Here is a 908763-nt window from a genome sequence, read left to right as displayed (position 1 = left end):
CAAGCTCTTGACGACCACCGGGTGCGCGCGGCAGCTCCTGCTGGCCCATTTTGACTCGCCGAACGCCGAACACCACGCGCTTTGCTGCGGGCCAGTGACGCCTGCAGTGCTGGCCAGCGTCGCCGCGCCGCGCAAAACGGCGCCGCAACCTGAGTCCTGGCGGGAAATATTTGCCAATATCTTTAGAATCTAACCTTAGTCCTTGTGGGCTTCTATGTTACAATGGTTGAAGCTGAGTAAGGAGGATCGTTATGTCCAAAAATCAAGAAGACCCACAAGCTAACGACCCAACCAAACCGTGGGAGAAGAAGTTCGAAGACGACCGCGACGATGAGGGCAACCTGTCGCGCGTCGCAACCCGGCAGAAACACCACGGCACCACGGTGTTGACCTACGTGGTTTGGATCTTGATTGCCGCCTTTGTCATCGTGCCGATCACGATTTCGGCGATTTCGCAAAACTCGCCGAGCGGCGGCAACGACGCGATGCACATCACCGTGGAGTCGTCCAAGAAGAGCAGCTCGAGCAAGAAGTCGAGCTCAAGCTCTAGCGCGTCAAGCGCGTCCGAGAAGAGCAGCTCAAGTGAGTCGAGCGAAAGCAAGGCCTCGAGCTCAAGCGTCGCGTCGAGCAAGTCGGCGAGCGTCTCAAGCTCTAGCTCGAGCGTCGCGTCCAGCTCCTCGAGCAGCGCCGCAAGCTCAACTTCGAGTTCGAGCGCCACGGCAAGCGGCACCTACACCGTGCAGGCCGGCGACAACCCGTACCGCATCGCCAAGAACCACGGCATGACCCTGGACGAGTTCTACGCGCTCAACGGGCAGGGCACCCTGGTTCCCGGGCAGAGCGTCAAAGTGAAGTAATGACGAATTGAGTCGGCAGCGGCTCAATTTTTGTGAGCAGCCGGGTCAGCCGGCGGGAAAGGAAGCATCATTATGCAAATTGCCATCGACGGGCCTGCAGGGTCTGGGAAAAGCACCATCGCCAAGCTGGTCGCCACCAAGCTGGGGTTCATCTACTGCGACACCGGCGCCATGTACCGCACGGCAACGGTGATGGCCCAGCGCCTGGGCCTGGACTACGGCGACGAGCCGGCGATCATGGCCGCGCTCAAGGACCTCACGATCACCTTCAAGCCGGCGCCGACCGGCCAGCTGGTCTTCATGAACGGGGAGGACGTCACCCTGGCGATCCGCGAGCCGGAGACCACCAACAACGTCAGCCAGGTCTCCGCGCTGCCCGCCGTGCGCACGGAGATGGTCGCCCGCCAGCGCGCCATCGCCGCCGAGTCCGACATCGTGATGGACGGCCGCGACATCGGCACCACCGTGCTGCCGAACGCCGAGGTCAAGATTTTCCTGGTGGCCAGCGTCGCCAAGCGCGCCGAGCGCCGCTACAAGGAAAACGTGGCAAAGGGCATCGACACGCCGCTTGCCACGCTCGAACAGGAGATCAAGGCCCGCGACGAAAAGGACTCCACGCGCGCCGTCAGCCCGCTGCGCGAGGCGGCTGACGCGCACCACATCGACGCCAGCGAGATGACCATCGACGAAGAGGTTGACGCCATCCTGAAACTCGTCATGGAAAATCGGTCCGCGGCGCGTAAATAAAGTTGGTAATTTCACGCCGCTTTAGGTACAATAGATTTTGTATGACAGTCGTATAGGAGGATTTTTTGGCATGAGTGAAAACACTGCAGCAAACGAGAACGCCCAAACGATGGCGGACGCCTTGAAAGAGGTCGAGACCGTTCACATTGGGGACACCGTAAAAGGTGAAGTATTAGCCGTTGAGGACAAGCAACTGATCGTTGGGATCGAGGGCACCGGGGTTGAAGGTGTCGTTCCTCTGAAAGAATTATCTGCTCAGCCAGTCGATGACATTCGGGCAGTTGCTAAAGTCGGCGACGAGATTGACCTGGTCGTGATTTCCACGATCGGCAAGGACAAGGAGAACGGCCAGTACCTGCTCTCCAAGAAGCGCCTTGAAGCCCAGAAGATCTGGAAGGACATCCAGGCCAAGCAAGAAGCAGGCGAGACCATCACCGCGCCGGTTTCTTCCGTCGTTAAGGGCGGCTTGGTGGTTAGCGCCGGCGTGCGCGGCTTCGTGCCGGCATCCATGGTTGCGGACCACTTCGTTGAAGATCTGTCCCAGTACAAGGGCCAGACCCTGGAATTCAAGATCGTTGAAGTTGAACCTAACGACAACCGTCTGATCCTGTCCCACCGCGCCATCGTTGAAGCCAACAAGAAGGAAGCCCGTCAGGAAATCTTCGCGAAGATCCAGCCTGGCGACGTTGTCGAAGGCAAGGTTGCGCGCCTGACCAACTTCGGTGCCTTCGTTGACCTCGGCGGCGTTGACGGCCTGGTTCACGTGTCCGAGATCGCCTTTGACCACGTTGACAAGCCAAGCGACGTGCTCAAGGTCGGCCAAGACGTTAAGGTTAAGGTTCTGGCCGTTGACCCGGATCGCGATCGCATCTCCCTGTCCATCAAGGCGACCCTGCCACAGCCTTGGGATGACATCGAAGACCGCGCCCCAGAAGGTGCCGTTCTGACCGGTACCGTTCGTCGCCTGACCTCCTTCGGCGCCTTCGTTGAAGTATTCCCTGGCGTTGAAGGCCTGGTTCACATCTCCCAGATTTCCCACGAACACATCGGCACGCCGAATGAAGTGCTCAAGGAAGGTCAAAGCGTTGACGTGAAGGTTCTCTCCGTCGACCCAGACCAGCACCGCCTGGCCCTGTCCATCAAGGCCCTGCAGGAGCGTCCGGAAGGCATGAGCGAAGAGCGTCCTAGCCGTGGCAACAACAACCGCGGCAACAACGATCGTCCTCGTCGCAACAACCGTCGTGAAGAGCACACCGCCATCCCGGCTGAATACCAGCAGGATGACTCCGGCTTCTCCATGAGCGATCTGCTCGGCGACGCGCTGAAGGACTTCAACAACAAAGACTAAGCATTGACCTCTGGCGGGGGCGTGACGGCGGTCACGCCCCCGTTGGTGTGTCCAGGGCCGGGTGCGCTGCCGGGCTCCGGCGGGGACGGGCCACTGCCTCCAGCTTCTGGCCGGGGCGGCGGAACGCGTGGGGCTCCCCTGAGCCCAAAGTGCGGTCTCAGGACCCGCCCTTGCACTAAGCCGGCACAGTTCGCCGACTAAGTGCAATCTCACGCTGGCTCGCCCCGGTCCGAAGCCTCCGGCAGTGACCGGTCCGCGCCTCCGCCCTCCAGAGTGGAACGCCTGCCCATGCTGCGGCTTGGCCCGTTGGTGGGTGGCCGGTAACCGCGCCAGTCTTATGCGAGCGCGTGCCGCCGTGCCTTTTGGTTCAGACCGCTCCTACCGAGTTCCACCGATACGACTGTACTGTCATCTGATTGCATCTAAATATGAACCCTCGCACGCGTGCGGCGGGGGCCTTCGGAATTCGCCCGCAACGGGCTGCACGCGTGAAAGGAAGTGACGCAATGGTACTCCCAACATTAGCGATTGTCGGCCGGCCGAACGTCGGCAAGTCGACGATTTTCAACCGCATCCTCGGCGAGCGCGTGTCAATCGTCGAAGACACCCCCGGGGTCACTCGCGACCGCATCTACGGCAAGGGCGAGTGGCTGGGCAAGGAGTTCGCGCTGATTGACACCGGCGGGATCGACATGGGCGACGAGCCCTTCCTGACCCAGATCACCCAGCAGGCCGAGATCGCCATCGACGAGGCCGACGTGATCCTGTTTTTGACCAGCGTCGAGGCCGGGGTCACCGAGGCCGACGAAAAGGTCGCCCAGATTCTCTATCGCGCGGACAAGCCGGTGGTGCTGGCCGTCAACAAGGTCGACAACCCGGAACGCCGCAACGACATTTACGATTTTTACTCCCTGGGCTTCGGTGAACCTTACCCGCTGTCCGGGACCCACGGCATCGGCCTGGGCGACGCGCTGGACGCCGTGTTCGCGGCGTTCCCGGACGAGGGCGAGGGGGTCGAGGACGACTCGATCAAGTTCTCCTTCATCGGCCGGCCGAACGTCGGCAAGTCCAGCCTGGTCAACGCGATTCTCGGCACCGAGCGCGTGATCGTGTCCGACATCGAGGGCACCACACGCGATGCAATCGACACCAAGTTCGAGCACGACGGCCAGGAGTTCACCATGATCGACACCGCCGGCATCCGCAAGCGCGGCAAGGTCTACGAAAGCACGGAGAAGTACGCCGTGATGCGCGCCCTGCGCGCGATCGACCGCTCCGACGTCGTGCTGGTCGTGCTGAACGCCGAGGAGGGCATCCGCGAGCAGGACAAGAAGGTCGCCGGTTACGCCCACGAGGCGGGCCGTGGTGTGATCATCGTGGTCAACAAGTGGGACACGCTCAAGGAGAAGGATAATCACACCCTCCAGGAGTTCACGGACCACATCCGCGCGGAATTCCAGTACCTGGACTACGCGCCGATCGTGTTCGTGTCGGCCAAGACCAAGCAGCGGCTGCGCAACCTGCCGGCGATGATCGAAGCGGTTTCTGAAAATCAGAACCGCCGCATCCAAAGCGCGGTGCTCAACGACGTGCTGATGGACGCGCTGGCGGTCACCCCGACGCCGACGATAAATGGCAAGCGCTTGAGAATCTACTACATGACTCAGGTCGCGGTAAAACCGCCTACCTTCGTGGTTTTCGTGAACGATCCGGACCTTTTGCACTTCTCTTATGAGCGTTTTCTCATCAATCAGCTGCGCAAGACCTTCGACTTCGAAGGCACGCCGATTCACCTGCTGGCGCGCAGTCGCAAATAGGCGTCGCGCCGGGCTTTGGCCGCGCTCGCAACTTTTCAGCCGGTTTTTTCAGGCCGCGGCGGCGCGCACGCAAATTTTGGCCAAAAAGCTTGATACAGCGGGGTTTGTGTGATAAATTTAGGATTGAAATAGTGATACGGGTTTATCATTGTTTCCTCATTCTTGGGGAATCCACGAATGGGTCGTTTGGGCCTCGGCCCAAATAAATACGGAGGTGAAAAGATCATGGCAAACAAGGCAGAATTGATCGAAAGCGTTTCTGGTACGACTGGCTTGACCAAGAAGGATGCAACCGCTGCGGTAGACGCAGTGTTCAGTTCCATCCAAGACGCTCTGGCAAAGGGCGACAAGGTTCAGCTGATCGGCTTTGGTAACTTCGAAGTTCGCGAACGCGCTGCTCGCAAGGGCCGCAACCCGCAAACTGGTGCAGAAATCGAGATCCCAGCATCGAAAGTTCCTGCATTCAAGCCAGGTAAGGCACTCAAGGACGCTGTTAAGTAGTCTCTTGAACCTACCGGGACATGGGGCCGAGTTTTCACTCGGCCTTTTTGTTTGCCCCGGCGGTCGCCGATCATAGTAGGAGGATTGCAATGAGTTATTCCCAACAGATGCTGGACGCGCTCGAGGCGGGGGACATCGCCCAAAGCCGTGAGCTGTTCACCCAGGTGCTCGCGCACGACGACGACGAGCACAAGTACAACCTGGCCGGCGAGCTGTACGCCCTCGGTTTCACGGGACAGGCCCAGCGGCTTTACGAGGAGCTGATGGGCAAGTACCCGGAGCTTGAGGACATCAAGACGGCGCTGGCCGACATCGCCGTGGCCAACGGCGAGCCCGACCGCGCGATCAACCTGCTCACCTCGATTGCCCCGGACTCCGACTACTACCCGCAGGCGCTCCTGGCCCTGGCCGACGTCTACCAGACCCAGGGCCTGTACGAGGTCTCCGAGCAAAAACTGCTGCAGGCCGCGCGGCTGGTGCCGGACGAGCCGGTGGTGACGTTTGCGCTCGGGGAGCTTTACTTCGACTGGGGCAAAGACGCGCAGGCGCAGGCGGCCTACCAGCAGCTTTTGGCCCAGGGCGTCGACACCATGGCCGGCGTTTCGATTCAGACCCGCTACGCCGCGACACTGGCCAACGGCGGGCAGTACGAGGACGCCGTGGCGCAGTACGAAGAGGTCGGCGTGGACGCGCTCGACCCCACCAGCGCCTTTCGCCTGGGGACGCTGTACCTCGAGCTCAAGGACACCGGCCGCGCCATCACGACGCTGCAGCGCGTGATCGACGCGGACCCGAGCTTCGCCAACGCCTACCTGCCGCTGGCGCAGGCCCAGGCGGCGGCCAACCAGCTGGAGGCCGCCTCCGCGACGGTGACCGCGGGGCTTGCAGTCGATGACACCAATCCGGAGCTGTTCCTGGTCGGGGCCCGGCTGGCGCTGCGCCAGTCCGCGCTCGATGTCGCAGAGGGCTACCTGACCCGCGCCCGCGCGCTCGACCCGGAGAACCAGACGGTGATGCTCGAGTGGAGCAACCTGCTTTTGGCTCAGGGCAAGGACGAGGCCAACGTCGCCTTCCTGGAGGCGCTGGACGCGGCCGACGAGGTCGATCCGCAGGTCTACTGGAACCTCGCCAAGAGCTACGACCGCCTGGACAACGTGGAAAAGGCGCGCGAGAACTACCTGCTGGCCTTCCGCAACTTCCAGGACTCGGCGGACTTCCTGCGCGACCTGATCGACTTCTTCCAGTCGACCGGCGCGCGCCCGGAGCTGCGCGCGGCCTTGACCCGCTACCTGGCCCTGGTGCCGGACGACGATGCGATGCAGGCGCGGCTGGACGAGCTGGACGCCGAGAACTGATCCGACGACAAAGGCTGCCGCGGCGCGTGATGCGCTGCGGCAGCCTTTTTGAATGCTTGGTCATTTGATGACTACTGTTTATAAATAGTCGGATGATATGTTATAGACTACGGGTCACTTATGGTGTTTCGTTCTTTAATCGGCAACCGTCGGCGTGGTGTGTCGCCCCGTGAACTCGTGGTCGCACCTGGCGCGGCTACGCCTGCGCCGCTGCCAGCAGCGCGGGCCGGTCGTTGGGCAGGGTGCCCGCGACCACGGCCGTTTCGAGCCGGTGCAGCGTGCGGCCGAGCACCGGGCCCGGGGTGAAGCCGGCGGCGATCAGGTCGGCGCCGGTGACGGTCAGCTCGTCCTTGTGGTGCAGCGGCAGGGCGGCGTAGGCCGCCTCGACGGCCGCGCCGTCGATGGCCGGCGCGCACAGCGCGGCGGCGGCCACCGCCACGTCAACGGCGTCCTGGCCGGCGGTGTAGAGCTGCCAGGCGTCGGCCTCGGGCAGTGCCGCAAGCAGCGTGGTGGCCGCGGCGACGAGGTCGCTCATGGCGTTGGCTTGCTTCCAGGCCTTCATCAGCGGGCGCACCGGTTCGTGGGTCAGGTGGGCGAGCAGCGTCCAGGCGACGGCGGGGTCTTCAATCTGCGTGTCCGAAAGCTGAGCCAGCGCCTGCAGGCCTGCCAGGTGGTCCGCCAGCCGCGGGGCGTGGGCGTACAGGCCGGTGGCGATGAAGTTGGCCAGGCCCGCGTTGCGGTCGCGGCCCTGCATCAGGCGGGTGAACTCGCTGGCCACGCGCTCCACGGAGATGTGGGCGAGCAGCGCCGCGTTGTCGGTGATGGCGTCAAGCGTCGCCGGTTCAATGGCAAACCCGAGCTGGCTTTGGAAGCGCACGGCGCGCATCATGCGCAGCGCGTCCTCGTGAAAGCGCGCGTGCGGGTCGCCAACCGCGCGCAGCCGCCGCTCCGCCAGGTCGGTCAGGCCGTCGAACAGGTCGATCACCGTGCCGTCGTGGCGCACGGCCAGCGCGTTGACGGTGAAGTCGCGGCGGCGCAGGTCCTCTTTGAGCGAGCGGACGAAGGTGACGTGGTCGGGCCGCCGGAAGTCCTGGTAGCCGGATTCGGTGCGAAAGGTCGTGACCTCGTAGCCGGCGCCGTGGGCCAAGACCATCACCGTGCCGTGTTGGATGCCGGTGTCCACCGTTTTCTTGAAGATCTGCTTGATCTCCGCGGGGTAGGCGGAGCTTGCGATGTCCACGTCGTGCGGGGGCAGCCCGAGCAGCGCGTCGCGCACCGCGCCGCCGACGAAGTAGGCCTCGAAGCCCGCGGCCTCGATCTGCTTCATGATGGGGATGGCGCCTTGGAAAACGGGGTGGGTCAAATCGATCTGCATGCGATCACCTTTTTCATTAGTCTGACAATATTCTACCACAGTCGCAAAATCTGGTAAGATAGGGACAGCGGAGGTGCGATATGAGTAAAAAGGCAAGGCGAATGGGACTGGATCTGCTGCTGATTGCGCTGGGGTGCGCGCTGTACGCGTTCGGCCTGGTGACGGTCAACATCGAAAATCACCTGGCGGAGGGCGGCATCACCGGCATCACGCTGCTGATTCGCTACTGGTGGCACCTGGATCCGGCGTACTCGACCATCATCTTGAACATCCCGCTGATCATCATCGGCTACAAGTACCTGGGCAAGCGGGCGTTGGCCTACACGGTGTACGGCACGGCGATGCTGTCGGCGTGGCTGTGGCTTTGGCAGCGCCTGCCGGTCAGCCTAGACATTCACCACGACCTGTTCATCGCCGGCGTCTTGGCCGGCCTGTTCGGCGGCATCGGCTCGGGTTTGATCTACCGCGTCGGCGGCACCACCGGCGGCTCGGACGTGATCGCCCGGATTCTTGAAAAGCAGACCGGCATTCCGATGGGCCGCTCGCTTTTGGCCTTCGATGTGCTGGTGCTCGGGGTGTCTCTGACGTACCTGAACCTCGAGCTGATGATGTACACGCTGTTGGCCAGCTACGTGTTCTCGCGCATCGTCGACTTCACGCTGGAGGGCGCGTACGCGGCCAAGGGGGTCTTGATCATCTCCGATCACGCCGAGCCGATCGCCAGCGCCATCATGGACCAGCTGGAGCGCGGTGCGACCTACCTGCACGCGGAGGGCGGCTTTGCGCGCGACCCCAAGCGGGTGGTCTACGCGGTGGTCGCACCGACCGAGATTGCCGCGGTCAAGCGCATCATCGAGGGGCTGGACCGCAAAGCCTTCGTCACCATCATCGACGTGCACGAGGCGCTGGGCGAGGGCTTCACCTACAAGAAGAAGCCGCGGCGGCTGTTTCTGAGCTGACGGCGGCTTCAGGTGCCGGGCGGGCTTGGGCCACGCCCGCCGGCCTGGGGCGTCAATCGCGGGTGGCTGCCCGGTTGCGGGCCCGCCTCGCCGACGCGGCGCGAGTGCGCGCACATTTTGAAGACATTAGAACGGGAAGTGGCCGCGGCCGCCTCCCGTTTTTCGCGCGGGCGGGGGAATCCATGTTATGATGGAGGGAACAAGATAAAGTGGGGATACTATGCAAACTCTGACTGCAGACGCCATCAGCAAGGCTTACGGCGACAAGCAACTGTTCCGGAATCTGGATTTTCTGATCAACGAAGGCGACCGCATCGGCCTGATCGGGGTCAACGGCACCGGCAAGACCACGCTGCTCAACGGCCTGGCCGGGGTCGACCCGTTCGACGCCGGGGCGGTGGTGACCCCGAAGAACTACCACATCAGCTACCTGGCCCAGGTGCCGGCGCTGGACCCCGAGAAAAAAATCATGGACGCGGTGTACGGCGGCAGCTCGCCGATTTTCGACGCGCTGCGCCAATACAACCGGGCGCTGGCCGCCTACACCGCCGATCCCATGGATGAGGCGGCCCAGGCGGCGTACACCAAGGCCGACGCGCGCATGACGCAACTGGACGCCTGGAACGCCGACACCGACATCAAGACCATCCTGACGCAGCTGCACATCACCGACCTCGACCAGGTGATCGGCAGCCTGTCGGGCGGCCAGCAAAAGCGCGTGGGCCTGGCGCAGGTGTTGATCGAGTCGCCGGACCTGTTGATCCTCGACGAGCCGACCAACCACCTAGATTTTGACTCCATCGACTGGCTGGAGGCCTACCTCAGCCGCTACAAGGGCGCGCTTTTGGTCGTGACCCACGACCGCTACTTCCTGGACCGCGTCGCCAACAGCATCTGGGAGCTCGACGCCGGCAGCCTGTTCAAGTACGCCGGCAACTACGAGGCCTACGTCCAGCAAAAAGCGGAGCAGACCGTCAAGGACACCGCCGCGGCGCACAAGCAACAGCAGCTTTACCGCCAGGAGCTGGCGTGGATGCACGCCGGCGCCCAGGCGCGCTCGACCAAGCAGCAGGCGCGCATCAACCGCTTCAACGACCTCAAAGACGACATGCAGGGCCGCCCAGCAAGTGCGGGCACCGTGGCGATGAAGGTTGCAAGCACCCGGCTGGGCAAAAAGGTGATTGAGATGCACGACGCCAGCCTGACCTTGGGCGACCACCGGATCCTCTCGCACTTCGACTGGCTGGTGCAGCCGGGCCAGCGTATCGGCATCACCGGGCTCAACGGCGCCGGCAAGTCCAGCCTGCTGAACGTGATTGCCGGCAAGCTGAAGCTGGACTCGGGCGTCTGCGAGCTGGGCGAAACCGTGCGCCTGGGCTACTACACGCAGCTGAGCGTGGAGCTCGATGGCAGCAAGCGCGTGCTCGAGTACCTGCAGGAGGCCGGTGAGGAGCTGGTGACCGACAGCGGCGAGCGCATCGCCGTCGCCCAACTGCTCGAGCAGTTCCTGTTCCCGCGCAGCATGCACGGCAACCTGATTTCGCGCCTGTCCGGCGGGGAGAAGCGGCGCCTGTACCTGCTCAAAATCCTGATGCAGCAGCCCAACGTGCTGCTCTTGGACGAGCCGACCAACGACTTGGACGTCGCGACGCTGACGGTGCTTGAGGACTATCTCGACCAGTTCCCGGGCACCGTGATCACGGTGTCGCACGACCGCTACTTCCTGGACAAGGTGGCCGACCACCTGCTGATTTTCCAGGGGCAGGGCCAGATCGACCGCCACGTCGGGCTGTTCACCGACTACCTGAAGTCGGCGGGCAAGCCGGCCGCCGCACCGAGCGCCAAGAAGGCGGCCGCCGCGCCGGTTGAGCCCGCGGCGCCGAAGGTCAAGACCAAGCTGACGTACGCCGAGCAGATCGAGCACCGCGAGCTGCAGGCTAAGATGGACGCGACCGACGACCAGATCTCGGCTTTGAAGGCCGAGATGGCCCAGGTGTCCGGGGATGACTACCTGAAGCTGGGCGAGCTGCAGCAGCAGATTGACGACCTGAACACCAAGCTCGACCAGATGTTTGACCGCTTCGCGGAACTTGACGACTATGTGGAGGATTGATCGCCATGCTCGAAACGCCGTACCTGACCCTGCTTGACCATGTTCTGACCCACGGCCACTACAAGGAAGACCGCACCGGCACCGGGACCTACAGCGTCTTTGGCGCCCAGCTGCGGTTCGACCTCAGCGCGGGCTTTCCGCTGGTGACCACCAAGCGCGTGCCCTTTGGCCTGATCAAAAGCGAGCTGCTGTGGTTTTTGCACGGCGACACCAACATCGCCTACCTGCTGGCCCACCGCAACCACATCTGGGACGAGTGGGCGTTCGCCCGCTTCGTGCAAAGCGCGGACTACCACGGCCCGGACATGACCGACTTCGGCCGCCGGCGCCTGGTGGATGCCGATTTTGCCGCCGCGTACACCGAACAGATGGCGGCCTTCACCGCGCGGATTCTGACGGACAAGGCCTTCGCCGCCAAGTACGGCGAGCTCGGCCCGGTGTACGGCCGCCAGTGGCGCGCCTGGCGCACCAGCACCGGCGAAACGCTGGACCAGCTGGCGCAGGTGGTGCAGGCGATTCGCACCACGCCGGACTCGAGGCGGCTGATCGTCTCGGCCTGGAACCCGGAGGACGTGCCGCACATGGCGCTGCCGCCGTGCCACACGATGTACCAGTTCTACGTCAACGACGGCAAGCTGTCGCTGCAGCTCTACCAGCGCTCCGGTGACCTGTTTCTCGGCGTGCCGTTCAACATCGCCAGCTACGCGCTGCTGCTGGCGATGGTGGCTTCGGTCACGGGCCTGGTTCCCGGCGAGTTCATCCACACCTTCGGCGACGCGCACATCTATTCCAATCACGTTGAGCAGGTGCGCACTCAGCTGGCGCGTGCGCCGCGGCCGGCGCCGACGCTGACGTTGACCGGCGACCGCACCGCGCTTGAGGACTTTGAGCTGGCCGACATTCACCTTGACGGCTACGACCCGCACCCGGCGATCAAGGCGCCGGTGGCGGTCTGAAAAAGGGGGGACCGACATGATTGCATTCCTTTGGGCCCAGGCGGCCAATGGCGTGATCGGCAAAGACGGGCGGCTGCCGTGGCACCTGCCGGACGACCTGGCCTTCTTCAAGGCCCAGACGCTGGGCCAGCTGACCGTGATGGGGCGCAGCACCTGGGAGGCGTTGCCCAAGCGGCCGCTGCCCGGCCGCACCAACGTGGTGATGACCCGCCAGGCCGGCTACCGGGCGCCTGGCGCCGTGGTCTGCCCGGACGTTGACGCGGTGCTGGCGCTTGCGGCCGCGTACCCGGAGCAGGACCTGGTGGTGACCGGCGGGGCGCAGGTGTTCGCCGCCTTCGCAAAGCTGGTCGACACGCTGTGGGTGACGCGGCTGGCCGGGGACTTCGACGGCGACGTCGTGATGCCGCCGCTGGACTGGGACGCCTTCACCCGCGTCGCCGCCCGGACGGTGACTGACGCTGATCCCGCCTTGACCCACACCTTCGAGACCTGGGTGCGGCAGGCGCGCTAAACCAAGCGAAAGGGCCGTCCTCGTGGCTGACGAGGACGGCCCTTTTTGATCGGTCAGGCGAATCAGACGAACAGGTAAATCGAGGTGTACATCAGGGCGCTGCCGAGAATCACGAACAGGTGCCAGATGACGTGGATGTAGGGAATCTGCTTTTGCGAGTAGAGCACCGCGCCGAACGTGTAGGCGACGCCGCCGGCCACCAGCAGCCAGAAGCCAATTGGGCCGAGGTGTCGCCACAGTGGCGCCATGCCGATCAGGCACAGCCAGCCGAGCACGACGTAGATGCCGGTTTCGGCCCACTTCAGCTTGCCCAGCCAGAAGACCTTGTACAGGATGCCGCCCAGGCACAGGGCCCAGATGGCGATCAACAGGCCGATGCCCAGGCCGCCGCCGATCGCCACCAGGCAGTAGGGCAGGTACGAGCCGGCAATCAGGATGAAGACGCCGGAGTGGTCGATCACCTGCAGCACCTTGCGCGCCTTGGTGAAGTACAGGCCGTGAAACATCGTCGAGGCGGTGTACAGCACCATCAGCGCCAGGCCGAAGCCTAGGAACGTGACGAGGCGCAGCGGCGTCGTGGCGTGGAACGCCAGGGCGACGGTGCCGACCACCGACAGGCCCAGCGCGAAGGCGTGGGTGACGGCGCTCATCATCTCATTATTGAATGTGTAGTAGCGCGAGCGGGGCTTGGCGTTGAGTTGCATCTGACAGACTCCCTTCCTTTACGGGTTAATGATACCATGACGGACACTGAAATACAATGTCATATAGTTTCTAAAACTATGTGTGCTGTTACTGACAAGGCCGGATGATTTTGTTATACTGATGTGGTCAAGTACCCTATTAAGAAAGCGTGGCAGAGACATGTCCAAAATCAAACTGGTTACCGATTCCTCGATTCAACTGACGCCCGAAGAAGTCAAGCAGTACGACATCACCGTCATCCCCTTGACGATCATGATTGACTCGACCGTCTACATCGACGGGGAGACGATCACTCGCGCCGAGTTCATGGACAAGATGGCGGCGGCGCAGGCCCTGCCCAAGACCTCGCAGCCGGCCATCGGCACCTTTTTGGACGTCTTCGATGAGCTGACGGCGGATGGCTCCGAGGTGCTGGCGGTGCACATGCTCGAGGCGATCTCCGGCACCGTGAACTCCGCGCGCCAGGCTGCCGAGCTCTGCCACGGCAAGGTGACCGTCGTGGACTGCGACTTCACCGACCGCGCCATGGCGTTCCAGGTGATCGCCGCGGCCAAGATGATTGAGGCCGGCAAGTCGATCGACGAGATTGTCGCCCGCATGGCGGAGGTTCGCGATCACACGAAGCTGATGATGGGCGTGTCCAACCTCGACAACCTGGTCAAGGGCGGCCGGCTCAGCCGCGTGTCGGGGATGCTGTCGACGCTGCTCAACATCAAGGTGATCCTCGAGGTGACCGGCGGCGAGCTGGTCGCACGCCAGAAGGGCCGCGGGATGAAGACCATCCACCGCTTCGTCGACGACTTCGTGGCCAAGCTTGCGCTGATTCCGAACGTCAAGGAGGTCGGCATCTCCTACGCCGGCGGGCTGGAGCTGGCGCAGGACATCGCGGCCAAGATCACCGCGGCGCTGCCGAACGTGCCGCTTCTGTTGCGGCCGACCGACCCGGTGATTGCGACGCACACCGGCGACGGCGCCTTTGCGATTATGTACTACGTGGACTAGCCGGGTGGGCAAAACCGGTTTCGTGGATTAGAATAGAGGCAATGGGGCAGGGGTGACCCTGCCTTTTACTATTGAATGAAAGGGGTGAGCGCCGTGAAGTGGCAAAACCTCGGGAAAAACCTCGCGTTCGTGGTCGCCGTGGCAGCTTTGACCATCGGCGGCTGGGCACTGTTCGGCCCGCGTCCGCACCAGGTCAAGCTGTCGGGTCAGACAGCCGCGGTGCAAAAGCTTGAACTGACGGCGGTCGGCGACTCGCTGACCCACGGCGTCGGCGACGACACCAACGCCGGCGGGTATGTCGCGCTGATCAAAAGCGACCTGCAGGCGACGGGGAACTACGCCGTCACCACGCAGAACTTCGGCGTCAGCGGCGACACCTCGACGCAGATTCAAAAGCGCATCGACACGCAAAAAAAGCTCCAGCAGGGCATCGCCGACGCGGACGTGTTGACCGTCACGGTCGGCGGCAACGACCTGATGCACGTGCTGCAGGCGCACCTGCTGGACATGAACGCCAAAAACGTCGCCAAGGGCAGCGTGGCGTTCCAAAAGCACCTGACCAAGCTGATCACCACCATGCGCGGCCTGAACAAGTCGGCGCCGATTTACGTGTTTGGCATTTACAACCCGTTTTACGTCTACTTTCCCAAGCTGACGGCGATGACCGACGCGGTCACCACCTGGAACAAGGCGACGCAGCAGACGCTGGCCAAGCTTGACGGCACGTACTACGTGGACATCGACTCGGTCCTGACCAAGGGCGGCACCACGGCGTCCAAGGCGGCCAAGAGCAGCGTGAAGGCGGCCCTGAGCGACAGCGCCAACCCGCTGATCTTCACCCAGGACCACTTCCACCCCAACAACGCGGGGTACGCGAAGATGACGTCGCAGCTGTGGGCGAAGATGCAGGCAACCAAGAAACGGTGGGCGAAATAATGGAAAGACAAACTCGCAGTGAACGCAAGCAGGCCCAGCTGAAGGCGGCCAAGGTCAAGGCACCGCGCCAGCCCAAGGCCGACAAGCCCCGCGGCAAGTTCAACTGGTGGCAGCTGGTCGCGCTGACCCTGATCGGTCTGATCATCGGCTCCGGCATCTGGTTTGCCGTGCGCGTCGCGACGCCTTACGAGACGCCGACCAGCAAGACGGAGCCGCTCAAGGCGACGGACCCGGCGCTGACGGTCAGCCTGACCAAGCGCCAGGTCAACAAGATTGTGACCTATTACCTGAACGATTTTCAAAAAAACAGCCCGGTGAAGTACAGCCTGACCGTTGCCGACCAGGCGGTGCTGTCCGGCACATTCAAGTTCTTCAACCAGAGCATCAAGTTCTCGCTGCTGTTCGACCCGCTGGTGCGGACCAACGGCGACGTCGAGCTCAAGGCCCGAAGCCTCAACGTCGGGAGCCTGCCGGTGCCGATCAGCGCCGTGATGGGCTACGCCGGGCGCGCGTTCAAGCTGCCGGACTGGGTCAGCCTGAATAGCAAGAAGGCGACCATTGTGATAGAATTGAACAAATTCCGGATGGAAAACGGGATGCAGATCCGCGCGACCAAGATCGACCTGCCCAACGACGAGATCGACCTGAGCGTGTACCTGCCGACGAAGTAGGGCCCCCGGGGTGAACTGGCGACGGCTTGCTGCTGCGGGGCGAGGCGGCGGAACGCGTGGGGCTCTCCTGAGCCCGTTCCGGTCTCAGGAACCGCCCTTGCTGTAAGTCGGCAAAGTTCGCCGACTTACAGCAATTTCACGCTGGCTCGCCTCGCCCCTCCGCCTCCAGCGATCGCCGGTTCGCCCCTCCGCCCGCGGAGCACATCGATTTCCGGAGCGGAGTCAACTGGGCGGACTTACGTGCAAAACTCGCGCTTTTTCACCCGGTAAACGGGTTCCAAAGCGCAACGCGGGCGCGCCTTGCTACGCCGTGCCACTCGGGCCAAGACCGCCCAAGCGGCACGGCTAGGCAAGTCGTCCCGCGAAACCCGCGCTTTTCCACCCTCTAAACGGGTTCCACGAGGCAACGCGGGAGCGGCTAGCTACGCACAACCACTTGAAGCCAAGTGCGCTTCAAGTGGTTGCGCTAAGCTACCCGTCCCGCTAAGTTCGCCTCGTTCCACCCTCTCACAGAAAGGATCCTCAATATGTCTGAAACTGCTATTTTTGCTGGCGGGTGCTTCTGGTGCATGGTGCAGCCCTTCGAGGAGCAGGCCGGCATCCTGAACGTGTCGTCCGGCTACACCGGCGGCCACGTCGCAAACCCCACCTACGACCAGGTTAAGTCGCACGCGACCGGGCACACGGAGGCGGTGAAAATCACCTTCGACCCCGCACAGATCAGCTACGACCAGCTGCTTGACATCTACTGGCAGCAGACCGACCCCACCGACGCGATGGGGCAGTTCCAGGACCGCGGCGACAACTACCGGCCGGTGATCTACGTCAAAGACGCCGCGCAGCGCCAGGCGGCCGAGGCCTCCAAGGCGGCGCTTGCCGCCAGCGGCCGCTTCAAGGACCCGATCGTCACCACTATCGAGGACGCCGGGCCGTTTTACGACGCGGAGCCGGAGCACCAGCAGTTTTACGCCCGCAACCCGCGCCGCTACGCGATGGAGCACGCCCAGCGCGCGGCGTTCACCCAGGCGCACTGGCAAGACTAGGAGGCCTCATGCGACAATCTTTCTACCAATTCCTGATGACCCTGCGCAACCCCAACGACCACGGGGAGATCGCGAATTTTGCCCAAAACGCCTTTTTGGATCAGGCCTTCCCCAAGCAGGAGGACGACTTCGAGGCGCTGTCGAATTACTTGGAGCTGAACGGGAACTACCTGCCGTCGATGAGCGTCTTCGACGACACGTACGCCATGTATCAGGCCCACGAACACGTAGGAGGCAAGCATGGCCAAAATTAAAGTTCCGGTGTGGCTGATGGCGGTCGGCATGAGCGTCACCCTGGTCGGCGGCGCGGCCGTCGGTTACGCGACGCGCGGCACGGTCGATTCGGCCAAGCCGACCCAGGCGGCGCTGCCCGCCGGCTTCAACAAGGTGCTGGCGACCTACGCCACCATCCAGGGCAACTACTACAAGGACGTCAGCGCGACCAAGCTGGCCGACGGTGCGGTCAACGGGATGCTGTCAAGCCTCGACGACCCGTACTCCGTCTACCTGCAAAACAGCGACAAGACCAGCCTCGACAGCACCATTTCCGCCAGCTTCGGCGGCATCGGCGCCACGGTGCAGCAGGGCGACAACAAGCTGACCATCGAGAGCATCCTCGCCGACACCCCGGCCAAGAAGGCGGGGCTTCAGGTCGGCGACCAGCTGCTCGAGGTCAACGGCAAGTCGGTGGAAAAACTCGACGTCAACGCCGCCGTCGCCAAGATTCGCGGCAAGATCGGCACGAAGGTCAAGGTGACCGTGCGCCGCGACGGCCACGAGATGACCTTCACGATGACGCGCGCCAAGATCACCACCGACACGGTGACCTACGAGCTGGCCAAGGCCAACAAGCAGGTCGGCGTAATCACCATGGCGACCTTCTCCGAGCCGACCGCCTCGCAGTTCAAAAAGGCGGTGAAGGCGCTGCGCAAGGAGGGCGCCAAGCGGTTCGTCCTCGACCTGCGCGGCAACCCCGGCGGCATGCTGGACACGGCGCTTCAGATCGCGTCCATGTGCCTCAAGGACGGCCAGACCATCGTCAAGGTACGCCCGCGCACCGGCAAGACCGAGGTCTACCTGGCCGGCAAGGACTACGACAAGGGCTTCAAGGTGACCGAGCCGCTCGCCGTCGTGATCGACGGCAACTCGGCCTCCGCCTCGGAGATCCTGAGCGCCGCCTTGAACCAGAACGGGCGCGGCCCGCTGGTCGGGGTGAAGAGCTTCGGCAAGGGCACGGTCCAAAACGTGGCGCAGATGAGCGCCACCTCCGAGCTCAAGCTGACCATCGCCAAGTGGCTGACGCCCAACGGCAGCTGGATTCACCACAAGGGCCTGAAGCCGACCATCAAGGTGGACTACCCGGATTACGCCAAGATCGGCATGATCTCAAGCTCGAGTCTCAAGGCCGGCGACCAGAAGCAAGACGTCAAGTCGCTGCAGGAGATGCTCAAGGTGCTTGGGTTTGACCCCAAGAGCGACAACGGTTTCTACGGCCCGACCACCCAGGCGGCGGTCAAGGCCTTCCAGACCGCCAACAAGCTGGACGCGACCGGCACCGCGGACACCAAGACCATCGCGGCCGTTTTGGCCAAGCTCGGCGCCAAGTACCAGGGCGACGACCCGATGCTCGACGCGGCGATCAAGGCCGTGGCCAAATAGTGACACTTAGCCGCCGTGCAATGATTGCGCGGGGGCTTTGCTGTGGCCGGAGATGTGGCAACTGCGGCGTCGGCCAGCGCGGCGGGGCCGGTGCGAGGTCGGCGGGGGGAACGGGATTGTCAGCGGCGGACTTCGGCCAGCCGCGCGGCGGTCGCCTGCCAGTGGGCGAAGAGTTCGTCGCGGTAGCGCGCCGAACCCAGCCGACCGCGGTCGATCGCGGGGCTTGCGACCATGTGCACCGACGCGTCGAGACTTTGCAGCGTAACATTTTGCATCAGCTTGAGGGGGACGGCGAAGCGACGCTCGGCGGCCTGGAGGTCCTGCCAGGCGGTCGTCAGCGCGTCCTCGACGGGGGCGAATCCCGGGGCTTGCGCTGCAGGGATGAGCCGCGCCAGCCGCGCCGCGAAACCTGCCTGGGTGACGGTGCCGTGACGCAGTGTGGCGAGCAGGCGCGCGAAGCGTGGCCAGTCGGTTCGGCGGGTGGCGCGGTGCCACGCGTGCAGCAGTTCGGCCACGCGCGCAAGCACGCGTCGCCGATTCCGCAACACTGCGGCCTGCATCGCTTCGGGGCAGACCATGACCGCGCACACTTCGCCACGAACGGTGATGGTGTCTTGGTAATGGACGGTCAGGCCGGCGAACGCGGCATCGAAAGCGACGGCCACCGGGGCTCCCGGGTGAACGCTTGGACCACTGCCGCCATCCGTGTTGTCCGCGTCCGTTGCGAGCAGCTCGTCCGCCGTGGCCATCACGGTCGCCAGCCGGTGGATGGTGCCGTCGTCTGCAATCACCAGGACCCGCCTCGGGCGATTCAGCGTCAGGGTGATGGTTTGCGTAACCGTTGCCGTGAGTTGGGCAGGTGTGATGAGGCGCGGCGTCAGCGCGGCGGCCTCGGGGCAACGCGCAAACAGCTCTCGGCTCAAGGTTGCAGCGACTGGGCGGGCCGAAGACCTGCGGGGCGATGATCCCGTTCATCGGGCAGGTGTCCAGCGGCCCGCAAGGCAGCGGCCTCGGTGATCAGCAACTTGACCAGCGCGGCACGCGCTTTCGGCCGCGCCAGCAAGTCGGGTGGCATCCTGACGGAGGGAGCGGTTTCCGGGAAAAAGGTGACGCCAATCGTCCGAATCCGGGTGACGCCCGCCAACACCCCGACCCGTTGGAGCAGCGCCGCCATCGCCTGATTCGTCCGCCGGTGGATGGTGTTTTGTGCGCGCACCAGTTTGGACAACTGATCGTGGCGCGACCATGGAAGTGCCGCAAGCGCGGTCTGAAGACGTGCCAAGGGCTGATGCTCGCGCTGGTAAGTCGCCACCAATCGCGCCAGGCCCGGGACTTCGGGACCGTTCTTCACGGCCGCGGCACGTGTCACCGCCGCGATTCGCTCCACCTCGCGTTGCCGCAGACCTTGGGCCTGCCGCAGCGCGGCCCGATTATAGCGGTGGCGAATCGCCGCGCGCCCGGTCACGGCCAGCCGGTCGCCGACGTGCCAGAGCAGGTCGTGAGCGGCCAGGCGGGGGTCGAAGGGAACGTAGATTGTCTCGGGTGGAATGGGGTGTGGGGCCTGGTCGTCAAGCATCACCGAATCAACCCGAAGAATCAGGTGGTCGGCGCGCTCGGGCTCGAGATCGGGGCCGATCAGCGCAACACTTGTGGCGTCGAGCAGCAGGCCCTGCAGCGTAATCAGTGGCTGTTTCATCTAATCACCTCTTTTTCCTCAGTGTACGCGCGATGCGTCGATCTGTAACGAAATCTGTCCGCCGCCGCGAGCATAAAAGTTGACGGCAAAAATTACCGCGGGTACGATGGATTCAGATGAGCATCGGAGTCGTGGGGCGGCAAACGCGTTGCCGGGTCCCCCTGCGGCTCAGGCGAACGATCCGGCGGCAAGCGCCACCAGTAGCCAACTCAGACCAGGCCCCAACCAGGCCATCTTATGCATAGGGTAGTGGAACCCGCCCAGCACCACAGCGGGAAGATGAACAGGGTTACGGATCACCATCCGCGCGTCGCACCACCGGGAGGGCCTACTCACTAGAGGTAGCAGCGGCCCAACTCAGACGCCCGGCGCACGCACCGGCTGCACAGATACCAGCATTGCCCCGGGCGGTTCCGGGAGGTCCTGCAGCAACAGGCAGTGCAGAGCACCACGCGCAGAGCCAACTGAAGCTAATTCAATCGCGCCGAATCCGGTTCGGGGACACCCTGGGCCGGGTTTGGTGCGTCTTTTTGTGCGTTTGGACCAATACTTTGCTTTACAAAGTACGCCCGGGCGCCTATACTTTGCCTTGCAAGGTAAGGAGGGGTGCGCGTGGTCAAGATTTCAAGTCAGATGCTGAAGGGGACGCTCGAAAACGCCATCCTGATGATTATTGGTCAGGGCGAGACGTACGGCTACGCGCTGCTCGAGCAGCTGGCCGACGCCGGGTTCGGCGCGATCCCCGAGGGCACGGTGTACCCGCTGCTGCTGAAGCTGCAGCGCAACGGACTGGTGCACGCGGTGCGCCACGCCTCCGCGACCGGACCGGACCGCAAGTACTACCGGCTGACGCCACAGGGGGCGGCGCAACTCGATGAGTTTTTGCCCCAGTGGCGCCAGCTGCAGACCGCGATGGGCAAGCTGATCGCAAGCAGGGAAAAGGGGAGTCAACATGGGTGAGTTCGAGGCGAATAACCGGCGCGTGCAGGAGCTGCGCGGGCTGAACCGGATGTACGCGGAGACGCTGGTCAACTACCTGCGCGGCCGCTGGACCAAGGACCAGGCGGCCGTCGAGGAGACGCTGGCCGATCTTTTGGCGGACATGATCGAGGCGCAGGCGGCGGGCATCAGTGCCAAGGCGCACTTCGGCGCGGATCCGCAGCCCGCGGCGGACGCGATTCTGCGCGAGCTGCCGCCGGCACCCGGCGCGCAGTGGCTGGTGCGGCTGTGGCCGTTCGGCAACGCGCTAGGCATCCTGCTGCTCGCCGCCACGTTGCTGGACCGCGGCCTGGACGGTGTGTTCGACCCGCGCCAGGCCGTTCAGCTGCTGGTGATGCCGGTGGTGTTCCTAGTGGTGGCGGCGCTGATGCGCGGTCTGGGCTTCAACCGCCTGCGCCGCAGCGCGGTGATCGGGCTGGTAGCCGGCTGTGTGCTGTACCTCGCCGCCATCGCGGCGCTGATTCTGGTGCCGCTGCCGGCTTTGACCTGGAACGCGGTGCGCCTGGCCGCCGTGGGGCTGGCCGCCGTCGCGGTGGTCGCCAACGGCTGGCTGGCCCGCACCCGGCCGGCGCTTGCACTGCCCTGGCTAATCGCGTGGCTGATTGCGGGGCCGCTGAGCTGGTGGCTGCTGGGCCAGGTGCTGCCGGACTGGGTCGGCTTCGCGTTTCTCGCGGTGTTCGCCTTTGGCAGCGTGCTGATTGAGATCCACCAGGTCAACCGGCTGCACGTGTTGGCGGCGCGCTGAGCGGCCTAACGAAATTGGAATGACGACTGAAGCGTGCCGCGGCACGCTTTTTGCGTCTCGGCGAGCGGTGGCAGTGAGTTGCGGGCGCGGCCGGCGTTCCCAAGTCGCGCGCGGTCGGCCCTGGACTCGGTGCGCTGCCGTGCCGGGCCCCGCTGGCGGCCCGTTTTGTGCTAAACTGTTGGAAGATTCAAGTTGGGAGTGGAAGCATGAGTAATCGCGTAATGCCAAGCGGGGTGTGGGCCCGCGGCCGGAAGCTGGCCGCCGAGGGCCACGTGGCGCTGAACGGAATTGAGGGCGAGGACACCCGCGACGAGGCCGCCGTGCTGGCGACGGTCGACGACGGCGCCATTCACGAGGTGACGCTTGGCGTGGACGACTTCTTCGACGACTGCGACTGCGCCGACTTCGCCAAGCTGGGCTACTGCGAACACATCGCGGCGGTCGTGCAGTTCCTGAAGCAGCACGACCGCACCATCGAAGACGCGGTGGCCGGCGGGGCCGCCGACCTGATTGCGACACCGGCCCCGACGAGTGCCACGGCTTCGACGCGGTCCAGCGGCGGTGCCTTCCTCAACGCGCTGGGGCTTGCACCGCACCAGTACTTCACGGGGCTTGAACCGGTGAAGGAAGCCGCCAACCGGCTGGCGCTTGAGGTCACGGTGGAGCTGATGAACCGGCGCACCCGCGACTGGACCCGCGAGCCGCGCATTTTCGTGCGGCTGCGGATCGAGGACGTGGCGGTCGGGCGCTTCAACTTGGTCCAAAACCTGCAGGAGTTCCTGAACCTGTACCGCCAGGGCGGCACGTACTACGTCAACACCAACGCCTTTGAGCTGTCGCCCGCCGCCTTTTCCGCGCCCGAGCAGGCGCTGCTCGGCGAGCTGGCGGCCGCGACGCCGGTGACGGCCGAGATGCTGGACTACGGCAGCAACGCCGCGCGCTACGCGATGCTTGCACCCGGCGCCTTCGCCCGGCTGCAGCCCCTGTTTGCGCAGCTTGCACCGTACCACTACCAGCCCAACCTCGGCGCGGAGCAGGAGTACGACGGCGCCCTCGTCACGCCGCTGGACGCAACGGCCGGGGTGCTGCGCGCCGTCGTCGCCCCGAGCAAAAACGGCTACGAGCTGAGCCTGACGCTGGATTACGCCGCGATGCTGCCGGCGGACCGGATGCTGGCGCGCGGGCGGACGCTTTTCACCATGACGCCAGCGCAGATGCAGACGGTCAACCAGGTGGTGTCTCAGGTGGTCAACCTCGACCCCAACGGCGACCACTGCACGCTGGCTTTCGCCCGCGGCGAAAGCGCCGGGCTGCGCGACTTCCTGAAGCTGCTGGCGCCGATCGCCAAGGTGTCGGCGCCGGCCGCGCTCACCGCCGCGCCGGCCGTGCCGCGCTTTGACCTCGACTACGCCAAGGGCACCGTGCTGCTGGACCTGACGCTCGACGGGGACGCCGCCGACCCGCAGTACGCCGAGGTCGAGCGCCAGGCGCACGACTACCTGCGCGCGCTTGGCTTCACCTACACCAAGGGCCAGTGGCGCAAGCGGTTCAAGGACGGCGAGGCGACCTACCGCTTCTTCGTCACCGAGCTGCCGAACTTGAGGCAAAATGGCACGGTGACCACGACGCCGGCGGTCGACGCCCTGATGCAGGACGGGGCCGCGCTGGCGCCGGCGGTCAGCGTCGCCTCGCGCGACGGGTTGTTGGCAATTAACTTCTCCATGAAAGGGGTGCGGCCCGAGGAGGTCGACGCGATGCTGGCCCAGCTGGACGTCGCTCGTCCATACCTGACGCGGCCCGACGGCGGGGTGGTGATGGTCGACGACTCGCTGAAGGCGACCGTTGCGGCGCTGGCCAAGGTGCGCCAGGCCGCCAAGTGGCAAAACGGCGAGCTCGCCGTGCCCGCCGCCCAGGCGCTGGCCGTCCAGGCGGCGCTCGGCGACAAGGCGGCCTTTGACGCCCACTTCGCCACGCTGGTGCAGGACCTCACGCACCCGGAGGCCTTCGTGCCCGAACCGCCGGAGCACCCGGTGCAGGCGACCCTGCGCCCGTACCAGCAGACCGGCGTCAAGTGGCTGGAGATGCTTTACCACCACGGCTTCGGCGGCATCCTGGCCGATGAGATGGGCCTGGGCAAAACGGTGCAGATGATCAGCTTGATCAACGCCCACACCGAACCCGGCCGCCCGACGCTGGTGGTCGCCCCAGCCTCGCTGCTCTACAACTGGCAGGCGGAGTTCGCCAAGTTCGCCCCGCACCTCGAAGTCGCCGTGGTCGACGGCGACAAGGCCGCGCGGCGCAAGACGATTGAGGCCGAAGCGGCCGACGTGCTGATCGCCAGCTACAACAGCGTGCGCCTGGACATCGCCGAGTACGCGCGGCTGTCGCTTCAGCTTCTGGTGCTCGACGAGGCGCAGTTCGTCAAGAATGCCAGCGCCAAAACAAGCCAGGCGCTGCGCAAGCTGCGGCCGCGCGCGACCTTTGGCCTGTCCGGCACGCCGATCGAAAACCGGCCCGAGGAGCTCTGGGCGCTTTTTGCCCTGATCCTGCCGGGCCTGCTGCCGGGCCTCAAGGCGTTCAAGCAGCTGACCCCGGACGAGGTCGCGGTGCGCGTCAAGCCGTTCATCCTGCGGCGCGAGAAGAAGGCCGTGCTCAAGGACCTGCCGCCGTTGAGCGAGACCAACCTGACCAACGAGATGACCGCGCCGCAAAAGGCGGTCTACCTCGCGCAGCTGCAGCAGATGCAGGTGCAGGTCGCGGGGCTGGGCAACCAGGCGCTGGTTCACAACAAGCTGGCGATTCTGGCCGGGCTGACCCGCCTGCGCCAGCTCTGCGACACCCCGGCGCTGTTCGTGCCCGGCTACACCGGCGGGTCCGGCAAGCTCGAGCAGCTCGCCGAGCTGATCAAGGAGGCCGCGGACTCGGGGCGGCACGTGCTGATTTTCTCCCAGTTCACCCACATGCTCGCGCAGGTCACGACGCTGCTTGAGGACGCGCGGCAGCCGGCCTTCATCCTGACCGGCGACACTCCGGCGGCCAAGCGCCTCGCGATGGTCGATGCGTTCAACCGCGGCGACCGCAACTTCTTTCTGGTCTCGCTCAAGGCCGGTGGGACCGGCCTCAACCTGACCGGCGCCGACATGGTGATCCTGGTCGACCTCTGGTGGAACCCGGCGGTCGAGGACCAGGCCATCGCCCGCGCCCACCGCATCGGTCAGACCCGCAGCGTCGACGTCTACCGCCTGATCACCAAGGGCACCATCGAGGAGCAGATCGTGAAGCTCCAGGAGAAAAAGCGCGACCTGGTCGACCAGATTCTCAGCGGCACGGAGAACAAGGCCAGCCTGACGCCGGAGGAGATTCGGCTGATTCTTGGGGTCGAGGAGTAGCAGCGATAACGGAAATGAGAGGGAGTCGGTTCGCGGAGGCGGGCCGGCTTATTTTGTGTGAATGATGTGAGACAACGAGGAGAGGAACAATGGTGTCGGTTGACGAGTTGATTTAAAATGATACACTTTCAATATGGAAATGCCGGTTTGATGGGATTTGGTTAGTGTGCTCCCCGCATAGGCGGGGGTGATCCCAATACACGGCACGGCCGATCCTGTAAACCCCTGTGCTCCCAGCATAGGCGGGGGTGATCCCGGGCGAGCCTTTGAGGTGATCGCGGCGGGGACGTGCTCCCCGCATAGGCGGGGGTGATCCCGCCCCCGGCGGCTTGGCTTAGCGCCGCGCCCCGTGCTCCCCGCATAGGCGGGGGTGATCCCATATAATAGGGCATAGCATCCGATAGCTACTGGTGCTCCCCGGATAGGCGGGGGTGATCCGTACACACTTGTTCCGGCCACGGCGTCGGCCAGGTGCTCCCAGCATAGGCGGGGGTGATCCTACAAAAATTCAGTTGAATCGCAAACACCAGAGGTGCTCTCCGCATAGACGGGAATGTGCCAATAATAGATTAAGCTTCGTAATTCTCGTAGTGATAGCTCCACATCTACAGCTGTAATTTTCAGAATACACCTCAAGATAACTCGGCATGACAGTGTGTCTCAGATATGCGTGTGCTATGCTTTGATCCGTTTCAAAAAACATTGAAGTCGCCGTATGACGGCTTTTTTTGTAACGATTTCTAGCAGCGCGAGGTTCTGAAAATAATAATTTAGAACAACTTTCACCGTAGCAGTTCTCAGTCAATTGAAGTCGCTACTTCCTCCGGAACTGATTATATATATTCCTCCTCAAACCGGTTAGACTACCGATTCGCTCTATATATAGACAACATCAAATTTTATATCTAAGGCTCTGATTATAATGATATATCGATGGGCGAACACTCATCTAAGAAGCCCACATACTTGCACGCTATTTCATGTGCCGTTATGATAGGCGAATAGAACCCGTGAGGAGGATCTGCGATGACCTTGCAACGTGTGCCATACCAATCCACTGAAAAGGCCTTATGGGCCAAAAAGCGTACCTCGGATGGCCAACAGTATTGGTTACCGCTCCTTGCGCACCTCGAAGACACCGAGCGCGTCATCAACTGGCTGTACCAACACTGGCTTTCCGACGGTCAGCGCGCGGTCCTTGAGGCGAATCTTGGCGAGACCGGGGCCCCACAGCTGGCGAAGTTTCTCGGCTTCACCCACGATCTCGGCAAGGCAACACCCGCGTTTCAGACCAAGCCCTCGTACGATGGGAACCGGTCGCTCGACGGAGAACTGATTGAGCGCTTGATGCGCGCCGGTTTCAGCGGCTTGGATGACCTGACCTTGGTTGCCGCGAATAAGTCGCCGCACGCGCTGGCCGGCGAGGCGCTGCTTGAGGCGGCGGGCGTGCCCGACAGCATCGGCGCCATCGTCGGCGGGCACCACGGCCGGCCCGCGAACCGGGTGCCCTTCAACCAGATTGACGACTACCGCAAGAATTACTGGCAGGCCGAGCACGACCAGGAGATTCAGGAAGTCTGGCAAACCCTTCAGCGCCACCTGATCGACTGCGGCCTGACGCGTGCCGGGTACGGCAGCGTCGCCGACTTGCCAGATGTTGCCCAGCCCCAAGCGGTGCTGCTTGAGGGCCTTTTGATTATGGCGGACTGGCTGGCCTCTAGTGAATGGCTGGGCGAGGACGGTGGGACGCCGCTTTTCCCGCTGATTCCGCTCGCTCAGGGCCTAGACGACATCGAGCTGCAGGCGCGCTTTGAAAACGCGATGGAACACTGGTACCTGGGCGAGGAGTTCCGCCCGGATCCTGTGGTGATGAGCGCCGATCCGTACCGGGCGCGCTGGGGCTTTGCCCCGCGTCCGGTTCAGCAGGCGGTGACGGCCGCCATCGCCGCAACCACGGATCCTGGCCCGGTGATTCTCGAGGCTCCGATGGGGGTGGGCAAAACCGAAACCGCGTTGCTGGCGGCGGAACAGCTGGCGTACCAGTGCGGGCAGACCGGACTGTTTTTTGGCTTGCCCACACAGGCGACGGCCAACGCGATGTTCGACCGGGTGCTGGCCTGGCTGGCGCAGCTACCCGGTAGCGCGGAGGCGGTGCGGTCGCTGGAGCTGCTGCACGGCAAGGCCGCCTTCAACCCGCAGTTTCGCGCGCTGCCCGCCGCGGCCAACGTCGAAGGCTCGGGGGCGGTCGGGGTCAATGAGTGGTTTTCCGGCAAAAAACGTATCCTCGATGCCTACACGGTCGGCACGATTGATAACCTGCTGGTGATGGCCCTGAAGCAAAAGCACCTGGCGCTCAAGCACCTCGGCCTGTCCAAGAAGGTCGTGGTGCTCGACGAGGTGCACGCCTACGATGCATATATGAGCCAGTACCTGTACGAGGCGGTTGAGTGGCTGGGGACGTACCACGTGCCGGTGGTGATTCTCTCGGCCACGCTGCCCAAGGCGCGACGCAACGAACTCTTGGCCAGCTACTACAAGGGCCGCTTCGGAAAGGGCCTTGCGCGCACCGCGGACTTGAGCCAGGTGCCGGCGGATTGGCAGGACACCGCGGCCTACCCGCTGCTGACGCTGCTGGACGGTCGGACCGTCCGCCAGGTCACGGACTTCCCGGGCACGTCCGATCAGGCGGCGCTTGCGGTGCAGGTGCAGCGCCTGGCCGGCTCAGCCGATGCGACGACCGTGGTTCAGCACGTCACGGCGGCGATTGCCGACGGCGGGGTGGCGGGCGTCATCGTCAACACGGTGCGCCGCGCACAGGAGCTGGCGGCCGCGGTGCCGGCCGACGTGCCAGTCGTGGTGCTCCACTCGGCCTTCCTGGCGCCGGATCGCACGCGCCTTGAGACCAAGCTGCAGGCGCTGATCGGCAAAAATGGCGCACGCTCCGAACGGCTGATTGTGATCGGGACCCAGGTGCTAGAGCAGTCGCTGGACATCGATTTCGACGTCATGTACACCGACATCGCGCCGATGGACCTGCTGCTGCAGCGCATCGGCCGCCTTCACCGCCATACCATTCCACGACCCAAGGCGCTGCGAGTGCCGCGGGTGGTGGTGATGGGCATCAACGCGATGGGCGACTACGGTGACCCGAATCAGGCAATCTACGGGGATTACCTGCTGATGCGCACCGACGCGGCATTGGGGGACCAGATTCGGCTGCCGGCCGACATCTCCCCGCTGGTTCAAGGTGTGTACGATTCGACGCAGGACCCGGCGATTTCCGGCCTGGAAGCGGCGCGCGAGGCGTTCGAGGGCGCCAAGGCGCAAGCGGAGGGCAAGGCACAGGCCTTTCGCATCGCGGATCCGCGGCCCCGCCGGACGCTGCACGGCTGGCTGGCGGATTCACAGCAGAGCGTCGACCGCGACGTTCGGCGGGCGGAGGCTGCGGTGCGCGACATCCAAGAAACCCTCGAGGTGATTCTGGTGCGGCGCACCCAGGACGGCGACCAGCTACTGGATGGGCGGCGACTTGCGGACTGCCCGCCGGCGACCATCGCCGCGCAGGTGATCCGGCTGCCGCACGCCGTCACGCTGGATATTCGGGCGGCAATCAGCGCGCTGGAGCAGACGACCATCAAGGCGTTTCCCGACTGGCAGGACAGCAAGTGGCTTCGCGGCGCGCTGGCGCTGGTGCTTGACGAGGCGAACACGGCCACACTCGGTAAGTGGCGGCTGCGCTATGACGCCGCGCTTGGGCTGAGCTACGAGAAGAAGGAGGAAGTCGATGGCACCGCAAGCGTTTAACTTAATCAGCGACCCTTGGATTCAGGTCATCGAAAAAAAGACGGGTACCGTGGCAACCGTCAGCATGGGCGATCTGTTCGCCCACGCGCAGGACTACGCGCGCCTGGCCGGCGACATGGCGGCGCAGGACCTTGCGGTGATGCGCCTGCTCTTGGCGGTGCTGCACACCGTTTACTCGCGGGTGGACGCAGGCGGGCGGCCGTATGACTGGCTGGACTTGGACGACAGCTGGCAGGTCACCGGGTTCGATGACGATGACGAGGCGTGGTCGGACGATCTGCTGGACACTTGGCAGGCGCTGCACGAGCGGGGCGGGTTCACGGCAGCGGTCGGCGAGTACCTTGACCGCCACCGCGAGCGGTTCGACTTCTTCGGCGACACGCCGTTCTACCAGGTCACAGCGGACGAGTACGACGCGCTGGTGCCTAAGAACAAGCGGATTGCGACCGGCGCCGGGACCGTGGCGCTCAAGCAGATCAACCGGCTGATCTCGGAAAGCGGGAACAGCCCCGCGCTTTTTGCCCCCAAGAGCGGGGACGGAAAGAACGTGCTGAGCCTGCCCGAGCTGGTGCGGTGGGTGATCACCTACCAGAACTTCACCGGCGTGACCGATAAGACCAAGATCGAGGCACCGGACAAGTTCTCGACACCGGCCGGCTGGCTGTACCGCCTAGGTCCGGTGTTCGCCCAGGGTAAAGACCTGGTCGAGACGCTGCTGCTCAACTTGGTGCTGACCGATGAGACCGCCTACCACGTCGAGCGACCGGTGTGGGAGTGGCCAAGCGTTGCGGCTTACGTGAAGGATCGCATTCGGCTGGTGCTGCCGGATAACGTCAGCGAGGTGTACACCGCCCTGGCGCGGCTGCTGCACCTCGAGTGGGACGCGTCCGGCAACCCGACCATTTTCACGGCGGGTGTGCCGATGTTTGCCAGCACCAACGCGTTCGTCGAGCCCATGACCACTTGGCGCCGCGACGACAAGGCCCAGGTGGAAAGCTACTATCCGGCGGCGCGGAGCAAGCGGAACCTGGCGTATGCGATGTGGCGTCACTTCGGTGATTATGTGGGCACCGGTTCCGCAACCGGGATGCCCCAGCCCGGCGTGGTGACGTGGCTGGGCAGGCTGCAGGAAAGACGGCTCGTCGCGCGCGACCGGCACCTGACGCTGGCCGCAGTGGCCCTGATCAGCGATGGCAATGCGACCTCACAGGCGCCGGTGGCCGAGATCACCGACGACATGACCCTGGAGGTGGCGGTGTTGTTCGATGCGGATAACCGCAACTTCTGGCCTAGACGGATTGAGGACACGGTGAAGGCGACCCAGCAGATCGTCAAGGATTACGGGAATTTTCTCCGCACTGTGGCCATCATTCGCAACCTCGATGCCAGCAGCTTTGAGCCCAAGTATTCGGCCGATTTTTACGCCCGGCTCAACGGACCGTTCAAGGACTGGCTGGCCGGGCTGCGCAACACCGACGACCGCGACGAGCGCATCGCGGCGTGGTACCAGACGTTGCAGCGGCTGGTGCTGACCACCGCCGACGAGTTCGTGCAGCACGCGACGCCGCGCGATATCCGCGGCATCGAGACGGAGAAAGGCGTGCTGAACATTTTTGTCGCCCGCAATCGGTTGGCCAAGGCGGTGCGGCAGGACCTCGAGTTGAAAAAGGGGGAGAGCTAATGGTTAATCAGACACAACAGGCCGCAACAGGCATGCTGCACGTCCTGGCAGCGGGCGGCACCAGCAGCGGCGCCATCCTGTCCGCGCTGCGCGGGGCCAGCTCGCTGGCCAGCCCACGGGCGCAGGCGGTGTGGCCGCTGATGCTGGGCAGAATGCCCGCAGCGCTTTTGAGCCGCACGGGCGAGCCGACGAGGAGCGAGGTGGCGATTTTCACCGCACTGCGGCTTTACGCGCTGGCGCAGCAGGGTCGAACGACCGGCGGGTACGTGCCGGTCGCGCGCGGTTCTCAAACTGCGGAGACTGAGGCGGCTCCAAGCGGCGTCACGCTGTTCACGGCGCTGCGCAAGGCCAAGGGTACGCTGCCGTCCGCCGAGGCGCTGGACCGGCGCGTTCAGGCGGTGCTCGGCGCGACCAGTTTCGCCGCCGTTCAGGACGGGCTCACGCACCTGGTGACGATTCTCAAGGCCACCAAGGCGATGCCCGCCATCGATTACGCCCAGCTGGCGGGCGACCTCGCCAGCTTCCAGATCAGCTTCGAGCAGGCCAGTCGCGTGCGGCTGCGCTGGGGTCAGGATTACTACCACACGTCAGAAACCATCAAAGGAGCGAACTAACCATGACGCAACCAAATTTGTACGTTGATGTGCACGTCCTGCAGACGGTGCCGTCCTCCAACATCAACCGCGATGACACCGGCGCACCGAAGACGGCGCAGTACGGCGGCGTGACCCGGGCGCGGGTGTCGTCTCAGGCGTGGAAGCACGCGATGCGCGAAGATTTTGCCGACCTGCCGCAGGAGATGCAGGGCAGCCGCACCAAGGACGCCGCGGCGCTTTTGACCGCGGCTATCCAGGCCCGGACCGGTGAGATGAGCCAAGAAGACGCCCAGGCGCTTGCGGATTCGGTGTTCACCGCGGCCGGCGTGAAGCTGGACAAAAACCGACAGACCGGCGCGCTTCTTTTGATCAGCCGCGGTCAGATTGCCAAGCTGGCCGATTACGCCCTGAGCCACGACACGCTGGACAAAAAGGAGCTCAAGGCCGTTTTGAAGGGCGACCAGTCCCTAGATCTCGCGCTGTTCGGCCGCATGGTGGCCGACAACCCCGAGCTCAACGTGGAAGCTTCGGCCCAGGTGGCGCACGCGCTGTCGACTCACGAAATCGTGCCTGAGTTCGACTACTTCACCGCCATGGACGACGAGCAGCCGGAGGACAACGCCGGCGCCGCGATGCTCGGCACCGTCGAGTTCAACTCGGCCACCCTGTACCGCTACGCCAACCTCAACTTCCGCGAGCTGGCCGAAAACCTCGGAACCACGGACGCGACCGAGGGCGCTCTCGACTTTCTGAAGGCCTTCCTGCTGTCGATGCCGACCGGCAAGCAGAACACCTTCGCGAACAAAACACTGCCGAGCTACGTGATGGTCACGCTGCGCGAAGACACCCCGGTCAACCTGGTGTCCGCCTTCGAGACGCCGATCACCACGCGCACCGGCTACGTGGCCAAGTCCGTCGATGCCCTGGAAAAGGCCTACACCGCGGCCGAAGCCTTCGTCGCCGCGCCGCTGGCCACGCTGGTTCTCGCCACGACGGACACGACGGTCGGCGATCGGGTGGCCAACGTCGATGCACTGTTGGCGCGGGTTGCGGACGTGCTCAAGCGGGAGACGCCAGATGAAGACGCTAACGCTTGAGCTGAGGGCGCCGCTGCAGTCCTACGGGGATGAGGCGGCGTTCGCCCGCCGCACCACCTTTGACCACCCGACCAAAAGTGCGGTGGTGGGGATGCTCGGCGCGGCCATGGGCTATGCCCGCACGGATTCGCGCCTGTTGGCCCTGAACCGGCTGCAGTTTGCGGTGCGCGTCGATCAGCCCGGCGTCTTGACCACGGACTACCAGACCGTCGAGTGGAAGGCGGGCACGCGCAAAATCACCTACCGCGACTACCTCCAGGACGCGCGGTTCGTGGTGGCGGTGGGCAGCGACGATTCGGCGCTGATCGACGCGCTGGCGCAGGCGCTGCGTCGGCCGCGGTTCGCCCTGTGCCTGGGGCGCCGGGCGGATCCGCCGGCGGGGCCGCTGGCGATTGAGGTCCACCAAGGCGCCGATCCAGTGGCGGTGCTGCGCACGATGGCTTGGCGGGCGGCGCCGTGGTTCCAGAAGCGCCGGCGCCGCCTCGGCTTCGTCGCCGAGTTGTTCGCCGATGCGGCGCTGGTGCCCGACGGACGCGTGCGGCTCGTGAAGGACCTCGCGACGGCCACCGCGCAGGTTGATCGCCGCTTTACGTTCCGCGGCGAGGCTGTCCTGCGGGTGCCGCTGGCCGAACCTGCCCCCGCAGATACCGCGCACGACGCCCTGGCCGCCATTAAGGAGGAGTGAGATGTTCCTATCACGCGTAGAAATCGACTGGCGGGACCGTCGCCGGCTTCAGCCGCTCACCCACCTCGGCGCGTTCCACGACTGGGTTGAGCAGAGTTTTCCTTCGGCCGTCGCCACCGGCGCGCGCCCGCGCCACCTGTGGCGCCGCGACGTGCTGGGCGGCCGCGAGTACCTGCTGGTGCTGAGCGATGTCCGCCCGGATGAGTCGGCGCTCGAGCGCTACGGCGTACCTGGCAGTGTCCAGGTGAAAAGCTACGACCGCTTCCTGGCGGCCCTGACGCTCGGGCAGCGCCTGCGGTTTCGCCTGACCGCCAACCCGACGCACGCCGTCAAGGAATCTGGCGACCTCAAGGCGCGGGGCAAGGTGTACGCGCACATCGGGCTTCCGAACCAGCTCCAGTGGCTGCTGGACGTGGCGGACCGGGCGGGCTTCGCGCCGGTGGCAGGCGCCACCGGGCCGGCGTTCGACATCGTCAACCGCGACCGGCCGCTGCTGCGGCACAAGGGCGCGCGCGAGGTGCGGCTCCAGCAGGTGACCTACGAGGGGCTGCTTGAGATCACGGACCTCGAGCGGTTCCGCGAGACGCTGACCGGCGGCCTCGGCCGCGAGAAGGCGTACGGCATGGGCCTGATGACCGTGATTCCGGAGGATGCCGAATGACCAACCAAATCGCTGGTGCGAAGAAGGCGGACCTGACCGAGCTCGGTCGGGTACGTGATCGCATCAGCTTTTTGTATCTGGAACACGCCGAGTTGAACCGCCAGGACAGCGCCATCACCGTGACCGATAAGCGCGGCGTCGTGGCCGTGCCGGCGGCGATGATTGCGGTTTTGATGCTGGGACCAGGCGTTGACGTCACGCACCGAGCGATGGAGCTGATCGGCGACTCCGGGGCCAGCGTGGTCTGGGTCGGCGAGCGCGGCGTGCGGCAGTACGCGCACGGCCGGGCGCTGAGCCACAGCGCCGCGCTGCTCGAGGCCCAGGCGCGCCTGGTGTCCAACCAGCGCAGCCGGTTGGCCGTGGCCCGGCGGATGTACCAGATGCGTTTTCCCGACACCGATGTCAGCAAACTCAGCATGCAGGCGCTGCGCGGCAAGGAAGGGGCGCGGGTGCGGCGGGTCTACCGTGAGGCCTCGGACGCCTCCGGGGTGGCGTGGAGCGGGCGCACCTACGACCCGGACGATTTTGCCGCCGGCACGCCGATCAACCAGGCGCTGACCGCCGCCCACGCCGCGCTGTACGGGCTGTGTTACAGCGTGATTGTCGCGCTGGGGGCCTCGCCAGGCCTCGGTTTCGTGCACACCGGCCACGATCTGTCCTTCGTGTACGACTTCGCCGACCTCTACAAGGCGGAGGTCACGATCCCCATCGCCTTTTCCGTGGTCGCGGGGCTGACGGCGGGCGACGACATCGGGCGCAAGACGCGGCTTGCCGTCCGCGACGCCTTCGTCGACGGCAAGCTGATGCTGCGCATGGTCGCCGACCTCAAGGCGCTGCTGGGGCAAAAAGACGGTGAGGGTGAAGACGACGTGGTGAACCTTTGGGATGATAAGCTCGGCCTGCAGAAGTTCGGTGTGTCGTACCGGGAGTTCACGGAGGACCCGTCATGATTGTGGTCACGCTCTCCAAGGTGCCGCCTTCGCTGCGCGGCGCGCTGACCCGTTGGTACCAGGAGGTTCAGACCGGCGTGTACGTCGGCAGCGTCAGCGCGCGCGTGCGCGATCAGCTGTGGGCGCGCATCACGCGCGACATCGGCAGCGGCGAGGCGACCATGGTGTACAGCGCCCGCAACGAGCTCGGGTACGCCTTCGTCACCACCCGGCACGATCACCAGGTGGTCGACTTCGATGGCATCCCGCTGATGCTGCGAACGCAGGCCAGGGTGGCCGCCGTCAAGCCGGGATTCAGCGATGCGGCGCATTTTCACCAAGCCAAGCAGGCCGTCAAAAAGCGCCGGGCGATCGCGGCGGTCGTGCCACCGACGCCCGAGATGGTGGCACTCGACCTGGAAACCAGCGGTCTGACGCCGGGCGCGGCGCAGATCATCGCTATCGGCGCCGCGCGGGTGAGTGAGGGAGCAACCGTGGCCCACTTCTCGCGTTTGATTGCGGCGGGCGTTGCACTGCCCGCTGCGATTTGCGACCTGACCGGCCTCACGGAGGCGCGGCTCGCCACTGAGGGGGTACCGCTGGGAGAAGCGCTAACAGCATTGCGCGAATTCGTCGGCGACAGAACGATTGTCGGCTACAATCTGCCGTTCGACGACAAGTTCCTAGCTGCGGCATTGCGCGCGGTTGGGACCGAGCCGCTGGCGAATCCGCGTGTCGACCTGGTGCCGGTGGTCAAGCGCGCACAGAAATTTCTCGACAACTACCAGCTGGCAACGGTGCTGGAAAAGTACGGCATCATCAATGACCGCCCGCACGATGCGCTGGCGGATGCCGAGGCCACGCTGGCGCTGGCGCAGCGGCTGGTGGCGGACGGGCGGCTGAAGCTTTAGGTGGCTTCAAACGTGACAGTCTGGTGGTTCGGGTAGATAATGGGGGACGGCCAGGATATGCGGTCACGTCACTTGCTGCGTCGTGGAAGCGGGAAGAGTATGGTGATTCTCAGTTGAGTTGATGACTGGAATTAAGCTCAATCTTTGGCAAAGCTTCTGGATTAAGGTTTGCTTAGTGTGCTCCCCGCGCATGCGGGGGTGATCCCCCTCTTCATCCGCTCAGGGCTGATCACGACGAGTGCTCCCCGCGCATGCGGGGGTGATCCCACCGGCTTTAGTGTGAGCGACCCCACCAACAAGTGCTCCCCGCGCATGCGGGGGTGATCCTACTGGTGTACAGATCGTAATCCCTTTTGCTTAGTGCTCCCCGGCATGCGGGGGTGATCCCATCAAGTGCTTCACCGGAAAAGAAGGCGCGATGTGCTCCCCGCGCATGCGGGGGTGATCCTCCCCGTGTTACCGCACAGGGGCAGACGACGAAGTGTTCCCGCGTATGTGGGGGGAGACCCGCGACCAGCGTGCTCCCGCAATTTGGCCCGAGCTACTCGTTGGGTGCGGGCAAGTCTAGTCTCAGCTTTGGCCATTCATTTGTTCCCCGCATCCGCGGGGGTGCTCCCGGGAATTACAACGCGTTGTGGAGCTATATTATTTTGTTCCCCGCATAGGCGGGGGAGATTCCCCGGAAGCCGCTTGCATAGATAGCCTGAACGACTATGCCTTTGCGCTTCGCGGGGGTGAGCGGCAGCCGTGTCGCCATTCGGCCGAGACAGCAACGAACCCGATGACAAAAAGTCATCGGGTTCGTTTGCGTCCAATGGTTTTGCTTCACGCCTCGCCGTACTTCCGCGCGAAGTCGGCAATGATTGCGTTGCTCTGCTCGGTCCGCACCAGCGCCTTCCGCCACGCCGCCGGCACATCGCCATCCAGGTGCCCCGCCTGGTACAGGCAGGCGGCAATCTGGGCGACGGTGTCGGTGTCCTCACCGAGGTTGGCGGCGGTCAGAATCACGCCTTCAATCGAGCACCCGTTCGCCGCGCACCACACGGCGGCCTCCAGCGTGTCGATCACGTAGCCACTGCTGCGGATCTCGGCGCGGGGGGTCTGGGCAAAATTCGCCTGCAGCAGCCGGGCGAAGTGGCGGTGCTCGCCTGTGGTCGCCGGCTCGAGCGCCACGCGCTGCCAGGCCGTCGCCAGGGCCGCATCAAGCGGCTGGCCGGCGAGTTCCTCGCGCAGTGTTTCGACGTACAGCCAGCTGGCCAGAATCGAGCGGGCGTGGCCGTGCGTCAGCGTCGTGGTCGTCTTGATGCGGTCGCGGCGCACCGGCCACGGTTCGTCGGCCAGCGCAAAGGCCAGCGGGGCGATGCGCATCAACGCCCCGTTGCCGTTGGCCTGGGGCGCGCGGTCGCCGGCCTGCGTGGCGGGAACGTGGCGGTCTGTGAAGTTCTCAATCGCCTTGCGCGTCCCGATCCCGATGTCAAAGAGGCGGCCGAACGGTGTGTAGTCGCCCTTAGTGTACGCGGCGAAGCGCTGCATCAGCGCGGTGTCATCCCCGTCGGCCACGAGGTTTTCGGCCAGCGCCAGGGTGAGGGAGCTGTCGTCCGACCAAGTGCCGACGGGCTGGTTGTAGGTGCCGTGCCCGAGCATGCGGTCGACGTGGTAGGTGTCGCGCGCCTTGAATTCGACGGGCACGCCCAGCGCGTCGGCGATCAGGCCGACGGTGAGAAAACGGTCAATCTGGTTTTGGCTAGGCATGTGGGCCTCCTACTGCGGGCTTGTCCCCGCGCACAATCAACATCATCGGCGCGCGCGTCCACGGGGCGCGGTCCGCACGGTCCGCCGCGCTGCCCTGCGGCTCCACCAGCGCCTCAAGCGTCAGGCCGGCGCCAAGCACCGCGGAGACGATGGTCTGCAGGGTGTGGTGGTACTTGGGCACCGGCTGGCCGAGGAAGGTGGTGGTGCGCAGGCCCTCGTCGAAGTAGCGGTCGACCGGCCAGACCGGCTCGCCCGCCTTGGTCTCGACCCACTGCTCGTGGCCCTCGGCGGTGAAAAGCGGGTGCTCGATGGTGAACAGCAGGGTGCCGCCGGGTGCAAGCATCGTTCCGATGCGCGCGAATAGGCCGGTGAGGTCCTGCACATAGTGGAAGGCCAGCGAGCTGATCACCACGTCGAAGCTCGCGGCTGGGCGGTCAAAGGTCGCGAGGTCGCCGCGCGCGTAGCGGATGCGCGAGTCGTTGGTGCGGCGTGCGGCCTCATCCAGCATTCGCTGGGAGTTGTCGATGCCGAGGACCGAGGCGGCGCCGTGCTCGACGGCGTAGCGGCAGTGCCAGCCGTAGCCGCAGCCCAGATCCAGCACCCGCTTGCCGGTGAGGGCCGGCAGCAGCGGCTGAAAGTCGGGCCACTCGCCGGCGCCGGCCAGGCCTTCTTGGCTGCGCGTCATTTTCGCGTAGGCCGCGAAGAATTCGGGATTGTCGTAAGTGTTGGTCATGATTGCCTCCTTGCGTTGCATGCATACTGACTCAGCATAGCATCCGCGGGATGGGATTGGAAGCGCTTGTGCGCAGTTCCCGGGCGGGGTGGGGGAGACCGCCGCGGGCTGTTGAATCAGTGGGTGGGGGCGACGAAGGACAGTTGAACGATAAATAACGGGAAATTGTTATTTAATCAAGCAGTCTTAACCAGCATGAATATTTATTCATGCGGATCTAGGCCTCATACGCGTCGGGCACCGCTTGAGGCCCGGATGCGTGTCAGCGACCGTGCTTGTGCAGCGAAACACGTTTAGATGGTAATCGTTCCGCAACAATATACTGGCGTCGGAACGAGGCGAGCGCCGAACTATAGGCGGTTTATCTGTGTTGTCCTCTCGTTGCCTGCAATCCAATCTGAAATTTCGCCCGAATTTGTTCAACACTGCACTAGCGCTGGAATACCCCCGTGGGGTATACTGAAAGCGAAATCATTACGAGGGAGTGTTCAGCATGGGAAAGCACTATGTCATTATCGGTGGGGTCGCGGGCGGCGCGTCGACCGCCACGCGGCTGCGGCGGCTGGATGAGTCAGCTGAAATCACGATTTACGAGGCGGGACCGTACGTGTCGTTCGCCAACTGCGGGCTGCCGTATTACGTCGGTGGCGTCATCGCCGACCGCGAGGCGCTTTTAGTCAGCTCGGTTGCGGCGCTGAAGCAGGACTTCAACCTCGACGTCCACGTGAATCACCGGGTGACCGCCATCGATCCTGCGGCCCAGACGGTGACGGTGCAGGCGCCGACGGGTGTGTTGACCACTCACTACGATGAGCTGATCTTTTCCACCGGCGCGCGGCCGCTGGTACCGTCGTTCCCGGGCCTGGACGACGCGGACAACTGCTTCACCGTGCGCACGGTGCCGGACGTCGACGCCATCACCGCCTACCTGGCCAGTCATCCGGCCAAGCACGCGACGGTGGTCGGCGGCGGCTTCATCGGCCTGGAGATGGTCGAAAACCTCGCGCACCGCGGCTTGGCCGTCACGCTTGTCGAGGCGGCGCCGCAGGTTCTGCCGCCGCTGGACTGGGAAATGGTGCAGGCCGTGCACGAACACCTACGCGACAATGGCGTCGACCTGCGCCTGAACACGAAGGTGACCGGGTTTGGCGCCAACGGCCACGAGGTCAACGTGGCCGGCGGCGAGGTGATCGCGACGGACCTGGTGGTGCTGGCCATCGGCATCCGGCCCAACAGCGAGCTGGCGCAGGCCGCGGGCGTCGCCACCGACGCGCGCGGGTTCATCACGGTTTCGCCGCAATTTGAGACCAGCGTGCCGCACATTTTTGCCGTCGGCGACGTCATCAGCGTCACCGACGCCGTCACCGGGGAGAAGCGCTCGGTCGCGCTGGCCGGCCCGGCCAACCGCCAGGGCCGCTACCTGGCCGACAGCCTGTGCGGCATCGCTCGCACCAACCCGGCCGTGCTGGGCTCGTCCGTTGCCAAGGTCTTCGCGCTGACCGCCGCGAGCACCGGCGCCAACGAGCGCCAGCTGCAGGCCGCGGGGCAGGCCTACCAGGTGATTCACCTGCACCCGAGCTCAAGCGCCGGCTACTACCCCGGCGCGGCGCCGTTGAGCCTGAAGGTGCTGTATGCGCCGGACGGCCGCATCCTCGGCGCCCAGGCGGTCGGCACCACCAAGGTCGCGCAGCGCATCGACGTGATCGCCACGGCCGCGCGCCTGGGCGCTAAGGTCGCGGACCTCGCCGACGTCGAAGTCTGCTACGCGCCGCCTTACGCCTCGGCCAAGGATCCGGTCAACTTCGCCGGCTACATCGCCGACGACCTGCAGCGTGGGCTGGTCAAAACCATCCAGTGGTCGCAGGTCGATGCGCTGCTGGCGGCGGGCGCCCACTTCCTTGACGTGCGCGAGGACGACGAACTCTTGGCCGAACCGGCGCTGCCCGGCGCCATCCACATTCCGCGCAGCCAGCTGCGCCAGCGCCTGGCCGAGCTGCCGCAGGACGCGCCGCTTTACGTCTACTGCGCGGTCGGCCTGCGCGGCTACAACGTCTGCCGCCTGCTGAGCCAAAACGGTTTTGAGACCTTCAACCTCGACGGCGGCCTGAAGACCTACCGCACGGCCAAGGCCAGCCCGCTGGCGCCGCCGTTGACCGCGGCACCGGTGGCGGTTGAGGCGCAGCAGGCGGGTGACCGCCCGGCAACTGCGGCGGCGACCGCGGCTCAGTCGGCCGGGAGTCGCCCGACCGCGCAGCAAGCCGGCGCTCAGCCCACGACGGCTCAGCCGGCCCAGGCGCTGACGCTCGACGCCTGCGGGCTGCAGTGCCCCGGGCCGATTGTGAAGGTCCGCGCCAAGATGGCCACCATGCAAGACGGCGACCGGCTGACGGTCACGGCCTCGGACTTCGGCTTCCACAAGGACATCGCCGCGTGGGCGCTGGCCACCGGCAACACCGTGGTGACCAACGCGATCCAGGGCGACAAGGTGGTTGCGACTCTGCAGAAGGGCACCGCAGCCGCAGCGCCAACCACCGCGCCGGACGCGGCCGCATCCCCGGCCGTGACCCACACTGCCGAGGGGACGACCATCGTGGTTTTCGACGGCGACTTCGACAAGGCCATTGCGAGCCTGATCATCGCCCAGGGCGCCGCGACGATGGGGCAGCCCGTCACCATGTTTTTCACCTTCTGGGGCCTCAGTGTGATCAAGAAGCCGGGCGTCAAGCTGCGCAAGACCGGCCTGGCCAAGGCCTTCGACATTGCGCTGCCCGCAAGCGCCACGAAGCTGCCGCTGTCGAAGATGAATTTTCTCGGCGCCGGCCGCAAGATGATCAAGCATCTGATGCGCACCAACAACGTCGACCAGCTCGAAGTGATGCTGGCCAAGGCGCAGGCCGCCGGGGTCAAAATGGTCGCGTGCACGATGAGCATGGGGCTGATGGGCGTCGAGGCCGGCGAGCTGATTGACGGCGTGGAGCTCGGCGGCGTCGCCACGTACCTCGGTGACGCGCGCAACCGCAGCACCAACCTGTTCATCTGAGAAAGGAGAACGCAATGGCTTGTGATCCAAAACTGCTCAACCGCCTCAAGCGCGCCGAGGGCCAGCTGCGCGGCATCCAGACCATGATGCAGGAGGGCCGCGACTGCACGGCCATCATCACGCAGCTCGCCGCGGTGTCGGCCAGCATCAAGAGCATCATGAGCGTGATGGTCGCCACGGACATTCAGCGCGAGCTCGGCACGGCGATGACGCCGGAGCTCGAGCAGGTGATGGCGCTGATCAAGAAATTGTAGGGAATTCGGGGGTGTGCTGGGCGGCGCGCCCCTGTTTTAGCCCGCGCGCTCGAAAAATTAGAAAACAATTGACAATGACTAACATATCAATTAGAGTTGCTTACTGATAGAGGTTGCGACCAACAAGAGTAACGGTGCCGAGTAGCTCACACTACCACGACGCACCGCGAAAGGGGCGGTCGCCGAAACTTCCCGCGCGGGTGTTGCGTGAGGGGAGTTGGGCCAGGCGCGAACAACGGCTGGACTGTCGTCAAATAGACGGGGCGCTATTCAAGCATTGATCCGACTGGGGTCATTTTGTTTGGCAATCGTCAAACAAAATGGCCCCATTTGTTTGGTTTCAAGCGAATCAACCCCCACCACTCAGGAGGGTATTTTCATGACAATCACCACCAACGCACAGGGCCACTTGACCATCGGCGGGGCAGACGCCCTTGACTTGGCACAGCAGTTCCAAACGCCGCTTTACGTGTACGATGTTGCGCAGATCCGCAGCCAGATTCGCAGCTTCCGCGCGGTTTTTGAGGCCGAGCACGTCGACTATGCGGTGAGCTACGCCAGCAAGGCCTTCGCCACCGTCGCCATGTACCAGGTCGCAGCCCAGGAAGGCGCCCACATCGACGTCGTCTCCGGCGGCGAGCTGTACACTGCCATTCAGGCCGATTTTCCCATGGCCGACGTCGCCTTTCACGGCAACAACAAGTCGCAGGCGGAGCTTGAGATGGCCCTGGCGCATCACGTCGGGACCATCATCGTCGACAACTTTGAAGAAATCGACTTGCTGAAGCAGCTGCTGGCCGCAACGCCGAGCCGCCGGCAGGACGTGCTGCTGCGGGTGGCACCGGGCATCAGCGCCCACACCCACGCCTACGATCAGACGGGGCAGGTCGACAGCAAGTTCGGCTTCGACCTGGCGTCCGGGCAGGCCATCGCGGCGGCCAAGGCCATCCTGGCCGCACCGCAGCTCAACCTGCTCGGGATTCACGCCCACATCGGCAGCCAGATTTTCGAGGTCGCGGGCTTCGTCGGGGCCACGGAAAAACTGCTGGCGACGCTGTGCGACTGGCACGAGCAGCTCGGCTTCACGCCGCAGGTGATCAACGTCGGCGGCGGCTTCGGCATTCGCTACACCGAAGGCGACGATCCGCTGCCGGCCGCGGAGTTCGTCCGCGCCATCGTTCAGGCGGCCAAGGGCGCCACGCTGCCGTTTGCGCTTCCGGCCATCTGGATTGAGCCCGGCCGCTCCATCGTCGGCGAGGCGGGCTATCAGCTCTACTCGGTCGGCAGTCGCAAGGCGGTGCCCGGCCTGCGCCCCTACGTCGCCGTTGACGGCGGCATGGGCGACAACATTCGCCCGGCGCTGTACCAGGCGGACTATGCCGCGGTCAAGGCGGCCACGCCGCTGGCTCCCGCGGTTGAAACCGTGCACCTGGTGGGGAAGTACTGCGAATCCGGTGACATCCTGATCGACGCGGCCCCGCTGCCGGCGACGGCGCCGGGAGATGTGATCGCCGTGCTGGCCACGGGGGCGTACGGCTACACGATGGCGTCCAACTACAACCGCAACCCGCGCCCGGCGGTGGTGTTCGTTGAGAACGGCCAGGCTAAGCTCGTGGTCCGCCGCGAATCCTACGCCTACCTGACGCAAAACGACCTGAGTTACAGCGAGGATTAGGCCATGACAAAGCTTTGGCAGCATTACAAAGACACGTTCCTGCTCCTCGGCGGGGTGATCATCGGCGGCATCATCGGCGCCGTGGTCGGCCCAAAAGCCACCGTCCTGCAACCCTTCGGCGAGCTGTTTTTGAACCTGATGTACATGATCTTGATCCCGCTGATTTTCTTCTCGATCACCAGCGCGGTGGGGGCGATGGGCAACCGGGCGCGGCTGGGCAAAATCCTGGGCGCGACCGTCCTGGTTTTCCTCGGCACCGCGGCCGTTGCCACCCTGATCGGGTACTTCGGCGTGCGGCTGTTCCCGCTGATCCAGTCCGGCGACGTGGCCGGGCTCAAGGCGACCATGGGGCACGTTCAAGCCGAACAGTCCGACATCCCCGTGCTCCAGCGGCTGGTGGAGCTCTTCACCGTCGACGACTTCGCCAAGCTTCTGTCCAAGTCGAACATGATGGCGATGATCGTCTTCTCGCTTTTCGTCGGGATCGCCACCTCTGCCAGCGGCGCGCGCGGTGAGGCCTTCCGGGCGTTCCTGCAGTCCGGCAACGCGGTCGCACTCAAGGTGGTCAGCTACATCATGAAGTACGCGCCGATCGGGCTGGCCTGCTACTTTGCCGGCGTCGTCGGCAGCCTGGGCAGCCAAATCGTCGGCGGGTACCTCCGCGCCTTCGTGCTCTACCTGGTCCTGGCCGCGCTGTACTTCTTCGTCGTCCTGACCGCCTACGCCGCCATCGCCGGCGGCCGGGCGGGGATGCACAACTACTGGCGGCACGTCAGCGTCCCGGCCATCACCGCGATTGCGACCAGCTCGTCGGCCGCCTCGATTCCGGCGAACCTGACCGCGGCCAAGGCGATGGGCATCCCCGATGACATCGTGGACACGGTGATTCCGCTGGGGGCCAACATTCACAAGGATGGCTCGGCCATCGGCGGCGTGTTCAAGGTCGCCTTCCTGTTCCTGCTGTTCGGCCGTGACATCACGACGCCGATGAACATGCTCCTGATCATCGCCGGCGGCTTCTTCGTCGGGGCGGTGATGGGCGCCGTGCCGGTCGGGGGCATGATTGCCGAAACGCTGATTGTGACCATGTTCGGCTTCCCAACCAACGCGATTCCGCTGATCCTGGTGATCTCGACCATCATCGACGTGCCGGCCACGCTCCTGAACTCGACCGGCAACCTCGCCAGCTCGATGATCGTGGCGCGCCTGGTCGAGGGCCGGCACCCGCAAGCCGGCGCGCCTGGGCCCACGTCAACCAAAGACTAGCGCCGGCGCAAGAAAGCCGTCCATCCTGTGATGGGCGGCTTTTTTCATGGCCCTGCAGTGGCTCGGCTGCTTGAGGTGGTGGCATCCGACCGTGCGCTACGTTATAATGAGAGCATGCTCAGCGCCGGGATTCGGCGCTGTTTTCATGAGCGGCGGCAGACCATCGCTGCGAGGTGCGGTGACAAGGGTGCACCCAAGTGGACCAATCGAACGGACGAATGGGCCTTGTCGCCAACGAACGAAAGGAAATTCTTATGCCAAACATTAACTGGTTCCCAGGCCACATGGCGAAGGCCCGCAACCAAGTCCAAGAAAAACTCAAGCAGGTCGACCTGGTGCTCGAGATCGTCGACGCCCGGATTCCCGAGGCCAGCCGCAACCCGATGATGAACCAGATCGTCGGCCAAAAGCCGCGGATCATGGTGCTCAACAAGCAGGACCTCGCCGACCCGCAGGCCACCGCCCGCTGGCTGCGCTACTACCAAGACCAGGGCTTTGCGGCCCTGGCCATCGATGCGCAGCACGCCAAGCGCCTCAACCAGATCTCGGCCCTGGCCCGCAAGCTGATGGCCGCCAAGCTGGAGAAGCAAAAGGCGCGCGGCATCCGCAACCCGAGCCTGCGCGCGATGTGCATCGGCATCCCCAACGTTGGCAAGTCGACGGTGCTCAACCGTCTCGTGAAAAAAAACATCGCGGTGGTCGGCAACCGCCCCGGCGTCACGAAGAACCAGCAGTGGCTCAAGGTCGACGACAGCCTGGCGCTTTTGGACACCCCGGGCATCCTGTGGCCGAAGTTCGACGACCAGCTGATCGGCCAAAAACTGGCGCTGACTGGTGCCATCGCCGACTCCGTGTTCCAGGAGGACACGGTGGGGCTGTACGGGCTGGACTTCTTTCAGACCCACTACCCGCAGGCCCTGCGGCGCGCCTACCAGCTGACCGCAGACGACATGGCGCTTTCGGCGCCGGACCTGATGGTGGTATTGGCCAAGAAGCTGGGCTTTGGCGACAACTACAACCGCGCGGCCGAGCGCGTGATCTTCGACGCGCGCCAGGGCAAGTTCGGGCCGTTCACCCTGGAGGTGCCGGATGACGACGCTGAAGGCTTATAAGGAACTGCTGGCGACGCCAGACGTCGACCTGGCGGTGCTTGAGGCGCTTGCCGCCGACCCGCGCGCCGGGGCGCAGGCGCTGCTTGCGCAGTACCACCGGCGCGAGGCCAAGGCGGAAGCGGCGGCGCAGGCCCTGGCTGAGCGCAGCCGCTTTGAGCGCGAGCTGTGGCCGCGCTACCCGCACATCGCCGGTATCGACGAGGTCGGGCGGGGGCCGTTGGCCGGGCCGGTGGTGACCGCCGCCGTGATCCTGCCGCACGATTTTGCCCTGCCCGTCAACGACTCCAAGCAGCTGACCGCCCACGAGCGCACGCAGCTGTTCCCGCAGATCATCTCGCAGGCCGTCGCCGTCAGCCTGGGGGTCGCCGACGCCCCGATGATCGACCGGGAAAACATCTACCACGCCACCGAGCTGATCATGGGCCAGGCCGCGGCCAGGCTGCGCGTGCGCCCGGACTTCCTGCTGGTCGACGCGATGACCGTGCCCGGCGGCTGGCCGCAGCGCAAGCTGATCAAGGGGGACGCCAACTCCATCAGCATCGCCGCCGCAAGCATCGTCGCCAAGGTGGTGCGCGACCGGTTGATGGCCACGTACGACGCGGTCTACCCGGGCTACGACCTCGCGTCCAACGAGGGCTACGGCACGGCCAAGCACCTCCAAGGCCTCCGCGCGCTGGGCGTGACGCCGATCCACCGCCGCAGCTTCTCGCCGGTGCGAGACGCCGTGGCCCGCACGGGGCGCTGAGCGCGGGGTGTCGCGGCCTGCGGTGACCGGGTCGCCGGGCCACCACTTGCGCCGCGTTGTGCGCGCCGGTCGCCCACCCACCGTATCGCCTGCCGGCCACCGATCGGTCCGGCCCGCCAGAATTTTGCCAAAGCCGCCTGCCTCGGGCGGCTTTTTGGCGTCCAACCGCGTAATCTGCTCCAAAAGGGAGGGAGCGCGATGCAGGTTCGAGAACTCTTGGTGCACTGGCACCTGGCGATGCACACGACCGCCTGGGCCAGCGAGCAGGCGCTGTGGGAAGCGATTGAGGCGCGGGGGCTGGGGCCTGAGGACGACGCGCACGCGCTGGCCGGGGTTGCGGCGCTCGCGCCGCTTCAGGCCAAGTGGGCCGACCACGCGTGGCGCAACCAGGCGGCGACGCTGTACGCCAGCGGCGGGGTGCTGACGCGGCTGGATGCGGCGTACCCGCCGCGCCTGGCGGAGGCCAGCCAGCCGCCGGCGGTGCTGTTTTACCAAGGCGACCTCGGCGCCTTGCACCGGCTGAGCGTGGCCATCGTCGGCGCGCGTCAGGCCAGCCGCTACACCCGCCAGGCGCTGGCGGCGATTGGGCGGGGGCTGCCGGCCATCACGGTGCTGTCGGGGCTGGCCGCGGGGGCGGACACGTTCGCACACGAGTACGCGCTGAGCCGCGGCTGGCCGACGGTGGCGGTGGTCGCCAACGGGCTGGACCAGGTCTACCCGGCCCACAACCGCGCGCTTCAGGCGACCATCGCCAAGACCGGGCTGCTGTTGTCCGAGTACCCGCCGGGGGTGGCGCCGGCGCCCTTTCGCTTCGTGGCGCGCAACCGCATCATCGCCGGACTGGCGCACGGGGTGCTGGTGACCGAGGCCGCGGCGCACTCCGGCAGCCTGATCACGGCCAACTATGCGCTGCAGAACAATCGCGAGGTGTTCGCGCTGCCCAACCGCGTCGGCGAGCCCTTGGGGGACGGCACCGCGGCCCTGATTCAGGCCGGCGCCAAGCTGGTCTGGACCGACGCCGACTTGCTGGACGAGCTGCAGTTTTACCCTTAACATAGGTAGAAATGCGCGCAATTCATTTGACAAAGTTCAAGCGCATAGCATATGATAGCCTGTGTTTTTGAGCGGTCGTTGAACCGCGGTGTTCAAACACGCCGGGCGCACTGCGCCGAAGCTTTAGCAGTTTGCGAGCAGCTCGCTCAGTGAAAGGAGGGCGCACATGGCCACCAAGAATTTGGTCATTGTGGAATCGCCAGCAAAAGCCAAGACGATCGAGAAGTACCTCGGTCGCAACTACAAGGTCGTCGCCTCACTCGGGCACATTCGGGACCTCCCGAAGAGCCAGATGGGCATCGATTTTGACCACGATTACGAACCCAAGTACATCTCCATCCGCGGCAAGGGAGATGTGATTAAGAATCTCAAGAAAGCCGCCAAGGGCGCCGACCACGTCTACCTCGCAGCCGATCCGGACCGCGAGGGGGAGGCCATCGCCTGGCACGTCAGCCACATCCTGGGGCTCGACCCCGCGGGCACCAACCGCGTGGTGTTCAACGAGATCACCAAGGACGCGGTCAAAAACGCGTTCAAGACCCCGCGCGCCATCGACATGAACCTGGTCGACGCCCAGCAGGCCCGGCGCGTTTTGGACCGCCTGGTGGGCTACTCGATCAGCCCGCTTTTGTGGAAAAAGGTCAAGAAGGGCCTGAGCGCCGGGCGCGTCCAGTCGGTCGCCTTGAAGCTGATCATCGACCGGGAAAACGAGATCCGCGCGTTCGTTCCGGAGGAGTACTGGAGCCTCGACGCCGAGTTCAAGAAGGGCGCCAGCAAGAAGTTTGCGGCCAGCTTCTACGGCCTGAACGGCAAGAAGACGGCGCTGCCCGACAACGCGGCGGTGCAAGACGTGCTGGCCCAGATCGACCGCAAGGCGCCTTTTGACATCACCAACGTCGTGAAGAAGGAGCGCAAGCGCTTCCCGGCGCCGCCGTTCACCACCAGCTCGCTGCAGCAGGAGGCCAACCGCAAGCTCGGCTTCCCGGCCCGCAAGACCATGATGCTGGCCCAGCAGCTGTACGAAGGGATCAACCTCGGCGGCAAGCTCGGCACGGTCGGGCTGATCACCTACATGCGTACCGACTCGACGCGTGTCTCAAGCGTCGCCAAGACGGAGACCTCGCACTTCATCCACGAGCAGTACGGCGAAGCCTACGCGGCGGTCAAGATCCGCCAGGGCAAGCTGCAGGAAGGGGCGCAAGACGCCCACGAGGCGATTCGCCCGAGCAGCACCAACCGCACGCCCAAGAGCCTCGAGGCGGTGCTCGACAAGGATCAGATGCGCCTGTACAACCTGATCTGGAGCCGCTTTGTCGCAAGCGAGATGACGCCGGCCGTGATCGACACGGTGCAGGTGACCATCCAGCAGGGTGCTGCCACCTTCCGCGCCAACGGCAGCCAGACCAAGTTCGAGGGCTTCACCAAGCTCTACGTCTCCAGCCGCGACGCCGACACCAAGGACAACCTGCTGCCGGAGCTCGCCATCGGGGATGCGGTGACCCTGGTCAAAACGGACCCGGCCCAGCACTTCACGCAGCCGCCGGCACGTTTTTCCGAAGCCAACCTGGTCAAGGCGCTGGAGGAGAACGGCGTTGGCCGGCCGAGCACGTACGCGCCGACCATCGAGACCCTGAAGAAGCGCTACTACGTCAAGATCACGGCCAAGCGCTTCGAGCCCACCGAGCTCGGCGAGATCGTCAACGATCTGATCACGAAGTTCTTCCCGGACATCGTGGACATCAAGTTCACCGCCAAGGTCGAAGGCGACCTCGACAGCATCGAAACCGGCAAGGTCAAGTGGGTGCCGGTCATCGACCAGTTCTACAAGCCGTTCTCCCAGGAGGTCGCCCACGCCGAAGAGGGCATCAAGAAGATCCAGATCAAAGACGAGCCCGCCGGTTTCGACTGCGACATCTGCGGAGCGCCGATGGTGATCAAGCTCGGGCGCTTCGGCAAGTTCTACGCCTGCTCGCGCTTCCCGGATTGCCGCAACACCAAGGCCATCGTCAAGGAGATCGGCGTCGTCTGCCCGAAGTGCGGCAAGGGCCAGATCGTCGAGCGCAAGTCCAAGCGCAACCGCGTCTTTTACGGCTGCGACCGCTACCCGGCCTGCGATTTCGTCTCCTGGGACAAGCCGGCCGGCCGCGACTGCCCGGTCTGCGGCCACTACCTGGTCGAAAAGAAGCTGCGCGGCGGCCGCCAGATCGTCTGCCCGAACAACGACTACAAAGAGGCCGTGCAGAAGTAAGCAGTACGGGGGCCTAGCTCCGGCACGAACGGGCCACTGCTTCCGGCTCCACGGCAGGGCGGCGCTGGTAGCTCGGCAATTGCGGTAGTTGAAACCCGACAGATGAATCGTCCGAGTTTTGCGGTGCCTGATAATTGGGTCACTGTGTAAGGGCGGAGGCACGAACGGGTCACAGCTGCAGGCGGAGGGCCGAGGCGAGCCAGCGTGACATTGCACTTAGCCGGCGGGTTGTGCCGGCTTAGTGCAAGGGCGGGTCGCAAGACCTGGCTTTGGGCTTGCGGGAGCCCCACGCGGACCGCCGCCTCGGCCCGGAGCCGGAAGCTGTGACCGGTTCGGGCCGGAGCCCGGCATTTTATCACCGCACGACAACAATTTTCCGGCCCGCTCGCGGGTCGAACGGAGGGATTTCATGCCTAAGGTCAACGTCATCGGTGCCGGGCTTGCCGGCAGCGAGGCGGCGTGGCAGATTGCCAACGCCGGCGTCGATGTCACGCTTTACGAGATGCGCCCGGTGGCCACCACCCCGGCGCACCACACCGCCAACTTCGCGGAGCTGGTCTGCACCAACTCCCTGCGCGCCAACGGCCTCACCAACGCCGTCGGGCTGCTCAAAGAGGAGATGCGCCGGCTGAACTCGGTCATCATGGCCTGCGCCGACGCCACGGCTGTCCCGGCCGGCGGCGCGTTGGCCGTCGACCGCGAGCCGTTTGCTGAGATGGTCACGGCCAAGGTGCGCAACCATCCGCGCGTCACCGTGGTCAACGAGGAGCTGAGCGATTTTCCCGAGGGCCTGACGGTGGTCGCCACCGGGCCGCTGACGGCGGACGGGCTGGCCAAGCGCATCGCCGCACTCAACGGCGAGGACGGGCTGCACTTCTTCGACGCCGCCGCGCCGATCCTGGACGCGGCCAGCATCGACATGACCAAGGTCTACAAGAAGTCGCGCTACGACCGCGGCGAGGCGGCCTACCTGAACTGCCCGATGACCCGAGACGAGTTCTACGCCTTCCAGGAGGCGCTGGTCTCCGCCGAGGCGGCGGAGGGCCACGGCTTCGAGGACCTGACCGTCTTTGAGGGCTGCATGCCCATCGAGGTGATGGCCCAGCGCGGGCCGCGCACGATGCTGTTCGGCCCGCTGAAGCCGGTCGGCCTCGCGGACCCCAAGACCGGGCGCGACCCGTACGCCGTGGTGCAGCTGCGCCAAGACAACGCGGCGGCCAGCCTGTACAACATCGTCGGCTTCCAGACGCACCTGAAGTGGGGCGAGCAAAAGCGCGTGTTCCGCATGATTCCGGGCCTTGAAAACGCCGAGATCGTGCGCTACGGGGTGATGCACCGCAACACCTACATGAACTCGCCCGAGGTGCTCTTGCCGACCTACGAAAGCGCCAAGCGCGCCGGGCTGTTTTTCGCCGGTCAGATGACCGGGGTGGAGGGCTACGTCGAATCCGCCGCCAGCGGCCTGCTGGCGGGCCAAAACGCCGCCCGGCTGGCGCTGGGGCTATCCGCCCGGGTCTTTCCCGAGACCACGGCGATCGGCTCGATGGCCCACTACATCACGCACACTAGCGGCGCGCACTTCCAGCCGATGAACGCGAACTTCGGCATCATGCCGCCGCTCGCCCAGCGCATCAAGGACAAGCGCGAGCGCAACCAGGCGCTGGCCGACCGCGCGCTGGCGGACCTGGCCGCGTTCACGGAATAAGTCACAAATTCGGGGCCAAGCATTCGCTGGGCCCCGTTTCTGTGTTACCGTGAAGAGGCAACAGGAAGTGGGAGGTGACGCCATGGATGAACAGATCAAGCAGTTTTTGCAATACCTGCTGGTGGAGCGGCAGTACTCGCCCGAGACCAAGAAGGCCTACCAGGAGGACATCACCGAGTTCCGCGATTTTCTGGCGGCCAACGGCGGGCTCACCAGCTTCAACGCGGTCGACGACCTCGACGTGCAGACCTACCTCGGTGAGCTTTCGAATCGCAACCTGGCTCGGGCCAGCGTCGCACGCAAGCTGTCGAGCCTGCGCAGCTTCTACCGCTACCTGATTCGCGTGGGCGAGGCCAAGGTCGACCCGTTCGAGGCGGTGGAGACCAGAAAAAGCCACCACCACCTGCCCGATTTCTTCTACGAGGCCGAGATTCAGGAGCTGTTCGCCGCCGTGGCGGGCGACAACCCGCTGGACCAGCGCAACCAGGCGCTGCTGGAGGTGCTGTACGGCACCGGCATCCGCGTCAGCGAGTGCGCCAACCTGACGCTGGATCAGCTGGACTTCGAGCTCGGCGTCATGCTGGTGCACGGCAAGGGCAACAAGGACCGCTACGTGCCGTTCGGCAGCTACTGCAAGGCGGCGCTTTTGCACTACCTGGACGACGGGCGGGTCACGCTGATGGCCAAGCTCGACCGCCAGCACGAGCGGGTGTTCGTCAGCCAGCACGGCCAACCGATCACGCCGCGCGGCATCGAGTACGTGCTCGACCGGCTGGTGGAAAAAACCAGCCTGACCGGCGGCATCCACCCGCACATGCTGCGCCACAGCTTCGCCACCCACATGCTCGACCACGGCGCCGACCTGCGCACCGTGCAGGAGCTGTTGGGGCACGAAAGCCTGTCGACCACCCAGATTTACACGCACATGACCGCCGCGCACCTCAAGGCGGACTACCTGAAGCATTTTCCCGGGCACAACTAGGGCGCAGGGCCGAGGCGCACCCGCCCTTGCCCTGTTAAACTGAGTCATAGTCAAAATTGGTCAAAGGAGTCTTACGATGACAACAATCGCAGCAGTACGCAAGAACGGCCACACGGCAATCGCCGGCGACGGCCAGGTCACCCTCGGCGAGAAGGTGATCATGAAGGGCAACGCACAGAAGGTCCGCCGCATCTACGGCGGCAAGGTCGTGATCGGCTTCGCCGGCGGGGTCGCCGACGCCTTCACCCTGCAGGAGTGGTTCGAAAAAAAGCTTGAGAACCACGCCGGCAACCTGCGCCGCGCCGCCGTCGCCCTGGCCCAGGACTGGCGCAAGGACCCGACGCTTCAAAAGCTTGAGGCGATGATGATCGTGATGGATGCAACCGACCTGCTGCTCGTGTCGGGGTCCGGCGAGGTGATCGACCCGGACGACGATGTGGTCGCCATCGGTTCCGGTGGCAACTACGCCCAGGCCGCGGCGATGGCGATGATTCAGCACACCGACATGGCGGCCGTTGACATCGCGCGCGCCGCGATCGACATCGCCGGCAGCATCGACATTTTCACCAACCACAACATTCGCGTCGAGTCTTTCTAGGAGGTCGCCATGACACAAACACCCAAGCAGATCGTTGAGGCCCTGGACCAGTACGTGATCGGCCAGACCGCGGCCAAGCGCGCCGTCGCCGTCGCCCTGTACAACCGCCACCGCCGCATGCAGCTGCCGGAGAAGCTCCAGCAGGACATCACGCCCAAAAACCTCCTGATGATCGGTCCCACCGGCGTCGGCAAGACCGAGATCGCCCGGCGCCTGGCCAAGATCGTCAACGCGCCGTTCGTGAAGGTTGAGGCCACCAAGTTCACCGAGGTCGGCTACGTCGGCCGCGACGTGGAGTCGATGGTGCGCGACCTGGCCGACGTCGCCGTGGCGATGCAGGAGCAGCAGGCCTTCGCCAAGGTCCGCGGCCGCGCCACGCGCGAGGCCAACAAGCGCCTGGTGCGCCTCCTGGTCCCGGCCATCAAGAAGGAAAAGAAGTCGACCAACCCGATGGCCGACATGATGAGCATGCTCCAAAACCTCCAAAACGGCGAGGGGGCAACCCCGCAGGCGCCCAAGGAGGAGCTGACCGACGAGATTCGCAACCAGCGCCTGACCGTCACCGAGCAGCTCGACAAGGGCCTCTTGGAGGACCGCGAGCTGACCGTGGCGGTGACCGACGAGAAAAAGCCCAACGGCGGCAACGACATGTACGGCCAGATGGGCATCGACCTGTCGGAGACGCTGGGCGCGATGATGCCCAAAAAGCGCGTGGAGCGCACAATGACCGTCCGCGAGGCCCGCGAGGTGTTCATTCGCGAGGAAAGCGACAAGCTGGTCAACCACGCCGACATCTACCACGACGCGATTCAGGCCGCCGAGAACAACGGCATCATTTTCATCGACGAAATCGACAAGATTGCCGCCGGCGACAAGCACAACTCCGGCGAGGTGTCGCGCGAGGGCGTCCAGCGCGACATCCTGCCGATCGTCGAGGGCTCGCAGGTGTCGACCAAGTACGGGCCGCTCAGCACGGACCACGTGCTGTTCATCGGCTCCGGCGCCTTCGCCACGGCCAAGCCGTCGGACCTGATCGCCGAGCTGCAGGGCCGCTTCCCGATTCGCGTCGAGCTTCAGGACCTGACGCAGGAAGACTTCGTACGCATCCTGACCGAGCCGGACAACGCGCTGGTCAAGCAGTACATGGCGCTGATTCGCACCGATGGCGTGCGCCTGACCTTCACCAAGGAGGCGATTGACGCCATCGCCGCCATCGCCATCCGCGTCAACCACGACACCGACAACATCGGCGCCCGCCGCCTGGCCACGATTCTCGAGAAGCTGCTCGAGGACGTGTTGTACGAGGGGCCGGACATGCAGATGGGGGACATCACCGTCACCGAGAAGTACGTGATGGACAAGGTCGGCAACATCGCAGAAGACAAGGACCTCACCCGCTTCATTCTGTAGGCCAAAAACTGCCACGCCGGGCGTGGCAGTTTTTTTGCGGCCATGCGCGCGGTGGCGCGGGGCTGCCGCCCAACCGCCATTTCGTCGCACGAGGCGGGCTGAACCGCCGGGCGGCCGCGGAATCGCGCCCGCGGCCCCGCGGCTCGGATTGGTACGGGCCAATTTGTCTCGCCACCCCGGCGCGATGAGTTGAACGAAAAGCGCTGTCATGGTATAAAAGAGGGGCATGCCGCCTCCGTGGCGGCCGACACCACACACAAAGGAAGATAGATCATCATGGTAACCCTAACGAACGATTTTCTGACCGCGACGCTTGCGACGCACGGCGCAGAGCTGACGAGCTTGGTCGATAACCACTCCCAGCACGAGTACATCTGGCAGGCCGACCCCACCGTGTGGCAGCGCCACGCCCCGGTGCTGTTTCCCTTCGTCGGCGCGCTGAAGGACAAGACCTACCGCTACCAGGGTCAGGACTACCACATGGGCCAGCACGGCTTCGCCCGCGACCTGGACTTCACGGTGGCCGAACAATCTCAGACCAGCGCGACCTTCGTGTTGAGTGACACGCCCGAGACCCGCGCCAACTACCCGTTTGCCTTCAAGTTCGCGATCACCTTCACGCTTGAAAACAACACGCTGGCGGTGGCCTACCACGTCGAGAACCCGGATGCGGACGCGCCGCTGTACTTCTCCGTCGGCGGGCACCCGGGCTTCAACGTGCCGATGACCGAAGACTCCGACTTCACCGACTACTACCTGTCCTTTGCCCCGCGCAAGTCGCGGGTGCAGATTCCGCTGACGGCGGGCGGCATCGACTACGCGCACCGCACGCTTGCGGCGACGGACACGAACCTGCAGCTGGACCGCAAGTTTTTCAAGAACGACGCGGCGATCTACCAGCTGACCGGCAAGAACACCTTCTCGATCCGCTCGGAAAAAACCACGCGCGGCGTGGACCTGACGGTGAAAGACGCGCAGTTCATGGGCGTCTGGAGCCCGTACACGGATGACGCGACCTTCGTTTGCCTGGAGCCGTGGTGGGGCATCGCCGACACCACCGACACCACCCAGGAGCTGACCGACAAGCTTGGCATTAACAAGCTTGAGCCGGGCGCAACCTTCGACCACGGCTACGTGATCACCACTCACTAGGCCAAACAAAAAAACACCCCGCGGGGTGTTTTTTTGGTGGCGGGCTACTTGCCGGCCTTGCGCCGGCGCAGGTACAAGCCGAGGCCGAACGGCACCATGTTCTCCTTGCCGGCGCGGATGCGCGCCAGGTTGTCCTTGTGGCGGATCATGAAGAGCACCCAGATGCCCGCGCAGACCACCGTCAGCGGCCAGTCGTGCATGAACAGGGAGCCGATGGTGACGATCGCCATGCCAAGCGTCGAGGCGACGCTGACCATCGAGGTGAGCAGCACCAGCGAGATGAACACGGCGCAGGCGAACAGGAAGAACACGGGGCTGTATGCCAGGCAGATGCCCGCCGAGGTCGCGACGGCCTTGCCGCCCTTGAAGCCGATGAAAATCGAGAAGGTGTGGCCGAACACCGCGGCGAGCCCGACGAGCAGCACCCACCAGTGCGGCGAGATGCCGAACATCATCGGCAGGCTGGCGCCCAGCGTCCCCTTGAGGATGTCCATCGCCAAGACGACGGTGCCGCCGATCGGGCCAAGCACCCGGTACGCGTTGGTGGTCCCGATGTTGTGGGAGCCGCCGGCGCGGATGTCCTTGTGGAAAAAGGCGCTGCCGACCCAGACGCCGCTGGGAATCGAGCCGATGAGGTAGGCGAGGACAAAGCACAGTGCGAGTGTCATGATTCAGATCCTTTCTGAGGCGCGGCCTGGCGCGCGGTGGCCTGGGCGAAGACGGCCGGCGTCAGGCGCATGGTGATGCTGGCGCGCGGCTTGCCATCGAGCACGAGGTCCTGTTCGATGCGGCCGGTCGCCGTGAAGCCGAGCTTCTCGTAGACGTGTTGGGCGCGCGGGTTGAAGTCAAAGACGTTAAGCGTCAGGGCGGCCAGACCAAGCGTCGTCAGCGCATAGGCGCACACCAGGTGCAGCGCCTGATACCCGAGGCCGTGGCCGGTGGCGTCGTCTGCGATCAGCACGCGGAGGTTGCAGCTGTTGGTGGTTGGGTCGTACAAGTTGAGCACGACCTCGCCGACGAGCCGACCGGCGGCCACAATCGCCAGGTCCAGGCGGTCGGGCTGTGCACTGCGGCTTTCGTACCAGGCGGTGATGCGCGCGGCCTCCGCCGGGTCTGAGGTGAAGCGGTCCGTCGGCTTGGGCCAGCGGTCGAGCGCTCCGGTGTACAGGTTGACCGCCGGGAGGCTGAGAATCTCAAGCATCCGCGGCGCGTCCGCCGCCGTGAAGGGCCGCAGCAGCACTGCGGTTCCCACAAGCGTCGGTTTGGTGGCAAAATCGGGCATGGCACGCCCTCCCTTCGTTCCTCCAGTTTACCATTTTTTGACGAATCGCGAAATCGCGCGTAGACTAGATATCTCGAACAGACATTCGCCCGGGCCAAGGCCCGAGGGAGCGGCAAAAAAGCTTTCATTCCGGCGTGAAGCTGGTGTATTGTAATGAGAGTTGTATTCGTAAAGGAGCACATCATGGCAAAAGGTAGCGACACTTACACAGATTCATCGATCCAGGTCCTTCATGGCCTGGAAGCCGTGCGTAAGCGACCGGGGATGTACATCGGGTCGACCGACGCACGCGGGCTTCACCACCTGGTCTACGAAATCGTCGACAACGCCGTCGACGAGGCCCTGGCCGGCTATGGGGACATCATCAAGGTCACCATCCACCAGGACAACTCGATCACCGTGGTCGACCACGGGCGCGGCATGCCGACGGGGATGCACGCCTCGGGCAAGCCGACCATCGAGGTGATCCTGACGGTGCTGCACGCGGGGGGCAAGTTCGACCAGAACTCCTACAAGACCTCCGGCGGCCTGCACGGCGTCGGCTCAAGCGTGGTCAACGCGCTGAGCGAGCGCCTGACGGTTCGCGTCGTGCGCGACAAGCAGGCCTACTGTGAGCACTTCATCAACGGCGGGCACCCGGACGGCGGGCTGGAGAAGCTGGGGAAGGTCAACGAGCCCAACGGCACGACCATCACGTTCAAGCCGGACCCGACCATTTTCACCACCACGACCTACTCCTTTGACACGCTGGCCGAGCGGCTGCGCGAGTCGGCCTTCCTGCTCAAAAACATCGAGATCACGCTGGCCGACGAACGCACCGGGCGCGTGGAGACCTACCACTACCCGGACGGGCTGGTCAGCTTCGTCAAGTACCTCAACGAGGACCGCGACACGGTGTCGCCGGTGTTCAACTTCGAGGGCGAGCGTGACGGCGTGGTGGTCGATTTTGCCGGCCAGTACAACGACGGCTACTCCGAAAACACGATCAGCTTCGTCAACAACGTGCGCACCGGCGACGGAGGTACGCACGAGGCGGGGATGAGAAGCGCCCTGACCAAGGCGTTCAACGACTTCGCGCGCAAGGTCAACCTGCTCAAGGACAAGGACAAAAACCTCGAGGGCTCGGACGTCCGCGAGGGCCTCGCCGCGGTCTTGGCCGTGCGCATTCCCGAGGAGATCCTGCAGTTCGAGGGTCAGACCAAGGGCAAGCTCGGCACCCCGCAGGCCCGCGCCGTGGTCGACGCCGTGATCTACGAGAAGATGAGCTTTTGGCTGATGGAGGGCGGCGAGGCCGCCCAGGAGCTGGTCCGCAAGGCGATCAAGGCGCGCGAGGCCCGCGAGGCCGCGCGCAAGGCCCGCGACGACTCGCGCACCGGCAAGCGCAAGAAGAAGGACCAGGGGCTGTTGTCCGGCAAGCTGACGCCGGCGCAGAGCAAAAACGCCAAGAAAAACGAGCTCTACCTGGTCGAAGGGGACTCAGCGGGCGGCTCGGCCAAGCAGGGCCGCGACCGCAAGTTTCAGGCCATCCTGCCGCTGCGCGGGAAGGTGCTGAACACCCAAAAGGCCAAGCTGGCCGACATCGTGAAGAACGAGGAGATCAACACGATGATCTACACCATCGGGGCGGGCGTCGGTGCCGAGTTCGACCTGGCTTCCGCCAACTACGACAAGGTGATCATCATGACCGATGCGGATACCGACGGTGCGCACATTCAGATCCTGTTGCTGACCTTTTTCTACCGCTACATGCGGCCCCTGATGGACGCCGGCAAGGTCTACATCGCGCTGCCGCCTTTGTACCGGCTCCAAAAGGGCAAGGGCGCAAGCATCAAGATCGCCTACGCCTGGACCGACGAGGAGCTGGAGAAGGAAACCAAGAAGATGGGCAAGGGCTACACCCTGACGCGCTTCAAGGGGCTCGGCGAAATGAACGCCGATCAGCTGTGGGAGACCACGATGAACCCCGAGACCCGCACCCTGATTCGCGTGCGCGTCGAGGACGGTGCGCTGGCCGAGCGGCGCGTCACCACCCTGATGGGCGACCGCGTCGAGCCGCGTCGCGACTGGATCGAGGCGAACGTCGACTTCGACATGGATGAGGACGGCTCGATCATGGAGACCAAGACCGCCGACCACACCGACATGCAGTTCGGCGTCAGCCAGATCAAGTCGCAGCTGGCCAAGAAAGGAAAGTGAAGATGGCTAACCAGATCCAAGACATGACCCTCGAGGACGTCATGGGCGAGCGCTTCGGCCGCTACTCCAAGTACATCATCCAGGAGCGCGCGCTGCCGGACGTGCGCGACGGCCTCAAGCCGGTCCAGCGCCGCATCCTGTACGCCATGAACCAGGACGGCAACACCTTCGACAAGGGCTTTCGCAAGTCCGCCAAGTCGGTCGGTAACGTCATGGGTAACTTCCACCCGCACGGCGACTCGTCGATTTACGAGGCGATGGTGCGCCTGTCGCAAAACTGGAAGCTGCGCGAGCCTCTGATTGAGATGCACGGCAACAACGGCTCGATGGACGGCGATCCGCCGGCCGCGATGCGTTACACCGAGGCCAGGTTGGCCAAAATCGCCGGGGAGCTGCTCAAGGACATCGACAAGGACACCGTCGACATGGTGCTGAACTTCGACGACACCACTGAGGAGCCGACCGTTTTGCCGGCCGCCTTTCCCAACCTGCTGGTCAACGGTGCCACCGGCATCTCGGCGGGGTACGCGACGGAGATCCCGCCGCACAACCTGCGCGAGGTGATCAACGCCCTTTTGTACCTGATGAAGCACCCGGACGCGACGCTGGCGCAGCTGATGGCCTTCGTCCAGGGGCCGGATTTTCCCACCGGCGGCATCATTCAGGGCATTGACGGCATCCGCCAGGCCTACGAAACCGGCCGCGGCAAGATTGTCGTGCGCGCCCGCACCCACATCGAGGAGGTGCGCGGCGGCAAGCAGCAGATCGTCATCACCGAGCTGCCCTACGAGGTCAACAAGGCGATGCTGGTCAAGAAAATCGACGAGCTGCGCCTGAACAAGAAGGTCGACGGCATTGCCGAGGTGCGCGACGAGTCCGACCGCTTCGGGCTGTCCGTGGTGATCGAGCTGAAGAAGGAGGCCAACGCGGACGGGATTTTGACCTTCCTGTTCAAAAACACCGACCTGCAGATCAACTACTCCTTCAACATGGTCGCCATCGCCGACATGAAGCCGCGCCAGCTGGGCCTGGCGCCGATGCTTGAAGCCTACCTGAAGCACCGCCGCAGCGTCATCACCCGCCGCACCCAGTACGACTTGGCCAAGGCGCAGGCCCGCCAGCACATCGTTGAGGGCCTGATCAAGATGCTGTCAATCCTCGACCAGGTGATCCACACCATCCGCCACAGCGCGGACAAGGCGGACGCCAAAAAGAACCTGGTTGCCTCGTACGGCTTTTCCGTCGCCCAGGCGGAGGCCATCGTGTCCCTGCAGCTCTACCGCCTGACCAACACCGACATCACGGCGCTTGAGGCGGAGGCCGCGGCGCTTGCCAAGGCGATCGCCGAGTACCAGGAGATTCTGGGCAACCCGGCGGCGCGCGACGCCGTGATCGAGCGGGAGCTCGCCGCCATCGCCAAGACCTACGGCAGCGACCGGCTTTCGAGCATCGAATCCGAGATCGAGACGCTGGAGGTCGACACCACCGTCACCGTCGCCGACGAGCGCGTGATGGTGCTGGTGTCGCGCGACGGCTACCTGAAGCGCAGCTCGCTGCGCAGCTTCCAGGCCGTCGCCGAGGCCGACAACGGGCTCAAGGCCAACGACTTCGTGCTTTTCTCCCGCGAGATGAGCACGCTGGACCACCTCTACATCTTCACCAGCGCCGGCAACGTCGTGTACCGGCCGGTGCACGAGATTGCGGACCAGCGCTGGAAGGACGCCGGCGAGCACCTGAGCCAGACCGTCGGCATCGACCCGCGTGAGCACGTGATCGCTGCCTTTGGCCTGAGCGACCTCGAGCAGCCGGGCAACTTCGTGCTGGGCTCCACCGACGGCTACATCAAGCAGGTCGCCCTGGCGGACCTGCAGCCGCAGCGCAACTACCGCAGCCGGCCGATGGTGGCCATGAAGCTCAAGGACCAAAAGGCAGAAGTGACCAACGTGTACTTCGTCGCGCCGGACAGCCAGCAGACCGTCTTCGTCGCGACCAACCGCGCATACGGCCAGCAGTTCCCGTTAAGCGAGGTCAGCCTGATCGGCGCCCGCGCGACGGGGGTCAAGAGCATGGACCTCAAGGATGCAGACACCGTGGTCAACTTCATTCTGGCCGACGACCCGGAGCGCACCGAGGTCGGCATCTTGACCCAGCGCGGCGCGTTCAAGAAGATGAAGCTCAAGGAGATGGGGGTCGGCGCCCGCGCGCGGCGGGGGCTGATGATCCTGCGCGAGCTCAAGCGCGACCCGCACCGCATCGTCGCGATGACCACCGTGGACGACAACACGCTGCTACAGGTGCTGACGACCACGGACCAAGTCTGTGAAATTCAGCCGGCAGGGTACCCGGACGGCGACCGCTATTCCAACGGGTCGTTTGTCATCGACACCGATGTTGACGGCGCGCCGGTCTACGTGCACGCGACGCAGGTTTTGGCCACGCCGGAGGACTAGTGTTACCAAGCGCAGCGACTCAGTCGCTGCGCTTTTCTTTGTGAAAAATGAATCCTGTTATATAACGAAACTTGTTTAACTGTACCATGCGAGACTGCAACACTAACCGCTTACATCCCGGTTGGGTTGCGCGAAATATTTAGAAAGTTTTGTGAAGTGCTTCGCGAACTATCGGTTCAAGCCCGCGTGGCGAAAGCGATTCAACGCCTAAAACAGCGGGAAAGAAAGTGCTTGCATAAGACCTGTGACGTGTTATACTAAGAATGTAAAATCTGTGATATGAAATCAACATTAGGAGGCTACACAGATGAAGCAGTTAGACAAGACTGACATCAAGACCTACTGGGAAGGCTTTAACGGTGGGGACTGGCAAGATGAGATCAACGTCCGTGATTTCATCCAGCACAACCTGACCCAATACAACGGCGACGAATCATTCCTCGCCGGCCCGACCGAGGCAACGACCACCCTCAACAACCAGGTGCTGAACCTGAAGAAGAAGGAACGCGAAGTTGGCGGCGTGCTTGATGCCGACACCAACGTGGTTGCCACGATCACCAGCCACGGCCCTGGCTACCTGAACAAGGACCTTGAAACCATCGTTGGTCTGCAGACCGACAAGCCGCTCAAGCGCGCCTTCATGCCATTCGGTGGGATCCGCATGGCTGAAGATGCCCTTGAAGCTTACGGCTACAAGCCAGATCCAGAGATGCACAAGATCTTCACCGCGTACCACAAGACGCACAACCAGGGCGTGTTCGACGTTTACACCCCAGACATGCGCAAGGCGCGCCACTACAAGATCGTGACCGGCCTGCCGGATGCCTACGCGCGTGGCCGCATCGTGGCCGACTTCCCACGGATTGCCATCTACGGGATCGACAAGCTGATGGCGGAGAAGTTCAAGGACTTCAACAACACCGGCGACGGCGAGATGACCGACGACATCATCCGTCTGCGCGAGCAGATCAACGACCAGTACAAGGCCCTCAACGACATCAAGAAGATGGCCGCAAGCTACGGCTTCGACATCTCCAAGCCTGCGACCAACGCGCAGGAAGCCATCCAGTGGATCTACTTCGGCTACCTGGCCGCGGTTAAGACCCAAAACGGGGCTGCGATGTCCGTTGGCCGCATCGATACCACCATCGATGCCTTCATCGAACGCGACATGAAGCGCGGCATCCTGACCGAAGAGAAGGCCCAGGAATTCATCGACCACCTGGTCATGAAGCTGCGCATGGTTCGCTTCATTCGTACCGAAGAGTACAACTCCCTGTTCTCCGGCGACCCGATCTGGGCAACGCTGTCCCTTGGCGGTGTTGGCTTCGACGGTCGTCACCACATCACCAAGACCGCATTCCGCTTCCTGAAGACCCTCGACAACATGGGTGCGGCTCCAGAGCCGAACATCACGCTGCTTTGGTCCGACCTGCTGCCTGCAGGCTTCAAGCGCTACGCCACCGAAGTTTCGATCACCAGCTCCACGATCCAGTACGAAAACGATGACCTGATGCGCAACGAATGGGGTACCGACTACTACGGCATCGCCTGCTGTGTGTCCGCTCAGCCAATCGCCGGTGGGGTTCAGTTCTTCGGTGCCCGCGCCAACCTGGCCAAGGCCATCCTTTACGCCATCAACGGTGGGATGGACGAAATCGGCGAGACCCAAGTTGGGCCTAAGACCGAGCCGATCAGCTCCGACGTCATCGACTACGACGACTTCATGGAGAAGTTCGACGTCCAGGCCGGCTGGCTTGCCGATGTCTACGTCAACGCGCTGAACGCCATTCAGTACATGCACGACAAGTACTACTACGAAGCCGCGCAGCTTGCCCTGAAGAACACGCACCTTGACTACACCTTCGCCACCGGGATCTCCGGCTTCTCCCACGCCGTTGACTCCATCTCCGCGATCAAGTACGGTAAGGTTCACCCGATCCGCGACGAGAAGGGCGTTGCCGTTGACTTCGAAGTTGAAAACGACGACTACCCACGCTACGGGAACAACGATGACCGCGCCGACAACATTGCCAAGTGGCTCATCAAGTACTTCTACAACAAGATGAACACGCACCACCTGTACCACGGTGCTAAGCTGTCCACCTCCGTATTGACCATCACGTCCAACGTCGTTTACGGCAAGAACACCGGGACGACCCCGAACGGCCGCAAGCGTGGCCTGCCATTCTCGCCTGGTGCCAACCCGGCATACGGCGCCGAAAAGAACGGTGCGCTGGCTTCCTTGATGTCCACCGCGAAGATCCCGTACCACTACGCAACCGATGGGATTTCCAACACGTTCGGCGTAACGCCTAACACCCTCGGCCACGACGACGAGACCCGCAAGGACACCTTGGTCAACATGATCGACGGTTACATGGCCAACAACGGGATGCACCTGAACATCAACGTCTTCAACAAGGAGACCCTGATCGATGCCCAGAAGCACCCTGAAGAATACCCAACCCTGACCGTCCGCGTGTCCGGCTACTGCGTCTACTTCGCAGACCTGACCAAGGAACAGCAAGACGACGTCATCTCCCGGACCTTCTTCGAAGAGATGTAGTCACCAACAGTCATGCACGACAGACGGGAGCCCATGGCTCCCGTTTTGTCCAGAGGCGGCAAGTTTTGCCGCTTGTGGCCAAAACCGTTTGCTTCACGAAATGGAGGAAGAACGATGAAATTATTCGACAACAGCAGCAGTCCGCTGAACATTCTGGATCAGGTGGGGCTTGAACAAGAGGGGCCGGTCAAGGGTTACGTCCACTCGGTCGAAAGCTTCGGCTCCGTCGACGGCCCCGGCATCCGCTTCGTCATCTTCCTGCAGGGCTGCCGCATGCGCTGCCAGTACTGCCACAACCCAGACACCTGGAACATCGGCGTCGGCGACGAGATGACCGCAGACGAGCTGCTCGACGACTGCGAGCGCTACCAGGCCTTTTGGGGCGAGACGGGCGGTCTGACCTGCTCCGGCGGCGAGTCGCTGGTGCAGATCGACTTTCTGCTTGACCTGTTCACCAAGGCCAAGGCCCGCGGCATCAGCACCTGCCTGGACACCTCCGGCAACCCGTTCACCCGAGACGAGCCTTGGTTCTCCAAGTTCAAGCAGCTGATGGCGGTCACCGATGTCTCTTTGGTCGACATCAAGCACATCAACTCCGCCGAGCACAAGAAGCTCACCGGCTTTGGCAACGAGAACATCCTGGACATGATCCAGTGGATGTCGGCTAACGGCTGCGACATGTGGATCCGCCACGTTCTCGTGCCGGAGCGCACCGACGACGACAAGTACCTCGCGGAGCTCGGCGACTACATCAAGACGCTGCACAACATTCAGAAGGTCGAGGTGCTGCCGTACCACACGCTCGGGGTCAAGAAGTACCACGAGCTGGGCATCACGTACCCGCTGGAAGGCATCGAGCCGCCGACCGCCGCGCGGGTCAAGAACGCCGAAAAGCTGCTGCACACCGACGATTACACCGCCTGGAAGACCTGGCGGCCGAAGAAGTAAGCCCCTCCAACTTTTAGATACGATAAGAAGATGCAGAAATTAGTTGCGTCTTCTTTTTCGTTATCTTATTATTAAGTCAGACGTTACGTTAAAAAAGCGCGAGTCGCGCGTGAGAAGAGGGCTCAATGATGAAGACTAAGCAGGACAGCATTTTTTCCTCCAAGACACTGTCGTATTTCCTCCAGCTTGCCGAGACCATGAACTACACCCAGGCGGCGCAGCTTCTGGGCATCACCCAGCCCGCCTTGACCCAGCAGATCAAAAAGCTGGAGCGGACGGTTGGGGCCCCACTGTTCTACTCGGTCGGCAAGAAGCTGCACCTGAGCGACGCCGGGCGCACCATGCTCAGCGCCACCCACGACATCTACGACGTGCTCAACCGCGCGACCGACGAGATTCAGCAGGCCAGCAACGCCAACACCGGGACGATTCGCGTCGGGCTGTTGGCGTCCGTCGAGGACTCGGCCTTCACCGGCTTCATCTCCGAGTACTACCTGGACAACCCGGACGTCGAGGTGGTGCTGCTCAACATGACGCGCCACGATATCTGGGAGCACCTCGAAAACAACCAGATCGACCTGGCGATCATGTACCTGCCGGACGACACGATCAAGAACTGGAAGCCGTACGAATCGCGGCGCATCGTCGAGGAGCAGCTCCTATTCCTGCACCACAGCGAGAAGCTCGCCAAGCGCAAGCGCGTGCACTTCAACGACACCATCGAAAACCCGTGGGTCACGTACCCGGAGAGCTACTTTCTGAGCCACATCCTCAAGGAGGCCTACAAGAACCAGATGGTGGACTACCCGCAGTGCGTCGCGCAGTTCACCACGCCGTACCAGATCACCCAGTTTTTGAACCGTACCGGGGTGAACACGGCGCTGCCGAACTCCTTTTACCAGGCCCACCAGGAGCAGATCCACGCCCATGCCGTGGCTTTCGACCCGGCCATCACGTTCGAGCTGGCCTTCGTCTACCGCAAGGGCAAAGACGAGATTCCGCGCGTCGCGCAGTTCCTCGAGGGCTTTGACCGCTACCTTGATGAGAAGGATTACCTGTCGCGGGTGGCGGAGAACCGTGTTAAACTGAATGAGTAAAAACTGATACCACAAGGGAGATTCAATCATGACGACATTGATTTTTGGCCACCAAAACCCCGACACCGACGCGCTGACCAGCGCCCTGAGCTTCGCTGAGTTCCAGCGCCAGCTCGGCAACCCGGACGTCGAGGCGGTGGCTTTGGGCGAGCCCAACGACGAGACCAAGTTCGTCCTGGACTACTTCAAGCAGCCGGCACCGCGCGTGATCAAGACCGCGGCCACCGAGACGGACACCGTGATGCTGGTCGACCACAACGAGCCGCAGCAAAGCGTTGAAGACATCGCGGACGTTACCGTCACGGCCGTGGTGGACCACCACCGCATCGCCAACTTCAACACCGCGGCACCGCTGTTCTACCGTGCAGAGCCGGTCGGCAGCACCAACTCGATCATCTACGAGATGTTCCAGGAGCACGGCTTCACCATTTCCGCGCAGCTCGCCGGGCTGATGGCCAGCGGCATCATCTCCGACACCTTGCTTTTGAAGAGCCCAACCACGACCGACCTCGAGCGCCGCGTGCTGCCTGAGCTTGCCAAGCTCGCCGGCATCGACCTGGAGCAGTACGGCCTGGCGATGCTCAAGGCCGGCACCAACCTGGCCGCCAAGTCCGACCTCGACATCGTCGAAGGCGACGCCAAGAGCTTCACCATGGCGGGCAAGACCGTCCGCATCGGCCAGGTCAACGTCGTGGACCTCGGCGAGATCGAGGCGCGCCAAGGCGCCATCGAGGCGACGTTGAAGGCCGAGGCCGAGAAGAACGGCTACGACACCTTCGTCCTGATTGCCACCGACATCCTGAACTCCAACTCCCTGGGCCTGGCCTTTGGCGCCGACCTCGACAAGCTCGAGGCCGCCTTCGGGGTCAAGTTCGACGCGGATCACCGCCTGGCACTGCCCGGCGTCGTGTCCCGCAAGAAGCAGGTTGTGCCGCCACTGCAGGCAGCCTACGAAGCGTAGCAAGGAAGCCCGGAGACGGGCTTTTTGTGAAAAAAGGGGAGATTCCATGGATACCACGAAGCAGATTCAGCTCATCAAAGACCTGTCCAACGCGTTCGGCCCGTCAGGTTTCGAGCAGCCCGTGATTCGGCTGTACCGCGACGCCGTGAAGGACTACGGCGACACCACCATCGACGGCATGTTCAACGCGATCACCCGTCGCAAGGGCAACACCGGCAAACTGCCGGTGGTTCAGCTCGACGCCCACGCCGACGAGGTCGGCCTGCTGGTGCAGGCCGTGCGCCCGAGCGGCCTTTTGAAGTTCGTCACCCTCGGCGGATTCGTGCCGACCAACGTGCCGGCGATGAGCGTGATGGTGCGCAACAAGCGCGGCGAGTACATTCCCGGCGTCGTGGCGACCAAGCCGCCGCACTTCATGACCGCCGCGGAGCGCAACGCGGTGCCGCAGATTGCTGAGATGTCCGTCGACATCGGCAGCACCAGCCGCGAAGAAACCATCAATGACTTCGCGGTCGACACTGGCTGCCCGATCGTGCCGGCGGTGGACTGCCAGTACGACGCCGCGCACGGGATGTTTTTCGGCAAGGCCTTCGACGACCGCATTGGCACCGCCGCGATGATCGACACCCTGGCGACGCTTGACGGCGAAAACCTGAACGTCGACGTGGTTGCGGGCCTCTCGACCCAAGAGGAGGTCGGCCTGCGCGGCGCCTACGTGACGGCGCGCAAGGTCGAGTCGGACCTCGCCATCGTCTACGAAGGCGTGCCGGCCGACGACACCTTCGAGCCCGACTGGCTGAGCCAGACCCGGATGAAGGGCGGCCCGATGCTGCGCGACCTTGACACCACCTACATCGCCAACCCGCAGTTCCAGCAGTTCACCGCCGACCTGGCCGACGAGCTGCACCTGCCGTACACCCGCGCGGTCCGCACCGGCGGGGGACAGGATGGGGCGGCCATCGGCTACTGGAAGGGCATTCCGACCATCGTCGTCGGCCTTCCGGTGCGCTACGAGCACACCGCCTTCAACTTCACGGCGCTGGCAGACTTCCAGGCCTCCACGCAGCTGGTCAATGAGCTGCTGCGCCGACTGGACGCCGACACCATCGCCAGCTTCTCCTCGGTCGACTGAGACAATCGGCCGCGCACAACCTAATGCTTGGTGCGCAAGGCAGCGGCAAACCGCTAATCGTCAGCAAAAGCTTGTTTCGGACGCCGCCACAGCGTCTGAAGCGAGCTTTTTGCGTGTGGCTGGAGCGTCTGGCTAGCTCAACGATCGGTGACGCGCCGCGCCGGCGAAGCCAATCAGCGAGGAACGCGTGATCAGCACCGGCCGTAACCATGTGTGGCTGGCGCAAGTTCACAGGATTCGAGCCGCTGATCGATGCCGGTGCTGAGAGTCGCGCCTGAGTGTCGAGATGAACTGGTCATGGCAAAGAGATGGTCAACGTGTCGCACAGGCCGCTGTCAGCGCAAGAAGCACCGAGAGCATCACGACAGTTGGTGCTTGGTTTCAGATGAGCGTCGCCAGTCGTGCGAGTGACCATGCGGCGTCAGCCGAAGACTGACGGAAGAACTGGATGAGCGGCTGGAGGATTTGAAGCCACGACGAAGGCAAAGCGGACTGATTGGCTTGGCGAGCGATTGATGATTGCGGCGCGACGGCAGCATGCGCAGCAGCAGGCTGATTCGCCCTTCAATTCGTCCGATTACGTTACTTCGTATAATATGTATTATGTTAACTAAAAAGAAGGCGAAAACTGGGCAACTTATTGCCGGTCGTCCCCCCTCTTGTGCGTGCAAGAATCCGTCTACCGATGGCGACGACCCCGGTGCCGCAATGCTGGCCATCGGTGTTGACGTTCTGCGCTGGATCAGGCCGCTCGGGCGTCAATTTGGGCGTATCCACGCGTTACCGTGCCACTTTTGATTGTGCTGTGCGCGAGCACGCGCGGCTTCTGCGCTGGCGTGGCCGTCGATTGCGGTGCCGGTGCTGCAGTCAGCTTTCGATTCACGGTTATTCACGGTTATGGTAGGCATGAACCCAACCGAATTTGGCATCGCGCGACGTTTTCAGATCTCGACTGGTCGGCTGTGCGCGCACGGCTGCAATCGCGTCGCATTGCACTCCCAGTCGTAATCCAGGTGCACGCCGAGGCCCAGGCTGCTCCGGGTGAACGTGCAAGTCTGGCAGTGCCTAGTCGTCGCCGAACGCAGCCCGCATCTCGATGAATGGATACGCCCCGCCGTTCGTTTCTTGAACGTGTGTTCGGACAATGGTGAAGCCGGCCCGCGCGTAAACCTTTTGCGCGCGAGTGTTGAACGCGGCGACGTCCAGCAGAATCTCGCGACAGGCGGACTTGCTGCGAGCATCCGCCAGCACCGCCGCCAGGAAGCGGCCGCCGTCGCCGTGACCGGTGCGCGCCGGCGCCATGCCCAGCCCGAGTTCAAGCACGCCGGGCGTCGCAGTCGGCATCACCGCGTAGAAGCCGATCAGGGCGCCCCGCTCGTCGGTGACCTGAAAGTACTGGTCGCCGCGGGCGGCCGGGTCGATCAGCTCGGCGTAGTCCTCCGGGTCGGCGGTCATGTCGTAAAAATCGTAAGGCGCCGGATAGTGCCAGTCATCGGCGATGCGCAGCGCGTTCGCCTGCGTCAGCGGGGCAAAAATCAGGTTCATGATGGGGCCTCCAGCGCATCCGGGTAGCCGGACGCTTTGTAGTAGCGGCGAATCAGCGGGGTCACCGTCTCTCGCAGCGGGTTACTTAGGAAGTACAGCGTCTTCAGGATGCGCTGCCACGCCGCCAGCCGGTAGTACGGCTCGGGGTCTGGTCCGGCCGCCTGTGCCTCCCAGCGCGCCGCATCGGTGCGGATCAGGTACTGGCGCACCCCCTCCGGGTGCGCCGCGGCGGCCTGCAGCACGACCATCGCCAGGCGCTCCTCCTCGTCGGCCTCAAAGGGCGTGGTGAGGCGGTCCAAAACGTCGGTGACGGCCAGCAGTGCCGCCTTGGCGTAGGCCTCGCCGCTGGTCGGTACCGCAACCGCCGCCGCCAGCAGGTCGCTGCCGTGCGCGATGCCGTGCGCCCAGCCGTGACCGGGCACGAACGCCCGCCAGTCCTGCTCGGTCTGCAGGTAGCGCAGCGCCCAGGTCAGCCAGATCTCGCGCTGCGCGGTGGTCAAAAAGGGTTCGGTGCGGTCTGTGCTCAGCAACAGCTGCCCCAATAGCGCGGTGAAGGTGCGCGTGAACACGCGATCGCCGACCGGCTCGGCGATGCCGGCGAACAGCCCATTGCCCGCCGTGACCCGCGCCGCGATGGCCTGCTTTTGTTCCTGGGTGAAACCGCCGGCGACAAAGCCGCGAGCCAAAAGCTGGGACACGAGGTCGTCGCGCACCGCGCCGTCCAAGTCGCCGATGTGATCGAGCAGCCAGTCGACCTGCCGCGGCGTGAAGTGCAGCGGATCCGGCCTTGTGCTGAGCTTGCGCAGGTTGCGCTCGTTGATGTCCATGTGACGTCCCCCATTCGTCGGGCCTGCTGCCGCGTCAGGTACCCGTTCAGTTGTCATTGTATTATAATGTCTCTAATAAAGAAAGAAGTGAGTCTCATGACCGACATCCGAATTGTTCCTGCGAGCGTTGACGACGACTTCGCCGCGGTGGCCGCCGTCTACCTGACCACCTGGCGCGCGGCGTACCGCGGCATGGTGCCCGCCGCCTACCTCGCCAGCCTGACCGCGGCGACGTGGCACCCCGAACGGCGTGTCGCCACCACCTTTTTGGCCAAAACGGCGCGGGGTGAAACCGTCGGCGTCTGCGCGTACGGCCCGGCGCGGCGGCCCGAGCGCGCCGGTCAGGGCGAGGTCTACTCGCTGTATGTGCTGCCGGCCTACCAGGGCCAGGGTGTCGGTGGCCGGCTGCTCGACGCGGCGCTGGCCCGGCTGACACAGCCCACCGTGTACCTAGTGGTGCTTGAGGCCAACGCCAACGCGCAGCGGCTGTACACCGGACGCGGCTTCGCCTGCACCGGCGAACGGGTGCGCACCGCCACCCCTTACGGTCCGCTGGACGAAATCATTATGCAGCGCTGAGCGCGAAAAGACGGCGGCCCTCCGGACTAGGAGGACCGCCGCCTTTTGGCTACAGTCTAGAACAGCATCACGTACTTGGCCACCTCTGGCGCCAGCGGCTGGTTCAGCATGCGGGCGACCTGCACTGCGGCCGGATCGAGGTCTGACACCGCGCCGGTCAGCCAGCCAAAGCTGCTGGCCAGGGTGCTCAGGGTCTGCTCGGCCAGCGCGGTCAGGTCGGCGGGGTCGGCAGCCCAGGTCAGCCCAAGCTTCGCCGTGTCGGCGTTGACCGGGTGCACGAGGCAAAAGGCCAGGAGCTCGTCGCCGCGGTGCAGCGCAACGGGAATGTCCGGCACAAGGTCTGCCAGCTTGGGCGACAGCGCCGCCACGGCCGCGGGGTTCACCGGGTCCAGCGGGTGCTGTGCAGCGTAGGCCGCCTGCGCCCGCTCGCGCAGCGCCGCCAGCACAGCGGGCGACTGGGCGAGGCCCGTCGCCGACAGCAGCGCGGCACCGGCCGGCAGCGCGTGGCTTGGCACCGCCACCTGGGCGAGGCTCAGCCGCGGCTGGTAGACGGTCGCGATGCGGCGCAGGCCGCGGGACACCATGTCGCCGATCAGCGGCGTCGCCGCCGTCGCGGTCAGCAGAATGCCCGCGGCGCGAAAGGCCTTGGCGGCGGCAATCGCGGTGCTGACCACCGCGTCGGCCAGCGCCGCGGGCGGGGTCGCAAGCCCGGCCTTGGTGCAGGCGCAGGTGAAGCGCAAGAGCTTTGGGTGCCGGCGGCTGCGCCACGTGACCACCACGGCCAGCGGCGCGGCGTCTGCGACTAAGAAGCCCTGGGCCCCCTGCTTTTTCAGCGCCGCAAACACCGCCTGGCCGGCAACCAGGGTCGGCAGCCCCTGCAGTGGGCTGATTGTCAGGTCTTGCATCACGCCACCCCCTCATTCATCAGCTTGACGTCCGCCACGTGGGCGGTGAAAAGCGCGCGCAGCTCGGTCAGCTGCGCCGCGTCGAGGTCGGCCTTTGGCAGTAGCTGCGCCATCCGTTTGGCGACCAGCAGCACGAAGACGCGGTCGGTTTCGCCCACGCTCAGGAAGCTCGCCCAGTCGGCGTGGCTGGTCGCGTGCGCCGACGTCACGGTGATGCCCGTGTCGTCGATCACGAGGTCGCGGGACTCGAACATCGCGGCGTTTTTGGTTGCGCGAAACTCGCGGCGCGCCTGCCAACGCAGGGCCACGTGCAGGGTGACCAGAAGCAGCAGGACGGCCAGCACTAGGTAGAGTGCGGCCTCTGCCAGGCGCCCCTGCCACGCGAACAGGCCAGCGAAGGCCAGCAGTAGCACGCCCAGCACCGGACCTGCGTAATTGGCGACCTGCACCAGCCAGTTGTGGCTGTGGCGGATCATGTACAGGTTGTACTCGGTGTAGTCGGCAAGTTGGATGCTGACGTTGTGAAGCTCCATGCGATTGCCTCCTATTGGTGGGCCGCGATGACCTGGTCGAGCACCTGCAGCACGCCGTACTCCGCGTTGCTGGCGGTGCGGTACTTGGCGTACTGTTCCATGCCCGGCGCGGCGTTGGCCACCAGGTAGCCGTGACCGACGGTGGCCAGCATCTCCGCATCGTTGAAGGTGTCCCCGAAGGCCATCATGTCGGCCGTCGCGATGCCGAGCTTCTCGCCAATGGCCTGAATCGCGGTGCCCTTGTTGACGCCCTTCATCATGATGTCGATCCAGACCGGGCCGGACACGGCAGCGGAAAAGCGCGCTCCGTACCTCGGCGCGATCTGGGCGGCAAAGGTCTCCTGCGCGTCGCCCTTGGGCAGGTAGATGGTCACCTTGTTCGCCTCGCCCGTCCACGCGGCCGGGTCGGGCACAAAGTCGAGGTTGTGGTAGAACTCGCGGTAGACCGCGTCGTACTGCCGGTCGGATTCGGCCGCAATCGCCGCGTCGAGGCCGCACACCAGCGGTCGGCCGTCGGTGTTGGCCGCCACGAACTGAGCAATCTCCTGGTAGTCTGCGGTCGGCATCAGCGTTTTGTCCAGAATCTGGCCGCGGTGCGCCACGACGGCGCCGTTGTCGGCGATCAGCGTCAGGCGATCCTTGTGGCGGGGAAAAAGGTTGCGCAGCGTGTACAGCGGCCGGCCCGACGCGATGGCGAACTGGATGCCCAAAGCCTCCAGGCGGTCCAGGTAGTCCTCAAAGTGCGGCGGCAGCGCCCCGGCCTCGGTCAACAGCGTGTGGTCCATGTCGGTGGCGATGAATTTGATGTTTTGCAAAACGAGCTCCAATCTGGGTTAGTGACGGACGAAGGCGAGGTAGTAGCCGAGGGCGCTGACGCTTTGGGCGGAGGTGATCTGGCCGGCCTTGACCGCCGCGACGACCTCATCCAGCGGCACCAGCGCGCTTTGGACGAACTCGTCTTGGTCGAAGTGCTTGGCCGTGGTTTCCGCCGGGTCGATGCGGGCGAGCACCAGGTGCACCAGCTCGTCGGTCATGCCCTCGCTGGAGTGCACGGCGCACATCTCGGTGAGCGCGCCGGGCACAAAGCCGGTTTCCTCGGTCAGCTCGCGCGCTGCGGCGGTCAGCACGTCCTCGCCGGCGTTGATCAGGCCGGCCGGCAGCGCGAAGGCTTCGCGGTTAACGCCGACGCGATACTCGCGGTTGACCAGCACCCGGTCGTCCGGCGTGATGGCCAAAAGCGCGACGGCCTGGGCGTGGCGGATCAGGTCGCGCGTCACGCGCAGCCCGTCCGGCGTGTCGATGGTCTGCTTGACGACGGAGAAGATGGGACCGGTGTAGACCTCACGACTGGACAGAATCCGGCCGGTCGGCTGCGGGGTTTCAATGAACATGGGAATGCCTCCAACTTAGTCGTGGCGGCAGCGCGTGCCGTCCGCCCTTACTATAACAAAAAGCTGACCAAGTAAGAAGTAGTTTGTGATGTCTCGTCGCCCGGCGCACCAAAACGGCCGGCAGCCGCGACCCAGTGAGCCGTTGCTGCCGGCCGCCAGGGTCGTCATGTGCGCGCCGCGCGCCGTCAAGCCGTGGCCGACACTGGCCATTACTAGCCGAGGCTGCACGGCTTTACGCTGCGCCTCGGCCGGTTTGAACGGCTTGGAAATCGCTAGCGCGTCGCGGCCTGGTCTCGAATCCAGGCCAGGGCAATCGCCTTTTCCCCGAGGTGCGTGCCGATCACCGGCCCAAAGTAGGAGCGCCCCCAGTTGACCGCCGGGAAGCGCGCCTGCATCTCGGCCAGCCACGCGTCGCCGGCCTCGGGGTCGTTGGCGTCGATGATCCAAGCCTTGACCGGGTAGTCGACCGTCGCAAGCGCGGCCTCGAACAGGTCCTCGACGCGGCCGTACGCCTTCTTGAGCGAGCGAATCTTCTCGAAGGCGACGATCTTGTGCGAGTCGTCGTCGAAGGTCAGAAGCGGCTTGATCTTGAGCATGCCGCCGATGAAGCCCGCAGCGTTGCTCAGCCGGCCGCCCCGCACGAGGTTTTGCAGGTCGTTGACGATGAAGTACTCGCCGATGGTGGCGCGCAGGTCGTCGAGCGCGGCCACAATCGTGTCGATGTCCGCGCCGGCCTGGGCCATGCGCGCCGCCGTCAGCACCAGCTCGCCCATCAGGATCACCGTGATCTGCGAGTCGTAGACCACGACCTTGGCGTTTTGGACCTCGCTGGCCGCGGCCTTGAGCGTGTTCACGAAGCCGGAGATGGTGCTGGCCAGGTGGATGCTCAAAATGGTGTCGTAGCCCTCATTGGCGAGGTTTTGGTAGAGCTTGAGCATCTCACCGAGCGGGGGCTGGGAGGTGTTGGGGAAGGTTTTGGCGCCGCGCAGCTTCTCGTAAAACGCCGCGGAGGTGATGTCCTTGCCTTCGTCGTACACGTTGCCGTCCAGGATCACCGGAATCGGCACCACGGTGACGCCCGCCGCCTGAACCTGTGCCGGCGTCAGGTACGCCGTGCTGTCTGTAACGACCGCGATCTTCATATCGTCTCACCCTTTGCGTAAAAATTACTGCTTTTACCATACCATGAAACCCGGCATTTTTGAACGATTTTCGCCGCGTCCCCCGCCCTTTTGCGCCGCCTGGCGAAAAACGTTACAATAATAGGCATGATGACGCCTCGAGATTGGGGCGATCCAAAGGAGGCACTTATGTCATTCGATGGGATGTTCACCCACGCGATGGCGCGCGAGCTGGCCGACAAGCTGGTCGGCGGCCGCGTCAACAAAATCACCCAGCCCTACGCCAACGAGGTGATCCTCGGCATCCGCGCCGAGCGCAAGACCTGGCCGCTTCTGCTGTCCGCGCACCCGGAGTACGCGCGCGTGCAGATCACACAGATTCCCTACAGCAACCCGGCGGTACCGACGACCTTCACGATGACGCTGCGCAAGTACCTCGCCTCCGCCACCCTGAAGCGGCTGGCGCAGGTCGATAACGACCGCGTGCTGCACCTGGACTTTGCCGCCAGAGACGAGCTCGGCGACGACCTCAGCCTGCGCCTGGTGATCGACCTGATGGGCCGCCACTCCAACATCACGCTGGTCGACCTGAACGCCAACCGCATCCTGGACCTGATCCACCACGTCAGCCCGGACCAGAACCGCTACCGGCTGCTGATGCCGGGCGCCCAGTACGTCGCCCCGCCGGTTCAAGACAAGGTCGACCCGTTTCAAGACCCCAGCCGCGGCTACCGCGAGCTGATGAAAACCACCGAGCTGCCCCTGGCAAAGCTGTTGCAGCGCCACTACCAGGGGCTGGCCGTCGATTCCGCGCAGGAGCTCGCCGCAAGGCTTCAGGTGGGCGACGCCGACGCCGCCTGGGACGCGTTTTTGGCCGCCTTCGACCAGCCGACGCCGACCATCACCACCGGCGCCAAGGTCGCCTTCACCGCTACGCCTTACCAGACGCTGGCGGGCACTGACCAGCAGTACGCGACCTTAAGCGAGATGCTCGATCGCTTCTACGTCCAAAAGGCGGAGCACGACCGCGTCCACAACCAGGGCAGCAACATGATCCACGTGCTCAACAACGTGATCGACAAGGACAACCGCAAGCAAAAAAAGCTGGCAAGGACCCTGGCAGAAAGCGCGAAGCAAGACGACTACCGCATCCGCGGCGAGGTGCTGACCACGTACCTGTCACAGGTCGAGCGCGGCATGACCGAAGTCACCCTGCCGAATTTTTACGACGAGATGCGCCCGCTTGAGATCACGCTGTCCAACCAGCTCTCCCCGTCCCAAAACGCGCAGAAGTACTTCGCCAAGTACCAGAAGCTGAGAAACGCCGTGGCCTACGTCAACCAGCAGATGGCGGAGAACCAATCCGAGCTCGACTACCTCAACGGCATCGCCGCACAGATCGAGATTGCAAGCCCCAAGGACCTCGAAGACATCCGCCTGGAGCTTCAAGACGGCGGCTACCTGAAGGTTCAAAAGAAGGGCAAGAAGCCGCTCAAGCACAAGGTCGCCGCCCCCGACGAGTTCTATGCGCCGGACGGCACCAAGATCTGGGTGGGTAAAAACAACCTGCAAAACGACCAGCTGACCCTGAAGAAGGCCAAGAAAACCGACATCTGGCTGCACGCCAAGGACGTGCCGGGTTCCCACGTCATCATCGACTCGGCCGCCCCGAGTGACGCGACGCTGATGGCCGCGGCGACGCTTGCCGCCTACTTCTCCAAGAGCCGCGCCAGCGCCAACGTGCCGGTCGACTGGATCGAGGTCAAGAAGATCAGAAAGCCCAACGGCGCCAAGCCGGGCTTCGTGGTTTACGAGGGCCAGCGCACCGTTGCCGTCACGCCGGACGCCGCCCTGGTCGAGAAGTACCGCCGCAAGCCGACGATGTGACCCAAACGCAATCAGCTCCCAAACCCTGCGCCTGGTGCGCAGGGTTGGGGAGCTGTTTTTGTTGGTTAAGGGGTTAGCTGAGACCCAAGCCGGTTTGTAGTCAGCAGCGAGTGGCCAGCGTTGGTGGATTAGCCACCGAACATTCGGAGACGCGCTACCGCGTGCCCCAGGCCGCGGGGTCCTCGCGCCAGGCCTTGAGCAGCGCGAGCTCGGCTTCATCGATGGTGCCGGCGGCCTTGGCCTCGTGAATCAGGCTGGTGTAGTTGGTCAGCGTCGTGAACGGGATGCCCGCCGCCGAAAAGTTCTGCGTCGCCGCCGGCAGCTGGTAGCTGAAGATGGCGACCACGCCGATCACCACCGCCCCCTCTTTCTGTGCGGCCGCGGCGGCCTTGAGCACCGAGCCGCCGGTGCTCAGCAGGTCGTCGATCAAGACCAGTTTTTGGCCCGGCGTGAACGCGCCCTCGATCTGCTTGCCCTGCCCGTGGTCCTTGGGCTTGCTGCGCAGGTAGACCATCGGCAAGTCCAGGCGGTCGGCGACCAGAGCGGCGTGCGGAATGCCCGCCGTCGCGACGCCGCCGATCACCTCGGCGTCCGGAAACTCGGCCTTGATGGTTGCGGCCAGCCCGTCCGCGATGCGACTGCGCACCGCCGGGTAGGAGATGGTGATGCGGTTGTCCGTGTAGATCGGGCTCTTCAGCCCGCTGGCCCAGGTGAACGGGGCGCTCGGCGAGAGCGTGACGGCCCCGATTTCCAGCAGGTCCTTGGCAATTGCGGTTTCGTAATCGATCATGATTGGCTCCATTCTTGGTTGATCTGACGGTAGGCGGCAAGCGGTTTTTCGGCCTGCGTGATCGGCCGCCCCACCACGATGGCGGAGGCGCCGATGCGCGCGGCCTGCCCCGGGGTGACGACGCGCACCTGGTCGCCGACCGCGGCGTTTTGCGGCCGGATGCCCGGCGTGACGATGAGAAAATCCGGGCGGGTGACCGCGCGAATCAGCGGCACCTCCTGGGCGCTGGCGACCACACCGTCGGCCCCGGCCGCCTGCGCGACCGCCGCTAGGTGCGACACGGCCTCCGGCAGCGGCACGGTGATTGAGAGCTCCGAGGCAAGCATCGCCTGCGAGCTGGAGGTCAGGTGGGTGATGGCCAACAGCTTCGGCGGGCGCACCCCGGCCTCCGCCGCGCCGCGTTCAAGCCCCGCCTTGGCGGCCGCAATCATGCGGCTGCCCCCGGCGGCGTGCACGGTGGTCATGGCGACGCCGAGCCGCCCAATCTGCGCCGCGGCCTGCTCGACCGTGTGCGGAATGTCGTGCAGCTTCAGGTCCAAGAAGATGTCCAGCGGCCGAATCGCCTGCAGCTCGCGGATGATGCCGGGGCCGCCGGCGTAAAACAGCTCCATCCCGACCTTGACGAACAGCCGCTCGCCTGCAGGAAACTGACGGACGAACGCGGTGGCCTGGTCCGTGGTGGCAAAATCTAACGCAATGATGGGTGGCAATGTGGCACTCCTTTCTGATTCGACCGGCTGAATCGACCGGTCGGGGCCCGGACGACCGGGTATGGCCGGCAACTACAGCGCCTGGGTCGTGAACGCGCGCGACTCGAGGACGCGGACGATGGCGCTGGCGGTGTCGAGGCTGGTCATCAGCGGCACGCCGTGGGCAATCGCCGCCTGGCGGATGCGGTAGCCGTCGCTGGTGGCGGCGCGGTCGGCGCTGGTGGTGTTGATCACCACCTGCAGTTTCTTGTCGGCGATCGCGTCGAGAATCGCGTTCTCCCCGCTTTCGCCCAGCTTGGCGATGGTGGTCACCTTGATCCCCGCGTTTTTGAGCGCGGCGGCGGTGCCGGCGGTGGCGACAATCTGGTAGCCGACCTCGCGGAAGCGCTTGGCAAGGGCGACGGCCTCCGGCTTGTCGGCGTCGGCAACGGTGAACAGCGCGGTGCCGTAGCTTGGCAGGTGCGTGTTGCTGGCCTCGAAGGCCTTGTAAAGCGCCTTTTCAAGCGTGGCGTCGGAGCCCATCACCTCGCCGGTCGACTTCATCTCGGGGCCGAGCATCGAGTCGACGGCGTTGAGCTTGGAGAAGCTGAACACCGGCGCCTTGACGTGCACGCCCGGACGCAGCGGCTGGATGCCGGAGGCAAAGCCCAGCTCGGCCAGCTTCTGGCCGAGGATCGCCTGAGTGGCGAGCTGGGCCATCGAGATGCCGGTGACCTTGCTCAAGAACGGTACGGTGCGGCTGGCACGCGGGTTGACCTCGATCACGTAGACCTTGCCGTGGTTGACGATGAACTGGATGTTCATGATGCCGATGCAGTGCAGCGCCTTGGCCAGGGCCATGGTCGCGTGCTCGATCTGATCCAGGATGTCTGGGCCGAAGTCCTGCGGTGGGTAGACGGCCATCGAGTCGCCGGAGTGGACCCCAGCGCGCTCGATGTGCTCCATCACGCCCGGAATCACCACGGTGGTGCCGTCGGTGATCGCGTCGACCTCGCACTCGGTGCCGACCAGGTACTGGTCGATCAAGACGGGGTGGTCGTTGGAGACGGACACGGCGCGGTCGATGTAGCCGGCGAGTTCTTCCTCACTGTGCACGATTTCCATCGCGCGGCCGCCCAGCACGTAGCTCGGGCGCACCAGCACCGGGTAACCGATGCGGTTGCCGATGGCGATGGCGGCCGCCTTGGTGGTGGCGGTGGCGCCCACCGGCTGCGGAATGCCCAGCGACTTGATGATCGCGTCGAAGCGGTCGCGGTCCTCGGCGGCGTCCAGGTCGTCGAGGCTGGTGCCCAGAATCTTGACGCCGTGCGCGGCCAGCGGTGCCGCCAGGTTGATGGCGGTCTGGCCGCCGAACTGCACGATCACCCCGGTTGGCTGCTCCAGGTCGATGACGTTCAGCACGTCCTCGATGGTCAGCGGCTCGAAGTACAGCTTGTCCGAGATGGAAAAATCGGTGGACACCGTCTCGGGGTTGGAGTTCATGATGATGGCCTCGTAGCCGGCCTTTTGAATCGCCTTGACCGAGTGCACGGTCGCGTAGTCGAACTCCACACCCTGACCGATGCGAATCGGGCCCGATCCCAGCACAAGGACGCTCGGGCGGCTGTCCTTGTGGGACTCGGTCTCCTTTTCGTAGGTGCTGTAAAAGTACGGCGTCGAACTGGCGAACTCGCCGGCGCAGGTGTCGACCATCTTGAACACGGGCACCAGGCCCGCCTGCTTGCGCTGCGTGCGCACGGCATCGCCGCTGGTGTGCCACAGCGCGCCGATCGTCGCGTCGGAAAAGCCGTTGGTCTTGGCGACCCGCAGCAGGTCCAGGTCACCGGGGTGGGCGCCAAGTTCTGCCTCAAGCTCGGTGATGTGCAACAGCTTGTCCAAGAAGAACGGGTTGATGCCCGAGAGCTCGGCGAGCTCCGCGATGGTGTACTGGCGCCGGAACGCCTCGGCCAGATAGAACAGCCGCTCGTCGTTGGGCGTGACGATCTTGGCGGTCAGCGCGTCGTCGGTGAGCGCGGCATCCCCCGCCCGCCACAGGTGCACGGCGCCGACCTCGAGTCCGCGCACCGCCTTGAGCAGCGCCTCCTCGATGGTGCGGCCGATCGCCATCACCTCGCCGGTCGCCTTCATCTGCGTGCCCAGGGTGCGGTCGCCGGACTCGAACTTGTCGAACGGGAAGCGCGGAATCTTGGCGACCACGTAGTCCAGCATCGGCTCGAACTGGGCGTAGGTCGCGTCCGTGATCGGGTTTTTGATCTCGTCCAGGGTCAGGCCCACGGCGATTTTGGCCGCCATCTTGGCGATCGGGTAGCCGGTTGCCTTGCTGGCTAGGGCCGAGGAGCGGCTGACGCGCGGATTGACCTCGATGACGTAATACTTGAAGGAGTTGGGGTCAAGCGCCAGCTGCACGTTGCAGCCGCCCTCGATCTTCAGCGCGCGGATGATGCGCAGGCTCGCGTCGCGCAGCATCTGCACCTCCTTGTCCGTCAGGGTCTGCACCGGGGCGAACACGACGGAATCGCCCGTGTGCACACCGACCGGGTCGAAATTTTCCATGTTGCAGACCACGATCGCGTTGTCCGCGGCGTCGCGCATCACCTCGAACTCGATCTCCTTGTAGCCGGCAATCGAGCGCTCGATCAGCACCTGGTGAACCGGGCTCAGGCTCAGCCCGTTGTCGCAGATGACGGCAAGCTCCGCCTCGGTCTTGGCGATGCCGCCGCCGGTGCCGCCCATGGTGAAGGCCGGACGGACGATGACTGGGTAGCCGATGGTCTCGGCGAACGCCTTGGCGTCCTCAAAGCTGTGGGCGATGGTCGACTCGGGAATCGGCTCGTGGAGCGACTGCATCAGGTTTTTGAACAGCTCGCGGTCCTCGGCCTGGTCGATGGCCGACAGCTTCGTGCCCAGCAGCTCGATGTTCAGCTCGTCGAGGATGCCGGCGTTGGCGAGGCTCATCGCGAGGTTCAGGCCAATCTGGCCGCCGATGGTCGGCAGAATCGCGTCCGGCAGCTCCTTTCGCAGAATCTGGCTGAGGAATTCGACGGTCAAGGGCTCGATGTAGACCTTGTCGGCTATCTCGGTGTCGGTCATGATGGTCGCCGGGTTGGAGTTGACCAGCACCACCGAATAGCCCTCCTCGCGCAGCGCCAGGCAGGCCTGGGTGCCGGAGTAGTCGAACTCCGCGGCCTGGCCGATGATAATCGGGCCGGAGCCGATGACCAGAATCTTGTGAATGTCTTGTCGCTTAGGCATGGTTGGCTCCTTTCCGAGCGTTCTCTTCCATCATTTCCATGAACTCGTCGAACAGGTGGTCGGCGTCGTGCGGACCAGGCGCCGCGTCCGGGTGGAACTGCACGGAAAAGGCTGGGTACAGGCGGTGGCGCAGGCCCTCGACGGTGTGGTCATTGATCTCCTCGTGGGTGACCAAGAGCACATCCTGGTCGATGCTGGCCGGGTCGACCGCGTAGCCGTGGTTTTGGCTGGTGAAGTCGATGCGGCCGGTGGCAATCTCGCGCACCGGGTGGTTGAAGCCGCGGTGGCCGTACTTCATCTTGAAGGTGTCCGCGCCGTTGGCCAGCGCGAACAGCTGGTGGCCCAGGCAGATGCCGAACAGCGGGATCTTGCCCTGCACGCCGCGGATCATCTCAAGCGCACCCGGCACATCCTTGGGGTCGCCGGGGCCGTTGGTCAGCATCACGCCGTCCGGGTTCAAGTCGAGAATCTCGGCAGCCGTGATGGTCGGCGGCAGGATGGTCAGGTTGCATTCGCGGCGCGACAGCTCGCGCAGGATGCTGTGCTTGAGGCCAAAGTCGATCACCGCCACGTTCTTGCCGGTGCCAGGCGCCGGGTAGGCCTTGGTCGTCGCGACCTGCGCCACCTGGTTTTTAGGCAGCACCAGGGCGCGCAGCTGGTCGAAGGCGTGGTCATCGGCCGCATCGACGATGCTGGCCTTCATGGTTCCCGCCTCGCGCAGGATGCGGGTCAACGCGCGCGTATCGATGCCCGAGATGCCCGGAATCTTCTTGCGGCGCAGGAACTCGTCGAGGCTCATCTGGGCGCGCCAGTTGCCGGTCACGCGAGCGACCTCGCGCACCACCACGCCCTTGGTCGTCGGGTTGATGCTTTCGTAGTCGTCGCGGTTGATGCCGGCGTTGCCGATCAGGGGGTACGTGAAGGTGATGATCTGCCCGTTGTAGCTCTGGTCGGTGATGGTCTCCTGGTACCCGCTCATGCCGGTGTTGAACACAATCTCGCCGGTGGTGACGGTCGGGGCGCCGAAGCCCTCCCCGGCGAACACACTGCCGTCTTCAAGGATTAAGTAGCGCTTCACTGCTGGTCCTCCTTTGCGTACGCGACGCTGCCGTCAACCAGGGTCCACAGCACGCGGCCGTACACCTGCCGCCCCAGGAATGGGCTGTTGTGCCCCTTGGAGAGAAAATCGTTGGCGTCAATCTGGTACGGCGTGTCGAGGTCGACGATGGTGAGGTCGGCCGGGGCGCCGATGCTGATGCGCCCGGCACTCAGGCCGAACGCGTCGGCCGGCTTGGTGCTCATCCAGCCGATCAGGTCCTTCAGGGTGCACCAGCCGGAACGCACGAAGCTGGTGTACAGCAGCGCAAAGGCGGTTTCCGACCCGACGATGCCAAAGGCCGCGTGCGCAAAACCGCCGCTTTTCTCTTCCGCCGTGTGCGGGGCGTGGTCGGTGGCAATCATGTCGATGGTGCCGTCGCGCAGCCCGTCCATCAGGGCCAGCCGGTCGGCCTCGGCCCGCAGCGGCGGGTTCATCTTGAACATGCCGTCGTCGCCCGGGATGTGGCCGTCGTCCAGCAGCAGGTGGTGAGGCGTCGCCTCGGCGGTGACGTGCACGCCGCGGGCCTTGGCGTCGCGGATCAGTTCGATGCTCTGCTTAGTGGAGATGTGGCAGGCGTGGTAGTGCACGCCGGTGGCCTCGGCCAAAGTCAGGTCGCGGGCCAGCTGCGCGGACTCGCTGACGTGGTTGATGCCGGGCAGGCCCAACGCCTTGGCCTTTTGTCCCTGGTTAATCACGCCGTGGTTGACCAGGCCGATGTCTTCGATGTGCGCGACGATCGGCGCGTCGACCGCGGCGGCGCCCTTCATCGCGTTGTACATGGTGGCGGCGTCTTGCACCCCCACCCCGTCGTTGGAAAAGCCCAACGCGCCGGCCTGCTTCATCGCCGCGTAGTCGGTCAGGGTCGTGGAGTGCAGGCCCTCGGTGATGGCGGCGAACTGCGCGACGTGAATCTTGGCGTCCGTGCGGTTCTTGGCGATCAGCTTGGTCAGGTCGGCGACGTTGTCCGGCACCGGGTTGAGGTTGGGCATCGCGCAGACGGTGGTGAAGCCGCCGTGCGCCGCGGCCGCGGCCCCGGTGGCGATGGTTTCCTTGTCCGTGAAGCCGGGTTCGCGGAAGTGCACATGCACATCCACCAGCCCGGGCATCACCGTCGCCCCCGCGGCGTCGATCACCCGGGCGTCGGCCGGGGCCGCCAGGTGCTCGCCGAGTGCGGTGATGCGGCCGTCTTGAATCAGGATGTCGCCCTTGAAGATGTGGCGGTCGGCCACAATCGCGTTCTTGATTAACGTGTTCATGTGTTCTTCCTTTCTAAGCTTGGCTTAGTCGTTGGCGCAAACCGCCTCGAGCATCGCCATGCGCATGTAGACGCCGTTGTGCATCTGAGTGAAAATCCGGCTCTTGGGCGCGGTGACCAGGCTTGAGGCCAGCTCCACGCCGCGGTTGACCGGCGCCGGGTGCATGATGATTGCGTGCGGCGCGAGGCGCTCGTACAGCTCCTCCGTCAGCCCGTACGCCTGGTGGTAGGCGGCGGCGTCAAAGCCCGCCGTTTCCTCTCCGCTCAGCCGCTCGAGCTGCACCCGCAGCAGCATCAGCACGTCGCACTTCGGCACCAGGTCGGCCATGGCCAGGCGCGGCCCCACCGCCGCGAACTCCGGCGTGTACCACTCGGCCGGCCCGCCGAACATCACGGAAGCGCCGAGCTGCGTCAGCAGCGTCATGTCGCTGTGGGCGACGCGCGAGTGCGTCAGATCGCCAACGATGCCGACGCGCAGCCCGGCGAAGTGGCCGAACTCGGCGCGGATGGTCATCAGGTCCAGCATCATCTGCGACGGGTGCTGGCCCGCGCCGTCGCCGGCGTTGACCAGGTGCAGGGGCAGGTCGGCCTCAAGCAGCGGCGCGTAGTACGCGTCCTTGGGGTGTCGCACCACCGCGACCTGAACGCCGATGGCGGCGAGCGTGCGCAGCGTGTCCTCGAGCGTCTCGCCCTTGGTGACGGAGCTTTGCGCGGGGTTGAACGGCAGCACCGTCATCCCCAGCTTGCGCTCCGCCATCTCGAAGCTGGTGTGGGTGCGCGTGCTGTTTTCAAAAAACAGATTGGCGGCGTAGTACGGCGTCGTGAGAAGCGGTGCGGCGCCCTTTTGGAACGCCTGGGCGCGGTCGATCAGCTGATTGGCGAACGCCGGGCTGACCTGGGTTGCCGAGACAAAATCATGCAGAGTCAAGTTTTATGCCTCCTCGTTGGCCGCTTGGGCCGGCAGGACAAAGTTCAGGATGATGCCGATGACGGTGGCCAGCGCCAGCCCGCTGAACGTGAACTTGCCCAGCTGAAGCGTCGCGTTGCCGATGCCGATGACCAGAATCGTCGCGCCGATCATCAGGTTGCGCTTTTGGCCGAAGTCGACCTTGTTGTCGATCAGCACCTTCAGGCCGTTGGAGGCGATGACGCCGAACAGCAGGAAGGAGATGCCGCCGATGACGGGGCTTGGGATGGTGTGGATCAGGGCCGACAGCTTGCCGATGAAGGCGAACAGGATGGCGAAGAACGCCGCGCCGCCCAGCACGTAGACGCTGTGGACCTTGGTCATCGCCATCACGCCGATGTTTTCACCGTAAGACGTGACCGGCGGGCCCCCGACGAAGCCGGCGATGATCGAGGCCGTCCCGTCCCCGGCCAGCGTGTGGTTCAGGCCCGGATCCTTGAAGAAGTTGCGGTGCGTCATCTCGTCGAGCACCATGATGTGGCCCATGTGCTCCGTCATCGTGACGAAGGCGATCGGGGCCATCGAGATGATCGCGCCCCAGTAGAATTGCGGGTGGTAGCTGATGAATGGAATCTGGAAGGCCGGCAGCGAGAACCAGGCGGCCTTGGCGACCGGCGCGAAGTCGACCAGGCCAAAGGCGATGGCGACCAGGTAGCCGGTGACCAGTCCCAACAGGATCGGCAGCAGGCTGATGAACTTCTTGAGGTACATGTTGTAGATGATGGTGGCGGCCAGCGTGATGATCGCCACGGCGAAGTAGCGCAGGTCGTACACGCTCTTGGTCGCACTGATGGTCCGCATCGTCGCGTCGGTTGCGGCGGTGCCGGCCAAAGACAGCCCGATGACCATCACAATCGGCCCGACCACGATCGGCGGCAGCGCCTTGTCGATCCATGAGGAGCCGGCGAAGTTGACGATCAAGGCGACCACCAGGTAGACGCAGCCCACCGCGACGGTGCCCTGGGCGATTGCCGGGTAGCCAAAGCCCTTCATCAAGGACTGCATCACCACGATGAAGGAGAAGCTCGAGCCCATGTAGGCCGGAATCTTGCCGCGGGTGATCAGGATGTAGATGAGCGTCCCCACCCCGCTTGAGAAGAGCGCGATGCTGGGGTCAAGCCCCACCAGAATCGGTACCAGAACGGTGGAGCCGAACATCGCGAACAGGTGCTGAATCGAAAGCCCCATCCAGTGCCCGAAGCTCGGGCGGTCGTGGATGTCTAAGATTGCGTCGTCGTTGCGGTATGCCATGCGCTACTCCTTTAACTGGCCGATGCTGATGCCATCGTGCCCATCGATTTCCTTGACCGCCACGTTAATCTCCTCGTGGCGCGAGGTCGGAATGTTCTTGCCGACAAAGTCCGGCCGGATCGGCAGCTCGCGGTGCCCGCGGTCGACCAGGACGGCCAAGATGATCTTCTTCGGCCGACCCTGGTCCATCAGGGCGTCGAGCGCGGCGCGGATGGTGCGACCGGTGAAAATCACGTCGTCGACCAGGATCACGTGCTTGTCGGTGATCGATACCGGAAGTATGCTGCCGGTCACGTCCGGCAGCTGGCGGTAGTCCGCCTTGTGCACGTCGTCGCGGTACAGGCGAATGTCCAGCTCGCCGACCGGCACCTCAAGCCCCTCCAGCTGGTTCAGGCGCGCGGCGATGCGCTGCGCCAGGTAGATGCCGCGGGTCTTGATGCCCACCAGCACCAGCGCGTCCAGCTGCTTGTTTTGCTCGATAATCTCGTAGGTGATGCGCGTCAACGCCCGCTGCATCGTTACCTCGTCCACCACTTGTTTTGCCATCTTCTCCATCCTTTCAAAAGCCCCTCGGCACAAAAAAATCGCCTCCTGCATCCAGTATGGGTGCAGAAGGCGACCGTAGTCGTGACCTAGTCTCCCGCCGCGGCGGGACGTTACCTTCTGAGCCTCTCTGGACTTAGTTAAAGGTGCTTGTTAAGTTAGTCATACTTTAGCGTATCTTCTGGGTTCTGTCAATGCCGGCGCGCAGATCCGCCAAAGTTTTCGCAAACAGCGGCGGCACCTCCCGGCTGAAGGTCAACAGCTCGCCGGTGGTCGGGTGCACGAACCCCAGCGTCCGGGCGTGCAGGAACTGCCCCGCCCCGGGCAGCGTCACGCGCGGCGCGTACAGCGAGTCGCCGGCCACCGGGTGGTTGATGTAGGCCATGTGCACGCGGATCTGGTGGGTGCGCCCGGTTTCCAGCACGCACTTGACCAGGGCGTAGCGGTTGAACTGCTCAAGCACCGTGAAGTGCGTGACCGCGTGCCGGCCGCCGACCACCACCGCCTGTTTCTTGCGGTCCTTGGGGTCGCGGCCCAGCGGCGCGTCGATGGTGCCGGTCGCCTCGCGGAAGGTCCCGTGCACGATCGCCCAGTACTCGCGAATCGTGGTCTTGGCCTTCAGCTGTGCGCTGAGGCTGGCCAGCGCCTGCGGGGTTTTGGCCACCATCAAAAGGCCCGAGGTGTCCTTGTCGATGCGGTGCACGATGCCCGGGCGGATCACGTCGTTGATGGCGGAGAAGTCCGCGTGGGCCAACAGCCCGTTGACCAGCGTCTGATCCGGGTGACCGGGCGCCGGGTGCACCACCAGCCCCTGCGGCTTGTTGACCACCAGCAGTTGGTCGTCCTCGTACACGATGTCCAGGGGCATCGGCTGCGCCACCGCCTCCAGCGGCACCGGCGTCGGCGGCGTGATGGCGATGCGGTCACCGGGCTGCACCTTGTACTTGGCCGGCACCGTGGCGCCGTTGACTAGGACCGCCCCGTCGGCCAGCCACTTGGCGGCCTGGGAGCGCGACAGGTCGGGCTCGTGTTCGGCCAGCACCTTGTCGATGCGCCCCGCCTCGGTGGTGACGGTGAAGTCGCTCATGCCTTGTGCCGCCCTTCGATGAACAGTAGGTAGATCATCACGATGATCACCCCGACGGTCAGGCAGGCGTCCGCGACGTTGAAAATCGCGAAGTTCATGAAGTCCAGCTGGAACATGTCGGTGACTTCTTGGAAGCGCAGGCGATCAATCAGGTTGCCGATGGTGCCGGCCAGAATCAGCGCCAGGCCGACCTGGTAAAAGACGCTTCGGTTCGCCTCGCGCCAGAGGTAGGCCACGATGATCAACGACACCACCGTGATCACGTAAAAGAACCACTGCTGGCCCTCGAGCATCGAGAACGCGGCGCCGGTGTTTTTGATGTGGGTCAACGACACCACGCCGGGGATGAAGCCGATGGTCTGGTTCAGCGCGATGTGGCCGATGACCCAGGCCTTGACCCACTGGTCCAGCCCGACCATGGCGGCGGCGAAAACAAGGTAGATGATGATCAAGCGAATGCCTCCAGTAAAGTGTGTGTGTAGCCGGCCAACGCGGCCAGCGTGTCTGCTTGCGTCTGCGTGCGGTACAGCAAGGCCGCCGGGTGGGCGCAGACGCCAAAGCGCCGAACGGGGCCGGGCACCAGCCGGCCGCCGCGGACTTGGCTCAGCGGCGCGTGCAGCACCTGGCCCTGCCAGTCGGCGACGCGACCGTGGTACAGCCGCCACAGCGCGGTGTTGCCCATCAAAAGCACCGGTGCGGTCGGGAACGCGGCCAGGTCGGCATCGAGCAGCGGCTCGGCCAGCATCTCCGCGTGCGTCGGCGGACGGTTGGCGAGCCCGTTGCCGCGCGCTTTCACCGGCCGGCGGTGGAAGGCCATTGTGATGAAGACCGCATCGCGGGTCAGCCCCAGCGCCGCAAGCATTATGTCGAGCTTGCTCCCGGCGCGCCCGGTGAACGGGTGGCCCGAGGCGACCTCGGTTTCGCCCGGCGCCTCCCCCACCAGAATCAAGCGGGGGTGCCGCGGTCCAACGCCTGGCACGAAGCCCTGCGTGTTGGGAAACACGGCGGCCTTGGCCTGCGCCAAGAGCGCAGCATCGCAGGCGGGAAAGGCCGCGGCCATCAGAACAGGCCGGAGATCACGCCGTCATCGGACAGGTCCATGCGCATGGCGGCCGGCACCTTCGGCAGTCCCGGCATCGTCAGGACGCTGCCGGTCATGACCACCAGGAAGCCGGCGCCGAGCCGCGGCGTGATGTCGCGCACGTGGATGGTGAAGCCGGTTGGCGCGCCGAGCGCCTTGGGGTCGTCGGACAGCGAGTACTGGGTCTTGGCCATGCAGATCGGCAGCTTGTCCCAGCCGTTTTTGGCGATGGTGCGCAGCGCGAGCTCCGCCTTGTGGTCGTAAGCCACCGCGGCGCCGCCGTAGATCTCGGTGACAATACGCGCAATCTTTTCCTTGACGCCTTCTTCCGGGTCGTACAGCGGCGTGAAGTCGGCCGGCTGGTCCAGCGCGGCGGTCAAAGCCGTCGCCAGGCCCAGCGCGCCGGCACCGCCTTTGCCCCACACGTCGGCGGGCACCGCGGTCACGCCGGCATCCGCGCACAGCGCGACCAAGTCGGCCAGCTCCGCGTCCGTGTCGGTGGCAAAGCGGTTGATGGCGACCAGCACCGGCACGTTGTAGCGGCGCATGTTTGCCACGTGCTTGGCCAGGTTGGCAAAACCCTTGGCAAGCGCCGGCCGGTCTTCGGTCGTCAGGTCCTTGAGCGCCTGGCCCCCGTTGTACTTCAGGGCCCGCACCGTCGCGACGATCACGATGGCGTCCGGCGTTTTGCCCAGCACCGGCACCTTGATGTCCAGAAACTTCTCTGCCCCCAGGTCCGCGCCAAAGCCCGCCTCGGTCAGCGCGATGTCGCCGAGCTCAAGCGCCGTGCGGGTGGCCAAAACGGAGTTGCAGCCATGGGCGATGTTGGCGAACGGCCCGCCGTGAATCAAAGTCGGGGTGTGCGCCAGCGTCTGCACCAGGTTGGGCTTGATCGCGTCCTTGAGCAGCATGGCGATTGCGCCGGTCACCTGCAGGTCGGCCACGGTGATCGGGGTGCGGTCGTAGGTGTAGCCGATCACAATGCGGCCGATGCGCGCCTTGAGGTCGGCGATGTCCTTGGCCAGGCACAGCACGGCCATCAGCTCGGAGGCCACGGTGATATCAAACTCGGTTTCCCGCGGCACGCCGGCGGTCGGGCCGCCGAGGCCGATGGTGACGTGGCGCAGGGCGCGGTCGTTGATGTCCAGCACCCGCCGCCACGTGATGCGCCGCGGGTCGAGGTTCAGGGCGTTGCCCTGCTGCAGGTGGTTGTCGATTAGGGCCGCCAACGTGTCGACGGCGGTGGTCAGCGCGTGCATGTCACCGGTGAAGTGCAGGTTGATGTCCTCCATCGGCACGACCTGGGCGTACCCACCCCCGGTGGCGCCGCCCTTCATCCCCATGACGGGGCCAAGCGACGGCTCGCGCAGCGCGATCACCGCGTTTTTGCCCTGCAGGCGCAGGGCGTCGCCGAGGCCGATGGTCACGGTGGACTTACCCTCGCCAGCCGGCGTCGGGTTGATCGAGGTGACCAGCACCAGCTTGCCCAAAGGTTTCTGGCGCAGCCGTGCAAGCGCGGCGAGGCTCAGCTTGGCCTTGGCGCGGCCGTAAAGCTCGAGCTCGTCTTCCGTCAGGCCAACGGCGGCACCGATTTCTTGAATCGGCTTCATCTCGGTGCGTTCGTTCTCCTGTGCAATCTCAATGTCAGACATGGGACACTCCTTCCTGACGGTGTGCGCCGTCTTGGCTTGCGGCCTGCACCGCGGCGAGCGCGGCGCACAGTTTTGCGGTTTTGCCCAGGTGGACCAGGCGAATGCGCCCGTACTGGCGGGTGGTCAGGCTGACCGTGTGCGCGGTGTGCGCCACCCCCAGCAGGTCGGCGGCAGCGAAGTGCAGCGTGTTGGCCGGCGACAGCCGCCGCACGGTGATGCCGCCGGCGCCCACAATCAGCCGCGCCCGCAGCACCTGCACCGCGGCGACGAGCAGTACCGCCACCAGCAGCCTGCTGGCCACCAGGTTGGGGATGCCGTAGCCCACCACCTCCATCTGGATGATGACGGCAAGGGCCACGCCGCTGACGATCAACGCCCAGAAAATGCAGAAGTCCAGCCAGTCCGGCTGGACGAAGAACCGTTTGTCAGTCACACGAACACTCCCTTGGCCTCTTGAATGATTATATAGTAACACGCCACTTCGCCCTTCGCCACCGCGTCAAGTGTTCGGGATTGGCGGCCGGCGATGGCGGAAGCGCGCTCGGCTGGCGTATAATGACTGGTAAGGAAGGTGTATCATGCTCAAACTTTACACAGATGCCGCCACCCGCGGCAACCCCGGGCCCAGCGGCATCGGCATCCTAGCGGTCGAGGGGGGCCGAGCCGACCAGTACCACCAGGCGCTTGGCGTCATGTCCAACCACGACGCCGAGTTCCAGGCCGTGATCATCGGGCTGACCCGGCTGATTGGGCAACGGCGCACCAAGGCCGTGACACTCTACAGCGATTCGAAGATTGTGATCGACGCGCTGGACAAGCGTTATGCCAAGCACTACGGCGATGACGTGGCGCAGCTTGAGGCGCTTGTGCCAAAGTTCGGCCTGCTACTGTGGCAGTGGGTGCCGGACCGCCAGAATCACGCGCACGCGCTGGCGCAGCAGGGGCTGCGGCTGGCGGTGCAGCAGGCGGATTTCGAGTAGGACACGCGGTCGAGTGCGGCTCACCCCCGGGCCAGGCAGCCCGTCCCGCTAAGTGCGCGGTGCTCCGCTCTGGTGTCGTCGAGCTGCGCCGGGCAACGGCCACTCGTCCAGCTAAGGACAGCACTCGTGGCAAAGTACGCCCCAAGTGCTGTCCTTACGCTAGTCGGTGGCCTAAGTGCGCCCCGCTGCGCTCTGGTATCGTCGAGCTGCGCACCGCAACGCGGGAGCGGCTTGCTACGCGAGGGCACTCGGGCCAAAATACGGCCCAAGTCCCCTCGCTAGGCAACCCGTCCCGCTAAGTGCGCGGTGCTCCGCTCTGGTATCAAAAAAGCCGTGCGTCGCCGCACGGCTCGAGCTTAGTCTAAGACCTTGAACTGGTCGTCCTTGCTGAGGGTGTCCTTGTCGCCGGCAGGAGCCTCGATGGAGCCGAACGGCATCTGCGCGCGCAGCGTCCAGCTGGCCGGGATGTTGAAGGCTTCGCGGACCTCGTCATCGATCAGCGGGTTGTAGTGCTGAAGCGAGGCACCGATGCCGTTGTTGGCCAGGCCCGTCCAGACGTTGAGCTGGCTGGAACCCTGCGCCTGCTCCGCCCAGGTCGCGAAGTTGTCCGCGTACAGCGCGAAGTCCTTCTCCATCTGGTGCACCGTCGCCGTCTCCGTGAAGTACAGGATCGTGCCATGCGCGGCCTTGAAGCTAGCAATCTTCGCCTTGGTCTTCTCGTACGCGGCCTCAGTCGGCACCTCGGACTTGAGGCGCTTGACCACGATGTCCCACAGCTGGTCGTGCTTGTCCCCGAAGAGGAAGACGGCGCGGACGGTCTGGGAGTTGAAGGCGGACGGCGTGGCCTGAATCAGGTCGGTCGCCAGGTCAACGATTTCGCTGTCGCTCAAGGCGACGTCCTTGCCCAGGGCGTAGATGGTGCGGCGTTGGTTCAGCAGGTTCAACAGGTCGTTAGTCATAAGATAAGAGCTCCTTTGTCTTGAATGACATTAGTTTACCAGCTAACTAATAGTAAGTAAAGCATTTTTCAAAAAAAAGTAAGTAACCTGGCTTTGAACAAGGAGGTCGCCATGTCCATTCTCTCCGTCTTCGTCATCGTCGTCCTGGTGCTGAACACCGCCGGGGCGGTCTTCACCGTCCTGCGCGAGGTCCGCGACATCTCGACCACCTGGGCGTGGCTTCTGGTGCTGATCTTCCTGCCGGTCATCGGGTTTGGCATCTACCTCTTCGCCGGGCGCGGCCTGTCCGCCCGCAAGATGCGCGCCATTCAGGCCGAGTACCGCAACGGGATCGACGCGTTCGTGCAGCTGCAAAAGCGCGAGAACGCCAAGAACCGGCTGCTGCCGCCGGCCGCCCTGTCGCAGGCGTCCAAGGAGCTGACTACCCTGTTTCTCAACACGGACGGCGCGCCCCTGCTTTCCGCCAACACGGTTGACATCTTCACGGACGGTGACGCCAAGTTCGCCGCGCTGTTTCAAGACATTCAGGCGGCGCAAGACCACGTGTTCGTTGAGTATTACACCATCTACAACGACGAGCTGGGCAACGCCCTGCAGCGCCTCCTGGTCCAAAAGGCACAGCAAGGCGTGAAGGTGCTGGTGCTGTACGACGCCTGGGGCAGCCAGGGCGCAAGCGCCAAGTGGTGGCGGCCGCTCACCGACGCCGGCGGCCAGGTCGAGACCTACTTCTCGTCGCGCCACCTGTTCCTGGATTTTCGCCTGAACTACCGCCTGCACCGCAAAATCGTGGTGATCGATGACCGCATCGGCTACATCGGCGGCTTCAACGTCGGTGACCAGTACGTCTCGCGCAAAAAGAAGTTCGGGTTCTGGCGCGATACCCACCTGCGTGTGAGCGGCAACACGGTGCTGGCGCTCAAGGTGCAGTTTCTGATGGATTGGAACGCCACGGTCGCAGACAGCCGCGAGGAGCCGTACAACCTGGTCGCACCGGCCGGCCGCGCCGCAGAAAGCGGCAGCGTGCCGATCCAGATCGTGTCAAGCGGCCCCGAGAGCAAGGGCCAGCAGATCAAGTACGGCTACGTCAAGATGATCACAAGCGCCGCTAAGTCAGTTTGGATCCAGACCCCCTACCTGATTCCCGACGACACGATGATCGACGCGTTGATCACCGCCGCCCTGGCCGGTATCGACGTCCGGGTGATGATTCCCGACATGCCGGACCACCCCTTCATCTTCCGCGCAACCCAGTACTACGCCAACTACCTCAGCCGCTTTGGGGTGAGAATCTACCACTACCAAAAAGGCTTCCTCCACGCCAAAACGGTGGTGGTCGACGGCCGCATCGCAAGCGTCGGCAGCGCCAACTTCGACATCCGCAGCTTCAAGCTGAACTTCGAGGCCAACGCCTTCATCTACGACCGCGGTGTCGCCGGCCAGCTGACCGCCATTTTCGAGGCCGACCTCAAGCACGCCCGGCGGCTGACCGCGGCCCAGATCGAGGCGCAGGGCCGCTGGCTGCGCTTCAAGCAGTACGGCTCACGCCTGCTGTCGCCGATTCTGTGACGGCACCCAGAGACACCAAAGGCCAAGCCGCAACAGTCGGCTTGGCCTTTTTGTTAGGTAAAAGTGGTGAGACGAACTCAGCGCTGCCAGTTGTCCAGCTGCGTGGTGTGCTGGCCGAGGTACGTCACCGCGGTCTTCACCAGCTGGTCGCGCGCCGTAGCCAGCTCCGCATCCGCCAGGTGGTAGCGGTCGACGAGGTAGCCCTGCGCGACATCCTGGTAAATTTTGCGCCCGATTCCGCCGTCTTGAAGCAGGTCGTCCAGGCCGCTCAGGTCGGGGCTGGCCGCGTCCGCCAGGCTGCGCGCCAGGTCCGGGACCTTGAGCCCGTGCTTGCCCGCGTAATCCACCAGCTGCTCGTTCATATCAACAATTGCCTCTTGATCCATGTGCTTGTCCGCTTTCATGAACGCTTCCTCCTTCGTGTGCGCCTTGCGCCACCTCTAGTATAGGCCTTTGGGCGCAAACGGCGCGAAAATCTTGCGCCCACAATATCTTGGGGCTCACGATTGACAACGGGCACCAGTCGTTGTATGCTGGGGCTACTAGAAAAGCGAAGAGAGTGAGCACAATGACCAACATCACAGTATTTACCAAGAACGGTTGCCCGCAGTGCCGCATGACCAAGAACTACCTCAAGACCCACAACATCCCGTTCACGGAGCACAACATCAACGACGAACCCGAGTACATCGCCTACCTCAAGGGCCAGGGCTTCCAGGCCGTGCCGGTCCTCGAGGCCGACGGCATGGCGCCAATCGCCGGCTTCCGTCCGGATGCGCTCAAGCAGCTCGCCGTCTAACCAAGATATGCCACTCACCCGGCCGCGTGCCGGGTGTTTTTGTCTGGCGTGGACCGTACTTTGACCATGACCGGGCTTAGGCAGACGACTCGGCGTTGTCTGGCCCCGCCCGACGGGGGCCAGGCCGCGACCGCAGATATCCGCATACCCACCAAAAAGGCGTTTCCCCACTCGCAGCGGGGAAACGCCTTTTCGTGTTGCCGAGTCGGCTTACCAGATGGTGATGCGCTTGTCCGGTGCCAGGTACATGCCGTCGCCCGGCTTGACGTCGAAGGCCTCGTACCAGGCGTCCAGGTTCTGCGGCTGCACGTTGGCGCGCAGCTTGGCCGGCGCGTGCACGTCGACCGCCAGGAACATCTTTTGAAGCTCCAGGCGCGCCTTTTGCCGCCAGATGCGCGACCAGTTGATGAAGAAGGCACGCAGGTCGCAGTCGTCAAGGCCCTGGGCCGTTTCAAGCGCCGCGGCGAGACCGCCGGCGTCCGCGATGTTTTCGGACACAATCAGCTTGCCGTTGGCCTTGCCCGCCTCGGTTTCCAGGCCGTCGAACTCGTCAATCATCGCCTGGGTCAATTCCTTGAAGTGGGCGTAGTCGGCCGGCTGCCACCAGTCCTTCAGGTTGCCGAACTCGTCGAACTGGGCCCCGTTGTTGTCGAAGCCGTGGGAGATCTCGTGCGCGATGACCGCGCCGATGCCGCCCAGATTCTGGCTGGCCGTCTGGTCGAGTGAGTAGAACGGCGCCTGCAAAATGGCGGCCGGGAACGTGATGTCGTTGCGGGACGGGTCGTAGCACGCGTTGACCATGTGGCCCGGCATCAGCCAGGTCGTGCGGTCGACCGGCTTGCTCAGCTGCGCCAGGTTGTACTGGTGGCGCGTGGTCGCCAGATCGATCGCGGTGGTCAAGAGGTCGGCGTCCCCCACCTTCAGCAGGTTGTAGACTTCCTGAACCTTGTCCGGGTAGCCCATCTTCAGGACCATGGTGTTCAACTTGACCACGGCCTTGTCCTTGGTGCTTGCGGAAAGCCAGCTGGAATTGGTCAGGCGGCGCTTGTAGGTGCTAATCATGCGCTCCACCAGCGCGGTGACGTCGGCCTTGGCCTTTTCGCCGAAGTAGGTCTGGCCGTAGTAGATGCCGATTGGCTCGGAGAAGAAGCGGTCCGCCAGGCGGTAGGCGTGCTTGATCTGGCTTGGGGCCTCGGGACTACCGGACAGCGCGCGCGAGTACGTGCCGCCGAGCTGGCGCAGGTCCTCGGAGAGGTAGCCGGTCAGGCTGATCAGCTCGATCACGTAGGCCCAGTGCTTGTACTGGGTGAAGGTCGCGGCATCGAACAGCTGGGTGAATTCCTTGAGAAAACGCGGATCCTGAACGATGATGGTTGCCGGCTTCTCGCCCAGGTTCTCCTGGGTGAAGGCGCCGAAGTCGAAGTCGCCGAACTGCGCGGCGACCTCTTCAAAGGACTGCGGGTTGTACGCCTTCGGGTAGTCCGCCCACTCCTCGGAGCTCTTGACGTGCGTCGCAATGGCGGCGTCAAAGGCCAAGGCGTCCGCCAGGTAGCTCGCCTGGTCCGCCTCGCTCAGGTCGGTGGCGGCCAGAAGCTTGGTCGCCATGTCCGTCCAGGTCTTCAGCAGTGCCTGACCCTGCGCGTTGCCTTCGGCGTAGTAGGTCGTGTCCGGCAGGATGGTGCTTGGGCCGCTGATCTGGTAGAGGTTGCGGCTGGTGTCCTTCATGTCGGGTTCAACGCCACCGGAGAACGGCAGCGGGAACAGGCTGAGCTCAAGGTCGGCGGCCTTGGCGTTGAACGCGGCCAAATCGGTGGTGGCGTTCAAAACGGCCAGCCGATCCAGTGCGGGCTTGATGCCCAAGGCGTCACGGGTGGTGAAATCCAGCGCCTTTTCGTAAAGCTTGACCGCGGAGGCGAAGTAGTGGTCCGGTGCGGGCTTGTCGCCCGCGGCCACGGCCTTGAAGTCGGCCATCAGGTGCTCCTCGACGCCGTCGGCCAGGTCGGTGAAGCCGCCGGTGCGCGACTTGTCCGGCGCGATGACCGCCGTCTTCTCCCATTCGCCGTTGACCGCGGCGTAAAGATCATCTTGATAACGTGGTGTGTCAGTTGCCATAGTGAACCCCTTTCGCCGGTTCTCACCAGCTCTTAATATACTCATCATTGTAGCGCACCGCCCGCCCTTTTGCACCACAAAAACGGCGGGCACTGGCCCGCCGTGTCCGTTATTCAGTTGTGGTCATGCCCAGGCGATCTTGGTGATCGCGTACTCCTGGACCCGCTTGGCGCCTTTGGCGGTGTCGATCAACACCGTGCTCCGCTCGGCGTACGGCTTGACCGTGCCGGGGGTGATTGCCTGAATCACCCCGTGAAGCATCCGCTTGTCCATCGTGTGGATCTTGACCGGACGCTTGGTCAGTAAAGCATCCTCCAGTAAGCCGAAAATCTCAGTGGTGTGTTGCGCCATGAGCATGAACCTCCTTTTGTTTGCTGAAACCGATTACATCTCCAGTATACAAAAGCGGCGGCCAAAATACAGCCCCCCTCGCCTCGGCGAGGGGAATCTTAACATTTGGGCGCGCGGTGGCGGGCGAAGGCCGGATGAGGACGGGGACTCAAGCGCGCTAATCTCGCACCCGCTTCAGTGGCGCCACAAGGGGTCAAAACGCTTGCCTGCCGGGACTCACCTCATATAATTAGCCTAGGCTATTTTATAATCGCATGACGGAATACATGACTGTCGGGCGGCGATAGCGCGGTATCCGAGGTTTATCAGCCAATTGGTTGCCCGCGCACGTTTGAATCATTTATCATTAAAATAAGGTTGGCCTTAAAACTTAGAAAGGATGATTACAGGATGACAACGTTAGCTCATCTAGTCAACACTGTTGGGACCACGGCGCTGACGGGGGCCGCGTTTTTACCCCGAACTGGTACGAGCGCATTCAAGCTGCTTGGCTATCTCGGGATTTTTCTCATCGCGCTGATTGTGGGCTTCACACTTTACACGAAGTGGCGCCGAACGCGTAGCCGCCGCTAAAGGAGGGACGCCATGCTGGAAACCGTGAACACGATTGTCATTGTCATGAGCGCCTTCGGCTTGATCCGCATCTTCATTTCATACTGGACCGCCAATGTGTACGACCTCAGGGCAATCAACCGGACCCGCGGCACCCCGCCACCGACGCCTGGAATCACCGTGGTGGTGCCGGCCTACAACGAGGAGGTCGCCATCGCCACGACTCTGGCGTCGGTAGTGGCAAGCGATTACCCCAACATGAAGATCATCGTGGTGGATGACGGCTCAAGCGACCGCACCTCCGAGGTGGTGACGGCCTTCATGCAAGACCATCCCGATGCGCCGGTCGAGCTGGTGCGACAGGCCAACGGTGGCAAGTCCGTGGCAATCAACCGCGCCTTGTTCAAGCACGTCCAAACCGAGCTGATGATGGTTCTGGATGCCGATTCCCTGCTGGCGACGGACGCGGTGCGCAACATGGTCGCCTGGTTCGCCGATCCACGCACTCTGGCCATGGCGATGCAAGTGAAAATGCTGCGACTGCGCTCGGCGTTGGGCCTCTGCCAGCGGTTCGAATTCCTGAGTGCCTACCGGGGCAAGTGTGCAGAGCACGTTCTGAGAACCCTTTACATCATCGGGGGCATCGGGTCGACCTTCCGGGTGGCCGAACTGCGGGCAATCGGCGGCTACGACACCGACACCCCGACTGAGGATATCGACCTGACGATGAAGTTGCTTTCGGTGTACGGCAACACCAAGCACACCATTGGTTACGCCCATGACGCCGTGGCCTACACCCAGCCCGTCACCAAGTTCACCAGCCTGGTGAAGCAGCGCTTTCGCTGGAAGTACGGGCGGTTCGTGGCCTTCATGAAGTACCGCCACCTTTTTTTCTCGCGCAACGCCAAGCACGCCAGGTTTCTGACGTTTGGCCAGCTGCCCATGGCCGTTTTCCAGGAGCTGTTCATGCTGATTGAACCCTTCGTCTACCTGTACCTAGTGGGCGTCGTGCTGGTGTTTGGCGATTGGCTTCTCCTGTTTGCCATGGTTGGCTACGTCGTGGCGGTGATCGGCCTGTCCGTCACCACCTCGGGCGAGCCACCAGCCGAACAATTGCGGCTGATGCTGACGGCGCCCTTGAACTTCGCCTTGGCCTTTACGCTGACCATTGTCGAGTACGTCTCGCTGATCAAGGCCATGGTGAAGGCCAAAGACATCATTAACTACCAGAACAACCACGCAAGCTGGGACCACGTCGAACGCCTGTAACACCACAAAGCCCTACCTCTGACGCTCAGAGGTAGGGCTTTTCTAATGCTTTGACGACCGTTTCGCCCAGTACTGGAAGTAGTCGGTGCGCAGGCTGCCGTTGTACAGCTTGCGGCGCTTAGTCGCCTTGTTGCCGTACGCCTTTTCGAAGCCGAGGTCCGCGGTCAGGATGTACTTGCTCCAGCCATCCAGGCGGCGGTACGCGTCGCCCATCTCGGCGTAGAGACGGCGGGCCGCCTCGAGCTCGCCCATGCGCTTGCCGTAAGGCGGGTTGCTCACGATGACGCCGCGCGGCTTGTCGGTCTTGAAGTCCTTGACCGCCAGCTGCTTGAACACCACGCGGTGGCCGAGCCCGGCCTCGTGGGCGTTGAGGCGTGCGATTTCGATCATCTCCTGGTTGATGTCGTAGCCGGTGATGTCAAGCTCGCGGTCCATGTCGGCGGCGGCCAGCGCGGCCGCCTTGACACTCGCCAGGGCATTTTGGTCGAAAAAGGCGAAGTCCTCAAAGGCAAAACGGCGGTGCAGGCCGGGCGCGAGGTTCAGCCCGATCAGCGCGGCCTCGATGGCGATGGTCCCGGACCCGCAGGTGGGATCGACGAACGGCAGCTCCGGGCGCCAGTTGGTGAGCATCACTAGGGCGGCCGCGAAGTTTTCCTTCAGCGGGGCCTCACCCTTGGCCACGCGGTAGCCGCGCTTGAACAGCGACGGACCGGTGGTGTCGATGGTCAACGTCGCGACGTCCTTGAGAATGGAGACCTCCAGTGGGTACAGGTGGCCAGTTTCTGGCAGACGACCCCGGCGGTGGTACACCGTCGCGAGCTTGTTGACGATTGCCTTTTTGGTGATCGCCTGCACATCCGGCTCGGAGTGCAGCGTCGAGCGCACGCTGCGGCCCGCCACCGGGAACTCGGCGTCAAGCGGCAGGTACTGGTCCCAAGGCAGGGCCTTCACCCCTTCGAACAACTCGTCGAAGGTGGTCGCCTTGAACTGGCCGACGATGATCTTGACGCGGTCGGCGGTGCGCAGCCACACGTTGGCCTGCGCGATGGTGCGGTCGTCGCCTTCGAAAAACACCTTGCCGTTGTCGGTGGTGGTCGCAAGCCCCAGGTCCTGCAGCTCGCGCGCGGTCAGGCTCTCAAGCCCCGCCGCCATTGTTGCCATCAGTTTGTGTTGCATAATTGGCTCCTTTGTATTTGCTGAATTCATTGTACCCGTTCTGTCGAGCGGCGACCAGCCTAGAATCTGCGCAGCGCCGGCCGAACGCCGAAGATCAAAGCGGCGCAAGCGCCGCAGTTGCAGCCGCGCACCGATCACTTCCAGTACTGGGCCAAGTGGCACCGGCCGACCGGCTAAGTGCGCCTTGCTTCGCTCTGGGTCTTCGTCGAGCTACGCAAGGCAACGCCGGTTCGTCTAGCTAAGCCCGTCACTTGGGCCAAGGTGCGGCCCAAGTGACAGGCTTACGCTAGCCGACCGGCTAAGTGCGCCTTGCTTCGCTCTGGGTCTTCGTCGAGCTACGCAAGGCAACGCCGGTTCGTCTAGCTAAGCCCGTCACTTGGGCCAAGGTGCGGCCCAAGTGACAGGCTTACGCTAGCCGACCGGCTAAGTGCGCCTTGCTTCGCTCTGGGTCTTCGTCGAGCTACGAAGCGCAACGGCAATTCGTCTAGCTAAGGCCGAACACTGGGCCAAAGTACGGCCCAGCGTCCACCCTTACGCTAGCCGATTGCCTAAGTACGCGCTTCTTCGCTCTGGGTCTTCGTCGAGCTACGAAGCGCAACGGCAATTCGTCTAGCTAAGGCCGAACACTGGGCCAAAGTACGGCCCAGCGTCCACCCTTACGCTAGCCGATTGCCTAAGTGCGCGCTTCTTCGCTCTGGGTCAAAAAAACAGCCCGGGAAACCCGGACTGTGCCTGCTTGCAGACCCCTATAAGCCATGTTTTGTTCCAGCGCGCTGTCAGGCCAGCGCGCCTTCAGTAATCATCTATCTCAGCTTTCGCTGGAAGGCCGTCGGTTCAATTCCCATGGCCTACCGCCCCTACCAAAGTTTGGGTTACTCGCTCGCGGGGTTTACCCGTTCCAATCCGCTTGTTTCCAAGTGGCATCGTCTCTGTGGCACTTTCAGGTGCGCGTGCATGGCCGAAGCTTTAGCACTGAACACCGCCGTTACCGGTTACCCGGTACCCAGGCTTATTGGGCCTGGCACGAACACTACAAGCATCGCAGCTTGTGCGGGCATGGACTTTCCTCACCGGGCATGCACCCGGCGCGATTACTCGTGATCTGCAAAGGGTTGACGGAAATTAGTAACGATCGATCCCGCTCCCATCCGTCGGCTTGATGCCACCGTCCGCGAGCTTGTTGCCGAAGACGTGGCGCTCAAGGTTGGACAGGCGCTTCAGGATGTCGTAGTTGGTCACGGTCGCGTTCGGCTGCTGCGGCGTGGCCGCGGCGACCTTGGACGACACGTTCAGCTGCTTGGTCAGCTCGTCGACGCGGCTGCGCAGCCGCGCGTTGTCGCCGTCCAGGCGGTCGACCTCGGCCTGGTACGCCTCGTAGTCCTTGATAATCTGGTCGAGGAACTCATCGACCTCGGCGGCATCATAGCCGCGCATTTTGGTCTTAAAGCTCTTCTCCAGAATGGCCTGGGGCGCAAGCTGAACGTTGAACGTTGCCTCGTTGTTGTTATCCATAACCGAACACCTCGTTGATTCCTTAACACAGGATGAGTTAATCATACCATACCGACCGGACTTTGAAAACGGCAAAATGCGTCAGATGGGCATCGGCGAACTTTTTTCACGAATCGAACTCGTCGTGTTCGGCCGCTTGGGCCTCGCCGTACGCGCGGGCCTCCTCCTCGAGGTCCGGCATCGTGATCAGCGTGAGCGGGTACGCTCGCCGCCGGGCCTCGGCCTGCGCAGCGCGGTACGCGAACGCGGGCTTGCCATCGAAATCGGGATCGAACACCAGAAGCGCCGCGTCGGTGTGCTGGGACATGAAGCGCGTGTAACCCGATAGCTGCTGGGGCGACTGGTACGGCGCCTTGGACACGCTGACAGAAAAATCCACCGCGCCGGCCAGCGCCGCAAGCGCCGCCTGGTTCTCCGGTTTCCACTGGTGGCCGAAGTCCTCGAAGGGCAGCATCACCGCCACCTTGAGCTCGGGGTAGTCCTTTTTCAGGGCAACGGCGACCTGGGCGCCCCACTGCTCCACGCCCTGCTCGCCGCCGGTGATCACCCACTCCAGGCCGTCGTCCAGGGCGGTTATCAGCCGATTTTTTAACGCAAGCTTAATCACCGTGATCTTGGGGTCGGAATCGCCGTACGCGTTCAGCTCCCAGGACCGGTAACCCGTCAACCACAGGCGTGTTCCCATCTTGTCTCTCCTATTCGATTAGGCCTAATTCCAACATCTTGTTATAATGTGACTAGGAGTTGATCTTATGCCCATTCACTACCCTAATGGTAAGCCATACCAGAGCCCAGCGCAAACCGCGGCACCGGCCCCCGTCAGCTACGGCGGGCGCGGCATGACGCTTGAAGACGAGCTGAACCAAAGTAACCAGTACTACCGCGACACTAAGCGCGCGGTGGTGTACAAGAAGCCCACCCCGATGCAGATCGTGAAGGTGGACTACCCGAGCCGGGCGCAGGCCGTCGTGCGCGAGGCCTACTTCAAGACCCCGTCGACCACCGACTACAACGGCGTCTACCAGGGGCACTACCTGGACTTTGACGCCAAGGAAACCAAGAACAAGCAGAGCTTCCCGCTCAAAAACTTCCACCCCCACCAGGTCGCGCACCTCAACGCGTGCCTGGCGCAGGGCGGCATCTGCTTCGTCGTGATTCGCTTCGTGACGCTGCATCGCCTGTTTTTGTACCCGGCCAGCGACCTGAACCGCTGCTGGGAGGCGGCCCTGGCCGACGGGCGCAAGTCGATTCCCCTGACTGAGATTGTCGAACACGGCTTTGAGCTGCACCCGAAGCTCGCGCCGCCGGTGCCCTACCTCGATGGGGTCGACTGGCTAATTGCAACCAAGAAAGGACAGACACATGGCTAATCAAGCGCCATCCAGAATGGCAAAACGGCGACAGGCGAACAAGCGGCCGCGGCCCAAGACTAAGCCGCGCGGCTCGCGCCTGCTGCGCTTCTTCAAGTTCCTAGCGCTGGCCTTCGTGGTCGTTTTGGTTGCCGGCATCGGGCTGTTCGCCTACTACGCCAAGGACGCCCCGGCGATCACCAAGACCGAGCTGATGAACGGCGGCGGCTCGACGCTGTACGCGAGCAACGGCCAGGCGCTGACCCACCTGGGCGTCGAGAATCGCATCTACGCGACGGCCGATAAGATTCCCCAGACCCTCAAGGACGCGGTCGTGTCGATCGAGGACCGGCGCTTCTATAAGGAGAAATTCGGCGTCGACCCGATTCGCATCGCCGGAGCCGCCTTCGCCAACCTCAAGGCCAAGGTGACCGGCAACAGCGCCGGGCTTCAGGGCGGTTCCACCCTGACCCAGCAGGTGGTCAAGCTCTCCGTTTTCTCCACTAAGGTCTCCGATCAGACCTTGCGGCGCAAGGCCCAGGAGGCGTGGTTGGCGGTCAAGGTCGAGCAGAGCTACTCCAAGGAGCAGATCCTTGAGTTCTACATCAATAAGGTCTACATGAACTACGGCCAGCGCGGCATGGCCACCGGCGCGCAGTTCTACTACGGCAAGGACCTGGGCCAGCTGGACCTGGCGCAGACCGCGTTCATCGCCGGGCTCGGCCAGTCGCCGTCCGGCTACGACCCCTACGTCTACCCGGAGCGCGCCAAGACCCGGCGTGACGCCGTGATCGACGCGATGCTGCGCGACAGCAAGATCACCCAGGCCCAGGCCGCCACGGCCAAGGCCGAGGCGATCACCACCGGACTGAAGAAGAAGGGCCAGATCACCAACTCCGCTACGGTCGACAAGGTGATCGACGCCTACCTGACCCAGGTGGTCAAGCAGGTCAAGGCCAAGCTGCACGTCGATCCTTACGCCGAGAACCTGAAGATCTACACCAACCTCGACTACAACGTCCAAAAGCGCCTGTACGACATCGTCAACACTGACCAGTACGTCGCCTTCCCGGACAGCAAGGTCCAGACGGCCGTCACCCTCACCGACCCGCGCGACGGGGCGGTGATCGCCCAGATCGGCGGGCGCAAAACCGGCAACGTCCGGCTGGCTTACAACCGCGCAACCCAAAACGACCGCAGCAACGGCTCGACGATGAAGCCCTTGATGGATTACGCGCCGGCCATCGAGTACCTCAACTACTCGACGGCCACCACCCAAACCGATGCGCCCTACTTCTACCCGGGCACCGACACCCCGCTTTACGACATCGATCGTAAGTACATGGGCACGATGACGATTCGCAAGGGGCTGGAGCTGTCACGCAACATCGTGGCAATCAAGACCCTGGCCGACGTCGGGCTGACCAAGTCGCTGAGCTTCCTCAAGGGGCTGGGCATCACCCTCCCCAAGAACCAGCAGGTCTACCCGAGCGGCATCGGCGCCTCCGTCACCACCGAGCAGGAGGCGGCTGCGTACGGGGTCTTGGCCAACGGCGGCACCTACTACAAGCCGAGCTACGTCAAGAAGGTGGTCACCCCCGAGGGCGACCAGGTGACCTTCGACAACGCCGGCACCCGCGCGATGAAGTCCAGCACCGCCTACATGGTCACCGACATGCTCAAGGGCGTCATCACCCGCGGCACCGGGATGGCGGCGCAGATCTCCGGGCTTTACCAGGCCGGCAAAACCGGCACGACGGACTACTCGGACCAGGAGCTTGAGGCCAACGCCGCCTTGCACGGCACCGCCAAGGACTCCTGGATGACCGGCTACACCCGCTACCGCGTCGCCTCGGTGTGGATGGGCTACGACAAGGCCAACACCGCCGGCGTCAGCGTCGCGATGCAGGTCCTGCCCAAGCAGATCTACAAGGCGCTGATGACCTACGCCTCAAGCAGTCTGCCGAACAAGGACTGGACCAAGCCGACCAGCGTGATTGCGCGCACGGTCTCGGGCAATCGCGAACTGTACGTGCGCGGCTTCGCCCCGACCACCCCGACGGTCACCGAGTCCTCAAGCTCCGTCGTGTCGAGCAGCAGCAGCACCTCCTCCAGCACCACAAGTTCTTCCAGCAGCGCAAGCACCAGCAGCAGTAGCAGCAGCGCGTCGTCTGCCACCAGCTCTTCCGAACCGGCCGCCAGCTCCTCCGAGCCTGCAGTCAGCTCGAGCAGCGAGTCGCTGCCGAGTGCTGAAACGCCGGAGACGCCGGACACCGAGTCGTCCGGGCACCAGCAGGAATAGACCTAAAGACGCCAATGGCCCCGCAATCCGAAGATTGCAGGGCCATTTTGGTGCCGCTAGTCTGCGGCCAGCTGCACCACGGCGACGTGGTGCGCGGCCAAAAGCTCCAGCGCGTACGGGTCGTTGCGATACGCCCGCGCGTAGTACACCGCGGTGATGCCGGCCTGGATCAACGCCTTGGTGCAGTTCAGGCACGGGAAAAAGGTCACGTACACGGTCGCGCCCTTGGTCGAGACCCCGTTTTCCGCGCACTGGAGAATCGCGTTCATCTCCGCGTGCAGCGTGCGGATGCAGTGGCCGTCGCGCATCAGGTGCCCGGCGGTGTCGCAGTGCGGGTCGCCGGCGATGCTGCCGTTGTAGCCCGTGGCGATGATGCGGTGGTCGACCACCAGGATCGCCCCGACCGTCGCGCGCTCGCAAGTGGAGCGCTCCGCGACGTTTTCGGCCAGCTTCATGAAGTAGCGGTCCCAAGACTCGCGGTGGGTGTGCCGCGTGGAGCGAACAATCTGATCGGTCATGCCTTTTTACCTCCAAGTTTCTTCGGTGGGTTGTAATCACTGGCGAAGGCCTGCCACGCGGGGCCCGGCGGCAGCTTTGGGTTGCGCGCCGTCAGCCACTCGCGCCCCAGGCGAATCAGGGCGCGGTGCAGGTTGATCCAGGTGCCGGGCGGCATCAGACCCTCCAGCCGGCGCTGAATCGCCGCCGGGGTCGCATCGGGCGGCGCGATGCCAAACCCGCGGATGATGCGCGAGACGTGGGTATCGACGGCCACGCCGGGAATGTTGAAGGCATCGGTGCGCACCACCGTCGCGGTTTTTTGGCCAACGCCCGGCAGCGCGACTAGCTCCTTTTGCGCCTCCGGAACCCGGCCGCCGTGGCGTGCGACCAGCGCCTGGCTGAGTGCCACGAGGTATCGGGCCTTGTTGTGGTAGAGTCCGAGCCGGTCGATGTAGGCCTCAATTTCTAGCGGGGTGGCCTGCGCCATCGCCGCCGCATCGGGGTAGTCCGCAAACAGGTGCGGCGTCACGGCGTTGACCGCCACGTCGGTGGTCTGCGCCGACAGCAGCACCGCAACGAGAATCTCGAACGGATTGTGGGCGGTCAGGGTCGGCGGCACGCCCGGATACAGGTCGAGCACAAGGTGCAAAAGCGTTACGGCACGGTCATCCTCCATCGTCGTCCCCCTCCTTTCTAAAGGCCTAGATGGCGGGCCTTGTCCGCCTGCACGTCGGCCGGGGTGGTGAAGTGGCGCCGCTCCCAGTCGAGCAGGATCCGGTCCATGTAGCGCAGCGAGTACACGCGGTTCAGTACCGCCTCGCGCAGCGCCAGCTGGATCATCTCCGGGGCGTAGTGGTCGACGGCCAGCCAGTCGGCGATGGTCTGCTGCTCGATCGGCGACAGCGGCCGGCCGAACTCGACTTCAATCTGGCTGAACACTGCCCTGCCCGTCTTGTCGGCCTGGGCCACCGCTTGGGCGTCCACCGGCGCCAGCACCTGATCCAAAAGCGGTGTGACGTCGTACTGGTCGACCGTTTTACCGTCGCGGTCCGTCGTCTTCACCAGGCGAATCGCGTGCTTGTCCGTCAGGCTCTGGATGACGCCGAAAATCTCCTGGGGCCGCAGCTTCGCTGACTGTCCCACCGCCGCCAGATCCGGCGTGTCTTGGTGCTGCTGGGCCCACTGGGTCAACAGCAGGTACACGACGAACTCGCGGTGCGTCAGGTCGGTCTGGGCAAAACGGGCCAAAAGCGCGTTGGACACGCTGGTGGTGCCCGCCTGCAAGTAATCGTTCAACGTCGCCATGATAACTCCCTTCGTGGTGCAAAAAGAGACTGATCGCCCAGTCTCTCGTGTGATTACGGCTTGATGCGGTTGAGCATCCGTGGGAACGGAATGGTCTCGCGCAGGTGATCAAGGTGGCAGATCCAGGTGATGGCGCGCTCAAGCCCCAGTCCGAACCCGGCGTGCGGCACACTGCCGTACTTGCGCAGGTCGAGGTACCACTCGTACTCGGCCAGATCCAACCCCTTGGCCTCGATGGCGGCCTTGAGCTTGTCGTAGTCGACCTCACGCTCGGAGCCGCCGATGATTTCGCCGTAGCCTTCCGGTGCCAGCAGGTCGGCGCAGACGTAGGTGTCGTCGCGGCCTTCCTCCGGCAGCATGTAGAACGGCTTGATGGCCTTCGGGTAGTTCAGGACGAACACCGGCTGCTCGAACTGATCGGACAGGTAGGTCTCCTCCGGGGAGCCGAAGTCGTCGCCCCACTTGACGTCAAAGTCCGCCTTTTGCAGCATCTCAATCGCCTTATCGTAGCGGATGCGCGGGTAAGGCAGCTTGGTGTACTTCTTGAGCACGTCGATGTCGCGGTCCAAGAGCTTCAGGTCGTAGGCGCAGTGGTCGATCACGTTTTGCACAAGAAAGGCGATGTAGCGCTCCTGGACCTGGAGGCTTTCCTCTTGGTGGGTGAAGGCCATCTCGGGCTCGATCATCCAGAACTCGGTCAGGTGGCGACGCGTCTTGCTCTTTTCGGCGCGGAACACAGGGCCGAAGGTGAAGACCTTGCCGTACGCCATCGCGCCGGCCTCGGCGTAAAGTTGGCCGGACTGGCTGAGGAAGGCCGGACGATCGAAGTATTCGGTTTCGAACAGCTCGGTGGTCCCCTCCGGCGCAGATCCCGTGAGGATCGGCGCGTCCATCTTGATGAAGCCCTCCTGATTGAAGAACTCGTAGGTGGCGCGGATCATCTCGTTGCGGATTTGCTGGATCGCAAACTGGCGCTTGGAGCGCAGCCACAGGTGCCGGTGGTCGAGCAGGAACTCGATGCCGTGCTCCTTGGGCGTGATCGGGTAGTCATCGGCCGTGCCCAGCACTTCGATGTCGTGGACCTCGATCTCGTAGCCGAAGTGGCTGCGCGTGTCCTCGTGGATCTCGCCGGTCAGCCACATGGAGGTCTCCTGGCGCAAGTCCTTGGCCGCCTGGAAGACTTCCTCGCTGACCTTGTTTTTCAGCACCACGCCCTGGAAAAAGGCGGAGCCGTCGCGCAGCTGCAGGAACGCGATCTTGCCGCTGGAGCGCTTGTCGGTCAACCAGACGCCAATGCGCACTTCCTCGTTGACGTGGTCTTTTGCATCGATGATGCGGATCTGTTCTGTCATAGTATCCCCCTGTATCGTGAAAATGAATCTGTCCCGGTGCTCAGTTCTGTGCGACGAAGGCCTGAATGCGGCCCAGCGCCTCAACGAGCACGGGCTTGGCCGCCGCGTAGCTCAGTCGCGCGTGGTCTGGCATGCCGAACGCCCGGCCCGGCACCATCGCCACGCCGGTTTCGGCCAGCAGCGCGGCGATGAAGTCGTCGACCGTCTTGTGGTGCGTCAGCACCGCGGCCCGCCGCACGTTCGGGAACAGGTAAAACGCCCCCTGCGGCTTCTCCGGCAGCTCGAAGCCCGGCACCTGCTGCACCAGCGGGTACACGGTGTTCAGCCGGTCCTCGAAGGCCTGGCGCATTGACTCGACGGTCGCATCGACCGCCGGGTTGCCGAACGCCTCAATGGCGGCGTACTGAGCGACCGCCGTCGGATTGCCGGTTGCGTGACCTAGCAGCGTGCTCATCGCGCCGATCAGCTTGGCCGGCCCGGCGGCGTACCCGATACGCCAGCCCGTCATCGCGTAGGACTTCGAGGCGCCCGAGATCAGCACCGTGTTCTGGGTAATCTGCGGGTCGATCTCGATGATCGAGTGGTAGGTCGTCCCGTTGAACAAAAGGTCGCGGTAAATGTCATCGGCCACCACCAGGATGTCGTGGCGCAGCGCCCAGTTGCCGATCAAGGTCAGCTCGGCCTTGGTGTACACCACGCCGGTCGGGTTGCTCGGCGAGTTGATGATCACCGCCCGGGTCTTTGCCGTGCGGTTGGCCTCGAGGTCGTCGACGGTGACCTTGAAGTGCGCGAGACTTTGCACCGGTCGCGGCACCCCGCCGGCCAGGCGCACCTGTTCGACGTAAGACACCCAGCCGGGAATCGGAATCAGGACCTCGTCGCCGGGGTCCAGCAGCACCTGAAACAGGCTGTAAAGGGCCATCTTGGCGCCGGTGGTCACCACCAGCTGCTTGGGCTCGTACGTCACACCGGTCTGGGCGTGGATATGGGCCGCGATGGCGGCTTTCAGGGCCGGCAGACCGGCCGCGGGCGTGTAAAAACTGGCGGCGCCGGATTCAATCGCCGCGACCGCCGCCTGGTTGATCACGGCCGGGGTCGTGAAGTCCGGCTGGCCGATCGACAGGTCAAACACGGTTTCCCCGCGGGCCTTCATCGCCTTGGCCGCGGCCGAGACGGCCAGCGTCGCGCTGGGAGCCACGCTGCGAATTCGTTGGGCTAGGTGCAAATTGGTCACTCCAATCGGTGTCTTGGATCACCCCGGGGATGGCCCCGGGGTGGTCCTAAAGGTTGCTGATCGCCGCCAGCTGGTCTCCGGAGGCGAAGTCGTAAGTCACATACCCAAGTTTACCAGACTTTGTGCGATAGCCAACATCCCAGACAAATTTCTTTGCTCGGCGGCTGAGGCCAATGCTCGTGATGCGCTTGGGCGCAAAGCTTGCGGTGGTTTGGGCAATCACCTGCTGGCGGGTGATGCCGGCCGACTGGCCCACCACGTGGACCTTGCCAGTTTTCTGGCGGATCACCACGTACACCCGCTTCTTGCTGGCGGTGGTGCCGGCGACGGTGAGGTAGCTCTCGCGCTGTGTATCCCAGTAGAACTGGGACACGGTGGTGACGCCGGCCTTCGCCTTGGCGATGGCGGTCGCCTGCGTGCGCACCGAGCGCAGCGGCGACACGCTCTTGGTCCACACGAAGACCACGGCGGCCAAAAGCGCGAGCCCGGCGATGAGGCGAATCATTCGAAACAATCTACGACGTGATGCTGGACGCATGGGCGTCCTCCTTTCTGGTGGCTTGAGGAACTGGCTGGTCGAGCCAGCGGGCGGTTTCCGCCACCACATCCGGCAGCGAAAGCGCCAGCGGCTTGAGGTTGGGCAGGCTCTTGGCGAGCTTGCGGCCGTAACTGGTGGTGGTCAGGCGCGGATCCAGCACCACGAACACTCCCCGGTCGTGCTCGGTGCGAATCAGGCGCCCGAAGCTCTGGCGAAACCGCAGCGTGGCGCGCGGCAGCGCGTCCGCCTTGAAGGCGTCTTGTCCCGCCTGCCGCAGCGCGACGTAGCGCGCCTTGGTGACCGGCGCGTCCGGGGCATCGAACGGCAGTCGGGTCAGAATCACGAGCTCCAGCTGCTTGTCGGGGTAATCGATGCCCTCAAAGAAGCTGGCCGCACCCAAAAGCAGGCTGTTGTGCCCGAGGGCGAAGCGCTTAGCGATTTTCTCCGCCGAGCCCGTCACCCCCTGGGCCAAGATCTCCTTGTGCTGGGCCAGCGGCATGGCGGCCAGCCGGCGGTACACGGCCGCAATCACGCCAAGCGACGTGAACAGCGCGATGGTCTGGTGCTCCCCCGCCGCAAGCGCGGCGATGGCCGAAGCCAGGTAGTCCGCGTAGTCAGCGGGCGCAAGGCTTTGGGCGTTGGGCGCGTCGGCCACGGTGAAGGCCGCGGCCTGGCGCTTGTAGCGAAACGGACTGCGCAACCGCAGGCACTGGTCTTCAAGAAGCGCGGTGTAACCCAGCTGACCGGCCAGAAAGTCGAAGCTGCGGTCGACGGTCAAAGTCGCCCCCACGAACGTCGGCGCGGTGAAGCGCGAGAGCACCTCCTGAAGCGGCGTTGCGACGCTGAAGCGGTCCCAGGTCAGGGCCAGCCCCGCGGCGCCGGCGCCGGTTTCAAGCGTCACGCAGGTCACCCCGTCTTGGGCCTGGGCCAGAACCGCCGGCGTCAGGGCGGCGACCTCTTGGCTCGTCGCGTCCAAGGCGGCGGTCAGCCCTGCAAGCGCCTGGAAGACGGCGGCGTCGGAGGGTAAAAAGCGCGCGGGTTGGGCGGTGTACGTGCCGTGAAGCGCGGTGCAGGCCGCCACCAGGCCGGCCAGCCCGGTCGCCAGGCGCCGCTGCGGCTCGGCGAGCGTTTCCTGAAGCCACGCCACCTGCTCGGGCATCAGCATCTTGGTCACGGCCCCAACCGGCGGCTGGCGGAAGAAGTGGCCGTAAAGTGCCGTCTGCAGCGCGATAATCTGCGCCTGCAAGGCATCAATCTGCTGCTGCATCGTCGCAAGCTGGTAGCGGTGCACCGCGCTTGCGGCGAAGGCGTGCTGCAGGTCGCGCGCGTCGTGGCGCTCCAGCAATGCCCGCAGGTGGTTGAGGCGCACGCGCAGCGCCGGCAGCGCGAGGCGATGCGAGAAGGCCGCCGCGGTGTTGTCCGCAAAGTGCTGGGCCTCGTCGACCACCAGAAAGGGCTTGGCGTCGCCCGCAAGTGCGGCGAAGTGGCGCGACAGGTACGCGTGGTTGGTCACAACGACGAACGCCGTTTCGACCGCGGTCTGCTGGCGGTGGTAAAAATCGGCGGCCGCGTACGGCCCCCCCACCGCACGGCCGGCGGCAGTGTGGCGCACCCTGGCAAACAGCGGTGCCTTGTAGGTCGTCAGGTGCAGCTCGTCCAAGTCGCCCGAGGTCGTCTGCGTCAGCCAGACAACCAGCCGCATCTCCAGTAGCCGCGACAGGCGGTCATCGACGGTGACCAGGGCGTCCGCGAGCTTCTGCAGGTCCAGGTAGTGGCGCGGGCTCTTGAGCGACACCGCCGGTAGCTCGCGGCCGGTCATCGCCGCCACCTGGGGCATCGCCGCCATCAGCTGGGCCTGCAGCACCGTGGTCGAGGTCGCGACCACCAGCTTGTGCGCCGCGTCCGCGACATAGGCGTAAGGCAGCAGGTAGCCGAGCGTTTTGCCCAGCCCCGTGCCCGCCTCGATCATCAGCGGTCGCTGGGTGCCGGTGGCGTTCTCGTGAATCGCGTCCATCATCCGCGCCTGGCCGCGGCGAAAACGCAGCTTGGGGCGCAGCAGGCGCCGCTTCGCCGCGTCCCCCGCCGGGTAGGTCGGGGACGCGCCCAGCGGCTCAAGCGGCGCTTGGGCGGTCCGGATCACGAAGCGGCCGCACTGGCGCTGACCCGGGCCCAGTGGCGTGTCCGGCGCCACCTGGGCGGCCAGCCACGGGCCGGTCTGGCGAATCAGGCTGCCGGCAAGCGTCGCGAGCAGCTGCTGGGTGCTGCCCGGCAGCGCCCGCAGGCGGTCGCGCAGCTGCCAGAGGAGCTTGGCGGTCGACACCGCGTCGGAGTCGGCGCGGTGCGGGTTGTCGTGGCGGATGCCCAGCGCGTGGGTCAGGTCGCTGAGGCGAAAGCTCGGTGCGGTGGGCAGGAGAATCTGCGCCAGCTGCACCGTGTCAATGGCAGGCCCGATCAAAGGCCTCGACCCGACCCGGGCGAGCTCCGCGCTCAGGAACGGGTAGTCGAAGTTAACGTTGTGCGCCACGATCACGCGGTCGGCCACCAGGTTCTCGATCATGTACGCGACGTCCTCGAAGTAAGGCGCCGCCACGAGGTCTTCCGGGTGGATCCCGGTCAGCGCCTGAATTGCCTCCGGCACCGGCCGGTCGGGGTTGACCAGCTGCGACACCGTTTGCGTGATTTGGCCGTTCTCCATGATGGCGCAGCCGAACTGAATGATGCGGTCGCCCTCGTCGACGCTGGTGCCCGTCGTCTCCAGGTCGATGACGGCGTATGTGGCTGGAAAAGTCATGCACTCACCAATTTTCTCAAGTCTTGCTCCATTCTACTCTGGTTGCGCCGCCAGGTCGACCACCGCCCCGGTCGCAAGCGCCACCAGGTATTGGTGGCGCACCGTTTGGCCGGTGGCCGCCTCAAGCGCGGCCGCGTACATCGCCAGCTGTCCGCGGTAGCGCTCAACGAGCGGGCCTAGGTCGGCCGTCACGTGGTCGGTCTTGTAGTCGAACAGCGTGATGCCGGCCTCCGTTGTGAAGTAGCCGTCGATGATCCCGTGGACCAGGATGTCGGCAGTTTCGTTTTGCATGTCGGCAAACAGCGACTTGGCCGGCCGCAGCAGCGAGAACGCGGCCTCGCGGTGCAGCGTCTGGCGGTTCGCGACGATGGCCGCGCCCAGCGGCGTGGTGAAAAAGGTCACCAAGTTGGCCACGGCGATCTGGGCCGCCACCGCTGCGTCCAGACTGCCATCCTCAATCAACCGCTCGATCAAAGCGGTCAGGTGCGCCGCGTCTAGCGGCTGCGCGAGGTCCACCAGCTGCAGCACCAGGTGCGTCGCCGTCCCGATTGCCGTCGCGCTGGCGGCCTGAGTGGCCGTCAAAAAGCGCGGGCTGGCGAAGTCGCTGACGAAGCGGTTGCCATCGGTCTGCGCCGCGGCGGCGAGCAGCTCCTGCTGCGTCGGATCGGCGTAGGCCTGCTTGATCTCGGACACGGTCTGAAAGCCGGTGGTGCGCGTCGCCAGCGCGTGCGGGTACGTAAAGGCCAGCCAGTCGTCGATCGGCGAGTCCGCTTCGGCCGCCGGAGCGGCGGAAGACGCCGTGTGTGTTGCGGTCACCGGCGCCTCAACGCGGTCGATGAAGGTGACGCTGATCGGCGTGGCGAATGGCGCCAAAAGCGGGCTGTCGTGGTCGGCCACGGCCGCGGTGCGCGCGATGGCCATGCCCAGCCAGTCCAGGTACGTGCGGGCGGCCGCTCGCCGCCCGGCCGGCAGCAGTAGGGTATCGCATTCTTGGTCGCGGGCCCACTTGGCCTCAAGCTTGGCCTGATCCGGCGTCGAGCCGATGATCACCAGCCGCTGCTCCGCGCGGGTCAGTGCGACGTAAAGCAGGCGCATCTCCTCGGCGGTAAGCTGCGCGTCCTTGGCGACCTTGGCGGCCTCGTACTGCGGCAGCGGGTAGCTGACGCGCGTCACCGGGTCGACCCAGTTGACCCCGACGCCGTGGGCGGTGGCGATGACCGGTCGGCGCAGGTCTTGATCGTTCATACGCTTGCCGGTGTTGAGCAGGAACACCACCGGAAACTGGAGCCCCTTGCTGGCGTGGATGGTCATCAGCCGCACGGCGTCGACGTCCGGCTCAAGCGTCACCGGGGTCGCCAGGTCCTTGGCCTTTTTTTGCATCAGCTCGATGAAGTGAATGAAAGCGAACAGGCCCTTGAAACCGCCCTGCTCGTAGCTTGCCGCGCGGCCGGCCAGCGCCTGCAGGTTCGCCTGACGCTGCGAGCCGCCGGGCAGCCCGCCGACGAAGTCCAGGTAGCCGGTGCGGTCGTACAGGTGCCAGACCAGGTCGACCAGCGCGTGCTCCCGGGCAAAATCGCGAAACTCGGTCAGGTTCGCCAAAAACGCCGTGACCTTGGTGCGCGTGGCCTGCGCCTGCGCCGTGCCACCGGTCTGCTTGGCAAAGCGGGTGAGCGCCTCGTCGAAGGTCGCCCGCGGCGCAGCCAGCCGGATCAGCGCCAGCGCGTCGGCCGACAGCCCGACGATCGGCGAGCGCAGCACGGCGACAAGCGCGATTTCCTGGAGCGGATTGTCGATGATGCGAAGCAACGACAGCATCACCATCAGCTCGGTGGTCTTGAAGTACTTCTTGGCGTTGCCGACCACAATCGGCACGTTGGCGGCCGCAAACTCGCTTTGCAGGATCACATTTTGCTTGCTCGCGCGGGTCAACAGCGTGATGTCTTGATAGCGGATGCGGCGCGTGGTGTGCAGGTCCGAGTCGTACAGGGTGTAGGTGGGGTCTTGCACCATCTTTTGGATGTGGGCAATCACCATCCGGACCTCCGCCTGGTCGCGATCCAGGGCCGCCTGGGTGTCGCCTTCTTCATCCGAGTCCTCCTCTGATTCACCGCTTTGCGTGACGTGAATCAGGAACTCGGTGGTCGGGGCGAAGGCGCGGTACTTGTCACCGTCGCCCAGCACCAGCTGCGCGGGCTTGTCGTAATCCAGCTCCCCCACCTGCCGGTCCATGATCTGGCTGAACACCAGGTTGGTGAACGACAGCACGTTTTGGCTGGAGCGGAAGTTCTTCGTCAGGTCGATGCGGCGGCCCGGCACCTGGGCCGGGTCGGCGTCTGGGCCGGCGAAGCGGCGGTACTTGGTCAAAAACAGCGTGGGATCGGCCAGCCGGAAGCCGTAGATGCTCTGCTTGACGTCGCCGACCATGAAGCGGTTGCCCGGATTCTTGCGGCTGACGGCCTTGAGCAGCGCCTCTTGAAGCTGGTTGATGTCCTGGTACTCGTCGACCAGAACGGCGTCGAACTGGTCCTGATAGGCCGCGGCGACGGACTCGCCGGTCGCCGGGTCGACCGTCGTCAGGATTCGCAGCGCGGCCTGGGCGATGTCGGTGAAGCCCATCACCTGCCGGCGCGCCTTTTCGGCGGCCAGCGCCGCGGCGTACCGCGCCGCGACTCGGCTGAGCTGCTGCATCATGGCGTGGGCCGCGGGTTGAACCGCCGCCAGGTCTTCCGGCGTAATGGCAAGCTGAGCAATCAGTTTATCAACCCGCTTTTTCACTACTTCGCGGTCGCCTTTCACCGCCTCCTTGATGGCCTTGAGGTCGTCGTCCAGCTTGCGCACCGTGGGCCAACGCGGCCAAGAGATGCCGGCAACGGCGGCCTGCGCCGCGGCGTAGGTCGTCGGGTCTTCGGCAATCGCGTTGGTGACCGCATCGAGCGTGTCGGCAAGGTTGCCGGCAAACACCGCGAGCTCCCCACCCGGCAGGTCGACCCGCTGACGCAGCGCCTCAAGGTCGCTAGCGGCAGCGACCAGCTGGTCCTTGATTGCAGGCCACAGCCAGGTCGTGACGGCGCGGTCGGTGCCCTCCGGCGTGTAGCCTTCGGGAAAAGCAGCCAGCCAGGCCGCCGGATCCGGGGTGGTCGCCGCAAAGTCGGTCAGCTCAAAGACGATGTCTTGAAGCTCGGTGCCGGTGGGCTTGGTCGCAAAGTTGTCCGCAAGTGCGGCGAACGCCGCCGCGTCTGGACCGTCGTAAAGCTCTTCGACCAGTTTCGCCCACACGTCGGTCTGAATCATCAGGGCCTCGGTGTCGTCGGTCAGCTGCCGGAATCCCGGGGCCAGGTTGATCACGTAGTAGTACTGGTGCACCACCTGCAGCGAAAAGGCGTCGAGCGTCATGATGGACGCGGCGTTCATCTTGGCGACCTGGTTGGCGACGTGCCGCCGCGTCGCCTCATCAAGCGGGGCGGCACCCGGCTTGGGCTCTGCGGTCAGCTCGGCCTTGAGCGCCTTTTGAATTTTCAGCTTCATCTCCGCCGTGGCGGCGTTGGTGAAGGTCACAATCAGCATCCGCGTCACATCGGCGCCGGCCTCGACGTCTTCAACAATGCGGCGCACCAACACGGCCGTTTTGCCCGAGCCGGCGCTGGCCGACACCAAAAGGTCGGAGCCGTGCAACCGAATCGCGTTGAGTTGATCAGTCGTGAATCCCATCGTTGTCCTCCTTTGCAAGCAGCGCCAAGACCTCCGGCAGGCTGAGCCGGGTGACGTGGCGGTACTGATCGAAGCCCGTCGCCGGGTCGAACAGCATGATCGCCTGGTAATCGCTGTTGGTGATCACCGTGCTTTCCTGGTCGAACTGAATCGGGGCCAGGTCGATCGCACCGGTCAGAATCTTGGCCGCCGCCTCTTGAATCATGCGGCGGTTGTGCGCGACGAAGGCGGCCAGGTCCCCCGGCGTCAGCAGCTTCTTGAAGCTGCGGTCGATGGCGCCCTTGGCGGTGACCCCAATCGGCACCGCCGTGGACTTGCCGCCGTGGGCGAGGTCCGAATCAAGCGCCACGGCCAGCTTCACGGCGGCCTCCGGCTCCTCCGGGACCACCAGCAGCCCGGACATGCGGTGCTCCTTGGCCGTCGCCTGTTCCGGGTTCTGGCGCGCCGCGTACTTCAGCCGCGGCCGCTTGAACATCATGTACACGCCGCCCGCGGCAAGCGCTGGGCTGGTCGTGCCGGTCGCGTACGCGTCGATGTAGGTCAGAAGCTGCAGCGACACGCCGTAGTACGCCTTTTGCGGATCGAAGTCGTGACTTGACGACTTGTAGTCGACCACCAGAAAGTAGTCCTGACCGTCGACTTGCACCCGGTCGAGGCGGTCGATTTTTCCCCGCACGCTGATGCTACCGCCGCCCGCCACCGGCAGGATCAAGGGCGGCAGGCTGCCCTCGTGGTTATCCAAAGCGCCGAAGGCAAGCTCCGTGGCGCGCGGACGAAACGCGGCGTGTGACAGCTGACCGGAGACGGCGGCAAGCACCGCCGCAAGCATCGCGGCGATGCGTCCCTGCACCGCCTGCATCGCGTGCGAGCTGAGAAGAATCTGGTACTGCGGCATGGTCGCCACGTCCTCTGCCAGCCGTGCCGCCACGGCCGCCTGCAGGGACTCAGCCGTCTGAGCCTGAAGCTGCTCAAGCGGCCACTGGGCCACCAGCGTCGCGGCGACGTCGTGGTACAGCGTGCCGAGGTCGGCCGGTGTCAGTTCGAACTCCGGGCGCGTGTTCAGCCGCAGCCCGTACGCCAGGAAGTACTCGTAGGGGTTTTTGTAAAACGACTCGAGGCGCGACACCGACAGCTTGAGGTTCTCGCCGTAGAGCTTGCGCGCAAGGCTTGGGTCGAGCTTGCCCACCGCGTTTTTGTAGTCGATGCTGGCCGCAAGCCTTGCGGTCAGCCCGGCAAGCTTGGGGTCCTTTCGCAGCGCGGCGTACACCCCCTGCCAGGCGGTCGCCACCGGCCGGTTCTGGTCCCGGGAGAGCCTTGCGACGGTGATGAAGTCCGACAGCAGGCTGCGGGCGGTGCCGGCCACCAGGCGCGGCGGCGTCTGCGGTGTCACCGTCGACCAGAGCTCAAGCGTCAGCCCGAGCCGCTCGCGCATCGCCGTCAGGTACGGCGACGCCTGGTTTTGGTCCTCGGCATATGTCGGGTAGCTGACGGTCAGCGTCGTTGCGCCGGCCATCATGCCCAGGTAGTTGACGAACGGGTCGCCCAGGGTCGTGTCGGCGCCGGTCTGCGGCAGGTACGCCCCGTCCGGCAGCCGCTCTTGCAGCACGCTGCGGTCGGCGGCCGTGAGCACCCCGGCATCCGTCGGGGTGTCCGGCATCACACCGCTGGTCGCGCCGATCACGAAGACGTGCGCGAACTTCGCCTGCCGGGCCAGCGCGGTTTCGGACACCACCACCTGATCCAGGGTGGCAGGAATCTGGGTGAAGGTCGCCCCGGCGATGCCGGCGGTCATCAGGGCGATGAACTGGTCGCGATCAAAGGCAGTGTCGCCAAGAATCGTCACGTAGTCGTCCAGAAGCGACACGAAGGTGGCCCAGGCCTGCTCACCGGCGGTCGAGGCGGCAATGTCCCCCGCCGCGATGGCGGCGGCGCGCCAGGCCTCAAGCTGCTTTTGCACGCCGGACTCGACCAGCCAGGTGTACAGGGTCGCCGCGGCCTCACGCCCCGACTCGCTTTGGTCGAGTTGGGCAAACAGCGGCGCAACCCGCGCGGCGATCAGGTCCTTGATCAGGTTAATCTGGGCCGACTTCTCCGGGTCATTGTCCGTGCGGTCCGAATCGCTGTAGCGCTGAAAATACTGCCACGGCGCCTTTTGCAGCCACAGACTGCCGGCGATGCCGGTGCGCAGCAGGTGATTGTCGCAGACGTCAAGCGCCGCGCGAAACGCCGCCACCTTGGTGCCTTCAGGCAGCAAAAGCTCCGTGCGCAGCAGCCGCATCACGTCCTGGTACTGGAAGTGGTGCTGCCACACGGCAAACAGGCTGTCGATGAGGGCCATCAGCGGGTGATCCTGCATGGGGTGCTCGACATCGACGAACACCGGCACGCCAAGGCTGTTAAACACCGGGGCGATCAGGTCCTTGTAGGGATCCAGGTGGCGTGCCATCACCAGGAAGTCCTGGTAGCGGGCGCCTTGGTGCACCAGCTGGTTAATGCGGATGGCGACTTGACGCAGCTCGACGTAAGGCGAGCTGGCCACGGCGAGGGTCACGCCGGCCGGCGCGGTCACGTCCTTTGGCTTCGGCAGCGGGTCAAGGTGGGTGTCGGCAACCCAAAAATCGGCCACCGCGGCCATGCCGGCCGACAGCGCACGCTTTGGCGCCTGACGATCCACGTGCACCTGAATGTGCGCGTCCTTGGCCGCGGCCACCAGCGCTACGTACAGCCGCGCCGCCGGCAGGAACAGGCAAGGCGGTGCCGGCACCGCAGTGACGCCGCGGTCGAGCACCAGCGCGACCGTCACCTCTTTTGCGTGCTGCATCAGGGTCACCACGAGGTTGCGCTCGGTGGCCGACAGCTCGTTAAAGTGCTCGAGGTAAAAATAGGTGTGCGCCAGGTCGAGCCCGGCCAGCTTGCTGGCCAAAGCCGTCACCAGGCTCGCGTTGGTCACGTACGGCCCGATTGCGGCGGTGTACGCGTCGAGCAGCACGGCGAGGTCGGCGAACTTGCGCCCCTGACGACTGGTCGCCGGCAGGTCCTGCACCACCTGCCGCAGGTCGTCGGCGCTGACCCGGCCCTGGGTCAGCTCGGCGAGCTGCTTGGCCAGCTGGGCGATGAAGCCCGGCTTGTTGGCCTCGCCGGGGTAGACCCGCAGCTCGTCTTGGTGTTCGGCCAAAAGTCGCGCGACCAGCATGGTGTTGCTCGGGCCATCCAGGCGCGGCTGCTGGTACACCGGATCGTTTTTCAGGAAGTACCAGGCCAGCCGGCTCGGGGAGAAGGTCTGAACGGCGAACTCGGCGAACGTCTCGACCGCCGCCTCGCCGCGCAGGCCCTGAAGCAGCCCGACTTCGGCCTCGAACTTGACGTGGTTGGGCACCAGGTAGAAGATCCTCGCGTCCTTGTCGTGCTTTCGCGTCGCGGCCATCGCGTCGATAATCGCGCGGTGATGATCGGCGGCCGCCGTGCCCAAGATGAACTGAAGTCCCATCGCAACTCTCTCCTTTTGCGTCTCCGATTCGACAATGCCTTAAGTTTACCATACGTGCCTAGTTCGCCCCGCCCCTTTGCGGTATCATTATAAGAAGTTAATCTGCCGGGTGACGCCGGCCTTAGGAGCGATCTGCTTGAATTCTGCATCTGCAACCAGTTTTGCCAAAATCATCCTGATCGGCGAGCACGCCGTGGTGTACGGCCAGCCGGCCATCGCCCTGCCGGTGCCGACCATCACCCTGACCGCCACGCTGACGCCACGAGCCGACGGCGCCCAGCTGATCCACTCGACCTACTACGCGGGCACGCTGCAGGCGGCCGCGACCACGCCCTTCTCCGGTATTGCAACCCTGATTGCGCAGCTGCTCGGCCACTTCACCGCCACCACGCAGGGCTTTGACCTGACCATCCAAAGTCAACTGCCGGCCGAGCGCGGCATGGGCTCAAGCGCCGCCACCGCCACCGCGTTGGTGCGCGCCTTCTTCAAGGCGTTCAATGCCCCGCTCGACCGTCCGATGCTGCTGGACTGGGTCGGCGTGTCCGAGCGCCTGATTCACGGCAACCCCAGCGGTCTGGACGCCGCGACCACCAGCGCCGAAGCGCCCCAGTGGTTCGTGCGCGGAACGGCGCCTGCGCCGATCGCCTTCCCGCAGGCCGGAAGCCTTGTGATCGCCGACACCGGCGTGATGGGCCAGACCGGCGCGGCCGTCGCGGCGGTCGCCGCGGCCCGAGCCAAGGACCCGGCCGTGGTCGACCGCGAGCTTGCGACGATTGGTGCGGCGGTGCGCCAGGCGGCCGCGGGGCTGGCCGACTCCGACCTGCCGCGGCTGGGGGCCGCGCTGGACGCCGCCCAGCGGTCCCTGACGACCCTTGGGGTCAGCGCGCCGGTTCTGCAGCGGCTGATCGACGCCGCCCACCGTGCCGGGGCGCTGGGCGCCAAGCTCACCGGCTCCGGCCAAGGCGGGTGCATGATCGCCCTGGCAGCCACACCCGAAGACGCGCGGCGCATCGAGGCCGCGCTGCGGGTGGCCGGCGCCGCCACCACCTGGCGCCACGATTTTGCAGAAAGCGAGGCCTTGTCATGACGCTGGCTCGAGCCCACACCAACATCGCCCTGATCAAGTACTGGGGCAAGCGCGACGCCGCCCTGATCCTGCCCTACACCAGCAGCATCTCGCTGACGCTTGCCGATTTTTACACCGACACCGCCGTCACCTTCGACCCGGCACTCGACGCGGACGCCTTCACCCTTGACGGCACGGTGCGGCCGACGACCATGGTTACGCCGTTTCTCGACCTGGTCCGCGCCCGCGCCGGGCGTCACGCCTTCGCGCGCGTCACCTCGGTCAACCACGTGCCAACCGCCGCCGGCCTGGCGAGCTCGGCCTCGGCCTACGCGGCGCTTGCGCTGGCTGCGAGTCGGGCGGCCGGACTGCGCCTGTCGCCGCGCGAGCTGTCGCAACTGGCGCGGCGCGGCTCCGGCTCCGCCAGCCGCTCGATTTTCGGCGGGCTGGCCATCTGGCACCGCGGCACGGATGATGCGACTAGCTTCGCGGAGCCGCTGCCCGCGCCGAACCTGAAGCTGGCGATGGTGGTGGTGCTGGTGTCCGCCGCGGCCAAGACCCGCTCGTCGCGCAGCCTGATGGCCAACACGGTGGCGACCAGCCCCTACTACCCGGCCTGGGTCGCGCACAATCAGGCCGCCGTGGAGGAGATGCTTGCCGCGATCGACGCGGCCGACTTCGCCGCGATCGGCCACCTGACGGAGCAAAGCGCGATGCAGATGCACGCCGCCATCATGGCCGGAGACCCCGCCTTCACCTACTTTGAACCCGAGACCCTGGTCGCCTGGCAGGCGGTGCAGGCCCTGCGCGAAGCCGGGGTGCCGGCCTACGCGACCATGGACGCCGGTCCCAACGTCAAGGTGCTGACCGTGCAGGATGCGGTGCCCCAAGTGCTTGCCGCACTTGAGCCGCAGTTTGCCGGGCGCCTGTTGACCACCACGCCCGGCCCCGCCGCGACCATTCTGGAGGACTAACATGGCCCAGTCGATTCAATCCCACCGCAAGGACGAGCACGTCTTCTTGGCGGAAAAATACTTTCAAGCGGCCGCTTCGGCCGGCTTCGACCAGGTGCGGCTGCTGCACAACCCGCTGCCCGAGCTGGCCGTGGCCGACGTGTCGGTGCGCCCGAGCCTTTTTGGCTGGCGCTGGCCCTTTTTCATCAACGCCATGACCGGCGGCTCCGCGCAGACCCAGGCGCTCAACGCCCAGCTGGCGGCGGTCGCCGCCGCGTGCGACCTGGCCATCGCCTCGGGCTCGCAGTCGGTCGCGATTCGCGAGCCAGCCCTAGCCGGCAGCTTCACCGTGCTGCGCGAGCACGCGCCTTCGGCCTTCATCCTCGGCAACCTCGGGGCGGACGCCGACGCCGCCGCGCTCCACCGCGCGGTCGCGATGCTTGACGCCGATGCAATCGAGCTGCACCTCAACGCGGTTCAGGAGCTCGTGATGCCGGAGGGCGACCGGGACTTCCACTGGCTGGCCAACCTGCAGCGGCTGGTCGCCGAATCGCCGGTGCCGGTGGTGGTCAAGGAGGTCGGGTTCGGCATGACCCGTGAGGCCCTGGCGCGCCTGCGCCAGGCCGGCGTGCACGTGGTCGACCTCGGTGGCCGCGGCGGCACCAACTTCGTTACCATCGAAAACGCCAGGCGCCCGGACCGCGACTACGCCTACCTCGCCGACTTCGGCCAGACCACCGTCGAGTCGCTGCTCGAGGCGCAGGGCTGCGGGATGGCGGTGATCGCCACCGGTGGCGTGCGCACCCCGCTGGACGTGCTGAAGGCGCTGCGGCTAGGCGCCGGCGCGGTCGGTATCAGCGGGCTGATCCTTCACTGGCTGATCCAAGACGGGCAGGCCGCCACCATCGCGCGCCTCTCGGCCTGGCAGGCCCAGCTGCCCGCGCTGATGGCGGCGGTCGGCGCCCAAGACTTGGCCGCGCTGCGGCACGTGCCGGTGGTGCTGAGCCCCGCACTCGAAGCCTACGCGCGCCAGCGCAACCTGGCGCTGCCGTAAAGCGGGCACGAAAAAAGCCGAGGCAATCCTGCCTCGACTTTTTTCGTGGGTCTAGAAGCGCAGCCCCTTGGGGTAAGCGTTCTTGATGGTACCGTTGACCAGCTTGCCGACGGCGAAGCTCTTGTCGTCAAGGGTCAACAGCACGGTGCGCTTGCCCTCAAGCGCCGGGCGAGCCAGGGTCTCGCCGTGACAGTAGCTGGCGTACTCGGCCGCGCTGACCGCCACGGTCTGCTGAAAGTCCGCCGGTGTCAGCGCGGTTGCCAGGCTGTGACTGGCCTCGAAGCGCCCTTTCTTGAAGGTGCCGAGGTGAAGCCCGGCGCGGATCACCTTGAGCCCGGAGACATCCGGCGTGCCGGCCGGCAAGGCGAACAACTGGTCGCGCCGCGCCCACAGCAGGCGGTCAACGAAGGTGGTCGTCAGGCTCTGGCGGCAAAACGCCTGGAAGCTGGCGCGCTGATCCGGACTCAGCCGCGGTACGGCCAGCTGACTGGCCCGCGGTGCGTCGCCCGCGGGCTTTTTGAACTTGGCGACGAAGTGCCCCTCGCCCGCCAGAAGCTGCGGCCACAGCCGCGCGGTGCGCGTCAGGTGGGCGTTGCCGTCGGCCCAGTCCGGGCGGCCGTCGGCGATGCCACCGGTTTTGGCGATTGCAACCAGCTCCCAGCCCAGCGTTTGCTCGGCCCAAGCGGCGATCTGCTCGTCCTCCTCCGGGGCAAAGGTGCACGTCGAGTACACCAAGGTGCCACCGGGGCGCAGCATCACGTCGGCCTGAGTCAGGATCTCGCGCTGCCGCGTTGCGCAGGTCGCCGGGTAGTCCGGCTGCCAGTAGGTCATCGCCGCGGGGTCCTTGCGAAACATCCCCTCTCCCGAGCACGGCGCGTCGACCAGGATGCGGTCGAACGCCGCGGGAAGCGCCTTGGCCAGTGTCTGCGGGTCGTGGTTGGTCACCACCGTGTTCTGCAGGCCGAAGCGTTCGACGTTGGAGGCGAGCACTTTGGCGCGACCGGGGTTAATCTCGTTGGCAATCAGCACCCCGCGGTTTTGCATGAAGGACGCGAGGTGCGTGGTCTTGCCCCCCGGCGCCGCGCAGAGGTCAAGCACCGTGTCCCCGGGCGCCGGCGCAAGCGCCGTGGCGACGAACTGGGCACTGGGCTCCTGGCTGTACACGTAGCCTGCGACGTGGTCGATGCCGTGGCCTTGGACCTTGCCGAAGTGCCCCCACTGGCTCCAGGGAATCGGCGCGCCGGTCACCTCGAGCGCGGCGGCTGGCCTGAGTGGGTTGACCCGGTAGCCGTGGTGCACGGGCATTTCAAAGGTGGCCAAAAAGGCCGGTGCCTCGGCCCCCAAAAGGGCGGTGTACTTGGCTTCGTAGCCGTCAGGTAACGTCATGATTGTGCTCCTTTCTTCAGCTGCCGGCGTGTCATCAGCCACAGGGCGATGGCCCAAACGGCCCAGACGGCCACGGCGAAGGCCAGCATGCGGGTCCTCAAAGTGAAGTAGAACCACCACCACGCCCCGGCAACCCCGATGGCCGCGGCGATGGCGCTGCGGCCGAGCGCGCGCGCCAGCAGGCTCAGGGCGTAGCGGCGCCGCATCGCAAGGTCCAGCCCCTGCGGCAGCCCGTCGCCGATCATCCGAGCGGCCACGGCCGAAAGCGCGCAGGCGGCAAGCGCGAGCCCAACGCTGCGCAGCGCGGTCAGGCCGATCTCCTCCCACCACGACCGGTCGCCCGTGGCGTCGTACGCGTAGGTGTGCCATTTGACGCCGAGCAGCTTGGCCAGCGCCGCCTTTTGGTCCGACAGGTGCTTACCGTCGACGTACACGGTGGTGCTGGCCAGGCGCTTGCCGGCCGCGGCAGACCCGCTTGCGTTGTGGAAAATCACGCGGTTGAGTGGACTGTCCCCGCGCGCCGTCACCACGCCGAGCACCGGCAGCATCGCCTGTTTGGTCTTCAGGTACTGCTGGTGGCTGCCCATGTGCAGGTTGCCCACCGCGCTGCCGACCACCACCACCGGCAGCTTGGAGCGCAGATCGGCGTCCGAGAACCACTGACCCGAGGCCAGCGGCAGGCTCCCGTAATCGCCGGTGGCGTAAAGCAGCCGCTCATGGGCGCCGACGCGAAACTGCACCTGCAAGTCGCGCAGATCGGATTCGGCAAGCTGCGTGGCGGCCTTGCCGACCGTGATTGCCTTGGTCGGGTGCCCGACCAGCGCATGCTCCGACAGGCCGTAGTGGTTCAGCCGATCGGCGTACTCGGACTGGTCGTGCAACGACCAGGTCCAGCCGACCAAAAGAATCAGCACGATCCACAGCAGGTCAATGATCATAAATCGCTTCACAGGATTCCTCCTTGCTAACGCATCAGGTAGAGGCGCTCGTTGATGGCGTCAAACCGTGGCAGCCCACGGTTGACCGCAAGTAGCCGGCGGTCCGGCACGAACTTGGCGAGCTGCCAAAACAGCGTGCTGTTGGTCGCACCGAAGCGCTCGCCGATCACAAAGAGCCTCAGGCCGGGAAAGTGGCGGCGCAGCGTCGTCAAAAAGCTGGCGTCGCTCCACTCGTTGTCCGGTGACCAGGCCATCACCACCGCGTCGACCTGGTCGCCGTAGCGCCAAAGCGCCGCGCTGGCGCCGGCGCGCGCCACCGGCACCAGCGGCCGCTGCCCGGTGACGTTGTGGGCGGTCCAGGTCAGCGCGTCGGTGGTGATGACCGAATTGCCCGCTGCGATTAGGCCGGCCGAGACGTAGCCGTTACCCGCCGCGACCTCCAGGTAGCGCGCCGGGCCGAACGCTGCCTGCCAGCGCGCGAAGAAGTCGCGGTTGACGAAGGCCCACATGCCGTAGTGGTAGGCGATGTACTGGCGAAAGTTGCGCGCCAGGTGGTCGAAGCGGACCAAGTCGGCGGCGACGTCCGGCGCCTCCCCCAGCCCCGCCAGCGGATCAAGTCCAAGCCTCGGCAGCGCCGCGTCCGGCAGCCGACCGGCCGCCACCGCATTTTTCCAGCCGGACATCGCCGCCACCTTCGCGGCCACTTCCGGCTGCGCCAGGCGTGAGGCAAGGGCCGTCACGTTTTGCCAGTAATCCATCAGGTTGTCCTTTCCTTACGGGTCTCAGCAAAAAGGCCGCCAGCGGCGGTCTTTATCAGTGAATCCCAAGCGCCATCTTCGCGTAGCGGGTCATGCGCTCCGGGCCCCAGGCCGGGTACCACACCAGGTGGATGTCGACCGAGTCGATGCCGTCGATGGCGAGCATCGCGTGGTGGATGCTGTCGTCCAAGATGTCTGTCAGCGGGCAGCCCATGGTCGTCAGCGTCATCTCGATGTCGCAGTGGCCGTTCTCGTCCAGATCGACGCCGTAAATCAGCCCGAGGTTGATGATGTCGATGCCAAGCTCCGGGTCGATGACCGTCTCGAGGCCGGCGACGATTTTTTGCTTCATGTCGGCGAAGTACGCCTGCTCTTCGGGCGTCTGCGCCTTCTCTGCTTCTGCCATGGCGCGCCTACTCGTCGGCCTTCAGGACGCCGCCGACTGCGTAGTGCTCCTTGGCCATCTCGTTGAGGACGATGTGAATGTGTTCCTTCGGGGCGCCGGTGTTCTTGGCGATGGCGGTCGTCACGTCGGCGACCATCTGCCGCAGCTGCTCTTGGCTGCGGCCCTCGATCAGATCAATGTGTACTAGGGGCATGCTAATCTTCCTTTCGTGCGCCTTGCAGGCGGTTAACGCCTCTATTATCACACATCACGCCGCCCCTGACCACCGCAAACTTGCCGGGTGCCGGCCGCCTTTCGGGCACAAAAACGGGCCAGCCATCATCGGCCGGCCCGCAAGCCCGGATTAAGCCAAGCGTCCGTTCATTCGCCGGCGCGGCGGCTCAGGCGCTGGGCTGATGCCCCGTGGCCTGACGCTTGGCGTCCTGCTGCTCGGAGGTGAGGAACTCCCCGACCACGTCGACGGTGTTCAGGATGTCGATGAAGGCGCTGTGGTCGGCCTCAAGCGTCGCCTGCGTGAGGTCGTACAGCTCGTAGCGCGTGATGACGATCATCAAGGTCGTGTTCGGCCGGCCGAGGAAGCCGCCGCGGCTGGGCATCACCGTGATGCCGCGGATCAGCCGGGCACGCACGGCGGCGATCACGGCGTCCTGGTGCTCGGTGACGATCATCGCCGTGATTTTCTGGTTGGAGGTGTGGATGCCGTCCACCACCCGCGTCATGCAGTAAATTGAGATGATGGTGTACAGCGCGCTTTCCCACTGCACCCCAAAGCCCGCAATCAGCACGATGCAAAGGTTGATGACGAACAGCAGGACCCCGACCGTGTGGCGCGTGGCCTTGGCCAGGTACATCGACAGGATGTCAAGGCCCCCGGTGGAAAAGCCGAAGCGCAGCGCGATGCCGACCCCCGCGCCAGTCAGCACCCCGCCGAAGATCGCGTTCATCAGCGGGTTGGTCGACAGCGCGTGCACCGGCAAGACGATGGCCAACGCCGAGATCATCACCGTGTTGAGGAAGCTGAAGGCCGTGAAACTGCGGCCCAGCTTGCGCCACCCGAGGTAGGCCAAAGGCAGGTTCAAAAGGAGGTTGAACCAGCCGGTGACGTCGTGGTGGGTGAACCCGATTGACTGCAGGAAAATGGAGATCAGCTGCGCGATCCCGGTCGCGCCGGCCTGAAACACCTTGGCGGGGGTCAAAAAGAAGTTCAGCGCGATTGCGGTGAGCAGCGCGGACACGACGGCCACACCGAGGCGGCGCAGCGTGTCGTGATCATCGTAACGGGTGAGGGTTGCCATGAGCAAAATAACTCCTTTTATGTTCATGATATATGTACAAATATTTGCGATTAATGACCGGCGTCGACGGAACCTTGACGCCAACTTCCCTAGAATACACGCTGGTTTGACGAATTAACAGCCTTGACGGCAACTTTTTGCTACAATTGGCTTAGCCCCCGGCCGCACGTTCGCGATTCGAGAACACGCGCAACCGGGCAGGAGACGGCATTCGCCACAAGGAGGAATCGGTATGACCCGCAGTTCTTGCACCAGCATTCTAATTGGCAAAGGCGCCAGCGCCGACGGCAGCGTGATGATCGGCCGCAACGAGGACAGCAAGGCCGCCTGGCCCAAGCACGTCGTCGTTCACCCGGAGGAGACGCGCGATTCGGCGCCGACGTTCACCTCCAAAGACAACGGCTTCACCATGGTGCTGCCGGCCCACGCCCTGAAGTACACCGCCACCCCGGAGTGGACCGATCAGTACGGCCTGTTCGAGGAGGCCGGCATCAACTCCGCAGGCGTCGCGATGAGCGCGACGGAAAGCGCGTACGCCAACCCCCGGGTACTGGCCTTCGACCCCTTCGTTGAGAACGGCATCATCGAAGAGGCGATGGTCACCGTCGTCCTGCCCTACGTCAGAAGCGCCAGGGACGGGGTTCTGCGCCTGGGCAAAATCGTGGCGCAGCACGGCACCGGCGAGGCCAACGGCATTCTGTTCGCCGACCACGACGAGGCCTGGTACATGGAGGTCGGCTCCGGGCACCACTGGGTCGCCCAGCGCATCCCGGACGACTGCTACGCGGTGGTCGCCAACCAGCTGGCTATCCAGCGCGTTTTGCCCGACTCCCCCGACTTCCTGTACGACGACGGGCTGTTTGACTTCGCCGCGACTCACCACCTCTGGGAGCGCGGCACCAGCTTCAACTTCCGCCGGATCTTCGGCACCACTGGGCCCTTTGATCACACCTACAACACCGCACGGGTCTGGGACGGCCAACGCCGGCTGAGCCCGTCGCGCAAGTCCGAGCCGACCGACGACGACCTGCCGTTTTGCCTGCAGCCTGACCAGCCACTGTTCGTCGACGACGCGTTTTCCGTGCTCAGCGCGCACTTTGAGGAAACCGCGTTCGACCCGGCCGACAGAAGCGCCGCGCACAACCGCCGCTTCCGGCCAATCAGCCTGGCCCGCACCCAGGAGGCCCACGTGCTGCAGCTGCGCCCGGACCTGCCCTACGAGATCGCCGACCTGCACTGGACGGCGATGGGCGTCGCGGCCCAAAGCCAGTTCGTGCCGTTCTTTGCGGGCACCACAACGACGCCTGCCGACTACCAGCGCGGGGAGCTGCCGGCCAGCCTCGACTCGGCCTACTGGCAGTACAAGCTCGCCGGCGTCTTGATGGACGCGCACTTCAAGTACTTCGCCAACGACCTGAACAACGTCCAGCAGGCCACCCACGCCAAGCTCTTGGCCAACATCGACAAAACCGACGCCGCAAGCGTTGGCCTGGATAAGGCTGGCCTGGCCGAGCTCGCCACCGCCGCCACCGCCGACAGCGCCGGCATCGCCAAGGCCGCCTGGCAGGCCTTCACCATGAAGCTGCTGGTCGCCTCGACCGACCTGTCGCCGCTGAACTTCACCACCGACCCGAACCTGTAGCACACAAATAGGCGCCGACCCAGCAGCAATGCGCGGGTCGGCGCCTATTTTGATGGTCTTGCGTTACAGGAACGTGAACGGCTCGGTGTCGACCTGGGAGGCCAAAACCGCCAGCGGCCAGTCCAGGGCCTGCGCCCAGTGGATCAGCAATTCGCGCACGTGCGGCACCATGATGGCCTCGATGTGGTGGCCCGGGTCAATCACGGGAATGCCCGCCGCCAGCATGTCGTGGCCGGTGTGGTAGTAAACGTCGCCGGTGACGAAGACGTCCGCGCCGGCTTCAAGCGCCTCGCGGTAGACCTTGCCGCCGTCCCCGCCGAGCACCGCCACCGTCTGCACCGGCCGCGAAAGGTCGTTGGCCACCACCCGCAGCCCGCGCAGCCCGAACACGTGCTTGAGCTCACGGGCGAAGTCAGCGAGCGGCTGCAACTGCGGCAGTGTACCGATGCGGCCCATGTTGGCGAGATCGCCTTCTGCCACGAACGGGCGTACGTCGAGAAGCCCCATCGCCGCGGCCAGCCAGTCGTTCATGCCGCCGGCTGCGCGGTCCAGGTTGCTGTGGGCCGCGTAGACCAGGATGCCGTGCTGAATCAGCCGGCCGTACATGCGGTTTTGCGGGTCGGCGAAGTCGAGGTTTTGCGCCGGGCGAAACACCGCGGGGTGGTGGGCGAGAATCATGTCGACGTTTTGGGCGATCGCCTCCTCCACCACCTCGGGCCGCACGTCCAGCGTCACCATCACCGTGTGCACCGGCTTGGTGGCATCGCCGATCTGGATGCCGATCGGGTCGCCCGGCACGGCCAAGGTCTTTGGCGCGAACTGTTCGAACTGTTGGATAATCGTCTCACCGGTTAGCATGGGCTCCTCCTAACGCTCGGCCTCAAACAGCGCGAGCCGGCTGGCTTCTTCTTCCTTCTTGGCGGCCAGTTCCTGGCTGGACTGCGCAAGTGAGTCCAGCACCGCCTGCGTTTTCACAATGCGCCGATCGAGCTCCGCCAGAAAAAGCGGGCTGCGGCGCTTGCGCAGCACCGGACCGAGGATCAGGTCGGCTTCGGTGTACGGCACCTCCGGCTTGGTCTGCCCCGCCACGATGATCGGGTAGACGTGCCCGGCGTCTTCGAGCAGGTCCTCGTCAAGGATGCCGAACTCGTGCTTGGCCAGCCACGTCCGCACTGCCTCGTCGTCGCGGTTGGGTGCAAGCACCAGCGTCTCCGTGCCGTCGAGCCGCGCGAGGCCGGCGGTCAGGATGTCTCGAATCAACAGCCCGCCCATCCCGGCGATGAAAATGGTGTCGATACCGTCTTCGGGGTCAAGCCCGAGCAGCCCGTCCGCCTGACGCACCGCAATCACGTCCTCGAGCCCCTGCGCCGCGACGTTGGCGGTGGCGATGGCCACGGGCCCGGCGCCGATGTCCGACGCGACGGCGTAGTCGATCAGCCCGGACTGGGCGAGCTGGATCGGCAGGTAGGCGTGGTCGGTGCCGATGTCGGCAATCCGGCGGCCGTCGCCCAGGAAGTTGGCGATGTGCTGAAGGCGCGGGGACAGGTGAATTTTTTCCATGACAGTTAGCTCCTCATCTATGCTACTTCTAGTGTACACGAGCGGTCGAGCCCGTTCCAAAAAAGGCGCCAAAGCCAGGCGCCTTTTTGCGATGCTATTCCAGGAAGTCCTTGAGCTGCTTGGAGCGGCTCGGGTGGCGCAGCTTGCGCAGCGCCTTGGCCTCGATCTGACGGATGCGCTCGCGGGTGACGCCGAAGACCTTGCCGACCTCTTCGAGGGTACGGGTGCGGCCGTCGTCCAGCCCGAAGCGCAGGCGCAAGACGTTCTCCTCGCGGTCCGTCAGGGTGTCAAGCACCGACTCCAGCTGCTCCTTGAGCAGCTCGTAGCTCGCGTGGTCCTCGGGGCTGGTCGCGTCCTGGTCCTCGATGAAGTCGCCCAGGTGGCTGTCGTCCTCTTCCCCGATCGGGGTCTCAAGCGACACCGGCTCTTGGGCGATCTTCAGGATTTCGCGCACCTTGTCGGTCGGCATGTCCATCTCGGCGCCGATCTCCTCCGGCGTTGGTTCGCGCCCGAGGTCCTGCAGCAGCTGGCGCTGGATGCGGATCAGCTTGTTGATGGTCTCGACCATGTGCACCGGAATGCGGATGGTGCGGGCCTGGTCGGCAATCGCGCGGGTGATGGCCTGGCGAATCCACCAGGTCGCGTAGGTCGAGAACTTGAAGCCCTTGCGGTAGTCGAACTTCTCGACCGCCTTCATCAGGCCCATGTTCCCTTCCTGGATCAGGTCCAAAAACTGCATGCCGCGGCCGACGTAGCGCTTGGCGATGGACACCACCAGGCGCAGGTTGGCCTCGGCCAGACGCTGCTTGGCCTCCGCGTCGCCCTGCTCGATCTTGAGCGCCAGGGCGACCTCCTCGTCGGCGGTCAAAAGCGAGACGCGGCCGATCTCCTTGAGGTACATGCGCACCGGATCGTTGATCTTCACGCCGCTTGGGGCGGACATGTCGGACAGTTCTTTTTTGGAGACGTTCTTCTCCTTTTTGAGGGAGCGCTCGGATGGGTCGCCGTTGGCATCGACCACGGAGATGCCGCTGTCCTCCAGGTTTTGCATCAGTTCATCGACGGCTTCACTCTTCAGGGCGAATGGCTTGACGATCTGGGTCACCAGCTCCGCGTTGGTGATCGCTTTTTTGGTCTTGTAGTCCTTGATGAGTTGCTTTACTGCGGTTTCGTACTTCTTATTGGTCGTCTCTTCAGCCATTAAAGTTCCTCCTTAACCGGCGCAGGTGCGCGCCATGGGGTTCAAATGTCACACGGATTTTTTTAGGTTGAAATACTCTCTTGTCAGCTGGCGCGTCAGCGCGACGTCGCCCAGGGTCTGGGCCTGGTTCAGACGCTGCTTGAGCGCCTGCAGGTCGGCCACGCGGCGGCCGGCGGCGATCTGGTCGATCAGCTCGTCTGCCACCGTGTCCGGGCCCTGCGGCACCGGATTGAAATCGATGCCCGTGACCACCGGCACCAGCGGCGTATCGACCTGGTCGATGAAGCCCGCCACGGTCGGCTCGTCGGTCCCGTGCGCGTAGGTCAGCCAGGCGTCGAACAGCGCCTGGTACGGCGGCGTCGGGAACTGGAAGTCCTGCGTGTGCAGGCGGCGCGCCAGGTCGGGATCGGCCCAGGCCATCTGCAAAAGCCGCCGCTGCGCCTTCTCGTACTTGCTGAAGTGCGCAGCTTGCGCCACGGCCGGCTCAGGACCGCCCGCCGCGGGCTCTTCCTCGGGCGGCGGTGGCCCGAAGTCTTCAAAGGCGCTGGCCGGGGCGGGGTTGGCCGCCGGGCGCGCCGCCGGAAGGCTGGCCAGGGACTGCTCCAGGGCGCTTGTCGGCACCCCGGTGAGGCCGCCGAGCTGCTCGAGGTACACCGCCCGCGCCACCGGGTCGGACTCCGTCGCCACCTCGCGCAGCGCCGCGTCGATGTAGGCCAGCTTGTCGGCGTCCGCCGTCAGATCGCGGTCGCGCGCCAGGAAGGTCAGCTTGAAGCCAATCGGCGTGACGGTGTGGCCGACCTGTTTTTGAAACGCCTCCGCCCCGTACTTTTGGATGTAATCGTCGGGGTCCAACCCCTCCGGCAGCACGCAGACCTCGACGTCGAGGCGCGGGTGTCCGGCCACCAGGCTGAGGGCGCGCGCCGCGGCGTTTTGACCCGGTGCGTCGCCGTCGTAGCAGATGGTCAGCCGCTTGGTGTGGTGGGCGATGATCTCGACCTGCTCGGTGGTCAGGCTGGTGCCCATCGAGGCGATGCCGGTTGTGACCCCGGCCTGGTAGGCGGAGATTACGTCCATGAAGCCCTCGAACAGGACGGCGCCGCCGTTTGGCTTGAACTCGTTTTGCGCGTTGTCGAGGTTGAACAGCACGTCCCGCTTGTTGAAAAGCGTGGTCTCGGGGCTGTTCAGGTACTTAGCCGTGCCCTCGGCCTTGTTCAGCAACCGGCCGGAGAAGCCGATGACATCGCCGTACACGTCGCGCAGCGGAAACATCAGCCGGTCGACGAAGCGGTCGTACAGATGGCCCTCCTGATCCTCCACGAAAAGGCCTGAGGCGCGCTGCTCCGCGTACGAGACGTCGTGGCTGTCCAGAAACTTCTTGAGCAGCGTGCGGTCCTTGGGCAGGTAGCCCACCGCGAAGTGCTCGAGCGTCTCGGTGGTGAGGCCGCGCCCCGTGGCGTAGGCCAAGGCGGCCTCGCCGCCCTGCGTGCCCATCAAAACGTGCTGGCACAGCGTGGTGACCAGCTTGAGAATCTCCTTTTGGCGCGTCACGGCCGCACTTTCCTGACGGCGCGGGCTTTCGATGGTGACGCCCAGCGGGACATGGGCGAAGTCGGCGACCTTGGCCACCGCTTCCGGGAAGCTCAGGTGCTCGTGATCCATGGCGAACTTGAAGACGTTACCGCCGCGCCCGCAACTGAAGCACTGGAAGATCTGCTTGCTCTCGTTGACGGTGAAGCTCGGGGTGTTTTCCGGCACGAACGGACAGATGCCGAACAGGTTTTGGCCCTGCTTGTGCAGGCTGACGAACTGACCGATGTAGTCGGCGATGTTGACCGTGTTGCGGACCAAGTCGATCGTCTCGTTGGGAATCATGACCATGTGCTCACCTCCCGTCTGGTCGAATCGCGCGTTAGCGGTAAAAAGTCGCACTTCCGTGGGAAATGCGACTTTCGATTGCTGATTTACCGCACACTGACACAACGTATAGTATACGCGTTTTTCTCACACTGTCAAACGGGCTACTTGACGATGACCGCCGTCACGTCCCCGAACTGGTGAATCATCGCGGCCAGGCCGGTCAGCTCGGACAGGCGGTTGGCGCGCACGGCCGGATTGTCGGCCATGATCATCGTCTCGGTGAAGTAATCCGTGATCGCCGGGGTCAGCGCGCGCAGGGCCTGGTAGTCAGACTCGCTCGGCTGCTCGCCGTAGCCTGCCTTGGCCGCGCTGATCGCGTCGTGGAGCGCCTTTTCGGTGCTGTTTTCGAACAAGGCGGAGTCGATGGCGACGTGGGCCGGCTGCTTGTCGGCGATGCGCACGACGCGACCCAGCGCCTCCATGACGGCCTTGAAGTCGGCGTCGTCCTGGTGCTTGGTCAGGATGGCGGCGGCGTCAATCATCCCCGCCACATCGACCGTGGCGCTGCCGGCCACCGCGTCCAGAATGTCGTGGCGAATCGCCTGCCCGGACAGGTACTGGGCGACGCGGTCGCGCATGAAGTCGGTCAGGGCCTTGGCGTTCTTGAGGTAGTCGAGCGTGCCGACCTGGTCGGCCGCCTGAAGGGCGACGGCCACGGCCTGCTGTTCCGCCGCGACGTCGAAGGCCAGGTGGTGCGCCGCCAGCATCCGGACGATGCCGAACGCCTGCCGCCGCAGCGCGTACGGGTCGTTGGAGCCGCTTGGAATCAGGTCAACCGCAAAGAAGCTCATCAGAGAGTCCAGCTTGTCGGCGATGGCCAACAGCGTGCCGACGGTGCTGGTTGGCAGCTCGCCCTCCGCGGAAATCGGCTGGTAGTGCTCCTTGATTGCCAGGGCGACGGCCGGGTCCTCGCCGGCCAAGCGCGCGTACTCCTGCCCCATCACGCCCTGCAGCTCGGCGAACTCGCCGACCATGGCGGAGACAAGGTCGAACTTGTAGATCTCGGCCGCGCGGAGCAGGTGCGCCTTGTCGGCCTCCGGCAGGCTGACCTGATCGGCGAGCACCCCGGCGATGGTCTTGACCCGCGCCATCTTGGCCGCCATGGAGCCGATCTTGTCGTGGAAGCTGACGGTGTCAAGCCGCGCCACGAAGTCCGCAATCGTCTTCTTTTGGTCCTCGGCGTAAAAGAACGCCGCGTCCTCAAGCCGCGCGGTCAGCACCTTGACGTTGCCGGCGATCACGTTGTCCAGGTAGTCCGAATTGCCGTTGCGCACGCCGATGAACGCGTTGACCATGTGGCCCTGCGCATCGCGCGCGTAGAAGTAGCGCTGATTGTCCTTCATGGAGGTGATCAAGACCGCCTCCGGAATCGCCAGGTACTTCTCATCGAAGCGGCCGGCAAATGCGGTCGGCCACTCGACCAGGTTGTTGACCTCTTCCAGAAGGTCGGCGTCCAGGTCGATGGTCCAGGCGGTGGCCTTGGCGATCGCGTCGATCTGCGCGGCAATCTTGGCCTTGCGCGCGGCCGGGGTGACGATCACCTTCTGCGCCTCAAGCGCCGCCACGTAATCCGTCGCGTCGGCCAGGTCGACGGCCTCACCGAGGAAGCGGTGGCCCTCCGTGCGGCGGCCGGCGGTGATGTCCAAAAGCTGCATCGGCACCACCTGCGTGTCAAGCAGGGACACCAGCCAGTGAATCGGGCGGATGTACTCGAAGTCGTTTTGGCCCCACTTCATGCGCGTCGGGAAGGTCAGCGATTTCACGACGTCGATCAGGCCCGGCAGCAGCTCCGCCGCCGGCTTGCCGACAATCGACTTGTGAAGGTAGACGTACTCGACGCCCTTGACCTCGCGGAACGTGATGTCGTCGACGGTCATCCCCTGGCCGCGGGTGAAGCCGATGGCCGCCTTGCTCCAGTTGCCCTCGGCATCCTGCGCGATTTTACGCGCCGGGCCCTTGGCATCGACCTCAACGTCTTCCTGCTTGTCGGCCAGGCCGGTGATCAAAATGGCCAGGCGCCGCGGCGTCGCGAACTTCTCGATCCCGGCGAAGTCGAGGTGGTTCTCCTTCAGGAACTTGGCCGCCTTGGTCGCGAACTGGTCGAGGCTTGGTGTGACCACGTGGGCCGGCATGTCCTCCAGCCCGATTTCTAATAAGTAGTTGTGAGCCATTATTTTACCTCCTGTTGGTGCTTCAAAAGCGGGAAGCCGAGCTTCTCACGCTCGGAGACGAACGCGCGCGCTACCTTGTGCGCCATCTTGCGGATGCGGTTCATGTAGCCGGCCCGCTCCGTCACCGACACGACGCCGCGCGCATCCAGCAGGTTGAACGTGTGGCTGCACTTGAGGATGTAATCGTAGGCCGGGTGCACCAGACCGAGGTCCATCAGGCGCCAGGCCTCCTTCTCGTAGGCGTCAAAAAAGCTCAAAAGCATCGCCTGGTCGCTTTCCTCGAAGCTGTACTTACTGTGCTCGTACTCGGGCTCCTTGAAGATGTCGCCGTAAAGCACGCCGTCGCCCCATTCGAGGTCAAAGACGTTGTTGACGTCCTGAATGTAGGACGCGAGGCGCTCCACCCCGTACGTGATCTCTGAGGTCACCGGCGACACCTCGAGGCCGCCGACCACCTGGAAGTAGGTGAACTGGGTGACCTCCATGCCATCCAGCCAGACCTCCCAACCGACACCGGCACAGCCCATCGACGGGTTCTCCCAGTTGTCCTCGACGAAGCGGATGTCGTGCTCCAGGGGCTCGATGCCCAAAGCGCGCAGGGAGTCCAGGTAGTAGGTCTGAATCTCCTTGGGACTTGGCTTCATCACCACCTGAAACTGGTGGTGTTGGTACAGGCGGTTGGGGTTTTCCCCGTAGCGCCCGTCGGCCGGGCGACGGGACGGCTCAACGTAGGCCGCGGCCCAAGGCTCGGGGCCGATCGCGCGCAGGAAGGTGTACGGGCTCATGGTCCCGGCACCTTTTTCCGTGTCGTAGGACTGCATCAGCATGCAGCCCTTGTCGGCCCAGAAGTTCTGCAGCGTCTGGATCATCTTTTGGACGCTCATTTTCTCTGTCATGGTTTTCTCCTTTTGGGAATCGGTTGCCGGCAGGCGGGTGGGCAGCAAAAAAGCGCCACTATGCCAAAAACGACATAGGGACGCTTCCACGCGGTTCCACCCTACTTCAGGACCGAAGCCCTGCTCTTGCTTGCTGGCTCGAAAACGCCGGTGACCTGCGCGGCGGCAAGGCTTGCACTCCCCCTTGCTCGCTGAACGCCGCTTGTCAGGCACCCTTTTTCTCAGCACCGATTTAATTAAGTCCAGTATAGCACAAGTCGCCGGCTTGACAAGCCGATCACCCACGCTTTGGGTACTGCCGGATCGCCGGGGGCGTGTAGGACACCATGAAGGCGCCGATTTCCTCCAGGTCATCTGAAAACAACAGCTTGGCGCGGTCCGCCGCCGTCAAAAAGCCCGCAGCCACCATGTCGTCGAACATCGCGGCCAGGTGCCGCCAGAAGCCGCCAACATCGTAGAAGACGCAGGGGCCGGCGAAGTCGCCGATGCGCGCCCACGAGAAGGCCTGGCTGATTTCCTCCAGGGTCCCGACGCCGCCGGGCAGCGTGATGCACCCGTCGGCCTGCGCAAGCATCTGCTGCTTGCGCACCGACATGTCGGGCACCACGGTGAGGTCCGCCAGGTTGGCGAGGCTGGCCCCGCGCGCGTACAGGTTCTCGGGCATGATGCCGCGCACCTGCCCGCCGGCGTCAAGCGCCGCCCTAGCCGCTGTGCCCATCAGGCCCAGGCCGCCGCCGCCGTACACCATGGTCCAATTCCGGGCCGCCAGCCACTTGCCCAGTGCGGCCGCCGCCGCGGTGTGCGCGGGATCGTTGCCCGAGGCCGCGCCGCAAAACACTGCAATTGTTGTCATCTTCTCCCCCCTCTTTGGCCATGATACCAGAAAAGCCGCCGTGTTCGGCGACTTTTTGTGGTCAGTGCGTGGTGCCTGCGTGCTCGCGCCGCTCGTGCCAGTCGGTCAGGCTGATCAAGGCCGACAGGGTCAGCGGCAGAATAATCACCAGGATGGCCAGACCGAAAATCACGCCCAACGCCACCTGGATCAGCGTGGTGACGCCGCTTGGCATCAGGGCCGCAAAGGTGCCGGCCAGGATGATGGCGGCTGAGACCACCACGGCCCCGATTGCGGTCGCGGCCTTTTGCATCCGCGCCTTGAGGTCGGGCTCGACCGCGTCATCCTTGTAGCGAATCATCAGGAAGATGCTGTAGTCGACCCCAAGCGCCATCAGCATGATGAACGTGAAGAACGGCGTGTTCCAGGTCAGCATCGCCCGCCCCAGCAGATGAGCGGAAACCAGCCGGGTCAGCCCCATCGCGCTGACGTAGGCCGCAAGCAGCGTGCCGATGATGGTCAGCGGCTGCAACAGCGACTGAGTGACGACAATCAGCGCCAGGCCGATGCCGATCACCATGATGGTCGCGGTGCGGGTGAAGTCGCCGTTGGCCAGCTGGCGCAGGTCGTGATCCTGCGCGGTCTGACCGCCGATGGCAACCGTGGCGCCCGCAAGCCGGCCGTGCCTGAGCTGGGCCGCCAGATCCCGCTTCAGCGTGGTGAACTGACGGTCGGTGGTGCTTGAGTTCGGGTCGCCCTTGAACACCACGGTCAGCGTGGTGATCTTGCGCCCGTCGGCCATGTAGGCGGCAAGCGACGGCTGGAACGCCTTGGCCGCGATGCTGGCCTGCGGGAGGTAAAAGGCATCCCCGATGTAGGACCGCCGCAGGCCGCCCAGGTACTGACGCATCGCCTGGTTGCCGGTTTGCAGCGTGCCCAGGCCCTTGGTCGCGGTTTTCAGGCCGTCCTGGAGCTGGTCGACCTGGTCAACCAGGCCGGACAGTTTGGACGTCATCTGCTGCACCCCGGCGTTGGCATGGGCGTTGCCGGTGGCCAAGGACTGTGCGCCCGTGGTCAGCGCAGCGCTGCTGCCGGCAAGCTTTTGGGTGCCGGCCTGAAGTTTGCCTGCGCCCTGCGCGAGCTGAGTGTTGGCCGAAGCGACCTTGGTGGCCCCGCCGGCCACCTGGTTGAGGCCGCCGGCCAGCACCGTGTTGGCCGAGGCAATCTTGTCGTCGGCGGCGGCAAGCTGGGCGTTGGCCGAAGCCAGCTGTGTTGCCCCGCTGGCCAGCTGATCGGCGCCGTTGGCCAGCGCCTGCGTGCCGGAAGCGAGCTGCTGGGTGCCGGCGGTCAGCTGGGTGACCTTGCCGGTGAGCGTCGGCAACGTCTTCGTGAAGGCGGTCACCTGGTCGTTCATGGTCTGGGTCCCCGTGGTCAGCTGTCCAACCGCCGTCTGCAGTGCGGCGATGCTGTCGGCGGACAGCTGCCCCTTGGTCGCCGCCGTGATCAGCGGCATCATCGACGACATCGAATCGGCGAGCGTCACCAGCTGATCCACCTTCGATTGAAGGGTCTGCATGCCGGCGCTGATGGTCCCCGTGCCGGTCTGAAGCTGGGTCAGCCCGGTGGTGAGGGCCGGCAGCTGCTGGGTCAGCGTGGTCACGCCGGCGTTCAGGGCGTCAGCGCCGCTCGCCGCAGTCTTGGCGCCTTCCGCCAGCTTGGCGCTGTTGGCCGCGACGCTGGCCGCACCGGTTGCCGCCGCTTTAGCCCCCGCCGCGGCCTGGCTGCTGCCCGTCGCGGTTTGCCCGGCCCCAGTGGCCGCCGTCTTGGCGCCTGAGGCAACCTGATTGGCACCGCCTGCGGTCTGGGTCGCGCCGGCAGCCAGCTGCCCGGTTGCGGCGTTGGCGCTTTGCACCCCGGCGGCGTACGTGCTAAGCCCCGCGTTCAGGGTCTCGGCCCCGCTGGCCAGTTGCTGGGTGCCGGCCGCGAGGGACTGGACCTGCTTAATGCTGCCGGACACGTCTGCGGCGCCCAGCTGATCGGTTGCGCCGCTCAGGCCGGCCTTGATCTGTGCCAACCCCTTCTGCGAGGCCGCAAGCCCCTGGGTGATGGTGGCCAGCTGCGACCTCAGGTACATCGCGTCGATCTTGGTGCCGCCGGGCTCGGTGACACTCGCCACGGTTTTGACCCCCGGCTCTTTTTGCAGGTACTGGGTCAGCGCGTCGATGGCCGCAAGCTTCGCCGGCGTGTCCAGCCGCGACTTGCTTTGGATGTAAATCGTGGCCGGGGCGGTCATGCCCTTGGAGAAGTGCTGTTGAATCACCACGTAACCGGCCTTGCTCGGGTAGCTGCTCGGCAGCTCGTCTGCGCTGTTGAAGTTCTCCTCGGCGCCAAACGTCGCGGCGAATGGTACGGCCAGCGCGAACACCGCCGCGAGAATCACCGCCGGCCTTGCCAGCGCGGCCTTAGACAGGCCGTGCCACAGCCGCGAGCTGGTGCTGCCGCCGGCGACCTTACTCGGCCAAAACAGGCGCGGGCCAAGCGTTGCCATGAAGAACATGTTCAACGTCAGCAGCACCGGCAGCAGCACCAGGACACCGATGGCCACGGCCGACGCGCTTTGGTAGAAGGAAAACTTCGCCAGCCACAGCACAGAAAAGCCAATCAGAACCGAGACGCCGGAGTACAGGACCGTGCGGCCGCCGTGGCGCCTAGTAGCCCGCATTGCGTCGTACGCCGACCGCCCCGCCGCCAGCTCGCCCTTGAAGTAGTCGTACAGCAGGATGTTGTAGTCGGTGCCGATGCCGAACAGCACCACCACCAAAAAGACCTGGGTGAAGTTGGAGATCGGGAACCCGGTGTACTGCGCGAGGTTCATCACGATGCTCAGGCTGGTGATGAAGGCCACCCCGACGTTCAACAGCGAGATTACCGGCACGATCGGCGAGCGGAACACCAGGATCAGAACCACGAAGATGAAGACAATCGCGATCACCTCGGTTTTTTGAATACCGCGCTCGGTGACGGTGGAGAAATCGTCGTTCAGAGCGTCGACCCCGGTCACGTACGTCTTGACCCCGGCCACCTTCAGCTGGTGCGTCAGGGCCTCGACCTGTGGCTTGACCGTGCCGGTCTTCTTGACCGTGATCTGCGCCAGCTGGGTGGTGCGGTCCGCCGCAATCAGCTTCTTTTTGGTCTGGGCGTTGGCGCTTGGCGCGAGCACCGACTGCACGGTCAGGTGCTTTTGGCTGTGCAGCGCGGCCAGGGCGGCCGCAATGCGGGCGCTTTGCGCCGCGGTCAGCTTGCGGTTGCCGTTGCTGAAAACGGCGGTGTAGGCGCGTACGTTCTTGTTGCCGTTGGCGGTCTTTGAGATGCGGTCGGCGACGCTGCTCTGCGCGCTGGCCGGCAGGGTGACCGCGCCGTTTTGGCGCACCAGCGCCGAGACGTTGGGCAGCGTGACCACGGCCACGACCACGATGAGGAGCCAGGCGATCAGGGCCGGCCACTGATTTTGACGAAACTTTTTCACTGCAATCACATTCCTTCTCGAGCGTTAACCATCTAACATTGGACGGTTGTCAAAAGACAAGTTCGATGATAAGGTGGACGCGGTGAGGAAACAAGTGACAGTGCTCGGAGTGACGACCAGGATTAGACACATGGCCAGGCATTGTCCAAAAGGAAGGCGATTTCATGAAGTACGACCCGACCCACAAGCAGCCGCGCGGCATCGTCCGCACCCAGCGCGCGTTCAGCGACGCGATGTTCGGCCTGCTGGCGCAAAAGCCCTTCGAGAAGATCACGGTCAACGAGCTCTGCCAGCTGGCCGACTATCCCCGGGCGACCTTTTACAATTACTTCGATGACAAGTACGACCTGATTGGCTACTGCTGGTACTGCCTCAGCAAGGAGATTCACCTGACGGACCTCCAGGAACACCCGCAGGAAGGCGCGCTGCTGGAGCTGTTCGCCCAGACCTATCGCGTGTTCGCCGCCCACCAGCCGCTGCTGTTGGCCATCGTCGCGCAAAATCCGCTGGACAGCCAGCTGGTGGCGAACTTCCTGCACCACTTCGCCGGCGTCGTCGAGGACCTGATTGTCACCCGGCTGCGCCTGCAGGACACGGTGACCCCGGTGGCGCTGGTCGCCAAGCACTACAGCAACACGGTGCTGCTGATTCTCGAGTGGATTTTTCTGGACCAGCACGAGGCCACGCTTGCCGAGGCCGAGGACTACCTCAAGGACCTGCTGACCCCGCCGGCGCAACACGCGATCAGCAACGATTGAATGACAATAGGCGTCTGCCGCCGTTAATTCGGAGGCAGACGCCTATTTAGTTGGTGCGCTTAGCCCTGCGCCGGCAGCTGACCGGCCAGCACGAGGTCGATGCCTCGAAGCACCCCGGCCTCGTCGTTGCTGGCGGTGCGGTAGTTGGTGTGGGCCGCCATGTTCGGCGTGGCGTTGGCCATCCGCACCCCGTAGCCCACGGTCTGCATCATCTCGATGTCGTTGTCGGTGTCGCCGAAGGCCATCATCGCCGCGGGCGCGATGCCAAGCTTCGCCCCGAGCTGCCGAAGGGCGCGCCCCTTGTTGACGTTCGGCGCCATCAGGTCGATAAACGTCGGGCCGCCGACGGTCACCGCCAGCCGGTCGCCGAAGTGCGGGCGGTAGAACGCATCCGCCTGGGTGTAGGCGTCGCCGGCCGCAAAGTACACGGTCGCCTTGGGCACATCCTCCGTCAGGGCCAGCAGGTCGGGGATGAAGCCCATCGTGGCGATGAAGTGCGACATCTCCTGCTGGACGCCGCGGTCCGCCTCAGCAAAAAGTGTGCTGTCCAGCGTGCAGATCAGGGGCACCCCGAGCTGGCGCGCCTGGGTCGCCCGCACGACCTCGTGATAGTCGGCCGGGCGCATCAGGTTGGTCGCAAGCAACTCGCCGTGGCGCTTGATCACCGCGCCGTTTTCCGCCACCAGGGTCATCGCGTCGAGCACCGGGGCGAACATCGCCTCCAGCGTGTACACGGCACGGCCGCTGTCGGCGACGAACTCAATGCCGGCGGCGGCCAGCGCGCGGATTCGGTCAAAGGTCCCCGCCGGCAGCTGCTTGTCGCTCTTCAAAAGGGTCTGGTCCATGTCCGAGGCAATCAAGCGAATGTCCGTCATGCGCTTGCTCCTTTGGTTGCAGTGAAGGCCTGAAGCCTGGCGTCCAGCTCGGCAATCACTTGCGCCTGATCGGCGGCCAGGCCGCCGCCCAGCCAGTCGGCGACCAGCCCCACCGTCCCGGAGACCAGGTAGTTCAGGGCCAAGGCCTGAGCCGCGTCCAGCGGGTTCAGCGCCCACGCCGTATTCAGGCTGTCGATCAAAGTCGCCTTGATGCGGCGGGTCACGGCGCTTTCGTTCGCGCTGTCCTGGACCAGGTTGAGGATCGACTGCTGGGCCGACAAGTAGGTCAAGCAGGTCGCAAGCCAGTTCTGGTAGCTGCCGCCGATGGGCTGAATGCTTGCAGGCGTGAACTGCTTGACCAGCGTGTCGACCACCTGGTCCACGATGCTGGCCTCAAGCGCCGACAGGTCCTTGTAATGAAGGTAGAAGGTACCGCGGCCGATGTCCGCCAGGTCGGCGACGGCGGCAACCGTGATGGCGTCGGCGGGCGCGGAGCGTCGCAGTGCGACGTAGGCGTTCTCGATCGCCCGCCGGGTCTTGATGACGCGTCTGTCCATGAAATCCCTGCTTTCGTGTCAAATGTTAAACAGAAGTTCGCTAATGAACACATTTTACCATTGATGAGTCACCGCCGTAAAGACCGGACAGCAAAGATGACACGTGTCGTTAAACGATCATTAGTTGGTTAACCGACGATGGCGTTGCGCGTGAAATGCACCAGTTAGCGGTTCCAAATTGTGTTCGCCGGCTCGTTGGGCTACGATAGACGTGCAAGGAACGCCCGGTGTCGCGGGCGCATGGAGGCAACCAATGAAGCAATTAATCACCAGCTGGGGAGCGGCGCTCGACCGCAGCGCGCCGCTCCCAGAATACCCCCGCCCACAACTGCGCCGGGCGAACTGGCAGAGCCTGAACGGACCCTGGGACTACGCCATCACGAAGACGGCGGCGGAGCCCGAGGCGTTTTCCGGCCAGATTATCGTGCCGTTCTCACCCGAAAGTCCCCTGTCGGGCGTCAACCGGCAGCTGCAGCCCGGCGAGACCCTGTGGTACCGCCGCACCATCACCCTGCCCTGGCACACGCCGGGCCAGCACGTGCTGCTCCACTTCGGGGCGGTCGACCAGTTCTGCCGCGTCTTCGTCGACCGCAAGCTTGTCGGCGAACACCTGGGTGGCTACTGGCCGTTCACGCTGGAGCTTGCGATCGACCGCGAAACCGTGACGCTGATCGTTGCGGTGCAGGACCGCTCGGATCAGGGCCTTGAGGCGTACGGCAAGCAGAAGCTGGACCGCGGCCACATCTGGTACACGGCCCAAAGCGGCATCTGGCAAACCGTGTGGCTTGAGGTCACGCCTGCCGTCTACATCACCGACCTGACCATCACCCCGCAGCTGGCGGACCGCCGCGTGAAGGTGGCGGTCAAGCTGAACCGACCGGGCCACGCCGCGCTCACCGTGCGCGTGCTGGCCGAAGGCACGGTGGTGGCGTCGGCCACAACGGACCGCGCCGACCTGACGCTGGCGCTGCCCGACCCGCGGCCCTGGTCGCCTGACGACCCGTTCCTCTACGACCTGGAGCTGACCGCCGGCGACGATCGCGTCACCAGCTACTTCGGAATGCGGTCGTTCACCCGTGGGCGGGACGCCCACGGCCACGCCGCGTTTTTGCTCAACGGCGCACCCGTTTTCCAGACCGGGGTGCTTGACCAGGGCTACTGGAGCGACGGACTGTACACCGCGCCCAGCGACGAAGCGGTCGTGGCGGAGCTCACCGCGCTCAAGGACATGGGCTTCAACATGCTGCGCAAGCACGCCAAAATCGAGCCGCTCAGGTGGTACTACCACTGCGACCGCCTCGGACTACTGGTCTGGCAAGACATGGTGTCCGGCGGCGGCCCCTACCGCGACCTGATCATTCGCCAGCTGCCCTTCGTCGGTGTGAGCTTGGACGATCACGATTACGCACGCCTCGGGCGCGGCGACGTCCGCAGCCGCACCCGCTACCTCGCCGAGCTCGACGCCACCGTCGCCCTGCTCAAAAATGCGGTGGGGTTGTGCACCTGGGTGCCGTTCAACGAGGGCTGGGGACAGTTCGACGCGCTGCGCACCGCCGCGCGCGTGCGCAAGCTCGACCGCACCCGGCTGTTGGACCACGCCTCAGGCTGGTACGACCAGGGCGGCGGCGACTTCAAGAGCACGCACCGCTACTACAAGCCTTACCGCATCAAGCCGGACGCCCACGGTCGCATTCAGGCGCTCACCGAGTTCGGCGGCTACACCCTCGCCGTCGCCGACCACACGGCCACGACCGCGCCGTACGGCTACAAGCAGTTCAAGGACGCCGCCGGCCTGACCAAGGCCCTTCAGGCGCTGTACCGCACCAAGGTTCTGGCCAACCTCGACTCCGGGCTGGCCGTGGCCATCTACACCCAGGTTTCAGACGTCGAAGACGAGTGCAACGGCCTGTGGACCTACGACCGCGCGCAGCTCAAGGTGGCGCCTTCGGTTTTCCAGGCCATCAATGCCGAGCTGAAGCGGCGCTACAATCATGGCTGACGCTGGCCGCGTCAATCGTTATTTTGCAACCCATCTTTACAAATATTGACGTTTCCGCGCCCCGTGCCGTGTTATATTAATCAATGTAAACAAACCATTTGCTTACACCCCAAAAATTTCGTCGTCGCTCACGGTGCCCCCACACCGCGGGCAAAAAAGCCGCAGCTGCGGCTTTTTTTAGTTTTCAACGCTGAACGGGCCTGACTCAGCGGACCGGGTTGCCACGTCGCACGCTTGATAGTCTGCTCACACGCACCGGCAACACAGCCCACCACAAAAACACGGCCACCCAATTTGGGTGACCGTGTTTGGCGTTACTGGGCCAAGACCTTGCTGAGGAAGTCCTGGGTGCGCGCCTCCTTAGGCGCGCTGAAGATCTGTTCTGGGGTGCCCTTTTCGGCGATCACGCCCTGGTCCATGAACCAGACCTGATCGGCCACCTCGCGGGCAAAGCCCATCTCGTGGGTGACCACGACCATGGTCATCCCCGACTTCGCTAGGTCCTGCATGACCTTGAGCACCTCGCCAACCATCTCGGGGTCAAGCGCGGAGGTCGGCTCGTCAAACAGCATCACGTCCGGCTCCATCGCCAGGGCGCGCGCGATGGCCACGCGCTGCATCTGCCCGCCCGACAGGCTGGCCGGGTATGCCGAAGCCTTATCCGCCAGCCCGACCTGATCGAGCAGCGCCGTCGCCTTGGCGGTCGCATCGGCGTCGCTTGCGCTTTTGACCTTCATTGGCGCGAGCTTGATGTTTTCCAGCACCGTCATGTTCGGGAACAGGTTGAACTGCTGGAACACCATGCCCATCTTCTCGCGCACGGCGTCCAGCTGCTTTTCGGACAGGCCGACCAGGTTGGTGCCCTCGAAGCTGATCTCGCCCGACGTCGGCTGGTTCAGCAGGTTCAGGCTGCGCAGGAAGGTCGACTTCCCGCCACCGGAGGCCCCGATGACGACGATCACGTCGCCGCGGTTGATGGTCTCGGAAATGTCGTTCAGGACCACGTTGTCGCCGAACTTCTTGACCAGGTGGTTGATTTGAATCAGTGGCTTGCTCATGTTTAGCTTCCTTTCGCGCGGGCGCCGCCCTGTACAGGCAGCCGCGTTGTTCATCTTGGTTAGATAATACACCGGTATTTATTTTTATGCAAGTAATATGCAAACTTTTTCCCGTAGTCGCGGCTGGTATGCGCCAAGGCGGCATGCTATAATGCGAGGGAAAGCGGAAAAGGAGTGGCAACTATGGCATTAAAGGTGAATACGAAAACCGACTGGGGCGAGATGTTCGACAAGTTCGCCACCGTCCCGGCCGAGGAGAAAAAGGCGGGTCCAGATCCTAAGAAGCAGGAGCAGACCGCCAAGAAGGAACCCAAGAAGTAAGCAAAAGGCCGCGACTGAGTCGCGGCCTTTTGCTTACTTCTTGGTCTTTGGGTACTTCGCCGCAAGCGTCTCCAGGTTGGCGCTTGCCACCTCGTCGAAGGGAATGTCCGCCCACAACGCAATCTGCGACAGGTACCACAGCACGTCGCCGAGGTCGGCCTTCAGCTCGGCGCGGTCGAGGTCGTAACCCTGGAAGGTGTACTTCTTGACCAGGTCCACCACCTTGCCACCGTCGGACGCCAGGCCCAGCGTCAGGTTCGTCAGCACGTGCTCGTTGCCGGCCAGCGTCTTGTTGGCCTGGGTTTGATAATCGTTCAGTTCCACAGTCTTGCCTCCATCAGTCCGCCGCGGGGATGCCCGCGGTCTGTTCAAGCCACGCCCACACCTGATCCTTGCCCTCACCGGTTTCCGCGGAGAAAAGCACGAGCTGGTCGGTCTGGTTCAGATCCAGCGTGGTTGCAATCTGGCGAATCGTCTGGGCGCGGCGGGCGCGGCTGGTTTTGTCCACCTTGGTTCCGACCACGAGCACCGGCTGGTTGAAGTACTTCAGGTACTGGTACATGCTGACGTCGTCCTCGCTCGGCGCGTGTCGCGCGTCGACCAGAAGCACCGCACCGCGCAGCGGCTGGCGTGTGGTGAGGTACTCCTCGATCATCGCGGCGAACTTGGCGCGCGCGGACTTGGAGACCTTCGCGTAGCCGTACCCCGGCACGTCCACGAAGTACAGCTTGGATTCGATGTTGTAGAAGTTCAGCGTCTGCGTCTTGCCCGGCACGCTCGAGGTGCGGGCCATGGCCTTGCGATCGATCAGCCGGTTGATCAGGCTCGACTTGCCGACATTGCTGCGGCCGACGAACGTGATCTCGGGGTAGCCGGTGTCCGGGTACTGGACCTTGCTTGCGGCGCTGATCGTCAGTTCGACTTGGTTCACTTTCACGGGGAGATCCCTCCTTAACTGCAGTCTAGTGTAGCATACAACCGGCGCCTGCGGTTAGGGCAAAAACCACGGTCGGCTGCTAGAGGCCGTGCGTGGACACGAAAAAAGCCGCAGCTGCGGCTTTTTCACGTTCTAAAAAACGTCTGTGTGCGGTTGGTTCAGGCGCGTAGGCCTTAGGAAGCCTTGCGCCCGTTCTCGAGCTTCATCTCCGGTGCGGCGGTGCCGTCGACGGCGGCCTTGGTGACCACGGCCTTCTTGACCTCCGGACGGCTCGGCAGGTCGAACATCAGATCCTGCATGACCGCCTCGATGATGGAGCGCAGACCGCGGGCCCCAGTGTCGCGCTCGATGGCCTTGTGCGCGATGGCATGCAGCGCGGCCGGCGTGAACTCAAGCGCGGTGTCGTCCAGGCTCAACAGCTTCTGGTACTGCTTGACCAGGGCGTTCTTAGGCTCGGTCAGAATCCGCACCAGGTCGTCTTCGGTCAGCTTCTCCAGCGCGGCGATGATCGGGATGCGGCCGATGAACTCCGGGATGATCCCAAACTTCATCAGGTCCTCCGGCACAATCTGCTGCATCACGGACTTGCTTTCGTCGTAGCCCTTGGCCTCGTCGGAGTTGGCGCCGAAGCCAATGGTCTTTTCGCCCATGCGGTTCTTGACGATCTGCTCAATGCCGTCGAAGGCCCCGCCGACGATGAACAGGATGTTCGTCGTGTCGATCTGGATGAACTCCTGCTGCGGGTGCTTGCGCCCGCCCTGCGGTGGCACGTTGGCGATGGTGCCTTCGAGGATCTTCAAGAGCGCCTGTTGGACGCCTTCGCCCGACACGTCGCGGGTGATGGAGACGTTCTCGGACTTCTTGGCAATCTTATCGATTTCGTCGATGTAGATGATGCCCTTTTCGGCGCGCTCCACGTCGTAGTCGGCGTTTTGCAGCAGCTTCAGCAGGATGTTTTCGACGTCTTCGCCGACGTAGCCCGCCTCGGTCAGCGTGGTGGCATCGGCGATGGCGAACGGCACGTTCAGGATGCGCGCCAGGCTCTGCGCCAGAAAGGTCTTCCCGGAGCCGGTTGGGCCGATCAGCGCGATGTTGGACTTTTGCAGCTCCGTGTCGCCTTCCTCGGCCACTTCCATCTGGTTGACGCGCTTGTAGTGGTTGTACACCGCCACCGCCAGGGCGCGCTTGGCGGCGTCTTGGCCGATGACATAGTCGTTCAGGATCTTCAGAATCTCGGCCGGCTTCGGCACCTCGAGCTGGCCCTGAACGGCGTCTTCCTTGAATTCCTCATCGATGATCTCTTTGCACAGGTCGATACATTCATTACAAATATATACACCAGGGCCAGCAACGATCTTTTTCACCTGGTCTTGGGACTTGCCACAAAACGAGCAGGTCACAGGGCCGGTGGTCTCAACGTTGTCAAACATGTTTCAGCACCCCTTCGTTTAGGCACGCGCCCATTGCGGCGCGTTAATTGACTTCATCCAGACTAGCATACAGCACCGCTGTCTGCAAGCCCCGGGAACGAGTCGCAGCGCTGCCGCACCATCCGGTCGGGCCAATCAGTTAACCGCCACAACCACCGGGTGTTCGTCGACCGCGACGAAGGTCGGTGCGCCGGCCGCAAGCGCCGATTCGGTCAGCCGCACCCGCGTCAGGCGGGTGGCGGCGTAGGCCTGAAAGTAGTAGGTGGAAGCCGCAAGGTCCAGGTACGCGCGGTACTGGGTGACCTCGGGGCGTCCGTCCGCCATCAACTTGACGTCCGCCGCCTGATCGAACGGGGCCAGCGCGTGGCCGAGCGCCACAATCGCGTCCGTGGCGGGCGCTAGGTGCTGGCGCACGAAGGCCGCGCGGACGAAGCGCGACACCGAGGTGTAATCCCCCGGCAGCCCCACCGCACCGGTTCCCGCGGCCCCCGCGCCGCTCGCAGTCAGGGTGCCGTACTCGCGCGACGGTGCCACGCGGTTGGTCAGGTGTGGGTAATTGCCCAGATTCTGCAGGTGCCAGGGAAACTGCGGGCTGTTGGTCATCACGCCGACCGGGTTGTCGTAGTAGGTCAGCCCGGCTTCGGTCTGCTCAATCACGCCACACGCCCCCGTTCGGTCCGCCACCAGCCAGTGCAGCGGCACCGGGTGCCCCAAAAGCGCGTTGGTCACGCGCACCACGTTGAGGCCGGCGAGGCTGGCCTTCACCTCCGCGGCGCTTGCGCAGTGGCCCAGCAGGTAGGCAATCACCTCGTAGGCCGCCAAGTTGCGCTTGCCGGGCACCGGGGACACCGTGGCCTTGGATTCCGTCAAGTACTGCGCTGTCGCGGCAAGGCCGGCCGAATTGACGCCGTCGAGCATCACCAGCCCGTCGATCAGCCTGCCGGCACCGACGAAGCCGTGGGGGCCGGCGAAGCCTTCGGGCGCGGCCGCGGCGGTGAAGCGGTGGTGTCTGGGCACAATCACGGGCGCGGCGTCCAGCGCCACGTCAAAATCCATCGTGCGCGCCAAGTACCAGCGACCGGCGTCGTCTTGGTAGGTCATTCCTGTGCACATGGGTCTCACTCCTTGTGGGGTTTACCTTCAGTATACCCAAGCGCGGGGGGCCGCCGCGCCTTTGCGGCTTCACGAAACCTTACCAAAATCACCACGGTCCGCACACCGCTTGGCGCCATACTGATCGCGTACTAGGAAAGGATGAGTCAGATGTCAATTCAGTTGTTAACCGGGCTGAGTGCCCTAGGCATGGTGGTCGCCGCCACCCTAGTTGCCCGCAGCGTCACCCGCCGCCGGGCGGTATTGGTGCCAATCCCCGCCAGGGAGGCATCGCGTTAAGCCCGCACTGCCGACAGAAAACACGGACGGCCCCGCCCCCTGCGTCAGCCCGGGACGGGACCGTCTTTGCGTGGCGTCGTGCAGGCCGCCCCTGTCAGTGGCGGCGGCCCGTGTTTGACGGCATCAAAAAACCCCTGCAATTGCAGGGGCCAAAGACTGATTAGTCTTCCTTTGGTGCGTCATCTTCCTTAGGCGCTTCGACTTCCTTAGCGGCATCGGTGATGATCTTGATGGCCTTCTTGACGCCGATGTCGTGCTTCAGCATGTCATCGGACAGGGCGCGGCGTACGGCCTTTTCGTCCATGTTGTATTCCTCGGCCAGGTCCTTGATCTCAGCGTTGACTTCGTCTTCGCTGGCGTCAAGCTTCTCTTCGGCCACGATGGCCTCGAGCACGAGGTTGGTCTTCACGCGGGTCTCGGCGTTGGCCGCGAACTGCTTTTTCAGATCGTCCTCGGAGGTCCCGGTCAGCTGGAAGTACATCTTCGGGTCGATGCCCTGCTGCTGCATGTTGCCCATGTACTGGTCGTACTGGTTCTGGGTCTCGGAGTCGAGCATGGCTTGCGGCACTTCCTCGATCGTCGCGTTGGCAACGGCCTTGGCGATGGCCTGCTCCTGCACGGCATCTTCGGCGGCTTCGACCTTCTTTTGCTGCAGGTCGGACTTGATCTTCAGCTTGAGTTCCTCAAGCGTGTCGACGTCTTCGTCCAGATCCTTGGCAAAATCATCGTCGAGTTCTGGCAGTTCCTTGCTCTTGACTTCGTGAATCGTGGTCTTGAACTCGGCTTCCTTGCCGGCAAGGTCCTTGGCCTGGTAATCCTCAGGGAAGGTGACCTTGACGATGACTTCCTCGCCGGCCTTGTGCCCGATCAGCTGGTCTTCAAAGCCCGGGATGAAGGAGTTGGAGCCCAGTTCAAGCGCGTAGTTCTTGGCGGAGCCGCCATCGAACTCGGTGCCGTCGACGGTGCCGACGTAATCGATGGTCACGGTGTCGCCCTTTTCAGCGGCCGCGTCTTCCTTGAGAACAAGTTCAGCCTGGCCCTGGCGCTTGTTGTCCAGTTCCTTGGCCACTTCCTCGTCGGTGACGTCGCGGTCCTGCTTGTCGACCGTGACACCCTTGTAGTCGCCGAGCGTCACGTCAGGCTTGACGGTCACTTCAGCGGTGATCACCCAAGGCTTGCCCTCGTCCATGGATTCGATGTCAATCTTCGGCTGGTCGACTGGGTCAATCCCGGCTTCTTCAATGGCAGCCTCGTAGCTGTCCGGAAGCAGGATGTTCAGCGCATCTTCGTAAAGTGCGGATTCGCCGTACATGCGGTTGAACACGGTGCGAGACACGTGACCCTTGCGGAAGCCCGGCACGTTCAGGTTCTTCTTGACGCGGGTGAACGCCTTATCCAATCCTTCTTTAATTTGGTCTTGTTCGATTTCAAAGGTCAAAACACCGGTGACGGTGCCTTTCTTTTCCCATTTTGCAGCCATGCTGTACCTCCGACATAAGTTTTCGCAATTCGTATTGCATACCTGACAAGTCTACACGAAAACCGAAAGATTGTAAACGTTGCGCCGGTTTTTTTGACAAGTAAAAAGCCTTGGCAATGCCGCGGCTTTCTATCGATACTATTTGGCTGCGGCGCGGATTGCCGCCACCATCTCGCGGGTGTACGCCCCGATGACCTGCGGCGCATCCTTCCCAGCCGCCGCTGCCTGTTCGACGATGGCGGAACCGACGATCACCCCGTCGGCGACTTGCGCCATCGCCTGCGCCTGCTCCGGCGTGTGAATCCCGAACCCGACGCAAAGCGGCGCATCGGTGACGGTCCGCAACTGGCCGATCAGGTCGGCCAGGTTCTGGGCGAAGCTGGTCCGCGTGCCGGTCACGCCGAGGGCGGAGACGATGTAGACGAACCCGGTCGCCGTCGCCACCAGCTTGGCCAGCCGCGGCCCCGAGGTCGGGCTGACCAGCGGAATCAGGTCGAGGCCGTGCTTGGCGGTGAACGGCAGGATTTCTGGCGCCTCCTCCGCCGGCAGGTCTGGAATCACAAGGCCCGAGACGCCAAGCGCCGCGCACCAGGCGCAAAACGCGTCGTAGCCGTACTTGAACGGAATGTTGGCGTAGGTCAGAAACACCAGTGGCACCTGGGTCTGCTTGCGAATCTCGGCCACGATGTCAAACACGCCGTTGACGGTGATGCCGCCGGCAAAGGCCCGCAGTCCCGCGGCCTGGATCACCGGCCCGTCGGCGATGGGGTCCGAAAACGGCACCCCGAGCTCGACGATGTCGGCACCGGCCTCAGCCAGCGCCACGACGTTGGCCACCGTGGCCGCCGCGCTCGGGTCGCCCGCGGTGACGAACGGAATGAAGGCCTTGTGGTTCTTGAACACGTCTCGTAAGTTAGTCATGAATCTCTTCCCCCCGGTACTTGGCAATGGACGCGACGTCCTTGTCGCCGCGTCCCGACAGCGTGCAGATGATGCTTTGGTCCGGCCGCATCGTTGGGGCGAGTTTTTGGACGTAGGCGACGGCGTGGCAGCTCTCGATGGCGGCGATGATGCCCTCCTGCTTGGCGATGAACTCAAAAGCGGCAACCGCCTCTTCGTCGGTGATGCCGACGTACTTGGCGCGGCCCGCCGCCTGAAGCGCGGCGTGCTCCGGGCCGATGCCCGGGTAATCCAGCCCGGCCGAGATGGAGTAGACCTTGGCGATCTGACCCTCGGTGTTCTGCAGGAAGATGGACTTCATGCCGTGGAAAATCCCAGGCGTGCCGAGCTCAAGCGTCGCGGCGGTTTTGCCGCTGGCCACGCCTTCACCGGCGGCCTCGACCCCGTAAAGGGCGACGGATGGGTCGTCCAGGTAGGCCGCAAAGCTGCCGATGGCGTTGGAGCCGCCGCCGACGCAGGCAACCACGGCGTCCGGCAGCCGACCGGCGACGGTCTGGTACTGGACCTTGGACTCCTTGGAGATCACGGACTGAAACTCGTGGACCATCGCGGGGTACGGGGCCGGGCCCATCGCGGAGCCGATCACGTAGAAGGTGTCGTTCGGGTGTGCGGCCCAGTCCTGCAGCGCCGCATTGACTGCGTCCTTCAGCAGGCCCTGGCCGGAGGTGACCGCGGTCACCTTGGCCCCAAGCAGCCGCATCCGGTAGACGTTGAGCTGCTGGCGCTCGGTATCCTCCTTGCCCATGAAGACCTCGCACTCCATCCCGAACAGCGCGGCGATAGTGGCCGTGGCGACGCCGTGCTGGCCGGCGCCGGTTTCGGCGATCAGCCGCGTTTTGCCCAGCCGCCGCGCCAGGAGCACCTGGCCGATCACGTTGTTGATCTTGTGCGCGCCGGTGTGGTTCAGGTCCTCGCGCTTCAGGTAGATCTTGGCACCGCCGAGCGTCTCGGTCATGCGCTTGGCGTAATAAAGCAACGACGGCCGGTTGGCGTACTCATTGAGAAGCCGGTGGAACTCGGCCTCAAATTCGGGATCGGCGAGCGCGTCCTTGAAGGCGCCGGTCAGCCGGTCGAGCTCTGCCATCAGCGTCTCCGGCACGTACTGCCCGCCGAAGTCGCCGAAACGATTCGCAATTGTCTCTGTCATGTGTTGCATCCTTTCATTATATCCTTGCAGCCGCCACGAACGCGGCGACCTTCTCCGGGTCCTTGTGCCCCGCCGTTTCCAGTCGACTGGAGGCATCCACCAACGCGGGGTGCGCGATGGCGATCGCCGCCCCGACGTTATCGGCGTCCAGGCCCCCGGCCAGCATCAGCGGCCGGTCGACGGCCGGCAAGTGGCGCCAGTCCAGGGTTTGCCCTGACCCGTCCCCCGCGTCCACCAGGGCAAAATCCGCCGTGGTGTGCGGCTTCGCCTGCGTGACGCGGGCCATCACGGTCAGCCCCTTTGCGTGCAGGGCGGCGATGCCAGCGGCGCAAGCGGTGCGGTGCAGCTGCACCGTGGTCACCACGTCACAAAGCGCGGCCAGCATCGCCTGGTCCGGCTCCAGCAGCACCGCCACCGGGACGATGCCCGGAGCCAGCGCGGATGCGAGTGCGCGGCACTGCGTCACGCTGACATGGTGGCGACCCGGCGCCAGCACGAAGCCGGCGTAATCCGGGCGCACGTGGTTGATCAGCGCGACGTCGGCCGCGGTCATCAGCCCGCAGACCTTCACCGCCGTCACCGGGTGGCCTCCCGGAACGCGGCGATGGTCGCGGGCCGATCCGCCGCCCGCATCAGCGCCTCGCCGATCAGCGCCCCGTCGAGCCCGGCTCGGCGCAGGCGCCCAAGCTCCGCGGCGGTCGTGATGCCGCTTTCGGCAATCACGCGGACGCCGGCCGGCACCTCTGGACGCAGACGGATGCAGGTGGCGAGGCTGACCTGAAACGTCGTCAGGTCGCGATTGTTGATGCCGATCAGCCGCGGGTGCAGCGCAAGCGCGCGCCGGATTTCCGCCGCCGAATGGCACTCGACGAGCACATGCAGACCCAGCGCGGTGGCGTGCTGGTAGTACGCCGCCAGCTGGGCATCGCTCAGAATGGCGACAATCAGGAGCACCATGCGCGCCCCGGCGACCTTGGCCTCGTCGATCATGTAGGCGTCGATCACGAAGTCCTTGCGCAGCACCGGCGTCGCCACCTGCCGCGTCACCGCGCGCAGGATGTCGAGCGACCCGTGGAAAAAGTCGGGCTCGGTCAGGCAGCTGATCGCGTCGACCCCGGCCGCGGCGTAGTCCGTCGCGATGGCAATCGGGTCAAAGCTGGCGGCGATCACGCCCTTGGACGGCGAGGCCTGCTTGACCTCCGCAATCAGGCCAAAGTGGTCGCCGAGCGCCTCGATGAATCCGGGACGCACCGGCTCGGCCAGGGCCTGGGCGCGGGCGGCCATCACGCTTGGGGCGCAGGCCGCCTGGTGCTGTACCAGGCGTCGGCGCGTGGCGGCGACAAGCTCATCCAGAATCATGCGCTCACCCGCCCGTCAAAGGCCGCAAGCGCAGATTCGAGGCGGGCCTGCGCCGCGCCGCTTTCAAGCGTCCGCTGCGCAAGCGCCACCCCGGCCGCCACGGTGGCGGTGCGGTGGGCCAGGTACAGGGCGAGGCCGGCGTTCAGCACTACCGCGTCGCGCTGGGCCGAAGTCGCCCGGTTGGCCAAAACGGCGCGCGTGATGGTCGCGTTCTCCTCAGGGCTCCCGCCGACCAAAGCGGCCGGTGCGGCCAGCGCCAGGCCGTAGTCGCGCGGGTCGAGCGTGCCTTCGGTGATCACCCCACCTCGAATGTAGCGCACCTGCGTTTTACCCGTGACGGTCACCTCGTCCAGGCCGTCGGTGCCGTGCACCACCGCGCCGGAGGTGACGCCCAGCTTCACCAGGGCCTCCGCCATCGGGTCCAGCAGATCCTCGCGGTACACCCCGAGCAGCATGTAGGCCGGCTTGGCCGGGTTGCTGAGCGGCCCGATCAGGTTGAAAATCGTTGGGAAGCCCAGCGCCTTGCGCGTGGGCCCGACGAAGCGCATGGCCGCGTGGTACTTCTGCGCGAACAGGAAGCACAGGTTGGTGTCCGCCAGCAGCCGGGCGCTAAAAGCCGGGTCGGCGTTGATGTCAAAGCCCAAGGCCTCGAGCACATCCGCGGCGCCGCTGCGCGAGCTGGCCGCGCGGTTGCCATGCTTGGCGATTGGCACCCCGGCCGCCGCGATGACAAACATGCTGGTGGTCGAGATGTTGAAGGTGTTGGCGTGGTCGCCGCCGGTGCCGACCACCTCGAGCACCGGCGTGGCCGGGGCGAAAGCCAGCGCGTGGTCGCGCATCGCCGCCGCGGCGCCGGCGATTTCCTGCGGCGTGCTGCCGTTGGCCGCAAGCGCCGTCAGGTAGCTGGCAATCAGCTGCGGATCGACGGTGCCGTCCATCAGCTCGTCGTGGGTCGCGCGCGTCTGTTCGTAGGTCAGGTCAGTGTGGTTCAGTAACGTGGTAATGGCTTCTTTGATCATGTTCGTCTCCTTGGTGCCTTCGCACCGCATCCATTGTGTCGGTCTGCTGTGGCCGGCGCCGCCATCGTCTCATCACCATGCTTGTCACCGCTTCCTTGTCGAGATAAACAAAAATTCCGCCCCAAACCAGTCTCCACGACTGATTAAGGACGGAATTCTCCGCGGTACCACCTTAATTGGCGCGTGCAAAAAGCTTGCACGCTCCCCCTTAGCGAAGGGCTAACACCCTCCCGGCAACTGACGTATGCCCGACGTCCAGCCTGACTCGCCGCAAGCGGCTTTTGGGCTGACCCTCAGTGGTCCATTTAACTGCCTGCGTTCGGCGACACTCTCAGCTCCGGTCGCTCTCTTGACGTGCACAACAGTCTTGATCTCCACTTCAACGGTTTAGGACGAAATGTTTGAATGACCTGAATATAGTCCGGTTCTCACCGAACGTCAACCCTTTTCTCATCTTTTTTAGCGCTCAAGTGCCAGCGTGTAGCCGGTGAGCTGGGCCCATGATCGCGTATCATTGACCTTCGCGAACTTCGCCTGGATGCGCACCCGTCCATCGGCTTGCGGCATCAGCCGGTAGATCAGCACGTCGTGGAGCCCGTCCAGGCACGCCACGGTCAGGCTGCCGTCCTTTTGGGTGGTGTTCAGGCGGTACGGCCCGCCTACCGTGTCGACGATGCGCTCGGTGTTCCACTGAATCGGCGTCTTGGTCGGGGCGAACTGCACGCTCGCCCGCTGGAGAATCGCGGTGGCGGCGTGGATGTCCTTGACTGGGGCCACCGCGGCATTCGGAACCGCAGTGCGCCCGGTGCGCCAGATGGTGGCAAAGGAGTCAGTCAGTCCAGCGTCCTTGGCGACGGTGAACACCGTGGTGCCCGCGTCGTTGCTGCGCTCCTGCTTCGTCGCCAGCACCTGCGGCTTGCCGTCGTGCAGCGTAAACAGTAGCAGTTGGCTTTGCCCCAGCACCGCGTTGCTGTCGTTGCAGTACGCGGCCACCAGCGCGTAGTCCGCCGTGGCCCGGTCCGATGTCGCCCAAGCGACGGCGATGGTGTTGGTCGGCTTGTTCAGCGCGACCAGATTGTCGTCGAGCATCGCGTTGGGCACATCCGCGGCGTCGCTGTAGTAGGTGCCGTTGCGCTTTTTTGTGTACTGGTGGTACACGAAGCCTTGCTGGTTGCCCCAGGCCGTCACGTAACGCTTCAGCTGCGCGGCCTTGGCCGCGGTCCAGCGCGGTTGGCTGGCGCTTGACGCCGTCTTGGCAGCAGGCGCCTGCTCGGTTTTCGGCGCACAGGCAGCAGCGCCAAGCGCTAGCCCCGCCGCCATCAGCAGCAAGCCAATTCTTCTCATCGCAATCCCCCGTCTCTGAGCTCGATTGTAGCAGAGCCCGCGACAACTCTCAATCTCACAGCCGCACGAAAAAACGCCGCGCAAAGGCGTGGCGTCGACGCACTGGTGCCGGGTATCAGTAGGGCTCGTGGCGGCTGGTGTCCCCTTCCACGAGCTTGCGGAAGTTCACGAATCCCGCGTCCAGGCCGCGCAGCAGCACCTCGGCCGCCCCAAGGTTGGTCGCCAAAGGCACCGCGTAGACATCCGCCAGCCGAATCAGGGCGTTGACATCCGGCTCGTGCGGCTGCGCGGTCAGCGGATCGCGCAGAAAAATCACGAGGTCCAGCGCGTTTTGGGCAATCAGCGCCCCGATCTGCTGGTCACCACCCAGCGGGCCGGAGTGAAAACAGGTCACATCAAGGCCGGTGGCCTCCGCAACCAGCTGACCGGTGTGGCCGGTGCCGTAGAGCCGGTGGCCGGCCAGAATGTGGCGGTAGGCAGTGACCAGCTGACGCATCTCGGGCTTCTTCTGGTCGTGGGCAATCAGGGCAATTCGCATGGGCTTCCTCCTCCGTTGTGCAGCGACTCCGTGCCTCTCCACTATACCGGAAGCCCTTTCAGTTGTGCAAGTGGGATTGGCGATCCATCACCGAGCCCTCAAGCGCAACGGCTGATCGTCTGGCCAAGCCCCCGCGGGTCGCTCCGGTCCATCGCCGAGCTGCGCGGGGCAACCCCACTCGTCCAGCTAAGCCCATCACTCGGGCCAACGTCCGGCCCAATTGCCGGCCTCACGCTAGCCGGTGGGCACAGTGCGCCACACTTCGCTCCGGCACAAAAAAACCGGCGGCTGCCGGTTTTTTGTCATGCCTCGAACATCTTGAGCTTGTCCTTGGTGATCTTAGTCTTCTTGACGAATTCACCGCGCACAATCACGCGGTCGTGGCGGCTCTTGGTGGCGAGCTCACACGTGACCAAGGTGATCAGCTTCTTGCCCGGCACGTCGTCGACCCACTGAACCTCAGACATGTCGACCAGCACCTTCTTGGTGACGCGGTACTCGAACACGTGCTTGAGGTCGGTCAGGTAGATCTTGTCGCCCTTCTTGGCGTAGTCGAGTGCCGAAAACAGGAGGCCGTTCCAGGTGATGTCGTGGCCGGCCAGGGCGTAGTTCCCCTTGCCCATGACGTCGTTGGCCTTCATGGTGGCGGCACCGACGGACATGTTGTCGTTGTCCAGCCCCTTCAGGATCGGCAGCTTCAGCTTGACCGCCGGGTACGCCATCAGGCCGATGGAGTCCTTGCTGGCCATGGTCGCACTGGCGACCGTCTGCAGGTCGAGCGCGTCCACGCTATCGAAGTCGAAGTTGGCCTTTTTCTTCTGGTTCTGCTCGATGGACTTGCGCGACACCGACTTGATGGCCGACTGCGACATCTCCTTGACCACGAACATCTTGATCTGCTCGTTGAACACCATCGCCAGGCCCAGCAGCAGGCCGAGCGTCAGCAGGATGCGCACGGTCCAGGTCCTAGCGCGGGAGCGTTTATGCTTTGCCACAAAAATACCTCCTGTCCGATTCATTTGTGCCATTGTACAACGTTAGCGGCCAAAGGACAAGCCACCTCACTGCCCGCGCGTGGCCGTCACGGTCAGGGTCTTGGCCGAGTAGGTGAAGTTGAAGGTCACCCCGTTGCTGGTGATGGCCTTGGGTGCGGTGTTCGCCTGACGGCTCTGGTCGGCCGCGCTCAGCCCGGCGCTGACGTCGGCCGACTTGGCGCCAAGCGCCGCGGTCAAAAGGCCGAGTTGACGGCCGAACGCCTGGTTGCCCATGCTGGTGGCCAGCGTGGTCAGCGACACCCGATCTGACAAAGCCAGCAGCTGACCGGCGGCGCCCGTCGCCTCGACTCGGCCACCAGCCGTCTTCGTCAGGATTGCCGTGCCGGTCAGGACCTTTGGCAGTTGCTTTTCGGCCGCAGTCTTTTTCGCCTCGGCCACGACGGCGTTGGCCGCCTTTTGGGCCTTCAGGAAGGCCTTTTGCTTGGCCACGCTGGCCTTAGCGATGGTCTTGGCCTGCTTGTTCAGCGCCGTGAGCTGCGCGCGCTCGCCTTGGCTCAGCAGCGTCTCCCACAGCGTGTCGTTGTAGGCTGCGGCGACCGATGCGTAAGGACCGATGGCCGTAGCGGCCGGCACCCGAACGCTTTTGTGCAGCGCGCCGGCGGTCACCCGCACCGTGCGCGCGGTCAGCGACAGCGGCAGCGTGATGCGAAAGCGGCCGCCGGACACCTCGGCGTGGCCCTTGGCGGTGCCTGCGGTGTAAGCGACCCGCGATTGCTTGGTGGCGCGGCCGGCCACCAGCACCTGCGCGCCACCGTTGGCGCGCGTCGGCTGCTGAAGGCTCAGCGTTGCCGGCTTGGCGCAGCCCGCAAGGCCCAAGAGCCCCAGCACGACTACCCCCCACGCCCGCCTCATCGAGCCGCCTCCGCCCGTTCGACCAGGTCGGTGAACAGGGCCAGCTGCGTCGGATCCTGGCGCCACAGGTTCTCGGGGTGCCACTGCACCCCGACGAAGGCCGACCCGTCCTCGGACTCGGCCCCCTCGATCACGCCGTCGGCCGCCCGTGCGGTGAGGACCAGCCCGTTGGCAAGGCGGCGCACCGCCTAGTGATGGCGCGAGTTGACCAGGCAGTCCGTCCCGACGAGCCCGGCGGTGCGGCTACCCGCCGCGATGGCCACACGGTGGCTCGGCGCCGCCTCATCGGATGACTGGCGGTGTCGCAGCCGGTAGTCGGGATCTTGGGTTGGCAAATCCTGGTACAGGGTGCCCCCGAGCGCGACGTTGTAGACCTGAAGCCCGCGGCAGATGGCCAAAACCGGCCGGTGCGCCGCCTGCGCAGCCGCAACCAGCGCAAGTTCGAAGGCGTCGCGGGCCGGGTCGGCCGCCCCGCAGGCCGCAAGCGGCTCCTCGCCGTAGCGCCCCGGGGCAACGTCGGGACCGCCGGGCAGAATCAGCCCGGCGAAGGTTGAAGCGTAGGCGGTGGCAAGGACGGCCGCTTGCTCGGGGTCTTTCGGCACCGGCAGGATGATGGGCAACCCGCCGGCGGCCTGAAGCGCGGCGGTCAAAGGCGCCGGCGCGTACGGGGCATAACGCTGGTTCAGGGCCGGCGCGGTGCCTGGCAAGGCGTCAGCAACCACAGCAATGATGGGTAACATGGACACACCTGATTTCCACTTTTGAGTGGCTCCAATATAGCACGCAACCGCGGTTGGCACAACTTTTGGCGCGGCTCTGACGTGCTTCGCCACTGCGAAGCGGTGACCGGTGCCAAAACACCGAGGGCAGAACTTGACCAACGGCAGAAAAAAGACGCGGCTTCCGCCACGCCTTTCCATCTCGCGGTGCAACTCTCACCCGAGGTCCGCGCCATTGCTTGCAATCACCCGCTGGTACCAGGTGAAGGAGTCCTTGCGGCTGCGCGCCAGGGTGCCGACACCCGCGTCGTTCTTGTCGACGTAGATGAATCCGTAGCGCTTGTCCATCTGCCCGGTGCCGGCGGACACGAGGTCGATGCAGCCCCAGGGCATGTAGCCCAGAAGCGGCACGCCGTCCTCCACCACCGCCGCGATCATCTGCTCGATGTGCGCCTTGAGGTACGCGATGCGGTACGGGTCGTGAATCGACCCGTCCGCCTCGACCTTGTCGTAGGCGCCAAAGCCGTTCTCGACAATCATCAGCGGCACCCGGTAGCGCTCGCTGAGCCAGTTCAAACTGTAGCGCAGGCCGACCGGGTCGATCGGCCAGCCCCAGTCGGAGGTCTTGAGGTTCGGGTTGGCCACGGCCGCGTTCTCGCCGTTGAAGTCGTAGTGCGGGTTGGAAGCGGCGTAGGCCACGGCGCCGGACGCGTAGTACGAGAAGCCGACGTAATCGACCTTGCCCGCCGCGAGTGCCGCGCGGTCTTCCGCGGTGATGTCAGGCCGCATGCCGGTGCGGGCGAAAAATGCCTCCATGTACGCCGGGTACGCGCCGAACACGTGCACGTCGCTCCACCAGAAGCGTTTTTGCATCGCCTTGTCCGCCATCAGCACATCCTCCGGCTTGGCGCTTGCCGGGTACTGCGGCGTGAAGTTGACCATGCAGCCGATCTGGAAGTCCGGGTTGATGGCGTGGCCGATGGCAACCGCCTTGGCCGAGGCGACCAGCTCGTAGTGGCTGGCCTGGTACATCGCGGCCTCCTTGTCCTTAAGCGGCGTGTCCGCCGGGAAGAGCAGGCCCGAATTGGTCGCGACCGCGAACTCGTTTTGGTAGCTGCACTGGTTGTTGATCTCGTTGAAGGTCATCCAGTATTTGACCGAGTCCTTGTAGCGCTTGAAGCAGACCGACGCAAACCGCACGAACAGGTCGATCAGCCGCCGGTCGCGCCAGCCGCCGTACGCCGCCACCAGGTGGTACGGCATCTCGAAGTGCGACAGGGTGATGACCGGCTCGATGCCGTACTTGTGGCACTCGGCGAACAGGTCGTCGTAGAACTTGAGTCCGGCCTCGTTGGGCTCCGCCTCGTCGCCGTTGGGGAAGATGCGCGTCCAGGCGATCGAGGTGCGAAAGGCCTTGAAGCCCATCTCGGCAAACAGCGCGATGTCTTCTTTGTAGTGGTGATAAAAATCGATGGCGGTGTGGTTCGGGTAGTTCTTCCCCGGCAGCACCCCGGCCGTGATCTCGCGGGGCACCCCGTTGGCACCGGCGGTCATCACGTCGGCGATGGACACGCCCTTGCCGCCGGCCTGCCAGGCGCCCTCAAGCTGGTGCGCCGCGACGGCGCCGCCCCACAGGAAATCATCAGGTAATTGAGCCATGCAAAACCCTCCATTCTATGTGTTCATCATCAGCGTAACACGCCGAACGCGTCGCGCCAATGAAGCGCCACCAGACTGGCCGCAATGTTCAAGGGCCTGCCGGAATGCGCGGTAATCATTGAACAAAATGTTCACGGCGGGTACAGTAGATACAAAGGAGCTGATTGCCATGACGCGCTTCACCCAACTGGCGCAAGGCGCCGATCTGACCGCCACCGAGCGCCGCATCGCCGATTACATCGCCGCCCAGCCGGAGGCCGCGACCGAGCTGACCATCCAGCAGCTCGCCGCCAAGACCTTCGCCTCGCACTCCGCCGTCGTGCGCCTGGCCAAGAAGCTGGGCTTTGCCGGCTTCGTGCCGCTGCGCAAGGCGATCGCCGCGGAGAACCTGCAGCGGCTGCTCGCCATGCGCCCGGTCGACGCGAATTTTCCCTTCCGCACCGGCGACTCCGCGCTGACCATCGCCCAGAACCTGGCGGACCTGACCACCGCGACCGTGCGGCGAACCCTCGCGCAGCTGGACGCCGCGCAGCTGAGTGCCGCCGCCGACCGAATTCAGCGCGCGTCGCGGCTGTTTTTGTTTGCGGTCGGCGACTCACAGATTCGCGCGCGTAGCTTTCAAAACGAGATGACGAAGCTGAACAAGTTCGCCGTGCTGGCCGGGGCCTACCAGGACGAGTCCTGGGCCGTGGCCAGCCTGACCCCTTCGGACCTCGCGATTTTTATCAGCTACAGCGGCGCAATTCCCTCGCAGCTGCGCACCCTTCAGGTGCTGGCGAACTGCGGCGTGCCGACGCTTCTGATCACCGGCAACGCCGGCAGCGCGGGCCGCGATGCCGCCACCCAGACGCTGGTGTGCGCCCAGCCGGAGTACGACCTGATGAAGGTCGGCACCTTCGCCTCGCAGGCGGCCTTCGAGTACGTCCTGGACACGCTGTTCGCGATTCTTTACGCCCGCGACTACCAGCGCAACCTCGCGCGCATCAAGACCCGCGTCACCCGCCAGCCGCCGCTGACCTGACCGGAACGCCAAACAGCGCCCCGACCACAGTCGAGGCGCTGTTTGGCGTTAGTTTTCCTCCCTGGGTGGCAGCTGGTCCTGCCACTTGGGCATCTGATCTAGGAAGCGCTTGGCCTTGGGCACGACCCCGACCATGTCCGCATAGATGCGGTCCAGCACCCGGCGCAGCTCCGCCTTGGTCGCCGGGCTGACGGTAATCGTGTGCAGCTGCGCGAGGTCCACGACCGAGAAGCGCCGCAGCAGGTACAAGGCCTTGGGCTGCACGCGGAAACGGTAGGCGTCGAGGTCCCAGTGCGCCTGGCACAGCAGCCCGCCGTAGCGCTCGGAAAAATCCAGCGGCAGGTCGGTGCGACCGTCGAGCACGCACCCCCGCCACTCCGGCTGCACGCCAAACGCCCCCAGAAGCTGCACCTCGGCGATGTTGGTGATCACGCTGGCATCGAGCCCGGCGTCGATCAGGCCAAGCGCCGTCGCCGCAAAATCGTACCAGCGCCCCAGCGGCTCGCCGTCCGCGAAGGCCTGGTCGATCAGCGCCAGCACGTAGGTCGCGTAGGCGTTGAGCGCGATGTCCTGGGCGATGGTCTGGAACTGGTGCGCGTCCTTAACCGTGCTCATGAACGACAGGCCGTCCTGGTTGATGGTGCCGACGTACGTGCCCTGCGTGAACGGCAGGATGCCGGCCGTCATCTTGAAGCCGGGCTTGCGCGCTCGGTTGAACATGAACATTTTCTTGCCGAAGCGGTCGGTCATCAGCTTGACCAGCATGTCGGACTCGCGGTAGTTGTGGCGCGCGAGCACCAGGCCTTCGAATTCGGCCAGCTCGCGGGACATTACCTCAAGTCCTTCTTGTTGTAGCCCAGGCTCTTGAGGTAGGCGTTGTTGTCGCGCCAGTTCTTTTGGACGCGCACCCACAGCTTCAGGTTGACGCGCTCGCCGAGCAGCCCCTCGATCTCGCGGCGCGAGCGGGTGCCGATCTGCTTGAGCATCGCCCCACCCTTGCCGATCACGATGGCTTTTTGCCCGTCGCGCTCGACGATGATGTAGGCCTCAATCTGAAGCTTACCGGTTTCGCTGCGGTCCTTCATTCGCTCGACCTGCACGGCCACGGAGTGCGGAATCTCGTCGTGGGTCAGGTGCAGGATCTGCTCGCGGATCAGCTCGCCGACGACGAAGTACTCGGGGTGGTCGGTCAGCTGATCGTCCGGGTAGTACTGCGGCCCTTCAGGCAGGGCCTGGGTCAAATCATGCAGCAGCTCGTCCACGTTGTTCCCCTCGGTGGCCGAAATCGGGTAGACCGCCTTGAAGTCGTGGCTCTCCTTGAAGCTGGCGATGAACGGCAGCAGGTCGTCCGGGTGCACCAGGTCGATCTTGTTGACGATCAGGTACACCGGCACGTGGACGTGCGCCAGCTGATCCAGGATGTACTGGTCGCCCGGGCCCTTCTTCTCGTCTGCGGCCACCATGAACAAGACGGCGTCGACTTGGTTCAACGTCGACAGCGCCGCCGTGTCCATGTAATCGTCCAGGGCGTTTTTCGGCTTGTGGATGCCGGGCGTGTCGACGAAGACGACCTGCGCGTCCGGTTCGGTGTAGATGCCGTTGATCTTGTTGCGCGTGGTCTGCGCCTTGGGGGACATGATGGCGATTTTCTCCCCCAGGATGCGGTTCATGAAGGTGGACTTGCCGACGTTGGGGCGGCCGATGATGGCAACGAAGCCAGAGTGATGAGTCAAGCGTTCAGATCTCCTTTCAGGAATGCGCCGGGCAAAAGCGCGGCGACGGTGGTGTGAGTGGTTGCGCCGTGCAGATTGGCAAGGGTCACCGCGGCACCTGGCGCCATGAACTCGGCCATCACCTGGCGGCAGGCGCCGCAGGGTGAAATCGGCCCCGCGGTGTCGCCGATGACGGCGATGGCGTCGACTTGGGTGCAGCCGGCCGCGACGGCGGCGAACAGCGCGTTGCGCTCGGCGCACATGGCCAATCCGTAGCTCGCGTTTTCGATGTTGGCGCCGGTGAACACCCGGCCCCCTGCCAGCACCGCAGCCCCCACCTTGAAGTGGGAGTACGGCACGTAGGCCCGCTCGCGCTGCGCGCGGGCGGCTTCAATCAGATCAGTCATGTTGCCTCCTTGTCATCGGGCCGCAATGAGCCGCCACAAAACGGGCAGGAACACGTAGGCCCCGCAGATCACCGCGATCAGCGCGGCGACCAGCACCGCCCCGGCGGACATATCCTTAATCCGCTTGGCGCGCAGGTCGAACTGCTCGTTGACCACCAGGTCGACCACGGCCTCGATCACCGTGTTCCAGAGCTCGGCGAGAAACACCAGCAGGATCGCCAGAATCAGCACGAACCAGTCGAAGCGGCTGACGCGAAAAATCGCGGCGCAGGCCAAAACGACCAGCGCGAAGCCGGCCTCGCGCCGGAAGTTGCCCTCGTGGCGGAAGGTCTCGCTCAGCCCGTGCCAGGCGTGCTTGGCCGAGCTCACCCAGTGGTGGTTTTTTTGCGTGCGCTCATCGGGTGAGGCCATAGTCAGTCAGGATCTTTTCTTGCAGCGGGATCATGACCGCCTCGTCCTCCGGCTTGATGTGGTCGTACCCGTTGAGGTGCAGGAAGCCGTGGACCACGGTGTAGCCCAGCTCACGCTCAAAGGAGTGCTCATAATCGACGGCCTGGCGCGCCACCTGGTCGGGGTCGATGAACAGGTCCCCGATGTTGCGGGGAATGTCGTCGAAGCCGACCAGCTCCTCGTCGCCCTCCTCGATGGCGAAGCTGATGACATCCGTCACCCGGTCGGTCTGCCGGTACTCGCGGTTGATGCGGTTGATCTCCTCATCGGACACGATGGTGATCGCCATCTCCGTGTTGTCCGCCAGCTCCAGCTGCTGGCCCGCAAAGCTCACAAGCTCCTCCACCAGCTTGGTGTGCGCGGCGTTCAGCCGCTTGTCGTCGTCAATCAGTTCTAGATCCATGTGTCTGGTCTCCTTCGTCTTCGTTCTTCAGTTTCGGGTACTCAATGCGGTTGTAAAAGGTGCTGGCCAGGCCGTTGACCAAGGATTGCTCCACCACCGCGAACTGCGCCATGCTGATCGGCGCCTCCGCGAACTGGCCGTCGACCACGCGTTCGTTGATGATGTTGTGCACGAACGTCGCGATGCCGTCCGGCGTCGGGTGCTTCATCGAGCGCACCGCGGCCTCGCAGGTGTCGGCGATGTTGACCACTGCGGCCTCAAGCGTCTGGGGCTTGGGGCCGGGGTAACGGAAGGCCGATTCCTTGGTGCTCGGGTCCGCGTTTTTGGCCGTGATGTAGAAGTACTTCATCAGCGTGGTGCCGTGGTGCTGCGCGCAGACGTCGATGATGAACTGCGGCATGTGGCGCTTTTGGAGCATCGCGACGCCGTCGGACACGTGGGCGAAGATGATTGCCGCCGATTCCTGCGGCGTCAGCGCGTGGTGCGGGCTCTCGTAGCCCGCCGGCATGTTCTCCGTGAAGTACAGCGGCCGCGTCAGCTTGCCGACGTCGTGGTAGTAGCAGGCGACCCGCGTCAGCATCTGGCGGCCGCCGACCGCGGCCACGGCGTTGGCCGCGAGGTTGGCGACCATCATGCTGTGGTGGTAGGTCCCCGGCGCCTCCTCCAGCAGTTGTTTAAGCAGCGGGTCGTTGGGGTTGGACAGCTTGTTGAGCTTGAAAATTGCGTCGTCTCGCCACAGCATCTCAAGGTAAGGCGTGACGCCGATGGCCAGCACGTACCCGAGCACCAGCCCGATCAGCGTGTAGCCCACGGTCTGCCAGGTGGAGGCGCGCGCGAAGTCCGCGCCCTGCATCAACAGCAGGCTGAGGTTCACGACGCCGTTGACCCCCAGCACCCAAAAGGCGACGGGCCCCAGCGCATCGTTGAGGCGCACCCGCGAGATCATTACGGCCAAAACGCCGGTGACCAGGTACACCACCGCGGTCCCGCCGGTGAAAATGTAGCCGGTGGTCGAGTAGAACGCGTAGTAGGCAAACAGTGTCTGCATCAGGGCGGCCAACAGCGCAAAGCGCCGGCCGATGAAGGTGCGCAGCAGAAGCGGCGCAAAGGCGGCGGGCAGCAGCAGCGTCAGGTTCAGCTGGCCGGTGGTCGCCACGAAGCGCAGCCCGGCCATCACGGCAAGCATGAACAGCATCACGCCGGCGTAAAGCCCCGCGTTCTTGGCCCGCTCGCGTGGCGGGTAGAGCCGCAGCAGCCCCCACAGCGTGGCGACCTGGACCACTTCAAGCAGGATCAGGCCGATTAGCGCCAGCGGTTTGCGCTGCTTGGTCAGCCCGAGCACCGCCAGCTGGTGCATCGTGGTGGCGTCAACGAGGTGACCCGCCTGCACGATGACCTGCCCCTGCATGATCAGCACCGGGCTGACGGCCGCTGCGGCCGCCGCCTTCTTGGCCTTAGTCTGGGTCGCGTCGATCAGCTCGTTGGGCACGATGGTCTGCTCGGCCAGCGTACCGGCCAAGGCGCGCGCCGACTTGCTCAGGCTGGTCAGCCGAAGCGTCGTCTTCGCGTTTTGGACCGCCGCGGCCACGGTGTCTGGGTTCAGCCTGCTGGCCATCTGGGTGCTGACGACGCCGGCCGCCGCGGTGAACACCGCGGTGCGGCTGGAGGCGGTCAGGTCGAACAGCTTCGTGTAAAAGCTGTCCTTGAACTGGTAGAAGTACGGGTAGTCCGCCTTGGCGTAGGTGTCGCGGAAGGCCTCACGCAGTGCCTTGGCGCTCGGGGCCTTGTAGGTCCCCTTTTTGTCCTGGGCCTTGGCCGTCTCGGCCGTCACCGTCGCGGCCACCGCCTTCTTGAGGCGGGTCAGGGCATCCTGCTGCTTGCCGGCGACGGTGTTGTCAAAGGCGTAGACCGGCGTGACCGCGTTCTTCGCCGCAGTCTTGGCCTCCTTGGTGCGCTGGACGTCCTGCACCGTCTGCGTCGCGATGATGGTCTGGGTCGCCACCGAGTTCACCTTGATACTCAAGGGCTGGGGCAGCACCTGCCAGACGAGCATCAGAAAGCTCACCACGGCGAACACCACAATGATCAGCCCGGTGCCGAGCTGCCGAATCCCCCGCTTGCGATCGTCCATGTGCCTGCCTCCTGTTTCGTGACGCGCGCCGTTGGTCAGCGCCCGTTCGATTCGTTCGTGCCGTACGCCTCAATGATCTTGGCCACCACGGGGTGCCGCACGACGTCGCTTGCGGCGAAGGTGGCAAAGCCGATGTGGTCGATGTCTTGCAGAATGCGCTGGGCCTCAATCAGCCCGCTGACCTGGTGGTTCGGCAGGTCGATCTGGGTCACGTCGCCGTTGACGATCATCTTGGAGCCAAAACCCAACCGGGTCAGAAACATCTTCATCTGCATCCGCGTCGTGTTCTGCGCCTCGTCGAGGATGGCAAAGGCATTGTCCAGCGTGCGGCCGCGCATGTAGGCCAGCGGCGCAATCTCAATCACGCCGCGGTCCAGCAGCCGGTTCGTGTGCTCGGTGCCCAGCACCGCGTGCAGCGCGTCGTAGATTGGCCGCAGGTACGGGTCGACCTTTTCCTTCAGGTCGCCGGGCAAAAAGCCCAGACTCTCGCCGGCCTCAACCGCCGGCCGGGTCAGGATCAGACGCTCGACCTCGCCGGCCTTCAGCGCGGCGACGGCCATCACCACGGCCAGGTAGGTCTTGCCGGTGCCGGCCGGGCCGATGCCGAAGGTGATGTCGTTGCGGCGGATGGACTGGATGTACTGGCGCTGGCCGAAGTTTTTGACTCGAATCGGGGCGCCCTTGGCGTCCTTGATCAAAGTCTCCGCGTACATGTCGGCGAAGTACTCCAGCGTCCCGCGCTTGGCCATGTTGATGGCGGACACCACGTCCTGCGGCGCGACGCGGATGCCGGAATTCAGCAGGCGCAGCAGCTGGCCGATCAGCTGAAAGGCGAGGCTGGCCTGCTGCGCGCTGCCCGAGATGCGCAGCTCCTGGCCGAACGGGGCAATCAGCACCTCAAGCCCCTCCTCGATGAGCTTGAAGTTCTGGTCGTTGATTCCCGCCAGCTGAATCGCCTGATCCGGGTCTGCAAGGGTGATGAGTTTTTCTGTCCTGTCTTCTGCCAACACGTGGCCTCCAATGCCCTAGTCTGCTTCCATTCTATCATAAACGCGCCCGCTCTTTGCGCGTGACGAGACGAAAAAAGCAGGCAGCTGCCTGCTTCATCCCTGATGCGGTTTTGCCTAGCCCAGCTTTGCCTTCACCAGCTTGTTGACCAGTGCGCCATCGGCCTGGCCCTTGAGCCGCGGCATCAGGACCTTCATCACCTTGCCGAAGTCGCCCTTGCCGGTGGCGCCGACCTGCGCAATCACCTCGTCCACGACGCCGGCCACTGCGGCCTCGTCCAGCTGCTTGGGCAGGTAGGCCTCGACGATCTTGATCTCCGCCTCAAGCGGGGTGACCAAGTCATCGCGCCCGGCCGCGGCGAACTCGGCGAGGCTGTCCTTGCGCTGCTTGAGCTCCGTGGCCATCACCGCGGTTTCGTCGGCCGTAGTCAGGGCCTCACCCTTGGCAATCTGCTTGTTTTGAAGCGCGGCCTTGAGCATCCGGACGGTGCTCAGCGTCGGCTTGTCCTTGGCCTTCATCGCGTCTTTCATCTGCGTGTTCAGCTGATCCATCATTGACATATTCATTACCCCTTCATGGTTAGTCTCGTGTCCAGTATAGCAGTTTTGCGGCGGTGCGGCCGAAACATCGGTGCCGGCGCCGCGCCCTAGCGCATCGTCGGGCTTTGCGGCGCAGCGCGGAAGCCGTGAGCGACGCCCGCCGGCTCGAGGCATCGTGCGCTCAACCGCCAAGCGAGGCTACCCGTCCCGCCAAGGGCGCGCCGCTGCACGCTGGACACAAAAAAGCCGAGGCGAGAGCCCCGGCCGGTGATGCTGATTAGAACTTCTTGCGCTTGCGAGCTGCTTCTGACTTCAGCTTCTTCTTAACGCTTGGCTTTTCGTAGAATTCACGCTTGCGGTATTCGGCCAATGTACCTGACTTGGATACGGTGCGCTTGAAGCGCCGAAGAGCATCATCGAGAGATTCGTTTTTCTTAACGACCGTCTTTGCCATATGATATCCCTCCCTCCGACACTGTGTAACCACCGACAGATATCATTGCCAACAGTTCTTGACCATTATATCGGACTTGAAAAAACGCGTCAATACGGCATTCCCAGTTTCTGGCGAATCTCGGCAAAAAATTTGCCGCTTTAAGCAAAATTCGGGTTAATCCGTCGCAACCGCGCCAAACCGGCGCCGGATATGCTAAAATAGCGCTATCACCAACATCTCGGGCGCCCCTTGCCCATTCGGAGGAACGACATGCCGCAAGAAACGAACTACTACATCATCTCGGATTCCATTGGCGAAACCGGTCTGAAGCTGGCCCAGGCCGTGGCCGCCCAGTTCGAAGCGCAGGCCGCCCACTACCTACGTTTTCCCTTCACCCACACCGAGCCCAAGCTGATGACGACGCTTGACGCCGCCAAGGCCGACAACGGCGTCGTGATTGCGACCCTGGTCACCCCGGGGCTCGCCAAGCTCGGCAAGACCTACGCCAAGCAAATCGGCGTGCCCTTCATCGACGTGATGACCCCGATGGTGGACGCCGTCTCCGACCTGACCGGCGCCACCCCGAGCGGCGTGGCCGGGGCGGTTCACGACCTCAACGAGAAGTACTTCGACCGCATCTCGGCCATGGAGTTTGCCGTGCTGTACGACGACGGCAAGGACCCCAAGGGCTTCCTCGAGGCCGACATCGTCCTGCTCGGCGTGTCGCGCACCAGCAAGACCCCGCTCTCGCTGTTTTTGGCCAACCGCAATCTCAAGGTCGCCAACCTGCCGCTGGTGCCCAACGCCCACATCCCCGCCGAGATCTACAAGGTCGACCCGAAGAAAATCGTGGGCCTGACCACCGACGCCTCGGTCCTGATGGAGTTTCGCCGCGAGCGCATGATCGCATACGGGCTGAACCCGGACACCGCCTACTCCGCCCGCAGCCAGGTCGACGCGGAGCTGAAGTTCGCCGCAGACCTCTACGAGAAGCTCGGCTGCATGGTGATCAACACCGCACGCCGCTCCATCGAGGAAACCGCGATGCTGATTCTCGAGCGGATGGGGCTTGACGCCTTCGACGACGCCGCCAAGCACTGATGACAGGAAAACAAAGCCCGCGCTGCAGCCGCAGCGCGGGCTTTGTTTGGCTCATCAAGCGGCGCTATTCTTCGGCCAGCGCCGTAAGCGCCGCCGGCTCGTAGCGGCCGCTGCGCAGCCAGCCAAGCTCCACCCCGTACGGTGCGTGCATACGCTTCTTGTCGGTGCCGACGTACGGGGTCTCGAGAATCTTGGGCACCGCGGTCAGCTGCGGGTGATGCGCGATGGCGTTGAGGCAGTCAAACCCCAGATAGCCCGCCCCGATGTTGGCGTGGCGGTCCTTGTGGGCCCCCTGCGGATTCTTGGAGTCGTTGACGTGCACCACCGCCAACCGGTCAAGGCCGATGACGTGGTCGAACTCGTTGAGCACGCCGTCAAAGTCGTCACGCACGGAGTAGCCGGCGTCGCTCATGTGGCAGGTATCCATCGTGATGGCCAGCTTGTCGTTGTTTTGCACGCGGTCGAGAATCTCCGCAAGCTCCTCAAAGCGCCGACCGACCTCCGTGCCCTTCCCGGCCATGGTCTCAAGGGCGACCAGCACATGCTGGTCGGGTTGGAGGATGCGGTTCAATCCCGCGGCGATCTGGGCGATACCCGCCGCCGCACCGGCCCCGACGTGAGCACCGGGGTGAAACGGCATCGCGTAGGCGTGCAGCGCGTCGGCGCGCTGAATCTCGGCCTGCATGAACTGCACCGCGAAGTCGAAGCTGTCCGGCTTGGTCGTGTTGCCTAAGTTCACGATGTAAGGCGCGTGAATCACCAGGTGCGACAGCCCCGCCGCCTGCATCGCGGCCAGGCCCTCTGGAATTCGCATCTCGCTGGTTGGCTTGCGGCGCGTGTTCTGCGGCGCACCGGTGTAAAACTGCAGCGTGGTTGCCCCGTAGCCTTGGGCCTCGGCGACGGCCCCTGGGAACATCTTCGGGGCCTTCATTGAAACGTTCGCGCCGAACAAAAGCTCACTCGTCATCGTCATCCTCCGTTTCGTCCTCATCGGCGGGTCCACCGTAGGAGATCTCAATCGTCGCGTCGTTCAGCATGATTGGAAAATCGTGACCCGCCTTGGCCGGCGCCCACTCGTCCGTCGCCTTTTCGATGATGAAGCGGGTCCGATCCAGCGGGTACGGGACGTGCTGCCAGTCGAAGTAGTCCATCGCCACAATCGTGCCGATGGTCGTCGTGTTGTTGACCGGCACCAGCACCCGGTCGCCGACCGCCAGCCGCTCGTCGGTGGTGCGGTAGCTGTAACCTTCGCCCTCGTGGTGGAACATCACCTGCGCGTACAGGTAGTCGCCCGGCTTCTTGGCGTGCCGGCCGTAGACGCGCGGATCCAGTGTCACGGCGTCGTGCGCGGCCAAAAAAGCACGCAAAAGCGTCGCCACCGCGGTCCAGCCCAGCGGTTGGGTGTCCAACGTCAGCGTCCCCGCCACCTTCTTGACCCCGCGGTAGCGGAAGCGCCCGGTCGCGTGCAGCTTGCCGGGCAGCGGCCGGTGGTAGGTGGTGGTGAAAAATGCGGTGTGCGCGATGCGGTCGAGCAGCTGGCCGACGCCTGCGACCTGAAGCGACTGCTTACTGCGCGTCGTCGCATCGCGGTGTGTCAGGCTGATCACCCCGTTGGCCGCGTCGACCACGAGTTTCTCCAGCACCGCCGGCTCCTCGCGGTAATCAATCACCAGCCGCGTCAGTCGGTCGGGATCGTGGTCGAAAAGCCACAGGTGCGCGTGCGGAACCGCCGCGCGGATTGCCTCGGCCAGGTCGATGGCGGCCGGATCGTCGCCCATTGCCCCGTCGTAGCCGAGCCGGCGCCCGTCCTCCGTCGTGATCACGGCCTGCCACGTGTCGCAGTCGCTCTCCGGCACCTGCTGGTAGCGCTCAAAGAACGTCGCGGCTGCGGCCAAAGCCGTGCGCAGGCGGCGCGGCGCCACAACCAAGTGCTCGGTTGCGGTGGTCCCGCCGCCTTGAATCGAATCGAGTCGGATCGTCCCGTCTGCGTTGAGCGTCAGCACCTGGTTCATGACCTCATCTGCCGCCACCGGCGCATGGTACCCGTCGAGGCTTGAGGTCAGCCGAAGCGTCGCCAGGCGCCCCAGCGGCTTGGCCAGCGCCTCGAGCCGGCCAAGCGCGGCCAAAAGCCACGTCCGCTCCGACTCGGTCGGCGCGGTCCCGGGGCGGCTGGTCGCCCGCTGCCACACGGTGCAAAGCCCGTTGCCAATCGCCCAGGGGGCGTCCAGCCCAGCCAGAAGTCCCTGCCAGGCCGCAACGTCCGCCAGTTCCGGCAGGGCCTGTAACGCCTGCTTCAGGGAGTCGAACAAGTCGGCATGAAAGCCGAACTTCGCCGCCTCCTTGTCAAGCGCCACCGGCGGCACGCTGTCGCCCTTCAGCAGGGTCTGCCAGCGTGTGGCAAATTGTTGAAGCTCCGGATCAACCATCGTGTGCCTCCTTGACTCAGTCCGTCTTGGGCTCGTAGAAGTGCCCCATAATCTTCACCGACTCGGTGATGGACACGAAGGCGTATGGGTCCGCCTTCTTCATCGCCTTTTCGAGGTCGTACATCTCGGCGCGGGAGATGATGGTGAACAGAATCGTCTTCTCCTCGTGGCGGAAGGCCCCTTCCGCGTCGTGGACGATTGTGATGCCGCGGCGCAGCGTGTTTTGAATCTCGTTGACCACCGCTTTTTGCTGCTCCGTGACAATCATCACCTGCAGGCGCTGCTGGCGCGTGTACAGCGAGTCCATCACTTTGCCGTTGATGAAGATGGCCAAGGCGGAGTACAGCGCGTGTGGCCAGCCGTTGACGAAGCCGGCCAGGAAAATGATCACGATGTTGACCGCGATGTTGACCGAGCCCACCGTCGTGCCGGTTTTCTTCCGCCAGACGATGCCGATGATGTCCAGACCCCCGGTCGAGATGTTGTTGCGCAGCGCAAAGCCGGTGCCCAGCCCGTTGACCACGGCCCCGAAAATCCCGCAGACGATTGGGTCGGTGGTCAAGGGCTTCACGACGCCGAGCAGCCGAATCGACACGGTCGAGAAGATGACCGCAAGGAAGGTGAACAGCGTGAAGCGGTGCCCGATCTGACGCCAGGCCAAAACGAACAGCGGCACGTTCAGCAGGAACAGCAGCGTCCCGGTGCTGAACACGTCGGTGGTCCGCATCCCGAACACGGGCAGGTCGAACCACTTCCGCACGACCGTCGCCAGCAGCTGCGCGGCCCCGGTAATGCCGCTGGCGAAGACGCCACCCGGCTCCCAGAACATGTTCAGCGCAATGGCCACGCAGATACTGTAGAAAATCGCCGCGGAAAACCGGCTCCAGTTCTGGTGTCTGCGAATCAGTCGTTCAATGTCTTGCATCTAAGTCATCCTCCTATTCGGTAGACTCAGTATAACACGCCGGCGATTTGCGGCGCCGCCAAAATCACGCGGCGAACCGCAGAAAGGGTGCGGCTTCGCCGGCTTCAGCCGGTGACGATCACCTCGCAATCGGCAATCAAGACCGGTCGCGGAAGTGGTTGGCGTAGAGATTGATGCCGCCGACCACCGCGGCGACCACCAGCCCGGCCAAGGCGCAGATCACCGGGTGCGTGAAACCGGCGATGACGAAGAACAGGCCGCCAGCCAGCACCCAGGTCCCCGTGGTCATCGCCGCCAGGAAACGCCAGGACCGCAGCGGCGCGTCCTGCATCGGCGTGCTGATGTTCACCGACAGGATCAGCACCGTGTAGCAGCCGACCATCAGCGCCGCAAACAGCGGCTGGCGGTACGAGATGACGTCCTCGTACGCCTGGCCACGCCACAGCATCACCCCGAGCACCGCCGCAATGAAGAGATTCTCCACCGCAAAGGCCGCCTTGATGTTCTTCAGGTTCCGCTGAATCAGCCGCTCGTCTTTAATCCGTTTCATCATGATCCTCCCAAAAGACGCCATCCAGCGTCTGCCCTAGCTGCCGACAGATCCCGATGCACAACCGCAGCGAGGGGTTGTACGCCCCTTTCTCGATCAGGCTCAGGGTCTGGCGGGTAATGCCCACCGCTTCCGCCAATTCCTTTTGGGTCAGCCCGCGCGCCGCGCGAAGCTCCCGCACACGATTATCCATCTGTCCCTCCCGTCACATATATCTTCCATCGCAAGGAAAATATAAGTTATATCCAACCGAAAGTCAAGCGCAAAAAAACGGGCTAATCAGCCCGTTTCGCGTGTCACTCGAATAAGGAAGCGTAGGCTCCGTACCCCTGCGCCTCAAGTTCAGCCGCCGGCACGAAGCGCAGCGCCGCCGAGTTAATGCAGTAGCGCAGCCCGCCCGCAGCCGTTGGGCCGTCCGTGAAGACGTGGCCCAGGTGTGAGTCGGCCTCCGCGCTGCGGACCTCGGTGCGTTCCATCCCAAAGCGCGTGTCGCGCCGGTTGGTCAGCTTGGCCAGCGGCTTGGTGAAGCTCGGCCAGCCGCACCCGGCGTCGTACTTGTCCAGACTTGAAAACAGCGGCTCGCCGGACACCACATCGACGTAGATGCCGGGCTGATCGAAGTTGTCGTAGTCCCCAGAGAATGGCCGTTCCGTGCCGCCTTCCTGGGTCACGCTGCGCTGAAGCGGCGTCAGGGCCGCGATGCGCTTTGCCTTGTCGTCCATGTTCATCACCTCAGGCTCAGTATACACGATCGGTTCCACGTACACAATCTAGTTGTGCAGCTTCACTTAAGCCGATTGGCCAGTGCCAAGGCCAGTGCAAAAAAGTCCGCACCAGGCACGGCACGTTCAGCCCGCCTCTCGTGCCACTGTCCGGCAGCCGCATCAAGGTGATCGGCGGCAGTGAAGAATTGATAGGTGGCAACCCGGCGGTAGGCGCCCCAGGCCGCAATGGCCGCCGCCTCCATGTCGACAACCCGGCAACCCGCCGCCTTGCGTCTGGCGGTTTTGGCCGCCGTCTCGCGGAAGAAGGCATCGGTACTCCAGGTCTTGGCCGTGACCGCGTCAATGCCCTCTACCTCAAGCGCCGTGAGCAGTTCGGCAACCCGCGTCGGTGCCATGGCAATCTCCGAACTCGCCGGCGCGTAATGGTAGCTGGTGCCCTCATCGCGAACGGCCGCGGTTGGCACAATGACCTGATGTGTCTTAAGCGACTGATCCAGCACACCACAGGTTCCAAACAGGATTACCCGTTTGACGCCCAATGCCATCATCTTCTCCAGGCGGCTGATGACCACCGGCGCCCCCAGGCCAGCCGGCACCACCGTCACCCCGGCGTGCCAGTATATCGAGACATCGCCGGACAGACTGTGTAGGGTCCCGATTCGCCTGGTCGTCGCGGCCCGACTCACGGCCGATACCACCGCTTGGCTGAACGGCATTATCAAAGTTTCCGCAACCGGTTCACTGGTTTCTGAGTCGGTCGCTCAAGGCGTGATAAGCCCCTCCGCAGGATCGAATTCGTCAAGTATCATGCGCAGATCTCCTTTCGGCATATGCAAAAGGCCGTCAACGAGACGGCCTTTTCAGGTTACTCTGTCAGCTCTTCATCCCCGGCGTGGGCAGCCTCGGCGTCGACGCCGGCGCGAACCTGAATGCCAAGCTCAGCCAACTGCGCGTCCTCAACCGGTGTCGGTGCCTTGGTCATCGGCTCCGAGGCCTTACTGTTCTTCGGGAAGGCAATCACGTCGCGGATGTTGTCGCGACCGGCCAGAAGCATCGCCAGCCGGTCCAACCCAATCGCCATGCCACCGTGCGGCGGGAAGCCGTAGGTCAAAGCCTCAAGCAGGAAGCCGAACGCCTTTTCGGCGCGTTCCGGCGTGAAGCCCAGGGCACGAAGCATTTTTTCCTGAATCTCGCGGTCGTGGATACGAATCGAGCCGGAACCCAGCTCGTAGCCGTTCAGCACCAGGTCGTAGCTTTGGGCGTGGGCCTTGTGCGGGTCGGTGTCGAGCAGCGCCACATCCTCCGGGTTCGGCATGGTGAACGGGTGGTGGGCCGAAACCCAGCGCTCGATCCCCTCGTCGTACTCGAACAGCGGCCAGTTGGTGATCCAGCAGAAGTGGAAGGCGGACTCGTCAATCAGGCCGAGCTCGTGGCCGAGGTGCGTTCGCAGGTAGCCGAGGCTTGCGGCCACGACCTTGGCAGAATCGGCGACGAACAGAATCAGGTCACCGGACTTGGCGTTCAGCTTGGCTGTGAGCGCCGCGCCGTCCGGGAAGAACTTGGCGATCGGGCCGCTGATGCCGTCATCGGTCACCTTCAGCCAGGCCAGGCCCTTGGCGCCGAAGCGCTTGATGTAGTCCTGCTGGGACTCAATCTTTTTGCGCGAGTAGTCGGCCGCGGCGCCTGGCGCGACGATGGCGCGCACCTGGCCGCCGTTGTCCAGCGCGGACCGGAAGACCTTGAAGTCCGAGTCGGCGACGAAGGCCGACAGGTCCTGGATTTCCATGCCGAAGCGCAGGTCCGGCTTGTCCGAGCCGTACTTGTCCATCGCCGTTTGCCACTCGATGCGCTCGAACGGCAGGCTGACGGTGATGCCCATCACGTCCTTCATGATGCGGGCGGTCAGGCCCTCCATGATGTCTTGGATCTCCTTGGCCGACAGGAAGCTGGTCTCCATGTCGATCTGGGTGAACTCCGGCTGGCGGTCACCGCGCAGGTCCTCGTCGCGGTAGCAGCGAGTGATCTGGTAGTAGCGATCGAACCCGGCGCCCATCAGCAGCTGCTTGAACAGCTGCGGAGACTGGGGCAGCGCGTAGAAGCTGCCCGGGTAGACACGGGACGGCACCAGGTAGTCGCGGGCGCCTTCCGGAGTGCTGGCGGTCAAGGTCGGCGTCTCAATGTCCAAAAAGCCGTTGTCATCGAAGTAGTGGTGCGCGGCGCGCATGATCTTGGCGCGGGTGATCAGCCCCGCCTGCATCTCCGGGCGGCGCAGGTCCAGGTAGCGGTAGCGCAGCTTGGTTTCCTCGGCGGCGTTGACCCCGTCCTCGATGGCAAACGGCGGCGTCTGGGCCTTGTTCAGGATCGTGGCGGTCGCAATCTCGACCTCGATCTCGCCGGTCTTGATCTTCGGGTTGGCCGCAGCGCGCTTTTGCACCGTGCCGGTGACCTCAATCACGTACTCGGAACGCATGGTCTCGGCCACGGCCAGGGCATCCGTCCCGAACTCCTGGGAAAACACCAGCTGGACGATGCCCGCGCGGTCGCGCAGGTCGACGAAAATCAGGTTGCCCAGGCTGCGGCGCTTTTGCACCCAGCCCTTCAGCGTCACGGTCTGGCCGATGTTTGCGGCGGTGACGTCGCCGGCGTATAAACTTCTCGTGCTCATTTTGCTTCCTCCATCATTGCCTCGTAGACTGCCTTGAAGTCCTTGAGGATGTCGGCCTGCGGCACCGTCTGCTGGGTGCCGGTGGCCATGTTCTTGATTGCAACGGTGCCGTCCGCCAGCTCGGTTTCACCCAGCGTCATCACCAGCTGGGCGTTGGCCTTGTTGGCCGACTTGAACTGGGCCTTGGTCTTGCGACCCAGGTAATCCAGGTCGACGGCAAAGCCCTGCTGGCGAATCGCGTGGGCAAGGCGCGTGGCCGGGGCCACCGCATCGTCGGAGATGGTCACGATGTAGGCCGGCAGGGTCGGCTCCACGACCTGATCTTGCATCAGAAGCATCAGGCGCTCGATGCCCATCCCGAAGCCGATGCCCGGGGTCTCGGGGCCGCCGAGCTCCTCGACCAGCCCGTTGTAGCGCCCGCCGCCGATGATCGTGGTGTAGCCGCCGCCGAAGACCGGATCGTTGCTCATCACTTCAAAAATCGTGTGGTTGTAGTAGTCCAGCCCGCGCACCATGTCCGCATCGACCACGTAGTCGATGCCCAGGTCCTCAAGCAGCTGTTTCACCGTGTCGAAGTGCGCCTGGGCGCTCGGGGTCAGGTAGTCCAGGATTTTCGGCGCGTCGGCGACGATGGCCTGATCGCCCTTGTCCTTGGAGTCCAGCACGCGCAGCGGGTTTTTGACCAAGCGCACCTTGGAGTCCTCGGACAGCTGGTCCTTGTAGGGCGTCAGGTAGTCAATCAGTGCCTGGTGGTAGGCAGCGCGGGACTCCGGATCACCCAGGCTGTTCAGCGCCACGCGCAGCGACTTGGCGCCGAATGCCGCGAGCAGGTCCGTCGCCAGGGCGATCACCTCGGCATCGAGGGCCGGACTGTCGGCCCCGAAGGCCTCGACGCCAATCTGATGGAACTCGCGCTGGCGCCCGCTTTGCGGCCGCTCGTAGCGAAACATCGAGCCCATGTAGTAGACCTTGTAGGGCTTGGCGAACTCGGGGCCGAAGAGCTTGTTTTCGACGTAGGCGCGAACCACCCCGGCGGTGCCCTCCGGACGCAGCGCCATCATGCGCCCGCCCTTGTCCTCGAAGTTGTACATCTCCTTGGTCACGATGTCGGACGTCTCACCGCTCGAGCGCGTGAAGACCTCCTGGTTTTCGAACAGCGGCGTGCGCACCTCGCGGTAGCGGTAGCGCTCGAGCACGGCGCGCGCCTGGGCCTCCACCCGCTGCCACAGCTCGCTTTGGCCCGGCAGAATGTCTGCGGTGCCCTTTGGTCGTTGATAACTCATAGTTGTCCTCCTTTGATGTCGGGACGCGAAAAAAAAGCACTGCCCCCTCTGACGAGGGTGCAGTGCACGGTACCACCTTGTGATTTAACTCAGCCATAACGGTGGCGACCGGAGCGCGTCTGCCTCAGAAGTGTCTTTTCGGTCGGTCCCGGCTTTCACCATCCCGGGTCGCTTCACGTTGACCTATCCTGCTTCGTCATCGGCACATTGATTTAAGTGCTACGATAGACGGTTTTCCCCCGCTTGTCAAGGTCGCCCCGCGACTTAAAGTTCACCCGGGCCGCGCATTTCGGGCGGGGACTTGGTATAATAAGAGGCAAAAGCAAAAAATTGTTAGGGATGATGAGATTGCCACAACTCAAGCTCAAGCGCTGGCCGCTGATTCTCGCGTTCGCCGCCCTGATCGGCCTTTCGATTGCGACCAGCACCGTGCTCGCGTCGAGCCAGACGCTGACCGTGCGCGCTAACCTGCTGAACGTGCGGCTCGGCCCGGGGCTCTCCTACACCGCCATGGGCCAGGTTCAGGGCGGCACCAAGCTGACGGTGCTGAAGAAGGAGAACTCGTGGTACCAGGTGCGGCTGGCCGGCAACAAGATCGGCTGGGTCGCCAGCTGGCTGGTGGACAACACCGAGGCGACGACCAGCACCGCCAGCGTCGCCAAGACTACGACCGCGGTCAACGTTCGCCAGACCGCCTCGGGCAGCGCCACCCTGCTCGGCACGCTGAAGGCCGGCAGCACGCTCGACGTGCTCTACCAGGAAGGCAACTGGACCGAGATCGCCTACAAGAACACCGCCGCCTGGGTCACCTCTAGCGCGGTCAAGCTGACCGGTGCCACCACCGCCCTCGCCCAGCCGAAGCAGACCTACGTCCAAAAGGCGCAGACGAAGGCCCCGGCGCGCGCCATCACGGTCAAGACCAACCTCAGCGTCAACCTTCGTCAGGCCGCCGGCATCAACGCCCCGATCGTTGCCAAGCTGGCCAAGGGCACCACGCTGACGGTGCTGAGCCAGGCCAGCGACTGGTACCACGTCCGCACGGCAGACGGCAAGACCGGCTACGTGGCCAGCTGGACGGTCACCACGCCGGGCAGCGCCAGCGCCAAGGCGGCCACCAGCCTGGCCGAGGCGACCATCGTCCTCGATCCCGGCCACGGCGGCCAGGATGCCGGTGCCGAGTCCACGAGCAACAAGTACGAGAAGACCTACACCCTGGCCATGGCCAAGGCGGTCGGCGCGGCCCTTTCCGCCCAAGGCGCCAACGTGATCTACACGCGCGACAACGACACCTTCGTCGATCTCGAGCCGCGCGCCGTGGCAGCGAACAACGCGCACGCCGACGCGTTCATCTCGATTCACTTCGACTCCAGCCCGAACCCCAACGAGGCGACGGGTTTCACCACCTACTACTTCAGTGCCGCCACCAGCAAGCCGCTGGCGACCGCAATCAACAAATCCCTGGCCGCCGGGCTGACGCTGGCCAACCGCGGCATCGCATACGGCAACTTCCAGGTGCTGCGCGACAACAAGCAGCCGAGCATCCTGATGGAGATGGGCTACATCAACACCGACAAGGACTTCAAGTTGATCTCGAGTCCGGCCTACCAGCAGCGCGTTGCGGTGGCCGTGGTGTCGGGGCTGCAGGCCTACTTCCAGGCCGGCAACCATCAATAGACAATTGTATTCAAATGAACTCCCGCCACCGATGTGACGGGAGTTCATTTTTGTCTCGTACCAGCCGTTATTGCCAACCGAATCGACCCGGTCCGCAACACCAAAGGGGCGCCGATTACCGCCCGAACAGCGCCGGGATCTCGTGCAGGTGATCGACGTGATGGTCGGCCATCGGCGCGTCGGCCAGGCCGTCGACGTCAAAGTAGATGCCCTGCACGCCGGCCGCCTGCCCGGCCACGATGTCGAGGCTGCGGTCGCCGATCATGGCGGTCACCGCCGGGTCGAGCTGCCAACGGTCGACGATGTACAGAACCGCATCGGGCTTGGGCTTGCGCGCCAGCTTCGCCGTGGAGGTCACCCCGCCGGTGAACAGGTCGCGCAGCCCGGAGTTTTGAAGCAGCGTCCAGGCGGAGTCGTCGCGGTGCGTCATCAGGAAGTTGCGCCCGCTGGCGGCCACCACCGCCTCAAGCGTGGCGCGCGCCTCCGGGTATGGCTGGCAGCTCAACACGCGCTTTACTTCGACGTCGTGGTACTCGGCAAAAATCGCCTTGGCGTCCCAGCCGAGCTGGCGCGCGTAGTCCTCGATCACCGCGTGCACCGACGTCTTCTTGGTGGTGACCAGAAGTGCGGTCGGATCCACGGTGACGCCGTGCTTGGTCAGAGTCTCGTGCAGCGCACTCAGGATACTCGGGTAGGTGTCGTACAGGGTCCCGTCCAGGTCCCAGATTGCGTTAGTCAGCATGGTTTCCCTCCGTGTCGTAGATAATGGTTACCGGGCCGTCGTTGGTGAGGCTCACCTTCATGTCCGCGCCGAACGCACCGGTCGCAACGTCAAGCCCGGTGGCACGCAGCCGCGCGACGAACAGGTCGTACAACTGCTCCCCGAGCGCCGGGTCGGCGGCCTGCGTAAAGCTCGGGCGGTTGCCCTTTCTGGTGTCGGCGTAAAGCGTGAACTGCGAAATCGCCAGCACCGCCCCGCCGACCTGGTCCAGGGCCAGGTTCATCTTGCCTGCGGCGTCGCTGAAGACACGCAACTTGCTGATTTTTTGCACCAGGTAGGCGACATCCGCCTCGGTGTCTTGCGGACCGACGCCCAAAAGTACAACGAACCCCGTGTCGATGCGGCCGTGGACCGCGCCGTCGATGACGACCTGCGCCTGGCTGACGCGTTGAACAACTGCTCTCATCATTTCTCCTTTTCTGTGTTCCGCGGTATCTGGGCCGCAGAACTGCAAAGGGCCGCCAATGCGGCCCTCGTGTCATCCCTGCTTGCGCTTGACTTCGTAGATATCCGGCACGTTCTTGATGGCGTCCATCAGGCGCTCGAGGTGCGCCTGGTTGCGGATGCCGACCGTCACGTGGATGTCGGCCATCTTATCGTGGTCGACGCGGCCGTTGATGTTGGTCAGGCTCTTGGTCTGGGCGTTGAGCGTCTGCAGCACCTCGTTGAGCAGGCCGTTGCGGTTGTAGCCGTAGATCTCAAGGTCAGTGTCGAACAGCTGGGTCTGGTCGTTGAGATTTTGCCACTGCACGTCGATCAGTCGCCCGGCGTTGACCGGGTCGGTCATGTCGACGTTGGTGCAATCCTGGCGGTGAATCGTGACCCCGCGGCCCTTGGTGACGTAGCCGACAATCGGGTCGCCCGGCACGGGGCTGCAGCACTTGGCCAGGTGGACCAGTAGGTTGTCGACACCCTCGATCACCACGCCCTCCTCGGTGCGGCTGGTCGGCTTGCGCTCCTTGGACAGGGTCGTGACCTTCTGGTTGGCGGCGAGGATGGCGGCCTCGCGCTCGCGTTGGTCCGCTGCCTCCTTCTCGCGCCGCGCCTTTTCGGTCAGGCGGTTGGCGATCACCCGCGGGCTGTACTCGCCGTAGCCGATGGCCGACAACAGCTCGTCTTCGGTGGTGAAGTTCAACCGCTGGAGGAGCTCGAGCATCGCCGGCTTGCCGTTCATGAAGTCACGCGGCGCAAGGTCCATGTCGGTCAGCGCGTGCTCCAGGGCCTCGCGCCCCTTGTCGGCGTTGACGCCCTTGTCCTCCTGCTTGAAATAGCGGCGAATCTTGTTGCGGGCGCGCGACGTGTAGACCAGGTTGATCCAGTCACGGGACGGCTTGGAGCCGCTGCTGGTCAGCATCTCCACGATGTCGCCGTTCTTGAGCTGGTAGTTCAGCGGCACAATCTTGCCGTTGACTTTGGCGCCGACGCTCTTGTTGCCGACCTCGGTGTGCACCAGGTAGGCGAAGTCCAGCGGCCCGGCGCCTTTGGGCAGCTCGTACACATCCCCGCGCGGCGTGAACACGTACACGCGATCGGAGAAAATGTCCCCCTTCACGCTTTCCATGAAGTCGGTCGCATCGCTGCTTTCGTCCTGAATCTCTAGGATCTCACGGAACAAGTCGAGCTTCTTGCCGGACTTGTCGTACTGGACCTCCTGGGTCTGGCCTTCCTTGTACGCCCAGTGGGCCGCGACACCGTACTCGGCGACGTGGTGCATCTCGGCGGTGCGGATCTGCACCTCGAGCGGCTTGCCCTTGGGCCCGATTACCGTGGTGTGCAGACTCTGGTACATGTTCGCCTTGGGCATGGCGATGTAGTCCTTGAAACGGCCCGGCATCGGCTTCCACTGGGTGTGAATGGCGCCGAGCACCGCATAGCAGTCCTTGATGGTCTCGGTGATTACGCGCACTGCCAGCAGGTCGTACAGCTCGTCGAACTGCTTGTGCTTGTCGCGCATCTTCTTGTAGATCGAGTAGATGTGCTTCGGACGGCCGTAGATCTCGTACTTGATGTTGAGGTCGGCCAAAGACTTTCTGATGTCGACGATGGCCGAGTCGATGTAGGCCTCGCGCTCACCGCGCTTGGACTTCATCAGCTGGGCGATGCGGTAGTACTGCTGCGGGTTGAGGTAGCGCAAAGACAGGTCCTCAAGCTCCCACTTGATCGCACTGATCCCCAGTCGGTCGGCAAGCGGTGCGTAGATCTCCAGCGTCTCGTTGGCGATTCGGCGCTGCTTGTCGGGCCGCAGGTGCATCAGCGTGCGCATGTTGTGCAGGCGGTCGGCCAGCTTGACCAAGATGACGCGCATGTCCTTGGCCATCGCCAGGAGCATTTTGCGGTGGTTCTCGGCCAGCTCGTCCTTGTGGGCGACGTAGGTCACCTTGGACAGCTTGGTCAACCCGTCCACGATTACCGCGGTCTCTTGCCCGAACACCTCCTGGATGTCGCCCAGGGTGATGTTGGTGTCCTCGACCACGTCGTGCAGGTAGCCGCTGGCGACCGTCACCGGGTCCATCCGCAGATTCGCCAGGATGCCGGCCACCTGAATCGGGTGGATGATGTAGGGCTCGCCGGACTTGCGGCGCTGGTCCTTGTGCACGTACGCCGCAAAGTCGTAGGCCTTCTTGACGAACGCCAGGTGCGTCTCGTTCATGTAGGCCCGGCACAGGTCCATCACCTGGTCTTGGGTCAGTTCAGGTTCTTCAGCCATGTTGTTCCTCCTTCTGCAGGGGCCGGCGCGAAGCAGCAGCCGATGCAACGTCTAATACGAGTGAACGCAATGCAGACAAAAAACGATTTACCCTAGTATAGCGTATGGTCACCCGTAATCAAAGGGGCAGTCGGGGTGGCCGCCCCACATCCGCCCGCATAAGGCCGACGGGGCGGCCCACGTTTTACGCAATTTTCGCCGGTTTCTTGCGTTTATGCAACACACGTGGTTGAGCCACGCGTTAGAATGCGCGATAGTTAAGGCGGCGCCGTTGCGCCGTTGGGTCGTCACACTGGCGCGGGTGCGCCAAAAAGGAGTCGATATGGGGAATCAAACGCTGGGCGCGTTCGTGCGCCAATACCGCAAGGATCATCAGCTGACGCTGGCCGAGGCCGTCTCGGGCGCCGGCTGCTCGACGGCCGCGTTGTCGCGCTTCGAGCGCGATCAAAGCGACCTCGGCCTGGCCACCGTTAACCGCATCCTGAGCAACCTGCAGCTGTCCGCCGAGAACTTCGAGCCCTTCCTGAACGCGCGGCCCAATGCCCTGGGTGAACCCCTGTACCGCGAGTACATCGGCCGCAAGCTTGAGGCAATCAAAACGCGCGAGCTGGCCTACCGCGGCTTCTGGCCAGCCGACCGCCCGAGTCGCAGCCGGGACCTCGCGCTGCTACTGCTGCGCCTCTGCCAACGCCCGCTGGACGCGCCCGTTCACCTCACGTCGGAGGAGGAGTGCCTGTTGGCCGATGTGCTGGTCGTCAGCCCCGGCTGGACCGCGACGCACGCGCTGGCGATCGCCGCCGGGCTGCGCTTTGCCAGTGCCGAGTTGCTAGGCCTTGTCGCCAAGCGGCTGAGCGATTACGCCACTGGCCCCAACGGCATGACCGGGCTGCGCATCGGCCTGACCGGCGCCGACTACGCGATGCTGTTGATCCACGCGCTGATTCGCCGCGACCACGCGGTGATTGCGGCGCTGACCCCGGCGCTTGCCGCCTACCAGGCCGCTCAACTGAAGGAACCGACCTTCACCCGGCGCCGCGTGGCGGCAACGCGCAGCCAACCCGTGGTCGCGTTCGCTCAGGCCGCCGCGCGCTGGCTGACCGACCCCAGGCCCGCGACGGTGGCCCCCATCACGGTGATCTTCCGGCAGCTAGCTGGGCTGCGCGCAAGCGACTTACTGCACCATTTGCAGGCGCTGTGGGCGCTGATTCAGACTGGTCAGGCCGCGTGGCACAACCCGACGTTGAGCGAGACCCGTCCCGTGCCGGCAGCGCCAAGCAACTGGGCGGACTGGCAGTTCGACGGCCCGACCATCAAGCAGGTCCGCCGGCAGTACCACTTCAGCCTCGCCGACGTCTGCGTCGACTGGACGCCCGCGACCCAATCGCGATTCGAGGCCGGAAAGACGCAGCTCGGGTTCAACGCGGCCATTCAGCTGATCGATGCGCTTTTCCTGGACGTCAGCCTGATTCACCGGTGGCTGTTCTCGCCGGCCGCAAACGCGTTCGAGGTTGCCCTTGCGGCGCAACCCGAAGGCGACCCAGTCGCCGCCAACCTGGCCGCGCTGGCAGTGGCCAAGGCTGCCCTTCCACGCCATCCGCACGGCATCTACCTACTTCAGGCCAGTGCCTTGTCCGGTCGCACCTACCAGCGGCTGGCAAGCCTTGGTCTGAGCGATGAAGCCGCGAAGGCCGCGCTTGGTGAGCCCGAGCTGCCTGCCCAGGTGCTGCAAGGGTTGCGGCAAACGCCGCACCTTTACCTCTCACAGCTCAAGGACCTGACCAACTGCGCCAACCTGATGTCGGCGCCTGAGCTGCTGACGGCGTGGCGCCTTGTGTTCGCCAAGGCCCGCTTCAACCCGGCCACCACCCCAGCCGTGACCACCCTGTTCATGTACATCATCCTGCGTCTGGCCGAGGACGGCGACGCAGACGCCCTGGCATCGTTCCAGCCCGCCGCGGTCAATCTGTACGCCGACCGGCTGTCGGTCACCGGCAGCGTTGAGTTCTCCGGGCCCGCGCTGTTGCTCGAGGCCTACCTATCGCCGGAGGACAGCGACCGGGCGTGGGCCACCATCGCCCAGAATCGCGAAGCGATGCTCGCCTTCGCGCGGCCAGACGCGGAAACCGCGTCCTGGATTGGCGACCTGTTCACCTGCATCGAGGAGACGGTGCACCCCGCCTTCCTGCGCTGGCAGCGCGAGCAGGCGATTGCCGCCGACTGACCCCGCGGCTGAGTTTCAGACAACAAAATAGGCGGTGCGTACCCCACAGCTGGCGTACGCATCGCCTATTTTTGCCTCATTCATCAGCGCTAGTCCTGCTCCTCGAGCCTTAGCGACCGCAGCAGCTTGCCCAGCGGCGCGTACACCAGCGCGAACAGCACCAAGTTGACGGTCAGCCCAGGCCCGACGTGATTGGCCACCAGGGTGACAAAGCCGACGCTGGTGGCGCCGAGGAACCGGGCGACGAAGTAGTTGGCCACCAGGTACGCGGTCAGCGTCAGAATCACCACGGCACCGACGTACAGCACGGTCTGCGGAATCAGCGGCTGAATCTGTCGCACCACGTAGATTAGAAGCGGCCACAGCAGCAGGTCCACGCCGAGCATCCCCGTGTAGAAGCTGTCGGCGATCAGACCGAGCACCGCCGCGATGGCGACGATGTACGCCTCATCGGGCAGAATCAGTGCGATCATTACCAGCGCAATCAGTGTCACCTGCGGCACGCCGGTGAACAGCGGCGTCATCAGCCACTGCGCGAAGACCTGAGTCAGCGTGCCGTCGAGCAAGAGCGCCACGATCAGGACCAGGGCGACCCAGCCGTGGCCCTTGAAGACGGGGTCAGTTAGCATTGCCGTCACCACCGATCGTGCGGTCGATCACCGTGACCACGCTGGCGTCGGCCAGGTTGGCCGCGGGCTTGAGGTAAACGGTGTTCGCCAGCCCGAAGTCGTCCTGCTTAACGCTGGCCACTGTGCCGATGAGGAGCCCCTTGGGCGTGCTGCCGCCCAGGCCGGAGGTCATCACGCGCTGGCCCTTCTTGAGGCTCTCCTTGGTGTCGATTTGGCCCATGATCAGCTCGTTGCTCTTTTCGCTGTAGCCGGTGATCACCCCGTTGATGATCTTGCCGCTGCCGGTGATAATCTGAGCAGCGAAGCGGTCGGCGGCCTTGTTGTCGGTCGACAGCAGCTCCACCTTGGCGTTGGTCTTGGCGACCTCGACCACGCGACCCAGCAGCCCGGAGCCGGACATCACCGGCATGTTCTTGACGACGCCGGCGCCTGAGCCCTTGTTGATTACCAGCACGTTGCGCCAGTCGTTGGGCGAGCGCAGCATCACGGTGGCGGAAATCTGGGTGTAGTCGCTCAACGTGGCGTTGAGGTGCAGCTGTGCCTTGAGCGCCTTGTTCTCCTGGGTCAGCGTCTGGTTGCGCACCTTGGTCTGCGCGAGGTCGTCGATCTGCGCCTTGAGCCGCTTGTTCTCCTGAAACGTGTCCAAGAGCTGGTTGATGTCATCGAGCCCGCCCTTGAACAAGTTGGCCGGGCCGGAAACCACGCGCCCGGCGATGCCGACCACGTCGTTGCCGATCTGCTGCACCAGCGGAGGCGCTGCCCGGTTGTTGCGCACCGTGATCGAGGTGAAAATCAGCCCCAGGCTGGTCAGCAGGGCGATCATCAGCACGATCATTTTTTTGTTTGAAAAGAACTTCTGCATCCTAACCTCCCGGGGATCAAAGCGCTTGAACTAAAAGGGGCCGGCCCAAAACAGCGTGTTTTGTCACCGGCCTCCCGCTTAGTGTTTTTTCAGAACGTCGATGTTCTTCAGCGACTCGCCGGTGCCGATGGCCACGCAGTCGAGCGGATCCTGAGCGATGAAGACGGGCACCTTGGTGGCGTCCGAGATCACCTCGGGCAGGTTCTTGAGCATCGCCCCGCCGCCGGTCAGCACAATCCCGTGGTCGATCACATCGGCCGCGATTTCCGGCGAGGTCTCCTCAAGGGTCTCCTTGATGGCGTCGATGATGGCCAGCACGATCTCGTTGATCGCGGTGGCGACGTCGACGGCCGAGACGTCGATGGTCTTCGGCAGCCCGGACAGCAGGTCGCGACCGCGAATCGTCATGGCGTCGATGTCCTTGGCCTTTTCGATGGAGGCGGAGCCGATCTGAATCTTGATGTCCTCGGCCGTGCGCTCGCCGATCAGCAGGCTGAAGTTCTGGCGAATGTAGGTGATGATGGCCTCATCGATCTTGTCGCCCGCCATGCGGATCGAGCGGCTGGAGACGATCCCGCCAAGCGAGATGGTCGCGACGTCGGTGGTCCCACCGCCGATGTCCACGACCATGCTGCCGGTCGGATCCATCACCGGCAGGCCGGCGCCGATGGCAGCGGCGTAAGGCTCCTCAATGACGAAGGCCTCCTTGGCCCCGGCCACCTTGGCCGCGTCGATGACGGCGCGCTTCTCCACCTCAGTGACGCCGCTTGGCACGCAGATCATCACCTGCGGGTGGTTGCTCTTGCCGCCAAGCGCCTTGTCCATGAAGTACTTCAGCATGGCGGCCGTCGTGTCGTAGTCGGCAATCACGCCGTCCTTCATCGGCCGGATGGCGTTGATGTTGGCGGGAGTGCGGCCGATCATCGCGCGGGCCTCTTCGCCCACCGCGATGATTTCGTCTGTCTGCGCGTTCTTGGCGACGACGGAAGGCTCATGCGTGACGATTCCCTTACCGTCGACGTACACGAGGGTGTTGGCCGTGCCGAGATCAATTCCGATGTTTTTCGATCCTAATCCGAGCAAAATATTCTCTCCTTCAACTGACTGCCGTATTTCGGTCTTTTGCATTATAGCATACAACCCAAGCCCTCACACACTGCCGGGGTAAAACCCCCGGTTTTGGCCGCCAAATTTCAAAATTCTTAAATGTTGTGGTCCGCGCGAAACGAGTAGTAGTCGTGCTCGCCAATCACGAGGTGGTCCAGGAGCATCACCCCGAGCGTCAGGCCCGCGCTGGCGAAGCGGCGCGTCGTCGCCTTGTCCGCCTCGCTGGGCGCCGCCCCGCCGCTCGGGTGGTTGTGGATCAGGATCACCCCGGCCGCGTTCACTAAAAGCGCCGCGCGAAACACCACGCGCGGGTCGGCCACCGCGTGGTCCAGCCCGCCGCGGGCGACGTCGCGCTCGGCGATCACCCGGTTGCCCACATCCAGGTACACCGCCAGCAGGTGCTCCTCGGTTTCGCCGGCCAGTCGCGCCACCATCTCGCGGCCGACCTCCGCGCTGTCCACCGCCGTGCCCTGCCGCAGCGTGCGGCGACGCAGCACCCGGCGGCCGAACTCGATTGCACCGGGGAGGGTCGCGGCCTTGGCTAGGCCCAAGCCGGGAAGCGTCATCAGCGCCGCGAGCGGCGCCTCCTCCAGGCCGACCAGTCGCGGGTAAGCCGCCTCAAGCGAGGCCACCGTGGCAGTCAGCGGGACCGCGGCGCTGCCGGCACCCAGCAGAAGTCGCACCAGCTCCTCATCCGTCAGCGCCGTGGCGCCGTACGCCTGGATTTTCTCCCGTGGTTGCATGGTTGCCCTCCGCACGGCCGCACACCGCCTCACAAGAGATTACGCCAAGAGGGTCTGGCGCACCGCGCTGGCGAGGTACAGGGAGCCCGCAATCACCACCGGTTCGTCCGGGTACTCGGCCAGGTGGGCGCCAAGCGCCGTCTGCCAGTCGGCAAACACGCGAAGCCGGGCATCGGCCGGGTAATCCGCGGCCACCGTGGCCCGCGGGTTGTCCGGCACCGGCACCAGCCACAGGCGAAACCGGGTCTGCTCGAGCAGGTTGAGCATGGTGCGGACGTCCTTGTCGGCCAGCACGCCGACAATCAGGGTCAGCGGCTGGCGACCGAAAACTTGGTTCAATGCGGCGACCAACGAGCGCACGCCCTGCGGGTTGTGCGCCCCGTCAATCACAATCAGCGGCTCCTGGCTCAGCCGCTCCATCCGCGCGGGCCAGGTGCTTTCGGCCAAGCCGCGGCGGATTGCGGCCGCGCTCAGCGGTACCCCGAGGGCCTTAGCCGCCAGCTTGGCCGCCTGAATCGCCACGGCGGCGTTGTGCACCTGGTACGGCCCGACTAGCGGGATAGTCAGCTGCGGCAGGCGCCCGTCCGCATCGCGGTAATCGAAGCGCTGACCCCACCCGGCAAGCGTCGCGTGGCTTGCGGCAAAGTCGGTGTCCGCGGTCAACCAGCGGCTTTTGGTCTGCGCCACCCGCGCGGCGACCACGTCCGCCGCCTCTGTTGGCAGCGCCGCCGTCACCACCGGCCGCCCCGGCTTGATGATGCCGGCCTTGTGCGTCGCCACGCTGGTCAGCGTGTTGCCCAGCAGCTTCGCGTGGTCCAGACCGACGCTCGTGATCACGCTGACCAGCGGATCGATCACGTTGGTCGAGTCCGTGTCCCCGCCGATGCCGACCTCAATCACCGCGACGTCGACGCCGCGTTCGGCGAAGTACCAAAACGCCAGCGCCGTGATGAACTCGAACTCGGTCACGGCAAAGTCGGACCGCACCGCCTGCAGCTTCGCCAGCGCCGCGGCCGCCGCGTCGTAGGCCGCCACCAGGTCCGCATCGGGAATCGGGTGGCCCGAGACCTGGATGCGCTCGTTGAAGCGCATGATGAACGGCGAGGTGTAAAGCCCCACCTCAAGTCCGGCCGCCGCCAGCATGTGGGCGATGGCATTGGCCACGGACCCCTTCCCGTTGGTGCCGGTCACGTGGACGTACCGGCCGTGCTGCGGATTCCCGAGCGCCGCCAAAAGCGCCTCGATGCGCTCGTGCCCACCCGTTTTCGCCAGCCGTGGCATCCCGTGAATCGCCGCCAATGCCTCATCGTATGTCGTCATCGCGTCCCTCTCCCATCCGGCGGTGTTCCGCCAAAGCCCTAGTATACCCCAAAATCCGCCGCATCCCACGGGTTCCCCGCGCACAACGCAAAGACGCCGCGACTCAAGGAGAGTCGCGGCGTCACGAAATGCGTCTAGAACACGATGACCGGGGTCCCAAGCGCCACCACCGGGTAGAGTTTGGCGATGAAGGACGGCGGGTTGTTGACACAGCCGTGCGAGCCGTGGTCTTTGTACCAGTCGCCGCCGTACTGCTTTTGCCACGAGCTGTCGTGCAGGCCGACCCCGGTGTTGTCGATCGGCATCCAGTAGGACACCGGCGTTGCGTAGTCGGCGCCGCGCAGAATCGCGTTGCGCTGCTTGCTCCAGATGGCGAAAACGCCGCTCGGAGTCGGGGTCGACGGCTTGCCGGTGACCACCGCGGTGTCCATGACGAGCTTGCCGTCCTTGTAGTACCACTCGTGCTGGTTGACCTTGTCGACCTCGATGTACGTGCCGCCGATATCCGCGCCGTCTGCGTGGTAGCCGCTGCCGACGTGGCTCAGGGCGTAGGTGAAGTCCTTGCCCTTCAGGATCTCGGCGACCACCTTGGGCGTCTCGGTGTCGCTTGGAATGCTCCAGCCGTAGATGCCGGCCGGGACGGACACCGTGCCGCGTTTGGTGGACTTGAACTGGCGCGTCTTCGTGTAGGTGCCGTACTTAGCGTTGATGCTTTGGATGAAGGTCTTCACGCCAGTGCTTGACACCTTGACCGCGCCATCGGTGTAACTCAGCCACTTGTGCAGCGTCGCCGTCGGAATCGTGACCGAATGGTTCTGGATGGTCAAGACCGCCTTGAGCTGGCCGATGGCCTGCAGCTTGGTCTTGGCCTCCTGCAGGACCTTGGACTTCGTGGTCAGCTTCGGGGCAACGTACGTGGTGCTGACGTCGACCGCGCTGCGGTTGGACGTGACCGCCTGCTCGATGGCCTTGGCCAGCCGCGTTGCGCTGACCTGCGTGCCGGCCACCTCGGGCTGAATCACGTAGCCGTCGTCTTGGGCCACCACCTTGGCGTCGACCGGCGCCTTGCGCGACGGGTTGAGCTTATCGGCCAGCGCCTGGGCGTAGGTCGTGATCTGCTGGTTGTCGCTGACGGCAAGCATCGCGGTCTTCTCCGAGCCGGCGAGCACGACGGCGCGGAAGCCCCATGGGTTCTGCTTGGCCAAGAGCTTCTTGAGCTGCGTCTTGAAATCACGCTTCAGGCCAAGCTGCGTCCCGCTGGCGGTCGCGACGGTCTTGCCGCCTTCGGTCAGCTTGTAGGTCACCTGCTTGAAGTGAGACTCGACGACGGTGTTGGCCGCGTCGACGGTGCGTCCGCCGACCGCCACGCCGAAAACCGTCGTGTCCGGCAAGAACCGGGTCTGGTAGTGATGGGTGCGCACCGCGTAGGCGCCGGCACCGACCACCGCCACCGCGGCCAAACCAATCAGAATTGCGTGCTGTTTTTTCATGAGGCATCTCCTAGCTTTGCTTCCCGCCTCGAGACGGGAATGGGCATATTATAACACAGGCTGCCGCAGACGGGACTTTTGCCGCTTGCTGCAGGGGGCCGCCCCGCCAAGTTAAGTATACCTTTATGACAAAGAGATGACAATGTTACATTACTGTTGCACGCGGCTCAGGCGGCCATCGGTCATCTCGAAAACCGCATCGGCGAACGGAATCAGCCGCGCATCGTGCGTGACCACCACCACGGCCTTCTGACGTGTGTGCGCGAGATCGGCCAAGAGCTTCCCGACCACCTGCACGCGCGGCCCGTCAAGCGCCGCGGTCGGCTCGTCGGCCAGGAGAATCGCCGGGTCCGGGTACAGGGCCCGGGCGATGGCGACACGCTGCTTTTGGCCGCCCGAAAGCTCCGCCGGGTACTTCTTCAGCAGGTTGGCGATGCCGAGCTGGTCCAACAGGTCAGTCAGCTCGGTGTGGCTCAGGTTGCCGGATTTCTTGATGCGGTCGACCAGCGCGAACTGGTCTTCGACGGTCAGGTACGGCAGCAGGTGGTAGGCCTGCAGCACAAAACCGATGCTCCCCAGCCGCAGCTGCTCGCGTGCCTTGGGGCTTCGAGCCTGGTAGCTGTTGCCGGCCACCACGACGGCCCCTTTCGTCGGCGTCAAAAGCCCGCCGGCGATGGTCAAAAACGTGCTCTTGCCGGACCCGGACGGCCCCACAATCAGGCTGAGCGTGCCGGCCTCCGCGGCAAACGAGACGTCGTGGAGCACCTGCACGCGGGCCGAGCCCTGACCGAAAATCTGATCGACATGTTCTAGTGAAAGTACTGCCATATTATCCTCCAATCACGCTGACGGGATCGACGCGCAGCACCGCGCGAACCGGGATCAGTCCGCCGAGCAGCGCCATCACCACCAAAAGCCCCGCGGCACCAGCCAGAATCGGCACGTCGAACGCCATCGGCACGCTGGCCGGCATCGCCACGGCGGTGACCACCGTCAGCAGTGTGCCGAGCACCAGTCCCGCACCGACCAGAAGCACCGACTGCGCGAGCGTCGCCCGCACCAAAACGCCGCTCGGCACGCCCTGCACGCGCATCACGGCGTAGTTCGGCAGCTTTTGCATCGTCAGGATGTACAGGAACACCGCGATGACAATCAAGGAGATCACCATCAGAAAACCGATCATCAGCTCAAAGGTCATGTTCTGCGCCGAATAGCCGGGCAGCTTGTTGATGAAGGTCTTCAGCTTGTAGGTCGTCAGCGCGTCGCTTGAGGCCTTGTAGTCCGCGTCCTTGGACACCACGGCGCTTGCAATCGGGCCGGGCATCAGGTTCTTGAGCGTGCGCCACGCCGCGAGCTTGCCGTAGATCACCGGTGCGATGTTCATCTTGGCGTTGTCGGTGAAGCCGACGATGGTGTAGGCCGTCTTGTCCGCGTTGAGCTTGACCTTGTCGCCAAGCTTGTAGCCTTCCTGCTCAAAGGCGGTGTCGGCCACGACCTGGTGGGCCGTCTGCGGTCGGTGGCCGCTTGTCAGCTTGACCGTCTTGGCCACGAACTGCGTCGCATCAAGACCGATGAACACCGCGCTTTCGTTGTCGTGGCCCTTGGCCTTGGCAACGACGGAGGCCTGGCCGATGTACGCCTCGTCGGCGCTCAGCGTGCCGGCCTGGGCCTTCGTCAGAAGCGACTGGCGCATGTCCACGTTGGCGTTGGCGTTCAGCGTCACGTTGTCGATGCCCCACGAGTTCAGGGCCGCCGTGTTCTGGCGGGCCAGCCCCAGCGCGAGGCTGGTGAGAATGAAGATCAGGTAGCTGATCAGCACGATCATGGCGATGATCAGGCTCGAGCGCAGCTTCTCCTTGCGAATCTCCTTGAGTGCTAAAAACATGTTGTCATCCCTTTATCTGTTGAATTGCGGCGGCTAGCTGGGCCAGCCGGGCCGCTTCGGTGTCGGGGTCAAGGATCACGTCCCTGATCGTCTCGTGGCACAAAACGGCCACGGCCCACGCCACCGGCGTCTTGCCGATGGCAGAGGCGCGGCTGCCGACCACGCTTTCGTTGGTGCGAAAATGCTGCTGAATCAAGCCCCCGTACGCCGACGTGCGGATCCCGTCAAGAAAGTCCCGCGTCGCGCCCACGTAATCGGTCGCGTCGCCGCGGCCAAGCCCGGCGTGAATCGTGCGCATCGCCTGGCCGAACAGGTACTGGTAGGCATCCGTCAGGTCGGTGAAGTACTTGTAAAACGCCCCGCGCGCGATGCCCGCCGCCGTCACGATCCGAGCGACCTGGGCCTCCGCCAGCGGGTGCTGCGAGAACTCCTGCAACAGCGCTGACTCGATTCTGGCCCGCTTGGCCGACGGCAGGTTCTTGAACGTCGATGTTACCATGTTGCTCCTCCCTCTCCTTGCTGACGCCTCCCCGTGCCGCGCCTCCCCAGGCGAATAGTGACACGGTGTCAACTCGATCAGTATACGCCGAAGTGACACCGTGTCAACATTTTTCTTTTGGGTTGTCACCACCGCCTACGCCGAGCCGAGCACAAAAACACGGCCGGCACCCCGCAATGCGGAAGTGCCGGCCGTGCCGGTTGACTGCTTGGTGATGACTACTTGGCCGCCTGAAGCTCGGCGATGCGCGCCTGGGTTGCGGCCAGCTTGGCCTCGAAATCGGCCTGCTTGGTGCGCTGCTCCGCAATCACCGTTTCCGGCGCCTTGGCCATGAAGCCGGGGTTGCCCAGCTTCTTGGTCACGCGGGTGATCTCCTGGGTCAGCTTGCCCGCCTCCTTGGTCAGCTTGGCGATTTCCTCGTCGAGGTCGACCAGCTCGGCCAGTGGCACGTACACCGTTGCGCCGGTAATCACCGCAGACGCTGCCAGGGTCGGCACGTCGAGGTCGGTACCGACGGTGAACGCCTTGGTGTGCACGAAGCGGTTGATGAACTCGGCGTTGGTCTCAAACAGCGGCGCCAAAGCGGCGTCTTGCAGGCGGACCTGAATGTCCAGCGGGGTGGCCAGCGGGGCGTTGACCTCGGTGCGGATGCCACGGACCGCGCGGATCAGCTCGATGATCGACTGCATGTCGGTGATTGCCTGGTCGTTTTCGAACTCGGCGTGCGTGACCGGGTAGCTGGCGGTGACGATCGACTCGCCGATGTGCGGCATGGTCAGCCAGATTTTCTCGGTGACGAACGGCATGATCGGGTGCATCAGGCGCAGCACCTGATCGAGGATGTAGCGCAGGTTGATGCGCTTGGCCGCCTTGGCTGCCTCATCCTCTCCGGTCAGGACCTCCTTGGCCATCTCGATGTACCAGTCGGCCAGCTCGTTCCAGATGAAGTTGTACAGGTCGCGCTCGGCCTCGCCGAACTCGAAGCTGTCGAACTTGGCGGTGACGCTTGCGATGGTCTGGTTCAGCCGCGCAAAGAGCCACTGGTCGGACAGGTCGAAGGTCGCAACGTCTGGTTCCTGCGTCGCGGTCGTGTCCTCGAGGTTCATCAGCACGAAGCGCGACATGTTCCAGATCTTGTTGACGAAGTTCCAGCTGGCCCCCATCTTGTCCCAGGAGAAGCGGGTGTCTTGGCCAGGCGTGGAGCCGTTGACCAAAAACCACCGCAGGGCGTCGGCGCCGTACTTGTCGATGACGTCCATCGGGTCGATGCCGTTGCCCAGGGACTTGCTCATCTTGCGGCCCTGCTCGTCGCGAATCAGCCCGTGCAGCAGCACGTGTGAAAACGGCCGCTTGCCGGTGAACTCAAGGCCCTGGAAGATCATCCGGGCGACCCAAAACGGAATGATGTCGTAGCCGGTGACCAGCGTGTTGGTCGGGTAGTAGCGCTTGTAATCCGGCGCGTCCGTGTCCGGCCAGCCCATCGTGGAGAATGGCCAAAGCGCCGAGCTGAACCAGGTGTCCAGGACGTCCGGGTCCTGCTCCCAGTTTTCGGCGTCCGCTGGCGCCTCCATGCCGACGTACATCTCGCCGGTCTGCTTGTTGTACCAGGCCGGAATGCGGTGACCCCACCAGAGCTGGCGCGAAATGACCCAGTCGTGGATGTTTGCCATCCAGTTGAGGAAGGTGTGTTCGAAGCGCTCCGGCACGAAGGTGACCTTGTTTGGTCCCTCCTGGTTTTTGATTGAGGCCTCCGCCAGCGGGCCCATCTTGACGAACCACTGGGTCGATAGGCGCGCCTCGACCTGAACGCCCGTGCGCTCGGAGTGGCCGACACTGTGGACGATCGGGTCAATCTTGATCAGGTCACCGCTGGCCTGCAGATCGGCCACCAAGTTCTTGCGGCACTCGAAGCGGTCCTGGCCGGCGTACTTGCCGGCGACGTCGTTCATCGTGCCGTCGTCGTTCATGCAGTTGATGCGCGGCAGGTCGTGGCGGTTGCCGACCTGGAAGTCGTTGGGGTCGTGCGCCGGGGTGATCTTCACCGCACCGGTTCCGAACTCCGGATCCGCGTGCTCGTCTGCGATGATTGGAATCTCACGGCCGACGCCGGGCACGATGACCTTTTTGCCGATCACGGCCTGGTAGCGCGCGTCGTGGCCGTTGACCGCGATGGCCGTGTCCCCGAACATCGTCTCCGGGCGCGTGGTGGCAATCTCGATGCCGCCCGGCGTGCCGTCGGCGAACTTGTAGATCAGGTGGTAGAACGCCCCTTCGTCGTCCTGGTGCAGCACCTCGATGTCGGACAGCGCGGTTCTGGCCTGCGGATCCCAGTTGACGATGTACTCGCCGCGGTAGATCAGGCCCTTGTTGTACAGGTCGACGAAGACCTTGCGCACGGCCTGGCTCAGGCCATCATCGAGCGTGAAGCGCTCGCGGGAGTAATCCAAAGAAAGCCCCATCTTGCCCCACTGCTTTTTGATGGTGGCGGCGAACTCGTCCTTCCACTCCCAGACCTTGTCGACGAAGGCCTCTCGCCCGAGGTCGTAGCGGGTGATGCCTTCCTTGCGCAGCTTCGCCTCGACCTTAGCCTGCGTCGCGATGCCGGCGTGGTCCATCCCCGGCAGCCAGAGGGTGTCGAAGCCCTGCATCCGCTTTTGGCGAATAATCATGTCCTGCAGCGTGGTGTCCCAAGCGTGGCCGAGGTGCAGCTTACCGGTGACGTTCGGTGGCGGGATCACGATGCTGTAAGGCTTGGCGTCCGGGTTGCCGGACGGCTTGAACACCCCTTGCTCAAGCCAGGTCTCGTAGCGCCCGGCCTCGACCGCCTTGGGGTCGAATTTTGGTGCCAGTTCTTCTTTCATTTGCTTACCTCCAGGATTATTGCGGGAACAAAAAAGACCCGTCCATGTCTAGGACGAGTCAACTCGCGGTGCCACCTAAATTGAGGGCAAAGCCCTCCAGCTCATCGGATAACGGGCTTCAGCCCGGCCTTTCCTACTCCGTTCAAAAAGGCAGCTCGCAAGCTACAGTCAAGGCCAGTGTCGAGGCTTGCACCAGCCGCCTCGTCGCTGAAATCACTGGGTCCTGACCCTCTTGTTCAACGCGTTACCCGCATTATATGCCAGCCGGCTTACGGCCGTCAACGTTAATTTCCCCGCCGATTGCGCAGGCTCTTCAGTGCACCCTGTCGTGGGCGCCCTTCTGGTGGGCGACGAACAGCAAGCTCTGCAGCTCGGACGTCAGGTCGATGTAGCGAATCGTCGTGTCGGGCCCGCAGACCACCGGTTGGGGCGCAAAGGTCAGAATCGCGTTGACCCCGGCGGCTTCCAGCGCGGTGACCACCGCGGTCTGCGAGGTGCTTGGCACCGCCAGAATGGCGGTGTGAATCGCCGGCGTCAGGTGCTGCCGCAGCGTCTTGAAGTCGTACACCGGGATGCCCGCCACGGTGGTCCCGACCTTGGCCGGATCGGCGTCGAAGGCCATCGTGATGTTCAGGTCCGGGTTGCGGCGGAAGTTGTTCTCCATCAGCGCCGCCCCGAGGCCGCCGACGCCGACCAGCAGCATCTCCTCTTTGGTGTGCACGTCGAGCAGCTTGCCGAACTCGTCGACCAGCGTGCCGACCGAGTAGCCGTAGCCGCTTTTGCCCAGTTCCCCGAAGCTGGAAAAATCGCGACGAATCGTCGCCGACGGAATGTGAATGAGTTCACTGAGGCGATCCGAGCGGATGCGGCTGACGCCTTGCTGCTGCAGCTGCTGCACGGCGCGGTAGTACAGCGGAATCCTGCGCACGGTTGCCTTGGAGACTTGTGCCTTGGTGTTTAACAACGTCTTCACCCCTTGCGATAACTGTTAACGCTTTCAGTAACAGTTTATCACGAAGATTGTGAACGAGCAAACAAAGTCTGGCCTCGGGCCGCATTTTTACTGAAATGAGGACGTAAAAAAGTGCCGACAACGCGACGGTTGTCGGCACCTCCACAGGGCTACAGCAGCTCGGCGATCACGTCCTGGTTTTGGGCCATGAACTCGTCGGAGCCGCGGATCTCAGTGATCTGAATCCCGTCCAGTGCCCGCTGCATCAGGCCCTCGACGTCCAGCTTGCTCTCGTAGTAGCGCGCGCGGTCCAGGTTGGGCTTGGTCTTCGGCGCCGGGGGCGCGAAGATCGTGCAGCAGTCCTCGAACGGCATGATCGACAAGGCGTAGGTGTCGATGTCCTCCGCGACCTTGATGATCTCGTTTTTGTCCATCGTCGCCACCGGCCGGATGATCGGCATGGTGGTGACATCGTTGATTGCGACCATACTTTCAAGCGTCTGCGAGGCAACCTGGCCGACAGATTCGCCGTTGAAGATGGCCAGGGCGCCCTGCTTCTTGGCGATGGCCTCGGCCAGCCGCAGCATCAGCCGCCGCTGGATGGTCATCAGGTAGCCCTCCGGCAGGCTGGACTTGATGGTCTCTTGAATCTCGGTGAACGGCACCTGGATGAAGCGGATGCTGCCGACGTAAGGCGCGAGCTTCGTGGTCAGCTGCTTGGCCTTGGCCAGCGCCTGCTCGCTGGTGTACGGCGGCGAGAAGAAGTGCACCATCTCGATGGCCACACCGCGCTTGAGCGCCAGGTAGCCGGCGACCGGCGAGTCGATGCCGCCACTGAGCATCAGCACACCCTTGCCCGCGGTGCCCACCGGCAGCCCGCCCGGGCCCAGGACCGTTTTGGTCGACAGGAAAATCGCCTCGCGCCGCACCTCGACGCGCAGCACGTAATCCGGGTCCTTCATCTTGACCACGAGATCCGGCCGCGCGTCCGTCAGCATGTCCCCCAGGTTGAGGTTCATCTCGTTGGTGTCGAGCTCAAAGTCGTGATCGGAGCGCTTGGTCTGAACCTTGTACGACGCGCCGGTCGGCACCGTCGCCGCCATCAGCTCAAGCACCGCCGCGTGCACCGCGGTCATGTCCTTGGCAACGGCCACGGAAGGCGAGAAGCTCTGAATGCCGAAGACCTTGCTCAGCCGCGCCATCACTGCATCCGCGTCCTCCCCGTTGAGGTCGATGTGGAGCCGGTCGCGCTTGGGATGCATGCGCAGGGCCGGGAACTCGTGGAGCGCCTTGGTCACGTTGCCGTTCAGGCGGCCGATGAAGGCCTGGCGGTTCTTGCCCTTGGTGGACAGCTCGCCGTAGCGAACCATGATTTCACTGTATTGCACAATATCTTCCTTCCTATTGTTGAGGCGTTGGGAAAAGCTTGGCGAAGCCTGCGTACACCTGGTCGAAGGCCGCGTTGAAGGCGTCGGCCTCCGCCAGCGTGTTCTGATCGTCCAAGCTGACGCGAATGGCGCTGGTTGCGATCTGGCTTGGCACGTGCATCGCCGCCAGCGTGCTCGACTCGGTGCCCTTTTTGCTCGAGCAGGCGCTGGTCGTGCTGATGTAGATGTCGTGCTGCTCGAAGGCGTGGACGATGGTCTCCCCGCGCACGCCCGGCAGCGCGAAGCACAGAATGTGCGGGGCGAAGTCCGGCGTCAGCTGGCTGAACATCACCACGTTCGGGAACTTGGCGACGTGTTCGTAGATGCGCCGGCGAATCGCCTGCTCGTGCGCCACCTTCTGGTCCTCGTCGGTCAAAAGCAGCCGCAGCGCCTTGGCCATCGCGGCGATGGCCGGCGTGTTTTCGGTGCCGGAGCGCTGGTTGTCCTCCTGACCGCCACCGGCCAAAAGCGGCGCGATGTGGCGCCCTTCCTTCATGTAGATAAAGCCGGTGCCGCGCGGCGCGTGGAACTTGTGTCCGGAGAAGGTGATGAAGTCGATGCGCGGGTTGCGCAGCGTCGTCATCAGCCCCTTGCCGATGCCCTGAACCGCGTCGACGTGGAAGTGCACGTTCGGATGGTCCTTGAGAATGGCCGCGATTTCGTCCAGCGGCTGCTTGGCCCCGACCTCGTTGTTGACCGCCATCACCGAAACCAGGATGGTGTCGTCGCGCAGCGCGTTTTTCAGGTCAACCGGATTGATGAAGCCGCGGTGGTCGACGGGCAGGTAGGTGACCTCAAAGCCCAGCTGCTCGAGCTGGTGCATCGTGTTGATGACTGCCGGGTGCTCGATGGCGGTGGTGATCAAGTGCCGACCGAACTGACGCTTCTCAAAGGCCGTGCCCTTGATCACCCAGTTGTCGCCTTCCGTGCCGCAGCTGGTGAAGTAGATTTCCTCCGGCTTCGCGTGCATCAGCGTGGCAATCTGCTTGCGCGCGCTTTGCAGCATCGCGTCGCCCTTGCCACCCACGGCGTGCAGGCTGCTGGGATTGCCGAAGAAGTCCTCCGACACGGTGCGGTAGGTGTCCAGCACCTCGGGCAGCGCCTTGGTGGTCGCGCTGTTATCAAAATAAATCATGTGGGTCTTCCTTCCAAATTGTAAGCTACTGCGTCTCATTATAGCAAAAGCGCCCGGCAGGCGGTAGTGAAAGATGTGGGAATGGACCGAGCGGCACAGGCGACGGCCGAGACCCACCCGCGCCCCACTTATCGTTGACGTTCGTCCCGAATGCAGCCCACCCATAACCCCGAGTGGTCGGGCCTGCCGGGGTGGTTAGCAGCCGTTACTGTTCAATTGGTATACGCTTAAAACCAATTCAGTTTTCTGGTAATGAGCTGCGACGGCGTCTTTCGTTTGGTGTGTGCTGTTTCCGCGGTCACATTCTTTGACAGGTAATTTTACCGGTGCTACCATTTGCAAATAATCGGCGCAGTCGCCGGCTTCGACGGCCGCCGTTGGTAATTGGTATGGTTGAGTTTGCTAAGGAGGAATACTATGTCATTGCATTCATCGACGCACCTCAAGAACGCCACCACGGAGCGCAAATCGCGCTTCAAGCTGTACAAGTCCGGCAAGTTTTGGCTGATTGCCGGCACCGCGATCGGGATCTGGCTAGCGGAGCCGCATCAAGTGTCGGCGGCCGAGGCGACACCTGCTGAAGACGCCGTTTTGAAGCGCACAACGGCCGACCTGACGCTGGCCAAGACGGTGCCGCTGCTAAGCTCGGTTACGACGGTGAGTCCGCAGGCAACGGCCACCGCCAACGATGCGGCGCCCGTGGCACCCAACGTTGCCGAGCCCACGCCGAGCGGAGACGCCGCCACGGCCTCGGAGTCGGGCCCCGCCACAACCGCTGCCAGCAGTGAGACCGTCGCCGCAAGCGACACGGAAGCCGCCACCGCGCCATCGACAGGGGCCGCCTCAACCAGCACATCAGAACCCGAAGATCGCAACTTTTCGAGCGGCGACGCGGCAAATGACGACGACGCCTCAAGGGTGGCCACCAAAGAGAACCCATCCCCACTGACCACTGCGCCCACGAGCACTGCAGATTCCGGACAAGACGAAAGCGGCCCGGACCGCGCCCCCAGCAGCAAGGCGGTGACGACAGCGGCGGGCGCGTCGAGCTCACCGTCGGACACACCGTCCCAGGGCGCACCGAGCCCCCAGGCCGTGGCGATGGACGATGGACCCATCACCCAGGCGGAAGACCCTGCCACCCCCGGGGAGGTTACCCCCTACGCCCTGGCCTTCACCGACGCCCCTGCCTGGGACGCCAAGGTCCTGACCGGCACCGCAACCCCGGGCAACACCGTCCGCCTATGGAACGGTGGCTACGTGGCAACGGCCACCGTCGGCGCCGATGGCAACTGGGCGTTCAATCTCGAGTCGCTTGGCCTTGATCTGACAAATTCGTTGGCCGTTCGGGAGGATGGACCGTCGGGCGGTGCGGTCGGGGTCACGCTTGCGCCGTACTATAAGCCCGTCACTCACCGCTTTTACCAGCGCGACGGCATGAAACCTAACGATGATAATAATGGCAATCTCCTGGACCAGTTCGAGTTCAACGATTACGTCCTGATCACCGGCACCGCCACGCTGTCCGGCGATACCGTGAACTATTCGTACAATTCAGAGCCCAACTACTACTGGCCGCCGCTTCGCCACGAGGATTACCCGGTGATCGACGGCATGGTCGCCCAGTGGCGCGCCACGCCAGAGCGGGTCAGCGCGCCCAACGTGACCATGATCGAAGCGGTCTACTATTTCCCCGCGACGATCACCGTCTCCCCGAACGCCACCGCCGACGACGTGGCCACGGCGGTCACCCCCAAGGACCCGGGCACGCCGGTATCCGGCTTTCACCTCACCTCACCGAACTACCCCGCCGGCGTCACGGCAAGCGAGCTGACCAAAACGGTCACCCGAACGATTCACTTCGTCAACGAAGACGGCGACACCGTTGCACCCGACATCACGCAGCCGATCACCTACTTCAGGGACGGCATCGTCAATTTCGGCACGGACCCCGGCACCATAACCTACACGCCTTGGCGCGCAGCAGATCCGGTCTGGGAAGCCGTCACGTCCCCGTCCATGCCTAACCTCATCCCCGGCACGACAACCGTCGAGGCCGTCACCACCACCGGTGACACCGGGGACGAGGAGGTGACGGTCACCTACTTCCCGCAGCTCGTGGACTTCGAGGGGCCAAAAGTTGCAGGCAGCCCAGTGTCGACCAACCCGGATGACCCCCGCAAGTACCCCGAAGGCATGACGCCGGCCGACAGCTACCTGACCAAGACCCGCACCATTGTCTTGATCAACGCCGTCACGGGGGAAAGCTTCAATGAGGACATCGTCCAGCCCATCACCTTTGTGCGTCGTGGGACCATCGATTTCGGTCAGACGCCGCCCACTATCGGCAACATCACCTGGTGGGCGAACGACATTCAGTGGGGTGGGGTCGTCGCCCCGGCGAAACCCGGCATGATTGCAACGCCTGCGCAACTGCAAGCGGAAACCGTCTACTCGACCAGCCCTGATGTGACGGCCTACATTCGCTACTACCCAAGCACCGAGGTGGTGACGAGTGAGAACCCAAAGAACGAGGGCGACAAGGTGGGCCTCGACGACGAAGACCCCCGCGAGTACCCGGCCGGTCTGACCCTCACCGACCTGAAGCAAACCATCACGCGCAACATCATCTACGTGAACCAGGACGGCGATTTGGTTGCGCCAACCGAGCACCAGGAAGTGAGCTTCACCCGCACCGGCACCGTCGACTGGAGCAGCGGCACGGCAGTCGTCGCGTACAGCGCCTGGACGCCGGTTGACACGACATTCGAGGCGGTCGACAGCCCGATCGTCTCCGGCCTGATTCCGGCCCAGGCGGTGACCGAGGCGCTGCCAGTCAATCCCGGTGAAGGCGACAGCCAAGTCACGGTGATTTACTATCCGGACACCGTGACCGTCCCGGCCACCGACCCCAAGGACGGAGGCACCCCGGTCACCGACAACCCGGATGACCCACGCGAGTATCCCAACGACGTGGGCAAGGCGGATCTGAACCGAACCATCACCCGCACCGTGACGTACGTCACCCCAGACGGCACTGTTCTGGAGACGGCGACGCAGCCGGTGATCTACACCCGCGACGCGACCGTGCACTTCAACGCCGATGGCTCCAGCACCACCACCTACACCGAGTTTACGACCACCGATGCCCTGTGGCCGGCCCTCCCCAACCCCGAGATTCCGGGCTGGGTCGCAGGCACCGGCACTGTTGAGGCCGTGACCACCGATGCCGATACTGCGGACACGACCGTCACCATCACGTACTACCCCGACCGCGAAACCGTCACCGCCGATGCGCCGAAAAATCCTGGGGACAAGGTGACGGATGAACCAACCGACCCGCGGACTTTCCCGGCGGGTGTGACGGCCAGCGACCTGTCGCGGACCATCACGCGCACCATCACCTTCGTCAACGGGGAAACCGGCGACACGGTGGCCGATGCCGAGGTTCAGGAGGTGACCTACTCCCGCGATGCCCTCGTCATTTTCGGCGCAGGCGGCACGACCGTCAGCTACGGCGCCTGGAAAAGCAAAGACGCCGAGTGGCCGGCACTCACCAGTCCCGACGTGGCCGGGCTGATGGCGAACCCGACGACGGTTGAAGCAATCACCACCGATCAGGACACAACTAGTGCCACCGTGACCGTCCGCTACTACCCAAGCGAGATTACGGTCACCCCGAGCCAGCCGAAGAACCCGGGAGACGCGGTCAACCCCGATGACCCGGAGGACAACCGAGTGTTCCCAGACGGCGTCAAGGAAACCGACCTGAAAAAGGATGTCGCGCGCACCATCGAGTACCGGCGCGCTGACACCCGCGCCGACCTTCCATTCGATGAGGTTCAGACCGTTCACTACACGCGCACGGCCTCCGTCAATCTGCTGACCGGCGCCGTGACCTATGGCAGTTGGACGACCAGTCAGCCCGTCTGGACAGAGGCCGGTAGTCCGACCTACCCTGATCTGGTGCCAACCCTGATGGCGGTGCCCGCCGTGACGACCACGGGCGATAGAGCGGACGAGACGGTCGTGGTCCTCTACTACCCGGCCATCATCCCGGTGACCCCAGACGATCCCAAGAACCCGGGTGATTTGGTCGATCCCGAGAACCCGGAGGACAACCGAGAATTCCCGGCCGGCGTCACCTATGAAGACCTGCACAAGACCGTCACCCGCACCATCACCTACGTGGACTTAGCCGGTAAGACCGTCGCCGACCCGGTGATCCAGCCAGTGGCCTTCACCCGCACCGCTGAAGTTAACCTGAATGCCGGGGTCACGTACGGCGACTGGGTCAGCGAGGACCCAACTTGGGAGGCGGTCGAAAGCCCGAGCGTCAAAGGCCTGGTCACCTTCACCACGGTTGTGGCCGCCCAAACCATCGTCGGTACTACCGCCGGCGCCACGGTGGTTGTGACGTACCACCCGACCACCTTCACCGTCACGCCGGATCAGCCGAAAATGCCAGGCGACAAGGTCAGTCCGGGCAGCACCGACGACAACCGCGAGTACCCGACCGGGGTTGACCGACAAGATCTGAACCGGACGGTAACCCGCACCATTCGCTTCCTCGCCCGCGGCGGCCAGGCGCTGGCGACACCAGTCGTTCAGCGTGTCACCTTCAGCCGCACTGCGACCGTCACCTTCGCCGCGGATGGCGGCGTCACGGTGACGTACAGCGAGTGGCAGCCGACAAGTGCCGAGTTCGCGGCCTACAATGCGCCGGCCATCAAGGGCTACACCGCCCGGCAGCCCCAAGTCCCGGCCGCAACCGTCACGGTGACTGACCTAGACGGCCAAGTCGTCGTGCGTTACCTGCGCAACCCGCAGGATTCGGTGCCACCGACACCGGAGCCTGAACCGGAACCTGAACCGGAACCGAAGGCCAAGAATCCGACCCCAGAGCCGATGAACGACAACAATCATGCACCGGCCCCGATGCCGTTGCCAGGCGGCCAACGGGCAGGGCTCACCGCGCAGAACGACAACACAACGCTGCCGCAAACCGGTGACGCAACTAATCCACTCCTCAGCCTCGTCGGCCTGACCCTGAGCGCGGCGATGGGCCTACTCGCACTCGCAGGCGTGAAACGGCGCCGAGACGAGAACCGGCACTAACCCTACCAACCGCCACTCCGTCTAGCACAAGCACAACGTCCGGCCACAGCCGGGCGTTTTTTGACGTCCCGGATAATTTTTTCAGAAAACCCTTGTGCCTCGCGAGATTGATGTTACTATTAAAAGTACAGGTTCCAACTAAAACGACAAGAGGCAGAATACGTGATCGAATTCAAAGCAATTACCAAAGACTACGCCGATTCGGCGGCACTGCAGGCCATCGACCTGTGCGTCGCATCCGGTGAGCTGTTCGTGCTGGTGGGCCCCAGCGGTTCGGGCAAAACCACCCTGCTCAAGACGGTCAACCGGCTGGTGGTGCCAACCAGCGGTCAGGTGCTGATCGACGGCGTGGACGTCGCAACTGGCGACCTGCAGACACTGCGCCGGCACATCGGCTACGTGCTGCAGTCCAGCGCCCTGTTCCCAAACATGACGGTGATGCAAAACGCTTCGGTGCAGCTGGAGGCGCTGGGGTGGCCCAAGGCGCGCATCCGCCCGCGCATCGAGGCGCTTTTGCGGCTGGTCGACCTCGAACCGACGCTGTACGCCGAGCGCCGGCCCGCCGAGCTCTCCGGCGGTGAGGCCCAGCGCGTCGGGATTGTTCGGGCCCTGGCCGCCGATCCGAAGCTGATGCTGATGGACGAGCCGTTCTCCGCGCTCGACCCGGTGTCCCGCCGCCAGCTCCAGGCCCTGATCCTGAAACTGCACCGGGAGCTCGACACGACCATCCTCTTTGTCACGCACGACATGCAGGAGGCCCTGCACCTTGCCGACCGCATGGCGGTGCTGCACGACGGCGTGCTGCAGCAGGTCGGGCAACCACAGGCCGTGATTGCCGAGCCGGCCAACGCATTTGTCGCCGATTTTTTCAAGGACGTTATCGCCGGCCAGCGCACGCTGGCCCAGGTGCTGGCCGCGGGCTTCGGCCGTCCCACCACCGCCGCTGGCAAGCCCCTCCCCGCAACGACCTCCATCTATGCCTGGGCCAATGCCCTCGCAGCCGAGCCGCGGCTTGCGGTGCAGGTTGGCCAGACGCAGCTGGACGCCACAGACCTGATCGGCTACCTGGCCAGCCTGGACCAAAAGGAGGTGCCGCATGCTTAACGAAACGTTGCACTACGCCCAGGCGAACGGCCACGAAATCCTCGTTGCGCTGGGCCAGCACATTGAAGTGGCGCTGATCGCCACGCTCATCACCATCGTCATCGCGATTCCGCTCGCCGTGGCCTTGATGAACCACCGCCGCGCCGGTGAAACCGTGCTGCAGCTTGCCAGCATCATCCAGACCATCCCCAGCCTCGCCATTCTCGGCCTGCTCATCCCCTTCGTCGGCATCGGCACCGTGCCCGCCGTCATCGCGCTGGTGCTGTACGCCGTGATGCCGGTGTTCCAAAACACCTACGCGGGTCTGACCAACATCGACCCGCTGCTGATCGAGGCCGCCGACGCGATGGGCGTGTCCCGGCGCTACAAGCTGCTGCGGGTGCAGATGCCACTGGCGATGCCGATGATTCTGTCCGGCATCCGCATCGGCGTGGTCATGATCATCGGCACCGCGACGCTGGCCGCCCTGATCGGCGGTGGCGGCCTCGGGACCTACATCCTGCTGGGCATCCAGAGCAACAACAACGCCGCGCTTTTGATTGGCGCGGTGCTGGCCGCCGCCTTAGCCCTCGTGGCCAGCTGGCTCATCAAGCTGCTGTCCCGGGCGACCCCGAAGCGCCTGCTGGCAGGCCTGGGGGTGCTGGTGATGGTCGGCGGCACGGCATACGGCGTGCGCACCCTGACCGCGCCGAAGACCGAGACCATCACCATCGCGGGCAAAATGGGTGGCGAGCCCGAGCTGCTCATCAACATGTACAAGGACCTGATCGAGGACGGCGACGCGAAGGTGGAGGTCACCCTCAAGCGCAACTTCGGCGGCACCAGCTTTTTGTTCAAGGCGCTGCAGGCCAAGCAGATCGACCTTTACCCCGAGTTCACCGGCACGGTGCTGCAATCGCTGGTCAAGACCGACAAGGCCGTCAGCCACGACCCGAACACCGCGTACCGCGACGCGAGAACCGCGTTAGCCCAGCAGTTCCACATGACGCTGCTTGACCCGATGGCGTACCAGAACGGCTACGGCATCACCGTCACCGCCGGCACCGCCGCCAAGTACCACCTCAAGACCATCGGCGACCTGGCCAAGCACCCGGAATTCCGCGTAGGCTTTGACCCCGACTTCTACCAGCAATCCGACGGTTACCCCGGGCTCAAAACTGCTTACGGGTTGGCCTTCACCAACGTCAAGACGATGGAGCCGTCGCTGCGCTACCAGGCGCTGGCCCAAGGTGACCTGGACGTCACCGACGCCTACACAACCGACCCGCAGATTCGTCAGTACCACCTAGTGCTGCTGACGGATTCCAAGTCCTTCTTCCCACCCTACCAGGGGGCACCTTTGATGCTGACCAGTTTTGCCAAGGCGCACCCGCAGGTCGTCCAGCGCCTCAACCGCCTGGCCGGTCAAATTTCAACCAAGGCGATGCAGCAGATGAACTACCGCGTCACCGTGCGCCACGAAAAGGCCGCAGTGGTCGCCCGCCAGTACCTGCAATCCCATCACCTGATCAAGGAGGATTAGCCATCGCCAGTACCTGCAATCCCATCACCTGATCAAGGAGGATTAGCCATGACCTATCTTGTTACCGGCGCCACCGGCCACCTCGGCCAAAAGGTGGTGGCCAACCTTGCGGCACAGGACGGCGGCAGCGCCGTTACGGCCGCCGTCCACACCCCGGCCAAGGCGGCAGCGCTCGCCGCCAGCGGCGTCCGGGTCGTTCCCTGTGACTACCTGGACGTCGCCAGCATGACCCAAGCCTTCACCGGCCAGGACGTCGTGATTCTCATCCCCAGCAAGACCTACGACCTGATGCAGCGCATCACGGAATTCGAGAACACGATTCTGGCGCTTCAGCGCGCCGCGGTGCCCGCGGTTGTGTTCGTCAGCTTTTTCGCCGATCAGGAGAACAACCCCTTCGTCATGTCGCCCTACTATGCCTACGCACCGCGCAGGCTTGCAACCAGCGGCCTGCGCTATGCCGTCGCCAAAAACGCGCTGTACGCCGACCCGCTGGTGCCGTACCTGCCGGAGCTGATCAAACGCCAAGCCCTGATCTACCCGGTTGGCGACCGGGCCATGACCTTCATCACACTTGACGACAGCGCGGCTGCAATTGCAACCCTCGCGACCCACCCGGCGCTGCGTGACCGCGGCCAGATCTACACCCTGACCCAGGCGCGGGCCCTGACCATGCCGGCGCTGGGCCGAGTGATGACCGCGGTCACCGGCCACCCGATCGGCTACGCACCGGTCACCACGGCAGCGTTCGGGCGCATCTACGCCTCTGACGGCGACGGTGCGGAGCTCGCCAGCATGTACGCCGGCGGGGCGCTGGGACTGCTCGACCGCGTCACGCCCGACTTTCACACCATCACCGGTCGCCAGCCGGAGGACATGGCGGCGTTCCTGCGGCGCAGCTACCGCCCGAGAACCTGACCGCGGCGGCGGTCGGCCCCCTCTCCGCAGCCGGATTGCACCATCCGCTCGCGACAACACCGAGTCAGCCGACGCCCATCCGTCGCGTCGCGGAACAAAAAAAGCACCGACCAATTGGCCGGTGCTTTTGTCGCCTCTGGTGAGGCGGGATGACGATTACAGCTTCTGGTGGTAACAAGGCAAATACAGTCAATTCGACTCAACGTAAATCCAGACGTATCAATGTATTCAAGCAAAACATCTTGATGCAATGCTGCGAAATTCGGCATGGATTGAGAACTTCTGCAACAGTGTGCAACATTGAGCTGACCCGTAAATACTAGCAGTAACTCGTACACTTGACCGGTGTGCGAGTTTTTCCATGATTGTTGACTGGTTGAACCTAGGCTGAGTGGCAATGCGACTCATGGTGGGTATGGAATCTCGGACAAATCTGAATGTAAATTAGCAATAAAGCCCGTTAACTCGGGCTTTTTGAGTGCTCTGCAACTTTGTAGGAAACTTGTGGGAGGAATCGGCCATGCATTCGTAGCGGCTGGTTCTAAGCAATGCTTGGCAAATAGAATCAGATTCTATCCACTTTTTTACCCATACATTTCGTCGAACAGCACCCGGGCAGTTCCGGGGAGTTACTTGGGCTTTGAATACGCACATGCTCACAGTTCTATGGCCGCCAAAGAAGTCAATAAGCTGGAGCCAGAAAAGTATTATCCAGAACGCATTCAAGCGAAGATCCCCTCCTGCGAAAATTTGGCGGGATTGTTTTGTGTAAAAAATCTTGACACGCAAACGGTTAAGTTCTAAACTGTAAAAAACTTAACTATGGAGGACTAATATAAGCGAACATACGATTATCGTGACTGGTGGTAATTCAGGCTTAGGTTATGAAGCCGCCAAGAACATTGCCGACACCAATCAAAATGACACCATCATTATCGCCAGCCGTAACCAACAAAAAGCAGAAACAGCGCGTAAGCGGATGGTGAACGAAACTGGGAACCACAACATTTTCACGCAGCCATTAGATTTAGGGTCGTTACAATCAGTGCGAGATTTTGCTAGTGACTTCAAGCAAGCCGACTTTCCACCTTTGTATGCATTGGTTTGCAATGCTGGCTTGAATCCAACGACGTTGAGTTATACTAAAGAAGGCTTTGAAACCACCTTTGGGGTCAATTATCTGGGACACTTTCTGTTAGTTAACCTGTTGCTGAGCTCAGTGGTTGAGAATGGACGAATTGTTTTTGTTTCTAGTGACACCCACAATCCGCCGAAGCTGTTTCCTTTCCCAGCCCCACATTTCGAAGACATTGAACCATTGGCTCATCCGACTGCCAACAGCAATGCCTTACTGCGCTACCCGACATCTAAATTGTTGGACCTGATGGCGGCCTACATCTTTGCGGACAAAGTAGCTGAACAAACGGATAAACAGATTACGGTCAATGCCTTTAATCCAGGACTGATGACTGGGACTAACTTGAATGGTGATTCTGGCTCAAACCGAATGATGAAATTCACGATGAATGCTTTTTCATATTTGATTGGCCGCCACGGGAGTGCAGAAACTTCTGGGCAAGCACTGGCCAAGATGGTGACTGGAAGTCAATACGCAGGCGTTACCGGAAAATATGTTGATCGCGGCAAAGATACTAAGTCATCGCCAGCCTCTTATGACCGCGAGGCGCAAGCGAAGCTTTGGCAGCAAAGCCTCGTATTGGCTGACGTTCAACCGGACGAGGCGATTCTAAGATAGGAGCGGCCTATGACAGACGATATCAAAATGACCTATTTGAAAACTATTTTTCAGTTCAAGAACCTGATCAACACTGAATTTGGCCGTGGCAAGCAACACGTGTTGAGTTTGACAGATCTATTGATCTTGCAAGGTATTCAAGCCGGCCAAAGTTCAGTGGAAATCGCGACAAATTTACACATCACGAAAGCAGCAGTTTCCCAGTGTACCACTGCATTGGCGAAGAAAGGGCTTATTACGCGCGCCACCGATCCGGAGAATCGCAGGAATCTGAGCCTCGCTTTGACTGGCGAAGGCGTCGCGCAACTCAAATTGACAAATGCGGAATTTGATCAGGCTTTCAATAGTTTTGTTGATGAAATGGGTGAAACTGAACTTCGACAGATGCTGAAACTCATGGATAAAATGTCGGCAATCATCGGTGAGTGATACAGTATTTTAGCCAATTAAGAGGTATATCATCATAGTGATACGTACAGGACAAATAATTCAGTGACCTGAGTAAGGGCGATGTCTCAAATAGACGTCGTCTTTTCTTTTGCTCAAAGGTTGCGTGAAATCTTGAACGACGTGGGCATCATTGTGTGAATAGTTTTCAGATTTGGTTAGCTGTGCTCATGCTTCTCATACTCTTTTATCACTAGTATTTTGTTGTAAAGCTCGTCAATTTTTTTGACTGGCAGTCGCCGGTAGCGTGAGGGACGCGTTACAATTCGACCGTTTTCATCTAATTCAGGATCTGGTTCGCCATCTTCGTCGTAGTGAACATCAGGTTCGAAGTATTTGAAGATCATTTCAAGCTCTTCGGCTAGATGATCCAGTTGGCGAGGACTGAAATCTTCCATTCGTCGTGTGAGTCGATCCACCCTTTCCAAATTCGGCAGGTAGTCGTCGATTCGATCCAGTATCGCGCCAGCGCTATGAATATGTTGTTCTGCCGGCGAACCAAATAAGTCGGCGGCTGTGACATCAAGGGCTTCGGCTAATAGATCGAGGGTTTCAAACGAAGTATAGCTGACCCCTCGTTCAATTTCAGAAATGCTTTTAGGAATGATATGCACCTTTTCGGCCAGCTGCTTTTGTGTCATACCGCGAGCTAGGCGAAATTTTTTTACGTTGGAACCAAAGTTTTCAATCATTGTGATCACCTCGATTTCATTTTACGAGGCAAGTTTCTGGGACACAACTTTTAAGCGGTAGCTCTCTATCTCTGGGTGAGTTTCACCGTGTGTTCACAGATTGGGGCAAGCTTGTTACGCTTATTTAGCAATGAAAGGTATCACCAAATTATGAAGGGAGGAGATTGCCTTCTCGCGTGGTTTCGAGCCCGACGCAGCGCAATCAGTGTTGCCCGACTGCTCGCCTCGGCGCCGCTGCGTGCGAAGCGAAAGCAAGCGAGCGCCGATGGCGGCGGACGGCGTAGCCGGCCGCCAAGACCCCCGTTTACTAACAGGGGGGTCGTAACTGAAGACAATCGGCCTGATTACCGGGTTCAACCTTTGACTGATGCAAATAACCTTGACCAGACACGATTCCGCGTGGTCTGGTCAGACAGGAGGACAATTGAAACATTGGAGTGACTCAGTGCGCAAGCGACGCCTGACCCTGAAATTAACGCAATTACAACTTTGTAAAAGGCTTGGAATTACAGAACGTCATTTAAGTCGCATCGAGAACGGTGCGTCTTGCAGCGGAGGCCTGCAGATGCATATAGACAAGGTGTTGAACAATTGGACAGACAAGCCCGAGTTGCACGTGTTGATTGATTATGTCCGGATTCGTTTTCTTACCCAGGCGGTGAGCTCGATTCTGCTTGACGTGCTTCACCTCAGTACCGACCACCTGCTGACCGACCCTCGAGCACCCTTTGGCTATGAGACCACCCTATCTCTGGGTGAGATTAAACTTTATACCTCATCCCCACAGCAACCCAAGCTGGGCACATTGTTGGAGCTGCGCGGCCAGGGCTGCCGTCAGTTTGAAAGTTTGCTATTAGGCCGCGGAGAAACTTGGTACGACTTCCTTGCCACCTGCATGGAAGCACATGGCGTCATGAAGCGATTCGACTTGGCGGTCAACGACATGGTCGATATGTTGGACATCCCTGCGCTCATCCAAAAAATCCGCAATAATGAATGTATCACGGTGATGCGCCAGTTTGAGGGCATCACGTCTGGCCGGATCTACCGTGAGGACGGCGAGGATGACGATGACGAAACCGGAACGACCTTGTATATCGGCTCAAAGAAAAGTGATTTGTATTTTTGCTTATACGAAAAAGACGTCGAGCAGCGCAAGCATCCTGGGAAGTCCCATTCTGCAAGTGGCGTCTACAATCGCTTTGAAATCCGTCTGAGTAATGACCGCGCGACCAAAGCGGCGGAGGATCTGCTGAACTACCGGGATGAGGAGCGGACAATCTTTGGCATCATCAAGCGCTACCTGCGTTTTGTCGATGCTAGGCCCACCGATCGGTTGAAGTGGCCGGTCAACAAGACTTGGGAAAGGTTCGTCGGCCAAGGACGCGAACCGCTTCGCCTAACCATGGCCCCTCAGCCCTTAGATCTGAATCGAACTCGTGCCTGGATTGACAAGCAAGTCGCACCGATGCAACGCGTTCTGCATGAAATTGATGGTTACTGGGGCAATCAGCAGACCATGAACGCCATTCGCAACGCGCCACTAACAGAAAAACACGAGAAGATGATTGCACAGTACACCACTGAATCCGACCAGCTGCAGAATGGCCTATTTGAATCAGAACCTGAATGTGAGCAATCAAAAAAGGATGACCACGCCGACCAAAGCATGTAGCCACCCTTCACAGATAAGATATGCGTCCTATCTGGCTTGATTATCTCACACAACCCCGTTGGAGATAAGGAGTGAGATTAAAATGGAACAACTGAATACTAGGCAACTCCCCTATCTGCTGAATCGGCAACAAGCCGCAGATTTTCTTGGCATTGATCCGGTGACCTTCGACAAAGTCTTTCGCCGTCATCGTGATTTTCGCTGCTTTATGATCGGTAAACAGGCACGCTTCACCGTTGAAGAACTGACGAGCTTTGTCCGCCTGCACCTCGCCGACTAAGTTGTGGTTGTCGATTAAGCAGATTGGATGCTAAGCTGAACCCATGTATTTACGGGGTCAGCTTAGTTTTTTTAGGAGGAAAACAAGTATGGCTTCATTCATGAAACGCGGTAAAAGTATTTTGACGCAGGTCGCCTTCACCAAGAATGGAAAGACTTATCGGCTATCGAAGTCTTTCTCCAACAAGCAGGACGCTCAAATTTGGGCGCACACGCTGGAGATAAAGAAGGCCGGCGGTGTGGATCTCGTGGACCGCCAAACGCCGATGATGGACTACTATGACTACTGGCTCGAATTCGCCAAGAAAGGAGAACTGAAGGAAACGTCCTACCTGTCCTATCGAAGAATCGGCCAGACCTTTCGTAAACTGTTCGACGATGTCCGCCTCTGCGATGTGACCGACACCTACTTGCAAAAGATGCTGGATGAGTACGGGCAAACTCATGCCCAAAAGACGGTCAGTGACATGGTGCGCCCGCTTCGCGCGATGCTTAAATATGCGTATGCGCACGGCCTGTTGCTCAACGACATCTCAAGCTTGGTCAGAGCACATGGCAAGGTGTCCGAAAAACGAAACGTAGCCTTGTCAATCACCGACATGCGAACGCTGAAGCAGTATTGCCTGGACCATGCCGAGGAAGACGAGTTTTGCGTGTTGGTGCTAGTGGCCCTACTGACAGGCTTACGCCGTGGTGAGTGCCTCGGCCTGCGCCCAGATTCCCTATTCGAGGAACCAACGGATTGCGGGATTCATGTTCGCGAACAACGCAGCCCGTGGGTCAAGCGCGACAAAACGCTGAAAACCAAGAACGCCTACCGCACGTTGTCGCTGCCTCGGGAAGTGTTCGAACTGCTCAAACAAGTTGAGCCAAAGTCAGACGGCTACATTTTTGAAACCTATGGGTATCGTGTCGCCCTGCGGTTAGAGCCGCTGTTGCAAGCAGCGAAGGTCGGGCACACAACTTTTCACGGCTTACGAGACACGTTTGCCTCATTCCTGTTCAGCCAAGGTATCGACTTAGCCTACGTTTCGAGGCACCTGGGCCATGCCAGCTTGAGCATTACCCAGGACTACTACATCTCGCTGATGCCAGAAAAAAAGCACGCCCAGAATGGGCGTGCAATGGACCTGCTGTCGAAACTGTAGCTTCTGCAACAATCTGCAACAGCAGAGGCCCGATAAACGTTGAGTTGACAACGTTGGTGGTCTTGAATATTACAGCTTCTGGTTGTAGTATTCAACGACCAGCGCTTCGTCAACATCTGGTTCCAGTTCTTCGCGCTGAGGCAGACGAACCAGAGAACCTTCCTTCTTGTTGTCGTCGAAGGACACGTAAGCAGGGCGGGAAACCGTGCTTTCGAGCGCTTCGTTGACGATTGCCAGGTTCTGGGAGCGTTCGCGCAGAGCGATCACTTGGCCAGGACGGACTTCGTAAGAAGGAATGTCAACGCGCTTGCCGTCCACGGTGATGTGACCGTGGTTGACGAGCTGACGAGCCTGCGGACGCGTGGTCGCAAGGCCCAGACGGAATACCAGGTTGTCCAGACGGGTTTCGAGCAGGACCATGAAGTTATCACCGTGGGTGCCTTCCTTGATCTTGCCGGCGCGAATGAACAGGTTCTGGAATTGGCGCTCGTTCAGGCCGTACATCCAACGCAGCTTCTGCTTTTCGGTCAGTTGCTGACCGTATTCAGAAATCTTACGACGTTGGTTGTTGCCGTGATCGCCAGGGGCGTACGGACGGCGAGCGAGTTCCTTACCAGTGCCGGAGAGAGACAGGCCGAGACGGCGAGACTGCTTCCAGCGAGGACCAGTATAACGAGACATATTGAAATTCCTCCAAGAATTAAGATTGTTGGAGTAAGTTAATGAATGCGAACTCAGCACACGGGCAGTCGCGCTAAGCGTTCACCTTAGCAGCCGGGTTACTGTGCTCTCTCTCACGGAGTTGCGCCACTGGAGCCGACCATGCCGTTCGCCGCTGCATTAAATTACTCGCAGGCTAGTATACCAAAGCCAGGGCGTCAGCGTCAAGATGTTTCGCAAGCGCGGCGGCAAAGGCCGTGAGCGTCGCCTGGTCGGCCGCGGTGAAGCGGTCCAAGGACGGCGAATCGAGATCGAGGATGCCGACACAGCGGTCGCCCACGACCAGCGGCACGACCACCTCGGAGTTGCTGGCGGCGTCGCAGGCAATGTGGCCGGCAAAGGCGTGGACATCCGGCACCAAAAGCGATTCCCCTTTGGCGAAGCTTGTGCCCACCACCCCGCTGCCGGGTTGGATGTGCATGCACGCGACCTGCCCCTGGAACGGGCCGAGGTCGAGCGTGCCGGTTCGCTTAGAGTAGAGATAAAAGCCGCACCAGTTGAGGTCGGCCATGCTGTTGTAGAGCAATGCGGCTGCGTTGGCGAGGTTGGTCACCGGGTTGGGCTCCCCCTCCAGCAACGCATCCACCTGGGCCACAACGATAGGATCGAGTACTGTCATCTAATCACCTTTCAAAAAACGCAAGATACCGGCCTTTTTCCCGCTAAAGGCCTTTCATGTTCGGGTCCTTTTTGAGATACTAGGGGCAAGGAACTTGCGCGTACTAGTTTGCCCAGAATTTTAGTGGATAGGGCCGCAAATTGCAAGTCGCGCGATGTGGAAGGTGTAATCATGGTGTGGATCATTATCGCAGTACTAGGAATTATCATTATCGTGGGGTTGGGGCTGTGGCTGTTCCAAATCCGCAACAACCGGGCGATTCAGGCCCTGGACACGCGAATCTCGACGCTTGACAGCGGCGAGGTGACCGGCCTGATCCGCAACATCGCCCAGCTCGGCCTCACCGGGACCAGCGAGACGGCGTTCAAGGCGCAACAGACCGCCTACCAGAAGCTGGCCGAGGGCGAGCTGACGGACCTGCAGACCGCCCTGCTCGACGTCGAGCAGGCCAACAAGCAGTTCCGCTTCAGCACGGTCAAGGAGGATTTGGCAACCATCGACAACCTCCGCGAGGCCACGGCCAAGCGCCTCCACGGCATTCGCCAGGCGCTTTTGGCGATCCAGGAAAGCGAGGCCGACAACCGCCGGCTGCTGATGAACCTGCGCGAGCGCTACCTGGCCGCGCGCAAGACCATCTTGGCCAAGAGCTTCGCGTACGGCGATGCCCTGCCCGCGCTTGAATCGGCGCTTCAGGCCATCGCGGCGCAGCTCTCCGAGATCAATCAGACCAACAGCGATGGCGACCACGACCTGGCCAAAAAGCAGCTGAGCAAGCTCAAGCTGAGCGTGGCCACCGTCGAGCTGCAGGTCAAGTCCCTGCCACCGCTGGTGAACGCCGTGGTCAACGAGTTCCCCAACCAGCTCGGCGAGATTGCCCGCGGCTACGAGCAGCTGGCGCAGCGCCACTTCCATTTCACCGAGGACGTCCCTGCCACCGGCCAGGAGATTCAAGAGCAGGTCAACCAGGGCCTCGCCCAGATCGAGTCGCTTGACGTGACTGAGTTGACGGCCAACACCGCCACCATCGCCAACCGCATCGACGCCCTCTACGCCGTGATGGAAAAGGAGCTGACCGCCAAGGACGCCGTCGACCAGGCGCAAGGCGACCTGCGCCAGTTCATCAACCACGCCAACAAGCAGAACCACGCGCTTTTGATCGAGCTGGACCACGTCAACCAGTCTTACACCCTGAACCACGACGAGCTCAAGCAGGCCAACGCGCTGAAGCAGCAGCTGGACAACCTGGCCGCCGCCTTCGAGCAGGAAAGCCTGCGGTTGAACGACCACGAGGCGATTTACTCCGAGACCAGCGCGACCTTCGTCAAGATGCGCAGCGACCTCAAGGACATCGAGCTCAAGCAGCAGGCCATCAACACCAGCATCGGCGGCTTCCGCGCGACGGAGGAAAAAGCGGCCAAGCAGGTCGCACAGTTCGTCATGGACCTGCGCGATGTCAAGTACGAGGTGTTCCGCCACGGCCTGCCGGGCCTGCCGAAGCCGTACCTGGACTTCTTCAACGCCTGCTCCAAGGCCGTCGCCGACCTCAACCACGACCTCAACCAGGTCAAGATTGACCTAGACGCCATCGCTAAGCAGCTGATCCAAAGCGCCGAGGACATCGAGCAGCTCAAGCAAAAGAGCCGCGACCTGATTCAGGCCGCGGGGATGACCGAGGAGCTCCTGCAGTACGCCAACCGCTACAAGACCACGCATTCGGACGTGGCCCAGGCGGTTGCCGACACCAAGGCCGCGTATGCCCGCTACGATTACAAGCAGGCCGCGGACACCATCGCCACGGCGCTTGAGGCCATGGAGCCGGGAAGCTACAAGAAGGTCGAAGACGACTACCTCGCCGCGCAGGACAGCGCCCTGTTCTAGCCCAAACACACGAAATGAGGCTTCCACGATGACGATGTGGAAGCCTCTTTTCGTGTCCTCGGCGTTAGGCCTGCGGGTCAAACGGTGCGGGCAGCGGCCCGTCGCCGTACGTGTGCGCGATGGCCGCCAGAATGCGTTCCGTGGCGTGGCCGTCGCCGTACGGGTTTTTGGCCTGCGCCATGCGTGCGTAGGCCGCCTGGTCGTCCAGCAGCGTGGTCATCGCGGCCGCCACGGCGTCCGGGTCCGTCCCGACCAGCTTGAGCGTACCCGCCGCCACCCCTTCCGGGCGCTCGGTGGTGTTGCGCAGCACCAGCACCGGCTTGCCCAAGGCCGGCGCCTCCTCCTGCACCCCGCCGGAGTCGGTCATGATGAAGGCGCTTTGGGCCGCCAGGTTGTGGAAGTCCACCACATCGAGCGGCGCGATCAGGTGAATCCGCGGGTCGCCGTCCAGCACCGCGTGGGCGACCTTCTGGACGGCCGGGCTCAGGTGAACCGGGTAGACGACCTCGATGTCCGGGTGCGCGTCGACCACGGCGCGAATCGCCTTGAGCACGCCGGCCATCGGCGCCCCCTGGTTCTCGCGCCGGTGCATGGTAACTAGGATCATGCGCTTGGTCGGGTCGAGCTCGTCCATCACCGCGTGGTGGTAGCCGGCGTGCACCGTTTGACGCAGGGCGTCGATGGCGGTGTTGCCGGTGACGTAAATGGCGTCGGCCGGGTGGCCCTCCCGCAGCAGGTTGGCCTGGGACTGCGCGGTCGGCGCGAAGTACAGGTCGGCCAGCACGTCGGTCAGCTGGCGGTTCATCTCCTCGGGGTACGGGTCGTACTTGTGCCAGGTGCGCAGCCCGGCCTCAACGTGGCCGACCGGAATCTGCTGGTAAAAGGCGGCGAGGCTGGCGGCCAGCGTGGTGGTCGTGTCGCCATGCACCAGCACGATGTCCGGCCGCTCCTTGACCAGAATCGGCTGCAGCGCGGTCAAAACGGTGCTGGTGATCTCGGCTAGGCTCTGCTTGCGGCGCATGATGTCGAGGTCGTAGTCCGGCGTGAGCTTGAAAATCTCGAGCACCTGATCGAGCATCTCGCGGTGCTGCGCGGTGACCACGGTCACCGCGGCGAACTGGTCGGCCCGCTCCTGCAGCGCCAGGCACAAAGGCGCCATCTTGATTGCCTCAGGCCGTGTGCCGAACACGGTCATAACTTTGATTTTTTTCACGTGAGTCGTCCTTTCCCCCGCCCGCGGCGGTCTGTGTTAAGTCTACCAGATATCTTGGTGGGTGAAAGTCGCCTTTGCCAAAAGTTTCCTTTTGGCACGCAAAAGGCCGCCGCGGCCACCCGGATGGGCGGCCGTGACGGCCTGACGCTTAGTGGTGCAGCTTGCGGGCGATGATGTCGCCGATGAACTGAATCAGGAAGACGAGGATCAGCATCAGGATCATGGCGGTCCAGATGACGTCGTTTTGGTAGCGCTGGTAGCCGATCGCAATCGCGATGTTCCCCAGGCCGCCGCCGCCGACCGCCCCGGCCATCGCGGTCAGGCCGATGGCGCTGATGATGGTTAAGACACCGACGCGGACCAGCTCGGACGCGCCTTCACGCAGGTAAACGCGAAAGACGATCTGCCAAGGACCAAGCCCCATCGCCTGCGCGGCCTCGATGACGCCGGGGTCGACGGTCAAAAGCGCGTTTTGGACCTGGCGCGCGAAGAACGGCGCGGTGCCCAGAATCAGCGGCACCAGGGCCGCGGTCGGGCCGATGCCGGTGTGCACCAACAGGCGGGTCAGCGGGTAAACCACCGCGAGCAGGATGATGAACGGAATCGAGCGGAAGATGTTGACGACCTTGTCGAGGATGAAGTACACCGGCCGGTTCGGCAGCAGCCCGCCCTCATCGGTGAGAATCAGCAGGAAGCCCAGGAACAGCCCGAGGATGCCGGAGACCACCGCGGTCCAAAAGGTCATGTAGACGGTCTGCCAGATCGCCTGGAGAATGCCGCCGTCGCCGCTCCAAAGCGGCATCACGTTGGGCAGAATTTTGTTCAGAAAACTCATTGTGCATCCTCCTTTGCGTTGAGATCAAGCACTGTCACGTCGTTTTGCGCCAGGTAGGCGAACGTCCGCTCCAGATCGGCCGCGGTGCCGGACAGCACCACGATCAGATTGCCGAATGGCGTCCCCTGCAGGATCTGGATGTCGCCGAACAGGATGTTGGCCGTGACGTTGAAGTCCTTGTACAGGGTTGCCACCAGCGGCTGGTCCGTCGAGGCGCCGAGGTAGGTCAGGCGCACCAGGCGATCCGGTGACTTGAGGTTGGCGACGGCGGGCTGCTGCTTGACCGCGGCGACCGCGGCATCGAGCTGCAGCGTGGTGTCGATGAAGTCCTTGGTCAGCTTCTGTTCGGGCTTGGCGAAGATGTCCAGCAGGTTGCCGCGCTCGATGATCCGCCCGGCGTCCATCACGGCCACCTTGTTGCAGATCTGCTTGACCGCCTCCATCTCATGCGTGATCAAGACGATGGTCAGGCCGAGCTTCTCGTTGAGGGACTTGAGCAGGTCCAGAATCGCGCTGGTGGTCTTGGGGTCAAGGGCGGACGTCGCCTCGTCCGAGATCAGGATCTCGGGGTCGGAGGCCAGCGCCCGGGCGATGCCGACGCGCTGCTTCTGGCCGCCGGACAGCTCCGCCGGGTAGGCCGTGGCGCGGTCGGCCAAGCCGACCAGCTCGAGGAGCTCCTCGACCTTGGCCGCAATCTCGGCCTTGGACTTGTGGCCGCGCAGCGGGAACGCGACGTTCTCGGCAACGGTGCGGGAGTTCATCAGGTTGAAGTGCTGGAAAATCATCCCGATGCGCTTGCGCTCGCCGCGCAGGGCCTTGGCGTCAAGCGCCAGCATGTCCTGCCCCAAAACCGTCACGCTGCCGGTGGTCGGCCGCTGCAGCAGGTTGATCACCCGCACCAGCGTGGACTTGCCGGCGCCGGAGTAGCCGACGATGCCGTAGACGTCGCCGCGGTTAACGGTGAGGTCCACGTGGTCGACCGCATGGACGCTGCGGGCCTTTTCCTTGAATAAGACATCGATCTGATTGAGCGTGATAATCGCTTCAGCCATGGTGATCCTCGCTTTCGCTAATTAGAACTTGTAGTTCCAGGCCGGTTCGGTGGAGTTCTTGTAGTACTTCTTCAGAAGCTTCGCGGTGGCGTCGGTCTGGTAGGCCTTCACGATCTTCTTGTAGGTCTTGTTGGACTTGTCCTTCGGAGACTTGGCCGCAATCACGTTCAGGTAAGGCTTGGACTTGGCCGTGATCTTCTCGACGTAGATGGCGTCCTTCGGGTTCAGGTTGGCGGCGGCGGCGATATCGTTGTTGACGATGGAGGCCGCAACGTCCTTCAGGCTGCGGGCAGTCTGGGCGGCGTCAAGCTCGGCGAACTTAAGGTCCAGCTTGTTGTCGGTGATGTCGCGCACGGTCGGCGTCGCAACGCCAGACTTGAGCTTGATCAGGCCGTACTGCTCGAGCAGCTGCAGGGCGCGCCCTTCGTTGGAGGCGTCGTTTGGCACGGAGACCTTGTCGCCCTTCTTCAGGCCATCCAGGGACTTCAGCGAGCTGGAGTACGCGCGCATCGGGCCGATGTAGGTGTTGCCGACGCTGGTGATGGTCTGCTTGTGCTTTTGGTTCCAGGTGTCCATGAAGGAGACGGTCTGGAAGGAGTTCAGCTGCACGTCGCCGTCGTTGAGCGCCTGGTTCGGCGTGTTGTAGTCGGTGAACTCAACCAGCTTGATGTTGACGTCCTGCTTCTTCAGGCGCTTTTGGATGTCCTGCCAGATCTCCTTGTCGTTGCTCATGATGCCGACCTTGACCACCTTGCTGTCCGCGGACTTGCCGCAGGCCGCCAAGCCGAAGACCGGAGCCGTCAGTGCCAACGCCAGAACTACTTTTTGCCATAACTTCATAATAATTGCCTCCCAAATTTTGCAAACATGATTGATGATTCAGAACTGTCGGCCAAGACGCAAAAACACCGCTCCTAACCAAAGTTAGAAGCGGTGTCCCGCGGTACCATTCTAATTCGACAGACTTCCCGGGAGTCTGCCCTCACTAACGGGTCGTAATCAACCCGCGTGCAAGATAATGGATGCCAGCCATTGCAGCCTTACCCGAAGGTTCGGTGCACCGATCCGTGAGCCATCTTCGTCCCGACTTGCTACCCCGCTCTCATCTACCCGGGTTTTCTGTGCAGTCTTGCCGGCATTACTCTCTCACATCGTTCGTTTGCGTTCTGAATTGACTCTGATATTACGCAGTTTGGCCGCCGGTGTCAACCCCTTGGGCGAAACTTTTTTAATCCTGCGCTCATCTGCGGTGACGCCCCGTCGGCCGACGGAACCAGACCACCAGCCCACCGACCAGCGCAAGCGCAATAACACCGGCAATCGCCCACGGCCAGCGCGGCGCCTTGGCCGCCGGTTTCGTGGTAGTGCTTGAGGCCGCACTCGCGCTGCTGTGCGCGCTTGAGGTGCTGGCGGTGCTGCTGGTCGCGGCCGGCTTCCTGGCGTTCAGGGTCAGCGGCTTTTGGAGCCGCTGCGCCGTCCCGTCGCCCAGCGTGACGTCAACCACCAGCGCCTGCGCCTTTACCGTCAGCGGCACGGACAGGCTGAAGCGCCCAGCCTGGTTCGGCGTGGCGTGCGCAATCGCTTTTCCCGAGCGCGTCAGCGTCACGCGCGCCTTTTGAACGTCTGCGCTACGCACCGTGCCCGTGACCGTTGCGGCCTTAGCCCCGTACTGCGGCTTGTCCAGGGTCAAGGTCGGCGCGACGAACTTGGCCGCGCTGAGCAGCCCTAGCTTGCGCTTGAGCTTCAGCAGGCGCACGGCCGCGGTGCGGATCGTCGCGGGCTTGACCGTACCGGCCGCCACCGCGGCCTTGATGGCGGGAATGCCCACCGCGTAGTCGTCCGCCATGATCGCGTCGTTGCCGGCCTGCAGGGCCAACACATCCGGCGTCTTGAGCCCATGAGCCGCGTCGTACTGCTGGATGGCGCCCATCGCCAGGTCGTCGGTGATGATCACACCCGAGAACCCTAGCTCCTGCCGCAAAAGCCCCGTGATCACCTTGGGCGACAGCGACGCCGGCAGCGCCGCGTCGATCTGGCGCATCACGATGTGCGTCACCATGACGGCGTCCACTCCGGCCGCGATGCCGGCCTTGAACGGCACCAGCTCGCTGGCCATCAGCTGGGCCTTGGTGCGGTCAACCGTGGCGAACAGCTTGTGGGTGTCGACCGCTGAGCCGTAGCCGGGAAAATGCTTCAGCGTGGCGGCGACACCGGTGCCCTGAATCGCCGGCACGACCTTTGCGATGTAGCTTGCCGTGTTGGCGACGCTTTGGCCCAGGGTGCGGGCGTAAATAAAGCTGTTGGGGTCGCTCGAGACGTCGGCGATCGGCGCGTAGTTCCAGTTGATGCCCAGCGCCTTGAGCTGCTTGGCCTGGCTCACCGCCGTGTTGAGCACCGCAGTCATGCCGCCCTGAGCGAAGGCCTGCTGCGGCGATGGGTAGCGCGTCGGGTACGCCGGGGAATCGTTCAGCCGAGACACCGTCCCCCCCTCTTGGTCGGTGGCGATCAGAAGCGGCACCGCGGCCGCGGCCTGGAAGCGCGCAAGCTGCGCCTTCAGGCTTGCGGTCGGCTGCGCCATGTCGGTGCCGAACAGGATCAGCCCACCCAGGTGGTACTTGGCCACGTCGCTTGCGGCCTGATCCGCGCTGGCCGGCTTGCGCGCGATGAACAGCGAGCCGATCTGCTCGTCCAGGCTCCAGTTCGCCACGGTGCGCGCGAGGTCCTGATCCGTGATTGTGGCCGCCTGGGCCGACCGGCTCGGTCCCAGCGCCAGGCCGAGACCGGCCAGTGCCGCCAGTCCCCAGCCCATCCATTTTGTTTTCATGCCCATCCCGCCTTTCCCCATGATGGTACCACACGACGCACCGGATACAAAGCACGCACAAGGCGCCTGCCACGCTTTCCCCCATTGCGGGTAAAACGCGGCAGGCGCCTTGTGCACTGAGCGAGGTGCGGCCCTGTGCCCGGTTCATCTTACTGGAACGACTCCTCCTCGCGGGAGAACATGTAGCTCTGGTGGTGGAACCGCATCGAGAGCACCATCCCGACCGACAGCATGTTGGCCAGCAGGAATGACCCCCCTTGCGACACGAACGGCAGCGGAATCCCGGTTAGTGGCAGCAGGCCGATGTTCATGCCGATGTTTTCGAACACGTGGAAGAGAATCATCATGATCACGCCGGTGGCGATGTACGCGTAAAACTCGTTTTGGGTGTCGAAAGTCACGCGAATCATCTGGTAGATCAAGAGGAAGTACAGCAGGATCAGCACCGCCGCGCCGATGAAGCCGAACGCCTCACCGATGGCGGAAAAGGCCATGTCCGACTCGCGGACCGGCACCGACACCTTCAGGTTGTTGAAGCCACGGCCGAACATCTCCCCTGAGCCAATGGCCTTCATCGACTGCCAGAGCTGGTAAGACGAGCCGCTGGTTGCGCCGCTGGGGTTCAACCACGAATCGATGCGCTTGAACTGGTAATTCTTGAACCCCACGTGCAGCAGGATCTTGCGGCCCCAGTCCTCGACCACCAGCAGGATGGTTCCGGTCCCGACCGCGCCGGCGGCCAGCCCGATCGGCAGGATGATCTTCCACGAGATGCCGGACACCAGCACCACCCCGGCAAAAATGGCGGCGAAGACCAGCGAGGTCCCGAAGTCCTTTTGGAGGATCATCAGGGCCAGCACCGGCAGCGTCCACAGCAGCATCTCGCCGATCAGCCGCCAGTCGTTGGCCCAGGTGTGCTTCATCGCGACGTTGTGGTTGGTGACCACCCGCGCGAGCATCAGCACGTAAGCGGGCTTCATCACCTCGGACGGCTGAAAGGTCACCGGCCCGAAGCGAAACCAGCTGTGCGCCCCGGTGTTTCTTGCGACGTCCTTGTCGTAAAACACCAGCACCGCGATCAGCAGCAGGATGCCCAGCGCGTACAGCAGAGGTGCGATGCGCCACAGCTGCTCGGCGTCGAACTGCATGACGAAAAAGATGCCCACGCCACCGATGACGTACCACACCGCCTGCATCACCATCGCCCGCATCGGGCTTGAGGAGCCGTCCTTGGACACCGCCATGTAGATGGCGGCCATGCCGAACAGCGCCAGGAGCATCACCGACAGGATGATGCCGTAGTCGATGCGGTCTTCCTTCTTTCGTGTGCGCGTTTCCGCCATGATTGCCTCCTTGAATTGCAAATGCGCCGGCACTTCGCCGGGCCGCCTGACAAAAAACCGCGCCGGATTGCGATCCAGCGCGGCCGTGCACCGCCTAGCTGTGGTGCAGGTGGTACTCCGAGATCAAAAATGCCACCGCGTCGTCCATCGTCTTGAAGCGGTTCGCGCTGGTCTGGCCGGCGATGTAGGCCAAAAAGCGGTTCTCAATGGTCTCGACATAGCCAATCTCGTTCTTAGCCACGGTCAGCACCGACACGGTGTGGCCGTTGCGCGTGACATCTTCTTGTTGCACCATGATTTTCTGTTCCTTCGCCATGTGTTGCTCCTTGTCTAGTGATGATGATAGTCGAACTGGTCGGCCTCGTCGAGGTTGCGCTGAGGGTCCGGGTTGCGCCGCAGGGTGAAAAAGTCGGGCACCGGATCCAGCCCGCCGCGGATGAAGGGATTGCACCGAAAAATGCGCGCGAGGCCCATGATCAGGCCCTTGATGGCGCCGTGCTTGACCAGGGCCTGAATCATGTAGGTCGAGCAGGTCGGGTAGTAGCGACAGCTGGGCGGCAGGAGCGGCGAGATGAACCGCTGGTACCCGCGCACCAGCCACATCAGCAATTTTTTCATGCCGGCCTCACCTCAGGAAGTCGAGGATGTGCGACCAGGTGCTCGGCTCGAGCACCTGCCACGGGCTGCCGCCCCCGATGGCGTAACCGATCATGCCCCCGACGACCAAGGCCACGATCACCAGGACCACCAGGACCAGCAGGTGCTTCAAAACCCGGGTTGCGTACTGTGTACTCACCGCGTACCTCCTTCGTGTCTAATACTGCTTGTGGTGCGCGATGTTGTCGAGCAGCACGCCGGTCCCAAGCGCCACGGCGTCGAGCGGGTCGTCGGCCAAAAGCACCGGCACCTTGAGCTCCGCCGCAAACAGGTGGCTGATGCCCTTGAGCAGGGCGCCGCCGCCGGTCAGCATCACGCCGCGGTCGATGATGTCCGCGGACAGCTCCGGCGGGGTCTTTTCCAGCACGTCCTTGGCCGCGCTGACGATGGCCGCCATGGTGTCGCTCAGCGCCTCTTGAACCTCGAGGCTTGTGACCTCGACCTCGCGCGGCAGGCCGGTGGCGATGTCGCGCCCGCGGACCTCCATCTTCTCCTCCGGGTCGGCCTCGTACACCGCGCCGATCTGAATCTTGAGCTGCTCTGCGGTGTGCTCACCGATCAGGAGCTTGTGCTTGTTCTTGACGTAGGCGGCGATGGCCGAGTCCATCTTGTCGCCCGCCAGGCGTAGGCTGCGGCTGGTGACAATCTCACCCATCGACAGCACCGCGACGTCCGACGTGCCACCGCCGATGTCGATCACCATGTTGCCCTGCGGCTGGAAGATGTCAAGGCCCGCCCCGACCGCGGCGACCTTGGGCTCAAACTCGAGGTAAACGCGCTTGCCGCCGGACTTCTCCGCGGCCTGAATGATCGCCTTTTGCTCAATCGAGGTGATGTTGGTCGGCGCGCAGATCAGGATGTTCGGCTTGGACATGAAGCCCTTGACGTTCAGCTTGTTGATGAAGTACTCAAGCATCGCCTCGGTGATGTCGAAGTCGGCGATCACCCCGTCCTTGAGCGGGCGAATCGAGCGGATGTTGCCCGGCGTGCGGCCGACCATCTTGTAGGCCTCGGTGCCGACGGCCAGAACCTTGCCGGTGTGCGTGTCGATTGCAACGACAGAAGGCTCGTTCAAGACGATTCCCTTACCCTTCACGTTGATGAGGACGTTCGCGGTCCCCAAGTCGATCCCAATGTCTTTTGCCATTGTCTTCTTCTCTCCTCAATGATTTCTAACACAAAAGTATACCACAGCTTCGCCGCGCTTACAGCAAATACTGCAGATCCCGCGCAGACTGAAGCAGCGACAGGAAGAACTCGCTGACCGTGAATCCGAGCGCGATGGCGATGAAAACCATCAGGAGCTGGCTCTCCCGCACATGGTTGGGCCGCAGCAGCTTGTCAAAGCGCAGCGCCGTCAGCAGCCGGAAGCTGATCAGGATGAAAACAAAGTGTGAAAGCATCGTCACCCCAGCGGTGATCCCTAGACCTGAGTACATGTGGCGCCTCCGATTCGTAATGTCTGTGTCCATCATACGTTACCTGCGCGGCCCGTGCCGGCCAACCCGCAGACTTTGAGAAAAACTTCAAAGACTGGCGCACAGGCCGACCGGCTCGGGTTGGTCGTCCCCGGCCTGTCCGCAACTCGGCTTCCCGCCGACGCGGCGCCCAACCCTGCCGAGGGCCAGGGACACGCAAAGAGCCCGCCAAGCGGCGGGCTCTTTTGGGGAATCACTTCCCGGTTTTGACGTGGATGCGGTTGATCGCGCGTTGGAGGGCGACCTCGGCGCGCTGCAGGTTGTCGACATCGCGCTGGGCCTTGGCCTTCTCGATGCGACGCTGTGCACGCTCGCGGGCGGCCTCGGCGCGGGTCAGGTCGATGTCGCGGGCCCGCTCGGCGGAATCCGCGACAATCGAGGCGACGTTGTCGGAGACCTCCATGAAGCCCCCGTTGACCGCAATCTCGTCCTCGTGTCCGGGGTTGTCGGTGCGCTTGACGCGCACCTCACCGATCATCAGGGGCGCGACGATGGGCTCGTGGTTGGCCATGATGCCCATGTCACCGGTGGTCGTCTTCACGACGACCATGCTGGCGTGGTGATCGTACACCAGGCCATCCGGCGTCACGATGTTGACCCGCATGACTTTAGGTTGTTCAGCCAAGAAGAATCCCCTCCTTAGTTGGCAGCCGCTTGCAGCGTGTCGTCCTGTGACTTGTCAGGGTCGTAGCCCAGCGTCTTGGCCTTTTCGACGACGTCCTCGATGCGGCCGACCAGACGGAAGGCCTCTTCGGGGTAATCATCCATCTTGCCGTCGAGGATCATCTTGAAGCCCTTGACGGTTTCTTCAACCGGCACGTAGCTCCCCGGCAGGCCGGTGAAGCGCTCCGCGACGTTGAAGGACTGCGACAGGAAGAACTGAATGCGACGGGCACGGGCAACCGTGGTCTTCTCGTCGTCGGACAGCTCGTCCATCCCGAGGATGGAGATGATGTCCTGCAGTTCCTTGTAACGCTGCAGCACCTGCTGCACGCGCGTTGCGACCTTGTAGTGCTCCTCGCCGACAATGTCCGGCGTCAGGGCGCTGGAGGAAGACTCCAGCGGATCGACGGCCGGGTAAATGCCTTGCTCGGTCAGGCGACGCTCAAGGTTGGTCGTGGCATCCAAGTGGGCGAAGGTCGTCGCCGGCGCAGGGTCCGTGTAGTCATCGGCAGGCACGTAGATCGCCTGGATGGACGTGACGGAACCCTTCTTGGTCGACGTGATTCGCTCCTGCAGCTGGCCCATTTCGGTGGCCAGGGTTGGCTGGTAACCAACCGCGGACGGAATGCGACCGAGCAGCGCGGACACTTCGGACCCCGCCTGGGTGAAGCGGAAAATGTTGTCGATGAACAGCAGCACGTCCTGCCCTTCGACGTCACGGAAGTATTCCGCAATCGTCAGCCCAGTCAGCGCAACGCGCATCCGGGCACCAGGCGGCTCGTTCATCTGACCGAACACCATGGCGGTGTTTTGGAGCACGCCTGATTCCTTCATTTCGAAGTACAGGTCGTTCCCTTCACGGGTGCGTTCGCCGACCCCGGTGAAGACCGAGATGCCGCCGTGCTCTTCGGCGATGTTGTGGATCAGTTCCTGGATCAGAACGGTTTTGCCGACCCCGGCACCCCCGAACAACCCAACTTTCCCCCCACGCAGGTAGGGTTCAAGCAGGTCGATGACCTTGATCCCGGTTTCGAGAATTTCGGAGCTCGTGCTCAGATCCTCGAAGGCCGGGGCATCTTTGTGGATGCCATCGCGCCGGTGATCGGGTCCAAAGACTGGACCATTGTCGATCGTCTGTCCCAAAACGTTAAATACCCGGCCGAGCGTGTCCTTGCCGACGGGAACGGAGATGGAGCCACCGGTATCGGTGGCGACCATCCCACGAACCAACCCATCGGTCGAGTCCATGGCGATCGTGCGCATCACGCCGTCGCCGAGCTCGAGGGCGACTTCCAGCACAAGCTGTTTGCCGTCCCCCTTCTCAACGGTCAGCGCGTTGTTGATTTCGGGTAAATCATCATTGATTGGAAATTCGACGTCGACAACAGGGCCGATCACTTGCACGATTTTACCTAAGCTATTACTCAATGAAATCGTCCTTCCCTGTTGTGATTTGGACGGGTAACCCGTCCAGTGCGGGTATCCCCGCTGTGTGCTGGCTTACGCCAGCGCGTTGGCACCACCGACGATTTCGGTGATCTCCGTGGTGATCTGCGACTGCCGGGCCCGGTTGTAGGTCACGGAGAGGCGGGAGATCAAATCGTTGGCGTTGTCGGTCGCGCTCTTCATCGCCGTGGTGGAGGCGGCGTGTTCCGCCGTCTTGGCATCCATGATGGCACCGTAGATCAGGCTTTCGCCGTACTGAGGCAGGATGGCCTCAAGCACGGCGTCCGGATCGGGCTCCGTCAGGTACTCGATGCTGGTGTCCGCCACTTCGGCGACGTCAAGATCGGTGATCGGCAACATTTTTTCTGCACGGAAGGCAGAAGTCAGGGAGTTCACGTGGTGGTTGTAGCACACGTACAGCTCATCGAACACCCCGTTATCGAACATCGTCACCGCCGTGCTCAGAATCTCACGCACCTCGTTGAAGGTCGGGATGTCCGAGACGCCGCGGTACTCGTAGGCGAGGTTCATGCCGCGGCTCTTGAAGAAGTCCGCGCCAGTGCCCCCGATGGCCATGATCACGTAGTCGTCCTTGGCCTTGTGGTCGTCCGCAAAGATCTGCATCATGGCCTTGAGCACGGTGGAATTGTAGCCACCGACCAGACCACGGTCCGAGGTGATGACCAGGTAGCCGGTCTTTTTGACCGGGCGCTCGGCCAGCAGGTTCGCCAGCTCGAGGCGTGCCTTAGGGACATCGGTGCCCGCCAGCGCCTCGCTTTGCTGCCGCTCGATTTCGAGCAGCTGCGCGGCGGCGAGGTGCGTGACGATTTCGCGCACCTTGTTGGCGTAGATCTGGTAGGCGTTGGAACGCTTTTCAATGCGCGTCAGCTTGGAGCCGGAGACCATCTGCATGGCCTGGGTAATCTGCCCCGTCTTCTTGGTCGACGCGATCTTGCGCTTGATATCCATTAACGATTCAGCCATGTGGCACCTCCTTATTTGTCGGTGCTGCTAGCAAAACCGTCGGCGAAGCTCTTGATGAGCTCGTCGAGCTTGGCCGTGTCGGGCAGCTTGCCGGTGTCTTGAATCTGCTTAAGCAGGTCCGCACCATTGCTGTCGGCGAAGTCAAAAAGCTCGTCTTGGAAGCGCGCGATGTCGTCGATGCCGACCGCGTCCAGGAACCCGTGGGTCAGGGCGTAGAGAATCAGCACCTGCTTGGACACCGGCAGCGGCTTGTGAACCGGCTGCTTCAGCACTTCAACGGTGCGGCGGCCGCGGTTCAGCTTGGCCTGCGTCGCGGCGTCCAGGTCGGACCCGAACTGGGTGAAGGCTTCCAGCTCGCGGAAGGAGGCGAGGTCAAGACGCAGGGTCCCGGCCACCTTCTTCATCGCCTTGATCTGGGCGTCCCCACCGACACGGGAGACGGACAGCCCGGCGTCGATCGCCGGCCGCGTCCCGGAGTAGAACAGGTCGCTTTGCAGGAAAATCTGGCCGTCGGTGATCGAAATCACGTTGGTCGGAATGTAGGCGGAGATGTCCCCGGCCTGGGTCTCGATGACCGGCAGCGCCGTCATCGAACCGCCGCCGAGCTCGTCGGACAGCTTGGCCGCCCGCTCCAGCAGACGGGAGTGGGTGTAGAACACGTCACCTGGGTAGGCTTCACGGCCTGGCGCGCGCCGCAGCAGCAGCGACAGCTCACGGTAGGCGGTCGCCTGCTTGGTCAGATCATCGTAAATGATCAGGACGTGCTTACCGTTGTACATGAACTCCTCGCCCATGGCGGCACCCGCGTAAGGCGCGATGTACAGCATCGGCGCCGGCTCGGAAGGCCCGGCGGTCAGCACGATGGTGTAATCCATCGCGCCGTACTTGCGCAGCGTTTCGACCTGCGTGCGCACCGTCGAGTCCTTTTGGCCGATGGCGACGTAGATGCAGATCATGTTCTGGTCCTTCTGGTTGATGATCGTGTCGATCGCAATCGAGGTCTTCCCTGTTTTGCGGTCGCCGATGATCAGCTCACGCTGACCACGGCCGATTGGAACCAGCGAGTCGATCGCCTTGAGCCCGGTCTGCAGCGGTTCCGTAACGGACTTGCGCTGCATAACACCCGGGGCCTTGACTTCGATCGGCCGGTGCTTGGTGGTCTCGATGGGGCCCTTGCCGTCAACCGGCTGACCCAGCGCGTTGACCACGCGCCCGATCATGGCCTCGCCTACGGGAACGTCCATGATGCGCCCGGTCCGCTTGACCTGGTCGCCTTCACGAATGTTGTCAAAATCCCCCAAGATGATGATACCAACATCATCACTTTCGAGGTTTTGGGCCATCCCGTATGAGCCGTTGGCGAATTCAAGTAATTCACTGGCCATCGCGTTCTTGAGGCCGGTCGCACGTGCGATCCCGTCACCGACGTAGGTCACGGTGCCGACTTCCTCGACGTTCAGGTCGTCTTGATAACTTTCAAGTTGTTTTTTGATCAGAGAACTGATTTCCTCAGTCTTGATGCTCATCCGGTTCACCTCTTTTGCGTATTGGTGAGCAACTGCTTTTGAAGCTTGCCGAGGCGGGTCTGAATCGTGCCGTCGATGATCTGATCTTCGGACACGATTTTGACCCCGCCGATGACCGCCGGGTCGACCACTTGGGTCAACAGGACGTCCTTGGCGTCAAACTTCACGGCAATCGCTTGTCGCATTGCCTGTGTCTGCTGGTCGGACAGGGCCACGGCCGTGGTGACCGCCGCCTTGACGATGCCCGCTTCTTCGTTGAAGTGCGCATCGAAGGCTGCAATCACCCGGCTGAGGCCGCCGATGCGACCGTTGACAAAGACCACGTCAACTAGGTTCTGGACCAGCGGGCTGCAATCGCGCTTGAGCAGCGCGAGCAGCGCGGCCTTTTGCCCCGCGGCGAGATCCTTGCCTGCAAGCAGCACAAGCAGGTCTGGGTTTTGGTCGATAACAGTTGCGAGTTCTAGCAGCTCGTCGTGCACCGCCGTCAGCTGCCCGTCAGAGGATGCAACCTCGAACAGGGCCTTGGCGTAGCGCGGTGCGACCATCTGATCAGTGACTGCCATTGGCGTCACCTAAATCCTTGATGTACGAGTTGATCAACTCGGCCTGGGTATCGGCGTCCAATTCCTTGCCGATGATCTTCTTGGCGATGGCCAAGGAGAGGTCTGCAACGTCATTCTTCGCGTTGTTCAGCGCGTCTTGCCGCTCTTGGGCAATGTCTTTGTGCGCGTTGGTCTTCAGCGTTTCGGCCTCGGACTTGGCGGCAGAGACAAGTTCCTGACGTTGTTTCTCACCGTTTTCCTTCGCCGTGTTGACGATCTTCACGGCGTCGGCCTTGGAATTCTTCAGCTCGGCCTGACGCTTGGCGGCCAATTCCTTGGCCTCCTGGCGTGCGTTGTCCGCGTAGTCCAGATCGCTTTCGATCTTCTCCTGACGCGCGGCCATAATCGCCGTCACCGGCTTCCAGGCAACTAACCCGACAAGTACCAATAAGACAGCGAAGGTGAAGACGGTGAAAAGCATATCGCCTGCAGTCATATTTTTTGACTCCCTTCTTGCGTGGCGGGCAATCCCGCCTGCGCTTTGTCTTACTTGCTCAGCAGCATGAACGCGATAACGATCGCCATGATCGGCACCGCTTCAATCATGCCGACACCGATGAACATGGTCGAACGAAGGGAACCGGAAGCTTCTGGCTGGCGTGCGATGCCTTCCAGGGTCTTGGAAATAACTTGGCCGTTACCATAGGACGCGGCGAGCGCGGCGAAAGCGGCAACGATAGCAGCTGCGATGTATTGCATGATTTTTTCCTCCTATTATTCAGAAACTACCTTTTCGGACGTGTAAACCGTCGCTAAGGTGACAAAAATGTACGCTTGAATCGTACCAATGAACACTGAGAACCCTTGCCAGATCATCTCGATGAGAAAGGCCCCGACAAACGACACGACGCCGATTGCGCCGTGCCCCGAGAATGCGAGCTGCTTGATCAGAAGCAGCAGGACCTCGCCGGCGAAGATGTTACCGTAAAGACGCATCGACAGCGTGACGAAGTTCGTGAAGTTCTCGAGGATGTTGATCGGAAGCAGAATCGGGACCGGCGAAACGTATCCCTTCAGGTAACCCTTCATGCCATTGAAGGCCACGCCGAAGAAGTGCGACAGGACCATGACCATCATGCCCAAGCTCATGGTAATGATGGGGTCGGCCGTCGCGGAACGGAACCAGGTCTTCCCCCCCACATCGACCTGAAAAATCAGGCCGATCTGGTTGTTCACAAAGATGAACAGGAACAGCGTGAAGGCGAACAAACCAAAACGACCGCCTTCCCGCCCTGGCATCGCCTGCTTGACAATGCCGTTGACGAATTCGATCAGGTACTCCAGGACGTTTTGCTTACCGTTGGGACGCAGTGTTGGCTTGCGCGATAAGGCAAAGACGAAGAGGAACACCAGAATCGCACTCACCAGGATTGCCAGGTCGTTGGCCGGGTTGAAACGCAGTCCGAAGAGTTCGAATGTGGGATAACTTTCGTTCACAGAATTCACCTCCTTAACCGAAGCAAGGTGGCACCAATATGTACGGACGTCAAGCGGCGGCGTGCAGTGTCACATTGTTTCTAAATTGCGGATTGGCGGATACCCATCCGACAAACACACAGAACACTTTAACACCTTTCAATCAAAAAGACAAAGCAATCTCGTGAATTTTCATTCCCGGTCTCATGCCCTTTTCATCGAATTTTTCAAAAACCGAACGATCATTCACGCCCCAATCCGGCCCCCGATTGCCTACAGTGCTCACGGGGTGTACCAGTTGCGCAGGTCGCGAATTTCGCCCATTGACATCCGTCACGGTCTCCCCTGCCACATATTATATGGTAGAAACGGGCCAGGCCCGTTGCGGTTATCATATCACGACCGCCGCGGCATTGCCACGTACCGCCGGCAGCGGCGGCCACCCACAGCACCCCGGAGCAGCCCGCGCACGTTCACACCGAACGCCCTAGCGCCCGCTTCGCCGCGGCGCCGTCTCGGGACGCTTTCAGCCCGCAAGCGGCGCCAACGACAACGCGGCCGGCACGTCCTGCTGGAGGACGCGCCGGCCGCGTGGCTGCGGGTGCGTGGGGTTACTTGGTGCCGAACAGGCGGTCGCCGGCATCGCCGAGACCCGGGAAGATGTACCCGGTGTCCGTCAGGTGATCGTCGAGCGCGGCGGCGTAGATGTCAACGTCCGGGTGGGCATCCTGGACGGCCTTCACGCCTTCCGGAGCGGCAACTAGGACGACCAGGCGCATGGACTTGGCCCCGCGCTTTTTCAGCGCCTCGATGGCCATGTTGGCACTGCCACCCGTGGCCAGCATCGGATCAACGATGAACAGGTCGCGCTGATCGATGTCGGCGGGCATCTTGACGAAGTACTCGTGCGGCAAAAGTGTTTCCTCGTCGCGGTACATCCCGATGTGACCGACCTTGGCGGCAGGGATCAGACGCAGCACGCCGTCGACCATGCCCAACCCGGCGCGCAGAATCGGCACCACGGCCAGCTTCTTGCCGGCGAGCTGCTTTTGGGTCGTCTTCCCCATCGGCGTCTCGATCTCAACATCCTCAAGCGGCAGGTCGCGCGTGATTTCGTACACCATCAGCTCGGCGATTTCGTTAGCGATCTCGCGGAACTCCTTGGTGCCGGCGTTCTTGTCGCGAATCAGCGTCAGCTTGTGTTGAATCAGCGGGTGGTTCAAAACCGTAAATTTGCCCATGTGCAAAAGGTCCTCCTTTATTTATGGCAAACGCCAAGTCCCATCTGGGAACTTGGCGTCATTGGCATCGCTGCCCAAAACCTTGTCTATGATACCGGATATGCACTGGTCAGCGCAAGTACCGATTGCCGAATCTCGGCCAGAACTTCCTGATTATCGCGATTGGCAATCGCCTTGGAGATCAGGTGGGCCACCTGCTTGCAATCCGCCGGGGTGAAACCGCGGGTCGTGATCGCCGCGGTGCCGACGCGCACGCCGGAGGTCTTGAACGGGCCGTTCTGCTCGCCCGGAATCTGGTTCTTGTTGGTGGTGATCATGACGGTGTCCAACAGGTCCTGGACCTCGCGCCCGGTCACCCCGTAGCCGGTGACGTCCAGCAGCACCATGTGGTTGTCAGAGCCACCGGAGATCATCTTCAGGTGTGCGTCTTCGGCGAACCCGTCGCACATCGCCTGCATGTTGGCCACGATGCGCTTGGCGTAGTCGGCGAACTCGGGCTTTTGGGCCTCGCCAAGGGCCACGGCCTTGGCCGCGATCACGTGGTCGAGCGGCCCGCCCTGGATGCCCGGGAACAGCGCCGAGTTGATCGCCTTGCCGTACTGCTTCTTGGCGAGGATCATGCCGCCGCGCGGGCCGCGCAGCGTCTTGTGCGTCGTGGTGGTCACCACATCCGCGTAAGGAACGGGGTTCATGTGCACCCCGCCTGCGACCAGGCCTGCGATGTGCGCCATGTCGACCATCAGGAAGGCGCCGACGCGGTCGGCGATGTCGCGGAAGCGTGAGAAATCGATCTCGCGGCTGTAGGCCGACGCCCCGGCGACGATGAGCTTCGGGTGGATGGCCTCCGCCTGGGCCTGAATTGCGTCGTAGTCCAGGCGCCCGGTCGCGGGATCCAAGGCGTAGTGGTGGAAGTGGTACTCCTGGCCTGAGAAGTTCACAGCCGCGCCGTGGGTCAGGTGGCCGCCGTCGGTCAGGTCCATCGCCAGCACCGTGTCGCCGTCCTCGAGGAACGCGCGGTACACGGCCATGTTGGCCTGGGAGCCCGAGTGCGGCTGCACGTTGGCGTACTCGGCGCCGAACAGCGCCTTGGCACGGTCGATCGCCAGCTGCTCGATGACGTCGATGTAGGCGTTACCGCCGTAGTAGCGGTGGCCCGGGTAGCCCTCGGAGTATTTGTTGGTGAGCACACTACCCTGCGCCGCCCGCACCGCGGGACTGACGATGTTCTCCGATGCGATCAGTTCAATGTTTTGCTGCTGCCGTTGTTCCTCTTGCCGGATTGCGGTGAAAACCTCCGGATCGATCTGCGTGTAGTCCATCTAAAACACTCCCTTCGAATTGGTTCCAGTATAGCAAAGGGTTCAGTTCCCGTCTCGTTGGAAGTGCGTATTGCCAGCGGATTTTAACAGCCGGTTCATGTAAGCGGCGCCAAGGCCTTCAGGCGCAAAGGCCTCGGCCAAAATCAGCTTGATGGTCGGGTGCAGGTCGAACCACCTCAGCCCGGCGAACAGGTTGTGCGTCGCGGACTGGACGTCGGCGCCGAGGCTGTAGCTCGCCACTGCCGCCGGCACCTTTGTCAACAGCTCGTCGGTCGCCATCACGCCGAACGGCACGCCCTGGGCCTTGGCCCATGCGAGCGCGTCCGAAAGGTCCGCCGGGTGATCCAGCACGACCACCTGGGCGCTTGGGGCGTAGTGCTTGTACTTCATGCCCGGGGCCTTCGGGGTCTCCTTGGCGCCGACCTTGTGGCGGTCCGTGGCGACCTCGCCGATCACCGGCGCCAACAGCGCAGGCGTCACCTCGCCGGGCCGCAGGATGGCCGGCGGCGTCACGGTCATGTCGATGACCGTGGACTCCACCCCCACGGCGGTCGGGCCGTCGTCCAGGATGCCGGCGATGGCCCCGTCAAAGTCGTGCAGCACGTGCGCGACACGGGTGCCAGACGGCTTACCGGAAAGGTTGGCGGACGGGCCGACAATCGGCCGGCCGGCCAGCGTGATCATCTCACGGGTCAGCGCGTTTTGCGGCATGCGAAAGGCCGCCGTCTGCAGGCCACCGGTGACCACCATCGACAGGGCGTTCGGCAGGATGTTCAGGATGATGGTCAGCGGCCCGGGCCAAAACGCGGCCATCAGCTTGGCGGCCTCCGGTGTGATCACGGCGTACTGTGCGACCATCTCGGGGCTTGCCACCGTCACGATCAGCGGGTTGTCCGCCGGCCGGTGCTTGGCCGCGTAGACCTTTAGCGCCGCCTTGGGGTCGGTCGCGTCCGCGCCCAGCCCGTACACGGTTTCGGTCGGAAAGGCGACGACCTCGCCGGCGCGAATCAGCGCCGCGGCCTCCGCCACGGTGTCCTTGTCAAAAACTTGTGTTTCCATCACTCAGTCCTCCTTGTCAAGATGCGTCAGCCGCACCATGCGCTCGTGCCCCGCCAAGTCCTTCCGGAAGGTCGCCGTTGCCTGTGGCAGCGCGGTGGCAAACAGCGCGGCAAGCGCCGGTCGCTGGTGGTAGCCGAACTCCAGGTACACCGTACCGCCCGGGTTCAGGTGCGCAGCGACGCCTTGCACGAAGCGCTTGAACAGCGCCAGGCCGTCGTCTTCGGCAAACAGTGCGAGGTGCGGCTCGAAGGCCTTGGTGCTTGCGTCCATCACCGGCTCCTCGGCGTGCGCGATGTACGGCAGGTTGGCGACGATGAAGTCGAATTTCCCCGTGATACCGGCGAACAGGTCGCTTTGCACAAAGGTTACGCGCCGATTCAGCCGCTGCGCGTTTTGTTCGGCCACGGCCAGCGCGGCCGCGGAGACGTCGCTCAGCGTCATCGCGGCGGGCAGCTTGGCGGCAAGCGTCAGCCCGATCACGCCGCTGCCGGTGCCGACGTCAAGCCCGGTGCGCGCGGTCTGCTGCTCGGCCGCCGCCCACGCGACCAGCTCCTCGGTCTCAAAGCGCGGGATCAACACCGCCGGCGACACGACGAACAGGTCACCGTAAAACGGCGCCAGCCCGACAATGTACTGGGCGGGCTCGCCGGCCAAAAGGCGCTTGACGTCCGCCTGAAACCGCGTGGCAAGCCCTTCCGGCAGCGGGTCGCGGCCGTGCAGCCGCAGCCCGCTTGGGGTCAGCCCCGCACGCAGCTCCAGCACGTAGCGGGCGCCATCCGGGTCGATGCCGGCCGCCTCCAGCAAAGAAGACGCCCCGCGGAGCGCCTCATCGTAGGTCTTAGTCATTGATCGATTCCAGCTTGGCCGTCTGGTCTTGAACGATCAACGCGGCGATAATGTCGTCGAGCTCGCCGTTCATGATGCGGTCCAGCTTGTTGAGCGTCAGGCCGATGCGGTGGTCGGTCACCCGGTTTTGCGGGTAGTTGTATGTGCGAATGCGCTCGGAGCGGTCACCGGAGCCGATCGCGGTCTTGCGCTGCTCGGCGTACTCCGACGCGTTTTGGCTTTCGTAGAAGTCGTACACGCGGGCGCGCAGGATCTGCATCGCCTTCTCACGGTTTTGCTGCTGGGAGCGCTGATCCTGCATGGTGACCACGATGCCGGTCGGCAGGTGGGTCATGCGGACGGCGGAGCTGGTCTTATTGATGTGCTGGCCACCGGCACCGCTGGAGCGGTAGACGTCGGTGCGGATGTCCTTGGGATCGATCTCAAGGTCCACCTCGTCGTACTCCGGCATCACGCCGACCGTCGCCGTGCTGGTGTGCACGCGGCCCGCGGACTCGGTCACCGGCACGCGCTGCACGCGGTGCGCGCCGTTTTCGTACTTGAGCTTGGAGTACACGGAGTCGCCCTGGATCAGGACGGAGACCTCCTTGTAGCCGCCGACCTCCGTCGGGTTGTCGTCGATAATCTCGGTGGTCCACCCCTGCTTTTCGGCGTACTTCATGTACATGCTCAAAAGGTCGGCCGCAAACAGGCTGGCCTCGTCGCCACCGGCCGCGCCGCGAATCTCCATGATGATGTTCTTGTCGTCGTTGGGGTCCTTGGGCAGCATCAGAATCTTGATGCGCTCCTCAAGCTCGGTCTGGTGCGGCCGCAGCTCGTTGAGATCCTCCTTGGCCAGCTCCTCCATGTCCGGGTCGTGGCTGTCGCGCAGCATCTCGTCGGCCTCGGCGATGTCGGATTGCACCTGCTTGTACTCGCGGTAGGCGGCCACGACGTCGCGCATGCTGCCCTCCTCTTTGGAAAGGGCCAGGTAGCGCTTGGTGTCGGCCAACACCTCCGGGTCGGACATCAGCTCCTGAAGCTCCTCGTAGCGGTCCAGCAGCCCGTCTAGTTGTTCAAAAATCTTGTCCATGGTAACTCCTTCGTTTCTCTGATTAGCCCAGCATATCCTTGGGCGGGAAGTAGTAGTGGTGGCGGCACACCGGGAAGTAGGCCTCGTTGCCGCCGATCTGAATCTGCTCACCGGCGTACACCGGCTGGTGGTCGTGCACCCGCAGGTTCATGATCGCCTTTTTGGCGCAAAACCAGCAGATGGTCTTCATCTCTTCTATCTTATCTGCGTACAGGAGCAGGTACTTGGAGCCCTCGAACAGCTCGTTGCGAAAGTCGTTCTTCAGCCCGAACGCCATCACCGGAATGCGCAGCTCGTCGACCACCTGCGCGCACTCGAAGACGTGGTGCTTCTGCAAAAACTGCGCCTCGTCGATCAGCACACAGGCCGCCTTGGGGTTGAGTTCGGACACTAGGTCGAACACGTTGGTGGCCGCGTCGATCGGGTGTGCCTCCCGCTTGAGGCCGATGCGCGAGGCGACCACGCCGACGCCTGAGCGGTCGTCGATGGCCGAGGTGAGAATGATCACCTGCTTGTTTTGCTCCTCGTAGTTGTGGGCCACCTTCAGGATCTCGATCGACTTGCCCGAGTTCATCGCGCCGTAACGGAAAAACAGCTGTGCCATCGCGCACACTCCTTTTTATGAAAATACCCTTTCCAGTATAACGAATCCGGGCGGCAATTGACACCGCGCGCCGCGAATTTTTCGTCAAGGCCGCGCCGGTTCTGTGTTATCATTAGTCAGATAGTGTGACAGAAAGGCGCGTTTAATCATGAAAATCACTGCAAGGGCCCGCTTGGCGATCGCGCTGGGCCGGCTCAGCTACTGGTACCTCCACAAGTTCCGCGGCGGCGGCAGCTCCTTTCCGGGCAAGCTTGCGCTGCGCATCGACCCCAACGTCATGAATGCCCTCGGCCAGGACCGCGACGTGATCATCGTCACCGGCACCAACGGCAAGACCCTGACCACCAACCTGATCGTCAAGGTGCTGCGCCAGAAGTACCAGGACGTCTTGACCAACCCCACCGGCTCCAACATGGTGCAGGGCATCACCACGGCCTTTTTCGCCCACCAGCCGGTTGCCGGCGCCAAGCGGCCGCTGGCGGTGCTTGAGGTCGACGAGGCCAACGTGGCGCCGGTCGCCGCGGCCCTGCACCCCAAGGCCTTCGTGATGACCAACATCTTCCGCGACCAGATGGACCGCTACGGCGAGTTCTACACCACCTACGAGAAGATCCTGGCCGGCGTGCGCGCCAACCCGACCGCGGTCGTGATGGCCAACGGCGACGCGCCGATTTTCTCTTCCCGCGAGCTGCAAAACCCGCTGCGCTACTTCGGCTTTGACCTCGGCGAGTCGGACCAGACCGACCTGGTCGCCCCGCCCAACACGGACGGCGTGCTGTGCCCGGTGTGCGAGCACATCCTGCACTACCACAGCCTGACCTACGCCAACCTCGGCGACTTCTTCTGCCCCAACTGCGGCTTTAAGCGGCCGGTGCTCGCGCATCAGGTCACGGCGATCACCGAGCAGACGCCGACCAGCTCCGCCTTTGCCATCGACAACCACCCGTACAGCCTGGCCATCGGTGGCACCTACAACATCTACAACGCGCTGGCCGCCTACACCGTCGGCGCCGAGTTCGGCATCACCCCCGAGCAGGTCAAAGACGCCTTCGGCTACGACGAGAAGGTCTTTGGCCGCCAGGAGGAGATCACCATCGCCGGCAAGAAGGTCACGCTGATTCTGGTCAAGAACCCGGTCGGCCTCAACGAGGTGCTGGCGATGATCCAGCGCCAGGCCGAGCCGTTTGCCTTTGCGATGCTGCTTAACGCTAACTACGCCGACGGCACCGACACCAGCTGGATCTGGGACGGCAACTTCGAGTCGCTGGTCCAAAGCGGCCAGGCGACCACCTACCTGGTCGGCGGCGAACGTGACAAGGATGTCGCCTTCCGCATGCAGGTCGCCGGCGTCCCGCAAAGCGAGCTGATCGAGCGGCCGAGCCTCGACGCGGTGATCGACACCGTCAAGGGCTTTTCGGAGTCTCAAGTGTACGTGCTGGCCACTTACACCGCCCTGCTGCAGCTGCGCCAGAAGCTGAGCGCCGCCGGCTACATCAAGGCCGGCTTCTAATCACCGGACAGGAGGCAACACCATGAAGAAAAACAACTCGAACTGGGGCTGCGGCGCGTTGATTGTGATCACGCTCATCCTGGCGGTCCTCGTCACCTACTGGTACGTGTTCGTCGCGCTGGCGGTGCTGGGCGTGGCGATCTGGTACTACCTGCACCAAAAGGAGGCCAAGGCCAAGGCGGAGGCAGCGGCCGTGGCCAAGCAGCAGGCCGCCGAAGCAGCGGCGGCTGCGCGCGAACACACCAAGGCCGAGCAGATTCGCCACTTCAAGGCGCTGCTAGACGAAGGCGCCATCACTCAAGCGGAGTACGACCAGCAAAAGACCAAGATCCTCAACGGCGATCCGGACAAGCTGGAATTCTAGTGAGCCGAACCGGATCTACGGCCCCCGGGAGGTAGATGGCCTCCCCTCGTATTTTGACGCCTCAATCGCTGATGGCCAACCGTTACACGTCCAGCCCGGAACGACGATAAAAGCTGAGGACAGGTTTGGGAGATTCTATCATGGAACAAAAGCATGGGCGCAACTCGTTTTTCGACGGCGGTTTACTTTCCTACATCGGTTGGTCACTTCTGGCGGTCATCATCACCGTATTCACGTTCGGCATCTGCTATCCGTGGGCCCTTTGCCGCCTTTACGGCTGGAAGATCAACCACACCGTGATCGATGGTCACCGGATGGTCTTCTCTGGATCGGCAATCGGCTTATTCGGCAACTGGATTAAATGGCTCTTCTTCTCCATCATCACCCTTGGCATTTATGGGTTCTGGGTCAACATCAAGCTTGAGGACTGGAAGGCCAAGAATACCTCCTTTCTGAATTAGCCACGGAAAAAAACAGCGGATCCACGCGTTCTGACGTTGGAAAAATCCAACGCCGGAACGCGTAGCCCCGTAGCTGAAACACTTCGCCAAGCACCTCGGGCGTCAACAACGGGCCTCGCATCTCACCGGATGCGAGGCCCGTTTTGGGTAACGTTCAAAAAATGGGTGGCAAAAATGTGGCAAACCTGAAGGCTACGCCGCCCAAAACCCTTGCAGATTGCGCGGTTACCGCGCTACCCGACGCTTCCGTCCATCTCCATCCCGATCAGCCGGTTGAGCTCGACGGCGTACTCCATCGGCAGCTCCTTGGTGAACGGCTCGACGAAGCCCATGATGATCATCTCGGTGGCCTTGGCCTCTGGGATGCCGCGGCTTTCGAGGTAGTACAGCTGCTCCTCGGAGACCTTGGACACCTTGGCTTCGTGCTCCATCGCGACGGTCGGGTTGTGAATCTCGTTGTAGGGAATCGTGTCGGACTTGCTCTGTTCGTCCATCAGGATGGTGTCGCACTCAACGTGGCAAAATGCGTTGTCGGCCTTGTCCGTGAAGCGCACGGTGCCGCGGTAGTCAACGCGCCCGCCGTCCTTGGCGATGGACTTGGAGACGATGGAGCTCGAGGTGTTCGGCGCGTTGTGGATCATGCGCGCGCCGTTGTCCTGGTCGACGCCGGCCCCGGCGACGGCGATAGACAACATCGTGCCGTGCGCGCCTGCGCCGTCGAGGTAGACGCTCGGGTACTTCATCGTGGTCTTGGAGCCCAGGTTGCCGTCGACCCACTCCATCGTCGCGTTTTGCAGCGCCTGTGCCCGCTTGGTCTCCAGGCTGTAGACGTTTTTGGACCAGTTTTGGATGGTCGTGTAGCGGCAGTAGGCGTCGTCTTGGACGAACACCTCGACCACCGCGGCGTGCAGCGAGTCGCTGGAGTAGTTCGGCGCGGTGCAGCCCTCGACGTAATTGATGTGGGCGCCGGGGCCGACGATGATCAGCGTGCGCTCGAACTGCCCCGTGTTCTCCGCGTTGATGCGGAAGTAGGACTGAATCGGCACGTCGGTCTGCACGCCGGCGGGCACGTAGATGAACGAGCCGCCGGACCACACGGCCGAGTTCAGCGCGGCGAACTTGTTGTCGTTGGGCCGCACCAAGGTCCCGAAGTACTGGCGCACCAGGTCCGGGTACTCCTTCAAAGCGGAGTCCATGTCCATGAATAGGATGCCGAGCTTATCGAACTCGTCTTTCATGTTATGGTACACGACCTCGGACTCGTACTGCGCGGACGCCCCGGCGAGGTACTTGCGCTCCGCCTGCGGCACGCCGAGGCGGTCGAACGTGTTTTTGATGTCATCCGGCACATCGGCCCAGTCGCGGTAGGTGCGGTCCGTCGCCTTTTGGAAGTACAGCATGTTCGCCAGGTCCAGGCCGGACAGGTCGGGGCCGAAGGCGGGATCCGGCATCTTGAGGTAGGTGCGGTAAGCCTTCAGGCGGTAGTCGAGCATCCATTCGGGCTCGTGTTTTTTCCTTGAGATGGCGCGCACGGTGTCCTCGGTCAGGCCGCGGCCGGTGGAGAACACCGGCGTGATGTCATCCTTGAAGTCGGCCGGGTTGTCGTCGGGCAGAAAATCGACGGCCGACGCCACCTGCTCGTTGTTCTTCGTGTTCTTGGTCTCAGTCATGTTCCGCTCCTTTCGTCAGTGCCTGCGCGGCGGCCTTCCAGGCCAAAGTGGCACACTTGACCCGCGCCGGGAACTGGTGGACGCCCTTCAGGATGGCGGCATCTCCCAGCGCGTCTTCGTCGGCCACCTCGCCCTCGATCACCAGCTCGGAGAACTGGCCGACCAGATCCAGCACGGACTGCGGGGTCTCGCCGATGATGCGGTCGGTCATGAGGCTGCCGGACGCCTGCGAGATGGTGCAGCCGCTGCCGGCAAAGGCCGCGTCCACGACCTTGCCGTCGCTCACCTGCAGCTGAAGGGTCAGCACGTCGCCGCAGCTGGGGTTGCGCACGGTGATCTCGTGGGTCGGCTTGGCCAGCTTGCCGTGGTGACGCGGGTGGTAGGCCTCGTCGAGGATGACCTGCCGGTACAACTGATCAAGTCTAGTCAGTCCCAAGGAAATACCCCCTTGCTTCGGCCACCGCGGTGGCCAGGCGATCGACGTCCTGCTCGGTGCTGTACAGCCCAAAGCTTGCGCGCACCGTCGCCGGCACGCCGAGGCGCGCCATCAGCGGCTGTGCGCAGTGGTGCCCGGCGCGCACCGCGATGTCCTGCTCATCAAGAAACGTCGCGAGGTCGTGCGGGTGCACGCCAGTCAGGTTGAAGGACACGATGCCAAGACTCTGAGCCGTGCCGTACACGGTGACGCCGTCAATCGCGGCGAGGGCCGCGCGCAGCCGGCGCACGAGGCGATCCTCGCGCGCCCGCACCGTCGACCAGTCCTGCGCCTGCAGGAAGGCGACGGCCGCGGCCAACCCGAAGGCGCCGGCGATGTTGGGCGTGCCGGCCTCGAACTTCAGCGGCACCGGCGCCCAGGTCGACTTGGCGTCGGTGACCTCGTCGATCATCTCGCCACCGAACTGAACCGGTGGCATCTGGTCCAAAAGCTCGGCGCGGCCGTACAGTGCCCCGATGCCGGTCGGCCCGTAGACCTTGTGGCCGGAAAAGGCGAAGAAGTCAGCGCCCATCGCCTGGACATCAACCGGCATGTGCGGCGTGCTCTGCGCGCCGTCCACGACGACGAACCCGCCCTGCGCGTGGACCTGGTCCGCCAGCCGGCGCACCGGCACCAGCCCGCCCGAGACGTTGGTCACCTGCGCCACCGCGAGGAGTTTGGTCCGCGGTGTGATCAGCGCGGCCAGCGCGGCGGGGTCGGTGTCCCCGAGTGGCGTTGGCGGCGCCACCACGAAGCGCGCCCCGCGGGCGGCGGCGAGCTGCTGCCAGGGAATGAAGTTGCTGTGGTGCTCCGCCGCGCTGACGAGGATTTCGTCGCCCGGCTGAACCGCCAGCGGCCCGAAGCTTTGTGCCACTAGGTTCAGCGACTCGGTGGTGCCGCGGGTGAAGACGATTTCTTCGGCGTGTTCGGCGTTCACAAACGCCGCCACCGCCTCGCGTGCGGCCTCGTAGCGCTCGGTTGTGCTGTAGGCCAGGCGGTACAGCCCGCGGTGGACGTTCGCGTTGTCCTGCGTGTAGTACGCGGTGAGCGCGTCAAGCACCGCCTGGGGTTTCTGGCTGGTCGCCGCCGTGTCCAGGTAGACGAGGTTGGGGTGTTGGGTGAAGAATGGAAATTGCTCACGCATCTGTGGTCACCAAGGTTTCATCGATTGTGTCAAAAAGTTCCTGCTTCAGCCGGCGGTCGGTGATCTCGGCCAGCCCCGCCTCGAGGAAGCCGCGAATCACCAGCCGCGACGCAAGCGCCCGACTCAGGCCGCGGCTCATCAGGTAGTACAGCTGGGCCTGGTAGACGCGCGTCACGCTGGCCGCGTGGCCGGCGGTGACGTCGTTCTCATCGATCAATAGGATCGGGTTGGCATCCCCGCGCGCCTGAGACGCCAGCATCAGCACGCGGTTTTCCTGCTGGTTGTCGGCGCCCTGCGCCCCCTGCACGATGTGGCCGATGCCGTTGAAAATCAGGTGGGCGGCGCCTGTGATCACGCCACGCTGGTTGATGTGGCCCACCGACTTGCGGGCGTAGTTGGTCATCCGCGTGGTGTAGCCCAGGTGCTGAACCCCGCTGGCCAGCACGCCGACGTTGACCGTCGCCTGAGCGCCGTCACCGATCAGGTCGGTGGTGATCAGGCTGGCCCCGCTGGCCTTGGAGAAGCCGGCGACCGTCCAGTTCAGGCTGGCGCCGGCGCCAAGCGTCGCCTTGTGCTGCGCCACCACGGCGGTCGCGGCCAGGCTGTCGTAGGTCAGCCAGCTGACCGTCGCGCCTTCCGCAACCTCGAGCCACACGCCGAGACCCAGGCCCTCGCCGGTTGTTTTCCAGGTGTCTCGAATCGTCACCTTGGCGTGCGGGCCGACGACGACGCGCACCAGCGCGCTGCCGTCAGCCGGGCCAACCACCTCAACCGGCGTTGTGCCCGCGTAACGCTCCGGCACAGTGACCGTCACCGCGGTCCCTGCCGCGGCCAAAAGCCAGTCCTCCAGGCCGTCTTGCGCCTCAATGCCGAGGCCCGGCGTCACCGTCACGGCCGCGTCGGCGCTGACGGTGACGGGTAAAACGGCGGCCGCCGGCGCGCGGCGCAGCATGCGCCCCAGGGCAATCTTGGGCGTGCTTGGAAGCTCACGCATCGGCTTCACCCGCCTTCAGGTGGCTGTAGCCGGTTTTTTCGAGCGACTTGGCCAGCTCGGCGCCGCCGGTTTCGATGATCTCGCCGTCCTTCATCACGTGGACGAAGTCGGGCACGATGTAGTCGAGCAGGCGCTGGTAGTGGGTGATGATCAGGCCGCCGAACTCGGGGCCGCGCTGGGCGTTGACGCCCTTGGCGACGATGCGCAGCGCGTCGATGTCGAGGCCCGAGTCGATCTCGTCGAGCAGCGCGAAGTGCGGCTTGATCATCATCAGCTGCAGGATCTCGTTGCGCTTTTTCTCTCCGCCGGAAAAGCCCTGGTTCAGGTAGCGGTCGGCCATGTCCTCCGGCATCTCCAGCGTGGTCATCGTCTGATCCAGCTGCTTCAAAAACTGCATGATTGGAATCTGATCATCCTGCGGGCGCCGGGCGTTGATGGCGGCGCGGATGAACTCCGCGTTGGTCACCCCCGCGATCTCGGCCGGGTACTGCATGCCCAAAAACAGGCCGGCGCGCGCCCGCGCGTCGACGCTCAGGTCGAGAATGCTCTGGCCGTCGATCAGGATGTCGCCTTCGGTCACTTGGTAGCGCGGGTTGCCCATGATGGTCTCGGCCATCGTCGACTTGCCGTTGCCGTTGGGGCCCATCAGCGCGTGAATCTCACCGGTGCGAACGGTGAGGTTCACGCCGCGCAGGATCTCCGGGTGCTCGGGCTCATCCTTGACTTTGACATGCAGGTTCTTGATTTCTAGTGTGCTCACAGTGTCGCCTCCAGTTGAATTGTCGTCTCCATTGTACGTCATCCGCGGGTCGAAGACAAACGCTTTCACGAACAGCTGAATGCCCGTGTGATGCGTGTTTCGCCGTTTGATGATACAGTTGCGAGGTGTGCTTAGGTACAGTGCCTCGGTCACCTTCCATTATACCAGTGTGAGTGAGTCCTTACTTCATTATTTGGGTTTCGCGTGACCAACGCCTGCGCCTAGGCTATGATATGACCGAACGGAGGCGAGACCATGGAACTGCTGATCATTGAAGATTCCCAGGCGCTGGCGCAGAGCTACGCCACCTACCTGAGCGCCACGGCGCACGTGACCCTGGCGCCGACTCTGGCCGCGGCCACGGCGGCCGTCACCGCCAACCCGCCCGACGCCATCATCCTGGACCTCGCGCTGCCCGACGGCGACGGGCTGGCCTGGCTGACCGAATGGCGGCCGCTGCTTTTGGCCAAGGTCCTGATCCTGACCGCCAACGACGCGGAGGCCGCGGAGCTGGCCGGGCTGAGCCTGGCCGACGACTATGTGATCAAGCCGCTCAGCCTGCGGGTGCTGGGTGCCCGCCTGGCGAAGCTTTCGGGCGGCGCCCCGCTGGCCCTGGGCGACCTGACCGTCGATCTGACCCGCGGCACGCTGACGCGCGGGGGCCAACCGATTCCGCTTTCGGCCACCGAGTGGCGCCTAGTCGCCTACTTTGCGCAGAATCAGGGGCAGCTGCTGACCCGTGCGCAGCTATTGGCCGGCATCTGGGACGCCCGCGACCAGGTCGTCTCGGACAACACCCTGACCGTCACCATCAAGCGCCTGCGCGAGAAGCTCGAAGCCGACCCCGCGCACCCGCGGCTGATTCGCACGATTCGAGGAATGGGGTATTTCATTGCGGAAAACTAACGTGTTCACCACCCCGGAGACCCGGGCCGCGGCCTGGCTCGGCATCCTGCTTGCCGCGCTCGTGACCACCGCACTCGGCGTCGCTGGCGGTCTTTCGCCGGCCGCCCGTCCCTGGTTGGTCGCCCTCTGGCTGGTGGCGCTGGCCGCCATCGGGGCGGTCTGCGTCGGCTGGCTGCGCCGCATCCGCCGCTCGCTTGCGGCGCTTGCCGCCCAGCTGCACCAGGCCGAATTGGGGCAGTCCGACTACCCCCTGAGCCTGAACGACGAGGGGGCGTTTTCGGCCCTGCACAACGACCTGTACCGCTACGCGCGCGAGTCCCAGGCCGCCAAGGCGGCGCTGACCCGCGACCGCGCCCAGCTCAGCACCGCGATTCAAGACATCGCCCACCAGCTGCGCACGCCGATTGCCACCCAGGCGAACCTGATCGAGCTGCTGGGCACCGCACCGAATCCGGCGACCCAGGCGGAGCTAACACTGCAGAACCGACGGCTGCAGAGCCTGGTCGAGCAGCTGATCCTGATGGCCAGGGTCGACACACACACGCTGAGCCAAAACCGCGAGGCCGTGGCGCTGGACGACTTGCTGCGCCACAGCCTGGACGTGCTGCTGCCCCTGATCGCCGACGCCGCCCTGGAGGTGGTTTGGCAGGTGCCGACCGGGATCACGGTCTCGGTCAACCCCCGCCTGATGCAGGAGGCCTTCATCAACCTGCTCAAAAACGCGGCGGAGCACGCCCCGGCCGAAAGCCGGCTGGTAATTGCGGCGGCGCAGACGCCTTTGGCCACCACCGTCACGATTCAGAACTTCGGCGCCGCACTCCCCGAAGCGGAGCTGCCGCACCTGTTCGAGCGCTTCTACCGCGGCAGCCAAAGCGCGCCGAACAGCCTGGGCGTCGGCTTGGCCATCGCCCACGGCATCGTGGCGGCCGCCAGCGGTCGTCTCACGCTGGCCAACACGCACCCGGGCGTCCGCGCCACCGTCACGCTTTTTCGCTAGCCTGATCGGGCTGTCACGCTGTTGTCACTCTCGCGCGGTACCTTAAGGCTGGAGGTGTTAAGATGTCAATTCTAACCGCAACAGACTTAACCAAGACCTACCCGGGCGAGGAGCAGCCCGCGCTCGATCACGTGTCGCTTCGGATCGAGGCCGGCGAGTTCGTCGCCATCGTCGGGCCCAGCGGCTCCGGCAAGTCGACGCTCCTGCACATGCTTGGCGGCGTGGACCGCCCCACCGAAGGCCACGTGTCGCTGTACGACACCGACCTGGGCGGGCTCAACGAGACGCAGCTCGCCATTTTCCGCCGGCGCCAGGTGGGGTTAATCTATCAGTTCTACAACCTGATGCCGACGCTGACCGTGGCGGAGAACATCACCCTGCCCGCCGAGCTGGACGGCAAAAAAATCCCGGAGGCCGAGCTGACGGATTTACTGGCCGCGCTCGGGCTGACCGCCAAGGCCCACGCCCTGCCCAGCCAGCTCTCCGGCGGTCAGCAGCAGCGCGTCGCCATCGGCCGCGCGCTGATCAACCAACCGGCCATCGTGCTGGCCGACGAGCCGACCGGCAACCTCGACCAGAAGAACTCCCAAGAGATCATGGAACTGCTGCATTACGCCAACGTCAAGCAGGGCCAAACCGTCATCGTGATCACGCACGATCCACAGGTCGCCGCGCAGGCCCAGCGCGTTTTGACCATCGCCGACGGCCGGCTGACGGAGGCAAACGCATGATTATCGCCAAAATCAGCTGGCAGAACCTGCGGCAGACGCCGGCCCGCACCCTACTGACGATTCTTGCGATGGGCATCGCCGCAACGCTGGCCGTCGCCTCACTGGTCGGCCTTCGCAGCGCCCAATCCAGCCTGTTCACCTACCAGGTGGCGCAGACCCAGGCCATCGTCCGATTTTCCGACCTCAGCCAGGACCAGCTGCACCGGCTGATCAAGGAGCCTCTCTTGATTCACCAGCGACGCTACGTGACCACCACCCTGCACCACGGTAAGGACGCGGTGCCGGCGGTGACGGTCACCCCGGCCGTGCTGCGCAAGCTCGGCCCGGCGCTGCTCAGCGGTGGGCGCCTGCCGCGCACCGCCTCCGAGGCCCTTGTGACCGACACGCTGCTGCCGGAGGGCACCGCGCTCGGCGACTGGCTGACCCTGACTCAGGCTGGCAAGCCGCGGCGCGTGCGGGTGGTCGGTGTCATGAACCGCTACAGCCCGAGCTACCTGGACCCCAGCGGCATCATCCAGGTCAGGCACACCCTGCCCGAGGGCCGCGATACCCTGATGGCCGACTTGGCAACCACGCGCGACGCGCATAACCGCGTGGCCGGGATGGCTGCCAAGGCCGGCGTCGGCCCCACCCAGTATCAGCTCAACGACGACGCACTCAAGGTGATGGGTGAATCTGACAAGGCGAAGACCCGGCTGATCATCGTCGGCACCGTCGCCGGCGTGCTGGCCGTCATCAGCATTGCCGCGCTGCTTCTGATCTACACCAGCATCAACCTGACGGTGCGCGCCTACCGCACACGCTACGGGCTGCTTCGATCGTTGGGCACCACGCCCAAGCAGCTGCGGCGCATCGTGCTGAGCGAGGCCCTGATGCTTTTGGTGCCCGCCATGATTCTGGGGCTCGGCTTTGGCGTCGGCGGCATGGCGGTCACGCTGGGCTGGCTCAACCGCCTGTTTGCGGACAATGACTTCGCCTTCGCGCTCAGGCTGACCGTCGACTGGCTACCGCTGGTGGTGGCGGCCGGCTTCATGACCGCGGTCACGCTGATCGCCGCCGCCCGGCCCGCCTGGCGCGCCAGCCGCGTGTCGCCGATTGCCGCCATCCGCGCACTCGACGCCTCGCCGCGCGTCTCCAAGCGCCGCCTGCGCCCCGGCTTTTGGCTAAAGCGCATCAAGCGGCCGACGCTGCGGCTCGCCCTGCGCAACTACCGCCGCACCGACCGCAAGGCGACGATGATGGTGACGCTGATTGCCACGGTCGCGCTGTTCGTCGGCCTGACCGGCTTCACCGCCAACTTCCTGCGGGATTACGCTGACCTGACCGGACCGGACATCATCGCCACGGCCGGCGGTGACCGCGTGGCGGCCGCGGAAAAGGTGCTGGTGCGCACCGGCGCGGTCAAGCAGCACTTCGTCGCCCCGCACTTCGGGCTGGAGGTTCGGCGCGGCCCGCTTTTCCTGAAAGGCTTCGACCTGTCCATCTACGTCGTGTCAAAGACGCTAGCCCGGAAGCTCAAGCACCCGCTGCCTTACCTGGTGGACACCAAGATTCAGACGGAAAACGCCCAGGGCAAGACGGTGATGCGCTACACGGTGCCGCTGGACTACGCCAAGCCGCTCGTGCTGCGCGGTCAGCGCAACAAGCGCACGGTCAGCGTGACCCCCACCCTCGTGCCTTACAACGCGCAAACGCCGGAGGCCCTAGTCGTTTACGAACAGGGCGAGGCCGCGCTGATGATTTCCCAGGCGCAGTATGCGACCTGGCGCCAGAAGCTCGGCCTGTCCGAGCGGGATCTGCAGACCACCGCGGCCGCCACGCTGACCAACCCCAACGATCACAAGCGCGTGGCCCAGGCGCTGAAAGCAAACTTTGCCGGCATCACCATCATCGACGCGGTGGCGACCAACCAGGAGTCGTACGCGATGACCACCATGATGCGCGTCTTGATGAGCGGCTTCGTCGCGCTGCTCGCGCTGGTCAGCCTGGCCACCATCGTCAACCACACCTTCGCCGACCTGATGGCCTCACGCCAGAGCCTGGCGATGATGCAGTCGATCGGCACGACTCCCAACCAGCTGACGGCGGTCAAAAGCCTGGAGTACGCCTTTCTTCTGGGCCAGGGCCTGCTGTACGGCGGCATTCTCGGCAGCGCCGTGAGCTACGGGCTGACCATGCTGCTGTTCCAGGGCAGCAGCAACGCGCCGGCCTACATCTGGCCCACGCAGGGGCTGCTGGTCGCGGCCACCGCGATTGTCGCGATTTGGGGCGGCTTCGTCCTGGCGACCCACCGGCTGCTGACGCACCAAAACATCGACGCCCTGATTCGGCGAGTGTAATCAACGACCGGGCCCGTTAGTCGGGCTTGGCCCAGCGTAAAAGGAGCCTGCCACGCATTTCCCGAACTCGGAAAATGCGCGGCAGGCTCCTTTGGCTTGTGGGTATGACTGCCGGTCTGCGACTGCGCTGCAGATGACCTGTACTTCAGCTGGCGACGCATGGGCAGCCCCCAGTGCTTGGCTAGATTTTCTGCTCGATGTCGTCGATGGTCACGACCAGAAGCCGTGACAGCCAGGGAAACTGCGCCTGCTTGGCGTCGAAGGCCGCGCCTTCGGTTTCGAAGTGCCCGCGACCGTGGACGTGAAAGCCCGCCCCGGGCCCCACGGTGCCGACCACGTCCTTGCTGCCGAAGGTCAAGGTGACCCGGTTGTCGGTGGCAAAGTCGGTCTCGATGCTGTGCATCCCCGCCGCGGGAATCAGCAGTTGATTGTCGGCAACGGTCACGTAGGACATCCAGGTGTTGACGACATGCGCCGGATTGGCGTTCACGGTGATGATGGTGACAGGGCCCTCGTGCTTCAGGACCTCAAGGAAAGTTTCGTTCATGGCTGGCTCCTTTGGAAAAATTGGTGGCCACGACAGGCAGGAGAACACCCGCCGCGGCTTCGTCTCAAGTGTACCGCGGCAAGGCAGGTCACTGCGCATCCAATTCTATCCTTTTTGTGTGATTCATTATCCCAGTTCTGTATCACCGCCGAGGCAGGCAGCAGTCCGCCGGGTGGGTCGCGCCAGCACGCGCAGCCGCCGGCGCAGTCACCTGATCGGTCACGTGGCGCACGATGCGGAAGCCGAGGTTGGACGCCGAGGACTGCCCCGCCTCGCCGTTGCGCGCGCTGATGCGGTACCGCTTGCAGTACGAGTCGTGGCAGAGAAACGATCCGCCGCGCGTCGCGAAGGTCAGGTTCGGCTCAAGCTTGTCCATCGCCGCAAAGTCCTTGGCCGACAGCATTGCCAGGCTGCTGAGCGGGATGCGTGCCGGGTTGAGGCACCACTCCCAGACGTTGCCGATCGGCTGGTATAGCCCGTAGCCGTTGGGTTCGAAGCTGTGAACCGGCGCGGTGCCGACGAAGCCGTCTTCGGCCGAATTCGTGTAGGGAAAATCGCCCTGGAACGTGTTGCAGTGGTAGGTGCCACCGGCCATCAGGGCATCCCCCCAGTACCAGTGGTCGTAGTCGGTGCCCCCACGCGCAGCGACCTCCCACTCGACTTCCGTGGGCAGCGTCGCGTCTGCCCAGGTGCAGTACGCCAGCGCGTCGGTGCGCGACACGTGCACCACGGGGTGATCCGCCAGCCCCTCAAGCGTCGACTCCGGGCCGAAGGGGTGCGCCCAGTCCGCACCGGCCACCGCGTACCACCAGGGCATTCCCGGAACCGGCTGGTTGGCCGCCTTGGTCTCGTCGCTGGCCAGGAGGTGGAACACGAAGCTGTTGCCGAATTGCTCTGCCTCAGTGCGGTAGCCGGTGGCCGTCACGAACGCCTGAAACTCGGAATTTGTGACCGTGGTCGCCCCAATCTCAAAGTCCCCCACGTGAACCGTCACCTTGGGCGTCTCGTTGTCCTCAAAGAATCCCTTGGTCCGGTCGTTGGTGCCAATCTGATAAGTTCCGCCTGGAATGTGTTGCATGTCCTAGCCTCCATGGCCGCAGCCAAAATTTGAATGCGGTCTCATTCTAACACAGTTCCCCGGATGTGTGCCATTGGCCGTAACTATCCTCCACCGCCCCCCGGGCGGCGGCTTGCATATCTGCAAAATAGTTTTTTTATTCAACCGATTGCGGTGTCGCGCGCGGTGTCGTATTATTTAGGTTGTTATATTGACATTATTTTTTCACTCATCACAGTCAGGAAGGAAAGAATTCATATGAAGACATGTCCTCAATGCGGGGCCGAGCAGGCCGAAAGCGCCAAGTTCTGCACCCACTGCGGCTACAACTTTGCCACCGCACCGGTGACCGGCAGTGCACCGGAACCACAGCAGACACCACAACCGGAACCGAGCCCGGCGCCACAGCCGACACCCGAACCACAGCCCGAGCCAACGCCAGCACCGCAACCTGAACCGGCACCGCAACCGACCGGCCAGGCCCAGCAAGCCGCACCGGCTCAGCAGCCCGCCGCGCCGCAGTCCGACAGCCTGGCCAACGCCAAGCAGGCCGGTCTCAACTACTGGAGCTGGCTGATTGCCGGCATCAAGCATCCGACCGCGACCAACAACCCGGGCGGCCGCTGGTACGGGCTCACCTCGCTGCTTTTGATCACCCTGTTCACCACGATTGCAATCATCAAGCCGATGTTTGCGGCCGCCAACACCGTGGCCGCCCCGACCACCAGCCTGTTCGGCACGGCCATCGGCGGCGCCGTCAGCTCCACCGCCAACTCCGCCATCTGGGGGACCGGCTTTCGCCTGTTCTTCCTGCTGTTAGCCGTCAACGCGGTTTACTACGTCGGGGCCTTCGTCGCCCGCCGCGCCGTCACCGGCACCGCCAGCGACTTCTGGGCGCTTTTGACCGCCTACCAGCAGCGGATGGCCATTGTGGTCTTCCTGAGCTTTGCCGCCGCCGTCCTCGGCTTCGTCGCAGGCGTTGCAACCATCATGCTGATTGTGATTCTCATCGCCCTGGACTTCACGTTCACGACTGTCGCCTTCTACCAGATTTCCTTCGGCCCGCAGCAGCCGACCGGTATGGACCCGATCTACGTGATGGTCCTGGTCAACGTCTGCCTGATTGCCGTCAACATGATTGTCTTCTCAGTGTTCGGCAGCTCCCTGTACAGCATGCTGCAAAACCTGTTTTAGGAGGCCCACATGACAACCTTCTACTATGACGCAGACACTGGCGCCGGCGCCGCCGCGCAGTTTTGTCCGAACTGCGGCACCAAGGTGACGGTCGACGACCGCTTCTGCCCGAACTGTGGCTTCGATCTGACCCCACAGCCTGCCGAGACGCCAACCGCCGGCGCTGCTCAGCCGACCACGCAGGCCGCCACTCAGCCGGTTGCGCCAACCCCGCAGCCGGCCGCACCACACCAGACCCCAAGCCGCAGCGCGGCGCCGGCCAAGCCGATGAGCAAGGGCACCAAGATCAAGCTGGGCGTCGGCCTCGGCGTCGCCGTCGTCCTGATTGGCGGCTACCTCGGCCTCAAGAGCTACTACGCCCCGGAGCGCCAGGTGACCCGCTTGGTCAAGGTGATCACCAGCGGCTCCACCGACCAGTTTGCCGCCAACATGGCGACCAATGACTCGGTGCTGAAGCTCAACACCCGCACCGTCAAGCCGTTCGTGACCTACCTGCGTGCGGACAAGGAGCGTCTGGCCAACTTCACCCGCAGCATTCAGGGCCACTCAAGCACCCGTTACGGCGTTCGCCTGGGCGTGCGCGGCAAGCACTGGCTGCTTTTCCCCAAGTACGTGCTGACCGCTGACGCGCCGACCTACGTCACGCTGAGTTCCCGGCGTACGGGCGTCAAGCTGACCCAGGACGGCAAGACCCTTTTGACCACCGCCGCCGGCAAAAAGTCGGTGAAGGCCGGTCCGCTCCTGCCGGGAGCCTACACCTTCGCCGCCAGCGGCGAGGTGGCGGGCAAAAAGGCCACGGCCAAGCTGAAGACCACCGTCGATTCCAACGGCAGCCAGGAGCCAGTCGCGTTCGACTTCACCACGGTCAAGCTCGCCATCGACTCCGATCTTGAGGGTGGCACGGTCACCGACACCAACGGCGACAAGCTCGGGACGATCAAGGATGGCGCCGCTAACATTGGGCCGGTGCTGTACGTCAAGGGCATGAAGTTTTTCGTCACCAAGACCTTCAAGTCCGGTGACGTCACCTCGAGCAAGTACAACCCGGCCAACGACTACGACGTGAGCCGCAACATCGACGGTGATGCCAGCCTGAACAGCAAGAAGACGCTGAGCGAGGACACGGCCGACAATCTGGTCTACAACGTCCTGAGTGGCGTGCAGGCCCTGTCGTCCGACAGCGATTCGGACCTGTCGGATTACTTCCAAGACACCGCCAACAACGCCTACAAGTTCTTCCATGACGTCGGCGACCGCTACGCCAAGCGCGACGACGTGTCCTACTCGGGCTTTGGTGGCAACGTTCGCAAGGTCTCGCGCACCGACGTCAACACATGGCAGGTCAGCTTCGACATGACCTACACGGTGGATTACACCGACTATGAAAAAGACGAGCGCGTTCAGACCTTCACCGGGAACCTGAACGTCGTATCCGATGGCGAGGACGACTACGGCGACACCGTCTACAAGGTCGCCAGCATGGCCACCACCACTAGCAACGGTGAAACCGTGCCAGCGATGTACAAGGTCTACGACAACAACGCCAATACATCCAACGACTCGCCGACCGGTGACTCGGACCGCGTGTACTGACCCTAGCACCTAGCCAACAAAACACCAAATGGCGCTGACCGTTTCCCCACAGGAAACGGTCAGCGCCCTTTCTTTCGTTCTGGCCTCACCGGTGCCGCTGCATCTTGCGGGCACGCACGGAAGCCAGTGAGATGATTTTGCCGCTATCCGCCGTCGGAGTGGCGAACGGCCGGAGCAAGGCGCTCAGCTCGGTCACCTGCTGAGGCGTCAGGGTCTCGTGCCGGCCAAGCTGCGAAATCAACGCGAGCAGCACCGTTCGGTAGGCTTCGAAGTCGGCGGTGCGCCGCAGCCCGGCGAGCACCGGTCCCGCGGCCGCCGCCGACCACCGCTTGGGCGTCTGCAGCGCCGTCGCGTACAGCCCGTCGTACCAGGCCGCAACGGCGAGCACCGCCTTTTGCTGGTCGACCTGCTCACGCAGTGCGGCGTTGGCCGTGTCACTCCACACTAGGCGCGCCGCATCGATGCCGGCGTTGTGCATCCGCGTCGCGGTCGCCTTGGTCCACCGGCGATCGCCAGCCGTCTCAACGTGTGGCAGGTCCTGGTGGCGGTCATCCGGCTGGTACACCAGCGGCGACTGTGCAAAACGCGGCAGGTGTAGCGCGTCGTGAACCGCCTGCACCTCCTCGTACCGCTGGGCGAAGCGGCGAACCGCGGCCTCATCGCTCAGATCGATGCCAGCGGCCACCATGGCCATCACGACGCGCTTGCGCGGGTGCCAGCGCTCGGGGTCCGCAGCGGCAGCCGTCATTTCGGGCACGGCACCGTCAACCGCGCGCAGGTCACGGCCAACCACCTCCGGTCGCAGCCATCCCTGCTTGCCCACGAAAGTGAGAAAATTGCGCAACAGCGGCGCAACCAACCCGACTGTGGTTCGATCGATCGGCAGCTCGCAGGCGAACAAGTCAACCATTGTCTCTTGAAGCATCGCCGGGGTCCAAGTTTGAGGAGTCTTTCGGCGCCACTTGTAGCCAGCCTCGACTAACGCCGTCAGCAAAAGTCCGCATAAGTCCGCGCTAAGGGTCTGTTTGCGGCCAATCGGTGCAACCAAAAACCGGTCCACCCACGCCTGGGCAGTCGTGATGAGCTCAACGTAGGTCGCCTCGTGAAAGCTAGGTAGGCGTGGATCTTCAATCACGTCAAGCTGGCCCGGACGCGTCACCGCCGCTTTGGCCGCCGCGTGGTGCGGTCGCAGTGCGCTCACCACCTCGCCCGGGGTCAACCCGATCAGGTTGGCACTTGCGGCGACCAACAGGAAGGCCTGCGCAATCTCAAGCAGTGCGGTGACCGCCTCAGGATTGGTCGTCGCCCGGTTGAGGAAGCCGGCCAAGTGGTTCAACCCCTTGGCAAGCTCAAAAACATGCCAGGAGGCTGGTGGTAACGGCGTGACCGCGGTCATGGCCGAGCCGAGCAGCCCGACCGCCGCCCGAATCTGATCGGCCGGGTAGGTCACCTCGAGTTGACGATACGACGCGGATTGGGTGAAGCGCTGCCAGAGCGGACGCAGCGCGGGCGCGAATGGGACTGATTTCATCGTTTACCTCCGTTTCAACCATTATACGCCATCCCCTCGGGCCCGCCAGCTCAGAGCATGCCGCGTGGTCTGAAAATTTTGAGGTCCATCACAGCGAAAATTGCGCACTTAGGCGTAATCTCTTGATGACCGACAATTGGAGGTGACCCCATGCTTCGTAGATGGCTCCTGCGCCCCTTGGTGGCGCTCATGACCGCGTTGGTGCTGACAGCGACCGTGACCGCAGCGATTTGGCTGGCGCTGCCGGTTCAGACACTCAATGCAAGTGACCTGACCGCCGCGACCAATCCCTTCCCCAGCGCCGGCTTCTCGGGTGGCGGCACAACCTGGAATCTGGCGGCTGAGGCAGTCCCGTCAATTCCGCAGGTGTCAGTCGGCGGGAATGCCTACTACGCCTTCACCGATGACTCGAACCGCGGCGGCCTGACGCGGCGCACCATCGAGACAACCACCACCGGCTTCACCGTCACGACCGAGACACTCGCCGGCCCGGCGCAACCCACCCAGGCCGAGGACCTGGTACTGGTGATCGCCGTGTCGCCGGCTTAGCAGGCGCAGGCTTCGGCAGTGCTGGACGAGCTGGCAGCCGGCCTGATGACCGCGACGGCCAACACCCAGGTTGCGGTCATCATCAGCCACCGCAACGGCGACGCGCTTCAAAGCACGGTCCCGCAGCTTTCGGGTACCCGGCGCTTTACCAACGATCCCGCGGCCCTTACCGCGCTCATGCTGTCCGCCAATCCAGACCCCGCCATCGATTGCAGCTTCCAGGTCGCCAGCGCGCTGCTGGTAGATTCAAAATCCGGTGAACGGCCGACCGCCACCAAGCGCATCATCACACTGACCGACGGGGCGGCCGCGCTTACCGCAGGTCCGCCCGCCGCTACCGCCACCGGTGCAACACAAGCAATCGTCTCGAGCTCACTGGCACCACTTCCGGATAGTCGCAGGGACCTAATTGATATGGCGGCGGTGCCGAACGAGGCGGCCGATCGCATCCTCGTCGGTGGCGGCGGCCGTATCCTCGACGGTGCCACACCGGACGCGCGGCGCAGCGCCCTGAATCAGCTCGTGGCGCCGGCCTTTTCCCGCATCATCAACGCGGACTGGCAGGATCAGCTGGGGCCGGCCTTCGCCCTTGCCGGGACGCCGAAGCTTGACTGGCTGCGCGTAACGGCAGATGACCAGGTTGCCGCCACCTCTCCCCCTGCATACAGCGCGTCCGCCATTCAGCAAGACGGCTCGAGCCTATCCGTCGGCGGGCTGACCCTGGCGAGCAGCCCCACCTTCCGCGACGGGTTTCGCATCACGTACGATGTGATCCTAACACTACCTTACAAGGACGGCACCTTTTGGCCGGTCAGCACCGCCACACGGCTGACCGTTCCGACCACGCCGCCTTGGTTTCTTTACTACCAACCGGTGGCCGCCAAGGGTGAAGGCGCTCTAATCAGGCAGACCATTACCATCACCCAAACCATTGTGAGCAGTGTCAATGGCTGGAAAATCGCCCTAGACGACCACTCTTACTATGCTGTTCCGCACACCCCACCGAACTACCAACCGGGAGGCCCCCTCGCCTTTTCCGATAATGGCGCCAACAAATTCACAATTGCATTGAGCGTCTACCTCAACCACGTGCCGATTCAATACACGTTTGTTGCCAAGCCGATGATTAACTATGTCACCACAAGCGACACCGAGCGAATCAATGATCTCTCGGCTCAAAAGGAGATCGCGATGACGCTAACCCCCAAGACCTTGACGCTGAGCTGGGAGGTCCCCAAGGCGGCGGACGGTAGCCGGCCGGACCTTCTCATCACGCGCGGGACAGACACGAAAACATTTTCTGCACAGGATAGTCTGGCCGTCAAGCTCCCGACTGGGAACTACACGGCGGCTCTGGCCGCCCCCAGCGGCTTCACGAGCTCAACCATCGCCTTCCAGATCATCGGCAACAAAGACGTCTCCGTGCCATCACTGCTGCCCGCCGGCACGCCGCCGACACCTGTCCTGACCCTCAAGTCCTTCACCCTGACCGGCGCGCTGGACTGGGCGAACGCCAGGCTGTACGGTCCGAGCAGCGAAACCGCGACCCACACCTCAACTGGCTTCAGTGGTCTGGCTCCGGGGCGCCACGAGCTGATGATCGACGGCCACACCACGCTGTTCACTCTGACGCCCAGCGGCACCCTGACGGCGGTCAGCGGCGGCGAGTTGACCGCCGAGCTGACACCCGGACCGGCGGCCAACCAGCTCGAGCTGACCAATCTGACCTCCGGCACCCTCGTTCTCCCGACCACCGGCGGGCACGGCGGGCTCGTCGCGGGTGTCGCCCTGCTTCTCATCACGATTGGACTCATCCAAAGGAGGAACCCCGAATGAAAAAGTTTTGGCTACTGCTGTTCGTCGCACTCGGTGCCTGGCTCGCGCTGAATCCGACACACGCGCGGGCCGCCACCACGGTTGTGCTCCACCCGGCCCAGACCAACGACAACACCGCCACCGCGAACACCGGCGCGCCGATGCCCGAACTCGCCGCGCTCCCCAGCGTGAACGGGGCAACCTTCAGCGCCTACGACATCACCACGCTGTTCGACGAGAAAGCGGCCACCGACGGCCAACTCGCCGCCCAAGCGGCGATTGCCCGCGACTGGGACCGCTACGTCGGTGATTACAAGGCGGTTCAAACGGCCACGGCCGTCGACGGCGCCGTCACCTTCACCGCGCTTCCCACCACGGCAGACAACCTGGACCGCGTCTACCTCTTTGCCCAGACGGCAGGTCCTAGCGACCTGCTGAAACCGCAGCCGACGATTCTTGGCCTCGACGGCACCGATCGCGACTACACGCTGTACCCTAAGAGCACCGGCGCTGATTTGCGCCTGACGATTGGTGACACCCCAATCACCACCGGCGTGCACAGCGTCCCCCGTGGCACGGTGCTCACCTACACCGCGCAGTTCACGCTGCCAAGCAGTCTGGCCGCTGAGTCCTCACCTTACACCGCCCTCACCATCGCCACCGGCGCGACTGCGGACGGGACGGTTCCAGTTCCGGACAGCGTCACCGTGACCCACAACGGGACGCCGATTGCCGCAAACTGGCTGACGCTCAACCAGGCGATTGATTTGGCCAAGCTGCCCGCAGCGGCCGGGGCCGACCTAGCCGCGCTCGCCGGCAAGACCATTCAGGTCTCCTATCAACGCCGGGTGGTTGACCCGCAGCCGACCGCCGACATCACCGGCACGCTGACCATCACTTGGCAGGGAGTCGATGCGCCAACAGTGCTGCACGCAACTAGTGCAGCGGTGGAAACCGGTGGGCAGCGCTTCACGGCCGTCAACCCCTTCGATAAGCAACCCGTGGCCGGCGGCAGCTTCGTTGTCCGCCGTGAGCAGGCCGGCACCACCCAGTACGCACTGTTCTCCCCCGATGATTTCACCTGGGTGACCAGCCGGGACGAGGCTACCAGCTTTACCGCAGACGGGGACGGTCAGATCCGCGTCGAGGGGCTTGAGGCGGGCGATTACGCGCTCGAGCAGCTGGACGCCGCGGACGGATACCGTGCGGCGACACCTCGCATTTCGTTCACGGTGGCCAAGGCGGCGCCCGGCACGGATGAGGCCGCGTCAATCACCGTGTGGCAGACCCCACTGACCGGCATCCTGCCGGCCACCGGGGGGCTCAGCCTGCTGGTGCTGGCCCTGTTCGGGGCGGCACTGACGAGCCTTGGGCTTTACCGGCGGCGTCATGTCCGCGCGTAAGTCCCTCCGCGGTCTGATTCCGCTGGTGCTCGGCGTGGTGCTGTTGGCCATCGCGCTGGCCGCGCCGGCCGTCAACACGCTGTGGACGCAGCACGTCCTGACGACGGCGCAGGCCCGCAGCCAGGCCAATGCGAAAGCGGCCATCGCCGCCAAAACCGCACAAAACAAGGTCTTGGCCGCCGCAGGACTGGTGCCAAACGCCGATGTCTTCGCCGCCGCCAAGGGCGATCCCGACGCGGCGGCGCACCTGGTCGGCCAGGTCAGCATCCCCAAGCTCGCGCTGGTGGTCCCGCTTTTCGACGTCTCGAGCCCGGCCCTGCTGCAGCAGGGCGCGGTGGTGGTCCCGGGCACCAGTTTTCCAAGCGGCGACCCCAACACGCACGCCGTGATCGCGGCGCACGACGGGTTGTTCGGCAACGAGCTGTTCACCCACCTCGACCGGTTGACACTCGGGGACCGCTTCCTTGTCACCATCGGCGCCACCACGCGCACCTATGCCATCGAGCGACGCCTGATTGTTGCCCCGACGCGAACCGACGTGCTGCGCATCGAGCCGGGGCGCGAGCTGGTCACCCTTTTGACCTGCACCCCTTACATGGTGAACACCGAGCGCCTGCTGGTCACGGCCCACCGCGTGCCGACACTGCCCGCGGCAAGTACCCCGAAGCAGGTCGCAACGCTGGGTCAGACCCGCGCCTGGCTGACCCTCGCGGCAGTGCTGCTGGCGCTGATGGCACTCGCCTTCTGGGGCTGGCGACACCGAGTCGCGGGCCGAAACCGTTAACGCAAAAAAAGAATTCGATTTCACTGGACGCGAAACCGCATTCACGTTATAATATTTCTTGTCGCGTGTTATCCGTGCTAACGATTATGGCAACGACAGACAATTTTTTAATGAAGCGCCCCCCTCGATTCAGGGTCGAGGGGGGCGCTTTTTTTGTGAGGCGGCCGGCAGAGGACAAAAAGGGCCGCAGCAGCAGTCGTCATCCGACTGCTGCTGCGGCCCAAGTTCGGTTACAGGTTCTTGTCCATGTTGAAGGTGAGCTGCGACAGCTCCATGCTCTGCATCAAAAGGCTTTCGATCTGCGCCTGCGTGGCCTTTTTGACCGCTGCCACGACCTTGTAGTTGGCCTGAGTCTGCGCGTCGGTCAACGCCTGCCCCTCGAGGTCCTTGGTCGCCTCGTCCGTGGCCGCAACGTGGATGCGGAACTGGCGGGACAGTTCCGTCAGGTAGTCGCGATTTTGCTGGATGAACTTGCTGTAGTGGCTTTCCACCAGCGCGCCGAGGCTGCGGTGCAGCCAGTAAGCGGAGTCCACGCCCAGCGTCAGCTTCTCCGGCGTGTGCGAGTAGCTTGGATCCGTGTCGTCGGCGTTGCAGTAGAACGGCACGTAAGGGCTGTACGTCGGCATCCCGAGGTTCAGCCACATGATGGCGGCGTGACCGAAGTCGGCGTCGCCGCGCAGCTGCAGGATGTGCGAGTTTTGCGTCCGGTTCAAGCCAATCGGACGGTAGCGCAGGCGGTCGGCGTCCGCGCCGTGGCCGAAGGGATCAAAGCGCGTCTCGTTGTAGTGGCTGCCCAGGATCTGCGCGATGTCCTCGCGGGTAATCTTGTGGTCGGTGTGCATGATGAACGGCAGCTCCGCGGATTCGGGTTCTTCCGGGACCTCTGGGTTCAAGATGTGGTGGCCGTACCAGACGCGCGGCGTGTTGTAGTGGCGGTCCTTCTCGTTCATGGTGCCGAAGATGTGGCGGAAGTTCCAGCCCGTCTTGTCGGGGTTCAGGTGGTGCGCCTCAACGAACTCGCGGATCCCCTCACTCCAGATGAAGTTGTCCGAATCCTCGAAGTCGACCTGCTGGATGGCGACCTGGTTGGCGGCAATCGCGTAGGCGTCGTCGGGGATGCGCTGCGCCACCCAGTGGTGCCCGGTCACGATTTCCATGTACCAGACGTTGTCCTTGTCGGAGAAAAGCACGGAGTTGCCCGCCGGCGAGCCATACTGCTTGATCAGCTGACCCAGGTACTCCACGGCGTGCCGCGCGGATTCGACGAACGGGAGCGTCATGTTGACAATCAGGTCCTCGTCCAGCCCGTTTTCAACCAGCGGGTCGAAGGCCAAGGTGCGCTCGTTGCCGTAGGTGCTTTCGGTGGCGGACATCGCGACGTTCTTCGCGTTGATGCCGCTCTCCTCGTAGTCACCGAGCTTGGCCGTGTCGACGTTTGGAACCGCGTTGTAGCGGTAGCCGTTCTCCGGCAGCGGCGCGGTGAAGCCGTTAAGCGGCGACTTGACGCTCAGCCCCTTTTCGCCGCGCCAGGCCGGGTGCATGTAAAAGCGGTGCGGTGCAAGCACGTGGAAGGTGTCATCGTTGCGCGCGATCATGGTGCTGCCATCAATGCTTGCGGCCTTCCCAACGAGGATCGATGTGCAGGCGGTTTCTTTCTTCATTTGTGAGCCCCTCTTTTCCAAAGTGTAACTTCAGTGTACGCCTATCAGCCGGCAAAAGGAAACCGCGGGTGGGTGAAAAAGCAACCAGACTCGCCACCGCCACGATCGACCGCCGAACCGCGGTGGCAAAGCCCAGCCTTCAGGTGCGGCCATACTCCGCCCCTGCTTCGTCCATCACGACGCGTCAGGGTGCGCATCCGGCTGAACCCGAACACAGTTGCGACCGCTGCGCTTGGCCAGGTAGAGGTTGCGATCCGCCCGCTTGTAGCCGTCCTCCGCGCTGTAGTCGCCTTCCTGCACCCTGGCCTGACCGATGGAGCAGGTCAGCGCCAGCGTCGCGTCTCCGGCCGTGAAGTGCACCAGCTTCAAAAGCGCCAGGAAGCGCTCGCCGATGGCCTGCGCCTCGGCCTGCGACAGCTTGGCCTCCGCGATGATGGCGAACTCCTCGCCCCCAAGGCGATACGCGGTGGCGGGAAACGGCAGCGCGGACGCGAAGCCATCCAGTTCTAGGGCCAGCCGGCGCAGCACCTCGTTGCCGCCGGGATGGCCGAACGTGTCGTTGATCGACTTGAAGTGATCGAGATCCCCCTCGAACACGGCGTACGGCGTTTGGTTTTTGGTGAAATCCGCAAACAGCCGCTCGAGCGCCGTTCTGAACGTGCCGAAGTTCTGCACCCCGGTCAACTCGTCCGTGCGCGTCCTTGCCGCGATGCGCTCACTGCGCCGCCACGCCCGCCGCATGCGGTTGTCAAACGCCAGGACCAGCCCGCCCAGAATCGCTAGGCTTCCGAGCTGGTGCGCCCAAAGGCCGGCGGACAATTCCTGCCGCGTCGCCTGCATCATCAGGACACTTGCGGCAAAAAGCGCCAGGAACCCGGCATCCGCCCAGCGGTGACGTCGGCGGAAGTTCGGCACGGCCGCAACCGCAATCAGGACCACCCCGGCCCCGACCGCCGCAACCAGGCCCAACACGGTGATCCCGTGCGCCAGCCCCAGCCCGGCGTAGCCGATCAAAAGCCCCGCATCCACCGCCGGTTGCCAGCGCGCACGCGACTGGCGCGCGAGCAGGAAGAACCCCACGATGAGCAGGTTGACGCCGCGCCAGGCGAACCCACCCGCGATCTGCCAGGCCAACAACGTGAGGAGGTAAAAAGCGCTGACGCCCTGCACCACGCCGCGCCTGTGGGCCACAACAAAGGGGCTGGCCCAACTCGACTGCAGCCAGTAAAACAGCGCGGTGGCCCCGACCAGCACAATCAAGTCGGTTGCTAGATTTAGCCCCGTGGTCAGGGATAACGTAATCGAATTCATAGGCACCTCCGTCAATTCCGGCGACCCGTCGCTGCCGAGCGGGTTCAGTCTTAATCTGTAGTCTAGCACAACCAGCGCCGGTCTGGTGCTTGGCGGTCCGCTCGCCACCCGGAATGTGGCCCATTGCAACCCGAAGGCCACGTCCCAATCCAGGGCTTCTCACCCAAAACAAAAACCCCGGCTGCCTGATTTAGGCCCTCCGAGGTTCTCGATGCTGCGAATTTATTCTTTTATCACCCGTACGGGATTCGAACCCGTGTTTTCGCGCTGAGAACGCGACGTCTTAACCCCTTGACCAACGGGCAATGATTGTTTCTGTGCCTCAAGCACAAAAACTACTATACCGGGTTTGGGGCCGTGCGTCAACCGTTTTGACAAAAAAAGTTGCAGACGCCTAAAACTTCTCAGTACTGGCCAAGTGTCGCCTTGAGCGAGCTCAGCGCGGCGCTGCCGTTCAGGTCGCGGTAAGCCTGGTAGGCCTTGACCCAGTCCCCCGCCGCGACCGCCTCGCGCACGTCGGTCAGCTCGGGGCTGGCAAACAGCAACGCGGCCGCCGCCTTGGCTTGCTCGCTGGTCGCGCCGGTGGTCTGCTTCAGCAGGCTGGTCATCGCGGTCTGATCCCCCGCCGCCTTGACGATCGTGGCCATCTTGGTGGCCTTCAGGGTGCTGGCCGCCTCGTCAATGCGCGCGTCAACCGCGCTGTTGCCGGTTTTTTGTTCTTCGATCTTCTTGACCAGCGTCGACTTCACCGCCGTGTCGGCCGGCGTGTCGGTGCCCGTCGTGTTGCGCCAGGCGTTGTTGATGGTCGGAAATTTCACCACGAAGATTACCCCCAAAACCACCAGCACCAACAGGATGCCCAAAAGCACCTTGGGCCATTTTTTCTTGCGCTTTCTAAGCGCCAGTTGTCGTTGCGAACGCATTTCGTCACTCCCTCATTTTTCCCCAGTGTAACACGTAATTGTGAAAAATCTAGGGCCGGCGCGAGCGCACCCCGATGTGAATCACGCGGCTGAAGCGCAGGTAGGCGATGAAGTGAAACACCACGCCCGTGACCAGAAGCGCCCCCGCCAGCAGGTTGGACACGCAGGTCGCCGCAGCGGATGCCAGGTAGATGGCGACGCTCCGGGCCGGATCCAGGCGAATCCGGTTGTAGTGGCGCTCGATGCCGGTGAAACTTTGCAGCTCCGGGTGCCGCTCGAGGTAGCGGTACACAATCAGAAACGACAGCGAGATCATCAGCGCCACGGCGTCGTACACGACGAAGGCCAGCTGAATGTCCCGGGCGTCGCCGTTGGTCAGTGCCTCAATTAACAGCACCATCGCGTAGTTCACCAGGGTGACCGTGAACAGGATGAAGAGGTTCAGGATGTTCAGCGTGCGGTTGGTGTGCTTGACGTACTGAAAGTAGTCGTGGTGAAACAGCCAGCTGGTGCCGACGTAAAAGTACGACAGCGCGTACATGGCAAACAGCGGCGCCTGCTGCAGCACGACTGCGCCGAGCTGGCCTGGTCGAATCGTTGCGGGCTGGAATTCGAGGATCAAGATGGTGAGCAGGATTGCGAAGACCCCGTCGCTCAGTGCGTTCACACGTGCTTTGCTCATGTCACACCTCCAAGGTTGTGGTGCGCTCATTATCCGCGCTTTGCCCGCAGATGGCAAGCCAGATGCTCGTGCGGACATCAGGTAACGGCACCCCTGATGGTATCGTCGGGCCGCGCGGGGGAACGCGGGCGCGGCTAGCGACGCACGAGTTGCTGGCTGCACGCCGACACCCGGGCCATAACCCGGCCCAACGACCATCGCTGGGCTACCCGACCCGCTCAGTGCCCTCCTCCGCCCTGGCGCACAAAAAAGCCGCCTCGGCGAACCGAGACGGCGATGATTGGGTAGATAGGGATCGAACCTATGATTATGGATTCAGAGTCCACTGCGTTACCACTTCGCTACTACCCAATGACTTAACGAACGAGTATCAGTTTACGAGAAAATGGGGACGTTGTCAACGGCAAAACCACACTTTTCTCAATTTTCTTTCCGGTACTCGTCTGAGAATAAAAAAAACCGCGTCGACCGACGCGGGATAATTGGGTAGATAGGGATCGAACCTATGATTATGGATTCAGAGTCCACTGCGTTACCACTTCGCTACTACCCAATAACTTATCGAACGTTTATTAGTTTAGGTGAAAACGGCGGCGGTGTCAACGCCTTGCGCGAACTTTTTTCGCGAATTCCTCAAATTCTCGGTGGGTCGCCACCGTCCGCATCAAAAACCGGGACACGCCGCCGCGCGCCCCGGTTTTCGGCCCCCTCGCCGTGGTATGATGAACCTGCGCGGCTCACCGCGCAACCAAGGGAGGAAAGCGCATGAATGTCATCTTTCACCTCGACGAACCCGCCAAGTGGCCGGTCGTCACCGGCAACATCGTGAACTACCTCAAGGCCGCCGCGGATCAGGGCGTCTCGGGCCAAGTCGAACTTCTGATCAACGGCCCCGCCATCGAAGGCGCCCGCCGCGGCAGCGACCAGGTGCTCGCGCCACTGCTTGAGGCGGGCGTCGAAGTCGCCGCGTGTGCCAACGCCATGGCCAGCCACCAGATTGCGGCCGCGAACCTGCAGCCCGGGCTCACCGTGGTGCCGGCCGGCGTCTTTGAGCTCGCGCGCCGCCAGCACGAGGGCTACGCCTACATCAGACCTTGACCTTCGCCATCAAGAGGTCCGCCCGGCCCCACATCGCCCACAGCGTGACCCCGTGCAGTGCGACCGCCAGTACCAGCCATCCCAGTAACATTGTCATCGCCTCCTGTTTTCGCCTCAACTTTAGCGCCGGATTGTATCGATTCGTGCCGCTGCGGGTAAAAATTCGGTTCCGATTTGTAAACATGGGGTAAACGTGCTTTGCGGTCAGTAGAGCTGGTGCGAAGCCTTCTTGTAGGCCTCAAACACGGGCAGCGTCAGGCCGCGGTCGTGCTGCACCAAGGTCAACGCGTCGCCTTGCAGGTGGTGCTCGATGAAGTCGTACATCGCCGCGTCGCGAAAGCCGATGGCCGCAGCGTCCGCTGCCGTGTTGCCGTAGTACACCACGCGGATGTTGGCCCACATGATGGCCGCCAGGCACATCGGGCACGGCATCGCGTTGGTGTACAGCTCACAGCCACCCAGGTCGTGGGTGCCAAGGGCCGCTCCGGCGGCCCGCAGCGCGACGACCTCGCCGTGGGCGGTCGGATCGCAGTCGGCAAGCACCCGGTTGTGGCCCGTCGCCACCACGGCGCCGTCCTTCACAATCACGCAGCCGAACGGTCCGCCGTCCTGTTGCGTTAGGTTCACGGCGGCCGCGGCCGCCGCCTGCTTCATGAAGCGTGTCTGGTACATTACATTCCCGTCCCTTTCAGATCATTTCACCCAAGGAGGTGCACCATGACCCAATCATCACTCGCCCAAGGCATCGTCACGACGGTTGCCGGTGGGCTCACCCTGCTGGCCGGTGCGATCACGCTGACCTGCGGCATTGTCGGCATCGTCAACCACCGCCAAGGCTAGCGCGACCGCCTTTTTTGTCAGAGCTGCTTGACCATGTCCGTAAGGATGGCGTGCGTCAAGCGGCTTGTTTGTGGTGCCACCGGGTTGGCTGTGGCCTGCCCCACCGCGCCCACGAAGGCGCGAATCATCGGGGCAAAACCGCGAGTCTCGAGCATCGGCTGCCAGTCCGGCGCCTGCGAGCTGGTCACCTTGGCGCCGGTGTAAAGCTGGAGGCGGCTCAGGTCCTGGACCCGTGCGACGCCGGCCGTGGTCGCCACCGTCGCCTCCTCGAGGTTGCAGCCGGCCACCAGGTTGATCGAGGCCGTGGCGCGCAGCCCCGCCGCCGTGAAGGTCACGCTGGCCTGCTCGAGCAGCCCCTTGTCGTTGAGGTGCAGGCTGTAGCGGGCTTTGGGCTCCTCGGGAAAACCGGCCAGTGTGAGCGCCGTGTCCAGCGGGTGGATCAGCAGGTCGAAGATGGCGTGCTGTGGTTCTTGGGGATCGGCCACACGGTTTTTGGTCACGGTGATCGCGTTCTTGTTCTCAAGCGCAGCCAGGCTTTGCATCTGCGGGGCGAAGCGGCGGTTGAAGCCGACCGTCAGGAGCTTGCGGTGCTGGGCCGCCAGCAGGTACAGCTCCGTCACCTCTTCCTGCGTGGTCGCCAGTGGCTTGTCCACGAAAACGTTGACGTCGCGGCTCAGGAAATGCTTCACCAAGTCGTAATGCACCGGCGTGGCGGCGTGAATCATCACCGCGTCGAGGCTCAGCTGGTCGAGCGCTGCGATGTCCGTCCCCGCTGCCACCATGTGAAACTGGTTGGCCAGCCGCGTGACCTTGGCCAGGTCGCGGCTTTCCAGGTACCACTGCACCTGATCTTGCATCTGCGCGTACACGGGCAGGTAGGCCTTTTGGGCGATGTTGCCCAGTCCAATCACTCCGATGTTTAACATACTGCTCACCTATTTTCATTAGTCGTTACTTTAACGCTAGCACAGCAACCCGCCGCGGTCAAAGCCGAACGTCAAAACTTAAGCCTATGAACAAAAACGCTTACAGGGCTAGCAAAGCCGCGCGTTATCCCGGATAATAAAGGGGTACGGGAGAAAAAGTTGGGGGGAAACCTACATATGAGACAATCGACGAAACGACGCGGCGGTCTGCTCGCAATTGCAGTCGCCGCGCTGATGGTGACCACCGGCTGCGCCAATAACGCCGAGGCGCAGAAGCCGGCGCCGGTGCGCATCACCCAGGCCCAGCGCAAGGCGGCTGACAAGACCGCCAAGGCCAAGGTGACGCTGGCCGCGGCACTTGACACCAAGTCCGCCAAGCTCGCCAAGCTGAGCAAGGAGCGCGACGCCTTGCTGGCCGAGCAGGCGAAGCGCGAGGCGGAGGCGGCCAAGGCGGAAAGCATTCGCCAGGCCAAAGCGGACGCGGAGGCCGCCAAGAAGGCCGCAGCTGAGGCCAAGGCCAAGGCGGACGCGAAGGCAAAGGCCGCGGCGGCAGCCAAGGCCAAGGCCGTCGCTGCAAGCCAGGCCAAGGCGCAGGCGGCGGCCAGCAGCAGCCGGGCGGCAGCGGCGGCAGCCGCCAGCCGCAAAGCGGCCGCGGCGCGCAGCACCGGGGGTGCCCGCGCCCAGGGCAAGCTGGACACAGGGGCGGCCAAGCGCATCATCGGCAACGTGAACTCCAAGATCTACCACGTGCCCGGTCAGGCCGGCTACCACATGAACCCGGCCAACGCGGTGTACTTTGCTACTGAGGCGGAGGCCCAGGCGGCCGGTTATCGAAAGGCGAAACGCTAATGATTAAAAAAATAATGCACAGCGGCCTCGTGCTCGGCCTGCTCCTTTTGGCCGGCTGCAGCGCCGAACCCGCAAAGAAGACCCAGGACCCGGCCGTCACCAAGTTCAGCACCAGTGTCAAGGCAACCAAGGCCGCCACCAGCAGCCTGCAGGCCGCCATCAAGGACGTCGACCACGACCTCTCCTCCACCAAGGCGGAGATTGCAAGCCTCAAGGACGACCTTGCGGCGGACAAGGCGGCGTCAAGCGCCAGCGCCGAGAGCGCAAGCAAGGCGGCGACCGAGGCCGCAGGCACCAGCAAAAACGCTGGCACTAGCCAAAAGGCCAGCGCCAGCCACAAGCCGGCCACCGTCAGCCGCGGCACCACGCCCGCAGCGCTAGCCGCCAAGACTTACGCCGGTAACCAGGAGCTGACCGTCGACAACAACGCGCCGGGCTTTTCCGCCGCGGAGCTGAGCACGGCGCACGGCGCCTGGGAGCGCTACGCGGACCTAGACGGCTACAACCGCGCCGTGGTGGCCGACGCCATGCTGAACACCAGCCTGATGCCGACCGAGGCGCGCACGGCCCTGACCTGGGACCCCACCGGCTGGCACAATCGGCGCACCGCGCACGGCTGGCTGTACAACCGTAGCCATCTGATCGGCTTCCAGCTGTCCGGGGAGAACAACAACCCCAAGAACCTGATCACCGGCACCCAGTCGCTGAACAACCCGCTGATGCTTGCGCACGAGATGGACATCGCCACGTACCTGAAGGGCAGCAGCCGCCGCTACGTGCGCTACGAGGTGCGCCCAATCTACCGCGGCCAGGAGCTCGTCGCCCGCGGCGTCCAGATGCGCGCCCAGTCCATCGGCGACAACACCATCCGCTTCAACGTCTTTATCTTTAACGTTGAGGACGGCTACACGATCAACTACGCCACCGGGACTAGCACCACCAACTGAGGTTTCAACGCCAACGCGGCGGCCCGCTATAATTGCAGGCCGCCGCGTTTTTGATGTGTCAAAAAAAGAAGCCCACGAGTGGGCTTCCAATCTGTGTACGCCGCGCCATTACAGGCGTGCGTTGAGTTCCTTGGTCATGTCTTCGTAACCCGGACGGCCGAGCAGCGCGAACATGTTCTTCTTGTAGGCTTCAACCCCTGGCTGATTGAACGGGTTGATGCCGTTCAGGTAACCGGAGATGGAAACCGCGGCTTCGAAGAAGTAGATCAGGTAGCCCAGCGTGTAGGCATCCTGCTTCGGAATGGAGACGGTCATGACCGGCACGCCGCCATCGGTGTGGGCCAGCACAACGCCTTCGTAGGCCTTGCGGTTGACTTCGCTCATGGAGCGGCCTTCCAGGTAGTTCAGGCCGTCCAAGGAGCCCGGCTCGGCCGGGATGGTCAGGTCGTGGTTCGGCTGCTCAACCCAGACGACGGTTTCCATCAGGTTGCGCAGGCCTTCCTGGATGTACTGACCCAGGGAGTGCAGGTCGGTGCTGAAGTTGGCGCTTGATGGGTAGATGCCCTTTTGGTCCTTGCCTTCGGATTCGCCCATCAGTTGCTTCCACCATTCGCCGAGGTACTGCAGGGTTGGCTCGTAGTTTTCAAGCAGCTCGGTGGTGTAGCCCTTGCGGTACAAAATGTTGCGGTACGCGGCGTACTGGTAGGCCTCGTTCTTGGTCAGGTCGGCGCTTGAGTACTCGGTGCGCGCGTCGGCGGCACCCTGCATCAACTGGTCGATGTCACCACCGGCAACGGCGATTGGCAGCAGGCCAACGGCGGACAGCACGGAGAAGCGGCCGCCGATGTCGTCTGGGACAACGAACTCTTCGTAACCCTCGGCGTCGGATTCATCCTTCAGGGCACCCTTGGCGCGATCGGTCGTCGCAAAGATACGATCCTTGGCGGCTTCCTTGCCGTACTTGGCAATCAGCTTAGCCTTCAGAACGCGGAACGCGATGGACGGCTCGGTGGTGGTCCCGGACTTGGAGATCACGTTCAGGGAGAAGTCGCGGTCGCCGATCACGTCCAGCAGGTCGGACAGGTAGGAGCTGGAGATGGAGTTGCCGGCAAAGTAGACTTCCGGCAGCTTGCGCCCAGGCTCCGCGTTGCGGAAGGTGTGGGACAGGAAGTCGATAGCAGCGCGGGCCCCGAGGTAGGAGCCGCCGATGCCGATGGCAACGAACACTTCGGAGTCGCCCTGGATCTTCTTGGCCGCGGCCTTGATGCGGGCGAATTCGTCCTTGTCGTAGTCGACGGGCAGGTCGATGAAGCCGCGGAAGTCGTTACCGGCACCGGTGCCTTCGCGCAGTTCCGTGTCGGCGGCCGTCACCAGCGCCTGCATCTGACCAAGTTCGTTGTCGTGCACGAACTTGCCCAGCTTGGATGAATCGAATGAAATGTGAGCCATAAGAATCTATTCCTCCTAAGATGTTTCAGTATTCGGTTTCAACTTTAAGCATGTTCTCGGGCAATTGCAAGGTGGACCACTGCGATTGTGAAAAGTCACCAGTCGGTAACACCCCTACGTATTATAGCACCGGACTACTTCATCATGCCCAAGACCACGCCACCGGCGATGATCAGAATCGAGCCCCAGGCGATCCAGGTCATCTCCTTGTGGGTCTTGCGTTCGCCGAGCAGGAAGATGGCGCCGAAGGTCGAAATCACGATACCCATCTGGGACATCGAGTAGGCGATGGCCAGCCCGACTTGGGCCATGGCCATCAGCATGAACACGTTCCCGGTGCCCCACAAAAGCCCGGTCAGCACGTTCTTGCCGGTCTCCTTGTTGAAGGCGTCGTGGCCGATGGCGAACAGCAGCGCGCCGACCACCATGCCGACCGCCTGAGGCAGCACCACGGCGGTGGCATCGAGGTGTCCGGCGTTGACCACGATGGTGTAGCCGGCGTAACCGGCGGTCGAGAAAATCAGGGTGCGCAGCCCCTGCGCCAGCTTGGTCTGCCCCTCACCGGCCGCGGCCTTTTCCTTGCGGGAGGTCAAAACGGCGCCGAGGACCAAAAACAGTAGGGCCAAGAGCCCCATGCTGACGTCCTTGCCGCTTTGCCACTCGTGGAACAGCAGCGCGCCGGCCAGGGTGTTGGCGACCAGCTGCATCCCCGTCGACATCGGCACGGTCATGGAGACGCCGATGTACTTCATGGTCTGGAACTGCTGGCTCTGCCCCAGGGCCCAAAACAGCCCGGACAGGATGCCGAGCGCCCAGACCTTCGCGTCCATCGCCGGCTGGGCGATGAGCCAGGTGCCGATGCCGAACACCAGGGCCCCCAACGTCATCCCAAGCGTCTGCTGGTATGCGTTACCGCCCAATTTAGCACTGACTAGCCCGATTGATCCCCAGGCCAGTGCCGGGATCAGCGCGATAATGATTGCCATTTAATTTCCTCTTTTCATCTCAGGTTGCGTTTCGTAAAAGTCACAAGTAGTTATTTTATCGTGATTTCGTTTTCAAGGCAAGCCCGGTGCGGGGCCGTCGCGTTCATGAAACCGGATTCTGAATTCGGTTGCACGACTCGACCAGTCGCCGCAAAATTCATCGGATCTGCACGGGACTGGCGTTTGGACAAAAAACCATTTTTGCCCCCTTGACGCCAAATATTTCGCAAAATGACGCCGTGTCGCCACATTTTCAGCCGTCGTTTTCACAAAGCGACCGGTGGCTTACTTTTTTTCTGAAAATACGAAGCGTGTCGCGACAGCGCGATTCGTTATTCAATCGGCTGCGCACTGAAAACGCGGTGCGGCAGTGCCCTCGATTTGCGCAAAACCGCGCCCGACCGTTGCCTTAAGCGTAGCCCCTCTTGCGCAGTCTCGCAACTAATCGGTCCGCCGCGCAAAAAGGGTGGCCATCCGCCACCCTGCGTTACCTATCTTATTGGCGCCTCGGCCGCCGCACCAGCCGGCACAGCACGTAGCCGACCAGCGCCCCCACCGTGTTGAAGATCAGATCGTCGATGTCGGCCACCCCGCTGTACAGCAGGAACTGAAGGCCCTCGATCATCACCGACAGCAGGATGCCCGCAAGCAGCACCCGCCAGAGCCTCGGCCGCGGGGCCAGCCACGCCAGGCCGAAGCCGAACGGCACGAACCACACGACGTTGCCCAGCGACTGGTACCAAAAATCCAGCTGCGAGGCCCCGAGCCGCAGCTTCATGGTCTCGACCATCGGCGTCCAGTTGATGTCCGCCAGCGGGTGGTTGAAGTAAAAGTGCAGCTGCCACGGGTAGTACCACTGGCGAAACACCGTCAGCATCAGCAGCAGGATCACGTAGCCGGCGAACACGTGCACCTTGAGCTCGTGGCCGAGCCGCCACGGCCGCTTGGTCGCAAAAAGCCACACCCCGCGGATCAGCGCGAACGCCAGCAGGTACAGGATGGTTTTGTCTAGACTGTACATCATCAGGCGCACCAACGGAAAGTGGTTGATGCGCCCCTCCAGGTGTGCGCGCACAACCTGGTACACGGGTCCCAAAAACAGCATAAGCTCCTCCAATCGCCCATTCATTCTAACAGACCGTGCCTACCGCCGTGCAGCGTTTAAGTCATTCTTACAAAAGGCGGCCGCCACCGCAATTCGTTTGCCCCCCAATAGCGTTACGGGTACAATGAAACGGAACCTTACGAACGGGAGGATACCGTGAAAAACCTGATTACGCGCGTGCGCACCACGCGCCTCGGCTTCTTAAGCCTACTATTAATATTAATCTGGCTGAAGACCCTGTTCGCCTACTACGTTGACTTTCGGCTCGGCGCGACCGGCATCTTGCAGCAAGTCATCTTGTTCTTCAACCCGCTGGGCACCTCGGCCGCACTGCTGTCGCTCGGGCTTTACCCGCGCCGGCCCAAAGCCGGCTACGCGGTCGGCGGCATCGTCTACGTGCTGCTGTGCCTGCTGCTGGTCATCAACGTCCTGTACTACCGCGAGTTCTCGGACTTCATGACCGTCGGCACCGTGATGAGCGTCAAGAACGTCTCGTCCGGGCTGGGCGGCTCGTTCATCAACATGGTGATCTGGCGCGACCTCGTGTTCGTCTGCGACTTTGCGGCCATCCTGCTTGGCTTTTTGGGCTACGGCGTCGTCAACATCTGGCGCTACATCCACCACCAGCCGCTGAAGTGGCCGCACTTCGGCCTGCGTCTGGACACCCGGCCGTTGCCCTACCACGTGCCGCAGGCGGTGTCCGCCGTGGCCGTCGCGCTGTTTGGCCTCAACATGACCATCAGCGAGCTGAACCGGCCGCAGCTTTTGACCCGCACCTTCGACCGCAACTACATCGTCAAGTACCTCGGCCTCGCCCCGTTCACCGTGTACGACGCCTTCCAGACGGTGCAGAACAACCAGGTTCGGGCCACCGCCGACAGCGCCGACATGGACGACGTGCTGGCCTACACCAAGGCCCACTACGCCAAGCCAAGCACCGAATACTTCGGCGCCGCTAAGGGCAAAAACATCATCATCATTCACCTGGAGTCCTTCCAGCAGTTCCTGATCGGCGCCAAGATCGACGGCCAGGAGGTCACACCCTTCCTCAACTCGCTGATCAAGGAACAGGACACGCTGAGCTTCGACAACTTCTTCCACGAGGTCGGCCTCGGCAAGACCTCGGACGCGGAGAACATGCTCGAGACCAGCACCTTCGGCCTGTCGACGGGATCGTTGTTCTCAAGCCTCGGCACCGACAACACCTTTCAGGCCGCCCCGGCCCTACTGGATCAGTACGCCGGCTACACGAGCGCCGTGTTCCACGGCGGCGACGGCACCTTCTGGAACCGCTCGAACACCTACAAGAGCCTGGGTTACGACTACTTTTTCGACGGGGATTTCTACAACCACGAGAAAGGCACCACGACGGAGTACGGCATCAAGGACAAGCTGATGTTCGCCGAGACCAGCAAGTACCTCACGCACCTGCAGCAGCCGTTCTACGCCAAAATCATCACGACGACCAACCACTACCCGTTCTACATCGCCAACTCGGACACGGACTTCCCGGACGCCGGCACCAGCGACGCCTACATCAACGGGTACTTCCGCACCGCGCACTACCTCGACGCCGCCCTGCGCGAGTTCTTCACCTACCTCAAGCAAAGCGGGCTGTACGAGAACAGCCTGGTCATGATGTACGGCGATCACTACGGCATCTCCAACGACCGCAACCAGACGCTGTCCGACCTGCTGAGCTCAAGCACCTCAGATTCCACCGGCGACACCGCCGCCAACTGGACCAGTTTCGATGACACCAACCTGCAACGCGTGCCGCTGATTTTCCACATGCCGGGGTTAAAAGGTGGCATCAACCACACGTACGGCGGCGAGATCGACGTGCTGCCCACCCTGCTGCACCTGGCCGGCGTCGACACCAAGCCCCTGGTGCAGTTCGGCACCGACCTGCTGTCGCCGCAGCACGACCCGGTCGTGGCCTTCCGCAACCACAACTTCGTGACCCCGCAGTACACGGTGCTCGGCAGCACCGTGTACCGCAACCGCACCGGTGAGGTGGTCACCCCGACCGCCTCGCTGCAGCGCAAGCTCGATGCGGCCCAGGCCAGCGTCGACGCACGCCTGACGCTGTCGGACACGCTGGCGACCAAGAACCTGCTGCGCTTCTACGTGCCCGCCGGCTTTACGCCGGTCAACCCGCAAAAGGTCATGTTCAACCGCAGCCTGGCCAACATGCTCAAGCAGGAGCGCACCCTCGGCAAGCGTTCCACGTCGCTGTTTTCCCAGCACCCGAACAGCCCGACCATCGCCGATTACCAGACCGACGCCCCCGAGGTCCAGACCGACCCGGACGTCATTTCCGCCTGGCCGGCCAAGGTGGCCGGCCAAGCCGATGCGGCCGCCGATACCGCGGAAGACGACACAACCGATCAGTAACGCACGGTCACGCGGCCGGTGCACGCCAGAATCCTGGCGCGCACCGGCCGCTTTTGGCGTCGCGTGCGCGGGGCGTTTCTTCCGGGGAACTTCATATATTATTCAAAAGTCCCGGCTATACTCATTAGTGTCGAGGTGGTCACACCTCAAATTCGAATGACGGCAAGGAGGCGGTCACATGCAGTTTCTCACGCGCACGTTCGCGGCGCTGCGGTACCACCGCCGTGCCTACCTGGCCGAGTTCGGCTTTGTGCTGCTGCTGTGCGCCGCCAGCATTGTGACGCTCACCGTGCGCGCCCAGGGCCTTGGCATGCGCCAGAACTTCAGCGACCGGCTCGCGCAGTTCACCCCGAGCGCCGTCAGCAAGGCCGGCCAGCTGGTGAGCAGCGTCAAGGCCACTTACGGCCAGCTGGACGTCCGCATCCTCTGGACCTGGGCGGCCCTGATCGCCGGCACCGCGCTGGTCAGCTTCGTGCTCGCGCTCGTGTTCGCCCACCGGCGCCGCGAGGAGAGCCTGGCCTACATGCTGGTCGGCAAACCCACCGGCGCCATCCTCGGCCAGTACCTGCTTGAAGGCCTGATTGTCGCCCTAGCCGCCTTCCTCGGCATCTGGCTGTTGTGCCTGCTGTTCGGCACCACCGTCGCCGACTGGCTCGGCCACCTGACCCGCACCACCTTCAACGACCAGCTCAAGGGCACGCTGACCGACGGCACGGTCGCCCGCGACCTCAATCAGCTGATGCACCAGCACGTCACCACCTTCAGCGGCCCCGGCCTGCTGGCCCCGAACCAGCCGCTCGGACCCAAACCGGCGCTTGCGCTGAGCGGCGAGGTCTGGACCCTCGCGGCCGTGGTCGGCGCAACCACCGTCGGCCAGGCCGCGGCTTGGCTCTGCCAGCTGACGCATCAGCGCTTCCGGCTGCGCCATCCGCGTCAAGCCGCCTAATTCCACCCAAAAAGGAGGGCCCAATATGCCAATCTTTCACAACCACGCTGCCACGGCCTTCCAGGCCCGCCTGCAGCAGCTTTTCACCCCGGCCGACCTGTACTTCATCTACGCCCAGGACGCCGCCGCGCTGGCCACCACGGCCCGCAGCTACACCCAGGCCTTCGTCGCAAGCGGCGCAATCAAAACCCTTGGCATGGTCGACCAGCACGAAACCGGCATCGTGCCCTACCTCAGCGTCCGCGCCAACCTGCTGATCAACGGGCAGACCCAGCCGACCGACCTGATTCCGCAGGCCATCCAACGCGATCTCATGCAGCTGGACGAGCCGGCCGCCGCGCTGACTCCGGCGCAAAGCCTGTACCTGCAGCTCTTCCGCGGCCTGTTCGCCGGCCGCCGCTTCCTGTTGATGACCGATTTTCCCGCCAGCATGACGCTTCAGGAGAAGCGCTACTTCATGAATAGTGCCACGGCGGCCGTGCGGCGCACCGCCACAAGCCTGCTGGTGCTGACCACGGACACCAACCTGGTGGCGGCCCACCCCGGCACGAGCTGGTGGACGGCGCCAGACCTCGCGCCGCTGACCGCCGACTCGCACTGAGCGCAGCCAACGGCACCACATCGATGAGCCTCGCCAATCTCAAGGACGCGTCCAATGGACCCGTCCTTTTTTGCTGCCGCGCGCCACAGCCCGATCATGACACCGCGGCTTCCCACCTTGCGTTTTACGAACATACGTTTGTATAATGAGCGTGAGGTGATTCCATGACGTACGCAGCTGAAGCCCACCGCGTGGTGTTCCTGATCGATAACAAGTCCTTTTACGCCTCCGTGGAGTGCGTCGCGCGGCACCTGAACCCGCTCAAGACGCCGCTCGTGGTGATGTCCGAGCAGGAAAACACCAACGGCGGCCTGATTCTGGCGACCTCGCCGACCGCCAAGAAGCGCTACGGTCTGCAGGCCAACGTCAGCCGCCAGCGCGACCTGCCCCAGGACCCGCGGCTGATTGTCGTGCCGCCGCGCATGAACCTGTACATCAAGCGCAACCTCGCCATCAACGCGATTTTTCAGCGCTTCACCGCCGGCGGGGACTGCTGGCCCTACTCGATTGACGAGTCGGTGCTCGACGTCACCCGCTCCTGGCGCCTCTTCGGCAGCTCGCCCTACGCCGTCGCCCGCCGCATCCAAGACACGGTGCACCGCGAGTTGGGCCTGTACGTCACCATCGGCATCGGCGAGAACCCGCTTCAGGCCAAGCTTGCCCTGGACCTTTTTGCCAAGCACACGCCCGACCTCATCGGCACGCTCAGCTACGCCACCTTTGCCGCGCGCATCTGGCCGATCACCGAGCTGGACAGCATCTGGAGCATCGGGGCGCGCATCGCCAGGCGCCTGAATCGCCTCGGTGTGACCAGCGTGTACGATCTCGCCCACCTCGATCAAGCCGCGCTGAAGGCGGAGTTCGGCGTCATCGGCACGCAGCTGTACGCCCTGGCCTGGGGCATCGACCGCACCGTCTTGTCTCGGCGGCACCGGGTCAAGTCCCCGAGCATCGGCAACTCGCAGGTCCTGCCGCGCGACTACGCGACGCAGGCCGAAATCGAGCGGGTGGTCACCGAGATTGGCCAGCAGGTCGCGGCCCGGCTGCGCCATCACCACCAAAAGGCCGGGCGCGTCAGCCTGAGCATCGGCTTCTCCTACGCCGCCAGCGAGGAGGAGAAACGCACCGGCTTCAGCCACAGCGCGACGATTCCCCCGACCAACCAGGACGCAGAGCTCAGCGCCGCCCTGGTGCGCCTGTTTCGCAGCGCCTGGGACGGTCAGGTCGTGCGCAACGTGGCCGTCAGCACCGGCCACCTGAGCCCCGACTGCGGCGAACAGCTCAACCTGCTGGAGCCGGTGCGCACCCAGCTGCACCGAAGCGACCTCAACCGCGCGCTGGACGCCATCAGAACCCGCTTCGGCTTCACCCGGCTGGTCTACGCCACCAGTCTGCTGCAGGGCGCCACCGCCATCTCGCGTGCCGGGCTGGTCGGCGGCCACAACGGCGGCAACGCCTACGACTGAGACCGGTTTTGGGCAGCAAAAAAGGGCCGGGTGAGTCCCAGCCCTTGCGTGCTTCAATTCGTGGTTCGCGTCGTGCCTACTCGACGGAGATCAGCGTCACGTCGGTCACCCCGCGGGAGCGCTTCAACGACGCCATCAGGTCGTCGACCGTGCCCTTGAGGTTGGAGATGTCAAAGGAGATCACCACGCTGGCCCAGTCGTGAATCGGGATGTTCTGGTTGATCGTCACGATGCTGGCATCGGCCGCCGACATCGTGTTCAGCACCTCCGACAGGATGCCGCGGTCGTGGTGCAGCATCAGCGAGATCACGGCCTTGCGCTGGGTGAGTCCGGCGTCCGGCATGAAGACATAGTCCTTGTACTTGTAGTACGTGCCGCGGCTGATGCCCACCATCTTGACCGCCTCGGAGACCTGGCGCACCTGGCCGTTTTCGATCAGGTTGCGCGCCTTGATCACCTTATCGACCACCTCGGGCAGAATGGAACTATCAACAATGTAATACTTTTCCATGGGCAAGACCCCCGTACCAAAATGTTGCCCTAATTGTACCACGAAAGCTAGACACGTGTTCCAAAATGTTTACGATTTACAGGTGATCTTCGCGGTACCCGTCGGCCGCGGGCCGCTGCGGCTTGGCCTTGGCCGCGGCGCGGCGCCCGCGTACCAGCGTCACGGCGAGCCGCACCAAAAGACCCACGAACAGCGCGAGCAGCAGCAGTGCAACCAACACCAGCCCCCACTCCAGGCGCCCCCGCAGCGTGGCAAAGAGCAGCCAGCCGCTGAACCCGACGCCGACGAGGTTGACGACCCCGGCGATGCCGAAGCGCACCCGGTTGCGCCGCGGCCGGTTCGGCGCGTAACTCGGCGCAAACAGGTACTCGATCACCGGCTCGAGCAGAAACTCCAGCAGCATCCCCAACAGGTCCCCCATAAGCCCACCTCCACTTTGACTCATTATCGCACTAACGCCTGCGGCCAGCATCGGTCCGCAGGCGGACGCCCAGCCGTGTGATGATAATTCTTCACATTTCAATCGCGGCCGCTTCACGGATTCGTGAGACCATAATAGGGCACAGGCACGCGGTCTTACATCGCCGGCCGCGGTCACCGCCTGCCCAGCAATTTTTTGATGTTACCAAAATGTTACCCGACATAGTAAATCAGCGTTAATTCTTGAAACTAAAGGCACAAAAAAATGCCGGTATACCGGCATTCTAGATCTCCAATGGAGGTGAGGAGAATCGAACTCCTGTCCATCAGCCCCGCGACGTGCAGCTCTACACTCATAGTGAGCTTATTTGAAGTTCGCGCAGGCGGCGCGCCAGATCACAGGGCTAACCCGCAAGCGCTAGTCTGATAATCTCTTGTCGCTGATGCAGACGGGAACAGCGACCGTAGCCCAATTAATTTGAGACCCAGATCCGCCGCTTGAGCGACAACGGGAGGATCACGCTAAGACGCGATTAAGCAGCCAGAGCGTAAGAGTTTTCGTTGTTTGCAGTTAAATTAACTGTGTCCGTTGATGACGGAGCCGGACTCCGGAGTGCACCACACGTGCCAAAACAAATGTCGAGACCATTACACCCCCGATATTGCACCCTATATGGTAGCACGGCTTGGAATCGTTTGTCAAAGCGTGGGTGGCGTGCTAATCTGAAACATGAAGAAACCAACCGCAAAAAGCGCGGCCAACGTGGCCACGGCCGCGGTCCCGAAACGCCCGGAAAACGGCGCAGGCAGCAGACAATTGAGGAGTAAGATATGAAAATTCTGATGATTGAAGACAACGAAAGCGTTGCTCAGATGATGGACATGTTTTTCAAGAAGGAGAAGTGGGAGGTCGTCAACGGGTACGACGGCGAGGAGGGTCTGGCCCTGTTCAAGGCCGCACCGGACAGCTTCGACATCATCACCTTGGACCTGAACCTGCCGAAGATGGACGGGATGCAGGTGGCCCAGGAGATTCGCAAGCTGTCGGCGACGGTGCCGCTGATTATGCTGACGGCGCGCGACTCCGAAAGCGACCAGGTGCTCGGCCTTGAGCTCGGCGCCGACGATTACGTCACCAAGCCCTTCTCCCCCATCACGCTGGTCGCGCGCATCAAGGCGCTGCACCGGCGCGCGGAGGTCGAGGTGGCCCCGGCGGCGGAGGGCGACACCCCGAGCGGCGACTTCGACGTGGTCACCGCGCACTTCAAGCTCAGCACCAAGACGCGCGAGGCCTACCTCGACTCGTCTTTGATCGAGGGGCTGACGCCCAAGGAGTTCGACCTGCTGCACACGCTGGCCAAAAATCCCAAGCAGGTCTTCTCGCGCGAGCAGCTGCTGCAGCTGGTGTGGGACTATGAGTACTACGGCGACGAGCGGACCGTGGACGCCCACATCAAGAAGCTGCGGCAGAAGATCGAGAAGGTCGGCCCGCAGATCATTCAGACCGTGTGGGGCGTCGGCTACAAGTTCGATGACTCCGCCCTGGACACGCAAGCATGAAGATGCTTTATCAGCAGATGCTGGCGATTTTCGGCGTCATCTTCGTCATGATGGCGATCGTGTCGGTGCTGTTCATCCGCTCCACCACCGCCAACGTCTGGTCCAACAGCTTCGATCAGCTCGAGGAGTACACGGACGTGCTCGCCGATAACGCCCTGCAGGTCAACGTCGCCCGCAGCGCCTTTGAACCCAACGCCGCCTTCATCCAGAACTCGGAGAAAATCCTGCAGAATCAGCGGGTGCGCTTCATCATCTACAACGCCGACAACGCGGCGGTCTACCCCAACCAGCAGGCCCAAAGCGCCGTCAGCATCGAGGCCAAAACCTGGGCGAAGCTCAAGGAAGGCACCTCGGTCGCCCTTCCCGAGCTGACCACCGACCCACGCAACGGCAAGCAGCAGAGCATGACTATCTACTACCGGCCCGTTTTCCTCAGCAACAAGTTGCTGTTCGTCGTCGCCGCCTACGCGCCGGTCGACAACATCCAAAGCTCGATTCGCAAGACCGAGTACAACCTGTTCATCGCCTTCCTGCTGTCCGCGCTGGTGGCGGTGGTCGTCTCCTACTTCGTGGCGCGCTACCAGGTCGGCCGCATCAACCGCCTGCGCCAGGTCACCCACCAGGTCGCGGAGGGCGACTACGACGTGGACCTGAACCTGCGTTCCAAGAGCCACGACGAGGTGGCCGACCTCGCCAACGACTTCCAGGACATGGTTCAGTCCCTGCGCGACAGCCAGGCCGAGATTCACCGCCAGGAGGAGCGACGGCGCCAGTTCATGGCCGACGCGGCCCACGAGATGCGCACGCCGCTGACAACCATCAACGGCCTGCTCGAGGGCCTGGCCTACGACGCGATTCCCGAGGAGAGCAAGGGCCAGTCGATCACGCTGATGCGCAACGAAACCAAGCGCCTGATCCGCCTGGTCAACGAGAACCTCGACTACGAGAAGATTCGCACCAACCAGATTCTGCTCAAGAAGCAGACCTTCAACGCGACCGAGGCGCTGCAGGACATCGTCTCGCAGCTGAGCCAAAAGGCCGCGGCCGCCGGCGACAAGCTGGTGCTCGAATCGGCGGCGGACGTGCCGGTGTACGCCGATCACGACCGCTTCGTGCAGGTGATGTTCAACATCGCGCAAAACGCGATCCAGTTCACCCAAAACGGCACCATCACGCTGAGCGCCAAGGCCGGCTACCACCAGACCGAGTTCGCCGTGGCGGACACGGGCATCGGCATGAGCGAAGACCAGCTCAAAAACATCTGGGAGCGCTACTACAAGGCCGATCCATCGCGCAAGAACACCAAGTACGGCGAGTCCGGCCTCGGTCTGGCGATCGTGCACCAACTGGTGACGCTGCACGGCGGCACCATCGACGTGGCCTCCAAGCCCAACGTCGGCACCACCTTCACCGTCACCCTCCCCGACGAGGAAACCGCGCCCAAGCAGGCGCCGATCACGCACACCAAGTAACCCACAGGACGCAAATAGGCGCCAGTCCTCTCACGCGAGAGGGCTGGCGCCTATCTTTTTGGTCGTGATGACCGGCGCGGCACGTTAATGCCGTGCGCCACGTACGCCGCTGCCCTGCGACACCGTCAGCGGGCGCGTCGGCGCGTCAGCCGGTACCCGGCGCCGACGGCCAGCAGCCAGACGATGGCCAGAATGGCTGGCAGCGCCGTGTCCGCGCGGGCCAGCATCACCACCCCGGTCACGGCCAGGAAGGCCAGCGCCAGGTAGTCGCCAACCGGGAACCACGGGGCCCTGAACGTGTCGGCCGTCGGATTTTGACGCCGGTACTTCATGTGGGCCAGGATGATCATCCCCCAGACGAACAGGAAGCTGGTCGTGGCGACGCTTGAGATCAGCTTGAACACCGCGCCCGGCAGCAGGAGGTTCAGCACCACCGCCAGCGCGATGATGAGGCTCGACGCGAGGATCGCGTTGGCCGGAACCTGGCGGCGCGACAGCCGGCCGAAGCGACGCAGGAAGCGGTTGTCGCTGCCCAAGGTCAGGGAGAACAGCATCCGCCCGGTGGAAAACAGGCTGGAGTTGCAGGCCGAGGCGGCCGCGGTGAGCACGACGAAGTTGATGATGTCGGCGGCCGCGCGCACCCCGACGTTGTCGAACACCTGCACGAAGGGGCTGGTGTCCGGGCTGACCGCGGACCACGGGTAGATGCACATGATCACGAACAGCGCGCCGATGTAGAAGAGAATGATGCGCAGCGGTAGCTCGTTGATCGCCTCGGGGATGACCTTTTTCGGGTCGGCGGTTTCGCTGGCCGTCAGCCCCACCATCTCAACCCCGGCGAAGCTGAAGGTCACCATCTGCAGGGACGCCAGGAAGCCCCCGGCCCCCTTGGGGAAAAAGCCCCCGTGGCTGACCAGGTTTGAAAGCCCGGCGGTGCCGCTGGTCGTGCGGTAGTGCACGATGATCATCCACGCGCCGACGACAATCAGCGCGACGATGGCGGCCACCTTGATCAACGCGAACCAGAACTCCGCCTCCCCGAACAGCCCGACGGAGATCAGGTTGAGCAGCACCAAAAGAAGTAGCGCGATCAGCCCGGGCACCCACTGCGGTAGCTGCGGCAGCCAGTAGCGGATGTACATCCCGACGGCCGTCACCTCGGCCATCGCGATGGCCAGCCAGCACACCCAGTAGGTCCACCCGGTGACAAACGCGGCACCTTGGCCCATGTAGCGGCCGATGAAGTCGACGAAGCTGTGCTGTGACAGGTCCGACAGCAGAAGCTCCCCCATCGCCCGCATCAGGAAGAAGCACATGCCCCCGGCCAGCAGGTAGGCCAGCAGGATCGAGGGCCCCGCCTGGTGAATCGACTGCCCGGCGCCGAGGAACAGGCCGGTGCCGATGGTGCCACCGATGGCGATCAGTTGAATGTGCCGACTCTTCAGGCTGCGGGCAAGCTCGGGTTGTGCGGGCGTTTCAGACATAGACTCTCCTCCAAACATGTCGTCAGTATACCAGTTCCCGGGCGCGTCACAAAGCCCACGAACCGCGCCGCGACGGCAAAAAACCGCGTGGTGAGCCGTCACCACGCGGTTTTGTTCACTTTATTTAGTGCAAGGTGAAATTAATTCACTTCGGCATGACCACGCGCTCCGGCGGCATCTGCCGCTTCAGGTACTTGGCCAAAACCGCCGGCGCCTGGGCGAAGCGCATCTTCACGACCGTCACCTGACCGACCGTGGCGACCAAAAGCGTGCCGCCCTTGTCCGCGCTCAGCTGCACCTGCGTGAGCTGCGACAGCGGCCGCATGCTGCCAAAGCCGTTGACCAGCTCCAGGTGGCTGATGCCCCGCCGCCACCCGGCGAAGACCAGAAGCATCCCCACGATGAAGGCGCCGCTTGCGTAGTCGTCCAGCGTGTGGCTGGTGGCCAGCGTGAAGGCGACCATCAAAGCTGCGGCGGCGAGGTAGAAGGTCAGCCACCAGGGCCGCAGCCGCGCCTTGTACACCAGCGTGTGGCGCACGTACAGGAGCGCCCCGACCGCCACCAGCAGCACCGCCAGCAGCGCGTAATTCATCAGACTCATGCGATTCCTCCGTTTCCCGGTCCCGCAGTGGGGCACCGGGTTCAAAAACGGGTGCGGACCGAGGCCCCCACCCGTTTGTGTTTACTTGCTCAGGCGAACCACGTCGCGGGCAATCATCAGCTCTTCGTTGGTCGGCACCAGAAGCACCTTGACCTTGGAGTCGTCGCTTGAGATCACGCGCTCCTTGGCCATGACGTCGTTGCGCTCGTCGTCGATCTTGGCCCCGAAGACGGACAGCCCCTCGATGATGCGCTTGCGCTCGCGCTTGTCGCCCTCGCCCATGCCGGCGGTGAAGACCAGCACGTCGATGCCGCCCATCTCCGCGATGTAGCCGGCGACGTACTTCACGATGCGGTTGGTGAAGATGTCGATGGCCAGCTGGGAGTCCGGCCGCTCCTCGCGGGAGTTTTCGATCTCGCGCATGTCCGGCGACAGACCGGAGATGCCGTACAGCCCGGACTGCTTGTTCAGGATGTCGATGATGTCCTGCGGATCGGACAGGTTGAGCTTTTGCATCAAAAAGGCCACGAGGGAGGCGTCGATGTCGCCGCTACGGGTACTCATCGTGACGCCGGCCAGCGGCGTGAAGCCCATCGAGGTGTCAAAGGACTTGCCGTCTTTTTCGGCCGTGATGGACACGCCGGAGCCCAGGTGCATGGTGACCATGCGTAGGTCCTTGAGGTCCTTGCCGAGCATCTCGGCGGCGCGGTGGGAAACGTAGCGGTGGCTGGTGCCGTGTGCCCCGTACTTGCGGGCGCCGTACTTCTTGTAGTAGTCCTGCGAGATGGAGTACAGGTAGTTCATCTTCGGCATCGTGGTGTGGAAGGACGTGTCGAACACGCCGACCTCCGGCACCCCTGGCAGAAGCTTCATGAAGGCGCGAATGCCATTGGCCTCGGCCGGGTTATGTAACGGTGCGTACTCCGCCAGGGCGTCGACTTCCTTCAGGGAGTCGGCGGTCAGCAGCTCGGATTCCTTGAAGCGCTCGCCGCCGGCCACGATGCGGTGACCGACGCCTTCGATCTCGGCGTAGTCCTTGATGATGTTAAGCTCGATCAGGGCCTTGAGCAGCATGTCCACCGCCATGTCAGCGGTCGGGATGTCCTTGATCACGACGTACTTTTGCCCGTCGCCGTACTTCACCTTGAACTCGGAATCGGTCAGGCCCATGCGGTCAACCATGCCGCTGGCGATCACGGTTTCCTCCGGCATGACGAACAGCTTCCACTTCAGGGTGGAGCTACCGGCGTTAATTGCAAGAATCTTTGACATTGTTACATCTCCTCTAAATTAGTTGCAGACCAAGTGCGCACTTCACCGAGAAAGGCGCTGAAGGCTTGCTGATCGTTCAGGTCCGGGAAGGTGCCCAAAAGCACCTGCTTGGCCTGGTGCGTGCCAGGTCCCGGCTTTTGCAGCACCAGCAGTGACTTTTGCGCCGCCGCGGTGGCAAAAAGCGTGGTCGGCAGGTTGAGCAGCCCCTGGAAGTGCACGTGCGCGGTCAGCCAGGCGACCAGCCCCGCGGCCTCCTCGGACTGGAACACGCCGCTCGGCACGAAGAACAGCCCGAGCCCGCCCGGCCGAAGCGCCCGCATGCTCTGCTCGATCAGCAGGTGGTGGGCGAAGCTGTGCCCGCTTGACGCCGCCGTCTCGAACTGCTTGGCCCGCTCGTCCAGCGGGTAGTAGCCGACCGGCAGATCCGACACGGCGATGTCGCCGTCGGTGGCGGGAAGCTGCGCCAGCGCGTCCTGGTGGTACAGCGTCACGTCCAGCTGCTGGGCCCGACCGCTCATGTCGGCGAAGCTCAGCAGCAGGTCGTCGTTATCGACCAGCACGCCGCGCGTGGTCACCCCAAGCGCCTCGTGCAGCCGGTTCACGACGGCGTACACCAGGTTGCCGGAGCCCGCCGCCAGGTCGATCACCGTCAGCGGCTTAGCCTGCTTGACGAAGGTGGTCACCAGAAAGGTCGCAAGCCCGGCCATCAAGTCCGGCGTGACCTGCTTGTTGGGCTCGATGCCGTCGACCTGAATGGCCTTGACCAAAACCAGCTGGAAGGCCTCGCGGATCTCTTCGGCAGTGAAGGTGCTCAGGTCAATCGGGTCGAGCAGTTCCTGGAGCGCCGCCACCGTGGCCTGGTTGGGCCGCCCGTCAAGCTGCGCAATCTTGCCTGCAAGGAGGTCGTCGCCAATCTCCACTGCGCAGTCGAGGTAGCTCTGGTCCAGCTGCTTGTGCAGCAGCGCCGTTGCGGCTTCTAGCGCCGCGTACAACGACTTCAAATGTGCGTTTGACATAGTGCCTCCTTAAATGTACATGACCAATTCTACCGGTCAACTGTATCATAATCAAGCGGTTTCTTTCGCATCACCGCGGCGTTTGACCCGCCGTCGCCGCCGGGCTCTGCTCCTGCCACCGCTTGTAGGCGGGCACAAACAGCTTCCGTTCCACCACGAACTGGCTGCTGTACTCGTCGTGCCAGACGGTGAACTGGCGCGTCAGTGCCGCCGCGGCCAGCAGCACCACGCCCAAAAGCACCAGCGCCGAAAGCATGGCACTGGCGCTACTCCGTCTCATCGAGCACCCCCATCACGACCGCCGAATCGAGAAACACTAAGCGAAAGCCAATGTGACCATTGCCAAGCGCGGTGAAGCTAATGCTGGCCACGTTTTCGACCAGCGGCATGTGGCCGCCGATGGCCGTGGTCACGCGAAGCATCGCCGGTGCATCCTTTGGCGGCTGGTAGACCTCGACGTAGACCGTGGTCGGTTGACCGTACTTGGTCAGCCCCGGCATACTTAGCCGGCCACCACCGTCCTCGACGGTCAGCGGCTTACCTTTCGTGTAGGCGGCCAGCGCCCGCTCCGCGGCCATGCCGTTAAGCGTGGCGCGCTCGTGCGTCCAGACCTTAAGTCCCGCACTCACCGCCTCGACCCACGCCCCGATTGCCGCGGTCAAAAGCGCCAGGGCCGCCACCGCCTCGACCAGCGTGAAGGCCGCACGCTCACGGCCACGTCTCAAGCTTTTGCCCATTCAGCCACACCTCCAGTGTTGTCCCGTGGTTGCGGACCAGATAGTTCGCATCGCCCACCGTGATGGTCACCTCACCATCGCGGTCGGGGCTCAGGTACGAAAGCCCCGCGCGGGCGGCGTACCAGGCACTTGCTTCCGTGCGGGCCGGCACCACCTGAACCTGGTAGGCGCGCTGCACCAAAAGCACCGTGGCAACCACCAGCGCCACTACGGCGAGTGCGCCGAGGTGCTCCGCAAGCAGCAGTCCCTTCAGTCGTCTACGCGTGTGATCATCCCCCAGCTCATGTTGAACGATAGTGCGACCCGCCCGCCTTGCTGACGGACAAAGTATAGCGTCCGCACACTCTTGAACGTCCCAGCATTTTTCGATATCAGAACGTGACTACCGTACGTCAGCGGCACCCCCTCCTTGTTCACCAGCGTCAGGCTCGCCGGCATCGGCAGCTCCCACTGCAGGCCGGGCGAATCGGTCAGCTGAAAGGCGATGCGCGACTGGCTGTAAGAGAGCGAACCGGTCTGCCCCACCAAGAGCGCTGAGTGCCGCGCGTCGTCCCACTCGTCGATCAGTGCCGCGAAGAACTGCTCCTGCTCGCGTTGGACGATCACCGCGTGGCCGATGCGGACGCCGATCAAAAGGGTGGCGGCGGTCAGCGCCAGCACCGCCAGCACCTCGATCAGCGTGAAGGCCCGCCTGATCATTTGACCACGAACTTAGGCGGCTTATCCTGGGCCTGGTAGCTCGCTCCGGACGCCAGCGCCTTTTGCTGATCGGCGGTGATGATCTTGGCCGCCACCAGGCTCGCGGTGCTGCCGAAATCGGCCGCCTCCGCGCCCGGCGCGGCGTAGGCCACCTCAATCTGGGTGTTCACGCTGGCCACCGTCGCCTCCAGCTGCTTGTCGTTGGCCTGCTGGACCTGCGCGCGAATCGTCACCACCAGGGTCAGCGTCAGCACGATGATCAGCCCGAGCGCGGCCAGCACCTCGATCAGCGTGAACGCGCGGCGCGTGCGCCGACCATGTTTTATCAATGTCATCATCCGAACCCTCCCCCGCCGTACAGCGGTCCCAGAAGCGTCTGGTACATCAGCACAATCTGAATTCCGATCAGCAGAAACATCAGCGGCTGCACCAAGGCGAGCAACCGCTCACTGCGGGCCGTCAGCGCCGCCATCAGCTCTTTGGCCAGCAGTGCCATGCCGGCCGTGACCAGGGCCGGGGTCTGGCCCAGCGCCAGCAGCTTACGCGCCGGTGGATACACCAGCGGGTGGTCCAGCGCCGCATCGAGGCTCTCACCGGCCGCCACCCGCGACAGCATTCCCTGTGCCGCGACGCTGAGGACGTTTGGCTCAAGCGCCGCCAGCTGTGTCAGGTACGCCGTCAGCGGCAGCCCGCCGGCGAGAAACTGCGCCGCGCCACTGACGAACTGGTAGCGGTAGTAGCCAAGCGCTAAGCCCCGAACTCCGGGCAGCCGCAGCATCAGCCGGCCGCGGTGCAGTGGCGAGAGGCGGTGCCAGCCCCACACTGCCGGCAGGACTAGCAGTCCCACACCCGCGACGGCCAGCGCCTGCTGCCGCAGCGTCTGCGTGCCGTCCGCCCCGAGCGCCGGAAGGACCTGCACCCACAGCACCGCCTGAATCACCGCCAGAAAACCAAGCAGCACCGCCGGGTACACCAGCAGCTGCCGAAGCCTGCGCCAGCCGGTTTGCTGAAGCTGCAGGAAGTCCAAGCCTGCCGTCAGCGCGGCGGAAAGGCGCCCGTGCGTGCCGGCCAGGGCCGCCTGCGTGACGAGCACGGCGTCAAAGCCGGCACCGGCCAGCGCGTCGGCAACGCTGGCCCCGGCCTCTAGCTGCAAGGCGAGCACCGCCCAGTGGGTCTGGTACCTAGGTTGGCTCACGCCGAGGTAGGCCACGCCTGTCGCCAGGGGAAAACCGACCTGCAGCAGACTGATCAGATCCCGCCCCGCCGCCAGCTGGGCCGTATGCGGCAGCCGGCGGGTCACGACGCCGCCCCGCGGTCGAACACCGCAATCGTCACCACGGGGTGCGGGGCGGGCGCCTGCACCAGCCGAACGGCCCCGGCCGCAGTCAGCGCGGCCGCGACCAAAGACGGCGCGACGCCCAGCGCCTGCAGCCGCAGCGGCACTAGGTCCGCGGTGCGGGCGTGCACCGTGGTCAACACGAGGTGCCCGCTGATGGCGGCCTCGCACGCCTGCTGCGCCGTCTCGAAGTCGCGGACCTCGCCGATCAAAAGCACATCCGGCCGGTGCCGCAGCGCCGCCTTGAGCAGCGCGGCGTAGCTCATCTCCGCCTCCGGGTTGACCTGCAGCTGAAGGAACTGGGGCTCGACAATCTCCACCGGGTCCTCGATGGTCATCACCATCTGGGTCGCGGACAGCTCCCGCGCCACCTGGTACAGCAGCGTGGTCTTGCCACTGCCGGTCGGGCCGCTCAGCGCAATCAGCCCCCGTCGACTCGCCAAGCCCAGCAGCCGCTCGACCACCGGCCGACTTCCGGCATCAAGCGGCGGCACCCCGTGGAGGAAGCGCACCACCAACGTCTCGAGCCCGGCGTGATCCGCCACCGTGGACAACCGAAGCGGTGTTGCCAGGCCCTCCAGCACGACCGCGCCGAGCTGGACGCGCCGGTGCTCGCTCACGTTCATCCCCGCCTGGTACTTGAGGAAGTTGAGCCACCGCTGTCCCTCTGCCTGGGGCACCGTCCGCAGCACCTCAAGTCCTGCGCTGGTGCGCATGATCACCTCGTACCCGCTTGGCTTAGGCAGCAGGTACAGGTCGCTGGCCCAGGCCGCGACCGCCTGCCGTAACAGCGCCATTAACAGATCCATCCCCTCACCCCCTCCTGTCATCCGCCCGTCATCGCGCACCGGGAAAAAGGCGGCTACTCTAAATTATGCCAAACGCAGTAAATTGCCCCGTTTCCGGTCAAATTGCGGGTCGCGCCGGTCGGCCGCGACTCGGCCACACTGGGCATTGCGCGCCCGCGATAACTGCCGCATTCCCGGGAAAACCAAAAACCAAAAAGGCCGCGCCAGCCGGCACGGCCTTGAAAACGAATTTGATTGCGCTCAGCGGATGATCTCGGTGGCGACCCGGCGCATGATGCGCAGCAGGTCGTCGGCGTCGGCAGTGCCGATCTGAGACACCCACCCGTAGAAGCGCTGGTGGATCACCGAGTTCAGCTCGGTGGTGACCCGCTCGCCGGTGGTTGTCAGCCGCAGGTACAGGCGCCGGCGGTCGACCGGGTCGCGCTCCTGGACGATGTAGTCGTTCTCAAGAAGCGTCTTGATCTGACGCGAAATCGCCGCCCGGGTCACGCCGCGGGTCTTGGCCACGTCGGAAATCGACAGCTTGGAGCCGCGGTTCAGGTCGCGCATAATCAGGAACTGCTCGAAAGACAACTTGTACTGCTTCATCGGCTCGGAGACCAGGTCCCCGACGTACTTGAACCCGGTCATGTAGACGTCGATGTACTCATCCAGAAGATCACGGTCGGCCATGACGGCGCTCCTTTCTGCTTGCGAATGGCGACTTACAGCTGGCTGTGCAGCTGCGGTTGGTCGGCGGCGGCCTTGGCCGCCTCCTGGGCGCGCAGCTTTTCCGCAAGCTCCGGTGTGATCACCGGCAGGTCGATGCGAAAGCTCGAGCCGTGGCCCAGGGCGGAGTCAACGGAGATCTCGCCGTGGTAGCTCTCAACCAGCTGCTGCGCGATGGACAGGCCAAGCCCGTTGCCGCCTTTTTCCCGGCTGCGGGCCTTGTCGACGCGGTAAAAGCGGTTGAACACGCGCTCGCGGTCCTTGGGGCTGATGCCCTCGCCGAAGTCCTGCACCGCCACGGCGGCGCCGTCGCTGTTGTCTGCGGCGGAGACGTGAATCTCCTTGCGGTTGGTGGAGTACTTGACCGCATTGTCCAGCAGGATGATCAGCACCTGCTCTAGGTGGTTGCGGTACATGCGAATGTACGTCGCCCCGGCCAGGTCGTTGTCCAACGTGAACACGAAGTCGCTGTGAATCATGCGAAAATCGTTGACCACCTGCTCGATGATCTGATTGAGGTCGCACACCGCGTTGGGGAACTGCACGTCGACCTGGTCGGCCCGCGTCAGGTCCAGCATCTCCTGGATCAGGCTCTTCATGCGCGTGACCTCTTGGAGGCTTGCGGCAAGCGACTCGTCGAGCACCTCCGGGTCGTCCTTGCCCCAGCGGTTCAGCAGCTGGAGGTGACCCTCCAGAATCGCCACGGGGGTGCGCAGCTCGTGCGAGACGTCCTGGACGAACTCGCCCTGCTGATCGATGAAGCGCTGGATGCGATCGAGCATCTCGTTGAACTCGATGACCAGGTCGCCCAGCTCGTCGCGCCGCCGCAGCTGCGGAATGCGCACGCTGCTTTGCGGCTCCTCGTTGACCACGTCGATGGTCTTGGTGATCAGCTTAATCGGCTTGACGAAGTTGCGGGCAAGGAAAAAGCCGATGGCCAACGACACCAGCAGGGCCGCAGCGAACAGCGCCCCGATCAGCGTCCAGATCTGGCGCATGGTCGCGTAGAACGTGGTCATGCGATCCGTCACCTGCACGTAGCCGATGCGGTGGCCGGTCACTGTCGAGACGATCGGCGCACTGCCGATCATGCCCTGAAACTCGCTGTTTTTGGTCATGTCGATCTTGGTGGTATCCACCTCGATCAGCGGCTCATCGTGGTGGTGCGAGGAGAAGACAATCATGCCCTGCTCGTCGTACACCGCGACGCTGATGTCGGCGCGGGAAATTTTTTGAATCACGGAATCGGAGAAAATGCTGGTGCTGGCGCTGGTGCTCTTGGCGCCGTCGGAGGCCGGGGCGTAGGTGCTGTTGGTCCCGTTCACCCGCGGCTCCACCGTGGACACGGAGAGGTTCGAAGCGACTGGGGATAATCGCTGCTCGACCGCGCTTAGGGTGTCACTGACGCTGTTTTTCTCCTGCTCGACCAGAATCTGCCGCATCACGGTGACCAAAACCAGGGACAAGACCGTGAAGGTGACGAAGATTCCGGCTGCCACGATCGCCGTCCACTTGAAGCCAAGCGGCAGGCGGTGGCTGCGGGCGCGTTCGCCCTTGGGTGCGACCATTAGGAGCGCATGACGTAACCGGTTCCCCGCACGGTTTGAATGTAGCTCGGCTCACCCGGCCGGTCGATCTTGTTGCGAATGTAGCGGACGTACACGTCGACCACGTTGGTTTCCACGTCTGAGTGGTAGCCCCAGACCTTGGAAAGCAGCACGTCGCGGGCCAGAACCACGTTGATGTTCTCCATCAAAGTCAACAGCAACTCGTACTCGCGCTTGGTCAGCTCGATGATGTCGTCGCCGCGGCGGACCACCCGGTTCTCCTTTTCGATGGTCAGGTCGCGGTACGTGATCGTGGTCTGCTTGGCCGCGTTGTGCTCGCCCTCGATGCTGATGCGCCGAAGCAGCGCGCGCAGGCGGGCCAGCAGCTCCTCGATGGCGAACGGCTTGACGATGTAGTCGTCGGCGCCGTGGTCGAGGCCGGAGACGCGGTCAATCACGGAGTCACGAGCGGTCATCATGATGATCGGGGTGTTTTTGACCTGACGCACGCGGCGGCAAACCTCAAGCCCGTTGAGCTCCGGGAGCATCAGGTCGAGCAGAATGGCATCCCAATCCTCGTTCAGGGCCGCCTCCAGGCCGGTGCGGCCGTTGAAGTGCACGGCGGTTTCGTAACCTTCGTGCTTCAGCTCGAGCTCGACGAAGCGGGCGAGGTTTTTCTCATCTTCAATAATTAAAATTCGGCTCATCATTCTACTCCTTCACGGTTTCATCAGTTCACCGTGCCCCGCCGAGATTCTCTCATTATCGGGCGCGGTACGCGCGGGTTTTCTCATGCAACTTCTTGCCTGCCTAGTGTAACACAGTCGCCTTTTTTTGACTATCACACGAAGCTTTAACCAAGCAATTTTTTTGCGTAATGTGGGCACTTTGCCCATCTCTATCGGTCTATACCTATGACGATTAATTAACGTGTCTTGAGCCCAGTTTTATATTGGTCTATTCCAATGCTGTCGATGCCGCTTCCAGCCGCTGGCCAGTTCTACAGGCGTGAGGCTGCCGCGACATCGGCGGCAGCCTCCGGCGGCGCGGCATCGACGGCAGCCTCCGGCGGCGCGGCACACTGGCAAGACCAACGGTGCCGCGACAATCTGTACGCTCGTTTGGACCGATTGTTCGATGACCCGAGATGGCCCGGAATGCGAAAACGGCGTCTGCCAGCGCCGCCACATCGGGGCGAAACGCTGGCAGACGCCATTTGGCATCATCGAAACTGTTACTGCTCGTCGTACCACGGGAAGTGGAAGGTCCCCTCGCGGTCCGTGCGGTTGTAGGTGTGGGCGCCGAAGTAGTCGCGCTGCGCCTGGGTCAGGTTGGCCGGCAGCACCTCTGCGCGGTAGGAGTCGTAGTAGGCGATCGCCGCGGAGAAACCCGGAACCGGCACGCCGGCCTTTACGGCAAAGCCGACGAGGTCGCGGACGCTTTCCTGGTAGTTCTTGGCGATGGCCTTGAAGTAGTCATCCAACAGCAGGTTCTTCAACTCAGCGTCCTTGGTGTAGGCGTCGGTGATGTTTTGCAGGAACTTGGCGCGGATGATGCAGCCGGCACGCCAGATCTTGGCGATGGTGCCGTAGTCCAGGTTCCAGCCGAAGTGGTCGGAGGCCACGCGCATCTGTTCGAAGCCCTGGGCGTAACTCATCAGCTTGGAGAAGTACAGCGCCTTGCGGATCAGCTCGATTGCCTGCTTCTTGTCGTCAAAGGTGACGTTACCGACCGGCTGCGGCAGCACCTTGCTGGCCGCCACGCGCTCGTCTTTCATCGCGGAGATGTAGCGCGCGTAGACGGACTCGGTGATGACGCTCTGCGGCACGCCGAGCTCAAGCGCCGACTGGGAGCTCCACTTGCCGGTACCCTTGTTGCCGGCGGCGTCGAGAATCAAGTCGACGATCGGCTTGCCAGACCCCAAGTCGTCCTTTCGGGTCAGGATCTCGGCGGTGATGTCGATCAGGTAGGAGGACAGCTCGCCTTCACTCCATTCCTTGAAGGTGGCGGCGATTTCGTCGACCGACATGTGCAGCATGTTGCGCATCACGTTGTAAGACTCCGCGATCAGCTCCATGTCGCCGTACTCGATGCCGTTGTGGACCATCTTGACGTAGTGACCCGCGCCGTCGGGACCGATGTAGGTGACACAGGCCTCGCCGTCCTCGTCGGCCTTGGCCGCAATCTGGTTGAGAATCGGGGCGACCAGGTCGTAGGCCGCCTTTTGGCCACCCGGCATCAGGGATGGACCCTGCAAGGCGCCGAGCTCGCCGCCCGACACGCCCATGCCGATGAAGTTGATGCCGGACTTGTCCAGCTCGGCGTTGCGCCGGCGGGTGTCCTCAAAGAAGGTGTTGCCCCCGTCGATCAGCACGTCGCCCTTGTCGAGCAGCGGCAGCAGCTGGCCGATCACGGCGTCGGTGCCGGCGCCGGCCTTGACCATCATGATGATGCGGCGCGGCTTCTCGAGGCTGGCCACGAAGTCCTCAATCGTGTAGCTTGGCACCAGGTGCTTGTCCGCGTGCTCCGTGGCAACGGCCTCGGTCTTGCTGCCGGTCCGGTTGTAAATGGCGACGGTGTAGCCGCGGCTTTCGATGTTCAGGGCCAGGTTCTTGCCCATGACGGCCATGCCGATGACGCCAATCTGTGGTTTATCCATGTTTTGCCTCCTGCTAATTACGTGAATTTAAGTCAAATCCAGCGTTCCTGCTTTATCTTAGCAAATTCGGGCGGCAAATTAAAGGCAGGCGTCACTTATCGTCCCCGTCGTCTTCGGGGAAAAGCCCCTGAAGCTTCGCGAACGCGGGGTTGGGCTTCTCGTCCTGGTGGGTGGCTTCGTACTCGTCCTCCGAGACCACCGCCCAGTCGGTGCCGGTCGGCATCTCGCCGGTTTCGGCCTCGGCCGGGGTCAGCACCTGCATCGGAATCGCCAGCAGAATGTGGTCGGTGACCGCGGGCATCAAATCCAGCGCGTCGCCGTCCAGGTCGATCAGGAGCTGGCCGTCGTCGTACTTTTCACGGTCGGAATCCGCGGTGACGTAGACCTCGCTGAAGGTGAAGTCTAGGGGCCAGTCGACCGGCGTCAGGCTGCGCGTCGACGGAATCACGAGCTTGCCCTTCAGGCTGACGGTGGCGATGAAGTCGCCTTCCGAAAAGCGCACCTCCCCGCTCACCGCGACCGGGCTGACGCTCAGAATCTCGGGGTCGCGGGCCGTCAGCTCGTCCTCAAGGGCCAGCACCTCGCTGAAGGTCAGCGGAGCGCTGCGGTGTTTCATCAAATCTGCCAAAGACCACTTAAGCATGGTATCCTCCTTGGGCCGCCCCCCTGAGCGGGACGCGACCGTAATCTTGTGTCGTGTGCGTGAGCGTGCCGATCACCCGATCGGCGCGGTGCTCCGCGGCCATCAGCCCGCCCGGAGCCAGCATGTCGGCGGAGACCCGGGTGATCAGGGGCAGGCCCACCTGCTTTTTCACCTCGTGCAGGTACGCCTGCCCGGCCGGGGTGAAGCCCAGCACGTGCAGGTAGCGGTGGGCGCGCCCCGCCGCCACCAGGTCGTCCGTCAGGTTCAGCAGCGTGCAAAGCGCCAGGCGCCGCAACCTGGCATTGGTGTAGCGCTTGGACTTGACCCGCGCGAGAAAATCGGCGAAGTCCGCCGCCCCATCGATCTGCTGGGTGAAGCGGTACTCCAGCCCCTCGGCCATTGTGGTGACGCAGCGCAGCTCCGCCAGGTCGGCGGTTTGAAGCCGATGGCGCAGCAGTGGAAACAGCGGGGCCCAGCTCATCAGCGGGCCCGCCGCCAGCGCGGCCGCGGTGGCCGGTGGCACAAGGGCTGCCACCGGCTCGCCCGCGGCCACCGCCCGGCGCACCGCGCTGCCCGAGGCCGTGGCCCCGGCGGCCGCCGCGGCATCGTGGTCGGCGCCGCGGCGCTGAAACGGCAGCAGGGTCAGCGGCGCGTCGAGCGCGCGGCTGGCCTGCGCGTAGCTGAGCCCGAGCATCAGGTTCGGCGCGGTGGTGGTCACGCCCGCGACCGCCTCGAAGTAGCGGTTCAGCTGGGTGGCGTAGGTCTGGGTGAAGTCGCGAAAATGGGCGCTGTCCGGCGGCGCTGCGGCCAGCCGTTCGGCCAGCGCCGCGTAGTCCAAGTCGGGGTCCTCGGTGCCAAAGGCCAGGGCCGAGACCCCAAGCGCCGCCAGCAGCGCCACGCCGCCGGTCGCAAACTCGTCCGCGGCCTGCACGGCGTCGAACACCGGCAACTCCACCACCAGGTCGGCGCCGCTGGCCAGCGCGGCCTGGGCGCGGGCCCACTTGTCGACAATGGCCGGCTCCCCGCGTTGCACGAAGTTGCCGGCCATCACCACCACCACGACGTCGGCTGCGGCCTTGCGCCGCGCCTCGGCCAGGGCGTGCACGTGGCCGTTATGCAGCGGATTGAACTCCGCAATCATCCCGACCGCTTTCATCACGCTGCCCTTTTGCGCGCGTGAAAGAACCAGCGGGTGCTGGTCTCGGTGACCGGACCGCGCCCAAAGTCCGCCGTGGTGGACACCAGGTCGAAGCCGGCGGCGTCAAGCGCCGCCTCAAAGTCCGCCTGTGCGTACGTGCGCTCGTGGTGCGTCTCAATCATGGGGTGGTAGGCGTCGATCGCCTCGTCGTACACGAAGAAGGTCAGGTCGTGCTCCACGGCGTGCGGCACCTCCCCCTCGTAGCTGCTCCAGAGGAAGGCGTAATCCTCCGTCTGGTAGTTGTACATGTAGCCGGGGAAAACGGTGTCCATCTGGTACAGCGAGTGGGCGTCGAACATGAAGTCGCCGCCGGCCGGCAGGACCGAGGCGACCTGGCGGAACACGTTGGTCACCGCCTCGAGGTCTTTCATGTAGCAGATGGAGTCGTCGAAGCAGGTCACAAGGTCGTAGGTCGGCATGTCAGACAGATCCTGCATATCGCCGAGGATCAGCGGTACCTCGACCCCCGCCGCGGTGAGCTTCTGCTCTGCCAGGGCCAGCATCTCCCCGGACAGGTCGAAGTCGGTCACTTGAAAGCCTGCGGCCACCAAAAGCAGCGCGAGGCTGCCGGACCCGCCGGCAAGCTCCAGCACCTGCTGGTGGCGCGGCGCAACGCGCGCGGTCACGTAGTCGCGCCACTGCGCGTAGAGGGTGTCGTCCATCAGGGTGTCGTAGACTTGGGCGAATGTGCTGTAGATCATGCCTCGCTCAGCCACGCCGTCAGATCGACCAACGGCGCCTGGGTCCAAAGCTTCTCCAGGTTGTAGAAGGCGCGGGCTTCCGGCACGAAGACGTCGACCACGACGTCGCCGAAGTCCATCAGAATCCAGTTGCTGTCCTTTTTGCCCTCGATGCGCACGGCCGGGCCGCCGGCTTCGGCGACCTTGTCCTCGATGGCATCGACGATCGCCTGCACCTGGCGCACGGTGCCGCCGTTCATCAGCAGGAAGTAGTCGGCCAGCAGGCTGACTTCCTTCATGTCCAGCGCCACGATGTCGGTGGCGCGCTTATCGTCCGCGGCGCGAACCGCGATTTCCAGTAATTCTTCGGCTTTCAGGGTAATCCCTCCTTTATTAGGCACGCGTCGTCACGAACGCGTTGTAGGTCAACAGGGTCTTGGGGTACACCACTTTGCGGTTGGCGATCAGGTACGTCAGCGTGTTCTCAAGCTCGATGCGCGTGGCCTCGGTCATGTCGGTCTTGGCCGCCTCCCGCGCTTTTTGCTCGATGGCAAGCGCGCGGTCCGGCTCGATGAAGTCCGCGACGAAAATGATCTCGTCCAAAAGCGTCATCTCGGGGTCCCCCGTGGTGTGGCGGGCGATGGCCTGCAGCACCAGCTTGTCGGTGATGCCGACCTCGGTCTCGATGAACCAAGTGCCGACGATGCCGTGCCAGACGCCGCGGTTGTAGTTCAACAGGTCGGGGTCAAAGCCGTTGCGCACGATGGTCTCTTGGTAGGTGCTGACGGGCACCTCTTTGGCGTAGTCGTGCAACAGCCCGGCCAGCCCCGCGCGGTCGACGTCGGCGTCGAAGCGCTTGGCCAAGGCCCGCGCGGTTTGCTCGACGCGCAGGCAGTGCTCGTAGCGCGGCGTGTCCAGCCGGTTTTGCAGGTGATTGAGGATCTCCGCGCGGCTCATGCCGTGCGTCAGGCTGCTTGGGTACGTGATATCAGTCAAGGTAAAGTCCTTTCTCCGCGATGTACTCGCGAACGCCATCCGGGACGAGGTAGCGGATGCTGGCACCGGTGCGGATGCGCTCGCGCAGGTCCGTCGAGCTGATCTCGATCACCGGGGCATCGACCCAGACGATCGGGTACGGGCTGGCCGGCACGAAGCCGCGGCGCCGCACCCCAACGAAGGTCACCAGCTTCGCCAGCGCGTCCACCTCCCGCCACTTGGGCAGGTAGTTGACCATGTCTGCGCCGATGATGAAAAAGTAGTCCGTGTCCGGGTGCAGCTTCTTGAGCGCCCGCATCGTGTCGATGGTGTAGCTGACGCCGCCGCGACGAATCTCGGTCAGCTCCAGGCCAAAGCGCGGATTCCCCGCGATGGCGCGCTGAAGCATCGCCACGCGGTCCGCCGCGTCGATCGCCTGCTTGGCGTCGACGTGCGGCGGCTGGTTGTCCGGCATGAACAGGACCTGATTCAGGCCCAGCTGGCTGCCGACCGCCTCGGCCATGATCAGGTGGCCGTTGTGCACCGGGTTGAAGGTGCCGCCGAACAGGCCGACCTGCTTTCTGCGCGGGCCCAGAATCTGGACGCTTTCCGCCTCCGTGATCACCGGCTGCGTCAGGGTCTGCGAAGCGAACACTTGCTCACGCCCTGCCATCGTTACAGCTTCTTGAGCTCGGCGGACAGCTTACGGTCCGCCTCCTGCTCAGCCTCGCGGAACACGACCAGGCTGTGGCCGATCACCTGCGCGACCTCAAGCCCGGGAATCTTGGCGCTGAGGTACGCGCCGGTCTGCGCGGCTGTGGCCTCTGCGGTCGGAAGCAGGCTGATTTTGATCAGCTCGCGGGTGTTCAGGGCATCCTTGACGCCGGCGACGAAGGTGTCGCTCAGGCCGTTTTTGCCCAGGTTGATCAGCGGGCGCTGGGTCATGGCCAGGCTCCGCAGGTAACGTTTTTGCTTTCCAGTTAACATGTTGGTCTCCTTTAGATCAGCGCCTTGCGCATCAGAACATCAACGCCTTGCGGGGCGTAGCCGGCGACGGTCTGGCCGGCCGGCACCACCACCCAGCCCAGCCCGGCAAACACGAGGTCGGACTTCTCCTTGGCCGTGAACTCAAAGCGCGCAAGCGGCGGGAAGTCGGCGCCCGGCCGCGGCGGGGTCAACAGCCCGCCCTTGTGCTTGGCGTAAAAGGCGTCGGCGTTCTCGAGCTTCGTGCGGTGCAAAAGCAGCTGGTTGTCACAGTAGAACGTGAAGCCGGACTTCTTGCCGCGCAAGAAATCGAAGCGCGCCAGGCCCGCCAGGAAAACGGTCTGGCCCGGGTTCAGCTGAAAGACGGTCGGGCGAATCGGCTTGGTCGGGGCCACCAGGTTCAGGTCGCGCGGATCGATCACGTGCGCCATCTGGTTGCGGTGAATGATCCCCGGGGTGTCGATCAAAAAGTGCCCGTCATCCAGCGGAATCTGGATGCGGTCCAGCGTGGTGCCCGGGAACTTGGACGTGGTGATCAGGTCGCGCACGCCGGTCAGCTGGCTGATGATGCGGTTGATCAACGTCGACTTGCCGGTGTTGGTCACGCCGACCACGTAGACGTCGCGGCCCGCCCGCTCCTTTTCGATCACCTCGAGCAGGTCGTCGACGGCGGTGCCCTTCTTCGCGCTGGCGAGGATGGTGCGCACCGGGCGCAGGCCCTGGGCGTGCGCGGCCTGGGTCAGCCAGGTGGTCACGCGCCGCGGGTTGATGGACTTGGGTAGCACGTCGGCCTTGTTGCCGACCAGCACCACCGGATTGTCGCCGACGAAGCGGTGCAGGCCAGGGATGACGCTGCCGTTGAAGTCGAAGATGTCGACCACGTTGACGATCAGCGCTTCGCTTTGACCCAGCGTGTTCAACAGGCGCAGAAAGTCGTCGTCGGTCAGCTCAACGTCGGCCACCTCGTTGTAGTGGCGCAGGCGAAAGCAGCGCTGGCAGTACAGGTCCGCCTCGGGATCCGCCTTGGCGAGCGTGGCCGCCGGCAGGTACCCGGCCTTGGTTGGGTCAACGGTTTGCAGCTTGGCGCCGCAGCCGATACAGAACAGTTCAGTGTTTGTCATTCAGTTCCTCCAGGTAGTGCACAGGGCTCATCATCTTGAACAGCAGCCGCTCGAAGAAGCGGTTGATGCGCGTGTTCCACTGGTCCGACGCGACGAGCGGCCGCACCAAAATGGTGCGCACGCCGGCCGCGTTGCCGGCCCAGACGTCGGTCAACAGCTGATCGCCGACCATCACGCACGCCGTTTTGGCCACGCCCAGGTGGCGCACCGCCCGGTTGATGCCGACCGGCAGCGGCTTGAGCGCGCGGGGTTCAAACGGCAGGTCCAGCCGGGCCAAGGCGCGGGCGATGCGTTCGCGGTTGTTGTTGGACACAACCATCACGGTGATGTCCGCGGCCTTCATCTCGGCCAGCCACGCCCGCAGCTCCGGGGTACCGTCCGGGTTATTCCAGGCAATCAGGGTGTTGTCAAGGTCGGTCAGGATCACCTGAATCCCTTGTCGCTTCAGGCTTGCGGGGGTCAGGCGGTAGATGGCCTCGACCGCCCAGGTTGGGGTTAATGCAGCCACGCAGGCGCCTCCTTCAAAGTTGTCATATCCCCTCATTATAGCACCCGTCACGCCCAAGTTATACCCGTCGGTGGGCGAAGTTCCGCGCGGCCCCGCCACGCAGGCGGTCGCGCGGGGCGCCGAGGCAGATTTCTTGCGTTCCCAAAAGGCCTCGGTATACTGAAGTTAAGCACCCGTTGTTGAATGTGTGCGGCATGCGCCGCCCAAGGAGGATGACAGATGATTCGGTTTGGTTTTGATCAGTTCGGCGCCCCAGACGTCTTTCGCATCGTGAACGCGCAGGCGCCTGTGCCCAAGCCCGGCCAGGTGCAGATCTCGGTGCTCGGCTTTGGCCTCAACCCTTACGACGCCAGCCTCCGCCGCGGCGAGCAGGCCGAGTCGCGGCCGCTGCCGATGCCGATTGTTCCCGGCGTCGAGCTGGTCGGTGAGGTGACGGCGCTTGGGGACGGCGTCGCGGACTACGCGCTGGGCGAGCGGGTGTTCAACTACCGGTCGTTGGGCGCGTACAGCGAGATGGTGACCGCAAGCACCGGCAAAATCGCCCGCGTGCCGGCCGGCATGCCGCTTGAGGTCGCCGCCGGGCTGAGCCAGGCCGGCATCGCCGCCTACTCGCTGCTGAAGGCGCTGAACCTAAGGCCCGGCCAGACGCTGGCTGTGGTCGGGGCCTCCGGTGCCGTCGGCGCGCTGACGGTCCAGCTGGCCAAGGCCGCCGGGCTGCGCGTCATCGCAGTGGCCGGCGCCGCCAATCGCCCCTACCTGCAGGCCATGGGCGCGGACGTCGCGGCCGCCTACGACGACGGCGCGGACTGGCAGTCTGACCAAAACACCGCGGACGCCGCGGTGAACGCGGTCCGAGACGGCGCCGACCGCGGCGTGGCGCTGGCCCTGGTCAAGCCGACCGGAACACTGGTCACCACCGCCTTTGCTAAGGTCCCGACGCACCCCAAGCCGCAGGTCACGCGGCTTCAGCTCGGCGCGCACGGGCTGGTGCGCGCCGAGGAGGCCTTCCCCGCCCTGCTGGCGCTGGCGGCGGCCGGCACGCTCAACCTGCGCATCGCCCGCGCCTTCCCGTTCTCCCTCGCCGGGGTCCAGGCCGGCCACATCGCGCTGGAGCAGCACCACGCGGCCGGCAAGCTGGTCATCATGAAGGGCGTCTGAATGCCCGCTCCCAGACAAAAATAAAATCACGGCCGCAAGCGACCGTGATTTTTTAGTGCTGATTATAACGACGCGTCATCCACCGCGTCCAGCGCCTGCTGGATGGCGGCGAGCAGTTCGTCCAAGGCGCCGGGCGCAAACGGCGAGCGCAGGTGACCCGTGGCCAGCAATTCGAGCAGTGTCTGGCTGCCGCCGGCCTTGGCCATCGTCTCGTAATCGGTCCAAGCCTTGGGATCGTGGTCCACGTTGAATCGCTTCCAGAACTGGTACGCCACGACCTGGGCGATCGTGTAGTCGATGTAGTAGAACGGCGACTCGAAGATGTGACCCTGGCGCATCCAGTAGATGCCCCGCTCGAGGTCCGGGTTCTCGGCGTAGTCCTTGTCCGGGTTGTAGAGTTTTTCCAGCCGGCGCCACTCGGCCTTGCGCTCGGCCGGCGTCCAGTCGGGGTGCGTGTAAACCTGGTGCTGGTAGAGGTCGACCAGGATGCCGTACGGCAGGAACTCGAGTGCGGCCTGCAGGTGGGCGTACTTGTACTTGGCCGTCTGCTTGCCGAAGAAGTGCGACATCCACGGGTAGGCGATGAACTCCATGCTCATGGAGAAAATCTCCGCGGCCTCGAAGGTCGGGAACACGCAGTCCCCCGGGCGAATCCACTTGGCCAGGTAGGTCTGGAAGGCGTGCCCCGCCTCGTGGGTCAGCACGTCGACGTCGCCCGAGGTGCCGTTGAAGTTCGCGAAGATGAACGGGGAGCGAATGGCCGGAATGTACTCCGCGTAGCCGCCCGACGCCTTGCCCGGCTTGGCCAGCAGGTCCAGCAGGTGATCTGAGATCATGTGGTCGAAAAAGTCCCCCGCCTCGGGCGACATCTCGTGGTACATCTGCTGCGCCGCGGCGACCAATTCCTCTGCAGTGCCCTCCGGCGTCGCGTTGCCGGACTTGAACTGCACCCCGAGGTCGTAGTAGGCCAGGTGGTCAAGCCCCAGGCGCTTGGCCTGCTTGGCACGCTGCTTGAGCACCAGCGGCACGACCTTGGTCTGCACCTCGTGGCGGTAGGTCGCCACCATCTCCTCGTCGTAGTCGAAGCGGTCCATGAACACGTAGCTCATCTCGGAGAAGTCCTTGAATCCGAGCTTCTGTGCTATCGCCGTCCGGGTGTGCACCATGTCGTCGTAGAGCTTGTCGAACTCGGCCTCGTGAGCGGCGAAAAAGCCCCAGTAAGCCTCATTGGCGCCCTTGCGCACCGCGCGGTCCGCGTCGTCGCGCAGCGGGCCGAGTTGGGCGAGCGTGTAGGTCTGGCCGTTGAAGTCAACCTGCGCGCTTGCAATCAGGTTGGTGTAAGCGGAGGCCAGCGCGTTGGCCTTTTGCTGAAGCGCGATCACCTCAGGCTTGTTGGTCTGCAGCAGGTTCTTGGCCTTCAGGAAGTACGGCTTCGGGTAAAGGGTGCCGAGTGCCTCCTTGAACGGGCTGTCCAGCACCGCCTTGAGGTAGGCGGTCTGCGCCTCATCCGCCTGCGGGCCGAAGTCGTTCCAGAACTCATCCTCGGCGGCGTAAAACGCGTCGCGCGTGTCAATGGTGTGGCGAATCTGCGCGATCATCCCCATCGATTCCGTGTCGTTGATCAGGTCGGTGATGCGAGACGCCACGGCGACGGCCGCGTCAGCATCCTTGGCCGCCGCGAGCTCGTGCGCCCCGGCCGCGATCGCGGCCAGGTACGTCGCCGAATTCGGGCGCTTGTAGGTCACTTGTGTAAAGTCCATTGTCATCCTCCTCGGGCACCGGTTGGGCGCCGCATTGCCGGGCGACGGTCGCTGCGGCGCCGTCACCGGCGCCACACGCGGTCTGCCGCCACGCGTTAGTCCCATTATCACCCAACGCTCACCGCTTTGCCACCGGATTTCTGTGTACAGTAAAAACCGACCCGTCCTGCATAAACGTCCCGCTTCCCCCTGGTTTCGTCGGGCTACTCGGCCTGCTAAGTTCGCCCCGTTTCGCCCTGGTTTCGTCGGGCTACTCGGGGCATCGCAGGCGCGGCTAGCTACGCCATGGTGCTCGGGCCAAAGTACGGCCCAATCCCCTTGGCTAGGCTACCCGTCCTGCTAAGTTCGCCCCGCTCGCCCTGGTAAACAAAACCCCCACCGGACAAGTCCGGTGGGGGTTGCACTAGTTGGATTAAGCCAAAGCCTTCTTGGCAGCGTCTGCAAGGGCCGTGAAGCCTGCAGGATCTGCGATGGCGATGTCGGCCAGCATCTTGCGGTTCATGTCGATGTTAGCGACCTTCAAGCCGTGCATCAGCTTGCTGTAGGAAATGTCGTTCAGGCGCGCTGCGGCGTTGATCCGCGCGATCCACAGGGAGCGGAAGTTGCGCTTCTTAGCGCGACGGTCGCGGAATGCGTAGCGGTAGGATACCATGACCTGAGCATTGGCTGCCTTGAACAGCAGGTGCTTGGCCCCACGGTAGCCCTTGGCGAGCTTTAAGACCTTCTTACGACGTTTGCGAGTAACGGTTCCACCTTTAACACGTGGCATTAGAAATTCCTCCTCTAATAATTAAGCGAACTGAGTAATGTGCGCGGCGCGCAATTACTTCATCTGGCTGAGCATCTGGCGGATCCGCTTCATATCGGAGTGGGATACCAATGCTGACTTGCGCAACTGACGGCGTTGCTTCTTGGTCTTACCGTGGAAACGGTGGCTGGTGTAGGCGTGACCCCGCTTCAGAGCACCACTAGCGGTCTTCTTGAAGCGCTTGGCAGATGCACGGTGTGTCTTGAATTTTGGCATGACGATAATTCCTCCTAGTGACTTAGTCTGACTATTTCTTGTCAGCTTTTGGTGCGAGCATCATGAACATGCTCCGTCCGTCCATCTTCGGGCGGGCTTCAACAGTAGCCAATTCCTCAACGGCCTTGGCCATCTGTTCCAGAACCTTTTGTCCGAGGTCTTTGTGGGTGATCGCACGACCGCGGAAGCGGACGGTCACCTTGACCTTGTCCCCTTTTTCAAGGAACTTGGACGCGTTTTTCAACCGGGTGTTGAAGTCTGCCTCGCCGATGGTCGGGCTCAGGCGGATCTCCTTGATGCTGATGGTTTTCTGCTTCTTACGCGCCTCACGCTGCTTTTTTTGCAGCTCGAAGCGAAACTTCCCGTAATCCATGATCCGGGCAACTGGCGGCTTGGCCGTCGGCGATACCAGGACCAGGTCCAGGCTAACCGATTGCGCAAGCTCGAGTGCCTTGTGCGTACTCTTGACCCCGAGTTGTTCACCAGTCTGGGAAATCAGTCGAACTTCGCGGGAACGAATCCCGTCGTTGACCATCATATCTCTTGCTATGGCAGTTCACCTCCGAAAATATTTTGTGACAAAACAAGGACGCCGAAGAGCCCACTGTGAGCCCCGCCGCGTCGTTAAATACCGATCATATCAACCCAGCGGCCAGAGGCATAGGTGAGAAGCGGGAACTTCTGCTTGTTTTCTCAACGTTATCTAGTATACGGAATCGCAGGTCGGGTGTCAAATGAAAGTTTCATTCGTCGTCCGACTGCGACTGGTGCAGCGAGTCCAGCCACTGCCGCCGCTTCAGAATCAGGTTGGCCAGCCACGTCACCGCCGCGATGCCAACGCTGCCGAACACCGCAACCCCGTGCGGTTCAAAGGCGATCAGTGCAAACCACCAGCTCGCGATGCCGTACACGGCCCAAAGCGCCAGGGCCATCACCAAAAGCCAGATCAGGATGAACCCCCGCCCGTTGTGGGCCAACAGGCGCATCATCCGCCGGTCGCGCCGCCCGGGCAGGGTCGCGAGCAGCAGCACGCTGCCGGTCAACAGCCCCATCGCAATCAGCTCGGTCACCCCAAAAAGCAGGAACCACGAGCCCCAAAGTTGCAGGATCACCCTACCGCCTCCATTTCTAGGAGACAGCTTAGCACGCCGGCGTTGCCGGTGCAAGCAGCGCCGCCCGCTTGCATCCGCTTCCCCAAGGCGGTACACTGGCCAAAAACAGGAGGCCACCATGCAGATTGACTTGATTCGCCACTCCGAACCCGACTACGGCCAGGTCCGGGCCGCCGACTACTTCGGCTTCGGGCTGGATTTCAGCCAGCTCACCCCGCGCGGCGTTGCCATCGCCCAGGCCGCGGCGCGTGACCCCCGGCTTCAAGGCGTGGAACTGCTGCTCAGCTCCCCTTACACCCGGGCCCTGCAGACGGCGCTTGAGCTGACCCGCCACACCACGATTCCCGTGCAGGTGGAACTCGGGCTGCACGAGTGGCGCCCCGACATGACGGGCACCAGGCTTCGCACCGCCGCTCAGGCCGACGAAGCGCACGCGGCCTTTTTGGCGCACCACGGCCAAGCCACCCCCGACAGCCCCTGGGACTACGAAACCGCCGCGCAGGTGCGCGCCCGGGCCGCCGCGGTGTTCGACCGCTACGCCGACCAGGGCTTCCACCACATCGCCTGCGTCACCCACGGGGTGGTGATGCGCCAGTTCCACCCGCAGGCCAAGATCGGCTACTGCGAGTTCATCACGATCGACTGGCGCTAGCGGCCGGCGGTCTCGCACCACCTGGAGGCAGCAAAAAAGCGTTTCGCAACGGACTGCGAAACGCTTTTTGATTGCACTAGTCGGCGAGCTTGGCGCCTTCGCCGCGCTTGTGCTTGCCGTCCCGGGAGAAGTTCTTGACTTCCGCCTGAACGGACTCGAGGAACATGTTGGCCGGCATCTCCTCGGAGTCGCTTTGGCCGTACTTGCGAACGGACACGCTGGCCGCGTTCACCTCGTCATCCCCCACCACGATGGTGTACGGAATCTTGTTGGTCTGGGCCTCACGAATTTTGTAGCCCATCTTCTCGTTGCGGGCATCGAGCTCCGGACGAAGACCGGCTGCAAGCAGCGAAGTCTTCAGGTTCTTGGCGTAGTCCAGCTGCTTGTCGGAAACCGGGATGATCGCAATCTGGGTCGGGGCCAGCCAGGTTGGGAAGGCACCCTTGTAGATTTCGGTCAGGTAGGCGATGAAGCGTTCCATGGTGCCGACGATGCCGCGGTGGATCATGACCGGGCGGTGCTCCTGGTTGTCGTTGCCGACGTAGGTCAGGCCGAAGCGCTCAGGCAGCATGAAGTCCAGCTGAATGGTGGACATGGTCTCGTCGTTGCCAAGCGCGGTCTTGGTCTGGATGTCAAGCTTCGGGCCGTAGAAGGCAGCCTCGCCTTCGGCCTCGTAGTAGTCAAGGCCCAGGTCGTCCATGGCGGCCTTCAGCATGCTCTGGCTGCGGGTCCACATCTCCTCGTCGTCGAAGTACTTCTCGGTGTTCTTCGGGTCGCGGTAGGACAGGCGGAAGGTGTAGTCGTTGATGTTGAAGTCCTCGTAGACGTTCATGATCAGGCGCAGGATCTTCTTGAATTCCTCTTGAACCTGGTCGAGGGCAACGAAGGTGTGGCCGTCGTTCAGGGTCATTTCACGCACGCGCTGCAGGCCGGACAGGGCGCCGGACTTCTCGTAGCGGTGCATCATGCCCAGTTCGGCGATGCGCAGCGGCAGTTCCTTGTAGGAGCGGATGTGGTGCTTGTAGACCTGGATGTGGCTCGGGCAGTTCATCGGCCGCAGCTCAAGCATTTCGCCGTCGCCCATGTCCATCGGCGGGAACATGTCTTCGCGGTAGTGCTCCCAGTGGCCGGACGTCTTGTAAAGATCCAGGTTGGCCAGCACCGGGGTGTAGACGTGCTCGTAGCCATCGGCGAGTTCCTTGTCGATGATGTAGCGCTCGATCACGCGGCGAATCGTCGCGCCGTTGGGCATCCAGTAAGGCAGGCCCGCACCGACCTTGGGATCGACGAAGAACAGGTCCAGGTCGCGGCCGATGTTGCGGTGGTCGCGCTCCTTGGCCTCCTGGCGACGCTTGGCGTCGTCTTCAAGCTCCGCCGCCTTGTAGTAGGCCGTCGCGTAGATCCGCTGCAGCATCGGGTTGGAGGACTTGCCCTCCCAGTAGGCGCCGGCGACGCTCAGCAGGGAGAAGTGCTTCAGGTCCTTGAGGCTTGGCAGAAGGGCCGAGAGCTCGAAGTCAAAGAAGTCACCGAGCTTGAAGCCGTCAATCTGGTCGCCGTCAATCTTGGCCAGCAGCTGAAGCTTGAACGGCTCGTTGGCAAAGTACGCTTCGGCCTCGCTGCGGCTCAGGCTGGCCGCCTTAATCTCTGGGTTGGCCTTGACGATCTCGGCCATTTTGGCGGCGATGGCCGGCAGCTCGTCGATCGTCAGCTGACGGTCGTCGCGGTCGGTATCGTAGAAGAAGCCGTCCTCCTGCGCCGCGCCCTTGCCCAGGCGGGTCTCGGGGTGCAGGGCCTTGATGGCGGCGGCCAGGACGAAGGCCCCGGTCTGGCGCAGCACGGCCAGGGACGTGGAGATGGACTTGGCGACGTCAAGGACGGTGGCGCCGGCCTCGAAAGGCTTGACGCTGTTATCTGGGAATGTGATGCTGATCGACATAGAAATCTCTCCTTTTGGTAGTGAAAGCAGGGGCGGAAAAGAAAACGCCCCGGACGTCAATTATGACATCCGGGACGCTAAACACGCGGTTCCACCCGACTTGAAAGCACTGCTTTCCTCTCGATTGGCGCATAACGACGCGACCCGGCCTCAGCGAGGCACTCTCGGAAAGTGGTGCGGATCAGGTCCTGCTCGACTTTCAGCCACGGTCGAGGCTCTCTGGTGAAACATGGTCCTTATTGCTTTCGTCTTCGATACCTAGATTAAAGCACGTTCCGGCAGGCGGCGCAAGCCCCGCCGGTGAAAAAGTTTGAAAACCAGCGACAGGTGTTCGCCTACCGCCTACCCGTTGCGCCGATCGCGGCCGCCGACCACGACCTCGGTCGCCAAAAAGCGAATGCGCTCCATGATCCGCTGGGCCTTGAGCCCCTCGTTGTTGCCGACCTCGACGCCGGCCAGAAAGTCGGTGAGCTCGCGCATCGTTTTGTTGGACGTGAACAAGGTCGGCAGCTCCTCTTGCATCCGGTACTGCAAGATGATGCCCAGCACATCGTCGCGGATCCAGGGACTGAGGCTTTCGGCGCCGATGTCGTCGATCATCAAAACCGGCGCCTTCTTGATGGCGGTGAGCTTGGGCATCACCGTTTTGTCGCCGATGGCCGCCTTCATCTCGACGGTGAAGGTCGGCCAGTGCACCAGCGTGGAGGCGATGCCCTGGTTGGCCAGGTCGTTGGCGATCGCCCCCATCAGGAAGGTCTTGCCGACGCCGAAGGGCCCGGTCAAGTACAGGCCCTTGTGGAAGGCTTGCGGCGCCTTGGCCAGCTCGGTGGTGAAGGTCAGCGCCTGAACCAGCGCATCGCCGCGGTTGGTCGGGTCGTAGTCGGCCAGGTGCGCCGAAGCGATCGCCTTGGGCATGTTCAAGGACGTCACCAAGGCCTTTTGGGAGGCCATGGCGTCTTGCGCCTGCTTGGCCGCCGTCGGCTCGTAGGTGATGTCAATCAGGCGGTTGGACACCACCAGGCGCGGCGTGTAGCCCGCCTGCTGCATCGGCGTCTCAAGCTTGCCGTCGCGGGCGGAAACGTACTCGTAGATCTTGGCGGCCCCACGGTTGACGGCGTCGGGCGCCAGGGCATCGGCGTTGGCCTGCAGGAAGTCCTGCACCGCCGGGTCGGCGACGGCGGTTTGCACCATCTCCGCGTAGGCGCGGTTGAGGCGGCGCTTGTCCATCAGCTGGGCCAGCTCATCTTTCATGGGTTTCATTCGCTGCTTCCTCCCTGTTCCTCAAGCTGCCGAAGCGCCGCGAGCCTGGCGGCAATCTCCGCCTGCTGCGTGCTCGACACGGTCTGCTCCTTGGGTTGGTAGTCGTCCTTGGTCCACGCCGGCATCTTCTCCTGGCGCGCGGGCCGAGTGCCACCGCGCCGAGCGGGCTGGCGGGTCTTGCGCGCCGCGAAGGCCTTGATCTCGGCCAGGGCGCTTTGGGGCGTGGTCACCCCGGCCTTGAGCCAGCGGTTGACGATGGCGTCGAGGTAGGCCTGGTTCACCGAGTCGTTGGTCTGCAGGATGTAGTCGACCAGCACGTTGATGGTCGCATCCGGCAGCACGTGGCGCTGCACCAGCTTGCGCAGGGCGGCCACCTCGTTGGGTGCGGCGTACATGTTCGGGTTTTTGGCCTTCTTGGTTTCCTCCAGAAAGTCACGCACGGAGCGCTGCGCCGCGCGCGCCACTAGGGCCTGCTCCGCGGCATCGAGGTCGCTGGCCGCGGGGGCGGCGGCCGGCGCGGTCGCCGGGGCACCGGCGGGCACCAGGTGGGGGGCGCCGCGCTTGGTGTACTGCTGCTCGGCGAAGCGGCGCACCTGGGCGAGGTCCAGGACCCCGGTGGCAAAATCGCTGGCCTGCTCGATCAGCCGGGCCAAATCCGTCGGCGCCAGCCCGTAGAACTGGGCAATCTGGTAGAGCCCCGCCTGGTTGCGGTTCAGCTCACCTTCCTTCAGGTTGCTGCGCCGCAGCAGCTGGGCAACCAGCGCCCAGTCGTAGCCCCCGCCGTTGCCAAGCGTCACCTCAGGCGTCGGCTTCTCCGCCACCTGGGCGTTGGCCGTGGTGACCGCGGCCGGCGGCGCCACACGCGTCAGGGCGAACACGTCCAAAAGCTTGGCAGACACATTCTGCCACTTTGCGCTGTGCACGGTGTGCAGGGCGTAGCGGGCGACCAGCTCGTTGTAGCGCACGGCCCCGACCCGGTCGTACAGCAGCATGCCGAGCGTCGGGTCGGCGAAAAAGTCCGCGGGGGCCACCGGCCGGTAGAGCTCGTAGGCCCAAAAGCGCCCGCCGTCATCGGCCTGCGTGTAAGTCTGAAGCAGCCCGAGCGCCTCCAGCCGCACCCGCGCGTCGTAAAGCGCGTCCAGGCTGATGCCGAGCAGGTCGAGCAGCTCGGTCTGCTTGCGCCGCCTCATCTCGGTCGGGCCATCAAGCGTCTGCCACAGGCTGAGGTACAGCCCCAGTGCCGCGGGGCCGATCAGTGGCTGGTACAGGCACACCGCGACGTCGCGGTCGAGGTCTGAGTAGTGTGTGGCCCGGGTGACGATGTAGTCGTCTTGAGCCATGAAGTTAGTGGGCCGATCCATCCGGCATCCCCCTTTCGGCGCCCCGCGCCACCGCCCAAAAAAGGCGCCGGCGCAATCGCCAACGCCTATTTATTGGACTGCTTTTCCTTTTTCATCATGTCCTGCAGCTCCTGCATGAACACGGACATGTCCTTGAACTGGCGGTAGACGCTGGCGAAGCGGATGTAGGCCACGTCGTCGACGTCGGCGAGCTGCTTCATCACGTACTCGCCGATCATCTGGCTGGAGACCTCGTTTTCGCCGATTGCGCGCAGCTTGTTCTCCACGCCCTCGACGATGCCCTGCATCTGCTCCATCGTCACCGGCCGCTTCTCGGCGGCGCGGATCAGGCCCTTCAGGATCTTCTCGCGGTTGAATTCCTCGCGGGTGCCGTTCTTCTTGATGACCAAAAGCGGCGTCTGCTCCACGCGCTCGAAGCTCGTGAAGCGGAACCCGCAGTTCTCGCACTCGCGGCGCCGCCGAATCGCGCGGCCGCCGTCCGTTGGCCGCGAGTCAACGACCCGCGAACTGTTGTGATGACAATGTGGGCATTGCATTAGGCCACCCTCTTTGTAGTTGATACCACATTATAACACGCCACATGTGGTGTTTCACCTGTTTCATGACAACAGTTCAGGAAGCGGCCGCACCGCGCGGTCAGCACTTGCTAGCGCCGACCAGCGCACCGCGCACCCGGACCACGGACGCGGTCGCGGCCCTACCTGCTGAGCGCGGCGAGCAGCTCGCGGACCTGCTGGATCCGCGCCAGCTCACCCAGCGAGTTATCGATCAGGAAGTCGGCGCGCGCGATCTTGTCCGCCAGCGGCATCTGCGCGGCGATGCGCGCCGTTGCGGCCGCCCGCGTCAGGCCGTCGCGGGCCATCAGCCGCTCCAGCTGCAGGTGCGGCGGCACCGTGACCACCGCCACGCCGTCGAAGGCGGCGACGTAATCCGTCTCGTACAGCAATGGAATCTCGCCGACCACCACCGGCGCGCCAGAGGCCTTGGCCTCGGCCAGCGCGTCGTTGATCGCCGCCCGCAGGTACGGGCGGTCGATCGCGTTGAGGCGCGCGAGCTTGGTCGGGTCGCTGAACACCGCATCGCCCAGCCTACGCCGGTCCAAGGTGCCGTCCGGGCGAATCATCTCCTGGCCAAACGCCGCGGCGATCTCGCGCAGCGCGGGGCGGCCGGGGGCCACAATCTCGCGGGCGATCACGTCCGCGTCCACCACCGGGCAGCCGAGCCGCTTGAAAACGGCGGCCACCGTGCTTTTGCCGGTGGCGATGCCGCCGGTCAATCCCAAAAGATAGGTCATGCTAACTCACGCTTCCTCAACGGCTGGCAGTGCGGGCAAAAGTGCGTCCCGCGCTGGCCAACCTTGGTTTTCACAATGGTCGTGCCGCAGCGGTCGCAGGGCGTGCCCTCGCGATCGTACACGTGCAGCTGCTCCTGAAAGCCGCCGCGCCTGCCAGTCGCGTCGACGAAGGTGTGCACGGAGGTGCCGCCCATGTCCGTCGCCCGACTCAGCGTCGCGATGATCGCATCGTGCAGGCGGTTGGTCTCCCGGCGCGTCAGGGTGTTGGCCGGCTGGGCGGGGTTGAGCTTACTCTCCCACAGCGTCTCGTCGGCGTAGATGTTGCCCACGCCGGCGACGACGGTCTGGTCTAGGATCACGGCCTTGATCGGCGCGCGGCGCTTGTGCACCGCCTGGTAGAACGCGGCGGCGGCGAAGTCCGCCTCGGTCGGTTCCGGGCCCATCTTCGCCAGCCCGGCCACCACCTGCGACTCGGTGCCGGTGTCGGTCAGCCGCATCCGGCCGAACTTGCGCATGTCGTGGTAACGCAGCTCGGAGCCGTCGGTGAAGGTGAACCACACGTGCACGAAGCGGTCGTGCGGCAAGTCGGTGTCCGGCACCAGCTGGTACTTACCCTCCATGCGCAGGTGAGAGACAAGAGTCAGGTCGTTGTCAAAGCGCAGCAGCAGGTACTTGCCGCGCCGGTCGATGGCAACCACCGTGGCGCCGTGCAGCGCCTGGTTGAACGCGGCCAGGCCGCCGACCAGGATCTTCTCCCAGTCGGTGCCCACCGCCGCGACCGTTTTGCCCGTGATCAGCGCACTCAGGCCGCGCCGAACATTCTCAACTTCTGGTAATTCTGGCATTGCCCCTCCTTGTCACTTCGCGTCAAACCAGGTGTCGCCGTAGTGGCTCTCCACCTTCAGCGGCACCGCCAGTTCAACGGCCGAGTCCATCACCTTGGGCACCAGCTCGGCCAGCTTGGCCATTTCCTCAGCCGGGCCTTCAAAAATCAGTTCGTCGTGCACCTGCAGCAGCATGCGCGACTGCAGGTGGTTCGCGTCCAGCATCTGCTGCATGCGGATCATCGCGACCTTGATGATGTCGGCCGCGCTGCCCTGAATCGGGGTGTTCATCGCGGTGCGCTCCGCAAACTGGCGCAGGTTGAAGTTCTTCGAGTGAATCTGCGCCAGGTAGCGCCGGCGGTGAAACAGCGTCTCGACATAGCCCTGCTCGCGCGCAATCGCCACCATCCGGTCCATGTAATCGCGGACCTGTGGGTACTGCTCGAAGTACCCGTCGATGAAGGCCTTGGCCTGCTTGCGGGTGATGCCGATATTTTTGGCTAGGCCGAAGTCGCTGATGCCGTACACGATCCCGAAGTTGGTCGCCTTGGCCTGCCGCCGCATGTCCGGCGTCACCTGGTCCGGGCTGGTCAGCCCGAAAATCTTCATCGCGGTGTTGGCGTGGATGTCGCGGTCCTCCTTGAACGCCTCTTGCATGTTGGCGTCGCCGGAGATGTGCGCGAGCACGCGCAGTTCGATCTGGGAGTAATCGCTGGAGAAAATCTGCCAGCCCGGGTGCGACGGCACGAAGGCGTGGCGCACCTGCTTGCCGACGCCGCGCGCCGGAATGTTTTGCATGTTCGGGTCGACCGACGAGAGCCGGCCGGTCTGCGTCAGCGTCTGCAGGTAGCGGGTGTGGATCTTGCCGTCGGGCAGCACCGCCTTGATCAGGCCGGTGACGTAGGTGGACTGCAGCTTCGCCACGGTGCGGTAGTCCAGGATGTCCTGGACGATCGGGCTTGCGTCCTTGAGCTGCTCGAGCACCTCCACGGCCGTCGAGTAGCCGGTCTTGGTCTTCTTGATCACCGGCAGCTTCAGCTTCTCGAACAGGACCTCGCCCAGCTGCTTGGGCGAGTTGAGGTTGAAGGTCAGCCCCGCCTCGCCGTAGATTTTCTCCTCCAGCACGTGCATGCTGGCGGTCCATTCGTCGCCCATCTTGGCGAGCACCGGCTGGTCCAGCGGGATGCCCGCGATTTCCATCCGGGCCAAAACCAGGGCCAGCGGCAGCTCGAGGTCGGTGAACAGCTTGGTTTCGTCCTGCTCCTCAAGGTCGGCCGTCAGGTGCGGCCGCAGTGCCAAAAGCGCCTTGGCCTTCATGGCCAGGTGGGCGAACAGATTGGGCTCGTCCGGGACCTTGCGCTTGGCGCCGGTGCCGTAGACGTCGGCGTCGAACGGCAGCCGGTAGTCGTGGTCTTGGGCGATCTGGCCGAAGTCGTTGCTGTTTTGGTCCGGGTTCAGCAGGTAAGACGCAAGCAGCGCGTCGAACACCACCGGACCGAGCGTCACGCCGAGCCGGGACGCGGCGACCAGGTTGCGCTTGGCGTCAAACACCGTCAGCTCGTGGGCGGCCAGCCAATCGGCAAGGGGCTTCACGCTCAACAGCGTCGCGTCGCTGGACACGAAGGTCGCCTCCGCCGTAGCGATGACAAAGCCGATCGGTTCGGCCACGTGGTAGTTCTCCTCAAGCATCTCGAGCTCGAAGGCCACCGGCGCGCTGGTGGTGGGCAAAAGCGCCAGGTTCGCGTCGGTCAGCACCGTGTAGGTCGGCGCGTCCTCCGCCGCCGTGGCATCCTGATCCGGGGCCGGCAGCTTGGCCAGCGCCTGGCGCATGTCCAGCCGCGTGAACAACCCGCGCAGCGCCTCGATGTCGGGGCCGGTGTAGCGGATGTCGTCCAGGCCGATGGCGATCGGCGCGTCCTGCAGAATCGTCGCCAGCTTTTTGCTCATGAAGGCGTTGTCCCGGTCGTTGATCAGGTTCTCCTTCATCTTGCTCGGCTTGAGCTCATCGAGGTGCGCGTACAGGTTCTCGATCGAGTCGAACTGGGCCAAAAGCTTGAGCGCCGTCTTCTCCCCGACCTTGGTGACGCCGGGGTAGTTGTCCGAGGTATCCCCCATCAGCCCCTTCAGGTCAATCAGCTGGCGCGGCGTGATGCCCAGCTTCTCCTGCATGTAGGCCGGCGTGTAGGCCTCAAGCTCCGCGACGCCCTTCTTGGTCACCTGCACGGTCACGGCGTCGGTTGCCAGCTGCGTCAGGTCGCGGTCGCCGGTGACAATTGTGGTGACCATGCCGGCGGCCTCGGCCTGCTTGGCCAGCGTGCCGATGATGTCGTCGGCCTCGTAGTCCTGCAGCGCGTAATGGGCCATGCCGTGGTCTTGAATCATCTCGTGGATCAAAGGCAGCTGCTCGAGCAGCTCGCTGGGCGCCTTGTCGCGGTTGCCCTTGTAGTCGTCGAACATCTTGGTGCGGAAAGTGCCGCCGCTTTTGTCGAAGGCGACCAGGATCCGGTCAGGCTTGACCTTGGCCACGATGTTGTCGAGCATGTTGTTGAACGCGAACACCGCGTTGGTGTGCAGGCCCTCGCTGTTGGTGAAGCGATCCAACTGGTTGTAAAGCGCGTAAAACGCACGGAATGCCACCGAGCTGCCGTCAATCAGCAGTAATTTTTCTTTCGCCATGAGTCTCCTCCATCTTCTACTGCCATTGTAACATGCCGCGCAAGGCGGTGGCGGGCAACCGCAGGGCTACTCGTTTTGCTAATTGTGCCAGGCTCCGCCTGGTTATCGTCGGGCTGCGCCTGGCAACGGTCACTCATCCAGCTAAGACCTCACATTGGGCCAAAGTACGGCCCAACGCGCTACCTTACGCTGGCTGGTGACCTAAGTGCGCAGGCTCCGCCCTGGTTGTCGTCGGGCTGCGCGGCGCAACGTCGGTTCGCCCAGCTAGGGATGTCACTCGGGCCAAAGTGCGGCCCAAGTGCCATCCCAACGCTAGTCGACCGACTAAGTACGCGCCGCTCCGCCCTGGTTGTCGTCGGGCTCCGCCTGGCAACGTGGAAGCGACTAGCTACGCCAAGTCACTCGGGCCAAAGTGCGGCCCAAGCACCTTGGCTAAGCTACTCGTTCCGCTAAGTGCGCCAGGCTCCGCCCCGGGACACAAAAACCGCGCCGAAACGGCGCGGTCGGTGGAGCTAGTTGCGGTCTGAGCCGCCGAAGATTTGAAGAATCGCCAGGAACAGGTTCAAAAAGTCGAGGTAGAGCATCAGCGCGCCCTGAACGGCCAAGGCACCAATGCTGTAGCCGAGCTGGCCACCGGCGTCGGCGGTCAGGTACAGGCGCTTAATCGCCTGGTTGTCCCAGGCCGTCAGGATGATGAAGATGATCAGGATGGCGTAGGCAATCAGCAGGCTCATGCCGCTTGAGTGCATGAAGAAGATGTTCGCGAGGCTCATCAGGATCACACCCCACAGCGCGGTGCCGGCGATGGCGCCCGGCCGACTGAGGTCGCGGTTGGTGACGCGGCCGAACACCGACATGGAGATGAACACAATCGCGGTGGTGAACAGCGCCGCCGTAATGTTTGCGCTCGGGTAGACCATCCAGATTGACGCGTAGGTGAAGCCGAACGACGCTGTGATCAGCAGGTACACCACCGTGGCGTACCCGACGTTGCTGCGCGCCGCCCGGTTATTGATGACGAACGACAGGATCAGCGGCAGCGCCATCAGGACGTAGAACATCACGGGGTGCTGGCCGATCAGGCTCAGGTACTGGGCCTGAAAAACGTTCCCCAGCAGGTAGGAAATCGCCCCGGTCACCGCAATTCCCAGTCCGACCGTGGCGTAAACCCGGTTGAAGAAGCTCGCCACGCCGGTTTCATTGACAACACGACGTTCTTCCATCGTATCAGTCCTTTCTCGTAAGTGAATACACCCATTGTACCAAGTCGCGGGCTGCCGGCCGTCGGACCTAAGCCCGATTTCTAGTTGGTCTTCGGGGAGACGTCGGACAGCAGGTTCTCGAAGGCGACCTCGTACTTCTGGATGTCGCCGGCGCCCATGAAGACGTAGGCGGCGTCCTTGTAGTCCAGAAGCGGCGACATGTCATCCAGCTTGATGACGTAACCCTGCTTGATCTTGGCGGCGAGGTCTTCGGCCGACACGCTGCCGGACTGCTCGCGCGCGGAGCTGAAAATTGGCGTGACGTACACGGCATCGGCGCTGCTCAGCGTCTCGGCGAACTCGTCGAGGTAGGCGATGGTGCGCGAGAAGGTGTGCGGCTGGAAGACCGCGACCACCTGCTTGTCCGGGTACTTCTGGCGGGCGGCGTCGAGCGTCGCCTTGATCTCGCTTGGGTGGTGCGCGTAGTCGTCGATGATCACGGCATCCCCCATCTTCTTTTCGGAGAAGCGGCGCTTGACGCCGGCGAAGCTTGCAAGCTCGCGCGCGATGTACTCCGGATCAAGGTGCTCGGTGACGCCGACGGCCACGACGGCCAGGGCGTTCAGGACGCTGTGATCCCCGAACAGCGGCACGAAGAAGTGGCCGATCAGCTGGCCTTCGTGGAAGGCGTCGAAGCTCGAACCCGTGGTGGTGCGGCTGATGTTTTTGGCCACGAAGTCGTCCGTGTCCTTTTCGCCGTAGTAGTAAACCGGCACGTCGACGTCGAGCTTGCGCAGCCACGGGTCGTCGCCCCAGGCGAAAATCGCCTTTTTGACCTGCTTGCCCTCCGCCTCGAAGGCCGAGTAGACGTCCTCGATGCCGGTGTAGTAGTCCGGGTGGTCGAAGTCGATGTTGGTCATGATCAGGTAGTCCGGGGCGTACGCGAGGAAGTGGCGCCGGTACTCGTCGGCCTCGAAGACGAAGAACTTGGAATCGGGCGTGCCCTTGCCGGTGCCGTCGCCGATCAGGTAGGACGTTTTTTCGATGCCGCTGAGCGTGTGGGCCAAAAGCCCGGTGGTGCTGGTCTTGCCGTGCGCGCCGGCGACGCCGATGCTGGTGTAGTCGCCCAGCAGCTTGCCGAGGTACTCGTGGTAGCGGAAAAACGGCAGGCCGAGCGCCTTGGCGGCCTTGACCTCTGGGTGCTCGTCGGTGAACGAGTTGCCGCAGATGATGGTGTAGCCCGGCTTGATGTTGGCCGCGTCGAACGGCAGCATCTCGATGCCAGCGGCGGCGAGGCCGCGCTGGGTAAAGGTGTACTGCGTGATGTCGGAGCCCAGCACCGTGTGGCCCAGGTCGTGCAAAATTTCGGCCAGGGCGCTCATGCCCGAGCCCTTGATGCCGATGAAGTAATCAGTTTCTGTCAATTGTGTTCCCCTCTTAATGTGCGGTTTGGTCGATCGGCTTGGGCAGGTCTTCCTTGTTGAAGTAGACGTCGCGCGGCTTGGACCCGTTGGCCGGCGAGATGTAGTGACGCATCTCGAGCTCGTCGATCAGGTTGGCGGCGCGGTTGTAGCCGATTGAAAAGACGCGTTGCAGCTTGGACGTCGAGACGTTTTTCTCCCCCACTAGGTACTTGAGTACATCAGGGAAAAGCGCGTCCTGCGCCTCAACGGCGTTGGCGTGCGCGACCAGCTTGTCCGGCTGGAACAGGTACTGTGGCGCCCGCTGCTGCTTGACAAAGTCGACGATCGACTCGATCTCGCGGTCCACGAACGTCCCCTGCAGCCGAATCGGCTGGCTGGCGCCGTTGCCAAGGTATAGCATATCACCTTTGCCCAGCAGGCGCTCGGCGCCGTTGTGGTCGATGATGGTGCGCGAGTCAACCTGGCTTGCGACCATGAAGGCGATGCGCGTCGGAATGTTGTTCTTAATGGTGCCGGTGATCACGTCCACCGACGGGCGCTGCGTCGCGACAATCAGGTGAATGCCGGCAGCGCGTGCCTTGGCCGTGATGCGCGCAATGTAGTCCTGGAACTCGGTGGCCGCGACCATCATCAGGTCGGCCAGCTCGTCCACGATGATCACGATGTGCGGCATCACCAGCCCGTAGTCGCCGTGCGCCTCCGCCATCTCGTTGAACTGCTTGAGGTTGCGGGCCCCGGCCGCCGCGAGCTTCTGGTAGCGCTCCTCCATCTCGTCGACCGCCCACTTCAGCGCCGCGCTTGCGGCCTTGGGGTCGGACACGACCGGCGACACCAGGTGCGGCAGGCCATTGTAGACGGCGAGCTCCACCGCCTTGGGGTCGATGAGCAACAACCGCACCTGCTGCGGCGTCGCCTTGTAAAGCAGCGACGTCAAAAGCGAGTTGATGAACACGGACTTCCCGGACCCGGTGGCGCCGGCGATCAGGCCGTGCGGCATTTTGTCCAGGGTGGTGACCTGAGGCTGGCCGAACAGGTCGACCCCAAGCGCCACCGTCAGCGGTGACTTGGCGTCCTGAAACACCGGCGAACCCAGCACCTCGCGCAGCATCACCGGCCGCGGGTGGAGGTTGGGAATCTCGATGCCGACCGTCGACTTGCCCGGAATCGGCGCCTCGATGCGGATGTCCTTGGCGGCAAGCGCCAGCTTCAGGTCGTCGGTCAGGTTAGTGATCTTGTTGACCTTGACCCCCGGCTCGAGCGCCACCTGGAACTGGGTGACGGTCGGCCCGACGGTGTGCGCCACCGTGTGGGCCTCGACGTGAAAAGCGGCCAGCGTCTCGTCCAGCTGCGCGGCCTTGTCGGCCACCCAGCCCTCAAGCGCGTCGTGATCCTGGACCACCGGTGGCGCCAGCAGGCTCAACGGCGGCATCGCGTAAGGCGCCTCGGGCGCCGTGGTCGCAGCCGGCTTCGACGCGGGTAGCGCCTCCGGCTCGGACGCGCTCACGGCTAACGCCGGCACGACATCGGGTGGCGTCGGCTCTGCGACACGCAAGGCGGCCGGCGTAGCGGCCCCCTCCCCTGCGCCCGCCCCGACATCATCGGTGTTGCCCGGAGCATGAGGCGTCAACGTGTCAGTCGGCGCCGGTTCCGCGATTGCGGCGGACGGGCCGGTCATCGGCTCGCGCGACGGCGCGGCCGGTGCCGACTGCGCGATGGTTGGCTGAGGCGACGGCGGGGTCACACCCACCGCGGCCTTTTTGGCGGCCCGCTTGGCCTTCAGGTACTCGCGCACCGAATCCCGCACCGCGTACGGGTTCGGCAGCTTCGAAGGCCGCGCCGCCGGCGTCTTCGCCTTCTTTTGCTCCGACTTGAGCGTCGGTTCGGCCGGCAGTGGCTGGCCGGTGGCGATCAGCTCCGACACCGTGGCGGCCACCGGGGCCTCCTCCGCAGTCTCGCTCACTTTCGCCTCGCCGGCGATCGGTGCGCCATCCGCAGCTGCAGTCGGGTCATCCCCTGTCGCCGCCGCATCCGCCTCAACGATTGGCGTCGTGATCACGTCGTCAAGCGCTTCGTCATCACGGGAGGCGGCCACATCGACAGTTTCTGCGGTTTCTGCAGGTTCATCAGGTTCTGCCGTCACCGCTGCCCCTGTATCGGTCTCGGCGATGTCGGGCTCATCGTTTGCACCGACATTCTCGGGCTCACTCGGGCTCGACCCCTCGGCGGTTTCGGTGACCGCCGCAGTCGCTTCGGTCTCGGCCGCCACATCATCGTCTGCGTTCTCGACAATCTGCTCGTGGTCTTCGACAGCCGCATCGGCCGGTGCTTCCTCGTCGGCCGCGTCCTCCGCGTCCGAAGCGCCAACGGCTGCAACTGAAGCCGCATCGGCCGGCATTGGTTCGAAGTCCGGGGTCGCCGTGGCAGCAACCGGCGTGGGGTCAGCCGGTGCCGGCGCGACGGTGTCCACCTGCTGGTCGTCTCCAACAGTCTGGGCCCCCGGCGCCTCGACCGTCGCAGTCGCGGTCAGCGCCTCGGCCTCATCGTCCGCGGCCGTGGTGAACAAATAAACCGCTGCCGGATCCGGCCGCATCGCGGTCACGATTGCGCCGTAGTCCACGACCACCTTCTTCGGGTGCGGGCGGTGCTTGGGCACCGCGATCAGGGCCGCGAGCGGGTCGATGGAGTGCCGCCCCGCATCCTCGAGCGCGGGCTTGGCCGCCGCTGCCGCCATTTTCCCAGGCTGGTCTGCGCGGGGCTTTGGCTGGCGCGGCTTGTACTTCGGCAGTGGATAGGCCGGCTCTGTTGTGTGTGGTTCCCGGTTGAACGCCGGACCGTCGTAGTGCGGCATATCATCAACTCCCATTTTCACTAATGACATAATTCTACCATACGTTGCGCCGCCCCAATCAAAAAACCGCCGAACTCGTCGGCGGTTCTGTGGTTCGGGTCTATTGCGCGGCGACGACGGCCGCGGCCACGGTCGGATCGTAGGCGGTGCCTGCCGCGATGTCGTCGGGCATAATCAGGATGCCGCGCTGCTGCGGCGCGTTCGGGATGGCCAGCTCGCGCGCGGCGCACAGCATGCCGTACGATGCGACGCCGCGCAGCTCACCCGGCCAGATCAGCTTGCCATCCGGCATCATGGTGCCGGGCGTCGCCGCCACCACGGTCTGCCCCAGAGCGGCGTTCGGCGCGCCGCAGACGATCTGCTCGGTGTGGCCATCGCCCAGGTCGACCTGCGTGATGTGCAGGTGGTCGGAATCCGGGTGCGGCTCAAAGCCGACGATTTTGCCAATCACCAGGTGCGAGCCATCGACCTCAAGCGTGCCGGGCAGGTCCGCCGCGGCAAGCGCGGCGTTGAGCTTGGCCACTTGGGCCGCGTCCAAGAACACCTGACCCTCGCCTTCGAGCTCACCGACCCATTGGCTGGCGTGAAAGAAGTTGAAGCCCACGGCGCTGCCTTGTTCGTCGTAGATGCCCACGATGTCCTGGGCAACGCGCACGGTCTGCTGGTCCGGATCCGGACCGAGCACGGCGACGAGGGTGTCCCCCCACGCCTGATGGTTAACACTGGTGATCAACATACTGGTAATCGTCCTCCTTAATTATGCTGGCAAGCCGTTGATGAAGGTCTCAACCTCCTGGCGGGTCTTGCGGTCGCCGTTGACGAAGCGGCCAATTTCCTTGCCGTCTTCGATGGCGATGAAGCTTGGGATGCCCATGACACCCTTGTCCTGGGCAATCTCGATGTTCTCGTCGCGGTCAACGTAGATGAACTGGTAGTCCGGGTACTCGGCCTCGATGGCGGGCATGGCCGGCTTGATGAAGGTGCAATCCGGGCACCAGTCCGCGCTGAAAAACAGCATCTTCTTGCCGGCGGCGTTAGCGGCGGCCAAAATCTTCTCGTTGGAATCAAATTTTTGCATAGTCCTCGTCCTTTCACTTACGTTTTACAAGTGAATCATACACGATTTCGGCGCGTTTGACAATGCAGCCAGTGTACTTCTGGATTATAATTAACGCAACCACAGAAAAGAGGGACTCACATGGCCAAACGTCTGCATTACGCCGCGGCGACCGCGCTGGTCGCCGGCGCCGCCGGCTTCACTGCCACCCGCGCCTACGCGTACTACTGGCACCACTACCTGCCCAACCGCCTGTTCAAGAAGGTCAGCGCCCAGATCGCCGACGCCGCCGATCGCACCGGCGGCTGGATCAACATGACCCCGGACGCCGGCTGGGTGGACGACCACCTGATCGCGACCTACCGCGGCGGCATCACCACCGCCACGGCCACCTTCACCTTCGTCGTCAGCCAATCCGGCAAGCTGCTGTCGCTCACCCGCGCTTGAAGTGCGCGACCAGCTCGTGAATCCGCCCACCCTTGGCCGAGAACTTGTGCTCATACTCGGTCTCGACGTTGCCCTCGATGCGCGCGTCCTGGTGCACGTCCAAAGACACGAGGTCGAACACCATGCCGTAGTTGTTCATGCTGACCAGTGAGTATTCGAAAAAGCCCTGGTTGTCGGTCTTGAACTGCAGGCTGCCGGCGGGATCCATGATCGCCTGATACTGCGCCAGGAAGCTGGCGTAGGTCAGGCGTCTTTTGACGTGCTTGGACTTCGGCCAGGGATCGGAGAAGTTCAGGTAGAGGTTGGCCACCTCGCCCGGCGCGAAGTAATCCGTGAGATCCGCCCCGTCGCCCAGAATCAGCTGGAGGTTCGGCAGGTTCAGCGCCACCTGCTTGCGCAGGATGTACGCGATGGCGACCTCCTGGATCTCAAGGGCGATGAAGTTTTGCTCCGGGTGGGCCTGGGCCATCTCGACGATGAACTTGCCCTTGCCCGAGCCCACCTCAAGGGCGAGCGGCCGCGCCTGGTCGAACTTGCTCTGCCACTTGCCGGTCATGCCGACGGGGCGAACCGTGATGTACTCGGGGTGCGCCGCAATCAGCGGGGCCGCCCAAGGCTTGTTTCGTAAACGCATGATTTCCTCCAGTTTTAGGCATAAGTTACGGGCTGTGCCGATACGACACAGCCCGCAGGTTTCATTCGGCCACCAGCTGTGAGAGCTGAAGTAAGGCCCGGTTCATATCGGTGTAGCGCTGCTTCTCGTAGTTGCGCTTGATCTCATTGAGCAGGTGCAGCTGCCCGTACCACGCGATGCGGGCGCTCAGGTCCGGCGTGAGCGCCACGCCGTACGCGGCCAGCCAGTCCCCCCACTGTGCGCGCGGCACGTAGTTGATCAAGACGACAGACAGGTCAAAGGCGATGTCGCCGAGGCTGGCCTGGTCCCAGTCGACCAGGTAGAGCTTCTCGTTGTCGGACAGCAGCCAGTTCTTGTGGTTCAGGTCGCCGTGACACACCCACAGCGTGCGCGGCCGCGGTGGCAGCTGGCGCAGGCGCTTGGAGACCTCGAGCACCAGCGGGTGTTGGCGCAGCGCCTGGGGCAGGTCGGCCACGTACTGGGCGCGCAGCTGCTCTGGCGTCTGGGTGAGGCCGCCGACCTTCTGCAGCATGCGCTTCAGAAGCGTCGAGCGGTGCACCTTGGCCAACAGCCCGGCCACCATCGGCGTGTTCATCTGCTCGCGCGTCAGAGTCCGGCCGTTCAGCCATTCCTGCGCCGTCAGGACGTCGCCGGTCGAAATGCGTTTGGTCCAGATCAGCTTGGGCGTGATGCCCTCAACGGATAAGGCCGCCAAGAAGGGGGACGCATTGCGTTTTAAGAAGAATTTCTCGTGGGCGTAGACACCCATAAAGGCCCCGCCGGTGGTGCCGCCAACTGGCTGCAGCGACCACCCGGGCTCTAAATCTAGATCCATAGGCTTCTCCTTGGTTCGAGTGCCGCAGGACTGCCCATCTAGGCGCCGCTTGCGTATCCCGACAAGAGTCGTGTGACTAATTTCCTACATTAATCTTACACGATTGACGCCTGACGTCAAGGCGTTTCGCGCGATTTTAGCCCCGCGCTTGCCGGCCCAGCCGCATCGGCAGGTACCACAGCGCAAAACCACAGGCCAGCACCAGTCCGGCGCCGACGGCCACGCCCGCCGCCAGGAAGCGGCCGGTGACCACAAGCCCCACAGACAATAGCAGCGCTAAAAGCACCAGGAGCACCAGCACCAGCCGGCCGAACGCGCGGTTGCGCTGCGCCGCCGGCAGCGGGTAAAGGTGCGTGAACACGATGTCGTCGGAGGCCAGGGCCAAGGGCAGCAGCTGGAACCCGACCAGGTAGACGAACAGTGCGGCCAAAAGCGCGACCAGCCACAGCGGCTTGGCGAAGGTCAGCACCACCGCCCCGATTACCAACAGCCGCAGGTACAGCCCGGAGAACTCGGTGCGGCGCAGGAACCCGCGCACGTAAAGGAAGTCCCAGGCGTGCGCGTGGTTTTGCGACACCAGGTGCGCCAGAAAGTCGAGGTACCGCCTGCGCCGCACCCCACCGCCGAGCCCCGGCACGTCGGTGAACAGGTTGTAGAAGCGGTAGAGCCGCCCCTGCCGCCGCTCCTCAAAGGCGATGAGCCCGAGCCAGTCAAGTCCGGCCGGCGCGAAGTGGTCGCCGAGCTGCCAGCGCAGCCCGAGGTCCAGCACCAGCGCGACCGCCGCGGCCACGACCGGGTGAAGGAACAGCCCCAGCGTGAGGGCGGCAAAGGCCACGAGCAGCAGCAGTGCGCGCGTCGCCCACCGCGGCAAAAATGCGGGGTAGAAGCGTAAAAGCTGCAGCCACAGGTCGCAGTCCTTGAACGCGACCAGCGCCACGCCCAAGGTCAGCGCCCCGGCCAGCGGCGCGATGCCCAGCACCTGAAGCATCGGCGCGCAGGCCAGGGCGGCCAGGGCCAGCACCACCAGCGGCAACAGCAGGCTATAGCGCCGCGCGCGCAGCAACAGCTTGGCGAACGCCCCGGTTTGCGGCAGCAGGAAGGTGCTGTCGGCCGCCTGGGCCAGCGACGCGAGGCCGCCGAGGCTCAACAGCCCCGCCAGAATCAGGCCGAGCAGCAGGCGCAGCCACCAGGTCACCGTGAGCGTCTTGATCCAGGTGCTGTAGGCGTAGAGCAGCGCGCCGGCCAAGATGACCAGCACGAGGACGAAGTGATCGTTGAAGACGAACTGCAGGTACTTGAACTGCGTTTTTTGGTGCCGACGCAACCGGCTTCGCCACAGCTCACCCATTGGCGGCCTCTTTCGTCATCGCCATGTAGATGTCGTCCAACGACGCCCCCGGCAGCGCAAAGTCCTGCTGAAGCTCAGCCTTGGTGCCGGCCGCGCGCACCTGCCCGTCCTGCAGCAGCACGAAGGAGTCGGCGAACTGCTCGGCCGTGGCCAGAATGTGTGTGGACATCAAGACCGCCCCACCGGCCGCGCGCCGCGCCACCACGAGGTCCAGCAGGTCGTGAACGGCCAGCGGATCGAGGCCGGTGAACGGCTCGTCGATGATGGTCAGCTTGGCCTCCACCATGAAGGCGGCGACGATCATCACCTTCTGCTTCATCCCCTTGGAGAACTTGGCCGGAAACCAGTCGAGCTTGTTGGCCAGCCGGAACTTCTCAAGCATCGCGTCGGCGCGGGCCCACGCCGCCTTGGGCTCGAGGTCGTAGGCCATGATGGTCAGCTCGAGGTGCTCGCGCAGCGTCAGCTCCGGGTACAAAACCGGCGTCTCCGGCACGTAGGCGATGGCGCGCCGGTAAGCGTCCGCGTCGGTATCGAGGGTCGCCGAGTCGATGGCGATGCTGCCGCCGGTCGGCTTGAGCAGCCCGATGATGTGCTTGATGGTCGTCGACTTGCCCGCGCCGTTGAGCCCGATCAGTCCGACGATGGCGCCGTCCGGCACGGTGAAGCTCAGCTGTTTCAGGACTGGAAGGTTGCCGTAGCCGCCAGTCACATTGGTCAGCGTTAAGGTCATGTGGGTCCCTGCTTTCGTCTGTGATTTCAGTTACATTTATGATAGCATGAAATCAAATCAAAAACTCAACCGCACGGCATTTGAGGAAAGAGGAAACCGCATGACAGATTGCATTTTTTGTAAAATCATCGCCGGGGACATTCCCAGCGTGAAGGTGTACGAAGACGACGACGTTCTGGCCTTTCTGGACATCAGCCAGGCCACCCCGGGCCACACCCTGCTGGTGCCCAAGACCCACGTGGCCGACCTGTTCGCCTACGACACGGCCTTGGCCGAAACCGTCTTCGCCCGCCTGCCAAAGATTGCCCGCGCCATCAAGGCCTCGGACCCGCGCATTCTCGGCCTGAACGTGCTGAACAACAACGGTGAGGTCGCCTACCAAAGCGTGTTCCACTCGCACATTCACCTGATCCCGCGCTACTCGGAAGACGACGACTTTAGCATCCACTTCGGCGATCACACCGCCGACTACACCCCGGCCCAGCTCGAGGCCATCGCCGAAGGCATCCGCGCAAAGGTTGGTGACTAACATGAAGTTCACGACTGGTTTTCTCATCGGTGCCGCGGTCGGCACCACCTACGCCCTGCTCACCGCCAAGAAGACGGGCCCGGCCCGCCAGCGGGACTTCGTCGCCTACACCGACGGCATCACCGACGCCACCCGCGACGTGCAACACGCCGTCACCCGCCTGGGCAAGGCCGCAACCGAGCTCAAGGCGACGATTGCCGAAACCCTGACGCCCAACGTCGAGGCGATCCAAGACGCCGTCACCGACTTCAGCTTCCAGACCGAGGCGCACACCAAGGCGCTGAACGCGCACGTGGAGAAGATCAACGACGCGCTGGAGGCGGTGGCACCGGCAATCGACGCGGATCCGCAGGCCTGATGTAACGAGCCCCCCAGCCCACCACCCATTCACAACCGGCTTCGTGACGCCCGGTAACCCGACCAACGTCCAGCCCGGAACGACGTTAAAAGCTGTGGGTAGTTTAGGGGGAAACATGAAAAAAGTGGTTCTGACCGTTCTGACGGTCCTCTCGTTCCTTTTGGTTCTGACGGCATGCAGTGGTGCAAAGGCTGCTGATTACCCAACCGCCGCCAAGGCCGAGGCGGCACTGAACGCCGGCAAGAAGCTTGATGGCAAGACGGTGTCGTTCAAGGTCACCAAAGTCGAGCCCAAAAGTGTGCTCGGCTACAACCTTCAGGCAGGAGAGCACCTGAACTTCGTGTCGCAAGACAATCCCGGCGTCAAAAAGGGCGACGTGGTCACCGTCAAGGTCAAAAAGGCCGGAAACGTACTTGGGTCCTTCGTGATCTCGTACACCGATCTCAAGAAGTAACCGGGTTGCCTCCCCTAGCGGCTGGTGCGTGCGAGCCGCACCGGAGGCATCGACTGTAATGTTTGAAGCTTCTGTGAAAAGACCCCACGTTTTTCGTGGATGTGTTATAGTTGAAAACGTGCAAAATCAAAACATATAGGATGTGTCAAGATGAAAAAATGGATTGCCGGCTTAGCTGGCTTAGTTCTCGCAGCGGCCTTGGCGGGCTGCTCAAGTGGCAGCGCAACGGTTGCCAACATGAAGGGCGCCAAGATCACCAAGGACGAGTACTACGAGCAGATGAAGACGTCCAGTGATGGTGGGGAAGCAACCCTCCGGAACATGATCGTCGAAAAGGCTCTGGAGCAGCAGTACGGCAAGAAGGTCACGACCAAGCAGGTCACCACCCAGTACAACAACGTGAAGAAGTCCTACGAGGCTCAGGGCCAGGACTTTGCCTCCGCGCTGACCCAGGCCGGCCTGACCTCCAAGTCCTTCAAGGATCAGATCAAGACCTCCCTGCTTTCCGAAGTTGCCCTGAAGGACCTCAAGAAGCCGACCCAAAAGCAGCTGGACAAGCAGTACAAGGCCTACTACCCGAAGATCACCGTGCAGCACATTCTGGTGGCTAAGAAGGCTAAGGCAACCGAAATCATCAACCTGCTGAAGAAGAAGAACACCACGGCTTACTTCTCCACCCTGGCCAAGAAGTACTCCACGGATACCGGTACCGCGTCTGACGGCGGCAAGCTGACCGCGTTCGACAACACCGACACCCAGCTGGATTCCACCTTCAAGGCGGCGGCCATCAAGCTCAAGACCGGCGAGTTCACCACGACCCCGGTCAAGACCACTTACGGCTACCACATCATCCGTGCCATCAAGGCACCTGAAAAGGGCTCCGAGGCCAGCTTGAAGAAGACGCTGACCAAGCAGCTCTACACGACGTGGCAAAGCGACCAGACCGTCATGACCGGTATCATCAAGAAGGTCCTGGTCAAGGCCAAGGTCAACATCAAGGACAGCGACCTGAAGAACGTGCTTTCCACCTACCTGGACTCCTCTTCAACCACCGCTTCCAACTAAGCACCGCGCGCCCCTGCCACTGGCAGGGGCGTTTTTTTGGTTCTCTGAGACCCAAACAAAAAAAGAGACCCGACTGCCGCAGCAATCGAGTCTCTATTTAGTCTGTCTGGCCTAGCGCGGATCCGGATAGGTCTGGCCGTTGGTCGGCCGGTAGAAGCGGCGGTTGTCCATGCCGAACAGCCGCTCGGAGAACGTGCCGGGCGCCACGTGCTGGTAGACGGTGGTCATCATGTTGACCGACGCGTCCAGCTCGTCGAGGTCGTGCAGGATCTGCGCCTCCAACAGCTGCGGGCGCACCGGGCTGCCATACTCCAGTAGGCCGTGGTGGGACAGGATCATGTGGCGCAAAAGCACCATGTCCTCGCCGTGCACGTCGATTTTCAGCTGCTTGGCGGCGGCCACAATCTCCTCGTCGACTAGGACAATGTGGCCGATCAGGTTGCCCTCGACGGTGTATTCAGTCGCCGTCGGGCCGGTCAGCTCCATCGTTTTGCCCAGGTCGTGCAGGATTGCACCGGCGAACAGCAGCGACTTGTTGACGCTCTTGTACTGCGCGGCGACGCCCTTGGCCAGGCGCAGGATGCTCAGCGTGTGGAACGCCAGGCCGCCGGCGAACGCGTGGTGGTTGGACTTGGCGGCCGGGTAGGTCAAGAAGGCCTGCCGGTGGTCGGCCAAAAGCTGGCGCACGATGCGGTTCCAGTTCGCGTTGGTGATCTCGAAGATGAAGCTGTTGAGCTCCTCCCCCATGTCCGCGGCGGTCTCCGGGGCGCGCTCCATGTAGGCCGCCGGGTCGTTGCCCTCCTCCTGCGTCGCCAGGCGCAGGTTGTAGAGCTTGATCTGCGGGTTGTTCTGGTACAGCTCACGCTTACCGGTCACGAGCACGACCTCGCCGGGCTTGAACTGCTGGATGTCGTCTTCGGTCGCGTCCCAGAACTTGGCCGTGATGTGGCCGGAGGGATCTTGGAACGTGAAGGCGATGAACTTCTTGCCGCTTTTGGCCATGCGCACGTCCGCGCCCTTGACCAGCATTGCGAGCTTGACCTCGTCGCCGTTTTGATAATCAAAAATCCGTTTTGCCATGTCGTTCACCTTTTCCTAAAGCTTTGCCCTCATTCTACCAGTTCCCGCGGCGCGGCGCCACGCGCAAGGCGCAGTTGCGGCGAATTGGGCGGCCAAGCCCCGAGCCAAATGACCGCCGAGGCGCCCAAGCCCAATTACGGCCCAATCGCCCCGGCTAGGCCACCCGTCCCGCTAAGCCCGCGCTTCTCCGCCCTGGGTCATCGTCGGGCTGCGCAAGGCAACGCGGGAGCGGCTGGCTACGCTATCGCACTTGAGGCAAAGCCCGCGCCCCAATCGCGATAGCTAGGCCACCCGTCCCGCTAAACTCGCCTTGCTCCGCCCTGGGTCATCGTCGGGCTGCGCAAGGCAACGCGGGAGCGGCTGGCTACGCTATCGCACTTGGGGCAAAGCCCGCGCCCCAATCGCGATAGCTAGGCCACCCGTCCCGCTAAACTCACCTTGCTCCGCCCTGGGTCACAAAAACCGGCCGCGCATCTGCGCGACCGGCCGTGGGGCTGATTACTGCTTGTCCTGGTAGAGCTCGGCGATCGGCTGGGCAATCACCTGGTTCAGGTCGTCCATCATCACGGACAGCGCCTGCTCCTTGGCCATCAGGTCCTGAATCGGCTGGATGGTCTGCATCTTCTGGCCGAGATCCTGAAGCGGCTGAACCATCTCCTGGGTGATCTCGATGCCCTGCATCTGCTTTTGCTGCAGGTCAGACTGAAGATCCTGGAACTGCTTGAACAGCGCGTAAGCCACCGCGTCGAGCTTCAGCATGTCATAGGACTTCTTCAGGTCCAGGAACTGCTGGCTTTGGCGCAGGTCCGCCGCCAGCTGGTTTGCAGTATCGTATACGTTTGCCATAAGGCCCTCCTCATTGTGGCGGGTCGCCCCGCCCTGGGTCAGTTGAACCAACCCTTGATTTCATTATACCATCCACTGAGCGTATCTTTGGCCTGATCCAGCCCATTTTGGAGGCCACTTTGCAGGTCACCCCACATGTCCGCCCCGCCGGCGTCGCTGGTCGGTGTCTGCAGGGTCGCGCGGGCCTTGGCGTCGGTGGTGTTGAACGCGGTTTTTGGGGTGTACTGCAGGATGTTTTGCATTTCCGAGCGAAAAAGGGTGGCGCTTGAGCTGCCCGGCGCCAGGAAGTGCTTGGCGTCCGAGTTGGCAAACCCGCTCCACGTGGCGACCACAACGTCGGGGGTGTAGCCGATCACCCAGCTGTCGTGGGTGCCGGAGCCCCACGCGCTTGGAATTTCCACCGTGCCGGTTTTGCCGGCCACGGTGTAGCCGCTCGGCTTGGCGGCGCGACCGGTGCCGTCCTGGAAGGTGCCGATCATCATGCTGGTCATTTCCTTGGCCACGGATTTGCTGATGATGCGCTTGGTGGACGTCTTCGTGTTGTCCACCACCGTGCGGCCGGTCGCGTCAACGATGCGGGTGATAAAGTGCGTCGTCGGCAGGCTGCCACCGTTGGCGAACACGCTGTACGCCCGGGCCAGGGTCAGCGGCGAGTAGCCGCTGGCCACCCCGCCGAGCACGGTCGACAGCTGGTGTTGATCCTGCTTTTTGAGGGTGATGCCAAAGCGCGACAGCTCGGCGACACCCTTGTCGATGCCCAGCTTGTTCATCAGCCAGACCGCCGGCGCGTTGATTGAGTCGGCGAGCGCCGTGTACATCGGCACCTGGCCGCGGTACACACCGTCCACGTTGGTCGGTGTGTAGTTGTCCTTGCCATAGCTCAGCTTCTTGTCGGTCAGCTCGGAGTCATAGGCGTAGCCGTTTTCAAGCGCGGTGGTGTAGACCATCATCGGCTTGAGCGTCGAGCCCGGCGAGCGCTGCAGCTGGGTGGCGTAGTTGAAGCCCAGGTACACGTGCGGTCCGCGGGAGCCGACCACGGCGAGCACCCCACCGGTGTTGGGGTCGACGGCAATTGAGCTGGCCTGCGCCTTGGTGCCGTCCGCTGCGTTGGCCGGGAAGTTCCAGCTGTTGTTGAAGCTGGCCTGCATCTGGGTCTGGTACGTGGTGTTCAGGGTGGTGTAGATGCGGTAGCCCTTGTTGACGATGTCGTCCTCGTCGATGCCGTACTTGTTTCTGGCCTCCTCGATCACCGAGTCGACGAAGTACGGGTACTTCTGGGTGCTGTCGGTGGTGTAGGTGTCCTTGAGCGTCAGCGTCTTGGCCTTTTCCGCCGCGGCCTGGGCCGTCGTCAGCTTGCCGGTCTGCACCTCAAGATCCAGCACCAGGTCGCGCCGCGCGATCGCGTGGTCCATGTGGTCGATCGGGTTGTAGAAGCTCGGGCTTCTCAGCATCGCCACCAGCGCCGCGCCTTCACTTGCGGACAGGTCCGCGGCGTGCTTGCCAAAGTACCGCCGCGACGCGTCCTCGACGCCCCACACCCCGTTGCCGAAGTACGCGTTGTTGAGGTACATCGCCAAAATGTCCTGTTTAGAGTAAACTTTAGTCAGCTGCACGGCCAGAAAAATCTCCTGGCCCTTGCGCAAAAACGTCTGCTTCTGCGACAGCAGCGTGTTTTTGGCCAGCTGCTGCGTGATGGTGCTGCCGCCGCCCGTGATTTGGCCGCGGTTGACCACCAGGGCGACGACGGCGCGCAGGATGCCCTTGATGTCGAAGCCGGGATTGCTGTAGAAGCTGCGATCCTCGGTGGCGATCACCGCGTTTTGGACGTTGACCGAGATGTCTTTGAGGTCCACGTACGTGCCCTTTTGGCCGTACATCGTACCGGCCAGCTTGCCGTCTTGGTCGTAGTAGGTCGTTCGCGTCTGCATGCTGGACTTGATCTCCTGCACGTCGGCGGTCTTGGCCTTGTACGTGAACCAGGTCGACAGGCCCAAGACGGTGAGGAGCACGATGAGGATTCCCCAGCGGATCAACTGGAAGCGCCGGAAGAACCAGGCGATGGCCCTGCCCGCCTTGGCGAGGTAAGGTCGCACCGCCGACCAGAATTGCTTGAGCACAACGCGCACCCCCTTTCACATAATGAGCCTATTCTAGCACACGACTTGCATTCCCCAGTCCTGCTGGAGGCTGATTTTTACCCAATCTCAACAAAGGATTCGCCATGACAACTTTCACCCTAACCAGCACCACCGAGACGCCCGCCGCATCGGTGCGCGCCCTGCTCACCGGCTGGCGCGTGCCCAAGAAATGGCGCCACGAGCTGCGCATCACCCGCGCCGTCCTGATCGACGGCGTCTACCACCACTTCGACGAACCCGTCGCCGCGGGTTCGCAGGTCACCCTGACGCTGACCACCCGGGAGGACCCGCAGTACGCGCTGGACCCCGGGCCGCTTGCCGTGGTCTATTCGGACGCGGGCATTCTGGTGGTCGACAAGCCGGCGGGCATGAAGCCCCACCCCAACCAGCCGGGCGAGACCGGCACCCTGATGAACCGCGTCGCCGCAAGGCTTGCCCCGCGGCCGGCGTTCATCACCCACCGGCTGGACATGCTGACGTCGGGGCTGACCCTGATCGCCAGGGACCCGCTGACCCAGGGCATCCTGAACCAGGAGCTGGGAGACAAAACGATGGCCAGAAGCTACGTCGCGCTGGTGCGCCCCGGACTGCCGGCGGTCGGGACAATCGACGCGCCGATCGGGCTGGACCCAACGGACAAGCGCAAGCGCCGCGTGCGCCCGGACGGCCTGCCCGCCGTCACCCACTACCGGGTGCTGGCGCGCACCGCCGCCTTCGACCGCGTCCGGCTGACGCTTGAAACCGGCCGCACCCACCAGCTGCGCGTCCACCTCGCGTCCCTGTGTTTTCCCATCCTGGGCGATCCGCTGTACAACCCGGACGACGCAGCGCCGCGCCTGATGCTGCACGCCGACGCGCTGACGCTCACCCGACCGCTGAGCACGCAGCGTCTCAGCCTGAGCTGCCCCGTACCGTTCTGACCGGTTAACGCAAAAAGCACGCCTGCCAGCCATCTGTGCGCTGGTCCTGTACGTGACAGGGCCGAGTGCACTTGGCTGCGCAGGCGTGCTTTTACGGGGTCTACACTTTCTGGTGTTGGAGAATTCCAACGCCGAGAGTGTAGACCTTTTTTCAATAACAGCGCAAAATAAAAGGGCACCATCTAGCACCCGTTCTTCGCTCCAAGCGACCAAACCTAAAACAAAGCGAGGTATTAGTGATGTCCAACCTTGATTCTACGCTCTCTGTCCTGGGATTGCCATACGAGAACATTCATGTAACCGCAGTTTACGACGGCTACCGAGGCCGGGGCAAGCGGCGCCTTCAGTACCACGTCATTGCGTGTGATCTCACTTACCACCGCGATACTTGTCCTCACTGTGGTGAAGACGCGTTGCGACCTAACGGTCATAAGGCGACACACATCCGCATTCAATCACTCAGTCAACTTCCAACGCTTCTTGAGCTTTCCAAACAGCGCTGGCTCTGCTCGGCCTGCCATCGTACCTGTTCCGCAGAGACACCGCTTGTGGCCTACAATGACACGATTGCCCACTCAATCAAGCAAACAGTCCTACAGCTTGCCAGGCAGTCCCTCCCCGAAGCAGTGATTGCCAAAAATACGGGTATCTCTGCAGCGACAGTTCGACGAGAACTCAAGTCCCATCTCCACCATCGCAGTCGCCCGGAGTTGCCGACCAACCTATGTTTTGACGAGTTTCGATCAACTCAGAATATGATGTCCTTCATCTGTATTGATGGCGATACCCATCGATTGGTGAAGCTTCTTGGCGACCGTCTGAATAAGACTATCAAGGACTTCTTTCTTGCCAACTACTCCACGGCAGAACGCGCCGCCGTTCAGACCATCACAATGGACATGAACGCCTCCTACCAAGCTTTTATCCACCAAGTTTTCCCCAATGCCCAGCTCATCATCGATCGCTTCCATATCGTTCAGTTGCTCGGTCACGCGGTGGACACTGTGCGCGTCGCAACGCTTAAGCAGCTCGACGACAAAACGAGCCGAGTCTACCGTATTCTTAAACATCAGTGGCGGCTCTTCCACAAGGCCGCACCGGACGCGATACACACCAAATACATGCGTGGGCTGAACGAGCATATCACGGAACAGGGCGCCCTAGATGTGGCGTTCACCGCCAACCCTCGGTTGGCCACAGTATGCGAAACCTACCAAGCGCTTCACGATGCCTTGATGGGCCACAATCCGCGGCGGTTGTGGCAGTTACTTGAACACTACGAGTCAACCGGAACCGAAATGGACACCGCAATCCGCACGCTCAAATCGAACCAGGCTGGAATTCTGGCGGCAGCGGACAGTTGGCGTTCCAACGGTCCACTTGAAGGGATTAATCGCAAGATCAAAGCGCTCAAGCGATCGTGCTATGGATTCAGAGACCAAGCTCACTTCTTCGAGCGGATCTACCAGATTATCGCATAAATAACAAAAGAGCCCCTCCAAAGAGGAACTCCCAGAAAATATCAAATTATTCTTCAACACCAGTTGACGCAGAGCCCTTTTACGTTGGTCAGGCGAACGCCTTTTGGTACTGGGTGTTGAACCAGATGGCAGCCTCGACGCTCGGGCTGATCACCACGATGGTGTCATGCCCGGCGACAGTGCCGACCACCTGCGGGAAATTGATCTCGTCGAGAATCGCCGCCAGCAGGTTGCCGTTGCTCGGCAGCGTCTTGATCACGTTCAAGAATTCGACGCGGGTAATGCCCAAACCGACCTCGCGAATCGAGTCGCCCAGCCGCTCGAGCTGGGACTCCGAATCGCCGCGGTACAGGGTGTAGCGCACGGTGCCGGTGGCGTCTTGCGCCTTGACCACGCGCATCTCGCGGATGTCGCGGGAGATGGTGGCCTGCGTTGCGTCGATGCCGGCCTCGCGCAGGGCCGTCAGGAGTTCGTCCTGGGTGCCGATGGCCTTTTGGTTGATGATTCGCGCCAACGCCGTTTGTCGCTCCGTCTTGTTCATGCGCGCACCGCCTACATCTCGGCCGGTGCGGCGACGCCCAACAGCGCGAGGGCGGCGGTCAGCACACTCGAGGTGGCCTTGACCATCGCCAGGCGGGCCGGCAGCTCGGCGTCATCGACCAGCACCTTGGTGTTGACGTAGTACTTGTTGAACGCCTTGGCCAGGCGCAGCGCGTACTTGGCGATGATGGACGGCTCGTAGGCCTTGGCCGCGCGGGCGACGACGTTCGGGTAATCGCCGAGCAGCTTCAACACGTCCCAGGCGGAGGCGTCGGTCAGGGCCACCTCGGCGGCCGGCTGCACCGCCGTCTTGCTCAGGATGCTGTTGGCGCGAGCGTTGGTGTACTGCACGTAAGGACCGGTCTCGCCCTCGAAGCGGACGACCTCCTCGAGGTTGAAGTCGAAGCTGTCCAGCCGCTCGTTCTTCAGGTCGTGGAACACCACGGCGCCGACGCCGACCTGGTGGGCAACCTCATCCGCGTTGGCGAGGTCCGGATGCTTCTCCGCAATCTGCTTTTTGGCCAGCGCAATCGCGTCGTTCAGGACCCGCTCAAGCAAAATGATATTGCCCTTGCGCGTCGACAGCTTCTTGCCGCCGGAGGTGATCAGGCCGAACGGAATGTGGTGAATGTCATCGGCCCAGTCGTAGCCCATCTCCTTGATGACGGCCTTGAGCTGGTCGAAGTGCTCGCGCTGCTCGCCGCCCACGACGTACAGGGACTGCACGAAGTCGTACTGCTGGTGGCGGTAGAACGCCGCGGCTAGGTCGCGCGTCATGTACAGCGTGGCGCCGTCGGACTTCTTGATCAACGCCGGGTTGAGGTCGTAGGCGCTCAGGTCGACAATCTCGGCGCCCTGACTCTCCTTGAGCAGGTGCTTGTCCTCAAGCTCCTGCACCACCGCGTCCATCTTGTCGTTGTAAAACGCCTCGCCGTTGAACGAGTCGAAGGACACCCCCAGCATGTCGTAGATGCGGGTGAACTCCTTGAGCGACTCATCGCGGAACCACTGCCACAGGGCGTGGACCTCTTGATCGCCGTCCTCCAGCTGCTTGAACACCGCACGCGCCTGGTCGTCGAGCGACGGATCCTTTTCCGCCTCCTCGTGGAACTGCACGTAATACTTCACCAAGTAGTGGATCGGGTCGCGGCGCACGTCGGCCTCGGAGCCCCACAGGCGGTAGGCCACGATCAGCTTGCCGAACTGGGTGCCCCAGTCGCCGAGGTGGTTGATCTTGATCGGGCTGTAGCCGACCTTCTTGAGGATGTTGGCCAGCGCGTTGCCGATTACGGTGGAGCGCAGGTGGCCCATGCTCATCGGCTTGGCGATGTTGGGGCTGCTCATGTCGATCGGCACGTTGCCCGCGCCCAGCGTCTGGTCGCCGTAGTGGGCCGGGTCGGCCGCGATGGTCGTCAGCACGCTGTGCGCGTAGCTGACCTTATCCAGGAAAAAGTTGACGTAGCCACCGACCGGCCGCACGTCCTGGAATGGGGTCGCGTCGATCTTGGCCACCAGGTCTTCGGCGATCGCCTTTGGGGCCTTGTGGTAGAGCTTGGCCAGCGCGAACGTCGGAAAGGCGTAGTCACCGAGGTCCGAGGTCTTGGGCACCTCGATGGCGGCCGTGATGTCCGCCGCCGAAAGATCTGCGCCAAGGGCCGCAACCAGCGCGTTGACGACATTTTGCTTAAAGTTCATCTGTTTTCCTCCTCAAAAAAAGACCCATCCCTTCCAATGCCACATTGAAAGAGACGAGTCACCCCGCGGTACCACTCTTGTTGGCGCATGCGCCCACTCACGTATTCTGCTGTGCCTCGACTGCGCGCCCCCTGGCGGAAGGACCGCTTGCACCAGCCGCGGCCTCACTGGACTTCCACTCAGGCTTCCTCAGTCTCACCGGCCGGGATGACCCGTGTAACAAAAAACTGGCGCCTTCGCACCAGTCCAAAAGCGGTTGACGAGAATCGAACTCGCGACGCCAGCTTGGGAAGCTGGAGTTTTACCACTAAACTACAACCGCAACAACATCAATGAGTATACCGAAGCGCCGCCCGCTTTGCAAGCCGCTGGCGGAAAAAAACGCCAAAACGCGGCCGCGAAAGTTAAGCCGGTGGCCAATAATTAAAATGTCTTAATAACTTGCACAGTCTTTTTAACCGCGTTATAATGTTACAGAATGAAAGGATGGGACCCCGATGGTTAAGACGACCAGAAGATACTACTTTGCGGCCCGCAACGCGAAGACGCCGCACGGCTACGAGATCAACTTTGTGAACATTCCCCACGCCCAGGCCGTTGGCGTCACCTACGAGGAAACCGTCTACTACGCGTACCGCGTGCTAGCCGACTTCCTGCTGCACCTGCCGGAAGACGCCGACCTGGCCGACTACACGCTCCACCAGATCCCGGTCAGCGAGGACGAGAACGTCTTTTACTCGCTGGTCAGCGCCACGCCGGACTTCGATCCGCACAAGATGATGACGGACTTCACGCTGTCCCAGGCGGCGCCGCTCGAGATTCGCCGCCAGGCCGACCGCATTGCGCGCCTGGTCGCCCACGCGCGCGACCTCGCAGCACTGTAATTTCCGAACATTAAGCACCACCTTTCGCCGCTTTTTGGCGGGACGAACGCGATTACCGCGCGGTTTACCGTCGCCGGTTCGGTTTTTTGTAGCCAAACCGGCTTTTTTGTGTTTTAATGGCCAAAAAGGGTCGCACACACAAAAAGGAGTGGCAATCGTGGTTAACCTACACACATCGATCGGCAAGTTTCAGTTCAACAACCCGTTAATGAACGCAAGCGGCGTGCACTGCATGACCGCCGCCGAGCTCGACGAGGTCGCCCAAAGTCCGGCGGGCACCCTGGTGACCAAAAGCGGCACGCTTGAGGCCCGCGCCGGCAACCCCGAGCCGCGGTACGCGGGGCTGGCGCTTGGCTCCATCAACTCGATGGGCCTGCCGAATCTCGGCTACCAGTACTACCTGGACTACGCCGTCGCCTTCCAGGCCGCACACCCGGATCAGCCGATTTTTCTCTCCATCGCCGGCACCGGCCCGGCCGACTACCAGCAGATGGCGGAGGCGATTCAGGCCAGTGCCTTCACCGGCCTGACGGAGTTCAACCTGAGCTGCCCGAACGTCCCCGGCAAGCCGCAGATCGCCTACGACCTCGACACCACCGCGCGCATCCTGGACGACCTGTTCAAGGTGTTCAAGAAGCCGGCGGGCATCAAGCTGCCGCCGTTCTTCGACCTCGCCCAGTTCGACGCGATGGCCGACCTCTTGAACCGCTATCCGCTGACCTTCATCAACTCGATCAACTCGCTGGGCAATGGTCTGGCGATCGATCCGGCGACGGACACCGCGCTGATCCGGCCCAAGGGCGGCTTCGGCGGTATCGGCGGCGCCTACGCCAAGCCGATCGCGCTGGCCAACGTCCGCGCCTTCCGTGAGCGCCTGCGCCCGGACATCGCCATCATCGGCACCGGCGGCGTGACCTCCGGCAGAGACGTCTACGAGCTGATCCTCTGCGGCGCCAGCCTGGTGTCTCTGGGCACGGTGCTTCAAAAGGAGGGCCTGCCCGCCTTCGCCCGCCTGACCGGCGAGCTCGAGGCCGAGATGACCGCCAAGGGCTACGACGCCATCCCCGACTTCAAGGGGGCGCTCAAGACCCTGTAATCCACCTCTTCAAACGCAAACTGGCCGGTCCAACTTCCCTGCCGAGAAGTTGGACCGGCCAGTTTTGTCTTGTCTTGCGACCTAATCGCCGAAAATCTTGTGCCGAATCGCCTTGCCGGTCGGCGTGGCGGCCAGGCCGCCCTCGGCCGTCTCCTTGAACACGGACGGCATCAGCTTGCCGACCTGGTCCATCGCGGCGATCACCTCATCGGGTGGAATCACCGAGCGCATCCCCGCAAGCGCCATGTCTGCACTGACGAAGGCCTGGCTGGCCCCCATCGCGTTGCGCTTGACGCAGGGTACCTCGACCAGCCCGGCGACCGGATCGCAGACCAGCCCCATCAGGTTGGCCAACGACATCGCGACCGCCTGGGCGGCCGTGTCGGCGGAGCCGCCGCGGGCGCAGACCAGGGCGGCGGCCGCCATTGCGCTGGCCGAGCCGACCTCGGCCTGGCAGCCCCCCTCGGCCCCGGCGATACCGGCGTTGTTGGCGATCACCAGCCCGAACGCGCCGGCGGTGAAGAGAAAGTCGATCTGCGCCTCGCGGGTGAGATTAAGCCGCTTGGTCGCCGCCAACAGGCAGCCCGCGACCACCCCGGCCGAGCCGGCCGTCGGCGTCGCGCAGATCAGGCCCATCTTGGCGTTGACCTCGTTGACCGCCACCGCGTTTTGAACCGCCTCGAGCACCGTGTCGCCGAGGAAAAAGTCCCCGCGCTCGAGGTAGCCGTGCAGCCGCTTGGCGTCGCCGCCGGTCAGTCCGGTCACCGAGCGCACCCCCTGGATGCCCTCTTCAATCGACTGGGCCATCACATCGAGGTTGTGGCCCATGATGGCGCGAATCTGCTCCGACGTGCGGCCGCTGGTCTCGGCCTCCTGGGCCACCATGAAGGCGGCCACCGACGGGTAGGCGGCGCTTTTTTCGACTAACTCAGAAATGGTGTAAAACATGGCACCCTCCTACTCGAAGTACGTGACGTTGTCGACGTGCGGCAGCGCCTTGAGCTGCGCCACGAGGTCCGGCCGGCGGTCATCGACCTCAATGATCATGATCGCCTTTTCGCCCTTGGACTCGCGCGTGACCGTCATCGTCCCGATGTTCACCGCCGCGGCGCTGAAGACGTTGGTGACGGCGGCGATCATGCCCGGCACGTCCTGGTGCACGGTGATGAAGGTCGGCGTGCCCATCGCAAGCGAAATCTTGAAGCCGTTGATCTCGGAAATCTGGATGTTGCCACCGCCGATCGACACCCCGAGCACGGACAGCCGGTGGTCACCCTTTTGCAGGATGATGCGCGCGGAGTTCGGGTGGTCGACCTTGTCGCTCTTGGGCACGAAGGCCACCTTGATGCCGGCCTCGTGGGCCAGGCGCAGCGAATCCGGCAGCCGCCGGTCGTCCGGGGCCATGCCCAAAAGGCCACCGACCAGCGCGATGTCGGTGCCGTGCCCGCGGTAGGTCTTGGCGAAGGACTCGTAGAGGTAGATGTCGACGCGCTCCGGCTGCTCGCCGAAAATGTTGCGCACCACCTTGCCGATGCGCGCGGCGCCGGCGGTGTGCGAGGAGCTCGGCCCCACCATCACGGGGCCGATGATGTCAAACACGCTGTGAAACCGGACTTGTTTTTCCATGACTCACCCATCCTTTTGGCCGGCGAAACCGGCACACATCAATGCATTCCAAACGCTGGCCCAAGTGCGCCGCACTCCGCCCTGGTATCGTCGGGTTCCGCGCGGCAGCGGCCACTCGTCTAGCTTAGGTCGGACACTGGGCCACCGGTCCACTGCCCACCCTGGCGCTGGCCGCTGGCCCAAGTGCGCCGTGCGCCGCCCTGGTTTCGTCGGGCTACGAAGCACAACGCGGACTCGGCTAGCGACGCACCAGCCGCCGAAGCCAAGTGCGCTTCAGCGCCCGGCGCTAGGTTATCCGTCCCGCTAAGCCCGTGCTTCTTCGCCCTGGTAACAAAAAGCCGCGGCGCTGGCGTCGCGGCGGTTGCCTACTTGAAGTAGTAGCGGCCCGTTTCCAGGGCACTGGTCGGCATCAGAAGCTTGCCGTACTCGGACAAAACGGCGCTTGAGATCGCCGCCTTGTCGCCGTACTCCAGGGCCACGGCAATCTGGTCCTTCGCGTCCTCCGGGGTGACGTGGTTGGGGTAGAAGCTCAGCACCAGGTAGTAGCGGTCGTTGTAGCTGTAAAGGTCGCTCGACGCGCCTTCAAGCCTAAGCACACGCGCCAGGCCGATGAACGCCTCGAAGTCCTGAAGCTGCAAGACCAGCTCCTCTTTGCCCTCGTCGTTGACGGAGATGTAGCTGCCCTCGTCTTGGGCATCGCGGTCCGGCGTGTCCAGCTGGTTGAGCTGGTCGCGGATGAAGTCCGGCACCGAGACGTCGGTTGCGTCCGCGTCCTGGTCGTCGTCATCATCAGCTTGATCGTCGTCTTGCTGGGAGCGGCTGATCAGAAGCTCGAGCCCGGACTGGCTTGGCATCACCTGGAAGGTGACGGCCGAGTCGGTCGAGAAGCTGTGGTCTTGGTCCACCTCGTCGAGAATACTGTAGAAGAAGTTTTCAATCTGCTTGTGGTTGCCCAGCAGGTCCAAAACCGTGATCCCGCGGTCGGCAAGGTCGTCGTTTCCAAGTAAGACGCGAATCGTGTTGTCGTTGATGCGTTCCATTTTCATATGACTGCACCTCACTTTGTCAGCAAATATGGCGACTCTGAAAGTCCCATCGTCTCGACATTCTACGCGTCCCAGTACCAGAATGCAAGCGTTCCACTGACTAAAACCAAGTGGTTGCCGGGCGCGAACACCGCCTTGCGCAGACAGCAAAACAGCACCGACAACCGGAAGTGTCGGTGCTGCAGCCCGGGCTCGGTGCGGTCAAAAGCCCGCAAGAAGCTGGGCCTGCTGAAGCTCGACGGCGCGCACCTCCCGCGGCAGGAAGCGGCGCATCTCGTCCTCGTTGAACCCCACCTGAAGGCGCTTCTCGTCCATGATGATCGGGCGGCGCAGCAGGCCCGGGTGCGCGACCACCAGCGCAATCAGCTGGTTGGTGGTGAGCGCCTCGAGGTCGAGGTTGAGTTCAATGAAGGTCTTAGACCGAGTGGAAATGATTTCGGCGGTGCCGTCCTCGGTCATCGCCATGATGCGCTTGAGTTCCTCCGGCTGCAGCGGATCCGCCACCACGTTGCGTTCCTGGTAGGCGATGTGACGGGCGTTCAGCCACAGACGGGCCTTGCGGCAGGACGTGCAACTCGGGGATGTGAATAACAGGATCATCGCGATCGCTCCAATCTATACGGGTCGAATCAACTTGGCTACCCATTAATTATAAAGGATTGAAGTAAGCGTAAACAATCACATTTGAAAAATAATTTTTTCCAAAGTGTCGTCGCCCGGTCGTTCGCCTTAGCAATCGTTCCCCGGGTTATCGCGCAGTGCGACGGCCGATCCGGAACGAATGCGCGGATTGAGTCTCCTGCCAAGACATGGATAAAAACCGTAAAATAATTTTTATCTTAAATGTTTATTACTTTTTCTGTGGAAGCCAGCGTCACCAGCACACTGCCGGCCGCCGCCTGCGCCTCGCGCTGCAGCTGCGCCAGGTCACTTTCCTGCGGCAGGTGGGTCAACAGGAGCGCGGCGGCCCCGGCGTCCTTGGCCAGCTGACCCGCCTGCGTCGAGGTCAGGTGCCACATCGGCGCCGGGTGTTCGGCCAGGAAGTTGGTGTCGGCCATCAGCAGGTCGGCCCCTTTGGCGAAGCCGGCCAGTTCCGGGAAGGCGCGCGTGTCGCTGGTGTTGACCAGCACGCGGCCGGTGCCGGCCTCCTCGATGCGCACGGCGAAGGCCGGCACCGGGTGCTGCGTCTCAAGGAAGGTCAGCGTCAGCGGGCCAAGCGTCAGCGTGGCATCCGCGGTGTAGCCGACACCACGGGTGAAGTCGCCGAACGTCAGGGCCGCGAAGTTCAGCGGGTCCTTGGTGTGGCCGTACACTGGCAGCGGCAGCACCTTCTTGGCCCCCGAGTGCAGCTGGTAGTAGTACTGCAGCACGCCTAGGTCGGCGGCGTGGTCGTGGTGGTAGTGCGTCAAAAGCACCGCGTCGAGGCTTCGCGGATCGCAGACGGCCTCAAGCGCAAGCAGCGCGCCGCTGCCGCAGTCCATCAAAAGGCGGTAGTCCCCGCTTTCGACCAGGTACGCGCTGGTGCCGACACCGTGGTCGGGATAGCCGCCGTAATAACCCAGAATCGTTAATTTCATCGCTTTGATTTCCCCTTTCCAGAATGAAAGCGTGTTAGACTAAGTGTGGAGGTGGTCTTATGACCAGTAAAGTTCAAATGATTCTTGGGACAAGGTACTACCTGCTGCAGCTGATGCACAAGCACGACCAGCCGATGCTGCTGCTCGACGGCTTGGTGAAGGGCCAAAACAGCGCGCTGCTGGATCCCAGCGGCACGGTGCCCTTCGCCGCCCCGATGCGCGGCACCGTGCTCGCGCACAACGGCGTGCAGCCCAAGGAAGGCTTCGCGCACGTGATGTACTTCAAGCTGAGCAAGGACGATGCGCCGATCTTTGCGGCCGAGGCCAAGAAGCTTGTGGAGCAGGCCGACCGGCTGTCCGGGCTTGAGGGCATGTGGCTGCTGCAGACGGAGAGCAAGGTGATCGAGTACGTGCTGCTGTCGTTTTGGCAGGAGCGCCTCGACGTCTTCGCCGCCAAGGGCACACCGCTGTTCGCCAAGGTGCTGCCCTTCGCCAAGGTGGCCAGCCACGGCCTCGGCTTCCACGAGGCGGCCTACTCGATCAGCGACCCGAACAAGCCCGAGCCCGACCCGGCTGACGAGAACGCCAAGCCGGACAAGCGGCCGGTGACGCTGACCGATCTGTTCCGCAAAGCGCCGACCGCCTAGCGACTGCGGGCGCTTGCAGCCAGGGCCAGCCGCACGGTGAGCGCGGCGAAGGCCAGGTACACCGCGGCGAACACCGCGATCACCAACACCACGGTGCCGACACCCGGGTCATCCAGCATGATGCCGATCAGGCGCACCACCAGGCCGGTGTTCACGGTGCCAAACACTAGGGGCAGCGCGAACACCGCCAGGGTCTCCTGCCACAGCACCCGGCGCAGCACCGCGTCGGGCATGCCGAGCTGGCTCAGCGTGACCGCGTCGCTTTCGGTCTGCGTCTTGACCAAAAGCTGCTTCATCAAGAGGATGCTGGCCGTGGCCAGCAGGAACACGAAGCCGGTCAAAACGGCGATGAACAGGCCGAGCCCAAAGGTCGCGTTCATCACCTTCACCATCGGCCGCCTCAGGTTAACCGCACTTCGCGACAGCTGCGCGCGCGCTTGCGCCGTCTTGCTGACGCGGAGTGCGGTTTTGCCTGCAAGCGCGGCCTTGCCGAACGACACGTAATCCTCGGTGTCCTGGTTGTCCAGCGACGTTAGGTAGCGCCCCACCGCCTGCGCCGAGCCCAGCGTGTAGCCGTGCAGCACGTCAAGCGGGGCCTTCAGCTTGGCGTAGGTGCGGTTGCTGACCACCAGCGCGCGGTCGAAGTAGGCATCTGCGCCCAGCGGGTAGCGGCTGGTGGTCTGGACAACCGACAGCCGGGTCTTGGTTCGCGGCAGCCGCACCCACCAGTCGTCGCGCTGGCGCATCCAGGTGTTTTGAAGCAGCGCACGGCCGTACACCACCATCAGGGCCTGATCGTCCTCAAGCGGTGCCCGGGCCGGCAGCGTGGCGTCTCGGCGCCGCATCGCGTTGTAGCTGCTTTGGGCCATCACATTGTAGATGGTGAAGTCGTTGGTCGTGGCGTCCACGTTCACGCTGTCCAGCTCGCCTGCGACCAGCTTGGTCTCAAGCGCGACGTGTCCGCGCACCCAGGCCGGCTTGACGCCGGCCATGAAGGACTTTTGCCCGTGCGCCGACACCACGGCGTCCATGGCAATCGACTGGCGCACCGTCTGCTGCGAGAACTGGTAAAGCATCGCCCCGGACCCCAGCACCGTCATGGTCAGGGTGGCCAGCATGGTGGTGAGAAACAGCGACTGGCTGTTGGTGCGCAGGCGCTTGCGCAGGTCGACGACGGTCAACAGCGCCCCGGCGGACAGCCGCAGCCGCGTGCGGCTCAGCGCAATCATCAGCACCGGCAGCGTGGTGCGAAACATCAGGTAGGTGCCGATCAGCCCGGCCAGGATGATGCCGCCCCACAGCGCGGCCATCGCCGCGCCGCTGTCCAGCCGAAAGGTCCAGGGAATCAGGTTGTAGGCCCTGACGTAGGCGCCGCCCAAAAGCAGCAGGCCCAAGATTGCCCATACCACCCGCCAGCCGCTCAGAGGCGCGAGCGTCGTGTCCTGACCGACGCGCCACAGCGGCCGCCGAAGCGGGCTAGCCGTGACGTACAGCGCGTTGATCGCGCCGAGCACCAGGTAGACCAGCAGAAACAGCGCGGTCAGCTCAAGCGCTGCGCGCGGCGACCACAGCAACCCCGACACGATGCGCAGGCCCATCAGCCGCACCAGCCCCATCACGAAGAACTTGGACAACAGCACCCCGAGCACCAGCCCGACGCCGATGGCCGCGGCGCCCTGAATCAGCGCCTGGACGATCAGGCTGACCCCGATGCGCCGCGCGGACAGCCCGAGCAGCCGGTACACCCCGATCTCGCGGTCGCGCCGCGCGACCAGGATCGCGTTCATGTAGAGGAGAAAGACGATGGTGAAGATCAGGATCACCACCACGGTCACCACCAGGAACGCGGGCACCATGTCCGGCGTCAGTGCCCCGGCGTCGAGCTTGGCCATCAGCGCCACGTTTTCCGTCATCGCAAGCACCGCGTAGAGCACGGCGATGATCGCGCCACCCATCAACGCGAACAGCACAGTGGTGGTGGCGTGCCGCCTGAGGTCGCGGCTAATCAGCTGTCGCACGGTGCCGCCCTCCCCCGTTGATGGTTGCCTCCATGTCGATGATGCTGTTGAAGAACGCCTGCCGGGTGCCGTGCCGCGTCACCTCGGCGAAGTACGCGCCGTCGCGGATGAAGATGATGCGGTTGCAAAAACTGGCGGTGAACGCGTCGTGGGTGACCATCAGGATAGTCACGTCCTCCTCCAGGTTCAGCCGGGTCAGGTACGACAAAAGCTCGGTGGCGGCCATCGAGTCCAGGCTGCCGGTCGGCTCGTCGGCCAGAATCAGGCTGGGCTTGCCGAGCACCGCGCGCGCGGCGGTCACCCGCTGGCGCTGGCCCGCGCTGAGCTGATCCGGGTAGCGCCCGAGCAGCCGCTCCAGGCCAAGCGTCTGCGCCACGTGGGCCAGCCGCTCGTCGAGGTCCTTGGGCCGCGGCGGCACGAAGGTCTGCGGCAGGGTGATGTTGGCGGCCACGGTGAGGTCCGGCAGCAAGTTGTACTCCTGAAAGATGAAGCCCAGCTGGGTGCGGCGGTACGCCGCGGCCTGCGCCTCGTTCATCGCAGAGAGCGCCGAGCCGGCCACCCACACCTCGCCGCTGGTCGGCGTGTCGATGGTCGCCAGCATGTTGAGCAGCGTCGACTTGCCCGCGCCGCTTGGCCCCATGATGCCGACGAACTCACCGTCGTCGACGCCAAAGCTCAGGTCGTTCAAGGCCGCCACCCGGTTGAAGCGGTGGCCGTAGATTTTCGTCAGATGTTCCGCACGCACGACGCGCATTCGTCTGCCCCCTTCACGCCGAAAAATCCGGCATCTCCCTCTATTCTAACAGACTTGTCTCAAACTTGTTTTACCAGTACCATTAAGGTAACGGAGGTGGCTCATGTTTAAAATTATGATTGTGGAAGACGACCGCACCATCGCGGACCTCATCGCCAGTGCCCTGACCAAGTGGCAGTTCGAGGCCCACACCGTCAAAGACTTCAACACCGTGGGTGAGCAGTTTCAGGCCCTCGCCCCGGATCTGGTGCTGCTCGACATCAACCTGCCCGTGTACGACGGCTACTACTGGGTCCAGCAGATCCGCGCGACCAGCCAGGTGCCGGTGATTTTCATCTCCAGCCGCAACACCAACATGGACATGGTGATGGCGATGAACCTCGGCGCCGACGACTTCGTCAACAAGCCGTTCGCCATCGAGGTGCTGATCGCCAAGATCAACGCGCTGCTGCGCCGCACCTACAACTACGGCGACACCGGCGCGGACACGCTGGTCCACAACGGCCTGACCCTGGACCTCCAGACCGGGGCGGCCAGTGCCGGGGACCAGCAGATCAACCTGTCCAAAAACGAGTACAAGCTGCTGCAGATCCTGATGCGCGCCCACGGGAGCACCGTCTCCCGCTCGCGCCTGCTCAAGGACCTGTGGCAAGACGAGCGCTTCGTCGACGACAACACCCTGACCGTGAACATCAACCGGCTGCGCCGTAAGATTGCGGACGCCGGCCTGCCCGACTACATCGAAACCAAGGTCGGGCAGGGCTACATTGTGCCCTAGGAGGTTCGGGAATGCGCGATTACTTGTCGGACCACGTCGGCCAGATTGCCCTGTTTCTGCTCGGCCTGATTCTGTTTTGCTTCGGCATCTGGCTGGACCCCAACCAGCAGGTGCACGCCGGCACCCTGCTGTACATGGCGGGCCTGAGCGTCCTGGCCGCGGCCGCGGCCGTCTGGTGGCGCGCGCGGCGCGAGCGCAAGTTCAAGGCGTTGCTCGCCGAGCGGGCCGACGCCGGCCTGAACGCGCTGGACTGGAAGCTGCCCAAGGCCGACTCGCACCGCGAGCAGGCGGTGGTCGACGCCTACAACCACCTGCTGTGGGCCCACCAGCAGGACCGCTCGCGGCTTTTGGCCGCGCAGGCGGACCAAAAGGCGTTCATCGACTCCTGGGTGCACGAGATCAAGGTGCCGCTGGCCGCTAGCACCCTGCTGCTCGACAGCCTCGACGGCCAGGCGCCCGAGAAGCCGCTGGACGACATGGCGCTGCAGCTCGACGCGATCGACCACTATGTCGAGCAGGTGCTGTACTACTCACGCCTCGACAGCTTCTCCAAGGACTACCTGCTGCAGGAGTACGCGCTGCGCCCGGTGCTGGACGCGGCAGTCGTCGCGCAGCGCAACAGCTTCATCGCGCGTCGCATCGGCTTTTCCGCCACCGGCGACGCCACGGTGGTCACCGACGCCAAGTGGCTGGGCTTCATCCTCGCGCAGCTGCTCTCCAACGCCCTGAAGTACACCGCCCCGGGCGGCAGCCTGACCGCGGCGATCGAAAGCGGCCGCGATGAGGTCACGCTGAGCCTGACCGACTCGGGCATCGGCATCCCCGAAGACGAGCTGCACCGGGTCTTTGAGAAGGGCTTCACCGGCACCAACGGCCGCAATGCCAACCAGAAGTCGACCGGCCTGGGCCTGTACCTCGCCCAGCGCCTGGGCCACAAGCTCGGCCACCGGCTGACCATCGCCTCGACGCCGGGTCAGGGCACCACGGTCACCATCCACTTCCCGCACCTCGCCTACTACGGCGAAAGCGGCAGCACGCTGGCCAAGCCGGCCTTGCAGGATCCGCCCCAGCCGTGAGACGCCAAAACGCGCCGCCCGCCGACCCCTCCACTCGGGAAAGATCGGCAGGCAGCGCGTTTTTACGCTGCTCGCGTCGGCAAACCTACGTGGTATCCGATAACAAACACCATGCTGGTTAGCTCGAATGTGACAAGTTAATGAAGTAACCACTATACAGGGCGGAGGCGCGGACGCAACAACACTGGAGGTGCAGGGCCGGGGCGTGCCAGCGTGAAATTGCGGTTAGCCGGCTGCTTTTGCCGGCTTACAGCAATGGCGGGTCCTGAGAACGGGCCGGGCTCAGGGGAGCCCCACGCGTTCCGCCGCCCAGGCCCTGCGCCGGAAGTGTTGGTTCGTCCGCGCCGGAGCCCGGGCTTCCGGCGACTGCCTAGCGCACCAGCCGCGGCCAGATGCGCACGTCACCGGCGGCCAAGGACGCCGGCACATCGATGATGCGCTGGTTGCTGCTGCCGCGAAACTGCAGCGTCAGGTCCTTTTGGGCCTCGAGGAAGCGGCCGTCGACCAGGATGTCGAGCATTCCCAAGAGTTCCAGCTTGTCCTCGGACTCCTGCATCAGCTCGTCCCACTTGTAGCCGGTCCAGCTCCAGATGTCCTTGGTGTGGCCGAACTCCGCGCGGACGCGCCGGCACAGCTGCAGGCAGACCTGGGTGTTCAGAAACGGCTCGCCGCCCAGAAGCGTCAGCCCCTGCACGTAGCTTTGGCCGAGGTCTTCGATGATGCGGTCCTCAAGCGCCTGGGTGTACGGGCTGCCGTAGTGGAAGTTTTGGGCGACCTTGTTGTAGCAGCCCGGGCAGGCGAACTTGCAGCCGGACACGTAGATGCTGCAGCGCACGCCTTCGCCGTCCACGAAGGTGAACGGCTTGTAGCTGGCGATGTAGCCCTGCGACCAGTCCGAGGCCAGCCATTCCATCGGTTGGGGGTCATTCGGTAAAGTTTTCGGCACGACACTCACTCCATTTCTGAGTCTCATGCTACCATAGTTTCACCCCCAGATATAGGAGAAAAAACCGCCGTGCCACAAAATGTGGTGGCAAAAGGCCGAGCCCGCGTGGGCTCGGCCTTTTTAGCGTGCAATCCTTCCGGGCGTGGCTAATCCTGCGGCTGACGCAGGCCCTTGGCCCCGATGTCCTGGCGCATGGCCAGCTCGCCGAGCAGCGGCGCGACGCGGGCGTAGGCCTGCAGCTGCGCGTGAGCGAGGTTGGGCCCCGCGCCGACCACCGTGAAGACGCGGCCCCCAGCGGTCGTCAAGGCGCCCTGAGTGCCGGCGACCCCGGCCGGCAGCCAGTAGTCCAGCGCCGCCTGGTCCGGGGTGGCTACGGGAAGCGGCCGGCTGGTGTCGCCCGGGTAGTCCGGGTGCACCGCGACCACGCCGCAGTACGTGCGCCCATCAAGGACCAGCGGCTGCGCGTGGCCGGCCAGCAGGTCGACGGTCAGCTGGTAAAAATCGTTTTGGACCTGCGTCAGCAGCACCTGGGTCTCCGGGTCGCCGAAGCGCACGTTGTACTCCAGAAGCTTCGGGCCGTCCACGGTGAACATCAGGCCGAGGTAGATCACCCCGCAGCCGTCAAGGCCGTCCGTCACCGCGCCGGCCAGCGTCGCGTCGACTAGGGCCGCCGCCTGCGCCTGCTGGGCCGCGGTGAACTGCGGCGCCGGGCTGATGGCGCCCATGCCGCCGGTGTTGGGGCCGGCATCGCCGGCCAGCCGGCGCTTGTGGTCCTGCGCCAGCGGGAACAGCACGCGGGTGGTGCCGTTGAACATCGCAAGCACCGACGCCTCCTGGCCCGCCAGGTAATCCTCGATCAGCACGGTCGCCGCAGGATCCGCGGCGTAGGCCCGGGCGAGCGCCGCCTGGGCGGCCGGCAGGTCCGAACAGACCACGACGCCCTTGCCCGCGGCCAGCCCATCGGCCTTGATCACCACCGGCAGCCGGTGGCCGGCGAGCGCCGCCTGACCGGCGGCCAGGTCGTGCACCACCGTGGCGGCCGCGGTCGGCAGGTCGTGGCGAGCCATGAAGGCCTTGGCGAACTGCTTGGAGCCCTCCAGCTGCGCCAGCGCCCGCTTGGGGCCGAACACGGCCAGCCCCGCGGCCTGAAAGGCGTCGCAGATACCGGCGGTCAGCGGCTGCTCGGGGCCGACGAAGGTCAGCGCGACGTGCGCCTTGGCAAAGGCGATCAGGGCGGGAAAATCCATCGCGTCGATGGCGACCGGCGTGAGGCCGATCAGCGCCATGCCGGCGTTGCCCGGCGCGACGTACACCGCTTGGACCTGCGGCGAGGCCAAAAACGCGCGGCCGAGCGCGCTTTCCCGCGCCCCGGCGCCGATGACTAAGACATTGACCATGTGCTCACCTTTTTTCTAGTGGCGGAAGTGACGGACGCCGGTGACCACCATCGCGATGCCGTACTTGTCGGCCGCGTCGATGGAGTCCTGGTCGCGAATCGAGCCGCCCGGCTGGATGATTGCGCGGATGCCGTGCTTGGCGGCGTAGTCCACGCAGTCGGCCATCGGGAAGAACGCGTCGGAGGCCAGCACGGCCCCGGCGAAGTTCGCGTTGGTCTGCGCCTGCTTCAGCGCGATTTCGACGGAGCCGATGCGATTCATCTGCCCGGCCCCGATGCCCAGCGTCTGCCCGTCTCGCACCACGACGATCGCGTTGGACTTGACGTGCTTGACCACCTGCTGGCCGAACAGCAGCGCGGAAAGCTGCTCCGGCGTCGGCGCGACCTTGGTCACCACCTTGACGTCGTCTGGCCCCTCGATCGCCGCGTCGGTGGTCTGCAGCAGCACCCCACCGCGCACCGGCGTCGCTTCGACGGTTGCGGCCGCCGGCTGCGCCAGCTGGATGGTCATCACGCGCAGGTTCTTCTTCTTGCTCAGGACGGCCAGCGCGTCCGGTTCGAAGGCCGGCGCCATCACGATTTCAAGGAACAGCGCGTGCATTTTCTCCGCCGTCGCCAGGTCGACCGTGCGGTTCAGCGCGATGATGCCGCCAAAAATCGAGGTGGAATCGGCCGCGTACGCCTTGTCCCACGCCGCCTCGATGGTGTCGGCCACGCCGATGCCGCAGGGGTTCATGTGCTTGACGGCGACCACCGCCGGGTCCCGGTACTCGTTGAGCATGCTCAACGCCGCATCGGCATCGCGGATGTTGTTGTAGGACATCGCCTTGCCGTGCAACTGCACCGCGTTGACCAGAGACGACTTCGGGGCCCCCGGGGCCGCGTAGAAGGCGGCCTGCTGGTGGCTGTTCTCGCCGTAGCGCAGGTCCTTAAGCTTGCGGTAGGTCGGCGTGTACAGCGCCGGGAACGGCTCCGGGTTCAGGTAGGCGGCGATCTGCGCATCGTAGGCCGCCGTCACCGCGAACACCTTGGCGGCAAGCGACTGCCGCAGCGCGGCGTCGTTCTCGTCGAGGCCAACCAGCACCCGGTCGTAGTCCGCCGGGTCCACGACCGCCCAGACGCTGTCTGAGTTCTTGGCGGCGGCGCGAAGGGCGCTCGGCCCGCCGATGTCAATCTGCTCGATGGCCTCGGCGCGGGTCACGTTCGGCTTTTGGATGGTCTCGGCGAACGGGTACAGGTTGACGCAGATCAGGTCGATCGGCGTGATCTGGTGTTCGGCCAGCGCCGCCATGTGTGCCGGATCGTCGCGCTTGGCCAGGATCCCGGCGTGGATCAGGGGATGGAGCGTCTTGACCCGGCCGTCGAGCATCTCGGGAAAGCCCGTGACGTCCTCGACGGCGGTGACGGCAAGCCCGGCCGCGTCCAGCGCGCGCTTGGTGCCGCCGGTCGACACCAGCGAAAACCCGCGTGCTAAAAGGCCCTGGGCGAAGACCACCAGGCCGTTCTTGTCGGAAACACTGAGTAAGGCTCGTTTCATTTTCAAATCGCTCCTTTTGAGATGAGTTGGTCAACAGTCTGCGGCAGCAGCACGTGCTCGACCGCGTGGATGCGCGCCTCCAAATGGGTCAGTGACTCGCCCTCCGCAATCGCCACCGGCGCCTGGGCGATGATGCGCCCGGAGTCGACGCCGGCGTCGACGTAGTGCACCGTCACGCCGGTCACACGCACCCCGTACGCCAGAGCGTCCGCGATGCCGGTGCGGCCGGGAAAGCTGGGCAAAAGCGCCGGGTGGAGGTTGATGATGCGGTCGGGGAACGCCGCGAGCAGCGTCTCCCCCACGATGCGCATGAAGCCGGCCAGCACCACGAGGTCGGCCGCGGGCAGCCGAGTCAGCAGCGCCTGCTCGGCCGCCGCCTTGCTCGGGTAGTCGCGGTAGCGCACGATCACCGTCGGAATGCCCAGCGCCTGGGCGCGGCCGATCACGGCCGCTTGGGGCTGGTCGCACACCAGGGCGACGATGGCGGCCACCGGGTGGGCGGCCAGATGGTCGGCCAGCGCCTGGAAGTTGCTGCCGGTGCCCGAGGCAAAAACAATCACTTTTTTCATTCGGTCCACGTCACTCCCTGATCGGCGCGCGGCACGACGCGGCCGATGACCCGCGCGTTGGGCACTGCGGCCTGCACCCGGGCCACCGCTTCCGGCGCCACGGCCAGCACCATGCCGATGCCGAGGTTGAAGGTGCGCCGCATCTCGGCCACGCTCAGGTCCCCCGCCGCCTGCAGCCGCAGGAACAGCTCGGGCCACTGCCAGCTGGAAGCCGAGATGGCGGCCGCCAGGTGCTTGGGCAGCATGCGCGGCACGTTGTCGGTGAAGCCGCCGCCGGTGATGTGGGCCGCGCCGTGGATCAGCCCCGCCGCGATCAGCGGCCAGACCTCCTTGACGTAGATCTTGGTCGGCGTCAGCAGCGCGGCGGTCACCTCGCGCCCGTCGGACAGCGGCAGGTTGCCGAGGTTGGTCTCCGCCAACAGCTCGCGCACCAGCGAGAAGCCGTTGGAGTGCACGCCGCTTGACGGCAGGCCGATCAGCACGTCCCCCGAGACCACGCCCCGCGGCAGCATCCGGTCGGCGGAGGCCAGCCCGACGGCGAACCCGGCGAGGTCGTAGTGCTGCTGCGGGTACATCCCCGGCATCTCGGCGGTTTCCCCGCCGATCAGGGCCATGCCCGCCTGGCTGCAGCCGTACGCGATGCCCCGCACGACGGTTTCCACCCGCTCGGGCATCAGCGCGTCGGTGGCCAGGTAATCGAGGAAAAACAGCGGCTTGGCGCCGTTGGCCAGCAGGTCGTTGGCCACCATCGCGACCAGGTCGATGCCGATAGTGTCGTGCGACTCGCACTGCAGCGCGAGCAGCAGCTTGGTGCCGACCCCGTCGGTGGCGCTGACCAGCACCGGGTCCTTGACGTCTGGCAGGCGGTACGCGGCGGCGAAACCGCCGATGTTGGCCATCACGTTGGCGTTGTGCGTCGCCTTGGCCAGCGGCGCGATGCGTGCCACGACCTCGTTGCCCGCGTCGATGTTGACGCCGGCGTGGCGGTAATCGATGCTCATGCGGAGACCTCCTTCACGTTGATGGACAGGTGCGATAGCTCCCGGGTCAGGTTGGCCTGGTAGTCGTCCAGGCCGGTCGGGTAGACGCCGGTGAAGTACGCGACGCACAGCCCGCCGTTGGGCGCCGTGGTCTTGAGCCCGACGCTTTGCTCCAACCCCGCCACGGACAGGAAACCCAGCGAATCGACGCCGAGCATCGTGCGCATCTCCGCCACGCTGTGGTTGGCGGCAAACAGCTCGCGGGTGGTCTGGATGTCGATGCCGTAGAAGCACGGGAAGCGCAGCGGCGGGCTGGCGATGCGCAGGTGCACCGCGCGGGCGCCGGCGTCCTTGAGCAGCTGCACCAGCTGAATCGCGGTGGTGCCGCGGACGATCGAGTCATCGACCAGCACCACGGACTTACCGGCGACCACCGCCCGCACCGCCGACAGCTTCAGCCGCACGCTGCGCTCGCGCAGCGCCTGGGTCGGCTGAATGAAGGTGCGCGCGACGTACTGGCTTTTGACCAGGCCGAGCTCGTAGGGAATGTCGCTTTCGCGGGCGTAGCCGATGGCCGCGGACAACGACGAGTTGGGCACCCCGACGACGATGTCGCCGTCGGCCGGCTGCTCCTGGGCCAGGCGCCGCCCCATCGCGACGCGGGCCTGGTGCACGTTGACCCCGTGAATCTCGGAGTCGGGCCGGGCGAAGTAGATGTACTCCATCGAGCAGACCGCAAGCTGCGTGCGCGTGGTGTACTGCGTGGCGGTGAAGCCGTCGTCGGTGATGGTGATCAGCTGCCCCGGCTGGACGTCCTGGATGAACTCGGCGCCCACGGCGTTCAGCGCCGCGGTTTCCGAGCAGACGATCAGCCCGCCGTCCGGCCGCCGCCCGATCACCAGCGGCCGAAAGCCGTTGGGATCGACCGCGGCGTACAGCGCCGTTTCGGTCAGCAGCACGAAGGCAAAGCCGCCGTGCACCTGGTTCAGCGCGTCGATCAGCTGGCCCTGCACCGTCTTTTTCGGGCTGCGGCGCAGCAGGTGCATCAGCACCTCGGTGTCCGAGGTCGACTGAAAAATCGCCCCCTCCGCCTCAAGCTTCGCCCGCAGGCTGATCGCATTGGTCAGGTTGCCGTTGTGCGCCAGCGCCATCGCAGTGTCGGAGAAGCGAAAGAGCAGCGGCTGGATGTTTTCGAGGATGCGCCCGCCCGCCGTGGCGTAGCGGACGTGGCCCAGGGCGGCGGTGCCGGCCAGCTGCGCCAGGTCCGCCGGGTCGGCGAAGACCTCGGACACCAGGCCGAAACCGTAGTGGCGCCGAAGCCCCGCCGCGGTTTTGCCGACGATGCCGGCGCCTTCCTGGCCGCGGTGCTGCAGCGTGTGCAGCCCCAGGTGGGTGATGGCCGCGGCGTGCGGGTCACCCCAGATGCCAAAAACGCCGCACTCCTCGTTGAGGCTTCGCACCTCGGTCACTTCAGCAGGCATGCTAATCCCTCCGCGTTAATCTTGGTCAGTTCGGCTACGTCGCCGGCAACCTGGCCGTCCTGCGCCGTCACGGCAAGCTGGGCGCCGCCAGTGGTGCCGATCAGCGTCGCCGCCGCGCCGGCCAGTTGCTCAAAGGCCGCCTGGTTCTCGGGCGCCACGGTGAGCACGAAGCGGCCCTGGCTTTCGGCGAACAGCCAGCTTTGCGGCATGGCCACCTCAACGGTTGCGCCGATGCCGCGGCCGAAGCTCATCTCGGCCAAGGCGACCAGCAGGCCGCCGTCGGCCACGTCGTGGGCGGCGGTGGTCAGGTGGGCGCGAATCGCCGCGAGCACCAGGTCCTGGTCGGCCTTTTCACGCGCCAGGTCCAGCGGCCGCAGCGTGCCGGCCACGCCTCCGGTGGTCACCGCCTGAAGCAGCGAGCCGTCGAAGTCCGCCGCGGTGGCCCCGATCAGGTAGATCAGGTCCCCCGCCTCCTTGAAGTCGGCGGTGCTGATGGCGGTCAGGTCCTCGATCAGCCCGACCATGCCGATCATCGGCGTCGGGTAGATGGCGACGCCCGAGGTCTCGTTGTAAAGCGAGACGTTGCCGGAGATCACCGGCGTGTTCAGCGCCCGCGTGGCGGCGACGATGCCCTTGGCGGACTCGGCCAGCTCGTAAAACATCTCGGGCTTGGTCGGATCGCCGTAGTTCAGGCAGTCGGTGATGCCCAGCGGTTCCGCACCGGTGGCGACCAGGTTGCGGGCCGCCTCGGCGACCGTGATCGCTCCGCCGATTTCCGGATCCAGGTACAGGTAGCGGCCGTTGGAGTCGGCCGTCATCGCCAGCGCCCGGTGGGTGCCGCGCACCCGCACGACACCGGCGTCGGCGCCCGGTGCCAGCACGGTGTTGGTCTGCACCTGCGCGTCGTAGCGGCGGTAAATGCAGCGCTTGGCCGCCACGTTGGGCTCGGCCAAAAGCGTCTTGAGCGTCGTCAGGCCGTTCTTGAGGCGCGGCTGCCAGTGCGGCGCCGGGTGCGCCAGCCGCTGTGGCCGGCGGCTCTCCTGGTGGTAGACCGGCGCGTCGGAGGTCAGAGCCGACACCGGCACGTCGCAGACCACCTGCCCGTGGTGCAGCAGGCGGTAGCGGTGGCCTTCCTCGACGTGGCCGACCACCACGGCGTCCAGGTCGTAGCGGCGGAACACCGCAAGAATCGCGTCCTCGCTACCGCTTTGGACGCAGAGCATCATGCGCTCCTGCGACTCACTGAGCATGATCTCAAAAGGCGTCATGTTCGGCTCGCGCTGCGGAATCAGGTCGAGGTCCAGCACCATGCCGGAGTTGGCCTTGCCCGCCATCTCGACGGTCGATGAGACCAGCCCGGCGGCGCCCATGTCCTGCATCCCCACCAGCTGGTCCTGGTAGTCCCGCGTCACCTCGAGGCAGGCGTCCATCACAAGCTTTTCCATGAACGGGTCGCCGACCTGAACGGCCGAGCGGTCGGCCGCCTCCGTCTCCGAGAACTCGGCGGACGCAAAGCTGGCGCCGTTGATGCCGTCGCGGCCGGTCTTGGCCCCGACGTAGATCAGGGCGTTGCCGACGCCGGCCGCCTTGCCCTTTTGAATCTTAGCTTTGTCCATCACGCCGACGCACATCGCGTTGACCAGCGGGTTTTTGGTGTAGGACTCGGCGAAGCGCACCTCGCCACCGAGGTTGGGAATGCCGATGGCGTTGCCGTAGTCGCCGATGCCGGCGACCACGCCGTCGATCAGCTGCTTCTGGTGCGGGTCGTGCGGATCCCCGAAGGCCAGCGCATCGAGCACCGCGATCGGCTTGGCCCCGATGGAGAAAATGTCGCGGATGATGCCACCGACGCCGGTGGCCGCCCCTTCGTAGGGCTCCACGGCGCTCGGGTGGTTGTGGCTTTCGGCCTTGAAGACCACCGCCTTGCCCTCGCCGATGTCGATCACCCCTGCGCCTTCGCCGGGGCCCATCAGCACGCGGTCGTTGTGGGTCCAGAAGGTTTTGAGGACCGGCTTGGAGAACTTGTACGCGCAGTGCTCGCTCCACATGCCGGACGCCAGGCCGATCTCCGTGAAGTTCGGCAGGCGGCCGAGCAGCTCGGCGTAGCGATCGTACTCGGCCGTGGTCAGGCCCCAGGTCAGGTACGGCTGTTCGGCCTTGATGGCCTCTGGACTAAGCTCTTTTTGCATCCGCTGCTCCTTTCGTCGCGTCAATCAGGGATTGGAAAACGCCCAGGCCGTCGGTGCCGCCGAGCAGCGCCTCGACCGCGCGCTCCGGGTGCGGCATCATGCCCAGCACGTTGCCGCGGGCGTTGACGATGCCCGCGATGTCGTTCAGGCTGCCGTTGGGGTTGGCGGCGTATCGGAACACCACCTGGTGGTTGGCCTCAAGCGCGGCCAGCGTCGCCGCATCGGCGTAGTAGTTGCCCTCGCCGTGCGCAATGGGCAGCGTGAGCGACTGGCCATCCGAGTAGGCGCTGGAGAACGCCGTGGCCGCATTGGCTACGGTCAGGGGTTCCGGTTCGCAGATGAACTTCAGGCTGGTGTTGGCCTGAAGCGCGCCGGGCAACAGCCCCGCCTCGGTCAGAATCTGGAAGCCGTTGCAGATGCCGATCACGTACCCGCCGGCCGCAGCGAACCGCCGCACCGCCGGCATGATCGGGGCGAACTTGGCAATGGCCCCGGAGCGCAGGTAGTCCCCGTAGGAAAAGCCGCCGGGCAGCAGGACCAGGTCGTAGCCGTCAAGCGCCGTGGCGCTGGCCGGCACTAGGTCGACGTCCTGCCCGCACACGGTGTTGAGCGCCCACACCAGGTCCTCGTCGCAGTTAGAGCCCGGGAAGCTGATCACCGCCGCCTTCATTGCGCCACCGCCTGCACCGTGAAGCGGTAGCTTTCCATGTTCACGTTGGCCAGCATCGAATCGCAGATGCGGTCGATCTGTTCCTCGGCGGCCGCCTGCGAGTCGGCGGCAAGCGTCAGCTCGAAGTACTTGCCGACCAGGACGGTGGCGACGTTGGTGTCGCCCAGGCGCGCGAGGGTCTGCTTGATCACCTCCGCCTTGGGGTCGAGGACGCTTGGCTTGTAGTTCACGTAGATCTCGGCTTTATACATGTTGGGCTCCCTTCAGGCGATCCAAAACGGTCTGGTAAACGGGCGTCAGCGGCCCGAGGTCCTTGCGAAACACGTCCTTGTCAAGCGACGCACCGGTGGTCTGATCCACCAGGCGGAAGTTGTCCGGCGACAGCTCGTCGGCCAGGATCAGCGTGCCGTCTGGCAGGCGGCCGAACTCCAGCTTGAAGTCGACCAGGTCGATGCCGGCGCCGGCGAAGCGCGCCGTCAGGTAGGCGTTGACCGCGTCGCTTTGGCGGTGCATCTCCGCGATGGTGGCCGCATCCGCCAGTCCCAGCGCAATCGCCTGCTCGTCGTTGATGAACGGGTCGTCCAGGGCGTCAGACTTGTAGTAGAACTCGTGCACCGCCGGGGTCAGCGGCATCAGGGCCGGCGTCTGGAACTTGCGGGCGAAGCTGCCCGAGGCGAAGTTGCGCACCACCGCCTCCAGCTTCACCATCTCGCATTTTTTGACCAGCATCGTGTGGTCGTCCAGGGTCTGCAGGTAGTGGGTGGCGAACCCGTTGGCGTTGAGCTCTTCGAACAGCAGGCTTGAGATCTGGCGGTTCAGCGCCCCCTTGCCCGCGATCTGAACCTTCTTCTTCCCGTTGAGGGCCGTCGCCTGATCCGTGTACTCGACCCAAAGCACTGCCGGGTCCTCCGTGGCGTACATCCGCTTGGCCTTGCCGTCGTACAGTAACTCAGTCTTCACAATCTTCCTCCTCTAAGGCAACCGCCTTCAGTCGTTCTGCCAACTCCCCACCGCACACCGTCACGTGGCCCATCTTGCGCCCGGGCCGGGCTTTTGCTTTGCCGTAGTCGTGCAGGTGCCACTCCGGATGTGCCGGCCATACTTGCCGCGCGCGCGCCAGGTCCGCTCCCAGCAGATTGCGCATCACCGCCGGCTGCACCAGCGTGATCTCGGGCAGCGGCAGGCCGCAAATGCTCAGGATGTGGGCCGTGAACTGCGACACGTTGCACGCCTCAATCGAGTAGTGGCCCGAGTTGTGCGGCCGCGGTGCCAGCTCGTTGACCACGATGCCTGTCGTGCTTTCGAACAGCTCGATGCCCAGCACCCCGCGCAGGTCCAGGGCCTCGGCGATGGTCTTCGCGAGGCCGTTGATCTGCTGGGCCAACCCCGGGGCCAGCCCCGGCGCCGGAGCCAGCGTCTCGTGCAGGATGTGGTGCGTGTGGCGGTTCTCGACAATCGGGAAGCAGCGCACCCGGTCCTGGCCGTCCTGCGTCACCATCAAGGACAGCTCGCGGCGAAACTCGAGGCGCTCCTCCAGGATGCACGGCGTCTTGGCCGCCAGTGCCCGCGCCGCTTCTAGGTCGGCCGTGCCGTTGATGTCAACCTGCCCGTGCCCGTCGTAGCCGCCCGTCGTGGTTTTCAAGATGCTTGGAATGCCCACACGGTGAATCGCCGGGATCAGCGCCGCCGCATCGGGGACGCTGGCGAACACCGCCGTCGGAATGCCGTGGTCCCGCAGGAAGGTCTTCTCCGCGATGCGATCGCGGGTGATGGCCAACAGCGCGATGCCCTGCGGCAGCGCGGCGTCCTGCTTGGCCGCCTCGAGCGCCGCCAAGTCGACGTTTTCGAACTCGTAGGTCAAAACGTCGCTGCGGCGCGCAAGCTCCTCGAGCGCGGCCTGGTCGGCGTAGTCCGCCGTGAGCTGAAAATCCGCGACCTGGCCGGCCGGGGCCTGCGGTGTCGGGTCGAGCACCCCGACCGTGTAGCCCATCGCCTTGGCGGCCAGCGCGAGCATCCGGCCGAGCTGTCCGCCGCCGACGATGCCGATGGTGGCTGGGGGAATGATCACCTTAGTCAAGGGCCGCCTCGCTTTCGATGGCCGCCTGGGTCTGCGCCGCGCGGAAGGCGGCCAGCCGGCCCGCAACCGCGGCATCGGTGACGCTCAAGAGACTGGCCGCGAACAGCGCCGCGTTCTTGGCCCCGGCCTCGCCGATCGCCATGGTCGCCACCGGCACGCCGCTGGGCATCTGCACAATGGACAGCAGCGAGTCAACGCCGTTCAATGTTCGGGTTTTAACCGGAACGCCGATCACCGGTAGCGTCGTGTTCGCCGCCAGCATACCCGGCAGGTGCGCCGCGCCACCGGCGCCGGCGATGATGGCCGTGATGCCGGCGCCGCGTGCCGCCTTGGCGAACGCCGCAAGCTCATCCGGCATGCGGTGCGCCGATATCACGCGTTTTTGGTAAGGAATTTCGAGCTGATCAAGCAGCGCTGCTGCCGCCTTCATGGTCGGCCAATCGGACACCGACCCCATGACAATCGCCACGGTCATAGCTGTCACCCGCTTTCATAAGTTGCCTTGAGTTTAGCATGGACCCTTGACTTTTTCAACCACAATCAGGAACGTTTTAAGAATACAATTCTATTAATGTTCGTGTTTAAAAACGGTAATATTGACGTGGCCGTGTGTCCTGACACTCGACGAAGGCAAAAAAAAGAGCCGATTGCTCGGCTCGGTGCGGTTAGTCCGCGTAACGCTGCTTGAAATTGGCGATCGCGCCCATCAGGTTGGCCGCCTCCAGGTACTTGCAGCTTTCGACCTGCGGCGTCACATCCGCGATCTTGACGTAGGCCATCACCTGCTCGATGTGGCGGCGGATTCCCGGCAGCAGTGCCGGGTTGCGCGAGATGCCGCCGCCGACCAGAAAGAGCTCGGGGTCGTAGCTGTACTGCAGGTTGAAGATTGCCTCGGCCAGGCTCTGGTACAGGGCCTCGGTCAGCTCAACGGCCAGCTTGTCGCCGTCGTCGGCGCGGTCGAAGACGTCCTTGCCCGAGACGTTCTCGCCGCTCGCCTCGCGGTAGGCCTTGCCGACGGAGACCGCGGTGCCCTGCTCGCTGAGGGTGCGGCCGTTTTGCATCATGTAGCCGAACTCACCGCCGAGCAGGTGGTGCCCATGCTCCACGTGGCCGTCGGCGATGATGGCGCCGCCGACGCCGGTGCCCAAAACCAGCACGGCCACGCGCGACTTGCCAGCGGCGGCACCGGTGTCGACCTCTGCCAGGGCCGCACAGTTCGCGTCGTTTTCAATGGCGACCTTCAGGCCGAAGCGGCGCTCAAGCTCCGGCACGATCTCGAAGTTGTGGATGTACGGCAGGGCGCTGGCCCCTTCAATCACCCCGGTGGCCTGGTTCACTGCGCCCGGGGAGGAAATCGCGACGCCGGCGAGCGGCCCGCGGGCCTTCATGTGCGCGACCTCCGTGGTCAAAAGCGCGTAGAACCCCTCGAGGTCGGCCGGCGTCCCCGCCGCGTGCCGATCCTGAAGCGTTGTGCCGTCCCAGCGCGCGAACTTGATTGAGGTCCCGCCGATATCAATGACTGCTAATTCCATGTCTGTAGCCTCCTGCGTCTAATTGGTCGGCACAACTTGCGGCCGACCCCACCAATTCAGTGTAGCCCGCTGTGTATGCGCTGTCAAACGCTTTCGGGCGGGCGCAGGATGGCCAACGGCCACATGATGCCAAGTCAGCGCCCGGCCAAAGGACAGCGCAAGTGTTGCCCTTACGCTGCCCGGTGCCCTAAGTGCGCGCTTCTTTGCCCTGGACATCGTCGGGCTGCGAAGCGCAACGCGGGAGCGGCTTGCTACGCTGGGGTGCCCGGGCCAAAGTGCGGCCCAACCACCCCAGCTAAGCAACCCGTCCCGCTAAGTGCGCGCTTCTTCGCCCTGGACAAAAAAAGAGCCCGTCTCCGGGCTCTTCTCTCGGTCTCACCCTACTTGGTGTAGGCTTCGACCAGCTTTTTGTTGTCGTCGTTGGAGATGGAGTCGTTGAGCGCCTTGTCGGCAAGCTCTGCCATGTCCGCGGTGGACAGCCGCTTCATCAGGCTGCGGATCTTCAAAACGGAGGTCGCAGACATCGAGTACTCGTCAAGGCCCATCCCGAGAAGGATTGGGACCATGATCGGGTCACCGGCGGCTTCCCCACACATGCCGGCCCACTTGCCTTCCTTGTGCGCCGCGTCAATGACGTTCTTGATCAGGCGCAGGATGGACGGGTTGTACGGCTGGTACAGGTAGGACACGTGCTCGTTCCCGCGGTCAGCGGCCATGGTGTATTGGATCAGGTCGTTGGTGCCGATGGAGAAGAAGTCGACGTGCTTGGCGAATTGGTCGGCGAGGACGGCGGCGGCCGGAATCTCGATCATCATCCCGAGTTGGATGGTGTCGGAGACCTTAACGCCGTCGGCCACAAGCTTGGCCTTTTCTTCCAGGAAGACGGCCTTGGCGGCTTCGAATTCCTGAATGGTGGCGATCATCGGGAACATGATGCGCAGTTCACCGAACGCAGAGGCGCGCAGCAAGGCGCGCAGCTGGGTGCGGAAAATGTCCTGCTTATCAAGCGAGATGCGGATCGCACGGTAGCCCAGGAACGGGTTTTGCTCCTCTGGCAGCGGCAGGTACGGCAGGTGCTTGTCGCCCCCGATGTCCATGGTGCGCACAACCACCGGCTTCGGATTCATCGTCTCGAGGACCTTCTTGTAGGCCTCGAACTGATCGTCTTCCGTCGGGAGCTCTGCGGAGTCCATGTAGAGGAACTCAGTGCGGTACAGGCCGATCGCCTCGGCACCGTTAGCCAGGACCCCATCGAGGTCCTTCGGCGTTCCGATGTTGGCGGCGATGTCGAAGTGCTTGCCATCGGCGGTCACGGACTTGGCGGTCTTGAGCAGCGCCCATTCGGCCTTCTGGTCGGCGTAGGCCTTGGCTTCCTTCTCGGATGCCGCAACCTGGTCTTCCGTCGGGTCGATGGTGATGTCGCCGGTCAGGCCGTCGACGGTGAGCAGCTGGCCCTCCGTGACGCTGGTCGTGATCTCTTGGGTCCCAACGACGGCTGGGATTTCAAGGGAGCGGGCCATGATGGCGGAGTGCGCCGTGCGCCCACCGATATCGGTGACGAACGCCTTGACGTACTTCTTGTTCAGCTGAGCAGTGTCGGACGGGGTCAAGTCGTGGGCAACCACGATGACCTCGGAGTCGATCAATGCCGGGTTCGGCAGCGGGCGACCAAGCAGGTGCGCCAAGATGCGCGTGGCGACGTCGCGGATGTCCGCGGCACGCTCCTGCATGTACGGGTTGTCTTCCATCGCCTCGAAGGTGGCGATGAACATATCGGAAACCGACTTCAGTGCGGTTTCGGCATTGACCTTGTCGTCTTTGATCTTGGATTCGATCGCGCCGGTGAACTCCGGATCTGCCAGAATCATCATGTGTGCGTCGAAGACTTGCGCCTCTTCTTCACCCAAAGATTCCGCCGCCTTGTCGCGGATGATCTTCAGCTCGCCGTTACTTTGGTCCAGTGCGTCGTGCAAACGGTCGATTTCTTTTTCTGGATCGTCAATTGTAGACTGAGAAAATGACAAATCGGGTTGCACTAACATGTAGGCCTTCGCAGTCGCGATGCCGTCACTAGCAGCGATCCCTTTGAGTTGCTTTGTCATTAGTCAGACAGACCTTCCTTTTTCATCGTTTCTTCGATGGCGTTGATGGCGTCGGCTTCGTCGGCACCTTCAGCAGAGATGGTCACGTTGGCACCCTGGCCAACGCCGAGGGACATCACGCCCATGATGGACTTCAAGTTGACGCTCTTCCCCTTGTATTCGAGGTTGATGTCGGAGTTGAACTTGCTTGCTGCCTGAACCAGCAGGGTTGCTGGGCGGGCGTGGATCCCTGTTTCTGCAATGACATTAAATTCGCGTTTTTCCATGAGTAATCTGCTCCTTCGCATAAATAATCAGTTCCGAATAGAATGGACAATTCTATCTCTTGTAAACCTTACCATCATTCCGTTTTCACGGCAAGTCTGAAGTCGCTTTTTAATCTCCCGACCCGGATTTGTAATGGTAGACGATGTTACCGCCGCGCTTGGCCTGGCCCACGATTTCGTCGCGGTTCGGGTAATCGGTCCAAACGGCGCGAAACGCGCCGAACGTCTCCGGGGTTACCTCGATCTCGCTTCGCTTGCCAGCGCGTAGGTCATCCATCATCTGCTGATAGTCCGGTGCCATTCGCCTGCCTCCTTTGTGGCGCCAGCCTTTGCAGTTGACGCGCTTTGACGTACAAGAATATGCTAGCATTAAGCGGCTGAAACCGCAATCAAAACCGATAAGAAAAGGGTTTCGCCGAAATTTTTAGCACTCTCCAAGTTAGAGTGCTTGCAAATCCTGCCGACTGTTGTATACTAGTCCTTGGTCAAGAAAGGTCAAATCTTTTTTGACAAGGGGGCGTCCCCCCCCACAAAGAAAGGTCGTGATCGCGATGCTATGTGAGAACTGTCATCAAAATCCAGCGACCATCCACCTGTACACCAGCGTGAATGGTCAACGCCAAGAGATCAACCTGTGCCAAAGCTGCTACCAGCAGCTGAAGGCGCAAGCAGGAGGTTCTATGAATCCAACCAATGCAAGTAACGACCCGTTCGGCTTCAACAGCTTGGACGACCTGTTCAAGGCGATGAGCCAGGGCCAGGGTCAACCACAGCAGGGCCAGCCAGACGCCCAGACCCCACCGACCCAGGCCGGCCGCGGCGGCAACAACCGCGGCAACGGCAACAACGGGGTTTTGGCCCAGTTCGGCGTCAACCTGACCGACAAGGCCAAGAACGGCGAGATCGATCCTGTCATCGGCCGCGACGCCGAAATCGCGCGGGTGATCGAGATCCTGAACCGGCGCACCAAGAATAACCCCGTTTTGATCGGCGAGGCCGGCGTGGGTAAAACCGCGGTGGTCGAGGGCCTGGCCCTCAAGATTGCCAACGGCGACGTGCCGGCGAAGCTTCAGGATCGCCAGGTCGTCCAGCTCGACGTCGTGTCGCTGGTTCAGGGTACCGGCATCCGCGGGCAGTTCGAGCAGCGCATGCAGCAGCTGTTGACCGAGCTCAAGAAGAACCCGAACATCATCCTGTTCATCGACGAGATCCACGAAATCGTCGGCGCCGGCAACGCCGAGGGCGGTATGGACGCCGGCAACGTGATCAAGCCGGCGCTTGCGCGCGGCGAGATGCAGCTGGTCGGTGCCACCACCAACAACGAGTACCGCCAGATTGAAAAAGACAGCGCCCTGGCCCGCCGCCTGCAGCCCGTCACCGTCGACGAGCCGACCGAGGCGGAAACCGTCAAGATTCTCGAGGGCATCCAAAAGCGCTACGAGGACTACCACCACGTGCGCTACACCCCAGAGGCCATCCAGGCCGCCGTCACCCTCTCCAACCGCTACATCCAGGACCGCTTCCTGCCCGACAAGGCCATCGACCTTTTGGACGAGGCCGGCTCGCGCAAGAACCTGACCATCACCGTCGCCGACCCGAAGACCGTGCAGGCCAAGATTGACGACGCCGAGAAGCAAAAGCAGGCCGCCCTGAAGCAGGAGGACTACGAAAAGGCCGCGTTTTACCGCGACCAGGTCACCAAGCTCCAGAAGATGCAGGATCAGCAGAAGCAAGACGCCAACGCCGACACCCCGACCGTGACCGACAAGGACATGGAGCGCATCGTCGAGCAGAAGACCAACATCCCGGTCGGCGAGCTGCGCAACCAGGAGGCCCAGCAACTCAAGGACCTCGCCGCGCACCTCGAGGCCAACGTGATCGGCCAGGATCAGGCGGTCGACAAGGTCGCCCGCGCCATCCGCCGCAACCGCATCGGCTTCAACAAGACCGGTCGCCCGATCGGCAGCTTCCTGTTCGTCGGCCCCACCGGTGTCGGCAAAACCGAGCTGGCCAAGCAGCTGGCTAAGGAGCTCTTCGGCTCCCAGGAGGCGATGATTCGCTTCGACATGTCGGAGTACATGGAAAAGTTCAGCGTGTCCAAGCTCATCGGTTCCCCTCCGGGCTACGTCGGCTACGAGGAGGCCGGCCAGCTGACCGAGCAGGTGCGGCGCAACCCGTACAGCCTGATTCTGCTGGACGAAATCGAAAAGGCGCACCCGGACGTGATGAACATGTTCCTGCAGATTCTGGACGACGGCCGCCTGACCGACAGCCAGGGCCGCACCGTTTCCTTCAAGGACACCATCATCATCATGACCTCCAACGCCGGCTCGACGGATGCCGAGGCTAACGTCGGCTTCGGCGCCTCCCTTTCCGGGACCACCAAGAGCGTGCTGGGGCAGCTGGGCAACTACTTCAAGCCCGAGTTCCTCAACCGTTTCGATGACATCATCGAGTTCAAGCCGCTGGACAAGGACGCCCTGCTCAAGATTGTGTCCCTCATGATCGACCAGACCAACGCCAACATCCACGACCAGGGCCTGACGATTCACGTCACCGACCCGGTCAAGGAGAAGCTGGTCACCCTGGGCTACGACCCCGCGATGGGCGCGCGGCCGCTGCGCCGCGTGATCCAGGAGCAGATCGAGGACCGCGTCGCGGACTTCTACCTCGATCACCCGCAGGCCAAGGCCCTCGAGGCGCGCATCAGCAACGGCGACATCACCATTTCCGAGGCCACCGCTTAGCCCCGCACCACGACAAAAACCCCGCCAACCGAGCATTCGGTTGGCGGGATTTTTTGCGTCTGCAAGCCGCGTGGTGGCAGCGCAGGCGTCAGCCCACGACGGCACCCGACCTCAACGGTGCTTGCCCGCCCGCCGCTGGTGGACGATCAGCCAGGCGCTCCAGACGAAGTAGCCGAGGACAAGCGGGACCATGATGGCCACAAGCCAGCCGGCCTGCGCCTGCGTCATGGACGTGCCGCTGTCCTGGTAGTACTGCCGCACCAGTGCGTTGGCGGCAAACAGCGCAAGCATCAAAAGCGTCGGCACCATGACCCCAACCGCGCGGGCCCGCACCGTCCAGCGCGCCACCCAGGCGAAGGCCGCCACGAAGCTAACGGCGATCAACCCCCAGTCCCACGGCGCCGGCACGGAAATGGCCGGTCCGGGCTGGCCAACCGCCAGCGCGATGGTGACCGCGGCCCAGGCCGCCCAAAGCGCGGCGAGCGCCGCAAGCCAGCCCCACCACCCCGGGCGCTTGGCGAAGGCGATGGCGACCGTCCAGCGCGCGGTCAGGCTCATCGCAAGCGCCGTTGCGGCAACCACGCCCGCCACCGCCACCAGGTGCAGGGCAAGGCCGGGCTGGCGCCCGGCCGCGCCGATCACAACGATCAGCCACCCCAGCCCGCACACGGAAAGCCCGCCGCGCAGGAACGTGGGCCAGGGCAGCGGCGAAAGCTCCCGGAGAATCGCCTTGACCATGCCCCGCGGGTCTTGGCCGAAGTACTCGGCCGCCGTGCCGCCCGCCGCCTCCGCATCGCGCAGGTCCTGCGCCATCGCCACGAGCTGGGCGAGCACGGCCGCCCGGTTGCGCGTCCAGCCCATCACCTGCATCTCAAGCCGCACCCGACCGAACCATCCGCGGTCGGCTTCGGTCATGCCGTTTTGAAGCGCGTCGAGCTGCGCCTCGGTCTCATCATTGGTCATTATTTTCCTCCTGTTGGGCCGCATCGGCCAGCACCCGGGCCACCTGGGCGCCGAACTGCGCCCACTCCGCCTCAAAGGCGAAAAGCCGCGCCTCACCCTGGGCCGTCAGCGCGAAGTACTTGCGGGCGGGGCCGTCCGGCGACTCGCGCTGCGACCCGACTAGGTCCCCGCTCGCCTCCAGCTTGGCCAGAAGCGGGTAAAGCGTGCCACCGGCAATGGAGGTGAAGCCGTAATCGTGAAGCGCCTGCATCAGCGCGTAGCCGTACGTCGGGGTCTTGGCGAGAATCGCCAGGACGCAGCCCTCAAGCACGCCGTGCAGCAACTGTGTCTGTTTCATTGTGCCTCCTAGTTAGTCATCCTGACTAGTGCAGTCTACCGCCGCCGCACTAGTTTGTCAACCTAACTAGTGACTTGGTATACCACTGGCGCCCAACTTCTTGACTCGGCCTTCCTTGCCCGGCCCGCGGCAGCATGGGACAATGGAAGTGAACCCGATAAGGAGGTCGATTCACCATGTCAGAGAAGGAAAAATCGCTTGCCGGCCAGCTGTACCAGCCGGGCGACGCCGCGCTGACCGCAGAGCGCGACGTCACGATTCAGAAGCTGTACGATTACAACCACCTCCACCCGCTGCAGCGCAGCGAGCGCGCGGCCGCGCTTGCCGACCTGCTCGGCGGCGTCGGCAAGGGCTGCGTGATTGAGCAGCCACTGTTCACCACGTACGGCAGCAACACCACCGTCGGGGACAACTTCTTCATGAACGTCAACGGGCGCCTGATGGACAGCGGCCGCATCACCATCGGCGACAACGTCTTCATCGCGCCGGACTGCGCCCTGATCACCGAGCTGCACTCGCAAAACGTGCCGGAGCGCATCCAGGGTCTGGAGTACACCCGCCCGATCACCATCGCAGACAACGTGTGGCTGGGCACCGGCGTCAAGGTGCTGCCCGGCGTCACCATCGGCCGCAACACCGTGATTGGCGCCGGCAGCGTCGTCACCCACGACGTCCCGGCCAACGTGATGGCGGCAGGCGTCCCGTGCCGCGTGATCCGCGAGGTCGCGCCCGAGGACCGGGCGTAAGCCAATCGCCGCAGGCATCCAGCAAACGCGACTCGCCCGCCGAAATGCTCCCGGCTGCGCCCTGATCATCGTCGGGCTACGCCGGGCAGCGGCGGCGCGTCTAGCTTATACCGGAACTCGGGGCATAGACCGCCCCAACTTCCGGTCTGGCGCTACCCGCCCGCCGAAATGCGCCCGGCTGCGCCCTGGGTTCCAGAAAACCCACCGGATTCGCCGTCGTTTGTGGAATTCCAGCGTGAAATCTTATATAATTTAAGCAGATAGAAGAACGGGGGCACACAATATGCGCTTGATTGATATTACCAATAGCTACCCGCACTTGGTTACGCAGCAGCTGGCCCACACCGATGCGACCTTCATCAAGGTCTTCTCACTGGGCAACGTGACGGTCATTTTCACCAAGGCCCCGACACACAACGAGCTGCTGTTCACAAGCGATTCCCGCAACATCAAGGACGCCGAAATCGCCTTTGCGCTCGAGAAGCTCTGCGGCGTCGCCTTCAAGGACGTGACCGTGATTCGTGGCGACAAGCTCGCCGAGGTCACGCTGACGACCAGTAACTAAGCAACGCCGGCCTACGCCGGCGTTTGTTGTATCAAGGAGACCTTCATGGGATTATTCGCCAAACTTCGCGCCTGGCTGCGCCCGCAGCCGGTCAAGGCGCCGACGCAGGCACCACGGTTCGACCCAACCGAACACAAGCAACCGGAGCGCCGCACCGTCAGACCGGCGGATCCGGCGGTCGCGGTGCCTGCAACGGTGACGCCGCGCGAGCCCGCCGTCACCGGGCCCACCGCGCCGCGCGTGCGAGTGTCCGTGCGCTTCTGCACGCGTGCCGGCCAGCCACTGCAGGCCCCACTCAGCCTGGCCGGACCGATTGGCGGGCCGCTTGGCGTGAGCGTGCCGCTGATTGAGGGCTATGTGCTGACCGAGATCGTCGGCTTCACCGCAACCTTCCCGGACGCGCCGCGCACCATCACCTACCTCTACGAGCCGCGCGTCGCCGCGCCGGTTCTGGTCTACCACCGCGAGTCCGGGGGGCGGCTGCTGGCCCCGCCCGAGGTGTTAATCGGCAAGCTCAACGCCGACTTCACCGCCCGCGCCCTGCCGGAGCTGGCCGACCACGCAGACCAAGCCGAGCAGACCGGGCACTTCGCCGTGACCAGCCAGCGCCTGACCTTCACCTACAACCTCGCGCGGCTAACCCCGGGCACCCCGCCCGCCGCCGCCTTCGTCGAGCTTCTGGCGGCCAAGGCGACATTCGCCGCGCCAGACTTCAACCAGCCGCTGGCCACGGACCTACCGGCGCACACCTTCTGGCGCGTATTCGCGCTAGCACGGGAGCACTCGGGCCAGGTCTGGCTGAACATCGGCGGCGCCCAGTGGCTGACGGCCGAAGACACGCGCCCGCAAAGCGCCGACCCGTTCCGGCTGGCGGCGTCCGCTGCACCCGAGCCGGACGCGCGCTTCGCGTTCACCACCACGCCAGACCGCCGCGCCGCCACCATCGTCGGCGGGGCCAACGGGGTCACCCAATGGGCCGAACCCTACGGCGCCGTCCTGCCGCTGCGCCTGGCTCCCGGCACGCGGGTGATGGTGATCGCCTCGGTCACCGCGGAGAACGGCAGCGCCTGGCTGCGCCTGCAAGATGACAGCTACATCCTGGCGCGCTACGCCGAGTAGCGCCGCCCACGCAAAGAAAACCCCACCGGATAAATTTTTCCGGTGGGGTTCTTTGTCCTGATTAGGCCTGGTAGGCGGGCTTGCCGCCCTCGACCAGCTGAGTGGAGTCGTCGTCCAGCGGGGCGGCAGTCATGCCCATCGCCGCGTCCTCACCGAGAACCCCGACGGCCACGGCGTTGAGCGCATCGATCAGCGCCTGCGTCGCGTCCTCAGACTGGTCCGGAGCGTCGATGATCAAAAGCAGGTGCGACTGATCGGCGAAGTCCAGCTGCCGCAGCCAGGCGCGCTTGATCTCCTGGTGGTCGGCCAGCTCGGTCTCAACCGCCAGCCACAGGCCGGCCGGTACGGTGCTTGGCTCGGACACGGCCACCTGAGCCTGGTCCGGGTGTTCCTTGCGCGCGTTGGCCTGGGCACCGAGGTCGGCCAGTGCCTCGCGGTCGAAGTTGATGTTGTCATCGAACGGGTTGATCACAAGCCCGGCGACGTCGGAGTTGTCGGTGATCAAGGACGCGATGTCGAGGAAGCCGACCGGGATGACCGCGGACTTCGCCACGTTCTCCTCCAGGCCGTTGGCGTTCCAGTTGTCGTACATCTGGTTGACGGACAGCCAGTCGGTGAACAGCGGCTGAATCTTCTCGTCCTTAGTGGTGGTCAGAAGCGGGAACTGGAGCTCGGCGTCGTTTGGCACCGTGGTATCCCCGTTCGGCGCGATCTCAAGCGGGTCGTCGGACATCACCACCATCAACAGCGTGGCACGCTCGATCAGCTCCTCGAGAAACTCGCTCATGTTGTCCTCGGTGTTGTCCAGGGAAAACGAGCGCCACTTGGCGAGCAGGTCGTCGTTGGTGATGGCGTGAACGGAGCGCGTGTTCTCATCGTTTTGGTTTTCAGTCATGGTTGGCTTCCTTTCTGCTTACAGCTTGGCGGTTAGCGTGACGTCCGGGTACTTGTCGGCGAACCAGCGCATGGCGTACTGGTTCTCAAAGAGGAAGAGCGGCTGGTCGTGGACGTCCTTGACCAGCAGGTTGCGGGAGCTCGACATCCGCTCGTCCAGCTGGCTCGGGTCGATCCAGCGCGCGACGCGGCTGCCGATCGGGGTCATCACGACCTCGGAGTTGTACTCGTTGAGCATCCGGAACTTGAAGACCTCGAACTGCAGCTGGCCGACCGCACCGAGGATGTACTCGCCGGTCGCCAGGGTCCGGTACAGCTGCACGGCGCCTTCCTGCACCAGCTGCTGCATCCCCTTGTGGAAGGATTTTTGCTTCATGACGTTCTTGGCGGTCACGCGCATGAACAGCTCCGGCGTGAACTGCGGCAGCGCCTCGTACTCGACAGGTTCCTTGCCGGCGTAGATGGTGTCGCCGATCTGGAAGTTGCCGGTGTCGTACAGCCCGACGATGTCGCCGGCCACCGCGGTGGCGACCTGCTCGCGGGCGTCCGACATGAACTCGGTCGCGTTGTTCAGGCGCAGCGGCTTGCCGGTGCGCTGGAGCGTGACGTCCATGCCGCGGTCGAACTCACCGGCCCCGATGCGGACAAAGGCGATGCGGTCGCGGTGGTTCGGGTTCATGTTGGCCTGAATCTTGAAGACGAACCCGGAGAAGGCCGGATCCGTCGGCGCAAGCTCCCGCCCGTCTTGCAGCACGTGGGCCCCGGGCTCGGGCGCCAGGTCGACGAAGTGGTTCAGGAAGGTCTCGACGCCAAAATTGGTCAGCGCGGAGCCAAAGAACACCGGCGTCTGGTCCCCCTTCATCACCTTCTTGAGGTCGAACTGGTTGCCCGCGTCGTTGAGCAGCTCGATGTCGCCCAGCGTGTCCTGGTAGATGGACTCGTTGACTAAGGGCTCGCTTGGGTCGAGCTTGCCGTCCGTCAGCGGCAGGTAGCGCTCGCCGGCCTCGTTTTCGCGGTAGAGCTCGATGCGCGAGTCGACGCGGTCGTACAGCCCGACCAGGCCCTTGCCCATGCCAATCGGCCAGTTCATCGCGTAGCCCTCGATGCCCAACAGCTCCTCGAGCTCGGCAATCAGGTCCAGCGGCTCGCGGCCGTCGCGGTCCAGCTTGTTCATGAAGGTGAAGATCGGAATGCCGCGCTTCTTGACGACCTTGAACAGCTTTTTGGTCTGGGCCTCGATCCCCTTGGCGGAGTCGATCACCATGACCGCCGCGTCGACGGCCATCAGGGTGCGGTACGTGTCCTCGGAGAAGTCCTCGTGCCCGGGGGTGTCGAGGATGTTGATGCGCTTGCCGTGGAAGCCGAACTGCATCACTGAGCTGGTGACGGAGATGCCGCGCTGCTTTTCGATCGCCATCCAGTCGGACTTGGCGAAGTGGCCGGTTTTCTTGGCCTTGACGGTCCCCGCCTCGCGGATCACGCCGCCGAACAGCAGCAGCTGCTCAGTGATGGTGGTTTTCCCGGCGTCCGGGTGCGAGATGATCGCGAAGGTGCGCCGCTTGGCGACGGCGTCCTTTAATTCTTGTGGTTTCATTGTAATTCCTTTCGTGGTGCGAAGCGTCGGTTACCGGCCCCTGATCTACATCCGCGTCTCCTCCGTGCAAAAAACCCCTGCGACTGCAAGGGCTGTCTATTGTTCAATTATAATGAATGAACGCCTGCGTGGCTAGGGGCGCGCCGAAATACTTTGGCGCGCCGCCTTGCGGGGTGTCCCGGTCGGTTGCGGGCTACTCGCCGTCTTCAACCGGAGCGGCGGCGATGTGCACCCGCACGTCGACCAGCCGCGGCCCCGCCATCTGGCCGGTGGTCAGCGTCATCCCCTGCCCGAGGTCCAAGCGCTCGGGTTTCGCGTTGGTCGGCAGCGCGCCGAGGCGGGTGATCACAAGGCCCGCGACGGTGTCGACGTCCGGCTCCTTGAGCGTGCGGTCGAAGTAGTCGTTGAAGTCGTTGAGCGTCATGCGCCCGGAGACGAGGAACTCGCCCTCGGCAAGCCGAGTGACCATCACGGTGGCCGAATCGGACTCGTCGTCGATGTCGCCGACGATCTCCTCGATCAGGTCCTCAATGGTGACCAGCCCGACCACCCCGCCGTACTCGTCCAGAAGCACCGCCATCTGCTGCTGGCGCTCGCGCATGGTCAAAAGCAAGGCCGGCACCGCGATGGTTTCGGGCACGAACAGGGGCTTGGTCATCACGTCCTCCAGCCGCACGTTCGCAAAACCGACGCGCCGCGCCTCCTTCAGCAGGTTCTTGATGTGCACGACGCCGATTACGTTGTCCTTTTCCCCGCGGTAGACGGGGATGCGCGAGTAGATATTGGCCAAAATCGCGTCGATCGCAGCCTGATCCGGAATGTCTGCGGACACCATGAACGCGTCGATGCGCGGCACCATGACGGAGCTGGCCAGCTTCTCGTTGAGGCCGATGATGCCCTCGAGCATCTCGTACTCGTCGGCGTCAATCGCCCCGCTCTGCTTGCCGGACTCGGTCACCGACACCATCTCGTCGCGGGTGACCTGGTTCTCGTCTTCGCTCACCCGCAGCGGGGTCAGGCGCATCAGCAGGTTGGTCGACGCGGCCAGCAGCCAGACGAACGGCCGCATCAACAGGCTCAGCACCCCGATCGGGCCGACGGCGGCCTTGGCCACCTGCTCGGTCCGCGCCAGCGCCAGGCGCTTGGGGTACAGCTCGCCGAACACCAGGGAGACGTAGGACAGCAGAATCGTGACCAGCACCACCGAAAGCTCGCGCGCCCCTGGCACCGGCAGAAGCGGCGCGAGGCGGGCGGCGATGGTGGTCGCCGCCTGGGCGGACGACAGGAAGCCGGCGAAGGTGATGCCGACCTGAATCGTCGCCAGGAAGTTCGTCGAGTCGGCCAGAATGGCCAAAAGCTTAGCAGCCTTCCGGTCGCCGGCCTTGGACTGCGCGGCCACGCGGCTTCTTGAAAGCGACACCACCGCGATTTCCGACGCGGCAAAGCAGGCGTTGAGCACCGTTAGCAACGCGATCAGCCCCAGCTGGGGCCACAGACTGGCAGGACCACTGTCCATCGTACACACATCCTTTGGGAATTTTCATTGAGTATAGCAAGGCAACCGCCCGAATTCAAGGACGGCGGAAGCGCCGGGGCGCAATCAGCGCCGTTTTTTGCTGCTCGCGGTGGAAGCGGTAGAGCTCCAGCGCGTAGGTGACCAGGGTCTTGGCCACCGCGTACACCGGCACGGCCAAAATCGTGCCCATGATGCCGTACAGGTTGCCGGCGAGCAGCAGCAGCACGATGATGGTCAGCGGGTGAATCGCCAGGCGCCGGCCGATCACGTTGGGGTAGATCAGGTTGCCGTCGGTCTGCTGCACGATCAGCACCACGACCACCACCAGCACGACCTTACCCCAGCCGGACGCCGCCGCGACGGCCAGCGCCGGGGCGATGCCCAGGTACGGGCCAAGGTAAGGAATGATGGTGAAGACCCCGGCGATGAAGCCGAGCAAAAAGGCGTAGGGCAGGCCGATGATCAGGTAGCCGATGAACGTGAAGGTGCCGACGAAGAGGCACTCGATGGCCTGGCCGGCGATGTAGTGCGACAGGGTCTCCCCCATGCGCGTGAACACCGTCGCGATTTCGTCGGCGTAGCGGTCCGGCAGCAGCTTTTGCACCGCCGGCACCAGGCGCTCCCCGTCCTTGAGCATGTAAAACAGCATCACCGGCACGGTGATCACGTTGACCACCACCGACGCGACGCTGCCGATCAGGCCGGGCAGTCCGCTGGAGAAGCTGCCGAGCACCGTGTTCAACAGCTTGCTCGGCTGCACCTTGAGCTTGGCCACCACGGCCTCGACGTCGAACTGCTGGTACCAAGAGTAGCGCGCCAGCCGGTGGACGAACGCGCGCACCGTCTCCAAAAAGTCCGGCAGCCCGGTGATCAGGGCCGTCACCTGGCTGATCAGGTTGGGGATGATGGCGGCGACGATCAGCACGGCCCCCGCAAGGACCGCAACGAACACCAACGCGATCGCCCCGCCGCGCGGCAGGTGCAGCCGCATCAACAGCTTGATCAGCGGGTTGAACAGGTAGTAAAGAAAGCCCGCGGCGATCAGGGGCACCATCAAGGTCGAGAAGAACGCGGCGACCGGCGTGACCAGAAAGCTCAGGTGCGACAGCGCAATCAGGAGCAGCGCGACGATCAGCGCCTCAAGGGACCAGTACATCAGCTTGGAGCGGCGCAGTTTTTCGAACATTCTCTCTCCTCCTTTGGTGCCACCGGGTGGCCGCAATGTTATAATAGCAGCTAACTTTGAGAAAATAACGAAAGATGTGACCCAATATGGAATTTAATGTCACCCGCGACCTGCACTCGACCACCTACCAGGACGCCCTGGCGATCCGGCAGACCGTCTTTGTGGAAGAGCAGCACGTGCCCGCCGACTTGGAGGTCGACGCAGACGAGGCCCGCGCCATTCACTTCGTCGCCTACGAGAACGGGCTGGCGCTGGCCACCGCGCGGCTGTTGCCCGAGGACTACGGCTACCACGTGCAGCGCGTCGCCGTGCTTCGGCCCTACCGCCACCACGGCGTCGGCGAGGCCCTGCTGGCCCACCTCGCGGAGTTTGCGACTGCGCACGGCGCAACCGCGCTTAGGCTTGGCGCCCAGGTGCAGGCCATCGGCTTGTACATGCGGCTGGGCTACCAGCCGACCGTGCGTCCGGAGTTCATCGAGGCGGGGATCCACCACCGCGAGATGCAGCTGACGCTATAATCGACAAAGGGGGACAATCCGAGCCGAGTCGGATTGTCCCCCTTTGTCGTGACCGCCAAGCGGCCGTCTAGTCGAACTCGTCGTAGCCCTCGAGCTCGTCGAGGTTGATGTAGAGCTTGTACTGAACCGACGACACCTGGCCGTCTGTGAGGTCGTAGCGCTCGAAGTAGTACGGGTGCGTGGTCTGGCCGATGTGCGCGGGCAGCGGGAAGCCGGCCTTTTCAAGCATCTCCAGACCCTTGTTGAAGCTGGTCTGCACCGGCAGCTGGTTCAGGATGCCCGACGCCTTGGCTTCGGTCTGGCCGATGGTGCCGGCCGGCATCTGGAAGCACTCAAACCCCTCAGGCGCCACCGCGTCGTCGGGCAGAATGCTGCCGATCCAGTACTGAAACTGGCCGTACGGCGAGAAGATCACCATGTAGCTACGGTTGGGCGTGTCGGTCAAGGCGTCCAGCGGCGCGAACCAGTGGTTGTCTTCGAACTCGGTCCAGCAGGGGTAAAAGGTTCCCATCTGGTCGCTGTCGACCACCGTGTAGACCTTGCCGATGAACTTTGCCGGGGTTTGATTCAATAGTGCTGTCATGGTGTCTCCTTTCCCTGCCGGAGTGGGTCAGACCCGGTGGGATAGCTGTAAGTAACGGTTGTACCAAAGGTCGATGTAGGCCTGAGAGAACGGGCCCTTGCCGTGGTTGATCCAGTCGACCAAAACGCGCACGTTGGCCTTCAGGATGCGGTCCGTGGTGGTCGGGTACTGCCACTTGCGCCGGTGGGCCTCGTACTCATCGACGTCCAGCAGGCGTTTTTCCCCGTCCGGGAAGACCTTGACGTCCAGGTCGTAGTCGATGTACTTCAGCGCCTCCTGGTCCAGGGTCGCGGGGCTTGCGAGGTTGCAGTAGTAGGACACGCCGCCCTCGCGAATCATCGCGATCACGTTGAACCAGTAGTGCTTGTGGAAGTACACGATGGCCGGCTCCCGCGTCAGCCAGCGGCGGCCGTCGGACTCGGTGACCAGCGTGTGGTCGTTGCAGCCGATCAAGGCGTCCTCGGAGGTCTTGAGCACCATGGTGTCGCGCCACGTGCGGTGCAACAGCCCCGGGTGCTTGTAGCTTTGAATCGCGATGTAGTCGCCTTCCTTGGGGATCCGCATAGTCAACCAGCTTTCACTTATTCTGAGTTCAGTATAACAAAAATTCGCGGCCGCGCAAAACGGGGCCGGTGCACCGACCCCGGGACGCCTGGCATCGCCCTCATGAAACCGGGACACGCGCTCAGGCGTTGGCGTCCGCCTCCTCAAGCGCCGCCACCGCCGCATCGATTGCGTCGAGCTCGAAGCCCTGGCGAAACAGCGCCTGGCGCACGCGGTTGCGGCGGTCGTAGCCCTCATACCGCCGCTTGAGGCGCCACTGCTTGGCCGCCGCGGCCTCAAGCGTCGTGGCCTCAAGCGCGGTGTCGCGGGTCAGGTCAAGTCCAGCCAGCGCCGCGCTGCTCTGGTCTTGATCGAAGCCCTTTTGCATCAGGGCTAGGCGAATCTTTTGGCGCCGGTCGTTCAGGGGCTTGCGCTGGGTCTGCCGCGCCGCCTTCTCCGCCACGCGCGTCGCGACTGTCGCCCAGTCCGCTTCGGGCACCTCGGCGATGGCGGCCTGAATCAGCGGCTGCGGCACGCCCTTTTGCGCCAGGGCCGAGGCGACGAGCTTGGGGCCGCGGCTGCCCATCAGCGCGTTGTCGTGCAGGAAGGCCCGCGCGAACTTGGCGTCGTCCAGGTAGTTCAGGTCGACCAGGCGCTCAATCACCGGCGCGATGGCGGACTCCGGCAGCTCCTCCTTCTTCAGCCGGCGCCGGACCTCGGCGACGGTGCGCATCTGGTGGCTGAGAAAGTCCAGCGCCAGGCTGTTGGCGGCGGCGTCGACCTCCGCGGCCTTGATCGCCGCCTCGAGCTTTTCGTCCACCACCATCCCCTTGGCCAGCATGAACTGGATCAGCGTGGTTTCGCTGACGGGAAAGGCGTACTGGCCGTCGAGAAAAATGTTATAGCGGCCGGGCCGCTTCTGGGCGCTGATGCTGGTGATTGTGGGCATGACGGGTCCTTTCCGCGCACCGAACGGGGTTGGTGCGCCGTGCGTTTATGTTATACTATAAGCAATTTCAACGGAGGTGCGCGGCGTGTTCGAGGATAACTTTTTTGATAAGCGGGCCAGCACGAACTACCGGGTGTTTCGCTACCTGAAGGCGCTTGAGGCCACGAACTTCACCATCAACCGGCTGGCGCGCGAAAGCCGGCTCAGCTACTCGCAGACCTACAACGCCTTTCAAGACATCATGGTCTCGCTTCAGCTGATGCAGCACCGCACGATGGCCGACCTCAACGAGGCGGACTTCGCCGACGTCGGGGCGGCCGTGTCGGTGGACACGTACCGCTTCCACCTGCTGTCGGACACGGTCGCCTACGCCTTTTTCGACCGGCTGTTCACCGTGCCGGGCTTCGACGCTCACGCCTTTTGCCAAGACAGCGGGGTCAGCCTGCCGACGCTGCGGCGCCGCATCGCGCCGTTTCGCGCCTACATGGCGCAGGCCGGCGTGACGCTCAACCCGACCACCTGGCGGCTGGAGGGCTCGGAGCTGCGAATTCGGCTGCTCATTCTCACCTTCTACCAGATGGCCTACCGCGGCGTGGGGTGGCCCTTCTCAACCGCCGCGTACCGCCAGGCGGTGGCCGACCTGGACGCTTGCAACGCCGCGGACTCGCGCTGGTTCGACGCGTCCGCCCAGCCGACCAAGCTCGACCTGATGGTGCTGGCAATCCAGCGCCTGCGCCTAGCAAGCGGCCACCCGATCGCGGTCAACCGCCGCTTTCAGGGCATCATCGGCGACGCCGGCATGACGCTTGCGCCCCTGATTTATACCCCGGCGACTTTTCCCGCACTCGATTCACCGACACTTGCGGCCGAGCGGGACTTCTACTACTTCTGTCGCGTGCACTTCCTGTCCTTCAACGCGACGGTTACGCCGATTCAGGAGCGGATTATGGCCGCCTTTGCCGTGGGCGACCACGCGATCAATCGCTTCGCCGGCGGGCTGATGACCGCCCTGATCGACGCCACCAACCCGACCATGCGCGAGGCGGCGCCGTCCTGCCACGCCGTTTTGGCCGTCAACCTGCACCGCATGGCACTGTCGAGCTACGTGACCGACGGCGCGTTCGCCAAGCGGCTGGACTTCATGCCCGACCTCGGGGACCGCGCGGAAAACGGCGCCCTGCCACGGCTGATTCAACGCTTCTTCACCGGGCTGACGCCGGGCGACCCGGCGGGCCTCTTTCGGCCCTACTACCAGGCGATGCACCGCGACCTGTACCGCATCATCGCCCCCGATTTCCCGGGGCTCAACGCCGACCACCTGCTGACAGTTGCGGTGTTCGTCGAGCCCGGCACCTTCGTCAGCCGTGACCTGCTTCAGTTTCTGACCGGGCTCGACTTCGTGCGTGTGCTCGACCCGGCGGCCACCGAGCGGCCGGACCTCATCATCAGCGGGCTGAGCGACACAACCATGCTTGCCGCCCATTACGGCGAGGACGCGCTGGCCAACATTCAGCTGGTGCCATGGGCCGAGTGGGCCGACGACAACGACTTTTTCCACCTGATGACCGTGCTGCAGCTGGCACGCCGGGCATGATGGCGGAACTGACGCAAGCGGGCGAGCCCATGGACTCGCCCGCTTGCTTGTTGGGTTAGCGCTTGCGCCCGTCGTGCCACGGCACGGCCGCGTAGCCGGTGAAGTAGTTCAGGACCTCGTAGCCGATCAGGGCCACCACGACAATCACCGACAGCCAGGTGTTGTCGACCTGCTTGAGCAGGTACAGGCCGCCTGCCAGGATCATCATCGCGGCGACGAAAATGATCTGCAGCTGCTTGTTGGGCACCACGGCGAACTCGGCCTGCGGTGACTGGAACGCAATCTGGTGCGTCTTGGTGAAGCGGCCGACGCGGAAGGTGACGGCGTCGCCGCGCCGCACGGCAAGCTCCAGGCTTTGGCCCGGGGTGAGGACGTGCTCCTGACCGTTGTGGGTCACGAACACCGGCGCGCGCATCTGGCCGTTTTGCGGGTAAGTGATTAACATGTTGAGCCTCCTGGATGTGGATGGCTCCATTATACCCACTGATGAACTTTCGTGCCAACCGCGGCTGGATTACGGCTATAATGGAACTATCGCAAGGAGGACACTATGGAAAATACGGTCACAGTCGGTCAGCGCTTCCCGCTGACCATCAAGCGCCTGGACATCAACGGCGCCGGCATCGGGTACTACAAGCGCAAAATCACCTTCGTCACCGGCGCCTTGCCGGGCGAGGTGGTAGTCGCAGAAGTCACTGCGGTGCACGAGCGCTACCTCGAGGCGCTCACCCACCGCGTGAAGTCGCCTTCCAAGGATCGCATTCCACCGGTCGACCCCCTGTTCGGCACGGTCGGCGGCATCGAACTCGGCCACCTCGCCTACCCGGCCCAGCTGGCCTTCAAGCGCGACGTGGTCGCCCAAAGCCTGGCCAAGTACAAGCCGGCCGGCTGGCAGCACTACGACCTGCGCCCCACCATCGCCGCGCCGGAGCAGCTGCACTACCGCAACAAGGCGCAGTTTCCGGTGCGTGAGGTTGACGGGCACGTGGTCGCCGGCCTGTACGCCCCGCAGTCGCACAAGCTGGTGCCGCTGACCACCTTCGCCACCCAGATGCCGACCACCATGCGCGTGATCACCACGCTGTGCGGCATTTTGGAGGAGCTGAAGGTGCCGATCTACGACGAAAAACGCAACAGCGGGATCGTCAAGACGCTGGTGGTGCGCGAGTCGCGAAGCACCGGCGAGGTTCAGCTCACCCTGATCACCCACACGGCCAAGCTGCCGCACCAGGCGCAGCTGCTCGCCGCCATCGCGGCCACGCTGCCCGAGGTGGTCACGGTGATGCAAAACGTCAACGCCGCCCAAACCAGCCTGGTGTGGGGGCAAGACAGCACCCTTTTGGCCGGCAAGCCGACCATCACCGAGCGCCTGCTCGGCCTGGACTTCGCGCTGTCGCCTCAGGCCTTCCTGCAGCTGAACCCAAGCCAGACGCCGACGCTTTACGAAACCGCGCTGGCGGCCCTTGACCTCAAGCCGGACGAGACGCTGGTCGACGCCTACGCCGGCATCGGCACCATCGGCCTGAGCCTCGCCGCCCACGCCAAGGCGGTGCGCGGCATGGACACCGTGCCCGCCGCCGTCGCGGACGCCAACCAAAACGCAACGGCCAACGGCATCACAAATACCCACTACGAAGTCGGCACCGCCGAGACCGTCTTCCCCAAGTGGCTGCGTGAGGGCTTCAAGCCCGACGCGGTCATCGTCGACCCGCCACGCGCGGGGCTTGAGCCGGCGTTCATCAAGGCGCTGTTGACCGCGCGGCCGAAGAAGTTCGTGTACATCTCGTGCAACCCGTCGACCCTGGCCCGCGACCTCGTCAAGCTGACCGCCGGCTACCGCGTCGACTACATCCAGTCCATCGACATGTTCCCGCAGACGGCGCGCTGCGAGGCCGTCGTGAAGTTCACCCGGCGCTAATCGCGTCAACGGGGCAGGCCAGGCGACCTGGCCCGTTTTTGCGTACGGCCGAGGCGGGACGCGCCGCTGGAGGACTGGCCGAGTGCGCCGCACGCCGCCCTGGTTTCGTCCGGCTCCACGGCGCAACGCCCTGGTTTCGTCTGGGCATCAAAATAGCCGAGTCACTCCTGCCTCGGCCTTACACTTACACATACGCTTGATTGGCGACCCCTGCGTCCAAGTCGATGTTGACGGCCTGTTCCGCAAAGCGGTCGTTGGTGATGAAGTCGCACGTCACCGCGCGAAGCATGGCAATCATCTGCTCGGGCGAGAGGTCGATGAACCCCGCCGCCACCAGATTGGCGATCCCCGTCGCCACAATCCACACCCCGGTGACTGTGTTTTGCCGCTGGGCGTTTGACAGCCCCGCGGCCGGCGGGTAGTCACCGAGCCGCGCCACCGCGTGGTCCAGCGCGTACCCGCGCATGGCGGCGACGCCGAAGTGGTCCTCGACGAACACTGCCTTGTACAGCGCCTGATTATCAAGCGCAAAGTTGATGTATGCCAGACCCAGATCCACGATCGGGTCGGTGGTGTAGCGCCGGCTCATTTTCGTGTCCAAGGTCTGCTTGATCTGATCGACCACCGCCTGCCGGAGCTCGGCCATGTTGGCGAATTCAAGGTAAATCGGCTGCGTTGAGCACGCCATTCGTCTGGCAATGTTGCGCGCCGTGAACTTCTTGAATCCCTCCTCCACAACTAGCTCGTAGGCCGCAGTCAGAATCTGATCTCGGGTGATCGTTTTCTTTCTGGCCATATTGTTCCCCCACTGCAGTTCCCGGCACCGGCCGCGGTCAGCGGTCCGTGTCACCGTTATTTTACCAAAGCGGTTGAAAAACGCAATCCTTAACGCAATCTATTTGTGCCGCCGTCATCTCAGGCCTCAAATAACGCCGCGACGGACCTAAGCGGCACGTTGCGAGGGCCGGTCGCCGTTATCCTCCCGCAGGCGGTTCGGTGTGGTAAAATCAAGGCAGTGTGGTCACGCCGCACAAGAAGGAGGCAACCCAATGACTTTACCCAACTTTGACGCGAACCTGAAGAAGTACGCTGAGCTGATCGTCGACCTCGGTGCCGGCGTTGGCGCCGGTGACACGGTGTACCTGCAGATTGGCACCGACCAGACCGCCCTGGCGCACCTGATCGTCGAAACCGCCTACGCGCGCGGCGCCGCCGAGGTGTCCATGTGGTGGCAAGACGACTTCATCCGCCGCCAGGATATGGCGCACGCCGCGGAGGACCGCCTGTTCAACCAGGCGCCGCAGGTCAAGGCCCAGATGGACTACTGGCTGTCACACAACGCCAAGCGCATCACCATCATGTCCAGCGACCCGGACAACCTGGCCGGCATCGACAATGCCCGCGTCGCCGGTTACACCGCAGGCTTCCAGAAGGCCTACGCGCAGCTGTCCGAGGCGATTTCCGCCGAGCGCATCTCCTGGACCATCGCCGGCGCGGCCGGCACCAAGTGGGCGCAAAAGGTGTTCCCGGACGCGGCGACCGCAGAGGAGGCAACCGACCGGCTGTGGGACGCCATTTTCAAGACCGTGCGCATCTACCAGGATGACCCGGAGGCCGCCTGGGCCGCACACGTGGCCAAGCTCAACGAAAAGGCCGCGTGGCTGAACCAGGAGGCGTTCGACCACCTCGAGTACCGCGCACCGGGCACCGAGCTGACCGTCGGCCTGCCGAAGCATCACATCTGGACGGCCGCCGGCGCCCGCAACCCGCAGGGCGAGGCCTTCATCCCGAACATGCCGACCGAGGAAGTCTTCACCGTGCCGGATTTCCGCCGCATCGACGGCACGGTCGCCTCGACCAAGCCGCTGTCTTACGCCGGCAACATCCTCGAGGGCATGCACTTCCGCTTTGAGAACGGTCAGGTCGTTGAGGCCCACGCCGACAAGGGCGACGCCACGCTCCAGCACCTGCTGGCGATTCGCGGTGCGCGCTCGCTCGGCGAGATCTCGCTGGTGCCGGACCCGTCTCCAATCAGCCAGTCGGGCATCATCTTCTTCAACACCCTGTACGACGAGAACGCATCCGACCACATGGCGCTCGGCCAGGCCTACCCGTTCTGCGTCGCCGGGGGCACCGACATGACCACCGCGGAGCTGACCGAAGCCGGCCTGAATGACGCCGACACCCACGTCGACTTCATGATGGGCTCCGCAGAGATGGACATCGACGGCATCAAGGCCGACGGCACCCGCGTCGCCATCTTCAGAAACGGCGACTGGGCCTAGCCCGTCGCTAATGCCTCGGCTTCGGCCGAGGCATTTTTGCGTTGCAATCACAGCGCCACCCACCGGGCCGGACCGCGGAATCGACCGGACGCCGCCGATGTGACCGCCGGGTGCTCGCTTACCCCCGGTGCATCAAAAAAGCCTCGGCAGGGCCGAGGCGTAGGTCTAGTTGGCATAGTAGATGTTCAAAGGCGGAATCGCCGTGCCGTTCGGGACACAGGTCTGAAAGGAAATGCCGCCGGTGGCGCGTTTTTGCGCCAGCATGCTGATTACCCCGGCCTGGTCGTTGGCCACGCTGTAGCTGACCTTGCGAACGTGGTAGACGTGGCCGTTAACGCTGACGGCGGAGCCGATGCCGACACCGGCCAGGTAGGCATGCGCCGCGCCGGTGTACTCGATCAGGTAGTGGTTGGCCACCGCGGTCCACTGGTAGACGTAGCTGTCACCGGGCACCTGGCCGACGCCGTTGAAGGTGCGAATGCCGAAGGTGCGGCCGCCGATGGTGAAGCCCGTGGTGGCAACCGGCGCCGCGGCCCGGCGCACCGGGGTTGCTCGACGCGTCACGGTTGTGGTGGCCGCCTGAGTGGTCGGCTTGGCAGCGGCCGGCGCACTGGCGGTCCGCGGCGCTGCTTGGGTTGTCCTGGAGGCCGTCGCAGTCGCTGCGGTGTGCGTGGCGGCCGTGGCCGCCGGGTGGTTGGCCGCCGGCTTGCTGGCCGTTGGCTCGGTTGCGGCCACCGACTGCTTGGTTGCGGTCGTGGCCTTCGGTTCTGCAGTTGCTTTGGTGACATCAGCCGGCTTGGCGGCTGTGGCCGCGTGCTTTTGGCCGACCGACTTCGTTTCGGTCTGGCTAGAAGCCTTGGCGGCGGCCGCCTCGCGCGCGCGTCGCGCGGAGACAGCCGAAACATGCGTTGGTGTGGCTTCAGCGGCCGTTTCGTTGGAGGTCAGTGCAAAGTCGACCCCGCTTGCGAAAGCCAAAACCGTTGCAGCAGCAATAAGCACACGCACAAGAGATTTATTCAAAAAAGGTCGTTCCCCCAAAATTCTTTCACTGACAAAGTTGGTCATCCCCCTCACACTGCCCCAGACAGGCGAAGCCGGTCCCGCAGCTCAGCTGTGGGATCATCGCGCGACCCAACTTCCACGCCGGGTCAGGCGGGTGAAAATCCCTTATGCAGCGACCGCGCGGGGCCGCTCCATGAAACTTTCATTTTGCAACCTTAACAGCTTTCACGACCGGTTGCAAACGACGCGCACGCGTGGCGGCGCTTACCCTAAGTAGTTCACGGGGGCTATTACTAATCGCAGACCCGCTCGATTTGTCCCGAAGCCCGGCGCCGCCCCCCTGCTTGGCCGCAGGCATAAGGTTTACCATCGCCAGCATGTGGCTTTTATTTTTTTTGAAAATATTTTTCTGAAATTAGTGTCTTGTCACATACTGTCACCCCTCACCACCGAGTGCCAGCCGACCAGCCGCCATCATTTCGAAAAGAAATTAATGTATAACGATTCACACATTAAAAAAGGACCGCTGCGCCGCAGCGGTCCTGATCGTGATTTAGTGCACCAGCGCCCGCTTGACCCCACGGACCTCGAAGTCGGCCTGGTACTTGCACATCGCGGTGTAGATGCGGTCGGCCTCCTCGTCGTTGCCGCGCAGCTCGAACAGGCCGATCACCGGCGAGTTGAAGCGGCGGGCGTAGTGCTTGGCGGTCAGGCCGAACTGCGCGTTGAAGTTGCGGTTGCCCGAGCCGATGATGCCCAGCAGGTTGGCCGGGTCGCCCGCGGCAAGCTCGTCGCGGAAGTCGACGGTCATGACCTCCTTGTAGCCGCTGTTGATGCCGTCGCCGCCGTCCAGGTAGGTCGGCACCATCGCAAAGAACGGGTGCGCCATGATGTCGGAATCCAGCTCCTCGGTGTACTCGACGGCGTGGATCAACGGCTGCGTGGCGTCGGCCGCGTGCACCTTTTCGGCGTAGGCGACCAGCCGCTTGACGAAGCTGCGGGTGTTGCCGGAGATGGAGACGTAAAACAGGTTGATCACTTGTCGTCACCGTCCTTTGGGTCCGCAATCACGTCGATGTTGTAATCGTCATCGCTCATCGCCTCGACCTGACCTAGCAGGTAGCCGTTGCCGACCTGGGAGAAGAAGTCGTGGTTGGACGTGGTGGTGTTGATCCCGTTCATGATGATCGGGTTGACGTCGCTGGCCGTGGTCGGGAACAGGCCGTCCTTACCCAGGTTCATCAGCGCCTTGTTCGCGTTGTACTCGACGAAGGTCATGACCTCCTGGGTCCAGCCGACCTGGTCGTAGCACAGCGCCGCGTACTTCTGCTCGTTTTCGTACAGCTTGTACAGCAGGTCGTAAGCCCAGTCGTCTTGCTTCTGCTTCTCGGCGGCCGACAGCTGGTTGTAGCCGATCTGGTACTTGTAACCGATGTAGGTGCCGTGCACGGACTCGTCGCGCAGGATCAGCTTGATGATCTCGGCGACGTTGTTGAGCTTGTTGTTGCCGAGGTAGTAAAGCGGCGTGTAGAAGCCGGAGTAGAACAGGCAGGTCTCAAGGAAGACGTTGGCGACCTTCTTGTGCAGCGGATCCGGATCGTTGCGGTACAGGTCGACGATCCACTTGGCCTTGTTTTGGAGGTACTCCTCGGAGTCCGACCAGGTGAAGATTTCGTCGATCTCGCTTTGGGTGTTGAGGGTCGAGAAAATGGTCGAGTAGGACTTGGCGTGCACGCTTTCCATGAACTGGATGTTGTTCAACACGGCCTTCTCGTGCGGCGTGATCGCGCCGGTGGTCAACGCGCGCATGCCGTCTTGGCTCTGGACGGTGTCAAGCAGCGTCAGCCCGCCGAAGACATGGCCGACCACCCACTGGTGCACGTCGTCGAGCTCACGCCAGTCGTCCATGTCGTTGGAGACGGGCACGCGGGTGTCGAGCCAGAACTGCTCGGTGAGTTTCTCCCACGTCGCCTTGTCGACATCGTCGCTGACGCGGTCCCAGTTGATCGCGTTGTAATTGTCGGTGAATGTCATTTTTTAACTCCCTCTGCGTCACGCCTGACAGTGTTTTGACGCACGCAATTGATTTCAATATGTAGGTCACCAATTGACCGCAACCACAATATACAGTATTATGTCCGTATCGGCAAGTTAGAAAATCGCCGCCCCCACCGGCGGCTGAAGGAGCACGCACATGGGACTCAAAGACATCGACCCGGCAACGGTCACCTATTTCAAATTAAACAACGAGATCAACATCCCCGTCAACGGACAGATTCCACTGGGTAAGGACAAGGAGGCGCTGGCCGCGTTCTTCAAGGAGAACGTCGAACCCAACACCATGCGCTTCGACAGCCTCCAGGCGCGCCTGGCCTACCTGACCGAGCACGACTACTACGAAAAGGACTTCCTGGCCAAGTATTCCCCGGCATTCCTGGAGCGGCTCAACGACCGGCTGCAACACGCCGGCTTTGCCTTCCAGTCCTTCATGGCGGCCTACAAGTTCTATGCCCAGTACGCCCTGAAGACCGACGACAACCAGCAGTACCTCGAGGGCTTCCCCGACCGCGTCTTCGCCAACGCCCTGTTCTTCGCTGACGGCGACGAGCAGCTGGCGGACACCCTGGCCACGGAGATGATCAACCAGCGCTACCAGCCGGCCACCCCATCGTTCCTGAACGCCGGGCGCGCGCGCCGCGGCGAGCTGGTGTCCTGCTTCCTGCTTCAGATCACCGACGATATGAACGCGATCGGCCGCGCGGTGAACTCCGCGCTGGAGCTGTCGCGCATCGGCGGCGGTGTCGGCATCACGCTGTCCAACCTGCGCGAGGCCGGCGCCCCGATCAAGGGCATCGAGGGCGCGGCCAGCGGCGTTTTGCCGGTCATGAAGCTGCTGGAAGACAGCTTCTCCTACTCCAACCAGCTGGGCCAGCGCCAGGGCGCCGGCGTCGTGTACCTCAACGTGTTCCACCCCGACATCATCTCCTTCCTCGGGGCCAAGAAGGAGAACGCCGACGAGAAGTACCGGGTCAAGACCCTGAGCCTGGGCACCATCGTTCCGGACAAGTTCTACGAGCTGGTGCGCGAGGATCAGGACATGTACCTGTTCTCCCCATACTCCGTCGAGCGCGAGTACGGCCAGCCGTTCTCCTACCTGGACATCACCAAGGAGTACGACAACCTGGTCGCCAATCCCCGGATCAAGAAGACCAAGATCCGCGCCCGCGACCTTGAAACCGAGATCTCCAAGCTGCAGCAGGAATCCGGCTACCCTTACGTCCTGAACGTCGACACGGCCAACGCCGCCTCCCCGATCAAGGGCAAGATCATCATGAGCAACCTGTGCTCCGAGATCATGCAGGTGCAGACGCCAAGCCTTTTGAACAACCGCCAGGAGTACGACGTGATGGGCACCGACGTCTCCTGCAACCTGGGCTCGACCAACATCCCGAACCTGATGAAGAGTCCGGACTTCGAGCGCTCGGTCGACGCGATGGTGCGCGCCCTGACTTTTGTCACCGACCACTCCGAGATCGACGTCGTGCCAAGCGTCCAAAACGGTAACGACCTCGCCCACAGCATCGGCCTCGGCGCCATGGGCCTGCACACGTACTTTGCCAAGCACCACATGCAGTACGGCTCGCCGGAGTCTCTGGACTTCACCAACCAGTACTTCCTGCTGTTGAACTACTACACCCTCAAGGCCTCCAACAAGATCGCCAAGGAGCGCGGCAAGGTGTTCGACAACTTCGCGGCCTCCAAGTACGCCGACGGCAGCTACTTCGACAAGTACCTCAACCAGGACTGGGCGCCGAAGTTCCCTGAGGTGGCTGAGCAGTTCAAGGGCATCCACCTGCCGACCAAGGCCGACTGGGAACAGCTCAAGGCGGACGTGATGAGAGACGGCCTGTACCACCAGAACCGCATGGCCGTGGCCCCGAACGGCTCGATCTCCTACATCAACGACACCAGCTCCAGCCTGCACCCGATCGTCAACCGCATCGAGGACCGCCAGGAGAAAACCATCGGCACCATCTACTACCCGGCAAGCGGCCTGGCCAACGACACGCTGCCGTACTACAAGAGCGCCTACGACACCAACATGTGCCGGGTGATCGATGTGTACGCCGCCGCCCAGCAGCACGTCGACCAGGGCATGTCGATGACCCTGTTCATGCGCTCCACCATCCCGGCCGGCATCTACCCATGGAAGGCGGGCCGCACCGACAAGATGACCACCCGCGACCTGAACATCCTGCGCAACTACGCGCACGCCAAGGGCATCAAGTCGATCTACTACATCCGCACCTTTACGGACGACGCCGATGAAATCGGCGCCAACGCCTGCGAGAGCTGCTCCATCTAATCAACGCGTTGCGCTCCGACCAATTTGACTGGCCGGGGCGCTTTTTGTATCCGGTGGAGATAGCGGAATCTCACGCAACCGTGCAGCGACAGGCCAGCCCCTCACCCGATGGCCATCAGCTGCGGCCGGCCGAAGTGATAGCCCTGCAGGACGTCCGGTGCGAACGGCGCCACCAGCGCTAGGTCGGAAGCATTCTCAAGGCCCTCGACGGCGAACAGCTTGTGGTCGGCCGTCGCGCGGTCGCGCCACTCGCCGAGCATGGCGAGGACCGGCCGCGTCCGGTCACCGGCCAGGTTTTGCAGCGCGAACTTGTACTCGCTGGTGTAGGGCATCAAAGCCTGCACCAGCGACTCCCGGTTGGCGCCGGTGCCGACGTCGTCGATCACCACCCGGATGCCGGCGGCCACGTAATCGCCCGCCGCCGCCTGCAGCGCCGCGAGCGTCACCCCCTCGTCGGCCTCTGTCAGCTCGGCGAACAGGTTCATGCGCCGAAACGCCTGCACGCGCCGCAGCGCCTGGCTGAAGGCCGGATCGATGAACTGGCGCTGCGACAGGTTAAAGGAGATCAGATCGAGGCTCGCGGGCATTGCCGCCAGCGTCTGCGCCAACAGCCGGGAGAGGTCATCCGGCGCGTAAGCGGAAAAATCCCCCGGCAGCTGCCAGCGGCCGCGCGTGAACTCGCGCAACAGTAGCTCGTAGCCGATTTTGACCGGCGGGGTGGCGTTACTGAACTTGGGTTGGCCGAAATACCTGAGCATGATTGTCCTCCTGAAGCCAAAACAACCCGCGCGCATCTGGTTATGCGCACGGGTCGTACTGCCACTGGCAGTTGAGCAGGTCTGTTAATCTGAATCCACTGTACCACGAACCGCAGGCGCGGTCAACGCGGCGCGAACAACGCCTGCGTGCCGGCCTGCGCCACCGATGCCGCGGCCGCGAGGTAGTCCCCCTGCATCTGGGCCTGCGGGCAAAGCACCCGCAGGCGGCGGTACAGGTCGGCGGTCTCGACGCCCTCGATCACCAGCGCCACGCCGGCCCCGTCGGCCCGAGTGGCCCAAAAGTCCAGGCGGTCGAGCAGGTCGGCCGAACTGCAACCGTACAGGTCCTGCAGCGCGAACTTGTAGGTGTGGGCAAAGGGCGTCAGCCCCTCGACGAGGCCCGGCAGGTTCTGGCCGCTGCCCACGTCGTCCACGATGATCGGCTGCCCCAAGGCCGCGTAGCGTTCGGCCGCGGCGACCAGCTCGCGCGTCGGCACCAGCGGGTCGCGCTTTTCCGTCAGCTCGACCACGACAGGACTCGGGCAGGCCGCCTGCAGCTCGGCGATGGCGGCGACGAAGGCCGGCCGCACGAACTGGCGCGGGTGCAGGTTGACGCTCAGCGGAATGCCCGCCGGCAGCGCCTTGGCCGCGGCCGTCACCAAGGCGATCAGCTGCGGCGGCGTCATCGCCTCGACGTTGGCCGGCAGCTCCCATTCCCCGCCGTGCCGCGTGCGGGCGAGCAGCTCGAAGCTGGTCGCCCGCGGGTGCGCCGCCTCGACGTCAACCGTCGGCTGCGCCCAAAAAGTCATACTCTCCATGCGAGTTCCCCCAAACGCGCGTGATAGAAGCGGTCACAATGTAACCAAGTGTAGCGTATCAGTCTGGGCCGCGCATTTCAACAATCAGTTGCGCCGTATTGGACGATTAGGTGCCAGTGTGCAAAACGTCAAAATGCCGTCCTCCCCTTGTGCGGGAGGACGGCATTTTCGCGTTCAGTCAGCAGGCGTAATCCGGCTACTCGGCACGCAGCGCAATTGCCGCGTCCTTTTTGGCCGCCATGCGCGCCGGCACGTGCCCGCCCAAGATGGTGAGCACGGTGCTGATCAAAACCAGCACAATCGCGTGAACCGGGTTGAGCACCGCCACGCCGGACAGGCCGGTGACGCTCAGGAGCACGGCGTTGATCGGGAAGGTCAGCGCCCAGGCGACGACGATGCCGAACACCCCGGCCCCGAAGCCCAGAATCAGGGTTTCGGCGTCGAACACCCGCGTGATGTCCTTCTTGCGGGCACCCAGCGCCTTGAGCACGCCGATTTCCTTGGTCCGCTCCAGCACGCTGGTGTAGGTGATGATCGCGATCATGATCATCGAGGTGACCAGGCTGATGCCGGCGAAGGCCACCAGCACGTAGGTGATCGCGTCCATCAGCCCGCCGGTCATGTCGGACACGGTGCCCGCCAGGTCGGTGTAGATCACGCGGTCGGCCTTGGCTTTACCCTTGTTGTACTTGTCCAGGTAGTCCAGCACCTTGTCCTTGAGCTTGAAGCTGGTCGGGTAGATCTGAATCGAGGTCGGCGTGTCGTTGCCGCCCAGGCTGGTCAAAATCGCGGTCTTGGTCGCCGCGTCCATGCTCTGCCCTGTGATCACGTTGGTCGCGGCCGCCTTTTGGGCCGTCACGATCGCCGAGTCGGCGTTGGCGTTGAGCACCTGCTTGGTTAACGCCGCGCTGTACGCGATGCCGCTGGCCAACAGCCCGTCGGAGTTCTTGGACCGCACGCGGATGATGCCGCTGATGGTCAGGGTCTTGGTGCCGCTGGCCGTGGCCACCTTGGCGAGGTCTTGGCTCGGCATGTAGGTGCCGGTCGGGAGCTTTTGGTAGTAGTCGTCGTTGGCCACCAGCTGAATCTTGGTGCCGACGAGGTCCGAGAAGTCGAGCTTCTGGTTCTCGCTGACGTCAAAGCCGAGGTTCTTCAGCGCGTTGATGTCCACCGTGTTGTCCTTGTTGATCACCAGCACGATGTCGGTCGCCTGGGTCGGGTACTTGCCGGCGATCACCTTGTAGTAGGTCTTCAGAAAGCTCTGGCCGCCGTCGCGGTCGATCGGGTAGACCGTGCCGCCGATGCCGGTGGACGCGGCCATCATCGCCTGCGCGTTGATGGTCTTGCTGTCCGGGTTGGTGGTCGAGAAGGACACGCTCTTGTACGTGCCGTCCACCTTGCGCACCAGGTTCATCCCCGTGCCGTAGGTGACCGCGATGTTTTTCGCGTCGGCCTTGGGCAGCTTGTTGATGTAGCTCAGGTAGCTGGCCGTCAGCTTGTTGACGTGCTGCGCCTTTTCCGCGTCGGACTTGGCCGCCGTCACCTGCTTGGTCTTGGCGAAGGTCTTGGTGCTGGTGCCGGTCATCATCGCGGAGGTGTCGGTGCCGGTCTGGGAGATCGTCACCGGCATCGAGGCCATCGCCTCGCTTTGGGTCTTGTTGATCTGCTTTTGGAAGCCGTTGGACAGCGCGAGCACCACGGCGATGCCGATGATCCCGATGCTTGAGGCAAAAACGGTCAGGAACGTGCGCCCCTTCTTGGTGCGGATGTTGTTGAAGGACAGGCGCAGCGCCGTGAAATAGCTCATCTTGGTGTGGTTGAGCTTGAACTGGTCCGTCTTCTCGTGCTCGACGTGCGGGTTGGAGTCGTGCTCAATCTTGCCGTCGGCGAACTCGATCACGCGGTCGGCGTACTTGTGCGCCAGGGCCGGGTTGTGCGTAACCATGATGACTAGGCGCTCGCGCGACAGGTCCTTGATCAGCTTCATAATCTCCTCGGAGGTCTCCGAATCAAGCGCCCCGGTCGGCTCGTCGGCCAGCAGAATCTCGGGGTCGTTGGCGATCGCACGGGCAATCGCCACGCGCTGCATCTGGCCGCCCGAGAGCTGAGACGGGTTCTTGTGCATGTGGTCCTTGAGCCCGATGCGGATCAGCGCGTCCTCCGCCCGGCGCTTCTTCTCCGCCGCCGGCACGCCGGACAGGGTCATCCCCATCTCGACGTTTTCCATGATCGACAGGTGCGAGATCAGGTTGTACGACTGGAAAATGAAGCCGACGGAATTGTTGCGGTAGGCGTCCCAGTCCGCGTCCTTGAAGTCCTTGGTCGACTTGCCGTTGATCAGCAGGTCGCCGGAGTCGTAGCGGTCCAGCCCGCCGATGATGTTGAGCATCGTGGTTTTACCCGAGCCGCTGGGGCCGAGGATCGCCACGAACTCCTGCTGGCGGAAGGCGACGGAGACGTCGTCTTGCGCCTTGGTCAGGGTGTCCCCGACGTGGTAGTACTTCTTGATGTGTTTGAGTTCGAGCACGGTAGTCACTTCTTTCTTGCGTTTCGCTTGCGGTATGAGGTCCATATTACGCAAACATTTAACAAATGTCAACTGTTAACAATTGATAATTATTTGGCGAGGTGCTAGACTGGTTGAATAGAAAAGGAGCTGACGCTTTGACAACCGAACCACACATGGCCGACACCACGCTGTTCGCCAACCTGTTCGTCACGCTGGCGCAGGCGGTGTCGCAAAACCTGTCCCTCGCCCACCTGGGGCTGAGCAACCTTGAGCTGATCACGGTGATCACCGTCTACACGCACCCCGGCATCGCCATGTCCGCCCTAGCCGAGCAGATGGGCATCTCCGGCCCGCAGCTGTCGCGCACCATCGGCCAGCTCGAGGCCCGCGACCTCGTGCGCCGCGCGCACAACCCGGCCAACCGCCGCGTCGTCAACGTGATGCGCACGACGGCCGGCGTCAAGCTGGCAGAAGACCACATGGCCATGGTGCAACAGCGCCTGGCCGAGCGCCTGGCCGGCCTGAGCGCGGCCGACCACGCGGCGCTGGCCAAGCACCTCGGCGCGACCATCGACCTCTTGGCCAAGGTCGGCATCGTCCAGCTGCCACCGCCGGGGGCTCAGGACTAACTCTGGCATTGTCGCACACCCGCCCAGCGGTTCAATCGGGCTAAAGGCCGATTGTGACGACGTGTCACCGCCGGGCGGGCCGCATACCCGCGGCATCACCGGTGCCCGCTGGCGGGCCCGCAGAAGACCCGCAACACACAGCGACCCCCTGCATCCTTTGCTGATGCAGGGGGTCGTCGGCTGTGCCGCCACGCTTGGTCCTTTGGTCGACTTAGGTGCGGCGGGCGCAGATGGGGCTACGGGTCTGATGGCGCGGCCCCGAATGGTGATCAGTCATCGCACTTGTCCTCGTGCCTCAGCGCCTAACTTCAGTCTACCGGGTTGACCGGCAGGCGCGCAAGCCGGACGCCTCGGGGCCACCACGGGTACCGCGCAGGCCAGGGGTCTCGGGCCCCTGCGACCGCGGAGGCGTCGACGCCGCTGGTGGTCGGCGCTACCGTAAGTCAGGCATCCGACGCCTCCGGTGGTCAGCCATTCCTCGCGAAGAAGATCGAAGCTGGGCCTCAGCGCCGCATCAGCACCGCCGCCAGCAGGCCGAGCAGCAGGCTGAGGGCGGTGACCACCGCGCCGGCCAGAGCCAGCAGCGCGTTGCCCGTGCGCCAGGCGGCAAGCCCCGCCGGCCAGACCAGTGCCAGCGCCGCGAACACGCCGAGCACCAGCGCCGCCACCGCCGGCAGGCCGCGCATCAGCTGGCGCAGATCCGCCGGCGACAGCACCGCGCCCAGGCTCAGCGCAAGGCTCATCACAAGCCACCCCGCAACCCCTGGCCACGTTGGGGCCAGCGTCGCCAGGCCGACGGCGCGCCAGGCCACGCGCGGCCACCAGACCATTTTCCCCACGCCGAGGATCACCGCGGCGCTGGTCCACACCGGCGCGCCGGCGGCCGCAAACAGCCCGACGTGCTGCCACCAAGAGCGCGGGTTCAGCGCGAAGGTCACGTGCCCCGCCGTCTGCCCGCTGGCCCGCACGGACACCTCGCGCACGGTCAGGCCAAACAGCCGCCCGACCAGCGCGTGCGTCCCCTCGTGCCACCACAGTCCGGGGCGCGCCCACCAGACGTGCGCGCTGTCGCGCTGCGCCCGGTTGACCAGCCGCTGCAAAAGCGCCCGGTTGCCCCAGGTGATCACCGCCGCGAAGCCGACAAGGAGCGCCAGGGTCGCGCCGGCGGTCAGGGTCAAGTCCTCAAGCATGTGCATCCCTCCTGTGTTCAGTATGGCGACGGATTCGTCCGCGCGGCGCCAAGGTGATTGCACCGCGTCGCAAAAACCCTTATAATGGTCTGGTTCGCGATAGTAGCTCACCTGGATAGAGCAATGGTTTCCTAAACCATAGGTAGAGGGTTCGAGTCCCCCCTGTCGCATCTCGCAACCGCTAGATCAAATCTCACCGGGCCGCAGCACGTTCAAAACGTCGTTGCGGTCCGTTTTTTTGCGTGTTTGCGCGGTGCCGATGCGAGTCGCAACCAGACGCGTCACCCGACTGTCGGCCGAGCCGGAATGCCCCGGCGCCGCACAGACCAATCGCGAGGCCCGCCTGGACCACCCGCACCGCAGGCAACCGTCCCGCACCTCACCGCGGCGGTCTTGACCCGCCCGCCCGTGCGCACAATTCCAATCGAAGCCAAAAAAACAGCCCAGACTCAACGTTACCGTAAGTCCGGGCCGCTCCTATGGCGTCAAACGCTAGACATGCAAAGACACCATATCCGATGCACCGCAATATGCCGGTTGCTGTGCAACCTAAATATACCACCGATTCGCCCGCGACGAAAGTTTTTTCTGAAACTTATTCGGCGGCGTGGTACTGAGACGCCATCGTGTCGAGCATGTACTTGATGCGGCGCTTGCGGCGGCGGCCCAGCAGCATCATCATGAGCATCTGGTTGAGCTCGCGCGACTTGTCGTCGTACAGCGTGTTTTCGGTGTAGGTCACCTTGGTCTGGTCGTCTTGCGTCTCCTGCAGGGCGTACTCGACGTAGTAGGTGCCCCGGCCGATGCGCGTCTGGAAGGCGTACGCGCGGTTCTTGTCCGCCTTGGTGATTTTCACGCGGCCGTGCCCGTTTTTGCCCATCTTCTTCTGGTACTCGTAGCCGGTCAAGGCCCCGGGCGCGATGCTGTTGCCGGTTTCCTGCTTGATGTCGTACAGCACCGAGTCGATGATCGTCTGGTAGATGTAGCTGGCCGGCGCGTTGACTGTGCGTTCTAGTTCCATAGTTGACCCCCCTCTGTGGTGCCCAGCACCACGCGCGGCCTCATGATACCGCTGTCTTTAGTGTACACTGTTGAATTGGTGGGAACAAGTCATCCCTTCTTGCGCTTGCCCTTGTTCTTCTGGTCGCGGGCGCGCGCCTTCTTGTGCGGCTTGCGCGCGGCCGGGGCGGCATCCGCCTGGCGCGGCGCGGCGGCCGGCTTCTCGCGGCGAACCGGCTTGGTCGCCGGACGCGCGCTGGTGGTGCTCCCCGTGGCGGCCCCGGTGCCCGCCGCGGCGGTTTCTGACTCAACCGCCTCGCGCGGCGGCGGGGTCAGGCTCAGCTTGCCGTCGACCAGGAAGGCGCGGCGAATGTCGTACTGCGGCACCAGCTTGCGCAGGTTTCGCTTGTCGTGGTCGTCGCCGATGGTCACCACGGTGCCGGGCTCGCCCATCCGCCCGGTGCGACCGGCGCGGTGAATGTAGGCCTCCGCGCGCGTCGGGGTCTGGTAGTTGATCACCGCCGGGAGCTTGGGGATGTCCAGGCCGCGCCCGGCCATGTCGGTGACCAGAAGCAGCGTCAGGCGGCCCTTGCGAAAATCGGTCAGCGCCTTGGCGCGGTTGGCCGCCCGGTCCGTTTTGGACAGCACGGCGAACTTAATCTGCTGGTGCGACAGCGTCCGCGCGACCTTCTCCATCACGGCGTTCTGGTTGAAAAACACCAGCGCCTGGAACTTGTCCAGGTGGGCCAGGTGCCGCAGCCAGGTCTCGCGGTGGGCGTTGTCCGTCTGCACGAACAGGTGGCGCACCGCGCCCTGGGTGTGGTCGATGTCACGCACGTCGATCACGCGCACCTCCTGGCCGAACCACTTGGCGAGGTCCGAGAACATCGGGCTCGGCGTGGCGGAGAAGAAGGCCAGCTGCACGTCGCTTGGCGCCTCCATCGCGAGGTCGCGGACCTGCCCCAGCCCCGGATCGCGCAGCAGCTCGTCGGCCTCGTCGACCACCAGCGTCTGCAGCGTGTGCAGGCGCACCTTGCCGGCGGCGACCAGCTCGAGCAGCCGGCCGGCCGTCGCCACGATCACCTCGGGCTTTTTCTTCAGCTGCTCCAGCTGGCGCTTGACGTTGGCCGAGCCGGTCACCGCCACGATCGACACGTCGACGGCGGCGGCGTACGGCCGCAGCACGTCTCTGGTCTGGACGGCCAGCTCCTGCGACGGCGCCAGAATCAGGATCTGGACGCCGCCCTGCGGCACCACCTTGGTCAAAAGCGGCAGGCCAAACGCCAGGGTCTTGCCGGATCCCGTCGGCGCCAGGCCGACGATGGACTCGTCTTGGCGCAGCGGCTGGTCAACCGCGGCCTGAATCGGGGTCTCGTCCTTGAAGCCGGCCTGCTGCCAGAGGGGTAAAAACGGGGTTGCAATGGTCATAATCTGCCTCTATTCTGCGTTGTTCGTGAAGTCGATGCCGCCGCTTTGGCGCAGCTGCGCCATCACCCGGTGGACCTTGGTGGCCAACGCCATCAGGTCCGCGGCCGCCTGGCGGTCGTCTCGGGTGATGATGGCCGCGAAGTCGGCCGCCTCGTCGGCCATCGGGTTGGCCGCCTTGGCCACGGTCAGCTCGCGCTCCTGCTCGCCGACCAGGGCGACGCGGTTGAGCTCGCCCGGCGAGTCGAAGGACAGGGTCTCGCGGCCGCTGTAGATCTCGCTTGGGGCGAGGCTGTTGAAGGTCTTGCCCGCCGTCAGGGTGACGTCAAAGCCCGGGTACTGCAGGCGCGCGGTGCCGGAGCCGTCGATGCCGTTGGCCAGCTTGTGCGGCAGGTACTGCGCGGACTCGGGCACGCCAAACCACGCGACGGCGGCGTACACCAGGTAGACGCCGAGGTCCATCAACGCACCGCCGGCGAAGCGCGGCGAGAAGATGTTCGGGTTCTCGCCGGCCAGGTAGGCGTCGTAGCGCGAGCTGTACTTGGCGTAGCGCAGGTCGGCGCCGGCGATGTCGTGCGTTGCCACCCAATCTCGAATCACCGCGAAGTTGGGGTCGTGCACGTGGCGCGCGGCCTCAAACACCATCACGCCGGGGTGGGCGGCCAGCGCGTCTTGGATGGCCGCCAGCTCGTCCAGGCTTGCGACCATCGGTTTTTCCACGATCACGTGCTTGCCGGCGGCCACCGCCTGAAGGGTCTGGGCGGCGTGCAGGCTGTTGGGGCTTGCGATGTACACGACGTCCAGGTCGCTGGCCAAAAATGCGGCGAGGTCCGTGTACGCCACCGCCGGCGCGGTTTTGGCGATGAAAGCCTCCGCGGTCTCGGCGCGGCGCGAGTACACCGCACTGAGCGTGTAGGCCCCGCTTGCCTGGGCAGCCGCGACGAACTGCGCCGTGATCCAGTTGGTGCCAATAATCCCTAACTTCATGCGCGCATCTCCTGTCTGTTTTATCCTATTGTAACAGCACTGCAACAAAATTGCAGGCCAACTCGTAACCGGTTGTCACAGTCGCGTGTTAGAATAGACCTATCAACTTGGAGGAGGAGTTCAGGATGGCACTGCACAAACCCCAATTGAAGGCCTTCCTGCTGCGATTGACGGGCAAGACCCCGCAGCAGGCGCCGGCCGCAAGCCCGGTTCAGCAGCTGGCGCACCAGTACACGGGCAAGTTCGCCTTCCTCGACGAGCAGACCAACAAGACCCACCAGCTGGCCGTGGAGCCCGACCTGACCATCAAGATCGACGGGCGGGCGCTGCCCGGCCAGGTCACCGGCATCACGACGGAGAAGCTGACCTTCCTCGACCACTACGGCTACTCGCTGGTGATCACCGCCGGGCTGAACGGCCCGACCGCCGTGTACGACGAGGCGGAAGACGCCACCTACCAGGTGATCGACCCCACCGCGGAAGACTAGGTCGCACCTGAAAATCCGGGCTCCGGCCCGGATGCACCAGAGCTGAAGGCTCCAGGCCGGGGCGGCGGAACGCGTGGGGCTCTCGTAGCCCGTTCCGGTCTCAAGACCCGCCCTTGCTGTAAGTCGGCAGGTTCAGCCGACTAACAGCAATTTCACGCTGGCTCGCCCCGGCCCTCCGCCTCAGCAGTGGTGCGTCCGAGCCTCCGCCCTACACTGTGACAAGCTTCCGCCGTTGGCGAAGCCCGAGACATTGCAGAAAGGTTTTATTTTCAGCTGCTGCCCCGCGAAACGCAAGCCACGCAAAGACGCGCAGTCGTTCCCCGACCAAAATGGCCGAGAAACGACTGCGCGTCTTTGTGTACACAGGGCGGAGCGCGGCGCTCTTAGCGGGCCGCCTAGCGCTGCGTCGACAGTTGGGCCCGCACTTAGGCCCAAGTGCCGGTGCAAGCTAGGTGCGCCCGCGTCGACGCGCGGAGCTCGACGATCCAGGGCGGAGCGCGGCGCTCTTAGCGGGCCGCCTAGCGTGACCCGCACTCAGGGGACCAGCATAGTCCCCGCCCCCTACTTCAGCTTGGCCATTGCGCCGGCCGGCACGTCCTTGGCCTCAACGGCGGTCCAGCGGGTCACGCCCTTCTTGTCGTTGACCGTCAGCTTCAGGTAGGCGCCCATGCGCAGCGGCCGGGACTTGTTGCCGTTGAAGGTGACGGTCTTGGCCGCGCCGTCTTCAGTGTAGGCCAGCTGGCGGTAGCGGTAGTCCGTCCAGGTGCCGCCGTTCGATCCGCGCTGCACGATTTTTTGGCCCGTCGCGACGACTTGCGTGTAGTAGGCCGTGCCGCCGTAGTTGGTCACCTCGAACAGCTTCAGTCCGCCGAACGCGAGGGCAACCAGCACGACAAAGCCGATTAATACTTTTCTCATCTGCTTCACCTCTCCTCCATTGTGCCAGTCCGCCGGCCGCTCCGCCAGCGATTGGCGGCACTTTGAACGAACGCTTTTGTCACCTTGCATTAGGGAACGTTTGTTCGTATAATGACCACGAGGTGATTTCATGAGCACACAGCAAGACATCCGCGTGATCAACGACCGCATCGACGCGCTGTTCAAGCGCGCACCGCACACCCGCTACTGGCTGACCGCGGTGCACAACGGCTACGACCACGAGTTCAGCTTTTTCTTCTGGCAGCAGCGCCGCGGCGAGCGCCAGAAGTCCCTGCCCCTGCACAGCCTGCAGACCGAGGACATCGACGTGTTCGCCGCGGTCATCGCCGGCATCCGCGCCCACACCAACCTGAGTATCGACTACTTCGGCTTCACCAAGGAGCGCTGGCCGGCCACCGGCGAGCTGATTCAAAAACGCCAGCGCGACATCGAGACCAACGTCGGCCTACCCTTTTGAGCACCGAGCCAGGACGCCAAAAAGCGGCCGCCACCCTCCTCTTGGAGGCGTGACGGCCGCTTGGCTTGTCGGTCAACCCGGCAGGCGCAGGTCGTAGTGAATGCTCTTGGGGTAGCTCGCCCACACGGCCCAGCCAATCAGGGCAAACACCAGGGCCAGCCCGAGGTCAAGCCAGATGGAGAACACGAGGCCGCACAAGACGACGATGGCCATCATGATGATCATCCCCACCAGCACGGCGGCGACGCCGATCATGCCGTTGGTCGCACCCTTTTGCGCGGTGAACTCGCTTGAAAACGGCAGCGTGCGCCCGATGATCATGCGCCCGAACACCAGCGCAAACATCGCCGTCATCACCACCGTCAGCACCAGGGCCGAGAGCGCGTGCACGCCGACGAACGGTACGAACACGATGCCCCACAGCAGCACGAACGGCAGGATCAGCCGCGCGTAAAGCGCCGCGATCACGCCCCGCAGCAGCAGGCCGTGCGTCTCGAAGGGCACGGTGCGAAAGATCCCCATCGCCTCCGGCTGGTGCGAGAAGGACAGGTTCACGATTGCGGTGGGCAGCGCGATGGTCAGCCCCACGCCGAGGTACGGCAGAAAGTGCGTGAAGGACAGCGCGTTGTCGCCGCGCAGGAAGCCGGCCCCCATGATGACGGGGATCATGAAGCCGTACGCCAGCTGCGGGTAGACGCGCAGCTTGAAGTCGCGCTCGTATTGCATCATCCGCCAGCCCAGCGTGAAGTAGGTCGCCTCCGCGCCCTTTTTTGTCAGCAGGCGGCGCGTCGCGGTGAACCACCAGGAGTGGCGCCGGTTGTGCTCCGAGCTTTGCTCCAGTTTTTCAAGCGACTGCTCGAACTGCGCCGCGCGGCTGAAGTACGCCGCGATCAACAGCGCGGTCACCCCGACGGCCAGGACGGTCAGCACCAGGCTGACCGGCGCGAAGATGCCGTCGGCCAAAAGCGCGGGCCCGGCGAACCACACCGGCGCGGCCGGCACGTACCACCACAACAGGCGCGTCGGCATGGCGAAGTTGACCTTGGCCATGGTGTCGACGCCGACGAGGTTGGGCAGCTGGCTGGCGGCGTACATCAAGACGATCAGGCCGATCTGCACGACGTTGAGAATGTTGCGCAGCCGCTCGCCGTCAAAGAACCGCAGCACCAGCAGGTAGAGAAACAGCGACAGCACGAAGGCGAAGATGGCGAGCATCACCGCGCCAAGCGCCGCCCCGATGGCGACCAGAGGCCCCTGCTGCAGCCCGATCATGATCAGGCTCGGCACGGCCAGGGCCACCAGCGTCACCGCCAGGAAGAACACCACCACCGCGATGCGCGCGGCGTTGAGCGTCTTGTCGCTGACCCCGCGCACGGAGAAGATGCGCCGGTCGCGCGGGTCCAAGATCAGGCTCGAGTAGCTGGCCAGCATCTGCAGGAAGAACATCACGAACAGGCTGGTGTCAAACAGGGTCAGCTGCGTCATCAGGGGCAGCGGCAGGATCATCGTGATGCCGATCACCACCCCGATCAAAAGGTTCATCAAGAAGGTGTTGCGCAGGCCGTGGTCCGGCGCGTCCGCCCGTTTCTTGCGGCGGTTGGAGACGCCGATGCCGCTCTTGCTGCGCGCGGCCAGCTTGAACTTCGCACCGACGATCAGCGCGAACTGGGCGAAGTCGACGCCGGCTCGGGTCAAGGGCCTTTGCAGCGCGGTCAAAAAGCCCAGCCCCCGTGGCAGCTCAGTCATGGCGCTCACCGCCCGTCACGATGTCGACGAAGGCCCGCGCCTTTTCCCCGTGCTCGGCAAAGCCGGTCAGCTCGTTGAACAGCTCCTGCAGGTTGGTGTCCGCGCCGTTGGTGATGGTCGCAAAGGTCCCGTCGGCCTGCACCTGCCCGTCGTTGAGCAGGATGATGCGGTCGGAGAGCTTTTGCACCACGTCCATGATGTGGCTGGAGTAGAAAATCGTCTTGCCGCGGTTGCGCAGCTCGACTAGGATCTCCTCGATCACCAGCACGGTGTTGGCGTCCAGCCCGTTGAGCGGCTCGTCCCAAAACAAGACGTCCGGGTCGTGCAACAGGCTGGCGATGATCAGCACCAGCTGGCGCATCCCCTTGGAGTACGCGGTGATGCGCCGGTCAAGCGCCGGGCCGAGGCCGACGATCTGGGCCAGGGCCACCGCCTTGTCCTCGGCGGCCGCCTCGCTCAGCCCGTACAGCTGGCCGATCAGGGTCAGGTACTCGCGGGCGGTCAGCGCGTCGAACACGTCGGCGCTTTCCGGCACGTAGCCGATGTGCTGCTTGTAGCTCGGGTCGTCCGGCCGCACCGGCTGGCCCATCAGCTCGATGGTGCCGGCGTCTTGAGTCAACAGCCCCAGAATGATCTTGACGGTCGTGCTCTTGCCCGCGCCGTTGGGGCCGATGTAGCCGACGATGGTGCCCGGCTCGATGGAAAAAGTCACGTCTTTGAGGACCTGCTTGGCCCCGAAACTCTTTTGAACATTGGTCAGTGCGATTGCAACTGCCATGGTGCGCCTCCTCTGCGGCCACGCCGCGGTTAACCCGACTACCGGGGCGACCGGTCTGATTCACCCGGTCGCTGGTCAGACAAAGTATAGCAGGTTCGCATACTTTGTAAAGCAAAGTATCTGCGGTGCTCGGGCCCCCGGGCGACGCAAAGACGCGCCAAACCCGGCCCGGGGTGCCCCCGAACCGGATCTGGCGCGATTGAATTAGCTTCAGTTGGCTCTGCGCGTGGTACTGTGCACGGCCTGTTGCTGCAGGACCTCCCGGAACCACCCGAGGCAATGCTGGTATCTGTGCAGCCGGTGCGTGCGCCGCGCGTCTGGGTTGGGCCGCTGCTACCTCAGTGAGTAGGCCCTCTCGTGGTGCGACGCGCGGATGGTGATCCGTAACCCTGTTCATCTTCCCGCTGTGGTGCTGGGCGGGTTCCACTACCCTATGCATAAGATGGCCTGGTCGGGGCCTGGTCTGAGTTGGCTACTGGTGGCGCTTGCCGCCGGATCGTTCGCCTGAGCCGCGGGGGGGACCCGGCAACGCGTTTGCCGCCCCACGACTCCGATGCTCATGTGAACCCATCGTACCCGCGGTAATTTTTACCGTCAACTTTTATGCTCGCGCTCAGCGCCCCAGCGCGGCGAACGCCTTTTTGCTCCCGAGAAAGGCCGCGGCGGGCAGCCGCGTGCCGTCGCAGTCAAGCGTCCCGGACTGCCAAAACTGCGCGTGACTCGGCCGGCCGCCGCCGATGACGAAGTGCTGGCACGCCAGTTGCGACACGGCCTTCAGCACCCGGGCACTGCCCATCAGGACCACCGGCTTGCCGGTCGCCTTTTGGATCAGCGCGACGAAGCGCCCGACATTTTGCGTCAGCGTCGGTGCGGCCGGCGGGTCGTCCGCGTAGCCGCCGTAGTAGGTCAGGTAAACCCCGATCGGCAGGCTGCCCCAGTCGCGGCCGGTCTGCTTGAGAAACTGCGTGGCCTGGGCCTCCGGGGTCGAATCGAAGCTGAAGTAGTGGTACACGCCGATGCGCACCGCGGCGCCGACGCTGCGGTCGTAGTTGACCGTGAACGCGTCGTCGAAGTAGCTGGCGCCCTGCGTCGCCTTCAGGTAGGCGAAGTCGACGCCGGCATCCCCCAGCGCGGCGAAGTCCTGGTGGCCGGCGCTTTGGTCGAGCACCACGCCCGCCACCGGGTAGCGGGCAAGGCCGCGGCGCTGCCAGGCGCGCACGCCAAGGGCGGCGGCCACCACAGCGGCTACCACGCAGGCGACCAGCACTAGGAACCGGGTCCAGCGCCGCCTTCTCTCGTATGTCGTCGCGTAGATCGGACGCTTGCTTGCGATGGGAATCACCTCCGTCGCCCATTATACCGGATATCCCGGCGGCTGAAAGGCTGAATCAAAATCAGCCTCGCGACTGATTCCGGCTGGCACCCATGGGTTATGATTGTCTCATCCTCAGGTAAGCCTTATCATAGAGGAGAAGGGAGGTGGTAGCATGAATCAGGAGAACAAGACGCTGGATTCGCGGCTGCTCGGCGCCGTTTTCACCCTGCCGGCGACCGGCGATACGGTGTGCCTGTACGGGATTCACTACCACTTCCTGGTCCTCGATGGGGCAACGCCCGGCGACCTGGTCGTCGTGGTCGGCGTCACCCCGCTTGCGCTGCGCGTGCGCGCGGCCGAGCGAGACTTGCAGTACTGAGGCGCGGGGTCACCCGCACACTAAGGAGGAGTTTTTTATGGGACAAATTATTCTGTGGACCGTGGTCGGCATCGTCGCCGTCCTGCTGGTCGTCATGATTTTGAGCAGTGTGGCCATCATTCACACCGGTGAGGTTGGGATCGTCGAGCGCCTGGGGAAGTACGTTCAGACCCTGCAGCCCGGGTTCCACGTGGTGCTGCCGATCATCTACCGCATCACCGAGATCGTCAACATGAAGCAGATCCCGCTCAAAGTCGACGAGCAGGAGGTCATCACCAAGGATAACGTTGTGGTGCGCATCTCCGAGACCCTGAAGTACCACATCACCGACGTCAACGCCTACGTCTACCAGAACAAGGACTCCGTGTTGTCCATGGTTCAAGACACCCGCGCCAACCTGCGCGGCATCATCGGCAACATGGACCTCAACGACGTGCTGAACGGCACCGAGACTATCAACCAGACCCTGTTTCAGCAGATTGCCGCGACCACCGCGGGCTACGGCCTGAACGTCGACCGCGTCAACATCGACTCCATCCAGGTCGACAAGACCATCCAGGAATCCATGAACAAGCTGCTGCGGGCCTCCCGTGAAAAGGAAGCCAACATCATGGAGGCCGAGGGGCTCAAGCAGTCCGCCATCGCCAAGGCCGAAGGTGAAAAGCAGGCCGACATCCTGCAGGCCGAGGCCAACAAGCAGACCCAGATTCTGGAGGCCCAGGGCCGCGCCGAATCCCAGCGCCTGATCGCCGAGGCGGTCAAGGACCAGATCAACTCGATCAACGCCGGGCTCGCCAAGGACGGCGACATGTACCTCAAGTACAAGAACGTCGAGGCCCTCGAAGCCCTCGCCAAGGGCACGGCCAACACCGTGGTGATGCCAAGCACCGCCGTCGACTCGCTGGGCCAGATTCCAGCCGTCGGCCAGGTTCTGACCGCCGCGGCCAAGAAGTAAGCCCGTCAATAAACACGAACCGGCCCCCGACTTTGCAGTCGGGGGCCGGTTTTCTGGTTGTCAGCGTTTAGATGGCGCGGGCCGCCTGGATGGCTTCGAAGCGGCTCGGCGCAAGCTTGCCGAGCTCGACCAGCTTAGACTCGATCTGGTCCAGCACCGCGTTGCGGTCGGCCGGGTTGTTGACGAAGTCGAAGTGATCGCGGTCGACCGTGATCAAAGTCGAGCGGGTGTAGCCCTTGGCCCAGTCGCGGTAGGCCTGGTTGACCCGGTTGTAGTAGGCGACAAGCTCGGGCTTTTCGCGGATGTCCTCCATCTCGCGGCCGCGGCCCTGGATCTCTTCGATCTCGTGCTCCGGGTCGATCTGCAGGTAGATCGCCAGGTCCGGCAGGCCGTTCCACGGGCTGCCGTTGACGTTGGCCTGCATCTCCTGGGACAGGGTAACGTAGATGTTGAAGTCCGCGTCGTCGATCTCGCCGTTCTTGTGCAGCTGCGAGGCCATCACGAAGTCGGATTCAAGCGAGGAGTCCATCACGGCGTTCTCTTGCATCACGGCCTTTTTGAGCTGCTGGTAGCGGAAGGTCAAAAAGGCAATCTGCAGGATCGTGCCCGTGGTCTTGCGGCTTTCGGCACCGGCGTTGTAGAACTTCTGGAGCATGTTGGCGATCATGCCGTTGCCCTCAACGTCTTCGTAGTAGGCAGGCGCGCCAAGGTCCGCGGATAGCAGCCGGGTCAAAGACGTTTTGCCTGCGCCGATGCTGCCGAGAATATAAATCATGTGTTGTAGTTCCTCCTCTGATGAATCGAATCAAAATACCGGAAACGGGTGAACCGGCTCGCTGGGCAGGTGGTTGAAGTCAAAGGCCTCAAGCGCCGCGATGTCCGGCAGGAAGGTCGTGACCCCCGCCGCCAGCATCAGGTTGAGCTTCTTGTCGGCCAGGTCGGCGGCCAAAGGCACCAGCACCACGGGCTTGTGCAGCGCCCGCAGGTAGCCGATCTCGAAGGCACAGCCGGCATCCTCCTGGTCCAAGTCGTACAAGAAGACGCCGGCGTCGGCCGTGGCCATCGCGGACAGGTCGTTTTGGTAGGTCGCATCGACCCACTCGCGGGTCATCGTCTCCCCCGTCACCGGCTCGTCGTGGTACTCCCAGTCGAAGGGAAAATGCACCAGGGCGACCGTGTCGTTGGCGTCAAGCGCCGCCTTGGCGGCCACCACCCGCGCCTGTTGCGTCGGGTTGAACCACGGGCTGCCCAGGTACAGCTTGGCCAAAGGCACCCGCCGCTTGCTTTTGTCTGTCATCTCGTCCTCCCAAAACCGGCAGTCTCTATCATACCAGAAACCGCCCGGCGACAATCACTTAATTTCGCTCAGGCCCAGCTTGCGGCGCCCGGCGTTGAACCACGGGCTGATCGTGAAGGCCAGAATGTCGTTGATCACGTAGATGCTGGAGTTGATCGCCATGCCCAGGCTCGCGTCGCCCTGCGCGTAGGTGATGCCCCAAAGAATCAGCTGGGCGATGCCGGAGAACAGCCACCAGAAGTACTGGTTGGAGTAGCGCAGGTAGCAGACGATGCCGCCGGTCAGGCTGATGGCGAAGGCCATGCCGTCGTAAACCGGCCGCGGGTCATTGGTGAAGTTGCCGATCAGGTACGCGGACAGCGCCCAGACGATCAGGGTGAAGCCCAAAGAAATCGCCCACTCCTTGGCCCCGAACTTGCGCAGGTGGTTCTTCGTGTCGTCGTTCCAGCTGCGCACGGAGATCAAGACGGGCAGGTCGAGCGTGATCACGTAGGCGATCTGCTCGAAGATCGACAGGTAGTTCTTGGCGGTGAAGCCGACAAAAATGAAGCAGGCGGCGGACACCAGGCCCAGCCAGCCGTTGACGGCCTTGGTGGCGTTGATCGCCAGAACACACAGCACGCCGATGGTGGTGCCGATGAAGGTGACAACCGACACGGCCGTGATCGGCGCATTGACCAGCGTCATGATCTGACAGCCCAGAGCGAACCAGAAGAGGTAGTAGTTCTGCTGCGGCCAGCCCTTGAGTTGATTGAGCAGCCAGGTCCCGTAATTCTCGTGCGTCATAATGAATAAGTCCCCTTTTTTCGTCTCGTCTGCAAAAGCAGCATGTCATCCATTATTGACCTCGCTGGGGCATTTGTAAACCCGCAACCACCACATCTTGTGTTAATTAAATATTGAGCATACCACTAGTGGGTGCTCGGCACCGCTTTCACCCCGCCGGCGGCCACCAAAAAGGCCAGGCCGCAACCGCGGTCTGGCCCCATCGTGTCTATCCTGTACCCCCGCTGGCGGGATTGCGCCGGCGCCGGGCCCGCGGCCGGTGCAGGCCCGGCATCCGGGTCAGCGCAGCGTCAGCACCCGCCGCCGGCCGAGTCGGGCCAGGGCGACCGGGTGCAGCACCCAGGCCCCGTCCACCAGCGGCACGGCGTCGCGCGGGTTTTGCGGGCGCGGGCTGCGGCCGTACTGGTGGTCGGCGCACAGGCCGAGCACGAACAGCCGGTTCAGGTCGGCCAAGGGCGCCAGCGTCTCGAGCAGCCGGCAGTAGGCCTGCCCCAGCGCGTGCTCGCCGGTTTCGATCGAGCAGCGCAACGCCCCGGTCGCCAGCAGCACGTCGGCGTCCAGCCGCTGCAGCAGGATCTGGCGGATGAAGGCCGCGTTGCGCAGCCCCGGCACCGCATGGACCCCGGTGGTCTGCTCGACCATCTGCGGGTTGTGGGCATCGCACCGGGCCAACAGGGGCTGGCTCACCACCGTTTTCTCCCCCGTCTGGCTGACCTGCACGAAGTGGCCGAGGCCGTACGTCGCGGCCTCCTCGAGCAGGGCCCCCGGGCGCAGGTAGCGCGCGTTGCCGCAGACCACCGGCACGACGTTGACCATGAAGACCCGCGCGTAGCAGGCCGGCGCGTCTAGGCAGACCCGCACCGCCGTCTCGTCCAGCACCCTGCACGCACTGCCGCTGGGGTGCTTCATCACCACCACCAGGGTCTTGTCGCCGGTGATGGCAAGCGGCTGGCCGTCGACCGTGCAGCTGGCGCGGTCGATCTCCGTGCCGTAGCGCAGGTAGTCCACCACGCGCGCGGCGCCGGCCCGCGACACGAGGGCCGCAAGCGTCGGCTGGCCCGCGATCACCACCCGCTGATCCAAAATGCGCTGCCGCGCGCGGACCCGAACGGCGCGCTTGGGCGGCGTCTCCGCCCAGCACCAGTTGCGCTCCTCCGCACTCGCCCGCTCGAACAACGACTCGCCGTCCACGTGATGACCTCCCCTGCGCCGCGGCGCCTTTTGCCAACATTGTACCATCCTTCACAAAGTTGTGCCACCAGCCCAGGCCAGGCATTGCATGAGAGTTTTGCCATGTAACCCGTTTTTCGCGTGCGCGCCGCCCGCCGCGGTGGTAGACTCGTCACTTGTCGGTTTCACAACACGGAAGACTGGGGGTAACGGCATGAACACAACACTGCGCAGGTGCACGCTGGCAGACATCGATCAGTTGGCTACCATGATGGCGGCCCCCGCGCTGGCGCCTGCGCCGAGTGCGGCCGCCCTGCGCCGGGCCTTGGCCACCCCGAACGTCGATTTTTACTTCTTGTTTGCGGGCTGCACCCCGGTCGGCTTCCTCCGCTGCAATGCGGGCGACGCCCAAAGTACCGGGCTTTGGCCCGATCAGCTCGAGGTCGCCCAGCTGTACGTCGCCCCCGCCTGGCGCGGCCACGGGTGCGGCCGGGTGCTGCTGCACCAGGCCGAGCAAGTCGCCCAGGCAGGCGGCCAGACCCGGCTGTGGCACCGCGGCCCGGCCGACGCCGCCTTCCTGCGCGCCACCGGCTTTTGGCCGGACGCGACCCAGACCATGTGGCAAAAGGACCTGCAGCGCCCCGGCCGCCGGATCGGAGGCCTTTGCCTGGCGCCTGCCGCCGCGGCGTTCGCCTAGCTCCCCAGACTCGCTTTCCCCGCGTTTATTTCGCGGGGATTTTTTTGTCTTGTCACCAGCGATGCGCCTTTAAATAAGAATAAAAAAGATGGATTGACAAATAAATCGTTGACCAGGATAAATAATCGTCATAATGTTTCATGAATCAGTCTTGACCATGCTATGCTTTAGTGGTAGGCGATGCAAATACTCAAAGGGAGGCTACGCTGATGCTAACCAGCTTCATTCTGCTGTATCCGCTCACCATGACCTTGGTCTGGCTGATCGGCACCTTGTTCTACCGCTTAACGTCTCCGCGCCGCTCCCAGGCCAGCCACGACGATCTCGTGAGCGTGATCGTGCCTTGCTACAACGAGGAGGCCACACTTCACGAAACGGTTCAGTCGCTGTGCCAGCAGGCGCACCGCAACATTGAGCTGATTCTGGTGGACGATCACTCCACCGACAACACCCTGCTGGTGATGAATGCGCTCAAGCAAAAATTCCGCCGGGTGCCGATGACCATCGTTGCCCAGCCGCACAACGGGGGCAAGGCGGCGGCGATGAACGCCGGCGCCAAGGCCGCCCACGGTGAGTACCTCCTGTGCGTCGACTCCGATTCCTTGATCGACCCGCACGCGGTTGACCACCTGCTGAACAGCCTGAAGAAAGACGACCGCATCGGCGCCGTGACCGGCAAGCCGATCGTGCTCAACCGCGGCGTGATCGTCGAGAAGATGCAGACGATGGAGTACACCGCGATCATCGACCTGATCAAGCGCTCGCAGATGTTTTTCACCAGCAACATCCTGACCCTGTCCGGCGTGCTGGTGCTGTACCGCAAGGCCGCACTGGCCAGTGTCAACGGCTGGAACGAGAACGTGCAGACCGAAGACATCGACATCACTTGGCGCATGAAGCTCAAGAACTGGCGCGTGGCCTACCAGCCGCAGGCGACGACCTGGATCCTGGTGCCATCGACCATCAAGTCCCTGCTCAAGCAGCGCCAGCGCTGGGCGTACGGCGGCCTGCAGGTGCTGGTGAGCAACTGGCGCCTCCTGTTCAAGCCGTGGCAGCCAAACACCTGGCTGCTGTACGAGATGATGACCTCGATTCTGTGGTCCTTCGGCACGCTGTTCTCCATGTCCTTCTTCGTCGCCTCCTCGATCATCAACCAGGCGGTGCAGCTGGACGGCAACGTGATTCTGATGATCTTCTTCATCGGCCTGCTGCAGTTCTTCGCCGGCATGATCATGTCGGTGCGCACCGCCAAGCTGCGCATGCGGATGTTCCTCTACACCCCGATGTACCTGTTCTTCTACTGGTTTTTGAACCTGTACTCGCTGGTGACCGCGGTGCTGAAAATGGTGTACACCCCGATCGAACACGGTCGCTGGGAGTCCGCCGACCGCAGCCGGTCACTGGGCCAAATGAAAGGAAAATCGACCAATGCGGGTTAAAGTGATCTACGCCACCAACCGCTGGGCCACCGCGGTCAACGCGCTTTGGCTCATCCTGATGTGGGCCGCGATTGCCGGGCTCTTAGTGCTCAACGTGCTGTTCGACATCGGGTACTTCAGCGACTTCATCGCGCCGATCTACAACCTCTTCAACATCGAGTGGCAGCTCGGGGCCGACGTGGTCAAGGCCCTCGGCTGGATCATCGCGACGATTGGCAGCCTCGCGCTCCTGCGCGTGCTGTGGACCCACGGAAAGGAGAATTAACATGGCCAAGCGGATCAAACGCTGGGCGATCATGATTGTTTTCACCATCGCCCTGATTGCCGTCGGCGCCACCATCGGCGCGCAGGAGCTGCGCGTGCACTCCGAGGTGGAATCCGGCTTCGAGATCCCGACCGAAGAGCTTCAAAAGGAGGACGGCATCGCCATCCTCTCGTACCACCGCATCCTGAAGGACCAGGTCAGCCTGCGCGTGGCCCGCAGCATGAGCAACAACAACCAGCTCAGCGAGTACAACATCACCAAGGACAACTTTATCGCCCAGATCGAGGCGATTGAGGCCTCCGGCGCCGAGATCATCTCGATGGACCAGGCCCACGACATCATGGCGGCCGACATCAAGCCGGTCGGCAAGTACGTGGTCCTGACCTTCGACGACATCGCGGAAAGCGCGTTCCAAAACGCGTACCCGTACCTGAAGGCCAACAAGATCCCCTTCACCGCGTTCATCATCACCAGCAAGGTCGGCAAGTACGACGCCGACCAGAAGCTGGCCAGCTGGGCGCAGCTCAAGGAGATGCACGACTCGGGGCTTGCCACCATCGCCCTGCACACCAACGACATGCACTACCTGAAAAACGACATCCCGGTGGGGAACCTGAAGAGCTACGAGGACTTCTTCCAGGAGGACTACGAGGCCTCCCAGGCGACCTACCTGCGCCACTTCGGCGAGTACGCCCACTACTTCGCCTCCCCGTACGGGACGATCACCAAGAACAACGTGAGCTTCCTGAACCACCAGACCGAGATGTACGGGGTGTTCAACCTCTCCCAGCGCATCATCGAAACCACCACCCCGCACAAGGGCACGCTCGATCGCATCCTGATCACCAACAAGAACTGGAACCAGTTCCAAGCGTGGCTGGACTACAAGTGAGCGCAAATAAGGCCTCGGCAAAAGCCGAGGCCTTATTTCTTTGTCATCTCACACAAGGTGTGCCGCCGGTGCGCCCGCCGCAGTTGGTCGTGCAGCAGCGGATGGGCCACCGATCAGCGGCCCGCAGCCATCTTCCGGCGCCAAAATCCCCTACCCGAACACCGGCAGCATGTTGGCCTGCATCCCACAGACCTTGGCGGCCAGGCGGTTGGCGATGGCGATTGAGTCCGGCACCGACAGCCCCTTGGCCAAGCCCGCCAGCATCCCGCCGCAGTGGGAGTCGCCGGCGCCGACCGTGTTGACCACGCGCACCTTTTCGCCAGGCACGATGCCCTGCTCCGTGTCCGAGACGTAGTAGTAGGTGCCACGCGCCCCGAGCGTCACGACCACCGGCTGGTGCGTCAGGCCGTGCAGGTAGGCGACCTGCTCCTCAAAGGTGTCGCCCTTGGCCACCTGGGGCAGCTCGACTTCGTTGCAGTGGACCATCACGCCGGATTTCAGAAGCGTCATCAACAGGTCAGGATCGACGCTTTGAATCCGCGCCGCGACGTCGAACAGCACGGTGGCGTCTGGGCGGCGCTTGCTGTAGGTCGCGACCACGTCCTCCGCCACGTGCGGCTGGGTGAGCTGAAAACCGCTGAGGTACAGCAGGTCGTAGCTCGCCATGTCCAGCTCGCGCAGCCAGTCTTGGCGAATCAGCTTCTCCATCCCCGGCAGCACGATGAAGGTGCGCTCGCCGTTGGGCTCGATCATGGCGACGGTCCAGCCGTTGTCCGGGGCGCCGGAGATCACGTGCGGCACCTCGCCGATGCGGCGGATGTGGGCGGCGATGCGATCGGCGTTGGCGCCGTGGCCGACCGGCACGAAGAGGTCGGCGGTTTCACCGGCCGAGCGCATGGCGCAGTAGGCATTGATGGCGCAGCCGCCGACTTGGTACTCCAGGAAATCGCCGAGGGCGTTGCCGCCGGTCAGCGGGACGTTCGGGACATTCATCAGGGCATCGACCAGCGCCGAGCCGAAGATCAGGGTTTTGTTCGTCAACGTAATCTTCCTTTATCACGATTTTTAATGTATGCGACTATATTACCAGATTTCGAACGACTTTGGCATTGCGCGTGCGAATTGTTTGCGGTATGCTACCCGTAACAATTTCGGAGGCGCATCATGACGCACGCGTGGCAAGTGACCATCTACACGATTACATACATTCTGGCGGCCTAACGGGGATAGTCTACCCTTTTTTGGACCGCCGCTGGCGCAAGCGGCGACGCTTGCGCTTTTTCTATGGAGAAAATCATGAAAATTAACTCACAATTACGCGCCGCCTACGCGTACAGCTTCTTCGCCTTTTGCGGCATCACCCAGCTGTGGGTGATCTACCTGGGCCGCATGGGCCTGAGCCTGGTCGCCATCGGCCTGTGCGAAAGCGTGTTTCACGTCGCCTCGTTCCTGTTCGAGGTGCCCTCGGGCGTCTTGGCCGACCGCTTCACCTACCGCCGGATGCTGACGCTGTCGCGCATCGCCGCCCTCGTGTCCGCCGCCATGATGCTGTACCGCGGCGGCTTCTGGTGGTTCGCCGCCAGCTTCGTCTTTTCCGCCTGGTCGTTCAACCTGCAGTCCGGAACGCTCGAGGCGCTGCTTTACGAATCGCTGAAGGCGGCGGGCGAAACTACGCGCTGGCCCCAGGTCACCAGCCGGCTCAACACCGTCATCGAGGTCGCCTCAAGCGGCGGGCTGATCGTCGCCGGGGCGATGACGCACTGGCACTTCGCCGCCACCTACGCGATCGCCCTGGGCCTGGCGGTGCTCGCGATTGGCGCGGTGTGGCGGCTGGCCGAGCCGCCGTTGCACGCGCAAAGCGCCCCGCACCAGACCATCAAAACCATCGTGACCACCGCCTGGCGCGTGCTGCGCCACGATCGGCGCCTGCTGGCCCTGATGGTGTTTGACGCCAGTTTCAGCGCCATCACCACCGGCTACTACTACTACTTCCAAAGCGTGATGACCGCCCGCCACTTCGCCGGTGGCGTGATCACCGCGCTGCTGGCGGCCGCCGCGCTGGTCGCCATCCTCGCCATCCAGCTCAGCCCGCACCTGCTGCGCCTCTCCCCGCGCCGGGTGCTGATCGGGCTGAGCGCGGCGCTGGCGCTGGCCCTGCTTGCCGCCGGGCTCGATGCCGCGTGGCTGCTGGCCGCGGTGTACCTGCTCACCTACGCGCTGTCGGCCCTGCTGCGTCCGGTGTTTGACGTCTACTACAACGACGGCATCCCAAGCGCCCAGCGCGCGACGCTGCTGTCCGTCGCGTCCTTGCTCTACTCCGTATGCATGATCGTCTTGTTCCCGCTGTTGGGCTTTGCGGTCAGCCGCTTCGGCTTCGGTGCCACCTTCGCCGTCAGCGGTGGCCTAGTCGCCTGCGCCACGCTGGTGCTGCGCCGCAGGTAGGCCCACTGCTCACGCCGGGGAATCCCCGGCGTTTTTTTTTGCCACAAAAAACGTTTGCGACCTAGCGAAAATTGCGCTATGCTCGTAATCGTTAGCTAACTAACAAATTTCAGGAGGTGAGCCCATGCCCGAATACGGCAAGCTGCTCAAACACGCCGCCAACCAGATGGCGCGCGGCATGGACGCGTACGCCAGGCAGTTCGGCCTGACCGGCGTGCAGATGTCCATCATCGATTACCTGGCCGACCACCCCGACGCCCTTCAGCGCGACATCGAGGGCGAGTTCAACATTCAGCGCTCCTCCGCCACCCTGCTGCTTCAGCGCATGGAGCGCGCCGGACTGGTGGAACGACGCCAGGCCGCCAGCGATGGTCGCCAGAAAACGGTCGCGCTGACGGCCAAGGCCCAAGAGCTGCAGCACGGGGTGTCGGCCTACATCAGCGCCCAGCAGGCGGCGATGACCGAGGCCTTCACGCCCGAAGAGCTGGCCCTTTTCGTCACCATGCTCACCCAATTCACTCAGATTACAGGAAGCGATATCACTCATGACTGAATCCAATCACCTGAGCCTCGCCACGGTGCTTGCCATCGTGGCGACCGGGCTCATGTCGTTTTGCGGCGTGATCGTCGAAACCGCAATGAACATCACCTTTCCCACCCTGATGACGGAGTTTCACGTCACCACCAACACCGTGCAGTGGCTGACCACCGTGTACCTGCTGGTCGTCGCCGCGCTGGTGCCGCTGTCGGCGACGCTCAAGCGGCGCTTTCGCACCCGGTCGCTGTTTCTGGTCGCCATCAGCTGCTTCATCCTCGGCGTGTTGATGGACGCCCTGGCCCCGCGCTTCGTCTGGCTGCTGCTCGGCCGCGCCGTGCAGGGGCTGGGCACCGGCATCGCGCTGCCGTTGATGTTCAACATCATCCTCGAGCAGGTGCCGCAGGCTTTGATCGGCACGATGATGGGCGTCGGCACCATGATCACCGGCGTCGCCCCGGCGATCGGGCCAACCTTCGGGGGCGTTTTGGTCGCGACGCTGGGCTGGCGCAGCGTGTTCTGGTTCCTGCTGCCGGTGCTGGTGGTCGCCCTGATTCTGGGCATCACCTGCATTCGCCAGGTCAGCCCGACTCAGGCGGCCCGGATCGACAGCGCGAGCGTCGCGCTGATCAGCCTGACCTTCGCCGGGCTGATCTACGGCCTCGCCAACCTCGGCACCGTGCCGTTTTGGGGCCTGCAGGTCGCCGGCGCCTTGGCGATCGGCCTGATCGCGCTGGTTGGCTTCGTCTGGCGCTCGCGCCGCCTGGCCGCGCCGATCCTGAACCTGCAACTGTTCGCCAACCGCGGCTTCACCACGCACCTGTTGGCCTTCGCCTGCCTGCAGGTGGCCGCGCTCAGCCTCTCGTTTCTGCTGCCCAACGCCATTCAGCTGGTGAACCACCGCTCGGCCCTGATTGCCGGGCTGGTGGTGCTGCCGGGCGCGGCGCTCGGCGCAACCGCAGGCCCGTGGGGCGGGCGGCTGCTCGACGCGCACGGCGCCCGGCTGCCGCTGCGCGCCGGGGCGCTGTTGACGCTCGCCGGGCTGCTCGGGCTTTTGGGCTTTGCCGCCCACCTGAGCGACACTGCGATCCTGGGCTGCTACTGCGTCTTCATGCTGGGCATGGGCGTGAGCTACGGCAACCTGATGACCAGCGGCTTGCAGGCCCTGCCCGCTGAGTCTCACCCGGACGGCAACGCGATTTTCAACACCGCGCAGCAGTTCTTCGCCGCGGTCGGCACCAGCCTGGCCGCCAGCCTGGTCGCCGCGGGGCAGGCCGAGTCCGGCCGCCTCGCCGCAGGCACCGTGACCGGCACCGCCAAGACGCTGGTGATCCTGGTCGGCCTGATGGCGGTTGAGGCCGTGCTGGCCTTCGCCCTGACGCGCCGCCCGGCCAAAAAAATGGTACACTGAAGGCGCCAAAGGAGGCGCATCCCATGACTTCATCCACCCTGCCGACCACCGCGCAGGCGGCGTACATCACCACAATCGGCGGCCCCGACCGCATCCGGATCGGCGCCTTGCCGCTGCCCCCCGTCGGCCCGAGCGACTGCCTGATCGCCGTGCACGCCGCGGCCGTCGACCGCGTCGACACCTACGTGCGGGCTGGCACCTTTCAAACCGCCCTGACCTTCCCCTTCGTCGTCGGGCGCGACGCCTGGGGCACCGTGGTCGCCACCGGTGCTTCGGTCACGGAATTTGCCGTCGGGGACCGGGTCTGGACCAACAGCGCGGGCTACGACGGCCGCCAGGGGGTGACCGCGACCAACGCCGTGATCCCCGCCGCGCGGCTGGCCCCACTGCCCGAGGGCGTGGACCCGGACGCCTGGCTGGCGCTGGTTCACCCCGGTGCCACCGCCGCCATCATCGTCAACCAGCTGCTGCAGCTCAAGCCCGGCGCGCGCCTGCTGGTGGCCGGCGGCGCCGGGCACGTCGGGCGCCTGTTGATCCAGTGCGCCCGCCTGCAGGGGCTGACCGTCACTGCGACCTGCGCCCCGCGCGATTTTGACACGGTGGCCGCGCTCGGCGCCAACCCGGTCGACTACCATGAGGGCTGGGCGCGGCACCTGAGCAGTCCGGTCGCCGCGGTGGTCGACACCTCCGGGCGCGTGCCGCTGCAGCAAAGCCTCGACGTGCTGGCCCCGGGTGGCCAAATCGTGGTGATGGCCACGCCGCCCAAGCCGCAGGCGAGCTTCGACCTGCCCCGCTTTTACATGAACCGCCAGCGCCTGGTGGGCTTTGTGATCAGCCACGCCAGCCTGGCCGAGCTGACCGCGGCGAACCGCTTTTTGGTCGCGCACGCTGCGGCGCTGGCCCCGCTGGCCTATCGCGTGCTGCCGCTGGCTCAGACCGCAGCGGCCCACCGCGACGTCTGCGACCCGCGCGTCAAGGACCGGCTTTTGATTCGGCCCTGAGCGCACTAAAATACGCCTTTCGATTACTCGAAAGGCGTATTTGCTTGTCTCGGTTAATCGCGTTCGGCTAGGACATCAGCTTCTCGCCGACCATGGGCTGCGCCGGGCACGTGCGGGCCGCCGCCCCGGCGTAAAGCCGGGTCAGCGCGCCGACGTTGTTGGCCAGCTCGTACATCACGATCGTCATCAGCTCAAAGCGCGTGAACAGGCGCGGTCTGCGCGGCTGGGTGTCAAGCCACGCGGAGAAGTGCATCTCAAAATCCGCAAGCGTCCAGTCCAGCCGGCTGAGCAGCGACTTGAGCATCGACTTCTCGAACTGGGTCATCTTCGCCCAGGTGGTCTGGTAGCTGAACGTCGCGCCCTCGATCGGGCCGCGTAGGTCCAGGTCCTGGTCGATCAGGGCCATCAGCGTGCAGATGGCGGCCTCGTCGTGCTGCGTGTCGTACTCCAGCCGCAGCTGGTGGCGCAGGATCACCGCCAGGTAGGCCGGGTCGTCCTGGTTGCGCGCGGCCGCCTGAACCAGGCAGTCGTGCAAAAGCGGGTAGCCGGTGCGCTTGGGCTGCCAAGGGTGGCGCCGCAAGCGGGTGAAGTCGATCACGTCCGGCAGGTAGTACTCGTGAATCCAAAGCCAATCGGCAATGTCGGCCAGGGCCGCCTGCCCCTTGGGCGTCAGCGTGAAGCCCTCCGGCAGCTGGTGAACCAGACCGCGGTGAACCAGCCGCCCGATCAGGCGGCGTGGCTCGATGTGGTAGCGCTCCTGCCACATCGTATCGGCCTGAACGTCCGGCTTGCCCGACATGGTCAGCATGTACATGAAGACCTTCGTCTCTGGTGCGAGTCGCATCGCGATTCCCCTTTCCCCCAACATTCCAATTCTAGCCTTGGCTGAAAACGCTGTCAACTAGTTTCGGGCGCCCTCGGCCGTCGCAATCTGGTCCAGCACGTCGGGTGAGTCCAGGTTCCGAGCCAAAAATGCCGGCGTGTCCGGCAGGTGCAGCTGCACGTCCGCAAACGTCTGCACGCCAAGCGTCCCGGACACGGCGCCGAAGTCCAGCACGTGCCCGCCGAAGTCGTGCGTCGCGGCCAGAAAGTGCAGGTGAAAGCCCGGCACCGCCATGCCGCCGTACAGGGTCGGCGCAAAGTAGCCGATCAGCGTCCCCTCAACGTCCTCACGGGTGAACACCGCCTGGTCCGCCGCCGTGGCCACGAGGCTTGGGTACGGCGCGTGCTGCGCCTTGACCGCGCGGGCGGTCACCGACTGGAAGCGGCCGGTCAGGCGCACGGCGGCGAAGCGGTTGGCGCTTGCGATCGCCTTTTCAAACCGGTGGCTGGCTTCGGCCATCCCCGTGGCCGAAAAGGTGCCGACGGCTTCGAAATCCGCGGGGTGCACGTTGGCAAAGGGCACCGTCTTGTCCGCATCCGGTCGGTTCACCGTCCCCGTCGCCGTCACCTGGTACACCACGCCGTCAAGGATCACCAGCTCGCCGTCAAGCCCTTCAAGCGTGCCGATGCCGGTGTCGCCGTGCGTGAGCAGCTCCCCCAAAGTCATCGTGCCTTCAAAACCGCCTGGCACGAGGTTCGCCAGGGTGCCGTGCTGATACATTGTCGTCATTGCTGCCTCCTGTAAGTGATTACGCGAAACCGCGCGGGAATGCCCGCGCGGTCGCTTGGTTTTAGTAGAATTGATCCTCGAGCATCGCCGCGCCGAGCGACGGGTTGTCGCTGTAGTCGACCGGAATGTCGACCACCACGGGCCCGTCCGCTGCGAAGGCCTCGTCGAGCACCGCCTCCAGGTCCTCCTGGCGCGTCACCCGCAGCCCCTTGGCGCCGAAGCTTTCGGCGTAGGCCACGAAGTCCACCGGCCCGAAGCTGGTGCCGGCCGCCCGCCCGTACTTCATCTCCTCCTGGAACTTCACCATGTCGTAGTGGCCGTCGTTCCAGATGATGTGCACGAGGTTGGCGTGCAGGCGCACCGCCGTCTCAAGCTCCTGCCCGGAAAACAAGAAGCCGCCGTCGCCGGACACGGACACCGCCTTTTCGCCCGGGCGCACCAGCGTCGCCGCGATGGCCCACGGCAGGGCCACGCCGAGCGTCTGCATGCCGTTGGAGAAAAGCAGCCGCCGCGGCTCGTAGCTGCGGAAGTGGCGCGCCATCCAGATGTAGAAGCTGCCGACATCCACCGCGACGGTCATGTGGTCGTCCACGCGCTGCTGCAGCGCCGCGACGATGGCCAGCGGGTGCACCAGCCCGGACTTGGCGGCTGCTGGCGGCACGTCGCGCTCGGCGAGCTTGGCCTGAAGCGCCGTCAGGTAGTCCTTGGCGCCAGGTGCGACCCGGTAGCCGCGCAGAAGCGGCGTCAGCACCGCCAGCGTCAGCGCGATGTCGCCGACCAGCTCGGTTTCTGGCTGGAAGTTGTGGTCGATCTCGGCGGCCAGCGAATCGATCACGATCACGCGGGAGTCGCCGGCCGGGTTCCAGTTGCGCGGCTCGTACTCGATCGGATCGTAGCCGATCGCCACCACCAGGTCGCTGCGCTGCAGCAGTTGGTCGCCCGGCTGGTTGCGAAACAGCCCGACGCGGCCGAAGAAGTTGGCCTCAAGCGCCTGGGGAATGATGCCCGCGCCCTGGAAGGTCTCGACCACCGGCAGCTCGGTGACCGCAAGCAGGTCGCGGATCGCCGCCGTCACCTCCTGCGAGGAGGCGCGCATGCCAAGCAATAGCACCGGCAGCTGGGCCTCCTTGATGGCCCGCGCGAGGTAGGTCATGTCTTCCGGGCTGGCCGGCCCGAGCTTTGGGGCGTGCAGCGGGCGAATCGCGTGCGTGGTCACGGGACTGTCGGTGACGTCCTGGGGCACGGAGACGAAGCTTGCCCCCTGCTTGCCCGATTCCGCGGCGCGAAAGGCGTTGGCGATGGTCTCGGAGATGTTGTCCGGGTCCTGGACCTCCACGGCGTACTTGGTGATCGGCGCGAAGAGCTCGGCGTTTTTCATGCTCTGGTGCGACGAGCGCTGAAGGTCGGCGCGGCGCACCTGACCGGAGATGGCGACCACGGGATCGCCCTCCGCGGTGGCGGTGACCAGGCCGGTGGCGAGGTTGGAGGCGCCGGGCCCGGAGGTGGTGATCACCACCCCGGGCTTGCCGGTCAGGCGGCCGACGCCCTGGGCCATGAATGCCGCGTTTTGCTCGTGCCGGGCCACAATCAGCCGCGGGGCGTTCGGGTTTTTCGGGTGCGCCAGCTGGTCGAAGACCCGGTCAATCTTGGCCCCGGGAATGCCGAAGACATAATCCACCTGGTGGTTGGCCAGGCTATCGACGATCAGGTCGCCACCGTACTGTTTATCCGTCATGATAAACCTCCTTCGTTTGCTGTTATACAAGATACCACACATCTGTACCGGAGGAAAGCCAAATATTATGGTGAAACGGGGATTTACTGTTACACGATTGTCCGAATTCTGTTTAGTCCCGGCGGAACGTTCGGACATTCTCCCCCTAAGTCTACCCGAGCGCGCGCAACGGCGCCAGTGGCTAGGTGCGGCGGCCGTTGCGCGACGTCGCCAAGGCCTCGTCGCGCCCGTACCGGCGGGCCGAGGAGGAGGCGACCGGACCCCGGTGGCGAGAGCACGGTCGGTCATGAATACGTTTTCTTTCCATTAATAAATAACGGTGCGAGTTCGAAGATCACGCGCTTGCGGCGTCCCTTGCCACCCTCCGGCGCGGCCCCGGAGGTTGAAAATGAAACCGATTTCGCTTTCAAAAACAATATCGGTGTAAATGAATATTGACTTTTTTGTGACATCGTTCGGCTCTTGCCGAACAATTTTTGAAAATCGCGTGAACTTCCGGTTGAATTTAACCGTATCCCGTTTTATACTGCTTGTGGCAGTTGAAATTCGGACTTCGCCGCCCGATCATCGGCACAGGATACATATCGTTCGGATTTTGCCATGCTGTGAACTGACACAGACAAAAACTTACTGGGGGACCAAATAGAATGAAGATCTGGAAGACACTCGCCGTCACCGGCACGCTCCTGCTCGCCGCGGCCTCGCTTGCCGCCTGCAGCAGCAAGTCGAGCTCTGCCGACAAGGGTAGCAAGGACTACACGCCAAAGTCGTTGAACATTCAATTCGTACCTTCTTCCCAGGCCGACACCATCGAGGCCAAGGCCAAGCCACTGGAAAAGCTGCTCAAAAACGAGCTGCACATTCCGGTTAAGGTTTCGGTTTCCACCGACTACAACTCCATTGTTGAAGCGATGGACTCCAAGCAGGTCGACGTTGGCTTCCTGCCGCCTGATGGCTACGTGGTTGCCCACAAGCAAGGCGCCGCGGACGTTTTGCTTCAGGCCGAGCGCTTCGGCATCAAGCAGCCGGGTGGTAAGAACACCGACAAGCTGGTTGGCTCCTACCGCTCCATGATCGTGGTCAAGAAGGGTTCCGACATCAAGTCCTACAAGGATCTCAAGGGCAAGAAGATTGCGGTTCAGGACGTCACCAGTTCCGCCGGCTACATCTGGCCGGTTGCCGAGCTCCTGCAAAAGGGCGTCGACATTCCTAAGGACGACACACTGGTCACCGTCAAGGGCCACGACCAAGGCGTGATGTCCGTTCTGAACGGCGACACCGACGCGGCCTTCATCTTCGAAGACGCGCGCAACATCGTCAAGAAGGATGTGCCGGACATCATGAACAAGGTTGTCCCGATCTACTTCACCAAGCCGATTCCGAACGACACGATCACCGTTCGCACCGACATGAGCCAGGCCTTCCGCAAGAAGCTGGCCGCAGCCTTCAAGAAGATTGTGAAGTCCAAGGAAGGTCACGCGATCATCTCCTCCATCTACACCCACGAAGGCTACGTCAACACCAAGGATTCCAACTTCGACATCGTCCGCAAGTACGACAAGATCGTCAACGACGACGCGAAGTGATTCTTCTCAAGCGCGGCAGTAAGTAGTACACTAAGATTTGGCACTGACCGCGCCAAATCCCCCGCCCCGGGGTCCGGGGCGCTACATAACCAGTTCTCGTGAGCAATCACGACGCCGCGTAAGCGGCAATACTTAGACGCGGCCACGATCAAATTTGTGGCCGCGTTTTCAGGAGGAAAACACATGTCAGAACCAAAGCCCGTCATTGAATTCGACCATGTCAACAAGATCTATGACAATGGGGTCCTCGGCCTCAAAGACATTAACTTGACGATCATGCCTGGCGAATTCGTTGTCGTTGTGGGCCTGAGTGGTGCCGGTAAGAGTACCCTCATGCGCGCCGTGAACCGCCTGCACGATATTTCCAACGGGGATATCCGCATCGATGGAGAGTCGATCACCAAGGCCCGCGGCAAGCAGCTGCTGCACATCCGTCGCAACATCGGGATGATTTTCCAGAACTTCAACCTGGTGCGTCGCGCCACGGTGCTGAAAAACGTCCTGACCGGGCGCGTCGGTTACTACCCGACCTGGAAGATGATGTTCGGCCTGTTCAGCCCGGAGGACAAGCAGCGTGCCTACGAGGCCCTGCAGACCGTCGAGCTTGAGGACAAGGTCTACACCCGCGCCGATCAGCTCTCCGGCGGTCAGCAGCAGCGTGTCTCCATCGCGCGCGCACTGACTCAGGCGCCGAAGATCATTCTGGCCGATGAGCCGATCGCCAGCCTCGACCCGCAGACCACCAAGCGCGTCATGGACGACCTGCGCCGCATCAACCAGGAGATGGGCATCACGGTTCTGATCAACCTCCACAACGTCGAGCTGGCCCAGGAGTACGGGACCCGCATCATCGGCATCCGCGCCGGCGAGAAGGTCTTCGACGGGCCGGTCTCAGAAGCCGACGACGCGACGATGGCGCAGATCTACAGCGGCGAAGAGGAGGGTTAAGATGACCTTACCAAAGCGTGCTTTTCCTTGGCAAAAGTGGGTCTTGACCATCATCATGGTGCTCGGGCTGATCTGGTCGGCCTTCATCACCGACGCGCACATGGGCAAGTTCTTCGAGAACTTCGGCGAGTTCACCAAGATTTTCGTCGAGATGTGCCAGCCCGACTGGTCCTACACCACCTACGTCTTCCAGCCGATGATTGAAACCATCAAGATGGCCGTCATCGGGACCCTGATCGGCTCCGTGCTCGCCTTCCCATACGCTTTGCTGGTGGCCCGCAACATCGTCACCAACAAGGTCGTGGTCGGCGTCTTCCGCTTCATCCTGAACATCGTCCGCACGATTCCTGACCTGATGCTCGCCGCCCTGTTCGTTGCCGTTGTCGGTATCGGCCCGGTTGCCGGTGTCATCACCCTGGCGATTTTCACCTTCGGCATGGTCGGCAAGCTGTTCTACGAGGCCGTCGAGACCATCGACCCCGGCCCACTTGAGGCCGTGCGCGCGGCCGGTGCCGGGCGCCTCGAGATCATCCGCTTCGCGGTGCTCCCACAGATTGCCAACTACTTCGTCTCCTACGTGCTGTACGCCTTTGAGATCAACGTCCGCGCCAGTACCGTGCTTGGGTACCTGGGTGCCGGTGGTATCGGGGTTTACCTGCAGCAGGCCCTGTCGATGTTCCGCTACGACCGCGTCGGCCTGATGGTGCTGGTCATCTTCATCGTCGTGCTGTTGATCGATTACACCAGTGGTAAAATGCGGGAGGCCTTGCTATGACCGAAATGAAAAAACTGCCGGCACAGCCGGCGCAGCACCGCTGGCCGTTTTGGCTCGGCTGGGCGGCCGTCATCGTCCTGATTGTCTGGTCCTTCACCGGCATGCCGAGCTTCGAGCTCAAGCAAAACGCGGTGATGGTGGCCAAGTCCATGCTCGACGGCCTGATTCACCCCGACTGGAGCTACGTCTGGACCGGCGACGGCGAGGACCTGACCAACGCCCTGCTCCAAACCCTGGGCATCGCGTTCCTCGGGACCTTCATCAGTGCGATCATCAGCCTGCCCTTCGCCTTCTGGGCGGCGCACACCAAAAACAAGTTCTGGCTCACCTCGCGCTCCGGTAAGTTCGTGCTCACCGCGATCCGCACGTTCCCAGAAATCGTCATGGCCCTGATGTTCATCAAGGCGGTCGGCCCCGGCTCCTTCGCCGGTGTCCTGGCGGTCGGCTTCCACAGTGTCGGCATGCTCGCCAAGCTGTTCTCCGAGGCGATCGAAAACATGGACAACGGCGCCGGCGAGTCCGTCACCGCGGCCGGCGGCACCCGGCTGGACGTCACCATCCTGGCTTCCCTGCCGCAGCTGCTCCCCGAATTCGTCTCCAACACCCTGTACCGCTTCGAGCTCGCGATCCGTTCTGCCTCGATCCTGGGCATGGTCGGTGCCGGCGGGGTCGGGACGCCTCTGATCTTCGCGATTCAGACGCGTTCCTGGCCGCGGGTCGGCATCATCCTGATCGGCATCATCATCATGGTCACGGCCGTCGACTGGCTGTCCGGTGCGCTGCGCAAGCGCCTGGTCTGACTTAAGTCTTCCAAGACAACAGAAAAGCGCCAACTTCCAAGATTCTGGAAGTTGGCGCTATTTGTATTCCAAGGCGGAGCGAGGCGCACTTAGCGGGACGGGTTGCCTAGCCGGGATGATTGAGCCGCACTTTGGCTCGAGCACCCCGGCGTAGCAAGCCGCGCCCGCGTTGCCCCGCGCAGCCCGACGATGACCAGGGCGGAGCGGGGCGCACTTAGCGGGACGGGTTGCCTAGCCGGGGGGATTGGGCCGCACTTTGGCCCGAGCATCCCGGCGTAGCAAGCCGCGCCCGCGTTGCCCCGCGCAGCCCGACGATATCCAAGGCGGAGAAGCGCGGTCTCAGGGCACCGGCTAGCGCAGGGTGGCGCTGGCTACCGCGCCGTCGCCCAGGCGGCAACCCCGTGCGGCGCGATGGCGTCTGCCGTCCACAGTGGCTCGGCGGTCGCCGCCCGCTTTGGCAGCGGCACAGGTTGCTCGGTCAGGTTGAACACCGCGACGTAATCGTTCTTTGCACCGCGGCCGTGCCAGATCACCCGCTTCTCGTCCGCGTCAACCTGCCAGGCCTCAATCAGGTCCTCGCGCATCGCCATCAGCTTCGGGTTGGTGTAAAGCGCCTCCTCGGGGCCACTGGCCGTCAGGTCGCCGCCGAGAAACATCGGCGCCTGCAACAGCGACCACAGCGTCAGCATCGTCTGGGCCTCGGCGGTCGTGAAGCGCGAGCGCGGCCCGCCCTGGCGCTGAAGAATCGCCCCGAGCGGCAGCATGTCCGGATCCGGCCAGCTGCCCTGCCGCACGAACGGCGCCCACTTGGCGGCCACCGGGAACATCCCCTCAAGCTGCGGCCAGGTGTCCCAGAAGTCGTCGGTCAGCCGCCACATGTTGGCGTTTTGCTGCAAAAAGGCGCCCTCGTTGATGTCGGCCGGGCCCGGCGATAGGCTGAGCACCATCTCACGGCCCGTTTTGTCAATCGCCCGGCGTAGCGCGACGATCTCCGACTTCATCATCCCGTACAGCGTGGAGTCGGCGATGTCGTCGCACTTGATGAAGTCCACGCCCCAGCTGGCGTACAGTGCCGCCACGCTGTCGTAGTAGGCCTGGGCGCCGGGCTTTGCCATGTCAAGCCCGTACATGTCGGGGTTCCAGCGGCAGATGTTGTTGGCCGCCACGTCGCGCGCCCGGATCCCGTCCCCGAAGGTCAGGTCGCGGTGCACCGCCTGGCGCGGAATGCCGCGCATCATGTGGATGCCGAACTTCAGCCCCAGCCCGTGCACGTAATCCGCAAGCGCCGTGAAGCCGCCGTCGCCTTTTGCCGAGGGAAAACGGTTCGGCGCCGGGATCAGCCGGCACTGGTCGTCCATCAAAAGGTCGGTGAACGGGCGGTAGGCCCAGCCGTCCGGGTTCGGCTGCGACCACTGGATGTCCACGACCACGTAGGTGTAGCCGAACTGGCGCAGGTGGGCGGCCATGTAGTCGGCGTTGGCGCGCACCTCGGCCTCGGTCACGGAGGCACCGAAGCAATCCCAGCTGTTCCACCCCATCGGCGCGCGCGGCGCCCATTGTTGAAAGTCTGCCATGTTGAGTTGTTCCCTTTCCGCATGCCGCCGCCCGATGGCAGCGGTCACATTGTGAGATTGGACCGCGGCGACGCGACGTCGGCGCGGCTAGTTTACGTACAAATTCTAGTCGGTTGCGCCGATAATGACAAGTCACTTGCGCCAACAAAAGCCGATTTTTGGCCGATACCGCGGGAAATCTCCGCGGCCGTCCGAGACGTCCGGTCACCGTCGCCCGATTAGTTGTCCGATTTTCGTCGGTCGCAATTGAATTATCCGGACAAATATTCTAGTATCGTGACGAAAGCCCTACCAATTACCCGGTCCTCGCGACCAGCAAGGAGAACAACTCATGCTCACAACCCATTCCTATCAATTCTGGTTCATCGTCGGCTCCCAAGCTTTATATGGCGAGGACGACCTGCGTCAGGTGCGCGCCGATGCTGAACACATCGTCGACGCGCTGAACGCGGCCAAGACCCTGCCCTACCCCGTCGTCCTCAAGGAGGTCGCCATCGATGCGGCCACCATCACCCGCGGCATGAAGGAGGCCAACTTCGACGACACCTGCGCCGGCGTCATCACCTGGATGCACACCTTCTCACCCGCTAAGAACTGGATTCGCGGCACCAAGCTGCTGCAAAAGCCGCTGCTGCACCTGGCCACCCAGTTCCGCCAGGACATTCCGTGGGCCACCATCGACATGGACTACATGAACCTCAACCAAAGCGCCCACGGCGACCGCGAGTACGGCTTCATCAACGCCCGGCTGCGCAAGCACAACAAGGTCGTCTACGGCTTCTGGGGTGACGCGGCAGTGCAAAAGGAAATCGCCGACTGGATGGACGTCGCCGTCGCCTACAACGAAAGCTTCAACATCAAGGTCGCGCGCTTTGGCGACAACATGCGCAACGTCGCCGTGACCGAGGGTGACAAGATTGAGGCCCAGATTCAGCTGGGCTGGACCGTCGATTACTACGGCATCGGCGACCTAGTGGACGAGATGACCCGCGTCAGTGAGGCCGACATCGACGCCGAGTACGCCGACCTTAAGGCCCGCTACGACCTGGTCGTCGGCGCCAACGACCCCGCGTTTTACGAACAGCAGGTCCGCTACCAGCTCAAGGAAAAAATCGCGATGCAGCGCTTCTTTGAGCGCGGCGGCTACTCGGCCTTCACCACCAACTTCGAGGACCTCTGGGGCATTGAGCAGCTGCCGGGCCTGGCCGTCCAGCTCCTGAACCGCGAGGGCTACGGCTTCGCCGGCGAGGGCGACTGGAAGACCGCGGCGCTGGACCGCCTACTCAAGATCGCCAGCGGTAACCGGGCGACCGGCTTCATGGAAGACTACACGCTGGACCTGCGCCAGGGCCACGAGGTGATCCTCGGCTCCCACATGCTGGAGGTCGACCCGACGCTTGCGACCACCAAGCCGCGCGTCGAGGTTCACCCGCTGGGCATCGGCGACCGCAAGGACCCGGCACGGCTGGTCTTTGACGGCCAGGTCGGCGACGCGATCGACGTCACCGTTTCGGACTTCGGCGACGAATACCGCCTGATCGGCTACAGCGTCGACGCCAAGGCGGCCGAGGCCCCGGCCCCACACCTGCCGGTTGCGCGCCAGCTCTGGACGCCCAAGGTCGGCCTGAAGCGGGGCGCCACCGCCTGGATTCAAAACGGCGGCGGTCACCACACCGTCTTCAGCACCACGCTGACCATGGCGCAGCTGGCAGACCTCGCCACCATGTTCAAGCTCACCTTCGTCAACCTGGACGAAAGCCGGTGAGCGCCATGACCCGCCATCCCTCCGAGCGCCTCAGCCTGGGCATCGAGCTGGGCTCCACGCGCATCAAGGCCGTCTTGATCGATGGCCAGGCGCAGACACTGGCCACCGGCAGCCACGCCTGGGAGAACCGGCTGGAAGCCGGCTACTGGACCTACGACCTGCAGGACGCCTGGCGCGGCATTCAGGACTGCATCGCCCAGGTGGCGACGCAGGTGCAGGCGGCCACCGGACACCCGCTGACCACGCTTGATGCGATCGGTGTGTCCGCGATGATGCACGGCTACCTGGCCTTCGCCGCCGACGGCACGCAGCTGGTGCCGTTTCGCACTTGGCGCAACAACACCACGGCCCAATCCGCCGCGGCGCTCAGCGATGCCCTTTCGTTCAACGTGCCGCAGCGCTTCAGCGTCGCCCACCTCTACCAGGCGATGCTCGACGACGAGGCGCACCTGCCGCGCCTCGCCTTCCTGACGACGCTGGCCGGCTACATCCACTGGCAGCTCAGCGGAAAAAAGGTGCTGGGCGCAGGCGACGCCTCCGGCATGTTCCCGCTTGACGCCGCTGGCCGCGCCTACGACCCCGCGCGCCTGGCCCAGTTCGACGCGCTGGCGGCCGCGGCCGGCTACCCGGTGAGCCTGCGCGCGCTGCTGCCAACGCCCCTGCCGGCCGGCAGCGCGGCCGGGCGACTGACGGACCACGGCGCCCAACTGCTGGACCCCACCGGCACCCTGCGCTCCGGTGCGCTGATGGCCCCGCCGGAGGGCGACGCCGGCACCGGCATGGTCGCCACCAACAGCGTGCGGCCGGGCACCGGCAACGTGTCGGTCGGCACCTCGGCCTTTTCCATGATCGTGCTGAACCGGCCGCTTCACACCGTGCAGCCGGACATCGACTGCGTGACCACCCCGGCCGGCGCGCCGGTCGCGATGGTGCACGCCAACAACTGCACCAGCGACCTCAACGCCTGGTTCGGCCTGTTCGGCGAGCTGGCGGAGGCGCTCGGTGCGCCCCAGGCCGCCGATGCGCTGTACGGCAGGCTGCTTTCACTCACCGCCGCGGCCGATGCGGACGCCGGGGGGCTGGTGAACTACGCCAACCTGTCGGGGGAAAACATCACCGCAGTCGCCGCCGGGCGGCCGTCGGCGGTGCGAACCCCGGACGCGCACTTCACCCTGGCCAACTTCATCCAAAGCCAGCTGTTCGCCGCCTTCGCCCCGCTCAAGATCGGCAGCGACCGGCTGGTGCAGGCGGAGGGCATCCGCGCGACGCGGCTGGTGGCCCAGGGCGGGCTGTTTCGCACCCCGAAGATTGCACAGCAGGTGCTGGCCGACGCCCTGGCCACGCCGATCACGGTGATGCAAAACGCCGGCGAGGGCGGACCGTGGGGCGCTGCGGTGCTGGCGGCCTTCGCGCTGGATTCGCACGGGTTTGACAACCTTGGTGACTACCTGGACCGGGTGATTTTTGCCGGCGCCAGCGGCACGACCCTTGCGCCGACCGCCGCGGGCACCGCGGGCTTTGACCGCTACATCGCCCAGTACCAGCGCGGCCTGCCCGCGATTCGCCTGGCAGGGGCTGACCTGCCGCTGCACGCCGCTTGGTCCTGACCGCAGGCGGCAGCCAACCACCCGCCGGATTCGTCAGCTCCCACGGGCGCGAGCCATCGCCGGACCGGCCTGCCCCGGCGGGATTGTCGCGGCACACAAAAAGGCACGCCGCGTTCGGCGTGCCTGTGGGTTGTCGTGTTATTCGGCCAAGTCGCGCACCGTGTCGCCCGGCACCACCACCGGGGCGTACACGCGCGACTGGGGCAGCGCGGCCTTGGGTGCGGCCGCAAGCATCGAAAGCATCATCGCCGCGGCGTCTTGCCCCATCTGCGCCTTGGGGTGGTCGATCGAGGTCAGCTGCTCCCCGGTGGCGGTGGCCAGCCCCGCGTTGTCAAAACCGATCAACGACAGGTCGGCCGGCACGGTCAGCCCCAGCCCCTGCGCCACGGTCGCCACGCGCAGCGCCACCGTATCGTTGTAGCAGACAACGGCGGTCGGCCGGTCGGGGCGGGCCAGGACGGCCGTCAGCTGCGCCTCAAGCGTTGCCGGGGCCGTCTCGGTGCGGTACGTGACGAGGCTGGCGGCGGTCGACCCACTCATACGCTGCAGCGCGGTCACGAAGCCGTTCATGCGGTCGATGCCCTGCTGGTCGTCGGTCTTGAACACCCCGAGCAGGCGGCGGTGGTGGCGCGCCAGGACGTACTCGGTCGCCAGCCGCCCGCCTGCGGCATCGTCCATCACCAGGGCCGGCACCGGCAGATCCGCCGCGCGCGCGTTGATCGTGAGCATCGGCACCCCGGCCTCAAGCAGCTTGCGGTAGCCGTCGCGGTTGGCGAGCTCGAAGGCCGACTGGCTGGGCTCGATGATCAGCCCGGACACCGGGTTGGCAAGAAAACGCGCGAGCGTCTGGGCCTCAAGCGCCGGGTCATTGCGGGTGCTGGCCAGCATCAGCGCGACCCCGGAGGCGCTCAGTGTTTGCTCCACGCCCTCGATGATGGCGGGAAAAATATAATCGTTCAGGTAGGTCGCAATCACCGCCACGGTGCCCTGCGCCGGCTGACCGGCTCCCCGCTTGGCCTTAGGGGTGACGAAGCTGCCGGCCCCCTGCACGCGGTAAACCCAAGCCGCGGCCTCAAGCTCGGCCAGCGCCTTGCGGATGGTGTGGCGGCTGACGGCAAACTGCTGCATCAGCGCGCTTTCGGTCGGCAGCTGGGCGTCGTCGCCGTACTGCCCGTCCGCGATCCAACCGCGGATGGCGGCCGTGACCGCCTGGTACTTTTTTTCCATAAGCTCGCGTCTCCCTTAGATTGGTGCGGATAAATTCTACCGCTTGGCGCGCCGAAGCTCAAGTCCGCGCACCGCTTAGCAAAAATGATACGGAGGAATTGCAATGCTTGAACAACTGAAACAAGAAGTCTACGAGGCGAACATGCAGCTGCCAAAGCTCGACCTGGTCACCTTCACTTGGGGCAACGTCTCGGGCATCGACCGCGCCGCCGGCCTGTTCGTGATCAAGCCCTCGGGCGTCGCCTACGACAAGCTGACGCCCGATGACATGGTGGTGGTCAACCTCAAGGGCGAGGTCGTCGAGGGCAGGCTGAACCCCTCGAGCGACACGCCGACCCACACGGTGCTGTACAACGCCTTCCCCGACATCGGCGGCATCGTCCACACCCACTCACCGTGGGCCGTGGCCTTCGCCAGCGCCCAGCTGCCGGTGCCGGCCCTGAACACCACCGCGGCGGACACCTTCTACGGCGACGTGCCGGTCACCGCACCGTTGACCCAGGCGCAGATTGAGCGCGCCTACGAGGCGGAAACCGGCAACGCAATCGTCACCACCTTCCAGGATGAGGGCATCGACCCCACCGCGGTGCCGGCGGTGCTGGTCGCCCAGCACGGGCCCTTCGCCTGGGGGGCGACGCCGGCCCAGGCGGTCTACAACGCCAAGGTGCTGGAGGTCGTCGCCGAGATCGACTACCACGCGCTGACGCTGAGCCACAAAGACAGCCACGTGCCGCAGTACCTGCTGGACAAGCACTACTACCGCAAGCACGGCAAGGACGCCTACTACGGCCAAAGCAACCCGCAAAGCGGCACCCACGCCGCACACCAGGCGTAACCCCAACTCAGCATAACACAAAAGGCGATTGCCTCGACCGCAGCAGCGGTGACGGCAATCGCCTTTTTGGCAGCGAGGGTCAGCCCACGATGCCCAAGGTCTGAAGAATCAGGTACACGTTCAGCGCGATCAGCACCCAAGTCGCGGTCCAGGCGCACACGCGCACCCAGGTCTTGTTGGCGAACTCGCCCATCAAGTCCCGGTTGGAGGTGAAGGCCACCAGCGGGATGACCGCAAACGGCAGCGCCACGCTGAGGAACACCTGCGAGAAGGTCAGCAGGTCCTCGATCTTGGCCTCGTTGCCGTGGTAGTAGATGGCAAAGACCAGAACCGGCGTGACGGAGAGCAGCCGGGTCAGCAGGCGCTGCGCCCACATCGGCATCTTCAGGTGGATGAAGCCCTCCATGATGATCTGCCCGGCCAAGGTCCCGGTGATCGTCGAGCTTTGACCCGACGACAGCAGCGCGACGGCGAACAGCATGGACAGCACGGGGCTGGCGATAGCGCCGACCACCTGCGAGTCGCTCAGCGCGTGGAACAGGTCGACGAAGCGACCGAGGTCGGAGTTGGTGCCGTAAAACAGCGCCGCACCGAGGATCAACAGCAGCGAGTTGACGATGAACGCCAGGAACAGCTGCATGTTGGAGTCGATGGTGGAGAAGCGGACGGCCTTGGCCAGCTCGTCACGGTTCTTGCGGTCCACCTTACGGGTCTGGGAGATCGACGAGCCGAGGTACAGGTCGTGCGGCATCACGGTCGCACCGACAATCCCCAGCGTCAGGTACAGCATGCCGTGGTTGGTCAGGATTTCCTTGACCGGCAGGTAACCCTCGAGGATCCCGGTGATGCTCGGCTTGGCGAGGAAGACCTCGTAGGCGAACACCAGGAGAATCACGGCGACCAGCGTGGCGACGATTGCCTCGATCTTGCGGAAGCCCAGCTTCATCAAAAGCAGCAGGATCAAGACGTCGGCGGCGGTGATGATGATGCCGACGATCAGCGGAATGTTGAACAGCAGCTTGATGGCGATCGCCGAGCCGATGATCTCGGCGATGTCGGTTGCCATGATGGCGAGCTCGGCGACGATCCAAAGCAGGAAGCCGGAGACCTTACCGGTGTGCTCGCGCGTCAGCTGCGCCAGGTCCTTCCCCGTCACGATGCCCAGTTTGGCGGCCATGCTCTGAAGCAGCATGGCGATCAAACTGGACAGCAGGACGACGGCCAGCAGGCGGTACTGGAACTGCGCGCCCCCGGCGATCGAGGTGATCCAGTTACCCGGATCCATGTAGCCCACGGCGATCAGGACGCCGGGGCCGGTGTAGGCCATCAGGGTGCGGAAAAAGCCCGCGTTCTTGGGGACCTCGACGGAGCCGTTGACCTCGTCTAAACTCTTTTGCCCGGGTTCCTCCGCAAAGTGCAGGACCTCGCGCTTCTTCTTCGGTTCATTTGCCTTCATTTCGAGTGGCCTCTTTTCTATTGGATTAGAAATTTGGTGTCAAATCCGCCCGGCCTAACCGGGTGCTCGTGTAACCCCACATGATACTGTACCCCGCGAGCAACCATAAAACAAGTATATTTTTTGGGCTTCCTAATCTTTCTGTAATGCCGCGCGGCGCGGCGGCTTGCGCGCGATTGCCCCCGCCGTCACCGACCGGAGTTTAGCGCCGCCTAGCCAGCTCGCCGGCCTCGGTCACTCGGCCGTGTGGGTCGCCTCGTAGGCCGCCTTTTGGGCCTCCCAGTCCGCCTTATCCGCTTCCGTGATCGGCCGAATCACCTTGGCCGGCACCCCGGCCGCCACCACGTTGGCGGGCAGATCGTGCGTCACCACGGCGCCGGCGCCGACCACGGTGTTGGCCCCGATGGTCACACCGGGGCACACCGTGACGTTGCCGCCCAGCCAGACGTTGTCGCCGATGGTGATCGGGTGGCCGTACTCCAGGTCGGCGTTGCGAATGGCCGGAATCAGCGGGTGCCCCGCCGTGTAAAGCCCGACGCGCGGGCCAAACATCACGTGGTCGCCGATGGTGATCGGCGCGATGTCGAGGAGAATGCAGTCATAATTGGCGTAAAATCTTTGGCCAACGTGAACATTTTCCCCGTAGTCCACGCGGATCGGCACCTCCATGTACGGATCGCCGCTCGGACTGTCGATCAGCTGGTTCAAAATCTCCTGGCGCTCATCCATCTGCTTGGGGGCGGTCTGGTTGAACGCGTACACCAACTCCCGCGCCCGTTCGCGCCCGGCCTGAAGCTCCGCGCCTCCCGAGTAGTACAGCTTGCCTGCGACCATCAATTCCTTATCCGTTGCCATGTTAGGCCCTCCATTCTGATTCCGGGCGTGCGCCTGAAACCGTTACCCCAAGCTTAACACTCCCGGTGGTGCGCGTCATCGGGTTGCCAAAGCGCGATACCGGTAACCAAGGCGTCCCCGCGCCGCCCGGCTAGCTAAAGGCGCTCCACGCCCTGCCTGTCGCTACCCGGGATCTCAGCGCGCCTTGCGCCGCGCTGGGTTCGTCGCGCTGGGACGCAAAAAACGCCAGCCGGTTGCCCGGCTGGCGCTCGCAGGTCTGTTCAGGGTTTGGGTCACGCGCCGTCGTCTGCGGGGACCACCGGGCGAATCAGCTTGTCGCCGACCTTCTGGAGCAGCCGCAGCAGCTCGCGGGCGTCCGGCTCGCCGAGCGCGACCACCCAGCGGTCGAAGCGCGCGGCGATGGTGACGTCCAGGCGGGCGACCACCGCCGCGCCGCTTGCCGTCAACACCAGCGGCAGCCGCCTTCGGTCGCTCACGTGGCGCTCCTGCGTGATCATCCCCCGGGCCATCAGCGCCTTGATCTGGCGCGAAATCGCCGCCCGGGTGACGCCGCGGCGCTGCGCAATCTCGGTCATGGCCAGCCGGTGGCCGGCCGCCAAGTCGTGCATGATGAAGAACTGCTCGAAGGACAACCCGTCCGCCTTCATCGGCGCATTGATCAGGTCGTCGATGTTCTTGAACGTTTCGAAGTACATCTCAATGTAGTCGTTCAACAGCTGTGCGTCCGCCACGGCGCTCCCCCCTTTTTCGCCGGCTGTGTCTTAATCCGTCGTCTTCAGTCCTTGGTGCATCATGACCGCCGGAATCATCAGGGCCAGTGAGATCAGGCCCACGGCCAGCAGGATCACGACGCTTGTGACCGTGGTGTCCGTCGCCATCCCGCCGGTGATCACCTCGCGGTAGCCGTTGATCGCGTAGGTCATCGGCAGGAACTTCTGCGTCGACTCGTACAGCGGGCTGATGGTCTCCGCTGGGAACAGGCCGCCGGAGCCGCTCAGGGTCAAAAGCCCCAGGGCGATGAAAATGCCGGCGCGGCCGAACGCGAGGTTCAAGACCATGGTCAGGTACTGCGCGGCCAGCGCGAAGAGCAGCGTCATCGCGTAGAACCCGGCGACGTTGGCCACCGGCAGATGCATCATCAGAAGCATCAGCGTGGCCTCAATCAACGCCGCCGCAACGGCGACCAGGGTGCCGATGGCAAGCTTGCCGAGCAGCCAGGCAAGCGGGCTGCGGTCGTCGTCCTCCGTCCGCTTCATCGGGTAGGCGAAGTTGAAGATGATGATCGCCACAAACATTGCGAGGGCCAGCACGTAAGGTGCAAGTGCGGCGCCGTAGTTCTTGACCGTCGTGTACTTGAGCTGGACGTCCTGGGCCGGGGCCGCGAACATCTTGGCCGTCAGCTTGGTCAGCTTGGTGGCGACAATCTGCTGGTAGCCATCGTCAAGCCCGGTGGCCAGCTGCGTGTTGCCGTCCAAAAGCTGGTCCGCACCGGAGGTCAGCTGCTTGTTTTTGGCCGTCAGCTGCTGGGTGCCGTCGTAAAGCTGCTTGACGCCACTGGTCAGCGTCGGCACCTTGCCGTTGAGCTCGTTGAGCCCCGCGGCCTCCTTGACCGACCCGTCGTAAAGCTGCTTGACGCCGCTTTGCAGGGCCGGCACGGCGTTGTTCAGCTGCGTGCTCCCGGCGTACAGCTGGGAGACGCCGCTGGTCAAAGCCGGCACCTGACCGTTGAGCTGATTAAGCCCCCCGGACAGCTGCCCGGCGCCATTGTAGAGCTGGTTGATGTCGGAGGCCAGCTGCGGCGCCTTCTTGTTCAGGGCGTTGATCCCCTCATCGAGCTGCTTGACGCCGTCGACCAAGGTCGGCGCCTGGACCTGGAGCTTCTTGAGCCCCGCGACCAGGGCGGCCAGCCCCTGGGCAAAGGTGTACTGCGCGTCGGTGCCGACGGCCGGGCGCGGCGTGTTCAGGCCAAGGTTGATCTGGCTCAGGCCGTCGTCGAGCTCGCCGACCGCCTTCAACAGCCCCTTGGGATCCTTCTCGCCGGTGTCCGGGTTGACCGTCGGATCGGTGTCCTCCGTGGTCAGGTTGTACTTGACCGTGTTCAGCACCATGTACGCGGTGCCGAGCTTGGTCGAAACCGCCCCGGACGCCTTCTTGTTGGCGGCAAAGGCTGCCTCAAGCGCCGCCTTTTGGTCCGGATCGCTGACCGCGTCGATGGCGGCCTGCATCTGCTTGTTGCTGGTGTTGAGGTCGGCCACAAGCGCCTTTTTCTCGGTGTCAAAACCGCTGCCGGTGCCCATCATGCTGGCGACGGCCGGGTACTTGGCGTCATTGTAGAAGGTCTTGAACAACCCGATCTGGCTGGTGACCGTCTTGTGCAGCTTGCTCATCGCGGCGCTCAGGCGGCTGGCGCCCGAAGGCAGTTCCTTGGTCGCCGTCTGAATCTGCTCCAGGTTGGCCGTCAGCTGGTCGATCGCATCGACGAACTTCGGGTCGTCCCCGGTCTTCGTCGACACGGCCTTGTACAGCTGATCCAGGCCGTCCGTCAGCTTCTGCACCGACCCGGTCAGGTCCGTCTCGGCCGTCTTGCCGTTGACCTGACCGTTGATCTTGCCGAGGTTGTCGTGGATGCTGACGCCGCCGGCCTGCAGCTGCGAGACGCCGCTGGCCAGGGCCGGGGTCTTGCTGTTGAGCGTCGCGAGGCCGCCGTTGAGCTGACCCACGCCTGAAGCCAGGGCCGGCGCCTTGCCGTTGAGCTGGCCGAGACCGCTCTGTAGCTGGCTGCCGCCGTCCGTCAGCTGGGCGACGCCCGAGGCCAAGGCCGGCACCTGGCCGTTCATCTGGCTCAGGCCGCCGTCGACCTGGCTCACGCCCGCCGTGTACTGGCCCAGGCCGTCTTTCAGCGTGGTCTGGCCGGCCACCAGCTTGTTGGCGCCGTTTTTGGCCACCTTGAGCTGGCTGCCGATCTCGGACACCTTGGCGAACAGCGCCTGGGCGAAGGCGGTGGTCACCTTCTCGCGAATCTGCGCGTTGAGCTTGTCCGCGCCGACCTGGCTGATGATCTCCGACACGTAGTTCAAAGAGCCGTTGGTCTGGTAGGTCAGCTTCATCTGCTTGGGGTGCGCATCGAGCAGCGTCGCCGCGTTGGCCGAAAAGTCCTTCGGCAGCGTCACGACCGTGTAGTACTTGTTGCTCGCCAGGCCCTTTTTGGCCTGCTCCGGCGTGCAGAAAATCCACTTGAGCTGCTTGTCGTCCTTCAGCTCGGCCACCGTGTCGTGCCCGGCGTTGATCGGTTCGCCCTCAAGCTCCGCGGGCTGGTCCAGGTTCACCACCGCCACCGGAATCTTGCCGGTGTTGCCGTAGGGGTCCCATGCCGAGGTCAAAAAGCAAAACGAATAGGCAAAGGGAATGAACAAGATCACCAGCATCGCCCACATCAACCCCTTGTGTTTGACGATGCTTTGAAATTCGTGCTTGAACAAATCACTTTCAACTCCTTCATCGCCCCGTGGTGAGGCGGAATTACGCACCATGGCGTGGAACTTCAACCGCATTGAATGTTTATGCCATTGACAATGATTAACTATCGGGCCTCGCCGCGTTTTTGTCAAACGTTTTCTGTGCTTCACAAGCCCCGGCCGCCGCGAAAAACCGCCGTTTCGCCGCTGACGCCGGCCCAAAAAATTGCCGATTTCACAAAATTTCAGCCGCCGTTTCCCTCGGCGCCACCCACGCGCGTCGAACGTGCGCCCAAGCCGCCAGCCGCCCGGCACCAAAAAAGCGCCCGGATTGCGGCTGCAATCCGAGCGCCTGTGGCAGGTGTCTGTATTAACGGTTACTCCGCCCGCGTCAGCACCGTGACCGACTCGATCGAGGTGGTCTGCGGGAACATGTCGACCGGCTGCGTCGCGGTCGCCTTGTAGCCGAAGCCCTGAAGCGCCGCGATGTCGCGGGCCAGGGTGGCCGGGTTGCAGGAGACGTACACCACCTTGGGCGGCAGCATCACGCCGACCGCCGCGACGAACTCGGGGGCAAGCCCCTTGCGCGGCGGGTCGACCATCAGCACGTCCGCGTGCAGCCCCTCTTCCTTCCAGGCCTGCATCACGTCCTCGGCCTTGCCGAGCACGAACTCGGCGTTGGTCACGCCGTTGAGCCGCGCGTTCTCGCGCGCGTCGGCGACGGCCTCCGGGACAATCTCGACGCCGTAGACCTGCTTAGCGTGCTTGGCCATGGTCAGGCTGATGGTGCCGATGCCCGAGTACGCGTCGATCACCACCTCCTGGCCGGTCAGCCCGGCCGCCTCAACGGCCTGGGTGTACAGCACCTCGGTCTGGGTCGGGTTGACTTGGTAGAAGCTCAGCGGGCTGATGCGGAAGCGGCTGCCCAGCAGGCTGTCTTCCAGGTACGGCGTGCCGTACAGCATCTGCGTCTTTTTGCCCAGAATCACGTTGGTCGCCCGCTCGTTGAGGTTCAAGACGATGGACACGACCTCCGGCAACGCGGCGGTGATCCCGGCCACCAGCTCGTCGAGGTAAGGCACGGCCCAGGTCCGGCTGACCAGCACGATCATCATCTGGTGCGAGAAGTAGCCGCGCCGCACCATGATGTGGCGGATCACACCGGTGTTGGTCGCCTCGTCGTAGGCGGGCACGCCGTAGCGCCGCAGCAGGTCGCGCACCACCAGCACCGCCGTATCGATCTTGGGGTCTTGAATGTAAAAATCCTCGAGCGGCAAAAGCTCGTGGGAGCGCCGCTTGTAAAAACCGGTGGTCGGCTGCCCGTTGACCATCCTCACCGGAATCTGCGCCTTGTTGCGGTAACCCGACGGCTGGGCCATGCCCAGCGTCTCTTTGACCGGCACGTCCAGGTGCGCCTTCTTGTAAAGGTTGCGGATCTGCGCGGCCTTGAAAGCCAGCTGCGCCGGGTACGCCAGGTGCTGCAGCGGCGCGATGCCGGTCTGCGTGTAGGCCGCGTCGCGCGGCGTCACGCGGTCGGGCGACGTGGTTTCAAGCGTCTTCAGCCGCGCGAAGGCGAACTTCTTTTCCGCCTTCACCACATGCACCACGGCCCGCTCGCCGGGCAGCGCGCCGTCGATGAACAGCGGGTAGCCGTCAACCTTGGCCACGCCCATGCCCTCGTAGGTCAGATCCTCAACCGTGACCGTCAATTCTTCGTTTTTTGCTACCGGTGTTTTTGCCACGATGGCCCTCCTCATTGGTTCGTACCCGTAGTGTAGCAGACTTGGCGCCGGACAACAATGCGCAGCGCGGCCGACCGCCGCATGGCAGCACCCGGCCGGCCGCGAACTGAGCCCTCCTGCGCGTCGGGCGTCGGCGGGCTTTGAAAGGCAACGCGCAAGCGGCTTGCTACGCCAAGGCACTCGGGCCAAAGAACAGCCCAAGTGCCTTGGCTAGGCTACCCGTCCCGCTAAGTGCGCCGGCCTCCGCCCTGGGCATCGTCGGGCTTTGAAAGGCAACGCGGGAGCGGCTTGCTACGCCAAGGCACTCGGGCCAAAGTGCGGCCCAAGCGCCTTGGCTAGGCAATCCGTCCCGCTAGGTGCGCCTTTCAAAGCCCTGGGCACAAAAACGGCCGAGCCTTTCGACTCGACCGTGTGCAGACGGCGGATTACTTCTTCAGAAATTCGTTGTACTGCTTTTGGATCAGCTGTTGAACCTTGTCCCAGCCAGCGCTCTTCAGCTCGGCGTTCATCTTCTTGATGGTCGGCATCGGATCCGCGGTCCCGGTGTTCAGGATGTCGGAGTACTTGCTCATCACGTTGGCGATGTTGGTCATTTCGGTCTTCACAGACGTGGTGTCCGGAACAAAGCCCAGGCCGGCAGACTGCTTGGCGTTGGCGATCTTGTCGTCGCGATCCTTGATCATCGCGTCGGTCACTTCGTCCTTGGTGTAAAGCAGCTTGTTGTTCCCGGTCATCCAAGCGCCGTAGTAGGTCTTTTCCTTGTAGCCATCGAGCGTCTTGACCTTGCCCTTAGCCTTGTCGGTGAATTCCCACTGCTTGCCTTCGATGCCCCAAACCATGGTGTTCAGGATCTTCTTGTTGGTGTTGATGGCGTTCAGGACCTCAACGGCTTCCTTCTTGTGCTTGGAAGACTTGGAGACCACGTACATCGCCATCTGGGCGTCGGACGTCGCCTTGTAAGGCTTGGAAATCTGCTTGACGGTGACGGTCTTGCCGTTGCCGCGGGCGTTGTTCAAAGCGGTTGAGCCGTAGTCGAAGGGACCGTTCGTCTCGACGCGGGTGAACCAAGTGTCCTCAGGCAGGTTGTAAGCGGTGCTGGAGGTTGCGGCATCCTGTGGGATGTAGCCCGCCTGGTACCAGCTGTGCAGGGTCTTGAGGTTCTTTTGCATCGTCTTGGTGTCGTACGGGTTTTCAACCTTCGTGGTCTTGCCCGTCTGGTCGATCACGAACGGGTAGGCGTTGCTCAGTGGGTACTCGTAGCTGTGAGTGGCGTCAAAGGCCGGGGCGTGGTAGCCCTTGCCGATGGCAAACGCCGCGACGCCAGGGTTGGCCTTGTGGAAGGCCGCAAGCGCCGGGGTGGCGTCTTGAAGGGTCTTCACGTCGTCAACACTGATGTTGTACTTCTTCAGGAAGGTGTCGTTGAAGGTCAGGGTTTCCTGGGAGAAAACGTTCGCGTTGGTCGGGAAGCCGTAGATCTTGCCGTTGACGGTGACCCCTTTCCAGTAGGCCTTGTTGATGCCATCGTAGGCCTTCTTGGCGTACTTCTTCAGCAGTGGCGTGAGGTCTGTGAACGCGCCTTTGTGGGCGTTGTCCACGTAGCTGCCTGAGGAGAACGCCAGGTCGAACGGATCACCGGAAGTCAGCATCACGTTGAACTTCTGGCCGTAATCGCCCCAGGAAAGGGGCTTGATTGACAGCTGAACGTTCGGGTACTGCTTTTGGATCTCCTTGTTGACGATCTTCATCATGGCCTTGTCGTTGGTCAAAACGTCACCGGGGCGGTACATCGTCACGGTCACTTTGCCATTGCTGCTGCCGCTGTCACCGTTGCTGCCGCTCTTGCCACAACCCACGAGGGCGAGGGCCGCCGCAGCGGTGCCTGCGAGTGCTAATCCTTTTTGCCACTTACTCATAGCTTAGTTCCTCCTACAAAACACAATTTTTTGGCTTTCAGCCAGTTGGTACCACATTGAGATAATTCGTTAACCATTTCACGAGGCGCTCAGGCAACAAAAATGGCAGGACACGGCAAGGGAGTGTGCGCAGATTCCGCGGTCCCCTGGCCGGCCCTGCCTCCAGGTCCGGTTGTGAACAGATACGGGTTGCGAGTGCTTGTGATGGTGTTGAAAACGGTCTAGCCCTTGACCCCGCCGACGGTCATGCCCTTGACGAAGTACTTCTGGAAGAATGGGTACGTCAGGGCGATTGGCAAGGTGGCGACCACGACGACGGCGAAGCGCATGCCTTCAGACGGGATCTCCGTGCCGGCCGCCATGGTCGACCCGCCCTGGGCCGCCTGCTGCGTCAACATCGTGATGTTGTTTTGGATCTTAACCAGCAGGTACTGCAGCGGCGTCACATCCGGACTGTCCGTGTACAGCATCGCGTTGAACCAGTCGTTCCAGTAGCCCAAAGCGGAGAACAGCGAGATGGTCGCAATCCCGGGCACCGCCAGCGGCACCACGATGCTGCGGAAAATCTTCAGCTCAGACGCCCCGTCGATGCGGGCGGACTCGATGATCGATTCCGGAATGTTAGTCAGGAAGAAAGTCCGCATGATCAACACGTTGAACACCCCGAAGGATGCCGGCAGAATCAGGGCCCAGATGCTGTCCTTCAGGTGCAGCATCTGCGTGACAACCAAGTAGTTCGGCACCATGCCCGGGGTGAAGAGCATGGAGATCAGGGCGAAGACAGTGAAGAACTTCTTGTAGTCGAAGTCACGCCGCGAAATCGCGTAGGCGTAAGTCGACGTGAAGGTCGAACTCATGATGGTCCCGACCACCGTCACGATGACGGAAATCAGGAAGGACTTGCCGACCTGGCCACCCATACCGGTCAGGTACGTGTAAGACGCCAACGTCCAGTGCTTCGGCCAAAACTGGTAGCCGTACAGGGTGATGTCCGACTCCTTGGTCAACGACAGGATGATGATGAAGACGAACGGCACCACGCAGGTGAAGGCGAAGATGCCCAGAAAAATGTTGAAGAACAGGTTGGTGCCGGCGCTGAACTTGCGGATGTCCACGGCGCTGACGACTTTTTTCTTTTTTGCCATGCGCGCGCCTCCTAAAACAGTGCCGAATCCGGCTGCAGCTTACGAACAATCGCGTTGGAGCCCAGGATCATGACCGAGCCGACCACGGACTGGATCAGACCGGTCGCGGTGCTCATGCCGATGTCGCTGGTCGTGGTCAACGCGCGGTAGACGTAGGTATCGAACGTCTGCGTCACGTTGATCAAAGTGCCCGAAGCGCGCGGCAGCAGGTAGAACAGCCCGAAGTCGGACCGGAAGATGCCGCCGATGTTGATGATCAGCATCAACGTCGCAATCGGCAGGATGTGCGGCAGCGTGACGTTTTTAATCTGCTGCCACTTGTTGGCGCCGTCCATCATCGCCGCGTCGTAGTACGACGGGTCGATGCCGGAAGCGGTCGCGAAGTACAGGATACTGTTGTAGCCGATCCCCTTCCAAACGCCCATGAAGACGATCAGGAACGGCCAGACGTACGGCGTGTTGTAGAAGTCGATGGCCGTGCCGCCCGCCCCGGTGATGATGTGGTTGATGATCCCCTTATCCGCGCTCAAGAAGGCGTAGAGGAAGTAGGCCAGAATCGCCCAAGACAGGAAGTACGGGAACAGCATCGAGGTCTGGTAGACCCGAAGCAGCCGCATGTTGCGCATCTGGCTCATCACAATGCCGAAGAAAATGGCAAAGAAGAAGTTCAGAAGCAGGAACGTCAGGTTGTACCCGACGGTATTGCGAAGTACCAGCCAGAAGTCGGCGGACTTGAAGAAGAAGATGAAGTTCTGGAACCCGACCCACGGGCTGTGGAACAGGCTGTACAGGAAGCCTCCATCCGAGTACTGGAAATTCTGGAACGCCACGACATTGGCCAACACGGGAATGTAAAAGAAGATGATCAGGAAGATGGTCCCTGGTGCGACCAGCAGGAAAAACGTGCTGTTCTTTTTCATCTTGGCGATGAAGCCCTTGTTATTACCCCCGACGACCGCGGACTGTTTCGTCTGCATTGCCATCCCTCCTTTGTGGCTCACGACTACACTATTCAGTATAAAGCGTTTACAAGTTTGACGACTTGCCATATTAAGGGTCTTACTTCACAAATTCAATGTCTTGGCGCGAATACGGCCAGTCGGTGACCCTTTTTGCAACCCGTAAAAAGAGACTGGAAGCCTCCAGTCTCTTTCTCGGCGATGCTTAGTTGTTTTCAGAACGGAACTTGTCGTACTGATCCTGGATCACCTTTTGAACCTTGTCCCAACCGGCGCTCTTCAGCTCGGCGTTCATCTTCTTGATTGCGCCCATCGGCTCAACCGTCCCGGTGTTGATGATGTCGGAGTATTTGCTGACAACGTTGGAGATGTTGGTCATTTCCGTCTTCACAGACGTGGTGTCCGGAACGAAGCCCAGCCCGGCAGACTCCTTGGCCTCCGCAATCTTCTTGTCGCGATCCTTGATCATCGCGTCGGTCACTTCGTCCTTGGTGTAAAGCAGCTTGTTGTTCCCGGTCATCCAAGCACCGTAGTAGGTCTTTTGCTTGTAACCATCCAGGGTCTTGATCTTGCCCTTCGCCTTGTCGGTGAATTCCCACTGCTTGCCCTCAATGCCCCAAACCATGGTGTTCAGGATCTTCTTGTTGGTGTTGATGGCGTTCAGGACTTCAACGGCCTCCTTCTTGTGCTTGGAGGACTTGGAAACCACGTACATCGCCATCTGGGCATCAGACGTGGACTTGTAAGGCTTGGAAATCTGGCGCACGGTTGCCGTCTTGCCGGTACGTGCGTTGTTCAACGCGGTTGCACCGTAGTCGAATGGGCCGTTGGTCTCGACGCGGGTGAACCAGGTATCCTCAGGCAGGTTGTAGGCCGTGCTTGACGTTGCGGCATCCTTTGGAATGTAGCCCGCCTGGTACCATTCGTGCAGCGTCTTCAGGTTCTTCTGCAGGGTCGGCGTGTTGTACGGGTTAACCACCTTGGTGGACTTGCCGGTCTGGTCGATCACGAACGGGTACGCGTTGCTCAGCGGGTACTCGTAGCTGTTGTCAGGCCCGAACGCCGGGGCGTGGTAGCCCTTGCCGATGGCAAACGCCGCGACACCAGGGTTAGCCTTGTGGAAGGCCGCCAGTGCCGGGGTCGCGTCTTGCAGCGAGTTGACGTTGGACACGTCGATGTTGTACTTCTTCAGGAACGTGTCGTTGAAGGTCAGCGTTTCCTGCGAGTAAACGTTGGCGTTGGTTGGGAAGCCGTAGATCTTGCCATCTACCTTGACACCCTTCCAGTACGCCGGGTTAATGGCATCGTATGCCTTTTGCGCGTACTTCTTAATCAACGGCGTCAGGTCGGTGAACGCGCCCTTGTGTGCGTTGTCGACGTAACTGCCGGAAGAGAACGCGAGGTCAAAGCCGTCGCCGGAAGTCAGCATGACGTTGAACTTCTGGCCGTAATCCCCCCAGGAGAGCGGCTTGATGGACAGCTCCACGTTCGGGTACTGCTTTTGAATCTCTTTGTTGACGATCTTCATCATGGCCTTGTCGTTGTCCAGCACATCCCCTGGACGGTACATGGTCACGGTGACCTTGCTCCCTTTGCTGCCGCTGTCACCGCTATCGTTACCCTTGCCACAGGCCACTAGTGCCAGTGTTGCCGCTGCAGTGCCAGCCAATGCTAAACCCTTTTGCCACTTTCTCATCACAAGTACCTCCTGAACATAATTTGAATGAACCCCAACTACCAAAACGAATTATGCGGGCCCCAAGATTTGGGCCAATGAGCGATGATGGTGCGATGGAAGCCTGCCGTCGCAGGCAAAGCACATGTGCAGTTTTGTTAACATTTACATTATAAAGCGCTTTCAGAATCCGTGGACTAGCCAAACTATGGAGATTACTGGTCAAATTTAAGGTGACATCGGCGAGTCGCGACGGCGGCGGTCGCCGCCACCATCGGACCGAGCGACGCGACACCCACTGGCGAGGCTGTCAACTGAAAAGGACTGGCCATAATGTGGCCAGTCCCCGTGTTGTTCAAACCTGATGATCACGCGATGATCAGCTGCGCCTCAAGCATCCGGTGATCGGACAGGATGGTCGGCACCAGCCGCGCGCCCTCAAAGCGCACGTCAGGCGTCATCAGGATGTTGTCGATGGTCATCACCTTCATCGTGTCGTCGCGGCCGATGAAGCTTTCAAACCACGTGCTGTTCCCGTTCACCCGGCGCAGCGGGTTGAAGCTTGCCCACTCGTCTTGCGACTGGTCGCAGTTGAAATCGCCGAAGCACACCGCAGGGCCGTCCTCCGCCCGCATTGCGGCGAGCAGCTCCGCCGCCTGCTGACGCCTAAGCGCCGGGGTTTCAAAGGACAGGTGCGTGTTGTACACGGCAAGCGTCACGCCGTCTCGGGTGTAAAGGCTGCGCTGAAAGACGCGCGGCTCCAGCCCGTGAGTGGTGTAGGCGACCGCGCGTGACGCCTGCAGCGGCCCGGCGGCCAGCGTCGCGATGCCGTACTCGCCGCCCATCAACGGCATGGCCGCGGCGAACCGGTAGGTGTAGGTCTGGCCCGCCAGAAGCGCCGGCATGTCGTAGGGGTTGCGCCGGGTGTTTCGGTCCACCTCCTGTAGCCCGACTAGGTCCAGCCGCTCGCGCTCGCACAGGCGCGTGATGGCGGTGAGGTCCGGTGCGTTGCCGCCGGCGATGTTGAAGGTCGCCACGTTCAGTCTCATGCCTGTCGCCCGCTTTCGCTCGGTGCGGCCAAGGCGACCTCGCGGTACTCGCCCGGGCTCATGTTCAACTGCTTTTTGAACGTCTTGAAAAAGTAGCTGGCCGTCTGGTAGCCGACCGCGTGCGCAATCTCGTTGACGTCCATCTCGGTGCGCTCCAGCAGCTGGATCGCCTGGTTGATCCGGTAGTCGTTGAGGTACTGCGCAACCGTCTGGCCGACCTCTTTTTTGAACTGCTGGCCCAAATACACCGGGCTGAGGTGCAGGTCACCGGCGATGTCGCCGAGGGTCAGCGGCTCCTTGAAGCGCTGGGAAATGATGCCCAGCACCTCGGAGACGTTGCGCGAGTAGCGCTTTTGCGCCGTCTGCGACATCGACGCCGCCGTTGTCAGCAGCACATCCGTCAGCTCGGCGACCGTCGCCGCCCCGTTGATGCGCCCGAAGCTCGCGGAGGTCAGCTCGTAGCTGGGGTGCAGCGCGCGCATCGCCAGCAGGATGACCACCGCAATCTGGCGGGTCAGTTCGACTGAGGCATCCTCTTGCTCCATCTGCGAGAAGCGCGCGTTCAGCCAGTCGGCCAGGCCGGTCAGCGGCACGTCGCGCAGCTCGCCCTTGAGTGTGTCCACCGTCGGCAGCTTCACGCTCGGGCCCGCCTCCTGCTCCGGTAGGATCACCAGTCCGTTGGCGACGGCGAAAAAGTACCGCCGGTTGATCGCCCAGCGTACGCGCTGATAGACGTCGGCAATCGCCGCGTGGTTTTTGATCACCGGCGATACCACCACCGGCCGGCGAGTCGGCCCGACACTGTCGGGCAGCTGATCGAGGAACTGGCGCACTTGCATCGTGGTCCCGGTGAACAGCACAATCACGTCTTGACCCTCGGAAAAGAAGCCGGCAACCTCGCGCTGCGACACTAGGTCGGCCTGCAGCGCCGCCCGCTGCTGCGGATTGAGAATCGCCAGCAGGCGCCACTCGCAGTTGTCCGGCAGGCTGAGCGCGAGGTGGGCCGCGGCCGGGTCGACCGGGGCCTGCGAGCGGCCGGTGACCAGCTCGCGGGTCAGCGCCTGGTGGGCCAGCTGCGCGTTTTGATCCGCCGTGTCGTGCTGGGCGAGCTGCCGCAGCGCCTTTTGCAGCGTTTTGACCAGCTCGTCGGGGTCGATCGGCTTGCGCAGGTAGTTCAGCGCGCCCTGCTCGAGGCCGGCCTTGACGTAATCGAAGTCGCCGTAGCCCGACAGCACGATGATCTGCATGTTTGGCTGCAGCCGGCGGGCCGCGGCCAAGAACTCGGGGCCGGCCATCTCCGGCATGTTCATGTCCGACAGCAGAATGTCGATCGGCTCGTGCTGCAGATAGGTCAAAGCGGCCACCGGATTCTGCTCGGTCTGCACGATGGTCAGATCCAGCGCGGCCCAGTCAATGAGCTTGGGAATGCCCCGCAGAATCATGAACTCATCATCGACTGCCATCACACGTTTCATGGGGATAACTCCTTTCAGAGGGTGGACCAAGGCGGGCTTAGCCGGTCGGCCAGCGTAGGACTGGCGCTTGGGCCGCTCTTTGGCCCGAGTGCCGGTCCTAGCTGGCCGAACCGGCGTTGCCTTGGGGAACCCGTTTAGAGGGTGGAAAAGCGCGGGCTTAGCGCCCGGCCGCCCTTTCGAGCTTAAGCCGCTGCCCCCACCCTTTTCAACCCACAATTCCGACGGTTTGCCTAAGCCGTTGGCCCGCCAGGCAGCATCGGGGTCTGGTGACGACGCCTGACCGGGTCCACGTCAAAGCTGACCACCACGCTGGTGCCGCCCTGGTCGTTGCCCTGCAGGCGCATCCGGAAGCTCGGGCCAAAGTAGTTGCTCATCCGGGCGTACACGTTCTGCAGCCCGATCGACTCGTGCTGGGAGTTGCCCAGCGGCTCGGTCATGCGCACGTTCAGCCGCGCCAGGTCGGCCGGGATGACGCCGCGCCCGTTGTCCTTGATCACGATGCGCACGCCGGTTTCGGTGCGCGTGGCGCGAATCGAGATGGCGTTGTCGTGGCGGGAAAAATCGACGCCGTGGACGAAGTAGTTTTCGACCAGCGGCTGCAGGCTGAACTTAGGCAGCTCAAGGTCAGCCAGCGTCGGATCGATCTCGACTTGGTACGCCAGCCGGTCCGGGAAGCGGACTTGGTAGAGGTAAATGTACTTTTCAACGAAGGTCAGCTCGGAATCGAGCGTCGCCACCGCCGAGAGGTCCGTGTTGTTGCGCAAAAGCGCGGCGAAGCTGTACACCACCTTGGCGAGGTCCGGCTGGTCGGCATCGAGCGCCGCCATGCGGATGTATTCCAGGGTGTTGGACATGAAGTGCGGGTTGATCTGCGCCTGCAACGCCTTCATGCTGGCCTGCTGCTGCGCCATCTGCAGCTTGTAGATGGTGTTGATGTACTGGTTGATGTCGTCGAGCATCGTGTTGATGCCCGAGGCCAGCTCCGACAGGTCGGTGTGCGAGCTGACAATCGGCACCTGCGCGCTCAGGTTGCCCGAGCTGACGGCCGACACAGTGGTCACGATGGTCGAAAGCTGGCGCTGGTAGCGCAGGAAGGTGACCCACAGCGTCGTGCCAAGCAAAAGCAGCACGATCAGCCCCAGCCCGGCGATCGGCAGGATGTGCCAGATCATCATGTTGGCCAGGCCGGAGCGGTTGATGGCGACAATCATGGTCGCCTGGTCGTTCACCGTGGTCGAGCCGACCTGGTAGGTATCCACCGTGTAGTGGTTGTTGCTCTTCAGCGTGCCGTGGCGAAAGGCCTGCATCAGCTCCGTCTTCTCGCCGGCGGTGACCGAAGAGTCCGCGTAGTGGGTCAACAGCGCCCCGCGGTCGTTGACCACCAGAATCTGCATGTGTGCCGGGCTTTGGCTCTGGCGCAGCTGCGAGATCAGACTGGTGTCGTTGAAGGTCAACCCCAGCGTCCCGGCCGAATCCAGCTGGGAGCTGCTGTTGATCAAGGGCGCGACGAACGCGCCGGCCGACACTTGGGCCTTGGGCGCGATGCGGCCCGAGCGGTTCAGCCTGGTCGCAACGAAGTGGTTCTTGCCCGACGTCAGCACGAGTTCGAGCTTGTCGACCTCATCGTGATTAATGAAGAAATTGAAGACCTGCTGCGGCCAGTAGAAGTAGTTGCCCCCTTTTTCCGCCGCGTTCAGCGCGTACTGCGCATAGCTCGGCACGGATTCGGAGAAATACGCCTCAAGCGAGCCCAGGTTCGACTGGTCCGCGCCCAGCTGCCGCGCGAAGTCGCTGGTGACCTCCTGGTAGCGCAGCAGCGCCGACGCCACGCGCTGGCGGGCGTAGGTCTTGGCCTGGCGAATCTGCGCGTTGTAGCTGTCCACGCTGATGATGCCGGCGACCAGCGTCACCCCGATCACCATGATCGACAGGATCAGGGTGTACCACTGCATCAGGCGCTGAAAGTTCGACCGCCGCATCCTACGCCAGCTGCGCGTCAATCTGCGCGTACCAGCGGGCGGACTGAATGTGGGTCCAGACCACCACCGCCGCGATGCTCAGAAACAGGATCAGCCCCATGGCCTTGGCCGTCAGGATGATGATCACCCCGAGTCCGCCGAAGTACACCAGAAGCTGCAGGAAGTTCTGGAAGAACTGCCCGATGGCCAGGCGAAACGCGTTTTTAAGGCTGATCTCGTAGTGGCTCTCAATCGACAGCGTGAACAGCCCGGATGTCGCGCACAGAAGCAGTGCGAACAAAATGATGAACTGAATGAACACCATCCAGCCGAACTTCAGCTGTGTGGACAGGTACAAGCTGTAGCTGAGAACGCCAAAGACCGCACCGAAAATCCAGAAGTGACCGTTGGCCTGCCAGAAGTGGGTCTTGAACAGCGCCCAGCTGTCCTTGAAGCGGTAGTCGGCCAGCTCCCACTGGTTGGCGGAAAACAGCTCGGCGATTGTGCGCAGCGCCGGGCCGACGCCCAGCACCACCAGCCCCATGATGGTGAACAGCCAGAATTGAAGGTTCAGAATCAGCAAGATGAACACCTTCGTGAAAATACTATTGATACCGCGTCCTAACATCGTACCGCGTCCTTTCTTGTGCGAGCCACGTGCCGGCCCCGTAAGTGTTCATTCTATCACGTGCAGCCGCCGGAACAACCCCGCGTCGGCCGCAACTCACTAGCATTGTAACAAAATTCTAAAAGGCTTACAAAGGCGGCTCCCGTAGCTCCTCTCTGCCCCAAACCACGGCACCGTGAGCCACGGCTGTGGTCCGGGCGATGGCGCCCGGGCCGACACGCCAGCCGCGTCCGCCTGCAAGCCGCAAGCCGACGCCAACCACAAAGAAGCACCGCGGCTTGGCGCGGTGCTTCCGAGGGGTCATGATGCGCGCCTAGCGTGAAATGTCACAGGCGCTTGCAATCTGCATGTACAGGCCGTGGCCGATTGGGCCGCTGGTCCACTTGTCGGCGGGCAGGGCTTTGGCGTGCAGCTCGGCGAGGTCGTCGTTGCCGGCCTCCCACTCGCCAAGGCGCCACAGCACGGTGTTGATGCGGGCAAACTGGCCGCCGTAGCGGATATCGATCACCTCAAAGCCGTTGCCGCGCCGCTCGTCGTGCCAGACCGGGCGGTAGGCATCGAGTGTCGCGGTCAACAGGTCGCGGTACGTGACCAGCTGCGCCACCACCTCGCCGGCGTCGCGGCGTGGCTGGTGAATCAGCTGCTGCAGGGCGACCAGCACGCGCGCCTTTTGGGCCAGCGCCTTGGCCAGCGCGTGGTAGTAGGCAAACAGCGGCCGGCTGACCGCGGTGGTGGTCACTGTCGCCAGCTGACCTGCGAGCCTGTCGTAGTGCGCCGCCAGGTTGAACTTGCCGAGGTTGACGCGGTACTTCTGGAGCAACAGGTCCTCGTAGAGCACCAGCTTACTGGTGTTTTCGCCGGTCAGGTTGACCGGGTTGCCTTCGACGTGGTCGAACTCGTCCAACAGCATGAACGCCGCGGCGTCCTCGCCCTGCATCAGCTTGAACTGCTGGGCCAAAAATTCGGGGCTCACCGTGTCGTGGTACTGGTACTCGATGAAGGTCTGAAGCCCCAGCCAGGAGGCGGCAAACGGCGTCTCGGCGCCGTCGTCGAACCACATGGTGGCCACGGCCTGGCGCACGCCGGCCTGCTTGGCGCCGGTCATGCCCGCTTTGACGGACTGCAGCATTTTCTCCTGGTGCGGGGCCAGACTCGGCCAGGTCCACAGACCGCCGGCGTAGACCACCGGCTTTTGCAACTCGAAGTGCTGGGCCAGCCGGGCTGCGTAGGTCTCGACGTCCTCGTGGTAGTAGTCCCAGTACACCTGACCGACGTTGGGCATCTGCGCGGCGAACTCCGGCGTGAAGTGCACGGTTTCGTCGTACATGGTGTGCGTCGGGCTGGCGATGGTGAACCACATGTCGCTCCACATGTACGGATCGAGGTGAAGCTCCTCACACAGCGCCGCGACTGTCTTCAGGTGGGCCTGAATCAGCGTCTGCTGATCAACGAAGCCCTCCTTGACCGCGCGGTTGCCCATGCCCAAGCCGTACGCCTCGTCCATGCCGATGTGAATCTTGTTGGTCAAAAACGGCGCGGTGGCCGCCTTCAAAAGCTCACGCAGGAACTTGGTGGTCTCGGGCTTTTCGACCCACAGCACGTCCGGGGTGTCCTTGATCTCCTGAAAGGCTTGCCACTTCAGCGCGTTTTGCAAGTGCGCCAGCGTCTGGATGGCCGGCACCAGCCGCACGCCGAAGCGATCGGCGAACACGGCCAGTTCGTGGAGATCGGACTGACTGTAGCGGCCGCGCAGGTGGCCGAAGTACGGCTCCTCCGGGACTTCGAACACGTCCTCCATGTACATCCAGATTTCCGTGTAGCCGAGGCTTGCCATGCGCACGATCACGCGCTTGAGCCCCGGCACCGACAGCACGCCGTTGCGCGCCAGGTCGATCATCGCGCCGACCTCGTCGAACGCCGGGGTTTCGTGCAGTGCAAAGCTGGTCTCGTGCTGCGCGTGGCCCAGCCACAGCGTGACGCCGCGCATCAGCTCGTGCACGGTGCCGTAAGTGATGGTGCCGCTTGCGCCGTCGCGGGTCAGGGTCAGCCCGGGATCGCCTTGGGCCACGGTCACCTTGGCCGTCACGTCGTTGTCGTGGTGCGCGCCTGCAATCAGGGCCACCGCGTCTTGGTACTTGCTTGGAACGCCTTGCCAATCCGTCATAATTTCCTCCTCCGGGCACCGCAACAGCCGCGGACACAGGTGCCCGCGGTTGCGGCGGTGTACAAGTTACTTGAACAGGTAGGTCCGAATCTCGGCCGGCCGCAGCGCGGCGGTCACGTCACCTGCAAGCGGTTTGTCGACCAGGTCCAAAAGCCCGGCCGCCGGCTTGCCGTCGTACTCGACGGTCAGCGGCTTGGCTTCCCCGGTCATGTTGTAACCGCGCACGATCAGACCGTCCGCCCCCTGCTTGGTCGCGGTCACGGCAAAGGCCGGGTCGCTGACGGTCAGGTAGGTCGCTTGGACCGGCTTGCTGCCGGCGTGGGCGCCAGTCTGCTTGGTGATCACCGGCACCTGGGCGGCGCGGGCCGCCTGGTAGGCGGCAAGCTGAGCGGCCTCGCTGCCGTCGGTGAAGGTCAAAGAGAAGGCCGCGGTGAAGTCGCCGAGGCACTGGGCCGCCGGGGTTTCGAAGTAGCCCCAGTCCCCCATCTCACCGATGCAGCGCAGAAGCGTCACGGCGATGGTGTCGCCGGTCGGGCTGACCTCGTACTCGTTGAGGCCGTAGTTTCCGACCACCACGCCGCGCTGTTCGTTGTGCACGGTCGCGAAGGCCTGCTGGTGCTGCGGGTTGGTCGGGTTCTGCCAGTTAGGGCCGACCTGGTTTTGGCGGGTGACGACCTCAAAGATCGACTCCGCCTGGTGCGTGGTCGTGGTCAGCCCGGTGGCGACCACGGCGCGCAGCCGGTGGTCCTTGACCGTGTTGTGGCCTGCAACCGTCACGCTGAGGCGGCTGTCCTGATCGAGCCGCAGGGTGATGGCCAGCGGCAGGTCAACGTCGTGATCGCCGCGCTTGCTGGTGCGGTTGGTGATGTCGATCACCGCCTGGCGTTCGTAGTCAAGCGTCGCCGCGGCCTGGTCCGGCACGGTCAAGGTCAGCGTGAAGTCCAGCTCCTGGCCGGTGGCCGTCGCCTTGGTGGTGACGTCAGAGACCTTGCCGTCCTTGGACGTGAAGGTCAGCTTATCGGCCGACTGGCGGTAGATGTACTCGTTGCCCATGTCGCCGGTGTCCTCGATCAGTAAGGCGTCTTGGTAGCGGTGGCCGGTGAGGCGGTCCTCAACCGTGATGCTGTTGTCGGCCTCCAAAACGACGCGGAGCTTGCCGTTGTCAATCGCGTTGGTCGCAGCCGGTGCCGCGATGGCAGCAGGGGTACCCGGCACCACGGCCAGGGTCTGCCAGCCAAAGGCCGGCAGGTCGGCCGCCACCTGCACGTCGACGTACAGGGCCATGAACGGCACGCGGAACGTGCGGTCCGGCAGCTCGTAGTTGAAGCGGACGTGCGGGTTTTGGATGATTGCAGGCACCGCGTTGCCTTCGTGGTCGACCACGGTCAGGGCCGGCAGGTCCTGGGCCAAGGCGCTCAGCTTGTCGTACTGGGCCTTGGGGGCGCCATCCTTGAACAGCGCGCGCTTGAGCTCGACTTCCACCGTCACGGGCTCGCGCTTGGCGGCGCCGGTCGTGTTCAACAGCACGAACGGGTGGGCGTCGTCTGCAAAGCTTGCGGTGTCCAGCTGCTGGGCAAAGCGGGTCAGCGCCTGCGCACTGAGGCTGTCGCCGACCTGCTGCGCGGCGTGGAAGCGAGTCATCATGCGCTCGTGGATGGGGTCGACGGAGCAGCCGCAGATGCTGTCGTGCGGGTGGTTTTGAAGCAGGAAGTGCCAGGCGTAGTCCAGGCGGTCCTGGTTCTCGGCGGTCGCGCTGTCGCTCAATGCGAGCAGCGGCTCCACCTGATCCTCGAGCAGGCGCTCGGTCTTGGTGTTGTTTTGCTTCAGATAGATGCGGGAGCTGGACGTGTTGGCCAGCGTGTACCAGCCGTCGGTGGCCTGAGAGGTCAGCTCGCCGTGAATCGTCGACAGGTCCGTTGGCAGGTCCTGGCGCAGCGCCTCGATGTAGGCCGGGAAGTTGCTGTGCACGAACTCGTAGTCCGGGTACAGCTCGTTGGCCACGCGGATGGCCTCGCTGAGGTCCATCTGCACCGGCTGGTGGTCGACCCCGTTCATGAACAGCAGGTCGGGCGTCGAGGCGAAGCGCTCGGCGTCGGCCAGGTGCTTGTCCCAGTAAACCTTTGCCTTGGCCGGGTCCGCCGGGATCTCGTTGCCGTTGGAGTACCAATTGGCAAACAGGATGCCCAGCACCTTGCTGGCATCGGGGCCTTCCCACCACATCTCGGAGTAAGTGGAGTCGAAGTCGCCCTTCCCGCCGACCTGGTTGTTCAGCCCGGTTGGAGTGACGCCGCGGCCGAACGCCACGGTGTCAAGGCCGGCCAGCTTCATCATCTGCGCGGTCTGACCCATGTTGCCGAAGGTGTCCGGGAAGTAGCCCAAAGGCACCGGGGCGTGGCCCCACTTCTGGGAGGCGGCCAGGCCGTACTGCGTGTTGCGGACGTTGGCCTCCGGGCTGATCAGGAAGTCGTCTTGCAGGATGTAGAACGGCCCAATGCGCAGCTTGCCCTTTTGAATCCACTTCTCAAGCTCGGCGCGCTTTTCCGGGCGCACCTTGAGGTAGTCGTCCAAAATGATGGTCTGCCCGTCCAGGTGGAACGAGTCGAAGTTCGGGTCGGTTTCGAACAGGTGAAACAGGTCGTCAATCAGGCTAATCAGGCGCATGTGGTGCTTCTCGTACCCCATGTACCACTCGCGATCCCAGTGACTGTGCGACACAATGAAAACTTTTTTCTTAGCCATGTTGCTCCCTTCCGACTGCTATCAGTCTTTTACGTCGTTGACGTTCTCGCCGAAGTAGTCCATGACCAGCTCGCAAAACATCATGTTGGCCCATGAGAACCACTCGCGTGTGTACTGCGTCGGGTCCTCGACGTTGTAGCCCTCGTGCATCATCTTCGTGCCGGCCGTCGTCGCCACCAGCGAATCCAGAATTGCGGCCTTTGCCTCGCGGTCGGTGGAGGTCAGCCCCTCGACGGCCTTGGCGATCGGCCAGATGTACTCGGCCGGCGTGTGTGGTGAGCCCAGGCCCTGGCCGTAGGTGCCGGCGTAGTAATACGGGTTCTCGGTGGACAGGATGGTCTTTCTGGTGGCGACGTAAATCGGGTCGTCTTCCGCCACGGCGCCGAGGTACGGCAGCGCCAGGAGGTTCGGCACGTTGGCGTCGTCCATCACCAGCTGGTTGCCCAGCCCGTCGACCTCAAAGGCGTAGATGCTTTCACCCGCCTTGTTGGTCGTCGTACCGTAGCGGGCGACGCCGGCCTCGATGGCGTTGGCCAAGTAGGTGAAGCGCTCCGCCGGCTGGTGCAGCACGTCCGAGTAGATCTCGGCCAGGTGGCGCAGGATCTCGACGGCAAACAGGTTGCTTGGGATCAAGTAGCCGTACACGCAGGCATCATCGCTTGGGCGGAAGCCGTTCCAGCTCATCCCAGTTTTGGCAACCGGGCGGCCGACGCCGTCGATCAGCGTGTCTTCCGGCCGGTCCCCCGTGCGCTCGAAGCTGTACGGGGAGTGGGCGTGATCCTGCTCGGCCGTGATCACCTGCACGAGCTTTTCGATGGCGACCTCAAAGCCCGCGTTGAAGTGGCTGGTGCGGCCGGTGTTCTTCCAGAACAGGTAGGCCAGCTGCACCGGGTAGCACAGCGAGTCCAGCTCGTACTTGCGCTCCCAGATCCACGGGTTCATCGTGGTCTTGTCGGTCTGGTGGCCGGCGTTGTTGGCGCTTTGGTTGAAGGCGTTGGCGTACGGATCCATCGCCATGTTGAAGAACTGACGGTTGATCACCTTTTCGATGGTGTCGGCCAGCTCCGGGTCGGTTCTTGCAGGGACCAAGTACGGCCGCATCTGCGCGGTGGAGTCGCGCTGCCACATCGCCGGGATGTCACCGGTCAAGACAAAAATGCGCGAGGTACCGTCTTCAACAAGCGCGTGCTTCAGCGTGTCCGCGTAGGTCAGGGCGAAGGTCTCCGCCCACTCCGGGTGCGCGGTGCCGCACAACGCGACGATCTTATCAATGTAGGCGCTGGCGCCTTTGGTCAAATAGTCTGTCATTTTTGTGCTCCTTGGTATGTTTTTATACTTGCAATATATCATGTTAGATGAGACTATGGGTGCAAGCGTTCACAAAAATTGAAAAAGTCGGACTATCAACGTATACCAACTGGAGGGCGTCATGACCAAATATCAGGAGTTATTCGATCAGCTTCGCACCGCGATTCTTCGCGGCGAATACGCGCCCGATGCCCTGCTACCAAGCGAGAACGCGCTGGCCATTCGCTACCACGTCAGCCGCATCACGACCAAGCGTGCCCTGAACGAACTTGCCGACGCGGACCTGATCTACCGGGTGCAGGGCAAGGGCAGCTTTGTCAAACCGCACGCCGCCAACCGTTCGCGCACCTTGCTCCTTGTCTTACCATTCGCCAACCCCAAGATGGGCGACTACGCCAGCGGCATCACTCAGATGCTGGCCGGGACCACCTGGCACCTGGAAACCATCACCACCCGCCAGTTCAAGCGCGTGGCGCTGGACACGTTCACCGAGCACTACGCGGGGATGTTCTTTTACCCCCAGGAGCTCGCGGCGGACATGCCCACGCTCATCACCCTGTCGCAACTCCACATCCCCACCGTGGTCTTCGATGAGCCACCGAGCACCCTGGCTTTGCCCAGCGTCTGCTCGGACAACACCGCCGGCGGGGCGCTGGCCGCCCGACACCTGCAGACCCTGGGGCACAAGCGCATCGCCTTTTGCAGCCGCGTGCCTTTTTGGCAGGACTGGACCGGCACGGTCGCCGACCGCTTCTTCGGCTATGTGAACGCCTACCAGCCGACCGACCTGATGCCGACCCAGCAGCTGTTGTGGGCCGAGGCGCTGAGCACCTTTGCCTCGGTCGCCGAAACCGCCGCGTACCTCAAGCACGAAAACATCACCGCCCTGATCATGGGCAACGATGTCGAGGCCATCAAGATGGCCCGCGAGCTGCAGGGCCGCGGCTGGCAGCTACCCTTGGACCTGTCCATCGTCGGCTTCGACGACATCGAACTGGCCGCGACCAACACCCCGTCTTTGACCACCTTAACCCAGGACTTCACGGAGATGGGGCGCCAGGCCGTCGACCTGATGCTGTCGCAGATCAACGACCCGCAAAAGGGCTGCAGCAAGCGCATCACCGTGCCGGTCAAGCTGGTCGCCCGCGACTCGACCGCCCGGCCGGCCAAGAACCGCTGAACCACCACGAACCACCGTTGTTGAGAGTTCTACCGCACCCGCGTTTTGTCACCCACACTTTTTTTGGAGGCTTCTTAGATGAATCCTGAATCAATTGACACCCGCATCGGTTCCCAGAACACGTACACCTTCTCACACGGCAACACCCTGCCCCTCACCGGATCGCCGTTTGCCATGAACTATCTGGCGGTGCAGACCACCCTGGAAGACACGCCTTGGTGGTTCGACCCGACGGCCCAAAGCTTCGCCGGCATCCGTTTGACCCACCAGCCGAGCCCTTGGGTTGGTGACTTCTCCAGCGTCCTGTTCACGCCGGTTGCAACGGCCGATGCCGACTACCTGGGCACCTACGCCCGTGCCGACGCAACTTTCGCCCCGCACCTGATTGCAGTCTCGGCGCTCGAGGCCCAGATCAAGCTGCAGGCAACCGCGACGCGCTACGGCGGCGCCCTGCGCCTGGACGGTGATAAGCCGCTGCTCAAAATCAGCGCCAAGGGACTGCGTGTGCTCGACCAGACGGCTGAGCGCCTGAGCCTTGCCATCACCAACTTCGCGGCCAGCGAGGATCCCGACTTCACGATGTACTTGACGGTGGCCCTGCCGGAGGACACCGCGGTGTCGCCGCTTCGAACCGCGGACAAAACGGCTGCCCTGGTGCTGAGCCTGAGCGGCGCGGCCACGCTGGCGTTTGCCACCTCGTTCATCAGCGCCGAGCAGGCGGCTGCAAACCTCGTACCGCTTGCGGCGACCGACTTTGACTCCCTGGTTGCGCAGGTGAAGACCGAGTGGGCCCACAAGCTCGCGCAGGTTGAGATCACCGACCACAACAAGGCCAGCGTCGCGCTGTTCTACCACAACCTGTACCGCGCCTCGCTGTTTCCGATGACGTTCTACGAAGTGGATGCGGCCGGCCAAGAGATTCACTACGACACCACGAGCAAAACCGTGCGTCCGGGCAAGCTGTACACCAACAACGGCTTTTGGGACACCTACAAGACACTGTTTCCGATGCTGTCGCTGCTCGACCCGGCCATGTACGCCGACATGCTCGAGGGCTTTTACAACTCGTACCTGGAAACCGGGTTCCTGCCGCGCTGGCTGTCTCCTGACGAGCGCGGCATGATGCCGGGCACCATGGTGGACGCGGTGATCGCAGACGCCGCCGTCAAGGGCATCGCGTCGGACCTGATGCCAAAGCTTTTGGTCGCCATGCAGCAGGGTGCCACCACCATCTCTGAAGACGTCAAGTACGGGCGCGAGGGGCTGGCCGAATACCTGCGCCTCGGCTACGTGCCGGCCGACATCGGCGAGTCCGTCAACAAGACGCTGGATTACGCCTACTCCGACTGGCTGATCTCCGTGGTCGCCAAGACCCTCGGCGAAACCGAGCTGGCCGCCGAGTACGAGGCAAAGAGCCAAAACTGGCGCAACGTGTTCGACCCGAGCGTCAAGCTGATGCGGGCCAAGGACCGCGACGGCAAGTTCGTCGCCGCCTTCGACCCGATTGCCTGGGGCAACGGCTACACCGAAGGGTCGGCCTGGGCCAACAGTTTTGCCGTCTACCAGGACCTGCCGGGGCTGATTGAGGCCACCGGCGGCAAGGACGCCTTCGTCGCCCACCTGCACCACATGGTCAACCAGCCGGCCGCCTTCAAGCCGGGCACGTACGGCCAGACCATCCACGAGATGCGCGAGCTGGCTGCCCAGCCGTTCGGCCAGATTGCCATCTCCAACCAGCCGAGCTTCCACCTGCCGTACCTGTTCACCCTGGCCGGTGACTCCGCCTCGACCGAGGTGCTGGTCCGCACCATGCTGACCACCGCCTTTTCGGCCAAGGCCGACGGTTACCCTGGCGACGAGGACAACGGCTCGATGAGCAGTTGGGTGCTCTTCTCCTCGCTTGGCTTCTACCCGGTCACCCCGGGCTCCGGCCGCTACGTGCTCGGCGCCCCGCTGTTCGACCGCGCCGTGTTGCACCTGCCTAAGGGCGACCTGGTGCTGACCGCTACCAACAACCGGCCGGGCTTCAACTTCGTCGGCGAGCGCACCTTCAACGGCGAGCCGCTGGGTAACCAGATCGACCACGCGCAGCTGGCCGCCGGCGGCACCCTCGCCGCAGACATGCAGCTGCTGCCGCACGACCGCAAGTAACCCAGGGCGGAGCCAGGCGCACTTAGCGGGACGGCTAGCCTAGCCATGGCGTTGAGGCGTACTTTGCCTCGGCGTCATGGCGTAGCTAGCCGCTCCCGCGTTGCCTGGCGGAGCCCGACGATAACCCAGCGCGGAGCCAAGCGCACTTAGCGGGACGGGGCCGCAAGCTCCGGGGCGCGGGCAGGTCGGACTGCGCCCCTCCGCTTGCTACATTCTGATCTGACGACTGGCAAAGTGGAAGCGCCGGTAATCAAGCGTAGAGGTCCCAGAACACCCCCACTCAGTCCTTTTAGCCACCCGACGTAATCACCCCAGCAAGTTGGACGCTCAGGCTAAAAACTACCTCGTGTCGCGCTTCTTGACTTTTAAAACCGCCTGCTAGTTATGTGCTCCCTCGTCAGCGCTCGATCATAAAATCACAAGACCCACCGCCAGTAATTTGGCGGTGGGTCTTGTTTGGCTACATGTTTTGCGAAATGCCGCAGGCCGAGATGATCTGGATGTAGCGGCCGCGGCCGGTCGGGCCGCTGGTGTACTTGTCCATCTCAAGCACGGGCGCCTGCAGCTCCTCAAGCTGGTCGTCACCCTTGACCCAGGCCGCCACGCGCCACAGCGTCGTGTCGATGCGCCCAATCAGACCGTTGAGGCGCAGGTCCATGATCTCGTAGCCCTGCCCGCGGCGCTCGGCGTGCCACAGCTGGCGGAACTCCTGAATGGTGACCAGCATGGCCTGGCGCAGCCGGTTCAGCGCCTGGGTGACCGCGGGCACCGCCTCCGGCCCGCGGGCCAAAAGCGTCTGCAGCTCAAGCAGCGCGGTGGCCTTGAGGCTCAGGGTGTGGGCGAGGTGTGCGTAGTAGGTGAACATCGGCCGGTCGGGCTCGGCCACCGTCGCCCCGGCCAGGTCCTGCGCCAGCTGCGCGTAGTGGCCGGCGTAGTCGAAACCCTCAAGGTTCTTGCGGTAGCGCTGCAGCAGCAGGTCCTCGTACAGCAGGATTTTGCCTGGGTCGTCGATGGTCATGTTCGGCCGGTCCTCAAGCTGGTTTTCGAACTTGTCCAACAGCAGGTAAGCGTTGTAATCGCGCCCCTGCATCAGCGCGAACTGGGCCGCGGCCCAGGCGTCCGGCACTGTGTCGTGGTACTGGTACTCCGCAAAGGTCTGAAGCCCCAGCCACGCCGCGCGCAGCGGCACCTCGGAGCCGTCATCGCCCCACATGGTGGTCACAACGTCGCGCACGCCGGCCTTGGCCGCCGCGGCCATGCCGGCACGCAGCGTCGCCTGCGCGGTGCGAACCGTCGGCGCCAGGCCGTTCCAGGTCCAGATGCCGCTGGCAAAAATCAGCGGCTGCTTGAGCTTTTGGTGCAGTTCAAACATCCGGTCGTACGGCGCCTCGTCTTCGTGGTAGTAGTCCCAGTAGACCTGCGCGACCGGCGGAATCGAGGCCACCAGGTCATCCGAGAACTCGGTGTCCGGGTCGTACAGGCGGTGCTGCTTGCTGGCCATCTTGAACCACATGTCGCTCCACATCGCCGGGTGCAGGCCGAGCTCGTCACACAACCCGACCACCGTCTTGAGGTGGGCCACCATCAGGTCCTCCTGCGAAACCAGTCCGCGGTCGCGCAGCAGCTGGCCGCGCCCGAGGTTGTACGCCTCATCCATGCCGATGTGAATCTTGTCGGTCAAAAACGGTGCGCTGGCCGCCTTGAGCAGCTGGCGCAAAAAGGCGGTGGTCTCCGGCTTTTCCACGTACAGGCAGTCCGGGGCGTCCATCACGTCGTCAAAGGCGCGCCACTTGAAGAGGTTGCGCAGGTGCGCCAGCGTCTGAATCGCCGGCACCAGGGTCAGCCCCACCGCGTCGGCGGCCAAGGCAAGTTCGTGCAGGTCGGCCTGAGAGTAGCGGCCGCGCTGGTGGCCGAAATACGGCTGCGAAGGAATCTCGAAGCAGTCCTCCATGTAAAGCCAGACCTCGGTGTAGCCGAGGCTCGCCAGGCGCACGAAGGCGTCCTTCAGCGTCTGGACCTTGGGCACCGCGTTGCGGGCGACGTCGATCATCACCCCAACCGTGTCGTAATGCGCACGCTCGGTCAGCGTGAACGCGGTCTGGGTGCGGGCGTGGCCCAGCCACAGGGTGACGGCGCGCATCAGGTCGCTGGGGCTGTCGTACGCGATCATGCCGTCTTGCCCGTCGCGCTCGACGGTCAGCCCAGGCGTGGTCTGCTTGACCACCTTGACCGTGGCCGTGAAGTCCGGCGCCGGCTGAAGGGCAGCGACCGCGGCGGCCCCCGCCTCGTATTTGTCTGGAATTCCCTGCCAAGTAATGCTCATGTTTTTTCCTCCCTCTACCCCAGCCCGAGCACTGCCAGGCCGTTGTAGGCGTTAATGCCAATCACCAACACAATCGCCGCGCGGTACAGCCACGTCACCCGCGCGGATTTGAAGCGCTTACTCAGCGCCGCGCCCAAAAAGCCGCCGAGCGCGGCCGTGGGAATGATCACCCACAAAACTCTGAGGTCAAACTGCCACAGCTGACCGGTCGCCACCACCTGGGCGAGCTTGGCCAGCTGGGAGAACAGGATGGTCAGAAGCGACCAGCGCGCGGCGTCCTTGATGCCGATGCCGCAGACCGCCATGAACAGCGTCACGTTCACCGGCCCGCCGCCGATGCCCATCAGGGTCGCAAGCCATCCGGCCACCGCAGCCAACGCGACCACCACCGCCGGGCGTAGCCAGTGCCCGTGCGCCAGCGGCCACACCGAGTAGGCGAACGCCACCGCCAGCGTCAGGATGGTCAGACCGACCTGCAGCTGGAGCACGGTGCGGGCCGGCCAGGTGTTGACCAGCCAGTTCAGCGCCCCATCCCCCACCAGCCCGCCGAAAAGCGCGCCGACCGCAAGCGCGGCCACGGGCTGCCCGCTGCCTTTGGCCTCGCCCCGCGCGCGGAAGGAGGCCGTCAGCGCCATGGTCAACACGGCGACGCAGGAGAAGAAGTTGATCTGAATCAGCGGGTGCGCGCCGATCATGTCCAAAAGCGGCTTGATCAAGACGCCGCCGCCCATGCCGACGACGGCACCGAGCACGTTGGCGACCAGAATGATGACGGCGTACAGCAGGTAGAGCATCGGCATGGCAGGCTCCTTTCGTGGTGGGCGCAAGGATCGAGTCGTGGTGCGGCGAGGCGAGCGAGGCAGCACTCGGCCAGCGGTTGAGGCCACCACTGGTCCGGCGTCTTGGCGGGCCGCGAGCAGTGGTTCGACCGACCGGCAGTCCAGCCCCTACCGCTGACGCGAAAGCGACGACGCTTCAGGCGTCGGGCCCATGGTCAGCCGGGCGCCGACCATGGCGAGGCTCACCGCCAGGCCCAGCGGCAGGATTGCCGAGTAGTCCAGGTGCGAGACCTCGATCAGCATGAACATCGCCATGAACGGCGCCTGCTGCGAGGCGGCCAAAAGCGCGGCGGCGCCGATGATGGCCAGCTGCCAGACCGGACCAACGACCGGCCCCAAAAGCAGCGCGAGCACCGCGCCGAGCGACGCGCCGATGGCGATCGACGGCGTCAGGGTGCCGCCAGACGCGCCGGCACGCAGCGTTGCCACGGTGACCACCGCCTTGAGCGCGGCGCCGACCAAAAGCAGCGGAATCAGCCTGGCGGCGTCGCCGTGCATCGCCGTCTGCGCCAGCGCGCGGCCGTTGCCCATGATCTGCGGGAACTTGACGGCGACGACGCCGGTGGCCAGCGCGACCAGCGGCAGCTGCCACAGAATGTTGCGGTCCTTAGTGGCGCGGGCGCCGGCCCACTTGAAGGCGCGGCGGAACCAGCCGCCAAGCGCCCCGCACACCGGCGCAAGCACCAGCACCGCCAGCACGATTTTCGGTGCGAACGGCGCCTGCCCCACCAGGTAGTAGGGCTTGAAGCCCTTGAGCAAGGACCCCACCAGCATCGCGATCACGGACATGGTGAAGCTGACCACCACGGTGCGGCGCGACACCTTGTGCAGCAGAATCTCGACGGCAAACATGGTGCCGGTCAACGGCGCGATGTAGACGCCGGCAAAGCCGGCGCCGGCCGCGGCGGCAACCAGCAGCTGGCGGTCCGGCTCGGAGAAGCGCAGCCCGTGGCGGGCCAAGACGCGCTGGAGGCGCTGGGCGACGGCGGCGGCCAGCTCGCGCGGCGCGAGCTCGCGGCCGACCGAGCCGCCGGCGCCGACGTAGAGGATCTGGGTGAAGTCGTGCACCAGGGTGGTCAAAAGCGGCATCTCAGTGCCCTTGATGGCGCTGGCGATGCCGACGGTCGGGCGCGCGAACCGCCGCAGGAGGTACCAGATGACGGCCGCGGCCACCCCGCCGCCGAGCAGCGCGAGGACCTGCTGCCACGGCGCCAGGCCGGTGGCGAAGGGGTGCGCCGCGGACTCCTGGAAGTGCAGGAAGAGCTGCTCGATCACATCGAGAAAAACGCTGAGGAGCACCGCCCCGAGGCCGGCCGCGACCCCCAAAACCAGGGTTGCGGCCGCCAAGACTAGATTTTCACGTCGTTTATCCAATGTGTACCTTCCATTCCACGGTTGTCACCGTTCGTTCATTTGCGCCACGCGCAGTGTTTCCATTGTCTCACGGATTGCAGACGAGCACTACCCCACCTGGCTCGGCACGGCGGGTTGGGCGCGCGCAACTAGGCTCATGATGGCCTGCGCGTTGGGCAGCACCGTCTCAAGCACCGTCCGATAGCCGCAGTAGCGGTTGCACTTGGCGACGTACATCGCGTCCTTCATGCGCTTGCAGCCGCCGCAGCACATCTTCTTGAACGGGCAGGTGTCGCAGTACGACGGGAGCTCGCGCTTTTCAGCCAGCCAGTCGATGGCGATCGGCTGGCTGAACAGCTCGCGCAGCGTCTGCTTTTGGATGTAGCCCAGGCGGTACTGATCCAGCGCGTAGAAGTCACAGGGGTACACCGACCCGTCGGCCTCGATCACGTACTGGATCTGGCACTGGCCGGCCAGCCCGCACGCGGTGACCTGCCCCTTCACAAACAGGTTCAGCACGTCGTCGAACAGCTTGATGCTGCGGTAGCGCCCCGCCTGAAGCTCCTGAAACCACAGGCCGAACAGCTGCTGATAGAAGCTGCCGAAGCGCTCCGGGGTCAGCGCGAAGTCGCTTTTTTCCTTGGCGTCCAGGTCGTCCAGGCACGGGATGAACTGCACGAACTCGATGTGCTGGTCCTGGAAGAACTTGTAGACCTTCTGCGGGTGCTTGGCCAGCTCGTTGGTCAGCACGCACAGGATGTTGTACTGGATGCCGTACTGGTCAAAGAGTTCCTTGGTCTTCAGCACGCGCCAGAACGTGCCGCGGCCGTGGGTGTCGACGCGGTTGAGGTCGTGGTAGATCGGCCCGCCGTCGATCGACAGTCCGACGAGAAAATGGTTGTCGCGCAACAGCGGCATCCAGAGCTCGGAGATGATGGTGCCGTTGGTCTGAATCGCGTAGTGGACGGTCACCCGCTTGGTCTGCGCGTTGATCACGGCGATGAAGTGCTCGAAGTAGCTGAGGCCGGCCAGCGTCGGCTCCCCGCCCTGAAAGGCGATGGACAGCTCGTCGCCGTCGTTCAAGTCCTCATAGATGTTGGGAATCATCTCATCGACAACCGCCTGCTTCATCTTGCCGTAGGAGCGCACCTCGCGAATGCTTGAGATGTTGGCGTAAAAGCAGTACTTGCACCGCAGGTTACACAGCGCGGAGGCCGGCTTAATCAGGATATTCACCGTTTTTTTCATGAGTCGATTCCTTTCGTTCGCCCTCACCACAAAGGCTGCCTAAAGCTTGGGCGACGCCGCGCGCCGAGTGGCACTCGCCGTCGCCCAAGCGTGGCGTCAATTAGAATTCACGTCCACTGTACCGTTCGTTCAGGGGGAGGCGCAGGTGGTTGAATTCGTAGATCAGGTTGTCGTGGTGGTCAATCATCCAGTCGCGCATCGCGATGCGCAGCGTGTGCAGCAGGTTCTGGTAGCCGACGTTAGCGACCTGATTGACCTCCTCGTGGGGGTCGGATTCCAGATCGTACAGCTCGTCGATGTCGCCGCAGTTGAAGATGTACTTGTACTGGCCCTGGCGCAGCATGCGCTGGGAGAACAGCACGGAGCCGATGCCGGAGCACTCGGTGACCACGTTTTGCGGCCAATCCACCGGCGTGTGCTCGAGCAGCGGCCGGAAGGACTGGCCGTCGCGCTCGCGGTCGGCCTTGCCCACCCCGGCGTAATCCAGGATGGTGGAGTACATGTCGGCGTTGGAGAGCAGCGCGGCTTCGCGGCCGGGCGCGGTCTGCTGCGGCAGCTTCACCATCAGTGGCACCGTCACGGTTTCCTCGTACATGAAGATGGCCTTGTCGAACAGACCGCCGTGGATGCCGAGGGACTCGCCGTGGTCGGCGGAGAAAATGATCAGCGTGTCGTCGTACAGGTCGTTTTGCTTCAGCCAGTCGATCAGGCGGCCGATCTGGTAGTCGATGTGCGTGATCTCCGCGTAGTAGTGCTTGACAATCGGCTCAAGCTCCTCCCAGGTCGACACATTGCCCCGCTTGAGGTCGTGGATCTTGGGCTTCTCCGAGCCCGCCGGGTCCTTCCAGTTCGGCCAAGGCGGCAGCTTCACGTCGTCGTACTTGTGCAGGAACTCGCTTGGCACGAAGTACGGCTCGTGCGGGCCCCAGAAGTTGAGCTGGAAGTACCACGGCTTGCCGCCCTGCTTGAACTCCCCGAGGTAGTGCTCGGCGCGGTCGATCAGGTACTGATCCACCGACGTCTCCACGCCGCTGGTGATCTGGCCGGCCTGGTGCCCCTCGTAAAAGCCGTTGATGCGGTGCTCGATGATGACCTCCTTGCCCTGATCCTTCAACCACTGGCGGTACTCCGGGAAGCCGAAGCCGCCGAAGCCGTGGCCCGGGAAGTCGTCGCCCGTATAGCCGATGTGCGTCGGCACGGAGTCGAAGCCCTTGTCGTACTCGGCGAACTGCACGTCGCCCATGTAGTGCTGAAGGTACTCGTCGTGCTGGACGTTGTAGATGCCCGAGCCCAGGTGCCACTTGCCGGTGTAGCCGGTCTGGTAGCCCGCAGCGTTGAGCTGGCGGGACAAAAGCTTCGGCGAATCCGGCAGCTCCTGCACCATGTTGCCGACGTTGTAGGAGTTGGTCAGCATCCCGTGGTGCATCGGGTACAGCCCGGTCTGAAGCGTCGCGCGCGCCGGCGTGCAGATCGGACAGGTCGTGTAGCAGTTGTCGAACACGGTGGCGTGCTTGGCGAGCTCGTCGAGGTTCGGCGTCTGGCACAGCGCGTCTGAGGCGTAGGCCTCAAGCGTGTCCTTGCGCTGCTGGTCGGTCAGAATGAACAGAATGTTGGGTTGCTTAGTCATGCTTTTCCTCCCTGAAATTCAGTTCGACGGTCACGGGAAAATGATCCGACGCGTACTTACCGGTCTCCGACACCGTGGTGTCCACCGCGTAGCTTACGACGTCAAAGTCGCGCACGAACACGTAGTCCAGCCGCTGCATCACGGGGTTTTCGTGCGGCACGTAGGAGTAGTCGTCCATCCAGGTGCCGCTCAGCGGATCGGCCACGGTGGCCGCGACCTTGAGGGAATCTTCAAAGTCCTCAGGCATCGCGACGTAAGCCGGGTCGTCCGGCGCCATGTTGAAGTCGCCGCAGACGAACACCGGCAGGCCGGGCTGCTGCGCGGCCAAGAAGGCGGCAATCTGCCGCACTCCGGCGACGCGGGCGTCCGCCGAGCCGTCGTCCAGGTGCGCGGTGACCGCGACGAACGCGCGACCGCTGGCTTTTTCGACCAGCTTCGCCCACTGGAACACGCGGCGGTTGCCGGTGCCCGGGTAAAAGGACGGCTCGTCCGGCGTCGGCGAGAGCCACTGGTGCCCCGCCTCCGCCAGGCTGAACTTGGTCCGGTCGTAGTAAATCGCCGCGGCCTCACCGGCATCGACGCCGTTGTCGCGCGGCACGCCGACGTGGGCAAAGCCGATCAGCTTGTTGAGGTCTTGGTACTGGTTGGGCAGTGCCTCCTCGACGCAAAAGATGTCCGGGTTCAGGCGGCGCAGGTTCTCGAACACGTAGGGCTTGCGCTGCGCCCAGCGCCAGTCGCCGTCCACCGGCGTGTCGTAGCGAATATTGTAGGTGGTTAACCGCATCATTTTTCCTCCCGTGCCCAAAAGCGCTGGCCCTGGCTGAAGGCCAGGTCACCCTGAACTTCGGCGAACTCGCGCAGCCGCTTCCGCATCGCGGCGATCACCGGCTGGGCCTTGGCTGTATAGGATAGATCAACTTCTTCGTCCGGATCCAGGTGCCGGTCGAACAGCTGCGTGTGCGAGCCGTCCTTGGTGCGGTACTCAATCAGCTTGTAGTCCGGCGTCACCAGGCCGCGAATCTTGTCGGTGAACTGCAGGTAGACCTCGTCGCGCCCGTCCGCCTGCCCCGCAATCTGCGGCAGCAGGCTGTGGCCGAAGACGCCGTCGGGCACCGGCAGCCCCGCGTACTCGAGCAAGGTCGGCATCATGTCGAGCAACAGCGCCTTGCCCGCCACCCGGTGGTCCTTGGGAATGCCGGGGCCGGCGAGGATCATCGGGATGCGAATCGAGTTGTCGTACAGGTTCTGCTTGCCCATCAGCCCGTGCTGACCCAGGGAGATCCCGTGGTCGGCGACGTAGACAATCAGGGTGTTGTCCAGCTGCCCGGTTTCCTCAAGCGCGGTGACGATGTCGCCGACGCGGTCGTCGATGTGGGTGATCATCGCGTAGTAGTCGGCCAGGTGCTGGCGCACGCGACTAATCGGGCGCGGGTAAGCCTCAAGCTGCTCGTCGCGCTCGCCTCTGATGTCGAACTCGAACGGGTGCTGGGGCAGGTAGTTATCTGGCAATTCGATCTGCTCCGGGTCGTACATCGCCGAGTACTTGTCCGGCATGGTCCGCGGGTCGTGCGGCGCCATGAACGCGCCGTACATGAAAAACGGCTGTGTGGCCCCCTGGTGCGCGCGGATCTGGTCAATCAGGGTGTCGGCGAACAGGTCGGTGGAGTGCTTGCCGACGTTGATGCGGTCGGCCGGCAGGTGCCAGACCGTGTTGGTGGAAAACGGGTCGTACGTGAAGTTCAGCACGTGGTCATACTTGCCGGTCGGGTCGTAGTCGTTGACCGGCACGTTCCAGTGGTCCCACATGCCGCCGAAGTACACGTTGCCCGCGTTGTTAAAGCTGCGCGCGAAGCTTCGGGTGCCGTTGTGCCACTTGCCGGTGCCGAAGGTCGAATAGCCGCCCTTTTGCAACTCCTCACCGAGCAGCGGCTGGGAATCTGGCAGGTCGTCGCCGCAGTCCTCCCAGGACGTCACGTAGCGGCCGGTGTGCAGCATCGCGCGACTGGGCATGCAGACCGCGCCGCTGGAGCCGCCGGGGATGAACGCCTCGGTGAAGCTCGTGCCGCGGTGCACCAGCTTGTCGAAGTTCGGGGTGATGATCTGCGCGTTGCCCAGCGCGTGAATCGTGTTGAAGCGCTGGTCATCTGCGATCATCAGCAGAATGTTAGGTTTCATGCGGCCTCCTACTTTTCGTCGCGGGCCCAAAACTGCTCGCCCTGCGAGAAGTCCAGGTCGCCCTGCGCCTGCGCCAGCTGACGCAGCCTGCGCCGCATCTTGGCGATGATCGGCTGGGCCGACGCGGTGTGCGACAAGTCGTACTCCTCGTTGGGGTCGGTGTGACGGTCGAACAGCTGGGTGTGCGAGCCCTGAATCGTGCGGTACTCGATCAGCTTGTAGTCCGGCGTCACCAGCCCGCGGATCTTGTCCGTGAACTGCAGGTAGACCTCATCGCGCCCGCCGGCCTTGCCCTGAATCTGCGGCAGCAGGCTGTGGCCGAAGATGCCGTCCGGAATCGGCAGCCCAACGTAGTCCAGGATGGTCGGCATCATGTCGAGCAAAAGCGCCTTGCCCGCCACCCGTCGGTCCTCGGGGATGCCGGGGCCGGCGAGGATCATCGGGATGCGAATCGAGTTGTCGTACAGGTTCTGCTTGCCGATCAAGCCGTGCTGGCCCAGGGAGATCCCGTGATCGGCCACGTAGACAATCAGCGTGGTGTCCAGCTGCCCGGTTTCCTCAAGGGCGGAGACAATGTCGCCGACGCGGTCGTCGATGTGCGTGATCATGCCGTAGTAGTCGGCGATGTGTTGCTTGACCGCGCTGATTTTTCTCGGGTAGGCCTCAAGCGACTCGTCGCGCTGGGCGCGCATGTCGAACTCGAAGGGGTGCTGCGGCAGGTAGTTGTCCGGCAGCTCGATTGCCTCCGGGTCGTACATCGCCGAGTACTTGTCCGGCATCGTGCGCGGATCGTGCGGCGCCATGAACGCCCCGTACATGAAGAAGGGTTGATCCGAGCCTTGGTGGTCGCGGATCGCCTGAATCATCGTGTCGGCGAACAGGTCCGTGGAGTGCTTGCCGATGTTGATGCGGTCGGCGGGCAGCTGAATCGTGCGGTGGGTCGAGAACGGATCTTGGGTGAAGGTCTTCAGGTGGTCGTACTTGCCCGTCGGGTCGTAGTCATTGACCGGCACGTTCCAGTGGTCCCACATCCCGCCGAAGAAAATGTTGGCGCCGGAGTTGAAGCTGCGCGCGAAGCTTCGAGTGCCGTTGTGCCACTTGCCGGTGCCAAAGGCGGTGTAGCCGCCCTTTTGCATCTCCTCACCGAGCAGCGCCTGGGAGTCCGGGATTGTCGCCCCGTCGTCTTCCCAAGACGTCACGTAGCGGCCGGTCGCAAGCATCGCGCGGCTTGGCATGCAGACGGCGCCGCTTGAGCCGCCCGGAATGAACGCCTCGGTGAAGCTGGTCCCGCGGTGCACCAGCTTGTCGAAGTTCGGGGTAATAATCTGGTCGTTGCCCAGCGCGTGGATCGTGTTGAAGCGCTGGTCATCGGCAATCATCAAGAGGACATTTGGTTTCAAAATCCAATCACTCCTTTGAGTGGACCGCGCAGGCCGCACGGTCTCGTTATCTTCAGTATGCCAACCCCGTAAAAAAGCGCAATCAATCCACCCCTAAAGTTGGTATCCAGAGGTATATCATGAGCGGCCCTGCACCGTTGAGGGGGGTTCGCCGTAGTGCTGCTTGAACAGCCGGCTGAAGTAGAACGGATCCTGGTAGCCGACCGAGGTCGCGACCTGGTTGATCGGCAGGTCCGTCTCCTTAAGGATCTGCGTCGCCTTTTTCATCCTAAGGGCCGTCAGGTAGCTCATCGGGCTCTCCCCCCGCACCGCCTTGAACGTGCGCGACAGGTGGGCGGCGGAGACGTGAAGGTCCGCCGCCAGGTCCGTCAAGGTCACCGCCTCCTGGTAGTGGGCCTCAAGGTAATAGGTCGCGCTGGCCACCAGCGCCTGCTGATCGACGCTTGGCTCGGCCTGGGTCGTCGTGACCGCGCGGTCGGCGGCCACCCGGTTATCCGGCAGCGCCCGCATCAAAAGGCACAACAGCTCCACCACCGTCGCCTGCACCAAAAGCTGGTGGCCGAACGCGCCGTTGTTGGTGCTTTCGACCGCAATCCGCTTAGCACAGGCGAAAAAGGCGTCGGCCTGATCGCCGAGCGCAACCACGGAATCCGCGAACGGCAGCGTGTCCGGCTTGACCCCGGGCAGCGCGATCTGGCGGAAGCCGATGTGCAGCTGGGTGCTTTCGGTGCCGGGCAGCTGTGTCTCCTGGTGGTGAACCCCGGGGTTGAACAGCAGCACCTGCCCCGCCGTGATGCGGGTGGTCACGCCCTCGATGGTGTAATCCGAGGTGCCGCTGAGCATAATCGACATCTCCAGGAACGCGTGGCTGTGGTACGGGTACGTGCCCGGCCGTGCGTTGTGGTAGGTGAAGGCGTACAGAATGTCTGGGGCAAACGTTTTGAGTTCGAACATTTTTAGGGTCCTTTGTTTTTACCATTGCGCGGCTGACCGTTCTCTGCCACACTTAGTCGTGTCATTTTGGGTGCGGTTACAGCACCTTGAGGAGGAAAATCATGAAGTCACAAGTTTCAACGCGCGAGGCGACCAGCGACCTGCTGTTCGTCATTCTGGGCAACGGCATCTCGGCCTTTGCCTACTCCTGGGTGCTGGTTGCCCTGAACATCATCAGCGGCGGCGTCACCGCCACCAGCATGATTGCCGGGCGCCTCACGCCGCTGTCGGTCACCTTCTGGACCAACGCGATTACGCTGGTCTGCCTGGCGGCCTCGCTGCTTTTCCTGGGGCGGCGCAACTTCCTCAACTCAATTGTCTCAAGCCTGAGCTACATGGGCTGGTTCTCCCTCGCCCAGGCGGTCCCGGTCCACGTGCCGCTGCCGGTGTGGCTCAGCCTGCCGTTGGCCGGCATCTGCGTGGGCGTCGGCTACTACCTGTGCATCGCCCACCACGCGTCGACCGCAGGGCTGGACGTTTTTGCCCTGGTAATTCACGCCAAGTGGGAGAAGTTCCCGGTGGCCACCTCGCTGCGCGTGATCAACCTGTTGATCCTGACCATCGGCGCCTGGCAGTTCGGGCTGCACTCGTTCCTGCTCGGTTTGGTCTTCATCATCATCTACACCCAAACCTTGAGCTTGCTTGAGAAGCGCTTCGGCGTCGCCTTGTAACTGGCAGCGGTTGCGCTACCCCAATTATACCGAACCCAGCCCCGAATGCGTGTCATCAAACTAAAGGACAGGAATTAATTTGAAGACCAGGGCGGAGCCGGACGATAACCAGGGCGGAGCCGGGCGGTCTTAGCGGGTCGCACAGCGTCGCGCTGGCACTTGGGCCGCCCTTTGGCCCGAGTGCCAGTGCAAGCTGTGCGCACCCGCGTTGCCCGGCGGAGCCCGACGATAACCAGGGCGGAGCCGGGCGGTCTTAGCGGGTCGCACAGCGTCGCGCTGGCACTTGGGCCGCCCTTTGGCCCGAGTGCCAGTGCAAGCTGTGCGCACCCGCGTTGCCCGGCGGAGCCCGACGATAACCAGGGCGAAGCCGGGCGATTCTAGCGGGATGGCTAGCCTAGCCCAAGCGCTTGGGCCGCTCTTTGGTCCGAGTGATTGGGCGTAGCTAGCCACTCCCGCGTTGCCTGGCGGAGCCCGACGATAATCAGGGCGGAGCCGAGCGAGTCGAGCCCCAATGTATGGCGCCCAGGTCACACCTTTGGCTCAGGGCGGAGGACCAATTTGGTGCCGGACCGAACCGAGTGCGCGAACCCGGGCCGCAATTGGTTCCCGGCGCTGGTCCTCTGGCAGTTTACTCAGATTGGTCCGCACCGCGTTTGCAGGCCGACGCTCAGTCGGCGTGCGCCTATTCATGACGCTCCGGGTTCTCACTGAATCTTTGACGTCTCGCAACGCGAGGCGTTTTTGGCGTGTGTCGGCCGCACGCGCCCCATTGACTCGGCCCGGGGACCGCCAGTCGGGGGTTACCCGTGCCGGCATCTCAGCGTTTCTTCACAATCGCGCGCCGCCGCAAACTTTTTCGCGTGACCCGGTCCGCGTTGCGAAGCGGTTTGCGGAGGGAATCAAAAAACTCCGGGTAAACAGACAAAAAAGTCCATTCATGTTCCCAGTGGTTCGGGTAATATCAACCCACGTAGTCAACTAACCCGACTGGCATTATTGTTTCTGTAATGGAAGGAGCACACTATGAATCCCTACACCTGGGTCTGGCAGTACGTCAGACGCAACCACGCCAAAATGGTCATCGCGGTGATTCTGATTCTGCTCAACGCCTTGGCCATCGTCGTCGCCCCGCTGCTCGGCGGGATGATCGTCGACCAAGTCATCGAGCAGGGCCACACCGACCGCCTGATTCCCATGCTGGCCATCATGATCGGTGTCACGCTTTTTCGCACCATCATCCGCTACATCTACTGCATCCTCTTCGAGCAGATCGGCCAAAACGCGCTGTTCGACATCCGCCACGACCTGTTTGCGAAGCTTCAGTCTCTGGACTTCAACTTCTTCAACACGGTTCGCACCGGCGACATCATGGCGCGGATGACCGGGGATACCGACGCGATTCGCAACATGATTGCTTGGGTCTCCTACAACGCCATCGAGTGCGTCCTGTGGTTCTTGGCCGCGGTGATTGTGATGAGCGTCATCAACGTGCCGCTGATGATCGCGCTGGTGGTGCTGACGCCACTGATCGGCATTTTAACCTACAAAATGAGCTCACAGGCGTTGCCGATCTTCTTTGAGCTTCGTCAGAGCTTCGCCCGCCTCAACGCGATGGTCGAGGAAAACATCTCCGGTAACCGCGTGGTCAAGGCCTTCGCGCGCGAGCAGTACGAAATCGATAAGTTCGAAAAGCTGAACCTGGAGTACAAGGCCCGCAACATGGACTCCGCGCGGATTTCACGGCGCTACCTGCCACCTTTGGACTTCATCGCCTCGCTGCTGTCCGTGATCGTCCTTTTTATGGGCGGCGGGTTGGTCATCGCCGGCAAGATGTCTCTGGGCGACCTTGTGACCTTCAACGGCTTCCTGTGGATGCTGAACCAGCCGATGCGCATGAGCGGCTGGCTAATCAATGACATGCAGCGCTTCTCTGCGGCGACCATCAAGATTCGCTCGATGCTCGCGGCCAAGCCGGCGATCACCGGTAAGCCGGCCGCGGTGCCGGCGCGCGTGCGCGGCGAGGTCACCTTCGATCACGTCAGCTTCGCCTACCCGGATGATCCGGACACGCCGGTGCTCGACGACATCAACTTCGACGTCCTGCCTGGCCAGACTATGGGGATTCTCGGGGAGACGGGCTCGGGTAAGTCCACGCTGATGGACCTGATTGCCCGCTTCTACGACCCGACCAAAGGCCAGGTGCTGATCGACGGCAAGGACGCCAAGGACTGGCCGGTGCGCACCCTGCGCGACCAGATCACCGTCGTCATGCAGGACCTCTTCCTGTTCTCCGACAGCATCCAGGATAACATCAGCTACGGTAACCACACGGCCGACGCGCCGTTCATCAAGCAGATGGCAACCGTCGCCTCGGCCGACGAGTTCATTGAAGAGATGCCCGAGGGGTACGACACGGTTGTTGGCGAGCGCGGCGTCGGCCTGTCCGGCGGTCAAAAGCAGCGCATCAGCCTGACCCGCGCCCTGGTCAAGGATCCGCGGATCCTGATTCTGGACGACACCACCTCGGCCTTGGACATGGAAACCGAGGCGGAGATCCAAGGGCACCTGAAGTCCGCGGCGGCCGACAAGACAGTGTTCATCATCGCCAGCCGCATCAGCTCGCTGCGTGCCGCCGACCAGATCATCGTCCTGCGCCACGGCCGCATCGTCGAGCGCGGGACCCACGAGACCCTGCTGGCGCAAAACGGCTACTACGCCGAAACTTACAAGAAGCAACTTGGTGCCACTGACGGAGGTGATGACCATGGCCAAGCGTAACACCTTTGACGAAGACGAGGAGTACTCCGAAAAGTTCAACTTCCACGACTACGCCCGGCTGGGCCACTACCTGCGCCCGTACAAGAAGAAACTGGCGCTGGCCCTTGGCTCCATCCTGATTGGGAACGTCGCGCTGATCCTTGGCCCGTACCTGACCAAGGTCGCAATCGATAACTACATCCCTAACCACAACATGGCGGCACTCGGAATTTTGTCTGGGGTGTTCCTCGTCACCCTGATGATTGCCTTTGCGTGCTACCGCTACCGGATCTGGGCCATCACCGAGATCGGTCAGGACCTGCTGCGCGACATGCGCACGGACATTTTCACCCACCTCCAGACCCTGCCGTTCTCCTACTTCGACTCGCGGCCGCACGGCAAAATCCTGATCCGCGTGGTTAACTACATCAACACGCTGTCCGACCTCCTGTCCAACGGGCTGATCAACCTGATTTCCGACCTGATCAACCTTCTGGTCACGCTGGTATTCATGTTCGCCATCAACTGGCGGCTGACCCTGTACAGCATGCTGCTGATTCCGGTCCTCGCCGTGTGGACCTGGGTCATTCAGCACTACCAGCACAAGGCCTATCAGGAGCTGTCCAACAAGCAGTCCAACCTGAACGCCTACATTCACGAAAGCATCGCCGGCATCAAGGTGACCCAGGGCTTTGCGCAAGAGGCCAACGCGACTGAGACCTTCGACGGCGTCGCCGAGGAGAATCGCCGGACCTACATGACCGCCGTGCGTTGGCAGTTTGCCCTGTGGCCTGGGGTGCAAAACATTTCGACGTTGACCACCGCCTTGATCTACTTCATCGGCATCCAGCAAGTCGGCGTGGTGGTTTCCACCGGTACGCTGATCGCGTTTTTGGGCTACGTCAACAACTTCTGGAACCCGGTAATCAACATCGGGAACTTCTACAACTCCCTGATCACCGCCAGCGCCTACCTGGAGCGCATCTTCGAGACCCTGGACGAAAAGCCCGAGGTCACCGACCAGCCCGGGGCCTTCGCCCTGCCGCCGATCCACGGCGACGTGCGCTTCGATGACGTGTCCTTCCGCTACGATCCGGATGAACCTGAGATTCTGCACCACGTCGACTTCCATGCCGCCCCGGGCGAAACCATCGCGCTGGTCGGCCCGACCGGTGCCGGCAAGTCCACCATCATCAACCTGCTGTCGCGCTTCTATAATGTTTCCGACGGCCGCGTCCTGATCGACGGCGTGGATATCTCCCGCGTCACCATCCAGTCGCTGCGCGCGCAGATGGGCGTGATGCTTCAGGACACGTTCATCTTCTCCGGCACCATTATGGAAAACATCCGCTACGGCAAGCTCGACGCGACCGAAGAGGAGATCATCCAGGCCTCCAAGGTTGCCCGCGCCGACGACTTCATCCGCGACCTCAAGGACGGCTACAACACCATCGTCCAGGAGCGCGGCGTGTCCCTTTCGGCCGGCCAGCGCCAGCTGATCGCCTTCGCCCGGACGCTTTTGGCCAACCCGAAGATTCTGATCCTCGACGAGGCCACCGCGGCGATTGACACCCACACCGAACAGCTGCTCCAGGCCGGCCTGCAGGAGCTCCTGCGCGGCCGCACCAGCTTCATCGTCGCCCACCGCCTGTCCACCATTCAGCGCGCCGACAAGATTCTGGTGATCAACCACGGCGAGATCGTCGAGGCCGGCAACCACAACGAACTGATGGCCAAGCACGGTGAGTACTTCCAGCTGTACGATGCGCAGCTGCGGATGCTCAAGGCCCTGTGACCCGCAATTGAACGAACCGCGCGGCGGCCGACACGCTCCTTCCATTCGCGAAGGCGGCGTGCCGGCCGCTTTTTTGCGCGCATTCGGCCACGCGGCGATTGACAAATTGCAAATTTGGCGACATGATGGCTCTAGCTTTCTGAAAGGATCTGCTGATCATCAACCGTAAAACTAACAGTCCCATGCTCGTCGTGAGCATCGTCGCGCTGATGTCCTTCATGGGCGTTCTGACCGAAACCTCAATGAACGTCACCTTTCCAACCCTGATGCGCGAATTTGGGGTCTCCCTGAGCACCGTCCAGTGGGTGACCGCCGGCTACCTGCTGACGGCAGCCCTAGTGATGCTGACGTCGGCCTACATGAAGCGCCGCTTTACCAACCGCCAGCTCTTCTCCGCCGGCGCCTTGCTGTTCGCGCTCGGCGACGTGATCTGCGGCGCCGCGCCCGCCTTTTGGGTACTCCTGGCCGGGCGGCTGATCCAGGCCGGCTGCGTCGGGCTGTGCACGCCCCTGATGGTCAACATCATCCTAGACGTGGTGCCGCGCGCGAAGCTTGGCACCTACATCGGCATGGCAAACCTAATCATCCTGGTGGCCCCGGCGCTCGGGCCAACCTTCGGCGGCGCGGTCGCCGCCTTCGCCAGCTGGCGGGCGATTTTCTGGTCCACGCTGCCGCTGGCGCTGATCCTGCTGGTCATCGGCCGGCGGGTGATCCGCCAGTACACTGACACGGAGCGCTACGCCTTTGACTGGGGCCGCTTTGCGGTGCTCGGCGCCGGGCTAATCGCCCTGATCGTCGGCCTGAACGCCGCGGGCACCGGCGGCTGGTTGGCGTTCGGGCTGCTGCTCGCCGCCGCCGGTGGGCTGCTGTACTGGTTCTACCGCCTGTCGCTTAGGCCGCGGCGCGCGCTTTTCTCCCTGGCCGTGTTCCACCAGCCGGCCTTCCTCTTCAGCTTCCTGCCTTACGTCCTGCTGCAGTTCGCCAACGTCGGCATCAACTTCCTGTTGCCCAACTACGTGCAGGACGTCTTCGCCGCCTCGGCGCTGATCGGCGGCCTGATCCTGCTGCCGGGCAGCCTGTTCAACGGCTTCGGCCAGCCCGTGTACGGCTGGATGCTCGACCGCTTCGGCGGCCCGCTGCCGCTGTACCTGGGTGACGCGCTGTTCACCGTGGCGCTGGTCGCCTTCGCCGCGTTCGGCGCGCGCATGGGCGTGCTCGGCGTCACCGTCGCCTACCTAGTGTTTGCCATCGGCCGCTCCATGGCCTTCGGTAACTCGGTCGCGTTCGGCCTCAAGCACCTGAGCCGCGAGCTTCAAAACGACGCCAACGCGCTCTACAACACCGGCCAGCAGGTCGCAGGCGCCGTGGGCACCACCGTCCTCGCCCTGCTGATGGGGGCGGTGCAGCGCCCGGGCTACAGCCACGCCCAAAACGTCGCGGCCGGCTCCGCGCTCGCCTTTTGGCTGCTGGTCGCCATCGGCGTGGTCAACGCCTTCCTGTACGCGCGGCTGTTCGCCCGCACCAAAGACTGAAAAACGCGGCGCCGCACCCCCCATTCGGGGTGCGGCGCCGCGTTGGTGTCTCGCGGACTGCTCTTCTAGCGATCGCCGGCGACGTCGGCGACCGTGGTGTCGCGACCGCCGCGCTTGGCCGCGTACAGGTTGGTGTCTGCGCGGCCGATCACGTCGTCCGGGGCGACGTCGGCCTTGAAGATGCTGGTCATCCCAGCCGACACGGTGAGCGTCAGGGAGTGCCCGTCAACGGTCACCGGATTTTGGCGGCAGTTGGCGACTAGGGCCTCCACCAGCGCGGTCGCCGCCTCGTCGCCGGCCCCGCCGGCGATGATCAGCGAGAACTCCTCGCCCCCGGTGCGGTAAAACGCGCACGGGTACTCCGCCTGTTCCAGAAAGCCCTGGCAGGTATCCGCGAACTCGCGCAGCACCGCGTCGCCGGCCAGGTGCCCGAGCGCGTCGTTAATCTGCTTGAAGTGGTCGAGGTCCAGCATCGCCAGGTGGACCGGCGGCACCTGGCCGCGCACCCGCAACCTGCGCCACCGGGCGATGTCGGACGCGAACTTCGCGCGCGACAGCACCCCGGTCAGCGCGTCGTGCTGGGTGTCGTAGACCAGACTCTGTTTTTGCTCCTCGCGGTAGATCAGCAGCCGCCCGTACCCGTCCGCGACCGCCATCACGATGCAGTAGCACACGAGAAGAATCACCGTCTGCGCGGCGGTGTATCCGTAGGCGTAGGCATCGAACACCCAGTAGACGGTGCTGACCGCCGCGGACACCGCGGCCAGCCGCCAGGGCCTGCTGTGCAGCCCCTCGCCGTAGTGTTGAAGCGGCACCAGCAGGAGCACGGTCACCGTGAAGCCGGCAAGCGCCAAGGGGTTCCAGTCCCAAAACGGCCAAAACGAGAGGAACGTCGCCGCCATGAACACCCACAGCGCGTGGCGGTTGCGGATCCGTGGCGCGACGAACATCAAGGTCCCGTTGCGCAGCGCATTGGCCGTCCACGAGTAGGTGGTGCCGTTCACCCGCAGCATCCGCACAAAGACCAGGATGATTAGCGCGTAGCCGACAATCAGCCAGGCGCTTTCAACGCGACGATGCAGGAAGCGTCGCACCAGCTGCGGACCCACACCGTCGATCAGCTCCAGCGTCGCGGCCAGCCCGATCATGAAGAAGAAAAACCAGAAGAAGGTGTTCTCGAACAGTTCCATGTTGTCCCCCAACCAGGTTAATTGCTCTTAGCCTACCGCATTTTTGCGCAAAAAACGAGGAATAAAAGCACCCATTTTGACCCTTTTCTCAGCACCGGTTGGCGACGCAAAAAGGCCGTCCCCTCGCGGAAACGGCCCTGTCACGACATTGCACGTCAGCAGCTCGCGCCGGCGACCGTCAGGCCCTGGCTGAAGGCTTGAAGCACCGCCTGCCCGGAGGCGATCCGCACCCCGTCGTCGAAGGCGTGGGCGTTGTCCTTGAGGCGAATCTGGTGGCCGCGAAAGTCCAGCGTCAGCCCGTCCTCAAGGAACAGCAGGTCGTATTCGGAGCTGAACAGGCCAAGCCCCTGCGCGTTGGTCAAAGACACCGCGTAGTCCGGATCCGGCGCGTCCAGCACGATCAGGGTGAACTTCGCCCCGATGCTGCAGGCGCCACCCTGAAGCGAGTACTTGCCCCCGCCGTCGTCGGCAATCAAAAGCATGGTTTTCTCGGTCAGCCCCTTCTCCTGCATCAGGCGATAGAACGAAGCGGTCAGTGTGATGTTGGTCATGTGTCCTCCTCCAGGGTGTGAAATGGTGCGCGGTCACCACGTCGGGTGGCCGAGCCATGCGGCGATGCGCTTGTAGCGTTGCAGCCGGCGGCGCGCGGCGAGCACCGCCCGGTAGCGGCGGGGCTGCTTGCGGTAGAAATCCTGGTGCCAGGCCGGCGCGGGCCAAAACGGTGCGGCGGGTCGCAGTGCAACCGCCACCGGCCGCCCCAGCCGCTGCGACAGCGCCGCAAGCTTGGCCTGGGCCACGTCCCGCTGCCGGTCATCCTGGTAGAAGATTGCTGGCGTGTACCGGTCGCCGCGGTCGAGGTACTGCCCCGCCCCGTCCAGCGGATCGATCAGCGCCAGGTACTGATCAACCAGCGCCGCGTAGCTCAGCTCGCGCGGCGCAAAGCGAATCTCCACCGCCTCGCGGTGCCCGGTGGTGCCACTGGCCACCTGATCTTCCGTGGGGTGCGGCACGTGCCCGCCCGTGTAGCCGGACACCGCCGCCCGCACCCCGGGCCGGCTTTCGAAGGGCTGCACCAAGCACCAGAAGCAGCCACCGCCGAACACCGCGTAGGCATCGTCCAGCGCCACCGGCCCGGCCACCGGCTCATCGACCACCGCACCGCCGGTCAGTGTCTGGTAAAGCGCTGCGACCTGCGGCGTCAAGTTGTCGCGCACCGCAAGCGGGCGCAGCGCGGCCTCCAGTTGTCCCAGCACCGCGCGCTCGCGCTGGCCCGCCTCGAGCGCCCGCTTGGCCGAAAGCAGGTGTTGACGCTCGAAGTCGCGGGTGCCGGGATCCAGCAGCGCGTTGATGATGGTCGCAAGCATCGCCTCACCTCCCCGGCCATTGTCTCACGGTTTTCGGTTGTGTACAACCGGCCTCACGCCGAGAGTTTTTTTCGGCCAGGCGTTGACAAGCGCGCCAGACGTGATAGGATAGTCGAAACACATCAATCAACGGCACAGGAGAGACAAGTAAGGCGCGGCGCCTTCGCAGTGAGTCGGGACCAGTGAAAACCCGACAAGTAAGCCGCCCCTGAATAACACTCGCCAGCCTCGGGCTGAACCCACAGTAGGCCTCGACGTCACCGGCACGTTACCATCCGGACACGCATGCTTGTGCGTGATAGAGGTGGCCTGCTTGCAGGCAACTTGGGTGGTACCGCGAAAACAGTCCTTTTCGTCCCTTGTCTTTGAGGCAAGGGACTTTTTGTTTGCCCCAGGGCGACACACGGCGCACTTAGCCGAGCGGAGCCCGACGAGAACTAAGGCGCAGCGCGGCGCACACAGCGGACCGCATCGCTTACGTCGGCGCTTGGGGTGCATGCCCCGAGTGCTGGTGCTAGGTTGCCAATCGGAGCCCGACGAGAACCAAGGCGCACTTAGCCTCTGCCGCCAGAGACCACAATAGATTACGGAGGTTCACTCATGACCACAATTTTTCCTGAAGATTACGATCCTAAGCTCAGCGTGCGCGAGACCCAGGAGGCCATTCGCTACATCCGCGAGACGTTCCAAGACGAGTTCGGCAAGCAGCTGAACCTGTCGCGCGTGTCGGCGCCGATGATGGTCGACGCGGCCACCGGGCTCAACGACAACCTGAACGGCACCGAGTCACCGGTCTCCTTCACGATGGCCGGCATGCCCGGCGCCACCATGGAGATCGTCCACTCGCTGGCCAAGTGGAAGCGCGCCGCGCTCGGCCGCTTCGGTTTTCAACCCGGCGAAGGACTCTACACCAACATGAATGCGATTCGCAAGGACGAGGAGCTCGACAACTTCCACTCCATCTACGTCGACCAGTGGGACTGGGAAAAAGTGATCACCCAAGACCAGCGCACCGACGCGGTGCTTGAGGCCACCGTCCGCCAGATTTTTAAGGTGATCAAGCACATGGAGCACGAGGTCTGGTACAAGTACCCGCAGGCGGTCCACCGCCTGCCCGACGCCGTGCACTTCGTCACCACGCAGGAGCTCGAGGACCGCTGGCCGGACCTCGACCCGATGGAACGCGAGAACCGTATCGCCCATGAGCTCGGCTGCGTCTTCGTCAAGCGCATCGGCGGCCCGCTCAAGTCGGGCAAACGCCACGACGGCCGCGCCCCCGATTACGACGACTGGTCCCTGAACGGCGACCTGATCTTCTGGTACGCGCCGCTCAAGCGCAAGCTGGAGATCTCCAGCATGGGCATCCGCGTCGATTCGGCCGCGATGCAGCGCCAGCTGACCGCGGCCGGCGCGCTCGACCGGCTGGAGCTGCCCTTCCACCAGGCCATCATGAACGGGTCGCTGCCTTACAGCATCGGTGGCGGCATCGGCCAGTCGCGCCTGTGCATGCTGCTTCTGGGCAAGGCCCACGTCGGCGAGGTCCAGGCCAGCGTCTGGCCGCAGGCGACCATCGACGCGTGCGCGGCGCACGACATTCACCTGCTGTGATCACCACCTAGCCCCCGAAGCCTGGCCCGCCGCCGACTCCGGGGGGCTTTGCTGCGTCAGCTGGGCCGCTTGCAAGATGACGCCCTATCACTGGTCAATCTTCGCCACCAACACGGACGGGATCGTGATGTTGCCACCCATGGTCGACTCGTAGGTCAAAAGGCCGGTCGACACCCCGTAGATGGTGATGGTGTCGTCCTCGAGCACGCGCGACGTCACCGCCGAGCTCGGCCACTCGGCGTAAAGCATCGTGTCGTAATCGCCGTTGACCGCAATTCTGGCCTGCACGGTCTCATCCCCTTCGAGAATCTGGGCCACGGTGCCCGAGAACTTGACCTTCTTGCCCTCGTAGCTGTCCGGCGTGCGGGCCAACTGGCTGTACGTGATGCCGGTTTCGTAGCCGCGCGCCTCAGCAGCTGCCTTGTCGGCGGCCGCCTTCTTGGCCGCGGCCGCCGCTGCTGCGGCCTTTTGTTTCGCCGCCGCTGCCGCGGCGGCCTCTTTCTTCAGCACCGCCGGCAGCGCCTTTTCGAGCGCAACCAGCGGGGCATCCGCGACCAGCTTTTTCTGGTCGGGCGTCAGCTTGTTGTACGCGGCGCGTGCGGCCTTCACCTTGGCCTGATCGGCGCCGGTGAGCTTGCTCGAATCCGGCAGCGCGTTCAGCAAATCCTCCACCGCTGCGGCGGCCTCCTTGTCCGCGGTCTGCTTGCGCGCGTCCGCTTCCTGCAATGCGGCATACGGGCGCATCTCCTCTTGGTACGACTCGTACTCGTCGGTCACCGTCTTCAGGTCCCGATTGGCCGCCACCAGCTGCTCGTCGCTCGCCGCCCATTTTTGCTCCGCCGCTGTCAGCTTGCTCGCGGTCTGCTTGGCCACCTTGACCTCGGCCGCCAACTGCCCGGCCAGCGCGGCGGCGCGGCCGGATTCCGCGGCCACCCCGACCAGCACCAAGGCGCCGACTGCGGTGTACACGATGCGCGTCGTGCGGCTCAGGCCGCGCCGAAACCACACGAGAATCAGCCCCAGCGGCAGGGCCGCGACCGTGATGACGAGAAAAGCCGGCCCCTGCACCGCCCATGTCCAAACCCTGATCAGCTTGTCCTTCATGATCCGCCTCCATTGTTGTGGCTGTCCACGACGAGTCGAACGTCGCCGCGGGCATCTGTCCCGTCGCGGGCGGCCAGCTATCTTGGCCGTCAACTCTAGATTACGCAAAGCGGCGTGCTTCGCCCCACACCAAAAAGGCCCTCCCCACGACAGAGGAGAACCCAAATAATCGCGTCACGCGGTCAGGCGCTCATGCCAGCGGCGTGTCCCGCCGAATCTTGGCCACCGCCTTGCCGCGCGCCAGCTCGTCGACCACCTTGTCGGCCTGGCGGATGCGCCGCATCAGCGGGTCCTCGATCTCCTCCACGCGCACCCCGCAGATGACGCCGGTGATCTGTGCCGCCGCGACCGGCACGCGGGCGGCCGCGAAAAAGTCGCCCAGCGTGTCTGTGGTCTCGTGCAGCCTGGCCGGCGCGTAGCCGGTCAGCCAGCCCAGGACCTCATCGAGCTCGGCCTGGATTCGGCCCTTTTTCGTAATCTTGTTCAGGTATAGCGGGTAAATCGCGTCGAACGTCATGTCCTCAACCCGTTTGCGCATGTTCTCACTCCTTTTGGCCTATTTTACCACACCTTGACCGGCCGGCGGAAAGCGGTTACCATCAAGAAGAACGACGTATCTAGGGAGGAAAAATCTAATGGTCACACGATTACTGAGTACGAATTCCAGCGAGCTTCTGGCGATGAACGGCGCGGAGCTCAAGCAGAGCATCAAGGCCAGCGAAGGCCGCACGGTGCTGTCCGAAAACGTGGTGGAGGAGGCGGTCGGCGACGGCTTGACCAACAGCGAGATTGCCGCCGCGTTCGGTGCCGACCTGATTTTGCTCAACGGCCTGAACGTCCTGGCCCCGGCGATCTTTGGTCTTTACCCCGATGAGGGCGCCGTGGTGCACAACGACGGGGAGAGCATCCACCGCCTGCAACACCTGGTCGGCCGCCCGATCGGGGTCAACCTCGAGCCCGTCGACCCGGACGCCGACATGGCCGAGACCCGACTGGAGATCCCGGAGGGCCGCATGGCCAGCGAAAAGACGCTGAGGGAGGCCGAAAAGCTCGGCTTCAACTTCGTCTGCTTCACCGGCAACCCGGGCACCGGAGTCACCAACGCGCACATCGCCCAGGCCATCAAGGTGGCCAAGCAGGTGTTCTCCGGGCTGGTCATCGCCGGCAAGATGCACGGCGCCGGCGTGAACGAACCGGTGGTCTCGCTTGAGGCCACCCAAGCCTTCCTCGATGCCGGGGCCGACGTGATCCTGGTGCCGGCGGTCGGCACCGTGCCGGGCCTTGACGAAAGCGACCTGAAGCCGATCGTCAAGCTCGCCCACGCGCACGGGGCGCTGGTGATGAGCACCATCGGCACCAGCCAGGAGAGCTCGGGCGCAAGCTTCATCGAAAGCGTCGCGATTCGCAACAAGATCATCGGCGTGGACATCCAGCACGTCGGCGACGCCGGCTGGGGCGTGATGTCGCCGCTCGACAACATCTTCGCGATGAGCAAGGCAATCCGCGGCGAGCGCCACGCGATTTCACGCATGGCCCGCTCGATCAACCGCTAACCCGCAAAAAGGCAGTGCCAGCACCGGGGATTCCGTGCTGGCACTGCCTTTTTGCGCTCCCACACCCGGCTCAGCGAAACCGCTTGGCGTGCGCGGCGATGATGCGCGTCACCGTCGCGCGGGAGGTGCCAAAATGCGCGGCGGTCGCCTGCTGGGTGTGGGTGGTCGCGTAGTCGAGCACCGCCAGCCGCTGCCCCGGGCCGAACGTAGGCGGCCGGCCGCGCCGCGCGGGTTCCGGGGCCAGCCGCACCTCGGTGGCCAGCATCCGCGCCTGCGCGGCCGCCACGCTTTGCAGCACCGCCAGGAGTCGCACCGTCGCTGTGGGTCGCTTACCCCGGCGATCGACCGCAAACCGCCCGGTGGCCGCCACCGTGACGCTGACGCCACCGTCGAGCAGCGCCACCAACACGTTCAGGGCGCCGACCAACGACGGTCCAAGCGCCGAAAGGTCCGCCACCGTCAGCTCGTCGCCGGGCGCAAGCGCCACCCGCAGCGCCGAGAACTGGCGGCGAAACTGGTCGGTGTCGTGGAAGCGCCGCGCCGGCAAGACGCCCCGCAAGGCCTCAGGTGCCGTCTCCTCGGGTCCCCACCAGTAGCCGTAGCGCATCGCGCCACCTCCTTGTCTCAAAAATATGCCTTTATGATACAAGCTGTTGGGCGCGCTTCGCAAGCCCCGCGGCAAAAATCTATACTGAACCTCGTGGCCGTTTTGGGCCAGGAGGTTTTTATAATGGAAGAATTATTCGAACGCACGCCCATCCCCAAGGCCTACTTCACCCTGGCCCTGCCGGTGGTGGCGGGCATGGTCGCCAGCATGATCTACAACCTGGCGGACACCTACTTCATCGCCCAGACCCACAGCGCCGCCTTGGTGTCGGGCGTCGCGCTGTGCACGCCGCTGTTCTCCTTTCTGCTGGCGCTCGGCGACATCTTCGGCCTCGGCGGCAGCTCCGTGATCTCGCGGCTGCTCGGGGCCAGCGACCGCGTGACCACCCGCCGCGTCTCGAGCTTTTGCCTCGTCGCCGCGGCGGTGTGCGGCGTGGTCTGCGCCGCGCTTTTGCTCGTGTTTGAGCGTCCGTCGCTGGCGCTTTTGGGCGCGACGCCGGCCACCTATGCCCCGGCCGCTGCGTTCTACCGCATCATGGCGATCGGCGCGCCGATCATCATCGTCTCGCTGGTGCCGGGCAACCTGATGCGCACCGAGGGGCAGGCCACCGCGTCGATGGTCGGCACCGTCGTCGGCACGCTGATCACCATCGTGCTGGACCCGCTGTTCATCCTCGTGCTGCACCTCGGCGCGGCCGGCGCGGCGCTGGCGACGGTGATCGGCTACGGCATCACCGACGCGCTGCTGCTGACCCTGACCGCCCACCGCTGCGTCGCCATCACCGTTGACCCGCGGCTCTGGCGCCTGCCGGTTAAAACGGTGGGCGCGGTGATCGCCATCGGCATCCCCGCCGCCATCACCAACCTGATGCAGGCGTTCGGCACCGCGGTGCTCAACCGCCACGTGGTCGCGTACGGCACCACGCAGATGGCGGCGCTTGGCATCACGCTGAAGATCTACATGGTGGTGATGCTGGTGATGGTCGGCTTCGCCTTCGGGGCCCAGCCGCTTCTGGGCTACAACTACGGGGCGAAAAACCACCGGCGCCTGCGCAAGCTGATCGACTTTGACCTGCTGGTGCTGGTCGGCTACGCGGTGATTCTGGCCGCGCTGTTGGCCGCCGTTGCGCCGCACCTGATCGCGCTGTTCATGCCACAGGCCGCGGTGGTGCAGGCCGGGGCGCTGATGCTGCGGCTGCTGCTTTTGTCCACCCCGGCGGTCGGCATCGTGCTGGTGATGACCACCCTGTTTCAGACCATCGGTGCGGCCCCGGCGGCGTTCACGCTGGCCGTCGCGCGCCAGGGCGTGGTCTTCTTCCCCGCCATCGTGGTGCTGCACCAGCTGGCCGGCTACCTGGGCGTGCTGTGGGCGCAGCCGGTGGCCGACATTCTGTCGGCCGCGATCGCCCTTTGGCTCTTCCTGCGGCACAGACACCAGCTGTTCGCAGAGGACGCGCGCTGAGCGCAAATAGGCCCTTCCCAAATCGGGAAGGGCCTATTTCGTCACGCGATTAGCGCGCGGCCTGCTCGATCGCCGCGAGGTTAACCTCCGCGGTGTTGGCGAACACGAGGTCCGCCTGGCTCAACAGCTTCGCGTCGCCGATGCCGACGGCGAACTCGCCGGCCGCCTTGATCGCCGCGATGCCGGCCACCGCGTCCTCCAGCCCGACGGCCTCCGCCGGGGCGATACCCAAAAGCTCGGCGCCCCGGGTGAAAATCTCGGGATCCGGCTTACCGTGCGTCAGCGTGGCCGGGTCCACCACGGCGTCGAAGTAGTCGCTCAACGACAGCCCGGCCAGGATCCGCGGCGCATTGCGCGAGGCCGAGGCCAGGGCGATGCCGTAGCCGGCGGCCTTGATGGCGTTCAAAAACCGCTTCATCCCCGGCAGAATGTCGTCGGGGGTCATGTGGCTGATCAGCGCGACGTAGCGGTCGTTTTTGGCCGTCGCGATGCGCACCTTCTCCTCCTGGGAGTAGCGGTCCTCCTGGTGACCGAACTTCAGAATCACCTCCAGCGAGTCCATGCGCGAGACGCCCTTGAGGCCCTCGTTGACGCTGGGGTCGATGGTGATGCCCAGCATCTCCTCGGCCACTTGGGCCCAGGCCTGGTAGTGGTAGCGGGCGGTGTCGGTGATGACGCCGTCCAGGTCAAAAACAAATCCTTTAATCATGTGATGCCTCCTGCTTGGTTTGCCAAATTGCCGGGACGTCCAGCGTCAGCGGCGCGGTGGTCAGGTCAACCTGCTTGCCGTACACCTTGAGGGCGACCGGGGCGCTGGCCGTCAGGGTCACCTGCTTGGCCGCCACGGCGACGTGAATCGTGGCGCCGCGGTAGCTCAGGCCGAAGCGGTAGCCGCGCCACTTGGCGGGCAGCCCCGGGTTCAAGATCAGCTCGGGCCCATCGCTGCGCAGGCCGCCGAAGCCGTACACGATGTTCAGCCAGGCCGCCGCGATCGACGTGGTGTGCAGGCCGTCTCGGGTGTTGCGGTTGTAGTTGTCCAGGTCCATGCGCGTGGCGAAGCCGAAGAAGCGGTACGCGCCCGCGTCGCGGTGCAGCTCCTGGGCCGCAATCGAGTGAATCGACGGCGACAGCGAGGACTCGTGGATGGTGCGCGGCGTGTAGTAGTCGTAGTTCAGCCGCTTGGAGCGCAGCGAGAAGTCCTGGCTGTACAGGAACTGAAACATCAAAACGTCGGGCTGCTTGATCATGTCGTTGCGGAACAGCCGGTCGTAGGACCAGTGGTCGTACAGCGGGAAGTCCGTCACCGGAATCTTGGCCACGTCGACGTGCGGCAGGTCGAAAAAGCCCGCCTGCTGCTCGATCAGCCCGTTGTTGTCGCCGAGAAAGACCATGTGGTCGGCGGCGTCCTGCCAATTGGCAAGCTCCGCGTCCGTCACCCCGGTCGCCGCAACCAGCGCGGCGTAGGCCTTGGCGTCCCTGGCCTTCATCTCGGCCAGAACGGCGAGCGTGTAGGCGAAGGTTTTTTGCCCCATGTAGTTGGTGTAGGCGTCGTGGTTCACCATCACCTGGAACTCATCGGGGCCCATCACGCCGTAGAAGCTGAACTCGTGCTTGCGGTTCCAGTCGCCGCGCGAGTACAAAAAGCGCGAGATTTCCGTCAGCATCTGCGCGCCATGCCCGTAGAGGAAGGCGGCGTCGCCGCTGATGCGCGCGTAGTGGAAGACGGCGTAGGCCACCGCGGTGCTCGGCTGCAGCTGCGTGTTGGCGTGCTGCCACAGGCAGGTCGCCTCGTCGCCGTTGATGGTCGAGATCGGGTAGCTCGCACCCAAGCAGTCCACCATCTTGGCGCGCCGCTTGGCCGCCTCGAGCGTCGAGTAGCGGTACTCGACCAGGTTTTTGGCCGCCTTGAGGTCGGTGAACAGGTAAAACGGCAGGCACATCGTCTCGGTGTCCCAAAAGGCCAGCCCGCCGTACGCCTCACCGGTCAGGCCCTTGGCGCCGATGTTGTTGGTCGCATCCTCGCCGTGGTAGGTCTGCGCCATCTGAAACAGGCAGTAGCGGATGCCCTGCTGATCCGCGTCGTCGCCGTCAATCTGGATGTCGTGGTTGGTCCAAAACGCGTCCCAGTACGCGCGCTGGGCGGCAAGCGCCGTGTCGTAGTCCGGCTGGGCGGCAAGTGCTTCCTGGCCCGCGGTCCACACCGCGTGGTTAGAGGCCGCCGGCGCCTTTTGCACCAAGTTGGTCACCCGCTTGACCACGGTCAGCGGCCGGCCCGCTTCCAGGTGCAGTCGAAGCGTGCGCCCGACCTGGCGGGTGCCCCGCAGCTCGGTGTTCGCCGCCACGGCCGCCGGGTCAACGGTCAAAGCGGCGAGCGAGAAGACGCGCTTGGACGTGCCCTTGGTCTGGCCGAGGATGCCGAAGCTCAGCCCGTCGCTGAAGTCGCGCACGTCCTCCCAGTAGCTGGTCGACCCATCCCCGTGGCGCGTGTCGAAGTCAACCAGGGCGGAGAAGTCCAGGTCGCCTTCGAAGTTCAGCGCCGTGGCCGTGATGCGCTGAAAGCCCTGGCTTGCCGTCACCATCGACAAGAAGCGCTCGAAGCGAAGGGCAAGCTCACGCCCATCTGCCAGCACCCAGGTGAACTGCCGCGTCAGCACGCCGGACTTGAGGTCCAGCGTGCGGCTGAAGTCGCGGTACTGGCTGTGGTTGAGATCCAGCTTCTCGCCGTCGAGGCGCAGGACCACGGCCAGCCAGTCCACGGCGTTGACCATGAAGTGGCTGCGCTTTTGGATGCCGGCGTACTGCACCGTGGTGTCCTCCGGCGAGTGCACATACACGCCGTTGAAGTAGCTGCCCTGGAGGCGGTCACCGGAGTAGCCCTCCTCGAAGTAGCCGCGCACGCCGGCGTACTCGTTGGCCACGGCGAAAATGGACTCCGCCACCCGGCCGTGTTCCGGATCGAAGCCGGTTTCGCTCACGGTCCACGGTGCGACGTTGAAATACTGATCTGCTTGTTTTCCCATTACGCTTCCTCCAATTCTTGAACCGTCGCCCCGTCGTGCGTCACCCGCACGGCGAAGCGCTTGTTGCGATACGCGACCTCAAAGGCCATCGCGTTCCAATCGGCCGGCAGGTGCGGCGCAAAGGCCAGCCGGTTGGCGGTCGTGGTCATGCCGGCGAAGCCGCGCAGCGCCACCAGCCACGCGCCGGCGTTGGCGGCCGGGTGCGTGCCGCCGATGTAGATGTCGCCGGCCCACTGCTTGGACTGCCCGGTCAAGTCGACCGTGGCCGTCTTGCGAAAGAATTCAAGCGCCGCGTCCCCCTTGCCGAGGCGCGCGGCCTCGATGGCGTACATGCTCCAGGACAGTGACGACCCGTGCTCGGTGCGCGGCTCGTAGTAGTCGTAGTTGGCGCGGTGGGTCGCTAGGCTGTAGTCCTGCGGGAACTCCTCGAGCATCATCACCACGTCGGCCTGCTTAAGCACCTGCGTCTGGGCGGCCACGCCGTACGCGCCGCCCCAGTACTCGCGCGGATCCAGCAGGCGCGAGCGCACGTCGGCCACGCTGCAGTCCTCCAGCTTGAAGTAGCCGGCGAACTGCTCGAGCACCCCGTCTTGCTCCACCGGCCGGCGCAGGTGCGCCAGCGCAGTGTGGACCAGCGCGACGAAGTCCTCGCCGCCCACCGCGGCCAACGCCGCTTCGCGCTGCGGCGCGTCAAGGTGGGCCAAGACATCCAGCGCGCACTGCCAGGTCGCGGCGACCACCTTGTTGGTGTAGGCGTTGTCGGTCACGCGCTCGTGGTACTCGTCGGGGCCAATCACGTCGGGGATGCTGACGCTCGGCCTGAGCAGCCCCTGGCGCGCGTAGTCCAGGTAGAACTCGGCACACGCGAGGATCACCGCCGCGCCGCCTTCAGTCAGCAGCGTGTCGTCGGCCAGCCACTGCGCGGTGCGCCAGATGGCCAGGGCGACGGCGCCGGAGATGTGCACCTGCTTGTCTTTGAAGTAAGTGCGCATCGGGCGCTTGGTGAACACGTCCGTCACGTTGTAGTCCGAGCACGCGTCGAGCCCGTGCTCCTGGCTCTCCCAGGCGTAAAACGCGCCCCGGAAGCCGTACGCCGCGGCCTTCGCCTTCGCGCCGGCCAACCCCTGAATGCGGTAGTTGACCAGGCTGCGGGCGGTTGCGGCGTCCGTGGCGGCGAAAAACGGCAGCATGAACATCTCCGTGTCCCAAAACACCGCACCCTTGTAGGTCTGGCCAGACAGCCCGCGCGCGGGGATCGACTGCGCCACCGCGTCGTGCGGTGCCACCGCCAGCAGCTGGTAGATGCTGTAGCGCAGGGCCAGCTGATCAGCGTCCGGCCCGTCGAGCCGCACGTCGGAGGCGGCCCAGTACTTGGTCCAGGCGGCGACGTGCGCGGCCAGCCAGGCGTCGTAGCTTGCGACCGTGGCCGAAGACAGCGTGCGCACCATCGCGGCGCGGTCGTCGTCGACGCCGACGCCGAACAGCACGGTCAGCGTGACCGGCACGCCCGGGGTCAGGGCCAGCGGGTAGCTCATCTGCAGCCCGTGCGCCGTGGTCTGAAGCGTGCCGGCCGCATCACTGCCGCTTAGAAACTGGCGCTGCCACACCGCCACCTGGCGTTCGAGCTCGCCGGTGACCGCGGTGACCACCAGGCCGCCCGTGATGGCGTAGTGCGTGGTGTCGACCAGGTGCGGGCCGTTGATGTCCCAGACCTGCTCGTCGATGCCGCAGGTCAACGTCACCGGGGTCGCGACCGTGCTGGACACGGTGTAGCGCGCCGCGCCCAGCGTCCGGTCGGCGCCGCTGACGAACCGCGAGGCGGTGACCGTCACCGTGCCGGCGTCCACCGCAAAGCTTGTGGTGCGCGCAAACACGGCGCGGCGCAGGTCAAGCCCCACTTGGTGGCTGACGGGTGTCGTCTCAAGCACCGACAGCGGCGTTTTGCCTGCCGTCAGCGTGATGTACAGCGGGTTGGGCGCGTTGACCGGCTCGCGCCAGGCCGTGCCGTGCTGGTCGTACACCCCGGCCAGGTTGAGCGCCACCTGCTGAGCCGCCGTGTACTCGCCGAGCGTCCCGCGGTAGCCCATGTAGCCGTTGCCGATCAGGTAGCGGTTGCCGGTTTCGCTGATGGTCTCCGGATCAAAGCCCGTGGCCCCAACATGCCAATTCTCATCTGTCATGCGTTTCTCCTTTGTTCGTTGCGGCCGGGGCGAACCGCCGCACCAGCTGCGCGAAAATCACGCTGCGCCCCCACGCGGCGACGCCCAGGCCCAGGAAGCTGAACCAGTACAAAAGCGTCCACCAGCCCACCGGTCCCGCCTCCAGCAGGATCAGGGGCAAAAGCGTCGTCAGGGCCAACAGCGCCACCCACCCGACGTGGTGCGTCAGGATGATCACGCAGTTGCGCGCGGCGTGGCGCAGCGACTCGTCGTAGTGGCTCAGGTAGGTGACCAGCAGGCAGGCCACGAGCACCGCGACCACCGCCATGATGGCCAACAGGTTGAAGGCGGCCAGCCGCAGCGTGATGGCGACTCGGCCCAGGTAGCGAAAGTCCAGCCAAAACAACGCGATTGCAAGCGCAACCAGGCCGGTCCAGGCGACGCCCTGTTTGAGCGCCTCGCGGAAGGCGGCGAAGTAGTCGCGCGTCACGAGCGCGTTTTGCCCGCCACGGATGCGGGTCGCGGTGCGGTCGCCGGCCATCATGGCGGCGCCCAGCGTCACCACCGGCAAACTGGTGAGCAGCATCCAGAAGTTCAACAGCAGCAGGTTCGTGATGTTTTCAAGCAGGCGCATGAAGGGGCTGTTGTAGCCCAAAGCCCCCCGCCACCGCGTGCCACCAGTTGTTTTCATCCGCGCTCCTTTCCCCCGCGCCTTAGCGTGGGCCGGGCCAGTGCCCGCGAATCAAAAGGCAAGGGCAACCGAATCGCCCTTGCCTTTCGCGTGCGTTACTTTACTTGTTCAGCGTCTTCTCGTAGCGGTTGTACGCCGTGCGCTGGATCTTCACGAAGTCCTTGAGGCCCATCTGGTTGAGCTTGGACACGTAGCCGTCCCACTCGGCGTTGACGCCGCCCTTGGTGACCCACTTAGAGGACTGCTGGGTCACGAACGTGCTGATGTCGGTGTACTGCTGCGAGGTGGTCTGCAGCTCTTCAGGCGAGAAGGTGACGTTCGGGAAGGCCGGGCGCGCGTACTGCTTGTACGCCTTGTCCAGCTGCAGCTTCTCGTAGTCGCCGTTGCTTGCCGGCAGCTCGACTTTCTTGTCGAAGCTTGGGTCGGAGTACTTCGGGCCGAAGTCGCGGAAGGAGTTGGTCCAGGCGAAAATGTCGGAGGACTGGCCCTCAGGCGGGGTCAGCACCTGAACGTTGCCGTTGGCCAGCTTCTTGGTGCCGATGCCAAAGGAGCCGTAGTAGGTCTGAATCGTCGCGTCGTTGGTGTAGTACTTGTCGGCCCACTTCATCAGCTTGTCCACGTTCTTGGCGTGGGTGGTGACCATGAACTCGTTGCGCGAGTAGTTCCAGTGATCCGGGTCGGAGTTGACGTAGCGCTTGCCGTCCGGGCCCTTCAGCGGTGGCAGGGCGACGTACTGCTTGGCGTTGGCGCCAAAGATGGCATCGGCGGTCCAACCGGCGGCCACGCCGACGATTGGGGTCTTGGCCTGAACCTTGGCCTGGCCCTGAGAGGCGTCTTCGGTGAAGATCTGGGAATCGATCAGACCCTTCTTGTAGGCGTCGGCCATCCAGGCGATGCCCTTCTTGTAGTTGGTCGTGGTCGGCTGGTAAACCGGCTTGCCGTCCTGCATCACCATGTTTTGAGCCGAGGTGTTCGGCGAGGTTATGCCGAAGGGCTGGATGAAGTTCAGGATCGCGTCGTCGTTGCCGGCACCGTAAGGAATCTCATCGGCCTTGCCGTTGCCGTTGGGGTCGTCGTTCTTGAAGGCCGTCAGCACCTTGATGAACTCGGTGTAGGTCGTCGGCATCTTCAGGCCCAGCTTGTCCAGCCAGGTCTTGTTGATGAACAGCTGGTTGGTGATCGTCGGGCGCATCGGGGACTTCTTCGGCAGGCTGTAGATGTGGCCGTTCGGGGAGGTCACCATCGCCTTGAGCTTGGGATCCTTCTTGAAGGCCCGCTGAAGGTTCGGCATGTCCTTTTCGATGTACTTCTCAAGCGGAATGAAGCTGTCTTGGTTCTTGGCCACCTCGGCGTCCGTCAGGCAGATGTCCCCCCAAAACGCGTCGGGCAGGTCGCCACCGGACATGACGACACTCTTCTTGTCGCCCCAGTCAGCGTTCAGGTATGTGTCCCACTTGACCTTGATGCCCGCCTGCTTCTCGGACTTGGCGACGAAGCCCTTCAGGAACTTGGTCCCCCAATCGGACCAGCGCACCGTTGCGATGCGGTACGACGGGGTGCCGCTTTCCTTCTTGTCGGCGTTGTTGCCGGAGGCCGAGCAGCCCCCAAGCACCGCCAGGCCGGCCGCAAGCGCAACGCTTGCAACCGTCACTTTCTTACTCAAACTCATGACGTCTCCTCCTATTCCTGGGCGCCCCACTGGCACCCTAACCCTTGACTGAACCCAACATAACACCTTGGTTGAAGTATTTCTGCAAAAACGGGTAGACACACATGATCGGCAGCGTGGAAATCACGATCGACGCGTACTTCATCATGTCCGACAGCTGCTGCAGCTCCGCGGCCAGCTGGCCGGTGGTGTTGCCGGCGACCTGCTGGTTGGTGATCAGGATGCGCCGCAGGATCAGCTGCAGCGGCTGCAGGTTCTCGTTTTGCAAGTAGATCAACGCGTTGAACCACTGATTCCAGATGCCGACGGCCGTCCACAGGCCGAGCACCGCCATCACCGCCTTGGACAGCGGCAGCACAATCTTGAAGAAGTACTTGAAGGTGCTGGCGCCGTCCAGCTGCGCGGCCTCCCAGAGGCTGTCCGGGATGCTGGACTGAAAGAACGTCCGCGCGACGATGATGTTGTAGGGCGACACCGCGAACGGAATGATCATCACCCAGAAGCTGTTGAGCAGCCCGACCCCCTTGACGGTCAGGTAGATCGGCACCAGGCCGCCGCTGATGAACATCGGGATCACGTACAGGGCGTTGATCCACTTGCGGCCGACCAGGTCCTGGCGCGACAGCGCGTAGCCGGCCGGGATGTTGACGGCCAGGCCGAACAGCGTGCCAAGCGCCGTGTACAGAATCGTGTTGCCGTAGCTGCGCCAGATGATGGTCTGCTTGAACAGCGCCTGGTACCCCTTCAGGTCCAGGTGTTCAGGCCACAGCCAGACGCGGCCGTTGGCGACGTCCGAGGGGTTGCTGAACGACGCGATGATGATGAACCACAGCGGGTAAATGATGGCGAGAATCATCAGGGCGGCCACCACGTAGATGAACACCTGGAAGGCGAAGTCCCTGCCGCTCAGCTTGACCCGCTTGGCGCGTGCGGGGTGTTGCGATGAATTCGACATGTTCCTCCTCCTTCCTAAAACAGGCTCGTGTCGGTGGTCTTCTTAGAAATCCAGTTGACCCCCAGCAGCAAAATAACGTTGATCACGGTGTTGAACAGCCCGATGGCCGTCGACAGGCTGTACTGGAAGTTCTGCAGCCCGATCTTGTAGACGTAGGTCGAGATGATCTCGCTGCCCTGCAGGTTCAGCGGGTTTTGCAGCAGCAGGACCTTCTCGAAGCCGACGTTCAGCAGGTTGCCGACGCTCATGATCAAGATGATCATCACGGTCGGCATGATCATCGGAATGTCGATGGCGCGAATCTTCTGCCAGGCCGTCGCCCCGTCCATCGTCGCCGCCTCGTAGTAGGTCGGATCGATGGCCGACAGCGCGGCGATGTAGATGATGCTGTTCCAGCCGAGGTTCTGCCAGACATCCGTCCACACGTACACGTGCGCGAAGGCGCCGGCGTCCGACATGATGTCCGGCAGCTTGGCGCCGAACAGGTGGAACAGGTTGGCGATCATGCCCGACTGCGGCGACAGGAAGATTAAGATCATCCCGCACATGACCATCGTGGAGATGAAGTGCGGCAGGTACGAGATCACCTGGAACACCTTCTTGAAGCCGACGCGCCGCATCTGGTTGGTCAAAATGGCCAGGGCCACCGGCAGCGGCGTGTTGACCAGCAGGCTGTACACGCTGATCACCAGCGTGTTTTTCAGCGTGATGGGAAACTGGTACGACCGGAAGAACTGCATGAAGTTCTGGAACCCGACCCACGGGCTGTGGAACACCCCGAGCGCCGGCGAGTAGTTCTGGAAGGCCATCACCAGCCCGTACATCGGAATGTAGGCGAAGACCAAAAGCAGCACGGCGGACGGCAGCAGCAGCACGTAAAGCGGCAGGCTCTTCTTCAGGTCGCGGCGACGCTGACGCTTCCGCCGCGCGGCCGCCGCTTCCGGTAGTGGCGCTTCTTGCACATTCATGTTTTCCCCCTCCTTTCATGAACCAGTGTACGACGCGCGCTTTGCGTCAATCTATAACTAACGCGAGCCGAAGTGGCACATTCTGGAGGTTGTAAAAGCGCTCTCTTTTTGCTGACACCGTCCTTTGCGGCGGAAATAGCACGTTCACGACGCCTCCTCCGGAATGTGTCAAATAATCCCCGGTTAGCGCCAGAATCGCCGCGCCGCTGGCGGTATACTGGTAAGCGTAAGAAAGGGGATGGGCGAATGCGAGGCAAAACCAGCGAGGGCCACTCGATCAACCGCTACCTGCGGGTGCTGATCGCGAGCCTGGTCGTCGTGTGCGTGCTCAACGTCGTGCTGTTGGTCGCCACCATCAACGCCTCGCGCAACGAGCGCCTGCAGCGGCTGAACAGCACCATCGGCATCTACATGGACGACGTCGCCACCAAGTTCAAGGCGATCGATCACTTCATGGACTACTCCGCCGTGCGCGAGCCCAGCCTCGCCGAAATGACCACCATCGACCCGGTGGCCGACAACGTCGCGCTCGGCGAGCCGCTCGACAGCATCCGCCGCCGCGTCTTTGACTTCCAGTACTCGACCGGCAGCGATTACCAGTTCTTCTTCTACTCCCCCAACACCGGCTACTTCACCAACCTCTCCACCATGACGGTCTCTTGGGACGACTACGTGCAGCTGCGCGACTCGCTGATCACCGGCTGGGCGACCAAGCAGAAGGTGATCGAGAACCCGTGGAACGCCGCGCGCATCAACGGCCGCTACTACCTGTACCACGAGGTGAAGTACGACAGCGTTGTGCTGTTTTGCGCCGTTCGCGTCAGCGCCTTGACCAGCCCGATTCAAAAATCCTACCTATCTAAGGACGACCTCGCCTACGTCCACCTCAACGGTCACGACCTCGTGAACCGCAAGGACCCGCGCTACGTGGCGCGCGGGCGCACCGCGTCGAAGCTGATTCACCGCACCGACGCCTACGCCACCCTGCCCTTCTCGCTGAACGTCGCGCTGAACCGCTTCGGCCGCAGCGAGCAGTTCACCCTGATCCAGCTGGTGCTGATGGCCCTGACCATGGGGATTGCGATCGTCGCGATGTTCGGGGTCTTTTACCTCTGGCGCAACTTCGTGGTGCCCCTGCGCGCGTTCTCGTCCACGGTCACCATGCTCAAGGACACCGACGCGACGCCGGGGCTTCAGAACTCGCACATCAAGGAGCTGGAGAACGTCAACGCCCAGTTCCACCAGCTGATGAACCAGGTCCGCAGCCTGAAGGTGTCGCTGTACGAAAACGAGATCCAGCAGAAAAAAACGCAGATCCAGTTCATGCAGCTTCAGGTGCGCCCGCATTTTTACCTCAACATCCTGACCACGCTGTACTCGATGCAGCAGATGAACCAGACCGCGCACATGGGCGAGCTAATCCTCGCCGCGACGCGCTACATGCGCTACCTGCTGCACGCCGGCGCCGAGCTGGTGCCGCTGAAGCAGGAGGTCGCACACGTCAACGACTACCTGAAGATCCAGGGCATCCGCTACGGCAAGGACGTCCTGCAGTCCACGCTGACCATCGCACCGGCCGTCGCCGAGTGCCTGGTGCCGCCCCTGATGCTTCAGACCTTCGTGGAAAACGCGGTGAAGTACGCCGTCTCCTTCGACCACCCGACGCTGATTGCAATCGACGCGCGCGAGGTGGTCGGCCGCGACTCCGACGTCCTGGCGATCCACATCCAGGACAACGGCGACGGCTTCCCGCAGGAGATTCTCGACGCCCTGAAGAACCAGCACCTGATCGCCCTGAGCGAGCAGCACATCGGCATCAACAACGTGATCAACCGCCTGGACCTGCTCTACAACAAGAGCTACCGCCTCGACATCGGCAACCGCCAAAACGGCGGCGCCTACATCGACCTCACGCTGCCGGTTCAGCGCGTGGTCAAGAAAGGAGACCTCCAAGATGATCGTCCTCTTAGTTGACGATGACCGCTTCGTCATCAACGTGCTCAAGCAGACCATTGACTGGCCGGCACTGGGCTTCACCACCGTGCTCGCCGCGGCCAACATGCGCCAGGCTCAGGCCCAGCTGCAGGCAAATTCGGTCGACCTCGTGATCTCGGACATCGAGATGCCCCAGGGCAGCGGGCTGGACCTGCTGGACTGGATTCGCCACACGCTGCACCGGGACACCGAGACGATTTTTCTCACCAACTACGCCGACTTCAACTACGCGCAAAAGGCCATCGAGCTGGGCAGCTTCGACTACTACCTCAAGCCGATCATCCCCGACCGCTTCACCGCCGTGGTCCACAAGGCGGCGGCCAAGATCCGCGCCCGGCAGGTGCAGGCGACGACGCCTGCCGCAGGCCCCACCCCCGCCGCCTGGCGCGCCGTGCTGCTCGGGCCGCCGTCTCCCGCCGTCGCCGGCGAGTTCACCGGGCTGACGCTGCTCCCAATCGTGCTGCAGCCCGAGGCCAGCACCGACCTGGCCGCCCTGCGCAAGGCCCTGATTCGCGCCGACCTGGCCCTGCCCGGCTGGCGCCTGGGCACCCAGGCCGTCGACGAGAACCACCGGCTGGTCAACGTGCTGCAGACCAGTACCCCGACGGCGGCCGCCGCGCCCCTGGCCGTCGCCAGCCGGCTGCGGGCCGTCCTGGCCCCGGTCGCGGCGCCCTTCACCACCTTCATCGGCACCGCGACAACGGCCGAAACGCTTTCCGCCGTCTGCCAGCGGCTGACCCTGATGGTGGACGACCTGGCCGTCCACCGCGACACCGATCACCTGCTGGCGGGCTACCGCCACCAGGAGACCGCCTACCTGGAGCCCGACCTCCAGCGGCTGGCCGCGCTGATCGCCAGAAAGGACGCGGACGCGCTTGAGGCGACCACGGACGCGTACCTGCAGACCTGCCTGCGCGAGGGCAAGCTGTCACGCCGCACCCTGCGCAACTTCCGCGAGGACCTGCTCCAGCAGATCTACGTGTCGCTTGAGCGCCACAACGTGCAGGCCCACAAGCTTTTCTCCTCCAAGGCCTACGCGGCGCTGTACCAGGACTCGCTGAACAGCCTGGAGGCCCTGGCCGAGTTCATCCGCTACGTCACCCAAAGCGCGTTCTCCTACGCCGCCTTCGCCGACTCGCAGGTCAGCGTCGGCAAGCAGCTGCAGCAGTACATCAACACGCATCTGGGCGACGACCTGACCCGCGAGAAGCTGGCCGAGGTGGTGTTCTTGAACCCCGACTACGCGGCGAAGCTGTTCAAGGATGCGTACGGCATGTCCTTGACGCCTACATCATCGACCGGCGCATCGCCGCGGCCAAAACCCTGATTGCCACCGACGCCCGGCCAATCAACCAGATTGCCGAAAGCCTTGGCTACACCAACTTCTCCTACTTCACCCGCCTGTTCAAGCGCGAGGTCGGCCAGACCCCGCGCGAGTACCGCCAGGCGCAGCAGTAGGCGCTGATCCGCCGGCGGCCCGAACGCCGCCAACCCTCGACCACGCAAAACGGCCCCGGAACTGCCGCACAGCAATGTGTGCGACGGTTCCGGGGCCGTTAATGCTCAGCGGAACGGATTGAAGAAGCGCCCGCCGTTGACGCGAAACAGCAGCAGCCCGACGACGATGATGCCCGCGGTGCCGGCAATCACCGCCCAGTCCGCGGCGGCAAACGGCCGGTCCATGTACCACGACCGTTTCTTGTCTCGGCCGAAGCGGCGCAGTTTCATGGCTTGGCTGATGGTTTCGATGCGGTCCAGCGAGCTGAAGATCAAGGGCATCAGAACCTGCGCCGCGCCGCGGAGGCGGTGCAGCGGGCCGGCCTTTTTGGACAGCTCGTAGCCTCTGGCCTGCTGGCTTTGGCTGATCTGGTGGTAGACGTGCTGGATGTCCGGAATGTAGCGGAGCGACAGCGCGACGGCGTAGCTGATCTTGTAGGACAGGTGCAGCTTGTTGAGGCTGGCCGCGAACTCGCTGGGGTTGGTGGTGATCAGGAACAGCAGCGCGAGCGGCACGGTGACGACGTACTTGAGCGCCAGGTTGAGCTCGTAGAACAGCTGCTCCTGGGTGATGGTGAAGTACCCGCTGCCGGCCAAAAGGTGCCGCGTGCCGTACAGGCTGACGCCGTACTCCGGTGAAAACAGGTAGACGGTCAGCAGGTTCAACAGCGAGAACACTAAGATCAGCTTGACCACCAGGCGGATCTGGCGCCAGTGGATGTGGGCCATCTTGAACAGGATCAAAGACATCACCACGATTGCAGCGGTGAAGCGCGTGTCGTAGCTGGCCATGGCGATCAGCGAGATGCCGACGAACGCCAGCAGCTTGGTCGCGCCGCTGAGCCGGTGCAGCCAGGTGTCCCCGGCGGCGAACCCGAACAGGTTATTCGTCATGGCTCATCCCCTGCCTTTCGTGTTCGATCACCTGGCCGGTGAAGCGGTCGGGGTCCAGCCCGAAGCGCTGCGCCAGCTGGTACAGGCTGGTCTCGGCGAGGCTGGCCGCCTCGATCACGCCGGTGTCGCTCAGCACCCGCGCCGGGGCGGCGTCCATCAGGATGCCGTCGTCCCCGAGGACAATGGTGCGGCTGGCGTACTCCAGCATCAGGTGCATGTCGTGCGTGATCAGCATGATGGTCATGCCGTGCTCTTGGTTGAGCGACTCCAGAAACCGCATCATCTGCGTGTAGTGGCGCCAGTCCTGGCCGGCGGTCGGCTCGTCCAGGATCATCATGGCCGGCTGAAGCACCAGGATTGCGGCGATGGTGACGCGCTTTTTCTGGCCAAAACTCAGCGCCGAAATCGGCCAGTGGCGAAATTCGTACAGGCCGCAGATGCGCAGCGCCTCATCGACCCGCGCGTCGCGCTCGGCCGCCGGCACACCGCGCAGGTCCAGCCCCAGCCCGACCTCGTCTCGAATCAGGTTCTTGGAAATCATCTGGTTGGGGTCCTGCATGATGTAGCCGATGCGGTCAGCTCGCTCCTTGATCGACAGCGTCTTCAGGTCGGTGCCGGCAAAGCGCATCGTCCCGGCCTGAGGCTGCTCGAAGCCGACGAGCAGCTGGCTCAGCGTGGTCTTGCCCACCCCGTTGCGGCCGACCAGCGCGACCATGTCGCCCCGGTTGATGGTCAGGTCAAGGTCCTTGAAGATCTGGGTGTGGCGGTCGTAGCCGAAGCGCAGCCCCTGGATGGTCAAAAGCGGTTCGCCAACCTGGCGGCGCGGGGCGGCGGGCTCGGCCGCCGACCAGGCGCGCAGGCGCGATTCGAGGTGCGGCGCCGCCACGGTCTGGACACTCGCGATGCCGGTGACGGTGGCGAGGTCGACCCCCGCCGCCGTCAGCGCCTGCAGGTAAAGCGGGCTGCGCACCCCGATCTGGGGCAGCAGTGCGCTGTGCAGCAGGTCGCTTGGCGTCACGTCGGCGATCAGCTGGCCGTTGTCGATCACCAGCACCCGGTCGACCGGCTGCGTCAGCACATCCTCGAGGCGGTGTTCGATGATCACGACGGTCACGTCCAGCCGCGCGTGCAGGTCCTCGATTAGCTTGATGGACGACTTGCCCGTCGCCGGGTCGAGCGCCGCCAGCGGCTCGTCGAACAGCAGCACCTGGCCGTTGTCGATCAAAACGCCGGCCATCGCGGTGCGCTGCTTCTGCCCGCCGGACAGGTCCTGCGGCGACTGGGTGAGCTGGCCGGAAATGCCCAGGGTCTTGGCCACTGCCGCCACCCGCTCGTGCATCTCTGGCACCGGCGCGCCGTCGTTTTCCAGCGCAAAGGCGATGTCCTCGGCGGTGGTGAGGCCGACGAACTGGCTATCCGGATCCTGCAGCACCGTGCCGACGTGCTGCGACAGGTCGAAGACCGAGGAGGCCGCGACGTCTTGGCCGCAAACCGTGACCTTGCCCGTCAGCTTGCCGGGAATGGCGTGCGGAATCAGGCCGTTGATCAGGTTGCCGAGCGTCGACTTCCCGGAACCGGACGGGCCGACAATCAGCACCTTTTCGCCGCGCGCAATGGTCAGGCTCACATCGTGCAGCGTGGGCTCGGCCTGGCTATCGTATTGGAACGACACGTGGTCGAATTGAATGATGGGTTCAGCCATGAGGGACCGTCCTTTCAGAGAGTGGAGAAGCGCGGGCTTAGCGGGCTGAATAGCCTAGCGCTAGCGTTGAGGCGCACTTAGCCTCGGCGCTAGTGCGTAGCTATTCACGCCCGCGTTGCGCTTTGGAACTCGTTTAGAGAGTGGAAAAGCGCGGGCTTGGCGGGTCGGATGGCCTAGCGAAGGCGCTTGGGTCGCACTTTGGCCCGAGTGCCTTCGCGTAGCCAGTCGCGCCCGCGTTGCGCTTTGGAACTCGTTTAGAGAGTGGAGAGCGGCGGGCTTAGCGGGTCGGCTAGCGTAGGACTGACACTTGAAGCGCACTTGGCTTCAAGTGTCGGGCCTAGCTGGACGAGTCCGCGTTGCCGGTCGGAACTCGTTTAGAGAGTGGAAAAGCGCGGGCTTAGCGGGTCGGATGGCCTAGCGAAGGCGCTTGGGCCGCACTTTGGCCCGAGTACCTGCGCGTAGCCAGCCGCGCGCGTTGCGCTTTGGAACGCGTTTATCGCGTGGCGCGCGTCAGGCAACTACTCCTTCTTCAGGCTGCCCTTCTTGGTGCGGGTCGCTGCGTAGGCCACCAGCAGGATTGTGCCGATGACGCCGGCCGAGACGCTGTTGGAGATTGCGGAGACCAGACCCTGCAGGTAGACCTTGTTGGCCGGTTCGGAGTAAACCAGGATGTCGAGGGTCGGGGCAACCAGTGCCCAGCCAGCGACGTTGGTCAGGATCTGCACGATGTTGTAGGTGACGATCTTGCGAACGCCGAAGTCACCCTCGCTGACGTCCAGGCGCTTCCAGAACAGGCCGATCACGCCGCCGACGAGGCCGGTCGTGAAGACCCAGGTCCACCAAGGCGAACCGTACGCGGTGAAGTCAGTCAGCGCGTGGCCGAGGAAGCCGGAGACGAAGCCCGCCACCGGCCCGAACAGGAGGCTGAAGAAGCCGAGGAAGCCGTAGGAGGTGTCGATGTTGGTGTTCGGAATGCCGCTTGGGATGGAGACCCAGCGCTTGAGGATGAAAATGATGGCGGTGCCGATGCCGATGGCGACGACCGTTTTGACGCTCAGTGTGTTCTTGTTGTTTTTCATTGTGATTACCCCTTAGTCAATCTTCTTGAATGTGATTTGCCAGTCAACGCCGGTGCCGATGTGGTACAGCTTGGAGAACGAATCCTGGTTGATGGCGACGCCCAGGTTCAAAAGCGAGTTGACGTACACCAGCGGCTCGCCCTCCGACACCGCCGCGAAGGTGCGGGTGAACGGAATCTGGTTCTGGTAGCGCAGCTTGCCGTTGTTGCGGATGGTGACCTGCACCTGGTCGCCCGCCGCGATACCGGCGGCGCGCGCGGCGGCCGACGAGATGTTGGTCCACAGCGACCCGAAGCGGATGTCCAAAATGTCGATGGTGCCGCTGATCTGCTCGGCCGTCGTGGTCACGTTGCCCAGCGGCAGCCGCACCAGCTCGCCGATGGCCAGCGGCTTGCCGAGGTCTTCGAGCTTGATCTGCCCGCTGGCCAGGCGCGCGCCGTTGTACGCGTACACGTCGCGGCCGTGGAAGGTGTGGCTCTCCTGGCTGCCCGGCAAGGCGGAGGTCACCTCGTCGATCTGCACCGCGCGGCGGATGCCGACGTAGCGGTCCAGGTGCGTCAGCGTGCCGTTGTCCGGCGTGATGATGAAGTGGCCATCGGTGGTTTCGACCGCGATGCTGCGGCGGTCGGACCCGACGCCCGGGTCGACCACGGAGACGAACACGGTACCGACCGGCCAGTACTTGGTGGTCTGGTACAGCCGGTAGGACGCGGCGAAAATGTCGTAAGGCGGAATCTCGTGCGTCAGGTCGTGGACGCTCAGGTCCTCATCCACGCCGTAAGCAACGCCGTACATGGCGGCAACGGCCCCATCGACTAACCCAAAATCTGTTTGCAGCACTAATTTGTTACTCACGTTAACGCATCCTTTCTTCTCCTTGACCATTGCGACTGCGGAAAAACCAAAGGGTCGCCCCAAGATGTTCTCAACATCTCAGGACGACCCTTTCGTCGCGGTACCACCTGAATTGCCCACTGCGGGCCACTCTAGGCTTAAGGCGCCACCACCCGGAACTTCCGCCCCTTGTAGGATTCATTCGTTTGAGCTGCGAGTTGACTTTTCAGCTACCATCAATCTCTTTGCACGCAGGTGATCAACTTACTATTTCCTAGCCGGGTTAAAATATACACGCATTGTAGCACAGGTTTTCCGAAAAAACAAAAAACGGTCAACTTTTTTTCACGCGCGCCGTCAGAATCAGCCTCCGGCCGCATCCAAAGCGCCGCCAAAAACGGTACACTACAATCAGATCCAGGCCCGCAACACGGGCCCGACATAAGGAGTGACACCATGATTCAACTTTCTAGGCTCTCCCGGCAGGCGCTGGTGCTCGCCACGGCGGCCGCGGGCCTCGCGCTCGCCGGCTGCAGCGTGAACGCGGACGGCGGCCTGACGGTGGGCAACCACGCCGAAAGCAGCAAGGTCAGCAGCAAGGCCGACAGCAGCAAAACCGCCAGCGACAGCGCAAGTGACAGCAGTCCGAGCAACGACGACGCCGACACCAGTGCCAGTGCCGACAGCGCCAGCAGTACCGACAGCGATAATGCCGAGAACAGCGCCAGCACCGGAAGCAGCAGCACTGAAAGCGACGGCGCCGAAGCAAGCAGCACCGAGAGCACACAGACCCCAGCAAACAGCCTGCAGGCCGCGGTGGCGGCACTCGCCCAGCGCGGCCTGACCGCCAACGACCAGACCGAGGTCGACGTGGTGACGCTGCCGGGCGCCGTCAAGGCCACCGACGGAATCAGTTTCCACAGCGACAGCGGCTTCAGGCTGACGCTGCTGCAGTTCGCCGCAGGCAGCGACTGCCAGGCGGCCCGCACCTACTACGCGCGAGCCAACCAGAAGGTGTAGGCCACCGGTACGCGGCTGTTGATCGGCGACCGCGGCCTGAGCCAGGGGTGGTTCGAGAAGTACCAGCGCGCCATTTTCCGGCAGTAGGCAGCAAGCCTGCACCACAACGAGACGACAAAACCGCGGATTCGCACCCACCCAATCGGTGCGAACCCGCGGTTTATTTTTGGCTAATCAGCGGCGTTACTTGGCGTCGCCCTCGACGCGCTTCTCGTAGGTACGCACGATGTCGAAGTTGCTGTCCTTGGAGGTCACGTACCCTTCGTGACCGTAGACCTCGGAGACGATTGCGTGGCCCTTCTTGGACTTGGCGATCTTGATGAACGCCGCGGCCAGCTTCTTGCGGAAGGCCGGCGTCAGATCTGTGGACACGGAGATGGTGTCGTTCGGGATCGGCTGCGTGAAGTAGATTGGCGTCAGCTTCTTCATGACGTCCGGCACGTCCTTTTGCACCACGGTCCGGGCGTCCTCCCAGACAAAGGCCGCGTCGGCGTCGCCGTTGAGCACCGCCATCACGCCCTGATCGTGGCCCTTGACCGTGACCAGCTTGGCGTCCTTGGCCACGTCGATGCCCTTGGCCTTGAGCTCGGCGGCAGGCCAGATGTAGCCTGACGAGCTGGTCACCTCCTGCGTGGCGATGCGCTTACCCTTCAGATCCTGGATGGTCTTGATGCCGCTGCCGGTCTTGACCAGAATCTCGCTGCGGTAGCTGGAGGTCAGCTTGTCCGAGGTGCGACCGTTGGGCTGCACCACGGCAAAACGCTGGGCCTGAAGCAGCACGTCCGCGGCCTTTTGGCGGTGGGCCTGCACGTAGCCGTCGGGCGGCAGGAAGCCGACCTGGACCTGCTTGGAGGCCATGGCCTCGACGATGGAGTTGTAGTCGGTGGAGACCGAAACCTTCACCGGAATACCCAGCTCCGCCTGCAGCAACTTGGCCAGCGGCTTGGCCTTGGCCTCCAGCGTGTTGGCCTGCTGCGACGGCACGAACTGCACGTTCAGCTGCTTGGGCTCATCCTTTTTCGCCTCGGCCTTCTTCGACTGCCCGCAGGCGGCCAAGGACAACGCGGCGGCGAGGCTGAGGCCTGCCAGTACGATCCGTTTGAAATTCATTTTGCACCCTCCAAAAAGTAGTTGTGTTCGTGAATTCTTGAACGGACTTATCATAACACCCGTGTCTTGACACGGCAAGCGTGGATGTCAGGTTTGTGAGAACTCGACCATTCTGGCAGTACATGCCAGCGCAGGCCGGGGGCCAACGTGCGGGCCCAAGCGTCCGCGCTAGGCTAACCGATCTGCTAAGCCCATGCTTCTCCGCCCTGGGCATCGTCGGGCTGCGAAGCACAGCGCAGATGCGTTTAGCTACGCACGGACACTCGGGCCAAAGTGCGGGCCCAAGCGTCCGTGCTAGGCTAACCGATCTGCTAAGCCCGTGCTTCTCCGCCCTGGGCATCGTCGAGCTGCACGCGGCAACGCCGGCGCGTCTAGCTAGGGTCGGCACTCGGCCCAAAGTGCGGGCCAAGCACCGCCCCTACGCTAGCCGTCCGGCTATGTGCGCCGCGCTTCGCCCTGGGCACAAAAAGGCACGCGCCGCTGTCACGACGCCTGCCTTAGAGGATTGAGGCATCCCCACTGAGTTTCATCGCCTGCCAGAGACCGCTATGCGCGGGCCTTGCGCCAGAATGCGGCGCCACCCAACATCAGCACCGCTGCGCCGAGGCCGGCGAGCCCGGCGTTGGCCGCCTCACCGGTTTGCGGCAAGTTCTTCTTGGCTGCCTTTTTGGCCGCCTTCTTTGCGGCCTGCTTGGTCGCCTTGGCCGCGTGCTTGGCGTCTTTTCGCGCCTTCTTGTCGGTCTTTTCGGCGTGTTTGGCCGCATCCTTCTTTGCCTTAGCCTCTTGCTTCTTGGCCTTGTCCGCTTCGTGCTGAGCCTTCTTGTCGGCCATCAGCTTCGCGTAACCTGCGGCACCGACCTTGTAGCCGGCGGCGTAACCCGCCTGGAATTGCTCCGGCTGATCGGTGAGCGCTGCGGCACGGGAGGCCTTGCCTGCAAGGCCGTCCTGGTTGCCGGCCGCGTAGCCTTCGTCGTAGGCCTTCTTGGCCTGAGCGGCGATGGCGTCTTCGGCCGTCTTGATTGCGGCGGTCAGCGCCTGAGTGGCCTGATCCGCTGCGTCTTGGCTTGCCCAGCTGTCGGCAGCGACGGTCTTGCCCGCCGCGATGGCGGCGTTGAGCGCCGTCTTGTCGGCAACGTTAGGCAGCAGTGCTTCGGCCTGGGTGATGGCGGCGTTGAGCGCCGTCACGTCAGCCATCGGGTTGTTGATCTCGAGCACGGCGTCGAACGTCGGGTCAAGCGACGCCTTGTAGTCATCGGACATGAAGGCACTGTAGACGTCGAAAATGGTCTGCGCGTCGTTGATCGCCTTGGTGGTCTTGGCCACCGTCGCGTCGTCCCACTTGAGGCCCGCCTTCACGCGTGCCACGTGCTGCAAGCCGGCCTTTTTCACCTGGTCCAGGGTGTAGCCCTTGGTCTCGGCAATGGCGGTCTTGGTCCAGCGGTAAGTGGTCGGCTGAACGTGCTGCAGGTCGTCGCTGGAGTACGTGCGGCCGTCACGGTCGACGGCATACATGAACATCCCGCCCAGGTCGCTCTTGGCGAGGAAGTCCGCCTCCTGGTGGTTGTGGGAGCCCAGGAAGTCGGCCGGATTCTGGTCGTACCAGCGGTTGTTGTCGCCTTCTTCAGGGAAGGTCAGGCCGGCCAGGAAGTGGCGGGTGTCGAAGCCAACGGCCTTGTAATCAGCCGCGGCGGCCGCGGTGCGGCCCGTGCTGCTGCCGTACTGCTGATAGCCGACGTAGCTGAAGTTCTTCACGACGTTTTGGAACGGCGCCATGTAGGAGCCGTTGGAATCGTAAATGAACAGCGTGCCGTTGTTGGCGCGCGGGCCGATGTACTTGCCCAGCGCGTTAATCAAAAGATCGGTCAGGCCGGTCGTCTTGGCATCCGGGTACTGCTCCATGTCGATGTCGAGCCCGTCCAGGCCGTACTGGCCGGACAGGGTCTCGATCTCCTGCTTGGCCCAGGTGTCGACCGCGGCCAGCAACTCTTCGTCGTTGAAGTTGGCGCTACCCTCAAGCGTGGCGTAGTACTTCTGGAAGTCGGACACCATCCCCATGTAGCCCAGCGCCCGAACCAGCTTCACGCCGCGCTTGTGCAGCGCCGGCGCGTACGTGTCCTTGAGGGTCTTGAAGTAAGGCGCCGCCGCCTTCTCCTGACCGCCAGGCACGTAGCTGAAAACGTTGACGATATCGATGCCCTGCGGCAGATCGAGCATGGTCTGCGTGTTGGCGTCCGGGATGTCGGTGTTGACCCCCTTCATCTCCTTGTCGCGCCAGGCGCGGTAGTACACCATGAACGTCTTACCGTTCGGACTCGTTGCCGCAGCCACCCGCTGCGGCATCGCAAGCGCCAGACCGGCGAGAAGCGCCAGACCCATGCCGGCCGCAGCCAGCAGGCGCTTGATGCTATATTCGCATTGCTTCATTATTCTCCTACCTCCATAATTCGCGTGGTTCGCCTCGTTTGCCAGAAAATCAGGGAATAAAAGCCAAAAATAATATCTTCACGTGTCGCCACCGTGGCTGAAACGGTTCTCACCACGGCCTAATTTTTATCTAATCTCTTCCCTCGTCTTCCAGCGGACACATTGTAATCGGTTTCTTTCGGTCGTGCAAGGGGGTCGGCACGGAAGTCCACACTTCTTGGTATGACGAGACATAACAGGACACGCGGTGAATGATTCACGAATCCCCACAGATTGGCACGGCTGCAATGTAAGGACAACGAACCAACTCGACTCGTTTCGACCGTTTTGTGAGATTGGTCTAGATGATCGGCGATGGGTTCCTCAGCCAACCGGTGTTGCAGGCGCGAATTATGGCAGGAACGGACGGAAAGCCGCGAAGACAGTCAGGATACATCTTTGAATTAAATATTCAATAATTGCGACAGCAAAGGCCCATCCCTGATGGGGATGGGCCTTGCATTGCCTCGTTCAGGATTCTTGTGCGGGAGCGTCCGCCAGCAGGAACCCCTGCCCCTGCAGCGCCGCCAGCAGCTCGCCGCGCTTGGCCGGCGTGGTGGTCGCCGCCCCGGTCAGCAGGTGCGTGAAGGACTCCTGCCGGGCATTTCTGCTGCGGTTGGCGTAGTAATCGGCGATTGTGGTGTCGTAGTTCGCGATGTCAGCCACGGCCGCGCGCGTGTCGTACCCGTCGGTGAAGTGCATCATCCCCTGCGGCATGCGCGGCTTGGGCTGCGTCGCCTGGTCCGGATAGCCGACGATCAGCCCGAGCACCGGGAACGTGTAGCGCGGCAGGTGCAGCAGCGCAATCAAGCGGCGCGGGTCGTTGAGGATGCTGCCGAGGACCACCGTGCCCAGCCCCAGGCTTTCGGCGGCGTTGACCACGTTTTGGGCGGCCAAAACGGCGTCGCTCACCGCCTGCAGCAGCTTGTCCGCCGAGCCGAGGGCAGAGACGTCCGTCGCCTGCGCCAGCGCCGCGGCGCGGTACTGGTCGGCGACGAAGACGAACAGGTGCCCGTTGCCGTTCACGTAGCGCTGCGTGCTGATGGCGGCGACCTGCGCCCGCACGGCCGGGTCCGTCACGCTGATGACGGAAAAGGCCTGCATGAAGTGCGACGTGGCGGTGTGCTGCGCCACGGACACCAGCTCGTCGATCACGGCCGCCGGCAGCGGTTGCGCCGTGAAGCGGCGAACGGACCGGTGGGCCAGCTGACGTTCAATCTCATCGTTCATTGCGATTCCTCCTAAGGTGGTGGGGCCCGCCCCGAAGCAACGCCGGGGTTCCCGACCGCGCCTGGCACGGGTCGCAGCCACCGCAGTTGCTGAATCCGACTGCCGGCCGTCCCCACTGGTTTCTGCTCATTTTACCACTTGTCGCCGCGCGCGATGCGCCCTACTCCGCCGTCGCCGCTGCAAACGCGTCGATCAGCTCCTGGATCAGCGCGCCGCGGTTGCCGCCGCGCAGGGTCACCGCGTAGTTTTGCGTCGCCATCGTGAGGCCCCGCGGCAGCGCCAGCGCCACCAGAAGGCCTTCGGCGAGCGCCGGGCGGGCCAGCGGCGCCGGCAGCACGGTCGCACCCAGCCCGGCAACCGCGGCGTTCAGGAGCACCGCCGTGTTGGTGCTTTCCATCAGCGGCTCGACGTCCTGCCCCAGCCGGTGCGCGGTGGCCTCGAACACGTCGCGCAGGGTGCTGCCGGGCTCGCGCAAAAGCAGCGGGGCCTGACCCAGCTCGCGGGCGCTCAGCCGCCCGTGCGGCCAGCGCCCCGGCGCCGCCACCAGCATCAGCTCGGTGGTCGACAACCGTGTTGCGGCGTACGCCTGGCTGACCACGCTGCCCTCGATGAAGGCCACGTCGATGTCGCCGTCCGCCAGCCGACGCTTGATTGCCGCAACGTTCTCCGCGTACAGCCGCACCCGAAGCTCCGGGTGCGCGGCGGTGAAGGCCGCCATCACCGCCGGCAGCGTCACCTGACCCAAAGTCAGGCTGGTGCCGATGCGCAGCGGCAGGCGCGGCACCGCCGTTTGGCCGAAGTCGGCCAGCGCGGCATAGTCTTTGAGCAGCCGCTCGGCGCGGGCGCGAAACGCCACGCCGGCCGGGTTCAGGCGCAGCCGGTTGTCGACGCGGTCGAACAGCTGCAGCCCGAGGCTTGCCTCGAGGTCGCGAATCGCGTTGGACACTGCCGGCTGCGAGATGTACAGCCGAGACGCGGCGCGCGTCATCGAGCGCAGGTCCGCCACCGCGGTGAAAATCTCCAGTTGACGCAGGTTCATCTGCTTCTCCTCCTTGGTCGGCACCATCATTTTTCGCTGATGCCGGCGACACCGAATTCATATTATGAATGATACCACAAGCCCGGTATGCTGGAGCCAGGAGGCATCACAATGACAACCAACTGGCTCTTATTTCGCATCTACTTCATGGCAAGCGGCTTCACCTTCTCCGGCGGCATGGCGATGCTGCCGGTGATCGAGCGCGAGCTGTGCGACCGCCGGCAGCTGATCAGCCAGGCCGACCTGTAAGAGTACACCACGCTGTCGCAGTCGCTGCCCGGCGTCATCGCCGTCACCAACGCCTGCTTCGTCGGGCGCAAAATCAACGGCCGCGCGGGCATGCTGGCGGCCGGCGCCGGCGCCGTTTTGCCCGCGTTCCTGCTGATGCTTCTGGCGACCACCGCGTACCAGAAGCTGCCGCGCACCGGGGTCGTGATGGCGGTCATGCAGGCCGTGCGCGCCGCCAGCGCCGCGTTTCTTTTCACTGCCGCGTACCGCCTCGCCCGCTACAACCTGACCGACCCGATTGCCGTCGCGCTCGCCGTCGCTTGCCTGGTGCTGACCGTGCTGGGTCTGGTCACGACGCCGGTGCTGATCGTGGCGGCCGGCATCATCGGCGTCGCGTGCTACCGGCCGAAAAAGGCGGTGACGCGATGATCTGGCAGATGATCTGGGCCTACCTCAAAATCGGCTTTCTGGGCTTTGGCGGCGGCTACGCGATGCTGTCTCTGATCTACGCCGAGTCCACCAAGCTCGGCCTGACGCCGGCGCAGTTCGCCGACCTCAACGCGCTGGACGGGCTGATCCCGGGTCCCGTTGCGATCAACTCGGCAACTTACATCGGCCAGCTCGCCGGCGGCTTCTGGGTCGCTTTGGCCGTCACCCTGACCGTGTGCATCCCCTCGCTGGTGTTCGTGCCGCTGTACATGCGAAACGAGCAGCGCATCCAGGACAACTGGGTCCTGAGCGCGCTTCTCAAAGGCATCAAGCCGGCGAGCGCCGGGCTGATCGTCGCCGTCGCCGTGCAGCTGGCGCTGACCACCATCGGCGGCATCGACTCCGTTTTCGCCCTCGCCCGGGCCCACGTCGATTGGGTCAGCCTCGGCGTGCTCGGCGCGGTGATGGTGCTGGACCTCAAGTGGCAGGTCAATCCGGTGGTGTTGATCGCGCTGGCCGGCGTGGTCGGCGCGATTGGGTACTGGCTGTGAGGACGTCGGCGACGCCAAAAAGCGCGGCCCGCTACAGGCCGCGCTTTTTGGCGTCTTGGAAGGTCGTCCACGCAATGCCGTGCGCGCGCGCCAGAAAATCCCAGAAGATCACATCGTAGGGCGTGCCGTCGACGGCGGTAACCCGGCCGAGCTGGCGCGGCTGGCCACCGGTCGGAAGCGGCGCAGACCAGAACAACTCGACGTGCAGCAGCGTGCCCTTGGGGAGGCAGACCCGCTGCCCGGAGTGCGCGCCGGTGGTCCAGACCTCAAGCGCATCCCACAATTCGTAGCAGTCGCCGAGGTGCCCGCAGATGGAGACGAGCGCGATGCGGTAGAACGGCTGGTAGCCGACTATCCGGCGCTTGGGCCTGGCGTACTCGCAGAGCGCCTCATCGAAGCGGCGCACCAGCTGCGTTTTGAACGTGGCCAGCTGCTTGGGCGCAACGTGGACGATCTCACGGCGCCGGCCGGCCTGCACGGTAAGGTCGACGCCGAGGTGCAGGCGCGGATTCGCCAGTCCGCGGATGTACCACCGCCCAAGCGCGGCCAACAGGCGCGTGCGTGCACCGGCTTGCGGCACGTCGCTCATCGGGCTCACCGCCCAACCGCCGCGCGGTCGAACAGCCGCTCCAGCTGGGCGAAGTTGTACGGGTAGGCGTTGCTGCCGTAATACTCGACCGGCTTGCGGTGGTCAAGGTAGGTGAACGTCAGGGTCCACTGCGTCCCGTCCAACACCTCAGGATTCTCGTACTTGGCGCGCCACTCACCGATGTGCAGGTCGGCCAGATCGGCCAGGAACTGCGTGGCGCCGAGCCGCACCGGCCACACCGCCGGGTCCGGCCAGTCCGGGCTCGGTCCCCGCCGCCGCGTCACGTAGCCATCCGGCAGCGTCACGAGCGTTGTGACGTAGCCGCCAAAAAAGCCCCCGATGCTGAACTCGACCGTCGCCACGGCCCCGAGGCTCGCCTCGAAGGCCGCGGCGGTTTTTTCGCGTCGCGTCGGCTTGTAGACGCCGCCGAGTGCGGCGTAGACCTCGTGGGCACGGGCCAAGTGCAGGCGCAAGACGGTCAGCCGAGTCCGCCTCCGCACGTCAACCCCAGTGTCTCGCAAGGCGCGTAACTGCTCGCGCTCGGCCGTCAGCCGTTTGACGAGGGTCAAAACCTCGGCAGCGCTGCGGCCGGTCAGCTCCCGCAGCTCAAACTCGGCCGTGCTGATTTTACTTAGCATCCTTACTCCCCTATCTCCGTCGCGATGTCGACGGTCAGGCGGGATTGGGCCGCGAAAAGGGCTGACCCAACTGCGTCACACTATTGACCCGATTATGCCCGCCTAATCAATAAGATAATCCGACATATTTCTCCTCACTCTCTTCCAACCAAACGGCCTGGCGCACGCATTCGGTGTTCCGGGCATCGGTTTAATTATAGAGAATATTATCTTGCCTTGTAAAGCGCTTCAAGTATACTGAAATTGAAGAACAAGTCAAAGGAGCTGTGTCCACGATGCCAGAGACAGCCGATTGGATTACGCGCAACCGCCAGATTCCAGCCACCGTTAGAGATTTTTGCCGCGATACTGGGGCCGAGGACCTGGCCGATTCGGCACCGGAAATTGCGGCCATTTGCGGTCAGTGCCGCCAGCCCAGCGATTGGGGGATTGCGCCGCCGCTGGCCACGCTCAACGCGGAAATTGCCGACTCTGCCCGGGCCCTGAGCAGTCCGAAGCCCCAGTCCTGGCCAGCGCACCAACACACTGAAAAAATTCAGCGTCTCTGCCTCGAATTGTTTTCACTGGAAATCCAGCGACGGGGACTCACCAGCCGGTCGACTGCGACCCAGTATGACGCCTGTCGAACGGACAGCGCCCCATCCTCCTCGCAATTGCTGGCCCTTTTCCGCATGAGTTGGCCGCAGCTCGTCAACCGAGCCGGTCTCATTCGCGCGGATAATGCGGTTGACGCTTACTGGCATCACCCCATCACCGAACTGCCACACGCACTGCAACAGCGCAACCCGACGTGTGCCGCACCCGCCACCACCAAGAAGGCACCGAAGAAGCAACCACGGTCCCGGCCCAAGCCCAAAGCGACCGCGCGTCGGCGCAAGTCGAGCACGACCGCCAAGCCGACCCCCGCGCGCCGTCCGGCAGTCACCACTAGCCCGCGGAACACAGTGGCAATGCGCAAGTTGACGACCGTGGAATACGACGCGCTGCTCGCCAACCTGGTGGCCGAATCCGGCCGCCTTGGGTTGCCCATCATGCGGGATGCTTCACGCTACGATCGCGTGAAGCGGCCCGAGGCCCCGACCGCGCATGACGTCTGCGATGCCATGCGCCTCCCCTGGTCTGCCGTTCTGGATTACCTTGCTTTTGAGCACATGCGCCACTAGCCCAACCGGCGGTGGCGATGCCTGCCCTCGCGCGGCGACTTGCGACCGGGCGCGGTCAACCGATTCAAAATAAGTGCCAAGCATCGGCGAAATGCTCGTCGATGCTTGGCACTTTTGCGTGGTTATGGGATGACTGGGCCTGATGAACACGATCAACTGACCACATCGACTGCTTCAGTCGCGCGACCGGCAATCCGGCAGCCGCCGTTCACCCCGCTTGCGCCCGGGCGCCTCCAGGTGCACCAGCCACTTCAAAATGGTGCCGTCCACGCAGAACTCGTGCAGGGTGCCGGTAAAAAAGCGGTCGCCGCGCACCACGCCAATTCATCAGCGCCAGCGTGGCCGTCGCGTTGAGCTGGCTCACATCGGCCTGGCGCATCACCTGCGGCCCCCCGTTGCGTTCTAGAATTGCCTCATACTCGCGCTGGGCAGGGTCGGCGGTCTTCAGGGAGGCCACCACCGCGGCCTCGAAGCGGGATTCCACCCGGCCGGACGGCTACTTTTGCATCGGAACGATGAGACGCGTCAGTACGTCGTATTTTGGCCTGTTTTTCCCCTTGAGCTGAGAATCGCACTGGTCCGGCATATGACATTCAAACGCCTAGTCCTCCTCAAAGTAGTAGTCGCCAAGCGTGTAGGACTGAACCGGTGTCACGTGCAGCCGATAGCGCGCGACCAAGGCCGCAATGCGGTGACCATCAATCAGCGTCACCGTCCGAGTGCCCTGCACCGCCTTGCGTTTGGCGGGGGCGGTGAACGACGTCGTGGTGATAAAAATGCCGTATTCGGCGTTGTGCGCATCCATCACACCCCTGAAATTATCGATCTCAGGGGCAGAGACGGCCGCCTTGACGTAGCGTTTCGCCTGAATGGCGACCCGCGCCGTCCGAAATTCGTCGGATTCGAAGTATCCGAATCCGTCAATGCCATTGTCGCCGCTGGCCACGATGCCTTTTTCCTTATCGATTCTCACCCCCATCTTGGAGATCAAGAGGCGAGCGAAGCTTTCGAACTTCAGCGGGGTGAACTGCTTCAGACACTCGATGAGTTCGCCCTGCCACGCCTCCTCTCGGGAATCCAGCGCATTGGCATCCTGCGACGCTTCATCCCCCGCGACCGCGGTTGCCCGCCAGGCATTGCGTGCGCGCAGCCCCTTCCTGCTTTGCCAGTAGTCATCCATCAACCGTTGCTCGGCCGCGCTGGGAAACTGCCCAAGGTCGGCGGTGCGGCCGCGCGCCGTTAGGACCAAGGACGCGCCGCCCACCGGTGGCTGGATGTAGCCAATGGCCTCCAACTCCTTGACGCCCAGGTTGAACTCGTAATCGAAGGGCTTGTACTTCTCGCCGGAGGGCTTGGACTCAACCTCATCGTAGACCTCATTGTAAGTGAATCCGCTCGCCGGATCTGCTGCTATCAGCTCCTTCAGCTTCGTGCGCGAAGCGCTTCCGCCGACTTCTCTGAGTGCGGTGATGATGGCAAGCTTGGTGGAACGTGTCTGGTCACTCATTACAACGCCTCCTTATCGGCTCAGGAAACACGCTTGTTGGTTAACGTCTAGGGTAAAAACATGATTCGGTCGGGCACGGCCACCGACCCGCCGCCGCACCGGCGTCTGCCACGTCGTCGTTGAGTGTTTGGCCCACCGTTGCCAATGCTGCAGTAAGCCCAGATTGTCTCCTGGTCATAACCTCTCCACCCACTTTTGGGGAAGACCGTCCTGTCTCCCCCTGCCCCTTCTTAGGGCGCCATTTGTTGATGAATGACGCGCCCACTTTGGGTAATGCAATCAGCAGTGGCAGCGCAGGCGTGATGATTCTTTTCCTGGTTGATTGCTCAATTCGATTGTAGCAATTTCAATCAACATGCGTCAAAGCGTTTCCAACGTCTCAAGCCCAGTCCGCCTCGCCAGTCCAAGAGACAAAAAAAGCGCGTGCCCCGAAACCCGGCGCACGCGCAGATAGAACAATCCAATCACTTCTTGTGCTCGCCAATCCCGGCGACGGCGGTGCGCTTGTGGATCAGCACCCCGAGCACCGCGTTCACCACGTACTCGAACACCCAGGAGATTGCGAAGGTGGCTACGACCACCAGGAGGAAGTACGGAATCGGGTTGGCCTGCAGCCCGAGCCTGCTGCCGACGATCATCGGCAGCCGCTGCAGCATGTACAGCGAGAACATCGCCCCGCCGCCCATGTAGGCCAAAAGTGGATTGACCACCCGCACCCGCATCGCAAACCAGGTGACGCCCAGCGCGAAGCTGACGCTCATCAGCTCGTACCACAGCACGCGCCAGCCGAAGATGGTGCGGCTGACCAGCAGGTAGGTCGCGCAGAACGCAGCCGCCAGCAGCAGCCCGGTCAGCAGGTAACGCGGCCAGCTGCCCGCCACCCAGCGCGTGATGCGGTCCTTGTGCACGGCGTAGAGCATCCCCGCATAGTAGCAGAAAATGGTGTTGTAAAACGCCGGCACCATGCGTCGCCGGTAGGCCACCACGACGTAGGCCAGAATCAACAGCCCGGTCACGACCAAGGCGAGGGTCTGCCGCTTGCCGAACAGCTTGAAGGCGACGTAGGTCACGATGTACAGCACCAGTACGACGAAGATGTACCAGTTGCTGTTGCCGATCGACACCAGCCCGGTGTAGGCCAGTGCCACTTTCCGCAGCGGGTAGTCCACGTGCATCACTAGGGACACCAGCCAAAACAAGCTGACGGCTACGAAGAAGCGGAACCAGACGAAGAAGAAGCGCTTCACCGGAAAGGAATCGACGTACTGGTGGCCGCGGCGGATCAGCTGGGTCATGATGCCGTAGCCGGAGAAGAACAGGAACGGCGTGACGATGACCTGCCGCTGAATGTGCAGCCAGATGCCGCTGAGGTGAAACAGCTGCGTCTGCGCCGGCAGGTAGCTGGAGAAGTGGCTGAAAAACACCAGGAACAGGAAGAAACCGTTGATGGTCATGGTGGTGCGGTGGTCGATGTAGTCGCGCGCCAGCGTGTTCGGCGCCCAGCGCCAGCTCAGCACGAACAGCGCGCCAATAGCAAGTAAGATGAGATCCATGTGATAACCCAAGCCTTTCCCCGTAATCAATCGTGTCCCGCGCCAGACGGGCAGTCCCAAGTCACAATAAAACTTGGCCCCTCACAGTCTAGCTGTGGGCAGGCCAAGCACGTGTGACAACTCGTTTTTTTTAGAAAAATGCAAACAGTTGCGCTTACCGCGCGAAGTAGACGATGGCGGCAGACGCCCCCATCTCGCGGTTGCCCTGCAACCACGAGAGCTTGCTCCAGACGTCTGCAATCGTGTGCTTGCCGGTGTACAGCCGGTTAGCGTACGGATCGGAAACCGTGGTCTTGCCGTTAGCGTACCCGTGCAGCACCACGATGTGCCGGTAGCCGCCGAGGTCGAGGCAGACCGTCGCCGGGTAGCCCTGCTTGAGGTAGCTAATCAGCTCGGCGCTTGACGCCATGACCTTCCAGTCGAGGCCGAAGCGCGTCGCCACCGTGGTCAGGGTTTCCTGGTTGGTGCCCGCCCCGTCGCGGTCGAAGTCGGCGTACTTGTAGCCGTAATCGGCGGTCGTGATCGGCGTCACGGCACGGCCGTAGCCGGCCAGCACCATCGCCATGGAGGCCATGCCACAGCCACTGGGGCCGAACGCGTAGCCGCCGTAGTTTTTCTTGGCCCAGCGCGCATCCAGCTGGCTGAAGTAGGTCACCGCGTAGGTCTTGGTGTAGCGGTCCTTGAGGTTATCGTAGTAGCGCAGCTGGCCGCTGACCGGGCGCCAGACGCCGGCCGGGGTCAGCCCCTTTTCGTTGACGTAGCCGACCCACTGGCCGCCCAAGGTGTAAAGCGAGGCGTAGCGGCTGCCGTTGAGGTGGTTGTAGTAGCAGCGGACCTGAAGCGCCTGACCCTGGTAGCTTGCGGCCTGCTTGGCCAGCGCGAGCCAGTCAAAATTGCGCCAGAGCTTGTAGTTGGTCTTGAGGAGCACCTCGCGGCTGTCGCTGACCGGGCGGCCCTGTTCCCCGGCCGCCTTCGTCACGGCCGTCGCGTTGACGTAACCCTGGGGCTGGCCTTTGCCATCAGTCAGCTGGAAGTACTCTGGCCCGGCCTCCGAGACGAAGCGCTGGGTCACCCGGTAGGTCCGGTTGAGCACGGTCCTGGTGTCGGTGAGCTTTGTGTGCATCGCAAGGTCCGTCCAGACCTTCAGGCCCGTCTCGGTGACGCTGACGATCTGGTCGGTCGGCAGCGCCGCGCCGCGCGCGGTGTCGGCCAAAGTCATCGCCTTGGCGTTGACGTAGCCCTGCCACTTGTTAGCCCGGTACAGCGAGTAGTACACCGCCCCGCTCGCGTGGTGGTAGGCGTAGCGCACCTCATAGGTCTTCGGCTTCGTCGCGTCCGTCGCCCCCGCCTTGTTTTTCCATTCAAAGCCCTTCCAGATGGCGTAGCGCGCCTTAGAAGTCGTTGTGGCGTACTTGTCCACGCTCACGGCGACGCCGGCTTGGGTGGCCGCCGTCTTGACCGTGGCCGCGTTGATGTAGCCGAAGAGCTGGCCGTCGCGGTAGAGCGCGTAGTAGTCCGCGCCGTTCACGTGGTGGCTGACCGTTTTGGCCAGGAAGGTCTGCTGGAAAACGTCGGGGGCCATCGCGGCGACCGTCTTGAAGCTCAGGTCGCCCCAGATCTTGGCGTTCGCCGTCGTGGTGATGGTCGCGTAACGTCCGAACGGCTGCGCCACCCCACCCGGCTGGTCGGTGATGGCCAGCGCAGTGGCGTTGATGTAGCCGACCACCTCGCCCTTGGCCGTGGCCAGCTGGTAGAACGGGTTGCCGTTGGCCAGCGTCACGCGCGCGACGGCGACCAGCGTCTGGTTGAGGTAGTCGTCACTCGTCTTGCCCGCCTTGTCCCAATTCAGGGAACGCCAAAACGCCATGCGGCCCTTGATCACCGTCGCGTAGGTGTTGATCAAAGGCGCGCTGGCCGGCGTTGCGCTCGGCGCCTTGCTCGGGTTGGCGGCCGCCGGTGCGGTCTTCGCCAGCGCCTGCTGGGTGCCGGCGTCATCAGCCTGCGCCGCCGGCTTCGCGGCCGGGTCTGCGGTTGCAGCGGCAGCCGCGCCGGTCTCATCGATCGCGCCGGCGGGCTTCGCCGCTGCAGCATCGCCGGTCACCCCGGTGGAAGTGGGCGCCGAGGACGTGCTGGCCGCGGTCTGGTCGCCCTGAGCCACCGCGCCGCGCGTTGTGGTCGCTGCCGGCTGTGCCTGGGCCGCAGCGCCCGCGTCGGTGCCACTCGCGTTGACCGCGGTTGGGGCAGCCAACCCTGCCGCCATGCCCAAGGTGACTAAGGCGAGGCCCAGGCCACGTGTCACATTAGTTTTTATCATTCGTCTCTCCAACCTGTTCGTTTTATACCCCAACGGTACGGGAACAGCTTAGCATACTATCCTTCAGATTGCATAACATTAATCGGCCACGGTCTCACCGACGCAAAAAGCGCCCAGACCGTTCGGGGTCTGAGCGCTTCGCGCGGTGGCGCCGCTCACTGCGTCTCGGTCGCCTGCGTCGCCTCGGACAGCTTGGCGCGCAGCAGCACGCTGCCGTCCGGCTGTTCGAGCACCACGCTGACCGCCGGCTTGTCCACCACCTTTGCGGCGGCGTTGAGCGACGGCGTCAGCACCTTGGCCAGCGCGACCTTCAGCGAGGCCGCGTCGACGCCGCTCAGCTTCTGATTCAGCACCATGCGGTATCTCAGCGAACCCTTGGCGGGGCTTGTCACCGTGATTGCCTTGTAGGTGCCGTTGGCGTTTTGCTGAATCTGCGCCAGCGGACCGCGGGCCGCCTTGAGCAGCGCCGCGGTGGTGTCTGCCGCACTCGCGCTGCTGGCCTTTTTGTCATCGGTCGTCGACTTGTCTTTGGTCGCCGGCTTGGCGCTTGATGCCTTGCTGCCGGCGGATTGGCTGGACACGTCCTTGGCCGCCGAGTGCTTATCAGCGGCCGGCTTGGCGCAACCACCCGCCAGCAGGGCAACCAGTGCGAGCCCCAGTACTACTCGTGTTCCGGTTCTCATCTTGTGACCCTCCTACTTGGCGATGTACACAACGGCCGCGGACTTGCCCATGTTGACGTTATCCGAGCGCCAAGACAGCCGCTTCCAGACGTCCGTCACCTTGTGCGAGCCGCTGTAAAGCAGGGAGCTGTATGGATCGGACACCGTAGTCCACCCGTTGGCGTAGCCGTGCAGCACGACGATGTGCCGCACGCCGCTGCCGAGGTCCAAGCACATTGTGGCCGGGTAGCCCTTCTTGAGGTAGCTGGAAAGCTGCGAAGCGGAGCTCATCACGGTCCACTTCACGCCGTAGTGGCTGGCCACCGAGGTCAGATCCGACTCCCAGGAGCCGGCCGCACCGCGGTCGAAGTGCCCGTACTTGTTGGCGTAGTTGGCCGCCGTTGCCGGTGTCACGTTTTTACCGAAGCCGGACAGGATCATCGCAATTGACGCCATGCCACAGCCGGTCGGGCCGAAGCGATAGCCGCTGTACACGCGCGACGCCCAGCGCGAGTCGAGCTGGCTGTAATACTTCACGGCAAAGGTCTTGGTGTAGCTGCCGGTGTTGGCGTTCAGGTAACGCAGCTTGCCGCCGACCGAACGCCAGCCGCTCTTGGCCGGGCTCAGGGCCGCGGCGTTGACGTAGCCGACCCACATGCCCGATTCGGTGTAAACGGAGTCGTAGCGCGTGCCGTTGACGTAGGTGTAGTAGCGGCGCGTCTGCAGCAGCTGGCCGCTGTACGATTTGGCCTGCTTGCCCGCCTTGACCCAGGCGAAGCTGGTCCAGATGGCGTACTTCGTGTTCATCGTCACCCAGCGCGACTGGGTGGTGTAGGCCCCCTGCGGCCCGTTGCCCAGCGTCAGCGCCTTGGCGTTGACGTAGCCGCGAAAAATCTCGTTGCTGTCCGCCAGCTTGTAGTAGACCGCGCCGTTCTCCGCGATGTTTTGGCCGATCACGTGGTAGGTCTTGTGCAGCATCGTGCTGCTGACGGTCAGCTTGCGGCTCCAGGCGAGGTCTTGCCAGACGGCATAGCTGCCGGAGGTGACGGTGCCGTAGCGGTCAAGCGCCTGCGTGGCGCCGACGGAAGACGCCGCCAGCGTCAGCGCACGGCTGTTGACGAAGCCGTACACCGCGCCGTTTTTGCCCAGCGCGTAGTAGGTCGAGCCGTTGTCGTCGGCGTACAGCCCGAGCAGCTGATAGGTGTGATTCTGCTGGGCCTTGGTCGTGGTGACGCGGGTCTCCCACGCGCCGTTGTTCCAGATGGCGTAGTTCGTGCTGCTGGTCACCGTGCCGTAGCGGTCGGCGCCCAGCCGGTTCGTCCCGTTCAGCGTCGTCAGCGTGACGCCGGCCGCGTTGACGTACCCGAGGCTTTGGCCGCTCAGCGACTGGAGCAGCAGGTACACCCCGCCGGTCGGCACGGTGACCTTCGCCGTCACGCGCACCGTCTGGCCGAGGTAGTCGTGGCTGACGTGGCCGGCGGCGGTCCAGGTCGTGACGTTGGCCCAAAGCTTGTAGTTCGCCCCGCCGACGATGCCCAGCAGATCCAGCTGCTGGGTGACGGCTTGCGGCTCCTCGGTAGTGGCCGCGGTGGCCGTCATCGCAGCAGGTGCCGTCGCACGCGCCGCGGTTGCGGGCGCGGCCTTGGTGCTGGTCGCATTCTGGGCGGTGGTCACCGCCCGGGTGCCGGTCACCGTATCGCTTGCGGTGACTAACTGTGATTGCGTGCCGGCCCCCACCAGCAACGTCAGGGCGATGCCCGCCACTAGTCCTGTCATTCTTGACTTGTTCATCTGTTCCTCCCGAGTTGCCGTTCTGTGTCCGTAGACAAGGTTTACTTTACCACATCCCGGCCCGGTTTTCCCGCAAGCGGGCGCACTTGGCGCGAAGTTTCCGCATCGCCGCCCACCAGGGCGATGCGGCCTGCCCGTCCGTCGCCCGGGCCGAATTCCAACGAGTGTCACCCCACCATCGCGGGCCGCACGTCAACGCCTGCGCGCAAAAGGCGCCTGCCGCGCACCTCCCAAGTTGGGGAAATGCGCGGCAGGCGCCTCGCACGCAGGACCCAGTGCGACCTGTGGCGGCCGCGCGAATCGCGCTTTACTTGAACGTCATGCCGAGCTTTTGGCTGTACTGCTTGCCCGTCGTGATGTCGTACTGAAGCAGCTGGTAGTCGTGCAACAGCGACTTCTGCTTGGCGGTCAGGTCCGCGTAGTGAATCAGGTGCCCGTTGTTGAGGATGAAGCGCATGCCGACGGTGCTGTCGTCGACCGAGTCCTCGTCCTTAATCCAGGCGAACGGCAGCTGCTCAGCCACCCGCGTGAGCAGGGCGGTCATCGCGTTGACCTTCGAGTTGGACTGCTTCAGCGCCAGCGCGATGAAGTTGCTTGGGCCGGTGACGTTGACGTCCTTCATGGCCGTCAGTGCCCCGTGCTCCCGCGCGTACTTGTTGGTGTAGATGAAAAAGTCGGTCTGGTGAAGGAGCAGCGACGTCGGGCCGGACAGCGCGGCGTTGAACATCTCCGCCGGCAGGTGATCGCCGTAAAAGACCCAGGTGATTGGCTTTTGGATCTTGTCCAGCTCCGCCTTGAACGCCGCCACGGCCTGATCCGTGTAGGCGATGCCCTGCGCGTAATGCTCGAGCATCGTTTTGGCGTCCGGGTCCTTGACCGTGGTGCCGCTTGCGGTGTAGTTGTACTTCGGATACATCGGGTCGGCGTACGGGTAGTGGTTTTGAATCGAGATCAGGTTCATGAACTGCCCGCCTGCAGTCTGGTTGATGCGGTACACGGCGTTGTCGTACAGCGTCTGGTCGGACAGGTAGGTGTTGGTGCCGATGTGCTTCTTGAAGCGGATCTTGTCCTTGCTGCCGAGGTACGAGAACTTGGTGAACCCGAACTTCTTGTAGACGCCGACGCGGTTGTAGAACGTCGCGACGTACGGGTGAATTCCGACGGAGGTCTTGAACGCGTTGCTGATGGCCGGCGCCACCTTCTGGCGCTCGACCAGCTGCGAGTACGGTGAGGTCAGGCGCTCGTCTAAGTTGCCGAGGGCGAAGCCGGTCAGCGACTCGTACTCCATGTTGGCCGTCCCGCCGCCGTAGCCGTTGGAGACCATGCGGCCGCCGGTGGCCGCCGCCTCGATGCTGTGGACGGCCTTGATTGGGTCGCTGCTGAGCGTCACGCCCGGCACCCGTGCCGGGTCGGTGAACGCCTCGCTCAGGTTGAAGATGATGGTCTGATCCGCCAGCTTGTTCGTACGGGTGCGGTTGATGGCCGTTGCGGCCTTTTGGTACTTGGCGTAAATCTGCTTGATGGCCTGCTCCGAGTAGCCCTTGGGCTCGGCCATGATGACCAAAGACAGGTTGTTCGTGAACTGAAGGATTGGCCCGTTCTCCTGGGCCAAAAGCAGCTGGTTGGAAAAGCGCGGGGCGTTTTGGAATGCCTTGGCCACCCGATACCCCGCGGTGTCCTCGCGCCCGGTGTTGCGCATGGCGAACAGCCCGAAGCCCAGCAGCACGACCAGCACCGCGCGCTGCGCGTAGCCGGTGCGCACCGAACCGGCGCGGACATCCGCCCACACGGCCAGCGCGATCAGCGCAAGGCAGGCGACCGCGATCAGGATGATGGCGCCCATGCCGACCATGCCGCTCAGCTCGCTGGCCGACTTCAGCTCACTGACGTCGGCCGGCAGGATGGGCTCGTCGCGCGCGAGCATTTTCATGCGACCCGCGATGCCGAAGCCCCCCACCACCAGCACCATCAGCGCCAGCGGCGTCCAGAAGCGGTTCGTCAGCGCGACCAACAGCCAAAGCGCCCCGCCGATCAGCGCGGCAGACAGCAGCATCACTGGCAAGTGCTTGACCATGTTGTAAATAAAAATGGACGGGTACGGCGGCTTCATCATCTGGTCCATCCAGATGGTGCGGTGCAGCGCAAACGTCGCGCCGAACTGCAGCACAAGCACCACCGGCACCGCCACCAACAGCCGCCAGTAGTGGCGCACCGCGTGCCAAAGCAGCACCGGTCGCTCCCGAATCGCCACCACCAGTGTGCCCAGCGTGTAGCGGTCAAGCCGCACCGCAAGCCACTGGTACCCGCGGCTGAAGTGCAGCAGGGTGGCCAAAAGCGCCACGAAGCAGCCGAACGCGGCGAGGGTCGCGGCGGCCAGCCGCAGCTGACCGACGAAATCCGCGCGGGTGAGCTCGCCGAACACCGGCGCAAGCGCCTCACGAATCAGCAGCCAGTCGGCATTGCGGGTCGCGCTCAGCGCAAGCGCCGCCACCGCGGCCAGCCCGACCGCGCCGCGCGGCTTGGCACCGGCGCGCCCGAGGACCCACTGCACCAGGCCGACGCCGGCGATTGCCGGCAGCACCACCAGCGGCGAGTAGAGTTCGATGAACCGACTCGCCGTGGTGAGGTCGCCGTTGACGCGCCGCGACAAAAAGCCCATCGCCGCGATGCTGCCGATGGCCAGCACAACCGCAATCACCGTCCACACCGCCGTACGCCGCGCGTCCTTGAGGTGTGCGCCCACGAGGCCCGCGAACCCGAGCACCACGACCCCCAGCAAGCTGAAGTCCGTCGTCAGGCCGAACAGGTCCTGGTGAAAGAGCGCCGGCACGCTGAGCGCGAGCACCAGCACCGGCAGCGCCCACTTGGTCTTGGCCGCGCGCAGCAGCCACGGCTGCACGAGCAGGAACACAAGGCCCCCCGCCGCGACCGGAAAGGCGTTGCGGGCCAGCGGGAACAGCACATCGTAAAAGGCCTTGTAGGTCAGGTCGTCGGTCAGGTTGATGCCGAGAATCAGGACGGCAAGCCCGGACACCACGACGAGCAGCCATGCCGTCACTGGTGCCTTCAAAGACGTCGGCCGCCTGGCGGTCTGCGCCGCCAGCAGCGCAATCAGCAGGGCCAGCCCGACGTGGTACAGGTACTTTTGGCCGTAGTACGGCCCCCAGACGCGGATGACGTGTTCGGACAGGCTGGCCACGGTCGGCGCGTCCAGGTCGTGCACGTTGCCGACCAGCAGGGCCCCCAACAGCATCAGTGTGATCAGCGCACCGAAGAGGAGCGTGGGCGCCCAGTTTTTCAAAGCTTGTTTCATCCAAAAATCCTTTCCCGCCAGGTGCCCAACCGGCGACGTCAGCAGTTAAATGTAATCAATGAAGCGGCTCCGGAACTTCAGGTGGATGTGGCTGCCGACAATCAAGAGCAGCCCGATGATCGACCAGAAGATGATCATGGCGCGAATGTCGTGGAAGAACCAGCCCGTGCCGAGGAACGTCTCGCGCATCCCCGCGATGACGTAGTAGAACGGGTTGATCTCGATGATGCGAATGATCAGCGGGTGCTTTTCGAGGACGGCGTTGCCGCCAAAGTTGAAGACCGTGCCACTGATCCAAAACATCAGCTGCATGGCACTGTTCAGCAGCGTGTGGAAGTCACGCACGATCACGGTGATGGTCGAGGTGACCAGCCCCATCGCGTACAAAAAGGCGATCATGCACAGGAAGAAGTACGGGAACTGCAGCCAAAACAATGACGGCCGCACCCCGTAGATGAACATGATGACCATGCTGATGCCCAGCATCCACCAGTAGTTGATCAGCTGGTTGGCCAGCGTCATGCTGGGAATCGTGGACACGGGAAAGCGCATCTTGCTGACCATCTGCGCCCGCCCGACCATGCTCTTGCTGGCCCCGAGAATCTCGGAGCGCATGAACTGCCAGGCGATGAAGCCGGGCAGAAGCCAGGCGATGTAGGCGTAGCCGTCCATCAGCTTGTTCCCGTAGAGGATCAGGCCGAAGACGAACCAGTAGATGGCGATGTTGATCAAGGGATCCAGAATCTGCCAGACGTTGCCCAGCAGGTGGGCCTGGAAGGTCGACTTCTCGTCGTACTTGGCCAGGCGGTTGATGATGTTGAAATTCTTGAACTGCTCACGCAGCACTAACCAGGTTTCTTTCATTAGTCCAGTACATGCCTTTCCTTGCGCTTACGACTGAGGCTGCCGCCGATGATGGCCGCCGCGATGACCACTGCGATGCCGATCCACCACTTCAGACTGATGATGGCAAGCGGCGCCTGAACGGCGGTGCGCAGCGGAATCCCCTTGAGGAAGGCCGCAAGTGTGAATGCCAGCACGAACACCAGAATAGTCAGCACCGTCTTGGTCTGCCACGTGAACGGCTGATCGTACAGGCGCTTTTCAAAGAAGCTGGAAGGCTCCGTCGGGTTGGCGTCGCGCAGCTCCTGCAGGCTGAACTGCTTGCCGGACTCGCGGGTGATCTTGGCCCGCTCCGCCTTGGACTTCTTGTTGTAGGTGCGCTGGAACTCCTCGAACTGAGGCAGCACGGTGTCGGCCGGCCCCTCCATCACCACGCGGCCGTGGTCGATCCAAATCACCTTGTCGCAGAGCTCCTGGACCTGCGTCAGGCTGTGGCTGACGAACATGATGGTCTTGCCCTGGGCCTTGAACTCCTTCATCCGGGCCACACCCTTCTCGAAGAACGGCGCGTCGCCGACACTCAGGGCCTCGTCGATGATCAGGATGTCCGGATCCTGGTGCACCAGCACACTGAAGCCCAGCCGGCTCTTCATCCCGCTGGAGTAAGTCTTGACGGGCTGGTCGATCTTGCCGATGACCTGGTCGCCGGCGAACTGGATGATCTCGTCCATCTTCTCGTGGATCTCGGTCATGCTCATGCCGAGCATCTCACACTTCATGATGATGTTCTCGCGGCCGGTCAGGTTGCCGTTCAGCCCGGCACCGACGGAGATGATGTTGGTCGCCCCGTTGACCTCGAGCTGGCCGGAGGTCGGCGGGATGATCTGGGAGACGATGTTCAACAGCGTGGACTTGCCGCCGCCGTTCAGGCCAACGATCCCGACGCTGTCGCCCTCGTAAATATCGAAGCTGACGCCCTTGAGCGCCCAGAACTTCTCGATGTTGGTGTGACCGAACGGCATCAGCGTTTTCAGCATGTCGCTTTTGGTCTTCATCATGTCGTATTCCTTGGTGAGAAAACGCGCACGAATCTTGAGTTTCTTGTCCAAGCTGCCTGCAGCCCCTTTCTGAGTAAAGCCTTTGTCTATTATACACACGGGCGCATGGGCCTCGGTGCCTTGGTGAAAATTTAAGCAAAACGATGCCTTTGCCCTGAAAAAAGCAAAAGAGCCTCACGCAGCTCCTGCGCGCGACTCCCCTGCCTGGTATTCGTGTTAGGCCTTCGCGGCGCCGATGGCGTCGAGCACCTCATCGGTCGAGCCGACGTGCTCTTCGGTCAGAAGCTTCGTTTTGATTTGGGCCGAGGCCTCCCGGGTGTCCGGCGCGTTGAGAATCGCGGTGGTCAGCTCCGGGGCCGTGTAGCTGCGGGCGTGCAGCCCGGTTTCGGACTCGATGTCGAAGTACCAGCCGATGCTTTGCTGGTAATCTTCCTCGTCCTCCTGCATGACCAGAATCGGCTTGTTCAAGAGCGCGTAGTCGAAAATCGCGGAGGAGTAATCGGAAATCAGCAGGTCGGACAGGACGTACAGCTCCTGGATGTCAACCAGCTCGTTGTAGAAGCAGAAGATGCGCGGATCGAGCTCCGCGTACTGCTTGCGCAGGCGGCCCTCAAGCGGGTGCAGCTTGACCACAATCAGGTACTCCTCCGGCAGCGCGTCGACCACGGCCTTCAGCTCCAGCTCGGAGACATCCGAGCGGTTGCCCTTGCGCCAGGTCGGGCAAAACAGCACAATCTTGTGCTTGCCGTCGTACGGCCGGTTGAAGTACTTCTCAAAGACGCGCTGCTTCTCGGCTTCGGAGTCGCCGTTGGCCAGCAGGTACTCGTTTTTCGGCGTCCCGTTGTGGAAGACGGTGAGATGGTCGTTGTCGGCCAGGCGGAAGGCGGAGCGCAGCAGCTCGACGTTGTACTCGGAAGAGGTGGTCAGGTAATCCCACTTCTGCATCCGGGGCGCGAACGCCGTCGATTCGTTCTCGCGCTGCTCCGGGTCGGCCAGGTCGTTGACCATCTGCTTCATCGGAAAGCCGTGCCAGGTCTGAACGAAGACCTGGCCGTCGCGCTTGCCGGCCTTGTCCAGGGTGTTGCCGTTCATGAAGACGTACTTGGACTGCTGGAACTTCTCCAGGTAGCGCAGGCTGCCCACCCGCACCGGCGTGAAGCCGTTGGCGATGGCCTCCATGTCGACCAGCTGGTTGCGCGAGCTGACGTAGACCTCGGCGTCGGGATGACGCCGCTTGATGGCCAGGCCGAAGTACTTCGGGTCCCCCGAGATGTTGGTGCCGTGGAAGGACTCGATGAAGTACTTGTTGTCGCTGATCGGCTCCTGCGACGTGAAGTCCGGGGTCTCGCCGACGAAGCGGCTGAGGAAGTGCATGGCCGGAACGCGAATCCAGTCCTGCTTGATCAGCGCCCCGAAGGCTGGAATCCGGCGCAGCTTGTAGTAGAAGCGGCGGAAGCGGCGCATGCCGTCGAACTTGGTGCGCTTTTGAAGCGCGGTCCACATTTCGTCGTAGCTGTAGGAGGCCGGGGCAACCGACTGGCTGCCTGCCGCGAACGCGGCGGTGTTTTGCTCGAACTTCTCGACGTAGCCCGCCTTCATCTCGGCAATCAGGGCTAGGTTGTGGCGGTACGCCTCCTCGGTCCGCGGCTTGGCCACGAAGTCAAAGATGTTCGGCACATCGTCTTCCGGCACCTTGGTCAACCAGACGCAATCGGCAAAGGCGCCGAAGTTCTCCTTCACCACGCCGTCGTTGCCGGGGAACAGCAGCACCGGGTGCCCGGCCGCGAACTCCTCGAGCACCGAGTAGCCCAGCGTCTCGTAAAACGAGGTGGAGATGTAGAGGTGGCGCTCAGGAACGACCTTCTCGTTGAAGTGAATGTGGTCCTCGAGCTGGTAGTACTTGGTCAGGTTGTGGTACAGGGTGCCGCTGGGACCGTAACCCGTGATGTACATGTGGTACTCGTCGTGCTTCAGGTAGTTCACCAGGTAGTCGATCAGCTTGATGGCCGCCGGGATGTCCTTTTCGTGGTCGAAGCGCGAGCGAATTGCCAGGTTGATGTGGCCCTCCGAATCGACCAAAGACGGGTCGAAGGGCTGCGGCGTCACGTCGATGTGCTCCAGGCTGACGGTCTGGACGTACACGTTGTGGCAGCCGAAACGGCGCTCGACCTCCGCCTTGATGGAGGCCGTCGCCACGCGGACGCAGGTGAAGTAGCGCAGGTAGCTTGCGAGGTCCTCCTCCTCGATCATGGCCAGCGGCGTGTGAATCTCGCCGACCACCTTGGCCTGGCTGTTCGCACGGATGTACGGCGCCACGCAGAAGAAGTTCTCGCGGGTGATGAAGAAGTACTCGTAGTCCAGCGGATCGTTTTCAAGCTCCTTGATGAACTTGAAGGCGACGTTGGCCGCGGCGGGCTCGCGCTTTTGAAGCTTGCGCAGGTCGCCGTGCGTGAACGGCCGGAAGTTGTAGAACGTGATGGTGTACCCTGCCCGGCCGAACTCCTCCAGCAGGTTGATGTTACTGCGCGAGGTCCCACCGGGTGAGAAAATGTTGAACCCCAGAATGGCAATTTTCTTCATGAGTGGCTAGGCTCCTACTTCGAGTTGAGGTCGGTCTTGATCCGCGTGGTCGAGATTTCCGGCGTGCGCGGCAGGTAGATCACCTCGGCGTCGGTGTCGTCGCGCAGGTAATCGAACTTGCCCTTCCAGTCGTCGCCCATGACGAAGGTGTCGATCTGGTAGAGCTTGATGTCCTTTTCCTTTTGGTCCCAGCTCTCTTCCGGGATCACCAGGTCGACGTAGCGCACCGCCTCCAGAAGCTTCTTGCGCTTCTCGTAGGAGAAGTAGGACTTCTTTTGCTTGCTGTCCCAGTTGAACTCGTCGGTGGACAGTGCCACCACGAGGTAGTCACCGAGGGCCTTAGCCCGCTTGAGCAGCTCGATGTGCCCGTAGTGCAGTAAGTCGAAGGTACCGTAAGTAATCACACGTTTCATCGGTTTTTTCCCCATTCCATAAAGTTGCCAGTTTAACCCTCATACTACCATGAAAGGCGGGCGAAACAAATACATCCCGGCACCGTGGCAGTCAAAAACGACCAATCATAGCCATTTCTTTAGAAACTGTCCGCCACCAGCGCCAGCAGCCGCGCCCCGGCGTGCCCGTCGTTGTACTGGTTCCACGCCGCAAGCGCCGCCTCAACCGCCGGATCCGGCGGCTGATTCAGCGCGGCGACCAGCCCCGCGCCGTCTTGCACCAGCGGCCCGAGCGCGCCGGCCGCAAAGTCGGCCTGAAGCCCCGGCCGCTGCGCGTAATCGGCGAGATCCGGGGTGAAGAACACCACGTGCGGCCGGTCGCGGCAGAGCACGTAGTCGAACGCCGCGCTCGAGTAGTCGGTGACCAGCGTCGCCGTCCGACCGTACAGGTCCTCAAGCGGGGTGGCGACCAGCGTCACGTTGGCCGGCAGCGCCGGCACCACGGCGTCGGTCACCGCCGGGTGCAGCTTCACCAGCACCGGCACGTCGAGCTTGGCGAAGGCGGCGAACGCCTGGGCGAGCACCGCGCGCATCGCCCGCGGGTTGCGGCGGTAGGTCGGCGCGTAGAGCACCGGCACCGCGGGCGCCTGCGTCGGGTGCTGGTCCACCAGCAGGTCCGAGCGCACAAAGCCCAGTGGCCTGATCACGTCGGGCGAAACCCGCCAGCTCTCGACGAAGATGTCCCCCATGCGGTCGGACCCGGTGAGGATGTCGGTGTACTTGCCGTAAACCGTGGTGAAGCGCCGGCGGTCGCCGGCCGGGCGCCGGCCCGTGGCCGGGTTGCCCCAGCCGAAGCGCTTGATTGCCCCGTTGGCGTGCCACAGCATAATCACCCGCGGGTGCGCCACCAGACTGAGCTCGGGCAGGTAGTCGTCGACCACGACCACCCGCGCCGACTTGAGGTAGCTGATCAGGTTCTGCGTGAAAAGGCGCGAGCGTCCGAGCAGCTCGACGTGCACGCCGGCCGCCCTGAGCGCAGACAGCTGGGCCTTGGCCTTAGGTGTTGCGAACACCACGAAGTCCTGGCCGTAGCGCGCGTGCAGCGCCTCGATCACCCCAGCGTCGTTGCCGGCGAAGGTCGCGTAGTACAACACCTTGGCCGTTTTCCTGGCGCTGATCGGCAGTACGCGCAGTGCCAACAGGTAGGCCGCCTTGATCCATTCCTTGACCAGCTCTTTCATCGCGACTCCTTCTTGCGTGCGCGCCAGACCACCCAGACGAACTGGGGCAGCACCATCATGCGGCCGAGGCGGCTGGGCTCCTTGAGAAGCCGGTAGAACCACTCCAGGTGCGCGCGCTGCATCCACCGCGGTGCGCGGCGCACCGCCCCGGCGAGCACGTCGAAGCTGCCGCCGACGCCCATCAAAAAGGCGTGCGGCAGCCGCTCACCCACGCCGGCCAGGAAGAACTCCTGCTTGGGAAAGCCGAGCGCGGCAAAAACCAGGTCGGGCTTGGCCTCGACCAGCGCGGCGGCGACGGTCGGGTCGTCCAGCACGAAGTAGCCGTTGTGCAGGTAGCACAGGTCCAGCTGCGGGTACTGGGCGGCCAGCTTGGCGGCGGCCTGCTCCAGCACAGCCTGCTTGGCACCGACCAGGGCGACGCGCTGGCCGCGCTCGGCGGCCTGGGCTAAGAGTGCGGTCATCAGGTCGTAGCCGGTGACACGCGCGGCCAGCCGCTGGCCCATGATGCGGGCGCCGAGCAGCACCCCGATGCCGTCGGCGGTCACGAAGTCCGCCTGCGTGTTGATCAGGCGGCGGTACTCCGGGTGGCTGCGGGCGTACATCACAATCTCGGGGTTGGCGGTCACCACGAAGGTGCCGACGCCCTCGCGCATGCGCGCGGTGAAGCGGGTCAGGAAGTCTTGCTGGGTGCCGTCGTCGAACGGCGTCCCCAGAAGGGTTAGGCGTGCCATGGGTGGGCCTCACTTTCGTCAGTTTCTTTGATAATGTACAGCGGCCGCTTCTTGGTTTCCAGGAAAATTTTGCCGATGTACTTGCCGATGATGCCCAGACACAGCAGCTGAATGCCGCCGATGAACAGGACAATCGACACCAGGGACGGCCAGCCCGCGGTCGGGTCGCCGTACAAAAGCGCGCGGGCGATGATGAACACCATCGCAACGGCGGAGCCGACGCAGGACAGGGCGCCGACGACCGAGGCCAGGTTCAGCGGCAGCTCGGAGAAGTTGACGATGCCCTCAATCGAGTAGTTGAACAACTTGGCGAACGACCAGGACGTCTGCCCGGCCACCCGCGCCTGGTTCTCGTAGCTGATGTAGTCGACGTTGAAGCCGACCCAGCTGAACAGGCCCTTGGAGAAGCGGTTGTACTCGGTCAACGCGAGGATCGCGTCCACCATCGGCCGCGTCATCATGCGAAAGTCGCGCACGCCGTCGATCATCGGCGTCTGGCTGATGCGGTTAATCAGCCGGTAGAAGGCCCGGGCGAAAAAGCTGCGCACCGGCGGCTCGTTTTTCCGGTCGGTGCGCCGCGTGCCCACGCAGTCGAGCTCCGGGTTCTGCCGCAGCATCTCGTGCATCTTGGGCAACAGCTCGGGCGGGTCCTGAAGGTCGGCGTCCATCACCGCCACCAGCTGCCCCTTGGCCTGCTGCAGGCCGGCGTAAAGCGCCGCCTCCTTGCCGAAGTTGCGGGAGAAGGAGACGTAATGCACGTTCTCGTGCGCGGCGGCCAGCCCGCGCAAAAGCGCGAGCGTGCCGTCGGTGGAGCCGTCGTTGACGAAGATGTACTCGAGCGCCTCGGCCAGCGCGTTGCGCTGTTCCTCGACCGCCGCAAAGAAACGCGGCACGGTTTCCTCCTCGTTGAAGCACGGCACAATGATGGACAGCATGGCGTCCCCTCCTCTCTGGTGGTGGGTATTCAATCACGGTAAGGCCGGACTCCGGAACGGCCTGGCCACGACTTGCAGTTTCGGGCTGAAAGACAAACACCGACAGCCAAATAGTCGGCCTTGAACCGGAATCTAAGCTGTCGTCCCGCCGTAGCCCGCGCCCCTTCGCCCTGGTTTCGTCGGGCTTCGCCCTGGTTTCGTCGGGCTTCGCCCTGGGTTCGTCCGGCATCCCAAAAAGGCCGCGCCACAGCGCGGCCTTACGGTTACAGCAGGTACTTGGCGTCCGCCACCGGATCCTGACTGGTCAGAATCTTCGGGCCGTCGTCGGTGATCACGATGGTGTGCTCGTACTGGGCACAATCGGAGCCGTCGGCGGTCACGTAGTACTCCCAGTCATCGCCGGGCAGGTCGTGCGCCTTGATTTTCCACGTGCCGGTGGTGATCATCGGCTCGATGGTGATGGTCATGCCGGCCTTCAGGCGCAGGCCGTGACCGGGCTCGCCGTAGTGCGGCACGTTCGGGCTCTCGTGCATGGTCGGCTGGATGCCGTGGCCGATCAGCTCGCGCACGTCACCGTAGCCGTTCTCGTCTTCGGTGTAGTGCTGGATGGCGTAACCGATGTCGCCGAGGCGGTTGCCAACGACCGCGGCGTCAATGCCCAGGTACAGGGCCTTTTTGGTCACGTCCATCAGCTTCTGGCGCTTCTCGGAAATCTTGCCCACCGCGTAGGTCCAGCAGGAGTCGGACATGTAGCCCTGCCAGTTGACCACGGTGTCGACGGCCACGATGTCGCCCTCCTTGAGGAACAGACCCTTGCGCGGCGTCGCGTGGGCGACCTCGTCGTTGATGGACACGCAGGTCGCGTACTTGTAGCCCTCGAACCCAAGCTCCGCGGGGATCGCCCCGTGGCTTTCGATGTACTCGCGGCCGACCTTTTCGATCTCCCAGCTGGAGATTCCCGGCCGGATGATGGCGGCCACCGCCTTGTGCATGCCGGCCAGAATGGCGCCGGACTTGGCCATGCCCTCAATTTCGCGTTGTGATTTTAATGTAATCAAAAACTTGCATCTCCCAATTCTAGGCTATCTGTGTGAAATGAATCCTTGATTATCTTACCACACTGCCAAGACATTGGCATCCGGCTCAAAAAGGCCGCCGCGTCGCGCTGCGCCGCCCGGGCCACCACGCCAAGCCCCGTGCCCAGCGCGGTGGGACAGGTCAGCCCAAGCGCGGCTACGGCCGAGACGTCCGCCTGGGAGGCTGCCACGTCCCCGGCGCGCGGGTCACCCCAAAGCCGTCGCAGCGGCACATTAAGCCGGCCGGCCAAAAGCGCCAGCACCTGGTTCAGGCTGGTGGCGACCCCGGTGCCGACGTTGACCACCACCCCGGCGGCCGGGCCGTGCAAAAGCCCGGCAATCACGGCGGCGACGTCCGAAACGGCCACGAAGTCGCGGGACTGCCCGCCGTCGCCGTGCACGGTGAACGGCAGCCCCGCGGCCAGCTGCCGCGCCGCGGTCGCCACCACCCCGCAGCCGCTCAGCGTCCCGTCGGCGGCCGGGCCGTACACGTTGAACAGCCGCCCGCACACCGCGGGCAGCTCGCTGGTCACCACGGCGCGTTCCGCCGCGTACTTGGCCACCGCGTACGGGCTCTGCGGCGCCACGGCGGCGGCCTCGCGCTTGGGCAGCCCCGGCAGGTCGCCGTACACCGCCGCCGAGCTGGCAAAAAACAGCTTGCGCACGGGATGCCCGGCCGCCTTCAGCTGCTCAATCAGCGTGAGGTTGGCCATCAGGTTGACCTGCGTGCTACCGACCGGGTCGGCCACAGTGGCCGGCACCGAGGCGTCGGCGGCCAGAAGCGCCACGTAGTCGAACCGCCCGCGCGCCGCCGGGTCCCGCAGCAGCCGCCGCACCAGGTGCCCGCCGATGAAGCCCGCGCCGCCTGTTATGAGGTAATTCACCATCGTTTTCTCCTTTTTGGGCTCTTTACTCTATCGTACCAGCTTGAGCCCGCAAAAAGCCACGCAAAGCCCGCCACGCGGCGCTTCGCGGGGTTAACCAAAGTCCCTGGGCGCGCAAAAAAGGCCGCCGCAACATTGAGCAGCGGCGGCCGCGCCGAAGCCACCGCACTCACACTGTGCGGTGGCTTTGGCCCTGTTTAGCTAGGTTTCTGTCTTCCTCTTACCGTGGTGGTCCTTGTGGTGCACCCACCGGTCCCGGCAACCGCGCTGCTGGCTCGTTTAGGAGTGGCGGTTGCCAGCATGCAGCCGGCGGGGTGGAGCGGGTCTCCCTGGTGTCCCCTCACTTAGTACCGGGGTTGCGACTAAAGCGTTTGCGCTTAAAAGCCGTGTGGCACAACACTGCGGCTTGGCAAGGGCAGCTTGACGGCGCGGTGCTAACCGCAACCTCAGGCCCGCGCGGTGGAGGGTGCGCAGCCACGGCCGTGGCTGCCTCCCCGTGCCAAGATAATCATCTGAGTGCATCTTAACACCATACCAGTTATCCGTCAACAATTTGCGTTCGCCCATTCAAAGGCGGAATTAAGTTCTAAGATACAAATACCAATTTTCGTTTTTCATTCCTGGTTGCGTGTCTCCCACCTCCTGGTCCACACGCAAAAGGGCGCCCGCGGCGCGTTTCCCAATCCGGGAAAACACGCCGCGAGCACCCCCACTGCAGGCGAAGGCCGACTGGCGCCCCCCTGCGCCGCCTCACTTGCGGCTTGCGAACACCAGCCACTTGCTCAGCGCTAAGTTAGCCACGACGACCACGACCTGTGTGACCAGCTTGGCGACCAGGCTGCCGGCACTCAGCCCCGAGATCAGCGCCCACATGCACGGGTAGTCCAGACCAAGCGAGGCGAGCCGGGCGGCGACGAACTTGGCCAGCTCCCACCAGGCGCCGGCGACCCCCGCGGCGGCAGAGCCGAAGACGTAGCGCCGGTTGGTGACGAAGGCAAAGGCGACGGCCGCAATCCAGGCCCAGGCGTTGGCCGCGGTCCAGCCCAGGTGCAGCCCGCGGTCAAACAGCGCGAAGATCGCGACGTTGACCAGCGTGGTCAGGCCGCCGAACCACAGGTACAAAAGCAGCTCGCGGTGCGCGGTGAACAGGCGCCTAATCGCGGCTTGCATTCGCTCGCCGCCTTTTGACGAAGTCGCGCACCTTGCCGCGCGAGTGGTGCAGCCGCCCGGTGAAGTACTCGGCGACCACCGCGTTGATCACCGCGCCGATCAGCCACATCATCGCGCTGAAGTTCAGCCACAACAGCAGCACCATGAACGTCCCGATGGTGCCGTACGAGTTGAACCGGCTGCCGAAGTAGCGCATGTACGTGGAGAACGCCTGCGCCAGCCCCAGCCAGGCCCCGATGGTGAAAACGGTGCCGGGAATGATGGACCAGAAGCGAATTTTGGCGTTGGGCAGGAAGTAGTCGATGCTTGAGATCACGAGGATCAGGGCGGCCAGGGTGACCGGCCAGCGCCAGGTGTTGAAGGTCTCAAGCCAGGCGTCGGACAGGCCAAGCAGCGGCACCAGCCACTCCAGGAACTGACGGCCGAAGGTGAACGCCACCATGATGGCGCCCAGGGCGACAATCATGACGAAGAAAATCATCATCGACAGCAACCGCTGAATGAAGAAGTTCTGCGGCGGCGTGACGCCGTACGCCTTGTTGAACCCGTTTTTGAGCCCGTCGATGCCGAGGCTCGCCGCCCACAGGGTGGCCACCGCCCCAATCGACAGCACCCCGCCGCTGGTGGACGCCAGCAGGTTGTGAATCACCGGGTTGATGAAGGCCATGATGTCTTCGGGAATCACCTGCCCGAGGTAGCCGCTCACCCCGTCGTAGTTGAGGCCGAACACCGGCAGCAGGTTCCCCAGCGTGATCAGCATGGGAAAAAGCGACAGCAGCGTGTAGTAGGCCAGAGACGCCGAGGTCGGCCCAAGCTCCGCGGCCATCACGCGGGTGAACACCAGCCGCCCCACCGCCTTGGCCTTGGCGCCGGCGGAGAGCTTCTGGCGGGCCAGCGGCAGCTGCGGGTCAAGCGGCGGCACCACCGCCGCCTTGGCCTTCACTGGGTGCTTGGGCCGCACGAGGCGCACGCCCTTGTCTTGTTCTTTCACCGCCGCCGTCCCCCTTTCAGTCTTGTTTTCATTATACCAGATTGCGTGGTGCCGGTTGTATTTTCCTTAAGGCGAGGCCCGGCGCGTGCGCGTCCGGGACGTGCGGGGCTATGATATAACACGATTAATGGGAGGTGATCGCATGCACCCAACACTTGAACGCTTCTTTCGCCTGTACAACCTCGCGCTGACCGCCGTGTCCGTCGGGGCCCTGATGCTCGTCGGTCTGGACTGGCTGAACTGGATTCACCTCAACGCCGTGCCCGGTCGCATTCTTTTGACCGTCATCCTGCTGGTGTTCGCCAGTGATTACCTCGCGCGCCTGCTGATGGCCCACACCAAGGCGCGGATGCTGGCCACCAACACCTTTCGCCTGTCCGCGCTGGTGCCGACCGACCGCGTGATGTCGCCGGCCCACCTGCAAAAGCTGGCCCACAGCGTGCGCACCGCGCGCCAGACCGTGAGGGCGCGCGTGCACCGCGCGCTGGCCGGCTTCCACCGCCGGCTGATGCGCTTCCTGCGCGGCGGCGGGCTGATCTACTACCTCGGCCTGTCCGCCGCCCTGATCCTGGTGGCCACGTTCGTCTACGCCTACGCCGAGCACACCGACTTTGCCAACGGCCTGTGGTGGGCGATTGTCACCGCGACCACCGTCGGCTACGGCGACATTGCGCCGCACACCCTGCTCGGCCGCACCGTCGCCGTCATCCTGATGTTCACCGGGATCGGGTTGATCGGTACCCTGACCAGTTCGATCACCGCCTACTTCACCCAGACCCCGCAGGCCACGGCAAGCCCGGCCGACGAGCTGCTCAAGTACAACCAGCTCTACTCGGCCGGCGTGATCACCAGGCCCGAACTCGAGGCCCAAAAGCGGCGCTTACTGCCATGACCAGGGCGGAGTGCGGCGCACTTAGGCCACCGGCTAGCGTAAGGCCAGGGCTTGGACCGCACTTTGGCCCAAGTGCTGACCTTAGCTGGACGAGTGGCCGTTGCCGCACACAGCCCGACGAACCAGGGCGGAGTGCGGCGCACTTAGGCCACCGGCTAGCGTAAGGCCAGGGCTTGGGCCGCACTTTGACCCAAGTGCTGACCTTAGCTGGACGAGTGGCCGTTGCCGCACGTAGCCCGACGAACCAGGGCGGGGTGCGGCGCACTTAGGCCACCGGCTAGCGTAAGGCAGGGCTTGGGCCGCACTTTGGCCCAAGTGCTGACCTTAGCTGGACGAGTGGCCGTTCCCGCACATAGCCCGACGAACCAGACCGACGTAAGGCCACTGCATGGCGCCTCACGCCCGTCAATCCCGGCACCGTCCCCACAGTCAAGCCCGCGTCGTTGTTGCAAGTCCCCCGTCATTTCTTAACATTTTCGTTACTTTACCGCGTCAATGAAGCTTTTTTCCCGGTAATCAAGTAAAATACAGGGAGCTAAAGGTTGGAGGATTATCCGTATGAGTAGGAGCAACACCCCGAACCCGTCACGCCGACGGGTCATCAAACTCGTGCTATTGGTCGCGCTGACGGCGCTTGCGCTGGTCGGCGGCTACGCGCTGCGGATCTACTCGCAGACCAAGACCGCGGTTGATTCAACGTTCGTCAAGACCAAGGAGACCACCAAAAAGACCACCGTGCACCTGGCGGACCGCAAGCCCATCAGCATCCTGCTGATGGGCACGGACACCGGTGCGTTCGGGCGCAGCGACACCGGGCGCACCGACTCGATGATCGTGGTCACCATCAACCCGCAACAGAAGCGCACGACGATGTACAGCATCCCGCGCGACACCCTGGTCCACGTGGACACCGCCATGTACACCGGCTTCACCAAGATCAATGCCGCCTACACCTTCGGCAAGGTCGACACCGCGATCAAGGCGGTCAAGGACCTCATCGAGGTGCCGGTCAACTACTACGTGCTGGTGAACATGGCCGGCCTGTCCAAAATCGTGGACGCGGTCGGCGGCATCGACGTCAACGTCAAGTTCTCCTGGACCGACGCCGACGCCAAGGGCTCCTTCACCAAGGGCCCCGCCCACCTGAACGGCGCCCAGGCGCTGGCCTACGCCCGCATGCGCCACGAGGACCCGCTCGGCGACTACGGCCGCCAGCAACGCCAGCAGGAAGTGATCACCCAGATTGTCAAGAAGCTGCTGTCCGCCAACACCCTGACCAACTACAAGTCCGTCATGGCGTCGCTGACCACCAGCATGCGCACCGACCTGACCTTCGACGAGATGGTCACCATCGCCGAGAACTACCGCGGCGCCGCCAAGACCATCAACAAGGAGATCCTTCAGGGCCTGGGCGTCTACATCAACCGCGGTGCCTACCAGGTGCCGTCCACCGCGGACCTGCAGAAGGTCTCCACGGCCGCCCGCGCCGAGCTCGGCCTCTCGCCGGTGGTGCTGAACAATTACAACACCAAGCAAAACGCGCTGAACACCGCCAACGGGTTCAACTGGAAGGACCTGAACAACCCGACCTACACCGTGTACGACCTCGGCAACTAACCGACCACAACGAACGGGCCTCGGCAATCGACTGATTGCCGGGGCCCGTTTTGATTTGACCAGTTTTGCCCGTGTCAGGTGGCAGCCCGCGGTTCGGCGCCGGGCGACCGTCCGCCCGGGCGTGGCTCACAATCAGGGCGCGCCGCGGTCCTCACAGCCACCCGCCGGGGCGCGCGGCCTGGCCGCGCCAGGCGAGCTCCAGCCGCCCCGGCTCAAGCGTCAGGTGGTACGCCGGGGCCAGGCGGAAGAACTCGCGCAGCGCCTCCGTGTCCTGCGTGAAGTAGCCGGCGTTGGCCACCTGGTTCACCTCAAGCGCAAGCTGGCCGGGCGCGGCCTGCGCCAGCTGCGCCGCCAGGGCCAGGTGGAAGGCCGCTGGCGTCAGCTGCCCCGTCGCCAGCCCCGAGGCCCGGTCCTCGTACACCACGTCGCCGTGCCAGCGGTCCGACAGCGCAAACACCATCGCCACCACGACGGGATCGGTCACCTCCACCCGCGGCACATAAGCCGCCAGCTGCGCATTCAGCTGCATCAACTCGACATCTACCATTCGGACGCCTCCTTTGGTTGCGGTCGGCCCACGCCAACCCCCTGCCCTTCAGTGTAGAAGCTAATCGCCGCGGTGCCAAATCTGGTGCTTGTGAAAAATCGCGCGCCTGACGTTGCCCCGGCCCCTGAACGCAAAGCGGCGGCGCCGCCCTCCGATTGGGAAGGTGGCGCCGCCGCTTGGTGCAGTCGGTCGCTAGAACTTGCGCAGGCTGACGCGGTCGATCACGTGCTTATCCGTTTTGTGCAGGATCACGTCCGCGCGGTTCTTGGTCGGCAGGATGTACTCGTTGAGGTTCTTCAGGTTGACGTCCTTCCAGACCTCGCGCGCCATCGCGAAGGCGTCCGCCCGGTCGCCGATCGCGTACTGGTAGTAGTAGTTGGTCGGGTCGGTGAAGGCGGTGTCCAGAAGCATCCCGAAGCGCTCGAGGTACCACTGCTCGATCAGGGCAGGATCGGCGTCGACGTACAGCGAAAAGTCGAAGTAATCGGAGACGTAGATCGGTGCCTGGCTCGGCAGCTGCAGGACGTTGATGCCCTCGACGATCAGGATGTCGGGGCGGTCGATGACCTCCTCCTCGCCGGGCACGATGTCGTAGATCTGGTGGCTGTACTTCGGTGCGCGGACGGTCCCCGACGCGTTTTTGACGTTGTTGAGGAAGTGGATCAACAGGTCCATGTCGTAGCTCTCCGGGAACCCCTTGCGGTCCAGGATGCCGCGGCGCTCCAGCTCGGCGTTGGGGTACAGGAAGCCGTCGGTGGTGATCAGCTGGATGCGCTTGTCCGGGTACGCGCGGGCCAACAGCAGCTGCAGCAGCCGGGCCGTCGTGCTTTTGCCCACCGCCACGGACCCGCAGATGCCGATGATGAACGGGTGTGGGTGGTGCGGCGCGGCCATGAACTGGCTGAGGTTGAACTCGGCGCGCTGGTAGTCGCGGTAGCGGATGTGAATCAGGTGGCGCAGCGGCGAGTAGATCGCCTTGACGTCGTCCATGCTGATGGCATCGTTCAAAGAGCGCAGCGACTCCAGCTCCTCATCGGAGACGCTGGCGAAGTTGTGGGCGTGGAAGGTCGACCACTCCGCGCGGCTGAACTGGTAGTAATTCATTAGCGATTGCATGATGTCCTCGATTGAATGGGGTCACGCCGAGGCGTGCCAGGGTGCGGGGAAAACGGTGCAGGAACCGGCCGCGGCAGCAATCGGGCTGCCGCGCGGTCGGCCTCACGCGTGCTTTTGGTTGTTGGCCTTCAGCCGCTGGGCCTGGTCGAACAGCGGGCAGCCGACGTCTTGGCACTTGCTGCAGCCGGCCGCCTTGCGCTTCTTGCTCAGAAACTGGGTGTAGACCACGGCGGCGACGGCCGCGACCAGCAAAACGGTGATGATGACAGTAGCCATAACGAGCTCTCCTTTTTTTACGCGAGTTGTTCCGAGGCGACGGGCCGCGGGCGCTTGAGCACCAGCCCGTACACAATGGCAGCAAGGGCCACCAGCAGGAACGCGAGGCCGAGGCCGTCGATGCGGCCGCCGACCAGCCGCGCGGACTGGTAAACCACGACGCTCAGCAGGTACGCGATGCCGGTCTGATAGCCGATTGCCATCAGCGTCCACTTGCGCTGGCCGAACTCCTTGTACATGGTGCCGATTGACGCGAAGCACGGCGCGCACAGCAGGTTGAACACCAGAAAGGCAAAGCCCCCCATCGGTGCGTAGGTCGCGCGCAGCTGAGCCGCAAAGTTGCCGGGGCCAAAGGCGATGCGCAGCGTCCCCACGCAGTTCTCCTTGGCGATCAGCCCGGCGACGGTCGCGACGGTCGCCCGCCAGTCGCCAAAGCCCAAAGGCGAAAACACCGGGGCCAGCAGGTTGCCGAGGTCCCGCAGCAGGCTCGCGTTTTGCGGGACCATCTGCAGGCGCCAGTTGAAGTTGCTGAGAAACCACAGGCCGACGCAGGACAGGAAGATGATGGTGCCGGCCTTGTGCACGAAGGCGAGCGAGCGCTGGCCGACGCTTCGGCCGAGGTTGCGCAGAAGCGGCCGGTGGTAGGCGGGCAGCTCCATCACGAACGGCGCGGGCGGGCCTTCGAACAGCCGCGTTTTCTTCAGGAACACGCCGGAACCGACGACGGCCAGCACCGAGATGAAGTAGGCGCTGGGCGCGACCCACGACTGGCCGGGGAAAAAGGTCCCGGCGACCAGCGCAATCACGGTCAGCTTCGCCGAGCACGGCATGAACGTCGTCAGCATGATGCTCATCTTCCGGTCGCGGTCCGACTCGATGGTGCGCGTCGCCATGATGCCCGGCACCCCGCAGCCCGTCGCAATCAGCATCGGGATGAAGGCCTTGCCCGACAGGTTGAAGCGGTGGAAAACCCGGTCCATCACAAAGGCGATGCGCGCCATGTAGCCGCAGTCCTCAAGAATCCCCAAACACAGAAACAGCATCGCAATCTGCGGCAGGAACCCGAGCACCGCCCCCAGGCCGCCGATCAGCCCGTCGACCAGAAGCGACTGCAGCGGCGCCGCGACGTGCCAGGCGGTCAGCCAGTGCGTGGCGACACCGGGCAGCCAGCGGCCGAACACCGTGTCGTTGAGCCAGTCGGAGCCAAGCGTGCCGACCGTCTGGATCGACAGGTAGTACACCGCCCACATCACCGCGGCAAAGATCGGCAGCGCGAACCAGCGGTTGGTGACGAAGCGGTCGATGCGGTCGGACGCCGTCTCCACGAAGTCGCCGGTGTCGACCACGCTCATCGCGACGACCCGGGCGATGAAATCGTACCGGGCGTTGACCATGATCGCGTCGGCGCGGTCGGCGAACAGCCGCTCGGCCGTCCGGATGGTCTGCTCGATGTCGGCCTGCTGCGCCGGTGTCAGCGCCACCGCCTTTTGCACGGCGGCGTCGCGCTCGAACAGCCGGATCGCGTCGAAGCGCCGCTCCCCCGCCGGCACCGCGGTCAGCTGGGCCTCAATCATGCCGATGGCCGACTCGACGCGCGGGTCGTACTCAGGGTACGGGTAGCGGCCGGATTCGCGCGCCGTCGCCGTGGCCACCAGGGCGTCCAGGTTGGTGCGGTTCAACGCCGAAATGCCGATCACCGGCACCCCCAGCGCGTAGCCGAGCTTCTTGAGGTTGATGGTGCGCCCCATGGACTTGAGCGCATCCATCATGTTCAGCGCGAGAATCAGCGGCCGCCCCGCCTCCATCACCTGCAGCGTCAGGTACAGGTTGCGCTCGAGGTTGGTGGCGTCAACCACGTTGATCACCTTGCTGGGATCCCCGTTCAGGAGAAAATCGCGGGTCACCAGCTCCTCTGAGGAGTACGGCGACAGCGAGTAGGTGCCGGGCAGGTCCTGCAGCGTGACGTCCGAGGCGGCTTTCAGCCGCCCGGCCTTGCGCTCGACGGTGACGCCGGGCCAGTTGCCGACCGCCAGGCGCGCGCCGGTCAGCGCGTTGAACAGCGTCGTTTTGCCCGAGTTCGGGTTGCCGATCAAGGCCAGGGTCTCACTCATCTGCCGCCATCCTTTCCACCCGCACCGCCAGCGCGTCCTGGCGCCGCAGCGTCAGCTTGTAGCCGCGGACAGCCAGCTCCAGCGGATCGCCCATCGGTGCGACGCGGATCAGGTGAACCAGCGTGCCGCGGGTCAGGCCCATGTCGAGCAGCCGCTGGCGCAGCTGCCCGGCCCCGTCGATTCGCCCGACCACCGCGCGCTCGCCGACGGGCAGGTCGGCCAGCGCGATCAGCGCCGTGTCGTCGACTTCGCGCAGCGGCGCGACCTGAACCTGGCCTGCAATCTCGTCGGACACCGCCAGCCGCTGGCCCTGAAAGAAAATCAGCATCCCCGAGGCGTTGCGACTGGTCTGAATCACCGTCAGCCGCTGCCCCGCGCGCAGCCCGAGCTCGGCCAGGTGCCGCGCCAGCGTCGGCCGCGCGGTCACTTGCATGATGAGAAAGGTTCCCGGGGTCACCACTTCGGTCAACGCTTGCATCACTGAGCCCTCCAAACTGTGCTAATTCGCTACGCCTATTGTAGCGTTTTCTTCCCCGTCTGTGGGCCTTTTGCACCAAAAAAGTCCACGTGTCACTTTGCTAGACATCTGTACCATAAAGGCCCCGGTTTCCCGGGGCCAGTCCGCACCTTCAGTCTAACAACCTGGCTCGACTGTTGTCAGAGGTGACCATCGCACCCATCCTTCTCACGTCGAAACAGCGAACGCGAGACCCAGTCACCTTACGCTCACGGGAGCGACCGGAGGCCCACGGGTCGGGGTGGGCCGTGAAAGAATCAGCGGCCCGGATGACCCGCGGGTCTTGCGGGGCATTCGCGCCGCTGATTCCGGCAAAAGATGAGACGACCACGAAGCCGAAGGCGCCGGGTCGGCTCATCTTTTAGGTTGGAGCCCGGCGGGCGGAAACCGGCCGCACAGCCCACCCCGACCCGTGGGCCGGAGGGCGCGGCAGACGGACTACTCGGTCAGGCTCAGGTCCACGCCGTCCAGGGTGTGGCGCCGGGCGCGGTTGGCCGCGGTGCGGGTCGCGTAGCCGGCGGCAAGGGCGACCAGCTCCGGCTCGTCCGCCTCGACCGTGGCGAGGTCCGGGCCCGGGTTGGCGACGAAGGTGGAGAAGGCCGTCGCAATCAGCGTGTGGGAGCCCGCATCCAGGTCCTCCTCGATCACCTTGGTGAAGACCTCCATCGAGCGGCGACCGACGCCGGTCACCACGCTGTGGAACTCGATGGCCTGGCCGAGGTGGCCGGGCGCCAGGAACTGGAGGTTGTCCAGCGCCCCGGTCGCCATGCCGCGCCGCGCCAGCCGGTGCGCGGCCACGCTTGCGGCCTCATCCAGCCAGTACAGCAGCTGGCCACCGTACAGGGTTTCGTGCTCGTTCAGTTGCGCCGGGAACACGCGGTGCGTGGTCACGGCCTTGGTTTCACTCATTCTCATGGCTTACTTCTTTTCGTATAAGGCGGCCGGGATGTCGGCCAGAAGCGGCGACAGGTCAGGCGTGGCAAAAATGGTCAGGCGGTGCATCGCGCGGCTGGCGATGGTGTACAGCAGCTCGCGCTCGTCCTCCTCGTGGAAGTTGGCCGCGTTGGCCTGCCAGAGGATCACGGCGTCGAACTCCAGCCCCTTGGCCAGGTAGGACGGCACGACGATCACCCCGGCGGCCAGGCGCTGGTTTTCGCTTTGGATCAGCGTCACCGGCACCCCGGCGGCCCGCAGCTCCTCATACACCTGCGTTGCCCCTTCCAGGGTCTTGGCGATCACCGCGGTGGTCTGCTTGGCCAGGTCGTCGATGTGGATCTGCTCAAGCATCGCTGAGACCAGCGCAGGCTCGGTGTCGCGCAGGTACACGACCGGCAGCGGCCCCTGGCGGTTGAACGCCTCGATCTGCTGGCCGGAGCGCAGGATGGCCTTGGTGAACTCGGTCACCTGGCGCGTCGAGCGGTACGACTGGGTCAGCTGCACCACGCGCGTTTTGTCCGGGTCGAAGAGCTTGCCGACGTCCTGGATCAGCGTGTGCGAGTCGGACTTGGTGAAAATCGCCTGGTTCAAGTCGCCGAGCAGCGTGAACTTGGCCTTCGGGAAGCTGGTCTTGAGGTACGCCAGCTGGAACGGCGTGTAGTCCTGGATTTCGTCGATGAAGACGTAGCGCATGTTCCGCTCGCCGTGGCGGCCAGTCATCAGGTCGTAGAGGTACAGGTACGGCGTCGCGTCGGCCATGGTCAGCTGACGGTCCCGGAACTGCTCCAGGAAAATCGCGGCCTGCTCGTCCCACTCGGCCTGCGTCAGCCCGAACGCGGCCAGGTCCACCGGCGCGTTCTTGAGGAACGCGACGTACTGGCCGCGGACGTTCAGGAAGTGGTTGCGCACGATGGCGGTCTGAATCTGCTTGAAGGCGTCCATCACGATCTTTTTGGCGAAGAACTTGTACTCGGCGTCGGAGTCCTTGAACTCGGCCGGACCGTTGCTCTGCAGCTCGCGGATGCGCTCGTCGGACAGGCCCTCGACCGCCTCTTGCACCCAGTCGGCGCGCATCTCGGCGTCGACGCGGTGGTTCAGCGCGTTGATCAGGCGCTCCTTGGTGGCGCTCAGGCGGTTGCCGAGGTGGTAGTTCTCGTTGTAGCTGTAAAAAATCTCGGCGATGCGGCGCTTGGAGAAGAAGACGCGGCCCTGGAACTTGATGTCGCGAAACTTCATGCCGCCCTGCTCCAGCGTTGCCGCGTAGGCCTTGGTCGCGGCGAAAAAGGCCAGGCTGCCCTTGAGGCGCGCAACCTTTTTGGCCGCCGGGGTCAGGCGCTGCTCGAACTGGGCGAACAGGTTTTGCACCTCGATGTTCGGCACGCGGCGCGTCACGTACTGGTAGTAGGTGAACTGCACCATGTTCTGCTCGCCAAGCTCCGGCAGGACGTTGCCGATGTAATCGGAGAACAGCTGGTTGGGGCTGAACATGATTACCTGGCTAGACGTCAGGTTGCCGCGGTAGCGATACAGCAGGTAGGCCACGCGCTGAAGCACCGCCGAGGTCTTCCCCGACCCCGCCGCCCCCTGCACGAACAGCAGGTCGGCCGAGGTGTCTCGGATGATCTGGTTTTGCTCGCGCTGGATGGTGGTCACGATGCTTTTCATCTGGGTGTCGGACTTCTCGCCCAGCACCTCGAGCAGCATCTGGTCGCCGATGGTCTCGGTGGTGTCAAACATCGTCTGAATCTGGCCGTCCTTGATCACGAACTGGCGCTTCAGGGCGACGTCCACGGTCTGCGGGCCGTCCGGCGTCTGGTAGGTGACCTGCCCCAGGCCGCCGTCGTAGTAAATCGAGCTGATCGGCGCGCGCCAGTCGTAGATCAGAAACTTCCCGCGCGCGTCGGTGAAGGACCCGAGGCCGATGTAGATGGTCTCCGGCTTCTCCTGGCCCTCCTGAAAGTCGATCCGCGCGAAGTACGGGTTGACCGTCAGGCGGCGCACCGTCGCCAGCAGCTGGGTGGACTGGCGCCACGCGTTGCCGCGCTCGTCGAGCATCTGCTGCTGCTGCTGAATGGATGCCGCCGTCTCGATGGCCTCGGCGTCGTTGCTGAGGTTGATCGAGAAATCACTGAAGAAGTTCTGATTCAGGTTCTTCTCCTCGGCCTTGGTGCGTTCAATCTCCTGGCTCAGCCGCTTATCGGCTTCGCCCAGCTGGCGCATGATGCCGTCGAGGTGTTGCTGCTCCAGTGCCTGTTCTTGATCTGCCATGGAAGAGGTCCCTCCTTGTTTCTAAATAAAAGCGTTGTACTATCTTACCATTAAAGGGCCGCAGAAACAACGGCCCAGAGGGGGAGCCCCGCCTTGCGTCCATTGGCCGCGGCCTCCGGGTTCCGGGTGGGGTGGGCTGCGCGGCCGGCCCGAGCCGCGGTCTCGGGCCTAGATTTGGCGCCGGAGTCGCTTCGCGCCTATCCGTCGCCAAATCTGCCGGGATAAGCCAAGCGAATGCCCCGCACAACCCGCGGGTCATCCGGTTGGCTTATCCTTTCGCTGCCCACCCCACCCGGAACCCTCCGGTCGCTAGATTGTGAAAAATCCCCTCACCGTAATGTTGTCATGCGCCGCGTCAAAACAAGGCAGCGTATAGTCCAACGATTGATATCGCTTCGGGCTCGATGGTCAAACAAACACCAACGAGGTTTGTCCGTCAGTTGGCGTGGCAGGTGCTGCCCGGTCTGTCCCCCTAGGTATCGAAACTCTCGTCGCAAACGCCACACCGGACATCCTTGGACACACCAGCACCGGGGATTAAACACGATGTAGCGGCCGGAGCCCGGAGGCCGCGGCCGCCACCACCGAAGCGCGCGGCTACCGCTTCTTGAACAGCGGCGTGTAGGCCTCCAGGATGTAGCCCACGGCGAGGCCGACGGCGACGCCCAGCAGGATTTTTTTGAACGGGAGGCTGACCAGCAGGCCGATCAGGACGCAGGTGCCGACGATTAGCGATTTTCTTGTCACGGACGAGCACTTCCTTTGTATTCGAGTATAATTGGCTTATCTTTGACTCACTATTATACCGGAGATGAGACCTGTTATGGAAAGCTTTTCGCTTGAGATCGTCCTGTTCGCCGCGCTGGTCATTCCGCTGGCGATGGCCAAGCTGCGCATCACCAGCACCCCGACCGCGGTGGCCGAGATTGTCGTCGGCATCGTGCTGGGCCAAAGCCTGCTGGGCTGGGTGACGCCGACCACCACGCTGACGCAGCTGCGCCAGCTCGGCGTGATTGTCCTGATCTTCCTCTCCGGCATGGAGATCGACTTCTCGCTGTTCAAGCCGGCCAAGCGCGACGGCCACATCGGCCCGGCCAAGCTGGCGATGCTGGGTTACGCGGCGGTGCTGGCGGCCAGCGCCGCCTTCGCCTGGCTGCTGGCGACGCTCGGGCTGTACACCCACATCGGCTTTGCCACCATCATCTTCTCGACCGTCGCGCTGGGCGTCGTGATCGCCGCGCTGAAGGAAAAGGAACTGTTGAGCAAGCCGTTCGGCCAGACGATGCTGTTGCTGGCGGCGCTGGGCGAGGTGGTGCCGCTGATCGCGCTGACCGTCTACGCCAGTCTGAACGGCTCGGCCACGCGCTCGGTGTGGTGGCTGCTGGTGATTTTTCTGGCCGCCATCGTGCTCTTGCTGCGGTTCCGGCGGCCGTACCAGTTCTTCGCCAAGATCGACAAGAGCACGACGCAGCTGGACATCCGCCTCGCGTTCTTCCTGATCATCACGCTGGTCACGATCGCCGAAAGCGTCGGCGCCGAGAACATCCTCGGGGCCTTTCTCGCCGGTATGGTGATGAAGCTGCTGCGGCCGCGCGAGGAGACGCAAGACAAGCTAACCTCCTTGGGCTACGGCTTCTTCATCCCGATCTTCTTCATCATGACCGGGGCCAACATCGACCTCAAGGCGCTGTTGAAGGACCCGCAGAGCCTGGCGCTGATTCCGGTGCTGCTGGTTGGCTTCCTGGCTGCCAAGCTGCTGCTGTGGCCGCTGCTGCGCCTGCGCTTCCGCCAGACCAACGCGATTGCCGGCACGTTCTTGATTTCCACCACCATCACGCTGGTCATCCCCACCCTGACCGTCGGCCGCAGCCTGGGCATCGTCTCCACGCAGCAAAGCGGCGCCTTCACCTTGGCGGCGATCATCACCTGCATCACCTGCCCGATCCTGTTCAACCGCTTCTACCGCGCGGAAAAAGAGGACTTCAAGAAGACCCGCGTGCACTTCATCGGCACCAACCTGCTGACGGTGCCGATCGCCCAGCAGCTGTCGCGCGGGCTGTACGACATCACCCTGTACACTGACGACCCGGAGAAGTTCGCGACCTACAACTCCGAGGCCAATGTCGTCAAGCTCGCCGGCCTTGACCGGGCCGACCTGGAGGCGGCGCAGGCGTTCGACTGCGACATCCTGATGCTCGCCTACTTCGACCACGACAAGAACTACCAGCTGGCCCGCACCGCCATCGCCGCCAAGGTGCCGCGCATCATCGCGCGCTTCGAGGCCAAAAACGTCGAAAACGCCCAGTACGACGAGCTCGCCGCGGCGGGCGTCGAGGTCTACAACACCTTCGAGGCCAACATCTCGATGCTGCGCAGCCTGATCGAGACCCCATCCACGCTGAAGATGCTCGAGGACACCACCGCCGGCATCTTCGAGATCACCGTGCGCAACCGCCGCTTCACCGGCCTGGAGGTCAAGAACCTGCCGTTCATCGACGCGATCACCATCTCGCAGATCTACCGCGACCACGCCTTCATCGCCCCGCACGGCGACACCCAGATCCACCTCGGCGACCACATCATTTTCTCCGGCGACAAGGCGGCGATTGCCGACATCCGCCGGCAGCTGGAACTGGCGAACTGAGTCTTGTGCAATCCGCTGAGCATGCTATCATGTGACGTATAGAAAAGAGGGATACCATGGCTAAATACACCGTTGAACTGAGCGAAGAAGACCTGAACATGATCAAGGACTGCCACTCCAAGAACCCGTCCATCATGAAGGCAATGAACGAAGCAGTCGAGCAAAAGTAACCGACCTGCCCACTGCACCAAAGAAGGCGCGCCCTCTCATCATCGAGAGGGCGCGCCTTCTTTGCGTGGCCAATTGCTGCGTCTGTTGCCGATTCGGTCGGTGGCACCGCTGCCTCACCACCCGGCCCGCACCACCGGCGCTTCGGGGTCGTCATTAGCAATCACGATGGCGCCGTCCAGCGGCCGGTCCACTGCCAGGTAGCGGCGGTACACCGGCAGGTAGCGCCTTTCGTACAGGGTCATGATGTCCGCCCCGTACAGCGGCACGTCGCGGGAGCGGCCGCACGTTTTGGCCCTGCGCCCAATCCAGCACGTGCAGGTCGGCGTGAAGCGCGCCGGTTGCGGCAAGCGGCGCCAGCACCAGCGCGCACAGCCGCTTGGCATCAAAGGCCCGCGCGTAGAAGGTCTCGACCTCCGCGCCAGCCACCGCCTCGTCCCACGTCAGGCTGGCCAGCGGCCGGTGAAAATCATCGTAGTTCAGCACGCACACCGGCTGCCCCGCCGCCTGCAGCGCCGCGGCCAGGTCGTCGGCCAGGCGGGTCTTGCCCGAGGTGTAGGCGCCGCTGATGCCGACCACTAGCGGCCTGCGCATCCCCGCCTGCGCCTGGCGGGCAATCAGCTGCTGCGCCAGGGCGGCAAGCACAGTGGCGCGGGCGCTCGGCGCACCACTGCTTGAAGCGGCGACATCATGATCACTGATAGGTCGACTCATACGCACCTCCTGGGCCGCGCAGTCGCGGCCCCATGCATTATGGCATTGCGCCCGCGACTTGACAACGCACAGACCTGCCCAACCGATTGCCAAGCGCGGCCGGACGTGTCATGCTGAAGGCAATTCAACAAAGCCGGAATCTTGCAACACACCGCAGTCAAAATTTTTGCGCGCGCCTGTCCCCTTTGGCCGGGGCTGCGCGTCTTATGGGTGAGGGCAAGGAAAGGAGGGATGGGGATGGTGCAATCCGGGTTCGACGACCACCTGCTCGCGCTGGGCAAGCGCGTTATCGGGCTGCTGGTCGCGCGCGGGGTGCCGCAGGCCGACGCCGAGGACGCGGTCGGCGCGGCGTTCGAGCGCATCTACTTGCTGCTGCCGACGCTTGACGTCCAGAACCTGGACGGCTGGTTCTACCGCGTCGCGCTGAACGCCTACCTCGACGGCCTGCGCCACCGCCGCCGCGAGGAGCTGCGCGACACCGCGCCGGAAGCGCCCGCGGCTGCACCCGAGCGCTTCAGCGCGCTGGTGGCCGCTGCCCCTCCCGCAGACCGCGAGCTTTTGGCCCTCAAGTACTACTACGGCTTCTCGGCAGTCGAGATTGCCGCCGCCCTGAACCTGCCGCCGGAAACGGTGAAAAAGCGTCTGCAGCGCGCGCGTTCGCGCCTGCGCACAACCTTGGAGGAGGATAACCATGGATCTTGAGCAAGCCCTGCGCCGGGCCAAGCGGCGCCAATTCGGCAAGAGCTGGGGCGCGGCCCTGATTGCCGTCATCGTTATCGGCGGCCTGGCAGGCCTGACCGTCAACCGGCTGGCGGCCTGGCAGATGCAGCGCACCTTCGATCAGCTGCAGGTCTACCACCAGGTTGCAGAGCCCAACGTCACGGTCGGCTCCGAGATGCTGCAAAACGGCGGCCTGGCCTCCGGCAACGTGGTGACCGTCGAGTACAAGGAAATCGCCGGCATCCCCGTCCCGTGGCGGACCTTGACCAGCCACTTCTCTCCTCAATCGTACCAGCTCGACGACACGCTTCGCGAGCGCCACGCGCTGAACTTCAGCGCCAACAACAAGCAGCCGGCGCAGTCTTACACCACCGGCACGATGCAGAAGGTGGCCAATTTTTACAGCAAGCCCACGGGCGTGACCGCCAACGAGGGACTGAAGCTGGCCGGCATGACCGACACCTACGCGGAACTTGCGGTGACCTTCACCTCGGCCAAGACGCTGGCGGCCGTCAAGCGCTGGCTGCCCAAGAACGTTCAACTGCGCTGGGGCTACATCCTGGACGATCCTAGCACGGACGGCAACGGGCTGGACAACATCGCCGATCCCCTGGGCGTCGACCTCACCGTGCCGCTCGACTACAAGGATTGGCGCGGCTACCTGCGCCAGTACTGGCAAGGCCTCGACCCCCGCTACGCCAACACCAAGCCCTACCTCACGGCGATGAAGGCGACCAACCAGACGGTCCGTTTCAGGGGCGTGACCGTCACCGGCAGCGCCAAGGCGCTGGCCGCGGTGGCCAAGCTGTCGGGAGTCGCCGGCACCAGCGTCGGCGTCAGCGTGCAGCCCGCGCCCTACCAGAACGTCGGGTGAGTTCAGCCTCCGCGGACAGCCGAGTGCGGGGGTAATCTGGCAATCCGCATGGCGTGCGCGCCGCAGATGTCATTTCCCTCTCATTTAAGAAAGTTGCGCGTTTTCACAAAAATTCGGGCGGTTATCCCTGTTGTTACGCAGATTCACAAACTTTTGCGAATTATTTTCATTCCGTATTCTGTGACAAACATTAAAAAAGGCGGGTCAACCTGCCGATTTTGTTGGCGCAATTGATGGCGGCGGTCTCATTAAGAAACCGCCGCCATTGCTTGTCTGTCTTGGACTCGTGTTTTCGATTCTTGAACACCGCGGCCGCAATCCGGCGTGGGCCGGCGAGACGGCGGGCGATTGGCCCTTACAGCCCCGCGATCTCCGCACTTTGTGGTGACCGGGTGGGAACTCTCATAATGGCCAAATAATGAGAAGCCGATCCAATTGCCCATGTTTTGTTATATTAAAGCCGGGTGACCGGATTGCGAAAGTCTGCCCATCGAACGCTTAGACTCGCCGAAATTTTCAGCAAATAAGAGGCCCAACGCTGCTCAATTTCTTAGCTAATGCTTACCGCGCTCTTCTTGCTGCAGATCCCCCCACTGGTTAAGATAGACTTGTAAACAAGGAAGTCGCAAGACATCTCACAAGTAGGAGGAAAACGAATCATGATTTTGGCTGCGTTCGGTGTTATTGTTTTAGGATTGGTTGTCGTTGCTAGTGACCAGAGGATTGATGATGTTCAAACCCCTGACAGCCTTCAGCCACAACACTAGTCTGACTGACTGCACCGAAAAAGTCGCCCGCGGGCGACTTTTTTTGTGTCCAGGGCGAAGCAAGGCGCACTTAGCGGATCGAGCAGCGTAGGGCTGGCCCTTGAGCCGCACTTTGGCTCGAGGGCTAGTCCTAGCTGGTCGCATCCGCGTTGCCGCGCGTAGCCCGACGATTCAGGGCGAAGCCGCGCGCACTTAGCGGGACGCCTAGCATAGGGCAAGCACTTGAAGCGCACTTTGCTTCGAGTGCTTGCCCTAGCTGGGCGTTCCCGCGTTGCGCGGCGTAGCCCGACGACCCAGGGTGAAGCAAGGCGCACTTAGGCCACCGCCCAGCGTAAGGCTGGTGCTTGAGGCGCACTTTGCCTCGAGTGCCCGCCTTAGCTGGGCGAGTGGCCGTTGCCTTGCGTAGCCCGACGATCCAGGGCGAAGCAAGGCGACCTAGCCCGCCACCGCCCTTCCTCGCCACCTCGACGCCACGTGAGAAATTGCGTAGAATGAAGGCATCAACCAGCGGAGGTCGCCATGCAGTACCTAGAAAGCTTCACCCTCGCCAGCGAGGACCAGGAATGGGAATTTTTCGTCAAGGAGGCCAAAAGCCGCGCCTACACGGACTACTACCCCTTCCAACTGTTCCCTAATAAAGAAGTGCCGCCGCTGCGCTTCGCCGACATCACGATTCTGTACGGCAACAACGGCGCCGGCAAGTCCACGCTGCTCAACGTGATCGCCGAAAAGCTCGGGCTGGCCCGCAACGCGCTGTACAACCGCTCGGCCTTTTTCGAGTCGTACCTCGCGCGCTGCGACTACCAGCTGGCCAGTCCCGTGCCCAAGGGGTCGGCGATCATCTCGAGCGACGAGATCTTCAACTACATGCTGGACACCCGCGCGCTGAACCAGGGCATCGATGCCAAGCGCGACGAGATGTTCGAAGATTACCTGAACCACAAGTTCGGCACCTTCGAGTACCACGACCTGAGCGACTACGACGAGCTGAAAAAGACGCTGGAGACGCGGCGCAAAACGCAGTCGCGCTACGTTCGCGAGCACCTGCACCGAAATGTCACCGAGCGCTCCAACGGCGAGTCGGCGCTCGCGTATTTTGACCAGAAGCTTCAGGACAACCACCTCTACCTGCTGGACGAGCCGGAAAATTCGCTGTCGCCGTCCCACCAGCAGGAACTCGTGCGCATGATCGGCGAAAGCGCGCGGTTTTTCGGCTGCCAGTTCATCATCGCCACCCATTCGCCGTTCGTCCTCGCGCTGCCGGGCGCGCGCGTCTACGACCTCGACCACACGCCGGTGGCGGTGCGACCGTGGCAGGCGTTACCGGAGGTGCGCGTGTTCGCCGAGTTCTTCCGGGACCACGCGCGGGAGTTTGAGGACGATTGAGCACCGGTCACGGCACGACTAGGAGGTCTACCATGTCCAACATTGAGCAGTACCATCAGTACGTGTACGACACCCCGTGGGGCGCGATGTTCTACCGCCTTTTGTGGGAACAGCTGGATTCTCAGGTACCCGACGGCGCGCGCGTGCTGGACTTCGGCAGCGGCTTCGGCCACACCGCCAAGCACCTCGCGGCCCGGGCGCAGGTCACTGCGTACGAGCCGGATGCGCGGATGCTGGCGCTGGCGGAAGGCGGCTTCACCCAAGCGTCAGGCGACTGGCAAGCCGCGCTTGGCGACCCGCGCTTCGACTGGATTCTGCTTCACAACGTCCTGGAGTACGTGCCCGACCCGACCGCGCTGGTCGGCGCGCTCGGCGCCCACCTCGCACCCGGCGGCCACTTTTCCATCGTGCGGCACAACCGACTGGGGCACGTCTACGCCGCCGCGGTGCTGAGCGACGATCCCGCCCAGGCGCTTGCGACCTACGAGCAGGCGCCCCTGGCCTCGCAGTCCTTCGGCGACATGAACCTGTACGACAACGACCAGCTCAACGCCTGGCTGGCACCGACTCAGCGCATCACGACGGTCTGGGGGTTGCGCACGGTGTTCGGCCTGTCCGCCAACAGCGGCGTCAAGGCCACCGCGGCCTGGCAAGCGCAGATGGCGGCGCTGGAGCGGAAGCTCGCGGTGGATCCGATTGCGCGCGAAACCGCGTTCTTCCAGCACGTGGTGACGAGTGCGCAGGCGTAACCGACCTCACACAGCCGACAAAAAAGCGCAGCTTGCGGACTGCGCTTTTTTCGCGGCAATATGCCTATTCCTGATCAGGTGCCATTGTATCACCCGTCACGACGCGGCTTCTAGCATTTCGATTAATTAGTGCTAGAATATGAGGTATCTCTTAGAAAAGCGGTGACTGTAATGAAGCAAGGAACCACCATCTTGACGCTTGATAACGGCTACCACCTGTGGACCAACACGCAAGGACAGGGCGACATCCACCTGCTTTGTCTGCACGGTGGCCCCGGCGGCAACCATGAATACTGGGAAAACTTCGGCGAGGAGCTCGCCGACCTCGGCGTTCAGGTTCACATGTACGACCAGCTCGGCTCATTTTACTCCGACCAGCCGGACTACTCCGACCCGGAGATTGCGGCCAAGTACCTGACCACCGACTACTTCCTCGGCGAGGTCGAGGAGGTCCGCCAAAAGCTCGGGCTCGACCACTTCTACCTGATCGGCCAGAGCTGGGGCGGTGCCTTGACCCAGCTGTACGCGCTGAAGTACGGTGAGCACCTCAAGGGCGCCATCATCTCCAGCATGATCGACAACATCGACGAGTACGTGGTCAACATCAACCGCGTGCGCGAGGAGGCTCTGCCGCCTTCCGCCGTCAAGTACATGCAAAAGATCGAGGCCGAGGGCAACTGGAAGGACGCGCAGTACCAGAAGTACGTCGACATCCTGAACAAGGGCTACGTGGACCGCAAGCAGCCGCCTGCCATCTCCCACCTGATCGACACCACCGGCACGGCCGTCTACAACGCCTTCCAGGGCGACAACGAGTTCGTGGTCACCGGCAAGCTGAAGGACTGGGACATCCGCGACCAGATCCACAACATCACGGTGCCGACTCTTTTGACCTTCGGCGAGCACGAGACCATGCCGGTCCGCTCCGCCCAGCGCATGGCCGAAGACATTCCGCACGCGCGTCTGGTCACCACCCCCGACGGCGGCCACCACCACATGATCGACAACGCACCGGTGTACTTTGCACACCTCAAGCAGTTCATCTCCGATGTCGAAAACGGCACCTTCAACGATTAGCACTCAAAAAGTCAGCCGCAGCGGCTGACTTTTTCGTTTCTATTCAGGGTCACACCCCATCCGGCCACTGCGCGGCGTGGATGAAGTAGGTGCCGTCGCCGGGCAGGTTGGAATCGGCCTGGTCGTCGCTTTGGCCGTTGGCCTGCTCGGTGGTGTACTGGTTGTGGAACACCCGGAACTTGTGGCCGTCGACGCTGAGCTGCCAGGACTGCTCCATCGCGTACTCCGCGGTGTTCATCGACGGAATCACCTTGGTGTACACCATGATGCCGTTTTGCAGCAGTGGCAGCGAGGTCAGGGTCTTCGGGTTCGCCAGCTGCTTCTTGGTCAGCCCCAGGGCCTGGCCGACGACCGCCTGCTCGTGTTCAAAGGCCGGGACGTTCACGTTGTTGTTGAAGTTGCCCAGCTGCGCGTCCGCGCCCTTGAACGCCACCGGGAAGGTCTTCGGGTCCACCCGGCTGTGGGCCGTGTAGTCCTCGGCCTTCCTGCTCCCGAACTCGATGTCCAGGTTCAGGTGGGCCAGCTTCTGCCAGCTCGTGTCCTTTTGCGGGAAAACGAAGACGTAGACGATGAAGTACCCCTTGCCCTTGGACGACACCGGAATCAGCATCGGGTGCCCGAACTTCACCCCCTGCGTCGCCTGGTAATACTGCTGGTCGTCCGGCACCAGCGCGAAGTACTTCTGCGGGTCCTTGATGCCGTAGCTGCCGGCGCTTGGGTTGTCGGGCCCGCGGCCGTTGTAATCCTTGGTGCCGGCGAGCGACCCGGCAACCGGCGCCTCGCTTTGCAGCCCGCTCATGCCGCTGCCGCTTGTGACCATCCGAAACTCGCGCGTGATGTCGGCGCGGTCGGCCTTGAACATGTCGGGCGTCGTCATCAGGTGGTCGCCCAGCACGGCGGTCCAGTACCAGGCGTTGGCGCCCTTCTGGTGCTTCAAAAACGCCGCCTGAATCTTGGCCGCGTCGTGGGTCTTGCCCTTGGGCGCCATGTGCTCGTCGTAATACGCCTCAAGGGTCCGCTTGACCTTCGCGGCGGTCGGCGGCGTGCTCGGCATGCCCTTGCGCGCGCGCTGGCTCAAGTCGACGTACGACGGGTCCTTGGGCTCAACGAACGTGGTCTTGGTCGGCTGGGTGCTGCAGGCCGCAAGCCCCACCAGGGCGGCGGCAAGCGCCAGCCCCTGCGCGATGTGTCGAAAATGCATTGGTCTCCTCCGTTGTTGCCGATAATCGGCGGCCGTCGCAGCGGCCGCGTAGGTTCCAGTGTACCGCGGCGAAACGGGGTTTACAATCGCCGGCTCGGGGTCCATCTTATTAGATAAACAGGACAACAGGAGGCAATCATGACAGATCTTGACCGCATCATCGCACTGGCCGAAGCCGACGCCAACGTCGTCGCCATCGGCACGGAGGGCTCAAGCAACAACCCCGACTTCCACGCCGATCCGTGGGTCGACCTGGACGTGTCGATTTTCGTCACCGATCCGGCCCAGGCCGACGGCAACTGGTGGATCCACCAACTCGGCGAGCCCACGCTGGTGCAACACCTGGCCAACGAGGCGCTGTTCGGGGCCGCCAGCCACATCTGGGACACCTACCTGACGCGCTACTCGGGCGCGCGCCGCGTCGACCTGAAAATCGCGCCGGCCGAAGACATCGCGGTGTACCTGGCCGACGACAAGCTGAACGCCCTGGTCTGGAAGCGCGAAGCCGGCCGCCTGCAAAAGGCTAGCACCGACGCGTCCAGCCACTGGGTCGCAGTGCCCGACCAGGTGGCGCTCAACGCCTGCGCCAACGAGTTCTACTGGTGCCTGGGCAACGTCGTCAAGGGCGTGGCGCGTGGGAACCTGATGTACGCCAACGAGATGTTCAACCGCAATGCGCGCCCGATGCTGATCGACATGCTGGCCTATCGCGAAACCGCCAAGGACCACGGCCGCTTCGACGCCGGGGTGTGCGGCAAGTACACCTGGGACCGCCTGACGGAGGCGGAGCGCACCGCGCTGGCCGCCACCTACCAACAGGGCGACCTGGGCGCCATCGCCGCAAGCATCCAGGCCGCGCTCACGCTTTTTTCCGCGGTGTACGCCCAGGTTCAGCAGCTGACCGGGCTTGCGCCGATGCCCTACCTGGACTCCGCCAAAGCGCAGTTCGACCAGTGGCTGGCCGCCCTGGCCTAGCCAAGCCACGTGGCAACGCCTGTGGTAAAATAGACCCAAACCATTCATTGGAGGTCGTCATGAAAACAGTCACCGTCTACCTGGTCCGCCACGGCCAGACCTGGTTCAACAAGTTCAACAAGATGCAGGGTTGGTCCGACTCGCCTTTGACCGAGTCCGGCCTCGCCGATGGGCGCCGGGCGGGCGAGGCCCTGAAGCACATCACCTTCACCCACGCCTACTCCAGCGACACCATGCGGGCCAACAACACCGCCAAACTCGTTTTGGCCAACAACTTCAACTCGCACGTCGTCCTGACCGCCACGCCGCTGTTTCGCGAGCAGTTCTACGGCTACTACGAGGGCGAAGACTCCGCCAAGGCCTGGTACGCCGTCGGGGCGCCGCACGGGGCGCGCACCTTCAAGGAGCTGATCGAAAAGTTCGGCGTCGACGCGACCAAGGACTTCATGCACGAGGCCGACCCCTTCCACGACGCCGAGGACGCCCTGACCTACTGGACCCGCCTGCAAAAGGGCTTCAAGATGCTGCGCGACGAGAACCAAAACGGCGACAACGTGCTCTTGGTCACCCACGGCACCACCATCCGCAGCATCATTGACAAGTTCGGCAAGGATGACGGCTTCGTGGTCACCGACAGTCCGCGCAACGGCTCGATCTCCAAGATTGCGCTGACCGATGAGGGCGTCAAGGTGCTCAGCTACAACGAGTTGGCGGTGATGTAGATGGCCCGGCCCGATACCAAGCAGCTGCTGGCTGCCACGCTGCGCGAGATGATGGCGACCACCGCGCTCGATCACATCACGATCAACGCCCTGACCGCCAAGGCCGGCGTCACCCGCAACACGTTTTACTACCACTTCGAGGACATCTACTCCCTGCTGGCGTGGGTCTACCAACAGGAGATCATCACCCAGATGGAAAAGTACGCGCAGATCACCGAGTGGACCACCGCGTACCGGATGCTGCTCTCCTACATCGAGGACAACCGCGCCTTTTGCCTCGCCAGCTTCAACTCCGTCGGCCGCGACCTGCTGGAGCAGCTGCTCGCCACCGTCGCCGAGCAGTTCGTGCGCGGCGTGGTCGCCGGCGTCGACCCCGACCTGCCGCGCCACCTGCAAGACGACATCTGCAACTTCTACGGCCTCGCCCTGGTCGCGCAGGTCATTCAGTGGCTGATGCGCGGCCTGCTCGAGGACAAGGACGCGATGGTCAAGCGCGCGGAGGTCATGATGACCGGCGCCCTGGCGCTGGCCGTGAAGAACTCGCACCGAATGTACTAACCGATTGTTGAACCCCTGCCGAGCGGCGTTTGCCGCCCGGCTTTTTTGCGTCTAGGCCAATTCGATTGGACAAACCCCAGTGCTTGTCCATTGAACCGCGCGAATTCACCGGCCTATACTGAAAGCGTAATCAAAAGTGAGGTGAAAGGTAATGAAAAAAGCGCTTCTACTGACCGCAGTCGGCCTCGCAGCCGCCACTGCCTTCACACTGTACAAGATGGACTGGTTCCACGACGACGCCAAGGACTACGCGAAGTTCGAATCGAACAGAGCGTGAACCGACGCGCACTTAACGGGTCGAGCAGCGTAGGCGAGGCGCTTGGGGCGCCCCTTGCCCCGAGTGTCTTGCCTAGCTGATCGCACCCGCGTTGCGGCGGTGAACGCGTTTAGAGCGTGAACCCGAGCGTACTTAGCGGGACGGGTAGCCCAGCGCTGGCGTTGAGGCGGGCTTGGCCTCAACGCTAGTGCGTAGCTAGCCGCTCCCGCGTTGCTCGGGAGAACGCGTTTAGTCGAGCGTGAACCCGAGCACACTCAGCGGATTTCCCATACTTCTACGGAACGGTCAATGACTCACGCATTCCATAGAACTCCGGGCCCGATAACCGCTTGGCCACTATGTAGGGCGGAGGCGCGGACGGACCGCGGCCGGAGGCGGAGGGCCGGGGCGAGCCAGCGTGAAATTGCAGCCGCGCCCTCACCGCGCGGTCGGCGAATTGTGCCGACTTACTGCAAGGGCGGGTCTTGAGACCGCACTTTGGGCTCAAGAGAGCCCCACGCGCTCCGCCGCCCCGGACCGTAGCCGCAGGCAGCGGTCCATCCGCGCCGGAGCCCGGGCAAAGACAGACACCCGAATTCGTCACAGAGATTAGGAGGAATACTATGATCAAACACAAAGCGATCATGATCGGGGCCGGGCTGGCCAACATGGCCAGTGCCGTCTACCTGATCCAGGAAGGCCACTGGAACGGCAACGCCATCACCATGTACGGCATCGACGACCACGGCTCTAACGACGGCAGCGCCGCCTCCGAGCAGGCGGCCGACTACTGGAACGCGGAACACCCGCTGGAAAACAGCACCGGCTACATCGCCCGCGGCGGGCGGATGCTGAACTACCGCACCTACGTCGACCTGATGGACGTGCTGTCGCGCGTCGAGTCCGCGACCGAGCCCGGGATGACGGCGGCCGAGGACACCCGCGACTTCGACGCCAAGCACCGCACCTTCGACAAGGCCCGGCTGATGCGCCGCGGCGACGGCATTCTGCAGGCCGGCAAGCTCGGGCTGAACAACCTGGACCGCGCCCTTTTGACCAAGCTGGTGATGATGCCGGACAAGGACGAGGAGCAGCTCGACAACGTGTCGATTGCCGACTACTTCAAGGACGACCCGCACATGTTCACCACCAACTTCTGGTACATGTGGGAGACCACCTTCGCCTTCCGCACCCAGAGTTCCGCGCAGGAGCTGCGCCGCTACATGCACATGATGCTGTACGAGTTCACGCAGATCGAGCACCTGGTCGGCGTCAACCGCACGCGCTACAACCAGTTCGAGTCCATCATGCTGCCTTTGATCAACTACCTGAAGGCCCAGGGCGTGCACTTCGAGCTGGGTAAAATCGTCACCGACTGGACCTTTGCCGACAGCACGATGCAAGACGAGATCACCGTCACCGGCCTGGAAATTCAGGACGCGCACACGGGTGAAACCGAGCACCTGGACGTCGACGGCGACACGGCCGTTATTTTCACCAACGGCAGCATCACCGACTCCGCGACGCTGGGCGACTACAACACGCCGGCGCCGGAGAACATGGAATACGGCCTGTCCGCCGCCCTGTGGAAAAAGGCCGCGGCCCGCTTCTACAACCTGGGCAACCCGGACAAGTTCTTCGCCGACCGCGCCGCGTCCGAGTGGGTCAGCTTCACGCTGACCACCAAGGACCACGTGCTGCTCAACGAGATCACCCGGATCACCACCCAGGTGCCGGGCAACGCGCTGAACAGTTTTCTCTCAACGGCGCCGATCACCGACCTCGGCAAGCCCGACGTCAACATGTCGATCGTGGTGCACCACCAGCCGCACTTCACGACGCAAAAGCCGAACGAGGCGGTCATCTGGGGCTACTTCCTGTACCCACGCCGCACCGGCGAGTTCGTCAACAAGCCGTACATCGAGATGACCGGCAAGGAGATGCTGCAAGAGCTGCTCGGCCAGCTCAGCATGGTCGACCCGGGCCCGATCAACATCCGCGAGCACACCGCGGCCATCATGGACTCGGTCATCAACTGCATCCCGTGCTACATGCCGTACGCCTCGGCGCTGTTCAACAACCGCGCCAAGACTGACCGGCCTGAGGTGATCCCGGCCCACTCGACCAACCTGGCCTTCACCGGCGAGTTCGTCGAGCAGCCGTTCCAGATGGTCTTCACGGAGCAAAGCGCCGTGCGCTCGGGCGAGATCGCCGCGTACCACTTTGCTGGCATCCCGATGAGCCGCCTGGTCCAGACGCCGCGGTACGACAAGGACCTGCCGACGCTGCTGCGGGCCACCAAGAAGATGTTCGAATAATTTTACAGCACAAAAAGGCCGCCACACTTCACCCGAATGAAGTGTGGCGGCCTTTTTGATCGTCAATCCGTCGGCGTCCGAAGATAGGTCAGTCAGGGCTTGGTCAGCCTTACTTCTCCCACAAGGCCCGGGTCAACGTGCCGTCGTAGAGCCAGCCCCCTTCGTCGTTCATCCCGGTCAGGTTCATGACCTCAATGTAGGCGTCGGCCTTGTTGTAACGGACATAGTACTGGGTGCCAGAGCCCATAAGCGACGCACCGACATACTCGGATGACAGCGGGCGGTCGTAGTCGGTCTGTTCCGCGTCGTAGTCCGGGTACGCCTCTTGGTACATGCGCGCCAAGTCATCAGGCGTCACGTCCTTGGGCCCCACCACCTTGCTGGGGTCACCGAAGATTTCGGCGACCTGAGCGGAGGTCACGTCCTTGAACAGGTTACCGCTGATGGCGTTGCTGGTACCCGAGCTCAGGCGGTAGTCGCCGTTGATTTCCACCGTGACGTCCAAAAGCTGCTTGGGCATCGGCCCGAACGACCCGCCGAAGGTCAGCGTGTTCATCGTGGTCTTGTACGTGTTGCCGCTGAAGCCGTACCCGTCCATCGAGTCGTCGAGGAAGCCCAGCCGGCCGCCCTTGGCCGTCGGCAGCGCGTCGCCGCCCAGGGCGACGACCAGGATGCGGCGACGCAGCTCGTCCAGCGAGATGGTCTTGATGGTGTGCAGGCTGGCCAGCTTGGTGTTGACCGCCTTTTGCAGCGCCGCGTACTGCGCGGCCAGCCCCTTGAAGCGCAGGCCGGCGACCACCTTGTTGAAGGCCTTGAGGTCGGCCTCCTTGGCGCCCTTGCGCACGGCGGCGCCGTCGGCCACCCGCTTGGCCGCCGCGGCGAGCGTTGCGCGCTCCTTGATCTGGGCCTCCCCGACCTCGGTCAGGTCCGCGACCGCCGTCTGGATGGCGGCGCTGCCGGCCGCGGCCGTCGGCGTCACCGCCTTCAGCTTGGCTTCGGTCGTCTCCTCGCGCACCAGCTGGGCCGTGTCGACCCGATCGCCCGTGATCACCTTCTTGGCGAACAGCTTGTTGACCGCGGTGGTGGCGGCAAGCGTCGCCTTGGCGGTGTCAATCTCCGTGGTCAGTGTCTTTTGCGCCGCGGCGAAGCGGCGGTAGCGCGCGGTGCTGCGCTTGTACGGCTTGACCTGGCGTTCAAAATCCTTGGCGTCCTGCGCGGCGGCGTCCAGCGTGGCCCCACTGCCGGCCTTGACGAAGTTCTGCTCGCCGCCGACCCAGACTTTTTCCACCCGGGCGTGCGCCGCCTGCTGCCGCGTCGCCACGCGCTTGAACGTCTGCGCCTCGGCCGCCGCCTGCGCCTTTTGCTGGTGCCGCTGGTAGAACCAAAGGCCCCCTGCAACCACCAACACCAGCGCCACCAGTGCCAGCACCCAACCCCACATCTTCTTCATCATTGCCTCCATGTGAAAAGTAATAAGATTAGTATACAAAAAACGGTGCGTCGCCGCACCGTTTTTCACAAACTGGGTTGAGAGCTAGTAGCCGAAGGTCCAGCTGGTCTCGGCCTCGAACGGCTCGCCCGGCGTCAGCACAATCGCGTTGAGCGTCGGGTCCGCGGTCGGCGGGAACTGCGCCTCGAGCGCGACGCCCGAGTAGCGGCCGAGGTTGGCCGCCACGCCGGTATGGTCGAAGTGGTTGGCGGTGTACACCACCACCGCCGGCTGCGTCGTGCGCAGGGTGACCGAGCGATTGGTGCCCGGCAGGCTCAGCGTCGCCGCCACAGGCGCGCCGTCCAGCAAAAACGGATGGTTCAGCCCGTTTTGCGCTTCGATCTGCGGGTCGCCGCTGGTCAGGACGTCGCCGAGTCGCCGGCCCTCGCGCAGGTCAAAGGCGGTGCCGGCGACGGCGCGCTGCCCCAAAGTCGGAATGCTCTCGGCGTCAAGCGGCAAGAAGCTTGTAGCGCTGATGCGCAGCACGTGGTCCTCCACCGTGCCATCGCCGAAGTTGAAGTAGACGTGGTTGGCCGGGTTGAACGGCGTCGGCGCGTCGGTCACCGCGTGCAGGTGATAGGTCAGCCGGTCGGCGTCGTCCAGCGTGTAGGTCGCAACCAGTCGCACGTTGCCCGGGTAGCCGGTCGTGCCGGCGGCGTCGAACAGGGCAAAGGCCACCGTCGCCGCCGTGTCGGTCTGGTGCAGCCGGTAGTCGAACACGCGCGTGTCGTAACCGTTGGGGCCGCCGTGCGCGTGGTTCGGCCCGTCGTTGAGGACGAATTCGTGGACGTTTTCCCCCTCCTGCCAGCGGCCGTGGCGCATCCGGCCGATCACGCGGCCGACTGTGCCGCCCAGGAAGTTGCGGTCCTTCGAGTAGTCCGCCGCGGTGTTCAGGTGCATGATGGCGTCGTGCGTGCCGCCGTCTGTCGTGGGCAGCAGCACCCGCTCCAGCGTCGCCCCGTAGTTGAGCAGCTTCACCACCACGCCGTTGCGGTTGGTCAGCGTGATCTCGCACAGGTCGTGCTCGGCCAGCTGCGCGTATTGTTCGACGGTGATTCGTTCCATGATTGTCCTCCTTGGTAAGCGTTCTCACCTCAAGGATACCGCAAGGCGCCGGGAGGTCAACCCAAAATGCGGCGTCGGGTGCCTTGATCACGGTCAACGCCGGCGGCCGCATCCCTCGGCGTCGGCTCAGTGACGGCGCCCGCGCCGCGATTGCGGCTTGTGGCCGCCACCGCACAGGCGTACACTGGTGCCATTCCCCACACCACACCCAGGAGGTTCACCCATGACCGTTCACCCATTGGATCCAACCCAAGTTGCCGTCGACGACGCAACCGCGCCCGCCTACCGCGACTTGGTCAATCAGATTGTCGCTTTTCGCAACGCCCGCGGCTGGGACGCATCCCAGTCCCCGGTGAACCTCGCCAAGTCGCTGAGCATCGAGGCCAGCGAGGTGCTGCAGTGCTTCCAGTGGGCCGAGTCCCTGCCCGAGAGCGAGGAACCACACCTCGCCGAGGAGCTGGCGGACGTTTTGACCTACACCTTCTACCTCTGCGACCGCTTCAACCTCGATCCGCTGAAGCTGGTCGCCGCCAAAAACGCGGTCAACGACCACCGCGCGTGGTAGCAGCCCCCACAGGCGGTGCGGCGGTTGACTTTGGCCGCCGCAGGGACGCGCAGCCGGCCGGGGCTGGCCGGTCACACCGCCGGCGCCGCGCCGGGGTCGCCTTCGTGCTGGCGTGGGCGGTTGTCGCCTTTGCCGCGTCGCTTGGCGGCCGCGGCAAGGACCGGGCCGCTGCGTAACGTGTGTCACAGGGACCGCCCCCGCGGTCCCTTTTTGCCGCTTGGCCGGAAAGACTTGCCGCCGCCTCTGGAAACGCTTAGACTGGCTGGTGAAGCAAATATTTATAGAAGGATGTCAATATGTCACCATACGCTATCTTCATGGATATCGACGGCACGCTGGTTGGCCGCAGCCAGGTGCCGTCGCCGGCGACCAAGGCCGCCATCGCCAAGTACCGCACCGCCGGCCACCAGTTCTTCATCGCCACCGGCCGGGCGCTGTTCTCCGCCCGCGCCATGGCCGACCGCATCGCGCCCGGCCTCAACGTCATCTGCGCCAACGGCTCCGTCACCGAAATCGCCGGTGAGGTCGCCGGCATCCGCCTGAGCCCGCACGCGCTGGCCGGCATCTACCGCGTCGCCAAGCAGTTCGGGGCGCGCGCGACGCTGTTCACCGAAACCGGCGTGATCTCGCTTGAGGACACGCCGATCGCCGTCAGCCGCGACGCCTCCCACCGCATGGCCGGCGAGGACCCGAGCCGCAACATGACGATGCACTCGGTTGAGGAGCTTTGCGCCCACGCGCCGGAGATCACCAACGGCATCATTTTCCACCCGGATCCGGCCGTGCTAGCCCGCACCCGCCAGGCGCTGTCCGCCTACACCGAGCTTGACCTCAGCTCGTCGAACGTCGACAACATCGAGATCACCAAGCACGGCGTCAACAAGGCCAGCGCGATCCGCCAGGTCTGCGCGCAACTGGAGATTCCGCTGCGCCGCACGATGGCGTTCGGCGACGGCAGCAACGACCTGCAGATGCTGACGACCGTGCAGTACGGCGTCGCGATGGGCAACGCCAACGCCGAGGTGATGGCCGCGACCCACTACCACACGCTGGACCTCGACCACGATGGCGTCGCCCACTACCTGCACGACTTCTTCAAGTAGCCGCCAGTTTTGCGTTTCACCGGCCGACAGGGTACACTGGTATCAAATCCTGACAAAGGAGCATCCCTATGAAACTCACCAAGAATGTGGTCGCCGTCGCCGCCTTCGTGCTGCTGCTGGGCGCGGCCGCCGTGCAGACCACCAACGCCGCGGGCGCGGCCGACAGCGCCACCAGCCAAAAGGCCGACAGCAAGTCAAGCGCGGCCGCCGACCAGAAGACTGAGGACCAGTCGAGCACGTCTGAAAGCGAAAAGGCCAACAGCAAGGCGGCGGACAAGGCCGCGACCAGCAACGCCGCAGCGGACGCCGAAAGCTCAAGCCTCGCCCCGGGTGAAAAGCCCGAGCCAAAGGTGACCGAGGGCAAGGCCAGCAAGGGCGAAAAGAAGCGCCTGGTCGCCTACCTCGAGATCACCAACGACCAGACCGGCAAGGCGGTGCGCTACGGCGAGGTCTACGCGACCAAGGACAGCACCGGCACCAAGCTGGACAAGGAGAAGTCCGGCTGGACCGGCATGACCTACAATGACATTCCAAGCTTCCCGCGCTTCGACCTGACGCCGGCCGAGATCAAGACCGACGTCGAGGCCGTGGGCGTGACCGCCACCAACAAGCAGACCTGGAGCATCACCCAGCACAAGGTCAGCTACGAATAAGCAACCACCCAAGACGCCGAAAACCGGCGTCTTTTTGATTGTCGAGGCAACACGGCCAAACCCACCCGGCCCGATTGGGGCTTTGCCGGCGCGCCGCGGTGGCGTATGCTGGAGACAACCGAGAAAGAAGGCTAACCATGATTGACTACACCACCAGCAAGCTCTACTTCGCCTACCCCATCTTCGTGATCGGCTACGAGGACGAGCAGTTCGGCGTCAACGTCACCACCGCAAGCTCCAGCTACAGCCTGGGCGACCTGTTCGCGTTCGGCATCAGCGCTGCGACCAACGCCGCCGCCCAGCTCAAGCGCACGCGCCGCTGCACCATCAACTTCCTGACCGCCGCGGACCTGCCGGGCATCGAGCGCGCCGGCTTCCTGCACGCCGAAGCCAAGCTGCCGGATTCGCGCCTGCCCTACCAGCTGGACGACGGGCTGCCGGTGCTGACCCGCGCCTTCGCCGTCTTGAAGCTGACCATCGACGACTGCCGCGAAAGCCACGGCGTCGCCAACTTCACCGCGACGATCGACCAGCGCCTGGTCGACCGCTCGACGCTTCTGCCGACCGGCAAGCTCGACCCGCTGGCCATCGACCCGCCGCTGTTTGCCGGCGACGACCGCCAGCGCGTCTACCGGACGCTCGGTCCCGACAGCGTGAAGCTTGGCACCTACCTGCGCGACTGAGCGGTTTGGTTAAGAAAAACTTGCGCGGTGCCGCGCCGGGCCGCGGCTGTGCGACAATGGGGCCATTACGACTCGGGAGGACGCCATGATCAAATACCTTCGCATTGCCGCCGTCGCACTGCTCGCCGTGGCGCTGATTGGCTGCAGCAAGAAACCGGACGCCGCCGCGCTGCGCCGCGCTTCGCGCCAGGCGCTGGCCGCCAAAGAGACGCTGTGGGTCGCCACCGCCTACACCAGCGCAGACCTGTCCGGCGGCAGGCTGACCAACCTCAAGACTGACGCCGTCACCGGCAACCCGCCTGTGCTGACGACGGCCAAGGGCCAGCTGACCGGCGGCTACACCAAGATCGGCCTGGCCGCGGCCAAGAAGCTGATTGCGGCGACCCCCAGTTCGGACGGCGCCAAGCCCAAGCTCGCCACCCTGGCCCAGCTGAACCGCGCGCTGGCCGGGGCCAAGGCCAAGTTCAGGCTGACCGACTACGGCCAGCTGACCATCTACCAGTTCAAGGGCGCCACGGCCTTTCAGGGCGCGGCCTACATCGCGCACGGCGACAGCCTGTACATACTGACTCTGGCCTACTCGATTCAAAAGGGCCTGCCGGTGGTCAACCGCTACGTCAAGGGCGAGCTCAAGGTGCCGGCCAAGCACCTCGCCGACACCCAGCTGAGCGGCCGCTGGACCGCCACGGACGGCTCCGGCAGCCTCGACGCCGCGGGCGACTGGCTCTACCACACCCAGGTCACCGGCACCTACACCAGCGTCGAGCGCTTCAAAGTGCAGGACCTGCGCGCCCAAAGCGCCAAGGCGACCTACACCACGACGTTCGCCACGTTTGCGAGCCTGGCCGCGGTGCAGAGCTACGGCATGCCCAAGGCGACGACCCGCGCCGCGTCGGACGGCACCGCCATCTACCTGTTTTTGACGGCCACCGACATGGTCAAGCTCTCCCAAGACGGCGTCACCACCTACCACAAGCAGGCGGGCAAGGCATCCGCGGTGCCCGCCGAGACCCGCGCCGTGTTCACCGCCTGCGACAAGCAAAAAGGGGTGCAGTCGGCGCTTGCGGTGTCGCCGATTGCATCCCATCAATACGAGATCGTGTTCAACGACCCCGCACGCCTGTCCAACTACTACCAGCGCGAGCTGAGCACGTACCGCTTTGCCGCGGTGGCCGGCGGCGTGGCCACGCTGCGCGACCACGAGTGACGCCGCGCGGGCGGTCCTGGGCTACCGCCAGCGGCGCACCTTGTCAAGGTCGTCAACGTACGTGCGGACCACGGTGCCGCAGTTGCGGCAGACGGTGTAGCACAAGGTTGGCGCGGCCGGTAATGCCGATCACCGCGTTTTTGGCCGCCACGTTCTGGTACGGCATGTGCTTGGCCTCAACGAAGTCGCTTGCGCCGCACCACGGGCACTGATGCCGGTCATCCATTCCGATTCCTCCCTCCCGACTGTCTCGCCGCCAGTATACCCCGAAAGGACCTGCCGATGCGCAAAATTCTGATGATCATGATGCTGCTTGCCAGCCTGGCGCTTGCGCTGCCGCTGACGCCGACCCCGGCCCGCGCCGGCGGGGCGACCGGAGGCGGCGGCACCGGCGGCGGTGGCGGGACAACCGGCGGTGGCACGACCGGCGGCACCGGCGACACCACCACGCGCCGCTACGACAACGACAACAACACCAGCCCAATCACCGTGTTCGCCTCCTTCATCGTGCTCACCGGCGGGCTTGGCATCATCACCTTCAAGCGCAACCACCCGAGTGCCGGCCGCAATGCGGCCCTCACCGACACGGTCGACCTCGATCCGGACGTCGCCCGCACCTTCCCCGCCCTTTTTGACGCGATGGAGGACGCGTGGTCGCGAAACGACCAGGCCATGCTGGCGACGCTGATGACGCCCGGCTACTTTCGCAAGCAAAAGCGCCTGCTGAACCGCTGGGCGCGCCAGGGCCGCGTCAACCGGCTCGAGGGCATGACCATCATCGAACTTGCGCAGGAGCCCAGCCGCCGCGGCCTGCACGTGGTGGTCACGGCGCAGGGGCGCGACTGGTTCGAGTACCCGGCCCAAAGCGCGGCGTTCAACCGCGAGCAGTACGACGACGCGATGATTGCCCGCTTCACCGAGGTCTGGGAGCTCACCGCAATCGACAACGTCTGGCGCGTCGCCCGCATCCGCCAGTAGTGGCGGCGACGAGGCGAAACGGGTACACTCAATGAAGAGGTGCGTGACATGAAAATCAGTTCCCTTAACTCCATCCTCCTGGCCGTCGAGGTCATCGGCGTGCTGCTCGGCTACCTGCTGATCTACGTGCCGGGCTTCCACGTCGTTGCCTGGGTGGCGCTGGTTGTCTGGCTTCTGGGCTGCCAGCAGGCCTTCAACTGGTACCTGCGTCGCCGCAAGCGCGCCCTGGCCGTGATGTGGCAAAAGGCCGGCGAGCTCGGCTTTGCCGCCGACGCTTTGGCCGGCCTGGCGCCGCAGTACGACGCGACCCAGTGGGCGATGTCGGCCCCGGACTACCTGCAGTTCCTGCCGGCGCCCGCAATCGTCGACGCGATGACCCACCGCCTGGACGCCCAGCTGGTCAAGCGCGAGCAGAACCGCTGGTAACCAAAAAGCACCGCAGTCTCAGCGCGTGCACCGTCAAGTTGATGGTGCGCGCGGCCGAGACCGCGGTGCTTTTTGATTTGCCGGAGCGGACAACGCGCGGCCGGTGCCGCGACCGTCGATGCCGCTGACCTACGCCAGCACGCTGCGGTCGAACGGATCGACGGAGATGCCCTGGCTCAGAATCAGCTTGCTCCACTCCTTGGCGGAAAACAGGCTGTGGTCCTTGTAGTTGCCGCAGGACTCGATGGTCGTGCCCGGCACGTCGGCCCAGGTGATGTCGTTGGCGATCGCCTCGAGGCTGCCCTTCAAGGCCTTGGCGACCTCGGTGGTGCTGTGCTCGCCCCAGGTGATCAGGTGGAAGCCGGTGCGGCAGCCGAACGGCGAGCAGTCGATCACGCCGTCCATGCGGTCGCGCAGGAGGCTGGCCAGCAGGTGCTCAATGGTGTGCAGGCCGCCGGTCGGGATCGCGTCCTGGTTGGGCTGCACCAGCCGCAGGTCGAAGTTCGAGATCTTGTCGCCGTGCGGCCCCTCCTCAACCGTGATCAGCCGCACGTAGGGTGCCAGCACCTTGGTGTGATCCAGTTCAAAACTTTCGACTTTTGCCATGATGAATTCCTCCTATGAATGATGGTGGCGGTGGGCCGGCGCGGCCCACAGCCATACGTGATTATGCTACCGCGTTCGGGCGGTGTCTCGCAAGGGCGGCGGGCTAGTCGCCCCAGACCGAAGCCGCGATGTCTTGAACCAGCTTGAGCTTGGCCCACTGCTCGGCCTCGGTCACCTTGTTGCCCTCCTCGGTCGAGGCGAAGCCGCACTGCGTGGACAGCGCGAGGTTGGCCAGCGGCACGGACTCGGCCGCCGCTTTCAGCCGCGCCTTGATCGCCGCCGGGTCCTCGAGCGCGGCGAACTTCGAGGTGATCAGCCCCAGCACCAGCGTTTTGTTCGCGTCGCCGTTCCACAGCGTCTTGAGCGGCGCGAAGGAGCCGGACCGGGCGTTGTCGTACTCGAGGAACAGCCCGGCGTACGGCAGGTCCTTGATGTAGTCGGCCACGTACTCGTAGCCGCCGGTGAACAGGTAGGTGGACTGGAAGTTGCCGCGGCAGATGTGCGAGGTCACGGCGAGGTCTTTTGGCAGCTGGCTCAGGATGCCGGCCAGCAGGCGGTGGGAGCGCTCGGCCAGCTCAACGTACGGCTTGGCGGCCTCTGCGTCGTCGGCCGTGCGGCGCAGGTTGTGAATCAAAAACGCCCAGTTGGTGTCGTCGATCTGCAGGTAGCGGCAGCCGAGGTCGTAGAAGCGCTGGATGGTCTGCACGTAGGCGGTGATCACGTCCTGCTCGAGCTCATCGATGCTGTCATAGTAGTCCGCCCAGTTGTCGCTGCGGTGGTCGCGGAACAACAGCGCCGGGCTCGGAATGGTCTGCTTGGCCAAGACGCCTTCGGGCACGACCGAGTTGAGGTAGCTGAAGGCCGCAAAGAACGGGTGGTCCGGGTTGTAGGCCACGCGCCCGTTCAGGCGTACGTTGTCGGCCGGGGCGATGTCGCCCGCGAAGTTCTTGTCGTACTGGGCGTGGCGCACCTCGGCGACGCCGGTCAGGCCCCACAGGAAGTCCAGGTGCCAGTACTGGCGGGAGAACTCGCCGTCGGTCACGGCCTTGAAGCCCAGCTTCGCCTGCTCGGCCACGATGCGGGCGATCTCCTGGTGCTGAACCGTGAGCTCCTGAGCTTGAGTGATGGTGCCGGCGGCGAGGTCGACGTGGGCCTGCTTCAGGTCGGCCGGGCGCAGCAGGCTGCCGACGAGGTCGGCGCGGAATGGAATGGTTGAATTGGTCATGGTGGTTCCTCCTCTAGTTTTGTTCGTGCAGGTCGCGTGTTGCCCCGGACGCAAAAAAGTCGCCCCTCGGCCAAAAAATCTGGTCAAGGGACGACTTCTCGCGTTACCACCCTGTGTTCGTGGGCAAAGCCCACCTCTAACGGTACCTCAGATACCGCGCATTGATAACGGTTGCGACCGGCTCGGCGGCGTGAACCCCCGGGCTGCTGATTGGAGCTCATCTTCACCGCGGGTCGGGCCACCCTTTCTCACCATCCGGGTTCTCTTTGGGCCACCACCGCGACTACTCTTCTCCGCGTAGCACGAACGATATGTTGACTCCATACTAGCGGCCGTCCCTCATGATGTCAACAGCGAATTTTAATTTTATCTCATCTCGGGACTGGCCAAGGCGGGCAAACGGCGCTATCATCAAGAAAAACGTCACAGGAACCCGCGGCCAGGCCGCCAGGAGGCAAGATGCAAGAAGAACGAGATCTGCGCTACCCGCTCGACGCCCACCACCAGTTCGGCGTGCGCGCCGTGCTCCTGCTGCAACACGACGACCGGGTGTTGCTCAAGCACGTCACCGAGGGCGGCGAGTCCGTGTTCATCGCCCCGGGCGGCGCCGTCAAGTTCGGCGAGACCGGCAGTGAGGCGGCCGCGCGCGAGGCCAAAGAGGAGCTCGGGCTGACGCTTGCGCCGACGCTGGTCGGCGTCGTCGAGGCGTTCATCGCCATGAACGGCGCCAACTACCACCAGCTTCTGATGGTGACCACCGCCACGCTGGACGCGGCCCAGGCGGCCCGGCTTGCCGCACGCGACCTCACCGCCTTCGACCTGCCGCAAGACACCGTGCTGGCCTGGGTGCCCGTCGAGGAGGCCGCAGCGCGCCTGCGTCCCCAGGCGCTTGGGCGCTACCTTTTTCCCGCCGCGCCGTTTCACGCCGTCGACCGGCGCGAGGTGGCCGGTGGCGGTGACCCGCTATGAAGGCGCTGAAGTACTGCCAGTGGCTGATCGCCGCGCTCGCCGTGGCGCTCGCCGGCTTCGTGCTGGCGACCCCGACGACCGCGCTGCACATGACGCTTCAGTTGCGCAACGGCAACACCATCGCCCCGGGCAAGTGGCTGGTGCTGTTGCCTGTCTTCATCATCCTGATCAACGCGTGGTCCCTGCACGACCTGGAAAAAGACCCGCACGCCGCCCCCAGCCTGACGCGCGACTGGTTCCCGCTGGCCGCCGAGGTCTTCCTGCTCGGGCTGCTGGTCGTCGAGCAGATCACGGGCTGATTCCAGACTTCAAAACGCGCCGGCACCGGCTGCCCCTGATGTGGGACGGCCGGTGCCGGCGCGTTCTTGCGTGGTCCGCGTTAGTCTTGGGTGGATGCATCGTGGTTCGGTTGCGCGGTATCGACCTCCGTTGCCTCAGTCTGGTCAGCTGGCGCGGGGTCGTGCACCGCTGTCTCGGCGGGGTCCGTCTGCCCGGCATCGTGGGTCGCGCCCTCGGCGTGGTCCGCCTGCGCGGCATCGTGCGCCGCGTCCTCGGCGTGGTCCGTCTGCGCCGCATCGTGCGCCGTGTCCTCGGCGTGGTCCGCCTGCGCGGCATCGTGCGCCGCGGCCTCGGCGTGGTCCGTCTGCGCGGCATCGTGGGCCACGTCCCCGGCAGGTGCCGGCTCGGGCTCGGTTGGCGCGGTCGCGTCCGGCACCTCGCCGGATTCAGGGCCCCCGTCGACTACGGCAAGCGCCCCGCCGCCTTCGGGCACGCCGCGGTGCTTGCGCCACAGGTGCTTAGTCAGCCGCATCGCCTGCGCGAGCAGCGCCAGGGCGAGGCCGAACACCGCGACCCAGCCGGCGAGGTGCTGCCAGGTCGGCGAGAAGCGGTAGAACAGCTCGTGAAACACGATCGGATCGAGGCTTTGGAAGCTGGTGCCCATCGCGTCGGTGAAGGTGCGCGTGCCGATGACCAGCGCGCCCATGCCGCCGAGGAAGGCCGTCACGTAGGTCACACGCCCGGTCACCTTGAAGAAGCGCTGCCAGCTGTGGCTGCAGTACAGCATGATGGCCCAGACGATCAGCGTCAGAATCAGGCCGACGATGGCCGCGGTCTGCACCACCAGGATCAGCATCGGGTAGGCGGCGCCCCAGCCCTGAAGCATCACGAGGTCGATGACGCGCGAGGTCATCAGCTTGCGCACCTTGGCCTCGGTGCGCTGGCGCGGCTTGCCGTTGTAGGCCAGCTTTGCGGCGGTGGTCGTGGTCGCCAGCCGCGCGTCGATCGCCGTGATCAGCGGGGTCAGCCTCAGCGGCGTTTTGGCCGTCTTGGCGTGCGTCACGTAGCGCGAATCGACCAGCGGCGAGTGCGCCGGCACCGCGTTGAAGTTGGCGCTGATGGCAAGCCCTGTTTTAAGCGCCGCCTTCAGCTCGCCGCGCGGGGTCACCGCGGTGTCGGCGGGCAGCTCGACGCCTTCGCCCTGCGCGACGGCCAAAACGGCGCGGTCGACCTTGGCCGCGATGGCGGGAAAGGCCCGCGGTCCGGTCAGCACCTTGGCCATCGCCTGCGGGCTGCCAAAGGTGATGGCAAAGCCGAACCCCACCGCCCCGACGATCAAAAGGATGCTGTAGATGATGCTCCAAAATCCGAGCCAGCCGCGGCTGATCGGCGTGTACTTCGATTCGTTCATGACAGGTGCCTCCGCAATCAGTATACCATGCCACACGCCGCGGCAGGCGGGCTCATAACCGTGCCGTCGCCCGGAGCTTTCCGCCCCTCAGCGGCCACCTGCTGCGCGCAGTCCGACGGCGCCGCCTTCACCGGTCTCACATCGACTGGTCCAGCCAAGCCAGCACCCGCCGCCGGTACTCGGCCGGATCCTTGCTGAAGCTGCGGGCGTGGCCGGCGCCCGGGACGATCCACAGCGCCTTTTTGGCCGTCGCCGCCGCGTAGTTGCGGTACGCCATCGCGGTCGGGACGAACTTGTCTTCGGCGCCGTGGATGAAGAGAATCGGCCGGGTGTTGGCCCGAAGCGCCGGGATCGTGGTGGCCGCACCGACGTTGTAGCCGGCGCGGACGGTCGCCGTGGCCGCAACAAGCGGCACCAGCGGGTAGCGCGGAATGCCAAACTGGCTTTGGGCCTGGGCCGCCAGCTCGTCTTCGATGCTGGTGTAGCCGCAGTCCTCCACGATGGTGCGCACCTGGCGCGGCAGCTTCTCACCGCTCAGGTACATCACCGTCGCCCCGCCCATCGATTCGCCGTAAAGCGCGATCCTGCTGTCCGGCCCCAGCCGCGCGACCAGCCTGTCCAGCCACTTCAGGTAGTCCAGCCGGTCGACCCAGCCGTAGCCGATGTAATCGCCCTGCGAGCGGCCGTGGCCGCGGTCGTCCGGGGCCAGCACGTTGTAGCCGGCCGCGTGAAACATCCGGATTTTGGCCGCCATGTCGCGCGCCGAACCCATGTAGCCGTGCGCGACCACCACGGCGCGGGTCGTGGGCCGCTTGGCCGGCACGTAGGTCGCGGCCAGGCGCAACTTGGCGCCTGCGGCCTGCTCGTGCCAGGTCTCCTTGGCCACCCCGTCATACCAGGCGAAGGCGGCCTTTTGCGCGGCGCTGGTGGCGTTGCTCAAAAAGGTCTTGTGCGCGGGCACGAACGCGTAGTCGTAGAAGTACAGGCTGGCGCCGGCCAGCCCGGCAACCGCGAGCATCCCCAAGGCACCCGCGATTAGTGCCAATTTACCGTGCCTCATGCAATCCCCCCTCGTTGTGAGTCCATGGTAGCGAATCGCCGCCTTTTCGTCAACGACGTGCCCTTTTGCAATTCTGGGGGATAAAGTTTGTTGCCGCCCGCAAATCCTGCTAAAATAGGCGCAGGGCTGATTGAAGGAGGTTGAATAATGAATAGGGACAGCCTGCTAGCAGGTTTTATTGATGTCTACTTCGGATCCATCAAGAACGTCGAGACCCTGATCTCGCGGCCGGTCGCGCAGTACCGGTTGTCGTTCGAGCAGTACCAGATTATGCACGATCTCGCCCACAACGAGGTGTCGAGCCTCACGGAAATCGTGCAGCGACGCGGCGTCACCAAGCCCGCCATCGCCCGGCAGCTGAGCGTCCTGCGCGAGCTGGGCTACGTCACGCAAAAGGTGGCGCCGGACGATCACCGGCGCCACATACTCACCCTGACGCCGAGCGGTCGGCGCACGGAAAAGGAGGCCGAGGCCGCATCAGGGGCGGAGTTCGACCGCTGGATTCCCGTGCTGGGAGAGGAAAAGCTGGAGGCCCTGCTCAAGATGCTTGAGGAGGCCAGCACCAAGTTATTCGAGCCATGAACCAAGCGTGCGGTGTGGGGGCTGCACTTTTTTTATGCGCTAATTTATCCATCGCCTTCGATATTCTTTTATCCCACTATTCCCGGATAGAGATGTTAAAAATAAAATGTTGACGCTATCATTTTCTGTGGTATCATTCTTCCCAGGGGAACGAACGGATCGTTAACGTGTGCACCGCTTATCATTGCCGCTGATGGCTTTTCAGCGGCTTTTTGCGTTATCACACCACATCTGGAGGGAAAAACATGGGAACACATCGTTCGGGCGCAAAGAAACTGTACAAGGCAAAGAAGCACTGGGTCGCCCTGGGCCTCGCCACCGGGGCGGCGGGCCTGTTGGCGGTGGCACCGGCCACGGTCGGGGCCAGCGACGCAGGCAGCGCGGCCCCGGCCCCGACCGCCGTGGCACAGGTGGCAACAACGACCACTGGGACGCCGGCAACCGGCACCGAGAGCCAGCCAGAAAGCACCGCCACTTCGGCGGCCACCGAGGTCAAGGGCGCAACCGCCGTCGCCCCGGCCGCGACCACGACATCGGACACAGCGACCACCCCGGCCACTGCGCCGACCACCACGGCTCAGCCCGACGCCGAGACGGCCCAGCCGGCCGCCGAAGCCCCTGCGGCAGACGAAACTCGCGGCGAGACTTACGACCAGCCGGAGCCCCCGTCAGACCAGATTCGCGGCAACGCCTTTGACCAGCCCGGCCTTACCGTCTCAAGCTGGTCCAGCGATCCTCAGGAGGACCAGCTGTCGTCCAAGCAGTTGACCAGCATCAGCTTTGACTTCACCCCCTCCGGCTACCTGGCCCAGCAGCTGGAGGCCGCCGGCTACAACCGCGACGAGCTGCTGAACGTCGTCCACTACGGCGTCGGTGAGCGCATCAACGTCGCGGCCTCCGATTCCGTCCACCTCGGCGCCCTTGACCTGCCGACCAAGTCCGGCTACGACATCATCTGGTACTACAACCAGGACCTCTGGGACGGCAAGAGTGAGGATCAAGTCTACCACCACTCCAACTACATTCCGGCCCACACCGTGACGTTCAAGTACGGCGACCAGGGCGGCCGCGGCATCACGGTGCACTACTTCAAGAAGACGCGCGTCGTTCCGGTCAACCTGCTCGACACCGACGGCCACCTCATCAAGCGCGTGACCACGACCGTCAAGAACGCGATGCCACCGCTGAGCTGGGTGCGCAACGCCGCCAAAAACCCCGGCGTCGACCCGTTCCAGTACACGACCGAGCTCACCGCGCCGACCCTGGATGGCTACGCCGCGGTGACCGCTTACCAGAAGCTGACCGCCACCACGGAGTACCTGTACGGCAATGATTTCAGCTGGGCAGCCTACCAGGAGGAGGCGCGCGCCCAGCTGCTGTGGAACACTCACGCGCCGTCGTTCACCTACGTCAAGCAAAACGTCCTCGGCACCCACACCTACACGGACGCAACCGGCAAGAAAATCCTGGAGACCACCCACGAGGAGGAGGCCCTGCCGCTGGCACCGAACATCAACGGCTACGAGCTCGATCCGTTCAAGTCGACCTTCGAGATTCGCGCGAACAACAAGGAGACCTACCCGAACAACCCGACCGGCAAGCCGGACTACCTCGGCGGCGAGTTTGAGCCTTTTGCGGCGATGATTGGCGACCCCGAGAATCACGGCCGCTTCCTGACGGCGCTGATGTACACGCCGTACCTCGCCCTCCAAGCCTCGGGGTTCGAGGCGCGGGTGACCAGCGATCCCGCCGCGCTGAGCCAAATCAGCACGCTGGCGAAGCGCTACTACTGGCGTCGCACCCCCGGCGACCTTTTCAACCTCGCGATTGCCTACTACAAGGGCATCAACCTCACCATGGACATGGGGGTCGCGGAGCAGCACGCGGCCAAGGTCGAGGTCATCACCCACTACGTCTACAAGGCCGTGCCGCATGACGTCGCGGAGCCGACCGGCGTGATGAGCAAAACGGTGACCTACACCATCAGCTTCACCGGCATCGACCACGAGCCGCTGACCGTCACCCAGACCTTCACCAAGGACCGCGAGGCGACGCCGACCACCCGGTGGACGCCGGAGGTTGAACTGCCGGATGTCGCCGGCTACCAGCACCTGAGCTTTTTGCCGGCCGCCGACGTCTGGGGCGACCTGAACCGGACGGACTTCAGCGCCACCATCGACTACCGGCCGGGCGAACAGACGCTGGTGGTCAGCTTCCAGGACGCGGCCGGAAACAAGCTCGCCGAGGACCAGGTAGTCAACGGCGTCACCGGCCAGGTCGTCGCCCTGCCGGCGCCGCTGATTGCGGGCTACACCCAGGATCACGGCCCGCTGACGGCGACGCTTGACGGCGCGTCGCACGCGATTCAGCACGCGACCGTCACGTACACCAAGCTTTCGGCACTCAGCCGCGCCAGCTCGCCGGCCGCCGTGTCCGTCGATGCGGCCGACTACTACGACTTCTCACAGTCCCAGCTCGACGACGGACCGCGCGTCCGCACCCAGGCGACGGATGCCGTCGCCGTCGATGCGGCCGACTACTACGACTTCTCACACTCCCAGCTCGACGACGGACCGCGCGTCCGCACCCAAGCGACCGATGCCGTCTCCGTTGATCCGGCCGACTACTACGATTTCTCACAGTCGCAGCTCGACGACGGACCACGCGTTCGCACCCAGGCGACGAATGCCGTCACCGTTGATGCGGCCGACTACTACGACTTCTCACAGTCGCAGCTCGACGACGGACCGCGCGTTCGCACCCAGGCGACGGACGCCGTCTCCGTTGATCCGGCCGACTACTACGACTTCTCACGCTCCCAGCTCGACGACGGACCGCGCGTTCGCACCCAGGCGACGGACGCCGTCTCCGTTGATCCGGCCGACTACTACGACTTCTCACGCTCCCAGCTCGACGACGGCCCACGCGTCCGCACCCAAGCGACGGACGCCGTCTCCGTTGATTCGGCCGACTACTACGACTTCTCACACTCCCAACTCGACGACGGGCCCCGCGTTCGCACCCAGGTGCCCGAAGGCGTGGCCGTCACCGCCGCGGCCTACTACGACAACCGTCAGCCTAAGACGACGCCGTTGGCCAACACCGGGACCACGCCGGCCACCACGCCGGTGAAGGCCGCGGCCAAGACCCCGACCGCGCCGACCGCCAAGGCGACCCAGGCGGCCGCCCTGCCGCAGACCGGCAACGCCGACAACCGCAGCATGGCCGCGCTGGGCCTCGTCGCCCTGGGCAGCCTGTTCGCCCTCGGTGCCACCAGCAAGCGCCGCGAGGTTCGCTAGCCCCACGTTTTTCCCGGTCACAAAGAAGCTCCCGGCTCACCGCAGACGCGACGAACCGGGAGCTTGTTTGTCGGGGCTAGTGGAACGCGTAGGTCCCAATGCCCGCGAGGATCAGCACCACCGCGATGAACACGCTGGAGCCGAAGCTACCCATGATGAACGGCGAGGTTTCCGCCCCGCCGGCGGTTTGCACGTGGCGAAACCCGTGCCACGTCAGGCCTGCCTGAACCAGCCCCAGTGCAATCAGCACCGTGCCGATGACCCATGCCCAGATTCCCATAACGCCGCCTCCTTTGGCCTTATTCGAACATCGTTATGGTAAGCGCTTTTTCGCGCCGCGGCGTCAGTCCCGGGACCGATTTTGCCCCGGACCCGCCGCAAGCCGCGCCAGCGCGAACTCGGCGAAGGCAACCAGCCGCCCGCGTGCCACCGGTGGCACCGTCTGGCCGCGGTAGCCCGCAAGCGCCGCGGCCACCACGTCTTGCCACTGCGGCAGGCTGACCGCGGCCCACGCGCCGCCGGCCGTCTTGCCCATCACCGAACCGGTGCGGGCAAAGGCCAGCGTGCGGCAGAGGTTCAGCGTCGTGTACACAGGCGCGCCGGCGATGGCCGCGGGCGCATCGCCGACGTCTCCCATCACGCTGGCCCAGTAGTCGGCCACCGGCACCGGGCCGAAGGTGGCCGCAATCGCCTGGCCCCACGCGCACTGCCCGGCCGAACGCAGCACGGTCAGGTGCGCGGCGAGGTCGGGGTCCGTGCCGTGCATCCCCGCGACGAACGCCGCCGGGTCGCGGCGGTACGCCGCCTCATGCAGCGGCGAGAAGTGCAGGTCGAAGCGGCAGGGATGGTGAAAATCCCGGGCCGCGTCCGCCGTCAGCACGTGAAACTCCAGCCCCTTGACCGGCGCCAGCGGCCAGACGTCTTGCATGGTGGCGGCCATCAGCGCGCGCTTTTGCGCCTGGGTGAGCCCGTGCTGCACGACCATCACGTAATCCAGGTCGGACACGCGCGGGTCGAAGCCGCCGAGGCACCAGGAGCCGTGCAGGTAGACCCCGACCAGCGCCGGGCCAATCGTCCGGCGCGCCGTTGCAACCACCGCGTCGATCAGCGCCGGGCCGCTGAAGCCGGCGCGCTCAGCCGCGCGCATGGTAATCCTCGATCACCCGGCGGTAGCGCGCCACCATGTTGGCCGGCAGATCATCCGGCGCGAACCAGCCGAAGCGCAGGCTCTCCGCATCCGCCAGCCGCGGCTGCTGGGTCACGCCCCGCACCGCGTAGGCGACCGTGACGCCGTAGAACTGATCGCCGTTCGGGGCGGTGCTCAGGTGGTCGCCCGAGTACACCCCGAGCAGCTCGAAAGCGGCCGGATCCAGCGCGATGCCGCATTCCTCTTGCGCCTCGCGCACCAGCACCGCTTCGGTCGACTCGCCGAGCTCCATCAGGCCACCGACCAGCCCCCAGCGCTTGGCCGGCTCGTTGCGCTGCTGCAGCAGGATGCGCCCGGTCGGATCGACCAGCACGCCGCAGCTGCCGCACAGAATCACCGGTCGCTGGCCCACCACCTCGCGCAGGTCCTCAACGTATCCCATGTGCTCACCTCCTGAACCCAGTGTAACCCATTTTACGCCAAAAAGCGCCGGCTCCCCCACCGTACAGAGTGGGAAAACCGGCGCTTGGTTGCCCGTTTCGTGAGGTTGAAAACTTCGCTGGCCTGCTTTTTCAGCAGGTCCGAACGTCTGCCGCTGCGGTTTGCTCCGGGGCCGCTCGGGATTCCGGCGCCCACCGCACGCGCGGCTCACCCCAGCAGCTTGTGCACCCCACCGGGCAGCTCGTCGGGCCGCTCGATCACGGCGTCGGCGCCGGCGTTCATCAGCTCGGCCGCGTCGCCGAAGCCGTACAGCACCCCGAGGGTCTTGGTGCCGTTTTGCGCGCCGCCCAGCATGTCGTTGTCGCGGTCGCCGATCATCAGGCTGTCTTCCGGCAGCGCCTCGGCGTTCTCCAGCGCGTAGGCCAAGACCGCGGCCTTGGTGCTGCGAATGCTTTCGTCGATGGTCGCGCCGTACACGCCGTCGAAGTAGTCGCTCAGGTCGAAGTGCGGCAGGATCTTGGCCAGCATCGGCTCCGGCTTGGCCGAGGCGATGTTGATCTGGTAGCCCGCCTCGCGCAGGTCGGCAAGCGCCGTGGTCACGCCCGGGTACACCTCGAGCTCGAAGATGCCCTCATCCAGGTAAAAATCCTGGTAGTGGCGAATCGCCGCGCGCACCGCGGCGTCGCCGAGGTCCGGGTAGTAGCGGTGCAAGCTCTGGGTCAGAGACGGGCCGATGAAGGTCAGGTAAGTGGCCTCGTCCAAGGGCGCCAGCCCCGAGGCCTCAATCATGTGGTGGATGCCGTCGACGATGCCGCGCTGCGAGTCCGCGATGGTGCCGTCAAAATCAAAGAATAAGTGCTTCATGAGTCGTTCTCCTTTTGCCCAGGCAGTCGCTGCAGGGACCATTTTAAGATGAAGGGGGCGATCAGGGTGGTCAGGATGATCACCAGGATGACCGCCGAGTAGAAGTCGCGGTGCAGCAGGTGGGCGTCAAAGCCGATCTGCGCCACAATCAGCGCCATCTCACCGCGCGACACCATCCCCGCGCCGACCACGTTGGCGTCGGCCCAGCTCAGGCCGGCCAGCCGGGCGCCGACACCGCAGCCCACCCACTTGGTCACAATCGCCAAGGCGGTCAGTAAGACGATGAACCACGCGTCCTGCGCCAGCCCGTCCAGGCGCATGTTCAGCCCGATCGAGACGAAGAAGACGGGGATGAACACCGCATAGCCGATCGCCTCGAGGCTTCGGTCGACTGTCTGGCGGTAAGGCGTCTGCCCCACCGCGATGCCGGCGAAAAAGGCGCCAATCACGGCCGACAGTCCGAACACGTCGGCCAGGTAGGACAGGCCGAGGCACAACAGCAGGCTGGTGATGGTGACGCTGGCGGTCGGCATCAGCCGCTCGCCCAGGTGCATCACGTAGGGCGCAAGCCACCGCACCACCAGGTAGATCACGCCGAAGTACGCGACCTGCAGGAGCAGCGTTACCCAGAGCGGCCAGGTCGAGACGCTTTCGCCCTCGCCGAAGGTCGCCACCGCCACGCTCAGCACGATGACCGTCAGGATGTCGTCGACCACCGCCGCGCCGAGAATCGTCGCGCCACTGCGGCCGTCAAGCGCCCCGAGCTCCTTGAGCACCTCGACAGAGATCGACACGGACGTCGCGGCGAAGGTGATGCCCAGAAACACCGCGGCGACCAGTGAGAAGCCCCAGAGCACGGAAAAGGCGTAGATCACCGCCACGGGCACGACCACCCCGATCACCGCGACCAGGATGCCGGGGCGCAGGTAGCGCTTCAGCATCGTCAGGTCGGACTCGAGCCCGGCGATGAACATCAGCACGATCACGCCGATTTCGGCAAAGGTCGCCACGCTGGTGGTCGGGCGCACCCACGCCAGCGCGGCGGGGCCGAGGATCAGCCCCGCGGCCAGCTGCCCGATGACGGCCGGGATGCCGACCTTCAGGCTGAGCTGGCCGAGCAAAAGCGTCACCAAGAGAATTAGCGCCAGGGTCCCAATGTCTGCCATGTCGTCCTCCTTAGTGGTGCGGGAATTTTTCCAGCCGCAGCAGCCGCTCCGAGTCGGGTGCGGTCACGCCGTCCTTGTAGCCGTAGCCGAACTTGCGGTAAAACGGCACGGCGGTGATCGACGCGGGAATCTCGACGCGCACCGCGTCTTGGTAGAACGCGTCTTGTTCTAAGGCCGCCATCAGCCGGCGCCCGATGCCCTGCCCCTGCGTCGCCGGATCAACGAACACGTTGAACAGCGAATACTCGTGCGGCACGTCCCAAAACGGGCCGATGGCCGCGCAGCCGACGATGCCGGCTGCGCTTTCGGCGACGTACAGGTGCCGCACCGCGGCGGACGCGACGAAAAATGCGGGCGTCAGCCGCGCGATGTCGGCCTCCAGGTAATCGGCCGGGTAGTCGGCGGCGTTGCTGATGCGCAGCGTCCGGGCCACCATCGCGGCCACCGCCGCGGCGTCTTGGGCCGCAAACCGGCGGACGGTGACGGTCATTGCATCACCAGCTGGTAGGCGTTGCGCTCCGGCACCGGCTCGTCGAGGTAGACGATGCCGCGGAACTGGAAGCCGTTGCCCAGAATGACGTGCTGCATGATCTGATTTTGCGCGTGCGTGTCGATGCGCACGTCGCGGAAGCCGCGGCGGTAGGCCTCCGACAGCAGGCTGGTCATGAACAGCTTGGACAGGCGCTGGCCGCGCACCTTGGCGGAGGCGGCGAAGCGGTGGATCATCATGTAATCGGCGGTGCCGACCCAGCCGTCGCCGTCGATGCGCTTGTAGAACGGGTCGGGCCCGACGATCAGGCTGGCGGTGCCGACCACCGTGCCGTCCATCACCAGCACGCGGTTGGTGGCCTGCGCGATGTCGGCCTCCACCGCGGGCTGATCCGGGTAGGTCCCCTGCCACTGGTTGATGCCCTGCGCCTTCAGGAACGCGCGCGCGTCCGAGATAATGCCCATGATTGCCGGAATGTCCGCCGCGGTCCCTTGGCGGGTGTAAATTGCTGGCATACTGCCACCTCCATGAAAATTGTCATACACCATTTTCGCGCAAAAGCGGCCAAAAGGCAACGCAGCGGCGGCCCGTTCGGCCAAGCCGCTGCGTTGCCCCTCCCAAACGGCTACGCGCCGCAACGCGGGGGCGGCTGGCTACGACTTGGCGTTCGGGCCATAGTGCGGCCCGAACCCCAACCCTAGGCCACCCGATCGCTAAGCCCGCGCCTTTTCGCCCTCTACTCTAAACGGGCTACAAGGCGCAACGCGGGTGCGGCTGGCTACGACTTGGGGTGCGGGCCAAAGTGCGGCCCGAACCCCAAGCCTAGGCCACCCGACCCGCTAAGCCCGCGCCTTTTCGCCCTCTACCAAAAAGCGCGACCCCCTTCTCGGGAATCGCGCGGATGTCTTAACCCTGGTGGTGCGGGCCGTGGTGGTGCTTGTGCGGCTTGGTCGGGGCGTCGGCCAAAGCCTTGGGGTGCGGGCCGGCCGCCGGTTCGTGGTGCTTGCAGTGCGGGCAGTCGCCGTGCTTGCAGCCGCCGTGCTCCCCACCGTGCGGGCCGCGGCCGAGCTCGGCGCGCAGGCGCACCTGCTTGGTGTGCTCGCGCTCGATTTTCAGCCGCTGATGCATCAGGCAGATCTGGGTGCCGCCGACGATGGTCAGGGCGATCGGAATCACGTGGACCAGGGCCAGCGGAATCAGGATCTCCGGGTCATCCTTGATGGTGTCATTGAACGCCGTGGCCGCCTCTGTGGCGGACTTGACGAATTCCTTAGAGGTTTTGAACATCTCAACACCTGATGTAGCGCTGGAAGGTGGCGCGCTACATGCTTCCTTTCTCGCGAGTTGACGAAACGGTTGCCGGCGCCTTCCACCGCGGCCGCGCCGGTCTCACCCCTATGATACCAGCTTCCGCCGGCAAACGCTTACTTTTCGGCCGTGGCCGCAAGCCAGGCGCCGAGGTGGGCGAAGTAATCCGTCGGGTTGTCCAGCATCTGGCCGTGCCCGGCGTTGGGCGTCACGTGCAGCGTCGCGTTCGGAACGGTCGCGGCCATGCGGCGCGCGGCGGCCAGCGGCATCGTCTCGTGGCCGCCGAAGGTCAGGTAGGCCGGCACCGCAATCTTGTGGATGTCGGCGCGGCGGTCCCAGTCCTTCAGCGCCCCGACCATGACGAACTCGTTGTCGCCCTGGAAGTGGTTGTACACCGGGGTGCCCAGCGTGTCGATCAGGTGGCGCGGCTGCGGGTCGGCCGCGTGGTGCAGGTAGTGCTCGCCGAGTTCCGCGACCAGCGCCACGTAGCGCGGCTCGCTGAAGGCGTGGCGTGCCTCGACGTCCTTCATGTAGGCGACGTCGGCGGCATCAAACATGGTCTCGCGGATGCGGTTGACGTTGACCAGGTACTCGTCCAGGTTGTCGATCATCGAGCTCAGGATCAGCCCGCGCAGGTGCTGGCCGTAGCGCAACGCGTACTCGATGGCCAGGACCCCGCCCCAGCTTTGGCCCAGCAGGAAAAAGTGGTCCAGGCCCAGTTTTTGGCGGACCTCCTCGACCTCCTCGACGTAGTAGTCGATGGTCAAAAAGCGGGCGCGAATCGCGGGGTCGTGCCAGTCCGGCTGGTCGGAGAACCAGGAGCCCAGCTGGTCGTAGCGGGTCACGCGCACCCCGTATGGTGCAAGTTGCTCACCGAAGTTCTCGAACACCTGGTTGTTGCCGCCGGGGCCGCCGTGAAGGGTCATCAGGGCGATGTCGCCGGCGCCGGTCGTCTGGGTCCACAGGTGGTACCCGTTGTCGAGGGTGACGAAGCGGGTGCCGTTCGGAGCTGTTTTCATTCTCTACACTTCCTTTGCAGTCATGCCCTTATCATACCGCTTATAAAGTTTGCTTAACACCGGGTGTCGCTTTTCCCAAACGCGGCGCCATCGCGTACAATAAGACTATCAATATCGGAGGTGTTGTCGTGTCACTTCAACCCACAGATCAAGCAACCGGCCTGACGCAGGCGCAGGTCGCGGCGCAGGTCGCGGCCGGCGCCCACAACCTGCCGCTACGCCCCTTGACTCGAAGCGTCGGCACCATCGTCGCGCAAAACACGCTCACCCTCTTCAACCTGGTGAACGTGGTGCTTGCCGCCTTCATCTTCACCACCGGCAGCTACAAGAACCTGCTGTTTCTCGGCGTCGCCATCGTCAACACCGCGATCGGCACGTTCCAAGAAATCCGCAGCAAGCGCCGTATCGACCGGCTGAGCATCCTCGCCGAGACCCCGGTGACCGTCCGCCGCGACGGGCGTGACCAGCAGATTCGCCAGGAGGACCTGGTGATCGGCGACCTGCTGCTGCTTCGGCGCGGCGCGCAGGTGCCCGTCGACGGCCAGGTCGTGCAGACCGCCGGCATCGAGGCCGACGAAAGCCCGCTGACCGGCGAGTCGCGGCCGATTGCCAAGACGCCGGGCGACCCGCTTTTGTCCGGCTCGTTCATCGTCGCCGGCCAGGCCGTCGCCCAGGTGACGGCGGTCGGCGCGGACACCTTCGCCGCCAAGCTCGCGCTGGAGGCCAAGGCCGAGAAGCGGAGCCAAAGCCAGCTGCTGGACACCATCAACCGCATCATCCGCGTGCTGACCTACGTGCTGATTCCGCTGGGCGTCGCGCTGTTCACCGTGTCGATGATTCGCCGCGGCAACTACGACCGCGCGATCCTCAGCACCAGCGCCGCGATGATCGGCATGATTCCCGAGGGGCTGGTGCTGTTGACCAACGTCGCCCTGGCGGTGTCGGCGCGCAACCTCGCCAACCGCCGCGTGCTGGTGCGGGCGCTGCCGGCCATCGAGGCCCTGGCCCGCGTGGACGTGATCTGCCTGGACAAAACGGGCACGATCACCTCGGGCAAGCTGCAGGTCGCAGGCGCCCACCCGGTGGCCGGCACCGAAGCGGCCGAGCTGACCGAAGCCGCCGCGGCGATCACCTACGCGCTCAACGACGACAACGAGACGGCGCTGGCGCTCAAGGCCGCCTACCCGCGGCCGGACGCGGCGGCGACGGCCACCGTGCCGTTCTCAAGCGCCCGCAAGTGGTCCGGCGCAAGCTTCGGGGACCGGCACCTCGTGATGGGCGCCCCCGAGTTCATTTTCAAGGACGGCGTGCCGGAGGCTGAAGCAATCGCGGCGGCGACTTCGGCCGGCTACCGCGTGATCGCCGTGGCGGCGGCGACGGCCCTCACCCCGCTGACTGAACCCCGGCTGCTGGGCTACATCACCATCGCCGATGAGGTGCGCGAGACCGCGCCCGCGACCTTCCAGTTCTTCGCCAGCCAGGGCGTGGCGCTGAAGGTGATCTCGGGCGACAACCCAGTCACCGTCGCCAACGTCGCGCGCCAGGCCGACCTGGCCGGCGCCGACCGCTTCCTGGACATGAGCACCGTCGCCGACGACGCCGACTTCGGCGCGCTGGCCGAGTCCTACACCGTCTTCGGCCGCGTCACCCCGACACAGAAAAAGCAGCTGATCGCCGCGATGCAGGCGGCCGGCCACACGGTCGCGATGACCGGCGACGGCGTCAACGACGTGCTGGCGCTGCGCCAGTCCGACTGCGGCATCGCAATGGCCAGCGGCGCCGAGGCCGCCAAGTCGATCGCCGACTTCGTGCTGCTGGACTCGAACTTCGACGCGATGACCGGCGTCTTGAACGAGGGCCGGCGCGTGATCAACAACATCAACCGCGTCGCGTCGATGTACCTGGTCAAGACCATTTTCTCCGTCATCCTCACGGCGATCTTCGTCTTCCTGCCGCTGGACTACCCGATCACCCCGATCAACCTGACGCCGGTGTCGGCCATCGCCGTCGCGGTGCCGTCCTTCTTCCTGACGCTGGAGCCGAACTTCGCGCGCGTCACCGGTCAGTTCATGCAAAAGGTGATGACCATCGCCGCCCCCGCCGCCCTGGCCGTCGTCGGCTACACCCTGGTGCTGACGTGGCTTGAGGCCGCGCTCGGCTGGTCGTTCGCCACCACCTCGACCCTGGTCGTTTTCATGATCGGCGTGATCGAGTACCACGTGCTGATCCTGGTCAGCCGGCCGTTCAACCGCTACAAGCTCCTGATGCTGATCCTGGTCGCCGTCGCGTTCTTCGGCACCTTCTTCGTCATCAACCCGGTGTTCTCCCTGACCGGCCTGTGGCGCATCGATCTCGCACTGGTGTACCTGCCGGCCCTGGCCTCCAGCGTCCCGGTGTACTTCCTGCTCCAGGAGTTCCTCGGCCGCCGCTTCCTCTCGCGCATCAACTGGCGGTGAGGCGGGGCAACGGGCTGCGGCTCCGCGCCAGGGCGGCGGAACGCGTGGGGCTCTCCTGAGCCCAAAGTGCGGTCTCAGGACCCGCCCTTGCACTAAGTCGGCAAAGTTCGCCGGCTAAGTGCAATTTCACGCTGGCACGCCCTGGCGCTCCGCCGTAGCAGTGGCCCGGCCGTCCCTCTGCCCCACACAGCGGTTGACCCAGCAGCCGTGCTAACTCGTCTGCGAATGGCGAACGAGGCGTCGCATGACGCCAACCAAGTTGACTTCAATGATCAACTGCACAACAAACAGCCGGCGCGGATTTCCAATGACGGAAGTCCGCGCCGGCTGTTTGGTCGTGTGGTCTAGTAGTACCGCGAGCGGTTGAAGAAGTTCAGGTGCGCGACGATGGTGTTCGGGTCGCACTGCGCTGCCGGCAGGATCCACAGGCCGATGGAGTCGAGGTCCTTGAGGATGAAGTTCTTCACCGCGATCTCGGCCTCGGCCGGGTCGATGGCGAGCCCCGCGTCCTTGGCGACCTGCATCGCCTGCTCGAGGTCGATGGTGATGGTGTCGACGAAGTGGTCCTTCAGGAGCGTGTACGTGGCTTCGACCTGCTGGTTGACGTAGGCTTCGACGGCCTTGAAGACCTTGGCGTTCTTGGCCTGCAGGTCGTAGTAGCGCGTCATCAGGTGGTTGTTATCGATTTCCAAGTTATAACCTCCGATTTTTACAAGCATTCGGTATAACTTTAATTCTAAGGGTTGTGGGCACCCTTGGAAAGAAAAAAATAACTTTCAATGAGAATCGCGTGAAAATGCTCGCGTACAAAAAGTAAGTCCGTTATAATTGAATAGACGCTTTTTTCACCCAAGGGGGACTCTAACATGAAAAAATTCGCACTGACCATCCTCACCGCCGCGCTCGCCATCGGCCTGGCCGCTTGCGGCGGCAGCAAGTCTTCGGACAAGTCGCAGCTGGACCTGGTGACGCCAAAGACCCTGACCATCGGCCTTGAGGGCACGTACCAGCCGTACAGCTACCACGAGGACGGCAAGCTCAAAGGGTTTGAGGTCGAGCTCGGCCAAAAAATCGCGGCGGAGTTGAACCTCAAGCCCAAGTTCGTCGAGACCAAGTGGGACTCGCTGATAGCCGGCCTCGACGTCAACAAGTACGACCTGATCTTGAACAACGTGGCCAAGACCCCGGAGCGCGCGCAGAAGTACATCTTCACCAGCGCCTACACCTCCGGCAAGTCGCAGCTTGCCGTTAAGAAGGACAACAAGACCATCACCTCGATCGCCGACATTAAAGGCAAGAAGATGGCGCAGAGCGTGACGTCCAACAACGCCGCCAACGTCAAGAAGCTCGGCGGCGTCATCGTGCCCGTCGACGGCTTCGCCCAGTCCGTCACGCTGATCGAGCAGGGCAGAGTCGACGGCACGGTCAACGACGCCGCCTCCTTTGCCGCCTACCTCAAACAAAAGCCCAACGCCGACATCAAGCTGATGTCCGTCGGGGACGCGATCACACCGGTGCCGGCGCGCGGCCTGCTGCGCAAGGACGAAAAGCCGCTGCAAAAAAAGGTGACCGCGGCCATCGAGAAGCTGCGCAAGAACGGCACGCTCAAGAAGCTGGCCACCAAGTACTTCGGCGGCGACATCACCGAGTAACCGGGCGAAAACCCCCGCCCGCCTGCGCCACCCAACGCCGGTGGTGCGGGCGAATCGGGCCACACTACACATTTTGGAGGTGCCTCATGTCTGCTTGGCACATTGTGATTAAGTCGCTGCCGTCCCTTCTGGCGGCGATGCTGAAGTACACGATTCCCATCACGCTGGTGTCCTTTGCCCTCGGCCTGATCCTGGCCGTGCTGGTCGCGCTGGTGCGAATCTCAACCGCCAAGAACTGGGGCATCCGCGTGCTCAAGGGCCTCGCGTGGTTTTACGTCTGGATCTTCCGCGGCACGCCGCTTCTGGTCCAGCTGTTCATCGTCTTCTTCGGCCTGCCATACCTGAAGATGAACGGCCACCCGCTGATCGAGCTCAACGCCTGGACCGCCGGCATCCTGACCTTTTCTTTGAACACCGGGGCCTACGCGTCGGAGACCATCCGCGCCGCGATTGCGTCGATTCCGCAGGCCCAGTGGGAGGCCGCCTACGCGCTGGGGATGAGCAAGCCCCTGATGCTTCGGCGCATCATCCTGCCGCAGGCGACGCGCATCGCGCTGCCGCCCTTGTCCAACAGCTTCATCAGCCTGATCAAGGACACCAGCCTGGCTTCTGGCATCACCATCATCGAGATGTTTCAGGTCAGCCAGCAGTTCGCGGCACTCTACTACAACCCGCTGGTGTCCTACTCGCTGGTCGCCGTGCTGTACCTGGCGCTGACCACGCTTTTGTCGGGGCTTCAGACCTGGCTTGAGCGGCGCACCAGCCGCTACGTCCAGATCGGTCAGCAATACTAGGAGGGCGCCATGCTTAGAATTGAGAATCTCAACAAGGACTTCGGCAACGGCCACGGCCTGAAGAACGTCAGCGTCGCCTTCCCGGAGCATTCGACCACCGTCATCGTCGGCCCCAGCGGCTCGGGCAAAACGACGCTGCTGCGCCACCTCGACTTCCTGGAAACCGCCGACTCCGGCCGCTACCGCTTCGGCGACCAGGACTTAGACCTCGCCAAGCCCGTCTCGCGCCAGCAGGTGCTGGCCGCGCGGCGCAAGCTCGGGATCGTTTTCCAAAGCTACAACCTCTTCCCGCACCTGTCCGTGCTCGCCAACGTGATCGAGGCGCCGGTGCACGTTCTGGGCCAGGACAAGGCGCAGGCCACCGCCAAGGCGTCTGAGCTGCTCGCGCAGGTCGGGCTGGCCGACAAGGCGCAGGCCTTCCCCGCCCAGCTCTCCGGCGGTCAGCAGCAGCGCGTGGCCATCGCGCGGATGATCGCGATGCAGCCGCAGTACATGCTGTTCGACGAGCCGACCTCGGCGCTTGACCCCGAGCTCGAGGTCGAGGTGCTCAAGGTGATCCAGAAGCTGGCCGCGGCCAAGAACTCGCTGGTCATCGTCACCCACAACATGGCCTTCGCCCAGGGCGTGGCGGACAAGATCGTCTTCGTCGAGGACGGTGAGGTGGCCTACGACGGCGACCCGGATCAGTTCTTCAACCACCCGAACGACCGCATCGCCAAGTTCCTGGCCGCCGGCACCTTCCAGGCGGACAAATAGCCACCGCAACCAAAAGAGGCAGGGCCATAAGTCGGGCTTAGCCCAGAGTACAAGGCGGTCACCGCGTGTTTCCCGAACTTAGGAAACGCGTGGTGACCGCCTTGTGCGCGTGGGCGTTGACTCTAGGCCCGCGACTGCGATGTAAATTTCGGGTGCAACGGGGCTGGCCGACTTATGGCCAGCCCTCTTTTGGTGTCCGCTCACAGCGGCTTGCCACCCAGCCGCGCCTCGAGCGTCGCGATTGCCTGACGGACCCGTCGCGGCGACAGCGTGGCGACCCGCTTGTCGCTTCTGGCGGCGACGACGTCCAGCCGGCCGCAGCCCAGCACCTGCGCCAGCGCCGCATCGTCGAGGTCAAGCCGCGCGGCCAGCTGCCACAGATAGTCGATCGCGCTGCGCCGCCGCTTGGTCTGCCACCACTCCAGCGCCCAGGCGCCGACGGTCACCACCCAGATCAAAGACGGCGCCCAGGGCCCCAGGTTGTAGCTTGAGGTCAGCACCATCAGGAAAAACCAGTAGGCGGCTAGCCCAAAAACCGTCAAAAACCACTTCAGAATTGCCATCGTGCTCCCCCTAACGTGATCGGGTTCAGCGTACCACCGGACCGAAAAAAATACGACCCGGCTAAGGTCGTATTTTTAACGTCAGGGGCTTACGCCTGCCCTGCCAGGTCGTCGTTGCCGAGCACCAGGTGCTTCTTGCGGTGGATGATCTCCTCCTGGCGGCCGTGAACCATCGGGCGCTTGTTCGGGTTGCCGAGGTAGCCGCAGAGGCGCTTGACCACGTCGCACTGCGCCGGGTCGTGGTTGCCGCACTCCGGGCACTCGTAGCCCTTCTCGGTGGCCTTGAACTCGCCCTTGAAGCCGCAGGCGAAGCACTGGTCGATCGGCGTGTTGGTGCCGAGGTAGCCGATGCGGTCGTAGGCGTAGTCCCAGACGGCCTCGAGGGCCTTCGGGTTTTGCTTCAGGTTCGGGTACTCGCAGTAGTGGATGAAGCCACCGGAGCAGTACTGCGGGTAGTCCTTTTCGAAGTCCAGCTTCTCGAACGGCGTCGGCGCCTTGCGCACGTCGTAGTGGAAGGAGTTGGTGTAGTAGTCCTTGTCGGTGATGTCCTTGACGACGCCGAAGCGCTTCTTGTCCAGGCGGGCGAAGGTGTCGGTCAGAGACTCGGAAGGCGTGGAGTAAACGGAGAAGTGGTAGCCGTACTCCTTCTCCCATTCAACGCAGTGGTCGTACAGGTCCTTCACGACGTCCAGGCTGAACTGCTTGGCCTCCGGGTTGGTCTCCCAGGCGTGGCCGTAGAAGACGGTGCCGACCTCGTACAGGCCGATGTAGCCCAGGCTGACGGTGGCGCGGCCGTTCTTGAACAGCTCGTCGACCTTCTGATCGTCGGCCAGGCGCTTGCCGAACGCGCCGTACTTGTAGAGGATCGGCGCGGATTCCGGCGTCGCCTCCTTGGTGCGCTCAACCTTGTAGACCAGCCCCTGCTTGCAGATGGCGAGGCGCTGCTCCAGGATGTCCCAGAACTTCTTCTTGTCGCCCTTGGACTCCATCGCGATGCGCGGCAGGTTCAGGGTGATCACGCCGAGGTTCATGCGCCCGGCGTTGACCTCCTTGCCGGTTTCCGGATCCGTCCAGCCCTGCAGGAAGCTGCGGCAGCCCATCGGCGCCTTGAAGCTGCCGGTGAGGTCGATGATTTTGTCGTACGACAAAACATCCGGGTACATCCGCTTGGTCGCGCACTCGATGGCCAGCTGCTTGATGTCGTAGTTGGGATCGGTCGGCGCCAGGTTCAGGCCGCGTTTGAGCGTGAACACGAGCTTCGGGAAAATCGCGGTGCGGCGCTCCTTGCCCAGCCCCTTGATGCGGATCTTCAGGATGTCCTGCTGAATCTCGCGCTCGATCCAGTTGGTCCCCAGGCCGAAGCCGACGGTGACAAACGGCGTCTGGCCCTGCGTGGAGTACAGCGTGTTGACCTGGTATTCCAGCGTCTGCAGCGCGTCGTAGATGTCCTTGCGGGTGCGGCGCTTGGCGTAGGCGTCTGCGGTGTCCGCGTCCTGGGTCAGCTCCTTGGCCTCCTCCAGGTGCTTCTCGTAGTTCTTCTGGGCGAACGGCGCGAGCACCTCGTCCGTGCGGTCAGAGGAGCAGCCGCCGTACTGGGAGCTTGCGACGTTGGCGATAATCTGGGTCATCTGGGTGACCGCGACCTGGATGGAGTGCGCCGGCTCAACCTCGGCGTTGCCGATGCAAAAACCGTGCGTCAGCATCTCCTTGAAGTCGATCAAACAGCAGTTGGTCTCCGCCATGTACGGCGTGTAGTCCAGGTCGTGCCAGTGGATGTCGCCGCGCAGGTTGGCATTGGCGACGGCCGGCGGGAGCATTTTGAGCCCGATGGCCTTGGCCACGGCGCCGGCGGTCAGGTCGCGCTGGGTGGAGAACACGCGCGAGTCCTTGTTGGCGTTCTCGTGGACCACGGTGGAGTCGCGGTTCAAAAGCTTCTCGACGTTGTAGTTCACATCCGCCTTCTTGGCGCGCTCGATGTCGCGCTTCACGCGGTAGTCGGTGTAGGCCTTGCCCCACTCGTACTGGTGCGCGTTCAAAAGCGCCTCCTCGACGATGCTTTGCACCTCCGGGATGCGGACGTCCTTGTCGAAGCGCTCGGTGATGGTGGCCACCGCGTCGTCCGCGATTGCCTCGATCTGCGTGTAGTCGGTCGGCGACAGCTCGCCGGACACGGCCTTGGCCGCCTTCTCGATGGCCCGCGTGATCTTCGTCTGGTCGAAGGCCACCTTGCGGCCGTCGCGCTTCTTCACGTTGATGTGAACTTTAATGTCGATCATTGCTGAAATACCCCCCTGGTAGAAAAACAGCCGCTAATTTTTGGCCGTAAGTACAGTCTAGCACACCCCCAAGATATTGCGTATCTTTTTGGCTGTGACTTGTTTTTTTCTATATCTTGGGGGTGTGGTGACCCGGTGTTTCACGCGTCAAGTCCCGTCTGGCGGGTGTTTCTCAGACTTGCGTCGGATTGGTCTGGCCAATGAACCTGCTATAATGTAACCAAAAGGGCGCGCCGCGCCCGCAAGGAGGTTCACCATGAACACGCAACAACTCAAGCAACTCGGCGTCATCATCGCAATCATCGTCATCGCGGCAATTCTCCTGCCGTTCATCTCCGGCCTGATCAGCCTGCTGATCAAGATTGTGCTTTTCCTGGCCATCGTCGGCGGCCTGTACTGGGTCTACCAGACCTACCTGAAGAAGTGATCACTGGGGGCAGCCGCCCCTATTTTTTTGCGCAAAAAAGGCATCCGGTGACGGACGCCTGATCCGGCCGCAAAGCCCGAGGCCTGCGCTTTTGGGGACAAAAAATGGAGACTAACGGGTTCGAACCGTCGACCTCTTGCATGCCATGCAAGCGCTCTCCCAGCTGAGCTAAGCCCCCAAAAGTTGGTGCCTATTTAGTTACAATGGATCCGAAGAGATTCGAACTCTCGACCTCTGCCATGCGAAGGCAGCGCTCTCCCAGCTGAGCTACGGACCCAAAACACAAGTATTATCTTACCATATCCACCGGTTCTGTAAAGCCCTTTTTTTCTTCTCGGATTGGCGGGTGAAAAACGGCGTCTCCCGTATAGTTTCACGCATTGACTAATTGTTCGATAAGCGATATGGACGACGCAGATTTGGCGGTGCGGCCGATCCACCAAAGCCGCCGCGCTTCGCCCTGGGTCAAACGGGCTCCGCCGCGCAACGCGGGTACGACTGGCTACGCTAAGTCACTCGGGCCAAAGTGCGGCCCAAGCGCCTTAGCTAGGCCACCCGACCCGCTAAGCCCGCGCGCCTCCACCCTCTGTCGTCGGGCTACAAACCGCAACGCGGGTGCGGTTAGCTACGCCAAGGCGCTCGGGGCCAAGACCGCCCCAAACGCCTCGGCTAGCCTACCCGACCCGCTAGGCCCGCGGTTCTCCGCCCTGGCATCAAAAAAGGCCGCTACGGGCATAGCGGCCTAGAGGAGTAAGGGGTTGGCCAGGCAACGGGCATTGCATGGCGATTTCTACTTTGGAGGAGTAAAAATGAAAAAGTTGATATGGGTATCAAGCGAGCGGGCAACTCATCTTGATAGCCCTATCATAGTCGGTAATTGTGAAGAAAGTGTGAACTTTACAGCGAAATATTATGAATTTCATCAGTTATTTATTTCACAAGCCGTGCCCGCCAGCTGAAGATTGCGATCGCCGCGAACAGGATCACCGCCAGCATGGCGAAGAGAATGTGGTAGGACAGCGCCTCAATCAAAAGCGCGCCGACCAGCGGCCCCACCGCGCGGCCCGCCGAGGCGAACATCTGCACGTAGCCCTGGAAGCGGCCCTTCTCGGCCACCTCGGTGTGCATGTCCACGTACGTCGACACGCTCGGTAGCGCGAGGATCTCACCCAGCGTGAGCACGCCCATCGCGAGCATGAACACCCAGTACTGCCGCGCGGTGATCAGAATCAGGAAGGCGGAGCCGAACAGCGTGAAGCCGACGCCCAGGCGCAGGCGCAGGTGGCGGGTCAGCCAGTCGTCGAAGTGCGTCAGCACCGGCTGACCGAGCACGATCAGCACCGCGTTGAAGGTCCACAGGAAGCTGTAGTCGCGCACGGTCATCCCCAGGCTCAGCATGAAGGTCGAGATGTTGCTTTGCCACTGCTCGTAGGCGACCCAGGTTAGAAACAGCGTGATCAACAGCAGCACAATCGGCAGCTGGTAGGGCGTCGCGCGGCGGGCGCCGGCGGCCACGGCCTTGCCTTCGTGCTTTTCACGCGCGACGTTGAAGTGCAGCAGCGCGACCACGAAGAACAGGGAAAACAGCGCGAAGGCCAAGGCGAAGATGTACTGAATGCCCATGGGCAGCACGTAGCCGACGATCAGGGTACCGATGACCAGCCCGAGGTTGGACATGAAGTACAGGACGTTGAACACGTAGCTGGCGCGGCGGCTGGTGGCAAGCGTCGCATAGGAGTTCACCGCCGTGCCGACCACCCCGTTGCCGAAGCCCATCACGATCAAAAACAGCGGGTAGGCCGGCCAGCCGTGCCAGAAGATCAGGCAGCCGGAGGCGACGACGTCCAGCGCGATGCCCGACAGGATGGTCAGGTAGGGCTTCCAGCCGTCGAACAGGCGGCCGCCGACGTAATTCCCCACCATCATCGCCACGGAGTTGAAGAACAGCACGATGCCGGAGACGGTCAGCGACTCCCCGAGGTACTCGTGCATGTAGATGGTGGTCAAGGGCCAGATGAAGCTGATGCCGGTGTTGGTGATCAGCGAACCCAGAAACAGCCATTTGAGTGTCAGCGTCGTCTTGCGTGCCATAAGGTCCTCCCGTGAAAACAAGTCTTTTTCCATTCTAACGGACGACCTGCCCCGTGTGCGCGAAAATGGGCACTTTCTCATCTCGGTCCGGGTGGTTTTCACCGAATGCTTATCCGAATTAGGTAAATTTTCAGCTTTTGGCCGCGGTCGGTGGTGTCCTTAGGCGCGCGGTTGCGGTAAACTGAAGGTATCATTAGGCCGAATCCGGTCCCTACCACTGTGAGAGGTTAATTATGACAATTCAATCAAGCCTGAACTACCAGCAACAATTCTTCGGGGCGTTCGCCGATGCCTGGACGGCAAAGTCGACGTACCGCCTGTACAAGGGCATCGACGACACGGCCGATAACCTGCGCCTGGCCCTGTCCGAGACGCCGGGCTACATCCTGGCCTACGACAAGCACGCCCAAGTCGAGCTGCACGACTTCCTGCAAAAGGACCTGATCGCCTTTTTTCGCCAGCACGTGCCGTTTTTCGTCGTCGCCGATGACGGCGCCGTCTACTTCGGCGACTGGTACCACCGCCGCCAGTTCGGCCACATCGACGTGATTGCGCGCACCATCACCCAGGCCACGCAGTCTGAGCAGGCCATCCTGCCGCAGCTGCGCGCCTTCGCCGAGGATCCCGACCACTTCCTCGACAACCAGCTGGAGGCCATGCGCCGCGCCACCTACCAGGAGGTCGACACCCTGCACAACCAGCTGGAGGCCGCGACAGCCGAGACCGCGGCGGAGCCGACCCGCACCAGCAACGGCGGCTTCCGCAGCCTGCTGAAGACCTTCATCGATCCGGACGACCCGCAGCCGTCAAGCGCCCCGCAGCACCGCAGTCAAAACGTCGGCGCGGCCGACAAGCTGCGCCTGCGCTTCGACGCGGCCAAGGCCGAGGCCGACGCGGCCTTCGACGCGCACAAGCGCGAGCTCAAGGTGGCCGCGGCCATCACCCGCTACGAGTACCAGGCGGTAATGGCCACCTACAGCTCGGTCGAGCAGTTCGAGAACATTTTGACCAACCTGCAAGTCGACTTCATGCGGGCCCTGGAACTGAAGGAGGAGCAGCAGGATGCTTAACTTGGAAGATCAATCACTGCAAAAACTGATCACCGCGCCGATGAGCGCCAAGGAGGCCCGCCAGGCCGTGACCAAGGCCTACAAGGCGCGGATCAACGCGATGAGAAACGACGCGCTCTGGCAGGCCAACCTGCCGGCGATGGCGGCGACGATTCGCAGCTACACCACCCTGCTGGCCGACAAGCTGCTGGCCGCGCTGCGCGGCGACAAGCACCTGGACAAGGACTTCGCCGCTCGCCTCTGGTACGAGGTCAGCGTGGGCGACGCCGATCGCAGCACCATCACGCTGTACCTGGCCGGCACCAGCAGCAACCAGGAGCTGTTGACCATCGACGGCCCCTTCACCAAGGAAGCCAAGCTGGTCGCCAAGAACCTGCCGACGCTGCTTCAGGTCACGGCCGAGGACCCGACGCTCGATTACACCGACGCCGAGGTCACCGCGCTGATCGCCCTGATCAAGTGCCTGTACACCGCCGACCTGGCCTTCACCAGCATCGACGAAACTGTGCTGCAGCCGGTCGACGGGCTGCACTTCAAGACCCGCTACACCACCGTGCGGACGCTCAACGTCACCAAGACCGTCGCCGACGGCAGCGCCACCTTGACCGTGCCACTGACCAACGCCGCCGTCGCCACCTACCAGGTGCTCGACGACCACAAGCGCGACTGGGCCGACGCCGGCACCGACAGCCAGGACGCCCAGGGCTTCAGCTGGACCACCTCGACTTTGCCGGAGGAGCTGGAGGGCCAAAACCTCAAGCTGGTCGCCCAGGTGCGCACCGGCGAGAACTCGCCGGCCCTGGACGAACTATTCGTCATCGCCAGCGCCAACGCGATTCTGATGCGCCAGGGCCAGCCGGGCGACTACAGCCTGGACCTGCCGAACCACGCGCAGCTCGCCATCAAGGTCGATCCCGACTCCGACGCCCTGACGCTTCGCTACCCGGAGCCGACGCGCCAGCTGATCGAGCTCAACCACACCTACCCGTTCATCGGCGAGTGGCTCAAGGCGATCCTGCCGATGCGCCGCGCCTTCAACTAGCGCCAAGCCAACAAGGAGGCTGGGCCATAAGTCGTACTTAGCCCAGAATACAAGGAGCCTGCCGCGTATTTCCCGAACTTAGGAAATGCGTGACAGGCTCCTTGTATGCGTGGGCGTTGACTTATGGTCCGCGACTACTGTGTAACCTTCGAGCTCAATCCGGCTGACCGACTAATAGCCAGCCCGCTTGTTGTTTCGCCAGCATTTTCCATACAATCAGGGCGACCCACCGCGGCTCTCACGCTTGGGTGACGAAGATTCAGGTGAGTTTTTCTGTAAATGATTGTTTTTTGCGTGAAAAACGGTTACGATTATCGCAACACAAAGGGGGACCGCAACATGGCCAATGAATTTCCACAAGTCTTGACAATTGCAGGCGTCGACAGCGACGGCTCCGCGGGCGGCCAGGCCGACCTGCACAGCTTCTTCATGCGCGGCACGTACGGCGCGCTGATTCTGACCGCCGCGGTGGCCGGCAACTCGTACGGCATCCACGACGCCGCCCTGATGAGCAACGACTTCATCGATCACCAATTCGACGCGCTGGCCGCCGACCTGCAGATTCGCGCCTGCAAGACCGGCATGCTCGCCAACGCGGCGCAGATCTCGGACGTGGCGAAAAACCTCACCAAGTACGACTTCGGGCCGCTGGTGCTCGATCCGGTGATCTCGACCAAGCACGGCAACCTGCTGATGGAAAGCGACGCCTTCGAGACACTCAAGCAGGAGCTGATTCCCTTGGCGACCGTGATCACGCCGAACTTCTACGAGGCGGAGCACCTGACCGGCATGACGCTTGATTCCGACGCCAAGATCATCGCGGCGGCCAAGGCGATTCAGGACATGGGCGCCAAGAATGTGGTACTCAAGGGCCGCCACGACAGCGAGACGCAGACCGAGGTGCGCGATTACGTGCTGCTTCAAAGCGGCCGCGCCTTTTGGCTGACCGGTCCCTACTACGCGACCGACCGCAAGAACGGCACCGGCGACTCGCTGTCTGCCGTCATCACCGCGGAGCTGGGCAAGGGCGTCAGCGTCGAGGACGCGATTCGCATCGCCAAGCGCTTCGTCGACACCGCGATCCGCAACGAAATCGCCGTCGGCCACCAGTTCGGCCCGATCAACCACTGGGCCAACCCGATGGTGCACCCGACCCCGCAGCCGTAACCCGGCAACCACTCGACAGACAAATGCGGACCCCAGCCTTTTTGGCCGGGGTCCGCATTTGTCTTGTCGGTTACTTCGCGCGCCAGGAGTCGACGCACTCGGCGCCCGCCATCACAATCAGCGTCACGCCCAGCACCCGCAGCATCAGCATGACGGTGGAAAACGGGTTGAAGAGCAGGAACACGCCGGCCGCCGCGACAATCACGCCGTACACCACGCCCGGCACCGCCGACACGTTGACGTACTGCTGGCGCGTGCGGGCGCTTGTGATGCGGTTGATGCCGTACAGCACCAGCATCAGCCCGAACAGCACCGGCAGCAGGCTGACCGCCGGCCGCAGCAGCGCCAGTACCAGCAGGGCCGCCACCGCGTACGCCCCGGCGCGGCTCCAGGCCAGCCCGGTCGCTTCGTTGCGCCGCTTGGCCCGCAGCGCGTCCCACGCGGCCGCCGCGGCAAGCGCCAGCAGCCCCAGCACGGTCAGGCCCTTGACCGCCGCGTAGGCACTATACGGCGCGATCACCAGCCAGGCGCCCAGCGCCACGAACACGACGGCGCGCAGCGCGGTGAACCGCCTGAAATTTGTCATGATGGTTTGCATGAATATTCCCCACTTTCGCCTTCCAGCATAACACGGCCCGCGCCGCGCGCCATCGGCCGCTGGGCGGATTACCAGCCGGTGTGATCCCACAGCCGGCCGTCGAGCTCGCCTTCGGCCTGGTCGATGCGCCGGGCCTGAGTCGCCAGAAAGTCCGCCAGCTCGGCGTAAAAGGCCTGAGCGGGGTAGTCGACGGCCTGCGCCGCCAGCTGGTTGGCCTGATCGATCAGCCAGCTCGTCTCGTCGTCATCCAAGCGTCGTCCCCTCCTCCACGGTGTGCAGCGTTGCGGCCAACCCGGCAAGCCGCTCCTGGCGTGCGGTCAGCGCGGTCGCCAGCGTGGCGGCCGCCGGCTGGTCTTGCTGATTCAGCCGCTTCGCCCACCAGGCGGCCTGCTGGGCGATGCTGGCCGGGTCCGCCAGCGTCAGGTACTGCTGGTAGCGCACGAACAGCGCCCGGCGCGCCGCCTCATCCGCGTACGCGAACTGGGCGACGGTCAGCGGCGGCAGCAGCCGCATCCCGAGCTTCGTCGCCAGCGCCTGGTAGGGGCTGAGCAGCGCGTCGAGCGAGACCCCGACGCCGGCCCCGGGGTGAAAGGCCGAAGCGGACTGGCCGAACGTCGCCACCACGCCGAGGCTTTTGCCCGCAAGCGCGGTCCTGGCCGCGGGCTGCGCCAGCGTGGCGGTCAGCCAGTCGGTCAACAGGCCCGGCGCCTGGTACCAGTGCAGCGGAAACTGCAGCACCAGCCGGTCGCAGGCGGCAAGCGTGGCGGCGCCGGTGGTTGCGGGCAGCGGGCGCCACGTCGCGGTCGGCACTTCCGCCGCGGCCGCCTTGAGGAACTGCTGGGTGTCGGAGCCGTCGATATCCGGATGGCCGACGATAATCAACGTCTTCATTCCAGTCGTCCCGCCTTTCCCAGCGCCGCCAGCAGCTTTTTTTGCACCGTCGGCAGCGCGACCTGGTTAAAGTCGGCGACCCAGGTCAGGTCCGAGGCGGCAAAGCCCGTGGTGTCGGCCTCCAGCAGCGTCATCTGCCACTTCTGGTGCGTGAAGGTGTGCGACACCGCCGGGCACGGCGCCGCGGTCAGCGCGAGTTCGTGGCCGGTCTGCGCCGCAAACCAGGACGCGGCGGCCGCCGGCGTCGCCTCCGGCAGCGCCGCGACCGCCACCAGCGGGAACAGCCACAGTCGCGCGAGCATCCCCGAGTCCGGGCGCTGCGCCATCAGCCAGCCTTCGGGGCCGCGGATCGCCAGCGCGTAGTAGTCGATCGGGCGCGGGCGGGCCTTTTTCGTGCGCACCGGAAAGTCCAGCACCGTGCCGCGGCGCAGGCTCTCGTCGAAGGCCGCGACCGGCGAGTGCGCCGCGTCCGGGTCCTTGGCGGTCATGTAGCTGGCGCCGAGGTCCATGATGGCCTGGTTGAAGTCGCCCGGCCGCGCGGGGTCGATCACCCGACGGATCAGTTCGTCGAACACCTGCCGGGTCTTGGGCTTGGTGATGTCGTCCGGCACGCAGAACAGCCGGGCGAAAACGCGAAAGGCGTTGCCGTCGATGGCCGGCTCGACCTGGTTGAAGGCGATGCTGGCGATGGCCCCCGCCGTGTACGGGCCGACGCCGGCAAGCGCGCGCAGCCCTTCGGCCGTCTGCGGCCAGACGCCGTCCGCCGCGGCCACCTGCTGCGCCGCTTTTTGCAGGTTGCGGGCCCGCGAGTAATAGCCCAGCCCCTCCCAGGCCTTCATGACGGCGGCCTCCGGGGCCGCCGCCAGCGCCTGCACGGTCGGGAACTGGGCGATGAAGTTCAGGTAGTAGGGAATCACCGTCTTGACCTGCGTCTGCTGCAGCATGGTCTCCGAAATCAGCACGTGGTAGGGCTCGTGGTCCTGTCGCCACGGCAAATCGCGGCCCGCCTCATCGTACCAGGCGAGCAGCGTGCGGCGAAAGTCCTCGATCTTCGCTTGTGACCAATTCAATGTTGCAACACCTCCGGCCTCCATTATACGAAAGGCCGCGCGGCTTTGCCAGCCGGGTTGGGGCGAGGGGCTGCGGAGTGTGGGGTCGAAACGGGCTGCACTTACTAAACGGGCTCCGTGGGGCGACGCGGGCGCGGCCGGCTACGCCAAAGCCCTCGGGCCAAAGTGCGGCCCAAACGCTTTAGCTAGGCCATCCGACCCGCTAAGAACGCCCCGCTCCGCCCTCTCAAAAAAGCCACCGGCTTCTTCCGGTGGCTCGCTCAGCCTTGGACCACGACGGCCAGGCGGCTTTGCATCGCCCGCTTCAGCGCGCAATCACGCATCGCGCGAACGTGGCTTTGTGCCTCCTTGACGTGGCGCTCGGCGCGCGTCTTTTCGGCCCGCGCGACGGCGTTAATGATGTTCAGGTCACGATCAATCTGCATCGACAGGTTACTCATAGGCCCCTCCTTGTGGTCTCGGCTGCGGTATACCTTAACTGTACCGTGCCGCAGGCTAGCGGGTAAAGGAATTGGCTCACGACACGACGGACTGGTGCACGTGTGGCCGTTTATCAGAACAAAAAAACGGCCACCCCTTACAGGTGGTCGCAACAGACAGTCAGGTTAGTTTTCACTTTCGAGCTTCTCGGCTTCTTTGTCGATTGTAGCAAACCCTGACTCGGTCTTCTTAACTGGGTGCTCAGCGCGCTTCTTTTCAACTTCCTGAATCAGCGCCTTGCGTTCTTGCTTACTGAGTTTTCCTGCCATCATTCTCGCCTCTTATTCCTTGAATTAGAGTTGAGTGTAAGATCGCGCTCTCGACAGTTCTGTTATACCACTTTTCGGCGGCGTTAGCACACTTAATTGCCAATTGCTAAAATTCGCGCCGCCGGCTAGAAGAAATCCAGCGCGATGCCGGCGTCGATCAGCTCGTTCAGGCTCCGCCCGCCGAAAAAGCGGTCGGCCATCATTAACTCAGGGTCGCGGTACTCGCGGATTGCCTCGCCGTACCACAACGTGTAGACAAACCGGCCGCTGGAACCCTCATATTCCATGCCGCATGTTTTCCCGTCGAGGACGAATGTGAATCCAGCGCCCGCTTCGGTCACCTTCGCCAGCACAAGGTCTCTCGTCATTCCGACGCCTCCACAACGCGGCAATTAGCCGCCAGATTGCCTTGTCGTCGACTCACTCCGCGTGCCGCTCCCGGATGTGGCTCTCGCCGCTGCCGGTCGGCACAACCTGGAGCTGGTCGGGAATGCTGACCTGCAGCGCCTCGACGTGGCTGATGATGCCGATCATGCGCGACTGACCCTCCAGGCTTTCCAGCGCCTGCATCGCCGTGGTCAGGCTCGCCGAATCCAGCGAGCCGAAGCCCTCGTCGATGAACAGCGCGTCGATGGTGACGCCGCCGGCCACCTGGGAGATCACCTCGCCTAGGGCCAGCGCGAGGCTGAGCGCCGCGACGAAGCTCTCGCCGCCGGACAGCGTGTGCACGGAGCGCAGCTGGCCGATCTGATCGTCGTAGATGTCGATCTCAAGCCCCGAGTCGCTCTGGTAGCTGCCCGGGTCGGTGTGCAGCGCGAACTGGTAACGGCCGGCGGTCAGGTTCGCCAGCCGGGTGCTCCCGACCTTCAGCACGCGGTCGAGGTAGGCCCGCAGCACGTAGCGCTCCAGGCTGAGCCGCTGCGGGTTGTTGCCGTTGACCACCGCCGCGAGGCTGGCCAAAACGGTGGCGGAGTCGATGGCCTCACGGTTCTTGGCGTACCCGGCCGCGATCTCCGCTTCCAGCTCGCGGTTTTGCGCCAGCACCTGGGCGGCCTGAGCCTGCACCGTCTGCGCCGCCGCCTGCGCCTGGGCGCTTGCGTCGCGCGCCAGCGTCAGCGCGGCGAGGTCCGGCGCCTCCTTGGTGCCGATGGCGCCTTCCGCCTGCTTCAAAAGCGCCGTCTGGGCGGCCTGCCGCTGCTTGGCGTCGTCGAGCTGCGCCTGCAGCCCGGCGATGTCGCCGGCGGCCGCGGCCAGCGCCGCAAAGGTGGCCGGCGCACCGTCGCCGAGCTTGGCGGTCAGCACCGCCGCAAAGGCCGCCTGGTCCCGGCGCAGTGCGGTCGTCTGATCGGCCACCTGCTGGGTCTGGGCCGCGATGGTGGCGGCGAGCGTCGTCGCGGCCGCCTGCGCGTGCTCGCGCGCGGCCGTGGCGTCACGCACCGCCTTTTGGTAGGCCTCATGCTTGGCGGTCAGCTGCGCGCTCTGCGCCTTCAGCGCCTCGAGCGTCGGAGCGTCCGCCGGCAGCTTGGCCGCCATGCCGCTGGCCACCCCGGCGGCCTGCGCCGCCGCCGTGGCCGCGGTCTGCGCGGTGGCCTGCCGCGTGGCCAGGGTCGTGACCGCGGTGTCCGCCGCCTGCTGGGCGGCGGTCAGCTGCTCGCCCAGGGCGGCGCGCTGCTTTTCCTCGGCGGTGACGGCCTTGCGGGTCGTCGCCACGGCGTCCTGCGCGGCGGCAATCACATCCGGCACCGGGCGGTCGGCCGCGCCCTGCAGCGCCTGAGTCAGCGCCGCCTGCGCGGTCTGGGCCTCTGCCAGCTGACGGGCCAGCTCGGCTGCGGCACTCTGGGCCGTGGCCGCGGCCTGCGCGGTCGCCAGCCGCTCCGAATCGGCCGCCGCCACGGCCGCATCGGCCACCGGCGCCACCGCGATGGTCGCGGGGTGCGGGTGCTCCAGGCTGCCGCAGACCGGGCACGGGGCGTCCGGGCTGAGCTTGGCGGCCAGCGCCGCGATCTGCTGGCTGAGCTGGCGGTCGTGCAGGTCCTGGTAGGCTTGGGCGGCCGCATCCGCCGCGGCCTGGGCGGCGGTCAGCGCCGTCTGGGCAGCGGTCTGCTGCTTGGCCAGCGCGGCCAGATGCTTGGCGCCGGTCTGCCACTGGCGGTACTGCGGCAACAGCCCGGCCAGCGCCGTCTCCGCCTCGTGCAGCGCCGCGGCGTGGTCGGTCACCTGGGCCTGCGCCTCTTGGGTGGCCACCACCGCGGCCGCCGCGCTTCGCTGCGCCGCCTCGGCCTTCTCGACGGCCGCTTTGGCATCCGCCGCCCGCTTGCCCGCGGTCGCGGCCTTGGCCTGGGCGTCCGCCGCCTGGGCAAGCTGGGGTTCCAGCTGCGCCAGGGTCTGCGCCTTGGCCACGTCGGCCGCATCGGCCGCGGCCCGGGCGGTCAGGGCCGCCTGGGCTTCCTCAGCCTTAGCCAGGGCCGCCTGCACGTCCGGCAGCTCGCCGTGCAGCCCGTCGAGGGTCGCCTGGTGCGCCACCACCGCCGCGGCCTGCTTGTCAAGCTGGCGCTGCTGCGGGGCAAGCGTCTGCGCCCACTGCAGCAGCGCGAGACGCGTTGCGGCCGCCGCGCGGGCCGGCGCTTCCTGCTCGAGGGCGGCCAGTGCGGCCTGCGCCGAGGCCCGGTTGGCAAAGGCCTCGGCCAGCCGCGAGCCGGCCTCCAGGGCACTGGCGGCCTTCTGCGACTTGTGCGTGGCCGCGGCCAGCGCGGCGTCGGCCGCCTGCGCCGCCTTGTCCAGGACCGCGACGCCGGCCTTCATCGCGGCCATTTTGTCGGGAAGCGAGGCCTCCGCCGCCGGGGCCGCGTCGGGGTACGCGAAGCGCGAGGCCAGCGTGGCCAGGCGCTCGGACTCCTTGCCCACCGCGGCGTTGGCGTCCTTGGCGGATTGGCGCAGCGCCTCCTCCCAGCGCTCGTACAGGCCGGTGCCGAACAGGTTGCGCAGCAGCGCCTCCTTGTCGTTGCTGGAGGCGTCGAGGAACTGGCGGAACTTGCCCTGCGGCAGCAGCACCATCTGGCGGAACTGGTTGGCGTCCAGGTGCAGCATGGCCTCGATGCGCGGCTTGATGTCGCGCTGCTTGGTCCACTGGTTGCGCTCGGTTGCCCCGTCGTACTCGGTCAGGCACATGCTGCCCGGACTCTTGGTGGTGCCGGTGCCGCGCTTTTTGGCCAGCACCTGATCGGGCTGGCGCCAGATCTCGTAGCGCCGCCCGCCGTGGGAAAAGGCCAGGGTGACGCGCGTCGCCGCCTCGGGAGTCGCGAAGGCCGCGCGCATCTCGGCGCCGCTGCGGTCGTCGCCGGCCGTGGTGCCGTAGAGCGCAAAGACCAGCGCGTCGAAGATCGTGGTCTTCCCGCTGCCCGTTTTGCCGCTGATCAAAAAGACCGGCGTCTCGGCAAAGTGCGTGAAGTCCACCCGCTCGTCGCGGTAAGGCCCGAAGTTTTGGATGTGAAGCTGCTCAAGCTGCATCAGTTGCCCTCCTTCTTGGCGCCGTCCAGCGCAGTGCGGGCGAACGCCAGCTGCGCGTCGTCCAGCTCGGTGTCCGTCACCTGCCGGAAAAACTCGGCAAGCAGCGGCAGCGGCCCGAGCGTCGGGTCCGCCGCGGCCGCGCGGTTCAGCTGCACGGCCTGCTCGCGGTCAAGCCCCGTGATGCGGGGGAAAACCTCGCGCAGCGCGGTCATCACGTTGGGAATCACGGCCGCGTCCGTCAAGGTGACGGCGGTGTAGGCATCGCGGTCGAAGCGTTCTCCCGCGTCCGGTGCGGTCAGGGCGGCGAAGGCGTCGGTCAGGTGCTGGAACTCGTGCAGCGGCTTCAGCGGCACGAAGCGGCGCGCCATCGTGGCGGTGTCCAGGATGTAGACCCCCTTCTCCTGGGCAATCTCGGAGGTCGAGAACTTCAGCAGCGAGCCCGCGTACTGCACGCCCGCCACGTGCGTCAGGGCGTTGCGGTTGTGCAGGTGGCCGAGCCCGACGTAATCGAACGCGGCCAGGTCGGCGACGTCCACGGCGTCCAGGCCGCCGACCGCGACCTTGGTCTCCGAGTCCGTCTGCGTGCTGTTGGCCGCGAAAAAGTGGGCGAACAGCACGTGCTTTTTGGCCGAATCGAACCGCGTCTGCAGTTCGGCGCTCACGCGGTGCATCGCCAGGCTGATGTTGGTCAGGCTGTCATCGTGGAAGTACTGGCGCGCCGCGACCGGCTCAAAGTACGGCAGCAGGAAGAACTGGACGTCGCCCATCTCGACGGGCGTGAAGGCCTCCGCCAGCTCGGTGTTGAGGTGCAGCCCAGTCGCTGAGAACCACTGGCGCCCCGTGCCCAGCCGCACCGCCGAGTCGTGGTTGCCGGAGATGACCAAAAGCGGGTAGTGCAGCTCGCGGTTCAGCCGGTACAGCATCCGGTTGACCTGCGACACCGCGTCCTCGTTGGCCAGCGCCCGGTCGTACAGGTCGCCGGCGATCGCTATCGCGTCCACCTGCTCGCGCTGGGCGCAGGCCACCAGCTGGTCAAAAACGTAATCCTGATCCGCCGTCAGGTCAAAGCCCGCCAGTCGTTTGCCGATGTGCCAATCGGCCGTGTGCAGAATTTTCATCGCGTTCCTCCATCAGTAAGTCAATCTGCTCTAATCCAAACACTCGTTCAGGTTCCTGTCAACTCCCGTATCTGCTACACTGGGTCTATCTGATTCGGAAAGGACCTTACCATGACAACTCTGATTTTTGACATCGACGGCACCCTGATCGACTCCGTGTCGATGTACCTGCTCGGCCTCCAGGAGACCATGCGCCGCTACGACCGCGAGTACGCCATCGAAGACCTGCGCTTCTCCAATGGCATCCCGTCCTCCGACACCGCCGCGCGCTTGGGCTTCACCGGGGCCGCCGCCGACGCGATGGTCGCCCAGTGGACCGCGGACTCACAGACCCACGCCGGTGACGTCAAGTGGATCCCGGGCCTGGAAAAAGTGATGGGTGAGCTGGTCGCGCGCGGCACCGCCATGGGCGTGGTCACCTCCAAGGACACCAAGCAGTACGCGGTCGACGAGGCGCGGTTTGGCTTCGACCGCTTCTTCCAGACCGCGGTGCGCGCCCACGACGCCAAGCGCAACAAGCCCTTCGGCGACCCAATCGAGCTGGCGATGCAGCGGCTGAACGTGACTCGCGACACCACCGTCTACGTCGGCGACACTGCCACCGACGCCCAGGCCGCCGTCGCAGCCGGCGTGCCGTTCGCGCTGTGCACCTGGACCACCCAGGACCTGGCCGAGCCGGTCGCCCACTACCTCAAGACCCCGGCGGACCTGCTGATGCTGTAGGTCCAGCCGCCGAATCGGCGTCTCGCCTGGCGAGGCGCCTTTTTTGCGCCGCCGGCCAGCACGACTGGCAGGCCACCCGACCCGCTAAGTTCGCGCGTCTCCGCCCTCTCATCGTCGGGCTCCGAACCGCAACGCGGGAGCGGCTAGCTACGCCAAGGCACTCGGGGCAAAGTACGCCCCAAATGCCTTGGCTAGGCTACCCGTCCCGCTAAGCCCGCGGTTCTCCGCCCTGGTTCTCGTCGGGCTCCGCGCGGCATCGGCCACTCGTCTAGCTAAGGCAAGGCACTGGGCCAAAGGACGCGGCCCACCGCCTTGCCTTACGCTAGCCGGTGGCCTAAGTGCGCCGCGCTCCGCCCTAGGTCACAAAAAAGGCCCTGCCCGTTGTGGCAGTGCCTTCGTGGTGTGGATGATGATCTGCGTCGGGCGCTACTCCCCCGAATCGCGACCGGCGCAATACTTGCGGTTGGGCAAGTACTGCGTCATTCTACCACGCACCCCGGACACATGTTGTCCGGGCGTGCACGCAATCAGTAGATCTTGGCGACCTGCGCCTGCGCGACCTCGTGGGCCATGAACTCGTCGTAGGTCGTGTCCGCGCGGTCGACGACGCCCTTTGGCCCGACCTCGATCACGTGGTTGGCGATGGTCTGGATGAACTGGTGATCGTGGCTGGTGAAAATGATGGCGCCCGGGAAGTCGATCAGCGCGTCGTTCAGGCTGGTGATCGACTCCAGGTCCAGGTGGTTGGTCGGGTCGTCCATCAACAGGACGTTGGCCTTGCTCAGCATCATTTTGGCCAGGTAGGAGCGCACCTTCTCGCCCCCGGACAGGACCGTGACCTTCTTCAGCGGCTCGTCACCGCGGAACAGCATCTGGCCCAGGAAGCCGCGCAGGAAGGTGTTGTCGGACTCCTCCTTGCTGGCGAACTGGCGCAGCCACTCCAGGATGTCGAAGCGCTCGTCGGAGAACTCCGGCGTGAGGTCCTTGGGCATGTAGGCGCGGCTGGTGGTGACGCCCCAGGTGACCGTGCCGGTGTCCGGCTCGATCGCGCCGGCGATGATCTGCATCAGGTAGCTGGTCGTGACGTCGGAGCGCGAGATGAACGCGGTCTTGTCGCCGGGGCGCAGGATGAAGGACACGTTGTCCAGGATCTTCTCGCCCTCGACGGTCAGCGACACGTTTTCCACCCGCAGCAGGTCGTTGCCCAGCTCGCGCTCGGGCACGAACTTGATGAACGGGTACTTGCGGGTGCTCGGCTTGATGTCGTCCAGCGTAATCTTCTCCAGCTGCTTCTTGCGGGAGGTCGCCTGCTTGGACTTGGACGCGTTGGCAGAAAAGCGCGCGACGAATTCCTGCAGCTGCTTAATCTGCTCTTCCTTCTTCGCGTTGGCGTTGGCGCGCAGCTGCTGGGCGAGCTTGGACGACTCCATCCAAAAGTCGTAGTTGCCGACGAACAGCTGGATCTTGCCGAAGTCGACGTCGCACATCATCGTGCACACGGCGTTCAGGAAGTGCCGGTCGTGTGAGACCACCAGGACGGTGTTCTCGTAGTCGGCCAGGAAGTCCTCGAGCCAGGCGATGGTCTGCGGGTCAAGCCCGTTGGTCGGCTCGTCCAACAGCAGGACGTCCGGCTTGCCGAACAGCGCCTGCGCCAGGAGCACCTTCACCTTTTCGCCTTCCGGCAGCTCCGCCATCAAAGACTGGTGCTGGCTTTCGGGAATGCCGACGGACTGCAAAAGCTGGCTGGCGTCGGCCTCGGCGTTCCAGCCGTCCATCTCCGCGAACTCGCCCTCGAGCTCGGCGGCGCGCATGCCCTTGGCCTCGTCGAAGTCCGGATCGGCGTACAGCGCGTCTTTTTCCGTCATCACCTCATACAGGCGGGTGAAGCCCTGAAGCACGGTGTTCATGACGGTCTGGTCGTCGTACGCGAAGTGGTCCTGCTTGAGGCTGCTCATCCGCTCGTGCGGGTCGAGCGAGACGGAGCCGGTGGTCGGCGCAAGCTTGCCTTCCAGAATTTTCAGGAACGTGGACTTGCCCGCCCCGTTGGCCCCGATGATGCCGTAGCAGTTGCCCGGCGTGAACTTCAGGTTGACGTCCGAGTACAGCGTGCGGTCGGTGAAGGTCATGGACACGTTATTCACAGTAAGCAAAGGTGATTTTTCCTCCTTGATTGGGTACGCATATTGGCCCAATCGTATCAGAAAAACGGCCGCCGGGCAATATATAGGTAGAAGTTTCCCCGCCGACGCCGGTCACGGCCGCGATGCGGGCACCCCGCCCGGGCCCGGGCCCACGCAAAAGGCCGCCCGGTCTGCAGGTTGCCCTGCAAGCCGAACGGCCCCTTGTGATTAATTGTGCCACTCGCTTTTGAGCCGCGACCACTCGTTGACGTCGTGGAAGCCGTCCGCCAGCCGCTCGCCCTCGCGTAGCGTGCCGTCCAGGTGAAAGCCCGCCTTGGATGCCACGGCGTTGCTGGCCGGATTGTCCACCGCCGCGCGGATGATCACGCGGTTGCGCCCGTACTCCGTGAAGGCCAAATCGCACATGGCCGCAACCGCGCGGTGCATGATGCCCTTGCCGCGGAAGGGCTCGCCCAGCCAGTAGCCGAGGTCCGTGGCCGCGCCCGCGTCGTCGAAGCCGTTGAAGCTGATGGTGCCGGCCGGCGCGCCCCGGTAGTAGATCACCAGGTTGACCGACTTGCCCTGGCCAAAGTGCGCCAGCGTCATCGTCAAAAAGGCCTGCTCCCCCGCCGCGTCCTTGGTGTCCGCGGCCCAGGGCAGAAAGCGGGCGATCGCCGCCCGGTCCGCGTCGATCAGCGCGTAAAGCTTCGGGGCATCGAGGACAGGCCGCGGCAGCGCCAGCGCCAGCTCGTCGTCAATTGGGTACATGAACATCGCACTCACTCCTTTGATGTTTTCAGTCTATCCCTTTCCCTGCCGGCGAACAAGCCGTCCTACTTTGCCAGGCAATGTACCTAGCCGCATTGCGGGCCACGGCACACAAAGACGCGCCAAACCCGGCCCGGGGTGTCCCCAAACCGGATTCGGCGCGATTGAATTAGCTTCAGTTGGCTCTGCGCGTGGTGCAGTGCACGGCCTGTTGCTGCAGGACCTCCCGGAACCGCCCGGGGCAATGCTGGTATGTGTGCAGCCGGTGCGTGCGCCGCGCGTCTAGGGAAGCCGTTGCTACCTCTTAGAGTTGGCCGCCCCGTGTTTCGACGCGCGGATGGTGATCCTTATCCCCTTTGGATTCCCGCCGACACGGCCAAGCGTGTTTCACTATCATATGCATACAATGGCCTGGTCAGGGCACTGGTCTGGGTTGGCTACTAGAGGCGCTTGCCGCCGGATCGTTCGCCGGAGCCGCGGGTGGAACCGGCAACGCGTTTGCCGCCCCACGACTCGGATGTCCATCTATTGTGTATCGTACCCGCGGTAAAATATGCCGTCAACTTTTAAGCTCGGTTGCGGAGAATCGTGTGTTGGCCGGGCTTTGAAATCTGAAAAACGATTACCAATTGGAGCAAGTTCGCTTCAGCTGACCGCCTGACCACTGACGTGCAACAACCAGCACAGCCGAATGACGCCAACCACTTTGAAGTGCGCCACCGGCCGGGCCGGAGCCCGGCCCAAGCATCGGCGCTACGCTATGCGTCCCGCTAAGTGCGCCTGGCTCCGCCCTGGAAAAATCAGTCTCAAGGACTACTTCATCTGCAGGAGTAGTCGTGGTATCATTACCACGACAGACGAAGTAGTGAGGTGAGCGCATGATATCAAGCGACGGCATTCGCGGCTACAACGACGCGATCATCCTAGCCGTGCTGCAGGGCGGCGATTCCTACGGCTACAAGATTGCCCAGCGCATCGCCCAGCGCACCGATGGCGCCTACGAGATTCACGAGACCACGCTGTACTCGGCCTTCACGCGGCTGGTCAAGGCCGGCTACATCGCGGCCTACCCTGGCGAGATCTCGTACGGCCGCCCGCGCACCTACTACCACCTGACCGAGGCGGGGGCCGCCTACCTGACGGCCAAAAAGGCGGAGTGGGTGCAGGTTCAGGCGGTTGTCAGCCACTTTTTAGCGGAGGAGCAGTGACATGGAGACATTGAAGACTTACCTTGACGGCCTGTTCGCATCGGTGCCGATGACGGCCAAGACCAAGAAGGCCAAGCAGGACCTGCTGGACCTGATGACCGACCACTACCATTCGGAGCTGGCCAAGGGCAAAACCCAGGCGGAGGCAATCGGGCTGGTGATCGGCGAGTTCGGCGACGTGGACGAGCTGCTCGACGCGCTGGAGGTTGATTCGGCGAGCGGGAAGCGCCGCGCGACCGGCCAGTCCGCTCGGCCGCTGGTGACGCCGGACGAGGCCGAGGGGTTTTGGGCCGGCACCGAGCGCTTCGCCCAGCTGCTGGGGCTTGGCATCGCGCTGATCATCGGCGGCCTCGGTCTGACGGTGCTGGCCTCAAATACGGGCGACGCGCTGCCGGCGCTGGTGTTCCTTGCCACCACCGGCGCCGGGATTGCGCTGATCATCGCCGCCAGCCTCGGCTACCGCACGGTGTCTCGCGCGATGCGCAAACGCGCGGTCACGGCCGAGACCCACGCGCTGGCGGATGAGCGGGCGACCGCGTACAACCGCCCGCGCACCGTCGGCCTGATCGGCGGCATCGGGATGTTTTTCATCGCGCTGTTCCTGCCGATCATCAGCAACTACGGCACCGTCACCGGCAACGATGCCGGCGCGGCGTTCCTGATGTTCGTGGCGGCCGGGGTGTACTTCATCGTCTACACCAGCATCATTGCCGGCGGCTTCGGCCGGCTGGCGCGGGCCACGGTGACCACGGCGACCGAACCCGATGCTGGCAACGACGCCACTGAGGATGCGGACGACTGGGACGAGGACTGGGACGACACGACCGCGGCCAAGCAGGCCCGTCAGGCCAGTCCCAGCGGCCCGCGCGCGCGTCCGGCGCAGTCGGACCGCCTCGCGCGGATCCGCCAGTTCTACTGGCCGGTGCTGACGACGGTGTTCCTGTTCTTCGGCTTCGTCGTCGAGGCCTGGACCCCCGCCATCTTCATCCTGATTGTCGGTGGCCTGTTCGAAAAGCCGATCTTCGGTAAGCACAAGTAACGCGTGACACGGCGCCCAATTGCCAAGGGGCGCCTTTTTGGTGCCTTGACTTCTGCCCGACACACTATCAAAATATAAGTATTACGTCAAAAGTGAGGCTAATAATGTTACTCGAACAAATCGATTCACCCAAGGATCTGAAGCAACTCAGCATCGCCCAGCTGCCGCAGCTGGCGCAGGAAATCCGTCACGCCCTGCTGACCAAGGTCAGTCAAACCGGCGGCCACGTCGGCCCCAACCTCGGCGACGTTGAGCTGACCATCGCCTTTCACTACGTCTTCGACTCCCCGACCGACAAGGTGGTCTGGGACGTCTCGCACCAAAGCTACACGCACAAGATCCTGACCGGGCGCAAGCAGGCCTGGCTGGACCCGGCCCACTACGACGACGTCTCCGGCTTCACCGCGCCGGAGGAAAGCCCGCACGACTTCTTCACCATCGGCCACACCTCGACCTCCGTCGGGCTGGCAACCGGCATGGCGATCGCGCGCGACCACAAGCACGAACCCGGCAACATCGTCGCGGTGATCGGCGACGGCTCGCTGTCCGGCGGCCTGGCCTACGAGGCGCTGAACAACGCCGCGGTGCTGGCCGGCCAGCTTTTGATCGTGGTCAACGACAACGAGATGAGCATCGCTGAGAACCACGGCGGCATCTACGAGAACCTGAAGCTGCTGCGGGACACCGAAGGCAAGGCCGAGCGCAACCTGTTCAAGGCGATTGGCCTGGACTACCGCTACGAGGCCCACGGCAACGATGTCGCGGCGATGATTGCCGCCTTCCGCGCCGTGCGCGACCTCGACCACCCGCTGGTGCTGCACGTCCACACCGACAAGGGGCTGGGCTATGCCCCGGCCGAGATCGACAAGGAACACTGGCACTGGCACGTTCCCTTCGACCTGACCACGGCAGAGCCGCTGCACCCGAGCACCGGCGTCTCCTACAACAGCCTGATCCTGGACCGGCTGGAAAAGCACATCGCAGACGACGACGCGCCGATTTACGCGCTCAACGCAGCGATTCCCGGCAGCTTTGGCCTCAAGCGCTTCGCCGCCGACTACCCGAAGCGCTACATCGACGTCGGCATCGCCGAGCAGGTCTCCATCACCCTGGCCGCCGGGATGGCGCAGCAGGACATGCGCCCCGTCGTTTTCCACTCCGGCACCTTCCTGCAGCGCGCCTACGACCAGCTGTCCCACGACCTCGGCATCAACAAGCTGCCCGCCGTCTTGATTCTCAACGGCGGTTCCGTGTCCGGCGGCGACCCGACGCACCAGGGCACCTTCGACATCGCGATGCTGGCCAACATCCCCAACCTGACCTACCTGGCCCCGACCACCAAGGAGGAGCTGCTGGCCCAGCTCGACTGGGCGCTGACCCAGACGGCGGGCCCCGTCGCCATCCGCGTGCCGGCGCACGGCGTCCAAAGCGCGCCGCTTGACCCGGCCTTCGCGCCGACTGCGCTGCACGTGCTGCACCGCGGCAGTAAGGTCGCGCTGCTGGGCCTCGGCTCGATGCTTGCAACCGCCACGGCCGTCGCCAAGCAACTCGCCGAACACGACATCGACGCCACCGTCGTCGACCCGCGCAGCACCAACGCCTGGGCCGCCGAAGACCTCGACCAGCTGGCCGACCACGCGCTGGTGGTGACGCTCGAGGAGGGCAGCCTGGACGGCGGCTTCGGCCAAAAGGTCGCGGCGCACTTCGGCCCGACCGCCACGCGCGTGCTGACCGTCGGCGCCAAGCGCCAGTTCAACGACCGCGAAAGCACGGCCGAGCTGATGGCGCGCGACCACCTGACGCCGGAGCTGATCACCGCAGACATTCTCAAGGCGCTGGCCGACTGACCGGCCCCACCCCGCTTGCCGCTGGCAGGCGGGGCCTTTTTGGCAACCTGTTTAGAAATTTTTCGAAATAATGATTGCCTCGCCGCCACCGCCGCCGTATAATTTAGACAAAATTCGAAATAGGAGGTACTCCCACCATGGACGCACTCAAAGACAACCTACCCCTGCTGATTCCGCTGGTCCTGATCGACCTCGGCCTGCTGATCACCGCGCTGGTCTCCATCATCCGCCACCACCACTTCCGCTACGGCAACAAGGTGATCTGGCTGATTGCGATTTTTGCCATTCACCCGTTCGGCGCCATCGCCTACCTGCTGTTCGGCCGCGAGGTGCAGTGATGGCCCTGGTCGAGCTGAACCACGTCACCAAGTCCTTCGGCGACCAGACCGTCCTGGCCGACCTGTCGCTGGCCGTGCCCGAGGGCAGCATCTACGGCTTCGTCGGCGAGAACGGCGCGGGCAAAACCACGACGATGAAGCTGATCTTGGGCCTGCTGCAGCGCGATGCCGGCAGCATCACCTTCGCCGGCAACCCGGTGCACTACGGCAGGGCCGCCGCGGCTTCCGGCATCGGCTACCTGCCGGATGTGCCCGAGTTTTACTCGGAGCTGACCCCCACCGAGTACCTGCGGCTGTGCGGCCAGCTGACCGGCATCCCCCACCGCGAGCTTGGCGGGCGCATCACCGCCATGCTTGAGACGGTCGGGCTGCCGAACAACCGCCGCCGCATTCGCGGGTTCTCCCGCGGCATGAAGCAGCGCCTCGGCGTCGCGCAGGCGCTGCTCGCGCGCCCGCGGCTTTTGATCGCCGACGAGCCGACCTCGGCGCTCGATCCGGTCGGCCGCCGCGAGTTCCTCGACCTGCTGGCCAGCCTGCGCGGCACCACGACCATCCTGTTCTCCAGCCACATCCTAGACGACGTCGCCCGCATCTGCGACCAGGTCGGCATCCTGCACGCCGGGCGGCTGCAGGTGCAGGGTCCGCTCGCCCAGCTGCTGGCCGCGCACGGCCAGGCCCAAGTCGCGCTGGGGTTTGAGACCCCGGCCGCGGCCCGGCAGGCGGCCGCGGCCCTCGGCGTCGCCGCGCGTGAGTCGGCGACCCTGCTGATTCCTGCGCCCCAAGGGGAAACCGCGGCGCTTCGGCCCGTGCTTGCCGCCCTGTTGGCCCAAGACCTCGTGCCGGTGCGCGTCAGCCCGGTGCGGCCGAGCCTCGAGGACCTGTTCATGGAGGTGACACAATGACCGCAACCTGGATTTTTCTGCGCAAGGAGGCCCTGACGCACTGGCGCCGCGGCCGCTTCCTGCTGATTGGGCTGGTGTTCCTGCTGTTCGCGATTGAAAGCCCGCTGATGGCGCGGCTGACCCCCGAGCTGCTCAAGAGCATGGGCGGCTCCGGCATCCACATCACCCTGCCGACGCCGACCAGCGTGGACTCGTGGACCCAGTTCTACAAGAACATCGACCAGCTCGGGATTTTTCTCTTCGCCATCGTCTGGTCCGGCGCCATCGCCGCCGAGGTGCGGCGCGGGACGCTGGTGCCCCTCGTGACCAAGGGCCTGCCGCGCTACGCCGTGGTGTTGGCCAAGTTCGCGCTGGCCGCCTGCACCTGGCTGGTCACGCTGCTCGCCAGCTTCGGGCTCACCTGGGCGTACACCGCCTACTACTTCAAGGATGCACTGACCCCGCACGTCTGGGCCGGGCTGTGGCCGCTGGCGCTGTACGGCCTGATGATCATCGCGATCACCCTGCTGGGAAGTGCGCTGGCCAAAAGCAGCTTCGCGGGCTTTCTCGCCGTGGCGGCGAGCGTCGTCGTGATGGGGCTGGGCGACATGTGGCGGCCGCTGCGCCGCTTCAACCCGCTCAGCCTGACCACCAACGCGCTGCCCTGGGTGCGCGGCACCAAGACGCTGGCCAGCGTCGCGCCGGCCTTCGCCCTGACCGTCGCCATCACCGCCGGCTGCCTGGCGCTCGCCATCGTGGCGCTGAACCGGCGGCGGCTGTGACCGGGCGACGGCTGTGACCGGGCGGCGCCAGGCAAGCGGAGCGTCGCGACGCTCCGCTTGCGCAAGGCTACCCATCCCGCGAAACACGCCGCTCTTGTAAGGAGGTACGACATGGCACTGACCGATACGCTCAAGGCGATCAACGACCCTGTGCGGCGTCAGATCCTTGAGCTACTGAAGAAAGGCGACCAGTCCGCCGGCGACATCGCCGCGCAGTTCGACCTGTCGCAGGCGACGGTGTCCTACCACCTGAAGCTGTTGCGCCAGGCCGGGCTGGTCGACCTGAACAAGGACAAGAATTTTATCTATTACAGCCTGAACCTCTCCGTTTTCGAGGAGCTGCTCGGCTGGATCTACGACCTCGGAGGCAACCAACATGAGAAATCCTAAGCGCATTCTGGCCACGACCCTGCCGGTGATCCTGGCGCCGATTCTGTACGGCCTGGCCGTCTACTCAAAGCTGCCGGCGACGATGGCGATTCACTGGGGCGTCGACAGTCAACCCAACGGCTGGGCACCGCGCGCCTTCGTGGTGTTCGGCCTGCCCGCGCTGATGGCCGTTTTCCAGCTGATCACGGTGCTGGTGCCGCGCGGCAACCAGAGCGCGCCGCGCTTCGAGCGCGTGGTCAACTGGGTGATGCCGGTCCTGACCGTGGTGCTGTACGTCACCACCATTCAGATCGGCCTCGGCCGGCAACTGGACGTCTGGCGCATTGCGACCTTTTTGATCGGCGTGATGTTCCTGGCGATGGGCAACTACATCCCGACCGTGTCGCCCGAGTACAGCACCCGCGCGCTCGCCCCACGCCGCAAGATGGGCCGGGCCGCGCTGCGCCGGCTCGGCCGCGTGATGGTGGTCGCCGGGCTGCTGCTGTTGGTCAGCCTGTTCCTGCGGCCCGCCGTGTCCATCGTCGTGCTGACGGTGACCGGCGTCGCCATGCTGGCCATGCCGCTGACAGCCAAGTGAGCGAACGAAAAATGATTCCCCAACCGACGCGTCGGCCGGCTGGGGAATCATTTTTTACGTGCGTCTAGTCCTCCGGGAACAGCCGGGCGACGATCGCCGACACCGGCGCCACGCCGGTGAGCTTGCCCGCAATCTGGCCCGCCATCAGGGTGCCGTGGGCGATGTCGCCGTTGATGGCGCGCGTCAGGCTGCCGTCGAGCATGCCGTGCAGCGAGTCGGCGTCCGCCCCGGCCGCCTCGGCCTCCAGGTACGCCGTCGTCAGCGGGTTCTTCAGGCTGCGCACCGCGTCGTGCAGGGCCAGGCCCGTGACCACCGTGCCGGTGTCCGTGGCCGCGATCACCGCGTCCTTGTACGCCTGCGCGATCGGGGTCTCCGTCGCCACCAAAAAGGCGGTGCCGACCTGCACGCCCACGGCGCCGAGCGCCTTGGCCGCCGCGACGCCGGCCGCGTCCGCGATGCCGCCGGCGGCAAACACCGGCAGGTCAACGGCGGCGGTCACCTGCTGCACCAGGCTGAAGGTGGTTTCCGTGCCGATGTGGCCGCCGGACTCCATGCCCTCGGCCACCAGCGCGTCGACGCCCAGCGCCGCCATTTTGACCGCCACCTTGACGCTTGGAATCACCGCGACCACCTTCGTGCCCGCGGCCTGGATGGCCTGGCAGAAGGCCTTGGGCGTGCCGGCGCTGGTGGTCACCACCGGCACGGGGTGCGTGATCAGGTACGGCACAATCTCGGCCATGTTGGCCTGCTGCAGCATCAGGTTGACGCCGAACGGCTTGTCTGTCTGCGCGCGCACGGCGGCGATGGCCGCCTCAAGCGCCGGCACGTCCATGTTGGTCGTGGTTAAAACGCCGAGTCCGCCGGCGTTGCTGACTGCCGCCACCAGCGGCGGCAGCGAGATCTGCGCCAGCGCGCCTTGAATCAGGGGGTACTTGGTGCCAAGAATTGTGGTCATGTTGAAAGCTCCTTTCAAGAGAGGGCGAAGCAGCGCGCACTTAGCGGGACGGGTAGCCTAGCCCAAGCGTTGAGGCGCACTTGGCCTCGGCGCTTGGGCGTAGCTAGCCGCGCCCGCGTTGCGCTGCGTAGCCCGTTTAGAGGGCGAAGCAAGGCGCACTTAGCGGGACGGGTAGTTCTTGCCTCGGCGGCGCGCCGCCTCCCGTTCACTGCCAGCCTACACGTCGCCGGTCGAACCCGCCATCACAGTTTGCCGCTTTTGCCCAAATCCGGCCTACTTGCTGCTGTTGTCCGGCAGGAACGGCTGCACCATGCCGGCCAGCGCCTCGACGTTGCGCGTCTGGATGTAGACGCGGCCGGTGCCGGAGAAGCGGTTGACCAGCCCCTCGCCGGTCGTGAAGCCGAAGGTGCCGCTGGCCGCCTCGATGCGGTAGTCCAGCGTGCTGGCCCAGGCGACCACGTGGTTGTTGTCGATCACGTAATCGTCGGCGTCGGTCAGGTCCAGCGCCAGCATGTCGCCGTACGCGCTGACCAGCACCGTGCCGGTCCCCTGCGTCGCCATGATGAAAAAGCCGCCGGTGCCGCCGAACAGCGCGCGGCCCACGCTTTGGCGCACCATCTGGTAGCCGGCCGTCTGATCGGCGGCGAGAAACGCGCCCGTGTTCAGCAGCCACTGGTGGTCCCCGCCGACCTCAAGCTCGCGAATCGGCCCCGGGTTGCCCGGCGCCACCGCCAGCTCGCCGGCGTCTGCGGTGCCGGTGGCCGTGGTGATGAAAAAGGACTCGCCGGAGGTCATGCTGCGGCCGATGGCGCTCATCAGCCCACCCAGGCCGCCGCGGCCGTTGCTGTTCATCCGCCCCTGAAGCGCCACGCGCCCGTTGTGGTAGATCATCGCCCCGGATTCGATCTGAACGCTGTCGCCTGCGTTCAGGTGCACCACCGCGATGGGAAACGTGCTGCTGCCTTTCAATTCGTACTCCATGAGTGCCTCCCCGGCGCCGCGCGCCGCTTATAGTTTAGTCTTTCACTTGCTCAGTGTATCATGCCCGCCGCCGCGGGGGTAGCCCCGCAACCCGCCCGACCCGCCACCGGGTGAAAGCCCTCCCGCCGCCGTGTCACCGGCAGCGACCCCGACAAAATTGCGCGAACGCCCGGAACGCCTGTAACCGCCCCCATCCCCCGCGCGGCCGCACGCCGCGGGCCGCCAACCGGGGCGACCGCTCCCCGCGCCGGACAACCGGGCGCATCTGTCCGTTGGCGGCGGCCCCGTGAGTTTGTACACTAGCTCTGTTAATGATCACCGCTTCACATTCACGGAGGCTTACCTATGAAAACAAACTTTGATTTTCTGATGCCGAGCGTCAACTTCTTCGGTCCCGGCGTCATCGAAAAAATCGGCGCGCGCGCCAAGATGCTGAACATGACCCACCCGCTGATTGTCACCGACAAGTTCCTGCAAAGCGTGCCGAACGGGCCGGTCGCCCAGACCCTCGCGTCGCTGGACGCGGCCGGCGTCACCTACGCCATCTACAACGAGGTCGAGCCCAACCCCAAGGTCCGCAACATCCAGGCGGCCAAGGCGCTTTACCTGGCGGAGGGCTGCGACAGCATCATCACCGTCGGCGGCGGCTCCGCACACGACACCGGCAAGGGCACCGGGATCATTTTGACCAACGGCGATGACATCACCACGCTTGCCGGCATCGAGACGCTCGAGCACGCCCTGCCGCCGCTGATGGCCGTCAACACCACGGCCGGCACCGGCTCCGAGCTGACCCGCCACTGCGTTATCACCAACGAGGCGACCCACCTGAAGTTCGTCGTCGTGTCCTGGCGCAACATTCCGCTGGTGTCCTTCAACGACCCGGCGCTGCAGCTGGACGTGCCGGCCAAGCTGACCGCGGCCACCGGCATGGACGCCTTCGTGCAGGCGATTGAGCCGTACGTGTCGACCAACCGCAACGCAATCACCGACGGCCAGTGCCTGCAGGCCATCCGCCTGATTGAAAAATACCTGCGCCCCGCCGTTGCCAACGGCCACGACCTTGAGGCCCGCACCGGCATGGTCGAGGCCGAGATGCTGGCCGGCATGGCCTTCAACAACGCCGACCTCGGCTACGTCCACGCGATGGCCCACCAGCTCGGCGGCCAGTACGACGCCCCGCACGGCGTCTGCTGCGCGCTTTTGCTTCCAATCGTTGAGGAGTACAACCTGATCGCCTGCCCGGAGCGCTTCGCCGAGCTCGCCGTGGCGATGGGCGAAAACATCGACGGCCTGTCCACGCGCGAGGCCGCGGAGCTCGCCATCAAGGCGATGCGCCAGATGGCCAAGGACGTCGGCATCCCCGCCTCCATCAAGGCCCTGGGCGCCAAGCCGGAGGACTTCCCGCTGATGGCCGAAAACGCGCTGAAGGACGGCAACGCCTTCTCCAACCCGCGCAAGGGCACCAAGGAAGACCTGATCGCCCTGTTCCAGGCGGCCTACGACGCCGAATAAGTTTCGCCAGCCCCTGCCGTCGCGGGGGCTGTTTTGTATAATTGACCTGAAGGGAGTGTTTGTGATGCAAACCATTTCACTAGCCGGCGTTCGCGTGCCGGCGCTTGGCATCGGCACCTGGTACCTCGGCGAGGGCAGCCCCGCGCAGACCGCGCTGGAGGTTCAAAGCCTCAGGACCGGCCTCGACCACGGGCTGACCGTGATCGACACCGCCGAGATGTACGGCGACGGCGCCGCCGAGACGCTGGTCGGTTCGGCCATCCAGGGCTACGACCGCAGCGATCTGTTCGTCATCTCCAAGTTTTACCCCTGGCACGCCACGGCGACCAAGATGCGCGCGGCGCTTGAGGCCAGCCTGCGCCGGCTGCGCCTCGACTACCTCGACTTGTACCTGCTGCACTGGCGCGGCAGCACCCCGCTGGCCGAAACGCTGGCCGGGGCGCAGGCGCTGCAGCAGGCCGGCCTGATCCGCGCGTTCGGCGTGTCCAACTTCGACGTCGCCGACCTTGAGGAGCTCGCGGGCCTGCCCGGCGGCGACCGAGTCGCCGCCAACGAGGTGCTGTACAACCTCCAGGCCCGCGGCATCGAGTACGATCTGATGCCCTACCAGCAAAAACGCGACATGGCGCTGATCGGCTACTCCCCCTTCGGCTCCGGGTCAGGTCGCACCATCCGCCTGCCGCGGCCCATTCACGATATCGCCCGCGCCAAGCACCTGAGTGACCACCAGCTGATGCTGGCCTGGACCATGCGCGACCGCGTCCTCAGCATCCCCAAGGCGGCCACCCCGGTCCACATGACCGAGAACCTGGCCGTCCAGGACGTGACCTTCACCCGAGACGAGCTGGCGGCCATCGACCGCGCCTTCCGCCGCCCGACAAGCAAAAAGCCGCTGGAGATGATCTAACCAGGGCGGAGCGCGGCGCACTTAGCGGGTCGGGTAGCCTAGCTCCACCGCTTGAAGCGCACTTTGCAACGAGTGGTGGAGCGTAGCTAGCCGCACCCGCGTTGCCGCGCGGAGCCCGACGATAACCAGGGCGGAACCAGGCGCAATTAGGCGACCGCCCAGCGTAAGGTTGGTGCATGAAGCGCTCTTTGCTTCGTGTGCCGGCCTTAGCTGGGCGAGTTGGCGTTGCCTGGTGGAGCCCGACGATAACCCAGGGCGGAGCGCGGCGGGTTTAGCCGGTTGGCTAGCGTATGCCTGGCACTTGGGCCGCACTTTGGCCCGAGTGCCAGGCATAGCTGGACAAACCGGCGTTGCCGCGCGTAGCCCGACGACGACCAGAGCGGAGCGTTGCCCCCACCAATATGCGCTGGCCCGAAAATGTCCCGCGCCCGCAACCGCTTTCTCTGGTACACTGGACGCGGAGGCGAAAATGATGACTGACAATGTATCTTGGTTCAAGCAGGCGAAGTACGGCATGATGATTCACTGGGGACTCTACTCGCTTTTGGGTGGCGCTTACCGCGGCGAGGCGTCCACCGCCTACGCGGAGTGGATTCAGTCCAAGTGCCAGATTCCGATTGCCAACTACGGCCGGCTGGCCACCGCGTTCAACCCGCTGTGCTTCGATGCCGACCGCATCGTCGCGCTCGCCAAGGACTGCGGGATGTCCTACCTCGTGGTCACCGCCAAGCACCACGACGGCTTTGCGATGTACGACTCGGCCGTGTCCGACTACAACGTCGTCGCGCAGACGCCGTTTCACCGCGACGTAATCGGCGAGCTCGCCGCGGCCTGCCGCCGCGCCGGGCTGCGCTTTGGCCTGTACTACTCGCAGGACCTCGACTGGCACGAGCCCAACGGCGGCGGATACCTCTCCAACGACCTGGAGAACTCCGGCACCACCTGGGACAACAGCTGGGACTTTCCCGACACGCGCCGCAAGGATTTTGCCCAGTGCTTCTCGACCAAAATCCTGCCGCAGGTGCGCGAACTGATGCAAAACTACGGCGACATCGCGACGGCCTGGTTCGACGTGCCGATGACGCTGACCAAGGCGCAGAGCCAAGAACTGTACGACACCGTCAAGGCGCTGCAGCCCGACTGCCTGATCAACTCGCGGCTGGGCAACGGCCAGTACGATTACGTCGTGCTGGGCGACAATGAAATCCCGACGGCCATCGACCAGGGCGCCGGTGGCGCGGTCGACTACAACGACATCGGCGGCTTCAAGCCGTCGCCGCTGGGCCTGTACGAGTCCGCCGGCACGATGAACGACTCGTGGGGCTTCTCCTACCAGGACCACAACTGAAAAACGCCCGCGCAGCTGGCGGGCACCCTTCAGCACCTGAACGGGCTGGGCATCAACTACCTGCTCAACGTCGGCCTCGACCCGCTGGGCCGCGTGCCGCTCGACGCCGAAGTCCGCCTGCGCGAGGCGGCGGCGCTGACGGCGGCCGAGTAACACCCGGATGTTTTCTGCAAGACGAACGGCGCTCCTGCCGCAACCGTGATGGTTGCGGCAGGAGCGCCGTTTTATTGTGCGATTACTCGGTCGCCTTCAGCGCGCCGATCATGTCGACGCGGCGCAGCTTGCGGTGCGTGACGCCGGCGACGATCGCGGCAAAGGCGATCATCAGCGCCGTTGAGGCCGCCACCCCCGGCCAGTGGATGATGACCGGGAAGATGATCTGGGCGGTCGCCGCCTGGTGCAGGATGAAGGCGAGCAGCGCCCAGCCCGCGCCGTAGCCGACCACGATGCCGAACAGCGTCAGCACGATGTTTTCGCGCATGATGTACATCGTCACCTCGCCGTCGTAAAAGCCCAGCACCTTGATGGTGGACAGCTCGCGGATGCGCTCGGAGACGTTGATGTTGGTCAGGTTGTACAGCACGACGAACGACAGCACGCCGGACAGCAGGATGAAGATGAAGACCACCGGCCCCAACGTCTTTGACATCGTCTCGACGCTTGAGACCTGGTCGCTTGAGAAGCTGGTGCCAAGCGCCCCGCCCTTGGCCAAAAGTTCATGGGCCAGGCGGTTTTGCTGCTTGGCGGTCGGGTCCTTCAGCCGCACCGCAAGCGAGGTGACCTTAGGCGCCTCGCCGAACGCCGCGCGGTAGGCCTTGGGGCTCATGTAGGCGAACACGCCCATGTAGTTGGGCGTCACGCCGGCCACGCGCAGCTTCTTGGCGTCCCCACCGGCCGCGGTGAAGGTCAGGTGGTCGCCGGCCTTGACGCCCAGCACCGTCGCGATTTTCTGGCTGATCACGACGCCTTGCGCCGGCAGCTTGCGGGCCAGCGTCACGTAGCGGTCGAAGCCGGCGGGGTCAAGCGGTGTGAACAGGTTGACCTCGGTCAGCTGCTCGCCGTTGGCCTTCGCCTTGCCGACCTGCGTGTTCAGCTCGGCCGCGCTCTGGAAGGTTGAGGTGGCGTCCAGCACCCGGTGCGCCGAGCCCGCCTTGCCGTCGTGCTTCAGGGCGACCAGCGCGTCGTAGTGGAAGACGCCGCCGTACTGGGCGGCGGCGGTGCCGCCGATCGAGTCGTTGAGCCCAAAGCCGGTCAGCAGAAGCGCCGTGCCGCCGGCGATGCCGATGATGGTCATCACCATCCGGCTCTTGTAGCGGAAAAGGTTGCGGTAGCTGACCTTCTGGTTGAAGCTCAGCCGGCGCCACAGCGGCCGGATGCGCTCCAACAGAATGCGCTTGGCCGACTTCGGCGCGCGCGGCCGCATCAAAGCCGCTGGTTTTTCCTGCAGCTCGCGGGTCACCACCACCACGGCGGCGCCGACCGTCGCCAGCAGCGAGAAGCCGAGCGCCAGGGCGCCGGTCCCCCACAGCCACGGCACGGTGACGTGCATCGGAATGCTGTTGTGGTAAAGCGAGATCACCAGCCGCGGCAGCGTCCAGTTGCCGACCAGGCCGCCGACCAGCGCGCCGATGGTGCCGGCCATCAGCGCGTAGGTCACGTAGTTGCGCGCGATGGCAAGCTTGGTGTAGCCCAGCGCCTTGAACGTGCCGATCTGGCCGCGCGCCTCCTCGACCATCCGCGTGACGGTGGTGAAGGTGATCAAAGCCGCAATCAGGAAGAAGAAGACGGGAAACACGTTGGCAATCGCCGCGATGCGATCCGACGAGTCGGCGAAGGCGGAGAAGCCGGACAGGTCGGCGCGCGTCTGCCAGGTGTAGGTGGTGTGGATGCTGGCGTCGATCTTGGCTTGCGCCGCGGCCAGCTTCTTTTCGGCCGCCGCAAGCTTTTGCGCCTGCGCGGTGAGCTCGGGCGTCGTTGTCAGCGCACCGTGGCTTTGAGCGACGACCTGCTGCTTGGCGGCCTCAAGCTGCGCCGCAGCCTTCTTCAGCGTTTTGCGCTGCGCCACCAGCGGCTTGCTGGCTGCCTTCTTGAGCGCGGCGTCGCGCTCGGGCGCCCGCTTGGAGAAGGCCGCCTTGAGTGAGGCCAGCTTCTTGGCCACGCCCTTCTCGTAGGCCTTGCCGTACGTGTTCTTGGTCGCCAACGCGTTGACGCGAACGTTCAGCAGGGTCGCCACGTCGAGCTTCAGTTGGTCCTCCTGCAGGTACGCGAAGTAGCGCACCGTGCCGTCGCCGATGTTGGCGGCGCCGCGGCTGGCGTTGTCGATGTACGCCGGCGAGTCAGCGAAGCCCACCACCTTGTAGGTGCGCCGGGCCAGCTTGGCGGCGGCCGGGAAGCGGTAGGTGTCGCCCAGGCGCAGGTCGTACTCGTCGCGGGCGCGTTGGTCCAGCACGATCTCATCGGCGTGGCGCGGCAGGTGGCCGGAACGCAGGGTCAGGCGGTTTTGGGTCGTCCCCTTGCGGTAGCCGTACAGCGCGACGACGTTTTCGTCCTGGCCGGTCACGAACTTGAAGCGCACGGCCTCGGCCGAGGTGCCCGCGACCTTTTCCGCCGTCGCGACGTCGGCCTTGGTGAAGCCCGTGGTCGACATCAGCTGCACGTCCGAGAGTTTGGCGTCCTGCACGGTGGCGCTCATCGAGTCGTTGAGTCCGGGCCCCGCCGCCTTGACGCCGACGAAGATCAACGTGCCCAGCAGGATGATGGCGATGATGGCGATGAAGCGCCCGCGGTTGGCGCCGATCTCGCGCCACATGTTCTTGGTCATCGGCTTCATGGCGCTCACCACGCAATCTCTTCAACCGGCGTCGGGTGCGGGTTGTCGATCACGTTGCGCACCCTGGCGTCGTTGATGTGAATCACGCGGTCGGCCATCTTGGCGAGGGCCGCGTTGTGGGTGATGATCAGCACCGTCTTGCCGTCCTTGCGGCTGGCCGCCTGCAGCAGCGCGAGCACCTGCTTGCCGGTTTCGTAGTCCAGGGCGCCGGTCGGCTCGTCGCAGAGCAAAAGCTTCGGGTTCTTGGCCAGCGCGCGGGCAATCGCCACGCGCTGCTGCTCGCCGCCGGAGAGCTGGGAGGGAAAATTGTCCAGCCGCGCGCCCAGACCCACGGCCCGCAGCGTCTCCTCGGCGTCCAGGGCGTCCTTGACGATCGAGTTGGCCATCTCCACGTTTTCCTTGGTGGTGAGGTTCGGGATCAGGTTGTAGAACTGGAAGACAAAACCGACCTGCTCGCGGCGGTAGGTGGTCAGCTGGCGGTCGTTGAACTTGGCGATGTCGACCCCGTCGATGATCACCTGGCCGGACGTCGGCGTGTCCATACCGCCCAGAATGTTCAGCACCGTCGACTTGCCGGCGCCGCTGGGGCCGAGGATCACGGTCAGCTGCCCCTCCTCGCAGTCGAACGACAGGTCGTGGTTGGCGATGATCTCCGTTTCGCCCAGCTGGTACCGCTTGAACTCATTGCGCACTTGAATGTAACTCACGATTAACCTCCATTAACCACACACGTTGTTGGTATAATGACATTATGCAAGACTGGCGGGCACAGAACAACCGGCAATCTTGATCAGCCTGTCATGAATTGAACACACCGCGTCCTTTTTGTTCAAAAAGTAGGAGAAACTTATGGTCGGAACGAAAAACAACCGCCGCACCCAGTACACCAAGCAGCGCCTGCAGGAGGCGATGATCACCCTGCTGGCCGGCCAGCCGCTGGCCAAGATCACCGTCACCGCCCTGTGCAAGGCGGCCGACGTCAACCGCGGCACCTTCTACGCCCACTACCAGGACCCGACCGCCCTGTTTCGCGCCATCGAGGCCGACCTGATTGCCGAGATCCGGCCGCTACTCGGCGGCACGGAGCGCGGCCTCGATCAGTGGCTGCCGGCGGTGCTGGCCGTGATTGCGCGCGAGGAAACCGCGACCCAGATCATCATCCAAAACCTCGACGACTCGCCGCTTCTGCAGGCCATTCTCGACCCGATCCGCGCCCGGACGCTCGACGAGTACCGCCGCCGCTTCCACGAGGACGACCCGGCCGTGCTCGGCTACTACTTCGAGTTCTGCCTGAGCGGCGCGGTGCGCGTCATCGTCAGCTGGCTGCGCGGCGGCGCCCGCGAGTCCCCCGAGCAGATTGCGCGGGTGATCGCCAACCTGTCGCCGCTGTGAGGAGTCGCCAGACTCGCGGCAGGCCCCGGTGAGCGGGTACAATTAAGGTGACCCATTGTAAGGTCGAGACGACGCTAGTGCTCGCACGCGCGAGACCGCACCAGACCGCGGCAAGCCGCGCCGTTCTCGATTGCCCGTTGCCTCACCGAAAGGAGCTCACCCATGACGACCACCATTGGCATCATCGTCGGTAGCCTGCGCCGGGATTCCTACACCCGCAAGGTGGCCACGGCCTTTAGCCAGCTGGCCCCGGCCGACATCACCCTGCGCATGATTGACATCGCGGACCTGCCGCTTTACAACGAGGACCTCGAAACCACACCGCCGCCGGCCGCGTGGACCGCGCTGCGCGAAGCGGTCGCCCCCTGCGACGGCGTGATGTTTTTCACCCCCGAGTACAACCGCTCCGTACCCGGCGCCCTGAAAAACGCGCTGGACGTCGGCTCGCGCCCGTACGGCCAAAACGTCTGGGCGCACAAGCCGGCGCTGGTGGTCAGCGTGTCGCCCGGCGCCATCTCGGGCTTCGGCGCCAACCACCACCTGCGCCAGTCGCTGACCTTCCTCGACATGCCGACGCTGCAGCAGCCCGAGGCCTACATCGGCAACGTCACCAACCTGATGACCGGCCCGGACCAGTTCGTGCCGGCGACCACCGACTACTTCAAGCTGATTTTGACCCAGTACCTCGCCTTCGTCGCCAAACTGGCCTGAGGGCACACCACAAAGACGCGCCACCCGCGGCAATGCAGCGGGTGGCGCGTCGTCTTTGCGGCTATCTCATCAAACGAGCCCTAGCGCTCGCGCTTGCTTCGCCCTGGGCCGTCGTCGGGCTACGCAAGGCAACGGCCACTCGTCCAGCTAAGACCAGCACTCGGGCCTAAGTGCGGCCCAAGTGCCGGCCTTACGCTGGCCGGTGGCCTAAGTGCGCCTCGCTTCGCCCTGGTTATCGTCGGGCTGCGCAAGGCAACGCGGGAACACATCGCTTGTGCCGGCACTTGGGGCCAAGTGCGCCCCAAGCGCCAGCCCTACGCGATGCGTCCCGCTAAGTGCGCCTCGCTTCGCCCCGGGCACAAAAAAAACCGCCATCACTGGCGGTTTTCTTTGTATTACAGCTTGTTGACGTTAGCCGCCTGTGGGCCGCGGTCGGACTGTTCAACGTCGAAGCTTACGGCTTGGCCTTCGTCGAGCGTCTTGTAGCCATCACCCTGGATAGCGGAGAAGTGAACGAAAACGTCCTTGCCGTCTTCACCAGTGATGAAGCCGTAACCCTTGTCAGCGTTGAACCATTTAACTGTACCTTGTTGCATTGTATGAATCTCCTTCATAAATAAACCTAATAGTGACAAACAGCCGGTAATCAATGAAAGAAATCCATTATGCTCAGAAACATCACAGCTCTCAATTCATCTATCACGGTGCCTATAGTATAACACGTCTGCGAAAAAAAGCCTAATGATTTGTGTTACCACCCGCCCGCGCGGCGCCAAGTTGAAAGCGCAGCCAGGCAAAATGCCGGCGCGCCGGCCCGCAATTGAAAACAACGCGGTGCCCCGCCACGATAGTAAATTGGCTTACCAACTCACTCGTGGCTTTTTCCGCTCAAAGTCGAGTGGCGCATCCCGTAGGCCAGGTAGACCACTAACCCGAGCACGAACCAGATTCCCGAGTAGAGCTTGGCCTGAATGTCCAGGCCCATGAAGACAATCAGCGCGCCGATGAACGCCAGCGCCGGCATCACCGGGTACCACGGCATCTTGAACGCCGGGTTGGCGATGTCCTTGCCCTCGCGCGGCCGCAGCTTGTAGATGCCCAGCGCGACGAACATGAAGGCGATCAGGGTGCCGGCGGAGATCAGCTGCGCCAAGAACTTGAACGGGAAGAACGCCCCGATCACCACCCCGATGACGGACAGCACCACCAGTGCGTGGTTCGGCAGGCCGCTTGGCGTCAGGCGGCCGAGGAACCGCGGCAGCATCCCGTCGCGCCCGAAGCTGTACAAAAGGCGCGAGCCCGCCATCATCATGCCGATCAGCGCGGTGAACATCCCCACCACCGCCACGGCTTCGATCACCGTGGCAGCGCCGGTGAAGCCGGCGGTGCGAAGCGCCCAGCCGACCGGATCGGCGACGTCGTGGTAGTTCGTGTACTTGAACATCCCGACCAGAACCAGCGAGACGGCCATGAACAGCGTCACGGCGATGATCAGGCTGCCGATGATGCCCCGCGGCATGGTCCGCTCCGGGTCCTTGGCCTCCGCCGAGTTGGCGGCGATGGAGTCAAAACCGATGTAGGCCAGAAAAATCATGGAGACGCCGGCGTAGATGCCGCGCCAGCCGCCGAACACGCTGCCGTCCGCGAGTGGCGTGGCCTTGGGGATGAACGGCACGTAGTTTTGGACATCCAGGCGGGTCAGCCCGATGCCGATGAAGGCGAGGATCGCGATCACCTTCAGCACCACCAGCACGTTTTCCACCTTTGCCGCCTCGTGCACGCCGCGCGCCAGGATGACGGCGACAATCACAATCACGCCCACGGCCACCAGGTCGACCACCCCGCCGTCGGTGCCCATCGGGTTGCTCAGGGCCTTGGGCATGGTGAGGTCAAAGGAGGTCAAAAGGCCGCGGAAGTTGGCGGACAGCCCCGAGGCGACGAAGGCGACGGCGATGAAGTACTCGGCGAGCAGCGCCCAGCCGGCGATCCAGCCAAACACCTCGCCGAACACGACGTTGATCCACGAGTACGCGGAGCCCGCGAACGGCATCGCCGCGGCCATCTCCGCGTAGGCGAAGGCGACCAGCCCCGCCACGATCGCCGCCAAGAGGCAGGAAATCGCCACCGCCGGGCCGGCGTGGTCCGCGGCGACGACCCCGGGCAGGGTGAAAATGGTGGTCGACACGATGGTCCCGACCCCCAGCGCCAGAAAATCCTTCACCGACAGCACCCGTTTCAGGTGGGCGTCCTTATCCGAGTAGACCCCGGGATCCTCCCGCAGGGTCATTCGCTTCCACAGGTTGTGCAAGGCATAGCCTCCGTTCATTAAGAATTCGATTAAAAAATGTTTCCTCTTAGTGTCTCCTGTCGGCGCAGCAAAGTCAATAGCCGAATGAGGGCTTTGTGAGCCCCTGGCCGACCCAGGTAGACGCCCGCCTCCCTGCGGCCTGGATGGATGTTCGCCTTCCTGCGGTCTGGGTGGATACTCGCCTCCCTGCCGGCCCACGCGCGCCGCAAGTGCCGCGGCGGCCCCAAGTGACCACGCCACCGCCGAACCGCCGGCCGCAACTGCACCGCCCCGCCACCGCTCCACCCCACCGGGCAACCGCGGGAACGCGAAAGCGGCCGGCGCGCCTCCCCGGGGAGCACGCGCCGGCCGCTGTCGATCTCGCAGTGTCAGTCAGGCCTTTTCGGCCGCGGCCGCGCCGGCGCGGGCCGTCCGCCCATCGGCCTGGGCGACGGCCGCCGCGATGTCCACCGGCTTGCCGGCCTTGGCCGCGTCGTGGTACTCCGCCGTCGCCGTGAACAGGAGGTCGGAGGCCGAGTTCACCGCCGTTTCGACCGAGTCCTGGATCACGCCGATGATGAAGCCGATGCCGACCACCTGCATCGCGATGTCGTTGCTGATGCCAAACAGGCTGCAGGCCATCGGGATGATCAAAAGCGAGCCGCCCGCGATGCCGGACGCGCCGGTCGCCGCAAGCGCCGTCAGCACGCACAGGATCAAGGCCAGCGGGAAGGAGACGTGGATGCCCAAGGTTGCGCAGGCCGCAAGCGTCATCACCGACACGGTGATCGCCGCGCCGCCGGAGTTGGCCGACCCGCCCAGCGGGATCGACACCGCGTAGGACGCCTTGTTCAGCCCGAGTTTTTCACAGGCCTTCAGGTTGATTGGAATGTTCACCGCGGAGCTGCGGGTGAAAAACGCGGGGATGCCGGACACGCGCAGCGTCCACAGGGTCAGCGGGTACGGGTTCTGGCGCGTCATCGCCCAGACCATCAGCGGGTACACCACCAGGTAGACGAAGGCCATCGTGCCGACCAGAAGCAACACGAGCTGCCCGTACTTGGCGACGCCGGCGAACCCGGTTTCGCGGATGGTGGTGTAGATCAGCCCGAGGATGCCGAAGGGCGCAAACTCAATGATCAGCTGCGCGACCTGGGTCAAGGCCCCGGAGAGCTCGGCGACCACGGTGCGGGTCTGCTTGGAGGTCAGCCGCAGCGCAAAGCCGATCATCAGGGCCCAAAACAGAATGGCCAGGTAGTTGGCGTTCACAATCGCGGCCAGCGGGTTGGTCACCGCGTTGGTCAACAGGTCCTCAAGCACCTTGGCCAGGCTCTGCGGCGCCCCGCCCGCGACCTTGGCCGCCTGTGGCAGCACCAGCCGCACCGGCATCAGCCAGGACGCGCCGACCGCCGCGAAGGCCGACAGCAGCGTCGCGCTCAGGTACATCACGATCACCGAGCCGAAGTGGTTGCGGCCACCCTGCTGGTAGCCGGAAATCGCGCTGGCAATCAGGAAGAACACCATGACCGGCGCGATGCCCTTCAAGGCGCCGACGAACAGTTGCCCCAGCAGCCCGATGGCGCTGGCGGCCGGCAGCAGCACGGCGAGCAGCGCCCCCGCGACCAGCCCGATCAGGATGCGAACGATTAACGAGACGGAACGATACTTGGCAAACATAGGCCCTCCCCCTGCGCGTTGCCGCGCGAACGAAATTGGATGATGGGTCTGATTGTACGCCATATCAAAACACGTGTCCACCGTTTGAGGGCAAATAATTCTATATTTTGCGTGCAAGCGTTCTTATTTTGCAGACAAAAAGGGCGCTACTCCTTGGCCTTCGCCCTGGCGACCGCGGCGCGAATGTCCACCGGCTGGCCGGCCTTTCTCAGGTCGTGATACTCCGCCGCCGCGGTGAACAGGAGGTCGGAGGCCGAGTTCACCGCCGTTTCGACCGAGTCCTGGATCACGCCGATGATGAAGCCGATGCCGACCACCTGCATCGCCACGCCGTTCTTGATGCCAAACAGGCTGGCCGCCATCGGGATGATCAAAAGCGAGCCGCCGGCGATGCCCGACACGCCGGTCGACGCCAAGGCGCTCATCAGGCACAGCAGCACGGCCAGCGGGAAGGACACCTCAATACCCAGCGTGTAGCAGGCCGCAAGCGTCATGATTGAGATGGTGATCGCCGCGCCGCCGGAGTTGGCCGAGCCACCCAGCGGAATCGACACCGCGTAGGACTTCTCGTTGAGCCCGAGGTCCGCGGCAGCCTGCAGATTGATCGGAATGTTGACCGCCCCGCTGCGGGTGAAAAAGGCCGGGATGCCGGACACCCGCAGCGTCCACAGGGTCAGCGGGAACGGGTTTTGGCCCGTCATCGCCCAGACCATCGCCGGGTACACCACCAGGTAGACGAACGCCATCGTGCCGACCAAGAGCCCGACCAGCTGGCCGTACTTGACGATGCCGCCGAAGCCGGTCTGGCTGATGGTAGTGAACAGCAGGCCGACGATGCCGACCGGGGCGAACTCGATGATCAGCTGCGCCACCGCCTGAATCGCGTCGGTGAGGTCCGACAGCGTGGACTTGGTGCGGGGGCTTGCGGCGCGCAGGGCAAAGCCGATCAGAAGCGACCAGAACAGGATCGCCAGGTAGTTGCCGTCGACGACCGCCTGCACGGGGTTGGCCACCGCGTTCACCAGCAGGTCCTGGATCACCGTGGCGAGGTCCTTGGGCGCCCCGGACGCGGTCTTGACCGCCGTCGGAAACACCAGGCGCACCTTGAACAGGAAGCTGGCGACCACCGCGACCACGGCCGACAGGAAGGTCGCGCCGAGGTACAAGACGATCACCGAGCCGAAGTGGTTGTCGGCGCCGCGCTCGTACTTGGAGATCGCCGTGGCAATCAGGAAGAAGACCAGCACCGGCGCGATGCCCTTCAAGGCGCCGATGAACAGGTCGCCGAACAGGCCGATCCAGGTCTGAGACGGCAGGAGGACGCCGAGCGCCGCCCCCACCACCAAACCGATGACAATGCGCCAGATCAGGCTGACGCTGCGATAGCGTGCGAACATGGGCACCTCCAGGAAGCCGTATTTGGGGAACGCGTTGCAATTATTTCCTAAGTTAATTTTAACAAAAAACGCGCGGCGCGTCCCACTGTGGCGACGCGCCGTGCGCAAAAAAGTTTTACTCGAACACCATCTGGTTGTGGTACAGCTCGGCGTAAAAGCCGTTTTGGGCCACCAGCTCGTCGTGGGTGCCCTGCTCGATGATGGCGCCGTCCTTGAGCACAACGATCTTGTCGGCGTTCAGGATGGTCTTCAGCCGGTGCGCGATGACGAAGCTGGTGCGCCCGGCGATCACGTTGTCCATCGCGGCTTGGATCTTGGCCTCGGTCACCGTGTCGACGTTGCTGGTCGCCTCGTCGAGAATCAAGAGGCGCGGGTTGGTCAGGATGGTGCGGGCGATCGACATCAGCTGCTTTTGGCCGGCGGAAAAGACGCTTTGCTCGTCGGATACCGGCGTGTCGTAGCCCTGCGGCAGGCTTTGGATGAAGTCGTCCAGGTTGGCCTGCTTGGCCGCGGCCACCACCCGCTCGTGCGTGGCGGCCGGGTCGCCGAACGCGATGTTGGCCTCGATGGTGCCGGAGAACAGCTGCGGCTCCTGAAGCACGATGCCGACCGTGTCGCGGAGACTGGCGAGCGTGAACTCGCGGATGTCTGTGCCGTCCACCGTGATGGCGCCGGAGTCGACGTCGTAGAAGCGGTTCAGCAGGTTCATCACCGTGGTCTTGCCCGAACCGGTCGGGCCGACCAGGGCGACCATCTCGCCCTTGGCCACGTCGATGGTCACGCCGTGCAGGATCTCCTTACCCGGCAGGTAGGAGAAGCGCACGTCGTCGATCAAGACGTCGGACTCAAGGCCTGCCAGCTGCTTGGTGCCAGTGTCCTTTTCGTCCGGCTGCATGCGCACCTCATCGACGCGCCGCGCGCCGGTGATGGCCAGCTGGATCATCCCATAAAGACTGGTCAGCGTGGTCAGCGGCTGGTAGTACTGCTGGGCGTAGTTGACGAACACCACGACCAGCGCCAGCGCGGCGCCGGTGGCCATCTGGCCGTTGAGCGCCAGCCACGAACCAAAGAAAATCACGATGGCGGTGTTGAGCAAAGACATCCCGGACATCAACGGCATCAGGATGCCCGACCAGATCTGGCCGCGCACCGCGGCCTTTTGGACCGCCTGGTTGAATGGCGCGAAGCCCTTCACCGAGTCCTGCTGCAGGCCGTTGGTGATAATCACCTTCTGCCCGGTCACCTGCTCGTTGATGTAGCCGTTCAAGGCGCCGATGGCCTGCTGCTGCTGGTTGACGGCAACGCTTGCGCGCTGCATCACGAACGCGGCGACACCCAGCGCCACCGGCGTCGAGGCGATCGTCACCCAGCCCATCTGCGCGTTTTGGTCGAACATCATGATCAGGATGCCGACCAGCTGCGCGATGGCCAGGAAGATGTCGATCAGCGCCTGGTTGAGCGCGTTGAAAATGTTATCGAGGTCGCTGGTGTAGCGGGCGAGGATGTCGCCGTCGCTGTGTTGGTCGAAGTACTGCACCTTCATGCGCTGCATTTTGCGGAACAGCCCGATGCGCATCGTGCCGGTGGAGTACGCGGTCACCCGCGCGAGGATCCAGGACGCGACGAACAGCGTCGACGCGTCCCCGAAGTACAGCAGCAGGTAGATGATCAGCGTGTGGTGGAACTTGCCGAGGCTGGCCGCCCCGCGCGTCGCCGGGTTGCTCCACTGCTGGAGGTAGGCGGTCAGCTCGGTGATCGAGCGGCCCAGGTAGGTCGGCGCCACGACCACGCACCAGGTGCTGATGCCGATCAGGATGGCGGAGATCAACAGCCCCTTCCAGTAGCGGTGCAGGTAGTGGTAGTAGTACTTGCCCGCGTTTTTGATGTCAGACATTGGCTGATCCCCCTTCCTTGGCCTTTTGCGTGGCGTAGATTTCCTGGTAGATCGGGCTGGTGCGCACCAGCTCGCGGTGCGTGCCGGAGGCGACCAGGCGACCGCCGTCCATCACCAGAATCTGGTCGGCGCGGATAATCGACGCGATCTTCTCGGCGATCACGACGGTGGTGGTGCGCGTCAGCTCGCGGTCCAGCGCCTCTTGAACCAGCTTCTCGGAGCGCGCGTCCAACGCCGAGGTCGCGTCGTCCAGGATCAGGATCTCGGGGTCGGCGATCACGCCGCGGGTGATGGCCAGGCGCTGCTTTTGGCCGCCCGAGAAGTTGGCCGAGCGCTCCTCGACCGGCGCGTCGTAGGTCTCCGGCAGCCGCTCGATGAACTCGGCGGCCTGGGCGATCTCCGCCGCCCGGGCCATCGTCGCCGCCGTCGCCGCCGGCTGAACCTGCTGCAGGTTCTTGGCAATCGTGCCGGAAAACAGCGTGGCGCGCTGCAGCACGTAGGCGACCGCATTTCGAATGGTGGACTCGGGCAGCTCGCGCACGTCCACGCCTCCGATCAAGACGCGCCCGGAATCCGGGTCGAACAGGCGCGCAATCAGCTGCGCCAGCGTCGTTTTGCCCGAGCCTGTCGCGCCGATGATGCCGACCATCGAGCCGGCCGGCGCCGTGAAGGACACGTCCTCAAGCGTCGGCGTCTCATCGCCCGGGTACGTGAAGGTCACGTGCTCGAAGGTGATGTCCCCCGGCACCTGCGCTGGCCCATCCGTGGTGAAGTGCATGCTCGGCTTGTGATCGAGGACCTCGCGGATGCGCCCCATCGAGATGAAGGCACGCGAGGCGAAGGTCATCATGAACGACGCGTTGATCACGGCGAACAGGATCTGCATCAGGTAGCTGGTGAAGCTCGAGATCGCCGCCAGGTAGGCCGGGTGCGCCGTCACGTTCTGGCCGACGATGTAGACGCTGACCACCACCGCGATGTTGGCGGTGAGGAAAAAGGCCGGCATCAAAACCGCAAACAGCTCGCCGATCTTGGTGGTCACGTCGCGCAGGCGATCGGACGTCTTGGCGAAGCCCTTGATCTGGGCCTGCTCCTGAACGAAGGACTTCACCACGCGGATGCCCATCAGGTTCTCGCGCGCCAGGGTGTTGACGTCCTCGATGTCCTGCTGGGTCTGGGCGAAGTACTTGCTCATGGTCTTGAAGGTGACCATCCCGACGGCGACGATGATCACCATCATCACCGCGATCACCCACCACTGCTCCGGCATCGTGGTTAGGGCCAGCGCCAGGGCGCCGGCGAACACCAGCGGAATGCGGGTGACCTGCTGGAAGGCGGCCATCACGACCTGCTGGACCTGGTTGACGTCGTTGGTCATGCGCACCACCAGGTTGGAGGCGGAGAAGTCCTCGATGTCCGCGTAGGCGAAGCGCTGCACATGGTCGTACAGGTCCGCGCGCAGGTCCGTGGCGACGTTGAGCGCCAGGCGCGCCGAGTAGATGGTGTTGATGATGCCGGCGATGATGCCGACCACCGCCAGCAGGATCAGCCCGATGCCGTAGTTGAACACCGTGCCCTTGTCCTGCTTGATGATGGCCTCCATCACCGTCTGCAGCATCCGTGGCTGCCAGAGCGTGGCGAAGACCTGGCCGATGATGCTGATGGTCGCCCAGATCGCGTCCCACTTGTACCGCTTAATATATGGTATTAATACGCGCATATATGTACCCCTTATATAGACTTAGTTCTTCCAGCATAGCCGAACGACCGGCGGCTTGCAAGTGGCCCCCGGGCCTGCCGCGTCGTGGCCGGACGCGCGATTGCTCCGCCGCAGACGCGCGGCTGGCCCTTTTCCCCGGGGCCGCGGCGTGGTATCCTGCGAAGTTGGAGGTGACCCGTCATGACCCAGAGTTCTTCAAGCAGTCAGCCGCAAGCGCCGGTGCAGCTCTGCCGGCTGCGCGAGCGGCCCGAGTTGGCCGCGGCCGCGGCCGCGTGGTTCCACGCGCAGTGGCACGTGCCCCTTGCGGCCTACCAGGCCAGCATCGCCGACAGCCTGGCCGCGGGCGCCGGCCCGGTGCCCCAGTGGTACGTCGCACTAGCCTTGGGCCGCATCGTCGGCGGGCTCGGTGTGATCGCCAACGACTTCCACGACCGCCCCGACCTGACGCCCAACGTCTGTGCGGTGGCGGTGGTGCCGGTCTTTCGGCGCCGCGGCATCGCCGGGCGGCTGTTGCACCTGGCCGTGAGCGACCTGGCGCTCGCCGGCATCCCCACCGCCTACCTCTTGACCGACCTTGTGGGCTTTTACGAGCGCTACGGCTGGCGGCCGCTCACCGTCGTCACCGAGGACGACGGCACCCGGTCGCCCCTGTACGCCATCCAGACCAAAAAGGTGCTGCCCCAGTGAGGGCAGCACCTTTTTGGCAGCCTGGGCCTAGCGCACCCAGTGGTCGATGGTGCCGTCGTGCTTGGCGATCAGCACCTCGTCGGTCATGTTGAGAAACAGCCCGTGCTCGACCACGCCGACCGTGTGATCGAGGTAGTCGGCCAGCCCCGCCGGAATCGGCAGCGGCGACACGGCCAGGTCGAGGATGTAGTTGCCGTAGTGAGTCTTGAGCCGCGTGCCGTCGGCGTTCAGGCGAAACTGCGGCAGCAGCCCGGCCTTTTCGAAGCGGCGGAAGTTCTGCTCCGCGCTGACCGGCAGCACCTCGACGGGCAGCGGGAAGCCGCCGAGCGGATCGGCGACCTTGCTCTCGTCGACGATCCAGACGTTGCGCCGCGCGTTGACCGCGACGTTTTTCTCCAGCGTCAGCGCCGCGCCGCCGCCCTTGATGCCGTCAAGCTGGTGGTCGACGCGGTCTGCGCCGTCGACGCACAGGTCGACGTGGTCCACCGCCGCCAGCTCGGAGACTTTGAAGCCGTTTTGCTCCAGCTGCTTTTGGCTGCGGCTCGAGGTGGTGACAATCGCCGTCAGCTCAAGCGACTGCGCCTGCTCGCGCGCCGCCAGCGCGTCGATGAAAAATGCGACGGTGGAGCCGGTGCCCACCCCCAGCACGGTGTGGGGCTGAACCATCTGGGCCGCCTGCGTGGCCGCCTGCTTCTTCAGTTCGTCTTGCGTGGTCATAATTTCCTCCTCAGTCGTGATGTACGCTTCGACTTTACCCAGCCGCCGCCCCGGTGTCAAGCGGCGAAGCGCCTGGCCGCAATAACATCGAGGTGGTTGACGTCATTCCCGCTTCCGGCACAATCTGATCACGACTTTCGGCGCCGGGCACAAAAAAGTCGCCCGCAAACGCGGGCGGCTCTCACCATCAGAAGATGCGGTCGTGCTCCTTGACGAAGGCGTGCTGCTCAATCATGAAGTTGAGCGCGAACACCCCGCACAGGGAGAAGACCACAACGGTTCCGACTGGATTCATGTGCGGCCAGATGGCATAGGGAATGATGACCACAAGGAACGAGGCGAACGCCCAGATCCAGCGGCTGATCTTGATGTGACGCTTTTTCAGCCACGCCAGGAAGTACGAGCTCAGGACGTAAAGCAGCCCGAACGCGATGAAGGCTAGGATCCAATACAACATGTGCTCACCTCATAACTTGTAATCTAGGCCTCTGCTGGCTCGTCTTGCTTGGACTGCTCGTCTGCGACCATCTTCTTATCGTAAGCCACAACGAACGGGAAGTAAATGACGAAGGCCACGGCCAGGTTGACGATGATCAAGACGATCATGCGCCAGTCGTTCCCGGCGGACAGGTAGCCGCCGATCGGTGCCGGCAGGGTCCACGCCGGAATGGACGTGAAGCCGTTGACCAGGCCGAACTTAACGGCGAAGTAACTGATGGTGGTCAAAACCAGTGGGACCAGGTTGAACGGAATGAACATGTACGGGTTCAGCATCATTGGCGCACCGAAGATCATCGGTTCGTTGATGTTGAAGATGCCCGGGATGATGGAGAAGCGGCCGACTTCCTTCAAGAACTTGGACTTGCAGAAGAACAGGAACAGGAAGGCCACGACCACGGTCGCCCCGGCACCGCCGATGGTGACGGTCCATTGGTAAAGCTGTTCAGGCGCGATGTAAGGCAGCTTGGTTGCTGCGGTGCCCTTCGCCAGCGCGTCCGCGTTGTCGTTGAGCATGATCAGCCACATCGGGCGAACAACGGAGCCGACGATGGACATGCCGTGGATACCGAAGCTCCACAGCAGGTGGATCAGGAACATTGGCAGCAGCGCCCCGAGCAGGTTGTTGCCCAGGATGTTGGTCAAAGGCTTGAACAGGGAGAGCAGCGCTGCGTTGACGTCAAAGCCGGCAACGTCGCGGATCAGCCACACGAAGGTGATGATCACGGCGCCTGGAATCAGGGCTTCGAACGAACGCGCAACGGCAGGCGGCACCTGCTCAGGCATCTTGATGGTCACGTTGTGCGTCTTGAAGAACCGGTAAGTCTCAACGGCAAAAATCATGGCGAGAATGCCGCCGAACATGCCGGACGCCCCGAGGTTGCCCATCGGGATGACGAAGCCGAGCGGTGCGGCCTTCGGGGTCAGCACGTTAACCGGCATCTGCAGCATGAAGAAGGCACCCAGCGACAGGATCCCGCCGGTCACGCCGTCGAGGTCGTACGACTTCGCCAGGTCTTGCCCCATGACGAACGTCGCGTAAATCGCCATCAGGCCCATGGTCATGCGGTACGGCAGCACGATGGTTGCCGAGTATGGCGCCAGGGCGGTCTTCCAGGCATCAACTGGCAGGTTGATGAACACCATGAAGAACGTCCCGATCAGGATCAGCGACAGACTGGACACAACCCCGTTACGGATCGCGAGCAGGTGGCGCTGGGTCCCGATCTTAGCCATTGGTGGGACGAGCTTGTTTTCGACCCACTTCATCACGTTATCCACTACAATCACTCCTTTGTGAGGTGAACTAAAATAATGGCATTGCCAGACGATGTAATCGCCTTCACCTGTATTCTAACAGGTTGAAATTAAATTTCAATACCCGAGGGCAAAAATAAAATTGTCATGTAATTTTATTTAACAATCAAAATTGGTCTAGTCATTTCCGCAGGGTGTCCTTGTACGCCGAGATGACTTGGTGCGAGCGGTCGAGTGCCTGGGCCGACGCGGCGAAGTTGCGGCTGACGAAGTAGTAAAAAATAACGTCGATAATCATGAATTGGGCTAGCAGCGAGTTGGTCGCCGCGATTCGGTTCTCCCGTTCCATCGGCTGGGAGGTGTGCACCGCGATGTCCGACAGCTTCGCCAGGCTGTTGTTGCCAAAGCGCGTCAAGGACGCCAGCCGCACCCCGCGGCGCCGGGCCTCCTTGGCCGCGATCAGGACCTCCGGCGACTCGCCGGAGTTCGAGATCACCCACAGCACGTCGCCGCGCCGCGCGTTGACCAGCTTGGGCAACAGCGCGTTGAGGTCGGCGTCGGCCACGGTCGGGTAGCCGATGCGGTTCCACTTCTGGCAGATGTTGGCCGCCGCCAGCGCCGAGGCGCCGATGCCAAACAGGTACAGCTGGTGGGTCGACTTGATCGCGCGCACCAGCGCGTCGACCTCCCCCTCGTTGACCTGGTCCGTGGTTTCGCGAATCGACTGCAGCGCGCTGCCCAAAAGCTTCTGCTTGATGGACCCTAGCGCCTCGCCCTCCGTGATGTCGGAGTCGGCCGCCGGGTCGCTCGGCGCCTTGGTCAGGTCGGTGGCCAACAGGATCTTGAGCGCCGTGAAGCCCTCGATGTCCAGGCGCTTGGTCAGCCGGATCACCGACGCCGGGCTGGAATCGGCCGCCGCCGCCAGCTGCGAGGCGGTCATGTTGATCACCTCCTCCGGGTGTGCGAGCACGAAGTCGGCGACCTTGGTCTCGGCCTCCGACAGCCCGGCCATCGCGTTGTTGATGCGTCCCTTGACAGACATTTTCCCCTCCCGCGGTTGAACCGCTTACATTCCGTGGCCAAAAAGCGGCGCCGCCGGGGGCGCCACTGGCAAAATTATCCGCGCAGAATCGCCAGCGCGCGGGCGATGAAACCGTCCGCCTGGGCCAGCGCGGCCGCTGCGCGCGCGGCGTCCACGCCGCCGTTGATCATCACGATGGCGAGCTTCGGCTGGTGGTCGGCCCGATCGTAGTAGTCCGCGGCGGTGGCAAAGTCGACCCCGGTCGCCGCGGCGATGATGCGCTTGGCGCGGTCGACCAGCTTGATGTTGGTCGGCTTGACGTCGACCATCAGGTTGCCGTAGACCTTGCCCAGCTTGATCATGCTGGTGGTCGACACCATGTTCAACAGCAGCTTCTCGGCCGTGCCGGCCTTCATGCGCGTCGAGCCGGTGACCACCTCGGGGCCGACGACGGCCTCAACGGCGATGGCAGCGTGCGCGGAGATCAAAGCATTCTTGTTGCAGGCAATCGCGCCGGTGCCGGCGCCGACCGCCTGCGCGAAATCCAGCCCGCCGATCACGTAGGGCGTGGAGCCCGACGCGGCCAAGCCGATCACGAAGTCGTCTGCGCTCAGGTGGCGGGCCTTGAGGTCAGCGGCGCCGCCCTCAACGGAGTCCTCTGCCCCCTCCACCGCGTCGGTCATCGCGGCCTGGCCGCCGGCGATCAGGCCCTGCACCATCTCCGGGTCGGTGCCGAAGGTCGGCACGCACTCGGCGGCGTCGAGCACGCCGAGCCGGCCGCTGGTGCCGGCGCCGATGTAAAACAGGCGCCCACCGCGCTGAAAGCGCGCGACCACCGCGTCGACCAACGCCGTCAGCGGCGTCATCACCGCCGGGTCGGCAATCGCCTGGGGCACCAGCTGGTCCTGGCCGTTGATGGTGGCCAGGATCTCCTCGGTGCTCATCGTGTCAATGTGGGTGCTCGCGGGATTGCGGGCTTCAGTCGTTCGTTCCATGTATTTTCTCCTCATTGCCGGGGGCACTTGCCCCCGAGTCCAGCCAGTCCAGCACCCGCGCCATCGCCGGGCCCCAGAAGGCCCAGTCGTGGCCGCCGGGACGGTTGTCCTGCGTCAGGGTCAGGCCAAGCGTCCGGGTCGCAAAGCGGGCAAAGTCGTCGTTGGCCGCCTTCATGAAGTCTTCGTCGCCGATGGTGTGGTACCAGCGCAGCCGCCGAAGCGCAGCGACCGGCGCTGCCTGCAGCTCGCGGCGAATCAGGTCGTGCGGCGTCCCCTTGGCGAAGACGCTTTCATAGTCGGGCATGATCGGCGGCATCGAATCCAGGTCCACCACCGGCGACAGCAGCATCACCGCCGCGAAGCGCTCGGGCGCCGCCGCGGCCAACCGCAGCGCGCCGAAGCCGCCCATCGAGTTGCCGGCGACGTAGCGGTCGGCCGGAGCCGTGGAAAGCGGCAGCGTGGCCTGAAGCTGCGGCATCAGCTCCTGGGTCAGGTAGTCCCAGTACGGCTGGTGGCTGGCGGTGTTGACGTAGAAGCTGCGCCCCATGTCCGGCATCACGATCGCCAGGTTGTGCGCGATTGCCAGCTGCTCGATGCCGGTCTTGCGCTGCCACGCCGATCCGTTGTCCCCCAGCCCGTGCAGCAGCCACAGCGTCCGCAAGGGCCCGGTCACTGTGTCCGGCATGGCCACCGTCACCGCCGCCTGGTTCTGAAGCCTGGCGGAGGCGCGTACCAAGGTCAGCAGTGCCATCGTATCAGATCCTTCATTAGAATTTCTCACTTACATTTATAAAACAAAAATCCAGATATTTCAATCAAAGGTTGAAAAAAAATTCCAGGACGCTAGAATGAAAGGGTAACCAAAACAGCACAAGGTGGCGACTTCATGACTTACTTAATCGGAATTGACAGCGGCGGCACGCACATCGTGGCCACCGCCTGGGCCCCGGACGGCCGCCAGCTCGCCCAGGTCACTGCGGGCCCGGGCAACGTGTTCCTGGACGCCGCAGGGACGCGGGCGAACCTGACCGCCGCGGTCACCGCGCTGACCGCACAATTGAAAGGCGAAACCTGCAGCCAGGTGCTGATCGGCATCGCCGGGGTCGAAACCACCGGCGACGCGCCGGCGCTTGCGGCTGAGTTCACCGCCGCGTTCGGCATCCCCACCGCCGTGATCTCCGACGCCCAACTGGCCCTGCTCAACGGGCTGGAGGGCGCGGACGGGACGCTGGTGATCGCCGGCACGGGTTCGATCGTCTACGGGCGCCAGGCCGGCCGCTTCACCCGCTACGGCGGCTGGGGCCAGCTGCTCGGCGACACCGGCTCGGCCTACAAGCTGGTGCAGGCCGCGATGGTGCAGGCCTTGGCCGACCACGACCAGGGGCGGCCCACCAAGCTGGCCGCCACGCTGCCGAAGCTGCTCGAGGCAAGCGACATGTCCGGGGCCGTGCGGCGTTTTTACGCCGGCACGCGCCAGGACCTGGCGAGCCTGGCCGCCAAGCTCGCGCCGCTGGCCGAAACCGACGCCGAAACCGGTGCGGTGTTCACCGCCCAAGCCCGAGCGCTGGCCGCCGAAATCTGCGGGCTGATGGCCCGCTACGCCGCACCGCGCCCGACCAAGCTGGCGCTGTCCGGGTCCGTTTTGACCCACAACGCCGCCTTTCGCAAGCAGGTGATCGCCGCGGTGCGCCTGAGCTACCCGGACGTCGAAGCGGCGGTGGTCACCACCAACAACAGCCGTGGCGTGCTGTTTTGGGCGCGGTGGGCCGAGTAGCCCGGCGCCAAGTTTGCGCCAGCGCGCCGGGTTCGCTATGATGGAGACAGCACGTAAGCGTGTCCATGCTAGGGGGCACGGGCACGCTTGCGCCTGCACCACACAATTCATTTAGGAGGAACTGCAATGACAATGCGTCAACTCGGATTATCGATTTACCCGGATCACAGCGATTTTGAAGCCAACAAGGCCTACCTGGAGCTCGGCCACAAGTACGGGTTCACCCGCATCTTCATGAGCATGCTGGAGGTCAAGGGCTCGGTCGAAGAGACCAAAGCCGAGTACCAGAAAATCATCGACGTCGGCAACGACCTGGGGTACCAGACGATTCTGGACGTCTCCCCGCGCATTTTCGACCAGCTGGGGATCTCGTACTCCGACCTCAAGTTCTTCTCGGAGCTGCACTGCGCCGGCATCCGGCTGGACCAGGGCTTCGACGGGGCCACGGAGGCGATGCTGTCGTACAACCCGTACGGCCTGATCATCGAGCTCAACATGAGCAACAACGTGGACTACCTGAACAACATCGTCAGCTACCAGGCCAACACCAGCTACCTGTACGGCTGCCACAACTTCTACCCGCAGGTCGGCACCGCCCTGCCGTACGACTTCTTCGTGGAGTGCTCCGAGCGCTTCCGCAAGTACAACATCCACTCCGCCGCGTTCGTCGCCAGCCAGGTCGGCAACATGGGGCCGTGGAACGTCAACGACGGCCTGCCGACCCTTGAGGCCGACCGCCGCCTGCCGATCGAGGTTCAGGCCAAGCACCTCTGGGCCGGGGGCCTGATCGATGACGTGATCATCGGTAACGCTTACGCCAGCGAGGAAGAACTCGCCGCTTTGGCCGCCATCGACCGCTACCAGATCCAGTTCCACCTGGACTTCGTGGATGACGTCAACGAGATTGAAAAAACGGTGGCCCTGACCCCGCAGCACTTCCGCCGCGGCGACATCAACCGCACCGTGATCCGCTCCACCATGCCGCGTGTCACCTACAAGGACGTCCCGAACGCCCCGCACGACAACACCGAGGTCTTCCAAAAGGGTGACGTGCTGGTCGGCAACGACGGCTTCGGCATCTACAAAAACGAGCTGCAGATCGTGCTCGAACCGCACGCCGAACCGCGCAAGAACAAGATCGGTAGCATCTCCCCCGACGAGGTGATGCTGCTGGACTTCATCAAGCCTTGGAGCAAGTTCCGCTTCATCGGCTAAGCCAGACCCAAAAGGCCGGCCCCATCCGCTAAGCGGTGTGGCGCCGGCCTTTGCTGTGTCGCCGCGCGAACCGCCACGGCGGCGCTGAACCACGCCCACCGGCACCCGGCGTGCACCACCGTTGCTTGCCAACCGACTGCTGAGGCAGCAAAACACCCCCGCCAATGTCTGGCGGGGGTGTTGTTGGCTACAGCCGGTGCGTTACTGGGACGTGCTTCATCTCGCGGCGGTCGCAGGCGGTCTGCTTCATCTCGTAGAAAACGCCGACCAGAATGTCCACCGCCATCAGGCCGATGCCGACCGCGGTGTCGAACAGCAGCAGGCCGATGGTCAGCACCACCAGGGCCCGCAGCGTCCAGCGCAGAATCTTGATGACTGTCATCGCAGTCACCTCCTTGTGAATCGATACCTTCAGTATACCGGGCCGCGCGCGTTTGTAAAGGTCGCCTTTACAATAAATTTACAAAGCGGCCCCGCGACCCAGCCGTCGGGCACCCACCCGTTACAAACCGGGCGCAGGCGACACGCCGCGCGAATCGGACCTGCGCCCGATTCGCTTTAATGGTCTAAGTTTTGTATCATTATAAGTGAAACGGTTACGGAGGCGTCTTATGAAAAGCAAAACTTCCTGGTTCTACCGCCACTTCCTCGACAACAAGTTTGCCATCACGGCCTTCAACCTTCTGCTCGCCCTCTTGGTGGTGTGGGTGCTGACCAAGATCGGCTGGGTCTTCAAGCCAGTGGGCAACTTCATCGGCATCGTCGCGCCACCCTTCGTCTTCGCCGGCATCCTGTACTACATGCTGGCACCGATCGTCAACTGGCTGACGCGGCGCAAGGTCAATCGCAACCTCGCCATCGCGCTGGTTTTTCTCGGTGTCCTGGCGCTGCTGGTGCTGGCCGTCGTCAAGCTGGTGCCGCCGATCGAGCGCCAGATCAGCAGCATGGTCAACGACTGGCCGAGCTACTGGGGGGCCTTCACCCGCTGGCTGACCGACCTCAACGACAGCCAGGACCTGATCGCCCAAAAGGATCTGAACCAGCTGGGTAACGAGATCATGGCCGCCGTCTCCGGGCGCGAGGGCCTGATCGTCTCGGGCACCATCACCCAGATTCAAAACCTAGTCGGCGTCGTCGGCAACGTCGCGATCACCGTCGGCACCGCGCCGATCATCCTGTTCTTCATGCTCAAGGACGGCGCCAAGTTCCCAGGCCTGGTGCTCCCGATTATCCCGGTCAAGCTGCGCCAAAGCGTCGGCGAGATGCTCCACGAGATGAACGAGAAGGTCGGCTCCTACGTGCAGGGCCAGCTGACGGTCGCCATGGCCGTGGCCATCATCTTCATGATCGGCTACTCGCTGATCGGCCTGCGCTTCGCCCTGGTGCTCGGCCTGATCGCCGGCCCGCTGAACCTGATTCCCTACTTCGGCTCGGCCTTGGCCATGGTGCCGGCGCTGGTCGTCGGCCTGATGATGAGCCCGCGGATGTTTCTCATGGTGATCCTCGTGTTCTTCGTCGAGTGGCTGCTTGAGACCCAGCTGATCTCGCCGTTCGTGATGGGGTCGAAGCTTGAGATGCACCCGATCACCATCGTCGTCGTCCTGCTGACCGCAGGCAACATGTTCGGCCTGGCCGGCGTGATTCTCGGCATCCCGGGCTTCGCCGTGCTGCGCATCATCGCCGTGCGCCTCTTTAAGTGGTACCAGCAGGTCTCGGGCCTTTACGCCGAGCCCGGCGAAAGCGTGCCGCTGCCCCCCGCTCCCAATCCAGAAAGTGTGAAAAAATGATGCTGTTCATCGTGCTTCTCGACGTCGCCCTGCTGGGGCTTGGCGTCTACAACCTCTACTGGCAGGGCCAGATTGACCTGCGCGGCGGGTACGCCACCTTCCAGCTGATTCTCGCCGCCTTCTTCACCGTCTGGTTCTTGGCCTCCGGGACCGCCAACCTGACCGTGATCATTTTCTACGCCGCGTTCATCACCCTGACGGTCATGGCCGGCACCACCGGGCTGACCAAGACCCGCGTGGTCGCCGCCGGCATCGTCAACCGGATGTTCCCGTACGCCAAGATGACGGGCATCTCCCTGACGCCCGTCAGCCTGCCGGACGGGCGCGAGCTGGTGGTCGCCGCGTTCGGCATCTCCGCCCACCGCGCCGTGCGCATCACCTTCAAGACCGACCTGCAGTCGCTGGTCAACACCCTGCGGCCGCGGGTGCCGGAGTCGGTCCCAATCACCGTGCAGCAGGTGCAGTAGCGCCAAAAAATAGCCAGCCCGAGACAAATTCGGGCTGGCTATTTTGTGCGTTGCGGTCGCTCAGTCGACCGTGTAGGTGAAGATGCCCAGGAAGGACTTCACCTTCTTGGCCGGCGGCGGCGTCTCGAAGAACGCGCTTTGGACGTTGGCCGTCCCCTGCGCCACGGCATCCGCCGCCAGCAGGAAGTCCGTCACCGCCCCCAAAAGCGCGGTAGGGTCGGCGTTTTTGTTAATCAGGTCCGGGCTCAGCCGGACGCTGGGCAGCCGGTAGCGCGCGTCCCAGGTCGGTGCGGCCGGCTTTTGGTCGCTGAAGCGAATCACGCCGTCGATGCGCCGCGCCACCTTGGGGATGTCCGGCTTGGTCAGGCGGGCGCCGAACAGCAGGCGCACCTCGAAGTCCGTCTTCGGGTGAAAATCAAACAGCTTGTCCAGCTCGAAGTGCTCCTGCACTGTGCGAATGCCCTGAGCCGCCAGCCCCTGCGTCAGCGTCTCGATGGCCCGGTCGGTGCGGCTGGCGCCGACCACCAGCAGCTCGAGGTCCTTGTCACCGCGCTTGGAGGCAAAATCCAGCCCGGACTGGAAGCCGCGCATCAGATCCAGCGTCATCAGCTGGTCGAGCAGCGCCTGGTAGCCGCGGTTGCCGTCCATCAGCCCGAACACCCGTGAGTCCATGTCCGCCACCACCGTCGGGTAATCCGCCAGCACCGCCTGCTTGGCCGGCGTCAGGTAGCGCACCTGGGGCGCCACCAGCACAACGTCGAACAGGCTGCCGAAGTCGTAGGCCGTCGCCGGGCGAATCGCGTCGATGCCCCCGTAGGCAAACACCAAGTCGGCGCAGGGCGCAAAGGGTGACTGCGCGAGCACCGCATCGACGGTGTCGAAGCTCGCCGACAGGTTCTCGTCGGTCGTGTTGATGGCCTGCGCCAACCGCGCGCAGAACATGCTGGAGCTGGCCCCGCCAGCGCAGCAGACAAAAATGTGCATGAACAAACCTCCAGAGCGCGAACCGACGCGCATTTAGCGGGTCGCACAGCGTAAGGCCAGTGCTTGGGGCGCTCTTTGCCCCGAGTGCTGGTCTTAGCTGTGCGCACCCGCGTTGCGGCGGTGAGCGCGTTTAGTCAGAGCGCGAACCGACGCGCATTTAGCGGGTCGCACAGCGTAAGGCCAGTGCTTGGGGCGCTCTTTGCCCCAAGTGCTGGTCTTAGCTGTGCGTACCCGCGTTGCGGCGGTGAGCGCGTTTAGTCAGAGCGCGAACCGACGCGCATTTAGCGGGTCGCACAGCGTAAGGCCAGTGCTTGGGGCGCTCTTTGCCCCGAGTGCTGGTCTTAGCTGTGCGCACCCGCGATGCGGCGGTGAGCGCGTTTAGTCAGAGCGCGAACCGACGCGAACTTAGCGGGTCGGTGTGCCGATAGTTAATGAACGGTAAAATTGTGCGGCGTGCCACTCGTGCCGCAGTCGGCCCGCCCCACAGAAAAAGGCGCGATTGCTCGCGCCCGCTGTCAGTCTTCGGCTTCGACCACCCGTGCAATGTTGTGGTCGTTTTGACGCGGCTTGCGAATCGCAAACAGCGCCGCAAGCACCAGCACGATGCCGAACGCCCCGATCATGAACTCGGGGTACACGATGAAGCCGATCATGTAGACGTAAATCAAGGTTGCCAGGGCGCAGCCGAGAAGCAGGTCGAGCAGGAAGCGCACGAAGCGCTTGCTGGGCCACTCGTCGCAGACGGCGAGCAGCCAGATCAAGGCGGTCAGACCGACGCCGAAGCTCGCGGTGCTGACCATGGCCAGCGTGTCCTTGGGCTGCGAGACGTACCACGCGAAGCCGGTGAAAAGCGCCGCGGCCACGACCAGGGTGATGGCTTCCCCGACGCGCGACTGTTTCTGATGTCGTTTTGCCATATCGTCCTCCGAAAAGCAATTTCCCTCAGTTTAGCAGAAAACGGGTAGAATGGACATATCAAAGTCGTTACGGATAAGGAGTGGTCACATGACCGACAACACAATGCTGATTGCCACAAAGGCGGGCTTCACTGCCCAGACGGGACCGGTGCCCCAACCCGGGCCACGCGACCTGCTGGTGCGCGTGGCGGCAAGCGGGCTGAACCCGATCGACCTCAAGCTGCAGGCCGGGCTCACCGCACCGACCGTGCTGGGCTTCGACGCGGTCGGCACCGTGATCGCGTGCGGCGCCGCCGTCACCGACTTTGCGCCCGGCGACCGCGTGTTTTACGCCGGGTCCAGCAAGCGCCCCGGCAGCTTTGCCGACTACCAGCTGGTGGCGGCGGACATCGCCGCGATTGCGCCGGCCGGCCTGAGCGACGCGCAGCTGGCCGCGGTGCCGCTGGCCGGGCTCACCGCCTGGGAGCTGTTGTTCGAGAAAATGGTCTTCACCCCGGCACCGGGCGCCAACGCCGGCAAGCGGCTGCTGGTGATCAACGGCGCCGGCGGGGTCGGCACCCTTTTGACCCAGCTGGCCGCCTGGAGCGGCCTTGAGGTCTGGGCGACGGCAAGCCCCGCCAACTGGGCCCTTCTGGCCGCCAACGGGGTGGCGCATCCCCTGGACTACCACCGGCCGCTGACCGACACGCTCGCCTCGGACAGCTTCGCCGGCGTCGCAATCCTCTACGCACCCGAGCCGTACCTGGCGCAGGCCGCCGCGCTGGTCACCCCGTTCGGCCACGTCGGCACCCTGGTGACGCCGGCCGGGCCGCTTAACGTCATGCCGCTCAAGGCCAAGGCCGCAAGCCTCGACTTCGAGTACATGTTCGCCAAGACCGACTTCGATCACGCCGCGGCAAGCCAAGGCGCCATCCTGCGCCGCCTCGCTAAGCTGCTTGAGGCCGGGGCGCTGACGCCCGTCGTCACCACGGCGTACACCGCCCGCACCGTGGCCACACTAAAGGCCGGCCTCCAGAAGCTGGCGGCCGGCCACGTGTCCGGCAAGATCGTCCTCACCGGTAATTGTCACTTGTGATAGCCGAGCGCGTGCATCAGCACCGTTTTGGCGCGGGCTTCGCTCAGCTTGCTCGGATCGTAGATGATGCTGCCCTCGCCGGAGTAGTAGTGGAACAGCTTCAGCACGACGCGGTTGTCCAGCGTGCGCAGCCGCATCTCGTCGTTGATCTGGGGTAAAAGCTCGTGGCACCAGGCCGCATCCATCATCGCGGGCTCCTCGCGCTCGGTCAAAAAGCCCTGGTCCATGATCAGATCCGCGCCCTCGGTTTTTTGCAGCCGGGAGACTGACGCCGTCGGTTCCATCTTCTACCTCCTAATACTTGGGTTCAAGCAGCCGCCGCGGCCGCACGTAGGTCGTCGCGTGCGCGGCCTCGCCCGGCAGGAAGCCGGCGCTTTCGTAGAACGCCTGCAGCGCCGGGGAGTTGGTGACCACCACGATGCGCGCCACCTGCTTGAAGTAATCGTCGAACTGGCCGAGCAGCTCCCGGCCGATGCCTTGGTGCTGGTACTCCGGCAGCACCAGCAGGTCTTGGATGAAGACCACCGTGTGCATATCGGACACGCCGCGGACCAGCCCGACCAGCTTGTCGCCGTCGCGGGCGGTCAGAAGCGTTGAGTTCGCGATGCCCCGCGCCGTTTCGGCCGGGTCGCTCAGGTACTGGTCCATTCCCGTGGCCCCGTACAGGGCCTTGATCTCATGAATGGTCAATGCGGATTCGAATGTGTACTGCAAAATCTAGCTGCCTCCAAAAGGCGCGGCTTGGGCCGCGCATGTATTCCACGATGATTCTACACCAACGTGAAACCAGTTGAAAGCAGGAAATAACGCGGCGGACACATTCCCGACAACCGTGTCAGGCCGCCCTTCACCGTGCGGGGTTGATGCCGCCGGGCGCCGTGAAGTCGATGAAGCCGAGGTTGGCATCGATCTCCCCACCGTCGCCGGTCAGGCTCATCGTGTTGGTCGTCGGGTTCAGGTGCACGGCCATGTGCTCGTCCAGGTCCTCCGTCGAGTAGCCCTTGATGCGAAGCTCGCCGAGGTTCGAGTCGACGGTCTGATCGTAGCCGGTCAGGTCCGCGGTCGCCGCCACCACGTTGAGCGTGAACTGAACCTGCATGTGGATCATTGCGTGCTGGGAGTATGGCCCAACTCCATCCTCGAAGGTGAGCAACAGCTGCTTGTCCGGTGCTAGGTGCGGCGCGAGCTTGGCCTCGCTGGCCGCGTCAAAGTGAATGTGCATCCCAATCATCTCCTTTGGCCTAAGCGTAGGGCCGGACGCGCCAAAACGCAAGCAATCCGCTCGCGCCGAGAAAGTTGCCGCCTTTACCTTTTTTTCATAAGTGGACGACGATTTCGTCACACTTTCTTCACATTCCGGCGTTACATTGTAACCATAGAAATGAGCCACCCACTCATTTCCATACCCATACCCAACTTTTTCATTTTTACTCCTCCAAAGTAAAAATCACCGGCGAGCCACCCACTCGTCGGTCAATCCTTACTCCTTAGCCGCCACCACCCATGGCGGCTTTTTTGTGTTCCAGGGCGCAGAAGCGCGGGCTTAGCGGGACGGCTTGCCTAGCTAGGGCACTTATCCTCAATCGAGATTTTCTGAAACTTTTGCTTACGCGGCGTGAAATTTTCTGCTAGACTTTTATCTTGTCGTGGTCGCAATGGGTGCGTATGGAATCTACAGCTCAAAATCCCTGGCCACATAAGGAGTCTCACTTGCCTAAGAACTTCAAAGAAGAATTGTTTTTCAGTCTCATCATGGCCGGCCTGATGGTGCTGGTGATGGCGGGCTACAACGTCGCCCTTGCCGACGGCTTCAGCGCCGGGTACGTGCTCGAGGTGCTGCGCGGCTACCCGCTCGCGCTTCTGGTCGCCCTGATCCTCGACCTCGGCCTGGTCGGGCCGCTGGCAAAGAAGCTGTTTTTCACTCGCATCTTCAAGCCTGAGATGGAAAAGACGCCGATCGTCATCGGCATCTGGATCTCGTGCCTGATGGTCGCCGGCATGGTCACGCTGATGTCCGCGTTCGGCATCATCGTCACCCAGCACTTCGGCGGCAACCTCGCCCTGACTTACCTGCACACCTGGGGCTTCAACCTGCTGATGGCGCTGCCGCTGCAGCTGATCATCGTCGGCCCGATCGCCCGCAAGGCCCTGGCGACGCTTCAGGCCGCCGGCACCACCGCGCCGGCCGACGCCGACTAACCCACACCTTCGCGCAAGCGGCGGTTCCTCACCCGAGGAGCCGCCGCTTTTTGGTGTCCGGCCACGGCGCTAGAGCGTTGACAGGACCGCGGGCGAAAAATATATTTATCTCGTGAAACCATTCGGGCCGTTTTGGCCACTAACTGGGCGAAAGGAGGGTCGCACATGCCACTGAATGACCTTGAACTGAAGCTCGCCACGCGAGCCGTGCGTGGCGACCGCACCGCCCTGCTGCAACTGCTGGACGGTCGCAGCGCCTACCTGTACCGCACCGCCTACCTGTACGTCGGCAACGCGCAAGACGCCTTGGAAGTGTTGCAGGAGGCGACGACGCAGGCGGTGGTTGCCGTGCGCAAGCTGCGTGAGCCCCAACTGTTTTTCACCTGGTACACCCGCATCCTGATTCGCCAGGCCCAAAGCGTCTACGCGCTGCGGGCCAGCGAGGAACCGACGGCAGACGCCGGCGAGCCGCTGGCCGCGCCTCCGGTCAACACCACCGAGCACCTCGACCTGCTGGCCGCCTTCACCCAGCTGAAGGCGGAGTACCGCCAGGCGCTGCAATTATTCTATTACCAAGACCTGCCGACGCGAGAAATCGGCCGGCTGCTCAACGTCCCAGAGGCCACCGTCAAGACGCGCTTGCGCCGCGGTCGCCTCGCACTTCGCACCATTTTAGGAGGAGATTACTTTGGATGACCAACGAGACCGTCAGCTGCTGCACGACGAGTTCGACCAGATTCCGGTGCCAGAGGCGCTGGTTCACGACGCCTTGGCGCAGGGGGTGAAAAAGGCGCCGCGCAAACACCGCGTGCGCAACGTGCTGCTCGCCGCGGCCGCCGCCCTGGCCCTGACCACCGCCGGTCTGACCGCCTTCGTGCCCCAGGTCGGCCAGGCCTTCGACAACGTCGGCTGGCTGGCCGCCTTTTACCTGCGCAACGGCAACGACGTGAACGCCACCACCTTTCACGTCAACGGCGTGGCCAAGAGCCTCAACCAAACCGCAACCTCGCATGGCATCACGGTTCACTTGGTTGAAGCCTACTACGCCGGTAAAATCATCAGCGTCACCGGCGAGATCACCGGCATGACCGAGCGCCAGATCAACATGAACGGCGAGCACGAGCTGTCCTACTACGCCGCAAGCACGGCCAAGCAGCACTTCTTCAACGACACCTACGACTTCCAGGAGACCAAGACCGGCTACCGCTTCCGGCTTTTGTACAAGGCAACCGGCAACACCGCGCCAAACCAAGTCACCCTACCGATTCGTATCCAGGAGCTCGGCGGCGTCTTCGGCCGCTGGAACTTCGACCTGAAGATGAGCCAACCGGCACCGGTCGTGACCAAGCTGGATGGTGCAACCTACGACTTCGGGGTGCCCGGTCTCACCGTGGCGCCTGTGGCCGTGATCAAGTACGCCCACGGCGCCGAGCTGCAGTACCGGGCCACTGGCGACTCGCGATACGAGCACGGTGAGACGGGCGAAATCGGCATCATGAGCATTCAAGACGCACAGGGTCACTCGCTGATCGACATGAGCGACGGGATGCAGCTTGGTGGTCCCGACGGCAGGCTCACTTCGCTGGCCCTGACCAAGATGCCGGTGCAAGGCCAAGCCTACCGCGTGCAGGTGGATTACTTCGTCAAGGGCGAACGGAGTGCCCGTGAGGTGGTCAAGTCCATCGTCTTGTGGCCGTAACCCGCATCACTAAAAAATCGCGCCACCCGCTGACTGCGGATGGCGCGATTTTTGGCGTTACTTCGATTTGGGCTTGGGGTTGAGAATCTTGTGGTCCGTGAAGTACATCTCGCGCGGCTCGTGGATGAACAGCGGCACAGTTTCCTCCACCACGCTGCTGAACTCCAAGCCGTACCAGTCGGCGGGGCTGGTCGTCACGTTTTGGAGCCACAGGCGGCCGGAGATCAGGTAGCGGCGCCAGGCCGGAATGTCCTGGGTCGGCATCCCCTGCGGCCGCTCGCGGATGATGACGAACTTGAAGTCGCCGACTTGGCGATCCTCAAGCGTCGTGTACTGCGGCCGCTGCGGGTCGATCACGCCCGCCGTCAGCAGGTCGTTGATGATCTGGCGGATGTAGACGTTGACGTGCTGCGACGTGCGAAAGCCTAGGTACAGCTGAACGGAAATCACGTTGCGGGTGTGCAGCAGGTCGACGGTGTAGCGCATGTCGTAGGGCTTGTTGGTCTCGTTGACCGTGACGAACCAGTAGACGGCGGCGCGCTTGGGCTGCTTGTCGAGAATCGAGTACAGCGCGGTGCGCTTGAGCCGGTAGTCGGCGCCGACTTTGGTCATGTACACCAGGTTGGTGGTGAAAAGCGGCTCGCGCTCATCCTTGGACAGCGCAACCAGCTGCGGCACGAAGTCGTTCAGGTGCACGTACTCGCTTTCGCCCTGGTAGCGCTCGCGCGACTTGTTGCCGAAGAACCAGATCAGCATCAAGGCCAGAATCAGCAGCATGATCACCAGGGTGATGTAGCCGCCGTGCATGAACTTGACGAGGCTGGCAACTAGGAACATCGCCTCAAGCACCCCGAAGAAGCCGGTGATCAGTCCGGCGCGCAGCCGGCCGATTTTGCCCGACAGGTACTCGAACAAAAGGAAGGTGGTCATCAGCATCGTCACGGTGATGGCCAGGCCGTACGCGGCCTCCATCGCCTTGGAGGTGCGGAAGTACCAGACGACGCTCATCGTCACCAGGCACAGGAACCAGTTGACGCCGCCGATGTAGATCTGGCTTTTGGCCGTCGACGGGTGCGTGATGCGCATGCGCGGCAGGAACTTCAGGCTGATTGCCTCGTGCACCAGCGTGTAGGAGCCGGTGATCAAGGCCTGCGACGCGATGATCGCCGCGAAGGTCGCCAGAATGATGGCGAACGGCCGCAGCTCGTGCGGCAGCATTTCGTAAAACGGGTTGATGGTGGTCATGTTCGCGTAGGCCGCGTCCTGGTAGTGGCTGATCAGCCAGGCGCCCTGCCCGAAGTAGTTCAGCATCAGCATGACGTACACGAACGGCCAGGTCAGGTAGATGTTGTACTTGCCGACGTGCCCCATGTCCGAGTACAGCGCCTCGGCCCCGGTCGTCGCCAGGAAAATGCTCCCGAGCAAGAACAGCCCGACCTTGTTGGCCGGCGAGAACAGAATCGCCACGGCGTAGCGCGGCGACAGCGCCCGCAGCACTTCGAGGTGGCCGCTCATGTGGGCCAGCCCGGCGATGCCGAGAAACAGGAACCAGATCAGCATCACCGGCCCGAACGCGTTGCCGAGCTTGGCCGTGCCGAAGCGCTGAATCAGAAACAGCGCGAGCAGCACGGTGCTGGTGATGACCAGCACCACCATCTGCGAATCGGAGAACTGGAACGGCCCAAAGGTCTGGCCCTTGAGCCCCTCCACCGCACTGGTCACCGTGACCGCCGGCGTCAGCGTGCCGTCGGCCAGAAGCGCCGCGCCGCCGATCAGGGCCGGCACCGCCAGCCACGCGCCGTGGTTGCGCACCAGCGCGTACAAGGCGAAGATGCCGCCCTCACCGTTGTTGTCCGCGCGCATCGCGAGGATGACGTACTTGATGGTGGTCAAAAGCATCAGCGTCCAGAAAATCAAAGAAATCGCGCCGATGATGTACTCCGGGGTCAGCGCCGACACCTTGCCGGCGTCGGCGATCACGGCGTTCATCACGTACAGAGGCGACGTGCCGATGTCCCCGTACACGATGCCCAGCGTGACCAGCATGCCGATGGCGCTGATCCGTTTTTTCATTGGTGACATGATTATCCTCCTGTTGTTAACAAGACGTCATGATAGACGCTTGGCCCGGGCGCGTCAAGCGCGGTCCCGCGGTTGTCGCGCCCGGGCTTTCGCCCACCGTGCGCCGAGTTAAGCATACCACAGCGGCCGCCCGCGCCGCCCAGCCCAAGCGTTCGGGCGGGGCAATCCGGCCCGGCAAGTGCGCGCTTCTACGCTCTGGGTATCGTCGGGCTGCGCCGGGCAACGCGGCCTCGCATAGCTAGCGCCGGCGCTTAGGGCCAAGTGCGCCCCAAGCCCCACCGCTACGCTATGCGCCCCGCTAAGTGCGCCCGGCTCCGCCCTGGTCATCGTCGGGCTGCGCAAGGCAACGGCCACTCGTCCAGCTAAGGTCAGCACTCGGGCCAAAGTTCGGCCCAAGCGCTGACCTTACGCTACCCGGTGGCCTAAGTACGCCTTGCTCCGCCCTGGGACGCAAAACGGCGGCCCCCAATGGGGACCGCCGCCTGGCTCACTTCGCGTACTCGACCGTGCGCTTCTCGCGAATCACGGTCACCTTGATGTGGCCGGGGTACTCGAGCTCTTTTTCAATTCGGTTGCGGATGTCGCGCGCCAGGACCACCGACTCCTCGTCGGACAGGGCCTCTGGCTTGACAATCACGCGCACCTCACGCCCCGCCTGAATGGCGAAGCTGTGGTCGACGCCCTCGTAGCTGTTGGCGATGGCCTCGAGCTTCTCCAGGCGGTGCAGGTAGTTCTCCAGCGTCTCGGAACGGGCGCCGGGCCGCGCCGCCGAAATGGCGTCGGCCGCGGCGACCAGAACCGCGATGACACTGGTCGGAGCCACATCGCCGTGGTGCGAGGCGATGGTGTTGATTACGACCTTTGGTTCCTTGTACTTCGTGGCCAGTTCGACCCCGATTTCCACGTGGGAGCCGTCGACTTCTCGGTCGATGGCCTTCCCGATGTCATGCAATAATCCTGCGCGTCTCGCCATGATCACGTCTTCGCCTAATTCGGCCGCCATCACCCCGGCCAGCTTGGCCACCTGAATCGAGTGATCCAGGACGTTTTGGCCGTAACTGGTGCGGAAGTGCAGCCGCCCCAACTTCTTGATCAAATCCGGGTGCATGTTGTGAATGCCGACGTCGAAAATGGCCTGCTCACCGATTTCGCGGATGCGCTCGTCCATCTCCTTGCGTGCCTTGTCGACCATTTCCTCGATCCGCGCCGGGTGAATGCGCCCGTCCTGAATCAGCTTCTCCAGGGCGATGCGCGCGATTTCCCGGCGAATCGGGTCGAAACCAGACAAAACGACCGCCTCAGGGGTGTCGTCGATGATCAGGTCGATCCCCGTGAGCGTCTCCAGTGTGCGAATGTTGCGCCCTTCCCGGCCGATGATGCGACCCTTCATGTCGTCGTTCGGCAGGGTGACCACCGTCACGGTTGTTTCCGCCACGATGTCCGAGGCACTGCGCTGGATGGCGTCCGCGATCAGCGTCTTCGCCTCGCGGTCGGCCGTCTCCTTGGCCTCGTCTTCACTTTCCTTGATCAGTTTTGCGCGTTCATGCGCAAGTTCAGTCTTTGTTTCGGTGAGGATCCGCTCGCGCGCCTGACTCTTGGTCATTTCGGCGATGCGCTCGAGCTCAGTTTGTTGCTGCGTGATCGCGGCTTCGATGTCCTTTTCACGGGCATCCAGCCGGGTTTGCCGTTGGTTCAGGTTTCCTTCCCGATTCGACAGGCTGGTTTCCTTGCGGTCCAGCGTGTCGTCGCGGCGATCCAGAGTTTCCTCGCGCTGCAGCAGGCGGTGCTCCGATTGTTGTACCTCGGTGCGCCGGTCCTTCAGCTCGGCTTCGACCTGGCTTTGGTAGCGATGGGCTTCATCGCGTGCCTCAACCAGCTTCTCTTTCTTCAGGGTCGCGGCTTCCTTATTCGCGGTCTCGATGATCCCGGCCGCACTGGTGTGGGCCTGATCGACCGCCTTGTTGTGACGATCGGTCTGGATCTTGATCCCGAGGAGTACTCCCACGGCTAAAGCGATGACGGCGAGGATTATCGAGACCAGCATTTCTGCGCTCATCTTGTCACCTCCGCATCATCTCATCATGTGGTGCCATGCTTTGATGCTGTATTATTTTGTAAATTATTACACTCACTGATTGTAGCGGTTTGATGAACATGTGTCAACTTGGATGCGGTGTCACGTCGGCGTGCCAGCGGGGCGAAAAGCCGGGCGGTCGGCGTCGATACGACGCTGTGGCACGGTGCCCCGCCGAAAAAATAACGGTCGCTCGAATGCCGTGCGTGCCGGGTCGAAAATCCGCGATCGCCGGGCCGAGACGCGCATGACTTTCGCGAGAAGTGGTTCATAGCAACATGCCACGATTTCAACCCGATGACGCCGTTCGTGCAGTCCCACAAGTGACACGAGTAAGGCAACGGCCACTATCCCCGCTGACGTATGCTCGGACTTCGCCCTGCATAGTTGATTTCGCACCTGACTTACAACACAATGGCAAACCACTGTGTAGGGCGGAGGCCCGGGCGCGCCGCTGCTGGAGGCGTAGGGCCGGGGCGAGCCAGCGTGAAATTGCTGTTGACCGGCCGCTTCTGCCGGTCTACAGCAACGGCGGGTCTGGAGAGCGTACTTTGGGCTCCAGGGAGCCGCACGCGGACCATTGCCCCGGCCCGGAGCCGTAAGAAGTGGCGTGCCCGGGTCGGAGCCCGACCGCGCTCCGCCCTGGCATCGTCGGGCTCCGCGGCGCGGCGCCCTGGTTGTCGTCGGGCTCCGCTCGGCAACGGCCGCTCGTCCAGCTAAGGCGCGTCACTGGGCCATAGCCCGGCCCACCGACGTGCCTTACGCTGGACGGCGGCCTAAGTTCGCCGCGCTCCGCCCTGGTATCAAAAAAAGCGGCCAAGCTGGCCGCTATCGTTGCTACTTGTCGTCTTCGGAGTAACCCTTGTCGTCGTCTTGGTCGTCGTCGGCCTTCTCGTCCTTCTTCGGGGCGGGCTTGGCTGCCGCCGGCGTGGCGGTTTCGTTGACACTGCGGATGGACGTGCGGCTGAAGGTCAGGTACACGCCATCGACGTCGAGGTCGACGGTCTGATCGGCATCGTTGATGCTGTCGACCACGGCGTGCAGGCCGCCAATGGTCACGACCTTGTCACCCTTCTTCATGGCATTGAGCATTTCCTGACGCTTTTGCTGCTGCTTCTTTTGCGGCCGCATCATGCCGAAGTACATGAAGCCGAACATCAGCACCAGCACGATGATCATTGAAAAACTACTTCCCAAATTGAGGCACCTCGTTTTCTGATTTAGTTCACTCTACACTGTACCAAATTCGCGGGCAATTAACCACCGCCCAAGGTCAGAAGTTTCGGGCGTTGGGCTTGTTGTAGCCGTACTGCTCGAAGTAATCGCGGCGAAAATCCAGCAGCGAATCGCTGGCAATCGCGGCTCGCACCTGCTGCATCAGGTGCAGCAGGAAGTACAGGTTGTGGTAGGACAACAGCCGCTCGCCGAGCGCCTCGTCGGCCTTGATCAGGTGGCGCAGGTAGGCGCGGGTGAAGTGGGTGCAGGTGTAGCAGGCGCAGTCCGGGTCAAGCGGCGTGAAGTCGCGGGCGTACTGCGCGTTTTTGACCACCAGCCGGCCGTGGCTGGTCATCGCTGTGCCCTTGCGCGCGATGCGCGTCGGCAGCACGCAGTCGAACATGTCGATGCCGCGGATCACGCCGTCGATCAGGGCATCGGGCGAGCCGACCCCCATCAGGTAGCGCGGCTTGGTGTCCGGCAGAAGCGGCACGGTGAAGTCCAGGACGTGGTTCATCTCCTCCTTGGACTCGCCGACGGACAGGCCGCCGATGGAATAACCCGGGAAATCCAGGCTGACCAGATCGCGGGCGCTTTGCTCGCGCAGGTCGCGGAAGCCCGCGCCCTGAACGATGCCGAACAGCCCCTGCCGCTCTGGGTTCTGATGGGCGCGCAGGCCGCGCTCGGCCCAGCGGCTGGTGCGCGCCACGCTTTTGGCCACGTAGTCGTAGCTCTCGAAGAACGGCGGGCACTCGTCGAAGCTCATCATGATGTCCGGGCCCAGCGCGTTTTCAATCGCGATCGCCTTTTCCGGCGACAGGAACATCTTCGCGCCGTTCAGGTGGTTGCGAAAATGCACGCCCTCCTCGGTGATGTTTCGCATGTGCGCCAGGGAGAACACCTGAAAGCCCCCGGAGTCGGTCAGGATGCCCTTGTCCCAGCCCATGAACTTGTGCAGCCCCCCGGCCTCCTGGACCAGGTCCTCGCCGGGCCTAAGCCACAGGTGGTAGGTGTTGGCCAGTATGACGCTGGCGCCCATCGCGTCCAGCTCGTTGGGCGCGATGGTCTTCACCGTCGCCTGGGTGCCGACCGGCATGAACATCGGGGTGGGAAAGGTGCCGTGCGGGGTGATCAGCTCACCGAGCCTAGCGCCGGTGTGCTTGTCAACGTGCAGCAGGCGGTACTTGATCGCAGGTTCCATGGGGCCTCCTTGGTTACTTGTGAATGAACATCGCGTCGCCGAAGCTGAAGAAGCGGTAGCGCTCCTCAATGGCGTGCTGATAGGCGTTCAGGATGTTCTCGCGGCCGGTGAAGGACGCGACCAGCATCACCAGCGTGGACTTGGGCAGGTGGAAGTTCGTGATGAAGGCGTCCACGGCGCGCCAGCGGTAGCCCGGCTTGATGAAAATGTCGGTCCAGCCGGAGTCGGCCTGAAGCTTGCCGTCGAACTTGGTGCCGATGGTCTCAAGCGTGCGAATCGAGGTGGTCCCGGTGGCGATGATGCGCCCGCCGTGGGCCCGGACGTCGTTCAGCGTGTCCGCGGCCTCCTGGGAGAAGCGGTAGAACTCGCTGTGCATCTTGTGGTCCTCGATGTTGGTCACTGACACCGGGCGGAAGGTGCCCAGGCCGACGTGCAGCGTCAGGTACACCAGGCGCACGCCCTTGGCCTGAGCCGCCGCGAGCAGCTCCTCCGTCCAGTGCAGGCCGGCGGTCGGCGCGGCCGCGGAGCCGATCTCCTTGGCGTAGACGGTCTGGTACATCTCCGGGTCGTCGAGCTTCTCCTTGATGTAAGGCGGCAGCGGCGTCTCGCCGAGCTGGTCGAGGATCTCCATGAAGATGCCGTCGTAGTGGAACTCGATGATGCGCCCGCCGTGCTCGAGCTCGGAGACGACGGTGGCGGTCAAGAGGCCGTCGCCGAAGTCGATTTCCGTGCCCACCGGCGCCTTTTTGGCCGGCTTCATCAGGGTCTCCCACTGGTCACCCTCGGTGTTGCGCAACAAAAGCACCTCCATGTGGGCGCCGGTGTCCGGCTTGGTGCCGTACAGGCGCGCCGGCATCACGCGGGTGTCGTTCATCACCACGGCGTCACCCGGGTTGAGGTAGTCGAGAATGTCGTAGAAGTGCTTGTCTTCAAGCGCCCCGGTCTCGGCGTTCATCACCAGCATCCGGCTGGCATCGCGCTTTTCAAGCGGGGTCTGGGCGATCAGTTCGTGGGGCAGGTCGTAGTCGAAGTCTTCGGTGGTTAACATGATTACCTTCCAATCATTGAATGGGGTACGGTTGTTCGAGGTGGGCGAAGCCGGCCGGGGTGACCATGCGCCCGCGCGGCGTCCGCTTCAAAAAGCCGATCTGCAGCAAGTAAGGTTCGTACATTTCCTCGATGGTGGCCGTCTCCTCGCCGATGTTGGCGGCGATGGTGGATAACCCCACCGGGCCGCCCTGGTAGTCGCGGATCATCATCATGAGCATCTTGCGGTCGATCTGATCGAGCCCCTGCTGGTCAACCTGAAGCTGATCCAGGGCGTGATCAACGATGGCCACGGACACCGCCTGCTCCGCGACGTCCGCGAAGTCGCGGATGCGGCGCAGCAGGCGGTTGGCGATGCGCGGCGTGCCGCGCGACCGCCGGGCGATCTCAAGCGCGGAGTCCGCCGGCAGCTGCATGGCGAAGATGTCCGCCGAACGCAGCACAATCTGCTGGAGCTCAGTGTCTCGGTAGTACGCCATGTGCTCGGTGATGCCGAAGCGGTCGCGCAAAGGCGCCGACAGCATCCCCGCCCGCGTCGTCGCGCCGATCAGCGTGAACGGCGGCAGCGGGAAGTGCACCGGGTGCGCGGTCGGGCCCTGCCCGACCACGATGTCGATGTAAAAATCCTCCATCGCCGAGTACAGCATCTCCTCGACAATCTTGGGCAGCCGGTGAATCTCGTCGATGAACAGCACGTCGCCCGGCTGCAGCTCGTTCAACAGCGCCACCAAGTCGCCGGGCTTCTCGATCGCCGGCCCCGAGGTGGTGCGGATGTGCACGTCAAGCTCCGCGGCGATCACCAAGGCCAGGGTCGTTTTGCCCAGGCCTGGCGGGCCGTAGAGCAGAACGTGATCCAGTGCCTCCTCGCGCTTCTTGGCGGCCTTGATGTACACGGCCAGCTGGTTCTTGACCGCGGTCTGGCCGATGTACTCCGCCAGCCGGTGCGGGCGCAGTGAGCGCTCGACGGCGTCGTCGCCAAGGTCGGCGGCAGTGTCGACAATCCTTTCGTCAGCCACAGTGGCCCTCCTTTCTCGAACTACAAGTCGCCGCTGGTTAACTCAGCAGTTTCAATCCCTCGCGCAGGTAGGCGTCGGTGGTCTTGGCGCCGAGCTTGGTCAGCTTCGGGCCGAGCTTGGCGACCGCCTTGTCCGGGTAGCCCAGCGCGACCAGCGCCGCCAGCGCGTCGTTCAGGGCCGGGTCGGCGACCGGCGCCGCCGGGGTGAACAGGTCGCCGGCCGGGGCGGCCAGCTTGTCCTTGAGATCCAGGATGATCTGCTGGGCCGTTTTCTTCCCGATGCCCGGGAACTTGGTCAGGTAGGTGACGTCGCCCGACGCGACGGCGGACGCCAGCCCGTCGGTGTTGGCGTTGGCCAGGATCGCCAGCGCGGACTTGGGGCCGATGCCCGTCACCGTCAGAAGCTGGTTGAAGGTCTGCTTCTCCGCGGCGCTGGTGAAGCCGTAAAGCGACTCGTCGTTGTCGCGGATGATCTGCTGGACGTACACGGTCGCCGCCGCCCCCACCTGGTAGGCGTAGGGGTTGGTCACCAAGAGCCGGTAGCCGACGCCGTTGACGTCGAGCACCAGAAAGCCCGGCGTGATCGCCGCCACGGTGCCCTTGAGGTATTCGTACATGAGTTACCGCCTTTCGCTGCGCTTGCAGTACATGTGTTTGGTCCATTGTAGCACAGCGCGCGCGGTGGTGAAACCGGACGGCGGCCGGGCTCAGGCCTGGCCGTAGCTTTCGTGGCTGTCCTGGATGCGCTTGAACATCTTCTCCAGGTCGGTGTTGCTGAAGTGGACTAGGACCGGCCGGCCGTGCGGGCAGTTGAACGGATTCTCCACCTTCGCCAGCTCGGCGATCAGCGCCTTGGCCTGCGCGGCGTCGAGGTGGTGATTGGCCTTGATCGCCCGCTTGCAGCTGATCATGATCGCCGCCTTTTCGCGGAACTGCGCGACCGTGACCTTGCCATCCCGCAGCACCCAGTCGATCATCTCGCGGATGGTCGCCTCCTCGCGCCCCGGCTGCATCCACGTCGGGTGCTGGTGCACGGTGAACGTGTTTTGGCCAAAATCCTCGAGGAAGATGCCGACGCCCTCGAGCACCGCGCGGTGGGCGCGGATCGCCACGGCGTCGGAGGCCGGGTAGTCGAGCACCAGCGGCACCAACAGCGCCTGCTGATCGTCGGCAACCTGGCCGATGGTCACGCGGTAGTGCTCGTAGTTCACGCGCTCCTGCGCGGCGTGCTGGTCGAGCAGGTACAACCCGTCGTCGGCCTCCGCCAGCAGGTATGTGCCGTGGACCTGGGCCAGGTAGCGCAGGGTCGGGAAGCGCTTGGCCGGCGTCTGCACCGGCGCCAGGTCCGGCACCGCCGCGACGGCCGGCCTCGGCTGGTCCTGGTAGCGCGCGTCCCAGGCGGCCAGGGCCTCAGGGTCGTTGAAAATCGGCTGAGCCGAAAGATCCGTGATGGCCAGGCCGTACGGAGCGGCCGTCGGATCCGGTGCCTGCGGGGTCGGGCGTGCGCCGTTTGCGGGCCGTTCGGCCGCTGCGGCAACGTCGGCGTGCTGAGGCGCGCGCGGTTCCGGTGCGGCGGCGCCGGCCTGCGTTGCCCGCCGGTCCCCCGCCGGGTTGCCGGCCACGGTGCCACGCCTCGGCGCCGGCTGCGGCCGACCCGACGTCCGGCCGGTGGTTCCGGGCACATCGGCAAACGGCAGGTCGTCTTGCGCCGCGGCCGGTGGCTGCGGCCCGCGCGGCTCGGCCACCAGGGAGGCGGTCGAGGCCGCGTTCAGGTCCATGGTCAGCTGGTCGAGGTTCAGCCGCGTGTGCTTGGGCAGGTTTGCCACCGCGTCCGGAATCAGGTTCTGCACGCCGAGCTTGCCGGCCACCGCTTGCTGAAGCAGCGCGGCGAGCTGGTTTTCCTTGCTCAGGCGCACCTCCTGCTTGGTCGGGTGCACGTTGACGTCGACCAACAGCGGATCCATGGTCACGTCGATCACGGCGACCGGGTAGCGGCCGACCATCAGCTTGGAGCCGTAGCCGGCGATCAGCGCTCGGGTCAGCTGGTAGTTCTTGATGTAGCGCCCGTTGATCATCAGGCTCAGGTAGTTGCGGCTGGCACGGGTGGTGTCGGGCATGCTGGTGAAGCCCTGAACCTTGAAGTCGTCGTCTGCGGCCGCAACCTGCACCATCCGCTTGGCGACGCCCACGCCGTAGATGCCGGCGATGGTCTGCTGGAGGTCGTTGTGCCCCGCCGTTTTGACCATCAGGTTCTCGCCGTTCTTCAGTGCGAAAGCAACCTCGGGGTGACCTAGCGCCAGGCGGTTAACGATGTCGGCGATGCGCGACAGCTCGGTGGCCTGCGACTTGACGTACTTCAGGCGCGCCGGCGTGTTGTAGAAAACGTCGTGGACGGTGATCTGCGTCCCGCGCCGTGCGGCGGTGGTGTGCTGGTCTAGAAGCTCGCCGCCGCGCAGGTGGGCACTGGTGCCCAGGCCGTTGTCGGTCGCGGTAGTCAGCGTGACGTCGGCGATCGCCGCGATCGAGGCCAGCGCCTCGCCGCGAAAACCAAGGGAGTGCACGTTGAACAGGTCGCGGGTGGTCAGGATTTTGGACGTCGCGTGGCGCAAAAAGGCGGTCGAGACGTCTTCGGCCTCGATGCCGGCGCCGTTATCGATCACCTGCACGGTGCGCAGGCCGGCCTCCTCGATCAGGATGTCGACCTGCGTTGCGCCCGCGTCGATGCTGTTTTCGACCAGCTCCTTGACGATGCTGGCCGGGCGCTCGATCACTTCCCCGGCCGCAATCTGGTTGGCCAAGGTCTCCGGTAACTCGTGAATTTTCGGCATCTCCGTCTCCTTTCAACCACCGGCGCCTGGGATCAGCGCCTTTTTTTCAGCTGCTTTTGCAGCTCGTACAACAGGTTCATCGCGTCCATCGGCGTCGCCGCCATCAGGTCGAACTTTCCGAGCTTCTTCAGAATCGGGTCGGCCTTGGGCGCCGCGGGCTCGGGCGCAAACAGCGACAGCTGGGTGTCGACCGGCTCGGCGTCCTCGGATGGGGCGGCTGCGGCGGTCGCGGTCGAATCAGCGACTGGCGCGGCTGAGTCGGCCGGCGCGGCCGTGACTGGGGCTGGCGCTGCGACCGGTGTGGTCGCGGCCCCGTCCGGTGCTAGCGCCGCCGGGGCGTTGGCGCCCTGCGCCTCCAGCTGGCCGAGGATGTGGTCGGCGCGGCTCAGCAGGTCCGCCGGCAGCCCGGCCAGCTTGGCCACGTGGATCCCGTAGGACTTGTCCGCCGGGCCCGGCAGCATTTTGTGCAGGAAGACCAGCGTGCCGTTCTCCTCCACCGCGCCGACGTGCACGTTGACCAGCCGCGGCAGGTGGTCGCCCAGCGCGGTCAGCTCGTGGTAGTGGGTGGAAAACAGCGTCTTGGCGTGCACGTGGTCGTGCAGGTGCTCGATGATGGCCTGCGCCAGCGCCATGCCGTCGTAGGTCGCGGTGCCGCGGCCGATCTCGTCGAACAGGATCAAGGAGCTTGCGGTCGCGTGGCTCAGCGCCGCGTTGGCCTCCATCATCTCGACCATGAACGTGCTCTGGCCGTTGGCGAGGTCGTCGGCCGCGCCGATGCGGGTGAAGATCTGGTCGAACACCGGCAGGCTCGCCGAGTCGGCCGGCACGAACGAGCCGGCCTGCGCCATGATCACGGTCAGCGCCAGCTGGCGCATGTACGTGCTTTTCCCCGACATGTTCGGGCCGGTGATCAAGAGGATGTCGGTGCCGTCCTGCATCACCACGTCGTTGGGGATGTACTGGGCCTCGCCCAGCACCTGCTCGACCACCGGGTGACGCCCGCCGTGAATCGCGAGGTCGTGCCGACCGGCGTGCATGGCCGGGCGCACGTAATGGTCGTTTTCCGCCGCGACGGCGAAGCTTTGCAGCACGTCGAGCGCGGCGACCTGGGCCGCCAGCGCCTGCAGCCGGCCGATCTGGGCCTTGACCTGCTCGCGGATCTCCTGGAACAGGTCGTACTCGAGGTCGGTGGCGTGGGCCTTGGCCTCGAGGATCAGGGTCTCCTTGGCCTTGAGCTCCGGCGTCGAGAAGCGCTCGGCGTTGGTCAGCGTCTGCGTGCGCTCGTAGCGCCCCTCTGGCACCTTGCTCAGGTTGGCCTTGGTGACCTCGATGTAGTAGCCAAAAACGTTGTTGAAGCGGATGCGCAGGTTGTGAATCCCTGTCGCCTCGCGCTCCTGGGCCTCGAGGTCGGCCAGCCACTGCTTGGCGTTGGCCATCGCATCGCGGTAGCCGTCGAGCTTTTCGCTGTAGCCGCGCAGGATGATGCCGCCCTCCGTGACGGAGATCGGCGGCTCCGGCTCGATCGCGCGCCGAATCAGGTTGGCGACGTCTGACACCGGGTCGAGCGCGGCCAAAAGCTTGGTGAAGCTGCCGTCGTCGACCTTCTGGAGGATTGACTCAAGCGCCGGCATCTGGTCCAAAGACGTCTGTAGCTGAATCAGGTCGCGGCCGTTGACCGTGCCGTAAGCGACGCGCCCGGCCAGGCGCTCGAGGTCGTACACCTTGGTCAGGCGCTCCTGCAGCTCGGTGCGCTCGAAGTAGTGGTCCAGCAGGTTTTGAACCTGATTCTGGCGCGCCGTGATCGCCTCGAGGTCCAGAAGCGGCCGGTCCAGCCACTGCTTGAGCTTGCGCCCGCCCATCGCCGTCTTGGTGCGATCGAGCACCGCCAAAAGCGTGTCGCCCTTGCGCCCGGTGCGACTGTTTTTGAGGATGTCGAGGTTGGCGCGGGCGTCCTGGTCCATCTCGAGAAACGCGGACGGCTGGTAGGCCACCGCCTTTTGAATGTGGTCCAGGCTGCGCTTTTGCGTCGTCAGCAGGTAGTTCATCAGCATCGCGACGACCTGGACCTGCAGGGCGTCGTCGAGGTCCTGGCTGACGTAGCTGGCCTCGGCCAGGACCTTGGGCTCGGCCTGGCTCAAAAGCCGCCCGGCGCCGAGCATCTTGGTGTCGCCCTCGCCCAAAGTCGGCGGCACGACCACCTCGCGGGTGTTCAGCGCGCCCAGCTCATTTTGAAGCGTGAAGCGGTTGGTCAGCGTCGTCACCTTGAGCTCGCCGGTCGAAAGGTCCGCGTAGGCCAGCCCGTAGCGCCCGGCGTCCGGGACGACGGCCGCCAGGTAGTTGTTGGCCTTGGCCTCGCCCGGTTTGATGTCCATCTTCGTGCCCGGGGTGACCAGCTGGATCACCTCGCGCTTGACCATGCCCACGGCCTTTTTCGGGTCCTCCATCTGCTCGCAGATGGCGACCTTGAACCCCTGGTCGACGAGGATGTCGACGTAGCTTTGCGCCGCGTGGTGCGGCACGCCGCACATCGGAATCGGGTCGGTCGCCGACTTGTTGCGCGCCGTCAGCGTCAGCTCCAGAAGCTGCGACCCGCGAATCGCGTCGTCGTAGAAGAGTTCGTAAAAGTCCCCGATGCGGTAGAACAAAAAGGCGTCCGGGTACTGGTCCTTGATCGCCTGGTACTGCTGCATCATGGGCGTGTCTTGCGTTTTTTGCGGCATGGTAATGCTCCTATTCTTGTGCTAGGACAATTCTAACATTAATTGGCCGCCCGAGGGACCCCGTTGCGGACACCGCAGCAACCCGGGCGCAATCGCCACCTGACGCGGCAATCGCGGGCCCTCCGCTGACACCCACGCGCGCAAGCCGGCCGCCACGCGCTTCCCGGGTTCGGGAGACACGTGGCGGCCGGCTTGGGCACTGGGCGGGGCCCAGCGCTGTGATGTCTAATGGGGTGGCACTAGCGCTTCAGGTGGTAGCTGTAGGTGGCGATGATGACATTCTCGCGGCTGGCGAACGCGGCGCGCAGGCGCAGGGTCGTCTGGTTGTGCAGAATGTTTTGCCACGGCTTCTTTGGGATGAACTGCGGAATCAGCACCGTCGTCGTGAAGTTGCGCTTGGCGGCGTTGCGCGCCACGATGTCCACGAAGCGGATGGTCGGCGCCTCGACCGAGCGGTACGAGGAGTGGACGTCGACGAAGCGCACGTCTGGGAAGTCCTGCTTGAACTCCGCCTGCGTCTCTTGCTCCTTGTTCGGGTTCTCGTCCATCGACACGTGCATCGCGATGACGTAATCGCCGATGGTCTGCGCGTAGTTCAGCGCCCCACGGGTCACCCGCGTCACGTTGCCGACCAGCACGATCACCGTGGAGCCGGCGTAGTCGTGCAGCTCAATGTCCTGCGGCAGTCGCAGCTGTGCGGCGACCTCCTGGTAGTGGCCGTGAATCTTCCAGAAGACGAAGACCAAAGCCGGCATGATGATGAAAAACGGCCAGATGTCCGGCAGCCGGTAGACGAACAGGATCACCAGGATGGCAAAGGAGATCAAAGCACCGGAGAAGTTGGCAATGCTCTTGCCCAGCCAGCCTTTTTCCGTCGTGTGGCGCTGCCACCAGTGGCGGATCATCCCGGTCTGCGACAGCGTGAACGGAATGAACACGCCGACCGCGTACAGCGGAATCAGGCGCTCCGTGGAACCCTGGAACAGCGTGATGAGCAGCCCCGAGCCGATGGCCAGGGTCAAAATCCCGTTGGAGTAGCCCAGCCGGTCGCCGCGGTCCATGTACATGTGCGGCATGTACTTGTCCTTGGCCATGTTGTAGGCCAGGACCGGAAACGCGGAGAAGCCGGTGTTGGCGGCGACCGCGAGGATCAGGGCGGTCGATAACTGGATCACGTAGTACATGAAGCCGGTGCCGCCGAACGTCGCCTTGGCGACCTGGGACAGCACGGTCACCTTGGCCTCCGGCACGATGCCGTACCAGTAGTTCAGGAAGGTGATGCCGGCAAAGAAGAAGCCCAGGATGGTGGCCATGATGGCCAGCGTGCTGGCCGCGTTGTGCTCGCGCGGCTTCTTGAAGAACGGCACCGCGTTACTGATCGCCTCGACCCCGGTCAGCGAGCTGGACCCGCTGGAAAAGGCGCGGAAGATCAGTGCGGCGGAGATGCCCGGCACGACCCCACCGACCACCGCGGTGGCCTTGTAAGGAATCGCCCCGGTGGCAATCTGGTACAGCCCCCAGACGATCATCGCCGTGATGGCCACGACGAATAGGTACACGGGAATCATCAGGAAGTTCGCGGACTCGCTCAGCCCGCGCAGGTTCATCGCCGTCAGCACGATGATGATGACCAAGGCGATCGCGACCTGGTGCCCATATAGCGCGGGGATCGCCGAGGTGATCGCCTCGGCCCCGGCCGAGGTCGACACGGCCACGGTCAGCATGTAGTCAATCAGCAGGCTGCCGCCGGCCGCAAGCCCCGCGTTTTGACCCAGGTTCTCGGAGGCGACCAGGTAGGCGCCGCCGCCGCTCGGGTAGGCGTGGATGATCTGCCGGTACGACAGGGTCAAGGACAGCAGCAGGACGAGGACGAACGCCGCAATCGGCAGCGAGTACCAGATGGCCGCCGCAGACAGCGTGGTCAGGACCAGGACGATCTGTTCGGTCCCGTACGCGACACTGGACAGCGCGTCGCTTGACAGCATGGCCAAGGCTTTGAATTTTCCTAGCTTTTGTCCGCCTTCCTCAGAAGACTTCAAAGGCTTCCCCACCAAAAGGCGCTTGATATGATTCATTCGAATGCTCCATTCAAGATTGATCGGTTCGCCAAAGCAAACTCAGTAAGTTTAACGCGCAATTCACCGCAATACTATCAAAAGTTTAACATTCCGTAAAGCGCGACCGGGTCAATCGCCGCCTTTCTCCGGTAAACCTGACTTGGGCCCGCGTCGAACGCCGCCGTGGTGGCCGACGGACCGGGTAACACGAACAATCAACATTGCTCGAAAAGTCAGGGCTGGCGGTCAGGAATTCACATTGCTGGTTTGATAATCAGATTCCCACCCCGCGCACGCGCAGTCGCGGCCATGATTGGCCAATCGGGAATCCTAGCTAAGCCGCCGCGCACACTCACCCTTGCTTCGCATGATGCTGGTCAAGGCGGCAGACCGCACAGCCAGCTGCCACGTTGCCTCGACTGTTGCGACCCCAGTGTCCGTCCCGCCACGGTGTGGGGCGGAGACGCGAAGGGACCACGGCTGGAGGCGGAGGGCCGAGGCGAGCCAGCGTGACATTGCACTTAGCCGGTGATTTGTGCCGGCTTAGTGCAAGGGCGGGTCGCAAGACCGGGCTTTGGGCTTGCGGGAGCCCCACGCGTTCCGCCGCCTCGGCCCGGAGCCGGAAGCCGTGGTCCCTTCGCGCTGGAGTCCAAGCCTACGCCGGACCGCTAAGTGCGCGGTCCCCCGCCCTGGGCATCGTCGGGCTGCGCAAGGCAACGCCAGTTCGTCTAGCTAAGCCCGTCACTCGGGCCAAAGTGCGGCCCAAGCGCCGGGCTTACGCTAGCCGACCGGCTAAGTTCGCCTTGCTCCGCCCTGAAAACAAAAAAAGCGACCGCCTTTCGGCTGGTCGTCGCTCGGGCGCGGTCATGCAACCGCGTGCTCGATGATCACAAGGTCCTTGACGCGGATCTTGCGGTGAAGGTCGGATTCAATCTGGTTTTTAGCCGCGTGGTTGAGGGTCAACTCCGCGGGAGCGACGTTCGGAAACAGCTTCGCGACGACAAAATCGATCTCGTCTTGCTTGATGGTGCGCGTGTCGTGGGTCATCACGACGTCATTCTTACCGAAGCCCTCGATGAAGTACACGTGGACGGCGCCCAGCGTGTACAGGCGAAAGGCCTTGACGGTAATCTTGCCGTACAGGTAACGCATCGTGTACGGCAGCATCTTGTGCAGGCTGGCGTTGAGCCGGATCGGGTTTTCGATCAATTTCATGGACATCACTCCTTTGGTGATATTTTACCACGTTCGATCGGTCCCAGAAAACTGCCGGTTCACTTCTCCCCCTGAAGCAGCGCGGTGAACTGCGCCGCAATCGCCGCCTGGCGCGCGGGCAAAAGCTTGGGCGCAAGCTGCGGCCAGAAGCTGTACTCGTAGTATGCGGGCGTGAAGTCCCCCGCCTCGATTTTGCGAAACACCAGCGTCAACAGCGCGTTGACCTGCGCCGCCTGCTCCCCGCTGCTTGCGGCCAGCACCGCGCGGCGGACGCCTTGCAGTTGGGTCATTTCCCGCGTATCCACCTAACCACCTCCACAAATTTGTCTTAATGACATTCTATCGAGTAGGTGATTAAAAATCAATGTGAAATGTCTAATTTCTTTTATCTAACCAGATTTTTTTCGCCGCCGCCAGCGCGTGAATCTCAGCGGCGGCCAGCGGGCTGCCCCAGGGAAGCGGCGTCTCGAGCAGTGCCCGCTCCGGGGCGTCGACGCCGACGTTGAGGTTGGTCGCCACCGGCACCATGCTGTGGTGGATGTGGCCGTGGAGGTTCAGCGTCTGCTTGGCGATGCCCAGCATCAGCGGGTAATGGGTCAGGATGAACTGGGTGTGGTCGTCCTTGATGATGGTGCCGACGGCGTGGAAGCTGAACTTCGCCTGGTTGTGCCAGCCCGGGTCGTGGGCCGCCAGGTACTTGAACAGCGCCTGGTAGTCGTGGTTGCCCTTGATGAACACGATGCGCCCCGGCAGGTCCTGCAAAAGCGCGAGCACGCGCGCGTTGGTCGGCACGTGCTCCGGGTTCATCGCGATGTCGCCGAGGTGGTACACCACGTCGTTATCGTCGACGCGGTCGGCCCAGGCGGTCAGCATCGCCGAATTCATCGCCGTGACGCTTTCGAAGGGCCGCGGCGCGAAGTCGTTGTTGCCCAGCAGGTCGGCGTGGTCGAAGTGCGTGTCCGCAATGAAAAAGTCCATCAGTTGTGTCCTCCCTTCGCGCGGGTCAGCGTGACCCACATGGTAATCGGCACCGTCAGCGTGACGGCGATCACCGCAAATAGCACCTGAATCAGCTCGCCGGCAAAAATCTGGTTGTTCAGCACCTGCCACAGCGGGTACTTCAGCTGGGCGAACCAGACGAACAGCCCGGCAAAGCCGCCGAAGAAGCCGAAAAACAGCGTGTTCAGCCCGGTGCCGATGATGGCGCCCGCCATCCGGGTGCGCGCCTGCCGCGTCACCTTGGGCCCAAGCTCCTGCATCCCCGCCGCCACGGCGACGGCCGCCTCGGCGATCGCGCCCAGCGTGCTCAGCAGCCCGGTGGCAATCAGGATGTTTTGGAAGCTGACGCCGACGTACAGCGAGAAGCCCTCGAGCTCCTCGGCGTCCTCGGGCCCGAACCCGGCGGTGTGACTCAGCGTGACCGAGACGACCACCACCCCGAGCACCAGTGCCATCACCAGAAGCGAGGAGACGAACGCCGTGCCGGCGACGGCCGCATCGCGCGTGGACAGGAAAATCACCGCGGACAGCACCGCAAGCCCCGCGACCACGGCGACACCGATTGGGTTGAAGCCGCCGGCCATCAGCACGGCGGCCGCAATCATCACCAGCATGTTGATCAGCAGCGCCAAAAAGTTGCTCAGCCCGGCCCGGCCGCCGACCAGGGTCAACAGCACCAACAGCGCCAGCATCAGCGCGGGAATCGTGCTCATGCGCCCACCTCCTTGGGGGCGGCCCAGGCGGCCAGCCCCGAGGTCAACGGCACCGCCAGCACGATGCCAAACGCCGACACCAGGGCCTGCGCGAAGCCCAGCCCCATCACCCAGATCACCGTCTGGCTGATTGCGTTACCGTTGCGCAGCCACAGCACGCTTTCCGTGAAGGTGTCGGCGATGAAGATCATGAACAGGACGGCGATCAGCGGCCCCATGATGTTGCGGCCGATCGCCATCCCGGCGCGAAACCGCGCGGCGCCGCCGGCCTCAAGCTCGGACACCGCCGCCGTAATGTCGGTGCACTCGTCGAACACCGCACCGAGCGAGCCGATGATGATCTGGACGTAAAACAGCAGCTGCGGCGCCTGGGTGACGTACTTCACGCTTTCCAGGTGCAGGTTCCGGTAGCCGGTGAGGGTGAAAATCAGGTAGCCCAGGCCCACGCCGGCCGCCGTGGCGCCGATGGTCGTGACGCCGGCCACCGCGGCCTGGCGGTTGAAGCCGACCACAAACACCGTGGTGACGGCGGTGAACAGCACCGCCAGGCCCGCAAACAGCCACCAGGCGCTGACGTCGCGGCTGGACAGCTCCACGTGAAGCGCCAGCGCCAAGAGCGCGATGTTGGCCAGAATGCTCAGCGCGGACATGACGAACCGCCGGCGCATCACCAGCACCAAAAGCGTCAGGGCGAAGCCGAGCAGCGCCAGCACGATGCCGTCGCGCTTGCGGTTTTGCAGCTGGTAGCCGCCGCCGGCCGTGGTCGAGACGAAGCACTGGCTGCCGACCACCAGCCGACTGTCCATCGCGCCCGAGTACGAGTACACGTTGGTGAAGGTGAGCCGCCGACCGCGGTGCGCCGTGTTCAACAGCCGCGCGGCCACGCGCTGGGTGGTCAGGTGGTCGCGGTTGCCCAGGTTGTCGGTCTGCGCCTTGGGTTTGGTCGCCGTGACCGCCGTGACCTGGGCGATCGGCTGGCGGTACAGCCTAGCATCCAGCCGGGCGCCACCGAAGAAGGCGAGAAAGGCGACCACCGGCAGCAGCCAGCGCCACTTACGCCACATGGTTCTCCTTCATGATCTGGTTGTAGGCGGCCAAGATTGGCCCCTCGGGCTTGGCCCACACGTCCCAGGTCTTGACGTCGACCGGCGGGAACTGGTAGTGCGTGTTGACGTACTGCTCGTAGGTGCGCACGGCCGTGGAGTGCGGAATGTTCAGCTGCAGGATGCGCACCTGCTGAATCAGGCCGTTCAGGGCCGCGCGCTCGGCGCGCCCGTTCATCATGATGTTGCCCAGCTCGGCGTACTTGCTGCCGTCGTTGAGCGTGATCTCCTGAATGAGATCGAACGTTTCGAATTTCTGATTGTCTGCCATGTTGCCTCCGCTGGCGCTGCGCATTTGGGGCCCGCCCGCTTTTTGTGGTATGGTCGAAGCACCACGCAAAGGAGTTGCCGCATGCGAAACGCGATCTTGTACTTACTGATTGGAATCTATCTGGGCTGCACCGGCTTCACCGTGGTCGGCCACCGCGGCGACCCGAGCGCGGCCCCCGAGGAGACGCTTGAGGCCGACGACGCCGCCTTTGCGGCCGGCGCCGACTTGGTCGAGCTGGACGTGCAGGAAAGTGAAGACGGGGTGCTGGTGGTCCAGCACGACGCCACAATCCAGCGCATGACCGGCGCGCCGCTTGCGATTGCGACCACGCCGTTTGCCACGCTTCACGCCTATCATACCAAAAATGGCGAGCCCGTTCACAGCCTTGACGAAGTCTTAAGCCATTACCAGCACCGCGCCGGCCGCCTGCTGATCGAGACCAAAATCGAAAAAGGCGTGCCGCACCCCCACCTCGAGCAGAAGATTGCCGCGGCGCTTGCCCGCCACCACATGACCGACCGGGTGATGTTTCACTCCTTTTCTAAGCCCAGCCTCAAGCGGCTGCAAAAGGTGCTGCCGCGGGTGCCGCGGCTCCTAATTGTCGGCTCGCTGCACCGCATCACCTTCGCCGTCTTCAAGTACGCGACCGGCATCGACGTGTCCGTCGACCTCGTCACCCCCGAGATGGTCAAGTCGCTGCACGCCATGAACCAGCAGGTCTTCGTCTGGGACGAGATGACCGAGACCACCGCCAAGTGGCGCTGGCTGGCCAACCTCAACATCGACGGCGTCGTCACCAACTACCCCGCCGTCGCCCACCGCTACGCCGACCTGCGGCACGACGCCAGCCACCGTGCGCTGAGCGCACGTCTGGTCAACACCACCGACCGGCCGCTGCCCGTGTACGAGAACCCCTACCTGCTGGCGGCGACGAGCACGACCCTGGCGCCGGGCGCCAGCTGCACCGCCACGGCCGCGGTCGAATCCGGCGGGCGGTGGTACGCCCGCATCGGCCAAAACCGCTTCGTGCCGATGGCCGCCCTGACCAAGGCGCCCCAGGCCGGGTGGGCGCAAGCGCTGGTGGGGCGGCACCTGACCGTCGCACCGACCGGCCAACGCCTCACTCCCGCGCCGGCCGGCCTGCGCCTAGCGCTGCACCCGGCGGCGCGGGTGGCAAGCGGCCGTTCCGGCAGCGTGGTCGCCGGCGCGGTCGTGCGCGTGCGCGCGGTGGCGCTGCGCCGCGGCCAAGTCTGGTGCCGGGTGACCACCGTGGTTGACAGCGCGCCGCGGGCCGACGCCACCGGCTGGGTGCGCCTCCACAAGTTGGCCGCCCCGCTGGGCACCGCGCCGCAGCCGCTGAACCGCGCGGCGCTGCCCGAGGCGCCGCGGCCACTGTGGCACGTCGGGGCGCTTTCCCTGCTGCGCCCGGCCGCGCTCGCCGAATGAGTTTGTCGCGCACGCCCATACCGGGTACAATGGAGGAGACACTGGGACTATTAATAGAAAGCAGGGATTAGATGACGATCGATTGGCAAAAAGAAGCCGAGAAGTACCGAGACGACTTACTGCAAGACCTCACCACACTGCTCAAGATTGACTCCGCGCGCGACGTGGAACACGGCACGAAGGCCGAACCGCTGGGCCCCGGCCCGGCCAAGGCGCTGCGGGCAATGCTCGCTTTGGCTTCGCGCGACGGGTTTGACACCCTGAACGTCGACAACGTGGCCGGCCGCATCGCTTACGGCGACGGCGACGAGATTTTTGGCCTGTTCGGGCACATGGACGTCGTGCCGGCCGGCCCGGGTTGGAACACCGACCCGTTCGAGCCCGTGATCGTGGACGGCAACCTGTTCGCCCGCGGTTCCTCAGACGACAAGGGCCCAAGCATCGCGGTCTACTACGCGCTGCGCCTGATCCGCGACCTCAAGCTGCCGGTGAACAAGAAAATTCACTTCATCATCGGCACCGACGAGGAGTCCGAGTGGGTCGGCATCAACCGCTACCTCGAGACCCAGCCCGCCCCGGACTTCGGCTTCTCGCCGGACGCCGAGTTCCCGATCATCAACGGGGAAAAGGGTATCGCGACCTTCAAGGTGACCTTCAAGCCGGTGGCCGCGGCCCCGGCCGCGCTGACGCTGACCGGCTTTAGCGCCGGCATCCGCACCAACATGGTGCCGCAAGACGCGACGGCCACCATCACCGGTACCGTGCCGGCGGCCTTGACCGACGCGCTGGCCACGTTTGGCCCGGCCAACGGCGTCAAGGTGGCCAGTGAGAAGACCGCAAACGGCCTGACCATCACCGTTACCGGCAAGGGCGCCCACGCCCAGGAGCCGCGCGGCGCCGTCAACGCCGCGACCTACCTCGCAACGCTTTTGGCCCCGTACGACTTCGACCCGGCCGGCAAGCAGTACCTGACCGCCATCGCCACGCACATGCACGACGACTCGCGCGGCCACAACCTCGGCGTCGCCTACACCGACAAGCTGATGGGCGACCTGACCGCAAGCCCCGACCTGTTCACCTTCGGCCAGGACGCGGAGCAGTCCGTCGCCGTCAACATCCGCTACCCGCAAGGCACCGACGCGGAAGGCATTCGCGACCAGATCGAGTCCACGCTTGGGCTGGACCACGTGGCCGTGACCATCGACGGCCACGCCCAGGCCCCGCACTACGTCGACGGGTCCGACCCGCTGGTGCAGACGCTGCTTGACACCTTCCACGACCACACCGGCCTGCCGGTGCACGAGCAGGTGATCGGCGGCGGCACGTACGGCCGCATCATCACCCGCGGCGTCGCGTTCGGCGCGCAGATGCCCGACCAGGAGAACGTGATGCACCAGGCCAACGAGTACATGCCGGTGGCCGACATCATCCGCGCCGTGGCGATTTACGCCGACGCGATCTCCCGCCTCGTCAAGTAACCGCCAGGGACCCGGCACGCCGGGTCCCTGTTTTGACGCTGAAAGGAGCGCTCATGCTGGATGCCCAAGAGATTCAGGCCGGCGTGGCCGGCTGGCCGGGCCTGACCGTTCACACCGTGGCCGCGATCGATTCGACCAACCTGGCGGCCCAGCGCCACCTGGCGGACTGGCCCCTGCCCTTTGCTTTGATCGCCGACGCGCAGACGGCCGGCGTCGGGCGCGCCGGCCACCGCTTCGACTCCCCACAAGGCGCCGGCCTGTACCTCAGCCTGGCCTTCGCACCCGATTCGGCGTGCCCGCCGGCGCTGATCACCCCGGCGCGGGCGTCGCGGCCTGCCGGGCCGTCGCCGCAGTGCTCGGGGCGCGCGTGCAGATCAAGTGGGTCAACGACCTGCTGCTTGGTGAGCGCAAGGTGGCCGGCATCCTCGCGATCGCCGTGCCGGACCCGCTGCGCGTGGTGCTCGGGGTCGGGCTCAACCTCAGGCCGCGCCCGGACATTCCGCTGGCCGCGACGGCCCTGCCGATCGGCTGGCTGCAGGCCAGCGGCGCCCCGGACCGCCGCACCGCACTCGCGACCGCCCTGCTCGGCGAGCTGGCGGCGCTGTTGGCCCGGCCCGCGACCATCATGCCGGCCTACCGGCAGCTGGCCGCCTGGGTCGGTGAGCCGGTGGTGCTGACCGGCGCCGGGCCGGTGCACCGCGGCACCGTTGCGGGCTTCGCCGACTCAGGGGCGCTGCTGCTCGACACCCCTGCCGGCCGAATCAGCGCGGCCACCGGCTCGATTCGCCGCGCCACTCCTTAGAGACGACAAAACCGTGCCGCCCCCATCCGATTGCGGATGGCGGGGCGACACGGTTTCTGCGTTGCAGCACAGTTTTGTCGACACCTCAGCGCTTGGCGGCTACTAGGGTCGGCAGGTCGGCCAGGCGGTTCAGGGTGTAGACCGGGCGAATCGCGGTGCGGTTGGGAACGAAGTGCGGGTTGTACCACACCGAGTCGAGGTGGGCGTTGAGCCCGCCCTGGATGTCCGAGGTCAGGGAATCGCCGATGATTAAGGTCGTCGCGGGGTCGAAGGCCGGCACGTGGGCCGCCACAAAGTCGAAGAAGCGCGTGGTCGGCTTCGGCGCCCCGATGGCATCGGAGACGAACAGCGCGTCAAAGCGGTCGCGGATGCCGGCCTTGGCGAGGCGCGCCTGCTGCACCGGCGCGATGCCGTTGGAGACGATGTAGCAGCGCGCGCCCTGCAGCCGGTCCAACACGGCCGCCACCCCGGGCAGCAGGATCGCCTGTTGGTCCAAAAGCGCGTGGTACTTGTGCTCGGCTTCGATGCCGTCGATTGTGATGCCGTACTTTTCGAACAGCTGGGTGAAGCGGCTGGTGAAGATCTGCTCGCGCGGGATCGCCCCCGCCTCGTACTGGCGCCACAGCCCGGCGTTCAGGCGCAGGTAGTCGGCCTCGATCGCCGGCGTGTAGGCCAGGCCGTACTCGGCGAAGGTCTGGCGCAGGCTGGCGAGCTCGCCGGCCTTGAAGTCGAGCAGCGTGTCATCAACATCGAATAGTAGCGTCTGGTACATACTGGCCTCCATGAACATGTTTCCCCTCAGCGTAGCACAAACGCCGCGGATGCGCACCCACCGCCTGGCCGCCCGCCCCGACGGCTTCGGTCCGCCGACCATTTTTATCAAATTCTTACGCCGCGCCCGTACCACCCCTCCCGTGTCGCGACCGCCGGCCGCCGCGCCGCGCCCTAGGCCACCCGGACCAGAGCGGGCCCGCGCCAGACGGTGGTTCATCCCGGTAACCGTGAGTGGTATAATGACGGGTAACTTTGCGACCAACACGAAGGTGGGAACAACTTGAAAACCGGATTCAAACATCAGTGGGCACACTTCCGCGGCGACGCGGCGCCCAAACCCAAGAAGGCGCGGCCCGAGCCGCTGCCGAAGTTATCGAAGACAACCTGGCCCCTTTACGTCGAGGTGGCCCTTCAGACCCTGCGCTCGCTTCTTTACTACGCCATCGGCACCGTGATCGTGCTCGGCGCGCTCGGCGTCGGCATCCTCGGCGGCTACTTCGCCGAGATCATCCACGAGACCAGCGTCCCGACCAAGGCGGCGATGACCCGCACCCTGGACAACGTGGACAAGGCGACGTCTCTGTACTTCGCCGACAACGTGTCTTTGGGCCACATGAAAAACGACCTGCTGCGCGAAACCGTCGACCTGGACGGCATCTCGCCGTGGCTGCAAAAGGCGCTTGTCGCCACCGAGGACGAAGACTTCTACGAAAACCCCGGCGTCGTGCCCAAGGCGCTGGTCCGCGCCGTTTTCTCCGACCTCACGGGGCTTGGCAGCCAAACCGGCGGGTCGACTTTGACCCAGCAGGTGGTCAAGCTCCAGTTCCTGAGCTCGGAGACCACGTTCAAGCGCAAGGCCGTCGAGATCATGTACGCCCTGCGGCTGAACCACTACTACCCCAAGGAAAAAATCCTTGAGACCTACCTGAACATCGCCACGCTGGGCCGCAACAACAAGGGCCAAAACATTGCGGGCGTCGAGACGGCGGCCAAGGGCCTGTTCGGCAAGCACGCCAAGGACCTGAACCTCGCGCAGTCGGCCTTCATCGCCGGCCTGCCGCAGAGCCCGTCCGTGTACACGCCCTACACCATCACCGGGGCGCTGAAGCCCAAGGCCCAGCTGGACCTCGGCCTCAACCGGCAGAAGACCGTGCTGTTTCGGATGTACCGCGCCGGGATCATCTCCCAAAAGGAGTACCAAGACGCCAAGGCTTACGACCTCAAGGCGGACTTCCTGCCGCGCGAAAGCGCCAATGCGGCCAACCAGAAGTACAGCTACGTCTACAACCTGGTGACCACAGAGGCCACCCAGGTGCTGGCGGAGCAGCTGGCCAAAAAAGACGGCCACAGCAAGGTGCAGCTCGAGAAGAACTCGGCGCTTCAAAACCAGTACGAGACCGACGCCAAGTCGCTTTTGGCCACCAAGGGCTACTCGGTGCACAGCACCATCAACAAGCGGGCCTACGACGCCATGCAGACGGTGGTCGCCCAAAACAAGGGCGCGCTCGGTCAGACCTACACGTCACGCACCACCGATTCCGTGACCGGCAAGTCCACGACCACCACCGAGCCGGTGCAGACCGGCGCCGTGCTTTTGAACAACGAGACCGGCGCGATTGTCAGCTTCGTCGGCGGCACCCAGGGCGAGGTCAACCACGCGATGGACACCAAGCGCTCCCCCGGCAGTTCCATCAAGCCGACCTTAGTGTACGGCCCGGCGATTGAAAACAAGATCATCGGCTCCGGCACCATGCTGGCCGACTTCCCGCACGACTTCGGCGGCTACTCGGTCACCGATTACGGCGGCGTGGTCCAAAACAAGTTCGTCAGCGCGACCACCGCGCTGAAGTTTTCCTATAATATTCCAACCGTTCAACTGTACGCGCGCCTGCGCCAAAGCGTGAACGTGAAGCGCTACATGACCGAAAACGGCATCGACACCCTGACCGCCAACGACTACGGCCAGCTGGGCCTGGCGCTGGGCGGCACCGACTACGGCGTGACCGTGCGCCAGGCCGCCGGGGCCTTCGCCACGTTCGAGCGCGGCGGCACCCACGTCGACCCCTACGTCATCGACAAGATCGTCGACCCGCTGGGCAACGTCGTCTACAAGCACAAGGTCAAGTCCAACCGCGTCTTCTCCCAGGCCACCAGCTACATCATGCAGCAGATGCTCCACCAGGTCATCGCGTCCGGGACCGCGGCCACCGTACCGTACCTGATGAGCTTCGACACCTCGAGCATGATCGGCAAGACCGGGACCTCCAACGATTACAAGGACGTCTGGTTCCTCGCCTCGACCCCCGGCATGACCATGGCCAGCTGGATGGGCTACGACAACAACGCGGGCGCCAACCACACCCTGAGCTCGGAAGGCTCCGTCATCAACCAGCGCCTCTGGGCCAAGCTGGTCAACGCCGCCTACCGCGTGATGCCGGGCAAGTTCGAGCTGAGCCGGCAGATGCAGCGCCCCGACGGCGTCAAGTCCGTCGCGGTGAACGAGGAAACCGGCCAAAAAGCCGGCAGCGTGCTCTACAACGGCTCAAGCTTCACCGTGGGCAGCGAGACGGCGACCAGCCTCTACAACAACTGGACGCCTAGCGCCACCGAGGCGAAGTTCGGCATCGGCGGCACCGACGCCAACTACGCGCTGTTTTGGGAGCACTTCTCGGGCCTGACCAACGGCTACGGCGTCCAGTCCGACGGCAAAAACGAGCCGAAGACCGCCGCCGAGATGCGCCAGTCGACCAAGACCACGACGACCACCACCACCACGACCACAACAGACGATGGTGAGGACGCCGCGGCGGAAGAATCGGACGCAGCCGACGAAGAAGCCACCACCGAGGAGCCGGCTTCATCCAGCAGCACTGAGGCGACGAGCTCAAGCACCGCCGCCGAAAGCGAGACGAAGACGGAGGCCCCGGCCGCCTCGGAGTGACGCCGCCGCACCGTCTGAATAACCGCAAAATGCCCCCGGTTCTCAAACGAGAACCGGGGGCATTCGCGTGCGGTCGATTACATCAGGCTTCGGCCACTGGGGCGGCCTCACGAATCACGATGCGGTCGCCTTCAAGGTCTGCGACCAAGGCCTTGGCGTCCAGGTGATCCAAGTAGTAGTCCGTGACGGTGTCGCGGATGTTGGCCTCAATCACGCGGCGCAGCGGCCGCGCGCCGAGCGCCTCGTCGTAGCCCTTGGTGATCAGCCACTGCTTGGCGGCCGGCGTGACCTCAAGCGTCAGGCCTTTCTTGGCCAGCGTCGCGTTGACGTCGCCGAGCATCAGGTCGACGATGTGCGACAGGTCGTCTCGGGTCAGGTGGCTGAACTCCACGATGCCGTTGAAGCGGTTGAGGAACTCGGGACGGAAGTACGGCGCCAGGCGCGTCATCAGGTCAACGTCCCGATCCTTGTCGCCGGTCAGCGCCTCGCGGCCGAAGCCGGCGTTGGAGGTCGCGATGATCACGGTGTTCTTGAAGTTGACCACGTTGCCCTGGCCATCGGTCAGCCGCCCGTCGTCGAGCACCTGAAGCAAAAGCGTCAGCACCTGCGGGTCGGCCTTTTCGATCTCGTCGAGCAGCACGATTGCGTACGGATCGCGGCGGACGCGCTCGGTCAGCGTGTTGCCGTTGTCCTCGTAACCCACGTAGCCGGCACTGGTGCCGATCAGCTTGGAGACGGCGGTGCGGTCGCTGTACTCGGACATGTCGAGGCGGATGATCGCGTTCTTGTTGCCAAAAAGGTCCTGCGCGAGCTGCTTGGCCAGCTCGGTTTTACCCACGCCGGTCGGGCCGACGAACAGGAAGCTGCCGATCGGCCGGTTGCCCTCGTCGAACCCGGCGCGGTTGCGGCGAATCGCGCGGGCGACCATGTCGACCGCCTCGTCCTGGCCAATCACCTTGCCCTTGAGCCGCTCACCGATGGTCTTCAGGCGCTCGATGTCGCTGGCGCCCATCTGCGCCACCGGAATGCCGGTCAGGCGCTCGACGGACTGCGCGACGTCATCCGGCGTCGCCACCACCGGCTTGCCCGCCGCGTCCTCGGGCTTGGCGAGCGCTTCGTCGACCTCATCCAGCTGCTTCTTGAGCTTGGCGGCCTGCTCGAAGTCCTCGGCCTTGGCCGCGGCGTCCTTCTTGGCGGTCAGGTCCGCCTGCTTCTGCTCTAGGGCCACCCGGTCGACCACCGGGTGCTTGGCCGCCAGGTGCGCGGCGGTCATGTCCAAAAGGTCGATCGCCTTGTCTGGCAGCGTGCGCTGCGGCAGGTACTGCACGGCGTAATCCACGCAGGCCTGAAGCACTGCGTCCGGCAGCTGGACGTGGTGGTGCTGCTCGTACAGCTTGCGCACGCCCTGCAGGATTTTCACGGTGTCCTGGGCGCTTGGCTCGAGCACCGTCACGGCGTTGAAGCGCCGCGCCAGCGCGCTGTCCTTCATGATGGTGTTGCGGTACTCGTCCTGCGTCGTGGCGCCGATCACCGTCAGCTCGCCGCGCGACAGGGCCGGCTTGATGATGTCGGCCAGGCCCTTGCTGCCGGACTCCTCGCCGCCGGTCGCCCCGGCACCCAGGATCTGGTGGATCTCATCGAAGAAGAGGATCACGTTGCCGGCGCTTTTCACTTCCTTGATCAGGTTCTGGATGTTCTCCTCGAAGCTGCCGCGGTACTGGGTGCCGGCCTCCAGGTTCGCTAGGTCGATGGCGATGATCTGCTTGTCCTTGACCGCCGCCGGCACGTTGCCCGCGACGATGGCCTGCGCCAGGCCCTCCACCACCGCGGTTTTGCCGACGCCGGCATCCCCGACCAGAAGCGGGTTGTTCTTGGTCCGGCGGCTGAGGATCTCGGCGGTTTCCTGAATCTCCTTGTCACGCCCGATCACCGGGTCGAGTGTGCCGGCCTTGGCCTCCGCCGTCAGGTTGCGGCCGAGCTTGGCGAGAATCCCGGGCTTGCCCTTGGCCTTCCCGTCCTGCACCGGAATCGCGCCGCCGGTGGGCTGCTGCCCGGCCTGGAGCCGCGCGATTTCCTCCGGCGTCAGCTCGTGGCCGTTGACCACGTAGCGGCGGTTCGGGTTATCGCCCATGCGCCGCATCAAATCGCCGAAAAAGTCGTCCATATCGTTACTGAAAAACGGATCGTTGAATCCTGCCATCGTAATTCCCCCTTATCACCGGCCGCGCCGGCGGTTATCGTTGTTCCTTCATTATTCCGGGTTGCGCCCGCGGCCGGCAAGCAATCTGCCTGACCGCGCGCCGCTCCGGTGTCGTCGAGCTGCGCCCGGCACCGCGGGTGCGACTTGCGACGCCGCGCCGCGTGGCCCCAGTGCGGCCCAAACGTCTCGCCCAGGCAGTCGTCTTGCTTAGTTCGCCGGGCAACGCTTTGGTAAACAAAAAGGCCTCACGCAATGCGACGCCTTACTCAGTCTGATCGGCAGCCTCTGCGCCTTCTTGTCTACATCAATGATGATACCACGTTTTTAGCACTCGGTCAATGAGAGTGCTAATTTTGTGTGCCGCCCTTCCGCCTGCCGCGCTACCCAGCCCGTCTTGCCACACCGGCCGATGTGCACACCGCCTAGGACTTCCGGCTCACAGCAAAACCACCCACCCGAACACGTCGGGTGGGTGGTTGGCTAAGTCTAGTTGATTTCATCCTGGGCCATGGTGTACAGGATGCCGTAAAGCTCGCCGAACAGGTCGCTCGACGCGTTCATGTTCCACTTGAAGGTCACCTGGCGCTTCTCACCACTGAGTGTCAGTGGCAGCGATGAGGCCTGAACCACGAGGTCGGCGTCCTCGTAGTGATCGTGCAAAAGCTCGACGAACGGCTGCTGCTGCAGAAAGCTGACCAGGTCGATGAAGCCCAGCATCACCGGCTCAAGCAGCAGGGCGACCTTCACCTTGCGCTGCGGCTTGGCGAAGCGCTGCACCTGCAGCAAGTTCTCGTACAGCGCCTGGCTCAGCGCGTTCAAGTCCCGCTCGCCCAGCCAGTCCAGCGGCTGCTGGATGGCGACGGCCTCCACCGTCTGGCGCACCAAGGTCTCCAGGTGGGCGTCCGGGCTCGTCAGGGCAATGCGGCGGTTGAACGCGTAGGCGACGCTCGCACCGAGGTCGCGGCCGAACGTCGCGACGCTGGTGACCACCGCCAGCAGGTTGGCCGCAATCATCCCCATCAGGCGGCTGGACAGCTTCTCGGGATCGAGCACTGTGTCCGGCAGCTTGCGCAAAAAGGTGTCGGTGAAGTGGTAAAGCTCCGGGCTGTAGTGGCGAAACGTGGTCAGGGTGCTCGAGATGGCCGGGTCGCTGGCCTCCACGAACAGCGGCAGCAGGTAGTTCAGCTGGTACATCTGCTGGGACTCGTTGAACTGGGTGACCCGGCTCAGCTCGGTGTGCGCGGCAAACAGGTTCGGCACCGGGTAGCTCAGCGCCGCGACGGGCTGGGCGACCGCGTGGCCGTGCGCCAGCCGCAGCGTTGTCACGCTGTTGTAGTAGGCCAGCACCTCGCGGATGACCGGACTTTGGTAGTCGCGCTCGAACGCCGCGCTGATGGTCGTGACCTGATCGAGCGCCGCCTCGCGCGTCGGGGTCGCAAACGGCCACTTGGCCCCATCCGTGGCCAGCCAGTAGACCAGCGTCATGAAAATGCGAATGTTGGCCTCGTCGCCGCTCAGGTGCATTTTCTCGTAGACGATGCGCACCCCCAGCTGCTTGGCCATGTCGCGCAGCGGGCGCAGGTAGCGCAGGCAGGTGACGCGCGAGGCAGCCACGGCGTCGACAAAGGCCTCGAAGTGCGGCAAGTCCTCGGCGAGGACGTGCTGGAGGAACTGGTAAGGCACGCTCTGCTCGATCATGGACATCCGCACGGCGCCCTCGGACAGCGCAAACAGGCGGGCGGTGTCGGCCTCAGGGTCGCCGACCAGCGCGCGCAGCTGATCCAACAGCTGGTTGTAGATGTAGTAAAGCGTCCCGTAGTTGCGCCCCATCAGGTTGGCCACGCGGCGGAGGTTGACCTCGTCGATGCCGGGTGCGCTGCCGGTCAGCTGCTGGTGCACGCGGGTCGCAGCCGGGATCTCGGTGCGCTTCAGCTGCTGAATGGTACGGTACAGGCTGAGCTTCTCCTCAGCACCCTTTTGCAAGAATAAATCGACGGATTGGTCCAAGTTGTTTCCTCCAAGCTGTGCCTCTGGCACGAATCGCTCTCATTATACCGAATTATTGATTTAAGAAACAACACAATTGTTGTTTAATCGCAGGGTGTCGCGTGCCACAGCGCGGCGGCCGGGTGCAAGACGCCGGCCGCCGGTTCGGCCCGCAGCGGTCACCGGCGAGCAAAAAAACGCGCCCGTCTCATGGACAGGCGCGCAGGTGACTCAACCGGACGTTATTTGATCAGCTGAGCAGCACCGCGTCGTCGGCCAGCGCCGTGCCGCTTTGCTCCTTGAAAAGCCGCATCAGGTCTGCAACGGTCAGGCCCTCCTTCTCCGGGCCGCGGAGGTCGACGGCGATGCGGCCGTGGTCCAGCATGATTAGCCGGTTGCCGTAGCGCAGTGCGTCCTGCATGTTGTGCGTGATCATCAGCGTGGTGATGTGCTGGGCCGCCACCAGCTGCTCGGTCAGGGCCATCACGGTGGCGCTGGTCTGCGGGTCAAGCGCGGCGGTGTGCTCGTCGAGCAGCAGCAGCTCCGGCGCCTGCAGCGTCGCCATCAGAAGCGTCACCGCCTGGCGCTGGCCGCCCGACAGCAGGCCGATCTCGGCGGTCAGCCGGTCCTCAAGCCCCAGGCCGAGACTGGCGAGCTTGGTCGCAAACAGCTCGCGGTCGCGCCGCTTGACGCCGCTGGCCCAGAAGTTGCGCCACGTGCCGCGCTTCAGGGCCAAGGACAGGTTCTCCTCGACGGTCAGGCGCGGGGCCGTGCCGGCCTTGGGATCCTGGAAGACCCGGGCAATCAGGCGCGCCCGCTTGGCCACGCCCTGGTAGGTGACGTCCTTGCCCGCGATTTTGACCTGGCCGTGGGTGACCGGAATCGAGCCGGCCACGGAGTTGAGCAGCGTTGACTTGCCGGCGCCGTTGCCGCCGATGATGGCGACGAAATCGCCCTCCTCGAGCGTCAGGTCGATACCCTTGAGCGCGTGGTTCTCGTTGACCGTGCCCTTTTCGAAGAACTGGTGGAGCTGCTTGATCTCTAAGGCTTTCATGCTAATCCTCCTTGGCCATGCGGGCCTTGTTCTCTCGCCGTTCGCGCCACTGCACCAGGCCTTTTTGCAAAAGCGGCAGGGCCAAGAAGACGGCCAGCATCAGCGCGTAGAACAGGCGCAGGGCGTTCGGGTCGACCCCCATGTCCAGCACCCAGGCGATGATCAGGCGGTAGATCACGGCGCCAACGATGATGGTCGCCAGCCGCGCGCCGAAGCTCAGGTTGCGCACCAGGATCTCAGCGATGATGATGGCGGCCAGCGCGATCACCAGGGTGCCGATCCCCATCGAGATGTCCGCGTAGCCGTTGGTCTGGGCCATCAGGCTGCCGCTCAGCGCGATCAGCGCGTTGGACAGCATGTACACGATGATCTTCATCGCGTCGTTGTTGATGCCGTTAGCGGCGCTCATCGCCTGGTTGTCCCCGACCGCCCGCGCGGCCAGGCCCATCTCGGTGTTGAAGAAGTAGACCAAGACCGCAATCACGATCGCGACCACGATGGCACCGACCAGGATAGTGTCCCAGGTGCTGTCGCCGAGGTCGACCAGGGAGAAGACCGTTTTGATATTCGCCAGCAGCGAGACGTTGGCCTGCCCCATGACGAACAGGTTGACGGAGTACAGCCCGGTCATGGTCAAAATCCCGGTCAGCAGGTCGGGAATCTTGAACTTGGTGTGCAAAATCCCGGAGACCAGCCCGGCCAGCGCGCCGCCGAGCGCGCCGAGCAGCGTGGCGACCAGCGGCCCGTGCCCGGTGACCAGCGCGTGGGCGGTGATGGCGGCCCCGAGTGGGAAGCTCCCCTCGGCGGTCATGTCCGCGATGTCCAGGATGCGGAACGTCAGGTACACGCCGATGGCCATGATGGCCCACAGCAGGCCTTGCGAAACGCTTGAGATCAAAATATCCATTGTGAGATTCTCCTTGAGAGCGTGGCCAGCGCGATCGGCGGCTGGCGTGAGTTGCGAAACGATGACGGTGCGGTGTGGGCCGGGATCCGGCGGGGACAGGCCACTGCCTCCACCTACCGCGTGGATTGCGATACCTTTGACGGCGTGCCGCGGTTCGCGCGCCATTGAGATCTGATTCGGCTTGGCTGATGTTGCAAGTGCTCTAGCCGCCTGCCGTGCCGCAGCCCTGCGACGTGCTACTTGGCGGCGTTGGCGGCGTCTTCTGCCGTGATGCCGAACGCCTTCATCATCGCGGGGTTCTCGATGACGGTGACCTTCGCCGGGGTCTCAACCGCGAGCTTGTTGACCTTTTGACCCTTCAGGATCTTGACCGCGAGGCGGCCGGTCTGGCGTCCCAGGTCCTTGTAGTCGATGCCGATGTTGGCAACGCCGCCGTCCTTGACCATCGTGGAGGCCGCCGGCACGACCGGCACCTTCTTGGCCAAAGAGACCTTGCCGACCGTTGCCATCGCCGCGGCGACGGTGTTGTCCGTCGGCGCGTAGATCACGTCGCTGTGGCCGGCCAGAGACTCCATGGCCTGCTGCACGTCGTTGGTCGAGGCCACGGTGCGCTTGGTCACCTTGAGGCCCAGCTTCTTGGCCGCCTTCTCCGCGGCCTTGATCTGAACAATCGAGTTCTGCTCGGCGGCGTTGTAGATCATGCCCACCGTCTTGGCCTTGGGGAACAGGTTGTGCATGTAGCGGATCTGGGCCGGGATGTCGACCAGGTCAACGACCCCGGTGACGTTCTTGTCCGGCGCCTTGAGGTCGGCCACCAGCCCGGCTGCCTTGGGGTCGGTGACGGCGGTGAAGACCATCGGCGTCTTTTGGTCCTCCTTGAGCAGCGCCTGGGCCGCCGGCGTGGCGATCGCCAGGTTGACGTCGTTGCCGTCCTTGGCCAGGCGCTGGCTCATCGTCTTCAGGTTGGCCTGGTCGCCCTGCGCGTTGACGTAATCGATCTCGACCTTCTTGCCCTTGTAGCCGGCCTCAGCCAGCGCCTGGGTGAAGCCCTTGCGCGCGTCGGTCAGGGCGGTCTGGTCGATCAGCTGCAGCACCCCGATGCGGACCGTGCCGTCGGTGGCCTCCGCCCGCTTGCCGCAGGCCCCCAGTACCAGTAGCAGTGCAGCGGCGGCCGCGGTGGCCATAACTTTGTTCATCTTCATAATCTTTCTTCCTCCTGAGTTCGTGGACAAAAAACGGCCAGTCACGGGGCACTTCTCCACGTGGCTGGCCATTGATTTTTTTCGGAAAAAGAAAGGGCCACATGGATTGTGTTAATCCATGTGGCGGTTGATTGCACGCTTAACTGCGCCGGCCTCATGGATGTGAACCGCGGTTCACATCCATTGGGGATGCAAACCGCTATCCGAAGAAAAAGCCGGCGAAAAATTCGCGATTCAGTTGTGTTGGCATTGCTTGTCTCATGGTCAACACTCCTTAGACGTTACCAGTTGTTCTGGTATGAGTACGAGCTTACACTCATAATTTTCTCATGTCAAGGCTGAATATTCGCGCGGCGCTTCGGAAACGGGAGGAAGAACGGAGAAACTTTACTTGGTGGCCGCCTGGGCGTCGGCCTGGGTCAGGCCGAACAGCTTCATGCGGTGGGCGTTGGTGACCAGGGACGTCTTGGCCGGGGACTCGACGGCCAGCGACTTGACTTTCTTGCCCTTGATGATCTTGATCGCCATCTTGGCCGCTTGGCGCCCGAGGTCCTCGTAGTTGATGCCCTGCGTCGCCACGCCGCCGGTCTTGATCATCGTCGCGTCGGCGTTGACCACCGGCACCTTGCTCTTTTCGGAGACCTTGCCGATGGTCGGCATCGCCGCGGCCGCGACGTTATCGGTCGGGATGTAGATGGCGTCCGCCTGCTTGGCCAGGGACTCGACCGCCTGCTGGACGTCGTTGGTCGTCGCCGCGGTCTTGACCACCGCCTTGAGGCCCAGCTTCTTGATCGCCTTTTTCGCCTGGGCGATCTGCACCACGGAGTTCTCCTCGGCCGCGTTGTACAAAAGGCCGATGCGCTTGGCCTTCGGGAAGAGCTTGTGGGTGAAGGCGATCTGGCCGGCGACGTCCACGGCGTCGGTCACGCCGGTCGCGTTCAGGTCGGGGGCGTCGCCGTTTGTGACCAAGCCCGCGGACTTGGGATCCGTGACGGCGGTGAACAGCATCGGCGTCTTTGCGTCCTCCTTTTGCAGCGCCTGGGCCGCCGGCGTCGCGATGGCGAGGTTGACGACATTGCCGTCCTTGGCCAGCTGCTGGCTCATGGACTTCAGGTTGGCCTGGTCGCCCTGGGCGTTGACGTAATCGATCTGGACCTTCTTGCCCTTGTAGCCGGCGGCGGCGAGCTCCTCGGTGAACCCCTTGCGCGCCGCGTTCAGCGCGCTTTGGTCGATCAGCTGCAGGATGCCGATCTTGACGGTGTCCTTGCTTGCGGTGGCCTTCTTGCCGCAGGCGGCGAGGCTCATAACGGCGGCCACGGTGGCCATACTCAACACGATTTTTTTCAGCTTCATGATAATTGCTCCTTCTTTTCCCCAAAATAAAACGGCCACGGGATGATACTCCCCGTGACCGCAGACTTTTCCGGAAAAGAAAGGGCCACATGGAGAGTATTCGCTCATCCACGTGGCCATCGATTGCATGATGAAATGCGACGACCATATGGATGCAAACCTGCGCGCGGTTTGCATCCTCCGATACAAACCGCTATCCGTAATAGCCGTAGTAATACACGTTATTCAGTTGTGTTGTCGTTCGTCTTGTCATCTTCAACACTCCTTGAACTGGTATGCTGACGAGAATACGCGCATTAGAATTAAATGTCAACCCTCAGGCAAAAACTAATTTAGAGGGCGGAGCAGCGCGGGCTTAGCGGGACGGCTGGCCTAGCGCTGGCGATTGAAGCGCACTTTGCTTCAAGTGCCAGTGCGTAGCCAGACGCGCCCGCGTTGCGCAGCGGAGCCCGTTTAGGATAGGCGGAGCAGCGCGGGCTTAGCGGGACGGCTGGCCGCGGGGACACGCGCAATCCCTAAATTACACTTTGCGTCGCACCTCGGTCACCAGCCGCGGCCACCAAAGCGCCAGCAGCCGGTACGCCGCGTACCCCGCCACGCTGCCCAGCGTGTTGAGCAGCAGGTCGTTGACGTCGAACGCCCGGTTGCCCAGGTAGGTCAGGTTCATCGCCAGCTGCAACAGCTCGATGGCAAGGCTTGCCGCGAAGCACGCGGCGAGGTTCGCCCAAAGCCCGGCCAACCGCGGCCAGAGCAGCGCAAGGAAGAAGGCCAGCGGTGCCAGCATGATCAAGTTGCCGCCGATTTGGTCGGCGGTGTAGTCCCACAGCACGCCGAGCGCCAGGTTGACGCCGCCGACCTGGTGACCCAGACCGCGGGCATACACCGGCGCGCCCCATGGAAACAACCGAATGGGAAACAGCGTCACGCGCGCAAGAAGCGCCAAGTACAGCGCAAGAAGCGCCGTGGCCGCAAAGCGCAACGGCTGCAGCCGCCGGCGCCACAGCTGCCAGCCAAGCATCACAAGCACGACCGCACCGCCCACCATCAGCCAGAAAAAGTGCCCCGGTACCAGCGCGGCCGGCGCGAGAAACGTCTGGCCGTTGTCCATCTGAATCGGCATGCGCCCTTCCTCCTACCGGTTGCGGTAAACCTCGGTGAAGTCGCGGCCGTTGGCGGTGATCAGCTTGGTCACCGTCGCGTTTTGCAAGATGCGGGACTCACGCGCCTCAGCCAGCGGGCGGCCCAGCAGCGTGTTGAGCAGCAGCAGGAACACGATGCCGTGCCCCACCACCAGGATGCGGCCGGCCGGGTGCGCGGCAAAGGCGGTGTCGATCACCGTGCGGGTTCGGCGCTCGACCGCCGCGTAGTGCTCGGCGTGGATGCGGTCGGCGATGGTCGCGTCAAAGGCCAGCGGGTCATGGGAGTAGGTGGCGATGGCCTCTGGTGCATTCAGCTCCTCAACCGTGCGGCCGTCCCAGTCGCCGAGGATCATCTCGCGCAGTGCGTTGACCGGCTGGACCGGCGTCGTCTTGGCGTAGGCGTTGGCGGCCATGATCAGGTCCGTCGTCGCCATCGCCCGCGGCATGCTGGAGGACAGCACCTGCGTGAAGTGGTGCTGCGCCAGCCGCGCGCCGACCGCCTGAGCCCCCGCGACACCCACCGCCGTCAGCGGACCGTTGGACAGCCCCCCGTTGAACTGGTGGGCCTGATTGACCGTGGTTTCCCCGTGCCGCACAAAGTAGAATTCCGTCATGTTGTTCCCCTTTTCCAAAAAGCGGCGGCCCAGTCGGCCGCCGCGAACATTATAGCATCAGACCGGGCGCTCGTCGCCCCGACCGAAGTACTGGTGGCCCGGCAAAAGTCGCCCGCCCAAAAGCTCACTGACCGTCACGAAGCGGTAGCCTTGGCCCCGCAGCGCCCGAATCACGTTGGGCAGCGCCTGGGCCGTGGCCGGCTGGATGTCGTGCATCAGCACGATGCCGCCGGCGTAGGCCGTGCCCTTGACCCGGTTCAGGATCGCACCGGCGTTCTTGGACTCCCAGTCCTGCGAGTCGGTGGTCCACTGAATCGCCGGCAGGTCCTCTGCGGCGGCCAGCTGCTTGCCGATTGCCCCGTACGGCGGGCGCAGCAGCGTCGGCAGCGTGCCGAAGGTCTGGTAGTAGGTCTGGGCCATTTTGCCGTAGACCTGCTCAAGCCCCGCGGCCACGCTCAGCCCCGGCAGGTACTGGTGGTCGTAGGTATGGATGCCGATTTCGTTGCCGCTGGCCGCCACGGCGCGCGCCGTGGCCGGGTAGTCGTGGATGCCGGAGCCCAGCATGAAAAACGTCGCCTTGACCCCGGCCGTCTTCAGCGCCGCCAGAATCTGGGGCGTCAGCGTGGGGTTGGGCCCATCGTCGAAGGTCAGCGCAATCACCTTGCCGGGCAGCTCAACGCCCCGCCCGCCCTTGAGGAAGCGGTCGACCTTGGCCAGCGGCACCGCGGCAACCGGCTTTTGGGCCTGGTCGGTGATGGTCAACGTCGTCGCACTCAGGCGAAAGTTGCCCGCGTCGAGGTTGGCCAAAAGCGGCGCCTGCAGCACCCGCTGCAGCCCGGCGGCGTCGAGGTGCAAGCCGTTGGCCATCACCTGGCGCGCCTGGTAGTTGATCGCGCGGCGCGCCGGGTCGGTGTCGACCAGCTGCCGCAGCGTCGCGGGCTGCCCGGTCGCCTGAATCACCGTCGCAAGGTCGGCCGCCTTGGCGCTAACCTGGTGCAGCCGGTAGTCGACTACCCCGTACGCGGTGCTGGCCACGTCCAGGCTGGCTAGGCCGTACGGCACCCCGTGCAGCGCCACGGTCACCACTGCAGTTTTGGCGGTCGCGCCCTTCGGCAGGGCGTCAAGCGCCGCCTGGGCCTTTTGCGCGACCGCCGGCGCCGGCTGGGTCACGTCGCCCGGCAGCCGGTAGATCACGCGGCCGCCCTTGAGCTTGGCCGCAACGATTTCGCCGGACCAGCCGGCCTTGGCCGCCTTGAGCTTGGCCGCCAGCTGGCGCGAGGCCACCGCGTGGTCGTGGCGCTGCTTGAGCCACCAGCCGCCCCCGGCCGCAGCCCCTGCAATTAAGATAACGAATAAGGCGACCACCCAGCCCAGGTGACGTCGGCTGCTGCGATGTCTGGCTTGTCTCATGTCACTTCTCCAATCCGGGCCCATCCGCCCAAAACAACTCCTTCCCTAAGTATACAGGAATTGGTCGACGCAAACATAACGTTGCTGTAAGACCTGATTAAGATTTGGTGAAAGTGCCCGAACCGCACCGCCGTGACGGGCCGCGGCAGCGCGCGATTGCCCGACTGGCGCCGCGGAACCGTCCCGTCGTCGCGTCTTTCGGCAACCAAAAACGGCCGCGCCACCCGGGCCCGACCGTTGATAAAATCACAAAAGTTAACTTAGGCGCGCTTTTGGTACGTGCCGTTCATGGTGTTGATGATCAGCTTCTCGCCGTTTTGGATGAAGTCCGGCACGTTGACCACCAGGCCGGTCTCAAGCGTCGCCGGCTTGCCGCCGCCGGTCACGGAACCGCCCTTGATGGACGGCTGGGTGTCGGTGACCGTCAGCTCGACGGTGGTCGGCAGGGTGACGCCGATCACTTCGCTGCCGTAGAACTCGATGTTGACCTGGGTGTTTTCCAGCAGGTACTTGAGCTCCTCTTCGATGCTGTCGGTTGGCAGCTCGTACTGCTCGTAGGTTTCAAGGTCCATGAAGTAGGCCAGGGTGTCCTGGGTGTAAAGGTACTGGGCCGGCTTGGTCTCGAGCACGGCCAGCTCGATCTTCTCGCTCGGGCGCTTGGTGGTCTGCACGGTGCTGCCGGCGCGCACGTCGTACAGCTTCAGCTGCATCAGGGTGTTGCCCTTGCCCGGCTTGTGGTGATTGGATTCAAGCACCTTGATCAGCTTACCGTCTTCAACGAATGTCATGCCTGCACGTAAATCAACTGCTTCGGTCATTGGAATACTCCTTCTTGTGAGTGAGCCGCCGCGCGGCTCGAGGGCACCCGCTATCCGCGGGTGAAAGCGTCATTCAGCACGCCGCACTGGCGGCGGCAGTGGCATCACCAGGGCGTGGCCCAGTCCGCTGAAAAAAATGAACATGGCTGGCCCCTCCCTTCGTGCCAATCGGCGAACGTCTCTTGGTCATTCTACCGTAAAGGCGCGGCCTTGACTAGCCGCGATTGCAACCGCGGGCGGCGCGCCACGCCCAAAGCCGTCGGTCCAGCCCGCAGCCCCCGGTCCTCGTTGCGTCGCGTGCGGTGGCCCCACCGCTTCCAGAGCCTTGTCGCGCCGCAATCCGGGTTATTTTTCACCCCATCTGCGGCACGGACAGTGATGGTTACGCCAACAATTGATTATTTTAACAAATAGACACACTTTGTCCACGTATCGGGTAAAATAAAGTTAGCAGAAGTTCCGTCTAATGATGTGTCTCGGGAGTCAGGGGGAATGTTCGATGGCCAACAGCGCTTACCGTCAGGTCTACATCTTGTTGCACCTGCTTCGTCACGTGCCGCTGAACAAGCAGCAGCTCGCCAAGCACTTCGGGGTGACCGAGCGCTCGATTCAGCGCGACATCAGCCAGCTCAACGCCCTGTTCGACCACGAGGAGGTGGCCTACGCGGCGCAGTACAACCAGCGCACGCACGCCTTCGAGCTGAACTCCGGCGAAAGCGAGCTGAACTCCGCGCAGGTCGTCGTGCTGGTCAAAATCCTTCTGGCCAGCCGCGCCCTGAACGCCGATGAAGCCAAGGCACTGATCGCCAACCTCGTGCAGACCGCGCTGCCCAGCGAGCGCCGCGTGATCAACCGGGTGATCCAAAACGAGGTGTTCAACTACCTGCCGCTGCACCACGACCGGCCGCTGACCGGGCTGGTCTGGCAGTTCAGCCTAATCATCACGCGCGGCCAGTCCGTCACCCTCAGCTACCGCTCCCGCAACGACAAGGCCTCGCAGGTGGTGGTCGCACCCAAGGCGATTCTTTTTTCCGAGCACTACTTCTACCTGATTGCCGTCGCCGAATCGGGCGAGCGCTTCTACCGCTTCGACCGGATCCAGGACTACAAGCTGCGGCCGGAGGACGGGCAGCCCAACGGCTACGCGGGACGCTACCCGGAGGGCGAGCTGCGGCGCTACCTGCCAATCATGGCTGCCGGGCCGCGGGTGACGGTCACCTTCGACTTCTGGGGCCGGCCCGACGCGGCGCTGGACTGGCTGCCCACCGCCACCCTGATCGATCAAGACGAGCCGGCGGGCAGGGTCACCGTTCAGGCCACCGTGTACGCCGAGGCCTTCAAGGCGTGGCTTTTGAGCCAGGGCAACATGGCCCACCTGCTGACGCCGCCGGACCTAGTCGCCGAAGTGAGCCGCACCGTCCTTGAGATGGCCGCCCTTTACCAGGGCACACTGGTCGGCCGACCACATTTTGACATCTGAGCCACAGGGCGTCGGGCGACCGGCGCCTTTTTGGCGGGGAATAATTTGGAAACGATTTCTTAAGATTTTGTCACACCTGCGCCGGGCCGGGCCAAAAGTGCTACGCTTAGGTTTCTATATCCACACCGGAAGGATCTGACCACATGAGAATCGCCGCATTCGGCGTTCGCGAGGCCGAACGTCCCTACTTCGCCCATTGGGCCAAGGCGACGGGAGACCAGCTGGCGCTGCACTCGGAGCTCCTGACGCCCACCACCGTCAGCCTGGCCGCAGGCGCCCAGGCCATCACCTGTTTCCAGACCGTGCCGTACGCCCCCGGCGTCTTCGCCGGCATGGCCGCCTTGAACCTGCACTACCTCGCCCTGCGCAACACCGGCACGGACAACGTGGACTTCGCAGCCGCCAAGCGCCACGGCGTCCACGTCTCCAACGTTCCGGCCTACTCGCCCGCGGCCATCGCCGAGTTCGCCATCGCGGACATGCTCTACCTGCTGCGCCACACCGGCGCGGTGCAGGCGGACCTGCACCGGGGTGACTACCCCGCCGCGGCGCTGCACCTCGGCCGCGAGCTCAACGCCTGCACGGTCGGCGTGGTCGGCACCGGCCGCATCGGCCGGGCGCTGATCCGCCTGCTCAACGGCTTCGGCGCCACCGTGCTGACCACGGACACGCACCGCCAGCCGATCGCCGGCCTGCGCTACACCGCGGTCCCCCTGCCCGAGCTTTTGGCTCAAAGCGACATCGTGACCCTGCACATCCCCGGCACCCCGGAGAACACCCACCTGATCGACACCAACGCCCTAGCGCGCATGCGCCGAGGCGCCCTGTTGATCAACACCGGGCGGCCCAACCTCGTCGACACCCGCGCGCTGATTGCCGCGCTGCAAAGCGGCCACATCGGCGGCGCCGGTATCGACACCTACGAGAACGAAACCGCCGACCTGCTGGCGCTCGACCGCCGCGGCCACTTCAACGACCCGCAGTGGCAGGCGCTGTTGGCCCAGCCCAACGTGGTGCTGTCGCCGCACATCGCCTACTACACCGCCACCGCGGTGCAAAACATGGTGGAAACCGCGCTGACTTGCCTGCACGACTTCGTGCAGACCAACGAAAGCGCGCTGGAGGTGGCCGGGCAGTGACCCCGTCCACGACGAAACACCCCCTGCACGCCTGTGCAGGGGGTGTTTCGTGTGGCGGATTAGCGCCTGGTCAGCGTGACGACGTCGAGGTCAGCGGCGACCAGCCGGTACTCGGTCAGTATCGCGGCCAGCGCGGTTGGGCCCCAGCCGCGCATCAGGACGTAGCGCCACAGCGGACCGACGCCGTTTTGCGCCAGCAGCCGGCCAATCTGGTCCGGCGTGCAGCCGGCCGGGCTCATGCCGCCCTGAACGCCGACCAGCACGCTCAGCTCGGGCAGCGCCCGGGCGTCGCACTCAAGCCGCGCGGGATGCGAATCCAGTGCCGTCAGCACCGCCTCGCGCGTCGTTACCACTGTCTCCACCTGGACCATCTGCACCCCCGCCTTTCGCCTTTTGACTTATGGTATCAAAGGCTGGGGCAGGGCTCATCGGCCGCGGGTATGAGATTAGCTCGGCTCTTAGTCCCCGTGCGCGGCGTACCACGCGCTCAGCCGCTCCTGGTTGGCGGTGTCGTAGGTGTGGATGCGCCCGGTCGTCAGCTGGTCCAAGTACAGCTCGAGGTACGGCAGGCCCGCGCTTTTGGCCAGCGCGATCTCTTGGGTCACGTCGTAGTCGACCTTGCGCAGCTCGAGCGCGTCGATCATCCCGGCGGCGACGGTCACCAGGGCGTACTGGGCGCGGTGGTCGAACGGGTGGTGCGGCCAGTTGAACACCGGCATGCCCACGGTGCCCGGGTTGAGCACCAGCTGCTCGGCGGTGGTGTAGCGGATGATCTGGTGGTGGGTGTGGCCGTAAAGTGCGAGGTCCACCCCGGCCGGCACCAGCGCGTCGAAGTTCGCTTGCGGACCGGCGGGCACCAGACCCTGCCCGTAGTTCTTGGCCGGCTGGTTGTGCGACAGGGAAAACCGCAGGCCGCCGAGGGTCAGCTGGCGACGCATCGGCAAGTCGCGCACCTGGGCGCGCAGCGCGGTCGTCAGCCGCGCCGCCGTGAAGCGCGCCAGCCGCGTGAAGTAGACGTGCTTGGCGGTGTCTTGGTAGTGGTCGGTCAGCCCGCGCCCGAAAATGTCCTCCCAGTTGCCGCGCACCGCGTAGTGCACGTGGTAGGCCTCAAGCAGCGCAAACAGGTCCGCCGCGCCGGGTCCCGGCATCAGCAGGTCGCCGAGCAGCCAGTAATCCGTGGCGCCGTGCGCCTTTGCGTCCGCCAGCACCGCGGAAAGTGCCGTTCGATTGCCGTGGACATCCGAGATCACCGCCAGTTTTGCCATTGTTTCCTCCAATCACTTATCTCAAACACTTTCATTCCCTCACAGATACAGCCCACATCCGTGACCACGTGACGAGCGGTGCCTACCCACGAGGTTCATCCACCTAAGACTAACCTCAGAACCGGTGAAACCGGTGATGGTTATCTGCCCCGCCGTGTAGCAACGCAGGGGACCGGGCGGGTTGGCCCGTGAAACGAGGATGTCAGCGGTGACCGCGGGTTTGGCGGGCATTGCCGACATCTTCGCGGCAGATTTGGAGACGGGCAGCCGCAACGCGGCTCCGGCTCCAAATCTAGGTTGAAGCCCGCTTGCGGGCGGAAACCGGCCGCACAGGCCGACCCGCCCGGGACCAGGAGCCGCGGCAGGTCGGCTCCTCGTCCCGCTAAGCCCGCGGCGCTCCGCCTTGGTCATCGTCGGGCTGCGCGCCGCAACGCGGGAGCGATTAGCTACGCCATGGGTCTCGGGGCATAGTGCGCCCCAACCCCCATGGCTAGGCTACTCGTCCCGCTAAGCCCGCGGCGCTCCGCCCTGGTCATCGTCGGGCTGCACAAGCAAACGGCCGCTCGTCCTGCTAAGGCCAGCACTCGGGCCAAAGTGCGGCCCAAGCGCTGGCCTTACGCTAGACGGCGGCCTAAGTGCGGCTTGTTCCGCCCTGGTACCAAAAAGCCACCGCGCTGCGGTGGCTCGGGATTGCTAGTCTTCGGTTGGCTCCGGGGCGTCCGTCGGCGCTTCCGCGTCCGCTTCGGCCTCCGGTTCTGCGGGAGCCTCAGGGGTCTCGGGTTCAGGCGTGTCGGCCTGATCCTTGGCCTGGGCGAAGGCGCTCTTGCCGTCCAGCACGATGTCGTCGAAGTCGTCGTTGCCGCCAACTTCCGGCACGGCCGTCAGCTGGTCCTTCAAAGCCGTTGTGGCCTCGTCGTAGGTCGCGGTGGCCGCCTCCGGCTTTTGGGCCTTGGCCTTCAGCTCGTCGACGAACGCGGTTGCGGAATCGCGCCACTCGGCCGTCGCGTCCTTGGCGTAGTCGTAGTAGTCGGCCGCGCGGTCCGCCAGGTCATCCTTGGTGTCCGTGAACTTCTTTTTGAGATCTTCGCTGGTCTGCGGGGTCAGCAGGTAGGTGGCCGCCAGCGAGCTGGCCGCGCCGAGCACGAACCCTAACAGAAAATGACTTTTTTTAGACATGTGGAACCCTCCCTATACTTTGCGCCTAGTTTGCCTTGGTGTCTTTCTTCTTCAGCATTGACATCGCCATCTGTCCAACCTTGGCGGCCGCGGTGACCTTGGCCGTGTTCTGGACGCCGCTTGTGACCTTGGTGGTCAGGTTGCGCGTCGCCGTGTTCAGGTCGGAGACCGATTCGCCGAGCTCGCCGATGGCGGTGAACACCGGATCGACGGCGGCAACCTTGCCGTTCACGTCGTTGAGTAGCGTGTTGGATTTGGTTAACAACGCTTCAATTTCATTGGTCAGCGGCTTGACTTCGCCGTTGACGATGGTCAAGGTCTGGTTGACCTCGGCCACGGTATTTTTGATTTCCTTAGTGACCGCCGACAGTCGAATCGCGACGATCGCGATCGCCAGCGCGATGACCAGTAACGCGACGGCCGCGATCACGCCGGCGACTTCTGCTCCTGACATGCAACACCCTCCTAACTGGCTTTTGCCCGTTAAGTTAAGAGTACCACATAGCGCGTGGTTGGGGTACCGCCAACTTTGTGAGCGCGTTCAAAAACCGGCCGAAAGCGCGCCCCGGTGCCCGGGGCAACGCTCTGGCCATTGTGGCGGGTTTGACCAACCCCCACGCCTGGCCGATGCCGTGCCCACGCCGACGCCGCGAAGGCGACGGCGGCCGTCACAGGAGCGCCGCGACGGCCGGCCGCAGCCGCCTCGCGCACCGCCGGTTTTTTGTCAAGATTTCCTTAGGCCAGTGGTCGCCCGGGGCCCGGTTTGGTACACTTAAGGGATAGATTGGAGCGATTGCCTTGATTTTTTTGGCTCAGGTGAAAGACCTCACGCAGCAGACCAACCTCTTCCTGCGCTACATTCAAAACATTAACTGGGACGGGGTGCTCGACCGCGTCGTCTCCGTTGTCGTGCAGCTCGTGCTGTTCACCCTGCTGTTTTTCATCATCAACGGCGTCGGCAAGAAGCTGGTCAACCGCGGCTTCGTGACCTACAAGGGGCGCAGCCGGCTCAGCCCGACGCGCGTCGACACGATGCACACGCTGACGCGCAACGCGTTCTCCTACCTCGTCTTATTCTTCTACCTGTACGCGGTGCTGTCGACGCTCGGCGTTCCCGTCGGCACGCTGATCGCCGGCGCCGGCGTGGTCGGCATCGCCCTGGGCCTCGGCGCGCAGGGCTTCGTGTCCGACGTCGTCACCGGCATCTTCATCATCCTGGAGGGCCAATTCGACGTCGGCGACTCGGTGACGCTGGGCGCAATCTCCGGCAAGGTGACCAGCGTCGGCCTGCGCACCACCATCGTGCAGAGCTTCAACGGCACGATCAACTACATCCCCAACCGCAACATCAGCATCGTCTCGAACCTGTCGCGCAGCAACATGCAGGCGCTGGTGCGCCTGCCGATGCGCCCGGACACTGACTTCGCCAAGGTCGACGAGGTGATCGCGGCCGTCAACCGCAAGCTGGTGCCGACCCACAAGGAGATCAAGAGCGGCCCAGACGTCCTCGGCCTGACCGATAACGGCGACGGCACCTTCTCCTACCAGGTCCTGATGTTCGTCCAAAACGGTCAGCAGCTGGCCGTCCAGCGCGACTTTCTCGCCGCCTACAGCCAGGCTCTGACCGAATCAGGCATCCAGCTGCCGACCCCGACCATGCCGCGACCGTAGCCCCGGCTGCACTTTCCCGCCGTTTCTCGCCGTCGCGCCGCACCACCGTCTCCCGGCCGCTGCCAACGCTCGCTGCCAACGCTCGCGAGGCCGCGGCCGCACCTCCCGCCCAACGCTTCCGCCGCCCTTCCCTTTAGAAAGGACCCCGCCATGCGCAACTTGATCAAAGGCGCCTTCATCGGCATCGCCCTCGTCATCCCCGGCCTGTCTGGCAGCATCTTCGCCGTCGTGGTCGGCCTCTACGACCGCCTGCTCGAGGCCGTCAACCACTTCACCGAAGCACCGCGCCGCCACCTGCGGCTGCTGGTGCCGGTCGGGCTCGGCGCCGCCATCGGCATCCTCGCGTCCACCAAGGCGATCCTCGCTTTGACCGCGGCGTGGCCGGTCGCCGCCTACGCGTTTTTCACCGGGCTGGTGCTCGGCATCGTGCCGTTCGTCTGGCGCAAAATGCGCCAGGTCCCGCCGCGGCCTTGGTACCCGCTGTTAAGCGTCGCGGGCTTTGCCGTCATCTACGGCCTGGCACGCCTCGGCGAGGGGCAGGCCGGCACGCTGATTGCGATTCCGCGGCTGACCAGCGCCGGCGACTTCTTCACGATGCTGTGGGCCGGCGCGTTCTCCGTGGCGCTGATGGCGATTCCCGGCATCTCCGGGTCGATCATGCTGATGGTGATCGACCAGTACGGCACCGTGTACAACGCCGTCGGCCAGCTGGGCACGGCGGCGCGTGCCGCGCTTGCCGGCGACTGGGCGGCCGCCGCGGCCGCGGGCCAAAGCGTCGCGCTGCTTCTGCCCTTCATGATCGGGGCGGCGCTCGGACTGCTGGCCGTCGCGCGCGTGATGGCGTGGCTGCTCGCGCGCTTTGAGGCGCAGGTCTACTACGCCGTTGCCGGCATCGTCGCCGCGGCGGTGGTGATCCTGGTGCGCACCGGCATCGCCTCGGCGTGGCCGGCCAGCTGGCTGGGCGCCCTGGCCGTGGCACTGGTTTTCGCGGTGCTTGGCGTGCTCGCCACCCTGTTCCTCGACCGTCCCGACGCAACCGACTGACTAGACAAGAAAGACGCCGTGCAGCGAACTGCACGGCGTCTTTGCTTGTCTGAGTTGGCTAGTCCTTGGCCACCGGCTCGCGCGCGGTGACCGCGTACTGCTTGTCGATGTTGTGGCCGATGTAGTTGATGCCCTTCATCACCTCGCGCCGGGTCACGATGCCGGTGAAGGTGCCGTCGGCCTGCACCACCGGCAAAAACGGGTTGTCGACCAGAAGGTGCAGCACGTTCTCCACGTCGTACGGGTCCTCGATGGTCACGAGGTCCTTTTCCATCACGTCCTTCACGCACAGCTGATCCAGCGGCGCGAAGCTCAGGTCGTCGAGACCAAGCATCGTGTTGGTGATCATGGAAAGGGACAAGAGCCCCTTGAGGTGGTCGTCGTGGTCCAGCACCGGAATCTTGGCGTAGCGCACCTTGGTCAGCACCAGGAAGGCGTGGCGCAGCGAGTTGTCCTCGTTGACGCTGGCGACGACCTCGCCGGGAATCATGAAGTGCTGCCGGTTTTCTATCATCATGTGATCGATCACTTTGTTGATCATTTGCACACTCCTCTTTGTGGGTACCCCTTCATTTTACCCGATTCCGGGCCGGACTGCATCCCGAGCAAAAAGCTTTACGTCTTCGTTAATCTTGCCTATACTTCTATAAATTGGTAGAATGTGAGCATTACGTGTTTTCAGAAAAAGGGCAAAGGGAGAAACGAGACAAAATGACATACGATTTAGGCGTTCGGCTTGCGGCCGAATTCATCGGCACCGCGATTATGGTGGCGCTGGGCAACGGCTCCGTGGCCAACGTGGACCTGAAAGGGACGAAGGGGAACGGCTCCGACTGGATGCTGATTGCCGTCGGCTACGGTGCCGGCGTGATGATTCCCGCCATGATCATCGGCGGCATTTCCGGTAACCACATCAACCCCGCCTTCACCATCGGGCTGGCCGTCGCCGGGATGTTCCCGTGGGCGGAGGTCCTGCCGTACCTCATCGTGCAGTTTCTCGGCGCGATGTTCGGTCAGGCGATGGTGGTCGCCGCGTACAAGCCGCACTACGACCTGACCACCAACACCCAGCACATCCTGGGCACCTTCAGCACCATCAACGCCACGAAGAGCAAGCTCAACGGCTTCATCAACGAATTCATCGGCTCATTCATTCTCTTCTTCGGGGCACTGGGCATCACCAAGGCGCCGTTTTTCCAAGACAACCTCGGCACCGCGCACATGGCCCTCGGCTTCCTGGTCGCCACCCTGGTCGCCAGCTTCGGTGGCCCGACCGGCCCGGCGCTGAACCCGGCGCGTGACCTCGGCCCCCGCCTGCTGCACCAGCTCCTGCCGCTGCGCCACAAGGGCAGCTCGGACTGGGGCTACGCCTGGGTCCCGGTGCTCGCGCCGATCCTCGCGGGCATCTCCGCCATCCTGCTGTACAAGACCGTCTTCATGTAATCAGGCACGCCAAAACGGCCGCCGCACCGCACGCCCTATGGGTGGCGGCGCGGCGGCCGTTTGAATAACTGTCCACTCGTGTGGTTGCGAGCCCGGCTCCGGCGCGGACCGGTCCAGGCTTCCAGCTCCGGGCCTGGGCGACGGAACACGTGGGGCTCCCGCAAGCCCAAAGACCGGTCTTGCGACCCGCCCACGCCTGCGCCTCACATCGTGACTTGAGGCCTCACTAAGCGGGACCGTCTATTGCTGCGGGCGGCACGCTCGGCGACGGTCTAGCCAAGTCAACCGGGCGAACGAGTCGTCCGGGCAACCCTCACAACGCGTGCGGCGCAATGCCCAACGCGCCCAACTAGGCGCGGTCCCCACTGGCAACGACGCCTACCGCGTGAACGTGCGCTCCAGCCCCGGGGCGGCCTTGCCGTCGCGGGTGTGGTAGGTCACGGTGAACGCGGCCGACGTCACCGTGATCACCGCGTACGTGCCGCGGAGGCTGGCGAACTGGCCGCGCGGCTGGCTGATGCTGCCGGGGTTGAGCACCAGCATCCCCTGGTGCATCTCGCAGCCCAGCTGGTGGGTGTGCCCGAACAGCGCGATGTCGGCGTTCGCCGCCCCGGCGGCCGCGATCAGGTCGTCCAGCTGGTAGTTGACCCCCAGCCGGTGCCCGTGGGCCGCAAAAACGGTGGTGCCGGCGATCGTCGCCGTCAGGCTCAGCGGGAAGCCCTGATCGAAGTCCATGTTGCCGCGCACCGCGCGGTAGGTGTTGAACACGGCGTCGTCGGCCGCAAACTCGGAGTCGCCGACGTAAAAGTACGCGGCGGCGTCCGGTTCAAAGCCCAGAATGTCCAGGAGGATTTGCCGGTCCCCGTGGGTGTCGCTCACTGCCACAATCTTCATGTCGCCCTCCTAATTCTCGTACCAGGCGCGCCACTGCTTTTCAAGCGCGCGCATCGCGTTGCCGCGGTGGCTCACCGCGTTTTTCTCCTCCGCCGTCAGCTCGGCCATGGTCTTGCCAAGTGCCGGCAGCATGAAGTACGGGTCGTAGCCGAAGCCGTTGTCGCCGCGGGGAATGCCGGTGATCAGGCCGTCAACGGTGCCGGTCACCACCAGGTCATCGGCCGGCCGGTTAGGCTTGGCGAACACCAACGTCGAGTGGAACGTCGCGGTGCGGTCTTTCGGTGCCACCTCTCCGAGCTCGGCGATCAGCTTGGCGTTGTTGGCCGCGTCGTTGTGGCCGACGCCGGCGTAGCGCGCGGAGAAAACGCCGGGGCGCCCGTCCAGCGCGTCGACGGTCAGGCCGGAATCGTCGGCCAAAACCGGCAGCTCCAGCGCCCGGGCGTACCCGTCGGCCTTCAGCCGGGCGTTCTCCTCGAACGTCCTACCGCTTTCGGGAACCGTCGGCACGTCGGGGAAGTCGCGCAGGCTGAGCACCTTGACGCCCTCCGCCGCAAACATCGCGGCGATTTCCTTGACCTTGCCCGCGTTCTTGGAGGCCACCACGACGGTCTTGGCCGCCGCGCGGCTCGGGCCGTCCGTTTTGAGCTGGTCGATGGTCACGTGGGTCGCCTGGACCGTCATGCCCAGCCAGTTGCCGGCGATCACGTCGAACAGCTCGGCGTTGCCGGTGGTGTAAAACTCGCGCACCGGCTCCGCCACCGGCGCGTCGTTGGCGATGTCAAAGTAGTCCAGCAGCGTGGACACCTCGCTGACGGTTTCGGCGCCCGAGTCGATCAGGGTGACGCCCGCCCCCATCACGTTGTGGATCAGCGGCCGCAGCAGCGGGTAGTGGGTGCAGCCCATCACCAGCGTGTCGATGCCCTGATGCAAAAGCGGCTTGAGGGTCTCGGCGACCACGCGCTTGGCCGTCGGGGTCGTCATCTCGTTGCTTTCGACCAGCGGGACGAACTTCGGGGCGGCCAGCTCGGTCACCTCCAGCCGGTCGGCCTTGCGGTGAATCGTGTCGGCGTACGCGTGGCTGGCCACGGTGCCCTCGGTGCCGATCACGCCGATGTGGCGGGTCTTGGTGGCCTTGATGGCCGCGCGGGAGCCCGGCACGATCACCCCGATCACGGGAATGTCGAGCTTGGCCTTCAGCGCGGGCAGGGCCGCGGCGGTCGCCGTGTTGCAGGCCACGACCAGCATCTTGATGTCGTGGTCGAGCAGGAAGTTCACCATCTGCCAGGTGAACTCGCGCACCTGCGCCGCGGGCCGCGGGCCGTAAGGCAGGCGGGCCTGGTCGCCCAGGAAGACCACGCCTTCGTTGGGCAGCTGCCTAAGCGCCTCCTTGACCACGGTCAGGCCGCCGACGCCTGAGTCGATGAATCCGATTGGTTGCGTCTTCATAGCTAACGCCTCTTTCGTTTAGTCTGAACCTTCATTGTGGGCGTCTTCACGGGCAAAATCAAGTGGCGCCGCGGGCCGGCTAGAGCTGTTTTTTCCCGCGGATTCCAGTATACTAGGGGTAACGTTCACGAGGAGGCCGTCATGGCAAAAGCAAGTTATCAAGATCTACTCACCCTTCCGGCAACCGGCCCGCTGTTCGGTCAGCTGGCGCTGCGGGACCTGGTGCTCCCGGATCTGCTCGGCGTGGAAACCTCGAGCATCCTCTACTGGGCCGGCCGCGCGCTGGCCGCCAAGCTGCCGGTCGCGGAACCGGACATCGCCGCGTTGTTCGAGAAGATGGGCTTTGGCACCCTGGCGCCGGAATCCGCCAAGAAAAACGAGCGCCACTACACCTTGAGCGGCTCGGTCGTCGAGACGCGCATCCAGAACTTTGACGAGCCGGACTTTCGCCTCGAGGCCGGCTTCTTGGCCCAAAGCCTCCAGCAGGTGCTCGGCGTGGTCGCCGAGGCCAACCCCGTGGTGGACCGGCGCAAGAAGGTCGTCGCCCTCACCGTGGTGCTTGACCTCAAGGCCCCGCAGCCGACGGCGGAGCACCCCATCGCCCTGTAACCCACAACGAAAAACCCGCCGAATCTTCGGCGGGTTTTTTGGGGTCTACACTTTCTGGTGTTGGAGAATTCCAACGCCGAGAGTGTAGACCTTTTTTCAATAACAGCGCAAAATAAAAGGGCACCATCTAGCACCCGTTCTTCGCTCCAAGCGACCAAACCTAAAACAAAGCGAGGTATTAGTGATGTCCAACCTTGATTCTACGCTCTCTGTCCTGGGATTGCCATACGAGAACATTCATGTAACCGCAGTTTACGACGGCTACCGAGGCCGGGGCAAGCGGCGCCTTCAGTACCACGTCATTGCGTGTGATCTCACTTACCACCGCGATACTTGTCCTCACTGTGGTGAAGACGCGTTGCGACCTAACGGTCATAAGGCGACACACATCCGCATTCAATCACTCAGTCAACTTCCAACGCTTCTTGAGCTTTCCAAACAGCGCTGGCTCTGCTCGGCCTGCCATCGTACCTGTTCCGCAGAGACACCGCTTGTGGCCTACAATGACACGATTGCCCACTCAATCAAGCAAACAGTCCTACAGCTTGCCAGGCAGTCCCTCCCCGAAGCAGTGATTGCCAAAAATACGGGTATCTCTGCAGCGACAGTTCGACGAGAACTCAAGTCCCATCTCCACCATCGCAGTCGCCCGGAGTTGCCGACCAACCTATGTTTTGACGAGTTTCGATCAACTCAGAATATGATGTCCTTCATCTGTATTGATGGCGATACCCATCGATTGGTGAAGCTTCTTGGCGACCGTCTGAATAAGACTATCAAGGACTTCTTTCTTGCCAACTACTCCACGGCAGAACGCGCCGCCGTTCAGACCATCACAATGGACATGAACGCCTCCTACCAAGCTTTTATCCACCAAGTTTTCCCCAATGCCCAGCTCATCATCGATCGCTTCCATATCGTTCAGTTGCTCGGTCACGCGGTGGACACTGTGCGCGTCGCAACGCTTAAGCAGCTCGACGACAAAACGAGCCGAGTCTACCGTATTCTTAAACATCAGTGGCGGCTCTTCCACAAGGCCGCACCGGACGCGATACACACCAAATACATGCGTGGGCTGAACGAGCATATCACGGAACAGGGCGCCCTAGATGTGGCGTTCACCGCCAACCCTCGGTTGGCCACAGTATGCGAAACCTACCAAGCGCTTCACGATGCCTTGATGGGCCACAATCCGCGGCGGTTGTGGCAGTTACTTGAACACTACGAGTCAACCGGAACCGAAATGGACACCGCAATCCGCACGCTCAAATCGAACCAGGCTGGAATTCTGGCGGCAGCGGACAGTTGGCGTTCCAACGGTCCACTTGAAGGGATTAATCGCAAGATCAAAGCGCTCAAGCGATCGTGCTATGGATTCAGAGACCAAGCTCACTTCTTCGAGCGGATCTACCAGATTATCGCATAAATAACAAAAGAGCCCCTCCAAAGAGGAACTCCCAGAAAATATCAAATTATTCTTCAACACCAGTTGACGCAGAGCCGTTTTTTGTGTTAGTCGGTGTACTTGTTCAGCACTTCTTCAAGCTGGTCCTTGGTGTGGTAGCCGACGATCTTCTCGACCGGCTTGCCGTCCTTTTTGACCAGCAGCGTTGGGATCGCCATGATGCCGAAGCTCGACGGAGTGTTCGGGTTCGCGTCGACGTCCATCTTCACGAACTTCACGTCCTTGCGGCTTTCGGCCAGCGATTCGATCACCGGGCTTTGCATCTTGCAGGGGCCACACCAGGTTGCCCAAAAGTCGGTCAGGGTCACGCCGGTTGCGGTTTCGGTCTCAAAGTTCTGATCGGTTACAGCTAATACCATCACGGTCACTCCTTATCATGTACTTACTTTTCGTAACTAACTACAGTCTACTTCATTGGGCAACCAAAAGCAAGCGTTCCCCCACTCGGTTCACCGCCGCCACCGCTTTGGGGGCGCCGGTAGTCGCCGCAAGCCCTACTTGAATTCGACGATGGTGGCGCCGGAGCCGCCGGCGTTTTGCGGCGCGAAGCCGAACTTCTTCACCTGTCGGTTGCGTTTCAGGTACTGGGTCACGCCGTTGCGAATCGCGCCGGTGCCCAGGCCGTGGATGATGGTGACCTGCTGGTAGTTGGCCAAAAGGGCCGAGTCGATGTAGCTGTCGAGATTGGCCATCGCCTCGTCGTAGCGCTGGCCGCGCAGGTCCAGCGTGGTGCTCGGGCCGGTCATGCCGCCGCCCTTGACACCGGTGATGCGCCGCTTGGGCTCGGGCTCCGGGTCGTCTTTGATTTTCTCGATGTCGCTGGTCGCGATGCGCATGCGCATGATGCCGATCTGGACGTCCCAGTGCTTGCTGTCGGCCTGCTCGATCAGGTCGCCGGTCTGGCCGTAGCTCAGCACCTTGACGCGGTCGCCGGCCGCCAGCGCCTGCTTGCGCTTCTCGCGGCGCAGCACGCGGTTGGGCTGCTTTTTCTCCTGGTGCAGGTTGGCCAGCTCGGTCTTGGCGTCGATCAGCTGGTTCTCCTTGACGGTGCCCGGGTTGGTCAGCTGCATCTGGCGCAGGGTCTTGATGATCTTGTCGGCCTTGTCCTGCGCCTTGTCGACGATCGCGTTGGCCTGGTCCTTGGCGGCGTTGAGCTGCCGCTCGCGCTCGTTGAAAAACTCGGTGTAGGCGCTTTGCAGGTCCTTGTGGAGCTTTTCGGCCTCGTCGAGCTCGTGGCGCGTCGCCTTGTACTCGGTTTCGGCCGCCTTGCGCTGGCTTTCGAGGTCCGCAATCATGTTGTTCAGGTCGTGCGAGTCATCGGCGATCAACAGCTTCGCGCGGTCGACGATGGTCGCGTCAAGCCCCAGCCGAAGCGAGATGTCAAAGGCGTTACTGCGCCCCGGCACCCCGATCAGCAGCTTGTAGGTCGGCTGCAGCGTCGCGACGTCGAACTCCATGGAGGCGTTGATCGTGTTGGGCGTGTTGTAGCCGTACAGCTTCAGCTCCGGGTAGTGGGTGGTGGCAACGACGTCCGCGCCGATCACGCCGACCTCATCGAGGATGGCGATGGCCAAGGCCGCGCCCTCCTGCGGGTCGGTGCCGGCGCCCAGCTCGTCGAACAGCACCAGGGCGTCCTTGTCCAGGTGGTCGAGGATGGTGATGGTGTTGGACATGTGGGCGGAAAACGTGCTGAGGTTCTGCTCGATGGACTGCTCGTCGCCGATGTCGGCAAAGATGTCGGAGAACACGCCGATCTGGCTGTTGGCCGCGGCCGGGATGAACAGGCCGGATTGGCCCATCAGCTGCAGAAGCCCCAGGGTTTTCAGCGTGATCGTTTTGCCCCCGGTGTTCGGGCCGGTGACCACGATCGCCTGGTAGTCCTGACCCAGCGTGATGCGGTTGGGCACGACGCGGTGCGGGTCCAAAAGCGGGTGACGCGCCGCCAGCAGGTCGACGTGGTTTTCGCGCGAGACGGTCGGCTCAGTCGCCTTGATCAGCCGCGCGTACTTGGCCTTGGCGTTGATGAAGTCGAGGTGGCCGATCACCTCGGCGTTGGCGGCCAGCGCGGTCGCGTTGGGCGAGACCTCATCGGAGAGCTCGGCCAAAACGCGCTCGATCTCGGTGGCCTCCGCAATCTGCGCCTCGCGCAGCCGGTTGTTCATCTCGACGATCGCCTGCGGCTCGATGAACAGGGTCTGGCCGCTGGCGCTTTGGTCGTGCACCACGCCGCCGAACTGGCCGCGGTACTGCGCCAGCACCGGAATCACGTAGCGGTCGTCGCGGATGGTGACGATCGGGTCCGACAGGTACTTGGCGGTGCCGCCGCGGGTGTAGTTGTCCATGCGCGAGCGGATGTCGCCCTCCAGCCGCTTGATCGACTGGCGGATGCGGCCGAGCTCGGGGCTGGCCTCATCGGTCAGGTTGCCCTCCTCGTCCACCGCCGTGGTCAGGCGCCGCTCAAGCTGCGGCAGCGTGGTCAGCGCCTGCTGAAGGTCGTACACCACGCGCAGGTCGACGTTGTCGGCCAGATCGGTCAGGAAGCGGTCGACGGCGCTGACCGTGCGCAGCACCCGCGCAAGCGCCGCAAGCTCCGTGCCGTTGAGCACCGAGCCGATGCGCACGCGCTTCAAGGACGGGCCGATGTTGCCGAGGGTCGGAATCGGGATCCCGCCCTTCAGGCGCAGAATGGTCGCCCCGTCCGCGGTTTCGTCCAGGCCCGCCTGGACCTCATCCGCGTTGGTCTGCGGCCGCATCGCCGCGACGCGCTGGGAACCGGCGGCCGTGGCGACCTCCTGCTGCAGCGCGGCGACGATGCGGTCGTAGGCCAGGGTTTGGAGAATTTTAGTATTCATAGTTTTTCCTTTCACTTAGAGTCGCCGGGCAGGCAAAAGGCGAGGCCTGCGCCTCGCCTTGGTCGCACATTCTGTTTAGCCCGCCACCCAAAGCGTGGTGAACAGCTTCGTCAGGACCGGCGAGTAGCGCACCATCGCGCGGCCGACCAGCGAGTTGGCCAGCATGTCCTGCAGGCCGCCGATTGGGATCAGCGCCACCAGGTACAGCAGCAGGAAGATGAACAGGTAGCCCATCGCGACGTTGAGAAAACCGCCGAGCAGCCAATTGACGTGCGAGTCCAGCGGCCGGTACTTCAGGTCGTGCAGCCAAAGCGCAACGAAGCGCGTGACCAGCCAGCCCAGTGCCAGCACCGTCACGAACGCGACGCCGCGGTAAAACGCGGCGTCCAGCGTCAGACCGACTTGGTTATCAAAGAACACGAAACGGCTCTGCTCGGTGGCCGACGGGTACGGCACCAGAAGCGAGATCTGATTGGCCAGCCCCTTGTACAGCGCGGTCGCCAGCATGAAGGACAGGACGTAGCCTGCCACGTGCACCAGCTGAAGCATCAGCCCGCGCCGTGCGCCGGCGTAAAAGAAATAGGCCAAAGCCAAGATGATCACAAAACTCAGCATAATTACTCCTGCGTGTCCCGCTGCGCCTGCGCTTGGATCTTGACCGCGTCGGACAACGCGTTGAAGGCCAACAGAATGGCAGCATCCTCTGAACTGAGACTCGGCGCGAGGCCCTTGATCTGCGCGAGCCGCTCGTTGAGCATCGCAGTTACCGCCTCAAAGTGCGCCGCGCTGCCGGGCCCGACGATCGTGTAGGACTTGCCATTGATTACGGCCTTGAACCGCCTTTTTTGTTCTTGCAACCGACACCGCTCCTTTTCATATACTGATTTATTCTACCATGAATGCAATTCACGCGCTACCGGCCGGGCGATTGCGACGCCGATGGCCACCCCAACCCGGACATCGACCGCACGCGACGCCGCTGGCTCGCGACGCCGGAGTGCGCTCAGTCGATTTAGATTTTGGCCTGCTCCATCTGTCGCTGCACAATCCGCAAAGCTTCGCGCTCGGGCCAAAGCCCGGCCACGCATCCGCGCTAGGCTACCCGACCGGCTAAGAGCGCCTTGGGCCGCTCTGGTTTCGTCGAGCTACGCAGGGCAACGCCGGTTCGTCTAGCTAAGCCCGGCACTCGGGCCAAAGTGCGGCCCGATCGCCAGGCTTACGCTACCCGACCGGCTAAGTGCGCCCTGCTCCGCTCTGGGAACACAAAACCCCGGTCGCCAGTGGCGGCCGGGGCATGTGAAAGGTTGGTGAAACTTAGATGCGAACGGATGGATCGGAGTCGGTGCCTTCGTATTCATCAAGCACGATCTGCTTCATGTCTGCGATCAAAGGCTCAACCGGGTTGGTGACCGTGCAGTTATCCTCGTAAGCCAGCTCGGCGAGGCGATCAACGCTTGCCAAGACGTCTTCCTTGGAGATGCCCTGGTCCTTCAGGCTCAGCTTGACGCCGACGCGGTGGGACAGGTCGATGATGGCCTGAACGTAGGCCTCAACCAGCTCTTCGGTGGTGTTCCCCTTCAGACCCAGAGCACGCGCGATGTCGGCGTAGTCTTCAGCGGCCTGGAAGTAGTTGTACTTCGCCCAGATGGCCCGCTTCTTCGGGGTCTTGGCGTTGTAGCGGATGACGTGCGGCATCGTGATGGCGATGCAACGCCCGTGAGGCAGGTGGAAGGTCTGGCCAAGCTTGTGGGCGATACTGTGGTTGATGCCCAGCAAGGCGTTGGCAAAGGCCATCCCGGCGATCGTGGAGGCGTCGTGCATCTTGGCCTTGGCGTCGAGGTCACCGTTGTAGCTGTTTTCAAGGTTGGCGAAAACGGACTTGATGGCTTGCAGCGACAGGCCCTTGGTGTAGTCCGTGGCCATCGTGGAGACGTAGCTTTCGGTGGCGTGGCAGAGCACATCCAGCCCGGTGTCGGCCACAACCTTCGGCGGCACGGTTTCGATGAACTGGCTGTCAACCAGGGCAACGTCCGGGGTCAGCGCGTAGTCGGCCAGCGGGTACTTGATGCCCGTTTCGGAGTCCGTGATGACCGCGAAAGGCGTCACTTCGGAGCCGGTACCGGACGTGGTCGGGATGCAGACCAGCTTGGACTTGGTCGGCTTCGGGAACTTGTAGGTACGCTTGCGGATGTCCAGGAACTTCTGCTTGGCGCCGAAGAAGTCGCCGTCGCCATCGTAGAACAGCCAGATGCCCTTGGCCGCATCCATGACGGAGCCGCCGCCGATCGCAACAATTGCGTCGGGCTTGAAGGACTTGGCAATTTCCGTGCCTTTGTAAACGGTGTTGGAGGAAGGATCCGGCTCAACATCGACGAAGGTCTGGATCTGAACGTCGTTGGTGCGCTGGTTCAGCACGTCTTCAACGATCTTGACGTAGCCGAGCTTTTCCATGCCGCGGTCGCCGACGATCAGAACGCGGTCCAGGCCGTCCATCTTTTCGAGGTAACGGACCGAGTTACGCTCGAAGTAAATCTTGGGGGGGAGCTTCACCCACTGCATGTTGTTGCGGCGCTTGGTGAGGGTCTTCACGTTCAAAAGGTCGATGGTGCCGACGTTGTGGGAGATGGAGTTGCCGCCGTAAGAGCCGCAGCCCAGGGTCAGCGAAGGAATCATCTCGTTGTACAGGTCGCCGATACCGCCCATGGTGGAAGGCGAGTTGACCAGCACACGGCAGGCGTTCATGCGATCGGCGTACTCAAGCGCCAGGTCTTCGTCGGCGGTGTGAATCACGGCGGTGTGGCCGAGCCCACCGTTGTCAAGCATCCCTTCAGCCTTGGCAAACCCATCGGCGTGGTCTTCGGCCTTGATCATGGCCAGAACCGGGCTGAGCTTTTCACGAGACAGCGGGAACTTCGGGCCAACGCCCTTGAGTTCGGCAATCAGGATTGGGGCGTCTTCTGGGATCTCGATGCCGGCCCAGTCCGCAATCGTGTGGGCACTCTGGCCGACGATCGGTGGGTTGACGGAGCCCTTTTCGAGGTTGATGACGGTCTTGCTCAGGGCCGGGATGTCCTTTTGCTTGGCAAAAGCGGCGCCCTGGGCGATGAATTCGGCCTTCACTTCGTCGTAGATGGCGGCATCGACGATGACCGCCTGCTCGGATGCGCAGACCATGCCGTTATCGAAGCTCTTGGACAGGATGACGTCGTTGACGGCCTGCTTGATGTTGGCGGAAGCCTCGATGTAGGCAGGCACGTTGCCGGCCCCAACGCCCAGCGCTGGCTTACCGGTGGAGTACGCAGCCTTCACCATGCCAGGGCCGCCGGTGGCCAGAACCGTGGCGATGCCAGGGTGGTTCATCAGCTTCTGGCAGGCTTCGATGCTTGGCACCGGAATGTACTGAAGGGCACCCTTTGGCAGCCCAGCCTTTTCGGCCTCTTCGCGGATCACTTCAAGGGCCTTCGCGGAGGAGTTCTGCGCACCTGGGTGGAAGGAGAAGATGATCGGGTTGCGGGTCTTGATCGCGATTTCGGACTTGAACATCGTGGTCGAGGTCGGGTTGGTCACAGGCGTTACGCCGGCGATGACCCCGATCGGTTCCGCGATGGAAACCAGGCCGCGCTGCTTGTCTTCGGCGATGACGCCGACGGTCTTGTTGTTCTTGATGGCGTGCCAAATCTCTTCGGTGGCGAACATGTTCTTGATCGCCTTGTCTTCGTAAACGCCGCGGCCGGTTTCTTCAACCGCGAGCTTCGCGAGCTCCATGTGGTGGTCAAGGCCGGCAATCGCCATGCGGTGCACGATGTGGTCAATCTTGGCCTGGTCGAAGGTCTTCAAGACCTTCAGCGCTTCATGGGCGTTGGCAACGAGTTCGTCGATCATCTTGTCAACATCGACGGGCGCTTCAGTTTTAGGTGTCTCTTTCAGCATCTGGATCCCTCCACAATTTGTTTGCAAGTTTTCGTTAACCATTTCACAAACAATAATATAGCAAGCTTTTGTGAATTTGTAAACAAGTTTCGGTGAATTTTTTCACGAATATTTCTAGTGGCTGTTACACCGGGGTTCCGTCACTGTCTCACGATGTGACCCAGTGAGCGTAACCGGCTTCATCGGGGCGCGGGCCGCGGTGTCCCCGCCGCCGAGAAAACTGTGCAACTCATCACGAACTGGCGGACCAAAAAAACTTTTGGTGCGGCCGGCCGTGAGCAGATTAATTGCCTCGCCGGGTGCCCGCGCGTACAGTGAAGGAAACAGGACGCGGAGGTGCGGGATGTCTCAATTGATTGCAACGGATGTGTTTTACGCCGAGGGGCTCAGGCTGACCACCGACTTGTACCAGCCGGCGGTTCCGGCCCGCGGTGGCATCATTCTGATCCACGGCGGCGGCTGGTTCCAGGGCGACAAGCGCAAGGAGGCCGACTGGGCCGAGGCGCTGGCCGGGGCCGGCTACTTCGTGATGGTGCCCAACTACCGGCTGTCCAGCGTCGCCCCCTTCCCCGCCCCGCTGGACGACATGGCGACTCTGATGGGCTGGTGCAAGCGCCACGACCTGCCCTTCCCAAGCGACCACATGGCGGCGGTCGGCGCCAGCGCCGGCGGCAACATGGCCGTGGAGCTGGCGATTCGCTTCGGCATGCCGGCGGTGTCCCTATCCGGCATCCTGGACATCGCGCCGTGGCTCGCCACGCACCAAGACATCGTGCCGACGCCACGCGACCCCGGTGCCGCCCGCGCCTCCGCCACCATCGACCAAGACGGCGCGGACCCCGGGTTTTACAAGTGGTTCATCCAAAACTACCTGCCGACGCAGGACCAGTACTCGGCCGCCACGCCGGCGCCGCGGGTGACCCACGCCACCGGGCCGCTGTTTCTGGCTAACTCGCTGCAGGAGTTCGTGCCGATGAGCGGCGTGCTGCAGATGGCGGCCGCGGCCAGCGCGGCGGACGTGCCGTTCACCGTGCGGGCGCTGGCGGGTGCGGCGCACGGCAAGGGTTACCTGCCGCAGGTGCAAGAAGACGTGCTCGCGTTTCTCGACGCGACCATGTGAGGAAGCCTTCAGGGCACACAAAAGGCGAGGCCGCGGCCTCGCCTTTTTGGGTGCTAGTTGAACTGGTAGACGTGCCGCGCCGCGCGGTAGGCGGCGACGGTCAGGGCGCGCCCGGAGTGGCCCGGCAGGTTCATCACCCGGCCGACCAGGCTGTGGCGCATCTGGGTGTAAAGCGCCGGGTCGGTGTCGGCGATGTAGGCCCACAGCGCCCGCTTTTTGGCCAAGGCCTCCGGCGTGTTGGCCCGCAGCAGCAGGATCGACGAGATGCCGGTCACGATGGTCGCGTAGCTGCGCATGTAGCGCGCCAGGTGATCATCGCGCAGGTGCAGCGTGGCGTAGTAGTCGATCATCGCGCGGTTGACGAAGAGCTGCTGGTCGATGCGGCCGATCATCACCTGCTCGTTGACCGACTGATCGGCGCGGCCGATGTAGTAGTGGTAAAGGTCAAGGTCCAGGTACCGCGCACTTTCGACGTAAGGCAGCGGGTAGAAGACGTAGAGGTTGTCCTCATAGAAGGTGTGGGCCGGCAGGGTCAGGTGCGCCGCCTTGAGGCAGTCGGTGCGGTAGATCACCGCGTGCATCAGCAGGTACTTGCCCACCGGCAGCCGGACGTCCGCCCAGGTGAACGTGCGGTCTTGCGGCAGCAGGTGGCGGAACTGGATCACCTTCTTGTGGCTGGCGCCGACCTTGTCGTAGATGTAGTTGCAGATCAGCATGTCAAGCCCCGCCGTAAAGGCCGGATCGGCCAGGCGCGCCATCAGCGTGGCCAGGGCGGCCGGGTCCAGCCAGTCGTCGGAGTCGACCACCTTGAAAAAGCGCCCGGTCGCCTGGCTCAGGCCGTAGTTGATCGCCTGGCCGTGCCCGCCGTTGGCCTCGTGCAGCGCGCGGACCTGCGGGTACTGGCTGGCGTAGCGGTCGGCGATGGCGCCGGTGTCGTCTCGGGAGCCGTCGTCGACGATCAGCACCTCGAGCTCGGGGCCGGCGGTCAGCAGGACGTCGATGCAGCGGGCCATGTAATCGGCGGAGTTGTAGCATGGCACCACGACGCTTAAGAGTTTCACGTAATCACAACTTTCTTTATATTGACTGGTCTTATCATATCAGAAGTGGTCGGCGCTTGCCCCCAAAACTGGTAAAATAAGGGCAACCACGAAAGGAAGTCATCCCCATGCCAACCACACCGCTGACCCGCGCCAATGTCGATCCCGCTTCGACCTGGGACCTCACCGCGCTTTACCCAGACGACACCGCCTATGAGGCCGACCTGGTCAAGCTCAAGCAGCTGACCGCCGACTTCACCAAGATGTACCAGGGCCGCCTCACCGACGCGCCGGTGATCATCGACGCCTTGAGCGACTACGCCAACATTTTGACCATCGAGGACCGCGCCGCGCACTACGCCTTCCTGCCGGCCGCCGCCGACACCGGCGACGCGACCGCGGCCGCCCGCCTCAACCGCTTCGACGCCCTGGATTCCGCCCTGAACGGCGAGCTGACCTTCCTTGACGCCGAGCTTCAGCAGCAGCCCGACGCCGTGCTCGACGCGGTGGCCGCCACCGACCAGGACCTGGCGGCCTACATCCGCCACGTCAAGCTGGAGAAGAAGCAGGCCCTGGCCCCGGCGGCCGAAAAGGCGCTGGCCCAGCTCGGCCCCGCCCTCAACGCGCCGGACACCATCCGCAGCCAGAGCCTTTTTGGCGACGCGGACTTCGGCACCTTCACCGTCGACGGCAAGGACTACCCGCTGTCGTTCGTCAGCTACGAGGAGGAGTACCAAAAGCACCCGGACACCAAGGTGCGCCGCGCCGCGTACCGCAAGTTCTGCGAGACCCTAGCCGAGTACCAAAACGGCATGGCCGCCGGCTACTACACGCAGGTCGCCAAGGAGAAGACGCTGGCCACCATGCGCGGCTACGACTCCGTGGTCGACTACCTGCTGGCCGATCAGGAGGTCACTCGCGAGATGTTCGACCGCCAGATCGACGTGATCATGACTGAGCTCGCCCCGGTGATGCGCCGCTACGTCGGTCACATCCAAAAGCTCTGGGGGCTGGACCACATCGGCTACACCGACCTGCAGATCGACCTCGACCCGACGTACAGTCCCAAGGTCACGCTGGACCAGGCGCCGCGGTACATTAAGGACGCCGTCGCACCGATGGGTCAGGCCTACCAGGACCTGATCATGCGCGCGTTCCCGGAGCGCTGGGTCGATTTTGCCCCTAACGTCGGCAAGGAATCCGGCGCCTTCGCCAGCGCGCCGTACGCCGCGCACCCTTACATCCTGATGAGCTGGAGCGACACGCTGCCGGCCATCTACACGCTGGTGCACGAGCTCGGCCACGCCGGGCAGATGACGCTGGCCAGCCGCGCCCACAGCATCCTGGCCGCCAACCCGTCGACCTACATCGTCGAGGGCCCGTCGACGTTCCACGAGCTGCTGTTGACCCACAGCCTGGTTGAAAAGGCCGAAGATCCGCGCCTGCGCCGCTTCGCCCTCAGCCGGCTTTTGTCGGACACCTACTTCCACAACTGCGTCACCCACCTGCTGGAGGCGGCCTTCCAGCGCGAGGTCTACCGCCTGATCGACGCCGGCGAGTCCTTCACCGCAAGCGACTTGAACCGCATCAAAAAAGGCGTGCTCCGTAAGTTCTGGGGCGACGCCGTGGACCTCGACGACGGGGCGCCGGAGCTGACCTGGATGCGCCAGTCGCACTACTACATGGGCCTTTACTCCTACACCTACTCCGCCTCGATGGTCGTGTCCACCGGCGCCTACCTGCGGGTGCAGGACGAAGGCGCGCCCGCCATCGCCGACTGGCAACGCTTCTTGGCGTTGGGCGACAGCCTGACGCCGGTCGAAGAGGCCAAGGTCGCCGGCGTCGACATCACCACCGATGCCGCGCTGCGCAACATGATCGCCTTTTTGGACCGCACTGAGCGCCAGATCGAGGCCCTGTCCGCCGAGATCGGCGACTAGCCCCGCTGCGAGCACAAGCGACGCGACCGCACGCACTTGGGTCGGTCGCACGCCCCTCGAACCAGCACAAAGGGGCTCTGCGTCAACTGGTGTTGAAGAATAATTTGATATTTTCTGGGAGTTCCTCTTTGGAGGGGCTCTTTTGTTATTTATGCGATAATCTGGTAGATCCGCTCGAAGAAGTGAGCTTGGTCTCTGAATCCATAGCACGATCGCTTGAGCGCTTTGATCTTGCGATTAATCCCTTCAAGTGGACCGTTGGAACGCCAACTGTCCGCTGCCGCCAGAATTCCAGCCTGGTTCGATTTGAGCGTGCGGATTGCGGTGTCCATTTCGGTTCCGGTTGACTCGTAGTGTTCAAGTAACTGCCACAACCGCCGCGGATTGTGGCCCATCAAGGCATCGTGAAGCGCTTGGTAGGTTTCGCATACTGTGGCCAACCGAGGGTTGGCGGTGAACGCCACATCTAGGGCGCCCTGTTCCGTGATATGCTCGTTCAGCCCACGCATGTATTTGGTGTGTATCGCGTCCGGTGCGGCCTTGTGGAAGAGCCGCCACTGATGTTTAAGAATACGGTAGACTCGGCTCGTTTTGTCGTCGAGCTGCTTAAGCGTTGCGACGCGCACAGTGTCCACCGCGTGACCGAGCAACTGAACGATATGGAAGCGATCGATGATGAGCTGGGCATTGGGGAAAACTTGGTGGATAAAAGCTTGGTAGGAGGCGTTCATGTCCATTGTGATGGTCTGAACGGCGGCGCGTTCTGCCGTGGAGTAGTTGGCAAGAAAGAAGTCCTTGATAGTCTTATTCAGACGGTCGCCAAGAAGCTTCACCAATCGATGGGTATCGCCATCAATACAGATGAAGGACATCATATTCTGAGTTGATCGAAACTCGTCAAAACATAGGTTGGTCGGCAACTCCGGGCGACTGCGATGGTGGAGATGGGACTTGAGTTCTCGTCGAACTGTCGCTGCAGAGATACCCGTATTTTTGGCAATCACTGCTTCGGGGAGGGACTGCCTGGCAAGCTGTAGGACTGTTTGCTTGATTGAGTGGGCAATCGTGTCATTGTAGGCCACAAGCGGTGTCTCTGCGGAACAGGTACGATGGCAGGCCGAGCAGAGCCAGCGCTGTTTGGAAAGCTCAAGAAGCGTTGGAAGTTGACTGAGTGATTGAATGCGGATGTGTGTCGCCTTATGACCGTTAGGTCGCAACGCGTCTTCACCACAGTGAGGACAAGTATCGCGGTGGTAAGTGAGATCACACGCAATGACGTGGTACTGAAGGCGCCGCTTGCCCCGGCCTCGGTAGCCGTCGTAAACTGCGGTTACATGAATGTTCTCGTATGGCAATCCCAGGACAGAGAGCGTAGAATCAAGGTTGGACATCACTAATACCTCGCTTTGTTTTAGGTTTGGTCGCTTGGAGCGAAGAACGGGTGCTAGATGGTGCCCTTTTATTTTGCGCTGTTATTGAAAAAAGGTCTACACTCTCGGCGTTGGAATTCTCCAACACCAGAAAGTGTAGACCCCACAAAGGCCGCCATCGTCGATGGCGGCCTTTTGCTCACCCCTCGTCGAGCAGCCCGAGGTCGTCCAGCTGCGTCGCGGCGGCCAACAGCGGCCGGATCGACGCGGCGCGCGGCGGCAGCGGGGTCGCCGTCTCGCGGAAGCGCTGGTTCAGGTGAAACACCACGCGCAGCCGCACCGGCAGCGCCTTGGGGTCAACGCGGCCGCGGAAGTAGAAGAACTGCGGCGGCGTGGCGCAGCCGCCGAAGCTGTGGTCGCGCACCAGGTCGAGGTCGAGCTGGCTGGCCGCGCGCATCCCCGTGCCGAACACCAGCAGGTGCTCCGGCAGGTCGGCCGCGTACCGGCGGTAGAAGCGGGCGAAGCCGCTGACGGTTTTGCCCCACAGCAGGTGGCCGCCGTAGACCACGAGCTTGGCGGCCTGCAGCTCGCTTCGGGTGATGAACTTGCTATCGACGACCTCGCAGTGCAGCTGGCGCGCAATCCACAGCGCGTACTGCTGGGTGAACCCGGTCTGCGAGGTGTACACAATCAAACACTTGGCCATCTGAACCGCTCCTTTCGTCTCTCTTCCTGTATTGTAACAGCCCCCTTTGCCCGGCCGCCACACTTGCACACAACTGTCATCGAATTGTAGATTTTTTGAAATAAAATTGCTTGCAATTAATCCACTGTCCGGATGTGTTATACTTAGGGCAACGACAATTATAGGAGGGTTCTTCATGCAAATCACGCGTCACGGCACCCCACTTCAGACCAGCGGCGACCCGGCCCGCATCGGCCAGGCCCTTCCGTCCTTCACGCTGCAGGACGCCTCAGGCAAGCCGGTCGGCCCGGCGGACTGGGCTGGCAAGTACACCCTGATCAGCGTCGTCCCGGACATCAACACCCGCGTCTGCAGCGTGTCCACCAAGCGCTTCAACGCCGCGATGGACGACTTCACCGGCATCAACTTCATCACCGTGTCGACCAACCCGGCCACGGTTCAGCAGTCCTGGTGCGCCGCGGAAGGCGTCTCAAGCATCCAGCTGCTGTCCGACGAGCAAGGCGACTTCGGCCGCGCGATGGGCCTGTTGGTCGCCGACGGCAACACCGACGCCCGCAGCGTCTGGGTCGTCGACCCGACCGGCAAGATCAGCTACCGCGAGCTGGTGCTCGAGCAGACCGACGAGCCGGACTACGACAGCGCCCTGGCCTACCTCGAAACCCACGCCCACTAGCCACCAAAGGCCGGTCCTCCCGATGCGGGAAGGCCGGCCTTTTTTTCGCCGCTCGCGCAGCTTTTTCGACCGGTTGCGCCGATTGCGTGACGCGGCCCGTGCTGTGGGGTAAGCTGGTCTCAACAACATGAAAGCAGGGACCAACATGAAAAAATCCACCATCCTCGTCAACGGCAAGCCGGTGTCCGGCCTGGCCGCCATCCCCGTCATCATCCTCGCGGTGCTCATCGCCGCCGTCGTTCTCGCGGTGGTGGTGCCGATCGCGCTCGGTGTGTCCGCCCTAGCGCTCGGCGCCGCGCTGGTGGCCCTGGCCGTGGCAGTCGTGGTGCTGATCGGGGTTCTCGCCTACCTGCCCTTCGCACGCCTGCGCCGCGCCACCATCGCCTTCCAGCAGGACGGCGCCCGCGTGCGCTACACCGTGCAGCTGAGCGTGCGGCTGCGTGACGCCTGGCCGGTGGCCAAGGGCTACTACCGGCAGGCTCGCGCCGAGCGCGGGCGCATCGACGCCTTCGCCGCGGCGGTTGAGCGCTACGTCAACCAGGACCTGCACCCGGTGTTCGAACAGGCGCTGGCCGCGCAGTACGGTGAGGCAGTGGCCGAGGCCTTCGTGGCCGCCGGCACCGACTACCAGGTCAACGAGCTCTCGGCCAACTGAGCGCGGCGGCGCGCCCGACCGCCAACCAAGTCGCGCCACACCAAAACACGCCGCCTCCAACTCGGAGGCGGCGTGTTTTGGTGTGGGCTAGAACCCCTGAATCAGGAGCATCACCACCGGCACGACGATGGCGAACAGCACCGTCGACAGGGTGACGACGTTGGTGGCGTACTCGACGTCGCCGTGGCCCTCGGTGGCCAGAATCGGCAGCACCGCCAGGCCCGGGGCCGCGGCCTGGACGATCAGGGTCTTGGCCTCGAGGCTCGGCACGGTCAGACCGGCGTGCAGGCCCAACACGATCAGCGTGGTGATCAGGGCCGGCGCGATCACGAAGCGGCCGAGCAGTGCGACCACCGAGTCGCGGTCGAAGCGAATCGTTTTGAACCCGGCCTTGGCCAGGATGATGCCGATGTAGATCAGAGACAGCGGCGTCACGAGGCCGCCGACGTAATCCAGCGCGCTGACGGCAAAGCCCAGCCAGCCGACGTGGACGAACGGGATGTTGAGCAGCAGGAACACCAGCGCGACCAGGAAGCCGAGCAGCGGCGCCGGCAGCAGCTTTTTCCAGTTGAAGGCGACCTTGGCCTTGCCCGCGGTCGGGTCGTCCCAGCTCATCAAAAAGGCGCCGAGCGTCCAGGTGGACACGGTGTTGACCACGTAGTACATCAGGAAGTACGGGGTCGCCCGGTCGCCGAACAGCGCGAGGTTGAGCGGCAGACCGATGAAAATGGTGTTGGCGTTGACGAACATGTTGATGAACGTCCCCCGCCGGCCCGGCCGCACCTTGAGCAGGCGCACCAGCAAAAAGGCAATCAGGTAGCCCAGGATGACGGCGCCGAAGCCGTACAGCAGCCCGGAGCTCAGGCTCACCAGCTTCTCGCGCGTCAGCCGCTCGAGCACGGAGATGAAGATCGACGCCGGCAGGGCCACCTTCATCAAAAGCTTGCTGATGGTGGCGCCGAACGCCTCATCGAACCAGTGGTTGCGCTGGAGCACGTAGCCCAGCGCGATGATCAAGACAATGGTCAGAATGCTCTGAACCGAGGTGAATAATGCAGTCACAGTCGTTTCTCCTTTACGGGTTACTTCACGATTTCAACGTCCGTCAGCGGCCGGTACTCAGGGTGCCACTGGGCGGCGGCCACGGTGGCGGCGACATCCGCCACCGGCTTTGCCAGCCCTTCGGCGATCGCCTGCTGGGCCACGGCGTCCGCCACGGTCTTGGAGAACGCGTCCAGCTGGGTGACCGGCGGCAGCACCGCGGCCCCCGGCTGCGAAGCGTCGATCAGGCCGCCCAGGCTGTGGGCCGCCGCCGAAATCATGCCGTCGGACAGGCGCGTGCTGGCCACGGCGATGGTGCCAAGGCCCAGCCCCGGGTAGATCAGGGCGTTGTTGGCCTGGCCAATGGTGTAGGTCACGCCGTTCAGGCTGACCGGCGCGGACGGAATGCCGGTGGCCACCAGCGCGCGGCCGTCCGTCCAGTTGATCAGATCGGCGGCACTCGCTTCCATCAGCTTGGTCGGGTTGGAGATGGGGAAAATCACCGGCCGGGCGGTGTGCGCCGCCATCTCGCGAATAATCGGCTCGGTGAAGGCGCCCGGCACGGTCGAGGTGCCGACCAGAACCGTCGGGTGGATCGCCGCGACCGCCGCCTCAAGCGTGGTCAGCGCGGCGGCATCTGCAAACTCGCTGCGCTTGCGGGCGAACAGCCGCTGCGCCGGCGTCAGCGTCGGGTCGTCGTCGAACAAGAGCCCCTGCTTGTCCACCAGGTAGAAGTGGCGGCGCGCCTCTTCGGGTGCCATCCCCTGCGCGACGAACTCGTCGAAAACGCGGGCCACGATGCCGGCGCCCGCGGTGCCGGCGCCGAAGCTCATGTAGACCTGGTCTTCCAGGCGCTGCTTGGAGATGTTCAGGGCGCCCAGGAGGCCGGCCAGCACGATGATGCCGGTGCCCTGGATGTCGTCGTTGAAGGTCGTGATGCGATCCTTGTACTGATCCAGAATCGCCGCGGCGTTGTCGCGCCCGAAGTCCTCGAAGTGCAGGTAGAGGTGCGGAAACTGCGCGGTCGCCGCCGCGACGAAGGTGTCGGCGAAGGCGCGGTACGGCTTGCCGGTCGCGCGGGTGCGCCGCAGCCCGAGGTACAGGTCGTCGTCGAGCAGCGCCTGGTTGTTGGTGCCGGCGTCAAGCACCACCGGCAGCACCTGCGACGGGTCGATGCCGGCCGCGGCGGTGTAGACCATCAGCTTGCCCACGGCGATGTCGACGCCCTGGGTGCCCCAGTCCCCGATGCCCAAGATTCCCTCGGCGTCGGTCACCACCAGCAGGCGGATGTCGCGGCCGTTGGCGGCGTTGGCCAACGCGGCCGGGATGTCGTCTTGGCGCTCGATGCTCAGGTACGTCGCGTTTTGCGGCTCCACGAACAAGGCGCTGTAGTTCTCGATGGTGTCGGCGATGGTCGGGTCGTACACGACCGGCATGAACTCGCTGATGTGCTCGGAGAACAGCTTGTAGAACAGCACGTGGTTGACGTTGAACAGCTGCATCAGAAACAGCCGCTTTTCAAGCGCGTTGGCCTTGGTCAGGTACTGGGCGTAGGCCTGGGCCACCTGCTGATCCAGGCTCTGGATGGCGGCCGGCAGCAGGCCGTTGAGCCCGTATGCGTCGCGCTCCGCCTGCGAGAAGGCGGTACCCTTGTTCAGGAATGGATCGTGGAGCAGTTGCTGTGGGGTGTATTTCATGATGTGTTCTCCTTTGCGTTGTTGATGAGCCCAGCTTACCGCGCCGGAAAAATCATAGTCAAACCGCCGAGATATGATAAACTATTTTTATATGACCAGGAGGTGCCCGGCTTGAACACGCGTGACCTAGACTATTTTCAGAAACTGTGCGAGCTAAAAAATTTTTCTCAGGTGGCCGCCCACTTCGGCGTCACCCAGCCGACCATCACGATGGCGCTCAAGCGGCTCGAGGCCCACTTCAAGATCCAGCTGATCGACCGCGACCAGAGCCACGGCCGCGTCACCGTCACCGCGGCCGGCGCGCAGCTGGCCGCCCACGCGGCCGTGATCACCCACCAGCTGGCGGTCGCCGAAACCGAGCTGGCGCGCGCCCGCACCACCCAGATTCAGCTGGGGCTGCCGCCGATCATCGGCAGCTTCTACTTCCCGCGCCTGGCGCCGGCGCTTTTGAAGTCCGGGCTGATGGACCAGCTGCACACCCACGAGGCGGGCTCCGACCGGCTGTTGGCCGACCTGCGCGCCGGGCACCTCGACGTCGCGCTGCTGGGTTCGATCGGGCCGCTGTCCAGCGGCCCGTTTTGCCTAGTCGTCGCCCCGGACCACCCGCTGGCCAAAGCCGGCCCCGTCGCCTTTGCGACTTTGGCCGAGACACCCCTGGTCAGCCTGACCGAGGGGTTCGTCCACACCAAGGCGCTGGCTTGGTTCACCAAAGCGACCGGCGTCCACCCGCGCATCGTCTACCGAACGCCGGACGTCGCCATCCTCAAGCAGATGGTCAAGGCCGGCGTCGGCGCCGCGCTTTTGGCCCGCGTCGCCGTGGTGCCGGAGGACGGGCTCGTGGCGCTGCCGCTGACCGAGCCCGGCCAGCCGACCTTCGACATGGCGCTGGTCACCGGCGCCCAGCTCGTCCCCAGTCCGGCCATGCAACGCTTCTTGACGCTGGTCACCGCAAGCAAAGGAGATTCCTAATGCGCATTGAACACGATTCGCTGGGGCAGGTCAGCCTGCCCGACACCGCCACCTGGGGCGCCCAAACCGAGCGCTCCCGGCACAACTTCACCACCGGGCCGCTGATGCCCGCCGCCCTGATCCGCGCCCTGATCACCATCAAGCAGGCCGCCGCCCGCGTCAACGGCGACACCGGCGCCATCGACGCGGCCGCAGCCGACCTGCTGTCCCAAGACGACGCCGCCCTGATGGCCAATTTTCCCCTGCACGTCTACCAGACCGGCAGCGGCACCCAGACCAACATGAACGTCAACGAGGTGCTGGCCCACCTGGCGACCCAGACCCTCGGGCGGTCCGTTTTGCCCAACGACCACGTCAACTGCGGCCAAAGCAGCAACGACACGTTCCCGACTGCGATGCACATGGCCGCGACGACCGCCGTGCACGGCGTCGTCACCGCCACCCAGGCGCTGATCGAAAGCCTGCGCGTCAAGGAGCGGGCCTTTGCGGACACCGTCAAGCTCGGCCGCACCCACCTGCAGGACGCCACGCCGTTGACGTTCGGCCAGGAGGTGTCCGGCTGGCGCGCGACGCTTGAGGCCAATCTCGCCAGCCTGGCCGCCCTGACGCCGCAGCTTTTGGGCCTGACGCTCGGCGGCACCGCCGTCGGCACCGGGCTGAACACGACGCCCGCGCGCACCAAGGCGATGGTGGCCGCGATCGAAACGGCCACCGGCCAGCCGTTCGTGCCCATGACCAACTACTACCACGGCCTGTCCAGCCACAGCGAGCTGGCCGCCGTCCACGGCGTGCTGCGGACGCTGGCCGCCGACCTGATGAAAATCGCCAACGACGTGCGCTTTTTGGCCAGCGGGCCGCGCGGCGGCTACGGCGAGCTGACGATTCCGGCCAACGAGCCGGGCAGCTCCATCATGCCCGGCAAGGTCAATCCGACCCAGGCGGAGGCGCTGACCATGATCGCCGCGCGCGTGATGGGCAACGACGTGACCGTCACCGTCGCCGCCAGCCAGGGCAACTTCGAGCTCAACGTCTACAAGCCGGTGCTGGCCGCCGCCTTCCTGGAAAGCTGCGACCTGCTGGCCGGCGGCATCGCAAGCTTCGACCGCCTGATGATCCAAGGCCTTACCGCCAACCCGGCCCGGATGCGGGCGCTGGTCGACGACTCGCTGATGCTGGTGACGGCGCTGTCGCCGCACATCGGCTACGAACAAAGCGCGGCGATCGCCCAGGCCGCTCAGGCGGCGGGCACCACGCTGAAAGCGGCCGCCGTCGCCTCGGGCGCTTTGACCGCCGCGCAGTACGATGACTGGGTCGACCCGCTGGCCATGACCCGCGCCGGCGAGTAGCGCGCCGAATCCGGCGGGTCCGAACCGGGCCGGCGCGCACCACGGACACGGCGGGCCGGCGCGCGCACTGCAGGCGCCCGCGTCACCGCCCGACCGCGAGCCCTCGCCCGGGCGCCCTTGACGCGCCGGCCTGGGCCTGCTTTAATCGAGGTAAAAGGGGGAATGATCATGGAATTCGTACCGGTTCGCATCTACGCCAAGGACCAGCCGGCGGGCTACCGCCTGCTGGTGGACCGCGTCTGGCCGCGCGGCATCAGCAAGGTGAACGCCGCCTTAGACGACTGGGCCAAGCAGATTGCCCCGAGCACCGAGCTGCGCAAGTGGTTCGGCCACGATGAGGCCAATGCGGCGGAGTTCACCGCCCGCTACACCCAGGAGCTCGATGACAACCCCGAGACCCCGGCCTTTTTGGCCAAGGTGGCGGCGCTCGACGCGCCGCGCGTGCTGCTGTTGTTCGGCGCCAAGGACGAGGTCACCAACAACGCCACCGTGCTGGCCGCCTACCTGAGGGCGCACGCATGAGCGACAAAAAACTGTTTCGCCCCCAGCAGCTGGCCCGCCTCAAGGCCCAGGCGCAGGCGACCCGAGCCAGCGGCCCGGCGCTTGCCGAAAGGCTCATGGCGACTCCTGCCTGGCAGGCGGCGCGCACCGTCGCGCTGACCGTGGCCAGTCCCATCGAGATGCCGACCGCGCCGCTGATTGAGGCGGCCCAGGCGGCGGGCAAAACGGTCTACCTGCCCAAGACCATGCCGCACCGCCAGATGGCCTTTTTGCCCGACCCGGGACCGGCGGGGCGCATCACCAGCGCTTACGGCATTCCCGAGCCCCCTTACGACGCCGCGCTGGTCAACCAGCAGGTCGACCTGGTGGTGGTGCCGGGCATCGCCTTTGCCACCGACACGCACGCGCGCCTGGGCTTTGGCGGCGGGTACTACGACCGCTTCCTGGCCGGCTACCGCGGCACCACCATCACGCTGGTGCCGCCGGTCATGCGCTACGCCACGGCGGCGTGGCCCATCAACGACTTCGATATTTTGATTCAACAACTGATTGTCCTCGACTAGACCGCAAGCGGCTGCCGCTGCGGTTTTTTCATTGTCACACCAAAGGAGCCTTCCATTGTCTGCCTTACTCTCAAGCATCGGCGGGGTCTCAGAGATCCTGATCCTGATTGCCATCGGCTACGCGCTGACCGCGCTGGGCTGGTTCGACGACCGCGCCAGCCGCATCATTTCCAAGGTGGTGCTGCAAGTCGCGCTGCCGGCCTACATGCTGGTCACCATCACCGGCAAGTTCACGGCCCACGAGCTGCTCACGCTGCTGCCGGACCTGCGCTTCCCCGTCCTGTCGATGGCGATCCTGTTCGGCGTCGCCACCGGCGTCGCGCGGCTGTTGGCCGTGCCGGTTGGACGCCGCGGCCTGTTCAAGTCCATGTTTTTCAATTCCAACACCGTGTTCATCGGCCTGCCGGTCAACATGGCGCTCTTCGGGGCCAAAAGCCTGCCGTACGTGCTGGTGTACTACATGGCCAACACCACGATTTTCTGGACCGTCGGCGTCTACCTGATCCAGGGCGACGGGCCGCGCCCCGCCCACCTCGACCTCAAGCAGGCGCTGGGCAAGGTGTTCTCGCCGCCGCTTCTGGGCTTCGCCGTCGGCATCGTGCTGGTGCTCGCCCACATCACGCTGCCGACCTTCCTCATGGCCGACCTCACCTACGTCGGCAACCTGACCATTCCCGGCTCGATGTTCTTCATCGGCATCGCGATGCACCAGGCGGGCATCCGAAACATCCGCCTCACCAAGGAGCTGGTCGGCATCTGCGCCGGCCGCTTCGTGATCGCGCCGGCGCTGATGGCGCTGCTCGTCGCCTTCGCACCGGTGCCCATGCTGATGAAGCAGGTCTTCATCCTCCAGTCGGCGATGCCCGTGATGACCAACGCGCCGGTGGTCGCCAAGCAGTACGGCGCCGACGCCAGCACCGCGGCGATCACCGTCACCGCCACCACCCTGCTGGCGATGGTCGCCATTCCGGTGATCATGGTGCTGGTGCAGTAGTCGAGCACAAAAAGTGGCCGGCACGTCCCCTACCTGGAGGCGTGCCGGCCACTTCGCGTTGCTGCGGGGCGAGAGACGCGAACAGGCACGCCGTGTGGTGTGCCTGCCCCGATTTGCCTGTTCTGCTGTGTGACCCGGTTTGGCGGCCGCGCCGAAGCCACCGCGCTTGTGCTTCGCGGTGGCCTTGGCCCTTTGCTGCTGTGATGGTGAATCTGATCTGGCCATCGCGGTGGCGCTTGCGATGACACGGTTGAACAAGCCCACGGTCTCCGGCTCGTCGCGGCTGCCCCGCGGTGCGGGTTGGCGAGTCGGCGGTGCGGCCATGGGGTGGCAGTCTTTGTCCCTGGTGTCTCCCTCAACTAATACCGGGAGTTACACTAAAGCGATTTCACTTGAAAGCCGGGTGGCGATACACGTCCGGCTTGGTAAGGGTGGGGTACTAACGGGGCGACCCGTTGACCGTTCCCCGGGTGGTGACTACTGCAACAGCCGTGGCTTTGAGCTGCCGTCCCGCCCTAAGATGATCATCTGAGGGCATCATAACGCCGGTAACTTTTCCCGTCAAACATTAAGCCTCGTGCGGCGAAAAAAGTTTTCCAAGCGCCGTCACGGCGCGATTCGGCCCGGAATAAAAAAACACGGCCGCCCACCTCGCACATTGCGAGACAGGCGGCCGTTGGTTTAGACCAGTGCCGGGCGGTACAGACTGACCACGACGCCTAAGATGATGACGTCGTCGAAGTACATGTCGGCCATGCTGTCGTTTTCCGGGTGCAGGCGAACGCCGTGGGCCTCCTTGAAGAAGCGCTTGACGGTCGCCTCACCCTCGGTGGTCATGGCGACGACAATCTGACCGTTCTCGGCGGTGGCCTGCTGCTTGACGATGATCTGGTCGCCGTTCAGGATGCCGATCTTAATCATCGAGTTCCCCTGAACCCGCAGCATGAAAAGGTCATCCGGATCGTAGCTCAGCTCGCCGGGCACCGGGAAGTAGTCCTCGATGTTCTCGATGGCGGTGATCGGCGTGCCGGCGGCGACGGTGCCGATGATCGGGATGCCGGCCTCCTGGATGGACGCGAAGGCGCGGCCGGCCTTGGTCACCTCGAGGGTGCGCGGCTTGGTCGGGTCCTTGGCGATCAGGCCCTCGCTGATCAGGCGGTCAAGGTACGCCGCCACCGTGCTGGAGGAGCTCAAGCCGACCGCCTTGCCGATCTCCCGCACTGTCGGCGGGTAGCCGCGGTTCTCAATCGAATCATGGATGGTCAGGAGGATGTCCTTCCACCGCTTTGCACTTGCCTGGGATGGCATACAATCACCGCCTAATGAGATTTGCTGACCCTAATATATCAAACCAAACGCGTGTTTGCAACTTTTTTCGCCGGTGCGGCGCGGTTTGGCGCCATTTTATTCAGATTACGCCAAACGCGCGCGAACGGCCCGAATTTTTATCGTCTCGGCGGGAAAAATGGGTTTCATGGTCCGGCATCGTCGGGCTCCGCAGGGCAACGCCGGTGCGTCCAGCTAAGCCCGGCTCTCGGGCCAAAGTGCGGCCCAAGCGCCAGGCTTACGCTAGCCGACCGGCTAAGTGCGCCCTGCTCCACCCTGGTTATCGTCGGGCTCCGCAGGGCAACGTCGGTGCGTCCAGCTAAGCCCGGCTCTCGGGCCAAAGTGCGGCCCAAGCGCCAGGCTTACGCTAGCCGACCGGCTAAGTGCGCCCTGCTCCGCCCTGGACAAAAAAAGCCGCCGCAACCGCGACGACTTTCGGAAAAACAAACATTACTTGGTGGACTTGCGCGAGGTGATGTCGAAGCCCAGACGGATGGTCTTGGCGTCGATGTCTTCCTTGTTCATCATCTTGGTGAGCAGGCGCATCGCAACCGCACCGATGTCGTACAGCGGCTGGTCGATGGAGGTCAGCTGCGGGCGGGCCATCTCGGTCAGCTTGGTGTTGTTGGAGGTGATCAGCTCAAAGTCGTCCGGCACGGAGACGCCGGCGTCAATCGCACCGTCCAGCACGCCGACGGCCACTTCGTCATCACCGATGACGGCGGCGGTGGCCCCGGCCTTTTGCAGCTGGTCGAACAGCGCGAGCCCGGCGTGGTAGCTGGTGTCGGCCTCGAAGACCAGGCTCTCGTCGTAGGCCAGCCCGGCGTTGTCCAGCGCCTGCTTGTAGCCCTTCAGGCGGTACTGGCCGTTGATGGCCTGGCTCAAAGGCCCGGTGATCAGCGCGACCTGCTTGTTGCCGCTGTTGATCAGCTGCGTGGTTGCGGCCTCAACGGCGGCCACGTAGTCGATGTTGACGGAGCCGACCTGCTCGTCCGGGTCGACGGAGCCGGCCAGAACAATCGGGGTCTTGGAGCGGGAGAACTCCTGGCGCACGCCGTCGGAGATGTCGTTACCCATGTAGATCAGGCCGTCGACCTGCTTGGCCAGCAGGGTGTTGAGCATCTGCACCTCTTTTTGGCTGTTCTCATCGGAGTTGGCCAAAATGATGTTGTACTTGTACATCGTCGCCACGTCGTCGATCCCGCGCGCAAGGCTCGAGAAGAACATGTTGGTGACATCCGGGATGATCACGCCGACGGTGGTGGTCTTCTTGGACGCGAGGCCGCGGGCCACGGCGTTCGGGCGGTAGTCGAGCTTGTCAATCACCTCGAGGACCTTCTTGCGGGTGGCCGGCTTGACGTTGGGGTTGCCGTTCACGACGCGGGAGACCGTCGCCATGGAGACGTTGGCCTCACGCGCAACATCGTAGATTGTAATAGTTTGTTTTTCCATTGTGTCATTGCTCCTTGGCTTCTGCTGTTGATTTCCAATCAACTGTAACAAAAGTATAATCGCAATGCAAGCGGTTTACTGAAGTTTTCATGCAAACTTTCATGTGCGTTTTTCAGAAAGCCGGAAAAATGGGCAATATGGTATACTTCAGGGTGAATCCGGCGCCGTGCGCGCCGTCAAGGAGGCTAACCATGAACCAACATCTGCAAGCACTGCAACAGTGGGTCGAAACCCAGGGCCTCGACCTCGCCTACATCAGCAACTTCACCAACATCAACTACTTCACCGGCTTCTACTCCGACCCTGAGGAGCGCATCACCGGCCTGTTCGTCTTCCCCGACCAGGATCCCTTCCTGTTCGTGCCCGCGCTGTCCATCGAGGCCGTGAAGAAGGCTGGCTGGCCGTACGGTGTCGCCGGCTACCTCGACCACGAGGACCCCTTCGCCTTGATTGCCGATCAGATCAAGCGCCGCAACCCGAACCCGCGCCTGTGGGGCATTGAAAAGGATGACCTCGCCGTCTTCAAGTTCGAGGCCGTCATGCGCGAGTTCCCGCAGGCCACCTTCCCGGCCGACGCCAGCCGCTTCACTGAGGGCCTGCAGCTGATCAAGACCCCGGACGAGATTGCGACGATGATTGAGGCCGGCGCCCAGGCCGACCGCGCCTTTGCCGCCGGGTTCGCCGCCCTGAAGACCGGCATCACCGAGCAGCAAGTCGTCGCCGAAATCGAGTACAAGATGATGCAAGAAGGCGTGATGCACATGTCCTTTGACACCATCGTGCAGGCCGGACCTGACGCCGCGGATCCCCACGGCGGCCCGGAGCAGACCCAGATCAAGCCGGGCGAGCTCGTGCTGTTCGACCTCGGCACCAACAACCACGGCTACATGTCCGACGCCACCCGCACCGTCGCGTTCGGCGGTCCCGTCTCAGACACCGCCCGCGAGATCCACAAGGTTTGCCTCGAGGCGCAGCTGACCGCCCAGGCCGCCGTGCGTCCCGGCCTGACCGCCGCCGCCCTGGACAAAATCGCGCGCGACGTGATCGACAAGGCCGGCTACGGCGAGTACTTCAACCACCGCCTCGGCCACGGCATCGGCATGTCCACCCACGAGTTCCCGTCCATCATGGAGGGCAACGACATGGAGCTGCAGCCGGGCATGTGCTTCTCCATCGAGCCCGGCATCTACATCCCCGGTGTCGCAGGCGTCCGCATCGAGGACTGTGTCCACGTCACCGCCACCGGCTGCGAGCCCTTCACCCACACCCCGAAGGACTACACCCAGATCGGCTAATCCGCACCACTTAGAAGCGCCTGGCAGCTGCCGGGCGCTTTTTGTGTGGCCAAGGCGCCGCCGCGCATCTCGCTGGACACCAAAACCGCCCTGCCAGCCGGCAGGGCGGTTCACATCATATACGTATCGTAAGCGTGCACCCGCGCCTAGGCTTCGGAGGCGCCACTGGTCGCATCGGCGACCGGCGCTGCGCCGGCGTCGGAGGCGCCGCTCGTCGCATCGACCACTGGGGCGGCCGCGGCTTCGGAGGCACCGCTGGTCGCGTCGGCGACCGGAGCGGCCGCGGACTCGGAGGCGCCGGTGCTGGCGTCTGCGGCCGGCTTGGCGCTTTGGGATGCGCCGCTCACGGCGTCCGGCTTGGCGCTTGGGTCCGGCGCCAGGGTCTGGCCCGTGCGGCGCAGGTAGTCGGCGACGATCGGCCAGATGTCGAGCACCCACTCGTTGACGCCGCGGTAGTTGTCGTCACCGTCGCGCATCGCACGGTAGTAGTGCATGATGTACTTTTCGTTGAGCTTGTTGCCCGGTACCGGCATCGCAAACAGGTCCTTTTGCTTGCTGCGCAGCATCCAGATCACCTGCTTGACGTGGTCGCGGGCGCGCTCCGGGTGACAGGAGATCGCGGCGTTGCCGACCTGCCACGGGTAGCGCGGCGCCAGCATGTCGTCGTGGTCCAGGAAGTGGTTGTAGTAGACGAACTGGTTGTTGTCGTCCATGTACGTGGCTTCCATCGGGAACGTGTTGAGGAACCAGTTGAGCTGATCGACGGTCAAAAGCCCGCGGTCCAGCTGCACGTAATCGTGCCCGGAGGCGGCGTTGGTCTTGGCCGCGCCCTGCTCGACCCAGTCCTTGGCGTCCATCGGCACGTCGATGGTGGTGTCGCTCGGGTGGCCGGCGCTCAGGTCCTCCTGGCGCCACGGCTCGTCTGGCACCTTCTCGTTCATCGCCTTGAGCACGGTCACCCACTTGGCGAACTTGCCCATCACGCTGCCCAGGAACTTGACGGTGCGCTCGTCCTTGAGGTTGCCGTGGTCGTCAAAGGCCGTCTTGACGTCCGCCAGCAGGAACTCGTCGCTTGGCATCACCAGAGCGCCGACGCCCGGGGACTCCAGGACCTGGCGCAGTGACAGCTGCGCGCGCGAGGAGCCCTGAGTGTAGTAGGACGCGCCGACGATCAGCACCGGCTTGTTCTCGAACGGGTGGACGTTGAAGGAGAGCCACTCGATGACGTTCTTCATCGCCGGGGCCAGCGTGTGATTGTGCTCCGGGGTGGCCAGGATCACGCCGTCCGCGGCGGCGATTTTCTTGGCGAGGTACTGGATCGGAGCGCTTTGTGTCTGGTCGTCGTCCTGGGAGAACATCGGCACGTCTTGAATGCTCAGAAGCTCGATGTCGGCCAGCGGCGAGAACTCGGAGGCGATGTAGGTCAAAAGCTTGCGGTTGTAGGATTCATCCGCGATGGACCCCGCGATTCCAACGAATTTCATGGTCTTATTTGGCAGGCGGCACGCGCCGCCTGCTCCTCCTTTTTCAATGATCAGTGGTTGCTATCCTGCCAGTCGGCCGTGCGCGTCATCTTGGCGGTCAGCTGCCGGTTGACGTCCGCAAAAATCGCGAAGTTGGTCATCAGCGCATCGAGCTGGGCCACAAGCGTCAGGTCCTTCAGGTCGCCGTTGTCGTCAAAGGCGGCCAGCGAGTGGCCGACCATGAACTCGGCACTCGGCATGATGCGCGCGTCAAGCTCCGGCGACTCGAGGATCTGGCGCAGCTGCGCCTGGGCGCGCGAGGTGCCAAGCGAGCCGTAAGACGCGCCCATGATCAGCACCGGCTTGCCCGCAAACGGGTGAATGTGGTACGACAGCCAGGCCAAAGCGGAGCTGAGCACGGCGGGCACGCTGTGGTCGTACTCTGGCGTGGCGATGATCACGCCGTCGGCCACCTCGATCTTGGCCGCAAGTGCGGTCGCCGCGGCGGGCACGCTGTGATCGGCCGTCTTGTAAAACAGCGGCAGGTCACCGAGCTCAACCAGCTCGACCGTCGCGTCCTGCGCGTAGTGGCGCGCCACGAACTGAATCAGCTGGCGATTCGTGGAATGCGCCGAGTTCGTGCCGGCGATGCCAATGTAATGCAACATAACACTCACCATCCTTAAGGTTAGGAACTATACGTTCACATTATGCCAGATTGTGAAATAGTGTTCAATATTTGAAACTGTCAACAAAGTAACCCGAAACTTTGATGGCACCCTCTTCGGCGGGCGCCGCCGGGCAACGCGCGCGTGCACGGCTTGCACCGCTGCTCGGGCCAACGTCCGGCCCAAACACCGGCGCGGTGCTGTGCATCCTGCGAAGTGCGCCCGACTCCGTTCTGGTGCCGTCCGACTCCGCCCTGGTATCAAAAAGCGCGCGGCCCCGCGGGGTCACGCGCTTTCATCTGCTACGGCTCAGGCCAGCAGGTGCCGGTCGATGTAGGTCAACACGCCCTGCGCCTCGTTGTCGTCGCAGCGGTCGGCGGCCGCCGCGAGCACCGGGGCCTGGGCGTTTGCCATCGCCACGCCCAGGCCGACCTCGCGGATCATCTCCAGGTCGTTGCCGCCGTCGCCGAACGCCGCCATCTCCGCCACGTCGATGCCGAGCGTCGCCCCAAGCTCCCGCAGCCCCGCGGCCTTGTGCACGCCGGGCTGGATCAGGTCGATGTCGCCGTGCCCGGAGCTGACCGCCACGGCCTGACCGCCGAGCCGCTCGCCCAGCGCCGCCACCAGTGCCTCGGTGCGCGCGGGCGGGCAGCTCAGGGCGAACTTCAGCACGTCATCCTCGACGTCCGCCACCGCCGGCACCACCGCGAGCTGGTGGTAGTAGCGGCGCATCTCGGCGATATGAGCGGCCGGCACGGTCGGGCCGGCGTACGCGCTGCGTCGGCCGCAGACCAGCACCTGCAGCTCGGGAAAACCGGCCAGAATCGCCAGAACATCCGCCACGACATCCGGGGCGAAGGCGTGAAAGGCGAGCTCACGGTCTGCGGTGCGAATGTACGCGCCGTTTTCCGCCACGTACAAGACATCCGGGTACGCGGCGAAAAAGGAATGTAGCTGGGCGTACTGGTTGCCGCTGGCGCACACGAACCGCACGCCCTGCGCCTGCATCCGGGCGTGCAGCGCGGCGAACGTCGCCCGGTCATATGTGCCGTCGCCCCTCAGGAAGGTGCCGTCCATATCTGTTGCAATCAGGCGAATCATCGCGCCACCTCCTGATCGTTCAGCACGTAGCGGGCGATCGCCTGGGCGATGCCGTCGTCATCGTTGCTGGCCGTCACGACGTCCGCGTGGGCCTTGGCCTCTCCCGAGCCGTTTTGCATGCACACGGCCAGGCCGACCAGCTTGAACATCGCCAGGTCGTTGCCCTCGTCGCCAAAGGCCATCATCTCGGCGGGCGCGATGTCCAGTAGCGCGCCGAGGTGCGCGAGCCCGGACGCCTTGTCGACACCCTGGGCCATCACCTCGAGGAAGTTGCGACCGGCGCGCAGCACGCTGTACTCGGCGTCAAGCGCCAGGCGCACCCGCGGCTCGGCGTCATCGAGCAGCGCCTCTCCTCCGACGAACAGGCCCTTGGTGATGGCGAAGTCGTCAGGCATCTCGTCCGGATTGCGGATCAGGAGCCCGGCGGCGTTCTCGGCGGCCTGCTGGACGATCATCGCGTCCACGTCGCGGTCGGCCGTGATGATGGTGCTTGCGGCGTCGACCACGTTGAACGGCACGCCGAGCGCCTGGCCCAGGGCGGTCATCTGGCGGTAGCCGGCGTTGTCGACCAGCTGGCTTGAGACGACCTTGCCCGTGGCGGTCAGCACCACCGCCCCGTTGTTGGTGACGGCGTACTGCGCGTCGCCTTCGATGCCAAGCTCGGCCATGAAGGGCACGATGCCGGCAAGCGGCCGCCCCGAGGTCAGCACCACCTTGATGCCGCGGGCCAGGCAGGCCGCCACCGCGGTTTTGGTCGAGTCCAGGATGCGGTGGTGGGAGTCAAGCAGCGTGTCGTCGATGTCTAATGCGATCAGTCGAATGCTCATGTTGGTTCTCCTTTGCGGGATGATTACCCCAAGCTTAGCATAGTTGACGGGACAAAATTGCAAGCAGTTGCCGACACCTGCGCGCGCCCCTGACGCCGAATCCTTGAATCCACAAGACCCACCGGTGCCTGCCGGCGGGTTTTTGGCGTGTCCGGGCTCTGCTATAATGGGGGCAGATTCCAAGGAGGCAGCAGATGATCAGATTCGAGCAAGTCGAGCAGTGGCCGACCCTGCCGTTCAAGTTCTTCCAGCACAAGGCGGGCACGCCGATCACGGTGGCGCCGCACTGGCACCCCGAAGTCGAGCTGAACTTCCTAGTGGCCGGCGGGCCGCTGCGCTTCGTCGCCGGCGAGACGGTCACCACCTACCGCCCCGGCGACTACTGGGCCGTCGACCGCCGCGTCAGCCACGAGGCGGACGGCGACAACACGCTCGAGTGGGACGAGTTCGGCTTCATCATCTCGGAGGCCTTCCTGCAGGGCAAGCTGCCGCAAAGCGCCGACTGGCAGCTGACGCTGAGCGGCCGGGCATCGGAGGCGGTCGCACCGGCCGCCTACCGCGCGCTGTTCGCGGAGGCGCAGGCGATGCGCAGCCTGATCCGCCCGACGCTCGACGCAGACGACCGGCTGCTGGTGCTCAGCCATTTTTACCGGCTGCTGGTGCTGCTCGACCGCCACTTCGCCGCGCACCAGCGAAGCGCGGTGGCGCTGAACCCCGGCCTGGTCGACGCGGTGATCGACCGCATCCACCGCGGGTACGCCGGCGACCTGACCGTCGCCGCGCTGGCCGCCGGGGCGCACGTCTCCCAGACCACGCTGAACCAGCAGTTCCAAGACGCGATGGGCATGACCGTGCACGACTACCTGACGCAGGTGCGCGTGATCGCGGCCAAGCGCCTGCTGGTGGAAAGCACCGCCGGCATCGACTACATCGCAAGCGTCTGCGGCTTCGGCAGCGTCAAGACCTTCCAGCGCAACTTCCGCCACTTGGTCCACCGCACCCCGTCCGCCTTCCGCGCCGCGCCGTTTGCGGCCGATGACGCCGACTGTCTTGAATAGTGTCGCCCACAGATTCGGCGCGCGTGATAAGGTACTCGCATGAAAGCGAGGCCTTTTTATTATGACAAGACGTGACAACTGGTTGCTGACCAGCATCCTCAGCCTGTCTTTGGTCGGCGGCTGTGCCAGCCTGATCACCGGCCTGATTCCCCACCTTGAGCGGCTCTACCCCGCGCAGTCGCCGCGCTCACCACCCTGCTGGCCAATCCGTGGCTGACCCGCCGCCACGGCGTGCGGGCGGTGGTGTGCACCGGCCTGATTGCCGCCGCCGGCTTCGGCGCGCTGCCGCTGGTGCCCATGCCCTACTGGGGCTTTTTGCTCACGCGGCTGGGCCTAGGGCTTGGCGTCGGCCTGTTCTCGCCGCACGCGCTGGGGCTGATCGCCCGCACCTACCGCGGCGACTTTCGGGCCCGGCTGCTGGGCTACCAGACCGGCCTGTCGGCGCTGGGCAACGCGCTGTTGATGGCGCTGGCCGGGCTGGTGGTCGCCATCGCCTGGCGCAGCGTCTTCGCCCTGTACCTGCTGCTGTTGCCGCTGGCGTTCCTGGCGGCGCGGGTGCTGCCGGGCGGCAACGCGGCGGACGAGACGATCACCGACGCCGCGGCGACCGCCAGCGTGACCCAGGCGGCCGGCGACGAGCACGCAAGCGCGGCACCCGGGCAAGCCCGAGCCGACGCGCGGGCCGGCCTGCCGCTTGGCAAGTGGGGGCTGTGCGCGCTGGCGTTTCTCACCTACCTGCTGATCTGGGGCGTTCAGCTGAAGCTGTCCGCGCTGTTTGCCGCGCACGGCGGCGGCGGCGCCGCCGTGGCGAACTGGACGCTGGCCGCGATGAACGTCGGCGGCCTAGTCGCCGGGCTCACCTTCGGCCGCCTGCACCGCCGTCTCGGGGCACTGACGCTGGCCGTCGGCTACCTCGGCGCGGCGCTCGGCGTCTGGGCGATGCTGATCTTTCACCAACCGGCAGGGGCCGTCGCCGCCGCCGTGTTTTTCAACTGGATCTACTCGTACACCGGGCCCTACCTGGTGTACCGCACCAACCTGGGGCTGGCGCCGTCGCAGATCGACCTGGCCGCCAGCGCCCTGACCATCGCCACGGTCACCAGCGCCTTCGCCGCCCCGCCGGTCTGGAACTGGCTGGGCCGCCTGGGCACAGCCGGCCTGACCGAAAACGCGCTGGGCTGGATCGCCGGCATTCTCGCCGCCATCGCCATTGGCACCCTGATTGCAATCCGCCTGCTGAAAGGAGCAGAACATGACAGAAGCTGACAAAATGCACAACCAATCGCTTTACAACCCCGGCGACCCCGCCATCGCGGCGGTCCAGGTTGAGTGCCTCGAGAAGCTCTACGACTACAACCACACGCGGCCAAGCGAGGCCGCCCGCCGCACCGCGCTGCTTGAGGCGATGTTCGCCGACATCGGCAAGGACTGCTACCTGGAGCCGCCGTTTCATTCCAATTTTGGCGGCCACCACGTCCACCTCGGCGACGGCGTCTACGCCAACTTCAACCTGACGTTGGTCGACGACACGCACATCACCATCGGCAGCCGCACCATGATCGGCCCGAACGTCACCATCGCGACCGCCGGCCACCCGATCCTGCCCGAGCTGCGGGCGCGCGGCCTGCAGTACAACGCGCCGGTGTTCATCGGCGAGAACTGCTGGCTGGGCGCCGGCGTGATCGTGCTGCCCGGCGTCACCATCGGCGACAACGTCGTGATCGGTGCCGGCAGCGTGGTCACCCACGACCTGCCGAGCAACGTGGTCGCGTTCGGCGACCCCTGCAAGATTGCACGGCCGATCAACGACCACGACCGCGACTTCTACTTCAAGAACCACCGCATCGACCCGGCCATGCTGAACTAAAAAAGCCGCCGCGACCGCCGACGTCCAAAAGGGACGCGACGACCGCGGCGGTTTGCTTTTGGCCTGGCTGAGGGCGGCGCGGTCGGTGCGCGCTGACGCCGCAGCGAAACCATAACCGAACCACCCATGCAGCCCGAACCGCGTCACCACGGTTCGGGCTGTCTGCGTCTGCGCACGAAAAAGGCGCCCGGGAATAACTGCCGGACGCCTCGTTTGGTTTGCTTACTTGTTGGTGAAGCCGTACTTTATACGACTTTTTCTCAAAAGTTCTCAAAAAGTCATATGGAATAAGGCTTCACGAAGTTTATTGTCAGCGTCAACTTTCAAATTTTCTCAATAAGTTGCAGTGAATGCGTACAAATTCTCGTACACGAAAAATGTGGCGTAAGACCCTCTAGCTGACAAACTCCTAAGCACACAGGCATAACACCAGTAAATAAAGGTCACCATTGATTGCTACTCGTATATATAGAAGCAAATGAAGTCATTTCGACATTTCATTTGCTTTTTTCATACCCAATTTTCAATGAATGGAGACTAACAACTATGATGAAAACAGCCAGACGATCCGCTGTGATTGTCGCATTGGTATCGTTGTTCGTCCAGCTCTTTATCCCGGTCTCAATGGCGCTTGCTGCCAGCATGACCAACACCAAGGTTGCTGACTGGCGCAATACTTGGCACCTACATCTGTTCAATGGCTTACATTGGACGGACACAGGTATGTGGATGAAAAAGGTGGACGGCAAAGTTGCCTTCTGTGTGGAGCACGGGGTCGATCTCGATATGAGTGGCTCCGGCTACAACCCCAGCACCTACTCCGACGCTAAGAAGGATCAACTAGCCAAGATTGCTTACTACGGCTACTACCAAAACCCAACCAACCGCAACTACGCCGTGACCCAGATGATTATTTGGGAAACGCTCGGCGATTCGTTACTCACCACACCTAACAAGACCTATCAATCTGAAAAGAAAGCAATCCTTGATAAGGTTGCTGCGCATGATCGCAAGCCATCTTTCAACGGTAAGCAAATCACGCTGGCAGTCGGTGATTCAATCACCTTGACTGATACTAACGGACGGCTCGCAGCTTTCGCCCAGCAAACGGCGAACACCGCAAGCCTCAATATTACGAAGTCTGGCAATAAGCTCACGCTGACGGCCACTGCCCAGTCGAAGGAATCTGGTAAGGTGGCTTATGCGATTGCCAAAGCTGCTGACGTGGGTACCTCTTTCGTCTACACGAAAGGCTCACAACAAAAGCTCGTCAACTTCAAGCTGTCCAACAACGGCGAGTTCTCTCTACCTATTAAAGTTAATCTCAACGGTAACGTGAAAGCCCAAAAAGTTGACGCCGATACCAACAAGGCGCTACCGGGTGCCAAGCTCAAGTTTGAATACGATGGCACCACCAAGGAAGTCACGACTGGCACTGACGGCTATGCTGCCCTGAACGGGATCAAAGCTGGTACCAAGATCAAAATCAGCGAAGTCACCGCTCCTAACGGCTACGTCAACAAAGGCGAACTCAAGGAAGTCACCATCGAACCCGGCAAGACCGTTGAAGTTGTCCTCGGCAACAAGGAGCAACTCGGCAATGTGACCCTCGCCAAGATCGGGCGTGAGTTCGGCAGCGACATGTTCAATGCCTACTACTCGCTTAACGGCGCAGCTTACGGGATCTACACCAGCACCGGCACACGGGTCGGCGCAATCACGACCGATGGCAGTGGCAAGGGAACCTTGCAAAACCTCAAGCTTGGTAGCTACTACGCACTGGAAGAAAAAGCCCCTGCTGGCTATGTTCTGAACACGACCAAGCTGCCGTTTGAATTGAAGTATGCTGGTCAAACTGTCGCGGTCACCACTGCTCACGTCGATACGACTGATCAAGAACAACGCGGCACTGCCACGATCATCAAAGAAGACACCGTTACGGGTAAGCAGCCACAAGGTGCTGCCAGCCTTAACGGTGCTGTCTACGAACTTCACCGTGCAGCCGATGACAAGCTCGTGAAGTCGGTGACGATCGCCAACAACACCGCATCCGTTTCTGGCTTGGAGCTGGACGATTACTACTGGCAAGAAGTGAAGGCACCAACTGGATACGTGCTTGATCCGCAAAAGCACGCCTTCAAGCTGGCTTACGCTGGTCAGAACGTTACGACTGCTGCCGCTACTACGACGGTCAAGGAACAAGTCATCACTGGTGATCTTGACTTGCTCAAGTACGGGAACTACGACTGGTCAACCCAAGGCAAAGGCACTAAGCCGGTCATGCTCAAAGACGTCGAATTCGCCGTCACCAGCAAGACTACCGGCAAGGTTGTTCGCATCGGTTCGACTGACGAACAAGGCTACGTGAAGTTCTCGGATTTGCCTTACGACACCTACACCGTAGCTGAAACCAAGACCCCAACAGGCTACAACGGCATCAAGCCGTTCACGGTTACCGTTGACGGCACCCAAAAGTCCCAGCATTATAGCATCGAAAACAAGGTCATTGAAGAAAAGCTGCGAGTAGTCAAGGTCGATACCGAAACTGGTAAGAGCGTGCTGCGCGCTGGTGCAATCTTCCGGATCAAGAACCTGCAAACCAACAAGTACGAAGTCCAGCCAACTGCTGATAAGACCGGTACGACTGATAAGTTTGTGACCGATAACTCCGGTGAGTTGATCACCGCCGAAGCTCTTGGCTACGGCAAGTACCAGCTCGAAGAAGTTCAAGCTCCAGAAGGCTATGTACTAGCTAAAGAACCAGTCAAGTTCACCATCGACGGGAGCCACAAAGACGGCATCGTGGTCATCAAGTTCGCTGACCTCTCCCAAAAGGGTGTCGCCACCTTGACCAAGACCGGGGCTACCCCAGTCGCCGTCGAAAAAGTTGAAACTGAATATGGCGATCAGTATAAGTACTGCTACGACTACACCGCCCTCGCTGGTGCGAAGTTCGAGTTCAAAGCAGCCGAAAATATTACGACTGCTGACGGCGCCGTTCATGCACACAAGGGTGACGTGGTTGCTACCGGCACCACTGACGCTCAAGGTCAGATTCAGACCCCAGAACTCTATCTTGGCAAGTACACGGCAACTGAAATCTCTGCACCAACCGGGTTCATCATGAACACCGATCCGATTGCTTTTGAGCTCAAGTATGCCGGGCAAGAAGTGACGGTGACCTCCACCTCACTTGAAGCCAAGAACGACTTCCAACAGCTCGACATCACGCTCAACAAGCAAGAGGAAAGTATCACCGGTTGGAAGGACAACCTCCCAGTTATTAAAAATGTCGCTGCCAACGGCCAGGTCTTTGCCTTGTTTACTCAAGGCGAAACCACGATCGGCGAAACTGTAATCCCATCTGAATCACTGGTCGCCACCACGACGGTAGAGAACGGTAAAGCCGAATTTGGCGCGATTCAGCTTCCCGAAGGTTACTACTTCGTGAAGGAACTTGATGCTGGTGAGAAGCACGACTTGAATACCACGATGTACGGCTTCCACTTCCACACCACCGATAACGAGAAGATCAAACACATTGACCTCAATGACGGCAAGGTGATCGACAACAAGCTCCATGAAAACGAACTGTCATTCAAGAAAATCAATGAAGTTGCCACGCTGGTTTCGGGTAAGGGTTACACCTACGCCATGACTGGCAACGCAACTGTCGCAGTTTTTGAACTGCTCGATGCTGACAAAAAGGTGATTCAGACTATCACTGTCGGCAAAGATTCCACTGGCTCCATCAAGCACCTACCTATGGGCACCTTCTATCTCCGTGAATCCAAGCCTTCTGCCACCAACCTTGTGCTTTCTAAGGAAACCCTCAAGCTCGTGTCCACCAAGGACGGCGTAACGGTTTTCGATAGCAAGGACAAGCAGATTGGTGAGACCAAGGCTGACGCCAAGGAAACCGCGATTGCCTTTGAACTGACCAACGACTTGATCAAGGGCACGGGCGAACTGACCAAGACCGACGTTTCTACTGGGAAGCGACTGCCAAACACGGGTATCCGCATTCTGGACGAAGACGGCAAGACAGTCGTATCTGGTCGCACCGACAAGAACGGGGTCTTCTCCTTTGGTAACCTGCCTGCTGGCAAGTACAGCTTCCAAGAATACGACGCACCAAAGGGCTACGAAATCAGCGAAGCCCTTGTACCATTCGAAATCACGAAGGACGGTGAAATCGTGAAGGCTATCATGAAAGACAAGCAAACGCCGAAGCCTGGTCTACCACAAACTGGTAACGCCAAGGCTGGTTGGCTCATGGTCATCGGTGTAGTACTGCTGCTCGGCGTCCTCGCTGCAATGGTTGTGATCGGTGGTGCCAAGAAGAAAGACGGCAAGTAACATGCGCATTTCTTCTATGAATATGTACCCCGATCCCGGTGGCGACGTACTGCTCCAAGGCGACATCGTACTGGATCATGTACTCATCTTGAAAAACGTGAAGCTAATCGAAGGTCAGTACCGCTGGTATATCCAGTTCCCGCGATACGCTGATGGCCGCACCGTTCACCCAATCTCCAAGTCTTTTTACGACTACCTGCTTCAACAACTAACCGAATACTATCACCAAGCCACAGCCGAGTAGCCCCACTACCCGGCTTTTTGAATACGAAAGGAAGGCTACAATATGGAACTCAAATTTGTTGCACCAAATATTGAAAAGACGTTCGGTCACCTTTACTTCGGCTCGCTCAAACGCGAACTGTCAGAAGGTGATCGCGACAATCGTAAGGTTGTCTCCCGCACTTACGAGTTGTTCTCTGACTTGCAGCGTACCGACAACATCGAGATCACCATTCCAGCGAAGAAAGGTGACAAGGCCGAAAGCATTGAAGTTGATGCACCGGTCACCATCATCAAACCGCGTATTGCAACTGTTGGCTACCGGATCGGTGAACAAGCCTTTGTGCGCTACATCTGCAATGCCGACGATATTGTCCCAGTCAAATAAAAGAAAAGAGGAACCCACATGCGATTAGCAGAAGGCATCGTTATCGACTTAGAAGAAACCTTTGGCGTCTTAAAATTCTCCGGCCAGCGTCGCGAACGCTTCGTGCAAGACGAAGACGGTAACCGTACCGACGACGTGAAGGAACGCACCTATGACTTGAAGTCAATGAAACAGGGAATGATGATCCAAGTTTCAATTCCGGCAGAGGCTGGTGTCAAGGACTTCAAGTACAACCAAATCGTCACCCTAGTTGATCCCGTGATCGACACCGTGGCAAACGCGAACTTCAACCGCGTTGAAACTTCGTGGTACATGAAGGCCAGGGATCTCGTGATCGCCAGCGCACCGGTCAAGCCACAGGAGAAGCCAAACAACAATGACAAGAAATAGCTGTTCATTGCTCCACTCCTCGCGCGCGCCGCCCACTGTGGCGGTTGCTTACCACTAACGAAAGGAGTTGATCCCTGATGATGACTTCCACATTGACCGTAGTTGGTCGTGAAGTGTTCATCGACGACTATAACGAAGAAATCGACAACGACTACCGCCTTGACCCCGACGAGATCCTGCAAGACATGATGGAACTCATGGAAGAAAGCCCTGAATCCTACCAACACCTGCATATCGACAGCGAACAGACCAACGACGGCACGAATAAGCTGTTCTCGTTCACTTCATACGAGGGTGAAGATGGCTTACGGCTCTCGTATCTGGGCGTCAGCGATGAATAAGGATGTGAGATTGATTCAACCACAAAATTTTGAAATCACCGAATTCATCGAAGACTACATCAGACTTGTCAGAACGGATGGCGTTCTCCCAAGCGCTGATTTTTTACGGGAATTGGTCGCTGATGCCGCAGCACAGGCAATGGACGGTCAATTCATTATCTGGGTTGATGACAACATGATTGATGACGAACCAAAGGAATTCATTTTCAACTTGCTTGAAGACACCGTGATTTATATGGGTGTGGATTGAATTTCGTATTATCACAAATGAAAGGAGCTCGAAAATGTCCGCAATGAATATCGACGGATTCTTGGAAGACTATCCCGCGCTAGTTGACCCTGATTTCCATGATCCTAGCCCGGACGCTTTGATTGACATGGTGCTAATGGCTGCCGAACAGGCAACTGGTGGCGAACCGTTTTCCATCTGGGTAGACGGCGAATGTACCCGCGATCATGAATCCAAAGAGTTCAGCTTCAACATCGACACCGAAGACCGACAACCCGCTATCAAATACATTGGCGTCAAGTAACGCCCAAAGGAGAATTTCTATGAATGATCAAGTAACCCTCGTCAACTTGGATGACTTTCAACTTCACTACGAACACATCGCTGACTTTGACAACGGAGCATCACCCACTGGTGACGTCATCATCAACTTAATCGACGCAGCTAATCACGCGATTCAAGCTGGCATGAATGCTTGTGATTTGATTTTAGCCAGCGAGCAGTGTGCGAAACCCGAAGCCTACCTTCAAGGAGCCCGCTTTAGTTTCAACGTTTCAAGTAGCCCACTTGGCCTCGTAATTGGCTACGACGGCGTAAATATTGACGAATGAAATTCACGTATCGCGGTACACGGGTCTATCCGCGTCAACGCAACCTACTCTACAACACGGCCATGACCGTTGTGGTTGGCTTGTGGGTAACTGGCGCTGCCATTGCCTATTGGCCGCTGCTAAGACAAATCAACTGGAAATTCTTTAGTTGGCCGAACGTGGCGGTCTTGCCTTGGTCATGGCTGCCGCTGATTATTAACAGTTTATGCACAGCGCTACTATTTGGTGTTGGCTTGTGGGCATATCGAACTTGGTTTGCGGATTCCTACAAGCAGATGGAACACCGCCAAAAACTCGCCCGTATGATCATGGAGAACAAGTGGTACCAAACTGACCAGTCGAACAGTGAGAGTTTCTTCAAAGACTTAGGTTCAACGCGTACCAAAGAGAAAATCTCGCACTTTCCCAAAATCTACTATCGGCTCAAGGACGGGCTGATCCACGTTTCCGTTGAAATCGTCATGTCTTCCTATCAAGATCAGCTCCTTCACTTGGAAAAGAAGCTAGAAGCTGGTCTTTACTGTGAGCTGGTAGACAAGATCCTGCACGATTCTTATGTCGAGTACACCTTGCTTTACGACACAATCGGCAAGCGTATCACCATTGCTGACGTGACCTGTGAACATGGCTCCATGCAGCTCATGGAAACGGTGGCTTGGCACTATGATGCGCTGCCCCACATGCTGATTGCTGGTGGTACGGGCGGTGGTAAGACCTACTTTATTTTGACGCTAATTGAAGCGTTGCTGAAAGACGGTGCCCAGCTCACCATTCTTGACCCGAAAAACGCTGACCTCGCCGATTTGGCTGACGTGATGACAGGAGTCTATTCCAAGAAGGAAGCCATGCTTGGCGCAGTAGAAGCCTTCTACCAAGAAATGATGCGCCGCAATGATGAGATGAAGCAAATGCCCGGTTACAAGACGGGTGAGAATTACGCCTATCTTGGCTTACCAGCTCACTTCTTGATTTTTGACGAATATGTTGCTTTTATGGACGCCTTGGGACGCGATGCCATGCAAGTCATGTCCAAGCTCAAACAGATCGTCATGCTTGGCCGTCAAGCTGGCTTCTTCCTCGTGTTGGCCTGCCAACGCCCTGACGCCAAATATCTCGGCGACGGGATCAGAGATCAGTTCATGTTCCGCGTTGCGCTTGGGCGCATGAGTGAGTTGGGCTATTCCATGATGTTCGGCGAAACCAACAAAGACTTTTTTCAAAAGCCAATCAAGGGACGCGGCTATGTGAACACTGGCGGCAGCGTCATCTCTGAATTTTACACACCACTAGTACCACGCGGCTATGATTTTCTCACCGAAATCGGTGCCGCAGCTAATACCGTTCCTGCAACCCCAATAGAATAGGAGGTGCCAAATGAGCACTGATGTCAAAATCGAAAACCGCGCGCAATTCCTCAACGACTTTCACGAGAACGTGCCTTTCCAATCTGCTGAGGACGCGGAAGATCAACTTGAATGGATGGCAATGCACGCCCACGAGTACCCAGACTCACGAATCTGGATGGGCGCTCCTGGTGGACTGACGGCTGATCGTTTTCCGAAGTGTTTTTGGTTCAATGTCACCACTGGCGACGACGGTGGCTTGACCATGACGTACACCAACGTCGCAGATGAAGGTGATGAAGAATGATTACACCACAGTTTAGAAACAAGATGCAGTTTACAGAAGACTACGCCAATACAATCAAAGCCGGGACAATGAGTGATGCCGAAGACGCCTTAATGGAGCTTTGCGACTACATTGAACCCTGGGAAGACGGCGATCACTGGCTAGAATTGACCGCTGATCGCACCGTATCGGGCAAACCCGTGTATTTCTGGTTCACGGCTGATATTTCTGGCGACGGCATGGTTCTCACTTACCATGACTGGGCGCACCATTACTAATCGGCTGCATGTCGGCACCAAAACAAAACCTTTGAAAGGAGCAAGTCAATGACTACCCAATCTGTTCAGCAAGGCTGCACCCTGCCGCCACGCGCGGCGTGCAGCGCGAAAGCCGCAAGCGTGAGTGGCAGCGGTCGGCGCCAGCCGACCGCTTACCCCCAGTACTCTAACAGGGGGGTATTAAATACAACGTCTGTGCCTGAACACGGGGTAGAAAGGTTGATATGACGGCGTTTCAATAGAAGAAGGCAAAATGATGGATGGCAACCCCAATCCATCATTCATTTTTTGAAAGGAGCGTTGCCATGTGCTCATGGCATGAAAAAACTAAAACCAAACGCAAGCAACTCAAGCTGACCCAAGCTCAAGTCGCCCGGCGCTTAGGTGTCATGCGGATGCATTACGTCCAAGTGGAGAACGGCAAGACTAACCCTAGCTCATCACTGCAAATGGAAATCGACCGGCTGCTCAAGAACTGGAACGATGAACCAGAACTAACGCTAATGTTTGACTACATGCGTGTACGGTTCCCGACACATGACGCCAAGACTGTGATCACCAAGATTCTCGGTCTGACCCCAGAACACCTGATATTTGAGGAACATGGCTTCTACGGCTATTCGGCTATGTATATCTTCTCCAACATTCAGGTCATGGTAGCACCGGTTGGCTCCAACCTCGGCACGTTGGTTGAGATGAAAGGCCAAGGCTGCCGAGAGTTTGAAGGCATTCTGCTTAGTCACGGTGAAAACTGGTACGACTACTTCCTTCGCGTCGATGAAGCTGGCGGCATTTTCAAGCGGGTCGATATTGCGATTAACGACATGGTCGGCCTGCTAAACATTCCAGAGCTGGTCGATAAGTGTCTGAACAACGAGTGCATCTCTGTCATGCGGTCATTTCAGGGGCTGCAATCAGGTAAGCTCGTGGATCTCGATGAGGCTGGCCGGGGCAATACGCTTTACGTCGGCACGATGAAAAGCGACGTGTATTTCTGCATCTACGAAAAAGCCGCTGAACAAGCTGCCAAGCGTGGCATCTCGATTGCTGACACGCCGATCATCAACCGATTTGAGATTCGTTTGAAAAACGAGCGGGCCATCAAAGCGATTGAGAACATGTTGATTACCCGTGATGCCGAAAAGGTCGCGTTTGGTATCATCACGCGCTATATGCGGTTTGTTGATGAAGTCCCGGATAAAAGCCGCCTCAAGTGGCCCCTCAACGAACGTTGGTCATACTTCATCGGCAAAGGTCGCCAGCCAATCCGCCTGACCACTGACCCACAGCCCTTTGACCTAAACAAGACCAAGGCGTGGCTACAAAAGCAGGTCATGCCTACCCTCAAAGTCATCAAGGAAATCGACAACTACTTCGGCACTACTGACTTGCAACTCATGATCAAAGACGCCGAGCTGACCGACAAGCACCTCAAGCTGATTGAGCAACAGACCGTTGGTAGCGAGGAGCTAGGAGGTGACATGTTTGGTCAATGACGTGCTGGCTTCCCACCCGCTGCGAGGTAAGCAATTCAAAGACTGCGCGCTGAACATCTACGTCTACAAGGCCGCGCTAGTCGGCGTCATCGAACACAAGAAGTACCGGCGTATCTGCGACATGAATAGTTTTGGCTTCACAGCACAAGACTACATCGCTTGGCGGCACCAGCAACAAGGGTACCCTGCGGCATTGATCGGCCGCGATGGGCGCGCCCTGAACTACGGCGAACTGCGCCGACTACTTTATCAAACAGCCGAAGATTCAGGCTGGCCGGTCTTCGCTACACCGGTGGAAGACCTATTTTTCGATTAACCAACTCGGTCGCGATTGACCGTGACAAAACAATCGCAATTCAAAAAGGAGTGATGGTCACAAATTCAACTAAAGGAGTATCACCGCAATCAAACTAGACGTCATCTACAATCGCGAGTGTCTGGAAGGCATGGCGGACTTACCGACATCCTCCATCGACATGATCCTGTGCGACTTGCCGTATGGCACCACAGCCAACGCTTGGGACAAGGTGATTCCGTTTTCCCACCTCTGGGGTCAATACGAACGGCTCATCAAACCTCAAGGCGCGATCGTGCTATCCGCAACTGAACGTTTCTCTGCGGACTCAGTGCAATCAAATCCGGCCTTGTATCGCTACAAGTGGGTTTGGATCAAGAATACTGTCACCAACTTCGTCAATGCCAAGAACCGCCCCTTATCCCGTTTCGAGGAGATTCTCGTCTTCTCCAAGTCGGGTACGGCCAACTTTGGTAACTCCCCTGACACCAAAGGCATGAAGTATTTTCCTCAAGGACTGCTCCCCTATAACAAAACCGTCAACTCGCGTAAGTATGAAAATTCCAATCAACTGCACCCGTGGAACGCTCCCGATAGCTACACGCAAGAGTGGACTAACTACCCGTCTGACGTACTCAACTACAAGTCTGATCGCACCGGCTGGCACCCGACGCAAAAGCCTGTCGATCTTTTTGCCTACCTCATCAAGACTTACACCCAACCCGGCGAGATCGTGCTGGATAACTGCATGGGGTCTGGCACCACCGCGATTGCTGCAATGGACACTGACCGCCACTTCATCGGCTATGAAATTAGCGAAGAATACTGGCGGCGTGCCCTTGATCGCATCAAGCACCACCACGCAACTCAAACTGAACTTTTCTGATCTGTTACCCATGACCCGGTCACTGCTGACCGCGCCAAAACAGCGGCAATCTTGAAAGGAGCCCTGGTCACAAAACTAAAAATCAAAGGATGATTATTATGAATTTCGGACAAAACTTGTTTAACTGGTTCACCTCCAACGCCCAGAGCTTGGTGCTGATGGCGATTGCCATTATCGGGGTCTACCTCGGCTTCAAGCGTGAATTTTCCAAGTTGATTGGCTTCTTGGTCATTGCGATCATCGCCGTGGGGCTGGTGTTCAATACCGCTGGAGTCAAAGACGTGCTGCTGAATCTGTTCAACCGCGTCATGGGAGCTTAGCCTATGGAAGACATCAAAGTCTTTATTGCCAATCTTGGCAAATACAACGAAGGCGAAATCGTCGGCGCATGGTTCACCCCACCAATCAACAATGAAGAACTCACCGAAAAGCTAGGACTAAACGACCAGTACGAAGAATACATGGTTCAGGACTACGAAGGCCCCGTTGTCTTTAGTGAGTATTCCACGATTGGTGAGATTAACGAAGCTGCCGCAGCCGTTGAAGCATTGAAAGGCACCGAGATTTACCCTGCCATCAAAGAGCTTATCGGCGAGTGGTACGACAACGTAATCGAACTCGCTGCACACAAAGATGACATTGCTTGTTACCACGTTGCCAACATGACGGAGTTGGCCGAAGAACTGGCTGATGAAGGCTGGTTCGGCGAGATTCCGCCACAGGTCGAAAACTATATCGACTATGCCAAGGTCGGACGTGACCTCGAAATTGAGGGCGGTTACGTTGAAACGCCTTATGGCATCTACCAATTATTAGACTAACTCTCTGGGCTGGCGCTGCAAAAGGCGTCAGCCCTTTTATCTCACAACGAAAGGAGATCACATGAAGAAAGTCCGTTCCTACACCAGCATCTGGTCAGTGGAAAAGGTGCTGTATGCCATCAATGACCTGCAACTGCCGTTTCCAATCACATTTACGCAAATGACGTGGTTCATCGTCAGCTTGTTTGCGGTCATGCTACTAGGCGACTTGCCACCACTATCGTTCATTGACGGCGCGTTTCTCAAATATGTTGGCATTCCTGCCGGGCTAACTTGGTTCTTGAGCCAGAAGACCTTCGACAACAAGAAACCAATGGGGTTCTTGCGGTCGGTGATCAACTACGCCATTACCCCGAAGCTCACCTATGCTGGTAAACCTGTGAAATCGCAAAAAGAGAAACAAGACACAGCTGTGACCTACGTCTGGAGGTACCACAATGAAATTTCCAATTAAGTATATCGAAGACAACCTCGTCTGGAACACTGACGGCGAGTGCTTTGCCTATTTTGAACTGATCCCGTACAACTACTCGTTTCTAAGCCCTGAACAAAAGCAACAAGTCCATGAGAACTTACGCCAGTTGATTTCCCAGAACCGCGACGGCAAACTACACCTCTTGCAACTTGCCACCGAAGCCAGTGTCCGGGACACCCTCGACCGCTCAAAGAAGTTGGTCAAAGGCTCGCTGAAAGACATCGCCTTCCAGCATATCGACGGCCAAGCCGAAGCATTGACCGAAAACGTTGGGGACAACCAAGTGGACTACCTCTTCTTCATCGGCTTTAAGCTGCTGCTGAATGACGCAGAGGTCACCGCCAAGTCCATCTTCAAGGATATGTCCTTGGGCATTCGGGACTTCTTCGCCGAGTTCAACACAACGTTTGCTGGTGACTTTTTCACCATGAACAACGCCGAAGTGGAACGCTACGCCAAGTCCGCTAAGTTCCTTGCCGAAAAGATTGGTCGCCGGTTCAAAGTTCGTCCGCTCGATAAGAACGACTTCGGCTACCTGCTCGAACACCTCTACGGCATGACGGGTCAGGACTACGACGACTACAAATATCACTTGCCCCACAAGAAGTCCAAGCGCGACATCATTATCAAGCGCTATGACTTGATCAAGCCAACCCGTTCGCTGATTGAGCAGCACCAACGCTCCATCAAGATCACCCACGGGCTAGATGCCAGCTACGTGACGTACCTGACGCTTTCCGACATCGTGGGTGAACTCGAATTTCCCGGCAGCGAAATCTTCTACTTCCAGCAAAGCCAGTTCGACTTTCCCATCGACACCAGCTTGAACGTTGAGATCGTGACGAACAAGAAGGCGCTGACCAAGGTACGCAACAAGAAGAAAGAACTCAAGGACTTGGACGAACACGCCTACCAGTCCGGCAACGAGACGACACGCGGCGTCAGCGACGCTTTAGATTCAGTCGATGAACTTGAAAGCAACCTCGACCAGACTAAGGACGCCATGTACAAGATCAGCTACGTCATTCGCGTGGCTGGGCGCAGTGAAGATGAAATGAAGCGCCGCGCTGATCAGCTACTCGACTTTTACGACAGCCTTAACATCAAGCTCGTGCGACCATTCGGCGACATGCTGGGGCTACACAGTGAGTTTATCCCTGCTTCCAAGCGCTACATCAACGACTATATCCAATATGTGACCAGCGACTTCATCGCTTCGCTAGGCTTCGGTGCAACGCAATCGCTAGGTGAAAAGGAAGGTATCTACATCGGGTACAACGTGGACACCGGGCGGAACGTCTATCTCCAACCAGATATTGCCGCGCAAGGTATCAAGGGGACAGTCACCAATGCCTTATCCGCCGCCTTCCTCGGTAGCTTGGGTGGTGGGAAGTCCTTCTCCAACAATCTGCTCGTCTATTACGCCGTCCTTTACGGAGCACAGGCACTGATCCTTGATCCAAAGTCGGAACGTACTGGCTGGGCGGAGAACCTCGACTTCATGGGTGACGAAATCAATATCGTCAACTTGACCAGTGAGGAACAGAACCGTGGGCTGCTTGATCCTTATATCATCTTGTCTAACTTAAAGGATTCGGAATCGTTGGCCGTTGACACCCTAACCTTCCTCACGGGGATCTCAAGCCGTGACGCTGACCGCTTCCCAACGCTGCGCAAGGCGATCCGCGCAGTGACGCAAGCACCTGAACCGGGATTGTTGAAAGTCATCGACGAACTCCGCCGCGAAGACACGCCAATCGCACGCAACATTGCCGATCACATCGAATCCTTCACGGACTACGACTTTGCGGCACTACTGTTCTCTGACGGGACGGCGCGGCGGACGATCGCACTTGACCGCAAAATCAACATCGTGCAAATCGCAGACTTGGTGCTGCCAGACGCCGACAAGACGCAGGAAGAATATATCACGGCCGAAATGTTATCCGTCGCCATGCTCATGATCATCAGCACGTTCGCGATCGACTTCATTCATCAAGACCGCGCCCAATTCAAGATCGTGGACTTGGACGAAGCCTGGGCGTTCTTGAATGTCGCGCAAGGTAAGGCGTTGTCCATGAAACTGATTCGCGAAGGTCGCTCCATGAACGCCGGGGTCTACCTCGTGACCCAAAACGCGGACGATTTACTGGATGAAAAGATGAAGAACAACATCGCCCAGAAGTTTGCCTTCCGTAGCACCGACATCACGGAGATCAAAAACACCTTAAACTTCTTTGGGCTAGACGCCGAAGACGAAGGCAACCAAAATCGGCTGCGGTCGCTAGACAATGGGGAGTGCTTGTTCCAAGACATCTGGGGGCACGTCGGCGTGCTGCACTTTGACTATATCTTTGAACACCTACACCACGCCTTTGACACTCGGCCACCGAAACCCGTGGAGGTGATCGCTGATGACGAAAGCTAACCGTCGGCGGCTGCTGTTCCTCGGTGTTGTCGCGGCATTCATGTTGGTGTTGGTACTTGTCGGCGGTCAACCGGTACACGCAGCGGGACTGGTAGACGATCAGTCTGGCGGTTCCAACGAGTATTCCAAGTACCCGTTGTCGCACTACCAGCTTGACTACTTTGTTGATACGAGTTGGGACTGGCTCCCGTGGAACTGGGGCGATGGTATCGGCAAGTCCGTAAGCTATGGCCTGTATGCCATCACCAACTTTTTGTGGACGCTCTCGGTCTATCTCTCAAACGCTGCGGGCTACCTGATTCAGCAAGCCTATTCGCTAGACTTCATCAAAGATACGTCTGACGCGATTGGAAAGAACATGCAGCTTCTAGCCGGGGTCTCAAAAGATGGTTTCACCACGGACGGGTTCTATCCGGGACTGCTCCTGATGATTACGTTAGTTGTCGGTATCTATGTCGCCTATACCGGCATCATCAAGCGCGAGACCTCGAAAGCTATTTCGGCGATGGTCAACTTCGTGGTGATCTTCATTACCTCGGCCAGCTTCATCGCCTATGCGCCAGATTACGTCAGCAAGATCAACGAGTTCAGCTCCGACATCAGCACCAGCGCTCTCAACACCGGCTCCAAGATGATTATGGGCACGGATACGGCCTCCGATAAATCAGGCGTCGATGCGATCCGTGACACGCTCTTTGAAATTCAAGTGAAGCAGCCCTGGACGCTTTTACAGTTTGGGGACAGCGACGCTGACAACGTTGGCAAAGATCGCGTGAATACGTTGATGAAGACCGATCCATTTGGGGACAAGGGTAAAACTCGCACCGACGTAGTGAAAGCTGAAATTGAAGACAATGACAACGAGAACCTCTCGCCGACCATGACGATCAATCGACTTGGTACCACGACCTTTGTTGTCCTGTTCAACGTAGCGATCACCTTGTTTGTCTTCTTCTTGACGGCAATGATGCTGTTCAGCCAGATACTCTTTATCATCTACGCAACGTTCCTACCGGTGTCGTTCTTACTCGCCATGTTGCCGTCCTTTAACGGCCTGATGAAGCAAAATATCATGAAGCTGTTCAACACGATCATGACACGAGTTGGCGTGACGCTGGTGATCACGATGGCGTTCTCGCTATCGGCAATGGTTTACGGGCTATCGGCTACCTCGCCGTTCTTCCTCGTGGCCTTCCTGCAAGTCACCATCTTTGCGGGAATTTGGATGAAGCTCGGAGACCTGATGGGTATGATGCAGCTACACAGCTCTGACGCACAGCAAGGCGCACAGCGCTTCTCGCGTCGTGGGAACCGGATGCTCCGGCAGTTCGTCGGTAGTGCAATGGGTGGCGCGATGGCAGGTCGCTTCCTGTCACGAGGCTATGGTAAAGGTCACGGAATGCCGCAAACACCACAGCTCCCTACTGGCACGCAACGCGAACAAACCGCTGACGCCACCAAGCCGCAACAGCCGAAGAAACCGCGCAGCCAACGTCTGGGTGAAAAACTTGCCGATGTGTCTGATGTCGGCAACAAGCTCAAAGACAAGACCAAGCGCGGTCTGAATCAAGTAAAGGACGCGCCAACCAACGTCTTGTATGGCCTGCATCGTGGTAAGCAACTGACTAAGGAGGCCGCCGAAACTGCGAAGGACAGCTTCAAGGGGCGGCGTGAGGCCAATCAGCAGGAACGCGACAAACAGCTTGAGCAGCGGCGTAAGCAAATGCAAGAACGCAAACTCGCGATCAAGCCTAAAGCTGATCCTGAAAAGCCAAAACCAACGGATACCAAGCCGCCGGTTGAACCAACTCGTAAGCCAACAACTGCCACCCCTCCCAAGCCGAAATCCGAACAAGCTGATACCAGTGGGCAACCTAAGCGTGCTGCCACGAAGCCAACATCAACTCGGCCTCCACGTCCAGCCACGAAGCCGCAAGCAGAACCCACAATAACACCACACCAAGAACTCACTCCGCCAACGGATAAAACCAAGAAGCCACTGACCCTCGTTTCCGAAAAGCCAGCCAAGCCACGCAACCCAAAGCTACAGCGGATCAAAAAGGCTAAGAGGCGTAGGAAGCGATGAAACTCTGGCGCTGGTTAGCTCTTGCCGCATTCCCGATACTGTTGATTGGCGGTCTGTTTTTTGCGGTCATTGCCTCTGATGATGACGAAGACCAGCCTGCCTCTGCGATCACAGCCGACGCGATGAACTTATCCGCTGAAGTCTACAAGCATAAGCTGACGGTCGAAAAGTATTGTAAAGAGTTCGGCATTTCAGACCAGGTGATGGTGATACTCGCCATCATGCAGGTCGAATCTGGCGGCAAGGGTGGCGACGTGATGCAAGCCAGCGAATCGCTGGGACTACCGGTCAATACGCTAGATACCGAAGCGTCCATCAAGCAAGGCGTAAAATATTTCGCGTCGCTGTTAAAAAGCATGAAAGCTGCGGGCGTGGATCTCAACACTGCGATTCAAAGCTACAACTATGGTGGCAGCTTTATTGACTACGTTGCTAAGCAGGGCAAAAAGTACACGCTTGAGCTGGCAACATCTTTTGCTAAAGAAAAATCTGGTGGCAAGAAAGTCACCTACACCAACGCGGTTGCTAAAGACGGTTGGCGATATGCCTATGGGAACATGTACTATGTGTCGGTCATCTCGCAATACCTTGTGACGGGTGGCGCGAAGTTCGACGACAAAACGGTGCAAGCGATCATGGATGAGGCGCTCAAATATCAAGGCACTCGTTATGTGTTCGGCGGCTCAACGCCAACAACAGGCTTTGACTGTTCCGGGCTGACCAGTTGGTGCTACGGCAAAGCTGGGATCAAACTCCCCCGCACCGCACAAGCACAATACGACGCCACGGCACACCTGAACATCAAAGATGCTAAGCCCGGCGACTTAGTGTTCTTCCACTCAACCTATGACACTGCCGACTATGTGACCCACGTTGGGATCTATGTCGGCGGCATGAAAATGTATAATGCGGGCGACCCGCTGGGATATGCCGATTTGAACTCAAGTTATTGGCAAGTCCACCTGATCGGCGCCGGGCGTGTGAAGAAGTAGGTGAAGACGATGGATCAAAACGGTATCGGTTATTTTGACTGGATGGATCTCATCACCAATACCTATGACGATGCGCTGCAAAAGGCGCACATCGATCTCAAATTTGGCGACAACCGTGCACTACGCATCAAGGAACTCGACTTTGCGTCAGGTGAGTGGGAACGCATCAAGTTCTTCAAACAACGCCTACCCAACACCGATGACCTGTGCCACGTTCTCGATCGCTTCGTTGACCGGATGCCGGAAATGGAATTCGGACACCGGCGCGAGTATCGCCTCGCTGTCGCGCATGAAGTGGCCGTTGATCGATGGCTCAAGGGCAAGGTCTTCGCCCCAGAAGACCGCAAGTATATCCTCGACCGCGAGCGCTACTTGGCCGAAGAATATTTCAACAACGACCGTGAGCTCGGCCAGTATATTGAAACCGACTATGAGAGCTACAAGCGAATCTCGCTACAACGCCTGTTCGTGCGCTTTCTTGATATTTACGATGATTTTTACCGCTGCTACGAAATTAGAAAGGACAAGGTGAACGAACCTTGAGTAAAAACAAAACCCAAAAGAACGGCTGGTTCAAGAAGAAGCCAGCAGCACCCAAGCCGCCTAAAATTAAGCACCGTGGCTTGCGTCGCCCGATCACACTGCTTTGCTGGGCGGTGTTGATCGGTAGCACCAGCTTCGGCGTCTACAAAAACATGACCGCCATTGACACCCACACGGTGCATGAAGTTCAAGTGTTTAAGACCAAGGTGATCGACACGCACGCCTTAGCGACCTTCACTACCGACTTCGCCAAGCTCTACTACTCGTGGCAGCCCAGCCACGAAGCCCTCGATCAGCGGCAGAGAGCCTTGCAGCCGTATCTCGTTGAGCAACTACAATCACTGAACGCTGACACCGTGCGGAGTGACATTCCCACCACAGCCGCAGTAAGTGAAGTCAAGATCTGGGACGTGAGCAAGACGGCTAAAGATACGTTCCGTGTGCTATTCACGGTAAAGCAGGATCTCACCAAGGGCAAAGACAAGAAGTCAGTGAACAGCACTTACACCATCAACGTTATGCAAAATGACAACGGCGATATGGTGGTCACCAAGAACCCAACCATCGCTGCGGAGCCAGCAACGGCACGCGTCAAGCTACCTGATGCGCAGTCTGACAACTCGGTAGACAGCTCCACCGCAGACGACGTAACTAAGTTTCTCAAAACGTTCTTCGCATTGTACCCACAAAGTGATCGCAACGAACTCAAGTATTACGTTAAGGACGGGACACGACCTATCAAACGGAATCTCAAGTTTGTGGAACTGCTAGATCCTATCTTCAAGCAGACTAAGCACGGCCTGACAGTTACCCTGTCTGTGAAGTACCTCGACACTGACAATGACATGAGCCAAGTATCGCAATACACCCTGACCCTTTCCAAGCAAAGTAACAACTGGATTATCACTGACGGCATCTAATAAAATACCCGGCACGACCTAACGCTGAAACTAGCGTAGCAGGTCGTGCCGGGTATTGTCGTTATTCTGGAATTGTGACAGTGTTGCGTCCGCGGACTTTACGAATGATTAGGTAAGGCAGGTAGCCGAAGACGAAGGCTAAGATTGCGACTTTGGTAAGCACTCTACCGATCTGAAACATGACGAAGATTGCTAACGAAGCAACCGCCAGTATGAAGATTACTCGCATGATCGAATAGAAAAACCACAGAAATAGCGGTAAAGCGAAATATGCCAATGCACAGACTAGCAAGGCCGCTGTGATCATTACCCAGCCCTGCATGAAGAATGGGAATAGAACGTGCCACCACAGCGCTCCAATCGTATCACTGACGCCAGTAATTAGCACAGCAATCATGCCGCCAACTGCATTTGCAACAAAGTCAACGCAAGTATCAAGTCCAGCATTCAACGTTGAAACCAATGAACCAATCATCAACAACTACCTCCCCATTTCGTATTGGAGCTTGAGGATAACAAATATCAATCACGAATAACAAGTCCTTCTCATGCTGCGGATGCCGCTTTCTAACGTTACATTTAGTAAGACTATTTATATCGGCAAGTAGTATTTACCGGATTCGCTGAATTCTCGCCGATTCAAAAACAAATTCGCCCAAAAAGGTGAAACCTGGAGTGATTTGGGGTTCCATCTTCGTGTCTATTGATTATTACTGTTTGGCGATTGCACTAAGCCAGCGCCTGCATGAAACGTTGCGCAATCGTGAGCGGTCGAGTGATCGCGCTGCCGACCACGGCGGCGTGGACCCCAAGGTCGATGCAACGCCGCAATTTTTCAGGCGTGTCGATCTTGCCTTCCGCAATGACCGGGTGCTTCGCCGCCTTGAGTACCTGTTTCAGATACTCAAAATCATTGGTGGCTAGGTCGCGGCCGGCCGTCGCTTCGGTGTAGCCGTACAGTGTGGTGCCGATCATATCAAAGCCTAACTCGTCGGCCTGGGACACATCGGCTAGGCTGGCGGTGTCGGCCATCAGCAGTGTGTTTGGGTATGCCGCCCGGAATTGCTTCACGTTGTCAGCCAGTGATTGGCCGTGTGGGCGGGTACGCCCAGTCACCTCAACGGCGACCGCTGCGCAGCCAGTTTCTGCAATGGCTGTCATATCTTCGATTGTTGGCGTGATAAACGTTTCAGCGTCTGGATAGACGTGCTTGTTGATTCCGAGCACCGGCAGACCGGTTTCGGCTTGAATCGCTTCAATATCGACGATCGAGTTGGCCCGAATAGCAGGGGCGCCGGCCAGTTTGGCGGCTTTGGCCATGCGAGCCATGATGAAGGAACTGTGCAACGGCTCTTCTGGGAGGGCTTGGCAGGACACGATCATCTTACCTTTCACTTGGTTCAGAAAGTCGTTTGACATAGGTAGCAGCTCTTTTCTTAAGTAGTTAGTCAGCACGGCGGCCGAGCATAGGATTCAGTTTAACAGAATTTTGATGTCAGTTAATGAGCATTCGGTGTGATCGATGCGCGCCCACTACGCGTGATGGGTATGGGCGCTCTGTGTCGCGCTTTGCGGCACAACTTTCAGGGCCTGAGTAAGATGCCAGGCGAGAAGCAGTCCAAGCAAGGCGATCAGCATGGTGAACCCAAAGGCAACGTGATACCCGGCCAGCGCCGCCGGACTGGCTGCCCCGTTCACATCGGCCAAGATCGTGACGGTCAAGGCGGTGGTCATCGACGTTGCCACCTGGCGTAGCGTGTTATTCACCGCGGTGCCGTGGCCGATCAGGCGCTTGGGCAAGGTGTTCATTGCGTTGGTCGTCAGCGGCATCATGACCAAGGAGACGCCTGCCATGCGCAAGGTGTACCACAACGTGACCCACCAGGTCGGCGTGGTAGTTGCCAGCCAGAGAAAGGGAAGCGTGCCTCCGGCCAGCAACAAGAAGCCGATACGCGCCAGGTGCTTGATGCCGTGGCGATCGTAAATGATGCCGGCGATCGGCCCCAGAACCAGGCTGATTAAGGCGCCGGGAAACAGAATCAGGCCGGACTGCAAGGCGGTTTTGCCCAGCACCAGTTGCAGGTACATCGGCAAGATCAGCTCGCAGGCAATCATTGCCATGTTGGTGCAAGCCACTAGCAGCGTCGAGCGACGGAAGGTGCGGTTCTTGAGAATCTCGACGTGTAGAAACGGCTGCTTGAGCGTCAGCTGGCGCTTGAAGAAGGCGACCACGAGAATCAGCCCGACCAGCAGGCTCTCCCAGACGCGCGCCGATGCAATCCCCAGTGTGCCCATCAGCGAGAAGCCGAACAGCAGGCAGAAGAAGCCGGTCACGCTTAGCGCTAATGATAACCAGTCTAACTTGGCATCAGTCGTTGGCAGCAGATCGCGCACGAAGACCATCGCCGCCAGCAGCACCACCACGGCAACGGGTAGAATCAACCCGAACAAGGCGCGCCACCCGAAGCTGGCGAGGATCCAGCCGGACAGCGTCGGGCCGATCGCCGGCGCGACCCCGATGGCGATCCCGGCTAAGCCCATCGCCATGCCCCGCTTCTCGGGCGGAAACAGTGCTAGGAGTAGCGCTTGCAGAAGCGGTAAGCTGATACCCACGCCAACTGCTTGCACCAGCCGGCCGGTCAGCAACAGGCCGAACGTCGGGGCTACCAACGCGATTACCGTGCCGGCGATGAAGATGCCCAGCGCGGCCAGATACAGGCGCCGAGCGGAGAAACGGTCGGACAGGTACGCCGTCAGCGGGATCATGATACCGTTGACCAGGAGAAACCCGGTCGTCAGCCACTGCACCGTGCTTTGACCGACACGAAACGTCGCCATCAGCGTCGGCAGCGCCGTAGTCAGCAACGTTTGGTTCAAGACGGTAATGAAGACGCCGACGATCAGCGTGGCGACCATCATTGGCACGTTAATCGGCTTGTGATTATAATCAAGGCAAGACATTTTAGACACTTCCTTCGATTTCTTAACGTATTATACGTTATACTCATCCGGAAGTAAGTCAATACGAAGGAGCAAGAAAATGGCAGACAGTATCAACCAGACAGTAGCCAAGCTGCGACAGTTAGATCTAACCATCGGCGCCGGCGAAACCAAGCGTGTGTGCGGTGTGACCGATGCCCAGCTGCGTTATTGGGAGCAGAAGGGCTTGATTCATCCGGTGCAGGCGCAAGGGCGCAACAAGCACTACACGTACCATGACGTGCTGGTCATGAGCGCCATCAAAGCGAACCTGGACACCGGTTTCACGCTGAGAGTAGCCGCCGAGCGTGCCGCACAGGAGATGGCGCAAAGTGCACGGTTGTCAAAGCTACTGACGACGGTGGCTGCTGTCGAGGCGGACGATGACCGGTTACTGGTTGAGTTAGGACCACTGACTGATCAGCCTGGACGCACGGTTTTTGCGACTATTGCAGCAGACGGCACAGTAACGTATCAGAGTCGCTTAACTAAAGAAGCCTAGCATTAGCTGGTTCCAGAATTTTTTGGTGATATAATTTATAGTAACCCTATATATTTTCGTGGGGTTACAAAATTAAAAACAATCATAGGAGTAGACATAATGCGCAGTATTCCAGTCACGATGGGCACCCAACACCCGGATAACGCAGGGGCAGCGTTTTGGGACGTGAACCAGAACCCTTTCATTTCAGCGTATACAGAGACGACCGAGGCGTACAAGAATTTTGCCGACCTTGACGTCGATGAGTATATGTGGGACTGGGAAGGTAAGCACGCCGACGCAGCGGTGGTTGACCGCCTATTTTCCACGCAGTACGACTACTTCAAAACCCACGAATTGGGGCGAGACAAATTCATCACGTTTCGTTTTCCGAACATCTGGGAAGAAGAAGGTTACAGCTTGATGCAGGCCATGACTACCTTCTTGTCGGCCGAAGACTTCGCACACGATTTACAGTTTGATTCACGGCCATTGTTTGAGGCCATCTTACCGATGGCCCAAAGTGCGGATCAGCTGATCGAGATGCAAGACCGCTTTGAGCAGCTCGCACACTTCAAGCAACAGGTCTTTACCAATCAGCGTGAGAACGGCGATCACATCGAGATGATCCCGTTATTCGAGAATTTTGAGACACAGCTACATGCACCCGAGATTCTTCACGAGTACCTCAAGCTGCATGAAGAACATTTCGGCTACCGCCCAGACTACTTACGCGTGTTCCTGGCGGGTTCTGATTCTGCCTTATCATCAGGATTTATGAACGCCATCATCGGAAACAAGCTGGCCATCGCGCGTCTGTATGAGTTTGCGGCCGATGAGCAGATTCCCGTTTACCCGATTGTCGGCATGGGGTCCGCAATTTTCCGTGGCGGCCTGTCACCCCGTCGTATCGATCGCTTCGTCAAGGAGTTCGCTGGCGTGCGTACGGTGACGGTTCAGAGTGCCTTCCGGTATGACTTCCCGCTGCCAGAGGTGCAAGACGCGATTGCCCAGTTGAAGCAGACGCTGCCTCAAGTAACCCCCTTGACGATTGATTCCGCCGACCAGGCCGTGATGATTCAGGTCGCCGAACAGTCGGCCACCTTCTACCGCCAGACGCTAGACAACCTGATCCCGGACATGCAGCCGATTTTCACCGCGTTTCCCAAGCGCCGCGATCGACGCCAGCACGTGGGCGTTCTAGGATACTCGCGCGAAGTGGACGGGCAAGCCTTGCCGCGCGCAATCAACTTCACCGGCTCGTTTTATGCCATCGGTGTCCCGCCAGAATTTATCGGCTTCGGTCGGGCGCTGGCGGCATTACCAGCTGAGAGCCTTGGCGTTTTAGTGCGGCATTACCCAGATATGCAAAAGGACTTCGCCGAGCTGGCCCAGTACGTTAATATGAACAGCTTGGCGATCCTAGCCGCGACCAACCCGGCCTGGCATGAGGTGGAAGAAGATATTCTGACCTTGCAGAGAATCCTCGGCTTCGAGCTGGCGCCCCAAACCCAAGAACAGGAATTGCACTATGAGTTGGCCCAGCAGATCGCGCAGATCAAGGACGGTGCCAGCATTGCGGTGACTGCCTTGATCAACCGGCAAGCGCAACTGCGACACTTCCTTGGTTAATCAAAAATAAATTCAATTTACCAACGCTTAGTCCCCCATGGGTCTAGGCGTATTTTTTTAATTCGTCTTCTAGCCCATTCAGGAACTTTTTCAAAATAATGTTGACACCGTGTCACCGTCTGCTATACTAATAAATGTCGACAGGGTGACACGGCGTCACCGATTCCGGAAAGTGAGGTTGCAATCATGGTATTACCAACATTTCATCATTTAAGCGAAGAAAAACAAGCGCGCGTTCGTGACGCGCTGCTAAATGAATTCTCGCAGTATCCCTTGGCCGAAGCGCAAGTCGCGCGAATCGTGAAGGACGCTGGGATTGCCCGCGGTGCCTTCTACAAATACTTCGCTGACCTGCCGGACGCTTACAATTATGTGTTTGGAGTCGCCATGTATGAAATTCATCGCACCATGCCAGAAATGCCTACGGTTGATAACGTTGATGCCTATATGAATTCAATTCGTCAATTCGTTGTTGAAACCGACAAGGCTGGCTACCGTAAATTGATTGAACAGCACTATCGCTACAACGAAGGCTTCCTCGGCAGTGAACCAACTAAGCTCGTCGATGGCGCAGACGCCCCGGCACGCTGGGCAATCACGGTCTTGTACCATCAGACCGTGCGCGACATCGTATTGGATCCAGACAGTATGGATCAGCGTATCGAACAGCTGCGCACAGTTTTGCAAAAACGTTAATCATTAAAGGAGAAATGCCACTATGTTCTTAGCCCTTAAAGAAATCAAGAAAGAGAAGATCCGCTCCGGCCTGATCGTCTCAATGATCGTGCTGATCGGATACTTAATCTTCATCTTGACCAGCTTGGCCCTGGGTTTGGCTCGGCAAAACACTGACGCCATCAATTCATGGGGCGTCGATCGCATTACGCTGAACTCAAGCGCCAACGTGGATATGCGCCAGTCCTTTCTGACCGAGAAGGAAGCTGGTAAGATCACCAAAAATGAAGCCCTGATTGGGGAAACCTCGGTGGTCGCCAACGCTAAGGGCCATAAGCAGACCTCCGCAGTATTCATTGGCTTGAAGTCTAACCAATTTGTTTACAAGAATATCAAACTCGAAAGCGGCCGCAACGTTAAGAAGGCCCACGAGCTGGTGGTTGATACCTCCTTCAAGCTCGAAGGCTACAAGCTCGGCAGTAAGTTCAAACTCAACGACGACAAGACCAAGTACACCATCGTCGGTTTCACCGAAGATGCTAAGATGAACGTCGCCCCAGTCGTTTATGGCCAGCTCCAAACCTGGCGCGACCTGCGCGGCATCACCGTTGGCCCAATCACTTCAGCTGTGGTTTCCAAGAACGCCAAGTACAAGAACACCGAAAAAGGTGCCAAGACCTACAATAAGCAGACCGTCATCGAAAAGCTCCCTGGTTACCAGGCCCAGACCACGACATTTATCATCATGATCGCCTTCTTGATGGTAATCTCCCTGATCATTATCGCCGTCTTATTGTACATCTTGACCATGCAGAAGCTCCCGAACTACGCGGTATTGCGCGCCCAAGGGATTCCAAGCAAGGTTCTGGTGATGGCAACTGTTTCCCAGTCCGTTCTGCTGGTTGTGAGTGGCTTGATCATCGCCACCCTACTGACGACGGCAACAGCCTTCATTATCCCAGCAAGCATTCCAATGGCCTTTGATATTCCTGTCTTGAGTGCCGTTGGCGGCGGCCTGCTGGCGATGGCCATGATCGGTGGTTTGATTCCGATCAAGTCCGTGTTGAGTGTCGATCCTGTATCCGTTATTGGAGGTTAATTCTATGAGCTCATTTTCCGTAAAAAATGTTAATCAAATCTTTGGTAGTGGTACCGCCGAAGTGCACGTGCTGCACGATGTGAACTTTGAAGCAGAACCAGGCACGCTGAGCTTGATCATGGGGCCTTCGGGTTCCGGTAAGAGTACCTTCCTGACGATCGCAGGCGGCCTGCTCACCCCGACTTCCGGGACTGTGGAAGTCAACGGCGTGGCCTACAACGAGCGCTCCAAGAAGAAACGCGACGCCTTGCGCCTAGATTCCATTGGGTTTGTCTTACAGGCTTACCACCTGTTGCCATACCTGACCGTGGCCGACCAATTCAAGCTGGTCGACAAAGTGAAGCCAAACGGGAACCTTTCTAAAGAAGAACTCGATGACGTGCTAGACACGCTCGGTATCAAGAACCTGTTGAACAAGTACCCAGGCGAACTGTCTGGTGGTCAGCAGCAGCGTGTTGCCATTGCCCGCGCCTTGTACCCGAACCCAGCGATCATCTTGGCCGATGAACCAACCGCAGCGCTGGATAGCTCCCGCGTCGCCGTGGTCGGCGATTTGCTGAAAGACCTCGCCATCAAGCACAACAAGGCCGTGGTTGTAGTGACCCACGATGCCCGGCTGATCGATTCCGCCGACCACCTGTACGAGATGAAAGACGGCTACCTGACCAAGAAGGAAGTCGTCAAAGCCTAAGGTTGGCCGCTGTCCCCGCAGCTTGTTACGATTAAATAAGGAGGAACGCCATGGTCCGCAAGGTGAACTTACTGTTGATCGCCAGCATTGTTTGGTTGATCGCCGGCTTCAACGTGCTAAAGATCGGGATCGATAGCTACGCGACATTTACTAAGCCGCTGAACTACGGGTTGTCCCTGATCGTGTTCGCCAGCTTCTGGTTCATGGTTTTCTCCAAGCTCGAACGCAAGCACAATACCCGCATTCTCGCCTACGAGATGGATAAGCTGTGGTTCTTCCACTTCTTTGACCTCAAGTCTTTCATCATCATGGCAATCATGATGGGCGGCGGGGTGACGATCCGCGTCATGAACCTTTTGCCTGATCGTTTCATCGCTGTGTTCTACACGGGACTTGGCGCTGCGTTGTTTCTTGCGGGAATCTTGTTTGGAATTGACTATGTCAGAGGCATAAGGAGGACAGGACAATGCGCAAAATCATGAACGTCAGTCTGATCTACCTCGTGGCCGCAATGGTCGCTGGGGTGTTCTATCGCGAGTTTACCAAGGCCCTTAATTTCACCGGTCCAACCGTGTTGGGCGTGGTGCATACGCACTTGATGGCTTTGGGTGTCGGCGTGTTCGCGCTGGTGGCGGTGGCGATGTTACAAGCCCCGGCGCTTGTCGATAACAAGCGCTTTAGGATCTTCTTCTGGCTTTACAACGTCGCCTTTCCAGTGATGGCCATCACAATGGCAATCCGCGGTGTGGTGCAAGTCACCGCGACTGAATTGACCGGTGGCGCCAGCGCCGCCTTATCGGGCATCGCAGGACTAAGCCATATCGGTGTTGCCGTGGCCTTGTTCTTGCTCTTGTGGGCCGTGAAGCAGACGTTTGTTGGCGAGTTTGCCAAGCGTAAAGCCAGATTCAACTAGTGTGTTGCTGCAGGAAGTAGTTGGCGCCGGTGGCGAGAAGCCTGCCGGCGCCTTTTTAATGCAAAGGAGTGTCCAAGATGACTTCAAGAACCAAGCCTGTTGTGTGGTTATTGGCTGTACTGACAGGACTGGCGGTCGTGTTGACCATGTCGATCACGACCATTCAGAGTACATTATTGAACCGCGAGTTTGTCACCGAGGTGGCAACGGGAACTGATTTTGAAGATGGCATCGTTGAAGTTGCCAAGAGCAAGGCGCAAGAGAAGCTCAATATTCCGATCGTCGCCTCGGTGATCGATGGGGTGCTGACACATCAAGTGATGACCCCGATCATTGAAGGACTAGTGGCGGAATCATACGTCGGCCGAGGCAGTCTGGTGGATTACCAACCCCTGGACGATCAACTGGAACAGGCGCTTGGCAACATAGGTCCATCTGGGATGTTCAGCCGTATGTATGACCGATTGAAGCCGAAACTACATAGTGCCATCGATGGTGCCTTAAGTGATCAGGCCAAGCACCTCAGAGGCGTCGTGGTAAATACTCGTGATGCCATGGTGACCCTTTGCTTGATATTGGGTTTTGTCCTTTTGGGGGCCGGAATCAGTGGGTTTATACTCCGGAGACAATGGCGCGTGGTGGCGGATACCGTTAGCGGTGGTCTAATTATTGGCGGTATGATTTGGGGGTTAATTTGGGCGACAACGGGTCTCATCGTTACTGCCCAACTACCCGAATCGATGCAGCAGGCTTTGACTCCAGCAGTGCGGGCTGCCGTAGGTCAGATGTTTGAAACGACCGGTTGGCTTGCAGGAACGTTAATGGTTGTTGGTATCATCACATTTTGGGTTAGTCACCACTATAAAATGCACGTAGCTTCTACTAAGCCCATTGGTTAAATGATGAGCCTTTCCGATTTCGTCCAATCATATTTTTATGGCTAACAACCCGCTAACTAATTCACCGTTCAATGATTGATAACCAATTGTTTACATTCACAGTTCACAGATTATCAATCACGGGAATCTTCGATCAGAGATGTTTTTATATACCGTCAAGATACCACTGGCTAACTAGCTAGTGGTTTTTGTTTTGCACTTTCTGGCACAGTACTCACAAAAATTGAAGTTTAGTTTCATTTCAGGGCGAAAACATTGTCTGTATCTGTGTACGAAAAAACCGCTTACTAGGAGGTCATCAGACTATGAGTAATGAACGTGAGGTATCCCGTATGTTCATCAGGTACATGCAACAGGTTCTCCGGAACGAACGAATCAATATTCATCAGAAATACCTCAAGCGTATCAAAGAAACCCCACTCGAAGATTGGCTACTGGAAGAAATCGCCGAACCAGGGCACCTTGAGGACTATGTTCTAAACAACGATGAAGTTGCTCACCTTGAATCCTTCATCGAAGACGAACGTCTTGCCACGGCCATTGCAACCCTTTCCACAGCTGATAAGATGGTGTTGTATCAATACTACTATTCTGAACTAAATGACGTGGAAATCGGTAGCCGCACCGGCAAAACTAGTCAGGGGGTGAATAAGCGGCGGCGACGGGCACTAGCGCGGATTAAGGAAGCATACGAGAACATGTAATGAATACGGAGGAGTGTTCAATGCATTATACAGAGGTCGATAACCTGATCCCGGTTATCTTAGCAGCGCAGGACGGAAACGCCGAGGCAATGTCCCAACTACTCGATATGTTCAGCTACGATTTCGATCGTGAGGCTGCATACGGAAAAAGCTATGTCGATCCCGATTTGAAACAAGAACTTCAAATCAAATTTGTATTCAGCGTTCAGCGCTTTAATGTTGCTGAACACCTATCGCAATCATCCACTGAATCCAGTTCACAACTAACTCGCACATAATAAATTTCAACTTTTTTCTAATTTTGGTTTCATTTCGACCCGTTCCCGCTGTCTGTATATGCAGAAGCGGGATTTTCTTTTGCTCGCTGTGTCCTTTGACAACTGAATAGCGTTGTTCAGCAACATCAGCCGTCGCCATGACCTCGCAGAGCGAGCGAACACCAAGGCCAGATACTTGCACGTCACTCCCACGCAACGGGAGAACCGATTCACTGTGAATCAGTTAGCCGGTCGGAACCGGGCTGAACAGCGCTGCCTCACCAACTTTCTGAATGGAGGTGATACGCTCACCTTACACAATAACTCTTGAAGGGAAGTGGCACTATCAGCCAAGAAACTCGCCATGAGATGTCCTTCGTTTTGAGCGACGGACAGATCGATACGATTCGCAATAAGGTGTTTGAGATTATCCGTGAGGAAGTAAACAGCGTTCGGCACGAAGCCCTGCTGAACGTCCGCTACTTCAAAAAAGGTGAAGCCTGCAAATATCTCAATGTCTCGTACAACACGTTAGACGTTTGGATCATGCTAGGTTTACCCAAGATCACAATCGGTAACTCGGTCAGATTTGATCGCATTGAACTTGATAAATGGATGCAAGGCATGAGTGTTGGATGTTAATATAATGATGTCTTACGCCTCACTGCCTTATTGAGCAGGAGGTCAATCATTATGTCAATCACCAAAACCAAAGCTGGCACCTATCAGGTCAGCGTTTTCTATCCGAAAGCCGTTCGTGAACTCATGGGCGTCGCCGGGCAGACCCGTTTTCGGGAAACCATCTCGACCAAACAAGCAGCAGTCGCAAAGGAGCGTGAGATCAACAAGAAAATCAAAGAAGCCCAAAAGAACGGCAATGCCCGGTCTCTTGAGCTTAAAGGTAAGATTCTGTTCAAGACGTTCTACAAAGATGTCTTCATGCCGCTGTATCTGACTGGCTCCACTGGTCGGGCACCGGTTGTCCCAACTAAGGCTACTGTCGAATATCAACGTGGGTTGTTCAAGAACCACCTGCTGCCAATGTTCGGCTCCTACTCCATGACCTACCTGAACTCCAACAAAGAGTTCGTCGTAGATCAGCTCAAGGAAAAGTCAGAACACTTCGCTAATATTAAAACGGTTAAGGCGTATGTACGCCAAATGTTTGAAGTTGCCGAGATCCTCGACTACATCGAATACGACCGCGTTGGCAAGTCCCTTCGCCTTGTCGGGCAACCACACAAGGACAAGCTCAAGAAGGAGCGGGTGAAGAAAGGTGAGTTCCTGACCGCAGAGCAGCTTCTGAACTGGCTACAAGCCACGAAAGAGGACTATGAGCGCGGTAAGCTATCTCTGGCCGACTACACCCTATTCCTCCTAACGTTGCACCTAGGCGACCGTAAGAGCGAATCCTACGCTTTGCAGTGGAAGCATATTGATTTGGAAGCTGGCAAGTTGTATCTGGTTCAGTCACTCGATGGTGACCGCGACGCCAAGGATACCAAGGGACACAAGCAAAGCATTATGACCCTACCACAGAATGTTCTGTATCTACTGGCTGAATGGAAGGCGGAGCAAGCCAAGCAGCTCGAAGCAATCGGGGTAGAACAAGACGGTGAGCAATGGCTATTCACCTACGTTACTCGTGAGGGTGTTCGCAACCAACCACTTTACTCCGACTACCTCAACGCACGAATCAAGTCAGTCAATCGGCGGCACCCTGAATTGGTCTACTTGCATCCACACAAGATGCGGCACACGTTCAGTACCCTGGCACGACAAGGTGGTGCGTCGATGGAAGACATCTCCAGTGCGCTAACCCATTCCAGTGTTTCAACCACGCGAACTTACGTGAACACACCGGATATAATAACAACGGTCACCCACCAACGCTTCCTAGATCGGCTGGATTCCGCAAGACTAGAAAAACAAAAAGACGTTCAGAATTCAGATTGAATTCCAAACGTCCTCATATTGAGCCAAATTCTCGTACAAATCACTCTCGATTTGATGAATTTGTACGAAAACCAACTTTTAAGATTCCCGTCACGCCGCGGCTCGCGACCGCAATGTGACAAAGTGGTCTTTATTTGCTGGTAAGCCCGTACTTCTTGTTGAAGCGATCAACACGGCCATCAGCCTTGCTGAACTTCTGCTTACCGGTGTAGAACGGGTGGGAATCGGACGTGATTTCCACACGAATCAGCGGGTAGGTCTCGCCTTCGAATTCAACGGTTTCGCTGGAGCTCTTGGTGGAGCCGGAAACGAACTTGAACCCGGTAGCGGAGTCCATGAATACGACCTGGTGGTAATCTGGGTGGATGCCTTGCTTCATAGTAATCTTCTCCTTTGCCCTAAGCCATTGCCTGACCTAGAGATATTCGTGTCACAACCTTAGCAGTTTATCATGGATGGCGCCCAATTGCAATTGCCCGCAGCAAAAACGCGGGCCCGCAACCGCGGTCAGTCCGTGATCAGCGCGACGTCGGCGCCGAGGCCCTTCAGCTTCATGATCACGCGGTCGTACCCGCGCAGGATGTTTTCGGCCTTGGTGATGACGGTTTCGCCCTCCGCCATCAAAGCAGCGGTCATCAAACACGCCCCGGCGCGAATCTCTTCGGCCGCGACCTCGGTGCCCTCCAGGTGGTCGGCGTGGTGCAGCAGGATCACGTCGTTTTCAACCGTGATGTCGGCGCCCATGCGGATCAGCTCCGGGATGTGGCGCACGCGCTTGGGGTAGATGGTGTCGACGATGATGCCCTCGCCGTGGGCCTTGAGCATCAGCGGCGTGATCGGCTGCTGCAGGTCGGTGGCAAAGCCCGGGTACGGCATGGTCTTGACCTGCACCATGCGCAGGTCGCCGGACGGGTACACGAAGATGCTGTCCTCGCCGACGTCCATGGTCACGCCCATCTCCTCGAGCTTGGCCAAAAAGGCGTCCAGGTGCTCGGAGATGATGTTTTGAACCTTCACGCCGTCGCCCACCGCGGCCGCCATGGCCAGGTAGGTGCCGGCCTCGATGCGGTCGGGAATGATGGTGTGCGCGTTGTGGGCGGCCAGCTGGTCCACCCCTTCGATGCGGATCACGTCGGTGCCGGCGCCGCGAATGGACGCGCCCATGTTGTTCAGGTAGGTCGCCAGATCGATAATCTCGGGCTCCTTGGCCGCGTTCTCGATCACCGTGCGGCCGTGCGCCGTCACCGCGGCGAGGATCACGTTGATGGTCGCGCCGACGGACACCATGTCCAGGAAAATGCGGGCGCCGTGCAGCCCCTCCTTGGGCGCGCGGATCGCGATGGCGCCGTGCTCGTTGGTCACCTTGGCGCCGAGGGCCTCGAAGCCCTTGATGTGCTGGTCGATCGGGCGCGGGCCGATGTCGTCGCCGCCGGGCAGGCCGACGATCGCCTTGCCGAAGCGCCCGAGCATGGCGCCCATGAAGTAGTACGAGGCCCGCAGCGACTTGATCTTGCCGTTGGGCAGCGGCACGTCTTTGATCTGCGTCGGGTCAATTTTGAGTACACAGTCGGCGAATTCGGACTTCACGTTCATCTCGTCGAGAATTGCCATCAGGTTGTCCACATCCTGAATGTGGGGGACGGAATCAAGGGTCACAGGGGTGCGCGACAAAATCGCGGCGGGGATGAGCGCAACGGTACTGTTCTTGGCCCCGCCGATCACGACCGTGCCGGAGAGCTTCTTACCGCCGCGGATCAGCATTTTTTTCATTCGGTTTATTCCTCACTTAAAGACGTTCACAGGTATGGCCGCGCCAGTGAAACAGGCGCAACGGTTGAATTCGTTCACTGATGGGAGAGACGCGCAAAAAACACACGTTCATCGTTTTATTTTAATGAACTTCTGTACAAAACACAAGGCCGTTCGGCGAACCGGGGGCGATTCTGTGAGAACCCTCACCAAGCGAGACGGGTGAAGCCGCCAGACGCACGAAAACCCCGGCGGCCAAAGCCGTCGGGGTTTTACCGGACTGTTATTTTTCCGCGAGCACCGCGTCGATGGCGGCGAGCTCGTCTTTCGTGAAGCTCAGGTTGTCCAGCACCTTGAGGTTGGCCTCAAGCTGACTGACGCGCGAGGCGCCGATCAGAACCGACGCCACGGTCGGCTGGCGCAGGATCCAGGCCAGCGCCATGGCGGCCATGCTCTGGTTGCGGTTGGCCGCGATCGCGTTGAGCGCGCGCACCTTGCCCAGCGTCTTTTCGACGTTGTCCGGGTTCAAAAACGGACTGCTGGAACGGGCCGCGCGCGAGTCGGCCGGGATGCCGTTCAGGTAGCGGTCAGTCAGAAGGCCCTGAGACAGCGGGCTGAACGTGATGGCACCGAGCTTGTTTTGGGCCAGCACATCGAACAGGCCATCCTCCGGGCCGCGCGTGAACATGTTGTAGCACACCTGGTGGATGATGAACGGTGTGCCCAGGCGCTTGAAGATCGGGATGATCGCCGCGGTCTGTTCCGCCGAGTAGTTGGAGATGCCGATGTACAGGGCCTTGCCCTGGCGCACCAGCAGGTCCAGCGCCGCCGCGGTTTCCTCAAACGGGGTGTCCGGATCCGGGCGGTGAGAGTAGAAGATGTCCACGTAGTCTAGGTTCATCCGGCGCAGGCTCTGGTCCAGGCTTGCAACCAGGCTCTTCTTGGAGCCCCACTCCCCGTACGGGCCCGGCCACATGTAGAAGCCGGCCTTGGTCGAGATCACCATCTCGTCGCGGTAGGCGGCAAGCTCCTGGTGCAGGATGCGCCCGAAGTTCTCCTCGGCCGCGCCCGCAACCGGGCCGTAGTTGTTAGCCAGGTCAAAGTGCGTGATGCCGTGGTCAAAGGCCGCCTCGAGCACCGCCTTTTGGTTGGCCAGCGGGTCGACCGTGCCGAAGTTGTGCCACAGCCCCAAGGACAGCGCGGACAGGCGCAGCCCGGAGTTGCCGACGCGGTTGTAAGTCATGTTCTGGTAACGATTTTCGTCTGCAAGATACATTTTGCTCACCTCTGGGCTTAGTGTACAACTTGAAGTACACTTGAAGTAAAGCGATTTCTTGGAGGAAAAAATGACCTATACCATCACCCAGTTGAGTCGTATGTTCAACCTGCCCGCGTCGACTTTGCGCTACTACGAGCAGGTCGGGCTGCTCACCAACGTCGGCCGCGCCGGCAGCCGCCGCGTGTACTCGGAGGGCCACGTCAACCGGCTCAAGTCCCTCTGCTGCTTCAAGCAGGCGGGCATGACCATCACCCAGCTGCAGGACTTCTTCGCGCTGGCCGACACGCCCGCGGCCGAGCCGGAGATCGTCGCGCTTTTGACCCAGCAGGAGCACGTGCTCGCGGCCAAGCAGGCGGCCCTGGCGGATTCCCTGGCCCACCTGCACCGCAAGCTGGCCTTCCACCGCGCCTGCGCGGCCGCCGCGGCCGCCGGCACCCCGGCGCCCTGCTGGGACCACTACCGCAACTGCCCACAAGCAGAGATTGAGGCTGCTCTGGCCGCAGCGCACACCGCCTAGGCGTTTGCCCTGGCCTGCACAGACCCAGGCGTGAGCGAACCCTGGCGTGAGCGAACCCTGGGATGCGCCGGGCGCGGCCCTCAGCGCGCGCGCCACTTGGCCAGCAAGAACATCACCAGCCACAGCACAAGGCCCACCAACCCAAACAGCAGCAAGACAACCAGCGCATCCCCCAGCGAGGCGACGCGAAACCAGCCGCTGACCAACAGCAGCGGGTAGACGGTGGCCAGCATCGCCAGCAGGTGCGCCGCGCTTTGCTTGGCCAAAGACCACCCCGACACCTCGTAGAGCACAGACGCCGCGCCCACCACCCCGGCAATCAGGCCGGCAAACAAGGTGCTTCTGGCGTCTTGTGCGCTGCCCTGGTTGTGCAGCACCCAGGCAATCCCGCCGAGAAGCACCAGCGGAATCCCGCCTCTGATCAGTGCCTTCACAATCATCGGTCCACCTCCGTCATCCGCTGCCAAAGCCACCACACCCATCACCACTATTGTATCATGCACCCCGAAGGCTCCGCCCGCTGCACCACGCACCGCCGACGCGTTCCCGGTAGCGGCCAAGTTGGCGGGCGCAGCTCGTGTCACCCGGCGCGCGTTGCATTCGCCCACCGCGTGTGGTATCGTTTTCTCCCCACAACAGATTACAGGAGGCACTCATGACCGCAACGGACTGGATTGAGATCCACGGCGACCGCCAAAACAACCTGCAGGACATCGACCTGCGCATCCCCAAGCACCGCATCACCGTGTTCACCGGCGTCTCCGGCTCCGGCAAGTCCTCGGTGGTGTTCGACACCATCGCCCAGGAGGCCGGGCGCCAGCTCAACAGCACCTTCTCCAACTTCGCCCGCCTGTTTTTGCCCAAGTACCAGCGCCCGGACGTCGACGCGGTGGCCAACCTCTCCCCCGCCGTCGTGATCGCGCAAAAACCGCTGGGCGGCAACGCCCGCTCGACGCTCGGCACCATCTCCGACCTCAACCCGCTGCTGCGCCTGCTGTTCTCCCGCTTCGGCAAGCCAGCGCACGGCCACGCCGCCAACGCCTTTTCGTTCAACGACCCCGAGGGCATGTGCCCGACCTGCCAGGGCATCGGCGAGACCTACGTGCTCAACCTGGATCACGCCCTGGAACGGCGACTCAGCCTGCGCCAGGGCGCCATTTTGCTGCCCAACTACGGCGAGTCCGGCTACTACCTCGGCCAGCTGCTCAAGACCAAGCTGTTTGACCCCGACCTGCCGCTTGCCGAGTGGCCGGAAGCACGGCTGCAGCTTTTGATCAACGGCGCGGCGGATGAGGCGACGCGCAAGAAGCAGAAGTTCGAGGGCATCGGGCGCCAGTTCTTTCGGCTGAACATCGGCTCCGACCAGGACACCGGCGCGGGCGCCGCCAAGCGGCTGGCCGAGTTCGCCGACACCGCCACCTGCCCCGACTGCGGCGGCCGGCGCTACAACGCCGACGTCCTGGCCTGTCGCATCAACGGCCTGAACCTGTTTGACCTGACCGACATGCAGCTGGACGCACTGGATCAGACGCTGGCCGGCTGGGACCTGCCGGAGGCCGCGCCGCTTCTGGCCGACCTGCACCGGCGGCTCGGCGACCTGATCGGCATCGGGCTGGACTACCTCAGCCTGACGCGCGACACCCGCACCCTGTCCGGCGGCGAGAGCCAGCGGGTCAAAACGGTGCAGTACCTCGGCAACGCCCTGACCGACATGCTCTACATCCTCGACGAGCCCAGCACCGGCCTGCACCCGCGCGACGTCCACCGCCTCAACGAGCTGTTGCTCAAGCTGCGCGACTCGGGCAACACCGTGCTGGTCGTCGAGCACGACCCGGATGTCATCCGGTGCGCCGATTACATCGTCGACATGGGCCCGGGCGCCGGCCGCAACGGCGGCACCGTCACCTTCACCGGCAGCTACGCGGAGCTGCTACAAAGCGCGACGCTGACCGGCCGCAGCCTGACCAACCAGCTGCCGGTCAAGGCCACGCCGCGTCAGCCGACCACCTTTTTGCGCAGCCAGCCCTCCAACCGCCACAACCTGCAAGACGCCGTTTTGAACGTCCCGGCCGGCCTGTTCACGGTCGTCTCCGGCGTCGCGGGTTCGGGCAAAAGCACGCTGGTGGAGCAGGTCTTCGCCGCCGAACACCCGGAGGCGCAGGTGATCGACCAGTCGGCGCTGCACGCCAACAGCCGCTCGAGCATCGCGACCTACACCGGCATCGGCGACCGGCTGCGCCAGCTGTTCGCCAAGGCCTCTGGCCAGCCCGCCGGCTTCTTCAGCGCCAACAGCAAGGGCGCCTGCCCGCGCTGCAAGGGCAAGGGCGCGATCACGCTGAACCTGTCGTTCATGGACGACAGGTTCAGCGTGGTCTGCCCCGACTGCGGCGGCACGAAGTTTCGGCCCGAGGTCGCGGCCTTTCACCTGCGCGGGCGCAGCATCGTCGACATGATGGACATGACCGTCGACGAGGCCGTCAGCTTTTTCAACGACCAGAAGCTCTCGGCACTGGTCGCCACGATTCAAAACGTCGGCCTGGGCTACCTGGCGCTCGGCCAGACGCTCGACACCCTGTCCGGCGGCGAGGCGCAGCGCCTCAAGATTGCCGCGGCGTTGATGCAGCCCGCCAGCCTGATCATCTTGGACGAGCCGACCACCGGCCTGCACGTCGCCGACGTCGCCAACATGGTGCGCATCATCGACGACCTGGTCGAGGCCGGCAACACCGTGGTGGTGATCGAGCACAACACCGACGTGATGCGCCAGGCGGACTGGCTGATCGACATCGGCCCGGACGGCGGCACCCGCGGCGGCCGCGTGCTGTACGAGGGCGCGCCGGCCGGCATCACGGCCTGCGCCGAGTCGATCACCGCCAAGTACCTGTGAGCCGGCCGCACACACGCAAAGGGGCACCCGCAAAACGCGGGTGCCCCTTTAGTTGGCGTGGGCCTAGTCTGTATCTGAAAGTAAAGCCTCGGGTAACCAATCACACCGCCGCTGCCTGACGGCGAAACCACAGCGTAGGGCGGAGGCTCGGTCCGACCACTGCTGAAGGCGTAGGACCGGGGCGAGCCAGCGTGACATTGCTGTTAGCCAGCGGGGTTCTGCTGGCTTACAGCAAGGGCGGGTCTGGAGACCGAAACGGGCTCCAGGGAGCCCCACGCGTTCCGCCGGTCCGGACCGGAGCCGGAAGCAGTGGTCGGTCCGGGCCGGAGCCCGGGGTGCCAGAGACATTCTGCGGTTAGTTGAAGTCGCCGGCAGCCTTGATGAAGGCCTTGAACAGCCCTTCCGGACGAGTCGGACGCGACTGGAACTCTGGGTGGTACTGGGAAGCGACGAAGAACTTGTTGGCCGGCAGCTCGATGACTTCCATCAGGCGGTTGTCTGGCGAAACGCCGGAGAACACCAGCCCCTTGTCCTCGAGGGCCTTGCGGTACTTGGTGTTGAACTCGTAGCGGTGACGGTGACGCTTTTGAACCTCCGGCACGTTGTCGTAGGCCGCGGCGGCCACGGAGCCCGGCAGCAGCTCACACGGGTAGAGGCCCAGGCGCAGGGTGCCGCCGAGGTTCTCGACGTTGACCTGGTCCGGCATCAGGTCGATGACCGGATCCTCGATGTCCGGGGCCACCTCCGTGGAACCGGCGTGCTTGAAGCCGGCGACGTTGCGGGCGAACTCGATGGACGCCATCTGCATCCCCAGGCAGATGCCCAGGAAAGGCACGTCGTTCTCGCGCGCGTAGCGGATCGCGGCGATCTTGCCTTCCAGCCCGCGATCGCCGAAGCCGCCCGGCACCAGGATGCCATCGGCGTCGCCGAGCAGCTCCTGGACGTTGTCGTCGGTGACGTCTTCGGCCTGGAATGTCGCCAGGTCGATGTCCGCATCCCAGAAGTAGCCGGCGGACTTGAGCGCCTCGGCGACGGAGATGTAGGCGTCCTTGAGGGCCACGTACTTGCCGACCAGGGCGATCTTGACGGTGTGGTGCAGGTTTTGCACCTTGTGCACCAGAGCGCTCCACTCGGTCATGTCGGCCTCCGGCACGTCAAGGCCGAAGTGCTCGATCACGCGCTGGTCCATGCCCTGGGCCTGCATCGCCAAAGGAATCTTGTAAAGCGTCTTGGCGTCGCGGGACTCGATGATGGAGTCCTTGCGCACGTCGGTGAACAGGGCGATCTTTTCCTTCATGCCCTCGGTCACCGGCTTTTCCGTCCGCAGGATCAGCATGTTCGGCTGGATGCCGATGTTGCGCAGCTCCTTGACCGAGTGCTGGGTCGGCTTGGTCTTCATCTCGCCGGCCGCGCGCAGGTAAGGCACCAGCGTGGCGTGGATGTAGTAGGTGTTTTCGGCGCCCACGTCGTTTTTCATCTGGCGAATCGCCTCGAGGAACGGCTGGGACTCGATGTCACCGACCGTGCCACCGATCTCGGTGATGATGATGTCGGAGTCGGTCGTGGTGGCCGCGCGCATGATCTTCTCCTTGAGCATGTTGGTGATGTGCGGGATCACCTGCACCGTCGCGCCGAGGTACTCGCCCTTGCGCTCCTTGTCCAGGACCTCGGAGTAGATCTTCCCGGTGGTGACGTTGCTGTACTTGTTCAGGTTGATGTCGATGAAGCGTTCGTAATGGCCAAGGTCCAGGTCCGTTTCGGCACCGTCGTCGGTCACGAAGACTTCCCCGTGTTGGTACGGGTTCATCGTGCCGGGATCCACGTTGATGTACGGATCAAATTTTTGAATCGTTACCTTCAAGCCCCGGTTTTTGAGCAAACGTCCCAGGCTCGCCGCCACGATCCCCTTGCCAAGTGAAGACACGACCCCACCGGTAACAAAAATATACTTGGTCATGAGAAAACTCCTTTGTGTGATTTTTGCGGGACGGGTAAAAACAAAAACAAGCTCCCCATTCAATCGAACAGGGAGCTTGCAACCGTTTCGGCTCTGCATCAGCAGAGCGCCCAAAAAGTATAGTAACGAAAATAACACTAGGCGTCAAGGACTTTGTGAAAGCCGGCGGTTCGGTTGCAGGCAAACGCCGCCCCGCCGGCCCTGGCGTCGGCCCGGTCGCCGCCGCCACTGCATAAAATGACTCAGTCCAGCCGATCACGCATCATCGCCGCGAGCTTCAGCGTGGTGTTGCGGTTGCGGATCGACACCAGCGGGTAGAACGGTTCCGGCAGCATTTTGGCGTAGAACGCCCGGGAGTAGTTGGCCTTGGCCGGCGACGTCCAAAAAATCAGCTGCGGCGTGATTGCCACCTGGTCGTAGGCAGTCAGGCCGGCCAGGATTCGGGCGTCGTACTCGGGCCGGTAGCCCGGCAGCCGAAACAACGCGTTGTGGCGCAGGTCGCCGGGCGCACCCCACCACGCCGGCGCCTGGCCCACCGCGGCGACGAACGCCGCGCCGGTCACGACCGAAAACGCGATCGGAAAGTCGTAGGCCGCAAGCACCGGCGCCACCAGTGCGGCCGCGTCGCCGTCGCAGTCCATCAGCACGTTGCCGGAGTTGATGTAGCTGACCACGTTTTTCGCCCCGGCGGCGGTGAGCGCGGCGGTCAGCTCGCGCATCACCACGCGGTGGTTGCCGCCGACGTTGACGCCGCGCAGCAAAAGCAGGTGTTCCATGTTGTTCCTCCGTTGGGTTGAATTGTGAGAGACGCGGCGAACGCGAGCCAGCAGGCCGTCATCGCCGCGTAATCGGTGGCCGTGTGGAAACGGGGCGACTTCGCCCAATCTCGTGATTCCAACGCTCAGTCACGCGCAGAATGTTGACCACCACGAGTCAACGGCGACGAGACAAGAGCTCCCGCCCCACAAACGCCAGCCGATACCCATACTGGTCAACTGCCGAACTCCAATCGCAGCGTGTACGGTTTCTCCAGTCACTCGGTCGCACCGGAGCCCGGGTTTTCCTCGTAGAGCGGCCCAAGTGCGCCCCGCTTCGCCCCTGGTCATCGTCGGGCTTCGCGCGGCAACGGCCACCCGTCCAGCTAAGCCCAGCGCTCGGGCCAAAGTACGGCCCAAACACTGGGCTTACGCTGGCCGGTGGCCTAAGTGCGCCCCGCGTCGCCCTGGTCATCGTCGGGCTCCGCGCGGCAACGCGGGAGCGGCTTGCTACGCTAGGGCACTCGGGCCATAGTGCGGTCCAAGCACCCTAGCTAGGCAATCCGTCCCGCTAAGTGCGCCCCGCGTCGCCCTGGGGACAAAAAAACCGGCCTACGCCGGTTTTGCTGTCTAGTCTTTATCCGAATCGTCGTCCGCGGGATCGGCGGTGAAGTCGTCGTCCGAGTCGTCGGAATCGTCGGTCTCGTCGTCGCCGAACTCGGCCAGCTGGCCCTCGATGCCGTCCGGCAGGTCGTCTGCGGCGTCGTCGGTTTCGTCCGCGTCGTCGCTGTCGACCGCGGCGTCGAAGTCGTCCGGCTCGTCGCCGTCGGCCGATTCGTCGTCGTCCTCATCGTCGCTGTCGTCGAAGTCATCGTCTTCCGGATCGTCGTCGTTGTAGTCGATGACATCGTCGTCGTCGGCCACGTCGGCGAGGAAGGCGTTGACCTTCTTGCGCTTCTTGTGGCGCGGCGCGTCCTCTTCCTCTTCGGGGTGGTTAACCTCTTCATCGACGGATTCGTACGGGTACCACTCGCGCAGGCCCCAGACGTTGTCGCCCAAGGAGATGAAGCTACCATCGACGTTCAGGTCGGTGTAGAATTGCGGCAGGCGATCACGAACCTCGCTGTCACTTTTCCCCAAGTAGGTTTGGATCTCGTTCACAATGTCCACGAAAGGCATGGTTTCGCCCTTCTCCTCGAGGATGGCGCGTGCCACCTCGATCATGGACAGTTCAGCTTTGTTCGCATCGGCAAATACGTCTAGTTTCAACCGGTACACGCCCTTTCCACAGTCTATTTAAGATATTACGCGCTCAGGCACTAAATTGCAAATGCAGCCGGTAATTTCCAAGGTGCTCGCCGTTGCCGAAGAGCTGGTACTCGATGTAAACCTCGCCCGCCAGCGGGTCCTCGGTCATGCGGACGTCCAGCCGCGGCGTCACCGTCTCGACGGGAATCACCCCGTACGGCGTCCGGTAGCGCGTCAGGATGCGCCGATCGTTGGCAAAATGCAGCCGCAGGTTCATGTCCGCGTCCGAGGCGCCGCGCGCCAGCTGCACCGAGCCGTCGTCGCGCAGCTTGAGCGTCACCGGGTAGTCGGTGTTTTGCTCCGGGTCGACCTCGCGGTAACGAATGTACAGCGTGCCTCCCATCGCCACCAGGGTGCCGGGTTCGTCAAAAACGTGCTTCTCCGTCGCGCCGTCCTGCTCCACGAATGTCTCAAGGTGAAGCGTGATGGGTACGCCATGCGTCAGATCCATGCCTCTCACCAGTCCTTTCTGCCAGCCATTATACCAAAATCCGCAACCGCGTGTCATGACCGGTCATTTCTATTATAATGAAGTTGACACGTTTCGGGCGCTGCCCAGTGAGGAGATAATATGCCGATCCAGTACTTACCTCGCGAGAAGGTTTTTCGCGATCCGGTCCACAACTACATCCACGTCCGGCATCAGGTCATCCTGGACCTGATCAACACGCCGGAGTTCCAGCGGCTGCGGCGCATCAAGCAGCTGGGCGTGGCGGCGACCGTTTTCCAGGGCGCCGAGCACACCCGCTTCACCCACAGCCTAGGCGTCTACGAGATCACGCGCCAGATCTGCGACAACTTCGCGACCAACTACCCGACCCAGACGGCCGGCGACGGCCTCTGGGACGACGCCGAGCGGCTGGTCGCGCTGTGCGCGGCGCTGTTGCACGACATCGGCCACGGCGCCTACTCGCACACCTTCGAGCACATCTTCGGCACCGACCACGAGGCAATCACGCGCCAGATCGTGACCGACCCGAGCACCAACGTCTGCCGCATCCTGGCGACGGTCGCGCCGGGCTTTCCGGCCAAGGTCGCAAGCGTCATCGCGCACACCTACCCGAACCCGCAGGTGGTGCAGATGATCTCAAGCCAGATCGACGCCGACCGCATGGACTACCTGCTGCGCGACGCGTACAACACCGGCACCAAGTACGGCGAGTTCGACCTCACCCGCATCCTGCGGGTGATGCGGCCCTACGCCGGCGGCATCGGGTTTGACGCCAACGGCATGCACGCCGTCGAGGACTACATCGTCAGCCGCTTCCAAATGTACCAGCAGATCTACTTCCACCCCGTCTCGCGCGGCATGGAGATGATCCTGACCCACCTGCTGCAGCGCGCCAAGGTGCTTTACACGGCGGGCAAGTTCGACGCCAAGTTCGCGCCGCGCCTCTTGATTCCGTTTTTCGAAAACGACTTCACGTTGCGCGACTACCTGCGCCTGGACGACGGGGTGCTCAACACCTACTTCACCTACTGGCTGGACTACCCGGACCCGGTGCTCGCCGACCTGGCCGACCGCTTTCTGAGCCGCCGGCCGCTGAAGTCGGTGACCTTCAACCAGGCCACCGCGGGCCTTCTGCCAGAGATGCGCGAGCTGGTGCGCCAGGCGGGCTTTGACCCGACCTACTACACCGCCGAAAACGACAGCTTCGACCTGCCTTACGACCAGTACGACCCAAGCGCCGCCAACCCGAAGACTCAGATCGAGATCATCCAGGCCGACGGCACCCTCGAGGAGCTGTCCACCCAGTCGCGGCTGGTCGCCGCCATTTCGGGGCAGTCGGTCGGCGACAAGCGCTTCTACTTCCCCAAGGTGATGCTGGACCGCGACCGCGACGCCCAAAACGCGCGGGTCTACCGCGCCTTCCAGGACCACCTGCTCAACGGCGCACTGATTCGGCTGTGAGCGGTCGGGCGGCGCGCACTTGGATAGGTGGTATCTGCTGAAGCTGATTGTCAAAACCGCCAGGACCAAACGACACGCACTGTCGCGCGGAGGCACGAACCGACCACCACTGGAGGCGGAGGGCCAAGGCGCGCCAGCATGACATTGCTGTTAGCTGGCGGGCTTTGCCGGCTTACAGCAAGGGCGGGTCGCAAGACCGCACTTTGGGCTTGCGGGAGCCCCACGCGTTCCGCCGCCTTGGCCCGTTGCCGAAAGCGGTGGTCAGTTCGTGCCGGAGTTCGCTTCGTCACCCTGGCGCTTCAGCCACTGGGCGACGGCCCAGCGGTGCGTCGGGCGCTTCAGCTGCGCGGCCGCCAGCTCCACCGGCATCAGCATCAGCGTGTTGAAGTCCTCCAGCGGCGCTGCCACCTTCTGAATGTCGGCCGCGGCGTAGAACGTCGCCGGATGGTAGTAGGCCGTCTGGCGGTGGTGCGAGTAAAAGTACTCGCTGGAAGATCCGAGCAGTGCCACCTGGGTGACGCGCACGCCGAACTCCTCGAGCAGCTCGCGGTCAAGCGTCTGCGCGTCGGTTTCCGAACCTTCGACCTCGCCGCCGGGCAGGAAAAGCGCGTGGTTGGGCGCCTCCAGGATTAACAGGCGCTTGCCGGTTTCGTCCGGAATCACCCCGTAGACGCCGATGCGCGTCTTGTAGGTCAGCGTCGGATCTTTCGTGCCGAAAACTGGATCATGCATGATGAACTAACTCCTTCTGGGTCGACACCGGCCGCGACTGCCGCCGTTGCACCGCCCTGATTTAAGTAAATTGTGAAGCCAATGATTGGTCTCATTATAACCCCACCCAAATCTAATCACCACAAGGAAGTGTCTCAATGACCGCTGTCGCCTACCTCTTGATTCCCGTGCTCCTGTTCGGGGGGCTTTTTGCCACCTGCTTCTTCCGCGAGCCGCGGCGGCTGCTCAACGGCCTGCTGTTCAACCTGTTTGCCATCACCGTCCTGACCGCCGCGGCCGGGCTGATCCTGGGCTCCAACAACCGCCTGTTGATCGCCGTGTCGGCGACGCTGTTCATCATCCTCCTGCTGGTGATCGGCGTGCTCTTCGCCCTGCACCTGGTCTGGCTGCTGTGGAACGCGCGGGTCGTGTGGCGGCGCGAGGGCCACTCGCTGGGCAACGCGCTGACCCTGCTGCTCGCGCTGGCGCTTTTGTTGCTTGAGATCGCCGCCAGCGTCGGCCGCGGCTTTTTGCCCGACCCCGTCTACAACGGGCTGGCCGTCTTCTTCAGCCTGAGCATCGCCTACGAGCTGGTCGCGCTGTACAACTTCCTGACCGCGCTGGTGCTGTACAACCTCTACCGGCCGCGCCGCGACAAGGACTTCCTGATCGTGCTGGGCGCCGGACTGCTCGGCGGCGATAAGGTCTCGCCGCTTCTGGCCGCCCGCATCAACGCCGGCATCAAGTTCTACGACAAGCAGCTGGCCAAAACGGGCAAGCGCGCGACGCTGGTCTTCTCCGGCGGCCAGGGCGCAGACGAGAAGCTGCCCGAGGGCCTGGCGATGCAGCGCTTCGCCGTAGCCCAGGGCGTGCCCGAGGCCGACACCCTGGTCGAAGACGCGTCCAAGACCACGTACCAGAACATGCTGTTCTCCAAGCGCCTAATCGAGCGTCAGGTGAAGGGCGCGCCCTACAAGGCGGCGTTTTTCACCAACAACTACCACCTGCTGCGCGCCGGCATCTTCGCCCGCGCGGCCGGCCTCGCCGCCAACGGGGTCGGCGCGGCCACGTCGTTTTACTTCCTGCCCAACGCCGTGATCCGCGAGTACCTGGCCTTCGTGGTGATCCACAAGCGCCGCCACATCGTGATCATCGGCCTGATCGCCGCGCTTGGCCTGGCCATCGCGCTGCAGCAGGCACTGATGTAACTGAGGCTGGGCCATAAGTCGCACTTCGCCCAGAGCACAAGGCGGCCACCGCGTGTTTCCCGAACTTAGGAAACGCGTGGTGGCCGCCTTGTGTGCGTGGGCGTTGACTTATGGCCCGCGACTGCGATGTAACTTTCATGCACAATCCGGCTGACCGACTTATGGCCTGCCTCGTGCTCACCTTCGTCCGCGCCACGGCAGCCCGCGCGCGACCTGGCGGAAGGCCTTAGTTGGGGCCTGCGGGCGCGCGCCGTACACGGCGGCCTCGTAGGCCGTCGTCAGCGTCGTGAGCGCTCCACCCAGCGGCAGGCGCGCCTCGACGGCCGTGGCGTAGGCCACCAGGTTCTGGCTCGGCGGCCGCCGGTGCACGCCGGCCAGCGCGTAAAGCAGCAGCCGGTAGCGGCGCGGGAAGTTTTGCGGCGTCAGGTGGACGCTTGCGGCCAGCGCCAGCAGCTTGCGGCGCACCAGCCACAGCGCAAGCGCCAGGACGCCGGCGATGACCGCCAGCACCGCCCCGGCGTGGCCGGTGGTGGTTGCAGTCGCCGTCGGGGCCGCCGCGCTGCTTGCGCTTTGGGCCCGCACAGCGCTTTTGACGCTGGCGCTGCTCGAGGAGGCGGCGCTTGACGTGCTTTCGCTTGCGGCCTGGGCGACCGGCGTGGCCAGGGGCGTCGGCGTGGTGCCGCCAAAGCCCGGCGTCGGCTCGAAGTCGACCCAGCCGAACGTGTCCCCGAAGTCCACCTCGGGCCAGGAGTGCGCGTTGGCATTGGTGATGCTGTAGGTGTTGTCACCGACGGCGGTGCCCTGATTGAAGCCTTTGGCCCACCGCGCGGGAATGCCGAGGCTGCGCAGCATCACCACCATCGCGCTTGAGAAGTTGTCGCAGTAGCCGACCTTGCTGGTGAAGAGAAAATGGTCCACGTAATCGCGCCCCCGTGGCGTCTGGGGCGTGTCGACCTTCGAGTAGGTCAGCCCGGCCTCGGTGCGCAGGTAGCGCTCGATGGCCACCGCGCGGTCGTAGTCGTTGTCCGCGCCCTGCGTCACCCGCTCGGCTAGGCGCGCGATGCGCTTGGGCAGGGCACTCGGCAGCTGAATGTCCTCCGGCGCTTCCGGCACCGTCTCGATCTGCCGCAGCGCCTCCGGGTCGCGCCGCTTGAGCGCCACCGTCATGGTCAGCTTGCGGATGCCGCTTTGGCGCCCGCGGTACAGCCGCGCCGAGGCGTAGTCGTAGAACAGATCGGAGACCTCGCCCGGCGCCACCGTTTTGATGCCGACGTCCGCGTTGGGCAGACCGAAGTAGGTGATGGTGTCCTGCGCGGTGATGGTCGCGGCCATCGGTTCTCCGTAGGCCGCGGCCTCTGCATCCTCGAAGCCGTGCAGGTTGCCGTCCTCATAGTGGAGCCGCTGACGCTCCACCCGCTGGTCGGTCACCTCGGTCCAGCCGCGGCCGGTGTAGTCGGTTTTGGCCGTCACCCGCAGGTAAAACGGCGACTTGGCACGCACGGCGAAAACCGGCGTGGTGTCGTCGTACACCGGTCCGCCGAGCGTCGTGTCGTTGTCGCTGTAGCCGGTGCGCGCATTTTCGGCCGTCATCGCCAGCAGCACGTCGTAGAGCCCCGAGGCGTTGACCCAGTTGCGCACCGGCACGGTGGCGACGTCGAGCGGATCAGAGAAGTAGGTAACCCCAAGCGTCGCGCCACCGGCGATCGCCGCCGCCACCGCGCCGCGAGCCAGCACCCCGCGCCACGAGCCCGCGTTGATCAGGCAGGCGATGGCCAGAAGCTGCAGGCTCGCTCCCACCAGCGGGTTGCCGTTGACCGCGTGCACCATCAGGACGTACCACAGCACCAGCAGCAGCGCCAGGTAGGGGTGCACGAGCCGCACTCCGAGCACCGCAAGCGCCAGGACGAACAGAAGCCCGAGTCCCGCGGCCAAAAGCGCCGCGACGTTGACCCCGCCGCGGGCGATCAGCCCGTGCCAGGCCTCCACCAGCTGGCGGCCGAGCGCCGGCAGGTCCTGCCCCTCGCGGCTGACGGCGGGCAACAGCAGCCACCAGGCGCCAAGCAAGGCAGACGCCAGCGCCCCGAGCCACAGGACGCGCCAGCGCGGCCACAACCGCCAGCCCAGCGCAAGTCCTACGGCAAGGGCGGCAAAGCCGCGCATCGCCCACGGGGCGTTCAGCGCGTTGACCTCGAGGTAGGGCGTGAGGAGCACCTGGCCGAGCCAGAGCATCAGCCCGGCGCGCCAAAGCGTGGCGACGGGCAGCCGGTGCGCGCGCCCGGCGGCCGTTGCGCGGCGCGCGCCCGCACCGGCCCCCGGTACACTGGCGGCCGGCTTGCTTGCCGCCGTCTTGCCCCCGGCCGTCATGACGCCGCCCTCCGCACCAGCTGCGCGCGGGCGCCACAGGTCACCACCGTCCCGGCCGGCGTCAGCGCCACCACCATCACCGGCCGCGGCTGCAGGGCGGCCTGCACCGCCGCGACCGCGGCGGCCGGGCAGAACACGATGGTCGGCCGGCTGCTCAGGTTGGTCAGGTCGCCGAGCGGCACGGTGGCCGCCTGAACGGTCGCGAACCAGTCCGCCCCGGGCTGGCGCACCGGGCCGCTCAACGTCAGCGCGGTCAGCTCGTGCCAAAGACCTCGGGCGGCTAGGGTGTGCACTAGGGCCAGCTGCAGCTCGAACTCGGCGGCGTCGGGCACCAGCACCGCCTGCCAGGTCACCGGCGCCGCGGCCTTGGTCTGCCGCACGATGGCCGCCCCGCTTTTGGCCGTCAGCTTCCAGTCGATGGCCTGGATCGGATCCCCGGCCACGTAAGGGCGCAGGCCGATCAGATCGAAGCTCGGCGCCCCCGCCGACGCCTGCATGCGCGCCGTGGCCGCGCGCATCACCGGGTACAGCCGGGCGCAGAGGTCCGCCTCACGCCGGGGGCCGACCAGAAGCGGCGACTTGAGGATCAGCGGGCGCGTTTTCTGCAGCAGACCGACGGCGTCCGTCGCCACCAGCGTCAGCGGCAACCGGCGGTAGCGGCCGCGGGCCAAGACGACCTCGACGCTGCCGGCGGCGCTCCCCAGCACCGGAGTGAAAACGGCCGGTGCAACGCCGCCTTGCACGGACAGCTGCGCGAACCAGGCGCGCCCGGACAGCGCAAGCGTCACCGGCACCTCCGCGGACGTCTGCGCGCGGGATTCGGCCTGCACCTGACCCAGCGGCCACAACAGCGTCAGCGCGCCGACCAGAACCAGCCCGGCCGCGGCCAGCCCCAGCGTCCAGCCGGTGTCGGTGTTGAAGGCCGCACCGAATAGGAAGACAAGCGCGCACAGCACAAGCACCAGGCCGTCGCGCGCGACCACCCGCCTCATGATTCGCGCACCGGCACCGGCGTCGCCGCGAGGCACTCCGCAAGCACCTCGGCCGCCGTTGCCGTCGCGCCCGGCCGCACCAGCAGGCGGTGGGTCAACACCACCGGCGCCATCTGCTGCAGGTCGTCGGGCGTGACGAAATCGCGGCCGGCGACCACGGCGTAGGCCTTGGCCGCCGCCACCAGGGCCAGCGCCCCGCGCGGCGACACGCCGGTGGCAAGCTCCGGGTGCGCCCGGGTCGCCAGCACCAGCGCCATCACGTAGTCCAACAGGCTCGGCGCCACCGCGGTGGTCGCGGCCAGCCCCTTGAGCGCCTCCAGCTGCGCCAGCGTCACCAGCGGCTCCAGCACCTCCAGCCGCGGGGCGGCCGCGCCCAGCGCCAGCAGCTCCCGCTCCGCCGTCGCGTCCGGGTAGCCGACCGACAGCCGCATCAGGAAGCGGTCGAGCTGGGCCTCGGGCAGCGGGTAGGTGCCCTCGTAGTCCACCGGGTTTTGCGTCGCCAGCACGAAAAAGTCCGCCGGCAGGTCGTGCGTGCGGTCGTCGATGGTGACGCGCCGCTCCGCCATCGCCTCAAGCAGCGCGGACTGCACCCTGGGCGTCGCGCGGTTGATCTCGTCGGCCAAAAGGAACGCGGTGAACACCGGCCCCTTCTGGAAGCGAAAGCTCCCAAGCTTCTGGTCGAACACGGTCACGCCCAGGATGTCGCTTGGCAGCAGGTCGGGCGTGAACTGGATGCGGTGGAACTCGCCCATGAAGGTGCGGGCGAGCGCCTTGGCCAGCGTGGTTTTGCCCACGCCGGGAATGTCTTCGAACAGGACGTGCCCGCCGGCCAAAAGCGCGGCGATGGTCATCCGGATCACCTGTTTTTTCCCCACAATCACCGAATCGATGTGCGCCACGGCGGCGTCGATCAGGGTCTTGGCTTCCTCTGGTGTCATACGCTCTCCTCCTTGCCGTCTCTCTTTAATTATGAGGGAGGACGATTCCAAAATGCAAGCGCATTCAACGATTGAAAAGGCCGGGCCAAGACCGGTATACTGAAGGAAAAAGTAGCCGGCAAAACCGGCACCAGGAGGTTCCTCTGTGTTCAAAGAATTCAAAGCGTTCATCATGCGCGGCAACGTCTTAGACCTTGCCGTCGGCGTCATCATCGGCAGCGCGTTCACCAAGCTGGTGACGTCCTTGACCGACAACCTGATCGGCCCGATTCTCGGCATGTTCACCAAAAGCACCAACCTGGCCAAGCTCAGCTTCTCCGTGCTCGGCGCCAAGTTCACGTACGGTGCGTTTTTAAGCGACATCATCAACTTCCTGATCGTCGCCTTCATCGTGTTCTTGATTGTGCGCACCGTGAACCGCCTGATGCCAAAGAAACCGGCGGCCCCGGCCGGCCCTACCAAGGAAGAGGCCCTCTTGACCGAGATTCGCGACCTTTTGGCCAAGCAGAATCAGGACTAGAATGCACCTGACAGTCTAAGCCGATGCCACGCAAAAGAAGCACCGCCGTCCCGATTCGGGATGGCGGTGCTTCTTTGCGTGGCCTACGCGCGGAATTCGGCGAGGGCCTTTGAGAGTGCCTTGGTCTGCGGGTAAACCTGCTGGTACAGCTTGTAGAGCTTGGCGTACTTGGCGACGTGCGCGGGGTTGGGCAGGTAGGTCTCGCGCTCGTGCACGAAGGTCTTTGCGCAGTCCGCGAAGTCCTTGAACCAGCCCAGGCCGACCGCGGCAATCATCGCGGCGCCGAGGCCCGGTCCCTGCTCGCTTTGCAGGCAGACTACCGGCTTGTCGAAGACGTCGGCCTGAATCTGCAGCCACAGCGGGCTGTGCGCGCCGCCGCCGATCGAGGTCAGCTTCGTGAACGTTTTGCCGTTGGCCTCGTACAGGGCCAGGATGTCCTTGAACGAGAAGGTGACGCCCTCCATCACGGCGCGGATGAAGTCACCCTTGTCCTGGCGGCTGTCGACGCCGATGAAGCTGCCGCGAATCGCCGCGTCGGCGTACGGCGTGCGCTCGCCAACGATGTACGGCGTGAACAGCAGGCCGTTGGCGCCAATGCTCGTGTCCAGCGTCGCCTGCATGAAGTCGTCGAAGTCGTCATCCGGCGCGAAGGTTTTCTTCAGCCAGCTCAGGCTGTAGCCGGCCGCGAGCGTCACGCCCATCGAGTAGTAGGCGCCCGGAATCGCGTGGTTGAAAAAGTGCAGGTCGCCGTGGTAGTCGTGCGTCGCGTCGGGCTCGTAGCCCAGCACCACGCCCGAGGTGCCGATGCTGCACATGCCCTGGTCGGGGTTGGTGATGCCGGCCCCAATCGCCCCGCAGGCGTTGTCCGCGCCGCCGCCGAACACCGGCAGCCCCGGCTCCAGGCCGACCGCCGCAGCGAAGGTCGCAGTCAGCGTGCCGGCCTGGTCCGTCGCCTGGATCAACGGCGGGCACAGGCTCTCCGGCAGGTCGAACACGGCCAAGACGGCGCTACTCCACCGGCCGGCGGCGACGTCCAGCATCACCGTGCCGGCCGCGTCGGACAGCTCCATCTGAATCTGGCCGGTCATCTTGTAGCGCAGGTAGTCCTTGGGCAAAAGGAACGTGGTGGCCTGAGCGAAAATCTCGGGCTCGTTCTCCTTGACCCACAGCAGCTTGGGCAGCGTGAAGCCCTCAAGCGGCCGGTTGCGCGTGATGTCGACAAAGGTCTGACCCATCGTCGCCATGATCTCTTCCGACTGCTTGGTGGTGCGCGTGTCGTTCCAGAGGATCGCCGGGCGCAGCGGCCGGCCCGCCGCGTTCAGCAGCACCAGCCCGTGCATCTGACCGGAGTAGCTCAGGCCCTTGACGTCGGCCGCGGCCACGCCGCTTTGGCGCAGCACGTCCTTGATCGCGCCGGCCGTCGCCTCCACCCAGTGGTCGGGATTCTGCTCGTTGTACCCCGGCTGCGGCTGGCTCAGCGGGTACGGCCGCGAGCCGGTGGCGACCACCGCCCCGTCCCTTGTGACCAACAGCACCTTCACCGCGCTGGTTCCCAGATCGACCCCAATGACGTATTCCATATTGTGTGTGACGCAGGGCTCACCCTGCGCACTCCTTTCCGTGCTTTTTAAGTTTGTTAGTTTCCTTTACTTACGCTTAAATTGTAGCGGTTACACGCCGCGAACGCAAGCCCTTTCAGGCCCCGCCGACCAAAAGGTTGCCGGAACAATCGCGGCAAACCGGGCGAATGCCGGCCGTCCTTCCAGCGCCGGGGTCCTTGCGCCAACGCACGGCCCAGTCACCACCCTGCGCTGGCCGGTGGCCCCAGTACCCACGCGCCGCCCCGGCGCACACAAAAGCCCCCGGCAATCCGTGCGGCGGACTGCCGGGGGCAAACTCGGTGTGGTGATTCCGGCCTACGCCTGCTCGGCACCCGGCGTCAGGGTGTCGACCTGCGTGCCGAAGGTCAGCTGGCCGGACTCGACGTTGAGCAGGTCGTGCGTCAGCATCGCGCAGCCGCCGAGCAGGATGCAGTGGCGCACATCGTCGACCAGGTCGATCTCGGTGGCCTCGGCGGTCAGGCTCGGCAGGTCCTTGCGAATCTGGTCGAGCAGCTCCGGCAGCTTGGCAATCAGGCCGGAGTTGAGCATCACGCGCCGCGGGTCCAGCGCCACCGTGATGTTGTAGATCACGTTGGCGATGTAGCGGCAAAAGCGCGCGAGCTCGCGCAGGACGACCGGGTCGCCCTGCCGCGACAGCGCGATGATCTGGTCGCGCGTGACGGTCGGATCGTTGAGCTCGGCGCGCACGTTCTCCACCAGCGCGGTCTCCGAGCAGATGCTTTCAATCGTGGTAGTCTTACCGTTCTCGAAGAAGGCGTGGTCGTACACCACGGTGTGCCCGATTTCGCCCGCCTCGCCGTGGCGACCGGTGTACAGCTTGCCGTGGATGATGATCCCCGCGCCGATCCCCTTGTGGATGCTGATGCAGACCAGGCTCTCGTCCTCGCGCCGGCGCTCGAAGTCACGCTCATACACGGCGGACAGGTTGGCCTCGTTTTGCAGCCGCACCGGCACGGTGAAGCGCTCCTCCAGCACCCGCGCGATGTCCACCCCATTCATGTCGATGAACGGCGAGAAGGTCACCCGGTTGTGGTGCACGATGCCGTGAACGGCGATCACGATGCCCAAAAGCGGCAGGTGCGGCGGCGTGGCGCGGTCGTAGTCGGCGATCCAGTCGGTGATGAGCTGAAGCACCGAGGCGAAGTCGCGCCCGGTGATCTCGATGCCCTCCTCGACCAACAGCTCGCCGGTCAGCCGCGCCGCGGCGATCACCAGGTAGTCGTACCCCCAGTCCATCGTCACGATGTAGCCCAGGTCGCGGTTGAAGGTCAGGATGGTCGGCTTGCGCCCGCCGTTGTGGGTGGAGTCGCCCTGGCCCTGCTCGATCAGGTAGCCCTTCTCGATCAGGCCGGTGACCACATCCGACACCGTCACCTTGTTCAGCCCGATGTTCTTGGAAATCTGGCTGCGCGAGATCGTGCCGCGGTTGAACGCCTCCGTCAACACCCGCTTCTCGTTGAGCACCCGCAATAGGTTTTTATCTGTCCGCATCCCCGCACTCCTCCCGGACGATTGCCTGACTGACCGCCCGTGTGTCATTCTGTACCCATTCTACCATATCTCCCGCCGCGCAACCGATTACCAGTCAGCTTCGCGTGACAGCCGGTCAAAACCGTGACCGCCGCCCGCAGCCTAGCGCGCCGTCTGCAGGATCGCGACGCCAAACGGGGCGAGCGCGAGTTCTTTGCCCGGCGTGCCGCCGGTCAGCAGGTCGACCCCGGCCGGTGCCGGGTTGGCCACGCGCTTGGCTTCAGCCGTTGTGTTGACCGCAAAGGTGTAGGTGTGAGCCGCACTGTAGCGGTGTGTGACCTCGACGCCGGCAAACGGCCGCGCGCCGGTCAGGTCAAGCCCCGCCGCCTGCGCGATGTGGCCGAACAGGGTTTCCAGACCCGCCGCGTCGAGCTGCGTGCCGACGTACAGCGCGTGGCCCTCACCCAGGTCGTTTTGGCAGATGGCCGGCGCGCCGGTGTAAAACAGCTGCGGGTCATCGTAGGTCGCAAGCACCTGGGCCGTGGTCGGGTGCGTGACGTCGCACAGGAAGCTGGCGGAACAGGTCTTGCCGGCGCCCAGCGCGACGTTGATCGTGGTGTCCGGCGGCAGCGCGTCGAACTCCTCGTTCCAAAGGCCGAGCACCTCCTGCAGGCTGCCCGGGTAGCCGCCGAGGTACACGTTGTCGTGGTCGTCGACGATGCCGGACATGTAGGTGGTCACGAAGGTCCCGCCGTTTTGGACGTAATCCGTGATCTTGGCGGACAGCTGCTCCGACGCGGTGTACATCACCGGCGCGATGACGGCGGCGAACCCGTCGAACGGGGTGTCCTTGCCGATCACCGCGACGTCGATGCCGCGGTCGTAGCACATCTGGTAGTACAGGTGGACCTGCTTGACGTAATCCATCTGGCGGCTCGGGCCGGTGGCGTACTCGACGCCCCAAAAGCTCGGCCAATCGAACAGCACCGCAACCTGGGCGTGGTTGGCGCTGGCCAACAGGTCCTCTGGCAGCTGAGCCAGCTCGGCGCCCAGCTGCTTGACCTCGCGGTACACGCGGGTCTCGTGCTGGCCGGTGGCCTGGACGTGAGAGATCACGGCGCCGTGGAACTTCTCGATGCCGTTTTGCGACTGCTTCATCTGGAAGAACTGCACCGTGTTGGCGCCGTGGGCGACGGCCTGATAGGACAGCATCCGCATCTCGCCCGGCTTCTTGAGCGCGCAGTACGGCTGCCAGTTCTGCTGGCTTGGGGTCTGCTCCATCAGCATGAACGGCTTTTGTAAGACGCCTGCCATCAGGTCGTGCTTCATCGCCGTCTCGCTGGCCGGCGTGTCGAAGCTCGGGTAGTTGTCCCAGGAGACCAGGTCCATCTCCTTGGCCCACTGGAAGTAGTCCAGGTCCTTTTGGGTGCTCATCAGGTTGGTGGTGATCGGCGTGGTCGCATCGACCGCGCGGATCGCCGCCTTTTCGGCCTTGAAGTTGGCGAGCATCGCGTCGGACTGGAAGCGGCGGTAGTCAAGCGCCGCGCCGGCCAAAACGGGCTTGTCGGTGCCGGCATCGATCATGTCGGTCAGGTGCATCGGCGGCAGGATCTCGGACCACGCGTGGAACGTGTGGCCCCAGAAGTTGCTGTTCCAGGCCGCGTTGACCGCGGCGAGGTCCGTGTAGTGCGCCTGCAGCCAAGTGCGAAAGGCCGCCGCGCAGTTATCGCAGTAGCACTGGCCGCCGTACTCGTTAGAGATGTGCCAGCAGGCAAGCGCCGGGTCGTCGTGGTAGCGCGCGGCCAGCTGGCCAGCGAGTGCCTTGGCTAAGCGCTGGAAGTTCGGCGAGCTCGGGCAGGCGTTGTGGCGCATCCCCTGGCGCGCGTGGCGGCCGTTGATGTCGGTGCGCGCGACGTCCGGGTACTTGGCGACCAGCCAGGCCGGCAGCGCCCCGGTGGCCGTCGCCAGCACGATCTGCATGTCGTAGCGGCCGGCCAGCGCCATGATCTTGTCGAGCATGGTGAAGTCGTAGGTCGCCTCGTCGGGCTGAAGCAGCGCCCACGAGAACACGTTGAGCGTCAGCGAGTTGATGTGCGCTCGCTGTAATTGAATCAGGTCGTCTTCCCAGGTGGCTTCGGGCCACTGCTCCGGGTTGTAGTCGCCGCCGAACAAGAGCGGCATTTTTTTCAGTGTCATGGTTCCTCCTTGTTTTTAAGAAAAAAGCGGCCGCACCGCATTCAGGGAATGCAGCACGACCGCAGTTGCGCGATCACCGGGGGGATGACCGCAGCGGGGTTTTACTTCAACGTGTCGATGATGTAGTGGTTCAGGGTGTCCTTGAGCTCCTCGAGGCGACCGGACTTGGTGGCGGCGAGCAGTGCGGACTGCGGCTTGTCGATGATGTAGTCGTTCAGGGACTTGAAGTCTTCCTTGCCGGCCTCGATGCTTGCGCCGATGCCTTCGTCGTAGCTTGCGTAGCGGTCCTTGATGAAGTCATCGAAGACACGGTCGTCGTGCAGGCGGGTCGCAACCTTCAGCCCGGCGGCGAAGGTGTCCATGCCGACGATGTGGCCGTAGAACATGTCTTCCGGCGTGAAGCTGGAGCGCCGTGGCTTGGCGTCGAAGTTCAGACCGCCCTTGCCAAGGCCGCCGTTTTCAACGACTTCGTACATCGCAAGCGTCGCCTCGTACAGGTCTGATGGGAACTCGTCGATGTCCCAGCCGATCAGCTTGTCGCCCTGGTTGGCGTCCAAAGAACCGAGCAGACCTGCCTCGCGCGCCGTGCGGATTTCGTGCTGGTAGGTGTGGCCGGCCAGGTTGGCGTGGTTGCCTTCCAGGTTCAGCTTGTAGGTGCCGTCCAGGCCGTAAGTCTTCATGAAGGCGATGGTGGTGGCGGCATCGAAGTCGTACTGGTGCATCATCGGTTCCTTAGGCTTTGGTTCAAGCAGCAGCTGGCCGGTGTAGCCGATTTCCTTGGCGTAATCGGCGGCCATGTGGAAGAACTTGGCCAGGTGCTCCTGCTCGCGGAGCATGTCGGTGTTGAGCAGCGTCTCGTAACCTTCACGGCCGCCCCAGAACACGTAGTTCTCGGCGCCGACCTTCTTGGCGGTGTCGAGGCCTTCCTTGACCTGCGCAGCCGCGAAGGCGAAGATGTCGGCGAACGGGCTGGAAGCCGCGCCGGAGACAAAGCGAGGGTTCGTGAACATGTTGGCCGTGTTCCAGAGCACCTTCATGCCGGTCTGCTTCTGGTAGTCGACGAACATGTCGGTGATGGTCTCGATGTTCTTGTTGGTTTCGCGCAGCGTGTCGCCTTCAGGGGCGATGTCGCGGTCGTGGAAGCAGAAGAAGTCGACGCCCATCTTGTCGTAGAACTCAAAGGCTGCCTCGACGCGGGCCTTGGCCAGGTCCATGCCGGTCAGGCCGTTCCAAGGGCGAATCGCGGTGCCGTCGCCGAAGATGTCGTTGAGCTGCTGGCCAAAGGTGTGCCAGTAGGCGACGGAAAAGCGCAGCCAGTCGCGCATCTTCTTGCCACCGATCACCTCATCGGCGTTGTAGTAGTGGTAGTTCAGCCCCGACTTCAGGGAGCTGGTCCCGACGAACGGAATCTTATCAACGTTTGGAAAATATGTCTTAGCCATGCAAAAGTTTCCTTTCTTAGCCACTTTGTTCGAGTTAGTTAGTATATTTAACTTACAGATGAATTGTAGCGCTTTCAGCTGGCAAACACAAGCCGCCGGCGGGACTTTTTCTCAATTTCCCGCAAAAAACCGCGACCGGGTCCCCGCCGAGCCGAATCTGACCCGTGCTGCGCCATCTAGGGTGAAGCCCCAGCAACCGCCTGACACGGTGGCTGACGGCGGACACTGGCTACGGAACTGTGCCCACTGCCTACTTGCCGTGTCACGGCGGCGTTTCTGTCGGCCCACGCTGTAGGGCGGAGGCGCGGACGAGCCACGGCTGGAGGTGCCGGCCCGGGGCGAGCCAGCGTGACATTGCGGTTGGCTGGCCGGTTTTGCCAGCTTACCGCAACGGCGGGTCGCAAGACCGGTCTTCGGGCTTGCGGGAGCCGCACGCGTTCCGCCGCCCCGGGCCGGCACCGGAAGCCGTAGCTCCTCCGCGCCGGAGCCCGGCAGGCGTTACCGCCGGAAGTTCAGCTCACCCGGGCGGACGTCGAGGAGCTGCTGGATCAGGGTCGCGCAGGCGCCTAGCAACGTGCAATTGCGGACGTCGTCGACCAGGTAGATCTTGGTCTCCTGGGTGGTCAGGTGCGGGATTTTGGCCTTGATGGCCGGCAGAAGCTCCGGCACCTCCGCAATCAGCGGCGAGTTAATCGCCACGCGGCGCGGGTCCAGCGTGATGATGGTGTTGTAGATGATGTTGGCGATGTCGTAGCAAAAATCGTCGAGGATCGCGATGGCCTGCGCGTCACCCTCGTGGTAGCGCGCCACCAGGTCCGCGCGCGTCAGCGTCTGGTCCCCGGCGGCTTGGCGCAGCCGGTCGACGATCGCCGTTTCGGAGCAGAGGCTTTCAATCTTGGTCGGGTGCTGGCGGCCCTTGAGCGCGCGGTCGTACAGGATGGTCTGGCCGATTTCGCCGGCTTCCCCCGCCTTGCCCGTGTGCAGGCGGTTGTTCAGGATGATGCCGGCGCCGATGCCGCGGTGGATGCTGACGCAGACGATGTTGTCGATCGCGTCTTGGCTTTCGAAGTCGCGCTCGTAGATGACGCTCAGGTTCGCCTCGTTTTGAAGCACCACCGGCACGCCCAGGCGCCGCCGCAGAATCTCGGCGATGTCCAGGTCCTTGAAGTCGATGAACGGCGTGTAAAGCACGCGGTTCTCAAAAACGATGCCGTGGATCGCCACCCCGACGCCCAACAGCGGCATTCCGGCGGGCAGTCCGACGTCGCGCGCGGTCGCCACCATCCGGTCCAGCCGCTTTTCGATGGCCATGTCGCCCGTCTCGTAGCGGTCGACGGCCACCACGGTGCCGTCGAGCCGGTTGATCATGCGGTCGATGTAGTCGGCCCCGAGGTCGAAGTTGACCACGTAGCCGAGGTCGGCGTTGAAGCGCAGGATGGTCGGCTTGCGGCCACCGTTGCGGGTGCTGTCCCCCTGCCCGGACTCGAGCAGGTAGCCGGCGTCGATCAGCTCGGAGACAATGTCTGACACCGTGACCTTGTTGAGGCCGAGGTTCTTGGAAATCTGGCTGCGGGAGATTGGCCCGTAGTTGAAGGCCTGCTGCAGCACATGCTGCACGTTCAGGACCCGCACAAGGTTACGGTTAGCTTGCATGATTACTCCTTTGTTGCCGGAAGCGGCTGAATGCCCGCCGCGTTGTCTTGGATCAGGTCGTGGTACCAGTAGAAGCTCTTCTTCGGGATGCGGCGCAGGTCCTTGGGGCCGTCGTCGTCGCGGTCGACGAAGACGAAGCCGTAGCGCTTGCGGTAGCCGTTGAGCCAAGACAAGATGTCCGAGAAGCTCCAGGCGCAGTAGCCGATCAGGTCGACGCCGTCGGTCACGGCCTCCTTCATCGTGCGCACGTGGTCCTCGAGGTAGGCGATGCGGTAGTCGTCGTTGACCTGACCGTCCTCGAGCTTATCGAGCGCGCCCAGGCCGTTTTCCGTCACGAACAGCGGCAGGCGGTACTTCTCGTAGACTTGGCGCAGCGCGACGCGGAAGCCGACGGGGTCGATCTCCCAGCCCCAGTCCGTCTTCTTCAGGTACGGGTTGGACACGGAGTTGAACATCGGCACTTCGGGGTTTTGCGCCTGCTCGCCCTTGGGCTGCATCAGGTACGGGTCGGTGGCGGAGAAGTCCTTTTGCTCCGCGTCCTTGACCGGCTTCTCCAGCCGGTTTTGCTGCACCGTGCCGCCGTGGTAGTAGTTGATGCCCAAAAAATCGGGCTTGGCGCTCTTGAGCAGCGTGTCGTCTTCTGCCGTGACCTCCGGCATGATGCCGGCTTTTTCCAGCGTGCGGCGCATGAAGTACGGGTACTCGCCGCGGCAGTAGACATCCAGCCACCAGTTGTTGTTGAAGTCGTCGGCGTTCAGCGCCGCCAGCACGTCGTTGGGGTCGCCGGTCAGCGGGTAGACCGGGCCGTAGCCGAAGCTTGGGCCGATCATGCCGTTCGGGACCAGCTCGTGGAACAGGTTGATTGCCGTGGCGTTGGCCAGGTTGACGATGTGGTTGGCCGCGTACATCCGACGCACGTCCTGGACCTTAGGCGGGTGGTTGCCCCAGCGGTAGCCCATGCCGGTGAACACGTTTTGCTCGTTCATGGTGACCCAGTACTTGACCGAGTCGCCGAACGCCTCAAACAGGGTGCGGCAGTAGTGCGCGAAGGCCGGAATCACCTGGCGCGACTCCCAGCCGTTGTACTTGTCCTGAAGCGCCTGCGGCAGGTCCCAGTGGTACAGCGTCAGCACCGGCTCGATGCCGTTTTTGCGCAGCGCTGCGATCAGGCGGCGGTAAAAATCAAGCCCGGCCGCGTTGACTGCGCCCTCGCCGTCGGGAATCACGCGGCTCCAGGCCACGGAGAAGCGGTAGGCCTTGAGCCCCAGCTTCGCCATCAGCGCGACGTCCTCTTCCATGTGGTGGTAGTGGTCGATCGCCACGTCGCCGGTCGTGCCCTTGTAGGTGTTGCCCGGCGTGTGGGCGTAGGTGTCCCAGATTGAGGGGCCCTTGCCGTCCGTTGCGTAGGCGCCCTCCACCTGGTAGGCGGCGCTGGCCGCGCCCCAGAGGAAGTCTTTGGGAAAATCGTTCAGCTTATCGTAGTACATGTGTGCCTCCTTACTTGGCCGACTGCTGCGCCACGGCCAGCGCGCCGAGCAGTCCGGCGTCGTTGTCGTGCTTGCACAGCACCACCGGCGTGCGGTAGTCCTTGACCCAAAACGGGTTCTTCTCAAGCGCCGCCTCGATGAACGGCAGAATCTTTGGGTTCTTGGAGATGCCGCCGCCGATCAGGATGCGCTCCGGATCGGTGGTCGCCACCAGGTTGTAGATGGCCACGGCGACGTGGTCCGCCCAGTCCTCAACCACCTGGTTCACCGCCGGGTCAGCCAGCTCGCCCATCAGCTGCTCGCCGCTGGCGTCTTCGTACGCGATGCCCTTGAGCTTGGCGTACGCGCGCACCAGGGCGCTGGTCGAGGCCATGTCGTGCAGGGTCGCGAAGCCGCGGGTCGTGAAGTCGGTGACCGACATCCCGTACTCGCCGGCGCGGAAGTGCTTGCCGTGCACCAGCTTGCCGTTGACCACCAGGCCACAGCCGACGCCGGTGCCCAGGGTCAGCACCGCGTAGTCGTCAAGCCCCTGCGCGTTGCCGTTCAGGCCCTCGGCCAAGGCGGCGCACTTCGCGTCGTTTTCGACCGCCACCGGCACCTTGTGGGTCAGGTGGGCCTTGAAGTGGTCGATCAGGTTGTAGCCGTCCAGCTGGCCCAGGGCGCCGGCGCGCACCGCAACCCCTGTGGTGACGTCGATGAAGCCCGGGAAGGAAATGCCGATGGCCTCAACGTCCGGATTCTGGTTGGCGATGTCTGCCATGTCCGCGAAGAACTGCTCCGGGTCGTCCGAGTGGGTCGGGTACTTGCCCTTGGTCAGAAAATGGTTCTGCGCGTCGAAGGTCGCGTACTTCACGAACGTGCCGCCGACGTCGTAACAAAGATAGCTCATGTCTGCCTCCTAGAAGTTGTTGGTGACCCAGGCCTGAAACAGGCTCGGCCAGGCGTCGACCTGCGACTGAATCCCGTAGCCGTTCTCCGCGATCGCCGTTTCGGCGGTGGCCAGGCTCAGGCCGTGGCCGCCCTTGGGGAACACGTGCAGCTCGACGGACACGCCGGCGTCCTGCAGGGCGCTGGCGAACATCAGCGAGTTTTGCGCCGGGACGCAGTCGTCCGTCGCCGTGGTCCACAGGAAGGTCTTCGGCGTGGTCTTGGTCACCCGATTTTCAAGCGAGACCTTGGCCATCAGCGCCGGGTCGCCGTAATCGTCGCCCAGCAGCGCCTTGAACGAGTCGTGGTGCGCCAGGGGCCCTGACGTGATCACCGAGTAGCCGAGGAACAGGCCGTCGGGGCGGATTGCCTCCGGAGCGAAGCCGAACTCGGTTGCGAGGTCCTGGTCCCACTGGGTGGCAAAATCGGCCGCCAGGTGCCCGCCGGCGGAGAAGCCGGCGATGATCAGCTTGTGGGGATCGACGTGGTACTCGGCGGCGTGTGCGCGCACGTCTTGCACCACCGTCGCCAGCTCCAACAGCGCCACGGGGTAGCGCGCCGGAGCGACGCTGTAGCGCAGCACGAAGACGTTGTAGCCCATCGCCAAAAAGCGCACCGCGACCGGCTCCGCCTCGCGGTCGGAGGTCATCACGTAGCCGCCGCCCGGGCACAAGACGATGGTCGGGCGCACCCGCTTGGTGTCCATCTCCGCGAAGTTGTCGAGCACGTAACCGTAAACCTTTGCGCTGTTAGACAGTGGCGTCGTCACCGTGTGTACGAATGTTTGCATTTTTTCACTCCACCTCAATCTTGAGCGCCACCGGCCGGCCGACTTGGCTCGGCCGAAGCGCCACGTGCATGCCGTCCGGTTCGATGTGCCAGTCGACCGGGCCTTGACCCAGCTGGCTGATGCGCTTGATCACCCCGTGAAACGGCGGCTGATTCTTGTCGGCGAACAGGTGAAAGGCGGTGAGCACCGCGGTTGACCCCGGCGCCAAAAGGAACGCGTAGACGCTGCCGTTGCCCGCCGTGTAGCGGACATCCGCCGGCCCGTACGCCAGCTTGGACAGGTCCTCGAACATCCCGCCGGACACGTTGGTCGGGCCCTCGCCGTACTGCTTCCACGGCACGCTGTCGTAGATGCCCTCGCCGTTGATGCCCAGCCAGTCGCCGATCGCCGAAAGGATCGCTTGGTCGTGCGGCGCGATCGACCCGTCGGCGCGCGGGCCGACGTTGAGCAGCAGGTTGCCGTTTTTGGCCACCGCGTCGATCAGCGCGATCAACAGCTCGTTGACGCCCTTGTACTCCAGCGAGTCCGTGTAGCACCACGAGTTGTTCGCGATCGCCGTGTCGGTCTGCCAATAGTACGGCGTCGCCTGCGCGAAGCCGCCGCGCTCGACGTCCGGGATGCCCGCGCCCCAGGCCATGCCGTCGTACTTGTAGCAGATGCTGACGGGGATGCCCCACTCGCTGGCGCGGTTGTAGTAGTACGCGGTCAGCTCCTGCATGTACGGCTTGAAGGCCGCGTGCTGCAGCCACCAGTCGAAGTACAAGAGCTCCGGGCGGTAGTTGTCGATGATCTCGCAGACGCGCTCGACCCAGTCCTCCAGGTACTCAGCCGTCGGGTACGGCTTGGAGAAAAGCGCCTGGTTGTCCGGCTCCGGCTGCGCGGGCCAGTAGAAGTCGCCCTTTTTCATCGGCTCACGCACGTCGGAGTCGAACTCGCGGCCGTGACCCATGAACCACCAGTGCTCGGCGCGGTGGTTGGAAGTGGCAAAGTGCAGCCCGGCCTCAAGCGTCGCGGTCCGCAGCTCGCCCAGGACGTCGCGGTGCGGTCCCATCTCGTAGGCGTTCCAGTGCGAAAGTTCGGAGCGGTACATCTGAAAGCCGTCGTGGTGCTCGGACACCGGGAAGTAGTACTTGGCCCCGGCGCGCTTGAACAGGTCAAGCCAGGCGCCGGCGTCGAACTTCGGCGCCGTGAACAGCGGAATCAGGTCCTTGTAGCCGAAGTCCTTTTGCGGCCCGTACGTCGCGACGTGGTGGGCGAAGGCCGGGTAGCCCTTGATGTACATGTTGCGCGAGTACCACTCGTTGCTGTACTCGGGCACCGTGTAGACGCCCCAGTGGGTAAAAATGCCGAACTTCGCCCGCCGGAACCAGTCCGGCGCCGGGTGCTGCCCGATGCTGGCCCAGTCCGCGTGGTAGGGCCCGGCGGCGTTGACCGCCTGAATCTCCTTGAACGTGTGTGCCATCATGCCCTCCAATCCAGTCCGACTGCATCCAGCCAGGCCTTGGCGATCACCGCCGACCCCTGCAGGTTCGGGTGCACCCGGTCCATCGTGATGCCGAACACGCTGGCCTGGTCCAGGAAGCGGTTGACCGCCGCCTGCGCGTCGATGTACAACAGCCCGTTGGCCGCCGCCAGCTTCGCGGCCGCCTGCTGATAGGCCACCAGCTTGGCGCGCATCGCGTCTTCAAGGTTCAACTCCCACATCACGGGGCTGACGATCAGCGGTGTGGCACCGGCCTTTTGTGTCCGGTCGATCAGCTCCTGGTAGGTCTTGGTGTACAGGGCGACGTCCACCAGGTCGGCGCGGCGGCGGAACTGGCTGTCAAAGAAGCGCCAGACGTCGTTGATGCCGATCATGATCGAGACGTAATCCGGGTGGTGCGCCAGCACGTCTTGGTCCCAGCGCGCGGCCAGCTTGACGACCGTGTCGCCGTTGACCCCGGCGTTGATGACGGACAGCCGTGCCGCCGGGGCGCCGGCGGTCAACGCCGCGTTGATCAGCGCGACGTACCCCTGCCCCCAGGAGTCCCAGCCCCCGGGCTCGGCGTCGTAGTTGCGCCCGGCGTCGGTGACGGAATCCCCGGCGCACACGATAGTCGTATTCGGTTCAAACAGCATGGTTCGTCCTCCTTTGCGTTGCGTGACAGCCTGACTGAGTCGGTGCGGTGAGGCGCGACGCTGCATCCGGCCACCGCATCCTGGCCCCTGATGCGCTTCGACTGCGCGTGTTTCCCGTTTCCGCGAGGTCGCCGTCGCGCCACCATGTCGGATGGCGGCGCGAACCGGTCGCAACCCCGCGGAACAGAAAAAGGTGCAAGACCGCACACACCGTCTTGCACCCGTATTCATGTCCACACGATCCGCCGTGGCCGTCGGCTCAGCCTATTTGTTCTTGTGTTGTGGTGCCTGCAAGTCGCGTCGACTCGCTTCACCCGGGTCGCCCGCCTTGTCATGCAAGGCGGGTCAACCGGATGAGGCGGGTTGCACCTCTCAGTGCAACGGCCTCACAACCGAATGTTGACGCGAATTACCGAAAGCTAGTTTTCTTCCTTGTACTGCTTGATCAGCTTGGCGCGCAGGGCGTTTTTGGCCTTGGAGTTCTTCAGGTCAACCTTGTAGACCTGTTCGTAACCCAAGCCCTTGACCGTCTTTTGCATGCTTGCCAACAGGGAGTTGAACTCGGAATCGCTCTTGGCCATGGCGAGCTTCCAGCTGGAGTTCTTGACCTGGGTGCCGATGGTCCCACGCATGGTGCTAATCTGGGAATCGTCTTCAGGCGCGGTGTAGGAAACGCCGGCACCGACCAGCAGACGGTTGTTCTTGGTCAGGTACTGCATGGAGCTGGTGGCGCCGCCCATGTGCTCGGACCAGTCCTTGGAAAGCTTGGTGGCGTTCAGCTTCAAAACTGAAGGCCAGGTGACGTAGCCGTACTTGTAGCCGGTCGAAGGATCCTTGTCGTACTGGTTGACCGCAACGAAGTTCAGCGTGGAGATGCCGTCCTTCCAGGTGCCGCCGCCGTACTCGGCAGGCATCTTGACGGTGCCGCCTTCAAGGAAGGCCTTCTTACCAAAGTCGGTCAAGACCGGCTTGCCGTCTTGCATCTTCCAGGTCAGGCCCTTGATGCCGGCGGAGTAGCCGGTGGATTGCGCCTGTTGAACCTGGACGCCTTCTGGGCTGTACAGCCAGTTGATGAACTTGACCAGACGGGCCTTGTTCTTGGCCTTGGAGCCGACGCCGATGAAGGTGCTGTTGCCGTCCGGCATGGAGCCGACACTGTAGATCTTGGCGTTGTCAAGCGGTGCAAGCTCGAAGCCCTTGCCTTCCGCGGTGTGTTCGGTCGTGTTGTAAGCGCCCTGGCCCTGGAATGCCCAGTAGGAGAACAGGACCTTGCCGTTTTGGTACTTGGAGTACAGGGTGTCCCAGTTCTGGGTCGTCGATTCAGGATCGACCAGCCCAGCCTGCTTGGCCTTGTTCAGGAAGCGCAGGCCCTTGACGTACTGGCTGTTGGAGTCGATCATGCTCTGGTACTTGTCGCCCTTGCTCAGGACGAAGCCCTGGTTGACTTCGTAGCCGTAGAACGCGAGGTTCTGGCCGGCGTTTTGCATCATGTTGGAGTCCCAGTCCTTGAACAGGGAGATCGCGTAGATGTCGTTTTTGCCTTCATCCTTGCGGGCCTGAGCCTGCATGTCCTTCAACACGTTGATCAGGTCATCGGTGTTCTTGATCTTCGGGTAGCCGATTTCCTTGTAGAGATCCCAGCGGATGTACGGCGCCGTGGTTGGCTCCAGGCCTTCGGAAGGCGTGGTCGGCGAGTTGGCGGAAACGCTGGAGTTGATGCCCCAGATGCCCTTCTTGTTGGCCAGCTTGGTGATGGAGTCCGTCGCGCCGCTGTACTTCTTCAGGTAGGTCTTGCCGTCCATGTAAGGCGTCATGTCGGTCAAAAGGCCGGCCTTGGCCAGCTTGGCCACGTGGTTGGTCCCGGTGATGATCAGATCACCCAGGTTGCCGGCCGCCGTGCGGGTATCGTACAGCGTGTTGCCACCGCCGGCCACGTTAGGCGCAACCATGTTGAGCTTGATCTTGAACTTCTTTTCGATGTACTTCTCGAACCAGCCCTTCGGCGTCCCTTGGAAGTTGGCGAGGTCATCGTAGACGGTGACGGTCATCATCTTGCCGTCGTCTTTTTCCGCCTTGCTTGTGTCTTTGGAACCCGAGTTGCTGCTGCAGGCTGCCAGAAGCAATGCGCTCGCGGCAACCAGCGTGTACAAAACGCGTTTCTTACTCATGATACTAAGTCCCCCTAGTTGGTGGCTTGGCCACCAAATTTTGTGAAACAGGTGCAAATGATGCAATCAGCCTTTAACGGCGCCAAGCATGATGCCTTTAGTGAAGTAACGCTGGAACATTGGGTAAATGAACATGATCGGAAGGACGACGACGATCGAGACGGTCATGCGAATCGAGGTCGGCGTCTGCGCCGTGGCAACCGCGGCGACGGAATTCAGGCCACCGCCCGAGTTCTTGACCATGGCGGCCAGCGAGCTGGCCTGGTTGATGTACTGGTACAGCAGGTACTGCAGCGAGTAGAGCTTCTGGTCGGTGATGTAGATCAGGGTGTCTTGGAAGGAGTTCCACTGCCCGACGGCGGAGAAAATCGCGACGGTCGCCAGAATCGGCGTGCAGCTTGGCAGGATGATCTGCCAGAACACCTGCCAGGTCGAGGCGCCGTCAAGCTCGGCGGCCTCCTCGAGGGAGCGCGGCAGGCTTTCGATGTAGGTCTTGACCAAGATGATGTTGAACGGGGCAACGATGCCAGGCAGCACGTAGACCCAGAAGCTGTTGGTCAGGCCCAGGTTCTTCATGGTGATGAACATCGGGATCAGCCCGGCGTTGAAGTACATGGTGATGATGACGAAGCGGTACCAGAACTTGCGCTTCCACATCTTCTCGCGGGTGAACATGAAGCCCATGAACGCCGAGGCGAAGACGGTCAGTGCGGTCCCGATGACGGTACGGCCGACGGAGACCAGGGCGGCGAGGCCCAGGCCGTCGAGCTTGAAGACCTGCACGTAGTTTTCGAACTGGATGTGCTTAGGCAGCCAGTTGATGGCGCCGTTGGCCGACAGGTCGTTGGCCGAGATGGTGTTGATGATCAGGTAGTAGAACGGGTAGATGCACAACAGCGTGAACACGATGAAAAACAGGATGTTGAAGACGCGGAAAACGCGCTCGCCGTTGGTGACTTCGTTTTTTTCGATGTTACTCATGACTTAGCTCCTTTCCCGGCTAGATGATGGACTCGCCGCGCGTCTTTTGCGAGACCTTGTTGACGATGAACAGCAAGGCCACGGACACCAGACTCTTCAGCATCGAGATCGCCGTCGCGTACGACAGACTGTTTTGGCCCATCCCGACGTTGTAAACGTACAGGTCAAGCACCTGGATGTGGGTCTGGTTGAACGCGTTTTGGAAGACGAAGTACTGATCCATCCCGTTGTTCAGGAAGTTGGAGACGGCCAGCATCAGCATGACGAAGTAGGTCGGCATCAGGGCCGGCACCGTGATGTAGCGGATCAGCTGCAGGCGGTTGGCGCCATCGACACGCCCGGCCTCGTAAAGCTCCGGGTCAATGCCGGTGATCGCGGCCAGGTAGATGATCGAGCCCCACCCAAGGCCTTTCCACGTGCTCCACAGCAGCATCTTCAGCCAGGTGTGAGAGTCGGAATCCAAGAACTTCAGCGGTTCGGTGATCAGGTGCAGGTTTTGCAGCAGGTCGTTGACCATGCCGCCGGACGAGAACATCGCGAAGGCGATGGAGTAAACCAGCACCCAGGAGATGAAGTTCGGCAGCGTGGTCAGCGTCTGGATGACGTTCTTGAAGTGCTTGCTGCGAATCTCGTTGAGCCCGATGGCAAACAGCACCGGGAAGAACGAGGTCACGATGTTCAGCAGGCTCATCGCGAAGGTGTTCAGCAGCACCTGCAGGATCTGGTGCATCTGCGTCGAGTTCTGAACCATCATCTTGAACCACTGCAGCCCCACGAACTCGCTTTGCGACAGTGGGATTGGCGGCTCATAGTCGAAAAAGGCGTATACCCAGCCGAAAAGCGGTAGGTATGAGAATAAAACCACGAGGATTAGGAACGGGGCCAGAAGCAGCCACATCTGCTTGCCGCGCTTGGCAGCGGCCTTCTTGCGCTGCTTCTGGCGCTCCTTGTCTGAAATCGGTTGATCCGCGGTGATGTTTTGCATGATGATCCCCCTCGAAATAAATAGACTTGCCAGGTACGAAATTAGTAGGCTATGATGAACAGCGTTATCACAATTTTGAGAAACCAGGTGATCGAGTTGAAGTTCAATCCGAACAGTTCGTTCTTCCGCTTCATGGGTACGCTGGCCAGCTTCGCGGTGCTCAACTGGGTGTTTCTGCTGACGTGCCTGCCGATCGTCACGATCGGAGCCGCCCTCACTGCCATGCAAGCGACGCAGCAGCGTTACCTGCGAATCGAGTCCACCAAGCTGACCCGCACTTACTGGCACCACTTCACGAAGAATTTCAAGCAGGCAACCGGCACGTGGCTGATCCTCTTGGCGCTCGCCGCGGTGTTCGGGTTCAACATCGCCTTTTGGCGCGGCAACCCCAACTTCTGGGCCACGCCGGTGCTCGTCGTGATGATCGTGGCCGCCGTCGTCTTGGGACTGATTGCCGAGCTCGTGTTGCCACTGCTCGGCCTGTTCCAAAACACCGTGCGCCAGACCTTCAAGAACGCCGCCTTGATGATCATCCCGAATTTCTTCCGGGTGCTGCTGCTGGTCGCCATTGATGGCGCCGCATTCATCATTTTTTACCTGACTAATATTGGTCGCGCCATGTCTCTGATTTTCGGCTTCGCCTTCTGGCAGTACATCAAGGCCTTCGCGTACCGGCGGATCTTGGCCAAATACACCGACGAAATCTGAAAAAAAGCTGGAAGCGCTTCAACATCCTGTATTATAGAACGCTTTCGTTTATTTGTAAATATAATTTACTAACCAATTTGGATTTATTTGTCCGGTGTCGTGTTCAGGCGCACCAGCGTTACCGGGACATCGGTTGTCAGCGTCAGCGACTGGTCTAACCCCCCGGCCAGCCGCAGGTCAACGGCCTGCAGCCCCGCTTCACCGTTCAGCGCCACCTCTGCCGTCTCGCCCTGCGAGGCGGCTTTTAGTTTGCCCGCGGTCTCGGCGTACAGCCAGACCTGAAGCGTGCCGGACACCGCGACGTGGTCGTAGGTCACGCTGCCACCCGCCGCCAGCGCCACGACCTCGTAGTGATCAGCCACGGTGGTCAACGTCGCCGACGCGCTTTGGTCGAAGGCCTTGGCCGCAAGCGGCTGCGCCAGGTCGTACGGGTCAATCGCCTGACCGAGGCTCGGCAGCGCCAGCACTGCGGCGCGGTCCTGGGCGTTGAAGCCGACGCTCAGTGTGTAGTCACCGACCGGGAAAATCGGCCGGCGGCGCTTGGCGTCGTACCAGGCGAAGTCGGCGAGGTCGGCGGACAGCGTCAGCTGGGCGGTCGCGCCGGCCTCAACGGTCAGCTTCTGGAACGCGACCAGCTGGTGGCGATCCAGGCGGCCTTCCAGGTGCTCCCCGTTCAGGTAGGCCTGGACGGTGTCGGTGACGGCGTGGTCCTCATGGTTGCAGACGTCGACGCTGATGGTCACCGCGGTTCCCGCCCGGTGAACGGCGGCCGACAGCAGCCGCAGCTTGCCGTACGTCAGGCCGTAGCCGAACGGGTAGCTGACCGTCTTCGGGTCGGCGTACTGGTAGGTCAGCCGGCGCTTTTCGATGTCGTACTCGCGCATGCTGCCGGCGGGCCAGTCGGCGTTGTACCACGTCTGCGCAAGCTTGCCGGTCGGTGCCACGGCACCGGTCAACACGTCCGCAAGGGCTGCGCCGAGCGACTGCCCGGCGTACCCGACGGTCAAGAGCGCGTCGGTTCGCAGCTTGGAGACGTCGAACGGGTATCCGGCGATCAAAACGGCGACGGTCTTGGTGCCAGTGTCGTGCACCGCGTCGATCAGCGCCTCAAGCGCTTGCGGCAGCGCGATGTCCGGCCGGTCCTCGGTTTCCCGCGCGATCAAAAGCGGGTGGTTGCCGCCGGCCACGATGGCCTTGGTGTGCCCCGGCAGCGCCGCGAGCACGCGGGCCTCCCCGGCGTCCACCACGGTGACGCGGCCGATGCGCTGGCCGAGGCCGCCGGCGTGCAGCGAGTTGCGGTCGCTGGCGGCGAAGTCGTGGGCGACGGCGAACAGCTCGCCGTCCGGCCGCAGCACGAAGGCCTCGCGGATCACCCAGTCGTAGACCTCGGTCTGGTTGAGGATCAGCTGGCCGTCCTCGGTCAGGCGCAGGTAGCGGTGGCTTGCGCGGTCGCGCAGGAAGACCTGGCCCTCCTGCAGGCGCTCGATCTCGTAGGTCAGCCCGGCCAGTCCGGCGTCGGCGGCGACGTCGGCATCCAGCGTCAGCGTCGCGTAGTCGTTGCTGTTGACCACGTCCACCCGCTCACCCAGGGCGTCTTGCAGCCCCGCGGCCAGCGTCTGGGTGTTTTGCGGCAGCGTCGCGTACCAGTCGCGCACGAAGCGGTCGGCGGCCGGCCCGGTCAAAAGCACGCGGTCCTCCGCCGTCAGCGGCAGCGTGCGGTCGCGGTTTGCCAAAAGCACCGTCCCGCCGGTCGTGACCGCCTGGGCCACGGCGTCGCTGGCCGCGGTGCCGATGGTGGCCGCCTGGTACTCGGCGAAGGGCTCGACGTCCTCCAGCTGCCCCAGCCGCGCGCGCACGGTCAGGGTGTTGGTCACGGCCGTCGTGATGTCCTGCACGCTGATCTGGCCGGCGGCAAGCGCCGCCCGCGCGGCCGCCTCCACCTTGTCCGCGTCGTCGACGAAGCAGTCGATGCCCTTTTTCAGCGCGTCGGCCACGGCGTCGGAGAAGTGGTCGTAGTAGTGGTAGTCCTCGACGTTCAGCGTCAGCGCGCCGCCGTCGGTCACGATGCAGCCGTCCATCCCCCAGGCGCCCTTGACCGTCGCCTTGAGTTCCGGCGACTGCATCATCGGCACGCCGTTGACGCCGTTGTAGCCGGTCATCATCGACTGGGCGTGGTGCTCCTTGAAGGCGAACTTGAACGGGCGCAGGTAGTACTCGTGCTTCATGTGCGGGGTCAGCGAGTTGGACTCGCTGCCGCGCTTGGCCTCGGTGTTGTTGGCCATGAAGTGCTTCGGCGCCGCGGCGACCAGCAGAAAGTCGCCGTCGCCCTGCATGCCGTCGATGTAACCCCCGGCCACACTGCCGGCCAGGCGCGGATCCTCACCGTACGCCTCCTCGTTGCGGCCCCACCGCGGGTCGCGCTCCATATCGATTGTCGGCGCCCAAGGCATCAGGCGCCCGGAACGGCCGGTGGTGTTGTACAAGGCGCGCGCCTCGGTGCCGACCACATGGCCGGCGCGCTTGGCGAGCTCGGGGTCCCAGGTCTGCGCCAGCGTCAGCGGAATCGGAAAGCTGGTCAGGTGGTAGCGCTCGCGGTCCACGATGCCGTGGGCCGCCTCGCCGCCGATGTTGAAGGCGGCGAGGTGCAGCCGCGCCACCGGCTTTTGGTGCGTCGACAACAGGCCGATTTTCTCATCCAGTGTCAGTTGTGCAACCAGCTCGGTGGCCTTGTCCCGTGCGTTCATTCGACGTCTTCCTCCTTCGGGTACTCAATCGCAAAGTCCGAGAACTTGATCCAGTCGGCGTCCGGTTCATCGGTCTGCTCCGTGAACAGGCCGAGCATCACGCCGGTGAAGTTGCCGGCGTTTTCGCTGGACAGGTAGTGCGCGTCCGCCTCACCGAGGTCAAAGCGCTCGCCGTCAGCCTCCGCGTAAAAATGGTACTGGTAGTTCGTGGTCTCAAGGATCAACGTGACCGGCCCGGCCGGCAGCACGTGCACGTGGTCGGTCGTCGTCGCGGGGCCGACGCGCAGGCGCCGGGCGACCTTGACCTGGTCTTCGACCCGCTCCACGATCGCGTCGTAGTGCAGGTCCTCTGTCATGTAGGCGGCAAGCCCCGCCGCGTTGGCGGTGACGTCGACGGTCACGCGGACGGTCGAGAAGAATGCCCGCTGGCGCATGAACAGCGCGGTCGGGCTGACCTCACGCTCCTCGAGGCCGTACTGGTTGGGACGCAGGGCCAAGACGTCCTGGTCGAAGCAGTAGCGCGCCGAGTCCGGCTCGCGCAGCGTCACCCACTCGCGGCCGATCGCCGTGTTGTGGAAGGACAGCGGCAGCAGGCGCGGCTTTTGCACCACGTTTTCCAGGCCCGGTGCCGACATCACCGCGCGGGTGGTGCCGTGGTCGCCGGCGGTGAACCAGCCGTCCGCCCCGAACTGCACCGGCGTCAGGTAGGTCTCGCGGCCCAGGGTGTGGTGCTGGATCCAGCGGTCCAGCTGACGGAACGCTAGGTGGATCAGGAACCAGTGGCCGTGGCCGTCGTCGACCAGGTCGGCGTGGCCGGTGCCCTGAATCTGGTAGCCGCCGAGGTTGCGGTTGGTCAAAACGGGGTTGCCCGCGTAGTTTGTGAACGGCCCGAACGGGTTGTCCCCGCGCGCGTACACCATCATGTGGCCGTACTCGGTGCCGCCTTCGCTGGCAAGCAGGTAGTAGGACCCGTCGACCTTGTACAGGTGCGGGCCTTCTAGGTAGCGGCCGCCGGCGCCGGTCCAGATCACCTTGGACGGCGTGAGCTTCTTGCCGGTTGCGATGTCGATCTCGCACTGCGTGATGCCGTGGTTGCCTTCATCGTCGTCGCCGTTGCTCATGAAGTAGGCGTGCCCGTCCTCGAAGTAAAGCGACGGGTCGATGCCGCCCTGCTCCACGGCGATCGGGTCGGACCACTCGCCGTGAATGTCGTCGGTGTAGACGTAGAAGTTGCCGCCGAAGCTGACGTTGGTGGTGACCATGTAGAAGCGCCCGTCGTTGTAGCGCAGCGTCGGCGCGTAGATGCCGCCGCCGGTGCCGGCACCCTTGAGCGGCAGCTGGCTCGGCCGCGTCAGCACGTGGCCGATCTGGGTCCAGTTCACCAGGTCGTGGCTTTCAAACAGCGGCACGCCCGGGAAATAGTTGAAGGAGCTGTTCACCAGGTAGTAGGTGTCCCCGACGCGAATGGCGCTGGGGTCCGGGTAAAAGCCCGGCACAACAGGATTACGGTATGTCATCATGGCCTCCTAGGGGTTCGTTCGTATAGCTTACAAACAAGATTCAGATTCATCATAGCGTATTTTTGCGCAAAAGCAAGCGGATTCATGGCGCCGCCTGCGCACGAAAAACCGCGCTTCTGATAAAGAAGCGCGGCGCCCAAAAAAGTCTGTGAAGGCCACGGCAGCTCCCGGTCTGGAAAAAGCGGGCCCCCGATGCGCCAACCCGACACGAGCGGCGGCAGCGCCGGTGGCCGTGCCAGCCAAGCGTTACACCGCGGCGACGGCCCCGCACCTCAGCCCGGTGCCTACCCTTGCTGCGCCGCGCGGTACGCGCGCGGGGTCTGGTGGCAGCGCCTCAAGAAGAGCTTGTTGAAGTACGAGATGTTGTTGAAGCCGACCTGCCCCGCGATCTCGCCGATCGGCGTCGCGGTGGTCGCCAAAAGCCGCTGGGCCTGGTCGATGCGCTGGTCGTTGAGGTAGTCGGTGACCGTCGCCTTGGTCGCGGCCTTGAAAATCCGGCACAGGTGGCTCTTGCTCAGGTTGAAGCTATCCGCCAGCCCGGTCAACGTCAGCGGCTCGGCGTAGTGCGTGCGGATGGTCGCCATCACCGCCTTGGCCAGGTCGACGTGCGCCGACCCCTCCGCCGCGGCCGGCACCGGGCCTTGCCGCGCGTCCCACAGCGCCGCCCACACTAGGTACAGCTGGGCCTTGACCTGCAGCTCGTAGCCCGGCCGCGCCGCGGTGCCGGCCGCGCGAATCGCGTCCAGTCCCCGCCGCAGTGCGCGGTACTGGGCGTCCGCCGCGGTGAAGCGCACCGGCAGCGCCACCGCGCGCTCGAACACCGGGTCCAGGTAGCGCTGCTGCAGGGTGTCCGGCGACGCGGAGCGGACGAACACCGGGTCGAACACGACGGCGTAAAAGGCGAACGGTGGGCCGACCGGCGCCGTGATCGCGTGCAGCTGATCGGGCAAAAGCAGGGCGATGTCGCCCAACCCAAGCGTCACCGTCGTCCCGTCGACGTGCAGCGCGGCTTGACCCTGCGTCACCACCAGCAGCTCACACTCCGGGTGCCAGTGGGCCGGCACGCGCTCGGTCCTGAGGGCATCGCTTTCAAATTCGTGTACCCGCAGCGGGAACAGCGTCGTCCCGTGGGGTTCCAGCTCGCGCAGCGTCTTCTTTGGCATGGCGGCCTCCTTGTCAATATCGTGTTAGAATCGGTCAATTTAGGTCAAGTCATGGCGCCTAATTCACCGTATATTAGCATTATAAGCGATTGCACCGAATCATCAACGTGTTAATACGGAGGCTTACTATGGAATATCGTAACGATAACGGCGCCTTGGTCATCGGGCACCAGAACGAAACCCTGCGCCTGGAGGCCTGGGGTCAGGATTCCCTGCGCATCCGCGTCACCGAGTACCCGGACTTCACCGCCAACGACTGGGCGCTGAGCGAGCCGGTGGCTAACGCCGACCGCCAGGCGGACATCACCGTCAACGACGACGGCACCGCCGCGATCGAAAACGGTCGCCTGCGCGCCACGGTCAACGCGGCCGGCGTCCTGAGCTTTTTCAGGGACGGCAAGCTGATCCTGCGCGAGTACTACCGCTCGTACTTCGGCACCGAAAGCGACGAGTCGCGCTGCCTGAAGATCATCGCCCGCGACTGGAAGCCGATCGTCGGCGGCGACTACGGGTTGACCCTGCGCTTTGACGCCAACGACGGCGAGAAGATCTTCGGCATGGGCCAGTACCAGCAGAAGTACCTCGACCTCAAGGGCTGCACGCTTGAGCTCGCCCAGCGCAACTCCCAGGTCACCGTGCCCTTCGCCGTGTCGAGCCTCGGCTACGGCTTCCTGTGGAACCACCCGGGCGTCGGCGCCGTCACCTTCGGCAAAAACATGACCGAGTGGCACGCAGCGGCGACCAAGCAGCTGGACTACTGGCTGACCGTCGCCGACGACCCGGCCCACATCGTGGAAAACTACACCGCCGTGACCGGCCGCGCGCCGGCCGTGCCGGACAAACTGCTCGGGCTGTGGCAGTCCAAGCTGCGCTACCGCACCCAAGACGAGGTGCTGGAAGTTGCCCGCAAGTACAAGAAGCTGGGCATTCCGCTGGACATCATCGTCATCGACTTCTTCCACTGGACGCGCCAGGGCGACTGGCACTTCGACCGCGACTACTGGCCGGATCCCAAGGCGATGTGCGACGAGCTGCACGCGATGGGCACCAAGGTCGTCGTCTCCGTCTGGCCATCCGTTGACCGCAAGTCCGAGAACTTCGGCGAGATGTACGACAAGGGCTACCTGATCCGCACCGAGCGCGGCTCGATTCAGACCTACGACTTCCAGGGCGACTGCCTGGAGATCGACTGCACCAACCCGGCGGCGCGCAAGTTCATCTGGGAAAAGTGCAAGCAAAACTACTACGATTTTGGCATCGACTGCTTCTGGCTGGACAATGCCGAGCCGGATTACGCGGTCTACGACTACGACAACTACCGCTACTACCTCGGCCCGGCACTTGAGGTCACCAACATCTACCCGCAGCTGTACGTGCGGGCCTTCGAGGACGGCATCGAGGCTGAGCACCCGGGCGAGCCGCGCCTGCACCTGGTGCGCTCCGGCTGGGCCGGCAGCCAAAAGTACTCGACGTTGATCTGGTCCGGCGACGTGCCGAGCACCTTCGCCGCGCTTGAAGACCAGGTCGCGGCCGGCCTGAACATGGGCCTGGCCGGCATTCCGTGGTGGACCACCGACATCGGCGGCTTCATGACCGACGACGTCAACGACCCGGGCTTCAAGGAGCTGCTGCTGCGTTGGTTCGAGTTCGCCGTCTACACCCCGTTCGTGCGGATGCACGGCGACCGCGGCCCGCACGACATCCCGGCCCTGTCCGACTCGGATCACGGCGGCGGCAGCCTATACACGGGCCACGCCAACGAGCTGTGGAGCTACGGCGAGGACGCCTTTGCGATCATGAAGGACCAGCTCAAGATTCGCGACGGCCTCAAGCCTTACGTCGCCGACCTGTTCAAGCAGGCCAGTGCCACCGGCGCGCCGCTTCTGCGCACCATGTTCTACGAGTTCCCGGACGACGCCAAGGCCTGGGAGCTGCAGGACCAGTACATGTTCGGTGACCGCTACCTGGTCGCCCCGATCCTGCACGCCGGTGAGCGCAGCCGCGACGTCTACCTGCCGGCCGGCCAGTGGCAAAACGTCGACGACGGTCAGACCTACGAAGGCGGCCAGACCGTCACCGCGGCCGCCCCGCTCGAGCGGATCCCGGTGTTCAAGCGCCTGTAAGATTAGACTGACCAAACCCTGCGCGCGTGCGCAGGGTTTTTGTTTCGATTGTAAAGCCCCCTGTTGCGCGCGCGGGCAAACAAGTAGAATGAAGTTGGACACCGCGGCACCGCGCCGCGGGGGAAAGGGGCACATGATGAGCCACACCGCATGGGGCAACCTGAGCTTTGGTTTTGCCACCATCACCAACCTGGTGGTGCTGTTCGGGACGCTGTCGTTTCTCTACTGGATCTGGACGCACCAAAGCCCGCTGGTCGCCCGGCACCACGACCTAATCGAGCTCGCGCTGGCCGCCGGCTACACCGGCTACGTGCTGGTGCTGGCCGCGCTCAACACGCACTTCGCCACCCCGCTGCTGGGGCTGCACTGGACCGCCCTGAACCTGCTGGTGGTCGCCATTTTCATCTTCGACCTGCTGATCTCAAGCCCCTGGCAGTTCGCCATCGGGGCGCTTGAGACGCTGGGCTACGCGGCGCTGGTCGGGGCCCGACCGACGCCCTTGGTCGCCCTGACCCTCACCACCCTGATCGGCGTCCAGGCCGCCGCGAGCTTCGTCGGCTTTCGCTTCTGGCAAAACCGGCTGGCAATGCTCGCCCTGCTGTCTTTGAGCGGCGGGGCTGCGCTGCTTTTGGCCTGGCACCTCGGCGGGGAGGCGGCCGATTTCAGCGCCCTGCTGCGCCAACTGCTGGCCTTCGCGGTGCTTGCGGCCGGCGGCTACGAGTACTTCCGCATGCTGCTGATCAACCAGCTGCAGGTCGAATCGCGAATCGAGCTCGACGAGCTGACCGGGCTGAAAAACTTCCGCACCTTCGATCAGGACCTGCACCGCCGCTACGACGCGGCCCGCCAAAAAGGTCCCCGCCTGACGCTTTTGGAGCTCGACATCGACTGGTTCAAGCGCGTGAACGACACGCACGGCCACCTGATCGGCAACACCGTGCTGCAGGGCGTCGGCCGCACCACCCAGGACTTCGCGCAGGCTCTGCCCCAGACCGCGAACGCGTACCGGCTGGGCGGCGAGGAGTTCTGCGTTGCCGTCTCCGATCTTCCGGCGGACGCGGTGGCGACCGTGGCCAAGGCGCTCAAGGCGCGGCTCGACGCGCTGGTGTTCAACGCTTCGGGCCTCCCCTTCAGCATCACGGTTTCCATCGGCACGGCCACCGGCTCCGCTGCCGACCTCCACTACCTGGACGTTTACAAGCGCGCCGACCGCTTCTTGTACGAGGCCAAGCGCGCCGGGCGCGACCGGCTGAACATCGGCGGGCGGATCGTTGACTGAGCCCTGCCCCGCACCGAATCGGTGCGGGGCATTTTCTTTGCCTGAAACGCAAAAAGCCCTGCACGCGATGTGCAGGGCTTTTGGTGGTCTTCTACTTGGTGAAGCGGTTTTCGAACAGCGGGGAGACCGGCTTGTTCTCCTGGATGCGGGTGATGGCACGACCCATCAGTGGGCCGACGGAGACGATGACCAGCTTGTCCATCTTTTTTTCTTCCGGCAGGTTGATCGAGTCGGTCACGACGACCTGCGAGATCACGGAGTTCTCGAGGCGTTCCACGGCCGGGCCGGAGAAAATCGCGTGGGTGGCGGCGACCAGTACCTCGGTGGCCCCGGCGTCCTTGAGCGCCTGGGCGGCCAGGGTGATGGTGCCGGCGGTGTCGATCATGTCGTCGATGATGATGCAGCGCTTGCCGAAGACCTTACCGACGATGTTCATCACCTCGGCCACGTTCGGACGCGGACGGCGCTTGTCAATGATGGCAATCGGGGCCTTGAGGAACTCGGCGAGCTTGCGGGCGCGGGTCACGCCGCCGTGGTCTGGCGAAACCACCACGGTGTCGGCGTTGGCGTAGCCGTTGCGGATGAAGTAATCGGCCAAAAGCGGCGCACCCATCAGGTGGTCGACCGGAATGTCGAAGAAGCCCTGAATCTGAGCGGCGTGCAGGTCAAGCGCGAGGACGCGGTCGGCGCCGGCGCGCTCGAGCATGTTGGCGACGAGCTTTGCGGTGATCGGTTCGCGCGAGCGCGCCTTGCGATCCTGACGGGCGTACCCGTAGTAAGGCATGACCACGCTGATGGTGTGGGCGGACGCCCGGCGCAGCGCGTCGATCATGATTAGAAGCTCCATCAGGTTGTCGTTGACCGGGGCTGAGGTGGACTGGATCAGGTAGATATCGTCCCCACGGATACTTTCTTCGATGTTGATCTGAATTTCGCCGTCGCTAAACCGGTTCACAGATGACTTCCCGAGTTCGACGCCAACTTCGGCCGCGATTTTCTCGGCCAGCGGTTTGTTCGAGTTCAAGGCAAAAATCTTCAACTTTGGGTCAGAGTAAGACATGGTTTCCTCCATGATGTGTTTGAATGAGTGCCATCTAACGCCGCACCGAATCCCCCCGTGCGGCCGTAACCGCCTGGATTTCCGGGCATTGCTCCCTTGATTATAACAGAGATTACGCGTTTTGCGGGCTTTTCCCGCAAGCTGCCGCAAATTCGCCCGCTGTGCCATTGGCGCGCGCCAAACTGTGCCGCCACCGGTGCCGCGGCAGCCGCGGGATGACGCGGTCTCGGTACCGAGCACCGGTGTTTTCAGAAAATATTCTGGCCGGCGAATCAGCCGATGTGTGCGACAATTCTTGGTCATCGTCTGGCGAAGCAGCGCGTTGCGCTGCTTCGCCCTAGTATCGTCGGGCGGGGCTTCGCCTTGGGTGCACAAAAAGACCGCGGTTGCCCGCGGCCCATTCTGCTACTTATTCCACTCCGGATCGTCGGCCAGGGCCGTGCGAGTCCAGAAGTCTTCCTTGTTCACCTGGCGGGCGCGCGCGATGCCCATCGCGTGGAACGGCACGTCGTCGGTGATGGTCGAGCCGGCGGCCACGAAGCTGTGGTCGGCCAGGGCAACCGGAGCGATGATGTTCGAATTGCTGCCGATGAAGCTGTGGTCCCCGACGCTGGTGTGCCACTTCTTGACGCCGTCGTAGTTGACGAACACGACGCCGCAACCGACGTTGATGTCGGACCCAAGCGTGGCATCGCCGACGTAGGTCAGGTGGCCGACCTTGGTGCGAGGGCCAATCACGGCCTTTTTCACTTCGACAAAATTGCCGAGGTGCGCGCCTTCGCCGATGTCGGACTGCGGGCGCAGGTGGGAGTTCGGGCCGATGTCCGAGCCCTTGTGCATGATCGACTGCTCGATGGTCGAGCTGGTGACGGTGACGCCGTCCTCGAGGGTCGAATCGACAATCTTGGAGTGGGCGCCGATCACGCAGTCCTCACCGATCACGGTGTGGCCGAGCAGCTGCACACCGGGCTCGACGGTGGTGTCGGCCCCGATCATAACGCCGGCGTCGATGTAGGTGGTCGCCGGATCGATCAGCTTCACGCCGTTTTGCATGTGGCGGCGGTTGATGCGCGCCTGCATCACGCGGGTCGCCTCGGCCAGCGCGACGCGGTCGTTGACGCCGATGGACTCGCTGAAGTCGGTCATCTTGTAGGCCGCAATGACCGCGCCCTCGTGCTTGAGGATCTCGATCACGTCGGTCAGGTAGTACTCGCCCTGCGCGTTGTCGTTTTTCATCTCGTGCAAGGCGGCGAAGAGGCGCTTGTTATCGAAGCAGAAAACGCCGGTGTTGATCTCGGTCACCTGCGCCTCCTCATGCGTCGCGTCCTTTTGCTCGACGATGCGCTGCACGGTGCCCAGCTCGTTGCGAATGATGCGGCCGTAGCCGGTCGGGTCCGGCGCCTGCGCCGTCAGAATGGTCGCCGCGGCGCCCTTGTCCTGGTGGTACGCGAAGAGCTTCTCGAAGGTCTCGGCGGTCAAAAGCGGCGTGTCGCCGGAGACAATCAGCGTCACCCCGTCCTTGCCGCCGAGGATCGGCTCCGCCTGAAGCGCCGCGTGGCCGGTGCCCAGCTGCTTTTCCTGCAGCGCGTACTGGCTGCGGTTGCCCAGGCTCTCGCGCACCGCGTCGGCGTCGTGGCCGATCACGGTGACGACCTCCGTCGGGTGCATCTTTTCGACCTGCGTCAGCACGTGGTCCACCATGGTCTTGCCGCACAGCGTCTGCAGCACCTTGTGCACCTTCGACTTCATCCGCGTGCCCTTGCCCGCGGCCAGAATGATCGTGTATTTTCCTGCCATAATCTGCTCCTTCATTTTTGCTTACCAGACCACTATAAGCCGGAACAGGTGAACTTGCAATTCACCGTACCATTATCTTAATTATAAATAAAAAGGTGCGGGAACCGCACCTTTTCGGCTTGTCAATTGGGCTATACCTATCGTCGCGGCCTATTGTTTGTCGCGGCAAGTCGATGCGTTCGCTAAGCCCGCGCTGCTCCGCCTTTATCGTCGGGCTCCGCACCGCAACGCGGGCGCGATTAGCTACGCCCTGGGTTATACCGACAGGTGCTTGGCCAGCTCGGCGAACTGGGCCGCGTTGTGGTCCAGATAGTTGCCGGCCACCGCGTGCAGTGTGTTGGCCTTGGTGTCGACCTCGTCGACGCGGATCAGGCTGGTGTAGTCGGTCACCATGCGATCGCCCGAGAAGTTGCCCTCGGCGAAAACGGAGATGCCGACCAAGTTGGCGTCGAATTCGGCGATCAGGCTGCGCATCCCGTTGACGGTGCCGCCGCCCTTCATGAAGTCGTCGACGATCAGGACGCGGGAGCCCGCCGGCAGGCTGCGCTTGCTCAGCTCCATTTTCTCGATCCGCGCGGAGCTGGCCGACACGTAGTTCACACTGACGGTCGAGCCCTCGGTGATCTTGGAGTCGCGGCGCACGATCACGAACGGCACGTTCAGGTACTGGCTGACGCTTTGCGCAATCGGAATGCCCTTGGTCGCGACGGTCATCACGGCGTCGACGTGCGCGTCCAGGTACTGGGTCGCAATCAGGCGGCCGATCTGGCGCAGGACGTCCGGCGTGCCGAGCAGGTCGGACAGGTAGACGTAGCCGCCCGGCAGCAGGCGATCGGTCTCGCACAGCCTGGTTGCCATGTCCTGAATGAAGGCCGTCGCCTCGCTTTGCCCGATGGTCGGGATGAACCGCACCCCGCCGGCCGCGCCGGGCACCGTCTCAAGGATGCCGGTTTCGCGCTGGGCGAAGGTGTGCCGAACAATCGCCAGGTCCTCGGAGATCGAGGACTTGGCCGAGTCGTAGCGTTTCGAGAAAAAGGTCAGCGGCACCAGCGTGTGGGGCCGCTCCATCAGGTAGCGTGTCATGTCGATCAGGCGGTTACTGCGCCGAACTTTCATAGTGTTATCTCCCAACTCCGAATATTTGGATTATCGTGCCGTGTATTGCACCAATCTTGAACATTATACGGGATTGTTCCGGGAATTTCGAGATATTTCGCTCAATTTTTCGCAATTGTTCGCAACTGACCGGAAAAAGCCGATTTTTCAGGGGTGACTCGTTCCGGTTTCGCCGCCAACCGGACAGATGCTGTCCGGTTGGCAGACAAAGAAAAAAGCCGTCGCCGGCTTTTTCACAAATGCGCTAGTAAGGATTGTCCGTCGCCTGCAGCGGCTGGTAGTCGCCGTACTCGACCTGGATGGTGACGTGCGCGATGTCGAAGGTGTCGCGCAGCTTGCGCCCGAGCTGCTCCAGAAACTGGTCGTTGTTGCAGTCCGTCTTGCGCGTCACGTGCACGGTCAGCGCGACATCTGTGGTGCTCAGCGCCCAGATGTGCAGGTCGTGGCAGCCCACCACCGTCGGAAAATCGGTGATCAGCTGCCGGACCTTCGCCAGGTCGATGGCCTTGGGCACTGCCGCCATCGCCAGGTTCACCGCGTCCTTGAGCAGCCCCCACGTGCTGACCAGCACCACCAGCGCGACCAGGATCGACACCAGCGGATCAAGCCAGGTCCAGCCGGTCAGCAGGTACAGCCCACCGGCGACGACCACGCCTAGGGACACCCCGGCATCGGCCGCCATGTGCAGGAAGGCGCCGCGGATGTTCAGGTCGTGCGACTGCCCGGCGTGAAACATCAGCGCGGTCACCCCGTTGACCAGGATGCCGACGCCGGCGACCGCCATGACGGTGCCGCCTTGAATCGGTTCGGCGTGGGCGAAGCGGCCGGCCGCCTCGACGATGATGGCGCCCATCGCGACCAGCAGGAACACCGCGTTGATCAGGGCCGCCAGAATCGAGGAGCTCTTGTAGCCATAGGTGCGCTTGAGCGTCGGCTGACGGCAGGACAGCCAGTCGGCGAACCACGCGATGCCAAGCCCCAGGACGTCGCTCAGGTTGTGCATCGCGTCGGCCACCAGCGCGATCGATCCGACCGCGACCCCGAAGGCCACCTCCGCCACGATGTACGCGGCGTTGAGCACGATGCCCCACCGAAACGCCTGACTTGGTTGATGCTTCATTGCGACTCCTCCTCTGCCGGTGTATGGCGCTGTCCTGCCGGCCTCCCCAGGCCAGCACGGCCGGAAAGGTTCCGGTGTCACCGCGCACTGTATTCACCGCCTTGTATTCACCCCCCCATTGTGCCGGGCGTCACAAGGAAAGTCAACCGCCGCTAGGGCCGCGCCCGGCTCGGCGAGCCCGCGGCCGTTCACCCGTCGCTCGGTGAGTGACGGCCCGGCCGGCAACCGGCCGATTTCCTGTCACCGCCCGCGCGCGGCGCGGTCCAGCGCCAACAGCCGCGCCTCGAGCGCCGGGTCGGTGGCGAACAGGCCGAGCCCCAATCGGCCGCGCTTCATCAGGATGTTCGCGACGTTGCGCACAATTGCCCGCTTGGCCGCGGCGTCGTCCGGCAGGTCGGCCCGGCGGCGAAAGGCCGTCTGGTCCTCGAAGCGCGCCGGGTCGACCGTCACGCGGTCGGCGGTGGCGTCGTAGCCGAAGCTCGGCCCAAGGATCACGCCGGCGTAGTTGAGGTCAAAGCCCTGAATGGTGTACACCGACCCGACCTCGTGCAGCGTCTCCGGCCGGCTGGCCCACGGCCGGTCGGTGAAGTTGATGTGGTCCCAGGGCAGCTGCAGCGTGCCGGCCTGCACGAACCAGTCCTTGGTGCCGAAGACGCGGAAGGAAAAATCGGTGGTGGCCAGCATCCGCGACAGCCCCACCCGCCGGTCCTGCGCCGCAATCCAGTCGGCCAGCGGCTGCCCGTCTTCAAACACCCGCACCCCCTGCCTCGGCAGCGGTCTCAGTTGGCCCTGATTGAACGCGTTGATCCAGGCGCTGACCCCAGGGGTCTGGACCCGCAGCTGACCGCGCAGCCGGCGGCGCACCACCGCGTGGCCGGCCAGCGCCTGCGCTAGGGTCGTTGGCGTCCAGCGCGACTTGAGCTTGACCACCTGGGCGAAGTCCACCACCAGCACCACCACGGCGGCCACGCGCAACAGTGCCGCCACCTGGTTGTGGCCGCGGAAGTTGTTGAAGGGGTCGGGCTGACTCAACAGCAGCTGCGCCTCGTCGACGAACACGACGTCCGCCCGCTCGCCCTTTTTGGCCAGGCGGTTCAGCAGCGGCGTGGGCTTCTCGAAGTCGGCCTTGCGCAGCAGCGGGTCCTTGGCGGCGAGCTCCCAGTAGACCTTGAGCATCTCGTTGTGGTTGACCACCAGCTTGTTGCGCATCCCGAACCACGGGTCGCCGGCGGTGCGCGCCCGGTGCTGCAGGGCGGCAAAAACGGCGGCCAGCACCGCGCTTTTACCCGACCCCGCATCCCCTTCCAGCACAAACACCGCGGCCTGCGGGTCGTGTCGGTGGGCGGCGACGAAGTCCAGCAGCGCCGCCTCGATGCCGCGCTGGGCCGGCGTCAGGCTCGCCGCTGTCGGCAGCTGAAAGGTCGATTCACTGAGATCCATGCCACTGCTCCCTTCCGCCGGACCGAGCCGGCCGTCGCAATCCCCCTAGGCGCCCCAGGCGGCAAAAAAACCGCCGCACCAGTTCGGCGCGGCGGGTCGACTCACCCCAGCGGGCGCACCAGGTACACCTCGTGGCAAAAGCCCTTCATGCTGTTGTACACGCGCGCGGCACGGCTTTGCTGCTCGCACAGCGCGAACACCGTGGGGCCGGAGCCCGACATCTGGGCCACCGTCGCCCCGTACTTCAGGAAGCGGTGCTTGAGCTCGGTGATCTCCGGGTGGCGGCTGGCCGTCACCTGCTCGAGGCTGTTGCACATCCCGCTGGCCATCTGCGCGAAGTCGCGCCGCGCGATGCCCTCGATCACCATGCCGGTGTCCGGGCGCGGCAGCGGCTGCGAGTAGTCGATCGCGTTCAGGATGCTCGGCGTCGACACCGACACCCGCGGCTTGGCCAGCACCACCCAGCAATTGGGCATGGGCCCAAGCGGCTGCACCACCTCGCCGCGCCCGCGCACCAGGGCGGTCTGCGAGTAGACGCAAAACGGCACGTCGGAGTCGACGGTCAGGCCGATGGCGGCCAGCTTGTCCTTGCTGTAGCCGAGCCCCCAGAGGTCGTTGAGGCCCCTAAGCACCGCGGCCGCGTCGGAGGAGCCGCCGCCCAGGCCCGCGGCGACGGGGATGTGTTTTTCGATGTGAATGCGCGCGCCGGCCGTCACCCCGGCCGCCCTGGCCAGCGCCTTGGCCGCCTGGTAGGCCAAGTTGCGCGGGTCCTCGGGCAAAAAGCCGCTGTCCGTGGTCACCTGAATCGTTGCTGCCGGCTGGATGTGGACGTAATCGGCCAGGTCCACCGCAGTCATGACCATTCGCCACTCGTGTTCGCCGTCTTGGTGGCGGTACAGCGCGTCTAAGCTGAGGTTGATCTTGGCGGGCGCCTTTTGGACGAGTTCCATAACTACCACCAGTCTCTTTTTTCTTTACATTATACGGGTTTCGGCACCAAATTACACGCCCCGCCGGACGCAAAAAACGCCCACCGCAAAGCGGCAGGCGAATGTCTCCAGCTATTCGAACGGCAGGGTCTGGTGGGTCTCGGCGGCCTTGAAGATTACCGTGATCAGCCGCAGCACGCGCAGCACCTCATCGTTTTGGACGATGCGGGTGGCCTTACCGTTGAGCACCTCTGCGACGTTCTCGTAGAAGCTTGGCTCAAGCGGCACGCCGGCCGGCAGCGGTTCGCGGCGAATCGCGGCCTCGGTCGGCGGCGCCATGGTCTTGGTCAGCCCGACGCCGGCCTGAATCGGGGTCGGGGCAGTGGTGTCGACGCCGGTGGCGACGACCACCTCACCGCTCAGGTCCCAGTCGGTGATCTGTGCCGTGCCCGACGCGCCCTTGACGTACCAGCGCGGCAGCTTGATGAAGTTGGTCGTGCCGACCTCGACCACCGCCGTGATGCCTGAGGCCCAGGTCAAGGTCGCGGTGAAGCCATCGTCGCAGTCGTTGCCCAGCACCTGGCTGGTCTCGGCCTGCACGCGCACGATCGGCCCGTCCAGCAGGTAAAGCAGCTGGTCCAGCAGGTGGACGCCCCAGTCGAGGATCATGCCGCCGCCGTACTGCTTGTAGTGGCGCCAGTCGCCCGGAATGCCGTTGGCGCCGTGGACGCGCGACTCGATGCGAAAGACCTCGCCGGCCTGCTGCTGCTCAACCAGCGCCGTGACGATGCGAAAATCGGGGTCCCACCGCCGGTTCTGGTGGACGAAGAACTCACGCCCCGCCTGCTTGGCGACGGCCAGCACGTCCTCCAGCTCCTGCGGCGACATCATCGCCGGCTTCTCGCTCAGCACGTTCTTACCGGCCTCGAGTGCCTGAATGGCCAGCGGCTTGTGGCGGTCGTTGGGGGTTGCGACCAGCACCAAGTCGATGTCCGGGTCGGCCAAAAGCGCCTCGTAGCTGTCGTAGGCGATGAAGCCGTCTTCTGCGATGGCCTTTTGGCGCGCGGGGTCGATGTCATAGGCGCCCTTGAGTTCAACGTTAGGTTCAACGGAGATCAGGTTGCGCGCGTGGTGCGAGCCCATGCCGCCGTAACCGACGATCCCCATGATGATTTTTTTCACGAGACTTCTCCTTTTTGACTTAAATCGTGTCGCCGGTCCACCAGGTCGCGCCCGGGGTCTCCTCAATCAGGCAGGACTTGAGGTTGGCCACGGCGCGGTGCAAGCCCTCGTCGACAGACATCAGCGGGTCCTCGTGTTCGATGGACACGACGTAATCGTAGCCGTACAGGCGCAAAGCCGAGATCATGTCGCGCCAGTCCTTGAGCCCGTGCCCGTAGCCGACCGTGCGGAAGGTCCACGCGCGGGTCTTCATGTCCTCGTACGGCTGCATGTCGGTCAGGCCGTGCATGTTGATGTTGTCCTGGTCGAGGTACGTGTCCTTGGCGTGAAAATGGTGCAGGGCGCCGGCGCCGCCGAGGATCTTGATGGCGGCGACGGGGTCGATGCCCTGCCACCACATGTGACTCGGGTCGAGGTTGCAGCCGATGGCCGGCCCCGCCGCGTCGCGCAGCTTCAGCATCGTGTACGGCGTGTGGCAGAGGAACCCGCCGTGCAGCTCGATACCGATCTTGACGCCGGCCGCGGTCGCCACGTCGTTGATCCCCTTCCAGTAAGGGATCAGGCGCTTCTCCCATTGGAACTCGTAGGCGTCGCGGTACTCCGTCGGCCAGGCGATGGTCGGCCAGTTGACCGCCGTGTCGGTGGCGTTGCCGCCGGAGACGCCGGAGAACTCGTTGACCACCGGCACGTGCATCAGCTCGGCCAGCCGGATCGTTTTGCGCAGGGTCTCGTCGGCCTGCTGGGCGACCGCCGGCAGCGGCGAGATCGGGTTGTTGTGACAGCTCAAAGCCGAGATGGTCAGACCGTGCGCCGCAACCTTAGCCAGGTACTCGTGGCGCGCGTCGGCGCTGGCCAGCAGGGCGTCTGGGTCCAGGTGCGCGGTGCCGGGGTTGCCGCCGGCGCCGATTTCGATGGCCTGCAGCCCGAGGCTTTGGGCCTTGTCCAGCATCTCGTCGAAGGACAGGGCGTTAAAAACGGGCGTGAAAACACCTAACTTCATCGTTCAACCTCCTTGATCAGTTGGTTCAGGTACGCCGCATTCTTGGCCGCGGCCGCCATCGGCTCGTCTTGGGCGAAGGCCTCCTGCTCGACCACCAGCCAGGTGATGCCGTGCGCTTTGGCGAATTCGGTGTACTGGCGCAGCGGCAAGACGCCGGTGCCCAGCTCCACGCTTTGGCGCTCGCCGCCAAGCTCGGCTAGGTCCTTCATATGCAGCATTGCCACGCGGTCCTGGTGGGCCTCAAGCCATGCGGTGACGTCCATGCCGGCGTAGGCTAGCCAGTAGACGTCGACCTCGAACTTGATGTGCGACGTCTTCTGGTACATCCGGTCCAGCAGGTCGACGCCCGGGAAGGTCATGAACTCGTGGCCGTGGTTGTGGTAGATCAGCTCGTAGCCCAGACCGTGCGCCTTTTGGCCGATCGCCTCAAGCTTGGCGAACGCCTCATCCCACTCCGCCAGGGTGTCGAAGGCCATCCACGGCACGATCAGGTTGCGGTTGCCCAGCGGCCGCTCGTAGGCGATCACGGCCTCGAGGTGATCAACCAACGAGTCGTAGCCCAGGTGCGAGCCGGCGATTGCCATCCCCGCGTCCTTCACCGTCGCGCGCAGGGCCTCGGCCGGCTGGTCGAAGTAGCCGGCGAATTCGACGCCTTGGTAGCCCATCTTGCCGACCTGCTCGAGCGTCGGGATCGGCGCCTGCTGCATGGCGGCGCCGATACTGTAAAGCTGGAGTGCGGATTTCATCATGACAGGTCCTCCAGTGGCTGGTAGTTGTCGAACACGCGCGGCCGCGGGTCATCCGGTGCACACCAGCGCACCGCGTTTTGAATCACGCGCTGCACGTCCGGCAGGTAGTAGCTGCGGTAAGTCTCGTGGCCCGGCTGGAAGTAGAAAATTTTGCCGTTGCCGCGGTGGAAGGTCATGCCGCTGCGGAAGACCTCGCCGCCCGGGAACCAGGAGATGAAGATCAGGTCGTCAGGCGTCGGCACGTCGAACTGCTCGCCGTACATCTCCTCTTGCGGCAGCTCGATGTGGTCGGGGATGCCGGCCGCAATCGGGTGGCTCGGCTTGACGTTCCAGATGCGCGCGTGGTGGCCGTCCTCGCGCCACTTCAGGTTGCAGGTGGTGCCCATCAGCTTCTTGAAAATCTTGGAGAAGTGGCCCGAGTGGAGCACGATCAGGCCCATGCCAGCCATCACGCGGTCGTACACGCGCTCAACCGTGGCGTCCTGCACGTCGCCGTGGGCCATGTGTCCCCACCACAGCAGCACGTCGGTGTCGTCGAGCACGCTTTGCGGCAGGCCGTTGTCCGGCTCGTCCAGCGTCGCGGTGCGCACTTGCACATCCGGCGCCGCCAGGAAGCTGGCCAGCTGCTTGTGAATGCCCTCGGGGTAGACGGCTTGCACCGCCGGCTCCGACTTCTCATGCCGAAATTCGTTCCAGATTGTGACTTTGATCAATGTCTTTTTCCTCCTGTTCAATCAACGTTTGGGCCAGGGCCGGGCTCCGGATCGGGCAGGCTATTGCTTACGGCTCCGGGGCGAGGCGGCGGAACGCGTGCGGCTCCCGCAAGCCCAAAGTGCGGTCTTGCGACCCGCCGTTGCTGTAAGCGGGCCAAGACCGCCCGCTAACAGCAATTTCACGCTGGCTCGCCCCGTTCCTCCGCCTGCAGCAGCGGCCTGTCCGAGCCTCCGCCCTACACCGTGACGTAAATGCTTCCTAGCCGCTAAGTGCGCGCCTCTTCGCCCTGGGTATCGTCGGGCTACGAGGCGCTACGCGGGAGCGGCTAGCTACGCCGTGTCACTTGGAACCAAGACCGGGTCCCAAGTGCCTCGGCTAGGCTACCCGTCCCGCTAGGTGCGCACCTCATCGCCCTGGGTATCGTCGGGCTACGAGGCGCTACGCGGGAGCGGCTAGCTACGCCGTGTCACTTGGAACCAAGACCGGGTCCCAAGTGCCTCGGCTAGGCTACCCGTCCCGCTAAGTGCGCGCCTCTTCGCCCTGGGTTAGAACACCACCGGCTGGCCGGTCTTGGCCGACTTGTAGATGGCCTCCAGAATCTGAGTGACCACAAGCGCCTGCTCCGGACGCACCAGCGGGTCGGTGTCGTTTTCGACGGCCGCAATCCACTGGCGCGCCTCGGTCAGGGCCGGGTCGTCGCCTGCGCCGTCGAAGAACGCGACGCCGCCGGTGCTCAGGTCGATGTCCTTTTGGTACAGGGTCGCGTGGTCCTCACCGTTGATGGTCAGGCCGTTGTTCATGTCCGCGCCGCCCTTGCTGCCGCAAAGCGTGGTCTTGGCCTCCTTGACGTCCAGGGTGTTAAGCGCCCAGCTGGACTCAAGGAAAATGGTCGCGCCGTTCTTCATCTTGACGAAGCCGAACGCGGAGTCCTCGACGGTGAACTTCTTGGGATCCCACGGGCCCCAGGCGTTGGCCGAGTTCGGGTTGTCGCCCAGCTCGCGGTAGGTCTGGCCGACCACCATGGCCGGCTCGTAGTTATCCATCATCCACAGCGTCAGGTCCAGCGCATGGGTGCCGATGTCGATCAACGGCCCGCCGCCCTGCGCCTCGTGGTCAAGGAAAACGCCCCAGGTCGGCACGGCACGCCGACGCACCGCGTGCGCCTTGGCGAAGTAGATGTCACCGAGCTGGCCCTCCTGGCAGATTTCGTGCAGGTACAGGGAGTCCTTGCGGCAGCGGTTTTGGTAGCCGATGGTCAGCTTCTTGCCGGTGCGGCGCGCGGCGTCCAGCATCGCCTGGGCCTCCGCCGCCGTCTTGGCCATCGGCTTTTCGCACATCACGTGGCAGCCGGCCTCAAGCGCCGCGATGGTCAACGGCGCGTGCGCGGCGTTGGGCGTCAGCACGTGGACGACATCGAGGTCCTCCTTCAACAGCTCGCGGTAGTCGGTGAAGACCTTGGCGTCCGCGGTGCCGTACTCCTTGGCCGCCTTTTCCGCGCGCTCCGGAATCAGGTCGCAGAACGCGACGAGGTCAACGTCCAGCTGGTGCAGGGCGGGCAGGTGCTTGCCGTTGGCGATGCCGCCACAGCCGATGATGCCGATTTTCAATGTCATTTCATGTCATCTCCTCGTATTTTCTGATCGAGTTCATTATAATGACTAGGTGAAGCGCTTTCCTCCCCGGTTCTTGACGCTATTTTCCCGAAAAATGACTTTTGCGAGGTCGTCATGTCTGCATACATTGAGATTCCCCCTTGGCACGAACCCCTGACCTTCCGCGCCTTCCCCGACCTGGGCTTGGGCCCGGTCGCACCGCACCGGCACAAGGAGATTGAGATCATCCAGGCCATCGCCGGCACGATTCGCATCGGCGTGGCCGGCCAGGTCATCCAGCTGAACGCCGGCGACGTGTTCCTGATTGCCAGCGGTCAGCCCCATTACTTCCTCCCGGCGCCCAACTCGCTGCGCCACGTCTACCAGTTCGACCTCGGCCTGTTCGACACCCAGGCAATGCAAAAATCCGTGTCCGACCTCGCGCGGCTTTTCACCACGCGCCAGCCCGCAAGCCAGGACTGGCCGCGGGCGACGGTGGCCGCGTTCAACCGGGCGCTGAATGCGCTGTTTGCCGCGGCCCAGGACCCGCTGGATCGCCTGGCCGTGCTGGGTCACCTCTACCTCCTGCTGGACCTCCTGGACCAGGCCGTGCCGCCGCGCACCGCACCGGCCCAAAATGATGGCGCCGCCCTGCGCGCCCAGACCACCATGGGCCAGCTCAACCAGATCTACGACTACATCGATGCGCACTACGAAGAGGAGATCACGCTGACCGCCATCGCCGGCGTGCTGGGCTTCAATCCGCAGTACTTCGCCCGCTTTTTCAAGAAAAACACCGGCGCCACCTTCGGCCGCTTCCTGACCGATTACCGCCTGATGAAGGCCTGCTTCCTGCTGGTCGACTCGGACGACCCGATGCCGAGGGTCGCGGCGATGTGCGGCTTCGGCAGCACAAAGACCTTCCACCACGCCTTCAAGGCCTACATGGGCGTGGCCCCACTGAGCTACCGTAACAAAATGCATGCAGAGGGCGAGGCGGCGCGCACTTAGGCGCTCGGCCAGCGTATGGCTGACGCATGGGCCGCACTTTGGCCCGGGCGGCACCCTTAGCTGGACGAAGCGCCGCTGCGCCGGGGAGCCCGTTTCAGCAGAGGGCGAGGCGGCGCGGTCCTAGGCACCAGCTAGATGGCGCCCGCCATATTTTCGCGCGACACAAATAACCGGTGACCCGCCCTCGTGGCAAGTCACCGGTTATTTGGTCTGTTCACTTTTGTCAGTCCTCGCGATTCACAATCACGCCGTCGATGTGGCGGTGCTTGAGGCCTGGGAAGATGTGCAGGTCGGCCCAGCCGACGATTGAGCCCTGGAAGATCAGGGCGAAGGCGGTGCCGAGGTTGACCGCCCACACGCGGTGCGTGAAGACGGCCGACAAGGCAATCAGCGTCAGCGGAATCAGGTACGTTCCCCACTGGGCGAGCACGGCGCGGCCCTTGAAGAACTTGAAGCGCACAATCTGCATCATGTCATCGTTGGGGTGCACCATGATGTTGACGCGCTGGTACAACGACACCGCGATGCCAACTAGGCTGATGCCGGCAAAATCCAGCAGCACCCGGGCCCACAGCGGCAGGCTCTGCACCGGCGTCAGCTGAATCAACCGCGTCGCCCCCTGCACGAGGTAGGAGAACGGCGTCATGAACACCAGGTTTCCCAGCACCCGCCGCCACTGCAGCTTGCCGATGATCAGGGCGTTGGTGATGATCACCGCCGCCCCCATCAGCATCATCATGTTCCCAAGCGACATCCCCGTCGCGTGGCTGAGGTTCACCGAACTGGCGGTCCACAGCGCCGACCCCAGGTTCAGGCAGACGGTCAGCCCGTTGCCCAGCGCGTTGAGCGTAATTGACAGGAGCAAAAAGCCTGCCAGCTGCCACCCGCGCCAATCTCTTGTATCCATTCTCCGCATCCCTTCCGGACTGGTCTCGACCAGTCGCCGTACAGGGGTAGCTTACCACGAAGTACGGGCCGACCCAAGGGAAAATGCCAGCGTTTTCACGCATTCGGACTGGACCAATCGCGGCCGCCGGGCGTCCCGCACCCGAATGCCCCGCCCGCGTCGGCCGCCGCGCCGACCCCACCGGGTGGGCCAACGCCGCTCACCGACCGGTGGGGACCGTGGCGGCCAAGTCCACCGCCGCCTCAAGGTCCCCGCACGGCGTCTCGAAGGTCACGCGCCGCGGCAGCGCCGGGCGCATCGCCTCATCGGTGTAGGCCAAAGTCGCCGCGGGCACGCGCAGCGTCACCTGCTGCGTGGCATGCGCCGCGACGGTGACGCGGGTGAAGCCCGCCAGCCGCTTCTCCTGCGGCAAAACCGTGGTGCCGCACGGCCTGGCAAACACAATCACCGGCACCGTCGCCGGCTCGGCGCTTGGGTTGCGGACCGTGGCGACGACCTCCGCGTGCGTGCCCACCCACTGCGCGGTAAGCGCCGTGACGCCGGCCCCCGAGTAGTTCAGGCCGAAGCCGAACGGCAGCAGCGGCGCGCCGCTTTCGTCGCAGTAGTCCGCGTTTTTGGCCGCGTGGCGCTGGTAGTAGTAGACCGGCAGCTGCCCGACGCTTCGCGGGTAGCTGATCGGCAGGCGGCCTGTCGGCTCGACCGCGCCGAACAGCAGGTCGGCGACCGCCTGGGGCCCGTGCTGACCGGGGTACCAGGCCAGCATCACCGCGTCGGCCAGCCGCAACACCGGGCGGATGTCGTACGGCCGCCCCTGCACCATCACCGCGACGATCGGCTTGCCGGTGGCGTGCAGCACCTCAAGCAGCCGCAGCTGGTCGCCGCCGAGCGTCAGGCTGGCCACATCGACGTTCTCGCCGCTGTCCGTGTCAGTCGCACCGCTGGCCAGCGCCCCGTTGGCCAAAAAGGTCGCGTCAGCCGTCCGCGCGCTGGAGCCGCCGAGCGTCAGCACGATGACGTCGGCGGTCGCCGCGGCCGCCACCGCCGCCTGAATCAGCCGGTCGTCCGGCGCCGGCGTGCGAATCGCGCTGCCGACGGCCGTGGTGACCGCGCCGGTGTAGTCGCGAAGCGCCTCCGGCAGCAGCCGCGTGCGGGCCGGCTGCGGGCCGGTGTAGTCGCCCAGCCAGTGGTCGATGAAGCCGACGTGCGGGCCGATGGCGGCGACCGCCGTGCCGCGCGTCAGCGGCAGCAGGCCGCCGCGGTTTTGCACCAGCGTCACGCTTTCCTGCGCCAGTGCGCGGTTGACCGGCGCGGCCGCGGCGGCCAGTGCTTCGAAGTCGGCCGGGGTACTGGACGGCACCAGCGGCCGGTCGAACAGGCCCAGCGCGAACTTGACGGCCAACACCCGACCGACCGCGGTGTCCAGTTCGGCTTGCACCCGCGCGTCGGTCGCCGCGATGCGCGGGTACACCGCGTCCCACAGGCTGAGGTCGACCCCGGCGTGCAGCGCTCGGGCCGCCGCGGTCGGCGCGTCCCCGTACAGCTCGGTCAGCCGGTCCAGCGCGGTGCCATCGGCCATCACGAGGCCGGCGAACCCGTGGCGCCCGCGCAGCCGTGCCGTCAGGAGGTCCCGGTTGGCGTGGCACGGCACCCCATCGAGGTCGTTGTACGCGGCCATCACTCCGGCGGCGTCGTGCACCGCGGCCAGCAGTGGGTCGTACACGTCGGCGAACTCGCGCGCCCCGATCGGCACGGTGCCGGCGTTGTGGCCGCCAAGCGCCTCGCCCTGACCAATCAGGTGCTTGATCACCACGCCCGTATAATCCCCGGCGTCGGGCGCCGCCGGCCGGTCCCACCAGTCGTCCGCCAGCAGGTCGCCCTGAAAGCCGGCGATCACCGCCCGCGTGTGGGCCGCAGCCACACCCGGGCTTTCGCCGAAGGTCTCCTCGCTTCGGCCCCACCGCGGGTCCTTCATCAGATCCAGCGTCGTCACCAGCGCGAGGTTGACCCCCTTGGCCCGCAGCTCGCGGCGCTGAAGGGCGGCGGCCTGCGCCACCAGCGTCGGGTCGAAGGCGTTGGCCTTGGCCAGGTTGGTCGGGTAGCCCGTCGCGTCCAGCGCCTGGTGGCCGTGCGGGGCCTCCTCGACCAAAAGCGCGGGGATGCCCAGCCGCGAGTGCGCGATCACGTAGCGCTGAATCGCGTTGGCCAGGTCCGCCGACGCCCAGGCGCGCACGCCGCTGTCGTAGTCCCGGCCGCTCCATGGGTCGGCGCGAAACAGGCCGTACAGCGCCCCGAGGCCGCCGCCCCATTCGACGTGGGCCTTGAAGGCGGCGGTCAGGGCAAACCCGGCCGGCGTGTGCTCGTAGCACTGCCAGCCGTATAGCCGCTGGTTGACCTGGCCGATTTTCTCCTGCGTCGTCATGCGGGCCAGCAGGTCTTCGACGCGCGCGCGAATCGTCAGCGCGGGGTTCTGGTAGGGATGCATGCGGTGTCCTCCTTGATTGTGTCCTAACTCAATGATACCGGATTGACCCGGGCCACCGACACCGCGAACCCTCGTAGGCGGCAAAAACGTCCCGGTCCCGGTGACCGACAGCGCGGATCCGAGGCGCCGCCGCGTTTCCAAAACTTTTTTCCAATCGGGTTGCCTTGGAGCACGCTTCAAGGTTTAGGATAGAGTCAGCAAGGAGGCCATGCCATGAACATTCAAAAAGTGGCCGAGACGCTCGACGTCTCGGCCGACACGCTGCGCTACTGGGAGCGCGTCGGCGCCATTCCGCCGGTGCCGCGGAGTCAATCCGGCTACCGGGAGTACGACACGGCGGCGCTTGACTGGTGCAACTTCGCCAAGTGCATGCGCGCCGCCGGGGTGTCGATCGAGGCGTTGATCGAATACATCGCCCTTTACCAGGTCGGGCCGCAGACCACGGACGCGCGCAAGCGGCTCCTAGAGGACCAGCTGGCCACCATCGCGGCCAAGCTCCAAGAGGTGCAGGGCACCTACGACCGGCTGAGCGAAAAGATCGCGCATTACGGCGGCGGCGGCCCGAACCCGTTCGCCCACCACGCCTGACTGTTAAGAGGAGGAACTAGCAGATATGTATGATTTTTCAAGCACCATCGACCGGCGGCACACGGACTCGATCAAGTGGTCGGGCGACCCAGACGAGCTGCCGATGTGGATCGCCGACATGGACTTCACCGTCGCCCCGGAGATTGTCGCGGCCATGCAGGCCAAGGTCGCCCAGGGGGTGTTCGGCTACGAGGAGCCCCACCAGGACTACTTTCAGGCCGTCGCCGACTGGTACGCAAGCGAGCACCACGCGACGGTCGACCCCGCCTGGATGCTTTTTGCCACCGGCGTGATCCCGGCGCTTTCGGCCACGCTGCGGCGCGTCACCAACGTCGGCGACAACGTCGTGGTGCAGGCGCCGGTGTACAACATGTTCTACAACTCGATTGAAAACTCGGGCCGCCACACCCTGAGCTCGGACCTGACCTACGACGCGGCGGCGCACACCTACGCCATCGACTTCCAGGACCTTGAGGCCAAGCTCGCGCGGCCGCTGACCACCGCGATGGTGCTATGCAACCCGCACAACCCCGTCGGCCGCATCTGGACGGCGGCCGAGCTGACCCGCATCGCAACGCTGTGCCGCGACAACGACGTGGTGCTGATTGCCGACGAGATCCACGGCGACCTGCGCCTGGGCGCGACCGACTACACGCCGACCTTCACCCTGGGGGCGGACCTGCGCCAAAACCTCGTGACGCTGGTGTCGCCGAGCAAGACCTTTAACGTCGCGGCCCTGCACGCCGCCACGGTGATCGTGCCCGACGCCCACCTGCGCGCCGTCGTCGCGCGGGGGCTTGGCACCGACGAGGTCAACGAGCCCAACCTGCTGGCGATCCCCGGAACCATCGCGGCCTACACTCATGGCCACGCGTGGCTGACCGCCCTGCGCCAGCAGCTGGCTGCCAACGTCGCCAAGGTGTCCGAGCGCCTGGCCGCCTCCGGCCTGCCGGTGGCCCTGGTTGCCCCCCAGGCGACGTACCTGCTGTGGCTGGACGTCTCGGCCGTCAGCCACGACGCGACCGCCTTGGCCGCCTTCCTGCTCCAGGACACCGGCCTGCGCGTCAGCGCCGGCACCGACTACCGCGGCAACGGCCACGACTTCCTGCGGCTGAACATCGCCTGCCCCGCGGCGATGCTCGACGACGGGCTAGCGCGGCTGACGCGCGGCCTCACCGATTTTGCTCAACGAAAGGACCCACATGACCAACTATAACCAACAGTATTTCACCGGCGAGCGCGCGCTGTTTGCGGCGCACGACGCCAACATCACCGATTCCACGTTTGCGGCCGGCGAGTCGCCGCTCAAGGAGAGCCGCAACTTGACGCTTGACGGCGTGGTGTTCAAGTACAAGTACCCGCTGTGGTACAGCCACCACGTCAGCGTGCGCAACACCATTTTCGAGACCATGAGCCGCTCGGGCATCTGGTACACCGACGACATCACCATCGCGGACTCGACCATCCAGGCGCCCAAGCAGCTGCGGCGCAGCGGCCACATCACGCTGCAAAACGTGCACCTGGCCGACGCCGAGGAGACGCTTTGGCACTGCCACGACGTCGTGCTCGACCACGTGCAGGCGACCGGCGACTACTTCGGCGCGGACAGCGAAAACATCCGCGTGTCGCACCTCGACCTGGTTGGCAACTACGCCTTCGACGGCGCCCGCAACGTCGAGGTCCACGACTCGACCTTCGTCACCAAGGACGCCTTTTGGAACTGCGACAACGTGACCATCTACGACTCCACCATCAACGGTGAGTACCTGGCCTGGAACACCAAGCACCTGACGTTGATCAACTGCACCATCGAGTCCGACCAGGGCCTGTGCTACATCGACGACCTGCGCCTGGTCAACTGCAAGCTGCTGCGCACGGACCTGGCGTTCGAGTACTGCTCAGGCGTCGACGCGGACGTGGTCAGCCACATCGACTCGGTCAAAAACCCGATCTCCGGGCGCATCGTCGCCGACTCGATCGGCACCGTGATCCAAGACGACCCCAAGCTCGACCGCACGCGCGTCACCATCCAGCAGCGCCACGCCCGCGCGGCCTCGTAGGCCCGCAGTAAGACAAGCAAATACCCCACACGAAATTGTCGTGTGGGGTATTTGCTTGTGGACGCGCTAGCCCAGCTGGGCCTGCCACTCGGCCAGCGTCATCCCGGCCCGAAAGAGGTCGCGCAGCTCCCCGCGCAGCAGGAAGCCGCAGCGGGCGCCGCCCTCCCCCTGCATCCCCACGCGCTCCAAGACGCGGCGGGACGCCACGTTTTCCCGCACGTACTCGGCGTAGACGTACGGCGCGAACTGAACGTTGAACAGGTAGTCGAGCTCGAGCCTCAGGGCCTCGGTCGCGTAGCCGTGGTGCCAAAAGTCCGGGTGGAACAGGTAGCCGCACTCCCAGGTGCCGAGCCACTGCTTGCTCATGGTCATCACTCCAATCAGTTGGCCGGTCGCCTTCAGGATCACGGCGGCGCTGCCCGCGTCCGCCGGCAGGTAGAACTTGGCGAAGCTTTCGATCGCCTCGGCCTCCGTCTGGGCCCGCTGGTAGCCAAAACCGCCCCAGGCCATCGCCTGCTCGCTTTGCACCAGCGCCAGGTAGCCGGGCCAATCCTCGGGGCGGGGACTGCGCAGAATCAGACGCTCACTTTGTTCCTCCATGGCGGCGCCTAGTACACCAGGGCGTAGCGAATGTGCGCGTGGCGCGTGGCACCGGCGGGAAGCGTCGCCTGGGTGAGCGCCGGGTTGACCAGCCCGGCCGCGCTGTCTTGGGCCTCCATCACCAGGCCGATGTACGGCCGGGAGCGGTGGCCCGGCAGCGTCTGCGCCGCGCCGAAGTCGTTGGCGGTGAACATCACCAGCGCGTTGCGGTCGGAGTAGATCTCAAGCTTGCGCCGGCCCCAGCTCAGCGTGGCCGCCGGCGTCTTTGCGGCGTGCGCTTCCACGGCGAACACGTCGTCGAAGCCGCGCTCGGGAATCGCCTGCAGGGCGTGCAGCGACGGGCCGAGCGCACGGGGCGCGGTGAAGTCGTACGGCGTTCCGGCGTTGGCCAAGGTCGCCCCGGTCAGCGTTTTGTCCGGCTTCAGCTCGAAGCGCTCGGGCGCCGCGATCTGCAGGGTGTGGTCCTCGATGGTCTCGTCCGCGGTCCCGCTCAGGTTCCAGTACACGTGGGTCGTCGGGTTGAACACCGTGGTCGCGTCGGTGGTGCCGGTGAAGTCCAGCAGCACCTCATCGTCGTCCGTCAGCGTGTAGGTGACGGTGACGGCCATCGTGCCCGGGAAGCCGTCGAGGGCCGGCGTCACCTGGCGGGTGAAGGTCACGTGGTCATCGGCCGCCGTCGCGTCAAAAAACAGCAGGGACCAGCCGTGCGGCCCGCCGTGCAGCGTCGTGGTGCCCTCGTTGGCCGGCAGCGCCACCGGCTTGCCGTCAAGCGTCAGCTGCCCCGCCCCGATGCGCCCGGCGAAGCGGCCGATGATGCGGCCGAAGTAGCCGTCCGGCTTGCTGTAGCCGGCCAGGTCGGTGTTGAGCACCAGGTTGTCGTGGCCGGTCGCGGTCGGCACCCGCAGCGCGTGCCAGATGGCGCCGTAATCCAGCACGGTCAGCTGCACCCCGTTGTGGTTTTCAATCGTGTACGCCGTGACCGGGCGGCCGTTAATCTCGCCGAATGGTTCTGTCTTCAACATAGTCTGCCTCCATGAGTAAAGTCTCACCGCAAGCTTATCACGCCGGTCGCGCGTTCGGTTGTGGAATCGCGGCAGAATCGTGAGGGAAAAACGCAAGATGGCCGCGGCGGTCACCGCTTGCAGGTGTCGGCCGACCGTCGGCACGCTGACGCCACCGCGTGCAGGCACCGGCGCACGCAAAAGCCCCGCGGCTGCACGTCGCGGGGCTTTGCTGGATTATTTTCGTGCCGGCTTCTTTCCGGTCGGCTTGGGATCCGGGTTTTGTTCGCGCAGCGATTTTTGCTGGTGCGCGGGCTTAGCGAAGATCATGCGGCCGGCCGCCGTCTGGATGGCGCTTGTGACCACCACGTCGAGCGGCTTGTTAAGGTAGAACTGACCGTCCTCGACCACCACCATCGTGCCGTCCTCCAGGTACGCGACGCCCTGCTGGCGCTCGGTGCCGGACTTGATCACGGTGACGGTCAGGCCCTCGCCCGGAATCAGGTCGGGTTTCAGGGCGTTGGCCAGCGCGTTGATGTTCAGCACCGGCACGTTCTGGAACTGGGCGACCTTGTTGAGGTTGTAGTCGTTGGTGATCACCACCCCGTCAAGCAGCTTGGCCAGCTTCAGGAGTTTGGAGTCGACCTCGGTCATGTCCTCGAAGTCCCCGTCGTACATCTCGACGTGAATGTCCGGGTCGGCCTTCATCTGGTTGATGATGTCGAGCCCGCGCCGACCGCGCCCGCGCTTCAGGGCGTCGGCGGAGTCGGAGATTAGCTGCAGCTCGTGCACGACGAAGGTTGGCACCAAAAGCGTCCCCTCGATGAAGCCGATTTTGGCGATGGTCTGCACGCGGCCGTCGATGATCACGCTGGTGTCCAGCAGCTTGAACTTGCGGTAGTTCTCGCCGGCGCGGCGCTCGAGCACCTCGCCGGAGTCCGGATCGGGCTTTTTGCCCCGCGGGTTGAACAGCTTGCGCCACTCATCGCGCCGCGTGGTCCCGGTGCGAAACCCGAGGTAGCCCAACAGGAGCATCAGAATGATGGAAACAACGGTCCCCCATGGCCCGGGAAGATTGGATGTGGTGATTGAAATAAGGGCTGCTAACACCAGGCCAACGATGGTACCGAGACTTCCGAATAACAGGTAACTTGCCGACTGATTGCTCAGGTAGGTCTCCACTGCCTTGAGCTGACGCAGGATCCAGCCGGCGGACAGCTCAGCCAGAATCAGGAAAATCAGCGCGCCGAGCAGTGCCGAGACGATCGGGTTGGTCAGCCAGGTCACGTGCTCAAGGTTGACCAGATCCCAAAACGCCGGCAGTCCCCCAAGCCCGAGGCCGATCCCGACCAGGGCGAAGAGAACGGAAATGATGCGTTTCTTCATGTTCATGTAATTCCTCCTTTCAAGAGAGGGCGGAAAAGCGCGGGCTTAGCGGATCGGGTGGCCTAGCACTAGCGATGAGGCGGGCTTGGCCTCAACGCTAGTGCGTAGCCAGCCGCATCCGCGTTGCGCTTTGGAGCCCGTTTAGAGGGCGAAGCGGCGCGCACTTAGCCGGTCGGATGGCCTAGCTAAGGCGCTTGGGCCGCACTTTGGCCCGAGTGACTTAGCGTAGCCAGCCGCACCGGCGTTGCGCCGTGGAGCCCGTTTACAGCGCGGTCCGCGGCGTCCCGCGGCCCGACTGCGTGATTCGTGTCAGTCGCGCCCGCCCAGCACCTTCTGCAGAGCCTCGCCGACGCTTGTGACGCCAATCACTTTAATTTTATCACGCGCGGTGAAGCCCTGCAGGTTATTCTTGGGCACGAAGATGCGGGTGAAGCCCAGCTTGGCGGCCTCCTTGATGCGGTCCTCGATGCGGTTGACGCGGCGTACCTCGCCGGTCAGGCCGATTTCGCCGACGAAGCAGTCCGTCGGCGGAATCTCCTTGTCGCGGTAGGAGCTGGCGATCGCCATCGCCATCGCCAGGTCGATGGCCGGCTCGTCCAGCCGCACGCCGCCGGTCGCCTTGAGGTACGCGTCCTGGTTTTGCAGCATCAGGTTGGCGCGTTTTTCCAAAACGGCGATGATCAGGCTGACGCGGTTGTGGTCGAGCCCCGAGCTTGTGCGCTTGGCGTTGCCGTACATCGTCGGCGTCATCAGCGCCTGCAGCTCGACCAGGATCGGCCGCGTGCCCTCCATCGAGACCACCACGGCCGAACCGGTCGCGCCCTCCAGCCGCTCGTCGAGGAAAATCTCGCTGGGGTTGGCGACCTCGGCCAGGCCGGACTCGTGCATCTCGAAGATGCCGATCTCGTTGGTCGAGCCGAAGCGGTTCTTGACCGACCGCAGCATCCGGTAGGTGTGGTGCATGTCGCCCTCGAAGTACAGGACGGTGTCCACCATGTGCTCGAGGATTTTCGGCCCGGCGATCGCGCCTTCCTTGGTGACGTGCCCGACGATGAAAATCGTAATCTGGTTGGTTTTGGCGATGCGCATCAGCTCGGCCGTCACCTCGCGGATCTGGGCGACGGAGCCGACCGCCGAGGACATGTCCGGCACGTTCATCGTCTGCACGGAGTCGATGATCACGTAATCCGGCGCCATGTCGGCGATGGCCGCCGTGATGCTCGGCATGTCGGTTTCCGGGTACAGGTACATCCCCGAGTCGCCGACGCCCAAGCGGTTGGCGCGCATCTTGATCTGGCTGGCGCTTTCCTCCCCGGACACGTACAGCACCTTGCCGCCGGCCTTGGCCAAAAAGCCGGAGACCTGGGTCAACAACGTGGACTTGCCGATGCCGGGGTCGCCGCCGATCAGGATCAGGGAGCCGGGCACGATGCCGCCGCCCAGCACCCGGTTGAGCTCGGACAGCTCGGTTTCGACGCGCTTTTCCTTCTTGAACTGCACGGCGTCGATGCGCTCGGGGCGCACCTTGCTGCCGCTGGTGGTGGTGCGCGGCGCGGGCTTGGGTCCGCTGCTCAGGGTCTCTTCGACCAGCGAGTTCCAGGTGCCGCAGTTCGGGCAGCGCCCGAGGTAGCCGGCGGAGATGTACCCGCAGTTCTGGCAGACATACTGTGTTTTGGGTTTGGCCATGAGGTCACCTTCCTTTGATGTGTGGGCTAATCGGGTTGCGTACTGGCGCTCCGCTGGTCATCCCGCTAAGTGCGCCGCGGTCCGCCCTCTTCTTAAACGGGCTCCACGCGGCAACGCGGGTGCGAATAGCTACGCACTAGCGTTGAGGCCAAGACCGCCTCATCGCTAGTGCTAGGCTATTCGACCCGCTAAGCCCGCCGCGGTCCGCCCTCTAGAACTTTGTCGACCCGAACCCGCCGACGCGGGCGTTGGTGTTGCCGGAGTCGCCGTCGGCCAGGAGGTACGGCATGAAGATGCCCTGGCCGATGCGCTCGCCCTGCTGGATCACGACGTCGCGCGGCGAAAAGTTCACCATCTGAATGAAAATCTCACCCTCGTTGGCGTCGTTGTTGTAGTAGTCCGCGTCGATCACGCCGATGCCGTTGGGGATGATCAGGCCGCGCTTGAGCGGGTTGCTCGAGCGGTTGGCCAGAATCAGCACTTCATTGGGCTGCATGTAGGCCTTGACGCCGGTTGGCACCAGCAGCGGCTTGAGAATCTTGGTGGCGCGCTTAAAGTCGCTTTCGGTCAGCGGGTGCTCGTTTTTGATTAGGCGGAACAGGCGAATGAAGTCGTAGCGCCAGACGCTTTTGAGCACGAAATCCTCGCGGGCAAAAAAGTCGTAGCCGGCCGCGTTTTGGGTCTGTCGCTGGGGCAGGGTCACACCGGCGTCGGCGTAAGCAGAAACAATCTCGAATCCTCGGGTTGGCATTTTTTCCTCCATAGTTGTGCGTATGTCGCGTACCATTCTACCACGCCGGCACGCGCGAGTTTCGCTTCTTGAAAGAATTATAGCGAATTGTTACGATTACGTTGAACGACCGACACTGACCCACGAAAGGAGAACTGCACATGGCATTCCAACACACCCCCAACCGCTACTTCATGACCGATGACGCCGGCAAGCTGATCGCCGAGGTCACGTACCCGGACATCGACGACGGCCGCGCCTTCGTCATCGACCACACCTTCGTCGACCCGTCCCTGCGCGGCCAGGGCATCGCCGCCAAGCTCGTGCGCGCCGTCGTCGACGAGGCCCGCGCGAGTGGCAAAACCATCGAGCCGCTGTGCACCTACGCCCGCCACGCCTTCGACGTGACGCCCGAGTACCAAGACGTCCTGCGTCCCACCGGCGAGTAGCCGCACTCGGTTGCCAGTCGTCACCAACCCCCCGCCCCGCGCGGCCGCCGGCAGCTGTGCGCATTTAATGATAGCGGACTGCCGAACTGGGGTTTTTCGTTCTCAACAAGTGTGATACACTGGTCAAGTCTGTTAAAGATATCATCGATTTCTAATCAAAGGAGTGACTATATTGTCTAAGGCTATTTCCGCTGAAAACATTGCGCAGTACCAAACTGCCCTTGAAAACACGCCTGCAAGCGACGTTCTGCAGCGCGGCGTGATGAACAACGGCATTCTGAAGTCCGCCGAAAGCACCCTGCCACAGACCACGATGGAGCAGACCTTCTCCATCGATCTTGAAACCGGCGCGGTTGCCAACCAGAAGCAATCCGGCCGCTGCTGGATGTTCGCGGCGCTGAACACCATGCGTCACCAGATCCAGGCCCAGTTCAAGATCAAGGACTTCGAGCTGTCCCAAAACTACACGTTCTTCTGGGACAAGTTCGAAAAGTCCAACTACTTCTACGAAAACGTCATTAAGACCGCGACGGAAGACATCGACTCCCGCAAGGTGGCCTGGCTGATGGCCAACCCTCAGGGCGACGGCGGTCAGTGGGACATGCTGACGGCTTTGATCGACAAGTACGGCATCGTGCCGAAGTACGTGATGCCTGAAACCTTCTCCTCCAGCGCGTCCAACCAGATGAACGCCGCCTTGAACCAGAAGCTGCGCAAGGACGCCGTAACGCTGCGCGGCCTGGTCGCTGCCGGCAAGTCCGAAGACGAGATCGAAGCCGCCAAGAGCAAGATGCTCTCCGACGACTACCGCCTTTTGGCTTACTCCCTGGGCACCCCGCCGACCAAGTTCGACTTCGAGTACCGCGACGATGACAAGGAATACCACATCGACCGCGACCTGACCCCGAAGACCTTCTTTGAGAAGTACATCGGCTGGAACACGGACGACTACCAATCCGTCATCAACGCCCCGACCGCCGACAAGCCTTACAACCACCTGTACACGGTTGAGATGCTCGGCAACGTCATCGGCGGCCGCGAAGTGCGCCACCTGAACCTTGCCATCGACGACTTCAAGCAGATTGCCATCAAGCAGCTTGAAGCGGGCGAAACGGTCTGGTTCGGCTCCGATGTCGGCAAGGAATCCGACGGCAAGCTCGGCATCCTCGACACCGCCCTGTACGACAAGAACGCCCTGTTTGCCACCGACTTCGACATGACCAAGGCTGAGCGCCTGGACTACGGTCAGAGCCTGATGACCCACGCCATGGTCATCACCGGGGTTGACATCGTGGACGGCAAGCCAACCAAGTGGAAGATTGAAAACTCTTGGGGTGACAAGGCCGGCCAAAAGGGCTACTTCGTCGCTTCCGACGACTGGTTCGACAACTACGTCTACCAGGTCGTTGTGAACAAGAAGTACCTGCCAGCCGCCATCCAGGACACGATCAAGGCCGAATACGACCAGCCGACCGTCCTGAAGCCATGGGACCCGATGGGCGCCCTGGCCTAAGTACCACAGAAGCACTCGCGATTATGCGAGTGCTTTTTTTGTTCCGTCCTGCCAGAGATTACGCTAAGTGGCGGCGTTAGCCCCTTTTTTGGAAAAAGCAGGCGCCGATTGCTTTCCCGAGTGCTATGATGGACGCATTGTGCGCCGTGCAAGACGGGCGACTCCGCCTCGCCTGCGCAATCAAAAGACGGTGCCGGCCGACGCCTGCACCTGGGAGGGTTACTCACATGAAATCTGATCTTTGTCCCTACTGCGGCAATGTGGTGGGCTCCGGGCCCAAGGGCTGCCCGATCTGCGGCAAGTACTACGCCTCCGCCGGCAATTCAAGCGCTGGCGGTGACGCCGTCGGCAGCCTGGTCGGCAACGCGCTCGGCCCGGTGCTCGTCGTGCTGGTTGCCGCGGCCGCGCTGCCGGTGCTCATTTTCAACCCGTTGGTCACCGGCCTCTTGATGTTCAAGTCGCGGCTGTTCAACTTCAGCCGCGTCGGCCGCTGGCTGGCCTTTTTGGCCTCGTTTGTCTACACCGGCTGGATCATGTACCTGTTTCTCGGCGGATCCGTGCACCCGGAGTGGTTCAACCCGACAATCAGCCCGGCCCTGCTGGCAAGCCAGCACACCCTGGTCTACGGTATCGGGGCGGTGTTTGCCATTGAGATCGTCTACCGCGCCTTTCGCCTGCACGACCTGCGCCGTGGCCTGGTCCACCTGCTCGGCTGCTACGCGGTGATCGTCGCCATCAACGCCTCGACGCGCCTTTTGCTGACCGCCTTCAAGTGGGGCATCTTCCAGCAGGTTCAGTAACAAAACCAGGGCGGAGCCGCGCGGGCTTAGCGGGACGGGTAGCGCGGCGCTGGCGGTTGGGCCGCACTTGGGCCCAGGCGCCAGTGCAAGCTAACCGCTCCCGCGTTGCGCGGCGTAGCCCGACGATACCAGGGCGGAGCCGCGCGGGTTTAGCCGGACGGGTAGCGCGGCGCTGGCGGTTGGGCCGCACTTGGGCCCAGGCGCCAGTGCAAGCTAACCGCTCCCGCGTTGCGCGGCGAAGCCCGACGATACCAGGGCGGAGCCGCGCGGGTTTAGCCGGACGGGTAGCGCGGCGCTGGCGGTTGGGCCGCACTTGGGCCCAGACGCCAGTGCAAGCTAGCCGCTCCCGCGTTGCGCGGCGGAGCCTGACGCTACCAGGGCAAAGCCGCGCGGGCTTAGGCAATCGACTAGCGTAAGGCCGGGCAGTGAGCCGCACTTGGGCTCAGTGACCGGCCTTAGCTTGACGAATCGCCGTTGCGCGGCGGAGCCTGGCGCTAGCAAAAACGCCACGCGCCGCGGATTCCTGTCAACCAGACAGAATCCGCGGCGCGTGACGTTTTTTGGTGCGTTCAGGCCCGAGCGCTGCGCTACTCGCGTGTCGTGCCCCGCGGCACCAGGGTCGGCGTCAGCAGCACCTCGCCTTGCTGGGCGCCGCTTTGGGCGATTTTGGACAGCAGCATCCGCGCCAGGTGCTCGCCGATCACCGGCACCTGCTGTTGGACAGTGGTGAGCTTGGGGTTGGAGACCTGGTCCAGGAACACGCCGTCGAAGCCGATGACGCCGAAGTCCTCCGGGATGCGGCCGCCGAGGGCCGCAATCGCCCGCACCACGCCGATGGCCAGACGATCGGAGGCGCAGATGAAGCAGGTGTTGCGCGCGAACTTGCGCCAGTTCTCGGCGATGAACTGCTGGGACGCGTGGCTGTGGTTGGCCATGCGGTGAATGCGCGGCACCTGGCGATTCTTCTGCAGCGTGTTGATGTAGCCGGCCTCGCGCGAGTACTCGAAGGGCTCCTTGACGTCGATGCCGATGAAAATCAGCGACTGGTAGTTTTTGGCCAGCGCGTACTCGGTCGCCTGCTGCGTGCCCAGTTTGTTGTCGGTGTCGATGAAGTCATAGCCGTAGCGGTTCTCGCCGAACAGCACCAGCGGTTTTTGCAGCTGATCCAGCCAGGGCTGGTCCTTGGTGCGCGCACCGGTGATCAGGTAGCCGTCCGCCCCGCCGACGTCAAGCCGTGCGCGGTCGGTGATCAGCTGCAGCGCGTACTGCTCGCGGTCCAGCCCCTTGGCGATGCCGAACAGCAGGTTCATGTAGTACGGCTCGGTGGTGTCGATGTCTTCGAGAATCAGGAACTTCACCACGTTCGTGCGGTTGTTGGCCAGCGCCTTGGCCGCGCTGTTGGGCCGGTAATCCAGCGTCTTCATCGCGGCCTCGACCAGCCCGCGCAGCTCGGCCGTCACCTGCTCGGGGTGGTTGATCACCCGCGAGACGGTCATCTTGGAGACGTTCGCCTGCTTGGCAACATCCGATAACGTAACCATTGCGTCACTCCCTATCCCAATGCTAATTCAATTGTAGCACGTCAACTATTCCGAAGGGGGAAAATAGGTCCGGAGCGCAGCGGGGCGAACTTAGCGGGACAGATTGCCTAGCGCCGGTGCTTGAAGCGTTCTTTGCTTCGAGTGCCGATGCGTCGCAAGCTGCGGCCGCGTTGCCCCGCGTAGCTCGTCGATGGCGCGAAGCGGAGCGAACTGCGCCCGCGCTGCCCCGTGCCGCTCGGTGCCGAGCGCAGCGCTGGCACTACGGGACGCGACAGATCGCACCGTGTCACCACAATCAACGCGATTCAGCGATCTCATCCCCACATATCCCCCACAAAAGGCGTCCGAGGTGACTTTGAAGTGCAATAGAAAAGTTAGACAAGTTCAATTTTGAATCAAGCAATCATGGCCTGTTCCCGGTACGCGACTGGGGTCAGGCCATTTTTGGTTCTCGAGATTCTGGCATTGTTGAACCAATCAACGTAGCCGTTCACCAGCTGGCGCAGGCTGGCAAGGTCATCAATCCGATAACGATTCAGGCACTCGCGCTTCATCAGGTTGAAGAAGCTTTCAATTGGCGCATTATCATGGCAGTTGCCCTTGCGTGACATGCTCTGAACAATGTTCATGTCCTTCAGGCGCTGCTGATAGTCTGGCATCTGATACTGCCAGCCTTGATCAGAGTGAAGAATCGGTCGTACTCCTGCTTTGAGATGATGTTTGAGTTCGTCAAGCGTCGCTTGGATAAGCGCCTTATTTGGTGAGGCACTGACAATGGTGGCGAGGACTTCGCGACTAGCCTCATCGGTAATCGACGAGATGTAACCCCATTCGCCGTTATAGAGCCGAACCTGGGTGACATCGGTGTGAAGGACGGTGAGCGGCTGTTTCGCGCCAAAATGTTGCTTCAAGATATTGGGGACGATATTACCAACCGTGCCTTTGTATGAGTGGTACTTGGCCGTGTGTTTGGAGTAAATCGTCACTTTCAAGCCCATGTCGCTCATCAGACGTCGAATCGTCTCCTCGGCATAATGAAACCCGTGCTTCAACGCTTCATCATGAATCCGCCGGTAACCGTACGTCTCCCTAGAATCGTAGTAGACCCGCTTGATGAACTTCTTAATCTCAGCGTACTTGTCGGCCTTCTTATCCCGCTTAAGGCGATCATAGTACGTTGCTCGAGGCAACTTGAGTTGCCTAAGCAGCTCTTGAAAACCATAGCGCGACCTCAACGAGGTAACGATGCCCGCCTTCACTTTTGCTGAGAGTGCTTCGGTGAGTTCTTCGTCAGGGTCGCGAGTGCTTTTAAAATATCACGATCCAGCTCTGCCTCGTGAAGCTTGCTTTTGAGTTCCAGAATCTCCTGTTGGTACTTCTCTTCCTGCGTCGGCTCAAGTTTCTTGATTGGTTTGATTTTCTTGTGCTTACCCATGGCTGGTCTCCCTTTTTGAGTAGTGCGCAATCCAGCCACCCCTTGATCTCTCACGATGCGATACCAAGAATTGACCTGGCTGGGTGAGATGCCGAAATGAGCCGCAGTTTGCGCACGACTTATTTGATGTGTATGCACATACTCTACCACTGCAATCTTGAATGTTTGGGAGTATTCAACGTTTGTATGCTTAACTTTTAGAGAATCGAGGCCATGAGCCTTAGCCTGATTAACCCAAGTTTGGACGATTCTGGCATGGGGTATTCCAAACTCTGTGCACAGATTTTTATAGCTTATGCCACCCTTAAGATACCTGGAGACAACCCTGATTTTAAATTCACTACTGTATTTAGTCATAAGAAAAGCCCCACAATCGTTAGACTTCTTGTCTAACAATTGTAGGGCACTTCACTTTCATTCGCCACTCGAACGCCTTTTGTTTGCTGAAATCAGTTTCTAGCCCTTGTCCGCCCCGGCGGTGATGCCGTTGACGTAGAACTTCTGCATGATGACGAACAGGATCGTGATCGGGATGGCGATGATCACACACCCGGCGATGAACTGGGTGAAGTACGTGGTCGACGCCCCGCGCGTGCTGTGCAGCATGTTGTACAGGCCGTACGCGATGGTGTAGTCCTTCGCGTTACCCGACGAGCTCAGGATGATCCCGGAGAAGATGAAGTCGATCCAAGGCCCGATGAACGCGGTCAGCGCCGTGTACACGATGATCGGCCGCGACATCGGCAGCCCGATGTGCAGGAACACCTGCCACTTGGTCGCCCCGTCCATGATCGCCGCCTCGTCGATGGCGACGGGAATCGTGTCGAAGAAGCCCTTGGCGATGTAGAACCCTAGCCCCGCCCCGCCGACGTAGACCAGAATCAGGCCGCCGAGGTTCAGCATGTTGAAGTTTTTGAGGATGTAGTACAGGGCGATCATCGACATGAAGCCAGGGAACATCCCGAGGATCAGCGCGATCTGCAGGAACGGCTTGCGGAAGTGGAAGCGCAGGCGCGACAGCGCGTAGGCCACGCAGACCGTGACGAAGGTCGACAGCACCGTGGTCACCAGCGAGACGAACAGCGTGTTGCGAATCCAGTAGACGAACGGGAATTGCGAGCTAGTGAAAATCCCGATGTAGTTTTGCAGCGTGAACTGCTCCGGCCAGATGGTGGAAACGAAGCCGGTGTCGTTGTACGAGAAGCTGGCCAAAACGATCCAAATGATGGGGAAAATCCACACCAGCGCCAGGAAGATCAACAGCGCATAGCGGAGAATCAGGGACAGCCGCCTTTTAGCACGATAGGAATTCATGGTTAACCCTCCTTAAAGGCGTTGGTGCGCCGGTACGCGATCAGCGAGAACGTGGCGCTCAGGATGAAGATCAGGATGCCGAGCACCGCCGACGCGTTGTACCGCTGCGTCTGGCCGAACACCAAGTTGTACAGCCAGGTCACCAAGAGGTCGGTGTCGCCGGCGCCGTTGTAGTTGTTGTTCATCGGGTAGCCACCGGTCAACAGGTAAATCACGTTGAAGTTGTTGATGTTGCCGATGAACTGCTGGATCAAGGCCGGCGACATCACGAACAGGATCTGCGGGAACGTGATGGAGCGGAACACCTGGAACGGCGAGGCGCCGTCCATGCGGGCCGCCTCGATCTGGTCCTCCGGCAGGTTCTGGATGATCGCCGTGGACACCAGCATCGACACCGGAATCCCGATCCACATGTTGACCACGATGACCGTGATCCGCGCGACCAGCGAGTTGGCCGACGCGCCGATGAAGTTGATCGGCGCCGAGATCAGGTGCCAGTCAAGCAGCAGGTTGTTCAAGGGCCCCTGCAGGTCCAGGAACTGGGCCATCATCAGCAGCGACACGAACTGCGGCACCGCGTAGACGATGACGAAAATGGTCCGCCAAAAGCCCTTGTGCTTGATGCCCTTGGACTCGATCAGCATCGCCAGGAGCACCCCGAAGAAGAACGTGGTGACCGTGGCCGCGACCGCCCAGACCAGCGTCCAGCCCAGCACCGGGAAGAAGGTGCCGGCCAGGTCGCCGGTCAGGACGTTGCCGAACGCCTTGAAGCCGGTCCAGGAAAAGCCGATCGGGTGCTTGCCATCGTAGTTGGTGAACGCCATGGAAATCATGTACAGCGTCGGCAGGATGGTGAACAGCACGATGCCGATGATCGGAATGGCCAAAAGCGTGCTGTGAAGCCGCGTGTCCAGCAGGCTCTTCAGTTCCTCGCGGTTGGTCGGCACCGGCTCGCCGAGCTTAATCTGCGTGTAGAGCTTTTTGGTCGAACGCAGGCTTGCGATGTACAGGCCGATCATGGCGACGACCACCAGCACGGCCAGGACGCCGAACAGCAGGATGACCACCGAGTTATCCGGCAGCTTGGTCAGGTAAACCCCCTGCGCGTCGTCGAACACGACCTGCTTGGACTTGATCTCGCCCAGGTTGCTGAGCATCATCAGCGCACTGATGCCGCTGGCAATCAGCCAGACGATGAAGGCCACCTGCAGGCCGAGGAACGCGATGCCCTTGGCCCACTGCTTGTGCGCCAGCTGGGCGGCCCCCATGACGATGAATGAGAGCTTGAAGCTTGGGTCGCCCTTTTGCCACACTTCCTTGTAGCTCACCGCGTTCGGTGATTTTCTCTTGCGTTTGAACATATATCTCCCTCCAATTGACCATCTGGGCCGGTGTGACGCCGGGCTTGCCGGTTGCAAAGCGCCTACCATGGTGCCGCCCACCGCAGTGGACGACACGAGCTGGGAGCTTTGGTGATGTGATGCGGGTGAGGCTTGAGCGGAGGCGCGACCGGCTAGGTGCACCCCGCTCCGCTCTGGTTATCGTCGAGCTCCGCGGGGCTACGCGGGAGCGCCTATCTCGCACCAGTGTTTGGGCCCAAGTGCGGCCCAAGCACCAGCGCTACGCTAGTCGTCCCGCTAGGTGCACCCCGCTCCGCTCTGGTCATCGTCGAGCTCCGCGGGGCTACGCCGGTTCGTCTAGCTAAGACTTGCCCTCGGGCCAAAGTACGGCCCAAGTGCAAGTCTTACGCTAGCCGACCGGCTAAATGCGCCCCGTCCGCTCTGGTTACTTGGAAATCGCGTCCACGAAGGTCTGCAGCTTATCTGCGTACTGGGCGGACTTGATGGAGCCGTTGTAGGCACCGTTGATCAGTGGCGCGGACAGGTTCCAGAAGGTGGCCATCTGGGTCATCTTCGGCATGATGGTGGAGTAGCCGGTATCGCTCATCGTGATCACGGCCTTGGCCACTGGGTCGGCGGCAACGGTGCTGTCGGCCTGGGCGGACTTGTCAACCGGGATGGCGCCGGAGTTCTTGTAAACCACCAGCTGGGACGCCTTGTTGGTCACGAAGTCGGCCAGCGTTGCGGCAGCCTTCTGGTTCTTGGTTGCGGTGTGGGAGTTAACGGCGAAGCACCCAATCCCGAGGAAGGCCTGCATCTGGACTTCCTTGCCGCCGACGTTGATGGTCGGGTACGGCGCAACGGCGAAGTTTTCGCCCAGGATCTTCTTGATGTTAGCGGCGTCCCAAGGGCCGTCGAGGATGGCAGCTGCGTTACCGGACTTCAGCTGGTTCAAGGCGTTACTGGTCTGCATCACGCCCTTGTTGGCCTTTTGCTGGGCGAACCAGGTCATCGCGGCCACACCCTTGTCGGAGTTGACGTCGGTGCCCTTCAGCGTTTCGCCATCCTTACCGTACAGGTAGGTACCGGCGGACAGGAACACAGGGTAGAAGTTGTAGGCGTTGGTGAAGTCGGTCGCGAGCACGCCCTTCTTGGTCAGGGTGTCCCAGGACTTCACGTCGTCCTCGGTGAGCTTGGACTTGTTGTAGTACAAGGTCTGGGCCTGCTGTGAGGTCGGGTAGCCGTACATCTTACCTTTCCAGGTCACGCCGTCCGCGGCGGCCTGCACCATGTCGGACTTCACGGTCTTTTCGGCGGTCGGCGACAGCGGGTTGATGTAGCCCTGATCGGCCATGGAGCCCAGCTGGTCGTTCGGCACTTCGAAGACATCGGCGGCCTTGCTCGGGTCCTTACCGACGTCGGTCTTGGCGTTGGCGGAGCCGTTCGGGCTTTGGGTTACGGTAACCTTGACCTTAGGGTACTTCTTGTTGAAGTCCTTCACGATGTCCTTGTAGTAAGGTACCTTGGTGGTGTCGACCCACAGCTTGACCGTGCCGGCCACGGCCGGTGTGGTCGTCTTCTTGGCCGTGTCGTTGGACGTGCTGCCCTTCCCACAGGCAACAAGGGCCAAAGCGGACACAATGGTGACGCTCCCCAGCAGAACTTTCTTCCATGAACTCATAAGTGATTCCTCCCCAATTTTGGTTGATGGCAAAATCATAATATCTGCCGTCGCCGTTCCTGACTCGCGAGTCGCTCGGCGACGACAACGGCTCGCAAGTTAACTCCCTTAACTTAGTGTCGCATGGTGAACCTGGTGAAGTAAACTAATCAGCTGCGAAGGCTTCGCGGATCGCCGCGAGGTCGAGGCTGGCGGTGCTCGGCACCACCAGGTCGGCCTCATGCAGCACCGTCGCATCCCCGATGCCGACGGCGAACTGCCCGGCGGCCTTGATCGCCGCGACGCCCGCGGAGGCGTCCTCGAAGCTGATCACCTCGTCGGCTGGCAGCCCCAGCAGCTCCTGGGCCCGTTGGAAAATCTCCGGGTCTGGCTTGCCGCGGTGCAGCGTGGCCGGATCGACCACGCCGGCGAAGTCGCCGGCGATCTCGAGCTGGTCGAGAATTGCCGGGGCGTTCTTGGACGCCGAGGCGATTGACATGGTCAGCCCCGCGGCCTTGGCATCCGCCAAGAGCTTCGGGATGCCCGGCAGCAGATCTGCCGGCGTCAGGTGCGCGATGGCCTGGCGGTAGCGGTCGTTTTTGGTCGTCGCAAGCGCGGTGCGCTCCGCGGCCGTGTAAGCGTGCGGTGCGCCGTAGCTCAGCACGATGTCCAGCGACTCCTCGCGGGAGCGCCCGCGTAGCGCGTCGCCGGCGGCCGCCGGCAGCGTGATGCCGAGGTCTCGGGCCACCGAGCCCCAGGCCGCCAGGTGCAGGCGCGCGGTGTCAGCCAAAACGCCGTCGAGGTCAAAGATCAGGCCTTTAAGCATGGCGCACCTCCTCAACGAGGTGACGCACCGTGCCGGACACGGTCACGTCAAGCGGCGCGCCGGACAAAAGCGTCACCGTGGTGCCCGCGGCGTCAACCGCCACCGCCAGCCGCCGCCCGCGGTAGGTCAAAGCGAAGCGGTAGCCCTGCCAGTTCTTCGGCAGAAACGGCGTGAAGCTCAGGTGGTTGCCGGTGTAGCGCATGCCGGCGAAGCCCTGGACGATGGCCAGCCAGCCGCCGGACATGGCGGTGATGTGCAGGCCGTCTTCCGTGTCGTGGTTGTAGTTGTCCAGATCCAGCCGGGCGGTGCGAGCGTACAGCTCGACGGCCTTGTCCGCCTTGCCAAGCTCCGCGGCCAGAATCGCGTGGATCGAGGCCGACAGCGAGCTTTCGTGCACCGTCAGCGGCTCGTAGAAGTCGAAGTTGGCCTCTTTTTGCTCGCGGGTGAAGCGGTCGTTCAGGAAGTACAGGCCCTGCAGCACATCCGCCTGCTTGATGAACGGCGAGCGCAGGATCTTGTCCCACGACCAGTGCTGGTTGATCGGCCGCTCCGCCGCCGGGATGCTGCTGGCCGGGCGCAGGTCCTTGTCCAGGAACGTGTCGTGCTGAACGAAGATGCCCAGCTTTTTGTCCTCCGGGTAGTACATCCGGTCTTGGATGTCCTGCCAGTGGGCGCGCTCCTCTTCGGTGACGTCAAGCGCCTTGACGACGCTCTCGTCCGCCTTGGGCAGCCGGGCCAGCGTGTACTCGAGGCACCAGGCCGCCATGCGGTTGGTGTACCAGTTGTTGTTGACGTTGTTCTCGTACTCGTTGGGCCCCGTCACGCCGTGGATCATGTACTGGCCGTGCCGCTTGGAAAAATGCACCCGGTCGGCCCAAAAGCGGCTGATGCCGACCAGCACTTCGATGCCGTCGTGGTCGACGTAGCTCTCGTCGTCGGTGTAGGCCGTGTACTGGTAAATCGCAAAGGCCACGGCGGCGTTTCTGTGCAGCTCCTCGAAGGTGATCTCCCACTCGTTGTGGCACTCGATGCCGTTGAAGGTCACCATCGGGAACAGCGCGCCCTTGAGGCCCTGCTGTTGGGCGTTGTGGTAGGCGCCGGGCAGCTGGTCGTGGCGGTACTGGAGCAGCGCCCGGGTGACGTTCGGCGGTGTGACGGCCAGGTACATCGGCACCACGTAGGCCTCGGTGTCCCAGTAGGTCGCCCCGCCGTACTTCTCACCGGTGAAGCCCTTGGGCCCGACGTTGAGCCGGGTATCCTCGCCGTAGTAGGTCATGAACAGCTGGGCGATGCTGAAGCGGATGCCCTGCTGCGCGGCGTCATCGCCGTCGATCTGGACGTCGCTTGACGCCCAGCGCTCGGCCCACTTGGCGGTGTGGGCGGCCAGCGCCTCATCGAACGTCGCGGCCTGAACCGTCTGGCTCAGCACCGCGGCGGCCTCCGCCTGCTGGACGGTCGGCACGTCGCGGCTGGTCACCACCACGACCGTTTTGCCGACGCTTGCCGCCTCACCGGCCGCAAGGGTCAGGGCGACGGGCTCGCTCAGCGTCCCGCTGGTCGTGGTGCGTGCGCCCCGCGAAGGCTCGCCGTTGACGGTGACCGCCTGACGGTACAAGACCGAAAACTGCGGGACGCCGAACGGGTTGGGCCGCGTCTCAAGCTGAATGCTGCCGGCCGCGGCGTCTTCGCCGAGCGGCTGCCAGAAGCGCTCCTCGTAGTTGCTGTCCTCGTTGGTCACGTTGCCGTCGAGGCCGGCCTCGACGCTCACCTCGGCGTCGCCTGCAAGGCACTCGACTTTCAGGTCGAGGTAGGCGGCCTGGCGGGTGACGATGCTGACGAAGCGCCGGAAGGTCAGCCGCACCGTCGCGTTCGCCACATCAATGGTGAACTGGCGGGTCAACAGGCCCTGGTGCAGGTCGAGGTCAAGGGTCAAGTCGCGGTACGGCATTTTGGCCAGGTCGACCTGAGCGCCGTTGACGGTCACGCGCAGGTCGGCGAAGCGCGGCGCGTTGATCGCCTTGCCAAAGTACTCGGGGTAGCCGTTCTTCCACCAGCCGACGCGGGTCTTGTCCGGAAACCAGACCCCGGCCAGGTAGGTGCCGGACAGGGAATCGCCGGAGTAGCCCTCCTCGAAGTTGCCGCGCATGCCCATGTAGCCGTTACCGATGGCGGTCAGGCTCTCGGCCAGCCGCATGTCTGCTTGATCCAGGTGGTGGGTCGTCAGGCGCCAAGGCGCCACGTCGAACAATCGGTTGATCACAGGTTCGCTCATGTTTCTCACTCCGTTTCGCTTTACACTCTCTAGTTTGGCAGGGTGAAACCGTTTTTACAATTGATTAAACCCTGTTACCGCTATCAGAATCGGTTCGCACCTGAAGCGCGAAGCCGCGCGGTGCCAGTGTGTCGTCGGCCAGCTGCTGGCTCAGGGCCGCGTCTGCGTCCAGCGCCACGGCGGTCGCCGTGGTGTTGAACCAGCCGGTGACGGTGGTGCCACCGAGCTCCCGGGTCACCCGGATCAGGCCGCTTGGCAGCACCTCAAGCGCGGTCGTGCCGCCGGCGAGCGTGTCGGCGTGCGCGCGCCGGAAGGCCACCAGGGCCGCGACCCGCTGCCAGGTCGACGTCCCCAGCTTGGACCAGTCCATCGGCTTGCGGTCGTCCGGATCGTCGGCGCCGGTCATGCCCATCTCGGTGCCGTAGTAGATGCACGGGCTGCCCGGCTGCAGGAAGGTGAAGGCCAGCGCCTGAAGCGCCAGGTCGAGGTCGCCGCCGGCCACCGTCAAGAGGCGCTTGGTGTCGTGGGAGTCCAGCATGTTAAGCATCGCGCGGTTGGTCTGGTCGCGGTATTTCATCAGCTGGTCGCTCAGCCGCTCGCACAGCTGCGTCGCCGTGGCCTTGCCGGTGAGAAAATGGTCCTCGATCTGCTGGGTGTAGGCGTAGTTCATCACGCCGTCGAACTCCAGCCCGTCAAGCCATGGCTGCGCGGCGTGCCAGACCTCGCCCAGGATGTAGAAGTCGGGCTTGATGGCGAGCAGTGCCTCCCGGAAGCGGCGCCAGAAGTGGTGGTCGACCTCGTTGGCGACGTCCAGGCGCCACGCGTCGATATCGAACTGGCGCACCCAGTAGGTCGCGATTTCAAGCAGGAAGTCCTGCACGGCCGGGTTGGCCGTGTTGAGCTTGGGCATGTCGGGTCCGAAGGCGAAGGTGTCAAACTGCGGCTCGCCCTCCCCGGCCAGCGGGTTGCGGAACGGGGCGACCGGCCAGTCGTGAATGTGGAACCAGTCGGCAAAGCGCGAGTCCTTGCCGTTAGCCAGCACGTCCTGCCACTGCATCGAGGCGGCGCCGAGGTGGTTGAACACCGCGTCGAGCATCACGCGCATCCCCCGCGCGTGGGCCTGCGTCACCAGCTTGGCGAACAGCGCCTTGTCACCGAAGTCCGGGTCGATCTCGAAATAGTCGATGGTGTCGTACTTGTGGTTGGAGGACGCCTTGAACACCGGGCAGAAGTACAACCCGTTGACGCCGAGTGCCTGCAGGTCGTCCAGGTGGTCCAAGACCCCCTGCAGGTCGCCGCCGTAGTAGTCGTTGCGCCCCGGGTGGTCCTCCGGCCGCCACGGCAGCGTGCCCGCCGGGTCGTTGTGCGTGTCGCCGTTGGCGAAGCGCTCGGGGAAAATCTGGTACCACACCGTGTCGCCGACCCAGTCCGGGGTTTTGACGCGGTCGATCGGGTGGAAGAACGGCACCCGGAAGTAGTTGCCCATCTCCTGGCGCGTGTCCTCCCCCACCGGCCGCGGGCCGCGGTCGCCGAGCGCAACGGTTTCGTCTTCTGCCGTGACCTCGAACAGGTACTGAAGCCGCGCGTACGGCGCGGTCAGCTCGACCCCCCAGTAGGCGTGGCTTTCGCCGGTCGCAAGCCGCGTCGCCTGGACGGTCTGGTAGCCAAAAGCGCTGGTGCCGTCCGCGCCGGGCACCTGCCAGTACGGGTCGCCATAAACGACGGTGACGGCCGTGGCGTCCTTGCCGGTGCGCAGCCGAAGCCGCAGCGTCGAGTCGGTGTACAGGAAGCAGTCCTCGCTTTCGGGACGGTGTGTGATTGCCGCAATGTTCATGGTTGAGTCTCCTTTAGTCGTGTGTTCAGTCCTGATGCGTCGTCAGCACCACGCCGGCGTACGGGGCCAGCGTGAGGTGGTCGCCGTGGCGGGTCACCTTGCCGGCGGTCAGCCGCCGGGTCATGCCGGAAAGCCCCGCCTCAAGCGTCGCCGGGGTCGCCCCCAGGTTGACCACCACAAGCGCCTGGCTGTCGGCCAGCGTGCGGCGGTAGGCGTACAGGTTGTCGGACGTGCTCAGCAGGTGGTAATCCCCGGCCGCAAACAGCGGGCGCTTCTTCAGCGCGATCAACTCGCGGTAAAAATGCAGGCTGCTGGTCGGATCCACGTCCTGCGCCGCCGCGGTGGCCGTGGCCTGCGCCGTGCCGTCAAGCCACGGCGTGCCGGTGGTGAAGCCGGCGGTGGCGCGAAGCCGCGCGGCCGCTGCGGTCGGCGGCTCGGTGCCGGCCGGCTGCGACGGTGAACCCGCCGCGCCGGTGACCCCGCTCGCCGCGGTTCCACCGCCCCCAACGGAGTCGCCCCACGGCATCGGGCCGCGGGCCGGCAGCTTGTGGGTCGCGTTGACCCAGGCCAGCGCCTGCCGGTCGTCAACGCCGGCCGCCTTGGCCTGCTGCAGGAAGTCGGTCACGGTGGCGTCACCGAACGCCGCGGCGTCGGGCAGCGCGAGATTTTCAAGCCCCAGCTCCTCGCCGTAGTAGATGATCGGAATGCCGCGCTGCAGGTACATCAAAAGCGCCAGGCTGCGCGCCTGCACCGGCCCGTGCGCCACCCGCGTCGCCAGGCGCGCCATGTCGTGGTTGCTCCAGTAAAGGGTCGGGGGCGCCTGCAGCGTCTGCTGCCAGGTGGCCTGACCCTGCTTGAACGCCAGCCAGTCCATCTCGCGCGGCTGGTAGGCCGCCGGCAGCTTTGCCTTTGCCGGGGCTTGCTCGGTGAAGTAGCGGAAGGTGACGACGCTGTCCATCAGGTGGTTATCGGCGGCGGTGTAGGCCGCGGCCAGGTCGACGCTGGCACTGGCGGCCTCGCCCAAAAGCATCGCGTCCGGGTAGTCGGCCTTGACGTGCTGGCAAAACGGTCGCAGCCAGTCTTGCACCTGCGGCCGGTTGGCGAAGAACGGCTCGGCCACCACCGGCGCATCGTCGCCGGCCGCCGTCGGCCAGTCCTGATCCAGGCTGGCCTTGGCGATGTGGATGAACGCGTCGAGGCGCAGCCCGTCCACCCCTTTTTGCAGCCAAAAATCGGCGACGTCCTGCATCGCGTGGCGCACTTCGGGGTTGGCCCAGTTCAGGTCGGGCATCCGCCGGTCGAACAGGTGGAAGTACGACTGCCCGGAGCCCGCCGGGTCGGGCGCCCAGACCGAGCCGCCGAAGAAGCTGCCCCAGTTGTTCGGCCGGCGCCCGTTTTGGCCCGCGAAGATGTAGTAGTCGCGGTACAGCGAGTCCTTGGAGCTGACCGCATCCAGGAACCAGGGGTGCTGGTCGGACGTGTGGTTCAGCACGAAGTCGAGGATCACGTGGATGCCGGCGGCGTGAAAGGCGGCGAGCAGGGCTTCCATGTCCGCCATCGTGCCCATCTGCGGGTCGACGGCGTAGTAGTTGGCGACGTCGTAGCCGTTGTCGACCTGCGGCGAGGTGAAGATCGGGTTGAGCCACACCGCGTTGACCCCCAGCGCCTGGATGTAGGGGATGCGGGCGCGAATGCCGTTGAGGTCCCCGACCCCGTCGCCGTTGGAATCCTGGAAGGACTTCGGGTAAATCTGATAGATGATTGCGTGATCGTACCATGTGGTCATGAGTTGTCCTCCTGCTGAAGTCAGACTGCATTGCTTACTATACCAGCGTAGGGAAAATCGCCCGGTGAAACAAGCGCCGGCCCGCTGTTACCGGTCACAATCCGACTCCAGACGCCTGATACCGTTAACAGGCCCAATTCACCGGCCGCGGGATGGCTGGCCGATGGCATGGGCGCCCATCCGTGGCCCCCCGCAGACAGCAGCACGCAAAAAAGCGCTGTTGCACCACCTCCCTCATCGGAAGACGGCGCGACAGCGCGTGGTGGGACCGGCAGCCTAGTGCGCCGCCAGCACCGTTTTGTTCAGGATGTTCAGCCTGGCGTCCAGCTCGTAGACGATTGGCTGGGCGTTGGCGACCTCGACGCCGTCGATGTCCGCGTCGGCGATGCCCTCCAGGTACTTGATCAACGCGCGAAGCGTCGAGCCGTGCGCCACCACCAGCTGGGCATCACCGGCCGCAAGCCGCGGCGCGATCTCGTCCACCCAGTACGGCACCAGCCGGGCGCTGGCGTCCTTCAGGCTCTCGCCGCGCGGCACGATGCCGGTCGCAAAGCCGGCGTAGCGCCGCCCGCCCTGCGCCGTGGCCAAAAGCGGCGGCAGGTCGCAGAAGCCGCGGCGCCAGGCCGCGACCTGTGCGGGGCCGAACAGCTCGCGGGTGCGCGCCTTGTTCAGCCCCCGCAACGCGCCGTAGTGCCGCTCGTTGAGCCGCCAGGACTTGGTGATTGGCAGCCAGTTCTGGCCGATGGCGTCCTGCACCAGGTACGCGGTCTTGATCGCCCGCTGCAGCACCGAGGTGTGCACGTGGCCGAACTGGATGCCGGTGGCGGCCAGCGCCGCGCCGGCCGCCTTGGCCTGGGCGACGCCGCGGACCGTCAGCGGCACGTCCGACCAGCCGGTGTAGGTATTCGTGAAGTTAGCGGTGCTTTCTCCGTGCCGGAGCAGAACTAATTCGACCATGTGGCGACCTTTCACGGGCGCCGCGGCGCCCGGTAAACTTTGGTTTCATTATACCCTGATTCAAATTTTTTTGAAAATGGGTGGAAAGTGAGAGAATGGTTAGATATACTTAGTTACATCTAATTGAATTTCGGGAGTGTGGTACACATGGAAATATGGGTCCCCGGGACGGTGACGTCCCTGGTGCAGCCGGCGTTCGCCTTCGCGATCGACCGCGGGCTGAGGGTGGCGGTCGGGCCCGCCTGGTACGAATGGGAGGTGGCGCACGACGATCCGACGCTGCCGCACGATGAGTCCAATCTCATCGTCGCCGTCGCGCAGTCCGTCGTCCCCGGCCTTGAGCCCCACCAGCTGACGGTGACGTCAAGCCTGCCGACCGGGATGGGCCTGGGCAGCTCGCTGGCCGCAACACTGGCCGGCGTCAGCCTGGCCAGCGCCCTGGGTGCGGCGCCCTTAGCCGAGCACGACCTGATCGCGCAGACCGCCTTCTTCGAGCCCGACGAGCTGGCGATCCGCACCGCGCTGCTCGGCGGCGGGCGGCAGCTCACCGCGAGCGGCGTGGCGCCGCTTGACATCACCGGGCTGCAGGGCGCGGTCTACCTGCCGACGCAGGTGCCGGCCGTGGCCGTACCGGCGCGGCCGACGGTGGCCCCGCCGGCGATCGCCGACCTGCTGGACGCGATGCAGGCCGGCGACGGCGGCTGGCTGCGGGCGCATTTTCCCCTCGAGGCACAGGTCACGCCGAGCTACTACCCGCACGCGGAGATGGTGTCGCGCGCGGTGCTCGCCACCGGCGGCTTCACCTGCTTCGCGGCGGGCAACGGCCCGGCCCTGATCTGCCTGGCCAAGGCGACGGTGCCCGACTTCCTGCTGCGCCTGCGCGAGCAGCTGACCGCGGGCACGGTGCTGCCGCTAACCGTCAGCGCACAGGGGCTGAGCGTCACGACCGACTAAAAAAACAACCGGAACCCGGCGGCAAGCGAAGGCTTGCGGTGCGGGTTCCGGTTTTTTGTGGCGTGGTCGCTTTTGGGCTCAGTCCTTACTTCGCATCGTCCGGCTTAGGGGGCTGAACGGCCTTGCCGTTTTGTGTCATGTGCTTGTAGTTCACGACGGTCTTGTGCTTGAGGTCCTCGACGACCTCGGCGTCCGCGTTGTCGTACTTGTCGATCGTCAGCATCGCGGAGTTGGCGTACAACTTCTCGATGGTACCGGTGAAGGACAGCGGCACGTTCGCGCTTTTCTTGACGTCAACCGTCGACCCTACTGTGATTTCTTGCGCCATGGTAATCCCCCGTCTCTAGTGTGTGCAGCTTGTAACAACTTATTATACCACAGTGAAGACGAGCTGCCGCGCGCGAGGACCGGGATTGCGGCGGGGGCAGGCGCGAGGACGCGCCGCGGTACGACTCAGCCGGCCTCGGTCAGGGTCTCGCTGGCTTCGATGCCCGGGACCAGCACCTGCATCTTCTTCTTGGCGATCACGGTCATGAACAGCAGCTCACGCGCATTCATGCGGTCGATCGGGTCGAACTCATCGATCTGCACGAGGCAGGAGTTCTCGTAGCACTTGGTGACGGTGCCGATGAAGTCGCGTTCCATGTTGCCGTTCGCCCGACACTGGACGACGGCCCCCTTCGTGATGTCTGTCATGTGAAAGCCCTCCCATAGTTTTGATAACTAGAGTATATCAAAACGGGAGTTATGGTAAAAATAATTTTTAAGTTAATGTTTAAAAGCAGACACTTATCATTACCATTGGCTCAGTCGCGCACCTGACCAGCGCCGCGAATCGCGTACTTGATGGTAGTCAGCTGCGCCAGCCCCATCGGCCCGCGGGCGTGGAGCTTCTGGGTGCTGATGCCGATCTCCGCGCCGAAGCCGAACTCGGCGCCGTCGGTGAAGCGCGTCGAGGCGTTGACGTAGACGCACGCGGCGTCGACGGCGGCCAGAAAGCGCTCGGAGGCCTCGTAGTCGCCGGTGACGATGGCCTCGGAGTGGCCGGTGCCGTGGCGGTTGATGTGCGCAATCGCCGCCTCGAGGTCCGGCACCACCCGCACCGCCATGATCAGGTCGTTGTACTCCGTGTCCCAGTCCGCCGCCGTGGCCGGCACCATCCCCGGCCACAGGGCGCAGGCCGCCGCATCCCCGCGCAGCTGCACCCCGTGGGCCGCGAGCGCCTGCGCCAGCCGCGGCACGGCGGTGGCGGCGATGGCCTCGTGGATCAGGAGCTTCTCGGCGGCGTTGCAGACGCTCGGCCGCTGCACCTTGGCGTTGACCACGATGGCTTCGGCCATGTCCGGGTCCGCGGCCGCGTCGACGTACACGTGGCAGTTGCCCGCGCCGGTTTCGATCACCGGCACCGTCGCCTCCTGCACCACCGCCTGGATCAGGCGGGCCGAGCCGCGCGGGATCAGGACGTCCACGTAGCCGGTCAGGTGCATCAGCGCCTGCGCGCTTTCGTGGCCCGGGGCAGCCACCAGCTGCACGGCGGCCGGGTCCAGCCCGCAGTCGCTCAGGGCGGCTTGGATCACCGCGGCCAGGGCGGCGTTGGTGCGGCCCGCCTCGCGCCCGCCGCGCAGGATCACCGCGTTGCCGCTTTTGAGTGTCAGCGCCGCCGCGTCGACCGTGACGTTGGGCCGCGCCTCGTAGATGATGCCGATCACCCCGAGTGGCACCCGGCGCGGCTGAATGGTCAGGCCCGCGTGGTTGACCCACCCGGCGTCAAGGCGCGCGGTGGGATCCGGCAGCGCCGCCACCGCGCGCACCCCGGCCGCCAGGTCCGCCACCCGTTCCGGCGTCAGCCGCAGCCGGTCCAGGAACTTCGGCGCGGCGGCCGCGGCCGCCGCCAGGTCCGAAGCGTTGGCGGCCAGGATCTCGGGCGTCGCCGCCTCAAGCCGCGCGGCGATGGCCGCAAGCGCGGCGTTTTTCGCGTCGGTCGTCAGGCCGGCGAGCGATGCGGCCGCCTGCTTGGCCGCCTGCCCCATCCTTGTCAGATCAATCATGTCGTTGCCTCCCTGTGATTGGTTATCATCGTGTCCCATTACCCCTCAGCGCAAAACCAGGTGCCGATCGGCTCGCCCGCCACCACCTGCAGCAGCACCCGCGGGTCGGCGCCGCTGCACAGCACCATCTGCTTGCCGGCGGCCAGCATCGTCTGCGCTGCCTTGAGCTTGGTCACCATGCCGCCGGTGCCAAAGCGGCTGCCCGCCCCGCCGGCCGCTGCCAGCTGCGCCGGCGCCACCGCCGGCACCCGCGCGATCAGCGTTGCCTCCGGGTCGCGGCGCGGGTCCGCCGTGTACAGCCCGTCAATGTCAGACAGCACCACCAGCAGGTCCGCGCCAATCTGGGTGGCGACCAGCGCCGAGAGCTGGTCGTTGTCGCCGAAGGTCGTGCGGTGGTCGAGCTCGTCGACGGCCACCGAGTCGTTCTCGTTGATCACCGGAATCGCGCGGACGGCCAGGAGCGCGTCGATGGTGTCCAGCACGTGCTGGCGCGACACCGGAAAGTCGAAGACGTCGTGCGTCAAGAGCAGCTGCGCGGCCTGCGCGTCGTAGTCGGCGAAGCGCTGCGTGTACAGTCGCATCAGCTCGCTTTGGCCGATGGCGGCCAGCGCCTGCTGCGAAGCAATGGATTCGGGGCGGGCCTTAAGGTGCAGGCGGTCCAGGCCCACCCCGATGGCGCCTGAGGTCACCAAAACGACGGCCAGGCCCTGGTTGGTCAGGGCGGCCAGGGCGTAGGCCAGCCGGTCGATGGTCCGAAGGTTGATCGCGCCGCTTGAATGAATCAGGCTGCTGGTGCCGATTTTGACCACCACGCGGCGGCAGTTGAGTGCTCGCATAAGTTGCTCCCTCTCGCAAAAAAGGCCCTGCGTTGACCGAGACACCCAGGCGGGCGGTACCATTCTCGTTCAAAGCAAGGCTTTGCGCTTTTAATCACGTTATTCATCTGGACCTCGGCTAGGGTTCGGCATCGTGCGCGGTGTTTCCAGCTTCCCACCGCTCTCTGGGCACGCCTACTTGGGCCAAGAAATTAATCGTATTGTAGCCGGCGGCCGAGCCGATGTCAATCCTGATATAATGAAGTGACCCCTCATTCCAATTCCCAGGAGGACCTTCCATGACCCCGATTCCACACTGGCGCCGCAACATCAACCTGTTTCTCGGCGGCCAATTCCTGTCCGGCATCACCACGATGATCGTGCAGTACGCGATCATCTGGTACCTGACCAAGCAGACCGGCTCCGCGACGATCCTCAGCTACGCCACGCTGGTCGGCATGCTGCCGATGGTGCTGCTCAGCCCGTTCGTCGGCGGGTTCATCGACCGCGCGCGCAAAAAGCGGCTGCTGATTCTCTCCGACTGGGTCGTCGCCGCCTTCGCCCTCGCGCTGTTTGCGGTCGGCCACGACCGCTTCCCGCTCTGGCTGGTTTTCGTCAGCCTGGCCGCCCGCGCGATCGCGCAGACCTTCCAGATGCCGACGATCCAGTCGCTGATCCCGACGCTGGTGCCGGAGGACGAGCTGACCCGGATCAACGGCCAGCTCGGCATGGTGCAGTCGGCCAACATGCTGATCGCCCCGGCACTCGGCGCCTTCCTGTTCAGCGTCGTGGACATCCGCTGGCTGATCCTGCTGGACGTGCTCGGGGCGCTGCTCGGCACGCTGATGCTTTGGCCCGTCCGCATCCCGCACCGACCGGCGAGCGGCGGCGACGCCCGCGTCTGGCAGGACACCAAGGCCGGCTTCACCATGCTGCGCAACCGGCGCGGGCTGTGGGCGATGACGGTGCTGGGCATGGCCTTCACGCTGGTGTTCATGCCCGCAGCGAGCCTCTACCCGCTGATGACGATGCAGCACTTCCACGGCAGCGTCGGCCAGGCCGGCCTGATCGAGGTGGTTTATTCCGCCGGCATGCTGGCCGGCGGGACCATCATCGGGCTGTTCGGGCACTGGCGCGACCGCATGCGCCCGATCACGCTGTCGTACCTGATCATCGGCGTCACCATCGGCGCCAGCGGCCTGCTGCCCGGCACCCGCCAGGCCTTCTGGTGGTTCGTCGCCCTGAACGCCCTGGCCGGCATCGGCACCCCGTTCTTCAACACCCTGCTGATGGCGATGATCCAGCAGAGTTTTCCGCCCGAGCGGCTCGGCCGGGTCCTCGGCGTGCTGAACGCGCTGATGAGCCTGACCGGCCCCGTCGGCCTCCTGTTCGCCGGGCCGCTGGCCGATTGGCTCGGCGTCGCCCCCCTGTTCGTCATCGCCGGCGTCGGCACCCTGATCTGCGGCGCCGTCACGTGGCTTCTGCCGAGCACCCGCACCTACGACCTGCGCCTGCAGGCCGAGGCCGCGGAAAAAAAGGACTAGATCGCCGCTGCAGTGCCGGCGCCGATGGCCTTCGGGCAGTGAGGCCGCCCCGCAAAATGCGGCGCCAACCCCGCCACGACAACACCGCGAGCGGATTGCTTGACGGCTAGCCGCCCCCCTGTTAGACTGCAGCGCAAAAGGAGGGAGTGCGATGTCCGAAGTGGAGGCTCTGATTTTTGCCGCCGGTGCTCTGGTGCTGGCGGTGCAGGTGCTGCTGGTGGCGCTTGGCTCAGGCGAGCGCCACGCGCTGTCCCCGCGGCTGGCCGGGTACGTCCTGGCGCAGGCCGCCGCGGTGGTGGCCAACGGCCTGCTGATTGCGGTGTTTCTGAAGGTGCACGACTTCGAGGTCGGCCAAGCGACCAACACCGGCCGCTTCGACCTGCTGGCGCTGGCCACCCTCGCGCTGTTCGTCGCCGGGGCGCTGACTTACGGCCGCCGCGCGCCGCGGTGAACCACGAATAAGAGGTCACGGCTGACTGCCGTGACCTCTTTTGCTGCGCTTTCTGGTTCGGGCCGCCTACCGCCCCGCCTTGGTCCACGCCCGGGCCAGCACCGCGGCCCAGTTGTCGTGGCCCGGCCGCGTCAGGCGCGCCACCGCGACCGCGGGTGGCACCAGCGCAACCGTCGCCACCTCCGTCGCCTGCAGCCGCAGCGTCGCGGCGTCCAGGTCCGGGATGCACACGGCGAAGCTCTGCTCCACCCAGTCGCGGTACCAGTCCGTGGCGAACCGGTCGGCGGCCGTCAGCGGCACCGTCAGCCCGAGCTCCTCGTGCAGCTCGCGGGCGGCGGCCTGCGCGCCGGTTTCCCCGCGCAGCGCAGAGCCGCCGGCCGCCACGTCCCAGGTGTCGGGCTGATTGAGCTTCTCGTGGCCGCGGCGCTGAATCAGCACCCGCCCGCTGCCGTCGAACACCCACACCGCCACGGTGAGGTGAAAGAACCCGGCCGGCATCGCGTCCCCGCGCCGCTGGGTGCCCCACCGGCGCAGAGCGGCGTCGTAGAGGTCCCAGACCTCGTCCAGTTTGTCTGTTGTCATCGCTGCCTCCTCATGGTTGCTGCCATTGTACCGCAGACTTTACCTGCCGCCAAAATGGTGTAGGATTAACCCATACAACACGCACCCAAAGGAGAGACTGTGATGGCAAACACGACGCAACGCATCGCCCTTTTGGCCGATATCCACGGCAACCAGACCGCACTGGAGGCCGTTTTGGCCGACGCGACGGCACAAAAGGTGACCGCGACCTGGTTTCTCGGCGACCTGTTTTTGCCGGGGCCGAGCGCCGCGGGGCTGGTCGCACTGCTGGAGGCCCAGCACCCGGACGTGTGGCTCAACGGCAACTGGGAGGGCGCGATGCTCGAAATCGCGGCCGGCACCCAGCCAATCGACGGACCGACCCTGGTGTACCTGGCCATCCTGACGCAGTACGCCCGCCGCCAGCTCAGCGCGGCGCAGTGGCGGCAGGTCGCCGCGCGGCCCTTCGTCACCACCCGCAAGGTCAACGGCCTGACCATCGTCGCCGCGCACAACTCGCGGCGCGCCCCGGACGGCCGCGAGCTGTACCCCGCCCAGCCGCAGAAGGGCTTCGACGCGCTGGTGCACGGCGCCGATCTCGCCGTGTACGGCCACACCCACCAGCAGCTCATGCGCACCAGCTCGCAGGGCCAGCTGATCGTGAACCCCGGCGCGGTCGGCCAGCCGTACAGCCCGTGGCCGCAGTTTTTCCGCGACCAGCGCGCCCACTACGCGATTCTGACCATCGACGCCGCCGGCCGGCTCGACGTGGCGTTCCGCAAGGTGCCCTACGATATTTCCCGGGAAATTACCCGGGCGGAGTCCGCGCACGTGCCATACGCCGACCTCTACCGCCACCTGCGTGAAACCGGCAAGACCATCACCCACGACCAGGCGCTGCTCGCCCGCATCAACCGCGAGCGCGGCTACGACGCGGCGGCCAAAGCGGCGTTCGGGGGCCGGCCATGACCTACAACGAGCTGGCCGAGCAGCTGGCCGACCGCCTGATGGGCGAGTTTCCCACCGTCGAGATCTACGCGTCGCAGGCGGTCGACCCCAAGGACAAGGCGGACCCGGCGGCGACCATCACCGTGCTGCACGAGCCGCCGCGCTTCGCCTCCTTCATCATCCTACTCGGTGAGGTCGAGGGCTGGGGCTGGGTGAACCCAGACGTCGGCATGCAGCTGACCAACGCCACCAAGGACCCGGAGAAAACCGCGCGGGTCGCAGCGGCGCTGATTCGCCGCTTCATCGCCCGCGTGGACGCGCAGGCGAAAGGCGACGCAACCGGCAATCACTAATCTCAATAATGAAGCGACGCAAAAGGCCTTTGGCCATGCCCGAACTGGGGGCACGGCCAAAGGCCTTTTCGCGCGTCTAACCTAGGAGCGCTGCTCACCGTGATTGCCAGACCACACCCGTTTGGCCTGGGCCGAATCGGATGCGCCGTGCGCTAGGCCTGTCTTGTGCCCCGCCGTGCGACCACGGCGGCCGCTGCGAAGGCCACAAGCAGCATCGCCGTCACCACGCCCCCGACCAGCGGGTAAAGTATCGGCGGATTGGTCGCCGAGAGCAGACGCCAGCTGATGAACCAGCCCATCAGAACAACCAGACCGAGACTGGGCACCAGGCGCGTCCATGTTCCATGCGCCAACCACAGTTGAAGGCCGACGTAGACCAGCACCGCGGTCACTATCAACACAACGGACCAGCCGGTTGGCACGGTCAGTCGCCACCACTGCGGGGGCCAAACCCCTAACCAAAGGAGAACACCACACGCCCCGACGCCCAGTACCATCAGTCCCGCGATTGCACGCTGTTTCCTGAGGCGCGGGTTCTTAGCATAAACGGATGCGGCGAGAAGTTGGAACGCCGCCGCAAGGGCCAGACACAGCACCAGTGGCAGAATCAGAAAGGCCGCCGCGCTGATGGTCAGCCCGCGCGCATCAATCCGCGCACCGCCGCTCAGAAGCAGGAATATCCAGCTGAACGCCATCATCACGCTAATCGGGATCAGGTGGTCGCGTAACCGCGGACGAGGCAAGTTCGACAGCAGCTCCCGCGCCATGCCTTGCGGAGAATCCCCCAGCAGCGTCTGCGCGGTTTCGCCTTCCGCCTCCGCTTCCAAAAGGTCCTGAACCATCGCGGTCACCGCCGACGTCACCGCAGCCGCGTTGCCGAATAGGCTGCGACCATTGAGGTACGCACGCAGATCGCCGACGTATGCGCGGTCGGCCGGGGTCAGACGCGTCACGAGCTGGTTAAGTGCATGCACCGCCATGTCATTTTTCATCATCATGAAGACTTCCCTTCAAAAGTGTCGCGACCTGCGCCACCAGCTGTTCCCACTGCTGCGCAAAAGCCGCAAGCGACTGCCGTCCTGCCCCGGTGAGGTGATAATACTTGCGGTCCGGCCCTGTGTCCGACGGTCGGAGCTGGCTTGCCACCTCGCCGTTCTTCTCCAGCTTAGCCAATAGCGGATACAGTGTGCCCCCGACGATGCTCTCGAACCCTGCTGCCCGCAGCGCCTGGATCATCTCGTAACCGTACTTTTCACCGTCACCGATGATGGCCAAGACGGCGCCTTCCAGCACCCCCTTGATCAATTGGGTCTGTTTCATCCAGCACCTCCTAGGTTGTTTTGCTACCCAGTAAGTATGAGAGCCGTCAGCTAAGTTGTCAACCAACTTAGCTGTTTTTTTGCCGGTCGCGCGCCCTGCGCAGACAGCTGTGCACCCAGCGCAAAATGTCACGATTCATAGACACATTTTGTCGCCGGTTCATTGTTTATGGATGCGAACTCGGCTATAATCTGGTGAAAATAGGGCGCTTACAAAGCGCCGTGAGGAGGACACAATGCCTTACCAAGGAAACGATTCGATTGACATTTTCAACGCCAGAAAGGCGCGTCAGCAGCTCGGCCTGCTCGGCGCGGCGCGCTATGCCGACTTCACCGACCTGACTGGCCTTCGGATGTGGCACGACACCCGGGCGGATCACCGCGCGGTGCCGACGGACGCGGAGGCCGACTGGCAGGACGCCGGCATCGGCACCCGCTGGGCCGGTCGCGACCAGTACTACTGGCTGCAGTTCCCACTGCACCTGGACCCAACCAATGCGGAGCGTACTGTCGTGCGGCTTGACCTCGGCCGCACCGGCGACGGCTACAACGACGGCTACGAGGGCCTCGCCTACATTAACGGCGAACGCTACCAGGCGGTCGACACCAACCATGAGGAGCTATTCCTCGACCCTGCCGAGGTGGGCGTTGACCTCGTGGTGTCGGTCCTGATGTGGTCCGGGCTTGAGGGCGGCGGTCCCAAGAAGGTGCAGCACTACGCGATCAAGACCGCGGCGGTCGGCCCGGAGCACCAGACCATCCGCGACGCCTACACCTACCTGTGGAACATCATCGACCTGATTCCCGAGCTCGCCGACGACGAGCCGCTCAAGTACGACTACGTGCGGCTGGTTCGCAACGCGTTCAACCGCTTCTTCTGGGCCACGGACACCACTGAGGACATCGCGGCGCACGCCGCCGCAACCCTGGCCGACATCCACGCCTTCACGAAGGCGCACGCCGGGCAAAAACTCGGCTTTGACGTCGCCGCCATCGGCCAGACCCACATCGACGTCGCATGGCTGTGGCGCTACCGCCACACGGCCGAAAAGGCGACGCGCTCCTTCACCACGGCGCTGCGCCTGCTCAAGGAGTTCCCGGAGTTCAAGTTCTTCTACTCCACCCCGCAGGTCCACGACTACATCGAACAGCGCGCGCCCGAGCTTTTTGACCAGATCAAGGCCTACGCTGAGGACGGCCGCTGGGAGGCCGACGGCGGCACGTGGGTCGAGCCCGACACCAACCTGCCGAGCGGCGAGTCGCTGACCCGCCAGTTCTTGTACGGCAGCGCCTACTTCCAAGACAAGCTGAACGCCAAGCAGACCGTGCTCTGGCTGCCCGACGTGTTCGGCTACTCGTACGCCCTGCCGCAGATCATGAAGGGCTTTGGCATCGACCGCTTCGTCACGTCCAAAATCTCCTGGAACGACACCAACCGCGCGCCGCACGACACCTTCGTCTGGCGCGGGCTGGACGGCTCGGAGGTCCTGACCTACTTCTTGACCACCACCGAGGTCACCTACGACTACAGCAAGCCGGAGATGTTCAAGTACACCTACAACGGCGAGATCACGCCGCGCGTCATCCTGCAGTCCTACCGCGCCTACAAGGACAAGCAGCTGAACCACCGCATCATGATGCCTTACGGGTTCGGCGACGGCGGCGGCGGCGCGACCCGCGAGATGGTCGAAAACATCCGCGTGATCAACGAGCTGCCGGGCATGCCGCGCATCGCAAACGAGCGCGTCGACGACTTTTTTGACACCATGGAAAAGCAGGTCGCGCAAAACGGCGAGTCCTACCCGGTCTGGGCCGGCGAGCTGTACCTCGAGTACCACCGCGGCACCTACACCTCCCAGGCGTTCGTCAAGCGCGCCAACCGCAAGTTGGAGTTCGCGCTGCGCAACCTTGAGCTGGCCCGCACGGCCGCGCGCGTGTTCGACGGGGTCGCCTACCCCAAGAACGAGCTGAATCGCACCTGGGAAATCCTGATGAAGACCCAGTTCCACGACGTGCTGCCGGGCTCCGCAATCCAGGAGACCTATGAGGACGTCCGAGAAGACGTCGCCACCATGAACCAGACCATCGCGGCGCTGACCCCGACGGACGGCGGCCAGCTTAGCCTGACCAACCCGAGCGGCACGCTGGCAACCGGCGAGGCCGAGATCGCGGAGCCGCGCGAAGGCCGCTTCGCCCTGGCCGACGGCACCCCGGTCGCCGCGGTGCGCGACGACACCGGCTACCGGCTGGTGAACGTGCCGCTGGCGCCGCTGGCCAGCACCGCGCTGACCTTCACCCCGGCCGACTTGCAAAGCGCCGCGTTGAGCGGCGACAGCGTCGAGTCCGCCCACTACCTGATCGCGTGGAACGCGGCGGGCCAACTGACGCGCGTCTTTGACCGCGACAACCAGCGCGAGGTGCTGCTGCCGGGCGCGACCGGCAACCGGCTGACCATCTACGAGGACCGGCCGATGAACTTCGACAACTGGAACATCGACGAGGACTACGTGGCCAAGGCGGTCGACCTGACCGCCGAAAGCATCACGGCCACCCGCCAGGACGCCGCGACCGTGGTCACCTTCACCTACCGCTTCCACGACTCCACCGTCACCCAGCGCATGGTGCTGGCCGACGCCAGCCGCCGGATCGACTTTGTCACCGTCGCCGACTGGCACGAGCAAAACCTGCTGCTGCGGACCGCGTTCGACCTGAACGTCCGCACCGATTTTGCCACCTACGACATCCAGTACGGCAACCTGCGCCGGCCGATCAACAAGAACACCAGCTGGGACACCGCGCGCTTCGAGGTCGTCGGCCACAAGTGGGCCGACCTGTCGCAGCCGGACTACGGCGTCGCGCTTTTGAACGACTGCAAGTACGGCTACGCGGCGGAGAACCAGACCCTGTCACTGTCCTTGATCAAGGCCGGCGTCTACCCGGACACCGAGGCCGACCAGGGCGAGCACCGCTTCACGTACAGCCTGTTCGCCCACGCCGGTGATTTTGCCCAGGGCCAGGTCGAGCAGCAGGCGATGCTGCTCAACGCGCCGCTGGCCGTCAGCCACGCCAAGGCGCAGCCGCAGCTGTTCACCCTGGCCGGGGCGGACGGCGTCGAGGTCGACGCCATCAAGCTGGCCGAGGACCAGACCCGCGTGATCCTGCGCCTGCACGAGTTCCAGGGCGTGGACACCGAGCTGTCCATCACGCCCAACTTTGCGGCCAAGGCCGCGGCGCTGGTGCGCCTGGATGAGACCCAGCCGCAGCCGCTGACGGCGGCCGCGGACGGCAGCGTCACCGTCGCCGCCACGCCGTACCAGGTGCTGACCCTGGCGTTCACGCTGTAACCGCGCACCATCACCGATGAAACGCAATTAAAAACCCGGGACCCGCAACTTCACGATTGGAAGTTGCGGGTCCCGGGTTTTGTGGTCCAGCGATTACAGGCGAGGCGGCCACACGGCGGCAACGGCCCGCCTTCAGACCCTTGTGATGCGACCGTTTGCCAGGACGAGGCCGGCATCTTCATTGTGTCAGGCAGCTCACCGTGCAGGGCGTAGCCGCGGCCGGGCCCTCTGCCGGAGGCTCCGGGGCGAGGCGAGCCAGCGTGAAATTGCAGTTAGCCGGCCGATTTTGCCGGCTTACTGCAACGGCGGGTCCTGAGACCGTACTTCGGGCTCAGGGGAGCCGCACGCGTTTTGCCGCCTCGCCCCGGAGCCGGAGGCGGTGGCCCGCCCGCGCCGGAGCCGCGGCCTACACCCGCCGCCGGACGGCCACGATGACCGCGCCGATGCCGGCGAAGGCCGCGGCGTAGGCGGCGAGCAGCGGCATCGCCTTTTGCAGCGGGAAGAGGACGTTGCCTAACGTCGGGTCGGCCGCCTCCGACAGCGTGTAGCCGATCGGGTTCCACACCTGCACGTAGTTGGGCAGCCAGTACAGCGCGAGGTGCGGCATGGTGCCGCTTTGGAAAACGGTGGTCTGGCTGAGCAGCAGCACCGCCAAAAGCACGGCCAGCACGGTGACGAGCTTCGGGCTGAGGGTACGCGCCAGGCCGCCCAGCGCCGCGAGCACCACGACCCACAGCGCCATCATGCCGAAGTAGGCAAGAAGCGTCAGCCCGAGCGTCACGGTGCCGCCGGTGATGCGGTTGGGCAGCGGGTAGTCCCACCGGCCGATGCCGCCGCGGGCCGCCAGGTACAGGAACACCACCAGGTTGGCGAGCAAAAACGCGCCGAACGTCGCCGCCACCGTCCACACCAACCGGTGCCAGTAGATGCCAAGCTTGGACGTCGGCATCAGGGCGAACACGTCCTCCTGCCGCCGCGTCAGCGCCGTCAGGTTCAGCGCCACGCCGAACGCGAGCGCCACCAGGATCAGGAACGGCTGCGCGGTCGGCAGGCTGTTGAGCGCCGGCTTGGTCGGGTCGTAGTTCGAGATCCGCGTGATGTGGCGGCCCACCATGGTGTCCAGCGCGACGTCCGGCGTGCCCTGCAGGTGCTGGTACGCGGCGTAGGCCTTGGTGAACGCCCAGCCGTCGTTGGCCGCCACGGCCTTTTTCAGCCGGTCATACACGGCAAGCGACTGGCGCGCGTTGGCCGTCAGCGTCTTGCCGGGGTTCTCCTTGATGGTGCGCTTGAAGTCCGCGACCTGGCTCTTGGGCACCGTCCAAGCGAACTCCTGGGCGAGCGCCGCCTGGGAGTCGGCCTGCAGGATCGTCGAGCGCTGGGCGCGCACGACCTGGTAGCCCAGCACAGCCAGGACCAAAACGGGAATCAGCCACAGCAGCCAGCGCCGGCGCATCAGCCGGCCTTCCAATCTGAATTCTTTCATCGGCGTTCCCCCTCACAGGCGCTGGCGGCGGCTCGCCCAGGCCGCACTCAGCGCAATCAGCGCCGCGCCGCTTGCGGCCATCAGGGCGACGGCGGCGGGCAGGCGCAGCGGCAGCTGGTAGCCGGCCGCCGGCAGCAGCACGCGCGGCAGGTCCAGGTAGCTCAAAGGCGACCAGACCCACCCGACGCCGCTTCCGACCAACACCAGCGCCAAAACGGCCAGCAGCGACACCATCACGTGGCGCGTGACCTGCTGCACCAGCGTGGCCAGCCCGACGATCAGCACGAAGGCGCCGCATAGCCACGCCAGCGCCTGCAGCAGGAAGCTGCCCGCCCCCATCAAGGCGGCGTGGGTGCCGTCCGGCGAGAAGGCCAGCGGGTAGTCCCAGCCGACGGACCCGGCGATCAGGATCTCAAGGCCCAGCGCCGCGGCGCTGACCAGCGCGATGGCGGCCAGGCCGTACGCGCACAGCAGCCCGGCGCGCCAGGCGTAGACCCCGCCCTTGTCGACCGGCGCCAGGTCGATCAGGGCCCGGGTGCGGCCGCGCTTGTCGTCGAGGATGAACACCCCGGCCCAAAAGCAGAACAGCACGGCAAACCAGGTGCTCGGCGTGTCCGTGGCCAGCGCCCGCGCCAGGCTCAGCGCCCCGGGCAGCCGGCGCTCGCGGCTGTAGTACTGCGTGCGGTGCGCTTTTTGGTTGGCCTCAAGCTCCGCCACGCGCTTTTGCAGCGTCAGGGCATCGAAGTACGCGTTGCCCCGCCCCGCCGCGGCCCGGCGCAGGAAGTAGCGGTCCATTTTGAGCTCCGCCTTCACCAGGCTGGCGCGCCCGTCGTACTCGTCCAGGCGCACCATGCGGTTCAGAGCGTCGGTCGCGTCCGTGTCGCGCTCCATCTCCTTGACGCTCGGGTTGGCCAGCACCGGCCGCGGCTTGGGCTGCTGGCGCCAGTTGGCCAGCGTCTCGCCGTAGTGGAGGCGTAGCTGGTACATGGCGCCGAACTCGAGCATGTCGCCCATCGCCTGGTGCCCCTGGACGCGCTGCAGGTTGCCCCACATGAGAAGCCCCGCCAGGCACAGCGGAAGCACCCACCAGGCACGGCCGCGAAACAGGCGCTGGGCGGCGAAGCGGAGCCCGCTCACCAGTCCGCCTCCTGCACGCCGTACAGCTCGTCGTACTTGGCGTCCAGGTCGATGCCCGCAGCCTCATACACCTGAAGACGGGTGTCCTTGAGGAAAAACACTCGGTCGGCCATCGCCGTCACGTTGCCCAGCTGGTGCGAGGACATGATGATGCCCTTGCCCCGCTCCTTGAGCTTGGAGAAAATCTGCGTGAACAGGTGGATGCTGGTCGGATCCAGGCCGTTGAGCGGCTCGTCGAACAGCAGGTACTTGGCGTCTGCGACCATGTACATCCCCAACAGCACGTGCTGGCGCATGCCCAAGGACATCTGGCCGACGCGCTTGTCGGCGTACGCGGTCATGTGCAGCGCGGTGAGCACCGCGTCGACCGTGACCTGGCTGCCCCACGCGTCCGCCACGAAGCGCAGGTGTTCCCGCGCGGTCAGAGACGGGAAGAGGCCCTGGCTGTCCTCGAGGAAAAACAGCTGACGCAAAAAGGCCCGGCGGTTGCGCCAGGCGTCAGCCCCGTCGAGCGTCACGCTGCCGTTTTGTGGCTTCAACAGCCCCGTCAGGTTGCGCAGCAGCGTGCTTTTGCCCGTGCCGTTGGGAGCGACCAGCCCCACCACCTCGCCCGGGGCCAGGGCAAAGTCGATGCCGCTCAGAATCTGGTGGTGCCGGAAGCCAAAGCTGAGGTCGTGTGCGACCAGCATAATCTCACGCTCCTTTAATTTTCTCTCATTCTACCACTAAGCCGCGCCGGCGGGTAGCGTTTTCACACCCGGCGCGGCCGCGGCACGTCGCGGGCGACCAAAAGCTGCCAGACCAGGCCCAGCGCCATCAGCGCCCACGACACGTACAGGCGCGCCATCAGGTTCTCCGTGTACGGCGGCAGAAGCGGCACCAGCGCGGCCAGCGCGATCACCAGCCCCGCGTAGGCGCGCACCGGCATCCCCCGGCTGTTGTGGAAGAGCCACAGGCCGACCAGAATGCCGAGCAGCAAGAGCGCGATCATCGCCGGCTGGTGCAGCGCCGTCAGGTTTCCGTGCAGCCGGCTCAGGCCGTACGCCGTGTAGTTCAGCTGCCGCGCCCGGTACGCCGGGTCGTTGGTCGCCTTCAGCCGGTAGAACTTCAGGGCGAAAAACGCCAGCATCGCCGCGAGGTAGACCAGCGCGTAAACCGCGGCCAGGTACCGGTGCACCCAGTAGCGCCGCCACTCCCGATTCTTCCACATAAGCATCCCTCCCGTAGTTGCGTTCAGGATAGCAGACCTCTCACCGATTGGCCAGTATCTTCTCACTTAGCCGCAAAAATGAAGCGCTTTCTTCTATTAAATAGCGTCAATCTCCACCAACCGCTCGCGCCCCTTTTTCGACCGCTCGCGCAAAAAAGGTTCCGTTCGCGCGGCTTTTGGCGTGTAATAAGAGCGTCGGGTGATTCAAGCACTGGTTGAGTGCAAATCCGGCCCGCTCTGGTATGCTTGAACCAGTCGGTGGCGGTGCCTCCAAGCGCCGCGGGCAGTCACCTCTCTCTCGCCCGCGACGCTTGGGAATGCCGCCAGCGACCCGGCCGGGCTCCGAGGCGGCAGGGCCAGCGCTTCCGGTTTCGGGCCGGTTACTCGGCCCGCGTCGAAGGCGGTCGGTGCTTTGAAATACCGGCCAGGTGCGACCACCCGCCCCGCTAAGCCCGCGACCGCTCACCCTCTACGAAAGGAGGCGCCCCATGCACATTCAATTCGTTCCGGATCCCGATGCGAAAGACGTCACCGTGGTGATCCACGGCCGGCCCGACGACCCGGCGGTGGCGCGCCTCCAGGAGCTCCTGACGCCGCGGCCGGCGACCATCACCTGCTACAAGCGGGGCGTCGAGTTCTACCTGCCGCTGACTGAGGTGCTGTTCATCGAGACCGAGGCCCGGCAGCTGCAGGTCCACACCGCCACGGAGATTTACACCAGCAAGCGCACGCTGCACGAGACGCTGGCCGACCTGCCGCACAACTTCCTGCAGATCGCCAAGTCGACGGTGGTCAACCTCGACCAGATTGCGGCGGTCAACCGCTCGCTTTCCAACTGCGAGGTGGCCTTCCACCGCTCGCACAAGCAGGTCTTCGCCTCGCGCCGCAACTACAAACAACTATTGGAACGCCTAGATGAAATGAGGAATGCGTGATGAACGTCAAAACCAGTCTGAGCCGCATGTTTTGGGGCCTGTTCTTCCTGGCCAGCGCCGGCGTCTTGGTCGCCAGCAAAATGGGCTGGCTGAGCTTCACCATCGGCTTTTGGCCGTGGCTTGCCAGCCTGATCCTCGGCGCGGCGGCCTTGAAGGGCCTGTTCGACCTGTCCGCCCCGGTGGTCGTGTTCGCCCTGGCCTTCCTGGGCATGGTCTGGGCCAAGCCGCTGGGCATCGAGCCGCTGGTGCCGTGGACGCTGCTCGGCGGCGCCACGCTGTTGAGCATCGGTCTCGGCCTGATCCTGGCGCCGCTGCACAAGAAGCGCCGGCCCCACCTGACCATCATCTCCAAGGGCGGCCGCAAGATCGAGGTTGGCGGCGGGGAGCAGCGCTTCACCGACAGCGCCAGCACCACCCACGACGACCAGGTCGACGTGGCGGTGCGCATGGGCAGCGCGGTGCGCTACATCCAGTCCGACAACTTCGAGCACGCCAGCATCAGCGTCACCATGGGCGACGCCAAGGTCTACTTCGACGAGGCGCACATCACCGCCGACCACGCAACCATCGACATCCAGGGCTCCATGGGCGACGTCAGCCTCTACGTGCCGCGCGACTGGCGCATCGAGTCCCACCTGAACGCCTTCATCGGCGACCTCGAGGAAAAGGGCGTGACGCCGACCGGCACCGGCCCGACCGTGTACCTGACCGGCGACTTCAAGATCGGCGACGTCACCATCCACTACATCTAATTAAAAGTAAGAACACACCTCACGCGGGGTGGGGTGTGTTTTTTTTACCCAAAAACGGCGTCAAAGCGGCGCTCACGGAGGTTCATCATGCGCAAGTTATCGGCTCAGACCATCAAGATTCTGCTCATTCGCTTCGCCGGGACGTTCGGCTCCGGCATGCTGTCGTTCGCCATCGGCCTCTACATCCTGCGGCGCACCGGCTCCGCGCTCGGCATGGGCATCAGCCTGATCACCGGCCCGCTGGTGTCCTTGTGCCTGACGCCGGTGCTCGGCTACATCGTGGACACCATGAACCACCGCGCGATCATGGTGCTGGCGCAGCTCGGCACCAGCCTGGGCCTGATCACCTTCGCCGTCGCGTTCCACGTCGCCCCGGCGGCCTATTACCAGGAGCTGATCGCGCTGATCATCCTGCTGCAGATCACCGACAGCTTCCTGAGCACCACGCTGACCGCCAGCCTGGTGCAGCTCTTCGCCAAAAGCGAGCTGCAGGCGGTCAACTCCCTGAACCAGTCGCTGCAGTCGCTGGCCGGCTTCCTGGCCCCGATCGTCGGCGCGCTGGTCTACACGCTGGTGTCCATCGGCAGCTTCGCCCTGATCGAGGTCGGCTTCGAGCTGATCGCCCTGGGCGGCATCCTGGCACTGCGCTTCTCGCCCAAGGCCGAGACGGCCGCGACCGCCGCGATTGTTGACGCCGAAGCGACCGCTCCTGCCTCAGCAACCGCTGGACCTGACGCCGCAATTGTTGACACCACTACTGCCGCAGCCGCGACCGTTGACGCCGCCAACCCCGCAACCGAAGGCGCCACGACCGCCGCACCTGCCGCCGACGCGGCGACCCCAGCCAAGTCCAGCCTCTGGCACAACTTCGCCGAGGGCTTCCGCTTCCTGGTCAGCCAGCCGCTTTTCCTGATCATGATGGCGACCGGCGCGGCGATCAACTTCTTCTTCGCCGCCCTCAACGTCGGCCTGCCCTACCTGCTGGTGCAGACGCTGCGCCTGTCTAACACCCAGTACGGCTGGACCGACTCGGCCTTCGCCGTCGGCATGTTCCTCGGCGGCCTGCTGCTGTCGCAGATCAAGCTGCGCTGGCACCCGATCTACGTCTCCTACGTTTTCCTGATCGCCTTGGCCGGACTGCTGGTGGCGGTGGGCCTGCCGACCTTGACCGGCTGGAGCAACGGCGTCAACACCGCCTTTTACATCGCGCTCAACATCCTGCAGGGCGTGGCGCTGGTCTTCATCAACACGCCGATTAACACCTTCATGATGCAGCTGATTCCCGAGAACATGCAGGGCCGCGTGTTCTCCCTGCAAAGCGCCGTCTCGACGATGCTGATGCCGCTCGGGACGCTGCTGTACGGCGTCATGTTCGACCACCTCTCCGGCCTGTGGATCTTCACGGTCACCGGGATTCTGGTCGCAGGCCTCGTGCTCGCCGCCATGGCCACGATTCGCGGCCGCCGGATGCTGGACGGGCTGCCGACGTTCGATTCGGACGAGCCGACACAGGCCGCGTGACAGGCAAAAATGTCTAATCAAAAATGGCGGGCCGGGTGGCGCGCCATTTTCACGTCTGCAACTGGGACGCGGCGCGCGTTGGCAGTGGGTGCACCGTTGTCTATACTGGGTGCAACGAACACCACCACGTTTTGAGGAAAGAAGGTCCCGCCATGTCCCACCACCTGCGCGTTCACATCTGGATCCACCGCCACCTCGCCTGGACTTACGGCGTCGTCTCGCTTGCCTGCTACCTGTCGTTCATCTCGCGGCGCTACTACCGGCTCAAGGCGACGCTCGACTACGCCTACCGCGGGGCGCACAACACGCGCGGCCTGGGGCTGTCCCGCTTCCACGGCAACCTGCTGGTGCTGCGCGACCCCCTGATGATCGCCCTGATGGTGCTCGGCGTGATCGTCGGGCTGACCATCTTCCTCAACTCCAGGCCCCTGCCGTTTCGTGCCTGGTTCGGCCTCCTGATCGCCGGCAGCTCGCTGATTCCCTTCATGCCGCCGTACACGGAAAACCTGGTCGCCCGCCTCTTTTGCGCCGCGGCCTTCACCCTGATCGGTATCATCGGCCAGACCATGACCGGCTGGGACCCGGTGTGGGGGCAGACCGCACTGAGGCCGCGAAGGCACGGAACGAACACCGAGTCGCTCCACTGAGAATTGAATTGCACTTTCCGCCACCGCCCCGGTCAGCGCCAGCACTCAGGAACAGATCCCGGGTTATTGGGATCTGTGGTACGTCATGCACGACGGCGGCGGCAACTAAGCTGCCGCACAAAGAAGAGCCGTTTGAATGAACGGCTCTTTTTTAAGTGATACGGCAATGCTAATTAGAGACTATCTCGGTCTTTAAGTCATAGCCGATGAAAGCCCATCAATCACTGACCCCAGGTAGCTTGATTTGGAAGGTACGTAACATCTCAGCATCCTGCGCCGCGAAGTTACTTGCCCCAATCAGCTTCATCGTTGCAATCAGCTGAGTGAGCTGGCTGGCAAGCAGCGGACTAGGATGGAACTTGGCATTGAGGCTCAACGTCAGGAACGTCATCCGGTACTTGACGAACAGAGTCTGCCGGCTTGTGGGGATTCCCCGAATCACGCCAAGCATCATATCCGCGAGGGCAAGATCCTGATTTGTCGCCGCAACGTAGGCCACATTGTAAAGCAGGACTAGAAAAGGCGCCTCGTACCGTGCCGTCGCATCCTTGGTGTACTCTGCGGCTGCACGCCGAACCACTCGCCTGACCTCGGCCAATGGCAGGGCACAGACGGCAACACCCGCGATGTCGTACTCAAACTGGTACCAAGACTCAGGTTTCAGCAGTAGCCCCGTGAGTTCGGTGCCAAGTAGCTCGGGCATCCGCCGCGCCGAAAAATTCCGTTGCTTCCATCCTTGCGCACTCAGCCACACGAGACGCCCAACATAGTCGCTGCGATTCTGATAGCTGCTCAGAATTGTGTCCAGGCAGGCGACATCGTCGTGCGCGGCCGCACGCCCGAACGCCTGCCAAACCTCAAGGAAAGGGCTGACGCAATCAATCTGACCCACCACTTCGGAGACCGAGGTGCCGAGCCCTTGAAGCACCTGCGACAGATCCGCAAGACTGAGGCTGGCTTGGCCGCGTTCAACACGCGACAGTGTGCTGACGCTCACCGTACCTCCGAGGTCTTTCAGCAGTATCCCTCTGCGCTGGCGAATCTCATGAATTACTTGTCCTAATTCAGCGGCGGCCATTGCCCCATCCCCTTTCAATCCACTAATCAGAATATCACGAGAAAGTGAGGATAACCACATTGCTTAAGTCCCGAACAGTTTTGCTCTAATTGTTGCACTCTTACTGACAACTGAAAATGTCCTGACCCCTGAGATTCAAGACGGTACAGCACCTGATCGCGTCATGGTTCAAACGTTCAAGTGAGGCTGTGCTTTCCTAAGCACACGCTAAGAACCTTAATTTTCCAGGCGAACCGTCTTACCCTCGTCCAACATCCGTTCGCGATTTGGACACAGAAATAAGAATTCGTTCACGAATGGTCACAAAATCGTCAAACCTCGAAAAAATTTTGCCCGCACAAACGCCGGTCTGACGGCATATGAGAAAATTATTTGAACTTTCTTCGCAGATTCAGTTGACACCAAATTCTCATAGACTTATAATTTGAACAATTCTTAAATGACCCCGGCGTTCAACGCCACGTCATAAAATTTGTTTGGAGGTTTGCAATTTGGATACTAAAAAGAAATCTGGGCTGCTCGCTGTCGGTCTTGTATGTGCAGTTGCACTGGCAGCATGTGGGGGCAAGAGCAGCGACGGTGACTCCGCTAAGAAGTCTTCCGCACCTACCACTTATAAGTATGTTTACTCTACTGATCCTGATACGTTCGACTACACGGTAACGTCCCGTGCGACGAACTCCGATCAGCTGAAGAACTGGGAAGATGGCCTTCTTGAGACCAACCAGTACGGCGAACTCGAAGGCGCCCTGGCGAAGTCCTACGACGTCTCCAAGGACGGCCTGACCTACACCTTCCACCTGCGCAAGGGCGCTAAGTGGTCCGACAGCGAAGGCAACCCGGTTGCCGACGTTACCGCCGACGACTTCGTTACCGGCCTGAAGCACGCGGTCGACAGCAAGTCCGAAACCCTGTACGTTGTTCAGGACTCCATCAAGGGCCTGGGCGATTACATCTCCGGCAAGGACAAGAACTTCGACGATGTCGGCGTCAAGGCGACCGACAAGTACACCGTTGAGTACACCCTGAACCAGCCTGAATCCTACTTCCCATCCAAGACCACGTACGGGGTTATGTACCCAGTCTACGGGAAGTTCCTGAAGCAACAAGGCAAGAACTTCGGTAAGGCTTCCGCCGACGCCATCCTCTACAACGGTGCCTACATCCTGAAGAACTTCACCGCGAAGTCCGTCATCGAATTCAGCGCCAACCCGAACTACTGGGACAAGAAGAACGTGCACGTCAAGGACGTCAAGCTGACCTTCAACGACGGCTCCGATCCGGATGGCCTGTACAAGTCCTTCAAGAAGGGCAACTACTCCGCCGCTCGTGTCTACCCTGCTAACGCGTCCTACAAGACCGTTGAGAAGCAAGACGGCAAGAACATCGTTTGGTCCGACCAGGGTGCCGCGACCTACAACATGACGTTCAACCTGAACCGTAAGTCCTACCACGCAACCAGCAAGACCACGGCTGCGCAGAAGACCTCGACCAAGGATGCCATCCTGAACCAGAACTTCCGTCTGGCTATCCAGTTCGCCCTGGACAAGGGTTCCTACAACGCCCAGACCAACGGTAAGGCTGCTGCCACCAAGGCCCTGCGCAACACCTGGACTCCTTACAACTTCGTCAACGTTGACGGCAAGCCTTACGGCGAACTCGTTGCCTCCGAGACCAAGGCCCTGAACAAGGATGCCTTCGGCGACATCGACTACACCGACGGGAACAACTCTTCCTTCAACGCCGCCAAGGCGAAGACCTACTTCGCCAAGGCCGTTAAGGAACTCGGCTCCAAGGTTTCCCTGCCGATCCACCTGGACATCGCCGTTCCTGAATCCTCCGCGCCGACTGTTAACTCCGCGAAGTCCATCAAGGAATCCGTCGAAGCTTCCCTTGGCAAGAAGAACGTCGTTATCGACATTCAGATGCTGAACGAAGACAAGTACCTGGCCGCGACCTACGCCGCTACCGCCGGCAAGGCTTCCGACTTCGATATTTCCACCGCGTCCGGCTGGTCCCCAGACTACCAGGATCCGTCGACCTACCTGGATGTTTACAAGCCATCCGCTGGTTCTTCTCTGATCACCCTTGGCCTGGATGCTGAATCCTCAGGCAACGCGACCGCCGAGACCAAGGCCGTTGAAAAGACGACCGGTCTGGACAAGCTTGAGACCCTGCTCGACAAGGCCGAGGCCATCACGCAGGATGTCAACGCGCGTTACGAAGCCTTCGCTAAGGCCGAAGCGCAGTTCAACAACTCCGCGGTTCAGATCCCGATGGTCTCCGATGGTGGTACCCCATCTGTTACGAAGGTTGTGCCTTACACCCGTGCATACAGCTGGAGCGGTTCCGTTGCCCCGACCTTCAAGTTCATGAAGCTGCAGGCTAAGACCGTGACGACCAAGCAGTTCAACAAGGCGAAAGCCGCATGGCAAGCAAAACGTACGGAAATCGCAAAGGAAAACCAAAACTAAGTTCAAGGGTAGTATAATGAGAACTTAGAAGTGCGTTGAAGGGTTGGCACTTTCGGGTGACCAGCCCTTTTTCTTCTGAAAAAGAGAGAGAGGACTTTATATGAAGAAATATCTGTTTTTCCGGATCCTGCGCTCGCTTGTGAGTATTTTCCTGGTGACCACGCTTACCTACATTATGATCTACTCACTGGTTCCCCGAAGCGACGTGTTCAAGGACGACCCCAACATCCGCAAGCTGATGGCCACGCCGGATAAGCTGACCGACTACGAGAACAACGCGTTCCAGAAGATGGACTACCTGGAATACAAGGACACGAAGTCGCTCATCACCGCGGCGGAAAAGGACACCAAAAAGACCGTCACCACGGCGCACACCGCCGCGAACAAGGCGGTCCTCACCAAGTGGACCAAGGACAACGGGTACGTGCTCAAGCAGTACAAGCGGAGCAAGGACTACTACGCCACCCGTGAGCTGCCCCTGTGGGAGCGGCTCGGCAAGTTCTACGGCCGCCTGATTCAGATCGACACCCCGTGGGCGATCCACGACAAGTCCAACCCGGGTCTGAAGCGCTACCTGAAGATTCAAAACGACCCGCTGGTGGGCTGGGCCCTGGTGGGTTCCGGGACCAAGTACCGCTACCAGATCTACTTCAACAACCAGTTCCCGTTCATTCACCAGAACTTCCTGAAGTTCGACCTGGGGATCTCCTACCCGACCTACGCCGGCAACGACGTCAGCCAGGTCATCGGTGGGCGTCAGGGTCAGACCGTGGCCAAGAAGTACGAGATCAACGGCCAGACGCTGAACCTGTCCAACAACATCTACACCCGCGCCTACCAGAAGAAGAGCCAGCGCGACGAGATGACCTACGAGCGCTTCAAGGATGACTACACCAGCACCACCTCGACCATGAGCGATCCGTCGATGATCGGCACCTCGTTCAAGGCCGGCATGGTCGCGCTGGTCATCCAGTACCTAATCGCCATTCCGATGGCGATCCTGATGGCGCGCTACAAGGGCCGCCTCTTCGACCGCATCGGCACCGGGATTGTCACCGCGTTCATCGCGATTCCTTCCCTGGCCTTCATCTTCGCCTTCCGCTACGTCGGGTCCAACCTGTTCGGCCTGCCGGACCTGTTCCCGACCTTCGGGGCCTCCGACATCCGCTCTTGGATCCTGCCGGCTGTCATCCTCGGCCTGCTCGGCGTGTCCGGGCTGGTCATCTGGTTCCGTCGCTACATGATCGACCAGCAGCAGTCCGACTACGTTAACTTCGCGCGCGCCAAGGGCCTGAACGAAGGCGAGATCTACCGCAAGCACATCTTCAAGAACGCGTCGATCCCGATCGTCAACGGGATTCCAGGCTCGATTATCGGCCTGATCGGCGGCGCCACCATCACCGAGCAAGTCTTCGCGATGCCCGGGATGGGGAAGATGCTGCCGGCCTCGATCATCGCGCACAACAACACGGTCGTCATCGCCTTGGTCTTCATCTTCACGACCATCGGCGTGCTGTCCGTGCTGCTGGGTGACCTGCTGATGGTCCTCGTGGATCCTCGTATCAAACTTACAACGTCAGGAGATGATTAGTGATGGAAAATCCAGAGATCAAAGATTCCGATTTCAAGCTGGTCAAGCTGGATGAGGAGGCAAGCGAAAAGATCGACACGCCCAAGTACTCGTACTGGCGCTCGGTTGGTCGCCAATTCTTCTCCAACAAGGTCACCATCATCGTCCTGGTCGTCATGGTTGTCGTGCTCCTGATGTCCTTCATCCAGCCGATGTTTTCCGGTTACAGCCTGACCGACGTGACCGGCGTCAACGACCTGACCCGCCGCTTCAACTGGCCTTCCGCCCAGTACTGGTTCGGGACCGACAAGGATGGTAAGTCGCTGTTCGACGCCATCTGGGCCGGTGCCCGTACCTCGATCTCCATCGGCGTGATCAGCACCCTGATCACCATGGTCATCGGTGTTTTGGTCGGCGCCGTCTGGGGCGTCTCCAAGCGCGTCGACCGCATCATGCTCGAGGTCTACAACGTTATCTCTAACGTCCCAAGCCTCCTGATCATCATCGTCCTGTCTTACACCTTCGGCTCCGGCTTCTGGAACCTGATTTTCGCCATGACCGTCACCAGCTGGATCGGTGTGGCGTACTTCATCCGTGTGCAGGTCATGATCATGCGCGACCGCGAGTACAACATCGCCTCTCGGACCCTCGGGACGCCGACCGTGCGGATGATTTTCCGCAACATCCTGCCCTACCTGACCTCCGTCGTCGTGACCAACGCGTCCACGCAGCTGCCGGGCTTCATCTCCTACGAAGTGTTCCTGTCCTTCTTGGGGGTCGGCCTGAGCCAAAACGTGCCGTCTCTCGGTCGTCTGATTTCCCAGTACGCGCCGTACATCACCAGCTACCCTTACCTGTTCTGGCTGCCCGTTCTTGTGCTGGCCCTGATCACCATCTCGCTTTACGTGGTTGGTCAGAACCTGGCCGACGCTTCCGATCCACGGACGCACCGTTAAGACGCAGTCGCAATACTCAAGGGAGGTAATAATATGGCAGACGACGTAATTCTTAAAGTTGACGACGTGTCCGTGAACTTCAAGGTTCGCGGCAAGATTCTCAAGGCGATCCACCACGTTTCCATGGAGCTGCACGAAGGCGAGATCTTCGCCCTCGTCGGCGAGTCCGGTTCCGGCAAGTCCGTGTTCACCAAGACGTTCACCGGCATGCTGGAAGGCAACGGCGACATTGTCGGCGGCACCATCGAGTACCGCGGCAAGCACCTGGAAATCCTCAAGAAAGACCGGGACTGGGAAGGCATCCGCGGCAAGCAGATCGCCACGATTTTCCAGGACCCGATGACCTCGCTGGACCCGATCAAGACCATCGGCTCCCAGATTGCCGAAGTCATCATCAAGCACCAGGGCAAGAGCAAGAAGGAAGCCAAGTCCATGGCCATCGACCTGATGGACAAGGTCGGCATCCCGAACGCCAAGAACCGCTACGACGAGTACCCGTTCGAGTACTCCGGCGGCATGCGCCAGCGCATCGTCATCGCGGTCGCCCTGGCCTGCCACCCGGACATCCTGATCTGCGACGAGCCGACCACCGCGCTTGACGTGACCATCCAGGCCCAGATCCTGGAGCTGATCCGCGAGCTGCAGGCGGAGTACAAGTTCACGACGATCTTCATCACCCACGACCTCGGCGTTGTCGCCTCGATCGCGGATCGCATCGCCGTGATGTACTCCGGGCGCATCATCGAAGTCGGCACCTGCGACGAAATTTTCTATGACCCGAAGCACCCGTACACGTGGAGTCTCCTCTCTTCGCTGCCGCAACTGGCTACCCGCGGCGGCTCACTCTACTCCATCCCGGGCACCCCGCCGTCACTGTACAAGGACATCGTGGGCGACGCCTTCGCGCCGCGTGACCCGTGGGCCATGGCGGTCGACTTCAAGGCCGACCCGCCGATGTTCAAGGTTTCCGACACGCACTACGCCAAGACCTGGCTCCTGGATCCCCGGGCGTCGAAGGTTGAAAAGCCGGAACTGATTCAGAACCTGCACGAGAAGCTTTTGGCAAACACGACTTATGGGAAGGGTGAGCACGTTGACGACTGAAAAAGAAGTTCTCCTATCGCTCCGTGACCTGGAGATCACCTTCGGCAAGTTCGTCGCCGTCCAGGATGTCAACTTCGACATCTACAAGGGCGAAACGTTCTCGCTTGTCGGTGAATCCGGCTCCGGTAAAACCACCATCGGCCGCGCGGTTCTGGGCATCAACCCGACCAGCAACGGCACCATCACCTTCGAGGGCCAGCAGATCAACGGCGGCCTGAAGGGCAAGGCCAAGCACGACCTGGAGCGCAAGATCCAGATGATTTTCCAGGACCCGACCGCCTCGTTGAACGAGCGCGCCACGGTTGACTACATCATCTCCGAAGGCCTCTACAACTACGGCCTGTTCGACAACGAAGAGGACCGCATCAACAAGGTCCGCACCATGCTCGAGGAAGTCGGGCTGCTGCCGGAACAGCTGTACCGCTACCCGCACGAATTCTCCGGCGGCCAGCGCCAGCGCATCGGCATCGCCCGCGCCTTGATCATGAAGCCGGACCTCGTCGTCGCCGACGAGCCGATCTCCGCTTTGGACGTCTCCATCCGTGCCCAGGTCCTGAACCTGCTGAAGAAGTTCCAGCGTGAATCCCAGCTGACCTACCTCTTCATCGCCCACGACCTGTCCGTCGTCCGCTTCATCTCCGATCGCATCGCCGTCATCCGCTCCGGCCGCATCGTGGAGCTTGCGGAGACCGAGGAGCTGTTCCGCCACCCGATCCACCCGTACACGCAGTCCCTGCTGTCCGCGGTGCCGGTGCCGGATCCGCAGATCGCCCGCCACATCAAGCCGATCGTCTACGACCCGTCTCAGCACCACTACGAGACCGACAAGCCGAAGTTCGTCGAGCTGCTCCCGGGCCACTTCGTCTACTGCAACGCAGAAGAAGAAGCCGGCTACCGCAAGCAGCTGGCGGCCGAGGGCAAGATTCAGGCTTAAGCACCGGCGGCCCCGCCGCCAACCTTCAAACAACCGCGCACGACCGAGCCCCCTCGGCCGCACGCCGGGCCCCGCAGAGATGCGGGGCCCTTTTTGATTTCTAGAGGTAGTTGCCGTGCGCAATCCAACGACTGGGGCGAAGCCGGGCTCCGGCAGGGACGCGGTGGCACTTCCGACTCCGGGCCAAGGCAATGGTCCGCGTGGGGCTCTCTTGAGCCCAAAGTACGGTCTCAAGACCCGCCCTTGCACTAAGCCGGCCAAGACCGCCGGCTAAGTGCAATTTCACGCTGGCTCGCCTTGAACCGAAGCCTCCAGCACCACCGCGTCCCTGCCTCCGCCCTACCAAGTGGTTGATCTACTACCGAACAGTCGGCTCAGAACAGCTGGCCAGTCACGCCATCCTAGCGCACGATGCGAGCCTTGCACAGCCGCATGCACCGGCCTAGTATCCGCTCGAAAGCATGTAGACCCAGGCAACGTTGCTATGAGATTCCCCCACGCTTCCGCCAGCCGACGCAAAAAAGCAGCACGGCGTTCAACGCGCGTGCTGCTCGGGTGGTGCGGATTCATCTCGGTGGGGCCTACTCGGCGGTCAGCTCGTACAGGCGCGACTGGAAGTCGCCCTGCGTGCCGTCGAAGGCCGGCACGTCGTTGTTGGTGGCGACGCGCAGGCCGGCGTTCATCAGCTCCGAGCCGTAGTGACGGCCGGCGCCGTTGATTGCGTAGGCGAGATCGGGATCCAGGCCCTGCAGGTGCAGGTAGCTTGCCGCCGGCTGGTTCGGCTGGTTCAGGCCGCGGTAGTCGGCGACCAGCGCGTGGCGGCGGTCCGCCGAGACCACCAGCCAGGCGGTTTCGTCGCCGGTGAACGGGCTGAGCAGCCGGTAGAAGGTGCCGTACTGGATCAGCGCACGGTGCGCCTTCATGAAGGCGACTTGGCGCGCCACCTCCGCAAGCTCCGCAGCACTCAGCTTGTTGAGGTCCAGCTCGTAGCCAAACGTGCCGAAGTACGCGACGTTGGCGCGCGTGCAAAGCGGCGTCACGCGCCCAGCTGGTGGTTCGGGACGGCCGAGACGTGCGAGCCGATCGAAGACAGCGGGTAGATCATCGACGTGCCGTACTGGATTTTCTGCCGGGCCACGGCGTCGGTGTCGTCGGAGGCCCAGCCCTGCGGCGCGTAGTACAGCATGCCGGCGTCAAAGCGCGAACCGCCGCCGGCGCAGGACTCGAACAACACGTGCGGAAAGGCCTGAATCAGGCGCTCGTACAGCGCGTAGACGCCGAGGATGAAGCGGTGGTAGACGCTGCCCTGGCGCTCCGGCGCGGTGCCCTGGGAGAACACCTCGGTGAGGCTGCGGTTCATGTCCCACTTCACGTAGCTGACCTTGGCACCGCCCAGAATCGCGCTCATCTGCGCGTACAGCGCGTCGACGACTTCCGGCTTGGAGAAGTCCAACACGTACTGGTGGCGGCCCACCGAGGCCACACGGTCGGGCGTGCGCAGCACCCAGTCCGGGTGGGCGCGGAACAGGTCGGAGTTCGGGTTGACCATCTCGGGCTCGAACCACAGGCCGAACTTCAGGTCCATCGCGGTGATTTTGTCCGCCAGGCCCTTGATGCCGCCGGGCAGCTTGGTCCGGTTGGCCTGCCAGTCGCCCAGACCCAGGGTATCGTCGTGGCGCTCGCCGAACCAGCCGTCGTCCAGGACGAAGAGCTCGACGCCGACCTTTTTGGCCGTCTCGGCGATGCCCAGGAGCTTGGCCTCGTCGAAGTCGAAGTAGGTCGCCTCCCAGTTGTTCAAAAGGATCGGGCGCGGGGCGTCGCGGTACGGGCCGCGGGCCAGCCGGTGGGCGAACAGGTCGTGGAAGGCCTGGCTCATCGCGTTGAGCCCGCGGTCGCTGTACACCATCACGACCTCCGGCGTCTGCAGCGCGCCGTCAAGGTCGAGGCGCCAGGCAAAATGGTCCGGGTGGATGCCCATCACGACGCGGGCGTGGCCCATCGTGTCGGCGTCGACCAGCCCTTGGAAGTTGCCGCTGTACACCAGCGCAAAGCCGATGGCGGCGCCGCTGTCCTCGGTGGTGTGCGGGCGGCGCAGGATCATCGCGGGGTTGAACTGGGCGCTTGAGTGGCCGCGCAGGCTCTGAATCGCGGCGATGCCGGGCACGATGGCGCGGGTGGTCACCGCCCGCTCGCGCGCCCAGGCGCCGGTCAGCGTGGTCAGCTCGTAGTCCTGATCCGGCAGGTCGAGCGCAAGGCTCGCGGCCCGCGTGACGGTCAGGGGCGTCGCGGAGGCGGCAAAGCGCGCGCTGCGCGTGATCACCGGGCGGTTCTCGTAGATGGTGTACTGAAGCATCAGCGTCGCGTCGATCACCGCGTCGTGCAGCGTGATCGCAAGCGTCGTCGCCTCGCTGTCGTCTTCCACGTAGGTCGCCGGTAGCCCGGCCAGGCGCGGCTTGCCCGGCGTGATCACGTGGCCCTGGTAGGTGAAGTTGGTCACGTGGCTGCCGCTGGGCTGCACCACCGTAAAGGCCGGGGTGCGCATGTCGCCGGTGCCGAAGCTCGGGTACTCCTGGCGCGCCTGGTCCATCTGGCCGGCATCCGGCTCGGCCGGGTCGTAGCTCATCGGCGACTCGATCAGGTCGGCCAATCCCTCCCGGTCGTGAATGCGTGGCCCAAAGTAAATCTGGCCGAGCTGGCCGTTGGGCATCACGCCCAGCACGTAGCTAATCTGTGCGTTGTGCAGGTGGAATGTCGCATCCGCCTGGTGGTAAGTCACCGTCATGTTGATTGCCTCCTCTGGTTGTATGGCCCCATTCTAGCGGGCCGCGCGGCGCAATGGTATGGCCGAATCGCGTCTTGAGGCGACCGCGCCGCCTTTTTCCGGGCAAAATTGAAAAAATCGGCGATTCTGCTATACTCGAAGCAAAGCGCTTACACGACTGGAGGCAAGACATGGAACACGCAACGCTCACCACCCTGGCGCAGGAGGAGATGCTCGACCTCAGGCTGTACCAGGCCGGCCGCTCGGACTGCGAGCCGCTGCACTACTACGGCCCGGTCAAGCGCAACCACTACCTGTTTCACCTGGTCACCGCCGGCTGCGGCACGCTGCAGTCGACGCGCACCACCGGCGAAACCGTCACCTACCACCTGAGCGCCGGCAGCGGCTTTTTGATCGTGCCGGGCCAGGTCAACACCTACTACGCCGACCGCCAGGACCCCTGGTCGTACGCGTGGGTGGAGTTCGACGGGCTGCAGGCGTACCGGCTGCTCCAGCTCGCCGAGCTCGGGCAGGACCGGCCGATTTTTCGCACCCCCGACGCGGCGCTGGTGACTCAGCTGCAGGCCGAGCTGGTGTTTTTGGCCGACCACCCGACCGCCTCGCCGCTCGCCCTTTTGGCCCACACCTACCTGGCCGTCGACCTGCTGACGCGCCGGCGGGGCCAGCCGCCGCGCGACTTCGCCCGCAGCAGCCAGCGCCAGCAGGACTACGCGCTGCGGGCCATCGAGTTCATCGCCGGCCACTACGCCGAGCCGATCGGCGTGGCGGACGTCGCAAGCTGGTGCAACCTGAGCCGCAGCTACCTCGGCGCCATTTTCCAGAAGCTGTACGGCAAGGGCGTGCAGGACTTCCTGATCGGCTACCGGATGAGCAAGGCCTGCGAGCTGCTGACGCTTGGCGACGCGCCGATTCGCGCGGTTGCAGGCCAGGTCGGCTACCCCAACCAGCTAGCCTTCTCGCGGGCGTTCGCCCGCCGGTTCGGCATGCCACCGACCGAGTGGCGGCGGCAAAAACGCCCCGACGCCAAAAACTTGCGGCCGGGGGCTTGACCCTGCCGCGACGTCACCCCTTATCCTAGACCTCGGGGCCAGGCGCCCCACAGGAGGTGAGCGAATGCCCACATACACCACCAGCCAGTTTGCCGCGTTAACCGGCCTAACGCCGCGCGCGCTGCGCTACTACCACCGGCGCGGGCTGCTGCACCCGCAGCTTGCGGCCAACGGCTACCGGCTTTTCACAAGCCTTGACGCCGACGCGGCGCAGCTAATCCGCTTCTACACCGCGCTCGGGCTGAGCCTCGACGAGACGGCGGCGCTGCTGGCGGCCCCGCGCGCGACCCGGCTCGCCGCGCTGCGCAACCAGCGCGCCAAGCTGGTTGCGCAGCAGGCGGGCATCGCACAGCTCATCGCGGCGCTTGACGCCACACTAAGCAACCAGGAGGAACACCCAATGTCGGATACCGAAAAATTCGCCGCCTTCAAGCAGGCGGCCATCGCCAAGAACACCGCCGAGTACGGCGCGGAGGTCGAGGCCAAGTGGGGCCAGGGGGCCAAGCGCGACGCCGACCGGCACTTCGCCGGCCTCTCGGAGGCGGACTACCGCCGCAGCCAGGACCTCGAGCGGCAGCTCGCCGCCGCCCTGCGCAAGGCCGTCGCAGGCGGCGCCGACCCGGCCGGCGAGGCCGGTCAGGAGGCCTGCGCGCTGCACCGCCAGTGGCTTGAGATCATGTGGCACCGCTACGACCCGGAGATGCACCGCAACCTGATGGCGCTGTACGAGGGCGACGGCCGCTTCGGCGCCCACTACGACGCGCTGGCCGGTGCCGGCGCCGCCGCGTTTTTGATCGCGGCGGTGCGCCGCAACGCGTCGCTCGCCTAACCACAGCTCACACCACTAAAAAACTCGGCGTGCTTGCCTATATGGCAGCACGCCGAGTTTTTTTACGTTCAGTCCCCGTACACGATCTCCTGCACGCGGGTGGCGACCTCCTGCACCTTGGCCCAGTCCATGTAGCCCTGGTTGGTGGTCAGGATCGCCAGCAGGTAGCGCTGGCCGTTCGGCAGGGTGACGATCGCCGCGTCGTTGTCCGTCGAGCCCAGCCAGCCGACCTTGTCCTGGACGACGGCCTTGGGCGTCAGGCTCGCGACCGCGGCGGGAATGCCGTCGCGGTAGACCTGCGTCGCCATGTCGCCGGTCAGCTTCGTGCGCAGCGTGGCATCATTGAACGGCTCCTGGGCCAGCGCGATGCGCCGCAGCAGCGTCACGAGGTCGTTGGCCGTCGTCTTGGCGATGCCGTTGCCGAACACCGGCCCGATGCCCAGCGTCTGGTAGTACGCGTTGAGCGCGGTGGCGCCGTAGCGGTACAGCTGGGCCTCGCCGTACTCGTTGGCCGAGTTGACGATCATGTTGGTGAAGCCGGTCTCGTCTTCTGCCGTCCAGGTGCGCGCCCCGGTTTCCACCTGGTGAAAAAGGTACGCGGTGATGAACAGCTTGTAGGTGCTCGCCGAGGTCCAGGTGGTGGTCCCGTTGACGCTGGCGGCCAGGCTGCCCTGGGCGTACACGGCGGCGGTACGGGACTTGGCCGCGGCACTGTCGGCGCTGGGCGCCAGGTTGTAGAAGCTGACGGCGACGTTGCCGTCCGCGCCGACCTGCTTGAGGTAGGCCGCAAGTTTCGTCTTGATGGCGTTCTGGCGCTTTCGCACCTGGGCCGCCGTCAGCGCCGTGGTCTTGGTCACCTTGGTCGCCTTGGCCTGCGAACCGGCGGACGCGCTGGTGGCCGTGTCCGCCGTCGTGGCCCCGGTCGCGCTGGCCGCCGTGGCCGGCTCGTCCAGCCCATCATCGGGCGCGAGCAGCGTGTGCAGGCCCCAGCCCAGCAGGCTGACCGCCAGAACCATCGCGGCCGCGGCGAGGGCCACACGGTCCCAGCGCACGCGGCGGTGCTGTTGTCTTCTCATGTCGTTCCTCCGTCACCAGGCGACTCGTTCCGCCTATCATTATGATTATGCCGAATTCTAATGAATTTATCCACCACAATTAATGAATTTTTTGTGACCGCGGACCCCGGCACGACGCGGCTTGTAACCGCTGTCTCACCACCGCCAAGAGCGGGGCCGACCACCACTGGTCAGCCCCGCTTGCACGTCATTTTAACATTAAACTGGCGCCAAACGCCGCGTCAGTCCGCCCGCTCCCCCACCCCGTGGTCGATGCGCCACGTGACGGTCGCACGGTAGCTCGCCGCCCGGTGAACGGCGGGCCACGCCGGCGCCTGCAGCACCACGCCCGTGACGGCCTGGCTCACGGTGCGTGCGCCGCGGCCGCGGTTGGCGACCAGCACCACCGGCGCCGCGCCCAGCGCCGTGCGCGGCCAGTCCGCCGTGGCCGGCAGGAGCAGCGGCGCGGTGAAGCGGTCCCCGCGGGCGTTTTGCCACGCGGACAGGGCGACGCTCAGGCTGGCGCCGGGCGGCAGGGTCGCGGTGACCTGCAGGCCGCCAGTGGCCACGACGGCTGCCTCGGGCGCGCCGAGGCGCAGCACTCCGAAGTCGAGGCGGCCGCCGACGGCCAGCGCCCCGCCCGGGTGCTGCAGCGCGGCCAGGCGGTTGCCCAGCGCCTCGCGCACCGCCGTTGAGATCACCCGGTTGTGCGTCAGCAGGCTCTGGATCGCGGCCGCGTCGAGCTGGGGCAAAAAGCCGGTGACGGCGCGGTCGTTCAGCTGCGGCAGGCCGCCGTGCGCGCTGGCCGTCGCGGTGACCAGCGCGCCGACGCTGACGTTGCTGAGCGCCAGGTGGCCGGTCGCCATGTTGACCAGCGACACGGCCGCCTGCACGGTGTTCCAGTCCGCGACGTTGAGGCTGGCGCCGCCGAGGTCGGCCGCCCCGGCGTTGGCCATCACCGTCGCCAGCATCTGGTTGAGGGAGCTTGAGATCGTCGCCACGGCGTTGCCGGCCAGGTTCAGCGCGGTGACGTGCGCAAGCGCCGCGAAGCGCTTGTTCCACGCGACCTGCGTGATGCCGTTGGCGCTCAGGTCGAGCGTCGCGATGCGCTGGGCGGCCGTCGCGCTCAGCAGCGTGCGCTCGATCTGGTCGCAGTCCAGGCGGCCCAGCTGGTCGCTGCCGAGCAGCAGGGTCTCAAGCGCGGCCAGCCGCGGTGTGTGAAAAAGGCACAGCAGCCGCTGAGCGAGCGCGGAGCCGGCGACCCGGGACGTGATGCCGGTCAGGTCGACCGTGTGCGCCGCCTTGGCCGAGGCCGCGACCAGCATCATCATGTTGAACGGCGGCTGGTAGCGCTGGGATGCGGTGTGGCCGTCGAACACCAGGGCGCCCTCAGCCAGCGCACGCTCAGCCGCGCCGGGGGCGGTCTGTGCGTACACGCCGTTGCTGACGTCGTAGCCCGCCGCGCCGCCGGTCAGCCCGGCGACCCAGTCCGCCACCGCGGCGCTGGGCCGCGACGCCCCGTCCGCGGTGCGCTCGGCCAGGCTGAAAACGGCCAGCCGCTCGACGTCCGCAAGCGTGAAGGTCGCTGGCGTCTGCCCGCGCCCCGCCGGCGTGCTGCCGTCGGGGTAGCGGCTGTTGTCCAGGATCACGGCGCTCACCGCCGCGGGAATGCCGTACGCCTGAAGCGGCGCGGCGGTGGGCGCCGCCTGCGGGCCCACCTGCGGACTGCCGCCCGGCCCCGCCTGTGAGCCGCCGCCCTTTGCCGACTGCGATCCG

819 protein-coding genes, 7 tRNA genes, 2 other RNA genes, 7 pseudogenes, 1 CRISPR repeat array, 1 riboswitch and 1 other annotated feature (2 of these 838 running past the window's edge) are annotated in these 908763 nt (G+C 63.6%); of the genes and pseudogenes, 307 read left to right on the top strand and 528 right to left on the bottom strand.

Features of this window, described 5'->3' with window-relative positions; genetic code table 11:
* The 7 genes from LE416_RS04505 to LE416_RS04475 all read left to right on the top strand — a co-directional run.
* Positions 1–193 carry the final stretch of a RecQ family ATP-dependent DNA helicase gene (locus LE416_RS04505; protein ID WP_225047291.1) on the top strand. Its footprint begins 1217 nt before the window's first position, so only the last 193 of its 1410 coding nucleotides appear in the window; its start codon lies off the left edge, out of view; the stop codon is at positions 191–193.
* Between the two features lie 58 nt (positions 194–251).
* Positions 252–857 (top strand): LysM peptidoglycan-binding domain-containing protein, encoded by a 606-nt coding sequence (locus tag LE416_RS04500; RefSeq protein WP_225047290.1) that lies wholly within the window; start codon positions 252–254, stop codon positions 855–857.
* A gap of 72 nt (positions 858–929) precedes the next feature.
* Entirely contained in the window at positions 930–1604 is a 675-nt protein-coding gene (cmk, locus tag LE416_RS04495) for a (d)CMP kinase (RefSeq protein ID WP_225047289.1), read from the top strand.
* A 70-nt stretch (positions 1605–1674) separates the two neighbouring features.
* The gene (gene rpsA / locus LE416_RS04490) at positions 1675–2952 is read left to right on the top strand and encodes a 30S ribosomal protein S1 (RefSeq protein WP_225047288.1); all 1278 of its coding nucleotides are present in this window, start codon (positions 1675–1677) and stop codon (positions 2950–2952) included.
* A gap of 506 nt (positions 2953–3458) precedes the next feature.
* A complete protein-coding gene (gene der, locus LE416_RS04485; protein WP_225047287.1) occupies positions 3459–4769 on the top strand; it encodes a ribosome biogenesis GTPase Der in 1311 nt (436 codons plus the stop codon).
* A 225-nt stretch (positions 4770–4994) separates the two neighbouring features.
* On the top strand, positions 4995–5270 hold the full coding sequence (locus LE416_RS04480) for an HU family DNA-binding protein (protein WP_225047286.1): 276 nt from the start codon (positions 4995–4997) through the stop codon (positions 5268–5270).
* 89 nt (positions 5271–5359) lie between these two features.
* Complete coding sequence (locus LE416_RS04475) at positions 5360–6625, top strand: tetratricopeptide repeat protein (RefSeq protein ID WP_225047285.1); 1266 nt, start codon at positions 5360–5362, stop codon at positions 6623–6625.
* 196 nt (positions 6626–6821) lie between these two features.
* On the opposite strand, the gene LE416_RS04470 is transcribed toward LE416_RS04475, so the two are convergent.
* On the bottom strand, positions 6822–8000 hold the full coding sequence (locus LE416_RS04470; protein ID WP_225047284.1) for a CCA tRNA nucleotidyltransferase: 1179 nt from the start codon (positions 7998–8000) through the stop codon (positions 6822–6824).
* An 80-nt stretch (positions 8001–8080) separates the two neighbouring features.
* Here LE416_RS04470 and LE416_RS04465 point away from each other — a divergent pair, with 80 nt between their 5' ends.
* The 4 genes from LE416_RS04465 to LE416_RS04450 all read left to right on the top strand — a co-directional run bounded on the left by LE416_RS04465 (position 8081) and on the right by LE416_RS04450 (position 12539).
* A complete protein-coding gene (locus LE416_RS04465) occupies positions 8081–8959 on the top strand; it encodes a YitT family protein (protein ID WP_225047283.1) in 879 nt (292 codons plus the stop codon).
* A 220-nt stretch (positions 8960–9179) separates the two neighbouring features.
* Positions 9180–11072 (top strand): ABC-F family ATP-binding cassette domain-containing protein, encoded by a 1893-nt coding sequence (locus LE416_RS04460; RefSeq protein WP_225047282.1) that lies wholly within the window; start codon positions 9180–9182, stop codon positions 11070–11072.
* A gap of 5 nt (positions 11073–11077) precedes the next feature.
* Complete coding sequence (locus LE416_RS04455) at positions 11078–12028, top strand: thymidylate synthase (RefSeq protein ID WP_225047281.1); 951 nt, start codon at positions 11078–11080, stop codon at positions 12026–12028.
* 16 nt (positions 12029–12044) lie between these two features.
* Positions 12045–12539 carry a dihydrofolate reductase gene (locus tag LE416_RS04450; protein WP_225047280.1) on the top strand — a complete coding sequence of 165 codons (495 nt, stop codon included), beginning with the start codon at positions 12045–12047 and terminating at the stop codon, positions 12537–12539.
* A gap of 62 nt (positions 12540–12601) precedes the next feature.
* On the opposite strand, the gene trhA is transcribed toward LE416_RS04450, so the two are convergent.
* The gene (gene trhA / locus LE416_RS04445; protein ID WP_225047279.1) at positions 12602–13243 is read right to left on the bottom strand and encodes a PAQR family membrane homeostasis protein TrhA; all 642 of its coding nucleotides are present in this window, start codon (positions 13241–13243) and stop codon (positions 12602–12604) included.
* Positions 13244–13403: 160 nt separating this feature from the next.
* Here trhA and LE416_RS04440 point away from each other — a divergent pair, with 160 nt between their 5' ends.
* From LE416_RS04440 to LE416_RS04415, 6 genes are all read left to right on the top strand, one after another.
* Positions 13404–14246 (top strand): DegV family protein, encoded by an 843-nt coding sequence (locus LE416_RS04440; RefSeq protein WP_225047278.1) that lies wholly within the window; start codon positions 13404–13406, stop codon positions 14244–14246.
* Positions 14247–14339: 93 nt separating this feature from the next.
* Complete coding sequence (locus tag LE416_RS04435) at positions 14340–15182, top strand: SGNH/GDSL hydrolase family protein (RefSeq protein WP_420844370.1); 843 nt, start codon at positions 14340–14342, stop codon at positions 15180–15182.
* Positions 15182–15853, top strand: a complete 672-nt coding sequence (locus LE416_RS04430) for a YpmS family protein (RefSeq protein WP_225047277.1) — start codon at positions 15182–15184, stop codon at positions 15851–15853. The genes LE416_RS04435 and LE416_RS04430 overlap by 1 nt, the downstream gene beginning before the upstream one ends.
* 527 nt (positions 15854–16380) lie before the next feature.
* The gene (gene msrA / locus LE416_RS04425) at positions 16381–16896 is read left to right on the top strand and encodes a peptide-methionine (S)-S-oxide reductase MsrA (protein WP_225047276.1); all 516 of its coding nucleotides are present in this window, start codon (positions 16381–16383) and stop codon (positions 16894–16896) included.
* 8 nt (positions 16897–16904) lie between these two features.
* Complete coding sequence (locus tag LE416_RS04420) at positions 16905–17150, top strand: YozE family protein (RefSeq protein WP_225047275.1); 246 nt, start codon at positions 16905–16907, stop codon at positions 17148–17150.
* Positions 17137–18555: a S41 family peptidase gene (locus tag LE416_RS04415; RefSeq protein ID WP_225047274.1), complete on the top strand. Its 1419-nt coding sequence runs from the start codon at positions 17137–17139 to the stop codon at positions 18553–18555. The genes LE416_RS04420 and LE416_RS04415 overlap by 14 nt, the downstream gene beginning before the upstream one ends.
* Before the next feature lie 119 nt (positions 18556–18674).
* Here the strand turns inward: LE416_RS04415 and LE416_RS04410 are convergent, their stop codons facing one another.
* Positions 18675–19478, bottom strand: coding sequence for a hypothetical protein (locus LE416_RS04410; protein WP_225047273.1), 804 nt, complete (start codon positions 19476–19478; stop codon positions 18675–18677).
* Positions 19475–20251, bottom strand: coding sequence for a hypothetical protein (locus tag LE416_RS04405; RefSeq protein ID WP_225047272.1), 777 nt, complete (start codon positions 20249–20251; stop codon positions 19475–19477). Before LE416_RS04405 ends, LE416_RS04410 begins: the two co-directional genes overlap by 4 nt.
* A gap of 633 nt (positions 20252–20884) precedes the next feature.
* Here LE416_RS04405 and LE416_RS04400 point away from each other — a divergent pair.
* The 11 genes from LE416_RS04400 (at position 20885) to cas2e (ending at position 35748) form a co-directional block, all read left to right on the top strand.
* Complete coding sequence (locus LE416_RS04400) at positions 20885–21211, top strand: PadR family transcriptional regulator (protein ID WP_225047838.1); 327 nt, start codon at positions 20885–20887, stop codon at positions 21209–21211.
* Positions 21204–21995 carry a DUF1129 domain-containing protein gene (locus LE416_RS04395; protein WP_225047271.1) on the top strand — a complete coding sequence of 264 codons (792 nt, stop codon included), beginning with the start codon at positions 21204–21206 and terminating at the stop codon, positions 21993–21995. The genes LE416_RS04400 and LE416_RS04395 overlap by 8 nt, the downstream gene beginning before the upstream one ends.
* Positions 21996–22201: 206 nt before the next feature.
* Complete coding sequence (locus LE416_RS04390; protein WP_225047270.1) at positions 22202–25384, top strand: DEAD/DEAH box helicase; 3183 nt, start codon at positions 22202–22204, stop codon at positions 25382–25384.
* A 165-nt stretch (positions 25385–25549) separates the two neighbouring features.
* Positions 25550–25884: direct repeats of the CRISPR family, unit length 30 nt; unit sequence CGTGCTCCCCGCATAGGCGGGGGTGATCCC.
* A gap of 526 nt (positions 25885–26410) precedes the next feature.
* The gene (cas3, locus tag LE416_RS04385) at positions 26411–29188 is read left to right on the top strand and encodes a CRISPR-associated helicase Cas3' (RefSeq protein ID WP_225047269.1); all 2778 of its coding nucleotides are present in this window, start codon (positions 26411–26413) and stop codon (positions 29186–29188) included.
* Complete coding sequence (locus tag LE416_RS04380) at positions 29169–30869, top strand: type I-E CRISPR-associated protein Cse1/CasA (protein WP_225047268.1); 1701 nt, start codon at positions 29169–29171, stop codon at positions 30867–30869. The genes cas3 and LE416_RS04380 overlap by 20 nt, the downstream gene beginning before the upstream one ends.
* Positions 30869–31483 carry a type I-E CRISPR-associated protein Cse2/CasB gene (gene casB / locus LE416_RS04375; protein WP_225047267.1) on the top strand — a complete coding sequence of 205 codons (615 nt, stop codon included), beginning with the start codon at positions 30869–30871 and terminating at the stop codon, positions 31481–31483. Before LE416_RS04380 ends, casB begins: the two co-directional genes overlap by 1 nt.
* A 2-nt stretch (positions 31484–31485) precedes the next feature.
* Positions 31486–32562 carry a type I-E CRISPR-associated protein Cas7/Cse4/CasC gene (gene cas7e / locus LE416_RS04370; RefSeq protein WP_225047266.1) on the top strand — a complete coding sequence of 359 codons (1077 nt, stop codon included), beginning with the start codon at positions 31486–31488 and terminating at the stop codon, positions 32560–32562.
* Entirely contained in the window at positions 32543–33247 is a 705-nt protein-coding gene (cas5e, locus tag LE416_RS04365; protein ID WP_225047265.1) for a type I-E CRISPR-associated protein Cas5/CasD, read from the top strand. The genes cas7e and cas5e overlap by 20 nt, the downstream gene beginning before the upstream one ends.
* 1 nt (position 33248) lies before the next feature.
* Positions 33249–33908, top strand: a complete 660-nt coding sequence (cas6e, locus tag LE416_RS04360) for a type I-E CRISPR-associated protein Cas6/Cse3/CasE (RefSeq protein WP_225047264.1) — start codon at positions 33249–33251, stop codon at positions 33906–33908.
* Positions 33905–34858, top strand: coding sequence for a type I-E CRISPR-associated endonuclease Cas1e (cas1e, locus tag LE416_RS04355; RefSeq protein ID WP_225047263.1), 954 nt, complete (start codon positions 33905–33907; stop codon positions 34856–34858). The genes cas6e and cas1e overlap by 4 nt, the downstream gene beginning before the upstream one ends.
* Positions 34855–35748 carry a type I-E CRISPR-associated endoribonuclease Cas2e gene (cas2e, locus tag LE416_RS04350; protein WP_225047262.1) on the top strand — a complete coding sequence of 298 codons (894 nt, stop codon included), beginning with the start codon at positions 34855–34857 and terminating at the stop codon, positions 35746–35748. Before cas1e ends, cas2e begins: the two co-directional genes overlap by 4 nt.
* Positions 35749–36573: 825 nt before the next feature.
* Here the strand turns inward: cas2e and LE416_RS04345 are convergent.
* Positions 36574–37500: an ADP-ribosylglycohydrolase family protein gene (locus LE416_RS04345; protein WP_225047261.1), complete on the bottom strand. Its 927-nt coding sequence runs from the start codon at positions 37498–37500 to the stop codon at positions 36574–36576.
* Positions 37493–38233, bottom strand: coding sequence for a class I SAM-dependent methyltransferase (locus tag LE416_RS04340; RefSeq protein WP_225047260.1), 741 nt, complete (start codon positions 38231–38233; stop codon positions 37493–37495). Before LE416_RS04340 ends, LE416_RS04345 begins: the two co-directional genes overlap by 8 nt.
* Positions 38234–38726: 493 nt before the next feature.
* Here LE416_RS04340 and LE416_RS04335 point away from each other — a divergent pair, with 493 nt between their 5' ends.
* The 13 genes from LE416_RS04335 (at position 38727) to LE416_RS04275 (ending at position 55473) form a co-directional block, all read left to right on the top strand.
* Positions 38727–41273, top strand: coding sequence for an FAD-dependent oxidoreductase (locus LE416_RS04335; RefSeq protein WP_225047259.1), 2547 nt, complete (start codon positions 38727–38729; stop codon positions 41271–41273).
* A 14-nt stretch (positions 41274–41287) separates the two neighbouring features.
* Complete coding sequence (locus LE416_RS04330; protein ID WP_225047258.1) at positions 41288–41527, top strand: metal-sensitive transcriptional regulator; 240 nt, start codon at positions 41288–41290, stop codon at positions 41525–41527.
* Between the two features lie 99 nt (positions 41528–41626).
* Positions 41627–41804, top strand: a riboswitch (Lysine riboswitch).
* Positions 41805–41906: 102 nt separating this feature from the next.
* The gene (gene lysA, locus LE416_RS04325) at positions 41907–43202 is read left to right on the top strand and encodes a diaminopimelate decarboxylase (RefSeq protein WP_225047257.1); all 1296 of its coding nucleotides are present in this window, start codon (positions 41907–41909) and stop codon (positions 43200–43202) included.
* A 3-nt stretch (positions 43203–43205) separates the two neighbouring features.
* Complete coding sequence (locus tag LE416_RS04320) at positions 43206–44468, top strand: dicarboxylate/amino acid:cation symporter (protein WP_225047256.1); 1263 nt, start codon at positions 43206–43208, stop codon at positions 44466–44468.
* Positions 44469–44722: 254 nt separating this feature from the next.
* Positions 44723–45580 carry a ribosome biogenesis GTPase YlqF gene (ylqF, locus tag LE416_RS04315; protein WP_225047255.1) on the top strand — a complete coding sequence of 286 codons (858 nt, stop codon included), beginning with the start codon at positions 44723–44725 and terminating at the stop codon, positions 45578–45580.
* Positions 45558–46325 (top strand): ribonuclease HII, encoded by a 768-nt coding sequence (locus tag LE416_RS04310; protein WP_225047254.1) that lies wholly within the window; start codon positions 45558–45560, stop codon positions 46323–46325. Before ylqF ends, LE416_RS04310 begins: the two co-directional genes overlap by 23 nt.
* 198 nt (positions 46326–46523) lie before the next feature.
* Positions 46524–47378 (top strand): DNA-processing protein DprA, encoded by an 855-nt coding sequence (gene dprA / locus LE416_RS04305; protein WP_338034760.1) that lies wholly within the window; start codon positions 46524–46526, stop codon positions 47376–47378.
* Between the two features lie 166 nt (positions 47379–47544).
* Complete coding sequence (topA, locus tag LE416_RS04300; RefSeq protein WP_225047253.1) at positions 47545–49626, top strand: type I DNA topoisomerase; 2082 nt, start codon at positions 47545–47547, stop codon at positions 49624–49626.
* Positions 49627–50035: 409 nt separating this feature from the next.
* Complete coding sequence (gene trmFO / locus LE416_RS04295; protein ID WP_225047252.1) at positions 50036–51331, top strand: methylenetetrahydrofolate--tRNA-(uracil(54)-C(5))-methyltransferase (FADH(2)-oxidizing) TrmFO; 1296 nt, start codon at positions 50036–50038, stop codon at positions 51329–51331.
* A gap of 82 nt (positions 51332–51413) precedes the next feature.
* A complete protein-coding gene (gene xerC, locus LE416_RS04290) occupies positions 51414–52313 on the top strand; it encodes a tyrosine recombinase XerC (protein WP_225047251.1) in 900 nt (299 codons plus the stop codon).
* A gap of 76 nt (positions 52314–52389) precedes the next feature.
* Positions 52390–52911: an ATP-dependent protease subunit HslV gene (hslV, locus tag LE416_RS04285; RefSeq protein ID WP_225047250.1), complete on the top strand. Its 522-nt coding sequence runs from the start codon at positions 52390–52392 to the stop codon at positions 52909–52911.
* Positions 52912–52920: 9 nt separating this feature from the next.
* Positions 52921–54321: an ATP-dependent protease ATPase subunit HslU gene (hslU, locus tag LE416_RS04280; RefSeq protein ID WP_225047249.1), complete on the top strand. Its 1401-nt coding sequence runs from the start codon at positions 52921–52923 to the stop codon at positions 54319–54321.
* A 276-nt stretch (positions 54322–54597) separates the two neighbouring features.
* Positions 54598–55473 (top strand): aldose 1-epimerase family protein, encoded by an 876-nt coding sequence (locus LE416_RS04275; RefSeq protein WP_225047248.1) that lies wholly within the window; start codon positions 54598–54600, stop codon positions 55471–55473.
* Positions 55474–55517: 44 nt separating this feature from the next.
* Here LE416_RS04275 and plsY read toward each other — a convergent pair whose 3' ends face one another.
* Complete coding sequence (gene plsY, locus LE416_RS04270; RefSeq protein ID WP_225047247.1) at positions 55518–56141, bottom strand: glycerol-3-phosphate 1-O-acyltransferase PlsY; 624 nt, start codon at positions 56139–56141, stop codon at positions 55518–55520.
* Entirely contained in the window at positions 56138–56755 is a 618-nt protein-coding gene (locus LE416_RS04265) for a GNAT family N-acetyltransferase (RefSeq protein ID WP_225047246.1), read from the bottom strand. Before LE416_RS04265 ends, plsY begins: the two co-directional genes overlap by 4 nt.
* Positions 56756–56938: 183 nt before the next feature.
* On the opposite strand from LE416_RS04265, the gene parE reads away from it, so the two are divergent.
* From parE to LE416_RS04230, 7 genes are all read left to right on the top strand, one after another.
* The gene (gene parE, locus LE416_RS04260) at positions 56939–58951 is read left to right on the top strand and encodes a DNA topoisomerase IV subunit B (RefSeq protein ID WP_225047245.1); all 2013 of its coding nucleotides are present in this window, start codon (positions 56939–56941) and stop codon (positions 58949–58951) included.
* Between the two features lie 2 nt (positions 58952–58953).
* The gene (parC, locus tag LE416_RS04255; protein WP_225047244.1) at positions 58954–61401 is read left to right on the top strand and encodes a DNA topoisomerase IV subunit A; all 2448 of its coding nucleotides are present in this window, start codon (positions 58954–58956) and stop codon (positions 61399–61401) included.
* Between the two features lie 307 nt (positions 61402–61708).
* The gene (gene pflB / locus LE416_RS04250; protein WP_225047243.1) at positions 61709–63970 is read left to right on the top strand and encodes a formate C-acetyltransferase; all 2262 of its coding nucleotides are present in this window, start codon (positions 61709–61711) and stop codon (positions 63968–63970) included.
* A 114-nt stretch (positions 63971–64084) separates the two neighbouring features.
* Complete coding sequence (gene pflA, locus LE416_RS04245) at positions 64085–64918, top strand: pyruvate formate-lyase-activating protein (RefSeq protein ID WP_225047242.1); 834 nt, start codon at positions 64085–64087, stop codon at positions 64916–64918.
* Between the two features lie 128 nt (positions 64919–65046).
* Positions 65047–66015, top strand: coding sequence for a LysR family transcriptional regulator (locus tag LE416_RS04240; protein ID WP_225047837.1), 969 nt, complete (start codon positions 65047–65049; stop codon positions 66013–66015).
* 28 nt (positions 66016–66043) lie between these two features.
* The gene (locus tag LE416_RS04235) at positions 66044–66976 is read left to right on the top strand and encodes a manganese-dependent inorganic pyrophosphatase (RefSeq protein ID WP_225047241.1); all 933 of its coding nucleotides are present in this window, start codon (positions 66044–66046) and stop codon (positions 66974–66976) included.
* 46 nt (positions 66977–67022) lie between these two features.
* Positions 67023–68108 carry a M42 family metallopeptidase gene (locus tag LE416_RS04230; protein ID WP_225047240.1) on the top strand — a complete coding sequence of 362 codons (1086 nt, stop codon included), beginning with the start codon at positions 67023–67025 and terminating at the stop codon, positions 68106–68108.
* A gap of 1065 nt (positions 68109–69173) precedes the next feature.
* On the opposite strand, the gene LE416_RS04225 is transcribed toward LE416_RS04230, so the two are convergent.
* The gene (locus tag LE416_RS04225; protein ID WP_225047239.1) at positions 69174–69653 is read right to left on the bottom strand and encodes a GNAT family N-acetyltransferase; all 480 of its coding nucleotides are present in this window, start codon (positions 69651–69653) and stop codon (positions 69174–69176) included.
* A complete protein-coding gene (locus LE416_RS04220) occupies positions 69650–70480 on the bottom strand; it encodes a DUF2785 domain-containing protein (protein WP_225047238.1) in 831 nt (276 codons plus the stop codon). Before LE416_RS04220 ends, LE416_RS04225 begins: the two co-directional genes overlap by 4 nt.
* Positions 70481–70576: 96 nt before the next feature.
* On the opposite strand from LE416_RS04220, the gene LE416_RS04215 reads away from it, so the two are divergent.
* Positions 70577–71059 (top strand): GNAT family N-acetyltransferase, encoded by a 483-nt coding sequence (locus LE416_RS04215; RefSeq protein WP_225047237.1) that lies wholly within the window; start codon positions 70577–70579, stop codon positions 71057–71059.
* A 56-nt stretch (positions 71060–71115) separates the two neighbouring features.
* On the opposite strand, the gene LE416_RS04210 is transcribed toward LE416_RS04215, so the two are convergent.
* From LE416_RS04210 to LE416_RS04190, 5 genes are all read right to left on the bottom strand, one after another.
* A complete protein-coding gene (locus tag LE416_RS04210; RefSeq protein WP_225047236.1) occupies positions 71116–71964 on the bottom strand; it encodes a hypothetical protein in 849 nt (282 codons plus the stop codon).
* Positions 71964–72497 carry a YcxB family protein gene (locus LE416_RS04205; RefSeq protein ID WP_225047235.1) on the bottom strand — a complete coding sequence of 178 codons (534 nt, stop codon included), beginning with the start codon at positions 72495–72497 and terminating at the stop codon, positions 71964–71966. Before LE416_RS04205 ends, LE416_RS04210 begins: the two co-directional genes overlap by 1 nt.
* Before the next feature lie 11 nt (positions 72498–72508).
* A complete protein-coding gene (locus LE416_RS04200; RefSeq protein ID WP_225047234.1) occupies positions 72509–73312 on the bottom strand; it encodes an HAD family hydrolase in 804 nt (267 codons plus the stop codon).
* An 18-nt stretch (positions 73313–73330) separates the two neighbouring features.
* A complete protein-coding gene (locus LE416_RS04195; RefSeq protein WP_225047233.1) occupies positions 73331–73888 on the bottom strand; it encodes an NUDIX hydrolase in 558 nt (185 codons plus the stop codon).
* Between the two features lie 272 nt (positions 73889–74160).
* Complete coding sequence (locus tag LE416_RS04190) at positions 74161–75030, bottom strand: DegV family protein (protein ID WP_225047232.1); 870 nt, start codon at positions 75028–75030, stop codon at positions 74161–74163.
* 168 nt (positions 75031–75198) lie between these two features.
* On the opposite strand from LE416_RS04190, the gene LE416_RS04185 reads away from it, so the two are divergent.
* Positions 75199–76896, top strand: a complete 1698-nt coding sequence (locus LE416_RS04185; protein ID WP_225047231.1) for an NFACT RNA binding domain-containing protein — start codon at positions 75199–75201, stop codon at positions 76894–76896.
* Between the two features lie 154 nt (positions 76897–77050).
* Here the strand turns inward: LE416_RS04185 and pyrE are convergent, their stop codons facing one another.
* From pyrE to LE416_RS04120, 13 genes are all read right to left on the bottom strand, one after another.
* Complete coding sequence (pyrE, locus tag LE416_RS04180; RefSeq protein ID WP_225047230.1) at positions 77051–77686, bottom strand: orotate phosphoribosyltransferase; 636 nt, start codon at positions 77684–77686, stop codon at positions 77051–77053.
* On the bottom strand, positions 77683–78396 hold the full coding sequence (gene pyrF / locus LE416_RS04175; protein WP_225047229.1) for an orotidine-5'-phosphate decarboxylase: 714 nt from the start codon (positions 78394–78396) through the stop codon (positions 77683–77685). The genes pyrE and pyrF overlap by 4 nt, the downstream gene beginning before the upstream one ends.
* A 72-nt stretch (positions 78397–78468) precedes the next feature.
* Positions 78469–81648, bottom strand: coding sequence for a carbamoyl-phosphate synthase large subunit (gene carB / locus LE416_RS04170; protein WP_225047228.1), 3180 nt, complete (start codon positions 81646–81648; stop codon positions 78469–78471).
* Positions 81641–82726, bottom strand: coding sequence for a carbamoyl phosphate synthase small subunit (locus LE416_RS04165; protein ID WP_225047227.1), 1086 nt, complete (start codon positions 82724–82726; stop codon positions 81641–81643). Before LE416_RS04165 ends, carB begins: the two co-directional genes overlap by 8 nt.
* The gene (locus tag LE416_RS04160; protein WP_225047226.1) at positions 82723–84003 is read right to left on the bottom strand and encodes a dihydroorotase; all 1281 of its coding nucleotides are present in this window, start codon (positions 84001–84003) and stop codon (positions 82723–82725) included. The genes LE416_RS04165 and LE416_RS04160 overlap by 4 nt, the downstream gene beginning before the upstream one ends.
* Positions 84004–84027: 24 nt before the next feature.
* Positions 84028–84930: an aspartate carbamoyltransferase catalytic subunit gene (locus LE416_RS04155; protein WP_225047225.1), complete on the bottom strand. Its 903-nt coding sequence runs from the start codon at positions 84928–84930 to the stop codon at positions 84028–84030.
* Between the two features lie 3 nt (positions 84931–84933).
* Positions 84934–86220: a uracil-xanthine permease family protein gene (locus LE416_RS04150; RefSeq protein WP_225047224.1), complete on the bottom strand. Its 1287-nt coding sequence runs from the start codon at positions 86218–86220 to the stop codon at positions 84934–84936.
* A gap of 3 nt (positions 86221–86223) precedes the next feature.
* The gene (pyrR, locus tag LE416_RS04145; RefSeq protein ID WP_274705061.1) at positions 86224–86766 is read right to left on the bottom strand and encodes a bifunctional pyr operon transcriptional regulator/uracil phosphoribosyltransferase PyrR; all 543 of its coding nucleotides are present in this window, start codon (positions 86764–86766) and stop codon (positions 86224–86226) included.
* Between the two features lie 166 nt (positions 86767–86932).
* Positions 86933–87850, bottom strand: a complete 918-nt coding sequence (locus tag LE416_RS04140; RefSeq protein WP_225047222.1) for an RluA family pseudouridine synthase — start codon at positions 87848–87850, stop codon at positions 86933–86935.
* Positions 87847–88299, bottom strand: coding sequence for a signal peptidase II (lspA, locus tag LE416_RS04135; protein ID WP_225047836.1), 453 nt, complete (start codon positions 88297–88299; stop codon positions 87847–87849). The genes LE416_RS04140 and lspA overlap by 4 nt, the downstream gene beginning before the upstream one ends.
* Positions 88299–88874 (bottom strand): uracil-DNA glycosylase, encoded by a 576-nt coding sequence (locus LE416_RS04130; RefSeq protein WP_225047221.1) that lies wholly within the window; start codon positions 88872–88874, stop codon positions 88299–88301. Before LE416_RS04130 ends, lspA begins: the two co-directional genes overlap by 1 nt.
* 35 nt (positions 88875–88909) lie before the next feature.
* The gene (locus LE416_RS04125; protein ID WP_225047220.1) at positions 88910–90583 is read right to left on the bottom strand and encodes a formate--tetrahydrofolate ligase; all 1674 of its coding nucleotides are present in this window, start codon (positions 90581–90583) and stop codon (positions 88910–88912) included.
* Positions 90576–91016: an EbsA family protein gene (locus LE416_RS04120; RefSeq protein ID WP_225047219.1), complete on the bottom strand. Its 441-nt coding sequence runs from the start codon at positions 91014–91016 to the stop codon at positions 90576–90578. The genes LE416_RS04125 and LE416_RS04120 overlap by 8 nt, the downstream gene beginning before the upstream one ends.
* Before the next feature lie 145 nt (positions 91017–91161).
* On the opposite strand from LE416_RS04120, the gene LE416_RS04115 reads away from it, so the two are divergent.
* Positions 91162–91563 carry a ribonuclease HI family protein gene (locus LE416_RS04115; RefSeq protein ID WP_225047218.1) on the top strand — a complete coding sequence of 134 codons (402 nt, stop codon included), beginning with the start codon at positions 91162–91164 and terminating at the stop codon, positions 91561–91563.
* Between the two features lie 356 nt (positions 91564–91919).
* On the opposite strand, the gene LE416_RS04110 is transcribed toward LE416_RS04115, so the two are convergent.
* The gene (locus tag LE416_RS04110) at positions 91920–92522 is read right to left on the bottom strand and encodes a nitroreductase family protein (protein ID WP_225047217.1); all 603 of its coding nucleotides are present in this window, start codon (positions 92520–92522) and stop codon (positions 91920–91922) included.
* 111 nt (positions 92523–92633) lie between these two features.
* Here LE416_RS04110 and cls point away from each other — a divergent pair, with 111 nt between their 5' ends.
* Positions 92634–94088, top strand: coding sequence for a cardiolipin synthase (gene cls, locus LE416_RS04105; protein ID WP_225047216.1), 1455 nt, complete (start codon positions 92634–92636; stop codon positions 94086–94088).
* 77 nt (positions 94089–94165) lie between these two features.
* Here the strand turns inward: cls and LE416_RS04100 are convergent, their stop codons facing one another.
* Entirely contained in the window at positions 94166–94492 is a 327-nt protein-coding gene (locus LE416_RS04100; RefSeq protein ID WP_225047215.1) for a hypothetical protein, read from the bottom strand.
* Between the two features lie 164 nt (positions 94493–94656).
* Between LE416_RS04100 and nrdH the strand changes: the two genes are divergently transcribed.
* Positions 94657–94887 (top strand): glutaredoxin-like protein NrdH, encoded by a 231-nt coding sequence (gene nrdH, locus LE416_RS04095; RefSeq protein ID WP_225047214.1) that lies wholly within the window; start codon positions 94657–94659, stop codon positions 94885–94887.
* Between the two features lie 210 nt (positions 94888–95097).
* Here the strand turns inward: nrdH and LE416_RS04090 are convergent, their stop codons facing one another.
* On the bottom strand, positions 95098–96999 hold the full coding sequence (locus LE416_RS04090; RefSeq protein WP_225047213.1) for a M13 family metallopeptidase: 1902 nt from the start codon (positions 96997–96999) through the stop codon (positions 95098–95100).
* Between the two features lie 123 nt (positions 97000–97122).
* Positions 97123–97350, bottom strand: coding sequence for a hypothetical protein (locus tag LE416_RS04085; RefSeq protein WP_225047212.1), 228 nt, complete (start codon positions 97348–97350; stop codon positions 97123–97125).
* 585 nt (positions 97351–97935) lie between these two features.
* Between LE416_RS04085 and LE416_RS04080 the strand changes: the two genes are divergently transcribed.
* The gene (locus LE416_RS04080) at positions 97936–99171 is read left to right on the top strand and encodes a glycosyltransferase family 2 protein (RefSeq protein ID WP_225047211.1); all 1236 of its coding nucleotides are present in this window, start codon (positions 97936–97938) and stop codon (positions 99169–99171) included.
* 42 nt (positions 99172–99213) lie between these two features.
* Here LE416_RS04080 and LE416_RS04075 read toward each other — a convergent pair whose 3' ends face one another.
* From LE416_RS04075 to LE416_RS04060, 4 genes are all read right to left on the bottom strand, one after another.
* On the bottom strand, positions 99214–100347 hold the full coding sequence (locus LE416_RS04075; RefSeq protein ID WP_225047210.1) for a THUMP domain-containing class I SAM-dependent RNA methyltransferase: 1134 nt from the start codon (positions 100345–100347) through the stop codon (positions 99214–99216).
* A 744-nt stretch (positions 100348–101091) separates the two neighbouring features.
* Positions 101092–101450, bottom strand: an RNA gene (gene rnpB / locus LE416_RS04070) — RNase P RNA component class B.
* Positions 101451–101469: 19 nt separating this feature from the next.
* Entirely contained in the window at positions 101470–101859 is a 390-nt protein-coding gene (gene gpsB / locus LE416_RS04065) for a cell division regulator GpsB (RefSeq protein WP_225047209.1), read from the bottom strand.
* 106 nt (positions 101860–101965) lie between these two features.
* The gene (locus LE416_RS04060) at positions 101966–102544 is read right to left on the bottom strand and encodes an SLOG family protein (RefSeq protein WP_225047208.1); all 579 of its coding nucleotides are present in this window, start codon (positions 102542–102544) and stop codon (positions 101966–101968) included.
* A 67-nt stretch (positions 102545–102611) separates the two neighbouring features.
* On the opposite strand from LE416_RS04060, the gene recU reads away from it, so the two are divergent.
* The gene (gene recU / locus LE416_RS04055) at positions 102612–103229 is read left to right on the top strand and encodes a Holliday junction resolvase RecU (RefSeq protein WP_225047207.1); all 618 of its coding nucleotides are present in this window, start codon (positions 102612–102614) and stop codon (positions 103227–103229) included.
* Entirely contained in the window at positions 103222–105510 is a 2289-nt protein-coding gene (locus LE416_RS04050; protein WP_225047206.1) for a transglycosylase domain-containing protein, read from the top strand. The genes recU and LE416_RS04050 overlap by 8 nt, the downstream gene beginning before the upstream one ends.
* Before the next feature lie 56 nt (positions 105511–105566).
* On the opposite strand, the gene LE416_RS04045 is transcribed toward LE416_RS04050, so the two are convergent.
* Genes LE416_RS04045 through LE416_RS04005 form a run of 9 tightly spaced genes read right to left on the bottom strand, consistent with a single transcriptional unit; the run spans position 105567 to position 120423 of the window.
* Complete coding sequence (locus tag LE416_RS04045; RefSeq protein ID WP_225047205.1) at positions 105567–106028, bottom strand: deoxycytidylate deaminase; 462 nt, start codon at positions 106026–106028, stop codon at positions 105567–105569.
* Complete coding sequence (locus LE416_RS04040) at positions 106025–106684, bottom strand: endonuclease III domain-containing protein (protein WP_225047204.1); 660 nt, start codon at positions 106682–106684, stop codon at positions 106025–106027. Before LE416_RS04040 ends, LE416_RS04045 begins: the two co-directional genes overlap by 4 nt.
* Positions 106685–106701: 17 nt before the next feature.
* Positions 106702–107313 carry a DnaD domain-containing protein gene (locus LE416_RS04035; protein ID WP_225047203.1) on the bottom strand — a complete coding sequence of 204 codons (612 nt, stop codon included), beginning with the start codon at positions 107311–107313 and terminating at the stop codon, positions 106702–106704.
* Positions 107314–107366: 53 nt separating this feature from the next.
* Positions 107367–108665 (bottom strand): asparagine--tRNA ligase, encoded by a 1299-nt coding sequence (gene asnS / locus LE416_RS04030; protein ID WP_225047202.1) that lies wholly within the window; start codon positions 108663–108665, stop codon positions 107367–107369.
* A gap of 40 nt (positions 108666–108705) precedes the next feature.
* Complete coding sequence (locus LE416_RS04025) at positions 108706–109890, bottom strand: pyridoxal phosphate-dependent aminotransferase (protein WP_225047201.1); 1185 nt, start codon at positions 109888–109890, stop codon at positions 108706–108708.
* 55 nt (positions 109891–109945) lie between these two features.
* The gene (locus LE416_RS04020; protein ID WP_225047200.1) at positions 109946–110404 is read right to left on the bottom strand and encodes a cell wall elongation regulator TseB-like domain-containing protein; all 459 of its coding nucleotides are present in this window, start codon (positions 110402–110404) and stop codon (positions 109946–109948) included.
* Between the two features lie 10 nt (positions 110405–110414).
* Positions 110415–113228: a helicase C-terminal domain-containing protein gene (locus LE416_RS04015; RefSeq protein WP_225047199.1), complete on the bottom strand. Its 2814-nt coding sequence runs from the start codon at positions 113226–113228 to the stop codon at positions 110415–110417.
* Between the two features lie 33 nt (positions 113229–113261).
* Entirely contained in the window at positions 113262–116936 is a 3675-nt protein-coding gene (addA, locus tag LE416_RS04010) for a helicase-exonuclease AddAB subunit AddA (RefSeq protein ID WP_225047198.1), read from the bottom strand.
* Complete coding sequence (locus LE416_RS04005; RefSeq protein WP_225047197.1) at positions 116920–120423, bottom strand: PD-(D/E)XK nuclease family protein; 3504 nt, start codon at positions 120421–120423, stop codon at positions 116920–116922. Before LE416_RS04005 ends, addA begins: the two co-directional genes overlap by 17 nt.
* 136 nt (positions 120424–120559) lie before the next feature.
* Between LE416_RS04005 and mvk the strand changes: the two genes are divergently transcribed.
* The 3 genes from mvk to fni are packed head-to-tail and all read left to right on the top strand — an operon-like array spanning position 120560 to position 123496.
* Positions 120560–121510, top strand: a complete 951-nt coding sequence (gene mvk / locus LE416_RS04000) for a mevalonate kinase (protein WP_225047196.1) — start codon at positions 120560–120562, stop codon at positions 121508–121510.
* Positions 121507–122463, top strand: coding sequence for a diphosphomevalonate decarboxylase (gene mvaD / locus LE416_RS03995; protein WP_225047195.1), 957 nt, complete (start codon positions 121507–121509; stop codon positions 122461–122463). Before mvk ends, mvaD begins: the two co-directional genes overlap by 4 nt.
* A 1-nt stretch (position 122464) precedes the next feature.
* Positions 122465–123496: a type 2 isopentenyl-diphosphate Delta-isomerase gene (fni, locus tag LE416_RS03990; protein ID WP_225047194.1), complete on the top strand. Its 1032-nt coding sequence runs from the start codon at positions 122465–122467 to the stop codon at positions 123494–123496.
* Positions 123497–123547: 51 nt separating this feature from the next.
* Here the strand turns inward: fni and LE416_RS03985 are convergent, their stop codons facing one another.
* The 6 genes from LE416_RS03985 to LE416_RS03960 all read right to left on the bottom strand — a co-directional run bounded on the left by LE416_RS03985 (position 123548) and on the right by LE416_RS03960 (position 128279).
* Positions 123548–124882, bottom strand: coding sequence for an RsmF rRNA methyltransferase first C-terminal domain-containing protein (locus LE416_RS03985; RefSeq protein ID WP_225047193.1), 1335 nt, complete (start codon positions 124880–124882; stop codon positions 123548–123550).
* Positions 124879–125832, bottom strand: coding sequence for an ABC transporter permease (locus LE416_RS03980; protein ID WP_225047192.1), 954 nt, complete (start codon positions 125830–125832; stop codon positions 124879–124881). Before LE416_RS03980 ends, LE416_RS03985 begins: the two co-directional genes overlap by 4 nt.
* Positions 125833–125846: 14 nt before the next feature.
* On the bottom strand, positions 125847–126578 hold the full coding sequence (locus LE416_RS03975) for an SAM-dependent methyltransferase (RefSeq protein ID WP_225047191.1): 732 nt from the start codon (positions 126576–126578) through the stop codon (positions 125847–125849).
* Positions 126579–126633: 55 nt separating this feature from the next.
* Positions 126634–126984 (bottom strand): metal-sulfur cluster assembly factor, encoded by a 351-nt coding sequence (locus tag LE416_RS03970; RefSeq protein ID WP_225047190.1) that lies wholly within the window; start codon positions 126982–126984, stop codon positions 126634–126636.
* Positions 126985–126991: 7 nt separating this feature from the next.
* Positions 126992–127183, bottom strand: a complete 192-nt coding sequence (locus LE416_RS03965; protein ID WP_338034765.1) for a 2-hydroxymuconate tautomerase — start codon at positions 127181–127183, stop codon at positions 126992–126994.
* Positions 127184–127364: 181 nt separating this feature from the next.
* Positions 127365–128279, bottom strand: coding sequence for a YitT family protein (locus LE416_RS03960; RefSeq protein ID WP_225047188.1), 915 nt, complete (start codon positions 128277–128279; stop codon positions 127365–127367).
* A gap of 232 nt (positions 128280–128511) precedes the next feature.
* Here LE416_RS03960 and LE416_RS03955 point away from each other — a divergent pair, with 232 nt between their 5' ends.
* A complete protein-coding gene (locus LE416_RS03955; protein ID WP_225047187.1) occupies positions 128512–129921 on the top strand; it encodes a C69 family dipeptidase in 1410 nt (469 codons plus the stop codon).
* A 63-nt stretch (positions 129922–129984) separates the two neighbouring features.
* Here the strand turns inward: LE416_RS03955 and LE416_RS03950 are convergent, their stop codons facing one another.
* From LE416_RS03950 to LE416_RS03915, 8 genes are all read right to left on the bottom strand, one after another.
* Positions 129985–130779 (bottom strand): Nif3-like dinuclear metal center hexameric protein, encoded by a 795-nt coding sequence (locus LE416_RS03950; RefSeq protein ID WP_225047186.1) that lies wholly within the window; start codon positions 130777–130779, stop codon positions 129985–129987.
* Positions 130780–130788: 9 nt separating this feature from the next.
* A complete protein-coding gene (locus LE416_RS03945) occupies positions 130789–131481 on the bottom strand; it encodes a tRNA (adenine(22)-N(1))-methyltransferase (protein ID WP_225047185.1) in 693 nt (230 codons plus the stop codon).
* Positions 131482–131575: 94 nt separating this feature from the next.
* On the bottom strand, positions 131576–132682 hold the full coding sequence (gene rpoD, locus LE416_RS03940; RefSeq protein WP_225047184.1) for an RNA polymerase sigma factor RpoD: 1107 nt from the start codon (positions 132680–132682) through the stop codon (positions 131576–131578).
* A 48-nt stretch (positions 132683–132730) separates the two neighbouring features.
* Entirely contained in the window at positions 132731–134560 is a 1830-nt protein-coding gene (gene dnaG / locus LE416_RS03935) for a DNA primase (protein WP_225047183.1), read from the bottom strand.
* A gap of 140 nt (positions 134561–134700) precedes the next feature.
* Positions 134701–136770: a glycine--tRNA ligase subunit beta gene (gene glyS / locus LE416_RS03930; RefSeq protein ID WP_225047182.1), complete on the bottom strand. Its 2070-nt coding sequence runs from the start codon at positions 136768–136770 to the stop codon at positions 134701–134703.
* The gene (glyQ, locus tag LE416_RS03925) at positions 136770–137666 is read right to left on the bottom strand and encodes a glycine--tRNA ligase subunit alpha (protein WP_225047181.1); all 897 of its coding nucleotides are present in this window, start codon (positions 137664–137666) and stop codon (positions 136770–136772) included. Before glyQ ends, glyS begins: the two co-directional genes overlap by 1 nt.
* Before the next feature lie 277 nt (positions 137667–137943).
* A complete protein-coding gene (locus LE416_RS03920; RefSeq protein WP_225047180.1) occupies positions 137944–138519 on the bottom strand; it encodes an LOG family protein in 576 nt (191 codons plus the stop codon).
* Between the two features lie 61 nt (positions 138520–138580).
* Positions 138581–142024, bottom strand: coding sequence for an MMPL family transporter (locus LE416_RS03915; protein WP_225047179.1), 3444 nt, complete (start codon positions 142022–142024; stop codon positions 138581–138583).
* Between the two features lie 164 nt (positions 142025–142188).
* On the opposite strand from LE416_RS03915, the gene LE416_RS03910 reads away from it, so the two are divergent.
* Positions 142189–142782, top strand: coding sequence for a TetR/AcrR family transcriptional regulator (locus LE416_RS03910; protein ID WP_225047178.1), 594 nt, complete (start codon positions 142189–142191; stop codon positions 142780–142782).
* Positions 142783–142841: 59 nt separating this feature from the next.
* On the opposite strand, the gene LE416_RS03905 is transcribed toward LE416_RS03910, so the two are convergent.
* Together LE416_RS03905 and LE416_RS03900 are read right to left on the bottom strand one after the other, a co-directional pair.
* On the bottom strand, positions 142842–143657 hold the full coding sequence (locus LE416_RS03905; RefSeq protein WP_225047177.1) for an HAD family hydrolase: 816 nt from the start codon (positions 143655–143657) through the stop codon (positions 142842–142844).
* Entirely contained in the window at positions 143654–144214 is a 561-nt protein-coding gene (locus LE416_RS03900) for a TetR/AcrR family transcriptional regulator (protein ID WP_225047176.1), read from the bottom strand. Before LE416_RS03900 ends, LE416_RS03905 begins: the two co-directional genes overlap by 4 nt.
* A gap of 253 nt (positions 144215–144467) precedes the next feature.
* On the opposite strand from LE416_RS03900, the gene LE416_RS03895 reads away from it, so the two are divergent.
* Entirely contained in the window at positions 144468–146213 is a 1746-nt protein-coding gene (locus LE416_RS03895) for a glycoside hydrolase family 2 protein (RefSeq protein ID WP_225047175.1), read from the top strand.
* A gap of 314 nt (positions 146214–146527) precedes the next feature.
* On the opposite strand, the gene LE416_RS03890 is transcribed toward LE416_RS03895, so the two are convergent.
* On the bottom strand, positions 146528–147271 hold the full coding sequence (locus LE416_RS03890) for an amino acid ABC transporter ATP-binding protein (RefSeq protein ID WP_225047174.1): 744 nt from the start codon (positions 147269–147271) through the stop codon (positions 146528–146530).
* A gap of 183 nt (positions 147272–147454) precedes the next feature.
* On the opposite strand from LE416_RS03890, the gene LE416_RS03885 reads away from it, so the two are divergent.
* The gene (locus LE416_RS03885) at positions 147455–147592 is read left to right on the top strand and encodes an SPJ_0845 family protein (protein ID WP_225047173.1); all 138 of its coding nucleotides are present in this window, start codon (positions 147455–147457) and stop codon (positions 147590–147592) included.
* A 33-nt stretch (positions 147593–147625) separates the two neighbouring features.
* On the opposite strand, the gene LE416_RS03880 is transcribed toward LE416_RS03885, so the two are convergent.
* The 16 genes and pseudogenes from LE416_RS03880 to LE416_RS03805 all read right to left on the bottom strand — a co-directional run bounded on the left by LE416_RS03880 (position 147626) and on the right by LE416_RS03805 (position 163483).
* Positions 147626–147916 carry a nucleoside triphosphate pyrophosphohydrolase family protein gene (locus LE416_RS03880; protein WP_225047172.1) on the bottom strand — a complete coding sequence of 97 codons (291 nt, stop codon included), beginning with the start codon at positions 147914–147916 and terminating at the stop codon, positions 147626–147628.
* A gap of 13 nt (positions 147917–147929) precedes the next feature.
* The gene (gene yihA, locus LE416_RS03875; protein WP_225047171.1) at positions 147930–148529 is read right to left on the bottom strand and encodes a ribosome biogenesis GTP-binding protein YihA/YsxC; all 600 of its coding nucleotides are present in this window, start codon (positions 148527–148529) and stop codon (positions 147930–147932) included.
* 173 nt (positions 148530–148702) lie between these two features.
* Positions 148703–149959: an ATP-dependent Clp protease ATP-binding subunit ClpX gene (gene clpX / locus LE416_RS03870; RefSeq protein ID WP_225047170.1), complete on the bottom strand. Its 1257-nt coding sequence runs from the start codon at positions 149957–149959 to the stop codon at positions 148703–148705.
* Between the two features lie 135 nt (positions 149960–150094).
* The gene (locus LE416_RS03865; protein ID WP_225047169.1) at positions 150095–151072 is read right to left on the bottom strand and encodes a linear amide C-N hydrolase; all 978 of its coding nucleotides are present in this window, start codon (positions 151070–151072) and stop codon (positions 150095–150097) included.
* 439 nt (positions 151073–151511) lie between these two features.
* Positions 151512–152831 carry a trigger factor gene (tig, locus tag LE416_RS03860; RefSeq protein ID WP_225047168.1) on the bottom strand — a complete coding sequence of 440 codons (1320 nt, stop codon included), beginning with the start codon at positions 152829–152831 and terminating at the stop codon, positions 151512–151514.
* A 138-nt stretch (positions 152832–152969) separates the two neighbouring features.
* Positions 152970–153752 (bottom strand): tryptophan synthase subunit alpha, encoded by a 783-nt coding sequence (gene trpA / locus LE416_RS03855; RefSeq protein WP_225047167.1) that lies wholly within the window; start codon positions 153750–153752, stop codon positions 152970–152972.
* Complete coding sequence (trpB, locus tag LE416_RS03850; RefSeq protein WP_225047166.1) at positions 153745–154947, bottom strand: tryptophan synthase subunit beta; 1203 nt, start codon at positions 154945–154947, stop codon at positions 153745–153747. The genes trpA and trpB overlap by 8 nt, the downstream gene beginning before the upstream one ends.
* 7 nt (positions 154948–154954) lie before the next feature.
* A complete protein-coding gene (locus LE416_RS03845) occupies positions 154955–155518 on the bottom strand; it encodes a phosphoribosylanthranilate isomerase (protein ID WP_225047165.1) in 564 nt (187 codons plus the stop codon).
* Positions 155515–156297, bottom strand: coding sequence for an indole-3-glycerol phosphate synthase TrpC (gene trpC / locus LE416_RS03840; protein ID WP_225047164.1), 783 nt, complete (start codon positions 156295–156297; stop codon positions 155515–155517). The genes LE416_RS03845 and trpC overlap by 4 nt, the downstream gene beginning before the upstream one ends.
* Positions 156294–157316 (bottom strand): anthranilate phosphoribosyltransferase, encoded by a 1023-nt coding sequence (trpD, locus tag LE416_RS03835; protein WP_225047163.1) that lies wholly within the window; start codon positions 157314–157316, stop codon positions 156294–156296. The genes trpC and trpD overlap by 4 nt, the downstream gene beginning before the upstream one ends.
* Before the next feature lie 459 nt (positions 157317–157775).
* A complete protein-coding gene (locus LE416_RS03830) occupies positions 157776–158660 on the bottom strand; it encodes a DUF4767 domain-containing protein (RefSeq protein WP_225047162.1) in 885 nt (294 codons plus the stop codon).
* Positions 158661–158775: 115 nt separating this feature from the next.
* Positions 158776–159198: a methylglyoxal synthase gene (mgsA, locus tag LE416_RS03825; protein WP_225047161.1), complete on the bottom strand. Its 423-nt coding sequence runs from the start codon at positions 159196–159198 to the stop codon at positions 158776–158778.
* A gap of 302 nt (positions 159199–159500) precedes the next feature.
* Positions 159501–160193, bottom strand: a complete 693-nt coding sequence (locus LE416_RS03820; protein WP_225047160.1) for a class A sortase — start codon at positions 160191–160193, stop codon at positions 159501–159503.
* Between the two features lie 66 nt (positions 160194–160259).
* On the bottom strand, positions 160260–161105 hold the full coding sequence (locus LE416_RS03815) for a hypothetical protein (RefSeq protein WP_225047159.1): 846 nt from the start codon (positions 161103–161105) through the stop codon (positions 160260–160262).
* Positions 161102–161845 (bottom strand): annotated as a pseudogene (locus tag LE416_RS03810) (gamma-glutamyl-gamma-aminobutyrate hydrolase family protein). Before LE416_RS03810 ends, LE416_RS03815 begins: the two are co-directional and overlap by 4 nt.
* Before the next feature lie 195 nt (positions 161846–162040).
* Positions 162041–163483 (bottom strand): 6-phospho-beta-glucosidase, encoded by a 1443-nt coding sequence (locus tag LE416_RS03805; protein ID WP_225047158.1) that lies wholly within the window; start codon positions 163481–163483, stop codon positions 162041–162043.
* A gap of 169 nt (positions 163484–163652) precedes the next feature.
* Between LE416_RS03805 and LE416_RS03800 the strand changes: the two genes are divergently transcribed.
* Positions 163653–164504, top strand: a complete 852-nt coding sequence (locus LE416_RS03800; RefSeq protein ID WP_225047157.1) for a MurR/RpiR family transcriptional regulator — start codon at positions 163653–163655, stop codon at positions 164502–164504.
* 48 nt (positions 164505–164552) lie between these two features.
* On the opposite strand, the gene recO is transcribed toward LE416_RS03800, so the two are convergent.
* The 9 genes from recO to rpsU all read right to left on the bottom strand — a co-directional run bounded on the left by recO (position 164553) and on the right by rpsU (position 171608).
* On the bottom strand, positions 164553–165335 hold the full coding sequence (recO, locus tag LE416_RS03795; protein WP_225047156.1) for a DNA repair protein RecO: 783 nt from the start codon (positions 165333–165335) through the stop codon (positions 164553–164555).
* Positions 165335–166237: a GTPase Era gene (era, locus tag LE416_RS03790; protein ID WP_225047155.1), complete on the bottom strand. Its 903-nt coding sequence runs from the start codon at positions 166235–166237 to the stop codon at positions 165335–165337. The genes recO and era overlap by 1 nt, the downstream gene beginning before the upstream one ends.
* On the bottom strand, positions 166234–166623 hold the full coding sequence (locus LE416_RS03785; RefSeq protein WP_225047154.1) for a cytidine deaminase: 390 nt from the start codon (positions 166621–166623) through the stop codon (positions 166234–166236). The genes era and LE416_RS03785 overlap by 4 nt, the downstream gene beginning before the upstream one ends.
* Positions 166624–166635: 12 nt before the next feature.
* On the bottom strand, positions 166636–167034 hold the full coding sequence (locus tag LE416_RS03780) for a diacylglycerol kinase family protein (protein WP_225047153.1): 399 nt from the start codon (positions 167032–167034) through the stop codon (positions 166636–166638).
* Complete coding sequence (gene ybeY, locus LE416_RS03775) at positions 167018–167476, bottom strand: rRNA maturation RNase YbeY (protein ID WP_225047152.1); 459 nt, start codon at positions 167474–167476, stop codon at positions 167018–167020. The genes LE416_RS03780 and ybeY overlap by 17 nt, the downstream gene beginning before the upstream one ends.
* Positions 167457–169607 carry an HD family phosphohydrolase gene (locus LE416_RS03770; protein ID WP_225047151.1) on the bottom strand — a complete coding sequence of 717 codons (2151 nt, stop codon included), beginning with the start codon at positions 169605–169607 and terminating at the stop codon, positions 167457–167459. The genes ybeY and LE416_RS03770 overlap by 20 nt, the downstream gene beginning before the upstream one ends.
* Positions 169608–169642: 35 nt before the next feature.
* The gene (locus LE416_RS03765; protein WP_225047150.1) at positions 169643–170614 is read right to left on the bottom strand and encodes a PhoH family protein; all 972 of its coding nucleotides are present in this window, start codon (positions 170612–170614) and stop codon (positions 169643–169645) included.
* Positions 170615–170731: 117 nt separating this feature from the next.
* Complete coding sequence (locus LE416_RS03760; RefSeq protein WP_225047149.1) at positions 170732–171175, bottom strand: GatB/YqeY domain-containing protein; 444 nt, start codon at positions 171173–171175, stop codon at positions 170732–170734.
* A 256-nt stretch (positions 171176–171431) separates the two neighbouring features.
* Positions 171432–171608 (bottom strand): 30S ribosomal protein S21, encoded by a 177-nt coding sequence (gene rpsU, locus LE416_RS03755; protein WP_225047148.1) that lies wholly within the window; start codon positions 171606–171608, stop codon positions 171432–171434.
* Positions 171609–171860: 252 nt separating this feature from the next.
* On the opposite strand from rpsU, the gene LE416_RS03750 reads away from it, so the two are divergent.
* A complete protein-coding gene (locus LE416_RS03750) occupies positions 171861–172691 on the top strand; it encodes a pyruvate, water dikinase regulatory protein (RefSeq protein ID WP_225047147.1) in 831 nt (276 codons plus the stop codon).
* A gap of 64 nt (positions 172692–172755) precedes the next feature.
* On the opposite strand, the gene LE416_RS03745 is transcribed toward LE416_RS03750, so the two are convergent.
* The 9 genes from LE416_RS03745 to hisS form a co-directional block, all read right to left on the bottom strand.
* A complete protein-coding gene (locus LE416_RS03745; protein ID WP_225047835.1) occupies positions 172756–173658 on the bottom strand; it encodes a deoxyribonuclease IV in 903 nt (300 codons plus the stop codon).
* Positions 173648–175117, bottom strand: coding sequence for a hypothetical protein (locus LE416_RS03740; RefSeq protein WP_225047146.1), 1470 nt, complete (start codon positions 175115–175117; stop codon positions 173648–173650). The genes LE416_RS03745 and LE416_RS03740 overlap by 11 nt, the downstream gene beginning before the upstream one ends.
* A gap of 16 nt (positions 175118–175133) precedes the next feature.
* A complete protein-coding gene (locus LE416_RS03735) occupies positions 175134–176042 on the bottom strand; it encodes a YitT family protein (protein WP_225047145.1) in 909 nt (302 codons plus the stop codon).
* Positions 176043–176178: 136 nt separating this feature from the next.
* The gene (locus LE416_RS03730) at positions 176179–176592 is read right to left on the bottom strand and encodes a hypothetical protein (protein ID WP_225047144.1); all 414 of its coding nucleotides are present in this window, start codon (positions 176590–176592) and stop codon (positions 176179–176181) included.
* Positions 176579–176785, bottom strand: coding sequence for a helix-turn-helix transcriptional regulator (locus tag LE416_RS03725; RefSeq protein ID WP_225047143.1), 207 nt, complete (start codon positions 176783–176785; stop codon positions 176579–176581). The genes LE416_RS03730 and LE416_RS03725 overlap by 14 nt, the downstream gene beginning before the upstream one ends.
* Positions 176786–176888: 103 nt before the next feature.
* Positions 176889–177314 carry a peptide-methionine (R)-S-oxide reductase MsrB gene (gene msrB / locus LE416_RS03720; RefSeq protein ID WP_225047142.1) on the bottom strand — a complete coding sequence of 142 codons (426 nt, stop codon included), beginning with the start codon at positions 177312–177314 and terminating at the stop codon, positions 176889–176891.
* 62 nt (positions 177315–177376) lie between these two features.
* The gene (locus tag LE416_RS03715) at positions 177377–178033 is read right to left on the bottom strand and encodes a phosphorylase family protein (RefSeq protein ID WP_225047141.1); all 657 of its coding nucleotides are present in this window, start codon (positions 178031–178033) and stop codon (positions 177377–177379) included.
* A 149-nt stretch (positions 178034–178182) separates the two neighbouring features.
* A complete protein-coding gene (gene aspS, locus LE416_RS03710; RefSeq protein WP_225047140.1) occupies positions 178183–179982 on the bottom strand; it encodes an aspartate--tRNA ligase in 1800 nt (599 codons plus the stop codon).
* Complete coding sequence (gene hisS / locus LE416_RS03705) at positions 179979–181265, bottom strand: histidine--tRNA ligase (RefSeq protein WP_225047139.1); 1287 nt, start codon at positions 181263–181265, stop codon at positions 179979–179981. Before hisS ends, aspS begins: the two co-directional genes overlap by 4 nt.
* A 348-nt stretch (positions 181266–181613) precedes the next feature.
* Here hisS and LE416_RS03700 point away from each other — a divergent pair, with 348 nt between their 5' ends.
* On the top strand, positions 181614–182939 hold the full coding sequence (locus LE416_RS03700; protein ID WP_420844369.1) for an N-acetylmuramoyl-L-alanine amidase family protein: 1326 nt from the start codon (positions 181614–181616) through the stop codon (positions 182937–182939).
* A 115-nt stretch (positions 182940–183054) separates the two neighbouring features.
* On the opposite strand, the gene LE416_RS03695 is transcribed toward LE416_RS03700, so the two are convergent.
* The 3 genes from LE416_RS03695 to LE416_RS03685 all read right to left on the bottom strand — a co-directional run bounded on the left by LE416_RS03695 (position 183055) and on the right by LE416_RS03685 (position 186427).
* Positions 183055–183681 (bottom strand): HAD hydrolase-like protein, encoded by a 627-nt coding sequence (locus LE416_RS03695; RefSeq protein WP_225047137.1) that lies wholly within the window; start codon positions 183679–183681, stop codon positions 183055–183057.
* The gene (gene dtd / locus LE416_RS03690) at positions 183671–184126 is read right to left on the bottom strand and encodes a D-aminoacyl-tRNA deacylase (RefSeq protein ID WP_225047834.1); all 456 of its coding nucleotides are present in this window, start codon (positions 184124–184126) and stop codon (positions 183671–183673) included. The genes LE416_RS03695 and dtd overlap by 11 nt, the downstream gene beginning before the upstream one ends.
* A gap of 72 nt (positions 184127–184198) precedes the next feature.
* A complete protein-coding gene (locus tag LE416_RS03685; RefSeq protein ID WP_225047136.1) occupies positions 184199–186427 on the bottom strand; it encodes a RelA/SpoT family protein in 2229 nt (742 codons plus the stop codon).
* A 322-nt stretch (positions 186428–186749) separates the two neighbouring features.
* Between LE416_RS03685 and LE416_RS03680 the strand changes: the two genes are divergently transcribed.
* Complete coding sequence (locus tag LE416_RS03680) at positions 186750–188648, top strand: helix-turn-helix domain-containing protein (RefSeq protein WP_225047135.1); 1899 nt, start codon at positions 186750–186752, stop codon at positions 188646–188648.
* 89 nt (positions 188649–188737) lie between these two features.
* On the opposite strand, the gene mreD is transcribed toward LE416_RS03680, so the two are convergent.
* From mreD to LE416_RS03615, 13 genes are all read right to left on the bottom strand, one after another.
* Positions 188738–189277: a rod shape-determining protein MreD gene (gene mreD, locus LE416_RS03675; protein WP_225047134.1), complete on the bottom strand. Its 540-nt coding sequence runs from the start codon at positions 189275–189277 to the stop codon at positions 188738–188740.
* Positions 189267–190139 (bottom strand): rod shape-determining protein MreC, encoded by an 873-nt coding sequence (gene mreC / locus LE416_RS03670; protein ID WP_225047133.1) that lies wholly within the window; start codon positions 190137–190139, stop codon positions 189267–189269. The genes mreD and mreC overlap by 11 nt, the downstream gene beginning before the upstream one ends.
* A gap of 78 nt (positions 190140–190217) precedes the next feature.
* Positions 190218–191222, bottom strand: a complete 1005-nt coding sequence (locus tag LE416_RS03665; protein WP_274705060.1) for a rod shape-determining protein — start codon at positions 191220–191222, stop codon at positions 190218–190220.
* Between the two features lie 119 nt (positions 191223–191341).
* Positions 191342–191989, bottom strand: coding sequence for a RadC family protein (radC, locus tag LE416_RS03660; protein ID WP_225047131.1), 648 nt, complete (start codon positions 191987–191989; stop codon positions 191342–191344).
* A gap of 39 nt (positions 191990–192028) precedes the next feature.
* Positions 192029–193309 (bottom strand): bifunctional folylpolyglutamate synthase/dihydrofolate synthase, encoded by a 1281-nt coding sequence (locus tag LE416_RS03655; RefSeq protein ID WP_225047130.1) that lies wholly within the window; start codon positions 193307–193309, stop codon positions 192029–192031.
* 134 nt (positions 193310–193443) lie between these two features.
* Positions 193444–194799, bottom strand: a complete 1356-nt coding sequence (locus LE416_RS03650; protein WP_225047129.1) for a L,D-transpeptidase family protein — start codon at positions 194797–194799, stop codon at positions 193444–193446.
* 150 nt (positions 194800–194949) lie between these two features.
* Positions 194950–195627, bottom strand: a complete 678-nt coding sequence (locus LE416_RS03645; protein WP_225047128.1) for an ABC transporter ATP-binding protein — start codon at positions 195625–195627, stop codon at positions 194950–194952.
* Position 195628: 1 nt separating this feature from the next.
* Entirely contained in the window at positions 195629–196684 is a 1056-nt protein-coding gene (locus LE416_RS03640) for an ABC transporter permease (RefSeq protein WP_225047127.1), read from the bottom strand.
* A 4-nt stretch (positions 196685–196688) separates the two neighbouring features.
* On the bottom strand, positions 196689–197183 hold the full coding sequence (locus LE416_RS03635; protein WP_225047126.1) for a TetR/AcrR family transcriptional regulator: 495 nt from the start codon (positions 197181–197183) through the stop codon (positions 196689–196691).
* Positions 197184–197401: 218 nt separating this feature from the next.
* The gene (locus LE416_RS03630; protein WP_225047125.1) at positions 197402–200044 is read right to left on the bottom strand and encodes a valine--tRNA ligase; all 2643 of its coding nucleotides are present in this window, start codon (positions 200042–200044) and stop codon (positions 197402–197404) included.
* A gap of 46 nt (positions 200045–200090) precedes the next feature.
* Positions 200091–200293 (bottom strand) — a binding site (T-box leader).
* Between the two features lie 64 nt (positions 200294–200357).
* Complete coding sequence (locus LE416_RS03625; RefSeq protein ID WP_225047124.1) at positions 200358–201008, bottom strand: redox-sensing transcriptional repressor Rex; 651 nt, start codon at positions 201006–201008, stop codon at positions 200358–200360.
* A gap of 158 nt (positions 201009–201166) precedes the next feature.
* Positions 201167–202384 carry a tRNA uracil 4-sulfurtransferase ThiI gene (gene thiI, locus LE416_RS03620; protein ID WP_225047123.1) on the bottom strand — a complete coding sequence of 406 codons (1218 nt, stop codon included), beginning with the start codon at positions 202382–202384 and terminating at the stop codon, positions 201167–201169.
* Positions 202385–202397: 13 nt separating this feature from the next.
* The gene (locus tag LE416_RS03615; protein ID WP_225047122.1) at positions 202398–203558 is read right to left on the bottom strand and encodes a cysteine desulfurase family protein; all 1161 of its coding nucleotides are present in this window, start codon (positions 203556–203558) and stop codon (positions 202398–202400) included.
* Between the two features lie 417 nt (positions 203559–203975).
* Between LE416_RS03615 and LE416_RS03610 the strand changes: the two genes are divergently transcribed.
* The 6 genes from LE416_RS03610 to LE416_RS03585 all read left to right on the top strand — a co-directional run bounded on the left by LE416_RS03610 (position 203976) and on the right by LE416_RS03585 (position 214402).
* Positions 203976–208676 carry a mucin-binding protein gene (locus tag LE416_RS03610; RefSeq protein ID WP_225047121.1) on the top strand — a complete coding sequence of 1567 codons (4701 nt, stop codon included), beginning with the start codon at positions 203976–203978 and terminating at the stop codon, positions 208674–208676.
* A gap of 162 nt (positions 208677–208838) precedes the next feature.
* Positions 208839–209780, top strand: coding sequence for an ABC transporter ATP-binding protein (locus LE416_RS03605; protein WP_225047120.1), 942 nt, complete (start codon positions 208839–208841; stop codon positions 209778–209780).
* Positions 209773–211302 carry an ABC transporter permease/substrate-binding protein gene (locus LE416_RS03600; protein WP_225047119.1) on the top strand — a complete coding sequence of 510 codons (1530 nt, stop codon included), beginning with the start codon at positions 209773–209775 and terminating at the stop codon, positions 211300–211302. Before LE416_RS03605 ends, LE416_RS03600 begins: the two co-directional genes overlap by 8 nt.
* Before the next feature lie 48 nt (positions 211303–211350).
* On the top strand, positions 211351–212217 hold the full coding sequence (locus LE416_RS03595; protein ID WP_225047118.1) for an NAD(P)H-binding protein: 867 nt from the start codon (positions 211351–211353) through the stop codon (positions 212215–212217).
* A gap of 856 nt (positions 212218–213073) precedes the next feature.
* Positions 213074–213973 (top strand): SDR family NAD(P)-dependent oxidoreductase, encoded by a 900-nt coding sequence (locus LE416_RS03590; RefSeq protein WP_225047117.1) that lies wholly within the window; start codon positions 213074–213076, stop codon positions 213971–213973.
* A 9-nt stretch (positions 213974–213982) separates the two neighbouring features.
* Positions 213983–214402 (top strand): MarR family winged helix-turn-helix transcriptional regulator, encoded by a 420-nt coding sequence (locus LE416_RS03585; RefSeq protein WP_225047116.1) that lies wholly within the window; start codon positions 213983–213985, stop codon positions 214400–214402.
* A gap of 176 nt (positions 214403–214578) precedes the next feature.
* Here the strand turns inward: LE416_RS03585 and LE416_RS03580 are convergent, their stop codons facing one another.
* A complete protein-coding gene (locus LE416_RS03580) occupies positions 214579–215112 on the bottom strand; it encodes a helix-turn-helix domain-containing protein (protein ID WP_225047115.1) in 534 nt (177 codons plus the stop codon).
* A gap of 445 nt (positions 215113–215557) precedes the next feature.
* Here LE416_RS03580 and LE416_RS03575 point away from each other — a divergent pair, with 445 nt between their 5' ends.
* The 3 genes from LE416_RS03575 to LE416_RS03565 all read left to right on the top strand — a co-directional run bounded on the left by LE416_RS03575 (position 215558) and on the right by LE416_RS03565 (position 218214).
* The gene (locus LE416_RS03575; RefSeq protein ID WP_225047114.1) at positions 215558–216787 is read left to right on the top strand and encodes a replication initiation factor domain-containing protein; all 1230 of its coding nucleotides are present in this window, start codon (positions 215558–215560) and stop codon (positions 216785–216787) included.
* An 82-nt stretch (positions 216788–216869) separates the two neighbouring features.
* Entirely contained in the window at positions 216870–217067 is a 198-nt protein-coding gene (locus LE416_RS03570; protein ID WP_225047113.1) for a DNA-binding protein, read from the top strand.
* Positions 217068–217155: 88 nt separating this feature from the next.
* Positions 217156–218214: a tyrosine-type recombinase/integrase gene (locus LE416_RS03565; protein ID WP_225047112.1), complete on the top strand. Its 1059-nt coding sequence runs from the start codon at positions 217156–217158 to the stop codon at positions 218212–218214.
* 69 nt (positions 218215–218283) lie between these two features.
* Here the strand turns inward: LE416_RS03565 and rpsD are convergent, their stop codons facing one another.
* Positions 218284–218895 (bottom strand): 30S ribosomal protein S4, encoded by a 612-nt coding sequence (rpsD, locus tag LE416_RS03560; RefSeq protein WP_225047111.1) that lies wholly within the window; start codon positions 218893–218895, stop codon positions 218284–218286.
* 175 nt (positions 218896–219070) lie between these two features.
* Entirely contained in the window at positions 219071–219553 is a 483-nt protein-coding gene (locus tag LE416_RS03555) for a GAF domain-containing protein (RefSeq protein ID WP_225047110.1), read from the bottom strand.
* Between the two features lie 171 nt (positions 219554–219724).
* Here LE416_RS03555 and LE416_RS03550 point away from each other — a divergent pair, with 171 nt between their 5' ends.
* Positions 219725–221431, top strand: a complete 1707-nt coding sequence (locus LE416_RS03550) for a septation ring formation regulator EzrA (protein WP_225047109.1) — start codon at positions 219725–219727, stop codon at positions 221429–221431.
* 64 nt (positions 221432–221495) lie between these two features.
* Here LE416_RS03550 and wecB read toward each other — a convergent pair whose 3' ends face one another.
* The 25 genes from wecB to LE416_RS03425 form a co-directional block, all read right to left on the bottom strand.
* A complete protein-coding gene (gene wecB, locus LE416_RS03545; RefSeq protein ID WP_338034759.1) occupies positions 221496–222644 on the bottom strand; it encodes a non-hydrolyzing UDP-N-acetylglucosamine 2-epimerase in 1149 nt (382 codons plus the stop codon).
* Positions 222645–222792: 148 nt separating this feature from the next.
* A complete protein-coding gene (locus LE416_RS03540) occupies positions 222793–223479 on the bottom strand; it encodes a methionine ABC transporter permease (protein WP_225047108.1) in 687 nt (228 codons plus the stop codon).
* Entirely contained in the window at positions 223476–224531 is a 1056-nt protein-coding gene (locus LE416_RS03535; protein ID WP_225047107.1) for a methionine ABC transporter ATP-binding protein, read from the bottom strand. The genes LE416_RS03540 and LE416_RS03535 overlap by 4 nt, the downstream gene beginning before the upstream one ends.
* Before the next feature lie 21 nt (positions 224532–224552).
* Positions 224553–225371, bottom strand: coding sequence for a MetQ/NlpA family ABC transporter substrate-binding protein (locus LE416_RS03530; protein WP_225047106.1), 819 nt, complete (start codon positions 225369–225371; stop codon positions 224553–224555).
* Between the two features lie 400 nt (positions 225372–225771).
* A complete protein-coding gene (locus tag LE416_RS03525) occupies positions 225772–227355 on the bottom strand; it encodes a glycoside hydrolase family 3 N-terminal domain-containing protein (protein WP_225047105.1) in 1584 nt (527 codons plus the stop codon).
* Positions 227356–227504: 149 nt separating this feature from the next.
* A complete protein-coding gene (locus tag LE416_RS03520; protein WP_225047104.1) occupies positions 227505–228698 on the bottom strand; it encodes an FtsW/RodA/SpoVE family cell cycle protein in 1194 nt (397 codons plus the stop codon).
* 94 nt (positions 228699–228792) lie between these two features.
* Positions 228793–229014: a DUF2969 family protein gene (locus LE416_RS03515; protein ID WP_225047103.1), complete on the bottom strand. Its 222-nt coding sequence runs from the start codon at positions 229012–229014 to the stop codon at positions 228793–228795.
* Positions 229015–229028: 14 nt separating this feature from the next.
* Positions 229029–229316, bottom strand: a complete 288-nt coding sequence (yidD, locus tag LE416_RS03510; RefSeq protein ID WP_225047102.1) for a membrane protein insertion efficiency factor YidD — start codon at positions 229314–229316, stop codon at positions 229029–229031.
* 7 nt (positions 229317–229323) lie between these two features.
* Positions 229324–229494, bottom strand: coding sequence for a DNA-directed RNA polymerase subunit beta (locus tag LE416_RS03505; RefSeq protein WP_225047101.1), 171 nt, complete (start codon positions 229492–229494; stop codon positions 229324–229326).
* 18 nt (positions 229495–229512) lie between these two features.
* Entirely contained in the window at positions 229513–230502 is a 990-nt protein-coding gene (gene mreB, locus LE416_RS03500; protein ID WP_225047100.1) for a rod shape-determining protein, read from the bottom strand.
* Between the two features lie 58 nt (positions 230503–230560).
* Positions 230561–230794, bottom strand: a complete 234-nt coding sequence (locus tag LE416_RS03495) for a DUF1146 family protein (protein WP_225047099.1) — start codon at positions 230792–230794, stop codon at positions 230561–230563.
* 232 nt (positions 230795–231026) lie between these two features.
* Entirely contained in the window at positions 231027–231437 is a 411-nt protein-coding gene (locus LE416_RS03490) for a F0F1 ATP synthase subunit epsilon (RefSeq protein WP_225047832.1), read from the bottom strand.
* 35 nt (positions 231438–231472) lie between these two features.
* Positions 231473–232924, bottom strand: coding sequence for a F0F1 ATP synthase subunit beta (gene atpD, locus LE416_RS03485; RefSeq protein WP_225047098.1), 1452 nt, complete (start codon positions 232922–232924; stop codon positions 231473–231475).
* Positions 232925–232996: 72 nt separating this feature from the next.
* Positions 232997–233926, bottom strand: a complete 930-nt coding sequence (locus LE416_RS03480) for a F0F1 ATP synthase subunit gamma (RefSeq protein WP_225047097.1) — start codon at positions 233924–233926, stop codon at positions 232997–232999.
* A gap of 11 nt (positions 233927–233937) precedes the next feature.
* The gene (atpA, locus tag LE416_RS03475; RefSeq protein WP_225047096.1) at positions 233938–235452 is read right to left on the bottom strand and encodes a F0F1 ATP synthase subunit alpha; all 1515 of its coding nucleotides are present in this window, start codon (positions 235450–235452) and stop codon (positions 233938–233940) included.
* Positions 235453–235457: 5 nt separating this feature from the next.
* On the bottom strand, positions 235458–236015 hold the full coding sequence (gene atpH / locus LE416_RS03470; protein WP_225047095.1) for an ATP synthase F1 subunit delta: 558 nt from the start codon (positions 236013–236015) through the stop codon (positions 235458–235460).
* On the bottom strand, positions 236002–236490 hold the full coding sequence (gene atpF / locus LE416_RS03465) for a F0F1 ATP synthase subunit B (protein WP_225047094.1): 489 nt from the start codon (positions 236488–236490) through the stop codon (positions 236002–236004). The genes atpH and atpF overlap by 14 nt, the downstream gene beginning before the upstream one ends.
* A 50-nt stretch (positions 236491–236540) precedes the next feature.
* A complete protein-coding gene (atpE, locus tag LE416_RS03460; RefSeq protein ID WP_225047093.1) occupies positions 236541–236753 on the bottom strand; it encodes a F0F1 ATP synthase subunit C in 213 nt (70 codons plus the stop codon).
* 15 nt (positions 236754–236768) lie between these two features.
* Positions 236769–237491 (bottom strand): F0F1 ATP synthase subunit A, encoded by a 723-nt coding sequence (gene atpB, locus LE416_RS03455; protein ID WP_225047092.1) that lies wholly within the window; start codon positions 237489–237491, stop codon positions 236769–236771.
* Positions 237492–238081: 590 nt separating this feature from the next.
* Positions 238082–238711 carry a uracil phosphoribosyltransferase gene (gene upp, locus LE416_RS03450; protein ID WP_225047091.1) on the bottom strand — a complete coding sequence of 210 codons (630 nt, stop codon included), beginning with the start codon at positions 238709–238711 and terminating at the stop codon, positions 238082–238084.
* Between the two features lie 86 nt (positions 238712–238797).
* Positions 238798–240030, bottom strand: a complete 1233-nt coding sequence (gene glyA / locus LE416_RS03445) for a serine hydroxymethyltransferase (RefSeq protein WP_225047090.1) — start codon at positions 240028–240030, stop codon at positions 238798–238800.
* Positions 240031–240072: 42 nt separating this feature from the next.
* Positions 240073–241089, bottom strand: coding sequence for an L-threonylcarbamoyladenylate synthase (locus tag LE416_RS03440; RefSeq protein WP_225047089.1), 1017 nt, complete (start codon positions 241087–241089; stop codon positions 240073–240075).
* Between the two features lie 3 nt (positions 241090–241092).
* Positions 241093–241935 carry a peptide chain release factor N(5)-glutamine methyltransferase gene (gene prmC, locus LE416_RS03435; RefSeq protein ID WP_225047088.1) on the bottom strand — a complete coding sequence of 281 codons (843 nt, stop codon included), beginning with the start codon at positions 241933–241935 and terminating at the stop codon, positions 241093–241095.
* On the bottom strand, positions 241928–243007 hold the full coding sequence (gene prfA, locus LE416_RS03430) for a peptide chain release factor 1 (RefSeq protein WP_225047087.1): 1080 nt from the start codon (positions 243005–243007) through the stop codon (positions 241928–241930). The genes prmC and prfA overlap by 8 nt, the downstream gene beginning before the upstream one ends.
* 22 nt (positions 243008–243029) lie before the next feature.
* A complete protein-coding gene (locus tag LE416_RS03425; RefSeq protein WP_225047086.1) occupies positions 243030–243611 on the bottom strand; it encodes a thymidine kinase in 582 nt (193 codons plus the stop codon).
* Between the two features lie 148 nt (positions 243612–243759).
* Here LE416_RS03425 and LE416_RS03420 point away from each other — a divergent pair, with 148 nt between their 5' ends.
* The 3 genes from LE416_RS03420 to LE416_RS03410 all read left to right on the top strand — a co-directional run bounded on the left by LE416_RS03420 (position 243760) and on the right by LE416_RS03410 (position 245946).
* Positions 243760–245121: a Mur ligase family protein gene (locus tag LE416_RS03420; protein WP_225047085.1), complete on the top strand. Its 1362-nt coding sequence runs from the start codon at positions 243760–243762 to the stop codon at positions 245119–245121.
* Between the two features lie 22 nt (positions 245122–245143).
* Positions 245144–245485 carry an SHOCT domain-containing protein gene (locus LE416_RS03415; RefSeq protein ID WP_225047084.1) on the top strand — a complete coding sequence of 114 codons (342 nt, stop codon included), beginning with the start codon at positions 245144–245146 and terminating at the stop codon, positions 245483–245485.
* Positions 245486–245625: 140 nt separating this feature from the next.
* Positions 245626–245946: a DUF898 domain-containing protein gene (locus LE416_RS03410; protein WP_225047083.1), complete on the top strand. Its 321-nt coding sequence runs from the start codon at positions 245626–245628 to the stop codon at positions 245944–245946.
* Positions 245947–246179: 233 nt separating this feature from the next.
* On the opposite strand, the gene sufB is transcribed toward LE416_RS03410, so the two are convergent.
* From sufB to sufC, 5 genes are read right to left on the bottom strand one after another with little or no spacing between them, the layout of a single operon-like run.
* Positions 246180–247616 (bottom strand): Fe-S cluster assembly protein SufB, encoded by a 1437-nt coding sequence (sufB, locus tag LE416_RS03405; protein ID WP_225047082.1) that lies wholly within the window; start codon positions 247614–247616, stop codon positions 246180–246182.
* The gene (sufU, locus tag LE416_RS03400; RefSeq protein ID WP_225047081.1) at positions 247609–248052 is read right to left on the bottom strand and encodes a Fe-S cluster assembly sulfur transfer protein SufU; all 444 of its coding nucleotides are present in this window, start codon (positions 248050–248052) and stop codon (positions 247609–247611) included. Before sufU ends, sufB begins: the two co-directional genes overlap by 8 nt.
* Positions 248039–249235, bottom strand: coding sequence for an aminotransferase class V-fold PLP-dependent enzyme (locus LE416_RS03395; protein ID WP_225047080.1), 1197 nt, complete (start codon positions 249233–249235; stop codon positions 248039–248041). Before LE416_RS03395 ends, sufU begins: the two co-directional genes overlap by 14 nt.
* Complete coding sequence (locus tag LE416_RS03390; protein ID WP_225047079.1) at positions 249228–250229, bottom strand: SufD family Fe-S cluster assembly protein; 1002 nt, start codon at positions 250227–250229, stop codon at positions 249228–249230. The genes LE416_RS03395 and LE416_RS03390 overlap by 8 nt, the downstream gene beginning before the upstream one ends.
* The gene (gene sufC, locus LE416_RS03385) at positions 250222–250989 is read right to left on the bottom strand and encodes a Fe-S cluster assembly ATPase SufC (protein WP_225047078.1); all 768 of its coding nucleotides are present in this window, start codon (positions 250987–250989) and stop codon (positions 250222–250224) included. The genes LE416_RS03390 and sufC overlap by 8 nt, the downstream gene beginning before the upstream one ends.
* Before the next feature lie 255 nt (positions 250990–251244).
* On the opposite strand from sufC, the gene LE416_RS03380 reads away from it, so the two are divergent.
* From LE416_RS03380 to LE416_RS03365, 4 genes are all read left to right on the top strand, one after another.
* The gene (locus tag LE416_RS03380) at positions 251245–251895 is read left to right on the top strand and encodes a response regulator transcription factor (RefSeq protein WP_225047077.1); all 651 of its coding nucleotides are present in this window, start codon (positions 251245–251247) and stop codon (positions 251893–251895) included.
* Complete coding sequence (locus LE416_RS03375) at positions 251882–252892, top strand: sensor histidine kinase (RefSeq protein ID WP_225047076.1); 1011 nt, start codon at positions 251882–251884, stop codon at positions 252890–252892. Before LE416_RS03380 ends, LE416_RS03375 begins: the two co-directional genes overlap by 14 nt.
* 62 nt (positions 252893–252954) lie before the next feature.
* Positions 252955–253623, top strand: coding sequence for an ABC transporter ATP-binding protein (locus tag LE416_RS03370; protein WP_225047075.1), 669 nt, complete (start codon positions 252955–252957; stop codon positions 253621–253623).
* Positions 253620–255962 (top strand): FtsX-like permease family protein, encoded by a 2343-nt coding sequence (locus LE416_RS03365; RefSeq protein WP_225047074.1) that lies wholly within the window; start codon positions 253620–253622, stop codon positions 255960–255962. The genes LE416_RS03370 and LE416_RS03365 overlap by 4 nt, the downstream gene beginning before the upstream one ends.
* Positions 255963–256143: 181 nt before the next feature.
* Here LE416_RS03365 and LE416_RS03360 read toward each other — a convergent pair whose 3' ends face one another.
* Entirely contained in the window at positions 256144–256509 is a 366-nt protein-coding gene (locus tag LE416_RS03360) for a pyridoxamine 5'-phosphate oxidase family protein (protein ID WP_225047073.1), read from the bottom strand.
* A 142-nt stretch (positions 256510–256651) separates the two neighbouring features.
* Entirely contained in the window at positions 256652–257587 is a 936-nt protein-coding gene (locus LE416_RS03355; protein ID WP_225047072.1) for a formylglycine-generating enzyme family protein, read from the bottom strand.
* 237 nt (positions 257588–257824) lie between these two features.
* Here LE416_RS03355 and LE416_RS03350 point away from each other — a divergent pair, with 237 nt between their 5' ends.
* Both LE416_RS03350 and LE416_RS03345 read left to right on the top strand, forming a co-directional pair.
* Complete coding sequence (locus LE416_RS03350) at positions 257825–258760, top strand: zinc ribbon domain-containing protein (RefSeq protein WP_225047071.1); 936 nt, start codon at positions 257825–257827, stop codon at positions 258758–258760.
* Positions 258761–258769: 9 nt separating this feature from the next.
* A complete protein-coding gene (locus LE416_RS03345; protein ID WP_225047070.1) occupies positions 258770–260353 on the top strand; it encodes a zinc ribbon domain-containing protein in 1584 nt (527 codons plus the stop codon).
* 85 nt (positions 260354–260438) lie between these two features.
* Here LE416_RS03345 and LE416_RS03340 read toward each other — a convergent pair whose 3' ends face one another.
* Entirely contained in the window at positions 260439–261884 is a 1446-nt protein-coding gene (locus LE416_RS03340) for a hypothetical protein (protein ID WP_225047069.1), read from the bottom strand.
* A 150-nt stretch (positions 261885–262034) separates the two neighbouring features.
* Here LE416_RS03340 and LE416_RS03335 point away from each other — a divergent pair, with 150 nt between their 5' ends.
* Genes LE416_RS03335 through LE416_RS03320 form a run of 4 tightly spaced genes read left to right on the top strand, consistent with a single transcriptional unit; the run spans position 262035 to position 266435 of the window.
* Complete coding sequence (locus tag LE416_RS03335; protein ID WP_225047068.1) at positions 262035–262433, top strand: hypothetical protein; 399 nt, start codon at positions 262035–262037, stop codon at positions 262431–262433.
* Positions 262434–262451: 18 nt separating this feature from the next.
* Positions 262452–264269, top strand: a complete 1818-nt coding sequence (locus LE416_RS03330; RefSeq protein WP_225047067.1) for a hypothetical protein — start codon at positions 262452–262454, stop codon at positions 264267–264269.
* Positions 264266–265651, top strand: a complete 1386-nt coding sequence (locus LE416_RS03325; protein WP_225047066.1) for a pilin N-terminal domain-containing protein — start codon at positions 264266–264268, stop codon at positions 265649–265651. The genes LE416_RS03330 and LE416_RS03325 overlap by 4 nt, the downstream gene beginning before the upstream one ends.
* The gene (locus tag LE416_RS03320) at positions 265638–266435 is read left to right on the top strand and encodes a class C sortase (RefSeq protein ID WP_225047065.1); all 798 of its coding nucleotides are present in this window, start codon (positions 265638–265640) and stop codon (positions 266433–266435) included. Before LE416_RS03325 ends, LE416_RS03320 begins: the two co-directional genes overlap by 14 nt.
* 230 nt (positions 266436–266665) lie before the next feature.
* On the opposite strand, the gene LE416_RS03315 is transcribed toward LE416_RS03320, so the two are convergent.
* From LE416_RS03315 to LE416_RS03285, 7 genes are all read right to left on the bottom strand, one after another.
* On the bottom strand, positions 266666–268096 hold the full coding sequence (locus LE416_RS03315; protein ID WP_225047064.1) for a C69 family dipeptidase: 1431 nt from the start codon (positions 268094–268096) through the stop codon (positions 266666–266668).
* A gap of 174 nt (positions 268097–268270) precedes the next feature.
* Entirely contained in the window at positions 268271–269407 is a 1137-nt protein-coding gene (locus LE416_RS03310) for a GGDEF domain-containing protein (RefSeq protein WP_225047063.1), read from the bottom strand.
* Positions 269408–269640: 233 nt separating this feature from the next.
* Positions 269641–269712: transfer RNA gene (locus tag LE416_RS03305), tRNA-Glu, on the bottom strand.
* A gap of 99 nt (positions 269713–269811) precedes the next feature.
* The gene (locus LE416_RS03300) at positions 269812–270330 is read right to left on the bottom strand and encodes a hypothetical protein (protein WP_225047062.1); all 519 of its coding nucleotides are present in this window, start codon (positions 270328–270330) and stop codon (positions 269812–269814) included.
* A 49-nt stretch (positions 270331–270379) separates the two neighbouring features.
* Positions 270380–271012: a TMEM175 family protein gene (locus LE416_RS03295; protein WP_225047061.1), complete on the bottom strand. Its 633-nt coding sequence runs from the start codon at positions 271010–271012 to the stop codon at positions 270380–270382.
* A 280-nt stretch (positions 271013–271292) separates the two neighbouring features.
* Positions 271293–271363 (bottom strand) — tRNA-Gln (locus LE416_RS03290).
* 131 nt (positions 271364–271494) lie between these two features.
* Positions 271495–271565, bottom strand: a tRNA-Gln gene (locus LE416_RS03285).
* Positions 271566–271777: 212 nt separating this feature from the next.
* Here LE416_RS03285 and LE416_RS03280 point away from each other — a divergent pair.
* Positions 271778–272110: a DsrE family protein gene (locus LE416_RS03280; protein ID WP_225047060.1), complete on the top strand. Its 333-nt coding sequence runs from the start codon at positions 271778–271780 to the stop codon at positions 272108–272110.
* A gap of 204 nt (positions 272111–272314) precedes the next feature.
* Here LE416_RS03280 and LE416_RS03275 read toward each other — a convergent pair whose 3' ends face one another.
* A complete protein-coding gene (locus tag LE416_RS03275) occupies positions 272315–272782 on the bottom strand; it encodes a nucleoside deaminase (protein WP_225047059.1) in 468 nt (155 codons plus the stop codon).
* Positions 272783–272827: 45 nt separating this feature from the next.
* Here LE416_RS03275 and LE416_RS13120 point away from each other — a divergent pair, with 45 nt between their 5' ends.
* Positions 272828–272950 (top strand): hypothetical protein, encoded by a 123-nt coding sequence (locus LE416_RS13120; RefSeq protein WP_257793748.1) that lies wholly within the window; start codon positions 272828–272830, stop codon positions 272948–272950.
* Between the two features lie 17 nt (positions 272951–272967).
* Here LE416_RS13120 and LE416_RS03270 read toward each other — a convergent pair whose 3' ends face one another.
* Positions 272968–273876, bottom strand: coding sequence for a Gfo/Idh/MocA family protein (locus LE416_RS03270; RefSeq protein ID WP_225047058.1), 909 nt, complete (start codon positions 273874–273876; stop codon positions 272968–272970).
* Positions 273877–274560: 684 nt separating this feature from the next.
* Between LE416_RS03270 and LE416_RS13245 the strand changes: the two are divergent.
* Positions 274561–274725 (top strand): annotated as a pseudogene (locus LE416_RS13245) (sunset domain-containing protein); the annotation flags it as partial.
* The gene (locus LE416_RS03260) at positions 274725–275672 is read left to right on the top strand and encodes a DNA/RNA non-specific endonuclease (RefSeq protein WP_225047056.1); all 948 of its coding nucleotides are present in this window, start codon (positions 274725–274727) and stop codon (positions 275670–275672) included. The pseudogene LE416_RS13245 and the gene LE416_RS03260, both read left to right, overlap by 1 nt.
* Positions 275673–275780: 108 nt before the next feature.
* On the opposite strand, the gene LE416_RS03255 is transcribed toward LE416_RS03260, so the two are convergent.
* The 3 genes from LE416_RS03255 to LE416_RS03245 form a co-directional block, all read right to left on the bottom strand.
* The gene (locus LE416_RS03255; RefSeq protein WP_225047055.1) at positions 275781–277121 is read right to left on the bottom strand and encodes a glucose-6-phosphate isomerase; all 1341 of its coding nucleotides are present in this window, start codon (positions 277119–277121) and stop codon (positions 275781–275783) included.
* 134 nt (positions 277122–277255) lie between these two features.
* A complete protein-coding gene (locus LE416_RS03250) occupies positions 277256–278107 on the bottom strand; it encodes a GRP family sugar transporter (RefSeq protein WP_225047054.1) in 852 nt (283 codons plus the stop codon).
* Positions 278108–278603: 496 nt separating this feature from the next.
* Entirely contained in the window at positions 278604–279212 is a 609-nt protein-coding gene (locus tag LE416_RS03245; protein ID WP_225047053.1) for a VanZ family protein, read from the bottom strand.
* Between the two features lie 156 nt (positions 279213–279368).
* On the opposite strand from LE416_RS03245, the gene LE416_RS03240 reads away from it, so the two are divergent.
* The 4 genes from LE416_RS03240 to LE416_RS03225 all read left to right on the top strand — a co-directional run bounded on the left by LE416_RS03240 (position 279369) and on the right by LE416_RS03225 (position 284622).
* Positions 279369–281609 (top strand): LTA synthase family protein, encoded by a 2241-nt coding sequence (locus LE416_RS03240; RefSeq protein WP_420844368.1) that lies wholly within the window; start codon positions 279369–279371, stop codon positions 281607–281609.
* Positions 281610–281787: 178 nt separating this feature from the next.
* The gene (locus tag LE416_RS03235) at positions 281788–282555 is read left to right on the top strand and encodes a hypothetical protein (protein WP_225047052.1); all 768 of its coding nucleotides are present in this window, start codon (positions 281788–281790) and stop codon (positions 282553–282555) included.
* 25 nt (positions 282556–282580) lie between these two features.
* The gene (locus LE416_RS03230; protein WP_225047051.1) at positions 282581–283156 is read left to right on the top strand and encodes a hypothetical protein; all 576 of its coding nucleotides are present in this window, start codon (positions 282581–282583) and stop codon (positions 283154–283156) included.
* 164 nt (positions 283157–283320) lie between these two features.
* Positions 283321–284622, top strand: coding sequence for a Y-family DNA polymerase (locus LE416_RS03225; protein ID WP_225047050.1), 1302 nt, complete (start codon positions 283321–283323; stop codon positions 284620–284622).
* A 76-nt stretch (positions 284623–284698) separates the two neighbouring features.
* Here LE416_RS03225 and LE416_RS03220 read toward each other — a convergent pair whose 3' ends face one another.
* From LE416_RS03220 to ssrA, 3 genes are all read right to left on the bottom strand, one after another.
* The gene (locus LE416_RS03220) at positions 284699–285133 is read right to left on the bottom strand and encodes an ACT domain-containing protein (RefSeq protein ID WP_225047049.1); all 435 of its coding nucleotides are present in this window, start codon (positions 285131–285133) and stop codon (positions 284699–284701) included.
* Between the two features lie 76 nt (positions 285134–285209).
* Positions 285210–285554, bottom strand: a complete 345-nt coding sequence (locus LE416_RS03215; protein WP_225047048.1) for a hypothetical protein — start codon at positions 285552–285554, stop codon at positions 285210–285212.
* Between the two features lie 292 nt (positions 285555–285846).
* Positions 285847–286211, bottom strand: a transfer-messenger RNA (tmRNA) gene (ssrA, locus tag LE416_RS03210).
* Positions 286212–286384: 173 nt separating this feature from the next.
* On the opposite strand from ssrA, the gene LE416_RS03205 reads away from it, so the two are divergent.
* Positions 286385–287113 (top strand): response regulator transcription factor, encoded by a 729-nt coding sequence (locus LE416_RS03205; RefSeq protein WP_225047047.1) that lies wholly within the window; start codon positions 286385–286387, stop codon positions 287111–287113.
* On the top strand, positions 287110–288585 hold the full coding sequence (locus LE416_RS03200; protein WP_225047046.1) for a sensor histidine kinase: 1476 nt from the start codon (positions 287110–287112) through the stop codon (positions 288583–288585). The genes LE416_RS03205 and LE416_RS03200 overlap by 4 nt, the downstream gene beginning before the upstream one ends.
* Positions 288586–288710: 125 nt before the next feature.
* Here LE416_RS03200 and LE416_RS03195 read toward each other — a convergent pair whose 3' ends face one another.
* The 24 genes from LE416_RS03195 to LE416_RS03080 form a co-directional block, all read right to left on the bottom strand.
* Complete coding sequence (locus LE416_RS03195) at positions 288711–290069, bottom strand: amino acid permease (RefSeq protein WP_225047045.1); 1359 nt, start codon at positions 290067–290069, stop codon at positions 288711–288713.
* Positions 290070–290214: 145 nt separating this feature from the next.
* The gene (locus LE416_RS03190; protein ID WP_225047044.1) at positions 290215–290670 is read right to left on the bottom strand and encodes a hypothetical protein; all 456 of its coding nucleotides are present in this window, start codon (positions 290668–290670) and stop codon (positions 290215–290217) included.
* 81 nt (positions 290671–290751) lie between these two features.
* Positions 290752–291942 carry an acetate/propionate family kinase gene (locus LE416_RS03185; RefSeq protein ID WP_225047043.1) on the bottom strand — a complete coding sequence of 397 codons (1191 nt, stop codon included), beginning with the start codon at positions 291940–291942 and terminating at the stop codon, positions 290752–290754.
* A gap of 2 nt (positions 291943–291944) precedes the next feature.
* A complete protein-coding gene (locus LE416_RS03180; protein WP_225047042.1) occupies positions 291945–292958 on the bottom strand; it encodes a class I SAM-dependent methyltransferase in 1014 nt (337 codons plus the stop codon).
* 70 nt (positions 292959–293028) lie between these two features.
* Complete coding sequence (locus LE416_RS03175) at positions 293029–293238, bottom strand: hypothetical protein (protein ID WP_225047041.1); 210 nt, start codon at positions 293236–293238, stop codon at positions 293029–293031.
* The gene (locus LE416_RS03170; protein ID WP_225047040.1) at positions 293225–293695 is read right to left on the bottom strand and encodes a hypothetical protein; all 471 of its coding nucleotides are present in this window, start codon (positions 293693–293695) and stop codon (positions 293225–293227) included. The genes LE416_RS03175 and LE416_RS03170 overlap by 14 nt, the downstream gene beginning before the upstream one ends.
* Positions 293667–293882, bottom strand: coding sequence for a hypothetical protein (locus LE416_RS03165; protein ID WP_225047039.1), 216 nt, complete (start codon positions 293880–293882; stop codon positions 293667–293669). The genes LE416_RS03170 and LE416_RS03165 overlap by 29 nt, the downstream gene beginning before the upstream one ends.
* Before the next feature lie 62 nt (positions 293883–293944).
* The gene (locus LE416_RS03160) at positions 293945–294394 is read right to left on the bottom strand and encodes a prepilin-type N-terminal cleavage/methylation domain-containing protein (protein ID WP_225047038.1); all 450 of its coding nucleotides are present in this window, start codon (positions 294392–294394) and stop codon (positions 293945–293947) included.
* Positions 294391–294732, bottom strand: coding sequence for a type II secretion system protein (locus LE416_RS03155; RefSeq protein WP_225047037.1), 342 nt, complete (start codon positions 294730–294732; stop codon positions 294391–294393). The genes LE416_RS03160 and LE416_RS03155 overlap by 4 nt, the downstream gene beginning before the upstream one ends.
* Entirely contained in the window at positions 294729–295694 is a 966-nt protein-coding gene (locus tag LE416_RS03150) for a type II secretion system F family protein (protein ID WP_225047036.1), read from the bottom strand. The genes LE416_RS03155 and LE416_RS03150 overlap by 4 nt, the downstream gene beginning before the upstream one ends.
* On the bottom strand, positions 295691–296539 hold the full coding sequence (locus tag LE416_RS03145) for an ATPase, T2SS/T4P/T4SS family (protein WP_225047035.1): 849 nt from the start codon (positions 296537–296539) through the stop codon (positions 295691–295693). Before LE416_RS03145 ends, LE416_RS03150 begins: the two co-directional genes overlap by 4 nt.
* A gap of 240 nt (positions 296540–296779) precedes the next feature.
* Positions 296780–297211, bottom strand: a complete 432-nt coding sequence (locus tag LE416_RS03140) for a MarR family winged helix-turn-helix transcriptional regulator (RefSeq protein WP_225047034.1) — start codon at positions 297209–297211, stop codon at positions 296780–296782.
* Positions 297212–297243: 32 nt separating this feature from the next.
* Entirely contained in the window at positions 297244–298815 is a 1572-nt protein-coding gene (locus LE416_RS03135) for a HAMP domain-containing sensor histidine kinase (protein ID WP_225047033.1), read from the bottom strand.
* Positions 298815–299501, bottom strand: a complete 687-nt coding sequence (locus tag LE416_RS03130) for a response regulator transcription factor (protein ID WP_225047032.1) — start codon at positions 299499–299501, stop codon at positions 298815–298817. Before LE416_RS03130 ends, LE416_RS03135 begins: the two co-directional genes overlap by 1 nt.
* A 527-nt stretch (positions 299502–300028) precedes the next feature.
* On the bottom strand, positions 300029–301453 hold the full coding sequence (gene gndA / locus LE416_RS03125) for an NADP-dependent phosphogluconate dehydrogenase (protein WP_225047031.1): 1425 nt from the start codon (positions 301451–301453) through the stop codon (positions 300029–300031).
* A gap of 91 nt (positions 301454–301544) precedes the next feature.
* Entirely contained in the window at positions 301545–302096 is a 552-nt protein-coding gene (locus LE416_RS03120) for a YceD family protein (protein WP_225047030.1), read from the bottom strand.
* Positions 302089–303252, bottom strand: coding sequence for a nucleotidyltransferase (locus LE416_RS03115; protein ID WP_225047830.1), 1164 nt, complete (start codon positions 303250–303252; stop codon positions 302089–302091). The genes LE416_RS03120 and LE416_RS03115 overlap by 8 nt, the downstream gene beginning before the upstream one ends.
* Positions 303252–303995: a class I SAM-dependent DNA methyltransferase gene (locus LE416_RS03110; RefSeq protein WP_225047029.1), complete on the bottom strand. Its 744-nt coding sequence runs from the start codon at positions 303993–303995 to the stop codon at positions 303252–303254. The genes LE416_RS03115 and LE416_RS03110 overlap by 1 nt, the downstream gene beginning before the upstream one ends.
* On the bottom strand, positions 303992–304351 hold the full coding sequence (rsfS, locus tag LE416_RS03105) for a ribosome silencing factor (protein ID WP_225047829.1): 360 nt from the start codon (positions 304349–304351) through the stop codon (positions 303992–303994). The genes LE416_RS03110 and rsfS overlap by 4 nt, the downstream gene beginning before the upstream one ends.
* A 16-nt stretch (positions 304352–304367) precedes the next feature.
* Entirely contained in the window at positions 304368–304931 is a 564-nt protein-coding gene (gene yqeK, locus LE416_RS03100) for a bis(5'-nucleosyl)-tetraphosphatase (symmetrical) YqeK (protein ID WP_420844377.1), read from the bottom strand.
* 31 nt (positions 304932–304962) lie between these two features.
* The gene (locus tag LE416_RS03095; protein WP_225047027.1) at positions 304963–305622 is read right to left on the bottom strand and encodes a nicotinate-nucleotide adenylyltransferase; all 660 of its coding nucleotides are present in this window, start codon (positions 305620–305622) and stop codon (positions 304963–304965) included.
* Positions 305623–305624: 2 nt separating this feature from the next.
* Positions 305625–305936 (bottom strand): YhbY family RNA-binding protein, encoded by a 312-nt coding sequence (locus tag LE416_RS03090; protein ID WP_225047026.1) that lies wholly within the window; start codon positions 305934–305936, stop codon positions 305625–305627.
* Between the two features lie 11 nt (positions 305937–305947).
* Positions 305948–307054 carry a ribosome biogenesis GTPase YqeH gene (gene yqeH, locus LE416_RS03085; protein ID WP_225047025.1) on the bottom strand — a complete coding sequence of 369 codons (1107 nt, stop codon included), beginning with the start codon at positions 307052–307054 and terminating at the stop codon, positions 305948–305950.
* Positions 307041–307562 (bottom strand): YqeG family HAD IIIA-type phosphatase, encoded by a 522-nt coding sequence (locus LE416_RS03080; RefSeq protein ID WP_225047024.1) that lies wholly within the window; start codon positions 307560–307562, stop codon positions 307041–307043. Before LE416_RS03080 ends, yqeH begins: the two co-directional genes overlap by 14 nt.
* Positions 307563–307781: 219 nt before the next feature.
* Here LE416_RS03080 and LE416_RS03075 point away from each other — a divergent pair, with 219 nt between their 5' ends.
* On the top strand, positions 307782–308720 hold the full coding sequence (locus LE416_RS03075; protein WP_225047023.1) for an NADP-dependent oxidoreductase: 939 nt from the start codon (positions 307782–307784) through the stop codon (positions 308718–308720).
* A gap of 62 nt (positions 308721–308782) precedes the next feature.
* On the opposite strand, the gene LE416_RS03070 is transcribed toward LE416_RS03075, so the two are convergent.
* The 5 genes from LE416_RS03070 to LE416_RS03050 form a co-directional block, all read right to left on the bottom strand.
* Positions 308783–310480, bottom strand: a complete 1698-nt coding sequence (locus LE416_RS03070) for a M3 family oligoendopeptidase (protein ID WP_225047022.1) — start codon at positions 310478–310480, stop codon at positions 308783–308785.
* 412 nt (positions 310481–310892) lie between these two features.
* Positions 310893–311249: a 50S ribosomal protein L20 gene (gene rplT, locus LE416_RS03065; protein ID WP_225047021.1), complete on the bottom strand. Its 357-nt coding sequence runs from the start codon at positions 311247–311249 to the stop codon at positions 310893–310895.
* 54 nt (positions 311250–311303) lie between these two features.
* Complete coding sequence (gene rpmI, locus LE416_RS03060) at positions 311304–311504, bottom strand: 50S ribosomal protein L35 (RefSeq protein WP_003565872.1); 201 nt, start codon at positions 311502–311504, stop codon at positions 311304–311306.
* 31 nt (positions 311505–311535) lie between these two features.
* Positions 311536–312042 carry a translation initiation factor IF-3 gene (infC, locus tag LE416_RS03055; RefSeq protein WP_225047020.1) on the bottom strand — a complete coding sequence of 169 codons (507 nt, stop codon included), beginning with the start codon at positions 312040–312042 and terminating at the stop codon, positions 311536–311538.
* A 205-nt stretch (positions 312043–312247) separates the two neighbouring features.
* Positions 312248–312616 (bottom strand): hypothetical protein, encoded by a 369-nt coding sequence (locus LE416_RS03050; RefSeq protein ID WP_225047019.1) that lies wholly within the window; start codon positions 312614–312616, stop codon positions 312248–312250.
* 118 nt (positions 312617–312734) lie between these two features.
* Here LE416_RS03050 and LE416_RS03045 point away from each other — a divergent pair, with 118 nt between their 5' ends.
* A complete protein-coding gene (locus LE416_RS03045) occupies positions 312735–313268 on the top strand; it encodes a histidine phosphatase family protein (protein ID WP_225047018.1) in 534 nt (177 codons plus the stop codon).
* Between the two features lie 76 nt (positions 313269–313344).
* On the opposite strand, the gene thrS is transcribed toward LE416_RS03045, so the two are convergent.
* From thrS to LE416_RS02985, 12 genes are all read right to left on the bottom strand, one after another.
* The gene (thrS, locus tag LE416_RS03040; protein ID WP_225047017.1) at positions 313345–315204 is read right to left on the bottom strand and encodes a threonine--tRNA ligase; all 1860 of its coding nucleotides are present in this window, start codon (positions 315202–315204) and stop codon (positions 313345–313347) included.
* 342 nt (positions 315205–315546) lie between these two features.
* Positions 315547–316464 (bottom strand): primosomal protein DnaI, encoded by a 918-nt coding sequence (dnaI, locus tag LE416_RS03035; RefSeq protein ID WP_225047016.1) that lies wholly within the window; start codon positions 316462–316464, stop codon positions 315547–315549.
* Positions 316461–317825 (bottom strand): replication initiation and membrane attachment family protein, encoded by a 1365-nt coding sequence (locus LE416_RS03030; protein WP_225047015.1) that lies wholly within the window; start codon positions 317823–317825, stop codon positions 316461–316463. Before LE416_RS03030 ends, dnaI begins: the two co-directional genes overlap by 4 nt.
* Positions 317826–317890: 65 nt before the next feature.
* Entirely contained in the window at positions 317891–318361 is a 471-nt protein-coding gene (gene nrdR / locus LE416_RS03025) for a transcriptional regulator NrdR (RefSeq protein ID WP_225047014.1), read from the bottom strand.
* Positions 318362–318522: 161 nt separating this feature from the next.
* Entirely contained in the window at positions 318523–319119 is a 597-nt protein-coding gene (gene coaE, locus LE416_RS03020; protein WP_225047013.1) for a dephospho-CoA kinase, read from the bottom strand.
* Complete coding sequence (gene mutM, locus LE416_RS03015) at positions 319116–319964, bottom strand: DNA-formamidopyrimidine glycosylase (RefSeq protein WP_225047012.1); 849 nt, start codon at positions 319962–319964, stop codon at positions 319116–319118. Before mutM ends, coaE begins: the two co-directional genes overlap by 4 nt.
* A 12-nt stretch (positions 319965–319976) precedes the next feature.
* Entirely contained in the window at positions 319977–322619 is a 2643-nt protein-coding gene (gene polA, locus LE416_RS03010) for a DNA polymerase I (protein WP_225047011.1), read from the bottom strand.
* Between the two features lie 512 nt (positions 322620–323131).
* Positions 323132–323842 (bottom strand): Bax inhibitor-1/YccA family protein, encoded by a 711-nt coding sequence (locus LE416_RS03005; protein WP_225047010.1) that lies wholly within the window; start codon positions 323840–323842, stop codon positions 323132–323134.
* Positions 323843–323922: 80 nt separating this feature from the next.
* Positions 323923–325245, bottom strand: coding sequence for a UDP-N-acetylmuramate--L-alanine ligase (murC, locus tag LE416_RS03000; protein WP_225047009.1), 1323 nt, complete (start codon positions 325243–325245; stop codon positions 323923–323925).
* 13 nt (positions 325246–325258) lie between these two features.
* Entirely contained in the window at positions 325259–328093 is a 2835-nt protein-coding gene (locus LE416_RS02995) for a DNA translocase FtsK (RefSeq protein WP_225047008.1), read from the bottom strand.
* Between the two features lie 100 nt (positions 328094–328193).
* Positions 328194–328829: a YtpR family tRNA-binding protein gene (ytpR, locus tag LE416_RS02990; RefSeq protein WP_225047007.1), complete on the bottom strand. Its 636-nt coding sequence runs from the start codon at positions 328827–328829 to the stop codon at positions 328194–328196.
* 21 nt (positions 328830–328850) lie between these two features.
* The gene (locus tag LE416_RS02985; RefSeq protein WP_225047006.1) at positions 328851–329171 is read right to left on the bottom strand and encodes a thioredoxin family protein; all 321 of its coding nucleotides are present in this window, start codon (positions 329169–329171) and stop codon (positions 328851–328853) included.
* A gap of 120 nt (positions 329172–329291) precedes the next feature.
* Between LE416_RS02985 and LE416_RS02980 the strand changes: the two genes are divergently transcribed.
* Positions 329292–329597, top strand: coding sequence for a hypothetical protein (locus tag LE416_RS02980; protein ID WP_225047005.1), 306 nt, complete (start codon positions 329292–329294; stop codon positions 329595–329597).
* Here the strand turns inward: LE416_RS02980 and trmB are convergent.
* The 4 genes from trmB to LE416_RS02960 form a co-directional block, all read right to left on the bottom strand.
* Entirely contained in the window at positions 329584–330231 is a 648-nt protein-coding gene (trmB, locus tag LE416_RS02975) for a tRNA (guanosine(46)-N7)-methyltransferase TrmB (RefSeq protein WP_225047004.1), read from the bottom strand. The genes LE416_RS02980 and trmB overlap by 14 nt on opposite strands.
* 61 nt (positions 330232–330292) lie before the next feature.
* Positions 330293–331066 (bottom strand): phosphotransferase family protein, encoded by a 774-nt coding sequence (locus tag LE416_RS02970; RefSeq protein WP_225047003.1) that lies wholly within the window; start codon positions 331064–331066, stop codon positions 330293–330295.
* Positions 331067–331202: 136 nt separating this feature from the next.
* Positions 331203–332414, bottom strand: coding sequence for an ABC transporter permease (locus tag LE416_RS02965; protein WP_225047002.1), 1212 nt, complete (start codon positions 332412–332414; stop codon positions 331203–331205).
* Positions 332407–333144, bottom strand: a complete 738-nt coding sequence (locus LE416_RS02960) for an ABC transporter ATP-binding protein (RefSeq protein WP_225047001.1) — start codon at positions 333142–333144, stop codon at positions 332407–332409. Before LE416_RS02960 ends, LE416_RS02965 begins: the two co-directional genes overlap by 8 nt.
* Before the next feature lie 100 nt (positions 333145–333244).
* On the opposite strand from LE416_RS02960, the gene LE416_RS02955 reads away from it, so the two are divergent.
* The 4 genes from LE416_RS02955 to LE416_RS02940 all read left to right on the top strand — a co-directional run bounded on the left by LE416_RS02955 (position 333245) and on the right by LE416_RS02940 (position 335550).
* Positions 333245–333673 (top strand): HIT family protein, encoded by a 429-nt coding sequence (locus tag LE416_RS02955; protein ID WP_225047000.1) that lies wholly within the window; start codon positions 333245–333247, stop codon positions 333671–333673.
* 1 nt (position 333674) lies between these two features.
* Positions 333675–334031: a YtxH domain-containing protein gene (locus LE416_RS02950; RefSeq protein WP_225046999.1), complete on the top strand. Its 357-nt coding sequence runs from the start codon at positions 333675–333677 to the stop codon at positions 334029–334031.
* 115 nt (positions 334032–334146) lie between these two features.
* Positions 334147–334485, top strand: coding sequence for a hypothetical protein (locus LE416_RS02945; RefSeq protein ID WP_225046998.1), 339 nt, complete (start codon positions 334147–334149; stop codon positions 334483–334485).
* A 150-nt stretch (positions 334486–334635) separates the two neighbouring features.
* Positions 334636–335550 carry a peptidylprolyl isomerase gene (locus LE416_RS02940; RefSeq protein ID WP_225046997.1) on the top strand — a complete coding sequence of 305 codons (915 nt, stop codon included), beginning with the start codon at positions 334636–334638 and terminating at the stop codon, positions 335548–335550.
* A 111-nt stretch (positions 335551–335661) separates the two neighbouring features.
* Here the strand turns inward: LE416_RS02940 and LE416_RS02935 are convergent, their stop codons facing one another.
* The 3 genes from LE416_RS02935 to LE416_RS02925 form a co-directional block, all read right to left on the bottom strand.
* Positions 335662–336630 carry a 3'-5' exoribonuclease YhaM family protein gene (locus LE416_RS02935; RefSeq protein ID WP_225046996.1) on the bottom strand — a complete coding sequence of 323 codons (969 nt, stop codon included), beginning with the start codon at positions 336628–336630 and terminating at the stop codon, positions 335662–335664.
* Between the two features lie 498 nt (positions 336631–337128).
* Positions 337129–337476: a YlbF family regulator gene (locus LE416_RS02930; protein ID WP_225046995.1), complete on the bottom strand. Its 348-nt coding sequence runs from the start codon at positions 337474–337476 to the stop codon at positions 337129–337131.
* A 38-nt stretch (positions 337477–337514) separates the two neighbouring features.
* Complete coding sequence (locus LE416_RS02925) at positions 337515–339593, bottom strand: PBP1A family penicillin-binding protein (protein WP_225046994.1); 2079 nt, start codon at positions 339591–339593, stop codon at positions 337515–337517.
* Between the two features lie 104 nt (positions 339594–339697).
* On the opposite strand from LE416_RS02925, the gene LE416_RS02920 reads away from it, so the two are divergent.
* Both LE416_RS02920 and LE416_RS02915 read left to right on the top strand, forming a co-directional pair.
* The gene (locus LE416_RS02920; RefSeq protein ID WP_225046993.1) at positions 339698–340534 is read left to right on the top strand and encodes an RluA family pseudouridine synthase; all 837 of its coding nucleotides are present in this window, start codon (positions 339698–339700) and stop codon (positions 340532–340534) included.
* Between the two features lie 239 nt (positions 340535–340773).
* Positions 340774–342015, top strand: a complete 1242-nt coding sequence (locus LE416_RS02915; protein ID WP_225046665.1) for an ISL3 family transposase — start codon at positions 340774–340776, stop codon at positions 342013–342015.
* An 88-nt stretch (positions 342016–342103) separates the two neighbouring features.
* Here LE416_RS02915 and LE416_RS02910 read toward each other — a convergent pair whose 3' ends face one another.
* From LE416_RS02910 to LE416_RS02900, 3 genes are all read right to left on the bottom strand, one after another.
* Entirely contained in the window at positions 342104–342556 is a 453-nt protein-coding gene (locus LE416_RS02910; protein WP_225046992.1) for an arginine repressor, read from the bottom strand.
* An 11-nt stretch (positions 342557–342567) separates the two neighbouring features.
* Positions 342568–344250, bottom strand: a complete 1683-nt coding sequence (argS, locus tag LE416_RS02905; RefSeq protein WP_225046991.1) for an arginine--tRNA ligase — start codon at positions 344248–344250, stop codon at positions 342568–342570.
* Between the two features lie 251 nt (positions 344251–344501).
* Positions 344502–344572: transfer RNA gene (locus LE416_RS02900), tRNA-Gly, on the bottom strand.
* 175 nt (positions 344573–344747) lie between these two features.
* On the opposite strand from LE416_RS02900, the gene LE416_RS02895 reads away from it, so the two are divergent.
* Both LE416_RS02895 and LE416_RS02890 read left to right on the top strand, forming a co-directional pair.
* Entirely contained in the window at positions 344748–345134 is a 387-nt protein-coding gene (locus LE416_RS02895) for a hypothetical protein (RefSeq protein ID WP_225046990.1), read from the top strand.
* 157 nt (positions 345135–345291) lie between these two features.
* The gene (locus tag LE416_RS02890; RefSeq protein ID WP_225046989.1) at positions 345292–346230 is read left to right on the top strand and encodes a dihydroorotate oxidase; all 939 of its coding nucleotides are present in this window, start codon (positions 345292–345294) and stop codon (positions 346228–346230) included.
* 81 nt (positions 346231–346311) lie between these two features.
* Here the strand turns inward: LE416_RS02890 and sdaAA are convergent, their stop codons facing one another.
* The 5 genes from sdaAA to LE416_RS02865 form a co-directional block, all read right to left on the bottom strand.
* The gene (sdaAA, locus tag LE416_RS02885; protein ID WP_225046988.1) at positions 346312–347178 is read right to left on the bottom strand and encodes an L-serine ammonia-lyase, iron-sulfur-dependent, subunit alpha; all 867 of its coding nucleotides are present in this window, start codon (positions 347176–347178) and stop codon (positions 346312–346314) included.
* 9 nt (positions 347179–347187) lie between these two features.
* Positions 347188–347856 carry an L-serine ammonia-lyase, iron-sulfur-dependent subunit beta gene (sdaAB, locus tag LE416_RS02880; protein WP_225046987.1) on the bottom strand — a complete coding sequence of 223 codons (669 nt, stop codon included), beginning with the start codon at positions 347854–347856 and terminating at the stop codon, positions 347188–347190.
* Positions 347857–348221: 365 nt separating this feature from the next.
* A complete protein-coding gene (locus tag LE416_RS02875) occupies positions 348222–348902 on the bottom strand; it encodes an adaptor protein MecA (protein ID WP_225046986.1) in 681 nt (226 codons plus the stop codon).
* Positions 348903–349103: 201 nt separating this feature from the next.
* The gene (gene spx, locus LE416_RS02870) at positions 349104–349502 is read right to left on the bottom strand and encodes a transcriptional regulator Spx (RefSeq protein WP_225046985.1); all 399 of its coding nucleotides are present in this window, start codon (positions 349500–349502) and stop codon (positions 349104–349106) included.
* Between the two features lie 239 nt (positions 349503–349741).
* Positions 349742–350479 (bottom strand): MBL fold metallo-hydrolase, encoded by a 738-nt coding sequence (locus tag LE416_RS02865; RefSeq protein WP_225046984.1) that lies wholly within the window; start codon positions 350477–350479, stop codon positions 349742–349744.
* 59 nt (positions 350480–350538) lie between these two features.
* On the opposite strand from LE416_RS02865, the gene LE416_RS02860 reads away from it, so the two are divergent.
* Complete coding sequence (locus LE416_RS02860; RefSeq protein WP_225046983.1) at positions 350539–351126, top strand: hypothetical protein; 588 nt, start codon at positions 350539–350541, stop codon at positions 351124–351126.
* Here LE416_RS02860 and LE416_RS02855 read toward each other — a convergent pair.
* Entirely contained in the window at positions 351123–353144 is a 2022-nt protein-coding gene (locus tag LE416_RS02855; RefSeq protein ID WP_225046982.1) for an FtsX-like permease family protein, read from the bottom strand. The two genes, LE416_RS02860 and LE416_RS02855, sit on opposite strands and share 4 nt — an antisense overlap.
* Positions 353128–353898, bottom strand: a complete 771-nt coding sequence (locus LE416_RS02850) for an ABC transporter ATP-binding protein (protein WP_225046981.1) — start codon at positions 353896–353898, stop codon at positions 353128–353130. The genes LE416_RS02855 and LE416_RS02850 overlap by 17 nt, the downstream gene beginning before the upstream one ends.
* 103 nt (positions 353899–354001) lie before the next feature.
* Here LE416_RS02850 and LE416_RS02845 point away from each other — a divergent pair, with 103 nt between their 5' ends.
* Both LE416_RS02845 and LE416_RS02840 read left to right on the top strand, forming a co-directional pair.
* Positions 354002–354676: a response regulator transcription factor gene (locus LE416_RS02845; protein ID WP_225046980.1), complete on the top strand. Its 675-nt coding sequence runs from the start codon at positions 354002–354004 to the stop codon at positions 354674–354676.
* An 11-nt stretch (positions 354677–354687) separates the two neighbouring features.
* Positions 354688–355752 carry a sensor histidine kinase gene (locus tag LE416_RS02840; RefSeq protein ID WP_225046979.1) on the top strand — a complete coding sequence of 355 codons (1065 nt, stop codon included), beginning with the start codon at positions 354688–354690 and terminating at the stop codon, positions 355750–355752.
* Between the two features lie 370 nt (positions 355753–356122).
* Here the strand turns inward: LE416_RS02840 and nrdG are convergent, their stop codons facing one another.
* The 16 genes from nrdG to LE416_RS02760 all read right to left on the bottom strand — a co-directional run bounded on the left by nrdG (position 356123) and on the right by LE416_RS02760 (position 371798).
* Positions 356123–356665: an anaerobic ribonucleoside-triphosphate reductase activating protein gene (gene nrdG / locus LE416_RS02835; protein WP_225047828.1), complete on the bottom strand. Its 543-nt coding sequence runs from the start codon at positions 356663–356665 to the stop codon at positions 356123–356125.
* A 179-nt stretch (positions 356666–356844) separates the two neighbouring features.
* On the bottom strand, positions 356845–358095 hold the full coding sequence (purD, locus tag LE416_RS02830) for a phosphoribosylamine--glycine ligase (RefSeq protein ID WP_225046978.1): 1251 nt from the start codon (positions 358093–358095) through the stop codon (positions 356845–356847).
* A 15-nt stretch (positions 358096–358110) separates the two neighbouring features.
* Positions 358111–359631 carry a bifunctional phosphoribosylaminoimidazolecarboxamide formyltransferase/IMP cyclohydrolase gene (gene purH, locus LE416_RS02825; RefSeq protein WP_225046977.1) on the bottom strand — a complete coding sequence of 507 codons (1521 nt, stop codon included), beginning with the start codon at positions 359629–359631 and terminating at the stop codon, positions 358111–358113.
* A gap of 2 nt (positions 359632–359633) precedes the next feature.
* Positions 359634–360200, bottom strand: a complete 567-nt coding sequence (gene purN, locus LE416_RS02820) for a phosphoribosylglycinamide formyltransferase (RefSeq protein WP_225046976.1) — start codon at positions 360198–360200, stop codon at positions 359634–359636.
* Complete coding sequence (gene purM, locus LE416_RS02815; protein WP_225046975.1) at positions 360197–361201, bottom strand: phosphoribosylformylglycinamidine cyclo-ligase; 1005 nt, start codon at positions 361199–361201, stop codon at positions 360197–360199. The genes purN and purM overlap by 4 nt, the downstream gene beginning before the upstream one ends.
* Positions 361198–362661 (bottom strand): amidophosphoribosyltransferase, encoded by a 1464-nt coding sequence (gene purF, locus LE416_RS02810; protein ID WP_225046974.1) that lies wholly within the window; start codon positions 362659–362661, stop codon positions 361198–361200. The genes purM and purF overlap by 4 nt, the downstream gene beginning before the upstream one ends.
* Complete coding sequence (purL, locus tag LE416_RS02805; RefSeq protein ID WP_225046973.1) at positions 362646–364850, bottom strand: phosphoribosylformylglycinamidine synthase subunit PurL; 2205 nt, start codon at positions 364848–364850, stop codon at positions 362646–362648. Before purL ends, purF begins: the two co-directional genes overlap by 16 nt.
* The gene (gene purQ / locus LE416_RS02800) at positions 364834–365520 is read right to left on the bottom strand and encodes a phosphoribosylformylglycinamidine synthase subunit PurQ (RefSeq protein WP_225046972.1); all 687 of its coding nucleotides are present in this window, start codon (positions 365518–365520) and stop codon (positions 364834–364836) included. Before purQ ends, purL begins: the two co-directional genes overlap by 17 nt.
* Entirely contained in the window at positions 365517–365771 is a 255-nt protein-coding gene (purS, locus tag LE416_RS02795; protein ID WP_225046971.1) for a phosphoribosylformylglycinamidine synthase subunit PurS, read from the bottom strand. The genes purQ and purS overlap by 4 nt, the downstream gene beginning before the upstream one ends.
* Positions 365764–366483 (bottom strand): phosphoribosylaminoimidazolesuccinocarboxamide synthase, encoded by a 720-nt coding sequence (locus LE416_RS02790; protein ID WP_225047827.1) that lies wholly within the window; start codon positions 366481–366483, stop codon positions 365764–365766. The genes purS and LE416_RS02790 overlap by 8 nt, the downstream gene beginning before the upstream one ends.
* Positions 366470–367597, bottom strand: a complete 1128-nt coding sequence (gene purK / locus LE416_RS02785) for a 5-(carboxyamino)imidazole ribonucleotide synthase (protein WP_225046970.1) — start codon at positions 367595–367597, stop codon at positions 366470–366472. The genes LE416_RS02790 and purK overlap by 14 nt, the downstream gene beginning before the upstream one ends.
* A complete protein-coding gene (gene purE / locus LE416_RS02780; RefSeq protein ID WP_225046969.1) occupies positions 367590–368072 on the bottom strand; it encodes a 5-(carboxyamino)imidazole ribonucleotide mutase in 483 nt (160 codons plus the stop codon). The genes purK and purE overlap by 8 nt, the downstream gene beginning before the upstream one ends.
* 190 nt (positions 368073–368262) lie before the next feature.
* Positions 368263–369129 carry an ROK family protein gene (locus tag LE416_RS02775; RefSeq protein ID WP_225046968.1) on the bottom strand — a complete coding sequence of 289 codons (867 nt, stop codon included), beginning with the start codon at positions 369127–369129 and terminating at the stop codon, positions 368263–368265.
* Between the two features lie 380 nt (positions 369130–369509).
* Complete coding sequence (gene ptsP, locus LE416_RS02770; protein ID WP_225046967.1) at positions 369510–371231, bottom strand: phosphoenolpyruvate--protein phosphotransferase; 1722 nt, start codon at positions 371229–371231, stop codon at positions 369510–369512.
* Positions 371231–371497, bottom strand: coding sequence for a phosphocarrier protein HPr (locus tag LE416_RS02765; protein ID WP_225046966.1), 267 nt, complete (start codon positions 371495–371497; stop codon positions 371231–371233). The genes ptsP and LE416_RS02765 overlap by 1 nt, the downstream gene beginning before the upstream one ends.
* A 109-nt stretch (positions 371498–371606) precedes the next feature.
* Positions 371607–371798, bottom strand: coding sequence for a hypothetical protein (locus tag LE416_RS02760; RefSeq protein WP_225046965.1), 192 nt, complete (start codon positions 371796–371798; stop codon positions 371607–371609).
* A 250-nt stretch (positions 371799–372048) separates the two neighbouring features.
* Between LE416_RS02760 and LE416_RS02755 the strand changes: the two genes are divergently transcribed.
* Entirely contained in the window at positions 372049–374244 is a 2196-nt protein-coding gene (locus LE416_RS02755; protein ID WP_225046964.1) for an ATP-dependent Clp protease ATP-binding subunit, read from the top strand.
* A gap of 111 nt (positions 374245–374355) precedes the next feature.
* Here the strand turns inward: LE416_RS02755 and LE416_RS02750 are convergent, their stop codons facing one another.
* Entirely contained in the window at positions 374356–375207 is an 852-nt protein-coding gene (locus tag LE416_RS02750; protein ID WP_225046963.1) for a hypothetical protein, read from the bottom strand.
* The gene (locus LE416_RS02745; RefSeq protein WP_225046962.1) at positions 375197–375544 is read right to left on the bottom strand and encodes a PadR family transcriptional regulator; all 348 of its coding nucleotides are present in this window, start codon (positions 375542–375544) and stop codon (positions 375197–375199) included. The genes LE416_RS02750 and LE416_RS02745 overlap by 11 nt, the downstream gene beginning before the upstream one ends.
* A 176-nt stretch (positions 375545–375720) precedes the next feature.
* Here LE416_RS02745 and LE416_RS02740 point away from each other — a divergent pair, with 176 nt between their 5' ends.
* The 3 genes from LE416_RS02740 to LE416_RS02730 all read left to right on the top strand — a co-directional run bounded on the left by LE416_RS02740 (position 375721) and on the right by LE416_RS02730 (position 377974).
* Positions 375721–376290: a sugar O-acetyltransferase gene (locus tag LE416_RS02740; protein WP_225046961.1), complete on the top strand. Its 570-nt coding sequence runs from the start codon at positions 375721–375723 to the stop codon at positions 376288–376290.
* Between the two features lie 283 nt (positions 376291–376573).
* The gene (locus LE416_RS02735) at positions 376574–376855 is read left to right on the top strand and encodes a DUF1827 family protein (protein ID WP_225046960.1); all 282 of its coding nucleotides are present in this window, start codon (positions 376574–376576) and stop codon (positions 376853–376855) included.
* A gap of 45 nt (positions 376856–376900) precedes the next feature.
* Positions 376901–377974, top strand: a complete 1074-nt coding sequence (locus tag LE416_RS02730) for a MucBP domain-containing protein (RefSeq protein WP_225046959.1) — start codon at positions 376901–376903, stop codon at positions 377972–377974.
* 61 nt (positions 377975–378035) lie between these two features.
* On the opposite strand, the gene LE416_RS02725 is transcribed toward LE416_RS02730, so the two are convergent.
* From LE416_RS02725 to LE416_RS02710, 4 genes are all read right to left on the bottom strand, one after another.
* A complete protein-coding gene (locus tag LE416_RS02725; RefSeq protein ID WP_225046958.1) occupies positions 378036–378869 on the bottom strand; it encodes an enhanced serine sensitivity protein SseB C-terminal domain-containing protein in 834 nt (277 codons plus the stop codon).
* A gap of 18 nt (positions 378870–378887) precedes the next feature.
* Positions 378888–380462 (bottom strand): peptide chain release factor 3, encoded by a 1575-nt coding sequence (locus LE416_RS02720; RefSeq protein WP_225046957.1) that lies wholly within the window; start codon positions 380460–380462, stop codon positions 378888–378890.
* Positions 380463–380655: 193 nt separating this feature from the next.
* Complete coding sequence (locus LE416_RS02715) at positions 380656–381978, bottom strand: hemolysin family protein (RefSeq protein ID WP_225046956.1); 1323 nt, start codon at positions 381976–381978, stop codon at positions 380656–380658.
* Between the two features lie 55 nt (positions 381979–382033).
* Positions 382034–383164 carry an AI-2E family transporter gene (locus LE416_RS02710; RefSeq protein ID WP_225046955.1) on the bottom strand — a complete coding sequence of 377 codons (1131 nt, stop codon included), beginning with the start codon at positions 383162–383164 and terminating at the stop codon, positions 382034–382036.
* A gap of 86 nt (positions 383165–383250) precedes the next feature.
* Here LE416_RS02710 and LE416_RS02705 point away from each other — a divergent pair, with 86 nt between their 5' ends.
* Positions 383251–383682 (top strand): GNAT family N-acetyltransferase, encoded by a 432-nt coding sequence (locus tag LE416_RS02705; RefSeq protein WP_225046954.1) that lies wholly within the window; start codon positions 383251–383253, stop codon positions 383680–383682.
* Positions 383683–383749: 67 nt separating this feature from the next.
* Here the strand turns inward: LE416_RS02705 and LE416_RS02700 are convergent, their stop codons facing one another.
* The 3 genes from LE416_RS02700 to recX form a co-directional block, all read right to left on the bottom strand.
* The gene (locus tag LE416_RS02700) at positions 383750–384265 is read right to left on the bottom strand and encodes a hypothetical protein (RefSeq protein WP_225046953.1); all 516 of its coding nucleotides are present in this window, start codon (positions 384263–384265) and stop codon (positions 383750–383752) included.
* Between the two features lie 27 nt (positions 384266–384292).
* Positions 384293–384829, bottom strand: coding sequence for a nucleoside tri-diphosphate phosphatase (gene ntdP, locus LE416_RS02695; RefSeq protein ID WP_225047826.1), 537 nt, complete (start codon positions 384827–384829; stop codon positions 384293–384295).
* A 121-nt stretch (positions 384830–384950) separates the two neighbouring features.
* Positions 384951–385757, bottom strand: a complete 807-nt coding sequence (gene recX, locus LE416_RS02690) for a recombination regulator RecX (protein WP_225046952.1) — start codon at positions 385755–385757, stop codon at positions 384951–384953.
* Between the two features lie 85 nt (positions 385758–385842).
* On the opposite strand from recX, the gene LE416_RS02685 reads away from it, so the two are divergent.
* On the top strand, positions 385843–387351 hold the full coding sequence (locus LE416_RS02685) for a helix-turn-helix domain-containing protein (protein ID WP_225046951.1): 1509 nt from the start codon (positions 385843–385845) through the stop codon (positions 387349–387351).
* Between the two features lie 55 nt (positions 387352–387406).
* Here the strand turns inward: LE416_RS02685 and LE416_RS02680 are convergent, their stop codons facing one another.
* Positions 387407–387796 (bottom strand): hypothetical protein, encoded by a 390-nt coding sequence (locus LE416_RS02680; protein ID WP_225046950.1) that lies wholly within the window; start codon positions 387794–387796, stop codon positions 387407–387409.
* Between the two features lie 105 nt (positions 387797–387901).
* Between LE416_RS02680 and rlmD (LE416_RS02675) the strand changes: the two genes are divergently transcribed.
* On the top strand, positions 387902–389269 hold the full coding sequence (gene rlmD, locus LE416_RS02675) for a 23S rRNA (uracil(1939)-C(5))-methyltransferase RlmD (protein ID WP_225046949.1): 1368 nt from the start codon (positions 387902–387904) through the stop codon (positions 389267–389269).
* 184 nt (positions 389270–389453) lie between these two features.
* On the opposite strand, the gene LE416_RS02670 is transcribed toward rlmD (LE416_RS02675), so the two are convergent.
* The gene (locus tag LE416_RS02670; protein ID WP_225046948.1) at positions 389454–390065 is read right to left on the bottom strand and encodes a TetR/AcrR family transcriptional regulator; all 612 of its coding nucleotides are present in this window, start codon (positions 390063–390065) and stop codon (positions 389454–389456) included.
* A gap of 253 nt (positions 390066–390318) precedes the next feature.
* On the opposite strand from LE416_RS02670, the gene LE416_RS02665 reads away from it, so the two are divergent.
* Complete coding sequence (locus LE416_RS02665; RefSeq protein WP_225046947.1) at positions 390319–391554, top strand: aminopeptidase; 1236 nt, start codon at positions 390319–390321, stop codon at positions 391552–391554.
* Between the two features lie 165 nt (positions 391555–391719).
* On the opposite strand, the gene LE416_RS02660 is transcribed toward LE416_RS02665, so the two are convergent.
* From LE416_RS02660 to nrdF, 3 genes are all read right to left on the bottom strand, one after another.
* Positions 391720–392574 (bottom strand): hypothetical protein, encoded by an 855-nt coding sequence (locus LE416_RS02660; RefSeq protein WP_225046946.1) that lies wholly within the window; start codon positions 392572–392574, stop codon positions 391720–391722.
* A gap of 535 nt (positions 392575–393109) precedes the next feature.
* Complete coding sequence (locus LE416_RS02655) at positions 393110–393595, bottom strand: class Ib ribonucleoside-diphosphate reductase assembly flavoprotein NrdI (protein WP_225046945.1); 486 nt, start codon at positions 393593–393595, stop codon at positions 393110–393112.
* A complete protein-coding gene (gene nrdF / locus LE416_RS02650; RefSeq protein WP_225046944.1) occupies positions 393592–394590 on the bottom strand; it encodes a class 1b ribonucleoside-diphosphate reductase subunit beta in 999 nt (332 codons plus the stop codon). The genes LE416_RS02655 and nrdF overlap by 4 nt, the downstream gene beginning before the upstream one ends.
* Positions 394591–394750: 160 nt before the next feature.
* Here nrdF and nrdE point away from each other — a divergent pair, with 160 nt between their 5' ends.
* Positions 394751–396922, top strand: a complete 2172-nt coding sequence (nrdE, locus tag LE416_RS02645) for a class 1b ribonucleoside-diphosphate reductase subunit alpha (RefSeq protein ID WP_225046943.1) — start codon at positions 394751–394753, stop codon at positions 396920–396922.
* 101 nt (positions 396923–397023) lie between these two features.
* Here nrdE and LE416_RS02640 read toward each other — a convergent pair whose 3' ends face one another.
* The 3 genes from LE416_RS02640 to LE416_RS02630 all read right to left on the bottom strand — a co-directional run bounded on the left by LE416_RS02640 (position 397024) and on the right by LE416_RS02630 (position 401025).
* Entirely contained in the window at positions 397024–397680 is a 657-nt protein-coding gene (locus LE416_RS02640) for an EAL domain-containing protein (protein ID WP_225046942.1), read from the bottom strand.
* 122 nt (positions 397681–397802) lie between these two features.
* Positions 397803–398498: an EAL domain-containing protein gene (locus LE416_RS02635; protein WP_225046941.1), complete on the bottom strand. Its 696-nt coding sequence runs from the start codon at positions 398496–398498 to the stop codon at positions 397803–397805.
* Between the two features lie 196 nt (positions 398499–398694).
* Positions 398695–401025 carry an ABC transporter ATP-binding protein/permease gene (locus LE416_RS02630; protein ID WP_225046940.1) on the bottom strand — a complete coding sequence of 777 codons (2331 nt, stop codon included), beginning with the start codon at positions 401023–401025 and terminating at the stop codon, positions 398695–398697.
* Between the two features lie 137 nt (positions 401026–401162).
* On the opposite strand from LE416_RS02630, the gene LE416_RS02625 reads away from it, so the two are divergent.
* A complete protein-coding gene (locus tag LE416_RS02625; protein WP_225046939.1) occupies positions 401163–401636 on the top strand; it encodes a MarR family winged helix-turn-helix transcriptional regulator in 474 nt (157 codons plus the stop codon).
* Positions 401637–402139: 503 nt separating this feature from the next.
* On the opposite strand, the gene LE416_RS02620 is transcribed toward LE416_RS02625, so the two are convergent.
* On the bottom strand, positions 402140–402826 hold the full coding sequence (locus LE416_RS02620) for a hypothetical protein (RefSeq protein ID WP_225046938.1): 687 nt from the start codon (positions 402824–402826) through the stop codon (positions 402140–402142).
* A gap of 96 nt (positions 402827–402922) precedes the next feature.
* On the opposite strand from LE416_RS02620, the gene LE416_RS02615 reads away from it, so the two are divergent.
* Positions 402923–402996: transfer RNA gene (locus LE416_RS02615), tRNA-Arg, on the top strand.
* Positions 402997–403421: 425 nt separating this feature from the next.
* On the opposite strand, the gene LE416_RS02610 is transcribed toward LE416_RS02615, so the two are convergent.
* From LE416_RS02610 to LE416_RS02600, 3 genes are all read right to left on the bottom strand, one after another.
* Positions 403422–403847 carry a DUF3284 domain-containing protein gene (locus LE416_RS02610; RefSeq protein WP_225046937.1) on the bottom strand — a complete coding sequence of 142 codons (426 nt, stop codon included), beginning with the start codon at positions 403845–403847 and terminating at the stop codon, positions 403422–403424.
* An 89-nt stretch (positions 403848–403936) separates the two neighbouring features.
* Positions 403937–405253, bottom strand: a complete 1317-nt coding sequence (locus LE416_RS02605; RefSeq protein ID WP_225046936.1) for a DEAD/DEAH box helicase — start codon at positions 405251–405253, stop codon at positions 403937–403939.
* Positions 405254–405262: 9 nt separating this feature from the next.
* Entirely contained in the window at positions 405263–406237 is a 975-nt protein-coding gene (locus tag LE416_RS02600) for a Gfo/Idh/MocA family protein (RefSeq protein ID WP_225046935.1), read from the bottom strand.
* Between the two features lie 125 nt (positions 406238–406362).
* Here LE416_RS02600 and LE416_RS02595 point away from each other — a divergent pair, with 125 nt between their 5' ends.
* Positions 406363–406725, top strand: a complete 363-nt coding sequence (locus LE416_RS02595) for a DUF4828 domain-containing protein (protein WP_338034758.1) — start codon at positions 406363–406365, stop codon at positions 406723–406725.
* Between the two features lie 561 nt (positions 406726–407286).
* Here the strand turns inward: LE416_RS02595 and LE416_RS02590 are convergent.
* The gene (locus LE416_RS02590; RefSeq protein ID WP_225046934.1) at positions 407287–407643 is read right to left on the bottom strand and encodes a YxeA family protein; all 357 of its coding nucleotides are present in this window, start codon (positions 407641–407643) and stop codon (positions 407287–407289) included.
* A 130-nt stretch (positions 407644–407773) separates the two neighbouring features.
* Between LE416_RS02590 and LE416_RS02585 the strand changes: the two genes are divergently transcribed.
* On the top strand, positions 407774–408121 hold the full coding sequence (locus LE416_RS02585; RefSeq protein ID WP_225046933.1) for an acetyl-CoA carboxylase: 348 nt from the start codon (positions 407774–407776) through the stop codon (positions 408119–408121).
* A gap of 72 nt (positions 408122–408193) precedes the next feature.
* Here the strand turns inward: LE416_RS02585 and LE416_RS02580 are convergent, their stop codons facing one another.
* The 3 genes from LE416_RS02580 to LE416_RS02570 all read right to left on the bottom strand — a co-directional run bounded on the left by LE416_RS02580 (position 408194) and on the right by LE416_RS02570 (position 411987).
* A complete protein-coding gene (locus tag LE416_RS02580) occupies positions 408194–409867 on the bottom strand; it encodes an ABC transporter permease (RefSeq protein WP_225046932.1) in 1674 nt (557 codons plus the stop codon).
* Positions 409860–410645 (bottom strand): ABC transporter ATP-binding protein, encoded by a 786-nt coding sequence (locus tag LE416_RS02575; protein WP_225046931.1) that lies wholly within the window; start codon positions 410643–410645, stop codon positions 409860–409862. The genes LE416_RS02580 and LE416_RS02575 overlap by 8 nt, the downstream gene beginning before the upstream one ends.
* A gap of 613 nt (positions 410646–411258) precedes the next feature.
* Positions 411259–411987: a GH25 family lysozyme gene (locus LE416_RS02570; RefSeq protein WP_225046930.1), complete on the bottom strand. Its 729-nt coding sequence runs from the start codon at positions 411985–411987 to the stop codon at positions 411259–411261.
* Positions 411988–412132: 145 nt separating this feature from the next.
* On the opposite strand from LE416_RS02570, the gene LE416_RS02565 reads away from it, so the two are divergent.
* Positions 412133–412339 carry a hypothetical protein gene (locus tag LE416_RS02565; protein ID WP_225046929.1) on the top strand — a complete coding sequence of 69 codons (207 nt, stop codon included), beginning with the start codon at positions 412133–412135 and terminating at the stop codon, positions 412337–412339.
* 37 nt (positions 412340–412376) lie between these two features.
* Positions 412377–413294, top strand: a complete 918-nt coding sequence (locus LE416_RS02560) for an SPFH domain-containing protein (RefSeq protein ID WP_225046928.1) — start codon at positions 412377–412379, stop codon at positions 413292–413294.
* 67 nt (positions 413295–413361) lie between these two features.
* On the opposite strand, the gene LE416_RS02555 is transcribed toward LE416_RS02560, so the two are convergent.
* The 4 genes from LE416_RS02555 to LE416_RS02540 all read right to left on the bottom strand — a co-directional run bounded on the left by LE416_RS02555 (position 413362) and on the right by LE416_RS02540 (position 416568).
* On the bottom strand, positions 413362–414069 hold the full coding sequence (locus tag LE416_RS02555; protein WP_225046927.1) for a deoxynucleoside kinase: 708 nt from the start codon (positions 414067–414069) through the stop codon (positions 413362–413364).
* Positions 414070–414099: 30 nt separating this feature from the next.
* Positions 414100–414591: a nucleoside 2-deoxyribosyltransferase gene (locus tag LE416_RS02550; RefSeq protein WP_225046926.1), complete on the bottom strand. Its 492-nt coding sequence runs from the start codon at positions 414589–414591 to the stop codon at positions 414100–414102.
* A gap of 54 nt (positions 414592–414645) precedes the next feature.
* Positions 414646–415380 (bottom strand): nicotinamide riboside transporter PnuC, encoded by a 735-nt coding sequence (pnuC, locus tag LE416_RS02545; RefSeq protein WP_225047825.1) that lies wholly within the window; start codon positions 415378–415380, stop codon positions 414646–414648.
* A 276-nt stretch (positions 415381–415656) separates the two neighbouring features.
* Positions 415657–416568 (bottom strand): hypothetical protein, encoded by a 912-nt coding sequence (locus tag LE416_RS02540; protein WP_225046925.1) that lies wholly within the window; start codon positions 416566–416568, stop codon positions 415657–415659.
* 193 nt (positions 416569–416761) lie between these two features.
* On the opposite strand from LE416_RS02540, the gene LE416_RS02535 reads away from it, so the two are divergent.
* From LE416_RS02535 to LE416_RS02520, 4 genes are all read left to right on the top strand, one after another.
* Positions 416762–417244 carry a GNAT family N-acetyltransferase gene (locus LE416_RS02535; protein WP_225046924.1) on the top strand — a complete coding sequence of 161 codons (483 nt, stop codon included), beginning with the start codon at positions 416762–416764 and terminating at the stop codon, positions 417242–417244.
* Between the two features lie 209 nt (positions 417245–417453).
* Positions 417454–418683, top strand: coding sequence for a glycosyltransferase family 2 protein (locus LE416_RS02530; RefSeq protein WP_225046923.1), 1230 nt, complete (start codon positions 417454–417456; stop codon positions 418681–418683).
* Positions 418673–418948: a hypothetical protein gene (locus LE416_RS02525; protein ID WP_225046922.1), complete on the top strand. Its 276-nt coding sequence runs from the start codon at positions 418673–418675 to the stop codon at positions 418946–418948. Before LE416_RS02530 ends, LE416_RS02525 begins: the two co-directional genes overlap by 11 nt.
* A 1-nt stretch (position 418949) precedes the next feature.
* On the top strand, positions 418950–419840 hold the full coding sequence (locus tag LE416_RS02520; protein ID WP_225046921.1) for a polysaccharide deacetylase family protein: 891 nt from the start codon (positions 418950–418952) through the stop codon (positions 419838–419840).
* Positions 419841–419990: 150 nt separating this feature from the next.
* Here LE416_RS02520 and LE416_RS02515 read toward each other — a convergent pair whose 3' ends face one another.
* The gene (locus LE416_RS02515; protein WP_225046920.1) at positions 419991–420881 is read right to left on the bottom strand and encodes a PfkB family carbohydrate kinase; all 891 of its coding nucleotides are present in this window, start codon (positions 420879–420881) and stop codon (positions 419991–419993) included.
* A gap of 255 nt (positions 420882–421136) precedes the next feature.
* Between LE416_RS02515 and LE416_RS02510 the strand changes: the two genes are divergently transcribed.
* The 4 genes from LE416_RS02510 (at position 421137) to LE416_RS02495 (ending at position 425229) form a co-directional block, all read left to right on the top strand.
* Entirely contained in the window at positions 421137–422282 is a 1146-nt protein-coding gene (locus LE416_RS02510; RefSeq protein WP_225046919.1) for an MFS transporter, read from the top strand.
* A 124-nt stretch (positions 422283–422406) separates the two neighbouring features.
* Positions 422407–422835, top strand: coding sequence for a MarR family winged helix-turn-helix transcriptional regulator (locus LE416_RS02505; protein ID WP_225046918.1), 429 nt, complete (start codon positions 422407–422409; stop codon positions 422833–422835).
* Complete coding sequence (locus LE416_RS02500) at positions 422828–424228, top strand: MFS transporter (protein WP_225046917.1); 1401 nt, start codon at positions 422828–422830, stop codon at positions 424226–424228. The genes LE416_RS02505 and LE416_RS02500 overlap by 8 nt, the downstream gene beginning before the upstream one ends.
* Positions 424229–424251: 23 nt before the next feature.
* Positions 424252–425229: an alcohol dehydrogenase catalytic domain-containing protein gene (locus LE416_RS02495; RefSeq protein ID WP_225046916.1), complete on the top strand. Its 978-nt coding sequence runs from the start codon at positions 424252–424254 to the stop codon at positions 425227–425229.
* Positions 425230–425296: 67 nt separating this feature from the next.
* Here LE416_RS02495 and LE416_RS02490 read toward each other — a convergent pair whose 3' ends face one another.
* From LE416_RS02490 to alsS, 3 genes are all read right to left on the bottom strand, one after another.
* Positions 425297–426073 carry a hypothetical protein gene (locus tag LE416_RS02490; RefSeq protein ID WP_225046915.1) on the bottom strand — a complete coding sequence of 259 codons (777 nt, stop codon included), beginning with the start codon at positions 426071–426073 and terminating at the stop codon, positions 425297–425299.
* Positions 426074–426130: 57 nt separating this feature from the next.
* Positions 426131–426841, bottom strand: coding sequence for an acetolactate decarboxylase (gene budA / locus LE416_RS02485; protein WP_225046914.1), 711 nt, complete (start codon positions 426839–426841; stop codon positions 426131–426133).
* Positions 426842–426902: 61 nt separating this feature from the next.
* On the bottom strand, positions 426903–428576 hold the full coding sequence (gene alsS, locus LE416_RS02480) for an acetolactate synthase AlsS (RefSeq protein ID WP_241864925.1): 1674 nt from the start codon (positions 428574–428576) through the stop codon (positions 426903–426905).
* Positions 428577–429223: 647 nt separating this feature from the next.
* Here alsS and LE416_RS02475 point away from each other — a divergent pair.
* The 4 genes from LE416_RS02475 (at position 429224) to phnE (LE416_RS02460) (ending at position 432685) form a co-directional block, all read left to right on the top strand.
* Positions 429224–430162, top strand: coding sequence for a phosphate/phosphite/phosphonate ABC transporter substrate-binding protein (locus LE416_RS02475; protein WP_225046913.1), 939 nt, complete (start codon positions 429224–429226; stop codon positions 430160–430162).
* A 183-nt stretch (positions 430163–430345) separates the two neighbouring features.
* The gene (gene phnC / locus LE416_RS02470; RefSeq protein WP_225046912.1) at positions 430346–431110 is read left to right on the top strand and encodes a phosphonate ABC transporter ATP-binding protein; all 765 of its coding nucleotides are present in this window, start codon (positions 430346–430348) and stop codon (positions 431108–431110) included.
* A 1-nt stretch (position 431111) separates the two neighbouring features.
* Entirely contained in the window at positions 431112–431885 is a 774-nt protein-coding gene (gene phnE, locus LE416_RS02465) for a phosphonate ABC transporter, permease protein PhnE (RefSeq protein ID WP_225046911.1), read from the top strand.
* Positions 431882–432685, top strand: coding sequence for a phosphonate ABC transporter, permease protein PhnE (gene phnE, locus LE416_RS02460; protein WP_225046910.1), 804 nt, complete (start codon positions 431882–431884; stop codon positions 432683–432685). The genes phnE (LE416_RS02465) and phnE (LE416_RS02460) overlap by 4 nt, the downstream gene beginning before the upstream one ends.
* Positions 432686–433056: 371 nt before the next feature.
* Here the strand turns inward: phnE (LE416_RS02460) and LE416_RS02455 are convergent, their stop codons facing one another.
* Entirely contained in the window at positions 433057–434259 is a 1203-nt protein-coding gene (locus tag LE416_RS02455; protein ID WP_225046909.1) for a glycoside hydrolase family 27 protein, read from the bottom strand.
* A 331-nt stretch (positions 434260–434590) separates the two neighbouring features.
* On the opposite strand from LE416_RS02455, the gene araA reads away from it, so the two are divergent.
* Both araA and LE416_RS02445 read left to right on the top strand, forming a co-directional pair.
* On the top strand, positions 434591–436024 hold the full coding sequence (gene araA, locus LE416_RS02450; protein WP_225046908.1) for an L-arabinose isomerase: 1434 nt from the start codon (positions 434591–434593) through the stop codon (positions 436022–436024).
* 5 nt (positions 436025–436029) lie between these two features.
* A complete protein-coding gene (locus LE416_RS02445; RefSeq protein WP_225046907.1) occupies positions 436030–437631 on the top strand; it encodes a xylulokinase in 1602 nt (533 codons plus the stop codon).
* 138 nt (positions 437632–437769) lie between these two features.
* Here LE416_RS02445 and LE416_RS02440 read toward each other — a convergent pair whose 3' ends face one another.
* Positions 437770–438858: a GntR family transcriptional regulator gene (locus LE416_RS02440; RefSeq protein ID WP_225046906.1), complete on the bottom strand. Its 1089-nt coding sequence runs from the start codon at positions 438856–438858 to the stop codon at positions 437770–437772.
* Between the two features lie 103 nt (positions 438859–438961).
* Between LE416_RS02440 and LE416_RS02435 the strand changes: the two genes are divergently transcribed.
* On the top strand, positions 438962–439693 hold the full coding sequence (locus LE416_RS02435; protein WP_225046905.1) for an L-ribulose-5-phosphate 4-epimerase: 732 nt from the start codon (positions 438962–438964) through the stop codon (positions 439691–439693).
* A gap of 79 nt (positions 439694–439772) precedes the next feature.
* Here LE416_RS02435 and LE416_RS02430 read toward each other — a convergent pair whose 3' ends face one another.
* The 16 genes from LE416_RS02430 to LE416_RS02355 form a co-directional block, all read right to left on the bottom strand.
* On the bottom strand, positions 439773–441149 hold the full coding sequence (locus LE416_RS02430) for an Nramp family divalent metal transporter (RefSeq protein ID WP_225046904.1): 1377 nt from the start codon (positions 441147–441149) through the stop codon (positions 439773–439775).
* 234 nt (positions 441150–441383) lie between these two features.
* A complete protein-coding gene (locus tag LE416_RS02425) occupies positions 441384–442004 on the bottom strand; it encodes a sugar O-acetyltransferase (RefSeq protein WP_225046903.1) in 621 nt (206 codons plus the stop codon).
* A gap of 272 nt (positions 442005–442276) precedes the next feature.
* On the bottom strand, positions 442277–442735 hold the full coding sequence (locus tag LE416_RS02420; protein ID WP_225046902.1) for a MarR family winged helix-turn-helix transcriptional regulator: 459 nt from the start codon (positions 442733–442735) through the stop codon (positions 442277–442279).
* 30 nt (positions 442736–442765) lie between these two features.
* Positions 442766–445483, bottom strand: coding sequence for a YhgE/Pip family protein (locus LE416_RS02415; protein ID WP_225046901.1), 2718 nt, complete (start codon positions 445481–445483; stop codon positions 442766–442768).
* Between the two features lie 353 nt (positions 445484–445836).
* On the bottom strand, positions 445837–447201 hold the full coding sequence (rlmD, locus tag LE416_RS02410) for a 23S rRNA (uracil(1939)-C(5))-methyltransferase RlmD (protein ID WP_225046900.1): 1365 nt from the start codon (positions 447199–447201) through the stop codon (positions 445837–445839).
* Between the two features lie 425 nt (positions 447202–447626).
* Entirely contained in the window at positions 447627–449114 is a 1488-nt protein-coding gene (locus LE416_RS02405) for an ABC transporter substrate-binding protein (protein ID WP_225046899.1), read from the bottom strand.
* A 221-nt stretch (positions 449115–449335) separates the two neighbouring features.
* Positions 449336–450259, bottom strand: a complete 924-nt coding sequence (locus tag LE416_RS02400) for a carbohydrate ABC transporter permease (protein WP_225046898.1) — start codon at positions 450257–450259, stop codon at positions 449336–449338.
* Between the two features lie 11 nt (positions 450260–450270).
* Positions 450271–451236, bottom strand: coding sequence for an ABC transporter permease (locus LE416_RS02395; protein ID WP_420844367.1), 966 nt, complete (start codon positions 451234–451236; stop codon positions 450271–450273).
* A 187-nt stretch (positions 451237–451423) separates the two neighbouring features.
* The gene (locus tag LE416_RS02390; RefSeq protein WP_225046897.1) at positions 451424–452914 is read right to left on the bottom strand and encodes an ABC transporter substrate-binding protein; all 1491 of its coding nucleotides are present in this window, start codon (positions 452912–452914) and stop codon (positions 451424–451426) included.
* Positions 452915–453261: 347 nt separating this feature from the next.
* Positions 453262–453942, bottom strand: coding sequence for an endonuclease/exonuclease/phosphatase family protein (locus LE416_RS02385; RefSeq protein WP_225046896.1), 681 nt, complete (start codon positions 453940–453942; stop codon positions 453262–453264).
* Positions 453939–455417 carry a response regulator transcription factor gene (locus tag LE416_RS02380; RefSeq protein ID WP_225046895.1) on the bottom strand — a complete coding sequence of 493 codons (1479 nt, stop codon included), beginning with the start codon at positions 455415–455417 and terminating at the stop codon, positions 453939–453941. Before LE416_RS02380 ends, LE416_RS02385 begins: the two co-directional genes overlap by 4 nt.
* Before the next feature lie 230 nt (positions 455418–455647).
* Positions 455648–457396, bottom strand: coding sequence for a sensor histidine kinase (locus LE416_RS02375; RefSeq protein ID WP_225046894.1), 1749 nt, complete (start codon positions 457394–457396; stop codon positions 455648–455650).
* 1 nt (position 457397) lies between these two features.
* The gene (locus LE416_RS02370) at positions 457398–458003 is read right to left on the bottom strand and encodes a YesL family protein (protein ID WP_225046893.1); all 606 of its coding nucleotides are present in this window, start codon (positions 458001–458003) and stop codon (positions 457398–457400) included.
* Between the two features lie 313 nt (positions 458004–458316).
* A complete protein-coding gene (locus LE416_RS02365) occupies positions 458317–460167 on the bottom strand; it encodes a beta-N-acetylhexosaminidase (protein WP_225046892.1) in 1851 nt (616 codons plus the stop codon).
* Positions 460168–460233: 66 nt separating this feature from the next.
* Positions 460234–462906: an alpha-mannosidase gene (locus tag LE416_RS02360; RefSeq protein ID WP_225046891.1), complete on the bottom strand. Its 2673-nt coding sequence runs from the start codon at positions 462904–462906 to the stop codon at positions 460234–460236.
* Between the two features lie 21 nt (positions 462907–462927).
* On the bottom strand, positions 462928–464214 hold the full coding sequence (locus tag LE416_RS02355) for a glycoside hydrolase family 125 protein (RefSeq protein WP_225046890.1): 1287 nt from the start codon (positions 464212–464214) through the stop codon (positions 462928–462930).
* A 121-nt stretch (positions 464215–464335) separates the two neighbouring features.
* Here LE416_RS02355 and LE416_RS02350 point away from each other — a divergent pair, with 121 nt between their 5' ends.
* Both LE416_RS02350 and LE416_RS02345 read left to right on the top strand, forming a co-directional pair.
* Positions 464336–465394: a GntR family transcriptional regulator gene (locus LE416_RS02350; protein WP_225046889.1), complete on the top strand. Its 1059-nt coding sequence runs from the start codon at positions 464336–464338 to the stop codon at positions 465392–465394.
* A 78-nt stretch (positions 465395–465472) separates the two neighbouring features.
* On the top strand, positions 465473–467545 hold the full coding sequence (locus tag LE416_RS02345; RefSeq protein ID WP_225046888.1) for a GH92 family glycosyl hydrolase: 2073 nt from the start codon (positions 465473–465475) through the stop codon (positions 467543–467545).
* Between the two features lie 460 nt (positions 467546–468005).
* Here LE416_RS02345 and LE416_RS02340 read toward each other — a convergent pair whose 3' ends face one another.
* The 9 genes from LE416_RS02340 to LE416_RS02300 all read right to left on the bottom strand — a co-directional run bounded on the left by LE416_RS02340 (position 468006) and on the right by LE416_RS02300 (position 479464).
* Positions 468006–469868, bottom strand: a complete 1863-nt coding sequence (locus LE416_RS02340; RefSeq protein ID WP_225046887.1) for a beta-N-acetylhexosaminidase — start codon at positions 469866–469868, stop codon at positions 468006–468008.
* 14 nt (positions 469869–469882) lie between these two features.
* Positions 469883–470668 (bottom strand): sulfite exporter TauE/SafE family protein, encoded by a 786-nt coding sequence (locus tag LE416_RS02335; protein WP_225046886.1) that lies wholly within the window; start codon positions 470666–470668, stop codon positions 469883–469885.
* A 147-nt stretch (positions 470669–470815) separates the two neighbouring features.
* On the bottom strand, positions 470816–472081 hold the full coding sequence (locus LE416_RS02330; RefSeq protein ID WP_225046885.1) for a chloride channel protein: 1266 nt from the start codon (positions 472079–472081) through the stop codon (positions 470816–470818).
* Positions 472082–472168: 87 nt separating this feature from the next.
* Positions 472169–473308 (bottom strand): radical SAM/SPASM domain-containing protein, encoded by a 1140-nt coding sequence (locus LE416_RS02325; protein WP_225046884.1) that lies wholly within the window; start codon positions 473306–473308, stop codon positions 472169–472171.
* Positions 473309–473408: 100 nt separating this feature from the next.
* The gene (locus LE416_RS02320; RefSeq protein ID WP_225046883.1) at positions 473409–474935 is read right to left on the bottom strand and encodes a sulfatase-like hydrolase/transferase; all 1527 of its coding nucleotides are present in this window, start codon (positions 474933–474935) and stop codon (positions 473409–473411) included.
* Complete coding sequence (locus tag LE416_RS02315) at positions 474928–475722, bottom strand: endonuclease/exonuclease/phosphatase family protein (RefSeq protein ID WP_225046882.1); 795 nt, start codon at positions 475720–475722, stop codon at positions 474928–474930. Before LE416_RS02315 ends, LE416_RS02320 begins: the two co-directional genes overlap by 8 nt.
* Entirely contained in the window at positions 475719–477110 is a 1392-nt protein-coding gene (locus tag LE416_RS02310) for a sulfatase family protein (RefSeq protein WP_225046881.1), read from the bottom strand. The genes LE416_RS02315 and LE416_RS02310 overlap by 4 nt, the downstream gene beginning before the upstream one ends.
* A gap of 8 nt (positions 477111–477118) precedes the next feature.
* Positions 477119–478510: a sulfatase family protein gene (locus LE416_RS02305; RefSeq protein WP_225046880.1), complete on the bottom strand. Its 1392-nt coding sequence runs from the start codon at positions 478508–478510 to the stop codon at positions 477119–477121.
* A gap of 117 nt (positions 478511–478627) precedes the next feature.
* Positions 478628–479464: a helix-turn-helix transcriptional regulator gene (locus tag LE416_RS02300; protein ID WP_225046879.1), complete on the bottom strand. Its 837-nt coding sequence runs from the start codon at positions 479462–479464 to the stop codon at positions 478628–478630.
* A gap of 101 nt (positions 479465–479565) precedes the next feature.
* Between LE416_RS02300 and LE416_RS02295 the strand changes: the two genes are divergently transcribed.
* The 4 genes from LE416_RS02295 (at position 479566) to LE416_RS02280 (ending at position 486258) form a co-directional block, all read left to right on the top strand.
* Positions 479566–480174: a YitT family protein gene (locus LE416_RS02295; protein ID WP_225046878.1), complete on the top strand. Its 609-nt coding sequence runs from the start codon at positions 479566–479568 to the stop codon at positions 480172–480174.
* A 1023-nt stretch (positions 480175–481197) separates the two neighbouring features.
* Entirely contained in the window at positions 481198–482952 is a 1755-nt protein-coding gene (locus tag LE416_RS02290) for an ABC transporter ATP-binding protein (RefSeq protein ID WP_225046877.1), read from the top strand.
* A complete protein-coding gene (locus tag LE416_RS02285) occupies positions 482933–484726 on the top strand; it encodes an ABC transporter ATP-binding protein (protein ID WP_225047822.1) in 1794 nt (597 codons plus the stop codon). Before LE416_RS02290 ends, LE416_RS02285 begins: the two co-directional genes overlap by 20 nt.
* 182 nt (positions 484727–484908) lie before the next feature.
* Complete coding sequence (locus LE416_RS02280; protein WP_225046876.1) at positions 484909–486258, top strand: MFS transporter; 1350 nt, start codon at positions 484909–484911, stop codon at positions 486256–486258.
* Positions 486259–486323: 65 nt separating this feature from the next.
* On the opposite strand, the gene LE416_RS02275 is transcribed toward LE416_RS02280, so the two are convergent.
* The 3 genes from LE416_RS02275 to msrA (LE416_RS02265) all read right to left on the bottom strand — a co-directional run bounded on the left by LE416_RS02275 (position 486324) and on the right by msrA (LE416_RS02265) (position 488812).
* Positions 486324–487448 (bottom strand): GGDEF domain-containing protein, encoded by a 1125-nt coding sequence (locus tag LE416_RS02275; RefSeq protein WP_225046875.1) that lies wholly within the window; start codon positions 487446–487448, stop codon positions 486324–486326.
* Positions 487449–487603: 155 nt separating this feature from the next.
* Positions 487604–487999 (bottom strand): iron-sulfur cluster biosynthesis family protein, encoded by a 396-nt coding sequence (locus LE416_RS02270; RefSeq protein WP_225046874.1) that lies wholly within the window; start codon positions 487997–487999, stop codon positions 487604–487606.
* A gap of 33 nt (positions 488000–488032) precedes the next feature.
* Positions 488033–488812, bottom strand: coding sequence for a peptide-methionine (S)-S-oxide reductase MsrA (gene msrA / locus LE416_RS02265; RefSeq protein WP_225046873.1), 780 nt, complete (start codon positions 488810–488812; stop codon positions 488033–488035).
* Between the two features lie 600 nt (positions 488813–489412).
* Between msrA (LE416_RS02265) and asnA the strand changes: the two genes are divergently transcribed.
* Positions 489413–490420 carry an aspartate--ammonia ligase gene (gene asnA, locus LE416_RS02260; RefSeq protein ID WP_225046872.1) on the top strand — a complete coding sequence of 336 codons (1008 nt, stop codon included), beginning with the start codon at positions 489413–489415 and terminating at the stop codon, positions 490418–490420.
* Positions 490421–490507: 87 nt separating this feature from the next.
* On the opposite strand, the gene LE416_RS02255 is transcribed toward asnA, so the two are convergent.
* Positions 490508–491524, bottom strand: a complete 1017-nt coding sequence (locus LE416_RS02255; RefSeq protein WP_225046871.1) for a hypothetical protein — start codon at positions 491522–491524, stop codon at positions 490508–490510.
* Between the two features lie 190 nt (positions 491525–491714).
* Positions 491715–492062, bottom strand: coding sequence for a DUF2200 family protein (locus LE416_RS02250; protein WP_225046870.1), 348 nt, complete (start codon positions 492060–492062; stop codon positions 491715–491717).
* A 97-nt stretch (positions 492063–492159) separates the two neighbouring features.
* Between LE416_RS02250 and LE416_RS02245 the strand changes: the two genes are divergently transcribed.
* Positions 492160–493077 carry a DUF7916 family protein gene (locus LE416_RS02245; RefSeq protein WP_225046869.1) on the top strand — a complete coding sequence of 306 codons (918 nt, stop codon included), beginning with the start codon at positions 492160–492162 and terminating at the stop codon, positions 493075–493077.
* Positions 493078–493147: 70 nt separating this feature from the next.
* Here the strand turns inward: LE416_RS02245 and LE416_RS02240 are convergent, their stop codons facing one another.
* On the bottom strand, positions 493148–493684 hold the full coding sequence (locus tag LE416_RS02240) for a recombinase family protein (protein ID WP_225046868.1): 537 nt from the start codon (positions 493682–493684) through the stop codon (positions 493148–493150).
* Between the two features lie 123 nt (positions 493685–493807).
* Between LE416_RS02240 and LE416_RS02235 the strand changes: the two genes are divergently transcribed.
* A complete protein-coding gene (locus LE416_RS02235) occupies positions 493808–495145 on the top strand; it encodes an MATE family efflux transporter (protein WP_225046867.1) in 1338 nt (445 codons plus the stop codon).
* 49 nt (positions 495146–495194) lie between these two features.
* On the opposite strand, the gene pgmB (LE416_RS02230) is transcribed toward LE416_RS02235, so the two are convergent.
* The 7 genes from pgmB (LE416_RS02230) to LE416_RS02200 form a co-directional block, all read right to left on the bottom strand.
* Positions 495195–495854, bottom strand: a complete 660-nt coding sequence (gene pgmB / locus LE416_RS02230) for a beta-phosphoglucomutase (RefSeq protein WP_225046866.1) — start codon at positions 495852–495854, stop codon at positions 495195–495197.
* Complete coding sequence (locus LE416_RS02225) at positions 495847–498165, bottom strand: glycoside hydrolase family 65 protein (protein ID WP_225046865.1); 2319 nt, start codon at positions 498163–498165, stop codon at positions 495847–495849. Before LE416_RS02225 ends, pgmB (LE416_RS02230) begins: the two co-directional genes overlap by 8 nt.
* A complete protein-coding gene (locus LE416_RS02220) occupies positions 498165–500345 on the bottom strand; it encodes a glycosyl hydrolase family 65 domain-containing protein (RefSeq protein WP_225046864.1) in 2181 nt (726 codons plus the stop codon). Before LE416_RS02220 ends, LE416_RS02225 begins: the two co-directional genes overlap by 1 nt.
* A complete protein-coding gene (locus LE416_RS02215; RefSeq protein ID WP_225046863.1) occupies positions 500335–501015 on the bottom strand; it encodes a DUF624 domain-containing protein in 681 nt (226 codons plus the stop codon). The genes LE416_RS02220 and LE416_RS02215 overlap by 11 nt, the downstream gene beginning before the upstream one ends.
* Positions 501016–501115: 100 nt before the next feature.
* Complete coding sequence (locus tag LE416_RS02210; protein WP_225046862.1) at positions 501116–502684, bottom strand: type 2 periplasmic-binding domain-containing protein; 1569 nt, start codon at positions 502682–502684, stop codon at positions 501116–501118.
* A gap of 37 nt (positions 502685–502721) precedes the next feature.
* Complete coding sequence (locus LE416_RS02205) at positions 502722–503540, bottom strand: carbohydrate ABC transporter permease (RefSeq protein ID WP_420844376.1); 819 nt, start codon at positions 503538–503540, stop codon at positions 502722–502724.
* Between the two features lie 113 nt (positions 503541–503653).
* Positions 503654–504607: an ABC transporter permease gene (locus LE416_RS02200; protein WP_225046860.1), complete on the bottom strand. Its 954-nt coding sequence runs from the start codon at positions 504605–504607 to the stop codon at positions 503654–503656.
* A 246-nt stretch (positions 504608–504853) separates the two neighbouring features.
* Here LE416_RS02200 and LE416_RS02195 point away from each other — a divergent pair, with 246 nt between their 5' ends.
* From LE416_RS02195 to LE416_RS13215, 3 genes are read left to right on the top strand one after another with little or no spacing between them, the layout of a single operon-like run.
* Positions 504854–506581 carry a sensor histidine kinase gene (locus LE416_RS02195; RefSeq protein ID WP_225046859.1) on the top strand — a complete coding sequence of 576 codons (1728 nt, stop codon included), beginning with the start codon at positions 504854–504856 and terminating at the stop codon, positions 506579–506581.
* A complete protein-coding gene (locus LE416_RS02190) occupies positions 506562–507929 on the top strand; it encodes a response regulator (protein ID WP_225046858.1) in 1368 nt (455 codons plus the stop codon). Before LE416_RS02195 ends, LE416_RS02190 begins: the two co-directional genes overlap by 20 nt.
* Complete coding sequence (locus LE416_RS13215; RefSeq protein WP_225047821.1) at positions 507893–508060, top strand: helix-turn-helix domain-containing protein; 168 nt, start codon at positions 507893–507895, stop codon at positions 508058–508060. Before LE416_RS02190 ends, LE416_RS13215 begins: the two co-directional genes overlap by 37 nt.
* 105 nt (positions 508061–508165) lie before the next feature.
* On the opposite strand, the gene LE416_RS02180 is transcribed toward LE416_RS13215, so the two are convergent.
* From LE416_RS02180 to LE416_RS02165, 4 genes are all read right to left on the bottom strand, one after another.
* Complete coding sequence (locus LE416_RS02180) at positions 508166–508993, bottom strand: energy-coupling factor transporter transmembrane component T family protein (protein ID WP_225046857.1); 828 nt, start codon at positions 508991–508993, stop codon at positions 508166–508168.
* Positions 508983–510695 carry an ABC transporter ATP-binding protein gene (locus LE416_RS02175; protein ID WP_225046856.1) on the bottom strand — a complete coding sequence of 571 codons (1713 nt, stop codon included), beginning with the start codon at positions 510693–510695 and terminating at the stop codon, positions 508983–508985. The genes LE416_RS02180 and LE416_RS02175 overlap by 11 nt, the downstream gene beginning before the upstream one ends.
* A gap of 518 nt (positions 510696–511213) precedes the next feature.
* Positions 511214–511774, bottom strand: coding sequence for an ECF-type riboflavin transporter substrate-binding protein (locus LE416_RS02170; RefSeq protein WP_225046855.1), 561 nt, complete (start codon positions 511772–511774; stop codon positions 511214–511216).
* Between the two features lie 12 nt (positions 511775–511786).
* Entirely contained in the window at positions 511787–512629 is an 843-nt protein-coding gene (locus LE416_RS02165; RefSeq protein WP_225046854.1) for an SAM hydrolase/SAM-dependent halogenase family protein, read from the bottom strand.
* Between the two features lie 435 nt (positions 512630–513064).
* Here LE416_RS02165 and LE416_RS02160 point away from each other — a divergent pair, with 435 nt between their 5' ends.
* Positions 513065–513628 (top strand): hypothetical protein, encoded by a 564-nt coding sequence (locus LE416_RS02160; protein WP_225046853.1) that lies wholly within the window; start codon positions 513065–513067, stop codon positions 513626–513628.
* 183 nt (positions 513629–513811) lie between these two features.
* On the opposite strand, the gene LE416_RS02155 is transcribed toward LE416_RS02160, so the two are convergent.
* The 4 genes from LE416_RS02155 to LE416_RS02140 all read right to left on the bottom strand — a co-directional run bounded on the left by LE416_RS02155 (position 513812) and on the right by LE416_RS02140 (position 519470).
* Entirely contained in the window at positions 513812–514738 is a 927-nt protein-coding gene (locus tag LE416_RS02155; protein ID WP_225046852.1) for a phosphate/phosphite/phosphonate ABC transporter substrate-binding protein, read from the bottom strand.
* A 546-nt stretch (positions 514739–515284) separates the two neighbouring features.
* Positions 515285–517162: an EndoS/ChiA family endoglycosidase gene (locus LE416_RS02150; protein WP_225046851.1), complete on the bottom strand. Its 1878-nt coding sequence runs from the start codon at positions 517160–517162 to the stop codon at positions 515285–515287.
* A gap of 510 nt (positions 517163–517672) precedes the next feature.
* A complete protein-coding gene (locus tag LE416_RS02145) occupies positions 517673–518431 on the bottom strand; it encodes an NADPH-dependent oxidoreductase (RefSeq protein WP_241864923.1) in 759 nt (252 codons plus the stop codon).
* Between the two features lie 160 nt (positions 518432–518591).
* Positions 518592–519470 (bottom strand): LysR family transcriptional regulator, encoded by an 879-nt coding sequence (locus tag LE416_RS02140; protein ID WP_225046850.1) that lies wholly within the window; start codon positions 519468–519470, stop codon positions 518592–518594.
* Positions 519471–519557: 87 nt separating this feature from the next.
* On the opposite strand from LE416_RS02140, the pseudogene LE416_RS02130 reads away from it, so the two are divergent.
* Positions 519558–520127: pseudogene (locus LE416_RS02130) on the top strand (chromate transporter).
* Positions 520124–520678, top strand: a complete 555-nt coding sequence (locus LE416_RS02125) for a chromate transporter (protein ID WP_225046848.1) — start codon at positions 520124–520126, stop codon at positions 520676–520678. The pseudogene LE416_RS02130 and the gene LE416_RS02125 overlap by 4 nt, the downstream one beginning before the upstream one ends.
* A gap of 31 nt (positions 520679–520709) precedes the next feature.
* On the opposite strand, the gene LE416_RS02120 is transcribed toward LE416_RS02125, so the two are convergent.
* Positions 520710–521267 (bottom strand): hypothetical protein, encoded by a 558-nt coding sequence (locus LE416_RS02120; protein WP_225046847.1) that lies wholly within the window; start codon positions 521265–521267, stop codon positions 520710–520712.
* 5 nt (positions 521268–521272) lie between these two features.
* Entirely contained in the window at positions 521273–521905 is a 633-nt protein-coding gene (locus LE416_RS02115; RefSeq protein ID WP_225046846.1) for a hypothetical protein, read from the bottom strand.
* Between the two features lie 275 nt (positions 521906–522180).
* Here LE416_RS02115 and LE416_RS02110 point away from each other — a divergent pair, with 275 nt between their 5' ends.
* On the top strand, positions 522181–523068 hold the full coding sequence (locus LE416_RS02110) for a hypothetical protein (protein ID WP_225046845.1): 888 nt from the start codon (positions 522181–522183) through the stop codon (positions 523066–523068).
* A gap of 601 nt (positions 523069–523669) precedes the next feature.
* Here LE416_RS02110 and LE416_RS02105 read toward each other — a convergent pair.
* From LE416_RS02105 to LE416_RS02025, 17 genes are all read right to left on the bottom strand, one after another.
* The gene (locus LE416_RS02105) at positions 523670–524575 is read right to left on the bottom strand and encodes a restriction endonuclease (RefSeq protein WP_225046844.1); all 906 of its coding nucleotides are present in this window, start codon (positions 524573–524575) and stop codon (positions 523670–523672) included.
* 464 nt (positions 524576–525039) lie between these two features.
* Positions 525040–526128: a hypothetical protein gene (locus LE416_RS02100; protein WP_225046843.1), complete on the bottom strand. Its 1089-nt coding sequence runs from the start codon at positions 526126–526128 to the stop codon at positions 525040–525042.
* A gap of 154 nt (positions 526129–526282) precedes the next feature.
* Positions 526283–528442 carry a C39 family peptidase gene (locus LE416_RS02095; RefSeq protein WP_225046842.1) on the bottom strand — a complete coding sequence of 720 codons (2160 nt, stop codon included), beginning with the start codon at positions 528440–528442 and terminating at the stop codon, positions 526283–526285.
* Between the two features lie 155 nt (positions 528443–528597).
* A complete protein-coding gene (locus LE416_RS02090; RefSeq protein ID WP_225046841.1) occupies positions 528598–529125 on the bottom strand; it encodes a hypothetical protein in 528 nt (175 codons plus the stop codon).
* Between the two features lie 12 nt (positions 529126–529137).
* Positions 529138–530895 carry a C39 family peptidase gene (locus tag LE416_RS02085; protein WP_225046840.1) on the bottom strand — a complete coding sequence of 586 codons (1758 nt, stop codon included), beginning with the start codon at positions 530893–530895 and terminating at the stop codon, positions 529138–529140.
* 307 nt (positions 530896–531202) lie between these two features.
* A complete protein-coding gene (locus tag LE416_RS02080) occupies positions 531203–534208 on the bottom strand; it encodes an LTA synthase family protein (RefSeq protein WP_225046839.1) in 3006 nt (1001 codons plus the stop codon).
* 45 nt (positions 534209–534253) lie between these two features.
* Positions 534254–535072 (bottom strand): ABC transporter permease, encoded by an 819-nt coding sequence (locus LE416_RS02075; RefSeq protein ID WP_225046838.1) that lies wholly within the window; start codon positions 535070–535072, stop codon positions 534254–534256.
* Positions 535072–536160, bottom strand: a complete 1089-nt coding sequence (locus tag LE416_RS02070) for an ABC transporter ATP-binding protein (RefSeq protein ID WP_225046837.1) — start codon at positions 536158–536160, stop codon at positions 535072–535074. Before LE416_RS02070 ends, LE416_RS02075 begins: the two co-directional genes overlap by 1 nt.
* Before the next feature lie 165 nt (positions 536161–536325).
* The gene (locus tag LE416_RS02065; RefSeq protein ID WP_225046836.1) at positions 536326–538689 is read right to left on the bottom strand and encodes a CDP-glycerol glycerophosphotransferase family protein; all 2364 of its coding nucleotides are present in this window, start codon (positions 538687–538689) and stop codon (positions 536326–536328) included.
* A 14-nt stretch (positions 538690–538703) separates the two neighbouring features.
* On the bottom strand, positions 538704–539102 hold the full coding sequence (gene tagD / locus LE416_RS02060) for a glycerol-3-phosphate cytidylyltransferase (RefSeq protein WP_225046835.1): 399 nt from the start codon (positions 539100–539102) through the stop codon (positions 538704–538706).
* A gap of 119 nt (positions 539103–539221) precedes the next feature.
* A complete protein-coding gene (locus tag LE416_RS02055) occupies positions 539222–540322 on the bottom strand; it encodes a CDP-glycerol glycerophosphotransferase family protein (protein ID WP_225046834.1) in 1101 nt (366 codons plus the stop codon).
* Positions 540319–541053 carry a WecB/TagA/CpsF family glycosyltransferase gene (locus LE416_RS02050; RefSeq protein ID WP_225046833.1) on the bottom strand — a complete coding sequence of 245 codons (735 nt, stop codon included), beginning with the start codon at positions 541051–541053 and terminating at the stop codon, positions 540319–540321. Before LE416_RS02050 ends, LE416_RS02055 begins: the two co-directional genes overlap by 4 nt.
* The gene (locus LE416_RS02045) at positions 541041–541988 is read right to left on the bottom strand and encodes a glycosyltransferase family 2 protein (protein ID WP_225046832.1); all 948 of its coding nucleotides are present in this window, start codon (positions 541986–541988) and stop codon (positions 541041–541043) included. The genes LE416_RS02050 and LE416_RS02045 overlap by 13 nt, the downstream gene beginning before the upstream one ends.
* Positions 541989–542251: 263 nt before the next feature.
* Positions 542252–543046: a type I methionyl aminopeptidase gene (gene map / locus LE416_RS02040; protein ID WP_225046831.1), complete on the bottom strand. Its 795-nt coding sequence runs from the start codon at positions 543044–543046 to the stop codon at positions 542252–542254.
* Positions 543043–543951, bottom strand: coding sequence for an NAD-dependent epimerase/dehydratase family protein (locus LE416_RS02035; protein WP_225046830.1), 909 nt, complete (start codon positions 543949–543951; stop codon positions 543043–543045). Before LE416_RS02035 ends, map begins: the two co-directional genes overlap by 4 nt.
* Before the next feature lie 747 nt (positions 543952–544698).
* Complete coding sequence (locus tag LE416_RS02030) at positions 544699–545118, bottom strand: GtrA family protein (RefSeq protein WP_225046829.1); 420 nt, start codon at positions 545116–545118, stop codon at positions 544699–544701.
* Complete coding sequence (locus LE416_RS02025) at positions 545102–546061, bottom strand: YihY/virulence factor BrkB family protein (protein ID WP_420844375.1); 960 nt, start codon at positions 546059–546061, stop codon at positions 545102–545104. The genes LE416_RS02030 and LE416_RS02025 overlap by 17 nt, the downstream gene beginning before the upstream one ends.
* Before the next feature lie 190 nt (positions 546062–546251).
* On the opposite strand from LE416_RS02025, the gene LE416_RS02020 reads away from it, so the two are divergent.
* Positions 546252–547001 carry an ion channel gene (locus LE416_RS02020; RefSeq protein ID WP_225046827.1) on the top strand — a complete coding sequence of 250 codons (750 nt, stop codon included), beginning with the start codon at positions 546252–546254 and terminating at the stop codon, positions 546999–547001.
* Positions 547002–547559: 558 nt separating this feature from the next.
* Positions 547560–548618, top strand: coding sequence for an LCP family protein (locus LE416_RS02015; protein ID WP_225046826.1), 1059 nt, complete (start codon positions 547560–547562; stop codon positions 548616–548618).
* 151 nt (positions 548619–548769) lie between these two features.
* Here the strand turns inward: LE416_RS02015 and LE416_RS02010 are convergent, their stop codons facing one another.
* From LE416_RS02010 to LE416_RS01975, 8 genes are all read right to left on the bottom strand, one after another.
* Positions 548770–549165, bottom strand: a complete 396-nt coding sequence (locus LE416_RS02010; RefSeq protein WP_225046825.1) for a hypothetical protein — start codon at positions 549163–549165, stop codon at positions 548770–548772.
* 192 nt (positions 549166–549357) lie between these two features.
* A complete protein-coding gene (coaA, locus tag LE416_RS02005) occupies positions 549358–550281 on the bottom strand; it encodes a type I pantothenate kinase (RefSeq protein WP_225046824.1) in 924 nt (307 codons plus the stop codon).
* A 102-nt stretch (positions 550282–550383) separates the two neighbouring features.
* On the bottom strand, positions 550384–550557 hold the full coding sequence (locus LE416_RS02000; protein WP_225046823.1) for a FeoB-associated Cys-rich membrane protein: 174 nt from the start codon (positions 550555–550557) through the stop codon (positions 550384–550386).
* Between the two features lie 17 nt (positions 550558–550574).
* The gene (gene feoB, locus LE416_RS01995) at positions 550575–552668 is read right to left on the bottom strand and encodes a ferrous iron transport protein B (RefSeq protein WP_225046822.1); all 2094 of its coding nucleotides are present in this window, start codon (positions 552666–552668) and stop codon (positions 550575–550577) included.
* On the bottom strand, positions 552661–553146 hold the full coding sequence (locus LE416_RS01990) for a ferrous iron transport protein A (protein WP_225046821.1): 486 nt from the start codon (positions 553144–553146) through the stop codon (positions 552661–552663). The genes feoB and LE416_RS01990 overlap by 8 nt, the downstream gene beginning before the upstream one ends.
* A gap of 477 nt (positions 553147–553623) precedes the next feature.
* The gene (locus LE416_RS01985; RefSeq protein ID WP_225046820.1) at positions 553624–554100 is read right to left on the bottom strand and encodes an acyl-CoA thioesterase; all 477 of its coding nucleotides are present in this window, start codon (positions 554098–554100) and stop codon (positions 553624–553626) included.
* A 3-nt stretch (positions 554101–554103) separates the two neighbouring features.
* Positions 554104–556389, bottom strand: a complete 2286-nt coding sequence (gene helD, locus LE416_RS01980) for an RNA polymerase recycling motor HelD (RefSeq protein ID WP_225046819.1) — start codon at positions 556387–556389, stop codon at positions 554104–554106.
* Positions 556390–556986: 597 nt separating this feature from the next.
* Complete coding sequence (locus tag LE416_RS01975) at positions 556987–557157, bottom strand: Tat pathway signal protein (protein WP_225047818.1); 171 nt, start codon at positions 557155–557157, stop codon at positions 556987–556989.
* A gap of 55 nt (positions 557158–557212) precedes the next feature.
* On the opposite strand from LE416_RS01975, the gene LE416_RS01970 reads away from it, so the two are divergent.
* On the top strand, positions 557213–559033 hold the full coding sequence (locus LE416_RS01970) for a monovalent cation:proton antiporter family protein (RefSeq protein ID WP_225046818.1): 1821 nt from the start codon (positions 557213–557215) through the stop codon (positions 559031–559033).
* A 324-nt stretch (positions 559034–559357) separates the two neighbouring features.
* Here the strand turns inward: LE416_RS01970 and LE416_RS01965 are convergent, their stop codons facing one another.
* Positions 559358–559915: a nucleoside/nucleotide kinase family protein gene (locus tag LE416_RS01965; protein ID WP_225046817.1), complete on the bottom strand. Its 558-nt coding sequence runs from the start codon at positions 559913–559915 to the stop codon at positions 559358–559360.
* 237 nt (positions 559916–560152) lie between these two features.
* On the opposite strand from LE416_RS01965, the gene LE416_RS01960 reads away from it, so the two are divergent.
* From LE416_RS01960 to LE416_RS01940, 5 genes are all read left to right on the top strand, one after another.
* Complete coding sequence (locus LE416_RS01960) at positions 560153–560617, top strand: RNA polymerase sigma factor (RefSeq protein WP_225046816.1); 465 nt, start codon at positions 560153–560155, stop codon at positions 560615–560617.
* A complete protein-coding gene (locus LE416_RS01955; RefSeq protein ID WP_225046815.1) occupies positions 560607–561509 on the top strand; it encodes a sigma factor regulator N-terminal domain-containing protein in 903 nt (300 codons plus the stop codon). The genes LE416_RS01960 and LE416_RS01955 overlap by 11 nt, the downstream gene beginning before the upstream one ends.
* Before the next feature lie 1286 nt (positions 561510–562795).
* Positions 562796–563662, top strand: a complete 867-nt coding sequence (locus LE416_RS01950; protein WP_225046814.1) for an AAA family ATPase — start codon at positions 562796–562798, stop codon at positions 563660–563662.
* Positions 563663–563694: 32 nt separating this feature from the next.
* A complete protein-coding gene (locus LE416_RS01945) occupies positions 563695–564411 on the top strand; it encodes a class I SAM-dependent methyltransferase (protein ID WP_225046813.1) in 717 nt (238 codons plus the stop codon).
* Between the two features lie 171 nt (positions 564412–564582).
* Positions 564583–565488 (top strand): proline-specific peptidase family protein, encoded by a 906-nt coding sequence (locus LE416_RS01940; protein WP_225046812.1) that lies wholly within the window; start codon positions 564583–564585, stop codon positions 565486–565488.
* A gap of 49 nt (positions 565489–565537) precedes the next feature.
* Here the strand turns inward: LE416_RS01940 and LE416_RS01935 are convergent, their stop codons facing one another.
* Positions 565538–566689 carry a hypothetical protein gene (locus tag LE416_RS01935; RefSeq protein ID WP_225046811.1) on the bottom strand — a complete coding sequence of 384 codons (1152 nt, stop codon included), beginning with the start codon at positions 566687–566689 and terminating at the stop codon, positions 565538–565540.
* Positions 566690–566827: 138 nt separating this feature from the next.
* Between LE416_RS01935 and LE416_RS01930 the strand changes: the two genes are divergently transcribed.
* From LE416_RS01930 to LE416_RS01915, 5 genes are all read left to right on the top strand, one after another.
* The gene (locus LE416_RS01930; RefSeq protein ID WP_225046810.1) at positions 566828–567664 is read left to right on the top strand and encodes an aminoglycoside 6-adenylyltransferase; all 837 of its coding nucleotides are present in this window, start codon (positions 566828–566830) and stop codon (positions 567662–567664) included.
* Between the two features lie 59 nt (positions 567665–567723).
* Entirely contained in the window at positions 567724–568386 is a 663-nt protein-coding gene (locus tag LE416_RS01925) for a histidine phosphatase family protein (protein ID WP_225046809.1), read from the top strand.
* On the top strand, positions 568387–568944 hold the full coding sequence (locus tag LE416_RS01920) for a TetR/AcrR family transcriptional regulator (RefSeq protein WP_225046808.1): 558 nt from the start codon (positions 568387–568389) through the stop codon (positions 568942–568944).
* Positions 568945–569095: 151 nt separating this feature from the next.
* Positions 569096–569221 carry a hypothetical protein gene (locus tag LE416_RS13115; protein WP_257793746.1) on the top strand — a complete coding sequence of 42 codons (126 nt, stop codon included), beginning with the start codon at positions 569096–569098 and terminating at the stop codon, positions 569219–569221.
* A gap of 464 nt (positions 569222–569685) precedes the next feature.
* Entirely contained in the window at positions 569686–571518 is a 1833-nt protein-coding gene (locus tag LE416_RS01915) for an oleate hydratase (RefSeq protein ID WP_257793745.1), read from the top strand.
* A gap of 109 nt (positions 571519–571627) precedes the next feature.
* Here LE416_RS01915 and LE416_RS01910 read toward each other — a convergent pair whose 3' ends face one another.
* Both LE416_RS01910 and LE416_RS01905 read right to left on the bottom strand, forming a co-directional pair.
* Positions 571628–572971 carry a hypothetical protein gene (locus LE416_RS01910; protein ID WP_225046807.1) on the bottom strand — a complete coding sequence of 448 codons (1344 nt, stop codon included), beginning with the start codon at positions 572969–572971 and terminating at the stop codon, positions 571628–571630.
* Between the two features lie 81 nt (positions 572972–573052).
* The gene (locus LE416_RS01905; RefSeq protein WP_225046806.1) at positions 573053–574072 is read right to left on the bottom strand and encodes an aldose epimerase family protein; all 1020 of its coding nucleotides are present in this window, start codon (positions 574070–574072) and stop codon (positions 573053–573055) included.
* A 223-nt stretch (positions 574073–574295) separates the two neighbouring features.
* Between LE416_RS01905 and LE416_RS01900 the strand changes: the two genes are divergently transcribed.
* The 5 genes from LE416_RS01900 to LE416_RS01880 all read left to right on the top strand — a co-directional run bounded on the left by LE416_RS01900 (position 574296) and on the right by LE416_RS01880 (position 578283).
* The gene (locus LE416_RS01900; RefSeq protein ID WP_225046805.1) at positions 574296–574637 is read left to right on the top strand and encodes a nucleotide pyrophosphohydrolase; all 342 of its coding nucleotides are present in this window, start codon (positions 574296–574298) and stop codon (positions 574635–574637) included.
* Positions 574638–574933: 296 nt separating this feature from the next.
* Entirely contained in the window at positions 574934–575740 is an 807-nt protein-coding gene (locus tag LE416_RS01895; RefSeq protein ID WP_225046804.1) for a Cof-type HAD-IIB family hydrolase, read from the top strand.
* A gap of 68 nt (positions 575741–575808) precedes the next feature.
* On the top strand, positions 575809–576393 hold the full coding sequence (locus LE416_RS01890) for a hypothetical protein (protein WP_225046803.1): 585 nt from the start codon (positions 575809–575811) through the stop codon (positions 576391–576393).
* 137 nt (positions 576394–576530) lie between these two features.
* A complete protein-coding gene (locus LE416_RS01885; RefSeq protein WP_225046802.1) occupies positions 576531–577076 on the top strand; it encodes a flavin reductase family protein in 546 nt (181 codons plus the stop codon).
* Between the two features lie 85 nt (positions 577077–577161).
* Positions 577162–578283 (top strand): hypothetical protein, encoded by a 1122-nt coding sequence (locus LE416_RS01880; RefSeq protein WP_225046801.1) that lies wholly within the window; start codon positions 577162–577164, stop codon positions 578281–578283.
* A gap of 52 nt (positions 578284–578335) precedes the next feature.
* Here the strand turns inward: LE416_RS01880 and LE416_RS01875 are convergent, their stop codons facing one another.
* Complete coding sequence (locus LE416_RS01875) at positions 578336–578509, bottom strand: hypothetical protein (protein ID WP_225046800.1); 174 nt, start codon at positions 578507–578509, stop codon at positions 578336–578338.
* A gap of 56 nt (positions 578510–578565) precedes the next feature.
* Here LE416_RS01875 and LE416_RS01870 point away from each other — a divergent pair, with 56 nt between their 5' ends.
* Together LE416_RS01870 and LE416_RS01865 are read left to right on the top strand one after the other, a co-directional pair.
* The gene (locus LE416_RS01870) at positions 578566–579261 is read left to right on the top strand and encodes a Tim44 domain-containing protein (RefSeq protein WP_225046799.1); all 696 of its coding nucleotides are present in this window, start codon (positions 578566–578568) and stop codon (positions 579259–579261) included.
* A 48-nt stretch (positions 579262–579309) separates the two neighbouring features.
* A complete protein-coding gene (locus tag LE416_RS01865; protein ID WP_225046798.1) occupies positions 579310–579687 on the top strand; it encodes a hypothetical protein in 378 nt (125 codons plus the stop codon).
* Between the two features lie 129 nt (positions 579688–579816).
* Here the strand turns inward: LE416_RS01865 and LE416_RS01860 are convergent, their stop codons facing one another.
* Both LE416_RS01860 and LE416_RS01855 read right to left on the bottom strand, forming a co-directional pair.
* Positions 579817–580293: an S-ribosylhomocysteine lyase gene (locus LE416_RS01860; protein WP_225046797.1), complete on the bottom strand. Its 477-nt coding sequence runs from the start codon at positions 580291–580293 to the stop codon at positions 579817–579819.
* Positions 580294–580396: 103 nt separating this feature from the next.
* The gene (locus tag LE416_RS01855; RefSeq protein WP_225046796.1) at positions 580397–581518 is read right to left on the bottom strand and encodes a vitamin B12 independent methionine synthase; all 1122 of its coding nucleotides are present in this window, start codon (positions 581516–581518) and stop codon (positions 580397–580399) included.
* 459 nt (positions 581519–581977) lie between these two features.
* On the opposite strand from LE416_RS01855, the gene LE416_RS01850 reads away from it, so the two are divergent.
* Together LE416_RS01850 and LE416_RS01845 are read left to right on the top strand one after the other, a co-directional pair.
* The gene (locus LE416_RS01850; RefSeq protein ID WP_225046795.1) at positions 581978–582487 is read left to right on the top strand and encodes an NUDIX domain-containing protein; all 510 of its coding nucleotides are present in this window, start codon (positions 581978–581980) and stop codon (positions 582485–582487) included.
* On the top strand, positions 582484–582786 hold the full coding sequence (locus LE416_RS01845; protein ID WP_225046794.1) for a hypothetical protein: 303 nt from the start codon (positions 582484–582486) through the stop codon (positions 582784–582786). The genes LE416_RS01850 and LE416_RS01845 overlap by 4 nt, the downstream gene beginning before the upstream one ends.
* An 80-nt stretch (positions 582787–582866) precedes the next feature.
* On the opposite strand, the gene LE416_RS01840 is transcribed toward LE416_RS01845, so the two are convergent.
* Positions 582867–584177 (bottom strand): hypothetical protein, encoded by a 1311-nt coding sequence (locus LE416_RS01840; RefSeq protein WP_225046793.1) that lies wholly within the window; start codon positions 584175–584177, stop codon positions 582867–582869.
* Positions 584178–584313: 136 nt separating this feature from the next.
* Positions 584314–585237 carry an alpha/beta hydrolase gene (locus LE416_RS01835; protein ID WP_225046792.1) on the bottom strand — a complete coding sequence of 308 codons (924 nt, stop codon included), beginning with the start codon at positions 585235–585237 and terminating at the stop codon, positions 584314–584316.
* Positions 585238–585384: 147 nt separating this feature from the next.
* Here LE416_RS01835 and LE416_RS01830 point away from each other — a divergent pair, with 147 nt between their 5' ends.
* Positions 585385–585819: a MarR family winged helix-turn-helix transcriptional regulator gene (locus tag LE416_RS01830; RefSeq protein WP_225046791.1), complete on the top strand. Its 435-nt coding sequence runs from the start codon at positions 585385–585387 to the stop codon at positions 585817–585819.
* 245 nt (positions 585820–586064) lie between these two features.
* On the top strand, positions 586065–589118 hold the full coding sequence (locus LE416_RS01825) for a KxYKxGKxW signal peptide domain-containing protein (protein WP_225046790.1): 3054 nt from the start codon (positions 586065–586067) through the stop codon (positions 589116–589118).
* Between the two features lie 76 nt (positions 589119–589194).
* On the opposite strand, the gene LE416_RS01820 is transcribed toward LE416_RS01825, so the two are convergent.
* The 9 genes from LE416_RS01820 to LE416_RS01780 form a co-directional block, all read right to left on the bottom strand.
* On the bottom strand, positions 589195–589398 hold the full coding sequence (locus LE416_RS01820; protein ID WP_225046789.1) for a hypothetical protein: 204 nt from the start codon (positions 589396–589398) through the stop codon (positions 589195–589197).
* A gap of 63 nt (positions 589399–589461) precedes the next feature.
* Entirely contained in the window at positions 589462–590265 is an 804-nt protein-coding gene (locus LE416_RS01815) for an aminoglycoside adenylyltransferase domain-containing protein (protein WP_225046788.1), read from the bottom strand.
* On the bottom strand, positions 590252–590707 hold the full coding sequence (locus tag LE416_RS01810) for an NUDIX hydrolase (protein ID WP_225046787.1): 456 nt from the start codon (positions 590705–590707) through the stop codon (positions 590252–590254). Before LE416_RS01810 ends, LE416_RS01815 begins: the two co-directional genes overlap by 14 nt.
* Positions 590708–590913: 206 nt before the next feature.
* Entirely contained in the window at positions 590914–591570 is a 657-nt protein-coding gene (locus tag LE416_RS01805; protein ID WP_225046786.1) for an HAD hydrolase-like protein, read from the bottom strand.
* Complete coding sequence (locus LE416_RS01800; protein ID WP_225046785.1) at positions 591567–592736, bottom strand: cation:proton antiporter; 1170 nt, start codon at positions 592734–592736, stop codon at positions 591567–591569. The genes LE416_RS01805 and LE416_RS01800 overlap by 4 nt, the downstream gene beginning before the upstream one ends.
* Positions 592737–592746: 10 nt before the next feature.
* Positions 592747–593226 (bottom strand): GNAT family N-acetyltransferase, encoded by a 480-nt coding sequence (locus tag LE416_RS01795; protein ID WP_225046784.1) that lies wholly within the window; start codon positions 593224–593226, stop codon positions 592747–592749.
* On the bottom strand, positions 593223–593741 hold the full coding sequence (locus tag LE416_RS01790) for a GNAT family N-acetyltransferase (RefSeq protein WP_225046783.1): 519 nt from the start codon (positions 593739–593741) through the stop codon (positions 593223–593225). Before LE416_RS01790 ends, LE416_RS01795 begins: the two co-directional genes overlap by 4 nt.
* A 391-nt stretch (positions 593742–594132) precedes the next feature.
* On the bottom strand, positions 594133–594513 hold the full coding sequence (locus tag LE416_RS01785) for a hypothetical protein (RefSeq protein WP_225046782.1): 381 nt from the start codon (positions 594511–594513) through the stop codon (positions 594133–594135).
* A 137-nt stretch (positions 594514–594650) separates the two neighbouring features.
* Positions 594651–595553 carry a proline iminopeptidase-family hydrolase gene (locus LE416_RS01780; RefSeq protein ID WP_225046781.1) on the bottom strand — a complete coding sequence of 301 codons (903 nt, stop codon included), beginning with the start codon at positions 595551–595553 and terminating at the stop codon, positions 594651–594653.
* 128 nt (positions 595554–595681) lie between these two features.
* On the opposite strand from LE416_RS01780, the gene LE416_RS01775 reads away from it, so the two are divergent.
* Positions 595682–598009: an HAD-IC family P-type ATPase gene (locus tag LE416_RS01775; RefSeq protein WP_225046780.1), complete on the top strand. Its 2328-nt coding sequence runs from the start codon at positions 595682–595684 to the stop codon at positions 598007–598009.
* 344 nt (positions 598010–598353) lie between these two features.
* Here LE416_RS01775 and LE416_RS01770 read toward each other — a convergent pair whose 3' ends face one another.
* The gene (locus LE416_RS01770; RefSeq protein WP_225046779.1) at positions 598354–598701 is read right to left on the bottom strand and encodes a hypothetical protein; all 348 of its coding nucleotides are present in this window, start codon (positions 598699–598701) and stop codon (positions 598354–598356) included.
* A gap of 174 nt (positions 598702–598875) precedes the next feature.
* Between LE416_RS01770 and LE416_RS01765 the strand changes: the two genes are divergently transcribed.
* The 3 genes from LE416_RS01765 to LE416_RS01755 all read left to right on the top strand — a co-directional run bounded on the left by LE416_RS01765 (position 598876) and on the right by LE416_RS01755 (position 601211).
* On the top strand, positions 598876–599661 hold the full coding sequence (locus LE416_RS01765; protein ID WP_225046778.1) for a transporter substrate-binding domain-containing protein: 786 nt from the start codon (positions 598876–598878) through the stop codon (positions 599659–599661).
* 86 nt (positions 599662–599747) lie between these two features.
* Positions 599748–600455 carry an amino acid ABC transporter permease gene (locus LE416_RS01760; protein ID WP_225046777.1) on the top strand — a complete coding sequence of 236 codons (708 nt, stop codon included), beginning with the start codon at positions 599748–599750 and terminating at the stop codon, positions 600453–600455.
* 9 nt (positions 600456–600464) lie between these two features.
* Positions 600465–601211: an amino acid ABC transporter ATP-binding protein gene (locus tag LE416_RS01755; protein WP_225046776.1), complete on the top strand. Its 747-nt coding sequence runs from the start codon at positions 600465–600467 to the stop codon at positions 601209–601211.
* Between the two features lie 200 nt (positions 601212–601411).
* Here LE416_RS01755 and LE416_RS01750 read toward each other — a convergent pair whose 3' ends face one another.
* Positions 601412–601774 (bottom strand): hypothetical protein, encoded by a 363-nt coding sequence (locus LE416_RS01750; protein ID WP_225046775.1) that lies wholly within the window; start codon positions 601772–601774, stop codon positions 601412–601414.
* Between the two features lie 89 nt (positions 601775–601863).
* Complete coding sequence (gene nrdD / locus LE416_RS01745) at positions 601864–604050, bottom strand: anaerobic ribonucleoside-triphosphate reductase (RefSeq protein WP_225046774.1); 2187 nt, start codon at positions 604048–604050, stop codon at positions 601864–601866.
* Between the two features lie 256 nt (positions 604051–604306).
* On the opposite strand from nrdD, the gene LE416_RS01740 reads away from it, so the two are divergent.
* Positions 604307–604477, top strand: a complete 171-nt coding sequence (locus LE416_RS01740; RefSeq protein ID WP_225046773.1) for a hypothetical protein — start codon at positions 604307–604309, stop codon at positions 604475–604477.
* Positions 604478–604582: 105 nt separating this feature from the next.
* Here LE416_RS01740 and LE416_RS01735 read toward each other — a convergent pair.
* The 3 genes from LE416_RS01735 to LE416_RS01725 form a co-directional block, all read right to left on the bottom strand.
* A tRNA-Ala gene (locus LE416_RS01735) sits at positions 604583–604655 on the bottom strand.
* Between the two features lie 26 nt (positions 604656–604681).
* Positions 604682–604754: transfer RNA gene (locus LE416_RS01730), tRNA-Ala, on the bottom strand.
* A gap of 653 nt (positions 604755–605407) precedes the next feature.
* Positions 605408–606568: an MDR family MFS transporter gene (locus LE416_RS01725; RefSeq protein WP_225046772.1), complete on the bottom strand. Its 1161-nt coding sequence runs from the start codon at positions 606566–606568 to the stop codon at positions 605408–605410.
* A gap of 233 nt (positions 606569–606801) precedes the next feature.
* Here LE416_RS01725 and LE416_RS01720 point away from each other — a divergent pair, with 233 nt between their 5' ends.
* The 3 genes from LE416_RS01720 to thiD all read left to right on the top strand — a co-directional run bounded on the left by LE416_RS01720 (position 606802) and on the right by thiD (position 609847).
* The gene (locus LE416_RS01720; protein ID WP_225046771.1) at positions 606802–607638 is read left to right on the top strand and encodes an SbcC family exonuclease; all 837 of its coding nucleotides are present in this window, start codon (positions 606802–606804) and stop codon (positions 607636–607638) included.
* On the top strand, positions 607631–608680 hold the full coding sequence (locus tag LE416_RS01715; RefSeq protein WP_225046770.1) for a hypothetical protein: 1050 nt from the start codon (positions 607631–607633) through the stop codon (positions 608678–608680). Before LE416_RS01720 ends, LE416_RS01715 begins: the two co-directional genes overlap by 8 nt.
* A 339-nt stretch (positions 608681–609019) precedes the next feature.
* Positions 609020–609847, top strand: coding sequence for a bifunctional hydroxymethylpyrimidine kinase/phosphomethylpyrimidine kinase (thiD, locus tag LE416_RS01710; RefSeq protein ID WP_225046769.1), 828 nt, complete (start codon positions 609020–609022; stop codon positions 609845–609847).
* A 70-nt stretch (positions 609848–609917) separates the two neighbouring features.
* Here the strand turns inward: thiD and LE416_RS01705 are convergent, their stop codons facing one another.
* The 9 genes from LE416_RS01705 to LE416_RS01665 form a co-directional block, all read right to left on the bottom strand.
* Complete coding sequence (locus LE416_RS01705) at positions 609918–610445, bottom strand: DUF308 domain-containing protein (RefSeq protein ID WP_225046768.1); 528 nt, start codon at positions 610443–610445, stop codon at positions 609918–609920.
* A gap of 68 nt (positions 610446–610513) precedes the next feature.
* Complete coding sequence (locus LE416_RS01700; protein WP_225046767.1) at positions 610514–610696, bottom strand: hypothetical protein; 183 nt, start codon at positions 610694–610696, stop codon at positions 610514–610516.
* Positions 610689–611336 carry an NAD(P)H-dependent oxidoreductase gene (locus LE416_RS01695; protein ID WP_225046766.1) on the bottom strand — a complete coding sequence of 216 codons (648 nt, stop codon included), beginning with the start codon at positions 611334–611336 and terminating at the stop codon, positions 610689–610691. Before LE416_RS01695 ends, LE416_RS01700 begins: the two co-directional genes overlap by 8 nt.
* Positions 611333–612430, bottom strand: coding sequence for an A/G-specific adenine glycosylase (gene mutY / locus LE416_RS01690; RefSeq protein ID WP_225046765.1), 1098 nt, complete (start codon positions 612428–612430; stop codon positions 611333–611335). Before mutY ends, LE416_RS01695 begins: the two co-directional genes overlap by 4 nt.
* Positions 612431–612666: 236 nt before the next feature.
* Complete coding sequence (locus LE416_RS01685; RefSeq protein ID WP_225046764.1) at positions 612667–612846, bottom strand: hypothetical protein; 180 nt, start codon at positions 612844–612846, stop codon at positions 612667–612669.
* Positions 612847–613011: 165 nt separating this feature from the next.
* Positions 613012–613158, bottom strand: coding sequence for a hypothetical protein (locus LE416_RS01680; protein ID WP_225047856.1), 147 nt, complete (start codon positions 613156–613158; stop codon positions 613012–613014).
* 122 nt (positions 613159–613280) lie between these two features.
* Positions 613281–613523, bottom strand: coding sequence for a hypothetical protein (locus LE416_RS01675; protein WP_225046763.1), 243 nt, complete (start codon positions 613521–613523; stop codon positions 613281–613283).
* 52 nt (positions 613524–613575) lie between these two features.
* A complete protein-coding gene (locus LE416_RS01670) occupies positions 613576–616662 on the bottom strand; it encodes an AAA family ATPase (RefSeq protein WP_225046762.1) in 3087 nt (1028 codons plus the stop codon).
* Positions 616662–617780, bottom strand: coding sequence for an exonuclease SbcCD subunit D (locus LE416_RS01665; protein ID WP_225046761.1), 1119 nt, complete (start codon positions 617778–617780; stop codon positions 616662–616664). The genes LE416_RS01670 and LE416_RS01665 overlap by 1 nt, the downstream gene beginning before the upstream one ends.
* A 111-nt stretch (positions 617781–617891) precedes the next feature.
* Here LE416_RS01665 and LE416_RS01660 point away from each other — a divergent pair, with 111 nt between their 5' ends.
* Entirely contained in the window at positions 617892–618503 is a 612-nt protein-coding gene (locus tag LE416_RS01660) for an HAD family hydrolase (protein ID WP_225046760.1), read from the top strand.
* A 527-nt stretch (positions 618504–619030) separates the two neighbouring features.
* Here LE416_RS01660 and LE416_RS01655 read toward each other — a convergent pair.
* On the bottom strand, positions 619031–620653 hold the full coding sequence (locus tag LE416_RS01655) for an ABC-F family ATP-binding cassette domain-containing protein (protein ID WP_225046759.1): 1623 nt from the start codon (positions 620651–620653) through the stop codon (positions 619031–619033).
* Positions 620654–620851: 198 nt separating this feature from the next.
* Positions 620852–621397 (bottom strand): GNAT family N-acetyltransferase, encoded by a 546-nt coding sequence (locus tag LE416_RS01650; RefSeq protein ID WP_225046758.1) that lies wholly within the window; start codon positions 621395–621397, stop codon positions 620852–620854.
* Positions 621398–622269: 872 nt separating this feature from the next.
* Here LE416_RS01650 and LE416_RS01645 point away from each other — a divergent pair.
* The 8 genes from LE416_RS01645 to LE416_RS01610 all read left to right on the top strand — a co-directional run bounded on the left by LE416_RS01645 (position 622270) and on the right by LE416_RS01610 (position 628453).
* A complete protein-coding gene (locus LE416_RS01645) occupies positions 622270–622599 on the top strand; it encodes a PadR family transcriptional regulator (RefSeq protein WP_225046757.1) in 330 nt (109 codons plus the stop codon).
* A gap of 1 nt (position 622600) precedes the next feature.
* Positions 622601–623638 (top strand): hypothetical protein, encoded by a 1038-nt coding sequence (locus LE416_RS01640; protein WP_225046756.1) that lies wholly within the window; start codon positions 622601–622603, stop codon positions 623636–623638.
* 104 nt (positions 623639–623742) lie between these two features.
* Positions 623743–625485: a 1-deoxy-D-xylulose-5-phosphate synthase gene (locus LE416_RS01635; protein WP_225046755.1), complete on the top strand. Its 1743-nt coding sequence runs from the start codon at positions 623743–623745 to the stop codon at positions 625483–625485.
* Positions 625486–625622: 137 nt separating this feature from the next.
* Complete coding sequence (locus LE416_RS01630) at positions 625623–625823, top strand: PLD nuclease N-terminal domain-containing protein (RefSeq protein WP_225046754.1); 201 nt, start codon at positions 625623–625625, stop codon at positions 625821–625823.
* Positions 625823–626725 (top strand): ABC transporter ATP-binding protein, encoded by a 903-nt coding sequence (locus LE416_RS01625; RefSeq protein ID WP_225046753.1) that lies wholly within the window; start codon positions 625823–625825, stop codon positions 626723–626725. Before LE416_RS01630 ends, LE416_RS01625 begins: the two co-directional genes overlap by 1 nt.
* Positions 626722–627486: an ABC transporter permease gene (locus LE416_RS01620; RefSeq protein WP_225046752.1), complete on the top strand. Its 765-nt coding sequence runs from the start codon at positions 626722–626724 to the stop codon at positions 627484–627486. The genes LE416_RS01625 and LE416_RS01620 overlap by 4 nt, the downstream gene beginning before the upstream one ends.
* Positions 627487–627597: 111 nt before the next feature.
* Positions 627598–627876, top strand: a complete 279-nt coding sequence (locus tag LE416_RS01615) for an autorepressor SdpR family transcription factor (RefSeq protein WP_225046751.1) — start codon at positions 627598–627600, stop codon at positions 627874–627876.
* Positions 627863–628453, top strand: coding sequence for a DUF1648 domain-containing protein (locus LE416_RS01610; RefSeq protein ID WP_225046750.1), 591 nt, complete (start codon positions 627863–627865; stop codon positions 628451–628453). Before LE416_RS01615 ends, LE416_RS01610 begins: the two co-directional genes overlap by 14 nt.
* Before the next feature lie 64 nt (positions 628454–628517).
* Here LE416_RS01610 and LE416_RS01605 read toward each other — a convergent pair whose 3' ends face one another.
* Together LE416_RS01605 and LE416_RS01600 are read right to left on the bottom strand one after the other, a co-directional pair.
* Positions 628518–629408 carry an NAD(P)H-dependent flavin oxidoreductase gene (locus LE416_RS01605; RefSeq protein ID WP_225046749.1) on the bottom strand — a complete coding sequence of 297 codons (891 nt, stop codon included), beginning with the start codon at positions 629406–629408 and terminating at the stop codon, positions 628518–628520.
* Between the two features lie 273 nt (positions 629409–629681).
* A complete protein-coding gene (locus tag LE416_RS01600; protein WP_225046748.1) occupies positions 629682–630389 on the bottom strand; it encodes a TIGR00266 family protein in 708 nt (235 codons plus the stop codon).
* Between the two features lie 345 nt (positions 630390–630734).
* On the opposite strand from LE416_RS01600, the gene LE416_RS01595 reads away from it, so the two are divergent.
* From LE416_RS01595 to LE416_RS01585, 3 genes and pseudogenes are all read left to right on the top strand, one after another.
* A complete protein-coding gene (locus tag LE416_RS01595) occupies positions 630735–631904 on the top strand; it encodes an iron-containing alcohol dehydrogenase (protein WP_225046747.1) in 1170 nt (389 codons plus the stop codon).
* Positions 631905–631968: 64 nt separating this feature from the next.
* Positions 631969–632811, top strand: coding sequence for an aldo/keto reductase (locus LE416_RS01590; RefSeq protein WP_225046746.1), 843 nt, complete (start codon positions 631969–631971; stop codon positions 632809–632811).
* 472 nt (positions 632812–633283) lie between these two features.
* Positions 633284–634312: pseudogene (locus LE416_RS01585) on the top strand (alpha-L-fucosidase).
* Positions 634313–634394: 82 nt separating this feature from the next.
* Here the strand turns inward: LE416_RS01585 and LE416_RS01580 are convergent.
* Both LE416_RS01580 and LE416_RS01575 read right to left on the bottom strand, forming a co-directional pair.
* Positions 634395–636989 (bottom strand): ABC transporter permease, encoded by a 2595-nt coding sequence (locus LE416_RS01580; RefSeq protein ID WP_225047816.1) that lies wholly within the window; start codon positions 636987–636989, stop codon positions 634395–634397.
* 5 nt (positions 636990–636994) lie between these two features.
* The gene (locus LE416_RS01575; RefSeq protein WP_225046745.1) at positions 636995–637696 is read right to left on the bottom strand and encodes an ABC transporter ATP-binding protein; all 702 of its coding nucleotides are present in this window, start codon (positions 637694–637696) and stop codon (positions 636995–636997) included.
* 142 nt (positions 637697–637838) lie between these two features.
* Between LE416_RS01575 and LE416_RS01570 the strand changes: the two genes are divergently transcribed.
* A complete protein-coding gene (locus LE416_RS01570) occupies positions 637839–638381 on the top strand; it encodes a TetR/AcrR family transcriptional regulator (protein WP_225046744.1) in 543 nt (180 codons plus the stop codon).
* Between the two features lie 162 nt (positions 638382–638543).
* Positions 638544–639092 (top strand): NADPH-dependent FMN reductase, encoded by a 549-nt coding sequence (locus tag LE416_RS01565; RefSeq protein WP_225046743.1) that lies wholly within the window; start codon positions 638544–638546, stop codon positions 639090–639092.
* Positions 639093–639487: 395 nt separating this feature from the next.
* On the opposite strand, the gene LE416_RS01560 is transcribed toward LE416_RS01565, so the two are convergent.
* The 6 genes from LE416_RS01560 to LE416_RS01535 form a co-directional block, all read right to left on the bottom strand.
* Positions 639488–639688: a cold-shock protein gene (locus LE416_RS01560; RefSeq protein WP_125704133.1), complete on the bottom strand. Its 201-nt coding sequence runs from the start codon at positions 639686–639688 to the stop codon at positions 639488–639490.
* A gap of 272 nt (positions 639689–639960) precedes the next feature.
* Entirely contained in the window at positions 639961–641400 is a 1440-nt protein-coding gene (locus LE416_RS01555; protein WP_225046742.1) for an APC family permease, read from the bottom strand.
* Positions 641401–641772: 372 nt separating this feature from the next.
* Positions 641773–643056, bottom strand: coding sequence for a serine/threonine transporter SstT (gene sstT / locus LE416_RS01550; RefSeq protein ID WP_225046741.1), 1284 nt, complete (start codon positions 643054–643056; stop codon positions 641773–641775).
* Between the two features lie 146 nt (positions 643057–643202).
* Positions 643203–644453 (bottom strand): serine/threonine transporter SstT, encoded by a 1251-nt coding sequence (gene sstT, locus LE416_RS01545; protein ID WP_225046740.1) that lies wholly within the window; start codon positions 644451–644453, stop codon positions 643203–643205.
* Between the two features lie 115 nt (positions 644454–644568).
* Positions 644569–646347: an ABC transporter ATP-binding protein gene (locus LE416_RS01540; protein WP_225046739.1), complete on the bottom strand. Its 1779-nt coding sequence runs from the start codon at positions 646345–646347 to the stop codon at positions 644569–644571.
* Entirely contained in the window at positions 646340–648067 is a 1728-nt protein-coding gene (locus LE416_RS01535; RefSeq protein WP_225046738.1) for an ABC transporter ATP-binding protein, read from the bottom strand. Before LE416_RS01535 ends, LE416_RS01540 begins: the two co-directional genes overlap by 8 nt.
* A gap of 180 nt (positions 648068–648247) precedes the next feature.
* Here LE416_RS01535 and LE416_RS01530 point away from each other — a divergent pair, with 180 nt between their 5' ends.
* On the top strand, positions 648248–648754 hold the full coding sequence (locus LE416_RS01530) for a GNAT family N-acetyltransferase (protein WP_225046737.1): 507 nt from the start codon (positions 648248–648250) through the stop codon (positions 648752–648754).
* Positions 648755–648781: 27 nt separating this feature from the next.
* Here LE416_RS01530 and rpiA read toward each other — a convergent pair whose 3' ends face one another.
* From rpiA to LE416_RS01500, 6 genes are all read right to left on the bottom strand, one after another.
* Entirely contained in the window at positions 648782–649471 is a 690-nt protein-coding gene (gene rpiA / locus LE416_RS01525; protein ID WP_225046736.1) for a ribose-5-phosphate isomerase RpiA, read from the bottom strand.
* A gap of 187 nt (positions 649472–649658) precedes the next feature.
* Positions 649659–649928 carry a diacylglycerol kinase gene (locus LE416_RS01520; protein ID WP_225046735.1) on the bottom strand — a complete coding sequence of 90 codons (270 nt, stop codon included), beginning with the start codon at positions 649926–649928 and terminating at the stop codon, positions 649659–649661.
* 23 nt (positions 649929–649951) lie between these two features.
* Positions 649952–651250, bottom strand: a complete 1299-nt coding sequence (locus LE416_RS01515) for a PTS sugar transporter subunit IIC (protein ID WP_225046734.1) — start codon at positions 651248–651250, stop codon at positions 649952–649954.
* 157 nt (positions 651251–651407) lie between these two features.
* Positions 651408–652268, bottom strand: coding sequence for a MurR/RpiR family transcriptional regulator (locus LE416_RS01510; protein ID WP_225046733.1), 861 nt, complete (start codon positions 652266–652268; stop codon positions 651408–651410).
* Positions 652269–652342: 74 nt separating this feature from the next.
* A complete protein-coding gene (murQ, locus tag LE416_RS01505; RefSeq protein WP_225046732.1) occupies positions 652343–653242 on the bottom strand; it encodes an N-acetylmuramic acid 6-phosphate etherase in 900 nt (299 codons plus the stop codon).
* Positions 653226–653993, bottom strand: a complete 768-nt coding sequence (locus LE416_RS01500) for an alpha/beta hydrolase (RefSeq protein ID WP_225046731.1) — start codon at positions 653991–653993, stop codon at positions 653226–653228. The genes murQ and LE416_RS01500 overlap by 17 nt, the downstream gene beginning before the upstream one ends.
* A 135-nt stretch (positions 653994–654128) precedes the next feature.
* On the opposite strand from LE416_RS01500, the gene LE416_RS01495 reads away from it, so the two are divergent.
* Entirely contained in the window at positions 654129–655016 is an 888-nt protein-coding gene (locus LE416_RS01495) for an N-acetylglucosamine kinase (RefSeq protein WP_225046730.1), read from the top strand.
* Positions 655017–655142: 126 nt separating this feature from the next.
* On the top strand, positions 655143–656231 hold the full coding sequence (locus tag LE416_RS01490; RefSeq protein WP_225046729.1) for a DUF871 domain-containing protein: 1089 nt from the start codon (positions 655143–655145) through the stop codon (positions 656229–656231).
* Positions 656232–656418: 187 nt separating this feature from the next.
* Here the strand turns inward: LE416_RS01490 and LE416_RS01485 are convergent, their stop codons facing one another.
* Complete coding sequence (locus LE416_RS01485) at positions 656419–656613, bottom strand: hypothetical protein (RefSeq protein WP_225046728.1); 195 nt, start codon at positions 656611–656613, stop codon at positions 656419–656421.
* A 229-nt stretch (positions 656614–656842) separates the two neighbouring features.
* On the opposite strand from LE416_RS01485, the gene LE416_RS01480 reads away from it, so the two are divergent.
* Together LE416_RS01480 and LE416_RS01475 are read left to right on the top strand one after the other, a co-directional pair.
* The gene (locus tag LE416_RS01480) at positions 656843–658018 is read left to right on the top strand and encodes an AI-2E family transporter (RefSeq protein ID WP_225046727.1); all 1176 of its coding nucleotides are present in this window, start codon (positions 656843–656845) and stop codon (positions 658016–658018) included.
* A complete protein-coding gene (locus LE416_RS01475; RefSeq protein ID WP_225046726.1) occupies positions 658015–658485 on the top strand; it encodes a hypothetical protein in 471 nt (156 codons plus the stop codon). The genes LE416_RS01480 and LE416_RS01475 overlap by 4 nt, the downstream gene beginning before the upstream one ends.
* A gap of 60 nt (positions 658486–658545) precedes the next feature.
* Here LE416_RS01475 and LE416_RS01470 read toward each other — a convergent pair whose 3' ends face one another.
* Entirely contained in the window at positions 658546–659469 is a 924-nt protein-coding gene (locus LE416_RS01470; protein WP_225046725.1) for a PTS sugar transporter subunit IIB, read from the bottom strand.
* Positions 659470–659984: 515 nt separating this feature from the next.
* Positions 659985–660386 carry a hypothetical protein gene (locus tag LE416_RS01465; protein WP_225046724.1) on the bottom strand — a complete coding sequence of 134 codons (402 nt, stop codon included), beginning with the start codon at positions 660384–660386 and terminating at the stop codon, positions 659985–659987.
* A gap of 88 nt (positions 660387–660474) precedes the next feature.
* Between LE416_RS01465 and LE416_RS01460 the strand changes: the two genes are divergently transcribed.
* Complete coding sequence (locus tag LE416_RS01460) at positions 660475–661461, top strand: alcohol dehydrogenase catalytic domain-containing protein (protein ID WP_225046723.1); 987 nt, start codon at positions 660475–660477, stop codon at positions 661459–661461.
* Here the strand turns inward: LE416_RS01460 and LE416_RS01455 are convergent.
* From LE416_RS01455 to LE416_RS01445, 3 genes are all read right to left on the bottom strand, one after another.
* Positions 661452–661745: a hypothetical protein gene (locus LE416_RS01455; protein WP_225046722.1), complete on the bottom strand. Its 294-nt coding sequence runs from the start codon at positions 661743–661745 to the stop codon at positions 661452–661454. The genes LE416_RS01460 and LE416_RS01455 overlap by 10 nt on opposite strands.
* Before the next feature lie 10 nt (positions 661746–661755).
* Entirely contained in the window at positions 661756–662175 is a 420-nt protein-coding gene (locus tag LE416_RS01450; protein WP_225046721.1) for a GNAT family N-acetyltransferase, read from the bottom strand.
* Between the two features lie 133 nt (positions 662176–662308).
* Entirely contained in the window at positions 662309–662683 is a 375-nt protein-coding gene (locus LE416_RS01445) for an iron-sulfur cluster biosynthesis family protein (protein ID WP_225046720.1), read from the bottom strand.
* 488 nt (positions 662684–663171) lie between these two features.
* Here LE416_RS01445 and LE416_RS01440 point away from each other — a divergent pair, with 488 nt between their 5' ends.
* From LE416_RS01440 to LE416_RS01430, 3 genes are all read left to right on the top strand, one after another.
* Positions 663172–663660 carry a DUF2798 domain-containing protein gene (locus LE416_RS01440; RefSeq protein ID WP_225046719.1) on the top strand — a complete coding sequence of 163 codons (489 nt, stop codon included), beginning with the start codon at positions 663172–663174 and terminating at the stop codon, positions 663658–663660.
* A gap of 165 nt (positions 663661–663825) precedes the next feature.
* Positions 663826–664356: a sigma-70 family RNA polymerase sigma factor gene (locus tag LE416_RS01435; protein ID WP_225046718.1), complete on the top strand. Its 531-nt coding sequence runs from the start codon at positions 663826–663828 to the stop codon at positions 664354–664356.
* Entirely contained in the window at positions 664349–665359 is a 1011-nt protein-coding gene (locus LE416_RS01430) for a DUF4179 domain-containing protein (protein WP_225046717.1), read from the top strand. Before LE416_RS01435 ends, LE416_RS01430 begins: the two co-directional genes overlap by 8 nt.
* 57 nt (positions 665360–665416) lie before the next feature.
* Here the strand turns inward: LE416_RS01430 and LE416_RS01425 are convergent, their stop codons facing one another.
* From LE416_RS01425 to LE416_RS01350, 16 genes are all read right to left on the bottom strand, one after another.
* A complete protein-coding gene (locus LE416_RS01425) occupies positions 665417–667441 on the bottom strand; it encodes a KUP/HAK/KT family potassium transporter (protein WP_225046716.1) in 2025 nt (674 codons plus the stop codon).
* 487 nt (positions 667442–667928) lie between these two features.
* Positions 667929–669485: a ribonuclease Y gene (gene rny / locus LE416_RS01420; protein WP_420844374.1), complete on the bottom strand. Its 1557-nt coding sequence runs from the start codon at positions 669483–669485 to the stop codon at positions 667929–667931.
* A gap of 867 nt (positions 669486–670352) precedes the next feature.
* The gene (yajC, locus tag LE416_RS01415) at positions 670353–670712 is read right to left on the bottom strand and encodes a preprotein translocase subunit YajC (RefSeq protein ID WP_225046714.1); all 360 of its coding nucleotides are present in this window, start codon (positions 670710–670712) and stop codon (positions 670353–670355) included.
* Positions 670713–670788: 76 nt separating this feature from the next.
* Positions 670789–671931 carry a tRNA guanosine(34) transglycosylase Tgt gene (gene tgt / locus LE416_RS01410; protein ID WP_225046713.1) on the bottom strand — a complete coding sequence of 381 codons (1143 nt, stop codon included), beginning with the start codon at positions 671929–671931 and terminating at the stop codon, positions 670789–670791.
* 13 nt (positions 671932–671944) lie between these two features.
* On the bottom strand, positions 671945–672979 hold the full coding sequence (gene queA / locus LE416_RS01405) for a tRNA preQ1(34) S-adenosylmethionine ribosyltransferase-isomerase QueA (protein WP_225046712.1): 1035 nt from the start codon (positions 672977–672979) through the stop codon (positions 671945–671947).
* Between the two features lie 13 nt (positions 672980–672992).
* Entirely contained in the window at positions 672993–673994 is a 1002-nt protein-coding gene (gene ruvB / locus LE416_RS01400; RefSeq protein WP_225046711.1) for a Holliday junction branch migration DNA helicase RuvB, read from the bottom strand.
* Positions 673995–674031: 37 nt separating this feature from the next.
* Positions 674032–674610 (bottom strand): Holliday junction branch migration protein RuvA, encoded by a 579-nt coding sequence (ruvA, locus tag LE416_RS01395; protein WP_225046710.1) that lies wholly within the window; start codon positions 674608–674610, stop codon positions 674032–674034.
* 90 nt (positions 674611–674700) lie between these two features.
* Complete coding sequence (gene mutL, locus LE416_RS01390; RefSeq protein WP_225046709.1) at positions 674701–676821, bottom strand: DNA mismatch repair endonuclease MutL; 2121 nt, start codon at positions 676819–676821, stop codon at positions 674701–674703.
* A 32-nt stretch (positions 676822–676853) separates the two neighbouring features.
* Entirely contained in the window at positions 676854–679541 is a 2688-nt protein-coding gene (mutS, locus tag LE416_RS01385) for a DNA mismatch repair protein MutS (protein WP_225046708.1), read from the bottom strand.
* A gap of 239 nt (positions 679542–679780) precedes the next feature.
* Entirely contained in the window at positions 679781–681616 is a 1836-nt protein-coding gene (locus LE416_RS01380) for an APC family permease (RefSeq protein ID WP_225046707.1), read from the bottom strand.
* Between the two features lie 846 nt (positions 681617–682462).
* The gene (locus tag LE416_RS01375) at positions 682463–682813 is read right to left on the bottom strand and encodes a DUF1827 family protein (RefSeq protein ID WP_225046706.1); all 351 of its coding nucleotides are present in this window, start codon (positions 682811–682813) and stop codon (positions 682463–682465) included.
* Positions 682814–682872: 59 nt separating this feature from the next.
* On the bottom strand, positions 682873–683118 hold the full coding sequence (locus LE416_RS01370; RefSeq protein ID WP_225046705.1) for a hypothetical protein: 246 nt from the start codon (positions 683116–683118) through the stop codon (positions 682873–682875).
* Between the two features lie 70 nt (positions 683119–683188).
* A complete protein-coding gene (locus tag LE416_RS01365) occupies positions 683189–683791 on the bottom strand; it encodes a metallophosphoesterase (protein WP_225046704.1) in 603 nt (200 codons plus the stop codon).
* On the bottom strand, positions 683791–684525 hold the full coding sequence (locus LE416_RS01360) for a YibE/F family protein (protein ID WP_225046703.1): 735 nt from the start codon (positions 684523–684525) through the stop codon (positions 683791–683793). Before LE416_RS01360 ends, LE416_RS01365 begins: the two co-directional genes overlap by 1 nt.
* Positions 684522–685589 carry a YibE/F family protein gene (locus tag LE416_RS01355; RefSeq protein ID WP_225046702.1) on the bottom strand — a complete coding sequence of 356 codons (1068 nt, stop codon included), beginning with the start codon at positions 685587–685589 and terminating at the stop codon, positions 684522–684524. Before LE416_RS01355 ends, LE416_RS01360 begins: the two co-directional genes overlap by 4 nt.
* A complete protein-coding gene (locus tag LE416_RS01350) occupies positions 685579–685899 on the bottom strand; it encodes a hypothetical protein (RefSeq protein WP_225046701.1) in 321 nt (106 codons plus the stop codon). The genes LE416_RS01355 and LE416_RS01350 overlap by 11 nt, the downstream gene beginning before the upstream one ends.
* An 81-nt stretch (positions 685900–685980) precedes the next feature.
* Between LE416_RS01350 and LE416_RS01345 the strand changes: the two genes are divergently transcribed.
* The 4 genes and pseudogenes from LE416_RS01345 (at position 685981) to LE416_RS01335 (ending at position 689625) form a co-directional block, all read left to right on the top strand.
* The gene (locus LE416_RS01345; RefSeq protein WP_225046700.1) at positions 685981–687345 is read left to right on the top strand and encodes a glycerophosphodiester phosphodiesterase; all 1365 of its coding nucleotides are present in this window, start codon (positions 685981–685983) and stop codon (positions 687343–687345) included.
* A 71-nt stretch (positions 687346–687416) separates the two neighbouring features.
* Positions 687417–688823, top strand: coding sequence for a dipeptidase PepV (gene pepV / locus LE416_RS01340; protein WP_225046699.1), 1407 nt, complete (start codon positions 687417–687419; stop codon positions 688821–688823).
* Positions 688824–688876: 53 nt separating this feature from the next.
* Positions 688877–689098, top strand: a pseudogene (locus LE416_RS13210) (hypothetical protein); the annotation flags it as partial.
* A 17-nt stretch (positions 689099–689115) separates the two neighbouring features.
* Positions 689116–689625: a biotin--[acetyl-CoA-carboxylase] ligase gene (locus tag LE416_RS01335; protein WP_225046698.1), complete on the top strand. Its 510-nt coding sequence runs from the start codon at positions 689116–689118 to the stop codon at positions 689623–689625.
* A gap of 85 nt (positions 689626–689710) precedes the next feature.
* On the opposite strand, the gene LE416_RS01330 is transcribed toward LE416_RS01335, so the two are convergent.
* Complete coding sequence (locus LE416_RS01330; protein ID WP_225047815.1) at positions 689711–690397, bottom strand: YjjG family noncanonical pyrimidine nucleotidase; 687 nt, start codon at positions 690395–690397, stop codon at positions 689711–689713.
* Positions 690398–690679: 282 nt separating this feature from the next.
* Between LE416_RS01330 and LE416_RS01325 the strand changes: the two genes are divergently transcribed.
* Complete coding sequence (locus tag LE416_RS01325; RefSeq protein ID WP_225046697.1) at positions 690680–693340, top strand: transglycosylase domain-containing protein; 2661 nt, start codon at positions 690680–690682, stop codon at positions 693338–693340.
* 82 nt (positions 693341–693422) lie between these two features.
* Here the strand turns inward: LE416_RS01325 and LE416_RS01320 are convergent, their stop codons facing one another.
* The 10 genes from LE416_RS01320 to efp form a co-directional block, all read right to left on the bottom strand.
* Complete coding sequence (locus tag LE416_RS01320) at positions 693423–695540, bottom strand: AAA family ATPase (RefSeq protein ID WP_225046696.1); 2118 nt, start codon at positions 695538–695540, stop codon at positions 693423–693425.
* A 486-nt stretch (positions 695541–696026) separates the two neighbouring features.
* On the bottom strand, positions 696027–697547 hold the full coding sequence (locus LE416_RS01315; RefSeq protein WP_225046695.1) for a helix-turn-helix domain-containing protein: 1521 nt from the start codon (positions 697545–697547) through the stop codon (positions 696027–696029).
* 229 nt (positions 697548–697776) lie between these two features.
* Positions 697777–698580, bottom strand: coding sequence for an ABC transporter ATP-binding protein (locus tag LE416_RS01310; RefSeq protein WP_225046694.1), 804 nt, complete (start codon positions 698578–698580; stop codon positions 697777–697779).
* Between the two features lies 1 nt (position 698581).
* Positions 698582–699487 (bottom strand): ABC transporter permease, encoded by a 906-nt coding sequence (locus LE416_RS01305; protein ID WP_225046693.1) that lies wholly within the window; start codon positions 699485–699487, stop codon positions 698582–698584.
* A 236-nt stretch (positions 699488–699723) separates the two neighbouring features.
* On the bottom strand, positions 699724–700689 hold the full coding sequence (locus LE416_RS01300; protein ID WP_225046692.1) for an ABC transporter substrate-binding protein: 966 nt from the start codon (positions 700687–700689) through the stop codon (positions 699724–699726).
* Positions 700690–701076: 387 nt separating this feature from the next.
* Complete coding sequence (locus LE416_RS01295; protein ID WP_225046691.1) at positions 701077–702042, bottom strand: ABC transporter substrate-binding protein; 966 nt, start codon at positions 702040–702042, stop codon at positions 701077–701079.
* Positions 702043–702562: 520 nt separating this feature from the next.
* A complete protein-coding gene (locus LE416_RS01290; RefSeq protein ID WP_225046690.1) occupies positions 702563–703162 on the bottom strand; it encodes a VanZ family protein in 600 nt (199 codons plus the stop codon).
* A 12-nt stretch (positions 703163–703174) separates the two neighbouring features.
* Positions 703175–703795 carry a histidine phosphatase family protein gene (locus tag LE416_RS01285; protein ID WP_225046689.1) on the bottom strand — a complete coding sequence of 207 codons (621 nt, stop codon included), beginning with the start codon at positions 703793–703795 and terminating at the stop codon, positions 703175–703177.
* A 57-nt stretch (positions 703796–703852) separates the two neighbouring features.
* Entirely contained in the window at positions 703853–705205 is a 1353-nt protein-coding gene (locus LE416_RS01280; RefSeq protein ID WP_225046688.1) for a polysaccharide deacetylase family protein, read from the bottom strand.
* A gap of 260 nt (positions 705206–705465) precedes the next feature.
* The gene (efp, locus tag LE416_RS01275; RefSeq protein ID WP_225046687.1) at positions 705466–706023 is read right to left on the bottom strand and encodes an elongation factor P; all 558 of its coding nucleotides are present in this window, start codon (positions 706021–706023) and stop codon (positions 705466–705468) included.
* Between the two features lie 499 nt (positions 706024–706522).
* On the opposite strand from efp, the gene LE416_RS01270 reads away from it, so the two are divergent.
* Entirely contained in the window at positions 706523–707503 is a 981-nt protein-coding gene (locus LE416_RS01270; protein ID WP_225046686.1) for a helix-turn-helix transcriptional regulator, read from the top strand.
* A gap of 143 nt (positions 707504–707646) precedes the next feature.
* The gene (locus LE416_RS01265) at positions 707647–708642 is read left to right on the top strand and encodes an NAD(P)-dependent oxidoreductase (RefSeq protein ID WP_225046685.1); all 996 of its coding nucleotides are present in this window, start codon (positions 707647–707649) and stop codon (positions 708640–708642) included.
* Positions 708643–708701: 59 nt separating this feature from the next.
* Here the strand turns inward: LE416_RS01265 and LE416_RS01260 are convergent, their stop codons facing one another.
* The 4 genes from LE416_RS01260 to LE416_RS01245 all read right to left on the bottom strand — a co-directional run bounded on the left by LE416_RS01260 (position 708702) and on the right by LE416_RS01245 (position 711537).
* Positions 708702–708995, bottom strand: a complete 294-nt coding sequence (locus tag LE416_RS01260; RefSeq protein WP_225046684.1) for a hypothetical protein — start codon at positions 708993–708995, stop codon at positions 708702–708704.
* Between the two features lie 105 nt (positions 708996–709100).
* The gene (locus LE416_RS01255) at positions 709101–709907 is read right to left on the bottom strand and encodes a metallophosphoesterase family protein (RefSeq protein WP_225046683.1); all 807 of its coding nucleotides are present in this window, start codon (positions 709905–709907) and stop codon (positions 709101–709103) included.
* A gap of 693 nt (positions 709908–710600) precedes the next feature.
* Positions 710601–711083, bottom strand: coding sequence for a YtxH domain-containing protein (locus LE416_RS01250; RefSeq protein WP_225046682.1), 483 nt, complete (start codon positions 711081–711083; stop codon positions 710601–710603).
* Positions 711084–711108: 25 nt separating this feature from the next.
* Positions 711109–711537, bottom strand: coding sequence for a DUF948 domain-containing protein (locus tag LE416_RS01245; protein ID WP_225046681.1), 429 nt, complete (start codon positions 711535–711537; stop codon positions 711109–711111).
* A gap of 344 nt (positions 711538–711881) precedes the next feature.
* Between LE416_RS01245 and LE416_RS01240 the strand changes: the two genes are divergently transcribed.
* Both LE416_RS01240 and LE416_RS01235 read left to right on the top strand, forming a co-directional pair.
* Positions 711882–712754: a mechanosensitive ion channel family protein gene (locus LE416_RS01240; protein WP_225046680.1), complete on the top strand. Its 873-nt coding sequence runs from the start codon at positions 711882–711884 to the stop codon at positions 712752–712754.
* A gap of 150 nt (positions 712755–712904) precedes the next feature.
* On the top strand, positions 712905–713798 hold the full coding sequence (locus tag LE416_RS01235) for a DUF368 domain-containing protein (RefSeq protein ID WP_225046679.1): 894 nt from the start codon (positions 712905–712907) through the stop codon (positions 713796–713798).
* Positions 713799–713856: 58 nt separating this feature from the next.
* Here LE416_RS01235 and cbpB read toward each other — a convergent pair whose 3' ends face one another.
* A complete protein-coding gene (cbpB, locus tag LE416_RS01230; RefSeq protein ID WP_225046678.1) occupies positions 713857–714339 on the bottom strand; it encodes a cyclic-di-AMP-binding protein CbpB in 483 nt (160 codons plus the stop codon).
* A 170-nt stretch (positions 714340–714509) separates the two neighbouring features.
* On the opposite strand from cbpB, the gene LE416_RS01225 reads away from it, so the two are divergent.
* A complete protein-coding gene (locus LE416_RS01225) occupies positions 714510–715241 on the top strand; it encodes an MIP/aquaporin family protein (RefSeq protein WP_225046677.1) in 732 nt (243 codons plus the stop codon).
* A gap of 378 nt (positions 715242–715619) precedes the next feature.
* Here the strand turns inward: LE416_RS01225 and LE416_RS01220 are convergent, their stop codons facing one another.
* Positions 715620–716135 (bottom strand): YfcE family phosphodiesterase, encoded by a 516-nt coding sequence (locus tag LE416_RS01220; protein WP_225046676.1) that lies wholly within the window; start codon positions 716133–716135, stop codon positions 715620–715622.
* A 9-nt stretch (positions 716136–716144) separates the two neighbouring features.
* Complete coding sequence (gene racE, locus LE416_RS01215) at positions 716145–717581, bottom strand: glutamate racemase (RefSeq protein WP_225046675.1); 1437 nt, start codon at positions 717579–717581, stop codon at positions 716145–716147.
* Positions 717582–717722: 141 nt separating this feature from the next.
* Between racE and LE416_RS01210 the strand changes: the two genes are divergently transcribed.
* Positions 717723–718190 carry a YslB family protein gene (locus LE416_RS01210; protein WP_225046674.1) on the top strand — a complete coding sequence of 156 codons (468 nt, stop codon included), beginning with the start codon at positions 717723–717725 and terminating at the stop codon, positions 718188–718190.
* 184 nt (positions 718191–718374) lie between these two features.
* Positions 718375–719616 carry an ISL3 family transposase gene (locus LE416_RS01205; RefSeq protein ID WP_225046665.1) on the top strand — a complete coding sequence of 414 codons (1242 nt, stop codon included), beginning with the start codon at positions 718375–718377 and terminating at the stop codon, positions 719614–719616.
* A gap of 86 nt (positions 719617–719702) precedes the next feature.
* On the opposite strand, the gene trxA is transcribed toward LE416_RS01205, so the two are convergent.
* The 5 genes from trxA to adhE all read right to left on the bottom strand — a co-directional run bounded on the left by trxA (position 719703) and on the right by adhE (position 726437).
* Positions 719703–720014, bottom strand: a complete 312-nt coding sequence (gene trxA / locus LE416_RS01200) for a thioredoxin (protein WP_225046673.1) — start codon at positions 720012–720014, stop codon at positions 719703–719705.
* Between the two features lie 135 nt (positions 720015–720149).
* Entirely contained in the window at positions 720150–722507 is a 2358-nt protein-coding gene (locus LE416_RS01195; protein ID WP_225046672.1) for an endonuclease MutS2, read from the bottom strand.
* 75 nt (positions 722508–722582) lie between these two features.
* Complete coding sequence (locus LE416_RS01190; protein ID WP_225046671.1) at positions 722583–723122, bottom strand: CvpA family protein; 540 nt, start codon at positions 723120–723122, stop codon at positions 722583–722585.
* Between the two features lie 2 nt (positions 723123–723124).
* On the bottom strand, positions 723125–723364 hold the full coding sequence (locus tag LE416_RS01185) for a cell division protein ZapA (protein ID WP_225046670.1): 240 nt from the start codon (positions 723362–723364) through the stop codon (positions 723125–723127).
* Between the two features lie 457 nt (positions 723365–723821).
* Positions 723822–726437, bottom strand: coding sequence for a bifunctional acetaldehyde-CoA/alcohol dehydrogenase (adhE, locus tag LE416_RS01180; protein ID WP_225046669.1), 2616 nt, complete (start codon positions 726435–726437; stop codon positions 723822–723824).
* Between the two features lie 343 nt (positions 726438–726780).
* Here adhE and LE416_RS01175 point away from each other — a divergent pair, with 343 nt between their 5' ends.
* Positions 726781–727557 carry an alpha/beta hydrolase fold domain-containing protein gene (locus LE416_RS01175; RefSeq protein ID WP_225046668.1) on the top strand — a complete coding sequence of 259 codons (777 nt, stop codon included), beginning with the start codon at positions 726781–726783 and terminating at the stop codon, positions 727555–727557.
* A gap of 53 nt (positions 727558–727610) precedes the next feature.
* On the opposite strand, the gene LE416_RS01170 is transcribed toward LE416_RS01175, so the two are convergent.
* Positions 727611–728618 carry a glycosyltransferase family 2 protein gene (locus LE416_RS01170; protein ID WP_225046667.1) on the bottom strand — a complete coding sequence of 336 codons (1008 nt, stop codon included), beginning with the start codon at positions 728616–728618 and terminating at the stop codon, positions 727611–727613.
* 107 nt (positions 728619–728725) lie between these two features.
* Between LE416_RS01170 and pepF the strand changes: the two genes are divergently transcribed.
* A complete protein-coding gene (gene pepF / locus LE416_RS01165; RefSeq protein ID WP_225046666.1) occupies positions 728726–730537 on the top strand; it encodes an oligoendopeptidase F in 1812 nt (603 codons plus the stop codon).
* 149 nt (positions 730538–730686) lie between these two features.
* Here the strand turns inward: pepF and LE416_RS01160 are convergent, their stop codons facing one another.
* Positions 730687–731928, bottom strand: coding sequence for an ISL3 family transposase (locus LE416_RS01160; RefSeq protein ID WP_225046665.1), 1242 nt, complete (start codon positions 731926–731928; stop codon positions 730687–730689).
* A 178-nt stretch (positions 731929–732106) separates the two neighbouring features.
* Positions 732107–732613, bottom strand: coding sequence for a flavodoxin domain-containing protein (locus LE416_RS01155; protein ID WP_225046664.1), 507 nt, complete (start codon positions 732611–732613; stop codon positions 732107–732109).
* Positions 732614–732788: 175 nt separating this feature from the next.
* On the opposite strand from LE416_RS01155, the gene LE416_RS01150 reads away from it, so the two are divergent.
* Positions 732789–733286: a thiol peroxidase gene (locus LE416_RS01150; RefSeq protein WP_225046663.1), complete on the top strand. Its 498-nt coding sequence runs from the start codon at positions 732789–732791 to the stop codon at positions 733284–733286.
* Positions 733287–733431: 145 nt separating this feature from the next.
* On the top strand, positions 733432–733941 hold the full coding sequence (locus LE416_RS01145; protein ID WP_225046662.1) for a hypothetical protein: 510 nt from the start codon (positions 733432–733434) through the stop codon (positions 733939–733941).
* A gap of 87 nt (positions 733942–734028) precedes the next feature.
* On the opposite strand, the gene LE416_RS01140 is transcribed toward LE416_RS01145, so the two are convergent.
* A complete protein-coding gene (locus LE416_RS01140) occupies positions 734029–735003 on the bottom strand; it encodes an AEC family transporter (RefSeq protein ID WP_225046661.1) in 975 nt (324 codons plus the stop codon).
* A 20-nt stretch (positions 735004–735023) separates the two neighbouring features.
* Positions 735024–736754, bottom strand: a complete 1731-nt coding sequence (locus LE416_RS01135) for a malolactic enzyme (protein ID WP_225047814.1) — start codon at positions 736752–736754, stop codon at positions 735024–735026.
* Positions 736755–736790: 36 nt separating this feature from the next.
* On the opposite strand from LE416_RS01135, the gene LE416_RS01130 reads away from it, so the two are divergent.
* From LE416_RS01130 to LE416_RS01110, 5 genes are all read left to right on the top strand, one after another.
* Entirely contained in the window at positions 736791–737648 is an 858-nt protein-coding gene (locus LE416_RS01130; protein WP_225046660.1) for a LysR family transcriptional regulator, read from the top strand.
* On the top strand, positions 737648–738994 hold the full coding sequence (locus LE416_RS01125) for a class II fumarate hydratase (protein ID WP_225046659.1): 1347 nt from the start codon (positions 737648–737650) through the stop codon (positions 738992–738994). The genes LE416_RS01130 and LE416_RS01125 overlap by 1 nt, the downstream gene beginning before the upstream one ends.
* Before the next feature lie 162 nt (positions 738995–739156).
* Positions 739157–739516, top strand: a complete 360-nt coding sequence (locus tag LE416_RS01120; protein ID WP_225046658.1) for a DUF488 domain-containing protein — start codon at positions 739157–739159, stop codon at positions 739514–739516.
* Positions 739513–740058 (top strand): 5-formyltetrahydrofolate cyclo-ligase, encoded by a 546-nt coding sequence (locus LE416_RS01115; protein ID WP_225046657.1) that lies wholly within the window; start codon positions 739513–739515, stop codon positions 740056–740058. Before LE416_RS01120 ends, LE416_RS01115 begins: the two co-directional genes overlap by 4 nt.
* Positions 740059–740113: 55 nt before the next feature.
* Positions 740114–741052 (top strand): AEC family transporter, encoded by a 939-nt coding sequence (locus LE416_RS01110; protein WP_225046656.1) that lies wholly within the window; start codon positions 740114–740116, stop codon positions 741050–741052.
* 681 nt (positions 741053–741733) lie between these two features.
* On the opposite strand, the gene lexA is transcribed toward LE416_RS01110, so the two are convergent.
* Entirely contained in the window at positions 741734–742360 is a 627-nt protein-coding gene (lexA, locus tag LE416_RS01105) for a transcriptional repressor LexA (protein ID WP_225046655.1), read from the bottom strand.
* Between the two features lie 468 nt (positions 742361–742828).
* Complete coding sequence (gene ccpA, locus LE416_RS01100; protein WP_225046654.1) at positions 742829–743830, bottom strand: catabolite control protein A; 1002 nt, start codon at positions 743828–743830, stop codon at positions 742829–742831.
* 191 nt (positions 743831–744021) lie between these two features.
* Between ccpA and LE416_RS01095 the strand changes: the two genes are divergently transcribed.
* On the top strand, positions 744022–745125 hold the full coding sequence (locus LE416_RS01095) for a M24 family metallopeptidase (protein ID WP_225046653.1): 1104 nt from the start codon (positions 744022–744024) through the stop codon (positions 745123–745125).
* Between the two features lie 146 nt (positions 745126–745271).
* Here LE416_RS01095 and LE416_RS01090 read toward each other — a convergent pair whose 3' ends face one another.
* The 4 genes from LE416_RS01090 to LE416_RS01075 form a co-directional block, all read right to left on the bottom strand.
* Positions 745272–746609, bottom strand: a complete 1338-nt coding sequence (locus LE416_RS01090) for an NAD(P)H-dependent oxidoreductase (protein ID WP_225046652.1) — start codon at positions 746607–746609, stop codon at positions 745272–745274.
* 50 nt (positions 746610–746659) lie between these two features.
* Positions 746660–747256, bottom strand: coding sequence for an NADPH-dependent FMN reductase (locus tag LE416_RS01085; protein ID WP_225046651.1), 597 nt, complete (start codon positions 747254–747256; stop codon positions 746660–746662).
* Positions 747257–747565: 309 nt separating this feature from the next.
* Entirely contained in the window at positions 747566–748357 is a 792-nt protein-coding gene (locus LE416_RS01080; protein ID WP_225046650.1) for a Cof-type HAD-IIB family hydrolase, read from the bottom strand.
* On the bottom strand, positions 748354–749184 hold the full coding sequence (locus tag LE416_RS01075) for a Cof-type HAD-IIB family hydrolase (protein ID WP_225046649.1): 831 nt from the start codon (positions 749182–749184) through the stop codon (positions 748354–748356). The genes LE416_RS01080 and LE416_RS01075 overlap by 4 nt, the downstream gene beginning before the upstream one ends.
* A 194-nt stretch (positions 749185–749378) precedes the next feature.
* On the opposite strand from LE416_RS01075, the gene LE416_RS01070 reads away from it, so the two are divergent.
* From LE416_RS01070 to LE416_RS00945, 26 genes are all read left to right on the top strand, one after another.
* On the top strand, positions 749379–750242 hold the full coding sequence (locus tag LE416_RS01070; RefSeq protein WP_225046648.1) for an AraC family transcriptional regulator: 864 nt from the start codon (positions 749379–749381) through the stop codon (positions 750240–750242).
* 61 nt (positions 750243–750303) lie between these two features.
* On the top strand, positions 750304–750459 hold the full coding sequence (locus LE416_RS01065) for a hypothetical protein (RefSeq protein WP_225046647.1): 156 nt from the start codon (positions 750304–750306) through the stop codon (positions 750457–750459).
* A gap of 14 nt (positions 750460–750473) precedes the next feature.
* Entirely contained in the window at positions 750474–751508 is a 1035-nt protein-coding gene (locus LE416_RS01060) for an MFS transporter (RefSeq protein WP_338034757.1), read from the top strand.
* The gene (locus LE416_RS01055; protein WP_225046646.1) at positions 751495–752109 is read left to right on the top strand and encodes a sugar O-acetyltransferase; all 615 of its coding nucleotides are present in this window, start codon (positions 751495–751497) and stop codon (positions 752107–752109) included. Before LE416_RS01060 ends, LE416_RS01055 begins: the two co-directional genes overlap by 14 nt.
* Positions 752110–752658: 549 nt before the next feature.
* On the top strand, positions 752659–756468 hold the full coding sequence (locus LE416_RS01050; protein WP_225047812.1) for a SpaA isopeptide-forming pilin-related protein: 3810 nt from the start codon (positions 752659–752661) through the stop codon (positions 756466–756468).
* A 1-nt stretch (position 756469) separates the two neighbouring features.
* Complete coding sequence (locus LE416_RS01045; protein WP_125751718.1) at positions 756470–756712, top strand: hypothetical protein; 243 nt, start codon at positions 756470–756472, stop codon at positions 756710–756712.
* A 42-nt stretch (positions 756713–756754) separates the two neighbouring features.
* Entirely contained in the window at positions 756755–757078 is a 324-nt protein-coding gene (locus LE416_RS01040) for a DUF961 family protein (protein ID WP_003606404.1), read from the top strand.
* 18 nt (positions 757079–757096) lie between these two features.
* Positions 757097–757468: a YdcP family protein gene (locus LE416_RS01035; protein WP_225046645.1), complete on the top strand. Its 372-nt coding sequence runs from the start codon at positions 757097–757099 to the stop codon at positions 757466–757468.
* Between the two features lie 77 nt (positions 757469–757545).
* Positions 757546–757809 (top strand): hypothetical protein, encoded by a 264-nt coding sequence (locus LE416_RS01030; RefSeq protein WP_225046644.1) that lies wholly within the window; start codon positions 757546–757548, stop codon positions 757807–757809.
* Between the two features lie 4 nt (positions 757810–757813).
* Complete coding sequence (locus LE416_RS01025; protein ID WP_225047811.1) at positions 757814–758059, top strand: hypothetical protein; 246 nt, start codon at positions 757814–757816, stop codon at positions 758057–758059.
* 34 nt (positions 758060–758093) lie between these two features.
* Positions 758094–758342, top strand: coding sequence for a hypothetical protein (locus LE416_RS01020; RefSeq protein ID WP_010491207.1), 249 nt, complete (start codon positions 758094–758096; stop codon positions 758340–758342).
* Between the two features lie 19 nt (positions 758343–758361).
* A complete protein-coding gene (locus tag LE416_RS01015; protein WP_107773161.1) occupies positions 758362–758649 on the top strand; it encodes a hypothetical protein in 288 nt (95 codons plus the stop codon).
* Complete coding sequence (locus LE416_RS01010) at positions 758646–760013, top strand: FtsK/SpoIIIE domain-containing protein (protein ID WP_225046643.1); 1368 nt, start codon at positions 758646–758648, stop codon at positions 760011–760013. The genes LE416_RS01015 and LE416_RS01010 overlap by 4 nt, the downstream gene beginning before the upstream one ends.
* 10 nt (positions 760014–760023) lie before the next feature.
* Positions 760024–760299: a hypothetical protein gene (locus LE416_RS01005; RefSeq protein ID WP_225046642.1), complete on the top strand. Its 276-nt coding sequence runs from the start codon at positions 760024–760026 to the stop codon at positions 760297–760299.
* On the top strand, positions 760296–760556 hold the full coding sequence (locus LE416_RS01000) for a hypothetical protein (protein WP_031546588.1): 261 nt from the start codon (positions 760296–760298) through the stop codon (positions 760554–760556). The genes LE416_RS01005 and LE416_RS01000 overlap by 4 nt, the downstream gene beginning before the upstream one ends.
* 305 nt (positions 760557–760861) lie before the next feature.
* A complete protein-coding gene (locus LE416_RS00995; RefSeq protein WP_225047810.1) occupies positions 760862–762052 on the top strand; it encodes an XRE family transcriptional regulator in 1191 nt (396 codons plus the stop codon).
* A complete protein-coding gene (locus tag LE416_RS00990) occupies positions 762042–762368 on the top strand; it encodes a hypothetical protein (RefSeq protein WP_225046641.1) in 327 nt (108 codons plus the stop codon). The genes LE416_RS00995 and LE416_RS00990 overlap by 11 nt, the downstream gene beginning before the upstream one ends.
* A gap of 130 nt (positions 762369–762498) precedes the next feature.
* Complete coding sequence (locus LE416_RS00985) at positions 762499–763233, top strand: DNA-methyltransferase (protein WP_225046640.1); 735 nt, start codon at positions 762499–762501, stop codon at positions 763231–763233.
* Positions 763234–763331: 98 nt separating this feature from the next.
* Positions 763332–763553: a hypothetical protein gene (locus tag LE416_RS00980; RefSeq protein ID WP_003606383.1), complete on the top strand. Its 222-nt coding sequence runs from the start codon at positions 763332–763334 to the stop codon at positions 763551–763553.
* A gap of 3 nt (positions 763554–763556) precedes the next feature.
* Positions 763557–764054, top strand: a complete 498-nt coding sequence (locus LE416_RS00975; protein ID WP_225046639.1) for an antirestriction protein ArdA — start codon at positions 763557–763559, stop codon at positions 764052–764054.
* A gap of 61 nt (positions 764055–764115) precedes the next feature.
* Positions 764116–764508, top strand: coding sequence for a conjugal transfer protein (locus LE416_RS00970; protein WP_225046638.1), 393 nt, complete (start codon positions 764116–764118; stop codon positions 764506–764508).
* A complete protein-coding gene (tcpF, locus tag LE416_RS00965; protein ID WP_225046637.1) occupies positions 764492–766957 on the top strand; it encodes a conjugal transfer ATPase TcpF in 2466 nt (821 codons plus the stop codon). The genes LE416_RS00970 and tcpF overlap by 17 nt, the downstream gene beginning before the upstream one ends.
* Positions 766944–769043: a CD3337/EF1877 family mobilome membrane protein gene (locus LE416_RS00960; RefSeq protein ID WP_225046636.1), complete on the top strand. Its 2100-nt coding sequence runs from the start codon at positions 766944–766946 to the stop codon at positions 769041–769043. The genes tcpF and LE416_RS00960 overlap by 14 nt, the downstream gene beginning before the upstream one ends.
* Positions 769040–770035, top strand: a complete 996-nt coding sequence (locus LE416_RS00955) for a bifunctional lytic transglycosylase/C40 family peptidase (RefSeq protein WP_225046635.1) — start codon at positions 769040–769042, stop codon at positions 770033–770035. Before LE416_RS00960 ends, LE416_RS00955 begins: the two co-directional genes overlap by 4 nt.
* Positions 770036–770044: 9 nt before the next feature.
* The gene (locus LE416_RS00950; RefSeq protein ID WP_225047809.1) at positions 770045–770578 is read left to right on the top strand and encodes a hypothetical protein; all 534 of its coding nucleotides are present in this window, start codon (positions 770045–770047) and stop codon (positions 770576–770578) included.
* On the top strand, positions 770575–771498 hold the full coding sequence (locus LE416_RS00945; RefSeq protein WP_225046634.1) for a conjugal transfer protein: 924 nt from the start codon (positions 770575–770577) through the stop codon (positions 771496–771498). The genes LE416_RS00950 and LE416_RS00945 overlap by 4 nt, the downstream gene beginning before the upstream one ends.
* 61 nt (positions 771499–771559) lie before the next feature.
* Here LE416_RS00945 and LE416_RS00940 read toward each other — a convergent pair whose 3' ends face one another.
* From LE416_RS00940 to LE416_RS00930, 3 genes are all read right to left on the bottom strand, one after another.
* Positions 771560–771976, bottom strand: a complete 417-nt coding sequence (locus LE416_RS00940; RefSeq protein ID WP_225046633.1) for a hypothetical protein — start codon at positions 771974–771976, stop codon at positions 771560–771562.
* A gap of 251 nt (positions 771977–772227) precedes the next feature.
* The gene (locus LE416_RS00935; RefSeq protein ID WP_225046632.1) at positions 772228–772917 is read right to left on the bottom strand and encodes an N-acetylmannosamine-6-phosphate 2-epimerase; all 690 of its coding nucleotides are present in this window, start codon (positions 772915–772917) and stop codon (positions 772228–772230) included.
* Between the two features lie 114 nt (positions 772918–773031).
* The gene (locus LE416_RS00930) at positions 773032–774459 is read right to left on the bottom strand and encodes an MDR family MFS transporter (RefSeq protein ID WP_225046631.1); all 1428 of its coding nucleotides are present in this window, start codon (positions 774457–774459) and stop codon (positions 773032–773034) included.
* A gap of 79 nt (positions 774460–774538) precedes the next feature.
* Here LE416_RS00930 and LE416_RS00925 point away from each other — a divergent pair, with 79 nt between their 5' ends.
* From LE416_RS00925 to LE416_RS00870, 12 genes are all read left to right on the top strand, one after another.
* Positions 774539–774979: a MerR family transcriptional regulator gene (locus LE416_RS00925; protein WP_225046630.1), complete on the top strand. Its 441-nt coding sequence runs from the start codon at positions 774539–774541 to the stop codon at positions 774977–774979.
* A gap of 99 nt (positions 774980–775078) precedes the next feature.
* Positions 775079–776590 carry a phosphoenolpyruvate carboxylase gene (ppcA, locus tag LE416_RS00920; protein WP_225046629.1) on the top strand — a complete coding sequence of 504 codons (1512 nt, stop codon included), beginning with the start codon at positions 775079–775081 and terminating at the stop codon, positions 776588–776590.
* Between the two features lie 186 nt (positions 776591–776776).
* Entirely contained in the window at positions 776777–777286 is a 510-nt protein-coding gene (locus LE416_RS00915; protein WP_225046628.1) for a TetR/AcrR family transcriptional regulator, read from the top strand.
* Between the two features lie 22 nt (positions 777287–777308).
* A complete protein-coding gene (locus LE416_RS00910; protein ID WP_225046627.1) occupies positions 777309–778364 on the top strand; it encodes an ABC transporter permease in 1056 nt (351 codons plus the stop codon).
* Between the two features lie 4 nt (positions 778365–778368).
* Positions 778369–779055, top strand: a complete 687-nt coding sequence (locus tag LE416_RS00905) for an ABC transporter ATP-binding protein (protein ID WP_225046626.1) — start codon at positions 778369–778371, stop codon at positions 779053–779055.
* A 50-nt stretch (positions 779056–779105) separates the two neighbouring features.
* A complete protein-coding gene (locus LE416_RS00900; RefSeq protein WP_225046625.1) occupies positions 779106–779537 on the top strand; it encodes a hypothetical protein in 432 nt (143 codons plus the stop codon).
* Positions 779522–779968, top strand: coding sequence for a DUF2871 domain-containing protein (locus tag LE416_RS00895; protein WP_225046624.1), 447 nt, complete (start codon positions 779522–779524; stop codon positions 779966–779968). Before LE416_RS00900 ends, LE416_RS00895 begins: the two co-directional genes overlap by 16 nt.
* 77 nt (positions 779969–780045) lie before the next feature.
* Positions 780046–780867: a hypothetical protein gene (locus LE416_RS00890; protein WP_225046623.1), complete on the top strand. Its 822-nt coding sequence runs from the start codon at positions 780046–780048 to the stop codon at positions 780865–780867.
* 305 nt (positions 780868–781172) lie between these two features.
* Complete coding sequence (locus tag LE416_RS00885) at positions 781173–781571, top strand: sigma factor-like helix-turn-helix DNA-binding protein (protein ID WP_225046622.1); 399 nt, start codon at positions 781173–781175, stop codon at positions 781569–781571.
* A 20-nt stretch (positions 781572–781591) separates the two neighbouring features.
* Complete coding sequence (locus LE416_RS00880; RefSeq protein ID WP_225046621.1) at positions 781592–781849, top strand: helix-turn-helix domain-containing protein; 258 nt, start codon at positions 781592–781594, stop codon at positions 781847–781849.
* 360 nt (positions 781850–782209) lie between these two features.
* Entirely contained in the window at positions 782210–782470 is a 261-nt protein-coding gene (locus LE416_RS00875; protein WP_225046620.1) for a helix-turn-helix domain-containing protein, read from the top strand.
* A gap of 51 nt (positions 782471–782521) precedes the next feature.
* Positions 782522–783784 carry a tyrosine-type recombinase/integrase gene (locus LE416_RS00870; RefSeq protein WP_225046619.1) on the top strand — a complete coding sequence of 421 codons (1263 nt, stop codon included), beginning with the start codon at positions 782522–782524 and terminating at the stop codon, positions 783782–783784.
* A 130-nt stretch (positions 783785–783914) separates the two neighbouring features.
* Here the strand turns inward: LE416_RS00870 and LE416_RS00865 are convergent, their stop codons facing one another.
* From LE416_RS00865 to LE416_RS00855, 3 genes are all read right to left on the bottom strand, one after another.
* Positions 783915–784163, bottom strand: coding sequence for a type B 50S ribosomal protein L31 (locus LE416_RS00865; protein WP_225046618.1), 249 nt, complete (start codon positions 784161–784163; stop codon positions 783915–783917).
* 128 nt (positions 784164–784291) lie between these two features.
* A complete protein-coding gene (locus LE416_RS00860; protein WP_225046617.1) occupies positions 784292–785554 on the bottom strand; it encodes a UDP-N-acetylglucosamine 1-carboxyvinyltransferase in 1263 nt (420 codons plus the stop codon).
* Between the two features lie 262 nt (positions 785555–785816).
* Positions 785817–786809: an aldo/keto reductase gene (locus LE416_RS00855; RefSeq protein WP_225046616.1), complete on the bottom strand. Its 993-nt coding sequence runs from the start codon at positions 786807–786809 to the stop codon at positions 785817–785819.
* Between the two features lie 70 nt (positions 786810–786879).
* On the opposite strand from LE416_RS00855, the gene LE416_RS00850 reads away from it, so the two are divergent.
* Entirely contained in the window at positions 786880–787329 is a 450-nt protein-coding gene (locus tag LE416_RS00850) for a MerR family transcriptional regulator (protein WP_225046615.1), read from the top strand.
* Positions 787330–787409: 80 nt separating this feature from the next.
* Here LE416_RS00850 and LE416_RS00845 read toward each other — a convergent pair whose 3' ends face one another.
* A complete protein-coding gene (locus LE416_RS00845) occupies positions 787410–787769 on the bottom strand; it encodes a DUF3021 family protein (RefSeq protein ID WP_225046614.1) in 360 nt (119 codons plus the stop codon).
* A 215-nt stretch (positions 787770–787984) separates the two neighbouring features.
* On the opposite strand from LE416_RS00845, the gene LE416_RS00840 reads away from it, so the two are divergent.
* Positions 787985–790216, top strand: a complete 2232-nt coding sequence (locus tag LE416_RS00840) for an ATP-binding cassette domain-containing protein (RefSeq protein ID WP_225046613.1) — start codon at positions 787985–787987, stop codon at positions 790214–790216.
* A gap of 355 nt (positions 790217–790571) precedes the next feature.
* On the opposite strand, the gene LE416_RS00835 is transcribed toward LE416_RS00840, so the two are convergent.
* The 4 genes from LE416_RS00835 to LE416_RS00820 all read right to left on the bottom strand — a co-directional run bounded on the left by LE416_RS00835 (position 790572) and on the right by LE416_RS00820 (position 794687).
* Positions 790572–792173: a CTP synthase gene (locus LE416_RS00835; RefSeq protein ID WP_225046612.1), complete on the bottom strand. Its 1602-nt coding sequence runs from the start codon at positions 792171–792173 to the stop codon at positions 790572–790574.
* Between the two features lie 242 nt (positions 792174–792415).
* Positions 792416–792949 carry a DUF1697 domain-containing protein gene (locus LE416_RS00830; RefSeq protein WP_225046611.1) on the bottom strand — a complete coding sequence of 178 codons (534 nt, stop codon included), beginning with the start codon at positions 792947–792949 and terminating at the stop codon, positions 792416–792418.
* A gap of 609 nt (positions 792950–793558) precedes the next feature.
* A complete protein-coding gene (rpoE, locus tag LE416_RS00825; protein ID WP_241864920.1) occupies positions 793559–794197 on the bottom strand; it encodes a DNA-directed RNA polymerase subunit delta in 639 nt (212 codons plus the stop codon).
* A 43-nt stretch (positions 794198–794240) separates the two neighbouring features.
* Complete coding sequence (locus tag LE416_RS00820; protein ID WP_225046609.1) at positions 794241–794687, bottom strand: YwiB family protein; 447 nt, start codon at positions 794685–794687, stop codon at positions 794241–794243.
* A gap of 120 nt (positions 794688–794807) precedes the next feature.
* On the opposite strand from LE416_RS00820, the gene LE416_RS00815 reads away from it, so the two are divergent.
* Positions 794808–796148, top strand: a complete 1341-nt coding sequence (locus LE416_RS00815; RefSeq protein WP_225046608.1) for an HD domain-containing protein — start codon at positions 794808–794810, stop codon at positions 796146–796148.
* 261 nt (positions 796149–796409) lie between these two features.
* Here the strand turns inward: LE416_RS00815 and LE416_RS00810 are convergent, their stop codons facing one another.
* Positions 796410–796880, bottom strand: a complete 471-nt coding sequence (locus LE416_RS00810) for an NUDIX hydrolase (protein ID WP_225046607.1) — start codon at positions 796878–796880, stop codon at positions 796410–796412.
* A gap of 137 nt (positions 796881–797017) precedes the next feature.
* Here LE416_RS00810 and LE416_RS00805 point away from each other — a divergent pair, with 137 nt between their 5' ends.
* Complete coding sequence (locus LE416_RS00805) at positions 797018–798067, top strand: YdcF family protein (protein WP_225046606.1); 1050 nt, start codon at positions 797018–797020, stop codon at positions 798065–798067.
* A gap of 177 nt (positions 798068–798244) precedes the next feature.
* On the opposite strand, the gene LE416_RS00800 is transcribed toward LE416_RS00805, so the two are convergent.
* The 3 genes from LE416_RS00800 to LE416_RS00790 are packed head-to-tail and all read right to left on the bottom strand — an operon-like array spanning position 798245 to position 802361.
* Positions 798245–800431 (bottom strand): DUF4129 domain-containing transglutaminase family protein, encoded by a 2187-nt coding sequence (locus tag LE416_RS00800; RefSeq protein ID WP_225046605.1) that lies wholly within the window; start codon positions 800429–800431, stop codon positions 798245–798247.
* Positions 800428–801423 carry a DUF58 domain-containing protein gene (locus tag LE416_RS00795; RefSeq protein ID WP_225046604.1) on the bottom strand — a complete coding sequence of 332 codons (996 nt, stop codon included), beginning with the start codon at positions 801421–801423 and terminating at the stop codon, positions 800428–800430. Before LE416_RS00795 ends, LE416_RS00800 begins: the two co-directional genes overlap by 4 nt.
* Complete coding sequence (locus tag LE416_RS00790; protein WP_225046603.1) at positions 801420–802361, bottom strand: AAA family ATPase; 942 nt, start codon at positions 802359–802361, stop codon at positions 801420–801422. The genes LE416_RS00795 and LE416_RS00790 overlap by 4 nt, the downstream gene beginning before the upstream one ends.
* Before the next feature lie 145 nt (positions 802362–802506).
* Here LE416_RS00790 and mscL point away from each other — a divergent pair, with 145 nt between their 5' ends.
* Complete coding sequence (gene mscL / locus LE416_RS00785) at positions 802507–802881, top strand: large-conductance mechanosensitive channel protein MscL (RefSeq protein ID WP_225046602.1); 375 nt, start codon at positions 802507–802509, stop codon at positions 802879–802881.
* Positions 802882–802964: 83 nt separating this feature from the next.
* Here mscL and xylB read toward each other — a convergent pair whose 3' ends face one another.
* The 13 genes from xylB to LE416_RS00720 form a co-directional block, all read right to left on the bottom strand.
* Complete coding sequence (xylB, locus tag LE416_RS00780) at positions 802965–804461, bottom strand: xylulokinase (protein ID WP_225046601.1); 1497 nt, start codon at positions 804459–804461, stop codon at positions 802965–802967.
* Positions 804462–804797: 336 nt separating this feature from the next.
* Complete coding sequence (locus tag LE416_RS00775) at positions 804798–805994, bottom strand: ROK family protein (protein ID WP_225046600.1); 1197 nt, start codon at positions 805992–805994, stop codon at positions 804798–804800.
* 141 nt (positions 805995–806135) lie between these two features.
* A complete protein-coding gene (locus tag LE416_RS00770) occupies positions 806136–808169 on the bottom strand; it encodes a beta-galactosidase (protein WP_225046599.1) in 2034 nt (677 codons plus the stop codon).
* 101 nt (positions 808170–808270) lie between these two features.
* Positions 808271–809611, bottom strand: a complete 1341-nt coding sequence (gene xylA / locus LE416_RS00765) for a xylose isomerase (RefSeq protein ID WP_225046598.1) — start codon at positions 809609–809611, stop codon at positions 808271–808273.
* 498 nt (positions 809612–810109) lie between these two features.
* Positions 810110–811264, bottom strand: a complete 1155-nt coding sequence (locus LE416_RS00760) for an ROK family protein (protein WP_225046597.1) — start codon at positions 811262–811264, stop codon at positions 810110–810112.
* 2 nt (positions 811265–811266) lie between these two features.
* Entirely contained in the window at positions 811267–812751 is a 1485-nt protein-coding gene (locus LE416_RS00755; protein ID WP_225046596.1) for a glycoside hydrolase family 1 protein, read from the bottom strand.
* 10 nt (positions 812752–812761) lie between these two features.
* Entirely contained in the window at positions 812762–813640 is an 879-nt protein-coding gene (locus LE416_RS00750; protein WP_225046595.1) for an ROK family protein, read from the bottom strand.
* A gap of 9 nt (positions 813641–813649) precedes the next feature.
* Complete coding sequence (locus tag LE416_RS00745; protein ID WP_225046594.1) at positions 813650–814468, bottom strand: alpha/beta hydrolase; 819 nt, start codon at positions 814466–814468, stop codon at positions 813650–813652.
* Between the two features lie 4 nt (positions 814469–814472).
* Entirely contained in the window at positions 814473–815930 is a 1458-nt protein-coding gene (locus LE416_RS00740) for an alpha-L-fucosidase (protein ID WP_420844373.1), read from the bottom strand.
* Positions 815930–816586: a GDSL-type esterase/lipase family protein gene (locus LE416_RS00735; RefSeq protein WP_225046592.1), complete on the bottom strand. Its 657-nt coding sequence runs from the start codon at positions 816584–816586 to the stop codon at positions 815930–815932. The genes LE416_RS00740 and LE416_RS00735 overlap by 1 nt, the downstream gene beginning before the upstream one ends.
* Positions 816587–817005: 419 nt before the next feature.
* Entirely contained in the window at positions 817006–818754 is a 1749-nt protein-coding gene (locus LE416_RS00730; RefSeq protein WP_225046591.1) for an extracellular solute-binding protein, read from the bottom strand.
* Positions 818755–818820: 66 nt separating this feature from the next.
* Positions 818821–819735, bottom strand: a complete 915-nt coding sequence (locus LE416_RS00725; RefSeq protein WP_225046590.1) for a carbohydrate ABC transporter permease — start codon at positions 819733–819735, stop codon at positions 818821–818823.
* Between the two features lie 19 nt (positions 819736–819754).
* Entirely contained in the window at positions 819755–820720 is a 966-nt protein-coding gene (locus tag LE416_RS00720) for an ABC transporter permease (RefSeq protein ID WP_225046589.1), read from the bottom strand.
* Between the two features lie 51 nt (positions 820721–820771).
* Here LE416_RS00720 and LE416_RS00715 point away from each other — a divergent pair, with 51 nt between their 5' ends.
* Positions 820772–821428, top strand: a complete 657-nt coding sequence (locus tag LE416_RS00715; RefSeq protein WP_225046588.1) for a YesL family protein — start codon at positions 820772–820774, stop codon at positions 821426–821428.
* Positions 821429–821511: 83 nt separating this feature from the next.
* Here the strand turns inward: LE416_RS00715 and LE416_RS00710 are convergent, their stop codons facing one another.
* From LE416_RS00710 to LE416_RS00700, 3 genes are all read right to left on the bottom strand, one after another.
* Positions 821512–824172 carry a glycoside hydrolase family 3 N-terminal domain-containing protein gene (locus LE416_RS00710; protein WP_225046587.1) on the bottom strand — a complete coding sequence of 887 codons (2661 nt, stop codon included), beginning with the start codon at positions 824170–824172 and terminating at the stop codon, positions 821512–821514.
* The gene (locus tag LE416_RS00705) at positions 824169–825689 is read right to left on the bottom strand and encodes a glycoside hydrolase family 43 protein (RefSeq protein WP_225046586.1); all 1521 of its coding nucleotides are present in this window, start codon (positions 825687–825689) and stop codon (positions 824169–824171) included. The genes LE416_RS00710 and LE416_RS00705 overlap by 4 nt, the downstream gene beginning before the upstream one ends.
* A gap of 287 nt (positions 825690–825976) precedes the next feature.
* Positions 825977–826855 (bottom strand): helix-turn-helix transcriptional regulator, encoded by an 879-nt coding sequence (locus LE416_RS00700; protein ID WP_225046585.1) that lies wholly within the window; start codon positions 826853–826855, stop codon positions 825977–825979.
* Positions 826856–826983: 128 nt separating this feature from the next.
* Between LE416_RS00700 and LE416_RS00695 the strand changes: the two genes are divergently transcribed.
* Both LE416_RS00695 and LE416_RS00690 read left to right on the top strand, forming a co-directional pair.
* Positions 826984–828978: a glycoside hydrolase family 31 protein gene (locus LE416_RS00695; RefSeq protein WP_225046584.1), complete on the top strand. Its 1995-nt coding sequence runs from the start codon at positions 826984–826986 to the stop codon at positions 828976–828978.
* A 133-nt stretch (positions 828979–829111) separates the two neighbouring features.
* Positions 829112–830257, top strand: a complete 1146-nt coding sequence (locus LE416_RS00690; protein ID WP_225046583.1) for a GGDEF domain-containing protein — start codon at positions 829112–829114, stop codon at positions 830255–830257.
* Positions 830258–830348: 91 nt separating this feature from the next.
* Here the strand turns inward: LE416_RS00690 and LE416_RS00685 are convergent, their stop codons facing one another.
* The 11 genes from LE416_RS00685 to LE416_RS00635 form a co-directional block, all read right to left on the bottom strand.
* Positions 830349–831317 carry a ribose-phosphate diphosphokinase gene (locus LE416_RS00685; RefSeq protein WP_225046582.1) on the bottom strand — a complete coding sequence of 323 codons (969 nt, stop codon included), beginning with the start codon at positions 831315–831317 and terminating at the stop codon, positions 830349–830351.
* Positions 831318–831722: 405 nt separating this feature from the next.
* On the bottom strand, positions 831723–833114 hold the full coding sequence (gene glmU, locus LE416_RS00680) for a bifunctional UDP-N-acetylglucosamine diphosphorylase/glucosamine-1-phosphate N-acetyltransferase GlmU (RefSeq protein WP_225046581.1): 1392 nt from the start codon (positions 833112–833114) through the stop codon (positions 831723–831725).
* 255 nt (positions 833115–833369) lie between these two features.
* Positions 833370–834230 (bottom strand): pur operon repressor, encoded by an 861-nt coding sequence (purR, locus tag LE416_RS00675; RefSeq protein WP_225046580.1) that lies wholly within the window; start codon positions 834228–834230, stop codon positions 833370–833372.
* Between the two features lie 244 nt (positions 834231–834474).
* Positions 834475–835350: a cation diffusion facilitator family transporter gene (locus LE416_RS00670; RefSeq protein WP_225046579.1), complete on the bottom strand. Its 876-nt coding sequence runs from the start codon at positions 835348–835350 to the stop codon at positions 834475–834477.
* Positions 835351–835590: 240 nt separating this feature from the next.
* On the bottom strand, positions 835591–836790 hold the full coding sequence (locus tag LE416_RS00665) for a DNA/RNA helicase domain-containing protein (protein WP_225046578.1): 1200 nt from the start codon (positions 836788–836790) through the stop codon (positions 835591–835593).
* Positions 836791–836891: 101 nt separating this feature from the next.
* On the bottom strand, positions 836892–837740 hold the full coding sequence (ispE, locus tag LE416_RS00660; protein WP_225046577.1) for a 4-(cytidine 5'-diphospho)-2-C-methyl-D-erythritol kinase: 849 nt from the start codon (positions 837738–837740) through the stop codon (positions 836892–836894).
* A 111-nt stretch (positions 837741–837851) separates the two neighbouring features.
* A complete protein-coding gene (locus LE416_RS00655; RefSeq protein ID WP_420844366.1) occupies positions 837852–838901 on the bottom strand; it encodes a Gfo/Idh/MocA family oxidoreductase in 1050 nt (349 codons plus the stop codon).
* Between the two features lie 19 nt (positions 838902–838920).
* On the bottom strand, positions 838921–839901 hold the full coding sequence (locus tag LE416_RS00650; RefSeq protein WP_225046576.1) for a sugar phosphate isomerase/epimerase family protein: 981 nt from the start codon (positions 839899–839901) through the stop codon (positions 838921–838923).
* On the bottom strand, positions 839898–840650 hold the full coding sequence (locus LE416_RS00645) for a sugar phosphate isomerase/epimerase family protein (protein WP_225046575.1): 753 nt from the start codon (positions 840648–840650) through the stop codon (positions 839898–839900). The genes LE416_RS00650 and LE416_RS00645 overlap by 4 nt, the downstream gene beginning before the upstream one ends.
* Positions 840647–841363: a ThuA domain-containing protein gene (locus LE416_RS00640; protein WP_225046574.1), complete on the bottom strand. Its 717-nt coding sequence runs from the start codon at positions 841361–841363 to the stop codon at positions 840647–840649. The genes LE416_RS00645 and LE416_RS00640 overlap by 4 nt, the downstream gene beginning before the upstream one ends.
* Positions 841364–841909: 546 nt before the next feature.
* Positions 841910–842977: a Gfo/Idh/MocA family protein gene (locus LE416_RS00635; protein WP_225046573.1), complete on the bottom strand. Its 1068-nt coding sequence runs from the start codon at positions 842975–842977 to the stop codon at positions 841910–841912.
* A gap of 114 nt (positions 842978–843091) precedes the next feature.
* Here LE416_RS00635 and LE416_RS00630 point away from each other — a divergent pair, with 114 nt between their 5' ends.
* On the top strand, positions 843092–843967 hold the full coding sequence (locus tag LE416_RS00630) for an AraC family transcriptional regulator (RefSeq protein ID WP_225046572.1): 876 nt from the start codon (positions 843092–843094) through the stop codon (positions 843965–843967).
* A gap of 223 nt (positions 843968–844190) precedes the next feature.
* Here LE416_RS00630 and LE416_RS00625 read toward each other — a convergent pair whose 3' ends face one another.
* A complete protein-coding gene (locus LE416_RS00625; protein WP_225046571.1) occupies positions 844191–844874 on the bottom strand; it encodes a YczE/YyaS/YitT family protein in 684 nt (227 codons plus the stop codon).
* Positions 844875–845073: 199 nt separating this feature from the next.
* Entirely contained in the window at positions 845074–847356 is a 2283-nt protein-coding gene (locus tag LE416_RS00620) for a glycoside hydrolase family 3 C-terminal domain-containing protein (RefSeq protein WP_225046570.1), read from the bottom strand.
* A gap of 213 nt (positions 847357–847569) precedes the next feature.
* On the opposite strand from LE416_RS00620, the gene LE416_RS00615 reads away from it, so the two are divergent.
* From LE416_RS00615 to LE416_RS00605, 3 genes are read left to right on the top strand one after another with little or no spacing between them, the layout of a single operon-like run.
* Positions 847570–847944, top strand: coding sequence for a MerR family transcriptional regulator (locus LE416_RS00615; RefSeq protein WP_225046569.1), 375 nt, complete (start codon positions 847570–847572; stop codon positions 847942–847944).
* A gap of 25 nt (positions 847945–847969) precedes the next feature.
* Entirely contained in the window at positions 847970–849160 is a 1191-nt protein-coding gene (locus LE416_RS00610) for a MalY/PatB family protein (RefSeq protein WP_225046568.1), read from the top strand.
* Positions 849147–850004 carry a DUF3737 family protein gene (locus LE416_RS00605; RefSeq protein ID WP_225046567.1) on the top strand — a complete coding sequence of 286 codons (858 nt, stop codon included), beginning with the start codon at positions 849147–849149 and terminating at the stop codon, positions 850002–850004. The genes LE416_RS00610 and LE416_RS00605 overlap by 14 nt, the downstream gene beginning before the upstream one ends.
* Before the next feature lie 66 nt (positions 850005–850070).
* Here LE416_RS00605 and LE416_RS00600 read toward each other — a convergent pair whose 3' ends face one another.
* From LE416_RS00600 to LE416_RS00580, 5 genes are all read right to left on the bottom strand, one after another.
* Positions 850071–850604, bottom strand: a complete 534-nt coding sequence (locus LE416_RS00600; RefSeq protein ID WP_225046566.1) for a GNAT family N-acetyltransferase — start codon at positions 850602–850604, stop codon at positions 850071–850073.
* Between the two features lie 8 nt (positions 850605–850612).
* Positions 850613–851626 carry an aldose epimerase family protein gene (locus LE416_RS00595; RefSeq protein ID WP_225046565.1) on the bottom strand — a complete coding sequence of 338 codons (1014 nt, stop codon included), beginning with the start codon at positions 851624–851626 and terminating at the stop codon, positions 850613–850615.
* Positions 851627–851842: 216 nt separating this feature from the next.
* Complete coding sequence (locus tag LE416_RS00590; protein ID WP_225047807.1) at positions 851843–852991, bottom strand: PIN/TRAM domain-containing protein; 1149 nt, start codon at positions 852989–852991, stop codon at positions 851843–851845.
* Between the two features lie 309 nt (positions 852992–853300).
* Entirely contained in the window at positions 853301–854677 is a 1377-nt protein-coding gene (gene radA / locus LE416_RS00585) for a DNA repair protein RadA (protein ID WP_225046564.1), read from the bottom strand.
* A 211-nt stretch (positions 854678–854888) separates the two neighbouring features.
* On the bottom strand, positions 854889–855428 hold the full coding sequence (locus LE416_RS00580; protein WP_225046563.1) for a dCTP deaminase/dUTPase family protein: 540 nt from the start codon (positions 855426–855428) through the stop codon (positions 854889–854891).
* Positions 855429–855568: 140 nt separating this feature from the next.
* On the opposite strand from LE416_RS00580, the gene LE416_RS00575 reads away from it, so the two are divergent.
* The 3 genes from LE416_RS00575 (at position 855569) to LE416_RS00565 (ending at position 858169) form a co-directional block, all read left to right on the top strand.
* Entirely contained in the window at positions 855569–855856 is a 288-nt protein-coding gene (locus LE416_RS00575) for a GNAT family N-acetyltransferase (RefSeq protein WP_225046562.1), read from the top strand.
* A gap of 172 nt (positions 855857–856028) precedes the next feature.
* Positions 856029–857369 (top strand): C1 family peptidase, encoded by a 1341-nt coding sequence (locus LE416_RS00570; RefSeq protein WP_225046561.1) that lies wholly within the window; start codon positions 856029–856031, stop codon positions 857367–857369.
* 227 nt (positions 857370–857596) lie between these two features.
* Positions 857597–858169 (top strand): isoprenoid biosynthesis enzyme family protein, encoded by a 573-nt coding sequence (locus LE416_RS00565; RefSeq protein ID WP_225046560.1) that lies wholly within the window; start codon positions 857597–857599, stop codon positions 858167–858169.
* A 587-nt stretch (positions 858170–858756) separates the two neighbouring features.
* Here the strand turns inward: LE416_RS00565 and LE416_RS00560 are convergent.
* From LE416_RS00560 to LE416_RS00505, 12 genes and pseudogenes are all read right to left on the bottom strand, one after another.
* Positions 858757–859710 carry a LacI family DNA-binding transcriptional regulator gene (locus LE416_RS00560; RefSeq protein ID WP_225046559.1) on the bottom strand — a complete coding sequence of 318 codons (954 nt, stop codon included), beginning with the start codon at positions 859708–859710 and terminating at the stop codon, positions 858757–858759.
* A 395-nt stretch (positions 859711–860105) separates the two neighbouring features.
* Complete coding sequence (locus LE416_RS00555; protein WP_225046558.1) at positions 860106–860969, bottom strand: IS3 family transposase; 864 nt, start codon at positions 860967–860969, stop codon at positions 860106–860108.
* Positions 860966–861145, bottom strand: a complete 180-nt coding sequence (locus LE416_RS00550; RefSeq protein ID WP_225047806.1) for a hypothetical protein — start codon at positions 861143–861145, stop codon at positions 860966–860968. Before LE416_RS00550 ends, LE416_RS00555 begins: the two co-directional genes overlap by 4 nt.
* Before the next feature lie 15 nt (positions 861146–861160).
* A pseudogene (locus tag LE416_RS00545) lies at positions 861161–861502 on the bottom strand (transposase); the annotation flags it as partial.
* Between the two features lie 99 nt (positions 861503–861601).
* Positions 861602–862459 (bottom strand): sugar ABC transporter permease, encoded by an 858-nt coding sequence (locus LE416_RS00540; RefSeq protein ID WP_225046557.1) that lies wholly within the window; start codon positions 862457–862459, stop codon positions 861602–861604.
* Between the two features lie 2 nt (positions 862460–862461).
* Complete coding sequence (locus tag LE416_RS00535) at positions 862462–863820, bottom strand: carbohydrate ABC transporter permease (protein WP_225046556.1); 1359 nt, start codon at positions 863818–863820, stop codon at positions 862462–862464.
* A 424-nt stretch (positions 863821–864244) separates the two neighbouring features.
* On the bottom strand, positions 864245–865480 hold the full coding sequence (locus LE416_RS00530) for an extracellular solute-binding protein (RefSeq protein WP_225046555.1): 1236 nt from the start codon (positions 865478–865480) through the stop codon (positions 864245–864247).
* A 145-nt stretch (positions 865481–865625) separates the two neighbouring features.
* Positions 865626–866285, bottom strand: coding sequence for a beta-phosphoglucomutase (pgmB, locus tag LE416_RS00525; RefSeq protein WP_225046554.1), 660 nt, complete (start codon positions 866283–866285; stop codon positions 865626–865628).
* Positions 866278–868542, bottom strand: coding sequence for a glycoside hydrolase family 65 protein (locus tag LE416_RS00520; RefSeq protein WP_225047805.1), 2265 nt, complete (start codon positions 868540–868542; stop codon positions 866278–866280). The genes pgmB (LE416_RS00525) and LE416_RS00520 overlap by 8 nt, the downstream gene beginning before the upstream one ends.
* Positions 868543–868621: 79 nt before the next feature.
* The gene (locus tag LE416_RS00515) at positions 868622–870391 is read right to left on the bottom strand and encodes a glycoside hydrolase family 13 protein (protein ID WP_225046553.1); all 1770 of its coding nucleotides are present in this window, start codon (positions 870389–870391) and stop codon (positions 868622–868624) included.
* A gap of 25 nt (positions 870392–870416) precedes the next feature.
* On the bottom strand, positions 870417–872177 hold the full coding sequence (locus LE416_RS00510) for an alpha-glucosidase (protein ID WP_225046552.1): 1761 nt from the start codon (positions 872175–872177) through the stop codon (positions 870417–870419).
* A gap of 276 nt (positions 872178–872453) precedes the next feature.
* Positions 872454–873134 carry a 2,3-bisphosphoglycerate-dependent phosphoglycerate mutase gene (locus LE416_RS00505; RefSeq protein WP_225046551.1) on the bottom strand — a complete coding sequence of 227 codons (681 nt, stop codon included), beginning with the start codon at positions 873132–873134 and terminating at the stop codon, positions 872454–872456.
* Between the two features lie 147 nt (positions 873135–873281).
* On the opposite strand from LE416_RS00505, the gene LE416_RS00500 reads away from it, so the two are divergent.
* On the top strand, positions 873282–874088 hold the full coding sequence (locus tag LE416_RS00500) for a GHMP family kinase ATP-binding protein (RefSeq protein WP_225046550.1): 807 nt from the start codon (positions 873282–873284) through the stop codon (positions 874086–874088).
* An 85-nt stretch (positions 874089–874173) separates the two neighbouring features.
* On the opposite strand, the gene LE416_RS00495 is transcribed toward LE416_RS00500, so the two are convergent.
* The 4 genes from LE416_RS00495 to proB all read right to left on the bottom strand — a co-directional run bounded on the left by LE416_RS00495 (position 874174) and on the right by proB (position 876972).
* Positions 874174–874416: a hypothetical protein gene (locus LE416_RS00495; RefSeq protein WP_225046549.1), complete on the bottom strand. Its 243-nt coding sequence runs from the start codon at positions 874414–874416 to the stop codon at positions 874174–874176.
* 125 nt (positions 874417–874541) lie between these two features.
* A complete protein-coding gene (locus tag LE416_RS00490) occupies positions 874542–874784 on the bottom strand; it encodes a hypothetical protein (protein ID WP_225046548.1) in 243 nt (80 codons plus the stop codon).
* Between the two features lie 110 nt (positions 874785–874894).
* Entirely contained in the window at positions 874895–876136 is a 1242-nt protein-coding gene (locus tag LE416_RS00485) for a glutamate-5-semialdehyde dehydrogenase (protein WP_225046547.1), read from the bottom strand.
* A gap of 38 nt (positions 876137–876174) precedes the next feature.
* Positions 876175–876972 carry a glutamate 5-kinase gene (gene proB, locus LE416_RS00480; RefSeq protein WP_225046546.1) on the bottom strand — a complete coding sequence of 266 codons (798 nt, stop codon included), beginning with the start codon at positions 876970–876972 and terminating at the stop codon, positions 876175–876177.
* A gap of 278 nt (positions 876973–877250) precedes the next feature.
* Between proB and LE416_RS00475 the strand changes: the two genes are divergently transcribed.
* Together LE416_RS00475 and LE416_RS00470 are read left to right on the top strand one after the other, a co-directional pair.
* The gene (locus tag LE416_RS00475; RefSeq protein WP_225046545.1) at positions 877251–878495 is read left to right on the top strand and encodes an MFS transporter; all 1245 of its coding nucleotides are present in this window, start codon (positions 877251–877253) and stop codon (positions 878493–878495) included.
* A gap of 151 nt (positions 878496–878646) precedes the next feature.
* The gene (locus LE416_RS00470; protein ID WP_225046544.1) at positions 878647–878946 is read left to right on the top strand and encodes a hypothetical protein; all 300 of its coding nucleotides are present in this window, start codon (positions 878647–878649) and stop codon (positions 878944–878946) included.
* Positions 878947–879012: 66 nt separating this feature from the next.
* Here LE416_RS00470 and LE416_RS00465 read toward each other — a convergent pair whose 3' ends face one another.
* Positions 879013–879528, bottom strand: a complete 516-nt coding sequence (locus LE416_RS00465) for an NUDIX domain-containing protein (RefSeq protein WP_225046543.1) — start codon at positions 879526–879528, stop codon at positions 879013–879015.
* 102 nt (positions 879529–879630) lie between these two features.
* Between LE416_RS00465 and LE416_RS00460 the strand changes: the two genes are divergently transcribed.
* Together LE416_RS00460 and LE416_RS00455 are read left to right on the top strand one after the other, a co-directional pair.
* Positions 879631–880476, top strand: a complete 846-nt coding sequence (locus tag LE416_RS00460) for a metallophosphoesterase family protein (protein ID WP_225046542.1) — start codon at positions 879631–879633, stop codon at positions 880474–880476.
* On the top strand, positions 880473–880808 hold the full coding sequence (locus LE416_RS00455; RefSeq protein ID WP_225046541.1) for a hypothetical protein: 336 nt from the start codon (positions 880473–880475) through the stop codon (positions 880806–880808). The genes LE416_RS00460 and LE416_RS00455 overlap by 4 nt, the downstream gene beginning before the upstream one ends.
* A gap of 152 nt (positions 880809–880960) precedes the next feature.
* Here LE416_RS00455 and LE416_RS00450 read toward each other — a convergent pair whose 3' ends face one another.
* Together LE416_RS00450 and LE416_RS00445 are read right to left on the bottom strand one after the other, a co-directional pair.
* Positions 880961–881806 carry a hypothetical protein gene (locus LE416_RS00450; RefSeq protein ID WP_225046540.1) on the bottom strand — a complete coding sequence of 282 codons (846 nt, stop codon included), beginning with the start codon at positions 881804–881806 and terminating at the stop codon, positions 880961–880963.
* The gene (locus LE416_RS00445; protein WP_225046539.1) at positions 881790–882128 is read right to left on the bottom strand and encodes a PadR family transcriptional regulator; all 339 of its coding nucleotides are present in this window, start codon (positions 882126–882128) and stop codon (positions 881790–881792) included. The genes LE416_RS00450 and LE416_RS00445 overlap by 17 nt, the downstream gene beginning before the upstream one ends.
* A 235-nt stretch (positions 882129–882363) precedes the next feature.
* On the opposite strand from LE416_RS00445, the gene LE416_RS00440 reads away from it, so the two are divergent.
* Positions 882364–885471, top strand: coding sequence for an alpha-mannosidase (locus tag LE416_RS00440; protein ID WP_225046538.1), 3108 nt, complete (start codon positions 882364–882366; stop codon positions 885469–885471).
* Positions 885472–885877: 406 nt separating this feature from the next.
* Here LE416_RS00440 and LE416_RS00435 read toward each other — a convergent pair whose 3' ends face one another.
* The 4 genes from LE416_RS00435 to LE416_RS00420 all read right to left on the bottom strand — a co-directional run bounded on the left by LE416_RS00435 (position 885878) and on the right by LE416_RS00420 (position 889301).
* Positions 885878–886954: a hypothetical protein gene (locus LE416_RS00435; protein WP_225046537.1), complete on the bottom strand. Its 1077-nt coding sequence runs from the start codon at positions 886952–886954 to the stop codon at positions 885878–885880.
* 12 nt (positions 886955–886966) lie between these two features.
* The gene (locus LE416_RS00430) at positions 886967–888091 is read right to left on the bottom strand and encodes a hypothetical protein (protein WP_225046536.1); all 1125 of its coding nucleotides are present in this window, start codon (positions 888089–888091) and stop codon (positions 886967–886969) included.
* Positions 888088–888780, bottom strand: coding sequence for an ABC transporter ATP-binding protein (locus LE416_RS00425; protein ID WP_225046535.1), 693 nt, complete (start codon positions 888778–888780; stop codon positions 888088–888090). Before LE416_RS00425 ends, LE416_RS00430 begins: the two co-directional genes overlap by 4 nt.
* 62 nt (positions 888781–888842) lie before the next feature.
* A complete protein-coding gene (locus LE416_RS00420; protein WP_225046534.1) occupies positions 888843–889301 on the bottom strand; it encodes a hypothetical protein in 459 nt (152 codons plus the stop codon).
* A 488-nt stretch (positions 889302–889789) separates the two neighbouring features.
* Between LE416_RS00420 and LE416_RS00415 the strand changes: the two genes are divergently transcribed.
* The 4 genes from LE416_RS00415 (at position 889790) to LE416_RS00400 (ending at position 893156) form a co-directional block, all read left to right on the top strand.
* Positions 889790–890236 (top strand): LytTR family DNA-binding domain-containing protein, encoded by a 447-nt coding sequence (locus tag LE416_RS00415; RefSeq protein ID WP_225046533.1) that lies wholly within the window; start codon positions 889790–889792, stop codon positions 890234–890236.
* Positions 890236–890988, top strand: a complete 753-nt coding sequence (locus tag LE416_RS00410) for a LiaF domain-containing protein (protein WP_225046532.1) — start codon at positions 890236–890238, stop codon at positions 890986–890988. Before LE416_RS00415 ends, LE416_RS00410 begins: the two co-directional genes overlap by 1 nt.
* Positions 890989–891075: 87 nt before the next feature.
* Complete coding sequence (locus LE416_RS00405; protein ID WP_225046531.1) at positions 891076–892509, top strand: MFS transporter; 1434 nt, start codon at positions 891076–891078, stop codon at positions 892507–892509.
* A gap of 152 nt (positions 892510–892661) precedes the next feature.
* The gene (locus LE416_RS00400; protein WP_225046530.1) at positions 892662–893156 is read left to right on the top strand and encodes a hypothetical protein; all 495 of its coding nucleotides are present in this window, start codon (positions 892662–892664) and stop codon (positions 893154–893156) included.
* 217 nt (positions 893157–893373) lie between these two features.
* Here the strand turns inward: LE416_RS00400 and LE416_RS00395 are convergent, their stop codons facing one another.
* Entirely contained in the window at positions 893374–894234 is an 861-nt protein-coding gene (locus tag LE416_RS00395; RefSeq protein ID WP_225046529.1) for a helix-turn-helix domain-containing protein, read from the bottom strand.
* Positions 894235–894725: 491 nt separating this feature from the next.
* Between LE416_RS00395 and LE416_RS00390 the strand changes: the two genes are divergently transcribed.
* The 5 genes from LE416_RS00390 (at position 894726) to LE416_RS00370 (ending at position 901272) form a co-directional block, all read left to right on the top strand.
* Positions 894726–896708 (top strand): peptide ABC transporter substrate-binding protein, encoded by a 1983-nt coding sequence (locus LE416_RS00390; protein ID WP_225046528.1) that lies wholly within the window; start codon positions 894726–894728, stop codon positions 896706–896708.
* A 100-nt stretch (positions 896709–896808) separates the two neighbouring features.
* Positions 896809–898299 (top strand): ABC transporter permease, encoded by a 1491-nt coding sequence (locus LE416_RS00385; RefSeq protein WP_225046527.1) that lies wholly within the window; start codon positions 896809–896811, stop codon positions 898297–898299.
* Between the two features lie 2 nt (positions 898300–898301).
* Positions 898302–899234: an oligopeptide ABC transporter permease OppC gene (gene oppC / locus LE416_RS00380; protein ID WP_225046526.1), complete on the top strand. Its 933-nt coding sequence runs from the start codon at positions 898302–898304 to the stop codon at positions 899232–899234.
* 33 nt (positions 899235–899267) lie between these two features.
* Entirely contained in the window at positions 899268–900338 is a 1071-nt protein-coding gene (locus tag LE416_RS00375; protein WP_225046525.1) for an ABC transporter ATP-binding protein, read from the top strand.
* Positions 900328–901272: an ATP-binding cassette domain-containing protein gene (locus tag LE416_RS00370; RefSeq protein ID WP_225046524.1), complete on the top strand. Its 945-nt coding sequence runs from the start codon at positions 900328–900330 to the stop codon at positions 901270–901272. Before LE416_RS00375 ends, LE416_RS00370 begins: the two co-directional genes overlap by 11 nt.
* A 581-nt stretch (positions 901273–901853) precedes the next feature.
* Here the strand turns inward: LE416_RS00370 and LE416_RS00360 are convergent.
* Positions 901854–904054, bottom strand: a pseudogene (locus LE416_RS00360) (alpha-galactosidase).
* Positions 904055–904224: 170 nt separating this feature from the next.
* On the opposite strand from LE416_RS00360, the gene LE416_RS00355 reads away from it, so the two are divergent.
* Positions 904225–905103 carry an AraC family transcriptional regulator gene (locus LE416_RS00355; protein ID WP_225046523.1) on the top strand — a complete coding sequence of 293 codons (879 nt, stop codon included), beginning with the start codon at positions 904225–904227 and terminating at the stop codon, positions 905101–905103.
* 64 nt (positions 905104–905167) lie between these two features.
* Positions 905168–905932: a MerR family transcriptional regulator gene (locus LE416_RS00350; RefSeq protein ID WP_225046522.1), complete on the top strand. Its 765-nt coding sequence runs from the start codon at positions 905168–905170 to the stop codon at positions 905930–905932.
* 68 nt (positions 905933–906000) lie between these two features.
* On the opposite strand, the gene LE416_RS00345 is transcribed toward LE416_RS00350, so the two are convergent.
* Entirely contained in the window at positions 906001–907008 is a 1008-nt protein-coding gene (locus LE416_RS00345) for a serine hydrolase (RefSeq protein ID WP_225046521.1), read from the bottom strand.
* A gap of 221 nt (positions 907009–907229) precedes the next feature.
* Positions 907230–908763: the 3' portion of a hypothetical protein gene (locus LE416_RS00340; RefSeq protein ID WP_225046520.1), read on the bottom strand. It continues 203 nt past the right edge of the window; 1534 of the gene's 1737 nt are visible here — the last part of the coding sequence; its start codon lies off the right edge, out of view; its stop codon occupies positions 907230–907232.

Origin of the sequence: Lacticaseibacillus kribbianus (genome assembly GCF_020180945.1) — a bacterium.
Classification (GTDB): Bacteria; Bacillota; Bacilli; order Lactobacillales; family Lactobacillaceae; genus Lacticaseibacillus; species Lacticaseibacillus kribbianus.
The sequence above is the reverse complement of the archived record's forward strand: the minus strand, read 5'-3'. Positions and strand labels throughout refer to the sequence as shown.

What these genes read in the sequence shown, in the direction of transcription:
- purL (WP_225046973.1), bottom strand. Translation starts at nt 364,850, where the DNA reads ATGCAAAAAGAGCTTAGTCCAGAGGCCATCAAGGCCGAACAGCCGTAC.
- LE416_RS01830 (WP_225046791.1), top strand. Translation starts at nt 585,385, where the DNA reads ATGAATAGGGACAGCCTGCTAGCAGGTTTTATTGATGTCTACTTCGGA.
- LE416_RS01295 (WP_225046691.1), bottom strand. Translation starts at nt 702,042, where the DNA reads ATGAAGCTGAAAAAAATCGTGTTGAGTATGGCCACCGTGGCCGCCGTT.
- LE416_RS00970 (WP_225046638.1), top strand. Translation starts at nt 764,116, where the DNA reads ATGAAGAAAGTCCGTTCCTACACCAGCATCTGGTCAGTGGAAAAGGTG.
- LE416_RS00375 (WP_225046525.1), top strand. Translation starts at nt 899,268, where the DNA reads ATGGCAGACGACGTAATTCTTAAAGTTGACGACGTGTCCGTGAACTTC.
- LE416_RS02590 (WP_225046934.1), bottom strand. Translation starts at nt 407,643, where the DNA reads ATGAGAAAAGTATTAATCGGCTTTGTCGTGCTGGTTGCCCTCGCGTTC.
- nrdH (WP_225047214.1), top strand. Translation starts at nt 94,657, where the DNA reads ATGACCAACATCACAGTATTTACCAAGAACGGTTGCCCGCAGTGCCGC.
- LE416_RS03805 (WP_225047158.1), bottom strand. Translation starts at nt 163,483, where the DNA reads ATGGCTCAATTACCTGATGATTTCCTGTGGGGCGGCGCCGTCGCGGCG.
- LE416_RS03490 (WP_225047832.1), bottom strand. Translation starts at nt 231,437, where the DNA reads ATGCGGGTCAACATCGTGACGCCGGATGGCCTGGTGTACGATCACCAC.
- alsS (WP_241864925.1), bottom strand. Translation starts at nt 428,576, where the DNA reads ATGACGGATAAACAGTACGGTGGCGACCTGATCGTCGATAGCCTGGCC.
- LE416_RS03070 (WP_225047022.1), bottom strand. Translation starts at nt 310,480, where the DNA reads ATGGACTTTACACAAGTGACCTACAAGCGCCCGAATTCGGCGACGTAC.
- LE416_RS01445 (WP_225046720.1), bottom strand. Translation starts at nt 662,683, where the DNA reads ATGCACATTCACTTTGACGCGGCCAGCGAGGCCAAGCTCGCGCCGCAC.
- LE416_RS03695 (WP_225047137.1), bottom strand. Translation starts at nt 183,681, where the DNA reads ATGCTGACTAACGCAATCTGGGACCTGGACGGGACCCTGTACGACACC.
- LE416_RS02140 (WP_225046850.1), bottom strand. Translation starts at nt 519,470, where the DNA reads ATGAACCTGCGTCAACTGGAGATTTTCACCGCGGTGGCGGACCTGCGC.
- LE416_RS00490 (WP_225046548.1), bottom strand. Translation starts at nt 874,784, where the DNA reads ATGACAGACATCACGAAGGGGGCCGTCGTCCAGTGTCGGGCGAACGGC.
- LE416_RS04160 (WP_225047226.1), bottom strand. Translation starts at nt 84,003, where the DNA reads ATGAACACGTTAATCAAGAACGCGATTGTGGCCGACCGCCACATCTTC.
- LE416_RS00485 (WP_225046547.1), bottom strand. Translation starts at nt 876,136, where the DNA reads ATGATTGATCTGACAAGGATGGGGCAGGCGGCCAAGCAGGCGGCCGCA.
- LE416_RS00910 (WP_225046627.1), top strand. Translation starts at nt 777,309, where the DNA reads ATGTTCTTAGCCCTTAAAGAAATCAAGAAAGAGAAGATCCGCTCCGGC.
- LE416_RS03785 (WP_225047154.1), bottom strand. Translation starts at nt 166,623, where the DNA reads ATGACTGATCTGATTGAAGCCGCCCGCGCGCAGCGCGAGCGGGCCTAC.
- LE416_RS00665 (WP_225046578.1), bottom strand. Translation starts at nt 836,790, where the DNA reads ATGGATCTCAGTGAATCGACCTTTCAGCTGCCGACAGCGGCGAGCCTG.
- LE416_RS00635 (WP_225046573.1), bottom strand. Translation starts at nt 842,977, where the DNA reads ATGACATTGAAAATCGGCATCATCGGCTGTGGCGGCATCGCCAACGGC.
- ispE (WP_225046577.1), bottom strand. Translation starts at nt 837,740, where the DNA reads ATGGAACTCGTCCAAAAGGCGCCCGCCAAGATCAACCTCAGCTTAGAC.
- LE416_RS02095 (WP_225046842.1), bottom strand. Translation starts at nt 528,442, where the DNA reads ATGATAAAAACTAATGTGACACGTGGCCTGGGCCTCGCCTTAGTCACC.
- LE416_RS01070 (WP_225046648.1), top strand. Translation starts at nt 749,379, where the DNA reads ATGATCAGATTCGAGCAAGTCGAGCAGTGGCCGACCCTGCCGTTCAAG.
- LE416_RS03320 (WP_225047065.1), top strand. Translation starts at nt 265,638, where the DNA reads ATGTCCGCGCGTAAGTCCCTCCGCGGTCTGATTCCGCTGGTGCTCGGC.
- LE416_RS04060 (WP_225047208.1), bottom strand. Translation starts at nt 102,544, where the DNA reads ATGGGAACACGCCTGTGGTTGACGGGTTACCGGTCCTGGGAGCTGAAC.
- dnaI (WP_225047016.1), bottom strand. Translation starts at nt 316,464, where the DNA reads ATGAAACCCATGAAAGATGAGCTGGCCCAGCTGATGGACAAGCGCCGC.
- LE416_RS01610 (WP_225046750.1), top strand. Translation starts at nt 627,863, where the DNA reads ATGAGAAATCCTAAGCGCATTCTGGCCACGACCCTGCCGGTGATCCTG.
- rplT (WP_225047021.1), bottom strand. Translation starts at nt 311,249, where the DNA reads ATGCCACGTGTTAAAGGTGGAACCGTTACTCGCAAACGTCGTAAGAAG.
- trhA (WP_225047279.1), bottom strand. Translation starts at nt 13,243, where the DNA reads ATGCAACTCAACGCCAAGCCCCGCTCGCGCTACTACACATTCAATAAT.
- LE416_RS03585 (WP_225047116.1), top strand. Translation starts at nt 213,983, where the DNA reads ATGACAGACGATATCAAAATGACCTATTTGAAAACTATTTTTCAGTTC.
- LE416_RS01785 (WP_225046782.1), bottom strand. Translation starts at nt 594,513, where the DNA reads ATGTTCAAAACCTCTAAGGAATTCGTCAAGTCCGCCACAGAGGCGGCC.
- LE416_RS03170 (WP_225047040.1), bottom strand. Translation starts at nt 293,695, where the DNA reads ATGGGCAAAAGCTTGAGACGTGGCCGTGAGCGTGCGGCCTTCACGCTG.
- LE416_RS02490 (WP_225046915.1), bottom strand. Translation starts at nt 426,073, where the DNA reads ATGCGACTCGCACCAGAGACGAAGGTCTTCATGTACATGCTGACCATG.
- LE416_RS02280 (WP_225046876.1), top strand. Translation starts at nt 484,909, where the DNA reads ATGCTCGTCGTGAGCATCGTCGCGCTGATGTCCTTCATGGGCGTTCTG.
- LE416_RS00865 (WP_225046618.1), bottom strand. Translation starts at nt 784,163, where the DNA reads ATGAAGCAAGGCATCCACCCAGATTACCACCAGGTCGTATTCATGGAC.
- coaE (WP_225047013.1), bottom strand. Translation starts at nt 319,119, where the DNA reads ATGACCTATCTTTTGGGATTGACCGGCGGCATCGCCACCGGCAAAAGC.
- LE416_RS03735 (WP_225047145.1), bottom strand. Translation starts at nt 176,042, where the DNA reads ATGCAAGACATTGAACGACTGATTCGCAGACACCAGAACTGGAGCCGG.
- LE416_RS00935 (WP_225046632.1), bottom strand. Translation starts at nt 772,917, where the DNA reads ATGTCAAACGACTTTCTGAACCAAGTGAAAGGTAAGATGATCGTGTCC.
- LE416_RS03920 (WP_225047180.1), bottom strand. Translation starts at nt 138,519, where the DNA reads ATGACAACAATTGCAGTGTTTTGCGGCGCGGCCTCGGGCAACGATCCC.
- LE416_RS03830 (WP_225047162.1), bottom strand. Translation starts at nt 158,660, where the DNA reads ATGAGAAGAATTGGCTTGCTGCTGATGGCGGCGGGGCTAGCGCTTGGC.
- LE416_RS04020 (WP_225047200.1), bottom strand. Translation starts at nt 110,404, where the DNA reads ATGATTCGCCTCATCGCCGGGCTCGCGCTTTTGGCCGCCGTGGTCTTC.
- LE416_RS02075 (WP_225046838.1), bottom strand. Translation starts at nt 535,072, where the DNA reads ATGAAAGAAACCTGGTTAGTGCTGCGTGAGCAGTTCAAGAATTTCAAC.
- LE416_RS01925 (WP_225046809.1), top strand. Translation starts at nt 567,724, where the DNA reads ATGAAAACAGTCACCGTCTACCTGGTCCGCCACGGCCAGACCTGGTTC.
- sstT (WP_225046740.1), bottom strand. Translation starts at nt 644,453, where the DNA reads ATGTTCGCACGCTATCGCAGCGTCAGCCTGATCTGGCGCATTGTCATC.
- mreD (WP_225047134.1), bottom strand. Translation starts at nt 189,277, where the DNA reads ATGCTAACTGACCCCGTCTTCAAGGGCCACGGCTGGGTCGCCCTGGTC.
- LE416_RS01255 (WP_225046683.1), bottom strand. Translation starts at nt 709,907, where the DNA reads ATGGCAAAACTGGCGGTGATCTCGGATGTCCACGGCAATCGAACGGCA.
- LE416_RS00445 (WP_225046539.1), bottom strand. Translation starts at nt 882,128, where the DNA reads ATGAAACAGACCCAATTGATCAAGGGGGTGCTGGAAGGCGCCGTCTTG.
- LE416_RS02125 (WP_225046848.1), top strand. Translation starts at nt 520,124, where the DNA reads ATGATCTGGCAGATGATCTGGGCCTACCTCAAAATCGGCTTTCTGGGC.
- LE416_RS04220 (WP_225047238.1), bottom strand. Translation starts at nt 70,480, where the DNA reads ATGGACATCAACGAGCGCAACCTGCGCAAGCTCAGCACAAGGCCGGAT.
- LE416_RS02635 (WP_225046941.1), bottom strand. Translation starts at nt 398,498, where the DNA reads ATGGAGAGTATGACTTTTTGGGCGCAGCCGACGGTTGACGTCGAGGCG.
- LE416_RS00515 (WP_225046553.1), bottom strand. Translation starts at nt 870,391, where the DNA reads ATGAACATTGCGGCAATCACACACCGTCCCGAAAGCGAGGACTGCTTC.
- glmU (WP_225046581.1), bottom strand. Translation starts at nt 833,114, where the DNA reads ATGGCAGGAAAATACACGATCATTCTGGCCGCGGGCAAGGGCACGCGG.
- LE416_RS00815 (WP_225046608.1), top strand. Translation starts at nt 794,808, where the DNA reads ATGCCGATCCAGTACTTACCTCGCGAGAAGGTTTTTCGCGATCCGGTC.
- LE416_RS03160 (WP_225047038.1), bottom strand. Translation starts at nt 294,394, where the DNA reads ATGATCAGGCGGGCCTTCACGCTGATCGAGGTGCTGGCGGTGCTGGCG.
- feoB (WP_225046822.1), bottom strand. Translation starts at nt 552,668, where the DNA reads ATGAGTGAGACCCTGGCCTTGATCGGCAACCCGAACTCGGGCAAAACG.
- LE416_RS03600 (WP_225047119.1), top strand. Translation starts at nt 209,773, where the DNA reads ATGCTTAACGAAACGTTGCACTACGCCCAGGCGAACGGCCACGAAATC.
- LE416_RS04405 (WP_225047272.1), bottom strand. Translation starts at nt 20,251, where the DNA reads ATGAAACAGCCACTGATTACGCTGCAGGGCCTGCTGCTCGACGCCACA.
- LE416_RS04440 (WP_225047278.1), top strand. Translation starts at nt 13,404, where the DNA reads ATGTCCAAAATCAAACTGGTTACCGATTCCTCGATTCAACTGACGCCC.
- LE416_RS02915 (WP_225046665.1), top strand. Translation starts at nt 340,774, where the DNA reads ATGTCCAACCTTGATTCTACGCTCTCTGTCCTGGGATTGCCATACGAG.
- LE416_RS02030 (WP_225046829.1), bottom strand. Translation starts at nt 545,118, where the DNA reads ATGCAAGCCGCGATTAGGCGCCTGTTCACCGCGCACCGCGAGCTGCTT.
- LE416_RS03750 (WP_225047147.1), top strand. Translation starts at nt 171,861, where the DNA reads ATGCCGCAAGAAACGAACTACTACATCATCTCGGATTCCATTGGCGAA.
- LE416_RS04450 (WP_225047280.1), top strand. Translation starts at nt 12,045, where the DNA reads ATGATTGCATTCCTTTGGGCCCAGGCGGCCAATGGCGTGATCGGCAAA.
- LE416_RS01800 (WP_225046785.1), bottom strand. Translation starts at nt 592,736, where the DNA reads ATGGCAGACATTGGGACCCTGGCGCTAATTCTCTTGGTGACGCTTTTG.
- queA (WP_225046712.1), bottom strand. Translation starts at nt 672,979, where the DNA reads ATGTTAACCACCGAAGACTTCGACTACGACCTGCCCCACGAACTGATC.
- LE416_RS00830 (WP_225046611.1), bottom strand. Translation starts at nt 792,949, where the DNA reads ATGGAACACCTGCTTTTGCTGCGCGGCGTCAACGTCGGCGGCAACCAC.
- LE416_RS02575 (WP_225046931.1), bottom strand. Translation starts at nt 410,645, where the DNA reads ATGGCAGTTGCAATCGCACTGACCAATGTTCAAAAGAGTTTCGGGGCC.
- LE416_RS00850 (WP_225046615.1), top strand. Translation starts at nt 786,880, where the DNA reads ATGACCTATACCATCACCCAGTTGAGTCGTATGTTCAACCTGCCCGCG.
- cas1e (WP_225047263.1), top strand. Translation starts at nt 33,905, where the DNA reads ATGACCAACCAAATCGCTGGTGCGAAGAAGGCGGACCTGACCGAGCTC.
- LE416_RS02255 (WP_225046871.1), bottom strand. Translation starts at nt 491,524, where the DNA reads ATGAAGGACAAGCTGATCAGGGTTTGGACATGGGCGGTGCAGGGGCCG.
- LE416_RS00885 (WP_225046622.1), top strand. Translation starts at nt 781,173, where the DNA reads ATGAGTAATGAACGTGAGGTATCCCGTATGTTCATCAGGTACATGCAA.
- sufB (WP_225047082.1), bottom strand. Translation starts at nt 247,616, where the DNA reads ATGACTGAGACCAAGAACACGAAGAACAACGAGCAGGTGGCGTCGGCC.
- der (WP_225047287.1), top strand. Translation starts at nt 3,459, where the DNA reads ATGGTACTCCCAACATTAGCGATTGTCGGCCGGCCGAACGTCGGCAAG.
- LE416_RS01375 (WP_225046706.1), bottom strand. Translation starts at nt 682,813, where the DNA reads ATGAAATTGATCGAAAACCCGATCCGGCTCAACGCCAGCCTGCACAAG.
- LE416_RS01840 (WP_225046793.1), bottom strand. Translation starts at nt 584,177, where the DNA reads ATGAACGAATCGAAGTACACGCCGATCAGCCGCGGCTGGCTCGGATTT.
- LE416_RS03095 (WP_225047027.1), bottom strand. Translation starts at nt 305,622, where the DNA reads ATGGCAGGGCGTGAGCAAGTGTTCGCTTCGCAGACCCTGACGCAGCCG.
- LE416_RS00755 (WP_225046596.1), bottom strand. Translation starts at nt 812,751, where the DNA reads ATGTACTACGATAAGCTGAACGATTTTCCCAAAGACTTCCTCTGGGGC.
- LE416_RS01630 (WP_225046754.1), top strand. Translation starts at nt 625,623, where the DNA reads ATGGACGCACTCAAAGACAACCTACCCCTGCTGATTCCGCTGGTCCTG.
- LE416_RS01015 (WP_107773161.1), top strand. Translation starts at nt 758,362, where the DNA reads ATGAATGATCAAGTAACCCTCGTCAACTTGGATGACTTTCAACTTCAC.
- LE416_RS03205 (WP_225047047.1), top strand. Translation starts at nt 286,385, where the DNA reads ATGAAAATTCTGATGATTGAAGACAACGAAAGCGTTGCTCAGATGATG.
- LE416_RS03370 (WP_225047075.1), top strand. Translation starts at nt 252,955, where the DNA reads ATGTCAATTCTAACCGCAACAGACTTAACCAAGACCTACCCGGGCGAG.
- LE416_RS01065 (WP_225046647.1), top strand. Translation starts at nt 750,304, where the DNA reads ATGACAAGACGTGACAACTGGTTGCTGACCAGCATCCTCAGCCTGTCT.
- LE416_RS02380 (WP_225046895.1), bottom strand. Translation starts at nt 455,417, where the DNA reads ATGAAACGTGTGATGGCAGTCGATGATGAGTTCATGATTCTGCGGGGC.
- LE416_RS01565 (WP_225046743.1), top strand. Translation starts at nt 638,544, where the DNA reads ATGACGACCACCATTGGCATCATCGTCGGTAGCCTGCGCCGGGATTCC.
- lysA (WP_225047257.1), top strand. Translation starts at nt 41,907, where the DNA reads ATGACAATCACCACCAACGCACAGGGCCACTTGACCATCGGCGGGGCA.
- LE416_RS01475 (WP_225046726.1), top strand. Translation starts at nt 658,015, where the DNA reads ATGATGCTGTTCATCGTGCTTCTCGACGTCGCCCTGCTGGGGCTTGGC.
- LE416_RS03140 (WP_225047034.1), bottom strand. Translation starts at nt 297,211, where the DNA reads ATGGCCGACCGTGATCTTCTGGATGAGTACATCGACGTCTACATGACC.
- LE416_RS02525 (WP_225046922.1), top strand. Translation starts at nt 418,673, where the DNA reads ATGCGGGTTAAAGTGATCTACGCCACCAACCGCTGGGCCACCGCGGTC.
- LE416_RS03220 (WP_225047049.1), bottom strand. Translation starts at nt 285,133, where the DNA reads ATGGAAAAGTATTACATTGTTGATAGTTCCATTCTGCCCGAGGTGGTC.
- LE416_RS01465 (WP_225046724.1), bottom strand. Translation starts at nt 660,386, where the DNA reads ATGGCAAAACGACATCAGAAACAGTCGCGCGTCGGGGAAGCCATCACC.
- LE416_RS01010 (WP_225046643.1), top strand. Translation starts at nt 758,646, where the DNA reads ATGAAATTCACGTATCGCGGTACACGGGTCTATCCGCGTCAACGCAAC.
- prfA (WP_225047087.1), bottom strand. Translation starts at nt 243,007, where the DNA reads ATGGACAAGATTTTTGAACAACTAGACGGGCTGCTGGACCGCTACGAG.
- LE416_RS00770 (WP_225046599.1), bottom strand. Translation starts at nt 808,169, where the DNA reads ATGACACTGAAAAAAATGCCGCTCTTGTTCGGCGGCGACTACAACCCG.
- recX (WP_225046952.1), bottom strand. Translation starts at nt 385,757, where the DNA reads ATGCCCACAATCACCAGCATCAGCGCCCAGAAGCGGCCCGGCCGCTAT.
- LE416_RS00775 (WP_225046600.1), bottom strand. Translation starts at nt 805,994, where the DNA reads ATGCGGACAGATAAAAACCTATTGCGGGTGCTCAACGAGAAGCGGGTG.
- LE416_RS01530 (WP_225046737.1), top strand. Translation starts at nt 648,248, where the DNA reads ATGACCCAGAGTTCTTCAAGCAGTCAGCCGCAAGCGCCGGTGCAGCTC.
- LE416_RS03415 (WP_225047084.1), top strand. Translation starts at nt 245,144, where the DNA reads ATGAAGAAAAACAACTCGAACTGGGGCTGCGGCGCGTTGATTGTGATC.
- LE416_RS04470 (WP_225047284.1), bottom strand. Translation starts at nt 8,000, where the DNA reads ATGCAGATCGATTTGACCCACCCCGTTTTCCAAGGCGCCATCCCCATC.
- radC (WP_225047131.1), bottom strand. Translation starts at nt 191,989, where the DNA reads ATGCAACCACGGGAGAAAATCCAGGCGTACGGCGCCACGGCGCTGACG.
- LE416_RS03110 (WP_225047029.1), bottom strand. Translation starts at nt 303,995, where the DNA reads ATGATCTACAGCACATTCGCCCAAGTCTACGACACCCTGATGGACGAC.
- hisS (WP_225047139.1), bottom strand. Translation starts at nt 181,265, where the DNA reads ATGAGTTATCAACGACCAAAGGGCACCGCAGACATTCTGCCGGGCCAA.
- purD (WP_225046978.1), bottom strand. Translation starts at nt 358,095, where the DNA reads ATGGTCAATGTCTTAGTCATCGGCGCCGGGGCGCGGGAAAGCGCGCTC.
- LE416_RS01220 (WP_225046676.1), bottom strand. Translation starts at nt 716,135, where the DNA reads ATGAAGATTGTGGCAGTGAGCGACACCCACGGGGACCGGCAAATCCTC.
- LE416_RS01330 (WP_225047815.1), bottom strand. Translation starts at nt 690,397, where the DNA reads ATGTACCAGACGCTACTATTCGATGTTGATGACACGCTGCTCGACTTC.
- nrdF (WP_225046944.1), bottom strand. Translation starts at nt 394,590, where the DNA reads ATGACATTCACCGACAATTACAACGCGATCAACTGGGACCGCGTCAGC.
- LE416_RS02300 (WP_225046879.1), bottom strand. Translation starts at nt 479,464, where the DNA reads ATGTTCGAACTCAAAACGTTTGCCCCAGACATTCTGTACGCCTTCACC.
- LE416_RS02745 (WP_225046962.1), bottom strand. Translation starts at nt 375,544, where the DNA reads ATGAAACAGACACAGTTGCTGCACGGCGTGCTTGAGGGCTGCGTCCTG.
- LE416_RS03195 (WP_225047045.1), bottom strand. Translation starts at nt 290,069, where the DNA reads ATGTCTGAAACGCCCGCACAACCCGAGCTTGCCCGCAGCCTGAAGAGT.
- LE416_RS00740 (WP_420844373.1), bottom strand. Translation starts at nt 815,930, where the DNA reads ATGGCACACACGTTCAAGGAGATTCAGGCGGTCAACGCCGCCGGGCCC.
- LE416_RS01055 (WP_225046646.1), top strand. Translation starts at nt 751,495, where the DNA reads ATGACAGAAGCTGACAAAATGCACAACCAATCGCTTTACAACCCCGGC.
- LE416_RS03635 (WP_225047126.1), bottom strand. Translation starts at nt 197,183, where the DNA reads ATGGTAACATCGACGTTCAAGAACCTGCCGTCGGCCAAGCGGGCCAGA.
- LE416_RS02985 (WP_225047006.1), bottom strand. Translation starts at nt 329,171, where the DNA reads ATGCAAAAATTTGATTCCAACGAGAAGATTTTGGCCGCCGCTAACGCC.
- LE416_RS00560 (WP_225046559.1), bottom strand. Translation starts at nt 859,710, where the DNA reads ATGGTTACGTTATCGGATGTTGCCAAGCAGGCGAACGTCTCCAAGATG.
- LE416_RS03380 (WP_225047077.1), top strand. Translation starts at nt 251,245, where the DNA reads ATGGAACTGCTGATCATTGAAGATTCCCAGGCGCTGGCGCAGAGCTAC.
- LE416_RS03230 (WP_225047051.1), top strand. Translation starts at nt 282,581, where the DNA reads ATGCCAATCTTTCACAACCACGCTGCCACGGCCTTCCAGGCCCGCCTG.
- LE416_RS00670 (WP_225046579.1), bottom strand. Translation starts at nt 835,350, where the DNA reads ATGAAGCATCAACCAAGTCAGGCGTTTCGGTGGGGCATCGTGCTCAAC.
- argS (WP_225046991.1), bottom strand. Translation starts at nt 344,250, where the DNA reads ATGAACTTTAAGCAAAATGTCGTCAACGCGCTGGTTGCGGCCCTTGGC.
- LE416_RS01765 (WP_225046778.1), top strand. Translation starts at nt 598,876, where the DNA reads ATGAAAAAATTCGCACTGACCATCCTCACCGCCGCGCTCGCCATCGGC.
- tig (WP_225047168.1), bottom strand. Translation starts at nt 152,831, where the DNA reads ATGGCTGCAAAATGGGAAAAGAAAGGCACCGTCACCGGTGTTTTGACC.
- LE416_RS01075 (WP_225046649.1), bottom strand. Translation starts at nt 749,184, where the DNA reads ATGAGCATTCGACTGATCGCATTAGACATCGACGACACGCTGCTTGAC.
- LE416_RS00535 (WP_225046556.1), bottom strand. Translation starts at nt 863,820, where the DNA reads ATGTTCAAACGCAAGAGAAAATCACCGAACGCGGTGAGCTACAAGGAA.
- LE416_RS01705 (WP_225046768.1), bottom strand. Translation starts at nt 610,445, where the DNA reads ATGCAAACCATCATGACAAATTTCAGGCGGTTCACCGCGCTGCGCGCC.
- LE416_RS01030 (WP_225046644.1), top strand. Translation starts at nt 757,546, where the DNA reads ATGATGACTTCCACATTGACCGTAGTTGGTCGTGAAGTGTTCATCGAC.
- trpC (WP_225047164.1), bottom strand. Translation starts at nt 156,297, where the DNA reads ATGATTCTGGATGAGCTTGTCGCCGCCACGCGCCGACGCCTGGTACAG.
- dnaG (WP_225047183.1), bottom strand. Translation starts at nt 134,560, where the DNA reads ATGGTCATGATTCCCAACGAGACGATCGACTTGGTCCGCAACACGGTC.
- LE416_RS03005 (WP_225047010.1), bottom strand. Translation starts at nt 323,842, where the DNA reads ATGGAAGAACGTCGTGTTGTCAATGAAACCGGCGTGGCGAGCTTCTTC.
- LE416_RS01780 (WP_225046781.1), bottom strand. Translation starts at nt 595,553, where the DNA reads ATGAAAACAGCTCCGAACGGCACCCGCTTCGTCACCCTCGACAACGGG.
- LE416_RS01085 (WP_225046651.1), bottom strand. Translation starts at nt 747,256, where the DNA reads ATGTTGCATTACATTGGCATCGCCGGCACGAACTCGGCGCATTCCACG.
- LE416_RS03955 (WP_225047187.1), top strand. Translation starts at nt 128,512, where the DNA reads ATGACCCGCAGTTCTTGCACCAGCATTCTAATTGGCAAAGGCGCCAGC.
- LE416_RS02970 (WP_225047003.1), bottom strand. Translation starts at nt 331,066, where the DNA reads ATGGATCTAGATTTAGAGCCCGGGTGGTCGCTGCAGCCAGTTGGCGGC.
- tcpF (WP_225046637.1), top strand. Translation starts at nt 764,492, where the DNA reads ATGAAATTTCCAATTAAGTATATCGAAGACAACCTCGTCTGGAACACT.
- LE416_RS01310 (WP_225046694.1), bottom strand. Translation starts at nt 698,580, where the DNA reads ATGAAAGCCTTAGAGATCAAGCAGCTCCACCAGTTCTTCGAAAAGGGC.
- LE416_RS03565 (WP_225047112.1), top strand. Translation starts at nt 217,156, where the DNA reads ATGGCTTCATTCATGAAACGCGGTAAAAGTATTTTGACGCAGGTCGCC.
- purF (WP_225046974.1), bottom strand. Translation starts at nt 362,661, where the DNA reads ATGCCTGCTGAAGTGACCGAGGTGCGAAGCCTCAACGAGGAGTGCGGC.
- LE416_RS01880 (WP_225046801.1), top strand. Translation starts at nt 577,162, where the DNA reads ATGATCAAATACCTTCGCATTGCCGCCGTCGCACTGCTCGCCGTGGCG.
- LE416_RS02310 (WP_225046881.1), bottom strand. Translation starts at nt 477,110, where the DNA reads ATGAAACCTAACATTCTGCTGATGATCGCAGATGACCAGCGCTTCAAC.
- LE416_RS03610 (WP_225047121.1), top strand. Translation starts at nt 203,976, where the DNA reads ATGTCATTGCATTCATCGACGCACCTCAAGAACGCCACCACGGAGCGC.
- LE416_RS03200 (WP_225047046.1), top strand. Translation starts at nt 287,110, where the DNA reads ATGAAGATGCTTTATCAGCAGATGCTGGCGATTTTCGGCGTCATCTTC.
- LE416_RS03350 (WP_225047071.1), top strand. Translation starts at nt 257,825, where the DNA reads ATGAAGACATGTCCTCAATGCGGGGCCGAGCAGGCCGAAAGCGCCAAG.
- LE416_RS01910 (WP_225046807.1), bottom strand. Translation starts at nt 572,971, where the DNA reads ATGATGAAGAAGATGTGGGGTTGGGTGCTGGCACTGGTGGCGCTGGTG.
- LE416_RS02355 (WP_225046890.1), bottom strand. Translation starts at nt 464,214, where the DNA reads ATGACAGACTATTTGACCAAAGGCGCCAGCGCCTACATTGATAAGATC.
- LE416_RS03420 (WP_225047085.1), top strand. Translation starts at nt 243,760, where the DNA reads ATGAAAATCACTGCAAGGGCCCGCTTGGCGATCGCGCTGGGCCGGCTC.
- LE416_RS01360 (WP_225046703.1), bottom strand. Translation starts at nt 684,525, where the DNA reads ATGAGCACGATTCCCGCGCTGATGCTGGCGCTGTTGGTGCTGTTGACC.
- LE416_RS01950 (WP_225046814.1), top strand. Translation starts at nt 562,796, where the DNA reads ATGCAGTACCTAGAAAGCTTCACCCTCGCCAGCGAGGACCAGGAATGG.
- msrA (WP_225047276.1), top strand. Translation starts at nt 16,381, where the DNA reads ATGTCTGAAACTGCTATTTTTGCTGGCGGGTGCTTCTGGTGCATGGTG.
- LE416_RS01355 (WP_225046702.1), bottom strand. Translation starts at nt 685,589, where the DNA reads ATGTGGCGTAAGTGGCGCTGGCTGCTGCCGGTGGTCGCCTTTCTCGCC.
- asnS (WP_225047202.1), bottom strand. Translation starts at nt 108,665, where the DNA reads ATGACAGAACAGATCCGCATCATCGATGCAAAAGACCACGTCAACGAG.
- LE416_RS00610 (WP_225046568.1), top strand. Translation starts at nt 847,970, where the DNA reads ATGTATGATTTTTCAAGCACCATCGACCGGCGGCACACGGACTCGATC.
- clpX (WP_225047170.1), bottom strand. Translation starts at nt 149,959, where the DNA reads ATGTTTGACAACGTTGAGACCACCGGCCCTGTGACCTGCTCGTTTTGT.
- LE416_RS02345 (WP_225046888.1), top strand. Translation starts at nt 465,473, where the DNA reads ATGAATCCTGAATCAATTGACACCCGCATCGGTTCCCAGAACACGTAC.
- rlmD (WP_225046949.1), top strand. Translation starts at nt 387,902, where the DNA reads ATGGAAAATACGGTCACAGTCGGTCAGCGCTTCCCGCTGACCATCAAG.
- LE416_RS03970 (WP_225047190.1), bottom strand. Translation starts at nt 126,984, where the DNA reads ATGGCAGAAGCAGAGAAGGCGCAGACGCCCGAAGAGCAGGCGTACTTC.
- LE416_RS02595 (WP_338034758.1), top strand. Translation starts at nt 406,363, where the DNA reads ATGGCACTGCACAAACCCCAATTGAAGGCCTTCCTGCTGCGATTGACG.
- LE416_RS04465 (WP_225047283.1), top strand. Translation starts at nt 8,081, where the DNA reads ATGAGTAAAAAGGCAAGGCGAATGGGACTGGATCTGCTGCTGATTGCG.
- LE416_RS04320 (WP_225047256.1), top strand. Translation starts at nt 43,206, where the DNA reads ATGACAAAGCTTTGGCAGCATTACAAAGACACGTTCCTGCTCCTCGGC.
- LE416_RS01795 (WP_225046784.1), bottom strand. Translation starts at nt 593,226, where the DNA reads ATGACCGTCACCGTCCGCCGGTTTGCGGCCCAAGACGCCGCGGCGGTG.
- cls (WP_225047216.1), top strand. Translation starts at nt 92,634, where the DNA reads ATGTCCATTCTCTCCGTCTTCGTCATCGTCGTCCTGGTGCTGAACACC.
- LE416_RS02765 (WP_225046966.1), bottom strand. Translation starts at nt 371,497, where the DNA reads ATGGAAAAACGCGAATTTAATGTCATTGCAGAAACAGGGATCCACGCC.
- phnE (WP_225046911.1), top strand. Translation starts at nt 431,112, where the DNA reads ATGACCTTACCAAAGCGTGCTTTTCCTTGGCAAAAGTGGGTCTTGACC.
- LE416_RS02150 (WP_225046851.1), bottom strand. Translation starts at nt 517,162, where the DNA reads ATGAAGCAATGCGAATATAGCATCAAGCGCCTGCTGGCTGCGGCCGGC.
- LE416_RS01970 (WP_225046818.1), top strand. Translation starts at nt 557,213, where the DNA reads ATGGAAAGCTTTTCGCTTGAGATCGTCCTGTTCGCCGCGCTGGTCATT.
- LE416_RS03260 (WP_225047056.1), top strand. Translation starts at nt 274,725, where the DNA reads ATGATTAAAAAAATAATGCACAGCGGCCTCGTGCTCGGCCTGCTCCTT.
- LE416_RS02145 (WP_241864923.1), bottom strand. Translation starts at nt 518,431, where the DNA reads ATGAACGATGAGATTGAACGTCAGCTGGCCCACCGGTCCGTTCGCCGC.
- parE (WP_225047245.1), top strand. Translation starts at nt 56,939, where the DNA reads ATGGCAAAAGGTAGCGACACTTACACAGATTCATCGATCCAGGTCCTT.
- LE416_RS02365 (WP_225046892.1), bottom strand. Translation starts at nt 460,167, where the DNA reads ATGACGGATTGGCAAGGCGTTCCAAGCAAGTACCAAGACGCGGTGGCC.
- glyS (WP_225047182.1), bottom strand. Translation starts at nt 136,770, where the DNA reads ATGGCTCACAACTACTTATTAGAAATCGGGCTGGAGGACATGCCGGCC.
- coaA (WP_225046824.1), bottom strand. Translation starts at nt 550,281, where the DNA reads ATGCAATCGCTAATGAATTACTACCAGTTCAGCCGCGCGGAGTGGTCG.
- glyQ (WP_225047181.1), bottom strand. Translation starts at nt 137,666, where the DNA reads ATGACAGAGAAAATGAGCGTCCAAAAGATGATCCAGACGCTGCAGAAC.
- LE416_RS01715 (WP_225046770.1), top strand. Translation starts at nt 607,631, where the DNA reads ATGCTTAACTTGGAAGATCAATCACTGCAAAAACTGATCACCGCGCCG.
- racE (WP_225046675.1), bottom strand. Translation starts at nt 717,581, where the DNA reads ATGAAGACGCAACCAATCGGATTCATCGACTCAGGCGTCGGCGGCCTG.
- atpA (WP_225047096.1), bottom strand. Translation starts at nt 235,452, where the DNA reads ATGAGCATCAAGACTGAGGAAATCAGTTCTCTGATCAAAAAACAACTT.
- LE416_RS04110 (WP_225047217.1), bottom strand. Translation starts at nt 92,522, where the DNA reads ATGACTAACGACCTGTTGAACCTGCTGAACCAACGCCGCACCATCTAC.
- thrS (WP_225047017.1), bottom strand. Translation starts at nt 315,204, where the DNA reads ATGTCGATCAGCATCACATTCCCAGATAACAGCGTCAAGCCTTTCGAG.
- LE416_RS02530 (WP_225046923.1), top strand. Translation starts at nt 417,454, where the DNA reads ATGCTAACCAGCTTCATTCTGCTGTATCCGCTCACCATGACCTTGGTC.
- LE416_RS01050 (WP_225047812.1), top strand. Translation starts at nt 752,659, where the DNA reads ATGAAAACAGCCAGACGATCCGCTGTGATTGTCGCATTGGTATCGTTG.
- ppcA (WP_225046629.1), top strand. Translation starts at nt 775,079, where the DNA reads ATGCGCAGTATTCCAGTCACGATGGGCACCCAACACCCGGATAACGCA.
- murQ (WP_225046732.1), bottom strand. Translation starts at nt 653,242, where the DNA reads ATGGAACGAACGACTGAAGCCCGCAATCCCGCGAGCACCCACATTGAC.
- LE416_RS04210 (WP_225047236.1), bottom strand. Translation starts at nt 71,964, where the DNA reads ATGCAAGACCTGACAATCAGCCCACTGCAGGGGCTGCCGACCCTGGTT.
- LE416_RS02495 (WP_225046916.1), top strand. Translation starts at nt 424,252, where the DNA reads ATGACTTCATCCACCCTGCCGACCACCGCGCAGGCGGCGTACATCACC.
- gpsB (WP_225047209.1), bottom strand. Translation starts at nt 101,859, where the DNA reads ATGGATAACAACAACGAGGCAACGTTCAACGTTCAGCTTGCGCCCCAG.
- LE416_RS03715 (WP_225047141.1), bottom strand. Translation starts at nt 178,033, where the DNA reads ATGCCGTTCAGCCAAGCGGTGGTATCGGCCGTGAGTCGGGCCGCGACG.
- LE416_RS00720 (WP_225046589.1), bottom strand. Translation starts at nt 820,720, where the DNA reads ATGCAAAACATCACCGCGGATCAACCGATTTCAGACAAGGAGCGCCAG.
- nrdG (WP_225047828.1), bottom strand. Translation starts at nt 356,665, where the DNA reads ATGGAATGGCTGGCCTCGGACTGGTCGCAGGGCTACATCGCCAGCTAC.
- hslV (WP_225047250.1), top strand. Translation starts at nt 52,390, where the DNA reads ATGACAACAATCGCAGCAGTACGCAAGAACGGCCACACGGCAATCGCC.
- cas2e (WP_225047262.1), top strand. Translation starts at nt 34,855, where the DNA reads ATGATTGTGGTCACGCTCTCCAAGGTGCCGCCTTCGCTGCGCGGCGCG.
- LE416_RS02910 (WP_225046992.1), bottom strand. Translation starts at nt 342,556, where the DNA reads ATGAACAAGACGGAGCGACAAACGGCGTTGGCGCGAATCATCAACCAA.
- LE416_RS01305 (WP_225046693.1), bottom strand. Translation starts at nt 699,487, where the DNA reads ATGGATATTTTGATCTCAAGCGTTTCGCAAGGCCTGCTGTGGGCCATC.
- LE416_RS03725 (WP_225047143.1), bottom strand. Translation starts at nt 176,785, where the DNA reads ATGGATAATCGTGTGCGGGAGCTTCGCGCGGCGCGCGGGCTGACCCAA.
- dprA (WP_338034760.1), top strand. Translation starts at nt 46,524, where the DNA reads ATGCAGGTTCGAGAACTCTTGGTGCACTGGCACCTGGCGATGCACACG.
- LE416_RS01945 (WP_225046813.1), top strand. Translation starts at nt 563,695, where the DNA reads ATGTCCAACATTGAGCAGTACCATCAGTACGTGTACGACACCCCGTGG.
- LE416_RS02100 (WP_225046843.1), bottom strand. Translation starts at nt 526,128, where the DNA reads ATGGATCTCATCTTACTTGCTATTGGCGCGCTGTTCGTGCTGAGCTGG.
- LE416_RS02215 (WP_225046863.1), bottom strand. Translation starts at nt 501,015, where the DNA reads ATGAAAACAACTGGTGGCACGCGGTGGCGGGGGGCTTTGGGCTACAAC.
- LE416_RS04050 (WP_225047206.1), top strand. Translation starts at nt 103,222, where the DNA reads ATGGCTAATCAAGCGCCATCCAGAATGGCAAAACGGCGACAGGCGAAC.
- LE416_RS01685 (WP_225046764.1), bottom strand. Translation starts at nt 612,846, where the DNA reads ATGAGTAACCTGTCGATGCAGATTGATCGTGACCTGAACATCATTAAC.
- LE416_RS02550 (WP_225046926.1), bottom strand. Translation starts at nt 414,591, where the DNA reads ATGACAGACAAAAGCAAGCGGCGGGTGCCTTTGGCCAAGCTGTACCTG.
- LE416_RS04185 (WP_225047231.1), top strand. Translation starts at nt 75,199, where the DNA reads ATGTCATTCGATGGGATGTTCACCCACGCGATGGCGCGCGAGCTGGCC.
- LE416_RS00695 (WP_225046584.1), top strand. Translation starts at nt 826,984, where the DNA reads ATGGAATATCGTAACGATAACGGCGCCTTGGTCATCGGGCACCAGAAC.
- trpD (WP_225047163.1), bottom strand. Translation starts at nt 157,316, where the DNA reads ATGATCAAAGAAGCCATTACCACGTTACTGAACCACACTGACCTGACC.
- LE416_RS01425 (WP_225046716.1), bottom strand. Translation starts at nt 667,441, where the DNA reads ATGTCACCAATGAAAAAACGGATCAGCGCCATCGGCATGCTGGTCACG.
- cmk (WP_225047289.1), top strand. Translation starts at nt 930, where the DNA reads ATGCAAATTGCCATCGACGGGCCTGCAGGGTCTGGGAAAAGCACCATC.
- LE416_RS00460 (WP_225046542.1), top strand. Translation starts at nt 879,631, where the DNA reads ATGGCAAACACGACGCAACGCATCGCCCTTTTGGCCGATATCCACGGC.
- LE416_RS03250 (WP_225047054.1), bottom strand. Translation starts at nt 278,107, where the DNA reads ATGGCAATCATTATCGCGCTGATCCCGGCACTGGCCTGGGGATCAATC.
- LE416_RS03950 (WP_225047186.1), bottom strand. Translation starts at nt 130,779, where the DNA reads ATGCTAACCGGTGAGACGATTATCCAACAGTTCGAACAGTTCGCGCCA.
- LE416_RS02580 (WP_225046932.1), bottom strand. Translation starts at nt 409,867, where the DNA reads ATGACTGAGCTGCCACGGGGGCTGGGCTTTTTGACCGCGCTGCAAAGG.
- LE416_RS01680 (WP_225047856.1), bottom strand. Translation starts at nt 613,158, where the DNA reads ATGATGGCAGGAAAACTCAGTAAGCAAGAACGCAAGGCGCTGATTCAG.
- LE416_RS00870 (WP_225046619.1), top strand. Translation starts at nt 782,522, where the DNA reads ATGTCAATCACCAAAACCAAAGCTGGCACCTATCAGGTCAGCGTTTTC.
- LE416_RS04310 (WP_225047254.1), top strand. Translation starts at nt 45,558, where the DNA reads ATGACGACGCTGAAGGCTTATAAGGAACTGCTGGCGACGCCAGACGTC.
- LE416_RS00530 (WP_225046555.1), bottom strand. Translation starts at nt 865,480, where the DNA reads ATGAGTTCATGGAAGAAAGTTCTGCTGGGGAGCGTCACCATTGTGTCC.
- LE416_RS02875 (WP_225046986.1), bottom strand. Translation starts at nt 348,902, where the DNA reads ATGAAAATGGAACGCATCAACGACAACACGATTCGCGTCTTACTTGGA.
- LE416_RS04475 (WP_225047285.1), top strand. Translation starts at nt 5,360, where the DNA reads ATGAGTTATTCCCAACAGATGCTGGACGCGCTCGAGGCGGGGGACATC.
- efp (WP_225046687.1), bottom strand. Translation starts at nt 706,023, where the DNA reads ATGACCGAAGCAGTTGATTTACGTGCAGGCATGACATTCGTTGAAGAC.
- msrB (WP_225047142.1), bottom strand. Translation starts at nt 177,314, where the DNA reads ATGGACGACAAGGCAAAGCGCATCGCGGCCCTGACGCCGCTTCAGCGC.
- LE416_RS00730 (WP_225046591.1), bottom strand. Translation starts at nt 818,754, where the DNA reads ATGAGTAAGAAACGCGTTTTGTACACGCTGGTTGCCGCGAGCGCATTG.
- plsY (WP_225047247.1), bottom strand. Translation starts at nt 56,141, where the DNA reads ATGACACTCGCACTGTGCTTTGTCCTCGCCTACCTCATCGGCTCGATT.
- ruvA (WP_225046710.1), bottom strand. Translation starts at nt 674,610, where the DNA reads ATGTACGAATACCTCAAGGGCACCGTGGCGGCGATCACGCCGGGCTTT.
- LE416_RS04275 (WP_225047248.1), top strand. Translation starts at nt 54,598, where the DNA reads ATGGTAACCCTAACGAACGATTTTCTGACCGCGACGCTTGCGACGCAC.
- LE416_RS02235 (WP_225046867.1), top strand. Translation starts at nt 493,808, where the DNA reads ATGGAAGAATTATTCGAACGCACGCCCATCCCCAAGGCCTACTTCACC.
- LE416_RS02020 (WP_225046827.1), top strand. Translation starts at nt 546,252, where the DNA reads ATGCACCCAACACTTGAACGCTTCTTTCGCCTGTACAACCTCGCGCTG.
- LE416_RS02110 (WP_225046845.1), top strand. Translation starts at nt 522,181, where the DNA reads ATGCCAGAGACAGCCGATTGGATTACGCGCAACCGCCAGATTCCAGCC.
- LE416_RS02775 (WP_225046968.1), bottom strand. Translation starts at nt 369,129, where the DNA reads ATGGAATTAGCAGTCATTGATATCGGCGGGACCTCAATCAAGTTCGCG.
- LE416_RS01750 (WP_225046775.1), bottom strand. Translation starts at nt 601,774, where the DNA reads ATGGCAATTCTGAAGTGGTTTTTGACGGTTTTTGGGCTAGCCGCCTAC.
- LE416_RS03900 (WP_225047176.1), bottom strand. Translation starts at nt 144,214, where the DNA reads ATGGACAGACGCGTCATCAAGACCCGGCGGGCGATCGAGAACGCCTAC.
- LE416_RS04215 (WP_225047237.1), top strand. Translation starts at nt 70,577, where the DNA reads ATGACCGACATCCGAATTGTTCCTGCGAGCGTTGACGACGACTTCGCC.
- LE416_RS02080 (WP_225046839.1), bottom strand. Translation starts at nt 534,208, where the DNA reads ATGAAACAAGCTTTGAAAAACTGGGCGCCCACGCTCCTCTTCGGTGCG.
- LE416_RS02930 (WP_225046995.1), bottom strand. Translation starts at nt 337,476, where the DNA reads ATGGCAAACGTATACGATACTGCAAACCAGCTGGCGGCGGACCTGCGC.
- LE416_RS01210 (WP_225046674.1), top strand. Translation starts at nt 717,723, where the DNA reads ATGGCAAAAGCAAGTTATCAAGATCTACTCACCCTTCCGGCAACCGGC.
- LE416_RS01380 (WP_225046707.1), bottom strand. Translation starts at nt 681,616, where the DNA reads ATGAATCATATCAAGCGCCTTTTGGTGGGGAAGCCTTTGAAGTCTTCT.
- LE416_RS02715 (WP_225046956.1), bottom strand. Translation starts at nt 381,978, where the DNA reads ATGGACAGTGGTCCTGCCAGTCTGTGGCCCCAGCTGGGGCTGATCGCG.
- LE416_RS00915 (WP_225046628.1), top strand. Translation starts at nt 776,777, where the DNA reads ATGGTATTACCAACATTTCATCATTTAAGCGAAGAAAAACAAGCGCGC.
- LE416_RS01350 (WP_225046701.1), bottom strand. Translation starts at nt 685,899, where the DNA reads ATGGCAGACAATCAGAAATTCGAAACGTTCGATCTCATTCAGGAGATC.
- LE416_RS01245 (WP_225046681.1), bottom strand. Translation starts at nt 711,537, where the DNA reads ATGTCAGGAGCAGAAGTCGCCGGCGTGATCGCGGCCGTCGCGTTACTG.
- LE416_RS01460 (WP_225046723.1), top strand. Translation starts at nt 660,475, where the DNA reads ATGACCGACAACACAATGCTGATTGCCACAAAGGCGGGCTTCACTGCC.
- trmFO (WP_225047252.1), top strand. Translation starts at nt 50,036, where the DNA reads ATGCCTAAGGTCAACGTCATCGGTGCCGGGCTTGCCGGCAGCGAGGCG.
- LE416_RS02315 (WP_225046882.1), bottom strand. Translation starts at nt 475,722, where the DNA reads ATGATGCGGTTAACCACCTACAATATTCGCTACGACACGCCGGTGGAC.
- LE416_RS02160 (WP_225046853.1), top strand. Translation starts at nt 513,065, where the DNA reads ATGATTCAACTTTCTAGGCTCTCCCGGCAGGCGCTGGTGCTCGCCACG.
- mvaD (WP_225047195.1), top strand. Translation starts at nt 121,507, where the DNA reads ATGACGCTGGCTCGAGCCCACACCAACATCGCCCTGATCAAGTACTGG.
- LE416_RS02115 (WP_225046846.1), bottom strand. Translation starts at nt 521,905, where the DNA reads ATGCTAAGTAAAATCAGCACGGCCGAGTTTGAGCTGCGGGAGCTGACC.
- rpsA (WP_225047288.1), top strand. Translation starts at nt 1,675, where the DNA reads ATGAGTGAAAACACTGCAGCAAACGAGAACGCCCAAACGATGGCGGAC.
- purS (WP_225046971.1), bottom strand. Translation starts at nt 365,771, where the DNA reads ATGTATAAAGCCGAGATCTACGTGAACTACAAGCCAAGCGTCCTCGAC.
- LE416_RS03390 (WP_225047079.1), bottom strand. Translation starts at nt 250,229, where the DNA reads ATGCGTGAGCTTCCAAGCACGCCCAAGATTGCCCTGGGGCGCATGCTG.
- LE416_RS01835 (WP_225046792.1), bottom strand. Translation starts at nt 585,237, where the DNA reads ATGAGGCACGGTAAATTGGCACTAATCGCGGGTGCCTTGGGGATGCTC.
- LE416_RS02585 (WP_225046933.1), top strand. Translation starts at nt 407,774, where the DNA reads ATGAGCACACAGCAAGACATCCGCGTGATCAACGACCGCATCGACGCG.
- LE416_RS02740 (WP_225046961.1), top strand. Translation starts at nt 375,721, where the DNA reads ATGTCAGAGAAGGAAAAATCGCTTGCCGGCCAGCTGTACCAGCCGGGC.
- LE416_RS02360 (WP_225046891.1), bottom strand. Translation starts at nt 462,906, where the DNA reads ATGGCTAAGAAAAAAGTTTTCATTGTGTCGCACAGTCACTGGGATCGC.
- LE416_RS01755 (WP_225046776.1), top strand. Translation starts at nt 600,465, where the DNA reads ATGCTTAGAATTGAGAATCTCAACAAGGACTTCGGCAACGGCCACGGC.
- pgmB (WP_225046554.1), bottom strand. Translation starts at nt 866,285, where the DNA reads ATGCTTAAAGGCCTGATCTTTGACCTCGACGGCGTTTTGGCTGACACC.
- pepF (WP_225046666.1), top strand. Translation starts at nt 728,726, where the DNA reads ATGCCAACCACACCGCTGACCCGCGCCAATGTCGATCCCGCTTCGACC.
- LE416_RS00705 (WP_225046586.1), bottom strand. Translation starts at nt 825,689, where the DNA reads ATGACATACCGTAATCCTGTTGTGCCGGGCTTTTACCCGGACCCCAGC.
- topA (WP_225047253.1), top strand. Translation starts at nt 47,545, where the DNA reads ATGGCCACCAAGAATTTGGTCATTGTGGAATCGCCAGCAAAAGCCAAG.
- LE416_RS03325 (WP_225047066.1), top strand. Translation starts at nt 264,266, where the DNA reads ATGAAAAAGTTTTGGCTACTGCTGTTCGTCGCACTCGGTGCCTGGCTC.
- LE416_RS01720 (WP_225046771.1), top strand. Translation starts at nt 606,802, where the DNA reads ATGACAATTCAATCAAGCCTGAACTACCAGCAACAATTCTTCGGGGCG.
- LE416_RS03360 (WP_225047073.1), bottom strand. Translation starts at nt 256,509, where the DNA reads ATGAACGAAACTTTCCTTGAGGTCCTGAAGCACGAGGGCCCTGTCACC.
- LE416_RS02385 (WP_225046896.1), bottom strand. Translation starts at nt 453,942, where the DNA reads ATGAGACTGAACGTGGCGACCTTCAACATCGCCGGCGGCAACGCACCG.
- LE416_RS00440 (WP_225046538.1), top strand. Translation starts at nt 882,364, where the DNA reads ATGCCTTACCAAGGAAACGATTCGATTGACATTTTCAACGCCAGAAAG.
- purE (WP_225046969.1), bottom strand. Translation starts at nt 368,072, where the DNA reads ATGACCGTGGCGATTGTCATGGGGTCGGTGTCCGATTGGCCGACCATG.
- LE416_RS03480 (WP_225047097.1), bottom strand. Translation starts at nt 233,926, where the DNA reads ATGGCTGAATCGTTAATGGATATCAAGCGCAAGATCGCGTCGACCAAG.
- LE416_RS01930 (WP_225046810.1), top strand. Translation starts at nt 566,828, where the DNA reads ATGACAGATCTTGACCGCATCATCGCACTGGCCGAAGCCGACGCCAAC.
- LE416_RS00715 (WP_225046588.1), top strand. Translation starts at nt 820,772, where the DNA reads ATGATGAACAGCGTTATCACAATTTTGAGAAACCAGGTGATCGAGTTG.
- LE416_RS04265 (WP_225047246.1), bottom strand. Translation starts at nt 56,755, where the DNA reads ATGCCCGATTTTGCCACCAAACCGACGCTTGTGGGAACCGCAGTGCTG.
- LE416_RS02190 (WP_225046858.1), top strand. Translation starts at nt 506,562, where the DNA reads ATGATCGTCCTCTTAGTTGACGATGACCGCTTCGTCATCAACGTGCTC.
- LE416_RS01635 (WP_225046755.1), top strand. Translation starts at nt 623,743, where the DNA reads ATGTTACTCGAACAAATCGATTCACCCAAGGATCTGAAGCAACTCAGC.
- LE416_RS01115 (WP_225046657.1), top strand. Translation starts at nt 739,513, where the DNA reads ATGAGCGACAAAAAACTGTTTCGCCCCCAGCAGCTGGCCCGCCTCAAG.
- LE416_RS00700 (WP_225046585.1), bottom strand. Translation starts at nt 826,855, where the DNA reads ATGCCAAAGAAGACGCTGCGCGAGCTGGAACCCCACGGGACGACGCTG.
- LE416_RS01320 (WP_225046696.1), bottom strand. Translation starts at nt 695,540, where the DNA reads ATGGCAGGATTCAACGATCCGTTTTTCAGTAACGATATGGACGACTTT.
- LE416_RS00820 (WP_225046609.1), bottom strand. Translation starts at nt 794,687, where the DNA reads ATGGATCTGACGCATGGCGTACCCATCACGCTTCACCTTGAGACATTC.
- lexA (WP_225046655.1), bottom strand. Translation starts at nt 742,360, where the DNA reads ATGCCATCCCAGGCAAGTGCAAAGCGGTGGAAGGACATCCTCCTGACC.
- LE416_RS04035 (WP_225047203.1), bottom strand. Translation starts at nt 107,313, where the DNA reads ATGGCGACGTTGAACGATTACTTGCAGGCGGGCACCACCAGCGTGTCC.
- LE416_RS03530 (WP_225047106.1), bottom strand. Translation starts at nt 225,371, where the DNA reads ATGAAGTTATGGCAAAAAGTAGTTCTGGCGTTGGCACTGACGGCTCCG.
- LE416_RS02840 (WP_225046979.1), top strand. Translation starts at nt 354,688, where the DNA reads ATGCGCGATTACTTGTCGGACCACGTCGGCCAGATTGCCCTGTTTCTG.
- LE416_RS02535 (WP_225046924.1), top strand. Translation starts at nt 416,762, where the DNA reads ATGAACACAACACTGCGCAGGTGCACGCTGGCAGACATCGATCAGTTG.
- LE416_RS02170 (WP_225046855.1), bottom strand. Translation starts at nt 511,774, where the DNA reads ATGAAAAACAACAAGAACACACTGAGCGTCAAAACGGTCGTCGCCATC.
- LE416_RS04225 (WP_225047239.1), bottom strand. Translation starts at nt 69,653, where the DNA reads ATGAACCTGATTTTTGCCCCGCTGACGCAGGCGAACGCGCTGCGCATC.
- LE416_RS01895 (WP_225046804.1), top strand. Translation starts at nt 574,934, where the DNA reads ATGTCACCATACGCTATCTTCATGGATATCGACGGCACGCTGGTTGGC.
- LE416_RS01870 (WP_225046799.1), top strand. Translation starts at nt 578,566, where the DNA reads ATGCGCAAAATTCTGATGATCATGATGCTGCTTGCCAGCCTGGCGCTT.
- LE416_RS04340 (WP_225047260.1), bottom strand. Translation starts at nt 38,233, where the DNA reads ATGACCAACACTTACGACAATCCCGAATTCTTCGCGGCCTACGCGAAA.
- mreB (WP_225047100.1), bottom strand. Translation starts at nt 230,502, where the DNA reads ATGGCAAAAGACATTGGGATCGACTTGGGGACCGCGAACGTCCTCATC.
- LE416_RS02565 (WP_225046929.1), top strand. Translation starts at nt 412,133, where the DNA reads ATGAATCAGGAGAACAAGACGCTGGATTCGCGGCTGCTCGGCGCCGTT.
- LE416_RS04125 (WP_225047220.1), bottom strand. Translation starts at nt 90,583, where the DNA reads ATGTCTGACATTGAGATTGCACAGGAGAACGAACGCACCGAGATGAAG.
- LE416_RS03175 (WP_225047041.1), bottom strand. Translation starts at nt 293,238, where the DNA reads ATGAGACGGAGTAGCGCCAGTGCCATGCTTTCGGCGCTGGTGCTTTTG.
- LE416_RS01035 (WP_225046645.1), top strand. Translation starts at nt 757,097, where the DNA reads ATGCGATTAGCAGAAGGCATCGTTATCGACTTAGAAGAAACCTTTGGC.
- LE416_RS01285 (WP_225046689.1), bottom strand. Translation starts at nt 703,795, where the DNA reads ATGACGGAATTCTACTTTGTGCGGCACGGGGAAACCACGGTCAATCAG.
- LE416_RS03815 (WP_225047159.1), bottom strand. Translation starts at nt 161,105, where the DNA reads ATGAGGCGGGCGTGGGGGGTAGTCGTGCTGGGGCTCTTGGGCCTTGCG.
- LE416_RS01845 (WP_225046794.1), top strand. Translation starts at nt 582,484, where the DNA reads ATGAAGGCGCTGAAGTACTGCCAGTGGCTGATCGCCGCGCTCGCCGTG.
- upp (WP_225047091.1), bottom strand. Translation starts at nt 238,711, where the DNA reads ATGGGCAAATTTACGGTTTTGAACCACCCGCTGATTCAACACAAGCTG.
- purN (WP_225046976.1), bottom strand. Translation starts at nt 360,200, where the DNA reads ATGAAAAAAGTGATTGTTTTTGCCTCGGGCACCGGCAGCAACTTCCAG.
- LE416_RS00725 (WP_225046590.1), bottom strand. Translation starts at nt 819,735, where the DNA reads ATGAGTAACATCGAAAAAAACGAAGTCACCAACGGCGAGCGCGTTTTC.
- LE416_RS03335 (WP_225047068.1), top strand. Translation starts at nt 262,035, where the DNA reads ATGCTTCGTAGATGGCTCCTGCGCCCCTTGGTGGCGCTCATGACCGCG.
- LE416_RS00905 (WP_225046626.1), top strand. Translation starts at nt 778,369, where the DNA reads ATGAGCTCATTTTCCGTAAAAAATGTTAATCAAATCTTTGGTAGTGGT.
- LE416_RS02065 (WP_225046836.1), bottom strand. Translation starts at nt 538,689, where the DNA reads ATGAAGAAAATTGCCATTCTGGGGTTCAACATTTTCTCACCCGGTGGG.
- LE416_RS00995 (WP_225047810.1), top strand. Translation starts at nt 760,862, where the DNA reads ATGTGCTCATGGCATGAAAAAACTAAAACCAAACGCAAGCAACTCAAG.
- LE416_RS03520 (WP_225047104.1), bottom strand. Translation starts at nt 228,698, where the DNA reads ATGGCGGAAACGCGCACACGAAAGAAGGAAGACCGCATCGACTACGGC.
- LE416_RS01935 (WP_225046811.1), bottom strand. Translation starts at nt 566,689, where the DNA reads ATGCATTTTCGACACATCGCGCAGGGGCTGGCGCTTGCCGCCGCCCTG.
- LE416_RS01470 (WP_225046725.1), bottom strand. Translation starts at nt 659,469, where the DNA reads ATGCACATTTTTGTCTGCTGCGCTGGCGGGGCCAGCTCCAGCATGTTC.
- LE416_RS01495 (WP_225046730.1), top strand. Translation starts at nt 654,129, where the DNA reads ATGACTTACTTAATCGGAATTGACAGCGGCGGCACGCACATCGTGGCC.
- LE416_RS04190 (WP_225047232.1), bottom strand. Translation starts at nt 75,030, where the DNA reads ATGAAGATCGCGGTCGTTACAGACAGCACGGCGTACCTGACGCCGGCA.
- sdaAB (WP_225046987.1), bottom strand. Translation starts at nt 347,856, where the DNA reads ATGGAAAAACAAGTCCGGTTTCACAGCGTGTTTGACATCATCGGCCCC.
- LE416_RS00880 (WP_225046621.1), top strand. Translation starts at nt 781,592, where the DNA reads ATGCATTATACAGAGGTCGATAACCTGATCCCGGTTATCTTAGCAGCG.
- LE416_RS03885 (WP_225047173.1), top strand. Translation starts at nt 147,455, where the DNA reads ATGGCATTAAAGGTGAATACGAAAACCGACTGGGGCGAGATGTTCGAC.
- LE416_RS01145 (WP_225046662.1), top strand. Translation starts at nt 733,432, where the DNA reads ATGAAAAAATCCACCATCCTCGTCAACGGCAAGCCGGTGTCCGGCCTG.
- LE416_RS02440 (WP_225046906.1), bottom strand. Translation starts at nt 438,858, where the DNA reads ATGGAAAAAAAGTACCAGGCGGTCACGGCCGCCATCCGCGGTTGGATC.
- nrdE (WP_225046943.1), top strand. Translation starts at nt 394,751, where the DNA reads ATGGGACTCAAAGACATCGACCCGGCAACGGTCACCTATTTCAAATTA.
- LE416_RS00645 (WP_225046575.1), bottom strand. Translation starts at nt 840,650, where the DNA reads ATGATGAAATCCGCACTCCAGCTTTACAGTATCGGCGCCGCCATGCAG.
- LE416_RS03075 (WP_225047023.1), top strand. Translation starts at nt 307,782, where the DNA reads ATGATTCGGTTTGGTTTTGATCAGTTCGGCGCCCCAGACGTCTTTCGC.
- LE416_RS01810 (WP_225046787.1), bottom strand. Translation starts at nt 590,707, where the DNA reads ATGGGATACGTTGAGGACCTGCGCGAGGTGGTGGGCCAGCGACCGGTG.
- LE416_RS01005 (WP_225046642.1), top strand. Translation starts at nt 760,024, where the DNA reads ATGAGCACTGATGTCAAAATCGAAAACCGCGCGCAATTCCTCAACGAC.
- LE416_RS02370 (WP_225046893.1), bottom strand. Translation starts at nt 458,003, where the DNA reads ATGTTAGGACGCGGTATCAATAGTATTTTCACGAAGGTGTTCATCTTG.
- LE416_RS04080 (WP_225047211.1), top strand. Translation starts at nt 97,936, where the DNA reads ATGCTGGAAACCGTGAACACGATTGTCATTGTCATGAGCGCCTTCGGC.
- LE416_RS00630 (WP_225046572.1), top strand. Translation starts at nt 843,092, where the DNA reads ATGTCTGCATACATTGAGATTCCCCCTTGGCACGAACCCCTGACCTTC.
- LE416_RS03155 (WP_225047037.1), bottom strand. Translation starts at nt 294,732, where the DNA reads ATGATGACATTGATAAAACATGGTCGGCGCACGCGCCGCGCGTTCACG.
- LE416_RS00590 (WP_225047807.1), bottom strand. Translation starts at nt 852,991, where the DNA reads ATGAAGAAACGCATCATTTCCGTTCTCTTCGCCCTGGTCGGGATCGGC.
- LE416_RS03270 (WP_225047058.1), bottom strand. Translation starts at nt 273,876, where the DNA reads ATGTTAAACATCGGAGTGATTGGACTGGGCAACATCGCCCAAAAGGCC.
- LE416_RS02050 (WP_225046833.1), bottom strand. Translation starts at nt 541,053, where the DNA reads ATGGCACGCCTAACCCTTCTGGGGACGCCGTTCGACGACGGCACCCAG.
- LE416_RS02920 (WP_225046993.1), top strand. Translation starts at nt 339,698, where the DNA reads ATGACAACTTTCACCCTAACCAGCACCACCGAGACGCCCGCCGCATCG.
- LE416_RS02325 (WP_225046884.1), bottom strand. Translation starts at nt 473,308, where the DNA reads ATGAAAAAAACGGTGAATATCCTGATTAAGCCGGCCTCCGCGCTGTGT.
- LE416_RS00385 (WP_225046527.1), top strand. Translation starts at nt 896,809, where the DNA reads ATGAAGAAATATCTGTTTTTCCGGATCCTGCGCTCGCTTGTGAGTATT.
- LE416_RS03345 (WP_225047070.1), top strand. Translation starts at nt 258,770, where the DNA reads ATGACAACCTTCTACTATGACGCAGACACTGGCGCCGGCGCCGCCGCG.
- LE416_RS00925 (WP_225046630.1), top strand. Translation starts at nt 774,539, where the DNA reads ATGGCAGACAGTATCAACCAGACAGTAGCCAAGCTGCGACAGTTAGAT.
- LE416_RS02605 (WP_225046936.1), bottom strand. Translation starts at nt 405,253, where the DNA reads ATGACCATTGCAACCCCGTTTTTACCCCTCTGGCAGCAGGCCGGCTTC.
- LE416_RS01535 (WP_225046738.1), bottom strand. Translation starts at nt 648,067, where the DNA reads ATGCGCGTATTAATACCATATATTAAGCGGTACAAGTGGGACGCGATC.
- cas5e (WP_225047265.1), top strand. Translation starts at nt 32,543, where the DNA reads ATGAAGACGCTAACGCTTGAGCTGAGGGCGCCGCTGCAGTCCTACGGG.
- LE416_RS01270 (WP_225046686.1), top strand. Translation starts at nt 706,523, where the DNA reads ATGGCCAACAGCGCTTACCGTCAGGTCTACATCTTGTTGCACCTGCTT.
- LE416_RS00550 (WP_225047806.1), bottom strand. Translation starts at nt 861,145, where the DNA reads ATGGGTAAGCACAAGAAAATCAAACCAATCAAGAAACTTGAGCCGACG.
- LE416_RS00565 (WP_225046560.1), top strand. Translation starts at nt 857,597, where the DNA reads ATGAAATCTGATCTTTGTCCCTACTGCGGCAATGTGGTGGGCTCCGGG.
- mutL (WP_225046709.1), bottom strand. Translation starts at nt 676,821, where the DNA reads ATGCCGAAAATTCACGAGTTACCGGAGACCTTGGCCAACCAGATTGCG.
- LE416_RS01815 (WP_225046788.1), bottom strand. Translation starts at nt 590,265, where the DNA reads ATGCGCGCGGCTGAGCGCGCCGGCTTCAGCGGCCCGGCGCTGATCGAC.
- LE416_RS01660 (WP_225046760.1), top strand. Translation starts at nt 617,892, where the DNA reads ATGACAACTCTGATTTTTGACATCGACGGCACCCTGATCGACTCCGTG.
- LE416_RS00625 (WP_225046571.1), bottom strand. Translation starts at nt 844,874, where the DNA reads ATGGATACAAGAGATTGGCGCGGGTGGCAGCTGGCAGGCTTTTTGCTC.
- LE416_RS01485 (WP_225046728.1), bottom strand. Translation starts at nt 656,613, where the DNA reads ATGACAGTCATCAAGATTCTGCGCTGGACGCTGCGGGCCCTGGTGGTG.
- LE416_RS01965 (WP_225046817.1), bottom strand. Translation starts at nt 559,915, where the DNA reads ATGAGTCGACCTATCAGTGATCATGATGTCGCCGCTTCAAGCAGTGGT.
- LE416_RS01620 (WP_225046752.1), top strand. Translation starts at nt 626,722, where the DNA reads ATGACCGCAACCTGGATTTTTCTGCGCAAGGAGGCCCTGACGCACTGG.
- yqeH (WP_225047025.1), bottom strand. Translation starts at nt 307,054, where the DNA reads ATGACAAACACTGAACTGTTCTGTATCGGCTGCGGCGCCAAGCTGCAA.
- LE416_RS02940 (WP_225046997.1), top strand. Translation starts at nt 334,636, where the DNA reads ATGAAAAAATGGATTGCCGGCTTAGCTGGCTTAGTTCTCGCAGCGGCC.
- LE416_RS03945 (WP_225047185.1), bottom strand. Translation starts at nt 131,481, where the DNA reads ATGGAAAAAATTCACCTGTCCCCGCGCCTTCAGCACATCGCCAACTTC.
- LE416_RS02445 (WP_225046907.1), top strand. Translation starts at nt 436,030, where the DNA reads ATGACCCGCCATCCCTCCGAGCGCCTCAGCCTGGGCATCGAGCTGGGC.
- LE416_RS02980 (WP_225047005.1), top strand. Translation starts at nt 329,292, where the DNA reads ATGGCCAAACGTCTGCATTACGCCGCGGCGACCGCGCTGGTCGCCGGC.
- LE416_RS02295 (WP_225046878.1), top strand. Translation starts at nt 479,566, where the DNA reads ATGAAGTCACAAGTTTCAACGCGCGAGGCGACCAGCGACCTGCTGTTC.
- LE416_RS00540 (WP_225046557.1), bottom strand. Translation starts at nt 862,459, where the DNA reads ATGAATTCCTATCGTGCTAAAAGGCGGCTGTCCCTGATTCTCCGCTAT.
- LE416_RS01155 (WP_225046664.1), bottom strand. Translation starts at nt 732,613, where the DNA reads ATGGCCAAGTGTTTGATTGTGTACACCTCGCAGACCGGGTTCACCCAG.
- LE416_RS04380 (WP_225047268.1), top strand. Translation starts at nt 29,169, where the DNA reads ATGGCACCGCAAGCGTTTAACTTAATCAGCGACCCTTGGATTCAGGTC.
- LE416_RS03525 (WP_225047105.1), bottom strand. Translation starts at nt 227,355, where the DNA reads ATGAAAACAAAATGGATGGGCTGGGGACTGGCGGCACTGGCCGGTCTC.
- LE416_RS03245 (WP_225047053.1), bottom strand. Translation starts at nt 279,212, where the DNA reads ATGCTGTTTTTGGGACCCGTGTACCAGGTTGTGCGCGCACACCTGGAG.
- LE416_RS00855 (WP_225046616.1), bottom strand. Translation starts at nt 786,809, where the DNA reads ATGTATCTTGCAGACGAAAATCGTTACCAGAACATGACTTACAACCGC.
- LE416_RS03890 (WP_225047174.1), bottom strand. Translation starts at nt 147,271, where the DNA reads ATGAGCAAGCCACTGATTCAAATCAACCACCTGGTCAAGAAGTTCGGC.
- LE416_RS02555 (WP_225046927.1), bottom strand. Translation starts at nt 414,069, where the DNA reads ATGATTTATATTCTCGGCAGCATCGGCGCAGGCAAAACGTCTTTGACC.
- LE416_RS00985 (WP_225046640.1), top strand. Translation starts at nt 762,499, where the DNA reads ATGGCGGACTTACCGACATCCTCCATCGACATGATCCTGTGCGACTTG.
- LE416_RS03440 (WP_225047089.1), bottom strand. Translation starts at nt 241,089, where the DNA reads ATGGAAACACAAGTTTTTGACAAGGACACCGTGGCGGAGGCCGCGGCG.
- LE416_RS04045 (WP_225047205.1), bottom strand. Translation starts at nt 106,028, where the DNA reads ATGACCGATCAGATTGTTCGCTCCACGCGGCACACCCACCGCGAGTCT.
- phnE (WP_225046910.1), top strand. Translation starts at nt 431,882, where the DNA reads ATGACCGAAATGAAAAAACTGCCGGCACAGCCGGCGCAGCACCGCTGG.
- atpH (WP_225047095.1), bottom strand. Translation starts at nt 236,015, where the DNA reads ATGGCAGTCACTGATCAGATGGTCGCACCGCGCTACGCCAAGGCCCTG.
- LE416_RS01150 (WP_225046663.1), top strand. Translation starts at nt 732,789, where the DNA reads ATGCAAATCACGCGTCACGGCACCCCACTTCAGACCAGCGGCGACCCG.
- rpmI (WP_003565872.1), bottom strand. Translation starts at nt 311,504, where the DNA reads ATGCCAAAATTCAAGACACACCGTGCATCTGCCAAGCGCTTCAAGAAG.
- LE416_RS00620 (WP_225046570.1), bottom strand. Translation starts at nt 847,356, where the DNA reads ATGCATCCCTACCAGAACCCCGCGCTGACGATTCGCGCGCGCGTCGAA.
- LE416_RS01990 (WP_225046821.1), bottom strand. Translation starts at nt 553,146, where the DNA reads ATGCAAGCGTTGACCGAAGTGGTGACCCCGGGAACCTTTCTCATCATG.
- LE416_RS01090 (WP_225046652.1), bottom strand. Translation starts at nt 746,609, where the DNA reads ATGAAATTCGTTGGAATCGCGGGGTCCATCGCGGATGAATCCTACAAC.
- mreC (WP_225047133.1), bottom strand. Translation starts at nt 190,139, where the DNA reads ATGCAGAAGTTCTTTTCAAACAAAAAAATGATCGTGCTGATGATCGCC.
- LE416_RS02720 (WP_225046957.1), bottom strand. Translation starts at nt 380,462, where the DNA reads ATGAAACCACAAGAATTAAAGGACGCCGTCGCCAAGCGGCGCACCTTC.
- LE416_RS00400 (WP_225046530.1), top strand. Translation starts at nt 892,662, where the DNA reads ATGTCCCACCACCTGCGCGTTCACATCTGGATCCACCGCCACCTCGCC.
- LE416_RS02895 (WP_225046990.1), top strand. Translation starts at nt 344,748, where the DNA reads ATGGTTAAGACGACCAGAAGATACTACTTTGCGGCCCGCAACGCGAAG.
- LE416_RS04015 (WP_225047199.1), bottom strand. Translation starts at nt 113,228, where the DNA reads ATGACTTTTCCAGCCACATACGCCGTCATCGACCTGGAGACGACGGGC.
- LE416_RS03030 (WP_225047015.1), bottom strand. Translation starts at nt 317,825, where the DNA reads ATGGATCGGCCCACTAACTTCATGGCTCAAGACGACTACATCGTCACC.
- LE416_RS03680 (WP_225047135.1), top strand. Translation starts at nt 186,750, where the DNA reads ATGGGGAATCAAACGCTGGGCGCGTTCGTGCGCCAATACCGCAAGGAT.
- purH (WP_225046977.1), bottom strand. Translation starts at nt 359,631, where the DNA reads ATGAAACGAGCCTTACTCAGTGTTTCCGACAAGAACGGCCTGGTGGTC.
- LE416_RS00350 (WP_225046522.1), top strand. Translation starts at nt 905,168, where the DNA reads ATGCCCACATACACCACCAGCCAGTTTGCCGCGTTAACCGGCCTAACG.
- LE416_RS01290 (WP_225046690.1), bottom strand. Translation starts at nt 703,162, where the DNA reads ATGCCGATTCAGATGGACAACGGCCAGACGTTTCTCGCGCCGGCCGCG.
- LE416_RS01600 (WP_225046748.1), bottom strand. Translation starts at nt 630,389, where the DNA reads ATGGAGTACGAATTGAAAGGCAGCAGCACGTTTCCCATCGCGGTGGTG.
- LE416_RS02105 (WP_225046844.1), bottom strand. Translation starts at nt 524,575, where the DNA reads ATGAGTGACCAGACACGTTCCACCAAGCTTGCCATCATCACCGCACTC.
- LE416_RS03615 (WP_225047122.1), bottom strand. Translation starts at nt 203,558, where the DNA reads ATGATTTATTTTGATAACAGCGCGACCACCAAGGCGCTGCCCGAGGTG.
- LE416_RS00790 (WP_225046603.1), bottom strand. Translation starts at nt 802,361, where the DNA reads ATGACACCAGAGGAAGCCAAGACCCTGATCGACGCCGCCGTGGCGCAC.
- phnC (WP_225046912.1), top strand. Translation starts at nt 430,346, where the DNA reads ATGTCAGAACCAAAGCCCGTCATTGAATTCGACCATGTCAACAAGATC.
- LE416_RS03640 (WP_225047127.1), bottom strand. Translation starts at nt 196,684, where the DNA reads ATGTTTTTAGCACTCAAGGAGATTCGCAAGGAGAAGCTGCGCTCGAGC.
- LE416_RS02705 (WP_225046954.1), top strand. Translation starts at nt 383,251, where the DNA reads ATGGAATTTAATGTCACCCGCGACCTGCACTCGACCACCTACCAGGAC.
- LE416_RS03410 (WP_225047083.1), top strand. Translation starts at nt 245,626, where the DNA reads ATGGAACAAAAGCATGGGCGCAACTCGTTTTTCGACGGCGGTTTACTT.
- LE416_RS02955 (WP_225047000.1), top strand. Translation starts at nt 333,245, where the DNA reads ATGACAGATTGCATTTTTTGTAAAATCATCGCCGGGGACATTCCCAGC.
- trpA (WP_225047167.1), bottom strand. Translation starts at nt 153,752, where the DNA reads ATGACTAACTTACGAGACGTGTTCAAGAACCACAAGGCCTTCATTCCG.
- helD (WP_225046819.1), bottom strand. Translation starts at nt 556,389, where the DNA reads ATGGCAGATCAAGAACAGGCACTGGAGCAGCAACACCTCGACGGCATC.
- LE416_RS01345 (WP_225046700.1), top strand. Translation starts at nt 685,981, where the DNA reads ATGCGAAACGCGATCTTGTACTTACTGATTGGAATCTATCTGGGCTGC.
- LE416_RS00810 (WP_225046607.1), bottom strand. Translation starts at nt 796,880, where the DNA reads ATGCATGATCCAGTTTTCGGCACGAAAGATCCGACGCTGACCTACAAG.
- LE416_RS03865 (WP_225047169.1), bottom strand. Translation starts at nt 151,072, where the DNA reads ATGTGCACAGGAATGACCTACCAAGACGACGCCGGTCGCTGGTACTTG.
- LE416_RS03905 (WP_225047177.1), bottom strand. Translation starts at nt 143,657, where the DNA reads ATGACGGACATTCGCTTGATTGCCTCGGACATGGACCAGACCCTTTTG.
- recU (WP_225047207.1), top strand. Translation starts at nt 102,612, where the DNA reads ATGCCCATTCACTACCCTAATGGTAAGCCATACCAGAGCCCAGCGCAA.
- LE416_RS03180 (WP_225047042.1), bottom strand. Translation starts at nt 292,958, where the DNA reads ATGTCAAACGCACATTTGAAGTCGTTGTACGCGGCGCTAGAAGCCGCA.
- sstT (WP_225046741.1), bottom strand. Translation starts at nt 643,056, where the DNA reads ATGTTTGCCAAGTATCGTTCCGTCTCGTTAATCGTTCGCATCCTGATC.
- LE416_RS00455 (WP_225046541.1), top strand. Translation starts at nt 880,473, where the DNA reads ATGACCTACAACGAGCTGGCCGAGCAGCTGGCCGACCGCCTGATGGGC.
- LE416_RS02180 (WP_225046857.1), bottom strand. Translation starts at nt 508,993, where the DNA reads ATGACGAATAACCTGTTCGGGTTCGCCGCCGGGGACACCTGGCTGCAC.
- LE416_RS02725 (WP_225046958.1), bottom strand. Translation starts at nt 378,869, where the DNA reads ATGACTGAAAACCAAAACGATGAGAACACGCGCTCCGTTCACGCCATC.
- LE416_RS02600 (WP_225046935.1), bottom strand. Translation starts at nt 406,237, where the DNA reads ATGAAGTTAGGGATTATTGGCACCAACTGGATCACGGCGCAGTTCGTC.
- LE416_RS00745 (WP_225046594.1), bottom strand. Translation starts at nt 814,468, where the DNA reads ATGCAAACATTCGTACACACGGTGACGACGCCACTGTCTAACAGCGCA.
- LE416_RS01595 (WP_225046747.1), top strand. Translation starts at nt 630,735, where the DNA reads ATGAAAACAAACTTTGATTTTCTGATGCCGAGCGTCAACTTCTTCGGT.
- LE416_RS03120 (WP_225047030.1), bottom strand. Translation starts at nt 302,096, where the DNA reads ATGCTTAAGTGGTCTTTGGCAGATTTGATGAAACACCGCAGCGCTCCG.
- LE416_RS03340 (WP_225047069.1), bottom strand. Translation starts at nt 261,884, where the DNA reads ATGAAATCAGTCCCATTCGCGCCCGCGCTGCGTCCGCTCTGGCAGCGC.
- LE416_RS01510 (WP_225046733.1), bottom strand. Translation starts at nt 652,268, where the DNA reads ATGTCTGTCAAGGGACGCATCAACAACGCGATGGCCGGGCTGTCGGAG.
- LE416_RS02965 (WP_225047002.1), bottom strand. Translation starts at nt 332,414, where the DNA reads ATGGGTGAGCTGTGGCGAAGCCGGTTGCGTCGGCACCAAAAAACGCAG.
- LE416_RS02475 (WP_225046913.1), top strand. Translation starts at nt 429,224, where the DNA reads ATGAAGATCTGGAAGACACTCGCCGTCACCGGCACGCTCCTGCTCGCC.
- LE416_RS01940 (WP_225046812.1), top strand. Translation starts at nt 564,583, where the DNA reads ATGAAGCAAGGAACCACCATCTTGACGCTTGATAACGGCTACCACCTG.
- LE416_RS00930 (WP_225046631.1), bottom strand. Translation starts at nt 774,459, where the DNA reads ATGTCTTGCCTTGATTATAATCACAAGCCGATTAACGTGCCAATGATG.
- LE416_RS03280 (WP_225047060.1), top strand. Translation starts at nt 271,778, where the DNA reads ATGAATGTCATCTTTCACCTCGACGAACCCGCCAAGTGGCCGGTCGTC.
- rpsU (WP_225047148.1), bottom strand. Translation starts at nt 171,608, where the DNA reads ATGGCAAAGACGGTCGTTAAGAAAAACGAATCTCTCGATGATGCTCTT.
- LE416_RS02760 (WP_225046965.1), bottom strand. Translation starts at nt 371,798, where the DNA reads ATGGCACCGGACTATCAGCAGATGATGGATGACCTACGCGCTGGCAAG.
- LE416_RS02700 (WP_225046953.1), bottom strand. Translation starts at nt 384,265, where the DNA reads ATGACAGCACTATTGAATCAAACCCCGGCAAAGTTCATCGGCAAGGTC.
- LE416_RS00615 (WP_225046569.1), top strand. Translation starts at nt 847,570, where the DNA reads ATGAACATTCAAAAAGTGGCCGAGACGCTCGACGTCTCGGCCGACACG.
- carB (WP_225047228.1), bottom strand. Translation starts at nt 81,648, where the DNA reads ATGCCTAAGCGACAAGACATTCACAAGATTCTGGTCATCGGCTCCGGC.
- ccpA (WP_225046654.1), bottom strand. Translation starts at nt 743,830, where the DNA reads ATGGAAAAACAAACTATTACAATCTACGATGTTGCGCGTGAGGCCAAC.
- LE416_RS03300 (WP_225047062.1), bottom strand. Translation starts at nt 270,330, where the DNA reads ATGCGTTCGCAACGACAACTGGCGCTTAGAAAGCGCAAGAAAAAATGG.
- LE416_RS02035 (WP_225046830.1), bottom strand. Translation starts at nt 543,951, where the DNA reads ATGGTGAATTACCTCATAACAGGCGGCGCGGGCTTCATCGGCGGGCAC.
- LE416_RS01820 (WP_225046789.1), bottom strand. Translation starts at nt 589,398, where the DNA reads ATGGGAATCTGGGCATGGGTCATCGGCACGGTGCTGATTGCACTGGGG.
- LE416_RS02245 (WP_225046869.1), top strand. Translation starts at nt 492,160, where the DNA reads ATGGTCACACGATTACTGAGTACGAATTCCAGCGAGCTTCTGGCGATG.
- mutS (WP_225046708.1), bottom strand. Translation starts at nt 679,541, where the DNA reads ATGCCGCAAAAAACGCAAGACACGCCCATGATGCAGCAGTACCAGGCG.
- LE416_RS03760 (WP_225047149.1), bottom strand. Translation starts at nt 171,175, where the DNA reads ATGTCAATGATGGATCAGCTGAACACGCAGATGAAAGACGCGATGAAG.
- thiD (WP_225046769.1), top strand. Translation starts at nt 609,020, where the DNA reads ATGGCCAATGAATTTCCACAAGTCTTGACAATTGCAGGCGTCGACAGC.
- prmC (WP_225047088.1), bottom strand. Translation starts at nt 241,935, where the DNA reads ATGACTAAGACCTACGATGAGGCGCTCCGCGGGGCGTCTTCTTTGCTG.
- LE416_RS04500 (WP_225047290.1), top strand. Translation starts at nt 252, where the DNA reads ATGTCCAAAAATCAAGAAGACCCACAAGCTAACGACCCAACCAAACCG.
- recO (WP_225047156.1), bottom strand. Translation starts at nt 165,335, where the DNA reads ATGTCCCGCGAGCTGGCCGAATTCGAAGGCCTGGTGCTCGCGCGCCAC.
- LE416_RS03655 (WP_225047130.1), bottom strand. Translation starts at nt 193,309, where the DNA reads ATGACGACATACGATGAGGCATTGGCGGCGATTCACGGGATGCCACGG.
- LE416_RS01570 (WP_225046744.1), top strand. Translation starts at nt 637,839, where the DNA reads ATGGTCGGAACGAAAAACAACCGCCGCACCCAGTACACCAAGCAGCGC.
- LE416_RS02290 (WP_225046877.1), top strand. Translation starts at nt 481,198, where the DNA reads ATGAATCCCTACACCTGGGTCTGGCAGTACGTCAGACGCAACCACGCC.
- LE416_RS03310 (WP_225047063.1), bottom strand. Translation starts at nt 269,407, where the DNA reads ATGAATTCGATTACGTTATCCCTGACCACGGGGCTAAATCTAGCAACC.
- yqeK (WP_420844377.1), bottom strand. Translation starts at nt 304,931, where the DNA reads ATGAGCCGCGCGGAGATCCTCAATCACCTGCAAAACCGGCTGGACACG.
- araA (WP_225046908.1), top strand. Translation starts at nt 434,591, where the DNA reads ATGCTCACAACCCATTCCTATCAATTCTGGTTCATCGTCGGCTCCCAA.
- LE416_RS00355 (WP_225046523.1), top strand. Translation starts at nt 904,225, where the DNA reads ATGGAACACGCAACGCTCACCACCCTGGCGCAGGAGGAGATGCTCGAC.
- parC (WP_225047244.1), top strand. Translation starts at nt 58,954, where the DNA reads ATGGCTAACCAGATCCAAGACATGACCCTCGAGGACGTCATGGGCGAG.
- adhE (WP_225046669.1), bottom strand. Translation starts at nt 726,437, where the DNA reads ATGCTGAAAGAGACACCTAAAACTGAAGCGCCCGTCGATGTTGACAAG.
- budA (WP_225046914.1), bottom strand. Translation starts at nt 426,841, where the DNA reads ATGACGACAATGTATCAGCACGGCACCCTGGCGAACCTCGTGCCAGGC.
- trxA (WP_225046673.1), bottom strand. Translation starts at nt 720,014, where the DNA reads ATGGTATTAGCTGTAACCGATCAGAACTTTGAGACCGAAACCGCAACC.
- LE416_RS03235 (WP_225047052.1), top strand. Translation starts at nt 281,788, where the DNA reads ATGCAGTTTCTCACGCGCACGTTCGCGGCGCTGCGGTACCACCGCCGT.
- LE416_RS02375 (WP_225046894.1), bottom strand. Translation starts at nt 457,396, where the DNA reads ATGCGGCGGTCGAACTTTCAGCGCCTGATGCAGTGGTACACCCTGATC.
- LE416_RS02225 (WP_225046865.1), bottom strand. Translation starts at nt 498,165, where the DNA reads ATGGGAAAACAAGCAGATCAGTATTTCAACGTCGCACCGTGGACCGTG.
- LE416_RS02865 (WP_225046984.1), bottom strand. Translation starts at nt 350,479, where the DNA reads ATGAAATTAACGATTCTGGGTTATTACGGCGGCTATCCCGACCACGGT.
- sdaAA (WP_225046988.1), bottom strand. Translation starts at nt 347,178, where the DNA reads ATGTTTTACACCATTTCTGAGTTAGTCGAAAAAAGCGCCGCCTACCCG.
- LE416_RS00650 (WP_225046576.1), bottom strand. Translation starts at nt 839,901, where the DNA reads ATGAAGTTAGGTGTTTTCACGCCCGTTTTTAACGCCCTGTCCTTCGAC.
- LE416_RS01605 (WP_225046749.1), bottom strand. Translation starts at nt 629,408, where the DNA reads ATGACCACAATTCTTGGCACCAAGTACCCCCTGATTCAAGGCGCGCTG.
- LE416_RS01020 (WP_010491207.1), top strand. Translation starts at nt 758,094, where the DNA reads ATGTCCGCAATGAATATCGACGGATTCTTGGAAGACTATCCCGCGCTA.
- trpB (WP_225047166.1), bottom strand. Translation starts at nt 154,947, where the DNA reads ATGCAACACATGACAGAGACAATTGCGAATCGTTTCGGCGACTTCGGC.
- LE416_RS00950 (WP_225047809.1), top strand. Translation starts at nt 770,045, where the DNA reads ATGGATCAAAACGGTATCGGTTATTTTGACTGGATGGATCTCATCACC.
- LE416_RS04085 (WP_225047212.1), bottom strand. Translation starts at nt 97,350, where the DNA reads ATGGCGCAACACACCACTGAGATTTTCGGCTTACTGGAGGATGCTTTA.
- LE416_RS04395 (WP_225047271.1), top strand. Translation starts at nt 21,204, where the DNA reads ATGGGTGAGTTCGAGGCGAATAACCGGCGCGTGCAGGAGCTGCGCGGG.
- LE416_RS01455 (WP_225046722.1), bottom strand. Translation starts at nt 661,745, where the DNA reads ATGGAACCGACGGCGTCAGTCTCCCGGCTGCAAAAAACCGAGGGCGCG.
- LE416_RS04115 (WP_225047218.1), top strand. Translation starts at nt 91,162, where the DNA reads ATGCTCAAACTTTACACAGATGCCGCCACCCGCGGCAACCCCGGGCCC.
- LE416_RS02510 (WP_225046919.1), top strand. Translation starts at nt 421,137, where the DNA reads ATGAAAATTAACTCACAATTACGCGCCGCCTACGCGTACAGCTTCTTC.
- LE416_RS01250 (WP_225046682.1), bottom strand. Translation starts at nt 711,083, where the DNA reads ATGTCTAAAAAAAGTCATTTTCTGTTAGGGTTCGTGCTCGGCGCGGCC.
- LE416_RS04390 (WP_225047270.1), top strand. Translation starts at nt 22,202, where the DNA reads ATGAGTAATCGCGTAATGCCAAGCGGGGTGTGGGCCCGCGGCCGGAAG.
- nrdD (WP_225046774.1), bottom strand. Translation starts at nt 604,050, where the DNA reads ATGATCGACATTAAAGTTCACATCAACGTGAAGAAGCGCGACGGCCGC.
- LE416_RS04075 (WP_225047210.1), bottom strand. Translation starts at nt 100,347, where the DNA reads ATGCAACACAAACTGATGGCAACAATGGCGGCGGGGCTTGAGAGCCTG.
- glyA (WP_225047090.1), bottom strand. Translation starts at nt 240,030, where the DNA reads ATGGACTACACGCAGATCGATCCGGAGGTTTTCACCGCAATCCGGCAA.
- LE416_RS00500 (WP_225046550.1), top strand. Translation starts at nt 873,282, where the DNA reads ATGGAAATATGGGTCCCCGGGACGGTGACGTCCCTGGTGCAGCCGGCG.
- fni (WP_225047194.1), top strand. Translation starts at nt 122,465, where the DNA reads ATGGCCCAGTCGATTCAATCCCACCGCAAGGACGAGCACGTCTTCTTG.
- ptsP (WP_225046967.1), bottom strand. Translation starts at nt 371,231, where the DNA reads ATGACAAAGCAACTCAAAGGGATCGCTGCTAGTGACGGCATCGCGACT.
- LE416_RS04400 (WP_225047838.1), top strand. Translation starts at nt 20,885, where the DNA reads ATGCTGAAGGGGACGCTCGAAAACGCCATCCTGATGATTATTGGTCAG.
- pepV (WP_225046699.1), top strand. Translation starts at nt 687,417, where the DNA reads ATGACGATCGATTGGCAAAAAGAAGCCGAGAAGTACCGAGACGACTTA.
- LE416_RS04455 (WP_225047281.1), top strand. Translation starts at nt 11,078, where the DNA reads ATGCTCGAAACGCCGTACCTGACCCTGCTTGACCATGTTCTGACCCAC.
- LE416_RS00795 (WP_225046604.1), bottom strand. Translation starts at nt 801,423, where the DNA reads ATGAGGCGGGTGGTCGCGCGCGACGGCCTGGTGCTTGTGCTGTGCGCG.
- LE416_RS04415 (WP_225047274.1), top strand. Translation starts at nt 17,137, where the DNA reads ATGGCCAAAATTAAAGTTCCGGTGTGGCTGATGGCGGTCGGCATGAGC.
- LE416_RS00475 (WP_225046545.1), top strand. Translation starts at nt 877,251, where the DNA reads ATGACCCCGATTCCACACTGGCGCCGCAACATCAACCTGTTTCTCGGC.
- radA (WP_225046564.1), bottom strand. Translation starts at nt 854,677, where the DNA reads ATGGCCAAACCCAAAACACAGTATGTCTGCCAGAACTGCGGGTACATC.
- LE416_RS01665 (WP_225046761.1), bottom strand. Translation starts at nt 617,780, where the DNA reads ATGAAAATTCTGCACACGGCCGATTGGCACATCGGCAAACGACTGGCG.
- LE416_RS00595 (WP_225046565.1), bottom strand. Translation starts at nt 851,626, where the DNA reads ATGTTGAAGACAGAACCATTCGGCGAGATTAACGGCCGCCCGGTCACG.
- rpoD (WP_225047184.1), bottom strand. Translation starts at nt 132,682, where the DNA reads ATGGCTGAAGAGACGACCAATAAGAAGTACGAAACCGCAGTAAAGCAA.
- LE416_RS01740 (WP_225046773.1), top strand. Translation starts at nt 604,307, where the DNA reads ATGAACACGCAACAACTCAAGCAACTCGGCGTCATCATCGCAATCATC.
- LE416_RS01225 (WP_225046677.1), top strand. Translation starts at nt 714,510, where the DNA reads ATGACATACGATTTAGGCGTTCGGCTTGCGGCCGAATTCATCGGCACC.
- LE416_RS02210 (WP_225046862.1), bottom strand. Translation starts at nt 502,684, where the DNA reads ATGAGTTTGAGTAAGAAAGTGACGGTTGCAAGCGTTGCGCTTGCGGCC.
- aspS (WP_225047140.1), bottom strand. Translation starts at nt 179,982, where the DNA reads ATGAGCACGAGAAGTTTATACGCCGGCGACGTCACCGCCGCAAACATC.
- LE416_RS04430 (WP_225047277.1), top strand. Translation starts at nt 15,182, where the DNA reads ATGGAAAGACAAACTCGCAGTGAACGCAAGCAGGCCCAGCTGAAGGCG.
- LE416_RS02000 (WP_225046823.1), bottom strand. Translation starts at nt 550,557, where the DNA reads ATGGCTACTGTCATCATCACCGTTTTGCTGGTCGCGGCCGTCGCCGCC.
- LE416_RS03145 (WP_225047035.1), bottom strand. Translation starts at nt 296,539, where the DNA reads ATGGATCTGTTAATGGCGCTGTTACGGCAGGCGGTCGCGGCCTGGGCC.
- mgsA (WP_225047161.1), bottom strand. Translation starts at nt 159,198, where the DNA reads ATGCGAATTGCCCTGATTGCCCACGACCAGAAGAAGCCCGAGATGCGT.
- nrdR (WP_225047014.1), bottom strand. Translation starts at nt 318,361, where the DNA reads ATGCAATGCCCACATTGTCATCACAACAGTTCGCGGGTCGTTGACTCG.
- pyrR (WP_274705061.1), bottom strand. Translation starts at nt 86,766, where the DNA reads ATGGCAAAACAAGTGGTGGACGAGGTAACGATGCAGCGGGCGTTGACG.
- LE416_RS01900 (WP_225046805.1), top strand. Translation starts at nt 574,296, where the DNA reads ATGACCGTTCACCCATTGGATCCAACCCAAGTTGCCGTCGACGACGCA.
- mutY (WP_225046765.1), bottom strand. Translation starts at nt 612,430, where the DNA reads ATGGAGGCCGGAGGTGTTGCAACATTGAATTGGTCACAAGCGAAGATC.
- LE416_RS00735 (WP_225046592.1), bottom strand. Translation starts at nt 816,586, where the DNA reads ATGCTGTTTGAACCGAATACGACTATCGTGTGCGCCGGGGATTCCGTC.
- LE416_RS02285 (WP_225047822.1), top strand. Translation starts at nt 482,933, where the DNA reads ATGACCATGGCCAAGCGTAACACCTTTGACGAAGACGAGGAGTACTCC.
- LE416_RS03960 (WP_225047188.1), bottom strand. Translation starts at nt 128,279, where the DNA reads ATGGCAACCCTCACCCGTTACGATGATCACGACACGCTGCGCCGCCTC.
- LE416_RS00465 (WP_225046543.1), bottom strand. Translation starts at nt 879,528, where the DNA reads ATGACAACAGACAAACTGGACGAGGTCTGGGACCTCTACGACGCCGCT.
- xerC (WP_225047251.1), top strand. Translation starts at nt 51,414, where the DNA reads ATGGATGAACAGATCAAGCAGTTTTTGCAATACCTGCTGGTGGAGCGG.
- LE416_RS02860 (WP_225046983.1), top strand. Translation starts at nt 350,539, where the DNA reads ATGACCAGTAAAGTTCAAATGATTCTTGGGACAAGGTACTACCTGCTG.
- LE416_RS01860 (WP_225046797.1), bottom strand. Translation starts at nt 580,293, where the DNA reads ATGGCAAAAGTCGAAAGTTTTGAACTGGATCACACCAAGGTGCTGGCA.
- spx (WP_225046985.1), bottom strand. Translation starts at nt 349,502, where the DNA reads ATGATCCTGTTATTCACATCCCCGAGTTGCACGTCCTGCCGCAAGGCC.
- LE416_RS02750 (WP_225046963.1), bottom strand. Translation starts at nt 375,207, where the DNA reads ATGACCAATGATGAGACCGAGGCGCAGCTCGACGCGCTTCAAAACGGC.
- xylA (WP_225046598.1), bottom strand. Translation starts at nt 809,611, where the DNA reads ATGGCTAAGACATATTTTCCAAACGTTGATAAGATTCCGTTCGTCGGG.
- LE416_RS02320 (WP_225046883.1), bottom strand. Translation starts at nt 474,935, where the DNA reads ATGACTAAGCAACCCAACATTCTGTTCATTCTGACCGACCAGCAGCGC.
- LE416_RS03535 (WP_225047107.1), bottom strand. Translation starts at nt 224,531, where the DNA reads ATGGCTGAAGCGATTATCACGCTCAATCAGATCGATGTCTTATTCAAG.
- LE416_RS00450 (WP_225046540.1), bottom strand. Translation starts at nt 881,806, where the DNA reads ATGATGATGAAAAATGACATGGCGGTGCATGCACTTAACCAGCTCGTG.
- LE416_RS04150 (WP_225047224.1), bottom strand. Translation starts at nt 86,220, where the DNA reads ATGGCATACCGCAACGACGACGCAATCTTAGACATCCACGACCGCCCG.
- ylqF (WP_225047255.1), top strand. Translation starts at nt 44,723, where the DNA reads ATGCCAAACATTAACTGGTTCCCAGGCCACATGGCGAAGGCCCGCAAC.
- LE416_RS00575 (WP_225046562.1), top strand. Translation starts at nt 855,569, where the DNA reads ATGGCATTCCAACACACCCCCAACCGCTACTTCATGACCGATGACGCC.
- LE416_RS02335 (WP_225046886.1), bottom strand. Translation starts at nt 470,668, where the DNA reads ATGCCGATGCTCTACCTGCTGTACGCCGTCATCATTCTGGTCGCCAAC.
- LE416_RS01520 (WP_225046735.1), bottom strand. Translation starts at nt 649,928, where the DNA reads ATGTTGTATTGGATCCTAGCCTTCATCGCGTTCGGGCTGCTTTACGTC.
- LE416_RS02665 (WP_225046947.1), top strand. Translation starts at nt 390,319, where the DNA reads ATGACTTTACCCAACTTTGACGCGAACCTGAAGAAGTACGCTGAGCTG.
- LE416_RS04335 (WP_225047259.1), top strand. Translation starts at nt 38,727, where the DNA reads ATGGGAAAGCACTATGTCATTATCGGTGGGGTCGCGGGCGGCGCGTCG.
- LE416_RS03595 (WP_225047118.1), top strand. Translation starts at nt 211,351, where the DNA reads ATGACCTATCTTGTTACCGGCGCCACCGGCCACCTCGGCCAAAAGGTG.
- LE416_RS03580 (WP_225047115.1), bottom strand. Translation starts at nt 215,112, where the DNA reads ATGATTGAAAACTTTGGTTCCAACGTAAAAAAATTTCGCCTAGCTCGC.
- LE416_RS03645 (WP_225047128.1), bottom strand. Translation starts at nt 195,627, where the DNA reads ATGGCAGTACTTTCACTAGAACATGTCGATCAGATTTTCGGTCAGGGC.
- ytpR (WP_225047007.1), bottom strand. Translation starts at nt 328,829, where the DNA reads ATGTTGATCACCAGTGTTAACCATCAGGCGTGGGGGGACACCCTCGTC.
- LE416_RS03275 (WP_225047059.1), bottom strand. Translation starts at nt 272,782, where the DNA reads ATGTACCAGACACGCTTCATGAAGCAGGCGGCGGCCGCGGCCGCCGTG.
- LE416_RS00960 (WP_225046636.1), top strand. Translation starts at nt 766,944, where the DNA reads ATGACGAAAGCTAACCGTCGGCGGCTGCTGTTCCTCGGTGTTGTCGCG.
- LE416_RS01500 (WP_225046731.1), bottom strand. Translation starts at nt 653,993, where the DNA reads ATGGCACTGCTGACCTTGGTACGCGCCTCCGCCAGGCTTCAGAACCAG.
- LE416_RS02950 (WP_225046999.1), top strand. Translation starts at nt 333,675, where the DNA reads ATGAAGTTCACGACTGGTTTTCTCATCGGTGCCGCGGTCGGCACCACC.
- pyrE (WP_225047230.1), bottom strand. Translation starts at nt 77,686, where the DNA reads ATGATCGATTACGAAACCGCAATTGCCAAGGACCTGCTGGAAATCGGG.
- LE416_RS01625 (WP_225046753.1), top strand. Translation starts at nt 625,823, where the DNA reads ATGGCCCTGGTCGAGCTGAACCACGTCACCAAGTCCTTCGGCGACCAG.
- purQ (WP_225046972.1), bottom strand. Translation starts at nt 365,520, where the DNA reads ATGAAGGCGGCGGTGATCAGCTTCCCGGGCTCTAACTGCGACGAGGAC.
- LE416_RS00420 (WP_225046534.1), bottom strand. Translation starts at nt 889,301, where the DNA reads ATGTGGAAGAATCGGGAGTGGCGGCGCTACTGGGTGCACCGGTACCTG.
- LE416_RS03130 (WP_225047032.1), bottom strand. Translation starts at nt 299,501, where the DNA reads ATGAGCCGAATTTTAATTATTGAAGATGAGAAAAACCTCGCCCGCTTC.
- LE416_RS03745 (WP_225047835.1), bottom strand. Translation starts at nt 173,658, where the DNA reads ATGACGAGTGAGCTTTTGTTCGGCGCGAACGTTTCAATGAAGGCCCCG.
- casB (WP_225047267.1), top strand. Translation starts at nt 30,869, where the DNA reads ATGGTTAATCAGACACAACAGGCCGCAACAGGCATGCTGCACGTCCTG.
- purR (WP_225046580.1), bottom strand. Translation starts at nt 834,230, where the DNA reads ATGAAAGTTCGGCGCAGTAACCGCCTGATCGACATGACACGCTACCTG.
- LE416_RS04460 (WP_225047282.1), top strand. Translation starts at nt 9,180, where the DNA reads ATGCAAACTCTGACTGCAGACGCCATCAGCAAGGCTTACGGCGACAAG.
- LE416_RS03800 (WP_225047157.1), top strand. Translation starts at nt 163,653, where the DNA reads ATGACGCGCTTCACCCAACTGGCGCAAGGCGCCGATCTGACCGCCACC.
- LE416_RS01205 (WP_225046665.1), top strand. Translation starts at nt 718,375, where the DNA reads ATGTCCAACCTTGATTCTACGCTCTCTGTCCTGGGATTGCCATACGAG.
- LE416_RS00900 (WP_225046625.1), top strand. Translation starts at nt 779,106, where the DNA reads ATGGTCCGCAAGGTGAACTTACTGTTGATCGCCAGCATTGTTTGGTTG.
- LE416_RS01590 (WP_225046746.1), top strand. Translation starts at nt 631,969, where the DNA reads ATGCAAACCATTTCACTAGCCGGCGTTCGCGTGCCGGCGCTTGGCATC.
- LE416_RS02520 (WP_225046921.1), top strand. Translation starts at nt 418,950, where the DNA reads ATGGCCAAGCGGATCAAACGCTGGGCGATCATGATTGTTTTCACCATC.
- rpiA (WP_225046736.1), bottom strand. Translation starts at nt 649,471, where the DNA reads ATGACCACGCAAGACGAACTGAAGAAGCAGGCGGCCACGCAGGCGGCC.
- LE416_RS00860 (WP_225046617.1), bottom strand. Translation starts at nt 785,554, where the DNA reads ATGAAAAAAATGCTGATCCGCGGCGGTAAGAAGCTCTCCGGCACGGTC.
- LE416_RS01580 (WP_225047816.1), bottom strand. Translation starts at nt 636,989, where the DNA reads ATGAAGCCGATGACCAAGAACATGTGGCGCGAGATCGGCGCCAACCGC.
- LE416_RS02275 (WP_225046875.1), bottom strand. Translation starts at nt 487,448, where the DNA reads ATGGAACTGTTCGAGAACACCTTCTTCTGGTTTTTCTTCTTCATGATC.
- LE416_RS02680 (WP_225046950.1), bottom strand. Translation starts at nt 387,796, where the DNA reads ATGTTAATCACTTACCCGCAAAACGGCCAGATGCGCGCGCCGGTGTTC.
- LE416_RS03090 (WP_225047026.1), bottom strand. Translation starts at nt 305,936, where the DNA reads ATGTTAACTGGAAAGCAAAAACGTTACCTGCGGAGCCTGGCCATGACC.
- LE416_RS00495 (WP_225046549.1), bottom strand. Translation starts at nt 874,416, where the DNA reads ATGGCGCAAGAAATCACAGTAGGGTCGACGGTTGACGTCAAGAAAAGC.
- LE416_RS00890 (WP_225046623.1), top strand. Translation starts at nt 780,046, where the DNA reads ATGACTTCAAGAACCAAGCCTGTTGTGTGGTTATTGGCTGTACTGACA.
- LE416_RS04090 (WP_225047213.1), bottom strand. Translation starts at nt 96,999, where the DNA reads ATGGCAACTGACACACCACGTTATCAAGATGATCTTTACGCCGCGGTC.
- LE416_RS01960 (WP_225046816.1), top strand. Translation starts at nt 560,153, where the DNA reads ATGGTGCAATCCGGGTTCGACGACCACCTGCTCGCGCTGGGCAAGCGC.
- LE416_RS02340 (WP_225046887.1), bottom strand. Translation starts at nt 469,868, where the DNA reads ATGAGCATTACTTGGCAGGGAATTCCAGACAAATACGAGGCGGGGGCC.
- LE416_RS03570 (WP_225047113.1), top strand. Translation starts at nt 216,870, where the DNA reads ATGGAACAACTGAATACTAGGCAACTCCCCTATCTGCTGAATCGGCAA.
- LE416_RS01435 (WP_225046718.1), top strand. Translation starts at nt 663,826, where the DNA reads ATGCCACTGAATGACCTTGAACTGAAGCTCGCCACGCGAGCCGTGCGT.
- LE416_RS02395 (WP_420844367.1), bottom strand. Translation starts at nt 451,236, where the DNA reads ATGCAGACGAAACAGTCCGCGGTCGTCGGGGGTAATAACAAGGGCTTC.
- LE416_RS02670 (WP_225046948.1), bottom strand. Translation starts at nt 390,065, where the DNA reads ATGGCCAGAAAGAAAACGATCACCCGAGATCAGATTCTGACTGCGGCC.
- LE416_RS03215 (WP_225047048.1), bottom strand. Translation starts at nt 285,554, where the DNA reads ATGGGGGACCTGTTGGGGATGCTGCTGGAGTTTCTGCTCGAGCCGGTG.
- LE416_RS00415 (WP_225046533.1), top strand. Translation starts at nt 889,790, where the DNA reads ATGCACATTCAATTCGTTCCGGATCCCGATGCGAAAGACGTCACCGTG.
- LE416_RS02015 (WP_225046826.1), top strand. Translation starts at nt 547,560, where the DNA reads ATGAGTAGGAGCAACACCCCGAACCCGTCACGCCGACGGGTCATCAAA.
- LE416_RS01645 (WP_225046757.1), top strand. Translation starts at nt 622,270, where the DNA reads ATGATATCAAGCGACGGCATTCGCGGCTACAACGACGCGATCATCCTA.
- oppC (WP_225046526.1), top strand. Translation starts at nt 898,302, where the DNA reads ATGGAAAATCCAGAGATCAAAGATTCCGATTTCAAGCTGGTCAAGCTG.
- LE416_RS00805 (WP_225046606.1), top strand. Translation starts at nt 797,018, where the DNA reads ATGACCGCTGTCGCCTACCTCTTGATTCCCGTGCTCCTGTTCGGGGGG.
- LE416_RS02620 (WP_225046938.1), bottom strand. Translation starts at nt 402,826, where the DNA reads ATGCTTGAGGACTTGACCCTGACCGCCGGCGCGACCCTGGCGCTCCTT.
- LE416_RS03910 (WP_225047178.1), top strand. Translation starts at nt 142,189, where the DNA reads ATGAAGTACGACCCGACCCACAAGCAGCCGCGCGGCATCGTCCGCACC.
- LE416_RS04240 (WP_225047837.1), top strand. Translation starts at nt 65,047, where the DNA reads ATGAAGACTAAGCAGGACAGCATTTTTTCCTCCAAGACACTGTCGTAT.
- xylB (WP_225046601.1), bottom strand. Translation starts at nt 804,461, where the DNA reads ATGGAATACGTCATTGGGGTCGATCTGGGAACCAGCGCGGTGAAGGTG.
- LE416_RS01160 (WP_225046665.1), bottom strand. Translation starts at nt 731,928, where the DNA reads ATGTCCAACCTTGATTCTACGCTCTCTGTCCTGGGATTGCCATACGAG.
- LE416_RS01890 (WP_225046803.1), top strand. Translation starts at nt 575,809, where the DNA reads ATGAAACTCACCAAGAATGTGGTCGCCGTCGCCGCCTTCGTGCTGCTG.
- LE416_RS03495 (WP_225047099.1), bottom strand. Translation starts at nt 230,794, where the DNA reads ATGTACTCAGGTCTAGGGATCACCGCTGGGGTGACGATGCTTTCACAC.
- LE416_RS01640 (WP_225046756.1), top strand. Translation starts at nt 622,601, where the DNA reads ATGGAGACATTGAAGACTTACCTTGACGGCCTGTTCGCATCGGTGCCG.
- LE416_RS01175 (WP_225046668.1), top strand. Translation starts at nt 726,781, where the DNA reads ATGTCTCAATTGATTGCAACGGATGTGTTTTACGCCGAGGGGCTCAGG.
- cbpB (WP_225046678.1), bottom strand. Translation starts at nt 714,339, where the DNA reads ATGATCAACAAAGTGATCGATCACATGATGATAGAAAACCGGCAGCAC.
- LE416_RS02610 (WP_225046937.1), bottom strand. Translation starts at nt 403,847, where the DNA reads ATGGAACTAGAACGCACAGTCAACGCGCCGGCCAGCTACATCTACCAG.
- LE416_RS02425 (WP_225046903.1), bottom strand. Translation starts at nt 442,004, where the DNA reads ATGGCAACGGATAAGGAATTGATGGTCGCAGGCAAGCTGTACTACTCG.
- LE416_RS01040 (WP_003606404.1), top strand. Translation starts at nt 756,755, where the DNA reads ATGGAACTCAAATTTGTTGCACCAAATATTGAAAAGACGTTCGGTCAC.
- LE416_RS03425 (WP_225047086.1), bottom strand. Translation starts at nt 243,611, where the DNA reads ATGGCACAGCTGTTTTTCCGTTACGGCGCGATGAACTCGGGCAAGTCG.
- rpsD (WP_225047111.1), bottom strand. Translation starts at nt 218,895, where the DNA reads ATGTCTCGTTATACTGGTCCTCGCTGGAAGCAGTCTCGCCGTCTCGGC.
- rny (WP_420844374.1), bottom strand. Translation starts at nt 669,485, where the DNA reads ATGCTGGTCTCGATAATCCTCGCCGTCATCGCTTTAGCCGTGGGAGTA.
- atpF (WP_225047094.1), bottom strand. Translation starts at nt 236,490, where the DNA reads ATGACTGCAGGCGATATGCTTTTCACCGTCTTCACCTTCGCTGTCTTA.
- LE416_RS02505 (WP_225046918.1), top strand. Translation starts at nt 422,407, where the DNA reads ATGCCCGAATACGGCAAGCTGCTCAAACACGCCGCCAACCAGATGGCG.
- LE416_RS00580 (WP_225046563.1), bottom strand. Translation starts at nt 855,428, where the DNA reads ATGCCAACCCGAGGATTCGAGATTGTTTCTGCTTACGCCGACGCCGGT.
- LE416_RS02010 (WP_225046825.1), bottom strand. Translation starts at nt 549,165, where the DNA reads ATGGTAGATGTCGAGTTGATGCAGCTGAATGCGCAGCTGGCGGCTTAT.
- LE416_RS04195 (WP_225047233.1), bottom strand. Translation starts at nt 73,888, where the DNA reads ATGTTCATTGAAACCCCGCAGCCGACCGGCCGGATTCTGTCCAGTCGT.
- LE416_RS00685 (WP_225046582.1), bottom strand. Translation starts at nt 831,317, where the DNA reads ATGTCTTACTCTGACCCAAAGTTGAAGATTTTTGCCTTGAACTCGAAC.
- msrA (WP_225046873.1), bottom strand. Translation starts at nt 488,812, where the DNA reads ATGCTTGCGACCATCATCAACGCGCTGCTGGATCCCGGCACCCGCGAC.
- hslU (WP_225047249.1), top strand. Translation starts at nt 52,921, where the DNA reads ATGACACAAACACCCAAGCAGATCGTTGAGGCCCTGGACCAGTACGTG.
- LE416_RS01235 (WP_225046679.1), top strand. Translation starts at nt 712,905, where the DNA reads ATGCGCAACTTGATCAAAGGCGCCTTCATCGGCATCGCCCTCGTCATC.
- LE416_RS00470 (WP_225046544.1), top strand. Translation starts at nt 878,647, where the DNA reads ATGTCCGAAGTGGAGGCTCTGATTTTTGCCGCCGGTGCTCTGGTGCTG.
- LE416_RS04330 (WP_225047258.1), top strand. Translation starts at nt 41,288, where the DNA reads ATGGCTTGTGATCCAAAACTGCTCAACCGCCTCAAGCGCGCCGAGGGC.
- LE416_RS00345 (WP_225046521.1), bottom strand. Translation starts at nt 907,008, where the DNA reads ATGAGAAGACAACAGCACCGCCGCGTGCGCTGGGACCGTGTGGCCCTC.
- asnA (WP_225046872.1), top strand. Translation starts at nt 489,413, where the DNA reads ATGACCACAATTTTTCCTGAAGATTACGATCCTAAGCTCAGCGTGCGC.
- LE416_RS00510 (WP_225046552.1), bottom strand. Translation starts at nt 872,177, where the DNA reads ATGACCACATGGTACGATCACGCAATCATCTATCAGATTTACCCGAAG.
- LE416_RS02640 (WP_225046942.1), bottom strand. Translation starts at nt 397,680, where the DNA reads ATGCTCAGGTATTTCGGCCAACCCAAGTTCAGTAACGCCACCCCGCCG.
- LE416_RS03550 (WP_225047109.1), top strand. Translation starts at nt 219,725, where the DNA reads ATGGTGTGGATCATTATCGCAGTACTAGGAATTATCATTATCGTGGGG.
- LE416_RS03770 (WP_225047151.1), bottom strand. Translation starts at nt 169,607, where the DNA reads ATGGACGATCGCAAGCGGGGGATTCGGCAGCTCGGCACCGGGCTGATC.
- LE416_RS01300 (WP_225046692.1), bottom strand. Translation starts at nt 700,689, where the DNA reads ATGAAGATGAACAAAGTTATGGCCACCGCGGCCGCCGCTGCACTGCTA.
- pgmB (WP_225046866.1), bottom strand. Translation starts at nt 495,854, where the DNA reads ATGATTAAAGGATTTGTTTTTGACCTGGACGGCGTCATCACCGACACC.
- LE416_RS00800 (WP_225046605.1), bottom strand. Translation starts at nt 800,431, where the DNA reads ATGACGGCCGGGGGCAAGACGGCGGCAAGCAAGCCGGCCGCCAGTGTA.
- LE416_RS01955 (WP_225046815.1), top strand. Translation starts at nt 560,607, where the DNA reads ATGGATCTTGAGCAAGCCCTGCGCCGGGCCAAGCGGCGCCAATTCGGC.
- LE416_RS00710 (WP_225046587.1), bottom strand. Translation starts at nt 824,172, where the DNA reads ATGAACGCACGGGACAAGGCCACCGAGCTGGTTGCACAACTGACACTG.
- LE416_RS00760 (WP_225046597.1), bottom strand. Translation starts at nt 811,264, where the DNA reads ATGCAAGCTAACCGTAACCTTGTGCGGGTCCTGAACGTGCAGCATGTG.
- cas3 (WP_225047269.1), top strand. Translation starts at nt 26,411, where the DNA reads ATGACCTTGCAACGTGTGCCATACCAATCCACTGAAAAGGCCTTATGG.
- LE416_RS03740 (WP_225047146.1), bottom strand. Translation starts at nt 175,117, where the DNA reads ATGGTTGATCCGGAGCTTCAACAATTTGCCACACGCTGGCAGACCCTG.
- ybeY (WP_225047152.1), bottom strand. Translation starts at nt 167,476, where the DNA reads ATGGATCTAGAACTGATTGACGACGACAAGCGGCTGAACGCCGCGCAC.
- LE416_RS01280 (WP_225046688.1), bottom strand. Translation starts at nt 705,205, where the DNA reads ATGAGACAAGCCAGACATCGCAGCAGCCGACGTCACCTGGGCTGGGTG.
- LE416_RS00405 (WP_225046531.1), top strand. Translation starts at nt 891,076, where the DNA reads ATGCGCAAGTTATCGGCTCAGACCATCAAGATTCTGCTCATTCGCTTC.
- LE416_RS01120 (WP_225046658.1), top strand. Translation starts at nt 739,157, where the DNA reads ATGATCATGGAATTCGTACCGGTTCGCATCTACGCCAAGGACCAGCCG.
- LE416_RS01490 (WP_225046729.1), top strand. Translation starts at nt 655,143, where the DNA reads ATGACAATGCGTCAACTCGGATTATCGATTTACCCGGATCACAGCGAT.
- LE416_RS04420 (WP_225047275.1), top strand. Translation starts at nt 16,905, where the DNA reads ATGCGACAATCTTTCTACCAATTCCTGATGACCCTGCGCAACCCCAAC.
- LE416_RS00425 (WP_225046535.1), bottom strand. Translation starts at nt 888,780, where the DNA reads ATGCTGGTCGCACACGACCTCAGCTTTGGCTTCCGGCACCACCAGATT.
- LE416_RS03985 (WP_225047193.1), bottom strand. Translation starts at nt 124,882, where the DNA reads ATGACGTTACCTGACGGCTACGAAGCCAAGTACACCGCCCTTTTGGGG.
- LE416_RS02935 (WP_225046996.1), bottom strand. Translation starts at nt 336,630, where the DNA reads ATGGCAAAACGGATTTTTGATTATCAAAACGGCGACGAGGTCAAGCTC.
- LE416_RS02175 (WP_225046856.1), bottom strand. Translation starts at nt 510,695, where the DNA reads ATGGCTGAACCCATCATTCAATTCGACCACGTGTCGTTCCAATACGAT.
- LE416_RS02220 (WP_225046864.1), bottom strand. Translation starts at nt 500,345, where the DNA reads ATGACAGATGAGAATTGGCATGTTGGGGCCACGGGCTTTGATCCGGAG.
- LE416_RS01650 (WP_225046758.1), bottom strand. Translation starts at nt 621,397, where the DNA reads ATGTTCATGTACCCAATTGACGACGAGCTGGCGCTGGCGCTGCCGCGG.
- LE416_RS00505 (WP_225046551.1), bottom strand. Translation starts at nt 873,134, where the DNA reads ATGGTCGAATTAGTTCTGCTCCGGCACGGAGAAAGCACCGCTAACTTC.
- LE416_RS04205 (WP_225047235.1), bottom strand. Translation starts at nt 72,497, where the DNA reads ATGGAGCTTCACAACGTCAGCATCCAACTTGCCGACTACACCGAGTAC.
- LE416_RS01850 (WP_225046795.1), top strand. Translation starts at nt 581,978, where the DNA reads ATGCAAGAAGAACGAGATCTGCGCTACCCGCTCGACGCCCACCACCAG.
- LE416_RS02405 (WP_225046899.1), bottom strand. Translation starts at nt 449,114, where the DNA reads ATGAGTAAGTGGCAAAAAGGATTAGCACTCGCAGGCACCGCTGCGGCG.
- LE416_RS01080 (WP_225046650.1), bottom strand. Translation starts at nt 748,357, where the DNA reads ATGATTCGCCTGATTGCAACAGATATGGACGGCACCTTCCTGAGGGGC.
- LE416_RS02430 (WP_225046904.1), bottom strand. Translation starts at nt 441,149, where the DNA reads ATGAAGGCAAATGAACCGAAGAAGAAGCGCGAGGTCCTGCACTTTGCG.
- LE416_RS03975 (WP_225047191.1), bottom strand. Translation starts at nt 126,578, where the DNA reads ATGGATTACTGGCAAAACGTGACGGCCCTTGCCTCACGCCTGGCGCAG.
- LE416_RS01695 (WP_225046766.1), bottom strand. Translation starts at nt 611,336, where the DNA reads ATGAAGACGTTGATTATCGTCGGCCATCCGGATATCGACGGCTCCGAC.
- LE416_RS04040 (WP_225047204.1), bottom strand. Translation starts at nt 106,684, where the DNA reads ATGGAGGATGACCGTGCCGTAACGCTTTTGCACCTTGTGCTCGACCTG.
- LE416_RS02845 (WP_225046980.1), top strand. Translation starts at nt 354,002, where the DNA reads ATGTTTAAAATTATGATTGTGGAAGACGACCGCACCATCGCGGACCTC.
- pflB (WP_225047243.1), top strand. Translation starts at nt 61,709, where the DNA reads ATGAAGCAGTTAGACAAGACTGACATCAAGACCTACTGGGAAGGCTTT.
- LE416_RS01195 (WP_225046672.1), bottom strand. Translation starts at nt 722,507, where the DNA reads ATGAATACTAAAATTCTCCAAACCCTGGCCTACGACCGCATCGTCGCC.
- LE416_RS13120 (WP_257793748.1), top strand. Translation starts at nt 272,828, where the DNA reads ATGACCCAATCATCACTCGCCCAAGGCATCGTCACGACGGTTGCCGGT.
- LE416_RS02945 (WP_225046998.1), top strand. Translation starts at nt 334,147, where the DNA reads ATGAAAAAAGTGGTTCTGACCGTTCTGACGGTCCTCTCGTTCCTTTTG.
- LE416_RS03555 (WP_225047110.1), bottom strand. Translation starts at nt 219,553, where the DNA reads ATGACAGTACTCGATCCTATCGTTGTGGCCCAGGTGGATGCGTTGCTG.
- infC (WP_225047020.1), bottom strand. Translation starts at nt 312,042, where the DNA reads ATGATGGTCAACGACGGGATTCGTTCCCGCGAAGTTCGACTGATTTCC.
- LE416_RS01760 (WP_225046777.1), top strand. Translation starts at nt 599,748, where the DNA reads ATGTCTGCTTGGCACATTGTGATTAAGTCGCTGCCGTCCCTTCTGGCG.
- LE416_RS02200 (WP_225046860.1), bottom strand. Translation starts at nt 504,607, where the DNA reads ATGAATGTGCAAGAAGCGCCACTACCGGAAGCGGCGGCCGCGCGGCGG.
- LE416_RS01190 (WP_225046671.1), bottom strand. Translation starts at nt 723,122, where the DNA reads ATGCTGAGTTTTGTGATCATCTTGGCTTTGGCCTATTTCTTTTACGCC.
- LE416_RS01985 (WP_225046820.1), bottom strand. Translation starts at nt 554,100, where the DNA reads ATGAGAATGAGTGAAACCAAGGCCGTGACCACGCACCGCGTGTTCCCG.
- LE416_RS02560 (WP_225046928.1), top strand. Translation starts at nt 412,377, where the DNA reads ATGGGACAAATTATTCTGTGGACCGTGGTCGGCATCGTCGCCGTCCTG.
- LE416_RS03630 (WP_225047125.1), bottom strand. Translation starts at nt 200,044, where the DNA reads ATGAAAGAAGAACTGGCACCAAAATTCGACCCCAAGGCGGTCGAGGCC.
- LE416_RS00690 (WP_225046583.1), top strand. Translation starts at nt 829,112, where the DNA reads ATGATGAGCCACACCGCATGGGGCAACCTGAGCTTTGGTTTTGCCACC.
- LE416_RS01000 (WP_031546588.1), top strand. Translation starts at nt 760,296, where the DNA reads ATGATTACACCACAGTTTAGAAACAAGATGCAGTTTACAGAAGACTAC.
- LE416_RS02055 (WP_225046834.1), bottom strand. Translation starts at nt 540,322, where the DNA reads ATGAAAGAGCTGGTCAAGGAATGGATCAAGGCGGCCTACCTGTTGGCA.
- LE416_RS01855 (WP_225046796.1), bottom strand. Translation starts at nt 581,518, where the DNA reads ATGACCAATTCAACCATTCCATTCCGCGCCGACCTCGTCGGCAGCCTG.
- LE416_RS02995 (WP_225047008.1), bottom strand. Translation starts at nt 328,093, where the DNA reads ATGCCGCACTACGACGGTCCGGCGTTCAACCGGGAACCACACACAACA.
- tgt (WP_225046713.1), bottom strand. Translation starts at nt 671,931, where the DNA reads ATGGAACCTGCGATCAAGTACCGCCTGCTGCACGTTGACAAGCACACC.
- LE416_RS02090 (WP_225046841.1), bottom strand. Translation starts at nt 529,125, where the DNA reads ATGAGAACCGGAACACGAGTAGTACTGGGGCTCGCACTGGTTGCCCTG.
- LE416_RS02755 (WP_225046964.1), top strand. Translation starts at nt 372,049, where the DNA reads ATGCTATGTGAGAACTGTCATCAAAATCCAGCGACCATCCACCTGTAC.
- LE416_RS01125 (WP_225046659.1), top strand. Translation starts at nt 737,648, where the DNA reads ATGCGCATTGAACACGATTCGCTGGGGCAGGTCAGCCTGCCCGACACC.
- LE416_RS00395 (WP_225046529.1), bottom strand. Translation starts at nt 894,234, where the DNA reads ATGGCCGCCGCTGAATTAGGACAAGTAATTCATGAGATTCGCCAGCGC.
- LE416_RS01560 (WP_125704133.1), bottom strand. Translation starts at nt 639,688, where the DNA reads ATGCAACAAGGTACAGTTAAATGGTTCAACGCTGACAAGGGTTACGGC.
- LE416_RS00895 (WP_225046624.1), top strand. Translation starts at nt 779,522, where the DNA reads ATGCGCAAAATCATGAACGTCAGTCTGATCTACCTCGTGGCCGCAATG.
- LE416_RS00750 (WP_225046595.1), bottom strand. Translation starts at nt 813,640, where the DNA reads ATGAGCTATCTTTGTTACGACGTCGGCGGCACGTTCGTGAAGTACGCG.
- LE416_RS03730 (WP_225047144.1), bottom strand. Translation starts at nt 176,592, where the DNA reads ATGAAACGGATTAAAGACGAGCGGCTGATTCAGCGGAACCTGAAGAAC.
- LE416_RS00605 (WP_225046567.1), top strand. Translation starts at nt 849,147, where the DNA reads ATGACCAACTATAACCAACAGTATTTCACCGGCGAGCGCGCGCTGTTT.
- LE416_RS04140 (WP_225047222.1), bottom strand. Translation starts at nt 87,850, where the DNA reads ATGAGCGACTTCACCGTCACCACCGAGGCGGGGCGCATCGACAAGGTG.
- cas6e (WP_225047264.1), top strand. Translation starts at nt 33,249, where the DNA reads ATGTTCCTATCACGCGTAGAAATCGACTGGCGGGACCGTCGCCGGCTT.
- LE416_RS02735 (WP_225046960.1), top strand. Translation starts at nt 376,574, where the DNA reads ATGCGCTTGATTGATATTACCAATAGCTACCCGCACTTGGTTACGCAG.
- atpE (WP_225047093.1), bottom strand. Translation starts at nt 236,753, where the DNA reads ATGCAATACATCGCAGCTGCTATCGTTGCCGCTTTCGCCGCGCTCGCC.
- polA (WP_225047011.1), bottom strand. Translation starts at nt 322,619, where the DNA reads ATGGCGAAAGAAAAATTACTGCTGATTGACGGCAGCTCGGTGGCATTC.
- LE416_RS04100 (WP_225047215.1), bottom strand. Translation starts at nt 94,492, where the DNA reads ATGAAAGCGGACAAGCACATGGATCAAGAGGCAATTGTTGATATGAAC.
- LE416_RS02710 (WP_225046955.1), bottom strand. Translation starts at nt 383,164, where the DNA reads ATGTTCGAAAAACTGCGCCGCTCCAAGCTGATGTACTGGTCCCTTGAG.
- LE416_RS03895 (WP_225047175.1), top strand. Translation starts at nt 144,468, where the DNA reads ATGAAGCAATTAATCACCAGCTGGGGAGCGGCGCTCGACCGCAGCGCG.
- LE416_RS02500 (WP_225046917.1), top strand. Translation starts at nt 422,828, where the DNA reads ATGACTGAATCCAATCACCTGAGCCTCGCCACGGTGCTTGCCATCGTG.
- mutM (WP_225047012.1), bottom strand. Translation starts at nt 319,964, where the DNA reads ATGCCAGAATTACCAGAAGTTGAGAATGTTCGGCGCGGCCTGAGTGCG.
- LE416_RS03045 (WP_225047018.1), top strand. Translation starts at nt 312,735, where the DNA reads ATGCAGATTGACTTGATTCGCCACTCCGAACCCGACTACGGCCAGGTC.
- LE416_RS00410 (WP_225046532.1), top strand. Translation starts at nt 890,236, where the DNA reads ATGAACGTCAAAACCAGTCTGAGCCGCATGTTTTGGGGCCTGTTCTTC.
- LE416_RS02350 (WP_225046889.1), top strand. Translation starts at nt 464,336, where the DNA reads ATGACCAAATATCAGGAGTTATTCGATCAGCTTCGCACCGCGATTCTT.
- LE416_RS02960 (WP_225047001.1), bottom strand. Translation starts at nt 333,144, where the DNA reads ATGACCTTAACGCTGACCAATGTGACTGGCGGCTACGGCAACCTTCCA.
- LE416_RS04230 (WP_225047240.1), top strand. Translation starts at nt 67,023, where the DNA reads ATGGATACCACGAAGCAGATTCAGCTCATCAAAGACCTGTCCAACGCG.
- LE416_RS01480 (WP_225046727.1), top strand. Translation starts at nt 656,843, where the DNA reads ATGAAAAGCAAAACTTCCTGGTTCTACCGCCACTTCCTCGACAACAAG.
- LE416_RS01825 (WP_225046790.1), top strand. Translation starts at nt 586,065, where the DNA reads ATGGGAACACATCGTTCGGGCGCAAAGAAACTGTACAAGGCAAAGAAG.
- LE416_RS02390 (WP_225046897.1), bottom strand. Translation starts at nt 452,914, where the DNA reads ATGAGAAAGTGGCAAAAGGGTTTAGCATTGGCTGGCACTGCAGCGGCA.
- LE416_RS04235 (WP_225047241.1), top strand. Translation starts at nt 66,044, where the DNA reads ATGACGACATTGATTTTTGGCCACCAAAACCCCGACACCGACGCGCTG.
- LE416_RS02240 (WP_225046868.1), bottom strand. Translation starts at nt 493,684, where the DNA reads ATGCGCTACGGCTACTGGTGGGGACCCGAGGAGACGGCACCTGAGGCC.
- LE416_RS03190 (WP_225047044.1), bottom strand. Translation starts at nt 290,670, where the DNA reads ATGAGTCTGATGAATTACGCGCTGCTGGCGGTGCTGCTGGTGGCGGTC.
- LE416_RS03295 (WP_225047061.1), bottom strand. Translation starts at nt 271,012, where the DNA reads ATGAGCAAAGCACGTGTGAACGCACTGAGCGACGGGGTCTTCGCAATC.
- LE416_RS01905 (WP_225046806.1), bottom strand. Translation starts at nt 574,072, where the DNA reads ATGGAACGAATCACCGTCGAACAATACGCGCAGCTGGCCGAGCACGAC.
- LE416_RS01805 (WP_225046786.1), bottom strand. Translation starts at nt 591,570, where the DNA reads ATGAAGCACTTATTCTTTGATTTTGACGGCACCATCGCGGACTCGCAG.
- LE416_RS02435 (WP_225046905.1), top strand. Translation starts at nt 438,962, where the DNA reads ATGCTTGAACAACTGAAACAAGAAGTCTACGAGGCGAACATGCAGCTG.
- LE416_RS01365 (WP_225046704.1), bottom strand. Translation starts at nt 683,791, where the DNA reads ATGGACTTTTTCATTGCGGACACGCACTTCGACCACGCCGACCTGCTG.
- LE416_RS01725 (WP_225046772.1), bottom strand. Translation starts at nt 606,568, where the DNA reads ATGGCACGCAAGACGACGCTGACACTCAAATGGCTGTTTCTGGGTTCG.
- LE416_RS01865 (WP_225046798.1), top strand. Translation starts at nt 579,310, where the DNA reads ATGAAAATCAGTTCCCTTAACTCCATCCTCCTGGCCGTCGAGGTCATC.
- trmB (WP_225047004.1), bottom strand. Translation starts at nt 330,231, where the DNA reads ATGCGTTTACGAAACAAGCCTTGGGCGGCCCCGCTGATTGCGGCGCAC.
- LE416_RS01265 (WP_225046685.1), top strand. Translation starts at nt 707,647, where the DNA reads ATGAGAATCGCCGCATTCGGCGTTCGCGAGGCCGAACGTCCCTACTTC.
- LE416_RS00955 (WP_225046635.1), top strand. Translation starts at nt 769,040, where the DNA reads ATGAAACTCTGGCGCTGGTTAGCTCTTGCCGCATTCCCGATACTGTTG.
- LE416_RS00835 (WP_225046612.1), bottom strand. Translation starts at nt 792,173, where the DNA reads ATGACCAAGTATATTTTTGTTACCGGTGGGGTCGTGTCTTCACTTGGC.
- LE416_RS02195 (WP_225046859.1), top strand. Translation starts at nt 504,854, where the DNA reads ATGCGAGGCAAAACCAGCGAGGGCCACTCGATCAACCGCTACCTGCGG.
- LE416_RS02045 (WP_225046832.1), bottom strand. Translation starts at nt 541,988, where the DNA reads ATGCTGTCCATCATTGTGCCGTGCTTCAACGAGGAGGAAACCGTGCCG.
- LE416_RS03780 (WP_225047153.1), bottom strand. Translation starts at nt 167,034, where the DNA reads ATGGCCTCACCCGATGAGCGCACGCAAAAAAACCACCACTGGGTGAGC.
- LE416_RS04005 (WP_225047197.1), bottom strand. Translation starts at nt 120,423, where the DNA reads ATGGGACTTCAGTTCATCTTGGGCACGGCGGCCGCCGATCATCACCGC.
- purM (WP_225046975.1), bottom strand. Translation starts at nt 361,201, where the DNA reads ATGAGCATCGATTACCGCCACGCCGGCGTCAACATCGACGCGGGCAAC.
- LE416_RS00435 (WP_225046537.1), bottom strand. Translation starts at nt 886,954, where the DNA reads ATGAAAGAATTCAGATTGGAAGGCCGGCTGATGCGCCGGCGCTGGCTG.
- LE416_RS00840 (WP_225046613.1), top strand. Translation starts at nt 787,985, where the DNA reads ATGACCGCAACGGACTGGATTGAGATCCACGGCGACCGCCAAAACAAC.
- LE416_RS02730 (WP_225046959.1), top strand. Translation starts at nt 376,901, where the DNA reads ATGGGATTATTCGCCAAACTTCGCGCCTGGCTGCGCCCGCAGCCGGTC.
- LE416_RS00975 (WP_225046639.1), top strand. Translation starts at nt 763,557, where the DNA reads ATGGAAGACATCAAAGTCTTTATTGCCAATCTTGGCAAATACAACGAA.
- LE416_RS03255 (WP_225047055.1), bottom strand. Translation starts at nt 277,121, where the DNA reads ATGGCTCACATTTCATTCGATTCATCCAAGCTGGGCAAGTTCGTGCAC.
- LE416_RS03315 (WP_225047064.1), bottom strand. Translation starts at nt 268,096, where the DNA reads ATGAAGAAAGAAACCGCCTGCACATCGATCCTCGTTGGGAAGGCCGCA.
- LE416_RS01615 (WP_225046751.1), top strand. Translation starts at nt 627,598, where the DNA reads ATGGCACTGACCGATACGCTCAAGGCGATCAACGACCCTGTGCGGCGT.
- ntdP (WP_225047826.1), bottom strand. Translation starts at nt 384,829, where the DNA reads ATGCGGATCCCCAAGGAAGGCGACTACATCGCGATTCAAAGCTACAAG.
- gndA (WP_225047031.1), bottom strand. Translation starts at nt 301,453, where the DNA reads ATGGATAAACCACAGATTGGCGTCATCGGCATGGCCGTCATGGGCAAG.
- LE416_RS01540 (WP_225046739.1), bottom strand. Translation starts at nt 646,347, where the DNA reads ATGTCTGACATCAAAAACGCGGGCAAGTACTACTACCACTACCTGCAC.
- LE416_RS01875 (WP_225046800.1), bottom strand. Translation starts at nt 578,509, where the DNA reads ATGGATGACCGGCATCAGTGCCCGTGGTGCGGCGCAAGCGACTTCGTT.
- tagD (WP_225046835.1), bottom strand. Translation starts at nt 539,102, where the DNA reads ATGAAACGTGTGATTACTTACGGTACCTTCGACTTACTGCACTACGGG.
- proB (WP_225046546.1), bottom strand. Translation starts at nt 876,972, where the DNA reads ATGCGAGCACTCAACTGCCGCCGCGTGGTGGTCAAAATCGGCACCAGC.
- LE416_RS01675 (WP_225046763.1), bottom strand. Translation starts at nt 613,523, where the DNA reads ATGACGAGAGACCTTGTGCTGGCGAAGGTGACCGAAGCGGGCGCTGGA.
- LE416_RS02205 (WP_420844376.1), bottom strand. Translation starts at nt 503,540, where the DNA reads ATGATTCTCGCCATCATTTACCCGCTGTGGTTCATCATCATCGCGTCG.
- pflA (WP_225047242.1), top strand. Translation starts at nt 64,085, where the DNA reads ATGAAATTATTCGACAACAGCAGCAGTCCGCTGAACATTCTGGATCAG.
- yidD (WP_225047102.1), bottom strand. Translation starts at nt 229,316, where the DNA reads ATGAAAAAATTGCTGATGTGGCTGGTGCGCGGGTACCAGCGGTTCATC.
- LE416_RS01790 (WP_225046783.1), bottom strand. Translation starts at nt 593,741, where the DNA reads ATGCCAGCAATTTACACCCGCCAAGGGACCGCGGCGGACATTCCGGCA.
- LE416_RS03515 (WP_225047103.1), bottom strand. Translation starts at nt 229,014, where the DNA reads ATGGCGAAGGAACAGAAAATCATGGTGCAACAAGAAGATGTCACGCGC.
- LE416_RS04345 (WP_225047261.1), bottom strand. Translation starts at nt 37,500, where the DNA reads ATGCCTAGCCAAAACCAGATTGACCGTTTTCTCACCGTCGGCCTGATC.
- LE416_RS02270 (WP_225046874.1), bottom strand. Translation starts at nt 487,999, where the DNA reads ATGACCAACATCACACTGACCGCTTCGTTCTATCGCCTGATGCAGGAG.
- LE416_RS02120 (WP_225046847.1), bottom strand. Translation starts at nt 521,267, where the DNA reads ATGAGCGACGTGCCGCAAGCCGGTGCACGCACGCGCCTGTTGGCCGCG.
- LE416_RS02250 (WP_225046870.1), bottom strand. Translation starts at nt 492,062, where the DNA reads ATGCGCAAACGGGTTGAGGACATGACGTTCGACGCGATTTACCCGCTA.
- LE416_RS02085 (WP_225046840.1), bottom strand. Translation starts at nt 530,895, where the DNA reads ATGAACAAGTCAAGAATGACAGGACTAGTGGCGGGCATCGCCCTGACG.
- LE416_RS01095 (WP_225046653.1), top strand. Translation starts at nt 744,022, where the DNA reads ATGAACCAACATCTGCAAGCACTGCAACAGTGGGTCGAAACCCAGGGC.
- LE416_RS03115 (WP_225047830.1), bottom strand. Translation starts at nt 303,252, where the DNA reads ATGAAAGCGGTCGGGATGATTGCGGAGTTCAATCCGCTGCATAACGGC.
- LE416_RS01920 (WP_225046808.1), top strand. Translation starts at nt 568,387, where the DNA reads ATGGCCCGGCCCGATACCAAGCAGCTGCTGGCTGCCACGCTGCGCGAG.
- LE416_RS03185 (WP_225047043.1), bottom strand. Translation starts at nt 291,942, where the DNA reads ATGTCAAAGATTCTTGCAATTAACGCCGGTAGCTCCACCCTGAAGTGG.
- LE416_RS03395 (WP_225047080.1), bottom strand. Translation starts at nt 249,235, where the DNA reads ATGCGTGAGCAATTTCCATTCTTCACCCAACACCCCAACCTCGTCTAC.
- LE416_RS03650 (WP_225047129.1), bottom strand. Translation starts at nt 194,799, where the DNA reads ATGAAAAAACAGCACGCAATTCTGATTGGTTTGGCCGCGGTGGCGGTG.
- LE416_RS03225 (WP_225047050.1), top strand. Translation starts at nt 283,321, where the DNA reads ATGACGTACGCAGCTGAAGCCCACCGCGTGGTGTTCCTGATCGATAAC.
- LE416_RS02400 (WP_225046898.1), bottom strand. Translation starts at nt 450,259, where the DNA reads ATGGCAAAAAAGAAAAAAGTCGTCAGCGCCGTGGACATCCGCAAGTTC.
- LE416_RS03685 (WP_225047136.1), bottom strand. Translation starts at nt 186,427, where the DNA reads ATGGCTGAAGAACCTGAACTGACCCAAGACCAGGTGATGGACCTGTGC.
- LE416_RS03135 (WP_225047033.1), bottom strand. Translation starts at nt 298,815, where the DNA reads ATGGTCGCACCCAAGGGCGAACGCGCCCGCAGCCACCGCCTGCCGCTT.
- cas7e (WP_225047266.1), top strand. Translation starts at nt 31,486, where the DNA reads ATGACGCAACCAAATTTGTACGTTGATGTGCACGTCCTGCAGACGGTG.
- dtd (WP_225047834.1), bottom strand. Translation starts at nt 184,126, where the DNA reads ATGAGAGCAGTTGTTCAACGCGTCAGCCAGGCGCAGGTCGTCATCGAC.
- LE416_RS00980 (WP_003606383.1), top strand. Translation starts at nt 763,332, where the DNA reads ATGAATTTCGGACAAAACTTGTTTAACTGGTTCACCTCCAACGCCCAG.
- LE416_RS01885 (WP_225046802.1), top strand. Translation starts at nt 576,531, where the DNA reads ATGATTGACTACACCACCAGCAAGCTCTACTTCGCCTACCCCATCTTC.
- LE416_RS03365 (WP_225047074.1), top strand. Translation starts at nt 253,620, where the DNA reads ATGATTATCGCCAAAATCAGCTGGCAGAACCTGCGGCAGACGCCGGCC.
- LE416_RS02850 (WP_225046981.1), bottom strand. Translation starts at nt 353,898, where the DNA reads ATGCGCGTCGTGCGTGCGGAACATCTGACGAAAATCTACGGCCACCGC.
- addA (WP_225047198.1), bottom strand. Translation starts at nt 116,936, where the DNA reads ATGGGATTCACGACTGATCAACTCAACGCGATTCGGTTGCACGGCTCC.
- LE416_RS13115 (WP_257793746.1), top strand. Translation starts at nt 569,096, where the DNA reads ATGAAAAAAGCGCTTCTACTGACCGCAGTCGGCCTCGCAGCCGCCACT.
- LE416_RS02455 (WP_225046909.1), bottom strand. Translation starts at nt 434,259, where the DNA reads ATGGCAGACTTTCAACAATGGGCGCCGCGCGCGCCGATGGGGTGGAAC.
- LE416_RS01045 (WP_125751718.1), top strand. Translation starts at nt 756,470, where the DNA reads ATGCGCATTTCTTCTATGAATATGTACCCCGATCCCGGTGGCGACGTA.
- LE416_RS03355 (WP_225047072.1), bottom strand. Translation starts at nt 257,587, where the DNA reads ATGCAACACATTCCAGGCGGAACTTATCAGATTGGCACCAACGACCGG.
- LE416_RS03540 (WP_225047108.1), bottom strand. Translation starts at nt 223,479, where the DNA reads ATGAGTTTTCTGAACAAAATTCTGCCCAACGTGATGCCGCTTTGGAGC.
- LE416_RS00600 (WP_225046566.1), bottom strand. Translation starts at nt 850,604, where the DNA reads ATGGAGGAACAAAGTGAGCGTCTGATTCTGCGCAGTCCCCGCCCCGAG.
- LE416_RS00845 (WP_225046614.1), bottom strand. Translation starts at nt 787,769, where the DNA reads ATGATTGTGAAGGCACTGATCAGAGGCGGGATTCCGCTGGTGCTTCTC.
- LE416_RS02155 (WP_225046852.1), bottom strand. Translation starts at nt 514,738, where the DNA reads ATGAATTTCAAACGGATCGTACTGGCAGGCCTCAGCCTCGCCGCCGCG.
- LE416_RS04480 (WP_225047286.1), top strand. Translation starts at nt 4,995, where the DNA reads ATGGCAAACAAGGCAGAATTGATCGAAAGCGTTTCTGGTACGACTGGC.
- LE416_RS01670 (WP_225046762.1), bottom strand. Translation starts at nt 616,662, where the DNA reads ATGCAGCTTGAGCAGCTTCACATCCAAAACTTCGGGCCTTACCGCGAC.